Raw genomic sequence first — 901,930 nt, 5'->3', positions numbered from 1 at the left:
CAGCAAGGTAGCTTGTCTTGGGATTCTGTGGAGATGGAACGTTGTTTGTTGTAGTTACGATCTCACCAAAGGAGCCTTTTGCCCTTATCTCGTGAATGTTCGTCCTTAGTCCGGGATCGGCGATTATCCTGACTTTCGTTCTGTCAAAGCCCACCCCGGCAAGGCTAACTATTGCGGCAACGTTTATGTTCTGGGGGAAAAGCACTACTGCTTCCCTCGCGCTCCCTTCGAAGAGAAGAGTTTCCTCTTTAATATCCTCCGGCTTGATTCCGGCCGATTCGAAGAACGGCGCTCCCTTAAGACTTTCAGGGTTCTTTCTCGTCGTAAGAACGACTTCCTCTATCAGATCCGCAACGGCTTTAAGGGCATCTATTCCTGCAACTGCCCCCGAGGGCAGATAGATCTTGTGAGAGTTCCTTTCCGCTGCTTCTATAATTCTTTTCAACAGTTTACCGTCCGCGAGAGCTCCGACGGACATTATCATCAGATCGGCTTTTTCGAGAACTCTCTCCGCGTACATGGCAACGGCCTGCTGGGATGCAGCCTCAACAACAACATCCATTTCTACTTCGAGAAATTCGTCAAAGGTTTTCGCTGCTATAGCATTACATCTGGTGGCAAGCCTTTCAGCCCTATCAACATGTCTGTCGAAGAGGGCGACTATATTTGCAAATCCCTCGCTTACCGCAGCACCGACTATAACGCTGCTTATCGCCCCGCAACCAATAACTCCAACCCGCATCAGGCTACCTCAAGCATTCTCCTTATTGCTTTCCTTGCTCCATCTGCAATCTCCAGATCAATTTTAACCACGTTTTTCTCGTTCAAGAGGACATCGTGGATTCTCTCGAGGGTGTTGAGCTTCATCTCTATACACGTGGTGTGTCTGAGAGGTATGAACTCCTTTCCCTCGATCTCTCTCCGCATACGCTCTATCAGCCCGATTTCAGTTCCAACAACAAACTTCTCTGCATCACTCTCCATTGCGTAGCGGTACATCTGACTCGTCGAACCAACGAAGTCTGCTGCGATCTGTACTTCGGGATCGCACTCGGGATGAACGATAATTTTCGCATCTGGATGGGCTGAGCGTGCATTTCTGACATCCTCAATTCGGAACGCCTTGTGGACGTAGCAGTAGCCGTGAGAAGGAACAGCAATAACCTTCTTTCCGGTTTTTCTGGCTGCAAACCAGGCAAGATTCGCGTCGGGCCCAAGCATGACCGTATCGCTGTCGAGAGATTCAACCACCTTCGCTGCGTTGGCTGACGTGCAGCATATGTCTGCCTCAGCTTTCGACGCAGCATAGCTGTTTACGTAAATTACAAATGGACATCCTGACCTTTTTGCTTCCACAACCTTCTCCGGAGGAAGCTGGGCAGCCATTGGACATCTTGCATCTTTTGAGGGAATCAGAACGAGCTTATCAGGATTGAGAACGGCTGCTGTTTCAGCCATGAAGTCAACACCGCAGAAGACGATTATGTCTGCCTTCGTCTTAGCTGCAGTCCTTGCCAGCTCAAGGCTATCTCCGATAAAATCAGCTATTTCCTGAATTTCTGCATTCTGGTAATTGTGCGCAAGTATTACGGCGTTCTTTTCATCTTTTAGCTTGAGTATCCGCTTTTTGATCTCCATCGAACTTATGTTCGAAAGATTGATATTTAATACTTTGCAAGTAATTTCGATGGGGTCGAAGGCAAGGGAGAAAATTCTGGAATTGCTCATGATCAGAAAAAGCGACGGGATCATGCAGAGCGAGATATGCAGCGAGCTCAGACTTTCGAAGTCCACAGTTTCGGAGATTCTGGCCGATCTCGAGAAGAAGGGAGAAATAGTAAGGGAGAGGATAGGTAGGGCTTATAGAATCTGGCACGCGAACTTTGCACCTTTTCCTGTAAAAGGTCAGGTGAGAGTTGGTGTGCTGAGAGCAGCAGAATATCCTCACGTGCTCCTTGCGGCAGAGGAAGTAAACGCAAGGGTAATCGTCTTCGATAATGCCTTAGAGCTAACGAGGAGTCTTGCGCTTGGCAGCATAGACATCGGCGTTTCGCCACTTATCACTCAGGTTCTATTTGGTCTTCTGCTCAAGTCTTTAAAGATTCACGCAGTTGTGGCGTACAACGGAAGTGGCGTCGTAAGTAGAAAGAAAATAGAGAAAGCCAGGACTTTTGCAACTACGGAGCTTTCGGCCATGGAGAACAACCTCAAGCTTTTCCTCGAAAGGACTGGCATAGAAGCCGTAAAAATAAGGTACTTCAGTTCAGCAGAAAGGATGATTGCAGCGTATGAGCAGGGAGAATTTGACGCCATAGCGGTTTGGGAGCCGTACTTTACGCTTCTCGATGGCTACAAGTACGAGTTCAGAGAGGTAGTAGGTGAATTTCCCTGCTGTTCCATGGCTTCAAATGCTAACTTCTACAGCGAACACAAGCAACTTGTCGTGGAGTTTACGGAGAAGATCAGGGCATGCTTGAGGAGTATGAGTGAAGAACAAGCCGTTGAAGTGGTGAAGCGTCTTGGCTTTAAGGAGATAGGAGACGAGTGCATAAAAGGGGCAATTAAAAATTACCGCTTCTCTGCGGAAATAGATACGGAGGACGTGAAATACCTCGAAAACTACGGGATAAAACTGACGGAAGAGAACATCAGAACTCTGATAGTTTCCCTGTAGTTTTTAACTGCGATCCAGTTTAGACTTCCCTAATCAGGCGCGGCTCCTTTTCCATCACTATCCTGAAACCTAACTCACTGAGAAACCTCTTTGTTTCGCCCCGCCCGTGAAGCATAACCTCGAGCAGGTCGTCGTAGGTGTCGATGTCAACGCTGGCGAAGAACGAGTCGTAAACGCTAACCTTTGCTCCAGCTTTTTTGGCCATTTTAACGTGCTTGAGAAAACTTCCGTAGTGGTAAGACACCCTGAAAGGAATCCTGACAAGCAGCATGTTGGTTCCACCCTTTCTTCCCGGAGCTATCACGACATCCCCTTCTGTCTCTACAAAGCCTTTAACGATTTTTCTGTTAATTAAAGGGAGATCCGACATTATAACGGCTGTTTCCGGCTGCAGAACGGCATTGACTGCCTCATCAAGAGGGCGGGGGTCAACAATTAAGTCGGCAAATGGTTCAATTTCGTCCCTCAGGTCTGCAGGAAGCTCACTTGCGAGAACCGATGTAGGATAATCGCGAACAGCCGAAAGAACATCTTTAAGCATGCAGACTGCAAGTCTTTGCCTTTCTCCTTCGCTCAGGTAGTCGGCGAGCCTCGATTTCGGGTTCGATGGGCGGAAGGGGATGACGATGTGCACCATCGTAGCTTGTAGTGCAGGATGTTAAAAAAGTTGTTTGGATTGATGGCTGCACACACCCTTACGATCTCGCCACCTCAACCAGCTTCGCCACAAGCTCCCGCCTGATCTTCGAATTTCTCCCGTTCTCACACACGGCAGTCCTCACACCGACAATATCTGCTCCCAGCTTTTTTAGAACGGGGATGTCCTCAAACTGTATGGATCCGGCAAGGGCGCAGAAAAGGTCGTTTGAGTGCGCCAGCTCAACGAAGGTCGCAAGCTCCTCAACCCCCATGTGGTCAAAAAGCCTGCTGCCGTCCTTAACAGCGGTATCAACCATAACACCGTGAGCTCCAGCGTTGCGAACGACTTCAGGAAGCTCGAGAGGAGAGATGGATCCTATTCGCCTGAAGTCTGCATAGCCTGCAACGACGACCTTTGAGCCAAATTCATTGACTGCGTTTACAACAGCCCTGACAAGCTTAAAAGCTTCGTCTTTCCTCCTAACTCCGTAAAGCCCGACCTTCACGTAGTTGGCTCCGCAGGAAGCTACGGCAAAGGCTGCAAGGCTTGCAGTTCCGGGTTTGAAGTCCATGTCACCAATTGTCGCGCTGACTTCTTTGCCGTGCTCCTTCACGACTTTTGCGATGTCTCTTATAACCCATGGATAGTTCGCACCCAGCGACCCTTCTGCAGGGTTCTTCACGTCTATTATGTCTGCTCCACCCTCAATGGACTCAATGGCCTCCTGAACGTCTGCCGGACTTACGAGCACGAGCATTGATAGGCTTCCGCATACTATATTTATAAGTCTGTTGTTCTCTCCTTCGTGAAAGTCTACTTTGTAATGGACATACTGAACGGCGAGGTTGTGAGGGCTGTAAGAGGGGAGAGGCAGAATTATCGACCTGTTCACTTAACGAGTAGAGTTGTGACGAGTAGCGATCCGCTCGAGGTCGTAAGCACGTTGAATCCAAAGAGAGTTTACGTTGCAGACCTCGACGCAATAATGGGCAGGGGGAGCAACGTAAACACAATCACATCAATGATTCCCTTGTGTGAGGAGCTGATTGCCGACTGCGGATTCAGAAGTGTTGAAGATACAGTAGACCTGCCGTTTACACCAGTCCTCGGAAGCGAGACGTTTGACCTCAGAAAAATCGAGGATGGATTTTACGTGAGCCTCGACGTAAGGGATGGGCTTATGGATGCTTCGAACTCCTTCAATAACGTTGAAGAGGCAGTAGAATGGCTTAACTCCTTCAGGCTGAAGGGCGTAATAGTCCTGAGCATCGGAAACGTTGGGACTCTCTTTCCCAACTTCAGGCTCGTGGAGAAAGTGGTGGGATTATCTACCAATCCTGTGCTTGCAGGCGGCGGAATAAGGAGTGTGGAGGACATCGAAAGGGCTGAAAAGATGGGATGCGACGGCGTTCTCATTGCCACAGCCGTTCACGAGGGTCTGATACCGCCGGATGTTCTGAGGTAGTTCGCCATGCATGGAACAGAATAAAAAGCCTAAAACTTATATCCCATTCCGCAAAACAGCCTGTATGCGGATCATCGCGGGCACATCATCGCCACTGCTTGCCAAAAGGATTGCAGATGAACTGAACGTACCGCTCGCAAAAACTACTTTCAAGCGCTTTCCTGATGGCGAGCTGTATGTAAAGGTCGAGGATGTTGACAACGAGGTAATCGTGGTTCAGAGCGTAACGTCAAACGACGACCTCGTCTGTCTCATGCTTCTCTTTGATGCTCTCGAATCGTGCGATATAACAGCAGTCGTGCCATACATGGGGTATTCGAGACAGGACAGGAAGTTTTTTGATGGTGAAGCGATCAGCATACGGGCCGTTGCGAGGCTCATCGAAAGCTACGCGAACAAGGTTATTTCGGTCAATCTGCACAGCAGAGAAGCGGCAAGCCACTTCAGGAAGCTTGAAGAGGTCGATGCAATGGAGCTGATAGGAGAACACTACAGAGACGAGGATGTTGTCATGATCTCACCAGATTTTGGCTCGCTGGAGAGGGTAAAGCGCGCAGCCAAAGCTGCTGGATGCGAGTTCGATTATCTGGAAAAGAGGAGAATCGACGCGGAACACGTTGAAATCACTCCAAAGAGCCTCGACGTTGAAGGAAGAAGGGTCGTGATAGTTGATGACATAATATCGACCGGAGGAACTATTGTCGAGGCTGCGAAAGCCCTCAGAGCAGAGAAAGTTGAAGCTGCATGCGTTCATGCTGTTCTTGCGTCGAACGCTCTCAACAAGCTCTATGCTGCGGGCGTTGCAAGAGTTGTTGCGACAGACACAATCGAGAGGGCTGTAAGCGAACTCAGTGTTGCGACGCTGATTGCTGAAAAGTTGCGCTCGTGATTTTGCTGATTTCAACCTTTCTTAACGCCGTTTTTTGGACACCAGTCTGTGAAGGGACACTCGTCGCATAGTGGTTTCAGAGGTCTGCATACTGTCTGGCCGAAACCTACCATTGCTCTGTTCACTCTCGTCCAGAGTTCTCTGGGTATAATTTTCTTGAGTTCGTTCTCCGTTTCTTCCGGCTTCTTCGTCCTGACGAGCCCCATTCTGTTTGAAACTCTATGGACATGGGTATCTACACCTATCGCTGCTTTGCCAAAGGCGCTCGCGAGGACGACGTTTGCGGTCTTTCTGCCAACCCCCGGAAGCTTCACGAGTTCATCGTAGGTGTCGGGAACCGAGCCCATTTCTACGAGAACCTTTGCAAGCTCCTTTAGCTTCCTTGCTTTCACTCTGTAGAATCCTACGCCTCTTATCAACCTCTCTATCTCCTCAACTGGCATCGTTGCAAGGTCTTCTGGCTTCTTCACCCTTTCAAAAAGCTTTTTTGCGACCTTTGCAGTCTGCTCATCCCTTGTTCTTGAGCTCAGAACTGCAAAAACGAGATGCTGAAATGGGGTTTTGAGGAAATCCTTCAGGGTAAAAACCGGAGCACTTCTCTTCTTTGCCTCGCTCTCCATCGTCGAAATGAACTTCTGCCAGTCCACGCTTCCGGTAGGATGGGTAGTACTTATCGCTATCGATACCTTGCGAACGCTTATAACTGGTTTAAGGCGGATTTGGAAAAAAGACATTAAGGTGTAGGTCAGAAGATAATGTATATGATGTGCAGAAATGTCCCTTATCTTGAGCGCGTTTACCGCAACGTTGATGCAATAAGAAAAAGGGAATTTAAGACGTTTTACGACCACCTCTACAGTGCTGACTGCATTATCCCCGTCGGAGAAGGCCGTTCGCAGTGTGCTCTTTACATCGGCCTCGGGAGGATTAACAAAGACGTGAAGATGCCTGACAGCATAGACTTCCCCGGGAAAAACATGTTCGAAGCTGCGAAAGTCCTCGAGAAGAAGTACAAAAGGATTTCACTCCTCGTAAACTCGGGAAGCGGGGAGACGACTACTCCAAAGAGAATCGTACGGGAGCTTTCAGCATACATCGAGCAGACGGACAGTAAGAAATTCACGATAGATGCGATAGTTTCGAATCCCGATTCTGCGATAGGGCGCGTTGGAGAGAAAGAATATGGAGCCATAATAGAGTTGAGGGGAAGGGGTAGAGAGCCAAAAACTGCAGAGGAGTACATGAAGCATGGTATCATGAACGACATCTATGAGCTTGGAAGCCTGATGCTTATTCACAGGATAAAGCAGGCTGTAAACTCTGGAAAAAGCTACAGAGATGTGTTTCGAGGTATACAAAACGAGTTCAGGCGAATAAGTAAGTTCGTCGATGATTTTGTTGACTCAGATATTTACGACAACCTCGTAGAGGCGATGGAAAGGAGAAGCCACGTAATAGTTGGCGGGCTTGGAATGGCGAAGATAGTGGCACTTATGACCGTAATCAGGCTTCAGCACGTCAAGAGGTCAATAGGTGACGAAGTCTACCTTTCCGGGCCACTTGCCCCCCGGCCTCGAGCTGGAGATGTGCTCCTCCTGATTTCTTGGAGTGGTGAAACCGAACCGCTGTTGAGCTGGTGTAAAGAAGCGAAAGACTTTGGGGCTGAGGTGTATTCCATTGTTGGCAGGGAATCAACGCTCTCAGAGAAAACAAACAGCTTCGTCATGGATTGCGAAGTTGAAAACTTCTACTGCTATGCGGCCTTTGTCCTGAGCCCCCTTCCTCTCAGCGTCGTCGAGAGGCTTGCGTCGAGGGGGTTAAGGCTGCCAGAGTACATAATAGGCTGGTATCACAGCGTAACTCAGTAGGTTTTTATTGTTTGAGTACCGAGTCAAATCATGCGACGCCTGCTGCCCGTGCTTGGGACAATTCTGATATTCAGCAGCCTGATCATCGGCTGCACCCAGAACCAGGTGGAAATGAAAACCGAAACCGGAGCGAAAATCACTGAAACTGAAAATCTGAACGAAAATGAAACGGTAAAAGTGTTCTTCTACTACTCACCCCGTTGCCCGAGTTGCGTGAAGATAAAACCCTATATGAATCTGTTGAGGGAGGAAGTTCAGGGCATAAAATTTGATTTCTGCGATGTCTCTAACAAGAGTCTCTGTTCCAACGAAAGTCTGTGGGTTGCCAAGCATATTGGCCTTTTCGGTGTGCCCACGGCCGTATTCATACAAGGGGACAGGGTGGCAGTCTTCGTGGGCTGGAAAAAAGTGGCAAAGCTTGGGGTGTATCTCGAAGAACTTGGCTTCGAAGTGCCTGAAGTCGTGTACGGAAACACCAGTTACGATGTCCAGGAGTGCATTGATTGTCATGAGGGACGTGGAATCAACCCGCCCTCCACGTACTCCTGCACTTACTGCTGCCACATGGCTCAGATTCAGCAGGCACAGAATCAGACTCAGAACGTAACTCAGGGTTCGTAAATTTCGTGGGTGTTGGTAGTGAACTTTCTTCCGAAGCCCGCATGGAGGATAAAGCGGTAGCTTTCCACATCCACACCCCTGCGAAACGCATCGCCATGGCTTGCGTCTACGATTTCACCAACGAAGAACGTGTGGTCGCCCGTTTCAACGTCCTTAACGACTCTGCACTCGATGTTGGCCTGACACTCTTTAATCGACGGAACAGAGACCTTCTTTGAAGGCACGAAGGTCAGCGCAAGAATCTCACATTTATCTCTCTCAGCACCGCTGATAGTTCCGGCCATCCATACTTCTCTGAGCAGTTCGAGCGTGGGAACTGCAACGACGAATTCTCCGTGCTCCTTTATTAGTCTGTGAGTGTACCTCGAATGTCCTATTGCAACACCGAGCATTGGAGGGTTGAAGGAAAGTGGTACCACCCAGTCTGCGGTCATAACGTTGGGCTTTTCGGTGCCTGAAACAATAAGGTACGTCCTGATGGGGTATAGATACTCGAGCATAGAGTCATTTTTTACTTTCCAGCAAAAAACTGTTTTGATACTGGTTGGAATCCTGCTGGGCTGAACCCGCTGGTTGCCACGTGAGCTTGAGCAGGAATGACAAAGCTTATACAATTATGCTAATCATGGATACCTGTGGAGCATTCTGTAGTTGTAACATACTCGAGAAATGTGTTCCTTCCCCTGACAAACGCGTGCAGAAATGAGTGCAAATACTGTGGATTCCGCTCATCGAATCCAGTAATTATGGATTTTGACGAAATAAAGGCTGTTTTGAATAAAGCAAAGGGAGCGAGTGAAGTTCTGCTTACCTTTGGTGAAAGACCGGATGTACATAGGCGGATAAAGGAGAAGCTTGGAGAAATGGGTTACTCCAGCTTTATGGATTACCTGCTCGATGTCTGCAGGTTTGCAATAACGAAGGGCTTTCTCCCCCATACAAACGCCGGAGTACTGGATAAGGGGGAGCTTAAGGCGTTAAGGCGGTACAACGCCAGCATGGGGCTGATGCTTGAACAGGCAGTGGAACTGGAGTGCCACTCCAATAGCCCCGGAAAAAAGCCGGAAGTAAGGATCAGGGTGATAAAAGATGCAGGCAAATTACAGATTCCCTTCACAACAGGCATACTGGTTGGGATTGGCGAAAAAATGGAAGACAGAATTTACAGTCTCGAAGTGATTGCCGACATTCACGAAAACTACGGCCACATACAGGAAGTCATAATCCAGAACTTCAGTCCAAAGAATGGGACACCAATGGAGAATACTCCACCACCTACTGCCCAGGAGATGCTTGAAGTGGTAAAGGCAGCGAGGAGAATTCTCCCACCAGATGTGACGATTCAGATTCCACCAAACCTCGTTGAAGACATCTATCCATTCGTAAAGGCTGGGGCAAGAGACTTGGGAGGAATTTCAGATATAACGCCCGACTACATCAATCCGGAGCATCCGTGGCCGGAGCTTGATAGAATAGAAAGGTGTTTAAGGGGAGAATTTGTGCTGAAGGAACGTTTGCCCATATATCCCAAATACATAAAGCTCGGCTGGTATGGAAATGAAGTTTCTCACCTCATTCATCTCCTTTCCGACGAAGAGGGGTACAGATGCAGGAATTAGACCTGATTAAGAACCCGTTCGAGACATTCAAGCTTGCAGACGAGTTGAGGAAAGAAGCTGCTGGAGAAGAGGTAACTTACGTTGTAAATAGAAACATCAACTTCACAGACATATGCGTCAATAGCTGCAGATTCTGCTCGTTCAGAAACAGAAGGAACTTCCTGCTCTCCCTTGATGAGATAAGAAGAAAGGTTGAGGAAGCAGTTGACTATGGATGTACCGAAGTGTGCATGCAGGGAGGACTCCATCCCAACGCTGACCTCGATTTCTACATCTCGATACTCGATACAGTCAGGGATGTTTCAAAAAGTATCCATATCCATGCGTTTTCACCAATGGAAGTCCTCCACGCCGCGAGGATGAGTGGGCTGCACTACGAGGATGTGCTGAAAGAGATGAAGCGCGCTGGTCTCAACTCCATGCCTGGAACCGCCGCAGAAATTCTTGACGATAGTATAAGGGCTAAGATATGCCCGGAAAAACTCTCAGCAAATCAATGGGTCGAGATAGTCAAATCTGCCCACAGACTTGGAATTCCCACCACTGCTACCATGATGTACGGCCACATTGAGACGTGGGAGCAGAGGATAAGACACATAAAGCTCATCAGAGAGATACAGGAGGAAACAGGTGGTTTTACGGAGTTTATACCTCTTCCGTTCATGTGGCGCAACAACAGCCTGGGCAGGGTGGCGAAGGGCAGTTCGGGCTTCGAAGACCTTTTAGTTATAGCCGTTGCGAGAATTCTGCTGTATCCTGCAATAAAAAACATTCAGGCTTCGTGGGTTAAGCTTGGGGTAAAGCTTGCTCAGGCAGCCCTTTTCGTTGGAGCCAATGATCTTGGAGGTACGCTGATGGAAGAGAACATATCAAAGGCTGCTGGCTCAACGTCTGGTGAATTTCTGAGTGTAGAAGAGCTGGAAGCAGTAATAGAGCGGGCTGGCAGGATACCAAGGCAGAGAGACACACTTTACAGAAAACTATAGAAAAATCAAAAATTGAATTAAAAAAATTAGACATCAAAGCTAATATTGTCCAATTCCTGCAAATCGTTCAGGATGGTTTCGATCTCATTTATAGTGTTCTCAATCTGAGCCACTTCTGTCTCCTCACTCACTGGCTTGATCGGTTCTGGTGTGGGCGTGGGAGTTGGAGTGGGAGTCACCTGCTCCTCTGCACAGCCGAGCAGGAGGGCAGCAGCGATGAGGGCTAAAATCACAGCCAACTTCCTCATCACTGCTCACCCCCTATCTCGACTTCAACACTACCCTCGTACGTTTCCTCGGTCATGTTGTACTGCGGAAGCTTCTTGACTCTGTAGATGCCCTCACCTTCAAGGGTTGCAGTTCCGTAGCCCTTCACGAAGAGCTTAATGTTCTCTCCTTCGATTGTGACCTTAATGTTTTCGCCTCTTATCACTGCCTTGCCCTCGCCACTTACCTTTGCAACTCCACCCTCGACGCTCTTGCTGCCGAAGCCGACCAGTGTAACGATTGCAGTCTCTGGCTCAACTGTGATCTCTCCGCTACCTCTGACGACGACTATGCCTGTTCCTTCAAACTTTGCAGTTCCATTTCCTACGACGAACAGCTCGCCGGTCTGGTTACCGAAGAAGATCTTGCCCTCCTGCTCCCTTATCTGCAGCCTCAGCTCTGCACTGGTTCTAACAATTTCCCTCACGTCCTTGAAGGCATCCCTCAGGAGACTTATTGCCTCTCTTATTAGCTGCTGCGCTTCATGCACGTCCTCTCTCGTTTCAGCGTCGACGAGTATGTCCTTTGCCTCGTTGAGCTTCTCCTTTGCCTCCTCAAGCTTTGCAGCGTAATCTTCGAGCATGGCAGCAAGCTTGGCATCGTCAAGCTCGGTGATCTGCCCCTCGAGCTTGAGCTGTAGATCCTCCGCCTTCTCAATCGTTGTTTCGATCCTCACTATTGCTACCTGCATCGCTACGGCCTTTACGAGTACTCTGACATTCTTCCACTCTTCCTTGAGCTCCTTGACAGCTTCTCTCAGCTCTTCTGGCGTCTCGGACTCGTTGATGGCCTGCAGCTTCTCCTCGAAGGCAGCCCTTTCCTCCTCAATCTTTGCAAGCATTGCCTCCTTTGTCTCTTCGTCCATGTTTGAGGTCAGTATCATGTTTTCTATCCTGTCGAACCAGTTCTCGATGTACATTCCTCCGGCGAGGCAGTACCTCTTTGCATGACCGAAATCAGCTCTTCCCTGCTGCTTAAGCTTATGGTATTCTTCCCTGATAGCTTTGTAATCGTGCTTGGCCTTCATGTAGTCTTCCTCAACCTTGTGTGGGTGCAGTCTCTCTCGCACTTTTTCCATCACCCTTACCTGCTGCACAGCTCCCGCATTCTGCTCTTTGACGTGTTCTCTAACCTGCTCTTTTACCATAACTCCTCCATGCATCCCTGTCTGGTGAGTTACTTCCTGCTCTAATGTGGTCTCAGTCTCATTTACTTCTAATTCTGTAGATGTACTAACACTGGTGTCGCTGTTCTCTTCGTGCATCTCTGTGCTCACATGAAGCTGCATCGGTTGTGCCATCGCTGTAGCCATTACCGCCGTCACGCCAACGAGGCACAGGAGTGCCACCACGGCCAACATTACACGTCTCATCTCGCATCACCTCCAAACTATAGTTCTCGTGGAAGAATATAAACATACTTTTCTATCCAATTATTCAAAAATTTTTGAAAAGAATTGTAAAGCTTTAGAAAACTTTACGATACTTTATCTTGGTTTACAAAGCTTTGCTACAACTCTATTCCCTCAAAGTAGTCTGTTTTATACTCCTCTATTACCCCGGCATCCCCGTACCTTGCAAGGTCTTCCTCGAGCGGTATGCTCGCTATGATTTTCAGTCCGTACTTTCTTGCGAGCAGGGCTGCGCTGTTGCCGAATCTCGCAATCCTTCCACAATCCGGGCAGCGGTAGTAACTCATGTTCTCCACGATGCCGAGAACTTCAGCATCCATCGTCCTCGCCATGTTTATTGCCCTTTCAACAATATTTGCAGTTAAATCGTGGGGCGTTGCCACCATCACGACACCGTCGAGTGGAACTTCCTGCATCACGGTTATCGGCACATCTCCTGTGCCGGGGGGCATGTCGATAATGAGGTAGTCGAGATTTCCCCACGAGACGTGTGCAAGGAAGTCCTGAAGGACTCTCGAAATCATGGGCCCACGCCATATCACCGCAGCTGCTTCGGGAGTCACGAACTGCATCGACATTATCCTTATCGCGTATTTGGGGCTCAGAATAGGCTCTATTCCGTCGATACTCGAAAGTGGTTTTTTCCTTTCGAGCCCGAATAGCTTCGGTATGCTCGGGCCGAGAAAGTCAGCATCGAGTATACCAACGAGCTTGCCCTGCTTCGCCAGATGGACGGCAAGGAGTGCTGTGACGGTGGACTTTCCAACGCCACCTTTTCCACTCATTACGGCGATTTTTCGCTTTATGTGTGCCATCTTTCTCTTAATCGTTTCTTCAATCTCATCATCGGTCTTTAACTCAGCCATCAACATCCCTCCTGCTCATTCGGCTTTTTCTCACTTCCGCTACATCAGGCACTCCCAGACATCGGCTATGGCCTTTGCGGCTTCTCCTTCAAACGGAAAGCTGAGTTTCGAAAGCTGTTCTGGAATTGATGCGTCATATGGTATTTTACCCAGCACTTCAACTCCTTTGGTGGCACACAGCTTTTCTATCTCCTTAACCACATCGGGATTGAGGTCGTGCTTGTTTATTATCACCACACTCTCCACTCTGAAATGTTCTGCAAGGTCGAGGACTCTCCCCATGTCGGATATGCCCGAAAGCGTGGGTTCTGCTACGACTACTGCGATATCTGTGTTTGCCAGCGAGGCTATCACTGGACAGCCAATGCCAGGAGCCCCATCGAGCAGCAGCAGCTTCGCTTTTTTCTCCTCTGCTATAAGCTTTGCCTTTTCTCTGACTTCAGACACGAGCTTACCGCTGTTCTCTTCACCAGGATTAAGCAGTGCGTGAACCATCGGGCCGTAATCCGTCTCCGAAATGAAGATTTTCCCCGACTGCGCAACTCTCATTTCCACCGCTTTGCTGGGGCAGGCGTTGAAGCAGAGCGCACACCCCTCGCATCTTGTTTCATCCACAGAATAAATATCTCCGGGGACTATAGCATCAAACCTGCAGAGCTCGTAGCATAGCCCGCATGCGTTACAGTCGCTGGTGATGAATGCTTTTCTGCCACCCATGAACGGTTCTTCCCTCATAATTCTTGGTTTCAGCAGTATGTGGAGGTTAGGGGCATCTACATCGCAGTCTGCAATTACTGAATTGCCTGCAAGGTAGGCAAAGGTGGCAGTGATAGTGGTTTTTCCAGTCCCACCCTTTCCGCTGATGACTGTGATCTGTTTCATTAATCCACCTCCGTAGTATCTCTGATTGTTCGATAAATATCCTTGAAAACCTGTTTGTATTCAAAGAGGAGCTTTCCTCTTGAATAAGCCTTCGCGATTTCTGGGCTGAAGGGGATTCTGCCAAGAATAGGCATTCCTTCATTCGTGCAGTAGCTCTCTATGTCGAACGGCAAACCGTGCTTGTTTATAACGACGCCAAAGGGCCTGTTAAAGCTCCTGACAACTTCAACAGCAAGCTTCAGATCGTGCATGCTGAGCGGTGAAGGTTCTGCAACGAGCACGACAAAGTCTGCATCCCTTATGCTCTCCACCATCGGACACGAGACGCCAGGCGGGCAGTCGAGGATAGCTTTTTCTGCTACTTTTTTCTTAACTTCTCTGATTAGCGGTACAGGTGATGCTTCCCCTATGGCCAGTTCACCGTAAACGAGCTTTATATCGCCCTCAACTTCGACTATTTTTCCGACCTGCCTTCCATTTTCGCTTATGGCCTCTTCTGGGCAGAAGTAGCTGCATGCTCCGCAGCTATGGCAGATTTCCGGAAATATGACCACTGAATCTTTCAGGACAACGATTGCGTTGTACTGGCACACTTCTCTGCATTTCCCGCAGAGTGTGCACTTTGCAGAATCGACAACCGGGACGGGTCTGTAAACGGGTTCTTCTTTTTTTACGTCTCCTGCGATAAATATGTGGTCGTTTGGCTCCTCTACATCGAGATCGAAGAGAGGCAGACTGTTGAAGTAAGCGAGGTTTACGGCAATTGTTGTTTTCCCTGTTCCACCTTTTCCGGACGCGACGGCGATGCGCATATTTTCCCTTCTTGAAGCATCAACTTGTCTAAAACCTTCCTCTGCCCATCCCCCTACCCATGCCTCGTCCCATACCTCTTCCCATTCCTCCGCCTTTCCCTCCAGACGGAGCCGTAATCTCTTCGAGCTCGCCTCTGAGCAGCTTTTCCACAGCTTCGCTGACTTTTATTCCTGCCGCCATGTATACCTTAATGCCGGCAGCGTTCAGAACGTTGTAGGCGTTGGGTCCGAGTTTTCCTGTCAGAACAGCATCCACATCTCTGTCAACCATGAGCTGTGAAGCGGCGATACCAGCCCCACCGCTCGCCGCAGCGCTCTCGTTCTTCACAACCTCGAAGCTACCGACCTTTCCGTCTTTCACGTCAACGATTGTGAAGCACGGTGCTCTTCCAAAAATGTCCGTAACCACGTCGTCAAGTCCACCTTTCGTTGTTGAAGCAGCAATTCTCATAGAGTTAAGACTTGCTTGCGGCTATTTAAATTTTAGGTATTCCGAAAATTAGAAAAGATCCTGCCAGTCGTAACTCCTGAGCTTTAAATCTCTCCTCTTCTTCTCGAGGAAGCGCTGAACCGTCGAATGCTGTGCTCCTTCCACGAGCATGAGGATCGCTTCTCTTGCAGCGTTCGCAGCCTCCGGATCGCCGATGATCGCGACGGTCTTTCCGTAGACCGAGACATTGACGTTGAGCATGTCCTCGATGTTCTTTCTCACCTTGCCCTCTTTCCCTATGACTCTACCCTTCACTCTCTGCAGAGCGCTGTCGGGGACGTAGTCGGTGAGGTCGATTATCTCAAGAACGTTGAATTCTTCGAGCAACTTCATTGCTACTTCGGGGCTGAAGCCGTGGGCTATTGCGTTTATGACGTCCTTTGCTTTCAGAAAGCCTATGGCATCCTCGCCTTCTACAGTAACTATACCGGTTTTGCTGTTTATCTTTATTCTGCAGCCAGTTTTCTCTTCAATTCTCTTTTTTATCTCCCCTTCTTTCCCTATGAGGACTCCAATTCTATCGTCTGGAATTCTGAGCTCAATTACCTGCATCTTCACCCCTCACGTATTCAAGGACTTCTTTCTCTTCCGCTTTAACACCGTGCTTTCTGAAAAACCTTACGAGGTTTTTGATGTCTCTTTCAAGATACTTTTCCGCATAAGGGTGGTCTCTCAGCACAGCCTGGCTCACGTCGATCAGGTATACTTTATCCTTCAACATGATGTTATACTCACTCAAATCCGCATGAACGAGTTCGGCTTTCTGATAGAGTTTTTTAACATTCTCTACGACTTCTTCAAATATCTCCTCTGGCTCGGGCAACTCCCTAAGCATTTCGAGTGTTGGGGCAGGCACCTCGTTTTCTCCAATAAACTCCATCAGCAGGACGTTTTTGAGGTACGTTACCGGCCTTGGGACACTAACACCTGCTTCGTACGCTCTCTGAAGGTTTCTGAACTCCTTCTCAGTCCAGACGTATATCAGGTCTTTCTTCGAAATCCTGCGCATGTCGAAGCGCTTGTCACCAAAGAGGTATTCGTCCATCTTGTGAAATTCGCTGGTTTCGATGCGGTATATTTTTACAGCAAGGGGTATCTCTTCTCCTTCCCAAACTCCATCCGCGTAGAAGACGTTTGCTTCCTTGCCCGTCGATATTACGCCACCCATGGCCTTGATTATTCCCTTTGCCGAGAGTTTGTAGAGTATCTTCAGCGTTCTCAGATCAAGAACTTCGGCGTAGATTTTCCTTTCATCGCTGTCTTTCTCCTTTATGCGTAGCTTATCCAGGTAAGCGTCGATTTCCCTGTCTTTAAGCCCCTTTACCCTGCCCATTGGCCGTATTTGTCTTGGGAGCTATATTAATGTTTAGATAACATGTTGGGCTTCCGCCCTTAAATACTCCAACCGAAATAAGATTGGAGGGATAGGATGGGCGGAAGCCGTGTATACGTAGGTGTAGACGTACATAAGAATTTCTCCTTCGTATGCGCTATGAAAGAGAACGGAGAAATAATCCTGGAAAAGAAAGTAAGAACTGAAGAGCTTGAAAAATTCCTGGAGAATATTCCTGGAAACAGAACAATCATATTGGAGCCAACAACAACAGCGATAAACCTTGCAAGAAAACTCAGAAAGAAAAACGAAGTCCTCCTCTCCCATCCGTACAAAACCAAACTGATAGCGGAATCAAAGAAGAAGACAGACAGAGTAGATGCAAAAGTATTAGCCGATTTAGCAAGAACAAACTTCCTCCCAACTGCCTATCTACCACCAGATGAAATAATGGAGCTGAGGGAGATAATAAGGGAAAGGATAAGACTGAAAAAGCTTTCAACCTCAACAAAGAACAGAATTCATTCAATCCTCGCAAAGAACGGAATAAAGTACGATGGGAATCTCTTCAATTCAGAAGGAAGGGAATTTCTAAACTCTTTAAACAACGAGTGGATAGATCGCTATCTGAGGATCCTTTCATCAATCGAGAATGAAATTAAGGAAATAGATAAAGAAATAAGGCAGAAGTGCTTGGAGAATGAAGAAACCGTGCTTCTAACAACCATTCCAGGAATAGGCTACTTCTCAGCCCTGCTAATCTACGCTGAGATTGGCGACATAAAGCGTTTCCCGAACTCAAAGAAGCTCTGCAGCTATGCTGGCTTAGTACCCTCCACAAGACAGTCCGGAAACAAAACAATCACTGGAAGGATAACGAAGGAGGGGAACAAACTTCTCAGGTGGGTTCTCGTTCAGTGTGCCTTCGTTGCAATAAGGAAAGATGAAAGATTCAGGCAATTCTACGAGAGAATAAAACAGAGAAAGGGATCCCAGAAGGCCATAGTTGCAACAGCAAGGAAACTTCTAACAGTCGTATATGCGGTGCTGAGAGATAAAAAGCCTTATATAAGTTATACTCCTACAAGCTACTACGGTGAGGAGTGTACCCCGGTAACTAACTGGGCTTAAAAGCCCGACGTTTAGATTGGGGAGAACTCCTCACCGAACGACTCGTTAAAGTGGGCTTAGAAGCCCGGATGGGAGTGTGTCGAATAGAAAATATCCACAGCCTTGGCGGAAGCCCACATGGGAGTTAAATATACGGTACTGCCTTAAAGATATCCTCAACATAATTTTGGAAAGTTACTGTAAATTTCAATATAAAATACTACCAATAAACCCAATTCGAAAAATGTCAGTATCGATAGTTTTATAACACCACAAAACAGGAACCAATCTCAATGAGGAAGAAGGACTACTATACGCCCTCATTGCTTTTTGCCATCGGGGTTTGCCTGCTTTTCATAGGATTGCTGTTAATCGGTTTGTTTCGCCTTAACCGTCGCTCCGAGCCATTCGAGGTGGAGCTAACATTTACGATAGTGGGTTTAGCAGTTCCGCTGGCACTCTACGGTATAAACGCAATGTATGGCTTCAGAAGATACAAGCCAGCCACTCTGGCAGGATTTGCCGCAACTATCTCAGCAGTCCTCCTCTTTATTGTGCTGTATCCTGAGAATTGGTACTACCCACAGGTAATCTATGTCGCAGTCCTGTATGCCCTTGGCCTTGTGCTATTTTTCAGCAGTTCTTTTGCGGAGGCAGTGATGAGGATAATCGAGGGAACAAAGACTATCAGGACAACATACACTGAAAGGAAGAAATTAGAGAAGAAAATCGATACAGATATCGATTACGAGGAGGCAAAGATCATCGTGCCGAAGTTCGAGGACAGCGCGCTGGACTTGAAGATAGTCGAACCAAAGGCTGACATCAAGGTGGGTAAGGTTCTGCAGGAGCGCAGGGGCAGAGTCGTGAAGATTAAGGACACAGTTCCCGAGGCTAACGAGCTGATCAAGGTCAGCACAGGGAAGCTGAGGATTAAAAAGGCAGAAGTTAACGATGTTAACGAAGCATCGAAAATACTGAAAATGCTTGAAGAGGAGAAACTCAAAAAGGAGGATAAGAAGAAGTTCAAACTTTTTGGTGGTTAAAAATCTGTACCGGAGGTTGAAATATGGCAAAGGGTCTGGATATAGGAACGATGAATATAATTTGTGCGGAAATGGAAGGAGAAAATGTCGTGTTCGTGCAGCAGAGGAACGCGTTCCTCGAGCTGGAGTACAACGAGATGACGAAGATGATGCTGGACAACGCGAGGGTTGCTTACGTTATCAAGGGGAACAAGATCTACGTGCTTGGAGACGATGCTCTGAAGTTTGCAACGATATTTAAGAAGAACACGAGGAGGCCGATGAAGTCTGGCGTTCTGAGCCCCGAGGAGAAGGAGGCACTTCCGATTATAAAGCTTATGATAGAAAAGGTAGTTGGCTCGCCAGCCAATGCAGGCGAGGTTGCGTGCATATCCTCTCCGGCAAAGCCCATTGACTCGGACATCGAGGTGCTGTACCACAGGAAGACTATGGAGGCGCTGATAAAGAAAGTCGGCTACAATCCGTTCGTGATCGATGAGGGTCTGGCAGTCATCTATTCTGAGCTTGCGGACACGAGCTTCACGGGAATCGGTATTAGCTTCGGAGCGGGAATGACGAACGTCACGGCAGCGTACTTTGCAGCGCCTATAGTCTCTTTCAGCATCGCACAGGGAGGTGACTGGATTGACGAAAACGTTGCAAAAGCCACTGGATTGCCGAGAGAGCAGGTCTGCTCAACGAAGGAGAGCGGATTCGAGCTGAAGAAAGAGGTGGAACTCGGTAGCGTAGAAGGAGCTCTCGCGATATACTATGACCAGCTCATCTCCCACGTGGTTGAAAACCTGAGCAGAAAGCTTGCTGAAGCGACACCACCGGCTGTGGAGTTTCCAATCGTGCTCGCAGGTGGAACATCAAAGCCAAAGGGATTCAAAGCCCTCTTCGAAGAGAGGTTGAGCGAGATAGGTTTGCCCGTGAATGTTTCCGAGATCAGGGTTGCCAAAGACCCGCTGTTCAGCGTTGCAAGGGGATGTCTGATAGCTGCCAAGACGAGGGAGTCCTGAATTTAGATAGACAATATTAACTACGTCATTTTTACTCATTTTCTACTTTTTCCAGAAAAGAGAAGCTTGGCTTCAAATTTAGAAAATTAGATTCAGAACTTGAGAAGACCCTTTCTCTCCAGCCACTCAACCTGCGGATTTGTGTATCTCCAGATCACGTCGGCTCTTTCGTCCTGGAACGACCAGGGCACGATTATTACAATGTCGCCTTCTCTTATCCATATCTTCTTGCGCATCTTGCCAGGTATGCGCGCAAGCCGCTCTTTGCCATCTTCACACTTCACCTTTATGTGGCCTGCCCCCATCATGGACTCTACAACAGCGAACATTTCTCCTTTATTCCTGTCAGGGAGCCTGACCCTTATTACCTCATCGGTCAGATAATCACCTCTCTATAATTATTGTACAATCTCTCACCAGTCAACCTGTTACTCGCAACTGCAACCAGCCTGAAACTCAGCAAGTTTTCTCCTTGATGCTTCGAGTAATTTGTTTAAATATTTTGCTGCAGCTTTTTTCAGGTCTGCTGGATGCAGTTTCTTTGATGCGAAGTCGGATACGAGCTCGTCGAAGCTATTGTATTCGATATCTCCCCCATACTTCTCGTCTCTCTCCACAACTACCTTTTCAAAGCGAGGGAAGATGTGGTACTGCATTATCTGAATGATGGGGTTATCCTCAACCTGTCCAGCGGGACAGTAGGCCTTTCTCAACTTCTTTTCAACTTCCTCTTCGCTGTCTCTGACCGAGATATAGTTTCCCTTCGAAGAGCTCATCTTCTGGCCATCCAGGCCGAGAAGTATTGGTGTGTGAAGACAGACAGGTGATAGATAGCCGAGGCGAGGCAGGTTCTCTCTCGCGAGCATGTGGATTTTTCTCTGATCCATTCCTCCAACAGCGAGGTCTATTTTCAGGTGCGCTATGTCTAAAGCCTGCATGAGGGGGTATACCATCTGAGAAACCATGGGGTCTTCCTTCCTCCTGCTGACCTCATCCATGCTTCGTCTTGCTCTGTTTAGTGTGGTGATTCTCGCCATCTTGAGGACATCAAGAACGTAATCCCTGCTGAGCTGGTACGAACTGCCAAGAACAAATTCTGTTTTGTTCTCCTCAAGTCCAAGAGCTATAAACGCCTGCTTGTTGTACTCGGCAATCCTCTCAATTTCCTCAAAATCACCCTTCTCGTTAAGGTAGGCGTGAACATCTGCTAAGAGGACAACAACATCAAAACCAGCATTCTGAAGGTCTATAAGCTTGTTTACAGTCATCAGATGGCCAAGGTGTATCTCACCACTTGGCTCGTAACCCACGTATGCTCTTGGCTTTTCATTCGTTTCAAGAAGAGTCCTCAGTTCGTCTTCTGTGACAATCTCTACAGCATTCCTCGTAACCAGCGCTACCCTTGAGTCAATATCCATACCGGCAGCTAAGCCGGATGACTATTAAATTTTATCCTGTCCACACTAAAGTTTCATCCTGTACACTGTTTTGCATTCTGGACATTCGAATTCAAGTTCGATAGCTTTTGAGTTTGAATTTACAAGCCTGATAGCAAGGAATGGATTTCTGCAGCGCGGGCAGAAAATGGACTCAGCATTTTCCACTAATCGCGCCTCGACTGTCATATGGGGGCGTTTTGCAAAATAGTATTTAAGGATTATCTAATGATTGTGATGATGAAAAATTTGATAACAGGCGGTTACAGCTCCGCCTCGAAGTCTTCGACTGCGTACGGGAACTCCGATATTCCTCTGTTCCTCAGAATCTCTCTCGCAAGCAGCCAGTAAACGAGAGCGAGGGCCTTTCTACCTTTGTTGTTCGTTGGAATGACTAAATCGACGTTTGCTGCCGAATTGTTAGAGTCGCACAACGCTACGACAGGTATTCCAATGTCTGTCGCTTCCTGCACTGCCTGGCTGTCTATCGCCGGGTCTGTTACGATGACTACATCAGGTTCTCTGTATTCCCTGAGCATCGGGTTTGTAAGCGTACCCGGTACGAACCTGCCAACTATGCAGTCTGCTCCAACCACTTTAGCGAACATCTTTGCAGGCTTTTGGCCATACTGTCTTGCTGCAACAACAAGAATCTTTGCTGGCTCAAATCTAGATAGGAACTTTCCTGCAATCTTTATGCGCTCGTCGAGTTGTCTTATGTCAAGGACGTAGAGCCCGTCTGGTCTTACCTTGTAGATGAACTTCCTCATGTCGCCCGTTTTCACCTGCGTCCCTATGTGCACTCCCGCTGCGAGGTATTCATCCGGTGATATCAAATACTCGTAAACTTCCTCCTGCGCTTTCCCTTCTTCCCTAATCATCCTGACAGCCTCCTGATCTTTACCATTGTTGGGGAGTCCATATACTCCTCAATCCTCACAAGCTCGTTGAGCTTGGCAAGTCTTTCCCCGCCAACAACTCCCGTCTTTATTAATGTTGCGTTGAAGGCAACGCTTAGATGTGCAATGGTTTCGTCTTCCGTTTCACCGCTCCTGTGGGATACAACAATCTCATAGCCGTTATCCTTGCTCAGCTTTACGGCTTTTATCGTGTCGCTCAGCGTACCCACCTGATTCGGCTTTATCAGAACGGTGTTTGCCGCCCCGATTTCAATGCCCTTCTTTATTCTTCTCGGATTAGTTACGAAGATGTCATCTCCACATACCATGCACTTGACCTGCTTTGTAAGTTCGGCAAAACCCTCGAAGTCGTTCTCGTGCAGCGGGTCTTCGACGTATAGCAGGTTGTGTTTGTCGATTAGCTCGGCTATGTATGTAATCTGCTCCTCCGTGCTCAGCTTTTTATCCTTGTAAACGTAGCGCTCCCCGTTCCATAATTCGGTGGCAGCAACGTCAAGTCCAATCCTTACCTCTACATCCATCTCATCCTCGACTTTCGCGATGGCAGCCTCGAGTATCTCGAAGGCCTGTTCATCGCTGATCTGGGCTGCCCATGCACCCTCGTCGCCTTTTGCTGCGAATATGCCCCTCTTCTTGAACTCCTGCTTTATTGCCTTGTGAATCATCGCATTCGTTCGCTGCGCTTCAAAGAAGTCGCTTGCACCAACTGGGATAACGAGAAACTCCTGAATGTTTGTCGAATCTTCAGCATGAGCTCCTCCACCAATAACATTGCCGAGAGGATATGGAATCTCGTTCACAAGCCCTCCAACGTATGCGTAGAGCGGCACGCCAAGTATTTCGGCTGCAGCCTTGGCCGTAGCTAAGCTTGCGGAAATTGCGAAGTTGCCACCAATGCTGGAGAAATTTTCAGTTCCATCGATTTCTCTCAAAGCCTCATCAACGCTGAATTGATCGAAGACACTCATTCCAACAATACCTTTGGAGATTTTCTCCTCTATTTCGTCGATTTTGTACGGGTCAGCTACGATAGCCTCTTCACTTCCAGTTGAGGCGCCACTCGGAGCAATTGCTCTTCCGATAACTTCACCAGCTTCAATCTCACATTCGACTGTCTCGTTTCCTCTGCTGTCAAAAACGATTCTATATCTTACGTCTTCAATTATCATTCAATTTCACCTCAGAATAAATCATTGCGCTCAAGCCATACAAAACTGTTTCTTCTTCTTCTGACGGTGATGGGAATTATGCCCTTCTCGAACTCCTCTCTCGCTATCTCGAGAGGGTCGGTTCTGTCTGTCTCAATAAGGACTGGAGCACCCATAGCTATCTGCAAAGCCCTCGCTCCGATGATACGGGCTTTTTCAAAGCGTGTATATTCAAAGGGAAAGGTCTTCCTACTGGCTTTCGAAACCGTAATCATCACCTCCGGGAATAAGTGGGGCCGCCGAGATTTGAACTCGGGTCACGGCGTCCCGAACGCCGCAGGATCACCAGGCTACCCCACGGCCCCGTGGAAGCGGGCAAACTCCTTTATCACGGACTTGTACGTCAGAAACATTCTCCTGCAGCAGTATCTGTTTATGCCGAGCTCGTCGAGGGCATCCTTCGGAGACTTGCCCTCTTCGAGCTTTTTGGAGTACTCCTCCCACTTGTGAGCTATGACAGCCCCACACGTAAAGCAGCGAACGGGAAACATAAATAAATCACCTGTAGGAGGTCTGCCTCCTCTTTCTTGCTCCTCTGCCTCCCTGTTTCTTTGGCTCCTTTCTCCTTGTGTCGTTTACGAGCAGGGAGCGGTCGTACTCGAGGTAAACCTTCCTCAGCTCCTCATCTCCACTCCACTCCACGAGCCCCCTTGCGATGGCGGTTCTTGCAGCTTCGGCCTGAGCCATGAAGCCTCCGCCGTTCACTACGACGTCGATGTCGACCTTGTTTGCAAGCTCCTTCGCCATTATCAGGGGCTCCATCAAGATCATCCTGGCCATTTCGGGCTGGATTATCTCGACAGGAATCTTGTTTATTCTGACCCTTCCTTTACCATCCCTCACAGTCGCTCTTGCAACAGCAGTCTTCCTTTTTCCGCTCGTGAGCACGATCTTCATGCTTCCACCTCTACTCTGTAACCGAGATATTTGCTAACCTCTCCAAGTGTGACGTACTTGTCTGTTTTTGAAACTTTCTCAAGCAGAGCCTGTTCCACTACTTCAAACTGCTTTCCTTCGAGCTCTTTGGGCACACCCATGAACACCTTAAGCTGTCTGAACGCTTCTCTCCCCCTCCTGCTCTTCCACGGCAGCATGCCTCTTACGGTTCTCTTGAATATTCTCTCCGGGTGGCGCGGGAAGTATGGGCCTTTCTCCTTGCTGCCCCTGTCATACTTCTCCTTATATCTCGAAAATACCATGTGTCTGTCTCCGGTTATTACAGCCTTCTCTGCATTCACAACGACGATCTTCTCTCCGTTAAGCAACCTCTTCGCGATTACACTCGAGAGTCTGCCCAAGACGTGGCCGCTGGCATCAATTACAGTATAATCATCGCCGAGCAGTTTGAGAATGCGTGAAACGTTTACCGACATGCCTCATCACCCGATTATTCTGAACTTTCCTTCAGCCTGCATTGCCTCGCTTATGCTCATGCAAACTCCGCCCGCCTCCTCAATCTTCCTCTTGGCCACGGCAGAGAAGCCGAGGGCTGCAACCTTGATGGGCTTTGTAACTTCTCCACTTCCGAGGACCTTCCCGGGTACGAGTGCAATCTCGTCGTCTGATACGTACTTCTCGAGCTTCGACAGGTTCACTTCGGCGTACCTCCTCCTCGGCTTCGCCAGCCGCTCCGCCAGGTCTTTCCACACCCGTTTATCCTTTGCAAGCAACTCATCGATCAGCTTTACGAGATTCGGGTTCGACTTTCGCCTCTGCAATTTCCTGAGCCTGCTCATAACTATCCCTCCAACGAAAGCATGGATATGTATTTAAAGATAACTGCCCCCGTGAGATGTCGTAATAAAAAGCTTTTTGCTCAGCAATGTTTTTCACTGAAGCATCTAGACGCAATCCATTCGGCATGGTTATTTGAACGGCTGTGGGATAATTTAACTACTGAAGATACTTTCGTTATGGTATTAAATGTCTTAAACATAGCTTCTACGCATTCGTCTTACAAATACTTTTTCTAAAATCTAAATATCGAAAGACTTTAAAATTTATGTAGTTTTTTGGTATATAATGTTAGAAATATACTGTCCAGTGGTTGGTGGAAAGTGCAATAAGTCTGTAAGAGTCAAGAGAGACGTATTTTTCTTAGCGGAACCCTTTGATTCTGATAGGGGAAGGAGGGAAAAGGCCGTACGGAATGCTATAAAAAACGCACTTGGGAAAGACTACAGCGAGAATTGCTTAATCGTTGGGGATAATGATCCAAAACACCCTTCATGGTTTTGCGATATCTGTAGAATGATTCAGTCATCAGCTTATGGAATAGTAGATATAAGCGACCTGAATCCAAACGTGCTAATTGAGTTTGGAATGATGATTGGTTTAGGGAAACCCGTTTTTGTCTTGGTGAAAAAGAGTGAAGAAAAGAAAATCAAGGACTTGCTTCCCTCTGATATAATATGGATGAGAGTAGTTCCATACGAGGAGTTTATAGACATTGAAGATGTACTCGCACAGCTTATCAAAAACCGCCCCGAGATTGAAGAAGAGCGAACCCCTATCGATGTGGTGGGAGAAGTAGCTAGGAGAATAAATCCTGCTTTAGCAAAGGAGCTTGAAAAATTCAAAGAAGAAATTAAAAGAGATTATGAAAAGAAGATAAATAGACTTGAAGAGCTACTAAAGGACAGTGGGTTTGATACAGCTGAAAAGAAAAATGAAATCCCTAGTCATATAGAAGAACATGTAAGGAGTATTATTAAAGAAGTCGAAGGTAGTGAGAGAGCTCTTGGTTTTCCTGATGACGTAGAATTAGCCTATCTGCGGGCAGTGTACTACTACAGGAAAGGAGAGTATGAGAAGGCCATGACTCTGTGCAACTGGGCTTTAGCTGTTGATCCTACTTATGCTGACGCGTGGAATGGAAAAGGTGCTGTATTGTATAAATTCGGAAAATACTATGAAGCAATTGAATGTTTTACTAAAGCCTTGAAGATAAATCCAAAATTTGTGAATGCTTGGAACAACAAAGGTAATGCGCTATGCAGGCTTGGGAAATACAGAGATGCGATTAAATGTTATAACAAAGCTTTAGAGATCGATCCAGAATATATGGAAGCTATAATGAATCTTTCAGAAATTTTTATAATTTTAGATAAATTAAATGATGCTTTAGTTTTGGCGGAGATGGCTTTTAAAAAAGCAAACAGCATCGAAGAAAGAATTATTTCAAGATTTCTTATAATCTCTGCCTATATTTTCAAAGGTGAACTCGACAAAGCTGATAAAGAAATGATAGAGCTTGCTAAAGAGCTCAACGGTTTCAAAGTAAGGCGTTGGGACTTCTCGCCGATGATGCCAGCTATAGAAAAGATAGAAGATGAGGAGGCAAGGGAAAAACTATTATCGCTTATATCTCTACTCAGAGGCGAGTAATTAGAATCAAAACCAGCAGGAAAACAACCACACCATGAGGTCACCCACCAAGACAGCAATAACGAACCCTACCGTTATGAAGCAAAGGAATGGGAGACCGGGTGTTACCCATACCTTCTTAACTATTCCTTTATCCGCTGCCTTTCTCAGCTTGTCCAGCATCTCCTCTGTTGGTTCGATGCTCCTCAGCCTCCTCTTGACCTCTCCACCTTCAACATACTCCAGCAGGTTGTGAAACCTTGGAACAGCCCTCGCGTCAACCTTGTAACCTATAAGGCAGTAAGGAAACTCAAGGTTTCCCGATAAAGCGTTTCTAACCAGGAGAACTGCTACGAGAAAGGGAGCGGCGAGTACAGAATTCGCAAGCGTCGTGAAGGCGAGCATCCCCAGCCCCTCGTTCAGCAGGGGAAAAACGAAGAAAGATGGATACGCTGGAAAAGCAATGGCTAAACACATGATTGCCTTCGCGTCCGCTCCACCGTAGAGCCCGAGATAGTAGAGCGCATAACAGAACGCCGCAACGAATGCAAACTGGAACAGGGCAAATGTAAGGCTGAATGGCTGCAGGTAGTATTCAATTATGTCGAGGGGCAGGAAAACAAGGAGCATAAGTTTCCAGAGGCGGTTTGGAACCCTCCTCTCCTTTAAATCCATCTTACAGGCTTCCAGGAGAAAGACAAGAGCCACTGCTATCTTAATTAGAGCTATCATGGCTGTATATGTCGATTAAGTCTGAAATTATTGCGCTCGCGGTCTCTATTTTGCCAGCCCCTCTGCCTATGACAAAGATCTCTCTTGCGAGGTCGGTTTGAATCAGCACGGCGTTGAGAGTCCCTCTGACCGCAAGAGGGTGGTGGAGTGGGAGGAGTCTTGGGGAAACCCTCAATCCGTCTCTACTTGCCTCAGCAATCAGCCTTATGGTATAGCCTTTTTCCATGGCTATTTCGAACGCCTCGGGAGTTATGCTCGTTATTCCAACGACTTCGACATCGTTGAAGCTCACATCCATACCCATCACTGCATTTGCGAGAATTACGAGTTTCGCTGCAGAGTCTATGCCTTCGACATCGTAGCTGGCGTTTGCTTCGGCAATTTTAAGCTCCTGCGCCTCGCTGAGAATCTGGTGGTAGCTGAGTCTCTCCTGCTCCATCCTTGAGAGAATGTAGTTGCATGTGCCGTTCAGAATACCTTTTATAGAGAGAATCTCGTTGCCAGCGATGTCTCTCTTTGCGAGTTTTATGAGGGGCATCGCTCCGCCGACTGTAGCTTCGAACATCAGTCTGACTCCTTTGCGTTCTGCAAGCTCTGCAAGCTCTTTGTAGGCGACAACGAGGGGGCCTTTGTTCGACGTGACGACGTGGCAGCCCTTGTTGAGGCAGGCTTTGATATAACTCAGCCCCGGTTCTCCCGTTTCTATGTTCGTTGGCGTTGCCTCGATAGCTACGTCGAAGTCGATGCTGTCTATTATGTCCATCACGCTCATGCCGGGTGGTAGACTTCCTTTCTTCTTCGCTTCAAGCGCCTCCTTCAGGCTAATTCCGTTTTCATCGCAGATTGAACCCTTCGAGTCCGCTACAGCCACAACTCTGTATTCTCCAATCCACCTCTCGATTCTCTCTCTGTTCATCAGTATTTCAGCAACACCCTGCCCAACTGCCCCAAAGCCGAAAATAGCTATCCTTATCATGTCGATTCCTCGTTCAGGGGCTCTATCATCAAGATGTTCTTCTTATTGCACACTTCTCTCAGCAGATTTATCGCTTCTCTGAGTTTCTCTTTTCCGGTTGCAGAAATCGTGACCATTGCCGTTGATGGTTCATTCAAGTGGGGCATGGATATATGCATCTCTACAACTTCCGCGTAACCAGTTTTGTCGATGCTGTTAATGGTGTCGCCCAAATCGGTATGGATTATGTGACCTACGAGCAGAATGGATGTTGTTGCAAGAAGTCTTACCTCGTTGTAGCTTCTTACTATGATACCGTGTCCCTTGATTGACTCGATGAGTTCTTCGACTTTCTTCTCATCTATCTGGAGAGACACCTCAACCGGAATTCTGCCGAGGGGAGTGCGTTTGTCCCTCTGGTGGATTATGCTGAGGATATTGCCACCAAGCTTTGAAATGGGCTCTATGACCTTCAGCAACTGTCCTGGCTGATCCTTGAGTTCGACGACAATAGATATTATCGCCATATCCCAGCTCACTCGTAAATCGGAACTCCTTCTGTTTCTGTCAGTTTTCTGAACTCATCCATAAGCCTTTTCGTTATCTCTCCGGGCTTTCCATCGCCTACAGTTCTGCCATCGATTACGGTTATTGGTGCTATCTCAGCAGCCGTTCCCGTAACGAATATCTCGTCCGCAGAATAAAGGTCAAACAGACCGAGGTTCGTCTCCTTGAACGGTATTCCAAGCTTCTGAATTATCTCTATTGCCACGGCCCTCGTTATTCCCTTCAGGTTGTTGAGGGTTGGGGGAGTGTAAACTGCTCCATTTTTGACGATGAACACGTTATCTCCGCTGCCTTCGGAGATGTAGCCGTTGTGATCGAGGAAAATTGCCTCATCACCACCCTTAGCATTGGCTTCGATCTTCGCAAGGATGTTGTTGAGGTAATTCAGAGACTTGATGTTTGGCGGGAGCGAGTCGATTGCATTCCTCCTGACGGTAACAGTTACAGCCTTCAAACCCTTTTCGTACAGGTCTCCATAGAGCTTGCCCCACGGCTTCGTTATCACGATGATCATCGGCCTGCTGCATTTTCTTGGATCGAGGCCGAGGTCACCAACACCTCTCGTTACGATTGGCCTTATGTACGCGTCTCTCAAATTGTTTCTCCTCAAAGTTTCAAGGATTATGTCCATGAACTCTTCCTTCGTAACGGGAATCTGGAGGTCTATCACCTTTGCACAGTCGTAAAGACGATCAATGTGTTCCTTAAGCTTGAAAACTCTGCCGTTATAAGCCCTGATGCCCTCAAAGACTCCGTCGCCGTAGAGAAAGCCATGGTCAAAAACGCTGACCTTCGCCTCGCTTTCCGGCACAAACTCACCGTTAATATAAACAAGCAAATCGTCGCTGGACATCGGATTAGCGTGGAAAACAGTCTATAAAAACGTATCGGTTAAATCCTGCTCAGCGCTCCTCCACCTGTTTTCCCCTCTCCGAGGGGATTACTCGTATTTTTGCGTCGGGAAACTGGAGGCTGAAGACTTTCCCATCCAGCACATCACGCAGGAAGACTGCGAGGGCTGCAACCTCGCTGTGGGGCTGCGTCCCTATAGACACGTTCATATCTGCAAGCTCGTAAACTTCGGGTGGGACCTTCTCTGCACCCACTATAGCGAGCACTTTTTCCACTTTTTTTATATCGTCGATTTTTTCGGGTAATGGAACGCCGTACATTGTGAGGTGGACCTTCAGACCATCAAATTCCTTCAAAAGCTTTTTCCAGTTGCACTCTTCTACGAAGAACTCTCCACCCCAGCGCCTGACAACATCTCTTACGCTCTCGAACACCTTCCTGTCGTAGGTGTCGAAGTAAATTCCTTTCGCCCCGAATGCCCTTGCTGTAAGCGCAACGTGGGTGGAAATTCTCTTGTCTCTCTCACTTCTATGTCCAAGGCGGAGAACGTAAATTTCGGGCATAGAATGGCTACGGGCCGGTGGATATATAGAGTTGATGAGTATGTCGATGCCAGTATCTTATTATGAAATCGACAAAAAATAAAACTGAGTTTAAATTTTCTACAGCTTTAAAATATATCCAGATTAAAGCCAAAGATATTTATATTTTGAAGTTGTGATCTTTCAACGATGCGTGCATCAACGGGTGTCGAGGGCCTCGATGAGATGCTTAACGGTGGACTTATTCCCGGTAGAACATACCTCGTAAAGGGAGGGCCGGGTAGCGGAAAGACAATACTTTCGATGCTGTTTCTTGTGGAGGGCGCAAAAAGGGGCGAGAACTGCATATATGTTACCCTTGAAGAGCCCATAAATGAGGTAAAGGAGGACATGAAAAACGTGGGGGTTGATATTGATAGTTTCGATAACATACACATGTTCGACGCTTCACCTTCAGGAGAAACTCTTTTCGGAAACTCGTTTTTTAGAAATCTCGAACTTGATATTCCCGGTTTCAAAGCTGCACTGGAGGCAAAAATCGAGGAACTGAAACCCACAAGAATCGTCGTAGACCCCATAACCATACTCGAGCTCGCCTCAAAAAGCGAGGTTGAGTACAGGAGGGACATGATGTCTCTCTTCAATATCTTCAAGGTTCACAAGGTTACGGCGCTGCTGACTTCTGAAAAAACCGGGGTTTCTCCGGAGGATTTCCTGGTGAGCGGAGTTATAGAGTACGTTGAGTACGAGATAAGAGGCAGGCTGATTAGAGGAATTAGAATAAGAAAGATGAGGGGTACCGCCTTTGATGAGTCCATCAGACCGTACCGCATAACATCGGAAGGAATAAAAGTATTCAGTGAGGAGAACATCTTTGAGTGAGGGTTGCCATGTTCTCCTCCGGTACTGCTCTCGACAGGCTACTTGGTGGAGGAGTAGAGGAAGGAAGAACAGTCCTTGTGGAAACTGTCGGTGGGCTCGGTGAGGAGGTAGTCCTCGGGTTCATTGTTAACGCCCTCAGAAACGGCAGGAAAGTCCTGATTCTGCTGGGAAAGAGAAGAATGAGGGATATGATTCGTTTTGTGGGTGATGGTAGCGGAAGTTATGAGATGATTGCTCCCGAAAATGGGGACATAAGCCTCGAAGAACTGTACACCATAGGTGACTCAATAAGAAGAAGAAATGCGGAGCTTGTAGTATTCTTTCTCCTTTCGTCACTCCTTGTTCTGCATAAACCTGATAAAGTGTTTGCCTTCTGCACAGATCTGTGTAACCACATCCGGAGCAGGAACTCCACGGCCATATTCACCCTCGATAAAGCCCTCAGCGATATGAAAACGAGAGCAATGTTTGAGGAATCATCTGATGTGGTTATAGAAATAGAGGAGATCATAGAGGGCTTCAACATAAGAAGAGGCATAAGGGTGAAGAAGAATCCCATTGCCCCTCCTACTGACTACTATGAGCTCAAGCTTACCAACGGGGGTATTGAGATAGGTGAAAGGATACTATAACGGAGTATATAGAGTTTCGAGAGTATGAAAACGTATGTGGTATCCCGAAATAATTTCACTCCTCAATCAACCACCTCCCGCTAAACTCAAACACCCTTTCAGCGGGCAACTTTCTCAGAAACGCCTGATAAGGAATCTCCAGTTCATCAAAATTCAGGCTCATGTGAGGCTTCACGTAATTATACCAGTAAACAAACTCATCCAGCGATTCAAAAAGACCAATTTTCTGCTCCATCAAACCAAAGAACCTCTCTATCTTTCCATTGGTTTGAGGGTGGTTTACCCTCGCCAGAATGTGCCTTATTCCATTCTCCTTCAAGAATTCTTTAAACTTGTGCCTAGCCTTCTCTCTGCTTTTTGCAGCAACAAATTGGGTTCCGTGATCAGTAAGAATCTCATCTGGAATGCCATATTCAGCGAATCCCTTTCTCAGAACTCTGATTGTGTTCTCAGTTGTAGCGGAATCAAAAACACCGTAGCAGGTTATGAAGCGAGAAGCATCATCCATAAAGGCTATTATCCACTTCTCTCCAAGCATTTTCCAGTCTCCCTGCCATAAGGACATGGAGTGTTTTCTCTCGTATCTAACCCATTTCCTCCTCTTCTTCTTGTTCATGTTCTCCTCCACCAAACCGTGTTTGAGTAAAACTTTGTATATGGTGTTGTGCGGAATGTGAATTCCATAATCTCTTTCTATCAGCTTTTCCAGTGGAACTGGGCTGAGTCTGTATTTGTTGTAGGTTTGCAGGATTATTTGTTCTATCTCTTTGTCTATCTGTTTGGGTTTTCTTCCCGATTGTCTCAGTTCTGGAATTTCTCCTGTTTCCTCGTATTGTTTTTTAATCTGGTAGATTCTTCTTGGTGTTACTCTCATCACAGCAGCTATTTCCTTCACTGGAGTTCCTCTGTCAAGTTGTCTGATTATCCACCTGATCTTTTTGTTCGTTAGTTTTCTCACAAGAGTTGGGTTTAGGGTTGTGAAATAATTTTGGGATACTACAGAGTATGAAAACGTAATCAAAAAATATTTTAACAATACCCTTCTTACGGGCGAAAGTGACCAGTTTTCAGAGACCTCCGTTGGGCTCTGGTCAACTTGTACTGCTCGCCACCCTTGTTGGTGTGATTTCGGGAGTTGGTGCCTTCGCATTTTACTTTCTCTTGGATCTCTGCACAGACGTGTTTCTCTCCGGGCTGGATAGCTACACACCTCCTCCCGCCGGTGGCGAGGTGGATGTGGTAAGTCTCAACTTCCACGCGTCACTTTTACCTCTCTACCTTATCCCGGCCATAGGTGGTTTGCTGAGTGGTCTGATAGTTTACACCTTTGCTCCAGAAGCGGAGGGTCATGGGACTGATGCGGTCATAAGGGCATTCCACAGGATGAGGGGTGAGATAAGGTCACGGGTTCCGATTATAAAAATGATCGCATCATCAATAACCATAGGTAGCGGCGGAAGCGCCGGCAGAGAGGGGCCAATCATTCAGATTGGAGCTGGTTTTGGCTCAGCGCTGGCATCACTTCTGAACCTTTCGGACAGGGACAGAAGAATCCTGCTCGTATGTGGAATGGCTGGGGGAATCGGTAGCATATTTCGCAGTCCATTTGGTGGAGCAATTTTCGGAATTGAAGTGCTTTACAAGAGAGACTACGAAGTCGAAGCCATAGTTCCGGCTTTCATTTCATCAATTACAGCGTTTATCGTCTTTGAGCTTATTATAGGGCACATCGCTGGTGTGCACTTTGGTATGCTGCCCATCTTCAGTATTCCGAACTTTACCTTCAGTTCTCCCCTTGAAATGCTCCTGTGTGTACCCCTCGGTCTGTTTGCTGGAGTTATTGGAATCCTGTACATCAACACGTTCTACTCCATCCACAACGCATTCAAGAAATTGAACATCTCTCCCTACCTCAAGCCGGTGATTGGCGGACTTGTAACGGGAGTCATCGGCTTCTACGTTCCGCAGGTTCTGGGAATGGGATACGGGTATGTTCAGGAAGCACTGTACGGAAAGCTTGCCATTTATGTTATCATTGCGGCAATATTCGGTAAAATAGTTGCCACTTCGTTCACCATAGGTTCTGGAGGAAGTGGTGGAGTATTTGCCCCGTCCATCGTAATTGGCAGCATGGTTGGAGCGTTTTTCGGATATGTTTTCCACGACATCATTCCAGTCACCGCGCAGCCCGGGAGTTACGTCCTCATAGGTATGGCTGCATTCGTCGCTGGAGTTGCCAAGACACCCATAGCAGCCGTGTTGATGGTTCTGGAAATGAGCGGTGGCTACAACCTGCTGCCTGCTTTACTGCTTGCATCGACCGTGGCATACTACATTACCGGGGACAGATCCATATACGCCGAGCAGGTGGCAACAAAACTGGAAAGTCCAGCTCACAGAGGTGAACTCTCCGTTGATATTCTCCAGAAGATAAAAGTGAGCGAGGCCATGACGCCTGCAGACAAAATTATAACGGTAAGTCCCTCTTCAACGGTGATGGATGTTCTGGAACTCATTGAAAAGACCGGGCACATAGGTTTTCCAGTTGTAGAGAACGGCAGGCTTGTTGGTATTGTGACCTTCGAAGATGTGGAGAAGGTGCCGATAGAGGAGAGGGAGACGACGAGTGTGGGAGAGATAATGTCGAGAAGTGTTATTGTAACGTATCCCGACGAGAGTCTTGAAGAAGCGCTTGTAAAGCTTGCAACCTACGACATAGGAAGGCTGCCTGTAGTTAGCAGAGAAGATGAAGGAAAGCTCCTCGGACTGATAACAAGGTCTGCAATAATAAGAGCCCACGCAAGGGCTACGAGGTCAGTAGAATAACAAAAACTATTTGGGATAGATAGATAATATTACCTACATGTCATAATTTTACTATTTGGTGCGGTTATATTTCCCACGGAGCCCTCTTTTCGACACCCCATTGCGCCCACGGATAGCAGCGTCCACCGTTGATCACGTTCTCCTCACACACCCAGCACTCGTAATCCATGACCTTGAGGGACTTCCTCTTCTCGCAGAATGTTAATTCACCCATCATTATGACAAAAAGGCAAAATAAGAGTATATAAATGTTACTTTAAATTTTTTCTACCATGAGTAATTATATTAGTTATACAATTCTCACTAAACTTTAATAAAGCCACGGCAAGCAGTGGAGTCGATGAAACTGTGGGTGGGAATAGACGACACCGACTCAAGCAGGGGGATGTGCACCACGTATCTTGCTGTGCTTATCGTGGAAGAACTTGAGGAGAGGGGTTTAAGCGTAGTAGGCTTTCCGAGGCTGATCAGGCTCAACCCCACAATTCCTTTCAAAACGAGGGGAAACGGGGCGGTCTCTTTTCTCGTTGAAGGAAACCTCGACGACGTAATGGACGTTGTGAGGGAGAAAATAGAAGAATACGCAATGCTTGAGGACGAAAAAACGAATCCTGGAGCAGTTTTCGTCGATGCAGAGAACGACAGGGTTATGAATGCCCTATCGAAGTTTGCCCTCAGAGCGGTAAGAGGCGTCATAAGTCTTGATGAGGCGCTGTTTATCATAGGAAAGTACATGATACCTCACCTCAGGTACAAGCTCGGAAGGGGACTTATCGGGGCCCTCGCTGCCGTAGGCCTTGACCTCGACGATTACACCCTCGAGGTTCTCGCATACAGAAAGCCGGAACGTTTCGGAACGCCAAGAGAGTACGATGAAGAATCGTTCTTTGAAGCGGACAGAAAAACCTACCCAAGGACGTGGGACACTGTTGACTGGCACAACAGGGTGGTGGTGGCGGTTCCAGGTTCTCCCGATCCTGTCCTGTTCGGAATAAGGGGCGACGACCTCGCTGCGATAAGGGAGGCCTTCGATACCGTTGAGACTGAGCCAGTCGACAGGTACATGACCTTTGTAACAAATCAGGCCACGGATATGCATCTGATACACGAAAGGAACACGAACAAACTCGAGGACTACCACTCGTACATAGTGAGAGGGAAGGTGGTTGAGGAGCCAAGCACAATAACTGGTGGACACGTCTTCTTTGCCATCGAAACACGGTTTGGGGATGTGAAATGTGCAGCGTTCGAACCAACGAAGCAGTTCAGAGATGTCATCCGGGAACTTAAGGCTGGCGACATCGTTGAAGTTTACGGATCTATGAAAAAGAACACGATAAACCTCGAAAAGATAAACATCGTCAGGCTTGCAGAGACATACGTCTACGAAAACCCCGTCTGTCCGGTGTGCGGAAAGAGAATGGAATCTGCCGGTAGAGGGCAGGGGTTCAGGTGTAGAAAGTGCAAAACAAAGGCCCTTGAGAAAGTTGCGAGAAGAGTTGAGAGGAAGATAGAGGAGGGCTTTTACGAAGTACCTCCGTGTGCGAGGAGGCATTTATCAAAGCCCCTTGTCAGAATGGATGTTTCAAAGAAGCACATCTTCCGGTAAGTTTAACTTTTGCGCACAGTATAATTAATGGAGGTGGGATGTATGAAGATCACATGGCTGGGGCATGCAGCTTTTCTGCTTGAGGGTAGCAGGAGGGTGTTGATTGATCCGTTTCTTTCGGGGAACCCGGCGTCTCCTGTAAAGCCTCAGGAGGTTGACGTGGACGTCATTGCCGTAACACATGGTCATGGAGACCACCTTGGAGATGCCATAGAGATCTCAAAGCGCTGCAACGCTCCTGTCGTGTGCATTCACGAACTTTCGAGGTATATAGCCATGAACGGTGGAAATGCGGTCGGCATGAACATCGGCGGTACGGCTGAGGTTAAGGACGTAAGGTTTACGATGGTTCCTGCCTTGCATTCTGCAGACGTTGAGGAGAACGGCAGGCTGATAAGTACTGGCTGTCCTGCAGGTTTTGTTGTAGAACTGGACGGTGTGAAGGTTTACCATGCAGGCGATACAGATGTTTTCATTGACATGCAGTTAATCGGCGAATTACACAGCCCGGACGTGATGCTTGTGCCCATAGGGGACTGGTACACCATGGGAATAAGGGGTGCAGTTAAGGCCCTTGAACTCGTAAAGCCAAAAGTAGCCGTTCCAATGCACTACGGCACGTTCCCGGTCATAAATCAGGATCCCGAGGAGTTCAGAAAGTTAGCCGAGGATAAGACTGGAGTCAAGGTAGTAGTGCTCAGACCGGGAGAGGGGTTTGAGTATCCCTGACAACTATATATTTAATTTAAGCATACCGAAAAATAGATTGCATACTATTTGTTTCAATGACCACCCATTCTATTAGGGGGAATAAAAAAAGATTTAATTATTTTTATTCTTATTTCGAAAAATTTAAATATGCTGGTATTAGTCCTATTATTGTAATAAGTATGAGTATCACCTCAATATAAGGATGGATCAGAAATGAACGAAATAAAGTGTGTTTCGGTCAGGTTGAATAAGATTCAGGCAATTATAGCTGTTGATGTCACGAACAGGAGAGTAGAAGTCGTCAACTGCAATTACCACGACTTCTGCAGAGTGAACGGCCTTCTGCTGAATGGAGAGTGTCCTGCATACTGTCAGGCAATCGTCGCTGCCAAGAGCTTTGCCATATGGGGTAGGGTAAGGGCTGAAACGTACATAATAGAGCCGGAAAAGTGCCAGTTCTATATGGCAAAACAGGAAATACTTGCACGCTAAAGAGGGACGAGGATCGCTCCATCTCGTCCATCCAGCAGTCTTGCTTTCCCTTCGTAGTAGAGGCTGACCGTGAGGGCTGAGATTACTGCATCTACCTCGTTGTGGTTGCTCAGGTTATCAATGCCCTCAACAAATCTCGCGAGTTCGGCAATTATTCGCTCTCTGCCTCCTTTGGTGGACTTTTTTACGTCGGGGGCTATGCCGAGCCGTCTGCGAGTCGCATACGGATACACCTCGAAGACTTCAGCACCAATTTTTCTGAACTCTTCCGCGATTTCCATTCCCCTGTTTACTACAGACCTGAAGAAATCTGCTCCGGACGGAAAAAGCCTTATCCCCAGCTTTAGGAGCTTCCGCTCGCATTCTCTAAGGCTTCCCGACTCCGGAAGCGAAAGAGGTGCATCGATGCCAACAGCGTCGCATTTAACAGGCTCGTTATACTTTCCGCAATAAACAAGCCTTCTGTTATCGAGCAGGGCGATGTAGCTCATTCTGACGCCAACGTCAATGCCGCACACGAGCATCTATAAAGGTTCAGAGTAACGAATTAAAAAACTGTTCTCACGAAATAAGAGAAAAAAACATAGGGAAAGAGTTATCAAAATTTACTCCTCGCTCTCCTCGCCCTCGGTACCGCCGCCCTTCTCTTTCTCGCTCTCGATGCCCTTAGCAGCGATGACATCGTCAATTCTCAGGATCATTATTGCTACCTCGGTTGCGCTGCTGATTGCCTGCTTCTTGACCCTCAGCGGCTCAAGGACTCCAAGCTCCTTCATGTTCTCAACTTTTCCGCTGAAGACGTTGACTCCAGCGTAGACGTTGCCATCCTCGTGGGCCTTCTTGAGTTCGACGAGTATGTCGATGGGGTCAAGTCCAGCGTTCTCCGCGAGACTCCTCGGTATAATTTCGAGTGCCGTGGCGAAAGCTTCGGCTGATAGCTGCTCCCTTCCACCAAGTGTTGGTGCCCACTGCTTGAGCTTCAGGCTGATCTCAATCTCTGGCGCACCTCCGCCCGCAACGACCTTGCCGCTCTCCAGTGCTGCCTTCACGACCTTGATGGAGTCAGTCAGGCTGCGCTCAACCTCATCGACGATGTGCTCGGTACCGCCCCTGATGAGGATCGTCACGGCCTTCGGGTTCTTGCAGCCCGTCACGAACACCATCTTCTCATCGCCGACCTTGCGCTCCTCGACAAGCTCAGCCTCGCCGAGATCCTCTGGCTTGATGTCTCTGAGATCGGTCAGAATCTTTGCTCCCGTCGCCTTGGCGAGCTTCTCGATGTCGCTCTGCTTTATCCTTCTAACAGCGAGCACTCCAGCCTTTGCGAGGTAGTACTGTGCAAGGTCGTCAATGCCCTTCTGGCAGAAGACGACGTTTGCTCCGGCGTTGACGAGCGCATCTACCATGTCCTTGATCATGCGTTCCTCCTGCTCGATGAACTTCTGGAGCATCTCTGGGTCGGTGATTCTAATCTCCGCATCGGTCTCAGTCTCCTTGACCTCGAGGGCTGCCTTAAGAACTGCAATCTTTGCGTTCTTTATTCTCTTTGGCATTCCTGGGTGCACGACTTCTTTGTCGATCACAATTCCATCGATGAGCTCGGTGTCTTCAACGCCTCCGCCCTGCTTCTTCTCGAGCTTGATTGCGTCATCGTCAACTTTGTAACCGCTGTCGGTCTTCTCTGCAACCTTCTTGACCGCATCGACTACGACTCCGGAGAGGTGCTCTACTGCGTACTCAGCGTGCTTTCCGGTTATAGCGGTAGCAGCGACCTTTTTGAGGGTTTCATCGTCGTTCACGTCAATACTCATTGCGATCTCGTCAAGAATCTCCATTGCCTTCTCGGCTGCGAGCCTGTAACCCCTGGCGATGATGCTCGGGTGGATGTCCTGGTCGAGTAGCTCTTCTGCTCTCTTGAGAAGTTCACCGGCAAGAACTACAGCAGTCGTTGTACCATCACCCACCTCGTCTTCCTGGGTCTTTGCAACTTCAATTATCATTTTTGCAGCCGGGTGCTCGACATCCATCTCTTTAAGTATTGTAACTCCATCGTTGGTGATAACGACGTCGCCGAGGCTATCGACGAGCATTTTATCCATTCCTTTCGGCCCAAGAGTCGTCCTAACAGCCTCGGCAATAACTCTTGCAGCCATTATGTTGAGTCTCTGGGCGTCTCTTCCAACAGTCCTCTGGGTTCCCTCTTTCAAAATCAGTACAGGCTGCCCCTGCAGCGTAGCCATTTCTTCTCACCCCCGCCTATGGGCTGGGAATTAGTAGAACAGTAGTTCTATATATTTCTTTCGGTCGATTTCTTTTCATTCAAGAGGGTTATAAAATCTTTTGGCGAACTGACGCACGCGAGTTCCTCCTTCATGAGGAATACTACAGATGAAATACCCTTTTTAACTTCTTTCTCAACTATGTATGCTGCTTTGGTCGAGAGGACTTCAGAGACCTTACCAATAATCGCGGCTCTCCTCTCGATCTCCCTGACCTGTTTAACACCTGTTAAAACAGCCTCGTCACCTGTTTTAGAAACAACGTCGAAAGGAGCATGCTTTATCGGGTAAACGTTCACGCCTATGCAGCGTAGCTGCTCCACTATCTCCGCTTCACCATTCCTCAGCTCAACATCCTCCTTTGGTTCGACATCATCCTTAACGAAGTTCAGGATGTCTATTGCCTTGATCACGTACTCGCCGAGGAACTCTTCGAGCTTCACTGCATTCTCCACCGATGTATCAACACCTTCTTCGTACTTCTTAATGGCTCTCCTCGACACGCCAAGCATCTTTGCAAGTTCGCCAATGGATATACCGAGTCTTTGCCTCGCCTCTCTTATCCTCTCGCTGTCGAGCCTGACGTAGTAGCCACCCGGAGCTGAATAGACCATCGGCGGGATACCTTCCACAACAAAATCGTAGAACGTTGCGGTGTTTATCACAGGCAACCCGTAGCGGTTGTAAACTACACCTCTCTCAAGGTAGTCGAATTTGAAGCGCTCGCCGACGACTACCGGCGAAGCTTTCAGCAGCTTGGCGACAAGCTTCATCTCTTCGGCCATCTCAGCCTTGAGAGAATCGACGTTGTAGAGCACCTTTATGAGCATGACTATTTCATCTTTTCTTGCAACGATGTCAAAGCAGCGGGGTTTGGTCTCAACTAAGTCCGTAACTCTGAAACCTGCCTTGTCCAGTATCCTGAGTATCGATTCTACCACCGCTGCGTGCATCCAGTTTACAGTAGGTATGATTTACTATATAAAACTTTGCGATTTTGCTTGTGTTTTTTCTGTTGATTCATCCTTCGCCCGCTGGAGAGGGAGCAAGCAGTCCAGCTAAAGCACCCACCGCAGCGGAGCCAAGAGCAACAAGTACATCGGGAGTCGTCTTGTCTACCATGGTTATTACGATGGCTCCAATGACAACAGCAAGCACCGTCAGACCGAGCGCTATAACAACTATGCGGTAAATCCAGACATCGCGCCTGAGCGGTTCAGGTATTGTCGCAGCAACCTCTCTGATTGCCGCAACAGGATCCTCCTTGATTTTATTCTGGAGCTCTTCATCCTCTTCGATTTTTCTAATAAACTCGCTCCACCGTAAATTGCTCATATCAGCTCCTCCGTAATGGACTTTCACCCATCCTATTTACAATGGAATATCATTAATTTATGATTTCGCTTTTTGTCTGCTAAACCGACGATGTCAGTGTATTCCCAACCTTCCACGTATTACTAAAAATAAAACACAATGAACTTACTCAGAACAAAGCTCGGCAACTCTCTCCGCAGCCTTCGCGGCAACTTCCTCCAGCCTGCCCTCATCCTCCACTTCAACACTGGCAATCTCCATCCCAACGACGATAACTCTATCGGGAAGAATTCCAAGGGCCTTTGCAAGTCTGACGGCATCGAAAAATGTTATTGAGTGCGTCATCGGGGCCTTCACTTTTCCATCGGCCCTGACGTCGAACTCAACGAGTTTGTAGTCCTCGTTTCCTCTAACAGCATCCACAACAATCAGCTTCTCGTAGCTTGCGTCGTAGAGGAAGGTAAGCAGGTCTATGTAGTTTGTAGCCTCCTCTATTCTCGCGCTAACTTTTCCCTTTATGAGTCTGGCAACTCTCAGGCCAAAGCTGTCATTGCCAGTCTCGCTGCCTATGCACACCACGAGGTTCATACCTTAATTTCCCTTAGAATCTCTCCGTCGGGGCCGCGTATGTTTATTCTGAGAGGCATTTCACCAATGGCGTGAGTTGCACACGCGTGGCAGGGGTCGTAGGCTCTGAAGGCCATCTCTATCATGTTCAGAATGCCGTCATTTACGTTTCCGTTCTTTATCAGGGCTTTCGCAACTCTGTCTATGTCCATCGCCATACGAGCGGCATTCTGCTGTGTTGCAACTATCAGGTTGACTTTCGTGAGAACTCCGTTCTCATCGCTGCAGTAGTGGTGGAATAGCGTCCCACGAGGAGCTTCGACAACACCAAAGCCCTCTTTTCTCGCGACCCCATCGGGAATGTTTCTGATGTAGCCATCCGTTAGCTCATCATCCATTGCGAGCTCCAAGAGGCGTTCTGCAGCATAGACCATCTCAATTACTCTCGCCCAGTGGTTCGCGAGGCTGTAATGTACGGGCTTCTCGCCAACTGTTTCGTACATCTCATTGTATGCCTCGTTCGCTTCTGGAGTGGCCATGCCCTCAGCGGCGTTCAGCCTTGCGAGTGGAGCAACGCTGTAGATTCCGCTTTCGGCTCCATCAACGAAACCCTTCCACCCCACGTTTTTGAGGTAAGGGAAGCGCATGTACGTCCAGGGCTCAACATGCTCGGCAATGTAGTCAGCATACTCACTGCAGTGGAACTTCGCGTATTCCTTGCCTTCTGGCGACACAACACGCACCATACCATCGTAGAAGTTCACACAATTGTTCTCGTCAACGAGACCCATGTAGTATGTCTCGTGCCTGTATGCATCGGACAGAATTAAATCAACGTACTCCTGATTTTTGAGGACTATATCATGGAATACTTCGAGAGTAAACTTTGCAAATTCGACGCCTTTCTCGGCGAGCTTTATAATCCCATCTCTTTCTTCCTCCTTTATTCCTTTTGCCACTCCTCCTGGCAGCCCGAACACTGGATGGACTACCTTTCCGCCGAGGTGTGTCATAAGGGCTCTGATCTCTTTTCGCATCCCTATTACCTTCTTGCCCACTTCAACTCCGACTTTTTTTATGACACCGACAACGTTCCTCTCCGCTTTCGGCGCGTTTGGTCCCACTATAAAGTCAGGGCCACCGAGAATGTAAAAGTGGAGTGCATGATCCTCAAGCATGAACAGGGAGTAAATCAGTTCTCTTATCTTCCTCGCTGCCGGAGGAGGCTCAACACCAAAGAGGTCGTCGAGAGCTTTTGTCGAGGCAGTGTGGTGGGCAGTGGGACAAACACCGCAGATTCTTTCGGTTATCTGAGGCATGTCCTCGGCAACTCTTCCTACACAGAACTTCTCAAATCCCCTCAGTTCAGGGATGACAAAGTATGCCCTGTCGACGTTTCCCTCCTCGTTGAGTATAATCTCTATCTTTCCGTGTCCTTCGAGCCTCGTAACAGGATCAATTGTGATTTTGGTGCTCAAACGTCATCACCTCCAGCAACCCTTCGAATTCTGCCCCCAAGCAAGGACTTTGGAAGGGAGTACTTGTAAAATAGGCCAAGAGGATCTGGAATCTTCTCGAGAATTCTGTCAATTTCCTCCTCATCCATGGAATCCACGATGGATGCTATGTACGACAGTGCTTTGGCTCCGTAGTCCATAACACCGTCGAGGGGGCCAAAACAGCCCGTGCATGGCATGTTCCCGCCAACACACAGCGCTCCACATCCACCCCTCGTAACTGGGCCAAGACAGAGGAAGCCCTGAGCGAGTAAACATTTATCTGGCTCAGGTTCAGCTTCCCAGACGCGTTTGAACTCTTTAATGAGGATCTTTTCGGGCTTTGTCTCGTTAAGCCTGCAATCGTGACAAACGGACTTCTGGGATGCAAGAACAGAGCCTTTGGGCGGGAGGTTTCCTTCGAGAAGGGCTGTGAAGGCATCGACTATGATGTTGACTGAAGGGGGGCAACCGGGAATGTAGTAATCGACATCTATAACTTCATCGAGTGCCTTGCACTCGTCGAGGAACTCTGGAACGTCGAGCCTGACGTTGCAAGCTTCGCAGCCGGGAGTAGGTCTGACATCGTCGGGATTCACGACAGTTGGAGAATCGCGGTAAACGTAATCAAATATCTCGTCACTGCTGCAGCAGTTTGCAAGCCCTGGAATTCCGCCAAAGCACGCACATGCCCCAAAGGCAAAGACGAGCTTGGATTTCTTCCTGAGCAGTTCTACCATTTCGACGTGCTCGGAAAACCTTATTGCTCCGTTTATAAAACTTGCAACTATTTCTCCATCTTCCAGAGCCTCTACATCCTCTCTCTTGAAGTCCATGGCAACGGGCCAGAACACTATGTCAACCTTCTCAACCACATCGAGTATTGCCTCTGCTAAATCCACGACAGCTTCCTCGCAACCACCACAGCTTGCGCACCAGTAAAGAGCAACCTTTGGTTTCATCTTTTCGCCTCCAGGGGTCCAAGCTTCCTGAGTTCTTCAACAAACTCCTCCGCAACCCTCTTCAGTTTGTCCGCCTCGCTTGCAGAAATCCACTCAAGCCTGAGTCTTTCAGGCTCTATTCCGAACTGCGGAAGGAGTTTCCTGAGAAGCCTGTAACGCCTCAAACACTTGACGTTACCCTCAATGTAGTGGCAGTCCGTTGGTGGGTGACAGCCTGCAAGCAGAACACCGTCGGCCCCATTTTTGAATGCATAGAAAACGAACTGGGGGTCTATTCTGCCCGAACACATTACTCTAACAACCCTCAGATTCGGAGGGTACTTCATTCTTGCAGTTCCAGCAAGATTTGCGGCCATATAAGAGCACCAGTTGCAGAATATCCCCACTATCTTCGGCTCGAATTCACTCACAGCAGAACCCCCCTTACAGCAGAACTCCTTCTATTTCAGCATATATCTGCTCGTCTCTGAACAGGTACTGCTGGGCCGCCTTTGACGGGCAAGCAGCAACACATGTGCCGCATCCTCTACACATGGCCGGATTTACAACAGCTACACCCTTCTCTTCGTCAAAGGATATGGCTCCGTACGGGCACATTCCTATGCATATTCTGCAGCCCGAGCAGCGCTCCTCTCTTATGAAAGCTATATTCGGCTCAAGTTCAACCTCACCACGCTGTATGAGTGACAGCGCCTCTCCTGCAGCTGCTTCTGCCTGAGCAACGGTCTCGGGTATGTCCTTCGGCCCCTGACAGCAGCCTGCAACGAATATACCCTCTGTGGCAGTCGCAACGGGAGCAAGCTTCGGATGTCGCTCCAAGAACCAGCCGTCCTGTGAGCACGACAGCTTAAGCATGTTTCTTATTCTGTCTGCATCGCTCTGAGGCTCGAGACCGACTGAGAGTATGACCATGTCAACGGGAATTCTGCGAACCCTGCCGAGCAATGTGTCTTCAGCAACGACTACGAGTTTGCCCTCCTCCTCCGGGCTTTTTGCAATGTCAGTCACTTCCGCAACCCTGCCACGGATGAAGTAAACGCCCTCGCTCATCACTCGCTTGTAGAACTCCTCGTACGCCTTACCTGCAGCCCTCACGTCAATATAGAAGTTGTAGACCTCCGCACCGGTTCTCTCTTTTACGAGGCGGGCAAGCTTGATGGAGTACATACAGCAGACTTTCGAGCAGTACTTGTTGTAGTTCTCATCCCTGCTACCGACGCAGTGTATTATGGCAACACTCTCCGGCTTTTTGCCGTTGGCGAGCAGAACTTCTCCACCTGTCGGGCCGGTGGAGTTGAGCATCCTCTCAACCTGAAGGGATGTGTAAACGTTCTCGTACCTCCCGTAGCCGTACTGCGGAATTCTCGAAGCATCGAACGTCTTATATCCGGTAGCCACTATTATTGTCCCCACTTCTACTTCAACGAACTCATCACTCATACTGAAATCGATTGCATCTGGCTCACACGCTTCCACGCAGTACTGAGGGCACTTCTTGCTCGTAAGCCACATACAGGTGTTTGGATCGATAAAGGGAACGAGGGGGACAGCCTGCGGAAACGGGATGTGGATTGGCTTCCTCTTCCCGAGACCAGCATCAAACTCAGACGGAAATAGCGGTTCAGCGAACAGACAGTCTTCGACACACTGATAGCAGCCTATACAGAGATCCTCCTTCACGTACCTCGGCTTCTTTCTTATTTTAACCCTGAAGTTGCCAATATAGCCGCTGACCTCCTCAACTTCTGCATACGTCAGCAACTCGATGTTCGGATGGGCTTTGACGGCAGTCATCTTAGGGGTCAGAATGCACGCAGCGCAATCGAGAGTTGGAAACGTTTTGTCGAACTTGGCCATGTTGCCGCCTATTGTAGCTTCTCTCTCAACGAGATACACCTTTACGCCCGCGTCGGCGAGAACGAGCGCAGCAGAAATACCGGCAATACCGCCACCTATAATCAGCACGTTTGGGTTTATTCTTGCTCTACCAACTTCGAGCTCCTCGTGAATTGCGACGCGATTGACAGCTGCTCTCACGAAGGCTTTCGCTTTTTCCGTCGCGCTTCTGACATCTTCAGTAACCCAGGCGTCAAGCTCTCTTATGTTTGCCATCTGAAAGAGGTACGGGTTAAGACCAGCCCTCCTGCAGGCGTTTCTGAATGTCTGTTCGTGAAGTGTCGGGCTGCAAGCGGCAACGACAACCCTGTTTATACCCATTTCCTGTATATCCTTCACGATGAGTTCCTGGCCAGGGTCGGAGCACATGTACTTGTAGTCTTTAACAACGGCGACATTAGGGAGTGTTTTTGCAAACTCCACGACCTCATCTATCCTGACTTTTTCGGCGATATTTCTACCACAATGGCAAACGTAGACACCTATCTTTATGTCGTCCTCACCCATGTGATCACCTTATTAAAATGTAGTGATTTTTCATCCAGAAGTGTAACTGAGTAACGTGATATTATAAAAGATGAAAATTTACAAAAACATAATGAACAATAATCTACATTTCCGGGCATGTTACTCTCCCTTGATCTCTCTGATCTTGTCTATCAGCACAGGCACGAGCTCAAGCACGTCAGCAACAGCCCCACACCTTGCAATTCTGAAGATTGGCGCGTCTCTGTCTGTATTTATTGCAATCACATTCTTGGCCTTTACACCCTCAACGTGCTCGGTAGCCCCACTTATACCAAGAGCAAGGTAGAGTTTGCCAACGACGGTTTTGCCGCTCCTTCCAACCTGCCTTGTCTTTGGAAGCCATCCAGAATCTATGATCGGACGGGAACCTGCAACAACACCTCCAAGGACTTCTGCAAGCTCCTCTGCAAGCTCAATGTTCGCTTCGTCGCCAATACCTCTGCCTACAGAAACAACGATGTCAGCCTTGGATATGTCCACGTCTTCCACTTCTGGCTTTATGTATCCGACGAACTCCACGCCATCGCTGACTCCAAGTTCGTCAAGGCTGAGCTTCTCAACAGAACCAACTTCTCCCTTTCCGTCTTCTGCCTGGAAGCTACCTCTGTTAACGACGAAAACTCCCGGACTCTTTACTGCAAGGTCTACCATTATCTTTCCACCGTATGCAATGGAAGTTGCGACGAACTGGCCATCGCTGACTGATATCTCGGTAACCAGTGTGGCAATGGGCAGGCCAAGCTGGGCTGCAAACTGAGATGCAACGTCGAGACTTGCGGATGTATTGCCGAAGAGGATTGCTGCAGGTTTTACTCTTTCATATACCTTCTCAACGATTGCGTAGTGCCATGGCGAGGGATCGCCGGCATCAACCTGAATCACATCGCTGTTGATGTTGCTCACGTCTGGATTTCCGATAACGAGGGTTACAGCTTTACCCCCAAGTTCGCTGGCAAGCTGCTTTGCTTTTCCAACGAGCTCGTAGGTAATGTCCTGAACCTCATTTTCTATAACTTCTGCAAAGACGAGAACGTCCATCGTACCACCTCACAGCACGGAAAGTTCCTTCAGCACTTCTACAAGCTTGTCTGCTATTTCCTCGGGCTCGCCCTCGAGCAGCGTTATCTCTGGCTTTGGCGGTTCGTAGTACCTCAGAACCTCTACTCCCTCGAGTTCAGGAACCTCTATTTCGACTTCCTCGATTTCTGCCTTCTTCATCGCCTGCCTCAGCTTTGCAAACGGAACGAACTTAAGCGGGCGTTCTGCAGACACCACTCCAACGACCGCAGGCAGAGACACTTTGTATTCTCCCAGCAGGCCACCACCAAGTTCTTTTTTAACGACCAAGTTGCCATCCTGAACATCTGCTTCAACGACTCCACCGATGTAGGGAATTCCCATGCATCGGGCGAGCATTCCACCGAGAGTTCCTGCAAATGCATCTATCGCCTGAATGCCTACCATTATGACATCGTATTCCTTGTCCTTCAGAAATTCTGCAAGTCCCTTTGCAACTTCTATTCTTCTGTACGTACTCCTTGATAGGATTGCCTTGATCAGGTTGTCAGCGCCCTTTGCATACGCCATTGCAAGGGGTTCGTCTATCTCCGTTTCTGTGTCTTCGTCGACAATGCCTAAAACATCAACAGTTGCACCGCTTTTCTCTTTCAGAACGAGCGCTTCCTCAACTGCGTGCTCATCTCTCTCGTTTGCAATGTATGCGAAGGGAGTTATCTCCGTCTCGCTGATTTCAATCTCCTCTACGAGGTCTGGAACCAGCCTTAGGATCGCGCATATCTTCATCGTATCACCCCTTGATCGCTTCAAGTACGAGTTCTGAGATGTCCTTTACCTCAATCTGACCTTCGAGACCTGTCATTTTGAGTGCATCTTCGAACATGGGCACATCAAGCGTGCACGCCGTAACAATGACGTTCGCTCCAACCAGAGCAGCCTCTCTAACCCTGTCTTCCGCAGGTCTCTCTTTGAGAAACTCTTTTATGAAGCTATCAAGCCAGACCCCGCCACCTCCACCTCCACAGCAGAGTGCGTTCTCTCTTGTCCTCTTCATCTCCACGAACTTTATGCCGGGAATCGCCTGAATCACCTGACGGGGCTCATCAAAGATTCCGTTCCTTCTCCCGACATAGCACGAGTCGTGGTAGGTTACGACGTAATCCAGCTCGTTGAACATGTCCTTCAACTTGTCGAGGTTTTCAAACAGGAACTGTGTGTGATGCAGCACTTCTTTCTCGAAGCCGTACTTCGGATATTCACGCCTTAGCGCGTTGTACGCATGCGCATCGTGCGTCACAATTCTATTGAATTCGTACTTCTCGAATGTCTTTATGTTCTTCTCCACGAGGTCTTCAAACAACCCAAACTCTCCGCTGAGGCGGGTTAAATCGCCAATGCACCGCTCCTCGTTGCCAAGAATTGCAAAGTCTGTTCCAAGGAGGTACATAACCTCGGCGAAGGCTTTGGTGATCTCCTTACACCTCCGGTGGTATGACCCAAAGCACTCAGGGATAAAGAGAACGTCAGCACTTTTCTTCTTTGATAGTGTAGGTACTTCAAACTCCACTTCCTTTGTCCAGTTGTCCCTCTTTCTCGGAGACTCTCTGAAGGGATTACCGTAGCGTGCTATGTTCATCAGCGCTGCAGCAAGCTCCTCGGGCGGGTTACCTTCAAGTAGCGAAAGCTCACGCAGAGCCGGAATTATGCCGTCGGTAAGGGGGATCTGACTGGGGCATCTGTAGCTGCACGTATAGCAGGAAGTACACAGCCAGTGAGCCCCACTTTCGAGAATTTCATCAACAAGTTTTGCTCTGATAGCCAAAATCATCCTTCTCGGAGTGAAAGGTGAGGCAATACCATAAGGACACGAACCGCCGCACGTACCGCACTGAAGACACTGCTTGTACTTCTCAGATTCTGCCACTTCCGAGAGTCTTTCGAAGTACGTTTCAAGCATCTCGCCTACGTCCATTTAACCGCCTCCCAATTTATGTTTGCATTAATCATGAAATATTTGAATATTTTGCCACTGTTGTGACAAGGCAAGACACACCGACTATAACTATTTTTCGATATAATTTGCATCTCGTTCACCACCTCAGAACCCTTTATATGGATTTGGTCCAATCTGCTTAATCTGCTCAACGAACTCCTCAATAATCTGCGGAATCTTGTCGTAGTCAGATATGGCAAGTTCTACGAGCTTCACTCTCTCTGGTTCGAGCATCAATCGCTGCAGGGTTTCCTGGACGTTCTCCATTCTCCTGTTGGCAAGCTCACTACCTCTTATGAAGTGGCACTGGTAGTCCTCGCCATACTTGCAGCCTGCAAGCAGGATGCCGTCGATTCCTCTCGATAATGCATCAGCAATGAAGACAACGTTCACAGAACCAAGACAGCGGACGGGGATGACCCTCAGACTTGTGTCTATTTTGTATCCGTTTCTGGCCGCCATGTCCAGCGCCGGATAAGCGTCGTTCTCGCAGAAGAAGCCGAGTATTCTGAATTTACCTTCCTCCTCCGGCACGTCTATTGCCTTTATCATCGACGAAATCATGTCGATGGAGTAGTTCTTGAACGAGATTATGCGTTCTGGACACGCTCCAAAGCATGTACCGCACCTCCTGCACCTCGCTGGATTGAGTATCGGCGTTCCTCTTTCATCCTCCTCAAGTGCAGAGAAGGGACATTCCTCCGTACACCTCTTACACTGCGTACAGCGCTGGAGGAAGAAGATGGGCAGTGACAGGTCTCCACTTCTCGGGAACGTGGCCATGCCCTTCGAAACAAGTTCTATGCACTGTATTGCCTTCATAACGGCTCCGCTCGCATCCTCGACAGCGGTGGCTACATCCATAGGCTGCCTAACGCATCCAGCAGCGTATATTCCAGTCCGCTGGCTCTCGTAGGGGAAGCATATGAAGTTGGAATTCGCAAAGCCATACTGGTTCGTTGGTAGTTCGCTTCCCTGCCTGTACTTCAGGTTCAGTCCAGTACTGTTGGGCTGCATGCCTGTGGCGAGCACGACCATGTCAACGGGAATTCTGCGAACCTTGCCAAGGAGAGTGTCCTCAACTCTTACAATGAGCTTTCCTTCTTCTTCGGGACTCTTCGCAATGTCGGTAACCTCTGCAACCTTGCCCCTGACAAGGTAAACACCCTCGTTCATAACTTTCCTGTAGAAATCCTCGTACAGGCTGGGCGTTCTCACGTCTATGTAGCAGATGTAAACTTCAGCGTCGGGATACTGCTCTTTAATATACGTCGCCTGCTTGAGCGAGGCAAGGCAACAAACAGCGGAGCAGTACGGCAGGTGGTTTTCATCTCTACTGCCTGCGCACTGAACGAAGGCAATTCTCTTTACAGGTTTACCATCATGGGTGAGTATCTTACCTTTCGTAGGCCCGTTTGGCGACGCAAGTCTCTCAAACATCACATTGGTTATAACGTCGGGATACTTTCCAAAACCGAGGTTTGTCAGCCTGCCTGCGTCGTACGGCTTCCAGCCAGTCGCAACAACTATCGCTCCGGCCTTCAGGTTCAGAGTTTTTGGCTCCATCGCAAGGTCTATCGCATCGTACGGGCATGCATCAACGCACGCCTTGCAGCCCTCATTCTTCTGGCAGTACTCTGCATCTATTACGTACTTCATGGGGAAGGACATCTCATGTGGAAGGTAGATTGCCTTGGTTTTGTCCATTCCGTAGTTGAACTCGTTTGGTCTCTCTGCCGGGCAGGCTTTGACACATTCTCCGCATGCTGTGCATGCATCGGTTACGTAGCGGGGGTTGATTTTGACCGTAACATCGAAGTTGCCAGGTTCTCCGCTGATGGATTCGACCTCTGCGTTTGTGAAGACTGTTATCTTCCTGTTCTCTCTGAGTCTCCTGAGGTTGATTTCAAGCCCACAGTACGGCGGGCAGAGCTTTGGGAAGTACTTGTACATCTGCGCTACCCTTCCACCAAGATAGGGGTTTTTTTCTACCAGAATTACCTCGTAGCCCACTTCCGCAGCCTCAACGGCAGCGGTAATACCTGCTATACCCCCTCCAACAACGAGAATTGTTCTTGATACTACTTTTTCCTCGCCCTCGGGGAGTTCTGTCTTCTCTGCCTTGACTATGCCCATTCTAACGTAGTCCTCTGCCAGTGCTTGAGTCTCTTCATTGCTCTCGTGGCTCCATGCTACGCCTTCACGAAGGTTCACTCTCTCAACGACCACACCCTCGAACCTGAAGACGTCAGTGTTTACACGGGGAGAACACGCGGCAATTACGATTGTGTCGATTCCCTCGTCTATGTCTTTCTCTATCATCTCAACCCCTTCGCTGCTGCAGAGGAAGGGGTGAACTCTCGCGTTGAACTTGGCTGATAGTTTTTCCACGTCTATTACTTCGCCAATTCCGCATCCCGAACAAACGTAAACGCCAACACGCTTCATGCGGACACTGCCTCCCAATTTATCATGCTTTTTCCGGTAAGTTGTGCCCAGTCAATAATGTGGGTATTTGAATGTTTTGATATTCTCCAATTATTCAAAGAGTTCGACAATCACAATATAAGTTTGAATATGTTAGCATTTAGAACTGAAATGTGTAGACAAGTTTCAGGCCATGTATACCATCCCCGTAATAATTCCTTAAGAATGTTGAAACTCTGAAACCCTCTTTCAGGTAAAAGTCTACGGGCCCATCAGCAGGGGTTTCAAGCCAGACACTATCGTAACCCATGTCTCTGGCAAATTCAATGCACTTCCTCAGGATTGCTTTTCCAACTCCCTTTCCCCGGAAGTCGTCCCTGACAGCAATAGAGGCGATAACAAACTGTTCAGCCCAGCAAACCGTCGCACATCCCACAATATGCTCTGCATCTACCTCCTCTTTTGCAACAACTGCTCTTTTTCTGACTGGAAGCAGGGAAAGGTTGGCAAAAGGACTCGTTCCAAGAACGTCGTATTCGAGGTGGATGACTTCCTCGACCTCACAGTTTTCCATGAAGTCAACACTAAAGGTAGATCCAGCTTCCACCAACGTCATCTGTCGGCATCGCCTGAAAACTTTTGCGGTTTCCTAATCCTTCAACCTCTACCCCGAGCCCTTAGCTGTGAACAAAAAACTGGTTGGTCCATGAGTTTTCTCATCTGGTTGCTTACAAGACCTTGCGAAAGCGAGGAGATATGCAAGGGGAGGTAGTAGATTTTACTTTCACAACTCTCCCAAAAAGTATATTTTTATTCACAATAAGTGAAATTATAAGAATCCTTACCCTTTCAGCTTCTCCCATACGTTCACAATATCTCTTGAGCTTTTCTCCCAGTTTTCAACGTCGTCCATCGTAAGTATGTCAATAGCTCCTCCCTGCACATCCCCGCTTAACGACTCTTCGAGAATACCCTCGATCTCGCCATAGGCTTCTCTCAATTTCTCGAGTAACTCCTCGTCCGCCTGCCAGAGTCCTCTTTCGGCAGCCTCAACGAGTCTCCTTGCTATTTCCTCAACGGCGTAAACGTTGTTCTCCTCGAACCATTTCCGCATCTCATTATCGAGCACGTAGGTATTTGCTATCTCATCAAAAACCCATTTATCGACGAGCTTTGTCGTTGCTGCCCAGCCGTAGAGGTGCAGAATCTTCTTTGAGAATTCGCTCGCCCCCCTATATCCGTGCTGCTTCATCCCCTCGATCCACGCGGGATTGAGAAGCTTTGCTCTCACAATCCTCTCGATTTCATCTCTCATCTCTCTAACGGATGTTGCTGAGACGTCCTTTGTATCTACCACAACTATCTCTGGACTTCCGCCGAGGGTCTTCACAGTATTGTAAAATCCACCGTGGTACGAGAAGTAACAGCAGCAGTTGAATATGTCATGTTCGTCGCTTATGTGGTTGCGAGTTACAACATCTACATTTTTGAGATTGAGGATGAGGCTCTCAGCAGCCCCCTTTCCGAAGTGCTTTCTCGTATAAGCATACCCGCTCCACTGAACCCACGTCTTTGCAAGGTCTTCATCATCCTGCCAGGCTGAAGCTTCGACGGCGTAATTTACACCAGATCCATAGGTTCCGGGAGGGGAGCAGAAAACTCTGCAGAGAGCGAGATCTTCGTCAACTCCAAGCTCTCTGAGCTTTGAGACGTGCTCGAGGTAGTGCTTCCTCACGTAGTTCATTTCGGCAGGCTCGTCAAGCAACGCAACCTTTGAGACAGCCTCATCAATCATGTAGATGTAGTTGGGCAGTGTATCGCGGACAATTCCCGTTATTCTAATAACAACGTCGATACGAGGTCTCTTCAGCTCATCAAGGGGGATTACTTCAAGCCCCCTGACCTTTCCGTACTCCCAGACTGGCTTTACACCGAGAAGATAGAGAATCTGGGCAATCTGCTCGCCGTCGGCCTTGTAGGCATCTATACTCCAGAGCCATTCCCCGACACTCTCCGGATACCTGCCATGTTTGGCTTTGTAGTGCTCTATGAGCTTTTCAGCAGTATCAACTCCAATTTTCCAGGCTGCTTTCGTTGGAATGGCTGTAGGATCGACGGCAAAGAAATTCCTGCCTGTAGGCAGGATTTCAGTTTTACCTCTCGTTAGCGAGCCTGAAGCTCCGGGTTCAACAAATTCTCCGCTGAGACCCTTTACAAAGCCATCGTACTCTCTTCTGCATTCCTTAATCTTCTCAGCTATTTCAAGGGCTCTGGAAAAAGCTTCAACAACCTTCTTGGTTTTCTCCTCCTCTTCTGCCCTCTTGACTTCAAGCATACTAACACCTCAAACTGCCAACGTGCTTCTTGACAATTGCAGCAATGTCGTGCGATTCCTTCGACTCAAGCTTTAGAAGCTCGTCTATTATCGCAATTGCCTTTCTGTGGAGGAGTTCGAGGGTTTCAGCGTTCGTCATTCCAAGACTGTTTACAGCTGAAGGATTCCTCCTCATCTCGTCGTAGTCAAGGCCGATGTATTCCGCAAGCACTCTCCTTATAGAGGGGAATTCGTGACTGTCGTAGGCCATAATCGTCGCAACGTGTTCGGCAAGTTTTTCGACGTTTGGATGGGCAAAGATATGCAGCCCCGACTCTATTTGAGTTCCCCTAACAGCCTCGACGTAGCGGTGGATCTCCTCAATAGCTTTCTCACCTTCACCTCTTACAGGCACGTTGTTCTCCTTTGCTTTGGCAATTATTTCCTCGTAAATCTTCTCCGCTCTTGCCTCCTCCCCAAGCTGTTTAGCCTTGGAGTACTGCGTTAAAAGCTCCTCCAGTTCTTCAAGCACATCAGCCATTGCCATTGGCAGATAAACGTGATCAACGATGGTTGCGTAGCTCCTTCTCTTCGCTATAACCCCCTCCATTGGATTCGCAACGTTGTAAACGTACAAATGCGGAACATCGTCAATGCTTATCTCCGGCCAGCAGGATGGTGATAAGCCGACACCCTTACCCGGTCTGAACTCCAAGTAGCCGTGCGTGCCAAAGTGAATGATCACATCAGCCTTAAATACTCTCGTAATCCAGCGATAAACTGCAAGCCACTGATGCGGGGGAGGAATGGTTGGATTATGGAGAATTCTGCAAACCTTTCCGTCGCACCTGCTGCCTGCACACCCAAACTTTGGCTGAGGTGTTATGAAGACGTTGCCGAAGAGCAGTCCGGGAATCACGAATTTGCCGTTATAAACCATACCAGCCAGTTCCTTGTCAACACTGCCAGACAAAACGTCTTCTGGCTCACTCCACTCCCTTACCATCGCCTCCCTTGCATTTGCAGGCAATTCGTTAAACCACTCCACGTACGTTTCAGCATCTACAAAATCAACAGCCCCGCCTTTCTCTACGATCTCCTCAACACTCGTCCAGCGGAACTCGCTTATCGCCTTCCTCTCGAGTATAATATCTACAAGCTCCTTTCCGTTTTTAGGAGGATTTTCAATTCTGTAGCCTTCGTCCTTCAACCTGTTCAGCAGCCTTGCAACGCTTTCGGGAACATCGAGCCCAAAACCAACGGCGACACTTGCCTCTAAACCTTTACACGGCGGATTTATGAGGACGATTGCAATTCTTCGTTCCTCCGGCTTCTTCTTCCTTAATTCAATCCACTTTTTCACCCTTTTTGCAAGGTACTTCGCGTGTTCCTTGTAAGGTTCGAACTTCTTAACTCCGTTATCACTTACCTTCGTTCCCGCCAGATAAACCGGTTCTATCAGCCCGTCAACTTCTGGCATTACAACGGTGTAAACCTGAGAAAGGTAGTCCACTCCGTGTTCCGACTCCTTCCACTCGCTAACACTTTGCGATGATGAGAAGCAGGGCTGAATTATCGGGACATTCAGCTCCCTCAGGAGCTCCAATCCTTCGACAACCTTAAATCTGTCTTCTTCGCTCCTTTCCTTCCCATGATCGAGCAGGAAGAAGTACGTGAGGTTAACAACAGCATCAACCACCGGCTTTCCATCAACGAAGAAGAACTCCCTTATCGTGTCCTCCTTCGAAGGTGTGTTCAGCAGTTCATCCCTCCAGCCGTGGGTAAAAACCGGAAGAACACCAAGCCTTTCACGCTCGAAAGCCTCAATAAGAGCTTCAAAATGTCTTATGTTCCTGTAAAGCCAGCAGGTTCTGTGAATTAGCACTCCAACGAGGGGGAAGCTTGAGAACGGGTAATCTCTAAAATATTTCTTCGTGTTTTCAAACAGACCCATCCGTGGGTGGTATATCGCGTGCCACGGGACTTCTTCGACCTCTCCGACGTTAACGTCCATTCCGGCAGCCCAGAGCAAGAACCTCACGAGGTTTCTCAGATTATTCTCTCCACCCGTCTTAAAGTACTCTACAGCCTTGCCTAAAAAACCCGACCGACCTCTCGAAAGGTGGAAATAGTTTTCTGAAGCGGAAACAACGATTTTTGCCTTTGATTCCTCGATGGCCTTTTCCACTTCCTCCGGAAGCTGGTACGTGTAGAGAAAGATTGCATCACTGTTTTTTATTTCATCAACATGAACAGCCGAGAGAGAATCACTCACAGCGAGATAGTTAAAGCCGAGGCGCTTTGATTCGTCTTCGAGAATTCTCGTGAGCATTGGAAGCATCGAAGCTCCGTATCCCATTATAAGGCTAAGATGCATGAAGCTTATACGCTGGATTGTATTTAAGTATTATCACTTCTAATGATTTTTGAGTTCGTTAAGAACAGGGATTACGAACCTGAAAGAATCTGCGTTGATAACTTTAATACTGATCTCATATACCTGACTTAACTCATTTTCTGTCAGTACCTCTTCAGGCTCTCCGACTGCGTGGATTTTTCCGCCTTTAATGAGAGCTATCTTATCCGAGTACATGCCAGCAAGGTTCGGATCGTGCAGAGTTAAAATCGTCGCAACCTTCTTTTCAGCCGTAATCCTTCTGATCATCTCAAGAACCTTTACCTGATTCTTGAAGTCGAGATGCGCAGTAGGCTCGTCGAACAGGATTGCTCTCGGGTTTTGAACGAGAGCCCTCGCTATTAAAGCTAATTGCAGTTGCCCACCGCTGATCTGCGTGTACGGCTTATCTGCCAAATTTTCAATGCCAACGAGTTTCAAAGCCTCCAAAGCAATTCTGTAATCTTCACTACCCGGTGATTCAAATGTGGATATTTGCGAAGCTCTCCCCATCACGACGAATTCCAGAACCGTATATGGAAAGCCTGGATGGTGGGTTTGAGGAACATATCCCATTTTTTTAGCCCTTTCTCTCAAATCCATAGAATGAACATCTTTGCCATCAAGGTAAACACACGGGGTTTTGGGATTAAGGATTCCGTATATACACCTGAGCAATGTCGTCTTTCCACATCCGTTCGGGCCGAGGAGCGTCAGGATTTCTCCTTTATTCACGTTCAGACTTGCGTTTACTTCGAAACCGTTATATCTGAACTTCAAATTTTTAACCTCAAGCATACCATTCCCCTCCTCCCGTTTTCCTGAGCAAATAGACGAAAAATGGAATACCGAGGATTGTAGTTACGATACCAATGGGTATTTCGAACGTAGTTAAAGCTCTCGCCACATCATCCGCCAGAACCATAAAACCCGCTCCTATAGCAATTGACAGGGGAATCAGGGTTTTATGGTCAGGCCCAAAGGCCATTCTGACGATGTGAGGCATGATCAGACCAACCCAGCCGATTATACCGCAGTGCGCAACGGCTATTGCGGTCATGAAGGAAACTATCGAGACGTAGATAAACCTCATCTTTCCAACGTCTATGCCAAGAATCTGCGCTTCCTCGCCCATGGAAAGGACGTTCAGGTGCCATCTCATGAGGCATATGGCAATACAACCAGCAGTTATCGGAATTGTTATGCGGGATACGACGCTCCAGTCTGCGCTGGCAAAACTGCCCATCAGCCAGTAAACAACGCCCGCAAGCTTCTCGTGCTCCATTAAAAACTTCAACATGGACGTTAAGGCTGAGAAGAACGCATTCATTATTATCCCGGCCAGAATTAACGAGATGACGGTAACCCTTCCTCTTATCTTTGCAAGGGTGTATGTCAGGAACATCGCAACCATTGAAAAAACGAAAGCTGAAACCTCTATGCTTGCTGGCAGGAATCCGAAAGCCAGAGCAGCTCCAAACGCAGCTCCAGCAGAGATACCTATTATGTACGAGTCAACGAGCGGATTCCTGAAAGTGGCCTGCAGTACCGCTCCAGAAACAGCCAGAGCAGAGCCAACGAGCATCGCAGTGATTACGCGTGGAAGCCTGATCTGGAACAGAATAGTCTCGTACGTGGAGGGGTAGTTCAGCTCCAGGCTGAATCTGCCAAACGTTATGGCTTCCAGAGTTTTTGCGGTAATCATCTTTATTATGGCTGACAGGGGTATGTGATAAGCTCCAATACACAGACTGAGGAAGAAAGAAAAAACTGGAAAGATCAGAAAAAATAGCAAGATAACTCTACGGCTCATACTTCAAACTCCTTTTCGAATTCCTCGTAACTTACTCCGTAGAAGTACTCGAAGAATTCGTTTGCTGTGCTGTTGAAGTCTATTCTGCCCGGATAGAACTTGTCGAACATCCATGCCTGAAGTACTGCAACCCTTATGCTCCAAGTGTCTGCCAGGAGCCTTGGTTGTTTGTACACCTTCTCATTCTTAATCGCGCTTATATCCTGCCATCTTGGGTCATTTATCAGATCTTCAGGGCCATACTTTGCAGAACTCCAGATTATTATAACGTCCGGATTCCAGGCAACGATTTTTTCAAGTGGGACTTCCACGTACTTCCCTTCGAGCTCGCTTGCGGGATTTATGGCTCCAGCATTAATGATTAAATCGTTCGTAACTCCTGAATTGCCTGTAACCTTCGTGGGCTTACTCCAGAGCCATATTGCCTTAATTCTCTCTTCTTTAGGTATCTTGCCTGCCTCATCCTTAACCAGGGCAATCACTTCTTTCATCTGGTCTATCGTTTCACTGGCTTTGTCCTCTTTATTCAGAATTTCTCCAACGATTTCTATGGTTCTGTACACCTCGTCGAGGTTACTAAGCTCTACAAGGACTACCGGGATTCCAGCTTTTTCGAGCTGTTCTATCACACTCCTGGGCGTTGAATAGCCGTATTCTCCACCGTAGGTTATAACGATGTCCGGCTTCAGCGATATTATCGCCTCAACGTTCGGATCTCTTCCTCCACCAACTGCTGGAATTTCTTTGAGATTCGTGAATTTCGCAAGAACGGGGTTCTTTTCTGCCCACCTCGTTATACCCACAACCTTATCGAAGTCACCCCAGCAGTACATCAGTTCAGCAACTTGGCCAGCGAGAACAACAGCTCTCTCAACCTTAAGCGGAACTTTTACCTCTCTGCCCTCCGTGTCGACGACAGTTCTGTAAAAGCTCATGTCGTAAAAGCTCAGCAGCTCATCTGCAACCTTCTGCCATCTCGGATACTGTTCTGGATAGACTGCACAGCCAAACTGGTAAACTCCGACAGCTATTCTTGGCCCCCAGTCCAGGAAATGTCCAAACTTGCCCCCAGCGAGAATTCCGTACACATGCCTCTCTTTTACTGCCTTAACTTCTTTCCACCTTTCGTCCTCTTTTATCTTCTTAACTGCCTCTTCGAGCTTTTTCTCGTCAAACGAGATTACTATCAGCACATCAGTGTCGTTCCACCAAGCTATGATCTTCTCCAAATCCACCTTTGGCCACTGCGTGTCGAACTCCTTGTCAAAAGCGACGTTGTGAGCTCCGACTATTTCAGGAATACTTCCCCAGGCACTTCCTTTCGCATAAACTGTGATGGGGCCGGATATGTCCTTAGGAGCAGAAATCACAAGAACTTTTTTCTCTGGAACCTGCTTCGAGATCTCTTTTACCTCATCCAGCTTCGAGTTCATGAAATCAACGATTTCCTTCGCTTTGTCCTCCTTTCCAAACGCCTTTCCAAGTATTTCAATGCACTTTATGTTGTCTTCAACTGTCTTCGCCTGCAAAGCTATAACGGGAATTCCAAGCTGTTCTGCTTTCTCTATGATTTCTTTATCCTTGTATTTTCCGCCATACCAGTCCGTTATTATTAAATCGGGGTTTAAGCTCGCAACGGCTTCCCAGTTTACACCTTTGAAGGTACTCCCCACTGTCGGCTTGTTTTTAATGCTTTCAGAAATATAATCGGATTCTGGAACGTAGTTTCCAACTCCAACGACTTTATCATCAACCTCAAGCAATCGCAGCGTTTCAGCCCAGTAGCTCGTTAGAACAACTACTCTCTCCGGCGTCTCGTTCAGCGTAATCGTTCTTCCAGCCATGTCTGTTATTGTTATACCTGCCTGTGGGGCTTGCTGAACTTTTGGCTTTTCCTGAATGCAGCCTGCAAGCGTAAGGGCGAGTGCCAGCAGCAGCAATGTTGCGAGAGAGCTCTTTCTCATGGCTGCGGGTTTGACACTCGATTTTTAAGTGTTACTAACTTTGCGAAAATGTTAAAAAAGTTAAGAGTTTTTCAAGGATTGTTCTTAAAATCGATGGGGACTAATCCTACTGTTGTGTTTCGAATTAACTTTGTATTTGTAGTTAAGTAAATTGTTAAATTATATTAAATGATTGTTTAGTACTAACTTTTTGCCAGCTTGCCATGATCTGGGGAAGCAAATGTCAAAACGCAAGATTAATACGATGGACGGTTTCGTTCTTCTTTGCTGAGGATATGAGGGTCGCTTTAAAGCTTGCATATATCGGCACGGACTTTGCCGGCTTTCAATACCAGCCGGACGAGAGGACGGTTGAAGGAGAGCTCTTTAAAGCATTTGAGAGCTTGGGGATAAACGTAAAAGCATCCAACTACAAATGCGCCGGAAGGACAGATGCAGGCGTCCATGCTTTTAGTCAGGTTGTTGCACTGGACGTCAGCGATGCCAAGAAGGTTTTGCCGAGGGTCATAAATGCGAACCTTCCTGACGACATAGTTGTGTGGGCGTGGGCGAAGGTTCCCGATGACTTTAATCCCCGCTACGCAACAAGTAGAACGTACATTTACGTCCTCTACTCCAGAGAGTACGACATTTCCGCGATGCGCAAAGCTGCAAAGCTATTGCTCGGCACCCACGACTTCACAAACTTCACGAAAAAGTTTGGAGAGGGACAGAGCTGCGTAAGAACAATCTACAACGTCGAACTTCGTGTGAACGGAGACTTTCTGATTTTTGAGATAGAAGGGAACGCGTTCACGTGGAACATGGTACGCTGCATAATCGCAGCGCTTGAAGCTGTTGGTAGCAGGCACAGAAGTGTGGAGTGGTTTGAGGAAATGCTGAACCCGGAAAAGCACAGGGAGAGAATCGAGCCCGCACCAGCTTACGGGCTGATTTTAAAGGATATAAAGTACAGCGGCGTGGAATTTGAGGTTGACGACTACGCCTGGCGAAGCCTGCAGTTGAAACTCGAAAAACTCGTGATGTATCACGGAACAATTTATAAGCTGTTTTCATTATTCCGGGATTCAGCATGATATGCGATGTCTGCGGTGGCAAGGGATACATTGAAGTCGAAGAGCCCTGCAGAATCTGCGGAGGTAGCGGGAAGGCCAAGAGCTTCGACCCAAAGATTACTGCAGAACTAAGCGCAGAACAGCTCGAGATGTTTGCAAAAGGAATTTGTGGTGTTTGCAAGGGGACGGGAGTCGTAAAAAGAACAGAAGTTTGCAAAAACTGCAATGGTAGTGGGAAAGCAGGAAAATGCAGGCTATGCGGGGCGAAGGTTTTTGGAAATGCCGATCTTTGCCCGCAATGCAGAAGAAAGCCCCACGCGTACCTTCTCAGGAATAGCTGTGGTTTAGAGGACGTAAGGCTGAACAGAGTTTATGTAGGAAAGGTTTCGAGCATAACGGACATAGGTGTGTTCGTAAGCCTCAACAAGAGGCTCAGGGGACTAATTCACAAGAAGAACCTCGGCAACATCAAAGTTTCGGAAAACGACGATATTCTTGTCAAAGTTTCTGCTATAAGACCTACTGGTGAAATTGACCTCGTCCCCAACCCTATGGATGGCTACGCTATTGTGGAAATTTCTAAAGAGGCTCCAGCAGTAAAGATTGCTGAACTCGAGAGTCTTGCGGGCAAAATGGTTGAGATAAGGGGGAAGATTACCCACATTAGGCAGACTGGCGGGCCAACGATTTTTACGATTCTCGATGAGACGGGAAGTGTTAATGCTGCCGCCTTCGAAGGTGGAGATAGAGCGTATCCAGAGATAAAGGTTGACGATGTCGTAAGGGCAATTGGAATCGTTAAGAAAAGGGACGCGAAGCCCCAGCTCGAAGTCCTTGAGATGGAGAGACTTCTTGGCGAAGAAGCATATGAAATACATCGAATGATTCAGGAGGAGCTCGAGAGGAGGAGCGAGCCAATCTTTTCCGGATTCCTCATTGAAAGCGAGATTCTCAAAGGGCTTAAGGAAGAGATGATGAACGTTGCCAAAGAGCTAAGAAAAGCCGTTTTTGAGTCGAGACCCATAATCATAAGGCACCACTGGGATGCTGATGGTGTTTGTGGGGGCGTAGCCCTCGAAAAGGCACTCGTTGATCTTGTTGAGAAGACCAATGCAGATAGCGAGGCGAAGTACTATCTCGTGAAAAGAAAGGTGTCGAGAGCACCGTTCTACGAGCTTGAAGACGTTGTTAAAGACTTGGATGAGGCTCTTGAGGACGTTGAAAAGCACGGCGATAAGATACCTCTTGTCGTGCTTGTGGATAACGGTTCTGGCAGTGAGGATGTGCCGGCAATACGGCAGTTCCTCGCATTCGGAGCGGACGTCATAACCATAGACCACCACTACCCCGACGAGGAGGTTGATAGCTATCTTCTCTATCACGTAAACCCCTACAAGGTGGGAGGGGACAGCAACTACACCTCCGGTGTGCTATGCGTTGAGATTGCGAGGATGGTGAATCCCGAAGTCGATGGACTGGAACTGCTCGCCGCAGTGTCCATTGTAGGTGATAGAAGCGAGGGTGAGGTGGAAAAGTACATAGAGCTATCCGGCTGTACAAGAGAGGAGCTGTACGATATTGGACTTGCGCTTGAATTTGAGGGTTTTTACCTTCGCTTCAGGTCTGCAAGTGGCATAATCCACGAAATCCTTGGATTCGGCAGGAAGGACAGACAGAGAAAGCTCGTTGATATGCTTGCTGGTTATGCAAAGAAAGCCATAGAAGAGCAGCTCGACACGGCAATGGCCGGCGTGAAGGTGCAAACGCTGCCAAATGGCATTGCCCTTGCAGCTTTCGACGTCGAGAACTATGCAAAGCGCTTTACCTTCCCTCCGCCTGGCAAGCTGACAGGCGAGATTCACGACAGGCTCAAGAAGGAACATCCAAAGATTGTAACAATCGGATACGGCCCGGATTTTGCCGTAATAAGGAGCGAAGGGGTTGAACTTGACATACCGCGATTTGTGAAGGAATTGCAGCAGGAAGTGCCGAACGCTGGCGTTGAAGGCGGAGGCCACCTCGTCGTCGGCTCGATAAAGTTCATACCGGCGAAGAGGAAGGATGTGCTGGCGAAGCTGGCTGCGAAGATTGGCTCCCTTTGATTGGTTGTTTTTTGTGGGTTTTTTTTACGTCATCATGTTTCATCATGTGTTTCACCACCCAGCATTAAATACTCAATGTGGCGATCCTGCCTTAATAGGGGTCTCGTTGCAGCCATTCCATTTGTTTCGCAGCTAGTCCAGATTCCATTTGCCGCTCTTGCCGAGAACTTCGGCAGAAAGAAGGTGTCTTTTGTTGCCAACTTAATTTCACGCATCTCTCTGCTGCTAATTGCTGGGGCTTGCTTGACGGGTTCCATTACGTGGTTCGTGGTGATCTTCGTAATCTACAGCGTATTCAAGGAAATCTCAGCAGTTGCCTGGAGTTCGTGGATGAGGGATCTGCTGCCATTGAACATCAGAGGTGAGTTTTATGCAAAGAGAGTAGCCTACGGCAAGTTTGCCTCATTGATGGTAGTTCTTGCGGTTGCAGCGATTTTCCACTTTGCATCGGACTCTCTGCGGTAAGAATTTCCTCAAGCCAGCGGCCATTTTTTGCAGTAAATCTCAGGCTCAGTTCTCCAACACCTCATACACAACGACTCCACAATCCTCGTAAGCCTTCCTCAACCACTCGCACTCATCCAGCCTTATTTTTCCATACCTCTTCTTTTCAACCTCTCCAACGAAGATGTACCTGATCTTGTACTTCTCGACCAAATCTTTAGGTGCGTTCAGATAGATCGAATCAACATCCCTTACACTCTCATTTACAGCATCCCATCCCCTGCCCCACATGACCTCATGGCTAACCCAGCCAATAACCGTGGGCAGTCCCGTGAATGTTGATACTCTCGAAGAGTACCTGTAAGCCTCTCCGGGAGCCTCCAGAACCACTCCACTTTTATTTTCAAGCCATCTTATCGCTCTGTATTCTTCAGGCTTGCACTCTTCGAGCCACTTCATCCCGTTTAGCGTTAGCTCCTCTGTTTCGCCCATAAAGGCTTTGTTCGGCATCGATACTGCAGATGCGAACGGATGAATGAGCGAGGCAGCGATGAGGATTACGGAAATCGCTTTCGCAGCTTTCCGTAACCTTGTCAGAAAGAAAGCTGACGAAACGCCCCAGAGCAACCAGACTTCCATGTAAACCTTCATCACCGTATTCATTCTCTCATACGGTTCCTCGTAAGCATCGTCTATGTAAAACAGTTCGCAGAAGATGAGTAGGAGCATGGCCGTTAACGCCAGGATAGCTGGAAATTCTGCTTCCTTCTTCCTGTTCTGCAGTAGTAAGACTATTAAAGCCAGCAAAAATGCCAGTTGAAAGTTCAACAAGAAGCCGATGGTGGTGATGGATAGGAGAATTACTGCCATCCTCAGTTTGATCCCTGCAAGATAGGCGAGCGTTATAAAAGTGAACACAGCGAAGATCTGGAGGAAGTCCACAGCATTCGTCCTCTCATCGACAAATCCAATATAGCCGTTGAGAAGTGAATAAAGAAATGCCATGGTGATTGCTACACCCGGAATTAAAAACATCCGGTTCTTTGTGGCGAGATATGCGGTTGCGATGAGCAGAATTAGGTATGCGGGGAAGTCCCATGTGTTAATTCCGATAAAGAATAAAGCGAAGGCTAATGCTGAGGCGAACGAAATCACGTTGAATCTCTGGTATATGGCAAGGCAAATTCCAGTGAATGCCAGCTGGAAGGGGATCGACGTGAAGTGAGCATGCATGTCTCCCTGCAGGAAGGTGAAAAACGGGTAGAAGTTGATCGTGTGGGGAATTATCCTCGTGGCTGAAGAGAAGTCAAACAATAGGAGCCAGTCTGTAAGTCCACCGTTGAACGGTTTGTAGTTAAATATGCCTGTTCCAGTGACGTACGCCAAAAGCTGGAATAATCCGGATACGAACCCCGTAAAGCAGGTAAGAACTGCTGTCGCCAGCCCATGCAGCTTTCTTCCACTCAGGTTGTATCCAATCCCAAAGGCCGACTGCACGGCAATGGAGAAGAAGGCTGCAACAGCCAGATTATAACCAGCTTCAGCTTCAACTCCCGAGATCTTGATGAGAATTGCAGCGATTAAATGTCCGAAGTAGTAGGACAGATTCTCCCCGGCGAACCACGGGTCCTGGGGAGGGAAGTAATCCGACCTTAAAATCGACTTTAGAAAGGCAAAATCCATGAAATCCTCTGAATACGCAAAGTAAATCTCGGGCTTGTGCATTAAGTATGTCAGTGAGATAAAAAAGGTTGAGACGAATAGGACTTCCTGCAGGATGATTCCTCTGCTAAACTTTACGCGCTTTAAGGTTAACAATGAGAGAGCAAGCAGGGAGAATAGGGCAAGGATAACACTAAAATCAAATTTAAGCACTCTGAGGCTTGAAAGTATCCAAGTAATATAAACAATCGTAACTATGCCGAACTGTTTTGAAACTGAATATCCGCAATCTTTTATGGTCTTGAGCAAAACTATTTATACTAAAAATAACAACCAAAACCATGGGTAGAAAACGCGTCTACGAAGTAGTGAAGCATCTGCCAGCAGAAGAACTCGATAGAAGAATCAAAAGGCTTGAAAAAGACACGAGAGTTCTTAAGAGACTTTACTTCATAAGATACCTCTATAAAGGAATGAACGTTGAAGAAGCCGCCGAACTCGTAGGAATTACCAAAGCAACAGGCTACGCATGGCTAAAAAGGTGGAACTCAAAAGGCTACGAAGGCTTAATTCCGGAATTTGGAGGAGGAAGGCCAGCAAAACTCACGAAGGAGCAGAAAGAGAAACTCAGAGAGATGCTAAAAGAAGGGGATTCGTGGACGACGAAAGAAGTTCAGGAGCTAATTGAAGCTGAGTTTGGAGTTAAGTATTCTTCGTGGCAGGTCAGGAGAATTCTCAGATCTTTTGGCATGAAATACGCTAAACCTTATCAGAAGGATTACAGAAAGCCCGATAACGCTGAGGACACTTTAAAAAAACCTGGATGAAGCTGAGATTGATCAAGACATCCTAGGATTCATTGATGAGATGGCAGTCGAAGCGAATGCAAATACTGCAAGGCTGTGGAGTTTCGGAAAGCCGGTTAAAAGAGTTGCCACGTACGTCAAAGCTAAGGTTTCAGGATTCTATAGCTTGAACGGAGAGAGCGTAATAGAGTTTCCAGAAAGAAACAGGACTGAAGAATTCATAGCATTTCTAAAAAAGATTAGAGAAGCAAATCCTGGGAAAAGAATCGTGATCGTTCTCGATAATTTCAGGACGCATCATGCAAAGAAAGTGAGAGAGGAAGCTGAAAAGCTTGATATTGCACTGGTTTATCTCCCTCCCTACTCTCCCGACTTGAATCCGATTGAGAACGTTTGGAAGAGCGTTAAAAGGTTTGTTTCTGAAGTATCTCCGCTGAATATAGAGGAGCTGAAGGAAACGATTTCCAAGGCTTTCAGAAAGTTAACTGAATCAATCTCCTTTGCAACGGCTTGGATTGAGAAGTTCTTGGGAGATAAGTTTAAGATGTTTTGCACCTAACCATAAATTCCCGAACAGAAATGCTACAAGCGGAAATGCAATAAATCCGATCGCTTCTACGATTACCAAGAATGGCAAGAAGTCCATCGCACCACCTTCGACGTTAACACATTTTTTATCAACTCATGCCGTCATTCCAACCGTCACCCCAACCACCGAACGAACTTCCGGCAGTCCACTTAAGGCTTGTAAGTAGCAGAGAAGGTAGCATTTGCTGCTTTCAGATAGTTCTGCAGTCTATCTCTGGGCTTCCAAATCTGAGACTGAACAGATGCATTGAGTGTTGGGCAGAAACTCGGTGCTACATGAGAGGTTACCAATCCATGTTCTGCTGAGTTATTAAACCACCAGTGCAGATAATTAAAAAATTCCGAAATTGTAAGGTAAAAACCTTACGTTTTCGCTGGTTTGATAATTTATTTATTATTATGCTAATTTAACTAAAAACGGCAGGGAGGTGAAAGATGAGAAAGGCTTGGATCGGGCTGATAAGTGCTATGGTTCTGCTGGCTTGCAGTGGTGTACTTGCAGCCCAAAACGACGCGATTGGCGCACAATTCCGCCTTGAGAAGGGAGTTGCAGGTTACTACATTCCGCTTGGTTCAGTAGTTCACCATTTTGCCGATGGAACAACAGTCGTTCATGGACCGGATGGCATGTTGAAGTTAAGGTTAAATAACACAAAAAATTGAAATTGGGAACTTTATTTAAATTAAAATTTATTGGGATGATATATCCTTAGCCGACAATGAATGAATAAACCACTCTATATATTCAGTAGCTAAGCCTTACGGAGTGTGAGGGTTGTAGATGGATAGGGGAGATAAGATAACCATTGGTAGAAAAGATTTGTTTGCCTTAGCATCCGAAACGAGAATAGAAATACTTAAGAAGCTCGATGAGAGACGAATGACTTTAACCGAACTATCAAAAGAGCTTAACATATCAAAAACCGCCGTTAAAGAGCACCTCGACAAACTCGTACAGGCAGGGTTGATAAGAAAGGTGGATGAGGGCAGGAAATGGATGTACTATGAACTAACGGGGAAGGGTAGAAGAATTTTACACCCAGAGAGCAGGACCAAAATTATTTTGCTGCTATCGTCCGCCATAGCAAGTATATCAGCTGGATCATTCGAACTGTATAAGTTTATGGTTATCAAGTCAGCCGTACCAACCCCAACTCCAACGCCAGCCCCTGTACCCGTTCCGACTCCAGCCCCGACCCCAGTTCCGGCTCCTACTCATCCGGAAATACACTTGCTGGTGGGTTTAGCTTTAATCTCGCTGGGTGCCGTAATGTCTCTATACTGTATCAAAAAATACTGGTTGTAATTTTGCGTCATATTTTTACAAGGAGAATAATAGATTATTTATCTTATCAACAGCGGTTCTATCTTTGCTTTTTGCATCAGTCTCTTTTGCAGCCCACATCTGCTCCCCTTCCTCGTTGTTTACGTTGGGTTATACACCTCAGTTCCCGGAATAGCTTCTGTAAATATCATAGCAAAGCTGACTCCAAAGGGCCCGTCCGCCTCCTATTATGCAGCTCACAACGTGATGTCGCTGGCAGCTCGATAACTGTGGCATCCTCGTGTCGCTGCTCAGTTCTCTCCGTTCTCTCCACTTTGCTGTCGATTACTGCAGCCAAGCTCTTGAAGTCGTTCAGGGAAGAAGATAGTCAGGCTAATATTATAAATGAAATGAATTTTCCTGCCTTGTTAAGCAAACTCAACAATACACTCGTAGTCCTTCTCAATCTCCTTCAGAAACTCCTGCTTGCTGAACCCCCTCGCATAAGATAGGAGTGTTGCCCCTCCAGCTCCAACACCCTCTTTAACGAAGCCCTCTGCATAGGCCCTTAACCCGGGTTTAACAGAATCACCAAGTCCTGGATCAGCGGCCATCACTGTAACGGGCGAGATTCCTGCTATATCTGCCGTGTCATCGTCCGCAACGTAAACAGTGGTTGCAATGGCGATATCCTTGCTTTCGTCTATCTTCTTTATAATGTGAGCTATTGCTGCCATCTGCGTTCCGCCTGCAAGTAAAACTGGCTTTGACGAACCAACGGCGATTCCGGCAACGCCGACCATAACCGGGTCGCCAACCTCAGCAACGACATCGAACACGTCGCTGCTATTGACTCTCTTAACAGCCTCCTCTATAACGCTCCTCTTCAGCTCCACTGGATTTGAAGGCATGCTCGACGAAACTGCATCCTTCACACCGAAAGCCTTTAGCACGGCCCCAGCAGTTGTCGTGCCAGCGGGAATACTCTCCCCTATGACGAGGATGTCTGCAAGCTTCGACATATGCTCTCCAAGTTTCTTCGCTCTCTCGAAGCTCTCTTTAACCTCTTCGACGCTCATCGCCTGCCCATCTTTTATATTTCCTCCAACCGGAGCGCCTATCGAGATGTACGGTGTTTTTGGCTTGACCATGAGCCCGCTATCAACGACGAAGAATGGCACTTGAGTAAGGCGGAGGGATGTGTATGTAATCAGAGCTGGAGTTGGTTTCCCATCGGGTGTTGCGGGAATCGCATCGATGGACTTACATTTGCCGTAGTATAATAACTCCACGTCGGCGGGAGGCGTGTACTTTATGAGTTCAGGATTCGCTCCAGCAACCGTTATCCCTGGAATTTCGGCTGTTTTTGTGTTGCCGATTGTGAAGAGAAAAACGACATTCTCCTTTAGAAGTTCGAAGAACTTCATTGCGTCTTCTTTCTCACCCTTTACAATCCTCCACTTCATGACAATGTTTGACAGCCTCCTGATTTATAGCCTGTTCACGTGAAGCACAGGAAAGCGAGCAACTTCCGCCCCACTGGCAACATTTAAGTTCACTCTTACAAATGCGTTGCCATGGACACAAAGCCCATCGGCCTTGTTAAAGGGCCCGCAGAGTCCCAGCACGAGTTTCGTTTCGTCACACCCGACAAAACCCGCCTTAAAAGCGGCGAGTTCGTTTACTATCTCTTGAACGGTAGAAAGGTCATATGCAGGGTTACGAAGCGCTCACCTCTCCGCCTTTATCCTGACGTTTTCCTCTCAAAACCCGAAATCGCCCCCGAAAGGATCGTAAGAGCCCTCGGCATTAGTACAAGTGAGTTCGAGCTTTTTGAAGTTAAAGCATGCATAATGGGTTATTACGACGAAAACCTTGGCTTTGTGAATCCCCGCATCCCGCCAAAGCCGGGCCAGCCCGTTTTTCTGGCAGAAGGGGAAACGATTCAGGAAGTCCTCATGAAGAAGAAGGTAGGCGAGATGGGCTCAATTCACGTTGGCTATCTCCTGAACAGGGATGAGGACGTTCCAGTGGTTCTCGATACAGCTTTAGTTACGAGTGAGCACATGTGCATCCTCGCTTCAACGGGAAGTGGAAAGAGCTACCTTGCAGGCGTTATTGCCGAGGAACTGCTTAAGCCGTACAATTGCGCCGCTTTGCTGATACTTGACCCCCACAGCGAGTATGCAACACTCAAGGAGGTCGAGGGGCTCGAAGAATTTACAGGCAACGGCTATAGACCATATGTGAGGGTTTTCGACAAGGACGAAATAAAGATCCGGCTGAGCGAACTTGAGTACGACGAACTCATCAACCTTCTGCCGGATTTAACCGACAAGATGGAAGCCTTACTCAAGAAAGCCTACGACAGCCTTGCCGGCACGAAGTTTACATCAGATGAACTCGTAGCAAAGGTTGCAGAAGTTTCAGGAGACCCAAAGGATGTAACGGTAAAGGCGCTCACGTGGCGAATCAGGAGGTACATTCAGAGCGTTGAGGTCATAGACGACTATGTCCACATGGAGCTGAAAGACCTGCTCAAGCCGGGGCAGGCGAGCATTCTGCAGCTTTCCGAGCTCAGCGACATAGAGCAGCAAATTCTTGCATCTGTTCTGCTGAACAGAATTCTTAACGCAAGAATAAACGCAGAGAAGGGCCTGATGGGAGAAAGGCTCGAGTATCCTGTCTTCGTCATCATTGAAGAAGCGCACCGCTTTGCTTCCCGCGATGCCAAGAGCTATAACGTTTTGAAGACAATTCTGGCTGAAGGTCGAAAGTTCGGAGTTGGTGTCTGTCTTATAAGCCAGCGCCCGTCGAAGATAGATTCCGACATCCTCAGCCAGTGCATGACCCAGATTATAATGCGCATTGTCAATCCTGCTGATCAGGAAAACATCAAGAGCAGCGTCGAGAGCATTGGCAGGGAGCTAATAGAGGAGCTTCCCGGCCTTACAAAGGGACAGGCGCTGGTTGCGGGAGTTGCGATAAATTCGCCCGTGCTCGTGAGAGTAAGAAGAAGACTTACGAGCCACGGAGGAATGAGCAAGAACGCTCCCGAAGAATGGCAGAAGTGGCTCAGCCTTAGCAGGGAAGAAGGGCCAGGAGCTGGAGTGGGGATAAAACAAAAGCAGAGAAGGCTTTTCTGGGATGAGTAAAAACCTACTTTGCCAAATCATTTAGAATGAACAACTAACGCCAAAAATATTATGTGAGTTTAGATCAGAAAAATGCTGTTATGAAGGTAAATGTATTGATTGTGATTTTGACCATTCTAACCGTAGCAGCACTTGTAAGCGGGTGCGCAGAGAAAATGAAAGAAGACAGCACTGAAGAGAAACTTGGAGAGAAATCTACCCCTTCTGGTAACTTTGAAAAGGTTGGGAAAAAGATTGGAGAAGTTACGTCTCCTTCCAAGAGCTTTCAAGAGCTTGAGAAGTCGCACTTTTCGAGGGTTGGAAACGTCAAAAACGCCACCTGGGTGAGATTCTGGGTTACATGGCAGGCAGTAGAGCCGGAGGAAGGGAAATACGATTTTAGTTTTGTGGATGAGGTCGTTAGGCATTCTCAGGATGAGAACCTCTGTCTTCTCATAACAGTAGAGCCATTCGCAAACTGGGATCAGGACAAATGCCACGGAGATGAGTACTGGGGAAAGATGCCACTTCCCTCAGGCAAGGAGAAGATTAAAGTTGGAAAACCATGTGATATGGAAGCTTACAGAGAATTTCTGAGAAGACTCGTCGAAAGATACGACGGAGACGGCGTGGACGACATGCCTGGCTTGAAGTATCCTATAAAGTACTGGGAAATAATGAACGAGCCGGACATGCAGGGTAAAGACCCATGGGATCTAAAATTCTTTTTAGGGACACCTGAAGACTATCTCGAGATTCTGAAGGTATCTTACGAAACTATAAAGGAGGCTGACCCTGAGGCGAAAGTTGTAATGGGTGGAATGAGCGGGATGCTGGATAAATTCGTCGAGTTCTGGGAACCGATAATCGGAGAAGCTGCAAATTATTTTGACATTGCGAACATCCATACCATTGATACCAACGAGGAAAGAGAAGACCTATACGTACTTAAATTCAAACGGTTTCTGGAAAAGCATGGAGTGAAAAGCAAGCCCATATGGATAACTGAAGTGCAGTACGGGGGTCTTGAAGAACCTCCAGAAGACATAAGTTCGATTGATAGGCTTTTAGTGAGAAGTTCTGTGTTCTCCATTGCTTTAGGAGCCGAGAAGCTGTTTTACATCGACAATTGGCTTTACTGGAAATCTGACAGCACGCAGAAGGCTTACGAGACCCTTGTGAATAAGCTGAGCTACTTCGATAGCGTTGAGGTTCTGAGGCAGGAGTACCACGAAACCTTCGAGGGTGCGAAAACAGAAGTCGGGCAGTACAAGTTCTCAGTTGGAAACAAGGTCATTTACGTTCTCTGGGGAAACGCTCCCCTTCCAGAGGAGATAAAGGGAACTGTTAAAGTTACCAATATCTACGGAAATGAGAAAGTTATGGATGCAAGCGAGATAGAGCTCAGCGACTCTCCTGTCTACGTGGAGGTTCTGACATCCTAAAAAATATAGGCACTATTTATCTAAAAGTCTCCTCAAAAGATAGCAGCAGCCTCCACTGCTTCTCGATTTTTCTCCTTATCTCTTCGATATCTTCTGGCTTTATGCCCTTGAACCTCCCCTGTGCTTTAATGTACTCTTCAAGCGGCGCCCCCCTTTCTTCGTTCTTGTAAGGCTTGCTTGGCGTTGAAATGCTGAACCTGCCGTCGTACTCCCACAACACCCATGCTCCACTCTTCACTGCAAGTCTCGCAATTTCAACAGTTCTCGAACTGTCAAATCGCCAGCCCGGCGGACATGGACTGTGGAGATGTATGAATCTGAATCCCTTTATTTCCGAAGCCCTCCTCAGCTTCTCAATGAAATCCGGCAGGTAGCCAACACTCGCAGTTGCAACGTAAGGAACGCGGTGCATGAGCATTATTGTGGCGAGATCCTTCTTCTCTTCGCTCTTTCCTCCTGGTGAAGTTGTGGTTTTTGCCTTCCAGAAAGTCGTACCGCTGGACTGAATTCCCGTATTCATGTACGCTTCGTTGTCGCTCACGACGACTATGATGTCTTCGTTCCTTACAGCAGCCCCACTCAGCGTGGCGAAGCCTATGTCTGCTCCGCCATCCCCCATCCAGACGACGACGTTCGCATCAATGCCTTCCTGCCTGTATGCTGCTGCCAAACCAGATGCTACCGCAGCGGCTGAAGCAAACGGGACATGCAGGACAGGCACGTTAAAGGACGCCTTCGGGTGTATTCCCGATATGATGGTGGTACAGCCAGCGGGTATAACAAGGACGATGTTTTCGAGGGCCATTCCTAAAGCTCTCAGCCCAAGACCATGCGGACAGCCCTGACAGGATGGATTTCCGGGCAGCAATATGCTCTCTCTTGGAAGCTCGCTGATTTTCATGAGAACACCTCCTTTGGCCACCACTCAACCCTTTGAAGCTCTCCTTTCGCAAACCTCCTGAACATCGCCTCGAAATCCTCAACTCCTACGTCCACGCCGCCTATTCCCGCAATGACGTTGGTTACGTTGTTAATGACTGAAGAGACTTCCATGCCGAGAATGCCCATGTGACCCATGGAGAACGCCCTGTCAACGACGAGAACTTTCCTTCCTTCGAGTTCTTCCAGTTCTTCTCTGGGGAAGGGTCTGAAGTATCTGAGCCTCAGCATACCAACTGGCAGACCTTCGGCTCTGAGCCTGTCTATCGCATCCTTCGCATCCCCGCACCATGCTCCGGCCATCACAACCACGTACTCAGCATCGTCGAGTTCGTAGCTTTCAACGAGCCCTCCGTAGCTTCTGCCAAAGGTCTTGCCGAAGCTTTCGTCGGCTTTCCGTATGAGTTCTTTTGAGCTCTCTATGGTTTTGGCCATGTCGTATCTCAGCTTTGCCGTGTACTCGTTTGGCCCGATGCTTCCGACTGTTACGGGGTTGTTGGGCTCAATTTTGTAAGACTGCTTTCTTTCAGGCAGCCATTTATCGACATCTTCCTGAGACGGCAGATCAATAACTTCAGCGGTGTGGCTGAGCTGAAAAGCATCCATTCCCACAACGAAGGGAAGTTCAGCTTCTTCACTTATCCTGAAGCCCTGTATAGTCAAATCAAAAGCTTCCTGCACGTTTTCTGCCATCGAGATTATCCAGCCAGAATCGCGCATCGTTAGCAGGTCCGTGTGATCTGTATGGATGTTCCACGGTGGGCCTATTGTTCTCGTTACCACTGCCATTACAAGGGGCAGCCTGGCGTTTGCAACCCACCACACCATTTCGTACAGGTAGAGCAGCCCGTGGCTCGAGGTTGCGGTGAATGTGCGGAGTCCGGCAGCAGCGGCTCCGTAAACGGCTGCAAGGGCTGAATGCTCCGATTCGACACGTATAAACTCTGCGTCGAGCTCTCCCTTCTCAACCATCTCCGCAAGCTTTTCGACTATTGTGGTTTGGGGGGTTATTGGATAAGCAGCAATGACCTTCGCCCTTGAAAGCTTTACAGCTTCAGCAACTGCATAGTTTCCGGTTAAAAGAGTCCTCATTCTTCCTCCTCCATTTCTAATGCTTTCTTGGGACATATCTTTGCACATATTCCGCAGCCCTTACAGTACTCATAGTCGATCTTTACCTCTTCATCGTTGACCTCTATTGCGTTTTCGGGACAGTAAAGCCAGCAGAGCAGACAGTGGTTGCATTTTTCAGGGTTGTATATTGGTTTGAACGTCCTCCACAGTCCGGTTTTGCCTGCAGACCCCTTTGAAGGTTTTGCCAGCAAGCAGTCTATCTTTAGCACTGCCTCACCTCCCTGTAGGCAATTTCTGCTGCTTTTGCGTTTACTTCGGCGAGTTCTCCGGGGAACGTTGACTTTATGGCTTCTATCACCGAGTCTATTGACAGCCCGAGGGGCTTTGCCATGGCCCCTGCCATTGCAGTGTTCACGATTGGCCAGCCTGCAGCCACAAGATTAAGGCTCAGAGCAATGTCAGCAGCATTAACGCAGTAGTTTTTCTCTGCAATGCCTTGCTTTGCGTTCAGAATAGCAATTCCCCCATCCCTGATGAACTCATTCGCATTAACTATACCAAGAATCTTCTCGGCAAATATGGCCAGCACATCTGCCTTTTTTATGGAAGAATGCCTTCTTATTGGCCTGTCAGATAGTCTGAGATAGCTCCTGACAAGGGAACCTCTTCTCTCCGCTCCGAACTGTGGAATGGCCTGTGCGTACATTCCCTCGCTTACTGCAGCGAGAGCGAGAATTCTTGCAGCCGTTACACCACCCTGACCTCCAAAACTGAGAATCATCACTTCTGTCAGCAAGTTATCACCTTTTAGGGCTTCTGAGCGAGTTGTGGTTTTAAAAGATTTACCATTATAAATTTGATAGGGCGTAGCACAGGTGGTGGTTGGTCACACTGGAAATTCACACCGATAAACATGGGAAAAACACTACGTTTTATCGTTAAAAAATAAAAGGTTATCTTTAAATACTTACTTCCAAAGTCCGGAGTATGGATGTTGTGAGTGAAATAATTGATATGGTCAGGAAAGGTACACCTCTGAGTGCAATAGATGTGATAACAACAAGCGCCCCGGAAGAGATTAGGAAGGTTGCAGTAAATCTGTTTGCCGACCCGATGTGCGTTGCGAACATTGACGAAGAGTGGAAGAATCTGCTTCTCCTCGTTTACTTCTCACACTTCTCCTACCTCTCAGAGGGGAAGGCTGGCGAAGAGGACATATCAAATCTGGCTGTTTCTTCACTTACTGCTGCCAAGCTTTGCAGGAGACTCGGTATACCCGACCTCGAAGCAAGATTCCTGATTAGTGGAGGGAGAGCAATCTACCAGATGAGAATGAAGGATAAGGCTGAGAAAATCTTCAAAGAGGCTGAAAAAATACTCAAAGAACTCTCAGAAAAGGACGAAAGTTACCTTCCGATGCTTGCAGATGTGCTCAATGAACTTGCTGTGCTCTATATGGACTTGAAGAGGAACGATGAGGCAGAGAAGTATCTGGTGTGGGCTCTTGAGATAAGAAAGAGTGCTGGAAACGAAGCGGAGCTTGCAGAAACATTGTATAACGCCGGAGTATTTTACACGAGGACGAAGAGACTCGATATTGCTGAAAAGTACTACAAAGAGGGTGAAGATATTCTCAGAAAGCTCGCAAAGGAAAACGAGAACTTTCTACCCCAGCTTGGCGTACTCCTTAACAACATGGGCGTACTCTACAGAAAACTGAGCAGGTTTGATAAAGCTGAAAAGTACCACAGGGAGGCTCTCGAAATCTTTGAGAAGCTGTCGAGTGAGGATGAAAAGCTGCTCAAGTACGTTGCGGACACCTACGGCTACCTCGGAACAATGTACAACGACATGATGAAGTTTGACGAAGCGGCGAAGTACTACGAGATGGCGAAGGACCTCTACAACAAAATTGAAAGGTCTTACAGGGAGAAGGCGAAGGAATCTACCGCCTCGACATAACAAGTGCTCTGTAAACAAGACTCCATCCAACTGCAACGAGAACGAACCCGAATGCAATAATCAACTGGGCTGCTCTGCTCACGGGGGCAAGGAAGATTCCTGCCCCTACAGTCATATATCCTATGGTTTTTATCCATATTCCAGCAAGTAACACCCTCAGCATAGCAATCGTTTCGGCATCAAACTTCACATCATTATCTTAATCGCCAAAATTTTAAGTTATTTGCAACCAACTTCGTTTAATGAACTACAACAACCTTGAAAGACGAATCGTCATCCTGATTCTGCTCTTAATAGCCGTTACGACTTTCGGCACCCTTGGTTATTATTTCATTGAAGGGTGGCCCCTCTTCGACTGCCTGTACATGACTGTGCTTACTATAACGACAACTGGTTATCGAGAAGTTGGTGAGCTCAGCGCTGCTGGAAGGGTACTTTCGATGTTTCTAATGGTTTTTGGTGTTGGTCTCTTTCTTTACTCCATTGACGCGGTAATTCCAGTTTTAATTGAAAGAAGAAGTGAGAGGTGGAAAAAATTGCTTGAAAAGATTTCAAATCACGTCATCGTGTGCGGTTACGGCAAGATGGGTATGGAGATATCCAAGGAGTTCTCAAAGGATAAAGTCGTTGTAATCGACCTCGACCCGAACAAAGTTACCATAGCAAGGGAAAATGGATTTTTGGCTGTTCAAGGTGATGCCACCGAAGAGGAAGTTCTGGAGAAAGCAGGAGTTAGACGGGCGAGGTGTTTAGTGGTATGCATGGAGCGAGATTCAGCAAATGCCTTTGCTGTAATGGTTGCAAAAGACATGAACCCTGAGATATTCACAATTTCTGTCCTCAGAACGCCTGCCAGTGAGAAGAAGTTGAGAAGGGTTGGAGTCGACATGCTGTTGTCCCCCTATAGAGATGCTGCAAAAAAGGTTGCCGTAGCAGTCCAGAGACCTACAGCAGCAGATTTCATAGAGATAATAGGAAGGCAGGGTACACTCATGCTTGAGAAAATTGTTCTCAGGAATAATGAGTTTGCAGGGAAGAGTTTGAGGGATACGAATCTGAGAAAACTGACTGGGTGTATCGTGGTGGCCATAGAGAGAAACGGAGAGGTAATTTTCCCCGATCCGGACACGGTTCTTAAGCTTGAGGACGTGCTGTACGTGCTGGGGAAGGAGGGGAATCTCGGTAAGCTTGAAAAACTCGTGGCTAAAGCCTCGCAGTCCTCGCGATGAGGTATGCGAAAACGGCAGCACCGAACCCGTTGTCTATGTTGACGACTGCCACGCCTGAAGAGCAACTCTGCAGCATTGCAAAGAGCGTGGTCAATCCGTTTAGATTCACACCATATCCAATAGAAGTCGGGACAGCAATTACAGGTCTGTCAACAAGCCCTGCAACAACTGACGGCAAAGCACCCTCCATTCCAGCAATGGCTATAACTGCATCTACTTTCGCCTCTCTTATCTTCTTTACAGGCTCGATGAGGCGGTGGATACCCGCAACGCCGACGTCGTAGAACTTCAACACTTCCATGCCAAGAAACTCTGCCGTGGCGGCAGCCTCCTCTGCAACGGGAATGTCAGACGTTCCTGCAGTTAGAATTGCCACCTTTCCGACTGGTCTGGATTCTGCAGAATACTCCTTCAAACGTCTTCTTATTGCAACGACCCTACCCTTCCTGTTGACCTTAACGTCGCAATCGGAGAACTCCTTAAGGATGGCCTCGATGTGCTCGCTGCTCGCCCTCGTTACGAGAGACTCACCACACCTTTCAATCTGGGCTTTCACAATTCTGACGACTTCTTCCGGCGTTTTGAACTCTGCAAAAACTGCTTCAGGCTTACCGGCTCTCGAGTGTCTACCGTGGTCTATCTTTGCGAACTCCTCGATATCTTCCAGCTCGTTTCTGCCTGGCCGCTCATACGGCCTCTTCATGGTATTCTTGGATTGACTTTATGGTCATCTGCGCGTTCTTTATCGCCTCGATGCCCTTCACTGCTGCTATGGCTCCCGAAACCGTCGTAATGTATGGTATGTTGTGATCAACTGCTGCCCTGCGTATCATATAGCCCTCAGTTTTGCCCCTCTTACCACTTGGCGTGTTTATTATGAGGTCTACCTGCCTGTTTATTATTACATCCAGTATATTGGGCCTGCCCTGACTCACCTTGTTTACTATCTCAGCATCGATTCCATTCGCCCTCAGGAAGTTTGCGGTTCCGTTGGTTGCGATGATCTTAAATCCGAGTTCTGCGAGCTTTTTCGCAACGGGCAGGACTCTTTCCCTGTCTTCTTTCTTTACACTGATGAATACCGTCCCTTCAGTTGGTAAACGCATGCCTGCAGCAAGTTCGGCCTTGTAGTACGCAACGCCGAAATCATAGTCTATTCCCATGACCTCTCCAGTTGATTTCATCTCCGGGCCGAGGACGGGATCGACACCCGGCAGCTTGATGAACGGGAATACTGCCTCTTTCACTGCAACATGCTTTAAGTTGAGTCTTTCCTTAACGCCAAGCTCCTTCAGCTTTTTGCCTGTCATAAGCTTTGCAGCTATCTTTGCGAGAGGTATGCCCGTAGCCTTGCTGACGAAGGGGACGGTTCTGCTTGCCCTCGGATTTGCTTCAAGCACATAGACGATGTTATCCTTGACAGCATACTGTATGTTTATAAGCCCTACAACGTTCAGCTCGAGGGCCATTTTTCTTGTGTAGTCCACGATTCTGTCTATTATGTCCTGAGAAAGCGATACGGGCGGTAAAACACAAGCAGAATCACCGCTGTGCACACCGGCCTCCTCTATATGCTCCATTATGCCTCCGATAACAACTTCTTCGCCATCACAAAGCGCATCAACTTCAACCTCTATTGCGTCCTCGAGGAACTTGTCTATGAGGATTGGCTTCTCCGGGCTGACTTCGAGGGCCTCGCTTATGTAGCGCTCCAGAGTCTCCTCATCGTAAACTATCTCCATTGCCCTTCCGCCCAGAACGTAAGACGGGCGGACAAGAACAGGGTAGCCAATCCTCGCAGCGATTTCCTTTGCTTCTTCTATGCTGTGCGCTATACCGTTCTCAGGCTGTGGGATGCCGAGCCTGTTGCACAGCTCTGCGAACCTTTCTCTATCTTCGGCTATGTCTATCGAGTCAACCGAAGTGCCGAGAATTTTTGCCCCGCTGCTTTCGAGCTGCTTAGCTATGTTCAGCGGCGTTTGCCCGCCAAACTGAACAATAACGCCTTCTGGTTTCTCATTCTCATAGATGTTCATGACGTCTTCATGGGTTATCGGCTCGAAGTAGAGCCTGTCAGAAGTGTCGTAGTCTGTCGATACAGTCTCTGGATTGTTGTTCACCATGATGGTCTCGTATCCTTCCTCCTTGAGGCTGAAGACAGCGTGACAGCAGCAGTAGTCGAACTCTATACCCTGCCCTATTCTGTTCGGCCCACCGCCAAGGATCATTACCTTTGGCTTCTCCGTGGGTTTTGCATCGTTCTCCTCTTCGTACGTTGAGTAGTAGTAGGGTGTTTTTGCTTCGAATTCGGCTGCACACGTATCGACCATTTTGAAAACCGCAGAAATCCCATCTCTCTTTCTTATTCTCCTGATTTCTACCTCACTAACTCCGAATATCTTCGCAAGCTGCACGTCAGAAAATCCAAGCTTCTTCGCCTTTTTGAGTATTTCAGGAGGAACGTCATCAATTGAATGCTTTGAAGCGAGCTCCTTCAGTTCTTTTTCCATCTCTACGATGTTTTTGATTTTCTCGATAAACCAGGGATCTATCTTTGTTATCTCGTAAATCTCCTCCACACTGAACCCCTTCTGTAAGGCATAGCGGATGTAGAACACTCTCTGCGCATTCGGATAGCGAAGCTTTCTGATTATTTCCTCTCTCGTAACGTCCTTATCCTTCCCGTCGCTGCCAAGCCCGTAGCGTCCGATTTCGAGGCTTCTCAACGCCTTCTGCAGAGCCTCCTCGAACGTTCTACCTATTGCCATAACTTCTCCGACGCTCTTCATCTGGCTGCCGAGAACCGGGTCGGCTGTGGGGAACTTGTCGAAGGCGAAGCGCGGAATCTTTACGACGACGTAGTCAATCGTTGGCTCGAAGCTCGCTGGCGTCTCCTTCGTTATGTCGTTGGGTATTTCATCGAGAGTATAGCCAACTGCGAGCTTTGCAGCAATCTTTGCAATGGGAAAACCAGTAGCTTTAGACGCCAGCGCAGATGAGCGGCTTACACGGGGATTCATCTCTATCGCAACAAAGCGCTCGGTTGTAGGATGCACGGCAAACTGTATGTTACTTCCTCCCGTCTCTACGCCAATCTCCCTGATTATATCTATTGCAGCGTCTCTCAAACGCTGGTATTCCCAGTCTGTAAGAGTTTGAGCCGGAGCAACGGTTATGCTATCTCCCGTATGAACGCCCATCGGGTCGAAGTTTTCAATTGAGCAGATTATCACAACGTTATCGGCTAAATCTCTCATTACTTCAAGTTCGAACTCCTTCCAGCCGATTACACCTTCTTCGATGAGAACCTGGTTTATCATGGACATTTCAAGACCATGAGCAGCGATTTCTTTCAGCTCTTCACGGTTGTACGCTATACCTCCCCCAGTCCCGCCAAGGGTGAATGCAGGCCTCACAACGACGGGGTATCCGATCTCCTCTGCAATTGATAGGGCTTCACTTATGTCGTTGGCTATATCGCTCCTCGGAACCTCGAGACCAATGCGATGCATGCATTCCTTGAACAGCTCCCTGTCTTCAGCCTTCTTTATTGCGTCGAGCTTTGCTCCTATGAGCTCAACGCCGTACTTATCGAGGACGCCCATTTCTCCAAGCTGGACAGCAATGTTGAGTGCTGTCTGCCCACCAAGGGTTGGAAGCAACGCATCTGGCGTTTCACGCTCGATTATTCTTGCAACCACGTCGGCTGTCAGCGGCTCGATGTACGTTCTGTCTGCCATCTCTGGATCAGTCATTATCGTCGCTGGGTTCGAGTTTACGAGGACAACTTCGTAGCCCTCTTCGCGCAGAGCCTTGCACGCCTGACTGCCAGAGTAATCGAACTCGGCAGCCTGCCCTATTACTATCGGGCCGGAGCCTATGACCATGATTTTTTTGATATCTTCACGCTTAGGCATTTCTTCACCCCTAATACTCTCTGAGCATTTTCACAAACCGATCGAAGAAGAAGTACGTATCGTGCGGGCCTGGGGAAGCTTCGGGATGGTACTGGACGCACATCAGCGGGTACTCTTTATGCCTCAGACCTTCGACGGTGTGGTCGTTGAGGTTAATCTGCGTAACTTCCATGTTGGGTGGGAGCGATTTGTCATCTACGGCAAAGCCATGATTCTGGCTCGATATGAAAACCCTACCAGTCTCGAAGTCCTTAACCGGCTGGTTCGCCCCACGATGCCCGAATTTGAGCTTGAAAGTCTTGGCCCCCATAGCTAAGCCAATAAGCTGGTGGCCGAGGCATATTCCGGCCATTGGCAACTTGCCTGCAAGTTTTCTTATGGTTTCGATTGTGGGTTTAACCCTTGCCGGATCACCGGGGCCATTCGAGATGAAAACACCGTCGGGGTTCATTTCGAGTATTTTCTCTGCAGGGTAATTGTAAGGGACAAGAGTGACGTTAACGCCCCTCTTCACGAGTTGCCTCGCTATGCTGAGCTTAATTCCACAATCAACGAGAACAACCTCGTATTTGCCCTTTTCAGCCTCCATGCGTTTCGGTTCTCTAACACACACCTTATCGACGAGGTCGAGTTCCGTTATAGAGGGCTGCTCGACTGCCCTTTTAAGCAATTCTTCTTTATCGTAGTCACCAACAGCAAGAACAGCTTTCATCGCTCCGTATATCCTCGTCTTCTTCGTCAGCATTCTCGTATCGACACCTTCAATACCTGGTACTCCATACTCTTTCAGCAGTTCGTCAACGCTCAGCTGACTTCTCCAGTTACTGGGTTTTTTGCAAAGCTCTCTCACAACAAAGCCCTCAACCTTAACTCCGTCGCTCTCGAAATCATCCCTGCAAACACCATAATTGCCTATAAGAGGATATGTCATCATGAGAATCTGTCCGGCGTAGCTTGGATCCGTCAAGGCTTCAACGTAGCCTGTCATTGACGTGTTGAAAACGAGCTCTCCTTCAGCCACACCTTCGCTTCCGAATCCAAAACCTTCTACGAATGTTCCATCTTCTATTGCAAGGGCTGCCTTTATTCTTTCCTCTTTCATGCCGACACCTGCATCAACTCTTTCAGCTTCTTGACAACTTCCTTAAGGCTGTCAACATCGAAAAACCTGATGCCTGTTATTTCATTGCAGCATGCCATGTACATTTCAGACACAGCCATCCTCAATTCCTCTGGAAGCCTGGGCGGTGTACCAGCTTTCTCTCTCCAGTCGGGCTGCCCTTTTAGAGCTTCAACCCTTCTGTACCAGTCCGTTCTCCTGTAGTAGTGCCTGAGAACTTCCTTGCTTATCTGCATGCCTTCAAAACTGAAGCGACACTCATCCGGTGTACCTATTGCATCCACCACCATCAGCCTTCTTTTTTCGTCGAAGGCAAACTCGAGCTTTCCGTCTTCGTTCACGATTCCGACCTTTGAGACCACTTTCGTGATAATCTCGTTTACACTCATTGTGATTGACTTCAGCTCTTCGATTTCTTCTTCGCTCAATCCCGAGATTTCCTTTGCCTCTTCCCAGGTAATGTAGCGATCCTCGCTCTCAAGCTTCGTACTCGCCTCTATTATGGGCTTATCAAGTTTTTGTCCTGGTTTTGGCATTCCTTCAAGTCCAAGCTGCTCTGGTGTAATCAATCCTTTTTCCAGCCTTCTGAACACGCTTGAACCTTCAGGTAGTACGTTACGGTAGATAACTTCAAGGGGGATGAGGTAATTGGCCTTTTCAGCTTTAATCGGGCTGTAATCGTAACCGTTTACCTTTAGTGGTTTAATCACCCTAACAAGCTGTACTTCCATAATGTTGCTTGGACTTTCCAGTTCTTCGAGCCTCTTCGCCTTATCGCCTTCAACTATGCCAACGTAGTGATTTGCTACATTTTCTTTCTCAAGTCTTTCGAAGAAGTAGGCAGAAATCAGACAGAGCGACGCGCCCTTGCCGTTTATTTTGTCAGGCATCTCGCCATAATCGAAAACTGAATAGCGATCGGAGAAAATGAAGCGCCCAAGCCCAAGGTTATCCCTTTCAGGCTCTTTTAAAACCTGCAAATCTTTTACGCTGCCCATCCTGCTGCCTTTGGCAGTGGTGTGTTAATAAACTTTTTTCGTGCTTTGACGGAGCATACGCATTATTTTAAAATGCTTATTTCGATTTTAATGAAAAAATATATTAAATTTAGCTTCGATTTGCACTCTTGAGCGTTTGCTGGCGACTTTAATCCAGATTAACTACCGATCGTGGTTAGTAAATTTGTTTGATAGATGGGTTCTGTGTCGATACAGAATTAGATAATTGGCGATAACTTACTACCAGAAAGCATCAAGCGTTTTCTGCTCTCTACCTTTTATCTGCGACTCGCTGTAACCAAATCTCTCGAGAATTCGCATCACCACTGGAATTACCTGGTTGTCAATGTAGTAGTCCTTGTCAAGCTTGTAGCGGTTGCCGTCAACATCAACAATGCTATCACCGTCGAAATCCTCTATCAGATCCGACGGAAAAGCTCTGTCTCCAATGTTACCCGTCCCCTTTAAAACGACGAAACCAACTTTAGAACCAATTGTGTAAACGATCCCTTTTTTCGCAGCTTTCATTGCCGCCTTAACGTGAGCCTGCATACTCTCGTACTTTGACGGTTTTCTCGTGAGACCTTTGTAGATGATATAGTCCTCTATCGGCACCTTCCCACTCTTTATCTCTTCGATAACCTTTCTGACGTAGTTTACGGCTTTTTCTGGATCACGATCCTTCAGTATTATTTCAATAACGTTTTTCTGAACCCTCTTTGCAAGCTCACACCAGTCTCCCCTTCTTACCTCCAGACCTTTAACGACGATTCTTCCGTCTGCCGTCAGGCCTGCGTACCTCTTCTTTTCAACGAAGAATATAGCGCTGTAGTACTCGTCTATCTCTATCAGTATTGGCATCTCTTCTCTCAGCTTTCCTATGAGCTTTCTGACTTCTTTCTTCAGCTCTTCAAGATTCAATCCGCTTTTCTTCACGAATATACTGTCTGTGTCTCCATACAAAACTTCCAGACCCAGTTCTTTGGCGATCTGGGCAGACTTCTTTATGAAATGTCTCCCCCACGCTGTTGTTGCTTCAGCGCACTCTCTGCAGTACCACCTCGCCAAACTCCAGCCGGTATAGCCGTAGAATGAGTTCGTTAAAACCTTGAGCGTAGCCTGCTTAATGTCGAGCAGCCTGTACTCGTTGCTCTCTCTATCGAGTTTCTTCATTATCTTCTTTATTTCCCTGCGCTTCTCTATCAGCATGCGCAGAATGCGCTTGAAGAAGCCGTCGGGCTCTCTTCTGAACTTATGCCCAACTTCCGGAGCTACATTGCAGTCGTCGCACTTGCCTATTACGAGGGTATCGGGGCTTATGTTGAAGGATATCATTATGGAGGGGTACATCGAGGCGAAGTCGAGGCAGATTACGTTCTCGTGCAATCCTCTTGCTGGCTCGAGCACGAACGCGCCTTCATACTTTTCGCCAGCCTCTCTCGGATTCGGAGCGAGTTCTCCAAGCTTGTACGCCTCACTCATAAGTAGCCATTCCACCTGCTTGCCCCTTCCACATCTTGTGACGTCGTCGAGGGGGATGCGTATCATTCTTGACAGCTCGTAGTGCATCGGCAGTAGCTCTTCAGCTATGAAATAAGTGTTAAGCACGTCCTGCCTTGCGTATCTCAGCACGGCTTCTCTATCACCCCTCGTCCAGTGCTTGTAGATGTCCTTCGCTTCTATGTCTGCAAGCTCCACCTTTGTTCCCAGAAATTCGGCCACGTTCTCGAGCTTCTTTATCTTTACATCGATGCTCCTCATCGCTATGTCGTAGAGGTCAACATTCAGCCTGCCAGCAATCTTCGGCCTTCCACCTCTCATTGCAAGCTCGCTTCTGTCTCTTCCTATGTCCAGCCTCACGCTGAGTTTTTCGGCTCTCTTCTTTATGTATGGCCAGTCGAAACTATCTTGGTTGTATCCGACGATTACGTCTGGATCTATGTCTTTCACAGCTTTCACGAATCTTTTCAGGACTTCCCTTTCGTCGTCACCGTTAATTATGTCCTCAAAATCGCCGGATTTAACAGAAATAACAATTATCGGGTCTTTTTCCGGGTCAGGCATACCCACGGCTGAAAGCATCTCACAGTCGAATGCGAGAATCTTCAACTCTGGGAAATCATCTTTTGGATTTCTCTTGACGTTCTTAACCTCATAACTTCTGAAGGAGCCTGTACGTTCCACACATTCAATGGTTATTCCATCCATACACGCAAGATCCTTGTCGATTAGGTAGCGGTAGGCAAATGGTATGTCCGCTTCCCTGACTTCGAGGAGTTCTCCAACAGCTTCGCGAAGCTTTGGGACGTGCTGAGGGTGTTTTGCATAGATTTTGAAAACCTCAACCTCTCTACCGAGATTTTTTGCGGTAGTTTCCTCAACTCTCTCGGGAGAAATAACTTCCTTTCTCTTCTGGATTTTTAAGTTCATTATATCTTCGGCAGTAACTCCTTCCTCCTTTATTGCATAAAAGTAAGGCTGAAACGAGCGATCATAAGCTACAAAAATTCCTTTCTCGTCCTTACACCACAGCCTAATTACGGCTTTTCCGTTCTCAGTTATATAGTCTGCGTCGAGCAGCCAGCCTTCAACTACAACCATCTCTCAAACACTTACTCTGTTCTCTTAAAAAGGTATCCGCTTAAGTTCTTGTATGTTATGGTTGCCGAATTGAAAACACTTCTTTGGGGGATCATTGTCTAGTACTTCCTTGTCACAACGCCCGTGCCTATGTTAGTACATTCCTGCTCTTACTTTTAATGCACTTTCCAGAACTTCTGCCCTGAGTGATGAATCCTGAAAAATTATTTAAATTGTGAGGCAAACGAGCAGCGATGTTCCGCAAGATACTCGTTGCCAACAGGGGTGAGATTGCGGTAAGAATCATGCGCGCTTGCAAGGAGCTGGACATTTCTACGGTTGCCGTATATAGCACCGCCGACAAAAAGTCGTTCCATCGTGTTTACGCTGATGAGGCTTACTGGATAGGAAAGCCGGAGCCGAAGGACAGCTACCTCAACATAGACAAGATAATAGAGGTCGCTAAGAAGGCAGAATGCGAAGCAATTCATCCTGGTTATGGATTTCTCGCTGAGAATGCTGAGTTCGCAAGGAGATGCGAGGAGGAAGGAATCAAGTTCATAGGGCCGTCGCCGGATGTCATCGAAGCGATGGGCTCCAAGCTTAACGCAAGGAAGTTAATGAGTGAGGCAGGCGTGCCCGTTGTGCCTGGCAGCCCCGAATTAAGAAATCTCGACGATGCGTACAAGTGGGCTGAAAAAATAGGCTATCCTGTAGCAATAAAAGCATCTGGCGGTGGGGGTGGCATTGGCATATCCATAGCATGGACCGAAGAAGAGCTTGAAGCCGCATACCATCGCTCTAAAACACTGGGTGAGAAATACTTCAGAGATCCGGCAGTTTATATCGAAAAGTACATGCCAAAACCGAGACACATTGAGTTTCAGGTTCTTGCAGATGAGCACGGCAACGTCATACATCTCGGCGAGAGGGAGTGCAGCATTCAGCGCAGACACCAGAAGGTTATAGAAGAGGCCCCCTCGCCAGTCGTTGACGAAGAAACGAGGGAGAAGATTGGCAGACTTGCGGTTAAAGGTGCTAGGCACATAGGCTATACGAACGCCGGTACCATGGAGTTTCTCTATTACGAAGGAGAGTTCTACTTCCTCGAGATGAACACCCGTGTTCAGGTTGAGCATCCAATTACCGAGTTAATTACGGGCATCGACATTGTGAAGTACCAGATTCGGATTGCCGACGGAGAACCTCTGCAGCACGAGCAGGAAGACGTCGAATTCAGAGGGCATGCGATAGAGTGCAGAATTTACGCTGAGGATCCCATCACGTTCCTTCCAAAAACGGGCGTAATCGTCCACTATCGCAGCCCCGGCGGTATTGGTGTCAGGGTTGATAGCGGCATCCACATGGGCTGCGAGATAACGCCCTACTACGACCCCATGATTTCAAAGCTCTCGGTTTGGGGCAACGACAGAATGGAAGCGATCCAGCGAATGCGGAGAGCACTGCACGGTTACATAATAGACGGCGTTGAGACGAATATACCGTTCCACATGGCCGTGATGCATAACGAGGCTTTTGTCAGAGGCGAAACACACACCAAGTTCATAGAGGAGCAGAACATAAAGGAGAGCATAAAGAAGATTACAGAGGAGCTCCAGCCTTTGAAGAAGAAACTAGCGGAGATATTCTGGGAAGAGGAGCTGACAAAGGAGGAAGTTGTTGCTGCGACGATTGCAGCCCTCTGCTACGCAAAGAGTATGGCCAAGTAACATTCCTCTGATCTATCTACATTTTTGAACCACTCCAAACGTATTTATAGGTCGTGTGCGAGGTAGAGATATGGATTTAATACCGGCTAACGTAAATCTGATATTCGTAGGGCTGGTCGCAGTCGTAATTCTCTTTCTCCTTTCGGCGATAAGAGTCGTGAAAGAGTACGAGCGTGGTGTAATCTTCAGGCTTGGAAGACTCGTTGGTGCGAGGGGGCCGGGACTCTTCTTCGTTATTCCAATCCTCGAAACAATGGTCATAGTCGATCTGAGAACGGCAACGTATGACGTTCCATCGCAGGAAGTGGTTACGAGGGATAACGTTACCGTCAGGGTCAACGCAGTGGTTTATTACCGCGTCGTCGATCCTGAAAAGGCTGTAACAGAAGTCCTTGACTACCGCTTCGCCACGGCCCAGATTGCTCAAACAACGCTCAGAAGCGTGATAGGTCAGGCTGAGCTCGACGAGGTGCTTTCGGAGAGGGACAAGCTTAACGTCAAGCTCCAGCAGATTATCGATGAGGCGACAAATCCGTGGGGAATTAAGGTTACTGCCGTAGAAATAAAGGACGTCGAACTACCGAAGGAGATGCAGCGTGCAATGGCAATGCAGGCCGAGGCAGAGAGAGAAAGAAGAGCGAAGATAATCAGGGCCGATGCGGAACTGCAAGCAGCAATTAAGCTCAGAGAAGCGGCAGACATACTGGCGCAAAGCAGGGGCGCAATGATGCTCAGAGTTCTTCAAACGATAAACGAGGCTGCTTCGGAGCAGGGTACGACAGTCGTTCTGCCCATACCCGTAGAACTCCTCGAGTACTTTCCCCGCAAGACTGACAAAAACTAACTGACAAAAACTAAATATCTCTTTTTTTGTAATGTGTCTCGATGCTGCTGATACCTGGTTCTCAGGGTCTGATGGCGGTAAAGCTGTCTCGCCTCACTGGCTTCAGGCTCGGATATGCACAACTCGAAAAATTGCCGAGCGGAGAAAAGTACGTGAGGATCTCTGGCGAGGTGCGTGGGGATGTAGTAATTGTGAACTCTCTTGCCCACAATCCCGACGAGATGTTAATGGAGTCTTTATTCCTTGCGGAAACGCTCAAGGAGTATGGGGCAGAGAGAGTTTTTGCCGTGTTTCCGTACTTTCCTTACTCGAGGGAAAGAGTGATTAGGGGCGAAGCTTTCCCTATCAGAATCATTGCAAGGATTTTCTCGTGCATCGACCGTATGTACGTCGTTGATTTCCATCTTGAAAGGATGGTGGATGAATTTCCCTTTGAAGTCGTAAACCTGACTGCGATGGAGGAACTTGCAGAGTACGCGAGAAACTTTGACGTCAGCGATCCTGTAGTGATTGGGCCGGACGAGGAGGCGGTCAGGTGGGCATCAATAGTTGCCGAAAAACTCGGAGCAGATTATCGGTACATGAGGAAGATAAGGGTCGATGCAGAGAATGTCATAATCGAGTCCGCTCCCGCAGATGTCGAAGGGAGGGATGTAATAATAGTTGATGATATGATTTCCACTGGCGCTACCGTCGTGCAGGCAATCAAGGTTCTGAAGAGGGCTGGTTGCGGAAAAATCTACGTAATGTGCACGCATCCTGTTTTGACGTCTGACGCTCTCCGGAGAATACTTGAAAACGGAGCTGAAGAGGTCGTTGGTACGGATACGGTTCCAAGCCCCATAAGCTACGTTAGCGTTGCACCTCTTCTATCGAGAGCGCTGCTTGAAGGTTAGTGCTGTATAGATGGCCAGTGAGACAAACAGAACCCACAGAGATGCAGGAATCCCTGCAGGAGTAATGTGCAATGCCATTAGCATTATTGCAGTAAAGGTACCCATCAGAATTGTGATTGCTCCGGCGCGCCTTCCGAGAGGCAAGACTCCGAGAATGGCGAGAGTCGGAGGAAGCAGGCTGAGCAGAATTGTGGACGACAGCACTGCAAGCTCGACTATGTAGCCCGGTCTCATCAGGGCGAAGACAGCTACAGCCATCGAGATGCCGAGAACCGCTACTTGACCAACAGCGAGGCCTTTTTCTCCTGCGATGTCCCTCGAAACGATGGAGGACAGCGCCAGTACTATTGAGTTCGCAGTTGTAATCGCTGCTGCGAGTATGCTGAACGCTACGAGCAGGAAAAGCCAGCCGGGCATCAGCGTTAGAAGGGTTGGGGTTACCGCATCAGCATTGCTTACGAGCGGGAATTTTCCTATCTCTGTAAGCGTCCTGAGTTCTAATCCGAGGAACGTGACGAGCACGGTGTAGATGAGTCCAAAGCCTCCGAAAAGCAGAATCATCTTTCTGAGGGCATTGCTGTCTTTTGGGATGAACAGGCGCTGCACGACCTGTGGGTTGGTGAGGGCAAAGAAGAACCACGGAACAGTAAGGCCGGCGAATTTTGCGGGCGTCCAGAAGCTGTTGGGGACCACAAGAAGCTCACCGAGCCTTTCAACTTCTGAGATGAAGGAAACGTCCGAGAAGCCCCACTGGTATACCCAGAGTACCGCTGCAACTGCTGCAAAAAGCATAACGCCTCCCTGCACGGCATCAGTCCACGCAACACCTCTCAGACCTCCTATCAGAGCCCACAGCACCACAAGGGCAGTAGTTACAAAGACGGCGCTGGTGTATGTGATTCCGGTTTTTTCAAGAAGCAGAGAAACGCCTATAATCTGAATGGATGTGTAAGGTATGAGGGCGATAAGCGATACGAGGGCTGCGGCGATGGCTGCACTTCTACCATGAAAGTGTCCTATGAGCTCCGCGGGTGAGACAATTTCGTAGTCTTTTGCTATCTGCCATATTTTACGAGCGAAGGTCGAAAGAAGGAAGAGTGTACCGACGAGGTAGAAAAGTTCGAATGCTGCCGCGCCAACCCCGCTCGCATATGTGTAGCCTACGAGACCAACCATCATGAACGCGGAATACGTTGTTGCCGCGTATGTTAAAGCGGAAATAACTCCGCTGACGTTTCTCCCTGCTATGAAGAAATCAACATGATCCTTTACTCCTAACTTCCTTGCGTATAGTGCTATTGCCGTGCCTGCTACGGCGTAGGCGGCGAGCAAAGCGTGGAACTCATTCACGGATCCACCTCCTCGTTGTGAATGCCACGTAGATGAGATACGCCGTTGTGAAGGTTATCCAGTAAAGGTAGGCTGCAAGGCTGTAGCTTTTGAAGGTAAATGGAACGAGCATTCCGAGGATGACTGCAATGCCCTCTGCAACCTTCATCGAACTAATGTTCGGAGCTGGTTTAAAAAAGCTTTGGCAAAGACTGTTATATGATGCCGACAATGTAGTTAATTATGATATATCGTGACAGAACTCATGCGGGAAGAGAGCTTTCGAAGCTCGATGTTGATTTCGATGTCGTTGCGGGGATACCTCGGGGTGGAGTCATCGTAGCAGCTGAAATTGCAAAAGAGAGGGGAAAACCCCTTCTGATAGTAGGCGTTAGGAAGCTTCCGGTACCATTGAACCCTGAAGCAGGCTTCGGGGCAGTGGCAGAAGACGGCTCCATTTACCTCAACAAGAAAATCGTTAACAGGACCGGTCTCAGCGATGACGAGATATGGGGAATCGCTGAAAATGTTAAGAAGGAAGTAGAGAGGAGAGTAAACGTTTACAGAAAAGGTGAGGGTGAAATACATGATCTGGATGGAAAAACCGTGCTACTTGTTGACGATGGTTTTGCTACTGGATACACAGCTATTGCGGCAATAGAACTTTTGAGAAATAAAAACGCCGGAAAAATAATAGCTGCGGCCCCCTGCGCTCCTGAGACCACGGTAGAACTGCTTGAGGACTACGCGGACGAGGTGGTAGTTTTGAACGTCCAGGCGTATTCACCCTTTGCAGTAGCCGAATACTACTACGACTTCCGAGAACTGAGCGATGAAGATGTTCTACGGGCTCTCGAAGATGTTGACGTCATGTAGAAATTACGTACCGGCTACATACATCGGTAGTGTCAAGTTAACACCTCCAGTAGTTGTAGAAGGCCATAAAGCTCTCCAACCAGCTCTGTACAGAGACAAAAGAACTCCTGAATGGAAATCTGTTCCAGAACCTCTTCGTTCTCTCTTTAAACCTCGAAAAGAATCCTTCTACAGCATTTCTTCTACCAAACGTTTCATGCCTGTATCTCAGCCCTAACCTTTTCAAAGCCCACAGATACCAGAAACCTCTATCAACAACGATCTCTGGCTTGTTTTCGCAATGCTTGAGAACTTCTCTAAGGAAAACGTAAGCTTCAAAGCTTCCTCTTCCTCCAGAAGCCCATATAGCTAGGCATTCCATGGTATCAACGTCTATAGCAGCCCAAACAAAGATTTGTTTCTTTTCCAGTTTTATTTTTGTTTCATCTATCGCAACAAGTCTTCTTTTCTTCTTTTCTGGTTGTTTTAAGACTGTTTTGAGTCTATGGTAGTAAATCCTAACAGATTCGTGACTTATTTCTTCGAATAAAGATAGAAAATCACTTGTTTTTCTCAAAGAAAGGCCAAAGAAGTATAATAATGCTGCAAGTATTTTAAGTTCCACATCTTTCCTGTTCCTTCGAAAGACTTTTGTAGACTTGACGTAATCTACCAACTGGCTTAGCGCAGGCTGCATAAGTTGTATCTTAGTTATTTATTTTTTGTTATTTTGACACTGCCACATACATCATCTTCTGCTCAAAGTCTGTATGTCCGCTCCATTCAGCATTTCGACCAGAAGCGCTCAGGCTCGAAATGTTAACTGCAATTGCCAGTATTACTACTGGCAATTATTGACTCTAATACATGAAGAATGTTTCTACTTACTTTATCTTCTCGAGTACGATGGCTGGGCAGACTCTCTTAACTCCATCGAGCCCTCCAATCTCTGCCAGAATTTTCATAAGCCCCTCTCTGTCCTTGGCCCAGATTTCGGTCATTATCATGTGGTCTCCACTCGTAATGTAAACGTTATATGTGAAATCATACTCTTTGAGCTTCTTTGCTATTTCCAGAAATTTGTCGGGCTCTGTATCCACGCCCGTCAGAGCCGTGACATTGTACCCGAGCTTTGAGCCATCAACTTCAACCGTGTATTTTTTTATAACTCCTCTCTCCTCGAGGTTCTTGACTCTCTTCCTCACGGCAGCCTCGGTAATACCCAACTCCTTCGCAATCCTTGTGAAGGGGGTTCGAGCATCCTCCTTCAGGATTTCGATAATCTTTCTATCTTTAGCATCTATGATTCTTCTCATCACACTAAGTTGATTTTGATAGTATATATACTTTGAGAAAACTGTGGTGATGGAGTTGATAATTGTGAATTATAGACCGGAATGAATTGTGCATGAATAATTCATATAACAAAAATTAAATGAAACAAAAATTAGAGGTGGACGTAAACGGCATCAATTATTCCATCGAGCTTGACCATTTCGTCGAGCACTTCATCGCTTGGCGGGTCATCAACGAGAAGCAGCATTAGCTGCACTCCACCTCTCCCACCGTACCTGCCTACGAGCATACCGGCGATGTTTATGTTGTGCTTTCCGAAGAGTGTTCCAACTCTGCCGATAACTCCCGGCTTATCTTCGTGAAGAGAAATCACATAGTGGCCTTCCGGCACGAAGTCCACCTTGTAGCGGTCAATTCTGACTATGCGGTACTCGCTGCCGAAGCATGTACCTGCTATGCTGATGCTGCGCTCACCGTTACTTATTTCAGCCTCGAGAAGGCTCTCGTAACTCTCGACATCACCCCTCGTTTCCTCGATAGCAATTCCACGCTCTCTCGCTACTGGAAGCGCAGAAACGAGGTTGATGTTAGACACTATGCCCTCAAGAAGCCCCTTCAGCAGAGCCCTTGTCACGAACTCCGTCTTGACTTCAGCGAGCCTCCCCCTGAATGTAATTCTTACGCTTCTAACTGCCCTGAGTCTGGAGGCTGCAAGCCTCCCCATTTTTTCCGCGAGTTTGAGGTAGGGCATGATGTACTCGTACTCTCTCGCATCCATACTTGGTAGGTTTACTGCATTTCTGACGGGCAGTCCTTTCGCCATGTTGATGATTTCATTGGCAACAGTCATGCCGACGCTTATCTGCGCCTCTTTCGTCGATGCACCGAGGTGGGGAGTGGTAACCACATTTTCGAGGGTGAAAAGCGGGTTGTTTGCATCGGGCGGCTCTTTCTCGTAAACATCCAGGGCAGCTCCAGCGAGCTTGCCCTCTTTCAGGGCATCGTACAGTGCTTTTTCGTCAACAAGTCCCCCTCTCGCGCAGTTTATTAGATATGCTCCATCCTTCATGATGGCAATCTTCTCGCGGGATATCAGTCCCTCAGTCTCCTTTGTTTTTGGTACATGGATCGTCACGATGTCAGAACTCTTCAGAAGCTCGTCGAGGTCCACGAGTTTCGCTCCAATTTCCTTGGCTCTTTCCTCGCTTATGTAGGGGTCATATGCAAGCACGTTCATTTCCAGAGCCTTTGCACGCTTCGCAACTTCGAATCCGACCTTGCCGAGACCTATGACGCCTATGGTTTTGCCCCTAAGTTCCATACCTATGAACTTCTTTCTTTCCCATCTACCCTCCTTGACGCTTCTATCTGCCTGTGGGATCCTCCTTGCGACTGCGAGGATCAGAGCAAGTGTATGCTCAGCCGTGGAAACAGAATTACCGCCAGGGGCGTTTACGACGATTATGCCGTGCTGCGTTGCAGCCTGAACGTCTATATTGTCAACGCCCACGCCAGCCCTTCCGATTATCCTGAGCTTCTTTGCCGCCTCAATAACTCGCCTCGTTACCTTTGTGCCGCTCCTCACAACGAGTGCCTCGTATTCCGGTATTATCGAAACGAGTTCATCCTCGCTTATGCCCGTCCTGACGTCAACTTCCAGCCCCTCGCTGCGCATTCGTTGTATCGCTTCATCTGGTATCGGATCGGTGACAAGGACTTTCATCGCCCAAGCTAAAATAGTGAGATTATAAACTTTTGCTTTAGAGTGACAAGGCCGAAAGACTCTTCACTCGTTTCCTTCGTAGAAAACTACCTTGACTCTCTCCTCGGTAATCAACCCCTCCTTCACGATTTCAGCAAGTTTTGGTTTTATCTTTTCTATTTTGTCCTTTCTGTCTACAACCTCTACAACCACAGGGAGGTCTGTTGATAGCCTGAGAACCGAGGTTGTGTGAATTATGCTCGTTTTTCCGAAACCTATGATGCCTCTGAAAACAGTTGCTCCAGCAAGACCCTGCTCCTTGAAGAACTCCACCAGATACTTGTACAGGGGTTTTCCACCGTATCTGTCCGATTCACCTATGTATATTCGCAGGAGGATGGCATCTTCTCCGTTCATATCGGACACCCTTTACGTTCTCCATATACTCAGTGCAATAAGCTTGCCCACATACACTCCGAGCAAACACAGACTGATTGTCCCGAAAGTGTAAAGAAGCGCCAGGAGGAATTCCCCACTCTCCAGCATCTTGAACGTCTCAAAGCTGAAGGTTGACATTGTCGTGAATGAGCCGAGAACACCTATTGTCAGGAAAAGTCTCGTCTCGCTGTCGAAGAACCCCCAGTATTCGGAGAGATACATTATCAGCCCAATAAGAACACAGCCAGTGAAGTTCACTGAAAGGGTACCGAGGGGAAATAGGGAGGTTCTGCTCTGCATCCATCCACTTATGTAGTATCTCAAAATTGCTCCGGCAAATCCACCAAGACCAACTGCAAGCCAAGTGTACATTACAGCGCCATACCATTGCCGATTTTAATACATTTCCCCATGGTGGGCTTTAAAGCTGAATTGTTTGAGGAAACCGTTAAATACGAAGCAGAAATTACATTCAACGTAGTACATAGAGATTACTGTATGCGGGTGATGGCGTCCACCCTTAACCGCCCGGCAAGGGCTGATGACGCCTGTTTTCGGGGGTGGTTCGTTGTTCCCGCGGGCAGTGTACAACTCCCGTATCTGTGATATTATCAACGTCGAAAGGCTCAGAGAGTTTGTGCTAAGTAGAAGGAACGACGACGGTGGATTTACGTTCTGCAAACAGCTGCCATCCACTCTTCCAGAGACTTTCTACGCAGTATATATACTTACTTCGATTGGGGATGAGGTGCCCGATAAAGAAAAACTCGTTGAATTTCTGAGAAACAGCATCAGGACAGAACCCTACTCGATATTTTACACTCTAAATTCACTAAACCTTCTCAGCGAAAAACTGCTGGACGTGAGTGACCTTCTGTTTAACAGACTTGAGAAGATCACAAAAGTCGTACCGAGGGAATTCGGCTCAGAAATTGGAACTACGGCAACGTACTCTTTTGACATGCCAAACGTTCTGAAGGGCGTATATATCCTTACAAGCTCTCTAAGGTTACTTGGAAAGGAGATTCCGGATGAGGTGAAGGACTTCATCATGAAGTTCCGGAAAAACGGTGGATTCGGGATAGCATCGCCAAACCTTCAGGAAACGTACTACTGTGTTTCCGTTCTCGGCAATGTGATTGAGAGGGCTAACAGTGTTGTTTCCTTCGTCAGGGAACATGAGTGTCAGGGTGGTGGCTTCACGAAGGTTCCGAACGGCTACCCGCCATACCTCGAAGACACGTACTATGCAGTGTCGTGTTTTTGTGTGCTCGGCTATGACTACGCGAGTGAGAAAACAGCAAGGTATATCTCGGCTCTCCAGAATCCGGACGGCGGCTTTAGAAGGAGCATTCATGGGGGTATTTCGAGCCTTGAGTACACGTACTATGCAGTCGCGAGTCTGGTACTTCCTGAGGAATCTATCGGAAACCTGCGGGAGTGAGACTCTCATCTTATTGCTGCTGTAGGGTGAAATCTGTGACAACGTACTTCTGCCCGAAATGCTGGAGCGAGTTCAAAGAGGATTTTAGAAAGTGTCCTGTCTGTGGATATGATATCACTGAATACAAGAAGCTGCCATACGAGGACAGGCTTATTATTTCTCTTGGCCATCCTGTCAGGGAAGTTCGTATGAATACTATCAGACTGCTCGGGCATATGAAGTCTGAGAAGGTGTTGCCTCATTTTGAGAAAATGGCTGATACCGAAGATGTGTTTATCCTGATGGCGATAGTTGATTCACTCGCCATCATACGTTCTCGGAGAGCCATAGAATTACTTTCAAGACTTGCTGAACACAATTCGAAAATCGTTTCCCAGGCCGCCAAGAAAGTCTTAGAAAATCTTGAACCTTAAGCTCGACGAACGACGAATTAAGCTTTAGGACAAAACATGCCCAGAAATTGTAATCAAAAATCTTTTTTCTTATATCTACAGTTAAGTATAAATATTAAAGGATTTAAAACTTTAATTATGCATTTAGAGGAATATGATGAAATAAAGAAATGGATTACACAAGTTAAAGATAGCAGCAAGGCAACCTATCTTTCCGCAATGAAGGCATACATAGAATTTACGGGGTTGAACCCCAAGGAACTGATTGATGAGGCAGAAGAGGACAGAAGAAAGCCAAGAAGGCTGCAAGGTAAACCCGAAGAGAGATTGGCCGAGTTCCACAAGTGGCTTTTAACAGAATACGAGGTAAAGACAAGAGGGAAGGACAGAAAACCATCGGGAAAGAAGGGCATAAGTAAGATGATGGCAACTACATATGTTGGAGCTATTAGATCATTCTACAGACGCAACGGCTTTCCAATAATGACCAAAACACCAAAGGCAGCACCCAAGAAAGAGAACCGAAAAATGATGCTTACACCGAGAGAAGTAAAACTGTTAGTTGACCATGCACCAACGCTAAGGGATAGAGCAATAATCTTGTTTATGTTCCAAGGTGGTTTCGATGCATCAACGATATGCAGCCTTAACTACGGAGATGTTAAAAGGGGACTGGAAAGAGGAGAAGTACCGTTGTTGATAGAGGTCGTCAGAGAGAAGGACGAGGTGGAGTACTTTACTTTCGTTGGTTATGATGCTGTTGAGGCTTTGAAAGCTTATCTAAATGACAGAAAGAGAAAAGGGGAGGAATTGAGGCTTAATTCCCCTTTGTTTGCCAAGGAAGGAGCTAAGAAACTTAAGCACGAACGCATAACACCAAACCTGATACAGAATATGCTTAGAGAGACAGCACTGAAGGCAGGGTTGATCAGTGAAGAAGACTTGGAGAACGCCGACTTAAATCCCTGCCGTCCACACGCATTGAGAGCAGCATTCTCTACTATACTAAGACTAAATGGCTTCGATCCCCTATTGGTTGACTTCATGCAGGGACATAGAATTCCCTACAATGGAGCATACCTTATTCCACCACCCGAGAAGGTTAGGCAGATGTATGCCGAGGTTGAACCACAGCTAAGCATAAGCTCGATGCATCCTGTTGAGAAGAGAGTAGAGGAGAAGCTTAAAGCATACAGAGAGGACATAGCAGAGTTGCAGAATGAAGTAAACGAATTGAGAAGACTCGTGGAGATTTTGATGACGAGCGTTTTAGATATAGGCGATAATAAGGTGGAAGCACAGGAGCTTATTGACAGAGTAGCTGGACTTGTTAAACAGCCGGAGAGAGTGATAAAGATAAGTGAGATAGAACACTACAGTGGAGGAAAAGCTAAGGTTAAGTTAGCTTAATCTCTACATCCCTTATCTTTTCGTGGTGTTTTGTTTTATGTGGTATAATTATATGATGATGTGGCATAAAGTTCGTGAGGTGTCGTATATGCCTTTCTGACGCTGTCCTGATATTGCCTTAGGCCTCTTCCATAATATTCCTGACACTGCTTTAATAACTGATCAGTGCTCTCGGTTACTTCTACACGTTCTTTAAGCATATAGTATCTCTTCCTGCCCTTAAGTCTGAACACAGGATTATCTTTTCTTGTCTCTTCCACAACACCCAGATTTACAAGCTTTTTTAGGGCTTTATATACTGTTAATCTGTTCCTTACGTGATCTCCGTTGGTTTTAAGCCAGTCTAAGATTGTGTCCACATCGGCAATATGCAAATTGTTTAATGCCCTGATGACTAGCTTTTCCCTTGGTGTTAGCTCCAGATCCTTGGCGTTTAGAGGCAGAGTAATGTCTGTTAGTGCCAAGCTTCCCTTGCTAACTCTATCTCCATTGATTTCTACAACTCTAAATGCTGCAAGAATTTCCAGCCTTTGCGTGATCAGGTTTAAAGGTTTGCCCCATCTTTTAGCTATTTCTTCCACCGAGACAGATCGGTCATTGCTTACTGAACTAAGTATAGCTTGATCTATTTCCCGTGATCTTTGTTTTACCTGCTCTACGAAATCATGCATAAATTATTTTTAAATTAAACAGTGATAAAAATTTTGGTTAAGTTTTTATGGTCGGTTCTCCAGCAGGTACTATATTGGGAGGGGAGGGATATACCCTGAATACTGATTTATTGGATAGTTACTGGTTGTTTACTCCAATAACAATTTGGCCTGCTTTCTTTTAACTAAGTGACTATGACACTATATAGATTACCTTAGTCAAACTCTCTGAGACTATATGGTTTTGTTAAATCTCAAAATCCCTTAAATCTCGAAAAACATTGTTTTCCTTGTCCTCTACCAAGTACTTTATACATGGGCTGTTGTTAAGGTTATTAGCTATTTCTCTAAGCACATCCGGATCCTTGGCGATCACTATGCATTTTGACTTTCCGCTATTCTCGAAGCAGCGAATTAAGCCAGCTTTTTCGGGCAAATTGAATTCTCCAATATTATCTGCCATAGATTATGTTAATATTGATAGTATTTAATAGTTTGGTTGAAGCCATTATGAACAACTATGAAAACTCATATATGCTGTATTCATAATATTATTTTATGTATTATTTATGATCCACACTTTTACCCTTCAGGGCTTAAGTCAAATCCATCAACTATAAAGCCACTATTACTATCATTTCTACGTTCGGCATCACTAACGGCCAGCATTTTAACAATACCAGTGATTGGATCATGCTTCTCAATTATTCTTATATCCTTAACCTCTACAGTTTCGTCAGTCTCTGGCGGATCAGGTAGGACATCTACAAATTCGTATTTTACTTTCCTTCCTTCTCTTTCCTTTCTCAGTAGACCAGCACGAACCATGAGATTTAGAAGCAAAGACTTTACCACATTCCGCCTAATACCCACAGTTCTGAACCACCGATCGACATCAGTTGGTGTTAGTGTCTTGCCCTTTGTTTTCTCCCAGAACTGATCGAGAGCACTCGAATCAATGCCAAAAAATTCCCCTTTTTCTTTTTCATCATTTGTATACTTAAGCAATGTGAGCCACAGTAATGAGGCGTTCTTAGTCAATTTCAGAACCTCCAAATTCTTAGTTATTAGACATTCACTATCTTGATTACGAAGCCCCTGTACTATTTCAGACCATGAACGTGTCTCAGTCTCGTTTTCAACGGAAACGAAAAAGGGCGATTTTTTCTTAATCTTTCGAGCTGTTATTTTCGTGGGCATCGTTCTGATGTTTGTAAGTGGCAAGAAGTTGGACTTAAGTATGATTTCTTTGGTATTACTGTCGAGATTACCACGCAGCTCGTTCAGTACAAATTCCTGTTCCTGCTTGCTTCTCTCGTTCTTATGACACCACACGATGAGACGAGGTAGTGGATCATCTTCATCAATTGGAGAACACCTTAAGATAACCTGTTCAAGCTCGTCTCTCATTGCTTTCATTGCGTCTCCATCAGGTACGGCGAAAGTATAGTTATAAACAAAGACAACATTAATCATTGGAAGATCGATACCCTTACTCACCCTGCTGTTTAAGTAAAGGATGATCTGATAACCATCGAGCAACAGCTTCTCAATCTCCTCTTTGGTGTGTTCCTCTGCAATAACACCAGCAACTCCGTGTTTTCTTAGCTCATCCTTAAGTTTTCGTGCGTCTTTCTTACGTCCAGTAACCCAAGCAGAAGGGACACCATGAGCATACAGAAATTTAGCTATCTCAAATGGTTCACTGGTTATGACATTGATGAACCATGGCTCGAAACGGAAGTTATCCTTGCTTATTAATTTGTAATTTCTGTTTAGCTTACCGAATAGCCATTCGTCCGCTTTGCTTGTCCTGTTAAGCACGAGCCAGATGACTTTAAAACAGCTTAACCAGTCCTTAAACAGCACATGATCAGTGTCAATCTTGCTCCATACTCTTGCTCCACTCTTAACGAAGAGTACTTCAAAGAAGATAGTGGCGAGAGTGTTGGCAAGCATGTTGTATGCTTCATACATGTCATCGTTTAGCTTCCCTTTCTTCTTGAAATATTCGATGATTCTTATGATCTTCTCTGGATCAGGATGATAGTTATTAAAGTACTTATGGGGCAGATATTTCACGTTTAGCTCAGCTTTAATTCTGGTTAATGCTTCCTTCTCTGGCTGATCCACATTCATGGCTTTGTATTGTTCTTTATAGAGACGATAAGACTTAATTACTTCATTCACTTTCTTAGCCCAGGAGCACCAAGCCTGAATGTGTTTGTTCTTGTGGCTTTCAAGCATCTTGTAAGCACGCTCAAGTGGGCTATCCTCGGTGTACTTGCCGAAATCTCTATCATAACTGAACACGAGCAAGCTTTGTAGTCTGAACCACCTAACTGTTTGTTCTTCATCGAGCACAAGCAGATCAAATATCTTAGGGTCATACCAAATAGCAATCTCGGGAACAGTAACAACCGCATTGATCATGTTGTCCTTTATCATCTGTGTAGTATACTTCACTATGTCCTTGCGTCTGTTTTTGCTAAGAAGTTTCCAGAGGTCAGCAGGAGTCCAGCTAATAGCATTTCCTGTGTAGTTATAGTTAAAGTTCTTCCACATAACACCAGCCACATGAGCACAGGAGACACCGAGAGCTGTTAAACGCTTCATTACTTCTTTCGCTTGCTCGTGAGTTCTAACAACGAAAAGCACCTTCGGGTTGGTCTTGCTTATTTTATAACACACAGCAAAGGTTTTCCCTTCCCTGATTGGTGCTTTAACGCAAATATTTTGGTGTGGGTTCAATGGTTCCAAAGCTTTAACTAGCGGTGTCCTTTTAACCTTACCGAAATCTTCATATATTGTCTCGTTATTTTGTGTTTGGCTCATGTTGGTTATCTCCGAAGGGTTTTTAATTTTTTAAGTGTGGGAGCAGTCGAGAACTACTGAGCCGGAGTTATCAGCTTTCTTTGCGAACTGGCTGACAATGTACCTTAAAGCCGCACTTCTGCTGCTCCTAAGCTCTTCTGCTATTTTTTCGAGTGTTTCAATAGTTTCTTTATCCAGCGTGAAAGTGTAAGTCTCCATAACGTGGAGTAATATATTACGTTATTTAAATTTTTTGCCTGAATAAAAAAGTGAAAGTTCTGATTATCATTTGGCAGTAAAATAAAATGATTCAGGGCTTTATCGTCAGATTAAGACGATTTTAGAAGATAACAAAACTTAAACTTATGTCACCAGAATATATTTACTTTATTAAAATGATAAAAGTTTAACTCCACGTTAAAAAGTGAAACCCAGATAGTACCGCTCAGGTATTATTGGCATTAATTATGATTTGCTTTAGAAAATATTTATATAAACAAAATAAAAAATAAGCTATTACTGCTCAGACCATCTTAATTGAGGATACATAATATCACTCACGTTTGATGAATGTGCCAAACCCAACGCATGTCCTATTTCATGCTTTGCAACTTTTAACATTGTAGCAAAATCTACATATTCTTCTTTTCCCTCCTCCAAATACTGTAAGGCTATTACAGCTTTCAGAAACAATTCTTTCTTATTTCCGTTTTTATAGTAGGTGACATACTTAACGTCTGTCAGTCCAAACGGTTCTTCTCCAATCCCCGTAACAACATCCGGTGCCCAATACACAAGTATTTCAGCTTCCGTAGGGTCTGAAACTTCATCAAAAATCGGCTGATATGCTAGTGCGCCGTTACCTCCCTCTTCCCACCAACGCATTGCCTTTCTGAATGCATCAATATAAACACTTCTGTAAGCTTCGGGAGCTGTGTTTGCATCGATGTAAACCTTAAAGACATTATCTTGCCAAGGATTTTCCTGATTTCTTACTTCGACAGGTTCTAATGCTTCTACTAAAGATGCATCAGCCCCTTTCAGATCTTCTGGCTTCACATCGAACGTAAATTCTTCAATGAGGCTATATTCAAGATATTCAACAATACTCTTGTTAACCCTTTTCCATTTTGAGTAAACCTTAACATCATATTTGCCAAGCCCAATTGAACCTTCCTTACCCGAAGTCCAATTTATCCAAAGTGGCAAAAGTATATAGCTTGCGTTTCCATAGTACTCTTTAAAGGTGCATGTTTCTCCAAAACAATAGACAAACAAAAGCTTCTCTTTCTTTTTCAGCCTCTCATTCAGCTCAATTTTAGCGTAAACTCCAGAGGGCTTGGCTATAACTCCAACTTTAATTCCATCTTTGACCTCCCTCATTACAACTTGTTCAGTTGTATTCGCGTGAAGAGGTGTCTCAGTAGATTGAGGTGTTGTCAAACTCGGGACTGTTTCTGTGCCTGATGTTAGGAATTCTTGCTCTTCCATGAACTCAATGATCCCTATTATTGAAAAGAGAAGGATTATGGAAACTCCAGTAAGAACAATCACTACATCCCGTTTCTTCCTAAAGACACCCTTACCCCTATACATAATATAAGGCAGTAGCCACGGTAAAGTTAGGATTAAACTCATACCAAGCATAATAAGTCGGGGATCATCTGTTTCACCTATTGCTGCTATAGGAACAATGAAACCCAGAAAAGCAGCTCCTAAAAGTATAAAGATGTCTCTAAGCCTCATTTAACCACACCTAGAACTTTTGTAAAATAAAAGTTTCGTAATTTACTTGTCTTTGTTTTTGTGTTTTTTGTTCTTGTTCTTCTATTTTCACCCCACATACCCTTACCAGATAAAACAAGTCTATTCCTCAAGTCAGCTCAGTCTGATGTTTGTACCCAGAAGCGTTTTTCACAGTCCTTGCAAAGGTATTCTTTTGCTCCTCTTCTCCACTTTCCAAACTCTATCAGTTTTGTTCCGTAGCTTTCAACATTTCTCGAGCAACAACGAGGACATCTAACTTCGTTACTCATTCTTACACCTCAGCACCTGATTTAGTCACTCCACTCCAAGTTTCTTAAATATTTTACCAGCCAAGCTTGAGTCCCATTTCTTTTTAGATTGCTCGTATCTCTCGATAAATTCTTTGGTAACCTCTAACGCTTTCTCGAACTCTTTAACTTTAGCCCATATCTCGAACTTACTTTCTTCATCTTCTAGTTCCTCAACCTTTTTCTTCAGACCTTCTATTGCTTCTCGTAAGATATATACAAACTCGTTTGGGCTAAGGACGGCCACGATTCTACTTTCGGAAATATTCGGATGCATTGCTCCAAGGTATCCGTCGCTTGTGCCAATAATTCTCATCGCTCCAATCCTATCTATGTGCCCCAAGTGTAACCACCTTTTTATTTCTTCTATATCCACTTCGACCATAATCATTTTCACAATTTCGTGGGATATAATTTTTACTACCAAATTGGTATACTAATTTGTTAACCGGAAAATTATAGTAATACCAAAATGGAGTGCCAATTTATGATCCAAGGTATTGGTAAATTTATCAATAGACCAACAAAAACTGGTGGAAGGACTTATGATAAATTCTTCATTTATATCCCAACCAATGTGGCTAAGGATTCCGCTTTTCCTTTCAAACCTGGAGAAGAAGTGGTGATAAGAATAGATGGAGATAGGTTGGTAATTGAGAAAACTAAGCGGAAATAGAAAATGCGTAATACTATATCCCCATCTACTCCCTTCAAGACAACCGTTGCTTGTCTTATCTCTCTTTACTCTTTTTAGCTATTTTAAAAAACTAAGTTAAGTCCAAAATTAATCAAAAATCTTTTTAAAGCCCGCAACAAATTCGATCACGGTGGTTTTAATGGGCGTGATGTGGCTCAGTGAAGTAGATAAAAACGATATTCCGCTTGTCGGGGGTAAGGGAGCAAACCTCGGCGAACTTCTCAGAAACGAAATTCCCGTCCCAAATGGTTTTGTTGTGGACAGCAGGACGTTCATGGATTTTATAGAAAGGACTGGTATTAAAGACAGGATCATAGAAATACTTGAGAGTCTTGACATTGAAAGCACGGAAGAACTTCAGGAAGCATCGAGGAAGGTTAGAGAGCTTATAGAATCGGCCCCGATTCCCGACGACATTGTTGAGGAAATCAAAAAAGCTTACAGGCAGCTATGCGAGGAAGAGGGTGAGGAAGTTTACGTTGCTGTAAGGAGTTCGGCAACAGCCGAAGATCTGCCGGAAGCGAGCTTTGCCGGTCAGCAGGAGACGTTCCTGAATGTCAGGGGTGAGGACGATGTTGTTGACAAAGTCAGGAAGTGCTGGAGTAGTCTTTACACTCCAAGGGCAATCTATTACCGGATTAGGCAGGGGTTCAAGCACGAGGAAGTGAGCATAGCTGTTGTTGTTCAGAAAATGGTTAACAGCGATAAGAGTGGCGTTATGTTCACGTCTCACCCCGTTACCGGGGAGAAGATTGCTATTATTGAGGCGGTCTGGGGTCTCGGCGAGGCAATTGTGAGCGGGAAAGTAACCCCTGATACCTACGTTTATGACAGAGTTAACAGGAAAATCGTTGATATTACTATTTCAGTCAAAAATCTCGCAATTGTGAAAAAGAACGGGAAAACAGTCGAAATCGAGCTGCCGGAGGAGAAGGCAAAAGAGAGAGTTCTCAGCGATGAGGAGATAGATGAACTTGTCAAGATCGGAGAGGTTATAGAGGACCACTACGGCAAACCGCAGGATGTTGAGTGGGCAATTGAAAAGGGAAAGCTCTACATACTTCAGTCAAGGCCAATAACCACGATTAAGAAGGGCGAGGTAAAGGAGGAGGTTGAAGAGGGTGAAATTCTCGTAAAGGGTCTCGGAGCTTCGCCGGGCATAGGCATTGGAAAGGTCAAAGTCATTCTTAGCGAGAAGGAGATAGGCAAAATAGAGCCGGGCGATATCCTCGTTACGACAATGACCACGCCCGATATGGTGCCCGCGATGCAGAAAGCTTCGGCCATAGTAACGGATGAGGGTGGCATGACGTGCCATGCAGCAATTGTTTCAAGAGAACTTGGAGTTCCCGCAGTGGTTGGTACGAAGGTTGCAACCAAGGTTCTCAAAGACGGCATGGTTGTAACTGTTGACGGTGAGAAAGGTGTCGTTTACGCTGGTAGTTTGAAGATTGAGAAGAAGGAGAAAGAAGTCGTTACGGCCGTCTCGGCACCGATTATCACTGCTACGGAAGTTAAGGTGAACATATCCATTCCTGATGCTGCAGAAAAGGCTGCTGCTACTGGCGCAGATGGCGTTGGGCTTTTCAGAATAGAGCACATGGTTCTTGGCCTTGAAAAGCACCCCATGAAGTATATCAAGGACGGAGAGATAGACAAGTACATCGAAGAACTCTACAAAGGAATGAAGAAAGTCGCCAAGGCCTTCTATCCGAAGCCTGTATGGATAAGGACTCTCGACGCTCCTACCGACGAATTCAGGACGATGGAGGGCGGAGAAGACGAGCCAATTGAGGCGAACCCGATGCTTGGATTCAGGGGCATAAGGAGGGATCTGAGAGAGGACGAGCACTTCAGGGCAGAGATAAGGGCCATAAAGAGGCTTGTAGAAGAGGGATACACCAACGTGGGTATAATGCTGCCTTTAATTACGCATCCGAGGGAAGTTGAGAGGGCAAAGCAGATAATAATGGAGGAAGGCTTGTCTCTTGAGAAAATAGAGTTTGGAGTTATGGTGGAAACACCTGCAGCAGCACTGGTAATAGAGGACATAATAAAGGTGGGTATAGACTTCATTTCGTTCGGCACGAACGACTTAACGCAGTACACTCTTGCTGTAGACAGAAACAACGAGAACGTCGCGTATCTCTACGACGAGACTCACCCAGCAGTCATGAAGCTGATAGAGAGAGTAATCAAGATATGCAAGGAGCACGGCGTTAAAACATCGATATGCGGTCAGGCGGGCAGCTATCCGCATGTCGTTGCGAGACTCGTGGAAATGGGTATAGACAGTGTTTCCGCAAATATAGATGCGGTTCAGAGGGTAAGGGAGACTGTTGCGAGAGTGGAGAAGAAGCTCATTCTCGAGAAACTGAGGAAGCTTTAGTTTTTTTCTTATTTTATCTCAGTAGACGTGTTAGGATTGCCTTGATTCTTGGCTGTCGATATCGTTTCTGCAACCTTTAGTGGCTGTATGCGAAAACGAATGACGAAGATGTTAAAAACTGGTGAAGCCGCACTCGAAGTGGTGAACATGCAACCGCAAATTCTCGCAAGAATAGACTTCGAGGGTATTCTGAAAGAACTCCAGACGAGAGGGGTAAAGATTATCGGGATACAGCTTCCCGACGGCCTGAAGTACTGGAGTTCCGAAATCGCTGCAAAATTTGAGGCCGAAGGTTTTGAGGTTATTCTGTCAGCTTCTCCAACGTATGGGGCGTGCGACATCGATGTTTCACTCCTTCAAGACGTTGAAGTTTTGCTTCACTTCGCCCACGAACCAATTTTCGAGCTTGATAGAGTTATCTATGTTCCCTACAGAATTGATTTCGACGAACGGAGCGTTGAAAACCTGAACATTCCCGAAAGGAAAATAGCTCTCATTGCAACAGCTCAGTACGCGTGGAAGCTCGAGGCTGTGAAGAGTGTTCTCGAGGCCGGTGGTTACGAGGTGGAGATAGGCGGAGGAAGTGACAGGATAAAGCTTCCCGGCCAGGTACTGGGCTGCAACTACACTGTATTGAGAGATACGACGGCGGAAGCAGTTCTCTTCATCGGAGACGGTCTTTTTCATCCCATTGGGGCTGCCATGTACACAGGAAGGAAAGTTTACAGGTTCAGCCCCTTAAGCAACGAATTCGAGGAAGTCGAAGCGTCGGAGTTTCTTAAGGAGAGAATGTTTGCAGTTGCCAGAGCCATGGATGCGGAAAACTTTGGGATAATAGTCAGCTCGAAAATCGGGCAGAAGAGGCTCGGCCTTGCAAGGAAGCTGAAAGAGAAGGTAAAAAAAGCTGGAAAGAAGGCAGATATAATCGTCGCTGATGTTGTCAGTGTTGCAAACTTTAATTACGACTGCTTTGTAAACACTGCCTGCCCGCGCATAGCCTACGACGACTGGAGAAACTTTCAAAAGCCCGTTTTAACCCCTCTGGAGCTCGAGATAGTCCTCGGACTGAGAAGCTGGGGTGACTATGCCATGGACGAAATACTCTGAGTACTTTCCACCCGATTGCATGGAAAGGCTTAAATTTAAAGCTCACGAAGGCTGGGGAGGTGAAGTGTCATGAGATTCTTCATGATAGGGTTCGGTCAGGCCGGAGGTAAAATCTTAGACTTATTCCTCGAAAATGAAAAGATGAGGGGTAGCAAGATAGAGCTGAAAACTCTCGCAATTAACACTGCAAGAACTGACCTTATGGGTTTGAAGCATGTTCCCATGCAGGATAGGATTCTGATCGGCCAGACTGTAGTTAAGGGTCATGGTGTTGGGACTGACAATAAGCTCGGGGCGAAGATAGCCCAGGATGAGATAGAAACGATTCTTAGCGAGATAGACAATAGAGGTACGCACGAGATTGATGCATTTCTAATAATTTCTGGCCTTGGTGGTGGAACCGGCAGCGGTGGTTCACCTGTCCTGGCGAAGTACCTTTCCGAGATGTACTCCGAGCCAGTTTATGCCATTGGAGTTCTGCCTGCCCCAGAGGAGGGCAAGCTCTACTCCCTCAACGCAGCAAGGAGCATGATTTCCCTTCTCAAGTACGTTGACAACCTCATCCTCGTTGACAACGGCGCTTGGAAGTTTGAGGGGTTGAGTTTGCGCGAGAGCTTTGCCAGGATAAATGAGGAGATTGTGAGAAGACTCGCAGTTCTTGCGAGGGCGGGAGAACCCATGGAAGAGGGAATGGTCGGAGAGATGGTCGTTGACAGCTCGGAGGTCATAAACACTCTGAGGGGTGGAGGCATATCGTCAATAGGCTACGCTACTTCACTCGCAGAACCTGAGTCGAAGAAAAAAGCCAAGCTTCTCCCCTTCTTCAAGGCAAGGAAGAAGGAAGAGGAACCGATAATGGAGGACGACAAGGCGATGAAAATAGCCTCCCTCGTCAGGAGGGCTGCGCTCGGCAGGCTGACAATTCCATGCAATATCAGAAGTGCGGAAAGAGCCCTCGTGCTCGTTGCTGGCCCACCCGAACACCTCGACAGAAAGGGGCTTGAAAAGGCAAAGCTGTGGTTAGAGGAGCAGATTGCTGGAGTAGAGGTTAGAGCCGGAGACTATCCGACAAGGAGAACGAAGTACGTTGCTGCCCTTGTAGTTCTTGCCAATGTGACTGATATTCCGAGAGTTAGAGAACTGCAGCGCATGGCTGCTGAGGCGAAGGAAGAAGTTGAAGATGCGGAAAGGATGCGCATAGAAAAGACACTTTCGCTCTTCGACGAGGACATCGAGCCGCTTATATGAGGTGGTGGGATGAGAAGGCTGGCGATTGCGCTGATAGCCTTATTTGTTCTGATTCATCCCGCTCTCGCCCTTGAGAAGCTAAACGCCAGTGACTTTAAGGAGCCGGATGTAACCGTTACGATTAACGATGTGGAGTACAAGCCGACGCTGAGTGATGGAAAGCTCGTTGTGGATTGCGTATGTGAGAAGGGCAATTCTGTGGAAATATCTTATATAATTGAGCCGATAGATGAGGATAAAGCAAAAGATGTCGATGGGCGAACGTACACTGCAAGAACCGAACTGAGTGGGGCTATTATAAAGGCTACTGTCTACTACAGAAACGGAGGTGGCGTGGGCTACGAGAGCACACCTGGAAAAACTTACCTCGATATAAAGGTTGGGGACTGGGAGGATGGACTTGATAAAATAAGTGTTACAGTTCAGGGAACGACTCCTTCTCCATCATCGAGGCTGCAGGAGTTAAATGCCCTGAAATTTGACATTCAGGAAGCAGCCGAAAACTGCCTCCCTCCGGTAGTTCTCCTCGTTGTGGATTACACAAAGTTCCAGAACGATATTGACTCCATGAAAAAGCAGTACGATGATCTATCGGCAGTTCTCGAGGCATACATCGGGAAGGTTGACACTTCCAAGCTCAGCGATTATCTCAACTATGCGGGCCAGAACATATCTCTCGCTGAAACCTACTACAACGATGGTGAATATGTGAAAGCCGATGAAAGGCTGAACTACGCATCTGAGTGGCTTGACAAAGCAGACACGGAGGCTAAAAAGGTAAAGGCAGAGTACGCCTGCGATCAGGCTGACAAAAAGCTGGAGGATATTGGAGGCATCCTCGACACGATAGATGTTTATCTCAGCGAAATAGAGGAAAAGAACCTCGTTAACACGAGCACGCTCTTGAACTACAAGACCGATTTCAGGGGGCTGCAGGAGAAGAGCAGCAGCCTTGCAGAAGAACTGGCTGTGGCAAAGGCCTACATCAGCACTGGAAAGTACAGCGAGGCTGAGATAAAAGCCAGCAACATTCTGAATGAAGCAAATGAGCTCGAAAGTTCTGCAAACGCGCTGCTCGACAAGTTGAAGAAGGTGGTATCTCCGGCCGAAACGGCAACTCCGGAGAGCACTTCGGAACCGTTCAAGATGCCGAGTATAGATTACAAACTTCTCGGCATGGCTATAGGAGCGATCGCAGCAATTGCTATCGCTGCAGTCGGCATAAAGAAGTACATGAAGCGCAGGAAGTGGGACGAGCTGAAGTAGTGATAAGAGCCCGGGGGTAAGAGTCCGATAGAATGATCGCCCTCGTACCCTTTGGCAGGGTCGATGGATGGCTCGTTGAACGTATAGAGAGGCTGGCAGCAAAATTTTTCTTTAACCTTTCTGTTTTTGATTCTGTCCCCGCTCCATCATCTGCCTATGACCACGCAAGGCGCCAGTACAACGCCTCTGAGCTTCTGCTGACTCTAAGGAACCTCGCATGCAGTCGGGGCTTTCAGAAAGTTCTGGGCATCACTTCTGAGGACCTCTACTATGGCAGTTCTCTTTTTGTCTTTGGATGCGCCGAATTTGGTGGAACATCGGCAGTCATCTCAACCTGTAGGCTTAAGGCTGAAAGCGAAGGTCTGTTCGCCAGTCGGGTGTTCAAGGAAGTACTCCACGAGCTTGGCCACCTATTTGGACTGGAGCACTGCATGAATGACTGCGTGATGACATTCTGCGAGAGACTCGATCAGATTGATGTCAAGAAAGCGTCGTACTGCAGCGAATGTCTCGAAAAGCTCACCAAGGCTATAGAAAACGTGAGGCAAACGTCACGGGCTCACTCTGGCACTCCTCAGAGTAGGGACATCTGGTGCACTTCGAGTCGTTAACACCTTCCGGCATAAATCCTTTTACGAGTTTCGCAACTCTCTCCACGAGTTTCATGACGGCGTATCTGTCCTTCCTCCTAACCTCGACTCTCTTTATCTCACCGTCGAAGCAGTGATAAACAAAACCCATCGAAACTTCTATGCCAGCGTCTCCAAGAAGCATGCAGAAGGCTGCGATTTTAATCCTGTCTCTGTACCAAACACCGTCTTCCGGAGATCTTAGGGCAAGAACGAGGGGATAATTCTTCCCCCGAAACCTGACCATTTCATCAAGCTTCCCTTTCAGCCTGAGGCGGGGAGATTCGAGCACTATATCGTTCTCCATCTGCTCGAACTCGTCGAGCATGGGGTTGAAGACGAAGTTTTTCAGAGCTTTATCAAACACATCCAGGTTTTCTTCCCCGTACAGACCCACAAACTTCTCCTTTGCCCAGTTATCGTCGAAGCCAGACCTTCTGCTGGAGTAAATTTCTTTCGCAGCATGAAGCTCGTTTACATCCTGTCCGCCGTGCTTCAGCCTGAAATAGCAGACGCGCGGGCAGTAGATATATCCTGTAATGTCGCTAACTCTGACGAGATTACTCTTCAAGCTTTACTACCTCCAGAACTTCGAGCGGTATTCGCTGGAGACGCTTACCTATTTCATACTTGGCTATTCTCGCTGCATGTTCTTCATTCTGCGCGTTGAAGACCTTCATTTCAAATATCAGACCGACGAGGGCCATTCCTGCAACCATGAACGCGCTCTTTAACGCTTCCCCGCACTTGGGGCATTCTACGTAGCCCACATCTATTTCGACGAAATCGAGGTCTGGACTGAGCCTTTTGCCAGCTTCAGCCACAGCTATGTTCATAGCATCCTCAACGCTTCTGGCCTTCTTAACTATCCATGCTCCTTGGAGCACAACAAGGTAGTTCATACTGTCTTCACCTCTGCAATTATCCGCCGAACATCTTTTTCAGGAGGCTACCTTTATTCTTTTTGCTCTCACGTTCATCTCCGCTCTTCTTGCCTCCTGTTCTGAACAATCCAATGCCGCCGCTTTTTTTCTCCGACTTCTTTTTGCTTTCTGTTACGACATTCACCGCAGCCCCCCCATGCATACTCTTTCTGACTCTGACACTCACGATTATCGGTCTTTCGAGTTCGGGGCTCACGACCATCGCCGTACCGGGTGGCAGTCGCTTAATCTCATCCACCATCTCAGCAGTAAGCCCTTCGACACCCTTTTTTATTGCGTTTATGTCGTTGGGATTTGTTACCCTGAGTATTATCTGGGTGTTGCACTGGCTTATTACATTCTTGTCAACCCTCGCCGGGCGCTGACTTATCACCATGAGCCCGAGGCCAAACTTCCTGCCCTCGCTCGCTATTGTACGCAGCACCGGCGTTGAAACAGCCCGACCAAAGCCTCTCTCGGGTATGAAGTTATGCGCCTCTTCGAGTACAATCATCCCCGCAGGCACCTCATTTCTTTTTCTGAGTTCGAAGAGCTGGTGGCATATCCTTGATACTATCAGATCCTGATGCTCTGGAGGTACTCCCCTCATGTCGAGCACTACTGCCTTTCCCTTTTGCAGGAGAACGTGCACCGGTGTGGGGTTTTCATCGAAAAGACCTGCTTCAACAATCTTTTCGAGATGGCCAAGAAGTGCCCACTTGGCGTTGTGCTTGATACTCTCTATTTCGCTCATTATATCTTCTATCGTGTAGTTGCTGCCCTTAAGATTCTTTATTGCCTGGTAGAGCAAAGCCTGAGAAGTAGAGTTCGTTATTCCGGCAAGCTCAACTATCTCCTCTGCTGTAAGGTTCAGTCCGTCGAGCTTCAGCACCCCATCAGCCCTATCAACGAAGGGCGAATTTGGAGGAACGTAAATCATGACGTTTGAATATCCTCTGGGCTTAACTCCAAATACTTCCATTCTCTGGATTTCTTCCTCGTTTCTGTTCGGTTCTTTCAGCGTTGCGTATTCGCCGTGGGGGTCGATTATGAAGAGGGGCACACCTCTCTCGAGCAACTCTTCTATTATCACTCCCGCCGTATAGCTCTTCCCGCTTCCGGTCTTTGCAAGGATGCAGCAGTGCTTCTGGACGAGGGAGTTTATATCGAGGTTGACCCTGATATCCGTATCCTGAAGGAGCCCGAGGTATATGCCCTCCTTCTCAAGCCCGAGGACATCTATCACCAGCTCCTCTTCGGCCTTGAAAACGTTCTCGCCCGGAACAAAGGGTGTTTTGGGCACTCTGAGCAAACCTTTCTCATCCCTCTTTCCAATAACTGTAGCTTTTGCAACATAAAGCTCCTTTTCAGCGTTTCTACCCTGCAGGACATCACTACCGCTTAAATCTGCCGTAGCCCTGATGTCGAGAACCTGAGCGACGACCCAGCCATCGACGTCGTTCCACACTTTAACGTAATCGGTACGCCTGACTTCCTTAGGATCGAAAACAACGAAGTTGAATTCGGTTGGCGAGGCTTCGCCATATATCCTTCCAACTGCTCCTTTCATTAGCGAAAAAAGGTCGAGAAGGATTAAAATGTTTCCACCATGCTACACTACGAGGTGTTAAACTATTTCACGAGCCTCTCGAGTTCGGGAGGGGCTGATGCAAAAGCTCTCAGGCATTCGTATTCCATGAAGTGAAGGGTTTCTGCCAGAATCACCATGATGTGCAAGCCTTCGCCAAACTCGTGATTTTTCAGCTTTTCGAGCGTGTCACACTTAACAACTGGCTCATCGCTACCAGCTCTTGCAATTCCAACAGCAAAGCAGTCTTCAAGACCAGCACTTCTGAGGATTTCTACTGCCTGAGATATGAGCATTGGCTCCGGATGCAGGTCAAGGTATAGCAGCGTGTGAGCATCCACGCTCCAGTTAGCGTGCACGACATTAACGGGTGTGGCTGAAGGTTTTCCGTAGGGGTAGCTTACAGTTGCGGACTTTCCAAATCTGTAGTTGTGTAAACCTGTGAGCCCGCAGACTGCCGAAGATATGCTTGCACCGTGGATAATTCTCGTTTTAACTCCCTTCTGCTCAGCTTCAAGTCTTAAGGCGGAGTGCGTCGTTGCCACCATCGGGTCGCCGGGGACGAGAATCGCCACATTTTTTGTTTTTGCTTCCTCGATTAAGGCTCCGGAATTCTCTTCCAGATCACTTCTTTCGAGAACTCTTATTTTTCTTCCTAAGAGTTCCTCAATTCTTTCAAGGCTTGTACCCATAAGTCTGGACGTGTAGAACTCCACACATACAACGTCAGCCTTTTTTGCCTCTTCAAGCCCCTTCAAAGATATGTCCTTCTCGTCCCAGAGACCCATTCCAATGAAGGTGAGCATGCACGTCGCTGGGCTGTGAGGCTAAAGTATTTTGCCGCTCACTTCACTCTCTTCCCTCTGACGAAGTAGTAAATTCTCTTAGCCTGCTTCTCCCCAATCCCTTCAACCCTCATTAGCTCTGGAATCGTTGCGTTCACAACTCTGTAAACACTTCCAAACTTTTCGAGCAATCTTTTCGCCTTCTCGACGCCTATGCCCGGTATTGCCGTGAGCATGGCAACGCTATCTTCAACGCTGGCCTTCTTCACTATCCTCGGGACGGTTTTCAGCTTTCCCTCTTCAACCTGTCTGTTGATGGATTTCAGGACAAGGCAGAATTCTTCTTCACTATCCGTCCGCAGAGGGATAACGCTGCCCTTACTCTTCAGAGCAATGCTGACGAGGCTGCCTGTGAACGCCTCTTTTCTTATTCTGGAGAAATCGACTTTTCCAACGATGCAGAGAAAAGAAAGTTCATATGCATTTGCGAGGCGGTGCAGCTGGTCGAAAAGTCGTCCATCGACAATTGAGCTGACGTAATCATCTGCATCTTTCCTTTCAACCGCAACAGCATAGCTGCCGTGGATAATAAGATAATCGCCAACTTCAAGCCTTTTCTTTCTCACAGTTATGCCCATGGACTGCAGCGCTTCCACTATCCTCTCTGGCTCTCTGTCGTCTGCGAATATCATGATGCAAGGTACATCGAAAACGATAAATTGTTTTGGTCAGATGGCTGTGTGTACATGAACAGACTCATTGATATAGTAAAGGAGGGAGAAAGGGAAAACGTAGAGTTTAAGGAGTTCCTTACACCTTACCATCTGAAGGAGGACAGGTTTCAGGCCCTCGCATGTCAAATGAACCACAGAATTATAATGGGTAGAGGAAAAGCCCTCTACGTCGTTGGAGTTTCCGATTCTGGAGAACTCAGGGGCATAAGCAGGGAGCAACTCGATGAAACACTCTCCATTCTTGGAAAGATAGCCAGTGAAATAGGTGCTAAAATCGAGGTGGTTGAGGAGTACACAATAAACGATGGTTTCGTTGCGCTTGTTGAAATTGCCAAGAGTAGGGCGAAGGAGCACATTCTGATAGGTACTGCGGGCCATGTCGATCATGGAAAATCGACCCTTGTTGGTTCTCTCATTACAGGAACGCCAGACGATGGAGATGGAGCAACGAGAATTTACCTCGACGTGCTCAAGCACGAAATCGAAAGGGGGTTGAGCGCTGATCTGAGCTTTGCAGTCTTCGGATTTAAGGATGGCAGGGCCATCAAGATGAAGAACCCTCTGAACAAGAGCGAGAAGGCGTGGGTTGTGGAAAACGCAGACAAGCTCATATCTTTCGTCGATACCGTTGGCCACGAGCCCTGGCTTCGCACCACCATAAGGGGATTGCTGGGCCAGAAAATCGACTACGGTTTGCTCGTTGTTGCTGCGAACGATGGGGTTATGAGGACCACGAAGGAGCACCTCGGAATACTGCTCGCAATGGATCTGCCGGTTATAATAGCGATAACCAAGGCTGACATGGTGGAGGAGACGAGAGTGAAAGAGGTTGTATCTGAAGTATCCAAGCTCCTTCGCTCTGTTGGCAGGGTTCCTTACCTCGTCCATGGAGTCAGAGAAGCAAAGCACGCAGCAGAACTCGTGGCTGCGAAGCCAGTCGTGCCAATCATCGTAACTTCGGCCGTCACTCTTGAGGGATACGATGTGCTCGAAGCTCTGCTCTACAGGTTGCCCAAGCGCAGCGTGGCGAAGAGAGAATTCCTGATGTATATAGACAGACTCTATAAAGTTAGCGGTGTGGGAACTGTTGTAAGCGGAAGCGTAAAGTCAGGAGAACTGAGAGAGGGCGAGGAAGTATTCATCGGCCCGTTCCACGACGGGAGCTTTAAGAAGGTAAAGGTTCTGAGCATGGAGATGCACTATTACCGCGTGAGTAAAGCCGAAGCAGGAGATATCGTCGGCGTAGCCCTTAAAGGCGTCAGGCTGGATGAGCTGAGGAGGGGTATGGTTCTCGCAAAGCAGGAGCCGAGGGCTGTCTGGGAATTCGAAGCAGATGTCGTTGTTTTCACACATCCGACGAGAATAAAACCAGGCTACGAGCCGGTTATGCACGTGGAGACGATATCCGAGGCTGTGGTTTTTGAGGAGATGGACAGGGAGTATCTTAAGGCCGGTGACAGGGGCAGGGTCAGAATCAGGTTCAAGTACCACCCCCACTGCGTCTTTGAAGGTCAGAAGTTCATATTCAGGGAGGGCAGAAGCAAGGGTGTTGGAGAGATAAAGAGGATTTTCGATTGACTTATTTTTTGTCTTAATAAATTATAAATTTTAATTACTGAAAATTTTGCTGAACTTTGAAAAGCTTCTGGAAATTATATATCAGTGACACAAAGTTCACAGGAAATTTACAGCAATAACGACAAAATTCAGAAACTCTTAAATTTTCATTAAAGTCGTGTGGAATTCATGGAGGATTACGGGAGCTACTCGATCTCTATTGGAGAACGAAAGCGAAAAATCGGAAAAGTATGGGCAACGGTCGCTCTGATTCTGTTCGTTCTGGCAGTCGTGGCAGCGTCGTCCATCGTGGTGATAGACAGCACCGAAGTCGGAGTGGTGAAGATTCTCGGAAAGGTACAGGACGAGGAGCTTACAGAGGGTGTGCACATCGTAACTCCCTTCATAACCGAAGTGATAAGGATGCCGATATACGAGAAAACGATGGAACTCGTTGGAGAGAAACACATAAAGGCTCTGACCACTGAGGGATTGCCCGTTTACTTCGACATGGCGATTCAGTACAAGATAGAGCCCACGAAAGCCTCAGACGTCTACAAATCTCTGAAGAACTACGAGATCTGGATGGAAAACAGGATAAGAGCCAAGGCAAGAGACATAATCGCTCAGTACAAGGCAGATGACCTGTATACAGAACACAGAACCGCCGTTCAGGCTGAGTTCGAGAAAGAGATAGCCTCTGAATTCGAACCCTACGGAATAATAGTCACCGCCGTCCTCATAAGAAACATAGACCTGCCCGAAAGCGTTGAAAATGCTATTCAGGCAAAGATTCAGGCAAAGCAGGAAGCAGAGAGGATGCAGTTTGTCGTTCAGAAGGAAAAGCTTGAAGCAGAGAGAAAGAAGATAGAGGCTGAGGGTATTGCTGAAGCAAACAAAATAATCGGGCAGAGTCTTGAAAGAAACCCTCTTTACCTGCAGTGGTATTACCTGAAAACTCTGCAGGAGCTTGAGGGTAAGGAGGGAGACAAGATCATTATCATGCCTGTGCCATCTTCGATGATTCCCGGGGTAAACATAAGCGAGCCGGTAACAACGATGATTCTGCCGACGAAGTAGGAATACAATCGAGAATCGTTAAATAGTTATCATTCCAGTTTATTTTTTGATGATAAAAGTCGGCTGCTGCGGCTTCTGTGAGGCGATGAATAAGTACTTTCAGGATTTTAAACTCGTTGAGGTTCAGAAAACGTTTTACAAACCCCCAAAACCTGAAACTGCTGGAAAGTGGAGGAAAGATGCCCCCAGCGACTTTGAATTTACGGTCAAGGCGTGGCAGGTCATAACACATCCACCAGCGAGTCCCACCTTTCGAAAGGCTGGCATAAAGGCGAAGGACTGTGGCTTCTTCAAGCCAACCAGCGAAGTTTTCGATGCGTGGGAGGAGACGAAGAGAATCGCGGAGATTCTCGACGCGAGAGTAATTCTTTTCCAGACGCCTGCATCATTCAAAGAAACGCCTGAAAACGTGGAAAACATGAGACAATTTTTCAGTTCAATAGAGCGCGATTTCACCTTTGTCTGGGAGCCGAGAGGGTGGAGCAAGGAGGCTGTAAAGAAGGTCTGCGAGGAGCTAAACCTCGTCCACTGCGTTGATCCCTTTGTCGCGAAACCTTTGTATGGTGAAATTGCTTATCTCCGCCTCCACGGAACACACGTGAAGATGTACAGGCACAGGTATAGCGACGAGGAACTAGCTTACCTTCTAAATTTCTGCAGGGAGCTCAATAAGGAAATCTACGTGTTATTTAACAACGTTTACATGTGTGAGGATGCAAAACGCTTTATTTCTACGCTCAAGTTTGACTAAATTGGAAACTGTCTGGAACGATTTTCGGAAAATAGAGAGAGTAGCGTCAGATGATGGACATTGCATCCTCGCCAAACCTTACGGAGGGCGAAACCGTAAAGTCAACCTGCTTTACATCCTTCCCGAAACATTCTATTTTTTTAAGCACTTCGTAGATGTTGCCGTACAGCATCGCTTTAACGGGCTCTCCGTTGTAAAAGGCGTTCATGCACTCAACGCTGAAGTCACCGCTTATTGGGTTTGCAGTGTGCGCCCCGATCAGAGAATGGACGATGAGCGCCCCATCCTCAACATCTGATGAACGTTCGAATTCGAGTACGACGTTGCTGGGAGTTATTATAGGGTATGATGTTATCTCGTCTCTGAAGCCGTTTCCGGCTTCTATGCCCAGCAGGAGTGAGTTCCTGTAGTCGCTTATGAATGTTTTGAGTTCTCCCTTGTCGAATATCACTTTTCTGATCGATTTGCTGCCCTCGTCATCAAAAGGCACACTGTTAAGCCCCCTGGGAAGTGTTGCATCATCTACAACAGTCAGCTCTCCGTAAAACTCGCCCAATTTCAGGGGACTTCTGCCCTTCAGCACGTTCTCCGCTGACATTGCCTGATAAAGTGTATAGCTCAGAAGCTGGTTTAAGGCGAGCGGGGACAGTACAACGCTGCATTTTCTTTTCTCCAGCTTTGCAGGATTTCTGCTCTCAACAGCAAGTTCGGCTGCAGTCTTTCCTACGTATTCGAAGTCGAGCTTCATACTTCTGCTCTGAAAGTATTCGTAGGCACTGCTATCTTCACAAACAGCTTCAAGAAAAGCTGTGCATGAAGTTTCCTCTCTTTCCATCTCGAAGCCGGAGGAATTCTTTACCGCTGTAACAATTTTTTCAACCTCGATACTTCCAAATGCTGGATTTGCATTAATCGCTATGCATGGCGAAGTCATAGCCTCTGCAGCGTTCATGAGCCACTCGGCATCGACATCGTTGAATCTGCTGTCGTAAATTCCATCAACAGCCGTATATCCGCCTTCAGGAAATGAAGACAGTTCTTCTCCCGAAACCCTGGCAACTTTTACAGCCTTTTCGAATGCCTCATTAACATTGGGCGATGTCGCGAAACCGACTTTTCTGCCAACGATAACCCTCACTGCGTATCCTTCTTCAATCTCTTGGGCAACGTTCTTCACTTTCCCCCTTTCGATCAGAACAGCCTTCTTTTCAGTCTTTCTGTAAAAAATCTCCCATGCATCTGCGATGTCTTTTAGTCTGCCTGCTATGTCATCGATCATAGTTACGCCACCCCTCCGACTTTTGCCCTCACGAGGGAAGGTGGAGTCCCGTCAGCAACAGGAACGAGCTGGCCAGCCTTGCCACAGAATCCAGGATCAAATCTGAGCCCTTTTCCGAGCTTTATGTCTCGGAGTATGCTCAGAGTGTTTCCGGAAAGAGAAACATCTCTAACCGGCTCTGCAAGTTCCCCGTTTCTTATTAAATAGCCGTACTGGGCATTGAACTGGAAGTAGCCCGTTGCAGGATTTGTTTCTCCACCTCTCGAGCCAGCAAGAAATATGCCGTTCTTCGCTTCCTCAAGCAACTCCTCAAAGCTGAGTTCTCCATCGGCCATGAATGTGTTGCTCATTCTGACTATTGGCTCTGCAACACCCTGGGCTCTTGCATTTCCTGGCATTCCTCCAAGCTTTGCAGCAGTTTCTCTCGAGTGGAGGAAGCTCTTCAGCACGCCGTTCTCGACAATGACCTTCCTTTCTGCTCTGACTCCTTCGTCGTCGAATGGGTAAAATCCGAATTCGTTGATCGTGGGATCATCGTAGATGTTCACGTCCTCACAGGCAACCTTTTCACCAACTCTGCCAGCCAGAATCGTTGCGCCCTGCAAAACGTGGTCAGCTTCAACAGCATGCCCGAAAGCCTCGTGTATGAAGACGCCTCCAAGATCGGAATCCATTACCACGTTCATTTCACCGGATGGTGGTAGTTTCGCTTTCAGCAACTCTGCCAGTCTCTCTCTGACTTCGGTAGCTATGCAGAAAACACGGTCGTCGAATATCTCGTAGCCTGCTGGTTTCATGAGGCGTTTGGAGTAGAACTGCATAACGTCGTCCTTTGCGACAGCCTGGATGACTATGCCAGTTCTCGGAACTTCGTAATAGACTTCTACACCTGATGAGTCCACATAGCTGAACTTCCTGAGGTTTTCGATGTAGATTATTTTTGTGCTCACGATGTAATCTGCTCTGACCTCCTTTTCGATTTCCTTTATCAGCTCTACCTTTTCCTCAATGGAAATGTCAGCAGGGTTCTTTTTAACCTTCATAACGAACTTTCCACCCTCTCCAGCATCGACTATTCCTGCATCACCCTTTCCAGTGGCGTTTTTTGCAGCCCTCTCAATACCTTCTTCATCGGAAACGTTTCCAGAAAAAATACCCCAGAAACCGTTTTTCAGAACTCTGAAGCCTTTATTAGATGAGCGTTCAAATTTTGGTTTCTCAACTTTCCCGTTTTCGAGATTGAGGACGAGAGAGGTTGATTCTACCTTTCTTACGTCGTAGAATTCCACTACATCCATGAGTCCCATCTCCAGCATGCTTTCAGTGATGTAGGCAGTAATAAAAAGCTTCTTAAGCACCCTCTGGAATACTGCCTTTCGTGATTACCATAGTAGACTACGGCGTCGGAAACCTCAGGAGCATACACAAGGCAATTGAGTTCGTTGGTGGAAATGCAGTGGTGACATCTGATGCCGGAGTAATAGAAGAGGCAGATGCAATAGTACTGCCCGGCGTTGGAGCGTTCAAACCTGCAATGGACAGGCTCAAGTCCTTTGAAAAGCTGATAAAGGATGCAAACGTGCCTGTTATGGGTATATGCCTCGGAATGCAGCTCTTTGCAACAGAGAGCGAGGAAGGGGGGCTTTACGAGGGACTCGACGTGATTCCGGGAAGAGTTGTTAAGTTTCCGGCAGATGTTGGCAAAATCCCGCACATGGGCTGGAATCAGATAAAAATACACGTCGAGCATCCGTTGCTTGAGGGTGTGAAGGACGGGAGTTACGTATACTTCGTCCACTCCTATCACATGAAGACAGACAGCGAACACGTGCTTTCAACGACTGACTACGGCATTGAGTTCGTTTCAGCGGTTTTCAGGGATAACTTCGTTGGCTTCCAGTTCCATCCGGAAAAAAGTGGGAGAGAGGGTTTGAAGATAATCAAGAACTTCGTGAAGCTTGCGGGCAAGTAGCTGCAGGCAGGCTAAAATGAGAGCTCTGTACAGGGAACTCGGCCTTTCGGCAAGAGAGGCTGCCGAGGTTACAGGCGAGGTAGTGGAGATAATCGCACAAAGGCTGCCTGATATCACTGCTATAGAAAAGCTCGCAGACAGATTTGAAGGAAAAAAGCTCTGCTTTGCCCTGCTGCTCCTCGGCAGGCTTGCGGGAATGAGCTTTGCCCTTTCAAATCCGGAGAAAGCGAGGGCAATACTTGCAGATTTTTCGAGGCTGATTTCTACCCTCGAGAAGGAAGGAATGGAAAACCTCGTCCGACTTCTTGAAGAGGAGATTCTTGAGGAAGTGTATGCTGAAGTAGACAAGCTGAAAGATGTAGTATAGTTCTTTTTCACATTCTCGTGTTGTGGTAGAAACGAGAAAGAATGTAGAGTAAAAAAGGGCAGAACTTACAAAGGGCACTAGTCCAATTACATATATCCGTGGTGCAGGAGGTCTATAAGCTCGCTCGGGAGGTCGTACTCCTTTATCCTGTCTTCCACGTCTTTTTTACTATACTCGAAGTCGTCGAAGGCAACGTACATGTTGTCGGTATCTATGATTGCAAAACTCGGCTTTGAATCCTTTATCGGCTGGAAGCCTGCGCTTCCCGGACATACGACCTTCCCGTACCTCGTTTCTGCGATGAATGGTATTGGGCCTGCTACAACGAGCATCTCGTATTTTCGGAGGGGTGCGAGAAGGCTTTCGTAGTATGAGGTCGGCATCTTTGGCTTAACGTCCTCTCCTGTCGGGTTGAAGGGTTCGCCGTAGACGAAGAGAATTTCATTTTTTTCTCCGAATTTTTCGATGATAAATGCCGGAACATCGTTTCTCAGCCAGCTCCTTCCATCTTTTCCAAGCATCTCCCAGTTCCACTCGATCATTCTTATTACGAAATCCGGATGGTCCTCCCTGAGCCTTTCTTTCTCATCTTCTTCCAGCTCTCTCCATTTGGCAATCAGATGGTCGTACTTGCCCCTAACGGGAAAGATGTTCTCCGCACTGCTTATGAACTGGTAAACCTCCTTTGGATAGGGCATCAGGCCGAAAACGCCGAGAACGTAGATTTTGTTTATCTCTTCTCCCTTTTCCCTCAACCTCTCGATTTTTGAAAGAGCCGAGGCGAGGGCCAGCAAATTACCATGAAGGTTCGAAATTACAGCCACCTGCATAATTATTCCTTGCCAGGCCGGTATATAAAGCTTGGTCTTCTCTTTTCGCGGTAACCTGTTTATGCATAGACTCACTATGCCAATCCTTTCATCCGGTAGTATGGCTGAAGCGAAAGATTTTTGAAAAAAGGGCAGATTAGCGCTATGCTCGACATTGTGGTCGCGAAGCTTCTCTACCTGCTGAAAAACGTTATTCCAGTTCTTGTAATCGCGATTGTAATTGCCAACATCCTGAGCGAGTTTGGAGTTATAAGGAGAATTTCCTTCATATTCAAACCCCTTATAAGGTTCGCGAACCTCTCGGAGGAATCTGCTCTGGCGGTAGTGACCTATCTTGCCAGCGGAAGTGCAGCAATGGCCATGCTTGCCGGGTTTCGTGAGCAGAGAGTTATAAGCGAGAGGGAAACAGTCATTGCTGCCTTCGTCAGCAGCTTCTTCAGCTTCGTGAACCATCTTTTTGTTTACTTCATTCCCGTTGTAATCCCGCTCCTCGGCCTTACAGCCGGCATGCTATACATCACGGCAAGACTCTTCGTGAGCATGTGCGTCACAGCAACGGCCGTAATTGCCGGGCACTTCCTGCTTTCCGGAGAGGTGAGGGCGAGGGTTAATAACAAAACGGAAGCCAACGAAAGAACACCGGAGGAGAAGATTAGGGCGGGGTTGAAGCAGGCGTGGAATGTTCTAAAGAAGATTTTGCCCAGGCTCGTTGTTGTGTATGTGATTACCGCACTGCTGAACGCCTACGGATTCTTCGAACCCCTAAAGGAGATACACGTGGGAGGTTTCCCAGGCGAAGCTTCGGCAATAATCGCTGTTGGACTTGCAGACACCACAAGTGCTTTTGCCCTTGCAGGCTCTATGCTGGCGGAGGGCATGCTCACCCCTGTTGAAGCCGTCTCTGCACTGCTGCTCACGAGCATAGTGACGATGTCCGTCGTCCTCGTCCGCCACTCGCTGCCAGGGAGAATAGCGTACTTTGGAGTCAAGCTGGGCTTCAAAATTGCAGTTCTGAGCGCACTCCTGAACGTAACCTACACAATCGTTGCCCTCGCACTACTGCTTTATCTTACATAGTTAAAGTTAAAAAGACACGCAGTTAAATCTCAGCAGTGCCGGAGCTAAATTCGAACCTTTACACAATATTTGCTGTGACCCTGATGGGTGTTATAGGCGTGTCTATCCTCACTCCTGCATTTCCCCAGATAGGTGCTGCACTTGGTATTGGTAGAGCCGAGGTGGCGATGCTCGTTACAGCCTTCACACTTCCCGGCATCTTCTTCGCCCCCCTGATGGGAATTCTCGCAGATAGATATGGCAGAAAGAAAGTCCTCGTTCCGTCTCTCTTTCTATTTTCCATCGCTGGAACGCTCTGCGCTTTTGCAGACTTCAAAACCATGCTTTTGCTGCGATTCATTCAGGGAATAGGCGGCTCAGCTTTGACTGCCCTTTCTGCAACCATGATTGGAGACATCTACGAGGGGATCGAGAGGGCAAGAATACTTGGCTACAACGCCAGCGTTCTCACAATCGGAATTACTGCCTATCAGGCTATAGGAGGGATTCTCGCTTACTTTGACTGGAGATATCCCTTTCTCACTTTTGGCATTGCAATTCCTGTCGGAATTGCTGCAATGCTCATGCCCCATCCCGATGTGAGAAGTTCAACACCAATATCTTCGTACTTCAGGGGGATGGCAAGAGTGGTCAGCGGAAGGTTGCTCTTCGAGTTTGCATCAGGTGCAGCAGTCTTTATAATTCTCTACGGGGCTTTCCTCACGTTTCTGCCGTTCCTGCTCAAGGAGAAATTCATGGCCAACAGCATTATGATAAGTGCCGTACAGGCGTCCATGTCTGCCTTTACGGCAATTTTTTCCTATAGGCTTGCGCATCTGGTAGAACGCTTTGGAAGCATTGGAGCAATAAAAGCGGGTTTTGCAGCCTACTGTATTTCAATGCTCGTGATACCATTTCTACCCTCGTACTACCTGTTCTTTGCCGCAGCGCTCCTCTTTGGCTTTGCTCATGGCTCGGTTCTGCCAGCACTTCAAAACCTTGTCATTTCAACTGCTCCGAATGAACACAGAGCTGCGGTTATGACTGCCTACGGTTCAACGATAAGGATTGGTCAGACCACCGGCCCACTGGTCTTCGGACTACTCTCTCTCAACGCAGTGTTTGTAGTGGCGGCACTTATAGCGTTCTCGTTCTTTCTTGCATACAATTTCATCGATAAGAAATTTCAAAAGGGTTTTATCCAGGCATCGTAACCAATACTATGATGAAAAAATGGCCAGTTCTCGTTCTGGCGATCGCAGTCATGCTTACGCTCTGCGTATCGCATGAGGCGAATAAGACCACACCTGATGTAGGAGACTCGACTCCCACACAGATTATCGTTTTCGAAGACGATGGAGTGTGGAAGGCGCAGATTATCATTACGCTCCCAAACCCGTGCCACAAAATAGAGTTTCTCGGTGTTGAAAGGGAAGGGAACACCTTCATAATCTCCTTCAGGCACACGCCACCGAAGCCCGACGAAATTTGCATACAGGTTTTGCAGAAATACAACAAAACACTGGAACTCGGAAAATTGGAGAAGGGTGACTACAGGGTTGTTGTTAAAATCAATGATGTGGATGTGAAAGAGCTACCATTCAAAGTGAAAGATTAAAATACTTCGCTACTTGCAACCATGTATCATGCCCTACAGCGATAAATACTGGCAAAAAGAGGAGGTAATGCCTCCAAAAGAGATCGAAGAGCTCCAGTTCAAAAGACTGAAGTGGGTAATCAGGCACGCGTACGATAACGTTCCGTTCTATAGGCAGAGGCTGAAAAAAGCGGGCGTTCACCCCGATGACATAAAGCGGAGGGAAGACATAGCGAAGATTCCCTTCACGACCAAGGAGCACCTGAGGGAAAACTACCCGTTCGGCCTTTTTGCGGTTCCAAAGGAGAAGATCATCAGGATACACACTTCCAGCGGGACATCGGGCAAGCCGAAAGTCGTTGGATACACCCGCAGCGACTTGGAGAACTGGATAAACATGGTTGCAAGGTGCCTGTACATGGTAGGGGTCAGGGAGAGAGATGTCTTCCAGAACATGGTGAGCTACACGTTCTTTACCGGCGGTCTCGGCTTTCACTATGCTGCCGAGCTCATCGGAGCGATGGTTGTGCCCGCAGGAACGGGAAACACCGAGAGGCAGATAAGGTACATGCTCGATTTTGGGACGACTGTAATTCACGCAACGCCGAGCTATGCGATGCACATCAAGGAAGTTGCGGAAGCGATGGGCATAAAGCCGGATGAAATAGGCCTAAAAATTGGCTGTTTTGGAGCCGAGCCGTGGAGTGATAACACCCGCAAGAGACTTGAAGATGCCTTTGGCCTGAAAGCGTACGACTCCTACGGCTTAAGCGAGATGAACGGGCCGGGAGTTGCTTTTGAGTGTGAGGAGCAGAACGGTCTTCACATCTGGGCCGACCACTACTTCATAGAGATCGTTGACGAAGAGGGTAATCCCGCTGCGGAGGGTGAGAAGGGCGAACTCGTGCTGACTCCGCTCACAAAGGAAGCTTTGCCCCTGCTGAGATATAAGACGGGCGATATAACGTTCATAATGGACGACGAGTGCTCATGCGGGCGCACACATCCAAAGATTCACCGCATCCTTGGCAGGGCGGACGACATGATAGTTGTCAGGGGTATAAACGTCTTCCCGAGCCAGATAGAGCATGTACTCATGCAGATTCCGGAGGTCGGCGACCACTTTCAGGTTGTAATCACCCGGAGAGGTTCGTTGGACGAGCTTACGGTTAGGGTGGAGGTCAGGGATGAAATCTTCACAGGGGAACTCGCGGACCTGGATAAAATCAGGCAAAAGGTCCAGAGGGAACTGCAGAAGGAACTTGGCCTGAGAACGAACGTCGAGCTCGTTGAGAAGGGTACCTTGGAGCGCTTCGTGGGGAAGGCCAAGCGCGTGCTGGATTTGAGGGAGGAGGTGTGATGTTTTGCCTTTTTTACCCGTTTACTTTTCCTCCCACGTGTGGGATTTAACGAGGCTATGGAGAAAAAATGCTCACGGAAACATCGATTACAACCATGTGAAATCAGATAAAACAAGGACGTCTAACCAGAGAACCTGCAACACGAGCAGTCCATTCTGGAGAGGTAAAAATGATCGAGTTTACACATCACGCAAGAGAAAAACTCAGAGAAAGAAGAATAACAGTTGAAGAAATAGAAGAGACATTAAATGATCCAGAGTTCCGGTATTTTGATGTCAAGACGGAAACTTCATTGCTGTAAAAAAGAGAACTATGAAAAATCACTATCTTATCGTCGCTACAACGTGGCTGATGAAAAGCTTAAAGTTGTTACAGTTATAGACACTTCAAAAGGAATCGAGTTCGTCAGGAAGAGAGTTGATTCGGGAAGGTGGTTGAAGATATGAAAGTTAGATACGATCCAGAGGCAGACATCCTTTACATCTTAATTAAGGAGGGGGAGGTTAAGGATACCGTTGAGGTAGGAGAAGACGTTTTCATCGAATACGGAGAGGATGAGGAGATCATTGGCATTGAGATCTGGCAGGCCAGGAAGTCGGTGATACCCGGTATTGTTGAGTATATTGAGAAGGCAAAGACGGCTGTTAAGGCGTGACTACACATTTTCTGGTAGAAGTAACTTGTCAACTTTACTCAATTAGTGAACCTTCAAGAAATCTGAAAGAGGGGCCTTTCATTCTCGACCACTCGAAGCGAGCTCAAGCTCTATATCCAGTTCAGTCTTTATCCCGATCCTGTGTAAGGCTTCGTTTGCCTCCTGTATGCTGTTGCAGCCTTTTACAGCCTTTGCCATTGGATTTAATTCGTAGAGCTTCTTGGCGTCAATGAAGAAGGCGAGGGCGTTGAGAATGGAAACCTCGATTTCATATCCGTCCCATATCGTATACACTCCATTATAGCCGAGTGCAGCGAGAAGCGGAACTCGAGACGCTTCGGTCTCAATTCTCTCAACGAGAGGATAGATTCGTGATGCGGTCTTTCTGTCTATCAGAATCGCTCCGATCAATCCACCGTTAGCGGCAAGCTCGCTGAGGTAGCCTTCGATCTCTTTCCTGCTCAACTCCCCATCGCTTCCAAAGCCCACCACCGCCACGATTGAGTTGAGGGGCGAAAGGGCAGCAATCATCAAAGCATCGCTCAGTGGGCTGACAAGACCTTTTTCACTCCCTCTCGCGAGCGCATCTCCTCCAGCATCTACACCAATAATAATCTCAATGTCCTCTTCTCTGGCGAACTCCCTGATACTTCTTGTCAGGCGCGCAACACCCTTCGTTATGTCCACACCCACCGCATTTCCTGCGATTTCTGCAACTTCCGCAACTATTGGCTTTAATCTGCCAATTTTAGCCCCCTTCATCCACGCGAGACACTCGTTTATAACTTCTGCATTCTCAATTTCCTCTATACTCCTCGGGCCAGGCTTTGGATCTCTGCGGAAGCGTTCCCACACAACACCGCCGCAGATGTAATCTATTCCGTATTCTTTTAGCATCTCTCCGATGACAAAGGCGCTTACCACATCTCCTCCGCCACCGATGCCGATGAGCATAACTCTGTTCGCTTCGAGGACTGAGAGCATGATGGGTGTTTGTGGGCTGCATATATGAACAATTCCGTATTCCACTAAGTTGTCTCATCATAATAGTCATTGTCATTTTTATTCAGGTTTTATAATCTTATTGCATAAAAGAACCAAAATGCTTAAATATGATTGTGTCGGACATATGTAGGACAATGTCGGACACACGTCACCCACGTGTGAGGCGGTGAGATGGCGGTCGTATGGCGGGTGTCGGACGCAAGTGTGACCTTGCGGGACACCCGTGTAGACGGCGGGGGGCTGCGATGAGAAAGATCTCCATAAGACTGACAGACCAGCACTACGAAATGCTCGAGGCTTTGGTGATGGCGGGAGAGTACGCCTCGGTCAGCGAAGCAATTAGAGATGCTATTCGGCGCCTCCTGGCGGAGAAGGTTGAAGTTATTGAGAGGAGCCAGAGACTCGGCTCCTTTACGTAGGTGATTTAAATGAAATCGTTCGTTAGTAAGGCCCAGGCATTTTACGAAAAGGAAAGGGCAAACAGGCGGGAAAACTTCGACATTGAAGAATTTGGAATGCCAAAAATCGTTGTTGTTGGCTGTGGCGGGAGCGGGAACAACACAGTAAACAGGCTGAAAAACATAGGTGTTGATGGCGTAACGACAATTGCAATCAATACAGACAAACAGCACCTGATGATGATAAAGGCGGACAAAAAAGTCCTTATAGGCAGGAGCCTCACGAAGGGGCTTGGAGCTGGTGGATATCCTGAAATAGGCAGAAAAGCTGCGGAGCTTGCGAGGGGCACCTTTGAAGAGCTGTTAAGTGGGGCAGACCTCGTTTTCGTCTGCGCCGGTATGGGTGGTGGAACTGGAACGGGCTCTGCTCCGGTTGTGGCGGAGATTGCGAAGAAGCAGGGTGCGATAGTCATCGGAATGGTGCAGACACCCTTCAGAGTAGAAAGGGCGAGAATTCTGAAGGCTGAGGAGGGCCTCGAAGAGCTCAGAAAGCATGCAGACACTGTCGTGGTTCTTGACAACAACAAGCTGCTCGAATACGTCCCCAACCTCCCCATTGAGCAGGCCTTCAGCGTCATGGATCAGCTCGTTGCAGAAACGATTAAGGGCATATCTGACACCATAACAAAGCCCTCGCTTATGAACATCGATTTTGCGGATGTTAGAGCTGTGATGGGGCATGGTGGAGTTGCAGTCATGCTCGTTGGTGAGGCGAAGTCTCAGAACAAGGCGAAGGAAGTCGTTAGAGATTGCCTGAACCACCCGCTGCTGGATGTCGATTACAGGGGAGCAACTGGGGCGCTTATACACATATCTGGCGGCCCCGATTTGACCATAAAGGAGGCTGAAGAGATAGTCGAGAACCTCACTTTCGAAATCGACGCTGGAGCTAACGTAATATGGGGAGCAAGGATCGAGAGAGAGCTTGAGGGCATCGTGAAAGTTATGGCCATAATGACAGGAGTACAGTCGCCGAACATCCTCGCTTGTGAGGAAGAACTTGAGACTGTTGAAGAGAAGCCGGTCGAGAAGGTTGAATCCTTCAATGGCAGAAAGATTCACAGAAACGCTACGAAGGTTAAACCTCTCAGGCCAAAGGTAAGCGTGATGGGCATAGATGTTCTGTAAACTTTTTCTTTTTTTACTTCCATTTTTATCGCATGATTGTTGAGATCTCAGTTGTGCCCATCGGTGTTGGTGAATCCCTGAGCAGCTATGTCAGTGAAGCACTGAAGGTTATCAGGGAAAAGGGGGTGAAGTATCAGCTAAACCCCATGGGCACCGTGCTCGAAGTGGACAGCTTTTCGGAGCTTGGAGAGCTGCTGGATGAGATAAGATGCCGGCTGGAAGAGATGGGTGCTCCGAGAATCTACGTCGTAGTGAAGGCAGACTGGAGAAAGAAAGCTACGGACATGGAGCACAAGGTGAAGGCGGTCGAAGAGAAATTAAGAAGTTGAGAACGCTCAGAACTCAATACCCTCATCACTGCTCAGAGGGGTCCATTCATCATCGCTGTAGTGAGTGCACTCCTGTGCTATTTCTCATTTTCGATATAGTTTTCGATATAGGTTAATAGTTAAATATATATTCTTGTTTTTCGAAGATTGTGCATGCGGGCAGGGGACATGATTATAACCGTTCTTTCAGTCGTTTTATTTGCTTTATGCGTATACCTCAACCCGTCCATCGAGCCACTTATACTTGTTGCAGTATTTGCCATCCTTTCTACCCTGCCCTATCACGTTAAGAATTCCAGAATAAGGTTTTTCGGCTACTTCTTCTTCGGTGCGTGCGTTTACTGGACAGTCGGCAGGTTACTCACACATCCTGAAATGCTCGGTGACTTCACCTTTATCCTCACTCTCTCTATGGCCAACGCCACTGGGGCAATAATTTCGACTATCGAGAGAAGCGAGCATGCGTACTCCTATTCAATTGCCGCAGTTGCAGCGTATCCGTCCAGCTTTCTGATGGCCTACACGTACTCGTATCCGGATGTCTCCACACTCCTTGTCTTGATTCTCGTAACACTCTCGGCAATGTGGATCTACTTCTTTCAGGGGCTTAAGGGCCCGCAAATGGGTGTCAGAGAGGGAATAGTTCAATCCATCGAAACAGCTCTCCTCACGGTACCTATTTTTCTACTTCTCATAGTGATTCCCTGGCTCATATACCACGTAATGGAGATTAACCCCACCAGCGTAGGTCTCTACATATTCAGGTACGTTCTGCTGTCCTTCATCACTGCATCGGCAGCATGCATACTGCGAGACTTCGTTACGTACCTTGGGGGCTACAAAAGAGATTACAGAAATGGGAGAGCAGTGTTCATAAAAGGTAGGTCTTCGTAAACTCTCTCAGCAAAACCGTTGCGTAGCAGCCCTTTGGCAGGTAGAATGAGAACAACCCGTCCTCGTAAGTGAAATCGGAGAAGGGCATGTCCGCAACGCGGTAGCTCCCCTTCGAGGAGAATTCTCTGTGTTCGTGCCTGAAGTCTTCCAGGCGTATACCATCTTCATCGAGGATTTCCTCCACCTTCTCCTTGACCCAGCCCTTCATTTTCGTTTCGTAACCGGGCAGCGGGAGAGCAAGATATGCTCTCTTTTGGGAAATCAGAAACTCCACCCGCTTTCTGTTTGCATTTACGAAGCTAAATTCATCTTTCAATTCGGGGAAGCTCTCAGCGAAGGATACAAAGCCAACGCAGTCTCCCTCCTGCACGACTTTAAGGTTTCCAAATTCTTCTATGCGGGTGGTGAGCAGGCGGTTGAAAACGTAGGATTGGTATGCGTGAACGAACATCAGCTTCAGATTTTTTGGAAGAGCGAGTAACGCCCTCTCCTCGTCTTTTCCCTCTCTGAGTCCCTGGAGCAGAATTCTCTCGTATCTCAGGTATGATGGGAATTCTCTGAGCCCGAGCTTGGCGTCGCGGGTATTCCAGAGTTCCTCCCTTATTTTCCTGATGTCCTCTCTTTCTCCTTCGAAGGGCTTTGCGACGTACGTCCAGAAGGCGTTCTCGTATTCCCGCTTGAGGATGTACTTTCCGACCTCATGGGTTATAAAGCGGATGGTTCCGAAGCGCTGCAGGCCAAAGAAGTTTGGCGTCCCTTTTTCATCCAGCTCTTTCAGCGTGGACTCGACTATGCGGCCATCCCTCGCATCGTGAACCCTTATTCTGAACTTGTTGCCGAGGAGATCGCCGAGGTCAATTCCTCTGTTTGACCTGCCGACGATTTCGATTTCGGCGTCCTTTATTCTGATGTTCTTTAACCTCTCGATATCTTCCTCGCCGAGTTTGCTTATGCTGAAGTACTGGACGCTTATGGCTCTCTTGTCCTTTGTTCCGGCGTATTCAACTCTTTTCTGGCTTATTCCGAGCTTTTTTGCCAGAACCCTCGCGAAGTTGAGAGTGTCCCAGTTAACCTTCTTAACTCTGATTATGACGTAATGTCCCTCATCGCTGAGCTTGAGTTTCGCGACCTCTTCGACGTAGAAATCCTCTGGGCTCTCCTTTATCCTTCCGCCCATGCCCGGCGTTGAGGTAATGTAGCAGCCTATGCCGACTCTTTCTTCGATGTCCATCTCTTCCTGCTTGGTCTGAAGGGTATAATTTTGTTTCCAATGGAGTTGAGGAGTAGTATTATTAAGCTGCCAGCCTGACTTCTATCGTGGATGTAGTGATCGTAAGGTATGGTGAACTTGGGCTAAAAGGAAAATTGAGGAGGAGGTTCGAAGACATCCTCGTTGGCAATATAAAGAGAGTTATGAAGGTTGAGGGCTTCTCTGGGGAAATTTCGAGAGAGTGGGGGAGAATATACATCCATTCCGATAGCGAGGAGCTTGCGAGAAGGGTGGCAAAGATATTTGGTGTTGTTTCAACGAGCGTTGCTGCGAAATGCAGGGCTGAACTCGACGAGATTGCGGAGCTTGCGGTTACGATGGCAGGCAGCATCGAGAGAAGCTTTGCTGTGAGGGCGAGGAGAGCAGGAGTTCACGATTTCACATCGATGGATGTTGCGAAAACTGCTGGAAAGGCGATAAAGGAAGCAACTGGGGCAAAGGTCAATCTGGAAAACCCCGACGTGGAGATATTCATTGAAGTGAGGGACGACGTTGCGTATGTATATACTGCTATATTCAGGGGGTATGGAGGGCTCCCGGTGGGGACGCAGGAGAGAGTTCTTGCCGTTGGCAACCCCCTTGCTGCGTGGTATGCGCTGAGGAGGGGGTGCGACGTAGACGTCGAAAGTGAGGAAAAGGCCGAACTCCTGCGTCCATGGGCGTGCTACAGGCGCATAAACGTTGTACCTATCGAAGGCTCTACAGGCGAAAAGCTCTCCAGGGCATTTGATATGAATTATCCGGGGATTTTCTGTTCCTTACTGGCTCACGAGCTCTCGGAATATATTGATTTGCTTAAAAAACGTAAAATGCCCGTTTTTATGCCCCTTCTTCCATTTACACCTTCGGAGGTTGAGGAAAAGATCAGGGAAATATGGGGAGGAAAATGAAGGTTCAGATATTTGGCGCCGGGGCAATTGGATGTTTATTTGGCTACTTCATTCAGAAAGCCGGATTTGACGTTGTTTTCGTTGCGAGGGGGAAGCAGCTTGAGGCTTTACAGAAAGAACTTCGCATAACTGGGTTGATCGACGACAGCATATCCATCGACGCAAGGCGGTATGCATGCAAGGCGGATGTGACTTTCGTTACGGTGAAGAGCTACGACACCCAAACCGCTGCAGAACAGCTTGCGGGAAAAACTGAAGTCGTTTGCACAGTCCAGAACGGAATTGGAAATGAGGATATCCTTACGGAAAAGGTGGATAACGTGGTTGGAGGTGTAACAAGCTATGCAGCAAACCTCGTTGACTACGGCGTTGTTTGCTATGCGGGCGAGGGAATTACGTATCTCGGCGACTGGAAGGGAGAAGGAGCAAGTGTTGTTGCCGAAATTCTGAAGAAGGCCGGGATGAATGTAGAGGTTGTGGAAGATATAGAAAGAAAGAAGTGGGAAAAAGCTGTTATAAATGCGACAATTAATCCTCTTACCGCACTTCTTAGGGTTGAAAATGGAAAGATAGTCGAGATTGAGGATGTGTGGAATGTCGCTGAATCGATTGCAAAGGAATGTGAGGAAGTTATGAAGGCGATGGGCTATAAACTCAACGCGGTTGAGCTGGTTAGGGAGGTGGCAACAAAAACTGCCAGAAACAGATCGTCTATGCTTCAGGACATCGAAAGAGGAAGAAGAACGGAAATAGAAGCTATAACAGGAGAAATCGTGAGGAAAGCAAAGGAGCTTGGAGTTGAAACTCCCGTCAACGAATTAATGCTGAGGCTTGTGAGGGGGCTGGAATGCTCGATATTATCTTCTTAGCGGCGATGCCCGTCTCGGAGCTTAGAGGGGCGATACCTCTGGCACTGTACAGAGGATATCCACCGCTCGAAGCCTACGCTATAGCCGTAGCCGGGAACCTTATACCAGTCCCGATTCTGCTACTTCTACTCCATCACATCAGAACAATTGCATTTAAATGGAAGTTTACAGCCCGCGCACTCTCGTGGGTTGAGAAGAGAACCCTTAAAAGGCGGGGTTTGATTGACAGATACGGCTACTTTGGGCTTACTCTCTTTGTTGCAATTCCCATGCCCGTCACGGGGGCTTGGACAGGAGCATTGCTTGCAACTCTCCTGAATCTCAGTCCCGGAAAGGCGCTTGTCTTTATTTCTGCTGGGGTGCTTGTAGCCGGAGTTATCGTCACTCTTACGACTATCGGGGCGTTTAATGCTATTATTTAGATGGAATATATTGTTGAAAAATAATTGGAATTCTGATTTTAAAACTTTTTTCCTTTAACTATTAATCCCCTGAATGAATATGGCTGATAGCACATGCCAAAAAGCTTTAAAACCTTCAGCAGATTTACAACTGGTGTTTGATATGCAGGCAGATATTCCAGCGAAGGACATAATGACAAGGGAGGTCTGCACAGGCAACCCAGACGAGACACTTTTTAGTGCCGCAAAAAGGATGCTTGAGTTCGGTGTAGGGAGCATAGTCGTGGTTGAAGACCACAAGCCTCTGGGAATCGTAACTGAGAAAGATATTCTCGAAAAAGTCGTAGCTAAAAACAGAACGCCTTCCGAGGTAAAACTTAAGGAAATTATGAGTTACCCCCTTATCACGATCAAGCCTACAACCTCTGTAAGGGAAGCTGCTGACATTATGCTCAAAAGAGGGATCAGGCGTCTTCCGGTTATAGATGATGGAGACCTGATCGGAATTGTTACGGATACAGATATACTTGGCGTAAGTCTCGATCTTGGAGAGCTGATGGGTCTTGTCAGAGAGCGCTCCTTTGGCTCATTTAACTTTGTTGAAGAAATGGGCGGGAAGTGTGAGCGCTGTGGACGCTTTTCTGAACACCTTATAGAAGTTGACGGTTTGAAGTTGTGTGAGGACTGTGCGGAGACCTTTGGCTAATAGCCGAAGTTTTGAGGTGTGTTAATGAGAAGAAAGGAGATATTTGCCGGAGGTAAGAGGGGAGAGGAACCTAAAAAAACGAATCGTAAGAGTATCAAACCTGGTACAATTATGGATATCGCTACAACAAACGTCGTTACGATTCCCCCAACCTCTACGGTGATGGCTGCGGTCAAGTCGATGGTTACTTACAGTTTCAGGCGTCTGCCCATAGCAGATCCAGGTACGAAGAGGCTTGAGGGTATAATTACCGCGACAGACATAATCAATTTCTTTGGTGGTGGAAGCAAGCACCGCATAGTTGAGGACAGATATGGTAACAACCTCCTCGCTGCAGTTAATGAAGAGGTCAGGGAGATCATGGAGAGGGAAGTCATTTCCATCGAATTCACAGAATCGCTTGAGGATGGTCTCGACGTTATACTGAAAAAGGGTGTTGGGGGCTGCCCAATCATCGACAGAGACGATAGGGTTGTGGGTATGGTTACTGAGAGGGACTACCTCGCATACCTTGCGGAGAGCAATCTAACCGGAGAAGTGTCCAAGTATATGACGAGGGGAGTTATAACCGCAAAGCCGGAGACGAGCATAGAGGATGCGATGAAGACAATGATCTCGAGGAAGATAAGGAGACTTCCGGTCATTAAGGATGGAGTGCTTGTTGGTCTCATAACATCTTCCACTCTCGTCAGATTTTTCAGCGGTGAAGCATTCAGGAGTTTGATTACAGGAGACGCGAGTGACATTCTTGAGAAACCTATTAGTTCCATTCTCGCAAATGGAAATGTGCTCGAGTATAAGGAGCCCCTTGCATTTCCTCCCGATGCGAATATCTCGGAAGTCGCAAGGCGCATGATTGATGTGAATCATGGGGCTGCTCTCATAGTCAGCGACGGCAGGCTTGAGGGCATTATAACTGAGAGGGATATAGTCAGGTTCCTTTACAAGGTCAGGAAATGAAGTTTGTTGCCCAGGCTCTCGGCCTCTCCGAGCCTGCAGCCCGGAAGCTCGAGGATAGAAACATTCTGAGAGAAGCGGTAATAAAACACCCTTTTTTTGCCGATATTATCGAGGCGTACAACCTTGAAAAGAAGTTTGGTGCCTACGAGGAGGGCACGCTTATAGCAAAAACGAACAACAGCCTTGAGGTTATAAGGGGTTATCCAAAGATAAGACGGGCGCTGGTTCTCTACCCGACTTTAAAGAAACACTTCAAAGGTGAGGTGGCGATAGAAGAGAAGATGAACGGATACAACGTCAGGATAGTAAAAATGGGTAGCAACCTGTATGCCGTGACGAGAAGAGGCTTTATCTGTCCTTATACTACTGAGAAAGCAAGGCTTGTATTCGAAATGGACTTCTTCCGCGACAATCCCCATCTCATGCTGTGCTGCGAGGCCGTTGGAGACGAATCACCATTCGTGCCCAAGGATATCTACGGCAGCGGAGTACACTTCTACGTCTTCGACATCCGGGTGAAGAAAACCAACGAACCTCTTGGTGTTAGAGAGAAGGAGAAGGTTGCAGAAGAGTATGGATTCAGACTTGCACCTATACTCGAGTTTGCTGACGTGAAGAGGGCGCACGAAGCTGTTATAGAAGCGGTGGAGAAACTCGGCAGGCAGGGAAGGGAGGGCGTGGTTATAAAGGATGTATCAATGAAGAGACCTCCGGTGAAGTACACCACCAGCCAGTCCAACTGCTCGGATTTGAGCTATGCCTTCAGATACTTCAACGAATACGCGAGGGATTTCATGATCTCCCGGATTGTTAGAGAAGCGTTCCAGAGTTTCGAGTTCAAAGAGAGTGAGGAGGAATTCAGGCAGCGCTGTTTAAGGCTTGGCGAATCCATCCTAAGGCCGATGGTGGAGAGCATAAGGGATGTGAAGGAAAAAGGGAGGGTTGCGGAGAAATCTAAGTTGCGCTTTTACAACCTCGAAGTTTTCGAACTATTTAAAGAACATCTGAGGAGGATGGGAGTAGACGCGCGATTTTCTGAACCAGCAGAGGACAATGGAAGCTACATTGTTTTCATGGAGAGGTACATGATGAGCACGACTGACAAGATATCGAATCTCCTTAAAGGGGGGTTCTGGTGACCAAAGTGCTAACTAATTCGGTCGGTGATCGGCGTTGATAGTAGCAGGAATTGACGCGGGAACGAAGAGTTACGATATTTTCTACCTTGACGATGGAGATGAAGGTACTATAGGCAATATCTCCTTCTCAACGGAAGAAGTTAAGAAAAACCCCTTCTGCATAGTTGAAGCTCTGGAAGAAATTAAACCGGACGTCGCTGCAGGCCTTTCTGGCTACGGCCTTCCTGTCAAGTCTTTTCAGAAGCTCGACGACAGGGATTTACTTTTAATGACCCTCACGAAGGATGCTCCTTCTGTTGGATTGCGACAAGTCGTGCAGTTGATAAGACGGGAGAAGCTTCCTGTTTACACGATTCCTGCCGTAATACATCTGCCAACTGTTCCGCACTGGAGGAAGGTTAACCGCATAGACATGGGCACTTACGACAAGCTCTGCTCTGCAGTTCTTGCAGTCTGGGAGTTATCTTCTGAAGTACCCGTTGAAAAGCTTAACTTCGTGCTCGTCGAGGCAGGTTACGGCTTTAACGCGTTCGTTGCCGTTAGAGAAGGAAAAATCGTTGACGGAATTGGTGGCACATCTGGCTTCCCGGCATACTCTTCCCTCGGCTGCATCGATGGAGAGCTTGCCTACCTGCTCGGAGGTTTCTCCAAATCGTTGCTTTACCATGGTGGTATTTCTGAGTTAACCGGTTGTCAAAAAGAGCGCATGGAGTGGCTCGCGGAATTTACCATGAAGGGCGTAAGGGCAGTAGAAGTTTCTACCAGCAAAACAGAGATAGTAGCAGCTTCCGGTAGAATGTTTGAGAATGTTGACTTCTTTAAAGCATTCAAAAAGCTTGCGGGAGAGTTTGGTTACGAAGTAAAGAGGATAAAGGGCTTTGGTGTGGCGAAACAGTCGGCGGAGGGGGCGGCAATAGTGGCCAGCGGAATTGCTGGAGGTAAGTACGCCGATATTATTAAACACATGGAAATTCTGAACGTAAGAGGCACTGTTTTTGATTACTTGACTCCTGCCATCCGGAAGGTGATTAACCTGATTACTGAATAATTAATATTACTGAATAATTAATGTAGAATAATTAATTAGCATGAAAATTTAATTATAGATATTCTCTCAAATTAGCTCTTTTCAGCAGGCTTTGTTCTCTGAAGGCCATAAAAGTTAAATATATCTTTGTGCTCATTATTATTGTTGTTAGGGGCAATTATAGGTACGGTGATCAGGATGTTTAAGGGCGCACTCAAGAAGCTTTCAGGCTCAAAAGGAGAAAAAAAGAAGAAGGATAAATCAAAGAAAAAGAAGATAGAGGAAGAAGAGTTTGAGGAGGAAGTGGAGGAGACAATAGAGGAGGAAGAGGGATTCGAAGGATTTGACGAGGTTGCAGATGGGTTTGAGGAAGAAAGTGACGAACTGGAGAGTGGAGGAAAAATTACCGAACTTGAAACGAGAATTAAGGATCTTGAAAATGAAGTTGGTATGATTTCTTCAAAGCTTAACACAATCAAAAGTGAGAATGAGGAGATCGGAAAGAGATTGGAGGAAATTGAGGAGAATATCCGAAAGCTCCTCGGTATTTATGAAATGGTTACCGAGGGTATTAATCCCTTCGCAACAGAAGTTGTTGGAGATGAGGATGGATTTGGTTTGTTCAGCGCGTTGAACAAGGATAAGAGCAAGGAAGACGTGCCGGACGAACTTCTCTCCAAGGATGCAGAGAGCTTCTTTGAAGATATAGACGAAGAAGATTTTGAGGAACCGAGTGTTTCTGCCGATGAATTTAATACATCCAAGAGCGTCGAAGAATCTCCAGAAGAGAAGTTCATGAAGCTAAAGCGCGAGCTGGAGGCATCAGAGTCAGAATCACCTCAGCCTCAGCCACAAGTCCAGGAAGATCAGACACTTCCGGAACCGCAACTCGAAACCGAGTCCATCGAGCCCGTGGAGCAGGAAACGATTGAGGCTGCCGATTTACACACTCAGGTTGTGCAAGATGAGAAGAGAATAAGCATCTCTGGCCCCTATCTCAAAGCAATTAAGAGAGATTTCATTTCTGACATACTCGTACTTAAATGGCTTGACTACCTCGTCACGACATTCGGGATAAAGAGAATGGCAGAACTTCTCGACTTCTATGTGGACATAGGCTGGATAAGCAGGGAAGTCAAAGAATTTCTGATTAATTGTTCGAGAGGCTACACTCTAAGAGATATGCAGTTTGACGATGGCATGATAAGCAACGTACCCACGCTAAAAGATCACGTAAAGTCATTGATATTTATTTCCAAGCTGAGTGGGGTGGAGATTAAAGTTGAGGACATAGAGAGGGCGATCAGGGAAATCGAGGAACTCGAAAGAGAAGTGAACGAGGTTATTCCCGTAAACGATCATGGGGCTCTCGACATCGGCTGCTAGTGTAGTACTACTGGTAGCAATTGTCATCTCTGCGAGTGTCTTATTCAACACAATCAGCGCAACTCAGGATATAGTCAGGCGGGCGCAGGTGGAGAAAGGAGAACTGGAGTACGAGCAGCTTCATACTCACATGGTAATCCTTAATGTCACCTACCTGAGCGGAAATTTGACAATAACAGCCAAAAACGACGGGAGTGAGGAAATACTCGTTGACGAGATGGAAATTCTGCTTGATGGGCAGATATATACTCAGAATATTACGTCATTTACAGTAAATGGTGTTGAAGTTGACGTGTGGCTTCCTGGCGAGACTGCGGAGATCAACGTTACGGTTTCCTATCAGCCATCGAGGGTGAAAATAGTGGCCCACAACGGAGTTTCGGCGTACTGGGAGGGATGAGATGGCCTCGGAATCTGCTTCACACATTGTTCTTTTCATAGCGGCTCTCGTTGTCTCCTCTGCTGTAGCTGCAGTTATGGTGAGCACAGTGGGGGAGTTGTCCGGCGTTCTTAGTCAGAAAAACAGGATTCTGGTGGAGAGCATCAAGGATGACATAACGATAATAAACGATCCGAAAAACGTCACGACAAACCCTCTCATAATATACGTGAAAAATACGGGACTTTCCACGATTCCTCTCGATAAAAAGATAGTTGATGTACTTGTGGATGGGGTATATCAAACAGACTACACAATGACATCACTGTCCGGCAATCCGCAATGGGAGCCAGGCGATGTGGTGGAATTCAGGATAAACGTTACTCTGAGTCCGGGTTCTCATGTTGTTAGAATTTACGTAAGGGGGACTGCTTGGGACGAACTCTGGTTCAGGGTCTGATTTTTTAGTTATTTAAGTGATACGGGCCAATCATTCGGCTTTCTGCAGCGAATTAGCCATCATTATGACAGAAAGCTTTATTAATTTAGATGATGACAATAATGATAGTGATGTTGTAAATCAGTATCATCAGGAGGGGATAGCTTGTACTCGATTGATCTTGAGGATCGAGATCAGTTAAATGAGAAACTTGGAGGTGGGCTACCTGAAGGGGCTATCGTGCTCATAGAAGGTAAATACGGTGCCGGAAAAAGTGCTTTAACCCAGCGCATAGCGTATGGTCTTTGCGAAGCGGGCTACAGGGTCACGCTCGTTTCAACGGAGCTATCCATAAGACAATTTCTGACTCAGATGCATTCTTTGGGCTACAACAGGATTGAGACACACCTGCTCAACGAGAGGCTGCTTTTCCTGCATGCAGACTTGGGTAAATTCAGAGGCAAGCGCGAGCTACTCAAGAGGATGATGGAAGCGAAGGTGATGTGGAAGGCAGACGTAATTATAATAGATACGTTTGACGCAATTCTCAGAAACGACGCAACATTTGACGCTCTTGTAAGGCAGGACAAGGGTAGAAGTGCCGCTCTACAGATTATATCTTTCTTCAGAAGCATGATAGGCAAAGGGAAGACCATTATCATTACTATTGACCCTACCAACCTGAGTGATGACGTTCTGAGCCCGTTTAGGGCAATTGCTGACGTTTATCTCGAAATAGAAATGATAGAGGTTGGAAACGAGATTAGAAGGAGTATAAACGTTAACAGATTTGCTGGAATGGGTGAGCAGGTTGGAGATAAGATAGGATTCTCTGTAAGGAGTGGAATTGGAATAGTTATCGAGGCGAGAGCTATAGTGTAAAGGTGCGAGGTAAGTTGGGGGGTATGGCGGCGACAAAGCTTCAGCCGGAGCTTAAGAATCTTGCTTACAGGTATCCTCACTTAAAGGACCATCTCATCAGCTTCAAGCGGATTACTGGGAAGTATCCAATTTACAAGGAAGAGCTGACTGATGAGGATAAGAAAAATCGCCGCCCTAATGTGATATACCCCATCGGAGATCTTTTGTTTGCACACGTTTGGGGTGAAGGTTCGCAGGAAACGAGGTATTACGTCATAGAACCACGTTTAAATGAGGAAGAGAAGCAGAAGTACAAGCTCGTGCTGGAGCTTGTACTTGAGAAGTCTGTTACGGAGGAAGCCCCAACGTCTGACGAGGAGTTTACAGATATAATCGAGGAAATTCTGAGGGAATCTGTTATAATAACTAAGAAGAAGAGGAGTAAGTCCGGTATAGGTTCAATCCTGAGGCGATTCATCAAGTTTGACAGAAAAATTGAGGTTACTAAAGAGACTTACGAGAAGTTCCGCTACAGACTCAACAGGGATATAGTGGGAATGGGCCCCCTCGAGCCGCTTATGCGAGACAAGTACTTTGAAGATATTCATGTCATAAACAGGCAGATAACTTACGGTGTACACAAGGTTTTTGGAATGGTCAGGACGAACATAAAGTGGGATAGTGATGAGGAATACGAGCGGTACCTCAAGTCTCTCGGCGAACGCCTTGGAAAGCCTATAAGTGATGCACATCCGATTATAGATGCGAGGCTGCCTGATGGTTCGCGTCTCAACCTCATCTACAGCGACGATGTTTCTTATCGTGGCCCGTCTTTCACCATCAGAAAGTCGAAGGATGTGCCCATCTCCGTCACCCAGCTCATTAAGTGGGGAACACTAACGCCAACACTTGCAGCCTATCTCTGGCTGGCACTTGAGAACGACATGAGCATGATAATAGCCGGTGAGACTGCTTCGGGTAAGACTACAACGCTCAACGCCATTCTGACCTTCATCCACCACGATGCAAAGATCTACACCTGTGAGGATACGCCGGAAGTCATACCTCCGCATAACGCATGGCAGCAGATGGTTACAAGGGAGGGCGAGGAGGGCAAGGGCGGAGTTACAATGTTTGACTTACTGAAGGCTGCACTGCGTTCAAGGCCCAACTACATAATAGTCGGTGAGGTTAGAGGAGCCGAGGGCAGAATAGCCTTCCAGGCAATGCAGACTGGACACCCGACGATATTCACATTCCACGCTGCAACCATTGAATCGCTCGTCCAGAGGCTTTCAAGCGACCCCATCAATGTCCCGCTCGCTTTCATAGGAAACTGTAACATAGCTCTCTTCCAGAACTACATAAAGGGCAGGGGAGTAAGGAGAGTTACGAGCATTCATGAGATTGAAGGTTATTCGAAGCAGTTCAACGGTGTCGTTACGAGAGAAGTTTTCGAGTACGATTACGTTGATGACAAGATTATCTTCAAGGGCTTCGCGAACTCGTACATCCTTGAGGAGAAGATTGCCGAAAAGATGGGTCTTGCCGACAGAAGAGAGATCTACAACATACTGGAGGAGAGAGCGAAGGTTCTGGAAAGGATGGTTCAGGAGAGGATATTCGACTACTACGAGGTCAATGAACTGATCAAAGCTTACAGGATTAACGGACTTGAAGGATTGCCATTTAGCATACGCTGAGGTGATACTGTGGAGTATGCAGACCTTTTCAGGATAATCGGAATAAGTGCAAGGGATTACTTCGTAAAGTTTGCTGCACCACTTGTAGTAATCTCCATCATCTCAAGCCTTCTGTTTTACTATCTACTTGGCCCGCTCGTGGGTAATATGTCCTTTATATTCCTTCTGATACCGCTATTTGGTATTCTCCTCGCTCTGCTTTATCCGAAGATCGTAGCTGACAAGAAGAGAATAGAAATAGATCAGAATCTACATCTGTTCATCACACATATTGGTGTTCTCGCCACTGCTGAAGTTGACAGAGTGGCCCTTTTCGAAAAAATAGCGGAAAAGAAGGAGTTTGAGGAACTGGCAAATCAGGCAAGGAAGATAGTAAAACTCGTGAGGGAGTGGGGTCTCAGCCTACCAGAAGCATGTAAGTTTCAGGCAAAACGCTGCCCGAGTAAAATCTTTCGTGACTTTCTGGAGAGATTTGCCTACAATATCGATGCTGGCCAGCCAGTGGAAGAGTTTCTCATGGCAGAACAGGATGTGTTAATGACAGAATTCGAGACGATGTACTTCAACGCCCTCAAGGATGTAGACATCTTCAAGGATCTCTTCCTTTCTATGGTTCTGTCAATAGCGTTTGCGGTGGTATTCGCCACAATTTTGCCAGCTCTGACAGGAACGGACCCGCTATTCATGCTGCTGATAACTCTGGTACTCTTCGCAGTGACCGAAACGGGCTTTCTCTATGCGATGAAAACCCGCATTCCAAATGATCCGCTGTGGGCAAAGTTTGACACAAAGACTGAGTCAGAAAGAAAGCTCGATTTGTACATTTTCATCGCACTGATTGGAGTGGCTGTACTGTGTGTAGTTGTAGCTCTGATGTTTCTTGGAACAATTCCAACGACTCTTCCCATAATAAACAAGCCCATGCCGCTGATAATGCAGCTTGTGTTGCCTTTGACTCCTTTAATAATTCCAGGTATGGTTTCGAGAAAGATAGAGAAAATCTTGAGAGAGCGGGACAAGCACTATCCAAGCTTTATTCGTTCCCTCGGAGCTGCTGAAACAGCCAAGCAGACGACAACAACTCATGCATTGAAGACTCTGCAGTACAAGGATTTTGGTGCGCTGACAGAGAAGGTGAGGAACCTGTACAAAAGGCTAAACATGAGAATAAGTCAGGAATACTCCTGGAGAATGTTCATGAGGGAGTGCGAGACGTTCATTATTCATCGCTTCAGTGAAATGTACATGGATGCCCGTATTAAAGGTGGAGTTCCGGAGAAGATCGGAAACATAATAGCCAAGAACGTCGAAAGAATAAATGCTCTCAGAATGCATCGCAATCAGACCACAACCACGCTCATCGGTGTTCTTTACGGCATAACAGCAAGTCTGGCATTTGCTCTTTACGTCGGCGTTGAGGTTATAGAACTCATGGCAAACTCCCTGCAGGTTATAAACATGAACCTGCCCGAGGGTGTGCCATCTGCGAGCATACTCAGCCTACAGCAGTACAACATTCCGCAGGTCAACTTCATAATAGCGCTCCTACTTATAGTTCACTCCATGCTATCTTCGGTCATGATAAAGATCGTGGATGGAGGACACCAGGTTAATGCGTACTTCCACTTTGTGGTAATGCTCTGGATATCTGCCCTCTCAGCCCTTGCAACAGATCTGGGCATAGGTTCAATGATAAAGATAGGTGAACTCGCATGATCAGGCTTTATGAGCTCGAGAAGAAAAAGGACATTGACACACTTATTGAAGTACTTAGGAATTCCAAAAGTCAGGCTGTAAGAGCGAGAGCAGCGGAAATCCTCGGAGACATAGGTGGCGAGAGGGCGTATAAGGAGCTCATATCAATCCTAATCAACGAAGATGAAGATGAAGAAGTGAGGAACGCCGCAGCGAAATCGATAGCGTGGGCGGATGAGAAAGCCCTCAGAATGCTCCTTGAAAAACTTGAGGGTCGTAAGATAAAGGGTGCAACCTGGGTTCTTGTTGATAGACTTATAAAAACGCTGAAGAGCGATGATGCGTCGATAAGGATGAATTCTGCAATTGCACTGGGCAGGCTCGGAGATACGAGGTGTTTGCCACACCTCATTGATGCTCTCGAAGACGAAGCGCCGGAGGTGAGAAGGGCTGCTGCGATGGCCCTTGGCATGCTCGGAAACAGTGCTGCAGTTGATGCCCTCGTTGAGAGGCTAAAAGATGAAAACGTGGAAGTTAGAAAGGCTGCTCTTGAAGCGCTTGCCGATATGGAAATTGCAGACGAGGTTGATGAAATTGCGGAAGCCCTAAAAGACAGCGATGCGAGAGTCAGAGAACTTGCAGCAATAGTCCTCGAGAAGGGAGGCGAAGCTGCTGTAGATTACCTGCTTGAAGCAATGAAAGACCCGGTGAGAGATGTTAGAATTGCTGCAATTCAGGCTTTGATGGGCTGTCTTTCAAGAGTACCCCCTGCAAGGAGCGAGGCGGTAAGGAAGAAAATTAGTGAAGGACTTACAGAAGTGAAGGATATAGCTGATGTGATCATAGATGTCCTCGACAAGACTGAGAATGCTGCAATAAGGAAGAATGCAATATGGCTCCTTGGACAGCTCGGTGATCCAAAGGGACTTCCGCAACTTCTCAAGGCTCTTGAATTTGGAAAGGCGGAGGAAAGGAGACTTGCGGCAACTTCTCTCGTTAAAATGGGATCTAAGGCTGTTGAACCGCTACTCGACATGATACGGCACAACGACGAAGAGATAAGAAGGCTGGTGTGCTGGATACTTGGTGAGATAGGTGATATAAGGGCTAAGGAGCATCTGAACCTCGCTCTCGAAGACCCGAGCGATAGAGTCAGAAGCATGGCTTTTCAGGCCTTGAACAAGATAAAACGTGCCGAAAAGCTTAAGAGAGCGATTTCCTAAATAATAATCGTGGCAATGAAGGAAGTAAAAGTTGAAGACATAATTGGAAGGTTTATATCTCCGGCAGCGTCTGATGGAAAGAGATTCAGAGATGCTGCTTGGGTTCCCGGAAGATTAATTCTCTCAAACCTTAACATCTGGCTGATTGGAAAAGATAGAAAGAAGAAAATACCTCTTACGAGGATCGTTGATATAGGCGGAAGACTCGACCTGAATACCGAGATTGCTCACACCCCCTTTTATCTTCTCATAAAGCATATCGGGCCAAAAAACGAAAAACTCGTGAGTTTAATAACATCCAGCAAAAGACAGGACCTTGAAAGATTCAAGCTTTCTCTCATAGAACTCCTTCTCAACAGAAAGATAGTGCTGGTTAAGTACCCTGTTACTAAAGGTGGCGTGGTTCAGAGAAACGTTAAGTGGGAGAAGGCACAGATTGCAGTTAAGGACAATAAAATAAGGCTGGTTACGGAATCGGGAAAGTTCATCAAAATAGATCTGGATAAGATTCAGCTTGTTAGAAGAGACGAAAGAGATGTCAATGGTGAAATGAAGAAGGTGCTTGATATCCAGTTTTCAGAAGTCGAGAACAACATGGAATTTACGGTGGAGGCGTACATATATGCCAGAGACGAAATACTGAACATACTCCAGCAATTCATATTTGGTGGCTTTGATAAGGTTGCAGCAGACATAGAGCTGTCCGAGACAGAAAAACAGATAATAATGTCTCTCTACACGGGAGTTTCTCCATTTGAAATCCCCAACTTCCTCGGTTTGGACGTTGATCAGGTTGAGGAGATATACGATCGTCTCATTCAGCTTGGTGTTTTGAAAGAGGTGAGGAAGAGAAAGGAAGTCGTTCTGACAACGAGAGGTAAGAATTTGGCGAGCGAGGCACTTGGCTCTGAATAGTTTAACTATCCTCTTCCGACTCCTCGAACTCTACTTCGTCGGGATTGAACTCCTCAAAGCCTTCAAACTCTTCTGATACTCCTGGGATGTCTTCTGAGGCACCTTCTAAGATTTCAGATTCCGCTACATCTCCTTCTTCGGTTTCAACTTCTTTAACGTCTATGACCTCTTCTTCGATTTCCTCGGATTCTAATGTTTCTGCTCTTTCCTCTTCATTGGCGTTTTTTCTGCTTCCGTTTGTGATACTTCGGTTTCTTCTGTTTTCTCAATTTCCTGTACTTCGTTTTCTTCCACGGGTTTTTCACTCCTCCCCGTCTCGTCTGCAGATTTCTCTGACTCAACTATCTCCTCTGACTCTTCTGCTTCACCCTCGCTCTCTTCTTCCTCTTCTTCTACCTCCTCCTTGCCTCCTTGCATCAAATCGACCAGATCTTTTATTGCTGCGGCTATGACTGCGATGACAATCAGAAGATGTCTCGTCATAACGTCGTAACCAAAAACGGACACGTACATCGGGACGAAGAAAGGAAGCAATTCAACAAGTCTAACACCGTTAAAGTACACGAGCAGATTGTCGGCAGTGAGGTACATACCGTAGACCGCAAAGGCTGAAAGGAGTGTCAGGTGCGCGTATACCAGATGGACATCGCTGAGCTTTGGAAGGTTCGGGCCGAGTATAGTTCCAATTCCGAGGAGGAACAGCGATGCGAGAAGAACAACTGCAAAAATGGCTATTTTGGTTCCCAGCTTTATGAAGAAAGATGTGAGAAAAACTTCGCTTCCGTCAAGTAGTGCGGACGTAAGAGCGTCTCCAGCGACGTAGAAGCAGACCCCAAGGAGAAGGGCGACAACGAAAATTTTGTACTGTGTTTCAAACTCCATCAGACCCTCCTGTATATTCTGTTTATTCTATCAACAGCTTCGAAGTATCCTTCCACAGGCAAGCTTTCGGTCTTCCCGAGAACAAGGATTCCGCCTTTCTTGAGTGCAAGGTACAGGTTCTCAGTAACCTTTGGTTTGTACTCAGGTTCGATGTATATCAGGAAGTTTCTACACAACACGAGATCGAAGTCTGAAGCAGGGGGAGCGTTCCTTATCATATCGTGTCTCATGAAGGTTACTTTTCTCTTTATGGACGGCTTCACTCTGAATGTTTTACCATCTATTTCCACGTACTTTTCAATATTTCCGATGAACGAGAGTTCTTTCATGAGGTTTGTAACGCTGGAGTCTTCATACACACCCCTCCTTGCCGCGGCCAGTGCGTCCTCGTCTATATCGGTGGCAATTATCTTTATGTCTCGGCCAATTTCCTCGCAGAGCATGGCGAGGGAATACGGTTCTCTTCCATCTGCACAGGCTGCACTCCAGGCCTTTATTGGTGTGTCATCTTCTTCCAAGATCTCCTTTAGCTTCTGCCACACTTCCGGGTTTCTGAAGAAGGCCGTCACATTAATACTCAGCGCGTCCTTAAGAGCGCGAATTTCTTCCTTATCTTCTTGTAGAATCTTGAGATATTCCTCTGTGTCTCTGATACCTCTTCTTATCATTCTGGCGTTTATTCTCCTCATGAGGTAGCTATCTTTATAGGCTCTCAGTCCAAGCTCGTTTTTTACAAAGCTTAAAACATCGGTCATAACTCCTTAATCACCTCGTTAGCTCTTTTTATTATCATCCTGCCGTCTGACGTATGGAACTCTACAGTCCTTCCATGGTTTTTTCCAACGTCTTCTCCAGCAATTCTGATTCCATACTTTTTCAGAATCCTTCTAACAGCCTCTACGTTTCTGTCTCCCACGTACTCCATTTTATCGGAACTGAAGTTGAACATCCTTGCCCCTCCGGCTATCTTTGCTATAATTCTCTCCTTTTTTGCTCTTTTCTTCTCCATTTCCTTGAGCATTGCCGGGATCGCTGTATCTGCGTATTTTCCTACAGCATCGCTTTTTCCATTTGCCTCTGGAAGCATGATGTGTGCCAAACCTCCAACACCTGCTACGGGATCAACAAGACCTATAGCAACGCAGGAACCAACTGTGGTAACAAGTATCCCTCCACTATTGCACACTTTGTACTCGGCCATTCTCACTCTAATCCTCTCTGCCATAGTATCCCGGACACTTTTATCAGAGTCTCTCGAGCGCCTCTACGAGCTTGTTCATGTCCGGGAATACGTAAATCTGGCAGGTAATGTCCTTGTCTTGGGCTGTGATGCTGCTATTGAAAACGAAGGCGTGGTCATGCTCCTTTGCAAGTTCCACAATTATCGGGTCTATTACTGCCGAGCCCATATCGTGAATTAGATGGGGTGTGGAGATATCTATCTCTGTCTTCAGCACGTTTGCCCATCCGTCGATGAATGAACTCGTTATGATGTTCCCTACTTCGCTTATTGCAGACTTATCGAGGTCTGTAAACCCTTCTCCCGTTCCGTTATCTTCTCCAATCCCTGCAAGCAGTAGGCTTGCTACTTTCTTGGCACTCGCTACCGGGAACAGAACCATGAGGTGTCCAGAAGGGGTTCCATGAAACATCAGGTAGACACCTACCATCTCTTCGTCGCCGATCTCCTCGGGTATGTCGCTCAGTGTGACGAAGTCTATCTTTGTTATTTTCATCTGTACATCCATGCCGAGCATTGCCGAAAGGTTCTCTGCAACCCTTCTTGCGCCTTCTTTTGCCATTTCATTCATTTTTGCAAGCTTGTAAAGGTCTACTTTCATGCTACCACCTCCTAAAGAGAGTTTACATCCAGTATGGGCACGACTTCTCCTTCACCAAGGATGGAGACTCCAGAAATACCCTGAATTCCCCTCAAAACACCCCCAAGTGACTTTACTACCACCTCCTTCTGAGACAGCACCTCATCGCAAATGAGGGCAACAGTGCGCTCGAAAGAGGAGGTGATTATAACCATCTTGCCTCCATTGGACTGTACATTGAGGGCCTTCGCCAAATGGATGACGGGGATTATTCCGTCTCTCGTAATAAGCTTGTCAACTCCTGCAATGCTTCTTATTTCACATCTCGATACAGGTTTTACTTCCATTATATCCTTTAGTGGAAGTCCATATTTCTCATGGCCGACTCTGATGAGAAGAACCTGCATGATTGCCATGGTAAGCGGTAGTCTCAGTCTGACAGTCGTACCCTTTCCTTTTTCAGATTTAACCTCTACAGAACCGCCAAGGGAACGAACAGTGTTGATTACGATATCCATTCCCACGCCCCTACCGGAAACGTCTGTTACCTTCTCTTTTGTGCTGAATCCAGGCTGGAATATCAGATTATATGCCTCTTCATCGCTCATCTCCTGTGCTCTCTCGGGAGTAATCAGACCTATCTCAACAGCCTTCTTCTTTATCTTTTCAGCATCGAGTCCTCTACCGTCGTCAGAAATCTCTATGACAACGTGATCCTTCATTTTTTCAGCTACAAGTCGTACCTTCCCTCTCCTTGGTTTTCCAAGTTTTTCTCTCTCTTCGGGTGGCTCTATACCGTGGTCTATTGCGTTTCTCAGCAGGTGTATAAGGGGATCCTGGATCTTGTCCAGGACTGTTCTGTCAACTGTAACGTCTGCTCCGATTATCTCGAAATCGACTTCCTTGCCGAGGGAGTGGCTTAGGTCTCTGACAACTCGTGGAAGCCTGTCAACCACGTGCTTTAGTGGTATAAGCCTGAGATCCATTACTGTGTCCTGGAGCCGGCTTATGACTCTGTCAAAAACTGAAAACTCTCTTTCTATACCTCTTCTCAGTTCCGGTGGTAATGAGTTTTCAAGTTTTAACTTTCTGACAACGAGTTCCTCAACCAGGTTCATCAGTTCGTCGAGCTTCTGAACGCTTATTCTGACTGACTGAATCTTGTCCGTCTTTATTTTAATATCTTTTTTAATATCCTTCTTTGTTTCTTTCGCTTCTGCTTCTCCAGTTTTCTCTTTTTCCTCCTCTGGTTTTTTGTCTACTAACTCTTCTACTTTTTCTTCACTTTCAGGCTTGGTCTCAGTTCTTTCATCGACTTTGAACTCCTTTACTTGAGGTAATTTTTGCAGGACTTCCTTTATCTTTGTGACATCACCTTTGAGAAGGAGCTGGAAAGAGGAATTGAACTTCCCATCTTCGATTTCTTCTCTTGCGGGGGAGGTAGCGACTATCTCCGCCACATCTTCGACATTTTTCAGGATTATCATTGCGTCTATTCCCTTCATCTGGGATGCGGGGTCGATACTTATCTCAACGTGGGTACCTTCTCCTTCTATTCTCTGAACTTTCTCCTCCTTTTTCTCCTCCTTCTCCCCACTTAGCCTTTTTTCGAGTTCACCTCTTATCCGTGATATGAGTTCGCTCGGGTCTGATTGTGGTTGTCCGGATTCCATGACCTCTCCAAGCATGTTTTCGAGGGTATCTACGCCATCGAAAATTAGATTCATTATTTCGTCATCGAGTTGTGTCTTACCCTGCCTCAGAGCATCGAGCAAGTCTTCAATAGCATGGGCGAGCTCCGACATGCTCTCAAAGCCCATAGCAGCGCTGTTACCTTTGAGAGTGTGAGCTATGCGGAAAATAGAGTTCATTACTTCGACATCTCCTCCTTTCTCCAGCTCTAAGAGGAGATTGTTCAGGTCGGTAATCAGACTCTTGCTCTCCTCAACGAAAGCTTCCAGGTACTCGTTCATACTTACGCCCCCGCGAGTTTGAGTATGGCGTTAACAATATCAGGAATGTCAGCAACCACATCAACGCAACCGGTCTCAATTGCCCGTTTGGGCATTCCAAAAACAACACACGATTCTTTACTCTGGGCTATTACCTTTCCACCGGCTTTTTTAACAAACTGAACACCAACCTGTCCATCTTTACCCATTCCAGTGAGAATGACAGCAATCGTGTTAGGCCCGTCAACACGGGCGGCTGAGATTAGTGTTGGCTCTACAGATGGCCTTACACCGTTTATTGGCTGATCTTTGTTTAGCCGGACTGTTATATCTCCATTGCTCTTTTCGAGGACGAGATGATAGTCACCAGGTGCGACGAGTGCAACCCCTCCAGTGAGCTTATCGCCATCTACAGCTTCTCTGACTTCGTAATCCGAAACTGAATCGAGGCGCTTTGCAAACCTGCTTGTGAAACCCTTTGGCATGTGCTGGACAATAACCACTCGAAATCTTGCTGACAGTGGAAGAGATGACATAATCTCCTCAACAACAGGTGGGCCTCCTGTGGAAGCCCCAATAACAACAAGTTTTCCGAGTGGGGTAACAAATTTAATCTTTGGTTTAGGCTTCACAACTCTCTTATAGATGGAAACCTTCGCAACAGCAGCATTTTTAATCTTCTCTATTAGCTCGAGCCCCTTCTTTCTTAAATCCGGTGAAACAGTGCCGGAAGGTTTAGGCATAAAATCGACGGCACCACGCTTCAGAGCCTCAAAAGTTGCATCGGCACCCTCCTGTGTAAGCGCACTCAGCATGACTATTGCGGGCGGGTTTTGGAGTTTCATTATCTCGCTTACAGCTGTTAGCCCGTCCATTCTTGGCATCTCTACGTCCATTGTGACTACGTCTGGCTTCAGCTCCTTTACTTTCTCAATGGCCTCTACGCCGTCACAGGCCTCGCCAATGACCTCTATCTCAGGATCAGAGTTGAGAATGTCCGAAATAATAGTCCGCATGAACTTGGAGTCGTCAACAACAAGAACCCTTATAATCGCAATACCCCCTGCAGAGCCTCAATCACCTTCGGCCCCTGGAAAGGTTTCGTTATGTAGCCATCTGCTCCCGCCTTTATGGCCTGTTTCATTTTTTCTTCTTGGCCTACTGACGTACACATAACAACCTTTGCCTTCGGGTTAATCTGTTTGATCTCTGCAGTTGCTGAGATTCCATCTTTTATCGGCATGACGATATCCATCATAACTACATCTGGCTGGAGTTCTTTGAACAGTTGTACAGCTTCGACTCCGTTTTCTGCCTCGCCAACAACAGTGTACCCAGATTGCCCCTCCAGAATTCTCCTTAGCAGCTTTCTCATGAATTGGGAGTCGTCAACTATCAGTATCTTCACTACCATTTACTTCCCTCCTCACAATAATGAGTATTAAAAGAAGTATATTAAGGTTATGCCTCATTCTCATATGATAATGATATCCTGAGAACTGCTGCTGCCGGTATAGATTCACTAAAAAATTTCAGGAAGTAGAATAATAATATCCAGTAAATTTAAAAAATAATATTCAATGTGAATAGGACTCGAATACCATGGCAATTCCCATACCGCCGCCGATACAGAGTGCTGAAAGGCCGTACTTTGCTTTTCTTCTCTGCATTTCGTGGAGGAGAGTAGTCGTTATCCTTGCTCCCGTTGCCCCTATCGGATGGCCGAGGGATATTCCGCTTCCGTGGACATTCGTTTTTTCTGGATCAAGATTTAGTTCTTTCATTACCGCTATTGCTTGGGCTGCAAAAGCTTCGTTTAGCTCGATGAGGTCAATTTCCTCTATGCTAAGTCCTGCTTTCTTTACAGCCTTCTTTATTGCTGGAATGGGTGCGAGACCCATGTAAGCTGGGTCTATTGCAGCACACGCATAGCTGACGATTCTCGCCATCGGCTTCAAATTCAACTCCTTTGCCTTCTCCTCGCTCATGAGTATAAGGGCAGCAGCACCGTCGTTCACACCGCTCGCGTTGCCGGCAGTGATTGTACCATCTTTTTTGAAAACCGGTGGGAGTTTTGCCAGTTTTTCGATACTTGTATCTCTTCGTGGATGTTCATCGGTGTCTATGGTTACGGTTCCAACCTTCGTCTGAACTGTTACAGGTACTATTTCTTCCCTGAAAATTCCCTCGTCTATCGCTTTTACAGCCCTCATGTGGCTCTCGTACGCAAGCCTGTCCTGCTCCTCCCTGCTTATTCCGTAAAGCTCGACGATGTTTTCAGCGGTTACACCCATGTGGTAGCCGTAGAACTTTTCCCACAGGCCGTCGTGAACCATGAGGTCTAATAGTTCTCCATTGAACATTCTGTAGCCCCATCTCGCCTTCGTTAATGCATAGGGAGCGTTGCTCATGGACTCCATTCCACCCGCTACGATTACGTCACTCTCACCGATAGCTATACTCTGGGCTGCAAGGGCAACGGCCTTCAAACCACTTCCACACACCATGTTCACTGTGAATGCTGGCACTTCTTTCGGTATTCCAGCGAAAATAGCAGCCTGTCTCGCAGGATTCTGGCCCTGAGCTGCCTGCAAAACGTTGCCCATTATAACCTCGTCGATTTCTATCTCGATGCCGTCGTAATCGTAGTACTTCTCCTCGAGGTCTATTCTTCCTTTATGCAATTTGCTGGGGTATTCTTCCTGGCTGGAGATGGGCTTGAGGTTGAGTTTTTTGAGTAACCCTTTAATTGCTATGGCTCCAAGTTCGTAAGCCTGAAAGTCTTTCAAAGCTCCACCGAATCTTCCAACTGGCGTTCTTACTGCACCGACAACAACAGCGTCCATGCTGGCTGGCATGACAGGGGGTTAATAAAATTTTTTTCAGCATTATTTTTAAATAGAATTGTTCAGAAAATTGGGGGAGAGTTGAATAAGAGAAGTATTAGCTGTATATGTCTCCTACGTTACCTGGCCACACTATGGTGCCATAAGATGTAGTTCCGTTGCCAGAGGTGTTACCCCACACTACTGCCTTTGCGGTTCCGTTGTAATTCCAGTTCGTAATAGTCCAGTTGTGCGGGCCGTTTCGTTTATTAATTGATGCTCACTATTATTATTTCCTGACATCCTTTGCAAAAGTTATGTATTTCAGGAAGAGTACTGTCTCAAGAGTATAGGGCATACAAAACCCTTAAATAACAATAGCCAGAGGCTGCATGGGGTGACGATAATGGCGAGATTTCCTGAAGCTGAAGCGAGACTGTTTAACGTTAAAATCTGCATGCGCTGTAATGCTCGAAATCCCATAAGGGCCAAAACCTGCAGAAAGTGTGGATACAAGGGCCTGAGGCCGAAGTCGAAGGAGAGAAGGGGTAAGTAACCCCTTAATTTTAATTTTAGGCTTCTGTTTGTTATTTCATGTTTTATCTTGTCTATAAGCCTTAAAAATAGAATGGATTAAAATCGAGCCAGTTTATTCTTCCATAATTTCGCGCTTCTCCCTCTCTTTCTCCTTCAGCTTCTCGTAAAGCTGCGGAACAAAGAGCCCGACGTCCGTAACGACACCGATAGCCTGAGCTGTACCGCGGTCCATAAGCTTCGTTACTGTTGCTGGGTTTATGTCCACACATATCGTTTTTACAGTGGATGGCAGGAGGTTGCCAACGGCAATTGAGTGCAGCATTGTGGCGAGCATGATAACCATGTCTATATTCTGAAGGGCTTCGCGCATGGCCTTCTTCGCTACCATTACGTCTGTTATGACTTCGGGTAGTGGCCCATCATCTCTTATCGAGCCTGCGAGGATGAAAGGAATGTTGTTCTTGACACACTCGTACATGATGCCGTCCTTGATTATCCCAGCCTCGACAGCCTTTCTTATCCCTCCTGCTGCGATCACCTTGCTTATTGTGTAGAGGTGGTGTCTGTTGCCGCCAGGCACAGGCCTGCCTGTTCTTAAATCCATGCCAAGCGAGGTACCGAAAATTGATAGTTCAATGTCGTGAACTGCAAGAGCGTTACCGGAAAGCAGCAAATCGATGTAGCCATCTCTTATCATGCCGGCGAGAGCATTTCTTGCCCCGGTATGGTCTATCGCTGGGCCAGCTACGACAGCAACCCTGCCACCGTTCCGCTTGAGGTTTATGATTTCCTCTGCAATTATTTCAATCAGCTCTTCGGTGGGTCTCTCGGAGGAAACGCTGCCCCCCATAAACTGGAAGTGGGAGACTTTCCTCGGTCTTTCGGGCGGCACAACTCTGACACCTTTTTCGCCGACCACTATCAAATCGCCCTTCTTCACCTCGTTCAGGAAAAGGCAAACGGCCTTGCCGTTTCTGATTGCAATAACCTTGTCCATCCCTATTCCTTCTACCTGCAACCATTTTCCTTTATAATTAACGAAGGTGGGGTGGTTCGTCGTGACGTAGAAGTTCTCTGGAAGGACTTTATCCGCAGGAGCTGGTTTGAGTTCGACCTCTTCTGCTTCGGGGATTTTCGCTCCGATCCTGTGCAGGACGTGGAGTATTTTTTGCAGGTGTTGTTCGTCCCTGCCAACGACAAGAAGCCTTGCGTAGCTGTGGTCTTCCTTCTTCTTCCCGATTCTGAACTCGAGGATTTCAAACTCGCCCTCGAGGTCGAGAATTGCATCGAGTGCTTTCGGTAGAATCATGGAGTCTATAAGATGGCCTTCAAACTCAACTTCTCTTGCGTTCATCTTTTTCACGCCCGTTCGTTTCTTTCATCTTTTTTACATTTTTTCGTCCACTCTTCGAAGTACCTCTTCGACTCGAGTATCGCTTCTTCGTCCCTCACTTCTATGGTAGCGTAACCCTCATAGCTGTTGGGGATTATGCTGAGGTCGACGTTGCCATGGCCGAGAGGCAGGTGGGAATCAATCTCGCCATTGTTGTCGTGGAGGTGTATGTTCCTCACTCTGTCGAAGTGCCTCAGGAATACATCGTGGTCTCCTTTAGCGTAGTAGTGACCAATGTCAAACGTGAGGGCAACGTCTGTGTTTTCGAGGAGGAATTCAAGAGCCCTGCTTAAGGACTCGTCGAATCTTATGGTATTCTCGATGGCGAGCATTTCGCCATAGTACTTTGCAAACGCATAAAACTCTCTCGTCAAAACCTCGTAGTTGTGTCTTGAGTATATTTCCTCCTGAAAAACGAAACCTCTTGCAGTTATAAAGCCTGGATTCCAGCCAATGTGCACGGTTACAAGCTTGGCTTCGCATCTTTCGGCAAAACTCATCGTCCTTTCGAGTTCAGCGTAACTTGCCTTCCTCATCAGGCTGCTTGTGGATATAAAGTTGGTGGAAGTTGCGGGAGCGTGCAGGAGAACTTCGAGGTCGTAGCTCCCCTTAAGCTCGAGAACTTCCGCGTAGCTCAGGTTCTCGAGGGAGTAGTAGGGATGATCCATTAAAAGCTCGATATGTGAAAAACCGTTGTTTGCAGCAAATTCGAATGCTTCTTTTGGCTTGTGCGCTATGTCGGGCTGAATCCCAAGTTCAACTTTCATGCAGCTCACGGCTCCACCATTGTTCCTATTCCCTTCCTCGTGAATAGCTCAAGGAGAATGGAGTGTTCGCGCGAACCGTCTATTATATGGGCTCTCTCGACCCCCCCTCTCAGCGCTGTAAGAACTGCTTCCACTTTCGGAACCATTCCTCCCCTGAGTTTGCCCTCCTTCAGCATCTGCTCGAGTTCGTCTGCCCTAATCCTCGTTATGAGTGATGCTTTGTCGCTGAGGTCTGAAAGTATTCCCGGAACGTCTGTCAGCATTATGAGCTTCTTCGCCTTCAGAGCAGCGGCTATGTTGCCTGCAACGAGATCTGCGTTGAGATTGTAGCAGTTTCCTTCAAGGTCTGCAGCAACAGGTGAAACGACAGGAATGAACCCCTTCTCTATGAGAATTTGAAGAATCTCGGGGTTGACGTATTCTGTTTCGCCAACGTAACCGAGGTCTATTATTATTTCCCTATCTCCCTCTTTTTTCTTCTTAACTTTCTTCTTCGCAACGACGAGCAGACCGTCTTTCCCGCTAAGTCCTACAGCTTTTCCCCCATTCTTAATGAAAGTTGTGACGATTTTCGAGTTGATCTTGCCATCGAGAACCATCTCTACGATTTCCATCGTCTCCTTGTCGGTAACTCTCAACCCATCAACAAACTTGGGCTTTATGCCAAGTCTCTCCATCTTTTCCGTGATTTCCGGCCCACCGCCATGAATGACGACAGGCTTGATACCGACGAAGTAGAGTAGCAGGATATCGCGGATAGTTTTCTCGAGTACGTCTTCACTCACCATCGCGTGCCCACCAATTTTAATGACCATGCAGGAGCCGTGGAATTCTTTTATGAAGGGTAAGGCTTCTACTATTGCCTCGACTTTTTCCATGTTCGTAGCTCAATAGCAGGGTTATAGATTTTTCGATGATTCCTATTGCGGAAATGTTAAGTTCTACGCACTTCAAGCTTGGCCGTGCATCCAGCACATCCACCTGAAGACAGGGAAATGGAGCTCAGGGAGCACCTGGCCGAGTTAAAGAGCAGAACGACGAGGGTGCTCATTGTTATAGTTGCAGGCATGGCCATCGTTTTCCAGTTCTCCAGCGAACTGATCAAGAGATTCTGGATGGATGTTTTCAGAGAGGAGCTTGACATGGTCGTTTACACGCCGACGGAGTGGATAATGGCCCGTCTCGCTTTCTCTTTCGTCCTGACGTTTTTCGTAGCCTATCCGTACATCGTTTACGAACTCTACCTGTTTGCAAAACCCGGACTTTACGAGCACGAGCGGAAGTTCGTCAAGACTTTTCTCCCCTTCTCTTACCTGCTGTTTCTCCTTGGTACAGCCCTCGCATACTTCGTCGTGATTCCGAAGCTTTACGGCCTCGCAACCTCCAGCTATCTCGGAGCTGAGCCGTTTCTTTCCGTTAAAAAGACACTTTACGGGGCATTCAAAATATTTCTTGCTTTTGGACTAGCTTTTCAGATTCCGGTTTTAGCGGTTATTGCAGTACGGATCGGTCTGATAGACTCAAAGTGGTTGAAGGAGAAGAGGCTGATAATTTACATTGCCGTTTTCATTCTTGCAACGAATGTCACCCTCGACATAACGGGCTTAAGCCAGATCGTGATTCTCGGCCTCGTCGTTGTCATGTACGAGCTGAGTATAGCAATAGCAGGGCTCATGGAGGGGAAGCGGGAGAATGGGATGAGAACAAGGCGAGCAGTCTAAAAAAACAGAAGCTCAGCTGATGACTATCTTCTGGACACCTTCTATGGCAAGAAACTCATCAACGAGTCTTCCGGGGATTTTAGTGTCTGTTACCACCGTCAGTTTTGACTCGACGCTGAGCTCTGGATCTTCACCGAGAATGAACCTTATTGAGATACCTTCCCTCGCGAGAATAGAGGATATTCCTGCAACGATTCCTATCTTGTGACTATCGGCGTAAACCTCAAGAACACCGCAGCCAAGTATGCGTGCCACCTCGGTTATATTCGCAACGGGTTTCAGCGATGAAAATACACTTCTGAGCTCTTCGTCGCTTTCGATGTTCTGAATTGCCATTATGACTACCTTTCTGTCAACGCCTATTGCCTCTGCAATCTTGGTCGGCACAAGTTCGATGTTACCGCAGTAGGCTTTACCATCCCTGACACTTATTCCAAGCCTCAGGAACTCCCTCGCCACAGCAATCTGAGATGGATACCTCTCGAACTTCTCCACGATTCTTTTCCACATTGTCTCAAAATTATGAATGAGGCTAAAAAATGTTTTCGAATGTTTTTGTTGGGCGGGATTGTAGCCAGCACCATAGCTTCAGAAGCTCTGAGGATGGTGGGGGGCTGTCGGTATGTTGTGAACAGTGTTATACTTAGTAAATTTGGTTAATCTCAGAGAGGACATTCAGCAAAAACCTTATATTTAATAATTTAAAAGCACACCACCGATGTACCTCTACCCGAAGGAAATCTTGGCAGATACGTATGTGAGTAAGGTAGGAGGTTTTAGTAGCGAACTCGACGAAAGGGAGATCGGAATAAATGCCCTTGCCCTCTCGATGAATACCTCTATAATCGCCAACGAGACTGAGGCGAGGCTGAGGTTCTTTGACGACAGGCCGCTACCATACTTCCTGAGGCGCAGCTACAGAATTGTAGGGCTCGAGGAGAACATGGATGGGTTTGAAGCGTCGCCGAATGGGGAAGTAGTCTTTAGCGAGAAATGCGAGCTACGCGATGTTGAGGGCAGGGATGTAATAATTAATACAGTTGAAAGCTTTAGAATAGACGGCGACTACTCTTCTGTTGTCAGGGCCCTGAGGAGAAGAGTATGGTTGTAGATTTCAGACTCAGGGGACCAAAGAGGAGAGAGGAAAAAACAATAAAAAAAGCTCTCTCCGCCTACGATTCTCTTGACTTTCTCGAAAACAACGTCATCCTGATAAGGGATGGAGAGCTAAAGGAAGTCTTCGGGCTTGCAAGAGAACTCGACGAATTTTTGCAACGCTTTCCTGGCCTCAATCTGAGGCATGCGGGCATAAAATTGGGAGAGGTTGGGCGGAGGTTCAGGTTCAGCATTGAGGGAACTTTTTTTCTTGCAAAGAAAGAGAGTAAACGGGTATATCTGAGCGAGAAGGGAGAAATGCTGTTTCTCTATGGCAGAGATGTTTTTGCGTCGTCGGTTATTGGGATAACTGAAGATACCGGCGAGAACGACATCGTGATGGTCTGCAACGAAAATGGCGACATTCTTGGCATAGGCAAAAGCAGATTTGACTGGCACCGAATGATGGAAATGAAGGAAAAGGACCCTGATAGGGTTGTGGTTGAGAACCTATTGGATAGAGGAGAATATTTAAGAAAAGAAAAGCTGTACAACGCGTACTAATGGTTTCGAACCTTTAGCGCCTGAATTAGCCCTTCCTTAATTTCCTCGGGCATATCAACCCTGAAGCCACTTACCTGGATCTCGTAGATCTCCTGACTGATGGTTGATATCGGCGTTTCTATAACGAGCTTTCTGATCCATCCGGAGTCAGCGAGTGTCTTGTTTAGTCTGAGTACACAGGCGAAAGGTCTCTCCATCATTATCTCGTCTCTCACACTTTGCGCCCCTTTAGTCAGCAGTGCGAATGTTATGCCACCTTGATTGTGAATTTTCCAGATTGTGTTCAGCATGAAAAGATACGTTTTTTCCAGTCCGTGTATGAGTAAAAGCTCTGGAATAAGTGTAATTATTAGAGAAAACTCCTTGAACTCCTCTCCAGCTTTTGATATTGCTATGCTCACCTCGTTGAGGTTCATTATGTTGACAAAGTTATAGCCCCTCCACTGTTTAGGTGTGACGACATTGAGGCGACCTTTGAATTCGTAAGCAGAAACTATAGATTCGATAATTGCCGGTGGTTCGGCAGCAATCCAAACTATATTTGAGGAATACTGTGATGCAAGGTTAAACAGGAGAGAAACCCCTTCATATCCAGGATCAGAGATTAGCAGTACGTCTGCGTTGGTCATAGTTTATAGCTTACGATGGTGGTATATTTTTCTTTCCATTAAATCTCTAATCATTGCTTGCGGTGATTTTGTACTGCTCAAAGATGTTGTTGAGGTAAACTGGCAGTCTTCCGCTCCTCCTCTTCTTAGCTCCGCTAACCTTTGGTGTGGGTTCTATGTTGGAACATTCGAGGTAATGGTCTATCGCCTTTGCAAGAGCTTCTTTTGTCGTCTTCTCCCCTGTCTTCTTCTTCAGCTCGGCAAGCACATCTTCCGGGAGTTTTGTTTGAACTATAACAAGCTTCTCCACCATCATCACCTCATTATAATCTTCATTATCATCATCACTTATATACTTTTCGGTGTTCGCAATTAGCAGCCTTCTGTACCATATATTATGAAAAACGCTATATACCCTTTGTATTACTGACTGCCATGAAAAAGGCTGCAGTTCTCATGGTGCTCTCGCTGCTCCTTTTCACCTTTGCATCATACACGGCACTGGTGAAGCTTCCGCCTTCCCCAGAACCTCTGCTCAGAAATAACTACAGGATTATATTTTTCCACCTGCCATCAGCCATCTGCTCGTTTACAGCTTTCACGGTGACACTTATAGCGTCAATTCAATACCTCAGAACGAGAGACTACGGATGGGATATTATCTCAGCCTCTTCAGCCAAGGCCGGTTTTTTCATGATAACCGCAGCACTTATAAGCGGCTCGATATGGGCGAAGGTTGCATGGGGTTCGTACTGGAACTGGGATCCGAGAGAAACCACGGTGCTGATCCTCTGGTTCGCCTACGCAGCCTATTTCGCTCTACGCTCTTCTGTGGAGGATATTGAGGAGAGGGCGAAGGTCTCGTCAATTCTTGCCATCTTCTGCTATGTCACGGTTCCACTCAGCTATTTATCGACGCGCATATACTTCTCTCTTCACCCTTCCACGCAGGAGCTCAGCATAGGGCTCGGTATAGGCATGGCTCTTGGCCCGATGATCGTCTCCTTCCTGCTCCTCTACGTGGCGTACATGATTGTGGATGTCAGACTGTCAAAAATGGAAATGGAGGTGGTCTGAATGGATGACTTCACAGCAGTTTTTGCAGCGTCAATGGTCGTCATGCTCCTGATAGCATTACTGTTCTTTACAACCCTCAAAAAAGCTCTGGAACTCGAAAAAAGGCTTGTAAGGTAGACAAGGCAAGAAATATATACTGGTATTTATTAAACCTCCACGGGGAGGTGTGCCTATCGATTCTATTCGAATGAATTTCAGGGACGTGAAGGAAAGTCTCGTGGCCCTCATTCTCTGTACGTTCGGAGATCTTATTACCGGCGTTGTTATGGGCCACTCTTCAGCAAAGTTCGGACTCATCCCCGCTCTGATACTACTCATCCCGCCGAGCATAGGGCTGAGAGGCAACATTTACGCGTCTCTCGGCTCGAGGCTCGGCTCGTACCTTCACACTGGCAGAATTGCTCCCAGATTGGAGGCAAACCCCCTTGTTCTCAAAAACATTTCTTCGTCAACTTTCCTCCTTCTCGTCTTCAGCGTTGTTAACGGCGCTTTTGCGGCGGTGGTAGCGTACATAATGGGTTTGAGCCTAAACGTTGAGAACGTGTGTATAGATCTGATTTTGATTTCCGCTATATCGGCCTTTCTGTCCGCAGCGCTTATGATTCCTGCAACACTCATGCTTGCAATAGGCAGCTTTCGCTGGGGGTGGAATCCCGACAACCTTACTGCCCCCTTAATTACTCTTTTCGGTGATCTGATAACTCTCCCCCTCATTTTCGTCGCAGCCGATGCCGTCATTTCGATGGAAACCACGTACAAAGCCTATGGGATTGTGCTGATACTCGTTACTTCTCTGCTCCTCCTCTTCGCCAGCAGATCTGAAATGGGCTTGAGAATCGTGAGGGAAAGTATGCCTATCCTTGCCGTCTGCACGTTTCTGCAGTTTGGGGCTGGGGCCATCCTCGGCGGAGAACTCGACAAGTTCATAGCCATTGCAGGTCTGCTTACTGTAGTTCCTGCCTTTCTCGAGGATGGTGGAGCCATGGGCGGAATTCTTGCAGCCCGATTCTCCACCATGCTACACCTCGGTTTGCTTGAGCCGAGTATAAAACCCCAAAAGGATGTTTTGCTCAACTTTGGGGCCATGCACGTCATAGCCCTCGTTATATTCTCTCTCGTGGGCGTTATAGGTTATGCTGTTAATGTCATGCTTTCACTTCCCACAATCCCTTTGATCGAGATGGTTCTTGTAACTCTGCTGGCAGGACAGCTCTTAATGCTGATGATAGATGCCATGTCTTACTACTTCTCGATAATCTCTTTCAAAAAAGGTCTCGACCCCGACAACGTTGGGATTCCTCTCATAACGTCGTTCATGGACGTCCTTGGAACGGCATGCTATGTGGTAGCTCTTAAGGTCTTTCAGGTGGTATGATTGAAGTGCTGTCGATGTGATTACGGGTGATACCATGCAGATGAAAATTCTTGCTCTCCTTTCCGGAGGTATAGACTCAGCCGTAGCCTGCTACATCATGCTCAGGAGGGGTTGCAGTGTTGAATACCTGCATTTCTCGATGGGAAGCGCGAGTGTAAATAAGGCAATCAGATTAGCATCGAAATTGAAGGAATACGGAGGCTCAGGTAGAATTTTCGTGATTCCTCACTCGAGGCTGATCGAGCTTGTACCGAAGGACAGGTACACGTGTGTGTACTGTAAGAGGGGCATGCTCAGCATAGCTGAGATGCTCGCGGAAAAGATAGGCTGTGCAGCGCTTCTGACAGGAGACAGCCTCGGGCAGGTGGCGAGCCAGACTATTCCGAACCTGCGGGCAGAAGATGCAGCGGTCAGAATACCGGTGCTGAGGCCGTTGATAGGCTTCGACAAGGATGAAATAATCGGCATAGCAAAGGAAATCGGAACGTACGAGATCTCCATTGAGAAGGGTGACGAATGCAGTGCAGTGCCGAAAAACCCGGTCACAAAGGCCAAACTTTCGGAAATAAAGCCTGTTAATGTTTCGGGACTCGTGGAACTGGTGGAAGAAATAAAAATTGATTAACACTCGAGTGAGAGGTACATCTGCACTCCGCCTTCCTCGCCGATTACTTCGAAACCCATCTTTTTAAAGAGACTAATTGCCCCCTCGTTGTCTCTCTCTGTCGTGAGAATTATTCCAAAATAGTCAAGGTTTCGTGCAAATTCGATAGCAAAAGCAACCATACGCTGTCCAATTCCCCTGTTCTGATATTCCTTCTGGATAAACATGCACAGTTCGAGATTTTCGTCAAAGGGCACGAGGGCAAGGTGACCAACTATCTGTTCGTCATGCTCAGCAACGATTGAGTATCCTTCTTTGTTCAGATAATCGAGCCAAGCTTCGATGGCGTTTCTCGAAGCAGGCGGCAGGCCAAAGCTTCTGTCTGCCTGGTCGTAGTTTTCGTACATTTCAATCAATTTGCACATGTCCTCTGGCCTGTACGGCCTTACAGTCAGAACCTCCCCCTTCTTGTCCCTAAACACGAGCTGAAAATTAAGCATCTCTACCACCGAATTTACAATATTGATTTTATTTTGAACATATATAAGTCTTATTCGAAGCTTGATGTCACACAGCAAGCTGCGAGCAACGGCGTAGCAGTTGCGGCCAAAAAAAATGCACATCCATTTATACAGTGAAACGCGGTGTGTAAGTATGGTCAGAATACACATCCTTGCAGACAACAAAGTCGTCCAGCTCCGCCCGAAAGGTCTGCTTGCTGAGTGGGGTTTTTCTGCAGCCGTGGATGGAAGGGTATTATTTGATGCAGGTCAGAAAACCGCTGCGTACAACAATGCAATTCTTCTCGGTTTAAAACCGGAGTTTGACTGCATCGTTTTGAGCCACGGACACTACGACCACACCGGGGGGTTGATAAATTTTCTGCGCTCGAAGCCAAAGCTCTTCATGCATCCAGACGCGTGGCTTCGTAGGTTCCATGAGGGCGTGCACATAGGTATGCCGTGGTGCAGGGAGGAAATAGAGAACCTCGCGGAAGTCATCGAGCACCGCGAACCTGTCGAAGTTTCGAAGGGCATATATGCACTCGGGGAAATCCCCAGAAAGCATAGAGACGTGGGTATTGGGAAGGTCCTGAGGGATGGAAGGCTTACAGATGACAGCGTTCCGGACGACCAGTCTCTTGCAATTAAAACGGAGAGGGGTGTTGTGCTTCTCCTCGGCTGCTGCCATGCGGGACTGAGGAACACCGTTGAGTATGCCGAAGAAGTCTGCGGTGACGAGGTAAGGTTTGTGATAGGTGGCACACATCTGGTAGCGTTGAAAGATGCTGAAGTTGTTGAAGTAGCGGAGTGGCTCAAAAAGAAGGTGGAGTTCGTCGCTCCGTGTCACTGTACGGGGTTTAGAGGTGAGGCTATCCTTGCATCAAAGCTTGGCGAGAAGTTCAAACTCATTGGAGCTGGCAGCGTGATTGAAATATAGTTTTCTACATTTTAATTTAGTAAATTAGAAAGGTTATATCAATTTAGATAGAAAATAAAAAGAAAGATATAGGCTTCTTAAACCAGCTTCGAAAATGCGGGCAATTTCTTCAATAGCAGGTGTGGCTCTCATGCTCGCTGTAACTGTTGCATTAACGTCGGCTTTTGCGTGTTTTGGGCTTAATGTCCTGCAGAGTCCGCCGTACGTCTGCTGCTTAAGTGGTCATATAGTTGCCGAAGGAACGGGCAAGAGGACTGACCAGATAGTCGAAATAGTACATGCTGGAGGCGACAGCGTAAACATGGAGGAAGTGAAGATAAAGGTCGAGGTTTACCGTAGTGGGGAATTGGAGAGGGCATGTATCCTCAAGAATTTTCCTTGGGAGCGTAACAAATTCATCAGTCCCGAGAACATTGAAGGAGATCAGATGATTGACAGGAGTAGGAATCAAAAATACCTTGGCGAACTTGCAGGCGACGGAATATGGAGTGTCGGAGAGAAAATTGGTTTCAGGATTAAGGAAGACCACACGAACCCGAATAGGGGAATAAAGCTGAGGGTTGGTGATGTGGTACGAGTTGTTATTATTCACACTCCAAGCGGTTGCGTCATCGCTGATAAAGAGATTGTGGTTGATGTATCATGAGCGGCTTTTGATGGATCCATACTGTGTAGAATGCAGGGATTTAGCCATAGAACTGCTGGGGTAGGATTCAAACCGCACCTGCAGTCAGGTGCACCAACAGAATGGGTATAGGAGATACTCCCTTAACGTTGTTTGTGGGTCTTGGAAAAAGAGCGCCGGGGGTGGGATTCGAACCCACGCGGGCAGAGCCCACACGCTCTCCAGGCGTGCGCCTTACCACTCGGCAACCCCGGCTTTAAAGGTCTATAACTTCTGTCTGACTTCACGGCAGACTGAGGTGTTATAAATCTTATCGGTAGGGATTTATTCAAGGCTTTCGGTTGTATGCTATGGTCAGTTACAATGACGTTGTTGACACGGTTGTAGAACTTTTCAGAGAAGCTGAGACAAGTCTCGGTGACGATGTTATTAGCGCCTTGCAGGCAGCGTGTGAAAGGGAGGAGGGCGTTGCGAGAAAGATTCTCGAGGCCATTCTCAGAAATATAGAGCTTGCGCGGGAAAAAAGGGTTCCAATGTGTCAGGATACCGGACTGCCTGTAATCTTCGTGGAATTAGGAAGAGACCTGGGCATTGAATTTAACCTCAGAGATGCTATTACAGAGGGTGTTGTGAGAGCTACAAAGGAGGTACCGCTCCGTCCCAACGCTGTTCACCCCCTGACCCGCCACAACTCGGGGGATAACACCGGGATGCACATGCCACTGATTTACTTTGACATAGTCGAAGGTAGCGAACTCAGGCTGACTGTGATGCCAAAGGGGGCAGGAAGCGAGAACGTCTCGGCAATAAAGATGATGCTGCCGGGAGACGTGGATAAAATACCACTGTTTGTGGCAGAAGTCGTAAGAAACGCAGGTGGAAAGCCCTGTCCACCGGTAATAGTTGGGGTTGGAATAGGAACGACCTTCGATGGGGCAGCAAAGCTTGCCAAAAAGGCACTGCTGAGAGATATAACGAAAATGAGCAAGTACGAGCAGGAAATTCTCGAAAAGGTAAATTCTCTTGGAATAGGTCCTATGGGTCTCGGAGGAAAAACGACTGCTCTATCTGTGCTCGTCGAGATGGGGCACTGTCACACAGCTTCTCTGCCTGTAGCTGTAAACATCCAGTGCTGGGCGAACAGACATGCAACTGCAGTGCTGGGATGATATGGAGGTGATGTAATGGGCTTAGATGCTGGTAGTAATGTAGAGCTGAAAACACCGCTGAACAGGGAAGAAGTACTGAAACTTAAGGTGGGGGACATCGTTTACATCACTGGCGAGGTTATTACGGCAAGGGATGCTGCCCACAGGAGGATGCTTGAGGCAATTGAGAGGGGTGAAGAGCTGCCGTTTAACCTCGAAGGTGCGGTGGTCTACCATTGCGGTCCTCTTATCAGGGAGGGAGAAGTGATCTCGGCTGGTCCCACAACTTCGGCGAGAATGAATGCCTGCGCGCCTCGAATTCTGGAACTCGTTGAATGCATGGCGATCGTAGGCAAGGGAGGAATGAGTGATGAAGTTTGCAACGCATTGCGTGGCAGGGGCGTGTATATGGCGTATCCGGGTGGAGCGGGAGCGCTGGCAGCAACAGCGATAAAAGGAATCAAAGCAGTATACTGGGAGGATTTGGGGATGGCTGAAGCTGTGTGGGTGTTAGAGGTCGAACATTTTGGCCCCTGCATTGTTTGTATGGATTCTCGTGGTGGGAATCTTTACAGGGAGGTGGAAGAGAAAGTGGATGGGAGTTACAGGTATCTTTTCAGTTCAGCAGCTAAGTCTACAGGTTCGGCAATCTCCCAGAAGTAGTCGAATATTTTTTCTCCCCACTCGACACACTTTTTGTCTCGTGAAATAAAGAAGGGTGCGTTCTCAGCCTGTGACATCTGCAGATATATGACTTTCCCATCAATTATTCCCAACTGAAAAGGTAAGTTAAGGACTTTAAGGTCTGAGTTGATTAGACGCCTAAGTTCGTCTATTGGTATGTCTGTGTTTCCGATTACGTCTTTAACTGCTTGGGCAGTTACTTTAATGTTTTTTTCGAGGAGGTCAGGATAAAATATAACATAATCATGTACACCTTTTATATTTCTTTCAATCATATATATGTTAATTTCATAACTCACAATTTTGGTAATGTATTTCCCGTATCTATTGGCTTTTTTTATATCCTCAAAAGCTTTCATCATCGCGGCATAAGGATCAGGCTCAATCTCGGCATCACACAAATAAACGAGCCCGGGTTTGAGCTCAGTGGGCAGGATCTTCATGAACTCTCCAGCATCACATATATACTCCCAGAGTGGAAGTATCTGCTCCACGTTGGAAAGGTAGTCCGCTATAAGATATCCAATGCCTGTCAGTTCGAACTTATTGCCGTTCTTTTTAACCATGCAGCAGTCGTTGAGTATTTTCAAACTCCTCGAAATAGTCGAGGTGGGCAGACACCCCACTTTTTTCGTGAGTTCGGACAGTGTCATTGCTCCATCCATAAGATGCTTGAGAATCTCTATCCTTCCATGCAAACTGAGTTCCCTCATCATTGATTGAATGTGTCGGTTCATTGTTCGGAAATTGGGTATAAAGCGGATAAAAGATTTTCGAATTCGGAATGATATTATGGAATAGAATATTCAATATGGGAAAAATTATATTGAATTTCTTGAAATTTCGGAAAATTTAATGTCGTCTCCAATTTTTATCAGTTTCTTTCGTTGAATTTTATAGTTTTATTTATTTAGAGATACTCCATTTTACTCCTGTTCATCCTGAATGCAAGTATTCAGCAAGCTCAATCGAGCTGCTTGAGTGAGTGAATCATCCTGTGTACGGTCGTAACCGCTCCGAGAACGGTCAGAACCACGAGCGTCTCGTAAATTGCTCCAAAAAGCAATCCGAGCATGATTATAAGCAATCTTGTATCTCTGCCACCAACTCCGACTTTGCAGACAGCACCCTCTGCTTCTGCCATTACCCTCGTTATGCTGACACCAAAGGATGTTGTTAAGGCGAGCATACCGAGGAGCCAGTACTCTGGATTTACAGCAACGAGACCCATAATAAGCGCTGCATCAACGAATCTATCCATGACTCTGTCGAGGTATGCTCCTTTCCTTGTGGTTTTTCCCGTTAACCTTGCGAGGTCTCCATCAGTGCAGTCCAGAATTTGTGAAATAAATATGGCTACAATTGCCTCGTAAAACATGCCGTAAGCCATCAGAAATGCAGGAATCATGCCTGTTAGCGTAGCTACGATGGTTATGTGGTTGGGATCGACGTCAAATCTCGCAAGAAATTGTGCAAGAGGTCTGGAAAACCTTCTGTAAACGACTTCTGTCAAAACGTACTCCCAGTTCGTCCCCATTTTTCCAAAGCCCCCTGACAAAAAGTTTATTAAAAAGGGATTCTAAAGCTTTTCCATGAAAGCCGTAATACTCGCTGCGGGAATGGGCAGGAGACTGGGTGAGCACTCAGGTGGTGTGCCCAAGCCCCTCGTTGAGGTTAATGAAAAGCCCGTTCTCGCCTACACTCTCACCAGCCTTGTGAATGAGGGAATTCATGATGTTATTATTGTCACCGGTTACAACGCCAGTGCTGTCAGGAAGTTTGTTTCTACTTTTTCAGATCTGAATGTCCGCTACGTTCACAACGAGCGTTACGACGAAACAAACAACATATACAGTGTATACCTCGCAAAACGTGAGGTAGATGGGAGGAGCTTCCTTCTCCTGAACTCTGATGTGCTGTTTCATCCAGGAATTCTCAGAGCACTGATAAAATCGGAAAAAGAGGGTGTTGTTCTATCTGTTGACTTCAAGAAGGAGCTTGGAGAAGAAGAAATGAAGGTTAGGGTTGAAGATGGAAGAATACTGGAAATTTCTAAGGAAATTCCTCCCGAGAAGGCTGACGGCGAGTACATAGGCCTTACGAGGATAGACTCGAAATACAGTTCTGCCTTTTTCGATGCAGTTGAGAATGTTCTGCAAACGGCAGGTAGTGGGGTGTTTTACGAAGAGGCATTTCAGAGGATGATAGATGATGGCAAAATGCTGACCTTTGAGGACACAGAAGGCTTGCCATGGATTGAGATAGATACTCCCGAAGACCTGCGCGTGGCGAGAGAGGTTGTAGCTCCGGGTATACCGGATTGTTAATCGTCCTCCTCGCTTACAACCACGACTTCCATCAGTCTCCAGCCGAATCTGTCTTTGAGCAGCACGAAGAGTTTTCCTCTGCAGCGAAACTCCTGAATCTCGGCTTTAAACCTGTGTTTCTTTTTGCATGCCGGGCAAAAGACTTCGATGTCTTCACTCATCGAACCACACCACATCCTCGTCGCTTATACACTCGCCTATCTGCACTTCTATCACCTCAAGCGTCATAAGCCCCGGATTCTCTATCCTGTGTTTTGTGCCCGCTGGCACGAATGTGCTCTCGCCACTCCTCAGGAAAAACTCCCTGTCACCAACGGTAACCTTCGCCATACCTTTTACAACCACCCAGTGCTCGCTGCGATGGTGGTGCACCTGCATTTTCAGCCCCCTTTTCGGCAGCACAGTTACCTTGTTTATCCTGTAGAATCTTTCCTCCTCCAGAATGGTGTACGATCCCCACGGCCTGTAGATTGTGAGGTGACTCTCTGCTCTTCTGTCTTTTCTGTCTTTGAGCACCTTTACAACTTCTTTCACCTTCTGTGCATCGCCGCGAGAACACACGAGCAGCGCATCCTTTGTGTCAACAATTATAGAATCCCTGACCCCCACTGCCGCCACGAGCCTTTCGCTGTAGATGAGATTATTGGATGAGTCTATAGTTATACATTCTCCTTTTACGGCGTTACCACTTCCATTTTTCTTCATTATCTCGTAGAGCGCGTCGAAGCTGCCAACATCACTCCAGAAAGTATTGAGTTCTACGACAGCAGCCCGGTCTGTTTTTTCCATAAGCCCGTAATCAATGGATACCTCTGGTACGTCTGTGTAGGCTTCGATTCCTTTCTCCTCGAAAGCCTCTATAATCTGTGGTGCATGCTTTCGGCATTCTTCTATAAAAACGTCGGTATCAAACAGGAACATTCCGCTGTTCCATAGGAAACCCTCTGTAATGTACTTCTTTGCTCTCTCTTCATCCGGCTTTTCGACGAACCGTTCCACTTTGAAACCATTTTCCAGCCTGTTTCCGGGCTTTATGTAGCCGTATCCGGTGTGGGGTCTCGCTGGCTTAATGCCGAAGGTGACGAGGTGCTTCTCTGCGAGCCTTTCCGCTCTCCTGAACGCTTCGATGTAGTTATCGTTAGCCTCCACGAGGTGGTCTGACGGCAGAACGGCCACCTTCCCTCCTTTGTCTCTCTGTTTGACTATTGTTAGAACTGTGTAGCATATGGCTGGCAGAGTGTTCTTTGGTAAAGGCTCGGCTATCACGTTTTCCGTAGGAATCTTAAGCCCAAGCTCGGCAATCTGGTCGAGGGCGATAAATCTCTGTTTTTCGTTCGTGACAACGTAAATGTCCTCTGGGGAGGAGAATATCAAAGCTCTCTGCAGAGTGAGCTGGAAGAGGGATTTATCGAAGAGCTTTATGAACTGTTTCGGGAAGAACTCTCTGCTTAAAGGCCAGAGCCTCGTACCGCTACCACCAGCGAGAATGATAGTTTTCATGCAATAAAAACAGAGGTCGTCTTTTATAACCCTTTCCACAATCCTTAAGTCTGCTCACGCGAACAAGTCTTGGATGAGCGACCCGAGCCTTACGAGAACTCTTGCGGGTGTCAGGCCAAAGGACTCAGATGTGGTGGAATGTATTGGCAGTATTGATGAGGCGAACGCATTCATAGGCTTGGCCAAGGTTTTCGTGAATGATGAAGAGCTGAGGCAGACTCTCGAAGAAATTCAGAGGACGATGTTCAGAATCGGGGCTGAGGTATCTTCGGGAAAGGCTGTGATGAGCGAAGAGGACTACAGCAAGCTTATCGAGCTCATTTCACGCCTTGAGTCTGAAGTCGAACTACCAGATGCCTTTCTTATCCTCGAAACCAACGAAGCTTCTGCTTTTCTGAGCGTTGCAAGAACTGTGGTCAGAAGGGCAGAAAGAAGGGCTGCGAAGCTCTACAGAAATGGAAAGATAAGGGTTAACATAGTAGAGTGGCTCAACAAACTAAGCTACCTCCTCTATCTTATGGTGCTTAAAACGATGGGGGAGCGAAAGCCGGTATGAAGGTCTGCGTTGTGCAGTTCGAAACTAAAAGAAGCAGGGAGCGCAACGTGAAAAAGGCTGTGGGGATGGTGAAAGAGACCCTTCAGCATGAGCCAGCTCTTGTAGTTCTACCCGAAGCTTTCAACACCGGCCTCCTTGAAGAGAACTACGCAACTGCGGGCAGTCTGGACGAGGAGCTGAGAGAAATCCTCGAAATTTCCGGAGAGTGTGATACAGTCATTGCTGCAGGAGTCATCGCAAGAGAGAAAGGAGGACTTTACAACTTCACAGCCATCGTTCACAGGGGGAATATAGCTGCAGTGTACGCTAAAGTTCTGCCTTTCCCGCTAACGTCGGAAAGAAAGTATTTCATCCCGGGCAGAGAGCTCGTTGTTTGCGACACGCCGGCAGGCAGACTTGGATTGCTCATGTGCTACGAGATAAGGTTTCCAGAAATTGCAAGAAAGCTCACGTTTGCCGGAGCAGAAATACTTGTTGTACCGTCTCAGTTCCCGAAGAAAAGACTTGACCACTGGGAGTGCCTTGTTAGAGCGAGGGCCATCGAAAACCAGATTTTCGTGGTAGGAGCGAACTCTTACGGCCGTTCTATCGTTGCGGATCCATGGGGCAGGGCTATTGTTGCGGAGGAGGGAGATACTGTTCTTGTCACAGAGATAGAACTCGAGGAGATGCAGAGGATACGGGCTGAATATCCCTTTTTAGGAGATGCTAAGAAATTAGGCTCTTTAGACGTTCGTACTCTTTGAGAAGCCGGCTTTTGCTGTATCCGTGGTCGATGAAGTCCCACGGCAAGTCTTCGTCCTCTTCAATCCTGCCGAGGTATGCGTAGAAGTCTCTCAGCCTAAAGTTATTTTCGGCAATTGCTCTCCCAACTTCCTTGTTCCCCCTTGAAAGTATAGTCTGGATGGCAAAGCTTTCAGCGCTCTCAGCGCTGACGGACGCTCCTTTTCTACCAAGTTCTTTCTTCAAAAACCTAATTTTCTCTTTTAATGCTTTCATTCCTGCTTTAACGTCATCAATTCCACCAAAAGGCTCCCACTGGAGAGGAGTGTGGGGTTTGGGGACGAGAGGGTTAATTGAGACAGAAACACGGGGCACGAGCTTTTTCACCCTATCAACGAGCTCCACGATTGCTCTTACGTCCTCATGGCTCTCGCCTGGAAGTCCGACCATGAAGTACATCTTAACCTTCTCAATTCCGTGCTTCGCAGCAAGGCTTGCGGCGTTAAGAACGTCCTCCTCCGATATTCCTTTCCTGAGTAGCCTGCGCATTCGCTCGCTTCCCGCTTCGGGAGCAATCGTAAGGCTCTCCAGTCCTCCTCTCGAGAGCAGTTCTACGAGTTCCTCATCAAGTGTATCTGCTCTGACAGAAGAGGGAGATACGAGGAAACCCATATCGATGAGAGATGCAATTAGCTCCTTTGCCTTCGGGTGGTCGGTTACAGAAGGGGCAACGAGGGCAACCTTATCGACGAACTTTTTCGCTCCTTCTGCTATCTCGAGAAGGAGTTTTACGTCTCTCCATCTGCATGGTGAGTAAATCTGCCTGACTATGCAGAAGCTGCAGGCTCTTTTACATCCTCTCCCAACCTCCAGCAGGTAGCACTCCCCATACGCTCCGCTGCCAACTATCTGCGTTTGCAGATGTGTGCTGAGATCGGCCTTTCTTACTTTGACCTTCTCTCCTCCAATCCTTTCCGCCTTTACCAGATATTCTGTTTCTTCACCCTTCTCGCATGCCTTAATGAGGTTCGTCACATCTCCATCCACCTCACCGAAGTAGAAGTAGTCGAAAAGTTCCACGAGGGGTAGGGGGTTCTCCATGACACATGGCCCGCCAGCAACTTTTAGTCCTGTAAATTCACTTTCTTTTATGATTTTAATCGCTTTAAAGTAATCTTCTTCATACTGGAGTGAGAAAAGAGCGATATCAAACTCCTTAAGGGGTGTTCCGCTCTCAACACTCTTTGTTCCACTAAAAACGTCCCAGTAAAACCTTTCGCAGATGTAATTGTCCAACGAATTTATTTCAGCATAAATATGCTGCAATCCTATATTAGCGATACCACCTACATATCTGTTTGGATATACTAGGGCCACCCTTTTTAGTCCTTTCCTCCACTTCTTCGCGATTGGGTTTATTTCCGGAAATTCCACTATTCAATATAGGTTGGGGAGATAGATAAATGTTTATGGGTGTGTTTTTTGTCTTAACTACGAGTAAGCGTCTTACTTGGTTGGTTATAGGGACAACACTTTTTGATACACCAATCTCAAAAAAACGGCGTACAATCGCTTTTAGATTTTTGATGGGGAAACATGATATATGGGTAAAAACGATCGTATATTGGTGTTGGAAAATGGTGTCAATAGATGATATAAGGAGTAAGTACGAAGAAGAGTTACTGAGTATAGAAGGAGTGGTTGGAGTTGGGATTGGAGAGGCAGCCGATAAAAAACCCTGTATAAAAGTATACGTTGTAAAAATCGATGAGAAGTTAAAAAAGACAATACCCAGTGAGTTAGAGGGATTTCCAGTAGAACTGGAAGAGGTAGGAGAAATAAAAGCGTTGTAAATCTAAATTGTAACTTTTTCAACTTCTTTCCTTTCCCTGGCTTGTAGAGAATTCGTAATTCAAATATAAGGAAGTTAATAATATTCTTAGTAAGTCTTAAATAGTATTAGGTACTATAATATTTACTTGGATGGCAACATTTAAATGAAATCGTTAAAAATTATTTAAGCCATCCAAGAATATCGAAAGGTGGTAAAAAAATGGAAAGACTAAAAGAAGAGTGGACGGAATTTTTGGATGTATCTAAACGAATAGAAGAAAGTTTTGAAGCATTTTTCAGAGAAAAAGCACCCAGAGATCGCCCAGACGAACCTGAAATAGAAGAAAGAGAAATAGAAGAAATAGGGAACATTGTAGAAGTGAAAGAAAAGAAAGAAGATGAATTACTTGAAAATCCAAACGTTGTTGGAGTGGGAATTGGGTATAGAGTAAGGGAATACAAGGTTACACCCGAACTTTGTATACAGGTGTTTGTGACAAAGAAGCTTAGGAAGGACATGCTTACTGAAAGGGAGTTAGTTCCTCAGGACCTAGATGGAATTAGGACTGATGTGATAGAAACAGGAGTAATAGAGGCTTTAACTTATAAGTCTATGTACAGACCTGCTTTCCCGGGATGCAGCATAGGGCATTACAGGATAACTGCCGGGACGTTTGGATGCATAGTGCAGGACAAGAAAGACCACGATTTTCTAATACTGAGCAACAACCACGTACTAGCAAACTCAAACAACGCTAATATAGGAGATCCAATTCTGCAGCCAGGTCCTTACGATGGTGGTACCCAAAGAAATATTATCGCCAAGTTGAAGAAATTTGTACCTTTGCTCTCCGGTTATAACCTGGTAGATGCAGCTGTTGCCAAGCCTTTGGATATGCGTTATGTAAAAGCAAGTATTGCGAAAATAGGAATGCCTACTGGAGTTAGGGAGCCATTACATGGTCTGCGAGTTCAAAAAACGGGAAGGACCACTCAATACAACAGAGGGAGAATAATTTCAACTGATGCAACTGTAAAAGTGGGATATGGGCCTGGGGTGACATACCTATTCAAGAACCAGATATTAACCACCCGAATGGCTGCCGGAGGAGATTCCGGATCATTGTTGCTTGGCATGTGTAAAAGAGCTGTCGGTCTGTTATTTGCGGGGTCTTCAGTAGTTACAGTACATAACAATATATTCAATGTCTTGATGGCATTGGAAGTTGAATTAGAACCCCGCCAGAGATATTATTAATATTTTTTATTTAATTTTTTAGCCCAGTTTATGCTTTTAAACGTTGTAGGAGAATGAATCAGATATACCAGATCTGTGGTTGGCGTGTTGGGAGTAAGAATTCCAAGCATTTCCCCCAATTGCGAGAGGGTATGTCTGACTATCGTTCCGTAACTCAGCTTCGGAACTTTGTTTCTTGTTTCTTGAAATAGGCATCCGACAGTATAAAAATCAGGTGATTAAGCTTGAAGAATGTTTGGGTACTGGTTCTTGTAATAACTGCGGTGGCGGTCGTTGCCATTGGGCCAGCATCGGCAGTGGTTGGGGCAGGTATTGCTCCTTCTGAACTCAATCTGGGCGATCTGCTCAGAGGGGGTACGGTTGAGAAGTCTGTGAAGATTTTTAACCACGGTGACACTGATGTGACGTACACTCTTTCTGCGGGAGATTACGATGGCTGGGTTTCAATGTACGACGTAAACGGCACCCCTCTCGAATCCTTTGTTGTTCACGGTGGAGGAACGAAGCTGATTGTTCTCAGATTTACAGTGCCTGAAACAGCTCCAAACGGCGATTACGAGTTTAAAGTGTACTTCGTTTCAAAACCGCCAGAAGGAGGCGGAGCGGGGATATCTATCAAGCTCCCCTTGAATGTGAACCTGACGGTCACTGGCAAGCAGAGAATGCAGGTTAAGGTTTTGAGGTATGAAGCTACAGATACTGAAGTCAACGTGCCAGCGAGGTTCAAAATTGCCGTCGTTAACGAAGGCAACGTGAACGCCCTTCTCGGATTCAGGGTTGGTATAGTCAGGGACGGGGTAATAATTGACACCGTAACTATGAATGAAACTCTCCCAATTGGGGAGATTGGCGAAATAGAAGTATCATGGGATACTTCGGGAAAGCCCGTGGGCGAGTACACGGCGGTATTCCACTTGGACGTGGGGAGAGATAAAATTCTCGCCGCTGAGAAGAAGTTTAATGTTTATGATAGAGGAACTTTTACAGCTAAAATAGACGTGATTGAAGCGAAAACCAGGTCAGCGATACAGCCGGGAATGTCGAAGATCGATGCCACAATTCGTAATTCTGGGTTAATCGATTACGAGGCAAAGCTTAAGGTGGAAATATTCAAGGGTAATGACTTCTTAACCGTGGTAGAAAGCGACCCGGTGTGGGTCAAGACGGGTGAGAAGCGAACACTTACCACATATTTCAACCTCGACGAGCCGGGAACGTACATCCTCAAACCGTCAATTCACTTTGGGGGAAAGGTGGCGATTTTGAACGATACCACGGTTACAGTGACCACAGTCGCTGTAGAGGAGGAAAGAACTGAAGAGATCCCCTTAACATCACTATCCTCGGCATTTGTTATCACCTGCCTGGTGCTTGCTCTGTTCGCTTGGATACGGCTGAAGAAGTAGAAAGACAAGGGAGATACGGCTAATTTCATTTTTCTTTTTTAGAGTTCTTCCAGTCTCACTATTTGGATAATTTCCGAATGCATAGTAACTCACTCCTGCCGTCAGGAAATGCTGACCTCTTTAACACCTCGAAATCATGGCAGTATGAGCTTATAAGCTTCTCAAACTGAAATCCTTCTCAGTAATTGTGTCCTCTGTAATCTGCTATTACTCTGATAGCATCTCCGAACCTGAACTACTTTTTTCTCTTTATCACCTCTGAGTTGAGGATAGATCATGCTTTTATGCCTCTAATGGAAAGAGCATGAAGGAATAAACGATTTTAGGATTTCTCGGTTTTATTGACCGGAGTTTTATTTCTGGCTGAGGTCTTCTTTGTTTCCCTATTTTCGAGTATACTGTTTCAATGACTCTCACTTCTCATCTTCGTCATCCGGAATAACCGTTAATTTCACATTAATTGAGACAATGTTAAGTTGGTTTCCGTGAGTTATTGTTTTGTTTTTTTGCTTTCAGGCTGGTGGTAATGTTCTGTTAAAATGGAAATCTGAGTTGGGCTTCAGGCATCAGGTGTCTGAATGGAAAATGGATGACAGGTTAGTGGAACGCCTTGGATAGGAGTACTGGAGCAGAAAAGGAGGATGTAAACGACTTGTTAGCAATATTATTTTAAAATTAACTAAGTAGCTTGGCTTCAAACTATTTTTCAGAATTAAATTGGAGGTGTTGTGTTTGAAGAAAGTATTGTTGGCAGCAATGCTGGTTGCAATTGCCAGTCTTGTACTGCCCGCAACCGCTTTAACGGCAAATAGTGTGGATGAAGGAGGAGTAGTAGAGGATATAGGCGTTAATGCCTACGTAGATCCTGAAGGAAGCCCGCCGATAATAAAAGCAAAGTGGGAGATATATGATGAGGACCAGGTTAAGCCTGGAACACAAGTAAACATAAACCCTGCAGACGATCCGGGGCCGAAAAAACTCTGGAGTATTGTAGTTGTTACAGACCCAAACGGTGCTGCAGACATTGCTAACGTTTACATGGATCTCTACCACCCGTGCTGTGGCGAATTCAAGTACCAGAGGCACGCATGGGAGATAACCCCACCGCTCGGTGAGGGAAACGTACCTGACATGACAGCACCAATATTCGACGGTTACACGCTCGAAGAGTTGCTTGACATGGCACTGGCATCAGGCTACATCAACCAGACACAGTACGACGACATCTTGATGGAAGTTTCCAAGAAGGACGCAAGGGTTTTCATTGTAGAACTCGAAATTCATCACCACCAGCCATATGGATGGTACATTGCTGAAGCATGGGCGACTGATACAGGTGGAGCAATAAGCGAGAAGTACTGCAACTACTTTGAAGTTTTACCAATGCTCGCCTATAGTATGGACTTTGATACGGTGAGTTTTGGTGATATCAAGCCATGTATTGAAAAGATTGTCTACGGTGACAAAGACCTGGGCACGCCAGATCTGCCAACACTCAAGAACGATGGAAACACAATGATTGCGCTTGCAGCCCACGACACAATGGGTGCAACATCGGTAAACACAAACCAGCCCAAGACGTTTATAAACGTGTTTGACCTGAGATTCCTCGACGAGCAGGTTATGCTTAACACATCTGAGTGGTACTACTTCCATGGACTGCTCGCACCGTGCAACTACACGCAGGTAGACTTCTCAATCCATCTGCCAATGGGTGCACCGGCTGGAGCGTACACAGGTGTAATTGAGCTTGAGATAATCCCGGTTGTAGAGGAATACTGCGTTCCTGTGGGCCTAGCCGGACCTTGCGGAGATGGAATCTGTCAAGGAAGCTAATACTTTTTATTTTTATTTATTTTTTTATAACGTTATTCTGAGTATGGTTTGGGTCTGCTCCTCCCAAGCTCGCACTAATGGAAAAACTATTTATCGTTGCAAAATCATGTTTTTGTTGTTTTGATTGCAGCTATCTCTTCATTTTTTGTACCAGTCTGCCAGCCAGAGTTTTTTCCCCTTTCAGCGATTGTGGTTAATCCCCGTTTAGTATTAAAGTTTAGAAACTATAGAATTGTATTAAATACTTTCATCGACATGTTAAATTTTGGTGATATGTATGTTAGAGCAGCTTTCTGAACTTATTTCGAATACGAGGCGAAGACTTCTGTTAAAACATCTCGTTGAGAGGGGCGGGGAGAGCAGCCTCGAAGACGCAGTATCCTATATATGTGTAAATGAAGGTGATGATGAGTGCAGAAACAGGAAGAGCGTTTACATAAGCTTGAAGCAGACTCACATACCGAAGCTCGAGAAGGCGAGAATATTGACCTTCGACAAGCACACAAACACGCTCAGGCTTGAGGAGCGGTATATGAAAGATGTGAAAATGTACGTCGAGTTTGTTGAGGGCAGTGATATTTCGTGGAGCAAGTACTACCTCGGCCTTGCGGGCATGACTACACTGGCAAGTCTATACATTTTTGATCTCTGGGCCATTATAATTTCGCTCGTTTTTCTCATGAGTTCGGCTGTGAATATTGCAAGGCAGAACCGGTTGATTTAGAGGAGTAACGAGTTATTAACGGCGTAGAAATGACTGTATTTCGTTAGAAAGCTTCCAATTAACTAAGTAGATCGGTGCCAAAATTTTGCATGTACTGTAATACGGAGGTGTTTAAGTGTTGAAAAGGTATGGAGGGATAATCCTTCTTGCTGTGGCAACACTTTTTGCCATGGGGGTTGGAGCAGATTTCGCGTCTTACAATGCGGATAGAAGCGTGCATGTAGCGGTTGTAGCGGACGACCAAGAACTGATAAACCTGAATCCCAAGCAGCCGTATGCCTACATTGACAACGAAACTGGTAAACTTGTAATTGACATCAGTGACTCAAACCCTAACTGGCAGGATGGATTTGGTGAGGGTATAAGTCCAGATGCGAAGTACGCCTTTGACTGCATGTTCGAAATTTCAAACGATCTATGGGAAAATGTAACGATAAACGTGACGATCTCTTCGGATAATCAGTTTATCCAGCTATACAGAGATAAGTCCGATGAAGCGAGTTCAAGTATAAACTTCGAAATTGACCCCGGTCAATCTGCTTGTGTGGGCATGTCATTTAACGGAGCCGGTAAAGAGCCCGGAGAGATTCTGGAGGGCACAATAACTGTGCGTGCTGAGGCTGTAGAATAAGGTGAATACAATGAATAAAATAGTAGTGCTTGGATTCATTGGAAGTGTACTGCTGCTTGCTGTATCCGTTGGAGCGGACTTCAAGTACTACAAGGCGGAGAGAAACGTGACAATTTCAATAGTGAACGATGAGCAGGAGCTGATTAGCCTCAAGCCTGTTCAGCCCTATGCGTATATATCCGATAACGGGGAACTTATAATCGACTTTTCAACGGAGAATGTCAACTATAAAAGTGGCTACGGGATGGGCATAAGCCCTGATTCGAAGTATGTGTTCGACTGCGTGTTTGCAGTTTCAAACGATCTGTGGGAGAATCAGACAGTAGTCGTTGACCTCGACGCTTCGATGGAGGGACAGAGTGTAATTCTGCTGTACTCTCCTTCCTCGGAAGATAATCAAGGCCCATCAATGGCAGGCTATAACCTGACAGCAATAATAGAATCGGGAGAAGAAGCCTGTATAGGTATAATACTTGACACAAGTGAAAAGAGTTTAGGGGAATATGCTGCTGAAATAACGATTCACGGCTATCTGCACAGTAGCGAGGTATAGAATGATGAAGCTTCTTTTGTTCGCCTTGTTTATTTTAATTTTTTCGGCACTTGCAGTGTATGGAGATTTCTCGCCCTACCCCGCTGAAGGAAGCGTTGCTGTAGCTGTGGTTAGCGACGATCAGGAATTGCTCAGAATACTCCCAAACCAGCCGTATGCATACATTGGCAGTGATGGCAAGATTAGAATCGAAGTGAGCAATGAAAATCCGAATTATCCGGGGAGAGGGAATGGTTTGAGTCCTGGTAGTGAACATGCTTTTGACTGTGTGTTCTACGTTGAGAATACTCTCTGGGAAAACCAGACAGTCAACTTTACCGTAAATTCGAGCAGTCCGAGTGTTCTTGTTTACTCTCCTGCATGTCCTGACCACTCGTCATATAAAAATGCTACACAGTGCCTTCATTTCCCAGTTGAGTGGAAAGAAAGAATCTGTGTTGGAATGGTCTTCCAGATTGGAGGAAACGAAGAAGTGGGAGTGACCTTGGATGCTACCATTTAAAGTTTCCGGTGCACCATTTTCTAAAGACACATTGCCTGGCAGAGCAGACAGTTTGCAAACAGCGTGTGGGAGGATCCAATGAGAACTATAGTTGAATTTATAATAATTTCTGGCATCGTAATGCTATCTGCTGTATCAATAGTGGGAGCTTTGTTTGATAGGCCAGTTCTTTTGTCGTACGTAACTTCGGACAGCATGGAGCCAACGATAAACCGATACGACCTGTTCTTCATCAATCCGTTCTCTCACCAGTACTCCAAGGGAGATATAATCGTCTTCAAGTCGGAAGGAAAGTGGGTATGCCACAGAGTGTATGCTGTGGTCGATGATGGCTACATCACTAAGGGGGACAACAACGTCGCCACCGACCAGTCAGGCGGTAAAAACATCGTGAGAAGTGAAAACATAGCAGGGAAGGTAATAACGATATTCGGAAAGCTCATACTTATCCCCGGCGTTGGAACGTACACCGGCAGCATAAGTTCTCTTGTCTGGAAAAATAAGCTGCTGTTTCTGGTTATTTTCAGCTTGGCCGGTCTTTTCAGCCTCACAGGTGGAAAGGGCAGGAGACAGAGAAACAGGAGGTACATAAAGCTGAGACATTCTCAGCTTTACACAATCATGTGTTTCTCCGTACTCATAATAGTCTCACTGCTTTCAGTAGCTCTGATAACTCCTCATAACATAAGCTACGGCACAACTTCGGCTGCAGGTGTAAGACCGGAGTGGGTATCGCCTGGAGATGTGTTTGAGAGGGAAATAGAGATCAAAAACCACGGCATTTACCCCTATTACTTCTACGTCAAAAGCGAGAGCCCGAGAGCTGAAGTTGAAGAAGGATTTTTCCTGATGCCAGGGGATGGGGCCGTAGTTAGTGTAGTAATTCACGCTCCTGACGATACTGGAATTTACTCCGAAAAAGTTCTTGTCTGTAAGTATCTCCCCCTTGCTCCTCTTGCTGTCTTCGATGCTCTTGCAGCAGTAAGTGTTTACTTGCCGATAATGTTCGTAAACTTTGAGATTGGAATTCTCATGCTGATTCTGTATCCTCTTGCAGAGAGTTCTGAGGTTTATAAGGTAAGGAATCCCCTTACCAGGAGGGTTTGAAAATGAGAGTCTTTTTGATTCCTTTACTGGCATTAATCTTCCTCACGGCTTTCGCCATCGACGCTCACTTCGAGGAAGGTATGATGTCGAGAACTGCTGTTCTGAACATTGCATGTCCTGAAAATTCATTGATATCTTACACGTGCCCATGCGGTTGCTGTGGTAACTGTAGCAACTGTAGCTGTGGAGGCAACTGCTGCAACTGTTGTTGTAGTTCCTGTGGCGATGGCTGTAACGATAGTTGCGAGTGCTGCGACTGCGATAGCTGTGTGCAACACATGGAAAGGGGCGAGATCTGTGAGCTAACGGTTACAGAGCTCACCAATCAGATGGCGTCTACACTTTACATTGATAACGCTGATGGATACAGCGTTCCTGCCGGAATACTGTTCACGTTAGCCAGTCCTTACGAAGTTGGCACGGGAAAAACATCAGACGTCAGGTTCGTATTTGATACTTCCGCTGCAAGCGCTGGAGAATACTGCGTGTACCTCACGCTAAAGCTTTCCTGGGTGAACGGCAGTGCGGATATACCACTCTTTCCAATTAAGCTTAAAGTCGAACCACAGCGCAGGGCAGTCTGGGCTCTGCCAGACGGGCACTCTCCATTTGATGATGGTCAGGGCGGATATTTCCAGGTTTGTAGCAGCGTTAGTGCTCCCCTGATCAGCGGAGACGATGTACTGGGTGTTCTCAGAGTTACGAGGAATGAGACCCACATTACAGTTGAAGCTGCGACAGTGGATGGCTGGATTTTGAGCCTTACACGTCTCTACGTTGGTGACACCCCGCCTCCTTCCTCGCCCGGCCAGTTTGGATATTCCCACACACCTTTTGGTGAGCGAGATGTGCTCGTTGTGCCCTCATCTGGCGAAGTTTACGTTGCATTCTATGTGGAGGTGGAGAAGTGACGGGTAACGCGATGGAGCTGTGAGGTGATTTGTTTGAGGGAAATCCTTGCCGCCCTACTGGTAATCTCAGTTGCTGGTATGGTTGTGTGGGGAGCTGTTTTGTTCGACTGCTATGACGAACCCGACAGGATAAAGGTGAGAGAGAAGCGGGCAGAGTACGTTCAGAAGGGCGAGATGAACTATACTGCTTTTCTTGCCCCAAACGTCATCTACGGCAAAGAGGAGCTGTCGAAAGGAGAGGGTGTGGTTTACACAAACCTTATGAAAGAGATGTGGGTTGAATACAGCTACGAGATAACAAACTGTGAGTCTCTTTCTGGCACATATGTTATGAGGACGTTTCTTTATCCTTCAGAAACGAGGAATGCCCCTTCGTGGGAGAAGGAGCTACCCTTTACAGTTAGCGGCAGCTTTAACGGCAAGAGTTGGAGCGAAAGCATCAAGCTCGATTGGGGATACGTGCTCAATCTCTGGAAGACGATTCAGGAGGAAACCGGATACAGATATGGTAAACCGGCGGTCAGATTCGATGTCGATGTGAAGGTCGATGGATATGCTGGTGGCACACCCGTTCACGATAAATTCAGCCACACGATGTCTGTTGTTTATGACAAGAGTCTTATTTTTGAGAACATGGAAAAAGACGAGGTAAAAGGTGTTTTTGCGATTAGGGAGGTTGAGAATACTGTGGATGTATTCGGAGTTGACACACCTGTTTCGTCTGCGAGAACGGTTGCGATAGCTGGCTTTGTACTTTCCTCTATTTCAGCGGTATCCCTCACTTACGTTATGAGAGGTGACTTTAAGGATGCGATAGCTGAACTCAGAGCGAAGAGAAGACTCAGCGAATTCAGAAGGAAGTACGGAAACATGATAGTTGGAGTCGACATCAGGGACAATGGGGCTATAGTGCTGAAAGATATTAAGGACATGGGGAAGCTTGCATTCGAACTGGAGAAACCCATACTCGAGACTGAGAAAGATTACAGAGTAATCGACGGTGAGAGGCTGTACATGTGCATGAAAACGAATAAATCGGGAGAAAATAACAAAAACTGAACTGAAGTCTGCACTATATCTGCACGACCTTTGCTCCTCTTGCCATCGAGATTTTGCCAGTCCTCGCAAGCTCTTTTATTCCATACTGCCTCATCAAATCGATGAATGCATTTATTTTCTCTTCATCGCCAGTAATCTCTATAATCAGGCTATCTCTTGCAACATCAACGATTCTTGCCCTGAATATGTTTGCTATCTCGATTATCTCACCCCTTGTCTCGGTTGTTGCGGCAACTTTTATCAAAGCAAGTTCTCTGCCAACGCTGTTGGTGGTTAAATCACTGACCTTTATCACCTCTATGAGCTTGTTGAGCTGCTTCATGACCTGCTCAACCGTTCTGTCATCTCCTTTGACGACTATGGTCATGCGAGAGATGTCCTCTCTCTCCGTGGTTCCGACAGCGAGGCTGTCGATGTTGAAACCCCTTCGCCTGAAGAGCGACGCGACCCTTGCAAGAACTCCGGGCTTGTTTTCAACGAGAACGGCAATTGTGTGCTTCTCACTCATAATCACACCTCCTCGTCAAGGATTTCGTTCAGCGCTGCTCCAGCAGGAACCATTGGATAGACGTTCTCCAGCCTTTCGACCCTGAAGTCTATAACCACTGGCAGGTCGTTGATCTCGAAGGCCTCTTTGAGCGCGTCCTCAACCTCTGTCTCTTTCTCAACTGTTATGCCAACAGCTCCAAAGCCTTCTGCTATCTTCTCAAAGCTCATCTCTTTGCACCTCAGGCATGTGGCGGAATAGCGTTCGTCGTAGAATAGCTGCTGCCACTGTCTCACCATTCCGAGGAACATATTGTTCAGTATGCAGACCTTGACGGGAATGCGGTAGTCAACGCACGTTGCAAGCTCCTGAATATTCATCAGGAAGCTACCATCCCCAGCTATATCAACGACGGTTTTATCGGGAAATGCAACCTGTGCACCCATTGCTGCTGGAAATCCGAAACCCATGGTTCCAAGACCGCCACTCGATATGAACTGCCTTGGCCTTGAAACTTTGAAGTACTGAGCAGCCCACATCTGATTCTGTCCAACTTCCGTGGTGACTATTGCATCCGGCTTCAGTTCGTACACCTTCTCTATGACGTACTGCGGCCTGAGTTTACCGTCCTTTTTGTAGCGGAGCGGATAGGTTTTCCTCCACTCATTGACCTTGTTCTCCCACTCCTTTCTCTGCTTGTACTTTATGTACTTCACAAGTTCTGCAAGAACCTGCTTCGCATCACCAACGATTGGAACATCAACCCTGACATTTTTGCCAATTTCCGCCGGATCGACATCTATGTGTACGACTTTTGCATAAGGGGCAAATCCCGAAACTCTACCGGTAGTTCTATCGCTGAACCGGCAGCCCACAGCAATAACGAGGTCGGCCTCCATTATCGTGTAGTTCGCGTACTTAGAACCGTGCATTCCTATAAATCCAAGGCACAGCGGGTGAGTTTCTGGCATTGCTCCTTTCCCCATCAGTGTTGTGACGACGAAGGCAGGAATTGTTTCAGCAAGCTTTACGAGTTCTTCGCTTGCATTGGAAAGGATAACTCCACCACCAGCAAGAATTACCGGTCTCTCGGACTTCATTATGAGTTCCGCTGCTCTTTTTATCTGTTTTGGATGCCCCTTCATCTTGGGCTTGTAGCCGACGAGGTCTATCTTGGGCGGGTAGTCGAACTCTATATCTGCCATTGTAACGTCCTTCGGCAGGTCTATGAGCACTGGTCCTGGCCTGCCAGTCGAAGCGATGTGGAACGCTTCCCTGACTGTTGTAAGCAGTGAATTTGGGTCAGTGACGAGGTAGTTGTGCTTGGTTACGGGCATAGTTATGCCCGTTATGTCTGCTTCCTGAAAAGCGTCATTTCCAATCAGTGCTCTCGGAACCTGCCCGGTCATGACGACAAGCGGCGAAGAGTCCATGTATGCCGTTGCTATGCCCGTGACTGTGTTTGTCGCTCCGGGGCCTGAAGTTGCAAAGGCAACTCCTGTTTTGCCCGTAGCTCTTGCATATCCATCGGCTGCGTGAACAGCAGCCTGTTCGTGCCTCGTAAGTATGTGCTCTATATTTGAGTCATAGAGCGCGTCGTACACCTCTATTATCGCTCCTCCCGGTATGCCGAATATGTGTTCAACACCCTCGGCCTCCAGAGCCTTAACAAGCGCGTCTGCAGCTCTCATAAAACCCCCTCTTTTAAAAGACGATTTACTGTACTACTACAATAATTACAGAGAAAAGCTCCAAGTTCCTGATTCCGCAGTTAGCAAGCATTGAAGGGCATCGAGTTAAGGGTTTTAAATAATTTTTGGTTAAAGTCTGCATTTGATGTGGAAATCGAGTGCCAGGTCTGGATTGAAATAAAGGGATTAAATAAGCATATTCAGCCCTTCAAGCATTGCCTCAACTGAAGCCATTATAATGTCTGTCCTTGCACCCCTTGCGGTAACAATGCGGTCTCCACGCCTCAACTGCACGATAACGTCAACGAGGGCATCTGTTCCGCCTGTTATTGCATCGACGCGGTAGCTCACGAGTTCTATGTCTCCAAACTCCTTAACAGCCTTTTTGATTGCGTTTATGGCTGCATCGACAGGTCCAAGACCAATAGCTGCCTCTATAATCTCCTTTCCGTTAATCTTGAGCTTTACACTTGCCGTTGGCATTATGTTCATGCCGCTCACTATCGAGAGGTCTTCGAGAACGACTCTCTTTTCTCTCTTTACCTGGAGAACGGTCTCTATAATGGTCCTAACGTCTGCATCCGTTACACGTTTGCCTTTGTCGCCCATGTCTTTGATACGCTTCAGTATTTCTTTCATTTGCTCTTCGGTCGCCTTGTAACCGAACTCTTTCATGACTGCCTCAACGCTCGCCCTTCCAGCATGCTTGCCAAGCACGAGGTGCCTCTTTCTTCCCACCATCTCGGGAGTTATCGGCTCGTATGCAGAGGAGTTGCGGAGGATAGCAGATGTATGGATTCCGCTCTCGTGCGTGAAGGCATTTTCTCCAACTATAGGTTTGTTGAGGGGCAAAGCAACGCCCGTGATCTTCTCCACGAGCTTTGAGGTGTTGTAGATGTTCTGCTTGTTTATGTTAGTTTCAATGCCGTAGAGGACTTCGAGTGTCATTACAACTTCTTCAAGCGCCGCATTGCCAGCCCTTTCGCCAAGCCCATTAACTGTGGCGTGAAACTCTTTTGCCCCGCCCTTCACTGCGTAAACGGTATTTATGTTCGCAAGCCCGAAGTCATCGTGGCAGTGTATTGCTATCGGTACATCGAACTCACTGCAAAGCTCTTTCATGATGGCTTCGCTTTTTTCAGGAGTGAGAACTCCAACCGTATCGGCGAAGGTAAGCCTGTCCGCCCCCGCATCAACTGCAGCAGCGAAAAGTCTCTTTATAAATCCGAGGTCAGCCCTCGATGCATCCTCTCCTCCAAACTCGACAATCAGTCCTCTCTCCTTTGCGTATTCCACCGCTTCAACAGCCATTGCAATGACATCGTCCTCGCTCTTTCCCGGAAACTTGGTGGATATGTGGATCGGCGAAGAGGGAGCGACCATGAAAATTGAATCCGCGTTTGCATCTGCAGCAGCATCGATGTCCACCTTCTTAATCCTGGCAAAGCTGCAGATTTCCGCCTTAAGGCCGGCGTTGGATATCTCCTTGATTGCGTTGAAGTCACCTTCAGAAGCAATGGCCGTGCCGGCCTCGATTATATCAACTCCAAGCCTGTCGAGCGCTTCGGCAATCATAAGCTTCTGCTCAACGCTAAGCGAAACACCGGGCGTTTGCTCGCCATCCCTAAGCGTCGTGTCAAGTACCATTGGTTTCATAACTCATCACTCTTTCTATCCAGCAGCCAAACAAATGAAGAATCATTTTAAATCTTTTTTGGTAAAGTATGACAAGGTTATGAGGGTTTTGAGCTGGCAGATGGTCTATCTCAACCTACATGATTTCAAGCACCTCAATTCCGAGCAGAATCGTCAGGACTATCTGAACGGCAATCATCGCCCAGAACAGGTACAGTGCCTTTTCTCCAAGCTGAATAAAGGCTTTTTCAACATTTTCAAAGAATCTTTTTCCCATGACGGTAATCTCAACCTCACGCCTTCCATAGGAGATGTCAGCTTTTTTGAATTTCGCATCGCTCAGGGCTCTCTCCATAAAGCTGAACACGGCTTTTTCATCCTCTTTGTTACTCCCCACCGGATTGTATCCCACCTTTGGTGAAATGCCAGTTTTCGAGTGGTTGTCCGTCGAAACCACTGTGAGTCTTACACCCCTTTCCTCTGCAAACTTTTCCAGCCTGTGCCTGAACTCCTTGACAACGTTGTTTCCGTCGAGCATCAAAATCCCGTGGACTTCGCTGTCATACTTCAGGAGGAGGAGCGCAATCCAGCCGCATATGTTGTTCGTTTCGCATCTCTCTTTGAAAAAGCAGTACTCCAGATTGCTTTCCTCCCTCGGGATGCTGCAGGCTGTTCGTATCAGCTCTTCAAGCTCGTAGAAGTCTTCAGCACTGACGTCAAAATCCTCCATGTGGGCGTTGTGCGCTTCGACGAGCATAACTTCGCCAAAGTATCTCTCTGCGATGCTGTTTATCCCTGTAGGTATATCATCCGTTGCATTTTTGCCGCTGAAAATTAGCAGGCTGACGTCTTCAAATGGGAACACCTTTAAGGAGAAACGCTCTCCCTCAACCTCGAAGGGGCGATAGACTTTATCTATTGTTATGCTTTCGGCTGCATCGCAGCTTATGCTTTTTACTATTCTGTCAACATCTTTCAGAGTTGCGGGATTAAGTTCATGTTTTGTTGCAGAGTGGAGGTACATGGTATCTGGAATTTCGAGAATTCTGCTGACAAGTCTTGCTCCTCCAACGTTTCTCATCGGGCCCGGATGGAACGATGTCGAAATAAGCCTCGCATTTCCAACTTTGAGGCATTTAACCCAACCCTTTCTTTTTTCGCCTGCTTTTTCGAGCCTCTTTTCAAAGTATTCGGGCTTTGACGTCAGCCAGAAGAGTATAAACGACTTCAACAGGTGTTTTGTATTGAAAACGCCGTAATCTCTGTCGAGATACTTTATGTACGCGAGTCCGAGCATCACGCCTGCGAAGCTGGCAATCGTGTAGCTCAGCGTTCTATGGGGAGTGCTGAAGGAGTACATGTAATTTACAGGATACAGGGCGAGGAGCATGAGGATTACACCAGCCACGATTCTTCTCTCTCCCGCTTCAGACGTGAAAAATAGAACTAATGTGAGAAGTGTGGCTATGGAGGCGGGAGCGAGTACTATTAGTTCGAAGAGGCTGAGGTGAATTGCGACGAAGTCGAAGACTTCTATGAATATGAGAAGGAGCAGGGCGAGGAAGAATACCCTTCTGCTGTTGAACGCCAGTCCTATAAATCGGGAGATTGCGAGGAGAAGCACGATCAGAGCAAGCCCTATAAAGAAGTAGCGCTGAGCAAAAAACGCTTTGCTGACAATTCCGTTCAGAATGGAGGCGAGAAGGATTGTTATAACTCCGAGGGAAACGGATATCCGCTTTCTCGGTATTGTGAATATCTTTGAGTAGAACTTCTCCATCAGTTTTTTGTCGATCATCCCTCACACCATCGGCCCGGGAAATTTAAATCCAACGTGTCGATTTCTTTAACTGTTTAATTATCTTGTTCGGCAACCACAGCCTTGCATCAAATTAGTTGGATAGGCAGTCTATAACTTGAGACTTATAAATTTGAGTTTGCCTACTACTCTATGAAAACTCTTCGCTCAGGGCTTTGCATACCTGTTGAAGCGCTGATATCACTTGATTTCCATAGAGTTTCCAAATTCAAACTCACCTTCTCTAATTAAACTTTTAGTGTGATACTCTTTGATAAAGACTTTAGTAAAGCCCGAAATTGAATCGGTAGCGCATATCCTAAATCGTAAAAACGATCGCTTATCATCTTTCCAGATCTCTTCAATGTTTTCATAAGTAACAAACCTAAATGCGTATTCAGCATTTTCGTCATTTGGGTCAAATTTTTCTAAATACATTATTTCACTTCTTCTAAGAGGAATTTCCTTAGATTTTAATAGTATTCCACCTGGTACTGTTATGGGTGTAACTAAATGGAGCTGAGCTTTAATGTTTATTATCGGACGGCGAGTTTTGTTTATTACCTTTATTCTGTAAATAGTATCTCCCGTTGTTAAGGATTTACCTTTTGCAATTTGATTAGATATTTCTATTTCGGGTCTAACTCTGGTCAAGAATAACAGGAATAGAAGAGAAGCTATAACACTGGATATCACTCCAATGATAATCGACAATAATAGATACTCAACCATTTTTCTTGCACCCCCAACATATATTCGGCGGATTTCGGTACTAATTTTTACCATATATTTTTTGGGAAATTCTCTCAGCGGCGGTATCAAGATAAACATCTCCAGTAGGTATAGAATGCCATAAAACTCTCTAACCATCTCTGAACAGAACTAAAAGAGCTTTCTAAATGGAAATCTATTCCAGAATCTCTTCGTCCTTTCCTTGAACCTTGAAAAGAATCCTTCTACGGCATTTCTCTTACCAAAGGTCTCATGTCTGATTCAAGTTCTAACCTCTTCAAAGCCCATAAATACCAGAATCCCCTGTCTACAACAATTTCTGGCTTGTTTCACAGTACTTCAGTACTTCTTTCAAGAAAAAGGCTTCGAAGCTTCCTCTGCTCTTAGAAGCCCATATAGCTAAGCATTCCCTATTATCAACGTCTATAGCAGCCCATACGAAAATATGTTTCTTTTCCAGCTTTTATTTTTGTTTCATCTATTGTATCAACCTTCTTCTCTTCTTTTTTGGTTGTTTTAAGACTTTCTCGAGTCTATGGTAGTAAATTCTATACAGATTTATTGGCTTGTTTTTTTAGCGTAATATTGCGACATCCAAAAACAATGTGAATTGTCTTGTGAATTACCAAAAATCAAACTCAAAAACTTATAGGACAAACATAGCATAGAAGAATTTTTATCCCCTAGTAACAGGTTTTTGCTATGGACAGGTTTACGGCAATGGCTATAGCATTCATTGCAGCAATCGTCGCTGTTGCTGGAGTCATAGCATACTACCTCGGCGTAGTTTTCCTTGTAAGGCTCGTTCTCGGCCTCGGATATGCTGCGTTTGCCGTTTTGCTGGCAATAGTTTTCGGGATTCTCGTGTATGCGAGGTCGAAGTATGCAATCCTTGCCTTAATTGGCCTGATTCCTGCAGCCTATGCAGCGTATCAGTGCTATGTGTGGAGTCAGCCACTCCACGTGGGCTATGTAACGGCCGGTTACATTTTAGCAGCAATTTTCAGTATCTGGTGGCTCGCAGAGCCGGATATGAGCATAACGGAAAGGCTGAGGAGCGCTCAGTCTCTTGAGAAAGCCGGAAAGTTCAGAAGTGCTGCAAGAAAATATGAAAAGAAGAACAATTACGAGAAAGCTGCGGAGTGCTACATAAAAGCAGGCATGCTCGAAAGTGCTGCCTGGTGCTATGAGAAGGCGGAAAGGTACGAAAAAGCTGCTGAACTCTACGAAAAGCTTGCGAGGCAGAAGGACGAGGGTTACTACTGGAAGGAAGCCTACGAGTTCTGGAAGAAGGCTGGAAAGAAAGACAGAGCTGCAGAGTGCCTCGAGATGTATGCAAAGGACGAGCCGTGGTACTGGGAAGACGTTGCGAAGCTGTGGGAGGAAGCGGGAGATGCACAGAAAGCGAAGGCAGCGTGGCAGAAAGCCCTTGAGTACTACATAAAGGAGGCCGAGGAAGAAGGCGTCTTCTGGGAGGACGTTGCTAAGATCTACGAAAAGCTTGGCGAGGAGGAGAAGGCGAAAGCTGCATGGCAGAAATACGCAGAGTACTGCGAAAGAGAAGCGGAGAAGGATGCAGCATGGTGGAAGCATGTGGCCGAAGCTTACGAGAAGCTTGGCGATGAGGAGAAGGTTAAGGAAGCGAGGAAGAAGTACGAAGAGTACAGAAGTAAAAGAGGGTGAGGGGCAATAGGTATGGAGACGATAACAACTGCCGAAATGGCTGCAATCGATGTAAACTGCGAATATCACGGTCTTTCAAGATTGCAACTTATGGAAAACGCCGGAAAAGCCATAGCAGAGGAGATTGAAAAGAGATTCAAAGCTGGACGTATAGCAATCTTCGCCGGTCTGGGGAATAATGGAGGAGATGCGTTCGTTGCGGCAAGACACCTCAAAAACTTCGATGTCGAAGTTTTCCTGCTTGGAAAAGCGTCGGAGATTAAGACGGATATTGCAATGAGGAACTTTGAAGTAATGCGAAAGGCTGGCGTTGCGGTTAAGGAGATAAGAGACTCTACCTATGTCGAAGCCAGTGATTACGACGTCATAATTGATGCAATGCTCGGAACGGGGGTTAGAGGAAGACTCAGGCAGCCCTACGCGAAGGCAGTTGAAGCTATTAACTCGAGCAATGCCTATGTCGTTGCAGTTGATGTCCCCACCGGTTTAAACCCTGATACGGGTGAATACGATCTTGCTGTTAAAGCTGACCTCACCGTAACGTTTCACAAAGCGAAACCCGGACTACTTAATGCGAAGGAACTCGTAGGAGAGCTCGTCGTAAAAAGTATAGGAATACCACCTCTATTTGAAATGCTTGCGGGCCCCGGGGACGTTAGAATGGTTTACAGGAGGCAGAGAGAAGGACACAAAGGCACTCACGGCAGAGTCCTTGTTGTAGGTGGCGGGCCTTACACCGGAGCGCCCGCCCTCGCAGCTCTCGCAGCCTACGCTGCAGGGGCGGACATAGTGACTCTTGCAGTACCCAAAAGCGTTTACAAAATTGTTGCATCATTTTCTCCGGATTTAATTGTCAGAAAGCTCGAAGCTGACGAAATCAGTCTGAAGAACGTTGAGGACATTCAGAAGCTTGCAGCGAAGCACCACGTCGTTGTAATGGGCATGGGCGCTGAAGGAGAAATCAAAGAAGTTGCGGAGGAGGTTCTAAAGCTCAACGAGGTTAAAAAAGCAGTTCTCGACGCGGGAGCAATACTACCAGAGGTTCCTGAAGGTGTCGAGTGCATCCTCACACCCCATCGTGGGGAGTTCAGAAGGGTTTTCGGCTTCGACGCTTCAAGCTGGGAGGACGTGAAAAAAGCGGCAAGGAAAGCAAAGGCAGTTGTACTGCTCAAAGCCCCCGAAGATGTAATCTCTGATGGGGTGAAGGTGAGGATAAACAGGAGTGGCAATGCTGGCATGACTGTTGGCGGAACCGGGGATGTTCTTGCCGGCATCGCTGGGGCGTTCCTCGTCCACGGCAATGCTCTGTGGGCGGCAAGCGCAGCAGCTCTCGTTAATGGATTGGCTGGCGACGTATGCTTTGAGAAGTATGGTTATAACTACAGAGCCATGCATGTCATGGACGAAATACCAGGCGTTATTAAGGAAATGCTTGAATTCGCTTGAGTAGTGTGTGTGCAAGTACAGGAAAACTTATAAGTCTGTTTTTTCATGAGTATAATGATGAAGTTACCGTCCGTCCACCTGCTAGCTCTCGCGCTGATCGTACTCTGCGCTTCACTCAGTCCGGTTGAGGCTGCAACAATTCACGGTGTTATTTATAACTGGGAAAATCTGGAGCCATTACCTAAGGCGGTCGTGATAGTTAATACGACCCCCGAACAGCGACTCGTGACGAAGGACGGAACGTATTCTTTCAATCTTTCTCCTGGGAACTACGTTATAAAAGCCTTTTACTACCGCGACGGCAAGCTCGAGCTATATGCGGAGGAGAACGTTACGATTACGGACGATGGGGATTACATCCACGACATAATTCTGTTTCCGCCCCTCGAGTTCAGCGTTGAGGAGCCGGAAGTGGAGTTTCCTGCGGTAGAGACTTCCGACCATTCTTCAATGGATATGGTTATTGCAGGCATCGCTGCCGCTGCCGGAACTGCCGGAGTCGTCGCTGCAATATGGTTGCTGAAACGGAGTAGAAGGAGAAAAGAAATAGAGATTGAAACGGCAGGCGGGCAGGGCGAGGCGGTGCTGGAGGAAGTCGTGAGGCTTGGCGAGGCCGATGCAGAGATGACAGGAATAGAGAGGGCTGTAGATGAAGTGAAGGGAGTGAAAACAGAAATCAAAGAGGAGTTACCCGACGACTTGGTTGAGGTAATCGAAGTACTCAGGAAGGAGGGTGGGAGGTTAACACAGAAGGAGCTGAGGAAAAGGCTTGGATATTCCGAAGCGAAGATGAGTTTGATTGTTGCAGATCTCGAGAGAAGAGGAATTATTGAAAAGGTCAAAAAAGGGAGAGGGAATATTATTTTTCTTAGGGAATTGTAGTTAAGCTTATGTACCTGCATAACTAACTGTAAAATGTATGGCAAAGGCTCCCTATGTCAGGGAGTACAAGCAGAGTAAGGCGAGGGGGAAGGACTACACCGTCAGGTGCGATGGATGTGGGAGGAACGTCCCCCGTTTCAAGACTTTTGTCAGCTACAGGGGTCTTAGACTTGATTACGACATCGTCAGAATGGTTGGAAAAAAGAATGTTCATGTTTCAAACATTAAAGCATACTACTGCCCCAAGTGCGCTCGTAACCTTGGCATAGTTAAGATAGGAAAGCTGGGCAGAAGGGGCGCCTGAGTCTGAAAGTTCTGCATACTTTATTTTTTCTTTCAGCATGCAGCATGCTCATGTACAGGCCATCAACCAAAACCTTTTATTCTTTCATGCACCCCCTCTGCGGGGGATGGAAAGATGGACATAGACATGAGAGTGGGTGAGGCTCTTATCGGCGAGGGTTATGAGGTTGCTCACGTGGACTTGCTTATCGGGGACAAAAGGGGCCCTGTAGGTACGGCTTTTGCAAACGCCCTCTCACAGCTTTCTGCTGGCCACACACCACTGCTTGCTGTAGTCAGGCCGAACCTGATTACAAAACCGCCCGCAGTCATCGTGCCCAAAGTGACGGTCAGGGATCTGGAGCAGGCGGAGTTAATCTTTGGCCCGGCTCAGGCAGCGGTTGCGAAGGCCATAGCCGATGCTGTAGAGGAGGGTGTAATCCCGAAGGAAGCGGCGGAAGACCTCGTTGTAATAGTCAGCGTCTTCATACACCCTAAGGCGAAGAACAAACACAAAATATACTACTACAACTACGGTGCTACGAAGCTTGCTTTGAGAAGGGCGATGAGAGGATTTCCGGATGTGGATAAGGTGCTCTACGAGAAGGATAGAAGTGCTCATCCGTTCGTTGGCAGGAAGCTGACAAAGCTCTGGGATCCGCCATACTTGCAGATAGCTCTTGATCTGACAAGTCTGGAGGAGGTCATTAGAGTCCTGCAGCAGATTCCGGAGAGCGATCACATAATCTATGAGGTTGGCACTCCACTCGCGAAGCGTTACGGGGCTGAAGTTATACTCAAGCTGAGAGAAGTGAAACCCAATGCATTCTTCGTCCTCGACCTGAAGACCCTTGACACCGGCAACCTCGAAGCGAGGATGGCTGCCGACGCTACCGCGAACGCTGTAGTTATTTCAGGTCTCGCACCTGTTCAGACGATAGTCAAGGCAATCAAGGAGGCGGAGAAGACGGGCATCTACAGCGTTGTTGACATGCTCAATGTGGAAGAGCCGGTTAAGAGGCTTGAGAAGATCAGTGAGGCAGGGGTTATGCCAAACGTAGTTGAGCTGCACAGGGCTATAGATGTCGAAGGCATAGCTCCTCCGCCGTGGACGTACGCTAAGGAAGTCAAGGAGAAGTTCAATGTCCTCGTCGGTGTTGCTGGTGGCCTCAGACCAGAAAACATGGGGGAGGCAATTGCAGCCGGAGCTGACATCCTCGTTGTGGGAAGAGCAATAACGAGAGCAAGGGACATCGAGGGAGCGGCAAGAAGGTTTCTCGTCGCTATGAAGCCTGATACGGACCAATTCCGCATTATGACTGATTTCTAAATTTTATTTAAATTTTGGTGATTTTTATTTTTGCTTTCAGTGGTCTGTAGCTTCTTTCACGGAGATAATCCTAATTGGGGACTCGAAAAGATTAAATTTCCCACGAAAAAAAGAAAAATCATGGGCGTTGTAATAATCAATTTTAAGGCCTATAGAGAGGGCTCGGGAAAGCAGGCCCTCGAGCTTGCGAAGATAGCTGAAAACGTTGCCAGCAGGGTTGACGATTATATAGCAATTGCTCCTCCGACTATTGACCTCGCAGAGATCATAAACGCCGTCTCAATTGACGTTTACGCTCAGCACGTTGACGCTGTGGATTTTGGAAGCCACACGGGCAGGATAACGGCTGAAATGGTGAAGGAAAAAGGAGCTAAGGGGAGCCTGATAAATCATAGCGAGCGCAGGCTCAGGCTTGCAGATATAGACTTCCTCGTTTCGAAGTTTAAGGAGCTCGGCCTCGTCTCCATTGTTTGCACGAACAATGTCGCCACGACGGCTGCTGCTGCAGCCTTGAACCCGGATTACGTTGCCGTCGAGCCACCAGAGCTCATTGGTTCAGGCATACCCGTTTCGAAGGCAGAGCCGGAAACCGTTGAGAACTCGGTGAAGGCTGCCAAGGACGTCAACCCCAACGTCAAAGTGCTGTGTGGTGCTGGTATAGGCAGGCACGAGGACTATGTAACAGCCCTCGATTTAGGGGCTGACGGCGTTCTGCTTGCAAGCGGGATTGTAAAGGCGAAGGATCCCAAGGCCGCCCTTGAAGAGCTCGTTGGACTCAGATAAAAGATGCCATACCGGTGGTGGGATTGACGTTCTTCGACAGAAAGGCGAGGCTCCTCCTGATGCTCGGAATGCTCAACGATGTCTATGCGGACACAGCATCGACAGTCGTGAACCTCAGGGATTTTATGTCCTCTCATCCCGAAATGAGGGAAGAGATTGAGGAGTTTGGGTTGAACGATCTTCTGAGCAGTGCGACAGAATTCGAAAAACGCGTCCTTGAAGTCATGGAGAAGCTGAAGGCGGAACTTTACAGGACTTGATAAGGAGGAAGTATTTTTCCCTTCTTTCCGATGAATCGATGACATCGACAACTTCCAGGCCGTACTCCTCAAACTCTGGGTTCTTCCCCTCTTTCATAACAAAGAGAACCCTCCCACCATCCTTCAGGAGTGGTAGAAATCTACTCAGCGCTTTGAGCGATGCAGAGGGCTCGAGGGTCAGATCGTCGAGTATCACGTCGAGAGGTTCGAGCATAGATGTGTCGAAGGTGAAGGCATCGCCAATAAACACTCTGACGTTTTTCCTATCTGACTCTATTTTCCTTAGTTCTTCCTCGAATTCTCTGCTGAACTCTATTCCATAAACCTTCTTTGCCCTCTCGCTTGCGTACAGCAGGAAACCTCCAGCACTGCTGCCCAAATCGAGAACGATATCGTTTTTGTCGATAATTTTCCACCGTGCATCTATTTCAGCGAGCTTCCAGTATCCCCTCGGCCTCTCTTCGCATCTGACCTCTATTTCAGCGTCTCCGCTTACTCTGGCGGAAGGCTTCGTAACTCTTACGCCATTTACGAAAACGAATCCTCTCTTTATGGCCTCTTTTGCCTTCTGTCTCGTGGTGAAAAAGCCTTTTGAGACGAGGAATTGGTCGAGCCTCATGAACACTTTCGCATTGCTCTCAAGCCGTATAAAGCATTTGGGCAATAGTTGTTTTAGCTGTCGTAACGGCCACACTTAGGAATGCGTTCAGGAGGACATTGACATGCACGACTGGCAGAACAGACTCAGCAAACTCAAGTCCATTCTTGCCATGGAAAGGAACAGAGTAATTGAGAGTATCAGGAGAAGAGGGACCTTCAGGGGCGAGTTTCTTGCATGTAAAAGCAACATCGGAGTTATCAGGACCAGAAAAGTTCTGCCTCTCGGTACGCTCCTTGGAGTGGCTGAGGGTGATGATATCTCGGAACTCGGATACGTTATTGCTTCCGGGAGGTACACGCTCCTTAAGCTCATTTCAAAGCCGGATGAAAAGGAACTGAACCTTGTAGAGCTTGAAAGCCTGATTTCCTACGATTTGCAGATTCAGGCTATAGAAATGGCCATAGAAAACAGCAGCCTGCCGGAAGTTACATCGAAGTCTGTGGATGGAAAAGTAGAGGGTCTGGACGAGTGGCAGAGTTCGGCGGTTCTGACCTCTCTCGAGCTCGAAGACAACGAAGTTTTGCTCGTTGTAGGCCCTCCGGGGACGGGAAAAACCACGTTCATCTCGAAAGCAGCAAAACTCGCCTCCTCTTCTGGGAGTCGGGTTCTAATCACTTCCCACACGAACAGAGCTGTTGATAACGTCATAGAGAGACAAGAAAAGGCTGTGAGAGTAGGAAATCCATCCAAGCTCTCGCCAGCCGTTTTGAAATTCTCCCTTGAGAGGATGGCTTCAAAGGCCGTGGAGGATGAAGAAAATGCGAGCGACGCTGAAGAACTTGCTGAACTCACTGCAAGGAAAGCAAGAAAGATCGAAAGGGAGATGCTCAGGATTGTGAATGACGCTGTTATCGTTGGAGCCACGCTCATAAAGTGTGCTCTCTTCCCCATGGCAGATCAGGACTTCGACATCGTTTTCATAGATGAGGCGAGTCAGGCTCTTATTTCTGCTGCACTCCTCGGGATGGAAAGAGGAAGGAAATACGTCCTCGTTGGTGACCCTTACCAGCTTCCCCCTGTCCTTTCTACGGATGCATCTGCTTACAGTGCGTTTAACTTCTTCCACGATTGGGCGAGAAGGGCTATATGGCTTAGAAACCACTACAGAAGCAACAGCGAGATAATAGGTTTCGTCGCTAAACACGTCTACGGGCACAGGATCAGACCTCATGAAAGCTGCAAGAACGTGAAGCTCGAAATAATACCTGAGGGAAAGTTTGCTGAAATTATCGATCCTGGCAGACCGATAGTTTTCGTCTCTGCTTGCGGAAGAGAAGAGGGAAAGGGCTCGAAGCTTAACGAGGTAGAGGCGAGGGTAGTAGTGGAGATATGTAGGGAACTCGTTTCAAACGGAGTAAATGTAGAGGACATAGGGATTATAACACCGTACGTTAGGCAGAGAAAGTTGATCTCTGAAATGATAAATAGAATCGGGCTGAATACTGTTGAGGTTAACACCGTTGATGCGTTTCAGGGAAGAGAGAAGGATGTCATCATATTTAGCACTACAGCCGTTAAAGACTTGCGCTTTGCTTCTGACTTCAGAAGATTTAACGTCGCTCTTACAAGGGCGAGGAAGAAGTTCATAGTCATTGGCAACGAAAAAGCTTTCAGGGTTTCTTCAAACAGAGCTACACTACTCTACAGTCTGTATATGCATGCGAGGAGCAGGGGGAGCTATTTCAAACTGATGTGAAAGCATTTCTATTTTTGAATATTATCCTCAAAAATATGTTCGGATTTATATCATTCTTATCTTTGCTAATTATTGCTTTTAGGTGTACCTAATTCGTAATTATTATATAATGCCTTCGAACCGCCCTCATTATGAGATGGGCTATAATCCTGACAACGGTTTTGTTTGCCGCCCTCTTGCTGGGCTGCGCAGCGGAAAAGGGTGCAATAGAGCCACTGGAGACTCCTGAGGAGAAGGCGTCCAACATTCATGCGAACCCGATTACTGAGTGGAATGATGAACAAACGATGCCCGACATCGATCCAACAGCTTTCGTCCACCCGTATGCAACTGTAATTGGTGATGTCCATATCGGCAAGTACGTCTGCATCTCACCTCACGCATCCGTGAGAGGAGATGAAGGAATGCCGATATACGTTGGTGATTATTCAAACATACAGGATTGCGTAGTTATCCATGCTCTTGAAACGAGGGATGCTGAAGGTAACCCGATAGAGAAAAACCTCGTCGTTGGAGATGATGGCAAGAAGTATGCTGTTTACATAGCGGATCATGTTTCTCTTGCACACCAGAGCCAGGTGCACGGACCAGCGTACGTTGGTTCCGGCACGTTCATTGGCATGCAAGCGCTCGTATTCAAGGCTAAGGTGGGCAAGAACTGTGTCATCGAGCCTGGAGCCAAGGTCATCGGCGTGACCATTCCAGATGGAAGGTATGTGCCCGCCGGCATGGCTGTCACAAACCAGAGCGTTGCAGACAACCTGCCTGAAATCACTGAGGACTATCCATTCAAGCACACCAACGAAGCAGTAGTGCACGTTAACATCGAGCTTGCCAAGGGCTACAACGCAATGTTTGGCGGCGAATCCACAGAAGGCACAGAAGGTGAAGGAGGACACTAAAACAGGTTGAAAAATTAATTAAAATTTTTATTTTTATCCCAATTTTTCCGTCACGAGTTCCGCAACTTTTCTACCGCTCAGCAGCATTCCACCGAAGATTGGCCCCATTCGTGGCAAACCGTACACAGCAGCGACGCTCATACCCGTTACAAAGAGTCCGGGATAAACCTCCGAAGTGTGTTCAACTATAGCCTTCTCAGCTTTCTCGGCCCACATGTATTTCTCTCCTGCAAGATTCAGCTTTTCCGTCTTTCTGGCGACGATGTGGCAGACCGATGCGTCATGGCCCGTAGCATCAACAACAGCCTTGCAAGCAACAGTCATGGGGTCGATGTGAAGGCCGGACATCTCAACAGCCGTCCAGTTTATCACGAGGCCGGTAATCCTATCCTCCTTTATCATCACGTCTTCAACGTTTATCAGGTTGAAGATAGCTGCCCCAGCTTTAACTGCGCTGTATATTAGGCCGGATGCAAGCTCTATCGCATCGACGACGTAGTGCGTATCGTCGTACTTTTCATATCCAATGCCAACATCGTTTAGAACTTCGAGAGCGTTATTCTGAACGACCACCTTGTTGAACATCATTCCGCCGCCCCAGATTCCACCGCCAAGACTGAGCTTCTTTTCGAACAGTGAGACCTTGAAACCCCTCTTTGCGAGATAGTATGCCGAAACGAGGCCAGAAGGGCCACCACCAACGATACATACGTCGCATTCAAGATTTTCGAGGAATTTTTCCATGTATTTCTCAGCTATCGCTCTTGTTATCGTCGTTTCCTCAATCATGCTCCCGCGTAGGTGAGGCGGTAAAAAAGTTTAACTCTTAATCCATTCCACCTTTGCGGAAAGGTTTTTCAGGACGTCGAAGTAGCCGGGGAAGGAGACTGAAACGACCTCTGCGTTTTTGACGGTGACTCCTTCTTCTGCAACGAGACCGAGGAGTGAGAAAGCGAGGGCCATTCTGTGGTCTCCGAACGAGTCAACTGTGCCACCTCTAATGCTTCCGCCCTTGATGACGAGCCCGTCTCTCCTCTTTTCAACTTCAATGCCGAGGCTCCTCAGGTTCTTGTAACAGCCATCAATTCTGTCTATTTCCTTTATTCTGAGATGTTCTGCGTTGTAAATCGTTGTCTTACCCCTCGCAACAGCAGCAAGAACGGCAATGGTCGGAACGAGATCCGGAATGTCTGAAGCATCAACTTCAATACCTTCAAGCTCCGACTGCTTGGCCGTAATCACGCCATTTTCCTTGTCCCATCTGACGTTTCCACCCATCTGCTTTGCTATGTCAACTATACGCTTATCGCCCTGTCTTGAATCTGACATATTGAGCACTTCGACTCTTCCGGCCAGCAAACCAGCAGCGATGAGGTAGCTTGCCGACGAGAAGTCTGCAGGAACACTGAAAGTCTTTAGCGAGTAAGACTGTTCTCCGGGGATGTAGAAGTTCTTGCCATCTGCTTTTACTTCAATACCGCTTTCCTCGAGGACGTGGAGGGTGATATCTATATATGGTCTCGATTTAACCTCCTCGACTTTGATTTCGGAATCATACTTTGCGAGGGGGAGAGAGAAAAGGAGTGACGAAATGAACTGGGAGCTCTCCGCTCTGATGGACACTTCTCCGCCTGTTACAATTCCACAAACCTTGAGTGGAGCTTTGAAATCGTAATCTCCCCATATTTTTGCACCGAGTTTGTTTAAAGTCAGGGCAAGGCTTCTGTTCGGTCTCTTTCTGAGCGACGAATCGCCGTCGATGACACAGATGCGCTTAGAATGGGACAGGATGCCGAGGAAGAGTCTCAGTGTTGTACCGGAGTTCTCGACGTTGATATAACCCGAAGATTCTACGTCCTCGACTCCTCTGAAAGCTATCAGATCCTTCCACCTCGTAACTTCTGCTCCTATAAACCTGCAGGCCTTCAGCGTTGCGAGGGTATCATCGGAGAAAAGAGGATTCTCCACTAGGGCGGATGGTGAAAGCGAAGCAGCGATAAAGGCTCTATGGGTATAACTCTTCGATGGGGGTGGCGTAGCCTTTCCATCAACTTCGCTTCTGAGTATTCTTACATCCATGCTCTCACCTGAACCAGATAATTCCCGGTTTGCTCGGTGGGAGGGGTTCTGGAGGCTCCGGAGGTTTCGGAGAGGGCTTGAAGCAGATTTCGTAGGTTGCGCCGCACTTCGTGCACTCTGCCCTCATGTCGGAAGTAATTTTGAACGTATCGTTCCCGCATTTTTTGCACGTGAGGTACATTGACACAGTTTCGCAAAGGTGTAATTTATTGCTTTCGCTGCTGGCCACGCTCGGCTCTAAGGCTGCGGAGCAGCTTCATTACGCCCTCGAACGTGTACTCTTCGGGCATCAGAGGAGTAATGTCGTATTCTTTCAGGGCTCTTGCTGTGGGCGGACCTATGGCTATCACGTGCATTTTGCTGAGCCCCCCTATCACGTCTTTAAGCATGCCTGCTTTATCTGCAAGCTTCATAAAGCTGTGCACCATCATTCTGCTCGAGAAAATGGCAGCATCGAGTTCTCCCCTCGCAACTTTCTCAAGAACTTCAAGCTGCTCTTTGCCGTGCTCTTCCTCGATTCTGTACAGAACTATCTCCTCCACCTCAGCGTAGTTCTTCAGGTTCAGCAAGACCGGGTCACCCTTGTCACTTCTGAGTATGGCTACCTTCTTTCCTCTCAGCTTTTCGGCGAACTCTTCCACAATACTCTTTGAATCAAACTTAGAAGGCATTTCGGAATTTACACCAGCGTTGCTCAGAACTGATGCTGTTTTTTTGCCTATTGCAATCACCCTCTTCCCCTGCAGAGGTATGTTTTTTGCTGCGATTTTTGCAGCAGTCTGACTTGTTATAATCGCAACTTCGAACTCTGCTTTCTTCAGCTTCTCGACACCCTCCTCACTGACCACCGTTTTGAGAAATGGAGCCGCTACTACCTCAAAACCCTCCTTTTGCAGAACCTTTGCCGTTTCTTCAATATGCTCTTTTGGTCTGAATACTGCAACCCTCAAGCTTACACCAACCTTTTTATTTTGTGGATTCTCTTTTGCCATATGTTCCGCAGAGGATTAAGACTTTTGGCCCGGAATCCTGTCATACTGCTTTTTCCTCTGGCCAGCATTATCGTATTCTATCTCTTCATGGTGGCTGCCGTGTTTACTGCCATACCTGCTGAAGAGCTTAAAAAAGTTGCAGAAAGCGGTGATGTAGAGAGGATGAGCGAAAAAATAAGAGATCTTATGACGGCGGATTTAACAAAAACTCTGCTTGTTTTTCTCCTATTTGGAACCGTAGCATTTGTAGCCGTTGAATTTTTTAACGCCGCTCTCATTGGCAGTGCTCGGGAACTTGCTGTCAGGGGAAGCTTCACGATCCCTTCTGCCATAGACTATGGCCTCCTGCATACAATGAGGCTAATTGCCGTCGATACGCTGTGCAGCCTCGCGTTACTTGCCGTTGCGATGCCCTTCTCGGCGCTGTCTTACGTTACTCAGAATGAGAATGTTTACACTGTTCTCCTCTTAGTCCTCGTTCTCTCAATGCCCTTCGTTGTAATGCCGAGGTACGTCCTCATTGCAGACAACTGTGGTGTTTTTGAAGCAATAGCGAGGGGTTTCAGCTTTGCAATCAGGAACTACTTTAAGGTCTTTGCGGCAATGTTTATGAGCGCCATCGTAGCTCTTCTGTCTATTATCCCCTTCCTTGCACCGCTTTTCGAACCCCTCGCTGTTTCGCTGCTGAGCGTGTGGCTAATGCTTCTTTACTTGGGGAAGCAAGATGATATCTCGGCTGGAACTTTCGCACCTCTCACCGCTGAATAATGCACAGCCTCGAAAAGATAGAAATGACTAAGCTATAAATATAGCCCCTACAACCGGGATGTGGGTGTCAGGAAATGGAGGAGAATGTGGAGAATAAGTGCATGCTCAAGGCGGGTGTAAGGGCCATAGCAAACGAACTTATTATAAGAAACGAGGATAAGCTTGGAGACGAAGCAGACAGCCTTAGAGCAATTAAGGATCCGGATGAGGCACTTGAAAAGGTTATTGAAAAGCTTGCCGGAGATAACGCCTTCTCAATGCTTAAAGACTTCGCTCTCCTTGGTGAAGCTGATTACGAACTTCTTAAAGATACTTTTTCTGAGAAGTACCCGGTTGACGTTGTAGACAGGCTTATTGAAGCTGGACTTTTGGAGAGGCGGGGTGATATCGTCAGATTTACCATCAAAGCCCTGCGCGACGAGATTGGCGAAGGCGATCACAGCCTCGCAGCAAAGTACTGGAAGAAGAGGATGGATAAGTTCGGCAGGAGGAGCGGTGACGTTTACGAGTTCATCGAGCACGCAATCAAGGCAGGAATGCTTGAAGATGCCGTTGAAGAATTTCTCCAGCAGAAACAGCCGTCTGCCAAGCTGATAGAGCTTGGAGAGACGCTCGTCGAGAAACTCAAGGATGCTAAGCTCGAAGGAGAGAAGGTTGAGGGAGAGAAGAAAGCCTACGTCCTGAGAAACCTCGCAAACCTGTGCTTTGACGCTGGCAGGAAGGATGAAGCGGAGAAGTACTACCGCATGGCAATAGACGAGTACATCGAACTGTCGAAGAAGGATGAATCGAAGATGTCAGACCTCGCAAAGCTCTTCAACAACCTTGGAAACCTCTACCACTTCATGAGGCGTTACGATGAAGCAGAGGAGCACTACGACTGGGCAGTTAAGATAATGAAAGAACTCGGGATGAGGAACGAGCTTGCAATCGTTCTCGACAACCTCGGACTGCTCTGCTTCAACCTCAACAAGCTTGACAAGGCAAAGGAAGCGCTGGAGGAGGCTCTGATCATAAGGAAAGAAATGGTAGAAAAAGACCCCTCCACGGTTCCTGAGCTTGCAAAAACCCTCAACAACCTTGGCGTTCTTTACAAGAGGCTTAACAAACTTGAAGACGTGGAGAAATGTTACATCAACGTCCTCGGAATACTGCGAAAACTCGCTGCTGAGAGTTCAGAATTCGTTCCTCAGCTTGCTGCAGCACTGAACAACCTTGCATCACTGTATCTCGAGGAGAACAGGGATGAGGAGGCTGAGAATCTCGTCGCTGAAGCAATGAGGTATGAGGCTTTCCTTCCACCGGACATAAGAATGAAATGTTACATTAATGTGGCAAAGGTTCTTGAGAAAAGGGGCGACGATGCCGCTGGCGAATACTACTTCAGGGCAGCCTGTCTCGCATTCAACCTCTACAGGCAGTACGGTTACAACTCTCCAAATTTCGTGTTACTGTTCGAAAAAGCCGAGAAACTCTCCAATGGAGAGATGAAAGGAGATGCAGCCATAATGAAGAACGTGATAATGAAGTACTACTACAAGGTTGACACCACTCTGCCAGAAGGCCTGATGTACAGCAGGAGGGGTGAACTCGTCCTCAAGGCCACGAGAGGCGAGGCAATGGAGTTTGAGGTTAAGAGCGAGGAAGACACCACTGCCTATCTGATTGCAAGGGATGTGCTGGCCAAGGTAAGGAAATGAAGAAAAATCCACGCGAAAGATATATTAATACCTTTTTACACTTTTTTATAAAAGGCGGGAAGGGGATTTGAGTAAATGGCGGGAAGGGAGTTCGAACTACCTGGAAGTTTTGACCAACCTTTTGACAGGGATATCCTGCTTGAGAGGCTGGAAAGAAAGCTTGCTGAAAAGGAGAAAGAGCTGGAGGAGATGAAAAGAATGGTTATCAACGACGATAAGATTGCGGAGATAAAGAGTGAAATTTTGAGCGAATTGAGAAGCGAGTTCAGGAAGGTTACGGAACTTGAAGCAAAGGTGGTTGAGCTGTCCAAGACTGTGGAGAGCCTCATGAGTGAGGTTCTCTACCTTAAGGCGGAACTCAGGAAAGAATACTCCATCGACAGGATAGAGAGAAGAGAGAGGCCAGAAGAGGAAACTACGGACACTGAGGAAGAGAGCGAGGACGAGGGAGAGATTATCGTATGCGATTAATGTCATGCACATTAAGAAAATTGTAATAAAAAACTTCAAATCATTCGGTAAGAAAGTCGAGATTCCATTTTACAGGGGATTTACGGTTATCAGTGGACCAAATGGTAGCGGCAAGTCCAACATAGTCGATTCGATTCTCTTCTGTCTGGGGCTCTCAACCTCTACGAAAGCTCTGAGGGCTGAAAGACTAACTGATCTGGTTTTCAACAGCAACGGAAAGCGGAGCGGAGAGGCAGAAGTCTCGATAATCTTCGACAACAGCGATTCGAAGCTACCTTTCGAAGGTGACGTGACGATAACGAGGCGAATAAGGCTGACTGACAGGGGCCATTACAGCTACTACTACATAAACGGGAAGTCCTGCAGCCTTTCAGAAATCCAGCGCCTGCTTTCCGACGCAGGAATACACGGCGATGCGTACAACGTGATAATGCAGGGAGACGTCACCCGAATAACCGAAATGACTCCTTTACAGCGGAGGAAGATAATAGACGACATCGCAGGCATATCTGAGTTCGACGAGAAAAAGGAGAAGGCTATCGAGGAGCTTGAAATAGTCAGGGAAAACATAGAGAGGATAAATGCTGTTCTCGTCGAGGTCAACTCGAGGCTTGAGCAGCTTGAAAAAGACAGAGAAGAGGCGTTGCGCTATAGAGCACTCGTTGAGGAAAAGGATCACTGCAACAGAATCATTCTGACCCATCGCTATCGAGGCTTGCAGGCAAAGAAAAAGAGGCTTGAGAACGAGATAGAGAGACTCGAAGCTGAGAAGGACAGACTAACGGAAAAGATAGTCGAAGTAAATGCAGGAATTCAAACTCTCAACAGCAAAGCACAGGAGATTACGGCCAAGATATCGGAAATAAGCGGGCCTGCATATGCAAGAATTCAGGAGAGGGTCGTGGAGATAAATTCCGAAATAGAGGCTGTGAGAAAGTCAGAGGAGCTTTACAGAAAGGAGATAGCGAGACTTCAGGATGAGAAGACGCAGATTGCTTTATCGATTTCAAAGCTCAGGGAGGAGCTCGAAGGCTGTGAGGAGGAACTTGAGAGACTTGCCGTGGAGAGAATAAGCCTTCAGAGCGTCGTTGATGAAACTGCCGCAAGGCTCGAGCTCGTCAAGATGAGGCTGGAGGAGGTCGATGCAAAATACAGGCAGATGAGGGATGAACTGCTCGCGAGGAAGGAAGAGCTTGAAAAACTGAAGGAAGAAAGAAGCGAGCTTGTGAGGACGAGAGACAGGCTAATGGATTCGATCAGGAGAGTGGAAATAGATATCTCGGAGTTAGAGAAGCAAAAAGAGAGAGCGAAGAGCACGATTGAAGAACTCGAAAGAAAAATTGAAGACAGGAAGAATGAGCTCGAAAGGCTCGAGCTTGAAGCGGGAAGACAGATCAAGCTGAGGAACGAGATAGATTCCAGCCTTTTCTCGTTGAGGAACGAGCTGTCGAAGGTTGAGGAGGACATCAAAGCGAGAGAAGTTGAGCTGGCAAAGGTTAGAGCTGAGCTTGCAGCCCTTGAATCTGGATTTTCGAGGGCTGTCGAGCTGGTACTCGAGGCCAAGGAAAGAAAAGCCCTTCCAGGGGTTTACGGCACGGTAGCACAGCTCTGCCAGGTTGACGAGGCGTATGCCTTAGCCCTCGAGACGGCTGCGGGCAACGCTTTGCAGTACATAGTGGTCGAGAATGAAGACGATGCTGTCAGAGCCATAAACTACCTCAAGCAGATAAGAGGCGGAAGGGCCACATTCCTCCCGCTTAACAGAATGAGGAAGAACTTCGGGAAGATCAACCTCGACAGGAAGGTTCTTTCTGAGAAAGGTGTTGTGGATTATGCTGTTAACCTGATAAATTGCGATAACAAGTTTAGACCGGTTTTCAACTTCGTATTTCGCGATACTCTCGTCGTTGATACAATAGAAACTGCAAGAAGGCTGATGGACGACAGGAGAATTGTAACGCTCGACGGCGATCTCGTTGAAAGAAGCGGCGCAATGAGCGGTGGAAGTGCAGAAAGAAGGCGTGGAATGCTCCTGTCTAAAGAGCTCCTTGAGAAGGAAAGAATGCTGATGGAAGAAGTTACTGTTCTGAACAGCAAAAAGGCTGAGATAATAAGAAGGCTGAGAGTCGAGGAAGACAGACGAAGAGAGGCCCAGAAAGCTGTGGACGAGATAAATAGCAGGATCAGCGCCATCAGGAGTGAAATAGATGTATTATCTCAGAGAATAAACGAGGAGAAGGAGAAGATAGCGGACATCGACGTTCGAATTTCTGAAAGGGATGCGGAGCGGAGAAAGGCATTCGAAGAGCTTTCAGGGCTCGATGCTGAAATAGAAAAGATAAGCAGGCGGATTGCAGAGATAGGCAGCGAGGTTGAAAAAATAGAAAAGCGACTCAAGGGCAGCGAAATTCCAAAGCTGAGCAAGGAGTACGAAGAGCTGAAAGAAGAGCTATCGAGGCACAGAGAATCCCTTATGTCTGTTGAAAAAAGGATAGAGGCAGCAGATTACAGAAGAGAGCAGATAAAGAGGGCAATTGATGAAAAGAATGCAGCTATTCAGAGAATCGACGAGGAAGTTTCATCGCTGAAAGCGAAGATTGAGGATGGGAGGAACAGAATTGAGGAACTAAAGAGAGAGCTTGAAAAGCTGAGAAGTGAGGAAGAGAGGGTTGGCAGGGAGGTTAGAGAGCTGAGAAAGAAGAGAGACGAGCTTCTTGAGCGGATAAAGAGCCTCGAAAAAGAAAAAGCTGCATGCGAGTTCGGCATCACGGCAGCAGATGAAAAAATAAAAGCGAGAAAAGAAGCACTTTCAGGCGTGGAATCTGAAATTGCGGCCATAGACGTAAGCCTTCTCGTTGAAGGCGAAATTCCTTCTCTCGATGAGATTACTGCCAGAATTGAGGAAATAGACAGAGAGCTTGCGAGTTTTGGCGAGGTAAACCTCAAAGCGATACAGGAGTATGAAGAAGTGAGAGCGAGGCGCGACGAGCTGCTGGAAAGAAAGCTCAGACTCGAGAAGGAAAGGCAGGAGATTCTGGACAGAATTGCAAGGTATGAGCAGATGAAGAGAGATGCTTTCTACGAGGCTTTCAACGCGATAAACAGGAACTTCGCCGAAGTCATAGCCAAGCTGACCGATGGTGAGGGCGAACTCTATCTGGACAACGACGACCCCTTCAACAGCGGATTGAATATAAAGGTGAGGCCATACGGAAAGCCTGTTCAGCGCATAGAATCCATGAGCGGTGGTGAAAAGAGCCTCGTAGCTCTCGCCCTGATCTTCGCGATACAGATGTACAAACCTGCTCCGTTCTATGCATTCGACGAGGTGGACATGTTCCTTGATGGTGTTAATGTGAGCAGGGTTGCAAAGCTCATAAAGGAGCGTTCAAGGGATGCACAGTTTATAGTCGTATCTCTGAGAAAGCCCATGCTTGAGATGGCAGACGCGATAGTAGGCGTAACAATGGGGAGGGATAACTCATCCACGGTGACTGGTATAAAGATGAAGGCTTAGACGCGGGAAATCCGGAGCAGGAAAGTTTCGGGATCAGGCTGGAAGACCCAGTTGGAATGCTCGTTGAAATGGCGAGGAGAGGTGAGATAGACCCGTGGAACATAGACGTTGTAGAAATAGCTGATCGCTTTCTCCAGGAGCTTGAGAGAGCTCAAAAGCTCGATTTGAGGATATCCGGCAGAGTTCTACTATATGCAGCAATTCTTGTAAGAATGAAGGCTGAAGTTCTTGCGGATGAAGTGCTCGGGGTTAAGGAAGAAGCGGAGGAAGAATTGATACCCGATGAGGTTGAGTTTGGAGAGTTCTTCGACGATTTCGATTCTACTTTCAGTGATTTTGATAGTCCTGCGTTTGACTACGATTTGGCAGAAATTGAAGAAAACGACGAGCTTATTTCCTTCCTTCTCACACCCCACAGGAAGGTGAGGAGGTTTACGACACTTAAAGACCTGATAGATGAGCTCAAGAGGGCAGAAGAAGTACATAAAAGGAGGAAAAAGAAAAAGAAGAGGGCGGAAAGGAGGGTCGATACAAGTGCGATCCTCGAAACCCCTCACGAGGAGAACATTGAGGAAACCATAGCAATGGTCGAGGAGGAGTTAATGCGGCTTTTCAGACGGAAGCAGATTCTTTACTTCTCTGAACTCGTCAGGGGGAAGGAAAAAGGAGATGTGCTCTCGTACTATCTCTCAGTCCTTCACCTCACCTTCAGAAAGAAACTCGAAATCGAGCAGCAGAGAATATACGAGGACGACATTGAAATCAGGCAGGCGAGGGGATGATGGATGAAGAGAGTAATCGAAGCGATTCTCTTCACGTCCCCCGACCCACTCTCACCTTCCCGGATAGCGAGGATAGCTGGAGCAGATGTTAAGGAGGTGGAGAATGCCCTTGCGGAGCTCGTTGAAGAATACGCAACGAAAGATTCGGCGATAGAGGTTATTGAGGTTGGTGGAAAGTATCTGATGCGCGTAAAGCCAGAGTACCACACGTACGTTGAGAGGTTTGCTGAAAAAGATATGGAAAAGGGTGTTTTGCGAACTCTTGCAGTCATAGCATTGAGGCAGCCAATAATGCTGTCGAAGCTTGCGAAGATAAGGGGAAACAAATGCTACGACCACGTGAAGAAACTTGAGGAAATGGGCCTGATAAAGGCTGAGAAGAGGGGAAGAACAAGGATTCTGAGAACCACTAAAAAGTTTGCTACCTACTTTGGCCTCAAAACTGGCAACCCCGAGGAGATAAGGGAATTTTTAAGAAAAGCAGCTAAGGAGGACTCAGCTCTCGAGAAGTACATAGAAGGGTAATAAGATAGAGAGCTGGGAGATGAACGTGAGATGAGGGAAGTGGTTGTCAGAGTCGTGGAAAAAATCGGGAGGAGCATCGTAACGGAGGAGGAAATCGAAAGAGTTTGCCGGAGAGTTTTGCTCGAGCTGAATCTCTGCCCCCACGAGATTGTGGAGGAAGTAAAGAGGGCTCTGCTCAGAGAGCCTGTTACACTTTCCACCTTCTACTCCGACAGATTTGAGGTGGGAAGCGCAACGTACTACTGCATCCACGGAGTAAAGCCGAAGCCGGAAGAACTCGATAAAGCCTACGAAGAGTTCGTAAAGTCGAGGAAGTTTCTTGACAGTCTTGAGTTAATGGAAAAGCTCGTAGATGAATTCTTTTATGATTATTCGGTTAGAGAAGGTGTTGTTAGGGAGTATGTTGGCAGGAGGAAGTACGGAGTATTTTTCTCTCTGATCGACGATGTTTTTGAAGATGTACGCGTTCATGCGAGGTTTGCATCGTCTTACAGCGGGGAATACGTCATCGTTGTACCAACTGAAGACTCTCCGATTCCATTCATAAAATTCTTCAGGAAGTACTCAGAACTGATAAATTCTGTGGGGCTTAAAATATGGGTGGTGGATGTAGAAAGGGAAGCTATAGACCCCTATATAGGCTACCCCCGTGATTTAAAACTGATTGGGAGGTTTCGTAATCCCAGGCTGGCGACTGAAGTTGCATCTCTCTGGAGGGTCAATGTAAAGGAAGCTGATTGGTATGGGTAGAATTGAATTAACGCCCGAAGAAGTTGAAAGGAAATATGGGAAGGGCCTCTCAAAAAGTTACCTTACAATTGTTGACGAAGAGCAGGGTGTTGTGGAGATATTTGAGAAGTGCAGGGCTAAGGGGTGTGCCGAGTGGAGCCTGATAAACAGGCTTCGCTCCAGCGAACTTATAAAACACGGGTGGATTGAGGGTAAGACGCTGATAATGCGCACTGAACTTGGCAAGGGCGAAGTTAGACTTTACGAGGGCACTCACGGTCTTGAAAAGGTTGAGGTGGGGGAGGATAAAGTCTACACAACGTGGTGCAGCAAGGGGCATTCGGAGATATTATGGTGTCTTCCACAGGCGAGGGGAGTAATAAAATCCATCTACCACCCGGACGAAGGAGGTGTAAGAAGAGTAACTGTCATCACTCCAAAATACACCAAGCTAATTGCTGGTGTTGATGACACGGGCGAGAAAACTGAAACGTGGGAGTGTACTTTAAAGGCCGCGTTCTCCCTTGCAAGTGACATGAAAGGCCTTCTCCTGCTTGCCCACCGCGTATTTCAAGCGAGTAAGGATGTCCCGTGGAAGACATCTCATAACTGCTCTTCGGTTATGGTTTTTGCGGTACCACCGTGGATAAGTACCAGCGATGTGATTAACGGATTTATTGAGAGGTTAAAGAAGTGTGTTTACTCTGAAAACGCGTGTGCAGTATTCTTCAGGGGAGTTTTGATACCAAAGATTCTCAAGAATTTCGGAGATGCTGTAAAAATGGGTGTGGTTGACGAACTTGAAGCATTGAAGCTTGCAAAGAAGCTTGGTCTTGTTGTTGCCGAGATTACCGGAACACGGGGTGTGATTGGAGCAATGGCAGGCATTGGATACGCTGATAGAGGTATAGAGTGCGCGGCCTACTCAAACGACATAGCCATCGAAAAGGTAAGGTTCAGGTGTGTTGAAAAAAAATGTGAGGAATGCTGAACTATTCGACCTCTATCCCTCTGAGCCAGGGCATCATTTTCCTCAGTTCTTTACCTACCTTTTCTATCGGATGGTTCTTCTCCATCTCGAGCAGCTTGTTGAAGACTGGCCTTGCAGCCTGATTTTCGAGTATCCACTCTCTCGCAAACTCGCCGGTCTGAATTTCTTTCAGGATTTTTCTCATTTCCTGCCTCACACTCTCGTTTATTATGCGCTTACCCCTCGTCATCCCACCGTACTTTGCCGTGTCGCTTACGCTGTACCACATTGCGTAGATACCACCCTCGTATATGAGGTCGACTATGAGCTTCAGTTCGTGCAGAGCTTCGAAGTAGGCAACTTCTGGCTGGTAGCCCGCTTCAACGAGCGTTTCGAATGTTGCCTTGATTAGCTCGGCAACACCGCCGCACAGATCAACCTGCTCTCCAAATAGGTCAGTTTCTGTCTCCTCCTTAAACGTTGTCTCTATTACGCCTGCTCTCGTGCATCCGATTCCCTTTGCATAAGCGAGTGCATAGTCAAGAGCCTTACCTGTGTAGTCGCTGTGAACGGCAACCAAAGCCGGAACACCCTTGCCTTCTTCATACATCCTCCTGACGAGGTGTCCCGGGCTCTTGGGAGCGACCATTGTAACATCCACGTAGCTCGGCGGGATAATCTGGTTGTAGTGGATGTTGAAGCCGTGGGCAAAGAGAAGCATGTCGCCCTCCTTCAGATTGTTTTTAATCTCTCTGTAAAAAACAGCAGGCTGAACGATGTCGGGAATGAGCATGGATATTACGTTGCTCTCACTCACGGCTTCATCCACTTCCTTAACAGTAAACCCATCTCTCTCTGCTCTATCCCAGCTTCTGCTTCCCTTATACAGCCCGATGACGACGTCTATTCCGGAATCCTTCAGGTTGAGGGCGTGCGCGTGTCCCTGACTGCCATATCCGATTATGGCGACTTTCTTGTCCTTTAGCAGCTTTAAATCGGCATCTTTATCGTAGTAAATTTTCGCCATACCTCTGCTTTTGCGATGGGAATTTAAATAGGTTTTTCTTCTTTTGGATCTGATAAGGACTGGTGGCTGAGATGGGGACACTCAGGGAAGAAATAATCCGGCTGCTTGCTGAACACAGGGAAGGGCTTACTGCAAAGGAGATATGCCAGCTTCTTGGCATTGAACCAGAGAGGGAGAAGGAGGTTTATTCGCACATCGAGGCAATTGCGAGAATCGTCAGGCGAAAGGGGATGCGATTGCTAATGCTCCCGCCCCGATGCAGGCAGTGCGGCTTTGAGTTTGAGAAACCAAAGGCAAGCAGATGTCCAAAATGCAAAAGCGAAAGAATAGAACCAGCAAGGTTTAAAATTGATTAAGGCTCGGCTTTCTCAGCCTTTGGTAGCATTTTGTTGATTTCTTCGAGCAGTTCGTCGTCGCTCTTACCAGCCGGGTCTATACCCAGATCCCTTGCAATCTTTTCGAGCTTTGAGCGCTTCTCGATTTCCGAGTACTTGCCTTCACGGAGGTTCTTCTCGAATTCCATGAGTTCTATCTCTGCCTCTCTCTGAGCTTTCTTGAACTCTCCCATGCTTCTCCCAAGACTCCTCGCAAGTTCCGGCAGCTTGCTGGCTCCAAACAGGAGAAACGCTATTATCAATATCGCCATAAGCTCATTCGGACCTACTGTGAACATTACTACCTCCTCCTTCCTGATCCTTTAAATCTTCCAACCTCCCAGTATTTAAACCTTCCACCTCAAGCTGGGAAGTCAGGTCTTTTTTCAGCACATCGAGCTTTTTTCTCGACAATTCCTCAAGATAGTCTTTGTTTGGTATTTCGTATCCGTACAGCAGCTCAAGTTCGAGTCTTCGTTTTGCATTTTTGTACTCCGCGTATATCTTACCGGCAGTTCTCGCTACCTCCGGCAGCTTATCCGGGCCGAGCAAAATTATTGCCAGCACGATGATTATACCGAGTTCTCCCCAGCCAAACATCCACTTTTGTTACATCAGCATGTTAATTAACGTTTTCCGTGGGATTTTGCTTGGACATTTTGAGATAGGTAATTGGAGGCAACGAGAACATTGGGCTTTAATCATGTATTCCTTACCAATTTAGAAATCATGGATCAAGAATCTCAAATGCACTATTATCCAATATCAAACCTAAGCAGGGCTGCTATGCCGCCAAGAGCCATGAGTCTTTTCCCAGGCTCGAATTCGGTACTCATAATAACGATCTTGCCCTTCGAGAGTTCTACATCTCTTAAAAATGAATCTATATCCCATTTTTCTCTCTGCTCTCTCAAAAACTCATCGGCGATTAGCAGAACGTCAATTGCTCCGTAGTTGAAAGCCTGCTTTACCTCCTCGAGCCCGTATGCGACCTTCTCTCCCTTTGCAATGTGCTCCAGCAGTAAATCCATATACTCTGCCTCTTCTGCAAGCCTTACGTCGCTGGCAATTCTGGCTAATGCTCCTCTCTTGAGAACTTCTATGAAACCCCTCGTTCCTATCGACGACGTGTCTACGGTTATCGCCTTCTTCGCCATTTCGGGGTTCTTCTCCTTCAAGAACTTCAGAAAGTCCTCCTTTGCAAATCCTGGCCCGGCAACAATCAGATACTTGAAATCGAGCTTTTCGAGGGTGGATAATACCTGGGAAAAGAATTCAACTCTTGCGGAGCTTTCCTTTCCGTAGCTCTGTCTTATGCTTGCGACTTCCTCTACTCCCCACTGCCTGACGACGCCAATTATTGCATCTCCCTCTTCTATCGTCACTATTACGACTTCTGGTTGCTTTGACGCTTCTATTGCATGCTTTAGTCTTCTGAGCTGTTCATCTTTCCAGGTCTTGATTATGCTGAGTTCCTTGCCCGTGGTGATGTTTATCGTATGATAGCCCGAGTCCTCGACTCCTGCCACTATCCTGCCGGTTATGCGAAGCCTGTTGGCAAAGCGGTGAAATTCGACTTTTTCGACCTGAATTCCGAGCCTTACTGTTACCTTCTCCTTGTCGCTTCGCAGCTTGTCAGCACTCTCGCTTATTCTTTTGGTCAGCGCGAAGACGATGTCGCCAGGTTCCACTATGTATTTCAGGTGCCAGAGATCGTCGAGTGTTTCTGGAGTAAGCTTTATCTCGCCCTCGTTTCCCTTCAGTCTCTCCTCCACGACTCTCATTTTTCTCCTCCCTCTTTTTCAGTTTCTTTCGCCGTCTTACCCTTACCCCTCTTCCTTTTTACACACCACTCGTAGTAGGAAATGGGATGCGAAACCTTGCATTCTGCGTAGCAGTTGTGGTACGTTCGCATCGTATCGCATGCCGGGCAATCATATTCCGTTCCTCTGCCTCTTGCCCCCGCGATATGCTCAACCTGATACCTCGTTTTCTCCTCGTCGAAGTCGGGGGCAGAGCTGAACAGAGAGATTATTTCGTCAACACTCAGCCCGATATTAAGCATGAAAGATGTTATGGCAAATCTTGCGGTGTGCGGGACGTTAACTCCACTCTGTAGGTCTGAAAGTATCTTCTTCATGCACGGTGGGAAGCATGAAACATCAACCTCTCCGAGCTCAACCTTTATGTCTTTTTTCACCCTTTCGGTCTTCGCCGAAAGCTGTGCAATGTAGTCTTCGAGCCCTTTCACCTCGTACGCAGCAGACTCTTCAAGCTTTTCTCTCAGCCTCTCTTTGAGGAGCCTCAGAAATTCTTCTCTTTCAAGCTCAACCCAGCCTTTGCTTAGCTTCCTGTTCAGGAGCCTCCATCTTTCGGCCTTTATCCTTGCAGCCCCCCTCAGGTAGGATACAACGTGCACCCTGTATTCGTCTCCAATCTCTGCTCTCACACCAAGTTCTGCGGCCAGAAGCCTGATGACATTGTCTTCCTCACTGTACATGATTTCTGCGTACCTGTCCGCCTCCCTGACCGCATACTTTCTTCTCACCCACGGTTCGAGCTGAGAAACTATTATTTTAGAGGTTATGTACGCTACGGCTGCTCTCTTAGCCTGAAGCTTGTATCTCAGATACGTCTCGTAGCTTACCTCCTGATGGCAATTTCTGTAGCATTCTCCGCACGCGTTGCAGCGGTAGAAATATAGTGTTTTCAGAGCCTCACACTCGACACAATCCCTATCGCAGGCCGAGCATAAAAAAGCAGCTCTTGGATACTCGATATCTATGCTCTTCCCCTCCACGACGGCCTCTACTATCCGCTTCCCAAGCTCTCTCGCTTCAACGTCCGATTTTTTGCTTGACGACAGTATTGCGTCAATGCTTCCGTACTCGTGCTGAATAAATGGGGCAGTAAGGCGAATAAAAGGATACTTGGCTATAAGGGGAAGGATGGGGAGGAATGGCTGGGCCATCTGTTTTATATTATTCCGCCTCTATGCGCGGTGCGAGTATATATTCCACCTTTGCCTTGCCGTCTGCAACCTCGAAAACGAGCCTTACCGGGTAGTTGTTGCCTAAGTATATCGTCAGCACGTCGCCACTTCCTGCAGTCTTGACGAACTCCTTGAGGTACTCGATAGAAAACATACTCCTCGCTACGCCGCGGTTAAACTCTATAAGTTCTGCCTCGCTCATGTGGAACTCTATTCTATCAACGTCACCCTCTGCCTCGATGTAGAATCCCGTTTCGTCGCTTCTGAAGACGACATGGTCGCTTATCTTGTCCGCAGCGTTTATCGCCTTCTTGAACTCGCCGGCATCAAGTACTATCTTTGCAGGCAGTTCCAAGCTCGGGACTTTCGGTTCCTTTCTTATCGCTGACGGGTCTATCAGCGCGACACTGTACTGCACGCTCCCAAACTTAATCATGAGGGATGTCTCGTCTTCGACCTTCATCTCCACGAGTTCTCCGCTTTTGATAGCCTTTGATATGTCAAAAACTCTATTAACGTCCACGCCTATTGTTTTCTCCTCGTCAACCTTGTAAACTTCAAAGCTGTCTTTTGGTACGTCAACTATGACCATTGCAACGTTTGCCGGATCAACGGCCCTCGAATGCAAACCGTCGCTGTTGAAGTGAAAACGCGCCTCGCTTACGAGAGCAACCATAGCCTTTGTAACAGCCTTCAGAACGTCTCCAGTTACTATAACATCTATCATCGCAAACCCCCTGAACAAATCATAATGGCAAAAATATTTATATTTTTTTCCTTTAGCTCGGGTACATTGATGCTCTGGCGTTCTTTATTCATCTCGCTGCCCAGCAGGTCGGCCCATGCAGCTTTCAGCAGGTTTTACGCTCCTCAACCTCCACGATTTCCCCCCTCGGTTCGACTTCCTTGAATATCTGCCCTTCAAACCTGTATACTTCACACCCATCCATAAGCCAGCAGTCAGGAGGCAAACCCGCTTTCATGCAGGTGTGGGACAGGAACTCCTCCGCGTCGAATCCATACTCTACGGCAACTTGAGGGAGTAGCAGTCCGGAGAAGTGGCCCATTTTAATGAGAAGGCCGTGCCTGCCAATTTCAACGTGCTTCGGCAGCTCAATGGCCTTGGCGACAATTCTCTCAGGAGGCGTGAGGACTGTAACTTCTACGACTATCTCGTCCATCTCACCTATCTTTACGGGGGGAAATCTCGGGTCTTCAGTTGCTGCAGCAATAGCAGACTCAATTATTGCCTCGTCGAGCCTCTTAATCGGGTAGGGAAATCCTATACAACCGCGAAGCTCGTGGTTTTTGGTTAGTGTTGTGAAAACGCCCCTTTGTTTTTCAAAAACTCCCGGGTATCTCTCTTTTATGACTTCTTTCTTTTCGAGGTATGTTTCAATAGCCTTCCTTGCGAGCTTGACGGCTTTGATGCCGTCCTCAATGCTGAGTCTTTCCATGCAGAACATACGCTCATCAGGGTTAAATTTCTTCCTGTTGACACTTTCGCTCCAGTCGAAAAGCTAAACTATTTGTTGGGCAATTTACTTTGATGCGCTACCTCCGGTGGGACGAGACGCTTTTCAGAAATTATGAGGTCTTTGACGAAGATTACCTGCCCGAGGAATACCTGCACAGAGAAACCCAGCTTAACCGCCTTGTTTCAAATCTCAAGCCAGCTTTGAGAGGTGCGAGGCCTGTAAACTGCCTGTGCCTCGGCCCACCGGGAACGGGAAAAACAACGGCTGTAAAACTAATCTTCAAAGACCTCTCGGAGTTTGAAGGTGTAATTCCTGTTTACGTCAACTGTCAGATAATGAACTCGAAGCAGCAGGTTTTCGCCAAGATATTCAGGGCAGTTTATGGATACGAGCCACCCTCTTACGGTGTTCCATTCACAAAGCTCTACTATAGCGTTATGAAAGGTATTGGTGAAAGAGTGCTCGTTGTTGCACTCGATGACTTGAACTTCCTGCTGAGCGAGGAGGTTGCCAACGAAGTGCTCTACGCTCTGCTGAAGGCTCACGAGGAGGTAGAGGGTGTTAAAGTTGGCATCGTCGGGATAGCTACGGACGTAAAGCTTGCAGCGAGACTTGACGAGCGCGTTTCATCAGTATTCCATCCAGACGAGATACACTTCCCTCTCTATGGCTTTGAGGAGATAAGAGATATACTCGCGTCAAGAGCGAGGTTCGGGTTTTATCCGGGGGTTCTGAGCGATGAGGCGCTCGATAAGATTGCCGAACTGTGCTACGAATATGGGGATCTGCGTTTCGGCATATATCTGATGAAGCTCGCTGGCTTGGAGGCAGAGAGGGAAGCGAGCAGGCGAATAGAGCTCAGACACGTCGAGGCTGTTTACGAGGGAAGCAGAAGGGTATTCCTGAAGAAGAGCGTTCAGGCCCTCAGCGACCACGAAAGGGTTCTGCTCGGACTGATATATTCTTCTGACGAGCTTACGACTGGCGAACTTTACAGACGTTTCAAGGAAATGACGGCAGTTGGGTACACAAAGTTCTACGAGATGCTCTCCAAGCTCGAGAGCATAAGGCTCATAGACACGAGGTTCGAGCAAAGGGGTGGCAGAACGAGGGCAATCATAAAGAGATATGAACCGGCCCTCGTGCTCGACGCGCTGGAGGAATTTTAGGAGGTTAGGATTCATTCTTACCAAAAAAGCAAAAAAGTTAATTAGGCCTGCAGCATGGAGATTGCGAGGTGGAGCCATGAAGCACCTGCTGTCGATCTCAGACCTCACTGCAGAAGAACTTGCAGAAATTCTTGAGCTTGCTGAAAAGCTGAAGGCAGAAAGGTACAAGGGCGTTGTCACGGACTACCTGAAGAACAAGAGCCTTGCAATGATATTTGAGCTCCCTTCGACGCGTACAAGGGTCTCATTCGAGGTCGCTATGACCGACCTCGGAGGACATGCACTTTACCTCGGCTGGAACGAGCTGCAGCTTGGCAGAGGTGAGCCTATAAAGGATACAGCCAGAGTACTCTCAAGGTACGTCCACGCAATCATGATGAGGGTCAGAAACCACTCCACACTGGAGGAATTCGCGGCGTATTCATCCGTTCCAGTCATAAACGGCCTGAGCAACCTTGAACATCCCTGTCAGATTATTGCTGACCTTTTAACGATTAAGGAGTACAAGGGCAGCCTTGAGGACGTGAAGGTTGCCTGGGTTGGTGACGGTAACAACGTCTGCAACTCCCTGATTCTTGCTACAGCTCTTGCAGGCATGGAAATCGTGGTTTCGACTCCCTCTGGTTACGAGCCGGACGAGAGCATCATAAAAAAGGCGAAAGAGCTGAAAGCAAATCTGAAGTTCGAGTCGAACCCGGTAAAGGCTGTTAAGGATGCTGATGTCATATACACGGATGTGTGGGTATCAATGGGGCAGGAGTCTGAGAAAAGGAAGAGGCTGAAAGATTTCGGCCCGTACCAAGTAAACAAGAAGCTCGTTGACGTTGCCAAGGAGGACGTCATTGTTATGCACTGCCTGCCAGCGCACAGAGGTGAGGAGATAACCGATGAGGTCATAGAGGGCGCAAGCTCCGTCATTTTCGACCAGGCGGAGAACAGACTGCATGCCCAAAAGGCTATACTTCTCAAGCTCATAGGCGGCGAATATGACTGACTGGGGCAGTGTTGTTGAACGCATAACGACTTTCATAAAAGACTGCGTTAGCAGTGCAGGTGCAAAGGGTGTCGTCGTTGGTGTTAGCGGTGGAGTTGACAGCGCTTGCGTTGCGAAGCTCTGCACGATGGCGCTCGGCAGCGATTCTGTTCTCGCCCTTATCATGCCCGAGGAAGGCGTGACGCCGAAAGAGGATGTGGAAGATGCAGTAAACCTCTGCAAGGAGCTTGGCGTCGAGTACAGGATTATAGAAATAAACCCGTTCGTAAACGCTTTTGTCTCAAAACTCGGAGAAGAGCACAAGATAGCCGTTGCAAACATCAAGCCGAGGATAAGGATGATACTCCTCTACTTCCACGCAAATTCGAGAAGACTCCTCGTTGCTGGCACAGGGAACAAGAGCGAGCTGATGGCGGGCTACTTCACGAAGTACGGCGATGGCGGCGTTGATTTCCTGCCCATCGGAGACCTCTACAAGACCGAAGTTTTCCAGCTCGCCCGTTACCTTGGTATTCCAGAGCGGATAGTCACGAAGAAGCCAAGTGCGAGGCTGTGGAAGGGTCAGACAGACGAGGAAGAGATGGGTATAAGCTACGAGAAGCTCGACGCAATTCTGAAGGCAATGGAGAAAGGAGTGAGCGTGGAGGAGATACCGGCCGTTGCAGGAGTGAGCGAGGAGGAAGTGGCGACTGTTGTTAGGATGGTCGAACTCAGCAGACACAAGCGCGAGCCGCTACCCTTGGCAAGGGTGAGGGATTTACTGGATTGTTAGTCAGTGGTAATTCGGATGAACTTTTTCAGAGTTATATTTAATCTATAATATTTTATTTCTCAAGTACTGCTCTCCAACAGGCACCGAAACGCTTTGGTTTGATGGGTTTGTCGTATTTTCTGATGTCCTTAAGCTCGATATTTATAAACGCATCCCTTCCCTAAAAAGCGATCCATAAACTGTTTGGGGATTGAGTACGTTACACCGGTGATTTCAGACATTAGACCACCTAAACTTCGCCTTTTATTTCCATGACGGCCTTGAGCAGTTCTTTCCCCATAGGTTTTGGTATCTCTCTCCCCTCTTTCTTGGCAGCCTCTATCCATAGCTCAATTGCGATTTTGATTTCCTTTAACGCCTCCTCTTCAGTCTCACCAAAAGCAGAACAGCCAGGTAGCTCGGGAACTACAGCGATGTATCCTTCATCTTCTTCGCTGTAGAAGATTTCAATCGTGTACTTGTGCATCTCAATCCTCCTCAAGCAAATTATATCTCTTAATTACTTTTAAAAGTTGCTTTACTTGATATGGTTTCGCCTTGCCCTTAACATTCTGGAAGTTCAGAATTTCCTTGACCCCTTCTCTGACGTAGACTCTGTGGCTACCTTTTCCACCTCTAAATCTGAAGCCGAAAAGTTCAGCTGCCTTACAGAGTTCTTCGAATCGAACATTCTTTGGGTTGTTCTTCAGCTTCTCGTGAATCTCTCTTCGATCCATGATAACATTGCTGACAAAGATTGATATATTCATATCTGAGATTTTCAAAATCCAAAGGTTGTAAAGCTTCAAAGAAGGGGTATGGATTTTCATCGAATTCTAAATCCTAGGTTGTTCTGGTACAAAAACCATATAATCAAGGCTTAATTAATGTATTTATGCCTATGTCAAGAAAAAAATCGTCCGGTAGGAAGAACCCACCTAGCAAAACGAAAGAAGAGATATTGAGGTTTGCCTTAGTTCATCCATATGGTTTTGATGAAACTGATTTAAGAGTTTATTTAAGAAAGAAATACGATATAACCGATCCGCGGGGCATAAAGAGGCATTTACGCGAGCTTGAAAAAAACAGTATCTAATCAAAATAACTATTCCAGGAAAAGCAAACAAATGGTTAGTGGAATTTAATCCAGCCTTACTAATAGAAATTATGGAGACGTATCCAGATCTAAAATCTGATATTGCAAAATTCGTCAGGCGTATTTTTAACGACGTTTCGTATCTCAGCGAGAAGAGGGTGGAATTAACTATAAAAGATGCAATAATGCTAATGAAAAAGATAGGAGACTCGAGTGATATACATCTGATCTTGTCATCTACTGGGTGGAGAAGTTGGATCTGGAAACTTATTCAAGATTTTGAATCTGATTTCAATAAGAGATATCAATTAAGACTCTCTACCAATTACAAGGCAAAACTAATTCTCATTCTCACGTCTTCACCGGGGGCTGTGTTGGAATTCCTTAAATTTATTACAACACCAATTTTTTTAGATGAATTTGCAATCCTAAGAGACTTTTTGGAAATAAGTGGGGTGATCAGTGGAATTATGGATGGTGTACAAGTATATACAATTCCGACCACAAAGTTATTCGATGAAATTCCGAATTCATTCTACGAAAAAGAGGGGCGGATCTTTAAGGTCAGGTATTTGAAACTGGATAAGCTAATAGAACCTGTTCGGGTAATATCCGAGTTAAATTTTAGACTTTATTATGCGCTAATAAATGACTTGGAAAGAGGCATTCTAAACCAAAATTTCTTTGAGAATGTTGAAAAACTCAAAATGGCTTCGGAAGGAAGTCAGCAATACCAAAAATAAAAACTAAAGATAATATAAAAATATTTAAATTCTGAACTTTTTAGCCTACTCAAAAAACCCCTCGAACATCTCAGCAAACTTCGACGGCTTCACGAGGAACTCCAGCTTCTCTATAGACTTTACGAGCGTGTACATCTCCTCACTCTTCTTCAGTCCAAGTTCCTTGGGTATCTTTGCCTTTACTTCTCTCAGTTCAGGGACTTCGCCATATCTTTCGTTTTTAATCCACCCATCCTCTGTGTAGTAGTAGCATGCACCTCTGTACTTCGCGTAGGGCTCATATATGGACGAAAAATCTCTGCAAACCCAGTTGGCCATCTTGAGCTCTTTGTTCGATGGGTTAATCGTCACGTGCCCGTAGTTTGGTGGTATAACAACCTTGTCGCCCTTCTCAGCTTTCACGGCAATAACGTCGTCTATTTTGCCGTTGATAGCTCGCTGGAGGATGTAGATTGCCTCGCCCTCAAGAACCTCGTATATTTCCGTGTAGCTCAGCCCTTTTTCAGCCTCTGGATGGTAGTGGCCGTAGGTCTTTATGAATTCCTTTCCTATTTTCGCCGGTGGAATTACGGTTATGTCGAACCTGAGCCTGTGCTGGAGTATTCTCTCGTGGTCGGCTTTACTGTAGTAAACGTCCCTGAACATGTAGTATGCGGGAAAATCGTCTTTTAACCCATCGGGATACGCAAGAACAGGAAGCAAATCACTCGCCATTCTAACATCGGCTTTGAAGACTCTTCCTGCAACTTCCAGTTCCATGTTTTCCTGTTGCCCCGTTGGTATTTATTGCTTTGCGTATTTTTGAGTTCGGGCTGGGAGGATATCGCTATAACCGGATATCAGTCATAACTCTTCACGTCCACGCCGCATACAACATCCTGAACGAGCTTAAATTTCACATCCAGCTTTCTGCCATTAACAAAAACTTCTGCACAGCTAGCAGCGGAAAGTCTTGGAATTGTTGGACTCCCGGGAGAGATTACAACTACATCACCAAACCTCTCCACAACAAATCTGTGGACGTGTCCGAAAAATAAAACGTCCACGCCAAGTTCTTTCGCCCTGTAACCCAAGTCATGAAATTCATTCAGGTAATTTCCGGCATGCACAACTCCAAACCTGAGGTCTTCAACTTCGAACGTTACCTCTGCCGGAACTTCCGTCTTTATTCGTTCGTCATCCAAATTTCCACTGACTGCTCTGAGGTTGTACTTTTTGTGCATCGCCCTGTATAGTTCGTAGCCCGTGAAATCTCCCGTGTGAACAACAATGTCCGCTTCATTCATAAGAGTCACAAGCTTTGGTGGCAAATCCTTAAAGCTTTCAACATGCGTGTCGCCAGTGACAATTATCTTTCTCATGGCTCCGGATTTTTTGTTGTATTGTCTTAAAATAGTTCCTCCTTTACCAAGAATGGGGCTGCTGAGTGGCCATGATGGAAAACTGTTTTAGGACGCTATGGCCTTTTGCCTGCTATGGAAGTCCGCATGCGATGCGCGGAAATTGCATGCCACGAGTGCTGCATCGAAACCGAAATGCAGCTCAGTGAGGAAGACGTCAGGAGGATAGAGCGTCTTGGCTACAGCAGGGATGAGTTTAGCGTTGAGATGGATGGTGTAAGGGTTCTCAGAAACGTCGATGGCAAATGCTACTTTCTCAAAGATGGTAAGTGCTCGATATACAAGCACAGGCCAAAGGGTTGCAGGTTTTATCCGGTAATCTACGACGTGGAGCGGAATAGGGCGACTGTCCACGATTTCTGCCCTCTCTGGAAGGAAGTAAAGCCTGCTACTGTTAAGAAGGTGGAAAAGGAGTTAATAAGGCACATAGAGGATGTGTACGGCGTAGGACTGCGGTGAGTGATCGGGTAAGGATGTTGTGGTTAGGAACATCAATAAAAAATCCACACGCTCAGCCGATGCACAACCTTTATAAGCACAATGAAGGGGTATGATGTAGCTATCTGAGATTGGCCTGGCGTCTGGCAGACTTGAGAGCCGGGAGCCTATACGTGCCGCCCTTCAGAATTTAGATTCCTTGAGGACCCGTAGCCTAGCATGGATAAGGCGGCAGCCTCCTAAGCTGCAGATCGCGGGTTCAAATCCCGCCGGGTCCGCTTTATCCTTCTTCTCCTAACTTCTCGACGATATTAAGCTGAAGATTACGTCTTTTAGTTCTCTAATTTACTTTTCCAACTCGCTAACTCGCTCTTTAGTCTCAGCATAAGAACACCTAAAGATGTCAGAAGAATGATGGACGAACTGAAGGACGTGAACTTCAGAAAAACTCTACCCCAATTAAACTAAGAAAATATATAAAAAAGTAGAAAATTACATCTTCATTGCGAGCTTTATGTCTTCTGCCTTGACTGTTGTTCTTCCGGCGTGTCTGGCTATTTCAACAGCCTTTCTCGCAACTTCCAACGCCCTCTCTTCGAGGATTTCAGTCATCTTCTCCACAGCATCGGCACTAACTCTCTCCGCTCCAGCCTTTCTTATCAACCTGTCCACAGGTGCAAAAGGAAGCTCGGACATGCAGACACCACCACACTTTTTCTTTTACTTGTGTATTATACCGATATATACTTTTTGACAAACATTCAGGAGGCATCTGCAATGTGGAAGTGGCTGTCACCTCTTGGCTGCTATGAGTTTTACTTTCATAAACGTGTCTTTTAATCTGATTATACAGTCATCCTGTCTTATCAGGTTCAGTCTCCGTCTGAAGATGTGCAGTCACTCGGTGAAGGCGTACTCAGAAGTTAGCATAGCCACAACCAGTGCTACCACGCTGAAAGAGGTTATCACCGAAATCGGCTGCCCTATTTCGGAAACGTCTCCCTGCATGGCGAGATTCAGGGCAAGAATCGTGGAAGAAATTATTGGAAACACAACTGGAAAGATTATTACTGGCAAAAGAAGCTCCCTCGATCTCGATTTTATGACGAGGATGGCGAGAGATGATGTTGCTATTACGAAGGCCACGTTCCCGAGAGTGATGGCGGCGATAAAGGCGTCTAACCTTGCGATGGAAAGATCAAAGACGCCCATGAAGATGGGCAGGACTATTGCCTCAGTTATGAGCATCAATGTGAGGTTGTAGAGTATCTTACCCACCACTATGCTCGCAGGGTTTACGGGCGAGATTCTCAGGCCATCGAGGGTTTCAAGCTCAACCTCTCGTATAAACGCTCTCGCGTAGCCGAGCATGCCAACGAAGATGAAAATGAGCCAGAGCAGAGCAGGGGCGACATCGTTCGCAACGCTGACGGGCACCGACACACTGAACATCATGGATGCTACGAGGGAAAAGAGCACCATCAGATTCAGGGTATTTTTGCTCCTGAACTCGATGAAAATGTCTTTTTTTGCAATTTCAATTGCCTTCAAGTCCCACCACCCTCATGTACCTCTCTTCAGCTTCACTTGCCCTGCAGTCTTCAACAATTTTCCCATCGAGGAGTATTACTGCTCTGTCGCACAGACTCACAGCCTCGCTTATATCGTGGGTTGTGAGAAGAATCGTTCGTCCTTCGCCGTACCTTTTCAGGTATGCGATTAGCTCTCTCCTCCCCTCAACATCAAGACCGCTCGTTGGTTCGTCGAGAATCAGAATTTCGGGATCGTGGAGCAAAGCCCTTGCAATGGAGAGGCGCTGCTTCATCCCCCTCGAGAAAGTTTTAACTCTCGCGTGCCGCCTTTCGTAGAGCTTCACCTGCTTTAAAATTTCTTCAATTCTTTTTTCGAGGTCTTTTACGTCGTAAAGCCTGCCGTAGAACCTCAGATTTTCGTATGCAGTTAATTCGTCGTAAAGCATGGGATTGTGGGAGACGAAACCAATCTTTCTCCTTAGCTCCGCGTTGAACTTCCAAGCCTTCATGTTCAGAACGAGCACGTCTCCCTTCGTCGGCCTCGTCTGACCGCTTATCAGCTTCACGAGTGTGGTCTTTCCCGCTCCGTTTGGCCCGAGAATCGCAAGCTTCTCTCCAGCATCAACCTCGAGGGATACTCCTTTCAGAGCTGTAAAATAGCCGTACTTCTTTATCACGTCTCTGAGCACGATGACTCTCATAGCTTCACCTGCAACCTCCTATGGCATTTCCTCTATTCTCTTGATTACTCTTTCCACTCCGAGGGCTATACCCTCAACTTCTATATCGTCTCCCTTTGCTCCATCTCCAACAACGTAGAGATTCCTGTACGGCGTTTCGAAGCCTATGTCCTGCCCGGCTTTAACCCGGTTCACGGGCCAGCCATCGCTGTAGCTTTGAATAGCGAGAATTTCATATTCGTGCCCTTTGAGGATCTCCCTCAAGTCTTTCAGACCCTGAGCGATTTCATATCTGATGTTGTTCGTCAGCACGGGCTGATGGGCCATCAATAGATGTCCTTTGCCGAGATTAGGGTCTGCATTGGTAACCTCGTTCATTCCAGAGATTCTCCTCGTATTGAAGGTAAAGAGCACACCAGTATGGCCGATGAAAGGCTCTTTAAGGGATATCGAGTACTTAATACCGCTGCTTGGCTCTACATGCGTTGCGTATTCGTTATTGAGCAGCTTTCCTGTCTCCACATGGCCGATATTTGAAATAACGATGTCATAGTGCTTTATGTCCTTGCCTGCGTAGACGCTGAATCCGTAGTCCTGCGGCTTTATTGCTTTCACTCCAGTTCTCTTCCGAATTCTCCCATCGTTGCTTGTTACGATCTCGGTTAAAGCATCTATAACGCTTTTACAGCCTCCAATGGGAATTCCGGGACCCCCACACTTAACGGTCTGGTGATATATTGGAAGGATTTTGGAAAAAATAGCCTCGTCTGGTGTTATGCTCAGAGACCACCCGAGGAAAGCTCTGAGAAAGCCCCTGCTGAAGTCATCGAGGTCGTTCTCAAACTCCGAAATCTTAACCTCCCGGAACCTGCTTTTCAGGCACCATTTGATAAAATTGAGCCTTGATTTCAGGGGAAACTTCTTCTTTCGTATCTCTGTCCTTCGCCCCTTGTAAAGGGCCTCCCCTGCGGGTTTCGAATCAACAATTTCAACCTTTGCCCCTGCACGCCTGAGGAGCTTTGCGAGCGGCCCCCTGCTTCCGTGGGGGACCATGTGGAGGGCTCCGGTTGACAACTGAAAACCTTTGTACTCTATGTTGGTGAATCTGCCACCGATAAACGGAAGTTTTTCGAAAACATCGATTTCAAAGCCTTTTTCTGATAGAATGGCTGCTGAAAGCATCCCGCCCAGACCCGAGCCAATTACTGCCACCTTCATTCTTCCACTACCTTAATTGCCTCAATGGGGCAGTAGATAACACATTTCTTACACTCCACACACTTTTGGGAGTCTATCTCTGCCCTGCCAAAGACCTCTATAGCTTCTTCCGGGCACACGAGCTTGCAGAAGGCACATCCGACACAACTGCTCGTTGTAACGATCATTTCTCGAAAAAAGAATGGTCAGAATTAAAAGGTTTGTGATGCTATATTATTCCGAGTTCCGTCAGTCTCTCGGGCAGGTAAACGTCGGTAACGTAGTCCAGGCCATACTTTGCCAGAGCCTGCTGCTCCGACTTCTTCCCTAATTCGAGCTGGAGCGTCACTTCTTTCTTCCAGAACTCGGTATTGAAGCGTGGATCCTGCAGTATCGCGTTGAGGGCTTTGATGTCCTGGTCAGTGAGCTTGTCAGACGGCAACTCGTACTTCACGATGTCCGACGGCCTTATCCCAACGAATTTTGCAGCCGGAGTTGCGAGATATTCAGAAAGATGAGCGGACTTTATTGAGCCATAAGCAACTGAAGCGTAGATACGATAGCTCCAGGGGTCGCCATCGGTGAACACCACAACAGGCAGACCAAGCTCGGTATTTAACCTTCGAAGCAGACGCCTCGTGCTCCTCGCAGGCTGCCCCTTGAGGTGGACGATTATGGCATCGAACTTCTCATCAAAGCCGTTCTCCACAAGCCTGTCTCTCATACCACCGGTCTCGATTGCTATGACGAATTTCGCATCATGATCAACAAACTCGATCTTGTCAACATTTACCGGTATCTGGTAGCCCCCCTCTCCAACGTCATCCTGGCAGTGTATCTCCCTCATACCCCTCCTTGTTTCCTCTCTGATTCTCAGAGGGCCGATAACGGTAGCTCCGTCTTCCTCTGGTCTTATGTGGAAGTGCTCACGCTGAAAGGCTGTCAGAATCTCGAGGTCTTCAACCAGTCGATCGCTCTCCTGCTGTTCATTGAACTTGGCCATCCCCCAGTTCTCGGATATGTAGTAAAGTTCTCTGAGCGTCGAAGATTTATTTGCGTTGAGCTGCTCCTTCAGGAATCCGATGACGTATGCCATGCGGAGCAACATGTATGCTCCCTTTACCGTCTTTGCGGATCTAACAGACCTCCTGTCGCCGTAAACCCATACCTCGCTGTCCTCGTTGTATTCTATGTTGTATTTTGTTCGCGTAGCTATTTTTAGTTCCGGTACCCTGCCCTCTTTCATCTGGTTGTACATACTTTCTGCGATTCCGAGAAGGGATGCGAGGCATCTCGCTTCGATGTCCTTCACATAGTAAAATTCGATGTCTGGTAAAAATAGCTTACCGTGCTGCTTGGCAGGCTTACCCAAACCTCATTCGCAGTATCTGGCGGAACATGTACACAATGTCCTTCCAGAACCTCACCTTCGTAGCCCCGCCGTGCCTCCACTCAACGGGGATCTCCTTTATTCTCAATCCCTCCTGTTGTGCGAGAACGAGCACTTCTGTATCCCAGAACCAGTGCGTATCCTTGGCCCTTTTACCCAGACTCAGGACGATGTCTCTCCTGAACGCCTTGAACCCACACTGGTGGTCTTTTATCTTCGAACCGAGCAGAAAACGAACGAGAAAGTTGTAGCCCTTTGAGGCGACGTCTCTTTTTACAGGTCTTTCTGCTCTGCTACCCTTGGCAAGCCTCGAGCCTATTGCAATGTCATAACCCTCAATGGCTATCGCGTCTATCAGTTCCTTCAGGTGCTTCAGGTCTGTTGAGAGGTCAACGTCGAGGTAGGCTACAATACTTCCTCTCGCAGCCTCAAATGCACGCATCAGGGCTTTTCCTCTCCCAAGTCTTTCATCTGAGTGCAGGTGCCTGATTCTGTTACCGTCCGCAAGCTTTGCAGCTATTTCAGCAGTGCCATCAGTGGAGCCGTCTTCGGCAATTATAACCTCGTAATTGTAGCCTGCTGCATCGAGGGCTTTGACGACTTCTCCGACAGCATTTTCGAGCCTTGAAGCCTCGTTGTATGCTGGCAAAACGACAGACACGCTGATTTCATTTCTGCCGCTCATTGTCCCACCACTTCCATTCTGAGTCCACAACTGCCAGCTTTTATGAAATTTGCTTCCTTTGCTTCAACCTTCACAAGCCTGACCCTTCGTTTAGGCTTAATTTCCGGGATGGTCTTACCCTCGTAGTTCCTTACGAGCAGTTCTGCGAGATTAATACTATAAACTCTGCTAAAGAGCGTGGCAGAAGTTGTTATCCTCGGATTGACGTCAACGACGTATGGCTGTTCCGCAAGCACAATATCAACTCCAACGTAGCCAAAAAGGCCATTTATTGCTTCAACGGCCTTTACGGCCTCTTCTATTACTTCTGCAACCACTCCAGCGTTTCCAGCATACGGGACAACGGCTCCTCTGTACGTGAAGTTTTCCACAATCTGCTCGTTCACGCTCAGAACGTTTACCTCATCGCCTACGAGAAGAGAAACGCTCAGGTTTTTCCCTTTTACGTATTCCTGGGCAATATGTCCCTCAGGAATCTTCGAAGCATCGTTCAGGAGTGCGATCCCAGTCCCACCACACGAGACGCGCGGCTTGATAAGGAATGGGGGGTCAAGGGGTTTGAGGGATGTTTTTGGCGTATTAGCTCTCCTCTTTATTGCTTGGTAGGTTAGCCATTTATCCGATGCTATTGCAACTCCTGCTGGTTTGCTGCCCAGATTATATGATTTGAGCTTCTTTGTGAGAGTGTAGAGGAGAAAATCATCTTCGGGAGCTATGATGAGACTGAAATCCGCCTCTCTGGATAGTTCTACGAAGTTCTCCTCCCAGGATCGAGTCGAGGTACTTGAGGGAACCGTAGCAGGAACATCCTGTAGGGCGAACAGGACTTCTGGCTGCAGAGTGGTCAGAACTTCAGAAAAGGAAGAAAAACCATCGTAGAGGGATTTAAACATGCTGAGACCTTCCGCTGCAATGCTGTCGTCGTCGCACCCCACACAAGTAGCAAACTCAAACAGGAACACTTTCATGACTTCTGTTGTATTCCACCTCTTCCTGTTCCTCATCCATCTCATCAACGAAGTCCTCTTCGTTCAGAACTATCGCTATGTCAGCGGAGTTTTTCAGGGCAGCGGAGAAGCCTGGTTCGGCCCCTATTATGATTGTTTCCTTACCCATCTCCATTGCCTTCTTGAGTACTGATTTGAAATCCGCATCTCTGGTAACGAGAGCTATAGCGTCTATCGCATCGTTGTATATCATCTCCATAGCTTCGACAGCCATTCTTACATCCACATCGCCCGATGTGACTATCGGCTCAAAACCCTGGTTTTCTATCGCCTCAACGAGCTTCTCGCTTGCATACTGGTTCAGGAAGACTTTGGCAGCCTTGATATCTCCGTACTCCGAAAGGATCTCCCTTATCTCCTGCAGATTTATGTTAAACTCTTTGCGGAGCATGTTCGGCCCATCGACAAGGACACCTACCTTTCTCCTGTCCTGCTTTCTTGATGAGAGGTAATTCCTTATCTTCTGCAGCTTTGAAAAGCTGAGTTTCTTTTTTATTGCCATGCTAACCAGCCTATCCCGTTAAAGTTTAAAAATTTTTCAATCGTGCTTCTTTTTCTTCTTCATCAGCATGAGGTAGTTCACGGCGTGTATGACTGCCTCTATAGACGCCATTACTATGTCTGCTCCCGCTCCTCTGGCTGTGAACGAGTTGCCCTCGTCATCCTCCACCGTAACATATACTTCTGCGAGTGCATCACTTCCTCCGGTTATGGCATCCATTCTGAACTCCGTGAGTTTAATCCTCATGCTCTCTCCAGCAAGCTCCTTGACAGCGTTGAGTGCAGCATCCACCGGCCCAACACCTATTGCAGACGTAACTTTCTTCTTTCCTTCAACTTCCGCGTTGATTACAGCTGTCGGAGTAATCCTGTTGCCCGTCAGCACCGTAACCTCATCGACGAGTATTGCCTTCTCCTCCTTCTTCAGCTCTCCGAGTACAACTTCCGCTATGGCAAACAGATCGAGGTCGGTCACCTTCTTGCCCTTGTCTCCCAGCTCTTTGACCTTCTCCATTATCTTTGTCAGCCTTTCCTCATCCACCTGGTAGCCAGCATCCTCCAGAATCTTCTTTATCTGGTGCCTACCAGCGTGCTTTCCAATGACGATTCTGCGCTTGTGCCCCACCATTTCTGGCGTTATAACTCCTGGCTCGAAGGTTCTTGCGTCCTTCAGCACACCATGGGCATGGATTCCACTCTCGTGGCTGAATGCGTTCGCTCCGACTATTGGTTTGTTCGGCGGAACCTTTATGCCGGAGAAGCGCTCGATGAGCTTTGAGGTCTCCACAAGATATTCCGTTTTTATGTTGGTCTTTATACCTTCGAGGCCGTGGAGAGTCATGACGACTTCTTCAAGCGCCGCGTTGCCAGCCCTTTCACCTATTCCGTTGACTGTTACCTGAACTTCATCAGCTCCAGCGAGAACTGCAGCATAGGTGTTCGCTACGGCTAAGCCAAAATCGTTGTGGCAGTGAACGTCGATGGGGACATTCAGATGCTCTCTGAGCTCCTTTATCAGGTCGTAAAACTTGAAGGGAGTTGCAACTCCAACGGTATCCGGGACATTGATTATGTCAACGCCTGCATCTTCAACGGCCTTGTAAATCTGCTTGAGATAATCGATTTCTGTTCGTGTAGCATCCATTGCCGAGAACATGCAGATTCTGCCGTGATCTTTAATATATTCGACCGCATCGACGGCAAGCCTTACTATCTCCTCCCGACTTTTCTGGATAGTGTGCTCTATCTGTATCTTTGAGGTTGAGATGAATATGTGAACCATATCAGCTTCGGAATCCAAAGCAGCATCAATATCGTACTTAACGATTCTTGCAAGAGCACAGATCTTGGAACTCAAACCGAGGTTTGCAATCGTCTTAACAGCCTCGAACTCACCCTTCGAGGCCGCGGGAAATCCCGCTTCAATTACGTCAACACCCAGCTTGTCGAGCTGCTTCGCTATCTGTATCTTATAGTTCAGGGGGAACGCAACCCCCGGTGTTTGCTCGCCATCTCTTAGTGTCGTGTCAAACACAGATACTGTCCTCATTGTACCACCTCTTGCTTAGCTTTCACATAGTCGAAGGAATGGATAAAAGATTTTTGTTGAGTGTTGCCCCTATGTCGTTCTACATTTCGTACTGCTCCGGATAATGTCGATTCCTGTAGCACCTCATCCAACCTCTGCCACACCAGCTACCAGCTTTACGGCTTTAAGGCTAACGACTTTATAGAGGGTTGAAGAGTTTCAGGTTGTGCGCTGGCATTCTCTGACACCCGAAGAAGTCATGGAACTTCTTAAAACTTCTCCTGAGGGGCTTAGTGATGAGGAGGCAAGGGCGAGGCTCGAAGAGTATGGCTACAACGTTATAAGCGAGGCAAAACGAGTTACAGCGCTCCGAATATTCATTGCTCAGTTCAAAAACGTCCTGATAGTTCTCCTGATTTTTGCGTCACTTCTCTCCCTCGCAATAGGGGAGTTAATTGATGCTGCGATGATTGTTGCCATCGTCGTTCTTTCAGCCCTTCTCGGCTTCTACCAGGAATACAAGGCGGAGAGGACGCTTGAAGCTCTTAAAGAGCTGTCTGCCCCGAAAGCGAAGGTTTTGAGAGATGGAAGGGTTGTGGAAATAAACGCGAGTGAGGTTGTGCCAGGTGACATCCTTGTAGTCGAAGCGGGGGACAGAATTGCAGCAGATGCGAGAGTAATCGAGTCCGTAAGCCTTACAGTTGATGAAGCGGTTCTAACGGGCGAGAGTGAGCCGGTGGAGAAAACTGCAGAAGTAGTTGAAGTGGGAACGCTGCCCGAGATGAAAAATATCATCTTCGCTGGCACCATCTGCGTTTTTGGAAGAGGTAAGGCCGTTGTCTTTGCAACTGGAAATCAAACGGAGTTTGGAAAAATCGCAGAAATGTTAAAAGGAGTTGAGGAAGAGGAGACACCACTCCAGCGAAATCTGCGTAACGTTGCGAAAGTTCTTGCGTACGCAGCAGTGCTTGTTTGCGTTCTCGTAATTGCACTCGGGCTTTTAAGGGGATACAAAGCGGTTGAAATGGCTATTTGGGGTATAAGCCTTGCAGTTGCTGCTGTTCCCGAGGCGTTGCCTGCCGTGGTAACCATCTGCCTCAGTGCGGGCGTATGGAAGATGGCGAAGAGGAACGTAATAGTCAGGAAACTTCACGCAGTCGAAACACTTTCTTCTGTCAGCGTGATATGTACAGATAAGACCGGGACGCTCACTGAAGGTAAGATGAGGGCTGTTGAAGTCTTCTTCGACGGACGAACACATCCCATATCTCCCAATACGAAATCCAAGACGTTTGAAATGCTGATGCTCGCCATATCCCTCTGCAACAACAATGCAAGTCCCACTGAGAAAGCTTTGCTTGAAGCTGCAAGAACCGTTGTTAAGGCTGAGTACAGAAGAATTTCCGAGATACCCTTCTCCTCTGAAAGAAAGATGATGACAACAATTAACGATGTCGATGGAAGGAGACTTGCGTTCACCAAAGGCGCTCCCGAAGTCGTTCTTAACATCTGCAGCAGAATAATGGTTGACGGCAAAGTCGTTGAGCTTGACGAATCGAGAAGAGAGGAAATAAGAAAAGCTGTTGAATCCATGGCCTCCCTGGCTTTGAGGGTTATAGCTGCAGCATACGGCGAAGAGGCGGAGAAAAATATGATTTTTCTTGGCCTCGTTGGCTTAATAGACCCTCCTCGTCCAGAGGTTAAAGAGGCTATTGAAAATGCAAGCAGAGCAGGAATAAGAACCGTAGTCGTGACGGGGGACAACCCGATTACGGCTAAAGCAATTGCCGAAAAGCTCGGAATAAGTGGTCGGGTTCTGACCGGTGAAGTGCTGAGCAGAATGAGCGACGAAGAGCTTGCTGAGATTGTAGAAGACATAGCGATTTATGCAAGGGTTTCGCCAGGGCACAAGCTGAAAATTGTCAATGCGTGGAAGCAGAGAGGCTACGTTGTTGCAATGACTGGCGATGGAGTGAACGATGCTCCCGCTTTGAAGGCTGCCGATGTTGGCATCGCGATGGGTTCAGGCACGGAAGTTGCAAAGGAGGCGAGCGATATAGTTCTTGTTGACAACAACTACGCGAGCATAATCGCGGCCGTGGAAGAAGGTAGGGGAATATACCTGAACATAAAGAAGTTCCTTACGTCCATTCTCTCATCCAATGCTCCCGAGGTCGGCATAATGCTAATAGCCCTCGCTCTAGCCATGCCCATCCCACTTCTGCCCGTCCAGATTCTGTGGATAAATCTGATAACTGATGGCATTCCTGCGATAGCTCTGAGTATAGATCCAAAGCCATCCGATTTGATGAGGCGAAAACCGAGAAGGATAGGAGAAAGCATCTTTACGCCAGAGGTGAAAGCTCTCATTCTTGGCGTGACGGTCTTCATCACGGCGGTGACACTTGGGGTATTCAGAAGCTTTGAAGACGTTTTGAAGGCACAAACTGTGGCGTTCACACTCCTCGTATTCCTTGAGCTATTCAACACTCTGAATGCCAGAGCTCTCGACAGGAGTCTTTTAGAGGTTGGTCTGCTGAAGAATAAAGTTCTTGCAGCCTCGATTCCTCTTTTAATCCTGCTCCAGTTTGCAGTTGTGCAGGTAGAATCACTGAGAACGGCGTTTCACACAACCGCTCTCAGCGTGCATGAGTGGGCGATACTTCTGCTCATTTCCGCTACCATTGTGCCCGCAGTTGAAGCTGGACGTATTGTTGCAAAATTCATAAAGCTGTCACCCGGCAGCTAACACCGCACTTCATCGCATCGCTACGCGGACTCCAGCAGCTGACCCTGCCGGGATTCAGTTCTGTACCATGTCGGGGTTGCCCCGGGCTCATGGAAAGGCGTTCTCGCCTCTCTCCCCAGGGGACCTATGCGACATGGATGTACCCCCACGCTTGCGGGTTGCATCATCGAACGCAAAGCGTACTCCGCACCCTCCCCGCATGGGGTTAATGTAATTTTGTGCTTGATGATTAATAGCTTTTTCTTAGAGTCATACCTGTCTACCAGGAAAAGGCTTAAATAACGGGAATCTTGCCAGAGGGCATGAGCTTCGACGGGAGGAAGGTTATTCTTGACCCCGAAGAAATGCCGAGGGAGTGGTACAACATTCTGCCAGATCTGCCAAAGCCCTTGCCCCCTCCTCTGCATCCGGTAACAAAGGAGCCCATTAAACCCTCTGATCTGGAGCCGATTTTCCCCAAAGAACTGATAAAGCAGGAGATGAGCGACGAAAGGTGGATAAGGATTCCCGAGGAGGTTCTTGAGGTTTACAGGTTGTGGAGACCAACACCCCTCATAAGGGCTAAGAGGCTCGAGGAAGCTTTGAAGACTCCAGCAAAAATATACTACAAGTACGAGGGTGTAAGCCCACCAGGAAGCCACAAGCCGAATACCGCGGTAGCGCAGGCCTACTACAACATGAAGGAGGGCGTCGAAAGACTAACGACAGAGACGGGAGCAGGACAGTGGGGTTCAGCGCTGTCTTTTGCAACCCGACTCTTCGACATGAAGTGTACAGTTTACATGGTTAAGGTGAGCTACCACCAAAAGCCATACCGCCGCATTCTCATGGAGACGTGGGGTGGAGAGGTCATACCCTCGCCGAGCGACCGCACTGAAAGCGGAAGGCGAATTCTCGAAAAAGACCCGGACAACACCGGAAGTCTTGGAATAGCAATAAGCGAGGCTGTAGAAGATGCAGCAAAGCATGAAAACACGAACTACAGCCTTGGCAGCGTTTTGAACCACGTTTTGCTGCACCAGACTATTATAGGGCTTGAGGCAAAGAAGCAGTTCGAGCTTATAGACGAAAAGCCCGATGTGCTGATTGGGTGTGTAGGTGGTGGAAGCAACTTCGCCGGCTTTTGCTACCCATTCATAAAGGATGCAGAGAAAGAAGGGATTAGAATCGTTGCAGTTGAGCCTGCAGCTTGCCCGACGCTTACAGCTGGCGAATACAGATACGACTACGGTGACACTGTTGGCTTAACACCTCTGCTCATGATGTACACCCTCGGCCACGACTTCATGCCACCACCAATTCATGCCGGAGGGCTGCGCTACCATGGCGATGCACCAACGCTCAGCCTTCTCGTTGCAGAGGGCGTTATTGAGGCCGTTGCGGTAAAGCAGATTCCGACCTTCGAAGCTGGTCTGCTGTTTGCAAGAACCGAAGGTATTGTGCCGGCCCCAGAATCAAACCACGCAATAAGGGTCGCCATAGACGAGGCTCTGAAGGCGAAGGAGGAAGGCGAGGAGAAAGTGATTGCCTTCAACCTCAGCGGGCACGGATACTTCGATCTGGCAGCGTACGACGACTACCTGTACGGCAGGTTGAAGGATACGTAGTTTATTTTCTTTTTTCCTCGAAGTTTTTCTTATCTGAATGCTACCCCCTGCTTTAACCATCAAAAAACCTTAATAGCCTGCATTCAAAGCGGGACATGTGAAAGAGGTAATAATGAAGTACGTGGTTCAGAATGCCGCAAAGTACGGCAAGCCGAACGATAAGGCGGTTATGGGCAAGATAATGGCCGAAGTGCCCGAATTAAGAAGCAAAGCAAAGGAAGTTCTTGAGCTCGTCAGGCAGTGCATCGCCGAATTTGAATCGCTCGATGATGCTGCTAAGGCTAAGCTCTTCGAGAAGTACGCGAAAGAGGAGAAAAAGGAGGCAAAGGAGCGCGGACTGCCGGAGCTTGAAGGAGCTGAGAAGGGCAAGGTTGTAATGCGCTTCGCCCCGAACCCCAACGGCCCTGCAACCATGGGTTCAGCGAGGGGTATTGTAGTCAACAGCGAATACGTGAGGATGTACGATGGTAAGTTCATTCTCCGTTTCGACGATACCGACCCGAGAACAAAAAGGCCGATGCTCGAGGCCTACGACTGGTACCTCGAGGACTGCGAGTGGCTCGACGCGAAGCCCCATGAGGTGTTATACGCATCCAAGCGCATTCCAATCTATTATGAGCACGTTGAAAAGCTCCTCGAGATGGAAAAAGCATATCCGTGCTTTTGCAGCAGAGAGGAGTTCAAGAAGTACCGCGATGCTGGCGTTGAATGTCCCCATCGCAACACTCCAAAGGAAGATGCTTTGGACGTCTGGCAGAAGATGCTCGATGGAGTTTACAAAGAAGGGGAAGTCGTCATCAGGATAAAGACGGATATGCAGCACAAGGATCCAGCGATAAGGGACTGGGTTGCCTTCCGTATAATTTACGAATCGCACCCCCTTGTGGGCGATGCTTACCACGTTTATCCAACCCTCGATTTCGAATCGGCCATAGAGGATCACATCAACGGAATAACCCACATAATAAGGGGCAAAGACCTGATAGACTCGGAGCGCAGGCAGCGGTATGTGTACGAGTACTTCGGCTGGGAGTACCCCATAACAAAGCACTGGGGTAGGGTGAGCATTCACGAATTTGGCAAACTCTCAACGAGTACAATAAGAAAGGCCATCGAAGCAGGCGAGTTCACGGGCTGGGACGATCCGAGGCTGCCAACGCTGAGAGCTTTGAGGAGGAGAGGTTTTCAGCCTGAAGCTATAAGGAAATTCTTCATCTCGCTCGGCGTTGGAGAGAACGACGTTTCTGTGAGCATGAAAAACCTCTATGCTGAGAACCGCAAGATCGTCGATCCGATTGCAAACCGCTACTTCTTCGTCTGGGATCCTGTCAGAATAAGGATTGAGGGCGTTGAACCGGACGAAGTGACAAAGGAGGTAAAGCTTCCGCTGAACCCCAGCAGATCTGAGGCAGGATTCAGAATTCTGAATGGAAGCAGCGAGGTTTATATAAGCAAAGACGACTTCGAAAGATTTAGCGAGGGAGAAATCATAAGATTAAAGGAGTTCTGCAACATCAGGCTTGAGGACAAGGAGAAAGGCATTTTCAGCTTTGTTGGCTGGGGACTCGAAGGCATCAAGAAGGGTAAAAACATCATCCACTGGCTGCCGGATGGTGAGACGATTCCATGCATTGTGCTTGGAATCGAGAGAAACTACAAGGGTCTTGCAGAGAAGAATGCGGTTAAGGATGTTGGTAAGGTTGTCCAGTTCGAGCGCTTTGCTTTCTGCAGGATTGAGTCATTTGATGAGACTCTGAAGGCTGTTTACACACATCCATAGTTTTTGTATTTTTATGCCTCTCTATCCGATCTGAGAAACAGCAGCATTGCATAGATTAAAAGTGCAGTGAAGATGGCTTTTATGGTCGTGTAAATAACATGCAGTAGGATAAAGGTTGATCTGAGATCCATGATTCCTTTTTTCATAAGCTGAAAGACCACCAGCGACACAGTGTTGGTTAGAGCGAAGTTTGTAAGGAAAGCAACTCCCACTATCAGAGGAACTCTATGCTTTGTTTTTCTATAAACGTAAAAACACGCGATTATTATCACCGGCGTAAGCGAGATGTTGATGGCCTGTACCACCAGATTCACGTCCATTTCTCTATGTGTGTAAATCGAATTATATTATATTTTTTCTTGGGGTTGTGAATGTACGAGCAGCAGAATGATATTACAGAGACGAGAGATGACACAATTTCTGGAGAGATTTCAATTCCCAGAGGAGGATTATATCTCAGAGGAAGGAAAAACTGGAGATAGGAAGTTACCGGTTGAGCACGAAAACTATGGGGAGGTGGAGTACTGGGAGTGTGACGTGTTGTAGTAGTATTTAATTCGTGATTTCCCGAAAAATAGTAGAAATTTAGCTGCCCCCAAGTCTGAACTCGTCGTGCAAAATCTTTACGGCCTTCCTTCCATCTGCCTTCGACACTGCAAAGCTCACGTTGTACTCGCTGCAGCTCTGGCTTATCATGATGACGTTTATTCCGTTTTTGCCAAGAGCTGAGAAGATTCGGCCTGCAACTCCTGGAGTTCCGGCCATTCCTGCTCCAACTGCACTCACAACCGCTACATCTTCAAGCTTGGAGATGCTTATGGTTCCGTTGACCATGTGCTTTAGCACTCTCATCGCCCTTCCCACGTCGCTCTCGTCCACAACTATGGACAGGTTGAGCTCGGACGAGCTCTGGCTCACCATAATCACATTTACTCTTTCGTTAGCGAGCCTCCTGAATACATCTGCCATAACTTCAGCGAAGTCAAAACCAGCTCCGCTCACATTGACGATTGCAACTTTCTCTATTAAGCTTAAAGCCTTGACTATGTCCTTCGTGGACTCGCAACCGTCGGATATGACCGTTCCAGGGGCTTCGGGGTTGAATGTGTTCTTTATCCTAACGGGTATCTTCTTTAGCATTACCGGCTCGAGAGCCCTCGGATGAAGAATTTTCGCCCCGAAGTGGGACAGCTCCATTGCCTCTTGGTACGATATTTCGGGAATGACTCTCGCTTCCGGTACTATCTTTGGATCCGTTGTCAGCACGCCATCTACTTCCTTCCACAGCCAAACCTCGTCGGCATCAAGCGCAGCAGCGATGAGCGTTGCAGTTAAGTCGCTGCCACCTCTGCCGAGGGTGGTTATGTTTCCGTCTTCTGTTGCACCTATGAAGCCCGTAACAACAGGAACTGTATGCTTTATCGTGAGCAGGGGCTCGAGTCTACTCTTTATAATTGAGTAAACCCCCGGAATCGGCTTAGCTCTGCCAAAGTTCCTGTTGGTGACTATACCCGCATCTCCTCCCGTCAATGCGAGAGAATCTACGCCTATTGATAGCAGTGCAGCGGAAACTATTGGAGCAGACAGTCTTTCACCAAATGAGAGTATGTAATCTTCACTGCGTCTTGTGAGCTCTCCAAGATAGCTTATACCAAGCAGAACTTTTTCAAGTTCGTCGATAAGGCGGTCTATGTGAGCGATAACCCTCTGTCTGTGGGGTTCAGCAACTGCTGTATTTACGGCATCGTAATGTCTTTTCGCAAGTTCAGCAATAAACATCTTTATGAAGCCCGGCGATTGCTCCGTATAGCATTTCCTGGCTGCATGTACGAGAGAATCGGTAACTCCCGCCATCGCGGAGACGACAACAACTATTTCGTTGTCTGTCGAGAATCTCTTAACGAGCTTTGCACAGTGCAGTATACTGTTTCCATCCTTTACACTCGCACCGCCGAACTTCATTACGATTCTCATGCTTGTCACCTTCTGTTCCCCTTGTATTGGGCGTGTAAATCCCTCCGCTATCAAAAGAGTGGAAATATAAATGTTGCTGATTGACGATCATAATTCGTCAAAACAGTTTCAGCCCAGTTTCATGTCTGAGGCCATTTTACAGACCAGAACATTTTGCGATAGCGTGACAGTTTGACACATAATTATAATATTGTTAATGATTATTCAGATCAAAATAGAAAATTTTAAAATTAATCTCGCAGCCAATCATTCAACCGGAAAGCGAGAGTCGAGTCAAAGGCTCTTCTGTCTTTGGCTTGGCTTTCGCTTTTTGGTGGTATCATGGCTCGTATTCATAGAGGGGCTGGATGCTGGAGTTTGCTCGCTGCTGCATTAGTCGTTTCAATCTTACTCTGTACTGTTGCTGGAGCTAAAGCCGGAATGAATAACAGCACTGATGGTCTCAATGAGAGCAAAACACCGCTCAGCGATGCACTGAAAAATGCTTCTGGAAGTGTTAGCTTAACTGAAAATGTTTCCACCGTAAATGTGGCTCAAAAAGTTTTGCTGGAAAACTGGAACTGGCTGTGTGTGCTCCTTCTGATCTTAGCACCGGCGACTGTGGTATTTTACATCATCCTGAGGATGGGTTACAGAGCGGACAGAAGTCTCAGCAAGGGTGAGATGAGGAGGGCAATGGCCGGAGCATTCGTTGTTGGCATCCATGCTTTGCTTGCGGTATCGATAATTTTCGACATAGCGAGGAACATAGTTGTAGGCGCATACCTTGGAGCCATATCCTCGATCATGGGCTTCTACTTTGGCTCAAGAACTGCTCAGCAACAGCAAGCACAGCAGGCTGGTTTGGAAATAGAGAATGTTGAGTTCAGGGATGATAAGAAGGTGGTTGTGAGCGTCAGGAACAGGGGATTTATGGATGTGGTTGTTGATGCCGTTTATATCGGCAATAAGCATTTCGATTTGAGGCAGGAGATTCCTTCTGGCAGTGTCAGGCATATAGAGTTCGATTTTGACTGGGAGGCTGGAAGTTATGAAATTAAGATTTGCACCTCTGAGGGTTTAAAAGCTGAGGGGAAGTTTGACGCTCCTGAGAAGGAAAAGGAGAGTGGAGAAAAGAAAGAAGTGGGGGAAAAGGAGATAAGAAAAGAGAAGAAAAAAGAAGGAAAAGGTGAAGAGAAATGAGACTCTGGATTTTTGTAATAATTACTCTTAGTTTGGCCCTTGTTGGAAGTTCTATAAGCGCCGAAGCGGCAACGATTTACGTGAACACAAGTGGATGGTGGTATGCCGGCGGAACCTTTAACAATTCTACCACACCTATCCAATCTGCTCTGAATAATGCTTCTGCTGGCGATCTGATTATGATTGTTGAAATTACGGACTATGCAGAGCAACTTACATTTGTGAACAACAGCATAACGCTGGATTTGAATGGGTCAACGCTAAATGGAACTGATTTGGCTGGCAGTGGGATTACGATAAATGGTATTACGATAAATGATAAGAGTGGCATAGTGGTGAAGAATGGTAGCATCATCGGATTTTCAAATGCTATCTCTCTCTCCTCTGTCTCCAACTCAAAATTCAGCCATCTAACAATAACCAACCCAGCATCAAACGGCATCAACATTGCTGGAAGCATAACAAACGTCACAATAGACAACTCCACAATCTCTGGAGGTTCTTATGGCATTTATGATAGCGGAAAGCAGATTGATGGCCTGTTCATAAACGACACAACCATAAGCTCAGCAAGCACCAATGGAATTCATTTGGATGATTACAATCCTATAAAGAACATCGTTCTTGACAACGTAACTGTTTCCAACATTGGATCTGCTGGCAGCACCACCAATCATGGAGTTTTCATAGACATGGGAAGCACTACAAACAGCCAGAACGTCACAATCCTCAACTCCAACTTCTCATCAAACTTTGGTGCTGGAGTTTACCTCTACAACATCAGAGGAACAGTCAGACTTGAGAACAACACTGCTGAAAACAACAACAACTACGGAATGTACATCAAAGGCTACAGCTCCAGCAATCCAACTCTTACATTCAAGAACAACACCGTTGAGAACAATGCGAATGGAGTTTATCTGGAAGCTTTAACAGTCTCCGGAAGTATCGTCTTCTCCCCATCAGATAACAGCGTTGGAGACAACGGTGGAACTCAAATAGATCTCAGGAGTCTATCTGGAGGAAGCATAACAGTCAGAGACCTCTCCTTTGACAACACTGTTAGGAGTTACAGCTATGGAATTTATGCGATGAGTGTTAGCAACCTCTACCTTTACAACCTCACAATATCGAATCCCTCAAGCGATGCAATCTACCTCTCCTCTGTCTCCAACTCAAAATTCAGCCATCTAACAATAACCAACCCAGCATCAAACGGCATCAACATTGCTGGAAGCATAACAAACGTCACAATAGACAACTCCACAATCTCTGGAGGTTCTTATGGCATTTATGATAGCGGAAAGCAGATTGATGGCCTGTTCATAAACGACACAACCATAAGCTCAGCAAGCACCAATGGAATTCATTTGGATGATTACAATCCTATAAAGAACATCGTTCTTGACAACGTAACTGTTTCCAACATTGGATCTGCTGGCAGCACCACCAATCATGGAGTTTTCATAGACATGGGAAGCACTACAAACAGCCAGAACGTCACAATCCTCAACTCCAACTTCTCATCAAACTTTGGTGCTGGAGTTTACCTCTACAACATCAGAGGAACAGTCAGACTTGAGAACAACACTGCTGAAAACAACAACAACTACGGAATGTACATCAAAGGCTACAGCTCCAGCAATCCAACTCTTACATTCAAGAACAACACCGTTGAGAACAATGCGAATGGAGTTTATCTGGAAGCTTTAACAGTCTCCGGAAGTATCGTCTTCTCCCCATCAGATAACAGCGTTGGAGACAACGGTGGAACTCAAATAGATCTCAGGAGTCTATCTGGAGGAAGCATAACAGTCAGAGACCTCTCCTTTGACAACACTGTTAGGAGTTACAGCTATGGAATTTATGCGATGAGTGTTAGCAACCTCTACCTTTACAACCTCACAATATCGAATCCCTCAAGCGATGCAATCTACCTCTCCTCTGTCTCCAACTCAAAATTCAGCCATCTAACAATAACCAACCCAGCATCAAACGGCATCAACATTGCTGGAAGCATAACAAACGTCACAATAGACAACTCCACAATCTCTGGAGGTTCTTATGGCATTTATGATAGCGGAAAGCAGATTGATGGCCTGTTCATAAACGACACAACCATAAGCTCAGCAAGCACCAATGGAATTCATTTGGATGATTACAATCCTATAAAGAACATCGTTCTTGACAACGTAACTGTTTCCAACATTGGATCTGCTGGCAGCACCACCAATCATGGAGTTTTCATAGACATGGGAAGCACTACAAACAGCCAGGACGTCACAATCCTCAACTCCAACTTCTCATCAAACTTTGGTGCTGGAGTTTACCTCTACAACATCAGAGGAACAGTCAGACTTGAGAACAACACTGCTGAAAACAACAACAACTACGGAATGTACATCAAAGGCTACAGCTCCAGCAATCCAACTCTTACATTCAAGAACAACACCGTTGAGAACAATGCGAATGGAGTTTATCTGGAAGCTTTAACAGTCTCCGGAAGTATCGTCTTCTCCCCATCAGATAACAGCGTTGGAGACAACGGTGGAACTCAAATAGATCTCAGGAGTCTATCTGGAGGAAGCATAACAGTCAGAGACCTCTCCTTTGACAACACTGTTAGGAGTTACAGCTATGGAATTTATGCGATGAGTGTTAGCAACCTCTACCTTTACAACCTCACAATATCGAATCCCTCAAGCGATGCAATCTACCTCTCCTCTGTCTCCAACTCAAAATTCAGCCATCTAACAATAACCAACCCAGCATCAAACGGCATCAACATTGCTGGAAGCATAACAAACGTCACAATAGACAACTCCACAATCTCTGGAGGTTCTTATGGCATTTATGATAGCGGAAAGCAGATTGATGGCCTGTTCATAAACGACACAACCATAAGCTCAGCAAGCACCAATGGAATTCATTTGGATGATTACAATCCTATAAAGAACATCGTTCTTGACAACGTAACTGTTTCCAACATTGGATCTGCTGGCAGCACCACCAATCATGGAGTTTTCATAGACATGGGAAGCACTACAAACAGCCAGAACGTCACAATCCTCAACTCCAACTTCTCATCAAACTTTGGTGCTGGAGTTTACCTCTACAACATCAGAGGAACAGTCAGACTTGAGAACAACACTGCTGAAAACAACAACAACTACGGAATGTACATCAAAGGCTACAGCTCCAGCAATCCAACTCTTACATTCAAGAACAACACCGTTGAGAACAATGCGAATGGAGTTTATCTGGAAGCTTTAACAGTCTCCGGAAGTATCGTCATCTCCCCATCAGATAACAGCGTTGGAGACAACGGTGGAACTCAAATAGATCTCAGGAGTCTATCTGGAGGAAGCATAACAGTCAGAGACCTCTCCTTTGACAACACTGTTAGGAGTTACAGCTATGGAATTTATGCGATGAGTGTTAGCAACCTCTACCTTTACAACCTCACAATATCGAATCCCTCAAGCGATGCAATCTACCTCTCCTCTGTCTCCAACTCAAAATTCAGCCATCTAACAATAACCAACCCAGCATCAAACGGCATCAACATTGCTGGAAGCATAACAAACGTCACAATAGACAACTCCACAATCTCTGGAGGTTCTTATGGCATTTATGATAGCGGAAAGCAGATTGATGGCCTGTTCATAAACGACACAACCATAAGCTCAGCAAGCACCAATGGAATTCATTTGGATGATTACAATCCTATAAAGAACATCGTTCTTGACAACGTAACTGTTTCCAACATTGGATCTGCTGGCAGCACCACCAATCATGGAGTTTTCATAGACATGGGAAGCACTACAAACAGCCAGAACGTCACAATCCTCAACTCCAACTTCTCATCAAACTTTGGTGCTGGAGTTTACCTCTACAACATCAGAGGAACAGTCAGACTTGAGAACAACACTGCTGAAAACAACAACAACTACGGAATGTACATCAAAGGCTACAGCTCCAGCAATCCAACTCTTACATTCAAGAACAACACCGTTGAGAACAATGCGAATGGAGTTTATCTGGAAGCTTTAACAGTCTCCGGAAGTATCGTCTTCTCCCCATCAGATAACAGCGTTGGAGACAACGGTGGAACTCAAATAGATCTCAGGAGTCTATCTGGAGGAAGCATAACAGTCAGAGACCTCTCCTTTGACAACACTGTTAGGAGTTACAGCTATGGAATTTATGCGATGAGTGTTAGCAACCTCTACCTTTACAACCTCACAATATCGAATCCCTCAAGCGATGCAATCTACCTCTCCTCTGTCTCCAACTCAAAATTCAGCCATCTAACAATAACCAACCCAGCATCAAACGGCATCAACATTGCTGGAAGCATAACAAACGTCACAATAGACAACTCCACAATCTCTGGAGGTTCTTATGGCATTTATGATAGCGGAAAGCAGATTGATGGCCTGTTCATAAACGACACAACCATAAGCTCAGCAAGCACCAATGGAATTCATTTGGATGATTACAATCCTATAAAGAACATCGTTCTTGACAACGTAACTGTTTCCAACATTGGATCTGCTGGCAGCACCACCAATCATGGAGTTTTCATAGACATGGGAAGCACTACAAACAGCCAGAACGTCACAATCCTCAACTCCAACTTCTCATCAAACTTTGGTGCTGGAGTTTACCTCTACAACATCAGAGGAACAGTCAGACTTGAGAACAACACTGCTGAAAACAACAACAACTACGGAATGTACATCAAAGGCTACAGCTCCAGCAATCCAACTCTTACATTCAAGAACAACACCGTTGAGAACAACTTCAATGGTGGAATTTATTTGCAGAGTATATCAAACGCCGAGATTTCCGGAAATATAATCAGTAACAACGGGGCTGGTAGAAATACATATGGACTGTACCTCTCCTCATCGAACAACAACCTCATTTACAACAACATCTTTAACAACACCAACAATTTCTATATCACCGGAACCACGAATTCTTGGAACACCACGAAAACACCCGGCAGCAACATAATTGGAGGTAATTACCTCGGCGGAAACTACTGGGCTAAGCCAGATGGAACCGGGTTCAGCCAAACATGCAGTAGCGATGCGGATGGTGATGGAATATGCGATTCACCCTATGTATTGGATGCAAGCAACATAGATTACCTGCCGTTAACGTACGATCACTTCCCGCCAAGCGTTGTTATAATCTCTCCGCAAAACACGACCTATGCAACATCAACCGTGACGATAAACGTCTCAGCAACCGATCCTTCTGGAGTTAGCACGGTCATAGCCCAGATCGATGGAACTACAAACATCACGTTAACCTACACCAACGGCTATTACGTTGGAACAACTCCAACTCTGAGCGATGGTCCTCATTATGTAAGAATCTACGCCAACGACACCCTCGGATATACCAACTCAACAGAGACGGTAACGTTCGCTATTGACACAACCCCTCCGGTAATTTATTACACCAGCCCAACAGAGCCTGACCATGCAAATGTAAGCAGAAACTGGGTTTATGTAAATGTGAGCGTTAGCGATGGTGTGAGTGCAGTAGATACCTGTATTTTAGAATTCAATTCAACAAACTACACAATGACCTTTGTAAACACAAGCTCGGACAACAAAACGGGTTACTGCTGGATTAATTTAACGGGATTGAATGAAGGTGGCTATAGCTACAGAGTTTACGTAAACGATACTGCGGGTAATTTAAATCAAACTCCATTAAGGCATATAACTCTCGATACCACACCTCCAGTAATAATCCTAAGCCAGCCAGTAAACAACTCAAACATAGACAGCACAACAGTAACCTTCAACTTTACGGCGTACGACAACATAGACACTTTAATCGATTATACACTGTACATAGACGGAGTAGCCAACACAACCGGGAATGCAACCACTACTTTAACAACAGTAACCGTTACAGGATTGACAGAAGGCACTCACACATGGAATGTAGCAGTAACAGATGACGCTGGCAATTCCAATGCAAGCCAAACCTGGACATTCGCTGTGGACATCACACCACCAGCAATAACATTCATCTCACCTACTCCTACAAACAACTCCATCGTAAACACTTCCGTCACGATCGCCGTAAACGTTACGGATGCAATCTCAAACGTTTCAACCGCCTTGATAAACGTAAACGGAGTAAATTACACAATGTCGAAGCTTGGAAGTGGCAAGGCTGTTGATTTCAACTATACAATTACATCAGAAGGCACGCACACGTACAGGGTGTATGCGAATGACTCCCTGAATCACTGGAACTCAACAGGAACGAGAGTTGTGACGGTAGACAAAACTCCTCCACAAATAACAGTAATCAGCTATCCGCCATCAGTTTACAGAAACACCAAAGCAAACCTGACTGTTGTCATTGCAGATGCGCATCCAAACAAGTATGCGGTTTACAGGAACGGTACATTCGTTGACTCGGGAAGTTATCAAAACGGCACAGCGTTCAACATCTCCATCAACACCACATCCCTCGGTTACTGGAATTATACAATAAAAGCAAACGATACAGCGGGCAACGAAAATTCAAGCAGTGTAATAGTTGAAGTCAGAAACAACCCACCAGTTGCATCATTCACGGCAAGCAAGACGTCTGCAAGGACTGGAGAAGCAATAACATTCAACGCATCCTCAAGCTATGATTCGGATGGAAGCATAGTCAGCTACGCATGGGACTTCGGCGATGGTTCTACAGCATCGGGTGTAGTTGTAAAACACAGCTACTCATCAGCGGGCACGTACACGGTTGAGCTTACGGTTACAGACAGCGACGGGGCAACGGATAACGCAACGGTTCAAATAACAGTTACTTCGCCAAGAAGAGGAGCTGGAGGAGCCGGGGGTGGAGGTGGCGGAGCAACTTTCATCCCTCCACCATTCGAAGCCCCACCGGAAATTAAACACGTGGAGGCGAGATACGTCCCTGCTCAGGAGGAAGTGTCATTCAAACCATCATCGAAGATAGTGGAAACAGCAGACGTTGTTGAAGTGGTTATAAAGCCAAAGGAAACAGCAACGGTAACCTTCGCAATCTCCAAAGTCAGATCTCTGCCAGATGAAGTTCCTGAACCGCGATACCACACTTACAACATATTCGAGATAGGCATTGCGAGGTATGGCACCGCAATGAAGATTGACGCTGAGGGCAGGATAAAGTTCAGAGTTGCAAAGTCATGGCTGGAGGAGAAAGGTTACGCAAAGGAGCAGGTTTCGCTTATGAAGTACACGGGCGACAAATGGATTGAAATCCCCTCAGAGATAACGGGAGAAGACAATGACTACGTCTACTACGAATCCAGGCTTAGCTCATTCAGCCTCTTTGCAATTGTTGCAAAGCCACCGGTAGTTACACCTGAAACCACCCCATCGCCACTGCCTACGGTTTCATCTATGGGAGAAATTCCCAAGGAAACCCAGCCAGCAACATCTACAATGATCACGCCTGAGAAACGAACACCTGGCTTTGACCTTCTTGCGGCTGTAGCAGCAATGACAATTCTGGCAATTTTGGTGGGAAGGAGTAGATCCTAACAATTGTAACAATTTTTTTTAAATTTTTTCTTCATCTCAAAGAAGTTTTCAGTTTAATTCATGCATTACTATAAGGCACTCATTCAACGAAAATATTACTTAAATATATTCAACTAAAAAAATAAAAAACCCCGAATCACTCAAAAACAGCCCCCTTCTCGGCCCCACTAACGAGTTTTGCATACCTTGCAAGGTAGCCTGTCAGCTTCTTCTCCTTTGGCTTCCACTTCTTCCTTCTTTCTTCCAGCACATTATTATCAACTTTAAGCTCAATTCTCCTTGCAGGTATATCGATACTTATGACGTCTCCATCTTCCACGAGGGCAATATTCCCACCTACAGCAGCTTCGGGCGAAATGTGGCCTATGCACGGCCCCCTCGTGGCCCCGCTGAACCTGCCGTCCGTTATGAGTGCAACCCTGCTCAACCCCATTCCAGCTATTGCAGCCGTTGGCAGGAGCATTTCCGGCATTCCGGGAGCACCCTTCGGCCCCATGTACCTTATTACGACCACGTTTCCATCCTCAACTTCGCTGTTTAGAATTGCCTTCAATGCCTCCTGCTCCGAATCAAAGACCTTAGCTTCTCCCTCAAATCTAAGCATGTCCTCTTTGACGGCTGCAGCCTTCACAACACACCCTTTTTCCGCTAAATTACCGTACAGAATTGCTATACCGCCCTCTTTGTGAATTGGATTAGTGACTTCTCTGATTATATCTCTACCCCTCACAAACGCCTTTGTGGCTATATCGTAAATCCTCAGCCCGCTAATTGTTAGCTCGTTGCTGAAGTACTTTTTAGCCCTCTGTATCAGCATGGGCACTCCTCCGCTCTCGTCCAAATCAGCGATGGTGTACTCACTCGCTGGATCGAGTGAAACGATGTGGGGAGTTTTCCTGCTTATCTCGTCGAAAACATCGAGGCTAAGTTCTATCCCAGCTTCTCTCGCTATTGCTGGCAGATGCAGAACGGTGTTTGTTGAACCTCCAATGAGCATGTCCATGGTTATAGCATTTCTGAACGACTCCTCTGTTATGATGTCGGATGGTTTTATTCCTCTTTTAACCAGCTCAACAACTCTCTTTCCACTCTCCTTTGCTATTCTGAGCTTCCTCGAAGAGCCACATGGCGAGGTGGAGCAGTATGGCAGACTTAAGCCAAGAGTCTCGGTCAAAATCTGCATGGTGTTTGCGGTGTAAAGCCCCTGGCAGCTTCCACAATAAGCGGCACAGTAGTCTTCGTATAGTTTGAGCTCTTCCTCACTTATCCTTCCAGCCTTATACTCTCCAGCAGCTTCAAATGCTGTCTTTATCGTTACAACTTTCTCACCGATTCTCTCTGCCAGCATCGGCCCGCCTGTGACTGCTATTGCAGGAATGTCGAGCCTGAGCATTGCCATCAGCATTCCGGGGACTATCTTATCGCACGAGCCCACAACAACCAGCCCGTCAAAACAGTGAGCCTGAACCATCGCTTCAATTGAGTCAGCTATGAGCTCTCTCGAAGGCAGAGCGAAGCGCATGCCGTCATGCCCCATCGCTATGCCATCGCATATTCCTATGACTCCAAACTCGAAGGCAACTCCGCCAGCGGAGGCGATACCTTCCTTGACAGCATCGCTTATCCTGTCGAGGAGCATGTGACCTGGAACGATGTTGTTGTAAGCATTTGCAACTCCGATGAATGGCTTGTCCATATCCTCGTCAGTCAGGCCAGTAGCCTTGAGAAGAGCTCTGTGAGCAGTTCTTTCAATTCCTCTTTTAATCTCGTCACTTCGCATAGTCTGAAGGCTGTGGAAGGCAATAAATTACTTCCGATTAAAGCTCCCGACTAAGACTCCAAGCGAGGTTGGCAAGCAATTCGACATCGAGCATCCAGTAGAATGGTTTGTGTATAATGATCCTGAACCCTTTTCCTCTTACAACTTTCTCCTTTTCACGCGGGTGTGGAATAGTGACTTCTTCCATTTTCGAGACTCTAACGTAGAAATCTCCAAGGCTTAAGTCCTCGCTGCATTCTTCTCTTCTCGCCACGCGGCCTGTAGCGAGGGCAAATCTATGCCGCAGTCTGGCATCTTCCTCAACGCCCTTGCATATGTACACTTTGCGTGAGGACTGGATGGCTATAGTAACTCCTTCTCTTTCTACGATAATGTAGTTCAGAGGAAATGGTGAATAACATGCCCAGGCATCTGCATTAACCGCTTTGACAAACTCTATACCATTTCGCAGCCAGCCCGTATCTATTGCGGCAAAGTACGTCATTTCACTGGTCACAAGACCGATTAACAGGCACGAAAAGAAGGTCAGCAAATTTGCAAGGAGTGGCTTTTTCGAGGCAAGAAACAGGATACCAATGAGCAGAAAAACTATAAAAATCGCCAATGCAATTCTACGGGCAAATTTCTCTTTACCTTTGGCGTCTAACCCGTATACAGGTGGAAAATCTGAAAAAAAGTCATCTCTATACACTACAGTACTCCTCTGTAATACACTGTTGTCGGGCAGCCGACACACCTCTCTGCCCTATACCTCGTACACTCGCCACAAAAAACACCACACGGGGCATCTTCTCTGGTTTTCTTTGGAATTACACCTATATCAAAGAAGCTACTGTAGAAAACGTCCTGCACCGGGTATATTTCGAACCTTCTTATTCCTTTCTGGTTCCTCAGCGAGCATCTTTCCAGACTCATGCTCTCGAGGGTGTGATAGTCTTCCGCGATAACTATAGCGAAAAGGTTGTAGGCTCCGGTTGTAACAAAGAAACGGAGAACGCGTGGGCATTCTTTAAACTTTTCTACGACATTCTCAATTGCTTCGGCATTCTCCATCTCCATTGCAATGATCGCAAGATTTATACCGAGTTTTTCCACGTTCAGCATCGCTCTTACGTGCATCAATCCCTTGGACTCAAGCTTCTCAACCCTCTTTTTGACACCCATCACGCTGAATCCTATAATGTCGGCAATTCTCGAAAGAGGCAGTCTGCCATTGTTCTGCAGCATTGAGATTATCTGTCTATCCTTGTCATCCATGTTTATTATTTAAACCCCCTCCTTTTAAAGTTTTTCTTTAACTCCCGAGCGAAAGATTTTAAAGCTGTTCCCAGAGCTGGGTCTCTGGAACAAATTGCCCCTTGCTACCTACCAGCTCTTCACCGGGCTGGGAAAAAGATTTATATCCTGATACTCTACGCACAGCGAGAGTTGGGTATGGGCTCGTAGCTCAGCCAGGCAGAGCAACGGCCTTTTAAGCCGTTGGTCGCGGGTTCAAATCCCGTCGAGCCCGTCTGCCCTTTCCCTCCATTTCAGGTGAAGAAACATGAGCAAGTTCAGGCTACAGGATCACGTACTCGTGCCGAAGCACGAAGTGTTGAGCAAAGAGGAAGCTGAGGAACTGCTTAAGACCCTCGGTGTAAAGCCGGAGCAGTTGCCAAAAATCAGGGTAGATGACCCTGTTGCGAAGGAGATTGGGGCGAAGGTAGGAGACATAGTGAGGATAATTCGTGAAAGCCCAACAGCCGGTAAGACGGTGGCATACAGGCTTGTTATCTGAATCGGGAGTTATGAGAGTATATGTCGTGTACGCTCGCCCGGAATCCCGTCTTGTTAGCGTTAGCTATGTTTAGAGGTGGATGATATGCTGGACAGAAGAGCCCTCGCGAAGGCGTACTTCACACATGAAAGGTTGGTTAAGCACCAGATAGACTCGTTTAACAGGTTTCTGGATGAAGGACTTCAGAGGGTCATAGACGAGCAGAAGAAGATAGAGCTTGACATTCCCGATACGTACGTGAAGCTCGGGAAGATTTGGGTTGAAAGACCGATTGTGAAAGAAGCAGATGGGAGCAGAGTTCCGCTCTACCCTGCAATGGCAAGGCTCAGAAACCTCACGTATGCCGCGCCGATTTATCTTCAGTGTCAAGTGATTGATGAAGGAAGAGAACTCGAGGAGGAGGTAGTAGAGGTAGGTATGCTACCTATCATGGTCAAGTCAAAAGCTTGCAATCTCAACGAGGTTGATCCGGTAACTGTTGGCGAAGACCCCCTCGATCCGGGTGGTTACTTCATAGTAAATGGAAGCGAACGAGCTTTGATGACTCTTGAGGATTTGGCTCCCAACAAGATTCTGCTCGAGAAGGAAGAGCGATATGGTGAGGAAATAGAAGTTGCGAAGTGCTTCAGCCAGAGGGCCGGGTACAGAGCCCTTGTAGTTGTTGAAAGAGGCAGGAACAATATCCTCGAAGTCACATTCCCCCAGCTTCCCAAGTCCATTCAGTTTGTGACTCTGATGAAAGCTCTGGGCGTTGAAACTGATCAGGAAATAGTTACGATGGTCAGCAGCGATCCGGAAATCATGAAGTTCATGCTGGAAAACGTAGAGGTGGCGGAAGTCGAAACTCAGGAGGAGGCGATCGACTACATCGGCAGGCGCGTAGCTCCGGGGCAGAGCAAGGAGTACCGCATTCAGCGTGCAAATCAGGTTCTTGATCAGTACTTCCTGCCTCACCTCGGAATTGAGCCCGAAGCGAGGAGAGCGAAGGCATTCTACCTCGCAAGAATGGCTGAAGCTGTTTTCGAACTCGCTCTTGGCCTGAGAATGGAGGACGACAAGGACCACTACGCAAACAAGAGGCTTAAACTCGCAGGAGATCTAATGGAGGAAATCTTCCGTGTTGCATTTCTCAGACTCGTTAAGGACGTTAAGTACCAGCTCGAAAGGGCGAAAGTAAGAGGAAGACCGCTCAAGATGTCAACTGCAGTGAGGAGCGACGTCCTTACGGACAGGATAATGCATCCAATGGCGACAGGTAACTGGGTTGGAGGCAGGACGGGCGTATCGCAGCTTATAGACAGGCACAACTACATTTCCGTCATTTCTCACCTGAGACGTGTGATATCTCCTCTTTCCCGCTCACAGCCACATTTCGAGGCTCGTGATTTGCACCCAACGCAGTGGGGTCGCATATGCCCATCAGAAACCCCGGAAGGACCGAACTGTGGTCTGGTTAAGAACCTCGCTCAGTATGCAGAAGTGAGCGTTGGGACGGATGAGGAAGAGGTAAGAAACATCCTCTTTACCCTTGGCGTTGAGCCTATAAGGGGTGGTTAAATGAGGAAAACTCGTGTTTACGTTAACGGGGCTCTTGTAGGATTCTGCGAAGATGGAGAAAAACTCGCCCAGCAGATTAGAGAGTTCAGAAGAAAGGGGAAGATATCCGATCAGGTTAACGTTGCATACTATGCTGATTCCAATGAAGTAAGGATAAACACCGATGCAGGAAGGGCGAGGAGACCACTCATAGTTGTTAAGGATGGCAAGCCTCTGCTTACTGAGGAGCACATAGAGAAGCTGAAAAATGGAGAGCTAACGTTTGATGATCTTGTAAAGCAGGGCTTGATCGAGTTTCTTGACGCCGAAGAGGAAGAGAACGCTTACGTTGCCGTAAGCGAGGAGGAGCTAACTCCTGAGCACACACACCTCGAGCTATGTCCGTCGCTGATAGTTGGAATATGTACTGGAAGCATACCGTATCCGGAGCACAACGCATCGCCGCGTAACACAATGGGGGCGGCGATGATAAAGCAGAGCCTCGGCCTGCCTTACGCTAACCTCGCGTGGCGTACGGATACGAGGGGCCACCTGCTGCACTATCCACAGATACCCATAGTAACGACAGATACGCAGCTCGAAATCAAGTTCGATGAGAGGCCTGCTGGTCAGAACTTTGTAGTTGCGGTCATAAGCTATGAGGGTTACAACATTGAGGATGCACTCATATTCAACAAGGGAAGTATCGATCGCGGCCTCGGCAGAAGTCACTTCTTCAGAACGTACGAAACCGAAGAAATGCGTTATCCCGGCGGTCAGGAAGACCGCTTCGAGATTCCCGGAGCGGATATTTCTGGTTTCAGAGGGGCCGAAGCGTATGCACACCTCGATGAGGATGGTCTCGTTTTCCCCGAAACTGAAGTTGGGCCGGACGATGTGCTTATAGGCAAGACGTCTCCGCCAAGGTTCCTTGAAGAGCCGACGGAGCTCGGCATATCTCCGCAAAAGAGGAGGGAGACTTCAATAACAATGCGTTCAAACGAGAAGGGTATAGTTGATGCAGTCTTCCTCATGCAGTCTGAAAGCGGTTCCAAGCTCGCGAAGGTAAGGGTTAGAGATTTGAGAATTCCAGAACTCGGTGACAAGTTTGCGTCGAGGCACGGTCAGAAGGGTGTTATCGGCCTCATAGTGCCCGAGGAGGACATGCCATTCACAGAATCGGGCATAGTTCCGGACATGATCGTCAATCCTCATGCCATCCCCTCGCGTATGACTGTTGGTCACGTCCTCGAGATGATTGGTGGAAAGGTTGGAAGTCTCGAGGGCAGGAGGATAGACGCTACCGTGTTCTACGGCGAGAAAGAGAAAGACCTCAGAGAGATACTCAAGGCCTACGGTTTCAGTCATACGGGTAAGGAAGTCATGTACGATGGTATAACAGGTAAGCGCTTTACCGTTGACATATTTGTTGGTGTGATTTACTACCAGAAGCTGTACCACATGGTTTCGAGCAAGATACATGCGAGAAGCCGTGGGCCCGTACAGGTTCTCACGAGGCAGCCCACCGAAGGAAGAGCGAGAAAGGGAGGTCTGCGTTTTGGAGAGATGGAAAGAGACGTGCTGATTGGTCACGGTGCAGCTTTACTGCTCAAGGACAGGCTGCTGGAGGAATCGGACAAGGTTGAGGTTTACGTTTGTGGTAATTGCGGGCACGTCGCAACATACGACTATCGCCGCAATATAGCCTACTGCAAGATATGTGATGACGACAGCAACATACACAGGGTTGAGATGAGCTACGCGTTCAAACTCCTACTTGATGAGCTGAAGTCCATGATGATTGCTCCCCGCCTGATACTCGGGGATAAGGCGTAAGATGATAGGTAAAGGTGATAGTATGATTCCGAAAAGAATATCGGGAATTAGGTTTGAAGTTTTGAGTCCGCAGGAAATCCGCCGCATGAGCGTAGCGAAGATAATAACTCCTGAAACCTACGACGATGACGGTTTCCCAATTGAGGCTGGATTAATGGATCCTCGCCTTGGCGTCATCGATCCCGGGTTGAGATGTAGAACCTGTGGTGGCAAGGCTGGCGAGTGCCCCGGACACTTCGGCCACATCGAGCTTGCAGCCCCAGTAATCCATGTGGGCTATGCAAAGCTCATTGCCAAGCTACTCAACGCCACCTGCAGGGAATGTGGAAGGATTCTGCTGAAAGACGATAAAAGGGACAAATTCATAGAGGAAATAGAGCGAAAGAGAGACCTCGGCCAGGATTATGAAGATGTTGTTAAGGAAGTGTTCAGAATAACGAAGGCTGTAAAGAAGTGCCCGCACTGCGGGATGGATCAGATTGAGATCAAATTCGAAAAACCCACATTCTTCTATGAGGGAGAACACAGGCTTACACCCAAGGATATAAGAGAGAGACTGGAGAAAATCCCGGACGATGATTTGCCTGCTTTTGGTATGGATCCGAAGGCCGTAAGGCCGGAGTGGATGGTTTTAACAGTTCTGCCCGTTCCGCCCGTAACCGTTCGACCTTCAATTATTCTTGAAACGGGTCAGAGGAGTGAAGACGACTTAACTCACAAGCTCGTTGATATAATCAGGATTAACCAGCGCTTTATGGAGAACAAGGAGGCTGGAGCTCCGCAGCTCATCCTCGAAGACCTCTGGGAGCTTTTGCAGTACCACGTAACGACGTATCTCGACAACGAGGTAAGCGGAATACCGCCAGCAAGGCACAGAAGTGGAAGGCCCCTCAAGACCCTTGCTCAGCGCCTTAAGGGTAAAGAAGGTCGGTTCAGGGGTTCGCTTTCTGGTAAGAGAGTCAACTTCTCCGCGAGAACAGTCATTTCGCCCGATCCCAACCTGAGTATAAACGAGGTTGGAGTTCCGAAAGTCATTGCTGAAGAACTGACGGTTCCGTTCTACGTTACTGAGAAGAACATAGAGGAGGCGAGGGAGTACGTTCTTCGCACCGAGCACCCGAAGGCGAACTATATCATCAGACCAGACGGACGAAGAATCAGGGTGATGGATACCAACAGAGAGGAGCTCGCAGAGAAGCTCGAGCCCGGAATGATAGTTGAGAGGCAGCTTAAGGATGGAGATATCGTGCTCTTCAACCGTCAGCCCTCTCTGCACAGGATGAGTATAATGGCCCACTACGTGCGCGTTCTGCCCTACAAGACCTTCAGACTCAACCCGGCAGTATGTCCTCCATATAACGCTGACTTCGATGGCGATGAGATGAACCTGCACGTGCCGCAGAGCCTCGAGGCTCAAGCAGAGGCGAAGGTACTGATGGCCGTTCAGGAGCACATCCTGTCGCCGAGGTTTGGTGGACCGATCATCGGTGGTATCCACGACCACATAAGCGGCCTTTACCTGCTCACGAGAGGCGAGAAACTTTTCACGAGAGAAGAGGCGATGTCAATACTGAAGGCACTCAACATAACCGAGCTGCCGGAGCCGAAGTACAAGGAGAAGCTACTCTGGACTGGGAAGCAGCTTTTCAGCCTCATACTTCCGGACATATCCATAGAGTTCAAGGCGGAAATCTGCCAGGGCTGCGAGGAGTGCAAGAAAGAAGAATGCGAGTACGATGCATACGTGATTATAAAGAATGGAGAACTAATTTGTGGAACCATCGACGAGAAGGCCGTCGGAGCCTTTAAGGGCATAATTATCGACGAGATAATGAGGAAGTATGGAAGTGAGGAGACCAAGCGCTTCATAGACAACATGACGCAGCTCGCGATAAGAGCAATCATGTACACGGGATTCTCCTTCGGTATAAGCGACGAGGACATTCCGGAAGAAGCTGTTAGTCAGATTCACGAGGTTATAAGTGAGGCAGAGAAGAAGGTCGAGGAACTCATAAAGGCATACAGGGAAGGAAACCTTGAGCCAATGCCGGGTAGGAGCATCGAGGAAACCCTTGAGATGAAGATAATGCAGGTTCTTGGTAAGGCGAGAGACCAGGCGGGTAAAATAGCGAGCAGGTTCCTTGGTATGGATAATTCAGCGGTTATCATGGCAGTCAGTGGAGCAAGAGGCTCCATGCTCAACCTTACTCAGATGGCGGCATGTATTGGTCAGCAGTCGGTTAGAGGAGAACGCATAAAGAGAGGCTATACATATACGAACCGTACTCTCCCACACTTTAAACCTGGCGACCTTGGAGCTAAGGCGAGGGGATTCGTGAGGAGCAGCTATAAGGAAGGCCTGAATCCAATCGAATTCTTCTTCCACGCCATGGGTGGTAGAGAAGGTCTCGTCGATACTGCTGTTAGAACATCTCAGTCGGGTTATCTGCAACGCAGACTCATCAACGCTCTGCAAGATCTGAAGGTTGAGTACGATGGTACGGTTAGAGAGCAGACGTCAGGATTGCTTGTACAATTCCGTTACGGCGAGGACGGAGTCGATCCGATGAAGAGCTTCAGAGGTAAGTCTGTGGACGTTAAAAGAATAATTAATGAGGTGCTGGGTGAGAAGGCATGAGCGTGAAGTATGATGATATTCTTGACAAATACCCTCTTCCTTCTTCAGTCAAGGCGGAGCTGAAAGCGGAGCTTGAAAAACTCGGCGTTAACAAGACCACAGCCAGAAAGATAGTTGAGAGGTGCTATCAGGCTTACCTCGCGAACCTGATGGAGCCGGGAGAAGCAGCAGGAATAGTTGCAGCACAGTCTATTGGAGAGCCTGGTACCCAGATGACGATGAGAACGTTCCACTACGCAGGTGTCGCAGAAATTGACGTTACTCTGGGTCTGCCAAGGCTCATAGAAATTCTCGATGTCCGCAAGAACCCATCAACGCCAATGATGACCATAAGACTTACGGAAGAGTACGCCAAGGACAGGAACAAGGCGAGAGAAGTTGCAAACCGGATTGAGGCAACATACATCCTCGATATAGCAGACATTGCAACGGACATAAGGCACATGAGGATTATAATCTCACCCGACGAGAAAGCCCTCGAAAGAAAACAACTGACACTCGAAGAGGTCAAAAAACGCCTGGAGAAGGGACTCAAAACTGAGGTTATAGAGGAGGACGGCAGGCTTATAATTCCGATAACCGAACCGTCCTACAAGGCTCTGATGGATACATTCGACAAGCTTAAGAAACTCGTGCTTGCGGGAATAAAAGAAATACGCAGGGTTATAATAAGGAAGGAGGATGACGAGTACGTGCTTTACACAGAGGGCTCGAACCTTAAGAAAGTGATGAAGATAAAAGGCGTGGATCCGACGAGAACTCTCACAAATGATATATATGAGATATACGAGGTTCTCGGCATTGAAGCAGCGAGAAATGCGGTGATAAGAGAAGCAATATCCACACTGGAAGAGCAGGGTCTCGAGGTTAACGTAAGGCATATAATGCTCGTGGCGGATGTAATGACGGCTGATGGAGAACTCAAGCAGATTGGAAGACACGGAGTTGCGGGAGAGAAGCAGAGCATACTTGCAAGGGCAGCCTTCGAGATGACCGTCAACAATTTGCTTGATGCGGCCGTGCGTGGAGAAATAGACAGGCTCAGCGGAATAACTGAAAATATTATAGTTGGACAGCCAATCAAGCTCGGGACAGGGGATGTTGAGCTAATTGCAAAGCTGAGGTGATGTAGATGAAGGTAGATATTGAGAAAGCGTTGCGAAAGGCGTTGAAAACGGGAAGGGTTTACCTCGGTAGCAAGCGAACGCTGAAGGCTTTGAAGAGTGGAGAGGCAAAACTCGTCGTTGTGGCGATGAACTGCCCTGAGGATGTTATGGAGCGTATAAGGTCATTCGATGTGCCTGTCGTTACTTTCAACGGCACGAACATGGAACTCGGGGCAGCGTGCGGTAAACCCTTCAGCGTTGCTGCACTGGCAATACTCGAAGCCGGAGAATCGGAGATTCTCAATGCAGCCTGATTCATTTTTATTTAATTTAGAGAATTTCAAGAGGATGGTAGTATGGGGGTAAAACTTTCTGCTGAGAGTATCAGGTATCTAACTCTTTTTGAAAGTTTGACAGGAGCAAGCGTTAAGGATTGCATGATTCAGGACGACAGGATAATTTTCGTCGTGAAGAAAGGTGATATGGGAGCAGCAATAGGGAAAGGCGGAATCAACATAGAAAGGGCGAGGGAGCTGATGGGTAAGCGCATTGAAGTCATTGAACATTCAGATGATCCGGCAGAGTTCATAGTCAACATTTTTAAACCCATCAAGGTGAAAGTGAAGTTAATCGAGAAAGGTGGTAAGAAGATTGCCCAGGTGGGTGTTGATCCTCAGTATAAGGGCCTTGCCATCGGCAAGGGCGGAAAAAATATAAATAAAGCCAAGGAGTTGGCGAGGAGGCATCACGATATCGATGATATAATAGTGAAGTGAGGTGTAAGGCATGGGTAAAGGTTTGTTTGCGGCAAGGAAGCTGATAGAAAACAGGAAGAAGTTCAGATGGAGTGATAAGAGGTACGTGCGCAGAATACTCGAGCTTAACGTAAAGGCTGACCCACTGGAAGGAGCACCAATGGCGAGGGGCATAGTGCTGGAGAAAATAGGTATCGAGGCAAGACAGCCGAACTCAGGTATACGAAAGGCTGTCAGAGTGCAGCTCATAAAGAACGGCAGGCAGATAACCGCATTTACGCCTGGAGACGGAGCGATAAACTTCATCGACGAACACGACGAGGTCGTCGTGGAGAAGATCGGAGGCAGAATGGGAAGGAGCATGGGAGACATTCCGGGTGTCAGATACAAGGTAATCAAGGTTAACAACACGTCTCTCAAGGAGCTCTGGAAGGGAAGAAAGGAGAAACCACTGAGGTAATGCAAGAGGGATGGCTATGAAATACGGTTTCACGGAAGAGGAACTCTACGTATTCGGGAAGTACAACCCTAAGGAAGTTGAAGTAAGCGACCCGGCATTGAAGAACTACATATGCCTCGAACCTCGCTTTGTCCCGCACACCCACGGTAGACACGCGAACACGCCCTTCGCGAAGCAGAAGGTGTTCATTGTTGAGAGGCTCATTAACAAGGTGATGAGGAAAGAGCACAACACTGGAAAGAAGATTCTTGCATACAATATTGTTAAGGAAGCTTTTGAGATTATTGAGAAGAAGACCAAGAAGAACCCCATACAGGTTCTTGTTGACGCTTTGATTAATGCCGGGCCTCGCGAGGAGATTGTAAGGCTCAAATACGGTGGTATCGCAGTACCGAAGTCTGTTGATACCTCGAGTCTTCGCCGCCTTGACATTGCTCTGAGAAATATCTGCGAGGGCGCAAGAAAGGCTGCGTTCAAGTCGAAGCGCAGCATCGCTGCTTGCCTTGCAGACGAGATTATTGCTGCTGCGAACAACGACAGCAAGAGCTACGCTGTCGCGAAGAAGGAAGAAATTGAGAGGGTTGCGAAATCCGCGAGGTAACATAGAGGTAGGGATGTGAAATGACGAGAGCAAAGAAGATGATTGACAAAATCAAAGAACTGATGTGGAAACCAGACAAAATCAGGAACATGGGCATAGTTGCCCACATCGACCATGGCAAAACGACTCTCAGTGATAATCTACTTGCCGGAGCGGGAATGATTAGCGAAGAGCTTGCCGGAAGGCAGCTCTACCTTGACTTCGACGAGCAGGAGAAGGAGCGCGGCATCACAATCCATGCTGCAAATGTCTCCATGGTTCACGAATACAAGGGCGACGAGTATCTCATCAACCTGATTGACACTCCTGGTCACGTAGACTTCGGTGGAGACGTTACGAGGGCGATGAGAGCCGTTGATGGAGTAATCGTGGTCGTTGATGCAGTCGAGGGCGTAATGCCTCAGACCGAGACCGTGCTCAGACAGGCATTACGAGAGAACGTCAAGCCAGTCCTTTTCGTCAATAAGGTTGACAGGCTCATAAGGGAACTCGAACTCACACCGGATCAGATGCAGGAAAAGCTGATGAAGGTAATCCTTGAGGTCAACAAGCTCATCAAAGCCATGAGGCCAGAGAAATACGACGAGTGGAAGCTTGATGTTGCTGCTGGTAGCGTTGCCTTTGGTTCTGCTCTGTACAAGTGGGCTGTAAGCGTGCCAGCAATGAAAGATACGGGTATTGGCTTCAAGGAGGTCTACGATTACATTAAATCAGACAACGTGAAGGAACTTTCGAAGAAGAGCCCGCTTCACAGCGTCGTTCTTGACATGGTCGTCAAGCATTTGCCTTCACCAATCCAGGCTCAGAAGGAGAGGATTGCCACAATCTGGAGGGGCAACGTAGAGAGTCCTGAAGGTCAGGCAATGGTCAAGTGCGATCCCAACGGGCCGGTAGCGCTGATGGTTACGAAGATTGTCGTGGATCCACATGCAGGTGAAATCGCAGTCGGTAGGCTTTTCAGTGGAACACTCAAGGCAGGTATGGAGCTCTATATAGTGGACAGAAAGGCAAAGAACAGAATTCAGACCGTCGGCCTGTTCATGGGTCCAAAGCGCGTCGAAGTGTCAGAGATTCCTGCGGGCAACATCGTTGCAATCGTCGGTTTGAAAGATGCCGTAGCAGGTTCAACGTGTTCTACACTTGAGAAGTTTGAGCCCTTCGAAGCGATCAAGCACATAAGCGAGCCAGTGGTTACGATGGCTATCGAGGCAAAGAATCCTCGCGATCTTCCAAAGTTAATTGAAGTTCTCAGGCAGGTTGCGAAGGAAGATCCAACACTGCACGTGACGCTCAACGAGGAGACAGGAGAGCACCTGATCAGCGGAATGGGTGAACTCCACCTTGAAGTTACAGTTGAGAAGATAAGAAGAGAGCGTGGACTGGAAGTTATAACGTCACCACCTATAGTCGTGTTCAGAGAGACTGTAACATCCACGTCACCGATTGTTGAGGGTAAATCGCCTAACAAGCACAACAGGTTCTACATCGTCGTAGAGCCTTTGCCCGAAGAAGTCATCCGGCTCTTCAAGGAAGGCGAAGTGGACATGAAGATGGACAAGAAGGAGCGCAGAAGGCTGCTTGAAGAAGCAGGGCTTTCGAAGGAAGAGGCTGCCGGTATACAGGAGTACTACGAAGGTAACGTGTTCTGCGATGTAACCAAGGGTATCCAGTATCTCAACGAGACAATGGAACTCATACTTGAAGGTTTTAGAGAAGCGATGAGAGCCGGGCCACTTGCGAGAGAACCGGTTCACGGAGTTAAGGTAAAGCTCGTGGACTGTAAGTTGCACGAGGATGCTGTTCACAGAGGTCCAGCGCAGGTTATTCCGGCTGTAAGGAGTGCGATATTTGCGGCAATGCTTCAGGCAAATCCGACGCTGCTCGAGCCGTACCAGAAAGTCTTCGTTACAGTCCCGCAGGACATGCTCGGAAACGTAACAAGGGAGATTCAGGGAAGGAGAGGTCAGATCCTCGAGATGAATACAGAGGGCGACATGGTGACAGTCGTCGCGAAAGCTCCAGTCAAAGAGATGTTCGGATTTGCTGGCGACATCAGGTCAGCAACAGCGGGCAAGGCCATGTGGAGCGTTGAGCATGCAGGTTTCGAGCCAGTTCCTGCTAACCTCCTTGAGGAATTCATAATGGAGGTCAGAAAGCGCAAGGGACTCAAGCTCGAGATGCCGAAGCCAGAGGACTTCGTTGGTTAACTTCTTTTATTTGTTTTTTGCCCTTCTGTTCTTGCCGCAGGTGGTATCGTGACTGTGACTGATTTTACCGAGCCCGTTAGGGACATCGAAGTGCGAAGAGGACTTACTGTTGAAGAGCTCGTAGAGCAGTTTGGCAGGGCTGGAGGATTCACTGCGAAAAAAGTTGCTGAAGCGATGCACGTTCTGGAAGAAATGGTTAAGAGTGATGCAACGGTCTTTCTCTCATTTCCTGCTGCCATAGTAGCTACAGGTACGAGGGGCGTCATAAAGGAACTCGTCAAAAGGAAACTCGTCGATGTGATAATTACGACGTGCGGAACCCTCGACCATGATCTCGCAAGAATCTGGAGAGACTACTACCATGGAAGCTTCATGCTCGATGATGCCGAACTGCACCGCATGGGAATCAATCGCATAGGAAATGTGCTTGCTCCAAATGAGAGTTATGGTTTGATTCTCGAGGAGAAACTCCTTCCAATAATTGAGGACATCTACAGCAGCAAGAAGAGACTCTCCACGAGAGAGCTGGTGTGGGAAATTGGAAAGCGTATCGAAGGAGAGCCAGACGCAGAGGATTCGATAGTTTACTGGTCTTATAAGAACAGAATTCCTGTTTTTATTCCGGGCATAACTGATGGGGCTGTGGGAAGCCAGCTCTGGATTTTCTACCAGCAGCATAAGGACTTCGTTATTGACGTGCTTGCAGACGAGAGCGAACTGAGCGATATTGTTTTCGAATCAGAGCGTACGGGGGCACTAATAGTTGGAGGAGGTATATCTAAGCACCACACCATATGGTGGAACCAGTTCAAGGGTGGCCTCGATTATGTTGTCTATGTAACAACGGCGGTGGAATGGGATGGAAGTCTTTCTGGGGCGAGACCAAGGGAAGCAATTTCCTGGGGCAAAATCAAGGAGGGGGCTAAACAGGTTACTGTTGAAGGGGATGCAACGATTATTCTTCCGCTCCTCGTTTGCGGTTTGATTGGGCGACTTGGAGATTAAATTCTTTTGAGGAGTAAACTTTAAAAATTTTTCAAGAATATTTTATCTAAACCATGGAGAAGATAGTAGCTGACTTTATGGCCAAGTCGGCTGTTTCCCTGGAGAAGGGAGTAAAGCGAAAGATAGAGGACTTTGAAAAATCTCGCATAATTCTTAGCACGAAGCGTCTTCTAATCGCAAGTGCAAGCGACAGGATAGTAATACCTCTTAGTAGTATCTTTGATGTCAGAAAAATCGAAGTTCCGGATGATCTAAAGGATATGCTTGAGGATTCCATGAAGATAGCATTCGTGAAGAACGGCTCGCCCAATATCGTTGTAATAAAGGCGAAAGATGACAGATTGTCTAAATTTTTTTACCTCCTGATGAAGCTTCTCTTAATGGGTAATCCTGTCATCTACAAGCATCCTGCAATAAGAGGAGGCATCGTTCTCAACACTATTTGGAAAAACGGGAAGCTGGGTATTGCAAGAGGTGCAATACTCCTCGACCAGTCGAAGATTAAACTTTCATCGGTTAGAGACATAAAGAAAGAGCTGAGGACGGTGAACAGTAAAAAAGTCGAAATTTTAAACGTTCGTTTGATGGAAAACGGTGAGGCAGTGGTTTCGTACATTTACATTCCCGACAAACGCGTTCTCAACTTACTGAGCAGGTACGTCGGATTTGAGTTCGCTGATATACTCAAGAAAGTTGAGAAAGCAAATCTCAGCAAGATGGAAAAGCAGGTGCTTCAGGCCATATATTCTGGTGTCACAGTTGAGGATCTACCTGCTATTATGGGTATGGAAGCTGCTGACGTGCACAGAATCGTCTATAGCCTCGAGCAGAAGGGCATGCTCAAAAATGGCAGGCTGACGGTTTACGGTGAGGTTGCCGTAAGCAGATATGTGGAGGATATTAACGTATGACGAGCGTTTCTCCTTTTTTCACAACTTTCTCCGGACTTGTTTCGAGAACCCAATCAGCTTTTACTCTTTTAACGGTAAATGGCTTCATAATGCACGTTTCAACGACCCTGAAATCGTCATCGAGAAATATAGCTTTGAACGGAAAGAATACGAAAAATGAGTGGATAAATTCAGTACCCTCCATGCTCAACAGCAACCCCTCATACGGCATTTTCAATCTGAACATAAGTCCAATGTATCTGCGAAAACCTCTGGCAAGAACGAGTTCTTCAATCAGAACACTTCCGTCTTCTCTAAATACTTTCACAGTGCGTTATTGTTCCCAACCTGTTTAAAAAATTAGAGGTGGATCATGGTTTCGGAGGACACGATAAGTACGCTGCTGGATGTCTGGAGTATAAAGATACTCTCAAGGGCAATGGAAAGACCTGTTACGGTTCAGGAAATAAGCGAAGAACTTGGAATACCTCAGGCCACCTGCTATAGAAAGTTCAAAGAGCTAATTGAGAAGGGGTTACTCGTTGAAACCGAGAAGGTCCTGGTTGAAGGGCAGAAACGCAGAGCAGCTTACGTGTCAACACTCGAAAGCCTAAAAATTGAGGTTACTTCCAAGGGTATTCGAGTTAGCTGGAAAGCTAAACCAAAACCGGCGGAGATTTGGGACAGTCTGAAACGTTTTTCGAAGAAATAAGTACTTTATAAAATTTTTAAATATGGGTTGTGCTGGCGTCAAAGTTAATTTCCTACTGTCATGCTTATTTTTTGATTTTATTGTTTTTACATGGCTCAATCCGTAAGTAATTGTCAAAAAATTTATTATTTGTGGTATTTATTATATTCTGAAATTCTCAAAAATGATAATCATGGGGAAAGGTTTATTAAGTAATAATTATCACCATGATAGTGGTGGTGAGTATGCCGAGGTTTAGAAAAGACGAAAAGGGACAGGTAGGTATAGGCACACTGATTGTCTTCATAGCGATGGTACTGGTTGCAGCAATCGCAGCAGCCGTTCTGATTAACACCGCAGGACTTCTGCAGCAGAGGGCACAGGCAACGGGGAAGGAGGCGACGGAGCAGACTTCGACAGGCATCGATGTGGTGAGCGCTGCAGGACTTGTTGACGACACAAATGATACGGTTTACGAGGTTAACCTGACAATAAAGCTGAGGCCAGGAAGTCTGAACATTGACCTGGGTGAGACTGTTGTGCAGTATATTGACGATAACACTGCGCAAGAGCTAACGTTTGGAACAACAGCAGATGCAACACATTTCAAGGTCTATGCTGTCCAGGATGAGGATGGTTCGCTCAATTCCAACACGAATCCAGTGTTGAATGACCGTGAGGATGTGGCAATTATATCTCTGCGCATCTCTGACATACGCGCTGGAACTAATAGTGCAACAACGGACAACGGTCTTGGAGAAGGCAAGACTGCTACGATTAAGATAATTCCGCCAACTGGCGCCACGACAGTCCACACGATCGTTATCCCAAGTTCTGTCGATGGCTACAGCGTAGTTGACCTGAGCTGAGGTGTCTGAAATGAGAATTTTAAAATTTAGAAAAGACGAAAAGGGACAGGTAGGTATAGGCACACTGATTGTCTTCATAGCGATGGTACTGGTTGCAGCAATCGCAGCAGCCGTTCTGATTAACACCGCAGGACTTCTGCAGCAGAGAGCACAGGCAACTGGAAAAGAAGCGACTGAGCAGACTTCGACAGGTGTTAACATTGTTGGAGTGGTGGGCAACGTCACTCAGAGTGGCAATGCCTATTACGTTGACTGGATCAACTTCACAGTTAAGCTCAGACCGGGCAGTCTTAACATCGACCTTGGTAACACAACTATTGAGTATATTGACAAGAGCGTTCACAAAATTTTGACCTGTGATATAGCTCATAGCGGATCTACGACTGTGATTGATCCCGCCAACGTTACATGGACCAGCAAGTTTGTTGTGACTGTAGTTAACGACAACGATAACTCACTGACAACGAACGGTGCAAGAAACCCAGTCCTTAACGACAAGGAAGACATTGCTAAGATACACCTTAAAGTTAGTGCATTGAGAGGAGACTCCGGTCTGCCTGAGAGCGAAATGGCAACGATTAAGGTGGTCCCGCCAACCGGAGCAACAACCACCTGGCAGGCAGTAATACCGCAGTCTCTTGCGGGCAAGACAGTCGTCGATCTGTCGTAGAGGGGGTCTCAAGATTGAACTCCTATTTTTTAATTCTTTATTTCCTGTTTAGCTTCGTTTTTATTGCATCGAGTCTTATTGTGATTGGAGTTGTACTCAAAGCGCACATGTCTACTGGGAGAACTGACATGCTTTACCTGCTTGCAGGCTTCATTCTCATAGCTCTTGCCGGTGTGAGCATGCTTATGGCATCGGCTCTTGGGCTGATTACGTTTCCAAATATCGTGATGCCTCTCGTTATAAGCATTCTGACGGCTGGCTTTTTGCTGATATCTTACTCGTTCCTTAGTGAGGCCTAATCCACTTAAGAATAAAATCAGATAAAACTCAAGAGGGCTTCTCCATAAGCCCCCATTTGCTCAGAACCCTGCCATCTTTTGCGTGTGGCGTTCTATAAACAGCATCACTGCTCTTCTCTATTTCTCTTGCCTCCTCCGCAAGTTTTGCAGCGTAACGCATCATTTCATGCGCTGCAGCGACCATTGGGATATACTTCTCCGCATCCTTCTCCACGAAGCATGCCTTTGTTGTTACAGCAGCAACTTTTTCCGCTATGGTGTACGCTGCCATAGCTTTGGCTCTCGCATATGGGTTGCTGAAGTTTCCGGCATTAACGGCAGCCTCTGCATCGATGATGAGTCTGGGCAGTTTCGGCTTTCCGGCCTTTGCACTCTCTATCGCTTCATCTACTGCTAACTGAACCGCCCTAAATGCTCCGGTTGCGGCAAGAACCTTTATGACGTCGGAGTTATAGAGACACATCTCTGTCGGATCAAGAAATTCCCTTCTTGCTCCAATCATAGAGTCTGCATTGACGAGAATGTAACCAAATCCTTCAGCCTCAAGCTCGTCCTTCACTTTCTTCGCAGGAGCGTCGCTTATAACTATTACTGGCTTCCCTTCAGCCTTTAGCGCATCCCTTGCGAGCTTAGCTGCTGGCAGCGCTGCATTTGGCGATGCGACTATGACCAAGTCGGGGTTGAACTCCCTCATCTTATCTACAATTTCTGCATCCCTTTCTCTCAATTTTGAGCCACTCGTAATTGTTCTGACATCTATATCCTCTCTATCCGCCCTCTCGTCGAGCATGTAATCGATGAGCAGGGCTGTTGCGATTGCTCCAAGCTTGATGATCCCGATACGCATGCACGCTGCTAACATCCGTCATATATAATCGTTTCCGTTTCGGTGCAGTAAACTTTTTAATGTTTTTATCTTTGTTACTCTAAATAATATGGTGGTAGGATGTGGTGGTTCAGGAGGTTTATGCTGGGTGGCAGCAGAGAAAAAGAAGTCATAGATCTATTTAAGGAACATCTCAACACGGTCAGACTTGCCTGTGAGATATTTGCGAAGGCCATTGAGACGGATGATAAAAGTCTCCTTACTGAAGTTTGTGAGCTTGAAAAAACAGGAGATGCGATAAGAAGAGAAATAGCGCTGAAACTCTATGAGGGTGCGTTTTTGCCCGTCATGAGGGGCACACTCTACAAGCTCGCAGAGACCATAGATGAAATTCTTGACACTCTCGAGGATACTGCTGTTGACTACGTTCGCTTAATTTCCGAAATCGACGGAGATGTTAGAGAACTGTGTGTAAAAGTTGCAGTCATAAATGTAAAAATGAGCACCAACCTTCTCGAAGCTTTCGAGGCGCTTGGCAACGAGCACGACCTGAGCGACAAGACAATCAAAATTAGGGCGAGGGAGAGAGAGGTAGATGCGCTTAAGTACGAGATATACAAAAAGCTTGTTAAAAAAGAGGTTAGCAGCTACTGGGAGGGAAAAATACTCTCCGATTTCGTGGACAACCTTGTTGACATCAGCGATGTGATAGAAGATGCGGCCGATCTGATACAGATTTTGAATGTTAGTTTGAGGTAACTGCTGAGGTAACTGCATGCTTGCTGCCATTGCGGCGATACTGATAGCATTCAGTATTGGTTCGAACGACACATCCAACTCTTTCGGTATAAGCATCGGCTGCGGGATGCTCACGTTCAGGAGGGCAGTCCTTCTCCTTGGGATATTCGTCACCCTTGGAGCTTTAACGCAGCGGAGCGTTATGGAGACAGTTGGTGGCCTTGCAGAACTTGACGGAGTTTTGCTAAGTGTTTCCCTCCTCGTATCTGCATTGATGATTATCCTTTCAAACTGGAAGAAACTACCCGTTTCGAGCCATCAGGCAATAATCGGAAGTCTTGTTGGCGCGGGTCTTGCAGCTGGTTCGGCGAAGCTTGGAGTCCTCACCTCAATAGTTCTATCCTGGCTGATCTCCCCCGTCAGCTCTCTAATTTTTGCAGTACTACTTTACTCATTGATGGAGCGGACACTTTCTAGACTTCCTGTCTTTGTAATTGAGAGAATACTTTCACTCCTGCTCCTCGTCAGCGGGGCGGTCATCGCATACAACACCGGGGCGAACGAGCTTGCGACGGCTTTGGGGCCGATAGTGTCCGCTGGCTTGATGTCTCCCAACGAAGCGGCCATCGTCGGTTCTTTAGCGCTTATCATGGGGGCAGTGCTCCTCAGCGGCAGAGTTGTAGAGACTGTTGGAAAGGGTATAACGTCCCTCGACGCATTCTCCGGCTTCGCCGCCCAGATGGCAGCAGGAATCAGCGTCCTCACCTTCACAAACCTGGGTATGCCCGTCTCAACAACCTACTGCATAATTGGCGGCATCGCAGGAGTCGGTATGCTGAAGGGTGTGAGTTCGGTCAGGCTGAGCCTTATCAAAAAGATACTCGCGAGCTGGGTTATAACACCTATATCGGCATTCACTATATGTTTTGCAATTGGCAGGCTCTTAACGCTATAATTTATATACGGTCGTTGAAATTGAAAGCATGGTTAAGGTTCTCGTGGTCGACGCTGGTGGAAGGGGAAATGCAATAGCTCACGCCTTTGCGAGAAGCAAGCATGTTAAGGAGGTTTTTGTGGCTCCGGGAAATGCTGGTAGCGAGTTCTTTGAGAAGTGCCGTCAGGCAAAACTCGAGGGTAAGTACATATCTTCTATCAGGGCTCTGGACGAAATCGTAAGGTTTGCAAAGCTCGAAGAAGTTGACCTCGTTTTTGTAGGTCCTGAGGAGCCTCTGAGCCTCGGTTTGGTGGATTTGCTGGAGGAGGAGGGCATTCCAGCTGTTGGGCCGAGGAAAGAGGCGACGATTATTGAAGCGAGTAAATGCTGGACAAAGGATTTTCTTGATAGGATAGGTGTGCCGATTCCGGGATACAGAAACTTCGATGATCCTGAGGATGCCAGAGAGTACGTTAAGGAGTACTACGCAGAGGGCAGGGGAAACCTCGTCGTTAAGGCTGATGGACTCGCAGCCGGCAAGGGTGTTTACGTCTGCAATAGTGCTGACGAAGCTCTGCAGGCAATAGACGACATAATGGTGAAGAGGAAGTTTGGTGACGCAGGAAACAGAATCGAAATCGAGGAAAGGCTTTACGGCATAGAGGTTGCCTTCACGGCCATAAGCGATGGAAAGACTGTAAGGGCCTTTGGACATGCGAAGGACTACAAGCGAGCGTTCGACAGCGACGATATTGAGGGTATGAGGGAGTTCTATATAGGTGTCACCAAAAAGTTCATTTCGAAGAGCGAGGCGGAGAGACTTTACAAAGAAGGCAGGCTACTAAACCCAAACACGGGTGGTATGGGTGCTGTAAGCCCGCATCCAGCCATAACGCCTGAGCTTGAAGAGAAAATAATGGATATGGTCGTGAAGCCGGTTATTGAGAACTTCAGAAAGCTCGAGGGCAAGACGTTCAAAGGCATACTGTATCCCGTTATCATGCTCGTTGAGAAGAATGGAGAGCTAATTCCGAAGGTTCTCGAAATAAACGTTAGAGAATGTGACCCCGGAGCGCAGGCTAAGCTGCCGCGGCTTGAAACGGACATGTACGAGCTTTCCATGGCGGTAGTTGAAGGTAAACTTGATGAGGTGGACGTTAAATTCAGCAACGATTGCTGCGTTGGTGTCTGCGCCGTCAGCGGCGCTCTGAAGGGAAGAGAAGGCTTCAAACCCGGCTATCCTGCAGACCACTACACGAGCCAGCCCATGGAGGGGCTCGAGGAGGCAATGAAGGAGGCCATTCTCTACGCAAACGGAATAGCGAAACCCGACGGGTATCAGACAACTGGTGGCAGGGTTATAACTGTGGTCGGCAGGGGTAAGACGGTAGATGAGGCGAGAGAGAGGGCGTACTCCGCAATACAGAAGATAAAATTTCCGGGGATGCGCTACAGGAAGACGATTGGCCTTGACGTGCCGGATTGAGCGTGGACGTTAGTACAGCTACATACATCTTTTTTTGCTAACGGAATCGATAAAGATTTACTTTCGTCAGCTCAAAAGCGCGCTGAACGACTTCTCAACGATTGTGCAGATTATAGCTGTGCAGAGCCCGATTAGGGCCATTTTTACGCCGGCAATAGCAATATTCTCCCTCGAGAGCTTGCCAAGGTAAACTCCAAGAAAGAACAGGAGGAAGATTGTAACAGACACGGATAAAAGCATCGCGAAATCCCTGCTATATCCGAGGGGGTACATCAGCAGAAACGGTATCACAGGAATAACCGAACCCAGTATCGTCGACAGGCCATCGGATATCCCGCCTATATACGTCTTCTTCTTAGCTTTTTCGTGAAGGACTGTCCCTCTCAACTGCCCCATCTTCAGCATAGCCTTCTCGAGTTCTGAAATCTCCATTTCCATCCTTGCTCTCTCTGCGGTAAAAGCTCCGAGAACGTTTGAAAGTCCGTTTGCTACTCCTCCACCTAAACCTGCAGTGATTATTATTGCTGGACTTGCTCCGCTCGCCCCTATTATGACCCCGAGAGTTGAAAGGGAGCCGTCTATAAGCCCTCTGATAACGTGTCTGAGTCCATCATACTTCATTATGCTGGAATTATTGTAGTAGCGGTTATAAGCTTATCTTCTTGTCTTATTCCTTCTGCAGGAGTGTCGCACATGCGATTCCTTTTCTGCTGACTATAACTCCCCTTGCATTTCTTCCCTGTCTCGGTATCGATTTAACCTCGATTTTCAGCGCGTAGCCGTCCTTGCTTATGGTGAGCAAGTCCTCGTCACCTTCGACGTACTCGGAGAACACAACCCCACCAGATCTGGCATTTATTACACCCATCGCTCCTCTCGACACCAATCTGTACTCTTCGACGGCTGTTCGCTTTCCATGTCCGTCTGCCGTAAGAGTCAGAATGTCTCCATCCCCCCTTATGCAGCTCAGCCACGCTATGCTATCTCCCTGCCTCAAACTTATTGCTTTGACACCCTTTGCACTCCTGCCATACTCCGGCACATCCTCTGCCTTGAATCGGACAGCGTATCCGTTGGTAGTTGCGATGAAGACTTCTTTGCCATCGAGATGTCTTGCAAAGGCGATTTTTCCTCCAGATGCGACGATGCCTGCTCTTTTTGCGTTTTCGAATTCAGAGAGCGGCGTCCTTTTTATGTAGCCATCCTCGGTTAGAATCAGAATGTCTCCCTCAAAGTTCTGGAAAGGAACAATTGCGACTATTCTCTCTCCTTCCGGAATTGAGAGATACATTCTTATATTCACACCCTTTCCAGTCCTCTCCTGCTTCGGAATCTCGTACGCGTTGAGCCAGTAGGCTTTAGATGCTGTGAAGACAAGGAGCTTGTCCCTCGAGTTGCACTTTACGATGATTGCTGGCTCGTCGTCGCCTCTCATACCAATTCCAATTACGCCGACGCCACCCCTGTGCTGAGTCTTGAACCCGATACTCATCCTTTTGACGAAACCGTTCTTTGTGACGATGAGGATATTTTCTTCAAAACTTACGAGCTCCTCTGCAGAAATTTCGCCGTCTTCCTCGACTATCTCCGTCCTTCTTTCATCACCGTACTTTTCCTTTATCTCCTCGAGTTCCGAAGCTATTATTGCGTCGATTCTTTGCGGAGATGCGAGAATCTCCTCGTATTCTTTTATCTTCTGTATCAATTCTTCGTACTCCTTCATCAGCGCATCTATTTCCATGGCGGTGAGCTTCTGAAGCCTTGTCTGCAGTATCGCATCGGCCTGAACCTCGCTCAGCTCGTACCTCTCCATGAGGGCAGTTTTTGCTTCAGACGGCGAGCTTGATGACTTTATGAGCTGGATAACGTTGTCTATGTCCTCTATTGCCTTCTTTAGGCCTTCAACTATGTGGAGCCTCTCTTTTGCTTTTTTGAGTTCGTACTGTGTTCTTCTCCTTACGACAACTCTTCTGTGCTCGACGTAGCACTCTATCAGTTCCTTCAGGCTGAGAATGCGTGGTTCGTTGTCTACGAGCGCTAAGTTGATAATGCCAAACGTAGTCTGCAGGTTTGTATAAGCGTAGAGCTTCTTGAGGGCTGTGTTTATGTCTTCTCTTACCTCCACGACTATTCTAATTCCCTCTCTGTCAGATTCGTCCCTAACGGTTTTTGCTTCGAGCTTGCCGCTGTTTATCAGTTCAGCAATCTTTTCAACGAGCCTTGCTTTGTTGACCATGTAGGGGATTTCCCTGATTATGATGGTGTTGTTCTCTATTTCTACCCTGCCCCTTACCGTTATCTTGCCCTTTCCAGTCTCGTATGCGTCAATGAGCCCCTTTCTGCCTACAATTACTCCGCCAGTTGGAAAGTCAGGGGCTTTAACGTATTTCATCAGCTCTCTGACTGTTATGTCCGGGTTCTGCAGATAGGCGATTATAGCATCGCAAACTTCTCTCAGGTTGTGGGGCGGCATGTTGGTAGCCATTCCAACGGCTATACCACTGCAGCCGTTTATCAGAAGGTTGGGGATTTTTGCTGGGAGAACTGAGGGTTCCTTCAGCGTTGCGTCGAAGTTTGGAACGAAGTCAACGGTATCTTTGTCGATGTCTGATAGCATCTCCTCGGCAATCTTTGCGAGCCTCGCCTCTGTATATCTCATCGCTGCTGGCATGTCGCCGTCGATGCTTCCAAAGTTACCCTGCCCGTCGATGAGAGGGTAACGCATTGCAAAGTCTTGAGCCATGCGAACGAGCGCATCGTAAACGGCTGCATCGCCATGGGGGTGATACTTACCGAGGACATCACCGACGATACGTGCACACTTTCTGTAGGGTTTGGTGCTCGTTATACCCATCTCGTACATTGCATAGAGAATCCTTCGCTGTACAGGTTTTAGACCATCGCGAACGTCTGGAAGTGCTCTTCCGACGATTACACTCATAGCGTAGTCAATGTAAGAGCTCTTCAGTTCCTGACTAATCTCGCGCAGCAGTTCCATCGCTCCAAGCTATCTTGTGGGATTTATAAGGCTATCCGAGGGTTAAGTCGATAGCTATCGGAATTTCTGTTTGAGTGCTGGGAAATGATAAATTAGCGGAAAAACGGAAATTTTAAAGGCACTCTAAGGCAGTCTGATCACGAATCGCTCAAAAGCTCTATCGAAAGTGTATATCTCTGTAATTTCCATATCTCTCATGACTTTGAGCGCCAAACAATCGTTTGCATCTAATCCAGTTTCTGCCATCATGACGATTGCTGCAAGATAGTCGTTGGCACTCACATCGATTATTTTAACGTTTTCCAGTGAGTAGAGGTCTAAAAAGAAGTTCTGCAGGGAAACAGTGTCCATTGACTTTTTCAGGAAATTATTGACTTCAGACAAATGTACGATTGTTGTAACGACTTCTTCCCCGTTACTCACTCTTTTCAGTATCTTTTTCGATTCTTCTTTCATCCATCTTGCCTTTTCATTCAACTCTTTCTTTGGTTTATAGTATGCGTAAATGAAAATGTTAGCATCAAGGAATCTCATTAAACTCCCTCTCAAACTTATCCCACTCTTCAATGAAATCAACATTCAGATCAACGCTGTCAAAATATTTCGTCAGATCTGGTTTCTTCTTTTTTGGAATTATCTTTAGAACTCCTCTCTCCTTGATTATGAACACTTCGTCGCCGTTCTTTAGTTCATCTCTTCTCCAATCTGATGGTAGTATTATTCGTCCCTGCCTATCCACTTTTTTTATTTCAACACCATAACTCATGCAAATTCACCATATTCAGTTTTAGAACGGTGAGATAAATACTTTGTTGTCACTCCCCACCAGCATAATACCAGATCAAAAATCCAAGTATCATCAACACTTTCGCACCACTCCCAAGGCTATTATATTTATAGGTCAGGTAAAGAAATGGTGGTAGCATGAGTGAGTTCTGGGTGAATCTCGTGGCAAGAGCGAAGTTTTACGAGGAGATGGAAAAGAAAGAAGTTGTAACGAACTTTCAGCAGATCTCATGTAGGGCTAAGATTGAGTACTAATATATATCTCTGTTCTGGTATATCTCTATTTATTTTATATTATGCGATAGATGAACCATGGAATCCACTATGGAAATTGCGCTGTATTTAGTGAAATTAATTTATGGTGTCGAGTTACTGCAAGTGTTTTAGGTTTTCCAGATTAAAATCTAAAATAATATAATGCCCAAACTTACCACTAAATCTGTTTGGTAGCACTGCTTTCGTCTCTCCCAAAATCATCCTGAAATCTTTCGATGTCATCTTCGCCCAAGTACTCTCCGATCTGTACCTCAATAACTTCAAGAGTTGTCAGACCCGGGTTCTCAAGTCTGTGTATTTTGCCAACATCTATAAAGGTGCTTTCTCCACTCTTCAGTAAGAATTTTCTGTCTTCTACAATAACTCTTGCAGTTCCTTTAACAACTACCCAGTGTTCGCTTCTATGGTAGTGTCTTTGCAGACTCAGTCTCCTTCCAGGCAAAACTGTTAACCTTTTGATCTTGTAGAATCCACCCTCCTCAAGAACTGTAAATGATCCCCATGGACGATATGCTGTCTTATGTACCTCGCCCCTCTCGTCGCCCCTGGATTTCAGAATTTCAACCACATCTTTTACCTTTTGAGCAGCTCTTTTTGAGCAAACAAGGACGGCATCTTTAGTATCCACGATTATCAAATCACGAACGCCAACCGGCGCGATGAGTCTTTCACCGAGAATAAAATTATTTTTTGAGTTTATTGGTAAACATTCACCTTTAATAACGTTTCCATCTTTGTCCTTTTCGAAAATATCGTACAGCGAATCAAAACTACCTACATCACTCCAGAACGTATCAAGAGGTACAACAGCAGCTCTATCTGTTTTTTCCATTATGGCATAGTCAATAGAAATTTCTGGCAGCTTTTTGTAGATACTGTCCAGACTTTCCGTTTCAAACAACCTTACGACTACAGGCTGGTAAGTCCTGCACTCCTCAATAAACAGGCTGGATTTAAAAAGGAACATACCACTATTCCAGAAGTACCCTTTTCCCACATACTCTTTAGCCTTCTCTAAATCAGGTTTTTCTACAAATTTCTTCACCTCATAACCGCCATCAAGAGGTTTTCCTGGTTTTATATAACCGTAGCCAGTGTGTGGACGTGTAGGCTTAACCCCAAAAGTAACCAGGTATTTCTCAGCGATGCGTTTTGCATTTTCGAACGCTTTTTTGTAACTATCATTCACCTCAATGAGATGGTCTGAAGGTAAAACAGCAACCACCGAATCCCCGTGTTTCTCTTCTATCATTTTAATAGCGTAAAATATTGCCGGTAAGGTATTTTTAGCCTCGGGTTCAATCAAAATGTTTTCCTCTGGCAATTCTAGTCCCATTTCAGAAAGTTGATCCAAAACTCTAAACTCATACTTTGCGTTGGTTACGATGTAAACCTCGTCTGGTTCAGATAACATTAATGCCCTATCTACAGTCTTCTGGAAAAGCGACGAGTCATCAAATAGTTTAACGAACTGCTTCGGAAACTGCTCTCTGCTCAGAGGCCAGAGTCTCGAACCACTCCCACCAGCGAGTATTACCGTTTTCACAAGACCACCTCCGTTCAATAAATTCTAAATTATAGAAATTTTCTACTAACCTTTTACAGCCTTGTTCTCCATTTCTTAAATAAATTACGTTGCTTTTTTGGGAAATCGGCCTGAAAATTAATTATCTTGAACTTATTTTTTAATTTATTATAATTTTGGTTATCGGCAATGTTTATAATTTTTCTTTAGTATCGAACGATAGAGCTGCAACAGGGTTGGTAGCATGTCCTACAAGTCTGTGCTACTGCAACCGTGGGAATATTGTACGCTGTACTGATTACCTCATCGACTGCCATGGCATTTTAAAACTGTATAGGATTTTTATATTTCTTCATTATTAGAATAAAAAATTTATACAGTAATCTACCAGCCTGTCTCTGTCCTATGAAAAATGAAACGATTGAACTGATACTGAGTGAGCTTGTTTCTGGATGCAGAAGTAAAGAAGAGGCAGTAGTCAGGGTTTTTGAGAGGGTTAGAGACATTCCCTACGGAACAATTGGTTCGAGACATCCATTGGATGTGTATAGGATGAACAGAGGGACTTGCAGTGGGAAACATTTTCTTCTTAGAGAGCTATACCTTGCACTGGGTGTAGAAGTGAAAGACATGCTTTGTTTTCATCGCTATGCTGAACTTCCACGAAATATAGATTATCCACCAGAATTGAAAGCGCTGCTCGAGAGATATTTCGGAATTCCGGATTTCCACAACTTCATCAAGGTTTATGTTGACGGTAGATGGGTAACACTGGATGCAACGTTTGATAGTCCCTTAGAGAACTACTTTGTCGTCAATAAGTGGAATGGTAAGAGTGATACAAAGCTTAGTATAAGGCCGGTAAGAGTCTGGGAAGTAGAGAATCCTCTTGAATTTAAAGTTAAAAAGATAAAGCAGTTACCTCCTCGGGTTCAGAGGGGTAGAGAGTTATTTTTGAAAAAATTCAGTGAGTGGTTGGATGTTTTGAGGGCTCAATGTAACTCACCACCACATTTTTTATAGATACACGGCATTATATCTCCTATGAAAGGCTATAAGATTAAACCAGCACTGGTAATCATTGACATGCAGAATTGTTTTTTGTCTCCAGATGGATCGTTTGACAAATTGGGCTATGACATCTCGAAATATCGGAAAATACTACCCACTCTTAGAAGTACGTATGAGGAAGCAAAATCCCTAAAAATCCCCGTATTTTTCTCTAAAGCAATTCGAGAAAGATCTGGAATTGATATGCTCGACAAAGTACATCAAATTCTACCACCAAAAAGGCTGGAAAGGATTAAAAGGCTGCCTATAGCCGTCAGAGGTACTTGGGATGCAGAGATTATAGATATGCTAAAGCCAGCTCCTGACGATCTTGTTGTTGAGAAACGGAGGGATTCTATTTTTCAGGATACGGAATTTGAGATGTGGCTGAAGGCTTTAAAAGCTGACACTTTAGTCTTTACAGGAGTCGATACCTCCATATGTGTGGAATCCTCACTGAGGGATGCGTTCAATAGAGGATACGACGTAATTCTTCTATCTGATGCAACAGCATCTTTGAGTGATGAGCTTTACAGGACTACGCTTCTGGAAGTTAAAGAGAATTTTGGTCTTGTAATGAAATCTGGAGACTTTTTCAAGAGTCTTAAAAGAATTCGCGGTAATAAATTTTTGCTTGAAGTAGAATGCTAATGGGGGTATATGTAACCCCCTTCCAGTACTTTTATGAATTTTTTAATATCAATATCCTTAATTGGTGGTATAATCAAATTCTTTTTTGGTGCTTGTTCCTGTCCAATCGCATTGTTCGTTCGCAGTTCTTCAAGAATCTTGGATTTAAGATACTCGTTGCAGAGTTTGCTATGGTAGATGGTCGAGAGTAATCCCAGTAACATGTCTTTAATATGTTTTTCACCTTTTTCCTCGTGCAAGTGGGGGTTCAGCATCTCTATTTGTAATATCTCAACTCCAGAGTTTACGACATCTCTGCATTCTGTTTCTCCCTTTCCGAATTCTTCCAGCAGGTAAACAAGTTGATACGGTTCTATAGAATACCCTGTTGAATAGCACATTATACTGGCAAGTTCCATCGTCATCGCATGCTCTCCAGCGTTTCCAGTCTTTATTATGTCAGTTTCGAACCCTGTGCAGTTAGATAGAAGAAAGTTAAGATATTTGTTGGTGATTTCAGAAACTCTTCCCCATTTTCTGAAATAGAGTCTGCTCTTTACGATTTTTGGTTTGTGTTTCCAATGCAGCCTAATCATCGAATACGGTGACTCGGACATGCAGAATCCTGCAGCAAAATCTTTTACATACTCGTTGACAGCACCGGGAATGTAGTTATCAGCATCAATAAATCCAACAAAGTCTTTTTCCAAGCATTTTGCGAGTAGTGTGCCGGTAATCATACCTTCTGCTTTACCATCTCTTACAAATCCGCTCTCATCAAGAATGCTTGTATATCCCACTTCTTTAAAGGCTAAAGCCAGCCCCGGGTCTTTTTGATGTATAATACAGATGGGGTGTTTTGTGAGGCTATGAAAGTGTGTTATTACATCTGCTTCCATTCTAAACACATCATGTCCTGTTCTTGAGCTGTTGGAGACGACTATTATCTGGCAGGCATCTGGTATTGCTTTTAAAACACCGTCAAGTAACTTTATCTTTTCATTTTTTATGGGGATTACGATTGAAAGCTTCTCTAAAACCTCTTCGATTTGTTCTCTGCCAATGCTGCGTAATAGGGGGCCTTCAATCTCTTTTGATTCTAGTTTTAACACCTTTTGAACGTCGTAGATTTTTACTGATCCAAATATCTCTGCATGTCTTGGAGCTTCAATAAGCATTTTTAAACCTCCACGATTCAATTTTCCGTTTTAGAGCCATCCTATAAATATTTTGCCCATAAAATTTTTATAAGATGACTTTCTGAGTGCAGATGGGGGTGTAAAAGTGCTATTTAGCCGAACGGAGATGGTTAGAAGAAATAATTCAGTAAAAATATATTTAGTTAGAAGAAATATCTGGGGCATTTCGGTATAATTTATAGCTTTGTTTAAATGGTGGTGATTTCGAGATGTGTGGTATTGCTGGTATCATCAGCAGAGATGGAAGCAGCGTTTCGGATCAGATCGTTAGAATGCTTGGCAGGATGCACCATCGTGGACCGGATGGTTGTGGTGTAGTAGTTGGAAAAACAATTCAGAGAAGCTTCTCACTTGAGGATATAGATATCAAAGGTATCGAAGGCAGCATGGCAATGGGTCACGTAAGACTGGCCATTGTTGGGGGGATGTTTGGTCAGCAGCCGCTTGAGGATTGCCAGCGAAAGCTTATTCTTCTCCACAATGGTGAGATTTACAATTACAGGGAGCTTAGAAAAAGACTGGAGGCTGACCACAGGTTCATCACCGAGACTGATAGTGAAACCATTGTCCACCTCATCGAACAATTCTACAACGGAGACTTGGCTTCATCGGTTGCCAAAGCTCTCGGATATCTGGATGGTGTGTATGCCATTGCAGTAAGCGATGGAAGAGAGGTAGTAATTGCCAGGGATAGAATAGGAGTAAAACAGCTATACATTGGTGTAAATGAAAGATATGTTGCTTTTGCATCTGAACGAAAAGCGCTCTGGGAAATAGGAATATGCAATGAAATACGGCTACCACCGGGACATCTGGCAAAACTATCTAGAGATGGTGTTACCCTCAGAAAGGTTCTTGAGCTACCAGTTAATCTGAAAACTTCAATTTATGATTTCCACGAGGCTATAGAGAAGTATCACGACGCTCTTATCGAAGCTGTTAGAAAAAGGGTGTCTGGGCTTGAAAAAGTTGGTGTAATATTCTCAGGAGGAATTGACAGCGTACTCATTGCGAAAATTGCCAGTGAGTTTACAGATGTGACGTGTTACACCGCAGGTCTGAAAGGTTCTGAAGATATCAAGTACGCCAAACTTGCCGCCTCGGAAATTGGTCTGGAAATCAGAGTTAAGGAGCTCAGTCTTGAGGATGTGGAAGCGTACATTCCAGAGGTCATGGAGACTATCGAAGACCGCCTATTTGGCCAGGTGGAAGTAGCTATTCCGGTCTATGCTGCTGTAGAGATGGCACATGAAGACTGTCTTAAGGTTATGCTTACAGGACAAGGGGCAGATGAGCTTTTTGGTGGCTATCCGTGGTACGGTGTGATTGTAGAAAGAGATGGTTATCGAGTGTTGGAGCAGTACATGGTAAGTGACATACTGAATCTCTATCGCGAAACCTTGGAGCGGGAGGACAAGATAACGATGGCGCACAGTATAGAACTCCGGGTTCCGTATCTTGATCCTCAGGTCATAAAAGTGGCCATGCAGATTGATGCTAAACTGAAAATAACGTCTCCTAAAGACAGACTTGGAAAGTTTATTCACAGAGAACTTGCTAAACGGATCGGAGTATCTGCAGATCTGGCTGAGAGACCAAAGGAAGCTGCTCAGCACGGGTCAGGGGTGCATGAGGCAATTCTTGAGATTGCGCGGATAAATGGGTTTAATGAAGAAGTTGCGAGGATAGCAGGTTATAATCTGGACGAAAGTGTCAGAGAAAAACTCGGCAGTTCAATAAGATACGGATACAAGTATGGAGGGAAGAAGCTCTGGACGGTACCTGATTACGTGCAGATGTACCTCGACACGATTGCTCTGGAACAAAAACTCGTTTGTAAGTCTGAACTTGAGCATCTAAAAGAGGTGTTATGTAATATTTGATATTTTGTGGAGGTGATGTAAATGGCAACGCTGCATGGGCAGCCTGTACTAATTTTGAAGGAGGGAACCCAGAGGACTGTTGGAAGAGACGCGCAGAGGCTTAACATAATGGCCGCTCGCGTTATTGCCGAAGCTGTGAGGAGCACTCTTGGCCCGAGAGGAATGGACAAGATGTTAGTGGATGGCTTAGGGGACGTCGTGATTACAAATGACGGTGTTGCTATCCTTAAAGAAATTGATGTTGAACACCCTGGGGCTAAAGTTGTGGTTGAAATTGCGAAAACTCAGGACAACGAGGTCGGCGATGGAACCACAACGGCTGTGGTTCTTGCTGGTGAGCTTCTCAAGAGAACAGCTCGCTGCCGAGGCATTCGCTGCAGCGCTCGAGATAATACCCAAGACCCTCGCCGAGAATGCGGGAATCGACCCGATTGATGTGCTCGTAGAACTCAAGGCTGCCCACGAGAGGGGCGAGAAGTACACTGGCGTTGACGTTGAAACGGGCAAGGTCGTTGACATGAAGGAGAGAGGTGTCCTCGAGCCACTCCGTGTCAAGAGCCAGGCAATTGAGTCTGCTACGGAAGTTGCGGTGATGATTCTGAGAATCGACGACGTCATCGCTGCGAAGGGACTTGAGAAAGAGAAGGTATGAAAGGAACAAATGTGGGAGGTATGAACATCTAAAATTTTATTTTCTAATTCTGAGCGTAAACGTTGTATTGTGTAGTTGGATGGTAATAACATTCCTTTCAGCATAATAGGAAAGACTGTGTGAAAAGTATGTCCGTTTAGATCTAATTAAGAAAAAAGGTAATTATACGTCGAGGTTTCTAACTTCCTTAGAATGTTCCATTATGAATCTCTTCCTCGCTTCGACATCCTCACCCATCAGGACTGAAAAAAGCTCCTCTGCCCTTGCTGCGTCCTCCAGCGTGACCTGAATCAGATAGCGGTTATGGGGGTTCATTGTCGTCTCCCATAGCTGCTCTGGGTTCATCTCTCCCAGACCCTTGTAGCGTTGTACCTCTGCGTTGCCTATCCTCTCAAGCAAATCCTCGAGCTCTCTGTCCGAGTAAACGTAGTAAACTTTCTTCCCCTTCTTAACCCTGTATAGTGGTGGCTGAGCTATGTAAAGGTAGCCACTCTCTATAAGTGGTTTCATGTAGCGGTAGAAGAACGTGAGGAGCAGCGTTCGGATGTGCGCGCCATCGACATCTGCATCTGTCATAATTATGACTCTGCGGTATCTCGCCTTTGTTATGTCGAAGTCCTTGCCTATTCCTGCCCCAATTGCAGCGGCTATCGCCTTGATCTCCTCGTTGCGCAGTGCTTTGGCCATTCCTGCCTTTTCAACGTTTATGATCTTACCTCTTATAGGTAGTATGGCCTGAAAGCGCCTGTCTCTCGCCTGTTTCGCAGAACCGCCTGCAGATTCACCCTCCACTATGAACAGTTCCCTTTCCTCCGGGTTCTTTGAGGAGCAGTCTGCGAGCTTTCCTGGCAGGGTTATGGAGATCTCACCTTTTCTCCTCACAATCTCTCTTGCCTTTCTCGCCGCTTCTCTCGCTTTCATTGCGAGTATACACTTCTCTATGATTCTGTTGGCTTCATTTGGATGTTCCTCGAGCCACTTCAACACTTCAGAATAGACTATCGACTCTACAACAGTTTTTACCTCGCTGTTAGTCAGCTTGGTTTTCGTCTGTCCCTCAAACTGTGGTTCCGGCACCTTTACCGAAACAACAGCCGTCAGGCCTTCCCTTATGTCTGCTCCGGTGAGGGGTTTGAACTTCTTCACGTATTTCTTGCCAAACTCGTTTATTGCCCTCGTCAGCCCTGCTCTGAAGCCCACTGCGTGCGTTCCACCCTCTATGGTGTTTATGTTGTTTGCAAAGAAGAGGACGTTCTCTATCTCGGTGTCGGTGAACTGGATGGCTACTTCCACCATTATTCCGTTCTTCTCTTCGGAAAAGTGGATTACGTCGTGAATTACGGGCTTGTTTTTGTTGAGCTGGGCAACGAAGCCCTTTATACCGTCCTCTGAGTAGAACTCTTTGCTCTTTCCACTCCTTTCGTCAATGAGCTTCAGTCTGATACCCTTGTTCAGGTAGGCTAGTTCCTTCAATCGTTGTGCAACGATGTCCCATCTGAACTCTGTCGTTTCGAAAATTTCCTCGTCGGGCTTGAACCTTATTTTTGTTCCTGTTTCTTTTGTCTCTCCGATAACCTGGAGGGGTGTGACAGGAACACCTCTCTCGTATTTCTGGTAGTAAATCTTGCCGTTCCTCTTGACCCAGACTTCAAGCCACTCAGAAAGGGCATTAACGACTGAAAGACCGACGCCGTGAAGCCCTCCGGCGACCTTGTACGCTTTTTTGTTGAACTTTCCTCCAGCATGCAGCTTGGTTAACACTATCTCCACCGCTGGCCTTCCAAGTTCGTGAACTTCCGTTGGGATTCCCCTTCCATCATCTTCAACGCTCGCAGAACCGTCTTTATGGAGGGTTACAGTTATGTTCTTACAGTGCCCTGCCAGAGCCTCATCTATGGAGTTATCCACTATCTCCCAGAGGAGATGATGGAGTCCCCTAAGTCCAATGCCGCCTATGTACATTCCGGGCCTCTTTCTGACGGCCTCGATGTCTCCAAGCACTTCAATCTGCTCGGCTGTATACTCCATACTCATCCCTTTTTATATTTACATTTGATTAAACTTTAACTACATTTTTATCCATCAACATTCTGTCTTATAGCTTTTTTCACGTTTCAAATTTTTTTAATCAATTCTTTTCCGAATTGGGGCGATTATGAAAGCCCACGGAATTTGCTACACTCAAATCTTCGCCATTCCGGTTGATAAATTTTTCTACAGAATTAAACGACTGTAGGGGCCGTGATAAACTCTACGTTTCTTTTCTCGCCCGTGTACAGTTGAACAGCTTCTCTCACCAGACTTTCGACTCTTTTACTCTCTCTGCGCTCTCTGCTCAGCACAACGTTGGGGCAGTCGGTGGAGATGTAGACGTAAAACTCTTCGCCATTATATTCGTAGAATGCATCTCTCTCGCCCTTGCGCCTTACGAAGAATGGGAACAGCTTGCAGGCAGCAGGCTTCTTCACTCCCTGCAGTGAACACAATCTTCCAACCTGGAACGGACACCTGCCACCGATTTTGCGGATGTAGTATCTTCCAAATTTCTCTTCCACAAGACCAGTTGGTCTGAGCTTGAGATACTCGTAGAATGTTAGCCTCACTCTGTACCTATAGCAGCAAATCCCGCATGCGTCGCAGTGCCATGAAGCCACACGTCTCCATGGCACGTACATATTGACTTATTTGATGGATATTTTTAAAGATTTACTTCTTCAAAAACCTCGCTCCATCCTCATATCCGGCTATTACTCCGTCTATCAACTCGGAGCAGAATATTCCACACTCCACAACTCCAGGAATTCTATCTATCTCCCTCTCGAGCTCCTCTGGTTTATCAATATCGCCGAAGTCGCAGTCTATGATAAAGTTGCCGTTGTCAGTAACGACCGGCCCGAGCTTGCCGCTACCTTCCCTTAAAACAGGCCTGCCCATTGCTGAAAGTCTCCTTTCAACGAAGCCGTAGGCGAAGGGGAGAACTTCAATGGGAACTGGCATGTTGAGCCTGTCAACGATTTTTGACGAATCCACAATAATTACAACCTCCTTCGACGCGGCAGCAACGATCTTCTCCCTCGTTAAAGCTCCGCCTCCACCCTTGATACAGTTGAACCTTTCATCAACTTGGTCTGCACCGTCTATGCAGATGTCGAGTTCGGGATACTGGATGAGGTCAACAACCTTAATTCCATTATTTGTTGCAAGGATGTGAGACTGATACGAAGAGGGCACACCGTAAACCGTCAGCCCCTCATTCTCTATTCGCCTTCCAAGCTCTCTCAGGAAGATTTCAACTGTTGTTCCGCTGCCTATTCCTATTACCGCCCCATCTCTGACAAGTTCAACGGCTTTTTTTGCAGCGTTAGCCTTTCCGTTACTCATCCAACCACCTTCTGAGTTTGTCGAAGTCAATCCTTGCAGTTGAGTCGAGGGTTAATGGCGTTATTGAAACTTTTCCATTACGCAATGCATGCAGGTCAGTACCTTCTTCGGCATCATCAATTTCAACACCATCAATCCAGTAGTACTTTCTCCCCCTTGGGTCGAGCCTCTCCTCTATCCTCGTTATGTAGAGTCTTCTCGCGAGCTTCGTGATCTCAACACCGCCGGAGGGCTTTGAGGGGACATTCACATTCAGGACATCAACTCCTTCTGGCATCCCCTTTGAAAGAATGTTCTTTGCGAGTTTCCTGAGCACGGTTTTTGCGAGAGAGAAATTGTAGGGCTTGAAGACGAATTCGAACTTGTCAATGTCCGGGACTTCAAGCGAGATGGCTATGGCTGCGCTTCCCTGGGTTGCAGCTTCGAGCGCAGCGCCAACAGTTCCAGAAGTCGTTACCGCCTCGGTGGATATATTTTCTCCAAGGTTTATGCCGGAAACGACGAGATCTGGCAGTTCTCCAATAATCTCGTGAATTCCGATTATGACTGCATCTGTCGGTGTGCCATCGACTGCAAAGCTCACCATTCCATTTGCGCTTACCTTTGAGACCCGTATGGGCTCCATTATAGAAATGCTCCGTCCAACTCCGCTCCGCTGAACAGCCGGAGCGACGACGAAAACCTCACCAATGTCTTTCAGCGCATCGTAACTCGCTCTGAGGCCAGCAGAATACAAGCCATCGTCGTTGGTCAGCAGAATTTTTGGCTTCTCTGCCATCCTTCCAACGTCTACCTGTTGCAGAAAAATGTTTTTGATTCTGTTTTTGATTCTGAGAAAGTAATACTTTCGAATCCGAGCTTTTTAAGAATAGATTCAATAGCTTCGAGCTTCTTATCATTTATCTCCTCGATACCCTCTATTTCCACAGCAGCGTTTTTCCCGTACTTTCTCACTCTGATTCTCCTCTCGCCTATAATATCTATAACCGCTTCCTCAGCCCCTTCGATCCTCCTAAGCCACTCTACTTCGATCCTCTCGCCGAAGGGAATTCTCGTCGCAAGACAGGAGTTCGAAGGTCTGTTGTGGACTGAAAGTCCGAGGGATTTTGCTACCCTCCGTATTTCCTTCTTTGTGAAGCCTGCCATCGCCCACGGACTGATCACTCCTTCTTCTTCGAGAGCCTTCAGTCCGGGCCTGAAGTCTTTGAGGTCATCGGCATTCGTGCCATCAATAACCCTGAATCCTCTGCTCTCTGCAACGTCTTTAATCGCCTTTATGATGGTCTTTTTGCAGTAATAGCATCTCTGAGGAGTATTTTCGAGAACAGCATCGGGAACGGCAACTTCAACGATTACGTGCTCTATACCTATTTCTTCTGCAACTCTCTTTGCGTTTTCAAGGTCTCTTGCCGCCATCAGGTCTGTTTTTACAGTTACGGCTATCGCTTCGATTCCCCACTTCCTGCAGAGAGCTGCGAGCGTTGCGCTATCCACTCCGCCGGAGAAGGCTATGGCCACTCTGTCTCCTACAATTTTCCTTAGCTCTTCAAATTTCGAGGGCATCTCCCTTAACCGCTATGTTGGTTGCAAAGGAGACGGCTGAAAGGCCTGTTAGCCTGCACAGCTCAATTGCTGAGTCGAGAATTGCAGCTTTGGAAACTATGAGTGGAATTCCAGCTCTGACGCACTTTGCAGCGATCCCTCTCGATATTCTACCCGAAATGAGAAGGAATGTTCTGTCAAGGGCTATGCCCTTCTTTATGCACATGCCAACGGCTTTATCAACGGCGTTGTGCCTGCCAACGTCGTAGGCTCTTGCCTCAAGCCCCTTCTTGCTTACGACTGCTGCAATGTGGTACCCCCTCGTTCGCTTGTATTCCTCTACCTCGAGATACTCAAGGGCACTTTTTAACTCGTCAATTCCAAACTTCTCTCCTGCATTTACCCGTTTTAATTCTCCCTCCTCTATCCCAATGCTGCCGGAGGACGTAATTTTTACTTTTGCGTCGTCTTCTATAATAACCTCTACATTCTCGCCATTGATTGTAACCTTAACGCCATCTGGATTGGCGATACCCTCCGTTACCATAAAACCGAGGATTAGTTCTTCTATGTTTGACGGTGTGCACGCCATACCAAAGGAGATGTCGTTTACGGTCACTCTCAGGTTTCTCTCGACGGCAATTTCGAGAGTATCTCCAAGCTTTTTTATTTCCATCAGTGTCACAACGACAAACCTTTCTTAAGACTTGCGTTGTCAGTGCTGCTTGAAAGTCGGAGGGTATTTGGACGCTCTGTACTGATGAAAGGTCCGCGTAACGACTGCAATGCCATGAACTTCACAATAAACTTAAACGAAGAATTTAATTTAAACGTTCGATAATCGAAAGAGATAAATGGGATGAGTTTCATTATATTTTATAGTAGTTTTTGGTTGCATAGTGGTGCTCATTTCATTTACCAATAAGCTTAAATAGGGTGGCCTGTACTAATTACTATAATGAGGAGGTGAACTCATGTTAGGGAGAGATTTTGTAAGGGAAGAGAAAGCAGTGTCTCCAGTGATTGGCGTCATTTTGATGGTGGCAATTACAGTGATCTTAGCGGCAGTCATTGCCAGCTTTGTGTTTGGGCTGGGTACAAAGGCGCCCAAAACAGCGCCCCAAGCACAACTCACGTTGAAGGACGCTAGTGATACACTAACTTCAACCAGTGGCGAGGATGTTTTTATACTGGAGCACAAGGGCGGAGAATCTGTAGCATTTTCACAGATGAAAGTAATAGTAAAGAACTCTACTGCGACCATTGATATCATAACTTTCGATAGCTCTGGCACTGCAACATCTAGTCTTGGAAAGCTTAATGCTACAATAAGTACTGGAGCAGCAGATAACAATATGTTCGACGTTGGTGAATGGATAACTTTCAGCGAAAATGCGGCTGCTTCGTACAATGTTGATTCAGGAACATCGTTGACTGTACAGGTTGTTGATGTGCTGTCTAATAACCTGATAACGGAAGGCAGCATTGTTGTATCGTAAAATTTTTTAATTTTTAATATTATTTTTGGAAAGGTAGTTCTATACCTTAAAGATAAGTATCAAAAACTCATAGAGGCTTGGTGTCGCAGTTTGGGTTGAGGGTAGTGTCAAGTTAACACCTCCAGTAGTTGTAGAAGGCCATAAAGCTCTCCAACCAGCTCTGTACAGAGACAAAAGAACTCCTGAATGGAAATCTGTTCCAGAACCTCTTCGTTCTCTCTTTAAACCTCGAAAAGAATCCTTCTACAGCATTTCTTCTACCAAACGTTTCATGCCTGTATCTCAGCCCTAACCTTTTCAAAGCCCACAGATACCAGAAACCTCTATCAACAACGATCTCTGGCTTGTTTTCGCAATGCTTGAGAACTTCTCTAAGGAAAACGTAAGCTTCAAAGCTTCCTCTTCCTCCAGAAGCCCATATAGCTAGGCATTCCATGGTATCAACGTCTATAGCAGCCCAAACAAAGATTTGTTTCTTTTCCAGTTTTATTTTTGTTTCATCTATCGCAACAAGTCTTCTTTTCTTCTTTTCTGGTTGTTTTAAGACTGTTTTGAGTCTATGGTAGTAAATCCTAACAGATTCGTGACTTATTTCTTCGAATAAAGATAGAAAATCACTTGTTTTTCTCAAAGAAAGGCCAAAGAAGTATAATAATGCTGCAAGTATTTTAAGTTCCACATCTTTCCTGTTCCTTCGAAAGACTTTTGTAGACTTGACGTAATCTACCAACTGGCTTAGCGCAGGCTGCATAAGTTGTATCTTAGTTATTTATTTTTTGTTATTTTGACACTGCCTGGGTTGAGATTGTAGAACTACGTCAGAGCAATTACCAATAGCATAGGTGAGCGCACCACCTGGAGAAGCAGAAAGATTTTCGGAAAGGGCAAAATAGAGTAATTGAACACACTATTGCGAAGTAAAGCCAGAAATCGTTATAGATCCTTTCTGGTTTACTTGCGAACCTTCAAGGCATCCTCTCTCGTGAGCCCGTGTCTGAGTAGGAGGTTCTCAGCTAAACCACCAAACTCCGTTGAGAACAGCTTTGCTCCGAGGTCTCCCACAGCACCTATAGCTGAAAGGTGATTCCAGAATCAACTATACTCTCAAAAAATAAAGGTAATGTTAAAATTTACTTCCTACTCCTGACAACCCTCTCCTTCCTCTTCCCCGTAATCATCGAACCGAGGACGTCAAAGATTATGACTGCGTACGCGTGTATCAGCATTGTCATCAGGAAGAAGTACATGACGAGTCTGTGAATAGCTCTGATCAGCGTGTAGCCATCTGGCAGGCCGAAGATCGGTGCGAATCCATCGGCGAACTTTATCAACGGAGCAAATATATCTGTGTAGTAAAGGGCAAAGCCCGTTATACCCATGATTGCTGCCATCAGAAGGTACATCCAGAGAACCATGACCTCTGTCGGTATGAGCTTTTCAACGTACTCTCTCTTTTCAGGGTCGTAACCCCTCGGGTCTTCAATGTGCGGACCTATGCCCGTCCAGGCGAGCGCCTCCTGAATGAAGAACTTTATCGCGTAGGGAAAGCGTCTTGGTGAGAACCACTCCCATTCGTGCTGAACCACGTAGATGAATAGCAGAACCCACAGTGCGCCGAAGACGAAGCCGAGATACAGGTGTATATTCAACGCCGTCTCCATGTCTGGAAATGAAACGCCGTAAAGTCCTCCGAGCCTCCAGCCCGTCCAGCCTATTATGAGGCCCGTGGAGACTATTGCCCAGTGATAAAAGCGGTACAGTGCCGAATGCCTTTCTACTTCAATCGTCTCGTATTCCTTATCGTGATGCGTCATCCTACCCACCTCCCGAGAGTAATCCTGCGCTTGGCAAGGTGCACAGCAATACCTCCGAGAACTGCGAGGATTATCAGCGTTCCAAGCTGCGTTATGTCTACCTTGAAGTTGATGCCGAAGCTACTCAGATCTATCGCAAGCTTCGACGGCGGATCAGCAAGTTCAACGCCAGGCGGGCCCACTAACCTGCCATCAAAGCCAACCAGGAACACTTCCTTCTCTTTGTCGTGACACTCTTCGCAATCTCTGGCCTTTGCCGTGATTGTATGGGGCATCACAGTTCCAGCGCTCTTTGAAGTCTTGCCCTCATAACTCGTGGTCATGACATGGGCCGGATAGAGCAGACCGTTGTAACGCAGGATGTGGAACTCGTCAGTGCTTAGCTTGTCAAACTCGCCGGTGTCAAGGTGGCAGTTGGAGCACGTCTGGTAGTAATCAGCATGGCATGCAAAGCAGGATATATCGCGGTGGAGCTTGTGGGCGAGAATGTTCGGGTCATAAGGTGTTGCCTTTTTACCATCCACGACGAGGCCTTTAATGTGGCAATCCTCGCATGTTATTTTTACCGCCTGCTCTCCAAATGTGTATGCATTTCCATCGCCGTGTACCTCGTCAAGGCTGTGGCAGTCCAGACACTCGAAGCCCTTTTTGTAGTGTACGTCCGCATGAGGTGCTTTCTTCATCATTTCAGCAAGGTAACCAATGTAGTTAACGCCGATTTGGTCTTTGTGGCAGTTGACACAGTCAGTCATGTTCGGTAGCTGCTTGTGGACTTTGTGGCACTCTGTGCAGTTTTCCACGTGGCAGTCCAGGCAGTATGCTGGCACATCTATTCCTAAGGTCTTTCCGGAGCCTTGCTGGAATCCTGTTTTTATCCCCTCTATTGTATAATGGAGGCTCTTGGAGTAGTTCACTGCAACGCTCTCGTGGCATTGCATGCACGAAGACTCGATGGCTGCTACTGGATGTATCAACATCACAATTATTACCAAAATTGCAACCAGTATTCCCCGCATATTACGCTGCAACCTGATTGACTATATCTCCTTTTCGATTTTGATGAAAACTCGGCCACAATCGATAACTAATTAGGGAATGCCTGACATAATTAGGCAAATGGGAGACTGGCATACCTTCAGCCACGAAGAGGTCTTCGAAACATTCGAGACTTCTCCCCAGGGGCTGAAGGAAGAGGAAGCGAGGAAGAGGCTTGAAGTTTTCGGACCAAACGAGATCAGAGAAAAGAAAGAGAACGAACTCGTCAGGTTTCTTCTCCACTTTCACGATCCTCTCATTTACGTTCTGATCGTTAGCGGAATTCTCACGGTATATCTCGGAAAGCTCGCGGACTCTGTCATAATTTTTGCTGTTGTCGCTGTAAATGCCATTATAGGGTACGCTCAGGAGAGAAAGGCCGAGAAAACTCTCGAAGCACTCAAAAGAATCGTCGAGGTTAGGGCGAGAGTAATCAGGGGAGGACTCGAAAAAGAGATCCCTGCAAGACTTCTCGTTCCAGGGGACGTTATAGTTCTCGAAGCAGGAATGAAGGTTCCTGCTGATGCGAGACTCTTCGAAGCAAACGGCCTGAGGGTTGACGAATCTCTGCTGACGGGAGAGAGTGTTCCGGTTGAAAAGAGCGTTGATGCTGTCGAAGAAAGGTTCACAAGGCCAAACATGGTCTTTGCCGGAACACTTGTAACGGAGGGCTACGCAAGGGCTGTCGTTGTTGCAACATCCGGCCAGACGGAGCTTGGAAAAATTGCCAGGAGGACTGAAAGGGAGAAGAGAATCGAGACGCCGCTCCTGAGGAGAATGAAGAAACTCGGTAGAAACATCTTCTTCATAATCATAGCCTTATCTGCCTTCAACTTCCTCATAGGTCTTTACAGGGGGTACGAAACTGAAATGACCTTTCTCGCATCCGTCGGTCTTGCGGTTGCAGCGATTCCCGAATCGCTGCCGGCTCTTCTTACAATGATTCTCGCTCTCGGCGTTCGTGATATGGCTGCAAGGAAAGCCATTGTGCGAAGGCTTCCAGCAGTCGAAACTCTTGGGAGTGTAACGACCATATGCACTGACAAAACCGGAACGCTGACCCAGAACAGAATTAAAGTCGTCAGGATTTACGCTGGTGGCAAGGAATACGAGATTGAAGAGCTGAAGAGTGAGAGGGTTAGAGAGCTCAGAGAGGTTAAGCTGACGATTCTCGCTGGCTATGTGTGCAACAGGGCTGTTTACAGGGCTGATGAAGGAGGGTACGTTGTGAGCGGAGACCCGACGGAAATTGCACTTCTCGAAGCTGCAGCAATTGCGGACGAAAGTCTGGAGAAGGAAAAAAGGATTATCGGAGAAATTCCCTTCGATCCTGCGATAAGGTTTATGGCCACAGCTATCGAAGACAATGGCCTCGCGATAGTCTACGCAAAAGGGTCGCCGGAGCGCATTATATCCATGTGTTCTGAGATGATGGTCAACGGAGAGCCTGTAGAGATAGATGTCGAAGAGCTGCACAGCGCAGCCGAGAATCTCGCATCGCGCGGAATGAGGATTCTCGCCTTCGCTTACAAGGTAACGGACGTCGAGGGTTTCAGTATAAGGGAACACCTCAGGGACATGGTTTTTCTTGGATTCCAGTGCATGATCGACCCGCCGAGAGAGGAGTGTTACGAAGCTGTGAAGAATTGCAGGCACGCAGGAGTAAGAGTTGTGATGATCACTGGCGACCATCCGGCTACAGCCCTCGCAATAGCAAGAGAACTTGGGATAAGAGGGTACGCCCTGACAGGAGACGAACTCGACAGAATGAGCGACGAAGAGCTCAGAAAAGCTCTCAAAGATGTGGGAATCTTCGCGAGGGTTCTGCCCGAGCACAAGTTCAGGATAGTGAGGGCGTTTCAGGAAAGTGGAGAGATCGTTGCTGTTACCGGTGACGGTGTAAACGATGCTCCAGCGCTAAAAGCTGCAGACATAGGTGTTGCCATGGGCTCCGGCACGGAAGTTGCGAAGGAGGCGAGTGATATGATAATTCTCGACGACAACTTCGCAACGATAGTTGCAGCCATAGAGGAAGGAAGAAACGTCTTCAGGAAAATTCAGAAGGTTCTCGCCTGGCTTCTGCCAACGAATGGGGGTGAGGCTCTTTCGGTGATGTCTGCCTTCCTCATTGGAATTGCCTTACCAATCCTGCCAGTGCAGATTCTCTGGATTAATACTGTAACGGCCATTCTGCTTGGAACCACGCTCGTCTTCGAACCCCGCGAACCGGGGCTGCTCAGGCTGAAGCCAACTGGAAAAGAGCTCCTCAGCAGGCAGATACTCTTCAGAATTACGTGGATTTCGATACTCATGGTGCTGGGAGCTTATCTGTTATACTTCAGCCAGAGCGATGGGGATGCAGCAAGAACTGCAGCTATGAACACAATCGTCTTCTTTGAAATATTCTACCTGCTCAGCTCGAGAAGTCTCAGCGAGAGCTTTTTCACAACGTTAAAGCGGTGGAACCCTGCCATAATACCTGGAATCGCCGCAATGGCTGGCCTTCAAGTTGCTGCCACGCATCTACCGGACATCTTTGGATGGCTCCATACAGCACCTCTCACATCAGAAACGTGGCTGAAAATTGTCGCCGTCACATCCCTCGTCTTCTTCCTTGCCGAAATCGAAAAGTTCGCAACTCGGCAAAAGTTTTAAAGCCCACCAGCGATGCGGGGGCATGGCCTACGAAAAGATAAAGCCTCCAGAAGAGGGGGAAAAGATAAGGTACGAGGACGGAAAGCTCATAGTGCCCGATAACCCGATTATTCCCTACATCGAGGGCGACGGAATAGGCAAGGATGTTGTGCCAGCAGCGCTGATGGTACTCGATGCTGCAGCAGAAAAGATTGGCAAAGAGATTGTGTGGTTCAGGATTTACGCTGGTGAGGATGCTTACAAGCTCTACGGCAATTATTTGCCCGAAGATACGCTCAACGCGATAAGGGAGTTCAGAGTTGCGCTCAAAGGCCCTCTGACAACACCTGTCGGCGGAGGTTTCAGGAGTCTAAACGTAACCATAAGGCAGGTTCTCGATTTGTATGCCAACGTGAGACCCGTCTACTACCTGAAGGGCGCTCCAAGCCCCCTCAAAGAGCCAGAGAAGGTGAACCTCGTAATCTTCAGAGAGAATACAGAAGACGTTTATGCGGGCATTGAGTGGCCGAGAGGTAGCAACGAGGCGCTGAAGCTCATAAAATTCCTCAAGGACGAGTTCGGCGTCAGCATAAGGGAAGACTCGGGTATAGGAATTAAGCCCATAAGCGAGTTCGCCACGAAGAGACTCGTAAGGCTTGCAATACAGTACGCCATCCAGAACGGAAGGAAGAGCGTTACGCTCGTGCACAAGGGCAACATAATGAAGTACACAGAGGGAGCGTTCAGAGACTGGGGTTATGAACTTGCAAGAGAAGAATTTGGCGAGTACACCATAACTGAAGACGAGCTGTGGGAGAAATACAACGGCGAGCAGCCAGAAGGGAAGATCGTTATCAAGGACCGCATTGCCGACAACATGTTCCAGCAGATTCTGACGAGAACTGCAGAATACGATGTGCTCGCGATGCCAAACCTCAATGGCGATTACATGAGCGACGCCGCTGCAGCGATGGTTGGTGGCCTGGGTATAGCTCCCGGCAGCAACATAGGCGACGGGATGGGTGTGTTCGAGCCCGTCCACGGCTCTGCGCCGAAGTACGCTGGCCAGAACAAAGTGAATCCGACAGCTGAGATTCTGACGGGGGCGCTCATGTTCGAGTACCTCGGGTGGAGAGAGGGAAGCGAGATGATAAAGAAAGCTGTGGAGATGACCATTCAGAGCGGAACTGTTACCTACGACATCCACCGCCACGTCGGCGGAAACCTCGTTGGAACGAAGGAGTTCGCAAAGGCGGTAGTTGAGAACCTTCAATCTCTTTAATTTTTAATAAATTATGTTTAATTAAGTTAAAATTCAAATAATTTGTGGCACCCAAAGAAAGTCTAACCACAAATCTAAAATGATAAATTAAGTGAAATTGCACGTCCAGTAGGTGATACAATGAAAATAGCAGTTCTTGGTGGAACCGGTCATATCGGCATCGGCCTGTCTCTACGGCTTGCGATTGCAGGCTACGAGGTGATAGTGGGTTCGAGAAAGGGTGAGAAAGCCCGACAAAAGGCGGAAGAGTACACCTCAATGCTGGAGAGTAGAGGATTAAATGGGGTCATATCTGGAGCAGACAATGCGAAAGCTTCGGAGCTGTCAGACGTGGCCATCCTGGCTATCCCCTACAGTCACGTGTACAAAGCTGCAGAAAGTCTCAAAGAAGATCTTGCAGGAAAGATCGTCATAACTCCTGTAGTCCCCATGGAAAAGAAGAGCAGATTGTTCATATATGCGCCTCCTCCGGAAGGTTCAGCAGCCGAGAAAATTGCATCTATTCTTAAAGATAGCCGGGTTGTTTCGGCCTTTCAGACGGTTCCGGCCGAACGGTTTGCGAATCTCGATGAACGTTTTGAGTGGGATGTCCCCGTCTGCAGCGACGATGACGAAGCAAAACGAATTGTTCTGGAAATTGTAAACAGCATCGATGGATTAAGAGGACTTGATGCGGGCCCCCTCGCCGCATCAAGGCTCGTAGAAGGACTGACTCCTCTCTTGATTAATATATCCATAAGAAATAAGGTAAAAGACCTCAGTGTGAAATTTGTATAGACTAAATTATTTTTAGTATTCTTTTTTCTATCGAACACTTCAGATAGATGTGCTTGATGACTGTGCCGTGGAAATTATGTGCATGTGTTCACACGTAAATGCTCATCGCCAGATCGACCCTGGCGTCATAGACATTAATGCTGCATTAATTTTGGGCAATATGGTGGAAGTTCAAACGAAAACTATATATATGTTGAATAACTCACCAGCTTATTGGAGGAGGTGAGTGTAAATGGGAGAATTGCCTATTGCGCCAATTGACAGGTTGATAAGGAAGGCTGGTGCAGAGAGAGTTAGTGAGGATGCAAGGGAAGCAATGGCCGAAATCCTTGAGGAGTGGGCTACCCAGATTGCCAGAAAGGCAATCGAGGTTGCAAAGCACGCTGGCAGAAAGACTGTTAAGGCCGAGGACATCAAGCTTGCCCTTAGAACCTGAAATTTCCTTTTTTTATTCGATTTTTGCGTCGCTGCTGGCAGAGAGCACGTTAATCAGATTACCAATTCCGTAATCTTTTGTCGAGACTATCAAACTCTGTTCCACTGCCCTGGAGTCTTCTCACGATTTCTCCTGCTTCGAGTTCGGTTTCAGCTCTCGCAAGCTTCCTTACGCGCTTGAGATTGTTTCTACATCCACACACGCACATCTTCGTTTTGGTGGACTCTTTTGCATACAGGTATCTGCCGCATTTTCTACATCTGAAAACAACGAACATTCCTAAACCTCCAGATCTGCCTTAACAACCTCTGCCACTTCCATTCCGGCCTTAATACTGCCGTTCATACTTCTCTCGGGATAGTTTGGCTTGGAGGTCATTCCTGCTATGTAAAGACCTTTAAGGGCTGTTCTGTAGGGGGTTATCTTGTTCAAGTAACCTTTCTCGTAGATGGGGCCGCTGTACTTTGCTCTGAATATTTCTATCCAGTTGATGTCCTTCTCCTCAAGCCCGAACCTCGCCACATCTTTGAGGTAAAGCTTCCTGAGTTCATCGCTCTTCGCATTGAAAAGCCATCCTGACGGCGAAGAGTAGCTCGCGAGGTATATAACGTGCTCTCCATAGTCCTCGAATGGCATGAAGTGTGTGTGCTCGATTATCGCTCCAAAGATCCCCCTGTCAACGTTCGTCCAGTATATATCCTCGGTAATGCTTTTCTTAGCCCCGATGAGCGCGCAAACAGAGCTCTGATACTTCACATCCTGCACGCCAGCAGCTTTTCGTATTTTTTCATCAAGTTCGGGGAGCGGAGCAGTATATATCACTGCATCGAAGCGTTCACCGTTTACGACCCATCCAGCATTTTTTTCGATTCTTGCAGCCTTGCTCATTATTTCGATGTCTTCACGCATCCTTTCTATGAGCTGGTGAAAACCGTGGCGGAGGTAGCCGAGTTCCTCTCCGCTGTACTTTCTGTTGCTCCTTATTGAAACTCTCGCGAGAAGCCACGCGTAGCTGACTTCTGGATAGCTCTCGCCAAACTTTGCCTTCAGGAGAGGCATGAAAAATTTTTCCAGCAACCTGTCACCAAGCTCCTGTCTTATACCATCAACAACGCTCACGCTGTCAGCCTTTGTGTAGTCGCGTCTCTTGCTCCTGATAGTGAAGAGAGCAAGCTTCGCCTTATCCATAAAGCTCATGTGGGGGTAGCGGAGAATTTCGAATGGTGTGTTAAGAGGATATACCTTCCCGCCTACGGCATAGCCTATTCTGGCAACTTTCCAGACGAGCTTGCTCGAGAGACCGAGCTTTTTTATCATCTCGAGTAGGGCGTTATCACCTCTAAAGCAGTGGTGGTAAAATTTCTCTATGCAGTACTCCCGGCAGTAAGAGGATGCAAGGCCGCCAACGTCGTCTTTCTCAAAAACTACGACGTTCGCGTATTCTTTAAGTGCTATTGCAGCGCTTAACCCTGTCAGGCCTGCTCCAACTATGGCTATTTTCACACGACCGGCTCTGCAGTGCGTTTATAAAATGTTTTCAAGGTGATGTGGGCAAACTCAGGGCATCAATTTGTAATTCAAATTGATCGTCTCCAAGTCTTGTCCAGTAGAGAATGGTAAAGGTATGATCAGGGATATCCTGACCGTGGTCGTACTTATGTATGAAGTGGCTAAGATATATGATATTGAGAAAAATTTGACGCGAAAAGTAATACTTATTGTTCCGCGAAAGACGTGCTTGAACGCATGCCTGGAGATAGGGAGCATGGGTTGCCGAAAGAATTGTTCAGGAAGTAACTGAAGCGGAAAAACTGAGTTAAAGCATCTCCAGAAATCAGGCGATAATCGTGAATCGGGCTTAATGTGGAAAAAAGCCAGAGTTAACTGTGAAACATCTTACTGCAACGGACGCGACTTTGCGATACAGTAAGCTTATATATTTTCCGTAAAAAGAATGAAGTGAATGGTTAAGAAACTCGTTCTCGCTATAGACAGGGATGACGACCTTGGCAGGAAGACGGGGATACCTTCGCCTGTCATCGGAAGAGAGGCGAACATTCAGGCCGCGATAAAGCTTGCAATAGCAGATCCCGAGGATTCAGACGTAAACACGATGTTTGGAGCTGTTAAGATATACGACGAGCTTAAGGAAAAAGGCGAAGACGTTGAGGTTGTTACAGTTTGCGGAGACGAAAACGTTGGAGTCATCTCCGATTCGAAGATTGCGGAGCAGCTCGACATGCTCGCAAGGAAGTTTGGTGCAACAAGCGCCATCGTAGTGACTGACGGCAGCGAGGACGAGTTCGTGCTGCCTATAATTTCCTCAAGGTTCAAAATTGATGCGGTATCAAGGATTATTGTAAAGCAGAGCAAAACCATAGAGAGCACCTACTTCCTGATAAAGAGGATGCTGAACGACCCGAAGATAGCGCGCATGACCTTAACACCTCTCGGCATTCTCTTCCTCATCTACTCGATATTTCTGCTTGCAAGGTATCCTGAATGGGGTACCGGAGCCATAATCTTTGCAATAGGGTTTTACTTTCTGATAAAGGCCTACGGCCTCGAGGACGTTGTGGAAGACTACTTCTCAACGCTGAAAAAGGCACTGCTCGAGGGCAGAATGTCGTTCATTGCGTACGTAATCTCGGCAATTCTCATCGTCATCGGAACGATACAGGGCCTCAACATGGTCTGGAGGGTTTACAACCAGCCGATTGCGCCCGGAGTCATCACCCTCATAACATCATTCATATATGGCTCCATATGGTGGGTTGTTGCAGGAGGAATTGCCGCAACTTTCGGTAAGATATTTGACCTCATACTCGAGAAGAAGCCATTCATAAAGCAGCTTGCAATACCGTTCCTCCTGATCTCAACAGGCCTCGTGCTGTGGGGGGCGAGTGTATTTATACTCTCAGGCAGCGGGATTGGTGTTGAGCAGGATTCTGCTCTTCAGTATCTGCTGTTCTCGATCTTCGGGGCTGTACTTATAACTCTCATGGCCATCATACCCCTGACGAAGAGAGCATAGTTCTATCTTTGACATTTTCCGACACTTTCGGAATTTTTTAATTCCCCGCAAAAATGGAGGGGGCGTGAACGTTTCCATCATCATAGCTGCGTACAGGCATGCAGGCTGCATAGAGCACAACGTCAGGAGATTTGGAAAGCGTTGTGAGGTTATTGTTGCTGCTGATGAGCCTGAGAAGGAGTTACTCGAAGTTATAGAGAAATACGGGCTGAAAGCGAGCGTTAGCGAAAAAAGAAGGGGTAAGTGGAGGGCGTTAAACGACGCTGCAAAGCTCGCTACCGGAGACATCCTGATATTTCTGGATTCCGACACACGCCTCGAATGTAATATAGAGGACATTATTGAGATGCTCAGGCAGTACGATGCCGTGGAGGTGCGTAAAGAGGTCAAAGCCTCGACGACGATTCAGAACCTTGCGAACATAGATTACCTGAACATGTACATTGTCGCCACTCTCGCGTCGAAGCTGAAAGCATCACTTGGTCTTAACGGGGCTGCATTTGGGATACGAAGGAACGTATTTTTCGAACTCGGAGGCTTCAGGAGGAAAATAAACGAGGACACAGACCTTGGAATCAGGTTGGGATTGCACGGCTTTAAGGTGGGGGTGGGTGGAAGGGCTACTACAAAAGCCCCGTCAACGCTGAAAGAGTGGTTTGCACAGCGCGAGAGGTGGGCTGTTGGCGGAGCAGAGGTTTTCATTGAAAATTTTGGACACATAATTAGAAGGCCAGCACTGTGGCTTCCAGCCCTGTTTCTTCTCTTTCCGGCAATTGCTGGCTTCATCGTTAATATGTTCATATCTGACGATATTCTCACAAAGCTGCTGTATTTGATTCTACCCGTGATGCTTTTTCTGCCTCCAAAAGTTCTGGCGTTGCTCATGTTTGCCCTCTTCCAGAAGCACCTGCTGCAGAACCTGCTTGCTGCCCTTACGGCGTTCCTCGTCTGGGTCACAATAGAGGTAATTCTTGCGCTGAAAATGAAGTGGAAAATAGACTTCAAACTGCTTCCTGTGTTCTACTTCTTTTATTCGCCCCTCTGGATGATGCTCTGCCTGACTGCTTTCTTCAGAGTTGGTATCGCAAGATTCAGGGGGCGGAGCGTTGAAGTTAGAGACTGGATCGTTTGAAGCAGTTCTGAGAGTGCTCTCTGTAACCATAATACAGAAGTGATGAAAAATTAGGTAAATGTAGTTGAGGAAATGCTTGCATTTACGTCTCTCTGAAGATGTATATCACGTCACCGTGTATGAAAAAGTATTCTGATACCTCCGAGTCATAAATTACTCTTTCATTTGTATCTATGGCCGCGTCTACAAGACCCTTTAGTGAATCCATTTCCACTCTTATCAGACCGGGGTTATTCACAAGCTTTCCCTCACTTATCCACTTTTCGAGTTTGCTCTTTTCTTCTTCAATCTTTAGTTTTCTGAGATCGTGGTTATTCGGGTCGAATCTAATTTTTACAGCGGAAAACGTCACCAGCGTGGAGAGAAGTGCTGTCATCACAAATACTGGGGCCATCTTATCGATTAGTGGTGGTTCAACCTCAACGATTCTATTTTCTGTTCTCTTTTTACTATCAGTGTTATAGACATTCTCAAATTTGTATGTATCTCCTCCAACATCCAGCGGCATCACGTAGGTTTTGACTTCCTCGACTTTCTCTCCGTTAACGAACCCGGAGTAATTCACACAAGTCACGATTTTTACTTCAGTTGTACCCTGATGAAAACCAAGAGCTTTCTGTACATCGTTAATCGTTTTCCTGAGATCGGTTATATTTATCGAAAAAGTACTTTCGAGAGAATTCCCTGTGGTCTCATTTGTGAATTCCATATAAGTTTTCTTCCAGAGCAACTTCTCGTTGTAACTGGAGCTGTAGATAACTTTTGTAACACTCTTAATTGAAACGTTTGCATTCGGATTTGAAATTTTAAAGCTGAAGTTCACGTCCATGATTGGGGAGATTCCCAACAGATAAACAGGAAGTCCGCTGAGTCTGTCTTCTACTTCCCATACTGGATTTTCCTTCAATACCAGAGCTGAGCCAGTATAGCCACCCTTAACAGTGTAAAACGGTACTTCAACTTTCTCTTCAACATATCTCGGCTTGCTGGATGAATAATACCAGTAGCCGGAGAGTAGCAAAGAAGAAACAAGCAGAACCACTGTCAGGATCCAGAACCTCTTTTTTATCTCACACATAATCCTATATTTTGTGTACTTCATTTACCTCATCTCCTTCCAAAAATTCTCCTTCTCTTTCTCCTAAGTTCGGGTAAATTCTGTATCCATAGTGGATACATGGAAAAAGTTAGAATCGAGCTGAATATGGCTGTAAAAGCCAAAGGTAAACTAAAATTCAGCTCGGAAAGCCTGACGGCCCAGAAAACTGGAACCACATACTGAACAGCATCCACAATTCCACTTACCCTCACCGTTTCACCCGGTTGAACGACAGTGTAGCCGGGTATGTCATCGCATATTATTAGGCATGGTAGAAATCCGTGGTTACACACTTCTGATCCTTCCACCGCTGTAATCGGGTATAATGCAAGCAGAAGCGCTGCTGTCAATGAAATGTATATCGCGAAGAACCTTCTCTTTCTGATGACTGTGTACTTTCGCTTCTTCCTTATTCCTTCTTTTTCAGTCTTCCTTTCAGTTTGCAGGTTATAAGAGAAGATTTTTCTCATCTCGCCTACTGTAAGCATAAACGCTGGCAGTATGATCAGAGTAAAGTAGGCAAGGAAATTTTTGGAATGGTAGGCTTCAAACAGGTATCCGACAAGCGGAACTATAAAGACTGCTTTTCCAATAATGTCCTCCCTATCAACCACAAACTCGTCAGGCTCTTCGTTTGCATCGCCTTTTGTCCTGAAACCGGTTAATTTACCATCCTCGGTAAAAACCTCTATTGCTCTGTGAGTTATTATGATATTCTCTCTGTCAGACGGATCCTTAAATGCAATTATGTCTCCTGCTACCAGGCACTCTGGATTACAGCGTTTTACAACAACCACGTCCCCCACCTGCATAATAGGATGCATGCTTCCGCTAAGAACAATCAGAGATGTCAGCTTTCCAGTAGCTATGTCCGACACCACCGGAAAAGCAAGTGCAAGTATAGCCATCAATAGGGCAACAGCCAACTTTTTCATCCTTTTAATCAGCTCCCCGCAAGCACTCAGCAAGAGCTTGCACTGATCTGAAATCCTTTGGAAGAGCTGTCGTCAAAGGTAAATATAATTTCCGTTACGCTGACGTTTGAATCGAAAGTTATCCTCAGTCCTTTCCTTTCTCCCGGCATTAGCGTGCAGAGTCCACTAAAAATACTGCTTGAGGAGCTTCCGCTCCAGAAGGTGCAGTTTCCAATGGTTATTTTTGTGACATTTCCTCCAGCATATCTCAACTCAATTCCACGAACGTCAATAGGCACGTCTCCACTATTTTTGATAGAGATGCCGTGCATGTAACAGCTGCTAAAACAGTTGCTAAATTTTGCACAAGATGTATCCGCATGGAAATGTTCAGATTTACACCACACACCAGCTTTGAAAACACCGGTTGATGTTTCAACATCACTGAAGTATGAGTGTGTTGGATAAACTTTCAACAGAGCGATTGCTATGACTACAATTAAGGCAATTTTCAGTTTTTGCATTTTATTTCCCTCCATATTTGTCTAATTTCAAATATAATCAAAGCCGTACCCGGCATGAGTATGAACAGCACGTAACCCCAAACAGTATTCATAAATCTCACAAACCATCCAGCATACGGTATCTTGAACACGACCACTCCGACAACGTCATCAGACCTTACAACATAATTATCAACGGTACTCAGAGAATCGCCCTTCGTCAACAACGATTTTCCGTTTACCTCTACAACCCTGTGCACGAACTGATACGTTTTGCCATCAACTTCATGCCTGTAAACTATCACTTTTCCAGCTTTTATTTCATCTGAATTAACAGGCAACACAAGTACAATGTCGTTTTGAGTTATTGCTGGCTCCATGCTTGTTCCCGTGACTGTCAGAAACCGAGCCTGGGATAAGACGAGTGCTATAGATAGAGTGACAAACACAGCCACACAAAGCAGAACTATTTTCGCTGCTTGAGCCACGACTTTCACCTGCTTTAAAAAATAAAAAATTAAGGTTGTTTACTGGCTTGCAACCTGGTTCAGCGTCACGGTTACGTTCATTATTGTTACGTCGCCCTGATAATCATTTCCTGCAGTTTCATTGAATCCCACGTTCATGTTAATCTGCAGGTAGTTGTCTATAGCATCATATGCTCCATTTGTATCGAGTTCTGGAGGAGCAACGTTATCGAGGTCGAGGGTTGCAAGGTCATCCAGGTCCATGTAACCGTTGCCGTTGACGTCGTAGAGCCCATAGGTAAAGTTTCCACATACACCGGAGCCTGTAGCACTACCGCCAGAAATCAAGATGTGTTCATCCGTTTCGTTATCGTTTTCAAACCACGTAATGCTCATGCAATCTATGTACAGATATCTGCCCATTCCATCGGCTGTTGTATTAGCTGTGTCTGATTCTGGACCATTGTTCTGACCATCAGTTAGGTCTCCGTTATCATCCTCATACTCTGTCAGCTCAAAGTCGAATTCCAGATGGTCACCTTTGTTGGTACCGAGGTTCCAGACTCTCAGTTCGCCACTCTCAAGTGGCTCTCCGGGTTTCCAGTCATATTTCTCCCATGCTGAAGTTGCCGAAACAATACCGTCTGTCAAGAAAATATCCAGTGTTCCTGTTGAAAATGTGTTATTCGTTGATGTTTCAAGATCGCTGAAGTATGCCAGTGTCCCTGCTGTAAAAAGCAATGCTATTGCTGAAATTGCTGCCAATGGTACTGCTATTTTTCTCATTTTCGGCACTTCTCAAAAGATTAAGGCCACAATGGCGATGGAGCGGGTGCGTTCGTCTGCGTAGCGAGGACTTCAATATCAAAGTACATTATGTCTCCCTGAGCCCAGTTGGTTACTTCAGGCTGCATGTGATAGCTCTGGTTAACGACCATGGTTCCGTTCTGGGGTATATCGCCGAGGTAAATCCAATAACAGTCTATGTCTTCAACTTTCACATTTTCAGTTTCTTCGATTATCCATTCTTCATGCACAAGAGCACCGGTCTCGTTGTAGATCGCAACATGTAGGTCGTATGTTATGTTTTTACCGATGTCGTTGATTTCGTCGTTGAGATCTTCAGCTTCCTCTGACTCCGGATGCAGACCACCATCATACCCTGTTATGTTTATATGCTTGTAAATTTTGACTGGATCGTCTTTTTCGAGGTTTTTAATTGTGAAGTTTATCCACCCAGTCTCACAGGGTTTAAGGTCTTCCATCGTGTAATTACTAATCCATGGGTTCTCATCATCTATAGAGATGTCAATCATACCCGCGCCGAACACATTATTCTCGCTTGTTTCTGTGTCGCTGAAGTATGCCAGTGTTCCTGATCCCACCAATGCCGCTGCAAATCCCAGCAGCAAAAGGCTAACTAATATGTTTCTCATTTTTCCTCCTCCATTTTTTCTGCCATCCAGGCAAAATTGTAGTATTTTGAAGATATTTTAAGTTGCATGAATATTTAATTCTAAAATAAGTTTAGAAAAATTACTTTGTTGAATATTCAGAAACAAAGCTACAGAGCAAAATTTTGACGTCAGTAAGGCTTGAGGGATTACTCCCAGTAATAAAAACCTTAATTTTCCAAGTTTCCCTCTTCAATACTACAATAGACAGTTATTTTTCATTCCTGCCGCAGCAGGACTGCTTCGATCATACTGCTTCGATCATTAAAGTTTAAGTTTGCTCATAGACAAGTTAAGTATTTGTTTTATCCCCCCATTTAGCGAATTTGTTCCTTCGCCCTTTCGAGCTCCTCCCTGAGCACACACGCCTGGCATACGCGTTTCGGCGTCGGTTCACCGCACTTTTCGCATGCGTTTAGGTCTATCTGCGGAAACATTTCTTTCAGACACGGGATGAGTGTTTCGAAGCTCCTCATCACGGAGTACTTTCTTCCCGGGTATTTGTTCTCGAAGTCGTAGAGGAAGTCTCTGATTGCTGCTCTAACGGGGAAGTAGCTGTAGGGACACTCGTTCATGTCCATTGGAAGATCAAAGAGAAGACAGTATACGACGACTTCCTTCTCGTAAATTTCTCTGAAGGGCTTTATACGCATTACGAGCCCTTTCTGAACTCGCTGTGGAACAAGCCTGGCAAGTCTCTCTATGTCAGCCTGCAGGAAGTTGAGGAGAATTGTCTGCGTCTCATCGTCGAGGTTGTGAGCGGTGGCGAGCTTCGTTGCCCCAAGCTCCCTTGCGGTTCTGTTGAGCAGGTATTTTCTGAAGACTCCACAGTACGTGCACGGCTTCTTGTCTCCAAGCTTTACCATCTCGTCAAGAGCCATTCCGAAGTTTTCTTTGAAGGAAACGATGTGATGCTCTATTCCAAGCTGGGAAGTAATTTCTCTCGCAATCTCAACGGTGGGCGGGCGGTAGCCTTTAATCCCCTCGTCAATTGTAATTGCAACGAACTCAACATCTTTTCTTTCCCCATAGAGTCTGTCGAGAGCAAAAGTGAGAGCAACACTATCCTTCCCACCGCTGAGAGCTATCGCTATTTTATCACCGCTCTCTATCATCCTGTACTTCTTTACCGCGTATCGAACTCTCTTTTCGAAGTCGTAGATGAAGTGTTTTTTACAGAGGTGTCTGCCTGAGTGTCGCTGGTAGTATACCGCCTGCCTGTTGCAGTGAGAGCACTTCACGAACCCCCTTTTCAGCGGAGAGATATATCCTTTTGCCTGTGCTGAAGTTAAGTAATAGTGTCTGTGAATAACGTTTAATACCCCGCGACACTCTGCCTGAGCAGAGAAGATGATCATCGCCAGCAGCGTTGAAGATGCGAGGAGAAGGCTCATAGGCAAAATTCTTGAAGAAGGAAAGCCATTTCCATCAAGGTATGGCCGCGCAATTCAATGCAGGCCAGCCCTCGTAGTTATTAAAAATCCGGAATACGTCGAGGAGCTCGACTACTCCTGCTGGCAGATATGCCGTGAAAGCTACTTCGACAGGGTCGAAGGTTTACTCGATGTCGCAGCAGAGAGGCTGAGAGCAAAGCCCTACACCCGCAGGATTTCAATACCCATATGGCTACCCAAAGACCATCTCTGCGAAACTCCGCCTGCGATAACGGAAGTAAGCTTCCTCTACTTCAACGACAGGCTCAACGTCACGGCCTTCGTGAGGAGCCTTGATGCACTTAACTACTTTACTCCCGACTCCGACTTTCTGAACTACATGCTCGAAGAAGTATCTGAAAAATCCGGCCTTGAAAAGGGGAGCATTGCCATGCTCATTTCCTGCCCCCACATTTACGAGAGGGATGTTGAAAGGGCTGAAAGTGAGGCGAGAAAAGCAGAGGAGATTTTTGGGGTTACGGATGAGGCAGCACACCTCGTCGAAGATTACATTTCTTCTGCCTGGCATTCTGCCCTCGAGGCGGTTTACCACGGAAAGGAGAAGCAGACTGAGTGGGGAGAGGTTTTTGAGGGACAACAGACGAGCAGGTTCGTGCCCAGGCTCTTTGTTGAGGTGAGAAAGCCAGAAGAAAATCAGATTCACGATAAGGCTCCATTTACAAGAGAGTATGGAGTAGAGTATGCTCACAGCTATGTCATTTACGCGAATTGTATTGACAAACCTGTTAGCGAGCCGATTTTGAAGGAGGGCGAAGTCTACACGTACGCAGAGCGTGCGAGGTATTGCGAGAACGACGAAGTTAAGGTTGACCAGCTCTATATGTGCATGGAAAAGCTTAGGGAGGAGAGATGCAGACGGGATTGCTACGTGGGCATATCGAGGCCATGGGATTTGACGAGCGATGAACCTCCGTGTCTCCGCGGCTATCAGCTTGTGTGTGAAATCCAGAATGACTGCAATCGGCTTGCAGGCATTTTCTACATGCGCTCGAACGACATCTATGGAGCGATGCACGCAAACATGTTTGCTTTCGCTACTCTTACAGAATATGTTGCAGAACTCACAGACTTTTCCGGCTGCACGTACTACCATTTCGCAAACGATGCCCACATATACGGGGAGTTCATAGATGCCGTGAAGGAAATTCTCTACCCGGAAACACCGGCATTTTGGAGTCATTTAACTCTGTAAATAGGAAAAGGTATTTATAAAGACCGCAAAAGGTGGGGCTGGTGATTGCATGAGACACAGACTCCCGGACAAGGAGATTCAGGCCTGTGCAATATTCGGTGTCATGGATCGTAGCGGGAGACGGTTCAGTGGGGAATTGATAATCGAGGCCATGAAAAACATGAAAGTCAGAGGAAATGGCCTCGGTGGAGGATTTGCCGTTTATGGTGTATATCCTGAGTATAAAGACTATTACGCTCTTCACGTGATGTTTCAGGATGGGAGCAGGCAGGCGAAGGCTGAAGTGGACGACTTCCTGTACGACAATTTCGATGTCGTTCACGACGAGGAAATTCCGACGAATCCCGAAGCAGACGTTGTCGATCCACCACTCTTCTGGCGATACTTTGTACAGCCGCAGAAGAAGGGGGAGGAGAAGAAGCTTTCAGATGACGATTATGTGGTCAGAAAGGTTATGTACATAAATACATGCATAGAAGATGCCTTCGTCTTCTCTTCCGGCAAGGATATGGGCGTTTTCAAGGGAGTGGGATTCCCTGAGGACATTGCAGACTTCTTCATGCTCGATGAGCTTTACGAGGGATACATCTGGACGGCCCACAGTCGCTTCCCGACCAACACACCCGGCTGGTGGGGTGGAGCACACCCCTTCTGCATCCTCGACTGGACAGTTGTGCACAACGGTGAGATCTCCTCATACGGAACAAACAGGCGATTCCTCGAAATGTACGGCTACTACTGCACTCTCTACACGGATACCGAGGTTATAGCGTATGCAGTCGATTTGCTGATGCGCAGGCAGAGGCTGCCCATTGAAATAGTTGCGAAGATATTTGCTCCTCCCATGTGGGATCAGATAGACCATATGGATGAAAAGAGAAAGAAGTTCTACACAACCCTCAGAATGGTTTATGCTCCTCTGCTTCTCAACGGGCCGTTTACGGTGATCATAGCCCACCACGGTGAGATGGTCGGACTGACTGACAGAATAAGGTTGAGACCCATCACCGCCGGTGAGAAAGGCGACATTATCTTCATGTCGTCGGAGGAGGCTGCCATAAGGGCAGTCTGTCCCGACCTTGATAGAGTCTGGACTCCACATGGCGGTGAGCCAATAATAGGCAGGCTAAACTCGAAGCGAGAAGGTGAGACTGATGAAGTTTAAGACCCATCTGCTTCCGGAGTTCATCGTTGAAAGGAACGATGAACGATGCACCCGATGTAAAGTCTGTATAAAGCAGTGCCCCTTCGATGTGCATTCATACGACGAGGAAAACGACAGAATTGTTTCCAGAGAAGAACTGTGTGCTGGCTGCCAGCGCTGTGCAGTTTACTGCCCAACAAAGGCGCTGATAATCCGCCCATACACCGGAACGTACAGACCCAACAGCTACTGGACTGACGAATATATAAGGGACATAAAGAAGCAGTCGGAGGCAGGAGGAATCATTCTAACAGGTTGCGGCAGTCATCGCCCCTTGAAGATTTACTGGGATCACCTCCTCCTCAACGCTTCTCAGGTAACGAATCCCTCTATAGACCCGCTCCGTGAGCCTATGGAGCTCAGAACGTTCCTTGGCAGAAAGCCAGATGCGCTCGAGATAGAGATGAATGGAGAGGATGTTGAAATCAAGACGGAGCTTCATCCGAACGTCGTGATCGAGACACCCATTCTCTTCGCCGGAATGTCGTATGGGGCGCTCAGCTATAACGCGTTCAAAGCCCTCGCAATGGCCGCCAAGGAGTTCGGAACGTTGTTCAACACCGGTGAGGGTGGAATGCCAAAGGAAATGAGGGAGGAGTTCAAGGACTGCACCATTGTGCAGTGCGCAAGTGGAAGATTTGGTGTCGATCCTGAATACTTCAACTGTGCAGCAGTCATCGAAATTAAAATAGGTCAGGGAGCGAAGCCGGGTATAGGTGGGCATTTGCCTGGAGAGAAGGTGAAGATCAACATATCAGAAACGAGAATGATTCCTGAAGGAACGGATGCCATTTCTCCTGCTCCTCACCACGACATCTACTCGATTGAAGACCTTTCCATGCTCATATACGCTCTGAAGGAGGCGACGAACTACGAGAAGCCTGTCTGCGTTAAGATTGCAGCGGTTCACAACGTTGCAGCCATAGCGTCTGGAATAGTAAGAGCTGGAGCGGATATAATAGCCATAGATGGTTTCAGAGGTGGAACTGGAGCCACTCCAAAGATAATGAGAGAGCATGTGGGCATCCCTGTCGAGCTGGCTCTTGCAGCCGTTGACCAGAGACTCAGAGAGGAGCGCATAAGGCACAAGTGTTCTATAATCGTTGGTGGAGGTATAAGGTGCGCTGCAGATGTCGCGAAGGCCATTGCACTGGGAGCAGATGCCGTGTACATTGGTACTGCAGCGCTGATAGCTTTGGGCTGTACAATGTGCCAGAGATGCCATACGGGTAAGTGCGCCTGGGGTATATGCACACAGGATCCCGAGCTTTCAAGGCGTTTGAATCCGAAGGTTGGAGCTCAAAGACTCGTAAACCTTTTGAGGGGCTGGAGTCTCGAGCTCAAGGACGTGCTGGGTGGAATGGGTATAAATGCCATCGAAAGTCTGAGAGGTAACAGAGATCACCTGCGCGGTGTTGGGCTTGAAGAATGGGAGCTTGAGGTTCTTGGCGTAAAGGGGGCTGGTGAGTAATGCTGCCAGCGGTGTTTAGAGATGCATTTCTCGAGAACGTCCGCAAGGTTGACGAACTCCTTGAATACGCCCTGATCGAAGGCGACGTTGCTAAAATAGATGCTTCACAGCTCAATCACAAGGAACTGAACGATTTAATGCGTGAGTGTGTGCTTAAAGGGGCGAAGAAGCTGATTCTCAAGAACGTCTGCGGGCAGCGATACATTGGAACGAGGCTATACTTCCCGGACAGGAGAAAACTCGAAATCGAAATTTTTGGTACACCTGGCAACGACCTCGGAGCATTTCTCGATGGTCATCGAATAATTGTCCACGGAAACGCCCAGGATGGGGTCGGCAACACGATGAACGACGGAGAAATTGTAATCGAAGGGAGGGCTGGCGACGTCGTTGCGATGGCTATGAGGGGTGGTAAGATATTCATCAGGGACGACGTGGGCTACAGAACGGCAATCCACATGAAGGAATACAAGGATAAAATTCCAGTCCTCGTGGTCGGCGGGACGTCGCAGGATTTTCTCGGCGAGTACATGGCTGGTGGTAGAGTAATTCTGCTTGGCCTTACGCTCAAAAAGCCGAAACACAAGGCATACTACATCGGCACCGGCATGCACGGTGGGGTCATATACATCAGGGGCGAAGTGGAAGAGCACCAGCTCGGCAAGGAAGTCGGTGTAGTCGATATGGAAGAGGAGGACTGGAAGACTCTTGAGAGATATGTGGGCGAGTTCTCTACTTACTTTGGCTATGACGCAGATGAAATTCTCGCAGAGAAGTTCATGAAGCTCCTGCCGGTGACGAAGAGGCCGTACGGGAGGATATACGCGTATTGATTTTGTTATACTTTTTGCGTTCTATTTTCTTATCAGAGCTTTTTAAACCGTCTGTCTTTTGGGCTGACGTCCATGTTTTTTGAACTTCGAGTTTATAGGTGTCACAAAGACAGAACCACTGCTCCAAACTTTTTAAAATGATCCGCAAGTGAGCTAATTAGTGAAAAAATAGAATCATGAAACGTACTTCTCGTCCTCATCGAAGCCAAAACTCATATCCTGGAGCATCTTCGTTGCGAGACCTACAAGTATTCTATCATCTCTTACGATTTCCTTGATAAGCATGAGGGATGCAGCTTCTCTCAACTCGTAGCTTTTGAGTTCTTCGAGTAACTTAACGAGCCTCGAAGCGAGCCTGTAGATTTCAGCGAGTTTAGCCTCTTCATCTCCTTCAAACTCGTCATCTTCCTCTTCGATTATTTCCGCAATGATTTCTTCAAAGTCCATGACTTCCCACTAAACTGTACCAATTTAAGCTTTTTGCAGGATGACATGGTCGGCTGGCATTGTAATTCCGAGTTCACGAATTAATTAGGCTATCAATCGGCAAAGTATTTAACAGCACAATCTACGCGAAGACAATGAGGGGCATATTCTGGCACGGAATCGCCAGTGAGGAAAAAATTGACTATTTACAGAAGTTTAGCGTTGCTGTCGTGGGAAGCAGAATGCTCATGGAGCTGTTATGGCGTAGCGGGGTCGGCTGCATCCGCTACATCGGAGACTTCGTAACTCCAAACGATGTTCGCATTGATGCAAGCATCAAACCCCTCGAGGCAAATGACTACGATGTGGTGCATCCCATGAGCAGCGACACGTGCATTATTTCCTACCTCTACTCGGGCTACGAGGGGCTCAGGAGGCAGCTGAGGGGGATAGATGTTGTTGTTGCCCACAAGCACATAGAAATCGCTGCAAAAGTTGCCGAAGAGATTGGAGCCCCCTTCATCCCCGACATAATAACAACCTTCTTGCCTGACGGCATTTCCTTCTTCGATGTTGAGTATCCTTCAGTCAGGCGTGACCCTATATCGTATGCGTTAACCTGTTCCATTCAGGCGGGAGAGGTTTTGAGACTTTTTACCGGACATGAAATGCCTGTAATTGCTCCAAAGGCGTACATAGTCGACGTCAGAAGCAAAGATTATCTCAAAGAAGTGGAGCTTCCGGTAAAGAGGCAGTGAAGAGCCATCGCCTTGTTCATACCCCTCCCTAAAAACTTATTAAGCCCGGTTTTTATACAAAAGCTGATGCCGGAGAAGGTCAGAATTAGAACTCCATCAAGGCTTCACGTCACGCTGATCGATTTAAATGGTAGTCTCGGTAGAATCGACGGAGGAGTTGGAATATCCGTTAACGAGCCCTTTGTGGAGGTAATAGGCAGGAGAAGTGACGAAGTTAGTGTCGAAGGTGGTATAAACGCTGACAGGTTTAGAAACATCGCCCTAAAACTCGAAAAGCACTTTGGCTTTAGCGCTACTCTTGAAGTAAAATCAGACTACAGACCCCACATAGGGCTCGGAAGCGGAACTCAGATCAGCCTTGCAGTAGCAACGATATATGCAACTCTTGCGGGCAAAAAGATGAGTGTAAGGGAGCTTGCATCGCTCGTTGGAAGAGGTGGAACTTCAGGCATAGGTGTTGCAGCCTTCGAGTACGGCGGATTCATAGTCGATGGTGGTCACTCAACGAAGGTCAAGCCTTCTTTTCTCCCGTCTTCAGCGAGCAAAGCCCCACCTCCACCAGTTATTGCAAGGCATGACTTTCCTGACTGGAAAATAGTCATCGCAATTCCTGAGCTTACCGGAGCCCACGGAAGGGCCGAGGTTGATCTGTTCAGCAAGAACTGCCCCATACCTCTCGAGGAAGTTAGAGAACTCTCTCACATCATTCTGATGCAAATGCTGCCTGCAGTGGTCGAAGAAGACCTTGACGCCTTCTGTAAGGCTTTAAACAGAATCCAGCAGATAGGCTTCAAGCGCATCGAAGTTGAGCGATACGATGTCATCAAAGACCTCCTGAGCACGATAGACTGCGCGGGTATGAGCTCCACCGGCCCTGCAATTTTTGCTGTGACTGACACCGATGCGAAGAGCATTTCGAAGGAAATCAAGAGCTTTTTCAGTGATGCCGGCTTCGACTGCGAAAGCATAATCACGAGAGCGAGAAACAGAGGAGCGGAGGTTGAACTGCTGTGAAATATAGGGTCTGGTTTGGTGAAGTTGAAGATGGAAAGGTAAAGCTGAGTGATAACTTCGTGGAGAGTTTCATGAACGCCTGCAACGAAGAACTACCCTTCAATGTCTTCGACTTGGGTGTTAAGGTCTTTGGATCACCGGAAAAATACTATTCCAAGCTTAGAAAAACGGCTATAGAAGTTGCAAGGCTCAAAGCGGAGAAAGAACTGAGAAGAGAGGACCGCTATGCGATAATGCTTCTCAAAGCCCTCGACGAAATCGACGAATCGATCAATCTCCTCGAGAACAAGCTTGCTGACGTCGAGGAGGTAAAGGAGAGCGAAGTTACGGAAGAGATGCAGGAGGAGATACGGAGACTGAAAGGGCTGAGAAGGAGAATTGAGGGCGAAATAGAGGCAGTAATGGGAAAAATCGCACCAAATCTTTCTGCAATTCTCGGCGGGGTTATTGCTGCAAGGCTCCTTGAAAAGGTTGGGAGCTTGCAGAGGCTTGCATCGCTTCCCGCAAGTACCATACAGATACTCGGGGCAGAAAAGAGCCTTTACAAGGCGATGGCAAGAATGAGGAAGGGCAAACCTGCGAAAATTCCAAAGCACGGTGTGATTTTCCAGCACCCGTTCATCAGAACGTTGCCGAAGAAGAAAAGAGGTAAGATGGCGAGATTTATGGCTGCAAAGCTCGCGATAGCGGCGAGGATTGACTACTTTACGGGAGAGCTAAAGGAAGAACTCGCTACAGATGTTAGAAAGAAGTATGAGGAGCTGAGAAGGGCATGAAAGGGAAGACGAAAGAAATTCTCCACAACGTTTACCTCATTGAGAGAGAAGATAGGAAAATTCTCGCAACAAAGAGCAAATACGGTACCCACTACGGGGAGAAGAAGTTTGGAGAGTTCAGAGAGTGGATTCCATCGAGGAGCAAGCTTGCTGCCATGCTTCTCAAGGGATACAGTATCGACATAAAACCAGACTGGAAAATACTCTACCTCGGGGCTGCGAGCGGGACAACAGTTAGCCATCTCGCAGATATTGTAGAGGAAGGGGTGATATATGCAGTGGAATACTCCGCAAAGCCATTCACAAAGCTGATAGAGCTCGCAGAAGAGAGAAGAAACATTATCCCGTTGCTGGAGGATGCATCCAAGCCCCAGAGGTACAGCGGCATAGTGGAGAAGGTTGATTTCGTCTATCAGGACATAGCCCAGAAGAATCAGGTGGAGATTTTCCTCGATAACATCGGGATGTTTCTCAAAGAAGGGGGAGAGGGGCTGATAATGGTCAAGGCAAGGAGTATCGATTCTACGGCTGAACCATCGGAGATATTCAGGGCTGTGATAAAGAAGCTGTCAGAGTCGCTGAGGGTCGTTGCCCATGAAGGCCTCGAACCCTACCACAAAGACCACATATTCGTGCACGTGTCGGTATAAGCCATAGAGTTCTGCAAGGAGGTTATGAGCCTCAATCTGTTACTAACGCCGTCAGGCCAAAAGGCGAGCTAAAGTATTAATATTGCACGCAGGTACTTCCAGCTATGTTCCCAGCGAATCCTAACCAGCTCAAGAAGATGATGAAGCAGATGGGCATCAACATGGAAGAGATTGCAGCCGAGGAGGTAATAATCAGAACGAGGAGCGAGGAACTCGTTTTCAAAAATCCGACGGTTACAAAGATCGCCGCCAAAGGTATGGAGACCTTCCAGATCGTTGGCAGCTACGAAGTCATCGAAAGAAAACCGCCCATCAGCGAGGAGGACGTGAAGCTCATAATGGAGCAGGCCGGTGTTAGCGAGGAAGTTGCAAGGAAAGCACTGGAGGAAGCAAATGGTGATCTTGCGGAAGCACTACTCAAGCTTCAGGAGTAGTCTGAAAGATGTTCAGGGGTAAAAGATGGCTATCGAACCGCCAGTAGTCCTGATCAGGGGAAAGGACAGCTTTCTTGTTGAGAGGTTTGAGGGAGAACTTCACACGCATAAAGGCATCATAAGGCTGGAGGAGCTAAGAGATAAGAATTATGGCGATGAAATTGCAACACATCTTGGAGTGAAATACCGCATAATGCCCTTTAAGCCAGCGGATTTCTTCAAGCACTTCAAAAGAGGCGCAACGCCGATAATGCCCAAAGACATCGGAGCAATCATAGCTTACACCGGTCTTAGCCCAGACTCCCTCATACTCGATGCAGGCACGGGCAGCGGAATGCTCGCAGCTTATCTTGCGTACTTCAACAAGTACGGCGAAGTTATTACTGTTGAAAAAAGAAAGGACTTTGCGAAGATTGCAAGGAGAAACTTCAGGCTTGCGAAGCTGAAAAACATCCATCAGATAGTCGGAGACGTGAAGTTCGTTGCAGAGGGTTTTAAGAGGGAGTTCGATTTAATTGTTCTCGACATGAAGGATGATGCTGAGTTCATACCAGCAGCAAAACGCATACTGAAAACGAGCGGCTACATCGCCGTTTACAATCCTTATTTCGAAGCTACAAAGAGGGTTTACGAGGCGATGGTGAGGGAGGGTTTTAAGGAAATTGAGAGCTTTGAAATCCTCAGAACAGACCTCGAGTTTAAGCGCGTGGGTACGAGGCCAGTAACAAGGGTGTGGCACACAGGTTTCATAGTCATAGGGAGAAACGTTTAGAGACGTTTAGAGATTCAACCTGTACCTTCTTTCCCCGAGCACCACGAATTTTCCTTTCTCCATGAGTCTCTTCATTCTGGCATAGTCCAGCAGGATGAGCATTTTCTCCTTCTCTACATCCCGCGGCCTTCTTCTCACACCCTTTATCACATAACACCTGACTCAGAGCTTCTTTTTCTTTTCTTCAGGCAGGTCTTCCCACACAGAGAAAAAGAGATTTATCTTTCTTCATCCAAACTGTGTTGTGTTCCAGATTCAAATTGATGATATTCTAAAGTGGACGGCAGCGGTCTTTGCTGCAGGCTTCATTGGCTACTTTGGAAAGTACCTCAGCAAGCTCATTATAGCGAGACTTCACAGGAGAAGAGCTGAGAAGGAGTTTGCCGAGAGGATTGGCAAGTACGAATACAAACTTGAAAAGGAGAGGTTAAAGCTCGAGAAAAAGAAGTGTGGTATCCCGAAATAATTTCACTCCTCAATCAACCACCTCCCGCTAAACTCAAACACCCTTTCAGCGGGCAACTTTCTCAGAAACGCCTGATAAGGAATCTCCAGTTCATCAAAATTCAGGCTCATGTGAGGCTTCACGTAATTATACCAGTAAACAAACTCATCCAGCGATTCAAAAAGACCAATTTTCTGCTCCATCAAACCAAAGAACCTCTCTATCTTTCCATTGGTTTGAGGGTGGTTTACCCTCGCCAGAATGTGCCTTATTCCATTCTCCTTCAAGAATTCTTTAAACTTGTGCCTAGCCTTCTCTCTGCTTTTTGCAGCAACAAATTGGGTTCCGTGATCAGTAAGAATCTCATCTGGAATGCCATATTCAGCGAATCCCTTTCTCAGAACTCTGATTGTGTTCTCAGTTGTAGCGGAATCAAAAACACCGTAGCAGGTTATGAAGCGAGAAGCATCATCCATAAAGGCTATTATCCACTTCTCTCCAAGCATTTTCCAGTCTCCCTGCCATAAGGACATGGAGTGTTTTCTCTCGTATCTAACCCATTTCCTCCTCTTCTTCTTGTTCATGTTCTCCTCCACCAAACCGTGTTTGAGTAAAACTTTGTATATGGTGTTGTGCGGAATGTGAATTCCATAATCTCTTTCTATCAGCTTTTCCAGTGGAACTGGGCTGAGTCTGTATTTGTTGTAGGTTTGCAGGATTATTTGTTCTATCTCTTTGTCTATCTGTTTGGGTTTTCTTCCCGATTGTCTCAGTTCTGGAATTTCTCCTGTTTCCTCGTATTGTTTTTTAATCTGGTAGATTCTTCTTGGTGTTACTCTCATCACAGCAGCTATTTCCTTCACTGGAGTTCCTCTGTCAAGTTGTCTGATTATCCACCTGATCTTTTTGTTCGTTAGTTTTCTCACAAGAGTTGGGTTTAGGGTTGTGAAATAATTTTGGGATACTACACTCGAGAAAAAGAAGCTTAAACTTGAAAAGAAGAGATTGAAGAGGAAAGATTAGTTAACCGAATTTGGAGATATAACCTTCCATGTATATGTCGCGATGTACATGAACGGCGTATCCAGCAGGGCTATTGCCACTTTTATGACGTACTGGCCGAATATCATCCCGAGGAGGGCTTCAGTGGGCACGACACCGTAGAATGCAATTGTTATGAACAGTACGGTGTCTATTAGCTGTGACACTATTGTTGAGGCGTTGTTTCTCAGCCAGAGATATTTTCCTCCTGTTTTAGTTTTCCAGAAATGGAATGCATAAACATCATGGGTCTGTGAAACCAAATAGGCAATCATAGATGCAATGACAATGCGGGGGGCGAAGCTGAAGACATCTTCGAACGCCTTTTCAAGTTCTGGCGGCATAGCGAAGCTTGGGGCTGGCTGCCAGTTCACAGCTATGAGAATTGAAACGAGTGCGACTATATTCGCAAAGAAGCCAGCGATTACGGCCTTCTTGCCGTACTCTTTCCCGTAGATCTCACCTAGGATATCGGTTATGAGGAACGTCGAGGAATAAACGAGGACGCCCGCTGGGCCTATGAGAGATGCAACAGCTATCCTCTTCACTGCCAAGATGTTGGCAATTACAGTTAGAGAAGCGAAGATACCCACGGCTATCTCAACGCCATAGCGCTCCGCGAGCACGATTGTTAGCGTCACTATCCCGAGCGTTGCCACAGCCCACACGACGAAGTCGAGCACGACTGCAAGCTCTCCGCTGGCAATTTAAATCTTTTTGAGGCTATGCTGGTGAAGTTTTTAAGGAAACCATAAAAATCGACAACGTGAAAAACCGATTTATCGATTTTTCAACATGCGCGTGGCTATTATAGGCTGTGGAAATCTTGGCTGTGCTCTTGCGAAAGCTCTTGCAAAGAGATTTGACGTCATTGTAACGAGGAGAAACACCGAAAAAATCAGGTTTCTGGAAGAGATAAGATGCGAGATTACGAGCGACAACATCGAAGCAGTCGTGGGCTCCGACATCGTAATGCTGACCGTAAAGAAGAAGGATGTTGTTGGTGTTTTGAGTCAGATAGGCAAGCACTTGAGCGGAAAAGTTCTAATTAGCTTCGTTGCCGGCCTTGGTTTTGACGAACTCAAGAGGCTCGCTCCGAATGCAAAGATTGTAAAAGCCATGACCACACTGTCTGCAGAATTCGGAAAGGGGATAACAACGTATTATACCGACGTGGAATCCGAGACGCAGGACATTGTGAGGGATATTGAAAAGGTGCTATCGTGCTTTGGAGACGTCGTAAGGGTGGGAAGCGAGTACGAGGTGGATGTAACAACGGCATTTTCGAGTTCAACCGCTTTTCTCGCCAGAATATTCCAGGCGTTCGTTTACGCAGGATTGAGGCTCGGCTTAAGCGCTGAACTTTCAAGGAGGATAGCCATAGGTGTTTTCGATGGAACTTCTGAAATGCTGAAGTTTGAGAAGCCTGAAGAGCTGATACTCAGGGTTACCACCCCTGCCGGAACGACTATCGAAGGTCTGCACAGGCTTATGGAGCACAGGGCAGAATACGCTGTAATGGAAGCCATCTGCGCCTCGGCTGAAAAGTCACTCCGTAAATAGAGGCTGTAGAGTTGTATAAGGAGGCAGAAAAAATCACAGATTGAGAAGTTCCTCTTCACTTTTTCCAGAAACGTCCATTACAGTCATTCCGGTTTTGAGAGAACTTGCCTCCTCGCTGGTAAGTACCTCCCTTACGGCATTCTCCGACAGGATGAGGCTGTTGCCGAAGGGATCTTCAAGTATCAGCGTCAGCTCGTCTTTACCCTCAACAGTATTCCTAATCCTCTCGAGGATTTCGTCGCATCTCGCGACTTTCTCTTCATCATCGACGTTCCACGAGCGGGCCATCCTGACAATGTCCTCAACGCGTGCAAGAACACCCTCGAGATTTGTTATGAATGCCTGTGAGGCGGGCCCAGGTTCAATGTCCACACCTAACTCGGGAATCCTTATCGTTCCTGATGTTGACCTTATAACCTTGGTATAGAGGTTCTCCCTGTTTATCTTGATTGTGAATCTCACGGGCTCCTTTACGTTAACCACGATGGAATCCGCATGCTTGAAACCACACTCACAGCTTATGGACGTGAGCAGAACAGTCCCGAAGTATGGAACGTCGTAAGTGACCGTTACGATGTCTATGTCTTTTCCGCAGGAGGGGCAGGGAATCATGCTATATTACGCCCTCTTTGTCCCCCTTATCTTGTTTCTGTCAACCTTTATTCCCGTCGGAGTTACTATCACGTAGTCTTCGCCAAGTCCAACTATATCGCCGTTTATATCATCTGCAAGCTGCTTGAGGTCTTTCAGAATTCTGTCGAGGGTAAGCTTGTCGTGCTTGAGGAAGGCTATATCGGCAATTACGATGTTGCCCTCGTAAACCTGCCTTCTAATTTCGGCAACCTCGTTAAGGCCCGTTATCTCCGCCACCTTGACGTAAGTTTCAGCTTCTCCCGCTATTTCCGTCTCATACTCGCTAAGGTCGAGCTCTTCGTAATCTGGTGGCGTGATTCTTTCTGACTTACCGAGCAACTTCTCCATGAGTCCCATGAGCACTCACCTTCTATTCTTACGACGATTCTGGTATTTAAATTATCCGGCCTCGCTCGTCGGCGCTTATTCTGTTGACGGGAAAACAATAAAACGTCGGGAAAACGAAGGCCTAACGATGAAGTCGATGTCATCAGCCGACATAGCAGCATGCGTTTCAGAACTACAGCAGCTCGTAGGCGGAAAGGTCGAGAAAATCTACCACCACCCTCCAGACGAGATACGCGTCAAGATTTATGCTGGAGGCAGAAAAGACCTCATTCTCGAGGCAGGCAGGAGAATCCACCTGACAAAGTTTCCGAGGGAAAGTCCCAGAATCCCGTCGAGCTTCGCGATGCTGCTCAGGAAGCACCTCGAAGGCGGAAGGGTGAGGAAAATCGAACAGCACGATTTCGACAGGGTTGTTGTTATAGAGGTGGAGAGAGAAAAGCGAAACTTCATAATTGTGGAGCTGTTCTCAAAGGGCAATGTAATTCTCGCAGATGAAAGTTTCAGAATAATCATGCCTCTAAAGCCTTTTTTCAAACCTGGTGAGGTTTACAGATTTCCTGAACCAAGGACAACCCCATTCGAACTCAACTCTGAAAAATTAGCGGAAATTTTCCGCGATGAGGATAAAGAGGTTGTCAGAATCCTCGCAAGGAGTGGTCTTGGAGGGCTCTACGCTGAAGAAGTATGTTTGCGAGCAGGGATTAACAAGAACAAGGTGGCAAAGGAGCTTAATGAGGAGGAAATAGAGAAAATTGCCGAGGCAATCGACTCGATTTTCGGAGCAATCAGGCGGGGAGCGTTTACGCCACACATCGTGTCAAAAGACGGAGAATACATCGATGTTCTCCCCATCGAGCTCCAGATATATGATGGACTGGAAAGGAAGTACTTCCCCACGTTCAACGAGGCTCTCGACGAGTACTACGCGAGGAGAATAAGTGAGGTAAAGCAGGAGGAAAGCGAGGAACTCAAAAAGCTGAAAGCAAGGCTTGAAAAGCAGCTTGAGACAAAGAAAGAATTCGAGAATGAGATGGAAAGGTACAGAGCGGCAGGAGATGCTGTCTACGAGAACTACCAGCTACTCGAACAGATTCTCGAGGCTTTCAGGCAGGCGAGGCAGCAGAAATCGTGGGACGAAATCAAAAAGATCGTTCGGGCACATCCAAAGCTTTCAAAGCTTGTTGTAGAGATTCACCCGGAAAAAAACAGCGTAGTTGTGAATATAGGGCCTAAAATCGAGCTTGCACTGGACAAAAACCTGCCCCAGATAGCCGACGTGTACTATGAGAGGGCGAAGAAGGTCAGACAGAAGCTTGAAGGTTTGCTGAAGGCCATAGAGAAGACGAAGGAGGAAATGCAGAGGGTGGAAGAGCTCGAGGCTAAGAAGTACGTGAAAGGACTGAGGGTTGCAAGAAAAAGAGAGTGGTTCGAGAGATTTAGATGGTTCATAACGTCCGATGGGTTCCTTGTCATAGGTGGCAGAAACGCTGCCATGAATGAAGAGATCGTCTCAAAGTACATGGAGCCAAAAGACCTCTTCTTCCACACTCAGACCCCAGGAGCTCCGGCTACAGTCCTCAAGCTCGGGCAAGAAGCTCCGGAGACGAGCATAATCGAGGCTGCACAGTTCGCTGCAACTTACTCTGCACTGTGGAAGGAAGGAAAGTATAGCGGAGAAGTCTACTACGTAAAGCCTGAGCAGGTGAAGAGGGCCGCAAAACATGGCGAATATCTTGCGAGGGGCAGTTTCTACATCGAGGGCAAGAGGAACTATCTCACCGTTGCAGTTTCGTGTGCTGTCGGTGTGGAAGTTGAAAAGCTACGTGTTCTCGGAGGGCCAACAAACGCGGTCAAAAAGTACTGCGACTACTACGTCGAACTCGACATTGGTAACATGAGCGCTAACGAGATTTCCGTTGAAATTGCCAGAAAACTCGTAGAAATGGCAAAGGAAGAAGAGAGACACATAGTTAGAAGCATAGCAACTCCCGACGAGATTATGAAGTTTCTCCCTCCCGGAAAGTCGAGGATAAAAAAGTGAACTCTCTGTTCTATCTCTCACTTTTTCACCATTGTTTTTACTGCAACAACTTACATATGATTATTTTAATGTTATTTTACCAATTTATTTACTTTATTAATTCTAAAAAATTTAAAAATTAGTTTATTTTTGCTTAAATATCATTAATTCAATGCTAATAATCTTTTGAAATTTATTCTTTCTAATTGCTCAATTGAGTTAGAATAAATTAAAATTATTAAAATATCTTCAGTTAATTGTGTGGAAGCAGTATTACATAAAATATGTAACAGAAATTGGCCCTATGGTGTGCATTTTCACAACCCTACACACTTTTTGCAGTTAACCCCCCTTGAACATGCATGAATCCCCATATTCATACAATTGTTGTAACGATTGAATTCCTCAAACCTCGATTTTTCGGTTTACCGAAAAATTGATTGTTACAGGATTTGTGTAACAAATTTTTGGAAAGAGTAAAATATAATAGATTTAATTAAATTAGGATTTACTTATGTTCTAAAGTAACTAATTTAGAATAATAAATTAATTTCAAAAATTATTAGTAAATAATCTTATAATTATATTCGATCTTAATGATATAATTATCTCAAAATAATACACCATTAAGTGTGCTAAGGTGTGTACAATAAAGTGAGAGAAAGTGAATGGTAGAAAAAAGTGAAGGTAATGAAGAAAAAAAATTATAAATAATGTAAAGGGCAGCGAGGAAGGGGGATCGAGCATGTACTGGGATCCGAGAGCTGAAAAAATGCCTCAAAAAGACCTTCAGGACATTCAGGAGAGAAAGTTGAGGGCACTCGTTCACCACGCCTACGAGTATTCACCGTTTTACCGCAGGAAGTTCAAGGAGATGGGGTTGAATCCGTGGGACATTACCGGGTTGAAAGACCTGCCGAAGCTGCCGTTTACGAAAAAGCAGGACTTGAGGGACAACTATCCTTTCGGGATGTTTGCCGTGCCAATATCCCAGATAGTGAGATTTCACGCATCGAGCGGTACGACTGGCAAGCCCACGGTTGTGGGTTACACTGCTAACGACATTGAGGTGTGGGTAGAAAGTATGTGCCGCAGCCTTACGGCGTGTGGCGTGACGAGAGACGATATAATGCAGATTTCCTATGGTTACGGCCTCTTTACTGGCGGTCTCGGCTTCCACTATGCCGCAGAGAGAATAGGTGCAACGGTTTTACCAACTTCTGCCGGTAACACCCAGAGGCAGATAGAGCTAATGAGAGACCTTCACTCAACTGTAATTGCCTGCACGCCTTCATACATGCTTTATCTTGCAGAATACGCGTCGAAGGCAGGAATAAGCATTGCTGACGACACGAAACTCAGGATGGGCATATTTGGAGCAGAGCCATGGAGTGAGGAGACGAGAAAGAGGATTGAGGAGAAGACAGGCATTACAGCCTACGACGTTTATGGCACTTCGGAGCTAAGTGGGCCACTCTTTACGGAATGCCAGGAGAGACAGGGCCTCCACATCTGGGCTGACCACTTCCTGATAGAGATAATTGACCCCGAAACTGGTGAGCAGGTTGGAGAGGGTGAGAAGGGAGAACTTGTAGTGACGACGCTGAGCAAAGAGGCGATGCCGCTGATAAGATGGAGGACCGGCGACATCACAATAATGGAGACTGAAAAGTGCGCCTGCGGAAGGACACACCCGCGCATTCTGCGCATTCTGGGCAGGGCAGACGATATGATAATCGTACGTGGTGTAAACGTCTTCCCGAGCCAGATAGAGCACGTTCTCATGCAGATTCCGGAAGTTGGCGAGCACTACATGATAATCCTTGATAGGGCCGAGAACGGCCTTGATATCATGACAGTACAGGTTGAACTAAGCGAAAAGGCTTTCACGGATAAAGTTTCAGATATTCTTGAACTCGAGAAACGCATCGCGGAGCACCTCAAGGCAGTGCTTAACGTCACAGCCAAGGTTGAAATTGTGAATCCGGGTACACTGCAGCGCTTCGAGGGCAAGGCGAAGAGGGTAATTGACAGGAGGAAAATTTAAAGAGGTGGAATTATGAGCGACAAGACGATAAAGCAGGTTTCCGTTTTTGTTGAAAACAAGCCGGGAAGGCTTGCTGCCGTAACGGAGAAGCTCTACGAAAAGGGCATCAACATAAGGGCATTTACCATTGCTGAAGCTGGTGACTTTGGAATTATCAGAATGGTCGTTGACAAGACCGACGAGGCGTACAAAACGCTGAAGGATGCGGGCTTCACCGTGACACTTACGAGGGTTCTTGGTGTCGAGGTAGAGGACGAGCCCGGAGGACTTTACAAAATTGCCAAAGCTCTGGGCAACGCAAACATAAACATAGAGTACGTCTATGCGTTTACCTTCGGCGGAGATAAGGCTCTGATAATACTCAGGGTCGATGACATAGATAAAGCAACGGAAATCCTCGAGAAAGAGGGATTGCTGTTCAAGGGAGAAATTTAGAGCTTTTTATTCTTTATTATGCCCTGTCCGAATAAGCATCACACGTCGTCCTCATAACGCCATTAGAGTAGTTCCCTAATTCCATTTTTATTCACCTCCTTCTTTGTTCCGCATCTTTATCGGCAAGCTCCATCTTCAAACCATAAATAGAGCAGGAGCACTAATACCGGTGCTGAAAGAACTGTATCTACCATGCCTGCAGGAATTATGTCTGTGGATGCAGTTATCGTAATAACGCTCATTAATATACCAAGTATAATAGCCCACTTTCTTATTCTCCATATTCCCCAACCAGCAACGAATCTGGTTATTCCCCAAACCGCTCCAACAATACAGATAGCAACAGCTTCTATCCCGGAAACACCCTCTCCAGTTTCCAATATTCCGATATTTATCTTAAAAAGAATAAACAGTATTGGCACTATTATCTCGATTAAGCCATGAAAACAAAGTAGGGAGACCGAAACTAATGCTATTTTCTTTTCTGACATTTCATTCACTTCTTTGTTCCAGAAGAATAACCAGTGAACGCACAGTATTCTCTCTGTAAGCCAGAACTTTCAGAGCCCTGGATAAGGCCTCCGGGTCATTGAAGTAACCTTCCGCATCCTTCATGTTCTTTCTGAAATAGTCTGCAAGTCTTACAAGACTGTTCTTTACCCATAAGAGTTTACCACGGATGTATTCGATTTTTACAGTATCTCCAGATCTTTTAGCCTTATCGTATTCTTCAAGTTCGGATACAAGTTCTGAAATTGTATTCAGCCAATCTTCGATGCTCATTCCACACCTCTTTCTGAATGTTCGTGTGACCCACATTCTCCTGAACAAATCAAGTTCATTTGTTTCTTTTTCAACATCTTCCAGTATTTTCTTAACTTCTTTTGCAAGTTCTAAAACGTTCTTTTTTTGAATAATTTTTTCTGAGGGTTCAGGCTGAGCTCCGCTTTTTTCTTCACCAAATGAAAAACTCAGCCCTGTTTTAGCAAGTGGGAGTAGAGGGTCTGCTATCTGTCCATGATAATCCTTTGCATGGACAATGCAGTATGCAAAACCTGCTGCGCAGTCTTCCGCCGGCATGAGACCGTCATAACCGGGATTTACATTCTGATTGATGAACTCCTCATACGTCATACCGTAAAGGGGTGCAAGCTCACGTGCAGCTTTTCTTATCCCCGGCGTATCCACCATTCCGGGGGCAAAGACAAAAACAGATACGCCCGACTCTTCACTCAGCTCGGCGGCAAGAGATAAGCCAAGCGAGTTCAGAGCGGCCTTCGAAGCAGAGTAAGGAGCAACATACGGCATCCCCTCGTCTGAGGTTACGGTAACAATTACTCCATACTTTCTCTCCAGCATACCCGGCAGAAAAGTTTTTATTAGACGAACAGCAGCCAATACATCGACCCTCCAAGATTTCTCCCACTTTTCCAACGGCATCTCAAGTATCGAGCCTGTTTCTACAATGGTAGCGTTGTTAATCAGTATATCCACCTTCCCAAATTCTTTGAAACTTTTCTCTGCAAGTCTTTTGACGCTACTCTCATCGGATACATCAGTTCTTACATACAGGGCTGAACCTCCCTCAGAACGAATAAGAGCCTCAACTTCAGCACCATCCTCGGTAATCTCGGCAATGATAACATTGGCACCAAGCCATGCCAAAGCTCTCGCTAACTCCTTTCCGATACCTCTACCACCACCAGTGATCACAGCTACCTTTCCAGCAAGGTCCGTTTGGGATAAACCCATTTTTTCCAGTTTTTTAAACATTTTTTACCTCTCCTTCTTCATTTTTGAGATTGGCGGGCTCGCAGTTTCCGGTAACGTTTGACGGATAAAAGAAGTTGCCGAAGGCAATTTGGATGAGCAATAGCGAAGTCGGATATGCTCCTGTTAAGTGACCCCGGATAGGGGCAAGGTGCGAAGCACCGCAGAGTGCCCGCCGTCGCCTTTTAACTTCATCCCTTCAACTCCTCCAATATTTTTTCAAATTTGGGTTTGAGAGGTGGAATTTCCTTTTCTATGACTTCCCATACAATTTCTAAATCAACGCCGTGATATTCATGAATCAGCTTATCTCTCATACCTGCAATGTATTTCCACGGAATTTCTGGGTATTTGTCCCTGATTTCTGAAGGAATTTTCTTCACAGCCTCGCCCATCACTTCCAGACTTCTAATAACAGCATTTACAGTTTTTCTATCCTTTACGAACTCTTCAAAGTCCATACCTTCAACGAATTCCCCAATTTCCTGAATAGATGACAAGATGTCCAGTATGTAATCCCTGTATGTTCTTTTCATACTGTTACAACCTCTTCAAGAATATATTTTCCAATATGTGGCTTAAGTGCTTTTTTAGATACAAGGTCTACTTTTCTACCTATTAAATTGCTCAGATATTCCTCCAGTTCGAGAAATTTAAAGAATCCTATCGGTTTTTCGAATTCAACCAGTATGTCAACATCACTGCCCTCTTTCGCTTCTCCCCTCACAAAAGAGCCGAAGATACCAATTTCTTTAACACCATACTTTTCTTTAAGCTCTTCCTTGTGTTTTTCGATAATTTCTTTTATCTCATCAAGTGATTTTTTCATTTTTTGCCACCTATTATTTTATTTCATTCTCGGTTTTAAATTTTTTCAGGGCGACGGCGGGCATTTCACTTAACTCGTTCATATACGCATTGCGTATATACTCATTCTGGACGCCCATCACCTCCCGACATCAAATCCAGCGGACTCCTTATCTTACTCAGATTTTTTTGTGCTTACGTGAGTATAAATCTCTGTCGTTTTTGAGCTTTAATGCCCTAAAAGCTCCTGAAATGTATTTCAGATCAACTTCACTTTCAAGCAAATGCGTAGCAAATGAATGCCTTAAAGAATGAACTGTAACGTCCTTCTTTATTCCAGCTTTATTCCTTGCCTTTTCAAAGATTGCCTGAACCGTTCTGGTTGAAATGTGCTTATCTTTCCTCTGACCTGGAAAAAGCCATTTTTCTGGTTTGTACCTCCTAACGTATTCCAAGCACTTCTCTTTCTGAACTGAAATGGTGAAGAAATGCAAGGAAGGTCGAAATAATCACAACTCACAACGATACCATGATGAAGACTGTATTTTCTGCAGAGCTCCATAGTTCCTTGGTTAATTGAAGCTCCTGAAAGATTAGATCTTGAGTTTAAGCATGAGAGGTTTCGGAAAAAGGAGTTTGGTTGAATCTGTATTCAGCTCTTTCAAGCAGAGAGCCAAGAGTTTCTTCTGCTCGATAACAGTAAATTTCAGGAGGAGGAGGAAGAAGTTTAGACTGAGATGGAGGATAGCCATTGAATGCTGGAATAGATTTTGCGATGTTCGTATTTTACTTCTAATGAGGAGGTGTTATTAGGACACGTCGCTTTATTACTTCATTACTTCCCTATTTGTCCTTAATGTCTTTAGCTGCCTTGATTGCCCTCTCCATCGCAATTTTGTGCATCTCAGCAGCGAGATGTATCCCGCCCTTTATGCCGCGGGATGCGAGACAGGGGTAAATTTGGGTATAGTAGCCTGCGAGCCTTGGAGCGTCTTCTATTATAGCACCCTTTAACCTCTCGGCGACAAAGCACGTTGCCCCGCAGAATGCACACCTCGTTACCTTCACGTCTTCAAGCACTCCGTTTCTTATCTTTACTTCGAATTCCGGTTTGCCAAAGCGATTGAAAAATTCTTCAAAGCCCTCAATCTCTGAGGCGACACAGCATATATCGACCATTAGCAGCCTTACTCCCCTCTCTTCTGCGATGGCTTTGAGTTGTGCCCTTGAACCAGTTTTTCCAGACTTTCCCGTCAGAATTACGAGCCTCGCCTTTGCCCCCTCCACGACCCTGATATTTACGTCTGGATGTGCGGCGTAGCTGATAATAATATCTGAATTGAGAATGTTCTCTGGAAGCTCTATATCTTCTATAAGTACTGGAAGCTCCTCTGGAAGCTCAAATACTGAAACTTCAAAGTACTCCGACATCATTCTGGCAGTAAGGGGACCATGCCTCCCTCTTGCAATAATTCCGATCTTCATTTCTTTTTGTCCTCCTGCTTCCCGAGAAACTTGAGCAGGTTCTCCTTTATCTTCTCAAAGGGCTCAAGGTTGCATACCTCGTAGGGTGGGATGTTCTCCATGTCTGCCTGAACGAAGCACTGGTCATAGGGAATTACACCGAGTATTGGATGCTTAATCGTGTTGAGGAGTTCTCTGGACTTTGGAGTATCGAGAAACTTGTTCACGACAACGGCTATTCTGTTTATTTCTATGTCTGCTGCAAGCTTCTCAATTCGCTTTAGCGTTTCGATTGCCCTCGTTCCTGGTTCGACGACGGCAATGAGTACGTCAACACCCTTAGCTGTACCCCTTCCGAGGTGCTCTATTCCAGCCTCCATATCGAGGATGAGCACGTCATCTCTGAAAATCGCATGCCTGAGTATTGCCCGAAGAAAGGCATTTTCCGGGCAGAAGCAACCTTCTCCACCTTTTTCAATTGTCCCGAGAACAAGAACTCTGACTCCATCACTGTTTCTCACCGAATACTCCTCGAAGATGTCGTCAACCTTTGGATTGTAGCGGAAGGTTCCGAATGGACCTTTCACACGCTGCTCTATAACCTCCCTCAGCTCTGCGAGTGGCTTTACCTCTTCGTTTACTCCGAGGGCTGATGGGAGGTTTATTGAGGAATCGCAATCGATAGCGGTCACTGAATACCCTTCTCTCACAAACAGGTGCGCGAGCATCGCCGCCAGGGTGGTTTTACCCACACCTCCCTTACCTGATATTGCAAGTTTGAGCACAGTGGGTGGTTGCTTTGGGCACTTAATTAACCTTACCGGTGTAAATCATTAAGCTAACCGCAATGCTTATCTATCAGGATGGACGAAGTTATATACCGGGGTGCCATCGCAATGGTTGCAGCCTTCCCGCCGTCACCGCCATAGCGTTTTTCCGGCACCCCTTTTATATACCTACCGAGCAATTCTGAACATGGATGTTTACTTTTCAGATGCCCGGGCATCTGTCAAAAAGCCTGAAGAGTGGTACCAGCCCCATCTCAGTCCTGTGAAAAAGCTGGAAAAGCTTATTGAGGAAAGTGGCGTTCTCGACTTTGTTGACAAGGGAGATATCATCGCAGTAAAAACGCACTTTGGCGATAGAGGTACGACGAGAACGCTCCGCTCTGTTTTCATCCGGAAGATCGTCGAGGCTGTAAAGGACAGAGGCGGCAAACCCTTCGTCACCGAAACCACAGGCTTAGGCATGACAAAGGACAGAAGTACAGCAGTCGGCAGACTTCTTATAGCAGAGGAGAACGGCTACACCTCGCAGACAGTGGGAGCACCCATTATCATAGCCGACGGTATGCTGGGCCTTGACTGCGTAACTGTGGACATTAACGGAGTTCACTTGAAGAAAGTACACGTGGCGAAAGCCATTGCAGAATGCGATGGTGTTGTTTGTGCAACACACTTTAAGCTCCACATGCAGGCTGGTATAGGTGGAAGCATAAAGAACGTCGGCGTTGGATGTGTTGCGAAGCCGTCCAAGTTCGATATACACTGCCCGGAAAAGCCTGTGATAAACGAGAAATGTGATGGATGCGGGAGGTGTACTGAAATCTGCCCGATAAACGCCATTTCCTGTCACGTTGCAGGTGATACAGGCAACCGCACCATATATACCATAGATAGAAATAAATGCATCGGCTGCACGGGCTGCTACGAGGTGTGCAGAAAACGTGCAATAGATGTGGAGTGGCTAACGGGAAGAGAAATATCGGAGAGAATCGCAGAATGTGCTTTGGGTGTTGTGAGAGTAGTGGGAAAGGATAATTTCGGTTTCATAAACTTTGCCATGGACATAACCCCCCACTGCGACTGCCGTCCGTACAGTGACATGCCTGCGTTCCCCGACATCGGTATCTTTGCATCCCGAGACATCGTTGCGGTTGATAAGGCATGCATTGATGCGCTCCTCAAAGCTCGGCCAAATCCTGGAGCTCTCGTTGATGACTTCTGGGAGTGGACTGAACCAATGGCTCAGATAGAGCATGCTGAGAAGCTTGGAATTGGAATTAGTAATTATACGCTTGAAATAGTGGAGTGATTGTTATGTCGGACAGATACATAAGGCAGATTTCCGTAATAGGATATGATGGCCAGAAAAGACTACAAAAGGCGAAAATTCTCGTGGTTGGAGCAGGTGGGCTTGGAAGTTCCGTCATAGCATATCTTGCTGCTGCAGGAGTTGGAAAGCTTGGTATTATGGACGGCGATGTTGTTGAAGAGCACAACCTCCAGCGGCAGATAATTCACGGCGGCAACGTGGGTATAAATAAAGCCGAATCAGCGAAGTTGTTCGTCGAAAGACTGAATCCTGATGTGGAAGTTGAGGTTTATCCTTTCCGTATAACGCCCAGCAACGTCATGGACATCGTTGGGGATTACGACATCGTTGTCTCGTGTCCGGACAACCTTACTACGAGGTACGTGCTGAACGACGCATGCAGGCTTTTAGGCAAGCCCATAGTTCATGCAGCAATCCACGGTTTCGAGGGCGAGGCAATGACGGTAATTGGTACACCATGCTACCGCTGTGTTTTTCCTCGAGCAAGAAGTGAGGAAAAGCCGGGAGTCATTGGCCCCGTAGCAGGACTGTTCGGGTGTATCCAGGCCGTCGAGGCTATAAAGCTCGTCCTTGGCATGGAGGTGCTCTCAGGCAGGTTACTCAGGGCTGACTTGCGGAGCATGGAGTTCTATGAAATCAGTATTTCCAACAATCCTGAGTGTCCGGTTTGCAGTGGCAGACTTAAAGGCATATTCGAGGAAAACTACGTCAACGACTGCAGGGTTGTCAGGTTTGAGTAGGCAGCTGTGATGAGACATTTCCAAGTCCGCGTGGAAGCTTTTAATGTCGGAGGATAAAGGTGCGAGCATGATAATCACAGACGACCACATGCACCTGTACAACCACCTTCGCCTGAAAGCACTCGAAGAGTTCAAGAAAGCTGGAGGCACCCATGTGTTCCTTGTATCGCTGCTCAGCAAGCACTATGATGTAAGGCCTGAATCGGGAAAGGACTTCAGGAAAATCTTTGATGCGCACATTAGCCTTGTTGAGAAAGCAAACAAAATAGTTAAGGCGTATGCAGTCCTTGCAGTCCATCCTGCGGAGATAACGATTCTCGGTGGAAGGTTGGGGTTCAGGAAAGCTGCAGAGGTCATGATGGAAGCCCTCGATATCGCCGGAGAATATGTTGAGGAAGGTAAGGCTGTAGCGATAAAAAGCGGGAGGCCACACTACAAAGTTAACGAAGAGATCTGGCAGCTCAGCAACGAAGTGATGCAGCATGCTTTCGAAGTTGCGAAAGATGTTGGATGCGCTGTGCAGCTCCACACTGAGAGCTACAGTAGAGAGGGAATCGAGGAAATAGCCAGGATAGCAGATAAGGCAGGTATAAAGAGGGATAAGGTCGTTAAGCACTTTTCACCACCACGTGTAAAGGAGTTTGAGGAAGTTGGTATATTTCCTTCTGTCATTGCCATGGGAAACAATGTGCTTGAGGCGGCAAAACAAGGCACACGCTTTACCGTTGAAACGGACTACATCGACGACGCAAAAAGACCTGGAGCTGTTCTCGGGCCAAAGACAGTGCCGAAGAAGATCAAAGAGCTGTTGAAACATGGTTTCGATGAAGACTTTATCTACAGAATTTGCGCTGAAAACGTAAGGAATGTTTACGGAGTAGACATCGAGTAATATTTTTCCGAAAGGTTTAATTATTATGATAACTATAACTAATATGTATGCTACTGGATGAGCTTGTAAGAAAGTTCAGAAACAACAGGGTGAGGATAATATATGATAACGAATATCCTGTCGTCAGTCTGCTATTTCACCACGTTTTTCCGAGTTTTAAAGAAAATAACACTTATGTTATTGTTTACACCGATACTATGTGCAGAAGATTGAGAAAGATGTACATAACGGCCAAAGACAGGAACCCCTCGATTGACGAGTTTTTGAATAAAACGAAAATTATAAAGGTTGGAACCAGAGAAATTGCTGCCTTTGGAGAGCTGTATGCGTTTATACCATCAGAAGGCTACTACGACGAACTCAGAAGGCTCGAATCACTGTTCAAGAAGATGTGCGATAATGATGTAATCGTAACCTTCGGCCTCTGCCTTATACCGGCAATCTACGGCAGAGAAGCCATTGGAGCTCTTCTGAAGGTCTTAGACTCAGTTCCCCAGGATGTGACAATGGTGTCTCTCTTCCCGTCAGGAATTTGCAGCGAGGAATTGAGTAGTATAATAAACATATTCTACGATGTTGTTATGAACGTAAGATGTGGTGAGGAATTTTTTGGATTTGGAGAAGACACTTACATGGTGGGAATTGAGCACAGCGTTGTTGGAGACCTTCCACCGGGGTACATGAGGGTCAGGATCGCTGAAAACGGGAAGCTTCAAGAGATTTAGATGTCAAATATTCTCTTATCGCTTCCAGTGCCCTTTTTAGAATCTTTCCGTTGTCATAACCCTTAAAGATTTCTTCGAGTTCCTCACGGCTGAGTTCTTTCATTTCTCTTGCAAACTTAACAATATTTGGAATTGCCCTCGTTACGTTGTCCACCACTGTAACGTCGGCCATCTGGGCAGTTCTCGACAGTGGATTGAGATCTATGGCTATAACCTTCTTTCCGACCCTTCTTAGTACCTCGCATCTATCACCATCTTCGAGGGCCACGAGCACAACATCCGCTACGAGTATGCCCCTGCTGTCCACGATCCTCCTGCAGTGCTCAATACCTTCTATTTCCGCGTCGCCTTCTGCGAGAACCTCACAATCAAATCGTTCAAGCCACTTCTTTATCCTGTCTGCCCTTTCCCTGCTCCAGTGAAATAGATTTACTTCAAGCGGTGCTCCGGTAACGCGGGAGAGTTCTGCAAGTTTTTCTGCTGCGAGAGCGGCAGCATTTCCGTTTACAGAAATCACCGGCCTTCTTGCGGCCAGCATCATTGCAGCAGCAACTTTCGCTGCTTCGATGGCAAAATCTCTGCTCGTCTCACCGAGAATATAGTCAAAGGCCTCTCCTCTCCCGTGGGCTATCAACCCCTCCGGGACAACTATTCCTGCCCTGAAGCCCTCAACGAGTTTTTCCCTTGTCATTAGAGATTCGTATCTCGGGTGGGAGGGAGGAATGAAGGAGGGCATTCGTCACCTCCTGAAAATGCACTCATTAGAACCTTTTCGAGTTCTTTAGAAATCAGCTCATTCAGGTTGAGGACGTTTGAAGCTTCTCCCCGCCTTTTTCCCACCACGGCCCGGGGATGCACGCCCATTGCTTCCAGCACATAGGGTGTAAAAGAGGAAGAAGCCCACACAACATCTCCCAGCATGTTCGCGAGCCTGGCTGCGAGCATGCACTTTTCCATTCCACAGTCTCTTTTAATAAGCAGACTATTCATTGAATTGAGGCACCTCTCATCTTTTTCCTTCTTTAAATCCAGTGAGACAGGAATACATTTAATCACGCTCGATTTCCTTTTTTAACAGCTTTTGCCTTTCTTTAGCTGTGTAGCCCGTGAGTTCTTCCAGAAATTTGTTGTAAGTTTTAATCGTGTTCATCGCAACGTCGTTCGGTGCTTTCGGATTGGTCTTCGACTCAGCAACGAGCTTCTTGTTTTCAATTCTGAGCCTCAACTCTTCTATGGCCCCGAAGCTGACTATATATGTGTCTCCTTCCTTTTTGAAATCCCCAAAGTGTTTCTTTATAGCTTCTTCCAGCCTCTCCTCTGTCGGTTTGAAGCCGCGCTTGAACGGATACTGCCTCATCGAGGTAGGGCTGGTAAGAATGTACATAACCTTTTTGGCACATGTCAGGTAGTAATGATTAACAGTGAAGCATACAGCCTATAAGCGATGGGAAGAGATTAAATAATATTGTATCCTTACAGATTCTATGCGAAACGGAGCAGAAATTCTTGTGGAAGGTGTGGATGTAGATAAACCAGTAATACTGACGAGTTTTCCAGGTATAGGCCTCGTGGGAACAATTCTTGCTGCGCACTTCATAACTGAACTGAAGCCCGAGCAAATCGGGATGATTGAGTCGGAGATGCTACCGCCCATCGCAACACTAATGGAAGGTGTAATCCAGCCACCAATAAGGATTTACCAGTCGAGAGAGCACAACTTCATCCTGATTCATTCCGATGTCCCGATAATCCCTGAGATAGCATACGACATGAGCAGGAAAATAGTTGACTGGGCTGCGAGTATTAACGCCACAAAGATATTCTCGATTGCAGGCATTGCAACCCTTGAAGGCAAGCACAGAGTCTTTGGGGCAGCAACGTCGAAGGAGCTCCTTGACGAGCTGAAAGACTATGTGGAGATATTCAGAAGCGGAACTATCTCAGGAATCGCAGGTTCGATCCTCAACGAGTGTGTCGCGAAGAAGTTTCCGGGCATGGCTTTGCTTGGTGAAACCCTCGGCTTCAATCCCGATCCAAGAGCAGCAGCGGAGGTTATAAACGTGCTGAACAACATGTTCGGCTGGAACGTTAACGTTGAAAAGCTTATTAAAGAGGCAGAGATTATCGAAGCGCAGATGCAGAAGCTTGCTGAGCAGACGAAGATGCAGGAGCAGGCTGCGAAGAAGGAAGAACTGCCTATGTTCGGGTGATTGAAATGAGGTGCTATGTTCTTACCGGAATTTCGAGAAAAACGCTGGAAGATTTGGTAAAGAGGAATATAAGAGCGATCGAGCTTAGAAGTGCCCATAACGTCGCCACTGCTTTGAAGGCTGATATCGGAAGCTGCGTCTTCCTGACACCATCGAAGCTTTACAATGTGGGCAGGGGAACTACGGGCATAATCGCGGAGGTTAGCGGGAAGGAAGTGATGTCTCACTCAATCATCTTCGCTTCTAACCACTACATAGAGGAGAGCGAGATGACTGTCGTGAGGCTCAGACTTACTCCGAGGAGTGTTGGGAGAATAGTCACCGTTTACAACGCAGATATCCTCGACAGCACAGAGGCTGACGTCGTTGAAGTCAGCTACTTCGACGCAATGTAGCAATTTGTTCAGACGATCTCTCCCGCTTCCTCGAGCTTGCTCATAATTACCTTTCCCAACCCCTTTCTTTCGACCGCCTCAACTACGATTATATCAACTCCACTCCTGTCGAGTTCGCGAAGGGCTGAAAAGAGGTTCTTTGCCACGTCCTCAATGCTCTTTCCAAGTTCAACGATTCTGTCAGCGTCGCATTCAGCAGTAATACGCGCAACGCCAACCTTTACACCTTTCTCCCTCAGGCTGCCAACGAATTCTGCAAGATTTTCGGCATTAACGACGTAGAGTTTTGCCTTCGTTTGATAGTGTCTGAATGGCCTCGTGTCTATGACCTCCACTTCTATACCTCTCTCCACAAGCATCTCCGGTGTTATTGCTCCAAGCCTCAGAATCTTCGCGGGTTTTGATGTCACGTCGAGAACAGTCGATTCTATACCTATCTTTACTTCTCCCGCATCCAGAATGGCATCTATCCTCCCGGCAAGATCCTCTATCACGTGTTCAGCTTTTGTAGGACTCGGTCTGCCGGAGATGTTTGCAGAAGGGGCTGCAATTGGGGTTTCCGATAGTTCGATGAGTGTCAGTGCAACCTTATGGTCAGGCATTCTGACTGCAACCTTCTTCATTCCAGCGGTTGTTATGTCTGGCACGACGTCCTTCTTCTTAAGCACGAGAGCGAGGGGGCCTGGAAAGAATTCTCCCATGAGCTTTTCGGCAACTTCGTTAACTTCTGCAATCCGGTAGACCTGCTCAACGCTTGAGACGTGAACTATCAGAGGGTTGCGGGGCGGCCTTTCTTTTGCCTCGAAGATTCTTCGTACAGCATTCTCGTTAAGCGCATCACCACCAAGCCCGTAAACAGTCTCGGTTGGAAACGCGACAAGTCCACCCTTCTTTATAATTTCCGCTGCTCTGGCGATTTTTCCCCTCTCGGGGTTAACTGGATCAACTCTAATAACGATCATCGCTGGTATGCTGCGACGGGGCGATAAATAATTTAAGGCGCACGTAGCAGTGGAGGCATGGATGTCGTTATTCTCATGGGCTCCAAATCGGACATGGAATTCGCAAAGAGAATTGGCAAAACGCTGGAGAAGTTTGGTGTGGAGTTCTGCTACAGGATTGCTTCCGCTCACAAAACGCCAGAGAAGGTGCTGGAAATACTGAAAGAGTACGATGATGCCGTTTTTATAACAGTGGCTGGGAGAAGTAACGCCTTAAGCGGTTTCGTAGATGCGAATACTGTCAGTCCTGTGATTGCCTGCCCACCATACAGCGACAGGTTTGCGGGTATGGATATCCTTTCATCGCTCCGAATGCCTTCCGGTGTTGCACCGCTTGTTGTGCTTGAACCCGAAAATGCAGCCATTGCTGCCGTGAAAATACTTGCCATTAAAAGACATGAACTGAGGGAAATGGTTGCCGAGTATCAGCGTCAAAAAAGGCTTGAAATCGAGGAAGCTGATGCTAATATTCGAGGTACTGGCCACAAATCTGGCACTTAAGTCTTCCGCCCTCCTCTGCAAAGTACGCCTTGTTTCCGCAGACTTTACACTTCCGCATTTAAACCCTCACATCTCCGTATTTCTTTACGTAGTTTACGAGCCCACCCTCCTGCAGTATCCTTATCATCACATCGGGCAGAGGTCTGGCGCTTATGCTCGTCCCCTTTGTTAGATTCTTAACTTCACCAGTTGAAAGGTTGACTTCGAGCTGGTCGCCTTCATCAATTCCGTTGGTATCGACAATGAGCAGCGGAAGACCAATGTTTATAGCATTCCTGTAGAATATGCGGGCGAAGGATTTTGCAAGCACGGCAGAAACGCCTGCAAGCTTTATAACTCTCGGTGCATGCTCCCTGCTGCTACCACATCCAAAGTTCTTTCCCGCAACTATGAAATCTCCCGGCTTTACGAGCTTCGCAAAGTCGGGATTCGCGTCTTCCATGACGTGCTTCGCCAGTTCGGGCAAATTGCTCCTGAGGTGGTAGTACCTTCCTGGTGTAATATGGTCTGTTGATATATCGTCGCCGAACTTCCACGCTCTGCCTTTGAGAATCATGTTTCCCGCACTTGACTTATCATACTAAAATCTTACGAACCTTATGCAGGACTGCTCCTTCTTCGTCTCCTGCCCGGCTACCTGCGATATGCGACGGCAGCAAAGTACGTGAGGCTTGCGAAGAGCGAAGCTACGGCTCCTGGGGATACCTGGTAGAAGAAGGAAATCGCAAGCCCGACAAATCCACTTACCATTGCAATCAGGAATGCGAGAATGAAAACCTGCCTGACGTTTCCTGCAACTTCCACAGCAGCGGCAGCGGGGGCAACAAACATGGCAAAGACAAGAATTGCCCCAACGCCCTTAAGAGTTACCACCACTGCTACAGCGATAAGGGAAAGCAGAACGTAGTTCAGCATGCTGGCGTTTATACCGTATGCCATTGCTCCTTCCATGTCGAAGGATATAAAGAGAAACTCACGATAGAGCAGCGAGCAGACGAAAACTACCAGCAGCGTGGAAATCAGCATTAAAACGAGGTCTTCGTTGGTGAGGAGGAATAAATCGCCGATCAGCAACCCCCACACCCTTGCAGCGTACTCTCTTATCATGGAAATGAACAGAACCGCGAGGCTCATGGAGAGAGCGAAGGATATACCTATCGCCGTGTTTATTCCCTCGTCCTTCGATGCATAGCCTGCCGCGATTGCGGTAAACATGGCAAAGAGAATTCCGCCGACTATGGGGTTCATGCTGAATATGTTGTAGGTTTCGAGAACGATTGCAAGGGCCGCTCCCGCCAAAGCAGCGTGGCTTGCACCAGCAACGAGGAATGAAACATTTCTGAATACGGTAAACGTGCCTGCTACCGACGCGTTGACCGCTATGAGAAAGAGAGCTGCGATGGCTCTGAGCATGTAAAGTGGAATGTCATCCATGGGTATCACCGAAGAGTGGGTGGGCGAATCCCTCCTCACATACGATAATGGGTATAATTGCTCCGTAGGCTTTAATCATGTTCTCAGGCATCAGGACGTCGCCAGGAGATCCATACGCTATCAATTCTTTGTTGAGGAGAAGAATCTTGTCAATATGATGTATCAGGGGGCTCACGTTGTGGACAACTGCAAGCACGGTAACGCCCTTCTTGGAAAGTCTATCCAGCAGCTCTATAATCCTGTTCTGACTTGGAATGTCAACGCCGTTGAATGGCTCGTCAAGTAGGAGGAGCTTTGGCTCGACTGCGAGAGCTCTCGCAAGCAAAACCCTCTGCTGCTGCCCACCGCTTAACTCGCTGAACTTCGTATCCCAGACTTTTTCAAGCCCCACTGCCTCTAACGCCTCTCTGGCCTTTTCTACATCTTCTTTGGATAGAGGGGAAAGAATGCCTTTTCTCGCTGCCCGCCCCATCAACACCACGTCCTTAACGAGGAGCGGTGGCTTTGTGGATATGTGTTCCTTCTGAGGCATGAATCCAACGAGGGATTGAACTTTCTCCGCATCTCTGCACGGATCAAAGCCGAAAACTCTGACTTTCCCGCTTTCAGGTTTGAGCATGCCGAGGAGAATTCTGAGAAGCGTCGTTTTGCCAGAGCCGTTGGGTCCCATTACTGCGACAAACTCACCCTCGTCAACGCTGAAGGTTATATCAGTTAGTGCTCTAACGCCGTTGTAGGAGAAGCTGACGTTTTCGACCTCAATTGCCCTAACATCCTTTGTGGCTTCCATGATCCCCTTCATCTCCTTATCCTGCCAAGAACTGCAAGCGCGACTGCGCATGCTGCAACAGCGGTGATGAATGTATAACCGCTTGATTTCTCTGCCTTTGTATAAGAAAGTCCCGAAAACCTGAGGGCGTTGAAGTACTGCAAACCAGTGTAGCTGTCATCCTCACCCACCATAACGAACTTGACGTAGATAACAGGTTTTCCTGTATCAGCAGAAATTTGCCTCGCAATTTCCCCGGCCTTTGAGTTCTTCATGAACTCCGGAACTACAATGCAGACATACTCTGAACTTTTTAGCTTTTCCACTATCTCTGCGAGATCTTTTCCGCTCACAAAGCCAAGGCCTTCGGCCAGCAGAACTGCATCGACTTCCATACCCGAGTTCTGGATTATGTAGCAGACTCCCGGTACGGCCGCAACACAGGCTTTGCCCTCAATTCCCTGCTCGGCTGCAGCACTTCTGATTATCCTCTTCGCCTCCGCAACCTCCTTCTCGAACTCCTCCAGGTTGCCCTCAAAGTACCACGCGTATTCTGGCAATATACTCGATAGCTTTGCCTCTACTGCCCTCGCTATCGCGACGCCGTTTTCAAACTTCAGCCAGTAACCATGCGGGTTCTCGTCGTATCCGGGAAATGAGTCGAGTTTCGCTCCGAATGCAGCATAATCCTCGAAGTCGATGCATTTTTCTCCGTAATTTTCCTTGATCTTTTCCTCGAAGTGGAGCAGCTTTGAATTGGCGAGGACGATCAGGTCTGCGTTACCGAGCCTTTCCATCGTCTCCATCGATATAGAGAACGCGTGTGGGTCGCTGCCGGGAGGCATCACGCTCGTCACGTTTACGATTTCTCCACCTACTGCCTTTACAATGGGCGTAAGATCTGGAACTGAGCAAACGACTTCGATGGCGGAGGCTGGCGTGGCAAGAGCAATTAGCATCAGGAGAGTAAATGCTGCGAACTTCATCCCTCCACCTCCGGAATTTCTTTACCGCATGGACAGACCCTTCTTGGTCTGTATCTATCCTCCAGCAGCCTTATCAGCCCCTCTCCCACCACAGCCTCTATTCTTGCTGCTTCTCTACAAGCGTCACCTCTCTCCATCCCGAGTTCCTCCATCAAACATTCGAGGAGCCTGTGCTTTTTTACAGCCTTCTTTGCCTCGTGCAGACCCTTTTCATTGAAGAGAAATCCCTTCTTCGGGACATACACACCCAAACCAGTCTCTGCAAGCCTTATGAGCTGGTTCTGTGCAGAGGATTTCGGGATTCCGAGGTGGAGGGACAGATACGTTGGCCCTATTATCTGTACACCCTCTTCGAATGCCCTGTAAGCTACCCTGAGCAGAGTGTCCACATTCACGAACATTGTTCGACCGCTGAACGTAAATAGTTTGCCTATGGCAACACTTCGAAACGTTTTAGTTCAGCCTGTTTGCTGCGCAGGGCGATGAGTGCAGTTGAGGAGAGGATTGCACTCGCAAAGAGGATTTACGCAACCTACGGCAGCAAACTTCTGGAGGATGAAGTGGTCAGAAATCTTCTCAGAAAGCTCGATTCGGCAATCGATGCTACGCGAAAATTCATGGTGGAGATAGGTCTCGTTGAACTCTGTCGGGAATGCGCAATGGAGGGGAAATGCTGCTGCAGAAAGTGGGTTGAAAACGAATACGGAATTGACACTCTTCTTGTCAACCTCCTCCTGGGCGTAGAGCTCCCGTCCGAGAGAGTCATTCCCAATGCGTGTTTCTTCGTGGGCCCGAATGGCTGCAGGCTGAGGGTGAGGGAGGTAATTTGTGTTGATTTCCTTTGCGGGAAGGTCACGGAGACACTCGGACACGAAACCGTCGTCAAACTTCAGGAAATCGAAGGTGAAGAGCTTGAAACGGGCTTTTTACTGAAAGAGAGAATTAAGGAACTTCTGAGTAAATTTGAAAATGAATCTGAAGCTCAGGTTCGGGAGGTTGTGCAGTTGCATAGTTAGTTTATGAGGATGGTTTATCTTCAATTTTGGTTTCAATTCTTTTCTTGATCGACGGGGAAATTAAGGAATGGGTGCAGAAATTTGGCATTAACCTCAGTGTTTTCCTTGAGAGCAGGTTAAGAAGGTTTCGTCGGATAGAAGCGTACTATGAATTATAATTTAGAGGACGCCAGGGGTGGGATTTGAACCCACGCGCCCTTGCGGGCAGGGGATCTCGAATCCCCCGCAGTAGCCTGGCTCTGCAACCCCGGCTTTGAATTGGAGCGTTGCCATATTTTGCGGTGCGTTTTTTAAATTTGTTCTTTACTCAGAGCGCTCTAACGAGGGTGCAGGGAGCTTTTATAGCTATCGGTGCGGCGGGTATTTCAAGAAACCTCAACAAGCCTCAACAACCTCTCTCCACCTCTCTCCGTCAGTTCAGCGTGCATGTAGTGGTCGCTTATGTTCTTCAGCGTGTCGTTGTTGCCCTGAATCATAACTGAAATCAGGCTGGCCTTTGTTTTCTTTAACTCCTTTGACAAGTCATCAACCACATCCTCGCCATCAGTTATTACGATAATTGTGTTAGTGTATTCAGCAAACCTTCCTTCAACGAGGTCGTCGATGGCTGTTGAAATGGCGTTGGTTATGTCTGTCCCGCCATTCGACTGAACCTTGAGTATCGCATCGACTATCTCTTTTGGTTCAGAAATGGGCTTATCAGGATGGACTTTCGTGTCGAAGAAGCGGAGAAAGTACTTCCTTCTCTTTGTCTTTGACATCCTGTAGATTGCCATCGCAACGCTCCTCGCCCACACAGTCTTTTCTCCGACCATGGAACCCGACTTGTCTATTAGAATGTAGTACGCACCCTCACTGACCTTCAGCTTCTCCCTCGCGAGGAAACCTTCAGATGCGAGCCTTCGCATGAAAAGCTCATCTGGCAGAGCGAGCTCTCTCGGCAAAGCCCTTTCGACCTGCTTGGTTATCATGTAGCCTGAAAGCTCATCACCCGTCTTTCCCTTCACCTTTGAGATTCTCGTTGCCTTCGGAACGAAATCCATCATCCTCTTTGACATGTCAACAATTTTCTTCAGGTCTTCGACGAACATCATCTGCTTCGCGAGGTTCAGAATCTTCTGAAATGTCCCTGCTTCCCTGCCAGCACTCTTTCCACCCATGAGCTCCCTTATCTCCTCCGCGTTCTTCGTAACGTTCTCCGCCTCTTCAACAGCCCCCTCAAGCAGAGCGGAAATGCCTTTCAGAAAGGTCTCGACCCTCGCTCCCCTCCCGCTACCCGAAATTTTTCCTACGCCCTCTCCCTCGTTCTCAAGTCTTCCTCTTATCCGCCCCACTATGTACTTGGTTAGGGCTATGCTGTAAACGAGGCTGAGCTCGTCGTCGAGGGTTGTGAGTGTCTTGAGCATCTGGTAGCGCTCTCCATCCATGTATTCTCTGCAGAAGAGTCTGACCTCCTCAAGCACCTCGTCCTCGTTCTTGCCGCGCAGGAAGGGGTAGAGGGAGTAGTGGAGGAAGTAAGAGTCCGTGGCGATTATCTGGATGTGCCTCGAGGAATTATATATCTCCTGCAGGTCAGGAGGGAGAAAGGAGGCTATTCTCTGCGAGATGAGATTGTATACGAAATCCTTGCTCGTAACGTTGACGAGGTTGTTGCTGAGGGTTGCATTCAGCACACTCTGCATCTGCATGGCCTGCACCTGCAATCAGTCACCAAATATTTCGGCCTTCTTCCTGTCAAGCACGTCCTTCGCCTTGAAAACGGCACTTTTGAGCTGTCTGACGTAGGGCATCAGCCTCGGGTTTTCCGGCACCTCTGACATCATGGATGAGGCCTTTGCGTAAATTGAAGAAAGCATCCTGAGTTCGTCGAGCCCACCGGAAGAGCTAAGCCTTATGGCGTTCTGGAGTTCGGAAGTTACAGTCTGAAGTTTCTGGATGTGCTTGTAGAAGCTGCTGAGACCGAGTTCAAATATGACCTGCTCCACCTTCCTGACATCATCTTCATCGTGCACAGCAACGAACTTCAAAGCCTCAGCCAAGCTGTCCGTCGAGACCTCGTCTTCATTGTAGATTACAGAGATTGCGCTGGCAATTTTAAGGAGCTTTATCTTCCTCCTGTCGGAAATCCTGACACCGCGCTGCTTTAAAGCTGCGAGGGCGTCAAGGTAAACACGGAGCAGGCTGCTCTCAGTCATTGAGCGGAAGCGCTGCATTACCATCTGCTGCAAGGCTTTTACGTCGTCGGTCGTGAGTACGGGCTGCATAGCCATTTCTTCGAGTTCGATACCTCTCTCAACGAGTTCGCTCCATGCATCCTCGGAAACGCTCTTGACGAAGCATCTCACCGTTAGCCTGTCGTAGAAGGCTGCATCTTCCACATCGGTACTTATCTCGTTGCTTGCGGTGTACATGGTGAGCATTGGGAGCCTCATATAACCGCCATCGTTCCTAAACCTGCGGTTGAGGATTATGTCAAGGAGAATGTTTCTTATGGCCGACGACGCTTTGAAAATCTCGTCGAGGAAGACTATCTCCGCCTCCGGCAACCTCCCCTCGGTTCGCCTTACATATCTACCTTCTCTAAGGGCGTTTATGTCGAGGGGGCCGAGAATCTCGTCTGGCTCGGTAAATCGCGTTAGCAGGTAATAGAAGTACCTCGCGTCTATAAGTTCGGCCATCTTTTCAATCAGTGCAGTTTTAGCCGTGCCAACCTCTCCGATGAGGATTACCGGCTCGCCTGCAAGTAAACCGCTGAGTACGGCCGTTATTTCCGCCTCCCTCTGGACAAAGCAGTCTGCAAGTCTCAGTTTGAGCTCTGACAGCCTGTCGATACACTCCATCGCTTCGTATACGTCGAGTAGCTTTCTTAATTTTTCGGTTGATGTTTGTGGTACGCTGAAGTTGGGGATAAGTATACACTCACATTTGAAAACTCTCCGCTCTGCGGGCAATTCCGGTGACGGGATGAAGTAAAGAGCACAACAGAAAGAGTAAGAATTTCAAAAAATTTATAAAGGTAAATCACTGGATTTAGTGGTGTAATCTAAAAAAGGAGGCTACTTCACCACTGCAGGAGGTGATCCCTTGTACAAGTTCATCGTAGACACACACTCAAACCTCTGCATCAAATGCAAAGCATGCGAAGCCATCTGCAAGAATCACAACAACGTCCCTCCCGGAATCTACAGAATCAGAGTAATAACAATCAACGAGGGCAAGCCCGGCCAGTTAAACATCCCCATGCCCTGCATGCACTGCAGCGACCCGGCATGCCTTAAAGTATGCCCCATGGACGCAATATACAAGCGTCCCGATGGAATAGTCCTCGTCAACAAGGACAAATGCATCGGATGCGGCTACTGCAGCTACGCATGCCCATTCGGAGCTCCGCAGTTCGAAGGCAGCGGAGCATTCGGAACTAAGGGCAAGATGGACAAGTGCACCTTCTGCGTTCAGCCGTACGAGCAGAAGGACGAGAACGGCAACATAATCGAGAATGAGCCCATCCCAAGGTGTGCAATGGTCTGCCCCGGCGGAGCACTGCTGGCTGGAGAGGCATCGGAGATCGTTAGGGTGTTCAGGGAGCGGATAAGAGGATATACAGCGAAGGAGCTTGTTGAGAAGGTGTTTATGGTATAAATACGAGGTGGTATGAATGTGGAAAAGCCTTGTTGCCCTGATCGTCGGTTTGCTTGCCATCTCGCCCCTGTTACTAAGCATGGCAAGCTACGGTCCTATGGGTGGTAAGTACATAACCGATAACAACTACAGACACTTTTCACCCTACGAAAGATCGGCCAAGTACACGCTTGTTAACGACGTCATGCTCTACCTCAATAAAATTGCAGAACTTTTGCTCGTAATCGGAGCGTTCTTCGTCTTCATCATGACCGTGCTGGAGTACTGGAAGTTTGACAAGATGTACAAACTCGAGCAGCAACACCACGGAGGTGGAAGGCATTGAGCCAGTTGCTGAGGTTCTCTCCAGCCCAGAGAGCAGCGCACTTCCTTGTTTCTCTTTCCGGTATGCTCCTGCTCATCACTGGCCTTCCGATAACCTTCAGCGGACAGCTCAGATGGGTTATTGACTTCATGGGTGGCCCGGCGGTATCGATGTTCATCCACAGACTCTGCGGGCTAATACTTGCCTTCAGCCTCGCGTTTTTCGGCACGTACTTCATACTCGAGAGAATTACGAGGGGGAGAGGCGACTCGAACATAACATTCACTTTGGGCTTCTTCATCCAGCTCGGCAAGGACTTCGTTCAGGACATGCTCTGGACGTTCGGACTCGTTGAAGAGAGACCGAAGTCGGGCAAGTACGACTGGGTTATGGTTGCTGACATCCTCACAGTTCCAATCTTCTGCCTGATTGAGGTAATAACCGGAGCTATCCTCTGGTTCCCGTTTCCGCTGCTGGAGAACAATCCAGGGCTGTTCTTTATCTTCAGATTGATACACGTCGCCGTTGCAGTATTCGCTATCTTCTTCGTCTTCGCCCACGCGACGATACTGCACTTCACACCAGGTAACTTCCCGATAAACATGGGTATATTCAGTGGACTCATACCCAAGCACAAGGCTGAAGGAGAGTTTCCAGAGTGGGTGCCCATTGCGAAGAGAGTAGATGTTGAGGAGGAAGAATACAGATTCCATCCCATTGGCTATGTAATTGGAGCCATTGCCTGCGGTATAATGGGTCTCGCAGCCTACACAGTGTACCTGCTCGGAGAAGAAGGACTTGCAGGATTCAGATTGCTCGAGAGCAGCACAACTGCTTTTGTTGCACTGAACGGCGTCATGCTGGTGTTCTTCGTCTACGTGCTGCTGACGTTCTACGGAATAGGAAAGGCTCTCGCGAGAACAACAGCGTAAATTACAGCCTGTTTATTACTATTTTTTCCATTTCCATAAATCCGCGCAGTATTTTTACTATACCCCGATAAAACCGGGTGTTTTCGTTGTTTTCAAGAGCGTTACAGAACTCGAACACCCAGCCCACAAGCTCTTTTTCGAAGAATCCCCTGTGACTCTCTATACTGTCCGCACTGCATGTCTCTGCCATGAGGAGGAGCTCGATACCAATGTGATCTGCCCGCTCTTCAGCATTGAACTCGTAGCCAGCGTCGAAGAGAATCTCCCTGACTGTCAGCTCAGCTATCTCGTTGCCATCGTAATCCGATTGATACGGAGAACATTTATCGAATACCTTAGAATGCTCTCGTTTAACACATATTTCGAACTCTTCAAAGCTCTCAAAGGACGAGGCAAATTCCTTCAGAATTTTCACACCTTCCTGAATAGAAGGGTGTGGTAGAAAATCAAGCATCTCCCCGTCAAAAACATCTCTCAGAAATTCCACAGGAGGGCCGCTGAGAAAGATATTTCCGAGAAAAGAGTACATGGCCTTTCTAACCAGCATCACTTTTTCAACAGTACTCTCACCATTTCTCATTACAACCTCTCCTGCAAATAACTCTCTGCAGAATTTGGTGGAAGGTTGATTAACGTTGCGTAAAAATTTTATTAGTCCAAAATCAAGGCGCACCCAATGGACATAGAAGCGCAGATAAAAGCACTCGAGGAGGAAATAAAGCGCACCCCCTATAACAAGGCGACGGAGCATCACATAGGTCGCCTCAAGGCCAAACTTGCGAGGCTTAGAGAAGAGGCTGAGAAGAGAAGAAAGAAGGGGGGTGGAGTGCAGTTCTCCATCAAGAAGGAAGGAGATGCTACCGTAGTCCTCGTAGGCTTCCCCTCCGTTGGAAAATCAACCCTTCTCAACGTCCTTACCGGAGCGAAGAGTGAGGTTGCTGATTACAACTTCACCACTCTCAAACCAGTTCCCGGCATGCTCGAGTACAAAGGGGCGAGGATTCAGATTGTTGATGTGCCAGGGCTGATTGAGGGAGCGTCGAAGGGCAGGGGGAGGGGTAAGGAAGTAATCTCCGCAATCAGAACTGCAGACATGATTCTCCTTGTTGTTGATGTCTTCAACCTCCACCAGATAGATGTTCTCAAGAAAGAGCTCTACGAGGGAGGAATAAGACTCAACCAGCGTCCACCGGACGTGACTATAAAGAAAAAGGAGAGGGGCGGCATAAAAATCACGTCAACCGTGCCGTTGTCTATAGGTGAAGATACTATCATGGAAATCCTGAGAGAGTACAGGACACACAACGCCGATGTGCTGATAAGAGAAGACGTTACCATCGAAAGACTCATCGACGCGATTCAGGGGAACAGAGTATACATTCCATCGCTCACAGTGGTTAACAAGATAGATCTAATGGATGTAGATGTTGAGGGTGACGACGTCGTTTGCATCTCTGCACAGAACAGAGTAAACCTCGATGTCCTCGTGGAGCGCATATACGAAAAACTCGAGTTCATAAGAATATACCTCAAACCCCCTGGAGGAAAAGCAGACGAAGAACCGCTCATAATGCGCAGAGGGGCGAAAGTGGAAGACGTTTGCAGGAAGCTTCACAGGGGTATGCTGGAATCCTTCAGATACGCGAAAGTATGGGGGAAGTCCGTTAAGTTCCAGGGGCAGAGAGTTGGTCTCGACCACGTGCTGGAAGATGGCGATGTTCTTACAATCTACGCGTGAACTATTTATATTTCCAAGCTAAACGTATTTTAATGGCCGAAATCAAGTTGTTGACATCTCCAACGTGCCCCTACTGTCCCAAGGCGAGGGAAGTTCTGAAAAAGCTCACCGAAAAAAGGAAGGATGTAGTGGTCCTCGAACTATCTGTTACGACGGATGAAGGAATGAAAGAAGCTCTTCGCTTCGGAATTAAAAGCGTTCCGGCTATAATTGTGAACGATGAGTATGTATTTGTTGGAGTTCCGGCTCTGGAGGAACTTGAGAATGTCATTGACTGATGTGGCATGATTGCCATACTCGGCTGTCAGGGCTGTGGAATGTGTTCAGGATTCTGCGATGCTTTAATTTTCGAAAACGGAAAAGTTGTGCGTATAGACTATGAAAAGTGTACCCTCTGCCTCGACTGTGTCAATTTGTGTCCGCACGGGGCTCTTATTTTTGTTGACTGAGTATTTTTATTTCGTAATTTTACCCCGTATGGGCCATTAAATCAGAGATCCTGCTAACCAATCTCACACCAGTCGTTTTATATCCGACCTTTCACGCAGTACCATGCTCTGTCTGACAGTCATCGTCGGAGCCATAATGATGGGTAGTCTACCGGTATTCGTTAGAAACATAGACATGAATCCCCTTCAGCTATCCTTTTTCAGGCTATTTTTCGGATTCGTCTTTCTCGCCTTTATACTGCTTCTTATGGGTGAAAAACCGAAGCTGAAAAATCCGAGGCTTGTAGGGGCGATCGTCTGCGTAAACACGCTGACGGTTGTTTCCTACATTGCAGCAATCCAGCTCGTCGAAGCAGCCACGGCAGCACTTCTGCTGTACATGGCCCCGATTTACGTGATACCCCTCGCAAGGCTTACGGGTGAGAAAATACACCCATCGAGCTGGTTAGCGCTGCCTGCGGGAGTTACTGGCCTCTGGCTAATGCTCTCTCCGCACGATTTTTCTGGTGGCGTTCTGTTCGGCCTGATTTCGGGAATCAGCTACGCAATTTATTTCATCCTTATGAAAAAAGCAAGAAAGGAAATGGAAGCCTCACACATAACCTTCGCCTATCTTGGTCTTGCGTCGCTCCTCCTCCTGCCAGCGCTTTTCATCGAGCCTGTGAGCGTTGAAGGTAAGCTCCCGTGGCTCTTCGGCCTCGGCCTTATTCCAACGGCTCTTGCATTCACGCTGTTCAACTACGGTATAAAGTACTGCAGGGTGGAACAGGCACCACTCTTCGCTCTCGTTGAGCCTGTTGCTGCCGGCTTCTTCGGCTACGTACTTTTTGGTGAGGTGTTGACAGGAACGCAACTCATGGGTGCAGCCATAATTCTGCTCAGCGTTGGAGTTGCGGCGAAGGGGCTTTCGGATGTTGAAACTTGAGGCCAAGAACGCTTACAGGAGCTATATGAGCACCGTAAACAGCACGTACGCAAGCACGAGCATCAGCAGCGAGTGCTTTACACCAGCAGAAAGGCTACCCTCACCCATAACACCCGCGACAAGGCCCGCAAAGAGACCCTGAAAGACTGCCGCGTGCATGAAGACGTTCTTGTACGTCGTCACGTCTATGCCCCTGAGCATTGTCATCCCTGTACCTCCACTTTCCGCAACCTTCGCAGCACTCTCGGCAAGAGTTGAGAGGAACGTCGTGGTGATGATGTACACGATTCCAATGAACACGAAGAACGAAATGTAGATTATTATAACATACATGAACATGTTGGAAAGCCTCTCTCTTCTGAGCAGTTCTGCGTTGCTCGCGTCCTTGGCTGAGATCATGAGCACCTCCGTTACGTTGCCAGTCGATTTGAGGGCCTCATTCAGCAGAGTTATGGTTCTTGATAGCTCGAAAACCCTTAGTCTGTTGGCAAACCTGATAAGAGCATCGTTAAGACTTATTCCCCAGTCGAGGTCGGACTTTATCTTCTGAATCTCCTTTTTAAGGGGCGTCGTATCCGTCTTGGCTATCATCGCAATTGCTCTGTATATCGGCATCCCGCTCTCGTTCGCCGAAGCGAGTTTGTTGAGGAATATGGGTGTGAGGCGAAGAGTTCGCTTGGCCTTCTTTCTACCTGCCTCATAGAATACTACAAAAGGAGCGAGGATTATTACAAGAGAGAGGAAGATGTAATCGTCAACCTTGAACAGCCACTGGATATCCGGGCTGAACTGGTAGCGACTGAACCCATAGAACATGAACGCCAGACCAGCAGGAATGGAGAATATGAAAACATACATGGGTCTCCTTTTTATCGGGTCGAGGGGGTGTCGAAGGGCTTTTCTGAACTTCCAGGAATTTATCCTCTTTCGAAGTTCCTTTATCTGATCTGAAAACTCTCTCTCTTCGACTTTCCTTCTCAGGTACGTGTACTTCTCCCTGAGCTTCGGCGGTTCTCCCTCTTCTGTGGGAGTCAGCAGCTTGATGACCATGGCGAAGAAGAATGAACCTATGGGAATTACGAGGTAGATAACAGCATACAGCGTCGTCTCGTCTCCCTGACCCATCACGACCATTACCGTCTGGATTATAATCAGGAACAGAGGGCCAGCAACGAAGGCAGTGATGTAGCTTTCGGCCATAAGGCCGAGGAATTCGAGGAAGTTCTTCTGATCCTGCCTTGCCCTCTCAAGGTAGAAGTCTGCTCTATCCTCGAGATATTTGGTTATGTCTCCTCCGCTGTCTATAATCGTAATAAGGCCGTGGAGGAACTCCTTGAAGTTTTCAGAGGGTGACAGCTCCACAGCATCAGCAAGAGCTGTTCTCAGGTCTTTGCCGAGGACTTCCATATCTCTGAGAATCCTTGCGGCTTCCCTTGAGACCTCACTGTAAACCTCGTAGTACTCTGAAAGAGCCCTGAATATCTCGATGAGGTTCATTCCACCCCTGCTGAGAGAATACATGAACGTAATTGCATGGGGCAAGGCCCTGTCGATTTTGCTCTTCCTGTCGCTTATAACTGTTGAGGGGTAAATTGTGAACATAAAGTAACCAGCAAAATAGAGCGCCACGGTTATCATGGCGCACAACAGGGCGGCAAATACGAATGCACGGAAATTCATCCAGAAGCTGTAAATTGGCTCAGGCAGAGCTATAGGAAAGATAACCTCGGGAAGGCCTATAAAGAAAATAACTATGTAGGATATTATCAACCCAAGTATCGCTCCAACAACGGCAAAAATCAGGGACACCATACGCGCGGTGGCTATGTACATCTCCGGTGGCATTGAAATCATTGCCTGTCTGAGCTGTTTTTCGAGGTCGTAGTACTTCTGGACGTTTTTCCTTATGCTCTCTCCGAAGAGCTTGTAGCCGAGGTACGTGAACATGTTTGCCTCCTTGAACATGGCTACCACCTCAAACAGTTATCCCCATTTTCTCCAGAACTTTCTCCGGTCTGCTCTGATACGTGTGGATTATGTTACTCACAGTCTTGAAGTCTCTGAGGTTGTGTTCTATCATGAAGTTGATCACCGCCACCCTTCGAGCGAGTTCCTGCTGGAGTTCTGCCACACTCCACCCTCTCGTCCTTCTTATGTCTTCGAGGGCTTTTGAGGCGCCTATCATTGCGTGCTCGTCCTTTACGCTGTCCCACTGAAACACCGTCGTGGTTCTTATCATCTTGGTGTACGGGTCCAAGCCAACGATTTCCGCAATTTCGATGTTCCTTCTGACTCTCTTCTTTCCCAAAAACGTCTGAGCCTGAATACTCACTATGTCGAGGGCTTCAATCATCGGGCGTGGGACATTTATCGGCGGGTTTTCGAGACGGTGTATGACTCCGTTAACGGAGTCGGCATGCAGGGTTGAGTACGTGGTGTGGCCCGTTGACATGGCCTGGAAGAGAGTTAGGGCTTCTTTGCCCCTGACCTCACCAACCAGTATGTATTCAGGTCTCTGCCTTAAAGCAGCTCGAAGCAGGTCGTACATGTCTATGGCTCCGGCTTCACCGTGGAAAGCATCTCTCGTAACCGCTGGAATCCAGTTCTCGTGTGGCAGCATGAGTTCTCTCGTATCCTCAATCGTAACGATCTTCGCTCTTCTCGGGATGAAGAGAGATATCGCATTCATCGAGGTGGTTTTACCGCTTGCAGTGCCTCCAGCAAAAATCAGGCTCTTTTTGTTCTCTATACAGAGCCAGAGGTACGCCATCTGCTCCGCTGAGAAAGTACCCCACGCCACGAGGTCGATGGGTGTAATGGGCACATCTCTGAACTTTCTGATTGTGAACGTTGAACCGTGGTCTGTGACCTCCTTTCCAAGAGTCATCTGAATTCTGCTGCCATCCGGCATTGTCGCATCGACCATTGGCTCTGCAATGCTTATGTGCTTCCCGCAGCGCTGTGCAAGGGTTATGACAAAGGCGTCAAGCTCTTCTTCCTCAAAAACAATGTTCGTTTCTACGTTGGCGTAGTTGCGGTGGAAAACGTAAATTGGTTTGTTGTAACCGTTGCACGAGATGTCCTCGAGCATTTTATCCAGCATCAGGGGTGTAATCTTGCCGTAGTAGATGAAATCACGGACAATGTGATACAGAATCTTGTAATACGATTTCGCACTTATGGGGATCTTCATATCTTTGAGAAGGAAGTCAACTGTTTCCTTCAGAACCTGCTCCTTCAATGCAGATTCCACGTCTTTCTCCTCAAGCACGTCCCTCAGTGCGTCTTTGACCTCGTTAAATACTTCCGTCTCGTAAGCGTCGAGTTCTGGTTCAACGACTATGTAGCGATGGTCGTGCTCTTTGTCGCTGTATAGAACAATAACCTTGCTGTAGGGTTTTTGAATCCAGTACTCTTCTACGACGCTCCAGTCCTCCGGCACTTCGAATTCAATGAGAGGACCATGGACTTCCTCGTCGTAAGGCTCGAAGATTGGCTTTTTCCTTATTAACCCCTTCTTCCCCCCTTCTTCACCTTTTAGAACCTTATCCACTTTTTTTGCTCTTTCGATAGCTTCAAGAGCCTCCTTTTCGTGCTCTTCGAGCTTTTCCTCTTCGCTTTGCTTTGATCTTCTTAGGAACCTCATTATTATCTTTATTACCTTCCTCAGGCAACTTAATAAACTTTTTCATTATTATAATCATTTCTGGACACCGGAACAGAGAGACCAAACACTTTAAAATCCTTTGATGTAAATTCCTCAAGGACACAGGAAACCTGCAGGCGGGGGTTGCCGAGTCAGGAAAAGGCGCGGGATTTAGGGTCCCGTCCCGTAGGGGTTCGAGGGTTCAAATCCCTCCCCCCGCATGTTTTTCTTCGAAATTCATCTAAAATGACTTTAAGGAAGTGTTGAGCAAAGCGAAATACCTCCTCTCTTGTAGCACGAGAAGCGTAAACGACGAGCATGTAGCAGACATAACTGAACTCTGAGCGAAAGAGATATAAACCTAACACCAAACCCCTAAACACCCAATGCTCCGGTGGTGTAGCCCGGCCAATCATACGGGACTCTCGATCCCGTGACCCGGGTTCAAATCCCGGCCGGAGCATACTCTCTTTATTGTAAGAGTCCCAGAATGCTTTGTAAGCGATGATAAAGTTTTCTAAGAACATATTCACGAGGTGTGTGCCACGTCAAAGCTCAAACACCGGCAGAGTTAAATAGAGGATAGTACAAAATAGATAATTGGAGGCGAAGGTTGAATTTTAGGGTAAAACCTAAGATTTAACTGAGGGTGGCTGGGACCGCCCGTTGTTAGTAAGGCCTTGCTAACAATGCCTCCTCCGGGTTCGAATCCCGGGGTACCATTTATTGAAGTTATTTTAGGGATAAATCTATTCTAAATCCACTGATCGGGGCATTGGCATGGATAATGAACGTTCAGGGAGCAGTATTTTGGATAAAGTAAACGAACTCGAAGAGCGATAGAAAGTGCATAGGCCACCATCTGAATTGATAGGGCCTGTCTCCCCATTAATATTCCTTTAATATGCTGTCGTTTAATAACTTAATTTTCATGGTTTTACCTCCGTTCAGTACTATCGGAGCTTTTTCTACGTTGTTGCTTAAAATTATTGCGTATTTTACGTCAGACGAGTCTTTAATAGCTTGTTTTGAAGATTCTTTAGCTTTGAATGAATTTGTTAGCTCTTTAAATCTTAATGCCTAATTATAAATTATATATTTTGTTTTTTGAGGGAGTAACCAGTAGGTGTGCATACTCAAACTATAGCAAGAAAATATTAACCCTGTCGTCGCGGCAGAGTTATGCAACGCGTGCTAATTTATATGGTGGGTACCGCTGGAAGCGGGAAGACGTACCTAACCAAGGCATTTTCAGAGTGGCTCGATCTAAAGAGACTTGACAACATCATCGTAAATCTCGACCCGGGGGCTGAAAATCTGCCCTATGCTCCCGACGTTGACGTGAGGGACTGGTTCACCCTCGACGATATAATGGTCAAGTACGGTGTGGGACCTAACGGGGCTCAGATAATCGGAGCAGACCTTGTCGGAGCGGAAATCGACGAGATAAAGGACGAGATTGACTATCACGATGCTCCATACGTGATAATAGATACTCCTGGCCAGATGGAGCTTTTCACGCTCAGGAGGAGCAGCGAGATAATAATAAATGTTCTTGGAAGGAAGGAAAGCGTTATGGTCTTTCTGTTCGACCCGGTGATATCGAAAACGCCTTCTGGCTACCTCTCGATTCTTTTTATGGCCACGTCGGCTGTCTTCAGATTGGGCATTCCCCAAATCCCCGTGTTATCCAAGTGTGATCTGCTTGGTGAAAGAGAACTCGAGAAGATACTGGCCTGGAGCAATCCCGACGAGCTATACCTGGATCTGTCTGAGAAGGGTGTGACAAAGGACCTGTTCCACGTAATGCGTGAGTCTGGTTTCTTCCGTCCCCTGATTCCGGTCTCGGCAGTCACGGGATACGGAATGGACGATATCTACGACTGCATTCAGGAGATATTTTATGGAGGAGAGGACCTCGAAAGAGTCCTCTACTAACTAAACTATCTCTATCTATTTACCTTTTTTACCGAAGAAGTGGTTCCAGACTTTATCTTTCAGGTGGTGGATGTTCTTCACGGCCTTTCCCTTCCCCTGTCGCATCTCGCCCCCGTCAACCAAGGCAATTCCAACCGCTATAGGACTTTCCTTGCCTTCCACCATGACGTAAACGAAGTCTCCCGCCTTTATTCCTTCGTCCGCGTAAACTATCCCTGGCTTCATTACGTCTGCGCCGTTCATCACGTAAGGCAACGCACCTTCGTCAACTACAACCTTCCACTTCTCTGGCCTGAACTTCATCACGCCGTACACAGTCAGGTAGTGCTTCCCGTCGTGCTCGATGATGACTGGCTCACCATCAACAAGAATGATTGTTCTGCCGTTGATCTCTACCCTGTCCATATCTCCCTTCAGCTCAACCCCTATTTCTTTGAGCTCCGCAGCTATTGCTTTTGCTTCTTTTTTCCTAAGCCTCTGCATGGCCTACCTCCGATATTTTTAAATATTGAGGGGCATAGCAATTAAAAAGCCTTTTTGGGGGAGAGGCAAACATGGCAAACAGACCGCTCGATGTGCTGAACAAGGCATTGCAGACTCCAGTACTCGTCAGACTGAAGGGAGGAAGAGAATTCAGGGGTATCCTGAACGGGTATGATATTCACATGAATCTTGTACTGCAAAACGCCGAAGAGATTCAGGGTGGAGAAGTAATCAGAAAACTCGGAAGTGTGGTTATTAGGGGTGACACGGTGGTATTCGTTTCTCCATCTCCGTAGGGGTGGTTAGATGTCAGACGGAACGGCTGCAATGGGTAAGAGAGGGAGGAAGAGAGTCCATATAAAGTGCAGAAGGTGTGGTAGGGTTTCATTCCACAGGAGAAAGGGTTACTGCGCAGCGTGTGGCTTCGGCCGCAGCAAGCGGCTCAGAAGCTACAACTGGGTAAGGAAGAAAAAAGACCGCAACTAAAATCCCAGTCAAAAAATGTGTGGTATTGTAGGGGTCTACTGTGAGAATGAATCCCTGACCCCCCATATAACATACTATGCCCTTTTTTCCCTCCAGCATAGGGGCCAGGAATCTGCTGGTATAGCTGTCGCTGGTAATAGCAGTATCACCGCCCACAAGGGCATGGGTCTCGTAACACAGGTTTTCGACGAGAGGATTCTATCAAGAATGAATGGAAAAGCTTCTGTCGGCCACGTCCGCTACTCAACCACTGGTGAATCGAGAATTGAGAATGCTCAACCCCTGCTCGTGAGATCGAAGGTGGGAAGTATTGCAGTTGCCCACAACGGCAACCTTGTGAACTACTGGGGATTGAGGAGCGGACTGGAGGGCGAAGGAAGAGCGTTTCTGACGGATTCCGACACAGAGATCATAGCACAGCTTCTATCAGCGTGCCTTCTCGACTACGATACCGTTGAAGCACTCAAAATTCTCGATTCGAAGCTCCTCGGAAGCTACGCACTTACAATTCTCGTAAACGATACACTCATAGCCTACAGAGACCCGCTGGGGTTCAGGCCGCTTTGCATAGGCGAAGCGGACTTTGGCTATGTTATTGCGAGCGAGAGCTGTGCAATCGATGCTACTGGGGCGAGGTTCATCAGGGACGTAAAGCCGGGCGAAGCTGTCATAATCGAAGATGGAAAGCTGGAATTCGTTAGAATAAGTGAAAGCAAAAGAAGAGCTTTCTGCGTCTTTGAGTACATATACTTCGCCCGCCCCGACTCGATAATAGATGGGAAGAGTGTTTATGGAGTCAGACATACCATAGGCCGAATACTCGCGAAAGAGAATCCGGTGGATGCAGACATGGTTTCCCCAGTTCCCGACAGCGGAACGACTTCGTCAATAGGCTTTGCCCAGGAATCAGGAATTCAGTATCTCGAAGCGCTGATAAAGAACAGGTACGTTGGCAGAACGTTCATCATGCCAGAGCAGAGAATGAGGGAGTTCTCCGTCAGAATAAAGATGAATGCGGTAAGGAGTAACGTCGAAGGAAAAAAAGTCGTCCTCGTGGATGATAGCATAGTCAGAGGCACAACATCAAGGAAAATCGTCGATATGGTGAGGGCTGCCGGAGCGAAGGAAGTGCACTTCAGGGTTGGTAGTCCGCCAATAATAGCCCCATGTTACTTTGGAATAGACATGTCAACGAGGGAGGAGCTTATAGCCTCCTGTAGAAGTATTGAGGAAATCAGGAGGACTATCAACGCCGACAGTCTTGCCTATCTAAGCCTTGATGGTCTGCTCGAAGCTGTCGGCATCGATGAAAATGAACTCTGCCTTGCATGCCTTACTGGAAAGTATCCCATTCCAGTGCCTGGAGAGAAGTGTGTCAGGTAGCCTTTTTACGAGTTTTACAGCGTATTGTCTTGTTCCCTATGAATTCATGACAAATCGTCTTCCATTTTCACCAAAAAAGTTATATAGAACTATTGTTCCACACAAATTTGCTTAAAACGGAGGTGATGTAAATGGCAACGCTGCATGGGCAGCCCGTACTAATTTTGAAGGAGGGAACCCAGAGGACTGTTGGAAGAGACGCGCAGAGGCTTAACATAATGGCCGCTCGCGTTATTGCCGAAGCTGTGAGGAGCACCCTCGGCCCGAGAGGAATGGACAAGATGCTTGTTGACGGCCTTGGTGACATCGTCATCACCAACGATGGTGTCACGATTCTGAAGGAAATCGATGTTGAACACCCCGCTGCGAAGATGATTATTGAGATTGCGAAAACTCAGGACAACGAGGTCGGCGATGGAACCACAACGGCTGTGGTTCTCGCTGGTGAGCTTCTCAAGAGAGCAGAAGAGCTGCTCGACCAGGAGATCCACCCAGCGATAATCTCTACCGGTTACAGGCTTGCATCCGAGAAGGCCATGGAGATACTCGAAGAGATTGCAATCCCGATAAGCAAAGATGACGACGAGATGCTGAAGAAGATTGCCGCAACCGCTATGACTGGCAAGGGTGCTGAAGTAGCCCTCGACAAGCTGGCTGACATCGTTGTTAGGGCTGTCAAGACGGTAACAGAGGAAGTTAACGGAAAGCTCCGCTTTGACCCAGACTACGTGAAGCTCGAGAGGAGGCAGGGTGGAGGTATTGAGGACACGGAACTCGTTGAAGGAATCGTCCTTGACAAGGAAGTTGTACACCCGGCGATGCCCAAGCGTGTTAAGAACGCAAAGATTTTGCTGGTTGATTCTGCCCTTGAGGTCAAGGAGACAGAAACCGATGCGAAGATCAGAATCACCGATCCTGAGATGCTCCAGAAGTTCATCGAGCAGGAAGAGAAGATGATCAAGGACATGGTAAACAAGATCGTTGAAGCCGGAGCAAACGTCGTATTCTGCCAGAAGGGCATTGACGACCTTGCACAGTACTACCTCGCAAAGGCCGGAGTGCTTGCGGTAAGGAGAGTTAAGAAGAGCGACATCGAGAAGCTCGCAAAGGCGACGGGAGCAAAGGTGCTCACAGACCTGAGAGACATCAGCAGCAGCGATCTTGGTGAGGCTGCCCTCGTCGAGGAGCGCAAGGTCGGCGAGGACAAGATGGTGTTCGTTACCGGCTGCAAGAACCCGAAGGCTGTAACGATCCTCATCAGGGGCGGTACGGAGCACGTCGTCGAGGAGATCGCGAGAGGTATCGAGGATGCTGTTAGAGTCGTCGGTGTTGCCCTCGAGGACGGCAAGGTCGTTGCTGGAGCCGGTGCTCCGGAGATCGAGATCAGCCTGAAGCTGAAGCAGTGGGCGCCAACGCTTGGCGGAAGAGAGCAGCTCGCTGCCGAGGCATTCGCTGCAGCGCTCGAGATAATACCCAAGACCCTCGCCGAGAATGCGGGAATCGACCCGATTGATGTGCTCGTAGAACTCAAGGCTGCCCACGAGAGGGGCGAGAAGTACACTGGCGTTGACGTTGAAACGGGCAAGGTCGTTGACATGAAGGAGAGAGGTGTCCTCGAGCCACTCCGTGTCAAGAGCCAGGCAATTGAGTCTGCTACGGAAGTTGCGGTGATGATTCTGAGAATCGACGACGTCATCGCTGCGAAGGGACTTGAGAAGACCAAGGAGACAGGATTTGAGGGAATGGGAGAACCAGAATTCTAATTTAATTTTTCCTTTTTTATTGCACTCATAGTAGGTTCTATTCTCAGCAGGTCTTCGATTCTGGCACTTTCGTCACCGGTTAACCTCTACCGGCTCTCCAAGATGGGCAAAGTATTATATCCATCCTGTCCTACGAAGTCCAATGGCTCTTGAATCTCTGAAGGACATCGTCAAGAAAATAGCACGCTCAACTACAGTGGATAAGGCCCTCGTTGAGGAGGTAGTCAGGGATATCCAGCGCGCTCTGCTCAAGGCGGACGTAAACGTCAGGCAGGTAAAGGAGATCAGCGATGCGATAAAGAAGAGGGCACTGAGCGAGGACGTTCTACCCACATTCAACGTCAGGGAGCACATAATCAGGATTGTTTACGAGGAGCTGATGCGTGGAATAGGCGAAGGGCTTGAGATTCCCCTCAAGAAGGCAAAGATAATGCTTGTCGGTCTTCAGGGCAGCGGTAAGACCACAACGGCTGCAAAACTGGCGAAGTACTTCAAGGATAAGGGGATGAAAACCGGAGTTATCGCAGCCGACACCTGGAGACCAGCAGCCTATGAGCAGCTAAAGCAGCTTGCAGAATCTTACGGTATAGGCTTCTACGGCGAGAAGGAGAACAAGGATGCCGTAGAAATAGCCAGGAATGGCCTTAAGGCCCTCAAGGACTACGATATGATAATCATAGACACTGCAGGAAGGCATGCCCTCGAAGAGGAGCTAATAGACGAGATGATTGAGATTGCAAAAGCCACGCAGCCAGACTACAAGCTTCTTGTGCTCGATGCGGCAATCGGCCAGCTTGCGAGCAGGCAGGCAAAGGCCTTCCACGATGCCATAGGTATAAATGGAATCATAATCACGAAGTTCGATGGAACGGCGAAGGGTGGTGGAGCGTTATCAGCGGCAAGGGAGATTGGTATCCCCATTGCATTCATCGGAACTGGTGAGAAGGTTGAAGATTTCGAGCGCTTCGATCCAGCAGGCTTCGTTTCCAGACTGCTGGGGATGGGCGACATCAAAGCTTTGCTCGAAAAGGTTGAAAGGGTTGTAAGCGAGGAGGAACTCGATCCTGAGGCCTTTCTGAAGGGTACATTTACGCTCAAAGACGTCTACAAGCAGATTGAGGCTATGAATAAGATGGGACCAATAAGCAAGATATTCGAGCTTCTCCCCTTCGGCTTCAGCATGAAGGTTGACGACAGCATGATGGAAATGACGCAGGAGAAGATGAAGAAGTTCAGGGTTATAATGGATTCGATGACTGAGGAGGAACTTCTCAACCCAAAGATTATAGACTCATCCAGAATCAGGAGGATTGCCATAGGTTCTGGCACATCCCCGCAGGAAGTTAAGGAGCTGCTCAAGTATTACAAGACAATGAAGAGTGTTATGAAGAAGATGAAGAAGGGCAAGTTCGGCAAGCTGCCCATCAAGGGTCTCCCGAAGATGGGATTCTGATGGTTCGGGTTGCAGGTATAGATGAAGCAGGGAAAGGGCCGGTTATAGGCCCTATGGTTGTGTGCGGTGTTTGCTGCAGCGAAGAGGAGCTCGTGGAACTCGAGAAAATTGGTGTAAGGGATTCAAAAAGACTGTCTCCAAAGAGACGGGAGGAGCTTGCCAGAGAGATAAAAAAGCTTTCAAACGTTTACGTTATAAAGCTCGAGCCGGAGAAACTTGACAGGTTGATGGAAAAGAAGACTATTAACGAAATTTTGACTGACTGCTATGCGGAGATAATCAACGAACTCAATCCTGACTTAACGTTTGTTGATTCTCCAGACGTTATCCCGGAAAGGCTTTCAGAGGCGCTGAAAAAAAGAACAGGTAAGGAAGTAAAGGCTATGCATAGAGCAGATGTTTTGAAGCCAGTCGTATCTGCAGCGTCAATTGTGGCTAAAGTAGAAAGAGACAGAGAAATAGAGAAAATCAAAAAGGAACTTGGTGTAGACTTTGGTAGTGGTTATGCGAGCGATAAACGAACGATCGAGTTTCTCAAGGAGTACTTCAAGGAACACGGTCGTTTTCCCCCGTATGTAAGACGAAGCTGGAAAACCCTCGACAGAATTTGCCAGCAGTCCCTTGAAGATTTCTTTTAGGCATTCATACGCTTTTTGATCATCTCAACGACATGTCTCTTTTTCTCTATGGCCTTCAGAACTGCTTCATCTACTCTTCTCCGCATTTCTTCGAAGTCTCTCGGTTCCTCCTCTCCAACGACCTTCTTTAGCGGCGTGTAGGCTGACTCCCTGAACCTCGGCCTGATGGGCTTTACCTCACCATCCTCTATAACGTACGCCCCTTTGCCTTCCTCAACCCATCCAACTTCCTCGATTTTTATCCCAGCACTTCTAACGACGTTCATTACTTCTTTCGCTGTTTCAGGCGGGCATATAACCATGAGCGAGTCTATAGAAACGCCCATAAAGTCAATTTCAAGACTTTCGAGCATGTTCAAAACTCGAGGGTTCACAATGCTTCTTACTTTCTCCATGTCGAAGACGAGCGAGCAGCCCGAAACTTTCGATATTTCCTCAGCATCACCTCTAATGCCTCCGTTAGTTACGTCGCTCATGGTGTGAAGCTCCGGCACGAGGTTAGCGCTGAAAATGGCCTTGCAGGCTTTTATGAAGTCTATATTTAGCGTCTCCTCAACGACCTCATGCATACCGTAATAAATGGCAGTTGTGGCTATTGTACCTCCTCCCGCTCCCTCAGTAAGCAGTATGATGTCGCCAGGCCTTGCGTTTTTCCTTGCGGTAATGCTGCTGCCTATGCCGACACAACCCACGCAGCCGGTCATTCTTTCGCCTATGACCATGTCACCCCCAATTCTCAGTGTGCTGCCGGCAACGAGTGGAACTCCCGTAAGCTCGCACACAGCCGAAATTCCGGCGATGTGATCGAATATCTTCGAAACGTCGCCATCATCAGCAATATGAATATCCGAAAATACCGCAACTGGCTCAGTCCCCATGACATAAACATCTCTCATTGCCGCCCTCGTAACATGGAAGCCTGCAATAAACGGAAACTCGCTGAGACGGGAGTGAATGCCATCGACCGCGACGGAGATATAAATCCCGTCTTTAACGTTCTTGAAAATAACTCCAGCGTCATCGAGGTCTTTGCTCGATATGATGGCTTCTCCGCTTTTTCCGATAACTTCTGCAATCTTCGAGTGGACGTAAAAATCTCCTTTCCCTCTGCTCCCAACTCCGAATTCACCCATAGTGACTCCGCTTTTCCAGTATTCGAGGATGTAGTTTGTCTTTGAGTAGGCGTTTTTTACTTCCAACACAACAGCCTCAGCCCACTTCGCAGCTTTTTCAAGACTCCAGCCCTTTATCTCAGCTATGCGCTCTGCGAGCTTTTTTCTGACCTCATCTTCTGCAATGCCTCTCTCGAGCATCCTTCTTGCATAGCCCTCGATGTCCATAGGAATCACCCGGTCATGACGAAAATTATCCCGCTCACTATTAAGACTGTTCCAACTGCCACCCTGACAACGTCAACCTGTTCTCCAAGCAGAACGACGGAGAAAATAACCGCAAATAGTGGATAAATTGAAGTGAGGGGCACAGTCTTACTCGCTCCGATCTGCTTGAGAGCAAGGTAGAAAATTATCATCGCTATTCCACCGGCTATCGATCCGGCGGTGAGGAGGTAGGCAATTCTCTTCGGAGTGAACTCAGAAAAACTGAAGTCCTGCAGAAATACCGCAATTAAAGCGAGAACTGTGAGCGCTCCAAGGCTCCTGATTATATTTGCGACAACTGGGGATATCTCAGCATCTGCTATCGCGAGCTTATCTAATATCGGCGCTATGCCCCAAAGCAGGGCTGCGAGGATTGCGAGAAGTTCACCTTTCATGGAATGGAAAAGGGTGGGCGCATTATAAATCCTTGCCCTCAAGCCTGAGCTGAACACTCCTGCCGAGCACTTCGTCGAGGTCAGAGCCGATGGCATATACGTCTTCATCGATTTTGTAGCCCTTCCCCGTCCTCTTTAGCTGGGATATGCTGACGAACACCCAGTCGCTGCGAGGAATTTTTACGGCAATATAGGATTCCGCTCCAAAGAGGTTGGAGAACATCACGAGTTCTTTGACTTCCTGCTCTGTGAGGTATAGTGGCAGTTTTGCTCTCATCTTAACTTCGAAAGCCAGAAATTTCTTCCCGTTACCCGCGACGATGTCGGGCATGGGGTATGACATGGCTCCGCTACCTGCTGAGCGAACAGCAGCAAAGCCGTTCTCCCAGAGCCTGTGAATCAACTCCCTTTCGAACCTGGTGCCCTTCCCTTTCACCGGTAGAAAAATCGTTATCCTGCTATTTCTGTCTTTCTGAGATCAGACCGTATGCCCCTCTTCATCGCATGCGCTCAGATGAGAGGTTTGTCATCATCTGCAGTTATGGCATGGGGCCGCCGAGATTTGAACTCGGGTCTCCGGCACCCCAAGCCGGGAGGATAACCAGGCTACCCTACGGCCCCTTCAAGCAAGTAGCTGAGGGAGGGGATTTAAAACGTTTTGGTTATTGCAAAGTGGATAGAGGCATGGTCAGATAGCAAAAAATTAAAAATTTTTTCAATAATACAATTAAAAATCGTTGTTCTTGATATACTCAATCATCGCAGGCATTATACGCGGTATAACCTCTGGCAGCATCTTTGGCATTAGATTCTCCATGACCTTTGGCATCAAATCCGGCATCTGCTCTTTCATGTGTGGAGGCATTGGTACACGCTTCTCAACCTCTTTGAGCATGTCTGGCATAACCTTGGGCATTATCTTTGGCATAAGCATTGGAAACATCTTTGGCATCATCGGCTTCATGGCATCCAGCATTCCTGGAACCTTTTTTGCCACCCTCATCATCGCCTTCATGCTCTCTGGCATCGCGTCGATCATCTGTGGAAGCAGAGCTATCATCAACTCAGCCATGTTCTCAGGTTTCATCAGCGCAATCATGGCATCGAAAGTTCCCCACATTTCAAGACAGTAGTCTGTTGGATCCTGGAACTCCACACCACATATTCCCGCAGCAAATGCCGCGAGATCTTTGACTGGTATGTTGTATCCGTTCTCCTTGCTTGCAACTCTCAGCTGGAACTGACAGCATGGACAGAGCGCAAGCAACACATCCGCTCCGGCATCCACAGCTTCTTTGATTCTCTTTCCTCCAAGGTAGTTTGATGTTGGTCTCGGTTCTCCAATTCTCGTAAGGACGCTGCCGCAACAGAGTCCATTCTCTCTGTTGTGTTCCATTTCGACGAATTTTACGCCCAAAGCCTTTATCAGCTCTCTCGGCGGTTCATATATGCCACCTGCTCTACCAATGTGGCACGAATCGTGGAAAGTTACCGTGACTTTCTTCATCTCTTCCGGAAGTTCTGGAATTTCGCACTCGCCCTTCTTTATCTTCTCTGCAATTACCTCGGTGTAATGTTTCACCTCTATGTCGTAATCTATGCCCAGCTTCTTTGCGAACTCCTTGTAGTAGTGGTGCCATGAAAGCCAGCAGGCTGGACAGGATGTGATTACCGTCTTTATGCCTCTCTTCTTCATTTCGTTTATGTTGTGCTTCATTATTTTCTCGAAATGTTCCCATTTTCCAGCTACGAGCATTGGAATTCCGCAGCATCCCTCGTCAGTACCCAGATACTGAAAGTCCACTCCCGCCCTTGAGAGGAGTAACACTGCAGCCTTTGCAATATCTTGCTCAACAAAGCTGGCAGTACATCCGGCAAAGTATGCAACCGGCACATCGTCCTTCAAATGCGGCTTGACCTCTTCCAGAAGTTTTTCGTCTTTATACAGCCAGTCTGCTCTGTTTTTCCTGTAACCCGCCCAGATGTTCAGGTTGTTGTCAAGGCTTGCTGCCATGATTTCAAAGGGTGGAAACGTCATGAATCCCTTCTTTCCTATCAGGAAATCTCTCATATACTCCCAGGTTTCCAGAACTGGCATGTCAAGCTGGCAATTCACATTACACTTCTCGCACGTTGTGCAGAGTAGGAATTTATCAACCATCTGCTGGTTGAGTTCAACTTCTCCCTCAGCGTAGAGCTTCAGGAAGTAGTACTTACCCCTCGGTGAGGTGCTTTCCCACTTCTTCGCATCGTATTCGGTACAATCATCGACACAGTAACCGCACTGGGCACATGCGTAGGCGTACCATTCCACAAATTCTGGCAGTTTTCCACTGGATTTCTCGCCTATTCTCTCACCGTATTCCACCGGTTTTGCCATTTTGTCGATAAATGCAAAATTCTCGGCTATCTTTATCAGTGATGCTGCAAATGATGGATCCACAACCTTTCCGGGGTTGAAAATCTTCTCTGGATCGATTTTGTCCTTGAAAGACTTAAGCTTTTCAAACCTCTCCTTTCCAAGCACTTTCTCAGCCTTGTGGGCCATGTATAATCCAGTTGAATATGGCCTGCCTCCAACTCTTTCAGCAATCTTGGTAAAGGCCAGCGACAGCGCATAGGCGTACTTGTAATCTCCTCTGCGCTCATCGTGAGGTATGAACCCGAGAAGGACTATCTCTTTTCCTTTAACAGCAAACCCTTCAAGCATAAACTTGTGCTTTTTAGCCTCTCTGGCAAATTCCCTGTAGAATTCTGCAAGCTTATCAACCGGTATAACAGCCTCTGCAGGCACAAGGCTTGGCCCCAACCTCTTTATCTTCATCGGTTTGAAACGAGATTCCCATTCATGTTCCGCTAAATCCTGCTGTAATCTTTCTCCATTTGCTCTCTTTGCAATTTCATCAAGCTTGCTCTCTATACCCCTCCCCTCGGGGTATGCCAGTATTACTATGAACTTCTCCGGCAGCTTTGGAACCTCTTCAACCGGATGTCCGTGATGCAGCTTCGGAGGAACTATGCTCTTCAGAACAGCTCCCTCAGGATTTATGAAACTGACAGACCATGCAGGAACATCTTCCTCTGCGAGCAGTTCAAGGAAACGCTGGAGGTCTTCGACACTGTCAAAAGTAAACCCGACAACTTCTTCCTTTTCATACTCCTTCACCTTCAGCGTTACCTCAATTATGAAACCAGTCGTACCTTCTGCATCGCTTACAAGACCCAGATCGTCTCCGCTGAATTCTCTGATCTCTCCATTTGGAAGGAGCACCTTCGCAGAAACAACATTCTCCCTAAACCATCCGTACTCGTAGCTGCCTATTCCAGCTCCACCCTGTGCAAGCCACCCGCCAACGGTTGAAGACGGATAGCTCGTTGGATACAGCCTGAGCGTTAATCCTCTTTTCTTGAGCTCTTCATCCAGATTCTTCCACACCACACCGGGCTGAACCCTTACGATCTTCTGTTCTTCATCGATTTCAAGAATCCTGTTCATCGCTGTGAAATCTACCACTATTCCGCCCTTAACCGGCAGAACACCACCGTAACCTGATGTAGACTTACCCCTGGGAACGAGTGGTACCTTGTACTTCTTTGAGAACTTTACAAGCTTTTTGAGCTGTTCGACGCTCTCAGGTTTCACAACAGCATCAGCAACACCGCCAATAACCTTCTTGAATATCTTTGGAGGTATGCCCACATCGTGTGAGTATATTTTTCGCTCTATTTCATCGAAACTTACCATTTTTCCAAAGATGTCTTCTAATTCTCTTAAATTACCCATTTCCACGACTTTCTTGGTGTTCCTGTCTGCCTCCTTCATATGTGTAGCTACACCCGGACGGTATATAATTTTACTGGTTTTTCCAAAATCATTAAAAACCGTTAAAATAGCCAGAAAATATCATAATCTTTTCAAACTTATTACGAAGGTAAAACATTTCTTACATAACATCCACAGAAAACTTTGAAAAAACAGCAGAAGATAAAAGTAAAAAAAGGAAATTTGAAAAATTACAGCTCCTTTGCGGCCATCTTGATGTCTTCTGCCTTAACCGTCTTTCTTCCCGCGTGAGCTGCAAGCTCAACAGCTTTCTTTGCAACCTGCAACGCGTAGTCTTCAATAGCCTCTGCAAGCGCCTTCTTGGCAGCCTCGCTAACACGCGGCGCTCCGGCGTTTCTTATAATTCTCTCAACCGGGGCAAGGGGTAGTTCCATTTATGCTCACCTCCACACATCCTATACTCCATATCCAACTTAGTACTTCCTCCGGTCGGCGTTAAATCCGACCTCCTTACTCACATTTTTCGTCACTTCTCTTATATAAATTTTTAGGTGGTAGCAAGCAAAACCATGCCCCGTTTCATTGAGTGAAGGATAGGTTCGGGATGTACAGACTGAAGATGATGGGGATATTTTTGCCAGCCCATGAACCATCATTTGCATTTGGCATACAGAAATTGGGCTATTGGTAGGGAATATCGTTTTCTACGACGTCATATATCAGGTTCTCGCCTACTATTCTCGCTTGAGCTGAGAGCCTGTGAATACGTACTCTATCGTTGATTATATGGACAACCTTTACCCCTCTCATTGTCAGGTAGTCTGAGATGAACTTTCTGTGACATCGCCAGAAGAAGCGCTCCGCACACATTATCGCCACTCTCTTCTCCGAAGCTATTTTTATAAGCCTGCTAATGGCTTTTTTGAACTCGTCACTCGTCATGTAGTCTGCGTAGTTTCTAAAGCCCTTTGATTTTATTGCGATGTTTGGTGAGTCCTTCAGGCCATTTCTCCTGTATCCACCGAGCTCGCTCATCCAGAAGTATTCGATGCCTTCTTTTGCGAGTATTTCTTCGAGTCTCTCCTTTTTGAAGTGCTCATGCTTCGAAGTGGGAAATCTCCTGACATCAACCAAGGTCTGAATTCCATACTTCTTTAGCAATCTCACGAATTCTGCAATGGTTCTGTTGGAGTGGCCTATGGTGTAAACTTCTATGACGTGGGCTTTCACATCTAAAAATTGGAAAAGATACGTAAATAAATTAGCCACACTTCGTAAAGCCGCACATCTTGCACGTCATGCAGCCTTCGCCGTACTCCAGCACGTTACCGCATTCGGGGCACACACCACCTATGAGCTTGGTTTTGTGCTCTTCTTTCTCCTCTCCTTCCACAAACTCCGTCAGCGGCTTTATTCCATCAATGGCAACCTTTATTCGCTTGTATTCTCCCTTCAGATACTTCTCAAGCACCTTCGCGACGCCGTCAGCGCAAGAGGTTATAATTTCTCCATTGTCGAAACCTATGGACGGGCAGCGAATGCCTTTGAGCTGTCTTATCAATGCTTCGGGGTTAATCCAGCTTCTTAACGCAACACTGAGTAACCTGCCGATCGCCTCGGTCTGTGATGCGGCACAGCCACCACTCTTGCCGAGCTGGACGAAGACCTCAGCTATCCCGTACTCATCCTCATTTATCGTCACGTAAAGGGCTCCGCAGCCGGTGCGAGTTTCGATTGTTCTGCCAGTGGTTATCTTTGGCCTCGGCCTTGGCTCAACATAGCCTGTGGGCTTTATCGGCCTGAACTCCTTCTTTTCTGCTTTCTTTGTTTTGAGAACCTGTTCCTCCCTGCTTCCATCTCTGTATACCGTTATACCCTTGCAGCCGAGTTCGTAGGCCAGCAGGAACGCCTTTTCAACATCCTTGCGAGTTGCGTGGTTGGGCATGTTTATGGTCTTTGAAACAGCATTGTCAGTGTACTTCTGGAAAGCTGCCTGCATTCTCACATGCCACTCCGGAGCAATGTCGAGAGCACACTTGAATATGCGCTTGATTTCCTTCGGTATTTCCGGGATGTCCTGGATACTCCCCTCTTCTGCAACCTTCGCTATTAACTCATCGCTGTAAAGGCCCAGCTGCCTCAGTGTATCCTCAAATATCGGATTTATTTCGAAGAACTCCTCGCCGTCGAGTATGTGCATTCTCTTGAACGCAAGGGCGTAAACGGGTTCAATTCCGCTTGAGCAGCCAGCAATTATACTTATGGTGCCTGTTGGAGCTATCGTTGTTGTTGTAGCATTTCTCATCTTTATGCCCTTTTTCTCCCACGTGCTGCCCTTCCAGTTGGGGAATACACCCCTTTCCTCTGCCAGGGCCTGAGAAGCTTTGTGAGACTCTTCCTGAATGAAGGACATCAGCTTTTCTGCCAGAGCAATACCTTCTTCGCTGTCGTATGGAATTTTCAGCTTGAAGAGCAGGTCTGCAAAACCCATTACGCCGAGACCAATCTTTCTGTTTGCAAGAGTCATCTTCTCGATTTCTGGAAGCGGGTAGTTGTTCACGTCGATGACGTTGTCGAGGAATCTAACAGCAAGCCATACTATTTCCCTGAGCCAGTCCCAGTCAATATCTCCATTCTTAACGAACTTCGACACGTTTATCGAGCCAAGGTTGCAGGATTCGTATGGAAGGAGCGGCTGTTCACCGCAGGGATTCGTGGCTTCGATCATTCCAATGTGTGGTGTGGGATTGTGCCTGTTTATTGTGTCTATGAACACAACTCCCGGCTCACCGTTACGCCATGCCCCTTCCACAATCAGGTTGAATATCTTCCTCGCGGGAACCTTCCTCACGACCTCTCCCGTCCTCGGATTTATCTGCTCGTACTCTGCATCGTTCTTCAAGGCCTCCATGAACGCATCGGTTACGGCAACGCTGATGTTGAAATTTCGCAGCACACCCTCTTCCCACTTTGCAGTGATGAAATCCTCGATGTCGGGATGATGAACATTAAGGACACCCATGTTCGCTCCACGCCTTTTGCCACCCTGCTTTATCTGCTCCGTAGCGGCATCAAATATCTTCATGAAGCTGACTGGGCCGCTTGCAACACCCATTGTTGATTTCACTATATCTCCCTTCGGCCTGAGCCTTGAGAAGGAAAAGCCCGTGCCCCCGCCAGATTTTTGGACCTTCGCCATGTCCCAGAGGGCTTTGAAAATCCCGTCAATTGAATCATCGACGGGGATAACAAAGCAGGCTGAGAGCTGATTGAGTTCAGTTCCAGCATTCATGAGGGTTGGCGAATTGGGCATAAAGAGCTGGTTATCCATCATCTCAAAAAACTGCTTTGCAGTCTTTTCGACATCTCCTCCGTACTTCTCCTCAGGCTGAGCTATTGCATTGGCTACTCTCCAGAGCATCTGCTCTGGTGTTTCTATCACGTTTCCCTCCTCATCTTTCAGGAGATAACGCTTTTTGAGCACAACTTCAGCAGTTTTTGTCAGCTCCATGCTAATCACCTCTAATTCGAACAGCCAGTTGAATTTTGTTCGTTAATATTAGATACTTTTAGTGGATGCATCGGATGCAATGGTTTGGGTATTCCCCAGAGCGACCTCCAGTACCTTACCATTCACTCCTTAACATGTATTTCTTTATTGACAGTGGTGTGAAAGTGAAATGTGTAGGTTGAGCCCACAAGTTATTCCGGAACCACAGGAAAAGTTAAACTATTCTCCAGAAAAACTATCTGCTATGGCTTCGCGGAATTCAAACTCAATTACAGACCTTCCGAAACTCGTTGAAAGCCTTAAAAACGCTGAAAGATCACTTTTTTATCGAATATATCGCTTCTACATTGAAACAGGCAGGCTTGTGCTGCCGGACGCGATGAGAGAATGGACAACTGCAAGATTCGGTGAGTGCGAGGAGCAGCGCATAGTCAGGGTTACAAACAAGGTAACTTATGAAAGTACCCTCTTCAACGAACTGAGGGCAAAGAGGCCGATAGATGCAAAAGTCAGCGAAGATACTCACCGAATGATTGAAGAGAGCAAAGGTTGTCCGTTCTGCAATCCCAAAGAGAGAACTCCAGCAGATGCCTTTGGCAGGATAGAGGGAAAACACTGCATAACAGCGAGCAACATAGCCAAGTATGACTACCTGCATGCGGTTATAATATTCAAAGGCCACGACCCCTTTGTTTGCGAAGCGGAGAAAATAGCCGATTACCTCGACGTAGCTTTTGAGTGGTTCAGAAAAGCGAACGAGTACGACAGCAGGGCGATTTATCCGTTTTTCATGTGGAACTGTCTCTGGAGGGCTGGAGCGAGCATAATACATGGCCACGCCCAGGCTCTTATATCGAGGGAGCCCTACGGGAGACAGGAGTTCTATGAGAACGTAAGGAAGTGGTATGCGAAAATATACGGCTCAGAGTACTTCGAAGATGTTTACGCAATTCACGAGGCTCTCGGACTTGGTTTCATGCTTGAGAGCATTAAGATTATGGCATACCTAACTCCAGTAAAGGAGAAAGAGGTCGTTATGATTTCCAGTGGAATATCTGGCCTTGCAGAGGCGATAGGTCTCGTCCTGAAGTGTTATCACAGGCTCGGAGTCAGGAGCTTTAACGTTGCTGTTTTCATGCCGCCACTTGGCTCTGAAGATATCTTCATCACGAGAATCGTTGACAGGGGCGATCCTTCGAGCAGAACTGCAGACGTAGGTGGAATGGAGCTTTATGCTGGAACTTCTGTCGTTGCGAGTGATCCCTTCAGGCTTGTGGAGGAGCTTAGAAGTGAGATATAAATGCCTCCAATCACTCCAGCAATCTGTAAGCCCTGATAACTTCGGCAACGCTCCACGCCTGTGATATACATCCATTTGGTTCGTGCGGAGCATCACCATCAAAAATTTCGGAAATAGTTCCCAAGCCCACATCTCTGACGTGCTCGAGCAGAGGCGCAATTAGTAGCTGCAACCTGTCTTTTGCCCAGCCATGATTAAGCAGAGCCTCGACGTAAAACCCAAGCAGCCAAGGCCAGACACAGCCGTTGTGATACGATTCATCTCCTCTAAACCTCCCGATGTACCTTTTATCTCTTGGTGAAAGGGTTCTGAGGCCGTAAGGCGTTAGTAGTTCCTTTCCTACAACTTCGAGGATGCTGGTAGCCTTTCCTTCATCAGCTGTATTGAGTGCAACGGCTATGACCTGACTTGGCCTTATAGAATCGTCGTAAGGGTCTATCACATCGTAAAAACAGCCCTTCTTTGGATTCCAGAATCTACGAAATGCTTTTTCAGCCTTTACGGATGAGTCCGGGCAGTGTATTCCGATTCTGTCCGCAAATCTGAGGGTGTTGATCCACAGGGCGTTGACCTCAACTGGCTTTCCTTCCCTTGGTGTGAAGCGCGTATCCATCCATGTACTACATGCCCTGACAGAGATCAAACCTTTATCAAGTTCTGCAACTCCACTTTCAGGGTAGCGGACAACAATATCCTCGACGTATGGCTTCATTTTTTCGACAAATTCAGTATCTCCCGTCTTCTCAAGGTACTTCTCGAGAGCATAAACGAACCAGAGAGATGCATCGCTGGAATTGTAACAATCCGATTGGTCTGAAACGTCGGATACCTCGCTGGATGTCCTGTTTGGTATTAGGCCACGTTTCATGCGAGTCGCAAAAAATTTGAAAACCTTCCTCGCTACATCTAATCTGCTCCTCTCAATAAGCAGTCCAGGAAGGCTTACGAATGTATCCCTTCCCCATGGTTCGGCAAACCAGTGGTGGCCTGCGTAGATCGTATCTCCAACGACGAAGCTGTTTGCTGCTAATTCGAGGCATTCTATCGCACTCCTCGCCTTTTGATTTTCAGCCAAGGATTCATATATTTCGCAGCCATCAACATTTGCAACTATCTCGAAGCTGCCGTTGCTAACTCTCGCGATGAAACGTCCCGGGGTGTAAAGGTTCTCAACGCATTCATAGCCTCTCTCGAAATCCCTTTCGTAAAACACGTTCCAGTAAACGTCTGGATTCTCGTAAAAGTCTGCACTGGATTTAATCGTGAGCTTTCCCACAGAGACGCCGTTCCCAATCTTTTTCTGCCTGAAGTCAAAAGTCTTCCTCGTTTTGTGAACACCTCTATCTGCTACGAGAGGTACGACAGCTATATCTGCTTTCCCGCAGACGTCGTAGGTAATTCTCACAGCCCCATCAAAGCTTATCGTTTTTCTCACTGCCGTACTATCGATAAAGTAATGGAATGTGGGAGGATAAAGGCCGAAAGCCTGGATGAACTCGAGCCCTTCATCGCATATGCAGTCAGCATACCTTGCAGAAGAAATGCGTCTGCCATTTACGAATTCATCGAGAGCTGAGAGGTAAACTCTGCCGTTGCATACGAGAAGGCCATGGTATTTCCTCGTGTTTCCTGCGAGTGAGGAGGAACAATAAGCGTTTCCACTAACCAGTATAAACTCTCTTCTGCTCGCAAAGCTATAGTCTTTGAGTTCTCTTCCAAAACCTATCAAGACGCACCATCCCAATACCTTCGAAAACTACCTGTTAACCACTCTTTCAACCGGAATATCCATTTCTTTGAGGAGTCTGAGACATTCCCCGACTTCTTTCTCTTCAAAAATGATTTCAGCTGAAAGTTGACCGGGAATGATACATTTGAACCCTTTTATTTCCTTAAGCCTGATTTCAAGCTCTTTCTTTTTCTCCTCATCGAGCCTGACACATATCACGATATATTTCATATATTATCACCCTGCATTACCTCTTTGTAGACACTTATCGTATTTCTCGCCGCTATTTCCCACGTAAAACACTCGAGAACTCTTCTTCTCGCATTTTTCCCCATCTTACGCCTTAGCTGTTCGTCATTCAGTAGTATGACGACAAATTTTGCTATGTCCTCCGGGTCGTAAGGGTTCACGTGGAATCCACAGACATTTTCCCCTGTCGGAACCACCTGTTCCTTCAATCCTGATGTGCCCCTTGCTCCCGCGACAACGGGTTTGCCCATGGCCATCGCTTCTGTACAGACTATGCCGAAGGGCTCGTACTTCGATGGAAAAACGACAACATCACTGGCAGCGTAGTATAGCATCCTTTCCTCCTCACTCACATACTTGAAGTGAGTTATAACGCTGTCTTGCAGTCCAAGAGAATTTATGAGCTGAACGAGCAGACTTTCCTGCTCGCCCTTGCCAAGTATAACGAGTTTTGCGTTGGGTACTTCTCTTAATATAATCGGCATTGCTCTGACGAGCGTATCTGCCCCCTTAACCCACGCGAGTCTACCGATGAACAGAATCATTGGACTGTTTTCAACGCCAATTTTCTTTCTAAACTCCCTCACTTCCTCTTCTGGAAATCTGTTCGGCCTATACTTCTCAGCATCGACGCCGTTATAGACCACACGAATCTTGTGCTCTGGATGGCCGAGACTCACAAGCTCGTCCCTCATCGCGTAGCTTACGGTGACTATCAGGTCTGCCTTCAGTCCGGCCATTCTCTCCACTTCTTTTACAGTCGGAGAACCGTCGCCTGTTCTACCCTGTTCTGTTGAGTGGAAATGGAAGACAAAGGGAATGTTCAAGTTCTTCTTGGTTATTATTCCCGCCACGGCAGCAAGCCAGTCGTGTGACACGATGATATCGAACTTTCTCCCATCTCTGGCCACAAGTCTGTTTATTAGTTTTGATGCAGACAGAAAGTTGTAGAGCAGAGTTTCGCCAAAGAACTCCTGAGCCTCGAGCGGCCACATCCTGATATCTTCAGGTATGTAAACGGGCAGGACATCGACAATGTCCATCAAGAGTGGGCGATGAACTTCTACACCCTGCCACACGTCTCTCGTTGGATCATCACCCGTATTGCGAGAAAAGACAGTAATGGTGTGGCCGAGTTTTACGAACTGCCTTGTTATCTCCATTGCATAGGTGCCAAGGCCTCCTCTGAAGAAAGGCGGGTATTCATCAACAAAGTACGTCATTCTCATGTATCACACCTCCAAACAGCAGTTCTCGTAAACATCGAGCATGCAGTCAGCAACGACCTTCCAGCGGAAGAAGTTCTCGACCTTTTCCCTCCCTCTCCTGCCGAGAACTCTAATTCCATACGGGTCGTTAATCACATAGTTTATTCCCCAGGCAATCGATTCTGGATTAACGTAAACCTTTATGCCGTCAACGAAGTTCTCGATATTCTCAGAGAGGCCCCCAACGTCGGTTGCTACGACGCACCTTTCGGCACTCCATGCTTCAAGGAGCACAAGCCCGAAAGGTTCGTTTCTGCTCGGAACCACTACGATGTCGCTTGCGTTGAGAAGTTTGATGAACTCCGAATCCGGCAGGTGACCGAGAAATTTTGTAGGTTGCCCGTTTGTTCTTTCTTCAAGCCACCTTCTCATATCTCCATCGCCAGCGAAGATGAACTCTACGTCTCTTCTATTACTCAAAACATGAGGAATTGCACCAACAAGCAAATCTGGCCCCTTCTGGTAAACAAGCCTTCCAGCAAAGAACACGAGGGGGTCATAAGGATGTACACCGTACTCCCTTTTGACTTCTTCCGGCTCCACATCAGCATAAAACTCTTCAGGGTTGACTCCATTTGGGACGACTGCTACCTTCGAGTCCGGGATATTGTACAACCACATGACCTCATTTTTGAGAGTGTTTGAAACCGTCGTGATCTTCTTGGCTATTAGCCCGGCGTACCACTCCTTACCGGAAATTTCTTTGAATTCCCACCAGTCACCAAATTTGTCTCCATTCCTTCCATACTCGGTGGAGTGATACGTGAAGACCGTATTTCTATCCCTTAGTATATGCATCGCTTCAACGACATGCCAGTCATGGAAGTGCAGGATGTCAAATTCCGGGCTGTCGAACTCCCAAAATCTTTCAACCATTTTAAGGCTCATATCTCGGCAGTAATCAACGATATTCTCTCCACGTGGATGACAGTAGTGGTAATTGACACCGTTAATCTCGCAGTCACCATCACCTCTTGTGAAGAAGTGAACCTCATGATTCTTTGCAAGATTTTCGGCAAGGTGTGTGGCTGCTCTTGCAAGCCCGCCAACTCTCTCGGAGTATAAGGACTCCCAGCAGAAGAAGCCTATTTTAAGAGTCTCCATAACTCACACCTTCTCTTTTCAACAACTTCTACCAGCCCATCTACTACATCCCCTTCCCTCCTAAGCTTACGAATCTCTTCTACAAGCCTTTTATCACACAGAACGTACTCTATCCACCTTTCAAAGTCCCCGTTCTCAAGATGAAACCTTATGGACTCCACCGGAATGGACCTCAAAAGCGAGGCAAAGTCATCGAGGCTGTATGCCGAACCTGCGTAATCACCAGAGAAGTGCCTGAAGTGAAAGGCTTTCTCTGGCGGAAGTGAGCGGAGAGCGATTGCTGCCTGCTTTGATTTCATCCTGCTCGAGCAACGCTCCTCGTAGTGTGATAAAACCCTCATATAAATTGAAAAAGCCTCGAAAGGATGGTGCTGGCTGAAGTAGTTGTGAACTTCTCCGCTCGAACCCTGCTTCGTTGCCATGTAATAGAAGTGGTCGCTGGTCTGGAGATACCTCCATATGACCGGATTGTAGTATTCAGCGTAAGCTTTCGCCCTTTTGACAGCTCTGAATGCTGTGCTCTGCATCCAGTTGCCGAGCCACGCCGAAGTGTCCTTCTCCACGTCTGCCCAGGATATCGTCTCGCTAACATCTATTTCGCCAACTGCCTGAAGCTCAGCCACTTCAGATGGCGTTGCAAATTCTATCCCTCTCTTCATGCACTCGTGGGGTAGCCATCTCAGGAAATCGAGAATGCCACTTTCCTTCCAGTGATGTTCTCCAAAAGTCTCGTAATCTACAAAGATGTTCACACAATCACCGGGCGTTGCAGCAAGCCAATCTGCGTACTTGTCGGCCGTCAGAGGATACTGATCCCACTCTCCACTGGAGAAACGGAACGCTATGTCATCGGAAAGTGTGTAGTTCCTCAGCAGAATTTTTATTCCGTTACAAGAATAAACGTAATTTGGACTCCTACCTTCGAGGAATCTCTCAGCACCCTCGGCAAACACTGCTTTGAAGCCTAATTCTTTCGCAACGGTAGCAATCATGCTGTCAAAAATTAACTCCGTGTTCTCAAATACCTCCGGCTTAACACCAAAGACATCCTTCATTAACTGAATGTGGAGCTTTACCTGTTCCTCGAACTCACTCCTTTCGCCGAAAAGACTCGCGATGCTGTGATAGTACGTCTGAGCAAGAATTTCAGCGTTTTTATGTTCTGCAGCCTGTCTGAAGAGCTCGAGTGTGTCACGGTTCCATCTTTCAAGCTGCTCAACAACTGTGCCTGAAAAGCTGAAAGCACATTTAAAGCCTGCATCGAGTCCCTCGAGAACTATCTGAGTTGCAGGCATGTAGCACTTCTCCACCACTCTCTGAAGAATCTCCCTATTAATACCGGCGAAGTAAGCATCCCTCAGGTTTCTTTTTCTCTTTGCAAACTCGGGATTGAACTGAAAGTCGATGCGGTAAGGCTGATGGACTTCAAAAGCAAAACAGACCTCAGACGTTTGCATTCACCTCATTTAAAACCTCTCCCACAAACCTGCAATCGTACATAGATTCATAGATGCTGTTGGGTACGTACAGTTTCGAGGTAACGATAATAGCCCTGTACGAGCTGAAAGGTGTCCAAAAAACTTTGAGGCTTTTGCATACAAGCTTCGCAAGGAGAGTGCAGCCCTTAACACCAAATCGAACTATTAGAAGCAATCTTTTCTCGTCTAACATAATTTCACCATTTAGTTCTTTTCTACTCCAGAATATTTAGCTTTTTCTTATCTTGTTGGGTAGTGTCAAGTTAACACCTCCAGTAGTTGTAGAAGGCCATAAAGCTCTCCAACCAGCTCTGTACAGAGACAAAAGAACTCCTGAATGGAAATCTGTTCCAGAACCTCTTCGTTCTCTCTTTAAACCTCGAAAAGAATCCTTCTACAGCATTTCTTCTACCAAACGTTTCATGCCTGTATCTCAGCCCTAACCTTTTCAAAGCCCACAGATACCAGAAACCTCTATCAACAACGATCTCTGGCTTGTTTTCGCAATGCTTGAGAACTTCTCTAAGGAAAACGTAAGCTTCAAAGCTTCCTCTTCCTCCAGAAGCCCATATAGCTAGGCATTCCATGGTATCAACGTCTATAGCAGCCCAAACAAAGATTTGTTTCTTTTCCAGTTTTATTTTTGTTTCATCTATCGCAACAAGTCTTCTTTTCTTCTTTTCTGGTTGTTTTAAGACTGTTTTGAGTCTATGGTAGTAAATCCTAACAGATTCGTGACTTATTTCTTCGAATAAAGATAGAAAATCACTTGTTTTTCTCAAAGAAAGGCCAAAGAAGTATAATAATGCTGCAAGTATTTTAAGTTCCACATCTTTCCTGTTCCTTCGAAAGACTTTTGTAGACTTGACGTAATCTACCAACTGGCTTAGCGCAGGCTGCATAAGTTGTATCTTAGTTATTTATTTTTTGTTATTTTGACACTGCCATCTTGTTGCTTCGAAATTATTTTGTTTAATGTAAGTTATTTATTATATAGTTAAAAAATAAGAAGTGAATTCATTCCCTGAGTATCTCGTAGTACATCCCGACTGGCTCATCCCAGCTCATTTCGTTGGCAAGAACGAAGGCTGTGGAGCACATCATCTTATCCTTCGCCCTGTCCCTGAGGAGCGCATCAATTATAATATGTAGACCGAACGCGTAGTCAGTAATAGTTTCGAGGTAACTCTGCTCGATGTTATCGACGAGGATAACTCCACCAAAGATTCCCTTTCTCCTCTGAAGCTCCTTAACAGCCCCGCTGAACCCACACGCCCTGCTTATCACCACCGGACACGCCTCGCTACACGCCTCGAGTGCAGTAAGGAGGAAAGGCTCGTACCTCGAAGGAAATATGCCTGCAACACAGCCCGCAGCGATCTCATCGATCGTCATCCCAAAGCCACCATCGTTTCTTCCGACCCACTGAGGGTATGGCATTGCACAAACCGCACGCTTCTTGAGGTTGCCTACGTCAATTTTCCTCTTTTCGACCATCTTCTTCAATCTTAGCTCATCTCCTACGAGTATTTCATCCGGCAGCTCAACAGGAAAACCTTCAGGAAGAGTAGATGGATCCTTATAGCCAAAAGCAGTAATCAGCAGGCAGAATACCTTAACTTCCTCAATCTCACCATTCTCAATCCTGTTGGTCAGAATTCTATCGAGTATGACGAGGGCATCCATAAGGTCGGGGTAGCCCTTGTTTTCGAGTTCGAGTCTCGATATGGTATATATCGGAATGATCTGCTCCTCCTCGAGTTCGATTCCGTTGTACCTGCTCAGCCTTGATACAATTGTGGAACGTATTCTGTTCAGGCACTCAGTCTTTTTTTCCCAGTCTATGATTTCGTTCGTTACTTCAATCCCATTTCTTATAACGAGGCCATCAATGCCGTAAAACAGCTTTGCCTCGGCTCTTGTCCCCTCGCTCACGAACGTTACTGTTTCTGCGTACTTCGCAAGCTTTTCGAGTTCGACGAGGCCGTGCTGGATGTTCGGAGGATATGTTGGGTCGCCCCTTCTTATCTTGTCAAAAACACCTACTCCGAGAGCTCTTCCAATTTTCGTTGCGTGGAACGTTGCAACGGTTTTTACAGGTATCTTCAGCTTTTCCAGCCTTGCGATAGCGTAAAAAACGGGATACTCGTGGCAGTGGAGGGAAACTTTGCCTGAGTCGAGTAATGCCTTTGTAAACTCCGAGACCGCATAACTCAGGTTCAAGTAGTGTGTGTACTCTCTGCCGTAGCTCGTCGCCTCGTACCGCAAAGAATCAAGACCAACGAGCCTGTAAGCTTCAGCCTTCACTGCATCGCTCAGGCGCATGTCCTGATTATCGTAGCGAACTATCCTGCCAAGGCAATGCTCAACGTTGAAGAGGACGTAGTTCACCTTTCCAATCTTTCCAGTAACGTAAGGAAGTCCAACGCGCTTTGCCGCCTCGTCTATCGCGCTACCTACAGCATCATCGAATTCTGCATGTGTTATTCTGTTCTTCGGACTCCAGTCCTGGCCAAGTCTCTCGAAATAAGGACCGACAACTATAATCTCTTCTGAAGCTATTTCGGCCATTTTCTTCGCTTCTGCATCGATTACGTTCCAAACCCCACCGAGTTTGTTCGATTTAGGCCCTGCTTCTTCCCCAGCAATAATTATAAACGTTCAAATCACCTCTATTTTTCTCCATTTTTGTAGTGTTTCAGCAGAAATTATAAAAAACTTCTCAATCATCTTCTCATCAGAAGATACAGTCATCCAAAACACTAGAAGTATCCTATCAGGTAGACATTGCCAACATGTACTCTTTTGAGGTGCTTTCTCGCCGCATTATAGCACCTTCTCACCTGCTCCCTCGGAGTTACAGGCATATCATTCAGCCTGTAGTCTGGATGAAAAACGAGCAGCGAATATGGAATGTGCTCGCTGAGAGATGCAATGAAACGGGCTATGTTCTCTACTTCATCCTCGTCAACGTAATACGGTACGAGCAGTGTTGTTGCGGAAAGGACATCTGGGTACTCTTCATATATTCTGACGAAATTCTCAAGAGTTCGCCTGTTGCTCCTCCCCGTGAGCAAAACATGCAGGTTGTCATTCCAGGCCTTTAAGTCGAACTTAACAGTTCCTCTGCTCTCGTAGCTGAGTTTTGCTGCTTTCAGCGCGAGTTTTGTATGTGCACCACCGTTCCACTCCCAGCACACCATGACATCCCTCCTCTTCAGAACCTCCTCGCTGAACCTGATGGCGAAGGGTAGCTGTGGCTCGGGTGAGCCGCCGAAGTGACATATGCACTTTATGCGCGGGTTCATTGCGCTTTCGACCATTTCATCAATTTCAACTACTTTGCCATGTTCTACGAGCTTGTGTTCCCAGTTCTGACAGTACAGGCAGTCGAAGCCGCAGCCATAGTAGAAGACCGCAAGATTCGTTCCGCTGAACTCGCTCGCTGCGCAGAACCAGGAGTTGCAGCAGTTCGTTGGGAGCGGGTCTTCGTAAGCGTGAAGTATCGCCTTCTTGCTGCTTACGAGGGATTTCCTTTTGCCGTCAACGACTCTCCTCAATCCACAGACGCCTGTAGAGCACTCATTTGAGCAGAGGCGGCAGATGGTCTTCCCTTTTCTCATAGTGTCGATTTCAGGATGTAAAAGTCTCGCATAATCCAGAGCTACTTCCGTTTTTGCACATTCCGGGCAGATCGGGATGGTTCCGCTGTAAATTCTACAACCGCAGACTTCACACTTCACAGATTACTTACGATAAGAAAGTATTAAAATGTTGACATATTTTCTCAATTCCTATGATTTAAAATTTTCAGACGGGATTGCGTAAAGTATGCATCGGGATGGAGTTCTAAAGCTATCTTGACTTTGAAATTATTAATCCAGGCTTTGAAAATAAAATTTTAGAACAAAATCAAAAGAACTATATACCCTATCAATTTCCACATCAGAGTTTATGGTGGAGTACATAAGGAAACAAAAAAGGCCAGAAACATGTGAAGATTGCAAATATTTCGAGCAATGTATCACCGGAAAAAGGAAGAAGTGTGTTTACGAGCAATGAATTCCACCACGAGTTTTGCTGCAAGAATTTGTGTTACCTTTTCTGAATCCGGAACCACTTCAACTACATCCATCCCGACAATTCTGTCTGCAAACTTTTCCAGAAATGCGAGGTAGTCGAAGGGTGTTATACCAAAAGGCTCCGGCGTGGAAACACCCGGAGCGTATGCTGGATCGAAAGCATCCACATCTACAGAGAGATACACTCTGTCCGAAATTTCACCTTCTATCTCTTTGAGAATCGCGGCCATTCCCTTTTTGATCACATCGAAAGAAGTGTAGAATTTTATCCCTCCCTCCTCCGCAAATTGCAATTCTTCTTCCGTGCAGCTCCGGACGCCTATTAGAATGAGTTTGTGGCCAAGCTCGTATACTCTCCTCGACGTACAAGCGTGGTTAAAGGGATTACCGTCGAATTTATCTCTTAAATCGAAGTGCGCATCGAAAACAACGAAGCAAACTTCTTCGAAGTTCTTAGCGCATGCGTAGCTTACGGTGTGCTCCCCACCAAGGGCGATGGGAATGCCCGACAGACCGCTCATGAACTCCTCTACCCTCGAGGCTACAGCTTCAAAGTCCCCATCGACATTGATGTTGCCCGCATCGCATATCTTTGCTCTGTAAAGTGAAAAGCGGGAAAAGAGGGAAAAATCTTCGAGGTTCCAGCTTGCCTCCCTTATGGCGTTGGGGGCAAAGCGGGAACCGGGCTTAAATGATTGCGTAGCGTCGTATGGAATTCCAAATACTACGAATTCCGCTTCGTCAATATTTGAATTGGAGCACGCAAAAAAAGAATCTATGTGCATGACTTCTCTCTTGTTACTTCTCGATCTTTCTCTTGCCGAGGGACTCGATGTAGAATATTTCCTTGCCCGGCTCGAGTTCTACACCCTCTGGAACGGTCAGCTCGAATGTTTCATATGTCGTGAGGTCCATGAGCTGGGCTACGTTGCCGACGACGCTTATTACCTGAGCCCTCTTTCTTTCAACGATAGGAATGTAGATCTTCGCAGTAACGGGCTGCACGATGCTCCTCTTCTGCCCATCAAAAATTCCTACAGCGTCTATTCTCGCCTTAGCCGCTCCGTGTTTACCGGGTTTGCTGACGGATATGCTCAGAATCTCACACGGCTCATCGTCTATGATAACATAACCGCCCTCTCTGAGCTGTCTCACTTCTGCCTGCTGCTTCATTTTAACCACCTCTTTTTCCAGCCCCTTCGAGTAAATTTAAAGGTTTTGGATTTTGGAGGAATTATTATTAACACCTTTGCCAGCCATTTACCAAAAGTATCATAAAGAGTTTTCCCAAAGTGAGGCGTGTTGACACCTGAGGAAGAGTGGGGCAATCTATGCAGAAAAATTCTGTGCTCCTTCGAACTTCTCAGACACGTTCTGAGGGAGAAAGCCGAATGCAGTGAAGACTTCATCACTATATTTGATCCACCGTACACGCTCGAACTTTTCAGAAAAGAGGAGATAATCGTCCTGAGGGCCAACGGAGAAGAACTCGCCATTCTGAGACCAGATGGGATTGAGGTTATTGCTGCAAGCGAGGGGGACATTGAGGTGCTCAGAGAGTGGTGCGTTGCCCTGACAGCGCTTACATTCAGAAGATACATCACCAGAACGAAAAGAAAAAAGACCGATTAGCCTGCTGTTGGATTTTACGAAACTCTTAAATATTGTCCTGAAGAATGGACAAAAAAATGCGGCGAACCGTTAAGGATTTGCTAATAGAGATTAAGGACACCTCGGAGGTTATTGTCGATCTTGCCTATTCTGCAATCCTTTTCGACAACGAGGATATAGCGGAGGAAGTTCTTGACCTCGAAAACCGGATGAACAGTCTGCTGAAGCAGATCAGGATAGTCTCGATACTCGCAGCGAGGAGGGTTGACGAAGCGGAATCAGTTTCGACAGTTCTACAGATTGCAAACGCAAGCCAGAAAATAAGCAACGCCGCAGGAGACATAGCAATTCTCGTCCTGCGCGGATTTCAGCTTCCGAAGGACATGGTAAAGATAGCCCTCCTGAAAAGCGAAGAGACTGTCGCAAAGGCAACAGTATCCGAAGTGTCCGAGCTTGCAGGGAAAACGCTCGGAGAGGCGAGGCTGCACACCTTAACAGGAATGAAAGTCATCGCGATAAGAAGAGGCTACGAGTGGATATTCGACCCCGACAGAGACACGAAGATCTACAAGGGAGATACGCTCTTCGCGAAAGGAGACATATCGGGAGTTCCGAAGTTTTTTAAGTTCGTGACAGGGGAGGAAAGAAAAATCGATGAAACTGAACCAGAACTGGAAGTTGAAGATCTCGACAGGGCTGTTGACATTCTCATAGAGATGAAGAACCTATCCGAGCTTGCTGTCGATCTGAGCTACCTTTCACTGCTCTACTACAACGACGAGATTGCGCAGGAGGTAGGGTACATAGAGGAGAAAGTCGACAACATGAAGTACGAACTCCAGCACTGGGTTCTCGAAAGCTCGAAGCACTTCAAGGGTGAGGAGCTCAAACCTCTTGTTGCGCTCCTTGACATCGCGTACGCGAGTGAAACGATTGCCGACTCAGCGAAGGAAATAGCTCAGATAGTCATCGAGAAGATGGAGATTCACCCTATATTCAAGGAGGCTATGAGGGAAGCGGACGAAATAATTACGATAGTAGAGGTAACGAGGCAATCGAGCCTCGACGGCAAGACACTCGGAGAGGCAAAAGTCGAAACGAATACTGGAATGCACGTGGTTGCAATCAAGAGAGGACACAGGTGGATTACCCACCCAACTGCCTCGACGAAAATTCAGTCCGGTGATTTGCTGATTGTGAAGGGGACGAGAGAAGGGGAGCAGCTTCTGCGCCGCCTCTGCGCTGCGAAGGCGCAGAAGGTAAGGTGAAAAATCAGTCCATTTTTCTGAGCATTTCTGTTATTCTCTTTATTCTGTTGGGAATTTTAAAAAACCTGGCTGGAAATCCTGACTTCTCAAATACCAGCTTACTTCCCGGTGGAATCTCCACTATTCTATGACCGTCGGCTATTGCAAGGCACGGCCTGTTGTGAATCGTAACTTCCACCGTTCTACTCGCATCGACGACCCAAGGCTTCCAGCCGAGCTTGAAGGGTGCAACCGGGACGACAAGGACGCAATACATGCGGGGATCGATTATGGGGCCGCCCGTTGACAATGCGTAGGCTGTTGAGCCAATTGGTGTCGATATAAGTAAACCATCACCCCTCATCTTTTCAATTTCAATACCGTCAACGCATACCGTAAACTCCACGAGCCTTGCTGGTACAGCTGTCAGTAGGGCGATTTCATTGAGGGCTATCAGCCTCTCTCCGTTGGTGCATTCGATGCGCATGAACTCCTCGATGTTCATATCCTCAATAGCTTTTCCAAGTTTCTCCTTGAAGTCCTCCGGAGATGCATGGGTCAGCAACCCAACCTTTCCGGTATTCACTCCGAAAATTGGAGGGCATTCGTCGAGCATCTGCAGGGTTCTGAGAATCGTTCCGTCCCCACCAACGCTCACGATGAAGTTATAGTTCTCAAGCTCCTTAGACTGTTCACAGACTTCTGCCTCCACGTTGAGGCTGAGCAGGAACTCCTTAACGCTCTCCGCAACATCCAGTGAGTCCGGCTTGTAAACTACCGCTGCCTTCATTTCGAATCCCAGCCTTTAAGAACTTCAAGCAGTTTTGGATGCAGCTTTTCGTTCGCAACTACGAGTCTAAAGCGTTCATCCATTGTAAACCTTTTGTTCCCGATGTCGTTTCCTCTGTCGTCTGTAACGATTGCTCCGGCCTTTTTAGCTATGAACAGTGATGCGGCAACATCGTAAACTCTCAGCAGACCTTTTCCGGCACCTTTCCTTATATCTATAAAGCAGTCGAACGAGCCATCAGCAACAAAACATATCTCGAGAGCTGCACTGCCGAAGATCCTTATTCTTTTAAAACCGTACTCCCTCCGGGGATAGTACATTATCGCGTTGCATCGCAGCGAGTCGCTATCCGAGACGGTAATGGGTTCGCCATCCTTATACGCCTTTTCGTCGGCCCAGTACTCAACCCCAGTTGCGAGATTTATCACATAGCCGAAGAATGTGTCCTCAATCTTCTCACCTCTCGAGAAGCAAAGAGCAACGGAGTATATCGGAACGCCCTTGGCTGCGTTGAACGTTCCGTCTACGGGGTCGAGGGCAACGATTACTTCACCATCTCCAACGACTCCCGATTCTTCTGTTATAACTCTGACGTCGTAGTCTTTCAACACCGCAAGTGCGGCATCTTCCGCAATTCTATCAATCCTCTTTGTTGGCGTTCCATCTTTCCCCATTCCAACCTCTATTCCTGCCTCTTTACTTCCAGCGATAGGAAGAACAGCTTTTCTTACTTCTTCGGCAACGTGGCGGGAAATTTCAAGTGCTTCACTGCTACGCATGGATAAAAAAAGAAGGTACTAAAGATAGATTTTACTCTACATCGAGTCCGAACCTCGCGGCATTCTCGTCTGCTATGCGCTGAATTTCCTCTATTATCTCATGACCCTTCGGGTGCTTGAACAGGTGTCTGAACCTCTTCTGCGGTTTGAGATACTCTTCAACGGGCTTTCTCTTCTTTATCTTTCTGACCCTGACCAGCTTTCCGTTTTCGTACTCCACAAGCGGATATAATCCTGTTTCCACAGCAAGCCTTGCAATCGGAATTGCCAGTTTACCCTCAATACCCCATCCTGTAACACAGGTTGAGTGAATCTGGATGTACTTTGGTCCCTCGAACTCCATCGCCCTCTTTGCCTTTCTTCTGATATCTTTCGGATATGCTACACTCGCTGTTGCCACGTAGGGCACTTTGTGGGCGAGAGCTATTGCGACCATGTCTTTCTTGGGCCCCGGCTTTCCGGGCATCAACTTTCCAGCCGGACAGGTTGTGGTGTTGCTCCCAGTTGGCGTAAGGCCGCTCTGCTGGTTGCCGGTGTTCTGGTATGCCTCGTTGTCAAGGCAGATGTAGAGGACGTCATGACCTCTATCGAACATGCCGGAAAGCGGGCCGATACCTATATCAGCCGTAGCACCATCTCCCGCAAAGACTACAACAGGCCCTTCATCCGTTCTACCCAGGGCTTTCAGAGCAGCCTCTATGCCAGCGGCAACGGCAGCAGCATTCTCGAAGAGAGAGTGTATGTATGGCACGCCCCACGCGCTCTTTCCATACTGCGAACTGATAATCTCAAGACATCCAGTTGAGTTGGCAACGAAGCACGGGCCTATTGCCTCAAGGACGTTCTTAACTGCAATCGGCAGCCCGCATCCCGGGCACGCTCCATGACCTGAACCAAAATACTTCACACTATCACCTCTTCATAGTCCTTGAGTCCTCTAAAGTGCATACCCGGCTCAACCTTGCCATCAATTACCTCTTCAATGCTCTTCTTTACAAGATCTCTCGGCACATCCCTTCCACCAAGGCCAACTACGAGGGAGTATACGTCTATATCCAACTTCTGTATCGCTGACTTCACGTCGAGAGTTACGGGAGGTTCGCTGCCAAGCGACAGGCTGCGCTCGAAAACGATAACTTTGCTCGCACCACTCAGAGCTTTTCTTAGCTCATCTGCCGGGAAGGGGCGGAAGGTTCTGAGCTTTATCAGGTCAACAGACTTTCCATCCTTTCTCAGCTCATCCACCACATCCCTCACGAGGCCAACCAAAGAACCCATTGCAATCACGTAAACTTCTGCGCCCTCCCCACTGTTGGCAATATGTCCTCCCCAGTTCCTTCCGCTGACTTCTGCCCATTCTTTGAACACCTCATCCATAACTTTTCGCGCCCTCTCCATTGCGTTATGCATTGCAGCGCGAAACTCCATGTACGTGGCGGGTGTTGCGTAGCTGCCGAAGGTTAGCGGGTCTTTTGTCGTGAGTTTCACCGGCGGGTCGTAGGGCGGAAGGAACGAATCAACGAGTTCCTGACTGAGCAAATCGACAGGCTCATATGCATGCGTGAGCTTGTATCCGTCCATACAGACCATGAAGGGAAGCATTACACGGCGGTCTTCAGCCACCTTGAAGGCCTGTGGTATCATATCGTGGACTTCCTGATTGTTCTCCACGTAAACCTGGATTATGCCCGCGTCACGCATAGCCATGCTGTCCTGGTGGTCGTTCCATATGCTCAGTGGAGCAGACAACGAACGGTTGGCATTTACGATGACAATTGGTAGCCTCATACCGGCAGCGTTCCACAGTACTTCGCTCATCAGAATGAGGCCCTGAGAGCATGTTGCTGTGAACGTCCTCGCTCCCGCTGCAGAAGCACCAACGAGGATTGACGCAGATCCAAACTCAGATTCTGCTGTGATGTACTCACAGTCGCCAAGCTCACCGTTGGCGTACATCTCGGCAAGCCTTTCAACAATCTCGGTCTGTGGAGTTATTGGATACGCACATATCACGTTGGGTTTGCAGAGTTTGACACTGTACGCTACGGAATAGAAACCTCTTACCACCTTCATCATTTCAGCTCACCCTTATATATGTCCTTAAGTTCCATCCTGATGGCTTCAGCCGGACACACCACGCTGCAAGTTCCGCACCCCTTGCAGTAATCGTAGTTAACCTTTGCAACTTTCTTTTTCTTCTTCTTGTTCTCTCCGCTATTCTCGTTATTTCCCTCTCTTTCAACGAGCTCAATACAGAGGTCAGGGCAGAACGTCTCACACTCCCCGCAACCAATGCACTTTTCCTCGTCTATTACTGGGTATTCTGCACCCCAGTCACCCGTTTTTATCTTGAGTGATTCAAGGGGCCTCGAAACTGCCCCGAGGCTTATCCTGATCTTCATGATATCTCCTCCTTGCGCTTTTCCATCTCCTTGTAGGCGATTTCAACGAGCGTGGCGTTTTTTTCGGCAATTGCCGGATTTTTAAACCATTCGACAATTGTCTCTTTTAAAGTTTCGAGTTTGACGAGCCCTGTTATGCCTGCGAAAGCCCCTACCATCACCGTATTCGTTATAGGCCTCCCGAGGTACTCTATTGCGAGTTTTGTGGCGTTTATTGCAACAGCCTTTACGCCGAGTAACTCTCTGACTTTCTCCTCACTGGGATAATTGGCTATCACCATCCCGTTCTCTTTCAGGCCAGCTACAACGTTTACAGATTCCATCACTGTCGGATCAAGAACGACGACGTAATCGGGGTTGTAAATTTCGTCCCTCAGCACTATTGGCTTATCAGATACCCTCAGGAAAGACGCAACAGGAGTTCCACGCTTTTCCGCCCCAAAGGTTGGGAACGAGAGTGTGTAATAACCTTCTTTAAAAGCTGCAACTGCTAAGACATCTGCCGATGTAACGACTCCCTGTCCTCCTCTTCCGTGGAATCTTACCTCCAGTAAAATAAATATCCCCCCGAATGCTTTTGCTGCAGATGTCGAGGTGTAGTTAATAAAGTTTATCATTGTTTATCCTAACAATAGCCTCACAGGGGCTTTTTCAATGATTATTCGTGCTAAAATCTGCAAGAAGTACAAATAAGGTGACAGTGTCAAGATTAGAAAAATATGGACTTCTCTGTCTCAGTATTCATCCTCTTCAAAATAGTAGTCTTCGTCGAACTCCTCGTCAAGTTCCTCTTCTTCGCCTTTCTCTTCCTGCGCAAGCTCTTCTATGCTGAACTCCTCATTTGTATCGAGAAGAAGGAATTTCCCATCTTGGTATATCATAATACAATTGCAGAGCTTGCACTGGACTTCCATGCCTTTGTAAAGGTCGTTAAGCACAATCTCCTCTCCACAGGACGGGCATCGAATTAACTTTATCATATCTTCGGAAGCTCAACCGTATCAATTTAAGCTTTTCCCATGGAGAGAGCGAAAGAGTTTTTTAATCCGCTACCCTACTGCAGCCATGAAATCCTCGAGGATTCCCGGGTTCTACAAGCTCAGCATTGAGGAAAGGCTCGAAAAGGTTGCTGAGTTTGCCGACTTGAGTGATGAGGAAAAAGAGCTTGCGTTGAAGAATGGTGCTCTATCTCTCGACATTGCAGACAGAATGATTGAGAACGTAATCGGCACCTTCGAGCTTCCCTTGGGCATAGCCACGAATTTTCTCATCGACGGAAAGGACTACCTGATACCCATGGCAATTGAGGAGCCAAGTGTCGTCGCTGCAGCGAGCAACGCTGCAAAAATGGCGAGGGTGAAGGGTGGATTTGTTACGCAGGCAACTCCGCCAGTCATGATAGGCCAGATTCAGGTGGTAAGGCTTCCAGACCCTTTTGCTGCAAAGATTGAAGTGCTGAGACACAAGGATGAAATAATCCAGAAAGCCAACGAGCAGGACTCTATTCTCGTAAAACTCGGCGGTGGATGTAAAGATATAGAGGCAAGGGTCATCGACACAATCGTTGGCCCGATGCTAATCGTGCACCTCCTCGTAGACGTCAGGGATGCGATGGGTGCAAACGCCGTAAACACGATGGCCGAAGCCGTAGCTCCGATAATTGAGCGCGTTACGGGAGGAAAGGTCAGGCTGAGGATAATCTCGAATCTCGCAACGTACAGGCTCGCGAGAGCAAAGGCTGTGTTCGACAAGGACGCTATAGGAGGAGAAGAGGTCGTTGATGGCATAATCGAGGCCTACGCCTTTGCAAAAGCCGATCCATATAGATGCGCAACACACAACAAGGGGATAATGAACGGTGTTTCGGCGGTCGTTATCGCCACAGGCAACGATTTCAGGGCGGTTGAAGCAGGAGCACACTCTTACGCAGCCCTCGGTGGTTACAAGCCTCTCACGACCTACGAAAAGAACGAGGACGGTGATTTAGTAGGTACAATAGAGCTGCCCGTAGCAGTTGGAATTGTAGGAGGAGCTACTTCCGTTAATCCGATGGCGAGGGTATGCCTGAAGATACTGGGTGTTAAAACGGCCGAAGAGCTATCGAGAGTCATTGCAGCGGTTGGTTTGGCGCAGAACTTTGCAGCGTTGAGGGCGCTTGCAACAGAAGGAATACAGCGCGGTCACATGGAGCTTCATGCAAGGAACATGGCCATATCCGTTGGAGCAGTCGGCGAGGAAATAGACAAGGTCGTTGAGATACTTGTGAAGGAAAGAAAAATAAAAATGGACTACGCAAAGGAAGTTCTGGAGAAGATTCGCTCAGGTGGGCTTTGATTGTAGTCTATCAATTTATTTTCTCTTGTTTTGACTTTTTCTTCTTCATTTATCAAGCAATGAAGAAATAGGAATTACGAGACCTTGAGTGTCACACGCATTCAACACGGGACTCAAATCAAAACGTTAATATTATCCATGAAAAATTGCCGGCCATGAAGCTCAACGGAGTTGAAATCGAGGACACCTTTGCCGAGGCATTTGATATCTACGTTGCCAGGGTTCTGATAACCGCCTACGATTATGGACTTGCGGAAGTTGCAGCAACAGAGGCTACTGGCTTTGGTACGTCCATAATAATGTGCCCGGCAGAGGCAGGAATAGAGGGGAAGGCAAAGCCCGAAGAGACTCCGGATGGCAGACCGGGAGTTTACATTCAGATATGTCACCCCAGCAAGAAGACTCTGGAGCAGCAGCTCATAGCCAGGATAGGGCAGTGCATTCTGACGGCTCCAACTGCAAGAGCCTTCGACGCTTTGCCCGATGCGGAGGAAAGATTCGATACAGGAAACAAGCTGAGGTACTTTGGAGACGGTTTCGAAAAACAGCTCGAAATCGGTGACAGAAAGGTATGGGCGATACCGATAATGGAGGGCGATTTCATAGTCGAGAACGATTTTGGCGTCGTTCAGGGCGTCGCCGGAGGGAACTTCTTTATAATGGGTGAAAACCAGCCTGCTGCCCTTGCGGCTGCAAGAGCTGCTGTTGATGCTATTTCCAGCGTGAAGCATGTTATAACTCCGTTTCCTGGGGGAATAGTTGCCTCTGGCTCGAAAGTCGGAGCAAACAAGTACAAGTTCCTCAAAGCCACAACAAACGAGCGCTTTGCCCCTTCGCTCAAGGGACAGGTGGAAAGCGATGTGCCTGAGGGGGTCAATGCAATTTACGAAATAGTCATCAACGGACTGAGTGTCGAGGCTGTGAGCGAGGCCATGAGGGCGGGCATAATGGCCGCCGTAAAGGTGCCGGGCATTGTAAAAATCACCGCCGGAAACTACGGTGGCAAGCTTGGCAGACACGCGATATACCTGAAGGATTTGCTCTAAACTCACCAATATTTTATAATTTTAATTTAAAAATTTAAACTTCCAAACCCATCTCTCTAACAATGTTTTCAAGCCATCTTGGCAGCGTAAAGGCTGCAACGTGCACTTCGGGAGTGTAGTACTCTGTCTCTATTCTTCTTTCCTCAAACCTCCTTCTGATTTTATCCAGCTCCACGTTGAGGCTACTATCAGACGCGATGAGAAAGCTCCAGATTCCTCCAGGATACATCGGTATATATGAGAGATAAACCCTCCTTTCCCTGAAAACGGCAGTGTTTCGGAGAACCGTGCGAAACTCTTTCTCCTGCAGCACCGGTGACTGGCTCTGCATTGCGTAAATGTCGGATATGCGGGAACACGCCCTGTAGAAGTCTGGAGAGAATAGAGGCTCGCTCGCCGGACTCGGATCCGTGCCGTCAACTATCAGAACGTCGAACTTCTCGTCGCAGTTTTTCACGTACTCTATTCCGTTTTCTATCAGGAGGGTAAGGCGGGGGTCGTCAAGAGCTCCCTTGTCTATTCCCACATGCTGCCTGCAAGCCTCGACAACGTTTCTGTCAATCTCGACCATAACAACCTCATCGGGATCATGTTTGAGCACTTCTCTTGCAGTACCTCCATCTCCACCACCTATTATCAGTACCTTTTTGGGGCTTGGGTGGGTCAGCATGGGGACGTGAGCGAGCATCTCGTGATATGATGCCTCGAACCTCTCTATAAACTGCACATAGCCATCAATGACGAGCATCTTGCCGAATACGGTATCATAAATCTCAATGTGCTGGAGTCCTTTAAACTCGTAAAGCTTTTTCCTGACTCTAATCATCAATCCATAGTTGTCACTCGCTTCTATGAACCATTCCATGTCTCCAGGCATGTAGTTAGATTTAAAAAGGTAACTGTCTGTGGATAATCCTGTGAATCTTGGTTATCGAGACGGGCTTTATTTGCCAAGTCCCAGGCAGTTAGACTGAGGTGTGTCAGATCGAAATACCAGACGACTATTTCAGTCGGATGTAGTCAAGAAGAAGTTTATACGCCTCCTTCTCCCTACTCCCCCCGCACTTCTCCACGATCGTTCCATAGTACCTAATTTTCTCCTCGAGGTTCTTCACCCCCATTGCATACCTCGTCGCGTGAACTGTTGCCTCTATAACTGCGTTGAACCCTCTGTTAACTGCCCTGAGCGGCCTTTCTATGACAGTGCCTTCAGCAAGTTCAAGCTTTGCAGTTCCACCATCCATTTCAACATCGAATCTGCAGCATACCACAGCGCCCTTCAATACTGGCGGGTTGAGCGATGCGTAAAACTCCTCTCCAGGATCCTCAAAGGCTGAAATTACAAACAGAACTGCATCAAAGCAGATGTTTGCCCACAGTGGACTGCCGTTCTCCACGTTCTCCTTCGTGTGGCTCGGAAACAACCTCGCTCTTGCAACTCTACTGCTGGCGTCCTCAACTATTATGCCAATCGGGGCTGCATTGAGTTCGCCAGCATCAGACACACCCCTCGTAATCGCTATAATTTCGTTTATTCCCTCAGTAAAGCCGAAATCTGAAAGCTTCAAGTATACACCCCCCGTCTAAAACCTCAACCCCTCAATCAGGGCGAGAAAGATCGACGAAGAAGTCAGGTCTGCAATCGTGCCGGGGTTTATTCTTCTCCTTACAAACTCCTCGTCAAGGGGTTTGAAGACGTCGATGTTCCCACCAAACGCTTCAACAACCTTCCTTGCCGTATCCCTCACTTTTTTTGCAGTCTCGATGCCGTGTTTCGCAACCACAAGGGGATCGATGTACTCGGAGAGCAACTTATGGTATGTAAACACTATCGCCGCATTCACGTCGCCGAATTCTTCAAACGTCTCGATAAGTGTTTTCATACCCGAGAGGCTTGCAGTGTATCCTTCCGTCAGTTCCCTTGCTATGATGTTCTCTCGAGGAGCGAGAAGCATCCAGTCGTAGAGGTTGATTCTCTCCCTTTTCAACTCCTCCGCCGTACTGTCATCTTCAAGGCTCAGCTCTTCGACATCCATTGCCCTCGCTCCCGACAACCTGAAGGCTTTGAGAACCGCAAGCGAGTCCTCAACCGTCGTGTTCTTCAAGGTCTCAACAGCGGCCTTTGCGATGCTTTCGGCCCTTCCGGCACGCCATGAGTACACGAGAGGGGTCAGCAACAGGAACGCCCCGAAGTGAACGTTTCCGGCTCTATGCCATCTCGAAGTTTCGACGACCGCATCGAGGATTAGCTGGCCCACGCTGCCACGATTCTCCGCTGCCCGCAAGAAAACAGGGTAAGAAGAGGCGGATGAGGCGAGAAAGTGCTCGTAGCGCAAATCTTCGAAGCTATGCTCCCTATCAACGTTACCCGATTTTGGAGTTGCCGAGACTTCAAGAAGCATCGCAAGCACCGCTGCCGTTGCTGCTGTGGCTGCAGAAGGTACCATACCCTCATCCGAACTCATGGCGACACCTCACGAGGTAGTCTTCGATGTCCGTCTCAAGCCTGACACATGGCCTCGTCTCAAGCATGGAAAGAAACACTCTCGACAGATCGCCGCCCGTTATTTCACCTATCATCGCGTAAAGACTGATAATAGGACGTGGAATTTTGACGAACGGCTTTTTAATGCCAAACACATCCGCAATCGTCTGGAAAAGCTCCTCAACGCTGAAGTCCCTCGGACCGCAGAGGGAAAGAGTTTCTCTACTACCGTTAGCAACTCTCTCAACTGCATCGACTATGATCTCCGCGACATCCCCGACAAACACGGGAGAGAGTCTGCCATCGAAACAGGGGATGAAGGGATACCTTCGCATAATCCTGAGAATTTTGTTCACGAATCTGTCACCGGCACCAAACATCACCGATGGCCTGACTATGGTGTAGCTCTCGGCCTTCATCACCTCTCTTTCACCCTCCCACTTGCTGCGCTGGTAATCGTTGCCATCCGGGGAGGCCCATAAAGCTGAGACGTGAACGATTCGAGGAACGTTACTTACGAGGTTTTTAGCGGCAAGAACGTGAACTCCGTAGTAGTCCCCCTTCAGTACACCGGCAAGGTTTACAGCAACATCAACGCCTTTTGCTGCTTTTTCAACGTCCCCTCCGGACCTCAGATCTCCGCGAATTATCTGGACATTTAACCCTTCTCCAAGATTCTCTACTGGCCTCCTTACAAAAGCAACCACATCGTATTTTTCAGTAAGGAGGGACAGTACGTAGCTTCCAAGGAAACCCGTTGCACCGGTAAGCAGAACTCTCACCACTAACCCCGTCATACGTTGAACGAAGAAGTAAATTTAATTTGCCTCCTGTAATGGTAAGTCCATGCTTCACAAACTCAAAATGTATGCTGACTTTATAAAAATCGAGCACACTCTCTTTGCCCTGCCTTTCGCCTACGCTGGGGCATTTCTTGCAGCCCACGGATGGTTTGGCTGGAAATTGTTTCTCCTGATTACAGCAGCATTTACCGGGATGAGAACCGCTGCCATGGTTCTCAACAGGATTATTGATAGAGATATCGATGCAATAAATCCCAGAACGGCAAAACGACACCTCCCTGCAGGATTGATAAATGTTGGAGAGGCGTATGGAATTCTAATCATAGCCCTCTCAGTTTACTTTGTTTCCGCATATCTGATCAACAGAACGGCCTTCATGCTTTCACCCATTCCGGTAATAACCGCCTGGATTTATCCCTACCTCAAGAGGTTCACGTGTCTCGCCCACTTCGTTCTCGGTTTAAACCTTGCCTTTGCTCCCCTTGGCGGGTGGATTGCAGTAACGGACTCCTTCGACCCACTTGGCAGCGAGTTCGTTCCTGCGATTCTCGGCGTAGCTGTCATCTTCTGGGTTGCAGGATTCGATATAATCTACGGGCTGCAGGACGTTGAATTCGACAGAAAACACGGCCTGCACTCAATAGGGGCACACTATGGCGTCAAAGCAGCCCTTGCAATTTCAGCCATCAGTCATGCAATCTTCTTCACCCTTGCAGCCTATGCCATCCACATTTACGGAGCGGGCGTGCCTGCTGCTTTCGGGCTCGCGATCATAGCTCTGCTGCTCATTTACCAGCATTTGATAGTCAACGATAAAAAATACGATGAGAAAAGAATTCAGATTGCTTTCTTCCACGCAAACGCAGTTATAAGTGCCGTACTGCTTTTCAGTATAGTTGCCGCAGTTATAGCAGGTGGTTGATATGGTAAAAGTCTGGATAAAAGCTGGAAATGTTAAAAGAGAAGTTGAGCTCTACGAAGACCTCGCCCCAGTCACAGTTGAAGCAATACTGAATTCCCTGCCCATAAAGGGTGTGGTGAACAGGTGGGGCGATGAGATCTACTTCGAAACAGACGTGGTTGTGGAGGTCGAAGAAAACTCTAAAGAAGTCGTCGAAATGGGCGACGTTGCATACTGGATTCCCGGCAGAGCAATATGCGTCTTCTTCGGTCCCACACCCATAAGTGAAGGAGATGAAATCAGGCCAGCGAGCGCCGTTAATGTAATCGGGAAGGTCGTAGGAGACATTGAGGCTTTCAGAGAAGTGGATGATGGCGAAGAGGTCGTTATTGACAGGGCGCTCGAGTAATGCCCATCAAAAATTAAACAAAAAATAAAAAATCACTCCCTCTTGAGCTCATCAAGCCTTCTGCGGATTTCTCTCAGTCTCTCTTCCAGGAAAGCTGCTTCCTCCTCAAGCAGCCTGATTTCGTCCTCTCTGCTCATGCCGTAGTACCACCAGCACCAGCCCCTCCCCCTTCCAAACTTCCAGCCGGGTCTTTCCCACGGGGGAAGGTGGCTCCATGGTCCGAAACCCGGATACCTCGGCATTTTACATCACCTCCTCAAAATTTTCTCAATCACACTACCTACTTTCTTCCCCACAATCCTGCAAGCGTCGGGTTTTTCTCTTCTCTCCGCTATTGCAACTGCAAGGTCATAGCATGTATCGTAACTGCACGCTCCGCAATCGCGGTGTGGAAGTAATGACAGTATTTTTGCAACTTTCGGGTCGATCTCGTGTACCTCTACGGGCGTAAGTGAATCATATGCTACTTCGCGAAAAGTCCACGCTGAACATCTTCGCCAGCGTCTCTGGCATCCAGAGTGCCTTCTCTGCATCCTTCGCATGCGTTTTCCACATCTTCGCATTACTCTCACACTGTGAATATATATTCAAAATGTATTTGAATTTTTCGGTTGACCAAAATCTAATTCCATAACTTTTTTAAATGTTGTAGTTGTAAGTAGAAACATCGTGATGTATATTTTAGCAGCATTCGTATTTGGAGTAATCTATGGATTTATAAAACCAGGAAAAGAAAACAGAATGAAGCTGCTCAAAGAATCTGCAGCGGTGGGTATACTAATAGGCATCGTATTTGGTCTCCTAGGAACAAGATTGCCCGAATTGTCAAACGCTTTAGCACTCGGAACAGGAGTTGCCATCGCAATCCTCGTATTCTTCTTTGCGGTATTCTTCATTATCGGTACTGCTGTCGGTGATTTTCTCGAGAATCTTAGAAAGAGTTAAATTAAGCCCAGAAGCTCAAGTGCTTCAACAACTCCATCGCCATTCTTCTTCGAGACTACCACGTCGGCCTCCATTTTGAGCTTTAAGTCAGCATCTCCAACGGCAATACCGAGGCCGGCAGCCTTAATCAGGTCTATGTCGTTCTCAGAATCACCAATTGCAGCGAACTCCTTCGGACTTATACCAAGTTCATCAGCTATGTACTCAAGAGCCCTTCCTTTGCTGACCTTCGCATCCATTATGTGGTACGCAAAACCTGAATCGACGATTTTAACATCAAGCTTTGCATCGTGAAGAATTTTCCTCGCCTCTTCAATAGGAAAGTTTCTGCGAAGACAGACCTCCGACTTCCTGTACTCAGCGTCAAGGAATTCGATTTCAAAGTACTCTTTGAGAATTTCAGCCGCTTTAAGGCATTTGCTTATGTCCCCAAGCACTATGTCGTCGCCATCGTAGCTGAATCGAACAATACCTCCATTTTCGCATATAACAATGTCTGAGACGCCTATAAGCTTTGCAGCAGTTCTTGCGAAACAGGATATGTTGCCAGTTGCAAGAACTACAGGGATTTTTACCTTCCTGAGAGCTTCAACGGCCTTACAGTTCAGGCTTCGATTCCTGTATGTTATGGTTCCGTCGATGTCAATGGCGAGACCCTTTGGACGGAGCATGTCTTCAGTCGTGAGATACTGGTTATAAAACTATGGAAAATAATTAATACTCGCCCGTAGAAGGCAGAGAAGTGAAGCGTTGCGATTACTGCGGAAAAGAAGATTGGATGCCATACCAGTGCAGTTACTGTGGTGGTTATTTCTGTTCGGAACACAGATTGCCTGAAGAGCACGATTGCCCAGGTCTGAAGGACGACTACTGGAATGTGCCGGTTAAGGTTAAGAGGAAAAGAAGGGTTGACGTTCATAAGGTAAATATCCCTCTTCCAAAGCCCTCCGGAATCGCCGCATACGGCTACAACAACCTCATAATTGGAATTTGCACGATAATGTTCTTCCTCTCAATAATCCTGCCAGTCGAGAGATTTCTCGCTCTTCACCCTTCCTACCTCTTCGTCATGCCATGGCAGATTGTCACGTGCATATTCCTCCACGGCTCCTTCGACCACTATTTAGTGAACATGATTGTCCTGCTGTTCTTCGGTAGCGAACTGGAAAGAAGAGCTGGAGGCAACAACTATCTCAAAATATTCTTCCTTTCAGGAATTGCCGGAAACCTGGCTTACTTACTCTTTGCGTATTCAACGGGTGAACTCTATCCAGCGCTCGGTGCGAGCGGTGCAATCTACGGTATAATGGGCACTCTGGCGATTATAGCTCCAGAAATACGAGTTTTGTTCTTCTTTATGATTCCAATGGGCATCAGAACAGCACTTCTGCTATTCGCTGCATACGACCTCTTTATGCTCCCGTTCAGCGCTCAAACGGGCGTGGCTCATGCAGCCCATCTCGCAGGCCTGCTCGTCGGTCTGTACTACGGAAAGAAGCTTAGGATATTGAGAAGGTGGAGAATGTGGTAAAGCCAGTAGCATCGTGGATTGAAAAAGAACGATTCCACGGGAAAGCTGTTAGATGTCTTACTGTAATTCTCAGAACAAGAGGGTGCTACTGGCAGCGGTGCCTGATGTGCGGCTTCTCCTATGCATCTGACAGCAGGATTGGTCTTGAAGAGCTTAAAGAACAAATAGATGAAGCCGTTAGAGACAAAGAATTCGAAGTTCTCAAAATATTCACCTCAGGCAGCTTCTTCGACGCAAGAGAAGTGCCGCCCGAGTTTAGAGAGTACCTCTACAGCCTCATGCGCTCCATGAGCGTTAAGAAGCTCATAGTAGAGAGCAGGCCCGAATTTGTCAAAGATGAAGCTCTCAAAGAACTCGCGTCAATGCCCTTCGAAGCGGAAGTGGGAATTGGCCTCGAAACGAGCAACGACTTCATAAGGGAAAACTGTATAAACAAAGGATTTACCTTTGAAGACTTTGTTAGAGCAGCGGAAAAGCTCAAAGATTACGGGGTAAGAGTTAAAGCATATCTGCTCCTCAAGCCGCCGTTTCTTTCAGAGGGAGAAGCGATAGAAGATGCTATCCGCTCTTCGATGGATGTCGCAGAGTATGCGGACATCATTTCCCTCAACCTGATGTACATTCCATCAAACACCTATGTCGAGAGGTTATGGCAGCGAAACCTCTACCGTCCGCCCTGGCTCTGGAGTGCCATTGAGGTTTTGAGACAGGTTAGAAGTGAAGGGATAGAGATCATGTGTGATCCTGTCGCAGCGGGAAGCGAGAGAGGGCCGCACAACTGCAGGAAGTGTGACAGAGACGTTGCAATGGCTATAAAGGAGTTCTCCCTGAGTCAGAACGTAGCAGACCTTGACGTGAGCTGCGATTGTGTTCATATCTGGCAGAGGGTCGTGGAACTCGAAAGGTATTCCCGGCTACCACTTGTCAGATAGGGTATTAAAATTGATGAATTAAAATTTTAAGGGCTAAAAATTAGATTATCTCGTGGAGTTCAGTATCTTGGATACGGTAGAGTGGAGTTGGTGGAAGTTCGCGGAGAATGCTGTGCTCAACGTATACATCGTAAACCCTCGCTGAAGCCATTATATCAAAATCCTCAGACCTTTTAACCCTGATTACAACGTCGAACAGCTTTGCAATGACATTCATTGAAACAGGGCTGGGAATGAAATAGAGCTCGGTAAGTGATGACTTGATACCAGAGAACAACTCTTCGGTAGCCTTAACAACGGTAGATATGCCATACTTGTGTATGGCCAATCCTGAACCGAGGAAAACCACTATCGAGTTATCTTCAAGTCTGTTCATTATCCTTTGTAGTTCTCTGACCGTTTCATGAATATCTTTTGATTCATCCACGAAAGCTACAAGCTTTCCATAAGCTACCTCCTCTTTTTTACCAATTTTAATAACTCTGAGATTATCTATCACATCTTTGAGCCTGGGCTCATCTCTGACTATCGAGTCAAACACAATCCCAAGCTTTCTGCACATGATTTCTGAGTAAACCACGAGGTGGAGCTTCTCCTTAACGAGAGGTGCTATTGTGTAGTAAAGAAGCGTGGTGGCACTGTAATCGTCGTCGGTGACTATTGCTGTTCTCTTGTGCTCCAATAACTCAAGAAGTTCTGCAGGTTTCATACTTATAATTATTATTACCATAATCTGCTTAAAAAAGTTACCTTCCCCGTCCATAACACCCGCCACTCAGACTGGACCACCAACCATGTATCACTAAAGAAAAGCTGACCAATAAAAACCATAGGAATCCAAAAAGAAAAATACCTCTGAAAACTACAGAAGTAACATGGCAAGAATTGGTGGAGCTGGCGAGCTTTTTGGCACCGATGGCGTTCGAGGGATAGCGAATGAGGAACTAACTGTCGAAATGGCCCTCAACCTTGGCAGAGTTATGGGAACAATAAGAAGTGGTAGGATTGCTGTCGGAATGGATGCACGCATTTCGAGCCACATGTTCAAAAGTGCTGTAATTGCTGGCATAACTTCTACAGGCAGTGATGTCATCGATTTAGGGCTCATTCCAACTCCAGCGTTGCAGTACTACGTCAAGACGAACCCAAAAATAACAGGCGGCATTGTTGTTACCGCGAGCCACAATCCGAGGGAGTACAACGGCATAAAGTTCATTCAAGACGATGGAAGGGAATTTACGAGGGAAATGGATGAAGAGAGTGAACGGATGTACAAGAGCAAAACCTATCGCATAGCCTCCTGGCAAGACGTTGGCCAGGTATACAGCGAGGATTGCAAAAGGCAGTATATTGACGGAATTAAGGATAAAGTCAGCGTTGAAGAAATAGCAGGAAAAGCGTTTAAAGTCGTCGTAGACTGCGGAAATGGGGCTGGATGCGTTACGACCCCTCAGCTTCTTAAAGAGCTCGGCTGCACAGTTATTAGTATAAACGCCCATCCCGACGGACGCTTCCCTGCAAGAAATCCAGAACCGGTGGAGGAAAACGTAGAACAGCTCAAGAAGGTTGTTGCAGAAACGAACGCCAATCTCGGCGTAGCCCATGACGGTGATGCTGACAGAGCGACGTTCGTTGACGAAAGAGGCCAATTTGTTAGCGAAGACGTCATGCTTGCCCTCATGGCCAAGTACTACGTGGAGAAGAATGGAGGAGGCGTCGTTGTTACTCCCGTGTCTTCGTCACGATGTGTGGAGGATGCCGTTAGAGAGGCAGGAGGAGAGATCGTATACACTCCCGTTGGCTCGCCAGTGGTTGCAGAAACGATGCTGAAAACAAAGGCTGTTTTTGGTGGAGAAGGAAACGGCGGGCTGATATTCCCCGAGCATCTGCTTGCGAGAGATGGAGCGATGAGTGCTGCAAAAGTCCTTGAACTCATGGCGCTTGAGGGCAAACCGCTATCCGAACTCGTGAAAGACATACCGCGCTACTACACGTTTAAGACGAAGGTTCCATGCAAGGATAAGCTCAAACTCCTTAACGGATTGAAGGAGGAATTCCCAGAAGCGAGCTTCACCGACGGAGCAAGAATAGACTATGAGGATGGCTGGCTGCTGATAAGACCATCAGGAACGGAACCTATTGCCAGAATATTTGCAGAGGGGAAGACTGAAAAGAGAGCTAAAGAACTGCTCGAGCTCGGGATGAGTGCCGTAAAGAAGATTCTCGGCTGACTACTTTTTTACATTATATTTATGTTATTTTTCCATTCTGTTCGTTACACACTCAGGAGGGTCTGCTTCAGCCAGTTTATTCCGAACTCCACGAGCTTCTCGTCGTCCTCGAGGGTTTCGTTGTCGGCAATGCCATTTTCCCTCGCGAACTCTCTAAAGCGGTCGATGTCGTAGCAGGCCATGTAAAACTTCTGCATCTCTTCGTTGCTCAGTTTTCTTCCAGAGCTGTAAAGACCGAGGACGAGTTCCATAAAAACATCATTCATTTCGTTGTACTTCCACGCCCCCTGGTCGTCGAGCCACTCTCGAATCGTCCACTCCTTATTCTCATTGAAGCCTTCGCAGAAGTTTTCCACAATAATGTAGTAGTACTCCTCATTTCTCGACCTCATTCTGACGAGAGGGTAAAGGCGGCACGCGCCCGGTCTATCTCTATAAATGCTGCACCCGTCATCCGTTACAAATGGACATTTACCATCCACCATTTTAAGCACAACTACGGGAAGTCCAGTTTCCGGGCCAACATGCCATCTTGTGTATTTCTCCAGAAATTCGTCTGAAGACAGGCCAAGGTTTCTCTTTATCCTAAGTATATCGTATGGTGTCAGGAATATGTTGAGATCGTGACAGCACCTGTTGAAACACCGAATCTCCTTGTGGCAAGAAAATCTGAATTTGTCATCGAAGGTCAGCTTTCTCGAGTTGTCGATTATCATGAACTCGCTGCTCGCAGAGGACTATATAATCTTATCCAGATTATAGCAGATGTCACGGAAGAGGGTACATTTTAAGCGTGTTACCGTCAAGTGTAAGAATCCCGGATCCGCCTATCCCAACCGGGCTACCCTCCAGCTCAACATCTTTCAGAATATCTCCGCTTTCAGACATCACCACGACTCTCTTTCCTGCAATAGCATAAATTCTGCCGTTGCAGTACAACTGCTTAATCTCACAATCAAAGCTTTTATGCCAAAGCTCTTTCCCGTTGCTTGAGAACATGTAAACTCTGTTTCCAGAACTGGTGAGAATGCCTGTTTCGGTAATTTTGACATCTGTAACCTGCGCAGTGATGCTGAACCTCTCTCTGCCATCGGGTTCGAATACGTACAGTTTCTCATCAGTTCCAACCGCAAGACATCTATTAGCTGCTATCGCCCTCACCGTGCCATTCACTCTCTTATGGAACATCCTCTCTCTTTTGAACGTGTAAACGTAGATATGTTCGCCAATAAACTCGGTCCCAACTGCCACAAAGTTGTCACCTATGCCAACTGCTGTGACATCTTCAGGCCTCCATCCCAGACTCGCAATGGTGGCAAACTGATGCTCCCAGAGCAGCTTACCAGTCTTCGTAAACAGGTATATTTTTCCATCCATAAAGTTTGTACCTGCTGCAATCATCGGACCCTTAGCATCAAGTGCCGTTATTGATACATCTGAGAACGGATCTCTGTAGAACGTTGTAGTCATTCTTTTTTTCCAAATAATTTTCCTTGCATCGGCGTCTAGGCAGTACAGGCTGCTTCCTGAACTGAATACCAGGTAATCCTCATCGAAGGAAACATTTTCAATTTCACAGTCAGGCCTGTAACTCCAGAGACTCTTCATGGTAACCACTCAATAAAATTAAAATAATAAAAAATTTGGGGGTACGTCTTTAGAGACCACCCCATCCCTGGGTTGCCCAGTATGAACCGAGCACGAATATCGACATCAGTGCTCCGAGTATGGCGTTCACTATTGCTCCAGATGAGAATGCAATCCATGGCTTGGTACCAGCCGCTGTCAACTCTCTGAACCTCGTTGTCAGACCGATGCTGAAGAATGTGAATATGAACGTCCATGTTCTCATAGTCTTGATCGGACCGACGAGCAACGGCTTCATGTGCTGCAAGTACTCTGAAAGCGGAACTCCTGCCGTGAGTATTGAGATAAACAGCGAGGCTGCGAAGAATCCAAGAACGAACTTGGGGAATCTCCACCAGATCTCCATCGCTGATGGTTTGGTTCCTGTCTCCTCAACCTCCCACCTTGTCGTTGCTATAATTGCCATGACGAATGCCCACAGTCCAATCCAGATATCTCTGCCGATAACCTTCATCAGCGTAAATGTACGAACCGCTATGTCGTCAATGTCAACACCCACTGCCTTTGCTTCCGCTATAACCTGTGCTACAGTCTTACCCGTTCCGAACACAACTGCGTCTGGGGGCAGGTTAGCAAACATACTGCCGTATGCTGCAGCAGCAGCAAATCCTGCAGCGTCAGCGAATTCAGATGTACCTACCCATGCTCCAGCAACACCTGGATGCAGAACGAGTGCTTTGCTTATCAGAGGTATTGCGAATATCATGATTATTGCCCAGACGATGACCGTCGTTATACCCATTGCCACGTGCTCTTTTTTAGCCCTTACTGCTGCGGCCATTGCAATCGATGCTGAAACACCGCAAACAGCTCCTCCAGCACCGAGAACTGCAGCAAAGCGCCTGTCCATTCCAAGCACTTTTGTACCAACGGTGTAGATCGTCAGGAATGTTGACACCGCTATAATTGTCGCCTGTATAAACGCAACCGGGCCGGCGTAGAGTATCAGTGTAAACGGCAGTGTTGCACCGAGCATGACTATTCCTGTTTTTATGTAGTACTCAACTCTGAAACCTGCGTCCATCCATTTTGGCAGTTTTATCGTGTTGCTTATCAGCAATCCGACAAGAAGCGCAAACAGTGGTGCCTCTAAGTTGTAGTGGTGGGCCGTCTCGTTTGCTGAGAACACTGCTATTAATACTGATGCTATGTATACGAACACAAACGATGGTACGAATTCACTTGGCTTGAATCCAAGGAGCTTGCTGCTACCCGTGAACATTACCAGCCAGAACAGGAAGTTTGCTAGGTACCATCCTGCATTGTTAGCAAAGTGTTCTGCGAGCTTTGCATATCCCTCTGGTGTAAAGCTCCATTTCGGTGGATACACTGCAAGCGGCTTCAGCGTTGAGCCACTGAAATACAGTGCCGTTGCCAGCAGTATCACTATAAAGGCCATCCACACTGCCCACCAGTCCTCTGTTTTCCATAGCGTCTTTACACCTCTAACGACCTCTACATGTTCGCCATCCGACACTACCAATCACCTCTGCCGAGATCTAACTCACAGAAGCGATTTGATCGATGACAGAATACTTACCGATGTCGTCAAGAATACAGTCAAAAAGTGTCAGTTATGGTTGTATAATATCTTTTTAAGATATATAAAATAGTTCCCTACCTTTTTCCGTAACTTCTACTACTTTTAGCCTGCCATCTCTGATAACTTTTAACAGCCCATTCTCCTCAAGATACCTTATTCGCTTTTTGGCTGTGTTTCTTGCAATATTGAACTTGCTCATAATGTCTTTGACTGAAGGTCTCTCACCCACTCTGTTTTGCATGTAAACATATCTCAATATCTCGTAAACTTCTGGAGGCAGATCGTGGTGTTTTGGTTTGAGTTTTATAGTGCTGCACTCTTTTCTCAGGAGTTTTATCTGCTTCTCATTCAGGATATCCGGATCAAGGGATAGCAGTACGACTCCTTTCTTGAGGATGTAGAATACTTCCTTCAGTCTCTGAATGAATTCGAATGTTTTATCGAATCCATTCTTGAGAATGACATAATCCAGCTCTAAGAGCACTGCATTGTTCCAGTTTGGTAGATTCATAATTGTTGTCTCAATTTCAGAAATATCAGGAGATAACGTGTTCTTTCCCTTTTTCTCAGAAAGCCAGAAGTGTGTTGAATTATTTTCTACCTTTATCTCGTCAGGAAGTCTTCTTGTTATTATTGTTCCAGAGTATCCGCATTTAATCAAATCGTTGAACACTTCCAGTGCCAAATCTGGGAAGGATTCTTCTATCAGGTAAACCTTGCCCTTATCAATATCGAACTTCAAAATTCTCTTTAGCATACTTTCTTCTGCCTTGATCTTTGAAGTAATATCCCTTGCAATCACCGAAAAACCTGTGGGTTTGCCCTCTTCGTCCAGTATTGGCGATACAGTAACATCCACATCAATTATTTCGCCATCCTTTGTCAGTCTTCTCGTTTCATAAGAAATAAACCTAACACCTTCTTTTATTTTCTGAATCAGAAAAGGTATCTCATTCTTGATCTCATCCGGTAACAACACGTCTGCGGACATTCCGAGAGCTTCTTTCTTTGTCCAGCCAAATAGTTTCTCTGCGGTCTTGTTCCAGCTTGTAATAACACCTTCGAGGTTTACCGAATATATTGCGTCGTTTGAGTTCTCCAAGATGTTTGCAAGGTACTCGAGTTCCTTCTGCGACTTTAGCAGTTCCTGTGTTTTTTCTTCTAACTGTCTGTAAGCCCTTTTAAGTTCTTCTTCAGCCTCCTTACGCTTGGTAATATCTCTCATTATCGCAACGAATCCCATGTGTTCACCATTTGAGTCGTAAATTGTTGTCAGAGTCTGATCCACAAGTATCCTTCTGCCATCCTTCGTTATTCTTACAGTCTCGATATCTCTGGCGTAACCCTCGAGAATCGCTTTCTTGAAGTTTTCTCTACACGAATCCCAGTTTTCCTTTGGCATAAGAGTTGCCAAGGGTTTACCAATAACTTCGGATTCCTTGTATCCAAACATCATCTCCGCACCTTTATTCCAGGATACGATGCGGCTGTCGAGATCCAGAGAGACTACAGCATCAACAGTGTGATCCGTAATGCTCGCTAAGTATGCTAATTTCTCCTCAGCCTGCTTTCTTGCCGTTACGTCTCTGCTGACAGCCCTGTAACCACGCAGATTTCCCTTTTCATCAAAGAAGGGTCTGCCGCAAGTTTCAAGTATTACAGGGCTGCCGTCTTTTCGCAGAAACACGTTTTCCAAGCCACAGAACGGAATTTTATCCCCTTTTATGTTTTCAAACTCCTCTACAGCCTTCTTCCTCTCATCCTCTGGCATAAAGTCAAAGGGTTTTTTGCCTACGACTTCCTCAGGTTCGTATCCAAGAATATCTCGAACCTTTGGGCTGGAATAAGTGTAAACGAAGTTCTCGTCAACTTCAAAAACCCAGTCGTTTACGTCTTCTATGAGACTTCTGTACTTATCCTCACTCCTTTTCAGCATGTCCTTTTGCTTCGTCAGCACATCTACCATGTAGTTAAACGCTTTTGCAAGGTCCTCAAGCTCATCACCCGTATCCACCTCTATGTGAGCACTCTCTCCGCGCATAATGTTTTCAAATCCCTTTCTGAGCCTCTCCAGAGGTTCTGTTATGCTTCCGGCAACGAAGAACGATATTCCAAGAATTATTATGAACATGTAAATATAATAAACATATGTTAATCCGGATGGTTCGTTAGAAGTAACTGTAAACAGAGCGAGAGACAACAACGCAAAGAACAGCGCGATTGCAACTATTTTGAAGAAAATGGGCAGCCTCACAGCAACCACCCCATTATTATCAGAAATATAGCCAGTGAAGCAAACCACCCGCCATAAGCAGCAATTAAGGGACTGAGACGCACTTTCTGGATATCCCTTATGTTAACTGAGAGACCAATCGATGCCAGCGTGATTGAAAAAGCTATTGTGGAGAGTGGCTCTATCACCTTTACAATTTCGGGTGTTAATACGAAACTGGACAGGAACGCTACAATGAGAAACGTCACAACATACCATGGAACGTAAAACCTGTTCTCCGCATAGATAAAAGAAATCAAAAGAGTGACAACCGAAATCAGTGCAATTCGTATGCCTTTAACGGCCAGACCCTCCTGCATAACGTAATTTCCAAATGGTAATGAGGCTATTTCTACAAGGCCGGTCTGATGAAGGGTGGCTCCGCTTAAAATCGCATAGCAATCCGGAGACAGTCCTAAGTGGTAACCCAGAAACGGGTAGAATATGGCTCCGGTTAGCCCAACCACAGTTATCACGATAATTGCCGCAGAAAACTCTTCTTTCTTTGGTTTAACAATTGAAGAAACTATTGTTATGGCAGATACACCACATATAGCCGTACCACATGCCAATAGCAAGGAGAGTTTTTCACCCACCCTGAACGTTTTTGCAAACAGGAATACAGCGGCACCCATAATTAAAGTTGAAAGAATTGTCAAGACTATGACTTGGGGTGGAAAATCACTTGGAAGTGGGATTTTGATTTTTGCACCATACAGTACGATTCCGAGTGGGAGTGTTATAGCAAGAGACTTTTCTGAGAGATACCTAATTTTCAAATTATTCAAAAAACTTCCAAGAGATATTCCAAATATCAAAGCAAGAAACAGTGCATCAAGGGCAGGACATATACAGCTCACGAGATAAGCTCCAATTCCAGGAGCTGTAATCATAATCAAGCCAAATGCTTTTTTCCATTCTGGAAGCTTTTTTCCAACCATCAAGCATCCTCCAGCAGTTTTTATGCCAGATATTTTAAATCAAACCTGCCATTTTTCGATTTCTAAATAAAAATTGCGGTGCAAGAGGTACCAAGTTATAATATACAGACAATTCACAAATTGAAACAAAAATATATCAATTAACAATTCTACAAAGCTTTGAAGGTTTCACCCGTTCAATGAGTGGCAAATAGACAAAAATTAGGTAAACTATATATGGAACATAAATACCAGAACAGCATAACCCACGAAGAAAAATAGCCCCGTGCATAGCCAGTACCAAGGAACCCTCTCCTTTGAGATGAAGTAGAGGAGAATGAACGACACGAGTGTGGTGGTCAGGACGCTGAGGTAAACGTGAATATCAAGAGTCCAAGACGTTATTAAGAGACCTATTCCCGGATAGAATGTCGAATACAGAATTTTCTCGCCAACAAGCGAGCCAAGGCTGAGTGTATCTCTGCCGCGATACCCCCAGATGAGAGCACTGGCGGTTTCAGGAATTGCCGTAGTTGCTGGAATTATTATTAAAGCCAGACCCATAGGACTTATGCCAGCGCCCCTTGCTATTGTATCCACAGCAGAAACAAGACTCTCAGAACCGTAGTACAGCAGAAAGACAGCAGCAACGAGCTGAATAATGCCGCTTGCAAATGGGTGGGGGACAACTTTACAGAAGTAGGGTATTTCGGCATCTTCTATAGATCCTGCCTTTCTCCTCGCGTACATTACCCACATGTAGAATACGAACGTGCCAAGAAAGAAAATTCCGAAGAGGTGGCGGGTGGACGGCAGAAATGCAGGAACAAGCGTCAAGGGGAAAAGAATAGTTATGAATACATACGGAAGTATCAGCGACCTGTCTATTTCCAGCGTGGCGTTGTCCCTTCGACCAAGATAATAGCCGATGAAGGCGGCAATTCCAACAAGTCCATAGGAGAGGCTCGAAGCCATAAAGGGCTGTCCGAATATCGTTCCGATGCCTATTTCCTCTCCGCTTTCAACCCCAGAGAATACCGCCACAAGGAAAACCGTGAGCTCAGGGAGGGATGTGAATAGAGGTGCAAGAGTTGCTCCCACGAAAGAGCCGCCGAGTCTGAGTCTACAGCCGAGGTACTCGATGGCATTAACAAATAAAAAGGCTGCTACAAAAACTACGACCATTCCAAAAAACAACTCGGCAAGAGCATGCATCTTACCCAGCCCGGCCCAGTCGGGTTAAAAACTTTTTGAGGCAGTATCACGGAATCTCACACCATCCCAAATCAAATTCCGTATGCCTTGTAACATGTTTTGCAAATTTCAGGCAGAAGATTCTTCTCAGCTCTCCAGTCAGTTAGGGGGTACGTGAGAATTTCGTCCACGAAAAGATCTTCAATTCATCTGTCTTTTCATCAAAAACATAGTCAAGATTGGTTGCGATTACGTAATCGACGCCCATCTCTGATGCCAGATCCATCAGCGCAGGAAGTTCGTGTATATTGTACTTATTCATCAGGTAAGTGAGAACAATTTCCGGGTTATCGTTTCCAGACTTTTCCCTCATTGCTGAAAGTGTTTTTACCCCTTCGATTACCTTTTCGAAGTTCGTCCCTCTTCGTATATTTTCGTGCGTTTCTTTACTTGCCCCGGCGATGGAAATTGCGACTGTATCAACATCGTAGCTCAAGATTTGCTCGACGTTCTCGGACAGAAGCATACCGTTCGTTGTAAAACTGACTCTGCTCGCTCTGCTGGCAATTTCAATCATCTCAAAAATTCTATCGTGAAGTAAGGGTTCGCCCCATCCCTGCAGGTGTATGTGTCTGCTGTATCTGAAGTAATCTGAAAGAGTTTCAAAGGTTTCAAAATTCATATCAATATCCTTACCGCTTGCCCCTCATCTCCTCGAAGGACACATTATGCAGCTTGCAGAACATCTTCTCGTAACTTCAACCTGAATAAACTCAAAGTTCAACATGTATAACCCTATGGAGGTAGTAGGGGTGATACTGCGTAATCCAAGACGGAAAAGTCCCCCTATAGTCGTACTCCATTCTGACTTCGATCTTTTTACCCCTCAAGTCCCCCATCCTCTTCTTCAGCTCTGTTTTTAGATTCTCGTCAAGCTCTTCGAGTGTTTTTCCTGCAACAAAAAAATCTCCATTTTTTGCAATCCACCGCTCCCCATCATGAACTAACATTAGGTTTAGCTTCATAAATCTCACCACAAAATAAAAATATAAAAAATTAATGTTTAAGGTGTCACCGTTGGCGGCTGCATTCCCATGTGGAACAGCCAGGCTATGAACCATCCAAGCGGTATTATTATCACTGCCAAGACGAATGCGTAGCAGATCGCGAGCCTTCCAAGTCCTTCCTGCTTAAGTGCTCTGAAGTCCGTGACAATGCCTATGCTGGTGAATGTCAGCATGAAGAAGAACTTTCTGAGAGCTCCTTCGACGGGCTTGATTCCAAACGTCAAAGCTTTGTACGCCGATGAAGCGTCAGGATACAGATTCATTCCGATGAACACTATCAGAAACATCGCCAGGAAGTAACCAAGCACGAACTTTGGAAATCTCCACCAGATTTCCATCTTCTGGACCTTTTCGCCTGGTTTTCTCTCGATGTGGTACAACCAGACTACTGCAAGAACGAATGCCCAGACGCCTATGAACATGTCGATCCAGATCTTTGTAGTAACTGCAGACATCAGTATCCAGCCCTCCTGCCAGTGGACGCCAAGTTCCACTGCAGCTCTCGACCTCATCAGTTCGTCGAGTATAGCTCCCGCAGCCGCATCTGCTCCGTCCGTCTTTACCGTCAAACCGAGACTTGCTCCAGCGGCTATTGGCTCATTCAGCCAGAATGCCTGAAGAATGCCGGGCAGTATGATAAGCTCTATGACAGCAAAGACAACGATTAGCGCTGAAATCATTACTGGAACTATCGGTCTCGCTCTAATAGCTCCGGCAGTTGCAATCGCTGCCGAAACTCCACAGATTGAGATACCCGAAGCAAAACAGGCTGCCCATTCTCTCGAAAGTTTGAAGAGTTTCCTTGCTGTTGCGTATGCCAGAGGCCAGAAGAGCAGGTAGGCTGCAATTGTAGCACAACATCCTGCTACCAGTAAGTGCATGGCATAACCAAGCGATTTGATTGCAAGATAGCCAAGCTTAGCACCTAACATGACAATAGCTACCTTTATGAACCACTCTGGCTTTGCACCCTCTTTTATGAACTCCCTGAAGCTTTTTGGAGCCAAGTTGCCTATTGCTAAACCGACAGCCAACGCGATTATGTAGTATGCTCCACCAAGCGATAGGCTCCACTCTATTCCGTACTTTGCTCTGTCAAGCTCTGTAGCGGCGATGTATGCGTTTTCACCAACAATATAACAGATCGTTGTAATCCAGAATACGATTGTAAATGCTACGAGGTATTTCTTCAGGTCCCATTTCATAGCTCTAGCGCCTATCGCTGTAACGATTGTTAGAATTACATATTGTGCTATCAACGCAACTACTGGACTCATGAGTTCTTTGTGCGAAGCTCTAAAGGCTTTTGATACGTCAACCCACTTGCTGAACTTCACTATCCAACCAACCAAGTCAGCACCTGTCAAGCTGGCGATTATGCCAAGCAATACAAAAAACGTTCCGAGCCAGAAAGCCCACCAGTCTTCGGTGCTGAACATTCCGGTGTACCATTTTCTTTCTTCCGCCATTCGCATCACCTCAGTAGTGTTTAAGGATAAACGTCTGCACCAATGCAGCCAGAATGATCATCGCTATAATCCCTGTAACTACTGTCCATTTAACAAGCTTTGACTCAATGGGTTCCCATGGTTCCACTTCCATCTCTTCCAGCACTTTTGCTCCCACTTCTTTTTCCACTTCCATACTCCACCACCCCCCTGAGGCGACCTACTGGTCGCCCAGGCCATTACTATTTTTTGTAAATATCATATAAATCGATATCGTCAAAAATAGGTTAAATAGTGTCAATTTTCACAAAGTGTCTTACTACTTCATAATCGGCTCATGCACCAGTTTTTGCCGACATTGACTGATAATTGGCGTTTATAGCTTATGGGACCTGCTATAATTCTGTTTTTGACTGGTATAAAAATCGAAAAAAGTCCGCATGCGGCTTTTGGTTGCCTTGCTTCCGATTTTTTGTAAATATCGTTTAAATCGAAACCTATTACACTTTTTTGTGAATAATATCTAAATCAGTACTGACTTCATCGAAGGTCATTTCAGCATCAACAGCTGCAAAGTATTCCTTGCCCTTCTCAGTAACCTCAAGTAGCTTTGATCTTCCAGCTTTCGTTATTTTTAATAATCCCAAGTCTTCCAAGTACTTTACACGTTTCTTGCATGTGTTTCTGGTAATATTGAATCTCTGCGATATCTCCTTGAGAGACGGCTTTTCACCGATCCTGTTCTGAATGTAGACGTACCTCAAGACTTCGTATATTTCATAAGGCATCTTCTGATGTTTGGCCCTGATCGGACTGCACTCCTTCCTCAGCAGCGTGATTTCCTTGTTACTCAAGATATTGGTATCTACAACCAGTATCAGTACCCCCTTTCTCAAAAGATGGAAAACGTCCCTCAATTTCTGAACGAGCTCATAGGTTTTATCGAACCCGTTTTTGATTATCAGGTAATCGAGGTCGAGGACAATGGCATAATTCCATCCTGGCAGCCCTACTATCAGAGATTCTATTTTAGACACATCCGGCTGGACCGTCTGGTATCCTTCCCTTTCAGATAACCAGTATAAGTCTGCAGGAATGTTTATGTCGGAGTTTCTGGAGATTATGACCCCTCTATAGCCATAGTTCATTAAATCCTGAACCACATCTATTGCAAGACCCACGTCTTCAGACAAGTAAACCCTGCCTCTTTCAACATCGTACTTCAGAAGTTTCTTTAGCATTTCCTCCTCTGCCCTAATTCTTGACGTTATGTCTCTCGCAATAACCGAGAATCCTGAAAGTATTCCGGACTCGTCCATTATTGGTGATACAGTCACATCCACGTACAGAACCTCCCCTCTTCTGTTCACCCGTCTGGTCTCGAAAGAAATATTCTCAACACCCTTCTTTATCTGCTGAATTACGAAGGATGTTTCCTTACTCATCTCCTTTGGCAAAATAGAATCTGCATGTCTACCAATTATCTCCTCCTTCTTCCAGCCAAATAGTTTCTCCGCGGTCTTGTTCCAGCTCGTAATTATGCCTTCAAGATTTACAGAATATATCGCATCGTTGGAGTTCTCAACGATGTTTGCAAGGTACTCGAGTTCCTTCTGAGATATGATCAATTCTCTGTTTTTCTCTTCCAGCTTTTCGTAAGCCTTCTTTAACTCATCCTCAGCCATTTTTCTCTTCGTAACATCCCTCATTATGGCAACAAGCCCGACTATGTTCCCATCCACATATATTGGTGCAAGTGTCTGATCGACAAAAATTGTTCTACCATTCTTGGTTATTCTCACTGAATCAATATCCTCGGAGTGCCCTTCGATAATCGCCTTTTTGAAACTCTCCCTGTACGAATCCCAGAGGTCCACAGGCAAAAGAGACAGAACGGACTTCCCAACTATCTCCGATTCAGAATATCCAAACATCTTCTCCGCTCCCCTGTTCCAAGAAACGATCCTCATGTCCATATCAAGCGAGATTATTGCGTCGATAGAGTGCTCGACTATGGCAGCCATATAAGCCAGTTTCTCTTCCGCTTTCTTTCTGGAAGTTATCTCCCTCCCCACAGCCCTGATTCCGGCCAGATGCCCATCTTTGTAAATCAGCCTTCCACTTATTTCGAGAATGGCATAGTTTCCATCCTTCCTTCTGAAGTACAGTTCAACGTTAGAAAACGTACTCTCTCCGCTATCCAGTATTTTCGATAGACGTTCTTTCGATTTGTCGTCGTATAGCAGGTCTAATACGGGTACACCGATGATCTCGCCGGGATAATAGGACAAAACGTTGCTGACCTTGGGACTGGAGTACGTGAAAACAAGGCGCTCATCGAGCTCAAATACCCACTCGTTTATGTCCTCAACAAGACTCCTGTACCTCTCTTCACTCTCCTGTAATTTTTGTTTTTGTTCCATTAGTTCCTTTGCCATCAAATTGAAAGACTGTGCAAGCTTTCCAATTTCGTCCCCGGTGTTTATGTCAATCGTGGCTGGTTCACCTTTCATAAGAGCTTCAAAGCTTTTTCTCAGCTTTTCCAGGGGCTCCACTATGCTACCAGCAACGAACAATGAAATTCCTGTAATTATTATAATTATATATAAAATAAAGGCTGGCGTTAGCCCCTTCGGAGTTGTAAAACCCGTGAGCAACAGAGCCAGGGATAATAGGGATGAAAACAGAGAAGTCAAAACTATCTTGTGGAAGATTGGCAGGTTCATATTAACCACCTCAGGATTGCTATAATAGTTGCGGACGTGAAAAACCATCCAATGTAACTGGCAACCAGTGGGCTTAAGCGTGCTCTCTGGATATCCTGCCTGCTAACGCAGAGCCCTATGGATGCGAGGGTCGTGGAGAAGGCTATCGTTGACACAGGTTCTATCCAATCACTCCATCCGCCGAGGTACGTGCTTGACATAAAAGACATGATTAGAAATCCCACGATGTAACCGGGAACGTAAAATCTGTGTTCAGCGTAGATTAGAGATACCAACAGCGCTACCACGGCTATTAAAGCGATGCGAATGCTCTTGACCGTCAGCGCCTTCTGAAGCACATCGCTACCAAAATCTTTCGAAGCAATTTTCACGAGTCCAGTCTGATGCAGAGTTGCGCCACAAACTGTTGCAAAGTCGTCTTTTGTTAAGAAGCCATGTAGTGCAGGATATACAGCCGCTCCCGTAAGGCCGACGATCGTTATTACTATCACTGCTGTGGAAAACTCCTCTTTGCTTGGTTTTAGAATTGAAGATACGATGGCTATGGCTGAAGCACCACAAATAGCCGTTCCGCACGCCAGCAGAACAGGTAACTTCCCCCCCACTCCAAGCCTTTTTGCAATTACAAAAACAGACAGGCCCATAAAGAGAGCAGAAATGAAAGTCAGAATCAGAATTGGTAGAGAAATTTCGTAAAAATTGGGAAACTTTACATTTGCACCGTACAGAACTATACCAACCGGAAGTGTTATGGACAGAGACTTTTCGGCTATTTTCTCCACGTTCCCTTTACCCACAACACCGCCAAAGAATATCCCGAATATAAGGGCGAGAAACAGTGCGTCAAGGGCAGGATAGAATCTGCTAACGATGTATGCAGCGATTCCAAGCGCTACCGGGAGCAGCAGACCCATATTAAGTTTGCAGAAGAATACCTATTAAGCCTTTCTGAGATGAAGTACTCCGATAGATGTCAAAACTGCTATATTTTTAATTAAGTTCGATAGCAGTGATATATACGCTTATATACACTCCCATAGAGTTATTGTACAATGTTTTTCGAAATCGAGGAGATAAAAAGAAAGCGAAAAAAGCTGGGAATAACTCAAAAAAAGCTTGCTGAGCTTGTAGGAGTTAGTCAGCCCCTGATAGCAAGAATAGAGTCCGGGAACCTTGACCCAAAGCTGTCTCTTGTAAGGAAGATTTTCGAAGTTCTCGAAGAGCTGGAGGGTAAGAGCGTCAATGCAAGAAGCATAATGAATAGCCCCGTAAAGTTCGTCACGTCCAGTACGACGCTGAGAGAGGCCATAGAAATTATGATGGAGGATGGCATATCACAGATGCCTGTAATGGACAACGGGCGTGTTGTTGGCAGCATTACTGAGGGGGCTGTTGTGAGACTGATACTCGAAAAAGGCGTCGAAGCGAGTGCCATTAAGGTTAAAGAGTGTATGGAGCCCCCATTCCCAATAATTTCTCCCGACGAGAGGCTTGAGACCATTTCGAAGATGCTTCTTGGTAGCCCCGCTCTGCTCGTCGCAGAAGGTGACAGGATAGTCGGAATAATAACGAAGCACGATGTGATGAAGGCGCTGAAAGAATAAGCTAAAAAGAGATCGAAAAACTAAAGCTTCTCTAAGTACTCCACAACGCTCTCAAAGACTGCCTTTCCGTCCTCATGAGGATACCAGAACGCTCGTTCTGGATGAGGCATCAGGCCGAAAACGTTGCCGGTAACGTTGCATATGCCTGCTATGTTGTATATGCTTCCGTTTGGGTTCCAGGGATAGCCGGCATAGTTTCCATCTGGATCGACGTATCTGAAAACTATCTGATCGTTCTGGACAAGCCTGTCCACGTACTCATCTTCCATGCCCTTCGGAAACACAACCTTGCCTTCTGCGTGGGCAACGGGGAACATCACCACTTCTTTCTCAAGCTTCCTCGTAAATACACACTTCCCTCTATTTTCGTGCTTCAACAACGCTGCTCTGCATTCGAATCTGCTTGAATCGTTTATGCAGAGAGCCATTTCTGGCTTATCTGCTATGGGCCTGTCTTCATCGAATCCCGGCAGAGCGCCAAGCTCCACAAGAACCTGAAAGCCGTTGCATATTCCTATGACGGGGTACTCCTGCTTTATGAATTCTTCAAGGTCTCTACGCAGCACGCTCTTCAGTCTTGCGGAAAATATGGCCCCCGCCCTTACGTAATCGCCAGCAGAGAAGCCTCCGGGAAAGGCGATGCAGTTGTAGTCGCTGAACGTTCGCTGCTCTTCATCCCTGATCATGTCGCTGTAGAACTGCTTTAAGTGCACAGCCTCGCAAAAAACTCCAAGCTCCCTGAACGCTTTTACTGTTTCATCCTCACAGTTCGTTCCTTCAATTCTCAGCACGGCAACCTTAATTTCCTCTCTCTCCACACTACCACCCCGTGTACTTCGTGAGGCCATTTCTCCACGCTCTGTCAAGCTCTCCCACTGCTATGCTGAACTGTCCTTCGACTTCAAATGCGTCGCCGCCAGTATAGCCAAGATGGTAAGCCTTAAGACCATTTTCTCTGAAAAACTCCACGAACTCCTCAGGATTCTCTACTTCAACGACCCATCTGGTGTTCGATTCTGCAAACAGCGCCACATACGGCTCAACACCCACAGTATCAACACTTACGCTGCATCCAATGCCAGACGCGATGCACATCTCCGCAATCGCCACTGCAATTCCTCCTTCGGCTACATCGTGACACGAGAGAACCTTGAACTTATCAAAAGCCTCAAGCATAGCATCGCAGTACTTTCTGAGCCTTTCTGGCGAAGTTCTTGGTACGACTGTGCTCTTCATTCCCGTCACCGCACAGTAGAGGCTTCCTCCAAACTCTCTTGCAGTCTCACCAACAAGAACTATTCCGCTGCCCTTCCGCTTGAAATCGACTGTTATTGCTTTTCTCACATCCTCTACTACTCCAACACCCATTAAGGTTGGTGTAGGCGGCACGCTTGCATGCGGCGTTTCGTTGTAAAAGCTCACGTTTCCGCTCACACACGGCAGGCCGAAGTTCCTTGCCATCCAACCCAAAGCCTTCACACTTTCGACGAACTCGCCCATTCTCTCAGGCTTCTCAGGATTCCCGAAGTTCAGGCAGTCGGCGAAACTGTGAGGTGTTGCATTAACTGCAACGAGATTTCTAATCATCTCATCGAATGCTGATGCTGTTCCCCAGTACGGATCGATCTTCGTCATCCACGGGTTAACATCGGCAGTCAGGGCTAACCCCTTCCAGGATTCTGTAGGTCGGATTACAGCCGCATCGCCGTGCCCTTCCATGTTCGGTCTGCCCTGAAGGGGCTTTACAACGGTCGAGGCTCTCACTTCGTGGTCGTACTGTCTGATTATCCACTCCCTGCTTGCGACGTTGTAGTGGGAGAGCATTTCGAGCAGAGTTTTCTCACAGTCCGCTTCTCTTACCTCGTCCACTGCCTCAACTTTCTTTGACGTATATGGCCTGCAGTACTCAACCGCTGAAACAACAAACTCGATGTCCATTTCGTAAATCTTGTGGCCGTGGTAGTATATCCTCAGAATCTTGTCATCTGTAACCCTTCCAACAACAACAGCCGGTACATCCCACTTCTGGAAGATATAGAGCACTTCATCAACGTGCTGGGGTTTAACAGTAAGCATCATTCGCTCCTGGCTTTCGGAAATCCATATCTCCCACGGAGCCATTCCTTTTTCTTTTAGCGGCACCTTTTCAAGCCATACCTCAGCTCCGCATCCGGCAGCCAGGCTCATCTCGCCCACGACGCAGCTTAAGCCTCCTCCTCCAAGGTCTTTCATTCCTGTCAGCAACCCCTTCTCGACTATCTCAAGACAGGCATGAATTAGAGGCTCCTTTATTATGGGATTTCCAAGCTGGACTGCACCCCTCGCCTCCTCCTCACTTTTTTCGTCGAGTTCCGCAGAAGCGAAGGTTACGCCGTGGATACCGTCTCTACCCGTTAATCCACCTGCAAGAACGAAGAGGTCTCCTGCTCCTCCAGCCTTACTCGGGATTACCCTATCCTTCCTCGCGATGCCGATGCAGCCAACGTTTACGAGGCAGTTTGTTAAGTATGCATCATCAAAGAAAACCATTCCTCCAACCGTGGGAATTCCAACCCTGTTTCCGTAGTCTCTTATACCGGCAACAACGCCCGAAAGCAGGTAGAGGGGGTGCTTCGTTCCCCTCGGAATTACCTCGTCGGGTGTGTCCGGCCTGCCAAAGAAGAGGGGATCAACGAGGGCTACTGGCTGGGCACCCATGCACAGTACGTCGCGAAGGATTCCACCTATGCCGGTAGCTGCCCCGCCGTAGGGTTCTATGGCTGAAGGATGATTGTGAGATTCGAGAGCTACAACGTAAGCGTGTTCTTCGTCGAATTCTACAACTCCCGCATCTTCTTTTATTGCCGAGATTACGTACTCGGCATCCACATCGAAGAGGAACTGTTTCAGATAACACTTCGAGCTCTTGTAGCAGCAGTGCTCGCTCCAGGCCTGGGCAATGGACTGTATTTCTATGTCGTATGGATTTCTGCCTTTTTTTGCGAAGTACTCTTTTATTTTCTTCATCTCTTCGAGGTTTAAAGCCAAGCCAAGTTCTTCGCTTATTTTAACGAGTTCTTCATCGCTCGCATCCAGAATGTTGATTTCGTAAAGCTCGAACGGCACATCCACTCTGCGGTAGAGCATTACTCCACCCACCTGATGTAGTAGTTCTGTATAACGGGGTTCACGAGGAGCTTCTCACACATGAGCTTAATTTCCCTCTCAGCCTCCTCTTTGCTCCTCGCATCAATCTCTATTCTGAAAACCTTTCTCGACGAGACCGATTTTACTTTCTTAAAACCGAGCAAACGTAACGCCTTTTTCGTAGCTTCACCTTCAGGGTCTGTTACGCCCTCTTTGAGTTCTATGTAAACGTCGGCTATCATGAGCTGTAGATGCTCAGAAAGATATAAAATGGTTTTGAGTTCAGCGGATTAGTTTGATACCTTGCCCTTTTTACTGAACTTCGCTAAACTTCAGCGTCTCATGCCCGGAATGCTTCCTATCATCACCGATCCGCTGAACGCACCTGCTCCAATCCTCACCGGATACAACGAAAAACTAATATGAGAATATTCTTTATCATTCCACTATTATTTCACCACTTCGCCATATTATCCAAAGATAGTGTTGGTATTGCGCTTTCGAGGGGTGTCTCCCTAAATGTCAGAAGATGAAAAACTCAGGAAAAAAACTTGGTTTGAAAGACATCCCGATGCATGGAAATTAATCGCTTTAGGAACTGTTGCTGGTTTGCTAATTGCAGGATGTATAGGCTATCCAATAAAAGGATACTTCGATCAAACTGGTAGCGGAAAATATAACAATATTGCTATGGCCGGAAAAAATGAAACAGAAAAGGAAAAAATTATTTTAAGCAACAAAGACGGAGATTATTTCACGGATAAGTATGATCCGCAACCGGATAAGTACAATAGGATTTATGTGCTTGTTCATTACGGTACAGATCCTGACGATGTTGAAGATGGAAAAAAGCTAATAGAATTTTTCAATAGAGCGGAAATACCTGAAAAGAATATCATAGAGCTACCTTCCGAAGAATGGATTCATCCAATACCATCTCACTACGAATCACCTTTCGATAAGGCAATGGAAAAAATTTACAATGAAACAAAAAATGATGAAGGAAGGCCTGTGATTTACTTGTGTATACTTGGACATGGAAATCCAGATTGTGGAGAAGAAATTTCTTACCAAGATGTCTTGAAATATTTCAATAAAATCAAACCTACATATGCTGTAATTTTCGCAAGACATTGCTACGATGCAGATGCTGGAGAAAAGTGGTTTGATACTAATAAATCAAAGCCTTATTTGTTTGTACGCTATTATACCATTGGAATCTACCCTCCTGAGGATGAAAACAAGGACGGAATTTATGGATGGGAAGAATGGATAGGCAAATGGCCTATAAAAACAAAGACTTACTGTGAAAAAAACTCTTTCTGGTCAAGTAATATGCCATATTAGGGATATTTACGGCAATACTTCCATTTCCAAACACGTAATCGTTCATGCGCCTAAAGAATGATAGTACCCCAAAGGTTTTATTAACCGCAAGAGTACAGGCTTTTTGCGTAAGGCTAAATCTGAATTTAGCTCTACAAATTAGCAAAAGCTTTTTTAATGTGTTTTGAATTTTGTGTTTTTTGAAGAAAGCCTAAAGAATAAGCCAAAACTTTTCATATTTGGTTCTTAAGGTGCCAGAACCCAACGGCAGTGTCAAAATAACAAAAAATAAATAACTAAGATACAACTTATGCAGCCTGCGCTAAGCCAGTTGGTAGATTACGTCAAGTCTACAAAAGTCTTTCGAAGGAACAGGAAAGATGTGGAACTTAAAATACTTGCAGCATTATTATACTTCTTTGGCCTTTCTTTGAGAAAAACAAGTGATTTTCTATCTTTATTCGAAGAAATAAGTCACGAATCTGTTAGGATTTACTACCATAGACTCAAAACAGTCTTAAAACAACCAGAAAAGAAGAAAAGAAGACTTGTTGCGATAGATGAAACAAAAATAAAACTGGAAAAGAAACAAATCTTTGTTTGGGCTGCTATAGACGTTGATACCATGGAATGCCTAGCTATATGGGCTTCTGGAGGAAGAGGAAGCTTTGAAGCTTACGTTTTCCTTAGAGAAGTTCTCAAGCATTGCGAAAACAAGCCAGAGATCGTTGTTGATAGAGGTTTCTGGTATCTGTGGGCTTTGAAAAGGTTAGGGCTGAGATACAGGCATGAAACGTTTGGTAGAAGAAATGCTGTAGAAGGATTCTTTTCGAGGTTTAAAGAGAGAACGAAGAGGTTCTGGAACAGATTTCCATTCAGGAGTTCTTTTGTCTCTGTACAGAGCTGGTTGGAGAGCTTTATGGCCTTCTACAACTACTGGAGGTGTTAACTTGACACTACCGAACCCAACACCCGAAATTTATATAACAAGGCTTAAGTAGCCCAGTGGCTGCACAGTGAGGCCTGCACACTGAGAGGTGAAAGTAGTGGACAAGAGGACGGACACTCCCATTGAAAAAGCAAAACTTCCAGAAAAGGTTGCTTCAGAGTGGCATCGATTTTACGGTGGTAAAATAGAGGTTCTTCCGAAGTGTGTTATAAGGAATCTCGATGATTTCAGTGTCTGGTACACACCAGGTGTTGCAAAGCCATGCGAGGAAATCGTAGAGGATCCAGACAAGGCCTACGACTATACAAACAAGTGGAATACCGTGGCTGTTGTAAGCGACGGTACGAGAGTTTTAGGATTGGGAGACATCGGACCACTTGCGGCACTGCCGGTTATGGAAGGTAAGGCTCTGCTTTTCAAGTATCTTGGAGGGGTTGATGCTTTTCCTGTTGTCCTCAATGAAAAAGATCCTGACAAGTTTATAGAGATCGTGAAGGCCATTTCACCATCATTTGGTGGAATCAACCTTGAAGACATTTCAAATCCCAAATGTTTCTACATCCTTGACAGGCTGAGGGAAGAGCTGGATATTCCCGTATGGCATGACGACCAGCAGGGGACCGCAACAGCCACACTAGCAGCATTGCTTGGAGCGCTGAAGGTTGTTGGAAAGAAGATTGAAGACGTACACATTGCCATCATTGGGGTTGGTGCGGCGAACATAGCCACCATTAGACTGCTCACAGCGGCTGGAGCGGATCCAAAGAAGATGTACGTGGTTGACAGCAAAGGCATTCTGCATCCGGGAAGGAAGGACATCGAAGAAAAGAAGGACAAGAACCCGTACAAGTGGAAGTACTGCCTCGAAACGAACGGAGAGGGCAGGACAGGTGGAATGGCTGAGGCGATAAAGGGATGTGACGTGCTCATAGCTGCAAGCAAGCCGGGGCCAGGGGTTATAAAGAAGGAGTGGATAGCAACAATGAACGACGATGCGATTGTCTTTCTGGAAGCAAACCCCATCCCGGAGATGTGGCCATGGGAAGCCAAAGAGGCAGGAGCAAGAATTGTTGGAACAGGAAGGTCAGACTTCCCCAATCAGGTCAACAACTCTCTTGTATTCCCCGCTGTGTTCAGAGGGGTGCTTGATGTGAGGGTCAGAACGATAACCGACGAAATGGCCATCGCTGCAGCAAAGGCTCTCGTAAAGTGTGCTGAGAGAAAGGGGTTGAGCGAAGATTACGTTATACCACATATGACTGACGAAGGAGTCTTTCCAGAAGTGGCAACTGCAACTGCACTGAAGGCAATTGAGCAGGGTGTAGCGAGGCTCAAGCTGTCGAGAGAGGAAATCTACGGGAGGGCAGAGTCCATTATAAACTCAACACAGAAGAAAATCAGGATGTTGATGGAGCTTGGATTTATACAGCCTCCACCATAATTTTTTGTTGCACCCTATAAAGAACGAGGTGCTAACACGTAAAAAGAGTGTGAAAAGCAAAATACAGAAAGATGTCTTCTACTCACTCCTCAAAAACTCAAGCGCATCCTTGGCACTCGCATTCTCGTGCACTATCATCGCAATTGCCTTCGTCATCTTAGTAGGGTCTTCAGCCTGAAAGATGTTTCTTCCTATCGCCACTCCTCTCGCTCCGCCCTCCATTGCCATCTCTACCATCTTCAGTATGTCCTCTTCGCTCTTCATCTTTGGCCCGCCAGCAACAACGACAGGCACTGGGCAGCCAGCAGTGACGCGCTTGAAAGACTCAACGCTGCCGGTGAAGTTCGTTTTTACAATGTCTGCTCCCAGCTCTGCTCCAGCTCTCGCAGCGAGAGCAACAGCTTTCTCGTCGAACTGGTTTATGCCATCACCTCTCGGGTACATCATCGCAAGCAGGGGCATTCCCCATTCCTTGCAGGCTCTGCTAACTTCCCCAAGCTTCGCGAGCTGTTCCGCCTCAGTCTTGCTCCCGATGTTTATGTGGACGCTCACCGCGTCTGCTCCAAGCTTTATCGCCTCCTCCACTGTGCAGACAAGGACCTTCTCGTTGGGATCAGGACTCAGCGACGTCGAACCGCTCATGTGCACGATCAGCCCCACATCTCTACCATAACCTCTGTGGCCAAACGGTACGATTCCCTTATGTATAACCACAGCGTTCGCTCCACCCTCAGCAACCGCGTTGATCGTCTTTGGCATGTCAACGATGCCGTCTATTGGCCCCATGGAGAGGCCGTGATCCATGGGTACGATTACCGTGTTTCCGCTGTTTCTGTCGAGTATCCTCTCTATCCTCACTCTCTTGCCGATCTCACTCACACCAACCACCTTTGACACATGGAATCTTTGACTCTAAGTGACAAAGTATCAGTATAAAAACTTTGCCCCTGGAACGGCAAAGGAGGAATATATTAAATTCAATAGTATTAACTACAGCAAAACATAAGTACGAGAAGCGCGAAATTAATTGTGGGATATTATGAGGCGAACAAGACTGGACATAATCATGGACATACTCTCACTAACTCTTAATGGAGGAGCAAATAAAACAAAAATTGTCTATGGAGCTAACCTGAACTTCAAAATTGCTGGCCAGTACTTGGAGTTTATGGTGGACGCAGGACTTATTGTGGAGAGAATAGATAATGGAAAGATTCTATATGTGGCTACAGAGAAGGGTGTTAACACACTGGCAAAGTTCAGGGAGCTCATAAGTGAGGCTAGTATATAGGCGAAACGCATTGAGAGCGAAAACTTTAAAAATTCTTTGGTTATAGACTTCAAGGCCTTAAGTGGCTTTTCTAAGGCTTCGGCTAAAAAGGGCTCAAATGAGCCGAAAGCCGGAAACATAAAAATCCTCCAGAAGTGAAAGAATATGATGCAGGATATGCAGGATATGGTGTTTAAGGGAACGACGACAGTCGGCCTGATATGCAAGGACGGAATAGTACTTGCTACGGAAAAGAGAGCGACGATTGGCAACTACATAGCCAGCAGGAGAGCCAAGAAGATCTACCAGGTTGCAGATAGAGTAGCTATGACTACTGCTGGAAGTGTTGGTGACGCACAGTTTCTCGCAAGGCTCGTAAAGGTTGAAGCGAGTCTCTACGAGACCAGGAAGGAGGAAAAGCCCACAGTTAAGGCGATAGCTACGATGCTGTCGAACCTCCTGAATTCCTCACGATACTTCCCGTACTTCGTTCAGCTTCTCATAGGCGGAGTTGACAAGCGTGGGCCGAGCATGTTCTCCATCGATCCCATCGGCGGTGCGATAGAGGAAACTGACATCGTTGCAACGGGCTCCGGCAGCCCAACGGCGTACGGTGTTCTGGAGGACAGATATTACCCGGAGATCACCACTCAGGAAGGAGTGGAGCTGGCAATAAGAGCTATAACCTCGGCTATGAAAAGAGACTCTGCGTCGGGCGATGGAATTGACGTGGTGAAGATCACGAAAGATGAGTACGTTCAGCTCACGCCGGAAGAAGTTGATGAAATCCTGAAGAGTTTTTCCAAAAAATAGCCAGGCGGATCTAAATCAGATATGTCTATAGAAATAAAAAAGGTCAGATGAAAGCCCATGGCGATCGACAGGCTTAAGGAGTTAAGGGAGAGAGTTGTTAACTCACTGCCGAGAGGAGTCAGAGTAAAGAACATCGATTTTGAGGGGCCAGTCCTCGTAATCTACGTAGAGAACCCGCAAGAACTTGCTGAGAGTGGAGACATCGTCAAGAGGCTGGCAAAGGACTTGAGAAAGAGAATAATCATCAGACCCGATCCAAAGAGTCTCAAGCCGCCAGAAGAGGCGAAGGAAATCATATTGCAAATTGTGCCAGAGGATGCGCAGATTACAAGCTTCTTCTTCGATGAGGAAAACGGAGAAGTTATTATCGAGGCAGAGAAGCCGGGAGTAGTAATAGGCAAGCAGGGTGCGACGCTGCGAGAGATAATGAAGGCAGTGGGCTGGAGTCCCAAGGTAATGCGGACTCCACCCATCAGGTCAAAAACAGTTGAAAACATAAGACAGTTTCTGCTGAGTGCGAAAGAAGAACGAAAGGAAATTCTCAGGAGAATTGGGGAGAGAATTCACAGAGGGACGATTTACGAGGAAAAGTGGGTGAGGGTCACGTTCCTCGGTGGATCGAGAGAGGTCGGCAGAAGCTGCTATCTCCTTCAGACTCCCGAAAGCAAGATACTCATCGACTGTGGTGTGAATGTAAGCAACATCCAGCACTCGCCGTATCTCTATGTGCCGGAAGTGCAGCCTCTTGATAGCATTGATGCCGTTGTTATCACACATGCGCATCTCGACCACTGCGGGCTTGTGCCCATTCTGTACAAGTACGGCTACAAGGGCCCGATATACATGACTCCGCCAACGAGAGACCTGATGGTACTCCTCCAGCTTGACTTCATAGAGGTTGCCGCAAGAGAGGGTACTCCAACGCCCTACGAGTCTTCATATATACGCGAGGCACTCAAACACACAATTCCTCTCGACTACGGAGTTGTCACGGACATAAGTCCAGACGTGAGACTGACGTTCTACAACGCTGGCCACATCCTCGGCTCGGCAATAGCTCACTTCCACATTGGCGAGGGGCTGTACAATATAGCATTCACCGGCGATTTCAAGTTCGAGCGCACGAGGCTGTTTGATAGAGCGGAGACGAATTTCCCGCGTTTAGAGGCGCTGATAATGGAGGCTACCTACGGCGGAAGTCAGGACTTCCAGCCCACGAGAAGAGAGGCTGAGGAGAAACTCATCTCAATAATAAATGAGACGCTGAAAAACGGTGGTAAGGTTCTGATTCCAACGTTTGCCGTGGGTAGAAGCCAAGAAGTCATGATTGCTCTTGAAGAAGCGATAAGAAACAAGAAGCTCGAAGAAGTCACAGTTTACCTCGATGGAATGATACACGAAGCTACAGCTATCCACACTGCATATCCCGAATACCTGAACGCATCCCTTCGCGATCTGATATTCCACCACGGTATAAACCCGTTCATAAGCGAGAGCTTTGTAAAGGTAGATTCAGCGTCCAAGAGACAGGAAGTGATTGAAGAAGAATCGCCCTCCATAATTCTTGCGACGTCTGGCATGCTGAACGGTGGGCCGGTAATGGAGTACTTCAAGAGGCTGGCGGGAGACGAAAAGAACACGCTGATCTTCGTTGGTTATCAGGCAGAGGGTACACTTGGCAGGAGAATCCAGAAGGGCTGGAGAGAAGTTCCGTTTCCGAGCAACGGGAAGAGAGAAGTTGTCAATGTCAACATGAGGATTGAGACTGTCGATGGTTTTTCAGGTCACTCGGACAGAAAGCAGCTCATGAGCTATGTCAGAGCGCTCAGCTCAAAGCCCGAGAAAGTCATAACAGTGCATGGAGACGAGAATAAGTGTGTCGATCTTGCGTCGAGCATATACAAGACGTACCGCGTGGAAACAAGGGCCCCATATAACCTCGAGACCGTGAGATTCATATGATTGTTCTGAGCATCGTTGGCAATTCCAATAGCGGAAAGACGACGCTCATAACCAGAATCGTGCCAATTTTAAAGCAGAGAGGTTTCAGGGTTGCAGTCGTCAAACACACGAGGGACTTCGAGGTGGATAGAGAAGGCAAAGACTCCTGGAAGATATGGCAGAGCGGGGCTGACGTGGCCATAGCTTCAAACGAGAAAACTGCCCTGATTATGAGAGGAAGTAAAAGCCTCGACGAGATCTGCAGGTTCTTTGAAGGCTATGACATCGTACTGACGGAGGGTTTCAGCTCGGCAGGGAAGGACAGAATCGTTGTTCTCGACGAATCTTCCAAGCCTGAAGACTTTGCAAATGGTCGGATTATTGCCGTGGTTGCAGACAGAGATGTTCCGGGTTATCGCACGTTCAGAAGGGATGACGTTGATGGGATCGCAGAACTAATTGTGGACATACTCAAGGGTAAAAATTTTTAACTCAACATCCCACAAATGCACAGACAGGCCGCCGTGGCTCAGCTGGTAGAGCGGGTGACTCGTAATCACCAGGTCGCGGGTTCAAATCCCGCCGGCGGCTCTTCTTGATTATCCTATCTGAATTGGCAAGGGATTGAAGTTCTCATCGTTTACCGAAAACTCGTGCTCCGGTCCAAACATGAGACCACCTACATGTAGTAAACTATTATCGTACCAACCAGAACTGTCAAAATAGTAAGCGGGACGCCGACCTTCAAATACTCGCCGAAATTGATGGCTATTCCGTACCTTTCGGCAGTTTCCGCTACGATGAGGTTGGCAACGCTACCTATAAGCGTTAAATTGCCAGCGAATGTTGAAGCCATGGCAACGATGTACCAGAGTTTACCGTCGATGGCTTTCAAAGCAGGCAAAACCATCATTACGTAGGGAACGTTGCTCACGAGGTTGCTCCCTACGACGGTAATTGCACTAAGAGTCAGGGAAGATGCAAGGCTATCTCCGGCATGCACCAGCGAAATGAGGTATTCTCCGTACTCCTTCTCGAAACCGTGCATGACGATGAAGAGGTTGGAGAAGAGGAGCAGCAGGGTCCAGTCAACCCTCTCGAGAACCTCCTTTGGTCTTACGCCCCCAACCACAAACATCGTCGCAGCGCCTATGAGGGCGGAGAGAGGGATGGGATAAACCTCAGTTACGAAGAGTGTGAGCACGAGGGCAAAGACAGCCGCCGTTCTAAGGGCAAGTCCCCTATTAACCTTTGGAACAATCTCGCCCGGACTGTATCTCTCAAACTCCTTCCTGTATATGAGGTAAACAAGGAGATAACAGAGGACGAGGCCTACGATGCTCGGTGGGAGCATATTAACTGTAAACTCTGTAAATGGTATGCCCGAAGCTATACCTATGAGCATGTTCTGAGGGTTGCCTATTATCGTTGCAGCGCTGCCTATGTTGGCTGAAGTAACGAGGGCGATAAGAAGCGGAACGGGGTTCATGCCCGCTGCGAGGGCGAGCCTGATAACAACGGGAGTCATGAAAACGCATATCGTGTCGTTTACGAAGAGAGCAGATAGAAAGCCGGAAGTTACAACGACCATGAGGAGAAGTTTTCTACCACTTCCAGCTTTTTTGAGGATTTTGCAGGCTACGTAGTCGAAAAAGCCAGCGATGCCGAAGTAAGCGCTCAGAACCATCATGCTGAAGAGCAGGATTATCGTGTTGTAGTCGATGCTATGAACAGCCTCTTCAAGGCTCAGAACGCCGAGAGCAACCGTTAACGCAGCCCCTACTGTTGAAGCTGCTGGCCTGTCGAGCTTTATGCCGCGAACGTTCTGAACTGAGATGAGGAAGTACGTAATAATGAAGATTGCCAGCTCTATCATAAACTGCCTCCTTCAACCGAAAACAGCTCCAGACTGCCATTCTTACATAGATCGGGGTGCATACCGGTCTGAGCCCTCTTGGCCCGCTATTCAATCGCTCTCCGGTATTTAAACTTGATGTCTCTCGTGTACTCTCGAAATAACACTGTCATTTTTATTTTATTTTTTAATTGAACGACCGCCACCCTTAAATACTGCGAGGATTCCGACTACTGCTCGGCGAGAAAGACCTCATATGGAGAAGGAGAGAGACATAGATCTTAATAGAAGCCTCAGGAACCTTTTGATGGATGGGATAGCGTCTCAGATAATGTTTTCCCTTGTAACTGTGTCGATCGTAAGCTCTTACCTCGCCTCTGTAAACGCGGATCCATTTATAATAGGCCTGGTTGCTGCAATCCCCTTCCTTTCGCAGCTCATTCAGCTTCCTTCAGCTATTTTCGCTGAAAAGTACAGTAGAAAAAAGATCTCACTTCTTACAAACTTTGTCTCCCGTTTTTCGTTACTACTCATAGGGGTTACACTACTCATAAGTGGGTCGAGTATTCTGTCTTTCATAATCCTCTTTGCAACTTACCATCTCTTCAAGGAGACATCTGCGGTAGCATGGAGTTCCTGGATGAGAGATTTAATTCCAGCCCACGTCAGAGGAGAGTTCTATTCAAAGAGAGTTGCCTACGGAAAGTTAGTGGCATTGTTCGTCGTTCTCGTCTTTACGTTCATATTTAATTTCCTTAGGGATGTGGCGTTCTCACTCGTTTTTATAGTAGCGTTCGCTGCTGGAATGACAAGCCTGTACTTCATAAGGGGGATCGACGACATAGAAGTTGAGCGGAAGGGGAATAGAAACCTCAAAGAACCACTTAAAAATTCAAACTTCTTAAAGCTTACTTTAGCACTCTCCATCTGGAAATTTGCTTCAGAAATGGCTTTGCCCTTCTTTTCAGTCTACATAATCGCTATTCTGAAGTATCCAGTTTGGGTTGTCATAGCCTTAACATCTGTTAGCCAGCTGAGCTCAACTTACTTCCTTCGCATATCGGGCAGGATAATGGACAAATTCGGAAACAAACCTGTAGCAATTCTGTCTTTCATCTCGTTCTCAATAGCTGCCTTTATCTTCACGTTTACGACGATGCCGGGAAAGCATCCTCTCACACCACTACTGCTAATTGTAATTTACGTCCTCGATGGATTCTACTCAGCCGTGCCTGGCATAGCGTTTATGAACATGATCGCAAAAATAACGCATAGGGGTTCGTCAGCTTCATACTACGCAATAAACAACGTAATGGCATCGATGTTTGCGGCTGTGGGCTCAATCAGCGGTGGATTTATCGCTTCAGCCTTTTTGTCTGCAAACTTCGCCGTAAAGATAGATATTGAATCCTCTCTGGGGTTCATAGAGATTCCCGCTGTTCATTTAGCTGGCTATGACTTCCTTTTTATAATCTCCGCTCTAATTTCGTTAATGGCTGCCAAGCTCCTCAGATTTTTCGGAGAAGATGGAGAGTCGAGCGAGGAAGTTGTTAAGGAGGAGATCAAGCATGCCGTACTTTACGATGTTCAGACCATCATGACGCACATGCACCTTCTGAAGTTGTTTAATTTAGATAAACCACATGCAGTCAATACGCCGCTTCATCCAAGCCTTAGCAGCTTTGAATCCCCATTACAGCCTGAAAAAGGCTTAGAGGAGAGTATTAAGGAGTTAACTTAGAATCGGGAGATTTTAAAAAGTTACAATCAAGTTTGGCGAAAATCGCTCTCATTGTGTCTCAAAAACTCAGTACTGCTCTAAAAAATTTTAGTTTTATTAATTATCAACTAATCAAAATTTTTATTTCTAATTTTAATTTTCTGAGCTTATATCGACTAAATCGGTTTAAATTTGCCCAAATCTAATAAAACCTAATTAAATTAGTGACGGAACTATATAAGAAGAGTAACGCTTAAATACCCAAACGAGAACGGGCTATAAGGTGTAAAAGGATGGATGGAACGGCTGAAATTGAATTAGTGGGTATTAGGCGATCCTCAGAGCAAAAGGGCGGTAATTACATCACTTCAGCGAGTCAGATGCTGCTTCCGAAAAAGGTGTTTTTCACAACTGGTATTGGAAAACATGAAGATGCTCTGGTGAGCTTCGAACTCGCTTTGAGAGATGCGGGCATCGAGAAATTAAACCTAGTAGCTGTAAGCAGCATATTTCCGCCTGGCTGTGAGATAGTCAGCAGGGAGGAGGGAGTGAGTGAGCTAATGCCGGGACAGATTGTCTACTGTGTAATGGCAAGGATGACAAGCAACGAAGAGGGTAAGAAGATTTTTGCAAGTATCGGATCAGCAATTCCCGAAGACCCAGCGTTGAACGGCTACCTTACGGAGTACCACGGCTACTGCGATGGCAAAGAAATTAGCAGGCATGCTGAGGATATGGCAGCATACATGCTGGAAACTGCTTTTGGCGTTAAACCAGCTAAAACCTTCAACGTCACAGTTACCGCCAATGTTGAGAAGCATACAACGGTTGTTGCTGCAGCAGTTTTCGTGATGTGATATGCAGCCAACGGAGCCGATTGAAGTTTCTGAGAAAAGCGTTGCCGACCTTCTTTTGGCCATGTCAAAAACAGGATTTCAGGGTAGGAAGCTTGGAGAAGCGTTCAAAGTATGGCTCGAGATGCTCGAAGAAGACGAGATAACAATTCTCATGGGTCTCGCTGGAGCTATGGTTCCTGCCGGAATGAGGAAAATAATTGCATACCTCATAAGAAACAGGTACATCGATGTCCTCATTTCGACAGGAGCGAACCTCTTCCACGACATCCACGAGGCCTTAGGCTTTAGGCACTACCTGGGCAGCGAAAATGTAGACGATTTTTACCTTTACAATGAAGGAATAGACAGAATTTACGACGTGTTTGCCTACGAATCGGAATTCAACAAGGTAGATTGCATCCTTGCAGACATAATTTCTGAGCTGGATGGAGTTGTGTCCTCAAGGAAGTTCATAGGGGAGCTGGCAGCGAGGGTCTACAGGTTAGCCTCCGAAAAAGAATCGATAATTGTTGCAGCGTACGAAAGTGGTGTGCCAGTCTTCTGTCCTGCGATAGCAGACAGCTCCATAGGGATTGCTGCAGCGATTGCAGATAGGCGGGTCGTGATAGACACAATCAAGGATGTGGAAGAGCTTACGGACATCGTTGTCAAGTCCAAGAAAACGGGGGTAATTTACGTTTCAGGAGGCGTTCCCAAGAACTTCATCCAGCAAACAGAAGTTGTCGCGAGGCTTAAAGGCGTAGAAAAGGGAGGACACGACTATGCAATACAGTTCACCACCGACATGCCTCAGTGGGGCGGTTTGAGCGGATGCACGTTTGAAGAAGGTATCAGCTGGGGCAAGATAAGTCAGAAGAGCAAAAAAGTTCAGGTTCACGTTGATGCGACAATTGCTCTGCCAGTTATCGTTCATGGACTGCAGAATGTAAAGCGGAGAAGCTGTCCAGTTTTCATCTGGGATAGGGAGCTGAAGATTGATTATGGGTGTTTGAGCCATGAAGTTAGCGCTTGTCAGGGACTCTGAGATTTACAACAGGAAACTTCTTGGATTAACGCTGAGGGACAGAATCAAAGTACCGCTCGAGAGAGCGGGATTTAAGGTGAGGTTCTTCAATGGGGATACGAGCGTAGAACGTGCGGAGTCGTATCTGATAATCAACGAACCCGTTCTTATCCTTGAAAGAGACATAGAACTTAACGGCAGGAAATTGCTCGTGTCTGATGGATTTACATTCGGCTACCTCTTCGAGGAGGACTTCCACGCATTCTTCGATGGAGATTTACAGATGGCAATTGAAAGGTATCTGCAAAGAAACAGTATCGAAGCTCAGCAAATTTGGGCTGTAAAGCTCTCAGATGAAAATCTGAAGCTATCTGAAAAGCTCCTTTTGAGCTCTCTTGTGAAAGCGAAGAGAACGGGCCTAAAGCCTGCTTACTACGACGGAATTATTGCAAGAACCCTAAATCGAAGAATTTCCCTGAGAATTTCGAAGTATCTTGCGGATAGAAATGTAACTCCCAACCAGATTACCGTACTCTCCTTTCTCATTTCTGTTATTGGATCAGCCTTGTTTTTGCTCAACAGCTATCTCGCAACGCTTATTGCCGGAATCATTATCCAGCTTCACAGCATCATTGACGGCTGCGATGGCGAGATTGCAAGGCTAAAGTTTATGGAGTCAAAGTATGGTGCATGGCTTGACGGTGTTCTGGACAGGTATGCTGATTTCTTAATCATATTCTGCATAACCCTCTCACTTTCTCAAACAAACGGGCTTTACTGGGTTTTAGGCTTTTTAGCTGCATTCGCGTCATTTATAATTGCATACACCGGAGACAAGTACGTTGCCGTTTACAGGCAGACTTATAATTCAGGATCATTCAAAATACCAATTACAAGAGATGTAAGGCTGTTTCTGATATTTTTAGGAGCTGTTTTTAATGCTCTTGCGATTTCAGTCATCCTAATTGCTGTTCTGGGAAATATCGAAGGTTTAAGAAGGATTATTGCATTGAGGAGTGCTAAGCTATGAGAATAGTTTGTGTCTCCGAACATTTCGGTGAGTTGAGGAGGGGATGAAAACATATGATCATCGTCGGGGAGGATGAAGATTTAGAACCTCCGGATAGTTTCCTGAAACGTAGACCCATTTGAATTTCTAAAAATGGCTTTTAACTGAGTCGAAAATAGAATTTGAAAGAAAACTATAGTGGTTAGAGAGGATCAAAGATGTACACATAAGATGATCCCTTGAGGAGGTTGGATTTTGAAAATTCTCAAATTGCAGGATGAGGAAGAGGAATAGAGATTATGGCATGACAAGAGGATTAACTAATAGTTAAATTTATAAAAAATAACTTAACACTATATCTCTAAAACCTCCCCCACTTCCAGTATCCTGCACGGAATTCCCTCTTCTTTCAGTCTCTCAGCCAGTCCTTCCGCATTCGCTTTCTTTTCCGGCGAGTAGTGGAATGGTACGACAAGTCCGGGCTTGAGTCTCTTCATTTCGGTAATATACTCATCGTAGAAGTCAGGGAAACACGCGGTGAACACAACTTTCACGTTCTTTGCCTCTGGAAACTTAGCGGAATCGCCGGGATGTAGGACACCTGCGTAGTAATAGCTGTAGGATTCGACGGCCTTCCAGCACCAGCTCTCTAAAATTTTTATTCCATCAATCTCTTTTCCCGCCTCGGCTGCTATTCCGTCAAGACCGAACTGTTCGAGAACGTAACGGGGAGCAATAAGGTGTCTTGTATCAATCTTTTTGAACTTTTCAACGTCGAAGTGGTCGCTGTGCTCATGGGTCACAAGAACGTAGTCTATTCCTGGTTCAGGTTCCATGACACAGTTCGGGTCTATGAGAACGTGTTTATCGGCAAAAATCTCCACGCACGAGTTGCCCAGCCACCTGAGCTTCATGTTATATTGTTGGACTATGAAAATATATCCCTTGCTAAGTTGCGATGGCAGTTGATGAGGACACCGCAAGGACAGATGCGATATCCACTAAAGCAGCCAAAGCTTTTAAAAGCCAGTAAAGGCATGGAAAAACAATGGGCAAAACTGAGATAATCAGAGAAAAAGATTTCGAAGAGCGATTCTACGTAAAGGATGAAGCTACAACGGACGAGAGCTACGGCTGTTACCCCTACAACCGCCCCATGGAGGAGTACATAAAGAAGGGTTTCGTGTGTGTTGACAAGCCCATGGGGCCAAGCAGCCACGAAGTAGTCGTGTGGGTTCGCCGAATTCTCAACGTTAACAAGACGGGGCATACAGGAACCCTCGACCCCCGCGTTACGGGAGTTCTGCCCGTGATGATTGAAGATTCAACGAAGCTCGTTAAGGTTCTTCAGGGTTCCGAGAAGGAGTACGTCGCTTTAATGCGTCTTCACGCCGATGTAAGAGAGGAGGAGATAAGGAGGGTGATGAACCTCTTCGTTGGTAAAATCTACCAGCGTCCTCCCCTTAAGTCGGCTGTAAAGAAAAGAATAAGAGTTAGAGAGATCTATGGAATAGAAATTCTCGAAATCGACGGAAGAGATGTTCTTTTCAAAGTCAGATGCGAGGCTGGTACTTACATAAGAAAGCTGTGCACGGACATAGGTGAAGTTCTCGGCGTAGGAGCGCACATGCAGGAACTCAGGCGTACGCGAACAGGTGTTTTCGATGAATCCATGACCTACACTCTGCACGACCTTCTCGATGCGTACGTTTTCTGGAAGGAGGAAGGAGAGGAGAGATATTTGAGGGAAATAATAAAGCCCATGGAGCTTGCAGTTGCCAACGTGCCCAAGATAGTGATAAAGGATTCCGCCGTTGATGCCATCTGCCACGGAGCAGATCTGATGGCAAAGGGCGTCGTGTACGTGGAGAAAACTGTAAAAAAGGACGCGGATGTGGCGATATTCACACTGAAGCATGAGCTTGTGGCGTTGGGCAAGGCTTTGATGGATGCCGAGGATATGCTGAACGTGAGAAGCGGACCAGTCGTTGACGTCACGAGGGTAATAATGGAGAGAGGAACTTATCCTGCGATGTGGAAAGGTTCTACCGCTTCGCTTCCGGTCTAACGAGCCAGTAAACAATCAGGGCAACGATTCCTCCTACGAGGCCAGAGGATGAGCTTCGTGTCATCGCGGTATCTTCTCTTCGCGTCGGTGATGTAGATCAGTCCGAGGAATCACCGGTACTGGAGCAGTGTATAAAAAATATTAAAGGTTGTGAGGTCAGAAATTTATTCTTCTTTCTTGGGATACTCTCTCTTTTCGCACTCTTCCGCCTTCAATAACTCCTCTACGAGATTCGGTGAAGGTTCGTGGATTTCCTTTGGCAGGAATTCGACTACTTCCTTCAATGCAGCATCAGCTCTTTCGATGAATTCTCTGGGAACATTTGGCAGCAACTCCGGGCGTAGGGCTAATCTTGCCGTCACGAAGCAGAATCTGGGACTCGTAGCGAGTAAGTTTACACAAACCACCTCATTGCAACAAACCTCAACAACGGTAGTTTGGGTAACTACATTCCCACAAGGTGCATATCCCCTGACAACGTAACATCCGGGCGGGACTTCAACCTGATCGTGGATTCTTTGGGCCAACTTATGCTTTCTGTACTTTATTCCCTTCCATTCGAGGAATGATCCGTCACAGTGCATGATGTCAACGTAAAACTGATGGCCAGTTCTTCTGTAAGGAGCACATGGGAAATTAGGATCTCTTATCAAAATGTCAAGTATCGACGAACCCATATTTATCACCTCCACTGTTTATTGGTATTTTTTCATCACGCCCCACCTCGGCGCTCGTTTTGTTTCTTCTTAGCTTTTCTAAGTATTAAATCCAGTAGGAAAATGTAATTATAAACTATATTCAGAATATCAATTTAGAAATTGTATTTCAGAGAGTATTTCAGAATCAGTTTTCTAACCCAAGCGTCATCACAGTCTGTTTTGTTAAATAGCATCCCCGAAATCCCTTTGTGAATACAACCCCAAAGAAGGGGCTTAAATGACTTAAATAACAAAACAAGTATTTCGACCATAACTCTCTTATAATTTATAGTGCTATTTTTGGCGATGGAAGAATACATACTGGAATACATATTCGAAGACGTGGTAATAAAGCCGTCAAACGCCCCTAAGTTCCTTCTCGACGGAGAGGAAGTAGACATATGGGGCGACGAGCTGGAGAAGTACCATTCAAGAAGCATAATTGACTACGTTAGGGAGAACCTCCTGTCGTACGAGCGCAGAGGAGAAGATCCCTTCGCCGAAATCGTCGGCAAAGAAGTTGAAAAGGAAATGGTGAAGAACGCCCTGATGAGCGGCTCAAACATCCTGTTTAAGGGGAGAAAGGGTTACGGCAAAACGACTTTTTCCAAGGCCATGGCAAAGCTCCTGCCGGAGAAGCTACTCGCCGTTAAAGGCTGCAAGATTCACGATGACCCCACTCACCCAACCTGTTTTTCATGCAAGAAGAAGCTCCTCGAAGAAGACGTTGTCGAACTCACATGGGTGCCGAGAAAATGGATTCGCATCTCCGGCGACCCCATGATGACGACAAGACAGCTCATAGGTGGAATAAGCATTCAGAAGGTGAAAGAAGGGTACGATCTCGATCACCCCGAAGTATTCACACCCGGCAGGGTTCTGAAAGCTCACAGGGGCATGGCCTATTTCGACGAGCTTGGAGCTATCCCATCAGCGCTGCAAACGCTGCTGCACGAGCTGCTTGAAGAGAGGCAGATAACGACTCCAGAGGGAGATATAGTCCCCATGAAAATAGATACGCTTTTTGTCGCTTCAACGAACCCGGCAAACTACAAGGGCGTTGCAGACATAAAGGAGCCACTAATGGACAGAGTTGAGGAAATTCCAATTGGCCCGCCGGAAACGCTGAAAGAAGAAATAGAGATAGGCCTGAGAAACATGAGTCTGAAGGAGGGCGCCATTCTACCACTCTGGCACCTGAAAATCCTCGCAAGAACCGTGAGATATGCAAGGAGTAATGAGTTAAGGGTCTCCGGCCAAATTGAACTCGAGCCCTCGTGCAGGGCGACGATAAAGCTCTTTGATCATCTGAGAGCTTCAGCAACGAGAAAGGGACACACAGCAGCGATGTTGATGGACTACGGAGAGCGGTACGAGGTCGTGAAGCTCGGAATGAGGAGCAGAATTGAGCTGGAGTACGACGACGGCAATGAGAAGGATGCAGTGATAGAGAAGCTTGTGGAAGAGGCGATAAACAGGACATGCTCTGAAATCTACGCTTTAATCCCGCGGGATAGCTTTAGCGGGCTCATGGAAGAACTCTCGTCTGTGGATGAGATAGACGTCGAGAAGGTAAATCCAAAGGAGTTTGAGTATGCCTGGAAGGCAATACTGCTGATGGCGAGAAGGCCAGAAGAAGTTAACTCAGCCTTCGAGATACTCCTCGAATCTGTAAGCCGGTGCACAGGCCTGATAGAGAAAGTCTCAGCAGGCAGGTATGCGTACGTGGGAGCGTAACAGGTGAGAACTTAAAATGATGGAAAAACCCGAGTGCCGGATTTGTGATGAGGAGGAGAAGTTCGATCCAAAGCTTGCCGCCGAACTTCTTTACGCTCTGTTCAACCCGTTTCACGTCGAGCGGGGCAATGTAAACCCAGGAGAATTCATAAAAAAGTACCTCAGCGATGAGCTTAGGGAGCAGTACGAGATGTTCACCCATCTCTTCAACGACCTGATGAAGAGCTTTGGCTACATAAATCCCGCCTGGGCAAGCAAGCTCGAGGAGTACAGAGAGGCAAGAAAAAAGGCCTGGCAGGAAATAAGGGAAAAGCTCATCAGCGGAGAAATAGGCAGGAGTGAAATCAGCGCCAGCGACCTCGTTGACTACTTCTACGAGGAGGTGATTGAGGAACTCACCAAAGAAGGTTACATCGACGGCGTCGTGAGCAAGACACATAGAAAGAGTATAGTATTCAACGCGCAGGCAGAAAGGATTATGGGTGAAAAAGTTCTTCGCCTCGCCCTCCAGAGGCTCGGTAAGAAGGACTACGGTGAGCACGAATCCGAGAAAAAGGGGATTTCAATTTTTGCCGATAGCGAGCTGGAAAGTTACGACGAATACATGCACACCTTCGACATGCTCGACATTCAGGAGACGCTCGTGAATGCTGCAATTCGAGCAAGGGATGGAGAGATCAGTATCGACGAGAAAGACATGGTCGTCAGGCAGACGAAACACGCAGAAAGATGTGTTTACGTTATGCTGATTGATGTGAGCGACTCCATGAGGGGCAGAAAGATAATTGGAGCTATTGAAGCTGCTCTCGCGCTAAAGAGAGCAATTAAGTCCAAATCTCACGACGAGCTCCACGTTATTGCGTTCAACCACAGAGTCAGGAGGATTGCCGAAGGGGAGATTCTCAACCTCAACGCAAGAGGTAGAACAGACATAGGACTCGCGTTAAAGAGGGCAAGGGAGATACTGAGGGAGCGAAGGGGGAGTGGAGTCGTTTTTCTGATAACCGACGGTGAGCCGACGGCGAGCTACAGCCCCTACATGACTCCATGGGCGTGTGCCATGAAGGAAGCCGAAAATCTGAGACAGGTAGATGCGAGGCTGACTATAGTGATGTTCGGCAAGGAGCATCGCTTTCTCAGCCTGTGCAACAGAATGGCGAGAGCAGTTAAGAAATCAAACGTGCTGTTTTTCCCCAATCCTCTCGACCTCAAAACGTTCCTTGTGAGGAGTTATTTGAGATAATCAAAGGTTGAAGATAGGCATATAACCAACTCAGTATTCTCACCCAAGAAGTTCAAACTCGCTCTTATCGGCCCCGCACACCGGGCATGTCCAGTTTTCAGGCAGATCTTCCCATTTAGTGGGTGGGATTCCACTCTCTGGATCTCCCTCATCCTCGTCGTACACGTATCCGCAAACTGTGCACTGGTACTTCATAACGGGATATGCTCCACGGAAATTGATATACTTTTCCTGCAGCATAGGCAAAGGGTTATCTATTCGGACGTAGGCCGAGAGTTATGAGGCTTGATGTGCTCCTTGTTGGCGTTGGAGGGCAGGGCATTCTCACGTCAGCAGCAATTCTCGCAAGAGCAGCTATGAACTCAGGTATTAACGTCCTGACTGCCGAAACTCACGGAATGGCACAGAGGGGGGGAAGCGTTGAAGTTCACGTAAGGTTCGGGGACGTTAAATCCCCTCTGATACCGTACGGCAGCGCAGACGTGATGGTTGCTCTCGAACCGGTGGAAGCGCTCAGATACACGCACTACTGCAGCGAAAAGACAGTTGCAATAGTCAACACGAAGCCAATAATCCCTCTCTCGGTTAGCAGGGGTGATGCAGAATACCCATCCCTCGATACAATTTCCGAAAAACTCTCCTACCTTAAAAGTGTCCACTTCATCAACGCCACAGAACTTGCGGAAGAGGCAGGAAGTCCTCAGGCAACCAACGTTGTCGTGCTCGGAGCTCTGAGTAAGATAACCTCGCTGAACTATGATGCTGTTGAAAAAGCCCTGATTGAGACTCTTCCGCCAAAACTCCACGAGGTAAACCTGAAAGCCTTGAAAGCCGGCTATGATGCCTTGAAGGCGTAAACGGCAATGGCAGCAATCCCAACGGCAGCCATAGCAACAACGAATTCAGCATTGAGTGCCACGACTACGTGGGGATATGCGATAAAAGCGATGAGAGATATCGCAGAGGCTATTGCAAGCTGTTGTGGCTTTGCTTCCTCTGATAGCTGGGAGAGACAGAAGAGCAGAACTACGATTGGTAGCGATTGTGAACTGGCCGGAGGAAAGGCAGAGTAGATGTACTCTGACAGGCCCTTATACCCTAAGACGTACAGGGCGTCGAGGGCAGAGTTGAAGACCTCTGTTCCCGGCAGAAGATACGCAGAATGCATGGCAAGGAGAACTGCAAAGAAGTCGAAGCTGAACGGGTTTCCCTTTCTCAGGCGGATCAGAGGGATTGCAGCAAGAGGTAAAAGATATACCGGGCTAAAAAAAGCGGAAAGCGAAGAGGATGAATAAGCCATCCAGGAAATAAAAAATGCCAGTTCTGCGATAAGCAGGTTGGGTAATTTCGTGCCATTCATGCTACTTCTCTGCTTTCGTTTCCTCACCCTCGTAGTAATACCTTTTCTTCTTCTCGGCCTTTACCTCTTCACCTTCATAGTAGTACTTTTTCTTTTTCTCCTCTTTGCACATACCCTCCACCGTATTATTTTTACACTTCAAACTATAAATAAGCTGCTGACAGGCCTGTTTACGTCGAGCTCCACACAGCTTCCGCAGGCTCTCAGCCTGTAAACGTAACTTCTCCTGACAGCACTTAGCACCGTACCGGAGAAGCCCGTTTCAAGGCCTTTGAGGGTAATTACCTGCACCGGCACAATCCTGTAAAGTCTGAGGAGCTTCTCTGGTCTCGACCTCTCTACTCGCGTTATGAGAATAACGAGGGGTTTGTACAGCAAAATGAACTTCTTGCATGCTTCTATGGCTTCATCGATTGCCTCAACACCTCCTTCGATTTCTAGGAGGGCCCGGCTTATCCTCCTGAACTGCCTGCCTCCAACATCCGGGTAGATTGTTCTCCGCTCGCCCACAACGTACAGTCCAACCTTGTGACTCCTCGACGCGTAGTAGTAAGCCATGGCGTTTGCAACCTCTATTGCTGCTTCAAGGTAGTTTCTGACTGTAGTTCCGTGAAGCATGTATGGATTTGCGTCGACGAAAATCCACACTGCCTTCTTCCCCTCAACTTCGTACTGGTTGACCATCAGCTTTCCCCTTCTCGCACTCGCCTTCCAGTTCACGAACTTGAGCGCATCGCCCGGCATGTACTCCCTTATCTCCCTGAAATCCGTTCCCGGAACGCCTATCCGTGCGATGTCGATGTCTGGTATTGGAGACTTCGCCTTCCCTCTTATTGTCCCTATCTTCTTTATTTTCGGCACTCTGTGTTTAACCTCCACGCCGACGTCGATTTCTACTTCCCCCCGCTTTACGAACGTTAGAAGGGGGCTTTCCACCTCGTATTCAAGTTTGTCGAGTCTGTAAACTCCCCTTCTCGTTGCAGTAGCCCTGTACGAAATCCTCATTACTTTCCTTCCCACGACAAAGTCCTCCAGAACGTTTGAGCCTTCAAATAGCTCGAAGTGCTCAGGAAGAGTGTGTCTAACCCTCACGACACCGAAGCCTCTCGCCTCTACACTGATTGTCACGGCGAAGGTGTCTCCTACAAATGTCTGCTCGTCGCATTCAGCACTTAAAACCCTCAACCGCACACCAAAGGGGATTGCAAGGAAGATGAGAGGAATTATGGAGAGAGACAGAAGAGTCTTCGAAGTGAGCAGGATTCCCAGAGCGAGGAGGAGAAGCGATGTCCTGATGAGGTTGGCCGAAGATTTTCTCATTCTTCGGACCCCTTCGGCACCTCAACCTCCTTCAGAACGTCTCGAACGACCTCCTCTGCTTCGAAGCCCTCGACAGCCCTCTCTATCTTCAGAATTATCCTATGTGACAGTGCCTCAATCGCAATAGCCTTTACGTCGTCGGGGATTACGTAATCTCTGCCATCCATTGCAGCGAGAGCTCTCGATGCTTTGAGTAAAGCAAGTGCACCCCTCGGACTGGAGCCAACTTCCACGGCCTCATGCTTCCTCGTCGCCCTCACGAGGTTCGCTATGTAGCGCATAACACTATCGCTTACATGAACGCTTTCAACGAACTCCTGCATTGCTCTGAATTCAGAAAGGCTTACAACAGCCCTAACATCGTCGGTCGGGTCATCTTTCCTCCACTCGATTCTCCTCCTCAGGATTTCCACTTCCTCCTCCACAGTCTCCGGATAGCCCGGGCTGAGTCTGAGCATGAACCTGTCAAGCTGCGCTTCGGGTAAAGGATACGTTCCCTCCTGCTCTATGGGATTCTGCGTTGCGATTACGAAGAACGGAAGGCTGAGGACGTGAGTTTCCCCTTCTATCGTTACCTGCCTCTCTTCCATCGCCTCCAGCAACGCAGCCTGCGTTTTCGGGGGGCTACGGTTTATTTCGTCCGCAAGCAGGACATTGGTGAATATCGGCCCCTTTACGAGTTCAAACCTCCCTTCCCTGAAGACCTTCGTCCCGGTTATGTCCGCTGGCAGCAAATCCGGAGTGAACTGAATTCTGTTGTAGTCCGCCCCTATGGTTCTCGCGAACACCTTTGCGAGCAGCGTTTTACCGAGTCCCGGATAATCTTCAAACAAAACATTCCCGTTGCTCAGACAGGCTGCGAGCATCTTCTGAACGAGTTCTTCCTTTCCAACGTACACGCTGCACACTGATTTGACGATCCTGTCGCATATCCTCCCGAATTCCGTCATATTCATCTCCATTTCAATCCCCCATCCGTAATCCCAACAACCTGATACTATTCACCACATCCATTATTTCAGCTCCTTGAGCCTGAACATAACCTCATTGAGTATTTTCTCTCTCCTTTTTCTGTTCCTACTCTCGATAAGCTTTCTCTCCCAGCCAAAGGAGAACTTCGGAACTTTCTCGTCTTCGTGGGCCGCAATAAGGGCAATGACATCTGCAACCCTCTCTTCGCTGTAACCGGCATCGAAAAGAGCCTTCGAAACGTAGGCAATCAGTCCGGCTTTATCTCCCAACTCGATAAAGTTCTTTGCAGCCGAATCAATTGAATCTGCAAGCTCATCGCTCTTAGCGAGAACCCTCTGCCTGTGCTCCTCAAGCTTTGCTGTGTCAACATCGAGCTTAACGTTTTTTACAACAGCCAGTGCCAGTGCTGCAACGACGAGCCATTCCGCAAAGTCTGCAAGACCGCCCTTCAGGTATGGTTTGGCGAAGTTGATCAGGGCCATGGCAGCGAAGGCAAACAAAGCGTAGATTCTTGCTGCTGCAACGCCTTTTGCGATGCTGCCTTCAAAGCCCGAGGCGAGGTATGAAATCGACAGGAAGGCGAGAAGTGCAAGAGTAAACAAGGCGATTTCAGAATTGAACGGCTTCAGGATCATGTAGGCCGAAAAAGCTGCGAGGGCAAAGCCTGCAGATGTTGTGAAGTGTTTCTTTGGCAGGTCCGCTGTTATTATGGCTACAGAAATTAACAGCAGAAGCAGGTAGTGTGTAGGGATTACAACAGGGTAGTACTGGGAGAGATTGAAGATTATCGTGTCGGCAATCAGGTAAAGTGCTACGGCGAGAGGAAATGGTCTCAGAACCTTCAGCCTGCCACCAAGCAGCGTGTACGTCAGCAGGAGCGCGTATATTGCTGCAATACTGCCGGTATCCACTGCAATCAACTCTTTACCGAAGTACAGGGACTGGTGAGTCAGAACGTAGTACAGGGTTGCAAAGATTATCGTCAGGGTTGCAGCGCTAACTGCCGACGTGTTTCTTCACCTCCTTGCAGAGCCTGTAGAATTCGACGAGTTCTTTCCTGCCTCCTCCCTTCCTCCCGTACCTCACCGGCTCAAAGAACGAGAGTATCCCTCTATCCTCGACACCAAGCATACTCAAGACCTCTCTTGCGGTTGCGTTTTTGAGGCTAACACCCTTTTTCTTTTCCACATCTTTCACGAGTTCTCCGAATACCTCAGCTATAGCTCTTCTGTAATCGAGGATTTTGAACCTGAATTCCTTCCTCTCCTTTACCTTCGTTCCTTCAAGCCTTTCGGCAACGAGCACGTGTTCCCCCTCTTCAGGAAACGTAGCTTTAAACACCAGCCCGTTCTCCGAGAAGCCTACCCCTTCTCCGTCGAGCATTAGCCTGATTATTCCCTTTCCGCTTTTCTTACCCTTTCTATCATCCGTCCTGACAATAATCTCCACCTCGTCGCTAGGCATCCAGATGCAGGGCTCCTCGTACTCGAAGCGTATCGTATCTCCTCCTCTCATCCTGAGGACGAAGAAGACCACGGCGGGGAGAGGCAGGAGGAGCAACCAGAAGGGGAATGGTTTTTCCCATTTAGCCTTCGAGGGCATGTAAAGGTCGTTTCCTGGAAATATTACCTCAATCCTGTCGGGCATTCTTTCGAAGCTCAGTCTTGCAATGCCGTCAGACGCAAAAACCTCCTTACCGTCAATATAGAGCACCCCTTCGACGGGGTTCCCCCTTGAGTCAGTCAGCCTTGCAGTTATGGTGTTGCCTTTCGCTTCCACGTGTATCCGCGTTGTTTCCTTAACTCTGAGTTCGATGTTTTGTCTGTAACCGAATTCAGGCAAATAACACGTAACGTTGATTTTTGATGGCTCAATATCAGGTACTGGCTGCCTTATCTCGATTCTCTCACCTACAGCCGAGAAATTGAAAAATGGGCTGCTGAACACCATGAGTGTTTTAACCGGCTCTCCGTTGAAGTACACGCTCGCATTTGCAATCCACGCATAGCCCGAAACGGCAGTGGTGTTATCTACGAAGATTTCAACCTTCCCGGCTTCAACAACCTTTTCATAGCTCGCTGGCAGTATATAGTCTTGCTCTGAGCCAGGATAGTAAATTCTGATTCTGTGCTTGCCCTCTGAAAGCTCAACCACGAACTCAAAGTTTCCGTTAAACGATTTCTCATACTTCTTTCCGTCAACGTAAAGCTCCACCGTTCCATTCAGCGGTTTATCAGTAAAGACACTTCCCGAGATTAAACACCTGCCAGCAGCAACCCTATCGGAGAGATTGACCCTTATCTCCGGCACACCGTAAATCTTGACTACTGGATCACTCCAGGACGAGCTGAAGAGCATGCTGCCGAGGTAGTGGGCGACTATGTGGTACTCCCCGGTGGTGTTCACCTTAACTGTTGCGTTAAACATTCCATTTTCCACGGGAACGAGGGTGAGGAGTTTTCCATCCTCGTTCTTGTCCCTCTTTATGTAAATCTCCACGTAACCGGAGGGTACGCCGGATTCAGCTTTAACGACACCCCTAACTGTTAGATTCTCCCCCTGTCTTACAACGGGGTCCGCATACGTTATCTCCGTCACGGTCCTGATTCGCTTTGGTGCTGGCGTCGGATCGAACTCAACCCAGCCATTCTCGAACTTTGCCTCCGCCCATGCATGGGCCTGAGACGCAAGAACAGTCTGGTTGTACTCCACCGGCTTGGCGAGATAGCCAAAGACTGCCCTTGCGGGAATTCCGACCGAGCGGCACATCATGACGAAGGCCGTTGCGAAGTGCTTGCATATTCCCTTCTTCTTGACAAACAGGAACTCGTAGAGGGGTTTGCTGCCGTAGGTTGTAAAGCCGTATTCGTAATTATTCTTCAAAAACTCCTCGATCATCTTTGCCTTCTCGTAGTCGTTCTCAGCGCCTTCTGTCACCTTCAACGCCAGCTCCCTTATCTTTTCCACCTCTTCGCAACTCAGCTCGAGGTATTCAGCATCGTTTGTAGCCTTCTCAGCCTTTGGGAGATATGCGGATGAGAATGCTGTGTATGGAGTCGAGAAGTTGTCCACAAGGTACGTTGATGTCTTCTTGCTGTAGCCTGCCTTTGCAGTAACGAAGAACGTATCCTTGGCTACGGGTATGTGACGCTCGAAGGGAATTATGGGCGTAACCCTGTACCTCGTTACGTGCTCACCTCCTCTATCCATCGGGTCGTCGTAGTCCACTTCTTCTTCAACCCAGACCCCGTTTACGTAGTCTTTTGCCGTAAAAAGCCGGAGATGATTGGTGTAAGAGTTAAGACCCTCAACGAAGAAAACGGGTGTCGATGGTGGATTGCTCGTTGCGCTGAGGTTGCAGAGCTTCGCATCGGAGAACGATGACGGGATGGGTACTACGGGAACACCCTCCCCCTCGTGAGGCCCTCCTCCAATGAAGCCAGCAAGGCCGGTATTGCTGAAGTCAAGGGATGAGATGAAGCCAATTAAGATTGAAACTGCTGCGATGAAAAGGAGTAACCCGCCAAGTCTGAGCAGTTCATCCCTCATCTTCCCGCCGAAGGTAAATTGCCCGCCAAACTATTAATTTTTTCCTTCGTTTCCGGCAATTCCTGCAAAACAGCGGCATGGGGGGTGTGTACATCGCCGGTGGGTGTGGCGGAACAACTCCCACGGCAACATAATAATACGAGGTAAAGAGAATACCAAAAGAAGAATTAATCAAACCTTCAGAAAGGGCATCAATGCAAACACCTTCGCGTCGGCAACCATATTTTCTATAACCGCGTATTCGTTGGGCTGGTGAGCAACGCCGTCAACGGTGCTCCACACGGCTGTTGGATAACCAGCCTTTCTAAAAAAGGCCGCACAGGTGTTACCTCCTATTCCGAAAACCGCCGGCTTCACACCTCTCGCAAGCTCAATGGCCTTTGAAAGCAACTTTACAACCTCGCTGTCTTCTGGCGTTGGCGGAGACGACTCCTTCTGGACTACCTCCACCTCAATCTTCCCGTTTCCGCGTTCTTCATGCTTCCTCCTCACATCTTCAACGACAGCAAGAACGTCGTTAATATCGTACTCCGGAAGAATTCGACAGTCCATGTAGCTCACATCGAGGCCAGGAATCGTATTTACGTTGTCAACGTTCGCCTCCCTCTTCGTTGGTTCAAAGGTCGAATGAGGGGGCTGAAACAGGTCGTTTCTCCCATCAAACCTCCTGTGAAGCTCTTCATCAAGGTCTATGATAAACCTCATGGCTTCTCTGGACGCATTAACAGCTATGTGGGGCATGCTCGCGTGTGCCTGCCTGCCGTGAACCACGAACTTCAGCCAGAGAATACTCTTCTCTGCAATCTCTATCATGCTTCCATCGCTGCTTCCCGCGTCCGGCACGACAAACATGTCGTTCCTGCCAAATAAGTCCTGTTCGAGGAGATGCTGTATTCCGTATCTGCTACCGGTTTCTTCGTCGCTCACGAAGGCGAGGCAGAGAGTGTATTCTGGCTTTATTCCAGAGTCTGCAATTGCCTTAGCGGCAAATAAGGATGAAACAAGAGGCTGGCCGTTGTCCTCGCTCCCCCTGCCGTAAATCCTTCCGTCCTTCACTACGGGCTCGAAGGGGGGTGTGTGCCACAGCCTTACATCACCTTCCGGCACGACGTCAATGTGTGTGACAATCCATATCGTCCTCTTTCTCCTTCCCTCGAGCCTTGCGACGATGTTTGGCCTGATGCCACCCTTCGCCCTGCTGTCCGGGGCGTCAAACCTCTCCACCTCAAAGCAGTCGAGCAAATTCATCAGGTACTCTGCCTTATCGAACTCTCCTTCCCCCCCGCTGTCCGGACTTATGGCTTTAATTCTAATGAGGTCGCAAAGGGTTTTCACCATCAAATCCCGGTAGGATTCAACTCTCTCGAGTATTTCAGACACGCGCATTTCATCAATTCCGTTCTCACTCATGCGCTATCCCGCCATGAGCTTCTCGACCTTCTCTCTCAGCTCGTCTATCATCCTCCGCGTGTCGTCATCTCTAACCTCCTTCTTCAGTACTTCGAGTTCGGCCTTTACCGGTGCAAGAACCTTGAACGTGTCTTCGCCTTTCGCGTTTTCCTCTACCTCTTCCACAACTCTTCGCAGAATTGACAGCTTCTTCCTCGAAACAAAGTCCTTGTTCAGCTCATTTTTTAAATCTCTCAGCATCTCAGCAATTTTTCTTCCATCTTCGGTAAAGCTCACGACTCTGATCCTTCCCTTGAACTCGCTTTCAATCAGAGCGTTTTCCTCAAACTCGCTCAAAACCTTGGAGATGTAGCTATATGGCGAACCGACTTCCTTCGATATTCCAAGGGGGTACGCACTCTCACCTTTTTCCTCGGCTTCAAGAATCTTCAGCATTATTTCAACCGTCTTCTCGTGCAGGAACATCTTTTCCAGACTCAACATCAACACCTCCTCCTGCGTTTGCAAACCAGATGACCCTCTGTGGGAATGGAATTTCAATTCCTTCGGCCTCGAGGGCCGTTTTTATCCTCCACAGCAGTTCCGTCTTAACGTCGAACCAGACAGCAGAGGGTGCCCATACCCTCACGACTATATTAACACTACTCTCCGCAAGCTCATTGACAAATACCTGTGGCGGCGGGTTACGAAGTGCAAATGGATGCTCGTCGATTACTCTGCGGATTATTTCAATAGCTTTCTCCGCGTCATCTGCATAGCGAATGCCCACGACGTATTCGAATCTCCTTGCGACGTTTGCAACGTAGTTCGTAATGTTGGACGTGAACACCTTCTCATTGGGTATTCTGACGTAAACCCCATCGTACGTCCTTACGACTGTTGAAATTACGTGTATGTCCTCCACGAAGCCCGAGACACCGTCGATGTTTACCTGGTCCCCAATCTTTATCGGTCTCTCGATCATGACGAAGAGTCCAGAGACGAGGTTAGATACAACACTCTGGCTGGCAAAACCTATGACGAGACCGACGATTCCTCCAGCAACGAGCAGACCCGATAGATTTACGCCGAGGTGTGGTAGGACGGCTATGACCGCGGTGGTTATGATGCCGTAGTAAACCACTTTCAACAGAATATCGAGTTCGTTTCTCGGCATTTTGTCGCTGAGAGTCTTTTTAAGGTTCAGTCTCACGATCCTTGCGAATATAACTGCCAGGACTACAACTGCCGTGAAGACTAAGATGTCTGCCACGGTGACGTCGCCGTAAACAATGTAGTTGAGGACTTCCATTCAGACCCCCCACTCCATCAGGAACGACTTTCGTTCAATCAGCAGCTTCCTTGCAACGTACAGCTCTATCGACTTCTTCATTCCCTCTCTGAGGGGGCGGTCAATGAAGGTCGTTTCTGCCACGTGTTTCCCGATGACTTTCATCTCCGCAACCATTGAAACGATGTCACCGTAGTATATTTTCATGGCGTAGCTGTCAAACACAGCCTTCGTTACTTCTACCCAGTCGTCACTGCTGTTGTGAATCCTCAGCGAGATAATTCCCTCCCTGAGGGGATCCGTTTCGGGTACTTCTGTATATACATCGCTCTCATACCACCTGCATATTACGCCCGACTTCGGATTGCCGTAGAGTGTGTACTTTGGAGTTACAAGGGAGAACACGTCTATGGGACTGACACCCTTCCCATTAACAAAAACACAGATTTCCACCGGGAATTTCACAAAGACAGTGATGCTGGCACCAGACTCTATCAAAACAGGCTTCTTAAAATCAATGCACAGGTAATGGGTAACCTCTCTGGGGAGATTTACAGGTTCAACGGGGTTTATTATAAACTTCTTTCCGCCGGAGAGTATTTTCTCCACATGATCTCCCCTGCAAATCCGGCGATAAACTTCACCACATTCCACAGTAAGATCGTCGCCGGAATACGAGAACCCGTATTCGTGACTACCATATATCATTCAGTAGAAAATGAAAATAGGTGGAATAAAAAATTTGGGGTGTTCTGTATGGTGAGATTTTAAGCGCCAGGGTGGGAGTACTGATTGTGACGTGTTCTCAATTTATCAAAACACAAGATTCAGCAGAGGGATGAATGGAGTAGCGACCTTCAGCTTTAAAGGAACCCTGCTCCTGAGAATTAAACCCATGTCTCTGTTGTTAATCAGCGCGAAGTACCTCGAAAGTCTTCTATCGTTCTCAGAAATCCTGTCCCAGAGGCTCTTTATGAAGTAGCTGCGCTCCATGGCTCCTATCATGGCCTTTCTCCACAACCTGTCGTACTCTTCAAGTTCCATCCCGCCCTCGAAATACTCGTTGATAACCCTGCCAGCGATGTCGCCAGCGATCATTGACGTTGGTATTCCTGCAGCGACGTGGCTCAGAATCATGCTCGCAGAATCGCCAGCGAGCAGCACATTTCCATAGACCGTTTTGTCGAGAGGTCTGTCAACGGGCGCAACCGCTCCAATTTTGCCCACGATTTCGGCTTTTTTAAGGTAGCAGGAGCTGTACGGGTATTCCTTAACGAACCTGTCGAGAACCCTGTGAATGCTGTCTCCCTTGCCGAGAAAACTCTGCCTGATGCCAACACCCACGTTCGCTATTCCATCTCCCTTGGGTATTATCCACGCGTAACCGCCAGGAGCGATTTTGTTTCCGACGTACATGTAAACTACATCCTCGTCGCATTCAACGCCGCTCATGACGTACTGCTTTGCAGACGCGAGCTCATACTTCCAGACGTTCAGCTTCTTTGCAATCTTCGAGTTAGCCCCATCGGAAGCGATGAGAACCCTATGCCTGACAACCTCTCCACTTGAAAGCTGAAGCTCTCCGTTTCTGAAATCGGAAACTCTCTTACCGAGCAAAAGCTCATGCCCAGATTCCGCTGCTATCGTCTGTATAAACTCGTCCCTGCGAAGGACATGCATTTCAAAGTCTATCGTGTAGGTTTTGCCATTCGGAATTACGAAGTTGAAGGCATTTGTTCTGTTGCTTTCGAATCTCTTTGGAATGTCAAATAGAGAGTAGTCGTCGAGGTCGGGCAGGAGCTCTTTCATCTCCTTCTTCGTTGGTATGATCTCGCCGCATTCAACCGGGTAGCCAAGTTTCTGCCTCTTGTCTATGCCAACAACCCTGAGCTTCTTTGAGAGTGACCTCAGCGCGAATGCTCCGGCAACACCGACGCCAGCAACGGCAACATCAACGTCCATCGCTGAACCTCTGCAGGCGATATATAAACGCTTGCCCCTTTCCAGAAGCCGACCAGGTTAATTAAATCTGGGGGAATTAGACACCCGAATCCCGTGACACTTTCGCAGCCCTCAAAACCTTTTTAAGAGAAATAATCAAATTTATGCAGGTGGTATGGTGAGTGTTAACAGCAGTTCAGATGATACAATAAAAATTCCTACTGGAATCGAGTTTTTTGATAAACAGATTGGTGGCGGGCTATATCCCGGCATGGTTTTATTTATAGAAGAGGTTGGAGCCGGAGGTAGAGAGTTCGCCCTCACATCGGTATGCAAGAACGCAAAGGCCGGAGAGCATAGAGCGCATCCAAGCGAGGTGCTGTACGTATCCATATCTTCATCTCCCAGAGAGGTCGTCAGAGACGTCAAGCTGACATTTCCCCATGCGAGGCTTGAGGACGTGCTCGATTCGATAAAGATAAAGAGCCTCACCGAACTTTACTTTGGAAAGAGTATCGTTCCTCTCTCATGGGTCACCGACAAAAGACCGAGTCTGAAGATGCTAAAGGAGAGCGAAAAAGACCTTCTCACGGAACTCGTCGGAGTCTTCGATGATGTTAAGGAGGGCAGCCTTGTGTTTCTGGATAGCCTGAGCGACCTTGCAAGACTTACCAGGTCGAGGATAAGCTGGAACGACCTCGTGGACTTTATAAAGGGTCTCAGAAAGCTGTGCGTAAAGAAAAACGTTCTTCTTTTCTCCCTCCTCACGAAGGACATGCTTGAAAAGAGCTACGAGGAGGAACTTCTCGACCAGGCCGATGGTGTGCTCGTGTTCGAGTGGGAAACCGAAAAAGAGGCAATAACGAGGTGGATGTACATAAGGAAGCTCGTGGGAATTCTTCCACTTCTCGAAAAGGACAAAATCGCCAAGTACAGCGTCAGAATTGACCCGGTGGAGGGGTTCACGATCTCAAGATTCGTGAGGGTATTGTGAGGTGATTTCGTATGGATGTTCTTCCTACCGGAATTGAAGGCCTCGACAGACTGCTCGGCGGTGGAATTCCGAAAGGTCACATCGTTGCGGTTATTGGCTCTTATGGAACTGGAAAGACTACTCTCGGTCTGCACTTCATTTATGAGGGGCTGAAAAATGACGAGACATGTATCATAATAAGTTTCGATGAAGATGAAAAGAGCATACTCGAAAATGCAAGCAGCTTTGGAATGGACATGGAACGATACAGCGATAACCTCGAAATCACAAGGCTCGAGGCAGCAGAGATCAAGGAGTCACTCAGGAAGATAAAGAGCGACCTACCAGAGGTTATAAAAAGTCTGAACGCCAGCCGAATACTTATAGACTCCATAAGCGTCTTCGAGACTCTTTTCAGCGAAAATGAGAGATACAGAGCTCTGGCAGCCCTTCGAGACATTTTGAAGTCCGCGGGAATAACTGCGGTGATAACGAGCGAGGCTGACAAAAACAATCCCACTTCGTCGAAATACGGACTGCTGGAATACATATGTGACGGAGCCATCTGCCTCAAGTACATAAGGGAGAGTCAGCTTGAAGAGCCAAAGCTCGGGATTGAGGTTGTGAAAATGAGGAGGGTAAAGCACTCAAGAAAACCAAAGCCTTACAATATAACCGAGAAGGGAATAGAGGTCTTCGAGAGGGAGGAGATATTTTAGAGGACGAATTTATCCACTTCTGTTATCTTCCTCCCGCAGTAGTGGCATCTGGCCACAACGTTATCTTCGGCCATGCTCACGTGGAACCGCCTGACTATGGGCTCTCTGCTGTTGGTTATGCAGTTCCTGTTAGGGCACGTGAGAATTCCTTCGACGACTTCCGGAAGAGACACGTTGAATTTTTTGTAGATTTCGTAGTCTCTTATAAGATTTATAGTTGCTCCTGGAGCGATGAGGGCTATTCTGTTAAGTTCCTCCTCGCTTATGAATTTTCCCTCGACCTTTACTATGTCCTTCTTTCCCATCTTCCTGCTGGGCACGTTCATCGCCATCAAAACTCTCTCCCTGCTTCCACTCCCAATTCCAAGGATTCTCAAAACGAGTAACGCCTTGCCCGCATTGATGTGGTCAATGACCGTGCCGTCTCTAATCTTGCTCACGGCAAGCTGCTCGCTCATAACATCACCTCACTCAGGATTGCCATTCTCACAGGCACACCGTAAAAGGCCTGCTGGAAGTACTTCGCGTGCTTTGTAGCATCGACTGAGACATCGATTTCGTCAACCCTCGGCAGCGGATGCATGACTATCAGGCTATCCTTCGCCCTCTTCAGCGTCTCAGCATCAACCTTGTAACTGCCCGCAACCTTCCGGTATTCTTCCTCATCGGGGAATCGCTCCTTCTGAATCCTCGTTACATAGAGCACGTCTATCTCTTCAAGTATCTCATCAAGTTCTGCTGTTGTGATCTTTCCGCCAATACCCTCCAGGAATTCCTCGGGAAGGGCAAGTGAGGGCGGGCTCACAAGGTAGATCTCAGCGTCGAATAATGTCAGAGCTTTGATCAGAGAATGCACGGTTCGCGAGTACTTCAAGTCGCCCATGAGGGCTATTTTAAGCTCATCGAGGCTCGATTCTTTCCTTATCGTATAGAGGTCGAGGAGTGTTTGTGTCGGGTGCTGACCGGCCCCATCACCAGCGTTTATAACCGGCACCTCCGAATGCTCGGCAGCGAATCGTGCCGCGCCCTCAAGAGGATGGCGCAGGACTATAGCGTCGGCGTACTTCCCCACCACCCGAATTGTGTCAGCGAGTGTCTCTCCCTTAGCAACGCTGCTTGCTTCCTGGGCAGTCATGTTGATGACATCTCCCCCGAGTCTCTTCATCGCCGCCTCAAAGCTCATCCTCGTGCGGGTTGAAGGTTCGAAGAACAGATTTGCGAGGAGCTTGCCTTCAAGAGTTCTGCTCTTGGTTTTACCTCTGGCAATTTCTTCAAACTCTTCGGCCTTATCGAGAATGTAGAGAATGTCGTCTTTGCTCAAATCATCTATGGATATGAGATGCCTGAATCTCGTCATCACCTATAGTGTCTGGTAAGTGTGATAATAAGTTTGCCCCGTAGTGTTGTGGGAAAAGCCCAAAAGGGAAAATCTGTGAATCACCTCTGACGGACGGGGGCTTCCCGTCTGCATTGGTTAAACGACTGGATCGCTCACAATGTCTCCTGGAGGATCGTTGAAGTAGCCAAGCAAAACAATGCCATGATTGCTATTGAGAATTTGAATTCACTAGTAAGGAATACTTGTCAAGTTCGTGGAGGTACATCTAAGAGATGCCATGTGTGGAGCGGAAAGCTTCCGCTCCGGATCGTGTCAGGTATTCTAAACCATTTAACGTAGACTCAACGTATCCTGCAACATAGCTCTTAGGGCGAAGTTCCCTAATAGCTGGGGGCTCGTAAACAGCCTACAAAGCTCCCTGCGTGAACAGGGAGTAGTCTACGCTCGAGTTTGGAATTACTGGGCTACGCATGGATTGTTAGCTATGGTGTTGCCGCGATGATTTGTCTCGTTTAGTTACTTCTGTGATCACTATGTCTCAATCAGAACTCCAAATTCTGAACTATCTTACTCAAAGACTGAAATAGTATAAGAAGCTTAGTAGTATTAAAGACAAAATAGAGACAAAAACACATAGAGTCAGAATTCTACTGACGATATGTCTGATTATAGTTGCATTTTCACATTCATCAAGCAAATCATTGGCAGGATAAATGGAGAAGAAAGAGATGGTTAAGATAGAGATAGTAGGGCAGAAAAAAGCACTGCTGGAAGATTCCAAGTTTAGAGACGAGATTTTGAAGGATTTAGAGTACAGGACTGGTAGAATGGATTTGCTGAAGGCTAAGTTCGGTATGTCAGAGCTGAAAACTTCATCGAAGTGCTTCATATTCTCGGTACCCCATCATTATCTTAACGTAATCCAAAAAGGTTATCAACATCCAATTGTAATAACAATTATTATGAGTATGAATATGTTAAAATCAGTTAAAATTAAAGACGTAGCGGAAATCTTTGGCTTCGCAACGCTAATAGCTTTCACGCTGGTAACAACGGTAATCGCCATAGCAGCGCAGGGAGCTCTGATTTACTTCTACGAACCAAATAAGATAATCTGGATAATAGAAGTAGTATTGGGCCTGTACGCTGTTATCTTCGGACTCAGCAAAATGGGAAGCATAGTTAACGGAAGGGCCGAGTAAATTTGGTAAACGACTATATCGGCTGACATTTTGCAGAATATACAGCCTGATAGGAACCTATTCACTTAGTTGACAATGCTGTCAGCGTAGCTGACCAACTACCCAAGAATTAAAGAGAGGGTAGATTCTCTTCCCATTCTTATTCTTGGTTTATCAATATCCTTATCAAATATACAAAAAAGCCTACGAGATGGGGAAGATAATAAATTCCCATGATGTGTTTATGCTTTGAAAGCTGAATGTTCAGTAACTAATAGAGGCTTACTCGGATCTGCGAGATGACAACGAGGAATTCCGGATTAGAGGGCACAGATTTAAGACTGGAAGAGCTTCTTTGGTAAGGAGAGTTAGACGTCAACTAATAATCCATCCCTTGGGATTCTCTCTTAGACAACGAGTGCAGTCTTTACTGTCCAGCGATGCATATATTCTTGCTTTTGCCAAGACTTATAGCAACAAACGATAGTGATTTTAATAATTAAAAATAAAAATAATAGATGTTTTTCTAGAAAACGACCATCCATTTGTAAATATCGCCACCGGCAAGTATTTCAGGAAGTTGAGAGATTCAAAACGTCCAGAGGCGAGCATGGGTAGCAATCTCGGGATATATGTTACAGCAGTCATCCCAACTATCAGGAGAACTCGTAGCCTTCCACACCAAAACATTATATCCCCCCACAAAAATTTTCAGCCATGTATGACCTGTGCATAAGCAACGGCCTCTGTTTTATCAACAACGAGTTCATTGAAGCTAACATTGGTATTGAAGGTAACAGAATAGCTTACGTTGGAAAAGAAGACGTAAAGGGTGAGTTCGAGATCGATGCAGGCGGGAAGCTCGTGATGCCCGGCCTGTTCAACGCCCACACCCACCTCGCGATGACACTCCTGAGGGGGTACGTTGAAGACATGCCCCTCATGGACTGGCTCAGCAGGGTCTGGCAGGTTGAAGCGAAGCTAAGCGAAGAAGATGTTTACTGGGGATCCATGCTCGGAATTCTCGAGATGATAAAGTCCGGAACGACAGCTTTCGCTGACATGTACTTCCACATGGATGAAGTTGCAAAAGCTGTCGGAGAGACGGGAATCAGGGCTGTGCTGAGCTACGGGATGATCGAAAGTGGAGATGATGAGAAAGGAGAAAAAGAGTTGAAAATAGGAACTGAATTTGTAAAAGACTGGGACGGAGCATTTAACGGAAGAATCAAGGCCATCTTCGGCCCCCACGCCCCGTACACGTGCTCGCCGGAGTTTCTGCTGAAGGTGAAGGAGAGGGCTGAGGAACTCGACACGCTCATCCACATACACGTTGCTGAGACGAGGCAGGAGTTTGAGGATATCAAAAAGAGGTACGGAAAAACACCAGTAAGACTGCTCGACGATATTGGCTTCCTATCAAAGAGAGTCATAGTGGCTCACGGGGTGTGGGTTGAAGACGACGAGATATCCATTCTGAAGGAAAGGGGTGTGAGCGTCGTTCACAACCCAGCGAGCAATCTGAAGCTTGCGGCAGGCATTGCGAGGGTTACGGACATGCTGAACGCCGGTGTGAACGTTTGCCTCGGTACAGATGGAGCGGCGAGCAACAACACGTACAACCTCTTCGAGGAGATAAAACTCGCCTCACTGCTTCAAAAAGTCGCAACCGGGAGAGCCGATGCGCTCAAGGCGAGCGATGTTCTAACTATGGCCACGAGGAACGGATACAGAGCCTACGGGCTGAACGGCGGGAAGATAGAGGAAGGGATGCTTGCAGATATCATCATGCTTGACGCAAAGAGGTGCAACTACGTGCCGTCGTACAACCCCCTCTACAGCGTGGTTTACGCGAGCTACGGCTGCGAAGTCACCCACGTAATAGTTGACGGCGAGCTAATACTCGAAGATGGCATGGTTCTCACGATGGACGAAGAGAAGGTAATAGATAAGGCTGAAAAGCTGAAAGATAAGTTTCTGGTAGCATGAGGCTCAGCGGAGATGCAGGCCAGATCTACAGGCAGATAATCAGAGAAATCCATTCGAGGGTGAGATTAGATGGAGCCAAGCTTCCGCTGAAGCCGAAAAGCAGCAGGGAAGAGATAGAAAGAATGCGAGAAAAGCTCAGAGCTTTCACACCCCACGACATCCCGGCGAACATAAAGCCGCTGAAGGTTAAGAAGGAGTACTTAAACGACAGAATTCTGTTCGTCAGAGAAGAGGACATTGATAAGGTTGCGAAGCTCAACCTTTGCAAGATCGACGCGGGAGAGCCGGGCCTCAGGATTGGTAGAGAGTTTTTCGAGCTGGAAACGGATGAAAAGTCAAATACCGCGCTGGAGGTAATCGTAGCTCCCGAGATATACGTTAAGGCAGTATACGAGAACCTCGAAAACCTTAAGGCGCTCGCAGACCTCATGCTGAAGGCCTTCGGGAGCAGCGTCGTTCCCGAAGTTCTCAGCGAGGTTGAGAAGATTGCACCTCTCATGGAGAGGGCAAGGCTTGCGGGAAGGATTGAGGAAATTGTTGCCGAGGAAGCGCTCAGGCTCAACAGGAGGATAGAGGAGAAAATTTCGGAACTTGAGGTGACGATTAAAGGGGAAAGAATCCTCGAACTGATGAGGGGCAGAGTCCCCGAAATCGAGGAACTCGAGAGCTTTATCGCCGAAGAGGTAATCGAAAGCGAGAGGAAGATCGAGGAAATTACGGGCATCAATGCGGAAATCTTCTCCCGCAGCTACCCCGTCGAGGTTAACACCGTAGCCGTTGACAGAATAAAAGCTGAGATAGAGGAAGAGGCCATTATCGAGCTATATAAAGCCTGCAGGCCGGTGGCAGAGAAAATATTCAGGCTTCTGCCCGAGATAAACAGGGAGGTCGAGAAGGCCTACGAGCTTGAGTTTCTGAGAGCTGTTAAGGAATTCTGCAGCGGTTTCGTATTTCCTGAGTTCTCAGACTGCATAGCCTTCGTTAACGGCAAGCACCTGTTTATCCCCAATCCGCAGCCTGTCAGCTACGCTGTCGGTAATTCGGAGATTGCAAGCGGAAAAATAGCCATTCTCACGGGGGCGAACAGCGGTGGCAAGACATCGCTCCTCGAACTCATCGCCCAGATGCAGATAATGGCCCAGATGGGGCTGCCCGTGAACGCCGAGATGGCGTGGACAGATGTGGTTGACGAGCTTTTCTTTTTCAAGAGAAAGAGAGGAGTTCAGGGAGCTGGAGCGTTCGAGAGTGCTGTTAGGGCTTTTACGAGGGCTCTGCTCGGAAAGGGAAGGAAGCTCGTGCTTATTGACGAGTTCGAAGCAATTACCGAGCCCGGGGCTGCAGTCAGAATAATAGCCGAATTTCTGCGAATAGCGCATGAAAAGGACCACTACGTCGTGATAGTGTCCCACCTCGGCAAGGAATTGAGCGAGATGCTTCCGTTCGCGAGGGTTGACGGAATAGAGGCGAAAGGGCTGGACGAAAACTTCAACCTGATAGTTGACAGACAACCTAAATTCGGCAGAATCGGCAGGAGCACGCCAGAGCTAATCCTCGAAAAGCTCTACAGAAAAGCAAAAGGAGAGGAGAAGGACGTGCTCGAGAGGGTTTGCAGGAGTGTCAGGGATTAAACTCCAGAACCCTGCATCTCCTTCGCAATAATTTCGATGTCTTCCCTCGCCCTCTCTATGCTGTACTTAATTTCATCCTTCGTCGATTCAGGCAGTTCGAACTGAATCTCCTCAATCGTCTTCTCTATCGCCTCGCTGACTTTCTTTTCGGTGTCCTTCAGAAGCTGAATCACGAGGTTGTAGTGCTCCTGAAGCTGGCTCAGCGCGTAAACCTTGAGCTTCTTCAGGCAGTCCTCCGCCTCCTCCTCCGTCATGCCGCCCGCCATGAATACGTGGACAATATACTCGGAGTCCATTCTGAAAATCTCAGCAACTCTTTCAGGATCCCTGAGGTCTTTCGAAACCCTCTTTATGTCGTCCATTGCCTCGTCCACAGTCTTGGCGAGTTCCATACAGTATTTCATGAGTTCTCCAACTTTCTCGAGATACGTATTTCTGTATGACAAGGCCATGCAGTACTGCTGCGCTGACAGGACTTAAGCTTTTTTAAAATAGCATAGCCTCCCGTGCCGGGAATAGCAAGAATTTTAAAAGACTGTGCAGAAGGTACAGCATGCTGAAAGATGTTCTCAAAGAATCGGGTAGAGTTTTTCTCCTCGGAAATGAAGCTATTGCGAGAGGTGCGCTTGAAGCAGGAATTGACGTTTTTGCAGCTTATCCCGGTACACCTTCATCAGAAATAGGCGACACGCTGAGCAAAGCTTGCGAGATGCTCAAGGGAAAGCTCGACTTCGTAATGGAGTACTCGGCCAACGAAAAGGTTGCTGTAGAGGTTGCGATGGCTGCCTCGCTTGCAGGAAAGCGCAGCATGGCAGCGATGAAGCACGTTGGTGTTAATGTTGCGGCCGATACGCTCTTCAGTTTCGCATACATCGGGGCGAGAGGCGGTTTCGTGCTCGTTACCGCTGACGATCCAAGCATGCACAGCAGTCAGAACGAGCAGGACAACAGATGGTACGGCAAGACAGCAAACCTGCCCGTAATAGAGCCATCGAGCGTTCAGGAAGCAAAGGATTTTGCCAGGTTCTGTTTCGAGCTTTCAGAGCGCTTTAACATTCCTGTGATTCTGAGAACGTACACAAGGCTGAGCCATGCGAGCAGCGTTGTTGAACTATCTCCTCTGCCAGAAAAGTCCTTCGAGAAGGTGGAGTGGAAGAAGAACCCGCAGAGAGACGTTATCCTGCCAGCCCACGCGAGGAGACTGAAGATTGAGCTCCTGGACAAGATGGAGAAGATCAGGAAGTACTTCTCGAGGTGGGACGGAAACTGGATAGAGGATGGCGAGGGCAACATAGGTGTCATTGCGTGCGGACTGAGCTACGCTTACGCAAAGGAAGCAATGGAGAGGCTTGGTGTAAATCTGCCGGTCTTAAAGCTCTCATCCATGTATCCCGTTCCGGATGAGCTGATAGAGGAGTTCGCCTCCCAGCTCGACGGCGTCATCATAGTCGAGGAGGTTGACCCCTTCATCGAGCTGCACGTTAGAGCTATCCTACCCGGTCTAAAGGTCTACGGGAAGACGAACGGCTTTTTCCCCATGAGTTACGAGTACAACGTGGCAGTAGTTGAAAAGGGGATCGCAAAGGCTCTCGGCATTAAGCCGAGCATGGACTACGATGCAATTCTTGAAAGGGGCAGAGAGCTCGCGTCCCTTGCTCCTCCTCGCCCCCCGGTATTCTGCCCCGGCTGCCCCCATGCAGCGACGTTCTACGCGATAAGGAAGGTTGTAAACGCTGCCGGCAACGCTGCACTGCCAGGCGATATAGGCTGCTACACCCTCGGAATAAACAGACCCTTCGAGGGGGTTGACACCTGCGTATGCATGGGTGCGAGTGTCGGCATTGCGTGCGGACTGAGCTATGTCATAAAGGATCCCATAATCGCAACCATTGGCGATTCTACGTTCTTCCACGCTGGATTGCCTGCCCTCGTAAATGCAGTGCATAACGGCAGAAAGTTCGTGCTTGTTGTTCTCGACAACTCGACGACGGGCATGACCGGCCACCAGCCTCATCCGGGAGTTAGCAGTGCGGGATGTGGCATAGAAGGAAAGGCGGTAAGCATAGAAGACGTGGCGAGAGGAATGGGTGTGGAGTTCGTAGAGGTCGTTAATTCTTACAACATTGGAAAGCTCGTCGAGACGCTTGAAAAAGCGCTGAAGCATGATGGCGTTGCTGTCGTCGTTTCCCGCCAGAAGTGCGCCATACTGCGGAGAAGAGAGCTTAAGGCGAAGGGCAAGAAAGTAAGGCCTTTCACTGTAACCGATGACTGCAACCTCTGCATGAAGTGCGTTACCGAGTTCGCGTGTCCGGCTTTATACGTAATCAACGGAAAGCCGGTAATCGATGCGGCGCTATGCATCGCGTGCGGGGTTTGCAGCAGAATCTGCCCGGAAAAGGCAATAAAACCCGCGAAATAACTTTATTTTTCATCTCTTTTAATCGACTCAATAGCTTCCTTCAGCTTGTCGTACGTCTCCTCCAGAGCCTCCGGCACCACCTGAACGTCAGCAAACACTGGCATGAAGCTCGTGTCGCCGTTCCATCGCGGAACAACATGGAAGTGCAGGTGTGCTTCCATCCCCGCCCCCGCAACCTTTCCGATGTTCAGACCAACGTTGAAGCCGTCGGGGTTCATCGCCCTCCTGATCGCCTCTATGATTAAGTCGATGTTCTCGATTAGTTCGACTTTCTCATCCATCTCCAGCTCGCTAAGCTCTGCAACGTGCCTGTAGGGCGAAACGAGAACGTGACCGGGATTGTAGGGATAGCGGTTCATCATTATGAACGTCTTCTTCCCTCTGTACAGTATCAGGTTCTCCTTATCCCTGTCCTGCTTAGGAAAATCGCAGAATATGCAGCCCTCGTACTTCGGGGCAAGAATGTACCTGATTCTCCAGGGCGCGAAGAGTCGCTCCATGCTGCCGGATTCGTTTGCAGAGCTTTAACTTTTCGTTTCATTGCTTGCTGCCAGTTACATGTGAAATGCAAAATTCAGAGGTCTGAAAAGCAGATAGCACAAAACATATTTAAGTTAATTTGAAGCAAGTTGAAGCAGCATGGACGCTAAAAGCCAGGGTGTAAGCGAGGGTGTGGAGAACAGCGTCAAGGAGCTTCTCGGTGGTCTCGATTTCGAGACGACTGCTGAGATCGAGGTACCTGAAAGGCTCATAGACCAGGTTATCGGCCAGGATCATGCAGTAGAGGCGATAAAGAAGGCTGCAGTGCAGAAAAGACACGTAATGCTCATCGGCTCTCCCGGAACGGGTAAATCCATGCTCGCAAAGGCCATGGCCGAATTGCTCCCGAAGGAGGAGCTCGAGGATATACTCGTTTATCCAAATCCTGAGGATCCAAACCAGCCGAAAATAAGGACTGTTCCGGCGGGGAAGGGTAAGGAGATCGTTGAGGCTTACAAGCAGGAGGCTCTGAAGAAGGCTCAGGCGAGGAACTTCTTCCTCTTCATGCTCGTGTTCTTCATCGTCGGCTATGCAGCCATCGAGGGGCAGATAATCTGGGGTATAATCGCCGCTGCGATGCTATTCCTTGTTGCGAGGTACATGCTGCCGAAGGAGGAGAGGAACGTTCCGAAGCTCCTCGTCAACAACGCAGAGCGCAAAACTGCTCCGTTCGAAGATGCTACGGGAGCACATGCAGGAGCACTGTTCGGCGACGTCAGGCACGACCCGTTCCAGAGCGGTGGCCTCGAAACACCTGCCCACGAGAGAGTAGAAGCGGGAGCAATCCACAGAGCCCACAGAGGTGTGCTCTACATCGACGAGATAAACACCCTAACCATCGAATCGCAGCAGAAGCTGCTTACAGCGCTGCAGGAAAAGAAGTTCCCGATTACAGGTCAGTCAGAGCGGTCGAGCGGAGCGATGGTCAGAACAGAGCCAGTACCATGTGACTTCGTTCTTGTCGCTGCAGGCAACCTCGACGCACTGATGGGAATGCATCCTGCGTTGAGGAGCAGAATAGAGGGCTACGGATACGAAATATACATGAACGACTCCATGGAGGACACACCTGAGAACAGAAGAAAGCTCGTTCGCTTCGTTGCGCAGGAGGTCAGGAGAGACGGAAAAATACCGCACTTCGACAGGTATGCGGTTGCGGAGATTATCAAGGAGGCAAAAAGAAGGGCTGGAAGGAGATACCACCTGACGCTGAGGCTGAGAGAACTTGGAGGACTTGTGAGAACTGCAGGCGACATAGCCAAAGGCGAGGGTGCAAGCGTGGTAAGACTCGAGCACGTGCTGGCAGCGAAGAAGATTGCAAGGACCATTGAGGAGCAGCTTGCAGACAAGTACCTCGAACGCAGAAAGGACTACAGACTGTTCACGACAGAGGGGGCAGAAGTTGGCAAGGTGAACGGTCTCGCAGTAATAGGCGAGTCTGCGGGCATAGTCCTGCCCATAATCGCCGAAGTTACGCCGGCAATAAGCAAGGAAGAGGGCAGAGTCATAGCTACGGGCAGACTGCAGGAAATCGCCATGGAGGCAGTCATGAACGTTTCAGCAATCATAAAGAAATTCACGGGAAGAGACATATCAAACAAGGACGTCCACATCCAGTTCGTTGGAACGTACGAGGGTGTAGAGGGTGACTCGGCAAGTATAAGTATCGCAACGGCAGTCATTTCGGCAATAGAGGGTATTCCAGTCGATCAGAGCGTTGCGATGACTGGTAGCCTGTCGGTTAAGGGCGAGGTTCTGCCGGTTGGAGGAGTAACCCAGAAAATTGAGGCAGCAATTCAGGCGGGACTGAAGAAGGTGATTATCCCGAAGGACAACCTCGACGACGTTATGCTGGATGCCGCGCACGAGGGTAAGATAGAGATCATACCTGTTTCGAGGATAGATGAGGTGCTCGAACACGCTCTTGTGGGCGACGGAAAGGAGAAGCTCATAGGCAAACTCAGGCAGATTGCCCGTGTCTGACTTTTGTTTTTATTCTATTCTTCCTCGCTAAGCTCTCTGAGCATTCTCTCGAGGCAAAACAGGAAGAGCTGGGTGTCAGCGGTGAAGTGTTAAAGGATGACGAAAGCTGATGATGCTCGGAATTGAGTAGTTGAAGCAGTTTTTTAGAGAGAAATAATGAGAAAGAATCCAAGACCATACAAAATTAAAAACTTTAAATACTCTCAAACATTCTCGCATCTGGTGATTGTGTGACTAAAACAAAAGAGGCAAAGGAAAAAGGGAGAATTGAAATATCCTACGAAGAAGTAAGAACTCTTCTTGATTTGCCTCAAGAGCCTAAACTCCCGAAATATGCATCACTGTTGATTAACCTCGCAAATCGATTTTCACACGGAACAAGACCAAAAACTGTAGGCCAAATGACTGAATTAATTAAAGAATTCAAAAAAGATGGTGGCTGGACGTACGAAGAGTGGAAAGACTGGTACACTAGAAAATATCCAAATACCATTAAACTTGCAACAAATAAAGTCCATAACATGCTTGAAAATTTCAAAAAAGTATTGGATGAATTAGATGAAGAAATCGTGAGAAGGTGGGTTGAAGACTTGGTTCTCATCAAAACGTATGAAGGTCTCGTGCTGCAGGAAGCCATCTTAAAAAAGGTCGCAGAAGAACTTAATTCAACTTACAGACTTGCCACGCCTGACGAAGAATCAAAAGGTATCGACGGAGTACTGATCATCGACAATAAAGAAGTTCCCGTCTCCATCAAACCAAAAACGTACTTAGATCAAGAACAACACCTGACAGAAGAGCTTAAAGGGCACTTGATTGTATACAAAAAGGTAAAGGATAAGAAAAAAATCGTAATAGACTACTCCCGCCTGCTACGATAAATAGATCCACTCTAAAGTCAGTTTCTAACCTTCTCTGATTTACTCCGATTTTTTTCTTTGTTTGTTGGCTCTAAGCTCTCATCAATTTCATAGCCTATCGAGTTTCTCTCCAGTTCGATTGCTACCTTCGTTCTTGTGCCAGTTCAAAGAAAAGGATCTAAAACCGTGTCTCCATTACCGAAAACATTCTGATTAGCCTTCGCAGTATTTCTTCAGGATATGCGGCAGTCCTCCTTGCTATTTTTGGATGTGTTTGTCTCTCCCTTTTTATATCGTCCCAAATTTGGCTGAACAACTTATCTCTTTCTTCTTTAGTGTACTTGCTTGCGTATCTTAACGGATCTTTTGGTTTAAACTTTCTCGGTTCTCCTTTTCTGAAGAATTAATATATACTCTACATCCAGTGTAACGTATGCTTTACTGCCTCTCCAATGACTTCTAAAGCTCTGATACATCGTAAACGACCATTTTATTTTCTTTAAATTCTTCAAAACTACGGACATTTTCCACAAATTTCTCTGATTTCATTGACAACGTCTTCTACATAATCTTTTGCAGCTCTTTGCCTCATATTAGCACTACCTCTTCCAAAATGCGCCTGCCTATTCTCGGTTTCAGAGTCTTCTTCATAACCAGATCGACATTGACACCCAGTATATCCGTGAGGTAATATTTCAATTCAACAAAATCGAGTAGGGTAGGAACTTCTTCAAATTCAACAAGAACATACACGTCACTCGTTTCTTTCTGCTCCCCCTAACATATGAACCAAAAATACCAATCTCCTTTACGCCGAACCTCTTTCTCAACTCGTCTTTGTGTTCTACGAGTATTTTTTAATCTCTCCTAAAGTCATCATAGGACTATCACTATATAGGAGCGTTTACTTCCAAAATAAACTTTCTGCCCTATTCTACTAATCCCTTGTATTTTGCTCAAAGTTCCACAAAAGACCTTCGCAGCCAAAGAAAGATTCAAAAAGTAAAAATCACTTCTTAGGAGGCCAGTGCTGCTCGAGCCAGCCTTTTATTCTACCGGAATCTGTCGGGCCTACGAGAACTTTCCAGCCCGTTTCATCCTCTATAGCACCCTGAAGCCTCGCCGCTAAGCCGGGGATTACGAGGTAGCGGTGGTTTACTTTTTCCGCAACGCCTGTCTTCTCCATCAGCTCCTTAACCTTCCCCGCAGTGAACTGCCCGCCGGCAACGCTCACCTCAACGCCCAGTCCACCGGTGTCGAGGACGAGCAGCCAGCCCGATATGCCTGCACTCTGCAGATCGCTTTCGACGGTGTAGTAAGTCAGGGCGAAGTTCGTCGTTATGAAGACCGGCGAGTCTTGCGTCGGGTTGTTTATCTCTCTCAGTCCCGGTTCAACCTGCACAGGTGTGCGCGGGTCAGTGTAGATGTTCGCCCTTAGGGTTATCAGGGGCATCACCGTGTACGGCTCAAGGCTGTGGAGAATCATCGCATCTCCGTACTTCACGATGAACAGAGAGGCTATTACAGTCTCCCAGTACGCTTTGCTCACTGCATCGCCCTCAACCATCCACGCGGCGATGGGTGTAATCATGATGGGGCACGCTACCTCCTTGTCATCGCCGAGAATTGCCGTTCTCCTCAGTTGAACGACCCTTTCAAAAGTTTTCCTGAGCCCCTCCCCAGCCGGCTCCGTTACGGGGTCCATAACCACCTTGACGCCTTCGGCCTTAAAGGTAGCTGCAAGGCTCTTCAGCATGTCGAGATCTGAACTCCTCACAACAACCGGAACGTTGAATTCCATGGCAAGCTCGAGGAAATCCTCCCAGTTTTCGGGAGTTGCTGCATAGACGAGAGGATTGTGTTCTGCAATGGCTTCGAGAGCTGCACGCATGCAGTTTGCATCGAAGCTGACAAGAACCACGGGCTTTCCGTAACCGGCAACTTTCTTGGCGACCTCAGCAAACCGCTCGGGATTGTTGGATGTACATCTCACAGCTATGCCGTCGAGGGTGAGGAACTTTCCGACGTAGAACTTCCTGTACTCAACGACCCTGCTGCACCGCTCATCGATTTCTTTGTCGTCCATTGTATCCCAAACGTCGAAGAAGAGGGCTGTGGGATTGAAGAACGTGAGTTCGTGCCTGTGCAGGACTTCCTTACCACCGATTTTCAGGTCTTTCCCGATTACAATCTCGTCAATTTCGGGAGAAGTCAGCTCTATGAGCTTTTCGAGATCCTGTCTCGCTTTTTCGTCCTGCTTTGCAGCCTCCACAAGGGGTTTGCAATCCTCAACCTTGGCACTTCTGTCGATAATATGGGCTGCAAAGCTCATGCACGTGTCGTAACCACACTCTTTGCAGTTGGTCTTTGGAAGGAGCTTGTAAATCTCAAGCGGGCTCTTAACCTTCATAGCTCAACACCAACCCAGTCCCCCACCTTCGTTTCGCCCTTTCTTCCTCCGAGCGTTGAAATGAGTTCTTTCAGGACGGCAACGGATGCAGGATGCATCATCATGAAGATGTCAACACCCGCAAGCGAGAGAGTTAAACCCGTAACAATCTCCCATAGCGGGCCTCTAAGCTCCCTCGGCCCCCATGGCGTGTCACCTTCGATAGGCGAGTCCTTCATCCACGCCTCTCTCGCTCCCCAGGCATTTGTTGTACCGCTCGATATTGGGAACGCGAGGTCTTCATCTCCCTTCAGGCCAGAGAGCCTTATCCTCTCCATGTTCGTGTACGCGTAATCCAAACCGTAGCCGAGGGCTGCAGTGGTGGGATCCATGACAAGGCTATCCCTCGGCAGCCCGAGGCGTTTGAGCAGGTAGCGGTTCAGGGTCTTCTGACTGTTCATGTCCATCTGAGTCCACGAAAGGACAACGTGGCCATATTCTTTGGCAGCGTTTCCAATCCTCTCCCAGTCCATGTCAAGAGTTGCGCTCGCCAGCATCACGCGCTCTCCTTCAGCAACCTCCGCAACTTTTTCAAGTACGATTGGGTCCTTCTCCTTGTTACCACTTCCTCCAACTATAATTGGTACCTTAACAGCCTGAAGTACGTCTTCGACGACCTTCACAGCCTCGCCTGGCGGTGTGTCATCGAGGAGAGGATCAGTACTGATGAGATGGATCGTAACGGCATCCGCTCCAAACTTGTTGACGACCTTCTTCGCCCATTCCGCCGGATCACTCATCACGTCTTCGTAGTGCTCCCTCACAGCCTTGGGAAGCGGAACGGGCTTGTCGAAAACGTCGATGGATATGGCCGGAAGGTTCGGCTGAGAGGCATCGAAGAGATAGAACGGCAGGCTTTTCTCCCCGCCGAGCTTAATTACCCTCTCCCTGCTGCCCCCCTCACTCCTCGTAGCTCCAAGCTGGACTTCCTGTATCTGTCCGGGATACTCTACACGAAAGGGCTCGAATCGCCTCTCTAAAAGCATTTTATGCTCTTTTGCGGGAGCAGCAGGCACTTCGACTCCGGGCAAAGACACCGGAGCGCCAAGCATGGAGAGGGCGTTCATCAGGTGTTGCATCGCGAGGTTTATCTCGTTGACCACATGGGCGAAGCCCGCCCCTTCCTCTATCTCAATTTCTATATCTCCTTCAAGCCTGAGCCCCTCGATTTCTTCGACCTCGTACTTGCTAAGGAGTTTGAAAAATTCCTCAAGAGTTAGCTTCACAGACTAACACCTCTGCAAGCTTTTCAACCTTTTTAGCAACTTCACTACTGAGCGGTACGGGAACGCCAGCAATATCGGCCTTCGTAACTTCTTCGTCAGGGGGGATGATGTCAAGGAGGCTGAATCCCTCAATTTTCGCAAATTCCTCGATTGCTTGCACCGCGCTACCTTCAACCCTGTTGGCAATAAGATATATCCTCGCCCTGAGGTTCAGCTCTTCTGCAAGCTCCCTGATTCTTTTCGCAGTCATGAGACCTTTCCTCGATGCATCGGTTACAATCAATATAATGTCCGCCCCATCTATAGTCCTTCGGCTTATGTGCTCAAGCCCCGCCTCGCAGTCAACGATGATCACATCGTAGTGTCTCATCAGCTTCCTCAGCACGGCTCTCAGCAGGTTGTTGGCGAAGCAGTAGCAACCCTCTCCTTCTGGCCTTCCCATAACCAGAAGGTCAAAGTCTTCCGCTTCGTATATTACTTCGCCATAGATTTTTCCCTCGAGCCAGCTCTCCTTGTTTATCGAAATCATGTCATCCCTGCTGTGCTGGAATATCTCCCTGATTTCGCCAAGTGTTTTGTAGCTCTCAACTCCAAGCGCCTCACCGAGATTTGCATCTGGATCTGCATCTACCGCCAGCACGCGGTACTTTTTCGCCAGCAAACGGACGAGCAGACCAGCAATCAGGGTTTTTCCGGTCCCCCCTTTTCCTGTGACGGCAATTACCACCAAGGAGACCTCTCCTACTCTTCCTCTTTCTTCTTTCTCAGGACTATCTTGTCGATGTAAATGTTTGCGTTCTTTATCACGAGTTTTATCCCCGGCGTACCTGGAGGTGTTATGCTTATGCCCGATGGTGTGAAAGAGACCTGTGGAGCTGCTGGCTTTGTCTCTTCTACTTTCATCTCTTCCTTCTCCACCTCTGCCTCCTTCTTTTCCTCAACCCAGCCTTCTGTTATCTTCGCTCCATCAACCGGCCTGACAACACCCGTAACGACCGGATGGTTTACCTTCTTGAGGAACTCCTTCAGCTCGTCAATTGTCTTTGCATCCTCCTCAGTCGCAATCTTGTCCCTAATGTCCTCTGGTATGTACTTCTCAATTCTCTGCTTGAGTTCCTTGGGCATCCACACAACCCTGTACCATCCTCCATCAGCCTGTATGAACTTCTTGCTTCTGAAGTAGCCCACACCAACGCCGAGGAACCCAACGATCTGCTTTCCTCCACCCGTCTGCCCGGCCATGGTGGAGAACGTCAGGCCGTTGGGAGCAGGCTCTCCATAGCCCCTGTGCACCCAGCCTATCCCATCGACTTCCGGCATGTAGAAGCCTATAACCTCGAAACACCCGCAGGATGTGTGCGGATACTCGAAGAAGCTGTGGAGCTTTATGCGCTCGCATTCTCCACCGCTCTCATCCTTAGCAAATTCGTTAACGCCGGTGTACTCACCGCCAATGGGGTCGATGACCTCGCCCTTGGGCACGGCTCTGTTTGGCCCCTCCGGATCGACCCTTGCTGCAGCCCTTCCATCGAACCACGTTATGGCTCCACAAAGCGACGGGCGGTCGGGACTTATTATACACACGTTGGTTGGAGCGAAGCTCTGACAGAGCGTGCACGAGTAGAACTCCTCGACATCTTCGTCATGGAGCGATTCAATTCTTGCATCTCTTTCATCGTATATCGGCATTGCGTACTCTTTCAGCAGTTTCTCGACAAGCTCTCCGTCAGTGATGTATAGTGCCTCGATCTTTTCAATAAACGGCATCTCGTTCTTGAACAGCATCATCGTCGCCTTCGCTATCTGGGTTAGACTGTTGAGTCCCTTCTTGACAGCTTCCTTGCTTATCCTAACCCAGACGTCGTATCTCTGGTTGAGGTGCATGTAGCCCTCTATGAAGTTCTGGAAGTCGTGATTTCTTCGCTCTATGATTGGTTCCAAATCAGGATCAACCTGCGAGCCCGCAACATAGTATATCATCGCGTACGGATGTGCCTTGCCCTCCTCGAGTTCGTCGAGGTCACTACCTATGAGCGTTACCTTCATGTCCTCGACTTCTTCAGGCTTTAGAGCGACTACAAGCTCGAATCCTGGCTGTTTTGGCCCTCCAAGTTCCACGTACATTTCTCCTTTCCTGATGCGCTCTCCTTCATGCATCGGAGAGATGTCGAAGGGGAAGTCCAGCTCCTCCCCCACACTCACCTTCGTCTTAACTCCTTCCGGAATCTCAATCTTCCTTCTTTCCAACGCTGCCACCTCCAAGGGCAGTAACAAACTCCTCAAGAATCTCGTGATGCAGATCAAGGGTGTTCGGGAAGCTGAACCTTGCGTGTGGCTGATAGAATGCGTCTATACTAACCGTTGTCAGCTTGGAAAAGTGTTTCAAAGCAGACAGCATTCTGGAGAGGTAGTACGGCTCGAATCCGAGGAAAAGAACGAGGTCGTACGGCTCGCCCTTAAAACCACTCCAGCTTTCGTCGAGCAAGAACTGGGTAACGTGATGCAGGGTGAAAACACACGCCTGCGGCTCAACACCCCTCTCGATTAAGGGCCTGCTCGATGCTCCCGTTGCGATAATAGCAACACCGTTCTCGTATAGTTTTACCGCATATTCAACGAGCTTTTCGTCCTCAAGTAACTTTCCTCCCGTAACCAGTACAGGGTTCTTTGCCCTGCCGACCATTTTTGCAAGTACATCTGGCTTGATCAGCTTCGCCGATCTGCTGGCCTGAATGTCGGCCGTGTTGAACAGCTTTTCAGGAGGCTTCCTAACCTTCTTTTTTGCTTCGGCCATGCGATCACCTCGCGTACTTTTCGAAGACTTCTTCAAGTATCGTCGGATTAAATCCGGAGTCGTACGGCCTTATTGGTCCTTCGAGAATCTTCTTCTTGCTCCAGTCTATCTTCCATCCGTGCTCTTCTTCGAGTATCTTGAGAAGTTCGTCCTTCATCTTCAGCGGCAGGTCTGCTTCTGTCCTCACGTAGAGGTGCCAGTCATCCGGCAGGCAGCCAAGGTACTTCTTGCTGAGTTCTATGTAGTGAGTCAGCTTGATCTGTCTGCCCATGTACGTGTCTGCAGGTCTTATGCAGAGTCTCGCAAGCTGTACGATTGCCTCCTCTTTCGTTTCCGCCACAACGAGCAGCGCATCTGGGCACGGCTCGACGTACATGCGCTGTTTCGACTTTATGTCGTAAACCCACCAGTCCTCCTTCTTCCAGACTTTACCTATGAAAGCCCTGCGGTACTTGGCAGCATGAGGCCCAACAACTGCAGGAACGCCAAGGCGGTTGAAACCTGTTGCGATGCTCGCAGCCTTCTGACTGTACGGCCCCCATGCAAGGCCGACGGCTCCAACTCTGTTGAGAATGTAGTCTGCTATCTCTGCATAGTTTGCACGCAGCGGGCGCATGGCAAAGATGTTGGCAACTTTTATCGCTGCTCCGCTTATGTGGCTGTTTGCAACACAGCTACCAACGTTTGTCAGACAGCCAGCGTCGAAAGCTCCCGGATACTTTTCGTAGAGGCTCTTACCATCCTCGTCTCTGTACATACCTAAATCCATTGCGTGACAGCCAGATGAGACAACAATGAACTTGCGTTTGAGGAATTCCTCGATTATCTCCACAATTTCGTTTCTCGCTTTTGGATAGTTGGGACAGCCTATTGGAGCAATTATTCCCGGAATCGTTCCCATAACTATTGGCTGACCAACGTTTCTGATTTCAGTGTCCTGAATTGGACCTCTTCCAGCTCTCATCTTGCCAGTCTTTCTTACAAGGCTGTCGTAGCTCGCCTTCATGATAACGTCAACTATCCTGATGTCCCTCGGACAAACCTGCTCGCATCGCCCGCATGCAATGCATGAATCCTCGACAGTCTTAAACACGCTGAAATCTCCATCTTTCGCAGCACTCATCGCCTTGTCAATCCTTAAATTGTGTGGACAGGCAAAAACACAGTTCATACAGCCCGTACATCTGTCAATCTCGGTTTTTAGCTCCTCTTCGCTCATGAAGGGCGGCTTCTTACCCTTCTTCTTTCTGATCTCCATGGCAACTCTGACGGCTATCTCGCCAACCTTGTCCGGATCGCGAATCAGCACACCCTTCGCTCTCCCACTCACGAGGTCGTTGACTATTACGTCGGGGTTTTCGTGAGTTCTGTCAGGTAGACCTCTTGCTGCGGCTTCCGATGATGCTATGACAGGAATTCCGAGCTTGGAGCATTCACGAAGGGTGTCTGCTCTTATACACTGCTCGTCTGTAACAACCACATCGGGAATGCCTGACCTTATCGCTCTCAGTTCGTAGCTCAGCGTTCCAACTATCTTGGCCTTGGGGTCGTAGCGAGTCGTGTCGATGGCTGTACAGCACAGGCCAGCGATTTCAACCTCATCCTCGAGTCCGTGCTCCCTCAGATAATCATCTATGTTCCTCGCAGGAAGAATGTTGTGTCCTATGACGAGAATTACCGGTTTTTCTGTCTCAAGCACACCAAAGCCGATGTCAATTAACGGCGCATTGGGGTCGCCGAGAGGATAGTTGAATGCTACAACCTGTGCGATGTCTGCAACTTCCATGGCAACGTGGTCAAGCATGCCCACATGCATTGCTTTTGACTCGTAGTCGAGGTGGTCTTCTTCTTGTCCAGTATGCGTCGTATGAAGAATTCTGACAAGGTCCTGTTCCACATAGTCGAGAACTTTTTCGAGGTCACCCAGTTTCTTGGGCTTGATTCCGAATACAAGCCTGATGTTCGGTGCCTCGACGTTTATATCGCCCCCAAGATCGATTGGATAATCATGACCAAACTTCTCGATGAGGTAGTGGACGAGGTGTCTGGCGTGTGCTGTGTGGGATGAAGCACCTATGAGGCACGCAAGGGTTACAAGCCTCGCTTTCTGGGTCTTCAAATCGATTCCACAAGCACCCTCCTTGTTCTGCGAAAGCTCACACGGCCCCATTGTGCAAAGGTTACAGAAATCCTGCATCGGTGCGTAAATTGGCTCGTAGCGCTCGAGTAGTCTGCGATCCCAGTGCCTTAAGTCGAGAATGTGGGGTTTTGGTGTGGGACCAAGGGGCTCCCACTCCTTCTCTTTCTCCTCCTCTTCATCAATAATCCTGCCGATTTTTATGCTTACATTCCTCATCTCATCCAGTACGAATATACCTTCTCTGAGTTCGAGATCCATCTCTTCCCCTCCAAACCTGAATATTATTAATTTAGCCCAAAGTTATATTCTACACTATCCATCACGCGTTTGCTCTTCTCTAACACATCGGCTTTTTAAAATTATCGGTATTTATAATTGAGTTATTACTCTATTGCATTTTAGTACTAAAAAAGTGTTACAAATTTTTAAAAACGTGTACATTGAATCCCTCCACGCCTATAGATGCCCCAACGAGCCGGGTGAAAGGATATACAGGCACAACCGTTTTTGTCTGCACAACTTCAAGAGAGAACTGGCACAGCGGGCAGAGTGTCGCGATGCATTCTGCCCCAGCTTTTTTTGCCTTTCTGATTATTTCAAGAGACATGGATCGGTGGATGGCCGAATTTTGAAGTAACAGTGTTGCACCACAGCAATCTGTCTTTGCAGGAAAGTCCACAACATGATAGCCGATGCCTTCGAGCAATTCCTCGAAAATTGAGGGATTCTCGGGGTCGTCGATGCCAGATATCTCTGGCGGGCGGAGAAGCTGGCATCCATAGTAGGGCGCAACTCTCATGCTGGGTTCGAATTTAACATCTTTTTCTGGCTTCGCTTCGACTACAGCCTCAATTATGTGAAAAACATTCGTTTTTCCACAATAACTTCTCCCAATTTTCGCCAAAATGCTGTTTATTCTCTCAAGCTCTGTATTGAGCATTGAGTTCGCCTTCTTCATGTTGAGGTAGCACGCCGGGCACAGAGTAAGCACGTCAAGACCAAGAGATTCGGCTATTGCGAGATTTCTCGCATTCAGAGCTAACCAGATGTCTTTACTGTACTCCTCGATTACGTGTGTGCCGCAGCAGTTGGCATTGAAGTCAACAAGTTCAATTCCGAGTTTTTCAGCCACAACCCTTGCCGACAGATCGTATTCTACAGCACTCTGCTTCGACGAACACCCCGGAAAATAAGCAAACTTACGCATTCCCAACCACCTCGAATATTCGCCTAACCTCGCTGGCGCATTCGGATTTTACAGGCAGTGACACCCGTCTCATCCTGAGGGCAGCAAGGATTAGCGAGATGTCCATAATCTTCCCGGATCTCAGTAACCTCATAAAGAGGGCTGCTTCATCCAGCTCACCGTAGTTTTTCACAACGTCAACGAAAGCTCGAACGTACGCCGGGTAGCTTCCTTCCTTTACATCTCTGCTCCTGAATTCCGCCAGCACTTCGTACGGCTTGACATCTTTCGGACACCTGTAGCACTTGAAACACGTTGCACAAAGCCAGCTAAGTTTTCCATCCGGTTCGAGCATCAGCTTCCTTGGATTGAACTCTGCATGTCTCGCAACCGGACAGTCAGCCGTGCACGTCCCGCACTGGTAGCAGGTACCCATGCAGCGCCGAACCGTGCTGCGTAATTTAACACTATCTATCATTTTAGTGACAATAGATATGAATTGTAGCAATTTTTGTTACTAAAATCCAAAATTCGACATACGTCGTGGCAAAAATTAAATACTGGACACGATTCCACATGCTTGATGATGATGAATTTAAGGGTCCACGCATCCTTTGATGGCGGTCTGTATAAAATAATTAGGGAAGGTGTGGGCAAGAGAGTTCTCGTTTACAATGTCCAGAGATGTGTTGGCTGCGAGTTGTGCAGCACTGCCTGCCCGAAAAATGCAATAAAACTCAACCCACCCGCATCGGTAAAGCTCGGGTATCCACCCGTGGTAATAGATGCTGAAACATGCATTCTCTGCGGGATATGCAGCGAGGTCTGTCTTCTTAACGCCATAAACGTGTATGCTGGTGATAAACCCACCAGACTGTACAGCCCCAAGTATCGAGCAATATTTCTCGCTGATCTGAACAAATGTCCACCGCAGTGTACTGTCTGTAAAGATTCGTGCCCGAGAAATGCAATAATGCTCGGCGGAAGGATGAGGGACGACGAACTGTGCATTTACTGTGGTGCTTGCAGCAAAGCTTGCCCGGAGGAGGCAATATACGTCGAAAAGCCGTTTTCGGGCAGTGTAATCGTTAACGATGATGCCTGTCAGGGTTGTGGAGTCTGCTGCGAGATATGTCCTTCTATGGCAATATCCCTCCAGGACCCAAGCAAATCGGTGGAAATTGACGAAGACAGGTGCATTTACTGTGGGGCGTGCAGCAATGCCTGTCCGACAAATGCCATAGAGGTTGTCAGGACAGACGTGAGAATTGAAGCCGTTAGAAGGACTGCCTGGAGTCTCCAGCACGAAATAGCTTTTAAAAAGCTCGTTCGAGGTGAAAACTCTTGATTGAGCTCATATATTACGAGGAAAGATGCACGGGCTGCGGCAATTGTGCGGTTGCATGCCCCCTTAACGTTCCGTCGGGCGTTCTCAGGATAGTGGGGGGCAGGCTAAAGCCAGACATCAGATGCGAGGGGTGCGGAGTGTGCATCTCTGCATGTCCCTTTAACGCACTGGAGCTTAAACTCCCTGGCTTCAAGAGCTTCGAGAAGTATGTATCCCTTTCCGCCAGCGGGAACGAAGTAGAAGTCAATACCGGAGGTAGTCCGGGGAAGGCAGAGAAGACGAAGAAAGTCACAAGAGTCGGGTCATCGTACCCTGACTACTTCTCGGAGTGGTTCTCTACAGGCCTTCTCAGGCGTGTCTTCGAGGCAGACGGCTTTAACGTGGACATCCCTGAGCTCATTAAGAGGTTCGAGAAAGCAGGAAGTATCTTTCCCCTGCTAAAAGACCTGGTAATAGACAAAAAGCTCTGCTCGCTGTGCGGAGCATGCATCGCGTCCTGTCCAGAAGATGCACTGGAAATGGACGGTTATCCTCACCTTGTTGACGAATGCAAGAACTGCGCCTCATGCCTGCTGAAGTGCCCCAAGACAGATTTCTTTACCTTAGAAAGTGAAGGAGACATCGGGCCTTACAGGCAGATTCTTTCGGCAAAGAGTACCAGAATAGACGCCGTTGCTGCAGGAAGTGGAGCGGCAACGTCTTTACTGATTTACGCTATGGAAGCTGAATTAATCGACTGTGCAATAGTCGTCGGAAAGAAGCCTTTCATCGCGACAAAACCACACGAGCTTACGAAAGCAGCAGGAATAAAGTTCGCTGTTGCGCCAACCCTTGCCCTGCTAAAAGATGCCGTGAAGAGGGGCTTCAGGAAGATAGCAGTCGTTGGCGTTCCCTGCCATGTCACCGCTGCGAGAAAGATGCAGAAGCTCGGATGTGACGAGATAAAGCTCATTTTCGGTGTGTTCTGTCCCCGGGGTAACCATCCGGAAAAAGATGCAGTTGCCTGCAGGGAGTGCGAAGATCTGACAGCTGAACATGCTGACGTTTCCTTCGGAAACACCGGTTCTCCGAAGGGCTGGAGAACTATAATCGTGAGGACTGAAATCGGCGAGAAAATCGTCAGCGGAGCGATTTCGAAGGGATACATCCAGATGGGGAGGTGCGATGTTGAGAAGGTTGTGAGTATGGCAAAGAGGAAGAGGGGCAAGGCATGAGGATCGGAGTTTTCGTCTGCCACTGTGGGAGAAACATAGCCGGCGTCGTTGATATTGACGAGGTTGTCAGCTACGCTTCGAGCCTCGATAATGTCGTCATTGCGAAGGATGACAGGTATCTCTGCTCAAGTTCTGGCCAGCAGGAGGTTGCAAACGCAATAAAAGAGTACAACCTCGATGCAGTTGTTATCGCTGCCTGCAGTCCGAGAATGCACGAACAGCTCTTCAGGAAGACGATAGAGGAGGCGGGTATCAACCCGTACATGCTCGAGGTTGCAAACATCAGAGAGCAGTGCTCGTGGGTACACACAGCAGGAGAAGCTACGCAGAAGGCAAAGGCCCTTGTGAGGATGGCTGTTGCAAAGGCAAAACACCTCAAGCCCCTCGAGAAGATACAGATAGAGATAACGCCGAAGGTTCTCGTGATAGGTGGAGGTGTTGCAGGTATTCAGGCATCTCTTGATCTTGCTGAGCAGGGTTTCGAAGTTTACCTTGTTGAAAAACAACCAAGCATAGGCGGTCACATGGCAATGCTCGACAAAACCTTCCCGACAATGGATTGCTCAATCTGCATCCTCGGCCCGAAGATGGTTGAGGCGTGGAGACACGAGCGCATTCACGTGTTTACTTACTCCGAAGTTGAGGAGGTAAGCGGATACGTCGGAAACTTCAAGGTCAAAATAAGAAAGAAGGCAAGGTTCGTCACCGATGCATGTACGGGCTGTGGTGTATGTGCAACGCTATGCCCCGTCGAAGTTCCAAACGAGTTTGAGATGGGGCTCGCGAACCGGAAAGCCATATACATTCCATTTCCGCAGGCCGTGCCGTTGCAATACACGATCGATGCCGAGCATTGCCTCGGCTGCGGGATGTGCAGCGATGTTTGTTCTGCAAGCGCCATCGACTTCTTCCAGCAGGACAAAATCGTGGAGATTGATGTTGGAACAATAATAGTCGCCACGGGATACGAGCTTTATGACGTGAAGAAGCTGTCTGAATACGGCTATGGAAGGTTTAAAGATGTGATTACTTCCCTCGAGTTCGAAAGGCTCGTAAACGCCGCCGGGCCTACGGGTGGTAAGATTATAAGGTTATCCGATGGGAAGGAGCCAAAAAGAATCGCATTCATCCAGTGCGTTGGCAGCAGAAGCGAGAGGGCGAAGAAATACTGTTCCGGAATTTGCTGCATGTACACGCTGAAGCACACAATGCAGATCAAGGAGAAGAACCCTGAAACTGAAGTTTACGTGTTCTACATGGATATAAGAGCCGTTGGCAAGGGATACGAAGAGTTCTACTGGAAAGCGAGGGATTCTGGGGTTAACTTCGTGAGGGGGAGACCAGCAAGGATTTATGAGGAGGATGGGAAGCTAAGGGTAGTTGCAGAAGACACGCTTCTCGGGAAACCATTGGAATACGAGTTTGATATGGTAGTGCTCGCTCCAGCCATTATTCCAGCCGAAAATGATAAACTAAGGCAGATGCTTGCAATTCCAGCAGATAAAGACGGATTTCTTATGGAAGCTCACGCCAAGCTCAGACCAGTCGAAGCTCCGATATCAGGCATATTCATTGCTGGCTGTGCCCATTCGCCCAAGGACATTCCATCGACTGTCGCGCAGGCAAGTGCTGCTGCGAGCAGAGCTGCAGCCCTTATGGCGAAGAGAAAGCTCGAAATCGATCCCATCACTGCCTACGTTATTCCAGAGCTTTGCTTCGGGTGCAATCTCTGTAAGGAGGTGTGCGACTTTAATGCAATAGATATGGCATGGGGCAAGGCGTACGTGAAGCCCAACTGCACCGGCTGCGGAGCCTGTGCTGCTGCATGCCCCACGAATGCTATGCAGATAGGTTGTTTCACCGATGTGCAGATACTTGCCCAAGTTAGCGAAGCCTTCGATTTCGATGATGAGAAGCCGAGAGTTCTCGCATTCCTGTGCAACTGGTGCAGTTATGCTGGAGCGGATGCGGCAGGACTTGCGAGGCTAAAGTATCCCGTAAATGTGAAGGCTATCAGGGTCATGTGTTCTGCAAGGGTCGATCCCGTCTTCGTCATCAAGGCGTTTCTGAGTGGGGCAGATGGTGTAATCGTTGCAGGCTGCCACCTTGGCGACTGCCACTACATGACCGGAAATTACAAGGCCAAGCGCAGGATGGAAAAGCTGCAGGCGCTGATGGAGCAGTTCGGTGTCAGGAAGGAGAGGCTGCTCCTAACCTGGATTTCTGCCAGCGAGGGTGAGAAGTTCGCGAAAGTTGTGACCGATTTTGTTGAGAAGCTGAAGTCTCTGCCCGACATCGACGATGAAATCAGAAATCTCGTCCGAATGAGCCAGGAGGTGGAGAATGAAGTTAGTCTTAAAGAACGGAATAGTTTATGACCCCATCAATGGAATAAACGGAGAAAAAATGGACATATACATTAAAGATGGAAGAATAGTTGACAGAATCTGGTTTGGAGCAAAGGTAATCGACGTCAGCAACAAACTCGTTATGCCCGGTGGCTTCGACATCCATTCGCATGTGGCTGGAGGGAAGGAGAATGCGGGAAGGATGCTCAGGCCAGAGGATAGCCTGAGGAAGGTATTTCCAAAAAACAACGGGTTGAGGAGTGGGAGCGGATACTCCGTTCCAAGCATCTTCCTGACGGGCTACGAGTACGCCAGAATGGGATACACAACTGTCATAACACCTGCGATGCCGCCACTGTTTGCAAGACACACGCATCACGAACTTAACGAGCTGCCAATCCTCGACAAAGCTGCGTTTCCTCTTTTAGATGGTAACTGGTTCGTCATGGACTGCATAGCAGAGGGAGACATCGAGATGCTGAAAAACTACGTCGCATGGCTGCTTGAGGCAACGAAGGGGTACGCAATCAAGCTCGTAAACCCGGGCGGGACTGAAGCGTGGGGATGGAGGAGGGAGATAGCCTGTCTGGATGATCCAGTTCCTCTCTTCGAGGTTACGCCGAGGGAGATAATATGCTGTATTATGAGAGTCTGTGAGGATCTGAATCTGCCTCATTCAGTCCATCTCCACTGTAACAACCTCGGTATGCCTGGAAATTACGAAACAACCCTTCAAACAATCAAAATTGCTGGCAGGATGGAGGCCGGCGATAGGCAGCTTTTACACCTGACACACGTGCAGTTCCACAGCTATGGTGGGGACTCGTGGAGGGATTTCGAGTCGAGGAGCGATGAAATTGCAAAGTACGTTGACAGGCACAGCGTTACCATTGACACAGGCAACATCATGTTCGGCGATACAACCACGATGACTGCAGACGGACCAATGGAATTTCATTTGCAGTTGCTCACAGGCAGAAAGTGGATGAACAAGGATGTCGAAGCTGAAACTGCTCCCGGTGTCACGCCAGTAACCTACAGTCCTCGTTCTGCGGTTAACGCCGTGCAGTGGGCCATAGGCCTCGAACTTGCTCTACTGGTGGATACGGAGAAAGTCATGCTAACAACAGACCATCCAAATGGCGCACCCTTTACGGCGTATCCGAAAGTTATAGCCATGCTCATGAGCAGAAAGTACAGGGAAAAGGAGATGGCAAAAGTTAACAGAGCTGTCGAGAGCAGAACCATGCTCGGAGCCATAGACAGGGAATACGATTTCTACGAGATAGCCATGGTAACGAGGAGCAATCAGGCGAAAGCCACAGGTATGCTTGACAGGGGACACCTCGGTGTGGGGGCGGTGGCGGACATCGCTGTTTACGACATCAATCCGCTTGAAGTGAATTCGTCAGACTACAGAATCATAGAAAAGGCATTTTCATCATCGTACCTGACAATAAAGGATGGAGAAATCGTTGTTAGAGATGGCGAGGTTGTGAATTCGACGTACGGCAGAACATACTGGGTGAAGACAGACTACGAGAAGTGGATTGAGAGAGAGTTAAGAAGGTATTTCGCCGAAAACTACAGTGTGTCGATGCAGAACTTTATCGTCGAAAGTGACGAATTAAGAAGGGCCGAATGCGTGTGTGCATAGCCCGAAGGAGGTAGAACATGCAAAACGTGTGCGTGCTCAGGCTGAAAGATAAGCCGGATCTGTGCATCGAGGTTGATGCGCTTCTCCCGGAAAAGCTCTCCGGCATGAATGCGAGAGAAATCGAGAACGTTAAGATCCAGTACGGAAAGCTGCTCGTCGATGCAGGAGAATTTTTCGACATCGAGGGAAAAGTAAACGGTACGCTCGTTTTCGAGGGAGATTTGACAAGAGTGAAACGCATAGGTTTCGGCATGAGAGAGGGAGAAATCATCGTGAAGGGCAATGCAGGCATGTACGTTGGAGCGTTTATGCGGGGTGGCAGAATAGTCATCGAGGGCAATGCTGGACGATTTGCAGCCATAGGCATGATTGGTGGGGAAGTGGTAGTGAAAGGCGATTGTGGAGACTACGCTGGCGCTGCTTACAGAGGTAGCACAGGAATGGCAGGGGGAAGACTGATTATTGAAGGGCGATGCGGTGATGAGGCGGGAGCGAACATGTGCGGTGGAGAGTTGATTGTTGGCAGAGAGGCAGGAGCATTCCTCGGGGCAGGCATGACAGGAGGAGTAATAAGGGCAAAAACAGGGAGAAGGGTCGGTGCAGGAATGATAAACGGGCAGATATTTCTCGATGAAGCAAAGGATATCGACGAAGTCCTGCCTCCTGGATTTATCTACGAGGGCGAAGAGGAAATAAACGGCGTGAAATACGCGGTGTTTACAGGAGATAAGGCGGAGAAAAAGAGCAATGGGAAAATATTTATAAAAATTCTTTAACTTTGCTTATTATCCTCTTCAAAATCTCCTCATCGCTGAGCACACCTTCTGGAGGTTCAAACACCTTTTTAAGTCTGAGCGGTACGCCGTCCATTCTGTACGCTGAACCTTCGACCTCCACACCTGCTATGGCAGCGGGAATTACCACATCGGCGAGCTTCGACGTCAGGCTTTCGAACGGGTCTATTACCACCAGTGGTATCCGCTTCATATATTCCACGGCCTGCTTCGGAAAGTGGGCTGCAGGATCAGCAGCTATCACGAGCATCGCATCGACGTCCTCGGCAATCAGGAGGGAGTTCGCATCGGTCTCGCCGGGGTTATACCACGGATAATCCCTCGTAAAATCCACTGCGTACGGATAGCCAGTCTGCCACGTGCACACTTCGTTGAAGCCGGTGACGTTGTAGTGTCCCCTCATTGGGATTATTGCAAACTTGGTATACATGTTCAGGTCTCTAACGAGGAGTATTGCTTCTCTGACGTTTCGGTAGTTGCCATACGTGTGTGTCAGCCCCATTCCGAAGAAAATTACTCCAAACTGACACGACTTCATTTCTTCAACAAGCTTCTTCAGTTTCTCCTTCGGAACACCTCCGATTACGTCCCCTCTGCAATCTCCAGAGTTCAGTATCGCTCGCATCGCGTTGAAAATTTCAAAATCGCGGTTGGGCTCAACCTGAATGAACTCGTCTGCAAGCTTCGTGCTTTCCGTCGGCCTGACGTCAACAGCCACAACCTTCCTGCTGATTCTCCCCTTCCTGAAGCGCCCCTTCTGGAACGTGGAGTAGCGGGACATGTGCCTCGGGTGTGCATGCATTGGATTGCAGCCCCAGTAAATGATAAGATCTGCTCTGTTTTTCACCTCGCCAAGTGTAACGCTCGGAACGCCAACCTCATGAATCGCTAAAATCGTCGGGCCGTGACAGACAGAGGATGTGCAATCAACGACTCCGCCAACAAGCTCCGCAAGCTCTATGCCAGCGCTGTGAGCTTCACAGCTTGTTGACGAGAAGCCGTAGAGAAGAGGTTTCTTTGCATTCACGAGGATTTCGGCAGCTCTCTCAATTGCCTCATCTATTGAAACTTCTTTTCCGCCAATCATCGGCTTCGTTATCCTTCCGCGTGTTCTGGCCATTATTTTGCGAGTGCCAAGAACACACGCATTCTCAATTTTTACATCGCCATTGTTACCAGTTTCAACGATGATGTCATCGCAGAGTGCCCCGCAGAAGGGGCAGACGAAGGCTTCAACTCTCATGCTATCAAATCCGAACGACGCAGTTAATTCTTTTCCCAAACCACCACCTCCTATAATAACCTGATAATTTCGTCGAGCATTCTGTAGTACAGCCGCTCTCCTCTCTCAAGCCCTATAGCATCTCTGCTGCAGAATTCAGCACACATACCGCATGCAATGCAGAGTTCTGGCCTGACGACGAGTTTACCGAGCACAACGCTGAGAGCGGCCCCTCTCGACATCGTTTTACATGCGGCAACACAATCGCCACAGCCAGAACATCGATCCTCATCGATGACTATGGCAAGTGTCGTCAGGCTGTAGTGGGCGTTGGGCTGGTACAGTTCGTCGAGGCTGATAGTTGTCATTCCGGAGAAGTGTTTTAGCGTTGAGAGTACGCGGGAGAGGTAGTACGGTCTGAATCCGAGGAATACCGCCGTGTCAAATCTCTTTGTAACATCCCACCCTCCATCGAGGATGAACTGTGCTATGTGGTGCATTGTGAAGACACACGACAGCGGTTTAACGCCTCTACTGACGAGAACTTTGCTCGACGCCCCCGTTGCAATAACGGGCATGTGCTCGCTCAGCTTTACGGCGTACTCCACAAGTCTGCTGTTTTCAAGCAGCATTCCACCGGTTATAAGAACTGGTCTGGAGTAGCTGATGATATCCGCCGCCTCCTTTGGGGTGACACATGCCGCCTTCTCACATTGCAGTTCCGACTGCTTGTAGCCCCTCGGCAGGAAGATGTACCTCCTCACTTCGTCATGAACATTCGTGACAGTTCTTAAATCTTTTCCTTGTGGTATTATTTTTTAAAACTAACGACTTTCAATTTAATAAATTTATACCATAAATCGAGCACACATAAAATTACCGCAAACTTCTTTCGAGGATTCTGTTCACAGTATCAGCTTCGTCTGAAAGCTCGACAGAGGCGTTAAAGCGCTTGAAAGACTGAAAATCTGCAAGCTGGCTCGCGTAGAGGCCGTTTGGGATGACTACATCGACGCCTTCGGCAAACTGCGAGATGACTGCCTTGAGACAGACGTAACGGTCACCTTTCGTAATCTTTACCACCTGTCCGTCTTTAAGCCCTATCTTCTCTGCAAACTCTTTACTGACAAGAGCCACAGCCTCTCCTTCATTAAGCACATCCCTTGCAACCACGATACTTGCCTCAACCCGCAGAAACTTGCTGAATTCGAGCATCAGACGCCCTCCATTAAAGAAGATATAACACTAACATCCTCCAGGCCCTCTTTAAAGGGCTGGAGTTCTACAGCAACACCATCGCTCCTTACCATCGTTCCTCCCTGATCTATACCAGAAATCGCAGTCGGAATGATGACCTTCGCCACTCTCGACGTAAGAGATGGCGATGGGTCAACAAGAATCGTATCAATTTCTGCAAGCCGCTTTGCTACGTGCCACGGGAGAGATTTCACAGGATCGCTGCCGATTATCAGTGCTGCGTCGGCCTTCATTATCGCTTCGCTGAACGCCACTCTTTCGTTACTCGAGAAATCATAGGCGTTAACGACTCCGGTTTTGCGGAACATTAGCTCGTTGAAACCGCGCATGTTTGCATGAAAGCCAGCGGGAATGAAAGCCACTCTCGTAAACTCGTTAAGTCTCTCCACCATCTCGATAAACCTGCTGTAATCACCGCCAAGCCCATACTTTAGCCCAAGCCCGCCAAAAATTACGTTGAAATCTGCCCTCTGCATCTCCTTTATGATAGCCGCAACTTCTGGGTGTTTGCCAGCCTTTCCATCGAGGGCTTTGAGGAACGAGTCGATAACGTCAGCATCGCTGCCCATAATGAATTTCCCGCCCTTTCTTGCAAGCTTTGCGGTTTCGCTAAGCCTCACATCAACCACAACGAGGTAGCGGTCTTCTTCATAGCCCCTCTGCCTCTTTCCGCTCCTCGGATAGTACGTAAAGCGAGACATGTGCCTTGGTAGACTCTGATGGGGATTCGCCCCCCAGTAAACAATCACGTATGCGTTATCCCTGACTTCGTCGAGTGTAGCAGTTGGCAACTCGCCCTTGAGAACGAGTTCAACCAGATCGCCGAGACAGAAGGATGAACAGTCATCGATGGCAGCTCCCTTTTCCTTTGCGAGTTCTATGGCTTTTTCCTGCGCCTCGCAGGGAATCGTGTCGAGGCCGTAAATTACCAAATTGTCCGAATTGCTTACAATTTCTCCTGCAGCCTTCAGCGCTTCCTCAATGTCTGATGGCTTCGAGTCAATCAATGGTGTATTTCTTTCAGCTCTGAAGAGCTTGACGCCCTTTCTGCAGGTGTGAAGAATTTTTCCATCTTGCAGGACTATATCATCGCACAGACAGGAACAGCCAGTACATACTACCATGTCAGACCACCGTCAATCCAAAACCATTGTCAATCCTCCAGGAAGCTTATAGCCTCGCTGGGGCAGTTCTCCCTGCAAATGATGCAGAGGGTACGGTGTTTCCCGTATCTCCTGCAGAGCGACAGGTTAAACACCTTAACAACTCCATCTTCTATCCTGAGAATTGGCTCGTCTATCGTGATACCCTTCCCCATCGCCGCCCCATAGGGGTCCTTTTCAACGTGGACAGGGCAGGAAACCACACAGTTCGCGCAACCAACACACTTTGTCTCATCAACTATTAAACCCGTCTCAGTTGCCTTTTCAACAACAGCGAGCATCTCCTCGAGCTTTTTTCTGCTCGCTTCATACTTGGCCTCATAGAGGGGTCTACATTCCTCGAGTTTTCTTTCCTTCGTGAGGAGCTTGAAGGCGAAGCTCATGCAGGTCTGCTCCCCACACTGCTTGCAGTTGGTTTTTGGCAGGAGTTTGTATATCTCCATGGGGTTTGGCATTGGAGGTGCTGTCATGAAAAATAATTTAATTTTTTCGCCGAAGCTCCAGCACAAAAGCTTATAAAGAATGCTTACCTTTCCGCTATCATGCCCGGCATAATTCCTCACCGCCACTGTATCGTATGCGGTAAGGCTATAGAGCCTGATAAGACGTTCTGCAGTGATGACTGCAGAGCAGAGATGGAGAAGGAGAGAAAAAAGCAGAGAAACTTCACGATAATCATGTTCCTGATCCTCTTTGGCATTCTGTTCATGCTGATGTTCATGCCGACCCACTGAGCGAAAGAATTATTAATCAACCAGTCCCCATGAGCTTAAGCGCCAAGCGCCGGTGGTGTAGCCTGGCTAACACAGGGGCCTGCCACGCCCCTGCCCCGGGTTCAAATCCCGGCCGGCGCACTTACTAATTTTCGGACGTTTCACCGGAGGTATCGAGCAAAGAGATACTTCATTCCGTTGATGCACCTGACTGCAGGAAAAAACGTAAATAACCCCTCTGCTTCCATGGCTACCAATGAAATTCGACGCACGCAGATACAGGGAACTCGTCGAAGAAGACTTTGAGGACGCGTGGAAAAGGAGTGTTGAAGTTCTCTCGCCAAAGAACCCAAATGCCGTTTATCCACGCTATGGGTATGCTTACGGAGAAGAGCACCCTCTCTTCAAAACAATTAACGATTTGAGGAAAGCCTATCTCTCACTCGGCTTCAGGGAAGTTGTAAACCCGCTCATCGTTGAGGATTCCCACGTGAGGAGACAGTTCGGTAAGGAAGCGCTTGCTGTTCTCGATCGCTGTTTTTACCTTGCATCTCTTCCAAAGCCAAACGTTGGAATGTCAGCAGAGAAGATAGCGAAAATTGGCGAAATAATCGGCAGGAGTGTTGGCAGCGAAGAAGTAGGCAGCCTCCAGCAGATATTCCACGCGTACAAGAAGGGGAAGATAGACGGCGACGATTTAAGCTTTGAAGTCGCAAAAGCCTTAAAGATTGACGATATAACGGCTGTCAGGATACTCGACGAGGTGTTTCCCGAGTTCAAGGAACTGAAACCGGAGGCGAGCAGCTTAACGCTCAGGAGCCATATGACAACCGGGTGGTTCATAACCCTCAGCAAGGTTGCAGATAAGCTGCCTCTACCAATCAAACTTTTCAGCATTGACCGCTGCTTCAGGAAAGAGCAGGGAGAGGATGCGACGAGACTCTACACCTACTTCTCAGCAAGTTGTGTCGTCGTTGACGAGGATGTAAGCGTTGATGAGGGGAAGGCTGTAGCAGAAGCTTTGCTCAGGCAGTTCGGCTTCGAGAAGTTCCGCTTTAAGCCTGACGAGAAGAGGAGCAAGTACTACATCCCGGGAACACAGACAGAGGTTTTTGCCTTCCATCCGAAGCTCGTTGGAGGAAACACGAAGTACAAAGACGGCTGGATAGAGATTGCAACCTTCGGCATATACTCTCCTACTGCTCTCTCCCAGTACGACATCGAATACCCCGTTATGAACCTCGGTCTGGGTGTTGAGAGGCTTGCAATGATTCTCTACGACTACTCAGACGTAAGAGAGCTCGTTTATCCGTGGCTTTACGGCAGAATTGAGCTTAGTGACATGGACATAGCAAGGGCGATAAAGGTTGCTGAGGTGCCAAATACCACCGCAGGATTGAGAATGGCGAATGCAATCGCAGAAACTGCAGAAAAGTACGCAAACGAGCAAAGTCCGTGTGAGTTTCTTGCCTGGCAGGGAGAGCTTTACGGCAGAAGCGTGAAAGTTTACGTTGTTGAAAGAGAACCGAGCACAAAGCTCTGCGGGCCGGCTTACGCAAACGAGGTTGTAGTTTACCAGGGCAGCGTTTACGGAGTGCCAAGAACAGAAAAATGGTCAGAATACTTCGAGAAAGGTATCTCGACCGGCATGCGCTACATAGACAGCTTTGCCTGTCTCGCTGCCAGGCAGATCGAGGAGGGAGCGGCGAGAGGAAACGCAGAGGTAGAGACGAGGGTCAGAGTGGTGGAGGGGCTTTCCGACGTGAACCTCTCGATGCAGGACAACGTCAGGAGATACATAGCCTCCAAGGGCGGAAAAATAGACGTGCGTGGCCCGATGTTCATAACCGTCAGGGCTGAAATCGATTGAGTCTTTTGATTTCCTCTTCGAGTCTTTTCAATTTCTCCTTCGCTCTTTCAAGCTTTCTGTTTGCTATCTCGACCATGATTTCAAGCGAGGAGCTGTCAACGAGTTTTCTACCCCTGACAGCAACGGGAACCTCCATTCTTTCGAGAGACGCTATCTCCACGACGTTGTTCCTGAGTGATATAAGCCCACACCGCCTGAAGCCGGCTCTGTTCGCAGCTTCCATCAGCCTGCCTGCCGAACGCAGGTTTCTGCAGGCAATGTGAATTATTGGCGGATGAACCATGAACCAAGTAGTGAGCCTGCCCTTTTCAACTGCTTTAGACACTTCCTCGACTGTAACGCAGCGGTGCCACTTACCGAGGAATACTGCCTCAAGTTTGTTGCCAAACTCCGGCATGTCCATGACTGCTATTCTGCCCGAGCAGCTCGATAGGGTCACGTATTCAGAAATTTCATTTATTGTGGTGAGGAGCGCTGTAATATCCTCGTCAACTTCGCTCCTCTCTACTGCATTCTCGAGCCTCCTGAGTTTCTCCTGCCTGTACAGCTCCCAGGAGCGCACTTGTGTAGAGTCTTATTGAAATGTGTTTATACGTTGTGGCCAGACAGGTGGGCAGATGGTAACTGTTATTTACCCGCAAAAACAAGCGGGACCGGGGATGGCAATGCACGATATCTCGAAGAAGGCCGCGAAAATTGCGGAGGACTATAAAGATGTAACGATTGGCATCTTTGGCTCACATTCCGGAAAAGAAGTTGGCATGTCCGCCAAAGCGTGGGGTTTCAGGACGGTTATAGTAGTCCAGAAGGGTAGGGAAAAGCTGTACACCAAGTACAATCGCTGGCTTTACGACGAGGTCATAGTTCTCGACCGCTTTAAGGACATGCTCAATGAAGAAGTGCAGGAAAGGCTAAGAGAACTCAATACGGTCTTCATTCCCAACAGGAGCTTCGCGGTCTACGTGGGCTACGACGGAATAGAGAACGAGTTTGAGGTGCCCATATACGGCAACCGCTTTCTGCTGAGGGCTGAGGAGAGAAACTACGAGAAGGGACAGTACTACCTGCTCAAAAAGGCGGGAGTTAGGATTCCGAAGGAGTTCTCCTCCCCTGAGGAGATAGACCGTCTTGTAGTTGTTAAAGTTCAGCAGGCAAAGAATCCGCTTGAAAGGGCGTTCTTCTACGCTGTCTCGCCTGAGGACTACTACCGACAGGCAGAGGAGCTATTGAAGGCGGGAGTTATCAACGAGGAAGGGTTAAAGAATGCGAGGATCGAGGAGTACGTTCTTGGCGCGCGCTTCAACGCCAACTTCCACAGCTATGCTCTCAAGGATGCTTTCGGAGACTTCGACTTTGTTGGCTTCAGCGACAGAAGGCAGGTGAATCTGCAGGGTTTCCTCAACCTTCCGGCGAAAGACCAGCTAAAGATAAATGTTCCAGTCAAGAATGAGGAAATCGGACACTTTGGTATCACGATGAGGGAAAGCAAGCAGCAGATGGTTTACGAAACTGCAGAGAATTTCATTAGAGCGTGCGAAGCTGAATACCCGCCAGGAATAATCGGGTTGTTCGGACTGCAGGGAGCCGTGGCGTACTCACCAGAGGACGAAACGAAGCTCGAGTTCGTCGTTTTCGATGTCTCAATGCGTGTGCCCGGCGACCCGGCTATAGGCCCAACTTCTCCGGAGATGAGAAACCTCAGCTTAAAGCACGGCGTTAAAATCGAAGACCCGCTGGACTTGAGCATGATGGAGATAAAGAAGGCGATAGAGGACGGCAGGCTTTCGGAGATTGTTACGTGATTTTTTAATTTTTATGGGTTTCGGTGGACTACTGGTTTAGGCGACTGTAAGGGCCGGGGTAAAGGGAACTACCTCATCATTATAATCCTAAAGATTTAAATAAATCCTCAATTCAAAACATAATATATGGACGGGTTTATGCCCATGACAGGATTTTATGGGTTTGGAATGTTTTTCTGGTGGCTGATTTTTCTTGCCATTGGTTACTTGGTTTATCAGGATGCAGAAAAACGGGGAATGAATGGACTCCTGTGGTTTATACTGGTAATACTCCCTATGGTTGGTTTTCTCTTTCTGATACTCTACCTCGTCATGAGGGAGGAGAGGCCTGCAACGGGAAAAAGAGCACTGGAGATCCTGGATGAGCGATATGCAAGGGGAGAGATAAACAGAGAAGAGTACCTCAGGATGAAGAAGGAGCTTGAAGGAGGTGAGTAGAGTGCACGACAAAAAGGAGCATGCACATGGAAATCACAAACACGAGACCCACGGACACGATCACGAACATGGGATGGATCACAAGATGCAACACGAACATGAGCACGAAATGAGGAAAATGGAGGAAGATCACGCTCACGAAGGCATGAAGCACGACATGGGTAAGGGGCATGCAGGGCATGAAGCACACGATCATCACGCACACATGGCAGAAGACTTCAAGAAGAGGTTCATAATATCCTCTATTCTTACCATACCCATACTCCTTCTATCACCCTTAATCCAGTCTATTTTCGGATTCAGAATATCGTTTGCTGGTGATTTCGTCATTCTCTTCGTTCTCTCATCTCTGGTGTATTTCTACGGAGGCTATCCATTCTTAAAGGGGCTCGTTGACGAACTTAGGAAGAAAAATCCGGGAATGATGACCCTCGTTGCGGTTGCCATAAGCGTTGCCTACTTTTACAGCTCGGCTGTGGTTTTTGGCTTGAAAGGTAAGGTGTTCTTCTGGGAACTTGCAACGCTTATTGACATCATGCTTCTGGGACACTGGGTGGAGATGAAGTCTGTTCTTGGGGCTTCAAGGGCCCTGGAAGAAATGGTCAAGCTGATGCCTTCACATGCCCACCTCATGAAAGATGGCGAAATAGTAGATGTTCCAATTAATGAACTCAAGCCTGGGGACAGAGTTATCGTGAAGCCAGGGGAGAAGATCCCGGTAGATGGGGTTGTGGTTGAAGGAATAACAACAGTAAACGAGGCTATGCTGACAGGAGAGTCAAAGCCTGTGGAGAAGAAGCCGGGAGATGAGGTCATAGGCGGTTCGATAAATGGCGAGGGCTCTATAGTGGTTGAGGTCAGGAAGGTTGGGAAGGACAGCTACCTTTCGCAGGTTATAGAACTTGTTAGACAGGCCCAGGAAAGCAGATCCAAAACTCAGGATCTTGCGAATAGGGCAGCATTCGTTCTTACCATTGTTGCTCTCAGTGCAGGGCTGATTACTCTTCTTGTATGGCTGAATTATGCCGATCTTGCGTTTGCCATTGAGAGGGCTGTAACCGTCATGGTTATTGCCTGTCCTCATGCTTTGGGACTTGCAGTCCCGCTTGTTGTGGCAGTATCAACATCCCTCGCAGCCAGAAGTGGGCTACTCATAAGAGATAGAAGTGCCTTTGAGAGGGCAAAAGATCTTCAAGCTGTTGTTTTTGATAAAACAGGAACACTTACCGAGGGTAGATTTGGTGTAACCGACGTCATCACCTTTTCAGATGTGAACGAGGATGAAATTCTTGGTATTGCTGCATCGCTGGAAATTAGATCCGAGCACCCCATAGCAAAAGGTATTGTGGAAAGTGCAAAGGAGAGAGGCATAGAGATCAAAGACGTCGAAGAGTTCAGGGCGATACCGGGCAAAGGTGTGGAGGGAGTTGTTAACGGCAGAACGTTCAGAATAGTAAGTCCAGGATACCTGAAGGAGAATAGAATCAGCATCGAAGACGAACGAATAGAGAGAATTGCAGGCGAGGGCAAAACGGTTGTTTTCGTTATGGAAAATGATGCTGTACTGGGCGCTATAGCTCTGGCAGATAGAATCAGGCCTGAATCGAGAGAGGCTGTTAAAAAACTCAGATCAATGGGAATAAAGTGTATGATGCTAACCGGAGACAACAGATTCGTTGCAAACTGGGTTGCTAAAGAACTGGAACTTGATGACTTCTTTGCTGAAGTGTTACCCCACGAGAAGGCTGAGATGATCAAAAAAGTTCAGGATCAGGGCCTTACCGTTGCCATGGTTGGCGATGGTGTGAACGATGCCCCCGCTCTGGCCCAGGCTGATGTGGGTATAGCGATAGGGGCTGGAACCGATGTTGCCATTGAAACGGCTGACATAATACTGGTCAGAAACGATCCGAGGGATGTTGTGGACATAATCACCCTCTCAAAGGCAACTTACAGGAAGATGTTCCAGAACCTGTTATGGGCAACAGGATACAACGCAATTGCCATACCCCTCGCAGCAGGAATTCTCTACTCCGCTGGAGTAATTCTAACTCCGGCAGTAGGAGCAATTCTCATGTCTCTCAGCACAGTGATAGTGGCAATTAATGCAAAATTCCTATCGGTAAGTTGAGGTATTAGTGGCTACGGCCCCCATCAGGGATCCCCGAGGTCGCAGCGGGCAAGGTCATCAAAGTCGCGGGAGGTGTATTTGAGGTGGTTGAGAGGTGGAAGTAGCAATTCGGTCGCCTATGTAGAAGCAAAAAGAAAAATTTATAATTTTAAGTCAAACTTAACCTTATGGGTAGAACTATCCTGCCGTTCTTCTTCGACAACAAGCCGCTGCCTGACCTTCGCACATGGAAGGAGAACAGGAAAAACAATAGGTATCGAAGTAGGATGTTCAGCGAACTTGAGAGTATTCCTGAAAAAGTTGTAAGACCAAATCTAAAGGGTTGTTTTAACCGGTGAAAGTCTGAAGGACGCTCATCTCAAAAGACATCTTTTTGAACCTGTTAAGTCTTGTGGGGACATATAAATCCCCTCCACAAATTTCTGAGTTTTGAAACGAAACACTTTCGTGGCACTTTCTGAATGTGCCGCTGGTTTTTAAAAATAGGTCAAAATGAAATAACACTCAGATGTCCCGGGAGTATGTGGACCACCTCAACTTTTTTTAATAAGGATTTTTGAAACACCAAAAATTAGACAAATTAGATGATTTTGGCTTTGCAAAGTCATAATGATCAATTCCAAAAATTTTATTAAATTTTAGAGGAGTATATAGCCATGGAAATATCAAATAACTACTTCGAGAGGGGTGAAAACGAAAATTTCGACCTTGACAGCCTCCTTCCCAGGCTCGAACACTTGAGAACACTGATAGTCTACAACACCCCCTATGCAGCCAGGAGTCTGCTATTTTACCACATACTTCCGCACTTCTCATCCAAGAACATTTTCATTGCCGTGTACTCAGACACGATGTACAGGAGGCTTGAGAAAACGTACGAGTCCATTTTAAAATCATCTCCAGATATAGCAAAGTTGCTCGACAGAGCCAAGATTATAAAAATTGGGTCAAAAGACAGAACCTCGTTCGGTGAGCTTTACGAACTCATAAATCCCGATCTAAACTGGCACAGGAACCTATCTGATGTTGTTAAAGGACTTGGTGAGGATGACGTGCTGCTCTTCCATGGCTTTTCTATAATACCAACCCTGTACGGGAGGAAGGCGATGATTGACATGCTCAAGCTTCTCGACCAGATCTCTGAAGACGTAACATTGATCAATAAATGCTCTAAAAAGCTCTACGATGGGCAAGTGGAGAAGGTTATGGAGAGGCTTTACGATGTAGTTCTGAGGGTGGAAAGGAGCGAGGGAGAGTTTCTCGGTTTTGAGGAGAGCTACATGATTGGGGTAGACCAAAGCATAATTATGAATATTTAGACCTGGATTTGCAAGGTTTAAGATTGGAGAAGATGGAAGGTTAGTTGAGTTTTGATTTTCTCGTGGATACAGAGTTCCAGCTCGGCGATGTTGTCTCCATTCTCGCAGATGAGATGAAGAGTGAATCACCCCGCCATGTCGGACGGAGTCTTCCCGTCCACATTAGATGAATTGATTTAAGAAAAACTCGCGAACCCGACTTCGTACAGCTGCCTCAGCATCCTCAGGCACTTTTTGGCAGTGTGCGGGAACCTGAACTTCTGCTCGTATTCCTTCCAGTTGGAGAGCACTTCCTCCAGGGTGTATCCACCCACCCTTCCGACGTCCTGGCCAATTATTTTGCTCAGCAGCTCTCTCCTGATGCTTTCCGTTTCTCTGGCCGTAACGTCGATACTCTTCTCAAGCGATAGGTTGACCACATGTAACAGGGGCCTCTCCAGTTTTCTTCTTGGTCCGTGGAATTTTGGCAGTACTTTCATCAGAATCGCCAGGTCTACGATCTCGTCGTCGCTCTCAAAACTTATTATCCCCTTATCCTGACTCTCCTTCGCGTTCCTGAAGAACAGTGAGATCTCGTCCAGAACGCGGTAGCCAAAGTGCAGGTCGTGGGCCTTCAAAACCTCGTTAAGCCTTTCGATGAAGTCGATATACCCGCTTTCGCGAAGGTAGCCCAGGGCCCTCTTTATCAGCTCGCCGTCCTTGGTAATGGCTACAAACATCCCGCCCCTTGAAAGGTCTTCCCTCACCCTCCCCGCCAAGAAACTGACATCATCTTCATTCATGCTCTCGTAGCCCAGATCTAGGTAAGATGCGAAGTCAACGTCGCTGAGCTCTATCGTGAATGCCCTGTCCAGCACCTTTGGGCTGAACATGTACATCGTCTCGTCTACGTTTACGGTGCCGATGATGTAGATATTTGGAGGTAGCATTATCTCTTCAGGTACATCGAGATTACTCTTGCTGTGGAGCTTTATTCCCTCCTTTGTGTACCCTGTCTCGTCTCTTCCACTCTCTAAAACGCTCAAGAAGTCTGCGAAATAGTACTCAACGCGAGCCAGGCTCATCTCGTCGAGTATTATGAAGAAGGGTGCTGCTTCATCCCTATTCCGCTCATAGTCTTCCTTTGCACTCAGTATAAACTCCAGCAATGCAGTGACTTCGTATTTCTCATCCAGCGGGTATCCTATCAGGAGTACCCCGTCTCTCCAGTCAGGTCTGACGGAGAGAAATATGTAGTTTTTTAGAGGAGTTCTCAGCAGCTCCGCGAACTCAAGGGCGAGCTTAGTCTTTCCGGTTCCGCTCAGACCGGTGAGAATCACAAATCCCTTTGTCTTGAGTGCAGTGTAAAAGGATGAAATTGTCTGTTCGGGGAAATAGTACCCTCTTGACGAGAAATATCTTTTTAAGAGTTCTTGAGTCATTGCCATACCTAATTTATGGTTTATTCTTTTAAAAACTTTCTTAATATATTGTAGCTTAGTATGGCGGGCATGAAACCATTTGCAAATATAACTTACCAAGATGGGCTATGTATCTATCTATTAGTAAAAAAATCTGAGTTCCCATAATCTTGCACCTTGGCAGACAATTTTTGATAATGTCACCAGCTATACTCGTCCACCAGCGTCCCTGCAGTGTACAGGTAGGTGATGGGACCTCCTCTACCAGAAATAATAATTTTGAACTCTTGTATACCAATTAATAGGTTTCAAAAGTTTAATTTAATACTTTTGCAGAGCCTGACCGACGTTTCCAGCATCATGTAACTCAATAGGAAGGACAAGAGAAGTGCATTAATGATTAAACCCGAAAATCTCCCAATCTTCAAGCGGATTTTTCAAGTTTTCAACGGAGTAAGTTCCACGCAGAAAAATAAAGATCCACAACAGAAGGCCTGAAATCGAACCGACAACAGTGAACCAGTAACAATCAGCAAATTTAAAAGAAAAGTTAGATAAGTCCTGCTCTCTGGAGCAGCAAAATATCCTCTGTTTCGAGCTTCTCGCCACGCTTGAACATCTCGTAGACTTCCTTTGCTCTCCTGATGAGTTCTTCCTTCTCCCTCTCTTCCTTGCTCTTTGCCTGCTTGGCCTTCAGAGCCTTTATAACCTTGTCAAGGTCTCTGATATCCTTCCTTATCTTTACAACCTCACTGTGGCACCTGTCAGCCTCTTTCTTACTCTCGACGAACTTCATGTGCATCTCGTCGGCGAGCTTCCTCTTCTCGTCAACCTGGCTGAATATGTTCAGCATCTCTGCGTGGAAAACGTCGGCCTTCTCGACATACTCAAGCATCTGCTGGTGGAGCTTTCTTGCCTCTTCCTTTAGTTCCCTGATCTTGCCAATCAGCTTCTTGAACTCCTCGTGCTTTTCGAGCTGTTCCTTCCTCTCCTCCAGCTCTCTCCTCAGCTTGGCTATTCGCTCAACAAGGGCCCTTTCCTTCTCTATCGTCAGAACAGCCGTCTGCTGCTTGAACTCAAGGCGTCGGATTTCCTTCTCGATGTCGCCGAGAGGTCTCCCACCCCTGTCGATGTCCTTCCTCAGCTTGTCGAGCTCCTTGTAGAGCTTATCTATCTCCTTGTGGATTTTGTTTCTCTGACTCTTTATCTCCTTAGCCTTCTCGTTAAGCTCGTCCCTCTTTTCTTTAAGCTCTTTTGCCTTCACGAGAAGCTCCTTGACTTCTTTATTGAGCTGGTCTCTCTTGTCTGCATACTCTCTCGCGGCCTTGTTGAGTTCATCCCTCCTGGCAATGTACTCCTGCAATTCCTTTTCCAGTTGTTCTTTCCTCTCAACCAACTTTTCCAGCATCATGCTCTCACAACAGCTTTGCCTTTTTTGTAACACTGGAGCTTTGCTCAGCGTTAATGAACTGAGATTTAAATCTTTCTCTGAGGGGCGCTTAAAAAGTTTTCGAAGAATGTGTACGCTTCGGTCTCCTCAAAAGCATACTTAATCGTGTTAAATTCCTTCTTGAGTTCGATTACTTCCTGCCTCAACTTATCTTCGCTCTTCTTTCCGTTAACGGCATCCCACATTATCTCTGCGAGTTTCTCCATCTCGCCTTCCTTCATTCCGAGTCTCGTTATCTCCTGAACGCCGATTCTTATCCCCGAGGGATTCTTGGTCTTTGTTAGGTCATCCCAGGGCAGGAGGTTTTTGTTCAGGATTATGTTTATGCGTTCGAAGAGCTTGGCAACTGGGTCACCGCCACCAAACTCGGTAACGTCAACGGCAACCTGATGAGACTCCGTAAAGCCCAAATGTTCACCAACGACGTTGAAACCGAGTTCGTGCATTCTCTCCGCAAGCCTCTTTGCATTCCTGACTATCTGCCTCGCATAAGCTTCACCAAACTCCAGCATTTCGAGGCATGCGATAACGTAGCCGGCAAGGCTGTGGAGGTGGTGGTTGCTCACAACGCCGGGGAATACAGCGTTGTCAATCTTCTTCGCCAGCTCGGCCTTGCAGAGAATTATGGCGCGCTGTGGGCCGAAGAAGGTTTTATGTGTTGAGGCCGTAATGACGTCTGCCCCCTCCTTAACCGGATCCTGGAACTGCTTTCCAGCTATAAGCCCGAGAACGTGGCTTCCGTCGTAAACTACCCTTGCACCGATTTCTGCTGCGATTTCCGCAATCTCCTTCACGGGGTGGGGGAATAGAATCAAGCTCGAACCCAGAACGAAAACCTTCGGTTTCTCCTTCTCCGCAACCTTCCTCGTTTCATCAACGTCGACGTTCAGATTATCCATGTCGAAAGGATAGTGAAGAACTTCGAGCCCCCTTATACCGGCAGCCGAAAACCTGTCGTGGGAGATGTGCCCACCACACGGAACAGATAAAGCCATGAGTTTGTCTCCAGGAGAGGTGAGAGCGAAAAATGCTGCAATATTCGCAGTAACTCCAGAGATAGGCTGAACATTCGCGTGTTCAGCGTTGAATATTTCCTTCGTGAGCTGAATTGCCATGTCTTCGACGACATCTATGTACTGACACCCCTGATAGAAGCGCTTGCCCACTCTGCCCTCTGCATAGCGGTGGCCGAAGTCTGTAAGATACATGCTTCTTACAGCCAGACTGGCTAAGTTCTCGCTGGCTATAAGGGGAATCGACTGTCTGTAAAACTCGTGGTGCTGCCTGAGGGTTTCAACGAGCTTCGAGTAGTACTCGGAGTGTTCAAGCATGCCCTTCGCTCTGTCCCCTGTTATTTAAGCTTTTGGCATTCAGACTTTCCGGGTATTTAGTGCTCAGGAATGAAGAACGTTAGGGTTTTACCCGGTATATAGCCGGCAGTTCTCTGTAGCGGCCGTTGAAATCCAGACCATAGCCAACGACGAAGTAATCGGGAATCGTAAATCCAACGTAGTCTGGCTTGACGTCCACGATCCTCCTCTCAGGCTTGTCGAGGAGTGTGCACACGGCGATGCTTTTAGGCTTCTTCTTTTTCAGTCTGTTGAGGAAGAACTCCATCGTTATCCCTGTGTCGATTATATCCTCAACAACTATAACGTCCCTTCCCTCGATCTCCCTCTCCACGTCAAGCTTAACTTCAACCGTACCAGTCGAATTCGTTCCAACGTAACTCTTCAGCTTGACGAAGTCTACCTCCACGGGAATGCTCAGCTCCCTTATCAGATCTGCGAGGAATATAAAAGCCCCGTTGAGGATTCCTATAAGGAGCGGCGTCTCGTCCCCAATTCTGTCCCTGTAGTCCTTGCTTATCTGCTCCGCAAGCTCCTTAACTCGGCCCCTTATCTCCTCTCCGCCTATCAGCAGCTCCAACTCCATCATTCCACCCACAGATCGACTATTTTCATGGCTTTTACATCGACGAGCCCGTAATCCGTTATTCTGAGCTCAGGTATTACGGGGAGCGCGAGGAAACTCAGGGTTGTGAAGGGATGTTCGGCTTTTACACCCAGCTCTCTCGCAGCCTTGTACAGTTTATTAAGTCTACTGACGACTTCTTCAAAACTGAGGTCTGACATTAAGCCCGCGATGGGCAGCGGAAGTTCCGCCTTAACATCACCATCCACAACAACGAAACCGCCCCGCATCTCCTGAATCCTCTTTAGGGCCTTAACCATCGCCATGTCATCAACACCAACGCAGATACAGTTGTGGGAGTCGTGAGAAACGCTGCTTGCAATGGCCCCCTTTTCAATAGGGAACCTAACAAAACCTTTTCCAATCTTCTTCTCCCCACGATGCCTGTCAACAACGACGACCTTTGCAACCTCCTGCTGCGGGTCTGGAAGGGCGTATCCATCATTTATTACTGGCTCCCACTCTGCAGCCTTCGTCACTATTTGCCCGGAAACAACTTCAATCAGCCTGCAAACCTTCCCTCTTGCTTCTATTGCAACGTCTTCTGGGCTGAGTGCTGGCATTTTTACCGTGTTCGTCAGCTCCGCTGGTGGGTACACTCTCTTAATTTCAGCTCTAAGCTTACCATCCCAGACGATTTTTCCGTCCTTAACGACGAGCTGCACGTTAAAGTCCTCAAAACTATCAACGGCTACGAGATCTGCCTTAAAGCCCGGTACGATTGCTCCGCAGTCAAGTCCGAAATGCATCGCGGGGCTTAATGTGGCCATTCTTACTGCGACCTCAGGTTTTACGCCGTACTGCACCGCAAGCTTAATCCTGTAATCCATGTGCCCCTGCTCTATATCCACTGGAAGCAAATCGTCGCTGACGAGCATAAAGAAGCACGAGTTGAAGTCGTTGACAATCTTGACGAGTTCTCGCATGTTCTTCGCCACGGAGCCTTCGCGGATCATCACCTTCATTCCCCTTCTTACCTTCTCCATCGCTTCTATTGCAGATATGCACTCGTGGTCAGTCGTTATGCCAGCAGCGATGTACGCGTTAAGCTCTCTGCCCGTAAGGCCAGGCGAATGCCCATCTATCAGCTTTTTAGCCTTCTTTGCCGCTTCGATTTTTTCAAGGACATCTCTGGAACCCATCACAACGCCCGGAAAGTTCATGAGTTCTGCAAGCCCGAGCACACGCTCCCACTGCAAAATCTCCTCTATATCCAGTGCATCGAGTCTGCAGGCAAAAGTTTCAAGTCCCTCAACAGCAGGGACGCATGAAGGGGCCATGAAGTAGAAGTCAATGGGCAGGTTTGCTGTTGCGTCGATGAGGTACCTTATCCCTGCTTTCCCCGCTACGTTTGCGATTTCGTGCGGATCAGCAATAACCGCAGTGGTGCCATGGGGAATCGCAGCTTTCGCAAACTCTGCAGGATGAAGAAGTGTGCTCTCAAGGTGGATGTGAGCATCAATGAAGCCGGGAAGAATATAGTCAACTTCGATTCCACCGCCATAATCGCCAATTCCGGCAATTCTCCCGTTGCAGATCGCTACATCAGCTTCAAAAGTCTCGCCTGTGAATACGGAAAAAACGTTACCGCTCAGAACGAGGTCGGGTTTGGCTCTTTTCATCGCCACGTCGGTGACATCAGGCATAGCACAGGCTGGGAACACCGGGGAATACAAAATGTTTTCGTTAAATCAAAAGCGTTAAGTCCTCCATGCCAAGCTACACCCGATGAAGTGCATAGTAACGAACTGGGATTACATGGACTCGCTGTGCAGGAGGGTGGCTGAGGAGATAAGGGAAGATGGTTTTTCCCCTGACGTCATCGTCGCCCTTGCCAAGGGTGGCTGGTTTGCAGGAAACATCCTGTGCGACCTCCTCGGTATCCCTGAGCTCGTCAGTGTTAGAGTGGAGCACTATGCTGGCATTGAGGAAAAGAAGCTCAGTGTTAACGCAGCAGCACTTTCGGAGCTTGAGGGAAGGAGGGTACTGATAGTTGACGACGTTGCGAACACGGGGCAGAGCATAAGCGTAGCAAAGGATTACGCCGAGAAAAATGGTGCTGCAGAGATAAAAACCGCGGTACTGCAGCTAATCTATACTTCCTCCTTCACCCCGGACTACTTCGGCGAGTATGTTGTCGAGGACGCGTGGATTGTCTTCCCGTGGAACTTCTACGAGGATATGATAGATATAATTGGAAAGCTCATGAGTGAACGCGACACGGACTGGAGCGAGTGGGACATCAAGTGGGGGCTGTATATGAAGCACGGAATAGAGCCGACGAGTCTTGAAATCGCCCAGCCCGGAAAGCTTCGAGACGTTCTGTCTGAAATGGTTAGAAGAGGCATAGCCATGCAAGTCGAGAAAGGAGGAAAGCTGTTCTGGAGACTGAAAAAATAAAGTGTTGCCAGGCTATCTGCTGATAAGATCGAGTGCAGCCTCCCTTGCTTCCTCCATTATCTTTTCCTCGCCTTCAACCTTTCCGCCCTCCATGACGACCTTCCCGTCTATTATTACCGTATCAACGCAGTCCCCTTTTGCTGAATAAACAATGTCAGCTATCAGATTGTGTCCCGGCGTGAAGTAGGGCTTCTTCAGATCTATCATCACCAGGTCTGCCAAATAACCGGATTCTATCAGTCCCGCTTTAATCCCCAGTGCCTTCGCCCCGTTAAGCGTTGCGATTTCGAAAATTTCGGCTGCGTTCATGAGCGTCGGAGCGCTATAATGGTACTTCTGAAGCAGCGTAGCAAACTTCATTTCCTCGAACATATCCAAGTTGTTGTTGCTCGCAGCGCTGTCGGTGCCAAGCGTGACGTTCAGACTGTATTTCTTCATCGCCGAATAGTTCAACGCACTTCCAACACAGAGTTTCATGTTGCTTGCAGGGCAATGGCTAACGTTCACATTCTTTTCGGCCATCAGCCTTATCTCTTCCTCGCTCAGCCATACGCAGTGAGCGGCGATTAGCCTCTCGTTTAAAAATCCTATCTCGTTTAGAGCTTCAACGATCCCTTTTCCGTACTTCTTTTTGAATTCTTCAATTTCCCCCTTCGTCTCCGCTAAATGAAAGTGGACGAGTGCATCGTATTTCTCGGCGAGTTCCATAGATGCTTTCAACCCGTCAAGACTGACCGTGTAGGGTGCGTGAGGGCCCACTGCTGGGATAACGTTTTTGAACTTCCTGAGTTTCTTCAGGTCATCCTCCACTTTTTTCAGGCTCTCTTCAAGCCTCTGCTTGTCGAAGAAGTCGAAGAAGGCCGAAGAGATGCAGGCTCTCATCCCCATCTCTTCTACGGCCTTAGCGATGGATTCGACTTCGAAATACATGTCGTTAAAAGCAGTAGTTCCGGACTTTATCATCTCCAGGCACGCGAGCTTCGTTCCGTGGTAGATATCATCGGGCTTCAGTTTCGCTTCGAGCGGCCATATCTTTTTCTCCAGCCACTCCATCAGGGGCATGTCGTCAGCGTAGCTTCTGAACAGAACCATTGCTGCGTGGGTGTGAGTGTTAACAAGCCCGGGGATTACTGCCTTACCTTTTCCGTCGATAACGATATCGTCCTTTTTGCCTTTTACTTCGCCAACCTCTGCAATTCTATTTTCCTCGATGTAGATGTCTCCCTCAACAGCCTTGCGGGCGTCAACTATCTTAACGTCCTTTATCAATATACTCATTCCAAATCACCCTAACAGCCTCTTCGATAACCTTCAAACACAGGCCTGCATTCTCCTTAGCCCTTCTTCTTATCTCTTCGTAGTCCACGACCTCGCTCTTGATTCCGTGGGCGTAGTTGTCCATCGTGCAGATCACAGCGTATTTCAGGCCAAGTTCTTTTGCAATGGTCGCTTCTGCTGCCGCGGTCATTCCAACACAGTCTGCCCAGTTCTTGATAACCCTGATTTCGGCTCTGGTTTCCAGCCTCGGTCCTCTGCTCTGGAAGTAAACACCTTTCTCAATGACGTTTACGTCAGCACCTCTTGCGCACCTGATGAGCACTTCTCTGATTTCTTCGTCAAAACCGGGCGTTATGTGGACGAGTTCGTTGTTGAATATCGTAGCGCCGCTGAAGAAGTCAATGTAGTCGTCGGGAATAATTAAGGCCGGTAGCTCTATTTCCTCTCTCAGACATCCAACAGAGCCCATCCCAATAACATACTCAACTCCAAGTTCCTTCAATGCTGCGAAGTTTGCTGCGTGATTTATAACGTGCGGAGGTTTGTCCTGCTTCTTTCCGTGTCTCTGTATCAGTGCAACTTTTATATCATCTATGTAGCCCACATCAACCTCCGCCGTGCCGTAAGCAGTTTCAACTTTCTTCTCAACAACATCGCGCAAAACCTCTATTTCCAGAATGTTCGTCCCGCCAATTATTCCTATCAACTTGCTGGCCCTCCGGTACCTGAAGCTCACTCTGCCGCTTCTGACACTCGAGCGGATAAATCTTTTACCCTTTGCTGCCTACACAGCATAAGCACACCATCTGCAGTATTTCAAAATTGTTCGAAATTGAGTATAAAATAGAAAACTTTTAAACCTTCGAAATCTCAGCCCAGCTATGAACCTGATTTTACTTGGCCCACCCGGATCCGGAAAGGGAACGCAGGCAAAGCTTATTGTGGAGAAATACGGAATCCCGCAGATTTCCACAGGAGACATGCTGAGAGAAGCTGTAGCAAAGGGAACAGAGCTTGGCAAGAAGGCGAAGGAGTACATGGACAAGGGACAGCTCGTGCCGGACGAGGTTGTTATAGGCATCGTTAAGGAGAGACTCAAGCAGCCCGACTGTGATAAGGGCTTCATCCTCGATGGCTTCCCGAGGACGATTGCGCAGGCAGAGGCGCTGGACAAAATGCTCGAGGAACTTGGAAAGAAGATTGATGCCGTAATCAACATTCAGGTTCCCGAAGAGGAGGTTGTTAAAAGAATTGTCAACCGCAGAAGCTGCAGAAACTGTGGTGCCGTTTACCACCTCATCTACAAGCCGCCAAAAGAGGAGGGCAAATGTGACAAGTGTGGCGGCGAACTCTATCAGAGAGACGACGACAAAGAAGACACTGTAAGGGCAAGGTATCAGGTTTACAGGGAGCAGACCGAGCCACTCATTGACTACTACCAGAAGAAGGGCCTACTCTACAACATTGACGGAACGAAGAGCATAGATGATGTGTTCAAGGATATTGAGGCAATTCTCGAAAAGATTAAGGGTTAAACACCCTTAAAGGTCTTCGACGCCCTCTTTTTTCTTTTCTTCGACAATCCACTGGATTATGGCATCTATCACGGCCTTCTCCTGCCTCAGCTTGTGCCCTCCTCCCACTACCCGCAGGAACTTCTTCGGATTCTTTGCGAGTCTGAACATCCTCTCAGAGCTCTCGATTGGGATGACATCGTCCTTCGTTCCGTGAATAAAGAGTACGTTTCTGATGTTTTCAATCCACTTTAATGGCTCAAACTCGATCATGTCCTCTTTTAACTCTCTTATGAAAGTCCCGAAGTCTCTGACTCCCTTCAGCGTTCCCCTGGACTTCGCGTTTGAATATATCTGGTGGAGCACGTCTTCGGATATGGCTTCAAAGCAGCAGGGTGTGGCGACAAGGGTAAGGCTCCTTACGTGGCGCAGGTTCGCTGCAGCGTACACTGCAGGCACACCACCCATGCTGAATGCAACTATATCCACGGCAGAAAAGCTGTCTGCAATTGTGACGAAATCCTCCACCCACCTTCTGAGCCTGAATTCACCTCTGCTCAGTCCGCAGCCGGGAAAATCGAAGATAACTGGATTAAAGTACTTCGAAAAGTACCTTGCAAGCCTGTCGTAGCTTTTCTCAACAACAGAACCTGGTTCCGCTGGTAGGCCGTGACAGATGAGGACCACATTCTCGATGTATATTCTTGCAAAATTGCCGGAAATATTGACATCGATGAACATGGAATAAAGAAATCAGGATTTGAGGCCTACGAGCTTTTCAAGCTCTTCGAGGTCCTTTTCAATGCGCTTTATTTCCTCTCTCTTCTTCTCAATCAGTTCGGCAACGATTTCCTTTAAATCAAGCGTGAGTTTGTAACTCTTGAGGGGCCTACCTTTACCCTTCTTTTTGAGTTCTCTCTCTTTTACCCATCCCCATTCCTTAAGCTCTTTCATCGCGAGACTGACCTCTGGCTGTCTTAGGTTCGCTGCTCTCTCTATGTCTCTCGAAATCGCCTCACCGCTCTTGGATAGGAAAACCACTACCTTAGCAATATTTTTGTTGAGTCCTGTTTCTGAGAGCAGCCTGACGATTTTCTCCTCCTTCTCAGTAAGTTCCTCGACCATCGACAACACCTCTTTGAGTAACCGATGGTTATACTAAAGACTATATAAATTTTTTTCCATTTAGCCATTTATCTAATAGAGCCGGATTGTGTTGCCCGGACACTATTTTATATCCACTTCATAGCAAAAGATTTAATATTCCCATGCGAAACCATTTGCCTGAGCCGAGGTAGCCTAGCTGGTTGGGGCGCCTGACTCATAATCAGGAGGTCGGGGGTTCGAATCCCCCCCTCGGCATGCTCCGATTTTGGGAATCTCAATGCTTATCGGTTTTCCAGTCCTGAAAGAAGTTATCAGCTTATCAATAGTCTCAGAAAAGCGATTTCTGAAATTTTCTTTCAAAAATATATAATTCTCTCTTGAAATTCTGATGTGCTTCAAATCAACCCTCTCCTGCCGTTTTTTTCGCTGGAGGCTCTCTTATAGATGTTGATTCAGAATATGTTCCACCTTGTTCCATGTGGAACATAAGGGGGCGATGTAGTATATAAAGGGATGGGAACAAAAAAGAGGTAGTAATCAGGGAAGCCCCTCAACCTTATTGATTTCCCCAGAGCTTATAACATACTCGTATTCGATAACAAGATCTGGAAAATACACGTTTGATGCTTTTATCCTTAAAACTCCCGGAACCACAATAGGTTTTTCAAATTGGCCCGAAATTCTTAGACTACTCCCAGGGGTGATCAAAATGCCTCGACCTAATCTAAATATGTGCCTAAAATTCCGTATTTGTTCTTCTATTGTTTCTCTATCATAACTTTCATAAGGTTTAAAATCCCCATACTCAACTTTAATTGGGTATTTTGAAGCATTAATTATCTCAAATGCCAATTCTTTTGGCTTTATTTTCCTAATAACAAGCATAGGTAGCTTATCAAGTTCCAATATTTTAGTCTGCTTCCACAAAATTTCCGCTTGATGTTCTGAAATCTTAGCTTGGTATCCAACAACACCAATCATTAAGATTGCCACCAACACGCTTAGAATATTAGCAATAAACATCAGTTGATCTTTATACCCATAACATGACATCATTACTAATCCAAACACTCCAATAACTGCGGTAATAAGAACTAACGCAACAAGCACATTCCTTAGTTCATCAAATTTTTTTACAAAATCGTAAGAACGCTCTGAAGCCATTCCAATCACCCATTAAACAAATACCACTCAGCGTAATCAAAAAATCCCTTCGCATCCTCCTTTTCCAGCCCGAAATTTCTGCGCTCATGTTGACTAAGATACTGCACATCTCCTTTTTAGCTCTTTCTGCAAATTTATTTCAATTAATTTGCTACGTATCTAACTCTTGTTATCTTGTTTTGGCAATACCGATTTCTGCTTGGTGTGCTACTGTAGTATTTAGGCTTGAATTAAGGATGGATTTGCCGTAAACAGAAAACAGATCTAAGATGCAAAAGTGGGCCCGCCCGGATTTGAACCGGGGACCTCCTGCGTGTGAGGCAGGCGTCATAACCACTAGACCACGGGCCCTTGAGCGTACTTGGCTAACCTGAATTTAATCCTTTCTCTTGCAACCTAAAAGCCAGATAGATTTAAAAAGGTTTGGCGAAATAGAATTGGAGGTGGTGCAGATGACCACCATAGAACTTCTCGCTGAGAGATACGGACTCGGTATCAAGAGAGTTTATCCCGAGGACTGTCAGCTCTGCATTGCCGGTTATACGGGCAAAAGATGCAAATATTTGATTAAAATCAAAAAAGAGTTCTTCTGCATCAGAGAAGCCGTAAAGGAGGTCGATTCACGCCTGAAATTTTAACACCATTTTTTAATTCATCAAGCTTTTATAGGGTAGCGTGGAGTTTTGCTCGATGATAGTTCATCCAATTGACTACCGCTATGGAACGCCGCAGATGAAGAGGATATGGAGCGAGGAGAGCAAGATAAAGCGGATGATCAGGGTCGAAATAGCTCTTCTCAAAGCTTTGGCAAAGCGCGGCTATCTTAGTGAAGAGGAGGTCGAGGAAGTAAAGAGAAAGGCCCTCCAGATAAAGCCAGAAAGGGTCAAGGAGATCGAGGCGGAGATCAAACATGACATAATGGCCCTCGTAAAGGCAATATCTGAAGTTGCGGGTAGCGCTGCGAGATGGGTTCACTTCGGCGCGACTTCCAACGATATAATCGATACCGCTACGGCTACGCAGTTCAGGGATGCGATCAAGGTCTTCGAAGTTAGACTGAAAAAGCTCGCAGAACTTCTGCTCGAGAGAGCAGAGGAGTACAAGGATGTGGTCTGTCTCGGGAGAACTCACGGTCAGGCTGCTTTGCCAACAACTTACGGCTTCAGGTTTGCTCTCTGGGCATCGGAAGTTGCGAGACACTACCAGAGACTCCAGCAGCTCAAAGAACGGCTACTCGTTGGTCAGATGAGTGGAGCCGTTGGCACTCAAGCCGCATTTGGCAGCGAAGGCATTGAGATCGAAAGAGAGGTCATGACCCTCCTCGGTCTCAGGCCTGCAATAATTTCGAGTCAGATAATTCCGAGGGACGTGTACTGCGAGTATGTTGAATTCCTCGCAAATCTTGCGGCTACCCTCGAAAAGATTGCAACGAACATAAGACTGCTCCAGCGAGCGGAAGTTGGAGAGGTAATGGAGCGTTTCGAGAAAATGCAGGTTGGAAGTTCGACGATGCCCCACAAGCGAAACCCCATAGACTGCGAAAACATATGCGGAATTGCGAGAGTTGTAAGGGGCTTTGTCGAACCCCAGCATCAGAGTTCCATCCTCTGGGAAGAGAGAGATTTAACGAATTCCTCAGCGGAAAGAATAATTCTTGTCGAAGCATCGGTACTCACAGACCATATACTGAGCAAAATGATAAAAGTAATCTCATCCCTCACGCTGAACATTGAAAACATAAAGAGAAATCTTGAAATACATAAAGGTCTCAACCTGAGCGAGGCGGTAATGATAGCCCTCACAAAGAGAGGTGTCAGCAGACAGGATGCCCACGAAATGCTCAGGCGGGCAGCAATGAAGGCATACGAGCATAACACGTCTCTGCTGGAAGAACTCGCTGCGGAGAAAGAAATAATAAAATATTTAAGTAGGGAAGAGCTTGAAAGTTTGCTCAGGCCAGAAAACTACCTCGGAACAGCCAAGCAGAGGATCGAGATGGTCAGAGAGTACGTTACATCTATCATTGGCTGACTTCTCAAATATCCATCATTGTAATAATGAGTAAAGTTTAAGTACTTGAAGTGCTACTGTTATCATAGGTGGTGAGAGTCAATGGTTAAGATCGTTCATGCCCAGACCGTGCTGCCTGAGCACGTGCTTGAGGAACTCAAGAAGAAGACAGGCGAGAGTGCAACCAAGGACGCGATAGCGAAGGCTGTAGAACACTACCTCATGTGTCCGTACACGCATGAAGAGCCACTGGAAAAGAAGCTTGAGGAAGTCCTGAAGAAGAAGAAAAAGTAGTTTATTTCTTTTTTTGTTTGTTATTACGATTATTAATTTTTGAGCGTCCTAAAATTAGGAATGTTTATATACTGCAGAGCGAAGCTTGTTGCGTGAAAACGGTAGAGGAGATTAACGAAAGGATTAGAGAAGGTAATGTCTGCGTTGTTACAGCAAGCGAGATGAAAGAACTCGTTGCCGAACTTGGGGCCGAAAAAGCAGCAAAAGAAGTTGACGTTGTAACTACAGGCACGTTTGGTGCGATGTGCTCTTCTGGTGTATTCATGAACTTCGGTCATTCAGACCCTCCCATCAAGATGCAGAAAATCTGGCTCAACGATGTTGAAGCATACACTGGCATTGCAGCCGTGGATGCTTACCTCGGAGTCACCCAGGTCTCGGAAAAGCACGAGGAGTACGGTGGGGCTCATGTGATAGAGGAACTCGTCAGGGGAAGGGAGGTCGTTCTCAGGGCAATTTCGAAGGGGACGGACTGCTATCCGAGGAAGGAGATAATCACCGAAATTGCCCTCGAAGATCTGAACCAGGCCGAGATGCTCAATCCAAGGAATGCCTACCAGCGATACAAGGCAGCAACAAACTCTTCCCAGCAACTCCTGCGAACGTACATGGGTACGCTCCTGCCCAACTTTGGAAACGTCACCTTTGCGGGCTGTGGCGAAATATCTCCGCTCAACAACGATCCGGAATACAGAACAATTGGTGTGGGAACGAGGATATTCCTCTGCGGGGCTAAGGGGTACGTGATCGGCGAGGGTACACAGCACTGCCCACCCTTTGGTACACTCATGGTCAAGGGTAACCTCAAAGAGATGAAGCCGGAATTCATGAGGGCTGCGGTGTTCCCCGGCTACGGAGTCACGATGTACGTGGGCATCGGAATACCTATACCGATACTCGACGCTGACATGGCAAGGGCAACGGCAATTAGAGACGAGGAAATCTGGACGGAAATTATCGACTTCGGCGTGCCGAGAAGACAGAGGCCTGTAGTGAAGAAGGTAAACTACGCGGAGCTTAAGAGCGGGAAGGTGGAGATAAACGGGGAGGAAGTCAGGGTTTCACCTCTTTCGAGCTTCTACATGGCAGAGAAAATTATGGAAGAGCTTAAGAGACAGATAGAGAGGGCAGAGTTCTTCCTGTCTCCGCCGGCTGAAAGAATAAGCAGAGAGTGCAATTTCAAGCCAATGAGGCAAAGGGAAGTAAAATTCGTCAGGAGCGTTATGACCCCAGCAATAACCATCGAACCTGAGACGAGCGTGGATGAAGCGTCGAGAATAATGATCCAGAAAGGTGTCAACCACCTGCCGGTTGTTAAGGATGGAAGACTCGTAGGTATCGTGACTTCATGGGACATAGCAAAGGCTGTGGCAACAAAGAAGACTGGAAATGTGGCCGAAATAATGACGAGAAAAGTGATAACTGCACTGCCAGACGAGCCAGTGGAGATCGCAGCGAGAAAGATGGAGAAGCACAACATCTCTGCTTTACCCGTCGTAGATGCGAAACAGCGCGTCATTGGCATGGTTACCAGCGAAGACCTGAGCAAACTCCTGGTGAGGTGATTGCAATGATGCTGCAACTCAGATTTGGTTCAAAAGCCGTAAAGAAGCCGATAATATCCCTCGCAACCCTTGAAACATCAACCCTCCTGAACATAATAAAGGCAAACGTTGGGCCGAGAGAGGGCGAATTGATAATTGAGGTGGACGACTCGAAAGCCGAACAGATTGTTAACGTCTTCACAAAGTATGGCGTGGACGTGCACATAATCGAGCGTGCGGTGGAAAAGGACGAGGAGAAATGCATTCACTGCGGAGCGTGCATAAGCATATGTCCCGTCGAAGCCATAGAGTTAAACGGAGAAAAGAAGGTCGTCATAAACGCCTCAAAGTGCATTCACTGCGGTAACTGTGTAAACGTTTGTCCGGTAAAGGCGTTGAAGCTGCCATGAGCTACCTGCGGTTCCGCTTCAGACACAAGCAGACTATTGCAACGGTACTCGTGGATACTGAAGATGACTATGAAAGAGCGGTAAAAGCCATGCTGAAAGCAAGAAAGGAAATAGAAGAAAAGATCACAAGAGACCCTCTCTTTTTTACAACCCTCGATCCCTATGAGTGCCACGGAGAGATAGTTGGCAGAATGTGCCACGCATCAAAACTAGCAAACGTCGGCCCAATGGCGGCGGTTGCCGGCACTATAGCACAGTATGCTGTCGAGGAGGTCTCCAGATTCTCCGAATTCATAGTGGTGGACAACGGTGGTGACATAGCTATCTACACGGACAGGGAACTCATCGTTGGAATATACCCATCAAACCTCGGCTTCAGAATAGAGCCAGAGGGTAAAATCAGGGCAGTATGCACGTCAAGCGGCAAAATCGGACATTCTATAAGCTTTGGATATGCTGATGCTGCGACTGTTGTTGGCAGCGACGCCTGCATCGCTGACGCTTTTGCAACAGCCCTTGGAAACATGATTAAAGAGGACTTTGGAAAGAATGAGATTGAAGAAGCTCTCGAGGAATTCTGGCAGACGGCAAGAAAGCACGTAGATGGCGCAATGGTGGTAAAAGACGACGTAGTAGGAGTTGTCGGAGAGTTGCCGGAGATAGTAAAGGTTAATGTTAGCCCGGATCTCATAACGAAGGGATGAAGGTACTGCTGCTCCTCGGAATCGCCCTGTTCTTCAGCCTGCATCAGGTTTCGATAAAGAAGGGCACAATAAGCTGCGATACAACTACGGGCACGTTCGTGAGCATAGCCACAACGGCCATCCTTTTTACTGCTCTCTCCCTTCCGTCTTTGAACCCCTTGTCTGATTTACAGCCAGCTTTCGTTGCCGCCATGATCATAGCCGGAGTGCTGCACTTCCTCGTTGCAAGAACGGCCTTCTACGTCTGTATAGATAGAGTTGGTGCGAACGTTGCAGCCACTCTTGCCACAACCAGAGTTTTCTTCGCAGCGATGCTCGGCCTCCTTTTGCTTGCAGAGCACATTACTGCCAGAGTTGTTCTCATGGCAGGGTTAATTTTTGCAGGCGTGTTCGCTCTATCAAGGCCTGGCGGCGTAAAGGATGCACGTGGAATACTTCTTGGTCTCTTTACAGGATTTGTCGCCGCATTATCGTCTGTAGTCGTTAGAACCGGTATGGAGATCTCCAGCAATGCTGTTCTCGGAACGGCAATAGGTTACATCTCGGCCCTATTGCTCTTCCCGATCGTGGCAGGAAAGAAGATTGAGATAAATAGTATTGGCAGAGATTACTGGCCTTTCATTCTCGGCGGCATCTTCGTTGGATTTGGTCACTACATGAGGTATGTGGCGCTGTCGCTATATCCTGTAAGCGTGGTGGAGTCATTTCTAAGCACGTATCCTCTCTTCACAGTCATCCTATCGTGGATTTTCATTCGTGATGTGGAAGTTTTCAGTCTCAGATTTTTCATCGCAGCCATACTGATTATTTCGGGAGTTGAGGCGTACTTTTTGCTTTGATCTTTTGTTTCGTTTTTTCGTCTTCAGGACTTCGACACACTGTAGGTATGGATAACCCTGTGTATGGCCGTGATGTGTGACAGAACAGCAACTATCGCAACTGCATGCCAGATGTGATTCGTGAGCAGGCCAGCAACGATTATGAGCAGTCTCTCACCCCTTTCGGCAATTCCAACGTCGCACTTGGGAATTATATGCTCGGCTCTCGCTCTCGTGTAGCTAACAAGCAAAGCTCCGCTAAGGGCAATGCTTACGATGAGCCAGTCAGCGCCGTAAACCCCAAGAGCAATGAAGATTGCAACGTCAACGTACCTGTCGAAGACGGAATCGAGAAAACCACCAAAAGGTGTAGTTTTCCCGGCGTTTCTTGCAAGAGCGCCGTCAAGCATATCCATGAGACCGCTCAGTAGAACTGCCATTGCTCCAAAGACTGCCATACCCTGGCATATCAGCAATGCTGCTGCAAAACCAAAAAACAGACCAAGAAAAGTAAGGTGATTCGGCTTCAATCCAGCTTTCGCCAGAACCGCCGTTATGGGTGTAAGCAGTGATGTCGTGTAGCTCTTTATCTGACTTAACATTCTCTTACTTCCATATCTTGCCTCTGTAGTGGCCTGTTATCGGACAGCCAAGGCACAGCTCGTTTATCCAGTAGTCACAATCCCCGCAGCTTGAACCGCACGATGGCACGTCAGCAGGTTCTATGTGGATTTTCATGGGCACAACAGTATCTCTCTCCGCCCTTACAACTATTCCAACGTCTATGTCGTAAACGTCGGGACTCGGCCTTATGTGCTGGTCAACTATTGCCTCGAGAGTAGAGAGGTCTTCACCGATGAACATCATGGTGAGATTTCTGTTTCCTGCGACGATGAATCCATTCAGGAAGAACGGACATCCTTCGAAGAGCTTAAGAAGTTCTCTCGGCTGCCTGCATTTGACATCAACTTTCAGTATATACAGGCCGGGATTTCTTATGTTGATGCCGTAGGTGTGGTTTATAATTCCGAGTTCCTTCATTTTCTTTATTCTTGCACCCACCGAAGGTTGAGAGAGTCCTACGAGCTTCGCTATCTCATTCTGTGATATTTCGGGATTTTCCTCTAAAATTTCAAGTATCTTCTTATCCTTTTCATCAAGTTCGAAGAGCCCCACCATTCTTACCCCCTCATCCACTTGTCCTTAGCTTATAAAAAATTAGCGAAATCGGATCGGCCTTCTATCCGATATTAATTGACATACAAAAATTTAAAATAAGAATCTAACACCATACGGACTTACAGTTGCTCTGACCGGCTCACCGAACTCTTCAAGCGCTTCGTAGCCGTTTACAGCGAAAACTGCTTTTCCAAGCATAACCATGGATGCCATTCCACCAGAAGCTTCAACTGCCTCGATCACATCCATAACATCCTCTATAAGCCCCGTTTCTACGGAAAACCTCTTTGCCTGGACAAATAAATTCTCAACGCTCGGTTTTCGCATAAATTCTTTGAGACAGTCTTTTCCTACAGAGAAATCAATGTTTTCGCTCAAGACCTCTTCAGTTTTCAGGCTTCCGAGCACGAGAATATCCAGCTCAAGCCTCCACAGAAATCTCTCTACTCTTGCATTGGACGGACATCCCGGCTCTACTCTTACCACTATTCCGCCGTAACTCTGACAGACAACGTCACCGAGGCCCGTCCTGTTAACGACTTCCGCCTCGTGGGCAAGATCAGCAAGCCTGTAAAACGGCAGATTCAAACCATTCTCCTCGTTGACGGCAAAGGCTGCTGCGAGGGCTGATGCCCCGCTCATACCGAACCCGCATGATAGAGGAAAATCCGTTTCTATTTCGACCCCTTTCCCACCGAGAGCATCGAGCACGTATTCAACCGTTGGAAATCTTACTTCCCTGTCATTAACGAGCAATTTATCGCTAACATTCACCCTGACGCCTTTGTTGAGAGCTATGCTAACTCCATAGGAGCCTGTTTCTGCCGGATTTTTTCCGATTACCGGAGTGAAAAAGCAGGTTATGCTTGCGGGGGCGAAGAACATAGGCAATCTTCCACGTAGATGTCCACTATACGCCTGGCAATCTCGCTCTTCAGACCTTCAGCCCAGATCTTCCGTTTTGCAGTCACTATGAGAACCTTCGTGTCCGGAGTTCCCATACCCCTATGGATAACATCGTTGGCAACTACCATATCGAGCCTGTCGTGGAGCATCTTCTCGTAGGCAATTTCATAGAGCTCATCCTCACTTATTCCAGTCTCAGCCTTGAAGCCTATAACAGGCCCGTCGTAAACCTTCCTGACCTCCCAGAGGATCTTCGGTGCGGCTTTCAGCCTGACAACAAGCTCCTCGGCTGTCTTGATTTTCGATTCTTCCTTCTCAACCGTGAAGTCCGCTGGCGCGGCAGCGGAGACGAAAAGATTGCAATCGTTTATCTCTGATAGACACGCCTCAAGCATGTCGGAAACCGAGATGACCGCCACCTCTCTGAAGTTCGGAAGGTTCAGGCCTGTGGGCTTTGACGTTATGTGAACGATGCTGGCTCCTCTTCTCCAGAACTCGAGGGCAAGCTCCCTGCCCATTCTCCCTGAACTCCTGTTACTTATGAAGCGAATTGGATCAAGGAATTCATAGGTTGGGCCGGATGTTACGACAACTTTCTTCCCTTCAAACTCCTTGCTGCTCAAGGCTCTCTCAACGTGGAGACATATGGTTTCGATGTCAGCGAGCTTTGCCTTTCCCTCCGCATACTTCGGCTCCACCACAATGCAGTGCTTTTTCACCTTTTCAAGGCTTTCAGCGAAGAACGGACTCTCCATCATACTCCCGTGCATTGCCGGGGCAAGGATAACAGGCTTTCCAGAGCCAAGGGCTGTGAGAGCCATGGTTGTGATCGCTGAATCTGCTATGCCGTTTGCGATTTTTGAAATGGTGTTTGCAGTTGCGGGAGCTATGAGCATTGCATCTGCAATTCCCTGATTGCCAAGCAGCTTCACGTGGTAACCTTCACCAACAACCTCTGCAACGAATTCCATTGCTGCTTTCCCAATAATACTTTCAGCGCTCTCACTCATGACGACGAATAGCTTCGCTCCTCTCCGCTGGAGTTCCCTCGCGAGCTTCACACATTCCACGGCAGCGAGGCTCCCGGTTATGCCGAGGACAACTGTTTTTCCTTCAAGTCTTCCTGGCATATCTCTTCACCGCTCCAAGAAACGTTTTCATATTTCCTCGTTCAAATGCTTTCCTGTAGCCAGGCTTTTTTAAGGCTTCCCTCAAGGGTGCCAGATTTCTCCTTATGAGCTTGGCTTTGATACCTGCCTTTTCCCTCACTCCTATTTCTGCCTCCAGAGCTTCCGGAACTTTCGAAACAGGAGCTGGTGCTGAAAAAGCAATCTCCCTTTCGACTGTCTGCTTTGAGAGAATTCTGCTAACTGCGTTCCACCAGGCGGGCCACTTAATTGACTCTGCGAGGTGGATTGCGTGGACATCAACTTCTATGAGTCTGTGTGGACAGACGTTCTCGCACGCCCCGCAGTACACGCAAAACTCTGGCTCGAGCTTGAGTTCACTGTCGATGTGCCAAGCCCTGGTTTTGCACACGACAACGCATGCCTTGCAGCTCAGCGGCTCACACACCCTTGCAAGCCTCTTCCAGTATACCTTTATCTCTCCTTCCACCGGTTTAATGTTTATGACTGCTTCGTAGGGACATACAGCAACACAGTAACCGCAGTGGATGCACCTATCCGTGAAAACAACCTCGGCAACTCTTTCCACATCCGCCTCGATAACTTTGCTGCTCTCAACCTCTATTGCTTCCTCCGGACAGAGTTTGACACATAGCCCGCAGTAGTCGCACTTTTCCTCATCGATCAGTATTTCGGCGAAGGGAGTAAGATTTCCGGGCTTTACATCCTTATCTACGAGCTTGAACGCATCGCAAAAACTCGCGCATATTCCGCAAAGATTACACTTCTCGGTATCAATTCTTATACTTCCTCTTGCATCGGCCTTTGGGAAATCTTCTCTTCTCGCGAGAACCCGCCTCTCTATTGCATCCACCGGACATACCTCAACGCACAGCATGCAGTCAACGCAGTTCTCGAGTTTCTCTATTTTTCCACCAAGGGATAATGGAAGCTTACTTTTTTCGACTATTTCTCCGTTTATTCTGAATTCAAATGCGTTAAAGGGGCAAAAAGCATAGCATATACCGCAATAGGCGCAGCTAAGATGATCGATTATCAATGGCATCCCTGCAGCGAGAGCTTCAAAGCCGGCGAACTCTATTGCCTTAACGGGACAGGCGTAAACGCAGAACTTGCAGCCGTTGCAGAGAGCCGGGTTGAAAATCAATTCCCTCAGTTCTCCTTCAAAGTGCTGTTTAAAGACGAGCAGTCCTAACTGCTCCGGGATCTCAGGAATTTCAACGTCTCTTTCAGGTTTTAGTTTCTTGCTCGGATCTCCACCTTCAGTATTCACTTTAATCGCCTCTTTGCTGCTTTAACCTTTCCACGAAGTCCTCCAGCTCGGCAACGAGCTTTCTTGCCTCGCCGGCAGAGCACCATATTCCTTTAACTCTTCCACCCTCGCCAAGAAGTTCCAGAGCCCTGTTTATTCTATCAATCCTCTCCATCGCTATGCTGTTGACACCAAAGTGACATTCTCCTGGCCGGCAGCCAACAACAACGACTCCGTCGACACCCCTTTCAATTGCCCTCACAATCCACTCCGGGTCAACGCGGGAAGTGCATAGAACCCTGATAACTCTGACGTTGGCAGGATACGTGAGCTTCAGCGTTCCCGCAAGGTCAAATGCTGCGTATCCACAATACCAGCAGGAGAAAGCGAGAATGAGGGGGTCTGCATTCTTCTCAACCGTCAGGGCGTCTATCTCGGCAGTTATCTGTTCTTCGGAGAAGAATCCCATGTCTATCGCATCCACCGGGCAGGCCGCGACGCAGGCTCCACACATAGCACACGCGTTTGCGTCGATTTTTGCCTTTCCACTTCTTTCATCAATGACAACTGCGTTGAACCTGCATACCTCAGCGCATAGCCTGCAGCCGATGCAATTTTCTGTTACATAGGCGTTGAATGGATCGAGTTCTTCTTCACCCGAGCAGATAAGCTGCATTGCCTTCGACGCTGCAAGACCTGCCGATGCTACACTCTCCTGTATATCCTTTGGCCCACTCGCAGCCCCAGCGACAAAGATACCTTTCGTGTTAGTTTCTGCTGGCCTGAGCTTTGGATGAGCTACCTCAATAAATCCATCCTCACCCCTCGAAAAGGTGTTGGTGCCTTCCATGCCTATTGCCAGCACAACCAGGTCGAAGTCCTCCTCAAAAACCCTGCAGAGGAGCGTATCCTCGTATCTCACAACAACCTTTCCGTTATTTTCCCATAGCTGGCCGACGATGCCCCTCACGAAGCGGACACCTTTCTTCATCGCCATCCGGTAGTACTCTTCATACCCTCTCCCCGAAGCTCTCATATCGGTGTAGAATATTGTGACATCCGTGCCAAACCTTTCTTTCAGAATCAGAGCATTCTTTATACTTGCCATGCAGCAGACCCTCGAACAGTAGGGGTTGGTGTTGACGTCCCTGCTTCCAACGCACTGGATGAACGCAACTTTCTCCGGTTTTTTGCCATCCTTCCTCACGAGTTCTCCCATTGTCGGCCCGCTGGCAGAAAGCAGCCTTTCGAGCTCCAGACTCGTTATGACGTTATCTATCCTGCCGTAACCATATTCGGGCTTTCTCCTTGCGTCGAATGGCTTAAATCCGGTTGCAATTATAATGGATCCCACATTTATGTCTATCTCTTCCTGTTTTTGATTAAAATCGATGGCATTGGGTTTGCAGGCTTTTACACATAGCTCACAGCGAATACAGTTTTCCCAGTCAATGGCAGCATAGAGAGGTGTTGCCTGAGGAAAAGGAATGTACACAGCCTTTCTAATGCCAACGCCGTCAAAAACGTCAACGGGACAGACTGAGGAGCAGTCCTCTATACAACCCTTACAGTTCTCGTTCACGTACCGGGGATGCTTTACAATTCGCAGTTTGAAGTTTCCAACGCGTCCATCAATTTTCTTTACTTCTGCATTCGTTATAAGCTCGATATTCTCGTTCTCCCACACTTCGTTCATTTTCGGTGCAAGTATGCATATGGAGCAGTCGTTGGTTGGAAAAACCTCGTTAAGTAAAGCCATGTGACCGCCAATGGTGGGCTTCTTTTCGATAAGGTAAACCTTTATCCCTGCTTTTGCAAGGATAAGAGACGCTTCTATCCCGGCAATTCCTCCACCTATAACTGCCACGCTTCTTCTAATTCTCGCCCTCTTTCTCTCGAGGGGTTTCGAGTGCTTGGCCCGTTCGAAGGCCATCCTGAGTAGATCTCTCGCCTTTAGCTGCGCGTCTCTGCCTGAATGCACCCACGTACACTGCTCCCTTATGTTGGCAATGGAAACCATATACGGATTCAGACCCGCTCTCAAAGCAACTCGCCTGAAGGTTGCTTCGTGGAGCTTAGGGCTGCAGGCAGCCACGACTATGGCATCCAGCTTTTCTTCGGTAATTGCTCTCGCTATTTCTTCCTGGCCCGCCTCCGAGCAGGCGTAATCGATATCGATAGCATAGGCTGCGCCCAGCCTGCGGGCATACTCAACGAGTTCTTTAACGTTAATCTTACTGGCTATGTTTAAGCCACAGTGACAGATGAAGACGCCAATTTTCATGGCATCACCATTATTAATCCTGAGCATTGTGGACGGCTTTTAAAACTTTGTGACCTCTGCTTCTGTAAACTAAAAAGAAACTATAGCAGCCCAGATGCAGTATCTTCCTTTTCCTACTTTTTCAGTGCCTGCTTTTGGAACCGTAAAGACGTCTCGTCAGCCCTCCAAGCGCTTCAAACGATAGTTTTCACGTAAAAGCCTGCAAGAAACGACACGCCAGCAACTACCCGCTCTGTCGGCTCTACCACGAGGAACATAATCAGAAGATGGATGCGGCAACGAGTGACAGTGCTGCGGGAATTCTCATTGTCACTTCGTCGTTTTTATTTGGTTTTATTGCTAACTGCTCTTCTCTCTCACCCTATACTCTGCTTTTGCCTCTCTTTCCTTAAGCCCTTTCTCTATCCAACGAACTCCAAATAGGTAGTGCATTGATATGCCAATTCCCCAGCCTATGAGCGGATAAAAGAACCAGATAGCTTCTGGGGAATAAATGAGGTTAATTAATATCAACATTGCGTTAACAAGTACGTACACTACCAGATGAACTAAAAACCCTCTTTTCTCCTCTTCTGCCACTACTTCTCTATATGCCTTTTTGTATTCATCTAATAGAATTTCTTCTGGCATGTTTTTCACCTTTTAATAGTATTGGTCTTAAATTTTTGTTATAAATACCTTTTGGGGTCCAAAAGTTAAGATATCTGATATGTGAAGTTTGATCCGATCAACTACTATGCGAGTCACGAAACTTCTTTCTATGGAGTCTGGATAAAATCCATTCTTCCATAATCAAAGTGGAGCTGGAGCTGCATAATGCTTTTACAGACATACGAGGTTTGCCCAGACAGAAGACTTCAAATATCTACGCTCAAACATACTCTCGTGCTTATCGGAATAGCTGTCTACGGAATGGACAGACCGGGAATAATATGTGGAATGTCCGAGGTTCTCGCAAAGAGGGGACTGAACATCATCGATATAGAGCAGACAGTCCTCCAGGGTCTTTTTGTCATGTTCATCGTAGCAGAAGCGGAGAACGTGGACATTGAGGAGCTGAAAAGAGAACTCACCTCGAAAGGAGAGAAACTCGGAGTTAACGTTTCGGTATCACCGTTCGAAAGGAAGAGTTCAGATGAAAAGAATCTCTACGTCCTGACTGTTCTTGGAGAGGACAGAGTCGGAATTGTTTATTCTATAACAAGAATACTCTACGAGATGGGCATAAACATCGAGCGGACGAATCTCACTGCGAGAGACAGACTGATCTCAATAGAGTTTCTGATCGACATGGGCAAAAGCGACGTTGAGGAAGTCAAGAGGAGACTCAAGGAAGAAGTGGAGAGCAGGGGGCTCGATGTTGTAATCCAGCCTTACTCCCTCTTCCAGAGGAACAAGAGACTCATAGTTTTTGATATGGATTCGACACTCGTAGATGCTGAAATTATAGACGAACTTGCAAAAGCTGCTGGAGTCGAGGATGAAGTCAAAGAGCTGACGAGAAAAGCGATGAATGGTGAAATAGACTTCAAGGAGGCTCTGAGGGAGAGAGTTAAGCTGCTGAAAGGATTGCCAGTAGACGTCCTCGAACGAATATATAGTGAGATAAAGCTGACAGAGGGGGCAAAGGAACTGATTAAAAGCCTGAAAGAGTCGGGATACAGGGTTGCACTTGTTAGTGGTGGTTTTACCTACTTCACCGACAGGCTCAAGGAGGAACTTGGCCTCGATTATGCTTTCGGCAACGAACTTGAAATCAAAGATGGGAAGCTGACCGGGAGACTGAAAGGCAGGATAATCGACGCAGAGGAGAAGGCTAGGATAATTGAGGAACTCGCAAGAAAGGAGGGTATAAGCAGAGAAAACGTCGTTGCCGTTGGCGATGGGGCGAACGACAGGATTATGATAGAAAATGCCGGACTGGGCATAGCTTTCAATGCAAAAAAGGCGTTAAAAGAGGTTGCAGATGGTACGCTTTCCAAAGACCACCTTATAGGTCTTGCAAGCGTACTGAAACTCCAGACCGAGTTTAAAAAGCGTGTTTAATTTGTTAAAGCTGAGCGGCTATCAAATCTACAGACCAAACGGCTCGGCTCCACTTAGCAGTTCCGCATCAACCCCGCCAACAAGAGGTCTTCTGTTTACGATCCTGCCCTTTACGGTATACTTCAGCTCAATGCTCTCTCCGGGGTTGAGCAGCACGTCCCATGATACGGTTGTGTACGTTGACTGCGACACTTTAGCATTGTCTGCCTCAACGCTACCGCTGCACATCTCGTAAACCTTCAGTTCTCTCCTTGCTTTTGTGAAGTTGAAGATCCTGAGAGTTACATCAAGCATGCCGTCCTTTTCGACGACCTCTCTTTCGACGTGCAGATTGCCCACGATTCTGGCAACTATTCTATCTACGTCTATCTCGTCTTTCTCGAGAACCTCGCAAACCTTTCTCGCGAGGAGTGGAAGAACCTTGTACAGGACATCCTCCTTCTTCTTCTTTTTCATCAGTCTTTCTTTCCTTTCCAAATACTCTCTAAGCCGTCTCCCCGCCTCCTGGAGAGCAAGTCTAACTTCCTCGATTATCTCCGGAATCGCTGCAACCGCTTCCTTTGATTCTGACGTGTACGGTATGTTTGTTGAAGCGAGGTGGACGAGGATAACCGCCCTTCCTGACGGAAGCTCGTCCCTCGTCTGCTGCAGGCCGTAGTTCTTCCAGTTAACGCTTTCAACAGCTTTGGTCAGCGCGCATCCGCCCTGCTGGTAGAGCAAGGGGATTTTGTTCGCGTATCTGAGAAGAGTTACTCTATCCTCAGAAATCTCCCCTCCATACGCTATGCCCACCTCAACGAGGAAGGGGTGTCCGGAATGAACTTTTGGCTTCCTTGTTACGGCGTAAACCCATTCCGGCTTGTATTCTGCCATCAGGCTTTTCATAATGAGAGATTCACCTATAGGCGAGAGACAGTCTGTAGGTGGGGGAAGGAAGTCCGTCTCGCTGAAAGCCTGCAGGAGTCTGACCGCCTCTTCTCTCCCCATTTCTTGCGGGCTGACGTTAGCGCTGAGACCCGCCCTCGATATGACCTCTTCAGCCGTCTTATCTCCGACTCTCACGAACTCGTTTTTAAGAAAGCTTCGCAGGTCTCTCGCTTTTGTATAGCGGAGCATTGCCATGAGCTGGCCAAGTTCTATGCCATGCGGATGGGGCTTGATTTCCTTCGGCACTGGCGGAAGCTCCTCGCTAACGCGAGGAAACTCGTGAATTTCCCCATCTGGATCGACAAACGTTATTTTGGCGTGGGGGTTGACGACGGAAGTCTCCCTCAGGTACTCGAAAACACTCTGCTTTCTCTCTTTAACGTAGCTGCCGGCAATTTCGAGCTCGATCCTCGTTCCTCTTGCCACAAGCCACTCCACTTCCTCCTCGCTGACTATTTCCGGCTCGTTCTTTCTTGTGTTTATGAAAATCTCCATTCTGACCGCTTTGCTGTCAGGTGAGGTCTTGGAGGTAACAACAGCAGGCTTTCCAGTGGTGAGCTGGGCGTAAAGAACCGCTGCGGAAATGCCTATTCCCTGCTGCCCTCTGCTCTGTCTTATTGCGTGAAAGCGAGAGCCATAAAGGAGCTTGCCGAAAACTTTTGGAATCTGTTCCCTGATTATTCCGGGGCCGTTGTCCTCAATTACAATTCTGTAATGTCGGTCGACCCTATCCACTTTTACAAATATGTCCGGCAGTATGCCAGCTTCCTCGCAAGCATCGAGGCTGTTATCAACCGCCTCTTTTACACACGTGATTACGGCTTTGGCCGGGTTCGAATAGCCGAGAATGTGCTTGTTTTTCTCAAAAAACTCCGCTATACTTATCTCTTTCTGCTTTTTCGCAAGTTCTTCTGCCTTCATAGCTCTATAACGGTTAAATTTCCGCTCCAACAACGGTCTGAGTCTTGGTTACGCCGTCAACACTCCTTATATCGTCAACAGTCCTGTTCAGCTCAGACAGGCTTTCGGCCTGAATTATAACGACAAAGTCAAACTCGCCAAAGACGTGGTATATGTCTCTAACGTTCTTCATGCCCTTTATAACTACGTAAACGTCCTTCTCCTTCCCCGGAGAAACGTTTACCATCGTAACTCCGATTACCATGCTTCTTTTTTTGTATGCCAGATATAAAAATTTTGCACTCAGCCCAGCACATCGTTAATTGAATCAATGAGAACAGTTAAGATTTGCATAACGTTATTAAACCCATTGTGCAGGAAGGCTGTTAAGCACGACTTGAGGCTTGAATGGGTAGGTGACAGCATGTGCGAAAAAATCAAACTCGGGCTTGTGGTTGCTGAATTCAACAGGGACATCACGTATATGATGGAGGTTCTTGCAAAAGAGCACGCGGAGTTTCTTGGAGCGGAAATAACGGACGTGATAAGAGTTCCCGGCGTCTTTGACACGCCTATAGCTGTTAAGCGCGTTCTCGAAAAGGGCGATGTGGATGCAGTGGTGACCATAGGCTGCGTTATTGAGGGTGAGACTGAGCATGACGAGGTTGTGGCGCAGCACGCAGCAAGGAAAATTATGGATCTGGGCCTGGAATACAACAAGCCCGTCACCCTCGGTATTTCGGGGCCGGGTATGGGCAGGCTTGCAGCCCACCAGAGAATTGACTACGCAAAGCGTGCAGTTGAAGCTGCAGTCAAGCTCGTCAGGAGGCTAAAGGACTATGATAAGCAGAAGGGCTAAGTCCATCCAGCCCTCTGCTACTCTGTCCATTTCATCCACTGCAAAAGAGCTCGCGAGACAGGGCAAACCCGTTATAAACATGGGTGTTGGTGAGCCCGATTTCGTGACGCCGAAACACATAATTGAGGCTGCAATCAAGGCCCTTAACGAGGGAAAAACCTTCTACACTCCTACAAGAGGAATTCCTGAACTCGTAGATGCTATAGTTGAGAAGGCCAAACAGGACGGGCTTGACGTAAAGGCTGAAAACGTTATAGTGACTCCCGGAGCCAAGTATGCCATCTTCGAAGCCATACTGGCCGTAATTGAGGAGGGTGACGAGGTCATTCTTCTCGACCCCTCGTGGGTGAGTTACGAACCGTGCGTTCAGGTTGCTGGAGGTAAGGTCGTCTGGGTTCCCCACAGCGAGGGATTCAGCGATGCTCCGATTGAAGAGTACGTAAAGCAGAAAACAAAGCTGATTATAATCAACTCGCCCAGCAACCCACTTGGAGTGGTGTACCCAAAGGAGTTTCTGAAGAAGGTGAGGGATATCGCCGTAGACAATGACATCCTCGTAATGTCCGACGAGATATACGACAAAATCATTTTTGAAGGTGAGTTTGTAAGCATAGCGGGCTTCGACGGAATGCCGGAGAGAACGATAGTTATTAACGGATTTTCAAAGACTTATGCAATGACTGGATGGAGGCTTGGCTACGCCATCGCTCCGGAAGAGATAACCAAACACATGCTCCGCATTCAGTCGCACTCGGTCAGTCATCCAACATCGTTCGTTCAGTACGCAGGTGTTGCCGCACTCAAAGGCGACCAGAAATGCGTTGAAGAGATGGTTGCGGAGTTCAAAGTGAGAAGGGACATGCTCATGGAGGGGCTCGATGAGATTGGTTTGAAATATGCGCCGCCGAAGGGAGCATTCTACATGTTTGTCGATGTTGGGCAGGATTCCATGAAGTTCTGCGAGGAGTTCCTCAAGAAAGAATACGTCGCAGCAACTCCGGGCAGCGCTTTTGGAAGGGTTTTCACAACGTGGGTCAGGCTGAGCTATGCAACGTCAAGAGAGAACATCGAGGAAGCGATCAGAAGGTTGAAAAGATTCTTGTCTTAACCTCTTTTTGTTCCTCTCTGGTGTTAAATGTTGCGTGTCCAACGAATCTCTAATCCTTATATCTCACCTCAAAGGCCATAAAGTCCTCAGCCACCATGGCGTTCTCAAAAACAGCTCTTGCCTCCTCGAGCAGAGGTGTTGCATCCTTTGAGTACCTCGCGCTTACGTGGGTGAGAACGAGTTTTTTAACGCCGGCAGCCTTTGCAACCTCTGCAGCTTCCCTTGCCGTTGAATGTTTCGTCTCTTCCGCCCACTCCTGCAGGTCGGAGGTGAAGGCTGCATCGTGGATTAGCACATCTGCACTCCTCGCAATCTCGATAGTTCTTTCACAGGGCCTCGTGTCTCCTGTATAAACTATCTTTCTGCCTGGACGGGGCTTACCGACCACCATTTCTGGAGTAATAACTTTTCCGCCAACTACCACGCTCTCGCCCTTTACGAGCTTTGCATACAGCGGCCCGGGAGGGATGCCAAGAGCCTCTGCCTTCTCTCTGTAGAACTTTCCCGGTCTGTCTTTCTCAATCAGCGCGTATCCGAGACTCGGTACTATGTGATCAGTTTTGAATGCCACCACTTTAAAGCCATCAAACTTGACCTCGTCACCATCCCGCAGTTCCACAACTTCGATGGGATAGCTCAGCTCATCGTAGCCAAAGGCTTTAAAGAGCGAAGCGAGGAACCGGGCGTTTGGAGAGTAAATCGCTAATTTCTCCCTTCTTTCGTTCAATGACATGGTTTCAAGCAGGCCAAAGAGGCCTATGAAGTGGTCGGTGTGCAGGTGCGTAATGAAAATGGCGTCGAGTTTGAAGCCCGTTTTCGCTATCATCATCTGTCTCTGCGTCCCCTCGCCGCAGTCGAATAAGATGCGATGAGAGCCATGCCGAACAAAAACTGCAGAAGGGTTGCGCTCGACACTCGGGATTGTACCAGATGTGCCGAGAAAAGTAATTTTAAGAAGCATGAAAAATGTTTGCTGACTGCTTTAAAAATTTAGCTTTCGAGGACTATCTCGATGTTAACGTCCTTGGGCACCTGAATTCTCATTATCTGCCTCAGTGCTCTCTCGTCCGCGGCTATATCTATCAGGCGCTTGTGTATCCTCATCTCCCAGTGGTCCCACGTTTCGCTGCCCTCTCCATCAGGCGCTTTCCTGACTGGCACAACAAGCCTCTTCGTTGGCAGTGGAACCGGGCCACGAATTTCAACGCCGGTCTTGTTGGCAATCTCCTTGATCTGGCTGCAGATTCTGTCGAGATCCGATGGGTTGAGCCCCGAAAGCCTTATTCTTGCCTTGTAACCTTTTATTGCCATGTCAAACACCCTAAAGAAGAAATAAAAAAATTTGTTTACTTCCTCGGCGTAACGTCGAGAACCATTCCCGCTGCGACGGTCATACCCATGTCTCTGATGGCAAACCTGCCGAGCGGTGGAATCTCCTTGACCTTCTCGACGACCATTGGCCTCGTTGGCTCAAGCTTCACCACTGCTGCGTCTCCAGTCTTCAGGAACTGCGGGTTCTCCTCCTTGACCTGACCGGTTCTGGGGTCGATCTTCTTCAGGAGTTCAACGAACTTGCATGCTACCTGAGCGGTGTGTGCGTGCACAACAGGCGTGTAGCCGACGGTTATAGCAGTCGGGTGCTGCAGAACGATAATCTGGGCGGTGAAGTCTCTTGCAACCGTTGGCGGGTTGTCCGGGTGTCCACAGACGTCTCCACGCCTTATGTCGTTCTTACCAACACCACGCACGTTGAAACCGATGTTGTCTCCCGGATATGCCTCCTTGATTGGCTCGTGGTGCATCTCAATGCTCTTTACTTCTCCGCTCACACCGGGCGGCTCAAAGATGACCTTGTCACCGACCTTGAGCACTCCAGTCTCAACTCTTCCAACTGGGACGGTACCGACACCGCTGATTGAGTAAACATCCTGGATCGGAATTCTGAGTGGCTTGTCAACGGGCTTCTCGGGTGGCTTGAGCGTGTCAAGCGCCTCGAAGATCGTGGGGCCGTTGTACCAGGGAGTCTTGTCACTCTTCTTGAGTACGTTGTCACCGTTGTAAGCAGAAGTCGGAATGAACGGGATTTCGTCAACCTTGTAACCTACCATCTTGAGGAGCTTTACTACCTGCTCCTTGACTTCCTCGTACCTCTTCTGGTCGTAGTTCACCTTGTCCATCTTGTTTATTGCGACAATCATCTGGTTGATACCGAGAGTTCTCGAAAGGAACACGTGCTCCTTGGTCTGAGCCTGCACACCGTCGTCAGCAGCAACTACGAGAATTGCAGCGTCAGCCTGGGACGCTCCAGTGATCATGTTCTTGATGAAGTCTCTGTGTCCGGGGCAGTCCACGATGGTTATCTCGTACTTCTGAGTCTTGAACTTCCTGTGAGCTACGTCGATGGTAATACCTCTCTCCCTCTCCTCCTTGAGCCTGTCCATGACCCACGCGAATTCGAATGTAGCTTTACCCTTCTCCTGAGCCTCTTTTCTGTATTTCTCAATTATGTGCTCTGGGATCTCTCCAGCTTCATAGAGGAGTCTGCCAATCAGGGTGCTCTTTCCGTGGTCTACGTGCCCGATCATGGCAACGTTAATGTGCTCCTTCTCCTTGGCCATTTTCACCATCCTCCTTTCATCTTTTCTTTTTTCCGCCTACTGCTGAAGGGTATATAAAACTTTGCTGCCAGCGGATGGGAGAAAAGCAGAGGAAATAAAAACTTTACGGGAGCTGCGCCTCTCTGCTTAGGTGTTTAACGAGCTCCTCAAAGCTCAGCTCGTAATGTTCTCCCGTCACCATATTCTTGAGAGTGTACCTGCCCGACTCTATTTCCCGTTTGCCAACCACCACAGCAAAGCTTGCGTTTATGTCGTTTGCGTAGCTGAACTGCTTCCTGATGTTCCTCTCCATGACATCGGTAACCACGCGAAAGCCCTGTTTTCTCAGCTCTTCTGCAATCCTGAACGCCTCGCCCTCAAAACCGACGTTTACTACGACGATGACAGGTTTTTGTGGCGGCGTTATTTCACATATCTCCGCAATCCTGTCGAAGCCAAGGGCAAAGCCTGTCGATGGTACATCTTCCCCGCCAAACAGGTGCGTAAGCCTGTAGCTCCCTCCGCCACATATCTGCTTCTGCGCTCCAAGGCCGTGTTTTGCGTACGCTTCGAAAACAACGCCGGTGTAGTAGTCGAGCCCTCTCGCGATGCCGAGATCGATGACGTAGTTCACATTCATCGAGTCGAGAACATCGCACAGTTTTTCCATATGACTCATATCGAAGTCTGGAATGAGCCTCGACGCTTCGACAAGCACATCTCTGCTGCCAGTAAGCTCGATAAGGGCGTAAATTTTCTCTGCCAGCTCCTCAGGAGCGTTAATCTCTCTCAGATAGCTGCTAAGCCCTTCAACGTCTTTCTTATCTATTAAACGCATGATTTTCGAGGCCCTGTCCTCTTCAATGTCCTTCAGCAGATGCCTGAGTAGCCCGACGTGGCCGATGTGCAGCTCGAAGTCAAGATTCAGCTCATCCATTATTCTGTATGCAAGGGCTATGACCTCCGCATCAGATAGATGTGATGACGAACCGATAAGCTCAACGCCAAACTGCCAGAACTCTCTGTATCTCCCCTTCTGCGGCCTTTCGTAGCGGAAGCAGTTAGCAAAGTAGTAGAAGCGTAACGGGCGGGGCATGACCGAGCATTCGTTTACAAAGAGGCGCATAACAGGGGCCGTAAGCTCCGGACGGAGAGCAAGGTCTCTTCCACCCTTGTCCTTGAACGCGTATAACTCCTCAACTATGCCCTCACCGGACTTAATCGTGAACAGCTCGAGGTGCTCAAATGTTGGCGTTGCTATTTCCCTGTAGCCGTAACTTTCCGCAATTCTTCGCATCACCGCCTCGATGGCCCTTCGCTTTTCCATCTCGTCAGGCAGAAAATCTCTCGTTCCACGTGGCCTCTCGATCTTCACGCAATCCAGCGCGCATAGACGAAATAAAAATGTTGGGGATTTGTGGGGTGTGGAGGTATTAGATTTACAGTCTTCTCGGGTTCAGCTTTATAGGATCTCCCAATCCCTGGATTCCACTGGAGTCGCTAAATCTATCCTCTTACACTAAATTCCTCAGCCCGTACTTCTCAGTAATCTCAACAGCCCTCCGCATTTCTTCCGGCGTAAGTCTCCTTGCGATCTCCGGAAAATCGAATGCTCTGAAGGCCGGATAGTACTGGAACATGAGGTTAAATCTCGTGTCCCTGCCAAGGTTTTCTGCAACCCATTTCACTATTGGCTCTGTGCAGCACTCAATGTGGTTGGGCATGACGAGATGTCTTATCAGCAGTTCTCCGTTGTCTTTAGCTCTCAAAAAGTTTCTCGTTACAACCTTCCAGTAGTTCTTCACTCTCGAGTATTTCTCCGCGCATTTATCGTTGCCGTACTTGAAGTCACCAAGCCAGACGTCAACAACGTCCTCTATCACTTCAGCAAGCTCGCTGCTGTGGTACATGTTGGAGTTCCACACCACTGGAATATTCGACTCGACGTGGCTCAGAGTTTCCAGAATCGTGTGTGCATGCTGGTCTGGATTCCCTCCAACGAAGTTCACGTTCCTGCTGCCCTGTCTGAAACGCCTGTCTATAACTTCGGCAAGATCTTCCGGAAGAGCTTCGTAGTCTTCATCGTAGACTATGTCGTAGTTCTGGCAGAAGACACATGCGAATGTGCAGCGGTTGAAGAAAATCGTGTGCGACGGGATAAGTTCGGGCTCTTCACCCATGTGCAGAAACTCCGACGCGTAGTAGCTCTTCGCACCTACCTTGCAGAAGCCTTTCTTCTCGTACCTGTTTACCCCGCAACGCCTCTCGCAGAAGCAGCACTCCTTTAGCATCTCCTTCAGCAAATCCACCTTGAGATGAAGGAACGAGTAGTCTGCTGGATGTGAGGTGAGGAAGTCGATATCATCTCCTTTTTCAGCAAGCAGCGCTTTAAACTCCTTTTTTAGCTCGGAGTGGTGCTTCCACATCTCGTCAATACTCTCTTTCTTTTCAGCATTGATTCTCCTCGCTATCTGGAACTTCGCTACGGCTTCTCCGTTGTATATTCTTTGGTATCTTTCGAGCCCCAGTACCATCAACACTACTTGTCGCCAAAATATAAAAAAGTCAGCCCTTGCTGCGCTCCATCAAAACCATGAAGTAGCCAGGCCTGATCTCGTACTTTCCGATGACAGAGTAACCTTTTTCCTCAACAAATGTCCTTTCCCTGTTCGATGTAACAACATAATCGTATCCGGGAATCCACTTGCTGCTGTACGGAATCTTGTAATGTCTGAGATACCAGGGCAAAGGCCAGTAGTCGTTTTTCGGCTCGTAAACGATGATTCTCTCTCCGGAAGTAAACTTCTCTTTTATTACTTCTGCAAGTTCTACTGCTGTGGGCTGTACCTGTATGTAAATCAGATCTTCGCTTCTCGCGTCGTTGTAGTTCACGTACGTGACATGGATTGCAACGACGAGGGTTGCAACGGCTGCTATGGCGATGGCTATTCTTGCACCTCCCGTGTTTCTCGTATAAAGCGAGCCCAGAAGGGCGAGGGGCGTGACGAGATGAACGACGAGCCAGGGAACCTTGTGAGCTAAAATGTGGTACGCCAAAAGGGCTGTTAATGCCCAGTAGACTACGAATAACTCAAACTTTGTGACATTTTTCTCCTTCAATCTCCTTGCAAAGAAGTAGAAGCCAGCTATGGCCAAGCCAGTAGCCATGAACTCGTACTCCAGCAGGATTTTAGCGTAATAACCGGGTGGTTTGTAGTGGTCCTTCTGTTCGTGTTTTTCAAGCCAGTGCTCTACGGCTCCAGCAGTTCCTCTTTCAAGCCCGCTGAAGTCGGAGAATGCAGACGTGTAGAAAAAGGTAAAGATGAGAGCGAATATGGCAAAGCTGAGCAGAACGATTCTTAACTTCCTGAAGTTCCACCTGAAGAGCTTGTTGAAAACGTACTTTCCGCGTTCAGTGTAAAGGCCGTAAAGCAATGCGAAGGATAGCAGGATTGCAAGGTATATGTATGCATTCTCCTTGGAGCACACCATTACTGCAAGGAATGCCGTTGAGAGATATGCGAATCGCTCCTTCAAAGTCTCCGAATACCTGAAGTAGAAGTAAACTGCAGCGATGAATGATCCAACGAGAATTATGTCGTTTCTCATGTAACGGGAGTAGTACAGAATAGCCGGAGAGAAAAGGAGGAGAAACACGAAGATGTAAACATTTTTTCCAAGCCATCGCCAGTAGAGGCAGGCAAATGCAACACCTATCAGGCTGAAGATTACAGGAGTCAGTCTTCCAACAAATTCAGAGTCGCCAAAAATAGAGAACAGAAAAGCTGAGGCGTAGTAAAGGAAGGGGCCATGAAAGGCTGGATCGTAAGTGTAAATATGGTCTGTTAGAAGCCTGTAGGCAATCCACGCGTGAACACTCTCATCGTGATCCATCGGACGAGTATCGAGGGCAAAGAATCTAGTTGCGATACATATCAGCAGAATTACAGCCACCGCCCTTCGATCCATTGGTAGGCGTTTGACAGGAGTAACAAAAATGTTGTGATTGTCAAAGGTGTGAAACTGTTGTGATGGAGTATCGATGACGACTAAAATTAATTAACTAAAAAATTCAAAATAATATTAGCAAGATAATTCAGCTGTAGATATTATCAACTTCGCCGGGCCATTTTATACTGCTATAGTTTGTTGTTCCATAGCCAGAGGTGTTGCCCCAAACTGTTGCCTTTGCGGTTCCGTTGTAATCCCAGTTCGTAACTGTCCAGTTGTGTGGGCCGTTCTCAGTCACAACTGGATAACCAAGCCCTATTACGAACTCTATACTTCTCGCATGGGTCCAGTTTATCTTTACGGCTATTGCAGTATGGCATGCAATACAGGCTTCGTTAGCGTGAGTGAGCGTATTATCTCTGATGGCCTCGTCTATGAAGGCTTTGTGAGCCGCTAAACTTCCTGTATCGCCGCTAACTTCCGTCCAGCCAAAACCGCCAGCTGGTGGAACCCAGTATACAGCATAATCCAAAGAGGGGTGGGGACCAACATGGCAGTTCCAGCAATCCTCAACGTTGAAGTGTTCTGGCTTATCGTGTGCATGCCCCTCCTCGGGGTGGCAGCTAAAGCAGTTTCTTTCCCCAGCAGCGTGAGCATATCCTCCCGTAGCACCGCCACTATGGCAGTACAAGCATGGAACCGTAGAAGCTGCATGTGCCTCTTTTCCTAGTTCAACAGTTGTACCTTTCACGCTCCCGTAAGTGTAATAGTAAGTTGCCCTTATACTCTGATTGATGTGGCGTGGGAGCCAATCTTTGGTGTAATAATTAATAGGAAAGGTTCTGTGGCAGTACTCACACTCAAACCTTTTTGCAGTATCAGTATACCCACTTTCACCCATATGTGGGCCAGCTAAAGCCTCCATTTCGTCAACTATATCAGCATGACATTTTTCACATGGTACATCACTGTATTTCCGCTCAAGTCGTACCAATAATGCTGTCCAGCGAACATGGAGACTGTTTGCGTAAAACAAGTACCCCCAATGCTGTAAATGTGATTACGAGCAGCAATGCTTTCTGCCCGTTCATTTTTTACGCCTCTATTATTAATCTAATTACGAAATTGTAATAACTGTACGTAATTATACCTTTCTGTTTTTTGGTTCATAATGATGAATGCTATAATCTTATTATTCCCAATAATTTAGCCCAAAAATAGTTGACTCAGAGAGCTAACAGTTCTCTCGCGACGTAGTAACTCTGTGGGTGGCCACACGATGGGCACTTCTTGGGTGGTTCCGTGCCTCTGTGTATGTAGCCACACTCAAGGCATATCCACTCAACCTCTTCGTCTTTCCTGAACATTGTCCCGTTTTCAATTTCTCCGAGTAATCTCTTGAACCTTTCCTCATGGTGTTTCTCAGCCTGAGCGATAGACCTCAGTCTTCCAGCAATTTCGTAAAGTTCCTCCTCTTCAGCAACTTTTGCAAATTCCGGGTACATTTCAGTGTTTTCGTAGTGCTCACCCTCAATTGAAATTTTCAAATTTTCTACCGTGCTGTTCAAAACTATTGGAATGTCCGCATTAGCCTCCAGACTCCTTGAATTTCCCCTCAACTTCTGAATGAACTCGAGCAGTACCTCAGCGTGTTCTTTTTCATTCTCTGCAGTTTCGAGAAATACTCGGGAGACGAAAACATAACCCTCCTCCTTCGCAACCTTTGCGTAGAATGTGTATCTGTTCCTCGCAACACTCTCTCCTATAAACGCCTTAACAAGATTTTCAAGGGTTTTCACAAAACATCACCTCTCCTTTTACTTCAAAAGACCAGCAAATCCCTGGCAACAAAATTATAGTACTCAGCCCCGCAGTTTGGGCAGACCTTTGGTGGTTCTGTGCCTTTGTGAACATAACCGCATACAAGACACATCCATTTAATTTCGCTGTCTCTCTTGAACATCGTCCCCTTTTCTATCTCTTCAAGCAGTCTCCTGAACTTTCTTTCATGGAAACTTTCCACTTCCGCAAGGGCCCTGAGTTTTTCAGCAACTTCCTTCAGCCCATCCTTTTCGGCAATCTCTGCAATCCCGGGATACAGTTCAGCACTCTCAAAGTGTTCTCCCTCGACAGCGTAGCTCAGGTTTTCAGAGGTGTTGCCGAATAGAATGGGGGCTTTTACTTCAACTTCGACCGGCTCAACCTTGAACTTTTTTAAGAAATTCGCAAAAATCTCTGCGTGCTTCTTTTCGTTTTCTGCAACTTCCGCAAAGTACTTTGCAACATACATGTACTTCTCATTCTTTGCTATCTCAGAATAGATTGCGTACCTGCTCATTGTTATGCTTTCGCCGATGTAGGCTTTCAAAAGATTTTTGGTGTTTCCATTATTTCAATCCTCCAGATTGTTATATTTCCAGCAGGAGAAATATAAACATTTTTGTTGCTAACTTGTAACCTTAAAATTTTGATTTTCAAAATAATATAATTAGGTCAAAAGGAGTAGCATTTATATTCAACCCCCGCAAAAAGGTTGAAGATGGACGAAACAAAAAGACCAGCAATACCTCAGAAACTCCTGAAGGACCTTAAGGGCTATCAGATCGTAGGTAGACATTCCGCCGTAAAGCTCTGCCTGTGGCTCAAAAAGTCCCTGAGGAATATGGGGGTATGCTACAAGCAGAAGTTCTACGGCATTAGTAGCCACCGCTGTCTGCAGATGACTCCAGCTTTGTTCTGCAACCAGAACTGCATTTACTGCTGGCGCCCCCTTGAACTCCTTCCTGGAATTAAAGGATGGGATTCAGCAGATTTCATCGCAGAAGAGAGCATAAAGGCCCAGCGCCGCCTGCTGAGTGGATTTGGTGGAATGAAGGGTGTGAACGAGAGGAAGCTGAAAGAAGCATACGAACCAAATCAGGTTGCAATAAGTCTGATTGGGGAGCCTACATGGTATCCCTACCTCGATGAACTCGTTGATGAGTACAAGGCGAGAGGAATGACCACCTTCGTCGTAACGAACGGAACGAATCCAGAGATGGTGGAAAGAATCGAGCCGTATCAGCTCTACATCAGTCTGACTGCCTACAGCGAGGAAAGCCACCTCGCGCTGAATAGACCACCCAGAAGTTTCTGGGACAGAGTAATGGAATCTCTTAAGGTTATGGCTGAAAAGGATGGCAGGAGAGTTATCAGGCTCACCCTCATCAAAGGTTACAACATGAATGCGGAGAAGTTCGCACCGCTCATAGAAAAGGCAAGCCCCGACTTCATAGAAGCAAAGGCCTACATGCATCTCGGTTACTCAAGACTCAGGCTGCCGAGGGATGCGATGCCCGAGCATGCCGACGTGAAAGCCTTTGCCGAGGAACTCGCCAGGCTTACAGGTTACGAGGTAAAGAATGAGTCTGAAATAAGCAGGGTCGTCTTGCTGGAGAGGGAATAATATGCTGGAGTTTCTCGAAGAAGTGAGAAAAGAGCTCGAAGAGCTTGAGGTGGCAAGAGAAGAGCTGATAAAGCTCACGAGGGAGATCAGAATTAACTCGACGAAGGCTATCGCTGCCGTACACTCTGGAAGATTTAATGAGGCAGAAGAAAGACTGAGAGCTGCCAGAGACATCCTCGAAAAGGTAAAAGAATTCAAGAAATATCCGGAAATTTACTACGCGATAACTCACGATGCGATGCAGGAGTTCGTTGAAGCTGTTGCTTTCGCAAATCTTGTGTCAGGAAAGGAAATCCCGGAGTTTAAGGATATGGGGATAGAGACACCCCCAATACTTACAGGCCTTGCAGACCTTGTTGGAGAGCTGAGAAGGTACAGCTTAGATCTGATGCGAAAGGGAGAGGTCAGTGAAGCAGAAAAGTGCATAAATACGATGGAAGAGATATACAGCTCCCTCATAACCTTCAGCTTCCCAGAAAAGCTTGTTCCCGGCCTGAGACACAAGGTTGACGTTGCGAGACAGCTCATAGAGCGCACGAAGTCTGATTGGCTCGCTGCAAGGCTCATCGAGGAGATTGGACAGGGTCTGAAGAAATGGGAGTGATCAGCAGGGTAATAGCATGGAGCTCGCAATCTTCCTCGCTACCGTCGTTTTCATATCTCTCAGCGGGGTTATGGCCCCAGGCCCGCTATTCGCAGCAACGCTCGCTGAAGGCAGGAAGAATCCTCTTGCGGGCTTTGTAATTTCAGCCGGGCATGCCATCGTTGAGGTTCCCATAATTCTGCTCCTTTTCCTCTTCGGCCTTTCCGCCCCACCAAGCCTGAAGACGTACGTCGGAATTGCTGGCGGAGTTGTTATGCTCTACCTCGCGTATCTGGAGCTGAAGAGTGGTGGTAATGACGTAAAGCCCGGGAAAGCTCTGTTTACCGGCATTGCAATGAGCGCCCTCAATCCCTACTTCATAATGTGGTGGCTTACAATCGGTCTCGCGCTGATCCTGAAGGCAACGACATTTGGAATTGTTGGTCTCGCTCTCTTCATAGTCGCTCACGAACTCTGCGACTTTCTGTGGTTGGGCATCATATCTATCTCGTCAAACAAAGCTGCAGCTATCTGGGGCGCGAAAGCGCAGAAGGTTCTCACAGCGTTTTCGGTATCCATCCTTCTGTTTTTTGGCATTTACTTCATCTACGCCGGTCTGGTCGAGTTTATACATACCGCACCCTGAACACCGGAAAACGTTTAATATTTAGCAGCAAAGCGAAACGCATGATTCCCGTAGGTCTCGACATCGGAACAAACTACACGAAAGCAACCAAAGACGGCAAAAACGTTACGATTTTCCCGAGTATCGTCGCATACGGAGAGGAGAAGGACTGGAGCCTGAAAGGTGAGGAGAAAGAAGTCTATGTCGGTGAGGAAGCTCTTGCGATTATTCAGAGCCTCGAAAACGTTGAGGCAATGCGCCCGCTCCACGAGGGCAGGCTCATGCACCAGTCGTACATGGAGCTTGCGAAGCACGCACTGAAAGTTCTCGACGTAAAACCGGATGTGGTTGCGACGGGTCTACCTGTAAAATCCTCCAAAAAGGAGAGAGAGGAGCTTGCGAAGGACATAAAGGAGCAGTTGAAGACCGACGTTCTCATCTTCCCCGAGCCTGTTGGCACGCTTGCGTACATGGGCATCGACACCGGCGTTTGCGTTGACATAGGGTTTGGCACCACAGACATCGTTGTTCTGGGACACATGGAATACCTGAGGGGCGACACGATGCTCGTCGGCGTTGACTGGCTCTACGATAACATTGAAGTTATTATCAGAAACAAAGCAGGGATAAGTGTAACCCCCGAGGAGCTAACCAAGCTTCTCACAACGCCTGACTACGAGGTCGGCAGGATAAGGGGCGGAAAGCGTATAACAATCTCCCACAACGATGTCAAGGACGAATACGAGAAACTCATGAAGTCGTGGGTTGAGAGAATATCAAGCAGAACAAAGCTTATTCTCGAGGGGCTTTCAACGGCAATCGTTGACAAGCTTGTACTCACCGGTGGAGGCTCGCTCCTACCAGGAGCTTATGAGGAGTTCTCAAAGAGCTTCGAGGATGTTGCCGAAGTAATCAGGCCGGACGATCCGATAACGAGCAACGCAAAGGGTTACTACACCCTCGCCAAGATACTCCTCGAGGAAAAAGGTGAGGAAGCCAAGGCAGAAGAGGCTGCAGAGGAGAGTAAAGCAGAAGGCAAGAAAAAGGGAAAAGTGAAAAAGGAGTAAACCAATTGTTAGCCAATGAGAATAACAATTGATCTTCCCCCGGACATAGAAAAAGCCCTCATGGAGAAGTGTGAGAAGGCCAAAGTTTCCCCTTCAGATTTTATACTATCTCTTCTCGACTGGTATTTCCTCAAGAGGAAGAAAGACACCGGAAACGTAAACGAGTTCATCAGAATAGCAAGCCAGTGCGCTGCTGAGAGAGTCAAGTACTGCAAGTACAGCGACGGCAGACACTGCGCAAGAGAGGTTTTCAGCGACATACTCGAAGAGAGAGAACCGGAGCCAATTGTACCGTACAAGTGCCTTTTCTGCCCCTATTTTGTTGATAGGAGGGCGAAAAAGGCGAGAGAAATTGAGAGAGACCTCGTGGACAGAACTTACGACATCGCAAGGCTCGCCGCAAAGCTCGTTGTTGAGTTATACGGCGACAGGCTTGGCTACAGGCCAAAGCTACCCCTCGAGGAAATGGAAGAAAAGGAGAAGAAGATTTCGAAGCAGGAGGTCAAAAGACTCCTCGACAACTGGTAGAATGAAGAAAGTATCTATAAACATAAACGGTGATTTACCAGACAGGGAACTCATTAAGAGAGCGAGAATAGCGGAAGAGGCGGGAATAGAGAGAGTATGGATCGGAGAACTCGAACTCTTCAGAGATCCTGCTGAGGTTGCGAAGACCATCGCATCTGAGACATCCCTTGATGTATGCATCCTCCTCTCACCATTCAGAAGAGGGTGCGACGAAATAGTCAAAATAGCAGAAGAGTACATTGTCGGCATCATCCCGGGGAGGAGCCGAGATCTTTCTCACCTCATTTCGTGCCTCGAAAGGGTAAAAGAAGTTGCAGAAGAAGTTTACGTCGGCTGCTCCGGGCCGAAGCTTGCTGAAATCGCGTCTCGTCTGGCTGATGGGCTTCTCCTGAACTACATTCACCCGGAATACGTTCATTGGCTTACAGGATTTGCAGATCGCAGTATACATACTGCGGCCTTCGGCCCATCGCTCGTTCTGCCGAGCGAGTTTTACGAGGATTTGCTCATAGCCGCAGCAATCGTTATGGGGAGCAACGAGACGTTTCTGAGGGAATTTAGGCTGTTAGACGTGTGGGAAGATATCTCGAGAACTGATTTTGAAGCGCTGATAAGGGCAAGGCAGGAAGGAAAGAGTGTTTACGGACTTGAAGACTTTGAAACAATACGGAAGCACGAACAATTACTCATCGAGAGGTTTACTCTGAGTGGGAGCCCGGAAGAAGTCGCGGAAAAGACTCGGAAGCTCCTGAAGGTCTGCGATCAAGTTGTGCTCGGTGATCCATTTTTCAGGGATTTGGAGTCAATGGGGTACCTAGCTGGATTGCTTGCACAGCTATAATAACAAATTATGTAATTTAAATCAAAAGATGGCCAAAATAGTACAAAAATCAAATGGCAGGAACCCTTTTCTTCAATGCAGGCGGTCTGGGCTTCATCAGTATGCGGTTTCCGCACTTGGTGCACTGAATAAGGTTCCTCTCGAGGTCAACATCAACTTCTGCCCCACAGATGAGGCAGATATAGCTCATCTCTCCATCACCTTATCGGCAATTCTATCAACCATCTTCATCGCAGGTGTCACTGGGATGTATGTCCCGCCCGCAAACTTGTAGCCACAGCTCCTGCACTCCCAGATTCCAGTACCAACTCTCTTAACAGCCTTCTTTCCACACTTCTTGCAGACATACTTTCTTCTCTGCGCTTCCTCAATCTTGATGAGCGTTCTCCTTACTCTGAGTCCGTAGCGGGGCCCAAATCTACCCGCCATCCTTACCTTCTTTGTCGCCATTTTTTCACCTCTTTACTTTGACAGTCTTCTCTCTTCCTCTCCTCATCCCGTCTTTCCCCAATCCTAAACCTCAAACCCCTTTTAACCCCAAGGCGTTTCAGACATCCTTGAGGAGCTCTCGGATCTCCCTCGCCTTCTCGATGCTGATGTCTATGAGTTCATAAAACTTTTCCTCACTGAGCAGGTAACTCCCGCTCTTCTGCATTGCGACGATGTTGTCGGCCTGATCCGTTGTAATGGTCATGAAGTACTCACCAACACTTACCTCGTCTCTGCTCGGATCCACAAGGATGCGGTTGTTGACAATGAGGGACGTAACGCTGATTGGCAGATCTCTCACAGGCAGAGGGAAGTCCTCTCCAACGTCAAAACGCTCTGCTGGAACGGTCGTCGTAAGAAGGGCAGCGATGGCTGCGAGCGAAGAAGCATCCATCAGGTTTCCGTCATCGTCGAGGGCGTGAATGTCTATAAATATCAGCCAGACCTTCTCACCCTCTTCAATACAGAGCTTCGTTAAATCCACAGCTTCGCTCTCCCTGATGCCTCTATCAACGACTCTCGCAAGCTCGATGGAGTTCTCGTCAGGTGGACCGGGTTCAAACGTGGGAGATGCAAGGGGGACGAGTTCGGCATTTGTGATTATAATGCCTTTGTCCGGAGCGTCGGGAAACGGCTCACCGGGCTGCATCTTCACCCCGACAACAACCTGCGTGTTGCCAAGTTTTACGAGGGCTGAACCTTCCGCCTTGGCGATTATATTGGTCTCTATCTCTATGTGCCTGAACTCGTCAAACTTCCTGCCATCAATTCTTTCCCCGTCCCTGAGCCTCGAAAGGACGTAGTCACGTTTTATATCCATCAGAATGTCTTCTCCCATTTACTCCACCTCTTCCTCTTCTCTGCTGTACTTCCGCATTATTGCTTCTCTCTGTATGTTGTAAATCTGCATAGCCCCTTTCTTCGCAAGTTCGAGAGCCTTTTTCATTTCTTCAGCACTCATTTTGCCATCCATCTGGAGCAGAGCAATTGACTCAATCTTGCCGTTCCTTATGAGGAACGCAAATGGGACGTCCGCTTCGCCATAGTTGTCCTCCTCCTTCATGGGGTCAAGCACGATCTCGCCCTCGACCTTTGCTACAGCTACAGCCGTTATCATCCCTCGCATTGCAACACCCGCATCAATCAGCGCCACACTTGCTGCGTTGAGGCATGCAGTACGCGTGCCAGCATCAGCCTGCAAAACTTCGACGAATATGTCTATGCCAGAGCGGGGAAACAGCTCCTTCAGTATCACTGGCTCGAGAGCTTCCCTGCTTACCTTTGAAATCTCTATGCTTCTCCTGTCTGGCCCCGGCTTCTTTCGCTCTTCAACACTGAATGGAGCCATGTTATAGCGATAGCGTATAATTGCCCTGCTTGGATCCTGCAGGTGTCTCGGGTGCACTTCTCTTGGTCCGTAAACTGCAGCAACTATCTTGTTCTTACCCATCTCGATGTAACAGGAGCCATCCGCCCTTCTGAGTACACCAGCCTCAATCTTTATAGGGCGGAGTTCATCAAAATCTCTTCCATCAAGCCTCTTCCCATCAACTATTAGCCTGGGTATTTCTTCGCTCATTTTCTAATTCACCCTTCTTTGCTTTTATAAACTCAGTTATCCTGTCCGTAAGACCTTCGGTATGGGCCTCGGCCTCAATTATGTAGATTGCCTCTTCAGCAATCGAAACCTTTCTCCTATCACCATTCAACCAGATCAGGCCATTCTGCCCGACGATAATCTGGACTCCAAGCTCCGACTTGAGAAGTCTTATCATGCTTCCCTTTTTCCCTATAACTCTCGGAACCCTCGCCGGATTTATGGCGACTATTCTGCCAACCCTTACAGGTCTGCAGACCTTGTCCTTCATCGTCAGCGTAACCTTCATCTTGGGATCGATGTTCAAGACCTTTGCAATCACTGCATCCCCTATATCGAGGATCTCGTTAACTTTTCTGTTTCTCGTTTCCGGATACTCTAAAAGGGGCAGAAAGGCCTGATAGGGTGAGTATATGTCAACTACCCACCCGTTTGCCGTTACTTCCCTTACAATACCTATTACGATATCCCCAGTTGAGGGGATATACCTCCCCTTGAGGGGAATTATCCTCACGCCCGTGTCGCTTTTATCGAGCAATCCGAGAATTTTGGCATACACCTTGCCGTTCTCAACGTACGTTCCATAACCTGCCGCTCTCGGATTTGTCGAGACGAGGTCTCCAGGCATAACAATCTTTCTCGTCATCCTTGTATCCTCCTGAGTATTTTTGTAAGAGCTTCACCCTTAGTCGTTTTGGCAAGCAGGTCCATCAGATCTCCCTGCATACCGGCAGGAATGCGCATAACACAAATCCAGCTTCCGTCTTTCTGCCACTCCTCCTGCGTAACGCCACCGAAGGAGTAGAGGGCAGAAATCGCCTTGCCGGTGTATTCGGCCGGAACCTTAATTGCTATCTCAATCTCTTCGAAGCGAAGGGGAAGTATGCGCTTTATACTCTTCACCACGTCCTTGACCTGCGCTTCCACCGGCTTGAAGATATCCACATGAACTTTAGCTTCCTCCATGGCCCTCTCTATCCTCGCAGGCGGGTGAGGTGTGCCAGTTCTCGGATCGACGGTGTTCCTTCTTATGAACTCGATTATCTGCTTCCGTTTCAGCTCCTGCATCTCCTTGCGCTGCTCTGCAGTTATCTGAACCTCTCCTTCCTCAATTATTGTCCTGACGATCTCATTTATGTCTGTAGTACCAAAGACCTTCTGGAGTTCTTCGCTGCTCACCCTGTCTCCCTTTCTCGCATCTCTGAAAACCTCTTCTGCCGCAAGAAGTTTCTCGAAGTCTACTTCCTTACCTTCCTTCAGGTCTCTGGCGAGGTAGGGATCAACAAGAACTTCGAATACTTCTCCCTGCTTCTTGAGTCTGGCAACCACTGCCTTATCGAGGGATACCATGGAGGATCACGACTACAACTTTAAGCATTTAAAACCTAAGACTGCTTCCCGAGTTCGCTGCTTATTATCTCGTTCGCCTTCTCCACGTAGGGCTTCAGTTCCTCAATGCTGTACTGCTTGAACTTTCTGTCAAGCCCTACAATGCCCATCTCGACCCCTTCTGGTGTTAATTCGCTCTCTATTGCCTTGCCCATGGCAACCATTGCGAGGATTATCGCATCCTCCAGCGCCATGTCTTCCTTGTATTCTTTTTCGAGATACTCCACAACGATGTTTCTTCCCGCACCAATTGACGTGGCCTTGTATTCGAGCAGAGCTCCGCTCGGATCTGTTTCGTAGAGTTTCGGCGTTTCATCTACGCCAGCAATCAACAGCGATACACCGAAGGGTCGAACGCCACCGTACTGAGTGTACTGCTGTTTGAAGTCGCAGATCCTTCTTGCGAGCTCCTTAACACTTATCGGCTCGTCGTACGTGAGCTTGTTTATCTGGGCCTCGATGCGTGCTCTGTCAATGAGGACACGCGCATCCGCTACCAGGCCAGAAGTTGCAGCACAGATGTGTTCATCAATCTTGTATATCTTCTCTATAGTTGTTATCTCGAGTAGTTTGCTGGCCACTCTTCTATCCGCAAGCAAAAGCACGCCTTCCTTTGTTTTAATACCTATGGCCGTTGCTCCTCTTTTAACCGCTTCCCTCGCATATTCCACCTGAAACAGCCTGCCATCAGGGCTGAATACCGTGATGGCTCTATCATATCCCATCTGTGGTAGATGCATTCTCCAACACCTCCAAATACTTCTTACATCCTTTTATCGTCCCGCTAACGCCAAGGGTCACTATCACAACTTCCACACCGGCTACGTTACTTATCAGCGTAAGCACTACTTTAACCTTCTCCAGTGCGTCGCGACTGCAGCGAAGTATGCCTTTACTGCCATCGAATTGCTCAAGCCATATGCCCAATCCCGCTGCGAAGTATTCCCCGTACAGCGTGAGGGCAGTTTGCCATATCTCCTGAATCAGACTCCTACTATCTACCGGTTCAGTGGCTAAAACCCGGAAAGCAATATATCTTTTTCTCTTCCTCAGAGATGGTGGCAGACCTTTCATGCCCATCAGCCCGGATTCAGTCTTCTATCTCAAGACCATCCATTATGTACCTTTCATCCGTAAGTCTTCTGAGCAACCTTGAAATGTAATATCTCGCCCGTTCGACATCAGCACCAATAAATGCGAAGAAATCCTCTACCTGTTTTCGCTGCCTGAGTCCATAGAATGTGGATGCAGCTGTGGTAAGCGCAAATGGAGCATCAAATTTTCTGATGACCTGAAGAAGCTGAGCGGTTTCCTCAAAAAGCCTCATCCTGCGAATTCCCTTTGTAGAGAGGAATTTGGACAGACTGACCTCTATAATAACGTCTTTTTCGGCTGCAAGCATTACTGTTGCATAGTCGAGTCGTCTCTCTGGCGAATCGAGAAGTATATCAACTTTCCTGCGCATGACTGCCTCTCTATTAACTTTCACCTCGCTGCTGAGCACTCCTACCACAACGCCTTCATCTCGCTTAACCTTTCTCAGCTTTGACTGAAGCTCCGGAATGTTTTCCGCTCTAATTGTCACTCCTTGAATGAGTTTCACACCGGTTTGACTTGCGAGAGTTTTCGGTACCCTCTTCTCCTCGTCCTCGCCCCTCTCCTCCTCGAAGACCACGTAGGCATCGTAGCCCCATTCTTTCCCGACTGAGGGAGTAAACCTGACAAAGTCAGCAAATTCCATGTTCTATCAGCTCTTTTGCAGCTTCCAGCGCCTTATCTCTCCTCGCGGGATAGGTGACTATTTTGGCCTTTACGACAATTGAATCTCTCCCGCCAAGCTCAATCTCGCCGAGATACGCTTTCTGCTTGTCTATCCGGATGTGCAGAACGTTCTGCTCGTCAAGCTTCTCGTCGATGGTGTTGAGCAGGTACTCGCGCTGCTCTCCTATGAGCTCCATTAAATAGTTCCAGAACTCCTTTATCTCTCTTTTCTTCGCTATTTCCACTTCGAGGAACTTCATGGGATTACCGTAGTGGCCCTTAGCCTCGCTAACGACTATCTCAAACTCAAAGGGAAAAAGGGTTGAAATTGCCTCACCAACTTTTTCCATGTCTTCAGTGGTGTAAACCACTGCCGTTACGATGATTCGCTCTATCTTTGGCTTTTGCATGCTCGGAGTTAGACGGGGATTATATCAAAGTTGCTGTCAGTTTGCATTATTGGAGTTACCTGGTTACAGAACAGCCCATCAAAACTTAATGGAAAAGAAAAGGAGGTTATTTCCTGAAGTTAGCCCTCAGGCTGGGCCTGACCTTCTCAGCACCTCTGCCCTTCCTTCTGAGTCCTCTTGACTTCCTACCGGCTGACGTGAGACCGCGGAATACTCTACCCTTCTTTGTGGTTATCCAAGCAAGCTGCTTGTCCGAAGCTATCGCAGGATGGCTGCGGTCAACAAGGATGACTTCAAACCACTTGTATCTGCCGTCCTCTCCAACCCAGTAGGAGTTCAGAACTTCCATGTTCGGGTACTTCCTCGCTGCCCTCTCCTCGGCAATCCACTGGAGGCTCTTCTTTGGTGTCAACCTGCGAACCATCATGTTCTTTGTCTTTCTACCCCTCTTGGGCCTCGTTGCCCTTCTTCCACCTCTTCTGATTCTGACTCTGACAACGATTATGCCCTTCTTGGCCTTGTATCCGAGAGCTCTCGCCCTGTCCAGCCTTGTCGGCCTCTCAATTCTGACGACGGCTGGCTCTCTCCTCCATTGCTGAAGGCGCTCCCACATCAACTCGCCAACGTAACCTTCCCACGGTCTTTTCCACGCTTCTCTAATGTACGCGTAAGCGGATTTCATGGCTTCACCTCAATAAGCCTGATGTCCCCGCTGTTTCGAGGGGGTTAATAAACATATCGCTGATTTTGTACTGGATTATTGTCATTAACAATGTATGTGGTAGCTGATGGGACAAGAGGGTGAGACGGGGCAATGCAATATTAGATTTTGAAGAAAACATCCCGTATTTTAGAGTTGTCTGATTAATGAGTTAATTTTAAAATAAAAATATAGAAGATCATGGTACGAAAGTTGCCGCAGATTTACCAATTATTCTACCTCCTTTATCCTTTAACACAACAGTAACTATCGATCCAGAGGTTAAATCTTTATTCGACTTCACTACTGCTTCATCCCCAACCTCGAACCTACTATCGCTCAGGCAGTTCGATAGCTGTGTTTCATTTGCTTTGTCTCCATTGACGTACAGAATTACAGTTACGTCGCTTGCTGTTAGGTTGCTCCCACCAAAGTGCTTGAAAGTAACGCTATTAGCCGTTGAAGACGAGTGGCAGTGGCCGTGCTTACCACCTGTATTATCCTCTATTCCGATAATTCCAATGGCCACATTTCCGACTACAGTAACGTTAACTGTAACACTCTTTGACACTCCTCTATAAACTGTATTGAACTCAATCGTCCCGTCACCTGCTCCACCAGCAGTAAAGTAGAACGAAGCTATTCCCCTTGAATTCGTGGTTGCACTCTGCGTAACATCTCCAAGTCCGGATGGGTTAACACTGGCGTTTATCACAAGCCCCGAAATGGGGTTTCCATAGTTATCCACTGCCTGAACATCTATTCTCTCAACATCTCCGGAAGAAACGACCAATTCATTCTGGAAAGGTATTAACATCTCGAGCTTTCTCTGCACTTCGCTGCTGCCATTGAAATCGTCAATAACATCACCGACAACATAGCTGGAAACATCAATAATAGCCTCCGGGATTATCACTGTAACATAATTCGTCCCATTCGTCACATTACCCTCGCCGAAAATCTTCTTGAGACATTCGTACCACCAGTCAACAAACTCGGTCTCAAAAGTAACGTTGATGTCCTTGGCTATGACCTCTCCACCGTAGCTTGCAGGAGAGAGCTTCAGACTGAACTTGGCTGCCGTAACTGAACCGTCACTTGCGTCGATTATTGGAATGTTTATTCTCGATTTGGTAAACGTTATTTGATCTGTAACTGGAATGGGTTTGTTGCTGTTGGCCCACTTCTCAAAAACCACTCCATGCTCCAGCACGAGTTCTCTTTCGGGTGAGTAGAAGTAGTGCGGTATCAGTCTGATTGCGGTACTATTATATTTCCTCTCAAAATTTTTTTCGGTATTATCAGGCAGAATAATCTTACATTTTACTGTAATATTTCTCTCTTCAAACTGTAGAGTAGAAAGAGCATCAGGAGGATTAACGAGTAAAGGTACATCTGGATAATTCAACCCGGCATCAAGTGAAATTGATGCAGTTGAACCGGTTGAAAGTATGTACGGGATTCTCGAAAATTCAGATACGAGCAGTTTGTAGTGCTCAGCCTCCTTCTGTTTATTCCACTGAGGAAGCTGCTGAGTCTGAACAATGCTCATGAATCCAGCAACTATGGCAAGAATCATGACCATTCCAACTACAGGCGATATCGCCCTATCTTGCATGCTATATATTCAGAGAATAGAGTATAAAAAGTTTTGTTTTTCTGTATGATGATTTATTCAACATTATTACAATCATTTCATCATCATTTGTAGTTTTTGACTATCGGTCAAATAACTAAGTGGCAATCATAGCAAATAGTATGACTCGACTTAGTTGTCTGTGTGACAGCACACAAAAAATCAGACATATAATCAGATGAACGAAGTGGGGCCGGTGGGATTTGAACCCACGACCTGCGGGTCTCTTCGGGTCAGCGCTCCAACGGGTCATCACGCATCAGCAGACCCGTTTGTCATCATCACCGCTGGAGCCCGCCGCGCTGCCTGGCTACGCCACGACCCCTCGCTGCTCGCCGTGGAGTTGTAAACCCCTTGATAATATAACACTTGCGATGCTGTGGTGCCGCCATGCCGTGCGAAAGATTTATAAACATAATGATTTATCATGAACTATGCTTCGGATGCACTGCCCCAACTGTGGATGCACGTATTACAGGAGAGTGACTGAAGATGGACACTTCGGTTACTATGCGTGTGTGAAGTGCGGACACACAATCCACCTGCCCGCGAAAGCAGTAGCTATTATGAACTGATTCCTGTACGTCTGTTTAACCCCTTCAGGAATGCCTGCCTATTGTTCTTATCTCATATCCCCGCAGATTATTCTAAACCTAAGCTTACTACAGTTGAGAGTCCGCGCCAAATTCCAAAACGTTTATATCTATGAGATGCTTCTCAATCTTGAGAAGGTATTGAGAGAAGGAAAAGAAGGGTAGTAGCATGCTGGGAATACTCAAGCAACTTGCTCTGATGAACGCAACTCGTAAGGTTCTCAAAATAAGCTCGAAGGAGCTGGCGGAGAAGATAAACCAGAGTCTGCAGACCGCTGCAAGAAAGCTGAAGGAACTGGAGGACGAAGGCCTGATAGAGAGAATGCTCTACAAGGACGGACAGTACATTGTGATCACGGAGAAGGGGAAAGATCTGCTGTACAAGGAGTATCTTGACTATAAGCGAATTTTTGAGGGAGAGGATGCGATTATATTGAAAGGCAGGGTTTTCGGTGGCGTTGGTGAGGGGGCGTACTACGTTTCCCTTGAGGGCTATAGAAAACAGTTCATAGAAAAGCTTGGTTTTGACCCGTATCCCGGCACTCTTAACCTGAAAATCCCGAAAGAGCAGATGTTCTTCAGGAAGAGACTGGATCAGGAAGAGGGCATAACAATAGAAGGTTTCTCTACTGAAGACAGGACTTTTGGGGATGTGAAGGCGTTTAAGTGCAGAATTGACGGGATGGAAGGGGCAATTGTCATCCCACAAAGAACCCACTACCCGGCAGATGTGCTGGAGGTCATAGCCCCGGTAAAGCTGAGGGAACATCTGGGGCTTGAAGATGGAGATACCGTTGAGATAGAGGTGATATTATGAGCGTGGAAGAAGCTCTGAAGGCGTTTAGAAGGGGCGAACCTGTTCTGATTTACGACTTTGACGACAGGGAAGGCGAAACTGACATCGCCATTCCTGCTATCAACGTAACACCGAGAGATGTGGCTATGATGAGAAAGGATGGTGGAGGGCTAATATGCGTTGCAATACACCCTGTTGCAGCAGATAAGCTCAGACTACCGTTTATGCACGACGTACTCAGAGTTGCGAGCCAGCATATACCTGAAATTTCCTCAATAGCGTCCTTCGATATAAAGTACGACTCTCGTTCATCCTTCTCACTCTGGGTTAACCACCGTGATACGTTTACCGGTATAACCGACATAGATAGAGCCCTCACGATAAGGAGGGTTGGCGAAGTTGTCGATGACGTCATGCTCGGGAAGGAGTTCGACTTCGGCAGCGAGTTTCGCAGCCCTGGTCACGTTGCACTGCTGAGAGCAGCAGAGACTCTGACGTACGAGAGAGTAGGACAGACGGAGCTAAGTGTTGCTCTTGCGGAGATGGCCGGCATAGCCCCGGCTGTTGCGATATGCGAGATGCTCGACGAAACCACGGGTAGAGCACTCAAAAAGGATAAAGCGATGGCTTACGCTGAGGAGAACGGCATACCTTTCGTCGAGGGCAAGGATATAGTTGCTGCGTACGCCGATTTTAAAGAAATAAAGGCAAAACTTTTTATCTAATTTTCTCAATACTTTCATCATCTCTCAAATAATCATACATTCTCTTTCGTCAATTTTTTCGAAATCAGTATCGAAAAATTTAAAAACTCTTTGCCATTGCGATCCCACATGGTCAGGATAGACTTCATGCGCACGTTCCTGCAGGTCGTAGAAAAAGGCAGCCTAAAAAAGGCCGCAAAGGAACTTGGGATGTCTATCAGCTCTGTTAGCTTTCAAATTAACTCTCTTGAGAGTTTTTATGGTGCAAAGCTTCTAAGAAGAGGTGTTAGTGGTGTAACTCTCACAGAGGAGGGCAAACTCGCAATAAAAAACATGAAGTCAATTATAGAGAGTGTAGAGGAAACAAGAAAGCTCATCTCAAACCTTAAGGGAGAAAAGCTCACACTTGCTTCAGGCATGGTGGGTATATACATAGTCCCACACATTCAAACACTTCTAAAAACGAAGTATCCTGAACTCGACGTCAACATACTCCTGAGAGGAGCCCACGAATGCATCAAGAAACTGAGAGAGAGTGAAGTGGACTTTACCATCGTTGGTGACCTTCCCGAAGACGAAGATGACAGGTTCTTTATTACGGAACTCGGAACAGACAGACTCGTCCTGATAGTTCCCCCAGACCATCCGCTGGCCAGCAAGTCCGAAGTTACGCTCGATGAGGTTCTCGAATACCCCCTCATCTTCCTGACAGAGGATTACGGCATAACCAGCAGTTTGAAGAAGGCTCTTGTCAGCAGCGGTGTCAATCTCGATGATATAAAGGTAGGATACGTCGTTAATGACTTCTTCTCCCAGCTCCACAGCGTTTCCAACGGGCTGGGTATAGCAATTACGTCAATGATAGCATCCTGGAGGGCTTGCGAGGTCGGGCTGGTCAAAGTAAGAGACATCAAGGGCTTCAAAAGTGAGAGGAGCGTATACTTTGTAACCACCAGAATACTCATGGAAAGTGAAAAAATGATGGAGTACGCCCACTTTGTCATAGAAAACGGTAGAAGATTGTTCGCCGACTTCAAGCAGAGGTGCGAGCCTATTTTATAGAAGTCTATTTCGGTTCTCTTTAAATTTCAATATTTTCGAAATTAATTTCTTTATTCCAGAACCTATGAAAATAATAGATATTGTTATCAAACGCACTTATTATTCGTATTTCCATTATAAGTTATTCAGAAAATCTATTAATTCTGTACTTCTCCTGTTCGGGCCCAGAAATGAGCTAAAAATGTGATATGAGTTTAAACTCTGCATTCATAGGTGCAGTACTTGAAAAAGCTTTGAAAATAGCATTAGTAATGTGTACAACTACTGGCATTACGTTCAATTTGTCATGTTTATTGTTAATAAATTCTAATAGATTTGTAATACTGTATCGACGCAGTCGTAATTAATAAAATTTAGAAACCAATTTCGAAATATTTAGAAATTTTTAAATACAACCGCCTGTTGCCAAGATTTTGAGGTGAGTCGAAAAATGCCTGAATGTCAGAGCGCGGGAGCCGTTGGAGAAGGTGGCGCAGGGGTTGCAATGGACAGCGAGCTTTTGCTTGACGACGTGAAGTTTGCAGAGTACATGCTTGGGAAGGAGAAACTGAGCTATGCAGACATTGTCTTTGTACTCAGAAACTTACTCCGACTGAAGTACTACCCGGTGGCTGTTAAGTTCTTCTTCCTCGAAGAGGAGCTGAGAGAGTTCAAGGAGAAAGCCAAATACAGAATTGCCTCGAAACCTCTTACATTCTGCCACTTCAGCGCTGCTTCGAGACAGGATGGAGAGGTTCTGCTGGGAACAAAGGAGAGAATGGGGTGCAGCAACGCCCGCTACATCTTTGGATGGAAGGACTTCGACGAGAGGGAAATTAAGAGCCACCTGAAGTACACGAAAGACCACAGTCAGGCTGAGAGGTTTGTTAAGACAAAGCCAAGGCTGCCAGAAGGGTTGCTGGCTTTTGCAACCGCTCCGCTCCACAAAGCGACTTTTGAACCAGATGTAGTACACATAATCTGCGATGTTCTGCAGACATACCACATCTACAACGACTACGCATCAGCGTTCGACATCCACCCGATTCAGCCGAACTTCATGATGAACTCTGCTGTCTGCGGAGGGGCAGTATGGACGTACAACAACCGCAGGATAAACATTGTGCCCATGTGCAGCGGCAGCAAAACGTCAGGAAAGACTGAGCAGGGAGAAATTAACGTCTACATTCCTGGAGACCAGATCGAGGCTGTTGTCAGGAGGCTCCTCGAGAGGACCAAAGAGTGGGGTGGGCCAAGCTTCCCGCGCACCGGCAAGACGTATCCGGGCTACGACGTGTGCAAGCTTTGCCCATTGCTTACGTTCGTTGAGCCCGAGAAGATCCAGGATGAGGAGTAGATGTTTTTAAATAACACCGGAGGTGAGTGCGAGTGTTTGACGTAACATGGGTAGAAATCGCAGGGCATAAAATAACAATAAATGCCCTCGGTTATTTTCTGTGGTGTGTTTGGGTTGGATGGATTTTCTCGACTGTCGGAGCCTTTGGAGGTATAATGGCAGGCCTGGGACACATATCCATCTTCGGACTCGGCCAGTGGGCAAAGCAGCTCAAAGGCGTGAAAGTTAACATCGGTTCGTACACTGATGCGGGCAAGTACCTGACAGACAGCATCAGGCTGGGCAACTCGGGGCTTACGTGGTTCAACGCAGTTTCGAGTACGATAAACTGGTACACTCAGAAGAGACTCGTCTGGCCTGCAGGACTCTTCCTTGGAATTGGTGCAGTACTGGGAGCACAGGCTGGTGTCTGGCTGACTGGTGGAAAGCTGGGCATTTCCGTCTACAAAGGTGTGTTCGGGCTTGGTACGTACCTGATAGCCGCGTACATGTTCTACCAGCTCACACCGAGAGCTAAGGCTTCAAAGGCAAAGGGAAGAGAAGCTGCCAAGAGATTCGCCCAGAAGGTCAAGGAACTTAAAGAGGCTGGAAGACTCCACGAGCTCGAGGGCATAAAGAACCTGAAGGTCGGCACATACACCGAGTTCGAGTTCTTCGGAGAGCAGTTCAAGATTGGGAACTACATACCGTTCATCGTTGGTTTCCTGATAGGATTCATGTCAGCAGTTTTAGGCATTGGCGGTGGTTTCCTCTTCGTTCCGTTCCTGACGAGCCTTGGACTGCCAATGTACATCGTACCTGGAGCTTCGACACTTGCAGTGTTCTTCACTCAGACTTCGACCATCCTTGGATGGCTTGCGAGGGGCGTTGAGTTCCCACTGGTTCCAATACTGATCGGTTGGGCCGGTATCTTCATAGGCTCCTACATAGGGCCAAGGACGCAGAAGTACCTGCCAATGGACTTCATGTACGGACTCTTCGGTGTCCTCGCAACATACGTTGGAACGAGGTACTTCCTGAGCGGATTCTTTGGAATCAAGCTGCCGCCTTAAGGCAGCGAAGAATTTTTATTTTCAATTTTTTAGTTTTGTCAGGTGTCAAGGAAATGCTCGACGCTGCATCGTTCCTGCTTGTGACTTCTTCCCTTGTTGCAGTTGTTATTTCCGAGAAAGCTGCGGAAAAGATTGTGCCCATAGTTTTCAAAAGGCATATGGAGGAACTTGAGCAGGAGGAAAGACAGCTTGCTGAGTACTACGATGCCGTAACGCTCGCGATCATAATGAACGACAAAGAAGCGTACGACGGACTGCAGGCGGAGATGAACGAAATATACTCGAGAATATTCTTCCGGAAAATAGCCATAAACTCGTCTGTCTTCTTTATAATCCTCTCTCCATACATGCTTTTTGCGAAGTATGTGTTTGGGGGCTCTTCTCTTCCCCCCATAACAACTGTATTTGCCGTTGCGATATTCTACTTCGCTGCAAAGTTCGCATACAGCATAGTCACTGGACTCTGGAACATGAGGAAAGCAGAGGTACAGTAGGTCTTAAGAGCTAACTCTTAACAGAATTATTTTTTAGCTTCAAAAGAAGCAAAACAATTCTCCAGGATTTTGTATCACCGCCTATAAAAGACCTCACGTGTTTAGGGGATAATATTTATATCTCTTCATAATCCTCCTGCATCGGTGAGTCCAATGAAGAACATTTATGTCGAGGAAATCGTTCACACTCCTATTGAACAGCAGCAGATTGAGATAGTCGAGAGAAAGGGCATTGGTCACCCTGACAGCCTTGCGGACGGGATGGCAGAGGCGATGAGCAGGGCTTTGAGCAAAGAATACATGAAGCGCCTTGGTACTATTCTGCATCACAACACCGATGAAACTCAGATTGTTGCCGGTAGATCAAACCCACAATTTGGCGGAGGAGAGGTGATAGAGCCCATCTACGTCCTTCTCGTCGGCAGGGCGACGAAGTTCTTTGAGGGCGTTTACATCCCAACGGACAAGATCGCCCTTAAAGCTGCGAAGGACTACATCAGGGAGCACATGCATTGTCTGGACGTTGAAACGGACATTGTCTTCGATGTCAGGCTTGGTGAGGGCAGTACTGACCTCAAGGATGTATTTAAACGCGGAAAAGTTCCGCACGCAAACGATACATCCTTCGGTATAGGCTATGCCCCCCTCAGCGAAACCGAACGCCTCGTTTACAATGTCGAACAGCGTATATACAACGAGTTCAGGCGGAAAAATCCTGCAGTTGGTGAAGATGTTAAGGTAATGGGGCTCAGGGAGAAAGATCGGATTACCCTTACCATCGCGTGTGCCTTTATTGACAGATACCTCAACGACATAGAGGAGTACGATGCGATAAAGCAGGAACTTACCGAGTGGGTTAAGGACATAGCAGGCGAGTACACGGAGAGAGAAGTTATAGTCAACGTTAACACCGCTGATGACTACGAAAGGGGCTGCTACTACCTCACCGTCACGGGTACATCAGCAGAGAATGGTGACGACGGCAGCGTTGGAAGGGGCAACAGGTGCAACGGGCTGATCACTCCGGGAAGACCTATGAGCATGGAGGCCACAAGCGGAAAGAACCCGATAAATCACGTGGGCAAGATTTACAACCTGCTTGCCAACGCAATAGCGAGCGATTGTGTCGAGAAAGTGGAGGGAATCAAGGAAATCTACGTCAGAATTTTGTCCCAGATAGGAAAGCCAATAAACGAGCCTAAGGCTCTCAGCATCCAGATAATACCGGAGAAAGGATATGAAGTCGAGAAAATGGAACCCGGAATCAGAGAAGTTGCCGAGGAGTGGCTGTCCGACATAACGAAGATAACGGAGATGGTCATCAACGGAGAACTGAACACCTTCTGAAATTTTTATAAAATTTTTTGGCTGAGAAGACTAAACGTTTAACGCCTGAAAACCCCGAGCAAATCGCTCCTGCCAGCTCTCACAAGCCTTTTTTTGAGCTCCTCCTTGAGAGGTTTTACTTCCCCTTTTTTGGCACACACTGGAAATATCATGTCGCGAGAGAGCATGCCGAGCTTTTCGGCTATGATGTCGAGGGTTTCATCAACATTCTCTACTTTGTCGATTTTGTTTGCAGCAACGATTACATTGCTCACCTCATCGAGAAACTCGTACATCTCTATGTCAACCGGAATCTCGCCCCTGCTCTCCCATCGTTCGACCACTTCTGGAAAGGCCTTCGCATCTATTACGTGAACCGAGACTATAATCCTATTAGCGTTGTTCTCTATATAGTGGACTATGAAATCCTTAACCCTCTCATTGAAGTCTCTATTTACCCCCCGTATGTAGCCGTAGCCCGGCAAATCCGTGATGAGCAGGTCGCGATACTGCAAAAAGTTGGGCTTGATAGTGGTACCAGGCTTCTTACCTTTTCTAACCTTTTTCCCGAAGAGAGCAGAAAAAAGAGTGGATTTTCCAACGTTGGAGCGGCCAACGAAGATTATCTCGTGCTTAACCCGGCCAGAGTCCATAGTATGCATTTAAGACGATTATCAGTGCTCCGATGACGAAACCAAAGGCGAGAATGCTCTTCGGGCTTATTTTTACTTGGGTCTTTTCTTCCTCAAAGTACCTCATTATACCCGCCGAGGACATTAGAGGCGGAGTCTTGGTTTTCTGGCCCTTCGCCATGGTATATCCTCTGGCCAGCGGGTATTTAACTTTAACTACCCTTATATTCTAATCTATACCGCTACTTCTCGCCATTTACTCCATTAAATTTTATATATCTCCTCCAAAGTATGTAGCACCATGGGTGCGAAAAGTAAAGTTATCGTCACTCTCAGTCTGATCGCCACCGGCATCTTTCAGGCAATAAGTGGTATACTGCTCTTCCTGTCTCCTAAAGGGCCGCAGAGCGGACATATTGTAATCTTCGGACTCGAGAAGGGCACATGGAGAGAATACCACGAGTATGTTGGCCTTGCAATAATTGCAATTGCTGTTCTTCACTTTGTCCTGAACTGGAGAATGTTCGTAAACGAGCTTAGAGTTTTGAAGCGGAAGCGACCTTAGGCAACCTTTAAATTACCTCTCTCCAAAGGAACTTGGATGACCGAGAAAGGTAAAAAAGCTGAAGACCGGCTGATTATCAGGAGAAGCGGTTATCCGGCAAAAGGCGAAATTGTAATAGGAACTGTCACAAGAGTTCTCGACTTTGGCGCTTTTGTCTCTCTCGATGAGTACGAGGGTAGAGAGGGACTCGTGCATATTAGTGAGGTTGCGCCAGGCTGGATTAAAGACATAAGGGACTACGTGAAGAAGGGGCAGAAGGTCGTTTGCAAGGTTCTCGATGTAAATCCAAAGAGGGGGCACATAGACCTCTCTATTAAGGATGTCAACGAAAGACAGAAGAGAGAGAAGATACAGCAGTGGAAGAACGAACTCAAGGCCTTTAAGTGGCTGGAAATAGTTGGTGAGAAAATTGGCCTGCAGAGAGACGAGCTTGCCAAGATAGGAAAGAAGCTGATAGAAGAGTATGACACAATTTACGGCGCTTTTGAGGAGATTGCCTTCGAAGGCTATGAGGTGCTCTCACCAATCGTCGGAGAGGAGTTTGCCAAGGCCATGGCAGAGATAGCCCACGAAAACATAAAACCACCCAAGGTAAAAGTTCGTGGCTACTTCGAACTCAAGAGCAACGCTCCAGACGGAATTGAGAGAATAAAGAAGGCCCTCACCGAGGCCTACAAATTTGCAAACGGTGTTAACATGAAAATTGAGTATGTCGGAGCTCCCCGCTACAGGGTAATAATCGAGGCCGAAGACTACAAGACGGCTGAGAAGGTATTGAAGAACGTGACCTCGAGTGTTTTAAGGACGATTAAGAAGCTGGGCGGAGAGGGCAACTTCGTGAGGGAAGCAGTATGAAGGTAAAGATGCGCAAGTGTGGAAGCTGTGGAACATATACACTCAAAGAGGTCTGTCCCAAATGCGGCGGAAAAACGTATATGCCCATCCCACCCCGCTTCTCGCCTGAGGATCCCTACGGCAGGTATCGCAGGATGCTCAGGAAAGAGCTTGGTTTCTTCAATATAAGGAGGTGGTCAAATGCTTCAAAGGGTTGACGTTCGCTTTGTCAAGAGCGTCGAGGAATTGGGTCTCGAAAACCCAGTGTTCATAGAGGGTCTGCCGGGCATAGGCCACGTTGGTAAGCTCGTTGCAGACCACCTCGTAAAGGAACTAGATACAGAACTCGCTGTCGAGATATACTCGCACCACTTTCCTCCGCAGGTCATGGTAATGGAGGACGGAACTGTGAGCATGCCGAAGAACGAAGTATATGCGTACAAGTCCAGCGGCGATTCGCCGGATTTACTCATCCTCGTCGGAGATTTCCAGAGCATAAGCAACGAAGGCCATTTCGAGCTTGTAAACGCCTACATAGACGTTGCGAAGCGCTTTGGGGCGAAGAGAATATACACCCTCGGCGGATACGGAGTAGGAAAGCTCGTCGAGGAACCCTACGTCCTCGGAGCTGCTAATAGCCCGAAGCTTGTCGAGGAACTGAAGAGTTACGGAGTCAGATTCGAGGAAGGTGAGCCAGGTGGGGGCATAATTGGAGCTTCCGGCCTGCTTCTTGGCGTTTCCATGCTCGAGGGAATAGAAGCTGCGTGCTTGATGGGTGTTACGTCGGGTTACATGGTGGATCCGAAGAGTGCCAAGGCCGTGCTTGATGTGCTCATGCAGATGCTGAACCTCGATGTGAGCATCGAAGCACTCAACGAGAGGGCAAAGGAAATGGAGAAGCTCATAGCCCAGATAAAGGAGTTGCAGGAGGCTGCAATGCAGCAGTGGAAGAGCGACGAGGATTTGAGGTACTTCCGGTAGTATTTTCAATTTTTTATTAATCCTCTCTTACAGCAGACACAGCAGGCCTGCCGAAAGCGTCGCAAAAAAGTTAACGCCAGCGTTAGTGAGCAATCCTTTTTCTTCGAGAGTCGCACCCAGTATGCTATCAACGTGAACACCCACGAAGCCAGCAAAGAGGGCGATTGTCGCACCTTTCAGCCCAACGATTCCTGAAGCAAGGGCGATTGCAGAAACGATCGCGCACCCGGCGAAGGCGGCCATTTCTCCCTTAACCGAAACACCTCCGCTGACACCGGGCTGAACCCTTCTGAAGTTGGTTATCAGGTAAACTCTCTCGGCCGTCTTCCCCACCTCGCTCGCCATCGTATCGCCAAGAGCGGTTGCAACTGAAGCGACAAAGGCGATGCTGAAAGCATCGAATCCGTAAAAGCCGTAATTTATTGCAAAGAAGAGAGGCGCGAGGCTGTTTGAAAAAACGTTCGCATATCCCCTCGCCCCTCCCGCAGGTTCTGCAATCCCCCTTTGAAGCTTTAGAGTGTATCGATACTTGGTTGAAGCGCTGCCAAGCATGTAGAACGTAAGGAGAACGAGGAAGTATCTTATGTCCGTAAAGACTATCACAAGAGTCCCAATCAGCGTTGCACTCAGCAGTCCGCTCTCGTCTGCAACCCCTGCCCTCGTCGCGGCGAGACTCAGGGCAAATGATATCGCAAACGCTTTTGCGAGATCGGGTAAAGTCGTCTGGAGCGCGTATATGTTAAAGATCAAATAAGTCGTGGCGGACGCAAGCAAGAGTGTTGTTCTTTTATCGCTGTCGGTCTCAACACTTTCAACAAGAGATGCGGCAAGGCTGCCCGTGAGGGACAGGAAGAAGAGGTAGTCCATGTTGAAGGGCGTTTTTGTCACGTAGTGGAAATAGAGAAAGTACACGAGACCGCACGCCGTAAATAAGGCTATGTCTTTTATTGCTCCTCTAAATATTTTCTCCCTCAAACCGTGAAGCTCTGCAAGGATCATCGCTGCTCCCACGACATTCTTCGGCACGCCGAGAAGCGTCGTTGAGAGCATCAGAGTCGAGAGGAGGATAGAGTTGAAGTAAGACGTTGTTTCATCAACCCTACTGATTCCAGGTTTTATATCTCTAACAATGGCGTAAGCGAGCAACACAGCGAGGGCAAGTCCGACTACAACTCTTTCTGGAAGAATAGGTATCAGTAGGGACAGAAGTATGAGCAGGAACATCGGCAAGGGTTAAGTAGGGCAAGTTAAAAATTTTACCGATGCTCGATCTCATCAGGAGCGTCTACACAAGGCGACTTGAAAAGATAGTGGCTGCGGGCAAGAAACCACGCCATATAATGCTCGTTGTGGATGATTTAATTGAAAATGCCGATAGCTTTACCGAATTTGTGAAGTGGTGTGAGAAGTTTGGGATTGAAGAGATAACAATATGCGTTCACGATTTCACACCCGAACTCGAAAGGCTTGCGGAGGAATTTGGTTGTAGACTCATTCACAGCAAAGGTGTGCTTGACAGGCAACGGGGAAACGTCAGGCTGAATGTAATCGCAGGCCTTGGTGGGAGAGCCGAGATCGTCGAGGCAGTCAGGAAGCTCGCAGAACTTGTTGAGAAAGGAGAGCTCGAACCAGAGGAGGTAGACGAAGAACTCATTGAAGCGTTTTTAAGAATCAAATCTCCACCAGATCTCATTGTCAGGGCCGGAGCATTAATTCCAGACTTTCTCATATGGCAGAGCATATACAGCGAAATGCACTTCCTTGACATGGACTGGAAAAGCTTTAGATATATTGACTTCCTCCGCTGCCTGAGAGACTACCAGAGGAGGGAACGCAGGTATGGGCGGTAGAGATAACGAAGACGTGTCAAGCGTTGGAGCTTTTACGAATGCGCTCAGGCTCGTGAGGGTCATAGCAGACTATCAGTTTGGAAGGGGGGCGGGAAAAGCGCTCTTTCCGGAAACTTGCAGCTTCATTCTTTCTTCGACTGGAAGAGTGAGGCAGGTCGTCGATGGTGTAAGAATCGCAACGGTTAAACCTGATTCGGGACTTCTAACCATAAGCATTGAAGGGGCGAGGAGACTTCATAAAACCTTCCCGTATCCAAAGCTGAGAGTATGCGTTAGAAACGATGTATCCGAATTCATTGCCAAGGGCAAGAGTGTTTTCGCAAAGCACGTCGTGGACGTTGATGAAAAAATAAGGCCCAACGATGAAGTGATAGTAGTAAACGAGAAAGATGAACTCCTCGCCACTGGAAAGGCCATCCTCGCAGCCAAGGAGATGCTCGAAATGAAGAGAGGTGTTGCGGTCAGCGTGAGACAGGGCGTTTTGAAGAGTATGGAATAAATTTCAAGGGTGAAGAATAATGAAAAAGCTTCTCGTGAATCTGGATAGAAAAATTCTCATAGTTAAGAGAGAGTCCATAGTCGATAAGCACGTAAGATTTGATGGCAAGATAGTTGCCGGGATGTACTCAAACTTCTGGGGCGATATTGAGGGTAACGAGGTCTACCTCGGTAAGGGCTGCACGGTAAACGGCACGATCAGGTGCAGGAAGGCCGTGATTGGAGCGTACACGCGTTTTAATAGCATTATCGCCTCGGGAGACGTGATAGTCCTCGATGGCTGCGTGGGCAACTCAATCAAAGCTTCAGGAGATGTCAGAATCGGTAACTCTATTGTCCACAGTGTCGAAACCGATGGATACGTGCTCGTTGATGGGGCTGCCAAGCTCGAAAAGTTAATTGCGAGGAGGGTCGTAGCATCTATGGACTAACCTGAGTGGGTGGTCAGCGAAAGGTTTTAAACGGGCGTATTATAGTGACTCACGTATGGACGAACTTGAAAGAATAAGAAACAAAAAGCTGAAGGAACTTATGTCAAAAATGTCTAAGAAAGGAGGAGAGACCGTGGCAAAGCCCGTTGAGGTAAACCTGTTTAACTTCGACGAGGTCATTTCGAACAACGAAAACGTTGTGGTGGACTTCTGGGCTGAGTGGTGTGGCCCTTGCAGAATGCTCGCCCCGGTGATTGAGGAACTCGCAAAAGAGTACGCGGGTAAAGTTCTGTTTGCCAAGGTGAACACCGACGAAAACGAAGTCCTTGCCTCAAGATTCGGAATTTCTGCAATTCCAACGCTGATCTATTTCAAAAGGGGAAAGCCCGTTGATTCTATTGTTGGAGCTCTGCCAAAAAGTGAACTCAAGAGATGGATTGAAAGGAATCTGTTAGTCTGAACGCCATGAAAGTTGCAGCCGTTCAGTGCAGAGTTGGCGAGCTTGAGAGTGCCGAGAGGCTGATTGCCAGCACAGATGGAATCGATTTGTTTCTTCTTCCTGAATACTTTTCTCTTACCGGCAAAGATTTGATAAAGGAATCCAGAGAGACTGTAGAAGCGATCAGGTGCTGGAGTTCGGAATATTCGTGTATCGTTGCCGGAAACGCTCTCGAAAAAAGAGATGGCCGAATCTACAACACTCTTTTCATCTTCGACCATGGTGAATTCGTGGGCAAGCAGGAGAAAATTCATCCAACAAAAGTGGAAAGAAATATGGGCATAAGCCGTGGAGAAGAGCTGAGAGTGTTTAACGTAAGAGGGGTCAGAATAGCCGCCCTGATATGCGCAGATATACTGTATCCGGAAATATGCAGAGTCGCTGGCCTTAAAGGCGTGGACATAGTTCTGAATCCCGTCGTGTCCTTCAGAAAGTCAGAGTTGCCAGCTCAGCAGTTGCGGAGTTGCCTTTACTTTACCCGCTCATTTGACAACGCATATGCTGTAATCAAAGCTGGAGGAGTTGGAAGGACGTTTACGGGCGTAGAAACTATCGGCAGGAGTTTAATTTCCACGTTCGAGGGTATTGTTGCGTCATATACAGACGAAGAGGCTGAAGAAATCGTTTGGGCAGAGATCGATGTCTCCCTGATCAGAATGTATCGGAGGGTGAACTATTCCCTGCAGGACAGAAACGTCGCAGCGTATGCTGAGCTGTGCATGCCTACAAAACATTAAATCCTCAAAGGTCAAGTTCGCTTAAGGGCCCGTGGGGTAGGTGGACATCCTCGGGGGCTTCGGACCCCCTGACCCGGGTTCAAATCCCGGCGGGTCCGTGTTTAATTTTTACTTCAGATCTTTTACCGAGGCTGCTTACGCAAGACCTTCAAATCCACCACGTACCTATTGACATAGGGTGCGAAGTTCCCGCACTTCCGCATAAATTCGGCCTTACACTCAACACCGTGAGCCTTAAAAAGCTCCTCAACTTTCCTTGGCAGTTCCTCCTCCTCTTCCACGCCCGCGAAGGTGTAGTAGTGAACGTAGCCTCCTTCTTTGACCTTCATCGCTGCAACGTCAACGAAGCTTTCGGCGATCTGAGGAGACGGCATGAGAACTCTGTCGAACCCTCCTTCGAGCTTCGGAACGATTTCGCGTACATCTCCTCCATAAACCTTAACGTTCTCAACCTTGTTCAGCTCGACATTTCGTCTGAAGTACTCAACTGCAGCAGGGTTAAGCTCTACACCAACAACTTCAGACGGCTTCGCAAGCTTCGCTATGACGATTGCAAACGGCCCAACGCCTGCAAACATAACCAGGACCCTTTCTCCCGGCTTTACAAGCTTTGCTATGCGCTCTCTTTCACCCGAAAGCTTTATGGAGTAGTAAACCTTGGTGGGGTCAAGCAGGAATCTGCATCCGTGCTCCTTTGCTATGGTTTCCGTCTCTCCACCGTATATTACCTCATACTTCGCGACCCTGTAGGGTCCCTCGACCTCACCAACCTTTCTCAGAATCGTTTTGACGTGCTTGTGCTTTTTGAGAATTGCATCTACGATTAAATCCTTGAGGTGGAGTATTTCGTCTGGTATGTCTGTGATGACGATATCACCAATTATCTCGAAGCTCCTCCTCACTTTTGCGAGCTCCTCGTCGCTGACCTTGCCCTTTAGCATTTCACGCAGAGACATCCCCATTGCCCTATATTACGTGAGTATTTATTTTTGACTGCGTAAAAATCGCCGAGCAAAATCTTTAAATACAGCATAGCGAAGCGTATTTTGCCGACGGCCATAGAAGCGGGGGAAACACCCGGACTCATTCCGAACCCGGAAGTTAAGCCCCGCTTCGTTCCGCGTTGTACTGTGTTCCGAGAGGGCACGGGAAGCGCGGAAGCTGTCGGCTTCCCACCCTCTAATTCAATTCTGACGTGCAACTACGCTGATATTTGATCCTTTGCTTGGAATAACAGCTACAGTGAATGACATGTACGGCGAACTGCTTGCATTGCTTTCAGCGTTCTGCTGGGCCGCTGGAGGGGCTGTTTACAGGAAAGGCCTCGAATACACGGACGTGTGGACTGGTAACTTCATGCGGACGTCCTTCGCAGCTCTTGGCTTTGTTGCCATAATACTGCTCGAGGGCAAGCTCGATGACGTGATATCTACTCTGACACCCAGCATCGTCTTCTGGCTCGTGACATCCGCCATCTTTGCATTCTTTGTAGGAGACATATTTTACCTCGAAGCTCTAAAACGCTCCGGCGTTGCAAGAGCCGTTCCAGTTTCGTCAACGTATCCAATTTTCGTGGCACTTCTTGCGTTCGCGGTGTATGGGAGAGAAGTTGGAGCACTCCTGCTGCTCGGCAGTGTTCTCGTTGTGATTGCAATATACCTGATATCCGAAGATGGAAACGGTGAAAGCAGAGGAATTGGCTACGCCCTCATGGCAGCGATCTCGTGGTCTGTGAGCATATCAATCGTGGACTACCTCGTAGGCTATCTGCCCGCTGAAGCAGTAGCGGGCCTCAGATTTCTCGTAGTTTCGGCAATAATGGCTGCCTTCGTTCCTGTAAGAGAGTTCAGGTTCAGCAGAAGTACGGTTAAGTGGCTCGGAATTGCAAGCATGTTCGTGCTTGTTGTGGGAAATTACTCGTTCGTCGAGGCAATCAGGCTAATTGGTTCAGAGAAGGTAGCGCCGATATCCGCAGTGTATCCGGTTATTGCTGCCGTTTTTGCACGTCTGGCCCTGAGAGAGGAACTAAATGTAAAAATTGCTGCTGGAGTCGTTCTTTCCTTCGTTGGTATTCTGCTTGTTGTGCTTTCTTAGCTGTACCTATCTATTATCTCCTCAAATGCCCTTATAACAATCTCAAGCTGCTCTTTCGGTACCATGTACGTCGAGAGCTTGAAGTGCTTTGTTAGCCCCGGCTTGATACCGTGAATCTTCCTCTTCTTCAGCTCTTTGTAGAGGAAGTACCTCCCCTTCTTCGCCTTTTTGGAAATCTCGTACAATTTCTGAGATTCGAAAAACATCAGGTCGTGGTTGTGGGGTTTATCTCCAAGCTGGACGATTTCAAGCTCCTCCATCTTTGCTGAAAACCATCTCGCCTTTTCGACTTCTTTATCCCATTGCTTTACTCTCTCCACAACGTGGGGGAATGAGGCGATGAGTGTCATAATCGTTACGCCTCTTGCTGTGCAGCCGAGAAATTCGATTTCTTTCTTTTTGTATTTTGCAGACTTCCTCAAAAGAGCGCTGGAGTAATCTTCACGCATGCCGAGAACACCGATGGGGCCGGCAGAGGCCATCGACTTGTGTCCACTTCCGACTATGAAATCTGCCCCGATCTCCTTCATCTTTACTGGCATTCTGCCAACCGCATACGCGCAGTTCAGGAGGAGGGGGACGTCGTACTCGTGGCATATTTTCGCTATACGCTTCGCATCCGGCAGGTTTCCGTAGTTGCCGTCGGGGTACGTCAGTACAGCAAGAACAACGTCTCCCTTCTTCTTCGTTTCCTCGATAACTTCTGCGTACCTGTCAGGCTCTATCCTGAACCCGGGATGGCCCGTGTTCGGAACCTCTGCAACGTTCAAACCAGCCCTTTCTGCTGCAACGTAGCTCGTGTAGTGTGCGTTGCCATCAAGTACTACCCATGCGTCTGGCCTGGCAAGTGCGTGCATTACGGCAAACTTCGCTTCCCTCGCACCGTTGGTTATCCTCGCAACTTCGCAGCCAAGGAACTCCGGCAGAGTTTCATGGACAAAGTCGTAAATTGGAGGAGTTTTTATTTCCTCCAGCCTACCTGTGCAGAAGTCACAGACGCTGTAACCATCTCCCCATTCGACGAGGGCTTTCTTTGCCTCCTCGCTTAGCTTTCCTCCGGTTTGAAGGGGGTCTATGTTTATGAAGTCCTTCGTCTGCCTTTCGATGAATCCAAACTTTGGCATTGGCTGCTGTTCTTTAAGGAAGAATATATCACCGTTGTGGTTACTGTATTCTTCTATTGTTAAGTGCTTTAGTTCGTAGTTTCGGTATCATAGCTCCACATTATTATCATAAAGATTCAAAAAAGTTTAAACCCATAGGCGGAGGATAACACCCAATGGCCGATAACGGCGAGAAGTACTTCATGGTCATTCTGCCAAGAACTCAGGCAGTCGTAATAGTAAATATGAAAAGCAAAGTCGTTGACGTCACCGATTGCACCAATAGAGATTTCTGTACGAGTTACAACATAGCCAAGTATGGTGTTTGCCCACAATACTGTAAGGTTATAGTCGATGTAAAAAACAAGCTCTTTAGAGGGCTTGAGGCAAAAGCCGAACTGCGCGAACTTGAAAACCCTCCAGACCAAATAGTTGAAGCGTTTTGATTGGACAGTTTGGAGTTTAACGGTAACTTTTCGTCGTTTACAGAATACTCAGATACATTTATATACCCCGTTGTGACAGCAGACAAAAAGAAGTGGGAAAAGTGCCGCTGTTCTGAATGATCAGTATTGCTCTTTTCCGATTTCAGTAAAAGGAGTGTTTGGATTTGAAATTTAGTGAAATGAACCTGAGTGAAGGCATGTTGGGTCTTCTCGAAATGCACGGCATTGAAGAACCGACGGAAATACAGACGAAAGCCATACCACTGGTGGAAAAAGGCTTTGATGTGGTAGCGCAATCCGAAACGGGCTCTGGCAAAACGCTTGCGTTTGCAATTCCAATAATAGAGGCTGCAGAGACTGGAAAGGGTATTCAGGCTCTTGTCCTTACACCTACAAGGGAACTTGCGAACCAGATAGAAAACGAATTCAGGAGGTTTTCCAGACATAAGGGTTTGAGAATAGCCAATATTCATGGTGGAGTTCCCATAGAGCCACAGATAAGGGATTTGAGAAGAGCTGATGTGGTTGTTGGAACACCGGGAAGACTTCTCGACCACGTAAGAAGGAAGACTGTTGATTTCTCGAGGGTAGAATACTTTGTCATAGATGAAGCGGACAGAATGCTTGACATGGGCTTCATAGATGACGTTAAGGCGATAATGAGGTGTACACCGAAAACGAGACAGAGTCTGCTGTTCTCCGCCACGATACCTCCTGAAGTTAGAGCTCTTGCTTCAAGATACATGAAAAATCCTAAGACTATCAGGACGAAGGAGCTTGTTGACCCTAAGCTCTTGAACCAGTACTACTACGACGTAGATGACAGCGAGAAGTTTTCGATGCTAGTCCACCTTTTGAGGAAGGAAAATCCCAAGAAAGCGCTGGTGTTCACAAACATGCGAAAGACTTCGGATATCGTTGCCAAGAACCTGTTCATGCACGGGTTCAAAGCAAGCGTCCTCCACGGAGGCCTTACGCAGAGTAAAAGGGACAGGATGATGGAACGATTCAGAAAAGGCGAAATCAGAGTTCTTGTTGCTACAGACGTTGCCTCGAGGGGGCTGGACGTCAAAGGCGTCACGCACGTGTTTAACTACGACGTTCCGAGCAAAGCAGAGGACTACATCCACAGGATAGGGAGAACTGCAAGAGCTGGCAAAAACGGAAAGGCTGTAACGATACTCGGGCGGAAAGATCACGGATCGTTCAGAAGGATAATGGTAAAATACGGACTCACAATCGAGAGGCTGGAAGAGACGTTTCAGGAAGTTCCGTTCAAGTATGTGACCACGTATAGGCCTCACAAAGGTGGGAGAAGAAGATTTTAGCTTTCTTTTTAATTTTCTATGAATTATTGTTAGTCATTAATTTTTGGTGGATCTATCTCTCTCAGATTAGAGCTTATAGTCTGGAAGAAACACGTTTAAGAGCCGAAAATCAAATATCAGCAGCATCAAAATTTTAATAAACCAGCCGGGTAGTTATGTAATGTCTCACTTCCAACATCGGTAACGGATGCGTTGCATCCGCTATGCGTTTCGACACCGCCTTAAAGTCCCTACTACATTGAAAATCCCAAGCGGGGGTTGCCGAGCCAGGAAAAGGCGCAGGGCTTAAGACCCCACCGGGGTAAGAAACCCTGTCCCGAAGGGGTCCGCGGGTTCAAATCCCGCCCCCCGCATATATTCTGGAGTTAAATGCAAGGCCCGTAAACAGAACCGTTTTCTGCAATTCTGGTAGGCTATAGCCAGATAAACAGAAAAAGAGTGAATACATCGAAATTACTACATAAACCCAAGCTCCTTTGCCTTCTTCAGAATCGCATCGACTTCCTCCTCAACAGACATCCTGTGAGTCTCGAGAACGAGTTCCGGATTCTCCGGCTCTTCGTAAGCGCCGTCGTAGCCAGTCAACCCCTTAAGCTCCCCTTTCAAGGCTTTTGAATAGAGACCCTTGGGGTCCCTCTGAACTCTGACTTCGAGGGGGCACTTTAGATAAACCTCCATAAAATTCTCTATTTCCTGCCTCGCGTACTCCCTCGACTCCCTGAAAGGAGAAATTACGGAAACAATAGTTATAACACCGTTTTTTGCGAGCAACTTTGCCATCTGTACAACCACGCGGTTGTGCATTTCCCTCTCTTCTCTGCTGAAGCCCAAATCGGGATAGAGCTGACTCCTTATGCCGTCTCCGTCAAGCACCTCAACGTTCAGCCCCATTTCAGATAGCTTTTCATAGAGGGCGTTTGCAAGTGTTGTCTTTCCCGCCCCGCTCGGCCCGGTGAGCCAGATGACGAAGCTCATACCAAGCTTCTCCCTCCCAGCCCGACTTTCTCAGCCTTCACACCGAACAGTTTTAACATTGTCGGGGCGAAATCGTATATCTCACATTCAATGTGTCTCGCTTCCTCCATATCGGGCAAGTGCAAAGCAAAGACTCCATACTCTGAATGCACTGCATCGTCCGGCCCGGTATCGTTCTCCAAAAGGTAAGACGAGTCGTAGCCGAGGGTGCCGGCTGAACGCCAGTACAGATCGTCGAAGTAGACCATCATGTCCGGCTTGTCTCCCTTCGCTACCGGGTAGATCTCCTCGGGGTAGAAAACCCTGGTGTCCCATTTCTCGCCGTTGGGACCTCTGATGGACTTTATCATTTCCGCTACTTCATCCCTAACTCTTTCGTATTCCGACAGTCTTACTACACCGTTGGGCTCCCTACCCTTAATGTTGAGGAAGATTCTTGCGTAGTAGCCTCCCCAGGCCCAAGCAGTGGTTCTGCTCCAGTCAACATCGAGCTGTTCAAACCTCACTCCGGGCTTCTCAAGAACCTCGGGATTTCTTATTCTAAGCAGCCCCTCTTCAATTAGCCATTGATTGACGGCAAAGCAGCCCTTCATCCTCTTTATTCCGTGATCTGAAACGATGGCTATCGCCGTGTTCTCGTCGAGCAGCTTAAGAGTCTCGCCTATTTCTCTATCGAGGAGCCTGTAGTAGTCTTTGATGACGTTTTTGTACTTGCTGTTGGGCTCGTGCAGGTGATGCTCCTTGTCAAAATACTTCCAGAACGCATGGTGTATGCGATCGAGGCCAATCTCCACAAACTGGAAGTAGTCCCAGTCCTTTTCCTGAATGAGATATCTGATAACCTCAAACCTCTTTTGCGTCATTTCCCATATTTTCTCAATAACTTCATCTCTGTCTTCTTTTCTGAAAACGACGTCAAATATGTACTCACCAACGAGTTTCTCAACCTCTGACTTGAGCTCTTTTGGATAGGTATAGTTGACACTGCTGTCTGGAGTTATGAAGCAGGAAATCAGCCATCCGTTAACGGGCTTTGGCGGGTATGATGGAGGGATGCCCACGAGAACGGACTTTTTTCCTATTTCAGCTATGTAGTCCCAGACAGCCTTATCCTTGACCATCAGGCTGTGGGCAATCCACATCTCGTCGTAGGCGTTGCCTTTCCTGTGCCTGAAACCGTATAAACCCAGCTCGCCAGGAGTTTTACCTGTAGCCATCACTATCCAAGCTGGAATAGTTATGGCTGGAATGCAGCTCTTCATTGGCCCAAAAATCGAATTCTCAACGATCCTCTTTATGTTTGGTAAGTCTTCCAGAAACTTCCCAAACAGGAGCTCCGGTGGAGCGGAGTCGAGACCAATCACGAAAACCTTGCTCTCCATTCAAGCACCTCTTCCAGTATTTCAATTACTTCATCAACCTTGCTTTTTGGGCATATGGCCCCCATAACCTCTTCCTTTCCTCCTGCATTGATGCCTCTATCTTTAAGCTCCGAGATAAGCCTGAGGATTTTGGGAGATGGGTTTCTGAGTCTGACGTAAACCTGAGCCATGCCGTCGAAGTCTCTGTTCACAGCAATGACTGCCTCGAACCCTTCTTCCCAGACCGCCTTTCTTGCAACCTTGGATATGATGTTGAACTGCGATGAGAATTCGATCCACGCAATTCCATTGTTACTTGCGAGATTTGAAAATGCCTTCTCTATCTCGCTCTCGATCTTTTCCACATTTTTTATCCACTCTTCCCTCTCAAGCAACTCTGCTGGTTCGGCAAATGCAAGAAACTCCACGCTTTCTTCGACAGCCTTTCTATCCATTAGGATATAGCTGGAGTCTATCAGGTTTACAGCCTTCAAGGCATCCTCTCTCGTGAGCCCGTGTCTGAGTAGGAGCTTTTCCGCACTACTGCCGAACTCCGTTGAGAACAGCTTTGCTCCGAGGTCTCCCACAGCGCCTATGGCTGAAAGGTGATTCCAGAGGGAAAAATAATCAGATACAACCCATGAGGCTGAGGGAACTTGCATTCCATCTAATACTGGATTCACGTGGATTACACTTGGCTTATCGATTTTCTCCTGATTGTGATGGTCTATGAAAATTGCCGGCTTATCTACAGCTTTCACCGCATCAACCATATTTAGATCGAGGAAGTAAACCTCATCGGCTTTGCCAATCAGCTCTAGGATTCTGCTATCGAGTTCAAAGCGCCCGATTGGTGGAGTGCAGTTTTCCCACTCGGTTTCGGACTTATCGAAGGTTGCTACCGCTATTGCAGCACTGCAGAGACCATCTACATCCCAGTGGTGAACGATAAGCTTCATTTCAGTCAAGGTAGCCGAGAGCTCTGAGCCTCTCCTTGACCTTCTCCTCTTCCTCTTTGGTGAAAACTTCTTCCTTCTCCTCTTCTTCGAGGCTCGCCAGGACTTCCCGCAGCACGTATGTAACGTAGTCCGAAACGGACGTGAAGCCCGTGCCTTCGATGCGCTGTTTTATCTTCTCGTAGAGCTGTACGGGTATACTTACAGTTGTGTACTTCCTCTCTTCTGACATCGCCACACCTCCTAATGATATTTAATTAAGTTTAATTAAATTCCGGAGCACTTAAAATTTTTGTCGTTCTGCACATACAGATGGTCTGGTTGTACATTGCTGCCGTGATGCGGAGGTTGACAAAATTCCAGATGTGATTTATAGGATCGCCGCAGCAACGGTCATGAACATGATGAGTCATCATTGTGCATGAGTGGGAATCATTGTGAAAGAACGAGAATTATTATCCGCAGAGATATTAAAGAATACCTGGAGAAAGTTGGGCAAGATATCAACGTCGTCGTGAATAAGCTCCTATAAAACTTCATCATCGCTTACAGAGCATTCTGGGACTCGTACAATAAAGAAAGTATGCTCCGGCCGGGATTTGAACCCGGGTCGCCGGCTCGAAAGGCCGGTATGATTGGCCGGGCTACACCACCGGAGCTTGCGTTGCTCTCATTTGCTATTTTGTTTATATCTTTTTCCCTCAAAAGAACGTGATAAAGCTACTGCAGATTACTCAGGAATGTATCTCGGATATGTCCGTTTCGCACATACTGCCTCGTTTAAATCGATATCCATCGTGATGAACGGTTTACTTCGCGATGTAGAGGCTAGTACGTCGCCTTCTGGGGAGATAATCCACCCACATCCACCGAATTCGACACCTCCAGCATCTCCGCTTTTACCCACGCGATTGGAGGAAAGCACGAACGCTCCCGAAACAATGGCTGCCATCCTGAGTGCAACCAGCCAGCGGTCAAGAGTTTTCCTTTCTGTAGCGCGAGGAACGGCAATTATGTGTGCACCCTGCTTCCCGTACAGGCGCGCCCACTCATTGAACATCAGTTCGCTACATATGAGAACGCCAATAGCGATTCCTCTTGTACGAAAGACCGTGAAATCCTTTTCTCCTCTGTGGAACCAGCTTGCTTCGTAAAAACCCTCCTCATCCGGAAGATAGTATTTCGTCCTGATGGCACAATAGCCTTCATTCCAGAAGAAAGCCTGGTTCAGGCGATAAGCTCCATCCTGGACGGGTCTCGTTGAAATCACCGTTGCCGGAGTCAGTTCATCAAGCCTTGTCATGAGTGCATCGTGGGCCTGCAACGCCTCCTGCCAGACCCTTTCGTCGAAGCGGGACATTGAGGCAAACCATGGACAGGCTGGCATCTCTGGTAAAACCACAAGCTCGCTCTGCTCCTTCCTAACGTGCCGAACGAGATTTTCCCACGTCTCATCCACCAAACTGTCTGGAAGCTCGCAAACTGTTACCCTCATCACCGAAATGCTGCAGAAGGGGGATAAAAATTTCGTCTGTTTCATACTGAAATTACTGAAAGACTGTGAAAAGGCTTTAGAATAATAAGCCGTCAACATAACCTTCGTAGAAGACAGAAAGGTTATCAACTTTGCTTGCGAGTGCTGTTTGATGCTGCTAACCCTCGACAGATTCTTCCCGCTTTTTGATGAGAAAGAAAGTGGCGATAGTGAGGATGATAGGCGATTTTCGATACTCTTAGACGAAATCAGGCACTATCACGAGCTCCTTCTCAATGAGGTTGAGAGAGTATACGCAATTGCGAGGGAGGCGAGGAAAAAAGGCCTCGACCCCTCAACAGAGGTCGAGATCCCCATTGCAAGAAACATGGCCGAGAGAGTTGAAAGGCTGCTCCACATAGACGGAATTGCTGAAAGGATAATGGAGCTTGAGGAAAGTGGAGTTAGTAGGGAGAAGATCTGCTTCATAGTGGCTGAAGAAATTGTTAAGGGAAAGTTTGGAAGTTTCGACAGACTTGAAGCCATAGATAAAGCTGTAAGGAGTGCCGTTGCAATACTTACCGAAGGTGTTGTTGCCGCGCCTATAGAGGGAATAGCTAAGGTCAAGATCGACAGAAACGATGACGGTAGCGAATTCCTCAAGATATACTATGCAGGCCCCATCAGGAGTGCTGGCGGCACAGCTCAGGTCATCTCCGTTCTCGTTGGAGATTACGTTCGCCGCATTCTCGGCCTAAACCGCTACATCCCAACCGAGCAGGAAATTCTACGATACATAGAGGAGATCCCTCTCTACAAGAAAGTCGCTAACCTTCAGTATTTACCGAGCGATGAGGAAATCAGGCTTATCGTCTCAAACTGTCCCGTATGCATCGACGGTGAGCCGACAGAAGATGCAGAGGTTTCAGGATATAGAAACCTGCCGAGAGTTGAGACGAACAGAGTGAGAGGCGGTATGGCCCTCGTAATTGCAGAGGGTATCGCCCTGAAGGCTCCGAAGCTGAAGAAGCTCGTTGATGTCCTCGGTATCGATGGCTGGGAGTGGCTTGATAAACTCATAAACAAGGGCGGCGATTCTGGTAGCGACGGAAAAGAGGAAAACGAGGCAATAAAGCCGAAGGACAAGTACCTCTCAGATATAGTTGCTGGAAGGCCAGTCTTCAGCCATCCGTCAAGGAAGGGTGGCTTCAGGCTGAGATACGGAAGGGCGAGGAACTCTGGCTTTGCGACAGTTGGAATAAATCCGGCAACAATGGTTATATCGGACAACTTCATAGCTGTAGGGACGCAGCTCAAGGTGGAAAGGCCGGGAAAGGCTGGAAGCGTCGTGCCGGTTACGTCCATTGAAGGGCCGACTGTAAGGCTGAAGAACGGGGACGTCATACGCGTTGACACCATTCAGGAAGCCCTCGCGATAAAGGATGACATCGACGCAATACTCGACATGGGTGAAATCCTCATAAATTACGGAGATTTTCTCGAGAACAATCACCCTCTCCTGCCCTCACCTTTCGTTTACGAGTGGTGGATACAGGAGGTTAAAGATAAAGTTCCGAAAGGCGATTACAGGCGAATCGATGAGGATACTGCCTTAATGCTCTGCGACGAGTACGGCGTCCCCCTCCATCCAGACTACACGTATCTCTGGCACGATCTGAGCGTTGAAGAAGTCCTGTACCTGAGAGACTGGATTTCGACGGGGAAGATAGAGGGCAAGTACGGAAAGAGCACCCTCGTCGTAGAAATGGACAAAAAGGGCAAAGAAATTCTCGAAAAGCTCCTTCTCGAGCACAAGGTAAGAGACGGCAGAGTGGTAATTGAGAAATGGAAGGTTTTCGTGCGCTGCCTGGGCCTTAACACTGAGCTGAAGAAGTGCAGGGAAGAAACCGAAGCGAAGGATGCCCTTGAGCTCGTCAGGAAATTATCTGATCTCGACGTCAGGGCGAGATCACCTTCAAGGATTGGAGCGAGGATGGGAAGGCCGGAGAAGGCAAAGGAGAGATTGATGAGTCCTCCACCCCACGTGCTCTTCCCAATAGGGCACGCAGGCGGGAAAACGAGAGACATAAAGAACGCAATAAACTACACGAGCGCATACAACGCAGCCAAGGGAACCATCAGCGTTGAAGTTGCCACGAGGAAGTGCAGAGAGTGTGGGAAGGAAACCATCTGGCTTCGATGCGAATGCGGGGGCATGACAGAGCAGTACTACCGCTGCCCGAAGTGCGGAATGAAGACAGGCAGCGAGACATGCCCGAAGTGCGGGGAGGAAACACTCGGCTACAGCAGGAGGAACGTGAACATTAGAGAGCTCTACGAAAATGCCCTGAGGAACGTAAACGAGAGAGACACGTTTTCTGTAATAAAGGGTGTTATAGGTCTCACTTCGAAAAATAAAGTGCCTGAAAGGCTGGAGAAGGGAATTCTAAGGGCGAAGCACGGGATTGCGGTGTTTAAAGATGGTACGATTCGTTATGACATGACAGATGTTCCTATCACCCACTTCAGGCCAAGGGAAATCGGAGTTAGTGTCGAAAAGCTGAAGGAGCTGGGCTACTCCGTTGACTGGAAGGGGAACGAGCTAAAGAGCGAAGAGCAGATAGTGGAACTGAAACCACAGGACATAATTCTGGCGAAGAACGCTGCCGAGTACCTCGTTAGAGTGGCGAAGTTCGTGGACGATCTCCTCGTTAAATTCTATGGGATGGAGCCGTTCTACAAGGTTGAAAAGCCTGAAGACCTCATAGGACACCTGGTTATAGGCTTGGCCCCGCACACATCTGCCGGAGTTCTGGGAAGGATCATAGGATTCGCTGACGTTCTCGCTGGCTATGCACATCCGTACTTCCACGCTGCTAAAAGAAGGAACTGTCTGCATCCGAGAGAGAAAGTTGTAGTAAGAGATAGTGAGGGTATCAAAATCCTGCAGATAGGTGAAATCGTCGAAAAATACAAGCCTGGTGAAATAGAAGTTCTCCACTACGACGAAGGAAAGCTCGTATGGAAAATACCGAGAGATTTTGTAAGAATAAAGTCCCCGAAGAAGCTTCTAAAAATAAGAACAGAGTATGGAAGAGAAATAATCGTTACACCAGACCATAAATTCCCGATCTTGGATGAAAATACTGGAGAACTCATAGAAGTGAAGGCCGAAAAACTCAGGCCTGGAGACGTAACGCTAACAGCCTGTAAAGTGCCCGTAAGCAGCGAAGTGAAAGAAATCAACGTCGTTGAGCATTTTGTACATGAAAAATACCGGGCTCACGGGCTGAGAGATGTCGTCAAGGAGAAAGCGAAGGAGAAGGGAATTACAATTAAAGAACTCTGCAAGCAGCTTGGTATTTCAAGGTCTGCTGTGGACAAGGACTCCATACCGATGAACGTTTTGCACAGACTGTCAGAAATTCTCGGGCTGAACATTAATGAAGTAGAATTTAGGATAACTCACAGAAAGAAGTTCATATCCGTACCTTCAAAAATAAAACTGACCAGAGAGTTTGGATTTCTTGTTGGAATGTACTTATCCGACGGATTTGCTCGGAGCAACAACAGGCTAAATCAGGTCTCCGTTGCAAGTTCGAGCAAAGAAGTTGCGGAGATGATCTCTAAGATATTCAAAGACTTATTCGGTTATAGACCATCAATACGAAAAGACGGAAACGTTTACGTGTTAACGGCAAGTGGAAAAACGATATACAAACTGTTCGTGGACGTGCTAGGATTGGGTAGAAATGCTAGGGAGAAAAGAATACCATGGTTTGCATTCAACAACAAAGAGTTCGCTCTCGGAGTGATTTCGGGGCTAATTCAGGGCGATGGGAGTGTTGGCAAAGAAGTTTCCATAACCACCGTAAATAGAGATCTCGTAAATGACATCGTTATGCTCATGCTTACTTTAGGCATATTTGCGGGAATCAGTTACGAAAACAGACAGCATAGGAGCGAGAACTACATAGAGTACAAGGTACGTATCTACAGCAGAGACACCATCCAGGAGCTGATAGACCTTGGTCTGATTAAAACGGACAAAACAGAAAAACTCGCTTCAATTCTCGAAAGAAGTGGTGCCTCAAGACGGAAAGAGTTTGGCGACGCCGTTCTCGTGAAAATAAAGGAGATCGAACAGGTAGACAGTGATACAGAATACGTTTACGATTTTGTCATAGACGGTAATAAAACGTTCGTTGCAGGACAGGGTGGCCTGATAACCATAGACTGTGATGGAGACGAGGATTGTGTGATGCTTCTGCTTGACGGCCTGCTGAATTTCTCCCGCAGCTACCTGCCGGACAAGAGAGGAGGTAGAATGGACGCTCCACTCGTACTTACGGTCATCATTGATCCGAAGGAAGTTGACAGCGAGGTACACAACATGGACATAGTCGAAACCTATCCACTCGAATTCTACCAAGCAACTTTGAGGTATGCGAGCCCCAAGGAGCTCACGGGAATTATAGAGCGCGTAGAAGACAGGCTCGAGAGCGATCTGAAGTACTGTGGTCTTTCCTTTACACACGATACAGCAGACATTGCCGCCGGGGTGAAGGAGAGTGCGTACAAAGCGTTGAAGTCGATGCAGGACAAGGTTAAGGCGCAGATGAGGCTCGCAGAGAAAATAATGGCCGTTGATGAGCACGACGTTGCGGAGAAGGTTATATCCTGCCACTTCCTCCCGGACATAATAGGAAACCTGAGGGCGTTCTCGAGGCAGGAGTTCAGGTGTGTGAACTGCAACCAGAAGTACCGCCGGATTCCGCTGCAGGGCAAGTGTGTCAAGTGCGGAGGGAAGCTGACACTCTCTGTTCACGGCGGTTCTATAAAGAAGTACCTCGACATCTCGAAGTACCTGAGCGAGACCTACAACGTGAGCGAGTACACGAAGCAGAGGCTCATGCTAATCGACCTCGAAATTCGCTCTCTGTTCGAGAGCGATACGAGGAAGCAGGTTAAAATCATGGACTTCTTCTGAGCTGCAGAAAAGAGTGTAAAATAATGTCTCTAAATCGAATTTAATAGCTCCTAATATCTCCTGTCTTCAACACCTTCCTTATCGAGCTTCTCCACCACTTCGACTTCCGGCGTTACGAGTAAAGCCTCCCTTAGCCTCGCCTTAATCTGCTCAGCATCGCCCTGCCCTTCAACGACTACCTTCAGCCAGTCCGTGCCCTTGTCGGTTTTGTCGATTTCGAGTCTGAATTTGCCCGTCAGCCCTGGGAAGCTCTTGAGAACGAAGGGAATCTGGGATGGATATATCTTGACGCCCTTTACCTTGTACATTTCATCCGTTCTGCCGAATACTCCCGTTGGCATTGTGAGGCTCATGCCGCAAAGACATTCCACAGACTCGAGAATGCCCAAATCACCTGTTCTATATCTCTGGAGAGGCATTGCATCCTTGTTCAGATGAGTTACGACGATTTCGCCCCTCTCACCTTCCCCAACCCTCTCACCTGTTTCGGGATCAATAACCTCAACGTAACAGAAGTCCGTCGTCACATGTAAGCCAGTCTCGTGCTTGCATTCACATGCTACGGGTGTGCACTCCGCCATACCGTAGTAGTCCACCAGAGTTATGTCGTCGCCAAAAGCTCTTCTGACTTTCTCTTTGTAGCCCCTCACAGACGAGAAGGGTTCTCCGGCGGCAATTAGAACCCTTATTCCTTCAAGCCCTTCCTTCGCGAGCTTTAAAGCAAAGCTCGGATTTGCGACGAGGACCGTTGGTTTCAACTTTTCTGCAACCTCCATCGCCTGTGCAGTCGAACCGGGGCCAAGTGGAATTGTTTTCGCCCCAAGCTCCTCAAACCCTCCGTGAAACATCAACCCGGCGATGAAAATGTGGTAGCCAAAGGTAATCATCACAACATCGTCCTTCGTTACTCCAGCCCTCTCGAATGCTCTTGCGTTCGCACGGTTCATTGCCTCTATGTCTCTCTTCGTGTTCAGAATAGGGATGAGCCCGAGGGGCGATGGTGAGAGATTCATCCTTACCACGTCGTCCCGCATGAAGCTCCCATAGTCATTCGAAAGGATTTCGTAAAGCTCAGCCCTCGTCATAAAGGGTATGCGCTCAAAGTCTTCAAGAGTCTTTATGTCGTCTGGTTTCAGGCCAGCTTCTTTCAACTTTCTCAAATAGAAGGGATTATGGCAGTTCCTCCTTATCTGGGCTCTGAGCGTTTCAATCAGATTCATGTGAGCCACCTCTTTCTCCTCTTATACCTCTTCGCCTCCCTGTAGCTCTTCCTGCCCATGTCGGTCATCCCCATATAGAACTCCCTCACATCCTCGTTCTGTCTGAGCTTCTCCGCCTCGCCATCCATAACGATTCTCCCGTTCTCCATTATGTAGCCGTAGTCCGCTATCTCTAATGCGAGCTTTGCATTCTGCTCAACGAGGAGTATGGTGACGTTTTCCTCACGGTTTATCCTCTTTATTATCTCAAAAATCTCCTTAACCACAATTGGAGCTAAACCGAGACTCGGTTCGTCGAGGAGTAGAAGCTTTGGCTTCGCAAGTAAGGCTCTACCAATGGCAAGCATCTGCTGCTCTCCACCACTCAGATAGCCACCTCTGAGGTTTCTCTTTTCCCTGAGGTTGGGGAAGTAGTTGTACACCATGTCAAAGTCCGTATTTCCACTTATGTAGCTTCCAGCCCTCAGGTTCTCCTCGACTGTTAGCTCCTCGAATATCCTCCGCCCCTCCATGACCTGAATTATTCCATCCCTCGCGTTTTCCTCGGGATCCCTATTTTCGATCCGTTTGCCTTCGTAAACTATCGTGCCTCTCGTGACCTCTCCCCTCTCCGGCTTTATTAGACCGGAGATTGACTTCAGCGTTGTTGTCTTGCCTGCTCCGTTGGGGCCGAGTAGCGTAACTATGCTGCCCTTCTCTATCTCTATGGAGACTCCCTTTAAAACAAGAATGAAGTCGTTGTAAACGACTTCGACGTTGTTCAGCTCGAGCAGCTTACTTGCCAAGCCAGTCTGCCCTCCTTTCCAGTTCTACCATTCCGAGTTCCTTTATCTTTCCACCTTCGACTGTGTAAATTCTGTTGACCATCGAAGGTCTGTGATCGTCCGGGAACCAGGATATCGGCGGTGCAAGGCCCTCCGGATCGTAGTTGCGGAGCGTTTCAAGTTCGTGCTTGATGTTTTCTCCGGTAACCTCTTCACCCTTGTCAACAACCATCTGAATGCCCTTTACAAGCATCATCGCGTTCAGCCAGCCCTTAACATAGTGGATTGTGTGTCCACCATCGTTGGGATGCCAGGTGTTGTGCGCATACATGATGTCAGCCATGCCCTCAGCAGACTCCTCACCCCAGAGAACACCTGGCCAGTTGTAGTAGTGGTCCTCAGCAGCCTCACCAGCAAGCTCTGTTATACGCCTGTCCCATCCCCAGACGTTGACCATGAACGTCGTTTCCAGGCCAAGATCCATTGCGTTCTTGAGGATGACCGATGTAGAGCTTATAGTGCCACCAACCCACGCAAAGTCCGCTCCAAATTCTTTAACGCGCTGGAGCTGCTCCATGGCCGAGGTAGCTTTAAGATCGACGATTTCATCGTTTCCTATTTCGAAGCCCAGTTCGGCAGCATATTCCTTACCGCCCGGAATCGGGTCGGTTCCGTAGGGCACATTCGGATAGATGAACACAACCTTTGGCTTCTCCTTGTCTGAGTTCTCTTTAGCGAACTTCAGCACAGCCCTGAGCTGGGTCGTGTAGTCCGTAATGGTCACAAAGTTATACGGAGCTTCAGCAGGATTCGTGAGCTTGGGAGAGTAAGATGCAGAGATATACACTATCTTGTCCCTCGCAACGTCCTGCTTTAAAGCATCGGTATCGCCAGTACCCCATCCTATTATACCGGGAACGTTCATGGACTTGAAACGTTTGTAAGCACTGAGCGCTTCTGGAACCTTGTACGCGTAGTCGACCCACTCAAGCTTGAGAGTGTAGCCGTCAATACCGCCCCTCTCGTTGACGAGCCTGATGTAGTCCTGCACTGCCTGGGCATAGTCCTTGCCAACGTCTCCCGTCGGGCCTGTGAGATCGAAGAGCGCTCCTATGACTATTTCCTCCCCTTTCTTTTCAGCGGTCTCAGTAACCTCAGCAGGTGTTGGCTTTGTCTCCTGCTGCGCACACCCGAGGAATGACATTCCAAGGGCCATCGAGCCAGCAACACCCACATACTTCAGGAAATCCCTTCTCGTTACACCCCTCATCGATTTCTCCTCCTCTGTTTCAATTATTCGTTTCGCTCCACTTTAATCATGATATTATAAGTCTTGCTATTTATTCGCTCAGTACGGGAACGGGAACAATCTGAGGTATTCTTTTATTTTTCTAAGCAACTCGACTATACCGTGCGGTTCTGCGATCAGGAACAGAATAATCGTCGCTCCGAAGATGATCGGTCTGAGAGACTCCGCCGTGAATGTTACAGGCATGAAACCAGATATTGCCGGTATTATCGCCCTCTTGAGGAGTTCTGGCAGCGAAAGAACAAACACTGTTCCTATCAGGCTGCCCCAGTGCCTGCCCAGCCCACCTATGAGTATCATGGCAACGAAGTCTATTGACAGTGCGATTGTGTAGTGTTCTGGAGTCAAATAACCGACGTAGTACGCCCAGAGAGCTCCAGCGACGCCAGCATAGAAGCTCGCTATTGCGAACGCAAGCAGCTTGTACTTGAAGACGTTTATCCCCATAATCTCCGCGGCGATGTCGTTGTCCCTTATCGCAACCCATGCCCTTCCGACGTCACTCCTCGTAAGGTTCGCTGCGAACACGAAGAAAAACACCGCGAGTGGCACGGATACGAAGTAGTAGTAAAAGTCAGATTCAGGAACCTTCGTTATTGTAAAGCCGAGGATTGACGCCTCAGGGACCACTAAGCCTGCTGATCCGCCAGTAAGCCATGCAAGCTTTGGATTGACGAGCAGGAAGTCGACGAGGTACTGAGCTGCAAGGGTTGCGATAGCAAGGTAGAATCCTTTAAGTCTCAAAGATGGAACGCCAAAGAGCAGACCGAAAAGCATTGCTGTGAGTGCTCCAACAAAGATCGTTACCGGAAATGGAAGGCCGAGCTTTATAGCAGTAATCGTGCTCGTATAGGCTCCGACAGCCATGAAGGCTCCGTGGCCAAGAGATATCTGGCCTGCATATCCTGTGAGGATGTTAATTCCGAGAGTTGCGATGAGAAAGATGGCTATATAGTTTGCCCAGTAGAGCATGTAGATGTCGTTTCTGAAGACAAATGGATAGACCGCAAGAAAGACGAGAGCAGAGGCCAAGGCTACCCTGTGTATCGGCCACTTTATGAAGGCCATGTCTTCGGCATAGGTCGTTTTGAATACACCGCACGGCATTTCAGACCCTCTCTATCCTTTCTGTTCCAAACAGCCCGTAGGGCTTGACGGCCATTATGACCAGCATCAGCAGAAGCGGGAACACATCCTTGAAGCCCCCTCCAACCACCGGCTCGAGGTAGGTGCCACCGAGAGCTTCAGCAACTCCTATTATAATTCCCCCGACTATAGCTCCGGGGATGCTGTCCAGTCCGCCAAGTATCACGACAGCAAAGACCTTGAGACCTATGAACGCAAAGTTCACATTGATACCACCGTAGATATTTCCAACGAGTATCCCACCTATAGCCGCGACCATTGCCGATATTGCCCACGAAATTGCGAATATCTTTTCCACGCTAATTCCAAGGCTCATGGCAGCACTCTGATCGTCTGCAACTGCTCTCATTGCAATTCCGATTGTTGTGCGGGTGAAGAAGAGTATGAACACCGCAATGGCGACGAGAGATAACACGAGACCGCCAAGGTAAACATATGGTATAATGACTCCAAAGACCTCAAAGGAGCCGGGAGGGAAGATTTGGGGGAAGGCTCTTATGTCCGGGCCCCAGATTGCCAGCACAAGTCCTCTTATCATGTACGCAAGACCAAGGGTGACCATTATAACCGAAAGAATCGGCTCGCCAATGAGCGGCTTGAGTACGGCTTTCTCTATTATGAAGCCGACGAAAGCAGAGAGAATAACTGCAATGATTACGGATGCCCAGAGTGGCAGGCCTGAATCGAATAACGCGAGACAGATGAAGGCTCCCGCCATCACAAGTTCGCCCTGGGCGAAGTTGAGAACTTTTGAAGCCTTGTAAATCAGCACAAATCCGAGAGCGATCAGGGCGTAAATGCCGCCCATCGTTATTCCGTTTATGAGAGATTGCAGTATCATTCCTTACTCCTCCACATCAACAATTTTCATGGTAGTTCTGATTACCTTCTCCCTGCCGTCCTCGTACCTTATAACTATGCTCGCATCGTACGCCTTCGTATTGCTGTACATCGCCTCGATGAGTTCCGCATACCTCTGCTCGACGACTTTTCTCCTGACCTTTCTCGTCCTCGTTAACTCTTCATCGTCTGCATGAAGCTCCTTGTAGAGGGACACAAACCTCCTTATCCTCGCATTTTCCGGCAGGGTTTTGTTAACTTCCTTCACGACCTCCTTCAGAAGTTTGAGTACTTCATCCTTCTGGGATAGATCCATATAGCTCGTATACCCTATCATGTTCCTTTCAGCCCACTTTCCGACGTTTTCCATATCTATGTTGAGGATCGCAACAAGGAAAGGTCTGTCCCTCCCTATAACGACCGCTTCTCTGATGTACGGGCTGAACTTCAGCCTGTTTTCTATATACTGTGGAGAGAACTTCGTGCCATCTTTCAGCTTGAGCACATCGCTCAGCCTGTCAACCACGACGAGGTGACCATCCTTGTCGATATACCCCATGTCTCCGGTATGCAACCAGCCATCCTTAAGTGCCTCATCGGTCTTCTCTGGCATCTTGTAGTACCCCTTGAAAACTGCAGAGCTCTTTATGAGAATCTCACCCTCCTCAGATATCGCAATCTCAGTTCCAGGTATTGGCTTGCCAACGGTCTCGAACTTGATGTCGTCATCTCTATGCAGAACGGCTATACCAGCAACCTCAGTCTGGCCGTATATCTGCTTGAGGTTCACACCTATTGCGTGGTAGAAGCGGAAGTAATCCGGGCCGAGAGCCGCACCTCCTGTATACGCATACCTCACCCTCTTGAGCCCGATTTTGTCCAGTATGGAGCGGTACACGAGCCAGTAGGCAATAAACCTCTGAATCCTGAGGAGCGGAGACGGCTTCCTCTTCTCAAACTTTGCATCCGCCCATTTGTAGCCGACCTTCATCGCCCAGTTGAAAATAGCTCTGTTAAAGCGGTTAGCATCCTCCATTTTTACGAGAATCTCCGATACGATGTTCTCCCATATTCTCGGCGGGGAGAAGATTACGTGAGGGCCTATCTCCCTCAAATCCTGCCTGACAGTTTCGGCACTTTCCGGGAAGTTAACGACAGCACGCTTGCAGAGAGCAACAGATATGGACATCATCTGCTCTCCGGCCCACGCAAGGGGCAGGCTCGAAACGAGTTCGAAGTTCTCGTCGATTGGATCGACCTTGCAGAGGTTCTCGGCCATGGAAATCATGTTTTTATAACTCAGCATCGCTCCTTTGGGCATGGCAGTAGTACCAGAAGTTGTGAGAATACATGCAGTATCGTCCGCCTGAGTTGATGCAACATTCTCTTCAAACAAATCCGGATAGCGCTTTGCGTACTCCTTTCCCCTCTCTATCACTTCGTCGAACCTCAGCAGACAGGGGTCGTCGTAGCGGTACATCCCCTTCGGCTCCCAGTAGATGATTTTCTCAACGGCTGTTTCTTCCCTGATGCTAAGCAGCTTGTCAACCTGCTCCTGATCTTCCGCAACAACAATGCGGACATCCATGTAGTTCAGCAAGGCCTTGAACTCCTCTGCAAGGCTGTCCTGATACAAACCCGTAGGAATTGCGAGAGCAGATTGCGTTGCAAGCTCCGCGATAACCCACTCCGGGCTGTTGTCTCCAATTATCGCCACCTTGTCCCCCTGCTCTAAGCCAAGAGATACGAGGCCGAGAGAGAAATACTTCACAGATCCGAGATAATCTTTCCACGTGTACGTCTTCCATATTCCCAAGTCCTTCTCTCGCATCGCTACCTTCTCGCCGTGCTGCCGGGCGTTCCTTACGAGTAGCTTGGGAAATGTGTCATCCTCCATATCCAGACCTCGCATTTTATCCTTCACCAACGTAGGCCTGAATGACTCTTGGATCGTCCTTAACCTCGTCAGGTGTACCGCTTGCGATAACCCTGCCCCTGTCGAGAACAACTATTCTGTCAGAGATATCCATCACAAAACCCATGTCGTGCTCGATGAGCAGAATTGAGATGCCCAAATCCTCGTTAATTTCGAGGACGTAAACAGCCATATCTTCTTTCTCCTCGAAGCTCAGCCCTCCCATGGGTTCGTCAAGCAGTAAAAGCTGAGGCTCAAGGGCTAAAGCCCTCCCGAGCTCGATTCGCTTCTGTATTCCGTAAGGGAGCGTCGAAACAACTTTTCGCCTGTACTGCTGTAGGTCGAGGAAGTCTATAATTTCCTCCACCTTCTCCCTATGTTTTATCTCCTCATCCCTCCCCTTTATGAAGTAAAGGCCGGAAAATATTGGGTTACATTTATAGTGAATGTGCCTGCCCGACATTATAACATCCAGAGTGGTCATACCCCCATAGAGCTCAACATTCTGGAATGTTCGGGCAATACCTTTTCTCGCAATTATATGGGGCTTCTTCCTCGTTATTTCTTCATTTCTGAAGAATATCTGCCCCTCCTGAGGCTTGTAAAACCCACTTATGCAGTTGAGCAGACTCGTCTTTCCTGCTCCGTTCGGCCCTATCATAGCGAGTATTTCGCCTTCTCTCAACTCAAAGGAGGCGTTATCTATTGCCTTTACTCCTCCGAACTTGAGAGTGACATTGCTAACCTTAAGCAAGCTCATCCGGGGTTTTGCTGGAAGATGGAACATATAAAGCTTTTCTCATTGAGGTTGAGGCAGCCTGAGACGGTGCCATCTGCCAACTTATATAACAGGTGTCCTGCCATTCTCGAAGCCTGAACTGTCAATCCAAAATAAAAAATAAGCTAACCCTGTGTTACAGCGCTGTATGCAAATTTCGACGCTGATTCAGATTCAGCCCCGAAACACTCAGGATGCAGAAAACCCGCAATTTCCTCCAGTGCGTATACGAGTCTGTAGGATGGCCTCGAAATTATGTCTGCATCGATGACGTACACCCTTCCGTTTTTCACGGCGCTGACATCCTTGAGCTCGCTGACTGCCCATTCGTAGAGTGCGTTCTCACCACCACCCATTCCCGTTCCGCTGTTCACGATTATCACGTCGGGATTCCTCTCCAGTATGTCCTCGATGCTGACGATCTTCCAGCCGTCCATGTCGCTGAATACGTTCTCTCCTCCCGCAAGGCGAATTAACTCGTCTATAAACGTGTTATTCCCGCTTATCCAGATGGGGTCGTGCCACATTATATGCGCCACCTTCGGCCTGCTCGTATTCGCAACTGCTTTTTCAACTTCCTCTATCCTGTTTTTCATCATCTCAACGAGTTGTGATGCGTTTTCTTCGCATCCTGTTACCTCTCCAAGTAGTTCGATGTTCCGCATGACATCGCTCAGGTTTTTCGGATTGAGCGCAATAACTGTTAGGCCATGGCCTCTCAAAGCCTCTATCGTCTCAAGACCATTACCATATGCAGCAACAACCAGATCAGGATTCAGAGCGATGACCTTTTCAACGTCAATGGTGGAATAACCGCCAACCTTCGTTCTGTTCATCGCCTCTGGAGGATAGTTGCAGTAGTCTGTAACACCCACCACTTCGTCCCCCACGCCAAGCGCGAAGAGTATCTCAGTGTTGCTTGGGGCAAGCGAGACTATTCGCTGCGGAGTTTTTGTTATCACAACCTCGTATCCTAAATCATCCACGACGCGTATTATTTTGCTATCATTGACTTCTGGCGGAGTTGTTGCCGAATTGTTAACGTATGAAGCTGGCGATTGTGCAGGTGTAACACTCGTCGATTCGGGCTGAGAGGCGCTGCAACCTGCAATGAGAAGCGATAGAAGAATAATCAGCACTACTCTATCTTTCATTTCCCCCACCCCTAAATCTGACAGGTTTGTAGCCCACATCGAGCGATATTTAAAGATGTCCATTTTGTTTGATATAATTGCAAAAGAATTTTATTATGCATGTAATTGCAGAATGCAAACATCAAGGCACGACAAAAGACTTCTATCAGCCTAATTGATGTGCCCCAAGCGTTCTGCATGTGACCCTGCTGGAGGTACGCGTAAATTAGCTAACGCCACCCAGCCAACCACTCACCACTTCCCCAAGCTCTCCTTTACACCCTCCTTCACTGCCCTCCATATCTTCCTCCCGAGCTCACTTGACGGACCTGCGTACTCGTAGTATCTGCCACCTGTCTTCGCAATAACAACAGCATCGGTATTCGTGCCGGTGAATTTGTGTCCCTCTTCAAGCAAAGCCGTGCTCTTTGCTTCGGTTGCCGTAATAACAGCATTCACCATACCGCCTTCGGATACGCCAGCTTCAATTACGACTACGATGTTAATCGTGCCCACGTTAGCGATTTTCTCGTTGTGGTTTATTACGCCAGCCGTTACGAAGGCTGTAACGTCATCAACGCTTACAATAGCGAGCTTATCCATCGGAACAGAGGTAAGCAATCCGAAATAATTTCGAAGACCAAGCTTTTCTGCTGTCCTTCTTAAATACTCAACAGGATTAGCGTAATCGAAATCTTCGCTTACAGTGTGGTTGAATACATGCTCGACCCTCCTCCACCCTCCAAGCAGCCCAGAGCTTAAAGCTTCGAATGGACCTTCGATAACGAGCGTGTTATCCTCGACCCAGTACCTCATCCCGCCACCCCGCTGACTCGATTCCCTCCTGAGGCACAACGAAAATCCTGTTTTTATGATGGATTACTTCCACTTCGATGCCAAAAACGTCCATAATACTCTCAGCGTTTATAATCTCCGTCGGCCTGCCAGCATAGAATATTTTTCCATTCTTAACCATAAGTATGCGGTTGCAGAAGGATGCCGCGAGGTTTATGTCGTGGATCGCTACGATGGCAGCCTTTCCATTGTTTACAGTTCTCTTCACTATGCCCATTACCTCAATCTGGCTTTTTATATCCAAATGAGACGTTGGCTCATCGAGCAGAAGCAGCTTCGCCTGCTGGCAGAATATCCTGGCGAGCATAACTTTTTGCTTCTCTCCTCCGCTCAGTTCAGAAAAGCGGCGGTTTTCAAAGCCCCCCATTCCAACCATAGATAGTGCCTCCCGTGCAATCTCCAAATCTTCCCAAGATGGCTTTATCCCGATGTAAGGAGTTCTTCCCAAAAGTACAACATCGATAACTCTCAGCTTCGTTTCCGAGTTTTCTTGTGGCAGATAGCCGAGTGATTTTACCACTTCAGCGATCTGCATGTCATGCAGCTTTCGCCCATTGAGATATACCGCTCCGCAAGCAGGCTTTATGAGGCCGAAAATTGTTCTGAGCAGCGTAGACTTTCCGCTTCCGTTCGGGCCAAGCAACGCGATCAGTTCTCCTTCCCTAACTTCAAATTCAACGTCTCTCAGCACTTCCACGCTGTTCAGAACCACTTTGATGTTCTCAATTCTAAGTATCAAACCCGCCCCTCCTCAGCAGGTAGATGAAAAATGGAGCGCCAAGCATCGCCGTAATAATCCCGACTGGGATTTCGCCTGACGTAATAGTCCTTGCTATAACATCGACTGCAGGCATGAAAGATGCAGCGCACAGTATTGCCGATGGCAGAAGAATTCTGTGATCCTCTCCAACAACAAGCCTCATCGCATGCGGAATTATGAGACCAACAAAACCAATGACTCCACTCACGGCAACGGCAGCAGAGGTAAGGAGTGCCGAACACGCTATAATAGTCCTTCTGAGTCTCTCAACATCAACTCCAACGCTTGCAGCATGCTCCTCGCCGAGCAGAATTGCGTTTAGATTCCAGGAGTTGTAGGCAACGATGGCCGTACCGAAAAGTATTGGAAAAATAGCTACCTTCACTTTCAGCCAGTTTGCTGTCCAGAAACCACCCATTATCCAGAACACTACCTGGTGCATGTCCTTTCCAGCTATATAGATGAGAAGCGAGGTTACACCGGAAAGAAAGGAGGCCATCGCCACGCCTGCAAGCAACAGCGAGTAAACAGAATTCCTGCCAAGCCTGTAAACGATGTAAACAGCGGCAATGGCAAAAAGAAATGCTGCAATAATTATGTTCCGCGTTGACGCAATACCGAGCAGTATGGTTATCGCAGCCCCAACGCTTGCACCGCTCGAAACGCCCAATATGTATGGGTCCGCAAGCGGATTTCTGAATAGAGCCTGCATCGCGCATCCAGCGGTGGCAAGTCCAACACCAACGAGTATGGCTAAAACGGTTCTGGGCAGCCTGAAGTTAACGATGATTTCGTACGCCATTGGGCTGGTTTTACCCCCCACGAGAAGTCCGAACACATCTGATAGGTTGATGCTTGACGATCCAACGCTTACACTCATAATGAATGATACTACTAATAGCAGCACAAGCCATAGAACCGCTGCCGTTCTCTCTGCCATAAAACACCGGGCCCCCAATAGTCAAATTTGCTTTACGTTATATCCAGAAGATTTATCTCTTTCGCTGTACTCGATTCTGAGACCATCAGCTTTTTAATGGCAAGAGCTAAGGGGGAAGCGATGACGGAAAAATTCAGCTATGCAAAATCCGGGGTTGACATAAAGCAGGAGGAAAAAGCCGTAAAGGCCCTTGTTGAAAAAATCAAGCACATCCGTAAGGGCTTTGGGCAGCCAATTCTAATGGGTCATTATGCAAGCATCGTCGATTTCGGCACGTTTGGCATTGCGATAACGACAGATGGTGTGGGCAGCAAGATCATGGTTGCGGAGGCTGTAGGCAGGTTTGACACCATAGGTATAGACTGTGTAGCAATGAATGTCAACGACATCATTGCAGTGGGAGCGGAGCCGGTGGCAATGGTGGATTACATTGCTGCAGAAAGACCAGATGAAAAGATAATGGCAGAAATTGCAAAGGGACTCGAAAAGGGTTGCGAGATTGCAAACATCACCCTCGTAGGAGGAGAAACAGCGACGCTGCCCGACATGATAAAGGGGTTCGATCTCGCCGGGACAGCAATAGGCTTCGTTGAAAAGGACAGAATCATTACTGGCGAAAAGGTAAGACCTGGTGACGTAATTTTCGGCATTCCGAGCAGCGGGATACACAGCAATGGCCTGACTCTCGCAAGGAAGGTCGTTGAAAAATCTGGTTTGAGTTACTCAGACGAGTTCGAGAACGGTAAGAGCATAGGAGAGGTACTTCTCACGCCAACGAGGATATACATCGAGGTGCTCGACATACTCAGGAACTACGAGGTGCATGGCATGGCCCATATAACCGGAGGCGGAGTTCTGAACCTTAAAAGGCTGAAAAAGGCTAAATACGTCATCTCAAAGCCTTTGCCAGTTCAGCAGATCTTTAAATTCATTCAGGAACTTGGTAATGTTGACGACGATGAGATGTACCGTACGTTTAACATGGGCATGGGCTTCGCACTGATAATGCCTGAAGATGAAGCCAGGAGACTGGAGAAGAGCGGAATTGTCGAGGGCAGAATCGTTGGTAGTGTTGAGGAAGGAGAGGGTGTTTACGTCAGGGATTTGAGGATAGATACCTAATGGCGTTGAGGACTTCTGTCGCAATATTTGGCTTCATTCCAGCTTTTTTCAGCTCCTTTTTTGCTTCCTCCGCCAGACGCATAGCTTCGTTTTTCTCTCCTTTCGTCGAGTATATCAAAGCCTTAAGCAGGTTTGCCAGGGCTGAAATTCTCACGGTTTGCACATCTCCAATTTCCTCCATGAGTTTCTCTGCTTCGCCTACATTCCCGGCGGACATGTGTATTGCGGCAAGCTGAAGAGTTGCGAGGATGAAGTTCTCTTCGTTTGTCCCTCTCCATGTTTCCCTTATGTTTTTCAGCAACTCCACTGTTTTCTCCACATTTCCCTGCTTCATCAGGGAGATGCATGCATTTTGTAGTGTTCTGCCCATCCCGTCCGCATCTCCTGTCTCGCTGAAGAGGTCGAACGCTTCGAGTGACATCTCAATGGCTTTGTCGTACTCGCCCCTCTCGAAGTACAGCCTTGCCATGGTCGAGTAGCAGCTTGCGGTAAGCCACTGATTCCTGCACTCCTCCGCAAACTGCAGGCATTCTTTCAGCGTTTCCTCTGCCTTCTCCATGTTGCCTCGTTCGAGATGGAGGAGGGCAATGCAATAGAGGGTTCTGCCTATGCCGAGCCTGTCCTTGACTTTCCTGAAGAGTCTCAGACACTCGTGATACCTACCGGCAGCCTGCACGGTATTCCCGAGATGACACTCAAGCCTTCCGAGTTCGAGCAGAACTTCAGCTCTTTCTCCATCGTCTCTTATTCTGGGTAGATAGTACTCAAGAGTGTTCTTCCTCTTTTCCAGCTCGACAGATGGTCTGAAGTCCTTAACGAGCCAGATAGAGTCCAGAATTTTTAGCGCAAGATTTCGAAGTACTGCAAACTGCATTTAGTTTAAGAATGGTGGCATTCTATAAAGTCTTTTTGTCTAATAAAAAGGTGGTGGAGGCCTGAAGTGGGGACGTTAAACAAACATGACGCCCTTGAGTTCCACCGGGTGCTTGAGTTCCTTCCTGAGGACTTTTTCCACTGCTTTAACGAAGTCGTCCATCGTAACCCGCGTTCTCTCTTCTCTTATTGCCATCATGCCCGCTTCAGTAACAATAGCCCTTATGTCTGCTCCGCTTGCTCCTTCGGTTATCCTCGAGAGTTCTTCGAAATCTACGTTGTCTGCGAGCTTCATCTTCCTCGTGTGTATCCTGAATATCTGCATCCTGCCCTCGTAGTTAGGCAGTGGAGTCTCAATTATGCGGTCGAACCTTCCAGGCCTTAAGATTGCCGGGTCGAGGATGTCTATGCGGTTCGTGGCTCCGATTATCTTAATGTCTCCCCTCGGATCGAAGCCGTCCATTTCTGCAAGCAACTGCATTAGTGTGCGTTGAACTTCCCTGTCCCCGCTCGTGTCACTGCTTGTCCTCCTCGCTGCGATTGCATCAACTTCGTCGATGAATATTATCGACGGGGCTTTTTCCTTGGCAAGCTGGAAGACTTCCCTGACGAGCCTCGCGCCCTCGCCTATGTATTTCTGAACAAACTCACTGCCAACAATGCGTATGAATGTAGCCTGAGTGTGGTGGGCAACAGCCTTTGCAAGCAGTGTTTTTCCTGTTCCAGGTGGGCCATAGAGCAGTACACCCTTAGGCGGTTCGATACCAACTTCCTCGAATAGATCTGGCTTGAGGAGTGGTAGTTCGATTGCCTCTCTGATCTCCTCCACCTGCTTTTCAAGGCCACCGATGTCCTGATAGGTAACGTTTGGCCTTTCTTCGATTTCGAAGCCATACACTGTCGGATCTTTTGGTGGCGGGAGAATGCTTACCACGGCAAGGGTCTGCTGATTCATTGCAACTCTTGCACCTGGCCTGAGCTCATCTTTGCTTATGTGCTGCGAAGCGTGAACAACGAACTTCGGGCCGGTAGAGCTTTTAACGACTACCCGGCCATCTGAGAGTACGTCGGAAACTACTCCAACGAGTAGCGGAGGTGAACGTAACCTTTCAATCTCGCTCCTGAGTCTTCTTACTTCTCTTTCATAGCGAATTCTTTCACTTTCAACGAATCTTTTTTCATCTTCAAGGCGACGATAAAGTTCTTTAAGTCTGACGTATTCTTCTTCAAGCTGCTTGAGCCTATCAAGTAAGTATTCGGAAATGTCAACATCCTTCATGTCCTTTGTCGCGTCTTCGCTCCCCACTTCAGAACCTCCAAGTATTTATAGCGAACTCAGAGTATAAGAAGTTATTGATAGATGCATGGTGAAGAGAAATGGAGTGCGAGATTTGTGGTAGGGAAATAAAAGGCAGAGGTTTCAAAGTAATAGTTGAGGGCAGTGAAGTTACAGTCTGTGCGAGGTGCAAAGAGCACGGCGCTGTTAAGCCCGAAAAGATTGATCAGGGTGTTAAAAAGCTTGTTTTGAAGAAAAAACAGAAGCTATCCAGACCAGTAGAGTTTACAGAGGAACTCATCGAAAACTACCACCTGATTATAAAGAGGGAGAGAGAAAAGAGAGGCTGGAGCCAGGAAGTGCTCGCAAAGAAGATACAGGAAAAGGCATCCCTCGTCAGGAAGATCGAGAACGCCGAAATCACACCCGAACCTGAAGTTGTGGAGAAGCTGGAGAAGCTTTTCAACATAACGCTTAGAGAGAAGATCCCTGAAATAAAAATCGACCTCAAGAAGACCAACTTGACGCCAACGCTTGGAGATGTTGTCGTTATAAAAAAGAAAAAAAGATAGGTAGAAAAATGATAGATGCTGCACAGGCGGGTAGTGGACAGTGAGAGCAGTTCAAGTAAAAATTGAGGAGACCGATTTCAGGAAGGTCGAAAAGGCCGTATCGAAGGCTGTCGCCTTAATCCGAAAAGGACTTCCAAAAGAAAGAGTTGTAAGAAGCATAAAAGCAAAGGGATTAATCCTGTCGCCTGATGACGTCTATGAGGTTGCGAGGTGCAGGATTAAGGCGAGAGAAAAGTTTGGAGAACTCGCAGATAACCTCTTCTTCGATGAAGAGGGACTCAGGTATTCGACGCCGAAGGTCGTCGCCGAATACAGGGCGAAGCGATTGAAGTGCGATGTTATTGCCGATGTGAGCTGTGGAGTTGGCGGACAACTCCTCTTTTTTGCTACACACTGCAAGAAGGTTTACGGTGTGGAGATAAATCCAAAGAGGGCAATTATTGCAGCCCTCAACGCCATGGCACTGGAGCTTAACAACATCGAGATAATAGCCGGAGACGCGCTCGGAGAAGAAGTGCCCGTACTTGTCAGGGATGCAGACATCATTTTCTCAGACCCTGCAAGGCCGCCAGGAGAGGAAATAAGGACAATCGACAGTCTGGAACCGAACCCCCTCCGGATTGTTGAAAAATATAGCCATACCACCGACAGAATCGCCTTTGAACTTCCGCCCCAGATGCCGCCAGGGAGAGTTGACAGGTGGCTGAAGGGAGAGAAGGAGTACACGTCGCTGAACTTCAAACTGAACAGGCTTGCCCTGTACATGGGAGGACTTGCAGATTGTGACGTTTCTGCAATCTCGCTGCCGTCGGAGGAGCGCGTAACGAGCGAGGACGAGGCTGTTGAGATTGACGTTGCTTCCCGCATCGGATCCTTCATATACGAGGTTGATCCGGCCGTTGTTAAGGCAGGACTTGTGGCCAACCTGATTGGCAAAATTGGGCTGCAGGCTGAAATTGTAAAGGGAGACAAACGCAGAACGCTTTTAACTTCAGATGGAGAAGTGAAATCTGCTTTTCTCAGGAGATACAAGGTCGTTGACGTCGTCAGCTTTGGTGTGGAACCCATAAGAAAGGCTCTCAGGAAAGCAGGAGCCGGAAAGGTGACGCTACGCTTCTCGCTGCCCCCTTCTGAATACTGGAGCGTGAGGAAGAAGCTCGAAAACGGGCTTGAGGGAGACAGATGGGTCTATCTTTTCAGAATCGGCGACAGTGCGGTAATTGCAGAACCCACATGCTGATAGCCATTATTCAGCAATCAGGTCTGCTGCAGGTTATACAGAAACTTTTCCGATGAGAGCATTGAAGCTGTTGCAATATGTTCGCCTGCGACTTTAAGTGCACCAGCAATCGACTCTAAAGAGGCCCCAGAAAACTCTCCAGATTGGAACTGGAATAAAGTTGAACTTGCAATTAATTTAAAGACTAAAAATACTTAAACTTTAAACTTTAAATATGCCCAGAACAAATGAATTCGAGGAGGTTTTAGGATGCTTATCGAGGCACCAAGACACGCTGAAATATTTGGATCAGTAAAAATATACGATGTTCAAAAGGTTCTAAAGCTCGACTCAGAAAAAATCGACACGCCACTCCTGCGCAGTTTTTCAAAAGACGAGATAGAAGAGGTTCTCAACAAGCTCTCAGTTATAATACCCATAAAAAACGAGAAAATACACCTACTCGACGGTGTTCTGAGGGCTGTGCCACGCAGTTGCCCGATAATAGTCGTCTCAAACAGTCAGAGGGGTAAAAGAGACGTATTCAAAATGGAGAGAGACGTGATAGCCCATTTCCACAACCTTACCAAACATCCCGTTACTGTTATACACCAGAAAGATCCCGGACTTGGACTTGCGTTCAAAGAAGTGGGCTACGACCGCATACTCGATGAAAACGGGTTCGTCAGGGATGGAAAGGCGGAGGGAATGATAGCTGGCTTGCTGCTCGCGAAACACATGGGGAAAGAGTACGTTGGTTTTGTCGATGCAGATAACTACGTTCCATGTGCGGTGAACGAGTACATCAAGGACTTTGCCGCCGGTTTGTGTATGTCAGAGTCACCATACGCGATGGTCAGATTGCACTGGAGGCACAAGCCAAAAATTGTGAAGAGCAAGCTGTACTTCAGGAAGTGGGGTAGAGTTTCAGAGGTAACTAACAGATATCTGAACCTGCTTCTCGCCGCCCAGACCGGGTTCGAGACCCACATAATAAAGACGGGAAATGCAGGCGAACATGCAATGACCATGAGGCTTGCCGAGATAATGGGCTACTCAACGGGCTATTCTATAGAACCATACCAGTATATCTACTTACTTGAAGAGTTCTGGAAGGGTGAAGGCAGATATAGCGAAGCTACAAGTGCTGGTATCGAAGTATTCCAGATAGAAACCCTCAACCCCCACATTCACGAAGAGAAGGGGGAGAAGCACGTCAAAGACATGCTCCACGACTCCTTATCAACGATCTACCACAGCAGGCTATCAGACAGGCAGTTAAAATCCAAGATACTTGAAGAGCTGAAAGCAAACAACGTCCTGAAAGAGGGTGAAAAGCCCAGAAAGAATATTACAATACCACCAATCAAGGAAATTGACGTAAACTCATTTATGAAAATCCTGGAAGAGTACTCAGAGACTCTGGTAAAGTATGAATAATCATCACGTTGATAGCGCAACTTTAATATACTATTTTTTTTAGATGATAATTATGGTGAGGAGAATTGAGTCCCGGATGAAAAAGCCGGAGAGGTGATAGAATCTACGTAATATTTACAGACCTGGATGGTACATTGTTAGATGAAAACTACACTTATGACGATGCACTACCCGTACTGAACACCCTAAAGGAAAGAAACGTTCCCATAATATTCTGCTCTGCGAAAACGAGAACAGAACAGGAAGTAATCAGGAAAAAAATGGAAATATACCATCCTTTCATAGTGGAGGACGGTTCTGCAGTATACATGCCGGCCGGCTATTTTGGAGAGCGAAAAGGTGAAGTCATCAATGGTTATGAAGTCATCATTCTGGGAGTCAGGTTCGAAGAGATCGCAAAGGAGATCGAGAAAGTAAGAAAAAGGTACCCCATAAAGGGCTACCACCACATGACAGTTGAAGAGGTCGCGGAAGTGACAGGGCTCAGCATAGAGGAAGCAAAGCTTGCGAAGCAGAGAGAATTCAGTGAGACTGTTGTTGAAGCGAGCGAGGAAGCGCTTGAGGAACTGAAAAAGAAGTTCAACGTCGTTATAGGTGGGAGATTCATACACGTTTTTGGCAAAGGTGCCGACAAAGGAAAAGCTGTCAGGATTCTTACAAACCTTTACAGAGAAAAGTACGGCAATGTAACGACCATAGGCGTTGGAAATTCCTACAACGACGAACCAATGTTAAGAGCCGTAGATATCCCGGCTATTGTAAGAAACCCCGACGGAAAGTGGGCCGACTTAAAAATTGAGAACATATACAGGGCCAATGGTATCGGCCCAAAGGGGTGGGCTGAGGTCGTTAAAAAGTTCGTTTTGGGTGAGTGATTATGGCGAATGAGAAGGCAGACGTGATATATCTCGTGCCCCACACACATTATGACGCTATATGGGTGTTTACCAAGGAAGATTATTTCTACATAAATATAGACCTGATTTTAAAGAAAGTAATTGAGATGCTCGAAAATACCAAAGAATACAAGTTTTTGATAGAACAGGTGTACCTCCTGGAAGAGGTTGAAAGAAGGTATCCGGAAATTTTCAGAAAGATTAGAGAGTTCGTCAGAAAGGGAAGAATTGAGATTGCAGACGGAGAATACCTCATGGCCGACACCATGCTCCCGCAGGAGGAGACCCTGATAAGGGAGATACTCGTCGGCAAGAGATTCGTCAGGGAGAAGTTCGGAGTGGATGTAAATGTAATGTGGCAGGCAGACAGCTTTGGCCTTAACGCTCAGCTTCCGCAGATATACAGGAAGTGTGGTTACAAATACGTTGCTTTCAGACGTGGTTGTCCGGAAAACAAACCATCCGAGTTCATCTGGGAGGGACTCGACGGAACGAAGATAATTGCCCACTTCATGCCCCTTGGTTACAGAGCCGGCCTGGATTTAAGAAAGCTTGAAGACAGCTACAGGAAGCTGAAGAGACTCGCTGCTACAAATCACATACTCATGCCCTCTGGAAGCGGAGTTACGATGCCTCAGGAGGAGACGGTCGAAGTTGTGGAGAACTGGAACAAGAAGCACCGCTCCGTTATGAAAATTGCTACACCTTCAGAGTTCTTCAAAGCTATAGAGAAGCATGCAAACAAGTTGCCCATCAGAAGGGGTGAGATGTACTCAGGAAAATACTCGGAAATATTCCCGGACGTTGCTTCAAGCAGAATCTGGCTCAAAAAGAATCTGAGAAAGTACGAGAACTGGTTGATGAGCTTTGAAAGGTTTGCAACAATCTACTCCCTTATGGACAGTTACACCCCCGAAGAACTTGAGGATTGCTGGAAGAAAATACTCTTCCTTGCTTTCCACGATGTTGTTCCAGGAACGGGAATGGATACAGGATATGCGGAAGTTAGGCAGCACATAGGATTCCTGGACACCCAGTTAACGTATCTGATGCCGAGAATTCTAAAGTCCATAGCAGAAATGGATGCAGAAGCTGAAGATTACGGAGACGTTATCGTATTCAACCCCCTCTCGTGGGACGTTTCAAACTGGGTCGAGGTCGACCTCAACTTTGAAGAGGGGCAGGTAAGCAGAATAGAGGGACTTAAATGCGGTGAGGAGGAGATAGACGTCGAAGTCATAAGATTTACAAGGTACGAGGACGAATCTTTAAGATATGCAAGAATTGGCTTCGTCGCAAACGTTCCAGCATTAGGATACAAAGTTTACAAGATTATGGAAAGAAAGCCAAAGCGCAGGGGCGACGGATTCATAAGAGTTATTGGCAACACCATCGAGAACAGGTTCTTCAAAGTTAGATTTTCTCCAGAGAATGGACTCATAGAAGTGTTCAAAGACGAAGAATCATTAAAGAAGGAGGTATGCACAGGGAACGAACTCGTAATCGAAGAGGAAATAGGTGACCTCTACTATCACAAGGAAACCATGGGAACCCCTCTGAAAACCGAGAGTGGAGAAGGTGTGAAATACGGCTCCTTCAGGGTTAAGAACTTCTGGATAGATAAGTCTCCACTGAGAAGAGTTATCAACATCGAAACCGATTATTTCTCCTTGAGATGGCCGTACAGACTGACAGACAAGCTGAAGCCGATGATATGGAGGCACAAGTTCATAAGTTTCAAGAAAAAGGTAATCATCTATAGAGATATCCCGAGAATTGACTTCGTTACCATCGTTGATAACGGCCACCCCAGAATACGACTAAGAGTGAAATTCTCAACATGCATCAAATGCCCCGAGTACGTCTGCGAGACGCAGTTTGGAGCTGTAATGAGGAAGACAAACCAGTACTACTTCAAACCGAGAGACTGGAAAGAGCAACCCTCCGGTGTCTATCCGACACTGAGATGGATAGACTACAGTGACGGTGAAAAAGGACTTACAGTGATAAACAAAGGAAATCCAGAAAATGAAGTGAGGGATGAGGACATCTACATAACTCTCCTGAGGTCAGTGGATATGCTTTCTTCCGACGGAAAGGCAGGGCCCGTCATTCCAGTTCCAGATGCGAGAGAACTGAAGAAGTACGTGTTCAGATACTCCATCTATCCACACGAAGGTAACTGGGTAGAAGCGAAGTCCTACAAGCAGGGATATGAGTTTAACTACGATCTGATAGCTTTGCAGCTATCGAGATCAAATAAGTACAGGCTTAAAAGGTCGTTTTTAAAGATAGAACCCGACAACGTGATACTTACAGCTCTAAAGAGAGCAGAAGATGGAAATGGTGTAATATTGAGGTTCTACGAGGCTTCGGGAACAGAAACAGAAGCTACGATAACGTTGTTCAGAGAACCAAAGGAAGTAGAAGTCGTGAATATGATAGAGGAAAAAGACGAGGAGTTCGACAAGGATGTTAAAGTCGAGGGCAACAAGATCTTCCTTGAACTCAATCCCTTTGAAGTCGTAACACTCAGGCTGAAACTTTGACTATTTTTCTATATACTTCTCTTTATAAATTTAATTTCGTTTTCAGTTTAAGCTACTTATTCAGTTCCCTAAAGAGATTAACCGCAATTTATTTAAGAGTGAAGTTATTAAAGCCCTAAAAAAGTTTATGATTGGCGTGCTATTTAGAAAAAATTAGAGGTGATTTAATGCACACCGTAATACTTGCTGGTGGGGGTGGTACGAGGCTCTGGCCTCTGAGCAGAGAGCAGTACCCAAAACAGTTCATCAAATTATTTGACGACTCTTCTCTTTTTCAGAAAACCCTTGAAAGGGCTCTGATATTCTCAGCACCCGATGAGATTTACGTGGTAACGAACGAAAAACACAAGTTTATGGTTCTGGAGCAGATTTCCGAAAAAGAAATAGAGATTCCTGAGGAGAACGTTCTATTAGAGCCGCTGGCAAAGAATACGCTGCCAGCAATATACTTCGCAGTAAAGACGATAGCTGAAAGAAATGGCGATACAAAAATTACTGTTCTACCATCTGACCACCTTATTATCGCTAACGAGGAATACAGAAAAGCGTTTCAGAGAGCCGAGAAACTGGCTGAAAGCAAGCTTGTCACTTTTGGGATAAAACCAACCCGTCCTCACACTGGCTATGGCTACATAAAACCGGGAAAAAAGATCGATGGAGGTTACGAGGTTGACGCGTTTGTTGAGAAGCCAGATTTTGAGAAGGCGAAAGAGTACATCGAAAAAGGCTATCTGTGGAATAGCGGAATGTTCCTGTTTAAATCGAGCATCTTCATTGAGGAGTGTAAAAAGTATCAGCCCGAACTCGTCAAAGCGTTCGAGATAAACAGCCTGAGTGAAGTGTATACAAAGGTGCCGGAGGTTTCAATCGACTACGGCATCATGGAAAAAACAGACAAAGCTGCAGTGGTGCACTTCGAAGCTTCCTGGAGTGACGTAGGAAGCTTTGATGCTCTTTATGAAGTATTTGAGAAAGACAGCAACGGGAACGTTGCAAAAGGTGAGTGCATATTGCTTGATTCGAGTGACAACTTTATACTCGGAGAGCGGCTGATAGCTACCGTAGGGATAGACAATGCGATTGTTGTGGATACAAGAGATGCTATTCTCGTTTGTTCAAGAAAGGATGCTCAGAAGGTCAAGAACATTGTCGAGATTTTGAGGTCCCGGGGAGATAATAGAGCGGAGATTCACAAAACTGTGTATCGTCCCTGGGGTTCTTTTACGGTTCTGGAGGAAGGTGAGTTTTACAAGATTAAAAAACTGACAGTGCTGCCAAAGCGCAGGCTCAGTCTTCAGAGACATTACCACAGAAGCGAGCACTGGGTGGTTGTAAAAGGTACAGCAAAGGTTACTGTTGGAGATAAAGAATTCTTTCTCCGAAAGGGTGAAAGCACGTTCATAGCGGCGGGAGAGGTTCACAGGCTCGAAAACCCCGGGTTAATAACCCTTGAAATAATAGAGGTACAGATTGGAGAATACATAGGCGAAGACGATATTGAGAGATTCCAGGACGATTTTGGTAGGGTATAGAGACGTTGTCCCATTAATTTATTTTTTGGGCATTATCAATTAAACTTATACAAGCTTCCACCTCGTCCCCCTTGGCGTGTCAATGAGTACGTAGCCCCTCTCCCTGAGCTTCTCCCTTATTCTGTCAGCTTTCTCGAAGTTCTTCTCTCTTCTCGCTTCTTCTCTCTCCTTCACAAGCTCCGCAAGCTCGCTGCTAAGAACTGGAACTCGCTGATAATCTACGAAGATACCGAGAACGTTGCACAGGCTCAAAAACGTTTCAAAGGCATTCTCAAGCTCTTCCAGCCCCGCGAGACCTTTATTGACGGCTTTGTTTGTTCTCGTCGAAAACTCGTGCAGCGATGCTATAGCCTTGGGTGTGTTGAAGTCGTTCTCCATCGCGCTGATGAAATTCGCTGAAAGGTTCGACGTTGCGTCGTTAAGCTCTCCCGCTCCTTCACCACCTCCGAACGTTTTAAAAGCTGCAATTTCCATGTCTATGAGTTCGAGAGTGTTTCTGAGGGCAGAGTAAGCTTTTTCCGCCCTCTCAATTGATTCCTCGCTGTAGTCGATGGGGCTGCGGTAGTGGGCTGAAAGCAGGAAGTACCGCAACACCTCTCCATTGTACTTCTGCAGAACGTCTCTGATTTTTACGATGTTGCCAAGGCTTTTGCTCATCTTTTCGCCCTTTATTGTCACGAAGTCGTTGTGTATCCAGTAGCGGACAGGTTCAATGCCATGCAAAGCGTAGCTCTGGGCTCTCTCGTTCTCGTGATGGGGGAAAATCAAGTCCTTGCCCCCTCCATGGATGTCGAATGGGATGCCGAGATACTTTGCCGCCATTACCGAGCACTCGATGTGCCATCCCGGCCTTCCAAGGCCCCATGGCGAGTCAAAGACAGCCTTTGCCTTAATATCCTCCTCCTTCGCTGCCTTCCAGAGGGCAAAATCTTTTACGTCCTTTTTTCTCTCATCAGGCTCAATACGATGCCTGTTCAACTCTTCGAGGCTCATGCCAGATAACTCGCCGTAATGCGAGAAGGAGGGAACATGGAAGTAAACGTCTTTGTTTTCTCCGCCAACTTCGTAGGCATAGCCCTTCTTTATTAGCTCGCTTACAGCCTGGATTATATCAGAAATGTGTTCAGTCACTTTTGGATGATACGTAGCCTTTCTTACGTTCAAAGCTTCCATGTCCTTGAAATATTCGGCAATGAATTTCTCAGCTACTTCCTTCTGGGTTCTGTTCTCAGCGACCGCCCTCCTGACGATTTTGTCGTCAACGTCGGTGAAGTTCTGGACGTAGATAACCTCGTGTCCCTTCCACTCGAGATAGCGCCGGAACGTGTCGAAAATAACAGCACTTCTCGCGTGGCCTATGTGGGAGTAATCGTAGGCAGTAATTCCACAAACGTAAATTCTTACGGTTTTGTCAAGCTTCAACTCCTCCTCTCTCTTCGTGAGGGTGTTGTACAATCGCATGCTGCTGATTAAGCGTAGAGCAATAAAAAACTTCGGAATAGTTTTATGATGAAATGAAGAGCATAGAATTGTGCCCGAAGGACTTCGCAAAAAATTGAAGAGAAAACTTGAGATTTACAGACTGTACTGCGAAATGACGAACCTCGTGCCCATTTCGAGACGCTATTTTATCATAGGTTATTTCGACGGCGTTCTCACAATTCAGGGCCTTATAATGGGAGCCCACCTGAGCGGAAAAGCAACACCAGAGGTTATAATCTCCGCCGGCATCGCCACAGCCATAGCTCTCGGGATCTCCAGCGGGTGGGGTGCTTATGAGGCGGAGGGTGTGGAGCAAAGAGCCATGAAAAAGCGGCGAGAGAAAGCAATGCTGAGAAACGTTGGTGGAATCGTGGACAGAGCGCACACCTTCGCAGTATACATATCCGCAATTGTCCATGCAATATCACCTATCATTGCTGCATGCGTGCCGCTGCTCGTTTATCTATTCCTGCCAATGGATATGGCTTTTGTTGTGGCGCTGAGTCTTGGATTCGTCCAACTCTTCGCAATCGGTGCAGTCATGGGAAGGGTTGCGGACGTGAATGTAGCCATCGCAGGACTCAGACTCGTTTTAGCAGGAGTAGTAACACTCGCAATTATAATACTGCTCAGCCCGAGCCATGTGATATAGACGTGCAGGAAGTAGAAGGTACGGGATATAATATCTCAAAAAAGCAGTTAGAGGAAAAGTGAATGCAGCCATATCTTCAATTATACTAATGTCGGTAACCTCCTGAAAAAAGGACTCGATGTCCTGTATATTATATCCAGCACGTGTGTCAGAACGGTTGCTGCGAGAAGTGAAGAGAGAACGTGGATATTCCCACCAGCGACACCACTTCCAAGCGAGATTAAGCCAACACCGGTCAGTAAGACGACAGTAAATGACTCAGAAATCAAAGTTGTGACATCCTCAAGTATGAGAAAAATACGGTGCTTTTTTACAAAGATAAGAAGCAAGATCGTAACAGCAAAGATGAAGAAAGAAAGCACACCAGTTGTAACCACGATGTAAGGTTCAAGTAAGCTGAGAGGTATCTCCTTCCCCATCAACCATACGACAGACATGTAAAGCAGTATCTCTCTGAGTCTGGGGAGGCTAATTGACACGCCGCGTTCCATGAACTGGATAAAAAGCAGTATGCCTGCACTGGCCGTAATAGCACCCATAATACAATCTGCAAGCAGAACATCGATGCTAAGCAGATGGCAGAGAGAATGAAGAAGGAACGAGAAACTTAGCGCAACATATAAGCCTGCTGCGCCTCTGAGGTACTTCTCGTGACGGGTAAGAGTACCTGACGGGACAAGTACATATCCAATAAGTCCTACAATCGACGTGAAAAAGCCGATTAACGTCAGGACAGATAGCATACAGCATTGGATAGTAAATTCAGAATTAGTAATTTTTGTGTAATTTTTGTTATAGATGATATAATACTTATAGCAATTACCATTTGATAAAAGAAAGTGGCCGTTTCCTCAGGGATTTTCGAACGATCAGTTAACCTTTTAAAACCGGCCGGAAACGGTGGAACATGGGCAGGGCGTGGAAGTTTGGCGATGATATAGACACGGACGTTATAATTCAGGGGAAGTACCTCGTCATTAATGATCCTGCTGAACTTGCCAAGCACGTTTTTGAGAACGTTAGAAGCGAGTTTGTCAAGGAGGTAAAACCTGGAGATTTCGTCGTAGCGGGAGAGAATTTCGGATGTGGAAGCAGTAGAGAGCATGCTCCTCTCGCCTTGAAGGCTACTGGAATTGAGGCCGTTATAGCAAAGTCTTACGCGAGAATATTCTTCAGGAATGCGATAAACATAGGCTTAAGAGCACTGGAATGCAAAGATGCGGACAAAATAGATGATGGAGACGAGCTGGAAGTTGACTACTCGAGGAACGTAATTGTGAACAAGACCAAGGGTGAAGAGTACCCGATAAACCCCCTTCCGGAGTTTCTGCTGCAGATAATCGAGAAGGGCGGACTCGTCGGTTTCGGGAAAGCCCTGCTGAAGTCCGAATAAAGAGGTTTAATTGGGGGGTAAGGAATGGGGATGGAGTCAATTCTCAAAAAGGTTACTGAATACAAGTGGGAATTGCCCAAGAGCTACAAGCAGGGAATGAGGGTTCCGGCGTACTTCTACATCAACAGGAAGCTGATGCAGATTCTCGAGAAAGATGCAGTCGAACAGGCTGCAAACGTAGCGACGATGCCGGGCATCCAGAAGGCATCGCTTGTGATGCCAGACGTCCATGTGGGCTATGGCTTTCCAATTGGGGGAGTTGCTGCCTTTGATGTTGAGGAGGGTGTTGTTTCACCTGGTGGTGTTGGTTTCGACATAAACTGCGGCGTCAGGCTCCTGAGAAGCAATCTCAGGGTTGATGATGTAAGACCGAAGATCAAACAGTTGATTGATGCACTCTTCGTCGCTGTCCCTTCTGGTGTGGGCAGTGAGGGCAGGCTGAGGGTCAGCGACAAGGAGCTGGACGAGATTTTTGTTGTTGGAGCTAAGTGGGCTATTGAGAATGGCTACGGCTGGAAAGAGGACCTTGATAACTGCGAGGAACACGGAGCACTGGCAGGAGGAAGGCCAGAGGTTGTAAGTAGAAAGGCGAGGAGTCGTGGAAAGCCACAGCTCGGTACGCTGGGAAGCGGAAACCACTTCCTCGAAGTACAGTACGTGGACAAAATCTACGATGAAGAGGCGGCGAAGGTAATGGGGCTCGAAGAGGGCATGGTTACTGTTATGATTCACTGTGGAAGTAGAGGTTTGGGGCATCAGGTTTGTACAGACTTCCTCGAAGTCCTCGATAGGGCTGTTAAGAAATACGGGATAAGGCTACCAGATAGGCAGCTTGCGTGCGCTCCGATAAAGAGCAGAGAGGGACAGGACTACTTCGGCGGTATGGCTGCAAGCGCGAACTACGCGTGGTGCAACAGGCAGATAATAACCCACTGGGTTCGCGAGACTTTCGAGAAGATATTCGGCATGAGCGAAGATGACCTGGAAATGAGACTCGTTTACGATGTGGCGCACAACATAGCCAAGTTTGAGGAACACCTCGTCGATGGCAAGAAAAAGAAAGTCTGCGTTCACAGAAAGGGTGCAACAAGGGCATTCGGGCCGGGATGCAAAGAAATACCCGAGCACTACCGCGACATAGGCCAGCCAGTCCTCATCCCTGGAAGCATGGGAACTCCAAGCTACGTACTGATTGGCACGGAAAAAGCCATGGAAGAGAGCTTTGGCTCGACGTGTCACGGCAGCGGGAGAGTCATGAGCAGAGCTGCAGCAAAGAGGAAGCTGAGGGGCTCTGCAGTGAGGTCAAATCTTGAAAAGAGAGGGATATATGTGAGGGCGACGCAGGGTGCGCTGCTCGCAGAGGAGGCGCCGGAAGCATACAAGCGCAGCGATGATGTTGTAGAAGTTGTGCACAAAGCTGGCCTCTCAAGGCTCGTCGCAAGATTGCTTCCGCTGGGTGTTGCGAAGGGTTGATTTGGGTTTTTGATTTGTTTTTTTGCTAACTTGTATATTTTCTGAATATTTCATCAAAATTATTTAATATTGCCCGCATGTTCTTGGCCCTCTCACACTCAAGCACCTTTATAAATAGCCCCACCAACCTCCCATGAAATGACCTCCATAGCAATCCCGTCTTCAGCTCTCATAAACGAGAGAGATGAAAAAATTAAGGCGTACAAGGTCGGGCAGATAGCAAGGGCTGCAGCGATATTCAGAGTAGATGAGATTATAATATACCGCGACCCCAAGCTCGATGAATCGGACTTTATCGCGGACGTGCTTCAATACCTCGAAACTCCTCAGTACCTCAGAAAATACTTAATACCAATCAAGCCAAGCCTCAAGTACGCAGGAGTGCTGCCTCCTCTCCGCATCCCATCCCATCGGCCGAAAGATTTAAAAATCGGTGAAGTGAGGGATGGGGTCGTTAGAAGGGTTGGTCCTGACGGCACCGCGTGGGTCGATGTCGGTGTAAAGGCCCTGGCCCTGCTCAAGAGGGAGAAATCCCGATACAAACTAAAAAGCGGGGCCCGTGTGACCGTCAGGGTCTGTTCGACGAAGCCGTTGGTCGTTGAAGAGGTTGAGCCCCGGGAAGTGGAGGAGTACTGGGGCTATAAAGTAAGAAAAGCGGAGCTTGATGAGGTGCTCCGCAGAGAAGAAGTGGTACTAACCTCTAAGAGGTGCCACAAACCCGGCATTGGCGAGATAGCCTCGCTTAAAAGCCCGACGCTGGTGTTCGGGAGCCCTGAAGAGGGTGTGCACGAGATTGCAGCGAGGCTTGGCGTAAAGCTGCCCTCAAGGTGCTGGAACATAGTCCCAAACCAGGGGACTGAAACCGTAAGACTCGAAGAGGCTGTAATTGCAGCCCTCGCGATAATAAACTTCCTCAAATCGTGAAATAAAGTGGATTAAAGCTTGATAAGGCTTGAACAGGACAGGTGGTAGGAAATGAAGGAACACAGGCCAAGAAGGGGATCGCTTGGATTCTCGCCTCGAAAGAGAGCCAGCAGTATCGTTCCAAGGATAAGGGCTTGGCCCGAATGCAGTGAGACAAGACTGCTCGGATTTGCGGGCTATAAGGTGGGTATGACCCACGTGGTGATGGTAGACGACAGAAAGAACTCCCTTACGTACGGGGAGGAGATAGTAGTTCCGGTTACAGTGATTGAGACACCCCCCATGAAAGTGGCGGGAATAAGGGTTTACAGAAAGACACCTTACGGCATGCAGATAGCCGGAGAAGTCTGGAGCAGCGACCTCGACAACTTCCTCGGCAGAAGGCTCCAGCTTCCTAAGAAGTCCCCCGACGTTGAAAAGCTCAAAGAGATAGACGACGCTGCAGAAGTTCGCGTGATTACCTACACTCAGCCATACCTGATTACAGGAATTCCAAAGAAGGTTCCCGACGTCATGGAGCATAAGGTTGGTGGAGATGTGAGTTCTGCTCTCGACTACGCAATAGAGAAACTCGGAAAGGAAATTCGTGTTTCTGAAGTTTATTCAGAGGGAGCAATAATCGACGTTCTGTCAATAACGAAGGGTAAGGGCTTCCAGGGCCCAGTTAAGAGGTGGGGAGTTATAACGCTTGACGCAAAGCACGCAAGAAGCAGCAAACACCGCAGAGTTGGTTGTCTCGGCCCATGGAATCCGCACCACATCCGCTGGACTGTTCCGCAGGCTGGTCAGATGGGTTTCCACCAGCGCACCGAGTTCAACAAGCGCATCATTAAAATTGGGGAGGATGGAAGCGAGGTTACACCTAATGGAGGATTCCCGCACTACGGCGTTGTAAGAAGCGATTACGTCCTTATCTCAGGTAGCGTTCCTGGAAGCGTTAAAAGACTCATCCGCATGAGAGATGCGATAAGACCGCCTCAGGCGGAGTTTGACGGAATCAACCTTATATACGTCAGTACAACGTCCAAGCAGGGGAGATGAAGATGAAGGCCAACGTTCTGAATCTCAACGGCGAAGTTGTTGAAGAAATCGAATTGCCAGTAGTATTCAAGGAGGAGCTCCGCCCGGACATAATCAGGAAGGCAGTTCATGCTATCCAGAGCCACCGCAGGCAGCCTTACGGCCCCAATCCTCTTTCGGGGATAAACTACGCTGCTGAAAACTGGGGGCCGGGCCATGGATACGCGAGAGTCCCAAGGCTGAAAACAGGTAGCAGGGCTGTAAAGGTTCCGCAGGCTGTTAAAGGCAGAAGGGCTCACCCGCCCAAGGTTCAGAAGAAGTGGGAGGAGAAAATCAACAGAAAAGAGATGAGAAAAGCCCTTCGCTCTGCAATAGCGGCAACTGCCATTGCTGAAGTAGTAAAGCAGAGAAACCACGTTTTTGATGGTGATGTGCCAAAAATCGTTGTTGACGATTTTGAGGGCCTCTCAAAGACAAAAGAAGTTGCAGAGGTCTTCAAGGCAATAGGCGTTTACAGCGATGTTGTCAGGGCTGCAGAAAGAAAGCGCGTCAGAGCCGGAAAGGGCAAGATGAGAGGAAGACGCTACATCGGAAAGAAGAGTGTTCTTGTTGTAGTCTCGAAGCCGTGCAGTGTTATGAACGCAGCAAGGAATCTCCCAGGTGTTGATGTCGTGCTCGCCAAAGATCTGAACGTTGAACTCCTCGCTCCTGGAACACATCCCGGAAGGCTCACAGTCTGGACGAAGTCAGCTCTGAATGTCCTGGAGGGGTGGTTATGCTGATCAAGTGCTTCCTTGTTACTGAAAAGACAACTGCAGAGCTCGAAAAGAACATCCTGACGGCAATAGTCGATATAAGGGCAAAGAAACCCCAGATAAAGAAGGAAATCGAGAAGAGGTTTGGGGTTGAGGTTGAATCAGTTAACACGCTCATAACACCAAGGGGTGAAAAGAAGGCATACATCAAGCTCAAGCCAGATTATTCGGCTGAGGAAATCCTTTCAAAGCTCGGAGTGTTCTGAGGTGATAGAAAATGGGTAAAAGAATTATTGCTCAGAATAGAGGAAAAGGAACACCAACTTACACGGCTCCGTCTCACAAGTATAAGGCTGATCTCAGGCACCTGAAGTTCAGCGATACCAGTGTGGTAGCGAAAGTTATCGACATCGAGCACGATCCTGCAAGAAACGCTCCAATTGCCCTCGTCAAGCTCCCCGACGGAGGAGAAGAATACATAATCGCGACGGAAGGCATGGGTATTGGCGATGTTGTTGAGGCTGGGCCAGATGTTGGGTTGAGGCCGGGCAATATAACGTTCCTCAAGAATATACCCGAAGGTACTCCTATCTGCAACGTCGAATCCCAGCCCGGCGATGGTGGGAAGTTTGCAAGGTCGAGCGGAACATTTGCACTTGTCGTTGCCCACGAGGAGGATCGTGTACTCGTTCAGATGCCTTCTGGCCAGCTTAAGTGGTTTAACCCGTACTGCAGGGCGATGATCGGCGTTGTTGCCGGCGGGGGTAGAACGGACAAGCCGTTCGTGAAGGCAGGTAAGAAGTACTACAAGATGAAGAGCAAGGCTGCGAAGTGGCCGCGCGTGAGGGGTGTTGCCATGAATGCAGTGGATCACCCATTCGGTGGTGGTAAGCACCAGCACGTTGGTAAACCAAAGACAGTCAGCAGGAATGCCCCGCCTGGCAGAAAGGTTGGTAGTATTGCTGCGAGAAGGACAGGTGTGAGGCGATAACCATGGCGCTCAAAAGCAAGGTTATAAGGCCCAAAGAATTCAGATACCGCGGACACACAATTGATGAACTCAAACAGATGAGTCTCGAGCAGATTGCAGAGTTGCTGCCAGCAAGAGAGAGGAGAAAGATAAGGAGGGGCTTCACCGAGCAGGAGGAGAAGCTCCTCAGAAAGCTCAGAAAGAAGGGAGAAGCAAGGACACACTGCAGAGACATGATCGTATTGCCCGAAATGGTGGGCAAGGTCGTCTATGTCCACAACGGCAAGGAGTTCGTCAGAGTCGAGATAAAGCCTGAGATGATCGGTCACAGACTCGGCGAGTTCGCACTGACGAGGAGATTCGAGAAGCACTCAGGCCCAGGTGTTGGAGCTACGAGGAGCAGTAAATACGTGCCGCTGAAGTGATGACCTATGGCGAGGATAAACTACTCCTACACCCCGGAGGACGAAAGCAAGGCTGCGAAGGCTATGGGCTACGAGATGCCCATCAGCTTCAAGCACGCGGTAGAGATCTGCAGGGAACTCAAGGGCAAGAAGATAGACGAGGCGATAAACTACCTCGAGGACGTAATTGCAATGAAAAGGGCAGTGCCGTTCAGGAAGTACAAGAAGAAGGTTGCACACAAGAGCGGACTTGAGAAGTGGTACGCGGGCAGGTATCCGCAGAAGGCTGCGAAGCACATACTGAAAGTGCTGAAGAACCTCGAAGCCAATGCAGAATACAAGGGCCTCGAAACAGACCGCCTTGTTATAGTTCATGCGCAGGCGAAGAAGGGAAGGGTGTTGAAGAGATACATGCCGAGGGCCTTTGGTAGGGCCACACCCCGCTTTAAGGTATTCACAACAGTAGAATTCGTGGCAGAGGTGCGATAATGGCGGTAGAGAGGAAGTTTGTCGAGGACAGAATCAAGAAGCTCAAGGTCAAGGAGTGGATGATTCAGGAAGTCCGCAACGCCGGATTCGGCGGAGTAGACATTACCAGGACTCCACTCGGCACACAGGTTACGCTGTTCGTCGAAAGACCGGGCTTGGTTATAGGAAAAGGCGGAAGAAGAATCAGAGCACTGACTGAGAGACTCAAGGAGTTCGGCATTGAAAACCCGCAGGTAAGTGTCGACGAAATCGAAAAGCCAGAGTTTAACGCACAGCTCATGGCTTCACTGCTCGCAAGAGCCCTCGAGAGAGGCTGGTACTTCAGAAAGGCTGGCTACAGGTTCCTCTACAGAATCATGGAAGCGGGAGCCAAGGGATGCGAGATAGAGATAAGTGGAAAGCTGACGAGCGAAAGGGCGAGAACTGAGAAGTTCCTCGCCGGAACGATGGTTCACACGGGTGAGCCGGCATCCAGCATGGTCAGAAAGGGCTTTGACATTGCAATAAAGAAGCTTGGAGTCCTTGGCGTTACGGTCAGAATAATCCCGCCCGACGTCGAGCTGCCCGACGAGTTCAGAGTTAAGGAGATCACAGCCCCGGATGTTACCGAAGCTCAGGCTCAGGAAGTCAAGCCTGCCGAAAGTGTTGAGGGTGGAGAAGAGGCCAAGGAGGGGATGAAGAATGAAAATGCAGGAGATCAGGGAAATGAGCAGAGAGGAGAAGCTGAAAAAGCTGAATGAACTTGAGATGGAGTTGCTCAGGCTCAGAACGCTTGCAAGGAGTGGAGGAGCGCTCGAAAACCCAGGACAGATCAGGGCAATAAGGAAGGACATAGCCCGCATCAAGTTCGCCCTTGGTCAGGAAGGATACAAGGTGTAGTCATGGAACCCGCACTCATACTCGCCGACGAATGGATAGGACTCAAAGTAGAGGTGGTTGAAAGTCCCAATCCAAGTGAAGTTGGTCTGAAGGGTATTGTCGTTGACGAAACGATGAACACCCTTCGAATTAAGACTGAAAAAAGCTTAAAAACCGTGGCGAAGAGGGGCAGAGTCTTCAGAGTATGGTATAAGGGAAGGGTGCTGAGGGTGAAAGGCGATCTGATAGCCTTCAGACCTGAGGAAAGAATAAAAAGAGGAATCATGCTCATCAAGAGGGCTAAACGCTGAAAAAGCTGAAAAGCTGAAGAGGTGGATGTATGAGGGATATTGGTATTGACGTCAGACCGCCGGAAAAGGAATGTGACGATAAACACTGCCCCTTCCATGGCAGTTTGCCTGTAAGGGGGCAGGTATTTAGAGGTAGGGTCGTCAAAACCTACGAAAAGTCGGCAGTAATCGAGAGAGAAATGCTGAGGTACGTGCCAAAATATGAGAGGTACCTCAAGAAGAGGAGCAAGCTTCATGCCCACAATCCGCCATGTATTGATGCAAAACCTGGAGATATCGTAACTATCGCGGAGTGCAGACCCATTAGCAAGACTAAATCATTCGTAATAGTGGAGAGGATAGCCCATGAAGGGGATTAAGGCTAACGTCCCGAAAGTATTGCCCACAGGAGCGAGGCTCGTCTGCACAGACAATACTGGAGCAAGAGAACTCGAGATAATCGCCGTTAAGGGATACAAGGGTGTCAGGAGGCGCTACCCTGCTGCGGGAGTAGGGGACATAGTCGTCGTTTCAGTTAAGAAGGGTACACCCGAGATAAGAAAGCAGGTGCACTATGCGGTCATAGTCAGGCAGCGCAAGGAGTACCGCCGCCCGGATGGTACTCGCGTAAAGTTCGAAGACAATGCTGCTGTAATAACTGACGATAAGGGCAACCCGAAGGGCACAGAAATAAGAGGTGCAGTTGCAAGGGAAGCTGCTGAGCGCTTCTCCAAGATAGGCTCCCTTGCGGCAGCGATAATATGAGGTGGTAGGAATGGTTGTATCAAAGCAGCCGAGAAAACAGAGAAAGTGGCTGTACACGGCAAAGCTCCACGAGAGGCACAGGCTTCTCCGTGCAACCCTCTCAAAGGAGCTCAGAAAGAAGTACGGGAAGCGCAGTATCAGGATTAAGAAAGGAGACAAGGTCAGAATAATGAGGGGTAAGTTTGCGGGCCATGAGGGCAGAGTACTGGAAGTTGACATGAAAAGGTGTGTCATCAAGGTTGACGGCGCTACGACAACGAAAGCAGACGGGACGGAAGTAGCTGTACCAATTCATCCATCAAACGTCATGATAATCGAGCTAAAGGAAATTGATGATGTTAGAAAGAAGATACTTGAGAGGTGAAGCAGATGCACCAGAAAAGACTTTCCGCCCCAAAAACCATAAAGGTTCCGAGAAAAATCAAGAAATGGCTTGTTAAAACAGCTCCAGGCCCACACAACAAAAACGCAGTTCCACTGCTCGTAATTGTCAGAGACTTTCTCGGCCTTGCAGATACTGCAAGAGAAGCAAGGAGGGTCATCGCTGCTGGAGAGATCCTCGTTGATGGCAGGCCAAGGAAAGACTACAAGTTCCCCGTCGGACTTTTCGATGTAATCAGCATTCCGAAGCTCGGAAAGAGCTACAGAATACTCTTCGACGACAAGGGCAGATACATTCCAAAGGAGATCGGTGACGACAAGCTCAAGCTCTACAAGATCGTTAACAAGACGATCGTCAAGGGCGGTAAGGTTCAGCTCAACCTCTTCGACGGAACGAACATACTTGCCGACAACACCTACAAAACTAAAGATAGTGTTCTTCTTGAACTTCCTGAAAAGAAAATAGTTGATCACCTGAAGTTTGAGGAAGGCGCCCTCGTCATGATTGTTGGTGGAACCCACGCCGGAGAAATTGGAAGAATTAAAGAGTATAAGGTTGTTAGAGGTTCCGCTCCAAATCTCGTAACGATAGAGAGTGAAAAAGGAGTTATTACCACGATTGAAGATCACGTTTTCGTCGTCGGTAAGCCGGACGGAAAACCAGTAATTGATCTGGGGGTCTGAAGATGGCGGCTGAAGTGGAGGCAAAGGCTGCAAGCACAGATGTGGGCAGGGAAAACCCGATGCGGGAGATCCTCGTAGACAAGGTAGTGGTAAACATCGGCGTTGGAGAGAGCGGAGAGAGACACAAGAAGGCTCTCCAGCTCCTCGAGCAGCTTACGGGGCAAAAGCCCACGATTACGTACGCAGAGAAGACAATAAAGAACTTCAACATAAGGAAGGGTGAGGCAATAGGAGCAAAGGTAACCCTCAGGGGAGAAAAGGCCATAAAGTTCCTGAAAGATGCCCTCACAGTTAAGGAATTCAAGCTCAGCAGAAGGCAAGTCGGCAGCGGAGAGTTCTCCTTCGGAATTGCCGAGCACATAGACCTGCCGGGAGTCACCTACGACCCGGACATGGGCATCTTTGGAATGGATGTCTGCGTTGTGCTGAAGAGGAGAGGATACCGGGTTGCGAGGAGAAAGATTGCGAAAGCAAAGGTTGGTAAGAATCACCGCATAACCAGAGAAGAGACGATCGAGTTTTTGAAAACCCTTGGCGTGGAGGTAGTATAATGAAAGAGAGAAAGAAGATCTTCGGAAGAGGTGCGAGCGAGTGCAGGAGATGCGGAAGAAAAGCTGGCCTCGTAAGGAAGTATGGTATTTACCTTTGCAGGCAGTGCTTTAGAGAAGTTGCTGCCGAACTCGGATTTAAGAAGTACTGGTGATGGGTATGAGCCTTAGCGATACTCTCTCAAACGCCATGTCGATAATAAAGAACGCGGAGAGCTGCGGTAAGAGCGAGTGCGAGATAAGACCCGCATCGAAGCTCGTTGGAAACGTGCTCAGGGTGCTCAAGGACTACGGTTACATAAAGAGCTTCGAATACAGGGACGACAAGAGAGGCGGAGCGTTCTTCGTAGAGCTTTCAGGAAGGATAAACGATTGCGGAGCTGTAAGGCCGCGCTTCTCCGTTAAAAAGACTGAATACGAGAAGTTCGAGAAGAGGTTCCTGCCAGCGAGAGACTTCGGAATCCTCGTTGTTTCGACTGTGAAGGGCGTAATGTCTCAGAAGGAAGCAAGAGAACGTGGTCTTGGGGGAGTTTTGCTTGCATACGTCTACTGAGGTGTTGGCGATGATAGAGAGAGTCGTAGAGGTCCCGGATGGCGTTGATGTTAACATTGAAGGTGACGACGTTAAGGGGTATCTCATCACGGTTAAGGGGCCAAAGGGTGAGAACTCAAGGCTCCTGAAGTTCAGAGACGTGCACATCGTCAAGGAAAACGGAAAAATCAGAGTTTATACTGAAAGCAAGAAGACCAAGCAGAAGGCGATGGTGGGAACCTTTGCCGCTCACGTTAACAACCTGATTAAGGGTGTAACTGAGGGCTTCCAGTACAAGCTCAGAGTTGTTTACTCACACTTCCCCATAAAGGTCAGAGTTGAAGGTAACGAGGTAATCATAGAGAACTTCCTTGGAGAGAAGTACCCGAGGAAGTCCAAGATAGTCGGTAGAGCTACAGTGAAGATTCAGGGTAACGACATAATCGTCGAGGGGATTGATAAGGAAGAATGTGGTCAGACTGCAGCAAACCTCGAACAGACGACGAGAATTAAGAACCTCGATGTCCGTGTGTTCCAAGATGGTATTTACATAGTTGAAAAACCGTGAGGTGTGGGCGATGGATAGGCTGCTCAGACTCAGGAGAAGACTGAAGGCAAGGAAGCCAGAATTCAGAAGGTATGAATCTCACAAAAAGCTCAGACTTCGTGACAAAGGCTGGAGGAGACCAAGAGGCAGACACAGCAAGCTGAGACAGAGGTATGGCGGAAAGTGGAGCGGGAGAATCCTCGTCAACATTGGATTTGGTTCTCCCAAAGCCGTAAGAGGTTTGCACCCGAGTGGAAAGGAAGATGTACTCGTTTACAACCCCCAGCAGCTTGAGGGCATCGATCCCACGAGACAGGCTGTGAGGATAGCAGCCAGCGTTGGGATGAAGAAGAGGCTCATGATTGAAGAAAAAGCAAAAGAAATGGGTATTGTCATTCTCAACCCCACCCAAAGGTGATGATTATGGATTTGAGGCTACAAAGAAGGCTTGCAGCAAGTTTGCTCGATTGCGGTGAGAACCGCGTGTGGATGGACCCGAACGCCCTCGACGACATAGCGGCAGCAGCAACGAAAGACGACATAAGGAAGCTCATAGAAGAGGGCGTAATAAAGAGAAAGCCCGTAAAGGGTATCAGCAGAGCAAGAATAAACGCAAGAAAGCTCCAGAGGAGAAAGGGCAGAAGAAGAGGTCACGGAAGCAGGAAGGGTAAGAAGGGCGCAAGGATGCCGTCGAAGGAACTCTGGATAACAAGAATCAGAGCTATAAGAAGGAGGCTCAAGTTCTTGAGAGATGCAGAGATTATAGACAGAAGAACGTACCGCCTGCTGTATAGAAAGGCGAAGGGTGGGGAATTCAGAAGCGTTGCTCACCTTAACGCTTATCTCCAGACACAGGGTTTGATTAAGGGGTGATTTAATTGGCAAGAGGACCGAGATACAGGGTCAAATTCAGAAGGAGAAGGGAAGGGAAAACAAACTACAAGAAAAGACTCAAGCTCCTGCTCTCAAGAAAGCCGAGACTGGTGGTCAGAGTAACGAATAAGAGAATAATCGCACAGGTCGTCGAGTACAGCCCTGAGGGGGATAGAGTTATCGCCGCTGCTGATTCGTCAATGCTCCCTCAGTTCGGCTGGAAGGGTGATTTAAACAACACTCCTGCAGCATACCTGACCGGGCTGCTGATAGCAAAGAAGGCACTTTCGAAGGGCGTAAGCGAAGCAGTCCTCGACATAGGACTCCACGCCCCAACAAGGGGTTCAAGAGTCTTTGCCGTGCTTCGCGGAGCCGTTGAAGGCGGGCTTGATGTCCCGCACAGCCCGGAGGTGTTCCCGGACGATTCACGCATCATGGGTGAGCACATAGCAGCCTACTACGAAGAGGCTCCAGAGAAGTTTGCGGAGTATGAGAGGAGGGGTCTGAAGCCCTCCGACCTGCCGGCTCATGTTGATGAGATAAAGAGCAAGATAATGGAGATGGTGCAATGATCGAGGAATGGGTACCGAGAACGAGGCTCGGGAAGCTCGTAGCAGATGGTAAGATTAAAACGATAGATGAAGCGATAGCCAGCGGGTTGCCGCTCAAGGAGCCAGAGATAGTTGATGTTCTTCTTCCCGAGCTCGAAGACGAAGTCCTCGAAATTGCAATGGTGCAGCGCATGACAGACAGTGGCAGGAGAACGAAGTTCAGAGTTACTGCTGTCGTTGGCAACAAGAACGGTTACGTGGGTGTTGGAGTTGGCAAAGCCTCTCAGGTGGCTCCAGCGATACAGAAGGCCATCAACAATGCGAAGATCAACATATTCAAAGTTCAGCGCGGCTGCGGTTCATGGGAGTGCGGCTGCGGTATGGAGCACTCAATTCCGTGCAAGGTCACTGGTAGCGCTGGAAGTGTTCGTGTAACTCTCATTCCAGGCCCCAAGGGCCTTGGCCTCGTTGCAGGAGATGTCGCCAAGAAGGTACTCGAGCTTGCAGGCGTTAAAGACGTCTGGACTTTCACCAAGGGTAGCACGAAAACAACGATAAACTTCGCAAGAGCAACATATGAAGCGCTTAAACAAACGATGTATGTCAAGAGGTGATTGAAGTGTTTGCAGTTGTGAGGATGAGAGGTAGTGTTGACGTCGACAGAAAGATTAAAGAAACCCTTGCGATGCTCCGCCTTCACAAGAAGTACCACTGCGTAGTAATTCCGGACACGCCGTCGTACAGAGGTATGCTCAACGTCGTTAAGGACTACGTTGCATACGGCGAAATAGATGCAGAAACCCTTGCGATGCTGCTCAGGAGAAGGGGCAGGCTCGTGGGTAACAAGCCACTGACCGACGAGTACATCAAAGAGAACACGCAGTTCAACTCGATAGACGAGTTCGCAAAGGCTGTTGTGGAGGGGAAGGCGAGCCTTAAGGATGTGCCGGGCTTAAAGCCCGTGTTCAGGCTTCACCCGCCGAGGGGTGGGTTGAAGAACATAAAGTGGCATTACCCCTTCGGCGACCTCGGTCGTCACGGTGATATTGCCAAACTGCTTTACAAGATGAGGTGAGTATAATGCCAAAGAAGAAAGTTAAGAAATTCAGAGGCTCCCGCACATGCGGAGGCGGATCCCACAAGAACAACAGGAGTGGTAGGGGTAGCAGAGGTGGCGCGGGAAACGCAGGCATGTTCAAGCATAAGTACCTGAGAGCGATAAAGATCGGCTATGAAATAGGCAAGTACGGCTTTACAAGACCAAAGACTGTCAGAGCAGACTACAGGATGGCTCAGGCAGTAAAGGAGAGACTCAGAGAGCTTAAGGACGAAGGAAAACTTGACGACTACACCTACAAGTTCCTCGCTTCACGTCCCGAGCTTAACGTGGGAGACCTCGACATCATACTCGACAGATTAGTGGAGCTTGGCATAGCAGCCAAGGAAGGAGAAACCTACTCCATCGACCTGTCAGAACTCGGATACACCAAGCTCCTCGGAGCTGGCAAGATAACAAAGCAGGTGAAGGTTATCGTGGACTACGCAACGCCCAAAGCAGCCGAGAAGATACAGCAGGTAGGCGGAAGTGTAGAAGCGTAGCTCAGGCGGAGGCGGAGGGATGGATGAAATAATCAGGAAACTTCAACCTTATTTTGAGAAAATCCCAAGTGTTGAAAGGCCAAAAGCCCATGTCCCTTTTAAGGAGAAGTTTGCGTGGACGCTCGCGATTCTCCTCCTGTATTTCGCTCTTTCCAACGTTCCCGTATTCGGCCTGTCTCCCGAATCGATAGACATATTTGAGAGATATCGTGCCTTCTTTGCCGGTGCAACCGGCTCTATAATAGCTCTTGGTATTGGTCCTATCGTTACAGCTTCAATTATCCTGCAGCTCCTAGTTGGAGCGGGAATAATTAAGCTTGACCTGACAAATCCAGACGACAGGGCTGCATACCAGGACTTCCAGAGGTTTCTCGTTATAGTTATGATTGCGCTTGAAGCGCTCCCACAGATTCTTGGCGGATTTCTCAAACCAAATCTTGACGTTGCCTCAATGCTTGGCGTGTCTCCAGGAGCCCTTTCATTCATCATCTTTCTCCAGCTTTTCATAGGTGGTCTGCTCATCGTATACATGGATGAGGTTGTCTCGAAATGGGGTATCGGCAGCGGTGTCAGCCTGTTCATCCTCGCAGGAATCTCGCAGTCCATAATCACCGGACTGTTCAACTGGATTGTTCCTGCCGGCAGCACGATGCCTGCCGGAATAATACCGAGGTGGATATGGATTGCGCAGAACATTCCGCCAGAACAATTGCTCACCGCAAGCGGTATCGGATTTCTGCTGATCGAAGGCGGAATACTCGCGCTGATAACAACGATAGCAATAATTCTGCTCGTCGTGTTCGCTGAAGGAACCCGTGTCGAGATACCTCTCGCCCACTCACTTGTGAGAGGTGCAAGAGGGCGCTTCCCGATAAAGCTCATCTATGCCAGCGTCCTGCCAATGATTTTCGTCAGAGCGCTGCAGGCCAACATTCAGGTAATGGGAATGGTACTCTACCAGAAGGGAATAACGATATTCGGTGAGTACGTAGGCTCGCAGCCAATCAGCGGGATAATGTACCTGCTTTCACCCGTCAGAAGTCCCCACGACTGGGTACCTGCTCTCGTAAAGCAGAGCCCGTACTTTGCAGACATGCCAGACTGGCTGATAATCCTGCACCTCTTCGTCGATGCAACGATCCTGATTGCTGGCGGTATTCTCTTCGCCATATTCTGGGTGCAGACGTCAGGCATGGATGCAAAGACTGTTGCAAGGCAGCTTGCAAGGTCAGGAATGCAGGTTCCAGGTTTCCGCAAGAGTCCACAAGTACTCGAGAGGGTTCTCAGCAGATACATTCCGAAGGTTACGATTATCGGTGGTGCCGCAATAGGTGTGCTCACTCTCGTAGCCAACATGCTTGGAACCATAGGAAACGTCAGCGGAACTGGACTGCTGCTTGCAGTAAGCATTGCGTACAGGTTCTATGAAGACCTGGCGAAGGAACAGGTTACAGAGATGCATCCGATGATTAGGAAGATCATAGGTGAGGAGTAGCATGAAAGGGAAGCTCAAACAGGTAGTAGACAGTCTGCTTATCGGACTTGGTCTCCTATTCATGTTTGGTGTTTTCAGTGCAGACTTCAGGTACTCCCTTGCAAACTCTGTCGCACCACTACTCGACCCACTGCTTGCTCTTCCTATCCACGTCGTCATCTTCATTCTCGCATCCATAACCGCAACATACTCCTCGATAATCCAGAAGTATGCAGTGGACATGCAGAAGTTCAAAGAGATACACGAGAAGGTTCTGGCATTCCAGAAGGAATACATGGAGGCCATGAAGCAGAACAACCAGTACAAGCTGAAGAAGCTCGAGGAAAAACGCCCAGAAATTCAGAAGCTGCAGGGTGAAATGATGGGTATGCAGTTCAGGTCGATGTTCTACACCGTCGTTGTAACACTCCCCATCTTCTACTGGCTCTGGGTGAGGATCTACGATATAACACCAGAAGTGCATTACAAGGGTTACTACGGTCTTGAGAGCAAGTTTATGGTCACCGTTCCTTTCAGCGGAACTATTCACGTGAGTGAACCCATCTTTATTCTGCCCTGGTGGATTTTCTGGTATTTCATGTGCTCCGTACTGCTCTCCCAGTTCATAAAAAAGGTCTTCAAGCTGGGGTAGCATGAAGATCACGATTTCTGGACCGCCCGGAAGTGGAACGAGCACCGTTGCGAAGATCGTCGCCTCCAGGCTGGGATTCAAGCTTATCTCAGCAGGAGAGATCTTTAGACAGCTTGCAAGGGAGAGAGGCTGCACGCTGGAGGAGTTCAGCAAAATTGCCGACGAGAACGAAGAAATCGACATATACATAGACAGAACCCAGAAGGAAATCGCCGAAAAAGAGGACAACATAGTCGTAGAGGGTAGGCTTTCCGGCTGGATGGTGGAAGACGCCCTGAAAGTCCTCATCTATGCCGACGAAGAAACGAGGTTCGCAAGGATAGCAAAGAGAGAGAAGAAGAGCATCGAGCAGGTGAGGCACGAAACGAGGAAAAGAGAGGAGTACGAGAGGAGAAGGTACAGGAAGTACTACGGTATAGATATAGACGACTGGAGTATTTACCACCTTGTGATAAACTCAGCCTGCTTCTCGGCTGAGACGATTGCTGAATTAATACTCAGGGCTGCCGAAGAGTTTGGATGTTAATCCCTTAACTTCTCCTTTTCAGCCCACTTTTCCAGCCTTACCCACACCTGAGCCCCTCTCGGAATCTCAACCTTTACCTTCTCCCGGAACTCTTCCGGTTCTTCGAAGACCCACGCATAGAGCTTCCTTCCCCCGGAATACTCCCTTAAAAACTCCTCGTCGACTCTGTGATAGTCCTGGTATTTCATGAGTTCATCAACGCTGAACGGGCCGAGAACGTCAACGAGCTTAGCTCTACCTATGGCGAATCCATTGCAGATAATTAGAACGTCTCCTCTGACGCTAGTTTTCCTCCTCCTTATTTCCCACTTTTTAATGCCTCTTACAATCATAGAGGCAAAGGGTTGTCTGATTATGAGCCCTCTCACGAAAAATGTTTATCTGCTGGAGAAAAATAATGTTTCGATGCGAGCAAAGGTTGTTTCTCACGAACTCCCCAAACACCGCCACAGATGGTTTGGCGTCGTCGAACTTGACAACGGACTTACACTCTACATGTCTGGCATCGCTGCCTGGCTCTTTGAGGGTGATGAAGTAGAGATAGTAATCAAGGGCGAGCCAAAGGATGTGCACGGAAGAAAAATCCTCTTTTTCGACGATTACGAGCTGTACAGGATTTACGGTAAAGATAAAATAAAGGTATGGGAAGTTTTTTCGAAGAAAATTGAGCTTCCAAGACTCAGTTTCGGTAAGGAGGTGTACAGGTACAGGATACTCGCGAGAGAGGCCATTTACGAGAAAGATTTCGAGAAAATAGCAGAACTCGAGCAGTATCACTACGCAAGTCAGAAAAGCAAAGTAGCGCTCTGGAAGTGCTACGACTGCGGGACGCTAATCGAAGCGAACACAAAACCGGAATGCGAGTGCGGAAGCAGAAACGTCCACATCGTCGAAATTAAGGGCTCAACGCCTGCCTCGCGCTTTCTGATCTTCGAGCTGCTCGACAGGCAGCCCTATGAGCCAGAAGTCGTCGCATACGTCAGGGTTGACCCACCAGTACCGCTGATGCACAGGAAAATTGATGGAGAAGTTGTTGAGAACATCAGAGAGAAAGTGTTTCCAGAAGAGTGGTTTGAGAACGTTTTCTCACCAGAGAACGTATTCAGAGAGCTATTTTCCGAGCTCAGAAAGAAATACTCCCTTAAAATCGCGAGACACAAGCTCTGGGAAAAGGCAAGCAAGGAAGCGATGAAGAGATGCAATTCGGCAGCCTCACGCATAGCAAGAGTCGTCGTTCATCCAGACTACAGAGCAGATGGTATTGGAGCCTTTGCTGTAAGGACTGCGGTCGAATGGATAAGCGAGAGGAGAATCCCGGAAATGCGGATGAAGAAGCACCTCGTAGAGACGATAGCCCAGATGGCCAGGTTTAACCCGTTCTTTGAGAAGGCAGGCTTTTACTACGTCTGGGATACCGCATCCGGTAAGCCCGTGCTCTACAAACCTCTTAGCAAAGAGGCTGAGATGTACCTAAAGAAGTTCCTCGAGAGCGACGAGATTGCGAGAAGGCATGGAGGCAGGCTATGTGTTTCGCGCTATGGAAAGGTTAAAAAGCTGGAAAAGCTCAGGTTTGAAGGTGTATCAAAGCTCTTCCGCAGCTTTCTCGACCTCGACGATGTGAAAGGAGACGTTAGGAAAGTGCTCGAATCCTTCGGTGTTAAGCAGAGAGTTGTGGAGAGGTACGTCCTGAGAGATGTCAACTTCGAAATAAAGCCGGGAGAAGTTGTTGCAGTCGTTGGAGCGAGTGGGTCTGGAAAAACCACTCTCCTGCGGCTGATTGCAGGCAGTGCCATGAATCTCGAAGGCGAAGCGTACAGACCAAGCAGCGGAAAGGTTGAAGTTGTAGCGGACAGCGTTGCAGTACTGATTCCGTCTGAGTTCGAGCCTGAAGTGGGGGAAAAGAGCATCCTGGAACTCATCTATGAGATTACAGAGGACATATTTCTCGCAGTCGAGGTTCTGAACAGGGCTGGAATATCTGATGCGGTGCTTTACAGGGCAAGATTCGGTGAACTATCTACAGGGCAGAAAGAGAGGTTCAAGCTCGCGTTATGCCTTGCAAAGAGACCGAGCCTGATGCTCGTTGACGAGTTCGCAGCCCACCTCGACGAAATGACTGCAGTAAGAGTTGCGAGAAAGATTTCTGAACTTGCAAGAGATGCAGGAATAACTCTGATTGCAGTAACCCACAGAAAAGAGGTAATAGATGCTCTCTCACCCGACAGAATTCTGTACGTCGGATACGGAGGGGTGATGGAAAGCATAACGTGAGCCGACACAGTTGAACTAAAAAGATCAATACTGCAAGCAGAAAAGGGAGGGGTGGCAAAAGTCTCGACGAGATTTGCAGGTTCTTTGAAGGCTAAGATATAGTTTTCGCCGGTGGTTTATTTTTCTGATTTATAGCAGATAGAGCCTCCTTTTACTACTAATTTAGTTCAGAGTTGATTGAACTGTAGTTGCTCTGCATATCTATCCAAATAGTTATGTTTAGTATTAAATATTAAAATTTCCAAAAACTTTTTATTGAGTTAAAACAAAGCATCAAAAATGCTGTCCTCAATCCGGGATCCCAAGATTAGAGAAGTTATTGAAAAAGCAAAATCGAGGCATAAAGAGAGAGTGCTGGTTAATGGAGAAATCAGAGAAATTCCAAAGCCATTTCCATCTCCCGAGGATTGGAGAGATACCTGGATATACTTCATAATGGTTGACAGATTCAACAGCTCTGAAGAGCCAAAGCACGAGTGGAATTCTGAATGTGGAGTGTTTCAAGGTGGAAATCTTAAAGGAATTCAAAGCAAGCTTGGATATCTCGAACGGCTTGGGGTTGGAGCAATATGGCTGTCCCCCGTCTTCAAGAACTGCCAGTATGATGATGCCACCTACCACGGCTACGGCATTCAGAATTTTCTCGAAATAGATCCCCGGTTCGGTAGTGAAGAGGACCTACAGCAACTCATCGATGAAGCGCATGCGAGAGGCATCTACGTCATACTCGATGTTGTTCTCAATCATGCTGGAGATGTTTTTGAATACGAAGGACATCGGCATTCAGCTCCGTGGAGAGGTTACCCCTACAGAATTTACTGGCGGGATGAAGAAGGCAAGGGGCGATGGGAGGACGCTCCAAAAAAGTGTCACAGAGATGCTGCCGTATATCCAGATGAGCTCCGCCGCAACAGGTACTTCAGAAGACAGGGAAAAGGAGGCAATGTAGGCGATTTCGAAAGCCTGAAGGAGTTCGTGACAGAATACGCAGAAATAACGCCAGAGCGGGGCTATTATCACCCGGTGCGCGACATTCTAATCAAAGCGTACCAGTATGCGATAGCAAAGTTCGATATAGATGGTTTCAGAATTGACACGCTGAAGTACGTTGAGCGCTACTTTGCCCGCATATTCGGCAATGCGATGCGAGAATTTGCACTGAGCATTGGAAAGAGGAACTTCTTCACCTTTGGCGAGGTCTGGGATAATGAGGAGAAGATAGCAAGGTACATTGGGAGGAGCGCTACTGATGCCGATGATCTGATCGGTGTTGATGCTGCCCTAGATTTCCCCCTCTTCCACAGACTCCCAGCAGTCGTTAAGGGATTTCTCCCACCTTCGGAGCTTGCCAGAATGTTCGAGCATCGCAAGAAAGTTCAGAGGGGGCTACTCTGCTCTCATGGCGAGAGCAGTCGTTACTTTGTTACATTTCTCGACAATCACGACCAGCATTCCCGTTTTTATCCCGGAGACGGCAGATACGATGCACAGCTAACCATGGGCATCGCATGCCTTTTCGCCCTGCAGGGCATACCATGCATATACTATGGCACAGAGCAGGGGTTGCATGGGAGCGGAAATAGAGATTTGAGTGTTCGCGAAGCTCTATGGGGAAAGCCGAATGCATTTAATGAGGAACATCCTTTCTACAAAGCTGTTCAGGAGATTTCCAAGCTTAGAAGTACCTATGCAGCGCTTAGATATGGAAGACAGTACTTCAGGGAAGTTTCGGGTGATGGCAAGGGCTTTGGTATATCTACAACGCAGTCTGGCATACTTGCTTTCTCCCGCATTCTGAATGACAGCGAGGTAGTTACCATCGCAAACACAAGTAACGATAACTGGAGTGGCTACGTGCTCGTCGACTTCGCCTTAAATCCAGAAGGCAAGGTCTACACAATTCTTTACAGCAACTTTGGAACGAAGGGGCAGTCAAAGGTTGTTGAGACTGGAGGTGTCCGTGCACTATACGCCAACCTAAAACCGATGGAGGTACAGGTATTCGGTCCTGGCCATACAGTTGAAAGAAGCTCGAGTTCAGTGGACTCTGCTAAAATGCAAGTCAGAGTCCAAGAACGGTTCCCATTCTGTTTTGGACGTCATTCTACAAGATCGAAGCAGAGCTATGCCCCTACCATCGAAAAATTGATATCTGTAGTGCGTAATGTGGGGGACGATGGTGAAAATATACGTTGTCTATAACTACGGGCAGTACAATCACCTCATCCACAGAACCCTCCGTGACCTTGGTGTGGAATCGAAGCTTATCGAGAACACGACGCCAGTTGAGCAAATAAAGGATGCTGACGGCATAGTCCTCGGAGGAGGGCCAAGCCTGGAGAGAACTGGAAACTGTGAACTCTATGTTAAAGAACTCGACGTTCCGATTCTCGGGATATGCCTCGGACACCAGCTCCTCGCCAAGGTCTTTGGCGGTGAGGTCGGAAAGGGTCAGGTCGGAGGTTATGCTGAGGTGAATGTCAGAATAGTCGAGGAGGACGAAATTTTCGAGGGACTCCCGAAGGAACTCAAAGCATGGGCAAGCCACGCAGATGAGGTTAAAAAGATGCCCGAAGACTTCAAGCACCTTGCAGAATCCGACGTGTGTAAAATAGAGGCCATGAGACACAAAGAAAAACCAATATACGGTGTCCAGTGGCACCCGGAGGTGTACCACACCGAAAGGGGCGTTGACTTCTACCGCAACTTTATAAAGATATGCAAAAGGTAGTAAGTATCAGTCCTAATTATTCTCTCAACCTTAAAATTTATTAACACGTAGTGGTTTCTGGCAGCGTGGAAGTTTATATATTCGCACCATACCACGGAGCCAAGGCACTTGGGATAGGAAGGAGGATGTACTTTTCATCAGCTCACAGCATATTCATGGGCCAGAAACTCCTCCAGCGCATGCTGGGCCATGATTGCTTATATGCAGCGGTGCCCGGAGTAGAGGTTGAGTTCTTTCTCTCCAAGTACACGAGAGAACCTCAGCCACTTGTTATGAGCGAAGAAGACATCGACGCCCTCGAAGTTGGAGAAGAAGGAAAGTTCGCATCGGCGATGCTAAGAGCAATATCCATGCTCTCAGAAGAGGATTTCGTCGTTGGGGCATGCCTCTCACCCTTAAAGCTTGCATCCATGCTTTCAACCCTCAAAGGTGAGGCTAAGCTGAGGCTTGCTGAGAGACTTCTTCCCTTTTGCTCCGAATGGATTAAGAGGCAGTTCGAGGAAGGAGCAGACATGGTTATCCTCTTCGACGAAAGCAATGAAGAAGACAGGACGCCGAAAAGCATAGAAAGGGTGGAAAAGCTTGCATGGAAAGATGTCTGCTACGCAGGAGGCAGAATTGCAGAAATTGCAGAACTCATCGAAAAAGCAGGCTTCAGTGCTGCGATAGTTAGCAGCAAGGAAAGTATTCTTGAAGTCAGAAAGCGCTGCAGTTTAACACTCCTTGGAAACATCAGTGCAGAAAGGATGAAGAACTGGAATGAGGAGAAGGCTGAAGAGGAGGCAAAAAGATGCGTTGAGGAGGGGCTTACAGCAGGAAACTTCGTTTTCTCTCCAGACGGTGAAGTGCCTTATCACACAGGCTTTGCCACCCTCAGGGCTGCTGTAAGAGCAGCCCGGGAAGCTGAAGAACGACTGAATAAAGATTAATAGTCTCAAGGAATTATCTCGGTCGTATTGTTGTATTTTGGATAGAAAAGGTCACTGGCATCAATCACACCAGTGTCAACGAGTTCTTCTATCTCCTGTCTAACCTTCATAATTTCGTGGATAAGGTGTCTTGCAGTCGAACAAACGAGGTTAAAGCCTTCGTCGCCCCACAGCCTTTCCCTGTTGAAGAACAGACACCTGCCCCCACATACACTCTTCAGCTCACAACTTTTGCATGGTTCAAGGATTTCAACCCGTGGAAGGCCGAATACGTCGTCTTGTAGAGTTCCCAAGACGTTCCATTCAAAGTCTGCACATATGGGGCATGCAACGACTCTGCCGTCGGTCGTAATGGCAAAGGCGTTCGTTCCCGCACCACATGGTGGGGAGGTGTTTGGCTCGAACATCAGAGCCTTCAGAACACCAAGGAATGGAACTATTCCCTCGACTGTTCCCTTCTTCATACTCTCAAGCCAGAAGTCAACGAGCCTCGTTATTCCAGCATTGTACTTTCTCACCCAGCCACCAAAGTCGCTCCACAGGCCATCGGGGCTCCACACAGCGTTGAGCTGCCAGTGAGCGTAATCGAAGTGCTGAAGGAGGTGTACGACATCCCTGAAGATGTCCGTTTTCTCGCACGCCACCATCCTCGCGATTAGTTCGCCGCTGTAACGCTTTCGAATCATCGCAACATTCTCCATCACCCTATCGTAAACCCTGCCCTTGTAGAAGTCCGTAACCTCCTTAATACCATCTATGGAAACAAGTATCGTCGAAAGTCTGCTGAGGTGTTCCTCTTTCAGCCTGTCGAGAAGCAATCCGTTCGTCTGCAGCACATAGTGTTCAGCATATATGTTATCCATTATCTTCTCCAAGAGGTCGATTCTCAAAAGGGGCTCTCCACCGTAGAAGGCTATGATGGGATGAGGGTCATTCTCTACAAACCTGCGAAGCTCTTCGATGGAATACGTCGGCTCAGGGGGCATTACGGACTCATCGATGCTGCCCCCGCAGTACCTGCATACGAGGTTGCAGCGTGCGGTGAGGAAAACTATGTAAAGCATGACCTCACGTTGAGTGGTGGGCTAAAAAGCCAAACGGTGATTTGAATGAAATTCGTAGCCGTGCTCAGTGGTGGGATGGATTCTGGCGTTGCAATGGCAAAGGCGCTACAGGAAGGGAGCATTGAGCTCGCTTTGACCTTCGACTACGGCCAGATGGCAGCAAAGAAGGAGATCGAATATGCAGGAAAGCTCTGCAAATACTACGGCGTAGCACATAAAGTGATAGAGCTTCCATGGCTTGCAAATCTCAGCAGCGGTCTGACAGAGGGCAGAATACCAGAGGTTAGCGAGGAAATACTTGAAGCAGTTGCCGAAGAGACAGCAAAGGCTGTCTGGGTGCCCAACCGTAACATGGTCTTCATATCAATAGCAGCAGCTTTCGCGGAGTCTATGGGGTGTAATGCCGTAGTGGTAGGCTTCAATGGGGAAGAAGCGCAGACGTTTCCCGATAACTCCGAGGAGTTCGTTAAAGCGATGAATGACGCTCTAAGAATAGTAAACGGGGTCAGCGTTTACGCACCCCTCATAAAGCTTGACAAAACAGAGATCGTGAAACTCGGTATGTCGATGAACTTTCCATTCGAGCTAACGTGGAGCTGCTACTACAGCTACGACGAGCCATGCGGGAAGTGTGAATCATGTGTTCGCAGGCAGAGAGCATTCAGGGCTTTGCAGAAATAAGAGAAATCTTCGAGTCAATACAGGGCGAAGGTATTCTCGTAGGGGTAAGGCAGCTTTTCGTACGCTTTGCAAGATGTAATCTAAACTGCATTTACTGTGATACGCCAACAGATTCTACGGACTGCACAAACCATATAACCGGTGAGAAATTGCCGAATCCTGTGAGCAGAGAATATGTATCAGAATTCTTCGACAGGAACGTCCACTCGATATGCCTCACCGGAGGTGAGCCACTTCTGTACGCGGACTTCATTGCATCTCTACCGAAAACAAGGCCGTTCTACCTCGAAACCAACATGAGCTTGCCGGAGATGGCTAAAAAACTTACACACGTTGATTTCGTTGCCGGAGACTTTAAAGTCAGGGAAGCTATTGTAGATGGTTACGAAGAGCTCGTTGAGAACACAGTAAGGTGCTTCAGGATCCTGAGGAACAGAGAAGACAGACTCACGTTCTGCAAATTCGTTCTTCCCGAAAGGTTTGACGCAGAAGAAGTTATAAACAACGCCATAAGTGTTGAGAACTACGTTGAGTGTTTCATCCTGCAGCCAGTCTTCGGCACAAGCAAGAGAGGAATAGAAACAATACTGGAGCTGCAAAAGGTGCTTATGGAGAAGGTATGTGTCGATGTGAGGGTTATACCACAGGTTCACAAGTACTTAGGGGTTATGTAAATGGAAGTTGAGATAGGAGTAAGCGAAACGTTCGATGCTGCACACTTCCTGCCATCTCATCCAAAATGCGGGAAGACACACGGCCACACCTACAGAGTAGAGGTCACTGTGAGGGGCAGGCTGAAGAACGGCATGGTGATGGACTTTGCAGAACTCAAGAAAATAGTCAGAGAAGTAATAGAAAAGTACGACCACAATCTTATCAACGAATTTATGGAGAATCCAACGTGCGAGAACCTCTGCATTGCAATTTTCAACGAAGTTGCGTCGAAGTTGCCTGCTGGTGTTTCCCTCGTCAGAGTTAGGGTTTACGAGAACCCCGACAAGTGGGCAGAGGCTGGTAATCCAGAACCTGATTCTTAAAGACACTAAAACAGGCTCTACAGGACGTAAACCTTTAATAGTCTATCCGATTTCAGAAACATAATGTTCGATATTGCAATCACAATTATCTCATTAATCTCACTAATTCTTTCGTATCTCAACTATTCAACCGTGTGTTCTCGCAATGAAGCGAAGGAACTACTTAACTGGAAGGTAAGGGAAACGTTTTACGCGCTAACAGTCCTTGGAATTATTCTTGCGCTCAAAGTTCTCTTCGGGTGTACACTCCTTGAAGGTCTCCTGAACTCCCCCCAGCTTGTAAAATACACCTTGACTCTCGCAGTTGATATCTATGTCTTCGTTTTCAATACCATTCTGCTTTATACACTGTTTCGTGCAGGATACACTCCCCGCTACTCCGAAGAGGCTACACATCTGCTTTTTTACACTGCAGTCCTCTGGCTTGTTCTCGAGAAAGTTCGAATTAGCATGTTATCAACGTTCCTCATCACGCTGCTTGCACTCTCAATTGCAGTAACCCTCGTCAAAATAGGGAAATACACAAAGGCAATGAACGTGATAGTTGAACCAGCAGACCTCACAAGATCTCTAAAGCTGTTTCTCGTTTTCACGTTTCTATCCTCCACTGCTGGCATTGCATACATGGTTGACGTCCAGGTTGCGGAGTCGCTTTTCATGCTCTCCATAGCAGCCGCCATTCTGTCAATCGTAAGCCTCGGTACTGCCCTCGAGGGGATCTGCAGGCCACTTTTCAGGCAAGCATGAATACTGCAGCCATCCCGTTGTTAGCTGTATGGCATAACCAGCTTCCGGCAAGCCTGTATTCTGCATAGACCGCTCCAAAGACGAGGCCCACGAAGAACATGTCAATGGCCTTGAGCCAGCCCCAGCCGAAAATGAAGTGATGAAGGGCAAAAGTAGCGCTGGAGATCAGAAGACCGAGTTCTGTTTCTCCTCTTGCAACGAAAAAGTGCATTACGAGTCTTCGGTGGATGAGTTCCTCGTAAATGGGTGCAACAAGGAGCACGTAGGGTATCCTGACGTAGAGAGGTTGGTTCAGCCACCAGCTACCTTTGCCAAAAATCGCCCCCCACGCCCAGCTATAGTTTGTGATCATGAAGTTAAGGAACGTGTAGTTCACAAGGTAACAGAATATACCAGCAGTGATGATAAAAAGTACGCTCCTGAGATTCATATACATTATAGACCCGACCTGACTTTAAGCTTTTTCAGAGCGGGCAGCGACAAGTATTTTAAGAAGCATTTAATAGCATCATTATAATGGTGTCAGTAATTTTGTCAGCCCAGAACATTCCCGATTACTACCTGAGCCTGATTTCGATTTACAAAGAAATGGATGTTGAGCTCGGGCTTCTGGACGAAGTTCCGGAAGGGGAGAGACTGATCGATGAATACTGGATAATCCCCGGCTTCTGCAAGGTTCACATAAGGGAAAATGTCGATAACATGAAACGCCAGTACTGCCTTATCGAGCCCCCGGTAGGAATCGACGAGCTCGGCCTCCTCAACGTCCTTTACAACGATATGAAGCGAACACTCGTGCTGAAGGAGTACGCCATAGAGGAAGAGGACAAGGCAGAGATAATAGTGGACATTCTTAACGAGCTCATAATCGAATATGCAGTCGAAATGCAGCCTGAACTCGTTCTGAAGACGTTATATTACCTTTTCAGAAACTTTCTCGGTTTTGGGCCGATAGACGGGTTGCTTAACGACCCGAACCTCGAAGACATATCCTGTGACGGCTACGATATCCCCGTATACATTTTTCACAGAAAATACGGAAACTTGCCCACTAACATTCGCTTTTCGAAAAACGACCTCGATAACTACGTCATGCTCCTCTGCCAGAAAGCAGGGAAGTACATTTCCTACGCAAACCCGCTCATCGACGCGACGCTTCCTGACGGCAGCAGACTGCAGGCAACCTATGGAAGCGAAATAACGCCAAGAGGATCATCCTTCACAATTCGAAGGTTCAGGGCGACGCCGTACACACCCATAGATCTTCTCGATAGCGGGACAATGGATGAAATAATGCTCGCCTATTTCTGGCTCCTCGTCGAAAACAAGCTGAACTTCATGGTTATCGGCGAGACTGCTGCAGGTAAAACTACTACACTGAATGCCCTCATGATGTTCATACCGCCAGACGCGAAGGTCATATCCATCGAAGATACGAGAGAGATTCACCTCATACACGACAACTGGATTGCAGAGGTAACAAGACTTGGCGTGGAAGGTCAGGAAATTACAATGTACGACTTGCTGCGAGCAGCTTTGAGGCAGAGGCCCGACTACATAATAGTCGGAGAGGTCAGAGGCAGGGAAGCACTGACCCTCTTCCAGGCAATGTCAACCGGTCATGCATGCTATTCGACGCTTCATGCAGGGGATATAAACCAGCTCGTTTACAGGCTTGAAAATGAGCCCCTAAATGTTCCCCGAATTATGATTCAGTTCCTCGATGCGGTGATCGTTCAGTCCCTCTGGGTAAAGGAAGGGGTAAGAAAAAGAAGAGCTCTCGAAGTAAATGAGATATTCGGAATTGACCCGGTTAACAAAAACCTCCTTGTAAACCCGATATTCAAGTGGGAACCCCCAACAGATTCTTTTTCACAGATCTCTGAATCAAAGAAACTCGAAAAAATCGCCAGATTCGTGGGGATGGAAACTTCCGAAGTGTTTGAAGAACTCGTCAGAAGAGCCAGATTCCTTCAGAGCATGAGAGAAAAAGGAATCAGAGAGTTAAAAGAGGTAATGGAATTTATTCACGGCTACTACACGAACCCTGAGAAGACAATGGAAGAGGTGGGAGATTGGCAAGAGAGCGAATAACCCTCTTCGTTCCTGGAAGACTTGTGAGGTACTACAGCAAAAAGGTACGGGAAAAGCCAGCACACTACAGACACCTTTCGTCCGTTATAACCTCTGCAAGACTGCCCATAACCGTCCAAAGACTTCTTGCCATCGCGACATTTTACTCCATTTTTTCATTTGCTATCGGATCTCTGGTTGGATATGTTATCTTAAGAGCGTTTATCCCTGAAGGAGCAATTTACTACGCACTTCAGCAGTTTCTTGGCGGAACCTGGCTGGGAGATATCCTGATGCCCTACTGCTCTATGGTCTGTTGTACATGTACTATTCTGTGGGTTCTGATATCGGGAGTGGTGGCGTACAAGCTCGTCGAATATCTGATCCTTTCCTACCCGTCTTTCATTTCGAGCAGGAGGAGAAATGAGATCGACATTTACCTTCCACATGCTGTTAACATGATGTACGGAATGGCTGCAGGAGGTATAGGGACATATGACATGATAAAGTCCGTTGCAGAAGCGAAGTTCATGTTTGGAGAACTCAGCAAAGAGTTCGGCACAATCATACAGCTCACAGATGTTTTCAAAGAGGACTTGCTGAGTGCCATGAGGCACGTGAGGGATACTACGCCAAGTGAAAAGCTATCGAGTTTTCTTGATGACTTGATTTTCATAATAAAGGGCGGAGGTAATCTCTCCGCATTCCTGAAGAATAAGTCGGATGAGTTCTTCGAGGAGCAGGAGGTCAGCTTCACGAGTTACCTCGATTTTCTGAGTGTTATGACCGAAACATACCTTGCTGTGTTCTTACTATTCCCGCTATTTCTTCTAATAGTTCTCGTTGTAATGCAGATTGTTGGAGAGGACATGCTCAACACATACAGAACGGGAATCCTCATACTACTGCCTGTAGCGACGGTATTTTTCACATACCTGATCAAATCGTCCCTTCCCGTACCTCCTGCCAGAACTGAGAAGAGAGTTCTCATAGCAGAGGAGGATATTTTTGCGAGGAAAGTGGAGCAGAAAATGGGTACATACAAGGTCAGAAAATTCAGGAAAATCTTAAAACGTATAAAATCGTCTCTCCTCCATCCATTTGAGGATGCAATATACACAATTGGATTCAGAATTGTACTGTTCTATATAGCTGTTCTCGTGATTCTTGTTACATTCATCGCATCGAGATTTCTAAGTTTGAGAGAACTATCGATAGTTACGCTCTCTACTGCTGCAATACCAATAATTCTGTTTATTGAGTTGAGGGAGCGAACGGTAAGACAGATAGAGAAGAGAATACCGGAGATATTCAAGGAACTTGCGATTTTGAATGAGGCAGGGCTGTCAATTATAGAAGCACTCAAAGTGCTGAGCACAATTGAACTGGGAGTTATTTCCAAAGAGATTAACATAATCAGGCGCCGGATTGAGTGGGGCGAGCCTGTTACAAAGGCTCTGAGACTTCTCGAGCTCAGAGTGAGAAGTGAAATCATTGCAAAGGTTATCCCCATCTCTGTGAAAGCCCTCGAAACTTCGCCAACATACAAGGATGCCTTTCAGACGGTTGCTGCCTTTGCGTCAGCCGAAGTCGGGTTGAGAGAAAGGATTCGAAGTAGTATGCTTCTATATATCATAATAATTTACCTCTCAATTTTTGTCTTTCTCCTGATTATATATATTCTCATAAACAACATCCTTTCGGCCTTCGGAGGAGTGGTTACAGAAGGTGTAACGTTTATGCCGAACTTCGAGCTCATAAAAGAGACTTTCTACCAGGTTTCCCTCGTTGTTGGCATTCTTTCAGGGATAATTGCAGGAGTAATCGGATCTGGTAAAGTTTTGAGCGGATTAAAGCATGCGTACGTTTTCTTCATTGCTACGTACATCCTCTTCAATTATCTGCTCTGAAATTCGGGAACGGAAAGGTTTATAGCATATCATGATAATAATAAACGTAATGAACGACGACCGCGGAGTTACAGTAATTCTCGGATTCATACTCGTGCTGATGACATCTATGGTAGCTCTCAGCGTAGCCCAGACGACCCTCGTGCCGGACTTGTGCAAAAAGATTGAAGCAGAGCACATGGAAAAGTTAACACAGCAGATTCTCAGCCTCGCAGAAGTTCCCGAGACAACGAAAACTGTCAGGCTCGACATGGGTGTGGTGTATCCCCGCTATCCGCTGCTCCTGACACCATCGAAGGCCGCTACAAGCCTGAGTTTAGAGAAATTCTACATAAACGTCAGCTATACGAAGATACTTCCAAATGGGACGAAGGTCAGCGTTCAAAAAAAGATTCCTACATCAAGAATTGTGATTACGCCAGGATACTACTTCTACCCGAGAGAAAGTCTAATAATCGAGAATACCGCAGTTTTCAGGAAAGCTGGTAGCACGTACGTTACCGTTTCAAAGGGTGTGGCTCTCGAAGGAGATATTAGAATCGTCATCCTCAACTCGACGATTGACTCGCTATCTACCGCATCATCGCTCAGTATAGCTCTTGCTCCCGTATCAATTGGTGGTGCCACAACAGTTGAGAACGTTAACATCACGTTCGAAAGCGTAAATCCCAGCTTCTGGGCCACACTTAGCTCGCAGAACTACACAGTTCAGGTAAACGGCAATGTTGTAACAATTAAGGCAAGTTTGGCGCAATTAAGCTTTTCAGAAGTATTTCTAAGCACCAAAGGAGCAATTACAGTCAGCAAACCCGTGAAGAAGATATACATGCTGAACCCTCTCAACGACTACACACTAAACGTTGGAGAAACCGTAGTTCTAGGAGTTAAAGTTGTTGATGAGTACGATAACCCTGTAAAGGGTGTGGAAGTGGACGTTTCAGTTAGTGGAAATATTGGCTACATCTCTCCACAGAAAACGTACACAGATGCAAGAGGAGAAGCCTACGCCATTTTTAGTGCGACGAATACTGGAAGTGGAAGCGTTACGTTCAGTTGTGGTTCTGGCAAAAGTGTGAGGTACGACATAACAGTAAAAAGTGGAGCACAGCTTAGCCTTCAGTTTCCGCTGGGTGTTGTGTATGATGCAAAATCCGATGGGGCTGTGTTTGTGTACGGTAACGAAGTCAGGAGTGTTCCTAGAAGTGCAGATGAACCCACAATAGTATTGAATACAACAAATATAACATACGATGACGGGCAGTATCTTGTGAGTACCGCAGATTGGAGATACCATGCTGCCCAGAGATTTGACTTTTATAATATCAGTACCACAAATGTCTATGAGACATACATCAACTGGAATGGATACGGTTTGGGATGGTGGGATGATGGTGTTACAATATATTTATGGAACTATACTGCTGATAGTTACGAGGAAATTGTACTTACCCCAGATTACTCGGAGATATGGCTTGGATGGGCAATAAGCGGCTCAAGCATTCAAAACTACGTCAGCAACGGTAAGATGACCGTTCTAGTGGTTCAGAACGACTGGAGAGAGTCCAAGCTGTATACGGATTACATTTGTGTTTTTCAAATATATAAATAGTAATTATAGTAATATAGTCTCTATTTCTACCGAACGAAGAAGATCGACAGCACCATAAAAACGAATATCAGGAGGACACCTATAATCACTGCGCTCCTAACGAGTTTCCTAACTCTCTCCTTCTGATGAGCCGTAATTACCTTTATCTTCCTGCTCGCCTGGCTCGCCTCGTATCCGGGAATGCCATCAAACCTGACTTCAATGCCATGTTCTCCTATTCCAAAGGACTGTCTGAACTCAAACCTTCCGGAGTGATCAGTAGTTGCTTCTGCTACCTTTACGCTGTCAACGTAAAGAGAGACTTTTTTGTGCTCTGCAGGCATCCAGCTTTTCGCCTTTCTATCATACCACTGCAGGTAACCGGCAATAGTAATTTCTTCCCCCACTGCTGGCCTCGCGTCGCTGAAGTGCAGACCAGCGATGCGTGTCTCATGCTGCCCCATGAACTATATTTTACTGCAAAGTATATAATGGTTAATCCCACGACTTCAGAGTCTGAAAAAACAAAAATATTTGAGAATAAAAAACAAAAAATGATTAACCGAAGAGGGCTCCGAGGCCTTCGATTGCCTCTTCTTCCTTCTCCTCTTCTTCCTCTTCTTCCTTCGCCTCTTCCTCCGCAGCAGCCGGAGCGGCAGCCTCAGCGGCTGGGGCGGCTGCGGCAGCCGGGGCTGCGGGTACGAGGGCAGCCTTCTGGATTGCCTCGTCGATGTTTACCTCTTCGAGGGCTGCTACGAGTGCCTTAACTCTCGCGTCGTTTACCTCAACTCCCGCAGCCTCCAGCACGGCTTTAACGTTCTCCTCCGTAATCTCCTTTCCGGCTGAGTGCAGCAGCAGTGCAGCATATACGTACTCCATACCCATTACCTCCTTTTACCTTAACCAAATAAGGCACCAAATCCTTCAAGTGCCTCTTCTTCCTTCTCCTCTTCTTCCTCTTCTTCTTTTTCTTCCTCAACAGCTTCTTCCTTCTTCTCCTCCACACTCACCTGGGCTGGCACGGCAGAGCGCAGGTTGAGGAGCTCTTCATCGAGAGCCTCAGGTGGGAGGAGAGATACAAGTGAAAGCATCTCACCATGAGCCTTAGCGAGTATGTCCTCGATGACATCCTTCTCGAAGATTGCTGCGTTGATTGCCAAGTTCCTTGCATCCATGACTGCCTTGGCTATGAGGATCTCTGCAGTCTCTGGGGCGACGTAGGCAGCGTTGACGGCAAGGTTGAGTGCCTTTCTGTATGCATCGACAAAGTCCTCGAAGACCTTTCCTGCATCAATCGCAAGCATGTCAGGAGTAAATACCACGCCGTTCTCGTAAACCACCCTAACATCAAGGCCGAGCTTTACAGGCTTTACTTCGAGCAATTCGAGAGCTCTCGCAACCTCAGGTTTTACAACCTCTCCTGCCTTTACAACCGTAACCGTCTCCTCGATAACGATCTTACCCTTTTCTATTGCTGCCGGAATGCCACCGGCCTGCAAATCGCCTATAACTGGGCCCGGTGGGAATGAAGTTGGCCCCTTCTCAACGACAACATCAACAGGGGAAACCTGACCGGGTTTCAGGGGTGAGGGGACCTTGGTCTCCTCAAGCTTCTTGTACAGCTTGAAGGGGTTGAGCTGCGTTGCGACGATCGCTATCTGGTCGCCGAGGTAGTCAAGAACTTTCTCGTAGTCTCCACCCAGCGACCTCAGGGCCTTTTCGATGAGTGTGTTTTTGGTAACCCATATCACGGCAAAGTCCCTGAAATTCCTCCTTATGTCCTGCATCTGCCTCGCGGTAACGCCTCTAAAACTAACCAGCGCTACCACGGGATAACCCGTGAAGAGGCGTTTCACCTCTTCAACAGCCTGAACCTTCCAGGGCTTTGGTGTACCTCTGACGGCTGCCATGTTATCACCTCAGACTACTCTAACCGCTGGCCCCATCGTCGTTTTAACATATATGGATTTGATGTTCTGAATGGGGTTTTCATACTTACCCTCAACAACCTTAAGTATCTCGAGGGCATTATCGGCAATTTGTTCAGCATCCATGTCCTTCCTACCAATTGGAGCGTGAAACGTCGGTCTGTCCCTTGTCCTTATCTTTACAGACTTTCTGAGCCTTTCAATAAACGGTGTCGGATCAGAGAGCGGAGGAATTGGCTGGGGCATCTTACCCCTCGGACCAAGGATTGGACCGAGCTTCTTACCAATTTCAGGCATTAAAGGAGCTTCAGCAATGAAAAAGTCATACTCCTTCGCAATTTTTCTGGCCTTTCTTTTATCCTTCGCAAGATCGTCAATCTCCTCAGGAGATATAACGAATGCTCCAAGCTCCTTAGCTTTGAGAGCAGTATCGCCCCCCGCAAATACCGCAACCTTCCTCGGCTTACCCAGACCGTGAGGAAGGGTGACTACGGCATCTATTCTATTCTCGGGTCTTTTCATGTCGAGGTTCTTCAGGTTGACCGCCATTTCAACAGTCTCCACGAACTTCCTCGGCTTTGAGTCCTCTATAGCTTTTTTAATCGCTTCCACGAACTTTTCCTTTTCCACCAGCATTCTATCACCCCGTAGTACCAGCGGCTTACGCCTCCTACGGACTTGGAGGCGGTTATCAGATGGGTATTTTAAGTTAACGGTGATTCGATTTCTCCAGCGACGTACGAACGTCTCAATTCAGAAGGACGCTTTCGCTGGTCAATCTTTAAAGCTTTTTCCCGCAGTCTAAATCGTTATCGTCTCTGCCGTAAAAGTCCCAGCGTGTTTGATACTGTACTAACCCACACCCAAAATATTATAAAAACGAATTACGGACATAAAACATGCTCCCAGGACTAATATACGTACTGGGTATATTACTCATGGTTCTAAGTGTGATTGGCTACGCTTTTCGACCTCCTCCCGGATTTGTGGCGAGTGAGGGATTGCTCAAATCGACGTGTCTGTACTACACCGTTTTTGCGTTCTTCCTTTTTGTACAGACTGCACTGGAATGTACATATTTAGTCCATGAGGAGTTATTTTTGCACATGAGTATATTCAAGCTTGTATTTCTTACAGCGCTCATCCTTGCTTTGCTCCATGCTGTAAACTATCTGAAAAGAGTCTGGGAATTCGAAGTTGGCAGAATTAAGGACGCGCTTATGTACGGCAGCATTGTTTATCTGCTTGGAAAGGATGAACTCCTTCGATCGATACACCTATCGTATTTGATCGACGCTGAAATAATAGCTCTCGTACTCTCGCTCTTTGTGGCGATTCTGTCTATAATTACCCTGCACAGACTCAAAAAGCTCGGATTCTTCTTCATATTTGAGAACCTCCAGCTCGTTCAGGTGGTGTTCCTGCTCGCATTTTTTACCGGACTGAGTCTGATTAACAGTACACTGGGTGTGAATACACTTTCCTACATGCTGGCGATAACTCTGAACGCGTACGCACTTTACACGATATTCAGATTAGCCAAACCGGTGTTTTGATTTGGCTACCACAGCAAAATATAAAAAAGTCTCACACTACTAAACGATCCCGATCTCCTCGTCAGTCAGGTAGCAGTCGGGGTCGTCGCCCCAAAGGTCACCAGCCCTCAAAGCTCTAAGCCTGAAACCTCCACAAACTTCCTTAAACCTGCACTTACCGCATCTACCTCTCAGGTAAGCGGTCTTATTCCTGAGCTTTACCAGAAGCTCGTCCCTCGGGTTAAGCCATAACTCGCTGAACCGCTCTTCTCTGATGTTTCCGACTGTGTGGTCCCACCAGAACTGGTTAGGGTGGATATCGCCATGTACATCAACGCAGGCAATGCGCTTTCCGCTGTTATCTCCTCCGCGATACTTCAGGAATTCGAGGGCCTCTTCAGCGAGCTTTTCATCCGTTTCCTTTAGCTTGAGGTAAACGTAAACGCCGTCCGCCGGATTATCGACAGTCAGAATCTCCGTTTTGTATCCATCGTCGTGGAGCTGGATCGCCTTTTCGATAAGCCAGTCTATAAGATCCCTTCTCTCCTTCAGGCTAATATCGTCCTTGAAGCTCGCCCTTCCCGATGGAACGAGGTGGTACAGACAGAACCTCGGTATTTCGTTTTCCGCGAGCATGTCAATGACTGCAGGCACATCCTTGATGTTGTATTTCGTAACTGTAAAACGGATTCCGGTCATTATGCCTGCATCCCTTGCGTTTATCAATCCCTCAAAGGCCTTTTCAAACGCACCATCAACGCCTCTGAATCTATCGTTCGTCTCTTTGAGGCCGTCAATGCTCACTCCCACGTAGGAAAAGCCAGCTTCCTTCAGTTTTTCTGCAATCTCTGGAGTTATAAGCGTACCGTTCGTGGAGAGGGAGCAGGCAATACGTTTCGATGCATAAGCAGCAAGCTCGAAGATGTCGTGCCTGAGTAAAGGCTCCCCTCCGCTGAAAAGCAAGACAGGCGCCTTTATAGACGCGAGGTCGTCAATAAACGCTTTTGCCTCCTCCGTGCTCAGTTCGTCGCTTTTACTTCCAGCATTCGCATAGCAGTGCACGCACTTAAGGTTGCACTTCAGAGTTGAATTCCATACAACAACTGGAACCGGCTTCCTGCTCGCCTCTACGAGTTCCCTCGTTATCTTCTCGTCTCCTTTATACGTAAGGTGCTTCGAAACTGTCGCTTCCCCCGTCAGCATCTTTGTCAGGGCAATCATGGTTCTACCTCGTGATCTTATACCTCAGCAAGCTAACGGTTATAAAAACATGTCTGAAGTCTCTTGAGGGCTGCAAGCTTCTCGTAGTTCCCGAGTTCCGCCTGCTTTATTGCATCCCTCATGAACTCAATTACCTCGTCGTAGCTTTGCCTGTCAACAGGGAACGGCACGCCATCCTTGCCACCGACTGCAAAACAGTACTTAGCTGGATCCTGCGTGCTGTATTCTGCGTTGTAAATAATGTCCGCTATCAGGGCGAGAGCTCTAATTGCCCCCTTCCCAACCCCCCTGACAAGAAGAAGCCTCTCAAATCTTTCAGGCTGAAGGTTGTACGCCCTCTCTATGGCCTTCCAATCGATTCTCCTTGGCACAGATACACTCTCTCTGTATCTGACAATACTGAGAAGCTTTGAGTAGTCTCTCCTGAAAGTTCCATCTCTTACGACATCAAGAATCGTCTCCCTGTTTTCCCTGCTATCCCTTGCAACGAGATTCATGACAGCATTCTCTCTCCTGACGGCTATAATGCCGGAATGTGGTTCTTCAGCACTAACTGCTGAGAAGTCCGACGGCTTCCAGTGGTACCTCCTCGCGAGCCTGTTGTGTTCATTCATTCCCTGCTGTATTACAACGCAGTGCTTCCGCGAGAATATCAGGGCGTGGTGGTATATGTCGTATCCGTCTTGCAGGGCCACTCCATCAACCTTCGCTGTAAGCCTGCTAACTTCGATTAGTTCCTCGGCCTTGTTGCCTATTCCAAGCTCATCGGCAAATTTTACAATGTGTTCCGGAGTTTTCAGCCCTTCTTTACCCTTCCCGCCAGCAACTCTGATGTCAAAATCAGGAGTATTCAGCACCGATTTCAGTACACCAGTTAGAACTGTAGTTGTGCCCGAAGAGTTCCAGTCAAAGCCGAGGACATTGGAAAAAGACTGAAAGAATATCGGGTCACTCAACCTTTCAAAGAACTCCTCCTCGCCAAATTCATCTATAATGAGCGTTATTATTGGCTTTGCAAGCTTCTTCATCCTTCCAAGCAGCCATGGTGGAGCCTTGCCATAGTGGAGAGGTAAGTAGATTGAACCTGCCATCTTCTCAATTTCTGACTCCGCCAGATATATCCCTGTCGGGTGGTGTGAAAGTTAATGGATATGGTTGAACGGCGGATGAGAGAGAAGTAAAAAGGTAACCTTTATTTTTTACGCCGTCCTGCAATGAAGGATGAGATTTGGTGCCCTCGTTACTCTTGCGGTAATCCTTGCCGCAATCTTCGCATGCTGCACAACTACCAACGTGCTCGAGGAAGCGAAGAAAAAGTACAATGAAATTCAGGACATGAGCGGAGAGGCTGTCATAAAGTCTGGCGACGTTGAAAAGATCGTTTACTTCGCGTTCAAAAAACCTCGCAGCTTCATGCTCGCGGGCAAAGATGAGGTGCTTACTGTAAGCAATGGGAGCGTTGAGTGGGTTTACTACGGGAAAAATAACAGCTATGTGATTAAGAGTCCTGAAAGGCCTCCCTTCGACTACGGCGACATACTCAAAAACGGAACAGCGAGAAAGGAAGGCGAATATTATATTATCGAGAGCGACTCTGGCTCAGTCTGGCTCGATGAGAGTTTTCTTCCGGTAAAAATAGAGAGAAGTGGCGTCGTGATCGAATTCAGGCAGCTAAACGTGAATACAGGAATTAATGACAAAGATTTCACTTTCGTCCCCCCAATGGATGCCGAAAAGAAAGAACCTCGGCCTGAGAAGCTCCTGAGCCTCGACGAAGCACAGAAAGAAGTGAACTTCAGCATCGTGGTTCCGACATACACAGCAGGCCATGACTTTATTGGCGCTCTCGTTTTCAAATTCGACGATAGCGAAATTGTTAACCTCTACTACAGGCTTGGTACATCAACACTCATAATTGTGGAATCCACAAGTCCAGCCGTAATGCCCCTCAGCGGTGAGGAAAACGTCACGATTGGAAACACCACAGGACAGATTGCAGAATTTGGAGACAGTACAATGTTGCGGTTCAAAATAGAAGACATAGAAGTAACAATCTCTGGAAAACTCGACAGAAGCGAGATTATGAGAATCGCCTCGTCCATGCTCAATTAAATTTTTATTCCCGCCACTGAACACAATCTATGGACGGGTTAAAGACTCCGGAATCACTTAAAACGCTGATTCTTACCGAAGAGGATGTGAAGGCCATTCTGACGATGGCAGATACGATGAGGGCAGTAGAGCATGCGTTCGAAATGCACGGTAGAAACGAGATCCAGATGCCACCAAAGGTCTACCTGACCTTCGAGAAGGGTGATTTAAGGGCTATGCCTGCATTCCTCGGCGGTTACGCGGGTTTGAAGTGGGTCAACTCACATCCAGAAAATCCTGAAAAAGGATTGCCCACCGTAATGGCAGTCCTCATACTAAACGACCCCGAAACAGGTTTCCCTCTCGCAATAATGGACGCAACGCACATAACCAACATGAGAACGGGAGCTGCTGGCGGAATTGCGGCAAAGTATCTCGCGAGGAAGGACAGCAAGGTCTTCGGTTTTGTAGGCTGCGGAAGGCAGGCTTATACGCAGCTTGATGCCCTTCTGGAAGTGTTCAGCGTTGAAAAAGTTCTCGCATACGATATCTCTTCAAGCCACGCAGAGAAGTTTGTTTCTCACTGCACCGAACTTGGAATCGACGCAAAAGCTGTCGATATAAGAGAGGCATGCAACTGCGATGTTCTCACCACCACAACACCTTCCAGAAAGCCAGTGGTCAAGGATGAATGGATTAAAGAAGGTACGCACATAAACGCAATTGGTGCTGATGCGCCTGGAAAGCAGGAGCTCGAGAGCTCGCTGCTGAAAAGGGCAAAAGTCGTCGTGGATGACATGGAGCAGGCGACCCACGGTGGAGAAGTGAACGTTCCCATTTCGGAGGGAGTCATAAAGCCGGAAGACATTTACGCGACTCTCGGAGAGGTTATCGTTGGAGTGAAACCAGGAAGAGAGAGTGACGAGGAAATAACCATCTTCGATTCTACAGGTCTCGCCATCCAGGACATCTCCACCGCAAGCGTGGTTTACGAGAACGCCATAAAGAGAAACGTGGGCTTGGCAACACGACTCTTCGATTTTCTCCCAGGCAGGTGAAACCCTTGAGGCTTGCAGCCCTCGTTTCTGGCGGAAAGGATTCAATGCTCGCTCTGCACATCGCTGCTAAAGAGCACGAAATAGCATGTCTTGTAGGAGTTATACCTGAAAACCCTGAATCTTATATGTTCCATACACCAAACCTGCACCTACTCGACGCCATAGCCTCCTGCCTCAACCTACCCATCTTTAAGGTTCCAACACCGGGCAGGGAGGAAGAGGAGGTCGAAGATCTCGCAAAGGCCCTTCAGATTCTCAGAGTTGATGGGATAGTCATAGGAGGGATTGAGTCAGAATACCAGCGGAGCAGGTTTGCGAAGGTGTGCGAGAAAATAGGCATAGAAATGATTGCCCCCCTCTGGCACCAAGATCCGAGGAAGATTATGGAGAAAGTTGTGAAGGATTTTGAGGTTATATTTGTTAGAACTGCAGCAATGGGGATGGGAGAGGAGTGGTTGGGAAGGAAAATAGATGAACAGGTGCTGAAAGAACTCAAAGAGCTTAACAGGAAGTATGGAATTCATCTCGCAGGCGAGGGTGGAGAATTCGAGACCCTCGTGCTTGATGCACCGCTGTACAGGAAGAAGATCGTCATAAAATCCTACGATATTATCAGGGATGCTAACAGCAGCACAATGATTGTGAAGGACTACGCTCTCGAAGAGAAAAGCTAATCCCCTCACTCCAGACAAGATACCATAACCCTTAAATAGCCGTCGAAGAATAGCAACTTTCAAGCCAGGGTGGCAGAGGGGCTATGCGGCGGACTGCAGATCCGCTGACCCCGGTTCAAATCCGGGCCCTGGCTTCTGAAACTTGGTTTCAGAGCCCATCCCCTATAGGGGATGGGTAGCTCTTCCCACTTAGACATTTATCCAAACATCCAGAGGATTGATAATTTCCACACCAAGTTTTCTGAACTCCTCGTGCTTAAAATGGGCATCACATGTGTAGATGACTTCTAACTCATCGAGGATTGGGTAAATGCACAGAAAATCCCACAGATGTATTCCACTTTTAACGGACGAATCTACAGCTTTCCTTACGTGTTCCGGCAGGACTTCTCTCAAAATAACGTTTGGCGCCTCCATTAGGTTGATTACATATTCTAAAACGAATTTTACTGGCAATCTCAAGCCGCGAAAAGCAAGAACGTGGTAAATTTCAGCAAGCTGATGTGAACTCATCAGAATGTCTCTTTCCACGTTTTCAAGCAGAAACTTCTTTGCTTCTACATGCATTTTGTAAGCTTTCTCAAAACCATCTCCAAATTTTTCTTTCACTGGCTTTTTAAGGGCAAAACTCCAGAGTTCCGTATCTATAAAAATCCCCATCAAATATCACCATAATCATATTCTTTAAAATCCTCAGAGGTTGCTCCTTCGAAAGTTTTCTCGATGAATGCTTTTAACCTGTTTTCCTTCTTTTTTCCCAAAAGATACTTTATTGCGTCATCATAACTGGCTTTTTTGCCAGTTTTCGCCGTGAGTTCTCCCATTATTTTCGCGAGCTCTCTCGCAGTTTCCTTCTTTATTCTTATGGTTGTTGAAGGCATAAGTTTACTTAGTCTACAAAGTTTATTAGGTTTACGTTTCAGCCTAACGAAAATTGAATGTGTGGAATCATAGAATCAGTAGAAGGTCGGCAGCAAAACAGACACTACAAAATAAAAACATTAAAACAAAAATACTCTGCAATGCCATGCAGAGGTCCGTTCCTCCAGTATATACCTGGGACCAGCGAAGTCCCCGGCACGGGCTTTAGTGACCGCGGGCTGAACGGCTCGCCCGAAGGCTCGCCGCTTACACCCCGGTCCTATCAAACGGGTCTTTTACCCGCGCCCTTAAGGGCGGCTCTTTTCGGGGGCGGTTTCAGGCTTAGATGCTTTCAGCCTTTAACCGCGTGGCGCGTAGCTGCCCGGCAATGCCCTGCCGGACAACCGGTGGACCAGTGGCGCCGGAGGCTCGTTCCTCTCGTACTAGAGCCTCCTTCCCCTCAGCCGCCCAGACACCCCCGTTAGATAGCAACCGACCTGTCTCACGACGGTCTAAACCCAGCTCACGATCCCCTTTAATAGGCGAACAACCTCACCCTTGGCCGCTGCTGCACGGCCAGGATGGGGAGAGCCGACGTCGAGGTAGCAAGCCTCGGGGTCGATATGAACTCTCGCCCGAGACAACTCTGTTATCCCTGGGGTAGCTTTTCTGTCGTCACCCGGCCTCATCAAAAGGCACAGGGTGGTTCGCTAGGCCCGCCTTTCGGCTCGTGAACCCTTATTGTGCGGGTTCACGTCAGGCCGGCTTTTGCCCTTGCACTCTACGGCGGATTTCTGACCCGCCTGAGCCGACCTTTGGGCTCCCCCGATACCTTTTCGGGGGAGTGGCGCCCCACCCAAACTGCCCACCTACCGATGTCCCGCCGAAGCGGTTAGCGGTACAGCTGGAGGTGGGCGGTGTCTCATGGACGGCTCCACCCCGCCCGGAGACGGGGCTTCGAAGCCTCCCGCCTACGCTGCGCACCCCCAACCATACCGCAACGGCAGGCTGCAGTAAAGCTCCACAGGGTCTTCGCTTCCCAACGGGGGTCCCCAGACTCTTCACTGGGAAGTCGGGTTCGCCGGCTTCCGGCCGGGGACAGTGGGGGAGTCGTTAATCCGTTCATGCAAGCCGCCAATTAAGCGGCAAGGTATTACGCTACCTTAAGAGGGTCATAGTTACCCCCGCCGTTTACGGGCCCTTCGCCCGGTTGAACCCGGGTTTCAGGTACCCGCACTGGGCAGGACTCAGGGGCTGTACTAACCGTTGCCGGTTTGCAGCCCCCTGTGTTTTTAGTAAACAGTCGCTCCCCCCTAGGCACTGCGACCTGCGGTCCCCACCGGTTAGATGAAGACCGCAGGCACCCCTTCTACCGAAGATACGGGGCCAATTTGCCGAATTCCCTCGGCCGGAGTGTTCCGCCACGCCTTGGCTTGCTCAGCCAGGGCACCTGTGTCGGTTCTCGGTACGGTCCAACCCGTCCCCTTTTCACGGGCCCCAGGAGTCGGCCGACTTACGCCATCACGCCTTCACCCCCTTCTCTCCATGACGGACCTCCGGGGGCTTCGACGCTTGGACGGGCTGGCAGCTCCCGCTCGGCCTATCCCGAGGCGTCGGGTGCCTTGCGGCATGACGGGCGGTGCGGGAATATTAACCCGCTTCCCTTTTCCCCCGCGTCGAGTTACGAGCGGGGTTAGGACCGACTAACCCACGGCTGACGAACGTGGCCGTGGAACCCTTGCCCTTCCGGCGGTCGGGATTCTCACCCGACTACGCTGCTACTACCGCCAGGATTCTCGTTGCCGACGGCTCCACCCGAGCTTACGCCTCAGGCTTCTGCGCCATCGGCACGCCCCCCTACCGGATCACCTTTCGGTGCCCCGGGGTATCGGCGGCCGGCTTGAGCCCCGTCCATTTTCGGCGCCCCGAGTCTCGGCGGGTGAGCTGTTACGCACTCTTTAAAGGGTGGCTGCTTCTAAGCCTACCTCCCCGCTGTCTTCGACCCGGGACCTCCTTTATCGTTTACACTTAGCCGGCACTTAGGGGCCTTAACCCCGGTCTGGGTTGTCTCCCTCGCGGACTGGGAGCTTACCCCCCAGCCCTGACTCCGCCCATCTACGGCGGCGGTGGATTCGGAGTTTGACAGGAGGGCGAGGGTTTCACCCCCCGACACCTCCAATCAGTGCTCTACCCCACCGCCAACCTCCGGACGGGTCATACTGCGGTATGTTTCGGGGGGAACCAGCTATCCCCGGGCTCGATTGGACTTTCACCCCTAGACGCGGGTCAGAGGAGCGATTTGCACATCAACACCCCTTCGGGCCTCCACGAGGCTTTCGCCCCGCTTCACCCTGCCCGCGCCTAGATCGCCCGGCTTCGGGTCGTACGGTAGTGACTACGGGCGAGCACACCCCGCCCCTCGCCCTTGCGGGCTGCGGGCTGTCGGTTTCCCTGCGGCTTCGGGGTTGCACCCCTTAGCCTCGCCACTCCCGTACACTCCCTGGCTCGTTCTTCAAAACGCACGCAGCAACCCCGGCGTGCCGCCCCTCGTACTCGCACCTCGCGGTGCTTTCCTTCGGGGCGGTTGCCTTTCGGGCCACTGCTCACTATCCCCGGCCGATTTCAGGCTCTTTTCACCCCCCTTCTCGGGGTTCTTTTCAGCTTTCGGTCACCCTACTACTGCGCTATCGGACTCGGGACGTATTTAGTCTTGGGGGTTGATGACCCCCTGCTTCCCGCGAGAATTCCAACCCGCGGTACTCAGGATACCCCGCCTCGTAGCCTGCGGAGTTACGCCTACGGGGCTATCACCCTCTACGGCGCCGCGTTCCAGCGGACTTCGGCTTCCCCCGCGAGGCATTGGGCAGGGTCCTACTACACCACATCCACCTGGGGTTTCCCCCAGGTGTTCGGTTTGGACTCTGCCGCTTTCGGTCGCCCCTACTCACGGCATCGCGTTTGCTTTCTTTTCCTGCGGGTACTCAGATGTTTCCTTTCCCCGCGTTCCCGCTCCCCGAAGGGAGCGCCCCCGAAGGGGCAGGATTGCCCATTCGGGGATCCCCGGTTCTACGGCTCCCTGCGCCTCCCCGGGGCTTTTCGCAGCTTGGCACGCCCTTCGTCGGCGCCCGAGCCCAGCCATCCACCGGCCGGGATAATCGCCGGAATTCGCCGGTCCCAGTATGCATCTGGGGAACGGACCTCTGCACGGCATCACATGCCACGAGGGCATCAACCCTTCCCCGACGACTCCTCGTCGCCGGGTGCACCGGTTGATATGATAGACAGATTAAGTAAATGGACTCGTCGGGATTTGAACCCGAGGCCTCCGCCTCGCAAAGGCGGCGCTCTGCCAGCTGAGCTACGAGCCCATGGGCTTGCCGACATTTAGACTCCAGTGGGCGAAGGGCTGGATGCTCCGATAGGAGGTGATCCAGCCGCAGATTCCCCTACGGCTACCTTGTTACGACTTAGCCCCCCTCGCGGACCCTGGGTTCGAACCGCCCCTTAGGGGCGGCCCTCACCCATGGCCCACTCGGGTGGCTTGACGGGCGGTGTGTGCAAGGAGCAGGGACGTATTCACCGCGCCATTTTGAGGCGCGATTACTACGGATTCCAGGTTCACGAGGGCGAGTTGCAGCCCTCGATCCCAGGTTAGACCGGGTTTAGGAGATTACCCACCCCTTTCGGGGTCGGTACCCATTGTCCCGGCCATTGTAGCCCGCGTGTAGCCCGGGGGATTCGGGGCATACGGACCTGCCGTTGCCCGCACCTTCCTCCGGCTTAGCGCCGGCAGTCCCCCCAGTGTGCCCGGCATCCCCGAAGGGATCCGCTGGCAACTGAGGGCGCGGGTCTCGCTCGTTGCCTGACTTAACAGGATGCTTCACAGTACGAACTGACGGCGGCCATGCACCACCTCTCAGCTAGTCTGGTAAGGTCTTCAGCCCGACCTTCATCCCGCTGTCTCCCCCGGTAAGCTTCCCGGCGTTGAATCCAATTAAACCGCAGGCTCCACCCGTTGTAGTGCTCCCCCGCCAATTCCTTTAAGTTTCAGCCTTGCGGCCGTACTTCCCAGGCGGCGGGCTTAACGGCTTCCCTCCGGCACCACCGGAGCTCGTAGCTCCGGTGACACCTAGCCCGCATCGTTTACAGCCTGGACTACCCGGGTATCTAATCCGGTTCGCTCCCCAGGCCTTCGTCCCTCACCGTCGGACCCGTTCCAGCCGAGCGCCTTCGCCACAGGTGGTCCTCCCGGGATTACAGGATTTCACCCCTACCCCGGGAATACCCTCGGCCTCTCCCGGTCCCTAGTCTGGCAGTATCCCCCGGCAGTCTGACGGTTAAGCCGCCAGATTTCCCGGGGGACTTACCAGACCGGCTACGGACGCTTTAGGCCCAATAAGAGTGGCCGCCACTCGGGCCGCCGGTATTACCGCGGCGGCTGCCACCGGCCTTGCCCGGCCCTTGCTATGGGGTGCTGTTTAGGCACCCCGACAGTCCGCGCGATGCGCGGACACTCCGGCTAACCCCGTCGCGGTTTCCCGCATTGCGGAGGTTTCGCGCCTGCTGCGCCCCGTAGGGCCTGGACCCTTGTCTCAGGGTCCATCTCCGGGCTCCTGCTCTCACAGCCCGTACGGATCTTCGGCTTGGCGGGCCGTTACCCCGCCAACTACCTAATCCGCCGCAGACCCATCCTCGGGCTCCTTGCGGACTTTCGGAGATGGGACATTCCAGTACCCATCTCCTATGGGGGTTTAGCCCCAGTTTCCCGGGGTTATCCCCCTCCCGAGGGCAGGTTGTCCACGTGTTACTGAGCCGTCCGCCGGTGCTTGCACCCCGAAGGGTACAAGCCCCTTGACTAGCATGGCTTAGTCCCAGCCGGATAGCAGCGGCCTCTGGCAGGATCAACCAGAATTGGCGGGGGGATGGTGAATACGTCCCTCGCCCACTGGATTTGCCCTGTCGGCAAGCCCATCTCAGACGTGTCTTGCGACACGTCTTCACGGTTATGCCGCGGGTGGGAACCTTACCCCTCATCTCGGGCTTGCGCCCTCTCGGGGTCCTTGCCGGACCCGCGGCTTGCGTTTCAGTGTAACTTGTTATTGTGTCTTTGTGATTTATAAGCCTTTTGGCTTGTCAGGGGGTATTTAAACCCCCTTCACATCTTATCTCGCCGTGCTGTGTATTTTGCACGTTTTAGCTGGATATTTAAGCTTTGTGCTGCAGCCCACCCCCAGTGCTGCAGCGAATCAGACCCATACAGCATGAGTTAATAAAGATTTTGGGTGACAGCATATCCCAATCAAACTCCTCCAAATTCGCTCAGATAAAGTACCACCACTCCAGCAACCATCGTCGCTATTACGTTCCTCGTTTTCAGTGCGATAAGAAATGCTACGAGCCCGGCAAGAGTCTTTCCACTCAAAGCAAGGTGAGTATCGACGATAAGCAAGTCGGGAAATACGAGGGCCGCAAATATCGCCACCGGCAAGTATTTCAGGAAGTTGAGAGATTCAAAACGTCCAGAGGCGAGCATGGGTAGCAATCTCGGGATATATGTTACAGCAGTCATCCCAACTATCAGGAGAACTATCTCGTCCATTTCTCAAGCACACCCCCTAAAACGCATGCAAGAATTGCTGCAAGCATCACGTTCCAGCCCACTGGTAGAAAGCTAAGCAGCGTTGAAACAACACCAGCGAACGCTGCCACAAACACATCCACGCGCGTCCTCACGCTCAGGACGAGGAGTGTTATGAAGAGAGCCGTCAGGGCGAAGGGCAGTACATCCACAACTGCAGACGGAATCATATTTCCAAAGAGCAAACCAACAGCAGTACCGCTAACCCATGAAGCATAGCACAGGAAGTTCAAGCTGAGATGGTAATTTGCATCCGGTAACTCTCTCAGCCTTCTCGACGCTATTGCAAAAGTTTCGTCAGTAATTCCGAAAGATACAATGGCCTTCTTAAGAGTGCTGGCTTTTATTTTACCGTAAAGAGTGGCTATGTAGCTACTCATCAGAATGTGCCTGAGATTTACAAGGAACGTCGTAAGAACGATGAGTGGCATGGCACTTTTATGAATCAGCATTTGCAGAGCGATAAACTGACTCGCTCCAGCGAAGACGAGGGCAGACATCAAAACTGCATACCACCCCATGTAGTTCTGGGCGAGAACGCCGAAGGCTACTGATATCGAAAAGTATCCGACGATGATTGGAAACGCATCTTTGAGGCTTGTACTGGCCCACGTAGAGCTGGTTTTGGTTTCCGGATTCATTGGGTGGCATGGCATTGCTGGAATTATAAAGTTTCAGCTGACACTTCTCTCTTTATGCCTATAAACAGTAAACCTTTTCTTTTTCCCATCCAAGAAGGGGCATGGACTTCATAATCATCAGCGTGGGTAACGAGCTTCTCTGCGGGGACACTCAGAACACAAATGCAACATATATGGCAAAAAGACTAACACATAGCGGTCACAGAGTAAAACGGATCATAGTTGTGCCAGATGACGTTGAGGAAATAGCCATGGAGATTAGCAGAGCGAGAGACATGGCAGACTTTGTTCTCGTAACCGGCGGTCTGGGCGTGACGCACGATGACGTTACTGCTGAGGGTGTTGCAAAAGCCCTTGGAAGGAAACTCGTGTTAAACAAGGATGCAGTCGAAAGCATGAAGGGGAGAGTGGGAAACGAGGGGGCCATCAGAAAGATGGCAACGCTACCAGAGGGAAGCGAGGTTATTAAAAACGATGTTGGAGCAGCCCCAGGCTTCATAGTTGAGAACGTTGCCGTAATGCCCGGAGTGCCGAGAGAAATGGAAAACATATTTGAAAAACTCATATCTCGCTTCGGTGTTAGTGATTACCACGAAGAGCAAGTCAAAGTCGAAGGCTTCGAAGACAGGATAGCTGACAAGCTACAAATCGTTGTTTCGGAGTATCCCGACGTTAGCGTAGGTTCTTACCCCAAACCAGGATATATCGTCGTGAAGTTTTCTGGAAAGGATAGGAAGAGAGTTATTTCCGCAAAGCAAAGGTTTATGGAGCTTGCAGGACTCGTTTAGTTATGAACTCAATCATGAGGCCTCACGTCTTCATCAATGTTGCAGCAAGTGCTGATGGCAGGATAAGTGACGAAAGCAGGAGGCAGATAAGAATATCCTGCGAGGAGGACATGCAGAGAGTTGATAGACTGAGAGCTGAGAGCGACGCCATTGTGGTTGGAATTGGGACTGTTCTATCTGACGACCCTCGCCTTACCGTAAAGAGCCAGGCTTTGAGGGAGGAGAGAGTTAAAAACGGCAGAACTCCGAACCCCCTGCGTGTTGTCGTAGACAGCAGGGCAAGGACACCTCTAAACGCGAGAGTTCTCGATGGAGAGGCAGAAACACTTGTGGCAGTTTCGGATCTTGCAGACGAAGAAAGGGTTGCGGCACTAAGAGAAAAAGCGAGCGTGTTTGTTGCTGGCCAGGAGAAAGTCGATTTGAGGGCACTCATGGAGTACCTATACAGCATAGGCGTCAGGAGAGTTATGGTAGAGGGGGGTGCGAGGCTCAACCACAGTTTAATCGCTGAAGGACTCGTTGATGAGATTATGGTCTATTACGGAGGTATGATTATCGGTAACGGTCCATGCATTGCCGACGGCCCGTCATTTAAACCACCCGTTCCCCTCGAGCTCGTGAGGGTAAGCAGGCTTGGTAGCGGAGTTCTCGCAGTGTGGAAAGTGCTTGCTGATAAATCGTAACCCATTCTTATTAATTAAAAATCACTATTCGATTTGTGGTGAAAAATAATTATCCATTCCAATTGGATAAAAAAGAAAAGGTTAATAACTATCGAGTTTAGCAGCGAAACATGAGCCCGATATACGTTGTGGGACACAAGAACCCCGACACGGATTCGATCTGTTCTGCCATAGCCTACGCGTACCTCAGGAACAAGATGGTTGAGGCCGGAAAAATAAAGGGCGTGACTGAAGAGGCTGTTCCAGCGAGGCAAGGAGATTTGAACCCCGAAACGGAGTTCGTCTTACAAAAGTTTGGCTTTGATGCCCCCGAACTCGTGACAGATGGTGAGGGTAAGAAGGTCATCCTTGTTGACCACAGCGAAAAAGCTCAGAGCTTGGACAACATCGAGAAGGCCGAGATCATAGCGATTATCGACCACCATAAGATTGGAGACATAACAACGCCTAACCCGATAACGTTCATAAACATGCCGACAGGCTGTACTGCATCGATTATAAAGAAGCTGTTCGAGTACTGCGAGATTGAGATCCCACAGAACATTGCGGGGATCATGCTTGCAGCCATTCTGAGTGACACAGTAGCTTTCAAGTCCGTAACAACTACGGAGAAGGACAAGCAGGCTGCAGAAGATTTGGCAAAGATAGCCGGCATCGACGACATGATGGCCTTCGCAATGGAGATGTTCAAGGCGAAGTCGGACGTTTCCGGAAAGTCGCCAAGAGACCTGCTCTTCAGAGACTATAAGGACTTCGACATGTCCGGCAACAAGGTTGGTGTTGGACAGATCGAAGTCGTCAGCCTTGATCTGCTCGCTGACGTGAAGGATGCTCTCTATGAAGAGATGAAGAAAGTCAAGGAGGAGGGTGGCTACCACAGCATCTTCCTGATGCTGACAGACATCATGAAGGAGGGAACAGAACTCCTCGTTGTGACAGACGATCCGAGCATAGTCGAGAAGGCTTTCGGCAAGAAGCTCGAGGGCAGGTCAGTGTGGCTTGATGGAGTAATGTCGAGGAAGAAGCAGGTTGTTCCACCGCTTGAGAAGGCGTTTGCCTGATTTTTTATTCTTTTCTTTTCCAAGTTGTTTTCTGTTCTCCTCCACACTGAAACTGCCACAATAGACTACGCTTAAATATCTCCACGGTCCATGCATCCCCATGACGTTTAAGATACTGCGAGGAGTCCTCAAAATGGCCCTCGAAGCTGCGAAAGACATGCACCCTCACGAGTTCGTGGCGCTGCTTGGCGGAAAGGGCGAGTTAATAAACGAACTTGTCTTTCTCCCCTTCCAGTCGGGTAGCGTCAGCGCAATTATACACATGGACATGCTACCCATCGGCATGCGTGTGCTCGGTACTATCCACAGCCACCCCTCACCCAACGCGACACCTTCGCAGGAAGACCTCCAGATGTTCGCGAGGTTTGGAAAAGTACACATAATTGTCGCCTATCCCTATGGCGAAGACGACTGGAAGTGCTACGACAGGAGCGGACAGCCCACAGAAATTGAAGTTGTTGAAGGAAGCTCAGAAGAAAGGTTTTAATGCCGAAGTTTCTCGCATGGGTTTATGGTGAGGGTCATCGCTACCGGAACCTTTGACATCATCCATCCCGGGCACATCAGGTTCCTCAAGGAAGCAAAAAAGCTCGGGGATGAACTGATAGTCATAGTTGCAAGAGAGAAGAACGTCAGGCACAAACCAAAGCCAATAATTCCAGAGGAACAGCGCAGAAGGGTAGTGGAAGGTATAAAGTACGTAGATAAAGCCATTTTGGGCGATGAGGAAGACATGTTCAAACCAATTATGGAGCTCAAACCGGATATCATCGCCCTTGGCTACGACCAGCACTTCAACGAAAAGTGGCTTGAGGAAGAGCTCAGAAAGAGAGGGCTTAATACGAAAGTTGTCAGAATTGCAGCCAAGGAAGAGTGTGAGTTCTGCAGCTCAACGAAAATAATAAAGAGGGTCGCGGAGATCGCGAAGAAGAGGGTTGAGGAGTACGAGGCGAGGCTTGCTGCAATGGCTGAAAAATCTGAGGTTAAGAAGGAGGTTGTGTGATGAAGTTTGACGGGCTCTTGATGATTCCCGGGCCGGTGCACCTGCACGAGAGAATAATCAGGGCAATGAGCCGGCAGATGATGGGTCACAGGGGGAAGGAGTTCAGTGAAATAATGCGCTACTGTGTGGATGGACTGAAAGAGCTTTTTGGAACGAAACATGACGTCTATATAATTTCCGGCTCTGGAACAGCTGGCCTTGAGGCTGCAATTGCCTCATTCTCAAACGTTCGACGCATCACGTGCGTTGACAACGGAAAGTTTGGAGACCGCCTTGGAAGGATTGCCTCACGCTACACGGAAGCAGATGTGGTTAGATTCGAATGGGGTAAGTCGATAGACCTCGATGCTGTTGAGAAAAGCCTTGCTGAGGGAAGCGAGGCTCTGGCATTCGTCCACAACGAAACTTCAACTGCAATGCTGAATCCCGCGGAAGAGCTTGCAAAGCTGGCTAAGAAATACAACGCGCTCGTAATTATGGATGGCATAACAAGCGTAGGCGGTGACGAGGTAAAGATGGACAAGTGGGGTATCGACGTGGCAATTGTTGGCTCGCAGAAGTGTCTCGGTGCTCCACCCGGCCTTGCTGCAGTTGCAGTAAACGACAGGGCATGGGATTACTACAACGAGAAGTGCCCGTTCTACTTGGACCTTGCAGCGTATAGGAAGAAGCTGCCGGACATGCAAACGCCGTACACGCCGGCAGTCCCGCTTTTCTTTGCCCTCGAGGAAGCTCTCAGGATAATCGAGGAAGAGGGGCTTGAGAACAGAATAAGAAGACACAGGCTGATGAGTAGAGCCGTCAGAGAGTGGGCTATCGAAGCAGGCCTGCAGCTATTCGCCGAACCGGAGGAGCCCAGCGACTACTCCAACACAGTCACGGCAATAAGGATGCCCGAAGGCGTTACAGATAAAGACCTCCGCGGAACGCTCCAGAAGGAGTACGGCATAACTGTTTCCGGCGGGCAGGAACACCTCAAGGGCAAAATCTTCAGAATCGGTACAATGGGCAACGTGTGCAAGAGGCACGTGATAGCGACGCTCGCAGCCGTTCAGGACATTCTGATGAGGTACGATGCCTGCAAGCCAGCGTTACATGCGGCGATAGAGGTTCTGAAGGAGTTGTAGTTCGGGTCATGAAGGTCGGAATCGTCGATACAACATTCGCGAGAGTAAATATGGGCAAAATAGCCATAGACGAGCTCAGGAGAATTTGCTCGCTGCCATACGAGCGCTACACAGTTCCGGGTATCAAAGACCTGCCAGTAGCGGCAAAGAAGCTTATTGAAGAAAGGGGCTGCGACATCGTGATTGCCATGGGTATGCCGGGCGGTAAGCCCATAGACAAGCAGTGTGCCCACGAAGCCTCTCTCGGCCTGATAATGGCCCAGCTAATGACCAACACTCACATCATTGAGGTCTTCGTTCACGAGGACGAGGCAAAGGACGAGAAGGAACTGCTGATGGTCACCGAGAACAGAGTTAGAGAACACGTGAGAAACGCTGTCGATTTGCTGCTGAACCAGAAAAAGCTGCAGAAGCTCGCCGGAACGGGGCAGAGGCAGGGATTCGAGGACGTCGGGCCGATCTTAAGGTAATTCAACTATTTTTGTTTAGACAAACCTTACCTAAAGTGCGGTACGAAGTGCCTTGTCGAATAATCCCCAACTAAACTTCCCCATCCACTCCAACAACTCCCCTTCAGCAGAGAACAGCCCTCAGCGAATTGTATATCCACACCTTCGCTGCAATCTCCTTAACCATGTAATCCTGCTTCCTTGCTGAAACGAACTCACCAAAACACCTCTTAAAGACAGAATAAGCAGTCTCAACTGCCCACCTCAACCCGTATTTCTTCTCTTCCTTCCACCCGTCAAAATCTTTCTGCTTCCTTGCCTCCTCACTTCTTGGATGCTTTAAGATGTCTATAGCTCCTTTCCTTACTGGAATGGCAGGATCTATATCCCTTGATTGAAGAAATTCGAAGTTTTCGTAGCTGTCATACGCTTTATCGGCAAGAACTCTCCTTACCTTTGCTCTTTCTTCAGATTTTTCTACGAGATCCTTGAAGACCTTGTTATCGTGAACCTGCTCGTCTGTAACTTCGTAAGCTACAACCTGCTTAGTTTCAACGTCAACAGCGAAATGGATCTTTATCCATCCCCTTCTCCTCCTGTATTTCTCTCTCATCCACTCTCCCCTGTTATGAACTTTAATTCCCGAAGAATCAACCGCTATAACTATTTCTTCAGAGTTAACGGCTGGAGGAGTGAAATCCAACCTTGGAGCTCTCTTGTGGATAGTTGAATGATCTGGAGCTGGTATATCGAGAATTCTTGATAAGCTTCTGCAGAATCCTTCCAGAGTTCTGTAGTCGAGATGGCAGTAGTAGCGGATTGATGCTAAAAACTGCATGAAAGAATTAGGATACTCGTAAGGATGACCTCTCTTTCTTTCGTTCATTGAATCGAGCTCTCTCTTCCAGTTCTCTATAAACTCCGTACTGAATAAAATTTCACCTCTCTTTACAAGCTTTTCATTGTATTCTTTCCAGTTTATTTTTGGCATGGGTTGGTTAAAGGTTTTATTGGAATTTAATTTTTATTGTGTATTATTCTATGCTTGTTTGTTCGACAAAGCAGTACGAAGCCGTACTTCTCGTAGATTTTCTGAGCTTTTTTAGAGTTGATGAACTCGAGAAACTTCTCGGCATTTGAGGGATTTGGAGAATTTCTGAGCTTTGCTATGTAGTAGTTCACCTTATCCCTCTGGTCTATGTCCTCTCCCGGCTCAACGGCATCAACCTTCAACCCCTGCATTCTGGCGTACACGACTTCAGTGGCCCATACAGGCCCAACGTCAACCTCTCCTTTTACGATCCTCTCTGGCGTTTCTCTGTGATGAACGAGCGTAAGAATTGTCGTCCCTTTTGCCCTCTTCTCATCCATAATCTTCCTGACGAGTTCCTCACCACCAGCCTCACGGTACATCTCGATTATGTACTTCGCAATGTCCTCATTCTCCGGGTTTGGCTGCGATATTCTTACGTCATCCCTCGCAAGGTCGAGCACGGATTTGATGCCAGCAGGGTTTCCTTCTGGAACCATCAGAACTATTCGGTTGTGGAGATAGACGAAATAGTCTTCAACGAGACCTTTCTCCCTCAAAATCTTCATCGCGTCCTCGCTCACGGACGAGTAAACATCCGGCGTGCCTGTGATAATCTTATCTCTGAAAACAGCTCCGCCTGCAAGAATTTGCTTAAGCATCATACCCGGCGGGAGAGTTTCGTAAAAAATGCGCTCGACTCCGTACTCGTCCTGAAAAGCCCTTATCAACTCATCCATCACCATGAACTGGTTTCCAGCCATGAAGAGTATCAGGTCGGCGTTGTCAGCATATTCAATGTTGTGGAGATCGTCTATTCTTTCGGGTGGTATCTCCGGCATCTTGGTTGTTTCTTCCATGGCAGTTACTTTACCGGCTGCGGCATAAAATTTACTGTTTACTGTACAGCATTGAGGAAAGCTGCAGCGGGCTGAAACAAAAGATAAAGAAGTAGCCTATACCATTCTACTTGAAGTACCTGTCTGCTCTTTCAAGAGCCCTTGCAACGAGTAGTGCAGTGTTTTTGAGATCCCGGATGTCTATAACTTCGACGGGTGTGTGGATGTATCTTGCGGGAATGCTTACAACTCCTGTGGGAATGCCCGCCTTGGTGAGGTGTATCGCAGTTGCATCTGTCGTGCCTCCTTCGGCAACCTCGAGCTGGTATGGGATTTCGCTCTTCTGTGCACTTTCTGTGAGCCAGTCGAGTACCTTTTTAGATGCTATGAGACCCCTTCCTGCCGCGTCAGCCACAGTTATTGCCGGCCCCTTACCAAGTTTTATGTCCATGTGCGCTGATTCAGCACCAGGAAAGTCTGTAGCAACGCATACGTCGAGGGCTATTGCAGCACTCGGCTCTATGGCGAAAGCAGACGTTCTCGCACCTTTTAGTCCCACCTCTTCCTGAACAGTTCCAACTGCGTAAATCGTAGCGTCGCTCTTCGTTTCCTTAAGGGCTGCTATCATCGCCGCTATACCCGCTCTATCATCGAAAGCCTTTCCCGTTACCTTCTGACCAAGCCTTACGAGCTCCCTATCAACTGTTATCGGAGTGCCAATGTTTATTCCCATTTCCAAGACTTCGTCTTTGTTCGACGCCCCCACATCAACGAACATGTCTTTAATCTTGATGACTTTCTTCCTCTCATCCTCCTGCATGATGTGTGGAGGCTTGCAACCAAAAACACCGTAAACCTTGCCTTTGCTCCCATGCAAAATCACGCGCTGGTTGAGAACTGTCTGAGCGAACCAACCACCGATTGGCGTTACGCGAATGAATCCTCTGTCGTCGATGTACTTCACCATAAAACCTATCTCGTCCATGTGGGCTGCAAGCATTAGCTTTTGCTCACTTCCGTTCTTTATCGCAATAAGGTTTCCAAGGTTGTCAATTTTTATCTCGTCAACAAAATCCTCAAGTTCAGCCTTTATTACTTCCCTTATCTCGTCCTCGTACCCGCTTATGCCATGAGCATTGCTCAGCTTCTCCAGGAGTCCAAAAAGTTCGTCCTCCATTCTAACCCTCCTTTCAGAACTTATCGAGTGTGTCAGGTATTGGGAAATGATTGATTATATGATTATAACCCTCAAATGTCTTTACTCAAGCACCGCGTGCCTCTGCTCCAAATCTCTCTCAGTCAGACTCTTCAGACTCATGAGTTCTGCAACAAGGCCGTCGAGGAAAATTAAGGCCGTGAGCTCAAACATCGTTCCAAGGGGTGCTATGCTCGAAAGGTTTTCATCTTTCTGAGTTTTGTCTTTGGCTCTCAGCAAAACCACAACATCGCTCATCCTTGCGAGAGTTGAATCTTTATTCTGGGTTATTGCCACAAGCTTGGAGCCTATCAGCTCCTTGGCCTTCCTGCTTATGTTAACAACTGAAGTTGTTTCTCCAGAGCCAGATATAGATATGAGCACGTCATCTCTGCCTATCCTCGGTGTCACCGTCTCTCCAACCACGTAAACGTTGTAGCCAAGGTGCATCAGGCGCATGGCAAAAGCCTTGGCAACGAAACCGCTCCTGCCAGCACCCATGACGAAAATTTTGTTTGCCCCCTCTATTGCCTTTATGAGTTCTTCAACCTGGGAGGGGTCTAATTCCCTTTTTAGGGAGTTAATTTGTTCTCCAAGCGTGTCAAGAAACCTGATAAGCATCTCACCCATCAGTCTGCCCCGTGCTTCAGCCATTCTTCAGCACCCCTCCCCCCTCTTTTCCCTTGAATTTAAGCTTTTCTTAATTTAGTACAGTCCCCCGGATGAAAAAGCTTTCGAGTAAGCGGGGAAAATCTAAATACCTCCGCCTGTACTGCCAGTTATGGAGAGAAGAACGGGAATAATCGCCGCCCTCGATACTACAAATGCCCTCAACATTGCCAGGGAAATAAGAGAATACGTTGATGCTTTCAAGGTGAATTACCCGCTGGTTCTTTCAGAGGGCATCTCTGTCGTTAAGGAACTTTCATCGTACGGGCCGGTCATCGCAGACTTCAAGATTGCAGACGTTCCCCATATCTCAGCCATGATTGCCGAAATTGCCTTCGAGAACGGAGCAAAGGCTGTGATAACCCATGGCTTCACGGGCAGCGACTCGGTAAAGGCCGTTCTTGATGTGGCATCTCGCTACAATGGAGAGGTTTACGTGGTTACGGAGTTGAGCAGTGCTGGAGGGCAGGAGTTTATGACAGGCGTTGCAGAGCGAATAGTCGAAATGGCCAGAAATCTCGGCTGCCACGGCCTCATAGCCCCTGCAACGAGACCTGAGAGAATCAGGAAGCTCAGGGAACTTGCAGGCAATATGCAAATCTTATCTCCCGGCGTGGGAGCGCAGGGTGGTAAGGCTGCAGAAGCTATAAGGGCTGGAGCGGACTTCGTCATAGTTGGAAGGAGCATCTACGAGGGTAACGCTGTCGAGAATGCAAGATTGCTTGCGGAGCAGCTTAAAGAGGTGATTTAATTGTTCGAAGGCCTTGAATTTACAAAAATGCATGGCAACGGGAACGACTTCGTTGTTGTTGACGAGTTTCACGAAGAAGTCGTACCGGAAGAGCACAAGCCCCAGTTTGTCAGAGCAGTATGCAAGCCGCGCTTCGGAGTTGGTGCAGACGGAGCAATTTTCGTTCAGCCTTCCAGCGTTGCTGATGCGAAGTTTAGATACTTCAACAGCGATGGAAGCGAGGCAGCAATGTGTGGGAACGGCATCCGGTGCTTTGCCCGCTACGTCGTTGAGGAAGGTTACGCTGACAGGAGATTCAAAGCAGAGACCCTTGCTGGCATAAAGGAGCTCGAAGTCAGCGTTAAAGACGGGGAGTACTGGGTTAGAGTTGACATGGGGAAGCCCGTTTTCGAGCCAGCGAAGATACCAGCAGCGGGTGGGACGTTTGATGGAGTGTGGCACGACACCTTCGAACTCTTTGGTCGGAAAGTTGATGTTTACGCCGTCAACACGGGTGTGCCCCACGCAGTCGTTTTCGTCGATTCTCTCGACTTTGACATCCTCGAAGCGAGAAAAATTCGCTACAACAAAGCATTTCCAGAAGGGACAAACGTTAACTTCGCAAGAATAGTTTCAAGGAATGAAGTTGAGGTAAGAACGTACGAGAGAGGTGTTGAGGACGAAACGCTGAGCTGTGGAACGGGGAGCGTTGCTGTTGTAGCCGTGGCGAGCAAGCTCGGTTTAATCGAGCCAGAGGCAATAGTAAAAACGAAGGGCGGCGTTTTGAGGATTGAAGTTCGAGATACTGCCTTCATGACAGGTAAGGCTACGAGGGTCTTCGACGGTGTTTTGAAGGAGTTATGAGGGTAATACTTCCAAACAGGCTCGTACTCTCCGCAATGGCTGGAATAAACAGCGCAGAGTTCTGCATGAATTTCCCAGCAGGCCTCGTAATTCTTGGAGGATTTAACGCCGACGCAAAGGCCATGGAGGCCGCAAAGAGAGTGGTAGCAAGGGGGAGAAGAGAGTTCCTGTTTGACGACCCCATCAAGGGCATAGAAGAAGAAGTGGCCAGAATCGCCGGAAAGAAGGCATTTGCAGTAAACGTGAGGTCTTCGTCGCTTGACGGTTATGTAGAGGTTGCAGACATAGTGAGGCGTTACGGAGGAATAATCGAAATAAATGCCCACTGCAGACAGCCGGAGTTTATCGAAGCGAAATGCGGTCAGTGGCTGATGGAGCATCCCAAAGAGCTTGCCAGTGTGGTTAGAGAGGTCTCTGATGCAGCGCTGACGGGCGTCAAGCTCAGAAATGGTGCGAAGTGCGTCGAAGCTGCGCGACTTGCCTTTAAAGCCGGGGCTGCGTACGTTCACGTTGACGCGATGATTCCAGGCGGTCTGTGCGATTTCAGACTGGTTGAAAGGATTTCCCGGCTTGGGATAACGATAGGAAATAACTCGGTAAACAGCCTCGAAATGGCCGAGAAGATGGCGAAAGTCGCACACCTCGTTTCAGCAGCAAGAGCGATCCTCAAAGACCCTCACTTTTTCCACAAGCTTCTTGCGTCACCAAAGCTTGCTGAACCGTTCGAACTTTCTGGTTGAGTAAGCATATCAGAAGTTAAAAACGCCCTACAGAAACAGTTAAAAGCTGATTAAAGCATGGCAAACAGGGTGAACGAAATGAACTGTCAGGATTATGAAGCTCTTGGCCTCAAAGTTGGCATAGAAATCCACCAGCAGCTCGATACAAAACACAAACTCTTCTGCTACTGTCCCACCATCCAGAGGGATGTTGAGGAATCAAACTTCGAGTTCTTCCGCTATCTGCGTTCGAAGCGCAGCGAGATGGGTGAAGTTGACAGGGCTGCAAAAGAAGAAGTTGCGAGGAGTAAGAAGTTCATTTACAAAGCCTATGACACCACGTGCCTCGTTGAGGCTGATGAGGAGCCGCCAAGAGAGCTAAACAGAGAAGCGCTGCAGGTAGCGATCCTCATTGCGAGGATGCTCAACATGGAAGTCGTTGATGAAGTCCACGTGATGCGTAAGATAGTCATAGACGGCAGCAACACCACCGGCTTCCAGCGTACCGCCCTGATTGCCTTTGATGGATATATTGAATGTGAAGGGAAAAAAATAGGCGTTGCAACACTCTGTCTTGAAGAGGAAGCATGCAGAAAGGTTGAAGACAGGGGAAGCGAAGTCGTTTATTCTCTCGACCGCTTGGGCATACCACTCGTCGAGATTGGAACGATGCCGGACATAACGTCGCCAAAAGAGGCGAAAGAGGTTGCAGCAAAGCTTGGAATGATCCTCCGCTCTACTGGTAGAGTGAAGAGAGGTCTGGGCACAATCAGGCAGGACGTCAACATATCAATCCGCGACGGTGCGAGGGTTGAAATCAAGGGTGTGCAGACGCTCGACATTCTCGACAAAATCGTCGAGTATGAGGTTTTGAGGCAGCTTAATCTGTTGAAGATAAGGGACGAACTGCTCGCAAGAGGTGCGTCAGTTGTAAACCAGATCTTCGACGTAACAAGTATTTTCAGCAACACCAAATCCAAGGTTATAAAGAGGGCAAAATGCGTTAAGGCTATTCTGTTGAAGGGCTTTGCTGGACTTGTTGGAAAGGAAATCCAGCCGGGAAGGAGGCTTGGAACGGAGTTTGCAGACATAGCAAAGACTTTCGGCCTCGGCGGAATCTTCCACACCGACGAGCTTCCTGCATATGGCATAAGCGAGGAAGAGGTTGCAGAGTTGAGGAGATTTGTTGGAGCCGAGAGCAATGATGCCGTAATCCTTGCAGCTGGCGAGGCAACGAGGGTTGAAAACGCCCTTGCGAGGATCATCGAGAGGGCAGAGTACTGCCTTATTGGAGTGCCAGAGGAGACGAGGAAGGCGAACGAAGATGGCACTACATCATACCTGCGCCCGCTGCCCGGGGCTGCGAGGATGTATCCAGAAACAGACGTGCCGGCAGTGAGAATAACTCCCGACATGCTCGAGGTGGAAATTCCGGAGCTTATTGAGGAGAGAGCAAAGAGATACGCTGAGACATATGGCTTACCCTACGATTTAGCCTACGTAATGGCAGATTCAGCATTACACCATCTGTTTGAAGAATTCGCAGAGAAACTGCCTGCAACAACAGTCGCAAGGGTTCTCCACATCGCTCCGGCAGAACTTAAAAAGGAAGGTGTCGAGATTGGGAAGCTTGAAGAAGGGCACTTCAGGGCCGTGCTCGAGCTAATAGAGGAGGGCAAGATAGCCAAGGAGGGTGCAGAAGAGGCACTTAAAATCTTCTGCGAAAAACCGACGGCCACAAAAGAGGAAGTTGTGAGCAGTATTGGTTCCGCTACAAACCTCGACTCGTTCATAGCAAAGCTCATGGAGGAGAAAAAGGACTTCATAAAAGAGAGGGGTGCCAGCGCATTCAAGCCGCTGATGGGTCTCGTCATGAAGGAGTTCAGAGGAAAAGTTGATGGAAAGGTAGTTGCGGAGAAGCTGAACGAGGCGATAAAGAGAGCTTTGTCAGATGGCTAATCCTTTTTCGCACTCTCTATAACTCTTTTGAGGTCGTACTCAACAACCTCGCTGAACAGTGAATGAGGTGATTTTATCAGGTATGTCCTCCTCACTATGGAATCACCCTCTACTGCCGATTCGAATCTGACAACTGTCGTTGACACGCTTTCAAGCAGTGCCAGCGTTCGGACGCTGAAGGCCCTGTAATCGACGAAACCGATGAATGTTGCGTCCTGAAGCGAACGCTTTATGCTCGCGAACTCCTTCAGTGCTTCGGAGATCCTGCTCGCAAACAGCGCCTGCTCAATGCCGCATACTACAAATACTGCATCCTGAAGCGAACGCTCCATAACAATGGAGTAAAATTGAGACAGGACGGATGTGGGATCTCCAGAGGGTATCCTCTCAACGGTGCAGCCTTCAATATTGACATCTATGTTGGAGACCCTTATCAACATAACTTCCGGTAGCGGCCCGAACTTTTGCATCGCAGATAGCTTGATGACTGTGCGGTCCCCTATCTCCACAAAAACCGGCTTTTCAACAGACCTTATAAGAGGACCTATCATGTGCTCTACCCCCGACATGGAGTCTGCCTCAACAAGCATGACCTCACCCTTTGCCACCCCTTCGGGTAGGAGAGTCGAAAACGGATACGGCAGGGGAATCATTCCGGCCATACCGTGCACCTCCAGTAGCTTCTTACTGTAGAGAGCAGGAAAATCAGGCATGCAGAATACATTGAGTACGCTCCTACCGCTTCAACCGGAGACAATACGCATACCGAGAGGTGTGACATCCCTCCCACAAGCGCCATTGCCGCCGCTACGGTGAAAGCCTCGAAATCTCCTCTTTTCAGCCCTGAATGCCTGCTCGCAAGTGCGAAGTATGCAAAAAGCTGGGCAATAAAGAGGTGGGCAGTGTATCCAAACACCTTCTCCACATCTATGCACCCGTGAAGCGCGGCGGCAAAACCAGCTATCCAAGCTGCTACGGTGTATTTCTCAACGAGAGGTGGTCTGAACTCTGGACTTGCAAAAATGCCCATTTCAAGTATTTTTCTCGCGGAAAGCATGGCGATAAGTGCTGCCACGAACTCGAGGTATCCGCAGTAGTAACCATGGAGAGTGAGAATTCCCGCTGTCAGAAACAATACGGCAGGAACACCAAAGTATAAGCGTGAGACAGCTCTTTTCGAGATTTCACCTACGATCCATAGAGATGCAAACATGGACGCGTGTGCTATGAACAAGACTCTGTACAACTTTACCACCCCACATGAGCCTTCAGAACTGTAGAGGAGTAGAACAGCAGGACTGCAGCAGTTAAATGAACAAGAGACTCGAAGTATGAAAATCCAGAGACTTTGGAGGACACAATGAAAAGCAGCGGGTATACTGTCATCAAATAGCTCCCAGCGTACAGGTATGTATAAATTGCAGCATCCCTTATCAGCATTCTTGCCCTGACCAGACTGAAGATGTAAACTATCGACGCGGAGTAAATAGCACACGGAAAAGCGTACTGTACTCCCAGCACAGATCCCACCACGGAGATCAGGACTATCGCTGAAATCTGTGCTATTAATTCCCTCGTAATCTTCGTTCTAAAGGAGAATGCCGTAATTACAGCCCCAGCCGGAGAGAGTACCACGTAAACATCTGGAATGTCCACGAAGGAGTCCAAGACAAACAGTACCATGCCCGCAGTTAATACGGCAAAGCCCGCCTTAGCAATCGGAATGTATACTCTACTCTTCAGACCTTCTATCAAAATTGTGTACGACAGCGCAGAATATATCGAACACGTTACAAAGAAGGCTACAAAGATTCTTATCGCAAGAATTTCAATCAACCTTCTCACCAACGTGCACATCGGTATTAATCCTCAGTTCGTAAAAGTCCGTGGGAATCCCTCCAGGACTTTTCTTTATTCTTATTCCCCTCCTGATCTTCAGGCCTTCCATAACCTCCTCGACTTCTATGACGTAGTCCGCCTCATCCTCGAACATTGCAAGAGTTCTCTCATCCACAAGCTTCTTATCTATCGTAACGAGTACGAGCATGTCCTTCTCCCGAATAGCGTTGCCAACGTCCTGAAAGAGCTGATAAATTTTCTCAGGACCGTGAATAATTAGCAAAGGCTGGAAAATCTCAATACATCCCACTTTCTCGTGCATGCGTTTTATGGCGAGAGATACCGTGTAAAGTTCCTGCATTGATATCTCGCCATTTGGCACGATAATCCGAGCATTTTTTAACCTCTTTTCCAGATCTTTCTTCATCCTCTTGGGCACTACAGCAAAAACGTTCTCGCCAGATTCAATTGCGTTTTCCATAAACCTGTAAACGAGCTCGCTTCCGAGGCCACCAACTGTTTCAATCAGAACGACTCTACCCGTTTCAATGCCCCCGATTAACTCGTCGAGCTTTTTAATACCGAACTTCATTCAGATTTACCCTCCCTGAATGTGCCGAACTCCTGAACTGAATGCTCGCCCTATTGTCATTCAGTCCATAACCTCCACCCTTCCTCCTGAAATTCTAACGTCAAATTCTCTGTTGGGCGCGGTCAGATTTCTGTGTTTCCATATTGAAAGCTTTCTTTTCGTACCATCATACCTCAAAAGCAGCAGCACGTCTGCAAGTGTGTCTACTGAAATCCGTTCCAGCGGATAATCTGCAGCGTACGTGTAGATTACTGTAGCTCCACGGTTCTTTATTGCCACGAGACTGTTTACCGTGCAATACCAGAACCTGCTCTCTTCCCTCAGCTCTCTAAGCAACCTCAGACCGTCGATGAAAAACACATCACTGTTGTAACCCATTATTCTCGCAAAGATCTCCTCGCTGCTCACGGATGCAGGATTCAGAGATACTACCATCACGTCCTTTGCACCAAATTCTGCGAGCTTTCTCTCCACCTGTTCTTCTGGTTCCTCAAGACTCACGTATGCTACACTCAGTTCTCTCGAAATGTTTGCAGCCATCTGGGCTGCAAGCATCGTCTTACCTGAGCCAGACACACCGGTTATAAGCGTCAGAGAAGTGCGAGGAATTCCTCCAATCGCCCTGTCTATAGTCGGAATTCCTGTTTTAATAACTTCACTGCTCAATCCCCGGACGGGCTTTGCTGTGCACAACGGAAATAGAAACAGCCCCTTTCCAGGGAGTACAGCAAATGGTATCTCAGCAATGCGTATACACTTCCCCCTGAGCTTCCTTATTTCCATTCTCCTCGTAAGCAGACCATTCTCAACATCTGTTTTAAAGTTGATTACTCCATCGGCTACAAAGTCCTCTAAGTGGCTCGAGGGGGTGTCAGATACCAGAATGGACGTAGTACCTATTGCCTTTAGCTTTCTGTTCAGGGTGTTGAGAAACAATCTTGCCCTTGCCCCAAACTGGGCAGTGAGGGCCGTAATACTATCTATAGCAACTCTCATGGCGTTGCTATCCACTATCGCCTCAAGGATGTTCGACGCAAGCAAATCCTCGTCGAATCCGTGAAACTCGAGATAGCAAAAGTTATCGATGTTGAAATCCATGCCAAGCAACTTCATAAACCTGTAAAACTCATCAAACGGTTCTGCGAAGCTTATGTAAATCCCCGGCTCGCCATACTTAGTAATACCCTCATAGATAAACTTGGCAGCAAAGGTCGTCTTGCCTGCTCCCGGATCTCCCTTAAGAAGGATTACGCTGCCCCGTGGGAAGCCTCCGTCGAGCAGTGCGTCAAGTTCCTCGATTCCTGTGGGGCAGTCAACGTTCGAGGAATGCTGCATCGCTATAAACCTCAATTCCCTTCGACGTTATCCTATACGGCCTGACGTTTTCGTCGAAGGCTGAACTTCTCATCTTGGTAATCTTAACTCCTCTCAGCGTCTTTCCGCCCACGTCGTAGCTCAGAAGCTCTATAACCCCGCTGACCAGATAATCCTCGACCCCTCTGTCCGTAATCTCGGAGGTTATGATGGTCGTAACCTTGCTTTCTCTCAAAATCTGAAGTAGAGACAGCACATCGCGCCGGTATTCAAGTTCACTTCTGGATGCAAGTTCAAGCATTGTGATGGGGTCGATTACGACTCTCGAAGGTGGCTCCTTTTCGAGTTTTGCTGAAATTACTGATTTAAAACCACCAACGTCGGGAACAAAATCAGAGAAGAAAGTGTCTTTAAATATAGTTGTCTTTCCAGTGGGAGAAGCATCGATTGCTTTGTCGAACAAACAAGCATAGAATAATACACAATAAAAATTAAATTCCAATAAAACCTTTAACCAACCCATGCCAAAAATAAACTGGAAAGAATACAATGAAAAGCTTGTAAAGAGAGGTGAAATTTTATTCAGTACGGAGTTTATAGAGAACTGGAAGAGAGAGCTCGATTCAATGAACGAAAGAAAGAGAGGTCATCCTTACGAGTATCCTAATTCTTTCATGCAGTTTTTAGCATCAATCCGCTACTACTGCCATCTCGACTACAGAACTCTGGAAGGATTCTGCAGAAGCTTATCAAGAATTCTCGATATACCAGCTCCAGATCATTCAACTATCCACAAGAGAGCTCCAAGGTTGGATTTCACTCCTCCAGCCGTTAACTCTGAAGAAATAGTTATAGCGGTTGATTCTTCGGGAATTAAAGTTCATAACAGGGGAGAGTGGATGAGAGAGAAATACAGGAGGAGAAGGGGATGGATAAAGATCCATTTCGCTGTTGACGTTGAAACTAAGCAGGTTGTAGCTTACGAAGTTACAGACGAGCAGGTTCACGATAACAAGGTCTTCAAGGATCTCGTAGAAAAATCTGAAGAAAGAGCAAAGGTAAGGAGAGTTCTTGCCGATAAAGCGTATGACAGCTACGAAAACTTCGAATTTCTTCAATCAAGGGATATAGATCCTGCCATTCCAGTAAGGAAAGGAGCTATAGACATCTTAAAGCATCCAAGAAGTGAGGAGGCAAGGAAGCAGAAAGATTTTGACGGGTGGAAGGAAGAGAAGAAATACGGGTTGAGGTGGGCAGTTGAGACTGCTTATTCTGTCTTTAAGAGGTGTTTTGGTGAGTTCGTTTCAGCAAGGAAGCAGGATTACATGGTTAAGGAGATTGCAGCGAAGGTGTGGATATACAATTCGCTGAGGGCTGTTCTCTGCTGAAGGGGAGTTGTTGGAGTGGATGGGGAAGTTTAGTTGGGGATTATTCGACAAGGCAGCATCGATGAACTCGATTTTGGATACATCGAACCCGAAAAGAGACATTTCCTCTTCAAGCTCATCAACCGGTTCCTCGAGCGTAATATACATCACCCTCTCACCCGAAGCTACACCAGCAGACAGAAAATGCGTCGCAAGCGTTGTTTTTCCACTACCTGGGCCACCTTTGACAAGGTACGTCCTCCCCGGAACAAGTCCGCCATTGAGCATCTTATCGAGACCCTCTATGCCGGTAGATACTTTTTCCATTTAGCTCACCATTATTACTATAATCAGCCAAATTTCCATTTAATATTTTCGGTGAGCTGTAACGTCTCGTCTTCAGGCCGTTATCTCTTTTATTTCGGCATAGAGCTCTTCGAGAGCCTTCAGATAGTCAAGTTCACCCCTCTCAACTGCATCCATTTTTTCTTCAAGAATCCTCGTGCGCTCCTCCGAAACGAACTTTGCATACCTGCGCACAAGGTATCCAAAGACATCCATACCCCTTTTAGTTGGCATAACCCTGCCGTTTCTTTCCACCACGTAGTTCCGCTGGAACAGCTTGTCGATTATCGTTGCGTAGGTCGAAGGTCTTCCAATACCCTTTTCCCTCATAAGCTGGATCAGATCAGACTGCGTGTAGAGCGGAACCTTTGGAACTCTCCTGACCTCCACATCAACTTCAACCTCGCCTTCCGGCAGCGGTTTCCTGACCCAGACAGCTTTATAGAGTTCGTACGCTTTACCTCTTGCGTCGATAACTCGTTCTTCCTCCACAGATATTCCGTTGGCCTCGACTAAATACCTGCACACTCTGACTGTGTATGGTTTACACTGGCTCGCCATAAAGCGGCGGAATATCAGATCATACAGAGCAAGATGGCGCCAGGTTATGTCCTCAACTGCAATCACATTCTCCTGAATCAACCTCTGCAGAGTGTTTTTGTCCACTGCTCTCGTTGGCCTTATGCACTCATGCGCCCCTTCAGCAAACCACTCCCTCGCGACGAAGTCCTCGCCGAGGTATTCTCTCGCAACCCTCATACCAGCCTCGCTGACCCTTGTGGAGTCTGTTCTGTGATAGGTTATGAGACCACTCTCGAAGAGAGTCTGAGCTATTGCCATTGCCTCCTTTGCGGGAATTTTCAGAATCGCGTTAGCATCTCTGAGCATTGCATCAGTTGTGTATGGTGGCAGCGGTGTCTTCTCCTCCTCTTTCTCTTCGATGAGTCTTATTCTGAGTCTTGCTTTCTTTGCTTTTAACCCCTCTATTGATAGTTCAAGATCTCTTATGAAACCGATGACCTTCTTTTCTCTGTGCTGCTCAGCCCTCTCAATTACCCAGCCCAGCACGGGCGTTTGTGCCCTACCCGCTGAGAGGTTGGTGGAGCCGAAGGCCTTCCAGAGCTTCTGGCTCAGAACGAAGCCAATCCATCTGTCCTCTATGCGCCTGACTATCTGGGCCTTTACGAGGTTTTCGTCAACACTTCGCAGGTTTTCGAGCGCTTCGCTTACAGCCCTTCTCGTCACCTCGTGAAACTCTGCACGCCTGATTTCCCCACATCCTGCAAGCAGGTTCTGGATGTCCCAGGCAATCTTCTCCCCCTCTGCATCCGGGTCAGTACCTATTATCACCTCTCCCGCATCGTGGGCGAGCTTTCTCAACGCCTCGATGCGGCGCTTTGAGTCGTCTATGTCCTCGCTTCCACACTTCGGACAGTTCTGTCTTTCCTCCGTGAACTGATAGCCGCATTGTCTGCACCGCTTGATTGACGCGTAGACCGGTACAAAGTGGCCGTTAACCTCCACGCCATGAAAGCCACGGTTCGTTATCAGATCCGTTACGTGACCGAGGCTTGCCGATACGAGCAGTACGCGCTTTGCAGTTGGCACCTCATAGGCTATGATACCGTCGAATGCCTTGACGCTTGGCTGTCCAAAGAAGCGTGAAATCTGCTTCGCTTTCGTTGGGCTCTCCACGATGAAGAGGGTCGGCTTCACGACGTCTCCAGCCTCTTTTCTCCGCCTGAACGCTACCCTGCTCTCATTAATCTCCTTTATAAGCTCCTCAAAGTTAACTTCCTCCATCCTTTTAAATTCGATGTCGTAGTGCTTAGCTCTCTCAACAAACGCGTTTCTAACCTCTTCATCGCTTTCAAGCAAAAAAGATGCGCCTTTCGTTATTCCCCCCGCAAACAGACGGGAAGTTCTGCCAGAACCCTGAATGTACGTTCTTAAATCTGGGAATATTACCTCACCTTTTCTTACCACCACGTCCTTCTCCTTCGCTTTGCCCTCTTCTACAAGCTTCTTCAGTATCTTTCTGAGCTCAGCAAGCTCCTTTTCGTGCTCGGGCTTGTCTATAACTGGAAGAATGGACAGGTATTCCTTCACTTCCTCACTATCCCTGAAAATCAGGGCAAGAATCCTTATGATTCCGGGGCTCGCGCTTTCAACATCTTCAAGCTTTACGGTAAACGTGGGTGCTCCGACAAAGACTGCAAATCGTATCCTTTCCGGTAAATCGAGCCCCCTTACAAGAGTTCCGTAGTAGTAAGCCGTACCAATCAAGTAATCAATCTCGCCACTCTCAAACAGCTCGTAGTCCTTTTTCCTGCCGGAAGTGACGATTCCTATTTTGAACTTCTCTTTCAGAGCTTCGTACAGCATTTCGGCATCCTGAGTGTTACGAGCATAGATTATTCCGCCGGTACCCATCATTTCGAGGATTGATGCAATCGTTTCCACATCATCTTTCTCGACTGCTATGTCCTCTATGTTCCTCACTGCGTGGGTGGAAGAGCCAACATCGAAGTTCAGGAGCTGGCGAAACAGCTTTATCTTCTGTCCTTTTTTCGCCGTGGCTGTCGAAACCATGAGGACGCCTCTCGCTTCTCCTTCCCATCCTTTCTTCGTTTTTCTGAATCCGAGAAGCATGAGGACCCTGTCAACGTTGCGTGAAGCTTTCAGGATAGCGTCAACGTCATCGACGAAGACGAAGTCGAATGTGCGCTTTATCGACTCAAAGTGTCTCGACAGGAACTGAGTTGTGGTAACAAGGATGTCCGCATTCTGTATGAGCTCAAAGAACTTCTCCTTCTCGGCCTTTCCCATTCTCCCGTGGTAGTAAAGAACTGTAATACCATCGCTGTTGTTGAGGCTGACTTTGACGCCAGCTTTTTCACCATATTTTGCGAGAGATTCCGCGACCTGTTCGACGAGGAGTGTTGTGGGCAGAATTATGTAGCTCTTTTTTCCCTTGGTGGCAAGGAACAGTGCCATTGCAGCACCAAAAGACGTCTTGCCTATCCCAGTCGGCGCTACTGCTGCGAAGCTCTCCCCTCTCAGAATTCTCCGGGCCCAGAACTTCTGTACGGCCCTTGGCTCTCCTATTGCGTTTCTGAAGAATTCGATGAACTCCTCAACAACCTCATCTCCTGCAAACCTGCACAGCGGAATGTTTCGAGAACACTTTCCGGTTTTCGCTTCCGATGTCTTTAAGTCGCCCCCACACGCGGGGCAGAGACCCGCATAAATTGCCTCGACCACGATTGGTATTTCACTTCCGACGTTTATATATCTTGCCTGTAAAAGTCGAACTCATTAATTTTCCATTATGCATTTATGAACACTCTTGCAACTTTCCACATCCGGTAAAGGACGAAGAGAAGTATACCCGACGATACGAGCTCGAGAGCATAGTGAACGCTGGGAAAGTCGAGAGACATGCTTCCGAGCCCGGTTAGGTAAACGATGAAAAACGAGGAGGAGATAATTACCCTGTGCTCTTCAAAATTAAAATAAATGGCTTTCTTCCTTATCGAGTAAAAAAGATACGCAGAAACTGCGAACACCGGGAAAGACAGGCACGCCATTATGACAGACGCTTCTACAGGATACTCTTCTACAAAAGTCATGTGTCTACCCATGAGCCATGCAACAGCACCGTAAAGGAGAGCATCCTTAAACCTGCGAGCGTCAAACCTCTCCACACCTGTGTCGAGCATCAGATAGAGCGAGGCTGCGAACAGAGCCAAGACCACGAACAATTCTATGTACACGCATATCGGGCGAAATACGTGGGAGACCGCATGAAGAAGAAAACAGAAGGTTGCGACAAGATAAAACGCTGCAATTGCCCTGACGTAGCGCTCGTGCCTGTCAAACTCGTAGCTCGGTAAAGAGGAATAACCGACGAGGCCGGCAAAAGCCACTACCAGCCCAAACCAGTAGACGAGAGGTAAAAGTAACTCTTCCATCTCGATTTCTTCCTCCAAGTAAATAAAAGATTAAATCTCGGAGTAAACTTCTTCTCTCGAGTGTACAACAATCCCCTTGTCCGTTATCTCGAAGGGGTGTATCTTCTTGCTGTGGTTGCTGCCCCTCATCTTGAATATCTCAAGACTTCTGACCCTCACGTTTTCACTTCTGGTGTAGTAAAGCACTATGGTGCCCTCGGTGACGAAGTTCTCCACGCCAAACCGGCTTATCCCGCTGCTATCCACGATTTCACATGTGAAAAGTGACGTGAGGCCAAGAATTTCCATTGTTGTGGATATCTTCAGCAGCTCAACTCTGAATTTGGCCGGATCCTGAATCGAGAAGCCTATAGAGGTTGTTGAATCAAGAGCCGCTCTTCTTGCCCCAATCTCGTCCTGGATAGTAATCATCTGGTCAATCAGCGAACGAGTGTCGAAAGGTCTGACATCTATGTACTTCTCGTCCGATGGCAGACCGATCTTTGTCGAAGTTGCATCCACAATGGCAAGCATGTTTTCATCCTCAAGCTTCTCGAGATCCCATCCGAAGACGGAAAAGTGTTCTCTCAAGTGCTGCGGTCTCTCTTCTGTAGCGACAAATATCCCGGGCTCGTTGAACATCTGAATTCCATTCACGATGTACTGCATTGCGAAGATAGTCTTACCTGAACCCGACGTACCTGATACCAGATAAGTACGATCTCTCAGCAGTCCACCCTCACATAGCTCGTCGAATCCCGGGATTCCAGTAGGTACTCTTTCCAATACCATAACCACCCCTCTCGCTTCCTTCGCTCTTTCACAATATAAAATTTTCCCATCATTATCATATACTCATTGATAGTTGGTACATTAGCTATCCCCAAAACTTTAAATTGTTTACGATTTGTTTGATAATCATGGGTGAAAAAATAACCGTTAGCCTGATCAAGGCAGACGTCGGTAGTGTGCCCGGCCACGTGGTTGTGCCTGACGAGATAAAGAAGGTGGCAGAAGCGTTTCTCGAGGAGAAAAAGCAGAATGGAGATATCATAGACTACAGGGTTCTGAACGTAGGTGACGACCTCGAGCTGATTATGACCCACCGCGAGGGTGTGGACAGCGAGAAAATCCACGGCATCGCTTGGGAGACGTTCGAACTTGCTACCAAAAGGGCGAAGGAGCTGAAACTCTACGGAGCTGGGCAGGATTTGCTCAAAGAAGCATTTTCAGGAAATATCCGCGGCTTAGGCCCAGGTGTTGCCGAAATGGAGTTCACAGAGAGAGGAGCAGAGCCGCTCCTGGCGTTCATGATGGACAAGACAGAGCCAGGGGCGTTTAACCTGCCCATATTCAGGATATTTGCTGATCCGTTCAACACCGCTGGCCTCGTAATCGACCCATCTCTGCACAACGGATTCGTTTTCGAAATCTGGGACATCGTCGAGCACAAACGTGTGTTCATGAACTCTCCAGAGGAGATGTACGACATCCTCGCACTGATAGGTGGCAAGTCGAGGTTCGTCATAAAGAGGATTTTCCCCAAGGAGGGTAGTAAACTGCCAGCTGATGAGCCAGTAGCTACGGTTAGCACAGAAAAGCTCTTCCAGATTGCCGGAGAGTACGTTGGCAAGGATGACCCGGTAGCCCTTGTGAGAGCCCAGTCGGGTCTGCCGGCAGTTGGAGAAGTCCTCGAGCCATTTGCGTTCCCGCACCTCGTCAGCGGGTGGATGCGAGGAAGCCACAACGGTCCGATTATGCCGGTACCGTTTCACTACGCAAAGTGCACACGCTTCGATGGCCCACCGAGAGTAATTGGAGCTGGTTTCCAGATCTGCAACGGTAAGCTCGTAGGGCCCGTTGACCTCTTCGACGACCCGGCCTTCGACTACACAAGGCAGAAGGCAGCGGAGATAGCAGAGTACATGCGCCGCCACGGCCCGTTCGAGCCCCACAGGCTGCCGCACGAGGACATGGAATACACCACGCTGCCGAAGGTTCTTGACAAGCTCAAGGACAGATTTGAGGATGTTTAGTCCTAATTTATTTTGATTTTATTTTAATTAACTTTTCAATTCGCTACCACTTCTGAACTCCTCAAGATGCCTAAACGTTCTCATTACTGCCAGTATAATCTTTCTCAGTCTGGCTGTCTGGCTTGTGTGGAGGGGCAGAAGGTAGCACGGCAGTAAACATCCCGATTAATAATTATAGCAATTAATTATTGTTAGAAGGAATTATATATGAGAACAGCGTAAATGTTTACTGATGGCAAAACTCACCCTCGATGAGGTAGCGTTCCGGGACAGGTCTGGAGATGTTATTATAATAAGACCCTTCAGAAGTTCTGACAGAGATAACCTTATCGAGATGTACTGTAACTTTCACCCTGCCTTGGCCTGCCACCCGTATCAAGGCAGGCCATAGAAGCGTGGGTAGATTACATTACCGAAAACTGCTTTTCAATAGTTGCAGAATGTGGCAGAAAAATTGTGGGACAAGCTGCAGTAATACCATCCGGCAGAGACACTGCCGAACTCTGCATATTTGTTCACCGCAACTATCAGAACAGAGGAATCGGACAGCAAATGCTCAGGCTGATTGTGGACTACTGCAGGAGGGCTGGATACAGGGGAATATACCTTACAACAGAAAGAAGTAACGTGAGAGCAATCCACGTGTTCAGAAAGGTTGGTTTCAGGATTGTTGATTCCTGCTACGACTACGAGATGTTTCTGCCTCTAACTGACTTTTGTGAGACCCAGCCTGCAAAAGATGATCAAGTCAGTTAACGAAAATGAATAGAAATTTAAAGGCATAGAGCAAGAAACATAATAATGCTCGTAATCTTCGCCCTCGTCCTTGTAATCGCTGCGATCGTTCCCGTTTCTGCATCACAGATTGTTGAAGTTTGTCCAAACCCATATGGAAGCGACGATGTCGAGTACGTTGTTCTCAACGCAACGTCCTTTTGCACTCTTGACGACGGAGAAGGCTCAATCCAGATAAACCTGACTGGAATCGTGGTTGTAGCGAAAAACGCCACAGCCTACGAGATTGTTTTTGGAAAAAAAGCAGACCTCGAATTCTCTGGCAGATTTGCCCTTTCAAACGAGGGCGAGACTATCTGGTTGAGAGAGAATGGCAAAGTAGTTGACGAATTCACGTATAAAAAGCCCGGCGAAGGCATCGTTTACTTCAAAACCCCTTCTGGCTGGGACTTCCGTTATCAGGACTGGACTTCCTTTACTCCTGCAGTGGACTTCGTGAGCGGAAGGATAATCGTAACCCCGGCAGCCTACTGCGTCGAAGGGTACGAAATCTGGCTTGCATCCTATACCTTCACAGATCTGCGAAGTGCAAAAGGCAACCTTACACTCTTCCTTGACGCAAGTCCAGTTGGGGGAATTCCTATTGAGGAACTGGAGATTGCAAAGAAGTACAGAACGTATTTTCTATCTTCGCCATCCTACAAAAACTTCCACTACAAGTTTGCAGTAGTTGATGGAAATAAAGTGGTGATTACGACGGAGAACTGGAAGTGGGACAAAAGAGGCTATATTGTCGAATTTGAAAGTGAGAAAGCTGCCAAGCTGCTAAAGAACGTCCTCCAGCACGACATGATCTACTCTTCAGAGCCCGGTAGAGCCGGAAGTATAAAAGGGAGCTATTCAGCAGGAATAGGTAAATCTAAAGAGTTCAGCGGCAGAATTGAGGTTTTCGTTCTTCCCGATTACAATCCTATCTTCGAATTCATATCCAAAGCGAGGCACAGGCTGTACATAGAGGTGCCGTACATGGACTTCAGGTGGTTCGACGATAGCACGCCGTTGCTCGACGCAATACTCAAAGCTGCGAGAAACGGTGCAGATGTAAGAGTGATTCTCGACTCCGAACACAACAGAGAGGATAATGAGAAGACGACAGATTTCCTGAAGAGAATTGCAGAGACAGAGGATCTTAAAATCGATGCGAGGCTTTCTCCAGTGCCATTGCATGGAAAAATCATTATTTCCGACGACGATATTCTGATTACATCCGCAAACTTCAACCGCTACGGATTAAAGCTTAACAGAGAAGTTGGGGTGATAATACACGACAAAGAAACGGGCGACTGGCTTGCCGAGCGGTTCATAGAGGACTGGGGAGGAAACGGAAGAGATGTAAAAGATAGCGAAGACGTACTCTACGTCCTCCTGTCAATCGCTCTGCTCGCAGTTGCCGTTGTCATCGCGTATAGAGCTATGGGAAAACGCTAAACAGCAAAGCTCTGTCTCCAGGCTGGAATTACACATTCAAAGTCTTTCAGCCCCCTCGCCAGCTTCTGGCTCTTTTCAAATTCGCCATGAACCACAAACACTTTTTCAGGCTGACTTTTGCTGCTCCACTCAACGAGGTAGTCCCTTCCAGCATGGGCGGAAAAGCCGTTGATGGTGTAAATTTTCGCTTTAACAGCGATTTCCTCACCGTATATTCTTACCCTCTTCGCCCCATCAACTATCTTCCTGCCGAGAGTTCCTTTAACCTGGTATCCAACGAATACAACGCTGCACTCTCTCCTCCAGAGGTTGTGCTTTAGGTGATGTTTTATTCTCCCACCTGTGCACATGCCGCTTCCCGCGATGATTATGGCATGACTTCTGACCTCGTTTATCTCCCTCGATTCCTCGACGCTCTTGGTAAACCTGAGGTGCGGGAGGAAAAAGGGATTTCCGTGCTTCGCTTCTCTCGAAGTTTCCTCGTTGTACAGTTCAGGATGGTTCAGGAAGACTTCGGTTATATCTATGGCAAGGGGGCTGTCGAGGAAGACCTCGCAGTCTGGAAGCTCGCCGTTCCTGTAAAATACGTGAAGCACGTAAAGAATTTCCTGAGTTCGTTCAAGAGCGAAGGACGGAATGAGAACATTCCCACCCCGCTCAAAGGTCTCCATTATCGCCTGCTTTAACTCTTCAATGGACTCCTCAACGCTTCTATGGTTTCTGTCCCCATAAGTAGATTCAACGACGAGGTAGTTCGCCTTCGGTGGAAACTCTGGGTCGCGGATTATCAGCCTGCCTCGCTCGCCCAAATCGCCGGAAAATACGAACTTCTTTCCCGCATCAATCTCAACGAACGCTGAGCCAAGAACGTGGCCTGCGTTTCTGAAAGTGAATGCCATGTTATCGAGGCTGACAGTCTTCCCGTACTCAACATTCCTCCACTTCAACCTGAAGCACTCTTTAACGTCTTCAGTCGTGTAGAGCGGCTTAACCACAGGCAGACCTTTTCTGAGGTTTTTCCTCGTTAGCGTGTGAGCTTCCTCCTCCTGAACCTTCGCGGAATCATAGAGCATGTGTTCTGCTATTTCTCTCGTTGCCCTTGTCGCGTATATTTCGCCGTTGAAGCCGTACTTCACGAGCTTTGGCAGCAAGCCTATATGATCGAGGTGGGAGTGAGTGAGAATGAGGGCATCGATTTCCGACGGGTCGAAGGGAAAGCGCCTGTAGTTCCTCTTTTCAACACTGCCCTGAAACATGCCCACATCTATCAAAATGCGCTGCCCGTCTTCAAGCATAAAGCACGAGCCGGTCACACTCCTCGCAGCTCCATAAAAGTGGAGTTGCATGATTGTTTTTGTTATTTTAAATATAAATGTGTTTTGGATGACGAATTATTTAAAGAGGCAACACTTTGCTATCGTCTTTTACCGTAAAGCTATTTTAGATGTAGTGAAATAGTTGTGTATGCTCAGAAGAAGATTTCTGAAGGTCGCTGCTGCTATTTTTGCAGCGATTTCTGGTATCACAGTGTTCAAATTAGTAAGGGAGGAAGCTGAAATGGTTATTGAATCTGAAGGAGTTGTCAAACTCCCCGAACCCAGAAAGACTGGTGAGATTTCGGTTGAAGAAGTAATAAACATCCGTCGTTCGAGGAGATCGTACAGTGGTGAACTCATAAGTATAAAGGATATATCTCAGCTTTGCTGGGCTGCTCAGGGGATAACTGAAGAGGCGTATGGGTTCAGGGCCGCTCCATCTGCCGGTGCCTTGTACCCGCTGGAAATATTTCTGGTTGTAGGGAATTCAGAACTCGATGCGGGAATTTACCAGTATTCTCCTTCGACGCATCGCCTGAAGCTCGTAAAAAAGGGAGATCACAGAAGGGTTCTCTGTGAAGCTTCACTCGGTCAAAGTGCGATAGAAGAGGGAGCGCTATGTATAGTAGTCACAGCAATCTACGAGCGGACAACGAGGAAGTACGGAGAGAGGGGCATCAGATACGTGCACATGGAGGCTGGACACGCTGCACAGAACATCTATCTGCAGGCAGAGGCTTTGGGCCTGGGAACAGTTTCGATAGGAGCGTTTTATGATGATAAGGTTAGAGACGTGCTTTCTGTGCCTGAGGAGTACGTACCGCTCTACGTGATGCCTGTAGGGCACAGGTGAGAAAATTATTGAGAGGAGCAGGAGACCGCCATGATCGACGAAATACTCGAGGGAATTCCCAGCTTCTCCGAAGAATTAGGATTGGATCTTAAAAATCCAGAGGACAGATTCAGATGGTTCATAGCATCAATCCTCTTTGCAAAGCCGATTTCGTTCAGAATAGCAGACAAGACTATCAGACTTTTTCTCCTGCATGGGTTAACCTCCCCGGAGAAGATACTGAATGCCGGATGGGATAGACTCGTTGAATTGCTTGATGTTTGCGGGTATGTAAGGTACGATTTCTCGACAGCTTCGAACATTCTCGAAACTGTAAAGCTCCTGAAGGAAAAGTACGGAGACCTCGAAAGGCTGCACGATGAGGCAAAGGATTCAAAAGACCTGGAAAAAAGGCTCATGGAGTTTAAGGGTGTTGGAAAAACGGCCGTTAATATTTTTCTGAGAGAGCTGAGAGGAATATGGGAAAAAGCAAATCCAGAACCGTCAAAAATGGCTTTATCGATGGCTGAAAAGCTGAAAGTTGATGCAGTGAAGTATGAATCCGCGCTTGTGAGGATTTATCTTGAATATTGCAAGAAGAAGAGATGTGAGGGCTGTCCTGTTGGGGAGTACTGTTCTTTTCGTGCTTGAAGGTATCTGGGTCTTTGTTCGCATTTTTTGTCTGTTTCAATAAGACGTCAATATGCCTGGGTTTTTCAGTAGATCAAACCCTAATAAAGGAGGTTTTTGGAAAAATTATTTAGATAACAGTTGTAGGAGAGCTTTGCCTTTATCAGTTAGAGAGTAAACTTTACGACGGTTAGAGGTCCTATGCATGATGAAGCCCTGACTTTCAAGTTCGGATAGATGAGCATAGATAGATGAAATTGTGATATTGAGCTTTTTGGCGAGAGCATAGCCGTGAAGAGGTTGCCTGGAGAGTTTTTTGGGAACGGCAAGCTCGGTTTTGCTGATAATGGGATATGAAATGTTAGAGTTGCATGTTTCGTAAAAACTATAACATAGAAAATCGATATATGGAGTTATGAAGACAGGATTGGCTTTAGTTTTGATATTGTGTTGGCAGGGTGCGCCGAAAAAGAAGTATCAAAAGATGTCACACCTACTCCCACACCTACTACTTCTACGCCTATTCCTACGACTCCAAGTTTAAATTATTATGGAAACTTAGCGGAATATGACGGTAAGAGCGCACATCTACTGGAAGTACTTGTAGGAGATATAATGGCAGGGGGCTTGGGCAATATATACGCATCAGACGGATATAATTGGGTAGTTATTTGGTTTGAGATAAGTAACGTGGGTAAAGAGACGTTTGTGGTATCAGAAAATGATTTTAGAGTTACTGATGAAACTGGAAGAATATACGATGTAGTATACTGTGAGGGTTTAGTCGGGAGTATATACCCAAGTGAGAGAAGAGAGGGAGCCGTAGTATTTGAAATACCAGAGGAAACTAAAATTTTAGATATTAAATATAGATTCGAAAGTGGCGTAATAGCCACATGGACGAAAAATTTAGCAACTGAAGCGTATGAATTTAGACCAGAAGTTACTATCGAAGATGTGGAACTAAAGGGGTACGTTTCGGGTGGCGAATATTGGATAACTGAAATCATAATGACAGTAAGAAATGATGGCAACGCGCCTGTGTGGATAGGAGACATATATCTTGAAGATGACGGATACTGGAAATTGGCAGGATGGGCTGACGTATTACTAAACGAGGGGGAGGAAAAACAAATTACTGTTAGTGTTTTTGTAGGAACATACGAAGTACCAAAGATGGTAAAAATAGCTGACGAAGTGGATGGTAAAGAAAGAGTGATTGCTACAGGGAAAGTAAAAATGTTTAGTAATACTTAAATGATTTTTTTGATTATATTTACAATTGATGGCGAAGAGGGAAAAATTAAGAAATTAAGATCTAAGTATGATGGACACTAAGTAATCACTATGAAATACATTGGAAGAACAAAGGTAGGAAGAGCTAAAACCAACCCAAGCACAACCTTAGCTATTGTGAGGCTACCAGTTGAGCTAAAGAACTATGCAGGGAAGTGGGCACATATATGGAGGGTGAATGAGGACGCTATTGTGATTATGGTCTTGAGCAAAACTATTTATACTAAAAATAACAACCAAAACCATGGGTAGAAAACGCGTCTACGAAGTAGTGAAGCATCTGCCAGCAGAAGAACTCGATAGAAGAATCAAAAGGCTTGAAAAAGACACGAGAGTTCTTAAGAGACTTTACTTCATAAGATACCTCTATAAAGGAATGAACGTTGAAGAAGCCGCCGAACTCGTAGGAATTACCAAAGCAACAGGCTACGCATGGCTAAAAAGGTGGAACTCAAAAGGCTACGAAGGCTTAATTCCGGAATTTGGAGGAGGAAGGCCAGCAAAACTCACGAAGGAGCAGAAAGAGAAACTCAGAGAGATGCTAAAAGAAGGGGATTCGTGGACGACGAAAGAAGTTCAGGAGCTAATTGAAGCTGAGTTTGGAGTTAAGTATTCTTCGTGGCAGGTCAGGAGAATTCTCAGATCTTTTGGCATGAAATACGCTAAACCTTATCAGAAGGATTACAGAAAGCCCGATAACGCTGAGGACACTTTAAAAAAACCTGGATGAAGCTGAGATTGATCAAGACATCCTAGGATTCATTGATGAGATGGCAGTCGAAGCGAATGCAAATACTGCAAGGCTGTGGAGTTTCGGAAAGCCGGTTAAAAGAGTTGCCACGTACGTCAAAGCTAAGGTTTCAGGATTCTATAGCTTGAACGGAGAGAGCGTAATAGAGTTTCCAGAAAGAAACAGGACTGAAGAATTCATAGCATTTCTAAAAAAGATTAGAGAAACAAATCCTGGGAAAAGAATCGTGATCGTTCTCGATAATTTCAGGACGCATCATGCAAAGAAAGTGAGAGAGGAAGCTGAAAAGCTTGATATTGCACTGGTTTATCTCCCTCCCTACTCTCCCGACTTGAATCCGATTGAGAACGTTTGGAAGAGCGTTAAAAGGTTTGTTTCTGAAGTATCTCCGCTGAATATAGAGGAGCTGAAGGAAACGATTTCCAAGGCTTTCAGAAAGTTAACTGAATCAATCTCCTTTGCAACGGCTTGGATTGAGAAGTTCTTGGGAGATAAGTTTAAGATGTTTTGCACCTAACCATAATCTCTACGCTGTTAAGGTTCTCAACCGCCTCGGTTCCGGATGGCTGAGTGATATCATAGCCGGTATGGAGTGGGCGGTTAACAACGACATGGACGTCATTTCCATGAGTCTGGGAACCTCAACTTATTCTGCGATCTTTGAAGAAGCGTGCAATGCAACCTACAACGCCGGGCTTGTTATTGTGGCTGCAGCAGGCAACGAGGGCGATGGAAATCTAAGCACGACGGAAACTTCGTATCCTGCAGCCTTCGATTCGGTCATAGCTGTTGGTGCGACTGATGAAAACGATAGTGTTGCATATTTCAGCAACACCGGGCCGTACTTGGAGCTTGCAGCTCCGGGTGTCAACATCTATTCAACTCTGCCGACATACAGAGTTACTCTGTCGAACACCTATGGATACGATTACGGAACGCTAAGCGGCACTTCCATGGCGTGTCCGCACGTTGCTGGTGTTGCGGCTTTGATAATAGCTGCAAATCCGGGAATCTCGAACGTAGAAGTGAGGCAGATTTTGCAGCAAACTGCGGATGATATTGATGAGAATGGATGGGATCCGGCCTACGGCTACGGATTGGTTGATGCGGACGAGGCTGCAGGCAACGATACACTACTTCCGATCATATCTGATTTAACTCCTGCCGATGGAGCGTACGTGAATACATCGAACGTAACGATTTCCGCAAAGTTAAGCGATCCGAGCGGGATAAATGGAACTTCAATAGTAATGCTCCTCGATGGTAGCTCCGTAATACCTGACTTTAACTCTACAACTGGGGTTGTTAGCTACTACGCTGAATTACTTTCGGATGGCTTACACTCAGTTTATCTCGAAGCTTCAGACACGGCTGGCAACACAACAAACGCAAGCTGGAGCTTTACTGTTGATACAATTCCACCAGAGAAAGTTACCAAAGTCACCGTTACCACTGTGAGCAGCTCGCAGCTCAACGTTACATGGACTGCTGTTAGCGACGCGGAGTACTACAACATCTATAGAAGTAGCGACAACGTATCGTTTGCACTGATTGCCTCCACAACACAGAACTCCTATCTGGATACGGGCTTGGCGGCAAATACCACGTACTACTATTATGTTACAGCCGTGGATAATGCAGGAAACGAGGGCGAATCTTCAGATGTGGCGTGGGGAACGACGGCTGAACTGCCAAAGATGCATGTGGCAAGCATAGACATGAGCTTACTCATAAGAGGAGCAAACTACTACGCGCTTGCAACGGTTACGATCGTTGATGAGGACAACTATCCAGTTGAAGGTGCTATGGTTTACGGGCACTGGGAAAATGCAACAACAGATAGCGAAGTCGGTTTAACAGATGCTGACGGAAAGATTACGTTTATCTCAGACAGAGTTCGGAAACCCTTGCCAGGTACAAACTTCACATTTGTTGTCGATGACGTCGTAAAGAACGGCTGGTATTACGATGAGAGCGCAAATGTTGAGACGAGGGACAGCATAACCGTATAGCTTTTATTTTTAAATTTACTTAGGTTTTTTTATCAAAGTTTAAAGTTAGCAATATCCCTCCGATAATAAGAACAAGCCCGACAACCGTTGAAGGTAGGATTTCCTCTCCAACTGCAAAGTAGATAACGAGCAGTGAGATGAACGGAGCTAAATAAATAAGGTTTGCAATCTGCGCGGTGGTTTCGGAGTACTTCAATGCGTTAAGCCAGATTAAAAACGTAATTCCCATTTCAAAGAGACCCACGTATACACTACCAACCAGACCTTCTGCTGGTGGGAGTGTTATGTCTGAGGTCAAAGCTACTGCGAGCGCTGTATAAACAAAGCCGAATATGAAGTTCATGAACATCTTGACGGTGTTATCCCGTTCGTCCCTCAGGTTCAGTATCCAGTAAGTGGCCCAGATTACTGAACTGCTCAGAGCTAAGAGTGAGCCCTGAGGATTTGCAAATTTGAGGCTCAGGAGGTCTCCTCTCGTTGAAACTATCAGAACTCCAAGAAAGCTTAAAGATACTCCAAAAATACTCTGGAGTTTTATCTAATGCGGGCGGGAAGACCCCATGCGTAAGCGTGGGGATGAAAGCCCGCCAACTTTCACTCCACTCAAAAATTAGATAAATATTGAGGATAAAATGAAGCCGATGAAACAAACCCTCCAAAAGACGATTAAGATTCCTGTTTCGGATGCAATTACTAACGAGAAGCTTAGCAAGCTTAATCGCTTAACCGCTCGACTTACTTATGGAGTTCAGCTTTTTCTTGATAGAATAGTTGCAAACGATGTCACTACTGTAAAGGAGGCTGAGAAGTTCCGCAAGGAAGTAGAGGCTATTACTGGCTTACCTTCTGCTTTTGCTCAGGCTTGCAGGGACAAGGCTTTGTGGATGTACAAATCCTACAAGAAACAGCACAAGGAGTGGGAGAAGAAGGTTAGCAAGTTGGAGAGAGCCATTGAACGCTGTAAAGATAAGCACAAACGTAGAAAACTTGAACGCAAGCTCTATCGCTTGAGGAAGAAGGAACCCTCTTTACCAACTGTAAGTAGAAAGATTCCGGTTATGTTTGATTACCGGATCGGTTCAATCGAGTTCTCCTACTCAGCTAAGGAGTTTAGGCTATGGATGCGTATTTCGACTCTGGAAAAAGGCAAGAGGATTGTAATCCCCCTACACTCCTACTCATACGCTGAAAAACACCTTAAAAGTTGGTCGATAAAATCCTTCCAGATTGTTTGGAAGAGCAGACTCAAGAGGTATGAAGTTCATGTTGTGGTTGAAAAGGAGGTGATAATCAGGCCCAAGAAAGTTGTTGGAATAGACCTTGGTTTAAAGAGACTAGTGACGGCTTATGAGCAGGGCGAGGATAGCCGTGCTATCCTCGTCGAGAAGTCAGAGTACAAGGAGTTCTTCATTAGAATGAGAGAACTCAATAACCGAATAGCCAAGCTACAGAGTTTAGGCAAGATAAGGGCATTGAAGAAACTCAGGAGAAAACGCAGGAATATAGCTGCAGACTTTCGCAGAAAACTTGCTGTTGAGATGGCCAAGCAGTTTAACGATGCAATCGTTTTCATAGGCTTGCCCAAAGATGTAAGAACCGACAAGCATTACAAAGGCTCTGGCAATAAAAGGTTAAGAAAAAGGGTCAATCACTGGGCTTTTCGTGAGTTTGCCGTAACGCTACAGGTAGAGCTAATGGAGAACAACAATCTGGCATACATTGTTAATGAGCATGGTTCAACTCGTCGCTGTAGCGTATGCGGATCGAAGAAGGTACAGGTTGATGATAGAGAATTCCTCTGCTTAAACTGCGGTCATAAAGACGATAGAGACGTCAACGCAGCTAAGAACATCCTGAAGTTTGGTTTGGAGAGGTTAGCTAAAGTGTCCCTTAAGGGGACGGGGGCTGCTGTGAGCCAGCTCGAACTACCGATGATGAGGCTAATGCCTCTGAAGGTAGAAACTCCGTCCGTAAGGGCGGAGTAGTTCACTTTCTGCTTGAGCAGTGGAATCGAGAGCAACGTCAGCATTACCGGCCAGGTGTAGTTCAAAGCCTGAGCTTCCTGAGCTGGCAGGAGAGAGTACGCTTTAAAGAGAAGGAGGTAGTATAGAAATGGGTTTAGAAAGCCGAGAAAATCTGAGCTGATGTGTGCTTTTGTCTTCAACATCTTCAGCTTGCACTGTGAGACCAAAATAAGGAAGAATACAAGAAGAGAAGTCAGTGACGAGTAAAAAAGCAGGTGGAGGTAGTCTAAATATCTGAGCGATATTTTGAAGGCTGATGCAACAGTTGACCAGAGGAAAACCGCAAGCAGGGCGTAGGAGTAAGCCAACCTCTGGTTTTTCATTGAAAGGAGTTGTTACGAGAGTTTAAAAAAGGATGTCTTTATGAGACAGTATTTTCGACTGCCTCGAAAAAGTAAAATATGATGAATTTTCAGCCTGCTGGGGGTGTCAAAAATGAAAAAGATTCTGGCTCTGATAGGGATTCTCCTTATAGCCGCCTTCGTTGCGGGATGTGCGCAGAAGGAAGAGGTAAAACCAACACCAGCGCCAGAGGCGACTGTAACTCCTGAAGAGACACCGGCGTACAAGCTCGTAAAGCCCGGAGTGCTCACGGTAGGAATGGACGCAACGTATCCGCCGTTCGAGTACATTAACGAGACTACGGATGAATTTGAGGGATTCGACGTTGATTTGATGAAGGAAATCGGAAAGAGACTCGGCCTCGAAGTTGAGTTCGTCAACGTCGCCTGGGAGGGTATAATACCCGGACTCGTTGCCCACAAGTACGACTGCATCTGTTCCGCAATGACGATTACTGAGGAGAGAAAGAAGCAGATTGACTTCAGTGACCCGTACTTTGAAGCTTGGCAGGTTATAGTTGTCAGGGCAGACTGCACGGACATAACCAAGCCCGAAGACCTCGCAGGCAAGGTAGTTGGTGTGCAGATCGGAACCACAGGCCAGTTCGTTGCAGAAGACCTCGTCAAGAGCGGAATAAACTTTGAGATCAAGACTTACGACACAACGCCCGATGCGCTGCTCGACCTGAAGAACGGCAACATCGATGCAGTGATAATCGACAACGGTGTTGCAGAGAAGGCGATAAAGAACAACCCGGACGTGTACAAGACAGTTGGAGGCAAGCTGAGCTACGAGGAGTACGGCATAGCTGTTGCGAAAGACAACCCGGAGCTTCTCAAAGCAATCAACCAGGCTCTGAAGGAAGTCAAAGAGGACGGAACCTACGACAAGATCTACCAGAAGTGGTTTGGCGAATAAAGTTTTTATTTCCTAATTTTTGCTTTCTGGAGTGGCATAAATGCAAAAAAGTGCAGAGATGAAGCAGAGATGACGGGAATAAGCCAGTTTGATCCAGAACTTTTCGTCAAGATTCTGCCCAATTTGGCTTATGGAGCATTTGTAACGGTGAAATTAACTTCTATATCCACGCTCCTCGGTCTCATCTTCGGAACGATACTGGGACTGGGGAGAATCTCAAAAAATCCGCTCATTTTTGGACTATCCACATCATACGTTGAGTTCATAAGGGGCACGCCCCTGCTCGTTCAGATAATGATAGTTTACTACGGTCTGCCTGCTGTAGGGATAAACCTCCCGCCAGAGCCGGCGGGCATTCTGGCTTTAACGCTGAACAGCGGTGCATACATTGCCGAGATAATAAGGGCTGGCATACAGAGCGTGCCGAAAGGGCAGATGGAAGCCGCTCGCTCACTGGGAATGAGCTACTTCCAGGCCATGCGCTACGTTGTGTTCCCGCAGGCATTCAGAAACATTCTGCCCGCCCTCGGCAACGAGTTCATTGCCCTGCTGAAGGATTCTTCGCTGCTCTCGGTGATAGCAATCGCAGAGCTTACAAGAGTTGGTAAGCAGATATACTCCACCACATTCAACGCCTGGACACCCTTACTGGGCGTAGCGTTATTCTACCTGATGATGACTTTACCATTGAGCAGACTCGTGAACTACGCGCAGAAGAGGCTTGGTGGCCATGAGCTTGCTTAAAATCATCAACCTGCACAAGAGGTTTGGAGACCTTCACGTGCTCAAGGGAATAAACATGGAAGTAGAGAAGGGAGAAGTCGTCGTCATCATAGGCCCTTCGGGCAGCGGCAAATCAACGCTGTTGAGGTGCATAAACAGGCTTGAGGAGCCAACGGAAGGGAAGATAATCCTCGACGACATCGAGGTTACGAACCCCAAGGCCGACCTGAATAGGATACGGCAGCGAATAGGGATGGTCTTCCAGCAGTTCAACCTGTTCCCCCACCTTACTGCATTGCAGAACGTTACACTTGCGCCGATAAAGGTAAAGAAGATGCCAAAGGAGGAAGCAGAGGAGCTCGGCATGAGGCTGCTTGAGAAAGTGGGGCTTGCGGACAAGGCAGACTACTACCCATCGCAGCTGAGTGGTGGGCAGCAGCAGAGAGTTGCCATAGCAAGAGCTTTGGCGATGAATCCCGAAGTGATGCTTTTCGACGAGGTTACCTCAGCCCTCGACCCAGAGCTTGTCAAGGAAGTGCTGGATGTCATGAAGCAACTTGCAAAGGATGGAATGACCATGCTTGTGGTAACTCACGAGATGGGGTTTGCAAGAGAAGTTGGCGACAGGGTTATCTTCATGGATCAGGGAGTCATCATTGAAGAAGGGAAGCCGGAGCAGATATTTACGAATCCACAGCATGAGAGGACGAGGAAGTTCCTCAGTATGATTCTTTGATTTTTTACTATTTTTTAGGCATATCTGGTTAGCAAGTAGATACATTACTTCTGACTAGTTCCTTCTGGATTGTATTTCTAAGGCATCCTCAAAGAAGAAAAAGCCACCTCTCCGCTTTTTTCATGCTGCTCTTGGCTTTATCCTTTGAAGGAGTCACCCTCCGTAAAAGTCCCCTCTTCAAGCAATCCTCGAAGTCACTCAATTCCTTCACCCCAGATCACTACAGAATGCCTCAGTTCGCAGTAGAAGATAAAATCATCTTTTTTCAGTCTTTCCAGCCGTTCTGGTGTGAGTACCAGCATATGCACTCTTTTTCCGAGCTCATCTGAAAGTTCTCTCTCGACCTTTGCAATCTCTTTTTCTCCCGGATGCTTCGATACTTTAACCCAGACATCAACATCGCTGTCCTCCTTGTTTTTTCCCGAAGCAAAACTGCCGTAAACTCCTAAGCTCACCATCCAGTCCTTCTTGTATTTCATTAAGATTTCGTGGAGTGTGACAGTATTGATAAACGTCTTTAGAGTCCTCGTTATGGCCGTATCTTTAACAGTGTACTTTCTATCATCTCTTCTCAGCAATCCTTCATCCTCAAGAATTCTGAGGAATTGAGAAACGAAACCTTTGCTCAGATTTAGTTCTCTCGCCAGTTCTTCAACGCTCACTTTCTCCTTTTCGAGTGCATGCCTGAGCGTGTCGAATCTTTCCCTCGTTGAAAACAACTTCCAGATGTTCATGATACATGAACTTTCTGTTCACGATTTATGAACTTTTTGTTCACATTCTGTGAACATTCAGTAGCTTTACCACCGCAATCAACAAAATATGGTATTTCTCTTCTCATGACTTCCTTGAAGCCCCATAGAGAATTGAAAAAACAAATAGAGCGCAGAGCGCCGGGGGTGGGATTCGAACCCACGCGGGCGAAGCCCATCGGTTTAGCAGACCGACGCCTTACCACTCGGCAACCCCGGCTCTACTAATTTCCTCCTCAGCGATGGCTTTTAAAGGTTTTGCCCATGCGTCTGGGATACTTGAACTATCATTGTTCAGTTTTTCTCGCCATCATAACCTCCTTAATCTTCTCAACAACCGTAACGTCTTCAAGGGTTGTGATGTCGCCTACCTCCTCGCCCTTCTCGATGGCAAGTAGAATCCTGCGCATTATCTTTCCGCTTCTCGTTTTTGGAAGCTGTTCAACAAAGTATATCCCCTCTGGTACAGCTATTGCACCTATTTCGTTTCTAACATGCTTCTTGAGATCTTCTTCAAGTTCGACGCTTGGCTCGTAGCCCGTCTTAAGGACAACAAATGCGACTGGCGTCTCCCCCTTGATTTCGTGGGGCTTACCAACGACGGCCGCCTCACTTACAGCCTCGTGAGATATGAGTGCGCCTTCGATTTCAGCACTTCCAAGTCTGTGACCGCTGACCTTCAAAACCTCATCAATCCTCCCAATTATCCAGTAGTATCCGTTTTCATCCTTCCTTGCTCCATCCCCTGTATAGTAGATGAGTCCACCATTTGACCGCCAGTATTGTTTGGCAAATCTTTCTGGCTCACCCCATAGGGTTCTGAACATTGCTGGCCACGGATTCGTTATCACGAGTTCTCCACTGTCTGCTGAATACCCTTTCTCATCGCGTATGTCTACTTCAATGCCAGGGAAGGGCAGCGTTGCAGAACCGGGCTTGAGCTTCGTAATTCCTGGTAGGGGAGTTATCATAATCATGCCCGTTTCTGTCTGCCACCATGTGTCGACGATTGGGCAGCGCTCGTTTCCTATGTGCTTGTAGTACCACTTCCAAGCTTTGGGGTCTATAGTTTCTCCGACTGTTCCAAGCAGACGCAACGAGGATAGATCGTGTTTCTTTGGCCACTCCTCGCCAAGTTTCATGAAGTAGCGTATTGCAGTGGGAGCGGTGTAGAGAATAGTTACACCGTACTGCTCAATTATACTCCACCATCTGTCCGGCTGCGGGTGGTCTGGGGCTCCCTCATACATTAAAACGGTCGCGCCGACTGAAAGAGGTCCATAGACAACGTAGCTGTGGCCAGTAATCCAGCCTATATCAGCAGTACACCAGAATATGTCCCTGTCTTTCAAATCGAAAACCCACTTCGTCGTGATGTGTGTGCCAACGTTGTAACCTCCATGAACGTGAAGAACACCCTTCGGCTTGCCTGTTGTGCCAGATGTGTAGAGTATGAACAACGTATGTTCGCTGTCAAGAGGTCTGCACTCACATTTGTCGGGAAGACCTTCTTCCAGTTCATGCCACCAGACGTCCCTGCCTTCAACCATATTCACATCATTGCCGGTTCTCTCCAATACGACGACGCTCTCAACGCTCGGTGCATTTTCCAACGCCTCATCAACGATGCGCTTGGTCTCAACAACCTTGCCCCTTCTGTAGTAACCATCCATCGTAACTACCACTTTAGACTCGGCGTCGTTTATCCTGTCTCTTAGAGCCTTCGAGGAGAATCCACCAAAAACTACGCTGTGGATGGCGCCAATTCTGGCGCATGCGAGCATCGCAATGGGCAACTCGGGAACCATTCCCATGTAGATCGTAACAACGTCCTCCTCCTCCTCAACTCCAAGCGTTCTGAGGGCATTGGCGAATCTGCAAACTCTCTGATAGAGCTCGTGGTAAGTTATCTTCTCTTTCTCGTTTTCAGGTTCTCCCTGCCATATTATTGCTGTTTTGTCTCCTTTCAACTTGATGTGCCGGTCCAGGCAGTTGTGGGTTATGTTGATCTTCCCACCAACAAACCATCTGTAAAACGGAGCGTTGCTGTCATCGAGCACGTCCTCATAGGGCTCAAACCATTCAACGTCATTCTTTGCAACCTCATCCCAAAATGTAAGATAATCTTGAGCCATTTCGTAGATTCTTTCGTTGTTAACCCACGCATACTTTCTGGTTTCTTCTGATGGCTCATATATCTCGCCTGGGGAAAATTCTTTTGAATTGCTCATTTTTTCACCTTATTCTATATACACATTCTTTCCTAATTAAGTTTACCACGAGTTCATAATATTCTAATAATATAAAACTCAAAAGTATTCGTGAGATTACGAACTTTACGATTTTGAAAGCTCAGGGTGTTTCTATAAAGGCTTGGAAAAGTAGATTCATAATAAGGTGGATTCACAAAGACTCTACCAAGACACTACAGGTGACGCTACAGGCCAACCAAAAATTAAAAATATTGCACCGTTGCTACACCACATAGCTAATGCCCGGGTAGCTCAGCTCGGGAGAGCGTGCGGCTGAAGACCGCATGGTCGCCGGTTCAAATCCGGCTCCGGGCATCCCTTTTCCACGAATAACGGCTATAACTTCGACTTCTTCACCAAACAAGACGGCTCGAAGGATTCTTTCCGTAAAACCGCTGATATTGTCGGTGATTTTGTGTAATCGGTTTATTAAATCAGGACTCCAAGTAAGCTCTATACGGTCTCTTTTTCGGTCTTGCCATCTTTTACTTACTTTTTTAGATTGTGTCCGGACACTGCCGGACATACCTGAATGGCATAAAGTTGAAAACAGGCTGTTCGATGTAACACATCCTGTGCTCTTAGGAATTGAACTTGTAACCTCAATTCTATTATGGAACATTAGAGATCGTTCAAATTTGCTACTAAAAAGTAATGTTTAAGTAATAGTTGTCTGACCAGCCTATAAGTTCATCCCCATTTCACAGAGGTGGCATAGATGGTAAAATTAACTCGCAAAAATGCGGCGGAATTCCTTTCTGAACTGAAGAAGGATGAACTAAAAGAAATTGCAAGTATGTATGGACTCCCCGTATCAGGAACTAAAGACGAACTCGTCAGCCGAATTCTTTCAAATGCCAAACTGTCCGATCTTGCCAAAATACTGGAGGTAAAACCTGAATCAAAGCAAAAGGAGGACGTTAAGCCACAGGCAAAACAAAAAAAGCAAGATCCGGAAATAGATGCCTCAAAGTTCTTCAAAGAGATAGTCAAGCTCCTCAAAAAAATAACACCACCTAAGGTAAAAAACGAGGACGAACTCGAACTGTACGTTCTTGGGCTTTTGCAGGGGAAGTTTGCCAGCAGGAAGATAGAGGTAGTGCCTCAAACAATTGCTGTCTCAAGAGGGAAAACGACGCAGCCCGACATCGTCGTCGGAGGGGCTGTGGCGGTCGAGCTGAAGTACATAAAAGGGGCTGATGATTCAGACAGAGGGATTGGACAGGCAGTCAAGTATGCGAGTACATATCCGTATGTGGTTCTCTACTACTACGATCCTCAAAAGAGGAGCCATCATAGCAAGTCTGCATTGGGGAAGAACATTGAGTTGGTTGTATATCCAAAGTGAGGGGATAAAGAGGTGTAAAAGTGAAGTAAAATCGCTAAGGTGATAGCTTGGCGGATTCCGGCCCCCTCACCCTCAGACATTCGATTTGTAGTCTATCTCCCCAGCTTCTAAGTGTCCCTTTATACGCTCATCCCGATAAAGAATCTTATTATATGGTGTTTTCAGTAAAAATAGTTCTTGATTATTATCCAAATTTATACACTGACCAGATAGTCCGAAAAAGATTGAACAATCTAATCATAGATGAGATTATCAGCATTCTTTGGATTAGAAAAAATAGTTGGGCTATTGACGCGAGAAGATTGGATCAGCTAAGCGATAGAGTAAGATGCATAGACATCAGCGGTGGGAGAAAATGGGTAGTAGAAATATTCCCCTACACGTAATGAGGGCTCTTTGGGCAAAAAGTGGAGGAAGATGTGCAATTTGCAAAACAGAGGTAGTTATGTTTCCTAAAGACGATGACCCAGCTATAATCGGAGAAATGGCCCATATTGAAGGGCTAAAACCAGGTTCACCCAGATATAATCCAGATATGACTAACAGTGAACGGAACTCTTATGGCAATCTCATTGTTCTATGCCCCACATGTCACACTAAAATAGACAAAGATCCCAATTTTTACACTGTAGATAAGCTCAAACAAATTAAGAGAGAACATGAAAAATGGGTGGAAGAACGACTTAAAATTAGTATGACTAAAGTGACTTTCGCAGAATTGGACGTTATCACAAAACATCTCATCTCTGTTCCATTATATCAGCCTAAGGGTGCGTTAACTGCTGTTCCACCGAAAGAAAAGATGAAAAGGAATAATTTATCAGAGGAGGTTGGAAACTTAATTGCAATGGGTATGTTAGGGGTCAATCAAGTAAGGGACTACTTAAATAGGAATCCAGATCCAGCATTTGCAGAGAGGTTAAGAGAGGGATTTGTAAAGAAATATGTAGAATTAAGAGATAAAGGGTTAAATGGGGACGAATTATTTTACGAATTACTTGGATTTGCTTCAAATGGGTCCAATGACTTCAGTATACGTGCAGCCGGTTTAATGGTTCTAACGTACTTTTTTGAGATATGTGAGGTGTTCGAATGATAGTAGTCCCAGATAAAACAATGAAACTTAAATATTCTATTATAGGGGCAGGTAGCAGAATACTTAAGGAGCTCGACACTCCTCAAACGGTATCTTCATTGTGGGAAAAGGTACGACACTCAGATGAAGTGGGAACATTTGATAAATATGTGCTTATCCTAGATTTTCTCTATGCACTGGGATTAATAGAATTCAAGGAAGGACTATTAAAGAAGGTGAATAAAAATGATAAAGAGGGTCAGATGCGATAGACCATCTTTTAGAACTGTTGAGTTTAAGGAAGGTTTTAACGTTGTACTAGCTGACAGAACAGAAACATCCTCGGAGAAGGATTCACGAAACGGTCTGGGTAAAACTACTTTAGTCGAGATTATACATTTTTGTTTAGGAAGTACTCTTCAAAAAGGATCTGTCTTAAAATCAAAAGAACTTGAAAATTGGACATTTATTCTAGACTTAACCCTAAATGGAAGGGACTATAGTGTTTACAGAAACACTTCTAATCCCTCCAAAGTCGAATTGGAGGGGGATTTCTCCGACTGGCCAGTAAAGCCTACGCGCAACTGGCTTGAGGGTACGCATTCTTTGAAGGTAGACGTATGGAGAAAAGTACTCGGATTTTTAATGTTTGATTTATCTATTGATATCTATGATAAGTGGAAGTATGCTCCAACCTTTAGGAGTTTGATCTCTTATTTTGCGAGAAGAAGTGAGATAGCATTTAGAGACCCGTTTAAACATCACCCTAAACAAAGAGAGTGGGATATCCAAGTTAATAATGCATACCTTTTAGGTTTAAATTGGGAATACGCCTCCGAGTTTCAGATATTGAAAGACCAAGAAAGAACTCTCAAAGAATTAAAAAAAGCTGCCACAGAAGGATTACTAACAGGATACATAGGGACTTTAGGCGAACTAGAAGCTGAAAGAGTGAGATTAGAAAGCGAGATTCAGAAGTTGGAAGAGGAGTTAAATAGTTTTAGGGTGCACCCCCAATATGCAGAAATAGAAAAAGAAGCTAATATGTTGACAGAAAAAATTCATAGAATAACTAATCGGTTAATTCTTGCAAAGAAAATATTATCTCAATATAGGAAAAGTATTGAAACAGAAAAAGATGTACCCATAGAACTCGTGGAGCGAGTTTACAGAGAAGCCGGATTATGGTTCACTGACAAGCTGAAGATGAGGTTAGAAGACGTAAAAAGGTTCCACGAACAAATAGTAGCGAATAGAAGAGACTATTTAAGAAATGAAATTGACAAATTAGAAAGACAAATAGAAAGTTATAAAAATGAAATAAAAAAACTAACAGATGCTAGAGCTAAACTTTTTGAAATTCTTAAAACCCACAGAGCATTAGATGAATACAGACTGCTATACGAGAGATTAATAGAGCGGAAGCAGCAGTTAAAAGAAATTATCAATAGTATTGAAAACCTCAAAAAATTTGAAGATGGATTAAATGATTTAAAAATTAAAAGATTAGAATTGTTTAAGAGGGCCAGACAAGATCTCGAAGAGAGAAAGTATGTAGTTGAAAAAGCAATAAACCAGTTTAATCGAAATTCGCAATTTCTGTATTCTGAACCGGGAATGCTGTCAATTGACATTACGGAGAGCGGCTATAAATTTAAAGTTGAAATCAAGAGAGCGAAGAGCGAAGGTATTGAGCGTATGAAAGTATTTTGTTATGACTTGATGCTGATCCAGTTGAGAGCTAATCAAAAAGATAAGCCTGGTTTCCTGATTCACGATAGTACAATTTTCAATGGTGTTGACGAAAGGCAAGTCGCCAGAGCGATGGAACTTGCCGCTATGGAAGCAAAAGAGAGGGGATTCCAATACATTTGTGCTATAAACTCGGATTCGGTACCACATAATGAATTTAGTAAGGATTTTAGAAATGTGTTTAAAGAATCGATTAGGGGCAGTGTCAAAATAACAAAAAATAAATAACTAAGATACAACTTATGCAGCCTGCGCTAAGCCAGTTGGTAGATTACGTCAAGTCTACAAAAGTCTTTCGAAGGAACAGGAAAGATGTGGAACTTAAAATACTTGCAGCATTATTATACTTCTTTGGCCTTTCTTTGAGAAAAACAAGTGATTTTCTATCTTTATTCGAAGAAATAAGTCACGAATCTGTTAGGATTTACTACCATAGACTCAAAACAGTCTTAAAACAACCAGAAAAGAAGAAAAGAAGACTTGTTGCGATAGATGAAACAAAAATAAAACTGGAAAAGAAACAAATCTTTGTTTGGGCTGCTATAGACGTTGATACCATGGAATGCCTAGCTATATGGGCTTCTGGAGGAAGAGGAAGCTTTGAAGCTTACGTTTTCCTTAGAGAAGTTCTCAAGCATTGCGAAAACAAGCCAGAGATCGTTGTTGATAGAGGTTTCTGGTATCTGTGGGCTTTGAAAAGGTTAGGGCTGAGATACAGGCATGAAACGTTTGGTAGAAGAAATGCTGTAGAAGGATTCTTTTCGAGGTTTAAAGAGAGAACGAAGAGGTTCTGGAACAGATTTCCATTCAGGAGTTCTTTTGTCTCTGTACAGAGCTGGTTGGAGAGCTTTATGGCCTTCTACAACTACTGGAGGTGTTAACTTGACACTACCTCGATTAGGATACGATTGACTGATGATACTCCCGAAGGTGGGTTGCTTGGGATAAGGTTCTAGGGGTAACGGCCATGTACTGCAAAACTCGACGAAGAGCACTACGTGGAAAATCCTTCCGGGATAAAGTAAGTAGTGAGTAAAATTGCCGATCAAAGTGGCTGGGGTGGGACAACGAGAGTATTTACACCCAACCTCTCAGCCTTCACCATTTAGTCATTGAGAAACATTATCACTTTCGCAGCACCCGACGCCCACAAAAACTCCCGAATCAGAGGTAAGCACAAGGCTTTGTTTGTGGTTTCGCTCGCTGTGAGGAGGAAGTAGCGTGCTCGCCCGCTTCGAGTGCCCGTATTGCCGCCGAGAAGGCTGGGCAGAGGTTGAGGTTCACGGGGTAGAGCACGAGATCTTCGACTCCTTCGAGTCTGCCTACTACTATGTTCTGAAGCGGGTCAAGATCACGGAGACGTACAGGGAGGAAGAGATTTACAGAGAGGTCGCGAGGTTCATGATTCCGAGGATCGCCAGGGGATGTAGCAAGAAGCGACTCATTGAGGAGACCTCGAAGCTCTTCGGCATAGCTGAGGATGATATTGCTGGGATCCTTGAGAGGGTAATGGTAGAGATTGGGGCGTACGAAGACGGTGGGGTGCTGGTAACGTGAAATGGGTTGATAATTATATAGTTGGAGGGAATTGAAGTGGGATTAGTAGAAGATATAATGGAAGCAATAATTTCAATATTCATAGTAATTGTGTTCTTCTTTTGGATACTACCTGAGTTCTCAAAAATTTCAGGTATCAGCCCATTGTTTATCTGGTTCCTTGGTATTTTACTAATCGTTGCAATAATATTGTCAATTCTGAAAAGTTAGGGGGGTTGACGTATTTCTCTTGAATTCATTTCATCTGCTGTAATATTGCTCGCAGCAATTTTATCGTTAATTACTGCCGTAATACAGTATAAATATGCTACCAGAAAGGATGAGAAAACTGACATTGTTCTTGGATATATTATAAAATCATCAAAAATTTTTAAAACTTTTCATTATGAGCTTCAAAACAAAACAATATCCATCTTGCCTCCTCTTCTTGGTTTAATTGTGGGGATAGCCACAGTAGCCGGATCTTTTCAACACGGTGGAAAAAATACTGAAGCTATGGATAGATGCTTTGGAATCCTCGTTGCATGCCTCTATCTCTATATCATACTCCTCATGTTATCGCTGTCCATCAACTTTAAATCACACTATAAGTCAAAAAGGCGATTATATTTCATCACGGAGTTCGCTAAGTACTTGAACCTTGGCGGGATTGCTTTTTCTGCATTTGTTATACTTATTGTCGACATCCTAGCCATTCATAAATATTTGAGTACGATAGATACTGAAATAGAAAAATATAATCAACTTGTCATGTATACCATTGAAATTATGGCCATAATCTTTGCATTTTGGATGCTTAATAAAAAATTGTTTGAAAGCTTAAAAGATGGCAGTGTCAAAATAACAAAAAATAAATAACTAAGATACAACTTATGCAGCCTGCGCTAAGCCAGTTGGTAGATTACGTCAAGTCTACAAAAGTCTTTCGAAGGAACAGGAAAGATGTGGAACTTAAAATACTTGCAGCATTATTATACTTCTTTGGCCTTTCTTTGAGAAAAACAAGTGATTTTCTATCTTTATTCGAAGAAATAAGTCACGAATCTGTTAGGATTTACTACCATAGACTCAAAACAGTCTTAAAACAACCAGAAAAGAAGAAAAGAAGACTTGTTGCGATAGATGAAACAAAAATAAAACTGGAAAAGAAACAAATCTTTGTTTGGGCTGCTATAGACGTTGATACCATGGAATGCCTAGCTATATGGGCTTCTGGAGGAAGAGGAAGCTTTGAAGCTTACGTTTTCCTTAGAGAAGTTCTCAAGCATTGCGAAAACAAGCCAGAGATCGTTGTTGATAGAGGTTTCTGGTATCTGTGGGCTTTGAAAAGGTTAGGGCTGAGATACAGGCATGAAACGTTTGGTAGAAGAAATGCTGTAGAAGGATTCTTTTCGAGGTTTAAAGAGAGAACGAAGAGGTTCTGGAACAGATTTCCATTCAGGAGTTCTTTTGTCTCTGTACAGAGCTGGTTGGAGAGCTTTATGGCCTTCTACAACTACTGGAGGTGTTAACTTGACACTACCTGTATAAAATATGGTGAATTCTAATAATCCTAGTACCCTGTCGCCAGATAAAGCTTTAACAAATCCAGAAGATGATCGACTAGGGTATGCTCCGTTTGCGAAACATCTTACAGAGAGTATCAGCAAAATGACTCCTGTTGAAGGATTGGTTATAGGTATCTATGGTCCCTGGGGCTCGGGTAAGACAACACTATTGAACTTCATGATTCACTATTTCCAGCAAATGCCACAAACTGAGCAACCAATAATCGTGCAATTTAATCCTTGGTGGTTTTCTGGACATGAAGACCTCACAAGGCGCTTTTTCGAGCAATTGGAAGCTGTTTTGAGCAAAAGATCTATAGCGAAAGAATTAACAAAACGAATAGCTGATTTTGCCGAGCTAGTTTCTGAAGCGCCAATCCCTTATGTTTCAATAGGTGGCAAAGTATTAGTGGTATGGTATCGCAGAAGGCAAAAAGATGTGCCCGAATTAAAGGCAGAGATCGCAGACATGCTCCGAAAGCAGCAGAAGTGGATATTGGTAATTATTGACGATATCGACAGGCTCACCAAAGAGGAGATCAGACAACTCTTTCGCGTCATCAAAGCAGTTGCAGATTTTCCGAACATTATTTATCTTCTAGCTTTCGACAAAGAAGTCGCCAAAAAAGCACTTGCAGAAACACAAGGTATATCTGGGGAAGCCTACCTTGAGAAAATTATTCAAGTTCCGTTTGAACTACCTCTTCCTGATAAGACTTCGCTACGGCAACTGTTTTTCGAAAAACTTGATTTAATTCTGGCGGACACCCCAAATGAACTGTTTGACTATACTTATTGGAGCAATGTTTACTTGGACGGAATAGACTATTTTATTAACACACCTCGCGACATCGTTCGCTTGGTAAATACACTTAGTGTGACGTATCCAGCGGTTAAAGGGGAAGTAAATCCCGTTGATTTCATTGCTATTGAGACTCTACGAGTCTTTTGTCCGGCGGCCTACGACATTATACGCAAAAATGAGAGATATTTTGCAGGATATGTCGATAGACAAGGATTTCTTGGGCCAAATGTAGAGGATCTCAAGACTTTTCACAATTCATGGATGGACAAAGTCCAGGATGAATATAGGGAACCGGTCAAACGATTATTAATGCGCATCTTCCCAAAGTTAGAGGCTGTTTGGGGCAATACTCATTATGGCGCAGATTGGGAACCAACATGGCGAAAACAACTCCGTGTATGTAGCCCGGACATATTCCCCATCTACTTTCACTTAGCGGTACCAGAAGGCAGCATATCCAATGCTGAGATGGAGTCTATACTTGCTCTGACAAACAATGCGAAGGCATTCCGTGAAAAACTCCTAGAACTCGCCAGTCAAAAACGGCCTGATGGGACAACCCGAGTTCGCACATTTCTTGAACGACTTGAGGATTTCACCGAAAAGGAGATCCCATCTGAGAATATTCCTTCAATTGTTCAAGCGCTATTTGATGTAGGCGACTCGCTATTGTGCCCTGAAGGTGGTAGTGGGCTGTTTGAGTTCGGAAATGACATTAGAATCTTGCGAATTATCCAGCAGTTATTGCTTCGACTCGAAGAATCAAAAAGGTTTGAAGTGTTGAAAGATGCCATTTTATATGGTCGAGCAGTCTCAACAATCGTAGATTTAGTAACTGCAATCGGCCGACAACACGGCAAATACGGAGCCAAGCAACCAGTCCCTGAAGAAAAAAGACTTATCATCGCAGAGCACCTTGAAGAACTGGAAAAAATCGCTCTTAATAAGGTGCGGGATGCGGCTCGACAAGACTCCTTACTCCAAACCCCAGATTTAAAACAGGTCCTTTATTGCTGGGTAGCTTGGGCTGGTGAAGAAGAAGTCAAGGAGTGGATTCAAAAGGTTATAAGCACTGACAAAGGACTAATCAGGTTATTAGAGAGATCCCTCAAAAAGACTTTCAATAAATCTGTGTCAGATGTAGTAGGGAAGACACATTACAAGCTTGATTTGGTGTGGCTTGAGCGTTTTATTGAACTTTCTCCCCAAATCATCGATCGTATCGAGAGGCTTGCCGAGAACAGTGAGATATCAGAAAATCTTAAAATTGCGATCGAGCAATTTATTCGAGAATACGAGACTATGCAACAAAAGGAAAGAGAGGCTCAAGAAGGATAGTTAATTTTTTAACAATATATCTCCTAAATATTCTCTCCAAAGGTTCTATGACAAGTGGAAGAAATTCTGAAATTACCTCTCCCAGTTGTAGTTGTGTGAATGTTTTGGGAAGATATTCAGTTTACGAAATCTTAAAGGTAATTTCAGATCACAAGGAGCTGCAGCCAAGCAGAATAGTGGATATAGTCTCTTCTGCAAGTGAAAAAACAATCTACAAAAGATTCGAAGAGTTAAAAGAGATTGGAATTATTTCCGAAAAGACAGGGATAAACGAGCTTGGAAGACCTGTAAAACTCTACACCCTCACTCCTCTCGGCCTCCAAGTCCTCCAAAAGCTCGAAGAACTCGAATCCCTCCTCAATCAGAACGTCCAAGAAGAACCCGTCAGATGGGCGAAGGAAGAAGTCGATATTATGGTCTTGAGCAAAACTATTTATACTAAAAATAACAACCAAAACCATGGGTAGAAAACGCGTCTACGAAGTAGTGAAGCATCTGCCAGCAGAAGAACTCGATAGAAGAATCAAAAGGCTTGAAAAAGACACGAGAGTTCTTAAGAGACTTTACTTCATAAGATACCTCTATAAAGGAATGAACGTTGAAGAAGCCGCCGAACTCGTAGGAATTACCAAAGCAACAGGCTACGCATGGCTAAAAAGGTGGAACTCAAAAGGCTACGAAGGCTTAATTCCGGAATTTGGAGGAGGAAGGCCAGCAAAACTCACGAAGGAGCAGAAAGAGAAACTCAGAGAGATGCTAAAAGAAGGGGATTCGTGGACGACGAAAGAAGTTCAGGAGCTAATTGAAGCTGAGTTTGGAGTTAAGTATTCTTCGTGGCAGGTCAGGAGAATTCTCAGATCTTTTGGCATGAAATACGCTAAACCTTATCAGAAGGATTACAGAAAGCCCGATAACGCTGAGGACACTTTAAAAAAACCTGGATGAAGCTGAGATTGATCAAGACATCCTAGGATTCATTGATGAGATGGCAGTCGAAGCGAATGCAAATACTGCAAGGCTGTGGAGTTTCGGAAAGCCGGTTAAAAGAGTTGCCACGTACGTCAAAGCTAAGGTTTCAGGATTCTATAGCTTGAACGGAGAGAGCGTAATAGAGTTTCCAGAAAGAAACAGGACTGAAGAATTCATAGCATTTCTAAAAAAGATTAGAGAAACAAATCCTGGGAAAAGAATCGTGATCGTTCTCGATAATTTCAGGACGCATCATGCAAAGAAAGTGAGAGAGGAAGCTGAAAAGCTTGATATTGCACTGGTTTATCTCCCTCCCTACTCTCCCGACTTGAATCCGATTGAGAACGTTTGGAAGAGCGTTAAAAGGTTTGTTTCTGAAGTATCTCCGCTGAATATAGAGGAGCTGAAGGAAACGATTTCCAAGGCTTTCAGAAAGTTAACTGAATCAATCTCCTTTGCAACGGCTTGGATTGAGAAGTTCTTGGGAGATAAGTTTAAGATGTTTTGCACCTAACCATAGATTTAGTGATAGCAAAGAAGTTGAGGGGATACCGAGTGCATACTTTGGTATGCAGCAAATTGTAGGCAGTGATGTGGAAGGGAGACTTAGGAGACTTGAAATGGTTGTTGAGGAACTAAGAAATGCCATTATTTGCCGTGGAGAGGATAATACACCTAACCCACCAAAAACAAGTAGTCCCGGGGGGATTCGAACCCCCGTCTCCGGCTCCAAAGGCCGGCAGGATTGACCACTACCCCACGGGACTTTTTTGATCTGTTGACTGAGCTGGGAAATAAGACTTTCGGAGCTACATCGATGTCAGAAGATCAGTGGTGAAGTCGTAGCTGTAGGTGTAGAGGTCCACAGAGTATTCCTTCCCCTGTACGTCGAGGCCTACCTTCGCCTTTATGCTCACGGTGGTCTTCTCACCGTTTTTGACGTGGCTGACCCACCAGTCGGGTATCTTTGTGTTGTCAATCTCCATTACGAATTCAACGGTGTCCTGTTTCATTGGCTTGATTACCGTGTCGCTGACAACTCTGCCCTCGCCCATCCTTATGCCGTTCATCGTGATTTCGTACTCCATGAACTTGACAGGAATCGGAACAGGCAGGTTGTTCTTAACAACCGCGCTCACAATTATCTGTGTTCTGCTCCTGTCAACGTCACCCCACCTGAGCTTCGCGTCCTTCACCTCAATGGCCTTTATCCCTCCAATACTCAATGACATGCCCTCTGGCGATATGGATGACAGGAAAGTCGTCTGGAACGTGTTGGAGTTCTCGATGGGTATGCTGAGTTTGTAGCCAAAGATGCTGAAAATCAGGCTTGTTTTGATTTTCATCACGGTTTCTTCTCCATTCTCTATGTGGCTGACCCACCAGTCCACGAGGCGGTCGTTCAGGAGCTTTATCGAAAGTTTCAGCGTGTCGCTCGGCGGTGAGATTGTGGTGTCACCAACGGCATTTCCATGCCCCATCAGAACACCGTTCATGAATATTTCAACTTCAACATCGCTGAGAGGGATGGATATGGGATACGGATTATTTACCTCGATACTTGAGACTATTTCTGTATACTCATCGTTGACTTCCCCCCAGCTCATCTCAACCGATTGAACCTTCGGCTGGGCACAGCCAGCAGAAAGTGTTGCAATCACTATGACTACAATCAACGGTAACCAGCGCATACCGTATTTTAAAATTTCAAAAATATTTATTACTTTTGCCATTGCAGCCGGTACGGCGGAAGTTTTTAGTATCTCCTCCTCAGATTATCGATGCCGATGATGACTGATGGGCGATCTGAGCAGTGAGGAGAAGGGAGAGTCTGAGGCATGCCTTCCGAAGAAATCAGAAAAATGGCCAAAAACATTTCAATCTCTGCCGGTTTCATCAGCCTTCTTTTTGTGGTCTTCCTCGCTCTCAGGCTTGCTGGCTTTAATACCTATACTTCCGCTGGTTTTGCGCTGCTTCTCGCCTCGCTGCATGCAATCTTCAGACTGAAGACAGAGAGTTAAGATAGAAATTCCCCAGACGTGATAATCTCCGCCTTCAAGACGTTTTCCATGTGATACAGACCGTACTCGTGGCTATAGTTATCGAGGGATGCGGTGCAGTCCTTCAGAACTGCAACTTTATAGCCCATCTGAACAGCATCTATGGCCGTGTGCATGACACATATGTTCGTTGCAACTCCCGCAAGGTAAATCATCTCCACGCCAAGCTCTCTCAGCAGCAAATCGAGGTCTGTTGCAAAGAAGGCAGAATATCTTCTTTTTTTGACGTAGTAATCCGCCTTGGGTAACTCGTCAATTACCTCAGCTCCTCTACTCCCCTCAATACAGTGTGCTGGCCAGACAGCAAACTCCGCATCGTCGCTGCGGTGCCAGTCCTGAGTGTAGATGACGGGAATTTTTCCCTTGGCGACTTCAACAACTCTTCTGAGGGGCTCAAAGATGTTCTTAACATGTTCTCCGATAAAGAGACTGCCATCGCTGTAGCAGAAATCCTTCTGCATATCTATAACCAGCAGCGCCGTGGGAGGCATGAGTAAATTACATCCTCGAAGGTATAACTGTTTAACGTTTGGCTAGCTACCGCCAGCTATTGCATCACTAAACATCATGTGGTAAATCGAAAGGTTTATTAATGATAAATTATTTAAAATTAATCAGAGCCTGTGGGGGGTGATAGACAGAAAAGGTGTGAATTAGTTCTTCAAATTTTATTCGTGCTCGACAGCAATGTCGAGGGCTATCTCTGCCATGTCTGCGGAATACGCTGCAATTCTCGTCAGGCTGTCTATTATCGACTTGAGCTGAATTGCTTCCTCAACCCCATGCTCGATTATTTTCCTGTAAAACCTCTCCTCGAGATACTTCAAGTCTTCGAACTCTGTAAGAACTGCATCTGCAATCTCTGTATCTTTCCTGAAAAAGGCAATACTCGCCATTTTGAGCATATCCAGGCAGGGTTCAACAATATCACAGAGTTCCGGTATACTCCTTCCGAGTCTGAGCAGGTTTCTTGCCATGTTCGCAGCATGGTCAGCAATACGCTCAAATCGCCTCGCAAACGTCCAGTATCCGAAGAGTTCTCTGGAGTGCGCACCCGTGTCTGCTTCTCTGTACTGCACTGCAAGATTCACCTGCCTCAGAACGAGGAAGTGAAGTCTATCAATTTCGTTCTCCCTCAGAATGATGGAATTGCACATGTACTCGTTGAAGTTCTTCAGAGCCGAACAGAAGTCGGACAGCATGGCTATGCACATGTTACCCATCCTTTCGAGGACATCGTCCGTTCTAAAGCGATCGTCGAGAAACACCTCCATGCTGATAACCTTTCCAAGGTCTTCCATTATCTCAGCCCCAATAAGCGTGTCTGCAGCCAGATCCGCAGCCTTCCTGTGTTCCTCGTTGTAAACCTTAATTCGAAGAGAGTCGTAGCCGGCAAGGTAGCATGAAATTATCCGCCTGACAAGACACGCCCTGCCAAGACCCTTAGCATCGATTACAACCTCTTTCCTGACGCTCTTAGGAATCTGAGGAGATATGCAGACGGTATTCCTGCCGATGTGCATGACAACCGAGTCTCCAGCCTTCAAACCGTTATCTTCTACCCATTTTTTTGGCAGCGTTATTATGTAGCTGCTGCCGCCGCTGAAATATATTTTACGCGCTTCCACCCGCATAAGTATACATAACTCTAACGAATATATATCTTTATCCATGGGTCTATGTATCCTATATATTTTACCTAAAATACGAAGAGAAAGTAGATATACTGCCCCCGAAAAACGTTGAGGTATGAGATGGCTCGTGTTCCTCATTCTGGTTGCACTCCTGATATGCGGTTGTGTCCAGCAGGGCCCAAAAGATGAGGAAAGCTTGGAAATATACATCAAAGGCTCCGACACCCTCGTTCAGCTCGTTTCTAATCTTGCGGAGGCATATATGGAAAAAAATCCTGACACGAGCATCGTGGTAAGTGGAGGAGGTAGTGGAACGGGAATAAAGGCACTGATTAACGGAGAAATCGATGTGGCTGACGCGTCGAGAGAGATGAAGGACAGCGAAATCGAGCAGATAAAGCAGAAGTATGGCACAGAACCACTCAGGCTGATTATTGCAAGAGACATGCTGGCAGTGGTTGTAAACCCCTCTAACCCAGTGGATAAGCTAACGGTCGAGCAGGTAGCAAAGATATTCGCAGGCGAGATAACGAACTGGAAGGAAGTTGGAGGTAACGATGCGCCGATAACCCTCTATGGAAGACAGAGCACATCGGGAACCTACGAGTTCTTCCTCGAGCATGTCGTTAGGCCCTACACAGGCAAGGGGTACAGCGGGACAATGAGGAATCTTGCAGGCAATATCCAGATACGCGATGCTGTTGCGAGCGACCCCAACGGAATCGGCTATATTGGAGTAGGATATCTCAGCGATGCAATAAAGGTCGTTAAAGTCTCCATGGATGGAAAGAACTACTACTCACCTCTGGACGAAAAGGCAGTCGAGGAGGGCAAGTACCCGATATCGAGACCTCTGCAGCAGTATACGCTACCGCAGTACTTCCAGGGCAAGAAGGGCGAAGTTCTGAAGGACTTCTTCAGGTTCGAAGTGAGCGAGGAGGGCCAGCAGATAGTGAAGGAGTCGGGGTTCTACCCGATACTCAAAACCGACAGGGAATGGAACCAGCAGAACTTCTGGGCTAAAATCGAATAGTTTATAACCGCCAACTCCACGTGGTACTATGGAGCTGAAAGAAAAATTGCTCCAGAGTTTATTTTTTATATCTGGAATTTCTGCAATAGTTATCCTTCTCGCTATCACAGCCTTTATCGCTGCAACCGGCGTTCAGTTCTTCCAGCATGTCAGCATCACGGAAATATTCTCCACTGATTGGGATCCAACAGCATCTCCACCAGGCTGGGGAATGCTTGTACTCTTTGCCGGAACCCTCTACATTGCCGCCATAGCCATGACCATATCCATTCCCGCAGGCCTCATGCTCGCCATATACATGTCTGAGGTTGCGTCATCTGCTGTAAGAGAATATCTGAAACCGGCCATCGAGTCCATCGCGGGCATACCAACCGTCGTGCTCGGTCTCTTTGGAATAATCTTTCTCGCACCTTTTATCTCCGAGATTTTCAATGTCCCTCTCGCTCTCAACGCCCTGAACGCTGGAATTCTCGTGGGATTTCTTGCAATTCCTACAATCGCGAGTATAAGCGAGGATGTTCTTGCTGCTATTCCGAGAGATTTCAGGTTTGCAAGCGAAGCTCTCGGTGCGACAAAGTGGCAGACTATTAGCAGAGTCGTTCTACCCGCCGGGATAGGTGGAATCGTTGCTGCAATAATGCTCGCCCTCGGAAGAGTCATCGGAGAAACAATGGTTGTGCTTATGGTTGCTGGAAACGCAAAAGCGATGCCTCACAGTATATTCGACCCCGTAAGGCCGGTAACAGCCAACATAGCCATCGAGCTCCCAGAAACCGTAGTTGGCGACCTCCACTATCAGGCACTTTTCGCCCAGGGGTTGCTCCTCCTGCTGATAACCTTCGTCATAAACCTCGCAGCGGATCAGGTTCTCGAGAGGTACAGAAGGAGGTTCGGCCAATGAAGACCGATAAAATAGTCTTTGCGATATTCAGACTCGTTGCATCCCTGACAATAGCATTTCTCCTCTTCGTCATACTGTACATCGTGAAGGAGGGGATAGGTGTAATCAACCTGAAGTTTCTCACAGCTAATTGGGAACACAGAGACATAACAAAGGGTGGTATATTCCCCGCAATCCTCGGAACCATCTATGTTACGGTAATGACTGCTGTTTTTTCAATTCCTCTCGGAGTTGGGGCTGCAATATTCCTGAACGAGTACGCGAGGGCGGGCAGAACTGTCAGACTCATTAAGATGGCCATAAGAAACCTCGCTGGTGTGCCTTCAGTCGTTTACGGTCTCTTCGGCCTTGCAGCCTTCGTGTACTTCTTTGGCTTTGGAGAGAGTATAATCGCTGCATCGCTGACCCTTGCAGTTATGACGCTGCCGTGGGTGATAACTAGCAGCGAAGAAGCTCTGAAGGGTGTTCCTAACGATTTTAGGCTTGCAAGCTATGCACTGGGCGCGACGAAGTGGCAGACTATAAAGAATGCCATTCTGCCCTATGCTCTGCCCGGTGTTCTCACAGGAGCAATAATAGGCCTCGCAAGGGCTATGGGCGAAACTGCTCCGCTTCTTTTTACTGGAGCGGTGTTCTACATAAGAAGGCTGCCAAACTCGCCTTTCGATCGCTTTATGAGCCTACCTTACCACACCTACGTTCTCGCAACCCAGCATGCGTCGCCCTACGCGAAAACATATGCGGCTGCGACGGCCACAGTTCTTATCGCCATAGTTTTCATTATGATTGCTTCCGCCACAATTATAAGGTACCGCTACAGAAAGGCAAGGAGGTGGTAGTATTACAGCCTACGGTGTTCAGATTCCCGAATCACGGGCTGCCCTGATAGTTAAAAACCTGAACGTGTGGTACGGCAAAAACCATGCTATTAAGGATGTAACGTTCAACATTGAGAAGAACAGGGTTACGGCAATTATAGGTCCGTCTGGCTGCGGAAAAAGCACGGTTTTAAGGGCCTTAAATCGTATGAACGAGGTTATGGCTCCTGAAGTCAGGACGACGGGAGAAGTAATATTTGAAGGAAAAAATATATATGACAAAAATGTGGACCTTCCCTGGCTCAGGAGAAAGATAGGTATGGTGTTCCAGAGACCAAACCCGTTTCCCAAGTCAATATATGACAACGTTGCCTACGGGCCAAGAATACAGGGGATAAAAGACAAGAAGACCCTCGATAAAATAGTGGAGGATAGCCTGAAGAAAGCAGCACTGTGGGATGAGGTCAAAGACAGGCTTCACGAATCAGCATTTGCGTTGAGTGGTGGACAACAGCAGCGATTGTGCATAGCGAGGGCTCTTGCAGTAAAGCCGGAAATCCTCCTTATGGATGAGCCAGCTTCGGCCCTCGACCCAATTTCAACGCTGAAGATCGAAGATTTAATAAATGAGCTTAAAAGTAATTATACTGTAGTGATAGTAACCCATAATATTCAGCAGGCAGGAAGAGTCAGCGACTACACTGCCTTCTTCTGGATGGGTGAACTTGTGGAATTTGGAAGTACAGCAGAGATGTTCGAGAAGCCGCTTGAAAAGCTTACTGAGGATTACCTGACAGGTAGAGTTGGTTAATATTCACAGGGGGAGATGAATGAGAGCTCTGGAAGAAAGGCTTAAGGATATCAAGCACGAAATTCTCGAAGCCCACAGCCTGTCGAGGAAGGCCGTTGAGCTGTGCCTCGACGGGCTCAGGGGAGATGAAGAGAAGAGGAAGAAAGTCATCCAGATAGAGCACATAATCGACGTGATGAATACAGATGTTGACTGCGAGTGTGTTTCCATCGTTGCACTCTTTCAGCCCGTTGCGTGGGATCTGCGTTTCGTCGTCAGCATGATGAGAATCTCCGGGCACTACGAGAGAATAACCGACTTAACACAGGAAATAGCAATGTACACTATCAAGAGTGGTTTTGACGAGACCATGACCATCTTCGAAAAAATGAAAGAAGCGATCCTGAGGATGTTCGACCTGGTAGGCCACGCAATAGAGACTGGAAACACTGCAAACCTCAGAGGAGAGCTGATTAGCCTCGATGACCTCGTTGATCGCTACTATGTGGAGTCCATCGAGAGCATCGTCAAAACAGCCAAGCAGAATCCCGACCTTATAGAAGACATGGTTGACATGGTTCTGGTTGCGAGGCACCTCGAAAGAGTTGCCGACCTGCTGAGCAAGGTTGGATCGAGGCTTATCTTCATAGAGGAAGGCAGGAGAGTCTGGATTAAGTGAGGGCAGGTATGAGACTCAGAGAACTTACCTTCTTTTTAGATGAGTTCCTCAAAACTGGAGAGTGGAGTGAGACATCGAAAAACGGTCTTCAGGTCGAGGGGAAAGAAGAGGTGGAAAAAGTAGCATTTGCCGTCGATGCGTGCATGGAAACTTTCGAGAAAGCAAGGGACACCAACGCGGACATGCTCGTTGTTCACCACGGCCTCGTCTGGGGAGGTATCGAGTATGTCACGGGCATCGTTGCAAAAAGGCTTCGATTTTTGCTCGAAAATGGAATTTCGCTGTACGCAGCTCATTTACCCCTTGACGCTCATCCAGAGATTGGAAACAACGTAAAACTTCTCGAAATCGTTGGAGCAGAAGTTGAAGAACCTTTCGGATTTTACCACGGAAAGGCAATAGGCTTTGCAGGCAGGCTGAGCAACGGAGTCGAACTCGAAGAACTTGCTGCCATTCTCGAGGAAAAGCTTCAGACTGAAGTCAGAGTTCTGAATTTTGGATGCAACAGAGTTAAGAGAATAGGGGCAGTTTCCGGCAGAGGAGGATTTGCAGTAGCCGAAGCTGCGGAAAAGGGCCTTGACGTGCTCATAACTGGAGAGGCAGAACACTCGGCATACCACACAGCTAAGGAGCTTGGTGTTAACGTCATCTTTGCTGGGCACTACGCAACCGAGACCCTCGGTATAAAGGCACTCATGGACGTCGTTGATGGGCTTGGGCTGAAAACGGAGTTTATAGACGCGCCAACAAGGCTTTAAATTTAAATAATGTAATTGGCGGCTTGCCGACGGCACTTCATCGCAGGCAAGTGCCCCCTCCAGCCGTAACGGCGGGTATATGTATTATTTTTGAGGGGGATATAAGAATTTCGAAGCAAGAGTACACACTGAGAAACTATAGCCTACAAATCAGATCAATGACTTCGCCTTTCTTCGTTACATTCAAGACCTCTTCGAGTTTTGACCTCTCGCCTCCTTCCCTGTAGTAAACCCCAGCCGAGGCATAATGTTTGACGGAACTAAGAATCCTTTCCAAAGTTCTCCATGATACAAGCCAAGTACGCACTGAGTCCGTGAAGTGTGGGTGCTGCAAAACCACTTCGGGTTTGAACTCTCTTGCTTTGCTCAAAAAGCGTTCGATAGTCTCTTTTCTCCATCCACCAGCATTTGCAATGGCTCTCGGATTGAACATGGTCAGATCGTGACAGCCAAGAATCATAACCCTGTCTCGCAATCTTACGAAGTGTGTGTCCAAGTCTGCCCTCAACAATCCTTTTTTCTGATCCTGTGTGGGATAGCTCTTCCCAGTCCAGTGCCATCTGTCGTTTTCTACATCGTAAAGGCCAACCAGCTCCACGTGTGGCTTTCTAAGGCTTGCTCTATTACTGTAAGAGTCGATCCCTATTGTCAAGTAATCTGTAATATCTTCAACTTCAATTCCATTCAGAAGTCTTTCACACCACGCCTGAGCCTCCTCAACCAACCGGCTAAAGTCTCCATTTACCCACGGAAACTTCACAAAACCGCCGCAAGTTATGAGGTATTCAGCCTCAAAGTTGCATTTAGTGACCTTTTCGAGGATCTTCCTTGCATCCTCAAACTTCCTGCTGTAGTTGCCCGCGATGATGATTCTGCCGATCTTAGATTGGCTGAGATCTCTCGTTATGCTTAAAGTAACCTCTGCGACGTTTGAAATAGCCACTCTTTTAATTTTCGTTATCTTAGACTTCGATGACTTCATGATACTTACCTCACAAAATTTCCCAGCATACAAGCCAGCCAACGAGAAGTCTTTTTATTAAATCAGTGTTTAGCTTGTCCGTTAATAGTGGGGCTCGTTTTGGATAGACATACACAACAAATCCTCTTTTTTCAGGCTTGTACGTGTATCTGAAACCTGTTATCTTTGAAATTTTTTCAACCTCGTCTTCATCGAATTTGTGCCTTCTATCTCGCTTCCACGATATGCCCCATGCAGAAAAGAAGACACCTTCATCGTCATAGCAGAAATCCTTTGATCTCTGGCCGTCCAGTCTTTTGGAGTTTCCAAGAAGTACGTAACATAAATTGTCTTCATTTTCCTCCAGCATCTCGTATAGTGTAAAGTTCCTACGAGAACCATTAATTTCAGCGTATATCTTTAATTTCAGAGTATCTCCATATTCCTCCATTTCTGGGTACGGCTTTGTTGGTTCGAGGGTTTTAAAACCTAAGATTTCCACGTGAGGTCTTTCAGGTTTCATGTTTGGGTATTCACTACTACGGACTTAAAAATTTTGAATTATTGTTCTTGTTAGTCCATGTAAACCTATAATCTATTGACAATGCAATTTTGAGTGAGTTTGCCAATATTCTCAGAGATTCGTTAGACGTCTAATCTGAAAACGGGGAAACCCTCTCCTATTAACCTTTTGTTTCCCTCGGCATCTACATCGGCAACTATGATTAGCCTCTTTTGCTCTTTTGCGAACCTAACTGTGTGCATCGTTCCCCCCTTTATATCGGATTCTACAACAACAATACCTAATGAAATTCCAGAAATTACCCTGTTTCTTTCAACAAACTGGTATTTCTTTATTCTCTGATTTCTGAATTCTGAAATTATTAACCCGTCCTTCTTCAGTATTCTTTCGGCCAAATCTTTATTTTCTTTTGGAGTTATGTTCTCAATCGAGGGTAAAACAGCAATTACGTTCGCACTGCAGTTCAGAGCAGTCTCTGTTGCAATGGCATCAACGCCTTTTGCTAACCCCGAAACAATCACAAACCCTTTTTCAGAGAAGAACTCTGCTACTTTTCTTGCATAAAATTTCCCCATCTCGCTGGGGTTTCTTGTACCAACAATACCTATCGCCGGTTTATTGAGTATGTCTGTATTTCCGATAGCATACAGGATCTTGGGCGATTTCGTAATCTGCTTCAGGAGATACGGGTAATCTTCATCGTCTTTTTTAATTTCAAGAATAACCGTATCGTCCATATTATTAGTTTCAACAACATTTGATTCAAAATAATCTGTCAGTTTTTTGTTGAGATCCAAATAAGTACACCTCTTTTGTTTTTGCGAGAGTTATGATCCAGACTTTATCAGCTCCCGCCTCGTATATTCTCTGAACTGCAGCTCTGGCTGTGTTGCCCGTAGTGTAAACATCGTCAAGTAATATAACTTTCTTTCCTCTCAAATCATAAATGGGGTTGACCTTCATAGAGCTGTAGTGGTCTTCAAAAGATGGACGATCAATGAGATTGCTTGCAAACGCAGACTTTTTAACGCTTCTAATTCTCTCAAGGGCTGCAAAACCACATTCTATGCCCAATATAAGAGATAGCTGCTCACACAGCCTTAAAAGTCCTTCGTTTATAGTGTAAGCACGGCTTGACGGAATAGGGATTACAATGTCCGCATTAATTTTATGCTTTGCAATAATCGTCAGAATTTGCACTGTAAATTCATCTACAAGATCTTGCTTTGCTTTATATCCCAAAGACCCGTAATTCTTGAACATGAAGATCAACGAAGAAAAATCATCTTGCAAACCGGTTTTCTTTGGGATATATTCGCCAAGATAGTAGTGCGGTGCTGAAGCAACTTTTTCTTCAATAGTTTCAATCGTTTTTTGCTCGTAAAGCTGAGTGAGTCTCGCCCTTGATTTTTTCCAATGTCTAATGGCAAAAATGGCTATTAAAAATATTAGTGCGATACCTATAATGAAAATAATCTCCAACATAGTTTACTCTTCGCTTTTCCTGAATTTAGCGTACTTCACAACTCCCTCCCTTCACTTATGGCCCTTTTCAATGTAGAAATCATATGTCCTATACCTCCAAGCCCACTTAGCGGTGTGGTGACCCTTTTGCCCTTGAAAACTTTTCTGACAATGTTTGCGTAATTACTTCCGGCAATAACCACGATTTCATCGTACTTCATCAATCCTTTCTCCTCAGCTTGCTTTCTCAGCTCTTCAACACTTATTGGATTTGTTGACGGATCGTTGAAGGTAACGTTATAAGGCTCGGGAACGATGTCATCGGGAAAGAGGAAGCCGTACTTGGCTGAGAGTATGACGTAGGAGTTAGGATAGAATTTCTCTGCATATTCCCTGCAGGCCTTCGCAAATGCGCCGATGTACACGTCTCTCGCTTTAGTGGGTCCGGCGTTGGGATTCACGTCCCATATCTTCCTGCTTCCGCATGGTACAACACACAGCTTCAGGTTTTCACCCCCGAAATGCGTTCCAATGGAACATGGATCGATAAGAAATGAAACAATCTTTTCTCCTACACTCTGACAACCCATTTTGCTGAGATATTCAAGCATTTCTTTTTTGCTCATACGGGCAATCTGCCATACCAGGCTATCAAGGTGAATCATCGTCACCTTTGGCTCTCTGCCTTTTATCAGCTCGAGAACATTCTGCCAAGTTTGCCTAATCTCGTTGTCATCTTCAGTAGTAACGAGCCCTGCCTTTTTTGAGAAGGTTCTTACTCTGTAATCGACGGGTATCGGAATCTTGCTGAAGTCGAAATCATATTCTCCGACCATGAGCAAGCTTATAGCCAAACACTTCATTGCAAAGCTGATTGTTTTTGCTTCTGGATTCTGTCGCATAGTGTACGCTAGCTCTTTCCAGATTTTCGGAAATTCTCTTGACACTGTTTTCGGAGTGCTGTTCCAGAGTTTTTCCGCAAGCGGACTGAAGAGAAATCTACTAAGGCGATTGACCTTTAAATCGTTGTATAATTCGTTTCTGTAAAATTGCTCCAGAATCGTATAGAGCCCTCTCGGAGATTCGGGCACTGGAGATGACTCGAGAATATTGCTGATTTTTGGCCAGTATGCCACTTCGGCTCTTCCTTTCAGCTTGAAATCGTTCAACCCTGTGACAACCATAAGCGTCGCAAAAGGTCCGAATCCATAGCGGCTAAGGAAAGGTTTCATATAATGCCATTCAGGCTCCTCTTTGACTATGCGATTCCATGCTTCAAGTGAGATTTCTGAAAGGATTTTGGCTAAATTCTTTTTTCGGTCCTCTATGCTTTCTATTACCTTTGAAGCCATTGATGTGCGCTTAACGCATTCCGCGATCCTTGGAATGGATCTATTTTCAGTACCCCCAAGCCTCACTACTCTCAACTTTAAATTCGATGAAATTACAAATCGAAAAGCACAGTTATATGAACTCACAAGCCCTCTTTCGAGTGCAATCCTTCCAAGTGATCTGGCATGGGCCATTTCACCTTTGCTAATCTTGTCAGATACCTCCACAACACCATACCAGTTCTGCCTATTTCCGTACTCCCTGACGTCAGATACATCAAGCTTGCTGCTTGTGCCACGGATGTACGCTTCTTCGATAAGCTTTGCAATGTCATCTAACTTTTCCAGCCAGTACCTGTCGTACTTGCTTGGCATGCTACCACCTGCCAAACCTGAAAAATCACTTAAACTTTAATGAAGCAAACAGGTTCAAACATATGTTCATATGCTATCAAAATATCTTTTCCCTGCGGCACAATAAACGCAATCCAGCCCTCAGTCATTCCTCCCGGCATTATATTGACGTTCTTGAATTCTGGCATATCCTTAGGCAAGACGACGAAGGCAGGTGAATAACCAGTTCCATTACAGTAAGCTTCAAAGCTGTAAGCAGAAACGTACTGCGATGTTTTGCCCGATGCGTACTTGAATCTAACTTTAACCAGCAAATACTCGAATCCCTGATCCGGATCTGGATTGAACATATTGGCTGTCTTGATGATTTGGTATGCTTTTTCGCCTTTTATATAATCCAGGACTGCAACTTCGAATGTTCCGGAAAACGTCTTAACCACAACCGTTTCTCCTATGGATGCCGGGTTTGTATAGCTGCCCCTTGGTTCCTGTGTCTGCGTTTTGATTGGTAGCAACTCTGGAGTTTCAGCAGGTTTTGTAGAGATCTCAGATACGCATCCCGCCAGTACAATTCCGATTAAAATGCACACAACAGCCAAAGCCAGAGTTTTGCCCACATCTATAAATTCCGGTATTTTCTGCCCGCTTGGTTCAAGAATGCACTTCGCCAGCGGCATCATGGTTTTTTTGATGTACCGTAAAATACTTAACCATGTTTACGATAACATCGATAACAATGAAAATATTAAGAGTAGTCCACATCATACCGCTTGGATTCGAAAGATCAATTGTAACCAGAGCTATCAGGAAAATTGGTGGTGAGAAAGTACACATACTCTCGATAGGTCCCGAAAACGCACGCCTTCGAGATCCAGATCTTTACAAAAAGCAGCAATATTTTACATATGCCGTGATAAATGACTTAAGAAAAATGGGCTATGAAGTGGAGTTTCATGATGTAGACCTTTTCAATTTTGAATCTGCACTTAGTAAAATTTCCGAACTGATAGTTCAGGAAAAAACGAGGGGAGCAAGGGTTTACATCAATATCTCTGCGTTCGGTAGGTTAATCGCAGTAGTAGCTTCGCTTGCTGGTTGGTATCATGACTGCACAGTTTACTATGTGGAACCTGACAGATACTATGAAAATGAGGAGGAGTTTTTCAAATATGGGAGAAGTGTCTGCATTGACCCTGAGATAATAGAGCTTCCGAAAATAGAAATAGCAAAGTTGTCCGAAGAGGAACGATTTACTCTGTCATTCCTAATCAATAAAGGAGGACAAGCCAAGACGGACGAAATTTTAAAAGCGCTGGAGAAGAAATTCCAGGAATTCAAGATTGAATGTAAAGATCGTAGTGAATACCGTAGAGAATATCAGAAGGTCATTAACAAGTTGAACAGGCGTATACTTGACAAGCTGGAATCCAAGAAATACATAGAGAGAATAAAAGCGGGAAGATATAACAGAATAGATTTAACTGACGAGGGAAAAATTATTGCGCTGCTTGAGAGAGGTACGTTTTAAAAGATGATCTGCTAATAGGAGAGTTCTTAATAAGCTCGCTTCTCGTAGGTGTGTGGAGAGAGTAAAAGTTGGTAGACACACAGCAGTAATTACCGAGTTCGGCTAAGTCATGGTTTTACTTGAGGGGGGGGCGTAAAATAGTATTTTTGCACCATCAATCATTAATACACAGCATGTGCCCCATCTTTTCCTTTTTCGCCTTGAGATAGTTCAGGTTCTCCTCCGATGGCTCAACCTCTATCGCTTCCCTTCTAACCTTGAAGCCGTACTTCTTCAGCTCCTCTATCTTCAGCGGGTTGTTGGTCATGAGCCTTACGCTTTTAACACCCAAGTCTATCAGAATCTGGGCTGCGATTCCGTAGCTCCTCATGTCAGGTGGGAAGCCGAGTTCTATGTTCGCCTCAACGGTATCCTTCCCTTCCTCCTGCAGCTTATAGGCCATCAGCTTGTTGATGAGACCGATTCCTCGCCCCTCATGTCCTCTCATGTATATTGCCACGCCTTTGTCTTCCTTGTCTATCATCTTCAAAGCTTTCTCAAGCTGATCTCCACAGTCGCAGCGAAGTGAGTGGAAAACGTCTCCAGTAAGGCACTCTGAATGTATGCGGACGAGGACATCGCCCTCCGAGACATCTCCTCTTACGAGGGCGACTATCTCGCCGATAGGAGTCTCGTAACCCACAGCTTTAAACGTGCCGTAGAACTTCGTTGGCAGAGTTGCTTCAACGACCCTCTTGACGAGCTTCTCGTTTTTGAGCCTGTGCATTATGAGCTCTTTTATGCTAATTACTGGTAGCCCGTTCTCCTTCGCAAATTCGGCAGCATAGCTTTCATCTGCAACATCTCCAGAGGGCGTTATTAACGTGGAATAGAGAGCAGAACTGCTGAATCCGGCCATTCTTGCGATATCTATACACGCCTCGCCGAAAGCTGGCCTCTCAAGGACACCGCCTTCCTTCGCTTCTTCAACAAAGATTCTGCCCGGGAACACTATCTCCTCAGGCTTTACATTACCCTTAACAAGTCGCCTTATGAAATCAGCCCTTTCTTCAGCCGAAATACCATTTTTGCTGCAGTCGAGAGGAATTACGGTTCCACCGTATAGGAGGAATCTGTTCAAGCCAAGAGCAGTTATGTGTTTCCACGGCATTGCAAGGCGGTACTCGTCGCAGTTCTTCATAATAAGAGCGATTACACGCCCGGAAACGACGTCTGCAGGAACGCCGAGGACGGATTTTTTATCATCAAAAATGATAAAGGGCTTTCCCGCCCTTACGGCTTCGATGATTTCTTGCATAGCCTCCGGCCTGCGGGAAAGTATATATAATTTTTGAGATGTATCTCAGAAGTGGAAGTCCCGCTTCTCACCCTTCTCTTCCTGATCTTGTTTCCGCTTCTTACCACGAATCTCCTGCTCAGCCTTTTTCTCTATTTCCTCTCCTTCGATCATCTCCTTGTATTCTCCCTCAGTCATCTCAAGGACTGCTGAACCAACGAAACCGCAGTTCTTGCAGCGATACTTCCCCGTGACGCCAGCAGTATCGTATTCCACATCCGTTGATTTGCAAACAGGGCAAACGAGAATTCGCTTCATAACAGAAATAGTGTACAACTATTTTAACCCTTTTGGCTGTTGTAAAGTCATGAAGATTCGAATTACGATAGATGAATTCGAGGACTGGTTGAGGGAAAGGGGGTACGACAAAAGGCTTGGTGAAGAGAACCTCAGAATATACCTTAATATTGGGCTTGCCGGCCTGTTTTTCGCCAACAGTGCGCTGCTTATGAGCTGCATTTACACGAATCTCGGCCTTCCGTCAGAGAGGGTTGTTGACAGGGTGAGATTCGAACTCGGAAGGAAGGTGAAAAGGATAGAAGCAGGATGGGACTACGTGGAGATTGAGATTGCTCCCGGAGAGATATGAAGCTACTAAGCCTGACTCACCCTTTCCACGTACCTCCCCCTTTCGGCAATTTCTTCAGCCCTCTTAAGAACATCCTTAGCTTTTTCGTACGCCATGTAGCCCTCAATAAATGCCTGCTTTAGCTCCCTCCAGTTGTCGAAAGAGGCTTTGAGGGACTCAAAGTAAACGTGAACATCGACGCCCTTGGGTTCAATCCTGTCCTCGATGAACGCAAGCCCGAAATCGACGAAGTAAATCTTACCGTTGCTGTAAATCATATTCATTGGCGTAATGTCTCCGTGAATTATCCCAGCTTTATGCAGCTTTGCTACAGCTTTTCCTATCTCTCTGCTTATCTCTGGAGTCATTACGCTCTTAACAGGTTCGCCTTTTATTCTTTCCATTACAATTCTGTCACCTTCTACGTCGAGGATTATCGGTGTAGCAACGCCGTTTCGCCTTGCCATCGAAATTATCTTCGCTTCCATTTTGGTTCTTCGCCGCCTTAAAATCTCGTCGAGCTGCGGAATGCGATATCTCTTTGGTCTCCTTATCTTTTCCACAATGTCCTCGTAAATTCTCACTTCGGCTTCTCCACCCAAATAGACTATTGGTTCGCTTGCCATGGTTCTGCCCCATACTGTTTCAGCAATCTAAAAAGTTTTGTCATCAAGCTATGGAGAGACTACTGAGTCTATACAGACCACACAAAAAGTCTAATCCCAGTTAACGACAACGTCCTCAATCCTGAAATCGGGCCTAACAGCGGACTCCTCAATAGGTGTCTCGTAACCGTGCTTGTACATAAGGAGGCCGAGATATGCAATCATCGCCCCGTTGTCACCTGTTAGCTCTTTCGGCGGAACGTAAAATTTCGCGTTCCTGTCTTCACACATCACTCTTAGCATCTCCTGAAGGCGGGAATTTGCTCCAACTCCGCCAACGAGCAGAACCTCATCAAGATTCAGATATGCAAGGGCTCTCTCAGTCACTTCAGTTAGCATCGCGAAGGCAGTTTCCTGGAAGCTGAAGGCAACGTCCTCCATCGCAACGCCGTTATCGTACAATCGCTGTGCTGCCGTAACGAGCCCGCTGAAAGAAAAATCCATCCCTTTGACCACGTAGGGTAACTCGTAGTAGTGCTTTCCTCCCTTTGCAAGTTTTTCTATCTTTGGTCCCCCAGGGTGCTTTAATCCCATGTGTCTGGCAAGCTTGTCCAAAGCATTACCAATACCTATGTCCAGAGTTTCACCAAAGACCCTATAGTAGCTGCCTCTCCTTGCTATAACCTGTGAGTTTCCACCGCTGACGTAGAGTGTCACGGGTTCCTTGGCTTCTGTTTTCCACCTTCCGACCTCAACGTGTGCTAAGCAGTGGTTAACACCCACGAGTGGTTTACCAAGCTTTAAAGCGAGAGTCCTCGCAGCAGTGGCTACCACCCTCAGGCAGGGGCCCATACCCGGGCCCTGAGAAAAAGCAACAACGTCTATGCTCTTCGGCTCTACCTTGGAAAAAACTTTTTCAAGTAAAGCTCCTATTTTTTCCGCGTGGTGCTGGGATGCCTCGCGAGGGTGGATTCCCCCCTCTTTCGGCACGTAGGGGTCGCTTTCAAGGACAAGAACGTCACTTTCGTCAACGACACCAATGCTGAGACTCCACGCCGTGCCCTCGATTCCAAGGGCCCTCATTTCTTGAATTCAGTGTAGCCGCACTTGCCACATGTTCGCCTGTCCTTGTGCTCTGCCAGGAAAACTCCCTCGCCACACCTCGGACAGAACTTTCTCTTCCTGACAACCTTGTCTCCCTTTATTTCGTAGAACTTGGAAACTACTTCCTGTGCCTTCGCCATAGGATCACCTCTTCAATCACTCTTCCTCTCCCTCTCCTTCCTCGCCTTCTCCCTCAGACTTTCCAAAGTTTCTCTTTATTATGTGGTCTTCTTCGATTGCGTGCAAGTCTTCGACGCTATCGTAGATCTTGGCGTAGCAGAACGCCTCACACTTACCGAATTCCGGCTTGATGTAGTCTATGATGACCGTATCAAGGTTCGCGTTGAATAACCCTGCGATTTTCTGCCTCACGTCTTTCCTCGAAGGTGTCGCCCCTTCTTCCTCATACTTCAGCCTGAAGTAGATTTCCCTCCTCTTGAGAAGCGGGTTCTGCCTGTCCTTTTCAACGAAGATCTCCATTGCTCCACCCCCTGCACAAACTAATGACGTCTTCACCATTTTTACCATCTCTTTTAAGCCTCTCCATCTGCTCCATGAGCTGGAGTATTAGTAGTTTTTTCTCGGGGGTCACATTTACCTCCACAACCCCCTCACCCGGCTGCCCGTAAACGACGCTGCCTGAGGGGAGCAGACACACCAGCGGCATTAGAGCCAGGTCCTCTTCACCCTTAACGAAGACCTTTGTCCTTACACCTTCTGCTGCCACTTCCACAGCCCTCTTCAAAGCTACGACGAGCTCATAGGTTATCGTTGAGGGAGGATTCTCAACTTCAATGCGTTCGTACTCTGCAGTCATCCTTTCGAGCTCTTCGAGCTGCTCGAATTTTCTCCTCTCTGTTCTGCCGTCAAAAACTATGATTACTGGCTTGCGGCCCATTGAGAGCAGGGAGTAACTTACGACATCCCCAACGGCAGCTACCGGATTCACCGAATCCAGACTGCACAGCCTCCCCTGTGGCTTCCTGCACTCTTTCCTCAGCTCTTCGGGCAGCCTCAGCATATCAGCCTACCTTGAGCGCATATTTACCGGGAATCTTTACCCCGAGCTTTTTTGCTACTTCGCTCTTCTCCGGATCTATGATGATTAAGTAACCGTACCATTCCTTCGTGAGTTCAGTACTTCCGCAGTTTTTGCAGACTGTCGAATTGAGACTTATGAACTTGCACTTCCTGCAGGCAAGCTCGGTCATGCTGCTCCCTCTTTCTCGAGCTTCTTGATTTCCTCTTCAATCCACTTCAGGTTGCCGAGCCAGGGCTGGCGCATGGTTAAACCAATCTTGCTCCTTTCCGGCTCTCTCTCTTTCAGGCTGAGGGCAACTATTCTCGCCCTAACCAGGTCGCCCTCACCCAAGCTCTTCTTGGTCTCTCTCCCGATCAGCTTCTTGTTTTTCTCGTCATACACCATAAAATCGTCGGTTATCTGACTCATATGGAGAAGCGCGTCAAGCGGGCCAATAGAAACAAAGGCACCAAATTCCACAACCTCGACAACCTCACCCTCTATAACCTCCTGAAGGAGAGGCTTGAACACGATGGCCGTAAACTCTACATCGAAGTATACCGCCCCGTCCCCTTCGATTATACGCCCCTCACCGATGTCCTCTATGTTCTCTATCCCGATGAGCATACCGTACTCTCTATCAAGTCTGCCCTCAAACTGCTCCCAGAGCAGATCCCTGATTACCTCCTCTATGTCTTCTCCGAGCCTCGTGGGAGGGACTCTGACAGTATCACGAACTCTTATCCTTGCGTACATAATATCACCAGAAGGTTGTAGCATGAAAAAGCGACGAGGAGGCAATATAAATTTAACGTATGCCCGCCGTACATCCGCCACAGAAATACCAAAGTTTTTTAATCCTTCTGCCTTGCAAGCCTTTACTGCTGGCAGATGGTGTCGCAGCGTCACGCTGATACTTATATCTTAGAGAAGCGGTGGTTGAAATGGTGCTATCGCCTATAGAGATCCAACTGCTTAAAGCCCTCGAAGAAGGCAGGAGATACAGGCTGGATGAGGCAGCCGAAGCCTCAGGAATGAAGAAGGATGCCGTTCTCAAGGCAGCCCACCTGCTGCAGGAAAAGGGGCTGGCAAAAGTCGAGACGATAAAGAAGAGAATATACAGGCTGACAGGGGAAGGCGAAAGGTATCTGAAAGAGGGACTGCCTGAGGAGAGACTGGTCAAACTTCTCCATGAACCGAAGCACATAAAGGATCTCGAGAAAGAACTTGGAAAGCAGGAGTTTGGTATAGCCCTCGGCTGGTTGAGGAGAAAGAAAGCTGTTGAGATACAGGATGGCGTTGTAAGGCTGGTACGCGTTCCGGAGTTTAGGGAAAAGGGGGCGCTGAGGGCTATTTCTGCCTGCAACGCTGATGCCGTCAGTGAGGATGACGTAAAAAGCCTCCTCAGAAGAAAACTCATCGATTTTGACGAAGAAAAGGAGATATACGTCACAGTGCTGGAGAAGCCAGAGGCTGAGCTTAAGGATTACGTAACAGACCTGACGCCGGAAATTTTAACCTCAGGCTCGTGGAAGGGCAAGGAGTTTCTCAAATACGACATTACAATCCCTTCGAGGGATATCTTCACCGCAAAGCTCCACCCATACGAGAGAATAATAAGAGAGTGCCGCAAAATCTTCCTCGAGATGGGATTTACGGAGATAAAGGGTCACTACGTCCAGCCCGCTTTCTGGAACTTCGACGCTTTATTCCAGCCGCAAGACCATCCTGCAAGGGATATGCAGGACACGTTCTACCTCGACAGCTACGTTGAGCTTGAGGGAGATGTGGTCGAGAGAGTTAGGCTGACACATGAGAATGGGTGGGAGACTGGCTCAACGGGCTGGGGAGGCGTATGGAGCATTGATAGAGCGAGACAGCTCGTGCTGAGAACACACACAACGGCGATAACCATTCATTACCTCGCAGAAAATCCGGAGCCGCCGGTTAAGGCCTTCTGCATTGATAGAGTTTATCGCCGCGAAACAATCGACGCCACACATCTTCCAGAATTCGATCAGCTCGAGGGAGTCGTTCTCGATGAAAATGTTGGCTTCAAAGACCTCCTCGGCCTGCTTAAGGAATTCTTCCTCAAAATGGGCTTTGAAGATGTCCGCTTCAGGCCGGGTTATTTCCCCTACACAGAGCCGAGCGTCGAGCCAGAGGTCTACGCCGAGGGTCTGGGCTGGATAGAGCTTGGCGGGGCGGGCGTTTTCAGGAAGGAGGTAACGCAGCCTCTTGGCATAAAAGGCAGGGTTCTCGCCTGGGGGCTGGGCATTGGCAGACTCGCGATGCTCAGGCTTGGAATGAAGGATCTGAGAAGACTCTACCTGCCAGACATAGGCTGGTTGAGAAGCGTGCCGGCAATAAAGCGATAGCGAGAGGTGATTGAATGCCAGTTGTCACGCTTTACTGGGACGAGCTTGAAAGGCTCGTTGGAAAGAGCAGAGAAGAAATCCTCGAAAGGCTGCCGATGCTTGGCTGTGACATTGAGAGGGTTGAGGAGGATCACGTTGATGTTGAGTTCTTCCCGAATAGGCCAGATCTGTACAGTGTTGAGGGCGTTGCGAGGGCGTTGCGGGGCTTCCTCGACATAGAGCATGGCTACAAAGAGTATCAGGCAAAATCCGCAGACTGGAAAATAGTCGTTGAGCCCGCCGTTCTTGAAGTAAGGCCCAGAATCGTGGGATGTGTTGTTAGAAACCTCAAGATTACCGATGAAGTTATACGCTCGCTTATGGAAGTCCAGGAAGACTTACACTGGACTATAGGCAGAAACAGGAGAAAGATGGCGATAGGTGTCCACGATTTGAGCAAGGTTTACTTCCCTCTCCGCTATACTGCCGTGGATTCATCGTTCTCATTCGTCCCCCTCGACTTCAGCGAGGAGATGAGCGTTGCCGAAATCCTCGAAAAGCACCCAAAGGGTAAGGAGTACAGGTTCATCCTCGAAGGAAAGGACAGATATCCAATGATCCTGGACTCAAAGAACGAGGTCATTTCGTTCCCACCGGTAATCAACGCGGAGAAGACAAGAGTCACTGAGAGGACTACCGATCTGTTCATAGACGTGACGGGCTTCGACGAGAACGTTGACAAAGCTTTAAGCATCCTCGCAACGATGCTTGCCGATAGGGGAGGGATAATAGAAAGCGTTGAGATAACGTATCCTGATGGAAGAACTGAGCTCACGCCGGATCTTAGCCCGAAAAGAATGGTTGTAAGCAAGGACGAGATATATGCCCTTCTTGGCTTCGAGATGAGCGATGATGACATTAAGCTCGCTCTGGAAAGGATGAGGTTTGGAGTGGGCAGGATTGACGAGAGTGTTGAAGTACTGGTACCACCGTACAGGGCTGACATCATGCACGAGTGGGACATAATAGAAGATATCGCGATAGGCTACGGATACGACAGAATTGAACCGGAGTATCCACCAACGAACGCTATAGGCACGACTCACAACTGGAACGAGATGAGGGAGATTGCAAGAGAGGTAATGATTGGTCTCGGCTACTTAGAGGTCATTACTTTCACTTTAACGAATGAGAGGGTGCAGTACGAGTACATGCGCAGAAGTGGCGAGGCATGGAAAGACTACACGCCTCTCATGCATCCTCTGACCGAAGACCACACCATCGTGAGGACGGACATACTGCCAAAGCTGCTCGAGTTACTGTCGTACAACACCCACCACGCGATGCCCCAGCGCATATTCGAAGTTGGAGATGTCGTTGTTGGAACGAAAAACAGACTGAGGCTCGCAGCATGCTCAACCCATGCAAGGGCGAACTTTGCAGAAATCAGGAGCGTTGTTCAGGCAGTCATGAGAGAGCTTGATCTTGAGTGGAGTGTGGCAGAGAGCAGCGATGATGCATTCATAGAAGGAAGGAGAGCAGACATCGTGGTGGACGGCAAGAAGGTTGGAGTGTTTGGAGAAATACACCCCGAAGTCCTGGAGAACTTCAAGCTTGCAACGCCAGTGGTTGCTTTCGAACTCGACCTATCGGAGCTGTTTGATGTCGGTGAGCTTTTGTAGATTTCAGGTTTTTTTTACCCATTCTCTTCCACAAACTCATACGACCCCCGTCTTCTCAAGGGCTATCTCAAAATCCTCCTTACTTGGATCCAAATCTTCGAGTATCGTGTACCTCTTCTTCCTTACCCTCTTCGCATACTGCAACGCCTCAATAACCTGCTCCTTCGTAAGCCCGATTTCCCTCGCCATCGTTGGTGCCTGAATTTTTTCGAGCGAGCTCTTTATGAGTTCCCAGTCTCCCACGCCGTAGGCCTTCTCGTGGAAGTACTCCATAATGATTGTTCCGATTCCTACCTGCTCACCGTGCGTCCCATTTCCATATCCCAGGTAGTCCAGGGCGTGACTGAACTTGTGCTCCGCTCCACTTACAGGTCTGCTGCTGCCAACTATCGATATTGTCATCCCGCTCAGAATGAGTCCCTTGACGAGAAGTTCGAGATGCGATGGTGTCTTGAGGTCGAGTCTATCAGCTTCGGCGAGCAGCAGGTTTGCCGGCATAAGCGCCATGGATGCCGCTACTTCGCTGTATTCCTCGTCTTTGATTTCTTTTCCGAGTTTCCAGTCCTTAACAGCCGTAACGTTTGAAATCAGATCACCATAACCGCTCCTAACCAAACGAATGGGGCTATTCCTTATGACCGTAATGTCCGCAAGAACGGCAGCGGGAGGATTGGTTGATATCGAAACAGGTTTCCCGTTCTCCTTAAAACTCGCTACAGGAGATGCAATTCCATCGTGGGACGCTGTGGAAGGTATGCTTATGAAGGGAGCGTTAAGCTCAGAGGAGATGACCTTACCAAAGTCAAGGACGCGTCCACCTCCAACGCCGACGACGCTGTCAACCTCTTCAAGCCCCATTTCGACCTCGGTCCTTCTTACGTCTTCAAGCCGCAGCGTGGTAACAAAAACCGTTCTCAAAACAAGGCCTTCGAGTCTCTCCTCTATCTTTCTCGCTACAGCATCGTACACGTTCTTGCCCGTAATAAGTAGAGCCGAGGAGCAATCCATCGCTTCGAGAGTGTTCCTGACTTTTTTTCGGGCATTTTCAGAAACTTCTACGATACGGGGAAATTCTGCGCTTTTGAAATAACTCACAAGCTTCCTCATCTTAACCACCTTACTCAGATCTGGTTAGCCACAGAGGGAGAGCAGCACAAACCAAATACTGTCTATCTGGAAACGTATATGTATTTTATCCAGAACTTTCCTTAAACCCTTCTCAAACAAACACAAGCCAATATATGTATTTTACCCTGTTTGGCCTTGCACTGGCCTGCAAGTATTCGCGAGATAGCAGAGAGATGCCTGCAGTTTACATTTAAATAAGTGCCAGTCAAGAGTAGAATATGGACTTGCTCAAACCCTTTGGCGAAATCGACGTTCTCAGCCTTTACGGTAGAATTGCCCCATATCTACGAGATTTCCTAAAAGGAAAAGAGATTGCAAGCAAAACCTATGTTCCAAAGGCCAAAGTTCCCTATTTCCTGAATCGAGCAGGTAAACTCGGAGAGCTATGGATTGAAGACTTCGATTACATCGATGAAGAATTCCTGAAGCTCAGAGCGAGGTACCACCTGAGCGAGGTTAAGAACAGATTAAACGAGAGACAGGTTTTGCTCTGGCGGTACTTTGTACCGAGAAAATATTCAGAGTTCTTCTATGCAACGAATGGAGAGGGAGAGGGCAAGCCAATTGAAAGGATTTTTATCGACATAGACCGCACCAATATGCCTGCGGAGAAGTCGCTGGAGGTTACGAGACTCCTAATCGAAATTATGGAAGAACAAAGGAGAACCGATAATGAGTTCAACGAGCTCGTTGAGTCGATAGCGGTCTACTGGACAGGTTCAAGCTTCCATGTTTACTGTTTCCTCTCCAGGCCGCAACCACCGGAGTTTTACGAGGAGAAAGTCCAGTACCACAGCAAAGGAGCTTTGTTTAAATCCTGGACGGACGTCTGGGTGAGACAGATAAAGCAGAAGGTCAGCTTTAAGGTTGCAGGAGGGCACGAGAAGAAAGAAGACCACATAATTATCGACCCCTCCCAGACACCGAGCGGAAAGCTCGCAAGGGTTCCTTTAGGCTGTCTGCACATGAAGGACTTTGAGCCAGATGGTGTGAGCGTGCCTTTGAGTGAAAGCATGCTCTACGATGATGGAATTGTTGAGTGGTTGAGGAGTTTGACGCCTGAGTACGTGGTAAAGCATGCTGAGAGTTTTGCTGGATATCTTTGGGGGTTGTGATAGAGATAATTCTTGTTGGGAGTGTGTAGACGGAAGTCCATCTCTCTTGAAAACTATTCTACTCCTTCATTATTGGTCTAAATCATGGGTGTATTTTTTAAATCAATAGACAGCTTGGCAATTCAAGAGGAGGAGTTTTTGAAATTTGGTTCCTTGATAATTGCTAGAAAATAGAGAGGTCTAATTTTTACTGCAAAACTGAAACCTACCCACCATTTCTAAGATGACATGCTTACTTTCGCATTTTGACAGTAGGAAAAGTATATAGGGGTACAAAACATAGAAAAACAATGGTCAAAATATCCGAGATCGATGCAAAATCGATGTGGGATAATACAAAACAGGATCTTCCAGCGCATCAACGTATTCTAAGCGAAATAGTATTTTCTAAAGCTGGTTCTCATAAAGTTTGCTGGATTTGTGGGGATGAGGAAGACATCTTCCTGATATCTTCTGTTATGGATAACGGGAAGCAGATGCAGGCCATATTCTGTGAGAACTGCCTGATGATTCAGGAAAATATAGGTCTAAGAGTTGTTGAGAGTGAAAAGATAGAATAACTCGCAAAAATCAGAAGAGAGTAATTTCGCCAGATATTAAAGCATCTCTAACAGCTCTTTTCTCTTTCTCTGATATTCCTCCTCACTAAGTATGCCCAAGTCATACAATTCTTTTAATTTCTTTAATTTTTCAATGGGATCTTCTTTGTTCACTTTCTGTGCGGGAGTTTTTTCGATTACCTGAGTCATAGGCAATGTCCTGCCACTATATTTGCCTTTTCTATTAGTTTCTCTTCCGATGAGAAGGTCTCAATTAGCCCATCCAAAACTTGATCGATTGCCTTTTTTATTGGATTAGCCTTCTTTGTTTTGTTTTTCTCGTCTCCAAAGGAGATAGAACAGAGAAAGATGAAATATTACTGCCTGTCGGCCGTAATAATAACGTTTGTTAAATCTTTTCTTTATTATTTTATAAATATAATCAAATGCTCGCTCTTTTGCTACAAAAGTAACAGAGAAAGAATCTTTGATTCTGAGGTTCCTCAGGAGTATAAATCACCACAACCCTCATAAAGGGTTTTTGAGACAAGCATTATATGTCTAATTCAAAATTGAAGTGGAATCCACATAATGTTTTGGTCCTAGAGGGGGGCTCAAGGATCATTCAGTGATCTAATTGTTATTAAAACCTCAAACAAGACTAAAAAAGAGATAATCAAAGAGATAAAGACCAATTTAAAAAGTTGGATGGAGAACCCCTTGTTTGAAGAGATAAGAAAAGCACAGTTAGATGTTGCGATTGTCGCTTTTGTTCCAAAGTCAAGAGTCAAGAACCAGGATGTAGACAATATCTCCAAAATTGTTTTAGACACTCTTAAGAAAGATAAACAAGATCCTAGCAGTCCATATCTGTTTGTGGACGATTCTCAGGTCGTCCGATTATTGGTGTATAAAAAACCCTGTGAAGCCATAGAGGGTTACGAAACCTCGACTTTGATAATTTCTTTTAGAAAGCATGATCCATCAAAGCAGATGATCCTTGTGGAAAAGACAGTAATTTAAGGACATGCTACCATTATTTCAAAGCTCTACTTTGCCGTTGGATACTTCGGAGGACAAAGAGCTGCACTAACCCCACCCCACTTTTTCAACGTTTAAATACTAACCTGCTACAGAACTGCTAGAACTGCTTAACTTGTTTACATCGTAGTTACTTAGCATCCAGCAGCAACTTTTTTGCTGTATAAATCCACAACAGGCATCAAAACCCTTGAACCAGCATCATAACTCAAAAAGAGTGTCGTAAAACGGATTTGAACCAAAAGAAGAGTGCCCGGAGCCGGAGACAGACTTTTTGTTCAGTTCCCCTCTCACTTTCATAACACTCGAAAAATCAACCACCTACTTAAACCTACTTATTTTTGGTTTTATAAAATCATTATAAAATCATTGCGATTTCAACACTTTCGCATCGCTCCCAACCGCTATTAGTCAGAACGACGGATCTGGTTACGGGGTGGAGCCCGTGCAGCAGGTAAATACTATTCCGGAAAACGACAGGGAAGCAAGGATAGAGAAGATGTACAGGGAGAAGCAGGAGCGCATCGCAAGGCAGATCGCTCTGAGAGTGGCGAGGGAGACTGTCGCTCTGGCAACGGCAACGGCCATCAAGGATCCTGTTGTTACCGCGAGCAAAGTAATCGAGGTTGCGGAGATGTACCTGAAGTGGCTGAGGGGCGGAAATGACAACTACTCTTCTTAATTTTTACATTTTTGAGAAATAGTTTTTATTGCGGGCGCCCCTCCGGTGACCGAAGGCACGCTTGTGCGTGAGGGGGACGCCCCGACGCCCGCGGAGGTGTTATAACGAGGCTAAGGCCTGCAGGCCCCAACCTCGCATTTGATGTGTCGAATAAGCACTTATATCTTTCTATTCACCTCATCGAATAAAGCATAACGGGAATAAAAAATGCAGGATTAACTCCTAAACCTCCGCAAGCACGCAGCACCCACCGCGGCAATCGCTGTCAGCACCTCGAATCCCGGAGTCTTTCCAGCGGGGATTGTTATATCAACGCTGTCTTCGGCCTCCTTCCCTCCAGCCTCGACGATGATCTTTGCCTTGTACGTCAGCGGCGGCAGGTTGTCCGGCAGTGTGTAGCTGAACTCGTTCTCAATCGGCGGATTCTCAAGGTAAACGCCTGGCAACTCGTACTTCTTTTCGAAACCAGCGGCAGAGAGCACGATTATAACGTTTGCCTGTCCTTTCCAGTCCTCTGGCTCCCAATCGACCTTAAGTCTCAGGTTTATGCTATCTCCGGGACTTGCGGTTATTTTATCGGGAGTGATGTCCACGGTCAGCGAGCTGAGGTTTGTCTGTCCTCCTTCGGACTTGGGTGTAGGTGTCGGGGTTGGCACTATCGTCGATTCGGGAGTTTCAGTCGGTGTGGGCTTTTCTTCATGTTCCCCTTCTTTATGCTCTTCCCCGAGCACATAACTCTTCAGCATGTCAACATAGCCAAGAAGCAAGTTCTTCCCAGTTTCATCGATTGGCGTTTCGTCCCGATCAATCCTCATAGCCTCGAAGATTATCAGCACAGGCTCCTTGGGCATGTTGTCGTCCAACTCCTTGAGGATGAGCACCCTACACTTGACCCTGTAGTGGCCGTCCGGATGATCCTCCATGCTTATGGCGTTGGGGTTTGAAGAGACTCCAAACGCGGGAATCGACGTCTCCTTGGTCGGTACATCCTGGAAGAATCCGTAGAGGACGAGGTACACGTCAACGGGTGATGCGGCAGCCGCCGGGAAGACCGTGGAGAGCATCTCCTTCGCACTCTTTGTCACACCAATCCCGGTGACGTCAAGCTCGACAACCTTCCCGTAATACCTTTCTGGGTTCTCTCTAATCTCTTTTATCGTTGTCTTTTCGGCCTTGATATCCAAGTTCTCGACGAAGAGCAGGTATCTCTCATCCGGGAGATATTTTAACACATCCTCATCGAGAATCCCGCTCACGAAGTCCACGGGCAGAACTAATCCCTTAACACTGCCGTACGCATTCTTCCAGTAGGCCTGGTAGTTGTTCCCGTACGCATCGACAGGTCCGGAGATCCTGAGGGTCGGGAAGTCGGAGTACTCGACCTCCCTATCACTGAGGAGATCCTTGACGTCGTCGAGGAGGGGTGTTTCTTCGTCATCGCTCAGGCTACCGGGGTAGACGTCCACCCCAGGCACGTATGCATATCCAACCTCAAACGGTGTCTCCCTCAGATACGCGTTGACGATAACCTCTTTGGCAACGTAATCGCTCGCTCTCTCCTTTAGAGTCTCAAGACTTACGCTTTGAGTACTCAGCTTCTCGTAATCTTCAACCGAGATAACTTTCCAGTTCTTGCCGTTTACGTTGACCTCCCCCTTGACCACGCCCTCAATCCTGTAGCATCCACTGTCTGAAATGTCACCGATAAGGACGGCGTTCGTTCTGCCGTCGGTGAAGAACGCCGTGGGGCTAACACTGAACTTCTGCCTTGTAGCACTCTCGAACTGAAATACGACGCTGTCACTCACGATCGAAACTGGAATTACGGCTCCTTCCAGCACTTCTATCTCTTGTTCTGGTGTGGTAACGGGAGTCTCCGTCTGCGTTTCTTCGGGAGTCGTACTCTGAGCTTCGACGCTGATGCTGACGCTCGCGGCAGGCAAATAGCCGAGCTTCGTCGCCGTGAGGATGTAAATACCCTCGCTGTCGAACGTGTAGGTTATTTTCCCGTTGGAGTCCGTTTTTCCTATCTCCTGAGCGTTAACGTAAACAGTAACATCCTCAACAGGATTGCCGAAGAGGTCAGTAACAGTGATCTCAACGGGATCGCCAACGTAGGCTTCTGATGGGGCTGAGATCTTCAACGCACCTTGGGCAGAGGCGGGAGTCAGCAGAAAGAGCATTGCCGTCAGTAAAATCCAGCATGTAGCCAGATTTTTCAGCATGGATTGGATTTAGGGTTGTTACATAAATAAAGTTTTCTAAAATATATAGGATAGAACACATCCTGCTTTCGTAGTCAAAGATAACCTCTTTTTTCCAAGTAACTTACATAATCTTCATAACTCATTGGACACTCAACAAAGTTGTAAAAATCTTCTTCAGCTTCAAATTTTAACTGTTTCATCATCCTCTTTTGTAGCCATATGGGTATATCTTTTCTAGAGTGACTCATTACAGTCCAGATCCTTTGTTTTTTACCATTGATATGTAGTGTAAATTTCAAGTGTCTTGATTTTTTCTCCTTGAATCCCTTTTTCACAAGTGCCTTTCTCACTTTATTAGCCTTTAACGTCTTTGACATCCCTTAAACCTCCACATATTCGAGAAGCTTTCTTTTAAGTTCAAGGGCCTTATCAGAAAGAACTTCATCTACCTCCTTTGCATATTCTTCGATTAAACAACTAAAAACGACTTCTAAGTCTCTCTCAGCTCTCTCAATGTTCTCTCCGCAACCATACAGCTCTAACTCATCATTATAAAGACACCATATATTATCAAAGTTATCGTATTCCACTTTAAGAGGTATTGGCTTTTTGAGCTTATATCCTGCAAACTGCCCTGTAAGCATCTTTTTCCATGGTCTTATCTCCAGAACGTCTTCGACCTTTTTTCTCTTTCCTCTTTCTTTAATAAATCCTACTACCTCTACTGGTTTTTTTGTATTCTCGTAGATTAAGTCCTCAAACTCTGGTCTCTCCATGTAGTTGTAGTAACATCTAACTCTTTCACCATACGGTGTGATTATTTCAAAATGCCTGTTGTTACCGTAGAACTTCCATTCAACTATTGCCCCCGTAATAGTGCGGGCATACTGCTTCATGAATTCTTTAAGAAGTGTGTTTATTTCCTCCCTATTTTCTGGATCTAACTTTACAATTCGCTCTGGTTTTCCGTCCCCCACACCCAACGCTACTGTAATGTCTTCCCTCGACCAAAAAGCCTCAACTTTTGTTAGCCCCCTTATTATCAAATCTGTTTTATCTTTAAATTCCGATTTAACAATCTCTTTTGCTTCCTCTATGTCGTCGATATTGTCCTTCAACCTATCTATGAACTCGACCGCTTGAACTGGTATTGGGTATAGTGATGGTTTAGGCATTAGCTTAATTTTGATGCTTCCTTTCTCAACCTCTGAGAAATACACTTTGAGATATTCCCTTCTTTGGACGCCACGAGCTCGCCCATAATCAAAAACGAATCTCTGAAAATTTGATAGGACCTCTGCAAGCCTTAGTACTTCTATTCTTCCTGCCCTAACTGCCCTTCCCTCAAATATGATCCAAATTCCTTTATCTGGCATTTTCTTACGATGGAAGCAAACATAATATTAGATATAGTTTTCGCAATTTGATTTGGTGATTACAGTAAAAACTACTGAATTTGCAACACCAGACCCTCAAGAACTTCGAAAACGTGAGGTTCGGGAATCCCGTAGAGCTCCACCATCTCCTGTACGACCTGCTTCGGAGATAAGCCACGCTTAAGGAGCATAGCAGCAGTTCTCTTCACGTCGTAGGCGATCTCCCAGTCTTCGTAAACATCGTTAATGCAGATCTCCTTCAGAACGAGCTTTCGCAGCTCGGTTATGTCGGGAATGGGTGTCCAGAGCTCGCCCCTTATCGAGAATTCTATCCAGTATCGCTGACCCTTGATCCTAACGGGAGCGAGCAAGGTATCACTTCCTGTGCCATCTCTTCTCAAACCTCAATTATGGTTAGGTGCAAAACATCTTAAACTTATCTCCCAAGAACTTCTCAATCCAAGCCGTTGCAAAGGAGATTGATTCAGTTAACTTTCTGAAAGCCTTGGAAATCGTTTCCTTCAGCTCCTCTATATTCAGCGGAGATACTTCAGAAACAAACCTTTTAACGCTCTTCCAAACGTTCTCAATCGGATTCAAGTCGGGAGAGTAGGGAGGGAGATAAACCAGTGCAATATCAAGCTTTTCAGCTTCCTCTCTCACTTTCTTTGCATGATGCGTCCTGAAATTATCGAGAACGATCACGATTCTTTTCCCAGGATTTGCTTCTCTAATCTTTTTTAGAAATGCTATGAATTCTTCAGTCCTGTTTCTTTCTGGAAACTCTATTACGCTCTCTCCGTTCAAGCTATAGAATCCTGAAACCTTAGCTTTGACGTACGTGGCAACTCTTTTAACCGGCTTTCCGAAACTCCACAGCCTTGCAGTATTTGCATTCGCTTCGACTGCCATCTCATCAATGAATCCTAGGATGTCTTGATCAATCTCAGCTTCATCCAGGTTTTTTAAAGTGTCCTCAGCGTTATCGGGCTTTCTGTAATCCTTCTGATAAGGTTTAGCGTATTTCATGCCAAAAGATCTGAGAATTCTCCTGACCTGCCACGAAGAATACTTAACTCCAAACTCAGCTTCAATTAGCTCCTGAACTTCTTTCGTCGTCCACGAATCCCCTTCTTTTAGCATCTCTCTGAGTTTCTCTTTCTGCTCCTTCGTGAGTTTTGCTGGCCTTCCCCCTCCAAATTCCGGAATTAAGCCTTCGTAGCCTTTTGAGTTCCACCTTTTTAGCCATGCGTAGCCTGTTGCTTTGGTAATTCCTACGAGTTCGGCGGCTTCTTCAACGTTCATTCCTTTATAGAGGTATCTTATGAAGTAAAGTCTCTTAAGAACTCTCGTGTCTTTTTCAAGCCTTTTGATTCTTCTATCGAGTTCTTCTGCTGGCAGATGCTTCACTACTTCGTAGACGCGTTTTCTACCCATGGTTTTGGTTGTTATTTTTAGTATAAATAGTTTTGCTCAAGACCATAACTTCAGGAGCTACGCCAATCACGCCCTCGGTGTTGTTCTCCGCAGCAATTATGCCAGCACAGTGTGTTCCATGGCCATTGTCGTCAAGAGGATCGTCATCATCGTTAACGAAGTCGTAACCTCCTTTATAATTATCATCCAAATCGGGATGTGTGTAGTCAATGCCAGTATCTATGACACAGACGTTAACCCCCATGCCCTTATTTCCGAACGTCCAGACAACATCGGCATCGATTCTATCAACACCCCAGGGAACAATCTCCTGAAAAGCGTGAATTCTTAGATCTGGCTCCACATACTTAATTCGTGGATTCTTTTTCAGCTTCTCGATTGCCTTTGCCGGAATCTCTACTACTCCTCCGTTTACCAGCTTCAGATGTCTCTTTACCTTGCCTCCGCATTTCTTGATAAAATCGACATCCTCCGCCTTCATCCCGTCTTTAAAAACGACAATTACTCTGCTCGTGTCTTCCGTTGTCTTGGCTGCAGCTAGTGGTGCCAAGAAGACGAGAATAACCAGCAGACAGCCAATTGACATTTTCCTCATTATTCTACCACCGCGTGGATTCTGCTATGTTCAGATATAAGGGTTTCTAAAAATAATGTCGAAAATAATGTTAGTTCACTAACCAATATTATTAAAAAAATTCTAAATAATACTGTGCTCTCTTCCGACACATTTAAATAATCAAATTTATTTGACACTACATCAAGGAGGTGGAACATTGCACATAATGGAGGGATTTTTGCCAGTCGAATGGTGTGCTCTGTGGTACGCGTTCTCCATCCCCATCATTGCCTACGGAGCGTGGAAGGTAAAGAAAATCGTTGAAAAGGATGCATCAAGCAGGGCGATGATAGCAGTGGCTGGAGCGTTCATATTCGCCCTCTCAGCTCTTAAAATTCCATCTGTCACGGGAAGCTGTTCCCACCCAACTGGAACAGGCATAGCAGTCGTGCTTTTCGGCCCCGCAATAACGGCATTCCTTTCCGCCATAGTCCTGCTGTATCAGGCACTGCTTCTTGCCCATGGCGGGATAACAACGCTTGGAGCGAACACTGCATCAATGGGAATAATAGGGCCGTTTGCAGGCTGGATTGTCTACAAATTCGCCAGAAAAGTTGGGCTGGACATCGCTCCTTCAACGTTCCTCGCAGCAGTCATTGCAGACTGGACGACGTACGTTGTCACATCGCTACAGCTTGCCCTTGCGTTCCCTTCGGGATACGGGATTTCAGGCGTAGTTTCCTCGGCAGCCGTTTTCATGGGGATTTTCGCAGTCACTCAGGTACCGATAGCCATTATAGAGGGAATTGTTGCCGCCCTGCTCATGAAGCACCTGGCTCAGACGAGGCCAGCCGTTGAGGGGGTGCTCGCGTGAGGGCTGCGTATCTCTCAGCCACACTTGTGTTCCTGTTATTTACAGTCCTTCTTACATCTCCAGCTCTCGCAGATGAGTGGAGTGGTGCAGACGATAAGGCAGAAGAGGCAATAACCGAGATAAATCCGAATTACGAGCCGTGGTTCTCTCCCCTGTGGGAACCACCAAGCGGTGAAATTGAAAGCCTGCTCTTCAGCCTCCAGGCAGCGATAGGGGCTGGCATAATCGGGTATTTCCTCGGCTACAATAGAGGAAAAGCTCATGCACGGGATTGAGGAAGTCCAGCTCACATCGAAGAAACTCGTGGATGGAGATCTGAAGGTTTTCTTTTCCCTCGTTTCACTCATCCTTATTGCATCGTCCCCAAAGCTAACGGTACATCTTACCGGACTGGCTATTTTCTCTCTCCTGTCATTTCACGCTGCCAGAATGAACTACTTTCGAATAATCAGGCCGTCACTCTTCTTTATCCTGCCGGGAATGTTCGCGGTCTGTTTGACTGCCGGTATCAGCGCAGCCATGGCAACCGGACTGAGGTGCCTTGCATCGGTAAGCGTTCTCACCTACCTTATCTCCACCACCACAATTCCCGAATTCTTTGCTTCGCTAAAGCGTTTAAGACTACCGTACTTCGTTGCCGAGACTGCTACGCTGATTTACAGAGTTATTCAAATTCTCATGGATGAGGCCAGTAGAATGGAGGTTGCTGCATCATCAAAGCACGGGTTTGCAAGCAGGAAGGCTTTTCTGAGAACAGTCTCGCTGCTTTCGTATTCTCTCTTCATAAGGGCAATGAAAAGAGCCGAGATAGTGGAGTTTGCCATGGAATCGAGGTGTTATTCAGGAAAAATGCCTGTTCACTGCCAGAAATCACGTGGATGGATCATAGCCATCGCCTGTTTATCTATCCTGGCCATTGCGTGGTGGTTTTTATGACAGAGGCCAAGTCAATGATAGAAACCATCGACCTGTGGTACGAATACGGTAGCATACAGGCTTTGAGGGGTGTAAACTTCAGGGCAGAAAAGGGCAGAATAACAGTCCTGATGGGAAGAAACGGAGCCGGAAAGACCACATTACTCATGCATTTCAACGGTCTGCTCAGACCCAGAAAAGGAGAAGTGAGAGTAGATGGAAAGCCCATAAAATACGACAGAAAAGGGTTGATGGAAGTTAGAAAGAAGGTGGGCTTCGTCTTTCAGAATCCCGATGATCAGATCGTGGCTCCGACAGTGTGGCAGGATGTTGCCTTTGGCTGTGAAAATCTCGGTTTAAGCAAAGAAGATGTGGCAGAGAGAGTTTCAATGGCTCTGAAATGGGTCAGCCTTGAGGGGTTTGAAAACAGACTTTGCAACACGCTTAGCGGTGGAGAAAAGAGGAAAGTGGCGATAGCAGGCGTTGTAGCCATGAATCCCGATTGCATAATCATGGACGAGCCCACTGCCGGCCTTGACGGGATAGGTGTCAGGGATGTCGTCAAGACAGTACTCAGATTGAGAGATGAAGGTAAAACCCTTGTAATATCCACCCACGATGCTGATTTTGCGATGCAGGTGGGTGATCATTTTGTGGTCATGGATCAGGGCAAAATAGTATTCGAAGGTGACTGTCTCGAGCCGGAAATTGCGGAATTGTACGGGCTGAGAGTGTACAACGCAACATCTTATAATCCATCGAGAAATAAAGACAGCATGCACAAGCAAACGAAGGATGAAGTTGCAGGTATCCTCTTCATGAAGATTAAGCCAGAAAATCACCACGTTTTTGCAGACATCGGAAGCGGGAGTGGAAAAATCTCTATTATCTTTTCCCCCTACGTCAGAAAGGTTTTTGCTGTAGAAAGCGATCCAGAAGCTTTTGAAGAATCAAAGAAAAATCTTGCGGGCTTTGAAAACGTTGAAGTGCTCAACATGGATGGAAAAGAGTTCCTCAGAAATTATGATTACGATATAGTTTTCTTTGGCGGTACAAAAGAAATAGATGAAATGCTGGAAATAGCATGCAGAAAGGCGAAAAGGATTGTCGTAAACGCTGCCCGCATAGAAGTTGCAAGCATGGTTATAGAAAAGATGAAAGAACTCGGGGTGTTCAGAGAGGCCCTCATAGTAAACATTTCAAAAAGCTACGAACTTGCAGGCAAAACTGCGTTCAGGGGGCTAAATCCAGTTTTCATGATTGTTGGCGGCAAGGAGGATTAAAATGCTGTATGGCGTTGGCTTGGGGCCAGGAGACAGGGAACTGCTAACACTCAAAGCTGTTAGAGTAATAAAGGAAGCAGACGAAGTGATAGTCCCGGGAAAGCTGGCTTATTCGATAGTTTCTGAGTTTAGAGAGCCGAGGCTCGTTGAATTCCCCATGGGGAAAAGTGAAGAGGTAACGAAGAAACTCGCTGCAGAACTTGCAGAGAGATGTGTCGATGAAAACATCGCCTTTGCATCCCTCGGCGATCCTGCATTCTATTCCACGTTCCAGCACGTTGCCGAAGAAGTTGTCAGAATCAATCCATCCATCGAAGTGGAGATAATTCCCGGAATAGCAAGCTTCACGGCCGTCTTTGCAAAGATGAAGAAGTTTGTTGATGCTCCGCTGATTGTCACGACGGCGAAGATGCCTGAAGTAAAACATGTCGTTGTTCTGAAAGCTTCCAAGCCGGCAGATATACACAAAAAGCTAAGTCAGCAGGGTTTCAGTAAAATCCTGCTTGCCACGAGGATTTTCATGGAAGGTGAGAAGATAGAGGAGCTCGATGATGCAATCCCGGAAAAATCCGACTACTTCACGCTGATTGTGGGGAGTAAAGAATGAAGGTGTACTTTGCAGGTTTTGGTCCCGGAGATCCTGAGTTGCTCACTCTCAAGGCCTACGGGCTGCTCAAAGAAGCAGACCTCATAATCTATCCCGGCTCCCTCATCAGCGAGGATGCGCTTTCTGAGTTCGAAGCTGAGAAGGTAAACAGCCACGGCATGAAGCTCGAAGAGATCATCGACCTGATAGAGAACGCGGTAAAGAGCGGTAAAAAGGTCGTGAGGCTGCAGAGTGGAGACCCGAGCATATACGGGGCGATAGCTGAACAGACGAGGGAGCTTGAAAAGAGGGGCATTGAGTACGAAATAATCCCGGGAGTCAGCAGTATTTTCGCATCCGCAGCATCTCTCAAAGCTGAGCTAACCATGCCGGGAGTAGCAGAATTCGTGTTTGTTGGCAGACCAAAAGGCAGGACTCTCGATGAGGATTATCTCGACGTCGTAGCCCCACTTCCCTGCACCATCGTAATTCTGCTCGGCGTTGATAAGATAAGGTACGTGGCTGAGAAGGTTGCGGAAGTAAGAGGGAAAGATGAGCCGGCAGCCGTCGTTTACCACGCATCAAGAGAAGATGAGAAGGTAATAACCGGGACGCTCGCAGATATAGCAGACAAGGTCGAAGCAGAAGGTATAAAGCGAACGGCTGTAATCATAATCGGTAAAGCCCTAAAAAAGGAAGGAAGGAGGTCTGTGCTATACGGATAGCCGTTATAGGATTTGGGAAAGATATTAGAGCCCTTAGAAGACTTGCGGACTGGCTGAGGGCAGACATAATACTCTACAAGCCGGGAATATGGGGTAGCCTGCTCGATTACGATTGTATTGTTGCCTATATGCCCACGGGCATCGTCATAAGAGGTATGTGTCCCTGGTTGCGAAGCAAGTGGGTTGATCCGGCTGTTGTTGTGGTTGACAAGGCAATGAGATTTGCAATTCCGCTGCTTGGCGGTCATCATGGTGGAAATGAAGTTGCGAAGATGCTGGAAAACTATGGCCTTACTGCAGTCATAACGACAGCCATGGAATACAGCGAAGGTCTAAGCGTTGGAATTGGATGCAGGAGAGGAATAAGCGCTGAAGATGTGCTGTATGCCATAAAGGCTGCTCTTGCGGAGCTGGGAGCGACGCTTGACGATGTGAGAGTTATAGCAACAGTTGAGCTGAAGAAGGACGAGGAGGGACTAATAGAGGCAGTAGATATAATAAAGAAACCCCTCGTCTTCGTTCCCGCTGAAGACGTCAATGAAATAGAAGTCGTCAGTCCCTCGAGGGCTGAAGACATTGGTCTGAGGAGCGTTGCTGAGGCGTGTGCCCTCTACTGCTCGAAAGAGAAACAGCTAATCTTCCCGAAGAGAGTCTATGGAGGTGTAACAATTGCGATCGCAAGGTAAACTCTACGTTGTCGGAATCGGCCCAGGCGACGCGGATTTTCTCACGATTAAAGCCGTAAAGGCTCTCCAATCTTCAGACTATGTTATAGGCCACAGAACCTACGTAGACAGGATAAGAGAAATCGTGAAAGGAGAAATTATCGAAAGCAGAATGGGTGAAGAGGTAGAGAGAGTAAGAAGGGCAGTCAAACTTGCAGAAAGCAATGTGGTAAGCCTTGTTAGCGGTGGCGATCCAAGTATCTACGGCATGGCTTCCCTCGTGGCAGAGTATGTTGCCGAAAATGGGGTTGATATCGAATACGAGGTTATTCCTGGAGTTACAGCCCTTTCCGCAGCATCCCCTCTGCTCGGCTCCGCAGTGAGCGGAGATCACGCAGTTGTAAGCCTGAGCGATTTGTTAACGCCGTGGGAGGCTATAGAGCGCAGACTCGTTGCTGCACTCCTCGGTGATTACGTAATTGCCATCTACAACCCCTCAAGCAGGAAAAGGAGAGGCAACCTCGTAAAGGCGATGGAACTCGTGAAGAAATTTAGAGGAAATGTGCCAGTGGGAATCGTCAAAAACGCTACAAGGGATGAAGAAGAGGTGTATATTACTACCCCGGATGAAATAATGGAGAATCCTGACGCCGTAGATATGCATACCATTCTCTTCGTCTCGAATTCGGAGAGCAAGCTGATGGGTGGCAGGTTCATCACTCCAAGGGGATATAGCAGGAAGTACCGTCTGAGGGAAGCAGGAAGAAAGGAGATGGAAGCAAGCGGTGCTGCGACAAGCAAAGCCATCGAGATAACAAGGCAGAGCTACGAAGTTGTGAACAGATACTTTGGCGACACACCCGAGGATTTCATAATAAAGAGGTGTGTAATTGCGACTGGTGATTTGAGTGTTGCCGGAATTTTGAGATTCCATAAAAATGCTGTGAAGACGGGAATTGAAGCCATTAAAGAAGGAAGAGACATTATCGTTGATGTACACATGGTTAAGGCTGGACTCAGGGCGAAAAACGTTACAGTTGCGGTGGATTATGGAGAGAGCAATGGGGATGATACAAGAACAGCTTCCGGCTTCAGGAAGTTGAGGAATAAACTCGAAGGTAACATAGTTGCCGTGGGAAATGCACCTTCGGCAGCATTGGCGCTCTATGATATAGTGAAGGAGGGAATAAAGCCAGCCCTCATCGTTGCAACCCCTGTTGGATTCGTAAATGCAGCAGAATCCAAAGAGATGATAAGGCAGCTCGATGTGCCGTCCATAACCACTGCTGGCCCGAGAGGAGGTTCGACCATTTGCGTTGCGATTCTAAATGGAATGATGAGCCTTGCAAAGGAAGATGAGACTTGTTGATCCACTTGAACTCTACAAATACCCGGAGGACTGGGTAAAACAACGTGCAGAGGAAGAGGGAAGTGCAGAAGTGAGAAGAAAGGTTGAAAGCGGACTGTACATCCTGACACCCGATGGCTATCTTCGCAGAGGGATAACGACAGCAACAACCACAAGCGCGGCGATATGCGGGGCAATTTCTGGCGAGGAAAGCGTTACAGTTTCAACACCGTCAGGTATCGATGTAAACGTGAGAGTTCAGCAGAAAGGTGTCTGCATAGCAAGGAAGTTCGCCGGAGATCATGCTTTTGATGTGACCGACGGCATGGAGTTCGTCGCGAGGGTGTCCAGCAGCGGAGAGGCCGAAATTGAATTTGGAAGGGGAATCGGAGAGAAGAAAGGAGAAAAGGCAGTCAGCAGAGCGGCGATGAGGCAGATTCTCGAAAATTTCAGGAAGTACGCTGATGAGTTTGACTTCAAAGGAAAAATCACTGTTGAAGTTCCTTCAGGAGAGAAAATTGCAAAGAAAACGGACAACGAGAAGCTCGGAATAAAAGGTGGCATATCCATCCTCGGCACCACTGGCTTCGTCGAACCGTGGTGCAGGAAGCTCATCGATGTCAAGGCTGAAATTGCGTCAATGTACGACAGGCTCGTAATAACAACGGGACGAGGAGGGTGGCGCTGGGCAAAGGAGAACCTGCCCGGCTATCAACCCATCGTATTTGGAGTTCACATAACAGAAGGGCTCAGAGCCGCAAGGGGAAAAGTGATCATCGTGGGAAAGCCGTCACTCCTCGTCAAGTGGGCGATTCCGGAACTGCGAGGAAAGAAAGTGGACGTTGCAAGGAAAGAAGAGTTCTACAGAAAAGCAATCCTTGAAAGGGCAAGAAGCATAAACGAGGGGGTTGAGGACGTAATCCTGTTGGGTGGAAGAATATGATATACATCGTTGGTGTGGGAATTGCTGAAGGGCAGATAACGGAAAGGGCTGCAAGGCTTATAGAGGAAGCAGAAGTTGTTTACGGAAGCAAAAAAGCAATAGAACTCGCCAAGAAGCACATAAAGGGCAAATCCATCGTTATAAAGAAATTCGATGGGGAAACCTACAGAGAAATAGAGAATGTGGGAAAAGAAAAGAATGTGGTTGTGCTCTCCACCGGCGACCCCATGGTTTCAGGATTGGGAACAAAAATAAAAGGCGTGGTTGAGCCGGGGATCAGCAGCGTCCAGCTCGCTCTTGCAAGGCTTGGAGTCGATTTGTGCGAGGTTGCTATTGTAAGTGCCCACGCAAGAGAGGCGATGGAAGAAATAAAAGCCCTGCTCCGATGTAGAGGAAAAGTAATTATTCTCGCCGATTCAAAGTTTGATATTGTTAGACTTTCTCGAATCGCACGTAAGATTGTTGTCATGGAGAATCTCGGTATGAAGAACGAGAGAATTGACGAAAAACTCGAGATAAGATCGGATAACGTGATAGTTTATGCTGAAGGAGGTGGTCGTTTGAAGGGTTTGATAATAGTCGGACACGGGAGCAAGCTCCCCTACTACAGAGAGGTTATGGACTATCACAAAGAGAGAATCAGGCAGATGGGAATTTTCGACGAGGTCGAAATAGCCTTTGCTGCCCACAGAAGAAAGCCTACTGTTGACGAGGTCGTCAAGAAGATGGAGTCCAGTGTTATCTACCTCGTTCCCCTCTTCATGGCTTACGGCGTTCACACAACAGAAGAGTTGCCAGAAAAACTTGGGCTTGAGTTCAAGGAAGGAGTCATAGAGGGAGAGTTCGAAGGAAAGAAGGTTATACTCTGTGAACCCGTTGGAAAAGATGACTTCATAACGTACGCGATCCTCAACAGAGTTTTTTCTGCTAAATCGGGCAGTGATGGATGTAAATAATCTTTCACCCTCTATCAAACAAAGAAAGCAAAGTAAGCAGGGCTGCCAAAAATATAAATCCGGATGGACTACGAAATCCATGCGAATTCTTGGTGTTGACATAGGCGGGACAAACATCGACATCGTCATCTACGACGGGGATTTCCACCATGTTGGGAGTTATTCAACCAGTGAGGTTTTTTCCGCTGGAATCGACAGTTTTATTGAAAAAATCGCTGAAGAAGTCGGTGCAGTAGCTGTCGGGATAGGTGCAGCAGTCTGGATTAAGGGCGATAAACCCATCCTCGCTCCAAACCTCCCGTCGATACCGCAGCTTGATCTGAAAATCCCGGCAGTCATAGAAAACGATGCAAACTGTTTTGCTGTCTACGCCCATCACGTCTTCAAGCTTCCGAACATCCTTGCGATAACCGTTGGAACGGGTATAGGTAGCGGGATAATAACCAACGAAGAACTCTACAGAGGGGACGGCCTCGCAGGCGAATTGGGGCACTGGTTCGTTGGTGGAAGCGAGGAATGCAGTTGTGGAGGGAAGGGACACCTCGAAGCCTACTTCGGCGGAAGAGCCTTGAAAAATAAGTACGGAGACGTTAAAGAACTCGTGTCAAGTGGGAAGGTTTACTCGTTGAAAGAGTTTGAGCTCTTCTGCACCGCTGTAGCTAACGCAGTCACGCTCCTCGACTCTTCTGCAGTCGTGCTTGGTGGACGTATAGGTATGAATTTGATGGCTGAGAAGGTCAAAGAGGGCATTTACCGCCACCTCATGCCCGGCTTCACACCAGAAGTTCTCGCCCTGAAGGACGAGCTTGCAGTTGCGAAGGGTGCATGCCTTGTGTGCCTGAAAACGCTGAAACGCTGAACAATCGAAAGTTAAATAAGTTGCCTCAAACGCCGGGCAACTATGGGCAAAACCATTGCGGAGAAGATACTCTCAAGAGCTGCTGGAAAGGACGTTAAAGCAGGAGATTACGTTCTTGCGGACATAGACAGGGCAATGGTTCACGATATTACCGCTCCTCTTGCCATAAAGGCCTTCAGGGAGATTGCTGGCGAAAGCGCAAAGGTGTGGGATCCGTCGCGCATAATCATGGCCTTTGACCATCAGGTGCCGGCAGATAGCGTTACTGCAGCTGAGACACACAAAATGCTCCGCAAATTTGCCGAAGAGCAGAACATCCTGAACTACGATGTGCATGAAGGCATTGCTCACCAGATAATGGTAGAAAAAGGTCACGCTAAGCCGGGAGAACTGATAGTCGGAGCGGACAGTCACACGTGCATGTACGGAGCCCTCGGATGCTTCGCAACCGGTATAGGCTCTACAGACATGGGTTTCGTCTTCGCAACCGGCAAGCTATGGTTCAGGGTTCCTGAAACGATAAGGTTTGAAGTTAACGGAAAACTTGAGAAGCACGTTTACAGCAAGGACATCATTCTGAAGCTCATAGGCATGGTTGGCAGCGATGGAGCAAACTACAAGGCGTGCGAGTATGCAGGAGACGTCGTCAGAAAGATGAGCATGGCTCAACGCCTGACTATGAGCAACATGGCCATCGAAATGGGTGGGAAAGCCGGCATAATAGAGCCTGACGATGAAACGAGAAAGTACCTCAGGGCAATAGGCGTTGAAGATTTCGAAGAAATTCACGGCGATGAGGATGCGGAGGCTAAAACTGTTGAGCTCGATGTCACGGGCATGGAGCCGCAGGTTGCAAAGCCACACCGCGTTGACAACGTCGTTGGTGTTTCAGAAGTGAAAGGAACGAAGGTTGACCAGGTTTTCATAGGTTCATGTACCAACGGCAGGTATGAAGACCTGAAAATTGCCGCCGAATTCCTTAAGGGGGAGAAAATCGCCAAAAACGTGAGGCTCATAGTTATCCCCGCGTCAAGAGCAGAATACAGAAAAGCTCTCAAAGACGGGCTGATAGATATTTTTGTTGAAGCAGGTGGAATTGTTGAATTCCCGTGCTGCGGGCCGTGCATGGGTGGAAGCTTTGGGCTGATAGCCAGTGGAGAGGTTAGCGTCTCAACGTCCAACAGAAACTTCATAGGCAGGCAGGGGAGCCCAGAAGGGAAAATTTACCTTGTTTCACCCGCCACAGCAGCAGCAACAGCCCTCTATGGCGAGATTACAGACCCAAGGGAGGTCAGGTAGAACACCTGTTTCTACAGTTTCCTTTATTTCACATGGAAGGAAAGGTTTATATATTATTATAATGAGTATTAAGTTGTGAAAGAAGTTAGGGTCAGAAGAGATGTCGCATATATGTTCAGAAATAGACTAATTCTCAGAAGAATACATTACGTTGACAAATCGAAAACTACTATTCTTGTCCCGGAAAACGCATACGACGAGTGCGTAAGAATTCTTAAAGAGCTTGAATTTGTGATGGCGGGAAGGTGGAGAGTAAAAACCTGAATAATCTATTTTTTATAATTTTTATAATTTTTTGGAAAATCACGCCTCGATGCCCACACCCATGCAGAGTTCCTCGAACTTCTCGTGCTCGAGCAGTTCCTCTGCCTTTCCACTGAAGATAACTCTGCCACTCGCCAGCAGGTAGGCGTTGTCACTGATTTCGAGCGCTCCGGTTACGTTCTGCTCAACCAGCAGTATCGTCAGTCCAAGCCTGTCTCTCAATTCAACAATTTTATCGAAGATTATTCCAGCCATCTTTGGAGATAGCTGGGCTGTTGGCTCGTCGAGCATGAGAAGCTCGGCCTTCCTTACGAGAGCTGTTGCTATAGCAAGGAACTGTCTCTCTCCACCGCTTAAAGCCCCTGCACGCTTCTTTAGGTACTTGTTTAATTCCGGAAAGACATCGAGGGCGAGATCTATCCTGTCCTTCAGTTCGTTCTTCTCCAGCGTGTATCCAGCTATCTTCAGGTTTTCTTCGACAGTTAGATTTGCGAAAACGTTGTCAATCTGCGGGAGGTATGCTATACCCTTCTTCGTCCTCTGATGCGGTGGAACCTTCGTTATGTCTTCACTCCTGAATAGAACCTTCCCGGAATAAACAGTTGTGAGGCCGAAGACTGACTTGAGGAACGTTGACTTACCACTACCATTGGGCCCCACGACGGTGGTAATTTTGTTGTCCTCGATGGTGGCATCTACGTCGAAAAGGATATGCAGTTCCCTATACCCCGCATTCAGCTTCTCCGTGCGCAGCACCAAGATACACCTCGATGACTTCTGGATTTTTAAGTATTTCCTCTTCCCTACCCTCGGCTATAATCTTTCCGTTTGCCATAACATATATGTAATCGACGTATTTGAGTATGATGTCAAGCCTGTGTTCTACTATGAGGAATGTAACGCCCATTTCCTTGAGTTTTGTGAGCTTGTCCAGTATGCTGTGGGAAAGAGCTGGAGCCACGCCTGCTATTGGCTCGTCCATGACTATCAGCTTCGCCTCACCCATTAATGCTCTGCCAATCTCAACGAGTTTGAGCTGTCCACCACTCAGCTTGTAAGATTCCTGATGCCAGAGGTGGTCGATGCCAAGGAACTCGAGAATTTCGTAGGCTTTTTCGACATACTCTTCCTCGTAGCTAACCCATCCTCTCCCGAGGCTTCGCAGGATTGACTCACCGGGGTGTGGAACCGCAACAAGTAGATTTTCGAGGACTGTCAGCTTCTTGAGGGGCTGCGGCGTCTGGAACGTTCTGACAATTCCGTGTCTGTAGATTTCGTGCGGAGGTTTGTTGGTTATGTCCTCTCCCTCGAATATTACCTTTCCCTCGTCAGCCTGGTGGAATCCGGTTATGACGTTTATCAGCGTTGATTTGCCACTTCCGTTGGGCCCTATGACAAGCACTATGTTCTGCCTCGGTACCTCTATGCTGACTCCATCGAGTGCTTTGAGACCATCAAAAAATTTGGAAAGGTTGTGTGTTTCGAGGATGTTCATAAAAAATCAAAAATTATTTTATTTTTATCTCCTTCTCAGAGCATACGCCACAGTTGCGAGGCCGGTAACTGCAAGCACCAGTTCGAAGCCGGGTGTCTTCTTCTCTGCAACGGTGGTTTCTTCCTTTGCAGGAGCCTCTTCAGCCGGTGTCTCTACCACAGGTGGCTCTGGCTTGTGGTACCACTCAATGCTGTCAGTCTCGAACTTCCAGATTCCTGCAGTGTCCCACTTGCAATCGTCTGTGACGTAGTATATCGCATAGTCACCGCTCGCTCTATCATTCCACTCGTCGAGCTTGATGTATCCGCTCACTGGCTCGACGCCGTACTCACCCTTGCTGTACTTCTCGGTAACTTCAGGTATCTTTTCAGCCATTGCATCGGCGTCGTAGCTTCCCTTCTCCTCAACGACTTCAGCGTATGCAAGAGCGAGAACCCATGCCGCATCGTATGCGTTCAGTGCATACTGGTAGGGTGTCTCGCCAAATCCATTCTCCTGGTACTTCGCCTTCAGTTCATCGAATGCCTTGCCCTTCGATTCGAAGAGTGTGCTGTACATTCCAACCTCGCTGACCTTGCTGCAAACCTCGTCAATTCTGCTGCTCTTCGCACAGCCATCGCAGCCGAACCACAGCACCTTGAACAGAACCGAGTCGTCCTTGGTCTGGGCAATCATTGTGTAAATTTCCTCGTACGTAAACGCTATAACTGCCACCTTGTCTGCCCCGTACTTCTGGATAAGGCCACTCACACCGTTCTCAAGCTGCGATATGTACGGCGTGAAGTCTGCAGGCGTCTGGTCTGGATACTCAACGACATCTCCAATCTCGATTCCCGCTTCCTCGAGATGGGGCTTTATGCACTCATACAACCCCTTACCCCATGCGTTACCGATGTAGGTGATAACGACACCCTTGATTCCGAGATCCTTCAGCTCTCCGGCTATGGCCTTGCTCTGCAGGTTGTCAATTCCAACGAATCTGAATATGTATTTCTTCTCCTCTGGCTTGGTGAATCCAATAATCTCTGGCAAAGCCGTTGAGGACGGCGATATTATTATGATCTTGTTGGATGTGACGTAGTCCTTTATGTTCGCAACCTCACCGCTGCCCATGGGGCCTATCATCAGTTTGATGCCTCTACCGTAGAGGGTCTGAACTTTCTGCAGGCAGGTGTTCGGATCGACTTTCGTGTCCTCCGGGTAGAACTCAACCTTGTACGGCAGACCCTTCTCCTCAAAGTAGCTGTTTATGTCCTCCTTTGCTATTTCGAGCGTATTCTTTATGTCGTTTCCGTATGTCGATAGCCCTCCCGAGAGGTCAACGAGTACACCAATAGAAATCTCTTCCTCGGCAGAAGCCACTGGAAGCAACGTCAGAGCAATTATTAAAAGTACCAGTAGCCTTTTCCATGCCATAACAGAACACGACCATTAAAGTTTTAAAACTTTTCTGATGCCTTCTGGGCATGGGTGTAGTCGAAGGAGCGATAATCTATGCAAATCTACTCGTTTTGCTTGCTATAGGTCTAACACTAACTTATATAACTACCGCAGTCCCAAATTTTGCTCAGGGTTCTTTTGCTATATTTGGTTCATATATAGCTCTAACGCTTTTGCGACTCTCTGGCATACATCCTTATACAGCACTTCCCATTGCATTTATTCTCGGCGGGATGCTCGGATTAGCGACTTACATTCTTGTCCTCAGACCTCTGATAAAAAAAGATTCAACCATAGTAACCCTGATGATAGCGACGCTTGCATGGGACTTAATCCTCCTCGGTATTATAGGCGCCTATTCAGAATTTCTCGGGAAAATAACAAGGAAAGCCGGAGTTAAGTTCATATTTACTTATCTGGACTACGAAATAGCCGGTATTTCGGCCATATTTCTTGTGTCAACTGTTGTAATCGCAGTCACACTTGCAGGACTTTTCTTACTCCTTTACAAAACAAAATTCGGCATAGCGTTGAGGGCTTCCATGGAGAACCCCTCCCTGGCTGAAATAATGGGTGTAAATGTCGAATACACGAGAATGTTCTCGTGGTTTTTGTCCGGTGCGCTTGCAGCAATGGCCGGATGTTTACTGCCCTTCAAGCAGGAGATAGTTCCTGCAACCGGAGCGCTGATAATCGTTTCAATATTCGCAGCGAGTATCGTCGGCGGGCTTAGCAGCATATACGGGGCGCTGCTCGGCGGGTATATAATCGGGCTGTCGGAGTCTCTTATCACCTATGAGCTCTCGGTAGTCCTTGGAACGGGAGTACTCGTTTACAGCAAGGTTGTATCGCTGGTGATCCTGATAATAACGCTGCTTGTAGCTCCAAGAGGAATTGTCGGTATAAACTGGAAGAAGGTGATGAAATGGCTCTCGAGCACACGGTCATAAGTATTCTGATCTGGTTCGGACTGTATCTAATCATAGCAATAAGCCTGAACTTGGAGTACGGTTACGGAGGAATTCCAAACTTCGGCAGAGCTCTGGCAGCACTGATGGGAGCTATAGCAGTCGGAGCAGTTGTAAACAGAATTCTCATACTGATGTTTGGTATAACAGGCAGCATAACGACTGCAAGCGGGATTGCAAAGAGCACCATTAACGAGATTATTGCCCAGAATCCAGCAGTTGGAATCGGTCTGCTGCTCTTCACGCTGCTCATTTCGGGAATCCTTGGCATAGTGGTTGGAGCACTTTTCATTCTGCCAAGTGCCAAGCTTGAGAGTGATTATCTTGCCATAACACTTCTCGCCATAAGCGAAGTTGCATACATGGTTTGCTACTATAACACAGACATCATGGGTGGCTACTACGGAGTCCCCACGCCAAACGTACTGGCGTTTATACCTGGAGAGTGGAAAGACCTCGTTTTCATGTGCCTTATACTGCTCGTAGCTCTGGTTGTATACTTCTTCGCCGAAAGGTTGCTGAACACCCCTTACGGCAGGTTGCTGAGAGCTACAAGAGAGAACGAGAACGTTGTCAGGGCATTCGGAAAGGACGTTATGAAAATCAGGATAAAGACTGTCGCAGTAGGCTCGGGAATAGCTTCGATGTCTGGAGCCCTGTACTCGTTCTACACCGGAAACGTCAGTGGCATAGTAAACCTGTTCAGCAGGGTTGAGTGGACGTTCTTCCCCTTCCTTATGGTTTTGCTTGGCGGGCTTGGAAATAACAGGGGTGTTGCAGTGGGCGTTCTGACGTTCGTAACCATCAGAAAACTGCTTGAAGTGTACAAGCACGAGATAACGAGATTTTTCGCCCTGCCATTCGACGTAAACTGGCTTCAGTACATCCTCTTTGGTGTTATGATGCTCCTGATTCTGTACTACAGACCCGACGGACTCATTAAGGAAAAGCCGATAATGACCGAACCTATAAAGAAGCTCGCCGAAAAGAAGGGGCAGAAGTAATTTAAATAAATGGATTTCTTATTCTCGATACAAGTTCGAGTATGCGAAGGAGACTCTGCTTAAACGATTCCTCCCATTCGGAACCCATGGTATCCCGTATTTTTTCAAGCAATTCGGAAGTCTTTTCTCTATCGACGATATACCATGCAGCCCTTAGCTCGCCTGCCGTTTTGACCATGCCTTCTTCTTCGCAACATTCCCTGAAAAGATCCTTGAAAAACAGGTACAGTTCCTTTGCGTAATTTACCGCATCCATACAGAGTTCTATTCTCACAATCATCCCTGTCGGTCGTATATCAAGAGTAAAGCCTACAGGCTCGTCATAGCCCTCAACAAAAGCTACACTCTGAAGTCTTGCAGTCGGATGGCTGAAGACTATTTTTGTCATCCTAATATTATTTAGCAAATTAGTAATATAAAAAAGTTTTGCTAAACTTTCTCCAGCACACCACTCATCAGCCCCGTGTAATTTTTGAGGGGTTCACCTATCCGCAAACCTTCACCGCTCTTAATCTCGAGGATTCTCAGCGTGCGCTCGTGGTCGCCGAACCTGTTCTTCATAACTGCAATAACCTTCAGGAGCTCTCCATTCAGTTCCATGTACCTCCCCAAAATTAGATAGTCGCAGAGATAGCTTATTCCACCTCCGGTAAAGTGGAAAACATCCGCCGCCTGGCTGACCTCAAAAGTCTGCAGTATAATTATACCTTTAGCTGATAGGTATGAAGCCAGCAACTCAATTGCCCTCGTAAGCTCCTCCGCTGATAAAGTCATGCGCTGCAGACTGTTGATAGGGTCGATGGCCACGACTCCCGGATTCAGCGTCTCAACATCCTCCACGACCATGCGGTAGAACCTTCCGAGGTTCATACCATATGGCGACAGATGTTTCACCACGAGCTTTGACGGCCTGTAGTTGAACAGAGTTTCGAGTCTGTGGGCAATAACCTCTTCACTCTCCTCAAATGAGTAGAGTATCCCTGCCCTTCCTCTTCTGTCGTTCTCGATGAGTACCTGGAGACACGTGTTCGTCTTACCCACGCCACTCTTTCCGGCTATCAAAACATCCGAACCTTCGTATATTCCGCCACCAAGCATCGAGTCAAGCCTTTTGTTGCCGGTCGAGACAACTTTTTTCTCCACCTTTTTCTCCGCATTAACCGGGATTATCGGATAAACGACTATACCCTCCGGTGTTATGTCGAAGTAGTGTTTTCCAAGCCAGGCATTTCCACCGCGATACTTCAGCACGTTGACAATCCTGAAAACCTCTCCATCATCTCTGACAACCTTTTCGAGAACGAACTCGCCGCTCGTCAGGTAGCTTATAATCTCCCGACCCACTTCGGTTACGAGCTCCTCTGCTATCAGAGAGGTAATATTTTTGCTGTTGAGAAAGCGTATAACCGACGAAACAATACGTCTGTAAATCGACGGGTCTTTCGATGCATCTCTTAGAATGCTCATCCCATCTATAAAAACCCTGCTCGCACCTTTCAGCTCTTCGAGTCTGATTATAGAGTCTATAAGACTGTGAATCTCGCTAACCGAGTCAAAATCTATGAACATCAAATCAGACGTGAGAATATCCATCTCCGAAACTTTATCTATAAAGTAAAGATTTGGATGGTCAAGACTCCAGCCAAATGACTCAGCTTGTAGCTGAACCTCCTCCTTTGGCTCGTCAAACGAAACGTAAACTACTTTCTCACCCCTTTTTGCGCCCTCAAGAAGAAACTGCAGACCAAAAATAGTTTTCCCACTACCCGGGCCGCCTTTCAGTAAGTAAGCCCAGCCTCTTTCGAGCCCCCCTCTTAGAATTTCATCAAAGCCCGGTACTCCGCTGGGAATCTTTTCACGCATATGTTAATGGAGTACTTCTCGCTAATAAATTTTTGCTAATCTCAATCACCATTATTAGAGTATTACTTGCAGTAATAAGCAATGCGAATTTTTCATTATTAATTTAAAACTTAAACTTTCAACCCTCTAAATTCTCCATCTGGTAGGCCCCGCTGTAAGGTGTCGTTTCATCGGTGAGCTTTACAAAGACGAGCTGGAGAATTCTCGCGTTCCTTTTCAGCCAGAGGCCATCGCCGTAAACAACGAGCCCAGCTTCACTTCTACCCCTGTAGCCAGCATCCCACACAGCAGTAAGCAGGTTTGCCCCACAGCGGATTAGCGTGCTCCTCGGCCTTCCAAAGGCCATGATGTCGTTTCCGAGGTTTACGACCTCGTTTATCCTGACCCTGTAAACGCCCCTGGGCAGAAAAACCCACTCGTCCTCAAATGGGATTTCTTCTACCTCTGGCAGTTGCCTTTCGCTGTTGTCAAAGTCTATTCTGCCCGTGCCCTTGATCCTTGCAACGCTTTGAAGTGTGCAGTCAAAGCCGTTGGGCTGCAACTGTGTTTCGAGGTCTATGTAGTTAGTAATGAGGTCTTCTTCGCGAATCCTGCGCTCAATTTCCTTTCTACTCAAAACACTCCCGAAAGGCAAATCATACACCCCCGCATATGGTTTTATGTCAATTACAGGCGAACCGGGAAGCGCGTCGAGACCTTCGACTTTAAGCACATTTTCCTCAACAGTTAGAAGTTTTACGGCCGTAAGACCTATCCTGTTTGGTCTGCTCGGAGAGCGGGTAGAGAAAACACCTCTCAGAGGTCTGCTTTCGTCCCCCTTCGGATGCACGAGGAGCTTCTCTTCAGCAAGGTGCATAATGTAAAGAATCCAGAGGTGGGAGTATCTTTCGATTCCCCTCAATCCATCGAGGTATTCTGGTAGAATCTTGATCGTTCTCTCATCCACAACGTAACCAACTGGCTTTACTTCCATTCTTTCACCATGTAATCTATGTAGTACTCATCGTATTCGTCATAACATTCCATAAGCTTTGCCGTTTTTGCGGCGATTATGTGGGCACATGGCTTCTTTGCTTTCAGGTTGAACTGGAAGTCGCGGCAGCTGCAGAAGTTCTCATCCACCAGGTATTCGTACTCTCCGACGACCACAAAGAAGTCCCTGTACTTCTTCACCCTGCCCTCTCTGAGGTAAAAAAAGGCTTTCTCTCCCCTTTTTCCGTACTCGAACAGCAAGGCTTTGTAAAGCTCGTAACCGAGTTCCTTTCGTGCAGCTTTAACTACTTCATCTGGAAGCTCAAAGTTATTCATCTGACTCTGTTGAGGCATCAATCTCTATGAGCAGCATAACTGTGTTAATTGCATCCACTCCGTCAATCCAGTTGAGAACCATGCCCTCTTCGGGAACATCGATGTCTTCGGGTAGCTTTTCTCCCTTGAACACCTTTGCACCCATTCTTGCTATTGTGTCGAACGCTCCCTCGAAATCGCCCTTTTTCTCCTTCTCCACAGCCTCTTTTATGAGCGTGTTGAAGTTCTTCTTGCTGATTTTGCCCTCAACACAGTATTTCGCAGCGTTTACGACAACTCTAAGTCCTTCCCTAACAAAGTCGAAGAAGTCGCTCTTGAGGGTGTCGTCAAAGCTAACGTCTGACATGAGAATCTGTTCCATCGCATTAAGTTCTTGGATTGCTTCTTTCTTGGTCAGCTCCCTCTCCTTGACGGCCCGGATGACGTTGAGGCACGCTACAACAAGATCTTCCATCATCTGGTCAAATACGGCTAGGGACTCCGCATTATCGAGGTCTATATTCGCTTCCCTTATTTTGTTCACCCAGTTGTTGAACCTTGTCTCGCTGTAGTAGTTCATTGCTCGCCACTTGGCAATGGAGGTTATAATACTTTTGTTTGAGTTTATATAACCATCTATCAATCACGCCACGACTGTAGTAAACGTATACGAAGCACTGTTCGGTGCGTTTGCAGTAGGTGGAGACAAAGGGGGAAAAATGAGAGACAAGCTCGTGAAAGTCTTCAGCAAGCTGGAAGTTCTGGACTTCACATACAGAGATGCAGTTCTGGCCGCCGAAATTAGTGGTAAGCTTGCGAAGAAAGGTAAAAACGTTGGGCTGGATGCCGTTGTTGCAGCCATAGCCGTTAACAATGGATGCGAGGCGACAGTCAAGAGAAATGGGAAACACTTCAGACAGATAAGAGAACTCATCGATGTAGAGGTGGAAGTTTACAAGATATAGGTCACATAAGCGAGCGGAAAAGATAACCAATGGATAACGCGATGGGCTGAAAAAGTCGGATACCCAAGGATAAAGAAAGACACTCACACCTCTGCTCAGTCCAGATTTAAATGATGAAAATAGAACCCGGTTCCGGGTTGCAGTAGGCCAATCCAAAACTAAATATCCACAACCACGAACGCATACCAGCCGCCATTCCTTTTCTCAACCCTGTAGTTGTGGAGTGTTATCGCCTTGGGTTCAACTTTCACGGCTTCTGGTGTCAGCTTTCCTCCCTTAAGCACACCCCTCGCCTTTAACATCCCATCCCCTTCAACGATAGCTTTAGCCTGCTTTGCAGCAAAGAACTCCGTGTCGAAGAGGTAAAGCAGCTCGTTGAGCCAGTGGTAGAGTAGCATGTCCTCTGCATCACCCTCAACCTCCACCTCCCTCTCAACCTCGCCCTCGATCTTCTCGGAATAAGCGAAAGCCTCACAAAATGCAAGGGTTGCGTTCTCGATCAGCTCCTCGATGCTGCTACCAAAGACCTCAAAGGCTATGTCTGCTGTGTGGTCAATAAACCTGTACTTCATAGCATTACTATGACGGGATGGTATTAATAATCACCCTCATGTTTAAACATTAGAAAACGAAAGATTTATCTTTCTCAAAAAGTCCGCTGTGGCAGGTGAACACATGCGGTTCGGAATTGAGTTTGTCCCAAATGTGAGGTACTACGAGCTTGAATATTACTCCAAGCTTGCAGAAGATAATGGTTTCGGATACGTATGGATTACCGACCACTACAACAACAGAAACGTCTACGCAATGCTCACGCTAATTGCGCTGAAGACACAGAACATGCGTATAGGGGCAGGTGTGGCCAACCCATACCACACTCACCCGGCAATCATCGCGTCGGCAATAGCTACAGTCAATGAGATAAGTGGTGGAAGGGCCGTTCTTGGCATAGCTGCTGGAGACAGAGTTACCCTTGAGAGAATAGGCGTAAAATGGGAAAAACCCCTTAGCAAGATAAAGGAGGCTGTAGAGGTTATAAAAGCCCTTCACACAGGTAAACCCGTTAACTACGACGGAGATTTCTTCAGGATGCAGGGTGCGAGGCTTGATTTCAAGGCCGGAAGAATCCCGATTTACGTGGGAGCGCAGGGGCCTAAGATGTTGAAACTTGCAGCAGAGATAGGAGACGGTGTGCTCATAAACGCATCGCATCCTAAAGACTTCGAGGTTGCAAGACAGAACATAGAAGAAGGACTGAAGGACAAAAACAAAGACTTCGACGTCGTTGCTTATGCATCCCTTAGTGTTGATAAAAACGGAGAAAAAGCAAAGGATGCAGCAAAGATAGTCGTGGCTTTCATAGTGGCTGGGAGTCCGGACATCGTTTTCGAGAGGCACGGAATAAGCCAGGAGGATGTAATGAGAGTGAAGACTGCGTTAAACAATGCGTTTACAAAGGGTGACTGGAAGAGTGTACACGAGGCTGTTACAGAGGAGATGGTAGATATCTTCTCGATAAGTGGTACACCAGACGAGGTAATTGAAAGAATTGAGGAACTTAGCAAGGTCGGTGTTACGCAGGTCGTTGCAGGAAGCCCCCTCGGCCCGAACAAGGCAAAGGCAATCAAAATAATGGGTAGGGAGATAATACCGGGGTTTCCCGACGGCTGAGTGATACTGAGAGCTTCAGAATAGAAAGTAAACTCTGCTAAACATTTTTATACTTTTTTTACAATCCACCCCAATGGAGCTTCTCGCTCTGCCGGTAGTCTCATTCGTAATATCTATCTTCACGTCTCAGGCAGGAGTCTCGGGAGCGTTTCTCCTTCTACCATTCCAGATGAGTGTGCTCAATTTCACGTCTCCAGCTGTCAGCGCCACCAATCTGCTCTACAACATTGCAGCGATTCCTGGTGGGGTTTACAGGTATGCGAGAGAGGGTAGGCTGAATATATATCTCGCTGCCGTTATAATAGCCGGGACCCTGCCGGGCGTGTTCCTTGGAGCTTTAATCAGGATCACATACCTTCCCGACCCAAAGACGTTCAAACTCTTCGTTGGATGTGTTCTCTTTTACCTCGCTTTAAGACTTCTTATTTCTGCAGGAAAAGACAAAACCGGACGGTCTGAAGGAGCTACAGGAGTAACAGAGGTTAAGTACAAGAAAATCTCCGCCAAAGAGCTCATTTACGAATTCATGGGAAGAGAGTTCAGAGTTTCCATCCCTGCTCTGCTTGCCCTCTCATTCACTATAGGCATAGTCGGGGGGATCTACGGAATTGGTGGAGGAGCGATTATAGCTCCTTTCCTCGTCACAGTCTTCGGTCTCCCCGTATACACGGTAGCGGGAGCCACACTGCTCGGCACGTTATCGACGTCAATCTTTGGAGTACTCTTCTACTGCTACCTTGGCTATCCACCGAAATGGATTATCGGTCTACTTCTTGGCATTGGAGGTTTTGCAGGAATGTATGCAGGAGCACGGCTCCAGAAGCACATGCCTGAAAAGATAATAAAATCTGTGCTTGGTGTGCTGATACTTTTCCTTGCTGCAAAATACGTGATCCCTTACTTCCTGTAATTTCTCGCTGAATCAGTCAAAGTGCTTCGGAGATATCTTCAGTTCGCCCTCCTCGAATACGGCATATCCAAGCCTTTCCTTTATCACGAGGTACGCCATTTCTGGGGGAATTGCACCAATCTCGGTGATGATCACGTCGATGTACTCCCTCGGAGTTGCGTCGAAGGCAGGATTTCTAACCCGAACACCCTTAAGGCTCAGAATTTCGGGCGGAGCTACTTCGCTTGCATCCCTCTCTTCTATAACAACGAGCTCACCGAACAGCGTCTTCGGGCTGAATTTATAGGTCTCGGCAGCCACCATGAACGGAACTCTTGCTTCCTTCGCCGCCAGAGCAATTTGCGACGTGCCTATCTTGTTTATCAGTGCTCCGTTTGCTGTAATGGTGTCGGCTCCAACAACCACGTAATCGACATCCTCTATAAAATACCGGACGGCAGAATCGACGATTAGCGTAGCAGGAATGCCCGCGTTGCTGAGCTCTCTCACGGTAAGATGCCCTTGAAGCCGCGGTCTCGATTCGGTGGCAAAAACTTCCGCAACCCTGCCCTCTCTGAACGCCTCTTTTATCACCGCGAGTGCTGCAGACGAATTGCAGTGAGTCATCACGACGGAATTTTTTCGTATCCTCCTTGCCCCAATTTTTCCAATGCGCTCATGGGCTGTCTCAACCCATCTGATAAATTCTTCTGCCCTCTTTACCGCGTTTTCTCTTTTTTCTGCATCGTTTTCACCTTCGTAGCGCATTACGTAGTTAATGGCGTTGTAAAGGCTTACTGCAGTGGGACGGGTGTTGAGAAGAATCTCCGCAGCTTTGTTCATGTTTTCGTCAAAGTTGGATTCCACAGCTTCTGCAAACTTTTTGAGAGTTTCTGCGGCAAACTTCGCAATTCTTGCAGCCCCTCTCACTTCCATTGTCCTGATTTTCTCGGCAGCTTCCTCAACGATCTGGTACATTTTTGATCCCGAATTAAATATATTGTCTTTTTTTAAATCTTTTTCGCAGCTTGTTTCAATGAAAGGATAAGTAACTTTTTATAATTTATATTATGTACTCTACTGACCGATATAACAATACACTAAAATTTTTAATGATTAAAAATTAGAATTGTTCGACGACTGTCAATTTTACAAGATTTATCATTAAGATACTTGGCGCTATTTCAATTTATTTCGTCTTACGTCGAAGCATAGATTTATATATGTCGAAGTGTAACATCTTTCATGGAGCGGGTGGTAGTAAGACTGGACGAACTTGAGGAGGAAAAAGAAGAAATTGTATGGCTCATCGAGGCAAGAATATTTGCCAGAAACGAGAAAGAAGCCGAACTTTTTGTAAGAGCCCTTGAAGACAAGGGTTTCCATGTTGAAACCAGGCATGTGATATTCGAGTACTAAGACCTCGGATTGCAGCTTCGAAGTTTGTGTGTCTCGCCTTAGTCCTTGTATTGTACACCTATTCTTTGAACCAGCAAAGTATTTATCAATCATTCATAAACATGCAGTTTCATGGAAACCCTGATGGAGATTGCAAAGAGAGGCAACGCTCCCGAATGGTTGCATGAAGTTGCACGTTTCGAAGGTATTGAGCTGAATTTACTTATCAGGCTCATTGCTCGAGGAGAGGTAGTAATTCCTAAGAACGTTAACCGTGATAGCATACCAAAGGCCATAGGCCGCTTTATGCGCACCAAGATTAATGCAAATGTTGGCACGTCAATAGACTACGTTAACGTTGACGAAGAAGTCGAAAAGGCTGTTGTTGCCCAGAAACATGGTGCAGACGCTATCATGGATCTCTCAACAGGGGGAAATATAGACGAGATAAGAAAGAAGATAATGAAAGCCATCGATGTGCCCTTTGGCACAGTCCCCATCTATCAGGCCGCCCGAAGTGCGGGCGTTGTTGTTGATATGGATGAAGATGATTTCTTTAAAGCTGTGGAAAAGCAGGCAAAGGATGGCGTCGATTTTATGACCATACACGCAGGCGTTAACTGGACGAGCGTCGAGAGGCTCAAGAGGAGTAACAGGCTGCTGGGTGTTGTTAGCAGAGGCGGGGCAATAACAATTGGCTGGATGCTTCACAACGAGAAGGAGAACCCCTACTACGAAAACTTTGACTACCTCCTCGAGATTCTGAAGGAGTACGATGTAACCATTAGCCTTGGTGATGCGTTCAGACCGGGATGCATCCACGACGCAAGCGACCGCGTTAAGTTCACCGAGTTCATACTCCTCGGTGAACTCGTGGAGAAATGCAGAAATGCTGGCGTGCAGGCGATGGTTGAGGGGCCAGGACATGTGCCAATCGATGAGATCGAAACGTCGGTTAAGGCCATGAAGTACGTAACCGATAACGCTCCATTATACCTCCTTGGCCCTCTTGTTACCGATATTGCCGCTGGTTATGATCATATCGCAGCGGCTATAGGTGCCGCCGTTGCAGGGATGTATGGGGCTGACTTAATTTGCTACGTCACTCCTTCCGAACACCTCGCACTGCCTACAGTTGAAGACGTCAGAGAGGGCGTTATAGCTGCAAAGATTGCCGCCCATGCAGCTGATCTTGTCAAGGAGGGGCAGAGGGAGAGAGCAAGGAGAGTAGATTACGAGATGTCCCTCGCAAGGAAGAACCTCGACTGGGAAAAGCAGTTTAAACTTGCTATCGATTCTGAGAAGGCCAGAAAGATATGGGAAAGCCGGAAATCGAACAGCGAAGCGTGCAGCATGTGTGGGGATCTGTGTGCAATAAAGCTCGTGAAGGAGGCGCTTGAGGAGTGGAAAGGTGTTTAATTCGATGGTGGTTGGAAATCTCAAGATTTACGGGAGTATCGGATTAAAGAGGACATCAATAATTTTTGCAATACCGGGGACGAACGGATAAAGTAAAAGGGACGACTAAAGCAGTTCCATTGCTTTTTCGAGCAGTTTCTCACCCTCCTCAAACTTCCTCACTGCCTCCATCAGCATATCCGAAACTTCCGGATTTTCTCCTTTTATCCGCTCTGCCCATTCCACATACTTTGCCGTGTGCTCCCTGCTGTGTTCTATCCAGTGCTCGAGCAGGTGCTTTAGCTTTTCAGCTTCGGACATGAATACAGGAGGGTCAATTCGGTATAAATATGTTTTCGGAGTTATTACTTTTTGTTATTTTTCAACGATTTACCCGAGCAGAGCAATACTGGTAGCTTCCTATAAATTTATCAGATTTAATAATTATACTTATTAATCATGATATTTAAATTTGAATAAAGTATTTTAATTAGTTAATTTACAAAACTAATATTTTTTCGAAAAGCTTAAAAACTTTAACTTAAACTACCATGATTAATAGTTTAATTTGGGGGATACCTATGATAGAAGTAGGCTTTTACGGAAGTGGAGATCCACGTGCAATAGAAATCCTCAGTGCCGCAGCTCTCAGAGAGGGAAAATTCTGTCAAGGCTTTGTATCTGACAACCTATCCTTCTGTAGAATTGACAGAAGACCTATCAGAGTAAGAAGCATAAATTGCAAACCTGATATTGCTATCCTCCAGGATGAGACATACATGTACAGCACAGATGTCGAAGACGCTGGAATTATTTTCGTTGACTCCTCCAGTCCCTCAGAGGATTTCTCGTTTGCTGACGTACCTGTTAAAACTGTAGATGCTACAGGGCATATATTCAGCTCACTCCAGTTACTTTTCAGCGATTCACACAACATACCAGACTGCTTTCACGTTAGAAGGTATGAAGACATGGAATTTGTCTTCAAACTCCTTGCAAAACCTTTTGTCAACACGGTTATGCTTGGCGCGGTAGCTGCCCTTGGTGTTCTTTCCATACAATCCATAACGGATGCAATAACCGAAAAGTACAATGATATTGCTGAAGGGGTCGCCGCCGCAACATGGAGAATTTACGAAGAATTTGCCCATAAGTGGCCTGTCGAACAAAATGCACGAGCACTTGCACGTGACTACAGAATTGAGCAGGTTTTTGCCTGAACCCTTTGTTAATTATAAATAATTATCTTTATTATTCGTTACTTTTTAATCTTTATTGTTATATTTTAATTAATAGGATGTGAAAATCTACACTACTATCGAAAAATTTAAGAGTCGTCATGTATCGAATTACAATAATTAATAGTTAAGTTTGGTGGTTCACCATGCTAGAGGTAAGATTCCACGGGAGAGGGGGACAGGGGAGCGTTACCGCAGCCGAGGTTCTCGCTATCGCTGCGTTTAAAGATGGTAAGTACAGCCAGGCTTTTCCAATATTCGGCGTTGAACGAAGAGGGGCTCCAGTTCAGGCCTTCTGCCGAATCGACGAAAAGCCAATCAAGCAGAGATGCCAGGTTTACGAACCCGACCTCGTCGTTGTGCAGGATGCGACGCTAATGTCAGACGTGGACGTCACTGCTGGACTTAAGGAAGGCGGGATTCTTTTGATAAATTCTGCAAAGTCCCCCGAGGAGTTTGGTATCAATTCCAACACAACCGTTAAGACAATCGATGCTACTCGTCTCGCCCTTGAAACCCTCGGAAGACCGATAGTCAACACAGTCATGCTTGGGGCACTTGCAAAGCTGGGGATCGTTTCTCTAAACTCTATTGTCGAGGCAGTTGGCGAGAAGTTTGGCTGCAAACTTGCTGAGAAGAATATTCTCGCTGTAAAAAAGGCCTTTGAGGAGTTGCCCATATGAGGCCTGGAGGTGTTACCAGCCCGGGCACCACGCTCGAGAACAAGACGGGAGCATGGAGGAATTTCAGGCCGGTGCATGACAACATGAAGTGCAAGAGATGCTGCGAACCCGTCGCAATTGGAAGGCTCGAGAGGTTCGTTGCGGACTGGGAGCTTGAAAAAGGGTTGAGGATTCCCGAGAAGGCTCCACCAACGGGGAAGAGAGTTGCTGTCGTTGGGAGCGGACCCGCTGGCCTTACAGTTGCTGCCGAACTTGCAAAGCGTGGCCACGACGTGACGATTTTCGAAACGCTACACAAGCCTGGCGGGGTGCTCGTTTACGGAATTCCCGAATTTCGCCTGCCCAAGAGGATAGTCGAGGCAGAGGTCGAGTATGTAAAGCAGCTTGGAGTGAAAATTGTCACCGATGTTGTTATCGGTAAAACTCTGACAGTCGATGATTTGCTTGAGGAATACGATGCTGTCTTCCTTGGCACCGGAGCAGGTCTGCCGAGCTTTCTTGGCATCCCAGGTGAAAATCTGAGCGGCATATACTCAGCCAATGAGTTTCTGATCCGCATCAACCTGATGAAAGCCTACGCGTTTCCTGAATACGATACGCCAATCAAGGTTGGTAAGCGCGTTGCTGTCATAGGCGGTGGAAACGTCGCAATGGATGCCGCAAGATGCGCGCTGAGGCTTGGGGCCGAGGAGGTCTACATAGTCTACAGGCGAAGCGAGGAGGAAATGCCTGCAAGGCAGGAAGAAATCGAGAGAGCGAAGGAGGAAGGAATAAAGTTCCTCACGCTGACGCAGCCGATTCGCTTCATTGGTGAGGAGAGAGTTGAACAGATGGAATGCATCCGCATGAGGCTTGGAGAGCCTGACGAGAGCGGAAGGCGCAGACCTGTACCCATTGAGGGCAGCAACTTCACCATGCCAGTTGACCAGGTGATTATCGCCATTGGCCAGAAGCCCAATCCGCTTGTGATGCGCACCACGAAGGGGCTTGTGGTGGACAAACGCAGGGGGATCATAATTGCGGACAGCTACGGCAGAACAAGCAAGGACAGGGTTTTTGCTGGTGGCGATGTTACAACCGGAGCTGCAACGGTCATAGCTGCAATGGGTGCAGGCAAGAGGGCTGCTGAGGCGATAGACCGGATTTTGAGAGGTGATTGAATGGCTGTCATACTCGAAAAGGTTGAGCTTGCTGAAAACATCAAGGAGATTGTTGTTGACGCGCCCATTATCGCAAAGAAGGCCGAGCCTGGCCAGTTCGTGATCGTCGTTGTTGACGAGAGGGGTGAACGTATACCGCTAACGATAGCTGATTACGACAGAAAAGCCGGAACGATTACAATCGTTTTCCTCGAAATCGGAAAAACAACAATGAAACTCGGGAGGCTTGGTGTGGGCGACGAGATGGCCCATATTGCCGGCCCTCTTGGAAACCCGTCAGAGATTCCCGAGAACGAAACGATTGTCTTTGTCGGTGGAGGTGTTGGAATCGCTGCAGTCTATCCGATTGCAAGAAAGGCAAAACAGGCCGGAAACGAAGTCATATCCATAATAGGGGCAAGGAGCAAGAACTTACTCATCTGGGAGGACAGGATGCGTGCAGTCAGCGACGAACTCATAGTGACGACGGATGATGGTTCCTACGGTAGAAAAGGGGTCGTTACCGAGCCGCTGAAGGAAATACTCGAAAATGGCAGGAAGGTGGACAGGGTCGTTACCGTTGGCCCGGCAATTATGATGAAGTTCGTCGCTTTAACGACAAAGCCCTACGGAGTGAAGACCATTGCGAGCCTGAACCCAATAATGGTTGACGGTTCGGGAATGTGCGGTGCATGCAGGGTTGAGGTTGGGGGAGAGACGAAGTTTGCGTGCGTTGACGGCCCGGAATTTGATGCTCACCAGGTTGATTTTGATCTGCTCATCAAAAGGCTCGGCACGTACAGAGAGGAGGAAGAACTCGCGAAAAGGCTGTTTTTAGAGGAAATCGGAGGGTGTGGGGAATGCAGAAGCCACTCCTGAAGGAATATCAGAAAAAGAAGACACCAATGCCTGAAAGGTCTCCGGAGGAAAGGATAAGAGACTTCGAGGAGGTTGCCCTCGGCTACACGTACGAGCAGGCTGTGCAGGAAGCGAAGCGCTGTCTGCGCTGTCTCGAACCGGGCTGTATTTCAGGCTGTCCGGTGGAAATAGACATCCCCGGCTTCATAGCGTGCATAGTTGAAGGAGACTTAGAGAGGGCTGCAAAGATACTCAGAGAGAAGAACGCGCTGCCAGCGATATGCGGTAGAGTCTGTCCTCAAGAAACGCAGTGCGAGATCAGGTGCGTCGAATGCGGGATCTGCTGGATGTATTGCCCGGAGGGATGCATGGTTCTCAACGAGGAGGGTTTCTTCGAGCCAGACTATGACTACTGCAAGGGATGCGGAATCTGCGCTGAGGTATGTCCCCTCGGAGCGATAACCATGGAGGTTGAGGTTAAATGAAATACGTCGTTCAGGAAGGCTCGCATTCCATTGCTGAGGCTGTTGCGCTCTGCAGGCCTGACGTCATTGCTGCATTCCCCATAACCCCTCAGACTCACATCGTGGAGAGGCTGGCAGAACTCGTTGCGAACGGGACTCTCGATGCAGAGTTCGTTAACGTTGAGTCCGAACATTCTGCTCTATCCCTCATCGCCGGAGCAGAGGCGTGCGGGATGAGAACATATACCGCCACGTCATCTCAAGGCCTGGCTTTGATGCACGAGGTTCTGCATGCCGTCTCCGGAATGAGACTGCCGGTGGTTATGACCGTTGCAAACAGGGCTTTGAGTGCCCCGCTGAACATCTGGAACGATCACTCCGATTCCATGTCCCAGCGGGACACATCCTGGATGCAGTTCTACGCAGAATCGGTTCAGGAAGCCGTGGATCTCACGATACAGGCTTATAGAATAGCGGAGAGCAGCGACGTCATGCTGCCGGCGATGATCTGCATGGATGGTTATGTCCTCACGCATACGTATGAGCCGGTCATCCTGCCAGATCGGGCGCTCGTGGATGAATTCCTGCCGCCGTACGAGCCCGAGTACAGGCTTGATCCTGAGAATCCCATGACGTTCGGAGTCTACGCTCTGCCGAGTGACTACATGGAGTTCAAGTGGGAACAGCAGAAGGCAATGGAGAACGCCAAGCGACGGATTATCAGAGCCAACAGAGAGTACAGAAAGATGTTTGGAAGAACCTACGGCAACGGTCTGATTGAAACTTACAACATGGATGGCGCAGAAGTAGCCCTGATTGCCATGGGCTCCATATGTGGTACGATAAAGGAGGCGATAGAGCACATGAATGGTGTTGGACTCGTAAGGCTCCGCACGTACCGCCCGTTTCCGTTTGATGAGCTGAGAAATACGCTGAAAGACGTTGAAACTGTGGTGGTGATAGACAGAGCATTCAGTTACGGATTTGAGGGCCCGCTTTTCAGCGAAGTCAAAGCTGCATTATACACGATGGATTCCAGACCAAAGGTCTGCAACTTCGTCGTGGGCCTCGGAGGAAGGGATACCCGTATTGCAGACGTCGAAGAGATTGTTGAGAAGGCAAAGAAGCTTGAAGGAGGTGAAGTCGTGTGGTTCAAGTTAAGGGCTTAACCAATAGCGTAGCGGGGATGCCCGCAGAAGAACTGCTCGCTCCAGGCCATACCGCATGCCCGGGCTGCGGACAGACTCTCGCAGTGAGGATAGCCCTGAAAGCCATAGGGCGAAACGCCATCGCATGCATGGCAACCGGATGCCTTGAGGTCTCGACGGGGTTGTACAACCGCTCTGCCTGGCGCATTCCGTGTATCCACATGCTTTTCGAGAATGCTGCTGCCGTCGCTTCTGGTATTGAGAGGGCCGTTAAGAGGATGGGTAAAGATACAAAGGTCGTCGTGTTTGCGGGAGACGGAGGAACGATAGACATAGGTTTCGGTGCCCTTTCCGGCATGCTCGAGAGGGGACACAACGTCATCTACATCTGCTTGGACAACGAGGCTTACATGAACACTGGCGTGCAGCGCAGCGGAGCCACACCATACGCGGCACACACAACCACCTCGCCCAGCGGAGAGGTGAGCATTGGAAACCCACGGCCTAAAAAAGATGCGCCCTGGATTGTTGCGGCACACCACATCCCCTACGTCGCAACAGCCTCATCTTCGTACCCCAAAGACCTCTTCAGGAAGGTGAAGAGGGCGTGTGAGGTTGATGGGCCAGCGTACATTCAGGTTCACGTGCCATGTCCCACCGGATGGGGATACGACACGTCAAAAACCGTTGAGGTTGGCAGACTTGCCGTCGAAACTGCCCTCTGGGTCAACTACGAGGTTGTTGATGATGAGGTAACGAACGTCATGAAGATCGGGAAGAGGAAGCCTGTGGAGGAATACTTAAAAATGCAGAAAAGGTTCAGACACCTCTTTGCAAGCGAGGAAGGTAGAAAGGAAATCGAGCGAATTCAGGCTATCGCAGACTACAACGCCAGAAAATTTGGGCTTGACGAGATGTTATAAAGGAATGTTTCCGTGCTTTCTCCTCTTTTGCTTTCTCTCAAGTACCCTTAGAGCCGAGGCTATCCTGATTCTCGTGTACTGAGGGTCTATGACGTCGTCAACGTAGCCCCTCGCTGCAGCTCTCGTGGGATTCGCGAACCTCCGCCTGTATTCCTCGACCATCTTTTCCCTCATCTCTTCCGGATTCTTCGAAGATTCGATCTCCCTCCTGAAAATTATCTCTGCTGCTCCTTCGGGCCCCATCACGGCTATTTCGGCCGTTGGGAATGCGTATACAATGTCAGCCCCAAGGTGCTTGCTCCCCATGGCTATGTATGCCCCTCCGTACGCTTTTCTTACTACTACCGTTATCAATGGTACGCTTGCCTCGCTGTACGCATAGATTATCTTTGCACCGTGCCTGATCACGCCCCTGTACTCCTGCTCCACCCCCGGTAGAAACCCCGGAACGTCAACGAGCGTTATCAGAGGGATGTTGAACGCATCGCAGAACCGTATGAACCTCGCAATCTTGTCGCTTGCATCTACATCGAGGCAGCCAGCATAAAACCACGGGTTGTTTGCAACTATACCGACGCTTTTGCCATCGATGCGTGCAAAGCCAACAGTGGCGTTTGGCGCAAATTGGGGCTGGATTTCGAAAAACTCTCCGTTGTCAACCACGGCTTTTATCAACATCCTCACGTCATAGGGCTTCCGCTGATCCTCGGGCACTATTTCGTAAATTTCAGGGGTTTTTCTCATGGGATCGTCGCCGGTATTCACTACAGGCGGGTACTCACCGCTGTTGAGGGGCAGGTAGCTCAGCAGCTTCCTGACGAGTTGAAGTGCTTTCACATCGTTGTCAGCGACGAGATGGCAGTTACCGCTCCTCGCTGCGTGGACTTCCCATCCTCCAAGTTCGGAGTAGCTGACATCCTCGCCCGTTACGGCCTTTATGACCTTGGGGCCGGTTACGAACATGTGGCAGCTCCTGTTCTTCGTCATTATTACGAAGTCTCCGAGAGCCGGGCTGTAAACAGCTCCACCAGCGCACGGCCCCATTATCACGTTAATCTGAGGTATTCTGCCGCTCGCCTCGACGTTTCTCCTGAATATCTCTCCGTAGCTCTTAAGCGAGTCTACACCCTCGTGAATTCTCGCTCCCCCGCTGTCACAGAGCCCTATGACAGGAATCCCAGCATCGAGTGCAAAGTCGAGAAGTCTTGCGATCTTCAAGCCGTGCATCTCGCCCAAACTACCTCCAAGTACCGTGAAATCCTGGGCGTAGACACAAACCGGTCTGCCATCCACCGTTCCATATCCCGTGATAACACCGTCTGCTGGCAGTCCGTCAAGTCCGAAGTCCTTATTCCTGCTTTCCACAAAGGGTTGCAGTTCGACGAAGCTGTTCTCGTCGAGCAGACACTCCACTCTTTCCCTTGCTGTCAGCTTCCCGCTCTTTCTTAACTTCTCGATTTTCTCCTGCCCGCCCATCTCGAGGATTTTTCTCCTCCTACTCTCCACTTCTTTAAGAGCGTTAATCATGGAAAATCACCATTCTATGAGGTTTATACCCCACGCAAGCCCCCCACCAAAACCGATAAGGGCTACAATATCTCCTCTTCTCACCTTTCCTCGCTTAACAGCATCGTCAAGCGTGATGGGTATCGATGCACTTGCAGTGTTGCCATACTCCTCGATGGTGGTGTGAGTTTTATCCTCCGGAATTCCAAGAGTCTTCATAATCTCCCGAATTATCCTGAGGTTCGCCTGATGGAAGATGAAGAAATCGCAATCCTCGATTTCCATTTTCGCCCTGCCGAAGGCTTTCTTTATCTCCTTGGGAACGAACTTCGTGGCGAAGTCCCAGACACCCCTGCCGTCCATTTTGAACGTGTGGAGTTTCGCATTGACGGTTTCAACACTCGCCGGATACATCGCTCCTCCGCCTGGAATCTGTATGATGTTGAAGCCAGTTCCGTCGCTCCTGAGGTAGTTGAAAAAGACGCCCCTGTTACCGTCTTCGAGCAGAACCGCTCCAGCCCCATCACCAAAAATGACACACGTACGCCTGTCTGAAAAGTCGAGAAATCTTGAATATGCCTCAGCAGCAACAACGAGTGCGTTACTGCATTCGTTCCCAACGAATTTTGACGCTACAGCCAGCGCGTAGTTAAAGCCTGAACAGAAGTTCATGACGTCGAAGGCCGCAGCATTTACAGCCCCCAACTTGCCCTGCAGAATGCACGCTGTTGATGGAGCAATCATGTCTGGTGTTGTTGTTGCGAGTATTATCAGCTCTACATCCTCTGGCTTAACTCCAGCCTTCCTCAACGCATCCCTTGCCGCGTAGGCAGCAAGATCAGACGTCGTTTGATCGGCTCGCAAAAACCTCCTCTTTTTGATTCCGAGTTTTGTTCTGATCCACTCATCTGACGTGTCGAGAGTTTGTTCGAATTCTTTATTGGTTATGACATTCTCAGGCAGGTACGAGCCTGTGGATGTCACTGTAGCCATAAATGGTAATAATACATCAAAATATTTAAAATTAACTAATCGACGAATAACTTACTCGACAAATAACGAATTACGAATATGGCTACTCACCCTCAACTTCAATTTTCAGACTTCAATCCTTCGAGAAAACGCAGCATGTTTCGCCAGTGGCTGCCCATCCAGTATAACTTCCTGCACTTCTCGCAGTACCACAGCTCGTACCTCTCGAGTATGTCATCTCCGAGTTTTTCTCTTTCAACTACTTCTCTCGCCTCCTCTTTGGTGGGTTTTCGCAGCAAAGCGTTGCAGACGCTACACCTGTTCATTACCGGCTCGAACTTTACGCCCAGCGCCATCACTTCCTTCATCTGCCCTGCAACGCTGTTGGATTTTATAAGGAGAGCACGCCTTCCAGCTGAAATGGCTCTCCTGTACAGTTCTCTGTCCTTCGTTAGTAGAATTCTGTCCTTATGGTTGTGAACCATGTACGTGTCCTCGTTCCCATCTACTTCAATACTGCCAACGTACAGCGTGTCATAGCCAGCTATTCTCAACCACGTTGCGAGTTTTCCGAGCATTCTGTCGCATATGAACTTTAATTCCCCCTTTCCGCTCTCTTCACTCCTCAAACCTCAGCCACCACCTGTGATCAGAGCTCTTTATTGATTCAGCCAGCTTTTTCGCAGCCTCGCTTTTGAACTCGAGTCCTTCTGCGTACTTCATGGCAGATGGATAGACTTCAGCATATTCCTTTGCCTGCAGCAAAAGCTCAAGCCTGTCAGCATCTTTAACGAAATCACCAAGCTCATCCATCATTTCTTCAATTTCCTTCCGCATATGTGCTGGCAGAAGCTCGAGCTGTTCCTTCAGGACTTCTTCGGAGTTAAAGCTAACATATCTCCTTGACAGCTTGTGCAAGTCGAGTGTTCGACTTTCGTGGAAGTCGTGAATCAGCGCGAGAAATGCGGCCTTACTTGCCTTTGACGAGTCAGACGTTTCGAGGTAGGTGATTATATACGCAATCAGGGCAGTTCTGAAGGTATGTTCTGCGACGCTTTCGGGATACTTTATCCCAATCTTGAACCAGCCGGAACGTGGTACGAGCTTCAACATGCCTGCTTCGAAAAGAAATTTAGTAATATCTTCCATATTTGGATGTCGCTGCCGGCGTATTAAGCCTTTATTGCGAAACATTATTCAACTTGTAGAGACACCTAACAACAAATGAGCGTTGAAGAGATAGAAATACTGCGAGATAGAGCTGAAAAATTCTTAAGGAACGGGGAATATTTGCTGCACAGCGGAGTGTTTGATCTTGCAGCTTTTAATATTCAGCAATTCGTTGAACTCTATCTAAAATACAAACTATTCCTTCTGGCCGGAGATTACCCCAAAACACACTCTATAAAGAAATTACTCAAAGAAATTGGAAAAATTACAGGAAAGCTCGAAAAAATACGGGCGTTCATGGAGGAGAATATAGATGGTATATCCAATCTTGAGAACGCATACATTACCTCTCGTTACATTCCGAGTGAATTCGAAAGAAAAGAGGTCGAAAACATGCTCGATTTAGCTAAACGAATTAGAGAGCTGGTTGATGGGTTATGAATCTAATGGATGCTGTTAGAGAGATAGCCCAAGAGGAGAGAAAATACTTTGAAAACTACATGGAATACGCCCAGAAGATAAAGAAGGTGGCAGAAGGCTCGCTCGGCAAAGCAGATGTTTATGTCTTCGGTTCAGTTGTTGAAGGCAGACATACGCCTGCCAGTGACATAGATATTCTCATAGTCTCAGAAAACACCCCAAAGAGCCAGTGGGAGCGGGGCAGGATAAGAGCCAAGATTATGAAGGCTATAGATGTATTTGCACCCTTCGAAATTCATATTGTCACGCCAAAGGAATTCGAGTGGTACAGGAGGTTTATACAAAAGATGAGGAAGGTTTAGAATTACAACCCCACCTATTGGTCCACTTCAACAACTGTTCCAATACCCTCAACGTCCCCCTTCAGAGCCTTCTCGATGTTTTCAGGTTCACCAAGAAAGATCACTGTTCTGATGCCACTCCTTTCAATTACCTTCGCTGCAAGCAGGTCGATGACGTTGCTGCTCCCGGCCTTAGTCTCTCCCACCGAAACAATCCTGACAAGTTCTTTTGCCGTAATTCGGTCATATCTTACTGCGTTCGGATCTTTTCGTGGATCTGCTGAGTAAACTCCATCAACTGACGTGGCGTTGAGCAGAACATCGGCGTTTACGAACTCAGCAAGCAGCGCGGCGGTAGCGTCGGTAGTGTGGCCTGGAAACGTTCCACCCATCACCACCACAGAATGGCTCAGGGACAGCTCGTACGCTTGCCTGAAATCCTCTGGAACGACCTTGGGTGCCTGCTTTATGGCCGATGCGAGGAGCATTGCGTTTAATCTTGTAACACCTATGCCGAGGTAATCGCAGAACGTTTCGTCCGCGCCGAGACTTCTTGCCGTCGATATGTAGTTCCTGGCAACCCTTCCTCCACCAACCACAACGAGAATCGTGTGCTTGGATGCGAGCTTCTCGATTACACTGGCGTAGGCCTTTATTCGATCAGCGTTAAAGTCCTGCATCACCATTGAACCGCCCAGTGACAGTACTACTCTCATCGCCTTGGAGTTTGGACTGGCAAAATATAAGTCTGCCGTCACTTCGTGTAGTAGTTATAAACGGCCGTTATAACAGCCACAACCATCGGCGCAACGAAGAAACCCGCAACGCCCCCTACCATTGCTCCACCGATGAACGCAAGCAGGAGGGCAAGAGGATGAATTCGTGATGCATGGCCGACAAAGTAGGGGCGAAGAACAACTTCGGGAAGGAAGTACAGGAACAGAAATCCTATAGCAGTGAACCATATTGCCATGTTTAAGTTCGTAAGGGCGAGAAACAGTGCTACAGGGGCAAGAACCATCCACTCGGCGAACACCGGGATCAGGGCCGCGAGAAACATGAGCCCGCTGAGGAGCGGGGCGTATGGTATCCGAAAAGCCATGAAGAATGGTATACTTACCAAACCGATTATAACCGCAAAGGCAAAGTTTCCGAACCAGAGTGCAAGAAGCGTTTCGTCAACCTCAGCTATAAACCTCGCAATCTCCTTCTGTCTACTCTCTGGAAATATCCTTATCGTCTTTCTTACAAATGAGTCAGCATCAAGAAGAACGTAGAAGCAGACGATTGCAGATATAATAAAGTTCATGAAGAACATCACTGCCCGGATGGTAACGTCGATCGCAGAAATCTTGAGCTTGCCCTGAGCCAAGGATATAACGCTTGGTATCCAGAGTCTGACATCTTCGATGTACTTCTCATCAATTCCCGCATCTCTCAGAGTGCTGACGAGCATTTGCTCAACTTCATGCTGATGGGTAAAGAGATACACGAGCTGGTTTATCCCCTGAAAAATCCCGTAAAACATCAGGATGAAGATTGGAACGATTATGAGAAGAGTTGCAATCAGGCTTGCAGCAGCTTTTCCTGTTTTCTCTTCAACCCTCTTCTTGATTGGCTTTGCAACGTATGCAAAAACAATACCCATAACTATTCCATCGAGGAGAGGGGAGAAGAACAGGACAAGGAGGGCGAGAAGAGCTACAACGCTGACGACAAAAACGGACGCCCACTTGTCACGCATGCCATATTATCTTCAGCAGAGTATATCACATTTTCCACGGTAACTCTGCAGATAAACCAAATCCAGAATAAAACTATTAAAATCAAAAAAGTCAGGCTGCAGCTACAGCCTCTGCTTCTTTCTCCGGAACCTCTACGGGCTTAGGTTCCTTAAGAAGCTCAATCTTCCTTATCTCAACCCTTCTCAGGGGGTAGACCTTCTTTGCCCTCTTGTATATCTCAGAGGGTATCTTACCCAGCACACACTCCTGAAGGAACTGAACGAAGTTCTCCTGCGTGCCGAACTGCATAACCGTTTCTCTCATCACTGCCCTTATAGCCCTCTTCTGCGAGGACTTGCAGCGCTTGATGGTAAAGGCGACGGGCTTTACTCTGAGAACGTAACCGTCTGCGGTGGTTACGTCAATAACGTCCTCGATCTTGCTGGTCCTCCTCTTTACGAGGCTGTTCAGGTAGTCCCTCGTGAGTTCGAAGCGGTGGAACTTCGTGTAAGCGTTATCGCTGGCAACTCTGTGAACCTTGAAGATCAGTTTCTTGTAGGGGTTCTGGTTGGAGTAGTCGTTTATCAGTTCTGCCAGCGTTATTTCCACAGTTCTGCCTACGACCTTGCTTGGGTCATCTGCAGGAGTCTCTCCGACTTCCGCCATTCCAAAGTACTCAGGAGCGATGAGCGTGTACCATTTTTTAAGTGTCCATTTATCCTTTACTCTGGCCTGCCTCTTCTTTCTCGCCATGGTGAATCACGCATCTCTGCCTGTCAATCAATTAATAAACTTTTTGCCCTCCAGACAGACTCTGCCGGGAAGGCCTAGTGGACTCTACACACCCGTTTTCCACCACTACATGAAATTGTTCTGACAGTCAAAAATTAAAAAGCCTACCAGCACATACTACAGAAAGTTAATATAAGGCAGCGTTGAATAAATTCTATGAGTTTTGAATGGTACACTGAGTTTGTCGATCTAAGCTACGAGCCAGAAGAAAACGAGATCATATGCGTTTTTCGCGTTGAGCCCGACGGGATTTCAATGGAGGAGGCTGCCGGAAGGGTCGCCTCAGAGAGCTCAGTCGGAACGTGGACAACCCTCGCAAAGCTTCCGGAGAGAATAAAGCGTCTCATGGCAAAGGTTTTCGAAATTGATGGAAACGTTGTAAAGATTGCCTACCCCCTCGACCTCTTCGAAGAGGGTAGCATACCTCAGCTACTCAGCAGCGTTGCTGGGAACGTTTTCGGCATGAAAGCTCTGAAAAACCTCCGCCTTGAAGACATAGAATTTCCAGCAGAGTACTGCAAACATTTCTCTGGGCCATTGCTCGGGATTGAAGGAGTAAGAAAGCTCTTCGGCGTTTACGACAGGCCTTTAACTGCAACGGTTCCGAAGCCAAAGGTCGGATTCGATGCCGACGAATACGCAGACATTGCCTATCAGGGATGGTCAGGAGGAATTGACTTCATAAAAGACGACGAGAACCTGACAAGTCAGCCCTTCGTGAGGTTCGAGAAGAGACTCGAGAAGGTCATGAAAGCGAGAGAGAAGGCAGAAAAGGAAACAGGAGAAAAGAAGGTCTATCTCGCAAACGTGACAGCAGTTGGAAAGGAGATGCTCAGAAGGGCAAAACTCGTCGCAGATTACGGTAACGAGTATGTCATGGTCGATATCTTAACTGCCGGATTTTCGGCAGTTCAGATGTTGAGAGAGGAGTGTGAAGATCTTGGCCTTGGAATTCACGCCCACAGAGCCATGCACGCTGCCTTCACGAGAAACCCGAAGCACGGAATTTCACTCGATGTCCTTGTTAAGATTTCGAGGCTCGCCGGCGTTGATAACTTCCACGTGGGCACAGGCGTTGGCAAGATGGAGGGAAGCAAGGACATGGTCAAGAGGCTTGCAGACATATGCAGGCGGGAATGGTACGTGAAGCCCGTATTTCCTGTCTCCTCCGGCGGGTTGCATCCCGGACTCGTTCCAGATATTGTGCAGCTCTTCGGAAAGGACGTCATAATCCAGGCCGGCGGAGGAGTCCATGGACATCCAGACGGGACGCACGCTGGAGCCAAAGCACTGAGGCAGGCTATAGATGCAGTAATAAAGGGTATATCCCTCGACGAGCACGCGAAAAAGCACGCAGAGCTTGCCAGAGCCCTCGAGAAATGGGGTTACACGAGGCCCAAGTAACTATAATTTTTAATCCAACATTTTTCAATTCGAAAGTCTTATATTTTTTGGGGAAAAAGTGCGGTGCAATGCTTCGTCTTCACGTTACGCTGCTCATTGCTATCCTTGCACTGGTTCTTCAACCAGCGGCAGCTTTAAACTTCGACAGCGCGGAAGTACATTACTGCAACGGCAGCGTGGAGGTAAAAGTAAGCTACACCCTCGACCCCCTCACGGCAATCAAGGTCTTCCTCTTCGGTGCGAGCAGTATAGAGGATGACGTAAAGGCTCTTTTTGCCGCTGATAACTACACAGTTGAGAAAATAGACTTCAGTCATGCTGATTTTCTCTTCCCCGTGCACGTAGAGGATGGATGCGCGCGTTTTGAGGGCGTTGAACTGACAGAACCGCTCAACGTCACCCTATGCATAGGTTCGAGCGTTGAGCTCGGAATTACCGATAGAATTCCTCCACTCTATTTCTGCCTCGAATAAAATCTAAATAATTCAAGATTTAAAGCCGGATTACCCTCTTTATGTACTTAGGAGGGATTTCCTCAGCAAGAGCTATGTAGTCATTTGCCTTGATAATTCTTATCCCATTCTCCATCGCCGCCTTTGCATCGATTTCGAGAATTATGGGATCATCGGTGCGAAGCCTCGCCACTTCTTCACTCTTCTCTATCGTCGTTGATAGATGTACATAGGCCTGATTTACGGGCTTTATACCAATTTCGAGGAGTCTGTGAGCTTCCTCTTCGCCAGTGCCGTAGTAGAGGACATCCTCCTCTGCTGGCGGATAATCTGAGAGTTTAACCCTGACGCTGTGGCCGTACCTCGCTCTTATCCTGTTATCTTTAAGCTCGTAGCGCTTCTTCTCGTCGCTGTATATCATTGCTTTTATGAGCCACTGGTTTGCCCAGCGGTACTTCCTGCTTACAACCCTTGCAAGAGCATCAAAGTCAACCCAGCCGTCTTCATCCATTTCAAGCCTGAATTTGTCAGGAAAATGTCTCAGAATTCCAGAAACAAGCCTACCGAGCTTTTCAACCCTCTCTTTGTCGAGGATAAGTTCGCCTTTGTAGCCGCACTTACAGCTTTCGCCCCTGTAAAATCCGTGAGTCGGGCAAATCCTTATGTCCTCCATGTTTACACCCCACAAGGGCCGCGATGACCCCCATAGCCGCGCACGTTTCAAGGCTAACGCCTTTCCCCGTTACATCCCAATGATATTTTGCTTTTTTCATAAGCTCTTTTGGCAACCCCTTCCTTCCCAGACCCATTAAAAATGTTGCGGAGGTTAAGGAGGGCACATCATCAGTGCTTATCCTCTTACCCTCGTCGGGTTTTGAAGTTGTTGCAACAAGCACACCAAAGTGAGCGGGTATTTTTTCAATTAAATGGAATTTCCCGCTCTTATCAAGCTCTTCGAGGTATCTGCCGTGCTCACCTATCGTCGTGTAGTCTCTAACTGCTTTTACAACTTCGTCTCTTTCCTTCCAGAAGGGAAAATCAAGGAGGGCCAAGTGGAGGCCAAACGCATAGCACAGCGGGGCTGCTCTCGCGATGCTCCTGAGGTGTATCTCATGCAGCTTGAGCTTGTCGTAGGTGTTTACCAGACAGAGCACGAACATGGGGCTGGTAGGATGGAGGGCTTTAAATCTTATGCGAGTCTTCGAACATTTCACGAAGTATCGTCCGGCAACACTATTTCACTCATAGATATCTCACAAACTATTTAACCCAGCCTGCAGTGTGCCTGACATGGAGATCACAGTTGCACACACGCCGGATGCTGACGACGCGTTCATGTTCTACGCAATGACTGCAGGAAAAATAGAGATGCCCTTCAAAGTCGTGCACGTCATAGAGGACATAGAAACTCTCAACCGCATGGCCTTTGACGGAGGACTTGACGTAACAGCTATTTCAGTTCACGCTTACGCGTACCTCCACGATAAGTACAGAATTCTTTCTGCAGGAGCAAGTGTTGGCGACGGCTATGGCCCTATTGTCGTGGCTAAGAATGATGTAGAGGTTGAGGGAAGGCGTATTGCAGTTCCAGGGAAGTACACCACTGCATATCTCCTGCTCAAACTTGCCGTCGACGAATTCGAACCAGTTGAGATGAGATTCGACGAGATTATACCAGCTGTCAAGAGAGGAGACGTCGATGCTGGCCTGCTCATTCATGAAGGCCAGATAACCTACGAAAGACATGGCCTGACGAAAGTGCTCGATCTCTGGGAGTGGTGGTACGACAAAACCCGCCTGCCCCTCCCTCTCGGCGTTAATGCCATCAAGAGGAGCATTCCCGAGGATATGCAGAAGGCTTTCCTGAAGGCAATGAGGGAAAGCATCGACTACGCTTTAAATAATGCGGACGAGGCTGTCGAGTATGCAATGAAGTACTCAAGGGGGCTGGACAAGGAAACAACGAAGCGCTTCGCCATGATGTACGTCAACGAGTACACGTACGAGATGCCAGATAGCGTTGTAAAGGGGATAGATGCTCTCCTAACAATGGCAGAGAAGAAGGGGTTCTTTGAGAAGCCACCTGTCGATATCCTCTTTTTGTGATGCCTCACAATTCAGAACCAGAAGACCCTGATACGGTGAACAACAATTCCCATTTCTGTTATTTCAAAGGGATGCACGCCCTCACTGTGGGGTGAGCTTCTCATCTTTACTATTTCAATACCCCTGCTCTCAAAATAACCTCCTTTCAGATAATGAAGCACAATCAGACCATCTGCGGCAAGTTTAGCCGTCATATCTTCCGTCTGGCAGGTAAATATGCTTGTCAGGTCCAGAGCTTTCATTATACCTGAAACGTTCAACAAAGCCCAAGGATGTGGAAAACATACCGGGTTTGCAGAATCGAGAACCGCTCTCTCCGCACCAATCTCGTCTTTAATTGCCGCAACTTCCCCCATATCCAGGGACAGGCGTGCATCTATTACTGCCAGCATGTTCTCGTCTTCGAGGTCTTCAATCTGCCATGAGGAAAAGCGATCCCTTATATGCCGCGGGCTCTCCTCCGTGGTGATGAATATTCCTGCTTCCCCAAACATCCTCGCCCCATTTACCAGATACTGCATAGAAAAAACAGTTTTTCCAGATTCTGCAGCTCCTACAACAAGATACGTACCTCCTTGCGGCAGCCCACCCCCGCAAAGTTCATCGAATCCGGGAATTCCTGTTGAGACCCTTTTGGGCATTGGCTGATTTTTTGATAACAAATACTTATTAAGAATAGCGATATTTTTGTTAATAATGATGAGAATTTTTTGATCCTTCTAAACTCCACTACAGTACGTTTCTCAATCTTACATTAGTCTGATTTCAACCCGGGCTGCTCGGTGTTGTGGGAGCTATGCTGAGGTACAAAGCTTTCAATCCTACATTAGTCTGATTTCAACTGCAGACGATATCGCCGTGATTGTGCTTGAAAGGGTACTCTTTCAATCCTACATTAGTCTGATTTCAACGCACAGCGAGCATATACAGCATTGAGGTATTCGAAGATTCAGATGTCTTTCAATCCTACATTAGTCTGATTTCAACGCAGCAATTGACGAAACCTGGATTAAAGAAATCCCTACCTTTCAATCCTACATTAGTCTGATTTCAACGAGCAGTTTGGCGTATTTGTCGTAGTAGCTCCGCAAGTACTTTCAATCCTACATTAGTCTGATTTCAACTAATGAGTAAGATTGCTGAGATTGAAAGAGAGAATGAACTTTCAATCCTACATTAGTCTGATTTCAACCAATCATTCGCAGCGTGCACGTGCTCAGCGGGACAAAACTTTCAATCCTACATTAGTCTGATTTCAACAAGCTCAGCTGGGCGTGTTGCCATCGGCCCAATAAATTCTTTCAATCCTACATTAGTCTGATTTCAACTAAGACACTACAGTAGGGATATCGGACGAGAAATAGAACTTTCAATCCTACATTAGTCTGATTTCAACAGGATTAAGCGTATGACTCCGCTGAAGCTGTATCAGCGCTTTCAATCCTACATTAGTCTGATTTCAACGTAGCATCAGCGTTTACAAGTCTGATTATCGTCCCAGCGCTTTCAATCCTACATTAGTCTGATTTCAACTTTTGAACAGTTCGTACCATATCTGGGCGCATACGCAACCTTTCAATCCTACATTAGTCTGATTTCAACTGTTAATGGCAATTCAGGTAATTCAGTTGATGGTATATCCTTTCAATCCTACATTAGTCTGATTTCAACCAAATAATCTGAAACTTCGACAGGATAATGATTTATGTCTTTCAATCCTACATTAGTCTGATTTCAACTCGGTGCTGTGGTGCTTTTTATTATCACAGGCTGGAACCTTTCAATCCTACATTAGTCTGATTTCAACGTTCAGATGAGTTTCCCTCAGAACGAGATATGGTTCAACTTTCAATCCTACATTAGTCTGATTTCAACAACATACCTCTTCGAGTATCCACATTCGCACATCAAACCTTTCAATCCTACATTAGTCTGATTTCAACGCGATAACTTTGCTGAACTTATCCCGTCCGAGGAATTTCTTTCAATCCTACATTAGTCTGATTTCAACCATTGTTACAAAGGTTTATACGTCTTATTTTCTCAAAACTTTCAATCCTACATTAGTCTGATTTCAACTTTTGCTCCATCTCTACCACCACCTCACACACAGAGTCCTTTCAATCCTACATTAGTCTGATTTCAACATGAATAGTAAAGTAATACGTTGCACTGTCACAGGATTCTTTCAATCCTACATTAGTCTGATTTCAACATAAGAAACGCCCTTGAAGACAATGTAGTTTTCAGCATGCTTTCAATCCTACATTAGTCTGATTTCAACTCCCATTCGGCCAAATCCTCTAAGCCCTTATCCCATTCGAAGCTTTCAATCCTACATTAGTCTGATTTCAACTTGCCTCGCTCATGTCGCCATACTCGCCCGCTCTTATTCTTTCAATCCTACATTAGTCTGATTTCAACGATGCTGCAGATTGTGCAGCTTTTGTAGATATATGTAACTTTCAATCCTACATTAGTCTGATTTCAACCTGCCTCGTTGCGCCCGCTGAGAATGTCAAATCTACGTCTTTCAATCCTACATTAGTCTGATTTCAACCCGCTTCATGGGCTTGGCTATGGCTCAGCAAGAGCATGCTTTCAATCCTACATTAGTCTGATTTCAACGATCTCTCTGCAGGAACATACTACAACATAGAACTCTATCTTTCAATCCTACATTAGTCTGATTTCAACAGATGGCTCTGGGCTGAATGGCTGCTTATTGCCCCATGTCCCTTTCAATCCTACATTAGTCTGATTTCAACCTTTTTTTATTCAACCCATCTATTTTAACTTAGAATCCTTTCAATCCTACATTAGTCTGATTTCAACAGTTCATGCCTGCATTTGAACTTCGGAAAGTTACCCCAGCTTTCAATCCTACATTAGTCTGATTTCAACGTTGTTTCCGTCCTCTTCAGTGAACGTCAGCTCTTCTCCTTTCAATCCTACATTAGTCTGATTTCAACTGAGATTCCCTCTTTCAATCCTCATCTACCTCCCCCCTACTTTCAATCCTACATTAGTCTGATTTCAACTAAATCCAAGTGTCTGTGCTCAACTATAAGCCTTCTTAGCTTTCAATCCTACATTAGTCTGATTTCAACTTTTTCGTCATCCTTCCCCAGAATTTCCCATTCCTCTACTTTCAATCCTACATTAGTCTGATTTCAACTTTAGGGCATTGAAAGAGCGAATTAAAAGGTTGACAATACTTTCAATCCTACATTAGTCTGATTTCAACTCGCGAATGTCCCCCGCCATGCTGAGGGGGGCAATCTCTTTCAATCCTACATTAGTCTGATTTCAACTCTACTTCGTCGGCTGGCTGAGGATTCCGGCTGTAATCCTCTTTCAATCCTACATTAGTCTGATTTCAACATTTTTGAGAGATATAGCAGGATGAGCAGGGAACTCGAGCTTTCAATCCTACATTAGTCTGATTTCAACGCTTTCGACTTAGCGAGACAGTTTATAGATTATTTGCCTTTCAATCCTACATTAGTCTGATTTCAACAAGGGGACTTGCAGGGATGCAAAAGATTTTTGCAGCTATCTTTCAATCCTACATTAGTCTGATTTCAACGGGAGCCCGCGGATTCGTGCAGTTCCCGTTCATGCTCGCCTTTCAATCCTACATTAGTCTGATTTCAACCTCTAAGAAGTCTGCAAGCTCAAGCCAGTTACCCCAAACTTTCAATCCTACATTAGTCTGATTTCAACAGATTCTGCTTCCTTAAACATTTTTTGAGGTGGTATAGACTTTCAATCCTACATTAGTCTGATTTCAACCAGTGACAGTATATAGAAAAAAGCTGTTAGGAGGTGAAAGAGTCTTTCAATCCTACATTAGTCTGATTTCAACGGTGTGCCTATTTCCGTTCAGCATTTCCTTGCGAGCCTTTCAATCCTACATTAGTCTGATTTCAACATAAAAAATGGCAGATGAGAACTATTAATTATACCACAACTTTCAATCCTACATTAGTCTGATTTCAACTCGAAAAGAATGAAGGTCAGGGTATCATCAAGTGGGAACTTTCAATCCTACATTAGTCTGATTTCAACTCTTGAACCTCATCCTCCGTTAGGCCTTTTGATGGACACTTTCAATCCTACATTAGTCTGATTTCAACAACCAGCAAGACAATCAAAGGATGATCAACGTTCACCGTCTTTCAATCCTACATTAGTCTGATTTCAACTGTGTTGTTCGATTGGGATATTGTATTGTCTGAAGTACTTTCAATCCTACATTAGTCTGATTTCAACTCATTGTTGCCTAAGTCCACCAAATCACCGCCACAATCCTTTCAATCCTACATTAGTCTGATTTCAACCTCCCGAAGCAAAAAGAGCATACTTCACGGCATTAGAACTTTCAATCCTACATTAGTCTGATTTCAACCCTATTTTAAATTTAAATTCCTTTTACAGTACTCATAGCTTTCAATCCTACATTAGTCTGATTTCAACCTCGCCTTGAACTGATATTGTCCCGGACCGATGTTGATCTTTCAATCCTACATTAGTCTGATTTCAACTCCGTATGATGGTATCGTTGTAGCCCTTGCTAATTTGCTTTCAATCCTACATTAGTCTGATTTCAACTCTTCGAAGAAATCAGCGAGTTCGAGCCAGTTCCCCCATCTTTCAATCCTACATTAGTCTGATTTCAACACGGAACGGGAGGCACGGAGGGCGCACTCTGTTATGCCTTTCAATCCTACATTAGTCTGATTTCAACATCTATATCTAAAAGGGAGAATTGAAGAAGTCAATAAGCTTTCAATCCTACATTAGTCTGATTTCAACTTGCCCATCATTTTATTCAAGATGTCTCTAACCACCTCCTTTCAATCCTACATTAGTCTGATTTCAACGCGCAGTACTGAGCCACGCAGTAAGCAGCCAAGCGCTTCTTTCAATCCTACATTAGTCTGATTTCAACCATTGATTACCGCATTGCGAGAAGTAAAAGAATAGCGCCTTTCAATCCTACATTAGTCTGATTTCAACTTGAGATAACCTTACTGAACTTATCTCTGCCAAAGAACTCCTTTCAATCCTACATTAGTCTGATTTCAACTAGACACTCTATATCCATCCTAATCTCCCTCCCCGATCTTTCAATCCTACATTAGTCTGATTTCAACATTTTTTTGCATCCTCTCCAGCACTCAATTTTCTGTGCCTTTCAATCCTACATTAGTCTGATTTCAACATGAAACGGCTAACGGAAAGACTCTTGATACGTCGCAGCTTTCAATCCTACATTAGTCTGATTTCAACGGGAGATAGATGAGGATGAGGATTGAAAGGGGAAATCTCCTTTCAATCCTACATTAGTCTGATTTCAACACTCGGTAATTTTCTCCTGAATGGTAATTTAAAGGTTTCTGAAGGCTGCTATGGCAATCCCGAATCGCCCACCTTCAGTTGTGCAAACTCTTTAAAAAGGTGGACGATCCACGGATTCGACCTCTTTCTCATAGAATCCAGATTATTCAAATGTAAATCGATAAAAATCAAAATACAAAGGGGATGATTCAAAACAACGTCCATTCCATCCTCAGTAGCCTAAAAGAACCAAATAAAAATCAAAAGTTTAATCAATATTAACAGCAGATTAAAAGATGGACGATGGATGGAGAAAAGGTTATACGGTGAGAGAAACAAATCAAACTTGTGATTTCGGAAGTTTCCGAGATGTACGTGCGTGGTACGCAGGTTAACTATTATTTCATTTGCAAGACGAAACTTTGGCTTTTCAGCCACAATGTAACGATGGAGCAAGAAAGTGATGCTGTTAAGCTTGGAAAGCTCATCCACAGAGAGGTCTTTTCAAGAGACGAAAAAGATGTTCAAATCGGCCCAATTGCCATAGATGTGGTGAAGCGGGGAGACGTGATTGAAATAAGAGAAGTGAAGAAGTCCAAAAAGATGGAGGAGTCTCACGTTTACCAGACTCTCTACTACCTATACTTCCTCAAGACCCTCGGGATTAAAGCCAGAGCTGTTCTGACGTATCCAAAACATAGAGAAACCATCAAGCTGGAGCTCAGTGGAGAGGATGAGGAGAAGTTGAAGAATATCGTGAAGGAAATAGATGAAATCGTTGCCGGAGGCATCCCAAAACCGGAGAAAAAGAAAATCTGTAGGAGGTGCGCGTACTTTGAGTTCTGTTTTTCATAAGTGTCGCAGGTGATGGTTTTGAAGAAGAGGAACTACTACATAGTCTCGGACGGGAAGCTGAGGAGGCACGAAAACACGATATACTTCGAGAACGAGGAAGGAAAGAGACCAATACCCATCAATTCGATATACGCCATTTACGCCCTTGGCTCTCTCACCGTCACATCTCCAGCCCTTTCAACACTGGCAAAAGAAGGTGTGTGCGTTCACTTCTTCAACCGCTCCGGATTCTACGTTGGTAGCTTTTATCCACGAGAGACTCTCGTTTCGGGAGATGTGCTCGTCAGGCAGGTTGAGCATTACATCGATAAAGAGAAAAGACTATTTCTGGCAAAGGCCTTTGTTGAGGGAGCAATTCTCAACATGTCCAGAGTTCTGGCCTATTACAAAGAAGAAGACGCGAAGAAGGAAGTTGATGATGCTCTGCAGAGCCTTCTGACTGCAGAAACCGTGAACGAGGTAATGGGCGTGGAAGCAAACGCCAGGAACGCATACTACTCAGCCTTCGACTCGATACTGCGAAACTTCGAGTTCGAAAGGAGAAGCAGGAGACCGCCGCACAACGAGGTGAATGCAATGATAAGCTTCGGTAACGCGCTGCTTTACTCAACTGTCCTCTCCGAAATATACCATACCCAGCTTAATCCAACGATTTCATATCTTCATGAGCCCTCAGAAAGACGATTCAGTCTCGCTCTCGATATAGCGGAGATATTCAAGCCACTGATCGTTGACAGGACGATTTTCGGGCTTGTAAACAAAGGTGTGATTAAGAATGACGATTTCAGGGAGGAGCTCAATGGAGTTCTGCTTAGCGAGAGCGGAAAGGAGAAGTTCCTGAAAGCTTACAATGATAAATTGAACACGACAATAAAGCACAGAAAGCTCAACAGAAACGTTTCTTATCAGCGACTCATAAGGCTCGAGTGCTACAAGCTCGCAAAACATTTGCTTGGCGTTGAAAAGTACTCTCCCTTCGTTATGTGGTGGTAGCGGGTGGACAATGAGTTGTGAAACACGCAGGTGGTAGCGTGTACGTTATCATAGTCTACGACGTGAACGTGGAGAGGGTCAACCAGGTTAAGAAGTTCCTGCGACGATATCTCACGTGGATCCAGAACTCTGTGTTTGAGGGTGAGCTAAGCGAGGCGGATTTGGAGGAAGTGAAGCTCGGACTTAGTGACATAATCGATGGCAGTGAAGACATGGTAGTGATATACCGCCTGCCAAGCAACAGGAGTCTAAAGAAGGACGTTCTCGGCATCGACAAGAGTTGCAGCAGTGAGATAATATGATTCAGTTTACATTTTAAACTTATAAAACAAAATACATAGCTTTTTTAAAATTAGTTCACTTTCGCACCACTCAAAAATTTTAAGTAAAATTAAGACAGCAAAAAACGTGTGCGGCTGCGGATTGGTTTAACAGCCTGCTCGGATCCTGCATACATCGATTTTAACCATTCATACCATCTCGCCTCTATGATCTACAGAGCTATTGAGAGGGCCGATCCAGAACTTTCTCTGGAATTGCATACTCCATCGCAGTTCAAGTTCTTCACGTTCAGCAGATTGATGGTGGAGGGGCGAAAGTTTAGGATTGAAAACGGGAGGATGAGGCTGCTGAACCCAAACGTCCATTTCTTCTTTTCGACCATGCGGAAGTATGTTGGTGTCGCTCTCATCGAAGGACTGCTGGAGAAGCCCGAAGTTAAGATTGGAGGCACGGAGTTTGTCGTGTCGGAAATAAATGTGATGAAGGAGAAAGAAGTGGGTAAAAGAGAGAAGTTCGTAACGCTGTCTCCGATTAACGTTACCACCGTGGAAGAAAACGGGCGGAAGAAAACCGTTGATCTGTATCCCAACAACCCGAAGTTTTACGAGAATTTGAGGAAGAATCTGGTTAAGAAATACGTGGCGTTTTATGGCAGAGAGCCGAAGGATGATGAACTTCGGGTTAGGGTAGTAAGTTCGAAGCCAGTAAGGGTTCAGCTCAAGAATACGTTTCACCGCGCTTCTCTGATGGTTTTTGAGGCTGAGGGGAGTAAGGAATTGCTGGAAGTCGGGTATAAGGCGGGGTTTGGGGAACGCAACAGCATGGGTTTCGGGATGGTGAAGGTGGTATGAGTAGTAGTAACTTGGTAGAGGACCATACCGAAGAAGAGAAGCAAGTAGATGGTATAGAATTTTACTGGACGGGTCATCCTTTTGTGGATGCAGGTTTAGCTGCGATTCTACTAATTGCTGGAAAAAATAAGCCAGAAGAACTTAATGAAAAAGACATAGAAAAGGCAATAGACTTTGCATCGAAACTCTATGCAACAAAAGAGTGGAGTTCGAGTTATCTTCATGGAATGATTTTTCCCAATAGCGGAATATTAATGGCAAATCCAAGCATGACTAAAAAGAGGTCACCAGAAGCCATAGCTGAAAATTTGTGGAGTATTTTAGAGGAGTTTAAAGTCAACAATAGAGATTCTCCCAAATGTGTTTTGTGTGGAAGAAGGCCTGCATACACAAAAAAGGAAGTTTACCTCTCAGTATTTCCGTTACTTGGGACTGGAGGTGTTCCAAACTTTTTCCACTCTGCAAATACTCGTGGGGCAGACATCTGCGCTCATTGCATTTTCTTGACACAGTTCATGCCATTGGCATCTTACAGACTCTCAAAGCCTCCAAGAGTGTTAGTAATACATGCATATCCCTATGAACTCATGTTTGAGCTTTCTAAAGAAGCTCTTGAGGATATAAAGAAAAGTAAACTTGCATCTCAGGCAAGGGGATTCAGAAGACCAGAAAACTTTCTTTTTCACCTTGTAGGCGAAATAACTAGAAAAATTGAACGCGATGAAGTCTGGGAAAACTCTTCAGTTTCCTTATACTATTTTATATGCAACAATCAAAGCCAAATATTAGATGTGATCTATGTTCCAACTCCTGTGTTAAGATTTGTGGCCTACGCCAATCTTGTAGATGAAAAAGGATGGAAGCATATTGTTTCAATGGGATGGGGAAGACAACCAAGCGATGAAGAATTTGAAAAATTCGAACGTTCAAATCGAAATGAAGTTTACTCTCGTCTCTTAAACAATGAGAGCATTCTTCCTTATTTTATTAACAGAACTTCAAGACAAACAAATACTGTTTGGAGTCTTTTGGCTTTTTACTGCTCGGAGGTGTTGGGTTTGGATGAGAAAGTTTTGGATTTCATAAAAGATATTGGGGACAGAATAGTCGAAACCATCGGGAAGCTTCCAGAGCACAAGCTTGATGATGAAGTAAGGAGCTTGGAGCGTGCTGAAAAGCTTTACCAGTTTGAGGCATTCTTTATCCGTGTGGAGAAGCTTCGGCAGAATCTCGGTATAGAGAGACCTTTGATGACATTCGACGAGTTTGCAAGAATTCTCACAGCTTATGGAGAGGATATAAACATTTCCTGGAGGACTGTCAAGAATCTGTTGCTGTTCCGCATTTATGAGAAGCTCCACGACAGGTTGATGAAATCGGTCGAATCTAAAAAAATCGAAGAAATGAGGGTTGAAGAAAGTGAGTATGCAATCTACGGAGGTGGAGAAGAATGAGGTTTGCTGTTGGTATGATTTTGGTTGATGCACCGCATTCGGCTTTGAACATGCTTGGTATAGATGAGAGTCTTCCAGAAAGGACGGTGACTAGAGTTAAGAAACTGAGAAAAGGTGGTCTGTCCTACCCCTACGTTTCACCGCAGGCATGGCGCTACTGGTGGAGGAAGACTCTCTCAGAACGCTTCAATTGGAATCTCTCACCGATGTTTAGAGAGGAGAAGCAGGTTTTTACTGCTGCAAATCCAATAGAATATCCTGACGACGACGTTTTCGGATACATGAGAGCATTCAAGAAAGGAAACGTGAACATTACCGTTACAAGGATATCTCCGCTGAAGAACACCCCATTGGTCTCTTTACTTCCGGATAGAAGTTCAGTTACACAAGATGAGGGATACGCTTCAAGGCATGAGGGAGATCCTGTTCCCTACTCGCAGGAATTTTATTCTACAGTTTTAAAGGGGGCTTTTTCCTTGGATCTCGACGCTGTTGGAAGATATACTATAATCGACAAAGCCGGTTTCAAAAACCTGTTAAGAGTAGATGAAATCCCGAAGAATCTGAGTGAAGTAAAGAGTGAATACGAAGCAATTATGTCAAAAGCAGAAGAAATTGGAACTGAAATTAACGAAAAAGAATTGATAATGCCAAAAGAAGTTAGAAAGAAAAGGGCAAGTGATACGATTAAGGCACTTCGCTATATTTTCGGTGGTGCAAAACAAACCCAGTACCTCACTGATGTGACACCCAAGTTCACGATCTTAGCAATGTTTGAGGGAGGTATAAACCCATTCATAAGTGAGATAATTTATGAGGATAGAGGGGAAATAAAATTTGACTCTGAAGCTTTAATTTCAAGGATTCTTGAGTTCAAAGATCTCCTCAATCCGAAGAAACTTTTCATTGGCAAAGACAAGGGATTCATGAGGGAGTGGGAAGACGAGTTAAAGAAAGTCAAAAACTCTCTTAATGAAAAGGGAATCGAAGTCGTGGTTACAACTGTTGGTGATGCAATAGAAAAGTTTGCTGAAGAAATCGAAGCTTACTATGGTTGATCTATGATACGAGTAAAAATAAAAAGCTGGACTGCAAGCTTTAGATATCCCACATTCCAGTCAGGCTATCAGCCCACCTTACCAGTCCCTCCGCTCTCGACAATTCAGGGCATATTGTCAGCGGCAAGAGGCGAAATAGCGTCTTTCAGCGAAATTCCATTCGTTGGATATGTCTTCAAGAGTGAGGGTAAAGGAGTAGATCTTGAAAGAATCTATGCCTTGGGGAAAACTGAAACTGATGTAATAAGGCGAGAGGTGTTGTTCGACAACACCCTTCATCTTTACCTGCCTGACGAATGGGAAAAATACTTCAGAAAGCCGAAATTTCAATTGTTGCTTGGACGTTCAAGCGACATAGCCACAGTAGAAAAGATAGAGAAGATCGAGCTTAAAGAAAGGGCGAATGTTCCTGTTGGAGGAACTATTGTTCCAATAGCTTCAGGTTTGCCGGGTTTGGTTCATGCACTTCCAGTGGAATTTGATTACTCAACGACACCAAGAAGAGCAAAAATAGTAAAACCATTTACTATTCTGCCTTTTCCCAGAAATTTAGCTCAAAGAAAGCGACAAACATACAATGGTAAGCTTCCTTACGACCCCGAAATAGACATCGGAGTATGGCTCTATGAAGGTCTGCATGGCAAAGTTTAACCCCAACGATTTTCTCGAATGCCATGTCAATGATGCTCTTAATGTGATGAAGAGTATAAAAACTGCATTTCCGTGGATTTCTGAAATACGCAAAAATTTCTGGGAGCTTCTTTTTTACTCCATTCTTTTGCATGATCTTGGCAAGTGTTCAGTTGGTTTTCAGAGAGCTGGAGCAAAAGGAGAAATCTGGGGATACAGACATGAGATCCTTTCAACAGCATTTACACAGTTTTTGGATTGTGTCGAGGAAGAAAGAAATTTGATTGCTCTTGCAATTTTGACCCACCACAGATACTTGAATGACCTTCCGGTACCAACTAAAGCCGAAGAATTCGTATGGATGAGCTATCTTGAGAGAGTTGATGAACTCCTTGAAAATTCTGACTATGTTGAAGAAGTTTTCATGCCAAAAATCCCATACTGGGAGATCTATGTTTTTGGCAAGACTATCGGAAAGTTTAAGCTCTCTGATGACTGGAAAAAGGGAATTAAGGAATATAATTTCGATGGACTGCTAAATTGGTATGATCGAAATTGGGAAAAATACAAAGAAGAGCTAATTTTTCTCAAAGGGTTGCTGAATGCATGTGATCATCTGTCATCTGCAGGTGAGAACTCAGTAAGACTTCTTCCATTTATAGCCGAGGTTATTGCGTTCAGAATTCCAAGAGAAGAGTGGAGACCTTTGCAGAAACAGGCAAATCAAATTAAAGGAAATCTCCTTCTCAGGGCACCCACTGGATATGGGAAGACTGAGAGTGCTCTTTTGTGGGCAGACGCTAATAGTCATTCAACCAAAAGAGGAGTTTCCAACAGAATTTTCTATGTTTTACCGTATAAGGCAAGCATTAATGCAATGTATGACAGAATGCTGGAATATTTTAAAAGTCCGGAGTTAGTTGGTGTTTTACATAGTTCATCATCCTACTATCTCTACGCTTCAAATTTTGAATATAAGCGCCTCTCAAGTCTCTATCAAAAAATATTCACACCCTTAAAAGTAACAACGCCATTCCAGATAATGAAGGCATTTTTCGGTGTTGGGTTCTTCGAAATGACGCTAAGTGAGCTGAAAAATGCTTTGCTAATCTTTGATGAGATACATGCCTATGAACCGAATATTCTGGGAATAATTCTTGCAATGCTGGAGATACTTAAAGAACACAAAACGAAAGCTTTGATCATGTCTGCAACTCTGCCGGACTTCATTGAGGAGCTTTTTATTGAATTGCTGAATCCAGAGAAGCTAAAAATTCCAAGCGAGGATGCTGATCGCTTCACAAGACATCGCGTTAAAATTGTTAAGGGAAATATTGAGGAGAACCTTCAAAGCTTTGCAGAGAAATTTAAAGAGAGAAATCTTACACCTGCATTAATTGCATGCAATACTGTCGATAGGGCGATTGAGGTTTATAAACGACTTAAAAGCCTTGGTTATCGCGTTATGCTTCTTCACAGCCGGTTTACCTACGGAAATAGGGAGGAGCTTGAGAGAAAATTGAGGAGAGATTTGGACGGTTATGATTTCGTTGTTGCAACACAGGTTGTTGAAGTATCACTAGACATAAGCTTTCAGACAATTCTGACAGAACCCGCACCTCTTGATGCTCTTATTCAGCGATTTGGAAGAGTAAACCGACAGGGATGGAAAGAAAAGAGAATAGCTGATGTCTACGTTTTAACTGACGGTTCTGAGAAAGATGAGAACGTTTACAAACCATATGATGTTGTAAGAGAGAGTATCAAAATCTTAAAGAACTTAGATGGGCAGGAACTCAAGGAATCGCTTATCCCCAACCTTGTAAGTGAGGCCTACTCCAAAATAAAGAGCCAACTTGTCAAAGAAATAGAAGAGCACAGACTCACTGCTCTCGAACTTTTTGAAGATCTGCAACCACTTAAAAAGACTGAAAGTGAACACCAGTTTTACAGAATGTTTCAGGGTTTGGAAGTTGTCCCAGTAAGATTTGCAGATAAGGCCGTTAGATTAATTAAAAGCGGAAGAGGAATTGAGGTTCACCGATACTTGGTCCCGCTCCCTTACTGGAAGTTTTATGCCTTGCAGGATAAATTTGGAGAGATCTTCTGGTATGATAGGGATCACAGAATAATTATTGCAAATCTCAAGTACAGTCATGAAACTGGGCTTATGGATGAAGTTTGTAATGAGATAGGGATAATTTAATATTGTGATAAAACTTTACAGGATTAAATATCTGATTTCTCTCGATGGAGGTTTTAAAGAACCGTGTGTAAAAGAGGGAATAGACTTATTTAGTTGATAGACATGTACGAACTCTCGAAAGTTTTTAAGACCTCCTAATTTATCCTTAATTCTATCTCCGTCAGGAATTTATCAACCTTCTTTCTGGTTTTTTGAATATGTAAACTTCGTAGCTCATAATTTAACGAGTTTATCGCTCTCTTTTTTAATGATCTCGTCAGCTTCTTTAGTAAATTCAAATTTCGTCATCCGTTAAGAGCCACTTCACAAGGAGCCGAAGAATGGATATCCTTAGAATTTGAAACCGGCAGAAATGACCCTAAAAGTGTCTTTATCTTCCCAACCCACAAAAAGAAACAAAAAAAGTTTAAGCAAGCCCCTTTGCTCTGGCGAACTCTGCAACGTTCTCCACCTGGCTCCTGCTCCTCGCTTCCATCGCACTAACCGGAACCTTCCTGAATATCTCTCCGTGCAGTTTAACGATGTCCTCTGGAGGCTTCGTAACCAAGCTGACAACGACAATGACGAGCAGGGTTACGAAGAAGTTCACGAAGAACACGGGAACTCCGTTCAGTGCTGCTCCTATTGAACCAAAGATTCCTGGAGCGTCGGGGTGGAAAGACCACCCGTATATCGATGACTCTAAGATGACCTCCGAAATCAGGCCGTAGGCCATTCCTGCAATTCCAGCTTCCTTCGTAACCCTCTTCCACCACAGGCTGAGCGTCAGAATCGGCCCGAAGCCAACTGCCAGACCTCCCCAGGCGGTGGCGACCATTGCGTAAACTATCTTGTTTCCGCTCATCGCATAGTAGAGAGCCACTATTGCGAGAGCTATAACCACAAGCCTGCCAATGTTGACCATCTGCTTCTTTCCGAGCTCTTTTCCGAGAACTTTATGGTACAGATCCCTCGAGATAGCAGAAGATGCTACGAGGAGCTGTGAATCAGCGGTAGACATTATCGCCGCCAGAATACCTGCTATAACGAAGCCTGCCAGCCACGATGGCATGAGTTCGAGCGCAATTGCCGGAATGATTCGTTCTGGGTCTTCAACCTGGACGATTCCACCTTCTACCAGCGCAAAGCCAAGGAAACCTGCGAAGAATGCGCCCCACAGAACGATGATCGTCCATATGCCGCTGATGAATATTCCAGGCCTTCTGAGCTTTCTCGGATCTTCGACGCTCATATACCTCGTCACTATGTGTGGCTGGCCGAGGTAGCCGACGATCCACGACGCGTAGCCTATCGCAAAGACCACGGCAGCGAAACCAGCAGCGCCACCGAAGGGATGCAGGTGATTCGGATCCACGCTCGCCATGATCTCCGTAGCTCTGTCCAGACCACCAACACTTGCCAGCGCAAGAATCGGAACTATTATCAATGTGGCAAGCATGAACAGAGCCTGAATCACATCAGTCCAAACAACAGCAAAGAATCCACCAGTCAGAACGTAGGCCGTTACGATGATGGCCGTTACCAGAATCGCTGTATTGACGTCTATGCCAAACGCCTGTGCCAGAGCCTTGCCTCCGGCAGCAAACTGGGCGGAGACGTATGCCGTCATGAAGATCAGGATGATTATCGCTCCAAGAATTCTGATGAGCTTCGTGTCATCCTTGAGTCTCGCTTCCAAGTAATCTGGGACAGTTATGGCTCTGAACTTTCCTGTGTAGATCCTGAGCCTTGGCCCAATCAGAACGTAGTCGGCGAGGGTTCCGAATAGACATCCTATCGCTGCCCAGAATGCGCCAAGTCCTGACTTAAAGGCCTGGCCGGGATAACCGAGCATTAACCAGCCGCTGAAGTCACTTGCCTTGTCACTCAAAGCAGCAGCAATGACCCGAACCCTTCTGCCACCTACGAAATACTGGTCTTCTGTTTTCGTGTACCTGCTTGCCCACCAGCCAATGTACATGAGGACTGCTAGATATACCACAAATCCAATCAGAACGCTCATATTCACTCCTCCAGACCTTCGTCGTAGCCAAGAATTTCGTCCGTAACGAGATACTCCTTGCCCGTTATTTTATCCCAGAAGCCGTACACAATCATCACAGCGATGCCCAAAATCGTCGGAATAAGCAAGGTCATCCATGCTGCGCTGCTGAGACCCATTCACACACCTCCCCAAGGCTCTGAATTCGTTGCAAGACTCCATATAAAGGGGTTTCTATCTGAACTATTTTTATCAAGATTGACGAATAAGTAAAATAAATGTTTGGTAGTACATATTAAGTATGAAAAAATTATAATCTAATTAGATAGGCACGGGGCAAGTCTTATCAATTCGTTATCGTAGGTAACCGGAATGGTGGACATGACCAGAGTTAAGGTGATGAATCCGATTTTTAAACCGGATGATGCCAGAACTTTCGTCCTCTACCCCTACAGGATTTTCCACATCAGGCTGTACTTCAAAAGGATAGCTGGCAGGGACAAAGAGCTCGACTACTACGCCTACGTTGACTGCTACCGCTTTGGGGTTGAGAGAGGCGACGATTTTATAGAGCTTCACGAGTGGGATGTGCCGAACGATGTTGTGATGGACGAGCTTGTTGGCAGAGAAGATGCAAGGAAGAAGGCGATGGAGAGTGCCTTTCTGTGGGGCAATATGAGGGTTATATCCTGGTGGACTCCAAGAACAGATATTTTGAGGGAGGAAAAGGCCTACAAGGTTTTCTGGATATTTGAAGAGGACGGGAAAAAGAGAATAATGGACAGTCTAACCGGAGACGTGTTCGATCTACAGTGAGCTCAGGTCGTGTACTTTGCGTTCAGGTTTACATAGTCGTGTGTCAGGTCGCAGCCGATTGCGTAACCCTCCTCGCTACCCTTGTGAAGGTCAATTACAAACTTGATTTCCTTGCTGTTTCTCATTATTTCCTTGGCTTTCTGCCTCGTGTTCATGATTTCTCCTCTGTCAAGAAGCTTGACAGAGCCCGCTTCTCCCTCGAGAACGAGCGTTATGCAGTCGTCGACGTCCGCTCCGGAGTAGCCGAGAGCGGCAATGATTCTGCCCCAGTTGGGGTCGTTGCCAAAAACGGCAGTCTTAACGAGTGTAGATGAGACGACACTTCTCGCAGCTTTGAACGCATCTTCTTTGCTTTTAGCTCCCCTGACATAAACCTCAATCAGCTTTGACGCACCCTCGCCATCCATTGCAATCATCTTCGCGAGGTTGATGCAAACCTCGTTGAGTCCCTGCTGGAAAACATCTCTGTCCACCTTCTTCTTGCCAGTTGCAACAAGCAGAACCATGTCGTTCGTTGACGTGTCTCCGTCAACCACCGTTACATTGAAGGATACATCAACTGCATTTTTCAGCATTTCCTGCAATTCATGACTCTCGAAGTCCGCATCAGTAAAAATGAACGCGAGCATGGTGGCCATGTTTGGGGCTATCATCCCTGCCCCCTTCGCAACTCCTGCAATAATCACATCACCTGCTTTAACTGCGTACTCCTTTGTAAAGGCATCCGTCGTCACTATTGCCTTTGCGAAGCTGTGAGCTGCATCTCTACTCGAGTTAAGGCTCGGGAAAATGGATTCGAAGGTCGTCTCTATCCAGCCCATATCAAGCTGAACTCCGATGACGCCCGTGGAGGCTACGGCTATCTTGCTCGCATCTACTCCCAGCCTCTCGGCGAGCATTTCGGCCATCCTTTTTGCATTTTTTATTCCCTGCTCGCCGGTGAAGGCATTGGCATTTCCGCTGTTTACGATGATACCCTCTATTTCTCCGCCCTTTATATGCTCCATTGTCACAATGACTGGAGCGGCTTTCAGCTTATTGAGAGTGAAAACCCCTGCAACTTTTCCCTTACACTTCACAATGCCAAGGCCATATTTACCCTCCTTGATTCCACAGCAGTAAACACCATCAACGTCAGTAATTCCTGCATCGATTCTTTTAATTTCCATGCCCCACTGGTTGAATTCAGGTCTTTTAATCTTTTCCGATTTAGGAATTTACCGGACGTACTGGGCGTAATGTGTGCGTGAGGGCTTTAGCGACGATATATTTGAAGAAACGTACCTCTGAATCGATTTTATCATTCATCTCTTTTGATTACAGTTTTCCGAAACCTCCGGAATCAGATTGTACAGGCTATCGCCGAGGTCGTCCTCCAGCATCCACGAAATAGCCACATCGGCCACATCAAAAAAATTATATGAATCCTCACAGCCTGAGAAACGATGAGCCTCGAAAAGGAGTATCTCGACATAACATTCCTCCAGGAAAACGGATTCGTGAGAAAGCGCTGTCCAAAGTGTGGAAAATACTTCTGGACTGCTGGCGATCACGAGATATGCAATGACCCGCCATGCGGGAGCTACACCTTCATTGAAAACCCCGTTTTTAAAAAGCCATTTAACCTCGACGAGATGCGGGAGTACTATCTGAGCTTCTTCGAAAAGAGAGGTCATGCAAGAATCGACCGATATCCCGTCGTTGCGAGGTGGAGAGATGATATCTATCTCACAATTGCGTCGATTGCAGACTTCCAGCCGTTCGTAACTTCTGGAGTTGCTCCTCCGCCAGCAAACCCCCTCACGATTTCCCAGCCCTGCATAAGAATGGATGACCTCGACAGCGTGGGCAGGACTGGCAGACACCTCACACTCTTCGAAATGATGGCCCACCATGCGTTCAACTACCCCGAAAAGGAGATTTACTGGAAGAACGAGACTGTTAAGCTCTGCACCGAGCTGCTCGAGGAGCTTGGAGTTCCCAAGGAGAACGTAATCTACAAGGAGGAGCCCTGGGCAGGCGGAGGCAACGCCGGGCCTTGCCTTGAAGCGATAGTTGGAGGCCTTGAGCTCGCAACTCTCGTCTTCATGAACCTTGAAGTCTCGCCAGATGGTGACATTGAGATCAAAGGCGAAAGGTACAGAAAGATGGACAACTACATCGTCGATACTGGCTACGGCTTGGAGCGCTTTGTATGGGCGAGCCAGGGTACGCCAACGGTTTACGATGCGATATTCCCTGAAGTCCTCGATTTCATCGAGGAGAACAGCAACATCAGCTTCTCCCGCAAAGATGAGGAAGTCAGGAGAATAATTGCTGAAAGTTCGAAGCTCGCTGGAGTTATGAGTTCCCTGAGAGGTAAGGCTCTGGAGGAGTTCAGACTCAACGCAGCCAACAGGCTTGGCATATCTGTGGACGAGCTCGTAAGCATCGTGTCCCCCCTCGAAAAGGTTTATGCCTTGGCTGACCACACGAGGACGATTCTCTTCATGCTCGGCGACGGACTCATTCCGTCGAACGCCGGCGGAGGTTATCTGGCGAGGCTCATGATAAGGAGAAGTCTCAGGCTTGCTGAAGAGCTGAACCTCTCCGCCACGCTGTTTGACCTCGTCGAGCTTCACAGAAGGCTCCTCAAGCCGTTCACCTTCGAGATACCAATGGAGACGATTCAGGAGATTCTCGAGCTGGAGGAGAAGCGATACAGAGCTACAATAGAGAAGGGCCTGAGAATGGTCGAGAGGGTCGTAGCAAAGAAGAAGCGCATAGAAAAGGACGACCTCATTGAGTTCTACGACTCCCACGGGATTCCGGCAGAACTCGTTGCCAAAATTGCTGAGGAGAAAGGTGTCGAAGTCGAGATGCCCGAGGACTTCTACGCAGAGCTTGCGTCGAGGCACGTCAAGGCGGAGAAGAAGGAAGAAGAGAAGAAGTTGAAGGGCACGTACCCACCAACTGAAAAGCTCTACTACGACTCCTCCGTTTTGGAATTTGAGGCGGAAGTAATAGGCGTTGAAGGAGAATACGTAATTCTCGACAGAACGGCCTTTTATCCCGAAAGCGGAGGCCAGGACAACGATACTGGATACTTCATTGTAAACTCCACAAAAATCCCCGTGGTTGATGTCTTCGAGGAGAACGGCGTTGTCGTTCACAAGATAAAGGGCAGCCTGAGCGCTGGCACTAAGGTTAAAGGTATAATAGACCGGGGACGCAGGCTCAGACACACGAGGCACCACTCCGCCACGCATCTCCTGCTTTACGCAATCCAGCAGGTTCTCGGCAAGCACGCGTGGCAGAGCGGTGCGAGGAAGGAATGGGAAAAGGCAAGGCTCGACGTCACCCACTACAAGAGGCCGAGTGAAGAGGAGATTTACGAGATAGAGAGAATAGCAAACAGGGAAGTTATGGCGAACAAGCCGGTAACGTGGGAGTGGATGGACAGAATTGAGGCAGAGAGACGCTACGGCTTCAGACTCTATCAGGGTGGTGTGCCGCCCGGCAGAGAGATCAGGGTCGTGAGGGTTGGGGATGACGTTCAGGCTTGCGGAGGAACCCACTGCAGCTCTACAGGCGAGATAGGCGTTATAAAAATCCTTAAAGTGGAATCGATTCAGGATGGAGTCATAAGATTCGAGTTCGCTGCCGGAGAGGCTGCTTTGGAGCAGATTGCGAAGAATGAAGCCCTGCTCAAGGAGGCAAGCAGGATTCTGCGCGTCGAACCCACTATACTTCCAAAGACAGTTCAGAGGTTCTTCGACGAGTGGAAAGAGCAAAAGAAGGAGATAGAGAGGTTGCTTGCCGAGATTGCCAGGCTGAAGGCCGAAAGTCTTGCAGAGAAAGCTGAAGAGTTCGATTCGATAAAAGTAGTAGCCGAGGTAATTGATGCTCCGATGAACGAGCTCGTCAAGATTGGTAGCGAGCTTGCAAACCTCGGCTGTGTGGGCTCTTTAATGTCTCAGCGTGAGGGAGTCAGGCTCGTAACCTTCAGCGGAGTGGATGGCATAGATGCAAGGGAACTCATAAAAGAAATAGGTAGGCACATAAAGGGAAGCGGAGGAGGAAAACCAAATCTCGCCCAGGGCGCGGGACAGAGAGCCTTAACGAGGGACGAACTCATGGATATAATATTCACCTTCCTGAGGCAGAGATATGCATGAAGTAAGGGTTACAGGGATCAAACTTCCCATCATTCGGGCAAATTCAGGCATAGCGTCGCTGGCAGCGCTGATAGCTCCCTACGTCGAAAGCGGAGACGTCGTTGCCATATGTTCCACGATTGTTTCAAAGGCAGAAGGAAGGCTCAGAAGGCTCGAAGAGTACACTCCATGTGAGAAAGCGATAAAAATTGCTGAAAGGCTTTGCGAAGATCCAAGGCTTGTTCAGGCTGTACTTGAGGAGAGTGAGGAAGTCCTGATTGACTACCCATTTCTGCTCGTAAAAGCGAAGTTTGGCAATGTTTGTGTTAACGCGGGAATTGACAGGAGCAATGTCGAGCCTGGCTTTATACTCCTCCCACCCGAAAACCCGGACAGAAGTGCGGAACGAATAAGGGAAGAACTCGTGAAGACCGGAAAGGATGTGGGAATCATCATAACAGACACAAACGGAAGATGCTTCAGAAAGGGTGTTACAGGCTTTGCTATCGGTGTTTCCGGAGTTGTCCCTCTGAGAGACTGGAAAGGGAAAAAAGACCTCTATGGCAACGACCTTCAGAGGACCGAAGAATGCATTGCTGACGAGATTGCTGCCTTCGCTAACCTCATAATGGGCGAGGGCGACTCCGGTATACCCGCGGTCGTTTTTAGGGGTTTGAAGTTCTGGCTTGGTGAAGACGACGACATAGATGAGGGAATGAAGGCTGTTTACAGAAGTGAGGCAGAGGACGTGATAAGGAGGCTAATAAAGCTCGCCAGATCAGAGAAATGATACTGGAGTCTATTGTTTTTGAAGATTTGATTGAAACCAAAATGGTAGAGGGCTATGCGTTCAATCTGACGTACTTCGATCATGTCATACCTCTGAAAGTATTCAGAGCTGGATCAAATAGATTTCCAGTGATTTTTGAAACATTGAGTGGGGATTAAGAATAGAGATGCAGTCTGCCCGCTTACAGAGAAGAGGTGCCAACGATGAACAGAGTGGTGGTTGCCGGAATAAACGTCAGAAACGTTGCAGAATCTGCAAGGAAAGCAGGGTGGACTGTTTTTGCTGTGACAAAGTACTGCGATGCAGACCTCTACCTCTACGCAGACAGAATCGTCAGAGTCGAAGATAAACAGGAAGCAGAAGAAGCAGTAAAAGAGGTATCTGAACGCTACAACGCTCCAGTAGTTTTATCCACAGGTTTTGAAGATCTCAAAGTTGAGAACACCATTGGTAGGGTAGACGAGAGGACGCTCGATAAACGAAAGTTCTACAGAATTCTCGAAAGGGCTGGAATTCCGCATCCTGAATTTGCAGAATCATGTGGGGAGGGCCCGTTCCTAGTAAAGCCGAGGAGGGGTGGGGGAGGTGTTGATGTTTTCCTCTCGGACACTCCCGTAACCTCGAATGATTGCGTCTGCCAGCAGTACATTCAGGGAACTTCGTGCTCAGTATCTCTGTTATGTGGAAGAAGAACAACCGTTGTTGCAGTCAATCACCTCCTCTCGGGATGGAACGAAATGAACGCATCGGATTTCAAGTATTCTGGAAACATAACTCCCTATCCGTGCGAAGCTGAACTTAGAAACGAAATTTGTAGAATCGCTGTGGAGACTGTAGAACTATTCGACCTTTCTGGCTCCGTTGGTGTCGATTTTATAATTGCAGATAAACCGTACGTTCTCGAGGTGAATCCGAGATTCCAGGGAAGTCTCGACAGTATCGAGTGGAGCCTTGATGTGAATCTATTCTCCATGCACGTTGCGAGCGTCGAAGGTAGGGCAGTTGAAGTGCCGAAGCCGAGGAGGTTTGCAGCGAGGACAATCATGTACGCGGACAGAGAAATGAGGCTAAAGATCCCCGCGACGTGCCCCTTCTTTGCAGATATTCCGCCCAGAGGAGTTAAGGTAGAAAAGGGCGAGCCTCTGCTCTCGATTCTCGCTTCTGGTGGAAGTTTTGAGAATGTTGTTGAAAAAGTCCTCGAGAGGAAGAATCTCGTTTACGCAATGCAGTTATAAACTGTTGGTTAATATAATGCTATGCTTCACGAGGCGATAGAAGTTGGGAGAAAACTCGCAGCCTACAGGCTGATAGATGGGGCGAGTGGAAATCTCAGTTTCAGGAATGGTGACACGATCACCATAACAAAAACAGGCGTAATGCTCGACGAACTCGATGAGGACTCCTTTGTAACGCTGAAGCTTGGAGAGAGAAGTGCCGAAGCTTCGAGCGATTTGGTTGTTCACGAGGCGATTTACAGAAAAACCGATTACAAGGCCGTTCTCCACTGCCACGGCATCTTCAATGTTGTTCTTTCCTTTAAGACTGACAAAATTATGCCGGTTGACCTCGAAGGCAGAGTTTTCATTGGTGAGGCGAGAGTCGTTGAGGGGAGGTTTGGCAGCGAGGATCTTGCAGCGAAGATAGCAGAAGAAGTGGCTAAAAGAAAGGTAGCGATCGTCAGAGGACACGGAATCTATGTCGCTTCAGAGAACCTGAAAATGGCCTTTAGACTTGCGAGCTACTTGGAGCACTCGTGCGAAATTCTGTACAGGCTCGAGACTTTGAAGGGCTTGTAGTTTGATTTTTGTTGCATGTATGTAGTTCACGTCTGAAGTCTTACACGTCTGTGTTTGACTATATTTTAGCGTGTTCGTTTCAACCTACATTAGTCGGATTTCAACGAGTAGTGATGCCAAAAACTCCAGCAGAGAGTGTGGCGTTACATCACATCCCAAGTTTGCATAATAAACTACAGCAGCAGAGAAAAGCCAAGACAAGGGATGCTGCGATTGCCAAGTTAACTACAGCAAAAAATTTTAAAACAAATTAGAGATAGGTGCAGTTAGTCGATGGCCCGGATGGGGTAGAGGTTATCCTCTGGGACTGTGGATCCCAGGAGCCGGGTTCGAATCCCGGTCCGGGCCCTAAGAAGGGGTTGAAGGCACGGTAACAAACTTCAACCCCTTAAATAACTCTTCTGAGAAAAATAAGAGCGTGGTACAGAAGGTAGATATGGAAAAGTGGCGGAGCATTGACTACGAGAAGCTACTGCAAAACGGGATAAGCATTGAAAGAGTCCAGAGGGAAATGAAGAGCCTAAGACTGTTATGCGAAAGGTACGATATACACCTGGGGAACTTGAATGAAGACTCCTCAACGAGATCCTGAAATGTGATGTGTTGTTAGCAGATCCGCTTGAACAAGAGAAAGTAGCAGAAGCCATTAGCAAAGTCATAGAGTTGTTGGAGCAGGAGAAGTTAGAGTGCGCCTGTCTACATACCAGCCAGCCTTTACGAAGGCCTTAATAGCCTTCTCTACAGAGATTACGAGGAGCTTGGCCATGAAAATCAGACGACGACTTCGACGATCTTGCCTTCAGGCTTGAGCTTCTTCATTCTATCTTCTGCGAGGGATTCGAGGCACCCGATTATAGCTTCCTTGATGTTCTCCAAAACTTCTTCAATATGTTTCACCTTGAGAATGGCAACCCGGTAATGCTGGGAGCAGCTAACTATGTACCCCTTCCTCAGCCTCTTGAATTACGACTTTGAACTTCATTCAATAAGATGCGTAGTACCTAACACTTAAACCCCCGTCGCTGACATTATAATTTCATTATTAGAGAAAAGAACTAAATAGTTTAAAAATTTAGTAAAGTTGATGGTTGGTGTAAGCACCGTAGTTCATGCGTTACAGGCAGTTCTATCACCGATTGGAATCTGGGCAAGTGTTGAGATTGGATACATCATGGGAATTGGAGTTTTTGTACTAATCGGACTGCTCGAACTGGTAGAGGTGATTGCTCAAGTTGTAAAGTTTAAGACTGCACAGGGGTACGAGTAGTGCAATGGTATTTCTTCGTTTAATTACCACCTCCCTTTTTGCGTTTTTGCTCCTGGTATTGTGGATGAGGATCCTCTTAGAGGCCACATATAAGCTAACAAGGTACCACAGAGATGAGAATTTCGTAGAGAGAGTTGCGAGGGTAGGATACGTGTATTTGATTTTGGCATATCCGATGAACCTGTCACTTTACTTTATATCCAACAAGTTGGTTGGAGACGCCTATTTTGAGGAAATTAAGTGGGCTCTATTTGGGACTACATTTGTAATATTAGCAGTTATGAGAATACTGTCCAACGTTACCGAGTATCTTGTAAATGGAGGCTGGGGATTTCATATCAAATCTGGTGGTGAAGTGCAAAAGATAAAAAAGAACTACATCGAAAGCAGTCTAAAACCGAGGATACAGGGCATACTACTATCCCTATTGTTTATCATAGTGGTGTATATCACCCTCAAAAGCCTTTTGATTGTTGTTGCAGACCAGCCTTTGATTATTCCAAAGAGAGAGTTGGGGCTAAATGATTTTGAATTTATTGTGTCTATTTTCTTTGGGGCGTGTGTGGTAGCTCTCTTCTCGGAAACAATTTTGAGGATTTTCCAACCATTTGTTCAAGAGTGATTGAGTGTCTATAGCTCCTATAACTTAGAGAAATCTCTCTTAAAACTTCCTGAATTCCCTTATAGAGTACGATAATTGCCTTGCAATGGTCAGCCTTGGACTTAGATATATTATGCATTCAAAAAATCCAAAAGATTTTATCAAACATCTTCACCATCTTGGTTTACACACGAAAACGGGAATTTCTGAATGCCTTACAACAGCATCAGTCGTGCTGCTGAGTAGCCCACGCTTAAACCGGGAGCTGAGCATTATAATAGAGGCTTTCTCTTCCTTTGCAGTCTTCAGTATCTCCCTATATGGGGTGCCGATTTATATCAGGACTCTGGTATCTATACCGACCTTCTCGAGCTCTTGCTTTACCGAATTAACTGCTTCCTCAGCTTTCTCCTGCATCTCTTTCAGCTTTTTGTTTATCGACTCTATGGGGAACTGCGGCTCTATGGTATACAAAATTACAACTTCCCTGCCACCTGCCCTCGCAGCGCACTTTACGTAGTCGAGCGTTTCGCTGGAGATATCCAGGGGGTAATGGACATAAAGTATTCTGTCGAAGATGTCAGCAGATTCACCTTTGAAGACTATCACTGGAACGCCTGCCCTCCTGAGCACACCCTCAGCAACGCTTCCCAGCAGAATTGTCTTCAGTGTGCTTCGCCCCCTCGAACCCGTGATTATGAGCGAAACTTTTTCGTCTTCAGCAACCTTCACGATTTCTGTAGCCGGATCGCCAACGGGGATGGGTGTATAGTATCTGGCACGTACTCCATGCTGCCTTAGATTGTCCACGAGCTTAGAGAGGTTTTCTTCCGAAACCGCTCTCTCTTGGGACACCCACCCATTCACATTGCTAAAAACAGAACCTTTTACTCTGTTAATGTTCACGACCCTCACAGCCACAACCTCTTCGATTACGCCCCCATACTCCACGAGTACGTCTACTATATTTTCCGAATGTCTGGAAAAATCCGTTGCATACAGCACCTTATCGAACGTTCGTATCACCTCCCCCAAATAGTGCCTCAATCTATTACCCCACTGCACAGAGGAGGGATAACTACTGCAACGGCGGTACAAGTGTAGCATAGACAAAATGCAACCCTTCCACGAGGCAGCATCTTACCTCGGATATAATACTATTGTAACAGTAACCTATATAATTCTTTCTGAAATTAATTCTTAAATAATTAATAGTTATACAACCAAAACTCTTAATACGAGTGCTATTTCTTAGCTACAGTTCTCACCGTGTCCCTTAACATGTACAAATAAGGATAGTGCCCCGGTCGGGCCATTCGAGTTTTTAGCCCCCACTACAACACCCCACGACCACGGCGATATGGCAGAACTCGTTGTCCAAAACCAGCCAACAATTTTTATACAATACGTCAAACGTTCACTGATGGAGTACTTTGAGATTACCCACAGGGATGCAATGGGAAGGATAGCGAAGCTCGAGACTCCTCACGGCGTAATAGAAACACCAACGCTGATGCCTGTCATAAACCCTAACATCGAGTTCATATCTGCCAGCGAGATGAAGAAGTTCGGGGCAGACATGGTAATTACAAACTCCTACATAATTTATCGCACCCCGTCCCTCAGAGATGTGGCTCTTGAGAAGGGTGTTCATGGCCTGCTTGACACTGATCTTGCGGTGATGACCGACAGCGGTAGCTACCAGCTTATGGTCTATGGCGGTGTTGAAGTTAACAACAGAGAAATCGTCGAGTTTCAGAAGGCCATAGGCAGCGATATTGCTGTCCCGCTCGACATCCCGACGCCTCCAGACTCCGTTCTTTCGCTTGCAGAGGAGGATCTGTCTACGACCGTTGAAAGGGAGAGCGAAGCGGCCGAGCTGTTTAAAGGTGAAAAGGCACTGCTTGCCATCCCAATTCAGGGTTCAACTCATCCGGAGTTGAGGAGAAAATCAGCCAGCATTGCCGTCAGGATTGCAGAGGAAACGGGCATAAGGGCTGTGTTCCCCATCGGGGCTGTCGTCCCTCTCCTTGACACCTATCGCTTTGCAGATGTTGCACGCATAGTGCTTGAAGCTAAGTCAGTTCTGCCAGCCTGGGCCCCAGTACATCTGTTTGGAGCGGGCCATCCAATGCTCTTCGCATTGGCCGTTGCCCTCGGCTGCGATCTGTTTGATTCTGCAGCATATGCGCTGTACGCCAAGGATGACCGCTATTTAACCCCTTACGGGACGAAGAAGCTGAACGAATTGCACTACTTCCCGTGCAGCTGTCCTGTGTGCTCCAAGTACACTCCCGAAGAACTCAGGGGAATGAAAAAGTCTGAGAGGGCAAGGCTCATAGCGGAACACAACCTCTACGTCTGTTTCGAAGAAATAAGGACAATAAAGCAGGCAATTAAGGAGAACACGCTGTTTGAGCTTGTTGAGAAGAGGATAAGGTCGCACCCCTACCTCATAGCTGCATGGAGGCTGCTGAAAGAGGAAAGGTATGCAAAGCTCATGGAGATGCTCGATGCAGGCATGAAACAGACATTCTTTTACACGGGCATCGAGAGTGTATACCGGCCTGCAGTAGTGAGGCATGCAGAGAGGGTTAAACAGGTGGAGCTCGAAGGTAGAGAGTTCATCATATCCACAAATCTATTGGAGCAGGCAGATTTCTACCTGCGCCCCGCTTTTGGCATTGTGCCAGCCGAGCTTATTGAATCGTACCCTGCCGGGCACGCTGAGCTTCCTCCTGCCGAGTATATCGAGGGAGAAGCGTTGGAGGTAGCTGTTCGCCACCTCGTGGACTTTCTCAGCCACCACAGCGATAAGAAGTTCAGGATAATGGTTGAGGACGTCTGGAGGCCGTACATAAAAGACCTTCCGCAAAACGCTACGCTGGAGCCAATGGAGTGAGCAGGATGCAGGCTTCGCTTTCCCTCGAGAGAAGAGACGGCCTCGCGAGGCTTGCTGTGCTCGAAGTCGATGGAATGCGTTATCAGACTCCGATGATGATAGATTTTCTGCAGAAGGAGAGGTTTTCTTTTGTTGATTCCATAGATTTTGGCTATGCCCCCTACGCTCTGAAGAGTATTGATGAAGTAAGGTTTGAAATGCTGAGGAGCAGGGATGAAAACTTCACAATCGCAACTGTTTGTTGCAGGCCGAGAGAAATAGTTGAAAGCCTGCTGGAGCTGAGGATGAGCAGCTTAAAGCCCATCTACGCTCCTGCGATTGCAACACCCATGAATTTGCCGCTGCTTGTGTACTTGGGCGTTGACATTGTTGACAACATCCTGCCCATCGTAAAGGGCTACGAGGGCGTTTACATGCTCACCGATGCAGAATTCAGCGTTGATATGTTGAAGGAGCTGCCGTGCAACTGCCCTGTCTGCTCCGAGTACGGCGCCGAAATGAAAAAGCTTGGAAATGAGGAAAGGGGAAAGCTGCTCGCGAGACACAATACTGCAGTGCTTGAACAGCAGATAATGCTCGTAAGGGAGCTTATAAGGCAGGAAGAGCTGAGAAATTTCGTTGAAGCGAGAGTCAAAACGAACCCAGAACTTACAGCAATGCTGCGATTTGCTGACATGCACGACTTTGGCAGCTTCGTTCCCCGCTTTAAGCGGAGCATGATGAAACCAACAACGTCCGAGTCATTTACACGACCCGAGCTTGCACTGTTTTTCAAAAGGAGCGTTGAAATATACGAGCCGAAGAGTAAAACCGTCGTAATTTTGCCGTGTTCCGCAAGAAAGCCCTACATGCTCTCGAAAAGTCATCGAGAGCTGAGGAGGAGAGTTTCGTTTAAGGGAGTTTGCGAGATTATTGTTTCATCGCCCCTCGTATCTCCGAGGGAACTGGAGCTCTGCTATCCTGTAATGAACTATGACGTGCCCGTTACGGGCCAGTGGAGCGGGGATGAAGTAGAATACGTTGCTGAAAAGCTTGCGGCACTCCTAATCAGGGGCGAATTTGATACCGTAATCGCACACGTTGAGAGAGGTTACGCAAAGGTTGCCGAAAGGGCTGCGAGCATAGCCGGAGCTGACGTCATTTTCACGTGTGAAGGCGACATTCTGTCTCCCAGCTCAATCGAAAAGCTGAAGAAAGCTCTCGACGACTCGCCAAAGGATAGCTTTGATTTATACCGGGAGATTTTCGCCCACATGTCTCGCTATCAGTTCGGCATCGGCATGGATGGAAGACCGAGGGGCAAGTACCCCAACCTCGAACTCTATGCCGGGAGGGAAAGGGTAGCGAGAACAGACATGCGCTACGGCATGCTCGACATCGATTTACCCTTCGCGAGGAGGTTGCTCGAGGAAAGGCTTTACTGGGTTGAGATAGCCGATTTCGAACCAAAAGGCACAATCTTTGCTGCTGGAGTCGTTGATGCGGACGAAAACATAAGGCCCAACGATGTCGTCGTTTTCTACAACAGCGAGTTTTACGGTGTTGGAATGGCGAGGATGTCCGGCAGAGAGATGGTCGAAGCTGAAAAGGGGTTTGCAGTTGACGTTAGAAAGAAGGGGAGGTTGTAATTTTTACGGAATTCAGGATATTTAGATAAAATAATAAAAATAGATGATTATTCCTCAAGACTCAGCTTTATCTTGTGCAGAAGCTCTGCAGGCGATTTAACGGGGTATTCAAGCTTATCAAGTATTTCTTCAACGTTTTTACCCTTAATAACCATGCCCTCAAGCCTCTCTGCAAGCTGCTCTTTGCCCACCGGGAAGTCGAGACCTTTTATCCTTACAAGAACGTGCACGGCCCAGTCGATTCCAAGAACTTCAATCTCGTCGTGCCTGATTACCACCTCTTCCTCTTCGAGCCTGCCTTCCTCTTTCAGCTTTCTGTAGGCGAGCTTTGCTATACCGCCCGCAATGTGCTCGTTTGGCTTCTCTTCAAGCCTGCCTTCTATGTACTCCTTTACCTTTTCCTCATCGGCCGTTGCAACGTTTCTCGCGGTCTGCTCGGTTATACCAAGCTCTTTTGCTATCTCGCCATACGTCTTGAAAGCCTCGTTTTTCAGGACAATGACGTATGCAGCTTCAGCAAGCGATGGGAGCCACGTGAGGTTTCTGTATTCTACCAGCTTTTTTAGTCCTCCGAGGAGGTTTATACTCTCCATAAACACTTTTTCCGCCATCTTATCGATGTTTCCACCCTTTGGTTTTGCAATAACCTCCATACTATCACCTCCGCCAATTATTCTACCTCTTCAATCTTTTCCTGCTTTTCTTCCCCAATCCTGCCCCTCCTCTTTATGAACTCGCTGAGCGGAGCTATGATGTCTATTGTTCCGAATTCTGTTATCTCAAAGACCCATGTTCTTGAATCGTGCCCGCAGAGTCTGCAGCCGTCGATTCTGATTGTCCTCAACACGCTGCCGATAGGAAGACCGTAGAGACTTACATCCCACCTCGTTTCTACGAGTTTCTTGTCGAGAACAATCGTTCCATCTACTATGTGCGCTACCGCAAGCCCTCCGGCTGCTTCGGCACTCTCACTTGCCTGCGCACTCCTCTTTTGCGAGACGAATATGCCAGTCTGTCTCCACTTCTTTAGGAAGTTGAAGAACTGCCTGACTATCTGTCTGGCCATCATCTCCTTGTGCTCGTAGAGGCCGGTGATACTGTCTATTATTACGTTGGTTACCTTCTTCTCCCGTATTGCGTAGGCCATAGTGTCGAGCAAAGCTTTTGGATTCTCTCTGAGCTCATCGCTCTCCGAGGCATCGATTACAACTATGTTCTCCTCAACCTTGCTGAAGTCAGCCCCCATCGCCTCGCTCTTATGCTTTAAAGCCGTGTAGAGGAAGTTTGCCGGACTCTCAACAGTGACGAAGAGTACACGGTAACCCGCATTAGCCTGCGTTACGGCAAACTGCTCCGCAAGCACACTCTTACCGCTATCGGGAACTCCTGTGAGATTCATTATCGAGAGGTAAGGAAGTCCGCCGAGGGGCTTCTTGACAAACTTTCCATCTTCTTCCTCTATTTTGAAGAACATCTCGTCAAGTTTCGTTCCCGTTGGAATGCCAAAAAGCTTTGGAGCCTTGGATTCGAGTTCCCTGAGTTCGTAGTACCTCGCCATATTATAATTTAATTGTTGAAAAGATATAAACCTTGCTCATCACAATTACCATTGCACTACCACTTACGCATCCAGAACTGGGGTATGAAGAGAGATATTACCGTGAACATTTCAAGCCTTCCAACCCACATGTCTACAGCAAGCACCAGCTTGACGTGGTAGGGCAGAGCAGCGTAGCTTTCCGCCGCTCCAGCCAAACCCATCGCAGGACCGATGTTACCGAGACATGCCGCAACTGAAGAAATGGATGTAATTATGTCGAGGCCGGATAGAGCGAGTGTAAGGGAAGAAAAGACGAAAACGAGGATGTAGAGTATGAAGAATGCCGCAATTGCGTCGAGCGCCTCTTTGTTTATCACTTGCTCGCCATACCTGACTATTCTGACTATCCTCGGCTCCGCAGCCTTCAGCACCTGAAGGATTGCGTACTCGAGAAGAAGATACAGCCTTATGACCTTCATTCCACCGGCCGTAGAACCGGAGCAGCCGCCCACGAACATCAGAATGAGAATAACCATCTTCGCAGCATCGCTCCACGTGTCAAAGTCGGAGGTTGTGTAACCGGTCGTGGTTACTATCGAGACAGTCTGGAAAACTGAATACCTGATTGACTCGAGGAGGTCGAATTTCTGGAGGTTTACAACTGCAAGCATGGCTGCAGAAATCGCAATAATTGCGGCGTATATTCTGAATTCGGGATCTCTGAAGGGTAGACGCTTTCCGGTTAGAAGGAAATAGTGAAGGGCGAAGTTCGTTCCGCCAAGGAACATGAAGAGAGATATAACAGCTTCAATTGCCGGACTGGAAAAATAGGCTATGCTCTCAGTGTGGGTTGAGAACCCGCCCGTGGAGAGCGTCGTGAATGCATGCGTTATGGCATCAAAGGGAGAAAGACCAAGGAAATAGAGGATCATGGCCTCGAGGACTGTATAGAACAGGTATATGCTGTAAAGAATGATTGCCGTGTCTTCAACCCTCGGTTTTAGTTTGCCGAGGTTAACTCCCGGATACTCCGCCTGAAAGAGCTTTTCACCCTTCCTCGCCATTGCTGGAAATACAGCGACGAAGAGGACGATTATTCCCATTCCACCGAGCCACTGCGTGAGACTTCGCCAGAAGAGGATAGATTTTGGCAAATCCTCAACTCTATCGAATATCGTGGCTCCCGTGGTGGTGAATCCGGACATGGTTTCGAAGAAGGCGTTAACCGGGTGGGTGTGGAACAAGAGAGGTATCGAGCCAACAATCGAAACGGACAGCCAGCCGAGGCCGACAATTGCCATACCCTCCTTGTACCTCAGCAGCTCGCTTTCAGGCTTTAGAAGCATGAAAACAACTCCAGTAGCGATGGCCGCTGCCTGGGCGGCGATGAATGGTTTAACAGGTTCACCATAGTAGTAGGCTATTGCAAGGGGGAGCAGCATTATTAGGGAAAAGTAGATGAGAATTCTGCCCAGGAAGTTCAGAACGAGGCGGACATTCATTGTATCAGCCCTAACTGAGCCTGTCTTCTACTTCCTCTATATCTTCCCACGTCGTGAAGACGAGGAGCTTGTCGCCAAGTCTTAGCTCAGTCTCACCCTTCGGAATCAGGCATTCGTCACCCCTCAGTATTGCGCCTATGATAGCTCTCTTTGGCAGCTTTATATCTCTTATCCGCCTGCCTGACAGCTTTTCACTCTTAACACTCACTTCGAGAACGGCAGCTTCACCACCAAGCTCTGCCAGCGTGTGAACATCCATCAGCCTCAGATTTTTTATAACTTCTGCGTAGGTGATTTTCCTTGGCGAAAGAGCCGCGTCAACGCCAACCTTCTCAAAGAGCTTTGCGTAGCCAACCTTTTCCACTCTCGCTATGGCCTTTTTCGCCCCGAGACTCTTTGCAAGGAGGGAGACGAGGAGGTTTTTACCGTCACTCTCTGTCGTAGCTATTGCCACATCAGACTTTCCGACCTCCTCTTCCATCAGCAAATCGAGGTCTGTGGCGTCGCCTATTATGACTCTCGTCCTCTTCAGAACTCTGCAGAGACTTTCACAAACTTCAGGGTTAGAATCTATGATTTTGATGTTAAGGTTGCTCTTGTCCAGAATTCGAGCAACGTAGCTTCCAACTATTCCTCCACCGAAAATAACGACGTTCTTAACAACAGGGTCGCCGAAAACTCTGGTCATTTTCCCTATGCTCTCCCACGTTCCGACTACAGCGACTTTGTCTCCTTCTCTAAGCTCGGTATCGCCCCTCGGAACTATCAGCTCCCCGTTTCTGTAAACTGCTGTAAGTATAACATTTTCAGGAAGAGGAAGCTCGGCAACCTTTTTTCCCGCTACAGGAGAACCCTTAGGGATGATTATTTCAACCATATCCACCTTACCGCCGCTGAAAGAGACGAAGTCAACGGCTCCGGGAATTGTAACGAGGTTTGCTATGGCACTTGCAAGGGCGAGTTGCGGGCAGATTACAACATCGTAACCCATAAAGTGGTCTTTAACAATGGGTTTATCCACGTACTCCGGGTTTCCAACCCTAACGATCGTCTTCTTAACTCCAAGCTTTCTGGCGGCAATGCCGGCTATGAGGTTCGCCTCATCGTTTCCTGTAACTCCTATGAATATGTCTGCATTGCCAACGTCTGCCTTGCTGAGAACGCTCGGACTCGCTGCATTACCTCTGATAACTTCAACGTTGAGCTTATCTACCTCGTCTGCTTTTCTTTCATCATTTTCTATGACAATGACCTCGTAGTTATGGGATAATTCTCTTGCTAAGTTGTAGCCAACTTCGCCAGCTCCTGCAATCACTATCCGCATCTACCAACCCTTCAATGAGAGTGTTAAATACTTTCTGGATTTATCCAGTACTTTTCTGTCTGCATCTTTTTGTGTGTTTTTGTGCTTAAGGTTATGCCCCACACCTGTGCGAGTCCAGCGTCAAACCTGCGACATAGCATGTGAGTAAGATTTAGAGAAAAACATGCGGGGGGAGGGATTTGAACCCTCGGACCCCTTCGGGAGTGGATCTTGAGTCCACCGCCTTTGGCCTGGCTCGGCAACCCCCGCACGGAGGACACGTCCTATGAGCCTTAAAGTGGTGCCACAGACACCACATTGCGGATGTAACGGGCGCATTGCACTGCACCCAGTGTAATGAAATAATGGAATTTCTGTTAATAGTATTTATGGTTAGGGAATTTGATTTGACTGCGCAAGGTCACATCAAAAATTCATCTACTCTTCCTAACTCTCTTATAATCTCCATCTGCCTCAATGCAAGTCTCCTTGCATCTTCCATCGATATCTCCTTCAGGATTCTTCCACTTTCCATGAACTTCACAAGCAGCGGCTCTTTACCCTCAGGCGCTTTATCTCTGAAAAGCCTGATTTCGTCCTCCATTTTTTCCCAGTCTCTGTAGACCTGTTTCATTCCGCCCCTCTTGCCACGCTTGGCAACAAAATTTCCTTCTCTTTCCACTATGTCCAGAGCAAAGTCTGCCGGCTTTGCAGCCGCGATGTACGTTCCTACACCAAACACGTCAACAACATCTCTAAGTTTCAGGATAGTTTCAACATCGATGCCACCGCTCAGGACAATTTTAACATCCTTTCTGCCCCTTATATCCAGTTCCCATCTTATCTCTTCGATTATCTTCCTCAGATCTCCTCTCCTCGAGCTCGGGGTGTCGAGTCTGATACCATCGACCCTCTCGACGTTTTCAATTGCCATTATTGCCTCGCTTTTCTCGTCGCAGTATGTATCGACGAGCATAGTCCTTGGAACTTTTTTATCAACAACCTCGTTAAAGGCCTTCCACGCTTCAATCTGGTTGCCAAAGGAGATTATCAGTGCGTGAGGCATCGTTCCCACACTCTTTATGCCAAGGTACTTCTCCGCCGCGTAGTTACTCACACCGTCAACACAACCAATGTATGCTGCTCTCTCTATCATCGCAGCAAGTGCGGGGTGCTGTCTTCTCGTTCCGAAAGATAGAACCTTTCTGTCTCCTGCAGCGAGCTTTGCCTTGAACGCTGCTGTCGCCACTCCGCTTGCATGGCAGATGAAGCCGAGAAGAGCGGTTTCGAACCTTGCAAAGTCCAGATACCTGCCCACTATGGTTAGAACGGGCTCGTGAGGGAAGAACAGCGTCCCTTCTGGCATTGCGTAAACGTCAACCGGCAAACCTTCCATCAGTTTCAGTACGTCGTTCAGGCCAGTGAAGATTCCCCATGTAGAGGTTGTAACCTCAGCAACGACGAGCGGATTGACACCCTTCTCCTTCAGAATCCGTTCAGTCCATATGAAGTAGCGGTCGGTGACTTCACCCTTCCTAATGTCCTCGCCATCAACAATCAGAAATGTCATTCTTTACACCTGCAGGGCTTTTTACCACATCTAATGCAGTAGCCAGGATATTTCTTCGAAATTTCTTCTTCCACGTCGATTCCGTAAAGGTTTGCTACACTTAAAACCCAAGCGATTATGTCTGCAATTTCTTCGCCCACGTTGCTTCCTTTCCTAACAGCTTCTGCAAGCTCGCCCACTTCCTCAATGAGCCAGAGGGTGGTCTTCTCCACTCCTCTTGCCGCATCCCTCTCAAAGTAAAGCTCTCTGATGAGCTGCTGGAACTCCCTTATTGTCACACTACCACCTGAACCTACAACCTTACGGGTACACCCTTTTCCCTGAGGTACTCCTTTATTTCCCTAATCTCGATCTCCCTGTAGTGGAATATGCTCGCCGCAAGACACGCATCAGCCTTCCCTTCCACAAATCCCTCGTAGAAGTGCTCTATTGTTCCTGCTCCGCCAGATGCTATGATCGGGATCGAAAGCTCTTCGCTTATCTTCCTCGTTATTGGGATGTCAAAGCCATCTTTTGTGCCATCCCTGTTCATTGAAGTCAGCAGAATCTCGCCAGCTCCAAGTTCTTCAACCTTCTTCGCCCACGAAACTGCATCAATTCCCACGGGTTTCCTCCCACCGTATATCACAACCTCGTACCACGCTTTACTGCCATCTTCGAGCTCAATTATGTATTCTCCCTTACTCAAATCGAAGTTTCGCCTGCAGTCTATGGCTATCACTATGCACTGGCTGCCAAAAATCTGCGATGCTTCCCTTACAAATTCCGGGTTTTTGACCGCCGCGGTGTTTATCGCCACCTTGTCCGCTCCAGCAGAAAGCAGGCGGTTTATGTCTTCTACGCTCTTGACACCACCGCCAACGGTCAGGGGGATAAATACCTGCTCGGCAGTTCTCTCCACAACGTTGACCATTGTATCTCTTCCGTGGGCAGAGGCCGTTATGTCGAGAAAAACCAGTTCATCTGCTCCTTCCTCGTCGTATCTCTTGGCCAGCTCCACGGGATCGCCAGCCCTTCGAAGATTCACGAACTGGACTCCTTTAACTACAGTTGCACCACTTTCGTCAAGTGTGACATCAAGACAGGGAATTATCCTTTTCGCGAGCATAATATCACGTCCATATAGCTCACATCAGTAACGTATTTTAAAGTCTTCAAACTCTCCTGTAGCTTCGCCCTCTGATATCTCAATACCCTTTACGATTGCGTGAAGTGGGCCTTGCCTGACGGTTGAAATGAACTTTTCAAGTTGTTCTTCACTTCCCTCGGCGACTATATATACTCTGCCGTCGGAGAGGTTCATAACGTAACCTTTGACACCCATCTCCTTCGCAACCTTGCGTGTGAAGTAGCGAAAGCCCACGCCCTGAACGACACCGCTGATGTAGGCGGTAATACGCTTCATCTCCCGGCAGTGCCACGGGAGGATATTAAAGATTACTCAAAAGTTTGTGGCCAAGGTGGAGTGTTTAAAAGATGTGGCTGAAAGAAGACCTTTTTCCTGAAATAACGAAGGACCATTAAAACTGCACAGCCGAAGCAAAAGAGCACCTCAGGCAGCACAGTAAAGCAGAAATATCCTCTCACCTATCTCTCGGACCCAATCAGTGGCTGATCTGGTACAGGGAGGATTGGCTGAGCCCGAGGGTGGCCCTTTTCATAGCCGGCCTCGCAGTAGTGATTCTGGTGGCATACCTACTGCGAAGTCCTGTATAATTCGCATGAACTTTGCCCGGTCCTTTATCTAATGCGGGCGGGAAGACCCCATGCGTAAGCGTGGGGATGAAAGCCCGCCAACTTTCACTCCACTCAAAAATTAGATAAATATTGAGGATAAAATGAAGCCGATGAAACAAACCCTCCAAAAGACGATTAAGATTCCTGTTTCGGATGCAATTACTAACGAGAAGCTTAGCAAGCTTAATCGCTTAACCGCTCGACTTACTTATGGAGTTCAGCTTTTTCTTGATAGAATAGTTGCAAACGATGTCACTACTGTAAAGGAGGCTGAGAAGTTCCGCAAGGAAGTAGAGGCTATTACTGGCTTACCTTCTGCTTTTGCTCAGGCTTGCAGGGACAAGGCTTTGTGGATGTACAAATCCTACAAGAAACAGCACAAGGAGTGGGAGAAGAAGGTTAGCAAGTTGGAGAGAGCCATTGAACGCTGTAAAGATAAGCACAAACGTAGAAAACTTGAACGCAAGCTCTATCGCTTGAGGAAGAAGGAACCCTCTTTACCAACTGTAAGTAGAAAGATTCCGGTTATGTTTGATTACCGGATCGGTTCAATCGAGTTCTCCTACTCAGCTAAGGAGTTTAGGCTATGGATGCGTATTTCGACTCTGGAAAAAGGCAAGAGGATTGTAATCCCCCTACACTCCTACTCATACGCTGAAAAACACCTTAAAAGTTGGTCGATAAAATCCTTCCAGATTGTTTGGAAGAGCAGACTCAAGAGGTATGAAGTTCATGTTGTGGTTGAAAAGGAGGTGATAATCAGGCCCAAGAAAGTTGTTGGAATAGACCTTGGTTTAAAGAGACTAGTGACGGCTTATGAGCAGGGCGAGGATAGCCGTGCTATCCTCGTCGAGAAGTCAGAGTACAAGGAGTTCTTCATTAGAATGAGAGAACTCAATAACCGAATAGCCAAGCTACAGAGTTTAGGCAAGATAAGGGCATTGAAGAAACTCAGGAGAAAACGCAGGAATATAGCTGCAGACTTTCGCAGAAAACTTGCTGTTGAGATGGCCAAGCAGTTTAACGATGCAATCGTTTTCATAGGCTTGCCCAAAGATGTAAGAACCGACAAGCATTACAAAGGCTCTGGCAATAAAAGGTTAAGAAAAAGGGTCAATCACTGGGCTTTTCGTGAGTTTGCCGTAACGCTACAGGTAGAGCTAATGGAGAACAACAATCTGGCATACATTGTTAATGAGCATGGTTCAACTCGTCGCTGTAGCGTATGCGGATCGAAGAAGGTACAGGTTGATGATAGAGAATTCCTCTGCTTAAACTGCGGTCATAAAGACGATAGAGACGTCAACGCAGCTAAGAACATCCTGAAGTTTGGTTTGGAGAGGTTAGCTAAAGTGTCCCTTAAGGGGACGGGGGCTGCTGTGAGCCAGCTCGAACTACCGATGATGAGGCTAATGCCTCTGAAGGTAGAAACTCCGTCCGTAAGGGCGGAGTAGTTCACCGATAGAACGGAAGTAATATATTTTGCCGGTAAGGCTGTAGAACCATGAAAGCATACGGCAGATTCATCGCAAGAGGAGAGCTTTGTGAGGGCTATTTTGACGTTTCTTCAGGCAGTTTGAATTTCGATGGCATAGAGTTTCCACTCAATGGCGTGAAATTTCTTCCACCTGTCGAACCGAGTAAGATTGTGTGTGTCGGCTTGAACTATATTGACCACGCGAGAGAACTGAATATGGAGATACCTGAGGAGCCGGTCATATTTATGAAGCCGTCAACAGCCATCATTGGTCACGAGGACTTCATAGAGCTGCCCCCTCAATCGAGCAGGGTTGATTACGAGGGTGAGCTTGCCGTCGTTATCGGCAGGAAATGCAGAAACGTCAGCAGTGAAGAAGCATACGACTACGTTATGGGTTACACGTGCTTCAACGATGTCACGGCGAGAGACTTGCAGCAAAAGGATGGTCAGTGGACGAGGAGCAAGTCGTTCGACACCTTTGCTCCCATCGGCCCCTACGTGGTCAGTCTTTCTCCATCAAATTTAAAAATAGAAACGAGGTTGAATGGCAAAACCGTACAGAGTTCGACAACCTCAAATCTCATATTTGACGTTCCTAAGCTCATTGAATTCATATCGTCGATAATGACTTTGAAAAAGCATGATGTAATCGCAACGGGAACGCCAGCAGGCGTCGGTAAGCTGAATAGCGGTGATGTCGTCGAAATTGAAATTGAAGGGATCGGTGTGCTTAGAAACTACGTGAGGTGACAGAATGGAAATCGAAAAGGAGTACAGAGCCAAGGAAGTTGAGGAAAAGTGGGTAAGGCAGTGGAAGGACGAGATGTACTACTTCGACTGGAACTCTGAGAAGCCCCATTATATAATTGATACACCTCCCCCATACCCCACTGGTTCATTCCACATAGGAAATACCCTTAACTGGTGCTATATCGATTTCATTGCGAGATACAAGAGAATGAAGGGCTACGAGGTGATGTTCCCCCAGGGCTGGGACTGCCATGGATTGCCAACTGAAGTTAAGGTTGAGGAAATGCACGGAATAAGCAAAAACGACGTTCCGAGAGAAGAATTCCGCAGGCTCTGTGTTGAATTTACGGAGAAGAACATAGAGAAGATGAGAAGTGCCATGCGCAGGCTTGGCTTCTCCATAGACTGGAGCAAGGAGTACATAACAATGTATCCCGAGTACTACACCAAAACACAGGTTTCTTTTGTCCGCATGTACAACCAGGGGCTCATTTACAAGGGCTACCACCCCGTTATATTCTGCCCTCGCTGCGAAACGACAATTGCCCTCGCCGAAATTGAATACAAGTCCGGCACTACGAAGTTGAACTACATTAGATTTGGAGATGGCGAGGACAGTGTTGTAATCGCAACAACCCGTCCTGAACTTATCCCCGCATGCGTCGCAATAGCTGTGCATCCCGACGACGAGCGCTACAGGCACCTCATTGGGAAGAAGGTTCGCGTGCCTGTTGGCGGGCACGAAGTGGAAGTCATAGCCGATGAAGACGTGGACATGGAGTATGGTACTGGAATAGTGATGATCTGTACTTTCGGTGACAGGCAGGACGTCAAGTGGTGGAAGAAACACAATCTCGAGCTAAGGATGGTTCTCGACAGAACTGGCAGGCTGAACGAGAAAGCCGGAAAATACGCCGGTTTGACGACGAAAGAGGCAAGAGAGAAAATAATCGAAGATCTAAAGGCTGAGGGCAGGTTGATAAAGCAGGAAGACGTTGAGCAGAACGTCGGAGTTTGCTGGCGATGCAAGACGCCAGTTGAGATCATTGCCGAAGAGCAGTGGTTCGTTAAGATAGACAAGGAAAGGATACTGAAAGAGGCAAGGAAAATCAAGTGGTTCCCGGAGCACATGCTTTCCCGCCTTGAGGGATGGGTAGAGGGAATGGAATGGGACTGGGTGATAAGCAGGCAGCGCATCTTCGCAACTCCCATTCCGGTGTGGTACTGCAAGAATTGCGGAGCAATAGTTGTTGCAAAGGAAGAGTGGTTGCCAGTAGACCCCACAAAGGACGCGCCAAAAGAGCCGTGCCCGCAGTGCGGTTCAACTGAATTCGAGGGTGAAGACGATGTCCTCGACACGTGGATGGACTCATCGATAACCCCCCTCGCCATAACTGGCTGGCCCTACGACTGGAAGGAGTATCCCACCCATTTAAGACCGCAAGGTCACGACATAATCAGGACGTGGGCCTTCTACACGATTCTCCGCTCACTGGCCCTTGCAAACAAAATCCCGTGGTATGAAATAGTGATAAACGGGATGGTTTTGGGCGAGGATGGCAGGAAGATGAGCAAGAGCCTTGGAAACATAATATCGCCCGAAGAGGTTCTGGAAAAGTATGGAGCCGACGCTCTGAGGCAGTGGGCCGCTACAGGCGTTGTAGGCAGCGACGTCATATTCACATGGAAAGAAGTCATCGCTGCCTCGCGATTCCAGCAGAAGTTCTGGAGCATCCTTCGCTTTACCATGAGTCACATTAAGGACTACACACCGAGCGAAGATGACGAAAAGCTACTCAGGATTGCTGACAGGTGGATTCTCTCAAAGCTCAACAGACTCATAAAGGATGTCGATGAACACATGGAAAACTATCGCTTCAACGAGGCGTTAAAGGCAATAAGGAGCTTTACATGGTATGAGTATGCGGACAACTACCTTGAAATCGTGAAGAACAGACTCTACTCAGGAAGCGACGAGGAAAAGAGAGCAGCCAAATTCGTTCTCTACAATGCTATGGATGCGCTGATAAGGCTTCTTGCGCCCATTACACCCTTCATAGCCGAGGAGTGCTGGAACATTTTCAAGGGCAACGGCAGCGTTCACCTGCAGAGCTATCCGCAGGCAGATAAGGCGTTCATCGACAGCGAAGCGGAGAAGCGCGGAGACCTAATGAGAGACATAGTCGCGGAGGTTAGAAGACTTAAGCACGACAGGGGTATGGCTTTGAATGCTCCTCTGAAGTTCATCAAAATCTACTCACCCATTGAAGTGGATGCAAGGGACATAGGCGGCGCACTGAACGCTAAGGTCGAAATCCTGAGCGAGGCTCCGGAGATTAGTGTCAGGATCAAAGCTCTAAAGCCGAAGTACGGAATACTCGGCCCGATGTTCAGAGATAAGGTCAAGAAGATAGTCGAAGCAGTTAACGCGCTGAACGAGGAAGACAAGGACAGATTGCTGAAGGAGGGACTGGAGATTGACATTGATGGCGAAGTAATAAAACTCGAGAGAGACTGGTTCGAAGCGGAGATAGAGAAGGTTGTCAGCGGTAAGGAAGTTGACGTTCTTGAAGTTGGAGGTGCAGTAGTCGTAGTCGAAATTTAAGTTATTGCTTATTAATTTCTTGTTTATTAGATATTTATCGCTTTTTCATTCGTTATGCGAACATGTATGATCTCCTTCACCGAAATCTTTATATAGTACTTCACTAACTTTTTGTTAGTAACCATATAAGAATAAATAAGAGGGAGGACAATGAAAGCGAATATTGACACAGTACTCGAGGCTCTTGGAAACGAGAGCAGGAGAAGAATACTTAGCCTACTCTCCAAGAAGCCGTGTTACGTTAGCGAGATATCTTACTCCCTCAAGATGGCTCCCAAAGCCGTTCTCGAGCATCTCGAGAAACTCGAAAAGGCAGGGATTGTCGCGAGCTTCGAAGAAGGACGAAGAAGATACTATTACATCAACCGCAATCTGAGAATAGAGATTTCCATCACCCCTCACAGATTCGAGACGGTCATAACGACAGGTAACAGCAGTGCAGACATCGAGAAAACTGTAAGCGAGGTTAAGAGACTGTTCGAGGGATTCAGCTTCGAAGGCAAGTCTATGTCAGAGTTCTGCAAGGTTCTGCGGAAAATTGAGGAGGTTCAGCAGAACTTTTCAAGAATTCAGGGCATGATAACCTCCAGAATAACGGAAGTGTTCGAGTACCTCCTCGACGAAATAGAGAGACACATCGACGACGAGGTGGAAAGAGTCGTGCTGCTGGGCCTCACAAAGGGAGCCAATTCAGCGCTCGAGATTGCGGAGCAGTTTGGTATACCGTACAGGGAGGTCGAGAGTGCCCTTGAGAGGCTCAGAAAGAAAGGTCTCGTCGAGGAGGTTCAGCAGAATGGTAGGAGTATGTGGGTGGTCAAGTAAGAAGACTGGTAAGTTTAATTAAGGTTAAAAATTAATTAAAAAATTGGAGGTGATGTGTATGGGTAAGAAAAGTGATGAGGTCACGCTCAGGGTTGCCGAGGCATATTACAGAGATGTTGGGAGAGGTATTGCGCGAATTGATCCTGAAATAATGGAAAAACTCGGACTCCAGAGCGGTGACGTGGTTGAGATTATAGGCAAGTCAACGGTGCCAGCGATAGTCTGGCCCGGCTATCCCGATGACAGGGGAAAGGGCATAATCAGAATTGATGGCAGCCTGAGAAACAACGCTGGAGTAAGCATCGACGATAAGGTCAGGGTAAGGAAGGTAGAGGCAAAACCGGCGGAGAAGGTTGTAATTGCCCCGACGGAGCCGATAAGGCTAATGGGTGGGGAAGCGTACCTTCTCAGACTGCTTGAAGGAAGACCCGTTACGAGGGGTCAGAAGATCAGGGTTGAACTCTTCGGTCACACGCTAACCTTCGTTGTCACATCCACAAAGCCTGCTGGAGTGGTCATAGTATCCCGCTCGACAACCATCGAGCTGAAGGACAGGCCAGTAGAGGAGGTAACGAGGGCAGTACCAAATGTAACGTACGAAGACATTGGAGGGCTTAAGAGAGAGCTCAGACTCGTAAGAGAAATGATCGAACTTCCGCTCAAACATCCCGAATTATTCCAGCGTCTCGGAATCGATCCACCAAAAGGCGTTCTGCTCTACGGCCCACCCGGAACGGGCAAGACGCTGATAGCGAAGGCTGTTGCCAACGAGGTTAACGCTCACTTCATCTCGATAAGTGGGCCAGAAATAATGAGCAAGTACTACGGCGAATCGGAGCAGAGACTTCGTGAAATCTTCGAAGAGGCGAAGGAGAATGCGCCATCGATTATATTCATCGACGAAATTGACTCGATCGCTCCGAAGAGAGAGGAAGTGACTGGAGAAGTTGAAAGACGTGTCGTTGCGCAGCTCCTCGCCCTCATGGATGGTCTCGAGGCAAGGGGTGACGTGATAGTAATCGCCGCCACCAACAGGCCTGATGCACTCGACCCAGCACTGCGAAGGCCTGGAAGATTTGACAGGGAAATCGAAATTGGTGTTCCTGACAGAGAGGGCAGGAAAGAGATTCTTGAGATCCATACGAGGGGCATGCCCCTTGCAGAGGATGTAAACCTCGATGAACTTGCCGACCACACTATAGGCTTCGTTGGAGCTGACCTCGAAGCCTTATGCAAGGAAGCTGCGATGCACGCGTTACGAAAGAGAATGGAGAAGGGCGAGATTGACATCGAAGCAGAGGAGATTCCGGAAGAGGTTCTTGAAAACCTGAAGGTCACAAGGGAGGACTTCCTTGAGGCGCTGAGAAACATAGAGCCCTCTGCGATGCGCGAAGTGCTTGTAGAAGTGCCAAAGATTCGCTGGGAAGATATCGGTGGCTTAGAGCACGCGAAGCAGGAGCTGAAGGAAGCTGTAGAATGGCCTCTGAAGTATCCTGAGGTATTCGAGACAGTGGACATCAAGCCTCCGAAGGGAATACTACTGTTCGGTCCGCCTGGAACTGGTAAGACTCTGCTCGCCAAGGCAGTGGCGAATGAAAGCAATGCGAACTTCATAAGCGTCAAGGGGCCGGAACTGCTGAGCAAGTGGGTCGGAGAGAGTGAGAAGCATGTCAGAGAGATGTTCAGAAAGGCAAGGCAGGTAGCACCGTGTGTACTCTTCTTTGACGAAATAGACAGCTTAGCGCCGCGCAGAGGAGGAGGCGCTGACAGCCACGTGACTGAAAGAGTTGTAAGCCAGTTGCTGACTGAGCTCGACGGAATGGAGGAGCTGAAGGACGTCGTCGTCATAGCAGCAACGAACAGGCCGGACATAGTCGATCCAGCATTGCTTAGGCCGGGAAGAATTGAGAGGCACATCTACATCCCGCCGCCGGACAAGAAGGCAAGGAAGGAGATATTCAAGATTCACCTGAGGGGCAAACCGCTTGCTGATGATGTAAGCATCGACGAGCTTGCCGAAAAGACGGAAGGCTACAGCGGAGCAGATATTGAGGCCGTCTGCAGGGAAGCAGGCATGCTCGCTATAAGGGAAGCTCTAAAGCCCGGACTGACGAGAGAGGAAGCCAAAGAACTTGCAAAGAAGATAAAGATCACAAAGAAGCACTTTGAAAAGGCTCTTGAGAAGGTCAAGCCGAGTCTGACGAAGGATGACGTCAAGCGTTACGAGCAGATAATCGAGAACTTCCACAAGATGTACGTCTAACCTTATAATTTTTTAAATAAGGATTAATAAAAATCCCAAGGAGGTGGTGGAATATGGTCTGGAGGAGAAGGAAGAGGGATAGGGACGACATCTTTGATGAATTCTTTGGTAGAGAGTTTGAACTCTTCGACGAAATATTTGACAGGATGATGAGGGACTTTGATGAGATATTCAGAAGAGCAGCAAGTGGCGAAATAAAGCCCATAGTCAGGGGATTCTCCATCAGGATTGGCCCTGACGGCAAACCAGAGATCAGGGAGTTCGGTACGAAGCCTGAGGGCGTGTCTCAGGGCATCGAGGAACGCAAGCCACTGATCGACGTTATGGAGACCGACGAGGAGGTGCATGTAATTGCAGAGATGCCTGGTGTGAACAAGGACGACATCGACGTAAGTGCATCCGAGACTTCCGTCGAAATCAAGGCAGAAGGTGAGAACAGGAAGTACTACGAGGTCGTAGACCTGCCGTGTGAGGTCGTTCCTGACTCAGCAAAGGCAAGGTACAACAACGGAGTGCTCGAGATTATCTTCAAGAAGAAGTATCCGAAGAAGGAAGACAGAAAGAAAATCAAGGTTGAGTAATCTTTTCTATTTTTTTAAAAAATTAAAATAATATTTAAACTACTCAGGGAATGAAAAATAGGCGGGGAACGGTTTTCTGTCAATGTGTATTCTGGCAAAATCGTCACCGTGGCACTCCATGCATCCAACGTTTCTCGGAGAGTGTATTTCAAAGACATTACCGTAGCTCGGTTTAAATGGATCGCCTGCATGACAGTTCCCACAGGCAAGCTCTTCTTTGGTGTATGTCTTGTGACACTTGTCGCAGTCGCTATATTTTGACGTGTGAAGCTTGTGCACCTCCTGGAAAAGCTGTTCGGGCGTTAGCTCTGGTGCATTCTTTACATGGCAATATATGCAGTACTCACTGGCGTCGAGGTGGCCGGAAATCTTCTCAACCTGTGGAATGTACTGTCTCTTGGCATTGTAGTGGCATGCAAGACAGTTTCCATCTATGGGCTCTGCTTTGGCTGCTGTACTCTGTACTTCCGGCGTTTCCTGCGGGGCTGGCGTGGGAACGACAAACTCGCTGGATTTTTCCTTAACCTCTTCCGTCTGAATACATAGCGTTGTAGCAGTGGCGAAAATTAGGATAAGAGTAATTAAAAAAATAGTTGCTCTCATGGCTCGCCAGCTATTTCAGGCTATTTTACTGGGCTCCAGCGTCCGCAGCCTTGTGCAGCTCGTCAATGGGCTGGGTGTGGCAGACCGTACACGGCTTTCCACGTGGTATGTGGACATTGACGTAGTCCTTAAACGGCTTAACAGGATCTTTCGAGTCGTGACAGAGGACACAGGATGGCTGACCGTCAGGAGCCTCAGGAATCGATATCTTGTCAGAAGTGCCGTGACAGACAGAACACTCGAGGTTTATCGTACCCTCACCGACGTGTATCTTGTGCGGATCGGTGCCGTGGCACTTCAGACAGCCGTTTCCATCCTTGTGAGCAGCATAATCGCTGGCCTTCTTGTGGCACACACTGCAGTCGATAGTTGCTGCCGCTGCAGCAGGAGCGGATGGCTGAGGTGTTTTCTCTGGAGTTGGCGTTGGAGCTGGTGTCTCTTCGACAGGTGTTGCTGTGGGTGTTTCCTCCTGCGTAACCTTGGTCGTTGGTGTAGCTACCTCTTCTGTCGTTGTACAGCCGGCAAAAAGCCCCGCCACCAATACAACCATCAACAATATAAGCATCTTGGTTTTCATTGACATCCCTCCATTTGGAGTTCAGTTGCTCGAAATATATATTAGTTTTTCGGTTTTAATGCCGAATAGGCCTCTATTGAATGAAAAATCAGGCTATAGCAGCTAACAACTACTTATCAGATTGAAATCTCAGGTTTCACAGTGTTTGGAAAAGATTGGAAAACGTATCTCTGTGCTATGTTTATCCGGTGTAGTAGTACAGCTTTGGATCTGCTCCCGTCTTCGGGCGAGGCTGTTTGAGCTTCAGCCTGTAGTACTTCCTTACATCGCTGTTCGGGTCAAGAACATTTCCAAAGACTCTCGCTTTCGTCGGACAGACATACACGCAGGCCGGTTCAAGTCCCCTGACCACGCGGTGGTAGCACCACGTACACTTGTCAACCTTGCCCCGCATGTACTCGCTCTCTCCATCTTCTGGGTAGAGGTACCTTGCCCCATAAGGACATGCTGATACGCAGTAGCCGCATCCTATACACTTCTCATAGTCAACGAGCACCACGCCGTCATCGGTCATGTAGGTTGCACCAACAGGGCAAACAGCGACGCATGGTGCATTTTCGCACTGGTTACAGAGCTTTGGAACGAAGTATCCGCCTTTTATTTTTGAAATGTCTGTTTCGGGTGGGTATGGTGTGTAACCCTCTTCCCCCATCTTTGGAGAATCGACAAGTACCTGCCCCTCTTCGGTCACAGTATATCTTTCAACCCACGTTCTGTAAAATCCTTCTGGAACTTTGTTCTCAGTTCTGCAGGCCTGTACACACTTTCCACATCCTATACATCTTGTCAAATCTACAACAAAGCCCCAGTACTTTTCTTTCGGTGATAGTGATGCAGAAACTGCCGCAATACCTCCGGCAACTACTGCAGCTTTCAAACCGAGTTTGATAAATTCTCTTCTATTCAGATTCATGGCGTCTCACCTACTCGTAGAGTATTGCCTTTGCAGGCCACGGATTGTGCGGATTGTGGCACTCAATACATTCAGGCCCCGAATAGTGGCTGTCGATGTCGATTAGCCCCAAGGCTCCTGGTCTGAAAGGAATCTTTGCATGACAGCTCCCGCAGAACTCGCGGGATTTGTCGATCTTCTGTGTCTGTCCAGGACCGTGGCAGACTTCGCAATCAACATCTGCGCTTGGTGTGTGGTGTTTGGATTTCGCCCAAATTTCATAAATATCCGGATGGCATTCCTTACAGTATTCGCTGCCTTGGTAAACTGGTTCCTTTGCGTACTCATAAGCTTCAGCGCTGGTGTGCTTGATACCGAGAACGTCGTAGAGCACACCGTTCCAGGCAAAAGCAGCAGCTACGCACATTAAAACTGAAATCGCTGCAACAAAGATCTTCAACAGTTTTGACTTCAAGCTAAAACCCCCTCCAGTTTAGTACGTGGAACGGGAGAATCGGAGGTAAGCGTGATTTTCATTTTCAACTCACCCGTCTCATATCTGATTATTACAAGTTTATAAAACTTTCTATTTTTTGCCTTTATGTTAATCAGAGCTCTTGGCGACGTCGTTTTTCCGCACCAATCATTTCTACACTTTCTTCGCAAAGTAATTATTTATTATAATTAATAAAATAGTCAGAGTGTTCAGAAGCAATATTTAAATAACGTAAAAAGATTGAGACAATATGGATAACAAAATTCCAAAGATTATAATCATAATCATAACTTTCTTCGCAATAGGTGTTCTTGTTCTTCCATCCACCGCATCCCTTTTTGCAGGTCAGCACCTGTGGTATGACTTAAGTGGTCAGGATAATGATGTGCCGTGTGTTAAGTGTCATGCTGACGTGCATACTGAGTTGATGTCGAGCTATCACAGGAATATAGGATGCTCGTGCCACAGGGCAGACATTAATATTACGTACGCGGAGGTTAAAGGTACAGCCGTTGTTCCCGGAAAACAAGCCCATGCTGCGAGTACTGTTGCGTGTATGCTTTGCCACCAGTATAACGGACAGCAGGCAATCCGGTATGTTGAGATACCGCTGAGTTCTCTGCAGAATATGTCATTTGCTGGCGGATTTGAAGACATGAGCATATACGGCTCGCCCTACAACTACACCGATCCAAACGCAAGCGATGCGGGGATTTGTGAAGCGCACAACTCCTTTGTTAGAGGGGCAATAGTTGCAAACAATGGTACATTGCTGCCCGATTCAAGCGAGGCGTGTGTTGCCTGTCATATGATGGTGAATCTGACGATAAACTTCAATATAAGTAGTGGTATGTTGCTGGAAGTTAACCACGTTATCCCGGGATATTCAACTGTTACGGGATTCAATGAGTCGTATCTCAACATCACGTCATCAAAATATGCCTTTGTGGAAGTTGAGGAAAGAAGAGACTACGGCTAAGGTGGTGGGATGAATAGTAAAGTTGTGCTCCTGCTGATCGCCGCTGCAGCGGCTATGCTCGTGTACGCTACACCAGTCATCACTCTTTTCGTAGGCTCACATTCAACCTTCAATTTTGATAACAATGCGGAATCAGGAGTGATAAACGTTACAGTTGGAAGCGGAAGCGACGAGTACTGCAAACAGTGCCATCTCAGGGTGTGGAATGAGCTGTATTCCAATCCAAAAGCTCCACATAGTGATTTAAGCTGCGAAACCTGCCACCGCTACAACGGCACCGGCGTGAAATTTGCTGTGATAAATTCAACGGGAGCGCATCCGGGAAGGCAGGCTCATGCGGCGTACGTGCCGAACTGTTTAGAGTGTCACTGGAAAACTACACCTATCAGGAATATACATGGCGGGATAAGTTACGCTCCAGCAGCGGCGGGCTTTAATCTGGCATACATCCCAGATAATTCACGCATACCGAACTATACAATCGACGTTTCTCGAATCTCATACTATGCAGCCCACAAAAGGCTGATTGAATACGCTAATGACACGCTTGGGGATATGAATATTGGCTGTCTGCTCTGTCACACGAATTATTCGAAGGAGATATCGTACACTTATCACTGGAATATCGATTATTCAACACTTTACTGGAATTTTACGTCCTTTTCACCAAATGGAACTCGCACTTACACCATAACCGCCGCTAAGTCAACAGAATTTAGTGGTAAACATGAATTTCTACCAATGGATAGTATAAACTGCTCAAAGTGCCATGAGAACATTTATGAGGGATTAATTAATGGAACTCATGCTCCGATCTATAGGTACGTTAATCCTACTAAACCTGGATGGTCTTGGTACCTAACTAATCTGTGGGGAGACATCAGATTTCACGCGAGAGGAGTGTATGATGGATATACGTCAACGTACTCGCTTAACACATCGCTGATAAATAACACATACTGTAAAGACTGCCATTATAACCCTTCAGTGCCTGATACGGCTGCAAACAAAGGACTTGTTCACTGTGCAGAGAAAGTCTCATGCCTGACGTGCCATGGTTACGGAAAAACTTTTGACGCATACAATGCAATACTAAATGCAAGTGCATATTCGGGACCAGTCGGCAAGACAGATCCTGATGATCACGAAAACTTGCTAAATCAGACTGCAACTTATGCAAGAATGTACCATGGAGACGTTTGTATGGGCTGCCATGAAGCTGCAGTGCATGCAACAAAAAGTAAAGGTGGAGGAGGGGCGTCAGGCGGATGCTCAAGGTGTCACGAATGGGGCAATGTTGATGTTTACATCGAATCAGAACCATCCGGATACGCTATCAATCAGTAAGTCGTGCCATAACGCTGCATTACAAAAATCTAAAATCCAAGTAGCTGAGATCTGAACCCATCATGGCATCAAGGCTCCCAAATATAGCGATTTACAGAATTCTGAGAATTCAGCAGAAATAAGTGGGAGGCATCCCCGACAAACTCAACGATAGGGTAATATACATCCTTGGCAGAATAAAACCCATGAAATTCAAGGTTATCCTAGAAGAGGGGGAAGACGGTTATTACGTTGTCACCGTTCCTTCTCTTCCAGGATGCATCTCACAGGGTAGAACCAGAGAAGAGGCTCTGAAGAACATAAAAGAGGCTATAGAACTCTATCTTGAAGTTCTTCAGGAGAAAGAGCTTGAAAAGATGCAGAAGGCCGAAGTTGTGGAAGTGGTTGTTTGAAACTGCCAAGGATCTCTGGCGAAGAGGCAATCAAAGCTCTTGTTAAAGCTGGCTGGAGTGTTGAAAGGCAGAGAGGGAGCCATGTCGTTCTGTATAAGGAAGGGACAGGGATTGTTGTAGTTCCACTTCACAGGGAACTTGACAGGGGAACGTTAAGAGCGATTATAAAGCAAAGTGGGATGACTGTTAAAGAATTTGCGGAGCTGCTTTAGTTAGGTTATTCAATCCCAATTTTGGAAGTAACTCCACCCTTAACTTACCTCTGGAATTCCGTTCTATTATAGTTAAATCCCGCTAATCCTCCGCTGCAAAATACGAGTGGGGCCGCCGAGATTTGAACTCGGGTCACCGGCTCCCAAAGCTGAAATAGAGCGATTTACACAAAATTCAGCAGAAATAAAGGTCGATGAGCGAATATCAAGGGAATACATCCAATACAGGTTTACAAAAAGCAAGACAGACGGTGGAAGGTACTGGATTACAAAGATTCAGAAAGACCTTATGGAGAAAACCAAGGGCATTCTGAGCCGCCGGACATTGATAGAGTTTCAGAACTGGTACATGTCTGAATACAACAGCTATGACGTTCTCCACAAGTACTACACCTACACCAAGTCTTTCCTCGAGTACGTCTACAAAACCACGGGAAATCCTCTCGCCAGGGATCTCAAGGAAGTCCTTGACAAACCCCAGAGGCCAAGCAAGAAAATTAATCCAATTCTCATTAGAGAAGAAGATGTTAAAAACGTAATCAGGGCGATTTACAATCTCCCCAGAGATCCACACAATTCGGAAATAAGGGATACCTACGCCAAGATCAAGTACATCGCAAACGTTCTTTTTGCAGCCTACACAGGTCAAAGACCCGAAGCAACCATTTCAAAGCTAACGTTTCAGGACTTTGAGAGGGCATTGAGCAGAAACCCGCCAATGCTGTGGGTCCCAGAGGAGAAGGACAAAGAGTCCTTCCCTCACTGGGTTCCTCTCCATCCTGTGGTGGTTGAATGGCTGCGGGCTGTTCTCGATTATCGGCATCTTCAGCAGCAAAAACCACGTGATGACGTTGTTTTTCCGTATAATTCCATTAGAAAAGCATTCACCAGGATAGATATCAAGGCCGTCCACACAGGCAGAAAGATAACCTACTCCCACCTTAGAAAGTTCTTCGAGCAGATGTGCAACAACGTCCTGAATATTCAGCTTCCTGATGGCAGAGTAGTTCCAGCAGTACATCCCGGATTAAGAGACTACATTATGGCACACAACACTGGCAGCCTTGACGTTCAGAGCTATGACGGGAAGCTTCCCAGTGAGATCTATGAACAGTACATGGCAGCGTGGGGAAAGGTCAACCTTGTGCCTGAAGAGGTCAGGCTGGAGGAGCTTCTCAAAGCCATCAACAGCAATTAATCTGTCCAGTTTTCCGGACAGTTTCTTTTATACTTTTGTCCAGTAAACTGGATGGGGATCTATTGTGTCCACATCCCTGGGAGATCCCTGGGGTTCTGTGTCCACAGTCTCCTGGTCACTGTGTCCACAAGGTGGACGTCCAGGGTTGTGTCCACAGCATGCAGGTCCAGGATTGTGGACACAACACTGGACCTGTAACCTTGCGAGTCGAAAGATTCTTCGACGTTGTGTCTTGGAACCTCCCCTCTCCCCACATTAACCCCTGTTATCACCTTAGAACACGCCTGCCTGATGGTGCAAAATTCCGGTAGTAAAATAATCTATTATCTCAGAAAGTCAAATATAGTCTGATATTTATTGACAAATATGCTGGCTTCTGTTCTTGAACTCCAAGGCTGCTACCGTGTTGAGGTGATCTGTCCAAGATGTGGAAGGCCAGGTTTTGCATTCATCAGCAAGAAATGGAACCGTAACAGGAAGTTTTTGAGGATATACCACCAAAGAGGAGACTGCCTTGTTTCTGTTGCAGAACTGCACAACCTCCCATTTAGCAAAACTTAAATACTTTCGAAACCAGTAAGATTAAGGAAAAGAATAAATATATATAAATTTTTATAATTTTATTGTATCAGAAAATTATTTAAATCATCATGACAATGTACCTTCTGACGGAGGTGATGCGGGAAAATGACAAGTGCACTGGCCATTCATGCAGGTGCGATAATATTGACAGTGATGATCATGGGTATAGTCCTCGGATACACCGGTGGTATCGCCATAGACCTGGCAGGGACGATCACTGACCTGACATTCCAGACTGCAACTCTGAACTTCATCAACGAGGCAGGAACTCTCGGATTCAGCATACTGAAGTTCAACTTCCTGACGGCAATAGGCTTCATTGCTTTCGGTGTCCTGGGAATGTTCCTCTACGCAAGATATGGAGCCGGAGAAGGGGCTGTGTAAACCCGATCTTCAGCAGCATGCAGCATCACCCTCTATCCTCTCTTTTTTTACACCAGCCAAGCTTGGTGAAATCTTTACACCCCTTTGCCTTCTCTTAACACTTCCATCGCTGTGATTGCTTTTTATGGCCAGCTTTATTTATTTAAAGAGCACTCTATAATAGAATTTAATATTGTCTCATTCCCGTATCGTTACGGGCTATAGTAGTATCAGGTTATGAAAGATTTTTACATTAGACATTCCCGGAGTCTCCTCCAGACTGTCATGGGCGAAACGTAAATGCCATCTTCCACCCTTAGAATAAGCGCTATCTGCCTGTATGAGTAACCCCTTTCTCTCAGCCTCCTCACCTTTTCAATTGGTATCTCCTTCTTTGGCTTTCTCAACTTGTCAGCTCTTGGTTTGCCTACTGCCTCCTTAAGCTGTTTTTTCTTTTCTTTCTGCTTTCTCTCCTGTTCCTCTCTTCCCGTGCTTTTGAGAGGTTGCAGCAACTCCTTTGGAACAACAAACACATCGCTTTCAGGAGGATTCAGCTTCACGTAGGTGTGGACGTCCATCCCTTCAACCCTGACTCTTTCCAGCCATTCCTTATGGCTCATCCTCTCTTTGATTCCCAGTTCCTCCAGCTCTTTTCTGGAGATCTTCTCTCCTCTTTCTATCCGCTTGAAAATGCTGTGGATGTCAACCATGCCAAACACCTCTCACGAGATTTCACCTCATCTTAACCTTAATCCCTTCCTCAATTAACCTCTTCAGCTCGTCGATGGCCTTCTCAAGCCTGCAGGTTCCTTTCCAGGAGATTTCGATGAGTTCCTTCTCATCCTCAATTTTCAAGTAGATAGCGTTGAATGTGCGGGATCTCCTTCTCCTGAACTCCCTATCGTGGTTCAATCTTTCACCTCCTGAAATGCACATACCATGAGCAAAAATCCCAACTTCATAGCATTCTCAAAAGTGATCGTATCTCTTTCGTGGCTTGCTGGTTAATGTGATGTGCCGCTTGTCGATTGCAAACTTCACGGCGTGGGTTCTCCCCCTCGAGTCCTTGAATTCTTCGAGTAGTTCAGCATCCTTTAGCTTCGACAGCTTTCTTATCCAGCAGCGTTCTGCTGTGGTGATAAAAGCATAAGGCGAGCTTGCTGGCAGCACAATGATCGTTTCTTTTTCTCTCTTAGATTCCGGGATTTTAGAGCAGTCAGAGCAGAGAAGAGGTAGATCTCCGCTGTGCTTTTCGCATACGTAGCGGAGGCAATTGGAGCAGCGCATGACGACTTTACCCTTGCAGCCTTCTACCTGGCAGATCTCTCGAGGCTTTTTGATCATGCCAGCCTCCTCCTGAGGTATCTCGACAAAGCCCACAGGCAGAAGATGACGGCAAGGATGGTGAAGACTTCAGGCTTCATGGCAACCCTTCAGCCTGTCCACCAATTCATCAAAGCTCTCAACCTCTCCAGCCAGCAAATCTATGCTGGCTTCTTCGAGTCTTTGAGCGCTAAAGCCCGGATTTTCGTGCTGAATGTTGCTGGTTGACGGTGCAAAATCACAACCTGATTGTCCAGGTCCGCCTGTGGCCACAGTCTCCTGGTTGTTGTGGCCACAGCTCGAGGACCTCTCTATGGGAGATAGTCTCCTCATCACCGTCCACTTGCTGACGTCATAGCCGAGCTGCTGAAGCTTCCACGCTATCATTTCGTAGCTGTATCCTCTTTCTCTAAGGGAGAGGCAGAAAGAAATGGGGAAGGATTTGCGTGGGCGTGGCATTTCAGTCACCTGACAGATCGATCTCTTCCTCCTCAACTTCCTTCGTTTTGCTTTCTCGGACCCAGAACGCTCCAACTTCCTTCCATGCATCGCCTTCCTTGATCACCAATCTGTAAGCTGGCTGTTCCTTCTTCTCCCGCTTCTCGTTCTTGAACAGGTAGGCCTCTCTCCTTCCCAGGATCCCAAAGTCCACCACGCCGGCAAGGTACTTCTTCGGTCCGTTCTTCTTGCCCTTCATCTTCCACACCTCGAAAAGATTAAGAAAGGGCGTTCCTGAGCTCATTGAAGGTCTCTGGGTCCATCTCTAAGGTTATGCTGCCGTAGCTGAGGTAAATTCTCCCGTTCTCCTTCCTTGCCTTCCACTCTCCCCTAAACACCCACAGGCTTATTTCTCCGAGCTCGCCCTCTCCACCTGTCTCGGTCCTAACTTTCAGGTACCTCATCTCCTTCCCCCTCCTCTCCTCCCGTTTCTTGAGGGAGGAGCGTCAGCCAGGAAGTTCTCATAGAGGAAGGTTCCAAGGTCAGAGATCGAGCCGGAAAGAACGGGTTCCTTATCCTCGAAGCTGACGTAGGGATTGGAGCGGACTATGCTGAATCTGTCAACCTCGTATAGCTCAACGCCATTCTTCGAGAAGAGAACGTAAAACGGAACTTTCAGACATTTAGCTATCTTCTTCAGTGTTACGGCCTGGTAACCCCTTATAACCTTCCTGTTGCTGTGCTTCTCCTCGATGATTGCCCTAATTCTGTTTCCGACATCCAGGACGTAGTCAACGTTGGTGACTACTACAGCGGAATCGTCGTGGTATGGCTCGAGAGCTTTGAAGAGGGTGTTTTCGAGGAAGTTTCCGCAGTAAGGGCACTTCATGGAGCATCACCCTCCTTAACTTCTATGGCGTAGCCTCTCTCCAGAAATGGACGAGCATTAAGGGCTGGAATCCTCAAAATCTGGCCTTCCTCTTTTATTTCGTAAGTCTGACCGTCAACACCGATGAACTCGCGAACTGGCGGGAGTTTGACGATCTTTATTGTAACGTACTCGATATCCTCATCATCTTCCTCAGTCTCCTCGTCCTCGTCGAGAAGGTCCTCGATATTCTCTCGCTGGATTCCGAGTGCTGCTTCAAGGTCAAAACCAGCAGTTTCGTTTTCATCCTCTTCTGCCTCTTCGGCTTTCCTCGCCTCCTCCTCTTTTCGCCTTCTCAGTTCTGCGAGCTTCTTCGGGATGTAGGCGGTTGAACCATCAGAAAGAGTCCTTTTCTCGTACTCTTCCGGACTACCATCCCCCTCATCTTGGTCGTTGCTGTCATCATCGTTCTTCTGTAAGAGGTTATCTGGCTTGGGGAAACGATACAACCATACTTTTTCGTGGGAATCGTACTTTGTTTCCATCCCCAGAATTCTGGCAAGTTCTGCCTTGAGATTCTGGAGTTTACGCCCAAGAGAGATAGGATTTCTGACGTAAAGCTCCAAACCTATCGTATTTGCAAAGTTCTGAAGTTCCTTAAAGAGCTGTGTTGCTGTGAGCCACTCTCCTGTGTTCGACGTCTCGACCCAGCCCTTTAGGATGAGATAGAAGGAATCTGCCTCTACGGTGAAGTTCGCCCTTACCTCATCGAGTTTTTCAAGAGCATCCCTAACAGATTCAACGTCGAAACCAAGAGCTTCGGCAGCGATCTGAGCGAAGGCAACCCAGTCGGCGAGACGGTGAGGAATCGTTATCTCTGCCAAGTTAACGCCTTTCAGGGCCTTAACGATTCTATTCAGGCCATCCACGTATTCAGAGAAAACAACGTTCCGGTACTTTGTTACCGCCTCAAGGAGGACACCCTCCGGAATGAAGTTGCTAAGTCTGGTCGTTTTGATGATTAAGAGCCTGTCAGCGACATCATCACGTCTGAAGTGGGGATCTCTCGATGAGAGGGCGACAAAAGAACGTATCGGAACATCAACCTCCTCAGCATTGGTAAACAGCTTTCTCATCCTGTGAACGCCACGGGTTGCGACCTTTGCGAGGGCATCTTCAAGCCATGAAACAGGGCTATCAACGTTATCCAAGGCAATGAAGCCCCAGTTTGCAAGGGCTGCTACGAAATCCCTCTCACCTGAAGGGGTCGGATTTATGGAGCTGACGTCAAAATGTCTCCCGTAAATGAGACGCCCAAAGAGCCTTAACGTGAAGGTCTTTGCCGATCCCTTCTCACCGACGAGGGCGAGGAGAGGAACGGTTGACAGGAAATCCCCGAACGGAACGCTGTAGTAATACAATGCGAGGAGATCTCTCTGCTGCCTGATTGTCAGCTCGGAATTTGGATCGTAGCTCGTGCGGTTGCACACAGCCTGAATGAACAGATTGCCGTCTCTCCTCAGCTCTTCGATCTGTCCCGGGATTTCTATCTGTTCCCTCTCTTCTGAAGGGATGTATTTCAGAGGTTCAACCAGCTTATTTCTGGCGAAGTATATTCCATTAGCCCCGTTAGGCCAAACTTCGACTTTTTCTCCGTCAAGGGCGAGATATTCTCCATTCTGGAGGTAAACATACAGGATCCCTCTCTCCCTGTCGTAGTGGAAGTCACGGTAAACGCTAACTTCCTCACCGTGACGGAGAGCATAAGCCGTAACTTCGGCAACGGCTTCCTTAAAAGATTGAGTCTTTGAGTTAAGCCCGGTTAAATCGTACAATAACCCCTTGAACTCCTCAGACTTCTCTGAAATCTCGTAAACTCTTTTCTCGTCCTCTCTGAAGTAGTAGAGGTTGTTAAGCTCGTCCTTCAGAAACCTTCCGCACTTCAGGAGAAGGCGAAGAGTCACGCCAGCGATAACGCTGTGGCGGATCGGTGCTTCAACGTGGTTCTTTATCTCTCCTATTTTGTCCCTTCTGAAGGCAGCAATAGCGAGCTTGGCGTCATTTGGTAAGGCTTCTTCAAGGGGAACGTACTTCCAGTACTGTTCTTTGTTTTGCCAGATCCCGAACGCCTTATCCGGGTCAATGGCCTTTTCCTTCAGAACTACTCTGAATATGTCCACCACTGAATCCGAGAAACGTAGTAACGCCTCTTCTTTTGGCACGGCCTTGTCCAGAAGTTCCCTGAACTCCTCAGCGGTGAGAGCTTTGAAGTAATCATTTACGTCGATCTTCTCGATGCCTTCAGGCCTTGGGAGGATTACGAGTCTTGCGTCTCCCTCTATACTCCTTAAAATTGCGAGAGCACCTCTAAGTCCAGCTCCCGACTCTTCGTTATCGTTGACAATGTAGATCGTCCTTCCCCTGACGTACTTCTGCAGATCTGGAACGTGTTCAGCCTTAAAGCGAGTCGTCACGGGAGAGATTGCTGGAAAGCCGTTCGCTATTGCTGTGATTGCGTCGGCTATACCCTCGGTTATTACGACTTCCTTAGCCCCTCTCAGGCTATCGATCCCGTAAATAGGCTCTTCAACGAGAGAACTTACATACTGGTGGTTGTCTGACTTCTTAAGCTGCTTCAGATATTTTGCTTCCTTTGTCGGTCCGTCAGGAGTCCAAGGAGTCTGGCGGGCTATGAAGTACGCTGGCTTACCTCTCACGAAGTATGGAAAAACTACTCTTCCAGCGAAGAAATCCCTGTAGCCGTCCTTTGTTGGGATTATAAGGCCTGTTTTTAAGGCATTAACCTCTCCGAACTTTGTAATGAGGTGTTTTGCTAAACGATCTCCATCAGGGGGGCAATAGCCAATACCAAACTTCTCCAGAAGCTCATCATTCCAAGAGAGGCCATATTTCTCTCTGATCCATTCCTTAACATCGGGGCAGTCTTCGAGCTGCTCTCTGAAGAACGCAAGAGCTTCCTTGAACATCGCTTCAAGGAGTTGTTCCTCTTCTCTTAGCTTCCGCCACGCTCTCCTATCCTCTGGTGTGGTGTTGAAGTCGATGCCAAGCCTTTCGCAGGCTATACGGAGCACCTCAGGGAAAACATGGGCTATGTCATCGGCTTCGCTGCAATCGATGAGACCCTCCTGAACTGCAAGCCAAGCGAGAGCGTCTCCTCCACTCTGGCAGCGGAAACAGTACCAAACCTGGTTATCGAGGTTGACGGCAAGGTTTGTTCCTGTAGTGGATCCATGAACTGGGTGGGGTCCCCTGTACTCCCCACCAATGAGCTTAAAGCCTGTTAAGTCGATAAGGTCTTCAAGTCTTAGTTTTGAGCGAATTTCCTCGAGGAGGGCTTTTTTGTCAACCATGAGTAGCTCCCTCCTCGGAGAAGAGCTTTACAGGGCAGAATGAGCACGCTATGCCGAAGTCACCGCAAAAGTCGTCTAACCATTCGTCATGGCAAATGTTTTTATAGAGGTTCGTTGCCTGTTTTACTGGAGTTCGGCGTTTGGCTGGCATTTTATTAACCTCTTTTATTTAATTTCATCTTCAATTAAACCAAGTTTTTCTGCTTTCTCGAGAATTGCTTCTCTGACTGCTGCTGATTCTGACATCTGAAGCTTTTCTGCGAGTTTCTGAACCAAGAGGGCTACTTCGAGAGGCATTGAGATTGTTTTAGTCACGATTACCCTACCCATCTTCCCCCACCATTTGTTTGTTTTTTAACAAACATTTTGCAGAAAGGGTATAAATAATTTTTTGTTCTAGGATTAACGAACAAAAAAGATTGATAGTTCGGCAACTAACAGATAGTTAGGTTTATATAGGCATGATACCTAACAAACAATTATGACAAGCAAACGCAAATTCGAGATTCTCTTAGCAATTCTGAAAGGAAAAAAGTACTTCGGCGAAATTCAAGAAGCCATAGGGCTTAAAAAACCGATCGTTAGCGAGTATATCAGAGCACTCAAAGAAGAGGGTTTGATATTGGAACATACCGATCCAAACGACCGACGCAGGCGTTTTTATGAACTTAACTTGACGATTGAGGGTCTGAGGACTATTGTAAGGAATTATCCTGAAATAATTCCAGAACTTCAGAAAAACGATGGCGTTGTTGATTTTCTAATTAATCATCACAAGGTTACACTATTTCGTGAAGATGTAAGGGAAATGCTAAAAACATCGCCGAACTTTTTTAAAATGCTCGTTCTCGGATCTTTTGATGAATACATCCAGCTTTTGAGAAATTTCCCAGCAGTGGTGATAGATCTCGGTGAAACACAGCAATTTGTTAACTATCTTACAGCTCTTGAATACATGTTTATCATATCCGTCTGGAATGATGTCGTGGAGTTTGGAAATACTCTAGAGTCACCAAAAGTTTTGAAAAAATTCTACGAGAAGCAATCGTCGGCTCGCATGTTCAATGAGCGAATAATGTTTGTAATGATGGTTGTAGATATCATAAAGGCGATTGCTTCAAACGAGAGAAATCTCGCCGAGCTGTTGGGTGATATTGAAAAATTCGAGAAGGACTTGAATAACTTACGGGAAAGAGCACGTGAAATGGATCTAGACGAATACATTCGAAATATGGGAGAAATCTACGGTAGGTTGTATGAGAAGTTAATGTTGCTGGCTCGAGAAGGAAGTATCTCCTAAAACCTTCTTTCTTATTTTTGCGGGTAGTTTGCGGGGTAATTTTTACGGGAATTCAAAAACATACCGGTGGGGGGTTCCTTGCTACTGCGACACACATTGTATTATAAAATTAATTATATTCAAAAAAGATTATGTAATGATTCATGATAAATTGGCTACTTCGTTACGGAATTTCGTCACGACTTGCGGGTAGTGCGGAGGGTTGCGGGTAATCGTATATACCCTCTAAAATAAGCAAAGGGAGGGTCTAATTTTTGAACCCCCCCTATGTGTATAAGAAAAGGGTATAGGGAGATACCCGCATTTACCCACACTACCCGCAGATTTTCATCACACGTGTTGTATAATTATTGTTGGATAGTGTTCACCCACAACAAGCTCCGCTAACTTTATCATTTCATGGCCATATTACTCATCCATGGGGCGCCCCAACCTTGGTAAAGTACCTGTGAGGTTGAGTATTCGCAAGGATGTACTGGAAGCTGCACGCCAGTACATCCCTAACCTGTCTGATTTCGTCGAAGGAGAGCTCCTGAGGTTTCTATTTTACGTAAAACATCCTATAGCAGTGGGGCCGCCGAGATTTGAACTCGGGTCACCGGCTCCCAAAGCCGGGAGGATCACCAGGCTACCCCACGGCCCCTCGGCAGCCCTTAACCTGTGGGCTTAAAAAACCTTACTGATGAGACGGGTTGTCCTGCGAGCACTAATCAGCTAATGAGTACGAATCCAAAAGTACAAATCCGAAATTTTTAAATTTATTGTATCAACAACACGATTATAACGATGGGAGGTCCTTAGATGGGCGTTCGTTCTCTGAAACTTTCCAGAAGAGATTTTATGAAAGCCTCCGTAGCTACAGTTGCTGTAGCTGCAGGTCTGGCAAAGTACGGCAGGGATGGCCTGTTTAAGAAGGTGGAGGCTCAGCACATACAGGAACAGGCGGAACAGGAAGGGGTCAGGCTCGTTAAGACCATCTGTACGGGCTGTGCAGTTGGCTGCGGGATTTTGGGGAAGGTTAAGGATGATGTTTTCATCGGGATTGAACCTTGGGTCAATCACCCGATAAACCGCGGAAAGCTTTGCTGCAAGGGAGCAACTGTAAACCACATCGTAACGTCTCCGAAAAGGCTGAGATATCCGATGATAAAGAGAAACGGAAAGTGGGAGCGTATAAGCTGGGAGGAGGCGCTTGACATAATTGCGAGAAAAATGATTGAAATAAGGCAGAAATATGGTCCGGATGCAATTTTCTTCGCAGGCTCGGCAAAAGTCAGCACCGAAGTTGCTTACCTGATGCGAAAGTTCATGGCTTTCTGGGGTAGCAACAACATAGACCACCAGGCGAGAATCTGCCACTCCACAACCGTTGCTGGCCTCGGTAACACCTGGGGATATGGAGCAATGACAAACAACTTTAACGACATGAGAAATGCGAGATGCATAATCTTCTTCTCGAATCCTGCTGAGGCACATCCTGTCAGCTTTTACCACATATACGAAGCAAAGAGGAGGGGGGCTGTTTTAATTTGCTGCGACCCCCGCTTCAGCAGAACCGCTGCGGTTAGCGACTTACACCTGCAGTTCAGGCCAGGTACGGACATAGCGCTTGTATGGGGCATATGCTATGAGATAATAAAGAACGGATGGTACGACGAAGAGTTCATTAAGAATAGAACCTACGGCTTTGAGAAAGCAAAGGAAATCATAATGCAGTACCCGCCGGAGCTTGTTGAGGACATAACGGGTGTTCCAGCTGAAAAGATTCGAAAAGCTGCGTACATCCTCGCAACCCACAGGCCGGCAACGCTGCAGTACGCAATGGGTGGAACACAGCACGAGTATGGAGCACAGAACATAAGGGCTTATGCGATCCTGCAGCTCCTCCTCGGCAACGCAGGAAAGCCTGGCGGAGGTGTAAACGCTTTCAGAGGCCACGACAACGTGCAGGGAGCTACCGACATGTGTGTTCTGAGCCACTCTCTGCCAGCATACTATGGTCTCAGCGAGAAAGCGTGGAAGCACTGGTGCAACGTCTGGAAGGTTGACTACGAGTGGATCAAGAGCAGGTTCGCCAGCGAAGAAATGATGCACAAGAAGGGCTTTACAATGGCGAGGTTCGCTGTTGGAGCTGTAGCTGGGACGGATGCATATCCCGGAACGAGAAACATGAAAATTGACCAGCCCGCTCCGCTCAAGATGATCTTCATCTGGGGCCACTCAACGCCATCTCTCGGTGATTTGAAGCTCGTTAAGAAGGCATTTGAAACGGTTGAGCTTCTTGTCTTCGTTGATCCATTCGTCGAAAGCGGAGCGGCGATGGCTGATAGAGATGACGGCATAATCCTTCTGCCAGCAGCAACCGAGTTCGAGGGAGAGGGTTTCGTCACAAACAGCGGAAGACAGATACAGTGGAGAAACAGAGTTGTTGAGCCCCTTTACGAATCGAAAGAAGACATGTGGATCCTGCTCAGCCTCGTAAAAGCCCTTGACAGGTATGAGGCAGGCTTGTACGAGAAGTTCACAATCAACTTCGGAAACAAATCGCCTGAGGAGATCAGACCGGAGGATGTGTGGGACAACGAGGTAACCGTAGGCTGCAGAAGCATTGGAATGATCGGCCAGAAGAGCTGGAGAATAAAGAGACAGCAGGAGTACGACTACACATTCGATCCCGAGACCTGCAGAGCTGTCGGCGGGCCTTGCGATGGTGAATACTGGGGATTGCCGTGGCCGTGCTGGAATGAAAAGCACCCTGGCACGCCCATATTATACCGCAACGACATTCCGGTGTGGGAGGGTGGCCACGACTTCAGGGTTAAGTGGGGCACTACTGCCCCGGATGGTGCTTCGCTGCTCAGCGGTGTGAACGGACACGACCAGATACCAGGATGGGCGACGAACCTCGAAACGGACTACTCCGAATGGCTTGACAAAAACATGGTTCCGTCTGGAAGGGGTAGGGCGAGGTTCTACGCCTGGAACATGAAAGATCCCGTGCCTGTGCATAGAGAACCAATCTTCTCGCCGCGCCTCGACCTTGTGGACAAATATCCGGTCTACGACGACAGTGTTTACGGCGAGTACCACTACAGGGTGCAGATAAGGGCAAGAAGCTATCAGGTTGCATGGAAGAACGCCCGGCTCAAGGAAGTATTCCCGCTGATATGGACATCCGGCAGGCAGGTTGAGCACATGGGTGGTGGAGCAGAGACGAGGGCGAACAGAATTCTTGCCGAACTGCAGCCAGACATGTACGTTGAAATCAATCCAAAGGATGCAAACGAAAGAGGCATTAAGAACGGCGAGATGGTCGCAGTAATCTCACCAAGAGGCCTGGAGTATGGTGACGAACCAGCTTACGTGGTTGTGAAGGCAAAAGTTACGCATGCAGTTCCGCCCGGCGTTGTATTCATGCCATTCCACTGGGGCGGCTACTTCCAGGGGCAGTCATACCTCGACCGCTTCCCCGTTACCAAGGACATGGACACTCGCCCATTCGTAGCAGGCGATTCAGCGAATATCATAAATCCGCCGGGCTGGGATCCGGAAACACAGATGCAGGCGACGAAGGCCGGAATCTGCGAGGTTGTAAAGCTTACGAGGCTTGAAGAATTTAGAAGAAAGAACGAGGGCAAAATCGAGGCTTTAAAGGTAACACTGATGCGGCGCTGATGAGGTGATCCCTTGTACAAGTTCATCGTAGACACACACTCAAACCTCTGCATCAAATGCAAAGCATGCGAAGCCATCTGCAAGAATCACAACAACGTCCCTCCCGGAATCTACAGAATCAGAGTAATAACAATCAACGAGGGCAAGCCCGGCCAGTTAAACATCCCCATGCCCTGCATGCACTGCAGCGACCCGGCATGCCTTAAAGTATGCCCGATGGACGCAATATACAAGCGCAGCGATGGAATAGTCCTCGTCAACAAAGATAATTGCATCGGATGCGGCTACTGCAGCTACGCATGCCCATTCGGAGCTCCGCAGTTCGAAGGCAGCGGAGCATTCGGAACTAAGGGCAAGATGGACAAGTGCACCTTCTGCGTTCAGCCGTACGAGCAGAAGGACGAGAACGGCAACATAATCGAGAATGAGCCCATCCCAAGGTGTGCAATGGTCTGCCCCGGCGGAGCACTGCTTGCTGGCGAGGCATCGGAGATCGTTAGGGTGTTCAGGGAGCGGATAAGGGGGTATACAGCGAAGGAGCTTGTAGAGAAGGTGTTTATGGTATAATTTTTTACAGTTTTTACCGGAGCAGCGCGTAGAGCTCATCAACTGCTCTTTTCTCCATTTCCATAAATCCGCGCAGTATTTTTGATATGCCTTTGTAGAATCTCGCGTTCTCGTTGTTTTCAAGAGCATTGCAGAAGTTGAAGATCCAGGTCAGGAGTTCCTCCTTTAAGAACTTCATCTGGTTCCTCATTTCTCTTATTCTATCTTCCTTTTTCCCGCTTTCAAGCATTGCTCTGCAGCTTTCGGCCATGAAGGACAGCTCAACTCCAATGTGGTCTGCTGGCTCGGAAACTTGAGGAATGTAGCCCATTTCGAGGTACTTTCTCTTTATTCTCGCCGTAACTTCCCGATATGGGGAATCACCCTCGTATGTGGACTGGTAGGGTGACACGGTTTCACCGAATGGGCCAACAAATACGGCTGTGTACTCCTGCCTGACGAATATCTCGAAATCTTCAACGTTCTCAAATTTTGATGCCATGTCTGTCAGTATTTTTGCACCTTCATCGATGATAGGATGGACAGGAAAAACAACTTCACACTTCATCAAATCTCTGAGAAATTCCTTTGGAGGGGCATCAAGCAGAACGGACGAGAGGAAGGAATACATAGCCATCCTTCCCTTTATGATGCTTTCAATGTCACTCACAGCTTTTCCCTCCTCCCTCGCTCATCCATAATTTCCTCGTAAATGGATTCGAGTATAACTCTCGGCCTGCAATCCGGACAGAAGAGCAGCGCATTTTCCATCTTGCTCAGGACCCTAATCTTCTCGTACGCCCTCCTTGTGATATGGGGCTTTCCGCATGACGGGCATCTGATTATTTCGTCTTCAAACACTACGCTTTCAGCGAGCGAATTGAAGTCGAGCACATTTTCGAGCTTTATGGCATTCTCAGGGCAAACTCCAACGCAGAGGTTGCAGGCAAAGCATAACGCATGTGTGAAGAGGATTCTACCGTTCTCAATATCCCGGACTATCGCGTTTGCCGGGCAGAATGACGCGCAAGCCCGGCAGAGAGTACATGTATCCCCAATTTCAATCTTTCCAAATTGCTTAATCTGGAATTTATCCTTCCTGAGCGGGAACGCCATCAGCCTTTCGACCATGTACAGCCACTTCTGTCTCTTCGTCTCTCCCTCAGGCGGAGAATCGAGGAGCTTTCCGGGTACATTTCCAAAGTCAACATCTTTGAGCTCCGCAGCCCGTGCAACCCTTATTCCATCGAAGCCAAAGGCTTCAAGTGTTGCTTTTGCAATCTCGAGCGCATCGTATCTCACCTCACATTCGCACGGAATCGCTACAACTCCATCCGCCCCCCTCAGAATGGCGTAGAGGTAGTGAATTTCGGAAACGGAGTTTATGCACGGAACTATGACTGGAAGAACTGGCGGAAGTTTTTCGCAGCAATTTCTCCACATTTCGTAGAAATCTCCAAGAGCATTCTGGCAGACGAAAGCCACAACCTTCTTTTCAGATTCTGCGCTGAGCGCGGCATCTATCTTCTCGAGAAGGACTTCTGAAGGTAAAATCGTATTCCTGATTGCGGAAACTGGACAGACTGCAGCACAGAAACCGCAGCCCGTGCAGCTTTCGAGATTGATCTTCAGCCCGTCGTTGTACCTTTCGATTGAACCCGTCGGACACGACAGGCATAGAGAGCAGCCAGGAATACCGCTCTTTGCTGTTCCGCACACGTGATAGTTAACATCCACGGCTTTAATTCTGATGAAGCTTCCCAGATTGTTCACGGCCTTCAGGGCAGCACGGTATTCGTCTCCAGTAAAGACGCCCTCTTTCTCTTCAGCATGCGGAGTTATAACCTGTCCGGCTTTAACGACGATTTTTCCCCTCTTCTGCGTTGTGACATCTACACCATCCACAATAACCTCAAAGTTGCCTACTTTTCCTCTGACATCCTCAATTCTGCCCTCAATAACCCTTACCCTGAACGGGTACAGGCTCTTTATCGTTTCTACATTCGAAGTTACTACTGTCACGTTTGCGTTGAGCGCGAGCTCCGAAATAATCTCAACGTTGTCCCCTTCGTAGACTATATCGTAGCCCATCTCAACAGACTCCACTTCTGGCTCGGAGAAAACGAGGCTCGAATTTATCCACGCTGAAGCAACATCCTCGGGATTTTCAAAGAGGGATTCTACCATTCTCAGATCGACTATCTCGTAGTTGCCGCTGTAACCGGATGCGTGGGGAATAGCCGGACAGCCAAACACGACAAAGCTGTATTCGACCTTAACCTTGCAGTCGTTTACAATAATCACTTCAGCATCAGAAATCTTAGAAGCTATTTTATCGAGGTTCAGGCCGGTGCAACCCTTACAGAGTACGACGCATTTATGCATGCTGAGCTTTGGGTGATGCTGTATTAACGCTTTCTCTTATATTGTGCAGTGCCTGTTTGATCGTGTTCACTATTTTCGGCTACCGTCGTATTTATATCTCCTACCGTAGATGTCATGGGGCTGTGAGGGTTGCCATCGAAACCTACGGATGCACGATGAATCAGGCGGACAGCGATATAATAAGGGCCGAAGTTTCGAGGGAGTTTGAACTATCGTCCGTTGAAGATGCAGATGTCGTCGTAATCAACTCGTGCGGCGTCATTGACTACACTGAACGGAAGATTCTGAATAGAGCCAGGCAGCTCAGGCAGATGGGGAAAACTGTAGTCATGGCTGGCTGCCTGCCAAGGATTGCGAAGAAAAAGGTGATGGAAGTTGCCAATGCAGCCATAAGTCCTGATAACGTTCACAGGATAGATGAGGTGATAAAAGCAGCAGTTTCTGGAAATAAGCTCTTTCTGCTCGATAAGAGCGAGATAGACAAGACAAGGTGCGAGAAGCAACGCATGGCAGGTGGAATTGCAATAGTGTCTATTGCGGAAGGCTGCACCGGCAGATGCACGTTTTGCGCGACGAGGTTTGCGAGGGGCAGGTTGAGAAGCTTCAGTCCCGATGGAATTGTGGAAGAAATTAAAAAGGCCGTCAGAGCAGGATATGTGGAAATTCAGCTCACGTCTCAGGACACGGGAGCGTACGGCCACGACATTGGAACGAATCTTCCGGACTTGCTCGAAAAAATCTCTGCCATCGAGGGGATGTTCAGAGTGAGAGTTGGGATGATGAATCCAAGGCACGCGTACAGCATGCTCGACGACTTGCTGAATGCCTTCGAAAGTGAGAAGATATACAAGTTTCTCCATCTTCCCGTGCAGAGCGGCGATGAGAAAGTACTGAGGGATATGGGCAGAGACCACGGCGTTGAAGAGTACGAGGAGGTAGTTTCGGCCTTCAGGAAGAGATTTGACGACGTGATGATTTCGACGGACATAATAGTTGGATTTCCGACGGAGAGCGAGGAAGCGTTTTACAAATCCCTCGACCTCGTGAGGAGAACGAGACCCGACCTGGTCAACGTAACCCGCTATTCTCCCCGCAAGGGAACGCCAGCCTTCAGACTTAGAGATATGCCTGACTGGATAAAGAAGGACAGATCGAGGGCTGTAACGAGGCTTGCCAACAGGATAAAGGAAAAAAAGAATTCGACATTCGTTGGCAAAACGTTTGATGTGGTTATTACAAAGCGGAGCAACGGGCTACTCTCGAGGACGAACGCTTACAGGCCGGTAATTTTGAAGCAGGGAGAAATAGGCGAGTTCTGCAGGGTCAGGGTTACAGACTACACGCCGACTCATTTGATAGGCGAAAGGGCTTTGTGACTGCACGCATAGCCTGAGGTATGAAGGTCACCTTTCTCGGTACCGGAACTGCCGTTGACACTCAAAAGGCCCAGAGCTGTGTTCTTGTGGAGGACTCAGCAAGGATCCTGATTGATATTGGGTGTGGAGCGTTCAGGAGGCTCGGAGACGTTGGAGTAAGGGTGGAGGAGATCGATGCCGTTCTTATCACCCACAACCACCTCGACCACAACGCAGACCTGCTTCCTCTGCTGAAGGCGAGATGGCTCGAAAACGCAGGAAAGCTGGAGATATACGGGCCTCCGGGCACGAAGGCGTTCGTGGAGAGCCTGCTGGAAGCGTTCCCCTATCTCAGACAAAAACTTAGCTTCGAGGTTAACGAAGAAAGTAGCTTCGAGGTTTGCGGTATGAAAGTCGAAACGATACCAACTTTCCACTCTATAGTCAGCAGGGCATACGTAATTGACGGGGCGCTCGTGGTGAGTGGCGACACGAGGGCTTTTCCAGAACTCTTCAGCATAGAATGTGATGCATTAATCCACGAACTTTCGCTGCCGTCAGGTCAATCAGACTTCCACACCACACCTGAAAACATGAAAGAATGCCTCGATAAAGCCAAGGCCGAGAGAATTTTCTACACGCACATGTATCCTCACGCCTATGCGGTCAAAGACGACATTCTTGCATTTCTTGGCTTTGGAGAAATAGCAGAGGATTTGATGAGCTTCAGTATTTAATCATTCGACCTTCTTCGAATGTCGTAGAAGATTTGCTATGTAGTTCTCAATGCGAATGTGGCGGAAACATTTAAATATGACCTGACTGACTCATGGCCATGGGATTAAAAGAAAAGGTTGAGAAAGTCGTTGAAGAGGAAATAAGGCCTGCACTCATCCAGGATGGTGGAAACATCGCTGTCGTTGACGTTGACGAGGAAAGCGGTGTTGTAAAGGTTCAACTACTCGGAGCGTGCTATGGCTGTCCTCTTTCGCAGGTCACGCTCGCAATGTTCGTTGAACAGCGAATAAAGCAGAGGGTGCCTGAAGTTAAGAAAGTTATACCAGTTTAAATCAAAAGCTTTATATTCTGTACTTTTTAGTGCAATTTATCTGTGTAGCCTTAAGATTTACGATACTGCGCTTATAAACTATTCTTACCAAAAAAGATATATATCGTGAGTTCTATTATGATACTCATGATACTAATAGAACCACTCACAAAGTTCTTCGTTGACGGGCATGTGGTAAAGGGAGAGAAAGTAAAACAGAAGGTATTCGGTGGCTTTTGCACGTGCGGAGGCGTGATGTATCAGAAGTCATGGTTCCGCGAGGGGAATTTTTACATACTCGTTTCAGAGTGCGAAAAGTGCTGGAGAAATGAGGCAATGGCGTTCAACGGTAGCAAGAACCTGATTTCAAGAGATGAAGTTAGAGTAATCGACAGAACGGAAATGAAGAAGTTTCTGAAGGAACTTCTAAGCACATCTGAGTATGACGCACTTATTGCGAGGGCAAGGGATGAAGAGTACAACTACAACGCATTCAGCAGGGCAAAGAAAAAGCTGGAAGACATTGGTCTGGAAGTTGAAGAAGTCATGAGTTACCTGTAGTAACCAACATTTCGTTAATATTTTTGATCAATATATTTTGACTTCAGCAGTTTTACGTTCACTACGAAGCCTACTATCAGATTGAGGAAGTACGTTATAAATCTCCACACACCCGTCAGCACACCTATAATGTGCTGGGGCACGAATTTTGAATAGAGGTAACTCATCCCCACTTCGGCAATCCCGCTTGCCCCCGGGGTTAGCGGGACGAGAGAGATTATTACGAGGATGAGCTGAGACGTGAGAGAAAGCAAAAGCTCCGGATCGCATCCAAAGGCAGCGAGGATTGCTGAAGGTACAAGAAACTCGGAGAACCAGATGCAGGAAGTAATAACCATAATGGAAGCGATTTTTCTGTATGAATTTTTCGCGAGGCTTATTAAAGCCTCTCTGAACCTCATCAACTCGGCCCTGATTTTCTCCCCTGCCTTCTCTGCCCTCTCCCTGCTAAATCTCGCAATGAACCTCACAAGCCAGGAGGTAAAGCTGTCAAGTCTTTCCGGCCTTTTCAGGAGAAGATAAAGGAAGATTATGAAGCCAAAGAGACATAAGGCAAACAAGAGACCAATTTCTATTCCGAGCTTCGTTGAGAAGCCAGTTAAAAGGAGAAAAACGGGTAGAGCAGCAATGAAAAATATTGCGTCGAGGAGCCTTTCTGCGAGCACTACCGCAGTTGCTGAACCAACGCTCACTCCCGCATCGTGTAACATCTTAATCCTCAGCGGCTCGCCTCCGGCTGAAGATGGTGTAATGGCCGCAAGAAACGTGCTCGCTATCGAAACCTCGAGGGCGTATCCCAATGATATGGGCTGACCGAGAGAATCTGCGAGGGATTTCAGCCTGATGGCCCAGAAAAACCAGAAAAAGACGTGAAGGAGGAAAGCTATAGAAAGAAAGAACAGGTTAGCCTGAAAAATGACTTGCCATGTTACATTCGTCTCAGTGAGCCTGAAGATTACTGCAATCGTCAGGATGCTTATTATGACGCCAATTAACGCTTTCTTCACTCTATCACCTACAGACTTCTTTCAATTGCCTTCCACTCCACGCCTCTCTTCCTCGCAAAGCTTAGCATTGCCTGAATTGCTGCATACTGGAGAAGGACTGTGTGAATAACCAGACCAGCAACCACTACAAGCTTTTTAACGTTTCGGAATCGGTAGATGATTAAGGGCGGGGAAAAGACCATGAGCGGAAGGAGGAGAGCAACGAAATATGTGAAGGTCAAAGCCATGAACCACGAGAGAATAAAGTTCGAATCTCTGCTACGCTTTACGTCCTTCCAGTATCTCCACAGCTGGAGTCCGCCGTAGTACCACCTCTTACGCTGGTTGAAGAGGTCTTTCCAGCTGAGAGGGGATTGCTCGTAGGTTAAAGTGTCTCCGACGAAAATTGCCCTCAAACCCCTTGCATGCATGCGGGTTGCGAAGTCCGCGTCTTCAGCAACAGCGCCCTCTCTGAGCCGATATTTAAAGAGGTATTTCGCCCTCAGAACCCCAATGAGGCCGTTGAATTGTCGGAATCCAGATCTCCTGAGGAGGAAGTTTATGAGGTGGTACTCTGCTTCTATTGTCTTCGAGACGAGGTTTATGGGGTTGGAGATGTAGCGAGGAGAGGACGCGATGTACGCTTTCGCGTCGTTCTCGAGGGCTTTAACGCATTTGACCACGAAGTCCTTTGCCGGCCTCGAATCGACGTCGAAGATTGCGATGTAATCGGGCATGAAGTCCTTCAAAGCTTTGAGCGCATCATTTATCGCCCCTGCTCTCTTTCCCCTCGTGGTTCTTCTCTCAAGCACCTCTACGCCCAGCTTTCTGAGAGCTTTGACTCTTTCATCTCCTTCTTCCTTCAAATCGACCACATAGAGTAACTTGATCACCATTCCTCTATAATCAAGACTTTTCAGATGCAGCGCCGACTGCTTAAGAATTTCAACCGGCTCGAAGGGTGAAACCGGAACGACTATCGCAAGCTTCATAGCAGAGCACCGTATATTTCTTCTATCCTGTCGAGAACAACATTCCAGTCGTACTTCTGCTCTACGGCCTTCCTGCCTCTGTTTCCAAGCTCGGTTGCGAGTTTGTCGTCTGAGAGCAATTTAACAATCAGCTCCGCAAGTTCCGAATCGTTGCTAAACGTTAAACCCCCCTCGGATGCAACTTCCGAAACCCCCGGGATGTTTGCGGCGAGAACTGGTGTAGAACAAGCCATAGCTTCGAGAAGGACTATGCCGAAGGCTTCGAGTCTGGAAAAAGAAGGAAGGACGAGAACTCTCGCTTTACCCATCCATCTCACGACATCATCTTTTGGCAGTCTGCCAGTAAAGGTTACGTTTACGCCGAGTTTTGCTGCAAGCCTTTCAAAGGCTTTTCTGTCTTCTCCCTCTCCTACAACAACGAGTTTCGCGTTGATTCTTCTTTGCACCTCGGCCATTGCTTTAATCAGCAGAGGCAAACCCTTGTACTCTACGAGCCTGCCAACGTAGAGGACTATAGCTTCCCTCTCTCCAGCATCCTTGCCGGGCGTAAATTCGCTTACGTTGACGGCGTTGGGAACAATTTCCACCTTCTCCATGAATTTTGATAGAATTGGTGAGGATTCAGCGTAACTGCGCGTGGTTGCGATGATTACGTCAGCTTTTTCGAGGACTGGCTCGATAAGAAAATCGTTTATCTTCTCCACCCACCTTGCGATGGATGAGGGTATCCTGTGGCCACCAACCTTCGGCGGCACGACAACATCGTTGTGGTAGGTGACAATATGTGGTTTGCTGCTGTGCACAGCTAACTTAGCAAGTTTTCTTGCGAAGAAGGGAGATGGAACGTGGGAGTGATAGATATTCGCGTTGATGTTCGGGAAAAAGAGTGGAATAGGGGAATAAGGAATGGGAATGCTCGGAACTACCACATCAGAGCCCGTTGAGGAGATTACGACTACGTCGTAGCCTCTTGCTTTCAGACCCTCTGCGAGGTTTTTCGAGTGGATTTCAACGCCTCCTATGTGTGGAGGGTAGTACGGTGTGGCCATTGCAACCCGGGCTTTTTTCATTGCCTCCTGCTGAGGGATGGGGAATTTAAAGTTTGGCGATGGGGGGGCGAGAAGAGCAATGGGTTACAGAAGAGACAGAACCGAAAGCAGGAACGGGACTGCTATGGAAACTATGAATCCGTGCACAAAGGCCGTTAGCGAGAGCTCTGGAGAGAACTTTGAGATTATGGGTAGCGTTGAATCCATCGTTGTAGCTCCTCCAATGGATATACCGCTCGCCTTGTCTCCAATCTTGGGATAAACTATAATCGTCAGGAGTTCTCTCATGAAGTTGGATGAAAAACCCAGTGCTCCCGCAAACGCACCCATGGTTTTGGCTAAAAATGGGCCGGTTAGAGAATACCAGCCCATTCCTGCAGCGACGCTGACGGATAGCAGTAGTGGCAGGTCTAGCACAATACCGAGTACCAGCCCTGCGAGCAAGGAACCTGAAATTGTTCCTATGCTCAACACGAAAGCCTCTTTCCATGCCTTTTTCAGCCTCTCGATCCTTCCTTCGGCCATTCCAATGTCGATACCGATGATGAGTAATAGGGTCATAAGAAGCGCTTCTACGCCGTTTGGAAACGTAAAGCCGTAATAGCCAAGGACTATGCCGGAGAGCAGCGTTATCAAAACAACTGCTACGAAAATCTGCTCCACCTCCTGTAAATTTTTGAAAAAGTGTAACACATAGCCATCGTAGCAGATGCAAACACTGTGGATAACCACCCAACTTCGAACATTTCTTCAAAGTCAAGAGTATTGCCAATATTCATCCCGAGGAAGAATATCAGCAAGATTAAAACAATCTGCATGGGCTTTTCAACAGATACGCTAATATTTCTCCTTTCCATAAAATATCCTAAGATAATCCCCGTCAATAATGCCACTAAATATTCAAGCACTATGGCCGCTTTTTGATGTGGTAGTTAAAGTTATCGAACCTGCTTGCAAGGTAAACTGCAATCAAAGCAAAAGTGAAAAAGGTGGGCACGCCTCGGGTCGATCCGCATCACGGGGAGCAGCTAAGCCCGACTCCTCCTCCCCGCACCCCTGGAAGCGCCGAACGTCCGGGGTTAGCCTGCTCCCTTCCGGGCCTGGGCCGGTTCCCCCGGCAAATACGGCGGACAGCCCCTCCGGGCAGCCCGACCGTAACCGACGACCCTCCAGGACGGGGACTCTGCGGAGCCGGACAAAACTTGCATCCCCGCTGAGCGAACCTTCCCTCGGCTTCGGCCCCCGCATATCGACGGTTTCGGGTTACAGGGGACGCCGAACCCCCCGGCCTAGCCCACCATGTGTTTATCATGCGATGTACTATTAAGCTTTGTGTTCGTCGCAGTAAGCTTTATCAATATATAACCAAAAACTGTACTGAGGTGAAAAAATTGGACAGCCACATAAAATGGGGATTAGGTTTTATTTTTGCTGGGCTGATTTTAGCAACAATATCTATGCTCGTTACTTCATTTACCCTCATTTATTCACTTCCGCTACTCGCAGTAGGCTTAGTACTTCTTCTTTTTGGAGGAAGAGAAAAAAGGATAGAGGAGGTGGTAGAATGATTGTTACAAATACAGAAAACGTTCCAGGATATGGGATCGTAGAAATCTTGGGAATAGTTTTTGGAAATACTGTGAGAGCAAAGCACGTAGGGAAAGATATCATAGCCGGGCTGAAAAATATAGTTGGTGGAGAGATAGAGGAGTACACAGAAATGTTCGCCGATGCAAGAAAGGAATCCCTCAATAGAATGATAAACGAAGCCAAAAAGCTTGGAGCTGATGCCGTTGTTAATGTAAGATTTGCCACGTCCCAGACAATGGCTGGAGCCGCCGAATTACTTGCCTACGGAACTGCTGTAAAGTTGAGAAAACCCTAATCCCGGAAGAAGGTATATTAACCTTTTTGCGTAACTAAGACTATGGAAGAGTTGATAGGACACATAACGTCTAATCGCAGCAAAATCAAAGTTCTCGAAGTCCTTAGCAGGAAGAGTGCCGACATCCGAACTATCTCAAAGATAACACGCATCCCCCTCAAGATACTGGAAGGCGTTGTTAAGGAGCTCGAAGCCGACGGAATTTTGAGAGATGAAGATGGTGAGCTCAAGATTACGGAAAGGGGACTCAGAGTTATTGCAAACCTCAAAGGAATCTGATGTTTCTGGAATCTTCAAAGAGTACGAGGATAAAAAGAGCGGGGAGAAAGTTTTTCTCGTAAGGGACTTCATAGAGGTGCGTATCCCCCTCAGCCACTACCGCAAGCTTGAGAAGAGATATCCAAAAGAGTACATAGTTTCGATTGCTGAGCCCCGAAAGGTTATCAGCCACGTAACGAAGAGGGAGCTCGTAGTCGTAACGCGGGAGAGTGGAATTCCTCTTTTGGGCCATGCAGCCTTCGGCCTCATAGATAGAGGGACAAACCTGATACAGGTGAGATGCGTTACCGGCTGCAACCTCAACTGCATTTTCTGCAGCGTTGATGAGGGGAGAAGAAGCAGAACGAGAGCTGCCGACTACCTTGTTGAGCCAGAATACCTCGCTGAGAAGCTGAAGGAAATAGCGGAGTTCAAGGGCAAGGGTGTTGAGGCGCACATCGACGGGCAGGGGGAACCTTTACTGTATCCATACATGGAGGAGCTTCTGGAAAGAATAAGCAGAATAAAGGAAGTCGAAGTGATTTCTATGCAAACGAATGGAACTCTTCTGAACGATGATCGCATAGACATGCTGGAGAAATACGTTACCCGCATCAACCTCTCCATCAGCGCCCTCGACCAGAAGAAGGCCAGCAGGCTTGCGGGTATCAAGTACCCGCTGAGTAGGGTGCTCGAAAATGCAAAGATGATCGCTGAGAGCAAAATGGACTTGCTCATAGCTCCAGTATGGGTTCCGGGCTACAACGATGATGAGATAGAGAAAATCATACGCTTCGCCCTCGAAATTGGCGCGGGAAAGCGCTACCCCCCACTGGGCATTCAGAAGTACATCCCCTACCGCTACGGGAGGAAGCTGAAGAACGTAATGTCTTTTAGAGAGTTTTACGATAGGCTTGTAGAATGGGAAAAGGAGTACGGAGTAAAGCTTATTCTCAGGCCAGAGGATTTTGGGATGGAGAAAAGGCCTCGCATACCTCAGCCAATCAGGAAGGGTGAGAGGTTCAGGGCAAGACTCATCGCAGAGGGGCGAATGTTCGGCGAGAAGCTTGCGGTTGTCAGAGATAGAGTCGTTACAGTCAGAACAGATAGGAAGGTAGGAGATTTCGCAACTTTCGAGATAGTAAGAACTCACGACGGAATATTCCTCGCGGAAGAGGTTTAGAAGTGCTCGGGTGGGGGGTTTAGTCAGGCATGAAGCATCTTGAATTCAAGGAAAAGTACAAGAAGCCACTTTTGAGCGGAAAAAAGAGGGCGACCATAAGGACTGTAACGAATCTCAAGCCTGGAGACGTTGTTTTTGTTCATTGCGGAGGGAAGATCATAGGAGAAGCGGAAATAGAAAGCGTGGAAGAGAAGTCTGCTGAAGAGCTAACGGAAGATGATGCAAGAGCTGACGGTTTTGCAAGCCTTAGAGAGCTGAAGAGAGAGCTCGGGAGGCTGTACGGCGATGCTGATAAGTTCTACGTAATAAGATTCAGACTGAGACCGTTTGATTCCGGTGTATCCCCTCACGAAATGTACTACGGCAGCGCCGACGCAGACCTTGTGGAAATTGCGAAAAATGCCCTCGAAAAGCTTGAGCTGAGCGATGAGGAGCGCAAGATACTCGAGCTCTTCCTCGAAACCGGAAGCATAAAAAAGACCGCCATCCGGCTGGGAGGAATGAGGAAGCGAAAGATAGTTAGAGACGTGTTAAGAAAGTGCTTTTCGGAGCTTAAAAGCATGGAGGCGTGAGACGGAACTGCGATGTATCCAAGTCACGATGTGAAACACCACACTCATGCAACACGCAAAGACCATTAACCTTAAATTCAACAACGCAAAGTAAGGCTGAGGGCTCGTGGTCTAGTGGTTATGACGCCGCCCTTACGAGGCGGTGATCCCCGGTTCGAATCCGGGCGAGCCCACTGTGGGAGGGTAATTCCTCCCCTTTTATCACACTGAGAGGTTTTCTCGGCTTCAACTCCAGAAAAACCGACAGGTTTATGCCAATTTCTTTGGCAGGTCCACTCTTGGAGAACTTCAAGGTGGATTCAATGGCTTCCTTTATATTTTCCAGTGCTTCCTCCTTGGTTCTACCCTGAGATACAGCTTGGAAGAGAGGAAACAGTGACAATATGGTATCCGTCCTCTCTTTTTTCTATAACAACTTTGAATTTCATAGATAGTGTTGATTGGAGGATGTAAATCACATTAATTTGAGTTGTATAATGTGAGGCTACTGGCTGGGACTTACAGGGGAGAGTTGAGATAATATAATTCACTGTCAAAAAATTTAAAAAAGCTACATCGCCAGCATCTTCTCTTCCCACTTCTTCAGATACGCTGAACTCTGACTGACATCGACGAATAGCTGGGCTGCCCTCTCGACGTCCTCGACCTCTACTTTACCCGCATTCCTCAGCTTTGCGTACTCGTATGCCGGAGCGAGGAGCTGGACAGCATATCTGAGGCTGTTCTCAACTCCGAGCTGGGTGAGCTTCTCCAGAGCGTCGCTGCTCAGCATAATGCCTGATTCTGCCGCTCTGATTTCCAGAATCTTCCTTATCTCATCCTTCGAATACGGTTCCGTCGTTATGATGAGAAGCCTATCGAGGAGGTCAAGGGGTATGCCGTGCGGTGCGACGATGTCCGTTCCCCTTATCTTCGCAAACCCTCTGTTCGACGCTAAAATGATTATCGGGGCCATCTCCGACTCCATCGCCCTGTTCATGAACGTGAAGAGTTCTATGTCCATGAGATGTGTTTCATCTATGAAGAGGACTCCGGGCACGAGTTCTGCTCTTCCTTCCTCGACCCACCGCTTCACCTGCTCATCAACGGCATCTCTCACCTCGTTGTCTATCTCCCTGCTTGGCGGTGAGAATATGCTGAAGATGCTGCCCCTCCTCGCGTTCGCCTCATCGAGGTCGTGGAGAGTTACGACGTAGGTGAACTCTTTCTCCTTCTCCACCCTGCCTGAAGGAACATCAACGTAATCGACCTCGCCGATGTCGTACTTCTTCTCCGCCTTCCTGCTCTTCCCGAGCTTGGCGATTCTGCCAGTCTCCTTGTCAATGACAATGACGTCGCCAACCTCGATACCCTGATAGAGGAACTGGAGCGCAAGTCTGCCGCTGACAGAGAACGTCTTCTTCTCGTCAGTCGTTGATAGCGTCAGCGTTGCAGACTCTGGAATCTTCTGCGTGGGGTTGTATGGGTTCGGAACCATGTTGTAGTCGAGGCCTACCACTTCTCCCTCGAGTACAACTCTCGTTTCTCTAATCCTGACGCCTATGGCTTTCCTTACGGTTTGAATCAGAGCCTCGGTCTTCTTCATCTCGCTGCTGTAGAATTCGCTGGCGGAAACGTGGACGAAGGGAATGTCCTTGCCAAGTTCCTTGCTTATCGCAACGGCAATTGCAGTCTTTCCCGTTCCTGGCGGGCCGGCAATAAGGATGCCCCTTCCAGCCATCTTGCCCGACTTTATAAGCCTGACTATAACGCCGGCAGCTTCTCTTGCTTTCTTCTGCCCAACAAGCCCGTCTGCAACGTCCCTGGCTTTCAGATTTTCATCGAGCCCCAGACCTCTTATGTGGGAGTGTGCGCCTATCCTCTCAAATCTGGCAGCAACCTCTCTAATTTCGCTGATCGCCATAGGCCTCCCCCCAAAATCGGTGGATATGTATTTCAATATAAATGTTTCTACATTTTTTTGGCGCTCATGTTTTCTCAGAACAGACCGACGAAGAGGGATGAGGAAGAATAAATTATATTGAGACGTTGAAATGAGTTATTGAACTAAGCAAATAAGAAAAATTTACGAATACGGTATTATGCTCCTACTCTCTTTGAGTCCAAGCATTACTGCAAGACGCTCTGCTTCCGGAAACTTTGTCACGGCTGCTTCGACTGTCTTTGAAATGTCCTCTTCAACGTTATCTGAAATTCTGCCATGCCCTGGAAGCAGCAGGTCTATCTTCATTGTGCTCAGTCTTCTTAACGAGTTTAGGTACTCTGCAAGACTACCCGAGTTGAATATCGTCGATAGCGTCCCGCTTGCAAAGAGTGCATCTCCGGAGAACAGGATTCTCTTTCTTGGCTCGTAGACACATATGCAGCCGGATGTGTGGCCAGGTGTGTGCAGAACCTTCAAAAACCAGCTACCGGCATCGATTACGTCCGTGTTTCCGAGCCACACGTGAATCCGGTATCCCGCAACATCCTGCTCGTTAGCCCTGCACATCGTAACCTCGTCATCGCCATAGACGATCTTCACCGCTGCGTATCTGTGAGCCGCAATGATAGCATGGTTTTGCAGAAACCTGTTTCCACCGATGTGGTCGAAGTGCTCGTGGGTGTTGATTACCATGTCTATATCGCTCACCTTTACACCTACCCCCTCCAGGTCGCTCTGCAACGTTGGGAAATCTCTTGACGTCCCTGAATCGATCAGTATGTTCTTTTCAGACAGGATGAGGTAGCAGTGAGATGATAACTTTCCGGGCTTTATCTGGTAGAGATCCTGCCCTATCCTCGTGTACATACTTTTGGCTGGAGGAGAGGGATTTTTTAAAGTTTTTAATATAATTGTCTTAAAGTTTGTTCGCTCTTCATAAAATGCCGATTTATGAGGTACCGTTTAGCGTAAAAATTCTTAACGCATTCGACACTGGATTGTATTCATCGCTGGTAATTAAAATAAATTTGGCTTTTCAGGGGATTTTACCCCCTATAAAGCCCGAATCTACCCGAGCTTTAAAAAGGCGTCAACGAGTTTTCTGCAGTTCTCGTTCAGCTCGTTAATGTATCTTCCGGTTTCCGAGATTATTTTCTCTTTCTCGTCCTGGGTCAACGATTTCTCGTCTTCAACCCAATTCCTCACGATTTCCGGCGTAACTTCAAGGTGGAACTGCAGGCCGATGGCATTTCCAACGCGGAAAGCCTGATTTCTTACGTCTTTGCCAGCATAAAGCAGCTTTGCATTATCAGGCAAGTCAAAGGTGTCGTTGTGCCACTGGAAAACAATCATTTTATCAGGCAAACTCTCGATTAATTCATCGTCGTTTGCTTTCTCCACTTCAAACCAGCCGATTTCACGCTTATAGGGATAGACATTCTTTCCAAGGGCGCTGGCTATTAGCTGCGCTCCAAGGCAGATGCCAAGGATTGGAATGTTGTCTTCAAAAGCCTGTCTGATCATTTCTTTTTCTTGGCTAAGGAAGGGATACTCCTTCTCCTCGTAAACGCCCATAGGGCCGCCCATGATAACGATGTGGGTCGCCTTTACTTCGGGAAGTTCGTTTGTTTCATATACTCTCACGTACTCGTACTCTATTCCCTTCTCTTTTAGAATGTCCTCTATCAGCCCCATGGGTTCGTTGGGGACGTGTTTAATTGCGACGACTTTCATTGAGACCACCTGCTAGCCTATTCGCTTGATTATTTTTGTGTTGCCCTGTTTTGGCAGTACAGCGCATATAAGTCTTTTTGAGAATGGATTGGAAAATTGGCGATTTTGGTATTCACTTTTGTGAAAATTTCAAAGTCTTTAGAGAATATGGGACTAAAGGTTTTAGAACGTTAAGTGCCATAATTATAAATTAGTCGGGCCTCTACAATTCCTTCGCCATCTAATATGTTTCTGCACTGAATGCTAATAATCTAATATAACCTAATCTATTCGCCAGCTGGATGCCGTTATTAATATTTGGCTCTAACACAGGATTCAGGAATTTCATGACCCGGACACCTGCGCTTCTTACCGCACAATGGGTGAAATGCATCTCTGCTGAGCGAAATCCATACTTCATCGTTTACTGCGCATTTCAACTGGCGCCTTGTTGTGGTTGCGTACAGTTCCAGACCTCCAACGTCGATTGCAACCTTTAATACGGGTCCGTTTGGTATGATGTCTTTTATCCTACCTCTTATCAGGTTGGCTCCGTCTTCCACATTTTCAATTTCTGTGTTTCCAGCAATCACGATGTCTTCAGGATGAATGCAGAGGCGCACGTTTTTTCTGCGCTCGAATATGGGGTACTTCAGGGTATGTATTCTGAACGGGTTTGATGCATTCGTTATCTCAATTACCGCCTTATCGCCGTTCACTTCAGCAACGAATCCCTCTAATATGTTCCTCACACCAACAAACCTTGCAGCAAACTCCGTTCGGGGATGATAGAATACCTCCTCAGGTGTATCGATCTGCTGTATCTCTCCATCCTTCATCACGGCGATGCAGTCCCCGAGCGTCATTGCCTCAGCTATGTCATGGGTTACGTAAATTCCAGCAATTCCAACCTTCTTCAGGATGTTCTTCAGCTCTTCTCTCAGCTTCTCCCTTAAAACGGGATCCAGCGCGCTCAGTGGTTCGTCAAGCAGTAGAACATCCGGGTCTATGACAAGAGCTCTGGCGAGTGCAACCCTCTGTCTCTGCCCTCCGCTCAGCCGAAGAACGCTCATATCCTTGAGGTCCTCGATTTCCAGCGTTTCCATTACCTCATGCACCCTGCTCCTTATCTCCTCCTCAGGCAGCTTTCTTATTTTCAGTCCGAATGCAATGTTTTCGAAAACGCTTCTATGGGGAAAGAGGGCATAATCCTGAAAAACAAATCCAACATTTCTCACCCTGTCAAGTGTAACTGCATCTTCTCCTTCCTCCCTCATCACGTCCATTACCGTATCCTGCGGCTTGCCGTGGAGGATCATCCTCGTTGCATCAGCCTTTGGATCACAGCCGTGAATCATGACCTTCTTCTTGTAGTAATATGCGAGAGCTTCGGCAGTATTCTGGCATGTGGTTGACTTCCCTATACCTCCCTTTCCGTATATTGCTACCTTCTTTGCGTCTGGCGCGACTTCGTCGAAGTAGCTCATCTATTCACCTCCTTCTTTAGCCCGAAGTTCGAAAGTGTAATATAAATCTTTTTACTACTATTTGATTAATACATTATATGATTTTGTTAATTTTTCGTAAAGTTTCACAAAAGTTGAGAAAAATTAGGAGTGTCTCGACAACAGGTTGCAGTATCTGGGGCGTTATATAAGCGGACAAATACAAAGCAATCATATAGATGCCCGACTGGTCTGAAAAGAGAACGACGGAAAAAAATTTAAGTAATCTATCTTTTAATAGGCTTCTAAAGTTAGATGCTTCTAAAGTTAGATTATACTCAAAGAAGACCGAGAGTGGTAAAATGCCTCTGGAAATAAAAGAGAACGTTTACTGGGTAGGAGCCATAGACTGGGAGGAGAGAGACTTCCACAACTTTGAGATCCCGAGGGGTGCTACATACAACGCATACCTTATTGTGGATGAAAAGATAGCTCTTGTTGACACCGTCAAGCACAAGTTCTTCGGCGAAATGCTGAGGAGAATAGAGGAAATCATTGATCCCAAGGAAATAGATTACATAATCTCAAATCACGTTGAAATAGACCATTCAGGCAGCATACCGTACATAAAGAAAATTGCAAAGGATGCAAAGGTCATAGCAACCGAGAAGGGGAGAAGAGGTCTCTGCAAGTATTACGACTGCGCTGACTGGGAATTCCAGACTGTTAAGACAGGGGATGAGCTCAAGCTTGGAAAGAAGACGCTTACGTTCATAGAAGCTCCAATGCTTCACTGGCCGGACAGCATGTTCACGTATGTAAAGGAAGACAAGCTTTTACTCCCCAACGATGCGTTTGGGCAGCATATAGCGAGCGTCGAGCGTTTTGATGAGGAGCTTGGAGTTGAAGAAGCACTTTACTGGGCCAAGGTGTACTATGCGAACATACTCATGCCCTTTGGAAAGCTGATTAACAAGAAGCTTGAGGAGTTAAGCAGCCTCGAAGTTGATATGATCGCTCCCAGCCACGGAGTAATATGGAAGAACCCGGCAAAGATTATAGAGGCATACAGGAAATGGGCAAACTTCGAGGCTGAAGAGAAAGTCTGCATTGTTTACGATACAATGTACCACAGCACGACTCTTCTCGCAAAGGCTATTGCAGAGGGAGTAGCGTCAAAGGGTGTCGAGGTCAGGCTTTTCCATACGAGAAATGATCCATGGAGTGAAATCGTGGCTGAGATTCTCGATGCAAAAGCCATTGCAATCGGTTCGCCGACAATGCATGGTGGCATGTTTCCACCGGTGGCCGGATTTCTGAATTATCTCAAGGGCCTAAAGCCTAGGAAAAAGCTGGGAGTTGCCTTCGGTTCGTGTGGCTGGGGTGGTGGAGCAGTCAGAGAAATCAACAAAATGCTTGAACAGATGGGCTTTGAGATAATAGACGAAGGCCTGGAGGTAAAATTCAAGCCAACTGAAGAAGAGCTAAAAATGGCCTTTGATTTGGGAGTCAGACTCGCAGAGAAAGTAAAAACAAAATGACAACAAAAATAAAAATTTAAAAAACCCTACTCCTCAACCTCCCCAGTCCTGACCCTCACAGCCTTCTCAACAGGAACGACGAATATCTTCCCATCCCCGTACTTCCCTGTCCTCGCAGCATCAACGATCGTACTGATCACTGCATCCACTGCCTTATCCTCAACGACAATCTCAACCTTCACCTTTGGCAGCAAGTCCACTTCCATCGTTCTTCCCCTGAACTGCAACGTAATACCCTTCTGCTCACCCCTGCCCTTCACTTCGCTAACTGTCATCGCAACGAATCCCTTCTCTTCCAGTGCCTTCTTCACGTGCTCAAGCCTTTCCGGCCTTATTATAGCTTCCACCTTCTTCATTTTATCACCCTCACGCGTAAGCAGTCTCACCGTGCTGCGAGATGTCCAGTCCAACGTACTCCTCCTCTTCGCTGACTCTGAGGCCTATTGCTGCATCCACTATCTTTGCCAGGATGAAGGTTACTGCGAAGGCATAGGTTACTGCCGCTCCAGCGCCTAATATCTGGGCTATGAACTGCTCAACGTTACCGTAGATCAGACCGCTGTAGCCACCAATAGCTTCGTTGGCGAATATGCCGGTAGCGATTGCACCCCACAGACCGCCGATGCCGTGGACGGCCCATGCGTCAAGGCTCTCATCCAGCCCCTTTCTTATTCTGAACAGCATCGCCCTGTAACATATCACTCCAGCAACAGCTCCTATCACTATGGACGACATTGGGTCAACGAAGCCGGCTGCAGGCGTTATTGCAACCAAGCCTGCTACAGCACCACTTACCATTCCCAGGCTGCTCGGCTTTCCACTCACCCAGCTTGCAAACAGCCAGGCAAGAGCTCCGGCCGCAGCAGCGGTGTTTGTAACAACGAACGCGTTGGCTGCAAGTCCGTCTGCTGCTAAAGCACTTCCAGCGTTAAAGCCAAACCAGCCGAACCATAGCAAGGCAGCACCAAGTAGTGTCATCGGTATGTTGTGGGGCTCCATGTCGTATTCTCCAAATCCGATTCTCCTGCCTATAACCAGCGCCAAGGCTAAGGCAGAAAATCCGGAACTTATGTGGACTACCGTACCTCCTGCGAAGTCAAGGGCGCCAATCTCAGCTGCCCAGCCGCCACCCCATACCCAGTGTGCCAGCGGGTCGTAAACGAGTGTAGTCCACAGCAGTCCCAGCACTATAAACGAGCTCAGCTTTACCCTCTCTGCAACAGCACTTGTCAGTATTGCAAGGGTTATTGCGGCAAACACAAGCTGGAATACCATGAAAGATAGGTGTGGTACTGTTAAATCTCCGCAGTCCATGCCCACTCCTTTTAGCCCGAGATAATCCAGACCACCTACAAATCCTGCTATGTCGGAGCCAAAGGAAAGACTGTAACCAAGAATAACCCACTGAATGCTCACTAATGCAAAGGCTACGAACGACAGGGAAATCATCGAGATAACGTTCTTTCTTCTGACCATTCCTCCGTAAAACAATCCGACTCCTGGCGTCATCAGCATAACCAGGGCTGTAGCGGCCAGTATCCATGCAGTATCTCCGCTATCGAGTCCCATTTTCTATCACCTCTCAGAGTACCCCGCCAGCTGCTATTTTTAAGGGTTTTTAATGAAATCTCTTAACATTTCATAATTTTTCATAGAATCGCTGACTTAATTGAGGAATTTTTTAGTGCCACCGTTTAAATCTGAGTAGTTTTGTATCCAATGAGACTGCCGGACTATATGTATCTTTTAAGAATATAACCATACTTTGCTGATACTGAGCCGATAATGGATGTTGCTACGACTAAAAGAGTTATTATGGAGGAAATGTGGCTCAATCCATACAGAGAAGCAAGAAAAATAGAAAATTCTCCCCTGGCAACTATGCTCGTTCCGATTTCCACTCCAGATCTCGTGGATTTGTGGACAATTCTGCCAATGATCAGACCACCAAGAAGTTTGCCCAAAATGGCAATAAGAATCAGAGAGGTGATCAGAATAGAGTCTATGTATCCCAGTTCTACAGAAACGCCAAAAAAGAAGAAGAATATCACAAGAAATACTTCTTTGAAGGGCTGGATTAAAACTTCAACTTCCCTGATTCCAGAGAGTGCTATTCCCAGGAATATGGCTGCAAGGGCCTCAGGGATCTCTAAAGTGCTGGCTGCATACGCTGCCAGAGACGCAAGCGAAAAAGCGAGCAGAATAGGTACTTCATCGTTTCTGTGAAAGATGCTGGCAAGGTGTCTGTGCAGCAACCTTGCCGGTACAAAAACAGCACAGGCAAGGAGAATTACTTTGGCGAAGAACAAGATCAACTCCGAAACGTCAGCCGAAATGGCGAGAATGAGCAGTATGAGCAGTATGTCCTCGAAGACCATTAACCATATGATTGTTTCAGCTTCGGAGAAAATCAGCTTCCTGTTCTCGATTAGAGACTGTATAACTATTGCTGAACTGCTTATGTAAATGGCTGAAGCTATAACGAAGGATTCAACGAAGCTGAAGCCAAATAGTAAGGCAACGAGAAAACCGAACGAGAAGTTCACGGCAAAATCGACCAGACCACTGACAGCAATTTCTGAACCTTTTTCAGCTATTTTTCTGGGATTGAGCTCCAGGCCAACGTAGAATAGCAGGAATACTATACCGAGTTCACTCAGGCTTTTAGTTACCTCATCTGGCTCAAAAATCCCGAGACCAGCCTTTCCCAGCGCTAAACCAGCGACTATGTACGCAGGAATAGGTGGCAGAGAAAACCTCCTGACTGCTAATGCGAGTAGAGCGCATATCAGCAGCGCTACTGGGATATTCATTTAAACACCCAGAATTTCCCTCTCGAACGTTTTTATCTGGTCGTGCTCTCCTATAACAACTATAACGTCTCCTTCTTCGAGTTTCATGGTGGGAGGAGGATTTATTATGTTTTTACCCTTTCTTGAGATTGCAATTATGGTTACGCCCGTTTTTGTTCTTATTGCAAGGTCTTTTATCGATTTTCCAGCGAGATTTTTACCCACCACGTACGTATGCACAGTTATTTTGAGGTCTGAGAGTCCTCCCGAAAACTCAATCTCGACAGATTCTTTTTCTGTCTCGAATATTGCTCCGGTAAGGATGCTTCCAAGCCTTCTTGCCTCGTACGGTGTTAGTTCTACAACACATGGTTTATCGCAACCTTTTTCGAGAAGATAGAGCTGGGTTTCTCCCGATAGTAGATAAACAATTGCAATTCTATCGCCCTTTTCCGTTTCAAGCTCGTATTTTGACCCCACGCCTGAGAGATCTATCGATCTAACCATGATCTTAATTTAATGACAGCGTATTTATTTTGTTCGTAGCCTAACGGTTGTGGATTTTGTGGGGTGATTTAAGTCGATAATGAAAAATTCGGAAGAACTCTTCAATATTGTTTGCATATATAAATATATACTGGAGAATGGTAAAGCTCTTAAAGGTTTAATAACGATTTCGCGTTATATGGGCTGGAAAATCAAAATTACTCCAGAATTTGAAAAATCCTTCAAAGAGCTAACTAAAAAAGATAAAATCTTGGCTGAAAGACTTGCCAAGGCCATTAAAAAACTTTCAGACTATCCCTACTTTGGCAAACCTCTTTCCTACGAATATTCCGGCTGTTGGTCTTTGCATGTGGGTAAGTATCGCATCGTCTATGAAATTGACGAGAATAGTAAAGAAGTCTGGCTGCTTGCGGTTGGGCACAGAGAGAAAATTTACTAAACGGAAATGCCAAGCTCGTCAAGGAGATCATCAAAATCTCTCAATTTTCCTTCACGCGCCTCGTTTCTCGCCTTTACAATAGATTTTTTCAACTCTTCATCAGACATAACTTCGAGCGTCTCAATAATAGAATCTATTTTGGTTTTAATGTCTTCTAGATCTTTAATAATTGCAGCTTTAGTCATCACATTATTGAGATTCGTTTTACTATTTTAAAATTTTGAGACGGCATCTTTGAGGATTATTTTTTAGAACAGAAAAGATAAAATAAAATAAAAATTTTACACCGCTGAATCTCCCTCTTCTCCTGTTCTGACTCTCACTACTCTCTCCACTGGTATGACGAATATCTTGCCGTCTCCGACCTTTCCAGTTCTTGCTGCACTTACTATTGCCTCGATGGCCGCATCGACCGCTTCGTCGCTGACGACGACTTCAATCTTAACCTTTGGCAGCAGGTCCACTTCCATTTCCCTGCCCCTGAACTGTATCTTCATGCCCTTCTGTCTTCCTCGCCCTCTAACTTCCGTTACGGTCATTCCCGCGATTCCCTTTTCTTCAAGGGCAACCTTGACGTATTCGAGCCTCTCAGGGCGGACTACTGCCTCTATCTTCTTCATTCTGTCACCTCCTGGGCTTTATTACAATACCTCTGGCGCTCTCCGCGTACACGAAGTCCGGATAGGCTATAGCCGCGTGCTCGCTGATGTCGAGGCCGAGCAGTTCCTCTTCAGGCGATACGCGCAATCCGATGGTCTTCTTCAGTATGTAGAACAATATGAGACCCGTACCGAACGCCCATGCAAAGTTCACTATCGCACTTATTACCTGGCATATGAAGAAGCCCGCGTTTCCGTAGAGCAGCCCTGTTACAAGTGGACCATCAGTGGTATAAACTCCGTATGTGCCATCCGCAAACAATCCGAGTGCTATCAGACCCCATGTTCCGTTGAATCCGTGGACGGGCACAGCGCCAACCACATCGTCAATGCCGCGTCTCTCAAGCCACCAGTAGCCGTAGCATGCAATGAATCCTGCAACTATCCCTATGACCACCGCGGCCCACGGCTGAACCCATGCGCAAGGAGCAGTGATGGCCACAAGCCCGCCTATTGCTCCGTTGCACGTCATGCCAACATCCGGCTTGCCGAGCTTCTTCCATGTGATGAGCATCGCAGTCACTGCACCAGCAGCTGCAGCAAGGTTTGTGTTCACTGCTATCACCGAAATCCTGAGTTCGTGGGCTGAAAGCGTTGATCCTGGGTTGAAACCGAACCAGCCGAACCACAGTATGAATGTACCTATTACTGCAAATGCAAGGCTGTGACCGGGTATCGGCCTTGGATTGCCGAATTCGTCGTACTTACCGATTCTCGGGCCTATCAGCAGGCATGCTGCCAGCGCCACATAACCGCCCAATGCATGCACAACTCCGCTTCCAGCGAAGTCCAGTGCTCCATATCCGCCTCCCAGCTCCGTCATGAAGTCAGCACTGCTCAGCCAACCTCCACCCCAGAGCCAGTGGCCGTATATCGGATAGATTATCGCGGTAACGGCGGCGCTGTATATCAAGTACGTTGAGAACTTTGGCCTTTCTGCAATGGCTCCGGAAACTATTGTTGCGGCAGTTGCTGCGAACACCAGCATAAAGAACCAGAGCATCAGCGTGTTGACGTCGTACGCATCGCCAGATAGGAAGAATCCCGTGGTGCCAAAGAGCAAATGAAAGCTATCTCCCATCAGCAGTGCGTAACCAACAGCGAAGAACGCCAAGCTGCCCACTGCGAAGTCCATGAGGTTCTTCATCATCACGTTTGCCACGTTCTTGGCTCTTGCAAAGCCCGCCTCAAGCATCGCAAAGCCGGGCTGCATGAACATGACAAGAAATCCGCAAACAAGTACCCATACGAAGTCAACGGGAGCTTCTGGGTTTTCCTTGAGAGTCTCTGCTCCACTTGGATCCGCTGCTATCGCTGGCAGCATCGATGCTATCAATAACGTGGATAATGCGCATATATTGCGCAAAATACTCCGGCTTATCTTTGACTTTCTTACTCTCTTCACGCTCTATCACCTCTTCTATGTTTTAAAGCCGGAGACGCCGTTGTTTTTAAAAAAATTTTTAATATTTCAGCTTAATTGCTGGTAATTTTTCACAAAACTTGTGATTTGCTCACAAAATTTTTAAACCCATGGTGGTGATGCTGAAGCATGAAAAATCCAGTTAGGGTTACGATAGCTTTCGATGATGAAAGCCATGAGATATTCAACAGGCTCAGAGAAAAATCCAGACAATCACAGAGTGAAATTATAAGAAAAGCTCTCAAGTTTTACTATACTCATCAGGATCTGGAATATTACGACAGTGAAAAGATCAAAATTTACGTTGAAATGCTTGCTGAAGGTGAACACGTAATTCTCGATATAGACCACTGGATAGCTTTTTTGAGACTCGTGGAAACTCATCCAGAAAAGGACAAGTTCTGGGAGTTACACAGGGAGGTGGCGAAGAGTCATGCGGAGCAGTTCAGGGGGAAGTCTGTTGATTATATTCTCGAAAGACTTGAAGCCTGTAACTTCTTCAGGATAAATAGGACAGCTGAAAACGAGTTCACGCTAATTCTCGGTAATGAAATTACGAAGAATTTTATAAAGGTATTTCTTGAAGAAGTCTTCGCTGGGGTAGGGATTAACGCCGAAATTAAAGAAGATTTGACGAAGCTGAGGGTTAAGGTGCTTTAATCTTTGATTTTTCTTAACATTAGTCTGATTTCAACACTTATGATCAAATACAAAATTTAAAAGTTTCTTAAGGCTGCAGCAACTCTGAATCGCCCATCTCTGATTATGCTTGCTCTTTAAAAAGATAGACAACCCATGGACTTTACTTCTTTCTTCATAGAATTCGGGAAAAGGTTATACGGTTGAAAAGTCACTCTTGTTCCTTCGGTCTGCGAACAACTCTGTATATATCGTCTTTGAGCTTTCTGCCAGTTCTTCGTTCCCATTCCTCCACAGGGATTCCGTGTTCCGCATGGATTTTGTCCCTGTATACCTCTGGAAGCACGTTGAATGCGCAGAACGGGATTATCCTGCCATCTGGAACACCGTAATGGATAACGCAGCGCTTAACGCGCTCTATGTCGTAGTTATACAGATCCTGAAAGTGCATCATACCTATGAAGAGAGCTTTCACATGGAATTCGCCAAGACTCGTGTAATCGTGCTTGACGAGGATGTCAAAGAGGATTCTGCTAATGTCAAAGCCCTTTGGAGCCTTTACATGATCAACGAACTTTCTCACGTCGAGTATTCCCTTTAAAGCCCTTATTGTCTTTATCCTGCTCGTCCTGAGTTCGTCAGCTTTCTCGTTGAGGTACTCGAAGAAGCCCTCCACATCAACGAACCTCGTTATGGGAACAAGCCTGCCGTTCATCTTGAAAACATAGGTGGCCATTCCGCATGCAAAGTGGGATGTGAGCTCGTACTGTGGGATGCTTGTTAGAGCCTCGACAAAGTGGGATATTGGGGTAACGCTGGGAACGGGATAAAAGTCATCTCTCGAGATTTCCCCACCTGTCTGCTCCTCGATCCTCTTTATAACATCCGGAATCGTTATTCTGTACCTTGCCCTTTCCTTCTTCGGCATACTCCCTACAAGGCTGACTGGCTGAATGTTGACTCCTCTAACAACGTCGATATTATCGGCTGCGAAACGGATTATATCCCCAAGCTGATGGTCGTTTACCGTGTTTATTACAGTAGGAACAAAAACAATTCCAAGTTCAGCCCTTCTACAGTTCTTGAGGATCGTCGGTACTTCTGGAAAGTTCTTCGGGTTTGTCTTCTCGTCAACACCGTCAAAGGAGAGATAGACAGTGTTGACTCCTGCTTCTCTGATCTTCAGGGCAAGATCCGGCTCTCTTGCGAGCCTGATACCGTTGGTGTTGAGCTGGATGTGATCGATTCCTTCTGCCTTTATCGCTTTAATTATGTCAATCAGGTCATCCCTGAGCGTCGGTTCTCCGCCAGTAAGCTGGACGGCGTTGCATCCGACGGGCTTCATGTTCCTTGCAGTTCTTACCATCCGGGCAATCTGCTCTACACTCGGCTCGTAAACGTATCCAGCGCGTTTTGCATAGAAGAAGCAGTACCAGCAGGCTAAATCGCAACGATTCGTGAGAACTATGTTGAGCAAAGCAGTGTGACTTTTATGTAGTGGGCACAGCCCGCAGGAAAAGGGGCAGCCATCTTTAGTATCTGTAAGGGGTGTCTGGATTCCCAGCCCATCGTGGGCAAAGCGGGCAGCTTTTTTGAAAAGCTCAACGTCACCCCAGTAAACCTCCGTGAACTCACCATGATCGGGGCAAGTCTTTCTAATCATCACTTTCCCACTGTCCTCGTAAACTTCAGCGTTGAGAACCTTAAGACATTCCGGACACAGTGAAAGTGTCTTATAAGGCAGCTTGATTTCCACGTGAATCACCTCCAGAGACAGAAAATAGTGGAAGGGAGAATATATCAACGTTTCGTTCAAAACGCACCGCCCAGCAATTCTACAGCAGCGAAAGGAATATATAAAAAAGGGAAGCCTACGGACTATGCTCATATTGATTGCCAAAACTATCTGGCTCCTCCTCCCTGCATACACTCCCAACAACTTCGCGGTCGTGTTTGGAGGCGGGACACCCATAGATTTAGGCAAAAACTTCGTAGACGGCAAAAGAATTCTCGGAAACGGGAAAACCATCAGGGGTTTTGTTGCTGGGGTTTCCGGCGGTTTACTTGTTGCCCATATCCAGCTTTTCATTGAGAAATTCGTCGGTGTGGAGTTATTCTCATCCCTTGAATACAGCACCTTTCTGCTTCTCGCCTTTTCGCTTTCCTTCGGCTCGCTGTGTGGGGACGCTTTCGGGAGCTTTATAAAGAGGAGGTTTGGAGTCGAAAGGGGAGCAAGCTTCCCCATTCTCGACCAGCTCGGATTCCTCGTCTTTGCATTACTGCTTGCGAGCAGAGTTGAAGGATTCGAAAAGCTTTACACGTCGGAAGTAATAATAGCTGGGCTGATACTCACACCTCTGCTGCACCTCGTAACTAACATCATTGCCTACAAACTCGGCCTGAAGGAGGTTCCGTGGTGAATGGGGAGTTAAAAAAGGAGATTGCTGAGAAACTAAAGGAGACTGGAGCGGTAAGGTTTGGGGACTTCGTTCTATCGTCAGGAAAGAGAAGCAGCATTTACATCGACATTAAGCACGCGTGCACACATCCAGATATCCTTGCAATGATTGCAAAAGGAATGAAGGAACTGGCAGACTCAGAAGCTCTCGACTTTCAGAGAATTGCATGCGTTGAACTCGGGGGTGTTCCCATTGCAGTAGCTCTATCTCTCGAAACTGGAAAGCCCTATGCAATATTCAGGAAGCAGAAGAAGGACTACGGTGTCAAAGACGACCTCGTTGGTGTAATTGAGAAAGGAGACAAGATTCTCGTCGTGGAAGATGTGACCACTACTGGCTCTTCAGCTCTCTCAGCGGTCGAAAGGGTGAGGGCGAGGGGTGGTGAAGTCGAAGCGGTCTTGGTGGTTGTTGACAGAGAGGAGGGAGCAGCGGAAGCATTCAGAGAAAAAGGAGTAAGGCTAATCCCCTTGCTAAGCCTCGGTGATCTCCGCTGAACCATACACTGAGCTATAGCTCCACACCCCTCATCATGCTGTACTCTATCTCCGCAAGTATGATCTTCAGCAATTCCTTCTCTTCTGGAATAAGCTCCATCAGCCGGTAAAGCAGCGATCGGGCAATTGAGACGTCTTTGCACTTCTGGAGGAGAGGTATCAGGTAGGGGATTCTGAACTCTCCACTGGAGAAGTGAAGCTCTCTCAAGAATATATCGTCAACTTTTTCAACGTTCTCTCCTATCTTCGGCGATTTCCTCGCTTCGCTTAAATCTGCTCTACAAAGCACAACGCATTTTGCAATCTTCTTTCCTTCCGCTACGTCTGGGAGGAATTTCTTGATTTCTTCCTTTTCGAGATCGCTGAGGTATTTGACGTAGTCAGGCTCTTCCTGATGAATGGAGGTAACTACCGCAATGATATCTCCAGCCCTAACAACGTCTCCAGCTTCTGCATCGAGTTCAGCTTCAAACTCGGCGTGAGAGAGAACTCTCACAACCCTTCCTTTTATCCCACCTTTCTCACCTTGCTCATCCATTTGAACGACACACCTCTGCTTCCTATAACCTTCATGAAGTACATCCTTTCCTCGTTGCTTATAACTGCACGTGCGTGCGCCCTCTCGAGGATGTACGGGTAACCTCTCGTGCTGCCAAGCATGCACTCGGCTGCAACGACCCTTATAACCTCGTGGTGCAATCCTTCATCTTTCATCCAGGCAGGGTACTCGATTCTCACTGGTAAAGATGGTGTAATGCGCATGTAAGCATAACATATGTCTCCGACGTCTCTGCGTGGCGATAGGAGAGGCGCGGTATACGTCATCGGTTTCATTTCGGAGAGAAGGAAGGTATCGTAGACGTCGAATCCGAGAGTTCTTGCAAGGTCTTTGGCGTAGCTCCTGTCAACGTAGCCAATGAGTGGTGTTCTCGTTTCCTCGCTTTTCCTCACGAGTGTCAGCATCGCATTCAGGTACTTTTTCTTCAGATCTTCGCTTAGTTCTGCTGAGAACGTCGGTATAAAGCTGCCATCGAAGAATAGCCAGCTCCTACCATCCATTTCCTCCATCAGCACTTCTGCCTCCATCTGGAAACGTTTCAAATCGACGTTACCTTCCATGGGTACGAACTCAGAATAATAATCCACGTCGTGATCCCCTTTCCCGTGTACAACAAAGACCTTCGCAACCTGAACAGCTCCAACGGGGATGCCTACTTCCTTCAGGGGCATGATCTGACTTCCATCAACTCCAACAACTCTTCTCCCCCTTAGGACATCGAGGTACCACTTTCCCCCCGTTTCGAGTTCGAAGAACTCTATGTCCGAGAGCTTTGGCATTGCCCTCTTTCTGACCTCATCGAGTTCAGAACAGTAACTATCAACGAACTGCCTGAATTTGCCAATCTGTGCCATAAGGCGGCCTTTGAGCCTATTGCTCTGCATCGAATAGAGTTGACTCAGAAGCATTAAATGCTTTTTCAGTGATGCGAAAGTGTTTAACGGTGCAGAGTGGGCAGCAAGCAAAAACCTTTAAAACCATTGGTGTATGCTCTATGCATAGCGGGGTTGCTGGGTGCAACGCCAATCGTAGCAACCCACGATGTGGCATCTTTGATCTTAAGTTCAACGTTGGAAATCCCAAGCGGGGGTTGCCGAGTCAGGAAAAGGCGCTGGCTTGAGGGGCCTGTATAAAGAAAGGGCTGCCGAGGCTTTTAATGAAGCTGTTTTAGATTACGATAAATATAAAGAAGAGTTTAAGGAATGGCTGTTTAAGGAAGTCAGTAAGGAGACAGCAGAGCAGTACCTCCGTGACCTGGAGCAGACAATAGCCGGCAAGAAGATCAACGATCCTCATGAGCTGTACAACATCTATAAGGACTATCCGCAGAGGCACCACCGCAAGGCGATAAGGACGTTTATGAGGTTCCTGATAAAGTCAGGCATCCGAAAGAAGAGTGAGTTAATGGACTTCCAGGCCGTAATAGACATACCAGGAACGCAGCCAAGGCCGCCGGAAGAGGCGTTTACGACAGATGAGAAGATCATAGAGGCCCTCAATTCTCCGAAGGTTAAGAAGGATGAGAGGCGGCAGATCCTGATAAGGCTGCTTGCATATACAGGCCTGCGACTCCGTGAGGCCCTTGAACTCCTAAGAACCTTCGATAAGAATAAGCTGGAGTTCCACGGAAACTATGCGAGATATCCGACGTATGAGCTGAAGAGCAAGGCAGGAACAAAGAGGACGTACTACGCATATATGCCGGCAGATTTCGCCAGGCAGCTCAAGAGGATAGACATCAAGGAGACTACCGTTAAAGGCGCGAAGCTCGCGGACAGGATTATCCTGCCGGAGCAGCTCAGAAAATGGCATACCAATTTCCTGAAGAGAAAGATCAAAGAGAAGAAGCTCCAGCTCGGCGTGACGGCCGAGACTCTGATCAACTTTATACAGGGCCGAGTGGGTAAGGCAGTTATAGACAGGTATTACCTGGATCTCGTCGAGGATGCAGACGAGCTTTATACGAAAATAGCCGACGAATTCCCGTTCTAAAAAATTAAAGAGTTTTTTATGCTGCGTGCAGTTCGGTATAATCGAGATACGCCGTCGGTGAGTACCCTGCGGTTCCTGTGGCCTTGATATAAAGCTGGAAGCTGATAGTTCCAGGATCCGGATCACCTGCGCCAGCGTCTATCCTGTTCTTCTCGACAAAATCCGATATCGTGTCGTCCCATTCTTCCACTACTATCTGCTTTCTGAGGAGTAATAGGTCGTAGTAGAAAGTTACTCTGTAGAGCTTCCACACGCCGCCTGTGTTTAAGTTCACTGAGCCGTAAGATGGATGTGTTACCCTGAATACGGCGGAGGATAGATCCACTGTTTTAAGCCAGAATATTACTCTTACATTCCTGTAGCTGAAGTTATTTTTAGTTACAGTTATCGAATGTGTTTCAGATAACGTGCTACTGTAGGCTGCTATCTTGAGCTTCAGGCAGTAGTTTCCTTCGACGGCATTAACGCTGTCTAATACTACGCTTGTGATGTCTCCAGCGCTATCATACTCAGAAATCGTCCACTCACTCACGGTAACACCTCCCACCTCTCAGAGTAAACGAACGAAAAGACAGGCTCAGAAACCTCCCACCTTTCAACAAATTTCAGAGGAGTTGCAACCTTGAAGGGCTTCCAGTTCTCAGAGTAAACGAACGAAAAGACAGGCTCAGAAGGTCCGAAATAATCTCCAAACTTTGATTTCCAGCAGCGGCATGGCTTGACAGCATCAACCAATGCCGGTGCTGTTGTGGAGCTCGGAGCCTGAGCAGGAGCCGGAGCCGCTGCTTTAAGGTTTAACTCGGAACAATCTGGTATAATCTCCGCCAATCACATCACCTCGTGAGCATGCATCATGTTGCCATCGAGTTCGATTCCTGTGTCTATCAGCATGTCCTTCAGATCCTTAAAAATTTTGAGAGTATCCATTTGAACCACCTCAGACAACTGGAAGCATGACGAACGTTTCATCACTGCCTCTTGCGAAGTTGATCCTTGCCGCCGCTATCGTCGTGGTCGTAGCGCTGGCGTCAGTCGTTGCTGAGAAGTTAACCGTAACCTTGAGCTGGAGGAAATTACTCTCGTTGAATGTCTTCGGTGAAGAGATAGGTATTTTGAAGTTGAACAGCTCGCTGAAAGTCGTGTTCGCTGCAGCAGTTCCGCTGATGCTCTTGCTGACTGTCTTCGTCTTGCTACCTATCAGATTAGCTGTTACACCGTCGTACTCGTAAAGTTCCACTGTGATGCTGTCGATGCTCGCGGTACCTGGATAGGTTGCGTCCACCTGGCGGAGCTCCAGGTAAACGCTAACGCCTACCTGGATAACTCCGGCTACCCTGATGGTGTTCGTCAGTATAGACGTGAACGTCTTGCTGATTGAGCTGCTCGCGGAAGCTCCTGCGAGAGCTTCTACGGTTCCCTCCTCGTAATCCGCTCCGTTGACGTCTGCCATCGCCGGCTCTGGATAGATAAGTATGTCATTGAGGCTGAGCGGCTCATCGACTGCAAATTCTAAGTTCTGCGCCATCAGCTTGATGTAAGAGAACCTTCCTACGAGCAGCTTTCCGCCGTCAGGATCGAACTGTAAATCTGACTTTCTCAGGAGGTCAATGAGCTGGCTCTGTATCTGAACGGGAACCTGAATATCAGCACCTACAATAGTCGCGTTTACCTCACCCTGTACGATGTAACGGAGCAGGTCGCCTATGAGGTCGCGCCTCTGCCTGGTGATGCCTATCGGCAGCCTCCTGGCCACGATCTGAGCAACCATCAGGTTGTAAACGTCGTCATCCACTGTAACCTGGAACTCGGTAACCTTACTGTGATAGTTATCGTTCTGCTTGTACGATCTTCCAAACTGTTCAATCAGCTCGATAACTTTGCTTTCCTCACCTTTCGGACAGTAAAGCCACGCAGTATATTCAACATCTGCCATACTACCACCATCCTCCTATTCCAAACTTCTTCTGAATGAACTGGCCAGCCTGAAACGCAATATCTGAAAGCTGCTTGAGTCCAGGAATGGACTGAGCTATCTCATACTCCTCCTTAACGGTCTTCCTGACACCTTCGGAAACGGCCTTAACCGTAGGCCCTTCCTTCCTTATCTCTCCTGCGATGTTGATAACATACGGAAGAGCAATAGCCGCGACGGTTCCAGCTCTTGCGACTCTTGCGATCCTTGAGAACCTGGTTACTCTTCCGAGCCTACTTAGTCTTCCTGCTCTGGATAGCTTTGCCGCTACCTCCTCAGCCTCTCTTGTTGCGGCCCTTATCTCCGCCTGTGTCGCCTTCGTCAGCCTGCCGGCCTGGATGTCTCTTATCCTGTTCCTCTCTATCAGTCTCCTGATGCTCAGCTTCCTGGCGTCTGTCTTGGGAACCGAGATTCTAACCGGTTTTGATCTCGGAGTGAAAAACTTCCTCCTGATACCTTCGACTGCCAGGCTCGCGGCTCCGAAGCCTGCCGCCCAGGCTGCACCTTCCTTCAACGCTCCTGAAACGCTGTAATGTTCCGGCTCCGCTGCCTGAGGTTCCTGAGAAGAAATAGTTTGATTCGCCTCTCCTCCGGTTGCTTTCTGATTATCTACTCCTCCGAACCTCTTGTTATATTCTTCAACCAGGTTCCTGATCTGCTCATGTGTTAGAGGCTGCCAGTCTGGCTCGGAAGTATCCCACGGACTCGTCCACGGATACATAAAAGGTGAAAGGCCTCCAGTTTCGGAGTAATCTGTCAGGCCCATTTCTGGATAGAACGACTCTTCTGGTGGAAGCTCTCCATAAGTTTCAACGGTTGAAGCTCCTGCCGGCTCGGCACCTGCCGGAGCGTAACCTGGAGCCTCTCCTCTCCTGCTCATCAGGAACAGCAGGCCGATAGCTCCAGCAGCAGCTATTATAATTACTTCCTTCCTCTTCATTTCCTCATCACCAGCGCCAGGCCGACGAGAATGGCGGCTACGACAGGCAGCGCGAGAGTCCAGTCTCTTGACTGTGGATCTGCTGAAGATGGTTTAGTGTTCTGAGTCCATTCAGGCCTCCACGGCGGATACATGCTCAGAGCCACGTATCCAGGCATTGCGGCGGATCTCTGCATGTTCAGCCATTCTTTGTACCTTCTGAACTCGTCCTCAGAAATCTTATTCAGTGTTCTGAGGTATTCCAGCTGTTTTTCAAGCTGCTCAGATGGAGTTTCAAGGCCAAGGCCTTCTCTTACTGCCTCTGCACCTTTACCTACTCCTGCACCTACCAGGTAACCGGCTCCTCCTACTGCCGCTCCCCACGCAAGAGGGCGGCCTATCGATCTACCTATGTACCTGATTCCTCCTCCGAGCGTTTCCCATACTCCTTTTCCTACTCTTTCTCCTACCTTCGGGATCTCTTCCAGGATAACAGGTAACCTTCCTGAGATGATCCTCCTCCACATGGTTACTTCCTCCCTAAAAGGTATGCAACCGCCAGAGCTGCCGCGACGATGGCAAGCTCCAGCGCCTTCATTTCAACCATACTCTTCAGCTTGCTGATCATTTCCGGTTCCTCCTGCCTTTCTTTCTCTTCCGGCTCAGCCTCTTCAGAGTCTTTGCCAGACGGATAGCATCAGCAAGAGAATCGTTACCTTTCTTCTCGGCCCTCTTCTCGGCCATGTTGAGATACTTCATTTTTATAGTTCCATCTTTATTGAAAGCTTTGTCTCCGTAAACTCTCTTGATGTACCGCTCCACTCTTCCAGGCCTCTTAATGGCCTTCTGAATCCACTTCTTATTACGGCCCTTTCCCATACCCATCACCAAAAGCCTGAGAGATCAATCCCTATCTTCGCGGCGAGGGCCGTGAGGACAACCAGGCCGGCCCTCTTGATGGTGTCGTTATTGATAATGATCACAACAGAGCCGTTGATCTTCGATTCGAGCTTAGTGACACGGTTCTCTATTTTGATGAGTTTGTCGATTACCAGGTTCTGAAACTCCTCGCCGTTCACGGCGCAGGCCTCCTTAGAAAAATAGAAGAGGTTAAGCCTTCTCTTTAAGCCTTCTCTTCGCCGAAGAGAGAGCTGAGGAAGCGCAGAGTCAGGCCGTAGCCTGCGAGGAAAAACATGCCTCCGATGGTGAGCATTACGATCTCCATGGCTTACACCTGCGCCGGCGCTATCTCTCTGTGCAGGAGGACCACCTTACCGGAGCTCACAAGGGTGTTTGCATTGAACGTGACGTCGCCGCTCTTAAGTCCTCTGGTATCAAGCACACCCATGCGGTACTGAGCGTCCCAGATCGTCATGCCGTCCGGTATGCTCTCAAGGACGTAGGCCCTCTTGTCCTCAGCTCTTGACTGCTTCCAGGTGATCTTCTCCAGGTCCACGTCTATTGGTGAGTTCTGCCTGATCTTGTATGCCGAGATTATGCTGTTGCTCAGGTTGCCGGTGCCGTCGTAGGTGAAGATGCCGATCTTCTGTATGAGGTTGCCGACGTCCAGGTCCACCTTGAATGTGTAGTTGCTCTTGATCTCATCGACAGTCTTCTCGACCTCAAGCTCTATGACGCGCTGGAGGTTGTTGAGGATTTTGTCGTGCTCGGCCTTGTTGGTGTAAACCTCCTTGATGGTGACGTCCACCTGGCCGGAAGCAAGGCTGAGGTTAGCGTCGATGTCAGCAGGATTTCCGAAGTCGATGTAAACGTTAAGCGAGCTGGTGAGGTGAGCCGGAATAACGGCGCTGACGTCGTACTCGTTCACAGGGTTTGTAGCGAAGATGAGCGGCAGCTCGATCTCGAAGGTTGCATCTCCGCCGGCCGGAATGCTGGACGGTATGTTCACGTACGGCTTGGTGTTGAACTCCAGGTAGTTCATGAGGAACTTCCTGTAACCGTTGACTTCCAGGAACGTGACGTCACCGCCGGCGACAACTCTGATCCTCTTGATGAGGTTGAGGATCTGATCCTCTGTAACTGCAACGTCTGCAGCTCCGGCGTTGGCGATCTTGATCGTGAAGTAGAGCAGGACATCCCTTATGAACCTGTCACGCGGAAGCTTGATGGTGGCGACGTCATCGGCGTTGAGCTTTGTTACCTCGTCAAGGTACTTGTGTGCAAATCTCATTGGCCTCACCTCAGATTATCTTCTTAACAACGTTCTCGACTGCATTCATGACCGGCGGGAGAATTGCACCAGCGGCGAAATACGTGCCATACGAGCCTTTTATGAATATTCCAGCCACGCCAATTCCGAAAGCAATTGCGGTCCCTACCAGTGGGTTGCCTGCTTTGCTGCCGATCGCTTCAGCCGCAACGGCACCCGCCGCAACCGTTGCGCTCACTTTTACAGCATTAACCACCTTCCCACTATCGACGTTCATGGTAGAAGCTGGCTTTAAGATATACTTATATTATGAATAGGGAAGAATAATTAAAAGTGATGAAACGTTACAATATTCTACCTTTTAAGAATTCTATATCTTTTCTCAGCTCCATAAGCTCCTTATCTATTCTTTCAAGTTCTCTATCCAGTTCTCTTACTAACTCCTGGAGCTGTGTATATTGGTCCGCTTGAAGGCTCTGAATTATCGGTATCAAATCTTCGTCTCTGATGTCCTTTTTTAATTCCCATCCCACAAAAGCTGCCGCAATAACTGAAATAACCCAAACTATCAGAAAATCCATCCAACTCCAAGGCAGCATTTTTTACCACCAGTTCAACCCTAATATTATACCCATAAAAATGTTAGTTTTTTTGAGGTGTATCACTTTCGCAGTACTCAAAAATGTAATCAAGTATCCGAGCTATAGCTATATTATGGAAGTCGAAAGTAAAGATCTTACCGAGTTCGTTCAGAGGGCCGTTTTTTGGAAGATTCAGCAACTTTTGAACTCTCAAGGTACAGAATATAATCCCTAATTGCCTCTTTAACGAATTCTGGCACAGAGGTATATCCCCACTCTGGATGTTCATCAATAAATCGTTTAACCATATCTACGAACTCTTCCGGTAGTTTCAATGTTACATATTTTCGCTCACCCATAGTTATAGTTATCACCCATGCTTTATTAATACTTTCGTCATAGCCGTAACCTTTATAAATTCATGGAGTAATGTATTACTCATGAGTTCGCCAAAGAAGAAAGATGTTAGGCAGTTAGAGATTCCAGAAAACCTGGCGAAGAAGGCAGAAATTGTGGCGAAAAAGCACGGCTACGTTTCTTTGACGGAGTTTGTGAGAGATGCGACGCGCAGAAGGATAGAGGAGCTTGAAGCGAAAGCCGAAATGGAGGGTGGTGCTTAATGTTGGGCGGAGGTTACAGGGCCATATCAAATGAATTCTTTTGTCAGAACTGCAAACACTTTCCTGAACTTCCTGAAGGAGGAGTTTGTCCAAAAACTGGCTCGTGGGTTGGCTATGGATGTGGATGTTACGCAAACGGCTGGAGAATTCGTTTTAAGCAGCTAAAACCTGACGAAGAGGTTGAAATTGACTGGCAGAATTACTTTGGAGTCGTCCAGCTTGATGACAGGGTGTACCTGGTAATTGCAGAGCCTGTTTACCCATTCGAACCAAAGGAGGGCTGAGCTATGGAGCAGCAGGTTATCAGGCACGAGCACTTTTCTTTCAGGCCTGAACCGGAGCTGAAGATCAGCGTCACACGCGGCCAGCGCGGCGGCTACGGATGGGAGATAACCTACACCGGCAAGGACATGGACGAGGTTTTGAGGGTCATCAAAGAAGCCGACGAGAAGCTCAGGAGGACTTTTCTGGAAGGTGATGCTTAATGCCGGGCGTCCTCCTGTACAAGTGGCCAGGCGGCACAATCTCCATCATTCCTGTTAATTCCATTCAGGCTATCGACGTCCGGAGCTTTGAACTGGTAATCTACACCGGCGATCAAAGCGATTTCAGGATGCCGCTGGAGAGCAACATCGATCATGAGATGCTCGCCAGCTCGCTCGCCGTTATCATGGCTCACCTTTCCGACGCGAAGGATGTCCACGACCTGAACAGGCTGATTGAAAGCTGTAAGAAGGAGGACTGAGCTATGTCCTCTGATCCTTTTTATGATCCATGTGATGCTCCCTGGAAGGTTCAGTACGAGCCGCAACTGCCAGAGAGCACGCTTGAGGATCAGCTCCAGTGGGCAGAAGAGCATCTTCGCAAGGCGCTTGAGAAGGCGATGCTCTTCAAGAACAGGCAGTTCATCGAGAGGTTGAGGGACGTCCACGCCGAAGTGAGGAGACTGCTCTCAGAGGTGGAGGGATGACGCAGAGAATTCCGCGTAAATGGGATTACAGCGCTCATTTCAGCAGGATGTCTAAAAACGATCTCACGGCTGAGAAGATTCTCAGCATTATGAACGCAGGCGGATATTGCACGGCCTGCGAGGTTGCAGCAGAATCTGTGAGGAGGCAAAGATTTCCTTACATGTGCCGATACTGTATGCTTCTCAAGCTTGGAGGATGTGGCGGCCCTGAGAGCCTGTATCACCACATCTTCTATCTTTTAGAAGAGACAATATACGAAGAGGTAGATGACGATGCGATTGGAAACATTCTATAGACAGCCAGGATACTTTGCGAGAAAGGTAACAGAGATCCAGGGCCTGCTCGCCGAAAGGAAGCGAAACACTACCGAGCAGTTCGAGAAGGACGTCCTCACCTTCGTGATCAACAAGCTCACCGAGCTAAAATCGATGATATACTTCTCTTATTTCATTGAGGAGGCCAAGGTGGCTGCGAACGTTAATAACGTAATCATCAACGACGTCGATAAGATCATCAGAGTAGGTGACGAGATTAAGGCCCTCTTCGAGCTAAAAGTACGCAGGAGGCAGCAAAACGGCTACATCAGAGTCAGCAAATCAGAATGGCACACGCTGAGGACGCTGAGTGAAACGCTGGACGTTCCTGTTTTCTACCTGGTCAGGGTACCAGGGTGCTACAAACTGGTCAAGCTGAACTTCTGGAGGACCGAGCACAGGAACAACGGATACCATCAGCTCAGGGATTACTATGTTAAGATACCGCTGGACGAAGGCCTGACTCTTTCTGACGTGGAGGTCGTTACTGCCCTCGCCGACATAATCCAGGAGGTCCAGGAATGAAGATGGTGATAGCATTACCGCATCCGGAGCTTATGAATGTCAGAAACCTGATACTTGCCGCATTTCTTGCCGCTGAGTTCTTAGAAAAGAAGGAGGTTCATGAGTTATGAGACAGCCAGCCATCAATAAAACCAGGCTTCGAAAGCTCCAGTACTGCAAATCAAAGAGCTATTATGTCAATCTACCAGCGGAATTCGTAAGAGAGCTTAACCTCCAGAAAGGAGAGTACTTAGCCATCAAGCTCGAAGAACAGCGCATCATTATCAAAAAGGCGAGCTTAGCAGACCTGGTGATACCATGAACTTCCTTTCTTTCCTGTGGAATTCGAAGATTAATACAACCATGCCAGCGTTATTAATTAATAACGCTGTAGGATTATTAATAACACTAACTTTACTACTAACAACAACTACAACCAGGTTGTCTTTCTCGTTCTCCAGGAGAAGCAATAGGGTGTTAATAACTCCGGTTATTAAAATTAATAACACTTTTCGGAGGTTTTAACCGTGCCGCGGAATGTTATTAGTGCTTCCGTTGATGATGACGTTCTATCAGCCCTCAAAGAATTCAAGAATAATGGAGGTAACGTCAGCAGGCTGGTTAATTCCCTCCTCAGGAACTACTTTTTCGGCAACAATGATGACAAGGTTATCACTAAGGAGATTCTGAAGATCCGAGAGCTTGAGAGGAAGGTTAAGCAGGCTTATGAGATCATCAACAGCATCCAGCCGGAACTCGAAGAGCTGAGAAAGAAATTCGAACAGGAACAGGAAGCCAAAGAAATCGAACAAAACCTTAGCCTCATCAGGTTGCTGGAGCTTGAAGTCTTCGACGACCTCAAGGACTTCGAGGCATTTGAGAGGACAGCACGCCGGACGGGATTCAAGCCTAAAGACCTGATAGAGCAGAGGCTTTCAGCCTTCGCGGCGCAGAATAAGTTAAGCCTTCAGGAAGCATGGCAGCTCTTCTTTAAGGTTTTTCCGGATTTGAAAGAATATCTGGAGGGTTGATGTATGATAGAACACCTGGTTAGTATGGAGAGGTATTACTGGAAGGAGAATGAGGAAGATAACGGGCTGTACGTGGATATTTTCTATAAGGAGGGTGAATTTGTAGGGGTAAAGGTTGGAGATACCGAACTCACGGTTAGAGAGATAAAGGCAATATATGAAATCCTTGCGTTCCTGGAGAAGAGAATCACAGAAGAAGTGCATAAAACTGATTCTATTTATCCGTTGGAATCCAACGGAAGTAAAGAGGAGTCTGAGGCCGAGCCTGAGGAAGAAACCAAACTAACCTGGATAGATGCCGGCCACTTCAAATATGCCGTTGATGGCAGGTTCCTGTATCTCAGACAGGAAATGGACGGTAAATGGACCAGGAGCAGGAGGTTGGATTATCAGAGGGTTAAGGAGATATACGCCAGGCTGCCGGAGAGGAGCACCTATAAAGAGATTATAGAGATTGCCGGCGAACTCGGAATGAAAATACACCCACCTGATGCGAGGTTGCTGATGCACGTTTATTCAAGGTACGTCGATTTTGATGCTGAGCTCATCCAGGAAACATCACCAGGAAGAGGAGGTAAGAGGCTCGTACTGGTCAAGCAACATGACTATTCCCTCAGTGAGGAAGCCAGGCAGAGGCTCCGACAGGAGGTAGAGGTTATAGGAACTCCATGGGAGGCCTCAGAGTGATCGAAGTCTCCTGGCTGCTCGCATTCTTCGGCCTTGGATTTATCGCCGGTTGCATTACCGAGTGGTACCTCCTCTGTAACCAGGGCTTCCACTTTCACTTTTACCTGGACAATCTCATCGGCGTCGTGGAAGACTGCGAAGAGGAAGAGCCTGAGGAGCTCCCACCTGACAACCATATAGAGATAGCATGATGAAACATAACCTTTCGCTATTCATCATTTAAGATGATGAGCTTGAAAATTTCATCCGGTGATGGCATGACTGTGTATGAATGTTTGAACTGTGGCCATGTCTGGGAAAGCAACGCGAAAAGGCCGCAATGTCCGAAATGCAAGAGATATAAGGTTAAGGAGGTAGAGCCTGAGCCTGCCGCGAATGATGAACCTCCGCAGCAGAATGATGAACCTGCCGACCTGACCAGGGACGTCGCCGGCGAACCCATCCTGGACAGCAAGCCGGCACCACAGCCACAGCCACCACAGCAGCAGGAGCCACCGAAAAAGTCCAGGCTGAGAAGGGCCGTAAATATCCTTCTGGTTCTCGGAGCAGTTGCATCGCTGGCATACATCGCCTATCTGAAGCTGTTTGCGAGGAAGGTAGAACCTGAGCAGGAGAAGGATGAGGGCCAGCCTGGCTTTCATCACTTCGGAGATGAATACCCATGAACCCGATCATCACTGCGCTGATGAATCAGCTCGGCATCAAGACCGAGAAGCTGAAGAGCGGAGGCCTGAAAGGTAAGCTGGTTATTGAGGACCTGGAAATTGATTTTGTAATCAGGAGGCTGGATAGGGATGGGTGAGGATCTAACTCAGGAGTTTATAATCTCAGGCCAGCAGCCGCAGCCTGGAGCCGAGCAGCTCCAGCCTGTGGAACAGGCTGCTGACCAGCAGGAGGTTAGGACTGAAGAGGCGTTAAAGCCGTTCGCTCAGGTTATCGACAGAGGAACGGCGTTTCTGATCAACAGGATCATCACGATAACCGGCGAGAAGTACGAAGTCGAGATCAAGGAGAGCGACAAGGTAAGGCCGGAGGAGATATCAGAAATTGGGTTCGGTGAGGCCGTCGTTAAGGTAATCGATTACTACGTTCCGCAGCTTCCGGCTGACCATCCGCTTCTCGGCCTGCTCGCTGCAGGGACGATGGTCGGAGCTATCGCATACATGAAGATAGAGCAGGTTAAGGCGAGAGCGAAGCCTAAAGAAGAGAACCAGGAAGAGCATGCCGGCGAAAATAGACTTTCCGCATAATTTCCGCTGGCTTATTGCCGGAGTTACAGGCTCCGGTAAGAGCTATTTCACAGGCTACATCTGCGAGGAACTCCGCAGGCTCCGCAGGCGTTTCATCGTCCTGGACACAAAGAGCGATAACCTCCGCGGCCTGACAGCAATGAAGGACGTCCACGAAGTTAAGGTTATGCCAAGCACGGCTTATAACTGGTTCAGGGTGCTGTCTAAAGATTACCTGGTTATCAGGCCGACGGAGCGAACACTTACTGATGAGTTAAAGCAGCAGTACCTACAGCTCCTGGAGGTTATCTACTACAATGACCGTAACAGAGTCGTTATAGTTGAAGAGGCTCACCACCTCGCCAGTCAGTGGAACCTTGAACCTATCATCGAGCTGTTTGTCCGTGAGGGAAGAGGTAAGGGCCTGAGCATGGTATTCACAACGCAGAGGATCCAGGAGTTTTCAAAGCTTGTTTGGAGCCAGTGTGATAGGACGTATATCTTCCGCTGGTTCATTCCGCAGGATATCAAGTATATCGAGCGTTTCATACCCAACTTCCAGGAGCTTAACGCTTCTCTCGCGGAGCACGACGTCCTTGAGTACAATCACAAAAACGGCGAATATCGCGTAATCAGGGCCGGCGAGGTAAAGAGGATAACGGAGCATTATGGATGATAAGATCAAGACTTATAACAGGTTGCAGGAGCTGTGCAAGATCCCGTGAAGTTTGGTTATATTTGATAAGGAGGTAGGTTATGAAGATTCTGGTTGTAGATGCTCAATGTATTGGCTTTGGATTTTGTGTAAGTCTGAAAATGGCGTCAATCTCAGTACTCAATAAAATAGTCTTCCTGTGGTGGTTTTAATGAGTTTCGGCATATCTGTAACCATGAAAACGCTCCAGGATCTTGATAAAATTAAGGAAAAGATTGAGGAAGATACCGGAATGAAAAACCTGAGCTATAACCGCGCTATCCAGCACATGATAGAGGCCTTAAGGCCTCTGGACAGGATCAAAGAGGACATAGAAAAGGAAATTGGCGTAAGATTGAGCTACGACAAGGTTATCCAGTACCTGATAAAACAGTACGAGAAGGCACGGAAAACCATTTAAACCTATCCAGGGTTTAAGTACCATAAGCTTCATAAACAGTAACCATGAGCACAAATACACAAGTGTCCGGACAAAACAAATCATCATCAGCGGGCTCCAATCGGCGAACGAAGCGCAACAGGCCGAGATTGCATATAACAGTATCCGAAGAAAATTATAAATGGTTGCACAATAATACAGAAAACATCTCGAAATTCATTGATAAACTGATTACAGAGATTCGCCGAGGCATTCAGCCTGTCGCTATCGTGCTTTCGCCGATATCTGACGTTTCCGCTGTCGCGGGGGTTGCCGAGTCAGGAAAAGGCGCTGGCTTGAGGGGCCAGTCCCGTAGGGGTCCGAGGGTTCAAATCCCTCCCCCCGCATGGTTTTTTCGAAAATTATCCAAAATGGCTTTAAGGAACATTCACTTTGTCCTGTACTAATTATTCCAAGGCAGCTGAATGCTTGTGTTTTTCGAATTACACACGTATGTTTTTCAGGTTTCGTGTCATAGAATATGTCACGGTGACTAAGTCGGGTCGAATCTCAAATAAATAACACACATATAAACATTTTGTACATTTCTGAATGGTGGTCGATAGCTTTATATGTTTTGAAGACCATATTAATCATGGTGATAATAAGTGTGTTGTATGGAGGGCATCCCCCTAATAGGAGATAGAGCGCCAGAATTTAAGGCACAGACTACGAAAGGTGTGATAGATTTTCCAGAGGATTATGAAGGTAAGTGGGTTGTACTGTTCAGCCATCCCGCAGACTTTACCCCCGTGTGCACCACCGAATTCGTCGCTTTTGCCAAAAGATATGAGGAATTTAAGGAAAAAAATGCAGAACTAATCGGTTTGTCCATCGACCAGGTGTTTTCCCACATAAAGTGGGTCGAGTGGATAAAAGAAAAATTAGGTGTCGAGATTCCGTTTCCTATCATAGCCGATAACACTGGCAGAATCGCAAAACTCTTCGGAATGCTGCATCCAGAAGCCGCAGAATCTCAGACAGTTAGAGCAGTATTCATAATCGATCCGAAAGGGATAATCAGAGCAATCCTCTACTATCCGCTTTCCGTTGGCAGGAACATAGATGAGATACTGAGACTACTGACCGCCTTACAGGTTAGCAGCGAGAAAGGAGTAGCATTACCGGCTAACTGGCCCAACAACGAGTTGATCGGGGATAAGGTGATAGTCCCACCGCCAACAAGCGAAGATGAAGCCAAAGAGAGGCCGAAGAAGTACGAATGTTTTGACTGGTGGTTCTGCTACAAAGCTGTGGATGAATAGTTTTTATAAAATTTTTAATTAATAATAAGCAGAATTGGGTGAAGCCCAATTGTGGAGACTCGAGTTGGAAAAGTCGTTTGCTGTAATAAAATGGAGGTGGTAGTATGAAAACAATAAAGAATCTCGTAAAGGCCTTTATTGGAGAAAGCCAGGCAAGGAACAGGTACACCTTCTATGCGAAGGTTGCAAAGAAGGAAGGGTATGAGCAGATCTCGGAGATTTTTCAAATAACGGCTGAAAACGAGAGGGAACATGCCAAGGCCCTCTACCAGATGATCTTCGAAATAATGGAGAAAACCGGCGAGAAAATTGATGCTGTGATCGTTGAGGCGGAAGCGCCAATAGCTTTTGGAACTACAGTAGAAAACCTGAAGGCGGCGATTGGTGGAGAGAACTACGAGCACACGAAGATGTATCCTGAGTTTGCAAATGTGGCGGAAGAGGAAGGCTTTCCAGAAGTGGCCGAGCGTTTGAGAGCCATTGCTAAGGCTGAGGAACACCACGAAGAGCGCTTTAAGAAGCTGCTCAATGAACTTGAGGCCGGTACTTTATTCAAGAAAGACAAAGAAGTTTACTGGGTGTGTAGAAAGTGCGGTTACGTCCACTATGGCACTGAGCCGCCTGAAGAATGTCCGTCATGCAAGCATCCGAGGAATTACTTCCAGATAAAGTGCGAAGAATACTAAACAGTTTTTTTCATTTTCTTTTTCAAGTTTCAGTTTTTCCTTTAGGTTTTGAATAGTCAGGTAGACTGTGCGATGGCTGATCTGAAGAAATTGCTGACCGAGCGCTAAACTGACTCAAGATACATCCTCACAACTTTTTTCAGAGCCCTTCTAATTAAGTCCGACGCTGTCGATTTGGAGATTCCAAGCCTTTTTGCAATATCCTCCAGCTTAACACGCCTTGGATTTTCGAAGAATCCCATTTCAAACGCAAGTTTAAGAATTTCATATTCTTTATAGCTCACGTCCTCATCTTCTGAGAACTTTATTTTGTATATTATCTCATAATCCACATTTAATTCTTCTAATTTCGTTATCAGTTCTCTGAACGCATCACCGCTGCAGATCAGAACCCACACCACGGAATCCCTTTCGACCTCAGCAGAAATGACCATGACTCCTGAATCAAGTATCTCTACAGCCAGAGAACATTCGTGATTTTCTACTACCACCGTTCTGCTTTCATCCGGCGATCTAACGTCGATTATGCCCTTTATTCCTTCGTTTCCCATCCAGATGTGTTTAAACCTGAGTGATCCGCCGTGTTTTCGTATTATGCAGCATTCTGGCGTTGAAGTTCTTATTTTAGCCCTGATCACGTGCAAAAGTACGCTGCTGCCCATATAACACTATCGGCCAAGAATTCCAAATGATATTCTTAAAAATATATTTTCGAACATGTTCGAAAATATTGTTAAATCACACGAATGAAAGCTACAAAAACATGGCAATAAAGCAGAGAGATGGGTCTTATGCGGTAGTGCTGGATGCAGCAATAACGACACCGCAGGAGTTAAAGAAGATAGCTGAAGTGCTGGAAAAGTACGGAGTTAGTCTGATAAAGTTCAGCGAATCCCAGAGAATGGTCATAGTTGGCGTTGATCCCGAAAAAGTCGAAGAGATGTGCAATGAAATGGGTGTCAAGCTTGCGAACGCTGTTGGCAGGGTCGTTAGAAGTATAAAGTTCTGCCCAGGTAACACCCTTTGCGTAATGGGGCTGCAGAATACCATTGAAATGGCGCAGAAACTCAAGAAGTTCGACGGCATGGAGTTGCCGGGTAAGCTGAAGATTGCTATTGCTGGATGCTCCAACTCATGCACGGAGCCTGCCGTCAGAGACATAGGACTGATGGGAACAAAGGACGGATACACGATATTCGTCGGTGGATCTGCTGGCAGAAAACCAAGAATTGGCTACGTGCTGGCTGAAAAGGTCAGTCCAGAGGATGCAGAAAAGCTGGTTGAAAAGATCATAGAATTCTACAAGGCCAACGCCAAGAATGGTCAGAGACTGGGAGATTTCATCGACTCAATCGGCTTTGAAGAGTTTAAGAAGGCCGTACTTTAATTTTTTACTTTTGAGTTGAAACTGAATATTCAATAACACAGGTGATGGGTAATTACTCGCTCAACGGCTTTTTTAAGTGCCTTTCTAATTAAATTAGATGCCATAACCGGTTCTGTCATTTTGCGTATACAATTTTTCAGATGTGTTCATTTTCTCTTCTATAGTTTTTGTCAAATGTTATAATGAATCAATTTCAGGATTTCATTTCGGGTATTTTTGCACCTTTCAACAAAAGCCACAACATAAATAGCAATTCCCCGATAAACGTAAACAAGCCAATTGTCGCTTCGTAGTTGGGAAAAAGAAATTTTGCAAAACTATCTATTAGATAGCCAAAACCTGCAATTATCAACAAGACGCCCAGAATTCTGGGGATATAGCCCGACTTGAAAACTAAATAACCAAGGACAGATAAATGAAGGCCGAAAAATACCAATCCAATAAGCCAACCATAGCTAAACGCATTGAGAAATAACATCACCTGAGCATGCAACTGACCTGTTTCAAATACTGTCAAGTAGTCAGCACCACTTAAAAGTAGCAAAACACTGAAAAAATTATGCAATGAGATTCCAAAAATAGTGGCATACACCAACCTAAACCACGCCGCAAGCAACGAGAGACTCTTGTTTACCGGTTTGAGTAAAACATAAAGTGCCCAAGCCACCACCACATCAAGAATAACCACGATTATAAAGCTATCAATAGCGGTGCGGAATAGCAACTCATTAGCCATAATATTATTTGCTGTTGTTGCTGCATCTCCCGGCACAATAAGGTTCGAGAGAACATAAAAATAAGCGAAGGTAGCGGCTATTGTCATGAATAGTAACCCGAACCCTGCAACTATTGCGGCTTTGCGTAGTGATATATCGGCGATATGACTTTTCATTTCAATTCCTCCTAATTTGTTAGGTTTTGTTATTAGGACTAACCTTCAGGGTTAGGCCACGTCCATGCATACCAGATGATGAACAAAGTACAAGCAATTTCTATAGTTCCAAAAAACATATAGTGAAGAGCCGGCGTTCCAAGAAACATTGATAAGGAAACAGCAGCAGTATGTATTGTACCTGCGCTGATGTTTGCCCAGCGATTTGCTCTATACTTCAATACCCGGGACAGGAGAACCATAGCAATCGCAGTCTCCATTAATATTGCGGCTCCCAACAAAAATCCTTGAGTAAATTGAATACCCCCTACAGATCCTGTCATTATTTCCTCTAGCATTCCAGGCTCAAAGAGAGTAAGAATATCTGCATAAACATAATTGAACATTGCAAATATCCATAATGTTGAAAGTATTACTTTCCTATCTTCCATTTCGGTGGTCTTTCTGTTTGAATTCATTTTTTTCTCCTTTTATTTGCTATTATGTTCCAAAGTTATTACCACATTTCCCTTTTTGTGTCCTTTTTCGACATACCGGTGAGCCTCGGCAATTTGTTCTAACAGATGCTCGTCATCCTGCGGCACTATTTTATCTAACGTATCGAATTTAAGTTTCAGTGATTTCTCCATATTGTAATTGTAAATTTGTAATTCTTAATAAAGTTCTTCTATCAAGAGGGGCGGAGGGGCAGTGTCAAAATAACAAAAAATAAATAACTAAGATACAACTTATGCAGCCTGCGCTAAGCCAGTTGGTAGATTACGTCAAGTCTACAAAAGTCTTTCGAAGGAACAGGAAAGATGTGGAACTTAAAATACTTGCAGCATTATTATACTTCTTTGGCCTTTCTTTGAGAAAAACAAGTGATTTTCTATCTTTATTCGAAGAAATAAGTCACGAATCTGTTAGGATTTACTACCATAGACTCAAAACAGTCTTAAAACAACCAGAAAAGAAGAAAAGAAGACTTGTTGCGATAGATGAAACAAAAATAAAACTGGAAAAGAAACAAATCTTTGTTTGGGCTGCTATAGACGTTGATACCATGGAATGCCTAGCTATATGGGCTTCTGGAGGAAGAGGAAGCTTTGAAGCTTACGTTTTCCTTAGAGAAGTTCTCAAGCATTGCGAAAACAAGCCAGAGATCGTTGTTGATAGAGGTTTCTGGTATCTGTGGGCTTTGAAAAGGTTAGGGCTGAGATACAGGCATGAAACGTTTGGTAGAAGAAATGCTGTAGAAGGATTCTTTTCGAGGTTTAAAGAGAGAACGAAGAGGTTCTGGAACAGATTTCCATTCAGGAGTTCTTTTGTCTCTGTACAGAGCTGGTTGGAGAGCTTTATGGCCTTCTACAACTACTGGAGGTGTTAACTTGACACTACCCCGCTGCGATTATTTCAACGTATCTGTACTTCTCAAACTTTGGCTTTAAATCTATTCCAGCTTTTTTGAGCCCTTCAACAACGCAATCCATATCATCCGAGTGGAAATAGATGTAAACGTAGTTCACACGATAGCATAATAATTAAAAATAGAAAAACGTTGTGTCTCACCCGGGCTTACTTTCCCTCAACCGGAGAGTAAAAGCACCTCTTCGGCGAATATACGGCTCCCTCTTTTTTCAGCTCTTTTATAATTTTTGAGACTTCATCCTTGTCAAGGCCGGTCATCTTTGCAATGTCTCCCGGCCTGAGGGGTTTACCAGCTTTTTTCATCGCCTCAAGAACCATCTGCTTTTTATCGGTCACACCTTTCACCTCCACTAATATTTTTTCAAAAAATATTTATAAGTTTTTACACTCGAACCAGAAACGTCAAACCTCGGAGTGGGCCACAAGTAATTCAGCCAGTTTGACTTAACTTTACCAGCACTTCCTCGACGAGTTTCCCAACTTTTACCACTCTGAAATCTCCGTCGTAAATTGTGATCTCTTCGTTGTCCTCTCTAAGCTTCTCCAGTGCCTCCTTTGCGCTTACAGCTCTGAGCTCGCCCAGAGCCCATGCAGCAAGCCCCCTGATTTCGGCATTTTCATGTTCGAGCAGTGGAGTTAACTTTTCGATGGGATCGGGATAAGAATCTTTAACGCTGCTGGCAGCCCTCCCGATGGCATATATTACGTACTTAAGCTCGACTTCCCAGTTATCTACCAGTGAAACGAGCATGTTTTTGAACCCTTCAAAGGGATGTGGGGCGTTTCTCCCAATTTCGCCAATTCCAAGAGGTGCCCCCACGCAATAACTTCCTGATTCGTCGTTTAGAGACCAGAAAAGACGCCTCAGAATTTTCCGAACGTGTTCTTCGTCACTTTCTGCTATATTTTTGCACACAATTCCGAGCGCCTCGGCAGCTCGAAATCTGTACAGTTCATCGCCATCGCTTAGAAACCCAATAAGGACGGATGCGAGTTTCTTCTGCCCAAATCTGGAAAGTTCGTCGAACTTTCTTAGTTTAAGCAATTCTCTAATTTCAGTTCTGTCTAAGCTCATTTTTCCACCCACTTAAAATATTATAAAATAATAAATAAATATTACGACCTCCAACACTCTTTGGACTAAGTTGACTCGGCCCTTTCTCCTGTGAACAGCAGCAGATACAGGAAAAGAGCTGTGGATGCAAGCAGAGGGCCCAGGAAGGCAAGAGTTATAATGTACAAACTCTGCTGGGTTGTGAGTGGATTTACTCTGGTTAAATCAAGCACACTGACGAGCGTACTCCTTGCAGGTTCGGGAATCGATGCAACAAATGCAGGGTCTGCCAGAGCTGCAACAAGATACGGGTACTGGCTGAATGAATTTAGCATTTCTCCGGCAAACACTGCTACCAAAGCTGCCGGACCTGCAAATACTATGAGTTTTGCCATGCCAAAGTCGTTTTTCCTTATCTTTGTGAAATAGACGGCTATTGCTAAAACCTGAATGAGAATCAGTATTGCTTTGATTGCAAAGAGCCAGGAGTAGTTGTATGCTGCGTCTATTCCGAAGGCATTTCTGAACTTGTAGTTCGCGAATACATAAAGCGTTCCAGCATATATTGCACCCAATATCAGCGTTGCTACCATTAAAAACGCTGCGTATGGCATGAATCTGTGCACGACTCTGATGGCTGTTGCGTCCCTTGTTTTTAGGTACCTGAACATGTAGGCTGAGGATATGGTTAGCGTACCTGCAGTGAGTGCAGCGGCTACAGATTTAAGATACAAAGGCAGGAGAGTTGGATTGCCAAGTGCAGCGAGAACGTTCAGATGAAGCTTCGGCTGCAACTCCAGACCAACAGGTATGTTGAGGAACGCTGAAATTGCTCTGAAGCCGAGAGGGATTATGTAAACTGAAACGAGCAGTATGAGTCCGATGGCGTAGTGCGTGCTACTGCTGAACTTATCCCAGCCGTACCAGTAGAGAACAATCGCCAGGAAATGAATGACTATCGCAAGTATCGCTATGCCAAAGGGCACAAAGGTCAGATGCCCTGCAAGTCCGATAAATCCAGGATAGAAGCTCAGCAAAAAGACGGTGAATGCTGTCCCAAAAACTCCTGCTATGCCGTAAGTTGCTCCATAGAACCTCATGAGTTCCCTTGAAACCTTTAGCATCTCTTCATCGTTCTTTAATTCAGCCCTTCTTTTTGTTATGGGAACGACCGTGGAGAATGTGATACCCAGATTGACCATTGCTATGTGCAATCCAAATACCAGTGCAAGGAAGAAGAGAACTGCTTCCATAGCTCACACCTCCTTCCAGAGGAATCTATAAACAGCAAAGCTCAGCACTGAAAGCAGTGCGACGAAGTACAGCGATATTAACGCTGCTGTTGCCACGTCCGGTGGATTTATAGTGTGCGCTGTCTGGACATCCATGATTCCGTAAATCGTCCAGGGCTTTCTGCCTATCTCTCTTACAGCCCACCCAAGGAAGCTGACGAGTTGTGCAAGTGGGGCGAGGAGTATCAGGTATTCCATTTTTGGTATCTCCTTTCCCTTCCAGATCATCACCACAACGAGCAATGCTGTGAGAAACAGCACCACTGCGAGGGCTATCTTGGCATAATAGAGCGTATGTATTGATTCAGGTGGTTTGAATTCATCAGGAATCGAGGAGTAATCTGGTATCTCTTCTTCAAAGCTACCGTACGCCATGAATGCAACGAATTTCTCGGCGAATTCAGGTGTGTTTGCTTCCATGGCTGCAAACTTTTCGGGATTCCACTCAGCAACGGCGACACCCATCTCGTGCCCCATCACAGCCCCCTGAATTATAACAGACACGAGAGCGAACGTGGCGGCATACTTCAGTCCGAGTATGGCGTGTTCACTCTTTTTCCTTGAAGCAGCCAGTGCATAACCACCAAGTGCCGTGAAGGCTGACACGGTTATGCCGGAAAACAGCGCGTGGGCGAAGGAGGCTGCATAAACTGGAGACTGGAACGTTACGGAGTAAATTCCAACGTGTCTGACTGTATTCATGATTATTGCATCCACAACGTCTTTTACTGCAACACTGCTCAGAGCTTTTTTAGCGTCTTCCAGCAGCACGAGCTGCAGTATGCTCTCGTCAACGGTCTTACCGCTGAAAGCTTCGCTTACGAGTGTGCTTACTATCCTGACTGGCATCGCAACGATGACGCTGTCTTCTGTTTTTCCAAGAACGTCCATTCCCAGCGACTGCAATTTTTCAACATCAAGTGCCTTTACAATTTCAGCGGGCACGTACAGCGTGAGCTTCGGATAGCCATCATCGTAGTTCCATCCTCCATCGTAGCTTGCGGGAATTATGCCGGTTGGGGCCTGCATGTAGCTGTTTACACTCGTTATCATTGCAGCAGAGAACCACGCCCCAGTTATCGCAAGCAAGCCCACGACAATGTGCGCTTTTGCTGGTATCCTGTTCCAGGCATACCAGAACATGTAGATAAACACTACTTCCATTAAAAATGCGAATATCTCTGCGTAGAGCGGGAAGTAGATGTACCTGCCGGCCATCTCAATCAGATTCGGCCAGAGCAACACGAGACCGAACTCTGAGGCAGTCCCCATGGCTGCTCCCACAGCAAAGACCATTATGAATCCCTTGGCCAGTGTTTTTGCAATCTTCAGCCATCGTTCATCTTTCGTTTTGAGCCACATTACTTCAGCAATCACTGCCATCAGTGGCAGTCCGAGAATGTACTGCAGTATTATCCAGTGAACCTCGATGCCTATCATCGACAGCACTCTATCGCTCGCAGCCGGATAGCTCAGCCAGTCCATACGACCACCTATAGTTTTATAATTATCTAACCATATATAGCTTTCTACTTGGTTTGAAATTACTCTAACCGTAAAGCTTATATGACACCATAATATAACTTACAAACATGGTCGAGTACGGCGAGAACGTGAACAGGATTGGTGTAACGAAGGGCACGGAGTTGGAGGAAGCGGTAAACAACGAGTTCAGAGGAGAAACGATGGAAGTTGGGATCTATCTTGCAATGGCGAGGCAGGCAGAAAGAGAAGGTTATCCGGAAATTGCAGTGGCGTTGAGAGACATAGCAATGGATGAAGCCTATCATGCAGCAAGATTTGCCGAGCTCAACGGAATGATTAAGGAGAATATAAAGGAAAGTCTGAAGGCCGCCCTCAGCGGAGAAATGAAAGCCAACAAGTGGAAGAGGGAAGTTGCAGTTAAAGCAAAGGAACTTGGAATCGATGAAGCGCACGATATATGGGATGAAGCATCGAGGGACGAGTACAGGCACGCAGAAGCTCTGAGGGGATTGCTTAAGAGATACTTTAACGAAGATGTATAAGGAATCAAAAAATTAATTACACTCCAATCCATTTTTTTGAACATTTGAGAGCCATGAAAGACGATGTAAGACTGAAAATCCTGGATTTGCTCTCGGAAAGAGAGATGGCAGTTTCCGATTTATCGAAGGAGCTTGGACTGACGAAGGCAACAGTTCTTCACCACATAAGGTACCTCTCAGAAGAAGGGCTTGTAAGGGTAACAAGGGAAGAGAGAGTCAAGAACTTTATAAAGAAGTATTATACTGTCTCTCTTCCAAATGGAGGGGCTGATAAGAAACTAATGGATGAAATACGTCTATCACTGAAGAACTTGAGCGGAGAGGAGTTCTCAAAGAGTTTAACGAGGTTCTTTGGGCTGGGTCTGCTGTCAACTTCGCCGTACCTGTTACGAAAGGTGGGATTCGAAGTTGGATATGGAGTTTTTGGGGAGTTTATTAAAGACAGGCCACTTGATGAACTGGCAGATATATGGGAAAAAATAGGGCTTGGAGTCGTTGCTGAGATAACCATTGACAAAATCGTTGTAGAAGATTGCTTCTTCTGCAGCAATTTACCCAATACAGGAAAGACCTACTGCAAATTCGATGAGGGGCTAATATCGGGAGCCCTTGAAAAGGCTACGGGAGATAAGTACATTGTGCGTGAAGTGAAATGCTGGGGAAATGGCTACGAGTTTTGTGAATTTTCGATAAAGAAAATAAAAATATAATTCCGGGATAAAAACGCTCATAGTCTTTTTCAGCGCTACTATAGTTCTGGGATTTGCCAGTCAAGCTTTGAAGCTGAATTTTTGAGAGTTATCCTGGTCTGGTAAAAGCAAGAAATTACAGCAGCTTTGTATCCGAAATTATGTAGTTTCCCGAAAACATTGCGGGAAATTGAAGTTATGTGCAATCCGCCTCCGCCCGGTAGTGTCAAGTTAACACCTCCAGTAGTTGTAGAAGGCCATAAAGCTCTCCAACCAGCTCTGTACAGAGACAAAAGAACTCCTGAATGGAAATCTGTTCCAGAACCTCTTCGTTCTCTCTTTAAACCTCGAAAAGAATCCTTCTACAGCATTTCTTCTACCAAACGTTTCATGCCTGTATCTCAGCCCTAACCTTTTCAAAGCCCACAGATACCAGAAACCTCTATCAACAACGATCTCTGGCTTGTTTTCGCAATGCTTGAGAACTTCTCTAAGGAAAACGTAAGCTTCAAAGCTTCCTCTTCCTCCAGAAGCCCATATAGCTAGGCATTCCATGGTATCAACGTCTATAGCAGCCCAAACAAAGATTTGTTTCTTTTCCAGTTTTATTTTTGTTTCATCTATCGCAACAAGTCTTCTTTTCTTCTTTTCTGGTTGTTTTAAGACTGTTTTGAGTCTATGGTAGTAAATCCTAACAGATTCGTGACTTATTTCTTCGAATAAAGATAGAAAATCACTTGTTTTTCTCAAAGAAAGGCCAAAGAAGTATAATAATGCTGCAAGTATTTTAAGTTCCACATCTTTCCTGTTCCTTCGAAAGACTTTTGTAGACTTGACGTAATCTACCAACTGGCTTAGCGCAGGCTGCATAAGTTGTATCTTAGTTATTTATTTTTTGTTATTTTGACACTGCCTCGCAGCGGATGAAGAAATTGTTCTTGGAAAGTACGAAAATGTCGCATTCATCATTTCAAATAGAGAGATAAAAATTCCTTGTGACTTTTTAAAGAAGATCAATGTGGAGATTACTCAGGCCGATGAATCATTTAACGAATTCAAATTTGGAAAATTTAAGGTTGAAGATGAAAGCAGAATTAAGCTTGATGCAGAATTCAGCGGCGAACTTTTTTACGATTTAATTCCAGCTCTTCAAATTGAGATTACAAAAGCAGAGGTACTACTTAAGGAATGCAACTTGCAGGCAGAGGTGATTTCAAGAGAGGAGAGTGAAATAATAAAGGAAGTCTCAAAGCTCTCAGATATGGCCAAGAAATCCAGTGAAGTTTCCGAGCTGGAAAGCGTTCTATCCGAAGTTTCAACGATTCACGTAGATTTCTTCAGGAAGTTCATGCACTTTAAGGACATCAGCGAGGAACTATTCTCATCCATAACGAAACTGGAAGTTATCTCCAGAAGTGCAGATCTGTTTATGGAGAAAACCTCCGAATTA

General features: G+C 47.3%; 978 protein-coding genes, 26 tRNA genes, 3 rRNA genes, 1 other RNA gene, 6 pseudogenes, 1 CRISPR repeat array and 1 riboswitch (2 of these 1016 only partly in view). Of the genes and pseudogenes, 503 read left to right on the top strand and 511 right to left on the bottom strand.

Translation table 11 applies throughout. The annotated features are described in order from the left end of the window. Window positions 1-742, bottom strand: partial view of an aspartate dehydrogenase gene (locus ARCVE_RS08055; RefSeq protein WP_013684278.1) — the 5' portion only. It extends 59 nt beyond the left edge of the window; only the first 742 of its 801 coding nucleotides appear in the window; its start codon is at window positions 740-742; the stop codon falls past the left edge of the window. Beyond that, window positions 742-1,638 carry a quinolinate synthase NadA gene (gene nadA / locus ARCVE_RS08050; RefSeq protein WP_013684277.1) on the bottom strand — a complete coding sequence of 299 codons (897 nt, stop codon included), beginning with the start codon at window positions 1,636-1,638 and terminating at the stop codon, window positions 742-744. Before nadA ends, ARCVE_RS08055 begins: the two co-directional genes overlap by 1 nt. Window positions 1,639-1,687: 49 nt before the next feature. Between nadA and ARCVE_RS08045 the strand changes: the two genes are divergently transcribed. Further along, on the top strand, window positions 1,688-2,674 hold the full coding sequence (locus tag ARCVE_RS08045; RefSeq protein ID WP_013684276.1) for a DUF7343 domain-containing protein: 987 nt from the start codon (window positions 1,688-1,690) through the stop codon (window positions 2,672-2,674). Between the two features lie 19 nt (window positions 2,675-2,693). Here ARCVE_RS08045 and cofC read toward each other — a convergent pair whose 3' ends face one another. Next, complete coding sequence (gene cofC, locus ARCVE_RS08040) at window positions 2,694-3,311, bottom strand: 2-phospho-L-lactate guanylyltransferase (protein ID WP_013684275.1); 618 nt, start codon at window positions 3,309-3,311, stop codon at window positions 2,694-2,696. Between the two features lie 58 nt (window positions 3,312-3,369). Then, window positions 3,370-4,071, bottom strand: coding sequence for a (5-formylfuran-3-yl)methyl phosphate synthase (locus ARCVE_RS08035; RefSeq protein ID WP_013684274.1), 702 nt, complete (start codon window positions 4,069-4,071; stop codon window positions 3,370-3,372). A gap of 48 nt (window positions 4,072-4,119) precedes the next feature. Between ARCVE_RS08035 and ARCVE_RS08030 the strand changes: the two genes are divergently transcribed. Beyond that, entirely contained in the window at window positions 4,120-4,779 is a 660-nt protein-coding gene (locus ARCVE_RS08030; protein ID WP_013684273.1) for a HisA/HisF family protein, read from the top strand. A gap of 64 nt (window positions 4,780-4,843) precedes the next feature. After that, window positions 4,844-5,668, top strand: a complete 825-nt coding sequence (locus ARCVE_RS08025; RefSeq protein WP_013684272.1) for a ribose-phosphate diphosphokinase — start codon at window positions 4,844-4,846, stop codon at window positions 5,666-5,668. 11 nt (window positions 5,669-5,679) lie between these two features. Here ARCVE_RS08025 and ARCVE_RS08020 read toward each other — a convergent pair whose 3' ends face one another. Next, window positions 5,680-6,315 (bottom strand): endonuclease III domain-containing protein, encoded by a 636-nt coding sequence (locus ARCVE_RS08020; RefSeq protein WP_013684271.1) that lies wholly within the window; start codon window positions 6,313-6,315, stop codon window positions 5,680-5,682. A gap of 114 nt (window positions 6,316-6,429) precedes the next feature. Here ARCVE_RS08020 and ARCVE_RS08015 point away from each other — a divergent pair, with 114 nt between their 5' ends. Together ARCVE_RS08015 and ARCVE_RS08010 are read left to right on the top strand one after the other, a co-directional pair. Continuing rightward, complete coding sequence (locus tag ARCVE_RS08015) at window positions 6,430-7,536, top strand: hypothetical protein (protein WP_048085886.1); 1,107 nt, start codon at window positions 6,430-6,432, stop codon at window positions 7,534-7,536. Window positions 7,537-7,566: 30 nt separating this feature from the next. Continuing rightward, window positions 7,567-8,157: a thioredoxin family protein gene (locus ARCVE_RS08010; RefSeq protein ID WP_013684269.1), complete on the top strand. Its 591-nt coding sequence runs from the start codon at window positions 7,567-7,569 to the stop codon at window positions 8,155-8,157. Here the strand turns inward: ARCVE_RS08010 and ARCVE_RS08005 are convergent. Beyond that, entirely contained in the window at window positions 8,145-8,657 is a 513-nt protein-coding gene (locus tag ARCVE_RS08005; protein WP_013684268.1) for a flavin reductase family protein, read from the bottom strand. The genes ARCVE_RS08010 and ARCVE_RS08005 overlap by 13 nt on opposite strands. 135 nt (window positions 8,658-8,792) lie before the next feature. Between ARCVE_RS08005 and cofG the strand changes: the two genes are divergently transcribed. Next, window positions 8,793-9,776 carry a 7,8-didemethyl-8-hydroxy-5-deazariboflavin synthase subunit CofG gene (gene cofG / locus ARCVE_RS08000; RefSeq protein ID WP_013684267.1) on the top strand — a complete coding sequence of 328 codons (984 nt, stop codon included), beginning with the start codon at window positions 8,793-8,795 and terminating at the stop codon, window positions 9,774-9,776. After that, the gene (cofH, locus tag ARCVE_RS07995) at window positions 9,764-10,762 is read left to right on the top strand and encodes a 5-amino-6-(D-ribitylamino)uracil--L-tyrosine 4-hydroxyphenyl transferase CofH (protein ID WP_013684266.1); all 999 of its coding nucleotides are present in this window, start codon (window positions 9,764-9,766) and stop codon (window positions 10,760-10,762) included. Before cofG ends, cofH begins: the two co-directional genes overlap by 13 nt. Window positions 10,763-10,788: 26 nt before the next feature. On the opposite strand, the gene ARCVE_RS07990 is transcribed toward cofH, so the two are convergent. The 8 genes from ARCVE_RS07990 to ARCVE_RS07955 all read right to left on the bottom strand — a co-directional run bounded on the left by ARCVE_RS07990 (window position 10,789) and on the right by ARCVE_RS07955 (window position 16,823). After that, complete coding sequence (locus ARCVE_RS07990) at window positions 10,789-11,010, bottom strand: hypothetical protein (RefSeq protein ID WP_013684265.1); 222 nt, start codon at window positions 11,008-11,010, stop codon at window positions 10,789-10,791. After that, window positions 11,010-12,401: a hypothetical protein gene (locus tag ARCVE_RS07985; RefSeq protein WP_013684264.1), complete on the bottom strand. Its 1,392-nt coding sequence runs from the start codon at window positions 12,399-12,401 to the stop codon at window positions 11,010-11,012. The genes ARCVE_RS07990 and ARCVE_RS07985 overlap by 1 nt, the downstream gene beginning before the upstream one ends. A 137-nt stretch (window positions 12,402-12,538) precedes the next feature. Next, the gene (locus ARCVE_RS07980) at window positions 12,539-13,306 is read right to left on the bottom strand and encodes an Mrp/NBP35 family ATP-binding protein (protein WP_013684263.1); all 768 of its coding nucleotides are present in this window, start codon (window positions 13,304-13,306) and stop codon (window positions 12,539-12,541) included. Between the two features lie 39 nt (window positions 13,307-13,345). Continuing rightward, entirely contained in the window at window positions 13,346-14,188 is an 843-nt protein-coding gene (locus tag ARCVE_RS07975; protein ID WP_013684262.1) for an ATP-binding protein, read from the bottom strand. After that, window positions 14,188-15,000 carry an ATP-binding protein gene (locus ARCVE_RS07970; RefSeq protein ID WP_013684261.1) on the bottom strand — a complete coding sequence of 271 codons (813 nt, stop codon included), beginning with the start codon at window positions 14,998-15,000 and terminating at the stop codon, window positions 14,188-14,190. Before ARCVE_RS07970 ends, ARCVE_RS07975 begins: the two co-directional genes overlap by 1 nt. A 28-nt stretch (window positions 15,001-15,028) precedes the next feature. After that, window positions 15,029-15,451 carry a NifB/NifX family molybdenum-iron cluster-binding protein gene (locus tag ARCVE_RS07965; RefSeq protein WP_013684260.1) on the bottom strand — a complete coding sequence of 141 codons (423 nt, stop codon included), beginning with the start codon at window positions 15,449-15,451 and terminating at the stop codon, window positions 15,029-15,031. A 48-nt stretch (window positions 15,452-15,499) separates the two neighbouring features. After that, the gene (locus tag ARCVE_RS07960) at window positions 15,500-16,042 is read right to left on the bottom strand and encodes a KH domain-containing protein (RefSeq protein WP_013684259.1); all 543 of its coding nucleotides are present in this window, start codon (window positions 16,040-16,042) and stop codon (window positions 15,500-15,502) included. Then, complete coding sequence (locus tag ARCVE_RS07955) at window positions 16,029-16,823, bottom strand: serine protein kinase RIO (RefSeq protein WP_013684258.1); 795 nt, start codon at window positions 16,821-16,823, stop codon at window positions 16,029-16,031. The genes ARCVE_RS07960 and ARCVE_RS07955 overlap by 14 nt, the downstream gene beginning before the upstream one ends. A gap of 96 nt (window positions 16,824-16,919) precedes the next feature. Between ARCVE_RS07955 and ARCVE_RS07950 the strand changes: the two genes are divergently transcribed. From ARCVE_RS07950 to ARCVE_RS07940, 3 genes are all read left to right on the top strand, one after another. Next, window positions 16,920-17,954, top strand: coding sequence for an IS110 family transposase (locus ARCVE_RS07950; protein ID WP_013682782.1), 1,035 nt, complete (start codon window positions 16,920-16,922; stop codon window positions 17,952-17,954). 272 nt (window positions 17,955-18,226) lie between these two features. Then, entirely contained in the window at window positions 18,227-18,979 is a 753-nt protein-coding gene (locus tag ARCVE_RS07945) for a DUF7139 domain-containing protein (protein WP_013684257.1), read from the top strand. A gap of 23 nt (window positions 18,980-19,002) precedes the next feature. Next, window positions 19,003-19,980 (top strand): rod shape-determining protein, encoded by a 978-nt coding sequence (locus ARCVE_RS07940; RefSeq protein ID WP_013684256.1) that lies wholly within the window; start codon window positions 19,003-19,005, stop codon window positions 19,978-19,980. Window positions 19,981-20,072: 92 nt separating this feature from the next. Here ARCVE_RS07940 and eif1A read toward each other — a convergent pair whose 3' ends face one another. From eif1A to ARCVE_RS07890, 11 genes are all read right to left on the bottom strand, one after another. Next, window positions 20,073-20,360, bottom strand: a complete 288-nt coding sequence (eif1A, locus tag ARCVE_RS07935; protein ID WP_013684255.1) for a translation initiation factor eIF-1A — start codon at window positions 20,358-20,360, stop codon at window positions 20,073-20,075. A 48-nt stretch (window positions 20,361-20,408) separates the two neighbouring features. Then, window positions 20,409-21,398: a tyrosine--tRNA ligase gene (locus ARCVE_RS07930; RefSeq protein WP_013684254.1), complete on the bottom strand. Its 990-nt coding sequence runs from the start codon at window positions 21,396-21,398 to the stop codon at window positions 20,409-20,411. Window positions 21,399-21,443: 45 nt separating this feature from the next. Next, window positions 21,444-21,605, bottom strand: coding sequence for a hypothetical protein (locus ARCVE_RS11375; RefSeq protein ID WP_156786040.1), 162 nt, complete (start codon window positions 21,603-21,605; stop codon window positions 21,444-21,446). A 74-nt stretch (window positions 21,606-21,679) separates the two neighbouring features. Continuing rightward, a complete protein-coding gene (rpsB, locus tag ARCVE_RS07925) occupies window positions 21,680-22,297 on the bottom strand; it encodes a 30S ribosomal protein S2 (protein WP_013684253.1) in 618 nt (205 codons plus the stop codon). After that, a complete protein-coding gene (gene eno / locus ARCVE_RS07920; protein WP_013684252.1) occupies window positions 22,294-23,505 on the bottom strand; it encodes a phosphopyruvate hydratase in 1,212 nt (403 codons plus the stop codon). Before eno ends, rpsB begins: the two co-directional genes overlap by 4 nt. Before the next feature lie 11 nt (window positions 23,506-23,516). Further along, a complete protein-coding gene (locus tag ARCVE_RS07915) occupies window positions 23,517-23,759 on the bottom strand; it encodes a DNA-directed RNA polymerase subunit K (protein WP_013684251.1) in 243 nt (80 codons plus the stop codon). A gap of 16 nt (window positions 23,760-23,775) precedes the next feature. Next, window positions 23,776-23,849, bottom strand: a tRNA-Pro gene (locus ARCVE_RS07910). Continuing rightward, window positions 23,835-24,035 carry a DNA-directed RNA polymerase subunit N gene (locus ARCVE_RS11125; protein ID WP_013684250.1) on the bottom strand — a complete coding sequence of 67 codons (201 nt, stop codon included), beginning with the start codon at window positions 24,033-24,035 and terminating at the stop codon, window positions 23,835-23,837. The genes ARCVE_RS07910 and ARCVE_RS11125 overlap by 15 nt, the downstream gene beginning before the upstream one ends. A gap of 7 nt (window positions 24,036-24,042) precedes the next feature. After that, window positions 24,043-24,441 carry a 30S ribosomal protein S9 gene (locus tag ARCVE_RS07900; RefSeq protein WP_013684249.1) on the bottom strand — a complete coding sequence of 133 codons (399 nt, stop codon included), beginning with the start codon at window positions 24,439-24,441 and terminating at the stop codon, window positions 24,043-24,045. Continuing rightward, entirely contained in the window at window positions 24,438-24,917 is a 480-nt protein-coding gene (gene rplM, locus ARCVE_RS07895; protein WP_013684248.1) for a 50S ribosomal protein L13, read from the bottom strand. Before rplM ends, ARCVE_RS07900 begins: the two co-directional genes overlap by 4 nt. 6 nt (window positions 24,918-24,923) lie before the next feature. Beyond that, window positions 24,924-25,280, bottom strand: coding sequence for a 50S ribosomal protein L18e (locus ARCVE_RS07890; RefSeq protein ID WP_013684247.1), 357 nt, complete (start codon window positions 25,278-25,280; stop codon window positions 24,924-24,926). A gap of 286 nt (window positions 25,281-25,566) precedes the next feature. Between ARCVE_RS07890 and ARCVE_RS10845 the strand changes: the two genes are divergently transcribed. Then, a complete protein-coding gene (locus ARCVE_RS10845; protein ID WP_013684246.1) occupies window positions 25,567-26,931 on the top strand; it encodes a tetratricopeptide repeat protein in 1,365 nt (454 codons plus the stop codon). Window positions 26,932-26,937: 6 nt separating this feature from the next. On the opposite strand, the gene ARCVE_RS07880 is transcribed toward ARCVE_RS10845, so the two are convergent. The 5 genes from ARCVE_RS07880 to ARCVE_RS07860 are packed head-to-tail and all read right to left on the bottom strand — an operon-like array spanning window position 26,938 to window position 30,579. Further along, window positions 26,938-27,642: an A24 family peptidase C-terminal domain-containing protein gene (locus ARCVE_RS07880; RefSeq protein WP_013684245.1), complete on the bottom strand. Its 705-nt coding sequence runs from the start codon at window positions 27,640-27,642 to the stop codon at window positions 26,938-26,940. Then, on the bottom strand, window positions 27,626-28,618 hold the full coding sequence (locus ARCVE_RS07875; RefSeq protein WP_013684244.1) for a homoserine dehydrogenase: 993 nt from the start codon (window positions 28,616-28,618) through the stop codon (window positions 27,626-27,628). Before ARCVE_RS07875 ends, ARCVE_RS07880 begins: the two co-directional genes overlap by 17 nt. Continuing rightward, window positions 28,615-29,124 carry an ACT domain-containing protein gene (locus ARCVE_RS07870; RefSeq protein WP_013684243.1) on the bottom strand — a complete coding sequence of 170 codons (510 nt, stop codon included), beginning with the start codon at window positions 29,122-29,124 and terminating at the stop codon, window positions 28,615-28,617. The genes ARCVE_RS07875 and ARCVE_RS07870 overlap by 4 nt, the downstream gene beginning before the upstream one ends. Window positions 29,125-29,132: 8 nt before the next feature. Then, entirely contained in the window at window positions 29,133-30,017 is an 885-nt protein-coding gene (gene ilvE, locus ARCVE_RS07865) for a branched-chain-amino-acid transaminase (protein WP_013684242.1), read from the bottom strand. A gap of 49 nt (window positions 30,018-30,066) precedes the next feature. Further along, the gene (locus tag ARCVE_RS07860; protein WP_013684241.1) at window positions 30,067-30,579 is read right to left on the bottom strand and encodes a tRNA (cytidine(56)-2'-O)-methyltransferase; all 513 of its coding nucleotides are present in this window, start codon (window positions 30,577-30,579) and stop codon (window positions 30,067-30,069) included. A 168-nt stretch (window positions 30,580-30,747) separates the two neighbouring features. Here ARCVE_RS07860 and ARCVE_RS07855 point away from each other — a divergent pair, with 168 nt between their 5' ends. Continuing rightward, complete coding sequence (locus ARCVE_RS07855) at window positions 30,748-31,440, top strand: RAD55 family ATPase (protein ID WP_013684240.1); 693 nt, start codon at window positions 30,748-30,750, stop codon at window positions 31,438-31,440. Continuing rightward, a complete protein-coding gene (locus ARCVE_RS07850; RefSeq protein ID WP_052302978.1) occupies window positions 31,437-32,072 on the top strand; it encodes an RAD55 family ATPase in 636 nt (211 codons plus the stop codon). Before ARCVE_RS07855 ends, ARCVE_RS07850 begins: the two co-directional genes overlap by 4 nt. 55 nt (window positions 32,073-32,127) lie before the next feature. Here the strand turns inward: ARCVE_RS07850 and ARCVE_RS07845 are convergent, their stop codons facing one another. Further along, window positions 32,128-33,030, bottom strand: coding sequence for an IS481 family transposase (locus ARCVE_RS07845; RefSeq protein ID WP_013683952.1), 903 nt, complete (start codon window positions 33,028-33,030; stop codon window positions 32,128-32,130). 98 nt (window positions 33,031-33,128) lie between these two features. Between ARCVE_RS07845 and ARCVE_RS07840 the strand changes: the two genes are divergently transcribed. Then, window positions 33,129-34,898 (top strand): chloride channel protein, encoded by a 1,770-nt coding sequence (locus ARCVE_RS07840; protein WP_013684238.1) that lies wholly within the window; start codon window positions 33,129-33,131, stop codon window positions 34,896-34,898. A 64-nt stretch (window positions 34,899-34,962) separates the two neighbouring features. On the opposite strand, the gene ARCVE_RS11370 is transcribed toward ARCVE_RS07840, so the two are convergent. Further along, the gene (locus ARCVE_RS11370; RefSeq protein ID WP_013684237.1) at window positions 34,963-35,115 is read right to left on the bottom strand and encodes a hypothetical protein; all 153 of its coding nucleotides are present in this window, start codon (window positions 35,113-35,115) and stop codon (window positions 34,963-34,965) included. A gap of 123 nt (window positions 35,116-35,238) precedes the next feature. On the opposite strand from ARCVE_RS11370, the gene ARCVE_RS07835 reads away from it, so the two are divergent. From ARCVE_RS07835 to ARCVE_RS07825, 3 genes are all read left to right on the top strand, one after another. Further along, entirely contained in the window at window positions 35,239-36,507 is a 1,269-nt protein-coding gene (locus ARCVE_RS07835) for a tRNA(Ile)(2)-agmatinylcytidine synthase (protein ID WP_013684236.1), read from the top strand. A gap of 42 nt (window positions 36,508-36,549) precedes the next feature. After that, complete coding sequence (locus tag ARCVE_RS07830; protein ID WP_013684235.1) at window positions 36,550-37,236, top strand: metal-dependent hydrolase; 687 nt, start codon at window positions 36,550-36,552, stop codon at window positions 37,234-37,236. A 195-nt stretch (window positions 37,237-37,431) separates the two neighbouring features. Continuing rightward, window positions 37,432-37,710: a hypothetical protein gene (locus tag ARCVE_RS07825; RefSeq protein ID WP_013684234.1), complete on the top strand. Its 279-nt coding sequence runs from the start codon at window positions 37,432-37,434 to the stop codon at window positions 37,708-37,710. Here the strand turns inward: ARCVE_RS07825 and ARCVE_RS07820 are convergent. The 19 genes from ARCVE_RS07820 to ARCVE_RS11365 form a co-directional block, all read right to left on the bottom strand. Continuing rightward, window positions 37,707-38,234 (bottom strand): DUF429 domain-containing protein, encoded by a 528-nt coding sequence (locus tag ARCVE_RS07820; protein ID WP_013684233.1) that lies wholly within the window; start codon window positions 38,232-38,234, stop codon window positions 37,707-37,709. The genes ARCVE_RS07825 and ARCVE_RS07820 overlap by 4 nt on opposite strands. Window positions 38,235-38,315: 81 nt before the next feature. Then, window positions 38,316-39,950, bottom strand: a complete 1,635-nt coding sequence (gene thsB, locus ARCVE_RS07815; protein ID WP_013684232.1) for a thermosome subunit beta — start codon at window positions 39,948-39,950, stop codon at window positions 38,316-38,318. Window positions 39,951-39,997: 47 nt separating this feature from the next. Then, window positions 39,998-40,942 (bottom strand): transcriptional regulator, encoded by a 945-nt coding sequence (locus tag ARCVE_RS07810; protein WP_013684231.1) that lies wholly within the window; start codon window positions 40,940-40,942, stop codon window positions 39,998-40,000. A gap of 67 nt (window positions 40,943-41,009) precedes the next feature. Then, a complete protein-coding gene (locus ARCVE_RS07805; RefSeq protein ID WP_013684230.1) occupies window positions 41,010-41,324 on the bottom strand; it encodes a hypothetical protein in 315 nt (104 codons plus the stop codon). 144 nt (window positions 41,325-41,468) lie between these two features. Beyond that, a complete protein-coding gene (locus ARCVE_RS07800) occupies window positions 41,469-41,891 on the bottom strand; it encodes a hydrogenase maturation protease (protein ID WP_013684229.1) in 423 nt (140 codons plus the stop codon). After that, window positions 41,888-43,348, bottom strand: coding sequence for a Ni/Fe hydrogenase subunit alpha (locus ARCVE_RS07795; RefSeq protein WP_013684228.1), 1,461 nt, complete (start codon window positions 43,346-43,348; stop codon window positions 41,888-41,890). The genes ARCVE_RS07800 and ARCVE_RS07795 overlap by 4 nt, the downstream gene beginning before the upstream one ends. Further along, window positions 43,345-44,328: an NADH-quinone oxidoreductase subunit B family protein gene (locus ARCVE_RS07790; RefSeq protein WP_013684227.1), complete on the bottom strand. Its 984-nt coding sequence runs from the start codon at window positions 44,326-44,328 to the stop codon at window positions 43,345-43,347. The genes ARCVE_RS07795 and ARCVE_RS07790 overlap by 4 nt, the downstream gene beginning before the upstream one ends. After that, window positions 44,325-44,738: a hydrogenase iron-sulfur subunit gene (locus ARCVE_RS07785; protein WP_013684226.1), complete on the bottom strand. Its 414-nt coding sequence runs from the start codon at window positions 44,736-44,738 to the stop codon at window positions 44,325-44,327. Before ARCVE_RS07785 ends, ARCVE_RS07790 begins: the two co-directional genes overlap by 4 nt. A 13-nt stretch (window positions 44,739-44,751) precedes the next feature. Next, the gene (locus tag ARCVE_RS07780; protein WP_013684225.1) at window positions 44,752-46,731 is read right to left on the bottom strand and encodes a CoB--CoM heterodisulfide reductase iron-sulfur subunit A family protein; all 1,980 of its coding nucleotides are present in this window, start codon (window positions 46,729-46,731) and stop codon (window positions 44,752-44,754) included. Window positions 46,732-46,851: 120 nt separating this feature from the next. Then, on the bottom strand, window positions 46,852-47,790 hold the full coding sequence (locus ARCVE_RS07775) for an electron transfer flavoprotein subunit alpha/FixB family protein (protein WP_013684224.1): 939 nt from the start codon (window positions 47,788-47,790) through the stop codon (window positions 46,852-46,854). Window positions 47,791-47,799: 9 nt separating this feature from the next. Next, a complete protein-coding gene (locus ARCVE_RS07770; RefSeq protein ID WP_013684223.1) occupies window positions 47,800-48,555 on the bottom strand; it encodes an electron transfer flavoprotein subunit beta/FixA family protein in 756 nt (251 codons plus the stop codon). A gap of 4 nt (window positions 48,556-48,559) precedes the next feature. After that, entirely contained in the window at window positions 48,560-49,741 is a 1,182-nt protein-coding gene (locus ARCVE_RS07765) for a (Fe-S)-binding protein (protein WP_013684222.1), read from the bottom strand. Between the two features lie 126 nt (window positions 49,742-49,867). Continuing rightward, window positions 49,868-52,210 carry a hydrogenase iron-sulfur subunit gene (locus ARCVE_RS07760; protein WP_013684221.1) on the bottom strand — a complete coding sequence of 781 codons (2,343 nt, stop codon included), beginning with the start codon at window positions 52,208-52,210 and terminating at the stop codon, window positions 49,868-49,870. Between the two features lie 139 nt (window positions 52,211-52,349). Continuing rightward, on the bottom strand, window positions 52,350-52,796 hold the full coding sequence (locus tag ARCVE_RS07755) for a GNAT family N-acetyltransferase (RefSeq protein ID WP_048085856.1): 447 nt from the start codon (window positions 52,794-52,796) through the stop codon (window positions 52,350-52,352). A 234-nt stretch (window positions 52,797-53,030) separates the two neighbouring features. Continuing rightward, the gene (locus tag ARCVE_RS11715; RefSeq protein WP_198001995.1) at window positions 53,031-54,524 is read right to left on the bottom strand and encodes a cobaltochelatase subunit CobN; all 1,494 of its coding nucleotides are present in this window, start codon (window positions 54,522-54,524) and stop codon (window positions 53,031-53,033) included. 1 nt (window position 54,525) lies between these two features. Continuing rightward, window positions 54,526-56,880, bottom strand: a complete 2,355-nt coding sequence (locus ARCVE_RS11710; protein ID WP_198001994.1) for a cobaltochelatase subunit CobN — start codon at window positions 56,878-56,880, stop codon at window positions 54,526-54,528. 39 nt (window positions 56,881-56,919) lie between these two features. Then, entirely contained in the window at window positions 56,920-57,696 is a 777-nt protein-coding gene (locus ARCVE_RS07745) for an ABC transporter ATP-binding protein (RefSeq protein ID WP_013684219.1), read from the bottom strand. Beyond that, on the bottom strand, window positions 57,689-58,711 hold the full coding sequence (locus ARCVE_RS07740; RefSeq protein WP_013684218.1) for a FecCD family ABC transporter permease: 1,023 nt from the start codon (window positions 58,709-58,711) through the stop codon (window positions 57,689-57,691). The genes ARCVE_RS07745 and ARCVE_RS07740 overlap by 8 nt, the downstream gene beginning before the upstream one ends. Then, window positions 58,708-60,675 (bottom strand): ABC transporter substrate-binding protein, encoded by a 1,968-nt coding sequence (locus ARCVE_RS11365; protein ID WP_013684217.1) that lies wholly within the window; start codon window positions 60,673-60,675, stop codon window positions 58,708-58,710. The genes ARCVE_RS07740 and ARCVE_RS11365 overlap by 4 nt, the downstream gene beginning before the upstream one ends. 275 nt (window positions 60,676-60,950) lie before the next feature. On the opposite strand from ARCVE_RS11365, the gene truA reads away from it, so the two are divergent. The 3 genes from truA to ARCVE_RS07720 all read left to right on the top strand — a co-directional run bounded on the left by truA (window position 60,951) and on the right by ARCVE_RS07720 (window position 64,297). Then, complete coding sequence (gene truA / locus ARCVE_RS07730; protein ID WP_048085854.1) at window positions 60,951-61,751, top strand: tRNA pseudouridine(38-40) synthase TruA; 801 nt, start codon at window positions 60,951-60,953, stop codon at window positions 61,749-61,751. Beyond that, window positions 61,748-63,832 (top strand): DHH family phosphoesterase, encoded by a 2,085-nt coding sequence (locus tag ARCVE_RS07725; RefSeq protein WP_013684215.1) that lies wholly within the window; start codon window positions 61,748-61,750, stop codon window positions 63,830-63,832. The genes truA and ARCVE_RS07725 overlap by 4 nt, the downstream gene beginning before the upstream one ends. A gap of 75 nt (window positions 63,833-63,907) precedes the next feature. Then, window positions 63,908-64,297 carry a hypothetical protein gene (locus ARCVE_RS07720; RefSeq protein ID WP_048085815.1) on the top strand — a complete coding sequence of 130 codons (390 nt, stop codon included), beginning with the start codon at window positions 63,908-63,910 and terminating at the stop codon, window positions 64,295-64,297. A 45-nt stretch (window positions 64,298-64,342) separates the two neighbouring features. Here ARCVE_RS07720 and ARCVE_RS07715 read toward each other — a convergent pair whose 3' ends face one another. Next, on the bottom strand, window positions 64,343-66,247 hold the full coding sequence (locus ARCVE_RS07715; protein ID WP_013684214.1) for a DUF2298 domain-containing protein: 1,905 nt from the start codon (window positions 66,245-66,247) through the stop codon (window positions 64,343-64,345). Between the two features lie 32 nt (window positions 66,248-66,279). Here ARCVE_RS07715 and ARCVE_RS11120 point away from each other — a divergent pair. The 3 genes from ARCVE_RS11120 (at window position 66,280) to ARCVE_RS07695 (ending at window position 68,638) form a co-directional block, all read left to right on the top strand. Next, a protein-coding gene (locus ARCVE_RS11120; protein WP_013683522.1) for an IS630 family transposase occupies window positions 66,280-67,303 on the top strand; the annotation gives its coding sequence in 2 pieces (ribosomal slippage) (window positions 66,280-66,750 and window positions 66,752-67,303; 1,023 coding nt in all). 464 nt (window positions 67,304-67,767) lie between these two features. Continuing rightward, a complete protein-coding gene (locus ARCVE_RS07700; RefSeq protein WP_013684213.1) occupies window positions 67,768-67,995 on the top strand; it encodes a hypothetical protein in 228 nt (75 codons plus the stop codon). A 118-nt stretch (window positions 67,996-68,113) separates the two neighbouring features. After that, complete coding sequence (locus tag ARCVE_RS07695) at window positions 68,114-68,638, top strand: ArsR/SmtB family transcription factor (RefSeq protein ID WP_013684212.1); 525 nt, start codon at window positions 68,114-68,116, stop codon at window positions 68,636-68,638. Window positions 68,639-69,024: 386 nt separating this feature from the next. Here the strand turns inward: ARCVE_RS07695 and cobT are convergent, their stop codons facing one another. After that, a complete protein-coding gene (cobT, locus tag ARCVE_RS07690; RefSeq protein ID WP_013684211.1) occupies window positions 69,025-70,062 on the bottom strand; it encodes a nicotinate mononucleotide-dependent phosphoribosyltransferase CobT in 1,038 nt (345 codons plus the stop codon). 111 nt (window positions 70,063-70,173) lie between these two features. Here cobT and ARCVE_RS07685 point away from each other — a divergent pair, with 111 nt between their 5' ends. Both ARCVE_RS07685 and ARCVE_RS07680 read left to right on the top strand, forming a co-directional pair. After that, on the top strand, window positions 70,174-71,751 hold the full coding sequence (locus ARCVE_RS07685) for an ATP-binding protein (protein WP_013684210.1): 1,578 nt from the start codon (window positions 70,174-70,176) through the stop codon (window positions 71,749-71,751). 80 nt (window positions 71,752-71,831) lie between these two features. After that, window positions 71,832-73,175: a beta-galactosidase gene (locus ARCVE_RS07680; RefSeq protein ID WP_013684209.1), complete on the top strand. Its 1,344-nt coding sequence runs from the start codon at window positions 71,832-71,834 to the stop codon at window positions 73,173-73,175. 16 nt (window positions 73,176-73,191) lie between these two features. Here the strand turns inward: ARCVE_RS07680 and ARCVE_RS07675 are convergent, their stop codons facing one another. From ARCVE_RS07675 to ARCVE_RS07660, 4 genes are read right to left on the bottom strand one after another with little or no spacing between them, the layout of a single operon-like run. Further along, entirely contained in the window at window positions 73,192-74,076 is an 885-nt protein-coding gene (locus ARCVE_RS07675; protein ID WP_013684208.1) for a thiamine pyrophosphate-dependent enzyme, read from the bottom strand. Next, complete coding sequence (locus ARCVE_RS07670; protein WP_013684207.1) at window positions 74,073-75,206, bottom strand: pyruvate ferredoxin oxidoreductase; 1,134 nt, start codon at window positions 75,204-75,206, stop codon at window positions 74,073-74,075. Before ARCVE_RS07670 ends, ARCVE_RS07675 begins: the two co-directional genes overlap by 4 nt. Continuing rightward, window positions 75,203-75,457 (bottom strand): 4Fe-4S binding protein, encoded by a 255-nt coding sequence (locus ARCVE_RS07665; protein WP_013684206.1) that lies wholly within the window; start codon window positions 75,455-75,457, stop codon window positions 75,203-75,205. Before ARCVE_RS07665 ends, ARCVE_RS07670 begins: the two co-directional genes overlap by 4 nt. Then, window positions 75,451-75,984 (bottom strand): 2-oxoacid:acceptor oxidoreductase family protein, encoded by a 534-nt coding sequence (locus ARCVE_RS07660; RefSeq protein WP_013684205.1) that lies wholly within the window; start codon window positions 75,982-75,984, stop codon window positions 75,451-75,453. Before ARCVE_RS07660 ends, ARCVE_RS07665 begins: the two co-directional genes overlap by 7 nt. A 191-nt stretch (window positions 75,985-76,175) precedes the next feature. Between ARCVE_RS07660 and ARCVE_RS07655 the strand changes: the two genes are divergently transcribed. Next, window positions 76,176-77,150, top strand: coding sequence for a tetratricopeptide repeat protein (locus ARCVE_RS07655; protein ID WP_013684204.1), 975 nt, complete (start codon window positions 76,176-76,178; stop codon window positions 77,148-77,150). On the opposite strand, the gene ARCVE_RS07650 is transcribed toward ARCVE_RS07655, so the two are convergent. Continuing rightward, the gene (locus ARCVE_RS07650) at window positions 77,134-77,340 is read right to left on the bottom strand and encodes a hypothetical protein (protein WP_013684203.1); all 207 of its coding nucleotides are present in this window, start codon (window positions 77,338-77,340) and stop codon (window positions 77,134-77,136) included. The genes ARCVE_RS07655 and ARCVE_RS07650 overlap by 17 nt on opposite strands. Window positions 77,341-77,392: 52 nt before the next feature. Between ARCVE_RS07650 and ARCVE_RS07645 the strand changes: the two genes are divergently transcribed. After that, window positions 77,393-78,379 (top strand): potassium channel family protein, encoded by a 987-nt coding sequence (locus tag ARCVE_RS07645; RefSeq protein WP_013684202.1) that lies wholly within the window; start codon window positions 77,393-77,395, stop codon window positions 78,377-78,379. Here ARCVE_RS07645 and larB read toward each other — a convergent pair. From larB to ARCVE_RS07620, 5 genes are all read right to left on the bottom strand, one after another. Then, a complete protein-coding gene (gene larB / locus ARCVE_RS07640; protein ID WP_013684201.1) occupies window positions 78,354-79,082 on the bottom strand; it encodes a nickel pincer cofactor biosynthesis protein LarB in 729 nt (242 codons plus the stop codon). The two genes, ARCVE_RS07645 and larB, sit on opposite strands and share 26 nt — an antisense overlap. After that, window positions 79,066-82,296, bottom strand: coding sequence for a carbamoyl-phosphate synthase large subunit (gene carB, locus ARCVE_RS07635; RefSeq protein ID WP_013684200.1), 3,231 nt, complete (start codon window positions 82,294-82,296; stop codon window positions 79,066-79,068). Before carB ends, larB begins: the two co-directional genes overlap by 17 nt. 10 nt (window positions 82,297-82,306) lie before the next feature. Beyond that, complete coding sequence (gene carA / locus ARCVE_RS07630; RefSeq protein ID WP_013684199.1) at window positions 82,307-83,398, bottom strand: glutamine-hydrolyzing carbamoyl-phosphate synthase small subunit; 1,092 nt, start codon at window positions 83,396-83,398, stop codon at window positions 82,307-82,309. Continuing rightward, window positions 83,395-84,414 carry a phosphoribosylaminoimidazolesuccinocarboxamide synthase gene (purC, locus tag ARCVE_RS07625; RefSeq protein WP_013684198.1) on the bottom strand — a complete coding sequence of 340 codons (1,020 nt, stop codon included), beginning with the start codon at window positions 84,412-84,414 and terminating at the stop codon, window positions 83,395-83,397. The genes carA and purC overlap by 4 nt, the downstream gene beginning before the upstream one ends. A gap of 240 nt (window positions 84,415-84,654) precedes the next feature. After that, complete coding sequence (locus ARCVE_RS07620; protein WP_013684197.1) at window positions 84,655-87,015, bottom strand: DNA-directed DNA polymerase; 2,361 nt, start codon at window positions 87,013-87,015, stop codon at window positions 84,655-84,657. Window positions 87,016-87,248: 233 nt separating this feature from the next. On the opposite strand from ARCVE_RS07620, the gene ARCVE_RS07615 reads away from it, so the two are divergent. From ARCVE_RS07615 to prs, 3 genes are all read left to right on the top strand, one after another. Then, entirely contained in the window at window positions 87,249-88,724 is a 1,476-nt protein-coding gene (locus ARCVE_RS07615; protein WP_013684196.1) for an acetyl-CoA carboxylase biotin carboxylase subunit, read from the top strand. A gap of 70 nt (window positions 88,725-88,794) precedes the next feature. Further along, complete coding sequence (locus tag ARCVE_RS07610; RefSeq protein WP_013684195.1) at window positions 88,795-89,568, top strand: slipin family protein; 774 nt, start codon at window positions 88,795-88,797, stop codon at window positions 89,566-89,568. A gap of 41 nt (window positions 89,569-89,609) precedes the next feature. Continuing rightward, entirely contained in the window at window positions 89,610-90,464 is an 855-nt protein-coding gene (gene prs / locus ARCVE_RS07605; protein ID WP_013684194.1) for a ribose-phosphate diphosphokinase, read from the top strand. Here prs and ARCVE_RS07600 read toward each other — a convergent pair. Both ARCVE_RS07600 and ARCVE_RS11530 read right to left on the bottom strand, forming a co-directional pair. Beyond that, the gene (locus ARCVE_RS07600) at window positions 90,438-91,814 is read right to left on the bottom strand and encodes a sodium:solute symporter family protein (RefSeq protein WP_013684193.1); all 1,377 of its coding nucleotides are present in this window, start codon (window positions 91,812-91,814) and stop codon (window positions 90,438-90,440) included. The two genes, prs and ARCVE_RS07600, sit on opposite strands and share 27 nt — an antisense overlap. Next, on the bottom strand, window positions 91,807-91,962 hold the full coding sequence (locus tag ARCVE_RS11530; protein ID WP_013684192.1) for a hypothetical protein: 156 nt from the start codon (window positions 91,960-91,962) through the stop codon (window positions 91,807-91,809). The genes ARCVE_RS07600 and ARCVE_RS11530 overlap by 8 nt, the downstream gene beginning before the upstream one ends. A 74-nt stretch (window positions 91,963-92,036) precedes the next feature. Here ARCVE_RS11530 and ARCVE_RS07595 point away from each other — a divergent pair, with 74 nt between their 5' ends. After that, window positions 92,037-92,669 (top strand): phosphoribosyltransferase, encoded by a 633-nt coding sequence (locus tag ARCVE_RS07595; protein WP_013684191.1) that lies wholly within the window; start codon window positions 92,037-92,039, stop codon window positions 92,667-92,669. A gap of 37 nt (window positions 92,670-92,706) precedes the next feature. Here the strand turns inward: ARCVE_RS07595 and ARCVE_RS07590 are convergent, their stop codons facing one another. The 5 genes from ARCVE_RS07590 to crcB form a co-directional block, all read right to left on the bottom strand. After that, on the bottom strand, window positions 92,707-93,345 hold the full coding sequence (locus ARCVE_RS07590; RefSeq protein WP_013682893.1) for an IS6 family transposase: 639 nt from the start codon (window positions 93,343-93,345) through the stop codon (window positions 92,707-92,709). 187 nt (window positions 93,346-93,532) lie between these two features. Next, entirely contained in the window at window positions 93,533-93,955 is a 423-nt protein-coding gene (locus ARCVE_RS07585) for an AsnC family transcriptional regulator (RefSeq protein WP_048086243.1), read from the bottom strand. Window positions 93,956-94,095: 140 nt separating this feature from the next. Further along, a complete protein-coding gene (gene serA, locus ARCVE_RS07580; protein ID WP_013684189.1) occupies window positions 94,096-95,667 on the bottom strand; it encodes a phosphoglycerate dehydrogenase in 1,572 nt (523 codons plus the stop codon). 63 nt (window positions 95,668-95,730) lie between these two features. Beyond that, entirely contained in the window at window positions 95,731-96,063 is a 333-nt protein-coding gene (locus tag ARCVE_RS07575) for a DUF190 domain-containing protein (RefSeq protein ID WP_013684188.1), read from the bottom strand. Between the two features lie 12 nt (window positions 96,064-96,075). Next, on the bottom strand, window positions 96,076-96,456 hold the full coding sequence (gene crcB / locus ARCVE_RS07570) for a fluoride efflux transporter CrcB (protein ID WP_013684187.1): 381 nt from the start codon (window positions 96,454-96,456) through the stop codon (window positions 96,076-96,078). 122 nt (window positions 96,457-96,578) lie between these two features. Beyond that, a riboswitch (Fluoride riboswitch) is annotated at window positions 96,579-96,642 on the top strand. Window positions 96,643-96,652: 10 nt separating this feature from the next. Between crcB and ARCVE_RS07565 the strand changes: the two genes are divergently transcribed. The 3 genes from ARCVE_RS07565 (at window position 96,653) to ARCVE_RS07555 (ending at window position 99,330) form a co-directional block, all read left to right on the top strand. Next, a complete protein-coding gene (locus ARCVE_RS07565) occupies window positions 96,653-97,528 on the top strand; it encodes a prenyltransferase/squalene oxidase repeat-containing protein (protein WP_013684186.1) in 876 nt (291 codons plus the stop codon). 35 nt (window positions 97,529-97,563) lie between these two features. Beyond that, the gene (locus ARCVE_RS07560; protein ID WP_013684185.1) at window positions 97,564-97,941 is read left to right on the top strand and encodes a HEAT repeat domain-containing protein; all 378 of its coding nucleotides are present in this window, start codon (window positions 97,564-97,566) and stop codon (window positions 97,939-97,941) included. Between the two features lie 117 nt (window positions 97,942-98,058). Then, on the top strand, window positions 98,059-99,330 hold the full coding sequence (locus ARCVE_RS07555; RefSeq protein WP_013684184.1) for a tyrosine-type recombinase/integrase: 1,272 nt from the start codon (window positions 98,059-98,061) through the stop codon (window positions 99,328-99,330). A 35-nt stretch (window positions 99,331-99,365) separates the two neighbouring features. Here the strand turns inward: ARCVE_RS07555 and ARCVE_RS07550 are convergent, their stop codons facing one another. From ARCVE_RS07550 to ARCVE_RS07530, 7 genes are all read right to left on the bottom strand, one after another. Then, window positions 99,366-100,001, bottom strand: a complete 636-nt coding sequence (locus ARCVE_RS07550; protein ID WP_013684183.1) for a hypothetical protein — start codon at window positions 99,999-100,001, stop codon at window positions 99,366-99,368. 226 nt (window positions 100,002-100,227) lie between these two features. Continuing rightward, complete coding sequence (locus ARCVE_RS07545; RefSeq protein WP_013684182.1) at window positions 100,228-100,443, bottom strand: hypothetical protein; 216 nt, start codon at window positions 100,441-100,443, stop codon at window positions 100,228-100,230. 119 nt (window positions 100,444-100,562) lie between these two features. Then, window positions 100,563-102,815: a hypothetical protein gene (locus ARCVE_RS07540; RefSeq protein WP_013684181.1), complete on the bottom strand. Its 2,253-nt coding sequence runs from the start codon at window positions 102,813-102,815 to the stop codon at window positions 100,563-100,565. 30 nt (window positions 102,816-102,845) lie between these two features. After that, window positions 102,846-103,013 (bottom strand): ribbon-helix-helix domain-containing protein, encoded by a 168-nt coding sequence (locus ARCVE_RS11115; RefSeq protein ID WP_013684180.1) that lies wholly within the window; start codon window positions 103,011-103,013, stop codon window positions 102,846-102,848. Window positions 103,014-103,310: 297 nt separating this feature from the next. Beyond that, entirely contained in the window at window positions 103,311-104,540 is a 1,230-nt protein-coding gene (locus tag ARCVE_RS10840) for a matrixin family metalloprotease (RefSeq protein ID WP_013684179.1), read from the bottom strand. 137 nt (window positions 104,541-104,677) lie between these two features. Beyond that, window positions 104,678-104,830, bottom strand: coding sequence for a hypothetical protein (locus ARCVE_RS11360; protein ID WP_013684178.1), 153 nt, complete (start codon window positions 104,828-104,830; stop codon window positions 104,678-104,680). A gap of 25 nt (window positions 104,831-104,855) precedes the next feature. After that, a complete protein-coding gene (locus tag ARCVE_RS07530; protein ID WP_013684177.1) occupies window positions 104,856-105,233 on the bottom strand; it encodes a hypothetical protein in 378 nt (125 codons plus the stop codon). Window positions 105,234-105,335: 102 nt separating this feature from the next. On the opposite strand from ARCVE_RS07530, the gene ARCVE_RS07525 reads away from it, so the two are divergent. From ARCVE_RS07525 to ARCVE_RS11110, 6 genes are all read left to right on the top strand, one after another. Next, on the top strand, window positions 105,336-105,524 hold the full coding sequence (locus ARCVE_RS07525; RefSeq protein ID WP_156786038.1) for a hypothetical protein: 189 nt from the start codon (window positions 105,336-105,338) through the stop codon (window positions 105,522-105,524). A 160-nt stretch (window positions 105,525-105,684) separates the two neighbouring features. Beyond that, window positions 105,685-107,934: a pyruvate, water dikinase gene (ppsA, locus tag ARCVE_RS07520; protein WP_013684175.1), complete on the top strand. Its 2,250-nt coding sequence runs from the start codon at window positions 105,685-105,687 to the stop codon at window positions 107,932-107,934. A gap of 147 nt (window positions 107,935-108,081) precedes the next feature. Further along, window positions 108,082-109,041: a diphthamide biosynthesis enzyme Dph2 gene (gene dph2, locus ARCVE_RS07515; protein WP_048086241.1), complete on the top strand. Its 960-nt coding sequence runs from the start codon at window positions 108,082-108,084 to the stop codon at window positions 109,039-109,041. A gap of 69 nt (window positions 109,042-109,110) precedes the next feature. Further along, window positions 109,111-110,289: a tubulin/FtsZ family protein gene (locus ARCVE_RS07510; protein WP_013684173.1), complete on the top strand. Its 1,179-nt coding sequence runs from the start codon at window positions 109,111-109,113 to the stop codon at window positions 110,287-110,289. A 9-nt stretch (window positions 110,290-110,298) separates the two neighbouring features. Then, a complete protein-coding gene (locus tag ARCVE_RS07505) occupies window positions 110,299-111,555 on the top strand; it encodes a hypothetical protein (RefSeq protein ID WP_013684172.1) in 1,257 nt (418 codons plus the stop codon). Window positions 111,556-111,587: 32 nt separating this feature from the next. Continuing rightward, window positions 111,588-112,166, top strand: a complete 579-nt coding sequence (locus ARCVE_RS11110) for an archaemetzincin (protein WP_013684171.1) — start codon at window positions 111,588-111,590, stop codon at window positions 112,164-112,166. Here the strand turns inward: ARCVE_RS11110 and ARCVE_RS10835 are convergent. From ARCVE_RS10835 to ARCVE_RS07480, 5 genes are all read right to left on the bottom strand, one after another. Then, the gene (locus ARCVE_RS10835) at window positions 112,084-112,755 is read right to left on the bottom strand and encodes a Dna2/Cas4 domain-containing protein (RefSeq protein ID WP_013684170.1); all 672 of its coding nucleotides are present in this window, start codon (window positions 112,753-112,755) and stop codon (window positions 112,084-112,086) included. The two genes, ARCVE_RS11110 and ARCVE_RS10835, sit on opposite strands and share 83 nt — an antisense overlap. After that, on the bottom strand, window positions 112,745-113,086 hold the full coding sequence (locus tag ARCVE_RS07495) for a DUF555 domain-containing protein (protein WP_013684169.1): 342 nt from the start codon (window positions 113,084-113,086) through the stop codon (window positions 112,745-112,747). The genes ARCVE_RS10835 and ARCVE_RS07495 overlap by 11 nt, the downstream gene beginning before the upstream one ends. Window positions 113,087-113,105: 19 nt before the next feature. Then, window positions 113,106-114,677, bottom strand: coding sequence for a helicase HerA domain-containing protein (locus ARCVE_RS07490; RefSeq protein WP_013684168.1), 1,572 nt, complete (start codon window positions 114,675-114,677; stop codon window positions 113,106-113,108). 62 nt (window positions 114,678-114,739) lie between these two features. Further along, window positions 114,740-115,501 carry a diphthine synthase gene (dph5, locus tag ARCVE_RS07485; RefSeq protein ID WP_013684167.1) on the bottom strand — a complete coding sequence of 254 codons (762 nt, stop codon included), beginning with the start codon at window positions 115,499-115,501 and terminating at the stop codon, window positions 114,740-114,742. 38 nt (window positions 115,502-115,539) lie between these two features. Next, on the bottom strand, window positions 115,540-116,172 hold the full coding sequence (locus tag ARCVE_RS07480; RefSeq protein ID WP_013684166.1) for an ERCC4 domain-containing protein: 633 nt from the start codon (window positions 116,170-116,172) through the stop codon (window positions 115,540-115,542). Between the two features lie 54 nt (window positions 116,173-116,226). Here ARCVE_RS07480 and ARCVE_RS07475 point away from each other — a divergent pair, with 54 nt between their 5' ends. The 3 genes from ARCVE_RS07475 to ARCVE_RS07465 all read left to right on the top strand — a co-directional run bounded on the left by ARCVE_RS07475 (window position 116,227) and on the right by ARCVE_RS07465 (window position 119,602). Next, complete coding sequence (locus ARCVE_RS07475; protein WP_013684165.1) at window positions 116,227-117,792, top strand: GTPBP1 family GTP-binding protein; 1,566 nt, start codon at window positions 116,227-116,229, stop codon at window positions 117,790-117,792. A gap of 168 nt (window positions 117,793-117,960) precedes the next feature. Further along, window positions 117,961-118,851 carry a prohibitin family protein gene (locus ARCVE_RS07470; protein WP_013684164.1) on the top strand — a complete coding sequence of 297 codons (891 nt, stop codon included), beginning with the start codon at window positions 117,961-117,963 and terminating at the stop codon, window positions 118,849-118,851. A gap of 49 nt (window positions 118,852-118,900) precedes the next feature. Beyond that, entirely contained in the window at window positions 118,901-119,602 is a 702-nt protein-coding gene (locus ARCVE_RS07465; RefSeq protein ID WP_013684163.1) for a DUF72 domain-containing protein, read from the top strand. Between the two features lie 46 nt (window positions 119,603-119,648). Here the strand turns inward: ARCVE_RS07465 and ARCVE_RS07460 are convergent, their stop codons facing one another. After that, entirely contained in the window at window positions 119,649-120,881 is a 1,233-nt protein-coding gene (locus ARCVE_RS07460; RefSeq protein ID WP_013684162.1) for a TldD/PmbA family protein, read from the bottom strand. 2 nt (window positions 120,882-120,883) lie between these two features. Next, window positions 120,884-122,197, bottom strand: a complete 1,314-nt coding sequence (locus ARCVE_RS07455; RefSeq protein WP_232215788.1) for a TldD/PmbA family protein — start codon at window positions 122,195-122,197, stop codon at window positions 120,884-120,886. A gap of 62 nt (window positions 122,198-122,259) precedes the next feature. Between ARCVE_RS07455 and hisH the strand changes: the two genes are divergently transcribed. Beyond that, the gene (hisH, locus tag ARCVE_RS07450; RefSeq protein WP_013684160.1) at window positions 122,260-122,853 is read left to right on the top strand and encodes an imidazole glycerol phosphate synthase subunit HisH; all 594 of its coding nucleotides are present in this window, start codon (window positions 122,260-122,262) and stop codon (window positions 122,851-122,853) included. A 16-nt stretch (window positions 122,854-122,869) separates the two neighbouring features. Next, on the top strand, window positions 122,870-123,220 hold the full coding sequence (locus ARCVE_RS07445) for a hypothetical protein (protein WP_013684159.1): 351 nt from the start codon (window positions 122,870-122,872) through the stop codon (window positions 123,218-123,220). 86 nt (window positions 123,221-123,306) lie between these two features. Here ARCVE_RS07445 and ARCVE_RS07440 read toward each other — a convergent pair whose 3' ends face one another. Beyond that, the gene (locus tag ARCVE_RS07440) at window positions 123,307-124,050 is read right to left on the bottom strand and encodes a metallophosphoesterase family protein (RefSeq protein ID WP_013684158.1); all 744 of its coding nucleotides are present in this window, start codon (window positions 124,048-124,050) and stop codon (window positions 123,307-123,309) included. Between the two features lie 144 nt (window positions 124,051-124,194). On the opposite strand from ARCVE_RS07440, the gene ARCVE_RS07435 reads away from it, so the two are divergent. The 7 genes from ARCVE_RS07435 to ARCVE_RS07415 all read left to right on the top strand — a co-directional run bounded on the left by ARCVE_RS07435 (window position 124,195) and on the right by ARCVE_RS07415 (window position 128,719). Then, a complete protein-coding gene (locus ARCVE_RS07435) occupies window positions 124,195-125,127 on the top strand; it encodes a nucleoside recognition domain-containing protein (protein ID WP_013684157.1) in 933 nt (310 codons plus the stop codon). Between the two features lie 35 nt (window positions 125,128-125,162). Next, entirely contained in the window at window positions 125,163-126,320 is a 1,158-nt protein-coding gene (locus ARCVE_RS07430; RefSeq protein ID WP_013684156.1) for an MFS transporter, read from the top strand. A gap of 8 nt (window positions 126,321-126,328) precedes the next feature. After that, window positions 126,329-126,724, top strand: coding sequence for a hypothetical protein (locus ARCVE_RS07425; RefSeq protein ID WP_013684155.1), 396 nt, complete (start codon window positions 126,329-126,331; stop codon window positions 126,722-126,724). A 28-nt stretch (window positions 126,725-126,752) separates the two neighbouring features. After that, window positions 126,753-128,063 carry a phenylacetate--CoA ligase family protein gene (locus tag ARCVE_RS07420; protein WP_013684154.1) on the top strand — a complete coding sequence of 437 codons (1,311 nt, stop codon included), beginning with the start codon at window positions 126,753-126,755 and terminating at the stop codon, window positions 128,061-128,063. 170 nt (window positions 128,064-128,233) lie between these two features. Beyond that, entirely contained in the window at window positions 128,234-128,365 is a 132-nt protein-coding gene (locus tag ARCVE_RS11815; RefSeq protein WP_156786037.1) for a DUF4258 domain-containing protein, read from the top strand. Further along, window positions 128,337-128,510: a hypothetical protein gene (locus ARCVE_RS11525; protein WP_198001992.1), complete on the top strand. Its 174-nt coding sequence runs from the start codon at window positions 128,337-128,339 to the stop codon at window positions 128,508-128,510. Before ARCVE_RS11815 ends, ARCVE_RS11525 begins: the two co-directional genes overlap by 29 nt. After that, window positions 128,507-128,719, top strand: coding sequence for a DUF2283 domain-containing protein (locus ARCVE_RS07415; RefSeq protein WP_013684153.1), 213 nt, complete (start codon window positions 128,507-128,509; stop codon window positions 128,717-128,719). The genes ARCVE_RS11525 and ARCVE_RS07415 overlap by 4 nt, the downstream gene beginning before the upstream one ends. A 78-nt stretch (window positions 128,720-128,797) precedes the next feature. On the opposite strand, the gene ARCVE_RS07410 is transcribed toward ARCVE_RS07415, so the two are convergent. Then, window positions 128,798-129,703 carry a DUF1152 domain-containing protein gene (locus ARCVE_RS07410; protein ID WP_013684152.1) on the bottom strand — a complete coding sequence of 302 codons (906 nt, stop codon included), beginning with the start codon at window positions 129,701-129,703 and terminating at the stop codon, window positions 128,798-128,800. A 266-nt stretch (window positions 129,704-129,969) separates the two neighbouring features. Between ARCVE_RS07410 and ARCVE_RS07405 the strand changes: the two genes are divergently transcribed. The 4 genes from ARCVE_RS07405 to ARCVE_RS07390 all read left to right on the top strand — a co-directional run bounded on the left by ARCVE_RS07405 (window position 129,970) and on the right by ARCVE_RS07390 (window position 132,533). Further along, window positions 129,970-130,143 carry a ribbon-helix-helix domain-containing protein gene (locus ARCVE_RS07405; RefSeq protein WP_156786036.1) on the top strand — a complete coding sequence of 58 codons (174 nt, stop codon included), beginning with the start codon at window positions 129,970-129,972 and terminating at the stop codon, window positions 130,141-130,143. A 9-nt stretch (window positions 130,144-130,152) separates the two neighbouring features. Next, window positions 130,153-131,310: a cell division protein FtsZ gene (ftsZ, locus tag ARCVE_RS07400; protein WP_013684150.1), complete on the top strand. Its 1,158-nt coding sequence runs from the start codon at window positions 130,153-130,155 to the stop codon at window positions 131,308-131,310. A gap of 32 nt (window positions 131,311-131,342) precedes the next feature. Further along, window positions 131,343-131,639, top strand: coding sequence for an MTH1187 family thiamine-binding protein (locus ARCVE_RS07395; RefSeq protein ID WP_013684149.1), 297 nt, complete (start codon window positions 131,343-131,345; stop codon window positions 131,637-131,639). 153 nt (window positions 131,640-131,792) lie between these two features. Continuing rightward, window positions 131,793-132,533 (top strand): hypothetical protein, encoded by a 741-nt coding sequence (locus tag ARCVE_RS07390; RefSeq protein ID WP_013684148.1) that lies wholly within the window; start codon window positions 131,793-131,795, stop codon window positions 132,531-132,533. Here the strand turns inward: ARCVE_RS07390 and truD are convergent. Next, on the bottom strand, window positions 132,511-133,764 hold the full coding sequence (truD, locus tag ARCVE_RS07385; RefSeq protein WP_013684147.1) for a tRNA pseudouridine(13) synthase TruD: 1,254 nt from the start codon (window positions 133,762-133,764) through the stop codon (window positions 132,511-132,513). The genes ARCVE_RS07390 and truD overlap by 23 nt on opposite strands. Before the next feature lie 86 nt (window positions 133,765-133,850). Between truD and ARCVE_RS07380 the strand changes: the two genes are divergently transcribed. The 15 genes from ARCVE_RS07380 (at window position 133,851) to ARCVE_RS07310 (ending at window position 148,396) form a co-directional block, all read left to right on the top strand. Next, a complete protein-coding gene (locus tag ARCVE_RS07380; protein ID WP_013684146.1) occupies window positions 133,851-134,693 on the top strand; it encodes a THUMP domain-containing protein in 843 nt (280 codons plus the stop codon). Next, a complete protein-coding gene (locus ARCVE_RS07375; RefSeq protein ID WP_048086236.1) occupies window positions 134,690-135,562 on the top strand; it encodes a ketopantoate reductase family protein in 873 nt (290 codons plus the stop codon). The genes ARCVE_RS07380 and ARCVE_RS07375 overlap by 4 nt, the downstream gene beginning before the upstream one ends. Further along, window positions 135,541-135,984: a COG2426 family protein gene (locus ARCVE_RS07370; protein WP_013684144.1), complete on the top strand. Its 444-nt coding sequence runs from the start codon at window positions 135,541-135,543 to the stop codon at window positions 135,982-135,984. The genes ARCVE_RS07375 and ARCVE_RS07370 overlap by 22 nt, the downstream gene beginning before the upstream one ends. A 142-nt stretch (window positions 135,985-136,126) precedes the next feature. Beyond that, window positions 136,127-136,669 (top strand): CBS domain-containing protein, encoded by a 543-nt coding sequence (locus ARCVE_RS07365; RefSeq protein WP_013684143.1) that lies wholly within the window; start codon window positions 136,127-136,129, stop codon window positions 136,667-136,669. A gap of 24 nt (window positions 136,670-136,693) precedes the next feature. Next, entirely contained in the window at window positions 136,694-137,629 is a 936-nt protein-coding gene (locus ARCVE_RS07360; protein ID WP_013684142.1) for a CBS domain-containing protein, read from the top strand. Beyond that, the gene (locus ARCVE_RS07355) at window positions 137,626-138,768 is read left to right on the top strand and encodes an RNA ligase (RefSeq protein WP_013684141.1); all 1,143 of its coding nucleotides are present in this window, start codon (window positions 137,626-137,628) and stop codon (window positions 138,766-138,768) included. The genes ARCVE_RS07360 and ARCVE_RS07355 overlap by 4 nt, the downstream gene beginning before the upstream one ends. A 34-nt stretch (window positions 138,769-138,802) precedes the next feature. Beyond that, on the top strand, window positions 138,803-139,816 hold the full coding sequence (locus ARCVE_RS07350; RefSeq protein ID WP_013684140.1) for a DUF1464 family protein: 1,014 nt from the start codon (window positions 138,803-138,805) through the stop codon (window positions 139,814-139,816). Window positions 139,817-139,960: 144 nt separating this feature from the next. Then, window positions 139,961-141,181, top strand: a complete 1,221-nt coding sequence (locus ARCVE_RS07345) for a FlaD/FlaE family flagellar protein (RefSeq protein ID WP_156786035.1) — start codon at window positions 139,961-139,963, stop codon at window positions 141,179-141,181. Continuing rightward, complete coding sequence (locus ARCVE_RS07340; protein WP_013684138.1) at window positions 141,156-141,581, top strand: flagellin; 426 nt, start codon at window positions 141,156-141,158, stop codon at window positions 141,579-141,581. The genes ARCVE_RS07345 and ARCVE_RS07340 overlap by 26 nt, the downstream gene beginning before the upstream one ends. Window position 141,582: 1 nt before the next feature. Then, window positions 141,583-142,020 (top strand): flagellin, encoded by a 438-nt coding sequence (locus ARCVE_RS07335; protein WP_013684137.1) that lies wholly within the window; start codon window positions 141,583-141,585, stop codon window positions 142,018-142,020. A 144-nt stretch (window positions 142,021-142,164) separates the two neighbouring features. Further along, a complete protein-coding gene (locus tag ARCVE_RS07330) occupies window positions 142,165-142,881 on the top strand; it encodes an ATPase domain-containing protein (RefSeq protein WP_013684136.1) in 717 nt (238 codons plus the stop codon). A gap of 23 nt (window positions 142,882-142,904) precedes the next feature. Then, on the top strand, window positions 142,905-144,563 hold the full coding sequence (locus ARCVE_RS07325) for a type II/IV secretion system ATPase subunit (protein ID WP_048085796.1): 1,659 nt from the start codon (window positions 142,905-142,907) through the stop codon (window positions 144,561-144,563). 9 nt (window positions 144,564-144,572) lie between these two features. After that, window positions 144,573-146,279, top strand: coding sequence for an archaellar assembly protein FlaJ (gene flaJ, locus ARCVE_RS07320; protein WP_013684134.1), 1,707 nt, complete (start codon window positions 144,573-144,575; stop codon window positions 146,277-146,279). Beyond that, complete coding sequence (locus tag ARCVE_RS07315; protein ID WP_013684133.1) at window positions 146,276-147,481, top strand: HEAT repeat domain-containing protein; 1,206 nt, start codon at window positions 146,276-146,278, stop codon at window positions 147,479-147,481. The genes flaJ and ARCVE_RS07315 overlap by 4 nt, the downstream gene beginning before the upstream one ends. A gap of 15 nt (window positions 147,482-147,496) precedes the next feature. Then, window positions 147,497-148,396 (top strand): CheF family chemotaxis protein, encoded by a 900-nt coding sequence (locus ARCVE_RS07310; RefSeq protein ID WP_013684132.1) that lies wholly within the window; start codon window positions 147,497-147,499, stop codon window positions 148,394-148,396. A gap of 189 nt (window positions 148,397-148,585) precedes the next feature. Here ARCVE_RS07310 and ARCVE_RS07305 read toward each other — a convergent pair whose 3' ends face one another. The 8 genes from ARCVE_RS07305 to ARCVE_RS07270 all read right to left on the bottom strand — a co-directional run bounded on the left by ARCVE_RS07305 (window position 148,586) and on the right by ARCVE_RS07270 (window position 155,896). Continuing rightward, window positions 148,586-149,278: a hypothetical protein gene (locus ARCVE_RS07305; protein WP_013684131.1), complete on the bottom strand. Its 693-nt coding sequence runs from the start codon at window positions 149,276-149,278 to the stop codon at window positions 148,586-148,588. After that, on the bottom strand, window positions 149,278-150,033 hold the full coding sequence (locus ARCVE_RS07300) for a CheR family methyltransferase (RefSeq protein WP_013684130.1): 756 nt from the start codon (window positions 150,031-150,033) through the stop codon (window positions 149,278-149,280). The genes ARCVE_RS07305 and ARCVE_RS07300 overlap by 1 nt, the downstream gene beginning before the upstream one ends. Further along, on the bottom strand, window positions 150,030-150,503 hold the full coding sequence (locus ARCVE_RS07295) for a chemotaxis protein CheD (protein ID WP_013684129.1): 474 nt from the start codon (window positions 150,501-150,503) through the stop codon (window positions 150,030-150,032). Before ARCVE_RS07295 ends, ARCVE_RS07300 begins: the two co-directional genes overlap by 4 nt. Before the next feature lie 19 nt (window positions 150,504-150,522). Further along, window positions 150,523-151,119: a chemotaxis protein CheC gene (locus ARCVE_RS07290; RefSeq protein ID WP_013684128.1), complete on the bottom strand. Its 597-nt coding sequence runs from the start codon at window positions 151,117-151,119 to the stop codon at window positions 150,523-150,525. A gap of 11 nt (window positions 151,120-151,130) precedes the next feature. Further along, window positions 151,131-153,071, bottom strand: a complete 1,941-nt coding sequence (locus ARCVE_RS07285) for a chemotaxis protein CheA (RefSeq protein ID WP_013684127.1) — start codon at window positions 153,069-153,071, stop codon at window positions 151,131-151,133. 2 nt (window positions 153,072-153,073) lie between these two features. Next, window positions 153,074-154,108: a protein-glutamate methylesterase/protein-glutamine glutaminase gene (locus tag ARCVE_RS07280; protein WP_013684126.1), complete on the bottom strand. Its 1,035-nt coding sequence runs from the start codon at window positions 154,106-154,108 to the stop codon at window positions 153,074-153,076. Further along, complete coding sequence (locus tag ARCVE_RS07275) at window positions 154,096-154,464, bottom strand: response regulator (RefSeq protein WP_013684125.1); 369 nt, start codon at window positions 154,462-154,464, stop codon at window positions 154,096-154,098. The genes ARCVE_RS07280 and ARCVE_RS07275 overlap by 13 nt, the downstream gene beginning before the upstream one ends. Before the next feature lie 163 nt (window positions 154,465-154,627). Continuing rightward, window positions 154,628-155,896 (bottom strand): acetyl-CoA C-acetyltransferase, encoded by a 1,269-nt coding sequence (locus tag ARCVE_RS07270; protein WP_013684124.1) that lies wholly within the window; start codon window positions 155,894-155,896, stop codon window positions 154,628-154,630. A gap of 385 nt (window positions 155,897-156,281) precedes the next feature. Here ARCVE_RS07270 and ARCVE_RS07265 point away from each other — a divergent pair, with 385 nt between their 5' ends. Then, window positions 156,282-156,431 carry a 50S ribosomal protein L40e gene (locus ARCVE_RS07265; protein WP_013684123.1) on the top strand — a complete coding sequence of 50 codons (150 nt, stop codon included), beginning with the start codon at window positions 156,282-156,284 and terminating at the stop codon, window positions 156,429-156,431. A 93-nt stretch (window positions 156,432-156,524) separates the two neighbouring features. Here the strand turns inward: ARCVE_RS07265 and ARCVE_RS07260 are convergent, their stop codons facing one another. Genes ARCVE_RS07260 through argB form a run of 3 tightly spaced genes read right to left on the bottom strand, consistent with a single transcriptional unit; the run spans window position 156,525 to window position 159,450 of the window. Beyond that, window positions 156,525-157,766: an ornithine cyclodeaminase gene (locus ARCVE_RS07260; RefSeq protein ID WP_013684122.1), complete on the bottom strand. Its 1,242-nt coding sequence runs from the start codon at window positions 157,764-157,766 to the stop codon at window positions 156,525-156,527. Window positions 157,767-157,771: 5 nt separating this feature from the next. Continuing rightward, window positions 157,772-158,572 carry a sugar phosphate isomerase/epimerase family protein gene (locus tag ARCVE_RS07255; protein ID WP_048085791.1) on the bottom strand — a complete coding sequence of 267 codons (801 nt, stop codon included), beginning with the start codon at window positions 158,570-158,572 and terminating at the stop codon, window positions 157,772-157,774. A 5-nt stretch (window positions 158,573-158,577) separates the two neighbouring features. Next, complete coding sequence (argB, locus tag ARCVE_RS07250; protein WP_013684120.1) at window positions 158,578-159,450, bottom strand: acetylglutamate kinase; 873 nt, start codon at window positions 159,448-159,450, stop codon at window positions 158,578-158,580. Between the two features lie 84 nt (window positions 159,451-159,534). Between argB and tatC the strand changes: the two genes are divergently transcribed. Continuing rightward, window positions 159,535-160,293, top strand: a complete 759-nt coding sequence (gene tatC, locus ARCVE_RS07245) for a twin-arginine translocase subunit TatC (protein ID WP_232215839.1) — start codon at window positions 159,535-159,537, stop codon at window positions 160,291-160,293. A 12-nt stretch (window positions 160,294-160,305) separates the two neighbouring features. Here the strand turns inward: tatC and ARCVE_RS07240 are convergent, their stop codons facing one another. Then, on the bottom strand, window positions 160,306-160,803 hold the full coding sequence (locus ARCVE_RS07240; protein WP_013684118.1) for an amino acid-binding ACT domain-containing protein: 498 nt from the start codon (window positions 160,801-160,803) through the stop codon (window positions 160,306-160,308). A 208-nt stretch (window positions 160,804-161,011) separates the two neighbouring features. Between ARCVE_RS07240 and ARCVE_RS07235 the strand changes: the two genes are divergently transcribed. Both ARCVE_RS07235 and ARCVE_RS07230 read left to right on the top strand, forming a co-directional pair. Further along, complete coding sequence (locus ARCVE_RS07235; RefSeq protein ID WP_013684117.1) at window positions 161,012-161,404, top strand: hypothetical protein; 393 nt, start codon at window positions 161,012-161,014, stop codon at window positions 161,402-161,404. Beyond that, entirely contained in the window at window positions 161,395-161,952 is a 558-nt protein-coding gene (locus ARCVE_RS07230; protein ID WP_013684116.1) for a PUA domain-containing protein, read from the top strand. Before ARCVE_RS07235 ends, ARCVE_RS07230 begins: the two co-directional genes overlap by 10 nt. Here ARCVE_RS07230 and ARCVE_RS07225 read toward each other — a convergent pair. Together ARCVE_RS07225 and ARCVE_RS07220 are read right to left on the bottom strand one after the other, a co-directional pair. Beyond that, window positions 161,949-162,581, bottom strand: a complete 633-nt coding sequence (locus ARCVE_RS07225) for a hypothetical protein (RefSeq protein ID WP_013684115.1) — start codon at window positions 162,579-162,581, stop codon at window positions 161,949-161,951. The two genes, ARCVE_RS07230 and ARCVE_RS07225, sit on opposite strands and share 4 nt — an antisense overlap. A 46-nt stretch (window positions 162,582-162,627) precedes the next feature. Further along, window positions 162,628-162,876, bottom strand: a complete 249-nt coding sequence (locus ARCVE_RS07220; protein ID WP_232215787.1) for a DUF5371 family protein — start codon at window positions 162,874-162,876, stop codon at window positions 162,628-162,630. Between the two features lie 119 nt (window positions 162,877-162,995). On the opposite strand from ARCVE_RS07220, the gene ARCVE_RS07215 reads away from it, so the two are divergent. The 3 genes from ARCVE_RS07215 (at window position 162,996) to ARCVE_RS07205 (ending at window position 165,637) form a co-directional block, all read left to right on the top strand. Continuing rightward, window positions 162,996-163,637, top strand: a complete 642-nt coding sequence (locus tag ARCVE_RS07215; RefSeq protein WP_013684113.1) for a cytochrome c biogenesis protein — start codon at window positions 162,996-162,998, stop codon at window positions 163,635-163,637. Window positions 163,638-163,803: 166 nt separating this feature from the next. Further along, window positions 163,804-165,012, top strand: coding sequence for a magnesium transporter (locus tag ARCVE_RS07210; RefSeq protein WP_048085788.1), 1,209 nt, complete (start codon window positions 163,804-163,806; stop codon window positions 165,010-165,012). A gap of 34 nt (window positions 165,013-165,046) precedes the next feature. Next, window positions 165,047-165,637, top strand: coding sequence for a 7-cyano-7-deazaguanine synthase (locus tag ARCVE_RS07205; RefSeq protein ID WP_013684110.1), 591 nt, complete (start codon window positions 165,047-165,049; stop codon window positions 165,635-165,637). Here the strand turns inward: ARCVE_RS07205 and ARCVE_RS07200 are convergent. Then, window positions 165,634-166,116 carry a GNAT family N-acetyltransferase gene (locus ARCVE_RS07200; RefSeq protein ID WP_013684109.1) on the bottom strand — a complete coding sequence of 161 codons (483 nt, stop codon included), beginning with the start codon at window positions 166,114-166,116 and terminating at the stop codon, window positions 165,634-165,636. The two genes, ARCVE_RS07205 and ARCVE_RS07200, sit on opposite strands and share 4 nt — an antisense overlap. A 154-nt stretch (window positions 166,117-166,270) precedes the next feature. On the opposite strand from ARCVE_RS07200, the gene ARCVE_RS07195 reads away from it, so the two are divergent. Continuing rightward, entirely contained in the window at window positions 166,271-167,056 is a 786-nt protein-coding gene (locus ARCVE_RS07195) for an MBL fold metallo-hydrolase (RefSeq protein WP_013684108.1), read from the top strand. A 94-nt stretch (window positions 167,057-167,150) separates the two neighbouring features. Continuing rightward, a complete protein-coding gene (locus ARCVE_RS07190) occupies window positions 167,151-167,702 on the top strand; it encodes a type IV pilin N-terminal domain-containing protein (protein ID WP_013684107.1) in 552 nt (183 codons plus the stop codon). Between the two features lie 153 nt (window positions 167,703-167,855). Here ARCVE_RS07190 and ARCVE_RS07185 read toward each other — a convergent pair. Next, window positions 167,856-167,936, bottom strand: a tRNA-Ser gene (locus tag ARCVE_RS07185). A 95-nt stretch (window positions 167,937-168,031) separates the two neighbouring features. Between ARCVE_RS07185 and ARCVE_RS07180 the strand changes: the two genes are divergently transcribed. After that, window positions 168,032-168,850 carry a fumarate hydratase gene (locus tag ARCVE_RS07180; RefSeq protein ID WP_013684106.1) on the top strand — a complete coding sequence of 273 codons (819 nt, stop codon included), beginning with the start codon at window positions 168,032-168,034 and terminating at the stop codon, window positions 168,848-168,850. A 15-nt stretch (window positions 168,851-168,865) separates the two neighbouring features. Next, window positions 168,866-169,492: a FumA C-terminus/TtdB family hydratase beta subunit gene (locus ARCVE_RS07175; RefSeq protein WP_013684105.1), complete on the top strand. Its 627-nt coding sequence runs from the start codon at window positions 168,866-168,868 to the stop codon at window positions 169,490-169,492. Here the strand turns inward: ARCVE_RS07175 and ARCVE_RS07170 are convergent. Both ARCVE_RS07170 and ARCVE_RS07165 read right to left on the bottom strand, forming a co-directional pair. Next, entirely contained in the window at window positions 169,432-170,250 is an 819-nt protein-coding gene (locus ARCVE_RS07170) for an ArsR family transcriptional regulator (RefSeq protein WP_048085781.1), read from the bottom strand. The genes ARCVE_RS07175 and ARCVE_RS07170 overlap by 61 nt on opposite strands. A 227-nt stretch (window positions 170,251-170,477) precedes the next feature. Next, on the bottom strand, window positions 170,478-171,050 hold the full coding sequence (locus ARCVE_RS07165; RefSeq protein WP_013684103.1) for a CDP-alcohol phosphatidyltransferase family protein: 573 nt from the start codon (window positions 171,048-171,050) through the stop codon (window positions 170,478-170,480). A 55-nt stretch (window positions 171,051-171,105) separates the two neighbouring features. Between ARCVE_RS07165 and ARCVE_RS07160 the strand changes: the two genes are divergently transcribed. Continuing rightward, complete coding sequence (locus ARCVE_RS07160; protein WP_013684102.1) at window positions 171,106-171,840, top strand: phosphocholine cytidylyltransferase family protein; 735 nt, start codon at window positions 171,106-171,108, stop codon at window positions 171,838-171,840. Here the strand turns inward: ARCVE_RS07160 and ARCVE_RS11520 are convergent. Further along, window positions 171,837-172,001 carry a hypothetical protein gene (locus ARCVE_RS11520; protein ID WP_013684101.1) on the bottom strand — a complete coding sequence of 55 codons (165 nt, stop codon included), beginning with the start codon at window positions 171,999-172,001 and terminating at the stop codon, window positions 171,837-171,839. The two genes, ARCVE_RS07160 and ARCVE_RS11520, sit on opposite strands and share 4 nt — an antisense overlap. Then, entirely contained in the window at window positions 171,994-173,340 is a 1,347-nt protein-coding gene (locus ARCVE_RS07155; RefSeq protein WP_013684100.1) for a mannose-1-phosphate guanylyltransferase/mannose-6-phosphate isomerase, read from the bottom strand. Before ARCVE_RS07155 ends, ARCVE_RS11520 begins: the two co-directional genes overlap by 8 nt. Before the next feature lie 73 nt (window positions 173,341-173,413). Between ARCVE_RS07155 and ARCVE_RS07150 the strand changes: the two genes are divergently transcribed. Together ARCVE_RS07150 and ARCVE_RS07145 are read left to right on the top strand one after the other, a co-directional pair. Next, window positions 173,414-173,896, top strand: coding sequence for an ATP:cob(I)alamin adenosyltransferase (locus ARCVE_RS07150; RefSeq protein WP_013684099.1), 483 nt, complete (start codon window positions 173,414-173,416; stop codon window positions 173,894-173,896). Continuing rightward, window positions 173,893-174,642 carry a nitrilase-related carbon-nitrogen hydrolase gene (locus ARCVE_RS07145; RefSeq protein WP_013684098.1) on the top strand — a complete coding sequence of 250 codons (750 nt, stop codon included), beginning with the start codon at window positions 173,893-173,895 and terminating at the stop codon, window positions 174,640-174,642. The genes ARCVE_RS07150 and ARCVE_RS07145 overlap by 4 nt, the downstream gene beginning before the upstream one ends. Here ARCVE_RS07145 and ARCVE_RS07140 read toward each other — a convergent pair. Continuing rightward, on the bottom strand, window positions 174,605-175,996 hold the full coding sequence (locus tag ARCVE_RS07140) for a B12-binding domain-containing radical SAM protein (protein ID WP_269479069.1): 1,392 nt from the start codon (window positions 175,994-175,996) through the stop codon (window positions 174,605-174,607). The genes ARCVE_RS07145 and ARCVE_RS07140 overlap by 38 nt on opposite strands. 260 nt (window positions 175,997-176,256) lie before the next feature. Here ARCVE_RS07140 and ARCVE_RS07135 point away from each other — a divergent pair, with 260 nt between their 5' ends. From ARCVE_RS07135 to ARCVE_RS07085, 12 genes are all read left to right on the top strand, one after another. Beyond that, window positions 176,257-176,472: a hypothetical protein gene (locus tag ARCVE_RS07135; RefSeq protein WP_013684096.1), complete on the top strand. Its 216-nt coding sequence runs from the start codon at window positions 176,257-176,259 to the stop codon at window positions 176,470-176,472. Between the two features lie 200 nt (window positions 176,473-176,672). Next, the gene (locus tag ARCVE_RS07130) at window positions 176,673-177,710 is read left to right on the top strand and encodes a hypothetical protein (RefSeq protein WP_013684095.1); all 1,038 of its coding nucleotides are present in this window, start codon (window positions 176,673-176,675) and stop codon (window positions 177,708-177,710) included. 224 nt (window positions 177,711-177,934) lie between these two features. Continuing rightward, entirely contained in the window at window positions 177,935-179,116 is a 1,182-nt protein-coding gene (locus tag ARCVE_RS07125; protein WP_013684094.1) for a COG1470 family protein, read from the top strand. 732 nt (window positions 179,117-179,848) lie between these two features. Next, on the top strand, window positions 179,849-180,952 hold the full coding sequence (locus ARCVE_RS07120; protein ID WP_013684093.1) for a hypothetical protein: 1,104 nt from the start codon (window positions 179,849-179,851) through the stop codon (window positions 180,950-180,952). 277 nt (window positions 180,953-181,229) lie between these two features. Continuing rightward, on the top strand, window positions 181,230-181,676 hold the full coding sequence (locus ARCVE_RS07115) for a DUF7344 domain-containing protein (protein WP_013684092.1): 447 nt from the start codon (window positions 181,230-181,232) through the stop codon (window positions 181,674-181,676). 115 nt (window positions 181,677-181,791) lie between these two features. Continuing rightward, window positions 181,792-182,307: a DUF1102 domain-containing protein gene (locus ARCVE_RS07110; RefSeq protein ID WP_013684091.1), complete on the top strand. Its 516-nt coding sequence runs from the start codon at window positions 181,792-181,794 to the stop codon at window positions 182,305-182,307. Between the two features lie 10 nt (window positions 182,308-182,317). Next, on the top strand, window positions 182,318-182,860 hold the full coding sequence (locus ARCVE_RS07105; protein WP_013684090.1) for a DUF1102 domain-containing protein: 543 nt from the start codon (window positions 182,318-182,320) through the stop codon (window positions 182,858-182,860). A gap of 1 nt (window position 182,861) precedes the next feature. Next, complete coding sequence (locus tag ARCVE_RS07100; RefSeq protein WP_013684089.1) at window positions 182,862-183,362, top strand: DUF1102 domain-containing protein; 501 nt, start codon at window positions 182,862-182,864, stop codon at window positions 183,360-183,362. A gap of 78 nt (window positions 183,363-183,440) precedes the next feature. After that, entirely contained in the window at window positions 183,441-184,469 is a 1,029-nt protein-coding gene (locus ARCVE_RS07095; RefSeq protein ID WP_013684088.1) for a signal peptidase I, read from the top strand. Between the two features lie 159 nt (window positions 184,470-184,628). Further along, window positions 184,629-184,775 (top strand): hypothetical protein, encoded by a 147-nt coding sequence (locus tag ARCVE_RS11350; RefSeq protein WP_156786034.1) that lies wholly within the window; start codon window positions 184,629-184,631, stop codon window positions 184,773-184,775. Continuing rightward, window positions 184,748-185,380: a hypothetical protein gene (locus ARCVE_RS07090; protein WP_048085776.1), complete on the top strand. Its 633-nt coding sequence runs from the start codon at window positions 184,748-184,750 to the stop codon at window positions 185,378-185,380. Before ARCVE_RS11350 ends, ARCVE_RS07090 begins: the two co-directional genes overlap by 28 nt. 33 nt (window positions 185,381-185,413) lie before the next feature. Then, a complete protein-coding gene (locus tag ARCVE_RS07085) occupies window positions 185,414-186,439 on the top strand; it encodes a DUF5305 family protein (RefSeq protein WP_013684086.1) in 1,026 nt (341 codons plus the stop codon). Window positions 186,440-186,452: 13 nt separating this feature from the next. On the opposite strand, the gene ilvN is transcribed toward ARCVE_RS07085, so the two are convergent. The 6 genes and pseudogenes from ilvN to ARCVE_RS11840 all read right to left on the bottom strand — a co-directional run. Beyond that, a complete protein-coding gene (gene ilvN, locus ARCVE_RS07080) occupies window positions 186,453-186,947 on the bottom strand; it encodes an acetolactate synthase small subunit (protein ID WP_013684085.1) in 495 nt (164 codons plus the stop codon). A 2-nt stretch (window positions 186,948-186,949) separates the two neighbouring features. Then, on the bottom strand, window positions 186,950-188,617 hold the full coding sequence (locus tag ARCVE_RS07075) for an acetolactate synthase large subunit (RefSeq protein ID WP_013684084.1): 1,668 nt from the start codon (window positions 188,615-188,617) through the stop codon (window positions 186,950-186,952). 186 nt (window positions 188,618-188,803) lie between these two features. After that, complete coding sequence (locus ARCVE_RS07070) at window positions 188,804-190,273, bottom strand: 2-isopropylmalate synthase (protein ID WP_048085774.1); 1,470 nt, start codon at window positions 190,271-190,273, stop codon at window positions 188,804-188,806. Between the two features lie 115 nt (window positions 190,274-190,388). Next, window positions 190,389-192,050 carry a DUF2070 family protein gene (locus tag ARCVE_RS07065; protein WP_013684082.1) on the bottom strand — a complete coding sequence of 554 codons (1,662 nt, stop codon included), beginning with the start codon at window positions 192,048-192,050 and terminating at the stop codon, window positions 190,389-190,391. A 201-nt stretch (window positions 192,051-192,251) separates the two neighbouring features. Further along, a complete protein-coding gene (locus ARCVE_RS07060) occupies window positions 192,252-192,872 on the bottom strand; it encodes a hypothetical protein (protein WP_156786032.1) in 621 nt (206 codons plus the stop codon). Beyond that, window positions 192,869-193,332 (bottom strand): annotated as a pseudogene (locus ARCVE_RS11840) (DDE-type integrase/transposase/recombinase); the annotation flags it as partial. The pseudogene ARCVE_RS11840 and the gene ARCVE_RS07060, both read right to left, overlap by 4 nt. A gap of 152 nt (window positions 193,333-193,484) precedes the next feature. Between ARCVE_RS11840 and ARCVE_RS07055 the strand changes: the two are divergent. The 7 genes from ARCVE_RS07055 to ARCVE_RS07025 all read left to right on the top strand — a co-directional run bounded on the left by ARCVE_RS07055 (window position 193,485) and on the right by ARCVE_RS07025 (window position 199,448). Further along, complete coding sequence (locus ARCVE_RS07055) at window positions 193,485-194,465, top strand: tetratricopeptide repeat protein (RefSeq protein ID WP_013684080.1); 981 nt, start codon at window positions 193,485-193,487, stop codon at window positions 194,463-194,465. 12 nt (window positions 194,466-194,477) lie between these two features. Continuing rightward, the gene (locus ARCVE_RS07050; RefSeq protein WP_013684079.1) at window positions 194,478-195,911 is read left to right on the top strand and encodes a bifunctional ADP-dependent NAD(P)H-hydrate dehydratase/NAD(P)H-hydrate epimerase; all 1,434 of its coding nucleotides are present in this window, start codon (window positions 194,478-194,480) and stop codon (window positions 195,909-195,911) included. A 54-nt stretch (window positions 195,912-195,965) separates the two neighbouring features. Then, window positions 195,966-196,793: a helix-turn-helix transcriptional regulator gene (locus tag ARCVE_RS07045; protein ID WP_048085772.1), complete on the top strand. Its 828-nt coding sequence runs from the start codon at window positions 195,966-195,968 to the stop codon at window positions 196,791-196,793. A 37-nt stretch (window positions 196,794-196,830) separates the two neighbouring features. Then, entirely contained in the window at window positions 196,831-197,097 is a 267-nt protein-coding gene (locus ARCVE_RS07040; protein ID WP_013684077.1) for a hypothetical protein, read from the top strand. Window positions 197,098-197,211: 114 nt separating this feature from the next. Beyond that, on the top strand, window positions 197,212-198,405 hold the full coding sequence (locus ARCVE_RS07035; protein ID WP_013684076.1) for a bifunctional 5,6,7,8-tetrahydromethanopterin hydro-lyase/3-hexulose-6-phosphate synthase: 1,194 nt from the start codon (window positions 197,212-197,214) through the stop codon (window positions 198,403-198,405). Window positions 198,406-198,525: 120 nt separating this feature from the next. Next, window positions 198,526-199,188 (top strand): triose-phosphate isomerase, encoded by a 663-nt coding sequence (gene tpiA / locus ARCVE_RS07030; protein ID WP_048085767.1) that lies wholly within the window; start codon window positions 198,526-198,528, stop codon window positions 199,186-199,188. A gap of 14 nt (window positions 199,189-199,202) precedes the next feature. After that, the gene (locus ARCVE_RS07025) at window positions 199,203-199,448 is read left to right on the top strand and encodes a hypothetical protein (protein WP_232215785.1); all 246 of its coding nucleotides are present in this window, start codon (window positions 199,203-199,205) and stop codon (window positions 199,446-199,448) included. On the opposite strand, the gene ARCVE_RS07020 is transcribed toward ARCVE_RS07025, so the two are convergent. Beyond that, window positions 199,411-200,067 (bottom strand): S4 domain-containing protein, encoded by a 657-nt coding sequence (locus ARCVE_RS07020; RefSeq protein ID WP_013684073.1) that lies wholly within the window; start codon window positions 200,065-200,067, stop codon window positions 199,411-199,413. The two genes, ARCVE_RS07025 and ARCVE_RS07020, sit on opposite strands and share 38 nt — an antisense overlap. Before the next feature lie 103 nt (window positions 200,068-200,170). Here ARCVE_RS07020 and ARCVE_RS07015 point away from each other — a divergent pair, with 103 nt between their 5' ends. Together ARCVE_RS07015 and ARCVE_RS07010 are read left to right on the top strand one after the other, a co-directional pair. Continuing rightward, entirely contained in the window at window positions 200,171-201,805 is a 1,635-nt protein-coding gene (locus tag ARCVE_RS07015; RefSeq protein ID WP_013684072.1) for a DEAD/DEAH box helicase, read from the top strand. Window positions 201,806-201,936: 131 nt separating this feature from the next. Then, window positions 201,937-202,707 (top strand): gamma carbonic anhydrase family protein, encoded by a 771-nt coding sequence (locus ARCVE_RS07010; RefSeq protein ID WP_013684071.1) that lies wholly within the window; start codon window positions 201,937-201,939, stop codon window positions 202,705-202,707. A 33-nt stretch (window positions 202,708-202,740) separates the two neighbouring features. Here the strand turns inward: ARCVE_RS07010 and ARCVE_RS07005 are convergent, their stop codons facing one another. From ARCVE_RS07005 to ARCVE_RS06995, 4 genes are read right to left on the bottom strand one after another with little or no spacing between them, the layout of a single operon-like run. Further along, window positions 202,741-203,496, bottom strand: coding sequence for a sulfide-dependent adenosine diphosphate thiazole synthase (locus tag ARCVE_RS07005; RefSeq protein WP_013684070.1), 756 nt, complete (start codon window positions 203,494-203,496; stop codon window positions 202,741-202,743). Window positions 203,497-203,526: 30 nt separating this feature from the next. Next, window positions 203,527-204,786 (bottom strand): 3-phosphoshikimate 1-carboxyvinyltransferase, encoded by a 1,260-nt coding sequence (gene aroA / locus ARCVE_RS07000; RefSeq protein ID WP_013684069.1) that lies wholly within the window; start codon window positions 204,784-204,786, stop codon window positions 203,527-203,529. A gap of 4 nt (window positions 204,787-204,790) precedes the next feature. Further along, complete coding sequence (locus tag ARCVE_RS11345; RefSeq protein ID WP_013684068.1) at window positions 204,791-204,967, bottom strand: hypothetical protein; 177 nt, start codon at window positions 204,965-204,967, stop codon at window positions 204,791-204,793. Window positions 204,968-204,992: 25 nt separating this feature from the next. Next, window positions 204,993-205,736: a uroporphyrinogen-III synthase gene (locus ARCVE_RS06995; protein ID WP_232215784.1), complete on the bottom strand. Its 744-nt coding sequence runs from the start codon at window positions 205,734-205,736 to the stop codon at window positions 204,993-204,995. Between the two features lie 42 nt (window positions 205,737-205,778). Between ARCVE_RS06995 and ARCVE_RS06990 the strand changes: the two genes are divergently transcribed. The 8 genes from ARCVE_RS06990 to ARCVE_RS06955 all read left to right on the top strand — a co-directional run bounded on the left by ARCVE_RS06990 (window position 205,779) and on the right by ARCVE_RS06955 (window position 215,261). Continuing rightward, a complete protein-coding gene (locus ARCVE_RS06990) occupies window positions 205,779-206,546 on the top strand; it encodes a hypothetical protein (protein WP_013684066.1) in 768 nt (255 codons plus the stop codon). A gap of 74 nt (window positions 206,547-206,620) precedes the next feature. Continuing rightward, window positions 206,621-208,246, top strand: a complete 1,626-nt coding sequence (locus ARCVE_RS06985) for a tetratricopeptide repeat protein (RefSeq protein ID WP_013684065.1) — start codon at window positions 206,621-206,623, stop codon at window positions 208,244-208,246. 75 nt (window positions 208,247-208,321) lie between these two features. Then, window positions 208,322-208,717 carry a hypothetical protein gene (locus tag ARCVE_RS06980; RefSeq protein ID WP_013684064.1) on the top strand — a complete coding sequence of 132 codons (396 nt, stop codon included), beginning with the start codon at window positions 208,322-208,324 and terminating at the stop codon, window positions 208,715-208,717. A 4-nt stretch (window positions 208,718-208,721) separates the two neighbouring features. Then, complete coding sequence (gene smc / locus ARCVE_RS06975; RefSeq protein ID WP_013684063.1) at window positions 208,722-212,234, top strand: chromosome segregation protein SMC; 3,513 nt, start codon at window positions 208,722-208,724, stop codon at window positions 212,232-212,234. 56 nt (window positions 212,235-212,290) lie between these two features. Beyond that, the gene (locus tag ARCVE_RS06970) at window positions 212,291-213,016 is read left to right on the top strand and encodes a segregation/condensation protein A (protein WP_013684062.1); all 726 of its coding nucleotides are present in this window, start codon (window positions 212,291-212,293) and stop codon (window positions 213,014-213,016) included. A 3-nt stretch (window positions 213,017-213,019) separates the two neighbouring features. Further along, complete coding sequence (gene scpB / locus ARCVE_RS06965; RefSeq protein WP_013684061.1) at window positions 213,020-213,541, top strand: SMC-Scp complex subunit ScpB; 522 nt, start codon at window positions 213,020-213,022, stop codon at window positions 213,539-213,541. A 30-nt stretch (window positions 213,542-213,571) separates the two neighbouring features. Continuing rightward, a complete protein-coding gene (locus tag ARCVE_RS06960) occupies window positions 213,572-214,291 on the top strand; it encodes a DUF6834 family protein (RefSeq protein ID WP_013684060.1) in 720 nt (239 codons plus the stop codon). After that, window positions 214,284-215,261, top strand: coding sequence for a hypothetical protein (locus ARCVE_RS06955; protein WP_013684059.1), 978 nt, complete (start codon window positions 214,284-214,286; stop codon window positions 215,259-215,261). Before ARCVE_RS06960 ends, ARCVE_RS06955 begins: the two co-directional genes overlap by 8 nt. 1 nt (window position 215,262) lies before the next feature. Here the strand turns inward: ARCVE_RS06955 and ilvC are convergent, their stop codons facing one another. Continuing rightward, window positions 215,263-216,267, bottom strand: a complete 1,005-nt coding sequence (gene ilvC, locus ARCVE_RS06950; protein WP_013684058.1) for a ketol-acid reductoisomerase — start codon at window positions 216,265-216,267, stop codon at window positions 215,263-215,265. A 71-nt stretch (window positions 216,268-216,338) separates the two neighbouring features. Between ilvC and ARCVE_RS06945 the strand changes: the two genes are divergently transcribed. Beyond that, window positions 216,339-216,623 (top strand): transcriptional regulator, encoded by a 285-nt coding sequence (locus tag ARCVE_RS06945; protein ID WP_013684057.1) that lies wholly within the window; start codon window positions 216,339-216,341, stop codon window positions 216,621-216,623. Here the strand turns inward: ARCVE_RS06945 and ARCVE_RS06940 are convergent. The 6 genes from ARCVE_RS06940 to ARCVE_RS06915 all read right to left on the bottom strand — a co-directional run bounded on the left by ARCVE_RS06940 (window position 216,620) and on the right by ARCVE_RS06915 (window position 221,090). Further along, window positions 216,620-216,940: a twin-arginine translocase TatA/TatE family subunit gene (locus tag ARCVE_RS06940; protein ID WP_013684056.1), complete on the bottom strand. Its 321-nt coding sequence runs from the start codon at window positions 216,938-216,940 to the stop codon at window positions 216,620-216,622. The two genes, ARCVE_RS06945 and ARCVE_RS06940, sit on opposite strands and share 4 nt — an antisense overlap. Further along, window positions 216,918-217,241, bottom strand: a complete 324-nt coding sequence (locus ARCVE_RS11100) for a twin-arginine translocase TatA/TatE family subunit (RefSeq protein ID WP_013684055.1) — start codon at window positions 217,239-217,241, stop codon at window positions 216,918-216,920. Before ARCVE_RS11100 ends, ARCVE_RS06940 begins: the two co-directional genes overlap by 23 nt. 155 nt (window positions 217,242-217,396) lie before the next feature. Beyond that, a complete protein-coding gene (locus tag ARCVE_RS06930) occupies window positions 217,397-218,425 on the bottom strand; it encodes an mRNA surveillance protein pelota (protein ID WP_013684054.1) in 1,029 nt (342 codons plus the stop codon). After that, complete coding sequence (locus ARCVE_RS06925; RefSeq protein WP_013684053.1) at window positions 218,422-219,612, bottom strand: DNA primase large subunit PriL; 1,191 nt, start codon at window positions 219,610-219,612, stop codon at window positions 218,422-218,424. The genes ARCVE_RS06930 and ARCVE_RS06925 overlap by 4 nt, the downstream gene beginning before the upstream one ends. A gap of 10 nt (window positions 219,613-219,622) precedes the next feature. Continuing rightward, the gene (locus tag ARCVE_RS06920) at window positions 219,623-220,360 is read right to left on the bottom strand and encodes a DNA polymerase sliding clamp (protein WP_013684052.1); all 738 of its coding nucleotides are present in this window, start codon (window positions 220,358-220,360) and stop codon (window positions 219,623-219,625) included. A 124-nt stretch (window positions 220,361-220,484) separates the two neighbouring features. After that, window positions 220,485-221,090: a TIGR00296 family protein gene (locus ARCVE_RS06915; protein WP_013684051.1), complete on the bottom strand. Its 606-nt coding sequence runs from the start codon at window positions 221,088-221,090 to the stop codon at window positions 220,485-220,487. Between the two features lie 92 nt (window positions 221,091-221,182). On the opposite strand from ARCVE_RS06915, the gene ARCVE_RS06910 reads away from it, so the two are divergent. From ARCVE_RS06910 to ARCVE_RS06900, 3 genes are all read left to right on the top strand, one after another. Next, the gene (locus ARCVE_RS06910; protein WP_013684050.1) at window positions 221,183-222,280 is read left to right on the top strand and encodes an ORC1-type DNA replication protein; all 1,098 of its coding nucleotides are present in this window, start codon (window positions 221,183-221,185) and stop codon (window positions 222,278-222,280) included. Window positions 222,281-222,356: 76 nt separating this feature from the next. Continuing rightward, on the top strand, window positions 222,357-223,274 hold the full coding sequence (argF, locus tag ARCVE_RS06905; protein ID WP_013684049.1) for an ornithine carbamoyltransferase: 918 nt from the start codon (window positions 222,357-222,359) through the stop codon (window positions 223,272-223,274). After that, window positions 223,267-224,046 carry an NAD+ synthase gene (locus tag ARCVE_RS06900; RefSeq protein ID WP_013684048.1) on the top strand — a complete coding sequence of 260 codons (780 nt, stop codon included), beginning with the start codon at window positions 223,267-223,269 and terminating at the stop codon, window positions 224,044-224,046. The genes argF and ARCVE_RS06900 overlap by 8 nt, the downstream gene beginning before the upstream one ends. A gap of 52 nt (window positions 224,047-224,098) precedes the next feature. On the opposite strand, the gene ARCVE_RS11810 is transcribed toward ARCVE_RS06900, so the two are convergent. From ARCVE_RS11810 to ARCVE_RS06890, 3 genes are all read right to left on the bottom strand, one after another. After that, the gene (locus ARCVE_RS11810) at window positions 224,099-224,170 is read right to left on the bottom strand and encodes a hypothetical protein (protein ID WP_394295114.1); all 72 of its coding nucleotides are present in this window, start codon (window positions 224,168-224,170) and stop codon (window positions 224,099-224,101) included. Window positions 224,171-224,275: 105 nt separating this feature from the next. Continuing rightward, window positions 224,276-224,512, bottom strand: a complete 237-nt coding sequence (locus ARCVE_RS06895; RefSeq protein ID WP_013684047.1) for a type II toxin-antitoxin system HicB family antitoxin — start codon at window positions 224,510-224,512, stop codon at window positions 224,276-224,278. A gap of 1 nt (window position 224,513) precedes the next feature. After that, complete coding sequence (locus ARCVE_RS06890; RefSeq protein WP_048085757.1) at window positions 224,514-224,762, bottom strand: type II toxin-antitoxin system HicA family toxin; 249 nt, start codon at window positions 224,760-224,762, stop codon at window positions 224,514-224,516. 164 nt (window positions 224,763-224,926) lie between these two features. Between ARCVE_RS06890 and ARCVE_RS06885 the strand changes: the two genes are divergently transcribed. Together ARCVE_RS06885 and ARCVE_RS06880 are read left to right on the top strand one after the other, a co-directional pair. Continuing rightward, window positions 224,927-225,121 (top strand): hypothetical protein, encoded by a 195-nt coding sequence (locus ARCVE_RS06885; RefSeq protein ID WP_156786031.1) that lies wholly within the window; start codon window positions 224,927-224,929, stop codon window positions 225,119-225,121. Window positions 225,122-225,159: 38 nt separating this feature from the next. Then, a complete protein-coding gene (locus ARCVE_RS06880; protein ID WP_232215782.1) occupies window positions 225,160-225,864 on the top strand; it encodes a hypothetical protein in 705 nt (234 codons plus the stop codon). Between the two features lie 45 nt (window positions 225,865-225,909). Here ARCVE_RS06880 and ARCVE_RS06875 read toward each other — a convergent pair whose 3' ends face one another. Together ARCVE_RS06875 and ARCVE_RS06870 are read right to left on the bottom strand one after the other, a co-directional pair. Then, on the bottom strand, window positions 225,910-226,623 hold the full coding sequence (locus ARCVE_RS06875) for a glucose-6-phosphate isomerase family protein (RefSeq protein ID WP_013684043.1): 714 nt from the start codon (window positions 226,621-226,623) through the stop codon (window positions 225,910-225,912). An 80-nt stretch (window positions 226,624-226,703) separates the two neighbouring features. Next, window positions 226,704-227,225, bottom strand: coding sequence for a YfcE family phosphodiesterase (locus ARCVE_RS06870; RefSeq protein ID WP_013684042.1), 522 nt, complete (start codon window positions 227,223-227,225; stop codon window positions 226,704-226,706). Between the two features lie 114 nt (window positions 227,226-227,339). Between ARCVE_RS06870 and ARCVE_RS06865 the strand changes: the two genes are divergently transcribed. Both ARCVE_RS06865 and ARCVE_RS06860 read left to right on the top strand, forming a co-directional pair. Next, window positions 227,340-227,723, top strand: a complete 384-nt coding sequence (locus ARCVE_RS06865; protein WP_013684041.1) for a YkgJ family cysteine cluster protein — start codon at window positions 227,340-227,342, stop codon at window positions 227,721-227,723. A gap of 182 nt (window positions 227,724-227,905) precedes the next feature. After that, window positions 227,906-227,980 (top strand) — tRNA-Arg (locus ARCVE_RS06860). 214 nt (window positions 227,981-228,194) lie between these two features. On the opposite strand, the gene ARCVE_RS06855 is transcribed toward ARCVE_RS06860, so the two are convergent. From ARCVE_RS06855 to ARCVE_RS06810, 10 genes are all read right to left on the bottom strand, one after another. Beyond that, window positions 228,195-228,398 (bottom strand): histone family protein, encoded by a 204-nt coding sequence (locus ARCVE_RS06855; RefSeq protein WP_013684040.1) that lies wholly within the window; start codon window positions 228,396-228,398, stop codon window positions 228,195-228,197. A 201-nt stretch (window positions 228,399-228,599) separates the two neighbouring features. After that, window positions 228,600-229,253: a heme exporter protein CcmB gene (locus ARCVE_RS06850; protein WP_013684039.1), complete on the bottom strand. Its 654-nt coding sequence runs from the start codon at window positions 229,251-229,253 to the stop codon at window positions 228,600-228,602. Further along, complete coding sequence (ccmA, locus tag ARCVE_RS06845; RefSeq protein WP_013684038.1) at window positions 229,240-229,935, bottom strand: heme ABC exporter ATP-binding protein CcmA; 696 nt, start codon at window positions 229,933-229,935, stop codon at window positions 229,240-229,242. Before ccmA ends, ARCVE_RS06850 begins: the two co-directional genes overlap by 14 nt. Window positions 229,936-229,953: 18 nt before the next feature. Further along, window positions 229,954-231,132, bottom strand: a complete 1,179-nt coding sequence (locus tag ARCVE_RS06840) for an NAD(P)-binding protein (RefSeq protein ID WP_013684037.1) — start codon at window positions 231,130-231,132, stop codon at window positions 229,954-229,956. Beyond that, window positions 231,129-231,299 (bottom strand): DUF362 domain-containing protein, encoded by a 171-nt coding sequence (locus ARCVE_RS06835; protein WP_013684036.1) that lies wholly within the window; start codon window positions 231,297-231,299, stop codon window positions 231,129-231,131. The genes ARCVE_RS06840 and ARCVE_RS06835 overlap by 4 nt, the downstream gene beginning before the upstream one ends. 41 nt (window positions 231,300-231,340) lie before the next feature. Further along, entirely contained in the window at window positions 231,341-232,423 is a 1,083-nt protein-coding gene (locus ARCVE_RS06830) for a DNA topoisomerase IV subunit A (protein WP_048085753.1), read from the bottom strand. 52 nt (window positions 232,424-232,475) lie between these two features. Beyond that, entirely contained in the window at window positions 232,476-233,186 is a 711-nt protein-coding gene (locus ARCVE_RS06825; RefSeq protein WP_013684034.1) for a dolichyl-phosphate beta-glucosyltransferase, read from the bottom strand. Then, window positions 233,183-234,199 carry an ATP-grasp domain-containing protein gene (locus ARCVE_RS06820; RefSeq protein ID WP_083809333.1) on the bottom strand — a complete coding sequence of 339 codons (1,017 nt, stop codon included), beginning with the start codon at window positions 234,197-234,199 and terminating at the stop codon, window positions 233,183-233,185. The genes ARCVE_RS06825 and ARCVE_RS06820 overlap by 4 nt, the downstream gene beginning before the upstream one ends. Next, entirely contained in the window at window positions 234,135-234,695 is a 561-nt protein-coding gene (locus ARCVE_RS06815; protein WP_013684032.1) for a TIGR00288 family NYN domain-containing protein, read from the bottom strand. The genes ARCVE_RS06820 and ARCVE_RS06815 overlap by 65 nt, the downstream gene beginning before the upstream one ends. Before the next feature lie 36 nt (window positions 234,696-234,731). Then, the gene (locus ARCVE_RS06810) at window positions 234,732-236,243 is read right to left on the bottom strand and encodes a 2-isopropylmalate synthase (RefSeq protein WP_013684031.1); all 1,512 of its coding nucleotides are present in this window, start codon (window positions 236,241-236,243) and stop codon (window positions 234,732-234,734) included. 205 nt (window positions 236,244-236,448) lie between these two features. On the opposite strand from ARCVE_RS06810, the gene ARCVE_RS06805 reads away from it, so the two are divergent. The 3 genes from ARCVE_RS06805 to ARCVE_RS06795 all read left to right on the top strand — a co-directional run bounded on the left by ARCVE_RS06805 (window position 236,449) and on the right by ARCVE_RS06795 (window position 242,358). Further along, window positions 236,449-238,971 (top strand): cation-translocating P-type ATPase, encoded by a 2,523-nt coding sequence (locus ARCVE_RS06805; protein ID WP_013684030.1) that lies wholly within the window; start codon window positions 236,449-236,451, stop codon window positions 238,969-238,971. Between the two features lie 302 nt (window positions 238,972-239,273). After that, entirely contained in the window at window positions 239,274-240,578 is a 1,305-nt protein-coding gene (locus ARCVE_RS06800; protein ID WP_013684029.1) for a TrpB-like pyridoxal phosphate-dependent enzyme, read from the top strand. A 97-nt stretch (window positions 240,579-240,675) separates the two neighbouring features. Next, window positions 240,676-242,358 carry a glutamate--tRNA ligase gene (locus tag ARCVE_RS06795; RefSeq protein WP_083809332.1) on the top strand — a complete coding sequence of 561 codons (1,683 nt, stop codon included), beginning with the start codon at window positions 240,676-240,678 and terminating at the stop codon, window positions 242,356-242,358. An 11-nt stretch (window positions 242,359-242,369) separates the two neighbouring features. On the opposite strand, the gene ARCVE_RS06790 is transcribed toward ARCVE_RS06795, so the two are convergent. Continuing rightward, complete coding sequence (locus ARCVE_RS06790; protein ID WP_013684027.1) at window positions 242,370-242,678, bottom strand: hypothetical protein; 309 nt, start codon at window positions 242,676-242,678, stop codon at window positions 242,370-242,372. 265 nt (window positions 242,679-242,943) lie between these two features. After that, window positions 242,944-244,332, bottom strand: a complete 1,389-nt coding sequence (locus tag ARCVE_RS06785; protein WP_013684026.1) for an aspartate kinase — start codon at window positions 244,330-244,332, stop codon at window positions 242,944-242,946. Between the two features lie 321 nt (window positions 244,333-244,653). On the opposite strand from ARCVE_RS06785, the gene ARCVE_RS06780 reads away from it, so the two are divergent. Next, entirely contained in the window at window positions 244,654-245,514 is an 861-nt protein-coding gene (locus ARCVE_RS06780; RefSeq protein ID WP_013684025.1) for a hypothetical protein, read from the top strand. Continuing rightward, window positions 245,511-253,079, top strand: coding sequence for a right-handed parallel beta-helix repeat-containing protein (locus ARCVE_RS06775; RefSeq protein ID WP_013684024.1), 7,569 nt, complete (start codon window positions 245,511-245,513; stop codon window positions 253,077-253,079). The genes ARCVE_RS06780 and ARCVE_RS06775 overlap by 4 nt, the downstream gene beginning before the upstream one ends. 136 nt (window positions 253,080-253,215) lie before the next feature. On the opposite strand, the gene ilvD is transcribed toward ARCVE_RS06775, so the two are convergent. From ilvD to ARCVE_RS06760, 3 genes are all read right to left on the bottom strand, one after another. Next, window positions 253,216-254,859, bottom strand: a complete 1,644-nt coding sequence (ilvD, locus tag ARCVE_RS06770; RefSeq protein ID WP_013684023.1) for a dihydroxy-acid dehydratase — start codon at window positions 254,857-254,859, stop codon at window positions 253,216-253,218. A 37-nt stretch (window positions 254,860-254,896) separates the two neighbouring features. Continuing rightward, the gene (locus ARCVE_RS06765; RefSeq protein WP_156786030.1) at window positions 254,897-255,463 is read right to left on the bottom strand and encodes a hypothetical protein; all 567 of its coding nucleotides are present in this window, start codon (window positions 255,461-255,463) and stop codon (window positions 254,897-254,899) included. An 86-nt stretch (window positions 255,464-255,549) separates the two neighbouring features. Then, a complete protein-coding gene (locus ARCVE_RS06760; RefSeq protein ID WP_013684021.1) occupies window positions 255,550-256,116 on the bottom strand; it encodes an Lrp/AsnC family transcriptional regulator in 567 nt (188 codons plus the stop codon). A gap of 179 nt (window positions 256,117-256,295) precedes the next feature. Here ARCVE_RS06760 and ARCVE_RS06755 point away from each other — a divergent pair. From ARCVE_RS06755 to ARCVE_RS06695, 13 genes are all read left to right on the top strand, one after another. Continuing rightward, window positions 256,296-256,369, top strand: a tRNA-Lys gene (locus tag ARCVE_RS06755). A 33-nt stretch (window positions 256,370-256,402) separates the two neighbouring features. Next, window positions 256,403-256,636, top strand: a complete 234-nt coding sequence (locus ARCVE_RS06750) for a DNA-directed RNA polymerase subunit H (protein WP_013684020.1) — start codon at window positions 256,403-256,405, stop codon at window positions 256,634-256,636. An 84-nt stretch (window positions 256,637-256,720) separates the two neighbouring features. Then, on the top strand, window positions 256,721-258,193 hold the full coding sequence (locus ARCVE_RS06745; protein ID WP_013684019.1) for a DNA-directed RNA polymerase subunit B'': 1,473 nt from the start codon (window positions 256,721-256,723) through the stop codon (window positions 258,191-258,193). Then, on the top strand, window positions 258,194-260,008 hold the full coding sequence (gene rpoB, locus ARCVE_RS06740; RefSeq protein ID WP_013684018.1) for a DNA-directed RNA polymerase subunit B: 1,815 nt from the start codon (window positions 258,194-258,196) through the stop codon (window positions 260,006-260,008). 22 nt (window positions 260,009-260,030) lie between these two features. After that, a complete protein-coding gene (locus ARCVE_RS06735; protein WP_013684017.1) occupies window positions 260,031-262,646 on the top strand; it encodes a DNA-directed RNA polymerase subunit A' in 2,616 nt (871 codons plus the stop codon). Then, window positions 262,643-263,773, top strand: coding sequence for a DNA-directed RNA polymerase subunit A'' (rpoA2, locus tag ARCVE_RS06730; protein ID WP_013684016.1), 1,131 nt, complete (start codon window positions 262,643-262,645; stop codon window positions 263,771-263,773). Before ARCVE_RS06735 ends, rpoA2 begins: the two co-directional genes overlap by 4 nt. A 5-nt stretch (window positions 263,774-263,778) precedes the next feature. Next, complete coding sequence (locus ARCVE_RS06725) at window positions 263,779-264,066, top strand: 50S ribosomal protein L30e (RefSeq protein ID WP_013684015.1); 288 nt, start codon at window positions 263,779-263,781, stop codon at window positions 264,064-264,066. Between the two features lie 42 nt (window positions 264,067-264,108). Beyond that, the gene (locus tag ARCVE_RS06720) at window positions 264,109-264,528 is read left to right on the top strand and encodes a NusA-like transcription termination signal-binding factor (protein ID WP_013684014.1); all 420 of its coding nucleotides are present in this window, start codon (window positions 264,109-264,111) and stop codon (window positions 264,526-264,528) included. Window positions 264,529-264,538: 10 nt separating this feature from the next. Beyond that, on the top strand, window positions 264,539-264,967 hold the full coding sequence (locus ARCVE_RS06715) for a 30S ribosomal protein S12 (RefSeq protein WP_013684013.1): 429 nt from the start codon (window positions 264,539-264,541) through the stop codon (window positions 264,965-264,967). A gap of 16 nt (window positions 264,968-264,983) precedes the next feature. Next, the gene (gene rpsG, locus ARCVE_RS06710) at window positions 264,984-265,568 is read left to right on the top strand and encodes a 30S ribosomal protein S7 (protein ID WP_013684012.1); all 585 of its coding nucleotides are present in this window, start codon (window positions 264,984-264,986) and stop codon (window positions 265,566-265,568) included. 20 nt (window positions 265,569-265,588) lie between these two features. Continuing rightward, window positions 265,589-267,775, top strand: coding sequence for an elongation factor EF-2 (locus tag ARCVE_RS06705; protein WP_013684011.1), 2,187 nt, complete (start codon window positions 265,589-265,591; stop codon window positions 267,773-267,775). A 48-nt stretch (window positions 267,776-267,823) separates the two neighbouring features. Continuing rightward, window positions 267,824-268,780, top strand: coding sequence for a deoxyhypusine synthase (locus ARCVE_RS06700; protein WP_013684010.1), 957 nt, complete (start codon window positions 267,824-267,826; stop codon window positions 268,778-268,780). A gap of 53 nt (window positions 268,781-268,833) precedes the next feature. After that, window positions 268,834-269,691, top strand: a complete 858-nt coding sequence (locus tag ARCVE_RS06695) for a CheF family chemotaxis protein (RefSeq protein ID WP_013684009.1) — start codon at window positions 268,834-268,836, stop codon at window positions 269,689-269,691. Here ARCVE_RS06695 and ARCVE_RS06690 read toward each other — a convergent pair. Next, window positions 269,681-269,998: a DUF192 domain-containing protein gene (locus ARCVE_RS06690; RefSeq protein WP_013684008.1), complete on the bottom strand. Its 318-nt coding sequence runs from the start codon at window positions 269,996-269,998 to the stop codon at window positions 269,681-269,683. The two genes, ARCVE_RS06695 and ARCVE_RS06690, sit on opposite strands and share 11 nt — an antisense overlap. A gap of 45 nt (window positions 269,999-270,043) precedes the next feature. Between ARCVE_RS06690 and ARCVE_RS10830 the strand changes: the two genes are divergently transcribed. From ARCVE_RS10830 to ARCVE_RS06670, 4 genes are all read left to right on the top strand, one after another. Then, the gene (locus ARCVE_RS10830; protein WP_013684007.1) at window positions 270,044-270,382 is read left to right on the top strand and encodes an ArsR/SmtB family transcription factor; all 339 of its coding nucleotides are present in this window, start codon (window positions 270,044-270,046) and stop codon (window positions 270,380-270,382) included. 206 nt (window positions 270,383-270,588) lie between these two features. Next, window positions 270,589-271,230 (top strand): archaellin/type IV pilin N-terminal domain-containing protein, encoded by a 642-nt coding sequence (locus ARCVE_RS06680; protein ID WP_232215781.1) that lies wholly within the window; start codon window positions 270,589-270,591, stop codon window positions 271,228-271,230. A gap of 10 nt (window positions 271,231-271,240) precedes the next feature. Next, the gene (locus ARCVE_RS06675; RefSeq protein ID WP_013684005.1) at window positions 271,241-271,900 is read left to right on the top strand and encodes an archaellin/type IV pilin N-terminal domain-containing protein; all 660 of its coding nucleotides are present in this window, start codon (window positions 271,241-271,243) and stop codon (window positions 271,898-271,900) included. Between the two features lie 80 nt (window positions 271,901-271,980). Further along, on the top strand, window positions 271,981-272,199 hold the full coding sequence (locus tag ARCVE_RS06670; protein ID WP_048085750.1) for a hypothetical protein: 219 nt from the start codon (window positions 271,981-271,983) through the stop codon (window positions 272,197-272,199). Window positions 272,200-272,227: 28 nt separating this feature from the next. Here the strand turns inward: ARCVE_RS06670 and ARCVE_RS06665 are convergent, their stop codons facing one another. Further along, entirely contained in the window at window positions 272,228-273,046 is an 819-nt protein-coding gene (locus ARCVE_RS06665) for a F420-dependent methylenetetrahydromethanopterin dehydrogenase (RefSeq protein WP_013684003.1), read from the bottom strand. Window positions 273,047-273,145: 99 nt separating this feature from the next. On the opposite strand from ARCVE_RS06665, the gene ARCVE_RS06660 reads away from it, so the two are divergent. Genes ARCVE_RS06660 through purD form a run of 3 tightly spaced genes read left to right on the top strand, consistent with a single transcriptional unit; the run spans window position 273,146 to window position 276,183 of the window. After that, window positions 273,146-273,784 (top strand): TIGR00153 family protein, encoded by a 639-nt coding sequence (locus tag ARCVE_RS06660; RefSeq protein ID WP_013684002.1) that lies wholly within the window; start codon window positions 273,146-273,148, stop codon window positions 273,782-273,784. Window positions 273,785-273,800: 16 nt separating this feature from the next. Beyond that, window positions 273,801-274,718 carry an inorganic phosphate transporter gene (locus tag ARCVE_RS06655; RefSeq protein WP_013684001.1) on the top strand — a complete coding sequence of 306 codons (918 nt, stop codon included), beginning with the start codon at window positions 273,801-273,803 and terminating at the stop codon, window positions 274,716-274,718. 28 nt (window positions 274,719-274,746) lie between these two features. Next, window positions 274,747-276,183, top strand: coding sequence for a phosphoribosylamine--glycine ligase (gene purD / locus ARCVE_RS06650; protein WP_013684000.1), 1,437 nt, complete (start codon window positions 274,747-274,749; stop codon window positions 276,181-276,183). 66 nt (window positions 276,184-276,249) lie between these two features. Here the strand turns inward: purD and ARCVE_RS06645 are convergent, their stop codons facing one another. The 5 genes from ARCVE_RS06645 to ARCVE_RS06625 all read right to left on the bottom strand — a co-directional run bounded on the left by ARCVE_RS06645 (window position 276,250) and on the right by ARCVE_RS06625 (window position 281,789). Then, complete coding sequence (locus ARCVE_RS06645; protein WP_013683999.1) at window positions 276,250-276,804, bottom strand: TIGR00267 family protein; 555 nt, start codon at window positions 276,802-276,804, stop codon at window positions 276,250-276,252. Between the two features lie 46 nt (window positions 276,805-276,850). Further along, complete coding sequence (gene gyrA, locus ARCVE_RS06640; protein ID WP_013683998.1) at window positions 276,851-279,181, bottom strand: DNA gyrase subunit A; 2,331 nt, start codon at window positions 279,179-279,181, stop codon at window positions 276,851-276,853. Window positions 279,182-279,304: 123 nt separating this feature from the next. Next, window positions 279,305-279,715, bottom strand: coding sequence for a type II toxin-antitoxin system VapC family toxin (locus ARCVE_RS06635; RefSeq protein WP_013683997.1), 411 nt, complete (start codon window positions 279,713-279,715; stop codon window positions 279,305-279,307). Beyond that, complete coding sequence (locus tag ARCVE_RS06630; RefSeq protein ID WP_013683996.1) at window positions 279,702-279,947, bottom strand: AbrB/MazE/SpoVT family DNA-binding domain-containing protein; 246 nt, start codon at window positions 279,945-279,947, stop codon at window positions 279,702-279,704. Before ARCVE_RS06630 ends, ARCVE_RS06635 begins: the two co-directional genes overlap by 14 nt. A 453-nt stretch (window positions 279,948-280,400) precedes the next feature. Next, window positions 280,401-281,789, bottom strand: coding sequence for a mannose-1-phosphate guanylyltransferase/mannose-6-phosphate isomerase (locus ARCVE_RS06625; protein ID WP_013683994.1), 1,389 nt, complete (start codon window positions 281,787-281,789; stop codon window positions 280,401-280,403). 384 nt (window positions 281,790-282,173) lie between these two features. Here ARCVE_RS06625 and ARCVE_RS06620 point away from each other — a divergent pair, with 384 nt between their 5' ends. After that, window positions 282,174-282,791: a transglutaminase domain-containing protein gene (locus ARCVE_RS06620; protein WP_013683993.1), complete on the top strand. Its 618-nt coding sequence runs from the start codon at window positions 282,174-282,176 to the stop codon at window positions 282,789-282,791. 21 nt (window positions 282,792-282,812) lie between these two features. Beyond that, complete coding sequence (locus ARCVE_RS06615) at window positions 282,813-283,469, top strand: cysteine hydrolase family protein (protein ID WP_013683992.1); 657 nt, start codon at window positions 282,813-282,815, stop codon at window positions 283,467-283,469. On the opposite strand, the gene mpgS (ARCVE_RS06610) is transcribed toward ARCVE_RS06615, so the two are convergent. After that, entirely contained in the window at window positions 283,466-284,626 is a 1,161-nt protein-coding gene (gene mpgS, locus ARCVE_RS06610) for a mannosyl-3-phosphoglycerate synthase (RefSeq protein WP_013683991.1), read from the bottom strand. The genes ARCVE_RS06615 and mpgS (ARCVE_RS06610) overlap by 4 nt on opposite strands. A gap of 230 nt (window positions 284,627-284,856) precedes the next feature. Here mpgS (ARCVE_RS06610) and asnB point away from each other — a divergent pair, with 230 nt between their 5' ends. Together asnB and ARCVE_RS06600 are read left to right on the top strand one after the other, a co-directional pair. Next, entirely contained in the window at window positions 284,857-286,530 is a 1,674-nt protein-coding gene (gene asnB, locus ARCVE_RS06605) for an asparagine synthase (glutamine-hydrolyzing) (RefSeq protein ID WP_013683990.1), read from the top strand. A gap of 21 nt (window positions 286,531-286,551) precedes the next feature. Then, a pseudogene (locus ARCVE_RS06600) lies at window positions 286,552-287,182 on the top strand (TCP-1/cpn60 chaperonin family protein). A 162-nt stretch (window positions 287,183-287,344) separates the two neighbouring features. Here the strand turns inward: ARCVE_RS06600 and gyrB are convergent. The 6 genes from gyrB to fdhD all read right to left on the bottom strand — a co-directional run bounded on the left by gyrB (window position 287,345) and on the right by fdhD (window position 292,781). Further along, complete coding sequence (gyrB, locus tag ARCVE_RS06590; RefSeq protein ID WP_013683989.1) at window positions 287,345-289,210, bottom strand: DNA topoisomerase (ATP-hydrolyzing) subunit B; 1,866 nt, start codon at window positions 289,208-289,210, stop codon at window positions 287,345-287,347. Between the two features lie 194 nt (window positions 289,211-289,404). After that, entirely contained in the window at window positions 289,405-289,857 is a 453-nt protein-coding gene (locus tag ARCVE_RS06585; RefSeq protein ID WP_013683988.1) for a YkgJ family cysteine cluster protein, read from the bottom strand. Window positions 289,858-289,888: 31 nt separating this feature from the next. Further along, a complete protein-coding gene (rpiA, locus tag ARCVE_RS06580; protein ID WP_013683987.1) occupies window positions 289,889-290,563 on the bottom strand; it encodes a ribose-5-phosphate isomerase RpiA in 675 nt (224 codons plus the stop codon). Then, window positions 290,556-291,341 carry a 5'/3'-nucleotidase SurE gene (surE, locus tag ARCVE_RS06575; protein WP_013683986.1) on the bottom strand — a complete coding sequence of 262 codons (786 nt, stop codon included), beginning with the start codon at window positions 291,339-291,341 and terminating at the stop codon, window positions 290,556-290,558. Before surE ends, rpiA begins: the two co-directional genes overlap by 8 nt. An 11-nt stretch (window positions 291,342-291,352) precedes the next feature. Continuing rightward, a complete protein-coding gene (larE, locus tag ARCVE_RS06570) occupies window positions 291,353-292,126 on the bottom strand; it encodes an ATP-dependent sacrificial sulfur transferase LarE (RefSeq protein WP_013683985.1) in 774 nt (257 codons plus the stop codon). Next, window positions 292,110-292,781 (bottom strand): formate dehydrogenase accessory sulfurtransferase FdhD, encoded by a 672-nt coding sequence (gene fdhD / locus ARCVE_RS06565; RefSeq protein ID WP_013683984.1) that lies wholly within the window; start codon window positions 292,779-292,781, stop codon window positions 292,110-292,112. The genes larE and fdhD overlap by 17 nt, the downstream gene beginning before the upstream one ends. Before the next feature lie 298 nt (window positions 292,782-293,079). Here fdhD and ARCVE_RS10825 point away from each other — a divergent pair, with 298 nt between their 5' ends. Next, window positions 293,080-293,604 (top strand): type IV pilin, encoded by a 525-nt coding sequence (locus ARCVE_RS10825; protein ID WP_013683983.1) that lies wholly within the window; start codon window positions 293,080-293,082, stop codon window positions 293,602-293,604. A 112-nt stretch (window positions 293,605-293,716) separates the two neighbouring features. Here the strand turns inward: ARCVE_RS10825 and ARCVE_RS06555 are convergent, their stop codons facing one another. The 3 genes from ARCVE_RS06555 to ARCVE_RS06545 form a co-directional block, all read right to left on the bottom strand. Then, the gene (locus ARCVE_RS06555; protein ID WP_013682893.1) at window positions 293,717-294,355 is read right to left on the bottom strand and encodes an IS6 family transposase; all 639 of its coding nucleotides are present in this window, start codon (window positions 294,353-294,355) and stop codon (window positions 293,717-293,719) included. 379 nt (window positions 294,356-294,734) lie between these two features. After that, window positions 294,735-295,418: a cytochrome b/b6 domain-containing protein gene (locus tag ARCVE_RS06550; RefSeq protein ID WP_013683982.1), complete on the bottom strand. Its 684-nt coding sequence runs from the start codon at window positions 295,416-295,418 to the stop codon at window positions 294,735-294,737. Further along, complete coding sequence (locus ARCVE_RS06545; RefSeq protein WP_013683981.1) at window positions 295,415-296,434, bottom strand: cytochrome c3 family protein; 1,020 nt, start codon at window positions 296,432-296,434, stop codon at window positions 295,415-295,417. The genes ARCVE_RS06550 and ARCVE_RS06545 overlap by 4 nt, the downstream gene beginning before the upstream one ends. A 100-nt stretch (window positions 296,435-296,534) precedes the next feature. On the opposite strand from ARCVE_RS06545, the gene ARCVE_RS06540 reads away from it, so the two are divergent. The 4 genes from ARCVE_RS06540 (at window position 296,535) to ARCVE_RS06525 (ending at window position 301,582) form a co-directional block, all read left to right on the top strand. Beyond that, window positions 296,535-299,108 carry a cation-translocating P-type ATPase gene (locus ARCVE_RS06540; RefSeq protein ID WP_013683980.1) on the top strand — a complete coding sequence of 858 codons (2,574 nt, stop codon included), beginning with the start codon at window positions 296,535-296,537 and terminating at the stop codon, window positions 299,106-299,108. Window positions 299,109-299,130: 22 nt separating this feature from the next. Further along, a complete protein-coding gene (gene icd / locus ARCVE_RS06535) occupies window positions 299,131-300,369 on the top strand; it encodes an isocitrate dehydrogenase (NADP(+)) (protein WP_013683979.1) in 1,239 nt (412 codons plus the stop codon). 120 nt (window positions 300,370-300,489) lie between these two features. Then, window positions 300,490-301,146, top strand: a complete 657-nt coding sequence (gene npdG, locus ARCVE_RS06530; RefSeq protein ID WP_013683978.1) for an NADPH-dependent F420 reductase — start codon at window positions 300,490-300,492, stop codon at window positions 301,144-301,146. A 232-nt stretch (window positions 301,147-301,378) separates the two neighbouring features. Next, entirely contained in the window at window positions 301,379-301,582 is a 204-nt protein-coding gene (locus tag ARCVE_RS06525; protein ID WP_013683977.1) for a histone family protein, read from the top strand. A 58-nt stretch (window positions 301,583-301,640) separates the two neighbouring features. Here ARCVE_RS06525 and ARCVE_RS06520 read toward each other — a convergent pair whose 3' ends face one another. Beyond that, window positions 301,641-301,859 carry a DUF1922 domain-containing protein gene (locus tag ARCVE_RS06520; RefSeq protein ID WP_013683976.1) on the bottom strand — a complete coding sequence of 73 codons (219 nt, stop codon included), beginning with the start codon at window positions 301,857-301,859 and terminating at the stop codon, window positions 301,641-301,643. A 2-nt stretch (window positions 301,860-301,861) separates the two neighbouring features. After that, on the bottom strand, window positions 301,862-303,085 hold the full coding sequence (locus ARCVE_RS06515) for an NAD(P)/FAD-dependent oxidoreductase (RefSeq protein ID WP_013683975.1): 1,224 nt from the start codon (window positions 303,083-303,085) through the stop codon (window positions 301,862-301,864). 460 nt (window positions 303,086-303,545) lie between these two features. On the opposite strand from ARCVE_RS06515, the gene ARCVE_RS06510 reads away from it, so the two are divergent. Next, the gene (locus tag ARCVE_RS06510; RefSeq protein ID WP_013683974.1) at window positions 303,546-304,616 is read left to right on the top strand and encodes a DUF373 family protein; all 1,071 of its coding nucleotides are present in this window, start codon (window positions 303,546-303,548) and stop codon (window positions 304,614-304,616) included. A gap of 64 nt (window positions 304,617-304,680) precedes the next feature. Further along, window positions 304,681-305,748 (top strand): glycosyltransferase, encoded by a 1,068-nt coding sequence (locus ARCVE_RS06505; RefSeq protein ID WP_013683973.1) that lies wholly within the window; start codon window positions 304,681-304,683, stop codon window positions 305,746-305,748. A gap of 82 nt (window positions 305,749-305,830) precedes the next feature. Here ARCVE_RS06505 and ARCVE_RS06500 read toward each other — a convergent pair whose 3' ends face one another. The 7 genes from ARCVE_RS06500 to ARCVE_RS06470 all read right to left on the bottom strand — a co-directional run bounded on the left by ARCVE_RS06500 (window position 305,831) and on the right by ARCVE_RS06470 (window position 311,426). Continuing rightward, window positions 305,831-306,850: a DUF5305 domain-containing protein gene (locus tag ARCVE_RS06500; protein WP_013683972.1), complete on the bottom strand. Its 1,020-nt coding sequence runs from the start codon at window positions 306,848-306,850 to the stop codon at window positions 305,831-305,833. Window positions 306,851-306,855: 5 nt separating this feature from the next. Further along, on the bottom strand, window positions 306,856-307,782 hold the full coding sequence (locus tag ARCVE_RS10820) for a signal peptidase I (protein WP_052302973.1): 927 nt from the start codon (window positions 307,780-307,782) through the stop codon (window positions 306,856-306,858). A 26-nt stretch (window positions 307,783-307,808) separates the two neighbouring features. Further along, the gene (locus ARCVE_RS06490; RefSeq protein WP_013683970.1) at window positions 307,809-308,285 is read right to left on the bottom strand and encodes a SipW-dependent-type signal peptide-containing protein; all 477 of its coding nucleotides are present in this window, start codon (window positions 308,283-308,285) and stop codon (window positions 307,809-307,811) included. Next, window positions 308,273-308,752: a signal peptidase I gene (locus tag ARCVE_RS10815; protein ID WP_013683969.1), complete on the bottom strand. Its 480-nt coding sequence runs from the start codon at window positions 308,750-308,752 to the stop codon at window positions 308,273-308,275. The genes ARCVE_RS06490 and ARCVE_RS10815 overlap by 13 nt, the downstream gene beginning before the upstream one ends. Window positions 308,753-308,791: 39 nt before the next feature. Beyond that, entirely contained in the window at window positions 308,792-309,517 is a 726-nt protein-coding gene (locus tag ARCVE_RS06480) for a SipW-dependent-type signal peptide-containing protein (RefSeq protein WP_013683968.1), read from the bottom strand. A gap of 20 nt (window positions 309,518-309,537) precedes the next feature. Beyond that, the gene (locus tag ARCVE_RS10810) at window positions 309,538-310,167 is read right to left on the bottom strand and encodes a TasA family protein (RefSeq protein ID WP_013683967.1); all 630 of its coding nucleotides are present in this window, start codon (window positions 310,165-310,167) and stop codon (window positions 309,538-309,540) included. A gap of 335 nt (window positions 310,168-310,502) precedes the next feature. Next, entirely contained in the window at window positions 310,503-311,426 is a 924-nt protein-coding gene (locus ARCVE_RS06470) for a TIGR00269 family protein (RefSeq protein ID WP_013683966.1), read from the bottom strand. A 109-nt stretch (window positions 311,427-311,535) separates the two neighbouring features. On the opposite strand from ARCVE_RS06470, the gene ARCVE_RS06465 reads away from it, so the two are divergent. The 4 genes from ARCVE_RS06465 to ARCVE_RS06450 are packed head-to-tail and all read left to right on the top strand — an operon-like array spanning window position 311,536 to window position 316,339. Next, window positions 311,536-312,831, top strand: coding sequence for a thymidylate synthase (locus ARCVE_RS06465; RefSeq protein ID WP_013683965.1), 1,296 nt, complete (start codon window positions 311,536-311,538; stop codon window positions 312,829-312,831). Window positions 312,832-312,880: 49 nt separating this feature from the next. Next, complete coding sequence (locus ARCVE_RS06460; RefSeq protein ID WP_013683964.1) at window positions 312,881-313,996, top strand: class II glutamine amidotransferase; 1,116 nt, start codon at window positions 312,881-312,883, stop codon at window positions 313,994-313,996. Continuing rightward, on the top strand, window positions 313,986-315,506 hold the full coding sequence (locus tag ARCVE_RS06455) for a glutamate synthase-related protein (RefSeq protein WP_013683963.1): 1,521 nt from the start codon (window positions 313,986-313,988) through the stop codon (window positions 315,504-315,506). Before ARCVE_RS06460 ends, ARCVE_RS06455 begins: the two co-directional genes overlap by 11 nt. Beyond that, complete coding sequence (locus tag ARCVE_RS06450; RefSeq protein WP_013683962.1) at window positions 315,506-316,339, top strand: GltB/FmdC/FwdC-like GXGXG domain-containing protein; 834 nt, start codon at window positions 315,506-315,508, stop codon at window positions 316,337-316,339. Before ARCVE_RS06455 ends, ARCVE_RS06450 begins: the two co-directional genes overlap by 1 nt. A 174-nt stretch (window positions 316,340-316,513) precedes the next feature. Here the strand turns inward: ARCVE_RS06450 and ARCVE_RS06445 are convergent, their stop codons facing one another. Beyond that, entirely contained in the window at window positions 316,514-316,786 is a 273-nt protein-coding gene (locus ARCVE_RS06445) for a hypothetical protein (RefSeq protein WP_013683961.1), read from the bottom strand. A 134-nt stretch (window positions 316,787-316,920) separates the two neighbouring features. On the opposite strand from ARCVE_RS06445, the gene ARCVE_RS06440 reads away from it, so the two are divergent. The 6 genes from ARCVE_RS06440 (at window position 316,921) to ARCVE_RS06415 (ending at window position 321,169) form a co-directional block, all read left to right on the top strand. Beyond that, the gene (locus tag ARCVE_RS06440; RefSeq protein WP_013683960.1) at window positions 316,921-317,523 is read left to right on the top strand and encodes a hypothetical protein; all 603 of its coding nucleotides are present in this window, start codon (window positions 316,921-316,923) and stop codon (window positions 317,521-317,523) included. 66 nt (window positions 317,524-317,589) lie between these two features. Then, the gene (locus tag ARCVE_RS06435; RefSeq protein WP_013683959.1) at window positions 317,590-318,537 is read left to right on the top strand and encodes a beta-ribofuranosylaminobenzene 5'-phosphate synthase; all 948 of its coding nucleotides are present in this window, start codon (window positions 317,590-317,592) and stop codon (window positions 318,535-318,537) included. Beyond that, window positions 318,534-319,313, top strand: coding sequence for a Pre-mRNA processing ribonucleoprotein-binding domain-containing protein (locus tag ARCVE_RS06430; protein ID WP_013683958.1), 780 nt, complete (start codon window positions 318,534-318,536; stop codon window positions 319,311-319,313). The genes ARCVE_RS06435 and ARCVE_RS06430 overlap by 4 nt, the downstream gene beginning before the upstream one ends. Next, complete coding sequence (locus ARCVE_RS06425; RefSeq protein ID WP_013683957.1) at window positions 319,310-319,963, top strand: fibrillarin-like rRNA/tRNA 2'-O-methyltransferase; 654 nt, start codon at window positions 319,310-319,312, stop codon at window positions 319,961-319,963. The genes ARCVE_RS06430 and ARCVE_RS06425 overlap by 4 nt, the downstream gene beginning before the upstream one ends. Window positions 319,964-320,067: 104 nt before the next feature. Beyond that, complete coding sequence (locus ARCVE_RS06420; protein ID WP_013683956.1) at window positions 320,068-320,397, top strand: nascent polypeptide-associated complex protein; 330 nt, start codon at window positions 320,068-320,070, stop codon at window positions 320,395-320,397. Between the two features lie 25 nt (window positions 320,398-320,422). Further along, window positions 320,423-321,169, top strand: coding sequence for a tRNA (adenine-N1)-methyltransferase (locus ARCVE_RS06415; protein ID WP_013683955.1), 747 nt, complete (start codon window positions 320,423-320,425; stop codon window positions 321,167-321,169). A gap of 6 nt (window positions 321,170-321,175) precedes the next feature. Here ARCVE_RS06415 and ARCVE_RS11330 read toward each other — a convergent pair whose 3' ends face one another. Then, entirely contained in the window at window positions 321,176-321,319 is a 144-nt protein-coding gene (locus tag ARCVE_RS11330) for a hypothetical protein (RefSeq protein WP_013683954.1), read from the bottom strand. A 94-nt stretch (window positions 321,320-321,413) separates the two neighbouring features. On the opposite strand from ARCVE_RS11330, the gene ARCVE_RS06410 reads away from it, so the two are divergent. After that, the gene (locus ARCVE_RS06410; RefSeq protein WP_013683953.1) at window positions 321,414-321,635 is read left to right on the top strand and encodes a hypothetical protein; all 222 of its coding nucleotides are present in this window, start codon (window positions 321,414-321,416) and stop codon (window positions 321,633-321,635) included. Between the two features lie 2 nt (window positions 321,636-321,637). Here the strand turns inward: ARCVE_RS06410 and ARCVE_RS06405 are convergent, their stop codons facing one another. Beyond that, entirely contained in the window at window positions 321,638-322,540 is a 903-nt protein-coding gene (locus tag ARCVE_RS06405) for an IS481 family transposase (protein WP_013683952.1), read from the bottom strand. Between the two features lie 93 nt (window positions 322,541-322,633). Beyond that, window positions 322,634-323,338: a queuosine precursor transporter gene (locus ARCVE_RS06400; protein ID WP_013683951.1), complete on the bottom strand. Its 705-nt coding sequence runs from the start codon at window positions 323,336-323,338 to the stop codon at window positions 322,634-322,636. 112 nt (window positions 323,339-323,450) lie between these two features. Between ARCVE_RS06400 and ARCVE_RS06395 the strand changes: the two genes are divergently transcribed. Further along, window positions 323,451-324,218, top strand: coding sequence for a pyrroline-5-carboxylate reductase family protein (locus tag ARCVE_RS06395; RefSeq protein WP_013683950.1), 768 nt, complete (start codon window positions 323,451-323,453; stop codon window positions 324,216-324,218). A gap of 33 nt (window positions 324,219-324,251) precedes the next feature. On the opposite strand, the gene ARCVE_RS06390 is transcribed toward ARCVE_RS06395, so the two are convergent. Further along, window positions 324,252-324,830: a ZPR1 zinc finger domain-containing protein gene (locus ARCVE_RS06390; RefSeq protein ID WP_013683949.1), complete on the bottom strand. Its 579-nt coding sequence runs from the start codon at window positions 324,828-324,830 to the stop codon at window positions 324,252-324,254. A 6-nt stretch (window positions 324,831-324,836) separates the two neighbouring features. Continuing rightward, window positions 324,837-325,208, bottom strand: a complete 372-nt coding sequence (locus tag ARCVE_RS06385; RefSeq protein ID WP_013683948.1) for a cell division protein SepF — start codon at window positions 325,206-325,208, stop codon at window positions 324,837-324,839. Window positions 325,209-325,326: 118 nt separating this feature from the next. Between ARCVE_RS06385 and rqcH the strand changes: the two genes are divergently transcribed. From rqcH to ARCVE_RS06370, 3 genes are all read left to right on the top strand, one after another. Further along, window positions 325,327-327,240: a ribosome rescue protein RqcH gene (gene rqcH / locus ARCVE_RS06380; protein WP_013683947.1), complete on the top strand. Its 1,914-nt coding sequence runs from the start codon at window positions 325,327-325,329 to the stop codon at window positions 327,238-327,240. Window positions 327,241-327,964: 724 nt separating this feature from the next. Beyond that, on the top strand, window positions 327,965-329,266 hold the full coding sequence (locus ARCVE_RS06375) for a phenylacetate--CoA ligase family protein (protein ID WP_013683946.1): 1,302 nt from the start codon (window positions 327,965-327,967) through the stop codon (window positions 329,264-329,266). A gap of 12 nt (window positions 329,267-329,278) precedes the next feature. Continuing rightward, window positions 329,279-329,701, top strand: coding sequence for an ACT domain-containing protein (locus tag ARCVE_RS06370; protein ID WP_013683945.1), 423 nt, complete (start codon window positions 329,279-329,281; stop codon window positions 329,699-329,701). A gap of 116 nt (window positions 329,702-329,817) precedes the next feature. Here the strand turns inward: ARCVE_RS06370 and ARCVE_RS06365 are convergent, their stop codons facing one another. The 7 genes from ARCVE_RS06365 to ARCVE_RS06335 form a co-directional block, all read right to left on the bottom strand. Next, window positions 329,818-330,192, bottom strand: a complete 375-nt coding sequence (locus ARCVE_RS06365; protein WP_013683944.1) for a hypothetical protein — start codon at window positions 330,190-330,192, stop codon at window positions 329,818-329,820. A gap of 1 nt (window position 330,193) precedes the next feature. Beyond that, entirely contained in the window at window positions 330,194-331,474 is a 1,281-nt protein-coding gene (locus ARCVE_RS06360; protein WP_013683943.1) for an SDR family NAD(P)-dependent oxidoreductase, read from the bottom strand. 188 nt (window positions 331,475-331,662) lie between these two features. Beyond that, window positions 331,663-332,007: a HepT-like ribonuclease domain-containing protein gene (locus ARCVE_RS06355; RefSeq protein ID WP_013683942.1), complete on the bottom strand. Its 345-nt coding sequence runs from the start codon at window positions 332,005-332,007 to the stop codon at window positions 331,663-331,665. Beyond that, on the bottom strand, window positions 332,004-332,300 hold the full coding sequence (locus ARCVE_RS06350; RefSeq protein ID WP_013683941.1) for a nucleotidyltransferase family protein: 297 nt from the start codon (window positions 332,298-332,300) through the stop codon (window positions 332,004-332,006). The genes ARCVE_RS06355 and ARCVE_RS06350 overlap by 4 nt, the downstream gene beginning before the upstream one ends. Before the next feature lie 157 nt (window positions 332,301-332,457). Next, window positions 332,458-332,733, bottom strand: coding sequence for a tyrosine-type recombinase/integrase (locus ARCVE_RS06345; protein ID WP_198001990.1), 276 nt, complete (start codon window positions 332,731-332,733; stop codon window positions 332,458-332,460). A 388-nt stretch (window positions 332,734-333,121) separates the two neighbouring features. After that, a complete protein-coding gene (locus ARCVE_RS06340; RefSeq protein ID WP_013683940.1) occupies window positions 333,122-333,763 on the bottom strand; it encodes a DUF166 domain-containing protein in 642 nt (213 codons plus the stop codon). Continuing rightward, window positions 333,760-334,527 (bottom strand): ATP-binding protein, encoded by a 768-nt coding sequence (locus ARCVE_RS06335; protein ID WP_013683939.1) that lies wholly within the window; start codon window positions 334,525-334,527, stop codon window positions 333,760-333,762. The genes ARCVE_RS06340 and ARCVE_RS06335 overlap by 4 nt, the downstream gene beginning before the upstream one ends. A gap of 190 nt (window positions 334,528-334,717) precedes the next feature. On the opposite strand from ARCVE_RS06335, the gene ARCVE_RS06330 reads away from it, so the two are divergent. From ARCVE_RS06330 to ARCVE_RS06315, 4 genes are all read left to right on the top strand, one after another. Then, entirely contained in the window at window positions 334,718-335,836 is a 1,119-nt protein-coding gene (locus tag ARCVE_RS06330; RefSeq protein WP_013683938.1) for a DUF362 domain-containing protein, read from the top strand. A gap of 5 nt (window positions 335,837-335,841) precedes the next feature. Then, window positions 335,842-336,597 carry a HesA/MoeB/ThiF family protein gene (locus ARCVE_RS06325; RefSeq protein WP_013683937.1) on the top strand — a complete coding sequence of 252 codons (756 nt, stop codon included), beginning with the start codon at window positions 335,842-335,844 and terminating at the stop codon, window positions 336,595-336,597. A gap of 67 nt (window positions 336,598-336,664) precedes the next feature. After that, window positions 336,665-337,489, top strand: coding sequence for a TatD family hydrolase (locus ARCVE_RS06320; RefSeq protein WP_013683936.1), 825 nt, complete (start codon window positions 336,665-336,667; stop codon window positions 337,487-337,489). Window positions 337,490-337,536: 47 nt separating this feature from the next. Beyond that, window positions 337,537-338,214, top strand: coding sequence for a hypothetical protein (locus ARCVE_RS06315; protein WP_013683935.1), 678 nt, complete (start codon window positions 337,537-337,539; stop codon window positions 338,212-338,214). On the opposite strand, the gene ARCVE_RS06310 is transcribed toward ARCVE_RS06315, so the two are convergent. Genes ARCVE_RS06310 through ARCVE_RS06300 form a run of 3 tightly spaced genes read right to left on the bottom strand, consistent with a single transcriptional unit; the run spans window position 338,177 to window position 339,571 of the window. Next, window positions 338,177-338,950, bottom strand: coding sequence for a 4-phosphopantoate--beta-alanine ligase (locus ARCVE_RS06310; RefSeq protein ID WP_013683934.1), 774 nt, complete (start codon window positions 338,948-338,950; stop codon window positions 338,177-338,179). The genes ARCVE_RS06315 and ARCVE_RS06310 overlap by 38 nt on opposite strands. Continuing rightward, on the bottom strand, window positions 338,905-339,204 hold the full coding sequence (locus ARCVE_RS06305) for a hypothetical protein (RefSeq protein WP_013683933.1): 300 nt from the start codon (window positions 339,202-339,204) through the stop codon (window positions 338,905-338,907). The genes ARCVE_RS06310 and ARCVE_RS06305 overlap by 46 nt, the downstream gene beginning before the upstream one ends. 58 nt (window positions 339,205-339,262) lie before the next feature. Next, on the bottom strand, window positions 339,263-339,571 hold the full coding sequence (locus ARCVE_RS06300) for a DUF5611 family protein (protein ID WP_013683932.1): 309 nt from the start codon (window positions 339,569-339,571) through the stop codon (window positions 339,263-339,265). A gap of 127 nt (window positions 339,572-339,698) precedes the next feature. Here ARCVE_RS06300 and ARCVE_RS06295 point away from each other — a divergent pair, with 127 nt between their 5' ends. Together ARCVE_RS06295 and ARCVE_RS06290 are read left to right on the top strand one after the other, a co-directional pair. Further along, a complete protein-coding gene (locus tag ARCVE_RS06295) occupies window positions 339,699-340,424 on the top strand; it encodes a proteasome assembly chaperone family protein (protein ID WP_013683931.1) in 726 nt (241 codons plus the stop codon). Between the two features lie 5 nt (window positions 340,425-340,429). After that, the gene (locus ARCVE_RS06290) at window positions 340,430-340,819 is read left to right on the top strand and encodes a DUF473 domain-containing protein (RefSeq protein ID WP_013683930.1); all 390 of its coding nucleotides are present in this window, start codon (window positions 340,430-340,432) and stop codon (window positions 340,817-340,819) included. Between the two features lie 8 nt (window positions 340,820-340,827). On the opposite strand, the gene ARCVE_RS06285 is transcribed toward ARCVE_RS06290, so the two are convergent. Next, window positions 340,828-341,781, bottom strand: a complete 954-nt coding sequence (locus ARCVE_RS06285; protein WP_013683929.1) for an L-threonylcarbamoyladenylate synthase — start codon at window positions 341,779-341,781, stop codon at window positions 340,828-340,830. Between the two features lie 57 nt (window positions 341,782-341,838). Here ARCVE_RS06285 and purE point away from each other — a divergent pair, with 57 nt between their 5' ends. Then, the gene (gene purE, locus ARCVE_RS06280; protein WP_013683928.1) at window positions 341,839-342,321 is read left to right on the top strand and encodes a 5-(carboxyamino)imidazole ribonucleotide mutase; all 483 of its coding nucleotides are present in this window, start codon (window positions 341,839-341,841) and stop codon (window positions 342,319-342,321) included. A 58-nt stretch (window positions 342,322-342,379) separates the two neighbouring features. Here the strand turns inward: purE and ARCVE_RS06275 are convergent, their stop codons facing one another. From ARCVE_RS06275 to ARCVE_RS06255, 5 genes are all read right to left on the bottom strand, one after another. Continuing rightward, window positions 342,380-342,877, bottom strand: a complete 498-nt coding sequence (locus ARCVE_RS06275; RefSeq protein WP_013683926.1) for a 3-isopropylmalate dehydratase small subunit — start codon at window positions 342,875-342,877, stop codon at window positions 342,380-342,382. Between the two features lie 77 nt (window positions 342,878-342,954). Beyond that, window positions 342,955-343,755 carry a metal ABC transporter permease gene (locus tag ARCVE_RS06270; protein WP_013683925.1) on the bottom strand — a complete coding sequence of 267 codons (801 nt, stop codon included), beginning with the start codon at window positions 343,753-343,755 and terminating at the stop codon, window positions 342,955-342,957. Continuing rightward, entirely contained in the window at window positions 343,748-344,545 is a 798-nt protein-coding gene (locus ARCVE_RS06265) for a metal ABC transporter ATP-binding protein (protein WP_048086213.1), read from the bottom strand. Before ARCVE_RS06265 ends, ARCVE_RS06270 begins: the two co-directional genes overlap by 8 nt. Before the next feature lie 8 nt (window positions 344,546-344,553). Continuing rightward, window positions 344,554-345,510 (bottom strand): metal ABC transporter substrate-binding protein, encoded by a 957-nt coding sequence (locus ARCVE_RS06260; protein WP_013683923.1) that lies wholly within the window; start codon window positions 345,508-345,510, stop codon window positions 344,554-344,556. Then, the gene (locus tag ARCVE_RS06255; RefSeq protein WP_013683922.1) at window positions 345,507-345,911 is read right to left on the bottom strand and encodes a metal-dependent transcriptional regulator; all 405 of its coding nucleotides are present in this window, start codon (window positions 345,909-345,911) and stop codon (window positions 345,507-345,509) included. Before ARCVE_RS06255 ends, ARCVE_RS06260 begins: the two co-directional genes overlap by 4 nt. 81 nt (window positions 345,912-345,992) lie before the next feature. Here ARCVE_RS06255 and ARCVE_RS06250 point away from each other — a divergent pair, with 81 nt between their 5' ends. Continuing rightward, on the top strand, window positions 345,993-346,526 hold the full coding sequence (locus ARCVE_RS06250) for a hypothetical protein (RefSeq protein ID WP_013683921.1): 534 nt from the start codon (window positions 345,993-345,995) through the stop codon (window positions 346,524-346,526). 167 nt (window positions 346,527-346,693) lie between these two features. On the opposite strand, the gene ARCVE_RS06245 is transcribed toward ARCVE_RS06250, so the two are convergent. The 3 genes from ARCVE_RS06245 to ARCVE_RS06235 all read right to left on the bottom strand — a co-directional run bounded on the left by ARCVE_RS06245 (window position 346,694) and on the right by ARCVE_RS06235 (window position 349,366). After that, window positions 346,694-346,778, bottom strand: a tRNA-Ser gene (locus ARCVE_RS06245). 113 nt (window positions 346,779-346,891) lie between these two features. Next, a complete protein-coding gene (locus tag ARCVE_RS06240) occupies window positions 346,892-348,214 on the bottom strand; it encodes a vWA domain-containing protein (protein WP_013683920.1) in 1,323 nt (440 codons plus the stop codon). Window positions 348,215-348,229: 15 nt separating this feature from the next. Beyond that, window positions 348,230-349,366: an AAA family ATPase gene (locus ARCVE_RS06235; RefSeq protein ID WP_013683919.1), complete on the bottom strand. Its 1,137-nt coding sequence runs from the start codon at window positions 349,364-349,366 to the stop codon at window positions 348,230-348,232. Between the two features lie 244 nt (window positions 349,367-349,610). Here ARCVE_RS06235 and ARCVE_RS06230 point away from each other — a divergent pair, with 244 nt between their 5' ends. The 3 genes from ARCVE_RS06230 to ARCVE_RS06220 are packed head-to-tail and all read left to right on the top strand — an operon-like array spanning window position 349,611 to window position 351,401. Next, window positions 349,611-350,165: a 4Fe-4S dicluster domain-containing protein gene (locus ARCVE_RS06230; RefSeq protein WP_013683918.1), complete on the top strand. Its 555-nt coding sequence runs from the start codon at window positions 349,611-349,613 to the stop codon at window positions 350,163-350,165. A gap of 16 nt (window positions 350,166-350,181) precedes the next feature. Further along, window positions 350,182-350,490 carry a hypothetical protein gene (locus tag ARCVE_RS06225; RefSeq protein ID WP_013683917.1) on the top strand — a complete coding sequence of 103 codons (309 nt, stop codon included), beginning with the start codon at window positions 350,182-350,184 and terminating at the stop codon, window positions 350,488-350,490. Next, entirely contained in the window at window positions 350,487-351,401 is a 915-nt protein-coding gene (locus ARCVE_RS06220; RefSeq protein ID WP_013683916.1) for a cytochrome b/b6 domain-containing protein, read from the top strand. The genes ARCVE_RS06225 and ARCVE_RS06220 overlap by 4 nt, the downstream gene beginning before the upstream one ends. 1 nt (window position 351,402) lies before the next feature. Here the strand turns inward: ARCVE_RS06220 and ARCVE_RS06215 are convergent, their stop codons facing one another. Further along, window positions 351,403-351,981, bottom strand: coding sequence for a TorD/DmsD family molecular chaperone (locus ARCVE_RS06215; protein WP_013683915.1), 579 nt, complete (start codon window positions 351,979-351,981; stop codon window positions 351,403-351,405). A gap of 96 nt (window positions 351,982-352,077) precedes the next feature. Between ARCVE_RS06215 and ARCVE_RS06210 the strand changes: the two genes are divergently transcribed. From ARCVE_RS06210 to ARCVE_RS06200, 4 genes are all read left to right on the top strand, one after another. Further along, window positions 352,078-353,139, top strand: a complete 1,062-nt coding sequence (locus ARCVE_RS06210; protein WP_013683914.1) for an OBG GTPase family GTP-binding protein — start codon at window positions 352,078-352,080, stop codon at window positions 353,137-353,139. 32 nt (window positions 353,140-353,171) lie between these two features. Further along, window positions 353,172-353,417 (top strand): thioredoxin family protein, encoded by a 246-nt coding sequence (locus ARCVE_RS06205; RefSeq protein WP_013683913.1) that lies wholly within the window; start codon window positions 353,172-353,174, stop codon window positions 353,415-353,417. Window positions 353,418-353,423: 6 nt separating this feature from the next. After that, on the top strand, window positions 353,424-353,588 hold the full coding sequence (locus ARCVE_RS11095) for a 4Fe-4S binding protein (RefSeq protein WP_013683912.1): 165 nt from the start codon (window positions 353,424-353,426) through the stop codon (window positions 353,586-353,588). A 103-nt stretch (window positions 353,589-353,691) separates the two neighbouring features. Further along, window positions 353,692-354,513 (top strand): DMT family transporter, encoded by an 822-nt coding sequence (locus ARCVE_RS06200; RefSeq protein WP_013683911.1) that lies wholly within the window; start codon window positions 353,692-353,694, stop codon window positions 354,511-354,513. Window positions 354,514-354,534: 21 nt separating this feature from the next. On the opposite strand, the gene ARCVE_RS06195 is transcribed toward ARCVE_RS06200, so the two are convergent. Together ARCVE_RS06195 and ARCVE_RS06190 are read right to left on the bottom strand one after the other, a co-directional pair. After that, entirely contained in the window at window positions 354,535-356,478 is a 1,944-nt protein-coding gene (locus ARCVE_RS06195; RefSeq protein ID WP_013683910.1) for a type II secretion system F family protein, read from the bottom strand. A 10-nt stretch (window positions 356,479-356,488) separates the two neighbouring features. Beyond that, window positions 356,489-358,159 carry a type II/IV secretion system ATPase subunit gene (locus ARCVE_RS06190; RefSeq protein ID WP_013683909.1) on the bottom strand — a complete coding sequence of 557 codons (1,671 nt, stop codon included), beginning with the start codon at window positions 358,157-358,159 and terminating at the stop codon, window positions 356,489-356,491. Window positions 358,160-358,296: 137 nt separating this feature from the next. Here ARCVE_RS06190 and ARCVE_RS06185 point away from each other — a divergent pair. The 3 genes from ARCVE_RS06185 (at window position 358,297) to ARCVE_RS06175 (ending at window position 360,097) form a co-directional block, all read left to right on the top strand. Continuing rightward, window positions 358,297-358,380, top strand: a tRNA-Leu gene (locus ARCVE_RS06185). Window positions 358,381-358,547: 167 nt separating this feature from the next. Further along, window positions 358,548-358,622, top strand: a tRNA-Glu gene (locus ARCVE_RS06180). A 719-nt stretch (window positions 358,623-359,341) separates the two neighbouring features. Next, on the top strand, window positions 359,342-360,097 hold the full coding sequence (locus tag ARCVE_RS06175; protein WP_013683908.1) for an ATP/GTP-binding protein: 756 nt from the start codon (window positions 359,342-359,344) through the stop codon (window positions 360,095-360,097). Between the two features lie 15 nt (window positions 360,098-360,112). Here the strand turns inward: ARCVE_RS06175 and ARCVE_RS06170 are convergent, their stop codons facing one another. After that, window positions 360,113-360,580 (bottom strand): DUF1947 domain-containing protein, encoded by a 468-nt coding sequence (locus ARCVE_RS06170; RefSeq protein ID WP_013683907.1) that lies wholly within the window; start codon window positions 360,578-360,580, stop codon window positions 360,113-360,115. A gap of 71 nt (window positions 360,581-360,651) precedes the next feature. Here ARCVE_RS06170 and ARCVE_RS06165 point away from each other — a divergent pair, with 71 nt between their 5' ends. The 6 genes from ARCVE_RS06165 (at window position 360,652) to rnhB (ending at window position 366,303) form a co-directional block, all read left to right on the top strand. Next, window positions 360,652-360,876, top strand: coding sequence for an LSm family protein (locus ARCVE_RS06165; RefSeq protein WP_013683906.1), 225 nt, complete (start codon window positions 360,652-360,654; stop codon window positions 360,874-360,876). 10 nt (window positions 360,877-360,886) lie between these two features. Then, window positions 360,887-361,066 carry a 50S ribosomal protein L37e gene (locus tag ARCVE_RS06160; RefSeq protein ID WP_013683905.1) on the top strand — a complete coding sequence of 60 codons (180 nt, stop codon included), beginning with the start codon at window positions 360,887-360,889 and terminating at the stop codon, window positions 361,064-361,066. Window positions 361,067-361,081: 15 nt separating this feature from the next. Then, window positions 361,082-362,449 carry an amidophosphoribosyltransferase gene (gene purF, locus ARCVE_RS06155; RefSeq protein WP_013683904.1) on the top strand — a complete coding sequence of 456 codons (1,368 nt, stop codon included), beginning with the start codon at window positions 361,082-361,084 and terminating at the stop codon, window positions 362,447-362,449. A 131-nt stretch (window positions 362,450-362,580) separates the two neighbouring features. After that, the gene (thsB, locus tag ARCVE_RS06150) at window positions 362,581-364,212 is read left to right on the top strand and encodes a thermosome subunit beta (RefSeq protein ID WP_013683903.1); all 1,632 of its coding nucleotides are present in this window, start codon (window positions 362,581-362,583) and stop codon (window positions 364,210-364,212) included. 142 nt (window positions 364,213-364,354) lie between these two features. Further along, window positions 364,355-365,665 carry a signal recognition particle protein Srp54 gene (locus tag ARCVE_RS06145; RefSeq protein ID WP_013683902.1) on the top strand — a complete coding sequence of 437 codons (1,311 nt, stop codon included), beginning with the start codon at window positions 364,355-364,357 and terminating at the stop codon, window positions 365,663-365,665. Continuing rightward, entirely contained in the window at window positions 365,665-366,303 is a 639-nt protein-coding gene (gene rnhB / locus ARCVE_RS06140; protein WP_013683901.1) for a ribonuclease HII, read from the top strand. The genes ARCVE_RS06145 and rnhB overlap by 1 nt, the downstream gene beginning before the upstream one ends. Here rnhB and ARCVE_RS06135 read toward each other — a convergent pair. The 8 genes from ARCVE_RS06135 to ARCVE_RS06100 form a co-directional block, all read right to left on the bottom strand. After that, window positions 366,300-367,643, bottom strand: coding sequence for an AIR synthase-related protein (locus tag ARCVE_RS06135; protein WP_013683900.1), 1,344 nt, complete (start codon window positions 367,641-367,643; stop codon window positions 366,300-366,302). The genes rnhB and ARCVE_RS06135 overlap by 4 nt on opposite strands. A gap of 5 nt (window positions 367,644-367,648) precedes the next feature. Further along, complete coding sequence (locus ARCVE_RS06130; RefSeq protein WP_013683899.1) at window positions 367,649-368,077, bottom strand: EamA family transporter; 429 nt, start codon at window positions 368,075-368,077, stop codon at window positions 367,649-367,651. 22 nt (window positions 368,078-368,099) lie between these two features. Further along, complete coding sequence (gene hjc / locus ARCVE_RS06125; RefSeq protein WP_013683898.1) at window positions 368,100-368,513, bottom strand: Holliday junction resolvase Hjc; 414 nt, start codon at window positions 368,511-368,513, stop codon at window positions 368,100-368,102. 111 nt (window positions 368,514-368,624) lie between these two features. After that, window positions 368,625-368,698: transfer RNA gene (locus tag ARCVE_RS06120), tRNA-Pro, on the bottom strand. A 106-nt stretch (window positions 368,699-368,804) separates the two neighbouring features. After that, the gene (locus ARCVE_RS06115; protein WP_013683897.1) at window positions 368,805-371,900 is read right to left on the bottom strand and encodes an FAD-binding and (Fe-S)-binding domain-containing protein; all 3,096 of its coding nucleotides are present in this window, start codon (window positions 371,898-371,900) and stop codon (window positions 368,805-368,807) included. A 191-nt stretch (window positions 371,901-372,091) separates the two neighbouring features. Beyond that, window positions 372,092-372,295 carry a histone family protein gene (locus ARCVE_RS06110; protein ID WP_013683896.1) on the bottom strand — a complete coding sequence of 68 codons (204 nt, stop codon included), beginning with the start codon at window positions 372,293-372,295 and terminating at the stop codon, window positions 372,092-372,094. A 247-nt stretch (window positions 372,296-372,542) separates the two neighbouring features. Beyond that, a complete protein-coding gene (locus tag ARCVE_RS06105; RefSeq protein WP_013683895.1) occupies window positions 372,543-373,091 on the bottom strand; it encodes a DUF488 domain-containing protein in 549 nt (182 codons plus the stop codon). A 31-nt stretch (window positions 373,092-373,122) separates the two neighbouring features. Further along, window positions 373,123-375,372, bottom strand: a complete 2,250-nt coding sequence (locus ARCVE_RS06100) for a vitamin B12-dependent ribonucleotide reductase (RefSeq protein ID WP_013683894.1) — start codon at window positions 375,370-375,372, stop codon at window positions 373,123-373,125. A 244-nt stretch (window positions 375,373-375,616) separates the two neighbouring features. Here ARCVE_RS06100 and ARCVE_RS06095 point away from each other — a divergent pair, with 244 nt between their 5' ends. Further along, window positions 375,617-376,672, top strand: a complete 1,056-nt coding sequence (locus ARCVE_RS06095; protein WP_156786029.1) for a hypothetical protein — start codon at window positions 375,617-375,619, stop codon at window positions 376,670-376,672. Window positions 376,673-376,682: 10 nt separating this feature from the next. Here the strand turns inward: ARCVE_RS06095 and ARCVE_RS06090 are convergent, their stop codons facing one another. From ARCVE_RS06090 to eif5A, 11 genes are all read right to left on the bottom strand, one after another. Continuing rightward, window positions 376,683-378,401 carry an amylo-alpha-1,6-glucosidase gene (locus tag ARCVE_RS06090; RefSeq protein ID WP_013683892.1) on the bottom strand — a complete coding sequence of 573 codons (1,719 nt, stop codon included), beginning with the start codon at window positions 378,399-378,401 and terminating at the stop codon, window positions 376,683-376,685. Window positions 378,402-378,428: 27 nt separating this feature from the next. Continuing rightward, window positions 378,429-378,632 (bottom strand): hypothetical protein, encoded by a 204-nt coding sequence (locus tag ARCVE_RS06085; RefSeq protein WP_013683891.1) that lies wholly within the window; start codon window positions 378,630-378,632, stop codon window positions 378,429-378,431. Further along, window positions 378,629-379,879 (bottom strand): glycosyltransferase family 4 protein, encoded by a 1,251-nt coding sequence (locus ARCVE_RS06080; RefSeq protein ID WP_013683890.1) that lies wholly within the window; start codon window positions 379,877-379,879, stop codon window positions 378,629-378,631. The genes ARCVE_RS06085 and ARCVE_RS06080 overlap by 4 nt, the downstream gene beginning before the upstream one ends. Window positions 379,880-379,882: 3 nt before the next feature. Then, window positions 379,883-381,022, bottom strand: a complete 1,140-nt coding sequence (locus ARCVE_RS06075; RefSeq protein WP_013683889.1) for a glycosyltransferase family 4 protein — start codon at window positions 381,020-381,022, stop codon at window positions 379,883-379,885. Beyond that, entirely contained in the window at window positions 381,004-382,479 is a 1,476-nt protein-coding gene (locus tag ARCVE_RS06070; protein ID WP_013683888.1) for a glycoside hydrolase family 57 protein, read from the bottom strand. Before ARCVE_RS06070 ends, ARCVE_RS06075 begins: the two co-directional genes overlap by 19 nt. Next, window positions 382,466-382,693: a hypothetical protein gene (locus ARCVE_RS06065; RefSeq protein ID WP_013683887.1), complete on the bottom strand. Its 228-nt coding sequence runs from the start codon at window positions 382,691-382,693 to the stop codon at window positions 382,466-382,468. Before ARCVE_RS06065 ends, ARCVE_RS06070 begins: the two co-directional genes overlap by 14 nt. A 70-nt stretch (window positions 382,694-382,763) precedes the next feature. Beyond that, complete coding sequence (locus ARCVE_RS06060; protein WP_013682893.1) at window positions 382,764-383,402, bottom strand: IS6 family transposase; 639 nt, start codon at window positions 383,400-383,402, stop codon at window positions 382,764-382,766. Window positions 383,403-383,517: 115 nt separating this feature from the next. Then, window positions 383,518-385,149: a hypothetical protein gene (locus ARCVE_RS06055; RefSeq protein WP_269479068.1), complete on the bottom strand. Its 1,632-nt coding sequence runs from the start codon at window positions 385,147-385,149 to the stop codon at window positions 383,518-383,520. Between the two features lie 113 nt (window positions 385,150-385,262). Further along, window positions 385,263-386,243 carry a radical SAM protein gene (locus tag ARCVE_RS06050; RefSeq protein WP_013683885.1) on the bottom strand — a complete coding sequence of 327 codons (981 nt, stop codon included), beginning with the start codon at window positions 386,241-386,243 and terminating at the stop codon, window positions 385,263-385,265. 281 nt (window positions 386,244-386,524) lie between these two features. After that, window positions 386,525-387,367: an agmatinase gene (gene speB / locus ARCVE_RS06045; RefSeq protein ID WP_013683884.1), complete on the bottom strand. Its 843-nt coding sequence runs from the start codon at window positions 387,365-387,367 to the stop codon at window positions 386,525-386,527. Window positions 387,368-387,380: 13 nt separating this feature from the next. Next, window positions 387,381-387,755, bottom strand: a complete 375-nt coding sequence (eif5A, locus tag ARCVE_RS06040) for a translation initiation factor IF-5A (protein ID WP_013683883.1) — start codon at window positions 387,753-387,755, stop codon at window positions 387,381-387,383. Window positions 387,756-387,881: 126 nt separating this feature from the next. On the opposite strand from eif5A, the gene ARCVE_RS06035 reads away from it, so the two are divergent. Together ARCVE_RS06035 and ARCVE_RS06030 are read left to right on the top strand one after the other, a co-directional pair. Further along, the gene (locus ARCVE_RS06035) at window positions 387,882-388,214 is read left to right on the top strand and encodes a hypothetical protein (RefSeq protein ID WP_013683882.1); all 333 of its coding nucleotides are present in this window, start codon (window positions 387,882-387,884) and stop codon (window positions 388,212-388,214) included. A 56-nt stretch (window positions 388,215-388,270) separates the two neighbouring features. Next, on the top strand, window positions 388,271-389,461 hold the full coding sequence (locus ARCVE_RS06030) for a potassium channel family protein (protein ID WP_052302993.1): 1,191 nt from the start codon (window positions 388,271-388,273) through the stop codon (window positions 389,459-389,461). A 4-nt stretch (window positions 389,462-389,465) separates the two neighbouring features. Here the strand turns inward: ARCVE_RS06030 and ARCVE_RS06025 are convergent, their stop codons facing one another. From ARCVE_RS06025 to ARCVE_RS05995, 7 genes are all read right to left on the bottom strand, one after another. After that, complete coding sequence (locus ARCVE_RS06025) at window positions 389,466-390,230, bottom strand: NAD(+)/NADH kinase (RefSeq protein ID WP_013683880.1); 765 nt, start codon at window positions 390,228-390,230, stop codon at window positions 389,466-389,468. Further along, window positions 390,227-391,009 carry an inositol monophosphatase family protein gene (locus ARCVE_RS06020; protein ID WP_013683879.1) on the bottom strand — a complete coding sequence of 261 codons (783 nt, stop codon included), beginning with the start codon at window positions 391,007-391,009 and terminating at the stop codon, window positions 390,227-390,229. Before ARCVE_RS06020 ends, ARCVE_RS06025 begins: the two co-directional genes overlap by 4 nt. Before the next feature lie 31 nt (window positions 391,010-391,040). Then, window positions 391,041-391,916, bottom strand: a complete 876-nt coding sequence (locus tag ARCVE_RS06015) for a thiamine pyrophosphate-dependent enzyme (protein ID WP_013683878.1) — start codon at window positions 391,914-391,916, stop codon at window positions 391,041-391,043. After that, the gene (locus ARCVE_RS06010) at window positions 391,913-393,085 is read right to left on the bottom strand and encodes a transketolase C-terminal domain-containing protein (RefSeq protein ID WP_013683877.1); all 1,173 of its coding nucleotides are present in this window, start codon (window positions 393,083-393,085) and stop codon (window positions 391,913-391,915) included. Before ARCVE_RS06010 ends, ARCVE_RS06015 begins: the two co-directional genes overlap by 4 nt. Continuing rightward, window positions 393,082-393,411, bottom strand: coding sequence for a 4Fe-4S binding protein (locus tag ARCVE_RS06005; RefSeq protein ID WP_013683876.1), 330 nt, complete (start codon window positions 393,409-393,411; stop codon window positions 393,082-393,084). Before ARCVE_RS06005 ends, ARCVE_RS06010 begins: the two co-directional genes overlap by 4 nt. Then, entirely contained in the window at window positions 393,408-394,028 is a 621-nt protein-coding gene (locus ARCVE_RS06000) for a pyruvate ferredoxin oxidoreductase subunit gamma (protein WP_013683875.1), read from the bottom strand. The genes ARCVE_RS06005 and ARCVE_RS06000 overlap by 4 nt, the downstream gene beginning before the upstream one ends. Before the next feature lie 117 nt (window positions 394,029-394,145). Beyond that, window positions 394,146-394,391: a hypothetical protein gene (locus tag ARCVE_RS05995; RefSeq protein ID WP_013683874.1), complete on the bottom strand. Its 246-nt coding sequence runs from the start codon at window positions 394,389-394,391 to the stop codon at window positions 394,146-394,148. A gap of 85 nt (window positions 394,392-394,476) precedes the next feature. Between ARCVE_RS05995 and ARCVE_RS05990 the strand changes: the two genes are divergently transcribed. Both ARCVE_RS05990 and fhcD read left to right on the top strand, forming a co-directional pair. Beyond that, the gene (locus ARCVE_RS05990) at window positions 394,477-395,745 is read left to right on the top strand and encodes a hydroxymethylglutaryl-CoA reductase, degradative (protein ID WP_013683873.1); all 1,269 of its coding nucleotides are present in this window, start codon (window positions 394,477-394,479) and stop codon (window positions 395,743-395,745) included. A 155-nt stretch (window positions 395,746-395,900) separates the two neighbouring features. Then, on the top strand, window positions 395,901-396,791 hold the full coding sequence (fhcD, locus tag ARCVE_RS05985; protein WP_013683872.1) for a formylmethanofuran--tetrahydromethanopterin N-formyltransferase: 891 nt from the start codon (window positions 395,901-395,903) through the stop codon (window positions 396,789-396,791). 34 nt (window positions 396,792-396,825) lie between these two features. On the opposite strand, the gene speE is transcribed toward fhcD, so the two are convergent. The 4 genes from speE to ARCVE_RS10805 all read right to left on the bottom strand — a co-directional run bounded on the left by speE (window position 396,826) and on the right by ARCVE_RS10805 (window position 400,073). Beyond that, window positions 396,826-397,656, bottom strand: coding sequence for a polyamine aminopropyltransferase (speE, locus tag ARCVE_RS05980; protein WP_013683871.1), 831 nt, complete (start codon window positions 397,654-397,656; stop codon window positions 396,826-396,828). A 136-nt stretch (window positions 397,657-397,792) separates the two neighbouring features. Then, window positions 397,793-398,359: a DUF447 domain-containing protein gene (locus ARCVE_RS05975; RefSeq protein ID WP_013683870.1), complete on the bottom strand. Its 567-nt coding sequence runs from the start codon at window positions 398,357-398,359 to the stop codon at window positions 397,793-397,795. 15 nt (window positions 398,360-398,374) lie between these two features. Continuing rightward, the gene (locus ARCVE_RS05970) at window positions 398,375-399,256 is read right to left on the bottom strand and encodes a triphosphoribosyl-dephospho-CoA synthase (RefSeq protein ID WP_013683869.1); all 882 of its coding nucleotides are present in this window, start codon (window positions 399,254-399,256) and stop codon (window positions 398,375-398,377) included. Continuing rightward, window positions 399,243-400,073 carry an NAD-dependent epimerase/dehydratase family protein gene (locus tag ARCVE_RS10805; RefSeq protein WP_013683868.1) on the bottom strand — a complete coding sequence of 277 codons (831 nt, stop codon included), beginning with the start codon at window positions 400,071-400,073 and terminating at the stop codon, window positions 399,243-399,245. The genes ARCVE_RS05970 and ARCVE_RS10805 overlap by 14 nt, the downstream gene beginning before the upstream one ends. A 49-nt stretch (window positions 400,074-400,122) precedes the next feature. Here ARCVE_RS10805 and ARCVE_RS05960 point away from each other — a divergent pair, with 49 nt between their 5' ends. Continuing rightward, the gene (locus tag ARCVE_RS05960) at window positions 400,123-401,001 is read left to right on the top strand and encodes a UbiA-like polyprenyltransferase (protein WP_013683867.1); all 879 of its coding nucleotides are present in this window, start codon (window positions 400,123-400,125) and stop codon (window positions 400,999-401,001) included. Window position 401,002: 1 nt separating this feature from the next. Continuing rightward, window positions 401,003-401,389 carry a cyclophilin-like family protein gene (locus tag ARCVE_RS05955; RefSeq protein ID WP_013683866.1) on the top strand — a complete coding sequence of 129 codons (387 nt, stop codon included), beginning with the start codon at window positions 401,003-401,005 and terminating at the stop codon, window positions 401,387-401,389. A 32-nt stretch (window positions 401,390-401,421) separates the two neighbouring features. Here ARCVE_RS05955 and ARCVE_RS05950 read toward each other — a convergent pair whose 3' ends face one another. Together ARCVE_RS05950 and ARCVE_RS11090 are read right to left on the bottom strand one after the other, a co-directional pair. After that, on the bottom strand, window positions 401,422-401,631 hold the full coding sequence (locus ARCVE_RS05950) for a DUF5320 family protein (protein WP_013683865.1): 210 nt from the start codon (window positions 401,629-401,631) through the stop codon (window positions 401,422-401,424). A 6-nt stretch (window positions 401,632-401,637) separates the two neighbouring features. Next, window positions 401,638-401,931 (bottom strand): (Fe-S)-binding protein, encoded by a 294-nt coding sequence (locus tag ARCVE_RS11090; protein ID WP_198001989.1) that lies wholly within the window; start codon window positions 401,929-401,931, stop codon window positions 401,638-401,640. Between the two features lie 127 nt (window positions 401,932-402,058). On the opposite strand from ARCVE_RS11090, the gene ARCVE_RS05945 reads away from it, so the two are divergent. Further along, window positions 402,059-402,334 (top strand): hypothetical protein, encoded by a 276-nt coding sequence (locus ARCVE_RS05945; RefSeq protein ID WP_156786027.1) that lies wholly within the window; start codon window positions 402,059-402,061, stop codon window positions 402,332-402,334. On the opposite strand, the gene ARCVE_RS05940 is transcribed toward ARCVE_RS05945, so the two are convergent. Then, window positions 402,331-403,005 carry a phosphoglycolate phosphatase gene (locus ARCVE_RS05940; protein ID WP_013683862.1) on the bottom strand — a complete coding sequence of 225 codons (675 nt, stop codon included), beginning with the start codon at window positions 403,003-403,005 and terminating at the stop codon, window positions 402,331-402,333. The genes ARCVE_RS05945 and ARCVE_RS05940 overlap by 4 nt on opposite strands. Before the next feature lie 71 nt (window positions 403,006-403,076). Between ARCVE_RS05940 and ARCVE_RS05935 the strand changes: the two genes are divergently transcribed. Continuing rightward, entirely contained in the window at window positions 403,077-403,865 is a 789-nt protein-coding gene (locus ARCVE_RS05935; protein WP_013683861.1) for a rhomboid family intramembrane serine protease, read from the top strand. Continuing rightward, window positions 403,859-404,797, top strand: coding sequence for an archaeosine biosynthesis radical SAM protein RaSEA (locus ARCVE_RS05930; RefSeq protein WP_013683860.1), 939 nt, complete (start codon window positions 403,859-403,861; stop codon window positions 404,795-404,797). The genes ARCVE_RS05935 and ARCVE_RS05930 overlap by 7 nt, the downstream gene beginning before the upstream one ends. 40 nt (window positions 404,798-404,837) lie before the next feature. Here the strand turns inward: ARCVE_RS05930 and ARCVE_RS05925 are convergent, their stop codons facing one another. Next, window positions 404,838-405,506 (bottom strand): hypothetical protein, encoded by a 669-nt coding sequence (locus tag ARCVE_RS05925; RefSeq protein WP_156786026.1) that lies wholly within the window; start codon window positions 405,504-405,506, stop codon window positions 404,838-404,840. A gap of 166 nt (window positions 405,507-405,672) precedes the next feature. On the opposite strand from ARCVE_RS05925, the gene glmM reads away from it, so the two are divergent. Further along, window positions 405,673-407,028, top strand: a complete 1,356-nt coding sequence (gene glmM, locus ARCVE_RS05920) for a phosphoglucosamine mutase (protein WP_013683858.1) — start codon at window positions 405,673-405,675, stop codon at window positions 407,026-407,028. Between the two features lie 44 nt (window positions 407,029-407,072). On the opposite strand, the gene ARCVE_RS05915 is transcribed toward glmM, so the two are convergent. The 11 genes from ARCVE_RS05915 to ARCVE_RS05870 form a co-directional block, all read right to left on the bottom strand. Then, the gene (locus ARCVE_RS05915) at window positions 407,073-407,744 is read right to left on the bottom strand and encodes a YkgJ family cysteine cluster protein (RefSeq protein ID WP_013683857.1); all 672 of its coding nucleotides are present in this window, start codon (window positions 407,742-407,744) and stop codon (window positions 407,073-407,075) included. Window positions 407,745-407,796: 52 nt separating this feature from the next. Then, complete coding sequence (locus ARCVE_RS05910) at window positions 407,797-408,636, bottom strand: outer membrane protein assembly factor BamB family protein (protein ID WP_013683856.1); 840 nt, start codon at window positions 408,634-408,636, stop codon at window positions 407,797-407,799. Window positions 408,637-408,685: 49 nt separating this feature from the next. Continuing rightward, window positions 408,686-410,152 carry a YeiH family protein gene (locus ARCVE_RS05905; protein ID WP_013683855.1) on the bottom strand — a complete coding sequence of 489 codons (1,467 nt, stop codon included), beginning with the start codon at window positions 410,150-410,152 and terminating at the stop codon, window positions 408,686-408,688. A 118-nt stretch (window positions 410,153-410,270) separates the two neighbouring features. Further along, entirely contained in the window at window positions 410,271-412,472 is a 2,202-nt protein-coding gene (locus tag ARCVE_RS05900; protein WP_013683854.1) for a PAS domain S-box protein, read from the bottom strand. After that, on the bottom strand, window positions 412,469-413,431 hold the full coding sequence (locus ARCVE_RS05895) for a putative sulfate exporter family transporter (RefSeq protein WP_013683853.1): 963 nt from the start codon (window positions 413,429-413,431) through the stop codon (window positions 412,469-412,471). The genes ARCVE_RS05900 and ARCVE_RS05895 overlap by 4 nt, the downstream gene beginning before the upstream one ends. 210 nt (window positions 413,432-413,641) lie before the next feature. Further along, complete coding sequence (locus tag ARCVE_RS05890) at window positions 413,642-414,625, bottom strand: sodium:calcium antiporter (protein WP_013683852.1); 984 nt, start codon at window positions 414,623-414,625, stop codon at window positions 413,642-413,644. Window positions 414,626-414,767: 142 nt separating this feature from the next. Next, window positions 414,768-415,286, bottom strand: coding sequence for a radical SAM protein (locus ARCVE_RS05885; RefSeq protein WP_048085710.1), 519 nt, complete (start codon window positions 415,284-415,286; stop codon window positions 414,768-414,770). Window positions 415,287-415,377: 91 nt separating this feature from the next. Then, the gene (locus tag ARCVE_RS05880) at window positions 415,378-415,629 is read right to left on the bottom strand and encodes a DUF5395 family protein (RefSeq protein ID WP_013683851.1); all 252 of its coding nucleotides are present in this window, start codon (window positions 415,627-415,629) and stop codon (window positions 415,378-415,380) included. 38 nt (window positions 415,630-415,667) lie between these two features. Next, window positions 415,668-417,140, bottom strand: a complete 1,473-nt coding sequence (locus ARCVE_RS05875; protein WP_013683850.1) for a putative sulfate exporter family transporter — start codon at window positions 417,138-417,140, stop codon at window positions 415,668-415,670. A gap of 10 nt (window positions 417,141-417,150) precedes the next feature. Continuing rightward, window positions 417,151-417,315: a hypothetical protein gene (locus tag ARCVE_RS11325; protein WP_013683849.1), complete on the bottom strand. Its 165-nt coding sequence runs from the start codon at window positions 417,313-417,315 to the stop codon at window positions 417,151-417,153. Window positions 417,316-417,619: 304 nt separating this feature from the next. Then, window positions 417,620-419,674 (bottom strand): PAS domain S-box protein, encoded by a 2,055-nt coding sequence (locus tag ARCVE_RS05870; RefSeq protein WP_232215780.1) that lies wholly within the window; start codon window positions 419,672-419,674, stop codon window positions 417,620-417,622. 1 nt (window position 419,675) lies between these two features. Here ARCVE_RS05870 and ARCVE_RS11625 point away from each other — a divergent pair, with 1 nt between their 5' ends. Further along, a complete protein-coding gene (locus tag ARCVE_RS11625; RefSeq protein ID WP_232215779.1) occupies window positions 419,676-419,870 on the top strand; it encodes a hypothetical protein in 195 nt (64 codons plus the stop codon). Here the strand turns inward: ARCVE_RS11625 and ARCVE_RS05865 are convergent. Then, complete coding sequence (locus ARCVE_RS05865) at window positions 419,842-420,759, bottom strand: YeiH family protein (protein ID WP_013683847.1); 918 nt, start codon at window positions 420,757-420,759, stop codon at window positions 419,842-419,844. The two genes, ARCVE_RS11625 and ARCVE_RS05865, sit on opposite strands and share 29 nt — an antisense overlap. A 138-nt stretch (window positions 420,760-420,897) precedes the next feature. Between ARCVE_RS05865 and ARCVE_RS05860 the strand changes: the two genes are divergently transcribed. Beyond that, on the top strand, window positions 420,898-421,449 hold the full coding sequence (locus ARCVE_RS05860; RefSeq protein WP_013683846.1) for a CBS domain-containing protein: 552 nt from the start codon (window positions 420,898-420,900) through the stop codon (window positions 421,447-421,449). Between the two features lie 20 nt (window positions 421,450-421,469). Here ARCVE_RS05860 and purQ read toward each other — a convergent pair whose 3' ends face one another. The 3 genes from purQ to purS are packed head-to-tail and all read right to left on the bottom strand — an operon-like array spanning window position 421,470 to window position 424,817. Further along, window positions 421,470-422,267: a phosphoribosylformylglycinamidine synthase subunit PurQ gene (gene purQ / locus ARCVE_RS05855; protein WP_013683845.1), complete on the bottom strand. Its 798-nt coding sequence runs from the start codon at window positions 422,265-422,267 to the stop codon at window positions 421,470-421,472. A gap of 1 nt (window position 422,268) precedes the next feature. Further along, window positions 422,269-424,575 carry a phosphoribosylformylglycinamidine synthase subunit PurL gene (gene purL / locus ARCVE_RS05850; protein WP_013683844.1) on the bottom strand — a complete coding sequence of 769 codons (2,307 nt, stop codon included), beginning with the start codon at window positions 424,573-424,575 and terminating at the stop codon, window positions 422,269-422,271. Further along, on the bottom strand, window positions 424,575-424,817 hold the full coding sequence (purS, locus tag ARCVE_RS05845; protein ID WP_013683843.1) for a phosphoribosylformylglycinamidine synthase subunit PurS: 243 nt from the start codon (window positions 424,815-424,817) through the stop codon (window positions 424,575-424,577). The genes purL and purS overlap by 1 nt, the downstream gene beginning before the upstream one ends. A gap of 277 nt (window positions 424,818-425,094) precedes the next feature. Between purS and ARCVE_RS05840 the strand changes: the two genes are divergently transcribed. The 3 genes from ARCVE_RS05840 to ARCVE_RS05830 all read left to right on the top strand — a co-directional run bounded on the left by ARCVE_RS05840 (window position 425,095) and on the right by ARCVE_RS05830 (window position 428,291). Next, window positions 425,095-425,922, top strand: a complete 828-nt coding sequence (locus ARCVE_RS05840; protein ID WP_013683842.1) for a hypothetical protein — start codon at window positions 425,095-425,097, stop codon at window positions 425,920-425,922. A gap of 289 nt (window positions 425,923-426,211) precedes the next feature. Continuing rightward, window positions 426,212-426,850 carry an IS6 family transposase gene (locus ARCVE_RS05835; protein WP_013682893.1) on the top strand — a complete coding sequence of 213 codons (639 nt, stop codon included), beginning with the start codon at window positions 426,212-426,214 and terminating at the stop codon, window positions 426,848-426,850. A gap of 97 nt (window positions 426,851-426,947) precedes the next feature. Next, window positions 426,948-428,291 carry an NAD(P)-dependent malic enzyme gene (locus ARCVE_RS05830; protein ID WP_013683841.1) on the top strand — a complete coding sequence of 448 codons (1,344 nt, stop codon included), beginning with the start codon at window positions 426,948-426,950 and terminating at the stop codon, window positions 428,289-428,291. Window positions 428,292-428,369: 78 nt separating this feature from the next. Here the strand turns inward: ARCVE_RS05830 and ARCVE_RS05825 are convergent, their stop codons facing one another. Beyond that, the gene (locus tag ARCVE_RS05825; protein WP_013683840.1) at window positions 428,370-429,170 is read right to left on the bottom strand and encodes a 2-amino-3,7-dideoxy-D-threo-hept-6-ulosonate synthase; all 801 of its coding nucleotides are present in this window, start codon (window positions 429,168-429,170) and stop codon (window positions 428,370-428,372) included. A gap of 160 nt (window positions 429,171-429,330) precedes the next feature. On the opposite strand from ARCVE_RS05825, the gene ARCVE_RS05820 reads away from it, so the two are divergent. The 5 genes from ARCVE_RS05820 (at window position 429,331) to ARCVE_RS05800 (ending at window position 432,906) form a co-directional block, all read left to right on the top strand. Next, window positions 429,331-429,582 carry a winged helix-turn-helix domain-containing protein gene (locus tag ARCVE_RS05820; protein WP_013683839.1) on the top strand — a complete coding sequence of 84 codons (252 nt, stop codon included), beginning with the start codon at window positions 429,331-429,333 and terminating at the stop codon, window positions 429,580-429,582. Between the two features lie 147 nt (window positions 429,583-429,729). Beyond that, window positions 429,730-430,374, top strand: a complete 645-nt coding sequence (gene psmB, locus ARCVE_RS05815) for an archaeal proteasome endopeptidase complex subunit beta (protein ID WP_013683838.1) — start codon at window positions 429,730-429,732, stop codon at window positions 430,372-430,374. Window positions 430,375-430,431: 57 nt separating this feature from the next. Beyond that, window positions 430,432-432,336 (top strand): beta-CASP ribonuclease aCPSF1, encoded by a 1,905-nt coding sequence (locus ARCVE_RS05810; RefSeq protein WP_013683837.1) that lies wholly within the window; start codon window positions 430,432-430,434, stop codon window positions 432,334-432,336. Further along, window positions 432,333-432,806 carry a molybdopterin-guanine dinucleotide biosynthesis protein B gene (gene mobB / locus ARCVE_RS05805; protein WP_013683836.1) on the top strand — a complete coding sequence of 158 codons (474 nt, stop codon included), beginning with the start codon at window positions 432,333-432,335 and terminating at the stop codon, window positions 432,804-432,806. The genes ARCVE_RS05810 and mobB overlap by 4 nt, the downstream gene beginning before the upstream one ends. A 27-nt stretch (window positions 432,807-432,833) precedes the next feature. Then, window positions 432,834-432,906 (top strand) — tRNA-Thr (locus tag ARCVE_RS05800). An 88-nt stretch (window positions 432,907-432,994) separates the two neighbouring features. Here the strand turns inward: ARCVE_RS05800 and ARCVE_RS05795 are convergent. Then, a complete protein-coding gene (locus tag ARCVE_RS05795; protein ID WP_013683835.1) occupies window positions 432,995-434,191 on the bottom strand; it encodes an anion transporter in 1,197 nt (398 codons plus the stop codon). A 235-nt stretch (window positions 434,192-434,426) separates the two neighbouring features. Between ARCVE_RS05795 and ARCVE_RS05790 the strand changes: the two genes are divergently transcribed. From ARCVE_RS05790 to ARCVE_RS05775, 4 genes are all read left to right on the top strand, one after another. After that, window positions 434,427-435,911, top strand: coding sequence for an MFS transporter (locus ARCVE_RS05790; RefSeq protein ID WP_013683834.1), 1,485 nt, complete (start codon window positions 434,427-434,429; stop codon window positions 435,909-435,911). A gap of 272 nt (window positions 435,912-436,183) precedes the next feature. Continuing rightward, a complete protein-coding gene (locus ARCVE_RS05785; RefSeq protein ID WP_013683833.1) occupies window positions 436,184-436,747 on the top strand; it encodes a pyruvoyl-dependent arginine decarboxylase in 564 nt (187 codons plus the stop codon). Window position 436,748: 1 nt separating this feature from the next. Next, window positions 436,749-437,771: a deoxyhypusine synthase gene (locus ARCVE_RS05780; protein ID WP_013683832.1), complete on the top strand. Its 1,023-nt coding sequence runs from the start codon at window positions 436,749-436,751 to the stop codon at window positions 437,769-437,771. Then, window positions 437,743-438,780, top strand: a complete 1,038-nt coding sequence (locus ARCVE_RS05775; protein ID WP_013683831.1) for a CDP-alcohol phosphatidyltransferase family protein — start codon at window positions 437,743-437,745, stop codon at window positions 438,778-438,780. The genes ARCVE_RS05780 and ARCVE_RS05775 overlap by 29 nt, the downstream gene beginning before the upstream one ends. A gap of 332 nt (window positions 438,781-439,112) precedes the next feature. On the opposite strand, the gene ARCVE_RS05770 is transcribed toward ARCVE_RS05775, so the two are convergent. Then, a complete protein-coding gene (locus ARCVE_RS05770) occupies window positions 439,113-439,673 on the bottom strand; it encodes an MBL fold metallo-hydrolase (protein WP_013683830.1) in 561 nt (186 codons plus the stop codon). A gap of 134 nt (window positions 439,674-439,807) precedes the next feature. On the opposite strand from ARCVE_RS05770, the gene ARCVE_RS05765 reads away from it, so the two are divergent. After that, window positions 439,808-440,827 (top strand): RNA-guided pseudouridylation complex pseudouridine synthase subunit Cbf5, encoded by a 1,020-nt coding sequence (locus ARCVE_RS05765; protein WP_013683829.1) that lies wholly within the window; start codon window positions 439,808-439,810, stop codon window positions 440,825-440,827. 164 nt (window positions 440,828-440,991) lie between these two features. Here ARCVE_RS05765 and ARCVE_RS05760 read toward each other — a convergent pair whose 3' ends face one another. Beyond that, a complete protein-coding gene (locus tag ARCVE_RS05760; RefSeq protein ID WP_013683828.1) occupies window positions 440,992-441,504 on the bottom strand; it encodes a hypothetical protein in 513 nt (170 codons plus the stop codon). A 327-nt stretch (window positions 441,505-441,831) separates the two neighbouring features. Here ARCVE_RS05760 and ARCVE_RS05750 point away from each other — a divergent pair, with 327 nt between their 5' ends. Next, window positions 441,832-443,262, top strand: coding sequence for an AAA family ATPase (locus tag ARCVE_RS05750; protein WP_013683827.1), 1,431 nt, complete (start codon window positions 441,832-441,834; stop codon window positions 443,260-443,262). A 16-nt stretch (window positions 443,263-443,278) separates the two neighbouring features. Then, complete coding sequence (locus ARCVE_RS05745; RefSeq protein ID WP_013683826.1) at window positions 443,279-444,505, top strand: VWA domain-containing protein; 1,227 nt, start codon at window positions 443,279-443,281, stop codon at window positions 444,503-444,505. A gap of 39 nt (window positions 444,506-444,544) precedes the next feature. Here ARCVE_RS05745 and ARCVE_RS05740 read toward each other — a convergent pair whose 3' ends face one another. Beyond that, on the bottom strand, window positions 444,545-444,700 hold the full coding sequence (locus ARCVE_RS05740; RefSeq protein WP_013683825.1) for a rubredoxin: 156 nt from the start codon (window positions 444,698-444,700) through the stop codon (window positions 444,545-444,547). A gap of 83 nt (window positions 444,701-444,783) precedes the next feature. Here ARCVE_RS05740 and iorB point away from each other — a divergent pair, with 83 nt between their 5' ends. Beyond that, window positions 444,784-445,362: an indolepyruvate ferredoxin oxidoreductase subunit beta gene (iorB, locus tag ARCVE_RS05735; RefSeq protein ID WP_013683824.1), complete on the top strand. Its 579-nt coding sequence runs from the start codon at window positions 444,784-444,786 to the stop codon at window positions 445,360-445,362. Here the strand turns inward: iorB and ARCVE_RS05730 are convergent. From ARCVE_RS05730 to ARCVE_RS05685, 10 genes are all read right to left on the bottom strand, one after another. Further along, complete coding sequence (locus ARCVE_RS05730; RefSeq protein ID WP_013683823.1) at window positions 445,341-445,865, bottom strand: hypothetical protein; 525 nt, start codon at window positions 445,863-445,865, stop codon at window positions 445,341-445,343. The genes iorB and ARCVE_RS05730 overlap by 22 nt on opposite strands. Before the next feature lie 138 nt (window positions 445,866-446,003). After that, window positions 446,004-447,185 carry a DUF58 domain-containing protein gene (locus ARCVE_RS05725; RefSeq protein ID WP_013683821.1) on the bottom strand — a complete coding sequence of 394 codons (1,182 nt, stop codon included), beginning with the start codon at window positions 447,183-447,185 and terminating at the stop codon, window positions 446,004-446,006. Further along, on the bottom strand, window positions 447,182-448,147 hold the full coding sequence (locus ARCVE_RS05720; RefSeq protein ID WP_013683820.1) for an AAA family ATPase: 966 nt from the start codon (window positions 448,145-448,147) through the stop codon (window positions 447,182-447,184). Before ARCVE_RS05720 ends, ARCVE_RS05725 begins: the two co-directional genes overlap by 4 nt. Window positions 448,148-448,198: 51 nt before the next feature. Then, window positions 448,199-449,068 (bottom strand): hypothetical protein, encoded by an 870-nt coding sequence (locus ARCVE_RS05715; protein ID WP_013683819.1) that lies wholly within the window; start codon window positions 449,066-449,068, stop codon window positions 448,199-448,201. Window positions 449,069-449,153: 85 nt separating this feature from the next. After that, on the bottom strand, window positions 449,154-451,706 hold the full coding sequence (locus tag ARCVE_RS05710) for a transglutaminase domain-containing protein (RefSeq protein WP_013683818.1): 2,553 nt from the start codon (window positions 451,704-451,706) through the stop codon (window positions 449,154-449,156). A 171-nt stretch (window positions 451,707-451,877) separates the two neighbouring features. Next, entirely contained in the window at window positions 451,878-453,116 is a 1,239-nt protein-coding gene (locus ARCVE_RS05705) for a M20 family metallo-hydrolase (RefSeq protein ID WP_013683817.1), read from the bottom strand. 3 nt (window positions 453,117-453,119) lie between these two features. Then, window positions 453,120-453,599, bottom strand: coding sequence for a hypothetical protein (locus ARCVE_RS05700; protein ID WP_013683816.1), 480 nt, complete (start codon window positions 453,597-453,599; stop codon window positions 453,120-453,122). Then, complete coding sequence (locus tag ARCVE_RS05695; protein ID WP_013683815.1) at window positions 453,556-454,407, bottom strand: mechanosensitive ion channel family protein; 852 nt, start codon at window positions 454,405-454,407, stop codon at window positions 453,556-453,558. The genes ARCVE_RS05700 and ARCVE_RS05695 overlap by 44 nt, the downstream gene beginning before the upstream one ends. After that, window positions 454,408-455,094, bottom strand: a complete 687-nt coding sequence (locus tag ARCVE_RS05690; RefSeq protein ID WP_013683814.1) for a DUF432 domain-containing protein — start codon at window positions 455,092-455,094, stop codon at window positions 454,408-454,410. It abuts the gene before it with no gap. Between the two features lie 105 nt (window positions 455,095-455,199). Continuing rightward, on the bottom strand, window positions 455,200-456,348 hold the full coding sequence (locus ARCVE_RS05685; protein WP_013683813.1) for a geranylgeranyl reductase family protein: 1,149 nt from the start codon (window positions 456,346-456,348) through the stop codon (window positions 455,200-455,202). A gap of 154 nt (window positions 456,349-456,502) precedes the next feature. On the opposite strand from ARCVE_RS05685, the gene ARCVE_RS05680 reads away from it, so the two are divergent. Beyond that, window positions 456,503-457,321, top strand: a complete 819-nt coding sequence (locus tag ARCVE_RS05680) for an RAD55 family ATPase (protein WP_048085702.1) — start codon at window positions 456,503-456,505, stop codon at window positions 457,319-457,321. Between the two features lie 11 nt (window positions 457,322-457,332). After that, complete coding sequence (locus ARCVE_RS05675) at window positions 457,333-458,019, top strand: KaiC domain-containing protein (RefSeq protein ID WP_013683811.1); 687 nt, start codon at window positions 457,333-457,335, stop codon at window positions 458,017-458,019. Here the strand turns inward: ARCVE_RS05675 and pyrI are convergent. Further along, entirely contained in the window at window positions 458,016-458,477 is a 462-nt protein-coding gene (gene pyrI, locus ARCVE_RS05670) for an aspartate carbamoyltransferase regulatory subunit (protein WP_013683810.1), read from the bottom strand. The genes ARCVE_RS05675 and pyrI overlap by 4 nt on opposite strands. After that, window positions 458,474-459,376 (bottom strand): aspartate carbamoyltransferase, encoded by a 903-nt coding sequence (gene pyrB / locus ARCVE_RS05665; RefSeq protein ID WP_013683809.1) that lies wholly within the window; start codon window positions 459,374-459,376, stop codon window positions 458,474-458,476. Before pyrB ends, pyrI begins: the two co-directional genes overlap by 4 nt. Before the next feature lie 695 nt (window positions 459,377-460,071). Between pyrB and ARCVE_RS05660 the strand changes: the two genes are divergently transcribed. Beyond that, window positions 460,072-460,560: a hypothetical protein gene (locus ARCVE_RS05660; RefSeq protein ID WP_013683808.1), complete on the top strand. Its 489-nt coding sequence runs from the start codon at window positions 460,072-460,074 to the stop codon at window positions 460,558-460,560. Window positions 460,561-461,031: 471 nt separating this feature from the next. Here the strand turns inward: ARCVE_RS05660 and ARCVE_RS11805 are convergent, their stop codons facing one another. Continuing rightward, window positions 461,032-461,229 carry an AzlD domain-containing protein gene (locus ARCVE_RS11805; RefSeq protein ID WP_083809326.1) on the bottom strand — a complete coding sequence of 66 codons (198 nt, stop codon included), beginning with the start codon at window positions 461,227-461,229 and terminating at the stop codon, window positions 461,032-461,034. A 27-nt stretch (window positions 461,230-461,256) separates the two neighbouring features. On the opposite strand from ARCVE_RS11805, the gene ARCVE_RS05655 reads away from it, so the two are divergent. Both ARCVE_RS05655 and ARCVE_RS05650 read left to right on the top strand, forming a co-directional pair. Beyond that, the gene (locus tag ARCVE_RS05655; protein ID WP_013683807.1) at window positions 461,257-462,528 is read left to right on the top strand and encodes an amidohydrolase family protein; all 1,272 of its coding nucleotides are present in this window, start codon (window positions 461,257-461,259) and stop codon (window positions 462,526-462,528) included. After that, the gene (locus ARCVE_RS05650) at window positions 462,525-464,156 is read left to right on the top strand and encodes a DNA mismatch repair protein MutS (RefSeq protein WP_013683806.1); all 1,632 of its coding nucleotides are present in this window, start codon (window positions 462,525-462,527) and stop codon (window positions 464,154-464,156) included. Before ARCVE_RS05655 ends, ARCVE_RS05650 begins: the two co-directional genes overlap by 4 nt. On the opposite strand, the gene ARCVE_RS05645 is transcribed toward ARCVE_RS05650, so the two are convergent. Continuing rightward, complete coding sequence (locus ARCVE_RS05645; RefSeq protein ID WP_013683805.1) at window positions 464,153-464,608, bottom strand: hypothetical protein; 456 nt, start codon at window positions 464,606-464,608, stop codon at window positions 464,153-464,155. The two genes, ARCVE_RS05650 and ARCVE_RS05645, sit on opposite strands and share 4 nt — an antisense overlap. A 101-nt stretch (window positions 464,609-464,709) precedes the next feature. On the opposite strand from ARCVE_RS05645, the gene iorA reads away from it, so the two are divergent. Then, on the top strand, window positions 464,710-466,575 hold the full coding sequence (gene iorA / locus ARCVE_RS05640) for an indolepyruvate ferredoxin oxidoreductase subunit alpha (protein WP_013683804.1): 1,866 nt from the start codon (window positions 464,710-464,712) through the stop codon (window positions 466,573-466,575). Window positions 466,576-466,577: 2 nt separating this feature from the next. Here iorA and ARCVE_RS05635 read toward each other — a convergent pair whose 3' ends face one another. Next, the gene (locus tag ARCVE_RS05635; RefSeq protein WP_013683803.1) at window positions 466,578-467,075 is read right to left on the bottom strand and encodes an HIT family protein; all 498 of its coding nucleotides are present in this window, start codon (window positions 467,073-467,075) and stop codon (window positions 466,578-466,580) included. Window positions 467,076-467,214: 139 nt separating this feature from the next. Here ARCVE_RS05635 and lonB point away from each other — a divergent pair, with 139 nt between their 5' ends. Both lonB and ARCVE_RS05625 read left to right on the top strand, forming a co-directional pair. Next, window positions 467,215-469,098 (top strand): ATP-dependent protease LonB, encoded by a 1,884-nt coding sequence (gene lonB / locus ARCVE_RS05630; protein ID WP_013683802.1) that lies wholly within the window; start codon window positions 467,215-467,217, stop codon window positions 469,096-469,098. 230 nt (window positions 469,099-469,328) lie between these two features. Then, window positions 469,329-469,979, top strand: coding sequence for an MjaI family restriction endonuclease (locus ARCVE_RS05625; protein WP_013683801.1), 651 nt, complete (start codon window positions 469,329-469,331; stop codon window positions 469,977-469,979). A 567-nt stretch (window positions 469,980-470,546) separates the two neighbouring features. Here ARCVE_RS05625 and ARCVE_RS11745 read toward each other — a convergent pair. The 9 genes and pseudogenes from ARCVE_RS11745 to ARCVE_RS10800 all read right to left on the bottom strand — a co-directional run bounded on the left by ARCVE_RS11745 (window position 470,547) and on the right by ARCVE_RS10800 (window position 480,189). Next, window positions 470,547-470,788, bottom strand: a pseudogene (locus tag ARCVE_RS11745) (nucleotidyltransferase family protein). 179 nt (window positions 470,789-470,967) lie between these two features. After that, the gene (acsC, locus tag ARCVE_RS05615; protein WP_013683800.1) at window positions 470,968-472,368 is read right to left on the bottom strand and encodes an acetyl-CoA decarbonylase/synthase complex subunit gamma; all 1,401 of its coding nucleotides are present in this window, start codon (window positions 472,366-472,368) and stop codon (window positions 470,968-470,970) included. Continuing rightward, window positions 472,365-473,633 carry a CO dehydrogenase/acetyl-CoA synthase subunit delta gene (gene cdhD, locus ARCVE_RS05610; RefSeq protein WP_013683799.1) on the bottom strand — a complete coding sequence of 423 codons (1,269 nt, stop codon included), beginning with the start codon at window positions 473,631-473,633 and terminating at the stop codon, window positions 472,365-472,367. The genes acsC and cdhD overlap by 4 nt, the downstream gene beginning before the upstream one ends. After that, window positions 473,617-474,360 carry an ATP-binding protein gene (locus tag ARCVE_RS05605; protein ID WP_013683798.1) on the bottom strand — a complete coding sequence of 248 codons (744 nt, stop codon included), beginning with the start codon at window positions 474,358-474,360 and terminating at the stop codon, window positions 473,617-473,619. The genes cdhD and ARCVE_RS05605 overlap by 17 nt, the downstream gene beginning before the upstream one ends. A gap of 14 nt (window positions 474,361-474,374) precedes the next feature. Then, on the bottom strand, window positions 474,375-475,880 hold the full coding sequence (gene cdhC / locus ARCVE_RS05600) for a CO dehydrogenase/CO-methylating acetyl-CoA synthase complex subunit beta (RefSeq protein ID WP_013683797.1): 1,506 nt from the start codon (window positions 475,878-475,880) through the stop codon (window positions 474,375-474,377). After that, window positions 475,861-476,427 carry a CO dehydrogenase/acetyl-CoA synthase complex subunit epsilon gene (cdhB, locus tag ARCVE_RS05595; RefSeq protein WP_013683796.1) on the bottom strand — a complete coding sequence of 189 codons (567 nt, stop codon included), beginning with the start codon at window positions 476,425-476,427 and terminating at the stop codon, window positions 475,861-475,863. The genes cdhC and cdhB (ARCVE_RS05595) overlap by 20 nt, the downstream gene beginning before the upstream one ends. 4 nt (window positions 476,428-476,431) lie before the next feature. Further along, a complete protein-coding gene (cdhA, locus tag ARCVE_RS05590; RefSeq protein ID WP_013683795.1) occupies window positions 476,432-478,825 on the bottom strand; it encodes a CO dehydrogenase/acetyl-CoA synthase complex subunit alpha in 2,394 nt (797 codons plus the stop codon). 157 nt (window positions 478,826-478,982) lie between these two features. Then, on the bottom strand, window positions 478,983-479,774 hold the full coding sequence (locus ARCVE_RS05585; RefSeq protein WP_013683794.1) for a CoB--CoM heterodisulfide reductase iron-sulfur subunit B family protein: 792 nt from the start codon (window positions 479,772-479,774) through the stop codon (window positions 478,983-478,985). Next, window positions 479,767-480,189 (bottom strand): 4Fe-4S dicluster domain-containing protein, encoded by a 423-nt coding sequence (locus tag ARCVE_RS10800; protein WP_052302969.1) that lies wholly within the window; start codon window positions 480,187-480,189, stop codon window positions 479,767-479,769. Before ARCVE_RS10800 ends, ARCVE_RS05585 begins: the two co-directional genes overlap by 8 nt. Before the next feature lie 147 nt (window positions 480,190-480,336). Between ARCVE_RS10800 and ARCVE_RS05575 the strand changes: the two genes are divergently transcribed. Genes ARCVE_RS05575 through ARCVE_RS05555 form a run of 5 tightly spaced genes read left to right on the top strand, consistent with a single transcriptional unit; the run spans window position 480,337 to window position 487,096 of the window. Then, window positions 480,337-481,101 (top strand): 4Fe-4S binding protein, encoded by a 765-nt coding sequence (locus tag ARCVE_RS05575; protein WP_013683792.1) that lies wholly within the window; start codon window positions 480,337-480,339, stop codon window positions 481,099-481,101. Further along, window positions 481,098-482,315 (top strand): Coenzyme F420 hydrogenase/dehydrogenase, beta subunit C-terminal domain, encoded by a 1,218-nt coding sequence (locus ARCVE_RS05570; protein ID WP_013683791.1) that lies wholly within the window; start codon window positions 481,098-481,100, stop codon window positions 482,313-482,315. The genes ARCVE_RS05575 and ARCVE_RS05570 overlap by 4 nt, the downstream gene beginning before the upstream one ends. Continuing rightward, window positions 482,312-484,693 carry a CoB-CoM heterodisulfide reductase HdrA2 gene (hdrA2, locus tag ARCVE_RS05565; RefSeq protein WP_013683790.1) on the top strand — a complete coding sequence of 794 codons (2,382 nt, stop codon included), beginning with the start codon at window positions 482,312-482,314 and terminating at the stop codon, window positions 484,691-484,693. Before ARCVE_RS05570 ends, hdrA2 begins: the two co-directional genes overlap by 4 nt. Beyond that, entirely contained in the window at window positions 484,659-486,320 is a 1,662-nt protein-coding gene (locus ARCVE_RS05560) for a formylmethanofuran dehydrogenase subunit A (protein WP_013683789.1), read from the top strand. Before hdrA2 ends, ARCVE_RS05560 begins: the two co-directional genes overlap by 35 nt. A gap of 17 nt (window positions 486,321-486,337) precedes the next feature. Then, window positions 486,338-487,096: a formylmethanofuran dehydrogenase subunit C gene (locus tag ARCVE_RS05555; protein ID WP_013683788.1), complete on the top strand. Its 759-nt coding sequence runs from the start codon at window positions 486,338-486,340 to the stop codon at window positions 487,094-487,096. On the opposite strand, the gene ARCVE_RS05550 is transcribed toward ARCVE_RS05555, so the two are convergent. From ARCVE_RS05550 to ARCVE_RS05525, 5 genes are all read right to left on the bottom strand, one after another. Continuing rightward, window positions 487,080-488,357 (bottom strand): formylmethanofuran dehydrogenase subunit B, encoded by a 1,278-nt coding sequence (locus tag ARCVE_RS05550; RefSeq protein ID WP_048085697.1) that lies wholly within the window; start codon window positions 488,355-488,357, stop codon window positions 487,080-487,082. The two genes, ARCVE_RS05555 and ARCVE_RS05550, sit on opposite strands and share 17 nt — an antisense overlap. A gap of 50 nt (window positions 488,358-488,407) precedes the next feature. Then, the gene (gene cdhB / locus ARCVE_RS05540; protein ID WP_013683786.1) at window positions 488,408-489,100 is read right to left on the bottom strand and encodes a CO dehydrogenase/acetyl-CoA synthase complex subunit epsilon; all 693 of its coding nucleotides are present in this window, start codon (window positions 489,098-489,100) and stop codon (window positions 488,408-488,410) included. Between the two features lie 112 nt (window positions 489,101-489,212). Then, on the bottom strand, window positions 489,213-489,551 hold the full coding sequence (locus ARCVE_RS05535) for a tungsten formylmethanofuran dehydrogenase subunit D (protein WP_013683785.1): 339 nt from the start codon (window positions 489,549-489,551) through the stop codon (window positions 489,213-489,215). Further along, the gene (locus ARCVE_RS05530) at window positions 489,551-490,717 is read right to left on the bottom strand and encodes a formylmethanofuran dehydrogenase subunit B (RefSeq protein ID WP_013683784.1); all 1,167 of its coding nucleotides are present in this window, start codon (window positions 490,715-490,717) and stop codon (window positions 489,551-489,553) included. The genes ARCVE_RS05535 and ARCVE_RS05530 overlap by 1 nt, the downstream gene beginning before the upstream one ends. A 29-nt stretch (window positions 490,718-490,746) precedes the next feature. Beyond that, window positions 490,747-491,211: a (Fe-S)-binding protein gene (locus tag ARCVE_RS05525; RefSeq protein WP_013683783.1), complete on the bottom strand. Its 465-nt coding sequence runs from the start codon at window positions 491,209-491,211 to the stop codon at window positions 490,747-490,749. 87 nt (window positions 491,212-491,298) lie between these two features. Here ARCVE_RS05525 and ARCVE_RS05520 point away from each other — a divergent pair, with 87 nt between their 5' ends. The 3 genes from ARCVE_RS05520 (at window position 491,299) to sepS (ending at window position 493,339) form a co-directional block, all read left to right on the top strand. Beyond that, window positions 491,299-491,490, top strand: a complete 192-nt coding sequence (locus tag ARCVE_RS05520; protein ID WP_013683782.1) for a DUF2116 family Zn-ribbon domain-containing protein — start codon at window positions 491,299-491,301, stop codon at window positions 491,488-491,490. Window positions 491,491-491,536: 46 nt separating this feature from the next. Further along, window positions 491,537-491,610 (top strand) — tRNA-Gly (locus ARCVE_RS05515). A gap of 115 nt (window positions 491,611-491,725) precedes the next feature. Continuing rightward, on the top strand, window positions 491,726-493,339 hold the full coding sequence (gene sepS, locus ARCVE_RS05510) for an O-phosphoserine--tRNA ligase (RefSeq protein WP_013683781.1): 1,614 nt from the start codon (window positions 491,726-491,728) through the stop codon (window positions 493,337-493,339). On the opposite strand, the gene ARCVE_RS05505 is transcribed toward sepS, so the two are convergent. Continuing rightward, a complete protein-coding gene (locus tag ARCVE_RS05505; RefSeq protein WP_013683780.1) occupies window positions 493,320-493,901 on the bottom strand; it encodes a tRNA(Phe) 7-((3-amino-3-carboxypropyl)-4-demethylwyosine(37)-N(4))-methyltransferase in 582 nt (193 codons plus the stop codon). The two genes, sepS and ARCVE_RS05505, sit on opposite strands and share 20 nt — an antisense overlap. Before the next feature lie 55 nt (window positions 493,902-493,956). Between ARCVE_RS05505 and ARCVE_RS05500 the strand changes: the two genes are divergently transcribed. The 5 genes from ARCVE_RS05500 to ARCVE_RS05485 all read left to right on the top strand — a co-directional run bounded on the left by ARCVE_RS05500 (window position 493,957) and on the right by ARCVE_RS05485 (window position 499,029). Then, window positions 493,957-495,141: a formate--phosphoribosylaminoimidazolecarboxamide ligase family protein gene (locus ARCVE_RS05500; protein WP_013683779.1), complete on the top strand. Its 1,185-nt coding sequence runs from the start codon at window positions 493,957-493,959 to the stop codon at window positions 495,139-495,141. Between the two features lie 126 nt (window positions 495,142-495,267). Continuing rightward, window positions 495,268-495,579: an SHOCT domain-containing protein gene (locus tag ARCVE_RS10795; protein ID WP_013683778.1), complete on the top strand. Its 312-nt coding sequence runs from the start codon at window positions 495,268-495,270 to the stop codon at window positions 495,577-495,579. A gap of 73 nt (window positions 495,580-495,652) precedes the next feature. Then, window positions 495,653-497,710 (top strand): heavy metal translocating P-type ATPase, encoded by a 2,058-nt coding sequence (locus tag ARCVE_RS05490; protein WP_083809356.1) that lies wholly within the window; start codon window positions 495,653-495,655, stop codon window positions 497,708-497,710. Window positions 497,711-497,877: 167 nt separating this feature from the next. Further along, window positions 497,878-498,048, top strand: a complete 171-nt coding sequence (locus ARCVE_RS11320) for a hypothetical protein (RefSeq protein WP_013683776.1) — start codon at window positions 497,878-497,880, stop codon at window positions 498,046-498,048. Between the two features lie 318 nt (window positions 498,049-498,366). Next, window positions 498,367-499,029 carry a hypothetical protein gene (locus ARCVE_RS05485; RefSeq protein ID WP_013683775.1) on the top strand — a complete coding sequence of 221 codons (663 nt, stop codon included), beginning with the start codon at window positions 498,367-498,369 and terminating at the stop codon, window positions 499,027-499,029. A 176-nt stretch (window positions 499,030-499,205) separates the two neighbouring features. Here ARCVE_RS05485 and ARCVE_RS05480 read toward each other — a convergent pair whose 3' ends face one another. The 5 genes from ARCVE_RS05480 to ade all read right to left on the bottom strand — a co-directional run bounded on the left by ARCVE_RS05480 (window position 499,206) and on the right by ade (window position 505,499). Beyond that, complete coding sequence (locus tag ARCVE_RS05480) at window positions 499,206-500,456, bottom strand: McrB family protein (RefSeq protein ID WP_156786023.1); 1,251 nt, start codon at window positions 500,454-500,456, stop codon at window positions 499,206-499,208. A 523-nt stretch (window positions 500,457-500,979) separates the two neighbouring features. After that, window positions 500,980-501,840 (bottom strand): coiled-coil protein, encoded by an 861-nt coding sequence (locus ARCVE_RS05475; protein WP_013683773.1) that lies wholly within the window; start codon window positions 501,838-501,840, stop codon window positions 500,980-500,982. A gap of 65 nt (window positions 501,841-501,905) precedes the next feature. After that, entirely contained in the window at window positions 501,906-503,210 is a 1,305-nt protein-coding gene (glyA, locus tag ARCVE_RS05470; protein ID WP_013683772.1) for a serine hydroxymethyltransferase, read from the bottom strand. 79 nt (window positions 503,211-503,289) lie between these two features. After that, on the bottom strand, window positions 503,290-503,817 hold the full coding sequence (hpt, locus tag ARCVE_RS05465; RefSeq protein ID WP_048085693.1) for a hypoxanthine phosphoribosyltransferase: 528 nt from the start codon (window positions 503,815-503,817) through the stop codon (window positions 503,290-503,292). Continuing rightward, window positions 503,814-505,499, bottom strand: coding sequence for an adenine deaminase (gene ade, locus ARCVE_RS05460; RefSeq protein ID WP_013683770.1), 1,686 nt, complete (start codon window positions 505,497-505,499; stop codon window positions 503,814-503,816). Before ade ends, hpt begins: the two co-directional genes overlap by 4 nt. Window positions 505,500-505,581: 82 nt before the next feature. Between ade and ARCVE_RS05455 the strand changes: the two genes are divergently transcribed. Then, window positions 505,582-506,253, top strand: a complete 672-nt coding sequence (locus tag ARCVE_RS05455; RefSeq protein WP_013683769.1) for a phosphoribosyltransferase — start codon at window positions 505,582-505,584, stop codon at window positions 506,251-506,253. A gap of 12 nt (window positions 506,254-506,265) precedes the next feature. Here the strand turns inward: ARCVE_RS05455 and ARCVE_RS05450 are convergent, their stop codons facing one another. Both ARCVE_RS05450 and ARCVE_RS05445 read right to left on the bottom strand, forming a co-directional pair. After that, window positions 506,266-507,531 carry an amidohydrolase gene (locus ARCVE_RS05450; RefSeq protein ID WP_013683768.1) on the bottom strand — a complete coding sequence of 422 codons (1,266 nt, stop codon included), beginning with the start codon at window positions 507,529-507,531 and terminating at the stop codon, window positions 506,266-506,268. Next, the gene (locus ARCVE_RS05445) at window positions 507,506-508,267 is read right to left on the bottom strand and encodes a phosphorylase family protein (protein WP_013683767.1); all 762 of its coding nucleotides are present in this window, start codon (window positions 508,265-508,267) and stop codon (window positions 507,506-507,508) included. Before ARCVE_RS05445 ends, ARCVE_RS05450 begins: the two co-directional genes overlap by 26 nt. A gap of 145 nt (window positions 508,268-508,412) precedes the next feature. Here ARCVE_RS05445 and ARCVE_RS05440 point away from each other — a divergent pair, with 145 nt between their 5' ends. Further along, the gene (locus tag ARCVE_RS05440) at window positions 508,413-509,066 is read left to right on the top strand and encodes an adenylate kinase (RefSeq protein ID WP_013683766.1); all 654 of its coding nucleotides are present in this window, start codon (window positions 508,413-508,415) and stop codon (window positions 509,064-509,066) included. A 6-nt stretch (window positions 509,067-509,072) separates the two neighbouring features. Here ARCVE_RS05440 and ARCVE_RS05435 read toward each other — a convergent pair whose 3' ends face one another. Further along, window positions 509,073-509,786 (bottom strand): alpha/beta hydrolase, encoded by a 714-nt coding sequence (locus ARCVE_RS05435; protein WP_013683765.1) that lies wholly within the window; start codon window positions 509,784-509,786, stop codon window positions 509,073-509,075. Between the two features lie 12 nt (window positions 509,787-509,798). After that, a complete protein-coding gene (locus ARCVE_RS05430) occupies window positions 509,799-510,170 on the bottom strand; it encodes a hypothetical protein (RefSeq protein WP_013683764.1) in 372 nt (123 codons plus the stop codon). 163 nt (window positions 510,171-510,333) lie between these two features. On the opposite strand from ARCVE_RS05430, the gene ARCVE_RS05425 reads away from it, so the two are divergent. Further along, window positions 510,334-510,407: transfer RNA gene (locus tag ARCVE_RS05425), tRNA-Met, on the top strand. A 282-nt stretch (window positions 510,408-510,689) separates the two neighbouring features. Here ARCVE_RS05425 and ARCVE_RS05420 read toward each other — a convergent pair. Continuing rightward, window positions 510,690-511,316 (bottom strand): hypothetical protein, encoded by a 627-nt coding sequence (locus tag ARCVE_RS05420; protein ID WP_013683763.1) that lies wholly within the window; start codon window positions 511,314-511,316, stop codon window positions 510,690-510,692. 278 nt (window positions 511,317-511,594) lie between these two features. Further along, window positions 511,595-511,667 (bottom strand) — tRNA-Val (locus tag ARCVE_RS05415). 101 nt (window positions 511,668-511,768) lie between these two features. Between ARCVE_RS05415 and ARCVE_RS05410 the strand changes: the two genes are divergently transcribed. The 7 genes from ARCVE_RS05410 to ARCVE_RS05380 all read left to right on the top strand — a co-directional run bounded on the left by ARCVE_RS05410 (window position 511,769) and on the right by ARCVE_RS05380 (window position 517,117). Beyond that, window positions 511,769-511,954: a hypothetical protein gene (locus ARCVE_RS05410; protein WP_013683762.1), complete on the top strand. Its 186-nt coding sequence runs from the start codon at window positions 511,769-511,771 to the stop codon at window positions 511,952-511,954. Window positions 511,955-512,006: 52 nt separating this feature from the next. After that, the gene (purB, locus tag ARCVE_RS05405) at window positions 512,007-513,347 is read left to right on the top strand and encodes an adenylosuccinate lyase (RefSeq protein ID WP_013683761.1); all 1,341 of its coding nucleotides are present in this window, start codon (window positions 512,007-512,009) and stop codon (window positions 513,345-513,347) included. 81 nt (window positions 513,348-513,428) lie between these two features. Continuing rightward, window positions 513,429-513,620 carry a DUF5371 family protein gene (locus ARCVE_RS05400; protein WP_013683760.1) on the top strand — a complete coding sequence of 64 codons (192 nt, stop codon included), beginning with the start codon at window positions 513,429-513,431 and terminating at the stop codon, window positions 513,618-513,620. Window positions 513,621-513,712: 92 nt separating this feature from the next. Further along, complete coding sequence (locus ARCVE_RS05395; RefSeq protein ID WP_013683759.1) at window positions 513,713-515,185, top strand: homocysteine biosynthesis protein; 1,473 nt, start codon at window positions 513,713-513,715, stop codon at window positions 515,183-515,185. A gap of 5 nt (window positions 515,186-515,190) precedes the next feature. Continuing rightward, complete coding sequence (locus ARCVE_RS05390; RefSeq protein ID WP_013683758.1) at window positions 515,191-515,574, top strand: 4Fe-4S binding protein; 384 nt, start codon at window positions 515,191-515,193, stop codon at window positions 515,572-515,574. Continuing rightward, window positions 515,571-516,278, top strand: a complete 708-nt coding sequence (locus tag ARCVE_RS05385) for a UPF0280 family protein (protein WP_013683757.1) — start codon at window positions 515,571-515,573, stop codon at window positions 516,276-516,278. The genes ARCVE_RS05390 and ARCVE_RS05385 overlap by 4 nt, the downstream gene beginning before the upstream one ends. Then, window positions 516,275-517,117: a DMT family transporter gene (locus ARCVE_RS05380; protein WP_013683756.1), complete on the top strand. Its 843-nt coding sequence runs from the start codon at window positions 516,275-516,277 to the stop codon at window positions 517,115-517,117. The genes ARCVE_RS05385 and ARCVE_RS05380 overlap by 4 nt, the downstream gene beginning before the upstream one ends. Window positions 517,118-517,140: 23 nt before the next feature. Here the strand turns inward: ARCVE_RS05380 and pgsA are convergent, their stop codons facing one another. The 7 genes from pgsA to ARCVE_RS05345 form a co-directional block, all read right to left on the bottom strand. Then, window positions 517,141-517,698 carry an archaetidylinositol phosphate synthase gene (pgsA, locus tag ARCVE_RS05375; protein ID WP_013683755.1) on the bottom strand — a complete coding sequence of 186 codons (558 nt, stop codon included), beginning with the start codon at window positions 517,696-517,698 and terminating at the stop codon, window positions 517,141-517,143. Window positions 517,699-517,702: 4 nt separating this feature from the next. After that, window positions 517,703-518,275, bottom strand: a complete 573-nt coding sequence (locus tag ARCVE_RS05370) for an Lrp/AsnC family transcriptional regulator (RefSeq protein ID WP_013683754.1) — start codon at window positions 518,273-518,275, stop codon at window positions 517,703-517,705. A gap of 90 nt (window positions 518,276-518,365) precedes the next feature. Then, window positions 518,366-519,160 carry a pantoate kinase gene (locus ARCVE_RS05365; protein ID WP_013683753.1) on the bottom strand — a complete coding sequence of 265 codons (795 nt, stop codon included), beginning with the start codon at window positions 519,158-519,160 and terminating at the stop codon, window positions 518,366-518,368. Further along, complete coding sequence (gene coaBC / locus ARCVE_RS05360) at window positions 519,136-520,311, bottom strand: bifunctional phosphopantothenoylcysteine decarboxylase/phosphopantothenate--cysteine ligase CoaBC (RefSeq protein WP_013683752.1); 1,176 nt, start codon at window positions 520,309-520,311, stop codon at window positions 519,136-519,138. Before coaBC ends, ARCVE_RS05365 begins: the two co-directional genes overlap by 25 nt. After that, window positions 520,295-521,602 (bottom strand): 4Fe-4S binding protein, encoded by a 1,308-nt coding sequence (locus ARCVE_RS05355; RefSeq protein ID WP_013683751.1) that lies wholly within the window; start codon window positions 521,600-521,602, stop codon window positions 520,295-520,297. The genes coaBC and ARCVE_RS05355 overlap by 17 nt, the downstream gene beginning before the upstream one ends. 1 nt (window position 521,603) lies before the next feature. Next, window positions 521,604-523,865, bottom strand: a complete 2,262-nt coding sequence (locus ARCVE_RS05350; RefSeq protein ID WP_013683750.1) for a hydrogenase iron-sulfur subunit — start codon at window positions 523,863-523,865, stop codon at window positions 521,604-521,606. Window positions 523,866-524,204: 339 nt separating this feature from the next. Further along, window positions 524,205-524,495: a 2TM domain-containing protein gene (locus tag ARCVE_RS05345; protein ID WP_013683749.1), complete on the bottom strand. Its 291-nt coding sequence runs from the start codon at window positions 524,493-524,495 to the stop codon at window positions 524,205-524,207. Between the two features lie 186 nt (window positions 524,496-524,681). On the opposite strand from ARCVE_RS05345, the gene serB reads away from it, so the two are divergent. Continuing rightward, entirely contained in the window at window positions 524,682-525,911 is a 1,230-nt protein-coding gene (gene serB, locus ARCVE_RS05340; protein WP_013683748.1) for a phosphoserine phosphatase SerB, read from the top strand. A gap of 27 nt (window positions 525,912-525,938) precedes the next feature. Here the strand turns inward: serB and ARCVE_RS05335 are convergent, their stop codons facing one another. Together ARCVE_RS05335 and ARCVE_RS05330 are read right to left on the bottom strand one after the other, a co-directional pair. Next, on the bottom strand, window positions 525,939-527,759 hold the full coding sequence (locus tag ARCVE_RS05335) for a DNA topoisomerase VI subunit B (RefSeq protein WP_013683747.1): 1,821 nt from the start codon (window positions 527,757-527,759) through the stop codon (window positions 525,939-525,941). Window positions 527,760-527,772: 13 nt separating this feature from the next. Then, window positions 527,773-528,003, bottom strand: a complete 231-nt coding sequence (locus tag ARCVE_RS05330; RefSeq protein ID WP_013683746.1) for an Lrp/AsnC ligand binding domain-containing protein — start codon at window positions 528,001-528,003, stop codon at window positions 527,773-527,775. A 159-nt stretch (window positions 528,004-528,162) separates the two neighbouring features. Between ARCVE_RS05330 and ribH the strand changes: the two genes are divergently transcribed. After that, entirely contained in the window at window positions 528,163-528,597 is a 435-nt protein-coding gene (gene ribH, locus ARCVE_RS05325) for a 6,7-dimethyl-8-ribityllumazine synthase (protein ID WP_083809355.1), read from the top strand. Beyond that, window positions 528,578-529,705, top strand: coding sequence for a pyridoxal phosphate-dependent aminotransferase (locus ARCVE_RS05320; RefSeq protein ID WP_013683744.1), 1,128 nt, complete (start codon window positions 528,578-528,580; stop codon window positions 529,703-529,705). The genes ribH and ARCVE_RS05320 overlap by 20 nt, the downstream gene beginning before the upstream one ends. 49 nt (window positions 529,706-529,754) lie before the next feature. Here ARCVE_RS05320 and rnz read toward each other — a convergent pair whose 3' ends face one another. The 9 genes from rnz to ARCVE_RS05275 form a co-directional block, all read right to left on the bottom strand. Continuing rightward, window positions 529,755-530,666 carry a ribonuclease Z gene (gene rnz / locus ARCVE_RS05315; protein ID WP_013683743.1) on the bottom strand — a complete coding sequence of 304 codons (912 nt, stop codon included), beginning with the start codon at window positions 530,664-530,666 and terminating at the stop codon, window positions 529,755-529,757. Between the two features lie 29 nt (window positions 530,667-530,695). Beyond that, on the bottom strand, window positions 530,696-531,016 hold the full coding sequence (gene rpsJ, locus ARCVE_RS05310) for a 30S ribosomal protein S10 (RefSeq protein ID WP_013683742.1): 321 nt from the start codon (window positions 531,014-531,016) through the stop codon (window positions 530,696-530,698). Window positions 531,017-531,051: 35 nt separating this feature from the next. Beyond that, the gene (tuf, locus tag ARCVE_RS05305) at window positions 531,052-532,323 is read right to left on the bottom strand and encodes a translation elongation factor EF-1 subunit alpha (protein WP_013683741.1); all 1,272 of its coding nucleotides are present in this window, start codon (window positions 532,321-532,323) and stop codon (window positions 531,052-531,054) included. A gap of 103 nt (window positions 532,324-532,426) precedes the next feature. Further along, window positions 532,427-533,677, bottom strand: coding sequence for a histidine--tRNA ligase (gene hisS / locus ARCVE_RS05300; protein WP_013683740.1), 1,251 nt, complete (start codon window positions 533,675-533,677; stop codon window positions 532,427-532,429). A 139-nt stretch (window positions 533,678-533,816) separates the two neighbouring features. Then, window positions 533,817-534,836 carry a radical SAM protein gene (locus tag ARCVE_RS05295; protein WP_013683739.1) on the bottom strand — a complete coding sequence of 340 codons (1,020 nt, stop codon included), beginning with the start codon at window positions 534,834-534,836 and terminating at the stop codon, window positions 533,817-533,819. 31 nt (window positions 534,837-534,867) lie between these two features. Next, window positions 534,868-536,271: a flippase activity-associated protein Agl23 gene (locus tag ARCVE_RS05290; RefSeq protein ID WP_013683738.1), complete on the bottom strand. Its 1,404-nt coding sequence runs from the start codon at window positions 536,269-536,271 to the stop codon at window positions 534,868-534,870. 127 nt (window positions 536,272-536,398) lie between these two features. Further along, window positions 536,399-536,944 (bottom strand): hypothetical protein, encoded by a 546-nt coding sequence (locus ARCVE_RS05285; RefSeq protein WP_156786021.1) that lies wholly within the window; start codon window positions 536,942-536,944, stop codon window positions 536,399-536,401. A 535-nt stretch (window positions 536,945-537,479) separates the two neighbouring features. Beyond that, window positions 537,480-538,052, bottom strand: a complete 573-nt coding sequence (gene rbr / locus ARCVE_RS05280; protein WP_013683737.1) for a rubrerythrin — start codon at window positions 538,050-538,052, stop codon at window positions 537,480-537,482. Between the two features lie 23 nt (window positions 538,053-538,075). Next, a complete protein-coding gene (locus ARCVE_RS05275; RefSeq protein ID WP_013683736.1) occupies window positions 538,076-538,621 on the bottom strand; it encodes a rubrerythrin family protein in 546 nt (181 codons plus the stop codon). 171 nt (window positions 538,622-538,792) lie between these two features. Here ARCVE_RS05275 and twy1 point away from each other — a divergent pair, with 171 nt between their 5' ends. The 6 genes from twy1 to ARCVE_RS05245 are packed head-to-tail and all read left to right on the top strand — an operon-like array spanning window position 538,793 to window position 543,342. Further along, the gene (twy1, locus tag ARCVE_RS05270; RefSeq protein WP_013683735.1) at window positions 538,793-539,698 is read left to right on the top strand and encodes a 4-demethylwyosine synthase TYW1; all 906 of its coding nucleotides are present in this window, start codon (window positions 538,793-538,795) and stop codon (window positions 539,696-539,698) included. A gap of 1 nt (window position 539,699) precedes the next feature. Continuing rightward, window positions 539,700-540,302 carry a translin gene (locus ARCVE_RS05265; RefSeq protein ID WP_013683734.1) on the top strand — a complete coding sequence of 201 codons (603 nt, stop codon included), beginning with the start codon at window positions 539,700-539,702 and terminating at the stop codon, window positions 540,300-540,302. A 16-nt stretch (window positions 540,303-540,318) separates the two neighbouring features. Further along, window positions 540,319-540,927 (top strand): LysE family transporter, encoded by a 609-nt coding sequence (locus tag ARCVE_RS05260; protein WP_013683733.1) that lies wholly within the window; start codon window positions 540,319-540,321, stop codon window positions 540,925-540,927. 41 nt (window positions 540,928-540,968) lie between these two features. Next, the gene (locus ARCVE_RS05255) at window positions 540,969-541,973 is read left to right on the top strand and encodes a rod shape-determining protein (RefSeq protein ID WP_013683732.1); all 1,005 of its coding nucleotides are present in this window, start codon (window positions 540,969-540,971) and stop codon (window positions 541,971-541,973) included. Between the two features lie 15 nt (window positions 541,974-541,988). Continuing rightward, entirely contained in the window at window positions 541,989-542,501 is a 513-nt protein-coding gene (locus ARCVE_RS05250; RefSeq protein WP_013683731.1) for a hypothetical protein, read from the top strand. Window position 542,502: 1 nt separating this feature from the next. Further along, on the top strand, window positions 542,503-543,342 hold the full coding sequence (locus ARCVE_RS05245; protein WP_013683730.1) for a hypothetical protein: 840 nt from the start codon (window positions 542,503-542,505) through the stop codon (window positions 543,340-543,342). A gap of 49 nt (window positions 543,343-543,391) precedes the next feature. Here the strand turns inward: ARCVE_RS05245 and ARCVE_RS05240 are convergent, their stop codons facing one another. The 13 genes from ARCVE_RS05240 to ARCVE_RS05180 all read right to left on the bottom strand — a co-directional run bounded on the left by ARCVE_RS05240 (window position 543,392) and on the right by ARCVE_RS05180 (window position 551,649). Beyond that, window positions 543,392-543,532 (bottom strand): DNA-directed RNA polymerase subunit P, encoded by a 141-nt coding sequence (locus ARCVE_RS05240; protein ID WP_013683729.1) that lies wholly within the window; start codon window positions 543,530-543,532, stop codon window positions 543,392-543,394. Further along, entirely contained in the window at window positions 543,529-543,792 is a 264-nt protein-coding gene (rpl37A, locus tag ARCVE_RS05235) for a 50S ribosomal protein L37Ae (protein WP_013683728.1), read from the bottom strand. The genes ARCVE_RS05240 and rpl37A overlap by 4 nt, the downstream gene beginning before the upstream one ends. A 97-nt stretch (window positions 543,793-543,889) precedes the next feature. Beyond that, window positions 543,890-544,669 (bottom strand): exosome complex protein Rrp42, encoded by a 780-nt coding sequence (rrp42, locus tag ARCVE_RS05230; RefSeq protein ID WP_013683727.1) that lies wholly within the window; start codon window positions 544,667-544,669, stop codon window positions 543,890-543,892. Beyond that, a complete protein-coding gene (rrp41, locus tag ARCVE_RS05225) occupies window positions 544,670-545,410 on the bottom strand; it encodes an exosome complex exonuclease Rrp41 (RefSeq protein ID WP_013683726.1) in 741 nt (246 codons plus the stop codon). Beyond that, window positions 545,379-546,074 (bottom strand): exosome complex RNA-binding protein Rrp4, encoded by a 696-nt coding sequence (gene rrp4, locus ARCVE_RS05220; protein ID WP_013683725.1) that lies wholly within the window; start codon window positions 546,072-546,074, stop codon window positions 545,379-545,381. Before rrp4 ends, rrp41 begins: the two co-directional genes overlap by 32 nt. After that, complete coding sequence (locus ARCVE_RS05215; protein WP_013683724.1) at window positions 546,071-546,778, bottom strand: ribosome assembly factor SBDS; 708 nt, start codon at window positions 546,776-546,778, stop codon at window positions 546,071-546,073. Before ARCVE_RS05215 ends, rrp4 begins: the two co-directional genes overlap by 4 nt. A 35-nt stretch (window positions 546,779-546,813) precedes the next feature. Further along, a complete protein-coding gene (psmA, locus tag ARCVE_RS05210) occupies window positions 546,814-547,557 on the bottom strand; it encodes an archaeal proteasome endopeptidase complex subunit alpha (protein WP_013683723.1) in 744 nt (247 codons plus the stop codon). Next, entirely contained in the window at window positions 547,532-547,891 is a 360-nt protein-coding gene (locus ARCVE_RS05205) for an Rpp14/Pop5 family protein (RefSeq protein ID WP_048085680.1), read from the bottom strand. Before ARCVE_RS05205 ends, psmA begins: the two co-directional genes overlap by 26 nt. A 16-nt stretch (window positions 547,892-547,907) precedes the next feature. Further along, a complete protein-coding gene (locus ARCVE_RS05200; protein WP_013683721.1) occupies window positions 547,908-548,558 on the bottom strand; it encodes an RNase P subunit p30 family protein in 651 nt (216 codons plus the stop codon). After that, window positions 548,545-548,988: an RNA-binding domain-containing protein gene (locus ARCVE_RS05195; RefSeq protein ID WP_013683720.1), complete on the bottom strand. Its 444-nt coding sequence runs from the start codon at window positions 548,986-548,988 to the stop codon at window positions 548,545-548,547. The genes ARCVE_RS05200 and ARCVE_RS05195 overlap by 14 nt, the downstream gene beginning before the upstream one ends. Before the next feature lie 106 nt (window positions 548,989-549,094). Further along, window positions 549,095-549,670, bottom strand: a complete 576-nt coding sequence (locus ARCVE_RS05190; RefSeq protein WP_013683719.1) for a 50S ribosomal protein L15e — start codon at window positions 549,668-549,670, stop codon at window positions 549,095-549,097. A gap of 217 nt (window positions 549,671-549,887) precedes the next feature. Beyond that, on the bottom strand, window positions 549,888-551,306 hold the full coding sequence (locus tag ARCVE_RS05185; protein ID WP_013683718.1) for an Ig-like domain-containing protein: 1,419 nt from the start codon (window positions 551,304-551,306) through the stop codon (window positions 549,888-549,890). A gap of 206 nt (window positions 551,307-551,512) precedes the next feature. Then, a tRNA-Trp gene (locus ARCVE_RS05180) sits at window positions 551,513-551,649 on the bottom strand. Window positions 551,650-551,758: 109 nt separating this feature from the next. On the opposite strand from ARCVE_RS05180, the gene ARCVE_RS11315 reads away from it, so the two are divergent. The 8 genes from ARCVE_RS11315 to ARCVE_RS05145 all read left to right on the top strand — a co-directional run bounded on the left by ARCVE_RS11315 (window position 551,759) and on the right by ARCVE_RS05145 (window position 558,708). After that, window positions 551,759-551,899: a hypothetical protein gene (locus ARCVE_RS11315; protein ID WP_013683717.1), complete on the top strand. Its 141-nt coding sequence runs from the start codon at window positions 551,759-551,761 to the stop codon at window positions 551,897-551,899. A gap of 187 nt (window positions 551,900-552,086) precedes the next feature. Continuing rightward, the gene (locus ARCVE_RS05175; RefSeq protein ID WP_013683716.1) at window positions 552,087-552,734 is read left to right on the top strand and encodes a winged helix-turn-helix domain-containing protein/riboflavin kinase; all 648 of its coding nucleotides are present in this window, start codon (window positions 552,087-552,089) and stop codon (window positions 552,732-552,734) included. Beyond that, window positions 552,731-553,438, top strand: a complete 708-nt coding sequence (gene ribB, locus ARCVE_RS05170; protein ID WP_013683715.1) for a 3,4-dihydroxy-2-butanone-4-phosphate synthase — start codon at window positions 552,731-552,733, stop codon at window positions 553,436-553,438. The genes ARCVE_RS05175 and ribB overlap by 4 nt, the downstream gene beginning before the upstream one ends. 108 nt (window positions 553,439-553,546) lie before the next feature. Beyond that, on the top strand, window positions 553,547-554,479 hold the full coding sequence (locus tag ARCVE_RS05165; RefSeq protein ID WP_013683714.1) for a LysR family transcriptional regulator: 933 nt from the start codon (window positions 553,547-553,549) through the stop codon (window positions 554,477-554,479). Window positions 554,480-554,909: 430 nt separating this feature from the next. Further along, the gene (locus tag ARCVE_RS05160; RefSeq protein ID WP_013683713.1) at window positions 554,910-555,815 is read left to right on the top strand and encodes a DUF169 domain-containing protein; all 906 of its coding nucleotides are present in this window, start codon (window positions 554,910-554,912) and stop codon (window positions 555,813-555,815) included. A 32-nt stretch (window positions 555,816-555,847) separates the two neighbouring features. Then, the gene (locus tag ARCVE_RS05155; protein WP_013683712.1) at window positions 555,848-556,867 is read left to right on the top strand and encodes a sulfite exporter TauE/SafE family protein; all 1,020 of its coding nucleotides are present in this window, start codon (window positions 555,848-555,850) and stop codon (window positions 556,865-556,867) included. A gap of 53 nt (window positions 556,868-556,920) precedes the next feature. After that, window positions 556,921-557,361, top strand: a complete 441-nt coding sequence (locus ARCVE_RS05150; protein WP_013683711.1) for a hypothetical protein — start codon at window positions 556,921-556,923, stop codon at window positions 557,359-557,361. A 153-nt stretch (window positions 557,362-557,514) separates the two neighbouring features. Then, the gene (locus ARCVE_RS05145; RefSeq protein WP_013683710.1) at window positions 557,515-558,708 is read left to right on the top strand and encodes a methionine adenosyltransferase; all 1,194 of its coding nucleotides are present in this window, start codon (window positions 557,515-557,517) and stop codon (window positions 558,706-558,708) included. 38 nt (window positions 558,709-558,746) lie between these two features. Here ARCVE_RS05145 and engB read toward each other — a convergent pair whose 3' ends face one another. Together engB and ARCVE_RS05135 are read right to left on the bottom strand one after the other, a co-directional pair. Further along, window positions 558,747-559,340 carry a GTP-binding protein EngB gene (gene engB / locus ARCVE_RS05140; RefSeq protein ID WP_013683709.1) on the bottom strand — a complete coding sequence of 198 codons (594 nt, stop codon included), beginning with the start codon at window positions 559,338-559,340 and terminating at the stop codon, window positions 558,747-558,749. Continuing rightward, window positions 559,321-559,500 carry a preprotein translocase subunit Sec61beta gene (locus tag ARCVE_RS05135; protein ID WP_013683708.1) on the bottom strand — a complete coding sequence of 60 codons (180 nt, stop codon included), beginning with the start codon at window positions 559,498-559,500 and terminating at the stop codon, window positions 559,321-559,323. The genes engB and ARCVE_RS05135 overlap by 20 nt, the downstream gene beginning before the upstream one ends. Window positions 559,501-559,620: 120 nt before the next feature. Between ARCVE_RS05135 and ARCVE_RS05130 the strand changes: the two genes are divergently transcribed. From ARCVE_RS05130 to ARCVE_RS05120, 4 genes are read left to right on the top strand one after another with little or no spacing between them, the layout of a single operon-like run. Next, the gene (locus ARCVE_RS05130; protein ID WP_013683707.1) at window positions 559,621-559,884 is read left to right on the top strand and encodes a DUF4405 domain-containing protein; all 264 of its coding nucleotides are present in this window, start codon (window positions 559,621-559,623) and stop codon (window positions 559,882-559,884) included. 36 nt (window positions 559,885-559,920) lie between these two features. After that, entirely contained in the window at window positions 559,921-560,739 is an 819-nt protein-coding gene (locus ARCVE_RS05125; protein ID WP_013683706.1) for a translation initiation factor IF-2 subunit alpha, read from the top strand. Then, complete coding sequence (locus ARCVE_RS11075; RefSeq protein ID WP_013683705.1) at window positions 560,736-560,936, top strand: RNA-protein complex protein Nop10; 201 nt, start codon at window positions 560,736-560,738, stop codon at window positions 560,934-560,936. The genes ARCVE_RS05125 and ARCVE_RS11075 overlap by 4 nt, the downstream gene beginning before the upstream one ends. Continuing rightward, the gene (locus tag ARCVE_RS05120) at window positions 560,920-561,699 is read left to right on the top strand and encodes a proteasome assembly chaperone family protein (RefSeq protein WP_013683704.1); all 780 of its coding nucleotides are present in this window, start codon (window positions 560,920-560,922) and stop codon (window positions 561,697-561,699) included. Before ARCVE_RS11075 ends, ARCVE_RS05120 begins: the two co-directional genes overlap by 17 nt. A 27-nt stretch (window positions 561,700-561,726) precedes the next feature. Here the strand turns inward: ARCVE_RS05120 and ARCVE_RS05115 are convergent, their stop codons facing one another. After that, window positions 561,727-562,923, bottom strand: a complete 1,197-nt coding sequence (locus ARCVE_RS05115; RefSeq protein WP_013683703.1) for a TIGR00297 family protein — start codon at window positions 562,921-562,923, stop codon at window positions 561,727-561,729. A gap of 38 nt (window positions 562,924-562,961) precedes the next feature. Here ARCVE_RS05115 and ARCVE_RS05110 point away from each other — a divergent pair, with 38 nt between their 5' ends. From ARCVE_RS05110 to ARCVE_RS05085, 6 genes are all read left to right on the top strand, one after another. Then, a complete protein-coding gene (locus ARCVE_RS05110; RefSeq protein ID WP_013683702.1) occupies window positions 562,962-563,549 on the top strand; it encodes an undecaprenyl diphosphate synthase family protein in 588 nt (195 codons plus the stop codon). After that, on the top strand, window positions 563,539-564,048 hold the full coding sequence (locus tag ARCVE_RS05105) for a PUA domain-containing protein (RefSeq protein WP_013683701.1): 510 nt from the start codon (window positions 563,539-563,541) through the stop codon (window positions 564,046-564,048). The genes ARCVE_RS05110 and ARCVE_RS05105 overlap by 11 nt, the downstream gene beginning before the upstream one ends. A 19-nt stretch (window positions 564,049-564,067) precedes the next feature. After that, entirely contained in the window at window positions 564,068-564,478 is a 411-nt protein-coding gene (locus ARCVE_RS05100; protein ID WP_013683700.1) for a hypothetical protein, read from the top strand. A gap of 55 nt (window positions 564,479-564,533) precedes the next feature. Next, complete coding sequence (trxA, locus tag ARCVE_RS05095; protein WP_013683699.1) at window positions 564,534-564,938, top strand: thioredoxin; 405 nt, start codon at window positions 564,534-564,536, stop codon at window positions 564,936-564,938. Between the two features lie 5 nt (window positions 564,939-564,943). Continuing rightward, a complete protein-coding gene (locus ARCVE_RS05090) occupies window positions 564,944-565,714 on the top strand; it encodes a carbon-nitrogen hydrolase family protein (protein WP_013683698.1) in 771 nt (256 codons plus the stop codon). 25 nt (window positions 565,715-565,739) lie between these two features. After that, a tRNA-Arg gene (locus ARCVE_RS05085) sits at window positions 565,740-565,812 on the top strand. Window positions 565,813-565,836: 24 nt separating this feature from the next. Here ARCVE_RS05085 and ARCVE_RS05080 read toward each other — a convergent pair. Continuing rightward, a complete protein-coding gene (locus tag ARCVE_RS05080) occupies window positions 565,837-566,670 on the bottom strand; it encodes a class I SAM-dependent methyltransferase (RefSeq protein WP_013683697.1) in 834 nt (277 codons plus the stop codon). A gap of 92 nt (window positions 566,671-566,762) precedes the next feature. On the opposite strand from ARCVE_RS05080, the gene rrf reads away from it, so the two are divergent. Beyond that, window positions 566,763-566,884, top strand: a 5S ribosomal RNA gene (gene rrf / locus ARCVE_RS05075). Window positions 566,885-566,965: 81 nt separating this feature from the next. Continuing rightward, complete coding sequence (locus ARCVE_RS05070) at window positions 566,966-567,808, top strand: DMT family transporter (RefSeq protein ID WP_013683696.1); 843 nt, start codon at window positions 566,966-566,968, stop codon at window positions 567,806-567,808. On the opposite strand, the gene pscS is transcribed toward ARCVE_RS05070, so the two are convergent. After that, window positions 567,805-568,932: an O-phospho-L-seryl-tRNA:Cys-tRNA synthase gene (gene pscS, locus ARCVE_RS05065; RefSeq protein WP_013683695.1), complete on the bottom strand. Its 1,128-nt coding sequence runs from the start codon at window positions 568,930-568,932 to the stop codon at window positions 567,805-567,807. The two genes, ARCVE_RS05070 and pscS, sit on opposite strands and share 4 nt — an antisense overlap. A gap of 155 nt (window positions 568,933-569,087) precedes the next feature. On the opposite strand from pscS, the gene ARCVE_RS05060 reads away from it, so the two are divergent. The 3 genes from ARCVE_RS05060 (at window position 569,088) to ARCVE_RS05050 (ending at window position 571,038) form a co-directional block, all read left to right on the top strand. Then, window positions 569,088-569,357, top strand: coding sequence for a hypothetical protein (locus ARCVE_RS05060; RefSeq protein WP_013683694.1), 270 nt, complete (start codon window positions 569,088-569,090; stop codon window positions 569,355-569,357). 197 nt (window positions 569,358-569,554) lie between these two features. Continuing rightward, window positions 569,555-570,685, top strand: coding sequence for a DEAD/DEAH box helicase (locus ARCVE_RS05055; protein ID WP_198002021.1), 1,131 nt, complete (start codon window positions 569,555-569,557; stop codon window positions 570,683-570,685). Window positions 570,686-570,936: 251 nt separating this feature from the next. Then, window positions 570,937-571,038 (top strand) — tRNA-Leu (locus tag ARCVE_RS05050). A 103-nt stretch (window positions 571,039-571,141) separates the two neighbouring features. Here the strand turns inward: ARCVE_RS05050 and cysC are convergent. The 6 genes from cysC to ARCVE_RS05020 all read right to left on the bottom strand — a co-directional run bounded on the left by cysC (window position 571,142) and on the right by ARCVE_RS05020 (window position 575,472). Beyond that, entirely contained in the window at window positions 571,142-571,660 is a 519-nt protein-coding gene (gene cysC / locus ARCVE_RS05045; RefSeq protein ID WP_013683692.1) for an adenylyl-sulfate kinase, read from the bottom strand. Further along, window positions 571,657-573,042 carry an alkaline phosphatase family protein gene (locus ARCVE_RS05040; protein ID WP_013683691.1) on the bottom strand — a complete coding sequence of 462 codons (1,386 nt, stop codon included), beginning with the start codon at window positions 573,040-573,042 and terminating at the stop codon, window positions 571,657-571,659. Before ARCVE_RS05040 ends, cysC begins: the two co-directional genes overlap by 4 nt. Further along, window positions 573,021-573,980, bottom strand: coding sequence for a DHH family phosphoesterase (locus ARCVE_RS05035; protein WP_013683690.1), 960 nt, complete (start codon window positions 573,978-573,980; stop codon window positions 573,021-573,023). Before ARCVE_RS05035 ends, ARCVE_RS05040 begins: the two co-directional genes overlap by 22 nt. Before the next feature lies 1 nt (window position 573,981). Further along, on the bottom strand, window positions 573,982-574,209 hold the full coding sequence (locus tag ARCVE_RS05030; protein ID WP_013683689.1) for a hypothetical protein: 228 nt from the start codon (window positions 574,207-574,209) through the stop codon (window positions 573,982-573,984). Window positions 574,210-574,561: 352 nt separating this feature from the next. Beyond that, window positions 574,562-574,636: transfer RNA gene (locus tag ARCVE_RS05025), tRNA-Glu, on the bottom strand. A 71-nt stretch (window positions 574,637-574,707) separates the two neighbouring features. Continuing rightward, the gene (locus tag ARCVE_RS05020) at window positions 574,708-575,472 is read right to left on the bottom strand and encodes a carbon-nitrogen hydrolase family protein (protein ID WP_013683688.1); all 765 of its coding nucleotides are present in this window, start codon (window positions 575,470-575,472) and stop codon (window positions 574,708-574,710) included. Window positions 575,473-575,623: 151 nt separating this feature from the next. Here ARCVE_RS05020 and polC point away from each other — a divergent pair, with 151 nt between their 5' ends. Next, complete coding sequence (polC, locus tag ARCVE_RS11515) at window positions 575,624-580,441, top strand: DNA polymerase II large subunit (RefSeq protein ID WP_013683687.1); 4,818 nt, start codon at window positions 575,624-575,626, stop codon at window positions 580,439-580,441. A gap of 50 nt (window positions 580,442-580,491) precedes the next feature. Here polC and ARCVE_RS05010 read toward each other — a convergent pair whose 3' ends face one another. The 11 genes from ARCVE_RS05010 to ARCVE_RS04960 form a co-directional block, all read right to left on the bottom strand. Beyond that, window positions 580,492-581,661, bottom strand: coding sequence for a phenylacetate--CoA ligase family protein (locus ARCVE_RS05010; protein ID WP_013683686.1), 1,170 nt, complete (start codon window positions 581,659-581,661; stop codon window positions 580,492-580,494). Then, entirely contained in the window at window positions 581,658-582,434 is a 777-nt protein-coding gene (locus ARCVE_RS05005; protein WP_048086190.1) for an ABC transporter ATP-binding protein, read from the bottom strand. The genes ARCVE_RS05010 and ARCVE_RS05005 overlap by 4 nt, the downstream gene beginning before the upstream one ends. A gap of 1 nt (window position 582,435) precedes the next feature. Then, window positions 582,436-583,695 (bottom strand): ABC transporter substrate-binding protein, encoded by a 1,260-nt coding sequence (locus ARCVE_RS05000; RefSeq protein WP_013683684.1) that lies wholly within the window; start codon window positions 583,693-583,695, stop codon window positions 582,436-582,438. A gap of 78 nt (window positions 583,696-583,773) precedes the next feature. Next, window positions 583,774-584,841 (bottom strand): branched-chain amino acid ABC transporter permease, encoded by a 1,068-nt coding sequence (locus ARCVE_RS04995; RefSeq protein ID WP_013683683.1) that lies wholly within the window; start codon window positions 584,839-584,841, stop codon window positions 583,774-583,776. A gap of 1 nt (window position 584,842) precedes the next feature. Then, entirely contained in the window at window positions 584,843-585,721 is an 879-nt protein-coding gene (locus ARCVE_RS04990; protein ID WP_013683682.1) for a branched-chain amino acid ABC transporter permease, read from the bottom strand. Window positions 585,722-585,724: 3 nt separating this feature from the next. Then, window positions 585,725-587,617, bottom strand: a complete 1,893-nt coding sequence (locus ARCVE_RS04985) for an AMP-binding protein (protein WP_048085674.1) — start codon at window positions 587,615-587,617, stop codon at window positions 585,725-585,727. 16 nt (window positions 587,618-587,633) lie between these two features. Beyond that, window positions 587,634-588,395: an ABC transporter ATP-binding protein gene (locus ARCVE_RS04980; protein WP_048085672.1), complete on the bottom strand. Its 762-nt coding sequence runs from the start codon at window positions 588,393-588,395 to the stop codon at window positions 587,634-587,636. A 143-nt stretch (window positions 588,396-588,538) separates the two neighbouring features. Beyond that, window positions 588,539-589,567, bottom strand: coding sequence for an ABC transporter substrate-binding protein (locus ARCVE_RS04975; protein ID WP_048086188.1), 1,029 nt, complete (start codon window positions 589,565-589,567; stop codon window positions 588,539-588,541). Between the two features lie 231 nt (window positions 589,568-589,798). After that, entirely contained in the window at window positions 589,799-590,362 is a 564-nt protein-coding gene (locus ARCVE_RS04970) for an adenosylcobinamide amidohydrolase (protein ID WP_013683678.1), read from the bottom strand. Then, window positions 590,340-591,140 carry an ABC transporter ATP-binding protein gene (locus tag ARCVE_RS04965; RefSeq protein ID WP_013683677.1) on the bottom strand — a complete coding sequence of 267 codons (801 nt, stop codon included), beginning with the start codon at window positions 591,138-591,140 and terminating at the stop codon, window positions 590,340-590,342. The genes ARCVE_RS04970 and ARCVE_RS04965 overlap by 23 nt, the downstream gene beginning before the upstream one ends. Beyond that, complete coding sequence (locus tag ARCVE_RS04960) at window positions 591,130-592,101, bottom strand: FecCD family ABC transporter permease (RefSeq protein ID WP_013683676.1); 972 nt, start codon at window positions 592,099-592,101, stop codon at window positions 591,130-591,132. Before ARCVE_RS04960 ends, ARCVE_RS04965 begins: the two co-directional genes overlap by 11 nt. A 120-nt stretch (window positions 592,102-592,221) precedes the next feature. Between ARCVE_RS04960 and purM the strand changes: the two genes are divergently transcribed. Beyond that, a complete protein-coding gene (gene purM, locus ARCVE_RS04955; RefSeq protein WP_013683675.1) occupies window positions 592,222-593,223 on the top strand; it encodes a phosphoribosylformylglycinamidine cyclo-ligase in 1,002 nt (333 codons plus the stop codon). Here the strand turns inward: purM and ARCVE_RS04950 are convergent. After that, window positions 593,198-594,097: a tetratricopeptide repeat protein gene (locus ARCVE_RS04950; protein ID WP_013683674.1), complete on the bottom strand. Its 900-nt coding sequence runs from the start codon at window positions 594,095-594,097 to the stop codon at window positions 593,198-593,200. The genes purM and ARCVE_RS04950 overlap by 26 nt on opposite strands. Before the next feature lie 75 nt (window positions 594,098-594,172). Next, window positions 594,173-595,375: a proteasome-activating nucleotidase gene (gene pan, locus ARCVE_RS04945; RefSeq protein WP_048086186.1), complete on the bottom strand. Its 1,203-nt coding sequence runs from the start codon at window positions 595,373-595,375 to the stop codon at window positions 594,173-594,175. Window positions 595,376-595,473: 98 nt separating this feature from the next. On the opposite strand from pan, the gene ARCVE_RS04940 reads away from it, so the two are divergent. The 6 genes from ARCVE_RS04940 (at window position 595,474) to ARCVE_RS04915 (ending at window position 603,580) form a co-directional block, all read left to right on the top strand. Then, window positions 595,474-595,944 (top strand): multiprotein bridging factor aMBF1, encoded by a 471-nt coding sequence (locus ARCVE_RS04940; RefSeq protein WP_013683672.1) that lies wholly within the window; start codon window positions 595,474-595,476, stop codon window positions 595,942-595,944. Window positions 595,945-595,984: 40 nt separating this feature from the next. Continuing rightward, the gene (locus ARCVE_RS04935; protein WP_013683671.1) at window positions 595,985-597,184 is read left to right on the top strand and encodes an RNA cap guanine-N2 methyltransferase; all 1,200 of its coding nucleotides are present in this window, start codon (window positions 595,985-595,987) and stop codon (window positions 597,182-597,184) included. Between the two features lie 249 nt (window positions 597,185-597,433). Next, window positions 597,434-598,603 (top strand): mannosyl-3-phosphoglycerate synthase, encoded by a 1,170-nt coding sequence (mpgS, locus tag ARCVE_RS04930; RefSeq protein ID WP_013683670.1) that lies wholly within the window; start codon window positions 597,434-597,436, stop codon window positions 598,601-598,603. 101 nt (window positions 598,604-598,704) lie between these two features. Continuing rightward, entirely contained in the window at window positions 598,705-599,478 is a 774-nt protein-coding gene (locus ARCVE_RS04925) for an HAD-IIB family hydrolase (protein WP_013683669.1), read from the top strand. 2 nt (window positions 599,479-599,480) lie between these two features. Continuing rightward, window positions 599,481-602,048: an alpha-mannosidase gene (locus ARCVE_RS04920; protein WP_013683668.1), complete on the top strand. Its 2,568-nt coding sequence runs from the start codon at window positions 599,481-599,483 to the stop codon at window positions 602,046-602,048. Between the two features lie 167 nt (window positions 602,049-602,215). Beyond that, window positions 602,216-603,580, top strand: a complete 1,365-nt coding sequence (locus ARCVE_RS04915; RefSeq protein WP_013683667.1) for a mannose-1-phosphate guanylyltransferase/mannose-6-phosphate isomerase — start codon at window positions 602,216-602,218, stop codon at window positions 603,578-603,580. A 45-nt stretch (window positions 603,581-603,625) separates the two neighbouring features. Here the strand turns inward: ARCVE_RS04915 and cysS are convergent, their stop codons facing one another. After that, window positions 603,626-605,041 (bottom strand): cysteine--tRNA ligase, encoded by a 1,416-nt coding sequence (cysS, locus tag ARCVE_RS04910; RefSeq protein ID WP_013683666.1) that lies wholly within the window; start codon window positions 605,039-605,041, stop codon window positions 603,626-603,628. A 70-nt stretch (window positions 605,042-605,111) separates the two neighbouring features. Here cysS and ARCVE_RS04905 point away from each other — a divergent pair, with 70 nt between their 5' ends. Further along, window positions 605,112-605,714, top strand: a complete 603-nt coding sequence (locus tag ARCVE_RS04905) for a VIT1/CCC1 transporter family protein (RefSeq protein WP_013683665.1) — start codon at window positions 605,112-605,114, stop codon at window positions 605,712-605,714. 80 nt (window positions 605,715-605,794) lie between these two features. On the opposite strand, the gene ARCVE_RS04900 is transcribed toward ARCVE_RS04905, so the two are convergent. Next, window positions 605,795-606,457, bottom strand: a complete 663-nt coding sequence (locus ARCVE_RS04900) for a hypothetical protein (RefSeq protein WP_013683664.1) — start codon at window positions 606,455-606,457, stop codon at window positions 605,795-605,797. 164 nt (window positions 606,458-606,621) lie between these two features. On the opposite strand from ARCVE_RS04900, the gene ARCVE_RS04895 reads away from it, so the two are divergent. From ARCVE_RS04895 to cmk, 29 genes are all read left to right on the top strand, one after another. Continuing rightward, complete coding sequence (locus ARCVE_RS04895; RefSeq protein WP_013683663.1) at window positions 606,622-607,107, top strand: 3-isopropylmalate dehydratase small subunit; 486 nt, start codon at window positions 606,622-606,624, stop codon at window positions 607,105-607,107. A gap of 30 nt (window positions 607,108-607,137) precedes the next feature. Beyond that, entirely contained in the window at window positions 607,138-608,580 is a 1,443-nt protein-coding gene (locus ARCVE_RS04890) for an RtcB family protein (RefSeq protein ID WP_013683662.1), read from the top strand. Between the two features lie 138 nt (window positions 608,581-608,718). Next, a complete protein-coding gene (locus tag ARCVE_RS04885; protein WP_013683661.1) occupies window positions 608,719-609,504 on the top strand; it encodes a putative RNA uridine N3 methyltransferase in 786 nt (261 codons plus the stop codon). A gap of 51 nt (window positions 609,505-609,555) precedes the next feature. After that, on the top strand, window positions 609,556-610,545 hold the full coding sequence (locus tag ARCVE_RS04880; protein WP_013683660.1) for a 50S ribosomal protein L3: 990 nt from the start codon (window positions 609,556-609,558) through the stop codon (window positions 610,543-610,545). Between the two features lie 2 nt (window positions 610,546-610,547). After that, a complete protein-coding gene (gene rpl4p / locus ARCVE_RS04875; RefSeq protein WP_013683659.1) occupies window positions 610,548-611,306 on the top strand; it encodes a 50S ribosomal protein L4 in 759 nt (252 codons plus the stop codon). After that, window positions 611,300-611,545 carry a 50S ribosomal protein L23 gene (locus ARCVE_RS04870; protein ID WP_013683658.1) on the top strand — a complete coding sequence of 82 codons (246 nt, stop codon included), beginning with the start codon at window positions 611,300-611,302 and terminating at the stop codon, window positions 611,543-611,545. Before rpl4p ends, ARCVE_RS04870 begins: the two co-directional genes overlap by 7 nt. Before the next feature lie 11 nt (window positions 611,546-611,556). After that, window positions 611,557-612,270, top strand: a complete 714-nt coding sequence (locus tag ARCVE_RS04865; protein WP_013683657.1) for a 50S ribosomal protein L2 — start codon at window positions 611,557-611,559, stop codon at window positions 612,268-612,270. Between the two features lie 2 nt (window positions 612,271-612,272). Next, a complete protein-coding gene (rpsS, locus tag ARCVE_RS04860; protein ID WP_013683656.1) occupies window positions 612,273-612,674 on the top strand; it encodes a 30S ribosomal protein S19 in 402 nt (133 codons plus the stop codon). 6 nt (window positions 612,675-612,680) lie between these two features. After that, window positions 612,681-613,142, top strand: a complete 462-nt coding sequence (gene rplV, locus ARCVE_RS04855) for a 50S ribosomal protein L22 (protein ID WP_013683655.1) — start codon at window positions 612,681-612,683, stop codon at window positions 613,140-613,142. Beyond that, window positions 613,142-613,882, top strand: a complete 741-nt coding sequence (locus ARCVE_RS04850) for a 30S ribosomal protein S3 (RefSeq protein ID WP_013683654.1) — start codon at window positions 613,142-613,144, stop codon at window positions 613,880-613,882. The genes rplV and ARCVE_RS04850 overlap by 1 nt, the downstream gene beginning before the upstream one ends. Beyond that, window positions 613,824-614,021 (top strand): 50S ribosomal protein L29, encoded by a 198-nt coding sequence (gene rpmC, locus ARCVE_RS04845; RefSeq protein ID WP_048085657.1) that lies wholly within the window; start codon window positions 613,824-613,826, stop codon window positions 614,019-614,021. The genes ARCVE_RS04850 and rpmC overlap by 59 nt, the downstream gene beginning before the upstream one ends. Before the next feature lie 2 nt (window positions 614,022-614,023). Continuing rightward, the gene (locus ARCVE_RS04840) at window positions 614,024-614,311 is read left to right on the top strand and encodes a ribonuclease P component 1 family protein (protein ID WP_013683652.1); all 288 of its coding nucleotides are present in this window, start codon (window positions 614,024-614,026) and stop codon (window positions 614,309-614,311) included. Window positions 614,312-614,340: 29 nt separating this feature from the next. Beyond that, entirely contained in the window at window positions 614,341-614,670 is a 330-nt protein-coding gene (locus ARCVE_RS04835; protein ID WP_013683651.1) for a 30S ribosomal protein S17, read from the top strand. Then, a complete protein-coding gene (locus tag ARCVE_RS04830; RefSeq protein WP_013683650.1) occupies window positions 614,657-615,055 on the top strand; it encodes a 50S ribosomal protein L14 in 399 nt (132 codons plus the stop codon). Before ARCVE_RS04835 ends, ARCVE_RS04830 begins: the two co-directional genes overlap by 14 nt. A gap of 10 nt (window positions 615,056-615,065) precedes the next feature. Continuing rightward, window positions 615,066-615,419, top strand: a complete 354-nt coding sequence (gene rplX / locus ARCVE_RS04825; protein WP_013683649.1) for a 50S ribosomal protein L24 — start codon at window positions 615,066-615,068, stop codon at window positions 615,417-615,419. 5 nt (window positions 615,420-615,424) lie between these two features. Next, entirely contained in the window at window positions 615,425-616,120 is a 696-nt protein-coding gene (locus ARCVE_RS04820) for a 30S ribosomal protein S4e (RefSeq protein WP_013683648.1), read from the top strand. Window positions 616,121-616,122: 2 nt separating this feature from the next. Continuing rightward, window positions 616,123-616,671 (top strand): 50S ribosomal protein L5, encoded by a 549-nt coding sequence (locus tag ARCVE_RS04815; protein WP_013683647.1) that lies wholly within the window; start codon window positions 616,123-616,125, stop codon window positions 616,669-616,671. Continuing rightward, window positions 616,671-616,823 carry a 30S ribosomal protein S14 gene (locus ARCVE_RS04810; protein ID WP_013683646.1) on the top strand — a complete coding sequence of 51 codons (153 nt, stop codon included), beginning with the start codon at window positions 616,671-616,673 and terminating at the stop codon, window positions 616,821-616,823. Before ARCVE_RS04815 ends, ARCVE_RS04810 begins: the two co-directional genes overlap by 1 nt. Before the next feature lie 5 nt (window positions 616,824-616,828). Next, entirely contained in the window at window positions 616,829-617,221 is a 393-nt protein-coding gene (locus ARCVE_RS04805) for a 30S ribosomal protein S8 (RefSeq protein ID WP_013683645.1), read from the top strand. Window positions 617,222-617,231: 10 nt separating this feature from the next. Next, the gene (locus tag ARCVE_RS04800) at window positions 617,232-617,768 is read left to right on the top strand and encodes a 50S ribosomal protein L6 (RefSeq protein WP_013683644.1); all 537 of its coding nucleotides are present in this window, start codon (window positions 617,232-617,234) and stop codon (window positions 617,766-617,768) included. Between the two features lie 10 nt (window positions 617,769-617,778). Then, entirely contained in the window at window positions 617,779-618,165 is a 387-nt protein-coding gene (locus ARCVE_RS04795; protein WP_013683643.1) for a 50S ribosomal protein L32e, read from the top strand. Window positions 618,166-618,170: 5 nt separating this feature from the next. After that, window positions 618,171-618,620, top strand: coding sequence for a 50S ribosomal protein L19e (locus tag ARCVE_RS04790; RefSeq protein WP_013683642.1), 450 nt, complete (start codon window positions 618,171-618,173; stop codon window positions 618,618-618,620). A 5-nt stretch (window positions 618,621-618,625) separates the two neighbouring features. Then, window positions 618,626-619,192, top strand: coding sequence for a 50S ribosomal protein L18 (locus ARCVE_RS04785; protein WP_013683641.1), 567 nt, complete (start codon window positions 618,626-618,628; stop codon window positions 619,190-619,192). Further along, window positions 619,189-619,785, top strand: coding sequence for a 30S ribosomal protein S5 (gene rpsE / locus ARCVE_RS04780; protein ID WP_013683640.1), 597 nt, complete (start codon window positions 619,189-619,191; stop codon window positions 619,783-619,785). The genes ARCVE_RS04785 and rpsE overlap by 4 nt, the downstream gene beginning before the upstream one ends. Before the next feature lie 5 nt (window positions 619,786-619,790). Then, entirely contained in the window at window positions 619,791-620,246 is a 456-nt protein-coding gene (gene rpmD, locus ARCVE_RS04775) for a 50S ribosomal protein L30 (RefSeq protein ID WP_013683639.1), read from the top strand. A gap of 5 nt (window positions 620,247-620,251) precedes the next feature. Next, window positions 620,252-620,770: an uL15m family ribosomal protein gene (locus tag ARCVE_RS04770; RefSeq protein ID WP_013683638.1), complete on the top strand. Its 519-nt coding sequence runs from the start codon at window positions 620,252-620,254 to the stop codon at window positions 620,768-620,770. Between the two features lie 19 nt (window positions 620,771-620,789). Further along, window positions 620,790-622,265 (top strand): preprotein translocase subunit SecY, encoded by a 1,476-nt coding sequence (gene secY, locus ARCVE_RS04765; protein ID WP_013683637.1) that lies wholly within the window; start codon window positions 620,790-620,792, stop codon window positions 622,263-622,265. Between the two features lies 1 nt (window position 622,266). Next, window positions 622,267-622,896, top strand: coding sequence for a DUF106 domain-containing protein (locus tag ARCVE_RS04760; RefSeq protein ID WP_013683636.1), 630 nt, complete (start codon window positions 622,267-622,269; stop codon window positions 622,894-622,896). A gap of 1 nt (window position 622,897) precedes the next feature. Beyond that, a complete protein-coding gene (cmk, locus tag ARCVE_RS04755) occupies window positions 622,898-623,422 on the top strand; it encodes a (d)CMP kinase (protein ID WP_013683635.1) in 525 nt (174 codons plus the stop codon). Here cmk and ARCVE_RS04750 read toward each other — a convergent pair. Then, on the bottom strand, window positions 623,419-623,790 hold the full coding sequence (locus tag ARCVE_RS04750; RefSeq protein ID WP_013683634.1) for an ASCH domain-containing protein: 372 nt from the start codon (window positions 623,788-623,790) through the stop codon (window positions 623,419-623,421). The two genes, cmk and ARCVE_RS04750, sit on opposite strands and share 4 nt — an antisense overlap. 37 nt (window positions 623,791-623,827) lie before the next feature. On the opposite strand from ARCVE_RS04750, the gene ARCVE_RS04745 reads away from it, so the two are divergent. The 4 genes from ARCVE_RS04745 (at window position 623,828) to ARCVE_RS04730 (ending at window position 629,353) form a co-directional block, all read left to right on the top strand. Beyond that, entirely contained in the window at window positions 623,828-625,693 is a 1,866-nt protein-coding gene (locus ARCVE_RS04745; protein ID WP_013683633.1) for an ATP-binding cassette domain-containing protein, read from the top strand. A 279-nt stretch (window positions 625,694-625,972) separates the two neighbouring features. Beyond that, window positions 625,973-627,895 carry an alpha-amylase family glycosyl hydrolase gene (locus ARCVE_RS04740; protein WP_013683632.1) on the top strand — a complete coding sequence of 641 codons (1,923 nt, stop codon included), beginning with the start codon at window positions 625,973-625,975 and terminating at the stop codon, window positions 627,893-627,895. Next, window positions 627,870-628,424, top strand: a complete 555-nt coding sequence (locus ARCVE_RS04735) for a GMP synthase subunit A (protein WP_013683631.1) — start codon at window positions 627,870-627,872, stop codon at window positions 628,422-628,424. The genes ARCVE_RS04740 and ARCVE_RS04735 overlap by 26 nt, the downstream gene beginning before the upstream one ends. A 65-nt stretch (window positions 628,425-628,489) precedes the next feature. Next, window positions 628,490-629,353 (top strand): uroporphyrinogen decarboxylase family protein, encoded by an 864-nt coding sequence (locus tag ARCVE_RS04730; protein ID WP_013683630.1) that lies wholly within the window; start codon window positions 628,490-628,492, stop codon window positions 629,351-629,353. A 5-nt stretch (window positions 629,354-629,358) separates the two neighbouring features. Here the strand turns inward: ARCVE_RS04730 and ARCVE_RS04725 are convergent, their stop codons facing one another. Then, entirely contained in the window at window positions 629,359-630,417 is a 1,059-nt protein-coding gene (locus ARCVE_RS04725; RefSeq protein WP_013683629.1) for a TIGR04084 family radical SAM/SPASM domain-containing protein, read from the bottom strand. Between the two features lie 45 nt (window positions 630,418-630,462). On the opposite strand from ARCVE_RS04725, the gene queC reads away from it, so the two are divergent. From queC to ARCVE_RS04705, 4 genes are all read left to right on the top strand, one after another. Next, complete coding sequence (queC, locus tag ARCVE_RS04720; protein WP_013683628.1) at window positions 630,463-631,098, top strand: 7-cyano-7-deazaguanine synthase QueC; 636 nt, start codon at window positions 630,463-630,465, stop codon at window positions 631,096-631,098. Further along, window positions 631,056-631,772 (top strand): 7-carboxy-7-deazaguanine synthase QueE, encoded by a 717-nt coding sequence (locus ARCVE_RS04715; protein ID WP_013683627.1) that lies wholly within the window; start codon window positions 631,056-631,058, stop codon window positions 631,770-631,772. The genes queC and ARCVE_RS04715 overlap by 43 nt, the downstream gene beginning before the upstream one ends. Further along, complete coding sequence (gene queD / locus ARCVE_RS04710) at window positions 631,773-632,135, top strand: 6-carboxytetrahydropterin synthase QueD (RefSeq protein ID WP_013683626.1); 363 nt, start codon at window positions 631,773-631,775, stop codon at window positions 632,133-632,135. Between the two features lie 63 nt (window positions 632,136-632,198). Next, entirely contained in the window at window positions 632,199-632,882 is a 684-nt protein-coding gene (locus tag ARCVE_RS04705; RefSeq protein ID WP_013683625.1) for a hypothetical protein, read from the top strand. Here the strand turns inward: ARCVE_RS04705 and ARCVE_RS04700 are convergent. Next, window positions 632,869-633,312, bottom strand: coding sequence for a CPBP family intramembrane glutamic endopeptidase (locus ARCVE_RS04700; RefSeq protein WP_048085652.1), 444 nt, complete (start codon window positions 633,310-633,312; stop codon window positions 632,869-632,871). The genes ARCVE_RS04705 and ARCVE_RS04700 overlap by 14 nt on opposite strands. 86 nt (window positions 633,313-633,398) lie before the next feature. Here ARCVE_RS04700 and ARCVE_RS04695 point away from each other — a divergent pair, with 86 nt between their 5' ends. The 3 genes from ARCVE_RS04695 to ARCVE_RS04685 are packed head-to-tail and all read left to right on the top strand — an operon-like array spanning window position 633,399 to window position 638,474. Beyond that, entirely contained in the window at window positions 633,399-634,976 is a 1,578-nt protein-coding gene (locus tag ARCVE_RS04695) for a type II/IV secretion system ATPase subunit (protein WP_013683623.1), read from the top strand. After that, window positions 634,958-636,865, top strand: a complete 1,908-nt coding sequence (locus ARCVE_RS04690; RefSeq protein ID WP_013683622.1) for a type II secretion system F family protein — start codon at window positions 634,958-634,960, stop codon at window positions 636,863-636,865. Before ARCVE_RS04695 ends, ARCVE_RS04690 begins: the two co-directional genes overlap by 19 nt. 49 nt (window positions 636,866-636,914) lie before the next feature. Beyond that, window positions 636,915-638,474, top strand: coding sequence for an Ig-like domain-containing protein (locus tag ARCVE_RS04685; RefSeq protein ID WP_198002019.1), 1,560 nt, complete (start codon window positions 636,915-636,917; stop codon window positions 638,472-638,474). A 26-nt stretch (window positions 638,475-638,500) separates the two neighbouring features. Here ARCVE_RS04685 and ARCVE_RS04680 read toward each other — a convergent pair whose 3' ends face one another. The 4 genes from ARCVE_RS04680 to ARCVE_RS04665 form a co-directional block, all read right to left on the bottom strand. Next, window positions 638,501-638,917: a hypothetical protein gene (locus ARCVE_RS04680; RefSeq protein ID WP_013683620.1), complete on the bottom strand. Its 417-nt coding sequence runs from the start codon at window positions 638,915-638,917 to the stop codon at window positions 638,501-638,503. A gap of 94 nt (window positions 638,918-639,011) precedes the next feature. After that, complete coding sequence (gene rpl12p, locus ARCVE_RS04675) at window positions 639,012-639,332, bottom strand: 50S ribosomal protein P1 (protein ID WP_013683619.1); 321 nt, start codon at window positions 639,330-639,332, stop codon at window positions 639,012-639,014. A gap of 20 nt (window positions 639,333-639,352) precedes the next feature. Continuing rightward, the gene (locus ARCVE_RS04670; protein WP_013683618.1) at window positions 639,353-640,363 is read right to left on the bottom strand and encodes a 50S ribosomal protein L10; all 1,011 of its coding nucleotides are present in this window, start codon (window positions 640,361-640,363) and stop codon (window positions 639,353-639,355) included. A gap of 9 nt (window positions 640,364-640,372) precedes the next feature. Then, entirely contained in the window at window positions 640,373-641,017 is a 645-nt protein-coding gene (locus ARCVE_RS04665; protein ID WP_013683617.1) for a 50S ribosomal protein L1, read from the bottom strand. A gap of 263 nt (window positions 641,018-641,280) precedes the next feature. Between ARCVE_RS04665 and ARCVE_RS04660 the strand changes: the two genes are divergently transcribed. Further along, the gene (locus ARCVE_RS04660; RefSeq protein WP_013683616.1) at window positions 641,281-641,937 is read left to right on the top strand and encodes a hypothetical protein; all 657 of its coding nucleotides are present in this window, start codon (window positions 641,281-641,283) and stop codon (window positions 641,935-641,937) included. 39 nt (window positions 641,938-641,976) lie between these two features. Here ARCVE_RS04660 and ARCVE_RS04655 read toward each other — a convergent pair whose 3' ends face one another. Next, complete coding sequence (locus ARCVE_RS04655) at window positions 641,977-643,137, bottom strand: radical SAM protein (RefSeq protein WP_013683615.1); 1,161 nt, start codon at window positions 643,135-643,137, stop codon at window positions 641,977-641,979. Window positions 643,138-643,169: 32 nt separating this feature from the next. Then, window positions 643,170-644,228 carry a DUF763 domain-containing protein gene (locus ARCVE_RS04650; protein WP_013683614.1) on the bottom strand — a complete coding sequence of 353 codons (1,059 nt, stop codon included), beginning with the start codon at window positions 644,226-644,228 and terminating at the stop codon, window positions 643,170-643,172. A gap of 130 nt (window positions 644,229-644,358) precedes the next feature. Between ARCVE_RS04650 and ARCVE_RS04645 the strand changes: the two genes are divergently transcribed. The 4 genes from ARCVE_RS04645 (at window position 644,359) to ARCVE_RS04630 (ending at window position 647,094) form a co-directional block, all read left to right on the top strand. Then, complete coding sequence (locus ARCVE_RS04645) at window positions 644,359-645,249, top strand: LolA family protein (protein ID WP_013683613.1); 891 nt, start codon at window positions 644,359-644,361, stop codon at window positions 645,247-645,249. A 29-nt stretch (window positions 645,250-645,278) separates the two neighbouring features. After that, on the top strand, window positions 645,279-646,286 hold the full coding sequence (ala, locus tag ARCVE_RS04640) for an alanine dehydrogenase (RefSeq protein ID WP_013683612.1): 1,008 nt from the start codon (window positions 645,279-645,281) through the stop codon (window positions 646,284-646,286). 5 nt (window positions 646,287-646,291) lie between these two features. Then, the gene (locus ARCVE_RS04635; protein WP_013683611.1) at window positions 646,292-646,960 is read left to right on the top strand and encodes a diphthine--ammonia ligase; all 669 of its coding nucleotides are present in this window, start codon (window positions 646,292-646,294) and stop codon (window positions 646,958-646,960) included. Between the two features lie 63 nt (window positions 646,961-647,023). Continuing rightward, window positions 647,024-647,094: transfer RNA gene (locus ARCVE_RS04630), tRNA-Cys, on the top strand. A 55-nt stretch (window positions 647,095-647,149) separates the two neighbouring features. Here ARCVE_RS04630 and ARCVE_RS04625 read toward each other — a convergent pair. The 7 genes from ARCVE_RS04625 to ARCVE_RS04595 form a co-directional block, all read right to left on the bottom strand. Beyond that, a complete protein-coding gene (locus ARCVE_RS04625; RefSeq protein ID WP_013683610.1) occupies window positions 647,150-647,620 on the bottom strand; it encodes a hypothetical protein in 471 nt (156 codons plus the stop codon). Continuing rightward, entirely contained in the window at window positions 647,620-647,841 is a 222-nt protein-coding gene (locus tag ARCVE_RS04620; RefSeq protein ID WP_013683609.1) for a hypothetical protein, read from the bottom strand. The genes ARCVE_RS04625 and ARCVE_RS04620 overlap by 1 nt, the downstream gene beginning before the upstream one ends. 188 nt (window positions 647,842-648,029) lie before the next feature. Beyond that, window positions 648,030-650,988, bottom strand: a 23S ribosomal RNA gene (locus ARCVE_RS04615). A gap of 128 nt (window positions 650,989-651,116) precedes the next feature. Then, a tRNA-Ala gene (locus tag ARCVE_RS04610) sits at window positions 651,117-651,189 on the bottom strand. A 52-nt stretch (window positions 651,190-651,241) separates the two neighbouring features. Then, window positions 651,242-652,733, bottom strand: a 16S ribosomal RNA gene (locus ARCVE_RS04605). Window positions 652,734-653,120: 387 nt separating this feature from the next. Continuing rightward, the gene (locus ARCVE_RS04600) at window positions 653,121-653,420 is read right to left on the bottom strand and encodes an AzlD domain-containing protein (protein ID WP_013683608.1); all 300 of its coding nucleotides are present in this window, start codon (window positions 653,418-653,420) and stop codon (window positions 653,121-653,123) included. Further along, window positions 653,408-654,100, bottom strand: a complete 693-nt coding sequence (locus ARCVE_RS04595) for an AzlC family ABC transporter permease (protein WP_013683607.1) — start codon at window positions 654,098-654,100, stop codon at window positions 653,408-653,410. Before ARCVE_RS04595 ends, ARCVE_RS04600 begins: the two co-directional genes overlap by 13 nt. 101 nt (window positions 654,101-654,201) lie before the next feature. On the opposite strand from ARCVE_RS04595, the gene ARCVE_RS04590 reads away from it, so the two are divergent. From ARCVE_RS04590 to ribC, 7 genes are all read left to right on the top strand, one after another. Continuing rightward, a complete protein-coding gene (locus ARCVE_RS04590) occupies window positions 654,202-654,888 on the top strand; it encodes a competence/damage-inducible protein A (RefSeq protein ID WP_013683606.1) in 687 nt (228 codons plus the stop codon). A 2-nt stretch (window positions 654,889-654,890) separates the two neighbouring features. After that, complete coding sequence (locus tag ARCVE_RS04585; RefSeq protein ID WP_013683605.1) at window positions 654,891-655,571, top strand: 2,5-diamino-6-(ribosylamino)-4(3H)-pyrimidinone 5'-phosphate reductase; 681 nt, start codon at window positions 654,891-654,893, stop codon at window positions 655,569-655,571. A gap of 110 nt (window positions 655,572-655,681) precedes the next feature. Continuing rightward, window positions 655,682-656,632, top strand: coding sequence for a manganese-dependent inorganic pyrophosphatase (locus ARCVE_RS04580; protein WP_013683604.1), 951 nt, complete (start codon window positions 655,682-655,684; stop codon window positions 656,630-656,632). Between the two features lie 100 nt (window positions 656,633-656,732). Further along, a complete protein-coding gene (locus ARCVE_RS04575; RefSeq protein ID WP_013683603.1) occupies window positions 656,733-657,119 on the top strand; it encodes a Mov34/MPN/PAD-1 family protein in 387 nt (128 codons plus the stop codon). 24 nt (window positions 657,120-657,143) lie between these two features. Then, window positions 657,144-657,635 carry an adenylyltransferase/cytidyltransferase family protein gene (locus ARCVE_RS04570; RefSeq protein ID WP_013683602.1) on the top strand — a complete coding sequence of 164 codons (492 nt, stop codon included), beginning with the start codon at window positions 657,144-657,146 and terminating at the stop codon, window positions 657,633-657,635. Next, the gene (locus ARCVE_RS04565; protein WP_013683601.1) at window positions 657,635-658,762 is read left to right on the top strand and encodes a pyridoxal-phosphate-dependent aminotransferase family protein; all 1,128 of its coding nucleotides are present in this window, start codon (window positions 657,635-657,637) and stop codon (window positions 658,760-658,762) included. Before ARCVE_RS04570 ends, ARCVE_RS04565 begins: the two co-directional genes overlap by 1 nt. A gap of 8 nt (window positions 658,763-658,770) precedes the next feature. Further along, window positions 658,771-659,232: a riboflavin synthase gene (ribC, locus tag ARCVE_RS04560; RefSeq protein ID WP_013683600.1), complete on the top strand. Its 462-nt coding sequence runs from the start codon at window positions 658,771-658,773 to the stop codon at window positions 659,230-659,232. Window positions 659,233-659,335: 103 nt separating this feature from the next. On the opposite strand, the gene ARCVE_RS04555 is transcribed toward ribC, so the two are convergent. The 4 genes from ARCVE_RS04555 to hxlB form a co-directional block, all read right to left on the bottom strand. Continuing rightward, complete coding sequence (locus tag ARCVE_RS04555; RefSeq protein ID WP_013683003.1) at window positions 659,336-660,202, bottom strand: IS5-like element ISArve1 family transposase; 867 nt, start codon at window positions 660,200-660,202, stop codon at window positions 659,336-659,338. A gap of 26 nt (window positions 660,203-660,228) precedes the next feature. Then, the gene (locus ARCVE_RS04550) at window positions 660,229-661,101 is read right to left on the bottom strand and encodes a molybdate ABC transporter substrate-binding protein (RefSeq protein ID WP_013683599.1); all 873 of its coding nucleotides are present in this window, start codon (window positions 661,099-661,101) and stop codon (window positions 660,229-660,231) included. Window positions 661,102-661,207: 106 nt separating this feature from the next. Further along, complete coding sequence (locus tag ARCVE_RS04545; protein WP_013683598.1) at window positions 661,208-662,257, bottom strand: M42 family metallopeptidase; 1,050 nt, start codon at window positions 662,255-662,257, stop codon at window positions 661,208-661,210. Window positions 662,258-662,338: 81 nt separating this feature from the next. Next, window positions 662,339-662,929: a 6-phospho-3-hexuloisomerase gene (gene hxlB / locus ARCVE_RS04540; RefSeq protein ID WP_013683597.1), complete on the bottom strand. Its 591-nt coding sequence runs from the start codon at window positions 662,927-662,929 to the stop codon at window positions 662,339-662,341. Window positions 662,930-663,056: 127 nt separating this feature from the next. Here hxlB and pyrF point away from each other — a divergent pair, with 127 nt between their 5' ends. From pyrF to gatE, 4 genes are read left to right on the top strand one after another with little or no spacing between them, the layout of a single operon-like run. Continuing rightward, window positions 663,057-663,695, top strand: coding sequence for an orotidine-5'-phosphate decarboxylase (gene pyrF, locus ARCVE_RS04535; RefSeq protein ID WP_013683596.1), 639 nt, complete (start codon window positions 663,057-663,059; stop codon window positions 663,693-663,695). Next, entirely contained in the window at window positions 663,696-664,538 is an 843-nt protein-coding gene (gene dapF / locus ARCVE_RS04530) for a diaminopimelate epimerase (protein WP_013683595.1), read from the top strand. Beyond that, complete coding sequence (locus tag ARCVE_RS04525; RefSeq protein WP_013683594.1) at window positions 664,535-665,278, top strand: hydrolase; 744 nt, start codon at window positions 664,535-664,537, stop codon at window positions 665,276-665,278. Before dapF ends, ARCVE_RS04525 begins: the two co-directional genes overlap by 4 nt. 57 nt (window positions 665,279-665,335) lie before the next feature. Continuing rightward, window positions 665,336-667,216: a Glu-tRNA(Gln) amidotransferase subunit GatE gene (gatE, locus tag ARCVE_RS04520; protein WP_232215828.1), complete on the top strand. Its 1,881-nt coding sequence runs from the start codon at window positions 665,336-665,338 to the stop codon at window positions 667,214-667,216. On the opposite strand, the gene ARCVE_RS04515 is transcribed toward gatE, so the two are convergent. From ARCVE_RS04515 to ARCVE_RS04490, 6 genes are read right to left on the bottom strand one after another with little or no spacing between them, the layout of a single operon-like run. Beyond that, the gene (locus ARCVE_RS04515; protein ID WP_013683592.1) at window positions 667,213-667,878 is read right to left on the bottom strand and encodes a hypothetical protein; all 666 of its coding nucleotides are present in this window, start codon (window positions 667,876-667,878) and stop codon (window positions 667,213-667,215) included. The genes gatE and ARCVE_RS04515 overlap by 4 nt on opposite strands. Then, complete coding sequence (locus ARCVE_RS04510) at window positions 667,866-668,462, bottom strand: hypothetical protein (protein ID WP_013683591.1); 597 nt, start codon at window positions 668,460-668,462, stop codon at window positions 667,866-667,868. Before ARCVE_RS04510 ends, ARCVE_RS04515 begins: the two co-directional genes overlap by 13 nt. A 2-nt stretch (window positions 668,463-668,464) precedes the next feature. Beyond that, window positions 668,465-669,061 (bottom strand): hypothetical protein, encoded by a 597-nt coding sequence (locus tag ARCVE_RS11510; RefSeq protein WP_048085642.1) that lies wholly within the window; start codon window positions 669,059-669,061, stop codon window positions 668,465-668,467. After that, a complete protein-coding gene (locus ARCVE_RS04500; protein WP_013683589.1) occupies window positions 669,045-669,647 on the bottom strand; it encodes an RAD55 family ATPase in 603 nt (200 codons plus the stop codon). Before ARCVE_RS04500 ends, ARCVE_RS11510 begins: the two co-directional genes overlap by 17 nt. Window positions 669,648-669,707: 60 nt before the next feature. Beyond that, on the bottom strand, window positions 669,708-670,982 hold the full coding sequence (locus ARCVE_RS04495; protein ID WP_013683588.1) for an ATPase domain-containing protein: 1,275 nt from the start codon (window positions 670,980-670,982) through the stop codon (window positions 669,708-669,710). Further along, window positions 670,960-671,424, bottom strand: a complete 465-nt coding sequence (locus ARCVE_RS04490) for an RAD55 family ATPase (protein ID WP_013683587.1) — start codon at window positions 671,422-671,424, stop codon at window positions 670,960-670,962. The genes ARCVE_RS04495 and ARCVE_RS04490 overlap by 23 nt, the downstream gene beginning before the upstream one ends. 58 nt (window positions 671,425-671,482) lie before the next feature. On the opposite strand from ARCVE_RS04490, the gene ARCVE_RS04485 reads away from it, so the two are divergent. Then, window positions 671,483-672,349, top strand: coding sequence for an IS5-like element ISArve1 family transposase (locus tag ARCVE_RS04485; protein WP_013683003.1), 867 nt, complete (start codon window positions 671,483-671,485; stop codon window positions 672,347-672,349). Here ARCVE_RS04485 and ARCVE_RS11065 read toward each other — a convergent pair. From ARCVE_RS11065 to ARCVE_RS04470, 4 genes are all read right to left on the bottom strand, one after another. Beyond that, entirely contained in the window at window positions 672,266-672,655 is a 390-nt protein-coding gene (locus ARCVE_RS11065) for an RAD55 family ATPase (RefSeq protein ID WP_013683586.1), read from the bottom strand. The genes ARCVE_RS04485 and ARCVE_RS11065 overlap by 84 nt on opposite strands. Window positions 672,656-672,727: 72 nt before the next feature. Continuing rightward, window positions 672,728-675,937: a reverse gyrase gene (rgy, locus tag ARCVE_RS04480; RefSeq protein WP_013683585.1), complete on the bottom strand. Its 3,210-nt coding sequence runs from the start codon at window positions 675,935-675,937 to the stop codon at window positions 672,728-672,730. 65 nt (window positions 675,938-676,002) lie between these two features. Beyond that, window positions 676,003-676,647 (bottom strand): hypothetical protein, encoded by a 645-nt coding sequence (locus ARCVE_RS04475; protein ID WP_013683584.1) that lies wholly within the window; start codon window positions 676,645-676,647, stop codon window positions 676,003-676,005. Between the two features lie 30 nt (window positions 676,648-676,677). Further along, on the bottom strand, window positions 676,678-677,418 hold the full coding sequence (locus ARCVE_RS04470) for an ATPase domain-containing protein (protein ID WP_013683583.1): 741 nt from the start codon (window positions 677,416-677,418) through the stop codon (window positions 676,678-676,680). Between the two features lie 128 nt (window positions 677,419-677,546). On the opposite strand from ARCVE_RS04470, the gene fbp reads away from it, so the two are divergent. From fbp to ARCVE_RS04455, 3 genes are all read left to right on the top strand, one after another. Beyond that, the gene (gene fbp / locus ARCVE_RS04465; RefSeq protein ID WP_013683582.1) at window positions 677,547-678,662 is read left to right on the top strand and encodes a fructose-1,6-bisphosphate aldolase/phosphatase; all 1,116 of its coding nucleotides are present in this window, start codon (window positions 677,547-677,549) and stop codon (window positions 678,660-678,662) included. A 363-nt stretch (window positions 678,663-679,025) separates the two neighbouring features. Then, window positions 679,026-679,418: a GNAT family N-acetyltransferase gene (locus ARCVE_RS10785; protein WP_083809324.1), complete on the top strand. Its 393-nt coding sequence runs from the start codon at window positions 679,026-679,028 to the stop codon at window positions 679,416-679,418. 45 nt (window positions 679,419-679,463) lie between these two features. Continuing rightward, complete coding sequence (locus tag ARCVE_RS04455; RefSeq protein ID WP_013683581.1) at window positions 679,464-680,885, top strand: phospholipase D-like domain-containing protein; 1,422 nt, start codon at window positions 679,464-679,466, stop codon at window positions 680,883-680,885. Here the strand turns inward: ARCVE_RS04455 and ARCVE_RS04450 are convergent. Then, on the bottom strand, window positions 680,882-682,231 hold the full coding sequence (locus tag ARCVE_RS04450) for an MBL fold metallo-hydrolase (protein WP_013683580.1): 1,350 nt from the start codon (window positions 682,229-682,231) through the stop codon (window positions 680,882-680,884). The two genes, ARCVE_RS04455 and ARCVE_RS04450, sit on opposite strands and share 4 nt — an antisense overlap. A 118-nt stretch (window positions 682,232-682,349) precedes the next feature. On the opposite strand from ARCVE_RS04450, the gene ARCVE_RS04445 reads away from it, so the two are divergent. Further along, complete coding sequence (locus ARCVE_RS04445; protein WP_013683579.1) at window positions 682,350-683,054, top strand: SagB/ThcOx family dehydrogenase; 705 nt, start codon at window positions 682,350-682,352, stop codon at window positions 683,052-683,054. 30 nt (window positions 683,055-683,084) lie between these two features. Further along, window positions 683,085-683,684: a hypothetical protein gene (locus tag ARCVE_RS04440; protein WP_013683578.1), complete on the top strand. Its 600-nt coding sequence runs from the start codon at window positions 683,085-683,087 to the stop codon at window positions 683,682-683,684. A 105-nt stretch (window positions 683,685-683,789) separates the two neighbouring features. On the opposite strand, the gene ARCVE_RS11800 is transcribed toward ARCVE_RS04440, so the two are convergent. Beyond that, entirely contained in the window at window positions 683,790-684,008 is a 219-nt protein-coding gene (locus ARCVE_RS11800; RefSeq protein WP_394295113.1) for a PadR family transcriptional regulator, read from the bottom strand. Between the two features lie 102 nt (window positions 684,009-684,110). On the opposite strand from ARCVE_RS11800, the gene ARCVE_RS04435 reads away from it, so the two are divergent. From ARCVE_RS04435 to ARCVE_RS10780, 4 genes are all read left to right on the top strand, one after another. Further along, window positions 684,111-684,920, top strand: a complete 810-nt coding sequence (locus tag ARCVE_RS04435) for a DUF4352 domain-containing protein (protein ID WP_013683577.1) — start codon at window positions 684,111-684,113, stop codon at window positions 684,918-684,920. Between the two features lie 90 nt (window positions 684,921-685,010). Beyond that, the gene (locus ARCVE_RS04430) at window positions 685,011-685,211 is read left to right on the top strand and encodes a hypothetical protein (RefSeq protein WP_013683576.1); all 201 of its coding nucleotides are present in this window, start codon (window positions 685,011-685,013) and stop codon (window positions 685,209-685,211) included. Beyond that, a protein-coding gene (locus tag ARCVE_RS11055) for an IS630 family transposase (RefSeq protein ID WP_156786017.1) occupies window positions 685,204-686,227 on the top strand; the annotation gives its coding sequence in 2 pieces (ribosomal slippage) (window positions 685,204-685,674 and window positions 685,676-686,227; 1,023 coding nt in all). The genes ARCVE_RS04430 and ARCVE_RS11055 overlap by 8 nt, the downstream gene beginning before the upstream one ends. Further along, window positions 686,169-687,722 (top strand): S8 family serine peptidase, encoded by a 1,554-nt coding sequence (locus tag ARCVE_RS10780; RefSeq protein WP_083809322.1) that lies wholly within the window; start codon window positions 686,169-686,171, stop codon window positions 687,720-687,722. The genes ARCVE_RS11055 and ARCVE_RS10780 overlap by 59 nt, the downstream gene beginning before the upstream one ends. Before the next feature lie 19 nt (window positions 687,723-687,741). On the opposite strand, the gene ARCVE_RS11050 is transcribed toward ARCVE_RS10780, so the two are convergent. Beyond that, entirely contained in the window at window positions 687,742-688,185 is a 444-nt protein-coding gene (locus ARCVE_RS11050) for a DMT family transporter (RefSeq protein ID WP_269479067.1), read from the bottom strand. A gap of 178 nt (window positions 688,186-688,363) precedes the next feature. On the opposite strand from ARCVE_RS11050, the gene ARCVE_RS04405 reads away from it, so the two are divergent. Next, complete coding sequence (locus ARCVE_RS04405) at window positions 688,364-689,707, top strand: RNA-guided endonuclease TnpB family protein (protein WP_156786012.1); 1,344 nt, start codon at window positions 688,364-688,366, stop codon at window positions 689,705-689,707. 5 nt (window positions 689,708-689,712) lie between these two features. On the opposite strand, the pseudogene ARCVE_RS11795 reads toward ARCVE_RS04405, so the two are convergent. Further along, window positions 689,713-690,069 (bottom strand): annotated as a pseudogene (locus tag ARCVE_RS11795) (EamA family transporter); the annotation flags it as partial. Window positions 690,070-690,181: 112 nt separating this feature from the next. Here ARCVE_RS11795 and ARCVE_RS04400 point away from each other — a divergent pair. From ARCVE_RS04400 to ARCVE_RS04390, 3 genes are all read left to right on the top strand, one after another. Continuing rightward, window positions 690,182-691,006, top strand: coding sequence for a basic amino acid ABC transporter substrate-binding protein (locus tag ARCVE_RS04400; RefSeq protein ID WP_013683574.1), 825 nt, complete (start codon window positions 690,182-690,184; stop codon window positions 691,004-691,006). Between the two features lie 69 nt (window positions 691,007-691,075). Continuing rightward, window positions 691,076-691,750 (top strand): amino acid ABC transporter permease, encoded by a 675-nt coding sequence (locus tag ARCVE_RS04395; RefSeq protein WP_013683573.1) that lies wholly within the window; start codon window positions 691,076-691,078, stop codon window positions 691,748-691,750. Then, window positions 691,737-692,465, top strand: a complete 729-nt coding sequence (locus ARCVE_RS04390; protein WP_013683572.1) for an amino acid ABC transporter ATP-binding protein — start codon at window positions 691,737-691,739, stop codon at window positions 692,463-692,465. Before ARCVE_RS04395 ends, ARCVE_RS04390 begins: the two co-directional genes overlap by 14 nt. Before the next feature lie 194 nt (window positions 692,466-692,659). Here ARCVE_RS04390 and ARCVE_RS04385 read toward each other — a convergent pair whose 3' ends face one another. From ARCVE_RS04385 to acs, 3 genes are all read right to left on the bottom strand, one after another. Then, the gene (locus ARCVE_RS04385; RefSeq protein ID WP_013683571.1) at window positions 692,660-693,199 is read right to left on the bottom strand and encodes a nucleotidyltransferase domain-containing protein; all 540 of its coding nucleotides are present in this window, start codon (window positions 693,197-693,199) and stop codon (window positions 692,660-692,662) included. A gap of 157 nt (window positions 693,200-693,356) precedes the next feature. Next, window positions 693,357-693,437, bottom strand: a tRNA-Ser gene (locus ARCVE_RS04380). Window positions 693,438-693,504: 67 nt separating this feature from the next. Continuing rightward, entirely contained in the window at window positions 693,505-695,448 is a 1,944-nt protein-coding gene (gene acs, locus ARCVE_RS04375; protein WP_013683570.1) for an acetate--CoA ligase, read from the bottom strand. Window positions 695,449-695,710: 262 nt separating this feature from the next. On the opposite strand from acs, the gene ARCVE_RS04370 reads away from it, so the two are divergent. The 14 genes from ARCVE_RS04370 (at window position 695,711) to ARCVE_RS11035 (ending at window position 706,374) form a co-directional block, all read left to right on the top strand. After that, window positions 695,711-695,784 (top strand) — tRNA-Phe (locus ARCVE_RS04370). A gap of 403 nt (window positions 695,785-696,187) precedes the next feature. Beyond that, on the top strand, window positions 696,188-696,817 hold the full coding sequence (locus ARCVE_RS04365) for an SAP domain-containing protein (protein WP_013683569.1): 630 nt from the start codon (window positions 696,188-696,190) through the stop codon (window positions 696,815-696,817). Window positions 696,818-696,864: 47 nt separating this feature from the next. Beyond that, window positions 696,865-697,203 (top strand): hypothetical protein, encoded by a 339-nt coding sequence (locus tag ARCVE_RS10770; protein WP_013683568.1) that lies wholly within the window; start codon window positions 696,865-696,867, stop codon window positions 697,201-697,203. Then, a complete protein-coding gene (locus ARCVE_RS04360; RefSeq protein WP_013683567.1) occupies window positions 697,173-697,913 on the top strand; it encodes an ABC-three component system protein in 741 nt (246 codons plus the stop codon). The genes ARCVE_RS10770 and ARCVE_RS04360 overlap by 31 nt, the downstream gene beginning before the upstream one ends. After that, a complete protein-coding gene (locus tag ARCVE_RS04355) occupies window positions 697,910-698,164 on the top strand; it encodes an ABC-three component system middle component 6 (RefSeq protein WP_013683566.1) in 255 nt (84 codons plus the stop codon). Before ARCVE_RS04360 ends, ARCVE_RS04355 begins: the two co-directional genes overlap by 4 nt. Further along, window positions 698,139-699,872, top strand: coding sequence for a DUF2326 domain-containing protein (locus ARCVE_RS04350; protein WP_013683565.1), 1,734 nt, complete (start codon window positions 698,139-698,141; stop codon window positions 699,870-699,872). Before ARCVE_RS04355 ends, ARCVE_RS04350 begins: the two co-directional genes overlap by 26 nt. A gap of 14 nt (window positions 699,873-699,886) precedes the next feature. Beyond that, entirely contained in the window at window positions 699,887-700,525 is a 639-nt protein-coding gene (locus ARCVE_RS04345; protein WP_013682893.1) for an IS6 family transposase, read from the top strand. A 340-nt stretch (window positions 700,526-700,865) separates the two neighbouring features. Continuing rightward, on the top strand, window positions 700,866-701,201 hold the full coding sequence (locus ARCVE_RS04340) for a hypothetical protein (RefSeq protein ID WP_013683564.1): 336 nt from the start codon (window positions 700,866-700,868) through the stop codon (window positions 701,199-701,201). A 36-nt stretch (window positions 701,202-701,237) separates the two neighbouring features. Beyond that, window positions 701,238-701,411, top strand: coding sequence for a hypothetical protein (locus ARCVE_RS11295; protein WP_156786018.1), 174 nt, complete (start codon window positions 701,238-701,240; stop codon window positions 701,409-701,411). Window positions 701,412-701,456: 45 nt separating this feature from the next. Next, window positions 701,457-702,059, top strand: coding sequence for a hypothetical protein (locus tag ARCVE_RS04335; RefSeq protein ID WP_013683563.1), 603 nt, complete (start codon window positions 701,457-701,459; stop codon window positions 702,057-702,059). A 14-nt stretch (window positions 702,060-702,073) separates the two neighbouring features. Next, window positions 702,074-702,712 (top strand): IS6 family transposase, encoded by a 639-nt coding sequence (locus tag ARCVE_RS04330; protein WP_013682893.1) that lies wholly within the window; start codon window positions 702,074-702,076, stop codon window positions 702,710-702,712. Between the two features lie 22 nt (window positions 702,713-702,734). Beyond that, window positions 702,735-704,891: a KAP family NTPase gene (locus ARCVE_RS04325; protein WP_013683562.1), complete on the top strand. Its 2,157-nt coding sequence runs from the start codon at window positions 702,735-702,737 to the stop codon at window positions 704,889-704,891. Window positions 704,892-704,938: 47 nt separating this feature from the next. Beyond that, window positions 704,939-705,358 carry a PadR family transcriptional regulator gene (locus ARCVE_RS04320; protein ID WP_013683561.1) on the top strand — a complete coding sequence of 140 codons (420 nt, stop codon included), beginning with the start codon at window positions 704,939-704,941 and terminating at the stop codon, window positions 705,356-705,358. Then, window positions 705,351-706,374, top strand: a protein-coding gene (locus ARCVE_RS11035; RefSeq protein WP_156786017.1) for an IS630 family transposase whose coding sequence is annotated in 2 segments (ribosomal slippage) — window positions 705,351-705,821 and window positions 705,823-706,374 — 1,023 coding nt in all. Because the reading frame shifts where the segments join, the coding sequence is not laid out codon by codon here. The genes ARCVE_RS04320 and ARCVE_RS11035 overlap by 8 nt, the downstream gene beginning before the upstream one ends. Before the next feature lie 180 nt (window positions 706,375-706,554). Here the strand turns inward: ARCVE_RS11035 and ARCVE_RS04305 are convergent. Together ARCVE_RS04305 and ARCVE_RS04300 are read right to left on the bottom strand one after the other, a co-directional pair. Beyond that, window positions 706,555-706,627: transfer RNA gene (locus ARCVE_RS04305), tRNA-Gln, on the bottom strand. 42 nt (window positions 706,628-706,669) lie between these two features. Beyond that, window positions 706,670-707,551 carry an LEA type 2 family protein gene (locus tag ARCVE_RS04300; RefSeq protein ID WP_198002018.1) on the bottom strand — a complete coding sequence of 294 codons (882 nt, stop codon included), beginning with the start codon at window positions 707,549-707,551 and terminating at the stop codon, window positions 706,670-706,672. A gap of 147 nt (window positions 707,552-707,698) precedes the next feature. Between ARCVE_RS04300 and ARCVE_RS04295 the strand changes: the two genes are divergently transcribed. Next, a complete protein-coding gene (locus ARCVE_RS04295) occupies window positions 707,699-707,881 on the top strand; it encodes a hypothetical protein (RefSeq protein WP_048085625.1) in 183 nt (60 codons plus the stop codon). Here the strand turns inward: ARCVE_RS04295 and ARCVE_RS04290 are convergent. Continuing rightward, complete coding sequence (locus ARCVE_RS04290) at window positions 707,878-708,411, bottom strand: cysteine hydrolase family protein (RefSeq protein WP_013683558.1); 534 nt, start codon at window positions 708,409-708,411, stop codon at window positions 707,878-707,880. The two genes, ARCVE_RS04295 and ARCVE_RS04290, sit on opposite strands and share 4 nt — an antisense overlap. Window positions 708,412-708,588: 177 nt before the next feature. Continuing rightward, on the bottom strand, window positions 708,589-709,554 hold the full coding sequence (locus ARCVE_RS11290; protein ID WP_013683557.1) for a phosphate uptake regulator PhoU: 966 nt from the start codon (window positions 709,552-709,554) through the stop codon (window positions 708,589-708,591). Between the two features lie 115 nt (window positions 709,555-709,669). Between ARCVE_RS11290 and ARCVE_RS04280 the strand changes: the two genes are divergently transcribed. From ARCVE_RS04280 to ARCVE_RS04255, 6 genes are read left to right on the top strand one after another with little or no spacing between them, the layout of a single operon-like run. Further along, the gene (locus ARCVE_RS04280) at window positions 709,670-710,587 is read left to right on the top strand and encodes a PstS family phosphate ABC transporter substrate-binding protein (RefSeq protein WP_013683556.1); all 918 of its coding nucleotides are present in this window, start codon (window positions 709,670-709,672) and stop codon (window positions 710,585-710,587) included. 28 nt (window positions 710,588-710,615) lie between these two features. After that, window positions 710,616-711,488 carry a phosphate ABC transporter permease subunit PstC gene (pstC, locus tag ARCVE_RS04275; RefSeq protein WP_013683555.1) on the top strand — a complete coding sequence of 291 codons (873 nt, stop codon included), beginning with the start codon at window positions 710,616-710,618 and terminating at the stop codon, window positions 711,486-711,488. Next, window positions 711,485-712,327, top strand: a complete 843-nt coding sequence (pstA, locus tag ARCVE_RS04270; RefSeq protein WP_013683554.1) for a phosphate ABC transporter permease PstA — start codon at window positions 711,485-711,487, stop codon at window positions 712,325-712,327. Before pstC ends, pstA begins: the two co-directional genes overlap by 4 nt. 1 nt (window position 712,328) lies before the next feature. Continuing rightward, entirely contained in the window at window positions 712,329-713,117 is a 789-nt protein-coding gene (gene pstB / locus ARCVE_RS04265; RefSeq protein WP_013683553.1) for a phosphate ABC transporter ATP-binding protein PstB, read from the top strand. Between the two features lie 19 nt (window positions 713,118-713,136). Then, window positions 713,137-713,775: a phosphate signaling complex protein PhoU gene (phoU, locus tag ARCVE_RS04260; RefSeq protein WP_013683552.1), complete on the top strand. Its 639-nt coding sequence runs from the start codon at window positions 713,137-713,139 to the stop codon at window positions 713,773-713,775. 8 nt (window positions 713,776-713,783) lie between these two features. Then, window positions 713,784-714,533, top strand: a complete 750-nt coding sequence (locus ARCVE_RS04255) for a Nif3-like dinuclear metal center hexameric protein (protein ID WP_013683551.1) — start codon at window positions 713,784-713,786, stop codon at window positions 714,531-714,533. Window positions 714,534-714,669: 136 nt separating this feature from the next. On the opposite strand, the gene ARCVE_RS04250 is transcribed toward ARCVE_RS04255, so the two are convergent. From ARCVE_RS04250 to ARCVE_RS04220, 6 genes are all read right to left on the bottom strand, one after another. Then, window positions 714,670-715,515, bottom strand: coding sequence for a hypothetical protein (locus ARCVE_RS04250; RefSeq protein WP_013683550.1), 846 nt, complete (start codon window positions 715,513-715,515; stop codon window positions 714,670-714,672). A gap of 10 nt (window positions 715,516-715,525) precedes the next feature. Next, complete coding sequence (locus ARCVE_RS04245) at window positions 715,526-716,017, bottom strand: hypothetical protein (RefSeq protein WP_013683549.1); 492 nt, start codon at window positions 716,015-716,017, stop codon at window positions 715,526-715,528. A gap of 122 nt (window positions 716,018-716,139) precedes the next feature. Continuing rightward, a complete protein-coding gene (locus tag ARCVE_RS04240) occupies window positions 716,140-716,814 on the bottom strand; it encodes a DNA-processing protein DprA (protein WP_013683548.1) in 675 nt (224 codons plus the stop codon). After that, the gene (locus tag ARCVE_RS04235; RefSeq protein ID WP_013683547.1) at window positions 716,780-717,502 is read right to left on the bottom strand and encodes a ComF family protein; all 723 of its coding nucleotides are present in this window, start codon (window positions 717,500-717,502) and stop codon (window positions 716,780-716,782) included. The genes ARCVE_RS04240 and ARCVE_RS04235 overlap by 35 nt, the downstream gene beginning before the upstream one ends. 35 nt (window positions 717,503-717,537) lie before the next feature. Then, entirely contained in the window at window positions 717,538-719,187 is a 1,650-nt protein-coding gene (locus ARCVE_RS11020) for a DUF7664 domain-containing protein (RefSeq protein WP_013683546.1), read from the bottom strand. Window positions 719,188-719,216: 29 nt separating this feature from the next. After that, a complete protein-coding gene (locus ARCVE_RS04220; RefSeq protein WP_013683545.1) occupies window positions 719,217-719,846 on the bottom strand; it encodes a DUF4352 domain-containing protein in 630 nt (209 codons plus the stop codon). Between the two features lie 32 nt (window positions 719,847-719,878). On the opposite strand from ARCVE_RS04220, the gene ARCVE_RS04215 reads away from it, so the two are divergent. Further along, a complete protein-coding gene (locus ARCVE_RS04215; protein WP_013683544.1) occupies window positions 719,879-720,694 on the top strand; it encodes an HFX_2341 family transcriptional regulator domain-containing protein in 816 nt (271 codons plus the stop codon). A 154-nt stretch (window positions 720,695-720,848) separates the two neighbouring features. On the opposite strand, the gene ribA is transcribed toward ARCVE_RS04215, so the two are convergent. Continuing rightward, window positions 720,849-721,991 carry a GTP cyclohydrolase II gene (gene ribA / locus ARCVE_RS04210; protein WP_013683543.1) on the bottom strand — a complete coding sequence of 381 codons (1,143 nt, stop codon included), beginning with the start codon at window positions 721,989-721,991 and terminating at the stop codon, window positions 720,849-720,851. A gap of 45 nt (window positions 721,992-722,036) precedes the next feature. Next, window positions 722,037-722,288, bottom strand: coding sequence for a TFIIB-type zinc ribbon-containing protein (locus ARCVE_RS04205; protein ID WP_013683542.1), 252 nt, complete (start codon window positions 722,286-722,288; stop codon window positions 722,037-722,039). Between the two features lie 49 nt (window positions 722,289-722,337). Here ARCVE_RS04205 and ARCVE_RS04200 point away from each other — a divergent pair, with 49 nt between their 5' ends. Next, window positions 722,338-722,619: a hypothetical protein gene (locus tag ARCVE_RS04200; protein ID WP_013683541.1), complete on the top strand. Its 282-nt coding sequence runs from the start codon at window positions 722,338-722,340 to the stop codon at window positions 722,617-722,619. A 5-nt stretch (window positions 722,620-722,624) separates the two neighbouring features. On the opposite strand, the gene ARCVE_RS04195 is transcribed toward ARCVE_RS04200, so the two are convergent. The 7 genes from ARCVE_RS04195 to rpoE form a co-directional block, all read right to left on the bottom strand. Then, complete coding sequence (locus ARCVE_RS04195) at window positions 722,625-723,224, bottom strand: Kae1-associated kinase Bud32 (protein ID WP_013683540.1); 600 nt, start codon at window positions 723,222-723,224, stop codon at window positions 722,625-722,627. A gap of 90 nt (window positions 723,225-723,314) precedes the next feature. Continuing rightward, complete coding sequence (locus ARCVE_RS04190; protein WP_013683539.1) at window positions 723,315-724,286, bottom strand: bifunctional N(6)-L-threonylcarbamoyladenine synthase/serine/threonine protein kinase; 972 nt, start codon at window positions 724,284-724,286, stop codon at window positions 723,315-723,317. Beyond that, complete coding sequence (locus tag ARCVE_RS04185) at window positions 724,283-724,447, bottom strand: 30S ribosomal protein S27ae (protein ID WP_013683538.1); 165 nt, start codon at window positions 724,445-724,447, stop codon at window positions 724,283-724,285. The genes ARCVE_RS04190 and ARCVE_RS04185 overlap by 4 nt, the downstream gene beginning before the upstream one ends. 16 nt (window positions 724,448-724,463) lie before the next feature. Continuing rightward, window positions 724,464-724,787 (bottom strand): 30S ribosomal protein S24e, encoded by a 324-nt coding sequence (locus tag ARCVE_RS04180; protein WP_013683537.1) that lies wholly within the window; start codon window positions 724,785-724,787, stop codon window positions 724,464-724,466. Then, on the bottom strand, window positions 724,771-725,328 hold the full coding sequence (locus ARCVE_RS04175) for a GTP-dependent dephospho-CoA kinase family protein (RefSeq protein WP_013683536.1): 558 nt from the start codon (window positions 725,326-725,328) through the stop codon (window positions 724,771-724,773). The genes ARCVE_RS04180 and ARCVE_RS04175 overlap by 17 nt, the downstream gene beginning before the upstream one ends. A 1-nt stretch (window position 725,329) precedes the next feature. Next, complete coding sequence (gene spt4 / locus ARCVE_RS04170; protein ID WP_013683535.1) at window positions 725,330-725,518, bottom strand: transcription elongation factor subunit Spt4; 189 nt, start codon at window positions 725,516-725,518, stop codon at window positions 725,330-725,332. Then, complete coding sequence (gene rpoE, locus ARCVE_RS04165; RefSeq protein WP_013683534.1) at window positions 725,515-726,084, bottom strand: DNA-directed RNA polymerase; 570 nt, start codon at window positions 726,082-726,084, stop codon at window positions 725,515-725,517. Before rpoE ends, spt4 begins: the two co-directional genes overlap by 4 nt. A gap of 188 nt (window positions 726,085-726,272) precedes the next feature. On the opposite strand from rpoE, the gene pheS reads away from it, so the two are divergent. After that, entirely contained in the window at window positions 726,273-727,706 is a 1,434-nt protein-coding gene (pheS, locus tag ARCVE_RS04160; RefSeq protein WP_013683533.1) for a phenylalanine--tRNA ligase subunit alpha, read from the top strand. Window positions 727,707-727,720: 14 nt separating this feature from the next. Beyond that, entirely contained in the window at window positions 727,721-729,367 is a 1,647-nt protein-coding gene (gene pheT / locus ARCVE_RS04155; RefSeq protein WP_013683532.1) for a phenylalanine--tRNA ligase subunit beta, read from the top strand. 36 nt (window positions 729,368-729,403) lie between these two features. Here pheT and ARCVE_RS04150 read toward each other — a convergent pair whose 3' ends face one another. After that, the gene (locus ARCVE_RS04150; protein WP_013683531.1) at window positions 729,404-730,474 is read right to left on the bottom strand and encodes an iron-containing alcohol dehydrogenase; all 1,071 of its coding nucleotides are present in this window, start codon (window positions 730,472-730,474) and stop codon (window positions 729,404-729,406) included. 239 nt (window positions 730,475-730,713) lie between these two features. On the opposite strand from ARCVE_RS04150, the gene ARCVE_RS04145 reads away from it, so the two are divergent. Then, window positions 730,714-731,610, top strand: coding sequence for a hypothetical protein (locus ARCVE_RS04145; protein ID WP_013683530.1), 897 nt, complete (start codon window positions 730,714-730,716; stop codon window positions 731,608-731,610). Between the two features lie 245 nt (window positions 731,611-731,855). After that, window positions 731,856-732,170, top strand: a complete 315-nt coding sequence (locus ARCVE_RS04140; protein ID WP_232215827.1) for a hypothetical protein — start codon at window positions 731,856-731,858, stop codon at window positions 732,168-732,170. Between the two features lie 36 nt (window positions 732,171-732,206). Here the strand turns inward: ARCVE_RS04140 and ARCVE_RS11015 are convergent, their stop codons facing one another. Next, window positions 732,207-732,359, bottom strand: coding sequence for an SHOCT domain-containing protein (locus tag ARCVE_RS11015; RefSeq protein ID WP_083809319.1), 153 nt, complete (start codon window positions 732,357-732,359; stop codon window positions 732,207-732,209). Between the two features lie 426 nt (window positions 732,360-732,785). On the opposite strand from ARCVE_RS11015, the gene ARCVE_RS04135 reads away from it, so the two are divergent. Continuing rightward, entirely contained in the window at window positions 732,786-733,172 is a 387-nt protein-coding gene (locus ARCVE_RS04135) for a RusA family crossover junction endodeoxyribonuclease (protein WP_332247735.1), read from the top strand. A 463-nt stretch (window positions 733,173-733,635) separates the two neighbouring features. Further along, entirely contained in the window at window positions 733,636-733,872 is a 237-nt protein-coding gene (locus tag ARCVE_RS04130) for a hypothetical protein (RefSeq protein ID WP_013683527.1), read from the top strand. 215 nt (window positions 733,873-734,087) lie between these two features. On the opposite strand, the gene ARCVE_RS04125 is transcribed toward ARCVE_RS04130, so the two are convergent. The 6 genes from ARCVE_RS04125 to ARCVE_RS04100 all read right to left on the bottom strand — a co-directional run bounded on the left by ARCVE_RS04125 (window position 734,088) and on the right by ARCVE_RS04100 (window position 739,487). Then, on the bottom strand, window positions 734,088-736,097 hold the full coding sequence (locus tag ARCVE_RS04125; protein WP_013683526.1) for a carboxypeptidase-like regulatory domain-containing protein: 2,010 nt from the start codon (window positions 736,095-736,097) through the stop codon (window positions 734,088-734,090). A gap of 74 nt (window positions 736,098-736,171) precedes the next feature. Further along, on the bottom strand, window positions 736,172-736,456 hold the full coding sequence (locus tag ARCVE_RS04120; protein ID WP_013683525.1) for a type II toxin-antitoxin system HicA family toxin: 285 nt from the start codon (window positions 736,454-736,456) through the stop codon (window positions 736,172-736,174). Between the two features lie 3 nt (window positions 736,457-736,459). Next, entirely contained in the window at window positions 736,460-737,455 is a 996-nt protein-coding gene (locus ARCVE_RS04115; RefSeq protein WP_013683524.1) for a hypothetical protein, read from the bottom strand. A 71-nt stretch (window positions 737,456-737,526) separates the two neighbouring features. Beyond that, window positions 737,527-737,826, bottom strand: coding sequence for a hypothetical protein (locus ARCVE_RS04110; RefSeq protein ID WP_013683523.1), 300 nt, complete (start codon window positions 737,824-737,826; stop codon window positions 737,527-737,529). A gap of 43 nt (window positions 737,827-737,869) precedes the next feature. Further along, the gene (locus tag ARCVE_RS04105) at window positions 737,870-738,892 is read right to left on the bottom strand and encodes an IS630 family transposase (protein WP_013683522.1); all 1,023 of its coding nucleotides are present in this window, start codon (window positions 738,890-738,892) and stop codon (window positions 737,870-737,872) included. Next, the gene (locus ARCVE_RS04100; protein WP_013683521.1) at window positions 738,885-739,487 is read right to left on the bottom strand and encodes a S8 family peptidase; all 603 of its coding nucleotides are present in this window, start codon (window positions 739,485-739,487) and stop codon (window positions 738,885-738,887) included. The genes ARCVE_RS04105 and ARCVE_RS04100 overlap by 8 nt, the downstream gene beginning before the upstream one ends. Before the next feature lie 178 nt (window positions 739,488-739,665). Here ARCVE_RS04100 and cbiM point away from each other — a divergent pair, with 178 nt between their 5' ends. From cbiM to ARCVE_RS04030, 13 genes are all read left to right on the top strand, one after another. Beyond that, on the top strand, window positions 739,666-740,322 hold the full coding sequence (cbiM, locus tag ARCVE_RS04095) for a cobalt ECF transporter S component CbiM (protein ID WP_013683520.1): 657 nt from the start codon (window positions 739,666-739,668) through the stop codon (window positions 740,320-740,322). A gap of 26 nt (window positions 740,323-740,348) precedes the next feature. Then, complete coding sequence (locus ARCVE_RS04090; RefSeq protein WP_198002032.1) at window positions 740,349-740,597, top strand: energy-coupling factor ABC transporter substrate-binding protein; 249 nt, start codon at window positions 740,349-740,351, stop codon at window positions 740,595-740,597. Beyond that, window positions 740,584-741,258 (top strand): ABC transporter permease, encoded by a 675-nt coding sequence (locus ARCVE_RS10765; protein ID WP_013683518.1) that lies wholly within the window; start codon window positions 740,584-740,586, stop codon window positions 741,256-741,258. The genes ARCVE_RS04090 and ARCVE_RS10765 overlap by 14 nt, the downstream gene beginning before the upstream one ends. Next, window positions 741,255-742,520, top strand: a complete 1,266-nt coding sequence (locus ARCVE_RS11615) for an ATP-binding cassette domain-containing protein (RefSeq protein WP_013683517.1) — start codon at window positions 741,255-741,257, stop codon at window positions 742,518-742,520. The genes ARCVE_RS10765 and ARCVE_RS11615 overlap by 4 nt, the downstream gene beginning before the upstream one ends. A gap of 1 nt (window position 742,521) precedes the next feature. Continuing rightward, window positions 742,522-743,127, top strand: coding sequence for an SAM-dependent methyltransferase (locus ARCVE_RS04075; protein ID WP_013683516.1), 606 nt, complete (start codon window positions 742,522-742,524; stop codon window positions 743,125-743,127). Then, complete coding sequence (locus ARCVE_RS04070) at window positions 743,124-743,831, top strand: cobalt-precorrin-4/precorrin-4 C(11)-methyltransferase (RefSeq protein ID WP_013683515.1); 708 nt, start codon at window positions 743,124-743,126, stop codon at window positions 743,829-743,831. Before ARCVE_RS04075 ends, ARCVE_RS04070 begins: the two co-directional genes overlap by 4 nt. After that, on the top strand, window positions 743,828-744,517 hold the full coding sequence (locus tag ARCVE_RS04065) for a cobalamin biosynthesis protein (RefSeq protein WP_332247734.1): 690 nt from the start codon (window positions 743,828-743,830) through the stop codon (window positions 744,515-744,517). Before ARCVE_RS04070 ends, ARCVE_RS04065 begins: the two co-directional genes overlap by 4 nt. After that, a complete protein-coding gene (gene cobJ / locus ARCVE_RS04060; RefSeq protein WP_013683513.1) occupies window positions 744,501-745,865 on the top strand; it encodes a precorrin-3B C(17)-methyltransferase in 1,365 nt (454 codons plus the stop codon). Before ARCVE_RS04065 ends, cobJ begins: the two co-directional genes overlap by 17 nt. Then, on the top strand, window positions 745,852-746,787 hold the full coding sequence (locus ARCVE_RS04055; RefSeq protein ID WP_013683512.1) for a cobalt-precorrin-5B (C(1))-methyltransferase: 936 nt from the start codon (window positions 745,852-745,854) through the stop codon (window positions 746,785-746,787). The genes cobJ and ARCVE_RS04055 overlap by 14 nt, the downstream gene beginning before the upstream one ends. Then, the gene (locus ARCVE_RS11705; RefSeq protein WP_013683511.1) at window positions 746,784-747,743 is read left to right on the top strand and encodes a cobalt-precorrin-7 (C(5))-methyltransferase; all 960 of its coding nucleotides are present in this window, start codon (window positions 746,784-746,786) and stop codon (window positions 747,741-747,743) included. The genes ARCVE_RS04055 and ARCVE_RS11705 overlap by 4 nt, the downstream gene beginning before the upstream one ends. Before the next feature lie 79 nt (window positions 747,744-747,822). Beyond that, window positions 747,823-748,602 carry an ROK family protein gene (locus ARCVE_RS04040; RefSeq protein WP_013683510.1) on the top strand — a complete coding sequence of 260 codons (780 nt, stop codon included), beginning with the start codon at window positions 747,823-747,825 and terminating at the stop codon, window positions 748,600-748,602. 42 nt (window positions 748,603-748,644) lie between these two features. After that, entirely contained in the window at window positions 748,645-749,901 is a 1,257-nt protein-coding gene (locus ARCVE_RS04035; protein WP_013683509.1) for a 3-isopropylmalate dehydratase large subunit, read from the top strand. A 75-nt stretch (window positions 749,902-749,976) separates the two neighbouring features. After that, window positions 749,977-750,165, top strand: coding sequence for a hypothetical protein (locus tag ARCVE_RS04030; protein WP_013683508.1), 189 nt, complete (start codon window positions 749,977-749,979; stop codon window positions 750,163-750,165). A gap of 39 nt (window positions 750,166-750,204) precedes the next feature. Here the strand turns inward: ARCVE_RS04030 and ARCVE_RS04025 are convergent, their stop codons facing one another. From ARCVE_RS04025 to ARCVE_RS04015, 3 genes are read right to left on the bottom strand one after another with little or no spacing between them, the layout of a single operon-like run. Then, window positions 750,205-750,921: a branched-chain amino acid ABC transporter ATP-binding protein gene (locus ARCVE_RS04025; protein ID WP_013683507.1), complete on the bottom strand. Its 717-nt coding sequence runs from the start codon at window positions 750,919-750,921 to the stop codon at window positions 750,205-750,207. After that, window positions 750,887-751,660, bottom strand: a complete 774-nt coding sequence (locus ARCVE_RS04020; protein ID WP_013683506.1) for an ABC transporter ATP-binding protein — start codon at window positions 751,658-751,660, stop codon at window positions 750,887-750,889. Before ARCVE_RS04020 ends, ARCVE_RS04025 begins: the two co-directional genes overlap by 35 nt. Before the next feature lie 24 nt (window positions 751,661-751,684). Continuing rightward, complete coding sequence (locus tag ARCVE_RS04015; RefSeq protein ID WP_013683505.1) at window positions 751,685-753,076, bottom strand: ABC transporter substrate-binding protein; 1,392 nt, start codon at window positions 753,074-753,076, stop codon at window positions 751,685-751,687. Between the two features lie 50 nt (window positions 753,077-753,126). Here ARCVE_RS04015 and ARCVE_RS04010 point away from each other — a divergent pair, with 50 nt between their 5' ends. Continuing rightward, window positions 753,127-754,050, top strand: coding sequence for a branched-chain amino acid ABC transporter permease (locus ARCVE_RS04010; protein ID WP_013683504.1), 924 nt, complete (start codon window positions 753,127-753,129; stop codon window positions 754,048-754,050). After that, the gene (locus ARCVE_RS04005) at window positions 754,026-755,072 is read left to right on the top strand and encodes a branched-chain amino acid ABC transporter permease (protein ID WP_013683503.1); all 1,047 of its coding nucleotides are present in this window, start codon (window positions 754,026-754,028) and stop codon (window positions 755,070-755,072) included. Before ARCVE_RS04010 ends, ARCVE_RS04005 begins: the two co-directional genes overlap by 25 nt. Window position 755,073: 1 nt before the next feature. Here ARCVE_RS04005 and ARCVE_RS04000 read toward each other — a convergent pair whose 3' ends face one another. The 6 genes and pseudogenes from ARCVE_RS04000 to ARCVE_RS03980 form a co-directional block, all read right to left on the bottom strand. Then, window positions 755,074-755,460, bottom strand: coding sequence for a hypothetical protein (locus tag ARCVE_RS04000; RefSeq protein ID WP_013683502.1), 387 nt, complete (start codon window positions 755,458-755,460; stop codon window positions 755,074-755,076). Between the two features lie 41 nt (window positions 755,461-755,501). Beyond that, on the bottom strand, window positions 755,502-756,935 hold the full coding sequence (locus tag ARCVE_RS03995) for an ATPase domain-containing protein (protein WP_013683501.1): 1,434 nt from the start codon (window positions 756,933-756,935) through the stop codon (window positions 755,502-755,504). A 118-nt stretch (window positions 756,936-757,053) separates the two neighbouring features. After that, window positions 757,054-757,569: a deoxyuridine 5'-triphosphate nucleotidohydrolase gene (locus ARCVE_RS11790; RefSeq protein ID WP_048086166.1), complete on the bottom strand. Its 516-nt coding sequence runs from the start codon at window positions 757,567-757,569 to the stop codon at window positions 757,054-757,056. A gap of 12 nt (window positions 757,570-757,581) precedes the next feature. After that, window positions 757,582-757,908 (bottom strand): annotated as a pseudogene (tsaA, locus tag ARCVE_RS11785) (tRNA (N6-threonylcarbamoyladenosine(37)-N6)-methyltransferase TrmO); the annotation flags it as partial. Then, window positions 757,899-758,243, bottom strand: a complete 345-nt coding sequence (locus ARCVE_RS03985; protein ID WP_013683499.1) for an SWIM zinc finger family protein — start codon at window positions 758,241-758,243, stop codon at window positions 757,899-757,901. The pseudogene tsaA and the gene ARCVE_RS03985, both read right to left, overlap by 10 nt. After that, window positions 758,236-758,802, bottom strand: a complete 567-nt coding sequence (locus ARCVE_RS03980) for a DUF2150 family protein (protein WP_013683498.1) — start codon at window positions 758,800-758,802, stop codon at window positions 758,236-758,238. The genes ARCVE_RS03985 and ARCVE_RS03980 overlap by 8 nt, the downstream gene beginning before the upstream one ends. Before the next feature lie 139 nt (window positions 758,803-758,941). Here ARCVE_RS03980 and ARCVE_RS03975 point away from each other — a divergent pair, with 139 nt between their 5' ends. Next, window positions 758,942-759,187 carry a hypothetical protein gene (locus tag ARCVE_RS03975; RefSeq protein WP_048085609.1) on the top strand — a complete coding sequence of 82 codons (246 nt, stop codon included), beginning with the start codon at window positions 758,942-758,944 and terminating at the stop codon, window positions 759,185-759,187. 158 nt (window positions 759,188-759,345) lie between these two features. Here ARCVE_RS03975 and ARCVE_RS03970 read toward each other — a convergent pair whose 3' ends face one another. After that, window positions 759,346-759,759, bottom strand: coding sequence for an archease (locus tag ARCVE_RS03970; protein WP_013683497.1), 414 nt, complete (start codon window positions 759,757-759,759; stop codon window positions 759,346-759,348). A 103-nt stretch (window positions 759,760-759,862) separates the two neighbouring features. Here ARCVE_RS03970 and mer point away from each other — a divergent pair, with 103 nt between their 5' ends. Together mer and ARCVE_RS03960 are read left to right on the top strand one after the other, a co-directional pair. Beyond that, complete coding sequence (gene mer, locus ARCVE_RS03965) at window positions 759,863-760,858, top strand: 5,10-methylenetetrahydromethanopterin reductase (protein WP_013683496.1); 996 nt, start codon at window positions 759,863-759,865, stop codon at window positions 760,856-760,858. Between the two features lie 73 nt (window positions 760,859-760,931). Beyond that, window positions 760,932-761,768, top strand: coding sequence for a sulfite exporter TauE/SafE family protein (locus ARCVE_RS03960; protein WP_013683495.1), 837 nt, complete (start codon window positions 760,932-760,934; stop codon window positions 761,766-761,768). A 12-nt stretch (window positions 761,769-761,780) separates the two neighbouring features. On the opposite strand, the gene ARCVE_RS03955 is transcribed toward ARCVE_RS03960, so the two are convergent. Beyond that, window positions 761,781-762,725 (bottom strand): ribose 1,5-bisphosphate isomerase, encoded by a 945-nt coding sequence (locus tag ARCVE_RS03955; protein WP_013683494.1) that lies wholly within the window; start codon window positions 762,723-762,725, stop codon window positions 761,781-761,783. Window positions 762,726-762,992: 267 nt separating this feature from the next. Between ARCVE_RS03955 and ARCVE_RS11285 the strand changes: the two genes are divergently transcribed. Next, window positions 762,993-763,166 (top strand): hypothetical protein, encoded by a 174-nt coding sequence (locus ARCVE_RS11285; protein ID WP_013683493.1) that lies wholly within the window; start codon window positions 762,993-762,995, stop codon window positions 763,164-763,166. A gap of 111 nt (window positions 763,167-763,277) precedes the next feature. After that, window positions 763,278-764,564, top strand: coding sequence for a phosphomethylpyrimidine synthase (gene thiC / locus ARCVE_RS03950; protein WP_013683492.1), 1,287 nt, complete (start codon window positions 763,278-763,280; stop codon window positions 764,562-764,564). Window positions 764,565-764,669: 105 nt separating this feature from the next. Here thiC and ARCVE_RS03945 read toward each other — a convergent pair whose 3' ends face one another. Beyond that, window positions 764,670-764,864, bottom strand: coding sequence for a hypothetical protein (locus ARCVE_RS03945; protein WP_013683491.1), 195 nt, complete (start codon window positions 764,862-764,864; stop codon window positions 764,670-764,672). A 260-nt stretch (window positions 764,865-765,124) separates the two neighbouring features. Between ARCVE_RS03945 and ARCVE_RS03940 the strand changes: the two genes are divergently transcribed. The 8 genes and pseudogenes from ARCVE_RS03940 (at window position 765,125) to porB (ending at window position 770,996) form a co-directional block, all read left to right on the top strand. Then, window positions 765,125-765,763 (top strand): 2-oxoacid:acceptor oxidoreductase family protein, encoded by a 639-nt coding sequence (locus ARCVE_RS03940; protein WP_013683490.1) that lies wholly within the window; start codon window positions 765,125-765,127, stop codon window positions 765,761-765,763. A 164-nt stretch (window positions 765,764-765,927) separates the two neighbouring features. Further along, window positions 765,928-766,464 carry a pyruvate ferredoxin oxidoreductase subunit gamma gene (locus ARCVE_RS03935; RefSeq protein ID WP_013683489.1) on the top strand — a complete coding sequence of 179 codons (537 nt, stop codon included), beginning with the start codon at window positions 765,928-765,930 and terminating at the stop codon, window positions 766,462-766,464. Next, window positions 766,461-767,624 (top strand): NADPH-dependent glutamate synthase, encoded by a 1,164-nt coding sequence (gene gltA, locus ARCVE_RS03930; RefSeq protein ID WP_013683488.1) that lies wholly within the window; start codon window positions 766,461-766,463, stop codon window positions 767,622-767,624. Before ARCVE_RS03935 ends, gltA begins: the two co-directional genes overlap by 4 nt. After that, entirely contained in the window at window positions 767,625-768,482 is an 858-nt protein-coding gene (locus ARCVE_RS03925; protein WP_013683487.1) for a sulfide/dihydroorotate dehydrogenase-like FAD/NAD-binding protein, read from the top strand. It begins immediately after the preceding gene. After that, window positions 768,464-768,790, top strand: a pseudogene (locus ARCVE_RS03920) (hypothetical protein); the annotation flags it as partial. The gene ARCVE_RS03925 and the pseudogene ARCVE_RS03920, both read left to right, overlap by 19 nt. Beyond that, complete coding sequence (locus ARCVE_RS11780) at window positions 768,779-768,946, top strand: 4Fe-4S binding protein (protein WP_394295112.1); 168 nt, start codon at window positions 768,779-768,781, stop codon at window positions 768,944-768,946. The pseudogene ARCVE_RS03920 and the gene ARCVE_RS11780, both read left to right, overlap by 12 nt. Then, on the top strand, window positions 768,943-770,094 hold the full coding sequence (gene porA / locus ARCVE_RS03915) for a 2-ketoisovalerate ferredoxin oxidoreductase subunit alpha (protein ID WP_013683485.1): 1,152 nt from the start codon (window positions 768,943-768,945) through the stop codon (window positions 770,092-770,094). Before ARCVE_RS11780 ends, porA begins: the two co-directional genes overlap by 4 nt. Next, complete coding sequence (gene porB, locus ARCVE_RS03910; RefSeq protein ID WP_013683484.1) at window positions 770,073-770,996, top strand: pyruvate synthase subunit PorB; 924 nt, start codon at window positions 770,073-770,075, stop codon at window positions 770,994-770,996. Before porA ends, porB begins: the two co-directional genes overlap by 22 nt. On the opposite strand, the gene ARCVE_RS03905 is transcribed toward porB, so the two are convergent. From ARCVE_RS03905 to ARCVE_RS03890, 4 genes are all read right to left on the bottom strand, one after another. After that, on the bottom strand, window positions 770,991-772,523 hold the full coding sequence (locus tag ARCVE_RS03905) for an acyl-CoA carboxylase subunit beta (protein ID WP_013683483.1): 1,533 nt from the start codon (window positions 772,521-772,523) through the stop codon (window positions 770,991-770,993). The two genes, porB and ARCVE_RS03905, sit on opposite strands and share 6 nt — an antisense overlap. Window positions 772,524-772,529: 6 nt before the next feature. After that, on the bottom strand, window positions 772,530-773,495 hold the full coding sequence (locus ARCVE_RS03900; protein WP_013683482.1) for a 3-oxoacyl-ACP synthase III family protein: 966 nt from the start codon (window positions 773,493-773,495) through the stop codon (window positions 772,530-772,532). A gap of 98 nt (window positions 773,496-773,593) precedes the next feature. Continuing rightward, window positions 773,594-774,103, bottom strand: a complete 510-nt coding sequence (locus ARCVE_RS03895; RefSeq protein WP_013683481.1) for a Mut7-C RNAse domain-containing protein — start codon at window positions 774,101-774,103, stop codon at window positions 773,594-773,596. Beyond that, on the bottom strand, window positions 774,093-774,623 hold the full coding sequence (locus tag ARCVE_RS03890; protein WP_013683480.1) for an HD domain-containing protein: 531 nt from the start codon (window positions 774,621-774,623) through the stop codon (window positions 774,093-774,095). Before ARCVE_RS03890 ends, ARCVE_RS03895 begins: the two co-directional genes overlap by 11 nt. 75 nt (window positions 774,624-774,698) lie before the next feature. Between ARCVE_RS03890 and ARCVE_RS03885 the strand changes: the two genes are divergently transcribed. Then, window positions 774,699-775,085: a HEPN domain-containing protein gene (locus tag ARCVE_RS03885; RefSeq protein ID WP_013683479.1), complete on the top strand. Its 387-nt coding sequence runs from the start codon at window positions 774,699-774,701 to the stop codon at window positions 775,083-775,085. Continuing rightward, window positions 775,082-775,426, top strand: a complete 345-nt coding sequence (locus tag ARCVE_RS03880) for a nucleotidyltransferase domain-containing protein (protein ID WP_013683478.1) — start codon at window positions 775,082-775,084, stop codon at window positions 775,424-775,426. Before ARCVE_RS03885 ends, ARCVE_RS03880 begins: the two co-directional genes overlap by 4 nt. 14 nt (window positions 775,427-775,440) lie before the next feature. Here ARCVE_RS03880 and pyrH read toward each other — a convergent pair whose 3' ends face one another. From pyrH to ARCVE_RS03865, 3 genes are all read right to left on the bottom strand, one after another. Continuing rightward, the gene (gene pyrH, locus ARCVE_RS03875; RefSeq protein ID WP_013683477.1) at window positions 775,441-776,121 is read right to left on the bottom strand and encodes a UMP kinase; all 681 of its coding nucleotides are present in this window, start codon (window positions 776,119-776,121) and stop codon (window positions 775,441-775,443) included. A gap of 38 nt (window positions 776,122-776,159) precedes the next feature. Then, on the bottom strand, window positions 776,160-777,149 hold the full coding sequence (locus tag ARCVE_RS03870; RefSeq protein WP_013683476.1) for an AI-2E family transporter: 990 nt from the start codon (window positions 777,147-777,149) through the stop codon (window positions 776,160-776,162). Between the two features lie 91 nt (window positions 777,150-777,240). Then, window positions 777,241-777,882 carry a 30S ribosomal protein S3ae gene (locus tag ARCVE_RS03865; protein WP_013683475.1) on the bottom strand — a complete coding sequence of 214 codons (642 nt, stop codon included), beginning with the start codon at window positions 777,880-777,882 and terminating at the stop codon, window positions 777,241-777,243. Between the two features lie 195 nt (window positions 777,883-778,077). On the opposite strand from ARCVE_RS03865, the gene rbcL reads away from it, so the two are divergent. Together rbcL and ARCVE_RS03855 are read left to right on the top strand one after the other, a co-directional pair. Further along, window positions 778,078-779,325, top strand: coding sequence for a type III ribulose-bisphosphate carboxylase (gene rbcL / locus ARCVE_RS03860; protein WP_013683474.1), 1,248 nt, complete (start codon window positions 778,078-778,080; stop codon window positions 779,323-779,325). A gap of 68 nt (window positions 779,326-779,393) precedes the next feature. Then, entirely contained in the window at window positions 779,394-779,798 is a 405-nt protein-coding gene (locus ARCVE_RS03855) for a hypothetical protein (protein WP_013683473.1), read from the top strand. A gap of 19 nt (window positions 779,799-779,817) precedes the next feature. Here ARCVE_RS03855 and ARCVE_RS03850 read toward each other — a convergent pair whose 3' ends face one another. Both ARCVE_RS03850 and ARCVE_RS03845 read right to left on the bottom strand, forming a co-directional pair. Next, on the bottom strand, window positions 779,818-780,450 hold the full coding sequence (locus ARCVE_RS03850; RefSeq protein ID WP_013683472.1) for an RNA 2'-phosphotransferase: 633 nt from the start codon (window positions 780,448-780,450) through the stop codon (window positions 779,818-779,820). After that, complete coding sequence (locus tag ARCVE_RS03845) at window positions 780,395-780,937, bottom strand: DUF531 domain-containing protein (protein ID WP_013683471.1); 543 nt, start codon at window positions 780,935-780,937, stop codon at window positions 780,395-780,397. The genes ARCVE_RS03850 and ARCVE_RS03845 overlap by 56 nt, the downstream gene beginning before the upstream one ends. Window positions 780,938-781,067: 130 nt before the next feature. Between ARCVE_RS03845 and ARCVE_RS03840 the strand changes: the two genes are divergently transcribed. After that, window positions 781,068-781,883, top strand: a complete 816-nt coding sequence (locus ARCVE_RS03840; RefSeq protein ID WP_013683470.1) for a menaquinone biosynthesis family protein — start codon at window positions 781,068-781,070, stop codon at window positions 781,881-781,883. Between the two features lie 11 nt (window positions 781,884-781,894). On the opposite strand, the gene ARCVE_RS03835 is transcribed toward ARCVE_RS03840, so the two are convergent. After that, complete coding sequence (locus ARCVE_RS03835; protein ID WP_013683469.1) at window positions 781,895-782,524, bottom strand: ATPase domain-containing protein; 630 nt, start codon at window positions 782,522-782,524, stop codon at window positions 781,895-781,897. A gap of 99 nt (window positions 782,525-782,623) precedes the next feature. Next, window positions 782,624-787,247: direct repeats of the CRISPR family, unit length 30 nt; unit sequence CTTTCAATCCTACATTAGTCTGATTTCAAC. A 327-nt stretch (window positions 787,248-787,574) separates the two neighbouring features. On the opposite strand from ARCVE_RS03835, the gene cas4 reads away from it, so the two are divergent. From cas4 to ARCVE_RS03795, 8 genes are all read left to right on the top strand, one after another. After that, on the top strand, window positions 787,575-788,081 hold the full coding sequence (cas4, locus tag ARCVE_RS03830; RefSeq protein WP_013683468.1) for a CRISPR-associated protein Cas4: 507 nt from the start codon (window positions 787,575-787,577) through the stop codon (window positions 788,079-788,081). A gap of 18 nt (window positions 788,082-788,099) precedes the next feature. Continuing rightward, window positions 788,100-789,074 (top strand): type I-B CRISPR-associated endonuclease Cas1b, encoded by a 975-nt coding sequence (gene cas1b, locus ARCVE_RS03825; RefSeq protein WP_013683467.1) that lies wholly within the window; start codon window positions 788,100-788,102, stop codon window positions 789,072-789,074. Between the two features lie 38 nt (window positions 789,075-789,112). Then, entirely contained in the window at window positions 789,113-789,376 is a 264-nt protein-coding gene (gene cas2 / locus ARCVE_RS03820) for a CRISPR-associated endonuclease Cas2 (protein ID WP_013683466.1), read from the top strand. Window positions 789,377-789,484: 108 nt separating this feature from the next. Beyond that, on the top strand, window positions 789,485-790,207 hold the full coding sequence (gene cas6 / locus ARCVE_RS03815) for a CRISPR-associated endoribonuclease Cas6 (protein ID WP_013683465.1): 723 nt from the start codon (window positions 789,485-789,487) through the stop codon (window positions 790,205-790,207). After that, window positions 790,204-791,661, top strand: a complete 1,458-nt coding sequence (cas8a1, locus tag ARCVE_RS03810) for a type I-B CRISPR-associated protein Cas8b1/Cst1 (RefSeq protein ID WP_013683464.1) — start codon at window positions 790,204-790,206, stop codon at window positions 791,659-791,661. Before cas6 ends, cas8a1 begins: the two co-directional genes overlap by 4 nt. Further along, on the top strand, window positions 791,658-792,719 hold the full coding sequence (cas7i, locus tag ARCVE_RS03805) for a type I-B CRISPR-associated protein Cas7/Cst2/DevR (protein WP_013683463.1): 1,062 nt from the start codon (window positions 791,658-791,660) through the stop codon (window positions 792,717-792,719). The genes cas8a1 and cas7i overlap by 4 nt, the downstream gene beginning before the upstream one ends. 3 nt (window positions 792,720-792,722) lie before the next feature. Beyond that, a complete protein-coding gene (cas5b, locus tag ARCVE_RS03800) occupies window positions 792,723-793,370 on the top strand; it encodes a type I-B CRISPR-associated protein Cas5b (RefSeq protein ID WP_013683462.1) in 648 nt (215 codons plus the stop codon). Beyond that, on the top strand, window positions 793,345-795,555 hold the full coding sequence (locus ARCVE_RS03795) for a CRISPR-associated helicase/endonuclease Cas3 (RefSeq protein ID WP_048085603.1): 2,211 nt from the start codon (window positions 793,345-793,347) through the stop codon (window positions 795,553-795,555). Before cas5b ends, ARCVE_RS03795 begins: the two co-directional genes overlap by 26 nt. A 406-nt stretch (window positions 795,556-795,961) precedes the next feature. Here the strand turns inward: ARCVE_RS03795 and ARCVE_RS03790 are convergent, their stop codons facing one another. Then, window positions 795,962-797,563: a sodium/proline symporter gene (locus ARCVE_RS03790; protein ID WP_048085601.1), complete on the bottom strand. Its 1,602-nt coding sequence runs from the start codon at window positions 797,561-797,563 to the stop codon at window positions 795,962-795,964. Continuing rightward, entirely contained in the window at window positions 797,560-797,715 is a 156-nt protein-coding gene (locus tag ARCVE_RS11495) for a hypothetical protein (RefSeq protein WP_013683459.1), read from the bottom strand. The genes ARCVE_RS03790 and ARCVE_RS11495 overlap by 4 nt, the downstream gene beginning before the upstream one ends. A 193-nt stretch (window positions 797,716-797,908) precedes the next feature. Between ARCVE_RS11495 and ARCVE_RS03785 the strand changes: the two genes are divergently transcribed. Further along, a complete protein-coding gene (locus ARCVE_RS03785) occupies window positions 797,909-798,352 on the top strand; it encodes a hypothetical protein (protein ID WP_013683458.1) in 444 nt (147 codons plus the stop codon). A gap of 2 nt (window positions 798,353-798,354) precedes the next feature. On the opposite strand, the gene argJ is transcribed toward ARCVE_RS03785, so the two are convergent. Further along, the gene (argJ, locus tag ARCVE_RS03780; RefSeq protein ID WP_013683457.1) at window positions 798,355-799,521 is read right to left on the bottom strand and encodes a bifunctional ornithine acetyltransferase/N-acetylglutamate synthase; all 1,167 of its coding nucleotides are present in this window, start codon (window positions 799,519-799,521) and stop codon (window positions 798,355-798,357) included. 276 nt (window positions 799,522-799,797) lie between these two features. On the opposite strand from argJ, the gene alaS reads away from it, so the two are divergent. The 5 genes from alaS to ARCVE_RS03755 all read left to right on the top strand — a co-directional run bounded on the left by alaS (window position 799,798) and on the right by ARCVE_RS03755 (window position 805,422). Continuing rightward, a complete protein-coding gene (gene alaS / locus ARCVE_RS03775) occupies window positions 799,798-802,509 on the top strand; it encodes an alanine--tRNA ligase (RefSeq protein ID WP_013683456.1) in 2,712 nt (903 codons plus the stop codon). After that, complete coding sequence (cofE, locus tag ARCVE_RS03770) at window positions 802,502-803,278, top strand: coenzyme F420-0:L-glutamate ligase (RefSeq protein ID WP_013683455.1); 777 nt, start codon at window positions 802,502-802,504, stop codon at window positions 803,276-803,278. The genes alaS and cofE overlap by 8 nt, the downstream gene beginning before the upstream one ends. A gap of 203 nt (window positions 803,279-803,481) precedes the next feature. Continuing rightward, entirely contained in the window at window positions 803,482-804,513 is a 1,032-nt protein-coding gene (locus tag ARCVE_RS03765) for an ATP-grasp domain-containing protein (RefSeq protein ID WP_013683453.1), read from the top strand. A 21-nt stretch (window positions 804,514-804,534) separates the two neighbouring features. Then, the gene (locus ARCVE_RS03760) at window positions 804,535-805,074 is read left to right on the top strand and encodes a class II aldolase/adducin family protein (RefSeq protein ID WP_013683452.1); all 540 of its coding nucleotides are present in this window, start codon (window positions 804,535-804,537) and stop codon (window positions 805,072-805,074) included. Window positions 805,075-805,350: 276 nt separating this feature from the next. Beyond that, a tRNA-His gene (locus ARCVE_RS03755) sits at window positions 805,351-805,422 on the top strand. A 423-nt stretch (window positions 805,423-805,845) separates the two neighbouring features. Here the strand turns inward: ARCVE_RS03755 and ARCVE_RS11700 are convergent. Continuing rightward, window positions 805,846-805,971 (bottom strand): hypothetical protein, encoded by a 126-nt coding sequence (locus ARCVE_RS11700; RefSeq protein WP_269479065.1) that lies wholly within the window; start codon window positions 805,969-805,971, stop codon window positions 805,846-805,848. A gap of 187 nt (window positions 805,972-806,158) precedes the next feature. Between ARCVE_RS11700 and ARCVE_RS03750 the strand changes: the two genes are divergently transcribed. Both ARCVE_RS03750 and ARCVE_RS03745 read left to right on the top strand, forming a co-directional pair. Then, window positions 806,159-806,341, top strand: coding sequence for a hypothetical protein (locus ARCVE_RS03750; protein WP_013683450.1), 183 nt, complete (start codon window positions 806,159-806,161; stop codon window positions 806,339-806,341). 64 nt (window positions 806,342-806,405) lie between these two features. Continuing rightward, window positions 806,406-806,963: a hypothetical protein gene (locus tag ARCVE_RS03745; protein WP_156786013.1), complete on the top strand. Its 558-nt coding sequence runs from the start codon at window positions 806,406-806,408 to the stop codon at window positions 806,961-806,963. A gap of 150 nt (window positions 806,964-807,113) precedes the next feature. Here the strand turns inward: ARCVE_RS03745 and ARCVE_RS11775 are convergent, their stop codons facing one another. After that, window positions 807,114-807,275: a universal stress protein gene (locus ARCVE_RS11775; RefSeq protein ID WP_083809318.1), complete on the bottom strand. Its 162-nt coding sequence runs from the start codon at window positions 807,273-807,275 to the stop codon at window positions 807,114-807,116. Further along, complete coding sequence (locus ARCVE_RS10755) at window positions 807,276-807,989, bottom strand: universal stress protein (RefSeq protein ID WP_198002017.1); 714 nt, start codon at window positions 807,987-807,989, stop codon at window positions 807,276-807,278. It abuts the gene before it with no gap. A gap of 376 nt (window positions 807,990-808,365) precedes the next feature. On the opposite strand from ARCVE_RS10755, the gene tgtA reads away from it, so the two are divergent. Further along, the gene (tgtA, locus tag ARCVE_RS03735) at window positions 808,366-809,844 is read left to right on the top strand and encodes a tRNA guanosine(15) transglycosylase TgtA (RefSeq protein ID WP_013683448.1); all 1,479 of its coding nucleotides are present in this window, start codon (window positions 808,366-808,368) and stop codon (window positions 809,842-809,844) included. 5 nt (window positions 809,845-809,849) lie between these two features. Beyond that, window positions 809,850-811,472: an archaeosine synthase subunit alpha gene (gene arcS / locus ARCVE_RS03730; protein ID WP_013683447.1), complete on the top strand. Its 1,623-nt coding sequence runs from the start codon at window positions 809,850-809,852 to the stop codon at window positions 811,470-811,472. Between the two features lie 47 nt (window positions 811,473-811,519). Here the strand turns inward: arcS and ARCVE_RS03725 are convergent, their stop codons facing one another. From ARCVE_RS03725 to ARCVE_RS03685, 9 genes are all read right to left on the bottom strand, one after another. After that, the gene (locus tag ARCVE_RS03725; protein WP_013683446.1) at window positions 811,520-812,125 is read right to left on the bottom strand and encodes a circadian clock protein KaiC; all 606 of its coding nucleotides are present in this window, start codon (window positions 812,123-812,125) and stop codon (window positions 811,520-811,522) included. A gap of 17 nt (window positions 812,126-812,142) precedes the next feature. After that, window positions 812,143-813,030 carry a KaiC domain-containing protein gene (locus ARCVE_RS03720; protein WP_013683445.1) on the bottom strand — a complete coding sequence of 296 codons (888 nt, stop codon included), beginning with the start codon at window positions 813,028-813,030 and terminating at the stop codon, window positions 812,143-812,145. A 56-nt stretch (window positions 813,031-813,086) separates the two neighbouring features. Continuing rightward, window positions 813,087-814,514, bottom strand: coding sequence for a TrkH family potassium uptake protein (locus ARCVE_RS03715; protein WP_013683444.1), 1,428 nt, complete (start codon window positions 814,512-814,514; stop codon window positions 813,087-813,089). Window positions 814,515-814,524: 10 nt separating this feature from the next. After that, a complete protein-coding gene (gene trkA, locus ARCVE_RS03710; protein WP_013683443.1) occupies window positions 814,525-815,838 on the bottom strand; it encodes a Trk system potassium transporter TrkA in 1,314 nt (437 codons plus the stop codon). A gap of 164 nt (window positions 815,839-816,002) precedes the next feature. Then, a tRNA-Leu gene (locus tag ARCVE_RS03705) sits at window positions 816,003-816,087 on the bottom strand. Window positions 816,088-816,238: 151 nt separating this feature from the next. Then, window positions 816,239-817,387, bottom strand: coding sequence for a nicotinate phosphoribosyltransferase (locus tag ARCVE_RS03700; RefSeq protein WP_013683442.1), 1,149 nt, complete (start codon window positions 817,385-817,387; stop codon window positions 816,239-816,241). Continuing rightward, window positions 817,384-817,665 carry a MazG nucleotide pyrophosphohydrolase domain-containing protein gene (locus tag ARCVE_RS03695; protein WP_013683441.1) on the bottom strand — a complete coding sequence of 94 codons (282 nt, stop codon included), beginning with the start codon at window positions 817,663-817,665 and terminating at the stop codon, window positions 817,384-817,386. Before ARCVE_RS03695 ends, ARCVE_RS03700 begins: the two co-directional genes overlap by 4 nt. A 14-nt stretch (window positions 817,666-817,679) precedes the next feature. Beyond that, on the bottom strand, window positions 817,680-818,495 hold the full coding sequence (gene hisF, locus ARCVE_RS03690) for an imidazole glycerol phosphate synthase subunit HisF (protein ID WP_013683440.1): 816 nt from the start codon (window positions 818,493-818,495) through the stop codon (window positions 817,680-817,682). Between the two features lie 24 nt (window positions 818,496-818,519). After that, window positions 818,520-818,792 carry an acylphosphatase gene (locus ARCVE_RS03685; RefSeq protein WP_013683439.1) on the bottom strand — a complete coding sequence of 91 codons (273 nt, stop codon included), beginning with the start codon at window positions 818,790-818,792 and terminating at the stop codon, window positions 818,520-818,522. A gap of 442 nt (window positions 818,793-819,234) precedes the next feature. On the opposite strand from ARCVE_RS03685, the gene ARCVE_RS03680 reads away from it, so the two are divergent. The 6 genes from ARCVE_RS03680 (at window position 819,235) to hsp20 (ending at window position 827,625) form a co-directional block, all read left to right on the top strand. Continuing rightward, the gene (locus ARCVE_RS03680; RefSeq protein ID WP_156786012.1) at window positions 819,235-820,578 is read left to right on the top strand and encodes an RNA-guided endonuclease TnpB family protein; all 1,344 of its coding nucleotides are present in this window, start codon (window positions 819,235-819,237) and stop codon (window positions 820,576-820,578) included. A 50-nt stretch (window positions 820,579-820,628) separates the two neighbouring features. After that, the gene (locus ARCVE_RS03675; RefSeq protein WP_013683437.1) at window positions 820,629-821,354 is read left to right on the top strand and encodes a fumarylacetoacetate hydrolase family protein; all 726 of its coding nucleotides are present in this window, start codon (window positions 820,629-820,631) and stop codon (window positions 821,352-821,354) included. Between the two features lie 4 nt (window positions 821,355-821,358). Continuing rightward, entirely contained in the window at window positions 821,359-823,959 is a 2,601-nt protein-coding gene (locus ARCVE_RS03670; protein ID WP_013683436.1) for a valine--tRNA ligase, read from the top strand. Between the two features lie 150 nt (window positions 823,960-824,109). Then, window positions 824,110-824,781, top strand: coding sequence for a metalloregulator ArsR/SmtB family transcription factor (locus ARCVE_RS03665; RefSeq protein ID WP_013683435.1), 672 nt, complete (start codon window positions 824,110-824,112; stop codon window positions 824,779-824,781). A 58-nt stretch (window positions 824,782-824,839) separates the two neighbouring features. Next, window positions 824,840-827,044: a CDC48 family AAA ATPase gene (locus ARCVE_RS03660; RefSeq protein ID WP_013683434.1), complete on the top strand. Its 2,205-nt coding sequence runs from the start codon at window positions 824,840-824,842 to the stop codon at window positions 827,042-827,044. A 53-nt stretch (window positions 827,045-827,097) separates the two neighbouring features. Beyond that, window positions 827,098-827,625, top strand: a complete 528-nt coding sequence (gene hsp20, locus ARCVE_RS03655) for an archaeal heat shock protein Hsp20 (RefSeq protein ID WP_013683433.1) — start codon at window positions 827,098-827,100, stop codon at window positions 827,623-827,625. A 39-nt stretch (window positions 827,626-827,664) separates the two neighbouring features. Here the strand turns inward: hsp20 and ARCVE_RS03650 are convergent, their stop codons facing one another. The 4 genes from ARCVE_RS03650 to ARCVE_RS03635 all read right to left on the bottom strand — a co-directional run bounded on the left by ARCVE_RS03650 (window position 827,665) and on the right by ARCVE_RS03635 (window position 830,172). Continuing rightward, the gene (locus ARCVE_RS03650) at window positions 827,665-828,228 is read right to left on the bottom strand and encodes a cytochrome c3 family protein (protein WP_013683432.1); all 564 of its coding nucleotides are present in this window, start codon (window positions 828,226-828,228) and stop codon (window positions 827,665-827,667) included. Window positions 828,229-828,253: 25 nt separating this feature from the next. Then, on the bottom strand, window positions 828,254-828,805 hold the full coding sequence (locus tag ARCVE_RS11695; RefSeq protein WP_013683431.1) for a hypothetical protein: 552 nt from the start codon (window positions 828,803-828,805) through the stop codon (window positions 828,254-828,256). Window positions 828,806-828,986: 181 nt separating this feature from the next. Further along, window positions 828,987-829,718, bottom strand: a complete 732-nt coding sequence (locus ARCVE_RS03640) for a 4Fe-4S dicluster domain-containing protein (protein ID WP_013683430.1) — start codon at window positions 829,716-829,718, stop codon at window positions 828,987-828,989. Between the two features lie 10 nt (window positions 829,719-829,728). Continuing rightward, window positions 829,729-830,172, bottom strand: a complete 444-nt coding sequence (locus ARCVE_RS03635) for a multiheme c-type cytochrome (protein ID WP_052302960.1) — start codon at window positions 830,170-830,172, stop codon at window positions 829,729-829,731. Between the two features lie 271 nt (window positions 830,173-830,443). Here ARCVE_RS03635 and ARCVE_RS03630 point away from each other — a divergent pair, with 271 nt between their 5' ends. The 6 genes from ARCVE_RS03630 (at window position 830,444) to ARCVE_RS03600 (ending at window position 835,287) form a co-directional block, all read left to right on the top strand. Beyond that, window positions 830,444-831,172: a hypothetical protein gene (locus ARCVE_RS03630; protein ID WP_013683428.1), complete on the top strand. Its 729-nt coding sequence runs from the start codon at window positions 830,444-830,446 to the stop codon at window positions 831,170-831,172. Window positions 831,173-831,181: 9 nt separating this feature from the next. Further along, complete coding sequence (locus tag ARCVE_RS11280; RefSeq protein ID WP_013683427.1) at window positions 831,182-832,519, top strand: multiheme c-type cytochrome; 1,338 nt, start codon at window positions 831,182-831,184, stop codon at window positions 832,517-832,519. A gap of 185 nt (window positions 832,520-832,704) precedes the next feature. Next, entirely contained in the window at window positions 832,705-832,911 is a 207-nt protein-coding gene (locus ARCVE_RS03620) for a type II toxin-antitoxin system HicB family antitoxin (protein ID WP_048086158.1), read from the top strand. Beyond that, window positions 832,908-833,123, top strand: coding sequence for a type II toxin-antitoxin system HicA family toxin (locus ARCVE_RS03615; protein WP_013683425.1), 216 nt, complete (start codon window positions 832,908-832,910; stop codon window positions 833,121-833,123). The genes ARCVE_RS03620 and ARCVE_RS03615 overlap by 4 nt, the downstream gene beginning before the upstream one ends. Window positions 833,124-833,229: 106 nt before the next feature. Continuing rightward, complete coding sequence (locus ARCVE_RS03610; protein ID WP_013683424.1) at window positions 833,230-834,321, top strand: tyrosine-type recombinase/integrase; 1,092 nt, start codon at window positions 833,230-833,232, stop codon at window positions 834,319-834,321. Window positions 834,322-835,008: 687 nt separating this feature from the next. Further along, window positions 835,009-835,287 carry a hypothetical protein gene (locus tag ARCVE_RS03600; RefSeq protein WP_013683423.1) on the top strand — a complete coding sequence of 93 codons (279 nt, stop codon included), beginning with the start codon at window positions 835,009-835,011 and terminating at the stop codon, window positions 835,285-835,287. A gap of 227 nt (window positions 835,288-835,514) precedes the next feature. Here the strand turns inward: ARCVE_RS03600 and ARCVE_RS03595 are convergent, their stop codons facing one another. The 10 genes from ARCVE_RS03595 to ARCVE_RS03555 all read right to left on the bottom strand — a co-directional run bounded on the left by ARCVE_RS03595 (window position 835,515) and on the right by ARCVE_RS03555 (window position 841,596). Beyond that, window positions 835,515-835,976: a hypothetical protein gene (locus ARCVE_RS03595; RefSeq protein ID WP_013683422.1), complete on the bottom strand. Its 462-nt coding sequence runs from the start codon at window positions 835,974-835,976 to the stop codon at window positions 835,515-835,517. Window positions 835,977-835,998: 22 nt separating this feature from the next. Then, window positions 835,999-836,178 (bottom strand): hypothetical protein, encoded by a 180-nt coding sequence (locus ARCVE_RS03590; protein WP_156786011.1) that lies wholly within the window; start codon window positions 836,176-836,178, stop codon window positions 835,999-836,001. Between the two features lie 57 nt (window positions 836,179-836,235). Continuing rightward, a complete protein-coding gene (locus ARCVE_RS03585; protein ID WP_156786010.1) occupies window positions 836,236-836,610 on the bottom strand; it encodes a hypothetical protein in 375 nt (124 codons plus the stop codon). A 69-nt stretch (window positions 836,611-836,679) separates the two neighbouring features. Further along, on the bottom strand, window positions 836,680-837,048 hold the full coding sequence (locus ARCVE_RS03580; RefSeq protein ID WP_156786009.1) for a hypothetical protein: 369 nt from the start codon (window positions 837,046-837,048) through the stop codon (window positions 836,680-836,682). Between the two features lies 1 nt (window position 837,049). Continuing rightward, the gene (locus ARCVE_RS03575) at window positions 837,050-837,286 is read right to left on the bottom strand and encodes a DUF736 family protein (RefSeq protein WP_013683419.1); all 237 of its coding nucleotides are present in this window, start codon (window positions 837,284-837,286) and stop codon (window positions 837,050-837,052) included. A 19-nt stretch (window positions 837,287-837,305) separates the two neighbouring features. After that, window positions 837,306-837,491, bottom strand: a complete 186-nt coding sequence (locus ARCVE_RS03570; RefSeq protein ID WP_013683418.1) for a hypothetical protein — start codon at window positions 837,489-837,491, stop codon at window positions 837,306-837,308. Next, complete coding sequence (locus ARCVE_RS03565) at window positions 837,488-837,916, bottom strand: hypothetical protein (RefSeq protein WP_013683417.1); 429 nt, start codon at window positions 837,914-837,916, stop codon at window positions 837,488-837,490. Before ARCVE_RS03565 ends, ARCVE_RS03570 begins: the two co-directional genes overlap by 4 nt. Next, complete coding sequence (locus ARCVE_RS03560) at window positions 837,913-841,266, bottom strand: CHC2 zinc finger domain-containing protein (protein ID WP_013683416.1); 3,354 nt, start codon at window positions 841,264-841,266, stop codon at window positions 837,913-837,915. The genes ARCVE_RS03565 and ARCVE_RS03560 overlap by 4 nt, the downstream gene beginning before the upstream one ends. Continuing rightward, window positions 841,259-841,417, bottom strand: coding sequence for a hypothetical protein (locus tag ARCVE_RS11275; RefSeq protein WP_013683415.1), 159 nt, complete (start codon window positions 841,415-841,417; stop codon window positions 841,259-841,261). The genes ARCVE_RS03560 and ARCVE_RS11275 overlap by 8 nt, the downstream gene beginning before the upstream one ends. Window positions 841,418-841,431: 14 nt before the next feature. Then, window positions 841,432-841,596, bottom strand: a complete 165-nt coding sequence (locus ARCVE_RS03555) for a ribbon-helix-helix protein, CopG family (RefSeq protein WP_013683414.1) — start codon at window positions 841,594-841,596, stop codon at window positions 841,432-841,434. Between the two features lie 151 nt (window positions 841,597-841,747). Between ARCVE_RS03555 and ARCVE_RS03550 the strand changes: the two genes are divergently transcribed. Then, window positions 841,748-842,566 (top strand): winged helix-turn-helix domain-containing protein, encoded by an 819-nt coding sequence (locus tag ARCVE_RS03550; protein WP_013683413.1) that lies wholly within the window; start codon window positions 841,748-841,750, stop codon window positions 842,564-842,566. Window positions 842,567-843,135: 569 nt separating this feature from the next. Here ARCVE_RS03550 and ARCVE_RS03545 read toward each other — a convergent pair. Continuing rightward, window positions 843,136-843,209: transfer RNA gene (locus ARCVE_RS03545), tRNA-Pro, on the bottom strand. Between the two features lie 158 nt (window positions 843,210-843,367). Here ARCVE_RS03545 and ARCVE_RS03540 point away from each other — a divergent pair. Beyond that, the gene (locus ARCVE_RS03540; protein ID WP_013683412.1) at window positions 843,368-846,241 is read left to right on the top strand and encodes a formate dehydrogenase subunit alpha; all 2,874 of its coding nucleotides are present in this window, start codon (window positions 843,368-843,370) and stop codon (window positions 846,239-846,241) included. A gap of 12 nt (window positions 846,242-846,253) precedes the next feature. After that, window positions 846,254-846,808, top strand: coding sequence for a 4Fe-4S dicluster domain-containing protein (locus ARCVE_RS03535; RefSeq protein ID WP_013683411.1), 555 nt, complete (start codon window positions 846,254-846,256; stop codon window positions 846,806-846,808). A 13-nt stretch (window positions 846,809-846,821) separates the two neighbouring features. Here the strand turns inward: ARCVE_RS03535 and ARCVE_RS03530 are convergent, their stop codons facing one another. Next, window positions 846,822-847,457, bottom strand: a complete 636-nt coding sequence (locus tag ARCVE_RS03530) for a TorD/DmsD family molecular chaperone (RefSeq protein ID WP_013683410.1) — start codon at window positions 847,455-847,457, stop codon at window positions 846,822-846,824. Continuing rightward, the gene (locus tag ARCVE_RS03525; protein ID WP_013683409.1) at window positions 847,454-849,172 is read right to left on the bottom strand and encodes a 4Fe-4S binding protein; all 1,719 of its coding nucleotides are present in this window, start codon (window positions 849,170-849,172) and stop codon (window positions 847,454-847,456) included. The genes ARCVE_RS03530 and ARCVE_RS03525 overlap by 4 nt, the downstream gene beginning before the upstream one ends. Before the next feature lie 122 nt (window positions 849,173-849,294). Here ARCVE_RS03525 and ARCVE_RS03520 point away from each other — a divergent pair, with 122 nt between their 5' ends. The 4 genes from ARCVE_RS03520 to ARCVE_RS03505 all read left to right on the top strand — a co-directional run bounded on the left by ARCVE_RS03520 (window position 849,295) and on the right by ARCVE_RS03505 (window position 852,136). Further along, window positions 849,295-850,548, top strand: a complete 1,254-nt coding sequence (locus ARCVE_RS03520; RefSeq protein WP_013683408.1) for a tRNA (N(6)-L-threonylcarbamoyladenosine(37)-C(2))-methylthiotransferase — start codon at window positions 849,295-849,297, stop codon at window positions 850,546-850,548. 20 nt (window positions 850,549-850,568) lie between these two features. Next, window positions 850,569-851,264 (top strand): MBL fold metallo-hydrolase, encoded by a 696-nt coding sequence (locus tag ARCVE_RS03515; RefSeq protein WP_013683407.1) that lies wholly within the window; start codon window positions 850,569-850,571, stop codon window positions 851,262-851,264. A 98-nt stretch (window positions 851,265-851,362) separates the two neighbouring features. Beyond that, window positions 851,363-851,596 (top strand): NifU family protein, encoded by a 234-nt coding sequence (locus tag ARCVE_RS03510; RefSeq protein WP_048085571.1) that lies wholly within the window; start codon window positions 851,363-851,365, stop codon window positions 851,594-851,596. Window positions 851,597-851,722: 126 nt separating this feature from the next. Beyond that, the gene (locus ARCVE_RS03505; RefSeq protein ID WP_156786008.1) at window positions 851,723-852,136 is read left to right on the top strand and encodes a hypothetical protein; all 414 of its coding nucleotides are present in this window, start codon (window positions 851,723-851,725) and stop codon (window positions 852,134-852,136) included. Between the two features lie 14 nt (window positions 852,137-852,150). Here ARCVE_RS03505 and ARCVE_RS03500 read toward each other — a convergent pair whose 3' ends face one another. The 6 genes from ARCVE_RS03500 to ffs all read right to left on the bottom strand — a co-directional run bounded on the left by ARCVE_RS03500 (window position 852,151) and on the right by ffs (window position 856,463). Continuing rightward, entirely contained in the window at window positions 852,151-853,143 is a 993-nt protein-coding gene (locus tag ARCVE_RS03500; protein ID WP_013683404.1) for a flippase-like domain-containing protein, read from the bottom strand. 8 nt (window positions 853,144-853,151) lie between these two features. After that, window positions 853,152-854,114: a glycosyltransferase gene (locus tag ARCVE_RS03495; protein ID WP_013683403.1), complete on the bottom strand. Its 963-nt coding sequence runs from the start codon at window positions 854,112-854,114 to the stop codon at window positions 853,152-853,154. Beyond that, entirely contained in the window at window positions 854,111-855,184 is a 1,074-nt protein-coding gene (locus ARCVE_RS03490) for a glycosyltransferase family 4 protein (protein ID WP_013683402.1), read from the bottom strand. The genes ARCVE_RS03495 and ARCVE_RS03490 overlap by 4 nt, the downstream gene beginning before the upstream one ends. A 63-nt stretch (window positions 855,185-855,247) precedes the next feature. Then, window positions 855,248-855,826 carry a lysine exporter LysO family protein gene (locus tag ARCVE_RS03485; RefSeq protein ID WP_013683401.1) on the bottom strand — a complete coding sequence of 193 codons (579 nt, stop codon included), beginning with the start codon at window positions 855,824-855,826 and terminating at the stop codon, window positions 855,248-855,250. Beyond that, a complete protein-coding gene (locus ARCVE_RS03480) occupies window positions 855,808-856,071 on the bottom strand; it encodes a LysO family transporter (RefSeq protein ID WP_013683400.1) in 264 nt (87 codons plus the stop codon). Before ARCVE_RS03480 ends, ARCVE_RS03485 begins: the two co-directional genes overlap by 19 nt. 79 nt (window positions 856,072-856,150) lie before the next feature. Further along, window positions 856,151-856,463: signal recognition particle sRNA (gene ffs, locus ARCVE_RS10995), an RNA gene on the bottom strand. A 91-nt stretch (window positions 856,464-856,554) separates the two neighbouring features. Here ffs and ARCVE_RS11270 point away from each other — a divergent pair. From ARCVE_RS11270 to ARCVE_RS03455, 6 genes are all read left to right on the top strand, one after another. After that, window positions 856,555-856,731: a hypothetical protein gene (locus tag ARCVE_RS11270; RefSeq protein ID WP_013683399.1), complete on the top strand. Its 177-nt coding sequence runs from the start codon at window positions 856,555-856,557 to the stop codon at window positions 856,729-856,731. Beyond that, window positions 856,728-857,048: a YbjQ family protein gene (locus tag ARCVE_RS03475; protein ID WP_013683398.1), complete on the top strand. Its 321-nt coding sequence runs from the start codon at window positions 856,728-856,730 to the stop codon at window positions 857,046-857,048. The genes ARCVE_RS11270 and ARCVE_RS03475 overlap by 4 nt, the downstream gene beginning before the upstream one ends. Before the next feature lie 42 nt (window positions 857,049-857,090). Further along, a complete protein-coding gene (locus ARCVE_RS03470; RefSeq protein ID WP_013683397.1) occupies window positions 857,091-857,327 on the top strand; it encodes a hypothetical protein in 237 nt (78 codons plus the stop codon). Beyond that, window positions 857,305-858,489: a radical SAM protein gene (locus ARCVE_RS03465; protein WP_013683396.1), complete on the top strand. Its 1,185-nt coding sequence runs from the start codon at window positions 857,305-857,307 to the stop codon at window positions 858,487-858,489. The genes ARCVE_RS03470 and ARCVE_RS03465 overlap by 23 nt, the downstream gene beginning before the upstream one ends. 29 nt (window positions 858,490-858,518) lie before the next feature. After that, the gene (locus ARCVE_RS03460) at window positions 858,519-859,061 is read left to right on the top strand and encodes an ASCH domain-containing protein (protein WP_013683395.1); all 543 of its coding nucleotides are present in this window, start codon (window positions 858,519-858,521) and stop codon (window positions 859,059-859,061) included. Window positions 859,062-859,161: 100 nt separating this feature from the next. Further along, a tRNA-Val gene (locus ARCVE_RS03455) sits at window positions 859,162-859,234 on the top strand. 377 nt (window positions 859,235-859,611) lie between these two features. Here ARCVE_RS03455 and ARCVE_RS03450 read toward each other — a convergent pair. From ARCVE_RS03450 to ARCVE_RS03435, 4 genes are all read right to left on the bottom strand, one after another. Beyond that, window positions 859,612-860,964 (bottom strand): RuvB-like helicase, encoded by a 1,353-nt coding sequence (locus ARCVE_RS03450; protein WP_013683394.1) that lies wholly within the window; start codon window positions 860,962-860,964, stop codon window positions 859,612-859,614. A gap of 162 nt (window positions 860,965-861,126) precedes the next feature. After that, complete coding sequence (locus ARCVE_RS03445) at window positions 861,127-861,852, bottom strand: MBL fold metallo-hydrolase (protein WP_013683393.1); 726 nt, start codon at window positions 861,850-861,852, stop codon at window positions 861,127-861,129. Between the two features lie 201 nt (window positions 861,853-862,053). Next, a complete protein-coding gene (locus ARCVE_RS03440; protein WP_013683392.1) occupies window positions 862,054-862,719 on the bottom strand; it encodes a type 1 glutamine amidotransferase in 666 nt (221 codons plus the stop codon). A 290-nt stretch (window positions 862,720-863,009) separates the two neighbouring features. Beyond that, window positions 863,010-864,185, bottom strand: a complete 1,176-nt coding sequence (locus ARCVE_RS03435; protein ID WP_013683391.1) for an ATP-binding cassette domain-containing protein — start codon at window positions 864,183-864,185, stop codon at window positions 863,010-863,012. A gap of 320 nt (window positions 864,186-864,505) precedes the next feature. On the opposite strand from ARCVE_RS03435, the gene ARCVE_RS03430 reads away from it, so the two are divergent. Continuing rightward, window positions 864,506-865,684 carry an FprA family A-type flavoprotein gene (locus ARCVE_RS03430; RefSeq protein WP_156786006.1) on the top strand — a complete coding sequence of 393 codons (1,179 nt, stop codon included), beginning with the start codon at window positions 864,506-864,508 and terminating at the stop codon, window positions 865,682-865,684. Between the two features lie 26 nt (window positions 865,685-865,710). Here the strand turns inward: ARCVE_RS03430 and ARCVE_RS03425 are convergent, their stop codons facing one another. The 4 genes from ARCVE_RS03425 to ARCVE_RS03410 form a co-directional block, all read right to left on the bottom strand. Further along, window positions 865,711-866,040: a P-II family nitrogen regulator gene (locus ARCVE_RS03425; RefSeq protein ID WP_013683389.1), complete on the bottom strand. Its 330-nt coding sequence runs from the start codon at window positions 866,038-866,040 to the stop codon at window positions 865,711-865,713. A 10-nt stretch (window positions 866,041-866,050) separates the two neighbouring features. Beyond that, on the bottom strand, window positions 866,051-867,253 hold the full coding sequence (locus ARCVE_RS03420) for an ammonium transporter (protein WP_013683388.1): 1,203 nt from the start codon (window positions 867,251-867,253) through the stop codon (window positions 866,051-866,053). 164 nt (window positions 867,254-867,417) lie between these two features. After that, complete coding sequence (locus ARCVE_RS03415) at window positions 867,418-868,497, bottom strand: cation:proton antiporter (RefSeq protein ID WP_013683387.1); 1,080 nt, start codon at window positions 868,495-868,497, stop codon at window positions 867,418-867,420. After that, window positions 868,498-868,983, bottom strand: a complete 486-nt coding sequence (locus ARCVE_RS03410) for a cation:proton antiporter regulatory subunit (protein ID WP_013683386.1) — start codon at window positions 868,981-868,983, stop codon at window positions 868,498-868,500. 178 nt (window positions 868,984-869,161) lie between these two features. Here ARCVE_RS03410 and ARCVE_RS03405 point away from each other — a divergent pair, with 178 nt between their 5' ends. After that, window positions 869,162-869,422, top strand: a complete 261-nt coding sequence (locus ARCVE_RS03405; protein ID WP_198002016.1) for a type II toxin-antitoxin system RelE family toxin — start codon at window positions 869,162-869,164, stop codon at window positions 869,420-869,422. Here ARCVE_RS03405 and ARCVE_RS03400 read toward each other — a convergent pair. The 3 genes from ARCVE_RS03400 to ARCVE_RS03390 all read right to left on the bottom strand — a co-directional run bounded on the left by ARCVE_RS03400 (window position 869,419) and on the right by ARCVE_RS03390 (window position 871,405). Beyond that, a complete protein-coding gene (locus ARCVE_RS03400) occupies window positions 869,419-869,607 on the bottom strand; it encodes a hypothetical protein (protein WP_013683384.1) in 189 nt (62 codons plus the stop codon). The two genes, ARCVE_RS03405 and ARCVE_RS03400, sit on opposite strands and share 4 nt — an antisense overlap. A gap of 96 nt (window positions 869,608-869,703) precedes the next feature. Continuing rightward, a complete protein-coding gene (locus ARCVE_RS03395; RefSeq protein WP_013683383.1) occupies window positions 869,704-870,042 on the bottom strand; it encodes a P-II family nitrogen regulator in 339 nt (112 codons plus the stop codon). A gap of 4 nt (window positions 870,043-870,046) precedes the next feature. Continuing rightward, on the bottom strand, window positions 870,047-871,405 hold the full coding sequence (locus ARCVE_RS03390; RefSeq protein ID WP_156786093.1) for an ammonium transporter: 1,359 nt from the start codon (window positions 871,403-871,405) through the stop codon (window positions 870,047-870,049). Between the two features lie 228 nt (window positions 871,406-871,633). Here ARCVE_RS03390 and ARCVE_RS03385 point away from each other — a divergent pair, with 228 nt between their 5' ends. Next, entirely contained in the window at window positions 871,634-872,164 is a 531-nt protein-coding gene (locus tag ARCVE_RS03385) for a ribbon-helix-helix protein, CopG family (RefSeq protein ID WP_013683381.1), read from the top strand. Window positions 872,165-872,354: 190 nt separating this feature from the next. Here the strand turns inward: ARCVE_RS03385 and tes are convergent, their stop codons facing one another. Continuing rightward, window positions 872,355-873,899, bottom strand: coding sequence for a tetraether lipid synthase Tes (gene tes / locus ARCVE_RS03380; RefSeq protein WP_232215825.1), 1,545 nt, complete (start codon window positions 873,897-873,899; stop codon window positions 872,355-872,357). A 124-nt stretch (window positions 873,900-874,023) separates the two neighbouring features. Between tes and ARCVE_RS03375 the strand changes: the two genes are divergently transcribed. Beyond that, window positions 874,024-874,563 carry a CDP-2,3-bis-(O-geranylgeranyl)-sn-glycerol synthase gene (locus ARCVE_RS03375; protein ID WP_013683379.1) on the top strand — a complete coding sequence of 180 codons (540 nt, stop codon included), beginning with the start codon at window positions 874,024-874,026 and terminating at the stop codon, window positions 874,561-874,563. After that, window positions 874,560-875,096, top strand: coding sequence for an orotate phosphoribosyltransferase (gene pyrE / locus ARCVE_RS03370; protein WP_013683378.1), 537 nt, complete (start codon window positions 874,560-874,562; stop codon window positions 875,094-875,096). Before ARCVE_RS03375 ends, pyrE begins: the two co-directional genes overlap by 4 nt. Window positions 875,097-875,109: 13 nt before the next feature. Here pyrE and ARCVE_RS03365 read toward each other — a convergent pair whose 3' ends face one another. Together ARCVE_RS03365 and ARCVE_RS03360 are read right to left on the bottom strand one after the other, a co-directional pair. Continuing rightward, a complete protein-coding gene (locus tag ARCVE_RS03365; protein ID WP_013683377.1) occupies window positions 875,110-875,634 on the bottom strand; it encodes a hypothetical protein in 525 nt (174 codons plus the stop codon). Continuing rightward, window positions 875,604-876,539 carry a DNA double-strand break repair nuclease NurA gene (locus tag ARCVE_RS03360; RefSeq protein WP_013683376.1) on the bottom strand — a complete coding sequence of 312 codons (936 nt, stop codon included), beginning with the start codon at window positions 876,537-876,539 and terminating at the stop codon, window positions 875,604-875,606. The genes ARCVE_RS03365 and ARCVE_RS03360 overlap by 31 nt, the downstream gene beginning before the upstream one ends. 232 nt (window positions 876,540-876,771) lie before the next feature. On the opposite strand from ARCVE_RS03360, the gene ARCVE_RS03355 reads away from it, so the two are divergent. Next, a complete protein-coding gene (locus tag ARCVE_RS03355; protein ID WP_013683375.1) occupies window positions 876,772-877,647 on the top strand; it encodes an integrase in 876 nt (291 codons plus the stop codon). Window positions 877,648-877,663: 16 nt separating this feature from the next. Here the strand turns inward: ARCVE_RS03355 and ARCVE_RS03350 are convergent, their stop codons facing one another. From ARCVE_RS03350 to ARCVE_RS11260, 11 genes are all read right to left on the bottom strand, one after another. Beyond that, complete coding sequence (locus ARCVE_RS03350; protein ID WP_013683374.1) at window positions 877,664-878,179, bottom strand: hypothetical protein; 516 nt, start codon at window positions 878,177-878,179, stop codon at window positions 877,664-877,666. Then, window positions 878,176-878,475, bottom strand: coding sequence for a hypothetical protein (locus tag ARCVE_RS03345; RefSeq protein ID WP_013683373.1), 300 nt, complete (start codon window positions 878,473-878,475; stop codon window positions 878,176-878,178). Before ARCVE_RS03345 ends, ARCVE_RS03350 begins: the two co-directional genes overlap by 4 nt. Window positions 878,476-878,584: 109 nt before the next feature. Next, window positions 878,585-879,580 carry a hypothetical protein gene (locus ARCVE_RS03340; protein WP_013683371.1) on the bottom strand — a complete coding sequence of 332 codons (996 nt, stop codon included), beginning with the start codon at window positions 879,578-879,580 and terminating at the stop codon, window positions 878,585-878,587. 1 nt (window position 879,581) lies between these two features. Beyond that, window positions 879,582-880,559, bottom strand: coding sequence for a hypothetical protein (locus ARCVE_RS03335; protein WP_013683370.1), 978 nt, complete (start codon window positions 880,557-880,559; stop codon window positions 879,582-879,584). Further along, window positions 880,556-881,065, bottom strand: a complete 510-nt coding sequence (locus tag ARCVE_RS03330) for a hypothetical protein (protein ID WP_013683369.1) — start codon at window positions 881,063-881,065, stop codon at window positions 880,556-880,558. The genes ARCVE_RS03335 and ARCVE_RS03330 overlap by 4 nt, the downstream gene beginning before the upstream one ends. Before the next feature lie 97 nt (window positions 881,066-881,162). Next, entirely contained in the window at window positions 881,163-881,417 is a 255-nt protein-coding gene (locus ARCVE_RS03325) for a hypothetical protein (RefSeq protein ID WP_013683367.1), read from the bottom strand. A gap of 5 nt (window positions 881,418-881,422) precedes the next feature. Continuing rightward, window positions 881,423-881,617: a hypothetical protein gene (locus ARCVE_RS03320; protein WP_013683366.1), complete on the bottom strand. Its 195-nt coding sequence runs from the start codon at window positions 881,615-881,617 to the stop codon at window positions 881,423-881,425. Between the two features lie 149 nt (window positions 881,618-881,766). Beyond that, entirely contained in the window at window positions 881,767-882,729 is a 963-nt protein-coding gene (locus ARCVE_RS03315; RefSeq protein WP_013683364.1) for a hypothetical protein, read from the bottom strand. A 10-nt stretch (window positions 882,730-882,739) separates the two neighbouring features. After that, on the bottom strand, window positions 882,740-882,985 hold the full coding sequence (locus ARCVE_RS03310; protein WP_013683363.1) for a hypothetical protein: 246 nt from the start codon (window positions 882,983-882,985) through the stop codon (window positions 882,740-882,742). Between the two features lie 67 nt (window positions 882,986-883,052). Continuing rightward, window positions 883,053-883,307: a hypothetical protein gene (locus ARCVE_RS03305; RefSeq protein WP_013683362.1), complete on the bottom strand. Its 255-nt coding sequence runs from the start codon at window positions 883,305-883,307 to the stop codon at window positions 883,053-883,055. A gap of 137 nt (window positions 883,308-883,444) precedes the next feature. Further along, the gene (locus tag ARCVE_RS11260; RefSeq protein ID WP_156786005.1) at window positions 883,445-883,648 is read right to left on the bottom strand and encodes a ribbon-helix-helix domain-containing protein; all 204 of its coding nucleotides are present in this window, start codon (window positions 883,646-883,648) and stop codon (window positions 883,445-883,447) included. A gap of 81 nt (window positions 883,649-883,729) precedes the next feature. Between ARCVE_RS11260 and ARCVE_RS03295 the strand changes: the two genes are divergently transcribed. The 19 genes from ARCVE_RS03295 (at window position 883,730) to rbr (ARCVE_RS03210) (ending at window position 891,729) form a co-directional block, all read left to right on the top strand. Then, window positions 883,730-883,909, top strand: coding sequence for a ribbon-helix-helix domain-containing protein (locus ARCVE_RS03295; protein WP_013683361.1), 180 nt, complete (start codon window positions 883,730-883,732; stop codon window positions 883,907-883,909). Continuing rightward, window positions 883,909-884,193, top strand: a complete 285-nt coding sequence (locus ARCVE_RS03290) for a hypothetical protein (RefSeq protein ID WP_013683360.1) — start codon at window positions 883,909-883,911, stop codon at window positions 884,191-884,193. Before ARCVE_RS03295 ends, ARCVE_RS03290 begins: the two co-directional genes overlap by 1 nt. 3 nt (window positions 884,194-884,196) lie before the next feature. Continuing rightward, window positions 884,197-884,394: a hypothetical protein gene (locus tag ARCVE_RS03285; protein WP_013683359.1), complete on the top strand. Its 198-nt coding sequence runs from the start codon at window positions 884,197-884,199 to the stop codon at window positions 884,392-884,394. Continuing rightward, a complete protein-coding gene (locus tag ARCVE_RS03280; RefSeq protein ID WP_013683358.1) occupies window positions 884,394-884,654 on the top strand; it encodes a hypothetical protein in 261 nt (86 codons plus the stop codon). Before ARCVE_RS03285 ends, ARCVE_RS03280 begins: the two co-directional genes overlap by 1 nt. A gap of 3 nt (window positions 884,655-884,657) precedes the next feature. After that, the gene (locus tag ARCVE_RS03275; RefSeq protein ID WP_013683357.1) at window positions 884,658-884,879 is read left to right on the top strand and encodes a hypothetical protein; all 222 of its coding nucleotides are present in this window, start codon (window positions 884,658-884,660) and stop codon (window positions 884,877-884,879) included. After that, the gene (locus tag ARCVE_RS03270) at window positions 884,876-885,175 is read left to right on the top strand and encodes a hypothetical protein (RefSeq protein WP_013683356.1); all 300 of its coding nucleotides are present in this window, start codon (window positions 884,876-884,878) and stop codon (window positions 885,173-885,175) included. Before ARCVE_RS03275 ends, ARCVE_RS03270 begins: the two co-directional genes overlap by 4 nt. Then, window positions 885,153-885,719, top strand: a complete 567-nt coding sequence (locus ARCVE_RS03265) for a hypothetical protein (protein ID WP_013683355.1) — start codon at window positions 885,153-885,155, stop codon at window positions 885,717-885,719. The genes ARCVE_RS03270 and ARCVE_RS03265 overlap by 23 nt, the downstream gene beginning before the upstream one ends. Before the next feature lie 106 nt (window positions 885,720-885,825). Further along, window positions 885,826-886,020, top strand: a complete 195-nt coding sequence (locus ARCVE_RS03260) for an AbrB/MazE/SpoVT family DNA-binding domain-containing protein (RefSeq protein WP_013683353.1) — start codon at window positions 885,826-885,828, stop codon at window positions 886,018-886,020. Window positions 886,021-886,225: 205 nt separating this feature from the next. Next, window positions 886,226-886,729 carry a hypothetical protein gene (locus ARCVE_RS03255; protein ID WP_013683352.1) on the top strand — a complete coding sequence of 168 codons (504 nt, stop codon included), beginning with the start codon at window positions 886,226-886,228 and terminating at the stop codon, window positions 886,727-886,729. 3 nt (window positions 886,730-886,732) lie between these two features. Continuing rightward, window positions 886,733-887,416, top strand: a complete 684-nt coding sequence (locus tag ARCVE_RS03250; protein WP_013683351.1) for a hypothetical protein — start codon at window positions 886,733-886,735, stop codon at window positions 887,414-887,416. Further along, window positions 887,398-887,607, top strand: a complete 210-nt coding sequence (locus ARCVE_RS03245) for a hypothetical protein (protein ID WP_013683350.1) — start codon at window positions 887,398-887,400, stop codon at window positions 887,605-887,607. Before ARCVE_RS03250 ends, ARCVE_RS03245 begins: the two co-directional genes overlap by 19 nt. 66 nt (window positions 887,608-887,673) lie before the next feature. Next, the gene (locus tag ARCVE_RS03240) at window positions 887,674-888,081 is read left to right on the top strand and encodes a hypothetical protein (protein WP_013683349.1); all 408 of its coding nucleotides are present in this window, start codon (window positions 887,674-887,676) and stop codon (window positions 888,079-888,081) included. Then, the gene (locus ARCVE_RS11255; RefSeq protein ID WP_013683348.1) at window positions 888,078-888,218 is read left to right on the top strand and encodes a hypothetical protein; all 141 of its coding nucleotides are present in this window, start codon (window positions 888,078-888,080) and stop codon (window positions 888,216-888,218) included. The genes ARCVE_RS03240 and ARCVE_RS11255 overlap by 4 nt, the downstream gene beginning before the upstream one ends. After that, window positions 888,211-888,666 carry a hypothetical protein gene (locus ARCVE_RS03235; RefSeq protein ID WP_013683347.1) on the top strand — a complete coding sequence of 152 codons (456 nt, stop codon included), beginning with the start codon at window positions 888,211-888,213 and terminating at the stop codon, window positions 888,664-888,666. Before ARCVE_RS11255 ends, ARCVE_RS03235 begins: the two co-directional genes overlap by 8 nt. Further along, the gene (locus ARCVE_RS03230; RefSeq protein WP_013683346.1) at window positions 888,638-889,321 is read left to right on the top strand and encodes a helicase HerA domain-containing protein; all 684 of its coding nucleotides are present in this window, start codon (window positions 888,638-888,640) and stop codon (window positions 889,319-889,321) included. Before ARCVE_RS03235 ends, ARCVE_RS03230 begins: the two co-directional genes overlap by 29 nt. A 190-nt stretch (window positions 889,322-889,511) precedes the next feature. Further along, the gene (locus tag ARCVE_RS03225; protein ID WP_013683344.1) at window positions 889,512-889,760 is read left to right on the top strand and encodes a hypothetical protein; all 249 of its coding nucleotides are present in this window, start codon (window positions 889,512-889,514) and stop codon (window positions 889,758-889,760) included. A gap of 281 nt (window positions 889,761-890,041) precedes the next feature. Further along, window positions 890,042-890,125: transfer RNA gene (locus ARCVE_RS03220), tRNA-Leu, on the top strand. A gap of 270 nt (window positions 890,126-890,395) precedes the next feature. After that, entirely contained in the window at window positions 890,396-891,043 is a 648-nt protein-coding gene (locus tag ARCVE_RS03215) for a peroxiredoxin (protein ID WP_048085547.1), read from the top strand. 104 nt (window positions 891,044-891,147) lie between these two features. Next, a complete protein-coding gene (gene rbr, locus ARCVE_RS03210; RefSeq protein WP_013683342.1) occupies window positions 891,148-891,729 on the top strand; it encodes a rubrerythrin in 582 nt (193 codons plus the stop codon). Between the two features lie 104 nt (window positions 891,730-891,833). Here rbr (ARCVE_RS03210) and ARCVE_RS03205 read toward each other — a convergent pair whose 3' ends face one another. Continuing rightward, on the bottom strand, window positions 891,834-892,367 hold the full coding sequence (locus ARCVE_RS03205; RefSeq protein ID WP_048085544.1) for a helix-turn-helix domain-containing protein: 534 nt from the start codon (window positions 892,365-892,367) through the stop codon (window positions 891,834-891,836). A gap of 125 nt (window positions 892,368-892,492) precedes the next feature. Here ARCVE_RS03205 and ARCVE_RS03200 point away from each other — a divergent pair, with 125 nt between their 5' ends. Continuing rightward, window positions 892,493-893,116 (top strand): NAD(P)/FAD-dependent oxidoreductase, encoded by a 624-nt coding sequence (locus tag ARCVE_RS03200; RefSeq protein ID WP_156786004.1) that lies wholly within the window; start codon window positions 892,493-892,495, stop codon window positions 893,114-893,116. 193 nt (window positions 893,117-893,309) lie between these two features. Here ARCVE_RS03200 and ARCVE_RS03195 read toward each other — a convergent pair whose 3' ends face one another. Further along, window positions 893,310-894,008, bottom strand: coding sequence for a DUF4386 domain-containing protein (locus ARCVE_RS03195; RefSeq protein ID WP_013683339.1), 699 nt, complete (start codon window positions 894,006-894,008; stop codon window positions 893,310-893,312). Window positions 894,009-894,046: 38 nt separating this feature from the next. Beyond that, a complete protein-coding gene (locus tag ARCVE_RS03190; protein ID WP_013683338.1) occupies window positions 894,047-894,466 on the bottom strand; it encodes a DUF6326 family protein in 420 nt (139 codons plus the stop codon). A 272-nt stretch (window positions 894,467-894,738) separates the two neighbouring features. Between ARCVE_RS03190 and ARCVE_RS03185 the strand changes: the two genes are divergently transcribed. Continuing rightward, the gene (locus tag ARCVE_RS03185; RefSeq protein WP_013682893.1) at window positions 894,739-895,377 is read left to right on the top strand and encodes an IS6 family transposase; all 639 of its coding nucleotides are present in this window, start codon (window positions 894,739-894,741) and stop codon (window positions 895,375-895,377) included. A 7-nt stretch (window positions 895,378-895,384) separates the two neighbouring features. Here ARCVE_RS03185 and ARCVE_RS11690 read toward each other — a convergent pair whose 3' ends face one another. The 5 genes from ARCVE_RS11690 to ARCVE_RS03165 all read right to left on the bottom strand — a co-directional run bounded on the left by ARCVE_RS11690 (window position 895,385) and on the right by ARCVE_RS03165 (window position 899,249). Then, a complete protein-coding gene (locus ARCVE_RS11690) occupies window positions 895,385-895,516 on the bottom strand; it encodes a hypothetical protein (protein ID WP_013683337.1) in 132 nt (43 codons plus the stop codon). Between the two features lie 49 nt (window positions 895,517-895,565). Next, a complete protein-coding gene (locus ARCVE_RS03180) occupies window positions 895,566-895,754 on the bottom strand; it encodes a MarR family transcriptional regulator (RefSeq protein ID WP_013683336.1) in 189 nt (62 codons plus the stop codon). Window positions 895,755-895,848: 94 nt separating this feature from the next. Then, the gene (locus ARCVE_RS03175; RefSeq protein ID WP_013683335.1) at window positions 895,849-896,493 is read right to left on the bottom strand and encodes a DVU0298 family protein; all 645 of its coding nucleotides are present in this window, start codon (window positions 896,491-896,493) and stop codon (window positions 895,849-895,851) included. Between the two features lie 65 nt (window positions 896,494-896,558). Continuing rightward, on the bottom strand, window positions 896,559-897,725 hold the full coding sequence (locus ARCVE_RS03170) for a cytochrome ubiquinol oxidase subunit I (RefSeq protein WP_013683334.1): 1,167 nt from the start codon (window positions 897,723-897,725) through the stop codon (window positions 896,559-896,561). 3 nt (window positions 897,726-897,728) lie between these two features. Continuing rightward, window positions 897,729-899,249, bottom strand: coding sequence for a cytochrome ubiquinol oxidase subunit I (locus ARCVE_RS03165; RefSeq protein WP_013683333.1), 1,521 nt, complete (start codon window positions 899,247-899,249; stop codon window positions 897,729-897,731). 107 nt (window positions 899,250-899,356) lie between these two features. Here ARCVE_RS03165 and ARCVE_RS03160 point away from each other — a divergent pair, with 107 nt between their 5' ends. Both ARCVE_RS03160 and ARCVE_RS03155 read left to right on the top strand, forming a co-directional pair. Next, window positions 899,357-899,791, top strand: a complete 435-nt coding sequence (locus tag ARCVE_RS03160) for a ferritin-like domain-containing protein (protein WP_013683332.1) — start codon at window positions 899,357-899,359, stop codon at window positions 899,789-899,791. A 53-nt stretch (window positions 899,792-899,844) separates the two neighbouring features. Beyond that, the gene (locus ARCVE_RS03155) at window positions 899,845-900,501 is read left to right on the top strand and encodes a V4R domain-containing protein (RefSeq protein ID WP_013683331.1); all 657 of its coding nucleotides are present in this window, start codon (window positions 899,845-899,847) and stop codon (window positions 900,499-900,501) included. 210 nt (window positions 900,502-900,711) lie between these two features. Here the strand turns inward: ARCVE_RS03155 and ARCVE_RS03150 are convergent, their stop codons facing one another. Further along, the gene (locus tag ARCVE_RS03150) at window positions 900,712-901,350 is read right to left on the bottom strand and encodes an IS6 family transposase (RefSeq protein WP_013682893.1); all 639 of its coding nucleotides are present in this window, start codon (window positions 901,348-901,350) and stop codon (window positions 900,712-900,714) included. A gap of 148 nt (window positions 901,351-901,498) precedes the next feature. Here ARCVE_RS03150 and ARCVE_RS03145 point away from each other — a divergent pair, with 148 nt between their 5' ends. Next, window positions 901,499-901,930: the 5' portion of a hypothetical protein gene (locus ARCVE_RS03145; RefSeq protein ID WP_013683330.1), read on the top strand. It continues 411 nt past the right edge of the window; 432 of the gene's 843 nt are visible here — the first part of the coding sequence; its start codon is at window positions 901,499-901,501; its stop codon lies off the right edge, out of view.

It is taken from the genome of Archaeoglobus veneficus SNP6, assembly GCF_000194625.1.
Taxonomy (GTDB): Archaea; Halobacteriota; Archaeoglobi; order Archaeoglobales; family Archaeoglobaceae; genus Archaeoglobus_C; species Archaeoglobus_C veneficus.
The sequence above is the reverse complement of the archived record's forward strand: the minus strand, read 5'-3'. Positions and strand labels throughout refer to the sequence as shown.

Coding starts and splice junctions, on each gene's coding strand:
- nadA (WP_013684277.1), bottom strand. CDS start 1,638: ATGGAGATCAAAAAGCGGATACTCAAGCTAAAAGATGAAAAGAACGCC.
- ARCVE_RS08045 (WP_013684276.1), top strand. CDS start 1,688: ATGGGGTCGAAGGCAAGGGAGAAAATTCTGGAATTGCTCATGATCAGA.
- cofC (WP_013684275.1), bottom strand. CDS start 3,311: ATGGTGCACATCGTCATCCCCTTCCGCCCATCGAACCCGAAATCGAGG.
- ARCVE_RS08035 (WP_013684274.1), bottom strand. CDS start 4,071: ATGCTCGTGCTCGTAAGTCCGGCAGACGTTCAGGAGGCCATTGAGTCC.
- ARCVE_RS08025 (WP_013684272.1), top strand. CDS start 4,844: ATGCGGATCATCGCGGGCACATCATCGCCACTGCTTGCCAAAAGGATT.
- ARCVE_RS08015 (WP_048085886.1), top strand. CDS start 6,430: ATGATGTGCAGAAATGTCCCTTATCTTGAGCGCGTTTACCGCAACGTT.
- ARCVE_RS08010 (WP_013684269.1), top strand. CDS start 7,567: ATGCGACGCCTGCTGCCCGTGCTTGGGACAATTCTGATATTCAGCAGC.
- ARCVE_RS08005 (WP_013684268.1), bottom strand. CDS start 8,657: ATGCTCGAGTATCTATACCCCATCAGGACGTACCTTATTGTTTCAGGC.
- cofH (WP_013684266.1), top strand. CDS start 9,764: ATGCAGGAATTAGACCTGATTAAGAACCCGTTCGAGACATTCAAGCTT.
- ARCVE_RS07990 (WP_013684265.1), bottom strand. CDS start 11,010: ATGAGGAAGTTGGCTGTGATTTTAGCCCTCATCGCTGCTGCCCTCCTG.
- ARCVE_RS07985 (WP_013684264.1), bottom strand. CDS start 12,401: ATGAGACGTGTAATGTTGGCCGTGGTGGCACTCCTGTGCCTCGTTGGC.
- ARCVE_RS07980 (WP_013684263.1), bottom strand. CDS start 13,306: ATGGCTGAGTTAAAGACCGATGATGAGATTGAAGAAACGATTAAGAGA.
- ARCVE_RS07975 (WP_013684262.1), bottom strand. CDS start 14,188: ATGAAACAGATCACAGTCATCAGCGGAAAGGGTGGGACTGGAAAAACC.
- ARCVE_RS07970 (WP_013684261.1), bottom strand. CDS start 15,000: ATGCGCATCGCCGTCGCGTCCGGAAAAGGTGGAACAGGGAAAACAACA.
- ARCVE_RS07965 (WP_013684260.1), bottom strand. CDS start 15,451: ATGAGAATTGCTGCTTCAACAACGAAAGGTGGACTTGACGACGTGGTT.
- ARCVE_RS07960 (WP_013684259.1), bottom strand. CDS start 16,042: ATGCAGGTAATTGAGCTCAGAATTCCAGACGATAGAATTGGAGTCCTC.
- ARCVE_RS07955 (WP_013684258.1), bottom strand. CDS start 16,823: ATGGGCAGGGTAAAGGGGCTTAAAGACAGGGAAATCGACGCTTACCTG.
- ARCVE_RS07950 (WP_013682782.1), top strand. CDS start 16,920: ATGGGCGGAAGCCGTGTATACGTAGGTGTAGACGTACATAAGAATTTC.
- ARCVE_RS07945 (WP_013684257.1), top strand. CDS start 18,227: ATGAGGAAGAAGGACTACTATACGCCCTCATTGCTTTTTGCCATCGGG.
- ARCVE_RS07940 (WP_013684256.1), top strand. CDS start 19,003: ATGGCAAAGGGTCTGGATATAGGAACGATGAATATAATTTGTGCGGAA.
- ARCVE_RS07930 (WP_013684254.1), bottom strand. CDS start 21,398: ATGGATATTGACTCAAGGGTAGCGCTGGTTACGAGGAATGCTGTAGAG.
- ARCVE_RS11375 (WP_156786040.1), bottom strand. CDS start 21,605: ATGACAGTCGAGGCGCGATTAGTGGAAAATGCTGAGTCCATTTTCTGC.
- rpsB (WP_013684253.1), bottom strand. CDS start 22,297: ATGATTAGGGAAGAAGGGAAAGCGCAGGAGGAAGTTTACGAGTATTTG.
- eno (WP_013684252.1), bottom strand. CDS start 23,505: ATGATAATTGAAGACGTAAGATATAGAATCGTTTTTGACAGCAGAGGA.
- ARCVE_RS07915 (WP_013684251.1), bottom strand. CDS start 23,759: ATGATTACGGTTTCGAAAGCCAGTAGGAAGACCTTTCCCTTTGAATAT.
- ARCVE_RS11125 (WP_013684250.1), bottom strand. CDS start 24,035: ATGTTTCCCGTTCGCTGCTTTACGTGTGGGGCTGTCATAGCTCACAAG.
- ARCVE_RS07900 (WP_013684249.1), bottom strand. CDS start 24,441: ATGAAGATCGTGCTCACGAGCGGAAAAAGGAAGACTGCTGTTGCAAGA.
- rplM (WP_013684248.1), bottom strand. CDS start 24,917: ATGTCGGTAAACGTTTCACGCATTCTCAAACTGCTCGGCGATGATTAT.
- ARCVE_RS07890 (WP_013684247.1), bottom strand. CDS start 25,280: ATGAGCAGGCTCAGGAAATTGCAGAGGCGAAAGTCGAACCCGAATCTC.
- ARCVE_RS10845 (WP_013684246.1), top strand. CDS start 25,567: ATGTTAGAAATATACTGTCCAGTGGTTGGTGGAAAGTGCAATAAGTCT.
- ARCVE_RS07880 (WP_013684245.1), bottom strand. CDS start 27,642: ATGATAGCTCTAATTAAGATAGCAGTGGCTCTTGTCTTTCTCCTGGAA.
- ARCVE_RS07875 (WP_013684244.1), bottom strand. CDS start 28,618: ATGATAAGGATAGCTATTTTCGGCTTTGGGGCAGTTGGGCAGGGTGTT.
- ARCVE_RS07870 (WP_013684243.1), bottom strand. CDS start 29,124: ATGGCGATAATATCTATTGTCGTCGAACTCAAGGATCAGCCAGGACAG.
- ilvE (WP_013684242.1), bottom strand. CDS start 30,017: ATGTCCAGCGACGATTTGCTTGTTTATATTAACGGTGAGTTTGTGCCG.
- ARCVE_RS07860 (WP_013684241.1), bottom strand. CDS start 30,579: ATGCCCGAAATTTACGTTCTCCGCCTTGGACATAGAAGTGAGAGAGAC.
- ARCVE_RS07855 (WP_013684240.1), top strand. CDS start 30,748: ATGCGTGCATCAACGGGTGTCGAGGGCCTCGATGAGATGCTTAACGGT.
- ARCVE_RS11370 (WP_013684237.1), bottom strand. CDS start 35,115: ATGATGGGTGAATTAACATTCTGCGAGAAGAGGAAGTCCCTCAAGGTC.
- ARCVE_RS07835 (WP_013684236.1), top strand. CDS start 35,239: ATGAAACTGTGGGTGGGAATAGACGACACCGACTCAAGCAGGGGGATG.
- ARCVE_RS07830 (WP_013684235.1), top strand. CDS start 36,550: ATGAAGATCACATGGCTGGGGCATGCAGCTTTTCTGCTTGAGGGTAGC.
- ARCVE_RS07825 (WP_013684234.1), top strand. CDS start 37,432: ATGAACGAAATAAAGTGTGTTTCGGTCAGGTTGAATAAGATTCAGGCA.
- ARCVE_RS07820 (WP_013684233.1), bottom strand. CDS start 38,234: ATGCTCGTGTGCGGCATTGACGTTGGCGTCAGAATGAGCTACATCGCC.
- thsB (WP_013684232.1), bottom strand. CDS start 39,950: ATGGCTACGCTGCAGGGGCAGCCTGTACTGATTTTGAAAGAGGGAACC.
- ARCVE_RS07810 (WP_013684231.1), bottom strand. CDS start 40,942: ATGCACGCAGCGGTGGTAGAATCGATACTCAGGATACTGGACAAGGCA.
- ARCVE_RS07805 (WP_013684230.1), bottom strand. CDS start 41,324: ATGAGCAATTTACGGTGGAGCGAGTTTATTAGAAAAATCGAAGAGGAT.
- ARCVE_RS07800 (WP_013684229.1), bottom strand. CDS start 41,891: ATGAACCTCGTGGTGTGCATAGGCAGCGAGACTGGCAATGACAGCTTT.
- ARCVE_RS07790 (WP_013684227.1), bottom strand. CDS start 44,328: ATGAAACCAAAGGTTGCTCTTTACTGGTGCGCAAGCTGTGGTGGTTGC.
- ARCVE_RS07780 (WP_013684225.1), bottom strand. CDS start 46,731: ATGGGTGAGGACGACATAAAGATAGGTGTCTACGTTTGCCATTGTGGT.
- ARCVE_RS07775 (WP_013684224.1), bottom strand. CDS start 47,790: ATGGACGTTCTCGTCTTTGCAGAAGTTATAGAAAATGAGGTTCAGGAC.
- ARCVE_RS07770 (WP_013684223.1), bottom strand. CDS start 48,555: ATGAAGATATGCGCGATCCTAAGGCTGGTTCCAGACCTCGTAGAGGAG.
- ARCVE_RS07765 (WP_013684222.1), bottom strand. CDS start 49,741: ATGGACGTAGGCGAGATGCTTGAAACGTACTTCGAAAGACTCTCGGAA.
- ARCVE_RS07760 (WP_013684221.1), bottom strand. CDS start 52,210: ATGAAGCGTGTTGGCGTTTACGTTTGTTCGGGATGCGGAATTGGCGAA.
- ARCVE_RS11715 (WP_198001995.1), bottom strand. CDS start 54,524: ATGCTTGAAGTCAAGAGGGCAGAAGAGGAGGAGAAAACCAAGAAGGTT.
- ARCVE_RS11710 (WP_198001994.1), bottom strand. CDS start 56,880: ATGCATCTTAGCCTTATAATGGGATACGGAGCTTCGATGCTTCCAATG.
- ARCVE_RS07745 (WP_013684219.1), bottom strand. CDS start 57,696: ATGCTTGAGGTTAAAAATTTGAAGTTCAGATATAACGGTTTCGAAGTA.
- ARCVE_RS07740 (WP_013684218.1), bottom strand. CDS start 58,711: ATGAGCCGTAGAGTTATCTTGCTATTTTTTCTGATCTTTCCAGTTTTT.
- ARCVE_RS11365 (WP_013684217.1), bottom strand. CDS start 60,675: ATGAGAAAGAGCTCTCTCGCAACATTGCTGCTGCTGGCACTCGCCCTT.
- truA (WP_048085854.1), top strand. CDS start 60,951: ATGAGGGTCGCTTTAAAGCTTGCATATATCGGCACGGACTTTGCCGGC.
- ARCVE_RS07725 (WP_013684215.1), top strand. CDS start 61,748: ATGATATGCGATGTCTGCGGTGGCAAGGGATACATTGAAGTCGAAGAG.
- ARCVE_RS07720 (WP_048085815.1), top strand. CDS start 63,908: ATGTGGCGATCCTGCCTTAATAGGGGTCTCGTTGCAGCCATTCCATTT.
- ARCVE_RS07700 (WP_013684213.1), top strand. CDS start 67,768: ATGAGAAAGGCTTGGATCGGGCTGATAAGTGCTATGGTTCTGCTGGCT.
- ARCVE_RS07695 (WP_013684212.1), top strand. CDS start 68,114: ATGGATAGGGGAGATAAGATAACCATTGGTAGAAAAGATTTGTTTGCC.
- cobT (WP_013684211.1), bottom strand. CDS start 70,062: ATGAAGTGGAGGATTGTAAAGGGTGAGAAAGAAGACGCAATGAAGTTC.
- ARCVE_RS07685 (WP_013684210.1), top strand. CDS start 70,174: ATGGACACAAAGCCCATCGGCCTTGTTAAAGGGCCCGCAGAGTCCCAG.
- ARCVE_RS07680 (WP_013684209.1), top strand. CDS start 71,832: ATGAAGGTAAATGTATTGATTGTGATTTTGACCATTCTAACCGTAGCA.
- ARCVE_RS07675 (WP_013684208.1), bottom strand. CDS start 74,076: ATGAAAATCAGCGAGCTTCCAAGAGAGAGCATATTGCTGCCCGGAAAT.
- ARCVE_RS07670 (WP_013684207.1), bottom strand. CDS start 75,206: ATGAGGACTCTTTTAACCGGAAACTATGCAGTTGCTGAAGCTGTAAAG.
- ARCVE_RS07655 (WP_013684204.1), top strand. CDS start 76,176: ATGGATGTTGTGAGTGAAATAATTGATATGGTCAGGAAAGGTACACCT.
- ARCVE_RS07645 (WP_013684202.1), top strand. CDS start 77,393: ATGAACTACAACAACCTTGAAAGACGAATCGTCATCCTGATTCTGCTC.
- larB (WP_013684201.1), bottom strand. CDS start 79,082: ATGAAGAGGCCGTATGAGCGGCCAGGCAGAAACGAGCTGGAAGATATC.
- carB (WP_013684200.1), bottom strand. CDS start 82,296: ATGCCTAAGCGTGAAGATATCAAAAAAATCATGGTCATAGGCTCCGGC.
- carA (WP_013684199.1), bottom strand. CDS start 83,398: ATGAAAGAGGAAAGAATAAAGGCAGCCCTTGCAATAGAAGATGGAACA.
- purC (WP_013684198.1), bottom strand. CDS start 84,414: ATGGGCAGCGTAAAAGATTTGCAGGTTTTAAAAGAGCCTGAAAGGGAT.
- ARCVE_RS07620 (WP_013684197.1), bottom strand. CDS start 87,015: ATGGTTGTAGTTGAAGGCTGGCTGCTCGACGCAGACTATATAACTGAG.
- ARCVE_RS07615 (WP_013684196.1), top strand. CDS start 87,249: ATGTTCCGCAAGATACTCGTTGCCAACAGGGGTGAGATTGCGGTAAGA.
- ARCVE_RS07610 (WP_013684195.1), top strand. CDS start 88,795: ATGGATTTAATACCGGCTAACGTAAATCTGATATTCGTAGGGCTGGTC.
- prs (WP_013684194.1), top strand. CDS start 89,610: ATGCTGCTGATACCTGGTTCTCAGGGTCTGATGGCGGTAAAGCTGTCT.
- ARCVE_RS11530 (WP_013684192.1), bottom strand. CDS start 91,962: ATGAAGGTTGCAGAGGGCATTGCAGTCATCCTCGGAATGCTCGTTCCA.
- ARCVE_RS07595 (WP_013684191.1), top strand. CDS start 92,037: ATGATATATCGTGACAGAACTCATGCGGGAAGAGAGCTTTCGAAGCTC.
- ARCVE_RS07590 (WP_013682893.1), bottom strand. CDS start 93,345: ATGCAGCCTGCGCTAAGCCAGTTGGTAGATTACGTCAAGTCTACAAAA.
- serA (WP_013684189.1), bottom strand. CDS start 95,667: ATGAAAGTCCTTGTCACCGATCCGATACCAGATGAAGCGATACAACGA.
- ARCVE_RS07575 (WP_013684188.1), bottom strand. CDS start 96,063: ATGAACGGAGAAGATGCCATCCTCCTGCGAATATACATAGGTGAATCG.
- crcB (WP_013684187.1), bottom strand. CDS start 96,456: ATGTACACTTGGCTTGCAGTTGGTCTTGGTGGATTTGCCGGAGCAATT.
- ARCVE_RS07555 (WP_013684184.1), top strand. CDS start 98,059: ATGCATTTAGAGGAATATGATGAAATAAAGAAATGGATTACACAAGTT.
- ARCVE_RS07550 (WP_013684183.1), bottom strand. CDS start 100,001: ATGCATGATTTCGTAGAGCAGGTAAAACAAAGATCACGGGAAATAGAT.
- ARCVE_RS07545 (WP_013684182.1), bottom strand. CDS start 100,443: ATGGCAGATAATATTGGAGAATTCAATTTGCCCGAAAAAGCTGGCTTA.
- ARCVE_RS07540 (WP_013684181.1), bottom strand. CDS start 102,815: ATGAGCCAAACACAAAATAACGAGACAATATATGAAGATTTCGGTAAG.
- ARCVE_RS11115 (WP_013684180.1), bottom strand. CDS start 103,013: ATGGAGACTTACACTTTCACGCTGGATAAAGAAACTATTGAAACACTC.
- ARCVE_RS10840 (WP_013684179.1), bottom strand. CDS start 104,540: ATGAGGCTTAGAGACATCTTTATACTTTTAGGAGCTGCTTTTCTGGGT.
- ARCVE_RS11360 (WP_013684178.1), bottom strand. CDS start 104,830: ATGAGTAACGAAGTTAGATGTCCTCGTTGTTGCTCGAGAAATGTTGAA.
- ARCVE_RS07530 (WP_013684177.1), bottom strand. CDS start 105,233: ATGGTCGAAGTGGATATAGAAGAAATAAAAAGGTGGTTACACTTGGGG.
- ARCVE_RS07525 (WP_156786038.1), top strand. CDS start 105,336: ATGATCCAAGGTATTGGTAAATTTATCAATAGACCAACAAAAACTGGT.
- ppsA (WP_013684175.1), top strand. CDS start 105,685: ATGGGCGTGATGTGGCTCAGTGAAGTAGATAAAAACGATATTCCGCTT.
- dph2 (WP_048086241.1), top strand. CDS start 108,082: ATGCAACCGCAAATTCTCGCAAGAATAGACTTCGAGGGTATTCTGAAA.
- ARCVE_RS07510 (WP_013684173.1), top strand. CDS start 109,111: ATGAGATTCTTCATGATAGGGTTCGGTCAGGCCGGAGGTAAAATCTTA.
- ARCVE_RS07505 (WP_013684172.1), top strand. CDS start 110,299: ATGAGAAGGCTGGCGATTGCGCTGATAGCCTTATTTGTTCTGATTCAT.
- ARCVE_RS11110 (WP_013684171.1), top strand. CDS start 111,588: ATGATCGCCCTCGTACCCTTTGGCAGGGTCGATGGATGGCTCGTTGAA.
- ARCVE_RS07495 (WP_013684169.1), bottom strand. CDS start 113,086: ATGAACTACCTTGTTGTGCTCCAAGGAGCATGGATAGTTAAGAAGGCC.
- ARCVE_RS07490 (WP_013684168.1), bottom strand. CDS start 114,677: ATGAAAGGAGCAGTTGGAAGGATATATGGCGAAGCCTCGCCAACCGAA.
- dph5 (WP_013684167.1), bottom strand. CDS start 115,501: ATGCTCACCTTCATTGGAATGGGTCTCTGGGACGAGAAGGACATATCT.
- ARCVE_RS07480 (WP_013684166.1), bottom strand. CDS start 116,172: ATGATATTCGCAGACGACAGAGAGCCAGAGAGGATAGTGGAAGCGCTG.
- ARCVE_RS07475 (WP_013684165.1), top strand. CDS start 116,227: ATGAACAGACTCATTGATATAGTAAAGGAGGGAGAAAGGGAAAACGTA.
- ARCVE_RS07470 (WP_013684164.1), top strand. CDS start 117,961: ATGGAGGATTACGGGAGCTACTCGATCTCTATTGGAGAACGAAAGCGA.
- ARCVE_RS07465 (WP_013684163.1), top strand. CDS start 118,901: ATGATAAAAGTCGGCTGCTGCGGCTTCTGTGAGGCGATGAATAAGTAC.
- ARCVE_RS07460 (WP_013684162.1), bottom strand. CDS start 120,881: ATGATCGATGACATAGCAGGCAGACTAAAAGACATCGCAGATGCATGG.
- ARCVE_RS07455 (WP_232215788.1), bottom strand. CDS start 122,197: ATGCTGGAGATGGGACTCATGGATGTAGTGGAATTCTACGACGTAAGA.
- ARCVE_RS07445 (WP_013684159.1), top strand. CDS start 122,870: ATGAGAGCTCTGTACAGGGAACTCGGCCTTTCGGCAAGAGAGGCTGCC.
- ARCVE_RS07440 (WP_013684158.1), bottom strand. CDS start 124,050: ATGCAGGTGGCTGTAATTTCGAACCTTCATGGTAATTTGCTGGCCCTC.
- ARCVE_RS07435 (WP_013684157.1), top strand. CDS start 124,195: ATGCTCGACATTGTGGTCGCGAAGCTTCTCTACCTGCTGAAAAACGTT.
- ARCVE_RS07425 (WP_013684155.1), top strand. CDS start 126,329: ATGATGAAAAAATGGCCAGTTCTCGTTCTGGCGATCGCAGTCATGCTT.
- ARCVE_RS07420 (WP_013684154.1), top strand. CDS start 126,753: ATGCCCTACAGCGATAAATACTGGCAAAAAGAGGAGGTAATGCCTCCA.
- ARCVE_RS11815 (WP_156786037.1), top strand. CDS start 128,234: ATGATCGAGTTTACACATCACGCAAGAGAAAAACTCAGAGAAAGAAGA.
- ARCVE_RS11525 (WP_198001992.1), top strand. CDS start 128,337: ATGTCAAGACGGAAACTTCATTGCTGTAAAAAAGAGAACTATGAAAAA.
- ARCVE_RS07415 (WP_013684153.1), top strand. CDS start 128,507: ATGAAAGTTAGATACGATCCAGAGGCAGACATCCTTTACATCTTAATT.
- ARCVE_RS07410 (WP_013684152.1), bottom strand. CDS start 129,703: ATGCTCTCAGTCCTCGAAGCGAACAGAGTTATGCTCATCGGCATCGGT.
- ARCVE_RS07405 (WP_156786036.1), top strand. CDS start 129,970: ATGAGAAAGATCTCCATAAGACTGACAGACCAGCACTACGAAATGCTC.
- ftsZ (WP_013684150.1), top strand. CDS start 130,153: ATGAAATCGTTCGTTAGTAAGGCCCAGGCATTTTACGAAAAGGAAAGG.
- ARCVE_RS07395 (WP_013684149.1), top strand. CDS start 131,343: ATGATTGTTGAGATCTCAGTTGTGCCCATCGGTGTTGGTGAATCCCTG.
- ARCVE_RS07390 (WP_013684148.1), top strand. CDS start 131,793: ATGCGGGCAGGGGACATGATTATAACCGTTCTTTCAGTCGTTTTATTT.
- truD (WP_013684147.1), bottom strand. CDS start 133,764: ATGGACATCGAAGAAAGAGTCGGCATAGGCTGCTACATTACCTCAACG.
- ARCVE_RS07375 (WP_048086236.1), top strand. CDS start 134,690: ATGAAGGTTCAGATATTTGGCGCCGGGGCAATTGGATGTTTATTTGGC.
- ARCVE_RS07370 (WP_013684144.1), top strand. CDS start 135,541: ATGCTCGATATTATCTTCTTAGCGGCGATGCCCGTCTCGGAGCTTAGA.
- ARCVE_RS07365 (WP_013684143.1), top strand. CDS start 136,127: ATGCAGGCAGATATTCCAGCGAAGGACATAATGACAAGGGAGGTCTGC.
- ARCVE_RS07360 (WP_013684142.1), top strand. CDS start 136,694: ATGAGAAGAAAGGAGATATTTGCCGGAGGTAAGAGGGGAGAGGAACCT.
- ARCVE_RS07355 (WP_013684141.1), top strand. CDS start 137,626: ATGAAGTTTGTTGCCCAGGCTCTCGGCCTCTCCGAGCCTGCAGCCCGG.
- ARCVE_RS07340 (WP_013684138.1), top strand. CDS start 141,156: ATGGGGCTCTCGACATCGGCTGCTAGTGTAGTACTACTGGTAGCAATT.
- ARCVE_RS07335 (WP_013684137.1), top strand. CDS start 141,583: ATGGCCTCGGAATCTGCTTCACACATTGTTCTTTTCATAGCGGCTCTC.
- ARCVE_RS07325 (WP_048085796.1), top strand. CDS start 142,905: ATGGCGGCGACAAAGCTTCAGCCGGAGCTTAAGAATCTTGCTTACAGG.
- ARCVE_RS07315 (WP_013684133.1), top strand. CDS start 146,276: ATGATCAGGCTTTATGAGCTCGAGAAGAAAAAGGACATTGACACACTT.
- ARCVE_RS07310 (WP_013684132.1), top strand. CDS start 147,497: ATGAAGGAAGTAAAAGTTGAAGACATAATTGGAAGGTTTATATCTCCG.
- ARCVE_RS07305 (WP_013684131.1), bottom strand. CDS start 149,278: ATGGAGTTTGAAACACAGTACAAAATTTTCGTTGTCGCCCTTCTCCTT.
- ARCVE_RS07300 (WP_013684130.1), bottom strand. CDS start 150,033: ATGACCGATGTTTTAAGCTTTGTAAAAAACGAGCTTGGACTGAGAGCC.
- ARCVE_RS07295 (WP_013684129.1), bottom strand. CDS start 150,503: ATGGCAGAGAGGATTAGAGTGAGAATGGCCGAGTACAAAGTGTGCAAT.
- ARCVE_RS07290 (WP_013684128.1), bottom strand. CDS start 151,119: ATGAAAGTAGACCTTTACAAGCTTGCAAAAATGAATGAAATGGCAAAA.
- ARCVE_RS07285 (WP_013684127.1), bottom strand. CDS start 153,071: ATGAACGAGTACCTGGAAGCTTTCGTTGAGGAGAGCAAGAGTCTGATT.
- ARCVE_RS07275 (WP_013684125.1), bottom strand. CDS start 154,464: ATGGTAGTGAAGATACTGATAGTTGACGACTCCCAATTCATGAGAAAG.
- ARCVE_RS07270 (WP_013684124.1), bottom strand. CDS start 155,896: ATGGACGCTGTTGTTGTCGGTGCAGTAAGAACGCCAGTTGGAAGATTC.
- ARCVE_RS07265 (WP_013684123.1), top strand. CDS start 156,282: ATGGCGAGATTTCCTGAAGCTGAAGCGAGACTGTTTAACGTTAAAATC.
- ARCVE_RS07260 (WP_013684122.1), bottom strand. CDS start 157,766: ATGAACGCAAGAGAAGTTGAGTTTGAAGGCCATCTTATAGACTCCATG.
- ARCVE_RS07255 (WP_048085791.1), bottom strand. CDS start 158,572: ATGAAAGTTGAACTTGGGATTCAGCCCGACATAGCGCACAAGCCAAAA.
- argB (WP_013684120.1), bottom strand. CDS start 159,450: ATGGAAAAAGTCGAGGCAATAGTAGAAGCCTTACCCTTCATAAAAGAA.
- ARCVE_RS07240 (WP_013684118.1), bottom strand. CDS start 160,803: ATGTGGAAAAGAATCGTGGAGAAGTTCGAGAGGTATCCATCTCAGATT.
- ARCVE_RS07235 (WP_013684117.1), top strand. CDS start 161,012: ATGTACCTCTACCCGAAGGAAATCTTGGCAGATACGTATGTGAGTAAG.
- ARCVE_RS07230 (WP_013684116.1), top strand. CDS start 161,395: ATGGTTGTAGATTTCAGACTCAGGGGACCAAAGAGGAGAGAGGAAAAA.
- ARCVE_RS07225 (WP_013684115.1), bottom strand. CDS start 162,581: ATGACCAACGCAGACGTACTGCTAATCTCTGATCCTGGATATGAAGGG.
- ARCVE_RS07220 (WP_232215787.1), bottom strand. CDS start 162,876: ATGATGGTGGAGAAGCTTGTTATAGTTCAAACAAAACTCCCGGAAGAT.
- ARCVE_RS07215 (WP_013684113.1), top strand. CDS start 162,996: ATGAAAAAGGCTGCAGTTCTCATGGTGCTCTCGCTGCTCCTTTTCACC.
- ARCVE_RS07205 (WP_013684110.1), top strand. CDS start 165,047: ATGCAGATGAAAATTCTTGCTCTCCTTTCCGGAGGTATAGACTCAGCC.
- ARCVE_RS07200 (WP_013684109.1), bottom strand. CDS start 166,116: ATGCTTAATTTTCAGCTCGTGTTTAGGGACAAGAAGGGGGAGGTTCTG.
- ARCVE_RS07195 (WP_013684108.1), top strand. CDS start 166,271: ATGGTCAGAATACACATCCTTGCAGACAACAAAGTCGTCCAGCTCCGC.
- ARCVE_RS07190 (WP_013684107.1), top strand. CDS start 167,151: ATGCGGGCAATTTCTTCAATAGCAGGTGTGGCTCTCATGCTCGCTGTA.
- ARCVE_RS07180 (WP_013684106.1), top strand. CDS start 168,032: ATGGTCAGTTACAATGACGTTGTTGACACGGTTGTAGAACTTTTCAGA.
- ARCVE_RS07175 (WP_013684105.1), top strand. CDS start 168,866: ATGGGCTTAGATGCTGGTAGTAATGTAGAGCTGAAAACACCGCTGAAC.
- ARCVE_RS07170 (WP_048085781.1), bottom strand. CDS start 170,250: ATGAACCGACACATTCAATCAATGATGAGGGAACTCAGTTTGCATGGA.
- ARCVE_RS07165 (WP_013684103.1), bottom strand. CDS start 171,050: ATGGGGACGAACTGGGAGTACGTTTTGACAGAAGTCGTTTACAGAAGG.
- ARCVE_RS07160 (WP_013684102.1), top strand. CDS start 171,106: ATGAAAGCCGTAATACTCGCTGCGGGAATGGGCAGGAGACTGGGTGAG.
- ARCVE_RS11520 (WP_013684101.1), bottom strand. CDS start 172,001: ATGAGTGAAGACATCGAAGTCTTTTGCCCGGCATGCAAAAAGAAACAC.
- ARCVE_RS07155 (WP_013684100.1), bottom strand. CDS start 173,340: ATGAAAACTATCATTCTCGCTGGTGGTAGCGGTACGAGGCTCTGGCCT.
- ARCVE_RS07150 (WP_013684099.1), top strand. CDS start 173,414: ATGAGCGACCCGAGCCTTACGAGAACTCTTGCGGGTGTCAGGCCAAAG.
- ARCVE_RS07145 (WP_013684098.1), top strand. CDS start 173,893: ATGAAGGTCTGCGTTGTGCAGTTCGAAACTAAAAGAAGCAGGGAGCGC.
- ARCVE_RS07135 (WP_013684096.1), top strand. CDS start 176,257: ATGGTGTCAATAGATGATATAAGGAGTAAGTACGAAGAAGAGTTACTG.
- ARCVE_RS07130 (WP_013684095.1), top strand. CDS start 176,673: ATGGAAAGACTAAAAGAAGAGTGGACGGAATTTTTGGATGTATCTAAA.
- ARCVE_RS07115 (WP_013684092.1), top strand. CDS start 181,230: ATGTTAGAGCAGCTTTCTGAACTTATTTCGAATACGAGGCGAAGACTT.
- ARCVE_RS07105 (WP_013684090.1), top strand. CDS start 182,318: ATGAATAAAATAGTAGTGCTTGGATTCATTGGAAGTGTACTGCTGCTT.
- ARCVE_RS07100 (WP_013684089.1), top strand. CDS start 182,862: ATGATGAAGCTTCTTTTGTTCGCCTTGTTTATTTTAATTTTTTCGGCA.
- ARCVE_RS07095 (WP_013684088.1), top strand. CDS start 183,441: ATGAGAACTATAGTTGAATTTATAATAATTTCTGGCATCGTAATGCTA.
- ARCVE_RS07090 (WP_048085776.1), top strand. CDS start 184,748: ATGGAAAGGGGCGAGATCTGTGAGCTAACGGTTACAGAGCTCACCAAT.
- ilvN (WP_013684085.1), bottom strand. CDS start 186,947: ATGAGTGAGAAGCACACAATTGCCGTTCTCGTTGAAAACAAGCCCGGA.
- ARCVE_RS07075 (WP_013684084.1), bottom strand. CDS start 188,617: ATGAGAGCTGCAGACGCGCTTGTTAAGGCTCTGGAGGCCGAGGGTGTT.
- ARCVE_RS07070 (WP_048085774.1), bottom strand. CDS start 190,273: ATGAAACCAATGGTACTTGACACGACGCTTAGGGATGGCGAGCAAACG.
- ARCVE_RS07065 (WP_013684082.1), bottom strand. CDS start 192,050: ATGATCGACAAAAAACTGATGGAGAAGTTCTACTCAAAGATATTCACA.
- ARCVE_RS07055 (WP_013684080.1), top strand. CDS start 193,485: ATGGACAGGTTTACGGCAATGGCTATAGCATTCATTGCAGCAATCGTC.
- ARCVE_RS07050 (WP_013684079.1), top strand. CDS start 194,478: ATGGAGACGATAACAACTGCCGAAATGGCTGCAATCGATGTAAACTGC.
- ARCVE_RS07045 (WP_048085772.1), top strand. CDS start 195,966: ATGATGAAGTTACCGTCCGTCCACCTGCTAGCTCTCGCGCTGATCGTA.
- ARCVE_RS07040 (WP_013684077.1), top strand. CDS start 196,831: ATGGCAAAGGCTCCCTATGTCAGGGAGTACAAGCAGAGTAAGGCGAGG.
- ARCVE_RS07035 (WP_013684076.1), top strand. CDS start 197,212: ATGGACATAGACATGAGAGTGGGTGAGGCTCTTATCGGCGAGGGTTAT.
- tpiA (WP_048085767.1), top strand. CDS start 198,526: ATGGGCGTTGTAATAATCAATTTTAAGGCCTATAGAGAGGGCTCGGGA.
- ARCVE_RS07020 (WP_013684073.1), bottom strand. CDS start 200,067: ATGAGGCTCGACCAATTCCTCGTCTCAAAAGGCTTTTTCACCACGAGA.
- ARCVE_RS07015 (WP_013684072.1), top strand. CDS start 200,171: ATGCACGACTGGCAGAACAGACTCAGCAAACTCAAGTCCATTCTTGCC.
- ARCVE_RS07010 (WP_013684071.1), top strand. CDS start 201,937: ATGAGATGGGCTATAATCCTGACAACGGTTTTGTTTGCCGCCCTCTTG.
- ARCVE_RS07005 (WP_013684070.1), bottom strand. CDS start 203,496: ATGATTGAGGAAACGACGATAACAAGAGCGATAGCTGAGAAATACATG.
- aroA (WP_013684069.1), bottom strand. CDS start 204,786: ATGGATGTAAGAATACTCAGAAGCGAAGTTGATGGAAAGGCTACGCCA.
- ARCVE_RS11345 (WP_013684068.1), bottom strand. CDS start 204,967: ATGTACCTCACGTGCAAAAAATGCGGGAACGATACGTTCAAAATTACT.
- ARCVE_RS06990 (WP_013684066.1), top strand. CDS start 205,779: ATGTTCCGCAGAGGATTAAGACTTTTGGCCCGGAATCCTGTCATACTG.
- ARCVE_RS06985 (WP_013684065.1), top strand. CDS start 206,621: ATGGAGGAGAATGTGGAGAATAAGTGCATGCTCAAGGCGGGTGTAAGG.
- ARCVE_RS06980 (WP_013684064.1), top strand. CDS start 208,322: ATGGCGGGAAGGGAGTTCGAACTACCTGGAAGTTTTGACCAACCTTTT.
- smc (WP_013684063.1), top strand. CDS start 208,722: ATGCACATTAAGAAAATTGTAATAAAAAACTTCAAATCATTCGGTAAG.
- ARCVE_RS06970 (WP_013684062.1), top strand. CDS start 212,291: ATGCTCGTTGAAATGGCGAGGAGAGGTGAGATAGACCCGTGGAACATA.
- scpB (WP_013684061.1), top strand. CDS start 213,020: ATGAAGAGAGTAATCGAAGCGATTCTCTTCACGTCCCCCGACCCACTC.
- ARCVE_RS06960 (WP_013684060.1), top strand. CDS start 213,572: ATGAGGGAAGTGGTTGTCAGAGTCGTGGAAAAAATCGGGAGGAGCATC.
- ARCVE_RS06955 (WP_013684059.1), top strand. CDS start 214,284: ATGGGTAGAATTGAATTAACGCCCGAAGAAGTTGAAAGGAAATATGGG.
- ilvC (WP_013684058.1), bottom strand. CDS start 216,267: ATGGCGAAAATTTACTACGATAAAGATGCCGATTTAAAGCTGCTAAAG.
- ARCVE_RS06945 (WP_013684057.1), top strand. CDS start 216,339: ATGGGGACACTCAGGGAAGAAATAATCCGGCTGCTTGCTGAACACAGG.
- ARCVE_RS06940 (WP_013684056.1), bottom strand. CDS start 216,940: ATGTTCACAGTAGGTCCGAATGAGCTTATGGCGATATTGATAATAGCG.
- ARCVE_RS11100 (WP_013684055.1), bottom strand. CDS start 217,241: ATGTTTGGCTGGGGAGAACTCGGTATAATCATCGTGCTGGCAATAATT.
- ARCVE_RS06930 (WP_013684054.1), bottom strand. CDS start 218,425: ATGAGAGTCGTGGAGGAGAGACTGAAGGGAAACGAGGGCGAGATAAAG.
- ARCVE_RS06925 (WP_013684053.1), bottom strand. CDS start 219,612: ATGGCCCAGCCATTCCTCCCCATCCTTCCCCTTATAGCCAAGTATCCT.
- ARCVE_RS06920 (WP_013684052.1), bottom strand. CDS start 220,360: ATGATAGATGTTATAGTAACTGGAGACGTTCTGAAGGCTGTTACAAAG.
- ARCVE_RS06915 (WP_013684051.1), bottom strand. CDS start 221,090: ATGGAAAGACTCAGCATTGAGGACGGCATCAAAGCCGTCAAGCTCGCA.
- ARCVE_RS06910 (WP_013684050.1), top strand. CDS start 221,183: ATGCGCTACCTCCGGTGGGACGAGACGCTTTTCAGAAATTATGAGGTC.
- argF (WP_013684049.1), top strand. CDS start 222,357: ATGAAGCACCTGCTGTCGATCTCAGACCTCACTGCAGAAGAACTTGCA.
- ARCVE_RS06900 (WP_013684048.1), top strand. CDS start 223,267: ATGACTGACTGGGGCAGTGTTGTTGAACGCATAACGACTTTCATAAAA.
- ARCVE_RS06895 (WP_013684047.1), bottom strand. CDS start 224,512: ATGCACAAGTACACGATTGAAATCTTCTACAGCGAAGAAGATGAAGGA.
- ARCVE_RS06890 (WP_048085757.1), bottom strand. CDS start 224,762: ATGGATCGAAGAGAGATTCACGAGAAGCTGAAGAACAACCCAAAGAAT.
- ARCVE_RS06885 (WP_156786031.1), top strand. CDS start 224,927: ATGTCAAGAAAAAAATCGTCCGGTAGGAAGAACCCACCTAGCAAAACG.
- ARCVE_RS06875 (WP_013684043.1), bottom strand. CDS start 226,623: ATGGAACTGGAAGTTGCAGGAAGAGTCTTCAAAGCCGATGTTAGAATG.
- ARCVE_RS06870 (WP_013684042.1), bottom strand. CDS start 227,225: ATGAGAAAGATAATTGTCACTGGCGACACGCATGTTGAAAGCTTTAAG.
- ARCVE_RS06865 (WP_013684041.1), top strand. CDS start 227,340: ATGGAAGTCCGCATGCGATGCGCGGAAATTGCATGCCACGAGTGCTGC.
- ARCVE_RS06855 (WP_013684040.1), bottom strand. CDS start 228,398: ATGTCCGAGCTTCCTTTTGCACCTGTGGACAGGTTGATAAGAAAGGCT.
- ccmA (WP_013684038.1), bottom strand. CDS start 229,935: ATGAGAGTCATCGTGCTCAGAGACGTGATAAAGAAGTACGGCTATTTT.
- ARCVE_RS06840 (WP_013684037.1), bottom strand. CDS start 231,132: ATGAAGGTGGCAGTAATTGGCTCGGGTCTGGGCGGGATGCTTTCAGCA.
- ARCVE_RS06835 (WP_013684036.1), bottom strand. CDS start 231,299: ATGATCGTTACAACGAGCAGTTGTGTCGGATGTGCCTTCTGCAAGCTC.
- ARCVE_RS06825 (WP_013684034.1), bottom strand. CDS start 233,186: ATGAGCGGCAGAAATGAAATCAGCGTGTCTGTCGTTTTGCCAGCATAC.
- ARCVE_RS06820 (WP_083809333.1), bottom strand. CDS start 234,199: ATGAGATGGATGAGGAACAGGAAGAGGTGGAATACAACAGAAGTCATG.
- ARCVE_RS06815 (WP_013684032.1), bottom strand. CDS start 234,695: ATGGCAATAAAAAAGAAACTCAGCTTTTCAAAGCTGCAGAAGATAAGG.
- ARCVE_RS06810 (WP_013684031.1), bottom strand. CDS start 236,243: ATGAGGACAGTATCTGTGTTTGACACGACACTAAGAGATGGCGAGCAA.
- ARCVE_RS06800 (WP_013684029.1), top strand. CDS start 239,274: ATGAGCTTCGACGGGAGGAAGGTTATTCTTGACCCCGAAGAAATGCCG.
- ARCVE_RS06790 (WP_013684027.1), bottom strand. CDS start 242,678: ATGGACGTGAATCTGGTGGTACAGGCCATCAACATCTCGCTTACGCCG.
- ARCVE_RS06785 (WP_013684026.1), bottom strand. CDS start 244,332: ATGAGAATCGTAATGAAGTTCGGCGGTGCGAGTGTAAAGGATGGAAAC.
- ARCVE_RS06780 (WP_013684025.1), top strand. CDS start 244,654: ATGGCTCGTATTCATAGAGGGGCTGGATGCTGGAGTTTGCTCGCTGCT.
- ARCVE_RS06775 (WP_013684024.1), top strand. CDS start 245,511: ATGAGACTCTGGATTTTTGTAATAATTACTCTTAGTTTGGCCCTTGTT.
- ilvD (WP_013684023.1), bottom strand. CDS start 254,859: ATGCGAAGTGACGAGATTAAAAGAGGAATTGAAAGAACTGCTCACAGA.
- ARCVE_RS06760 (WP_013684021.1), bottom strand. CDS start 256,116: ATGGATGACAAGGATAGACAGATAATCTCAATGCTGCAGAACAATGGC.
- ARCVE_RS06750 (WP_013684020.1), top strand. CDS start 256,403: ATGAGCAAGTTCAGGCTACAGGATCACGTACTCGTGCCGAAGCACGAA.
- ARCVE_RS06745 (WP_013684019.1), top strand. CDS start 256,721: ATGCTGGACAGAAGAGCCCTCGCGAAGGCGTACTTCACACATGAAAGG.
- rpoB (WP_013684018.1), top strand. CDS start 258,194: ATGAGGAAAACTCGTGTTTACGTTAACGGGGCTCTTGTAGGATTCTGC.
- ARCVE_RS06735 (WP_013684017.1), top strand. CDS start 260,031: ATGATTCCGAAAAGAATATCGGGAATTAGGTTTGAAGTTTTGAGTCCG.
- rpoA2 (WP_013684016.1), top strand. CDS start 262,643: ATGAGCGTGAAGTATGATGATATTCTTGACAAATACCCTCTTCCTTCT.
- ARCVE_RS06725 (WP_013684015.1), top strand. CDS start 263,779: ATGAAGGTAGATATTGAGAAAGCGTTGCGAAAGGCGTTGAAAACGGGA.
- ARCVE_RS06720 (WP_013684014.1), top strand. CDS start 264,109: ATGGGGGTAAAACTTTCTGCTGAGAGTATCAGGTATCTAACTCTTTTT.
- ARCVE_RS06715 (WP_013684013.1), top strand. CDS start 264,539: ATGGGTAAAGGTTTGTTTGCGGCAAGGAAGCTGATAGAAAACAGGAAG.
- rpsG (WP_013684012.1), top strand. CDS start 264,984: ATGAAATACGGTTTCACGGAAGAGGAACTCTACGTATTCGGGAAGTAC.
- ARCVE_RS06705 (WP_013684011.1), top strand. CDS start 265,589: ATGACGAGAGCAAAGAAGATGATTGACAAAATCAAAGAACTGATGTGG.
- ARCVE_RS06695 (WP_013684009.1), top strand. CDS start 268,834: ATGGAGAAGATAGTAGCTGACTTTATGGCCAAGTCGGCTGTTTCCCTG.
- ARCVE_RS10830 (WP_013684007.1), top strand. CDS start 270,044: ATGGTTTCGGAGGACACGATAAGTACGCTGCTGGATGTCTGGAGTATA.
- ARCVE_RS06680 (WP_232215781.1), top strand. CDS start 270,589: ATGATAGTGGTGGTGAGTATGCCGAGGTTTAGAAAAGACGAAAAGGGA.
- ARCVE_RS06675 (WP_013684005.1), top strand. CDS start 271,241: ATGAGAATTTTAAAATTTAGAAAAGACGAAAAGGGACAGGTAGGTATA.
- ARCVE_RS06665 (WP_013684003.1), bottom strand. CDS start 273,046: ATGCGTATCGGGATCATCAAGCTTGGAGCAATCGCAACAGCCCTGCTC.
- ARCVE_RS06660 (WP_013684002.1), top strand. CDS start 273,146: ATGTGGTGGTTCAGGAGGTTTATGCTGGGTGGCAGCAGAGAAAAAGAA.
- ARCVE_RS06655 (WP_013684001.1), top strand. CDS start 273,801: ATGCTTGCTGCCATTGCGGCGATACTGATAGCATTCAGTATTGGTTCG.
- purD (WP_013684000.1), top strand. CDS start 274,747: ATGGTTAAGGTTCTCGTGGTCGACGCTGGTGGAAGGGGAAATGCAATA.
- ARCVE_RS06645 (WP_013683999.1), bottom strand. CDS start 276,804: ATGAAGTATGATGGACTCAGACACGTTATCAGAGGGCTTATAGACGGC.
- gyrA (WP_013683998.1), bottom strand. CDS start 279,181: ATGGAACTGCTGCGCGAGATTAGTCAGGAACTGAAGAGCTCTTACATT.
- ARCVE_RS06635 (WP_013683997.1), bottom strand. CDS start 279,715: ATGAGATTCCTTGATGCTAACATTTTCATTTACGCATACTATAAACCA.
- ARCVE_RS06630 (WP_013683996.1), bottom strand. CDS start 279,947: ATGAGTTATGGTGTTGAAATAAAAAAAGTGGATAGGCAGGGACGAATA.
- ARCVE_RS06620 (WP_013683993.1), top strand. CDS start 282,174: ATGAAAAATGAAACGATTGAACTGATACTGAGTGAGCTTGTTTCTGGA.
- ARCVE_RS06615 (WP_013683992.1), top strand. CDS start 282,813: ATGAAAGGCTATAAGATTAAACCAGCACTGGTAATCATTGACATGCAG.
- mpgS (WP_013683991.1), bottom strand. CDS start 284,626: ATGCTTATTGAAGCTCCAAGACATGCAGAGATATTTGGATCAGTAAAA.
- asnB (WP_013683990.1), top strand. CDS start 284,857: ATGTGTGGTATTGCTGGTATCATCAGCAGAGATGGAAGCAGCGTTTCG.
- gyrB (WP_013683989.1), bottom strand. CDS start 289,210: ATGGAGTATACAGCCGAGCAGATTGAAGTGCTTGGAGACATCGAGGCC.
- ARCVE_RS06585 (WP_013683988.1), bottom strand. CDS start 289,857: ATGTACGTGCCATGGAGACGTGTGGCTTCATGGCACTGCGACGCATGC.
- rpiA (WP_013683987.1), bottom strand. CDS start 290,563: ATGAGTAACGGAAAGGCTAACGCTGCAAAAAAAGCCGTTGAACTTGTC.
- surE (WP_013683986.1), bottom strand. CDS start 291,341: ATGGCAGAGAAGCCAAAAATTCTGCTGACCAACGACGATGGCTTGTAT.
- larE (WP_013683985.1), bottom strand. CDS start 292,126: ATGCCCTCGAAATTTGAAGAGCTAAGGAAAATTGTAGGAGACAGAGTG.
- fdhD (WP_013683984.1), bottom strand. CDS start 292,781: ATGGAAATAAAAAAGCTTGGAGATACTCTCGAAATTGCCGTCGAGAGA.
- ARCVE_RS10825 (WP_013683983.1), top strand. CDS start 293,080: ATGTTAGGGAGAGATTTTGTAAGGGAAGAGAAAGCAGTGTCTCCAGTG.
- ARCVE_RS06555 (WP_013682893.1), bottom strand. CDS start 294,355: ATGCAGCCTGCGCTAAGCCAGTTGGTAGATTACGTCAAGTCTACAAAA.
- ARCVE_RS06550 (WP_013683982.1), bottom strand. CDS start 295,418: ATGACGCATCACGATAAGGAATACGAGACGATTGAAGTAGAAAGGCAT.
- ARCVE_RS06545 (WP_013683981.1), bottom strand. CDS start 296,434: ATGCGGGGAATACTGGTTGCAATTTTGGTAATAATTGTGATGTTGATA.
- ARCVE_RS06540 (WP_013683980.1), top strand. CDS start 296,535: ATGGGAGACTGGCATACCTTCAGCCACGAAGAGGTCTTCGAAACATTC.
- icd (WP_013683979.1), top strand. CDS start 299,131: ATGGCCTACGAAAAGATAAAGCCTCCAGAAGAGGGGGAAAAGATAAGG.
- npdG (WP_013683978.1), top strand. CDS start 300,490: ATGAAAATAGCAGTTCTTGGTGGAACCGGTCATATCGGCATCGGCCTG.
- ARCVE_RS06525 (WP_013683977.1), top strand. CDS start 301,379: ATGGGAGAATTGCCTATTGCGCCAATTGACAGGTTGATAAGGAAGGCT.
- ARCVE_RS06520 (WP_013683976.1), bottom strand. CDS start 301,859: ATGTTCGTTGTTTTCAGATGTAGAAAATGCGGCAGATACCTGTATGCA.
- ARCVE_RS06510 (WP_013683974.1), top strand. CDS start 303,546: ATGGTTAAGAAACTCGTTCTCGCTATAGACAGGGATGACGACCTTGGC.
- ARCVE_RS06500 (WP_013683972.1), bottom strand. CDS start 306,850: ATGAAGTACACAAAATATAGGATTATGTGTGAGATAAAAAAGAGGTTC.
- ARCVE_RS10820 (WP_052302973.1), bottom strand. CDS start 307,782: ATGAAAAAGTTGGCTGTTGCCCTATTGATGGCTATACTTGCACTTGCT.
- ARCVE_RS06490 (WP_013683970.1), bottom strand. CDS start 308,285: ATGCAAAAACTGAAAATTGCCTTAATTGTAGTCATAGCAATCGCTCTG.
- ARCVE_RS06480 (WP_013683968.1), bottom strand. CDS start 309,517: ATGAGAAAAATAGCAGTACCATTGGCAGCAATTTCAGCAATAGCATTG.
- ARCVE_RS10810 (WP_013683967.1), bottom strand. CDS start 310,167: ATGAGAAACATATTAGTTAGCCTTTTGCTGCTGGGATTTGCAGCGGCA.
- ARCVE_RS06465 (WP_013683965.1), top strand. CDS start 311,536: ATGATCATCGCCAGCAGCGTTGAAGATGCGAGGAGAAGGCTCATAGGC.
- ARCVE_RS06460 (WP_013683964.1), top strand. CDS start 312,881: ATGAGACACAGACTCCCGGACAAGGAGATTCAGGCCTGTGCAATATTC.
- ARCVE_RS06455 (WP_013683963.1), top strand. CDS start 313,986: ATGAAGTTTAAGACCCATCTGCTTCCGGAGTTCATCGTTGAAAGGAAC.
- ARCVE_RS06450 (WP_013683962.1), top strand. CDS start 315,506: ATGCTGCCAGCGGTGTTTAGAGATGCATTTCTCGAGAACGTCCGCAAG.
- ARCVE_RS06445 (WP_013683961.1), bottom strand. CDS start 316,786: ATGGACTTTGAAGAAATCATTGCGGAAATAATCGAAGAGGAAGATGAC.
- ARCVE_RS06440 (WP_013683960.1), top strand. CDS start 316,921: ATGAGGGGCATATTCTGGCACGGAATCGCCAGTGAGGAAAAAATTGAC.
- ARCVE_RS06435 (WP_013683959.1), top strand. CDS start 317,590: ATGCCGGAGAAGGTCAGAATTAGAACTCCATCAAGGCTTCACGTCACG.
- ARCVE_RS06425 (WP_013683957.1), top strand. CDS start 319,310: ATGAAAGGGAAGACGAAAGAAATTCTCCACAACGTTTACCTCATTGAG.
- ARCVE_RS06420 (WP_013683956.1), top strand. CDS start 320,068: ATGTTCCCAGCGAATCCTAACCAGCTCAAGAAGATGATGAAGCAGATG.
- ARCVE_RS06415 (WP_013683955.1), top strand. CDS start 320,423: ATGGCTATCGAACCGCCAGTAGTCCTGATCAGGGGAAAGGACAGCTTT.
- ARCVE_RS06395 (WP_013683950.1), top strand. CDS start 323,451: ATGCGCGTGGCTATTATAGGCTGTGGAAATCTTGGCTGTGCTCTTGCG.
- ARCVE_RS06390 (WP_013683949.1), bottom strand. CDS start 324,830: ATGATTCCCTGCCCCTCCTGCGGAAAAGACATAGACATCGTAACGGTC.
- ARCVE_RS06385 (WP_013683948.1), bottom strand. CDS start 325,208: ATGGGACTCATGGAGAAGTTGCTCGGTAAGTCAGAAAGAATCACGCCA.
- rqcH (WP_013683947.1), top strand. CDS start 325,327: ATGAAGTCGATGTCATCAGCCGACATAGCAGCATGCGTTTCAGAACTA.
- ARCVE_RS06375 (WP_013683946.1), top strand. CDS start 327,965: ATGTACTGGGATCCGAGAGCTGAAAAAATGCCTCAAAAAGACCTTCAG.
- ARCVE_RS06370 (WP_013683945.1), top strand. CDS start 329,279: ATGAGCGACAAGACGATAAAGCAGGTTTCCGTTTTTGTTGAAAACAAG.
- ARCVE_RS06365 (WP_013683944.1), bottom strand. CDS start 330,192: ATGTCAGAAAAGAAAATAGCATTAGTTTCGGTCTCCCTACTTTGTTTT.
- ARCVE_RS06360 (WP_013683943.1), bottom strand. CDS start 331,474: ATGTTTAAAAAACTGGAAAAAATGGGTTTATCCCAAACGGACCTTGCT.
- ARCVE_RS06355 (WP_013683942.1), bottom strand. CDS start 332,007: ATGAAAAGAACATACAGGGATTACATACTGGACATCTTGTCATCTATT.
- ARCVE_RS06350 (WP_013683941.1), bottom strand. CDS start 332,300: ATGAAAAAATCACTTGATGAGATAAAAGAAATTATCGAAAAACACAAG.
- ARCVE_RS06340 (WP_013683940.1), bottom strand. CDS start 333,763: ATGAAGATCGGAATTATTGCAAGAGGGAGGCATGGTCCCCTTACTGCC.
- ARCVE_RS06330 (WP_013683938.1), top strand. CDS start 334,718: ATGGATGTTTACTTTTCAGATGCCCGGGCATCTGTCAAAAAGCCTGAA.
- ARCVE_RS06325 (WP_013683937.1), top strand. CDS start 335,842: ATGTCGGACAGATACATAAGGCAGATTTCCGTAATAGGATATGATGGC.
- ARCVE_RS06320 (WP_013683936.1), top strand. CDS start 336,665: ATGATAATCACAGACGACCACATGCACCTGTACAACCACCTTCGCCTG.
- ARCVE_RS06315 (WP_013683935.1), top strand. CDS start 337,537: ATGCTACTGGATGAGCTTGTAAGAAAGTTCAGAAACAACAGGGTGAGG.
- ARCVE_RS06310 (WP_013683934.1), bottom strand. CDS start 338,950: ATGCCCTCCTTCATTCCTCCCTCCCACCCGAGATACGAATCTCTAATG.
- ARCVE_RS06305 (WP_013683933.1), bottom strand. CDS start 339,204: ATGAATAGTCTGCTTATTAAAAGAGACTGTGGAATGGAAAAGTGCATG.
- ARCVE_RS06300 (WP_013683932.1), bottom strand. CDS start 339,571: ATGAGGCAGTATCCGTTCAAGCGCGGCTTCAAACCGACAGAGGAGAGG.
- ARCVE_RS06295 (WP_013683931.1), top strand. CDS start 339,699: ATGCGAAACGGAGCAGAAATTCTTGTGGAAGGTGTGGATGTAGATAAA.
- ARCVE_RS06290 (WP_013683930.1), top strand. CDS start 340,430: ATGAGGTGCTATGTTCTTACCGGAATTTCGAGAAAAACGCTGGAAGAT.
- ARCVE_RS06285 (WP_013683929.1), bottom strand. CDS start 341,781: ATGATCGTTATTAGAGTTGATCCAGTTAACCCCGAGAGGGGAAAAATC.
- purE (WP_013683928.1), top strand. CDS start 341,839: ATGGATGTCGTTATTCTCATGGGCTCCAAATCGGACATGGAATTCGCA.
- ARCVE_RS06275 (WP_013683926.1), bottom strand. CDS start 342,877: ATGATTCTCAAAGGCAGAGCGTGGAAGTTCGGCGACGATATATCAACA.
- ARCVE_RS06270 (WP_013683925.1), bottom strand. CDS start 343,755: ATGGATGACATTCCACTTTACATGCTCAGAGCCATCGCAGCTCTCTTT.
- ARCVE_RS06265 (WP_048086213.1), bottom strand. CDS start 344,545: ATGGAAGCCACAAAGGATGTTAGGGCAATTGAGGTCGAAAACGTCAGC.
- ARCVE_RS06260 (WP_013683923.1), bottom strand. CDS start 345,510: ATGAAGTTCGCAGCATTTACTCTCCTGATGCTAATTGCTCTTGCCACG.
- ARCVE_RS06255 (WP_013683922.1), bottom strand. CDS start 345,911: ATGTTCGTGAATGTGGACACTCTGCTCAGGGTAGCTTACAGGGCATTC.
- ARCVE_RS06250 (WP_013683921.1), top strand. CDS start 345,993: ATGAGTGCAGTTGAGGAGAGGATTGCACTCGCAAAGAGGATTTACGCA.
- ARCVE_RS06240 (WP_013683920.1), bottom strand. CDS start 348,214: ATGCAGATGCAGAGTGTGCTGAATGCAACCCTCAGCAACAACCTCGTC.
- ARCVE_RS06235 (WP_013683919.1), bottom strand. CDS start 349,366: ATGGAGTGTATCGACAGGCTGTCAGAGCTCAAACTGAGACTTGCAGAC.
- ARCVE_RS06225 (WP_013683917.1), top strand. CDS start 350,182: ATGTGGAAAAGCCTTGTTGCCCTGATCGTCGGTTTGCTTGCCATCTCG.
- ARCVE_RS06215 (WP_013683915.1), bottom strand. CDS start 351,981: ATGAGAAATGGTGAGAGTACTGTTGAAAAAGTGATGCTGGTTAGAAAG.
- ARCVE_RS06210 (WP_013683914.1), top strand. CDS start 352,078: ATGGACATAGAAGCGCAGATAAAAGCACTCGAGGAGGAAATAAAGCGC.
- ARCVE_RS06205 (WP_013683913.1), top strand. CDS start 353,172: ATGGCCGAAATCAAGTTGTTGACATCTCCAACGTGCCCCTACTGTCCC.
- ARCVE_RS11095 (WP_013683912.1), top strand. CDS start 353,424: ATGATTGCCATACTCGGCTGTCAGGGCTGTGGAATGTGTTCAGGATTC.
- ARCVE_RS06200 (WP_013683911.1), top strand. CDS start 353,692: ATGCTCTGTCTGACAGTCATCGTCGGAGCCATAATGATGGGTAGTCTA.
- ARCVE_RS06195 (WP_013683910.1), bottom strand. CDS start 356,478: ATGTTCAAGGAGGCAAACATGTTCACGTACCTCGGCTACAAGCTCTTC.
- ARCVE_RS06190 (WP_013683909.1), bottom strand. CDS start 358,159: ATGAGGTTCCTAAGAAGATCAAAGCAAAGCGAAGAGGAAAAGCTCGAA.
- ARCVE_RS06175 (WP_013683908.1), top strand. CDS start 359,342: ATGCAACGCGTGCTAATTTATATGGTGGGTACCGCTGGAAGCGGGAAG.
- ARCVE_RS06170 (WP_013683907.1), bottom strand. CDS start 360,580: ATGCAGAGGCTTAGGAAAAAAGAAGCAAAAGCAATAGCTGCGGAGCTC.
- ARCVE_RS06165 (WP_013683906.1), top strand. CDS start 360,652: ATGGCAAACAGACCGCTCGATGTGCTGAACAAGGCATTGCAGACTCCA.
- ARCVE_RS06160 (WP_013683905.1), top strand. CDS start 360,887: ATGTCAGACGGAACGGCTGCAATGGGTAAGAGAGGGAGGAAGAGAGTC.
- purF (WP_013683904.1), top strand. CDS start 361,082: ATGTGTGGTATTGTAGGGGTCTACTGTGAGAATGAATCCCTGACCCCC.
- thsB (WP_013683903.1), top strand. CDS start 362,581: ATGGCAACGCTGCATGGGCAGCCCGTACTAATTTTGAAGGAGGGAACC.
- ARCVE_RS06145 (WP_013683902.1), top strand. CDS start 364,355: ATGGCTCTTGAATCTCTGAAGGACATCGTCAAGAAAATAGCACGCTCA.
- rnhB (WP_013683901.1), top strand. CDS start 365,665: ATGGTTCGGGTTGCAGGTATAGATGAAGCAGGGAAAGGGCCGGTTATA.
- ARCVE_RS06135 (WP_013683900.1), bottom strand. CDS start 367,643: ATGGACATCGAGGGCTATGCAAGAAGGATGCTCGAGAGAGGCATTGCA.
- ARCVE_RS06130 (WP_013683899.1), bottom strand. CDS start 368,077: ATGAAAGGTGAACTTCTCGCAATCCTCGCAGCCCTGCTTTGGGGCATA.
- ARCVE_RS06115 (WP_013683897.1), bottom strand. CDS start 371,900: ATGAAGGAGGCAGACAGGAACACCAAGAAAGTCGTGGAAATGGGTAAT.
- ARCVE_RS06110 (WP_013683896.1), bottom strand. CDS start 372,295: ATGGAACTACCCCTTGCCCCGGTTGAGAGAATTATAAGAAACGCCGGA.
- ARCVE_RS06100 (WP_013683894.1), bottom strand. CDS start 375,372: ATGGAGCTGACAAAAACTGCTGAAGTTGTGCTCAAAAAGCGTTATCTC.
- ARCVE_RS06095 (WP_156786029.1), top strand. CDS start 375,617: ATGGCTTCGCGGAATTCAAACTCAATTACAGACCTTCCGAAACTCGTT.
- ARCVE_RS06085 (WP_013683891.1), bottom strand. CDS start 378,632: ATGAAATATATCGTGATATGTGTCAGGCTCGATGAGGAGAAAAAGAAA.
- ARCVE_RS06080 (WP_013683890.1), bottom strand. CDS start 379,879: ATGAGAATGACGTACTTTGTTGATGAATACCCGCCTTTCTTCAGAGGA.
- ARCVE_RS06075 (WP_013683889.1), bottom strand. CDS start 381,022: ATGGAGACTCTTAAAATAGGCTTCTTCTGCTGGGAGTCCTTATACTCC.
- ARCVE_RS06070 (WP_013683888.1), bottom strand. CDS start 382,479: ATGCAAACGTCTGAGGTCTGTTTTGCTTTTGAAGTCCATCAGCCTTAC.
- ARCVE_RS06065 (WP_013683887.1), bottom strand. CDS start 382,693: ATGTTAGACGAGAAAAGATTGCTTCTAATAGTTCGATTTGGTGTTAAG.
- ARCVE_RS06060 (WP_013682893.1), bottom strand. CDS start 383,402: ATGCAGCCTGCGCTAAGCCAGTTGGTAGATTACGTCAAGTCTACAAAA.
- speB (WP_013683884.1), bottom strand. CDS start 387,367: ATGCACATAGATTCTTTTTTTGCGTGCTCCAATTCAAATATTGACGAA.
- eif5A (WP_013683883.1), bottom strand. CDS start 387,755: ATGAAGCAGCAGGCAGAAGTGAGACAGCTCAGAGAGGGCGGTTATGTT.
- ARCVE_RS06030 (WP_052302993.1), top strand. CDS start 388,271: ATGCGGCGAACCGTTAAGGATTTGCTAATAGAGATTAAGGACACCTCG.
- ARCVE_RS06025 (WP_013683880.1), bottom strand. CDS start 390,230: ATGAAGGCAGCGGTAGTTTACAAGCCGGACTCACTGGATGTTGCGGAG.
- ARCVE_RS06020 (WP_013683879.1), bottom strand. CDS start 391,009: ATGCGTAGCAGTGAAGCACTTGAAATTTCCCGCCACGTTGCCGAAGAA.
- ARCVE_RS06010 (WP_013683877.1), bottom strand. CDS start 393,085: ATGATGAAGGTGGTAAGAGGTTTCTATTCCGTAGCGTACAGTGTCAAA.
- ARCVE_RS06005 (WP_013683876.1), bottom strand. CDS start 393,411: ATGAAGATCAGGATAAGCCTCGGGGCAGTTTCGAGGCCCCTTGAATCA.
- ARCVE_RS06000 (WP_013683875.1), bottom strand. CDS start 394,028: ATGATAAACTTTATTAACTACACCTCGACATCTGCAGCAAAAGCATTC.
- ARCVE_RS05995 (WP_013683874.1), bottom strand. CDS start 394,391: ATGATAAAGTTAATTCGATGCCCGTCCTGTGGAGAGGAGATTGTGCTT.
- ARCVE_RS05990 (WP_013683873.1), top strand. CDS start 394,477: ATGAAATCCTCGAGGATTCCCGGGTTCTACAAGCTCAGCATTGAGGAA.
- fhcD (WP_013683872.1), top strand. CDS start 395,901: ATGAAGCTCAACGGAGTTGAAATCGAGGACACCTTTGCCGAGGCATTT.
- speE (WP_013683871.1), bottom strand. CDS start 397,656: ATGGAATGGTTCATAGAAGCGAGTGACAACTATGGATTGATGATTAGA.
- ARCVE_RS05970 (WP_013683869.1), bottom strand. CDS start 399,256: ATGAGTTCGGATGAGGGTATGGTACCTTCTGCAGCCACAGCAGCAACG.
- ARCVE_RS10805 (WP_013683868.1), bottom strand. CDS start 400,073: ATGACGGGGTTAGTGGTGAGAGTTCTGCTTACCGGTGCAACGGGTTTC.
- ARCVE_RS05960 (WP_013683867.1), top strand. CDS start 400,123: ATGCTTCACAAACTCAAAATGTATGCTGACTTTATAAAAATCGAGCAC.
- ARCVE_RS05955 (WP_013683866.1), top strand. CDS start 401,003: ATGGTAAAAGTCTGGATAAAAGCTGGAAATGTTAAAAGAGAAGTTGAG.
- ARCVE_RS05950 (WP_013683865.1), bottom strand. CDS start 401,631: ATGCCGAGGTATCCGGGTTTCGGACCATGGAGCCACCTTCCCCCGTGG.
- ARCVE_RS11090 (WP_198001989.1), bottom strand. CDS start 401,931: ATGCGAAGGATGCAGAGAAGGCACTCTGGATGCCAGAGACGCTGGCGA.
- ARCVE_RS05940 (WP_013683862.1), bottom strand. CDS start 403,005: ATGCTCCGTCCAAAGGGTCTCGCCATTGACATCGACGGAACCATAACA.
- ARCVE_RS05925 (WP_156786026.1), bottom strand. CDS start 405,506: ATGAAACCTGCAGAACTTCTTGAGTTATTGGAGCACAAGAGAACAGCA.
- glmM (WP_013683858.1), top strand. CDS start 405,673: ATGGCAAGAATTGGTGGAGCTGGCGAGCTTTTTGGCACCGATGGCGTT.
- ARCVE_RS05915 (WP_013683857.1), bottom strand. CDS start 407,744: ATGATAATCGACAACTCGAGAAAGCTGACCTTCGATGACAAATTCAGA.
- ARCVE_RS05910 (WP_013683856.1), bottom strand. CDS start 408,636: ATGAAGAGTCTCTGGAGTTACAGGCCTGACTGTGAAATTGAAAATGTT.
- ARCVE_RS05895 (WP_013683853.1), bottom strand. CDS start 413,431: ATGGTTGGAAAAAAGCTTCCAGAATGGAAAAAAGCATTTGGCTTGATT.
- ARCVE_RS05890 (WP_013683852.1), bottom strand. CDS start 414,625: ATGCATGCTCTTGCCGAGTTGTTTTTTGGAATGGTCGTAGTTTTTGTA.
- ARCVE_RS05885 (WP_048085710.1), bottom strand. CDS start 415,286: ATGAATTTTGAAACCTTTGAAACTCTTTCAGATTACTTCAGATACAGC.
- ARCVE_RS05880 (WP_013683851.1), bottom strand. CDS start 415,629: ATGAAGCTAAACCTAATGTTAGTTCATGATGGGGAGCGGTGGATTGCA.
- ARCVE_RS05875 (WP_013683850.1), bottom strand. CDS start 417,140: ATGGCGGAAGAAAGAAAATGGTACACCGGAATGTTCAGCACCGAAGAC.
- ARCVE_RS11325 (WP_013683849.1), bottom strand. CDS start 417,315: ATGGAAGTGGAAAAAGAAGTGGGAGCAAAAGTGCTGGAAGAGATGGAA.
- ARCVE_RS11625 (WP_232215779.1), top strand. CDS start 419,676: ATGCTACCAGCAACGAACAATGAAATTCCTGTAATTATTATAATTATA.
- ARCVE_RS05865 (WP_013683847.1), bottom strand. CDS start 420,759: ATGGGTCTGCTGCTCCCGGTAGCGCTTGGAATCGCTGCATACATCGTT.
- ARCVE_RS05860 (WP_013683846.1), top strand. CDS start 420,898: ATGTTTTTCGAAATCGAGGAGATAAAAAGAAAGCGAAAAAAGCTGGGA.
- purL (WP_013683844.1), bottom strand. CDS start 424,575: ATGCTCTACCGCAGAGTGGATGTGCCGTTCGAGCTTTACGAAATCAAC.
- purS (WP_013683843.1), bottom strand. CDS start 424,817: ATGATAGCCGACGTTTACATAGAACTCAAAGAGGGCGTAACAGACCCT.
- ARCVE_RS05840 (WP_013683842.1), top strand. CDS start 425,095: ATGTCAGAAGATGAAAAACTCAGGAAAAAAACTTGGTTTGAAAGACAT.
- ARCVE_RS05835 (WP_013682893.1), top strand. CDS start 426,212: ATGCAGCCTGCGCTAAGCCAGTTGGTAGATTACGTCAAGTCTACAAAA.
- ARCVE_RS05820 (WP_013683839.1), top strand. CDS start 429,331: ATGAGGCGAACAAGACTGGACATAATCATGGACATACTCTCACTAACT.
- psmB (WP_013683838.1), top strand. CDS start 429,730: ATGCAGGATATGCAGGATATGGTGTTTAAGGGAACGACGACAGTCGGC.
- ARCVE_RS05810 (WP_013683837.1), top strand. CDS start 430,432: ATGGCGATCGACAGGCTTAAGGAGTTAAGGGAGAGAGTTGTTAACTCA.
- mobB (WP_013683836.1), top strand. CDS start 432,333: ATGATTGTTCTGAGCATCGTTGGCAATTCCAATAGCGGAAAGACGACG.
- ARCVE_RS05795 (WP_013683835.1), bottom strand. CDS start 434,191: ATGATAGAGCTGGCAATCTTCATTATTACGTACTTCCTCATCTCAGTT.
- ARCVE_RS05790 (WP_013683834.1), top strand. CDS start 434,427: ATGGAGAAGGAGAGAGACATAGATCTTAATAGAAGCCTCAGGAACCTT.
- ARCVE_RS05785 (WP_013683833.1), top strand. CDS start 436,184: ATGGATGGAACGGCTGAAATTGAATTAGTGGGTATTAGGCGATCCTCA.
- ARCVE_RS05780 (WP_013683832.1), top strand. CDS start 436,749: ATGCAGCCAACGGAGCCGATTGAAGTTTCTGAGAAAAGCGTTGCCGAC.
- ARCVE_RS05775 (WP_013683831.1), top strand. CDS start 437,743: ATGAAGTTAGCGCTTGTCAGGGACTCTGAGATTTACAACAGGAAACTT.
- ARCVE_RS05770 (WP_013683830.1), bottom strand. CDS start 439,673: ATGAAGCTCAGGTGGCTGGGCAACTCGTGCGTGGAGATTTTTGCCGAT.
- ARCVE_RS05765 (WP_013683829.1), top strand. CDS start 439,808: ATGGGCAAAACTGAGATAATCAGAGAAAAAGATTTCGAAGAGCGATTC.
- ARCVE_RS05760 (WP_013683828.1), bottom strand. CDS start 441,504: ATGGGTTCGTCGATACTTGACATTTTGATAAGAGATCCTAATTTCCCA.
- ARCVE_RS05750 (WP_013683827.1), top strand. CDS start 441,832: ATGGAAGAATACATACTGGAATACATATTCGAAGACGTGGTAATAAAG.
- ARCVE_RS05745 (WP_013683826.1), top strand. CDS start 443,279: ATGATGGAAAAACCCGAGTGCCGGATTTGTGATGAGGAGGAGAAGTTC.
- ARCVE_RS05740 (WP_013683825.1), bottom strand. CDS start 444,700: ATGAAGTACCAGTGCACAGTTTGCGGATACGTGTACGACGAGGATGAG.
- iorB (WP_013683824.1), top strand. CDS start 444,784: ATGAGGCTTGATGTGCTCCTTGTTGGCGTTGGAGGGCAGGGCATTCTC.
- ARCVE_RS05730 (WP_013683823.1), bottom strand. CDS start 445,865: ATGAATGGCACGAAATTACCCAACCTGCTTATCGCAGAACTGGCATTT.
- ARCVE_RS05725 (WP_013683821.1), bottom strand. CDS start 447,185: ATGAGAAAATCTTCGGCCAACCTCATCAGGACATCGCTTCTCCTCCTC.
- ARCVE_RS05720 (WP_013683820.1), bottom strand. CDS start 448,147: ATGGAGATGAATATGACGGAATTCGGGAGGATATGCGACAGGATCGTC.
- ARCVE_RS05710 (WP_013683818.1), bottom strand. CDS start 451,706: ATGAGGGATGAACTGCTCAGACTTGGCGGGTTACTCCTTTTCATCGCA.
- ARCVE_RS05705 (WP_013683817.1), bottom strand. CDS start 453,116: ATGAGTGAGAACGGAATTGATGAAATGCGCGTGTCTGAAATACTCGAG.
- ARCVE_RS05700 (WP_013683816.1), bottom strand. CDS start 453,599: ATGTTGAGTCTGGAAAAGATGTTCCTGCACGAGAAGACGGTTGAAATA.
- ARCVE_RS05695 (WP_013683815.1), bottom strand. CDS start 454,407: ATGGAAGTCCTCAACTACATTGTTTACGGCGACGTCACCGTGGCAGAC.
- ARCVE_RS05690 (WP_013683814.1), bottom strand. CDS start 455,094: ATGATATATGGTAGTCACGAATACGGGTTCTCGTATTCCGGCGACGAT.
- ARCVE_RS05685 (WP_013683813.1), bottom strand. CDS start 456,348: ATGGACGTTGATGTTGCCGTTGCTGGCGTCGGTGTTGCCGGAGCATTC.
- ARCVE_RS05680 (WP_048085702.1), top strand. CDS start 456,503: ATGGTGAGTGTTAACAGCAGTTCAGATGATACAATAAAAATTCCTACT.
- ARCVE_RS05675 (WP_013683811.1), top strand. CDS start 457,333: ATGGATGTTCTTCCTACCGGAATTGAAGGCCTCGACAGACTGCTCGGC.
- pyrI (WP_013683810.1), bottom strand. CDS start 458,477: ATGAGCGAGCAGCTTGCCGTGAGCAAGATTAGAGACGGCACGGTCATT.
- pyrB (WP_013683809.1), bottom strand. CDS start 459,376: ATGACGAGATTCAGGCATCTCATATCCATAGATGATTTGAGCAAAGAC.
- ARCVE_RS05660 (WP_013683808.1), top strand. CDS start 460,072: ATGGAGAAGAAAGAGATGGTTAAGATAGAGATAGTAGGGCAGAAAAAA.
- ARCVE_RS11805 (WP_083809326.1), bottom strand. CDS start 461,229: ATGTTTTGGTGTGGAAGGCTACGAGTTCTCCTGATAGTTGGGATGACT.
- ARCVE_RS05655 (WP_013683807.1), top strand. CDS start 461,257: ATGTATGACCTGTGCATAAGCAACGGCCTCTGTTTTATCAACAACGAG.
- ARCVE_RS05650 (WP_013683806.1), top strand. CDS start 462,525: ATGAGGCTCAGCGGAGATGCAGGCCAGATCTACAGGCAGATAATCAGA.
- ARCVE_RS05645 (WP_013683805.1), bottom strand. CDS start 464,608: ATGGCCTTGTCATACAGAAATACGTATCTCGAGAAAGTTGGAGAACTC.
- iorA (WP_013683804.1), top strand. CDS start 464,710: ATGCTGAAAGATGTTCTCAAAGAATCGGGTAGAGTTTTTCTCCTCGGA.
- ARCVE_RS05635 (WP_013683803.1), bottom strand. CDS start 467,075: ATGGAGCGACTCTTCGCGCCCTGGAGAATCAGGTACATTCTTGCCCCG.
- lonB (WP_013683802.1), top strand. CDS start 467,215: ATGGACGCTAAAAGCCAGGGTGTAAGCGAGGGTGTGGAGAACAGCGTC.
- acsC (WP_013683800.1), bottom strand. CDS start 472,368: ATGAAGGTTAAGAGCCCGCTTGAGATTTACAAGCTCCTTCCAAAGACC.
- cdhB (WP_013683796.1), bottom strand. CDS start 476,427: ATGGCCGAAGCAAAAAAGAAGGTTAGGAAGCCTCCTGAAAAGCTGTTC.
- cdhA (WP_013683795.1), bottom strand. CDS start 478,825: ATGGATCTCGAACTCAGAGAAGGTATATTCGTACTGGATGAGATGAGG.
- ARCVE_RS05585 (WP_013683794.1), bottom strand. CDS start 479,774: ATGCGTAAGTTTGCTTATTTTCCGGGGTGTTCGTCGAAGCAGAGTGCT.
- ARCVE_RS10800 (WP_052302969.1), bottom strand. CDS start 480,189: ATGGGTACCTGCTACCAGTGCGGGACGTGCACGGCTGACTGTCCGGTT.
- ARCVE_RS05575 (WP_013683792.1), top strand. CDS start 480,337: ATGATGATGAATTTAAGGGTCCACGCATCCTTTGATGGCGGTCTGTAT.
- hdrA2 (WP_013683790.1), top strand. CDS start 482,312: ATGAGGATCGGAGTTTTCGTCTGCCACTGTGGGAGAAACATAGCCGGC.
- ARCVE_RS05560 (WP_013683789.1), top strand. CDS start 484,659: ATGAAGTTAGTCTTAAAGAACGGAATAGTTTATGACCCCATCAATGGA.
- ARCVE_RS05555 (WP_013683788.1), top strand. CDS start 486,338: ATGCAAAACGTGTGCGTGCTCAGGCTGAAAGATAAGCCGGATCTGTGC.
- ARCVE_RS05550 (WP_048085697.1), bottom strand. CDS start 488,357: ATGAGAGTTGAAGCCTTCGTCTGCCCCTTCTGCGGGGCACTCTGCGAT.
- ARCVE_RS05535 (WP_013683785.1), bottom strand. CDS start 489,551: ATGCTCGAATTCAGCAAGTTTCTGCGGGTTGAGGCAAGTATCGTGGTT.
- ARCVE_RS05530 (WP_013683784.1), bottom strand. CDS start 490,717: ATGGTAGTATGTACTGGCTGTTCCTGTCTGTGCGATGATATAGTCCTG.
- ARCVE_RS05525 (WP_013683783.1), bottom strand. CDS start 491,211: ATGCCAAACCCCATGGAGATATACAAACTCCTGCCAAAAACCAACTGC.
- ARCVE_RS05520 (WP_013683782.1), top strand. CDS start 491,299: ATGCCCGGCATAATTCCTCACCGCCACTGTATCGTATGCGGTAAGGCT.
- sepS (WP_013683781.1), top strand. CDS start 491,726: ATGAAATTCGACGCACGCAGATACAGGGAACTCGTCGAAGAAGACTTT.
- ARCVE_RS05500 (WP_013683779.1), top strand. CDS start 493,957: ATGGTAACTGTTATTTACCCGCAAAAACAAGCGGGACCGGGGATGGCA.
- ARCVE_RS10795 (WP_013683778.1), top strand. CDS start 495,268: ATGGACGGGTTTATGCCCATGACAGGATTTTATGGGTTTGGAATGTTT.
- ARCVE_RS05490 (WP_083809356.1), top strand. CDS start 495,653: ATGGATCACAAGATGCAACACGAACATGAGCACGAAATGAGGAAAATG.
- ARCVE_RS11320 (WP_013683776.1), top strand. CDS start 497,878: ATGGGTAGAACTATCCTGCCGTTCTTCTTCGACAACAAGCCGCTGCCT.
- ARCVE_RS05485 (WP_013683775.1), top strand. CDS start 498,367: ATGGAAATATCAAATAACTACTTCGAGAGGGGTGAAAACGAAAATTTC.
- ARCVE_RS05480 (WP_156786023.1), bottom strand. CDS start 500,456: ATGGCAATGACTCAAGAACTCTTAAAAAGATATTTCTCGTCAAGAGGG.
- ARCVE_RS05475 (WP_013683773.1), bottom strand. CDS start 501,840: ATGATGCTGGAAAAGTTGGTTGAGAGGAAAGAACAACTGGAAAAGGAA.
- glyA (WP_013683772.1), bottom strand. CDS start 503,210: ATGCTTGAACACTCCGAGTACTACTCGAAGCTCGTTGAAACCCTCAGG.
- hpt (WP_048085693.1), bottom strand. CDS start 503,817: ATGATGGAGTTGGAGCTGCTGATAGGCGGAGAGGAGATAAGGGGCCGA.
- ade (WP_013683770.1), bottom strand. CDS start 505,499: ATGCCTGATGTCACCGACGTGGCGATGAAAAGAGCCAAACCCGACCTC.
- ARCVE_RS05455 (WP_013683769.1), top strand. CDS start 505,582: ATGAAGTGCATAGTAACGAACTGGGATTACATGGACTCGCTGTGCAGG.
- ARCVE_RS05450 (WP_013683768.1), bottom strand. CDS start 507,531: ATGAGTATATTGATAAAGGACGTTAAGATAGTTGACGCCCGCAAGGCT.
- ARCVE_RS05440 (WP_013683766.1), top strand. CDS start 508,413: ATGAACCTGATTTTACTTGGCCCACCCGGATCCGGAAAGGGAACGCAG.
- ARCVE_RS05435 (WP_013683765.1), bottom strand. CDS start 509,786: ATGTTCATCGATGTCAATATTTCCGGCAATTTTGCAAGAATATACATC.
- ARCVE_RS05430 (WP_013683764.1), bottom strand. CDS start 510,170: ATGGTCGAGGAACTTACTGAGAAGGAGGAGAAAATCGTCAGGCTGCTC.
- ARCVE_RS05420 (WP_013683763.1), bottom strand. CDS start 511,316: ATGGCTTCAGAGCGTTCTTACGATTTTGTAAAAAAATTTGATGAACTA.
- ARCVE_RS05410 (WP_013683762.1), top strand. CDS start 511,769: ATGACCACCATAGAACTTCTCGCTGAGAGATACGGACTCGGTATCAAG.
- purB (WP_013683761.1), top strand. CDS start 512,007: ATGATAGTTCATCCAATTGACTACCGCTATGGAACGCCGCAGATGAAG.
- ARCVE_RS05400 (WP_013683760.1), top strand. CDS start 513,429: ATGGTTAAGATCGTTCATGCCCAGACCGTGCTGCCTGAGCACGTGCTT.
- ARCVE_RS05390 (WP_013683758.1), top strand. CDS start 515,191: ATGATGCTGCAACTCAGATTTGGTTCAAAAGCCGTAAAGAAGCCGATA.
- ARCVE_RS05385 (WP_013683757.1), top strand. CDS start 515,571: ATGAGCTACCTGCGGTTCCGCTTCAGACACAAGCAGACTATTGCAACG.
- ARCVE_RS05380 (WP_013683756.1), top strand. CDS start 516,275: ATGAAGGTACTGCTGCTCCTCGGAATCGCCCTGTTCTTCAGCCTGCAT.
- pgsA (WP_013683755.1), bottom strand. CDS start 517,698: ATGTTAAGTCAGATAAAGAGCTACACGACATCACTGCTTACACCCATA.
- ARCVE_RS05370 (WP_013683754.1), bottom strand. CDS start 518,275: ATGGTGGGGCTCTTCGAACTTGATGAAAAGGATAAGAAGATACTTGAA.
- ARCVE_RS05365 (WP_013683753.1), bottom strand. CDS start 519,160: ATGTTCTTCGCCCCCGCAAGCATAACCTGCTTTTTCACTCCGGTAATC.
- coaBC (WP_013683752.1), bottom strand. CDS start 520,311: ATGCCAGGAAGACTTGAAGGAAAAACAGTTGTCCTCGGCATAACCGGG.
- ARCVE_RS05350 (WP_013683750.1), bottom strand. CDS start 523,865: ATGAAAATTGGCGTCTTCATCTGTCACTGTGGCTTAAACATAGCCAGT.
- ARCVE_RS05345 (WP_013683749.1), bottom strand. CDS start 524,495: ATGCCAGAAGAAATTCTATTAGATGAATACAAAAAGGCATATAGAGAA.
- serB (WP_013683748.1), top strand. CDS start 524,682: ATGCTTTTACAGACATACGAGGTTTGCCCAGACAGAAGACTTCAAATA.
- ARCVE_RS05335 (WP_013683747.1), bottom strand. CDS start 527,759: ATGAAGGCAGAAGAACTTGCGAAAAAGCAGAAAGAGATAAGTATAGCG.
- ARCVE_RS05330 (WP_013683746.1), bottom strand. CDS start 528,003: ATGGTAATCGGAGTTACGATGGTAAACGTTTCTCCGGGGAAGGAGAAG.
- ribH (WP_083809355.1), top strand. CDS start 528,163: ATGTGCGAAAAAATCAAACTCGGGCTTGTGGTTGCTGAATTCAACAGG.
- ARCVE_RS05320 (WP_013683744.1), top strand. CDS start 528,578: ATGATAAGCAGAAGGGCTAAGTCCATCCAGCCCTCTGCTACTCTGTCC.
- rnz (WP_013683743.1), bottom strand. CDS start 530,666: ATGCTTCTTAAAATTACTTTTCTCGGCACATCTGGTACAATCCCGAGT.
- rpsJ (WP_013683742.1), bottom strand. CDS start 531,016: ATGGCAATAAAAGGTTACAAGGCAAGAATAAGGCTTTCGGGGCTCAAC.
- tuf (WP_013683741.1), bottom strand. CDS start 532,323: ATGGCCAAGGAGAAGGAGCACATTAACGTTGCCATGATCGGGCACGTA.
- ARCVE_RS05295 (WP_013683739.1), bottom strand. CDS start 534,836: ATGGTACTGGGGCTCGAAAGATACCAAAGAATATACAACGGAGAAGCC.
- ARCVE_RS05290 (WP_013683738.1), bottom strand. CDS start 536,271: ATGGATCGAAGGGCGGTGGCTGTAATTCTGCTGATATGTATCGCAACT.
- twy1 (WP_013683735.1), top strand. CDS start 538,793: ATGGACGAAACAAAAAGACCAGCAATACCTCAGAAACTCCTGAAGGAC.
- ARCVE_RS05265 (WP_013683734.1), top strand. CDS start 539,700: ATGCTGGAGTTTCTCGAAGAAGTGAGAAAAGAGCTCGAAGAGCTTGAG.
- ARCVE_RS05260 (WP_013683733.1), top strand. CDS start 540,319: ATGGAGCTCGCAATCTTCCTCGCTACCGTCGTTTTCATATCTCTCAGC.
- ARCVE_RS05255 (WP_013683732.1), top strand. CDS start 540,969: ATGATTCCCGTAGGTCTCGACATCGGAACAAACTACACGAAAGCAACC.
- ARCVE_RS05250 (WP_013683731.1), top strand. CDS start 541,989: ATGAGAATAACAATTGATCTTCCCCCGGACATAGAAAAAGCCCTCATG.
- ARCVE_RS05245 (WP_013683730.1), top strand. CDS start 542,503: ATGAAGAAAGTATCTATAAACATAAACGGTGATTTACCAGACAGGGAA.
- ARCVE_RS05240 (WP_013683729.1), bottom strand. CDS start 543,532: ATGAGCTATATCTGCCTCATCTGTGGGGCAGAAGTTGATGTTGACCTC.
- rpl37A (WP_013683728.1), bottom strand. CDS start 543,792: ATGGCGACAAAGAAGGTAAGGATGGCGGGTAGATTTGGGCCCCGCTAC.
- rrp42 (WP_013683727.1), bottom strand. CDS start 544,669: ATGGGAGAAGACATTCTGATGGATATAAAACGTGACTACGTCCTTTCG.
- rrp41 (WP_013683726.1), bottom strand. CDS start 545,410: ATGAGCGAAGAAATACCCAGGCTAATAGTTGATGGGAAGAGGCTTGAT.
- rrp4 (WP_013683725.1), bottom strand. CDS start 546,074: ATGACGAGAAAGATTGTTATGCCTGGAGACCTCGTCTCGACAAATCCG.
- ARCVE_RS05215 (WP_013683724.1), bottom strand. CDS start 546,778: ATGGTATCCCTCGATAAGGCAGTGGTTGCCAGACTCAAGAAGCAGGGA.
- psmA (WP_013683723.1), bottom strand. CDS start 547,557: ATGCATCTACCACAGATGGGATATGATAGAGCCATCACGGTATTCAGC.
- ARCVE_RS05205 (WP_048085680.1), bottom strand. CDS start 547,891: ATGAAAGGTCTGCCACCATCTCTGAGGAAGAGAAAAAGATATATTGCT.
- ARCVE_RS05200 (WP_013683721.1), bottom strand. CDS start 548,558: ATGGAATTTGCTGACTTTGTCAGGTTTACTCCCTCAGTCGGGAAAGAA.
- ARCVE_RS05195 (WP_013683720.1), bottom strand. CDS start 548,988: ATGCAAAAGCCAAAGATAGAGCGAATCATCGTAACGGCAGTGGTTTAC.
- ARCVE_RS05190 (WP_013683719.1), bottom strand. CDS start 549,670: ATGAAATCCGCTTACGCGTACATTAGAGAAGCGTGGAAAAGACCGTGG.
- ARCVE_RS05185 (WP_013683718.1), bottom strand. CDS start 551,306: ATGCAAGATAGGGCGATATCGCCTGTAGTTGGAATGGTCATGATTCTT.
- ARCVE_RS11315 (WP_013683717.1), top strand. CDS start 551,759: ATGCTTCGGATGCACTGCCCCAACTGTGGATGCACGTATTACAGGAGA.
- ARCVE_RS05175 (WP_013683716.1), top strand. CDS start 552,087: ATGCTGGGAATACTCAAGCAACTTGCTCTGATGAACGCAACTCGTAAG.
- ribB (WP_013683715.1), top strand. CDS start 552,731: ATGAGCGTGGAAGAAGCTCTGAAGGCGTTTAGAAGGGGCGAACCTGTT.
- ARCVE_RS05165 (WP_013683714.1), top strand. CDS start 553,547: ATGGTCAGGATAGACTTCATGCGCACGTTCCTGCAGGTCGTAGAAAAA.
- ARCVE_RS05160 (WP_013683713.1), top strand. CDS start 554,910: ATGCCTGAATGTCAGAGCGCGGGAGCCGTTGGAGAAGGTGGCGCAGGG.
- ARCVE_RS05150 (WP_013683711.1), top strand. CDS start 556,921: ATGCTCGACGCTGCATCGTTCCTGCTTGTGACTTCTTCCCTTGTTGCA.
- ARCVE_RS05145 (WP_013683710.1), top strand. CDS start 557,515: ATGAAGAACATTTATGTCGAGGAAATCGTTCACACTCCTATTGAACAG.
- engB (WP_013683709.1), bottom strand. CDS start 559,340: ATGGACTCTGGCCGGGTTAAGCACGAGATAATCTTCGTTGGCCGCTCC.
- ARCVE_RS05135 (WP_013683708.1), bottom strand. CDS start 559,500: ATGGCGAAGGGCCAGAAAACCAAGACTCCGCCTCTAATGTCCTCGGCG.
- ARCVE_RS05130 (WP_013683707.1), top strand. CDS start 559,621: ATGGGTGCGAAAAGTAAAGTTATCGTCACTCTCAGTCTGATCGCCACC.
- ARCVE_RS05125 (WP_013683706.1), top strand. CDS start 559,921: ATGACCGAGAAAGGTAAAAAAGCTGAAGACCGGCTGATTATCAGGAGA.
- ARCVE_RS11075 (WP_013683705.1), top strand. CDS start 560,736: ATGAAGGTAAAGATGCGCAAGTGTGGAAGCTGTGGAACATATACACTC.
- ARCVE_RS05120 (WP_013683704.1), top strand. CDS start 560,920: ATGCTTCAAAGGGTTGACGTTCGCTTTGTCAAGAGCGTCGAGGAATTG.
- ARCVE_RS05115 (WP_013683703.1), bottom strand. CDS start 562,923: ATGTTCCTGCTCATACTTCTGTCCCTACTGATACCTATTCTTCCAGAA.
- ARCVE_RS05110 (WP_013683702.1), top strand. CDS start 562,962: ATGCTCGATCTCATCAGGAGCGTCTACACAAGGCGACTTGAAAAGATA.
- ARCVE_RS05105 (WP_013683701.1), top strand. CDS start 563,539: ATGGGCGGTAGAGATAACGAAGACGTGTCAAGCGTTGGAGCTTTTACG.
- ARCVE_RS05100 (WP_013683700.1), top strand. CDS start 564,068: ATGAAAAAGCTTCTCGTGAATCTGGATAGAAAAATTCTCATAGTTAAG.
- trxA (WP_013683699.1), top strand. CDS start 564,534: ATGGACGAACTTGAAAGAATAAGAAACAAAAAGCTGAAGGAACTTATG.
- ARCVE_RS05090 (WP_013683698.1), top strand. CDS start 564,944: ATGAAAGTTGCAGCCGTTCAGTGCAGAGTTGGCGAGCTTGAGAGTGCC.
- ARCVE_RS05080 (WP_013683697.1), bottom strand. CDS start 566,670: ATGTCTCTGCGTGAAATGCTAAAGGGCAAGGTCAGCGACGAGGAGCTC.
- ARCVE_RS05070 (WP_013683696.1), top strand. CDS start 566,966: ATGTACGGCGAACTGCTTGCATTGCTTTCAGCGTTCTGCTGGGCCGCT.
- pscS (WP_013683695.1), bottom strand. CDS start 568,932: ATGCCAAAGTTTGGATTCATCGAAAGGCAGACGAAGGACTTCATAAAC.
- ARCVE_RS05060 (WP_013683694.1), top strand. CDS start 569,088: ATGGCCGATAACGGCGAGAAGTACTTCATGGTCATTCTGCCAAGAACT.
- ARCVE_RS05055 (WP_198002021.1), top strand. CDS start 569,555: ATGTTGGGTCTTCTCGAAATGCACGGCATTGAAGAACCGACGGAAATA.
- cysC (WP_013683692.1), bottom strand. CDS start 571,660: ATGAGCTTCGTCATCTGGCTCACCGGGCCGAGCGGGGCGGGAAAGACA.
- ARCVE_RS05040 (WP_013683691.1), bottom strand. CDS start 573,042: ATGGAGAGCAAGGTTTTCGTGATTGGTCTCGACTCCGCTCCACCGGAG.
- ARCVE_RS05035 (WP_013683690.1), bottom strand. CDS start 573,980: ATGAAGCTTATCGTTCACCACTGGGATGTAGATGGTCTCTGCAGTGCT.
- ARCVE_RS05030 (WP_013683689.1), bottom strand. CDS start 574,209: ATGTCAGAAGAGAGGAAGTACACAACTGTAAGTATACCCGTACAGCTC.
- ARCVE_RS05020 (WP_013683688.1), bottom strand. CDS start 575,472: ATGAGGGTAACAGTTTGCGAGCTTCCAGACAGTTTGGTGGATGAGACG.
- polC (WP_013683687.1), top strand. CDS start 575,624: ATGCTGCTAACCCTCGACAGATTCTTCCCGCTTTTTGATGAGAAAGAA.
- ARCVE_RS05010 (WP_013683686.1), bottom strand. CDS start 581,661: ATGAATCTGATTGAAACGCTCAGAGCCCAGATAAGGAGGAACTGCCAT.
- ARCVE_RS05000 (WP_013683684.1), bottom strand. CDS start 583,695: ATGAGGGGTGTAACGAGAAGGGATTTCCTGAAGTATGTGGGTGTTGCT.
- ARCVE_RS04995 (WP_013683683.1), bottom strand. CDS start 584,841: ATGCCGTGCGGTGTATTCAAAACGACCTATGCCGAAGACATGGCCTTC.
- ARCVE_RS04990 (WP_013683682.1), bottom strand. CDS start 585,721: ATGATACTGCAATCTCTCATAAACGGAATAACGATGGGCGGCATTTAC.
- ARCVE_RS04985 (WP_048085674.1), bottom strand. CDS start 587,617: ATGGAGGATGACACATTTCCCAAGCTACTCGTAAGGAACGCCCGGCAG.
- ARCVE_RS04980 (WP_048085672.1), bottom strand. CDS start 588,395: ATGAGCTTGCTTAAGGTTAGCAATGTCACTCTCAAGTTCGGAGGAGTA.
- ARCVE_RS04975 (WP_048086188.1), bottom strand. CDS start 589,567: ATGAAAGATAGAGTAGTGCTGATTATTCTTCTATCGCTTCTCATTGCA.
- ARCVE_RS04970 (WP_013683678.1), bottom strand. CDS start 590,362: ATGAGGTACTGGGTCGAGGATAACACGCTCGTTATCGAAGGTCCATTC.
- ARCVE_RS04960 (WP_013683676.1), bottom strand. CDS start 592,101: ATGGCAGAGAGAACGGCAGCGGTTCTATGGCTTGTGCTGCTATTAGTA.
- purM (WP_013683675.1), top strand. CDS start 592,222: ATGACGGAAAAATTCAGCTATGCAAAATCCGGGGTTGACATAAAGCAG.
- ARCVE_RS04950 (WP_013683674.1), bottom strand. CDS start 594,097: ATGCAGTTTGCAGTACTTCGAAATCTTGCGCTAAAAATTCTGGACTCT.
- pan (WP_048086186.1), bottom strand. CDS start 595,375: ATGAAGGATGTTGACATTTCCGAATACTTACTTGATAGGCTCAAGCAG.
- ARCVE_RS04940 (WP_013683672.1), top strand. CDS start 595,474: ATGGAGTGCGAGATTTGTGGTAGGGAAATAAAAGGCAGAGGTTTCAAA.
- mpgS (WP_013683670.1), top strand. CDS start 597,434: ATGCTTATCGAGGCACCAAGACACGCTGAAATATTTGGATCAGTAAAA.
- ARCVE_RS04920 (WP_013683668.1), top strand. CDS start 599,481: ATGGCGAATGAGAAGGCAGACGTGATATATCTCGTGCCCCACACACAT.
- ARCVE_RS04915 (WP_013683667.1), top strand. CDS start 602,216: ATGCACACCGTAATACTTGCTGGTGGGGGTGGTACGAGGCTCTGGCCT.
- cysS (WP_013683666.1), bottom strand. CDS start 605,041: ATGCGATTGTACAACACCCTCACGAAGAGAGAGGAGGAGTTGAAGCTT.
- ARCVE_RS04900 (WP_013683664.1), bottom strand. CDS start 606,457: ATGCTATCTGTCCTGACGTTAATCGGCTTTTTCACGTCGATTGTAGGA.
- ARCVE_RS04895 (WP_013683663.1), top strand. CDS start 606,622: ATGGGCAGGGCGTGGAAGTTTGGCGATGATATAGACACGGACGTTATA.
- ARCVE_RS04890 (WP_013683662.1), top strand. CDS start 607,138: ATGGAGTCAATTCTCAAAAAGGTTACTGAATACAAGTGGGAATTGCCC.
- ARCVE_RS04885 (WP_013683661.1), top strand. CDS start 608,719: ATGACCTCCATAGCAATCCCGTCTTCAGCTCTCATAAACGAGAGAGAT.
- ARCVE_RS04880 (WP_013683660.1), top strand. CDS start 609,556: ATGAAGGAACACAGGCCAAGAAGGGGATCGCTTGGATTCTCGCCTCGA.
- rpl4p (WP_013683659.1), top strand. CDS start 610,548: ATGAAGGCCAACGTTCTGAATCTCAACGGCGAAGTTGTTGAAGAAATC.
- ARCVE_RS04870 (WP_013683658.1), top strand. CDS start 611,300: ATGCTGATCAAGTGCTTCCTTGTTACTGAAAAGACAACTGCAGAGCTC.
- ARCVE_RS04865 (WP_013683657.1), top strand. CDS start 611,557: ATGGGTAAAAGAATTATTGCTCAGAATAGAGGAAAAGGAACACCAACT.
- rpsS (WP_013683656.1), top strand. CDS start 612,273: ATGGCGCTCAAAAGCAAGGTTATAAGGCCCAAAGAATTCAGATACCGC.
- rplV (WP_013683655.1), top strand. CDS start 612,681: ATGGCGAGGATAAACTACTCCTACACCCCGGAGGACGAAAGCAAGGCT.
- ARCVE_RS04850 (WP_013683654.1), top strand. CDS start 613,142: ATGGCGGTAGAGAGGAAGTTTGTCGAGGACAGAATCAAGAAGCTCAAG.
- rpmC (WP_048085657.1), top strand. CDS start 613,824: ATGAAAATGCAGGAGATCAGGGAAATGAGCAGAGAGGAGAAGCTGAAA.
- ARCVE_RS04840 (WP_013683652.1), top strand. CDS start 614,024: ATGGAACCCGCACTCATACTCGCCGACGAATGGATAGGACTCAAAGTA.
- ARCVE_RS04835 (WP_013683651.1), top strand. CDS start 614,341: ATGAGGGATATTGGTATTGACGTCAGACCGCCGGAAAAGGAATGTGAC.
- ARCVE_RS04830 (WP_013683650.1), top strand. CDS start 614,657: ATGAAGGGGATTAAGGCTAACGTCCCGAAAGTATTGCCCACAGGAGCG.
- rplX (WP_013683649.1), top strand. CDS start 615,066: ATGGTTGTATCAAAGCAGCCGAGAAAACAGAGAAAGTGGCTGTACACG.
- ARCVE_RS04820 (WP_013683648.1), top strand. CDS start 615,425: ATGCACCAGAAAAGACTTTCCGCCCCAAAAACCATAAAGGTTCCGAGA.
- ARCVE_RS04815 (WP_013683647.1), top strand. CDS start 616,123: ATGGCGGCTGAAGTGGAGGCAAAGGCTGCAAGCACAGATGTGGGCAGG.
- ARCVE_RS04810 (WP_013683646.1), top strand. CDS start 616,671: ATGAAAGAGAGAAAGAAGATCTTCGGAAGAGGTGCGAGCGAGTGCAGG.
- ARCVE_RS04805 (WP_013683645.1), top strand. CDS start 616,829: ATGAGCCTTAGCGATACTCTCTCAAACGCCATGTCGATAATAAAGAAC.
- ARCVE_RS04800 (WP_013683644.1), top strand. CDS start 617,232: ATGATAGAGAGAGTCGTAGAGGTCCCGGATGGCGTTGATGTTAACATT.
- ARCVE_RS04795 (WP_013683643.1), top strand. CDS start 617,779: ATGGATAGGCTGCTCAGACTCAGGAGAAGACTGAAGGCAAGGAAGCCA.
- ARCVE_RS04790 (WP_013683642.1), top strand. CDS start 618,171: ATGGATTTGAGGCTACAAAGAAGGCTTGCAGCAAGTTTGCTCGATTGC.
- rpsE (WP_013683640.1), top strand. CDS start 619,189: ATGATCGAGGAATGGGTACCGAGAACGAGGCTCGGGAAGCTCGTAGCA.
- ARCVE_RS04770 (WP_013683638.1), top strand. CDS start 620,252: ATGCCAAAGAAGAAAGTTAAGAAATTCAGAGGCTCCCGCACATGCGGA.
- secY (WP_013683637.1), top strand. CDS start 620,790: ATGGATGAAATAATCAGGAAACTTCAACCTTATTTTGAGAAAATCCCA.
- ARCVE_RS04760 (WP_013683636.1), top strand. CDS start 622,267: ATGAAAGGGAAGCTCAAACAGGTAGTAGACAGTCTGCTTATCGGACTT.
- cmk (WP_013683635.1), top strand. CDS start 622,898: ATGAAGATCACGATTTCTGGACCGCCCGGAAGTGGAACGAGCACCGTT.
- ARCVE_RS04745 (WP_013683633.1), top strand. CDS start 623,828: ATGCGAGCAAAGGTTGTTTCTCACGAACTCCCCAAACACCGCCACAGA.
- ARCVE_RS04740 (WP_013683632.1), top strand. CDS start 625,973: ATGCTGTCCTCAATCCGGGATCCCAAGATTAGAGAAGTTATTGAAAAA.
- ARCVE_RS04735 (WP_013683631.1), top strand. CDS start 627,870: ATGGTGAAAATATACGTTGTCTATAACTACGGGCAGTACAATCACCTC.
- ARCVE_RS04725 (WP_013683629.1), bottom strand. CDS start 630,417: ATGCTTTACATAGTTTTCCTCACCGCACGCTGCAACCTCGTATGCAGG.
- queC (WP_013683628.1), top strand. CDS start 630,463: ATGAAATTCGTAGCCGTGCTCAGTGGTGGGATGGATTCTGGCGTTGCA.
- ARCVE_RS04715 (WP_013683627.1), top strand. CDS start 631,056: ATGTGTTCGCAGGCAGAGAGCATTCAGGGCTTTGCAGAAATAAGAGAA.
- queD (WP_013683626.1), top strand. CDS start 631,773: ATGGAAGTTGAGATAGGAGTAAGCGAAACGTTCGATGCTGCACACTTC.
- ARCVE_RS04705 (WP_013683625.1), top strand. CDS start 632,199: ATGTTCGATATTGCAATCACAATTATCTCATTAATCTCACTAATTCTT.
- ARCVE_RS04700 (WP_048085652.1), bottom strand. CDS start 633,312: ATGAATCTCAGGAGCGTACTTTTTATCATCACTGCTGGTATATTCTGT.
- ARCVE_RS04695 (WP_013683623.1), top strand. CDS start 633,399: ATGGTGTCAGTAATTTTGTCAGCCCAGAACATTCCCGATTACTACCTG.
- ARCVE_RS04685 (WP_198002019.1), top strand. CDS start 636,915: ATGAACGACGACCGCGGAGTTACAGTAATTCTCGGATTCATACTCGTG.
- ARCVE_RS04680 (WP_013683620.1), bottom strand. CDS start 638,917: ATGGGGCAGCATGAGACACGCATCGCTGGTCTGCACTTCAGCGACGCG.
- rpl12p (WP_013683619.1), bottom strand. CDS start 639,332: ATGGAGTACGTATATGCTGCACTGCTGCTGCACTCAGCCGGAAAGGAG.
- ARCVE_RS04670 (WP_013683618.1), bottom strand. CDS start 640,363: ATGGCAGCCGTCAGAGGTACACCAAAGCCCTGGAAGGTTCAGGCTGTT.
- ARCVE_RS04665 (WP_013683617.1), bottom strand. CDS start 641,017: ATGCTGGTGGAAAAGGAAAAGTTCGTGGAAGCGATTAAAAAAGCTATA.
- ARCVE_RS04660 (WP_013683616.1), top strand. CDS start 641,281: ATGCTCCCAGGACTAATATACGTACTGGGTATATTACTCATGGTTCTA.
- ARCVE_RS04655 (WP_013683615.1), bottom strand. CDS start 643,137: ATGATTGCCCTGACAAAGATGCTGACGGGGGAAGCGACAGTTTCGAAG.
- ARCVE_RS04650 (WP_013683614.1), bottom strand. CDS start 644,228: ATGGCAGGTTCAATCTACTTACCTCTCCACTATGGCAAGGCTCCACCA.
- ARCVE_RS04645 (WP_013683613.1), top strand. CDS start 644,359: ATGAGATTTGGTGCCCTCGTTACTCTTGCGGTAATCCTTGCCGCAATC.
- ala (WP_013683612.1), top strand. CDS start 645,279: ATGGACGGGTTAAAGACTCCGGAATCACTTAAAACGCTGATTCTTACC.
- ARCVE_RS04625 (WP_013683610.1), bottom strand. CDS start 647,620: ATGGGGATTTTTATAGATACGGAACTCTGGAGTTTTGCCCTTAAAAAG.
- ARCVE_RS04620 (WP_013683609.1), bottom strand. CDS start 647,841: ATGCCTTCAACAACCATAAGAATAAAGAAGGAAACTGCGAGAGAGCTC.
- ARCVE_RS04600 (WP_013683608.1), bottom strand. CDS start 653,420: ATGGACGAGATAGTTCTCCTGATAGTTGGGATGACTGCTGTAACATAT.
- ARCVE_RS04595 (WP_013683607.1), bottom strand. CDS start 654,100: ATGAATCCGGAAACCAAAACCAGCTCTACGTGGGCCAGTACAAGCCTC.
- ARCVE_RS04590 (WP_013683606.1), top strand. CDS start 654,202: ATGGACTTCATAATCATCAGCGTGGGTAACGAGCTTCTCTGCGGGGAC.
- ARCVE_RS04585 (WP_013683605.1), top strand. CDS start 654,891: ATGAACTCAATCATGAGGCCTCACGTCTTCATCAATGTTGCAGCAAGT.
- ARCVE_RS04580 (WP_013683604.1), top strand. CDS start 655,682: ATGAGCCCGATATACGTTGTGGGACACAAGAACCCCGACACGGATTCG.
- ARCVE_RS04575 (WP_013683603.1), top strand. CDS start 656,733: ATGACGTTTAAGATACTGCGAGGAGTCCTCAAAATGGCCCTCGAAGCT.
- ARCVE_RS04570 (WP_013683602.1), top strand. CDS start 657,144: ATGGTGAGGGTCATCGCTACCGGAACCTTTGACATCATCCATCCCGGG.
- ARCVE_RS04565 (WP_013683601.1), top strand. CDS start 657,635: ATGAAGTTTGACGGGCTCTTGATGATTCCCGGGCCGGTGCACCTGCAC.
- ribC (WP_013683600.1), top strand. CDS start 658,771: ATGAAGGTCGGAATCGTCGATACAACATTCGCGAGAGTAAATATGGGC.
- ARCVE_RS04555 (WP_013683003.1), bottom strand. CDS start 660,202: ATGCCAAAAATAAACTGGAAAGAATACAATGAAAAGCTTGTAAAGAGA.
- ARCVE_RS04550 (WP_013683599.1), bottom strand. CDS start 661,101: ATGGAAGAAACAACCAAGATGCCGGAGATACCACCCGAAAGAATAGAC.
- ARCVE_RS04545 (WP_013683598.1), bottom strand. CDS start 662,257: ATGGAGGACGAACTTTTTGGACTCCTGGAGAAGCTGAGCAATGCTCAT.
- hxlB (WP_013683597.1), bottom strand. CDS start 662,929: ATGGCTGAAGCACGGGGCAGACTGATGGGTGAGATGCTTATCAGGTTT.
- pyrF (WP_013683596.1), top strand. CDS start 663,057: ATGGAGAGAAGAACGGGAATAATCGCCGCCCTCGATACTACAAATGCC.
- ARCVE_RS04525 (WP_013683594.1), top strand. CDS start 664,535: ATGAGGGTAATACTTCCAAACAGGCTCGTACTCTCCGCAATGGCTGGA.
- gatE (WP_232215828.1), top strand. CDS start 665,336: ATGGCAAACAGGGTGAACGAAATGAACTGTCAGGATTATGAAGCTCTT.
- ARCVE_RS04515 (WP_013683592.1), bottom strand. CDS start 667,878: ATGGCCGGAATGATTCCCCTGCCGTATCCGTTTTCGACTCTCCTACCC.
- ARCVE_RS04500 (WP_013683589.1), bottom strand. CDS start 669,647: ATGAAGTTCGGTATTAAAAAGCTCGACGAGTTAATCGGGGGCATTGAA.
- ARCVE_RS04495 (WP_013683588.1), bottom strand. CDS start 670,982: ATGCAGCATTCCTCGAACGTTGACTGCCCCACAGGAATCGAGGAACTT.
- ARCVE_RS04485 (WP_013683003.1), top strand. CDS start 671,483: ATGCCAAAAATAAACTGGAAAGAATACAATGAAAAGCTTGTAAAGAGA.
- ARCVE_RS11065 (WP_013683586.1), bottom strand. CDS start 672,655: ATGGAAAAAGTATCTACCGGCATAGAGGGTCTCGATAAGATGCTCAAT.
- ARCVE_RS04475 (WP_013683584.1), bottom strand. CDS start 676,647: ATGGAAGAGTTACTTTTACCTCTCGTCTACTGGTTTGGGCTGGTAGTG.
- ARCVE_RS04470 (WP_013683583.1), bottom strand. CDS start 677,418: ATGGTATTGGAAAGAGTACCTACTGGAATCCCGGGATTCGACGAGCTA.
- fbp (WP_013683582.1), top strand. CDS start 677,547: ATGGGTGAAAAAATAACCGTTAGCCTGATCAAGGCAGACGTCGGTAGT.
- ARCVE_RS04455 (WP_013683581.1), top strand. CDS start 679,464: ATGCTCGTAATCTTCGCCCTCGTCCTTGTAATCGCTGCGATCGTTCCC.
- ARCVE_RS04450 (WP_013683580.1), bottom strand. CDS start 682,231: ATGCAACTCCACTTTTATGGAGCTGCGAGGAGTGTGACCGGCTCGTGC.
- ARCVE_RS04445 (WP_013683579.1), top strand. CDS start 682,350: ATGCTCAGAAGAAGATTTCTGAAGGTCGCTGCTGCTATTTTTGCAGCG.
- ARCVE_RS04440 (WP_013683578.1), top strand. CDS start 683,085: ATGATCGACGAAATACTCGAGGGAATTCCCAGCTTCTCCGAAGAATTA.
- ARCVE_RS04430 (WP_013683576.1), top strand. CDS start 685,011: ATGAAATACATTGGAAGAACAAAGGTAGGAAGAGCTAAAACCAACCCA.
- ARCVE_RS04405 (WP_156786012.1), top strand. CDS start 688,364: ATGAAACAAACCCTCCAAAAGACGATTAAGATTCCTGTTTCGGATGCA.
- ARCVE_RS04400 (WP_013683574.1), top strand. CDS start 690,182: ATGAAAAAGATTCTGGCTCTGATAGGGATTCTCCTTATAGCCGCCTTC.
- ARCVE_RS04395 (WP_013683573.1), top strand. CDS start 691,076: ATGACGGGAATAAGCCAGTTTGATCCAGAACTTTTCGTCAAGATTCTG.
- ARCVE_RS04390 (WP_013683572.1), top strand. CDS start 691,737: ATGAGCTTGCTTAAAATCATCAACCTGCACAAGAGGTTTGGAGACCTT.
- ARCVE_RS04385 (WP_013683571.1), bottom strand. CDS start 693,199: ATGAACATCTGGAAGTTGTTTTCAACGAGGGAAAGATTCGACACGCTC.
- acs (WP_013683570.1), bottom strand. CDS start 695,448: ATGAGCAATTCAAAAGAATTTTCCCCAGGCGAGATATATGAGCCATCA.
- ARCVE_RS04365 (WP_013683569.1), top strand. CDS start 696,188: ATGGTAAAATTAACTCGCAAAAATGCGGCGGAATTCCTTTCTGAACTG.
- ARCVE_RS04360 (WP_013683567.1), top strand. CDS start 697,173: ATGGGTAGTAGAAATATTCCCCTACACGTAATGAGGGCTCTTTGGGCA.
- ARCVE_RS04355 (WP_013683566.1), top strand. CDS start 697,910: ATGATAGTAGTCCCAGATAAAACAATGAAACTTAAATATTCTATTATA.
- ARCVE_RS04350 (WP_013683565.1), top strand. CDS start 698,139: ATGATAAAGAGGGTCAGATGCGATAGACCATCTTTTAGAACTGTTGAG.
- ARCVE_RS04345 (WP_013682893.1), top strand. CDS start 699,887: ATGCAGCCTGCGCTAAGCCAGTTGGTAGATTACGTCAAGTCTACAAAA.
- ARCVE_RS04330 (WP_013682893.1), top strand. CDS start 702,074: ATGCAGCCTGCGCTAAGCCAGTTGGTAGATTACGTCAAGTCTACAAAA.
- ARCVE_RS04325 (WP_013683562.1), top strand. CDS start 702,735: ATGGTGAATTCTAATAATCCTAGTACCCTGTCGCCAGATAAAGCTTTA.
- ARCVE_RS04320 (WP_013683561.1), top strand. CDS start 704,939: ATGACAAGTGGAAGAAATTCTGAAATTACCTCTCCCAGTTGTAGTTGT.
- ARCVE_RS04300 (WP_198002018.1), bottom strand. CDS start 707,551: ATGCGCTGGTTACCGTTGATTGTAGTCATAGTGATTGCAACACTTTCT.
- ARCVE_RS04295 (WP_048085625.1), top strand. CDS start 707,699: ATGCCTTCCGAAGAAATCAGAAAAATGGCCAAAAACATTTCAATCTCT.
- ARCVE_RS04290 (WP_013683558.1), bottom strand. CDS start 708,411: ATGCCTCCCACGGCGCTGCTGGTTATAGATATGCAGAAGGATTTCTGC.
- ARCVE_RS11290 (WP_013683557.1), bottom strand. CDS start 709,554: ATGCGGGTGGAAGCGCGTAAAATATATTTCAGCGGCGGCAGCAGCTAC.
- ARCVE_RS04280 (WP_013683556.1), top strand. CDS start 709,670: ATGAGATGGCTCGTGTTCCTCATTCTGGTTGCACTCCTGATATGCGGT.
- pstC (WP_013683555.1), top strand. CDS start 710,616: ATGGAGCTGAAAGAAAAATTGCTCCAGAGTTTATTTTTTATATCTGGA.
- pstA (WP_013683554.1), top strand. CDS start 711,485: ATGAAGACCGATAAAATAGTCTTTGCGATATTCAGACTCGTTGCATCC.
- phoU (WP_013683552.1), top strand. CDS start 713,137: ATGAGAGCTCTGGAAGAAAGGCTTAAGGATATCAAGCACGAAATTCTC.
- ARCVE_RS04255 (WP_013683551.1), top strand. CDS start 713,784: ATGAGACTCAGAGAACTTACCTTCTTTTTAGATGAGTTCCTCAAAACT.
- ARCVE_RS04250 (WP_013683550.1), bottom strand. CDS start 715,515: ATGAAGTCATCGAAGTCTAAGATAACGAAAATTAAAAGAGTGGCTATT.
- ARCVE_RS04245 (WP_013683549.1), bottom strand. CDS start 716,017: ATGAAACCTGAAAGACCTCACGTGGAAATCTTAGGTTTTAAAACCCTC.
- ARCVE_RS04235 (WP_013683547.1), bottom strand. CDS start 717,502: ATGTTGGAGATTATTTTCATTATAGGTATCGCACTAATATTTTTAATA.
- ARCVE_RS11020 (WP_013683546.1), bottom strand. CDS start 719,187: ATGCCAAGCAAGTACGACAGGTACTGGCTGGAAAAGTTAGATGACATT.
- ARCVE_RS04220 (WP_013683545.1), bottom strand. CDS start 719,846: ATGATGCCGCTGGCGAAGTGCATTCTTGAACCAAGCGGGCAGAAAATA.
- ARCVE_RS04215 (WP_013683544.1), top strand. CDS start 719,879: ATGTTTACGATAACATCGATAACAATGAAAATATTAAGAGTAGTCCAC.
- ribA (WP_013683543.1), bottom strand. CDS start 721,991: ATGCAAGAAATCATCGAAGCCGTAAGGGCGGGAAAGCCCTTTATCATT.
- ARCVE_RS04205 (WP_013683542.1), bottom strand. CDS start 722,288: ATGAAGCGAATTCTCGTTTGCCCTGTTTGCAAATCAACGGATGTGGAA.
- ARCVE_RS04200 (WP_013683541.1), top strand. CDS start 722,338: ATGAAGATTCGAATTACGATAGATGAATTCGAGGACTGGTTGAGGGAA.
- ARCVE_RS04195 (WP_013683540.1), bottom strand. CDS start 723,224: ATGGCAAGCGAACCAATAGTCTATTTGGGTGGAGAAGCCGAAGTGAGA.
- ARCVE_RS04190 (WP_013683539.1), bottom strand. CDS start 724,286: ATGAGGGCCCTTGGAATCGAGGGCACGGCGTGGAGTCTCAGCATTGGT.
- ARCVE_RS04185 (WP_013683538.1), bottom strand. CDS start 724,447: ATGGCGAAGGCACAGGAAGTAGTTTCCAAGTTCTACGAAATAAAGGGA.
- ARCVE_RS04180 (WP_013683537.1), bottom strand. CDS start 724,787: ATGGAGATCTTCGTTGAAAAGGACAGGCAGAACCCGCTTCTCAAGAGG.
- ARCVE_RS04175 (WP_013683536.1), bottom strand. CDS start 725,328: ATGCTGAGGCTGCCCGAAGAGCTGAGGAAAGAGTGCAGGAAGCCACAG.
- spt4 (WP_013683535.1), bottom strand. CDS start 725,518: ATGACCGAGCTTGCCTGCAGGAAGTGCAAGTTCATAAGTCTCAATTCG.
- rpoE (WP_013683534.1), bottom strand. CDS start 726,084: ATGTACGCAAGGATAAGAGTTCGTGATACTGTCAGAGTCCCTCCCACG.
- pheS (WP_013683533.1), top strand. CDS start 726,273: ATGGTGCTATCGCCTATAGAGATCCAACTGCTTAAAGCCCTCGAAGAA.
- pheT (WP_013683532.1), top strand. CDS start 727,721: ATGCCAGTTGTCACGCTTTACTGGGACGAGCTTGAAAGGCTCGTTGGA.
- ARCVE_RS04150 (WP_013683531.1), bottom strand. CDS start 730,474: ATGAGGAAGCTTGTGAGTTATTTCAAAAGCGCAGAATTTCCCCGTATC.
- ARCVE_RS04145 (WP_013683530.1), top strand. CDS start 730,714: ATGGACTTGCTCAAACCCTTTGGCGAAATCGACGTTCTCAGCCTTTAC.
- ARCVE_RS11015 (WP_083809319.1), bottom strand. CDS start 732,359: ATGACTCAGGTAATCGAAAAAACTCCCGCACAGAAAGTGAACAAAGAA.
- ARCVE_RS04125 (WP_013683526.1), bottom strand. CDS start 736,097: ATGCTGAAAAATCTGGCTACATGCTGGATTTTACTGACGGCAATGCTC.
- ARCVE_RS04120 (WP_013683525.1), bottom strand. CDS start 736,456: ATGTCAAAGACGTTAAAGGCTAATAAAGTGAGAAAGGCACTTGTGAAA.
- ARCVE_RS04115 (WP_013683524.1), bottom strand. CDS start 737,455: ATGCCAGATAAAGGAATTTGGATCATATTTGAGGGAAGGGCAGTTAGG.
- ARCVE_RS04105 (WP_013683522.1), bottom strand. CDS start 738,892: ATGGGTAGAAAACGCGTCTACGAAGTAGTGAAGCATCTGCCAGCAGAA.
- ARCVE_RS04100 (WP_013683521.1), bottom strand. CDS start 739,487: ATGAGGAAAATGTCAATTGGCTGTCTGCTGGTTATTCTCGTCTTCTTG.
- ARCVE_RS10765 (WP_013683518.1), top strand. CDS start 740,584: ATGCACGGGATTGAGGAAGTCCAGCTCACATCGAAGAAACTCGTGGAT.
- ARCVE_RS11615 (WP_013683517.1), top strand. CDS start 741,255: ATGACAGAGGCCAAGTCAATGATAGAAACCATCGACCTGTGGTACGAA.
- ARCVE_RS04075 (WP_013683516.1), top strand. CDS start 742,522: ATGCTGTATGGCGTTGGCTTGGGGCCAGGAGACAGGGAACTGCTAACA.
- ARCVE_RS04070 (WP_013683515.1), top strand. CDS start 743,124: ATGAAGGTGTACTTTGCAGGTTTTGGTCCCGGAGATCCTGAGTTGCTC.
- ARCVE_RS04055 (WP_013683512.1), top strand. CDS start 745,852: ATGAGACTTGTTGATCCACTTGAACTCTACAAATACCCGGAGGACTGG.
- ARCVE_RS11705 (WP_013683511.1), top strand. CDS start 746,784: ATGATATACATCGTTGGTGTGGGAATTGCTGAAGGGCAGATAACGGAA.
- ARCVE_RS04040 (WP_013683510.1), top strand. CDS start 747,823: ATGCGAATTCTTGGTGTTGACATAGGCGGGACAAACATCGACATCGTC.
- ARCVE_RS04035 (WP_013683509.1), top strand. CDS start 748,645: ATGGGCAAAACCATTGCGGAGAAGATACTCTCAAGAGCTGCTGGAAAG.
- ARCVE_RS04020 (WP_013683506.1), bottom strand. CDS start 751,660: ATGAACATCCTCGAAACACACAACCTTTCCAAATTTTTTGATGGTCTC.
- ARCVE_RS04015 (WP_013683505.1), bottom strand. CDS start 753,076: ATGGCATGGAAAAGGCTACTGGTACTTTTAATAATTGCTCTGACGTTG.
- ARCVE_RS04010 (WP_013683504.1), top strand. CDS start 753,127: ATGGGTGTAGTCGAAGGAGCGATAATCTATGCAAATCTACTCGTTTTG.
- ARCVE_RS04005 (WP_013683503.1), top strand. CDS start 754,026: ATGGCTCTCGAGCACACGGTCATAAGTATTCTGATCTGGTTCGGACTG.
- ARCVE_RS04000 (WP_013683502.1), bottom strand. CDS start 755,460: ATGACAAAAATAGTCTTCAGCCATCCGACTGCAAGACTTCAGAGTGTA.
- ARCVE_RS03995 (WP_013683501.1), bottom strand. CDS start 756,935: ATGCGTGAAAAGATTCCCAGCGGAGTACCGGGCTTTGATGAAATTCTA.
- ARCVE_RS03985 (WP_013683499.1), bottom strand. CDS start 758,243: ATGAATAACTTTGAGCTTCCAGATGAAGTAGTTAAAGCTGCACGAAAG.
- ARCVE_RS03980 (WP_013683498.1), bottom strand. CDS start 758,802: ATGAACTACTACAGCGAGACAAGGTTCAACAACTGGGTGAACAAAATA.
- ARCVE_RS03975 (WP_048085609.1), top strand. CDS start 758,942: ATGAGAGACAAGCTCGTGAAAGTCTTCAGCAAGCTGGAAGTTCTGGAC.
- ARCVE_RS03970 (WP_013683497.1), bottom strand. CDS start 759,759: ATGAAGTACAGGTTTATTGACCACACAGCAGACATAGCCTTTGAGGTC.
- mer (WP_013683496.1), top strand. CDS start 759,863: ATGCGGTTCGGAATTGAGTTTGTCCCAAATGTGAGGTACTACGAGCTT.
- ARCVE_RS03960 (WP_013683495.1), top strand. CDS start 760,932: ATGGAGCTTCTCGCTCTGCCGGTAGTCTCATTCGTAATATCTATCTTC.
- ARCVE_RS03955 (WP_013683494.1), bottom strand. CDS start 762,725: ATGTACCAGATCGTTGAGGAAGCTGCCGAGAAAATCAGGACAATGGAA.
- ARCVE_RS11285 (WP_013683493.1), top strand. CDS start 762,993: ATGGAGCGGGTGGTAGTAAGACTGGACGAACTTGAGGAGGAAAAAGAA.
- thiC (WP_013683492.1), top strand. CDS start 763,278: ATGGAAACCCTGATGGAGATTGCAAAGAGAGGCAACGCTCCCGAATGG.
- ARCVE_RS03945 (WP_013683491.1), bottom strand. CDS start 764,864: ATGTCCGAAGCTGAAAAGCTAAAGCACCTGCTCGAGCACTGGATAGAA.
- ARCVE_RS03940 (WP_013683490.1), top strand. CDS start 765,125: ATGATAGAAGTAGGCTTTTACGGAAGTGGAGATCCACGTGCAATAGAA.
- ARCVE_RS03935 (WP_013683489.1), top strand. CDS start 765,928: ATGCTAGAGGTAAGATTCCACGGGAGAGGGGGACAGGGGAGCGTTACC.
- gltA (WP_013683488.1), top strand. CDS start 766,461: ATGAGGCCTGGAGGTGTTACCAGCCCGGGCACCACGCTCGAGAACAAG.
- ARCVE_RS03925 (WP_013683487.1), top strand. CDS start 767,625: ATGGCTGTCATACTCGAAAAGGTTGAGCTTGCTGAAAACATCAAGGAG.
- porA (WP_013683485.1), top strand. CDS start 768,943: ATGAAATACGTCGTTCAGGAAGGCTCGCATTCCATTGCTGAGGCTGTT.
- ARCVE_RS03905 (WP_013683483.1), bottom strand. CDS start 772,523: ATGATTAACGCTCTTAAAGAAGTGGAGAGTAGGAGGAGAAAAATCCTC.
- ARCVE_RS03900 (WP_013683482.1), bottom strand. CDS start 773,495: ATGGCTACAGTGACATCCACAGGCTCGTACCTGCCTGAGAATGTCATA.
- ARCVE_RS03890 (WP_013683480.1), bottom strand. CDS start 774,623: ATGGAAGATATTACTAAATTTCTTTTCGAAGCAGGCATGTTGAAGCTC.
- ARCVE_RS03885 (WP_013683479.1), top strand. CDS start 774,699: ATGAGCGTTGAAGAGATAGAAATACTGCGAGATAGAGCTGAAAAATTC.
- ARCVE_RS03880 (WP_013683478.1), top strand. CDS start 775,082: ATGAATCTAATGGATGCTGTTAGAGAGATAGCCCAAGAGGAGAGAAAA.
- pyrH (WP_013683477.1), bottom strand. CDS start 776,121: ATGAGAGTAGTACTGTCACTGGGCGGTTCAATGGTGATGCAGGACTTT.
- ARCVE_RS03870 (WP_013683476.1), bottom strand. CDS start 777,149: ATGCGTGACAAGTGGGCGTCCGTTTTTGTCGTCAGCGTTGTAGCTCTT.
- ARCVE_RS03865 (WP_013683475.1), bottom strand. CDS start 777,882: ATGGCGAGAAAGAAGAGGCAGGCCAGAGTAAAGGATAAATGGACACTT.
- rbcL (WP_013683474.1), top strand. CDS start 778,078: ATGAGTTTTGAATGGTACACTGAGTTTGTCGATCTAAGCTACGAGCCA.
- ARCVE_RS03855 (WP_013683473.1), top strand. CDS start 779,394: ATGCTTCGTCTTCACGTTACGCTGCTCATTGCTATCCTTGCACTGGTT.
- ARCVE_RS03850 (WP_013683472.1), bottom strand. CDS start 780,450: ATGGAGGACATAAGGATTTGCCCGACTCACGGATTTTACAGGGGCGAA.
- ARCVE_RS03845 (WP_013683471.1), bottom strand. CDS start 780,937: ATGTTCGTGCTCTGTCTGGTAAACACCTACGACAAGCTCAAGCTGCAT.
- ARCVE_RS03840 (WP_013683470.1), top strand. CDS start 781,068: ATGGAGATCACAGTTGCACACACGCCGGATGCTGACGACGCGTTCATG.
- ARCVE_RS03835 (WP_013683469.1), bottom strand. CDS start 782,524: ATGCCCAAAAGGGTCTCAACAGGAATTCCCGGATTCGATGAACTTTGC.
- cas8a1 (WP_013683464.1), top strand. CDS start 790,204: ATGAGTAGTAGTAACTTGGTAGAGGACCATACCGAAGAAGAGAAGCAA.
- cas7i (WP_013683463.1), top strand. CDS start 791,658: ATGAGGTTTGCTGTTGGTATGATTTTGGTTGATGCACCGCATTCGGCT.
- cas5b (WP_013683462.1), top strand. CDS start 792,723: ATGATACGAGTAAAAATAAAAAGCTGGACTGCAAGCTTTAGATATCCC.
- ARCVE_RS03795 (WP_048085603.1), top strand. CDS start 793,345: ATGAAGGTCTGCATGGCAAAGTTTAACCCCAACGATTTTCTCGAATGC.
- ARCVE_RS11495 (WP_013683459.1), bottom strand. CDS start 797,715: ATGGGTCTCAGCAGCGCAGCATGGATGACCTTGCTTATTCCGACGATT.
- ARCVE_RS03785 (WP_013683458.1), top strand. CDS start 797,909: ATGGTGGACATGACCAGAGTTAAGGTGATGAATCCGATTTTTAAACCG.
- argJ (WP_013683457.1), bottom strand. CDS start 799,521: ATGGAAATTAAAAGAATCGATGCAGGAATTACTGACGTTGATGGTGTT.
- alaS (WP_013683456.1), top strand. CDS start 799,798: ATGAGCCTCGAAAAGGAGTATCTCGACATAACATTCCTCCAGGAAAAC.
- cofE (WP_013683455.1), top strand. CDS start 802,502: ATGCATGAAGTAAGGGTTACAGGGATCAAACTTCCCATCATTCGGGCA.
- ARCVE_RS03765 (WP_013683453.1), top strand. CDS start 803,482: ATGAACAGAGTGGTGGTTGCCGGAATAAACGTCAGAAACGTTGCAGAA.
- ARCVE_RS03760 (WP_013683452.1), top strand. CDS start 804,535: ATGCTTCACGAGGCGATAGAAGTTGGGAGAAAACTCGCAGCCTACAGG.
- ARCVE_RS03750 (WP_013683450.1), top strand. CDS start 806,159: ATGGTTGGTGTAAGCACCGTAGTTCATGCGTTACAGGCAGTTCTATCA.
- ARCVE_RS03745 (WP_156786013.1), top strand. CDS start 806,406: ATGAGGATCCTCTTAGAGGCCACATATAAGCTAACAAGGTACCACAGA.
- tgtA (WP_013683448.1), top strand. CDS start 808,366: ATGGAGTACTTTGAGATTACCCACAGGGATGCAATGGGAAGGATAGCG.
- arcS (WP_013683447.1), top strand. CDS start 809,850: ATGCAGGCTTCGCTTTCCCTCGAGAGAAGAGACGGCCTCGCGAGGCTT.
- ARCVE_RS03725 (WP_013683446.1), bottom strand. CDS start 812,125: ATGGAGGTTATTGCAAAACCAAAGGGTGGAAACATCGATAAGATGGCG.
- ARCVE_RS03720 (WP_013683445.1), bottom strand. CDS start 813,030: ATGGCGAGGTACTACGAACTCAGGGAACTCGAATCCAAGGCTCCAAAG.
- ARCVE_RS03715 (WP_013683444.1), bottom strand. CDS start 814,514: ATGAATGTCCGCCTCGTTCTGAACTTCCTGGGCAGAATTCTCATCTAC.
- trkA (WP_013683443.1), bottom strand. CDS start 815,838: ATGCGGATAGTGATTGCAGGAGCTGGCGAAGTTGGCTACAACTTAGCA.
- ARCVE_RS03700 (WP_013683442.1), bottom strand. CDS start 817,387: ATGACATTTCTGATTGTTGATGGCGAGGACATTAGGAAGGGTGAAGTC.
- hisF (WP_013683440.1), bottom strand. CDS start 818,495: ATGCTCGCGAAAAGGATAATTCCCTGTCTTGATGTCACACTTGACGAA.
- ARCVE_RS03685 (WP_013683439.1), bottom strand. CDS start 818,792: ATGAAGCGTATTACCGCCTACATCAGCGGTGTCGTTCAGGGCGTGGGC.
- ARCVE_RS03680 (WP_156786012.1), top strand. CDS start 819,235: ATGAAACAAACCCTCCAAAAGACGATTAAGATTCCTGTTTCGGATGCA.
- ARCVE_RS03675 (WP_013683437.1), top strand. CDS start 820,629: ATGAAAGCATACGGCAGATTCATCGCAAGAGGAGAGCTTTGTGAGGGC.
- ARCVE_RS03670 (WP_013683436.1), top strand. CDS start 821,359: ATGGAAATCGAAAAGGAGTACAGAGCCAAGGAAGTTGAGGAAAAGTGG.
- ARCVE_RS03665 (WP_013683435.1), top strand. CDS start 824,110: ATGAAAGCGAATATTGACACAGTACTCGAGGCTCTTGGAAACGAGAGC.
- ARCVE_RS03660 (WP_013683434.1), top strand. CDS start 824,840: ATGGGTAAGAAAAGTGATGAGGTCACGCTCAGGGTTGCCGAGGCATAT.
- hsp20 (WP_013683433.1), top strand. CDS start 827,098: ATGGTCTGGAGGAGAAGGAAGAGGGATAGGGACGACATCTTTGATGAA.
- ARCVE_RS03650 (WP_013683432.1), bottom strand. CDS start 828,228: ATGAGAGCAACTATTTTTTTAATTACTCTTATCCTAATTTTCGCCACT.
- ARCVE_RS11695 (WP_013683431.1), bottom strand. CDS start 828,805: ATGAAAACCAAGATGCTTATATTGTTGATGGTTGTATTGGTGGCGGGG.
- ARCVE_RS03640 (WP_013683430.1), bottom strand. CDS start 829,718: ATGAATCTGAATAGAAGAGAATTTATCAAACTCGGTTTGAAAGCTGCA.
- ARCVE_RS03630 (WP_013683428.1), top strand. CDS start 830,444: ATGGATAACAAAATTCCAAAGATTATAATCATAATCATAACTTTCTTC.
- ARCVE_RS11280 (WP_013683427.1), top strand. CDS start 831,182: ATGAATAGTAAAGTTGTGCTCCTGCTGATCGCCGCTGCAGCGGCTATG.
- ARCVE_RS03620 (WP_048086158.1), top strand. CDS start 832,705: ATGAAATTCAAGGTTATCCTAGAAGAGGGGGAAGACGGTTATTACGTT.
- ARCVE_RS03600 (WP_013683423.1), top strand. CDS start 835,009: ATGACAAGTGCACTGGCCATTCATGCAGGTGCGATAATATTGACAGTG.
- ARCVE_RS03595 (WP_013683422.1), bottom strand. CDS start 835,976: ATGGTTGACATCCACAGCATTTTCAAGCGGATAGAAAGAGGAGAGAAG.
- ARCVE_RS03585 (WP_156786010.1), bottom strand. CDS start 836,610: ATGATCAAAAAGCCTCGAGAGATCTGCCAGGTAGAAGGCTGCAAGGGT.
- ARCVE_RS03580 (WP_156786009.1), bottom strand. CDS start 837,048: ATGCCACGCCCACGCAAATCCTTCCCCATTTCTTTCTGCCTCTCCCTT.
- ARCVE_RS03575 (WP_013683419.1), bottom strand. CDS start 837,286: ATGAAGGGCAAGAAGAACGGACCGAAGAAGTACCTTGCCGGCGTGGTG.
- ARCVE_RS03570 (WP_013683418.1), bottom strand. CDS start 837,491: ATGAGGTACCTGAAAGTTAGGACCGAGACAGGTGGAGAGGGCGAGCTC.
- ARCVE_RS03565 (WP_013683417.1), bottom strand. CDS start 837,916: ATGAAGTGCCCTTACTGCGGAAACTTCCTCGAAAACACCCTCTTCAAA.
- ARCVE_RS03560 (WP_013683416.1), bottom strand. CDS start 841,266: ATGGTTGACAAAAAAGCCCTCCTCGAGGAAATTCGCTCAAAACTAAGA.
- ARCVE_RS11275 (WP_013683415.1), bottom strand. CDS start 841,417: ATGCCAGCCAAACGCCGAACTCCAGTAAAACAGGCAACGAACCTCTAT.
- ARCVE_RS03555 (WP_013683414.1), bottom strand. CDS start 841,596: ATGGGTAGGGTAATCGTGACTAAAACAATCTCAATGCCTCTCGAAGTA.
- ARCVE_RS03550 (WP_013683413.1), top strand. CDS start 841,748: ATGACAAGCAAACGCAAATTCGAGATTCTCTTAGCAATTCTGAAAGGA.
- ARCVE_RS03540 (WP_013683412.1), top strand. CDS start 843,368: ATGGGCGTTCGTTCTCTGAAACTTTCCAGAAGAGATTTTATGAAAGCC.
- ARCVE_RS03525 (WP_013683409.1), bottom strand. CDS start 849,172: ATGCATAAATGCGTCGTACTCTGTAAGGGTTGCACCGGCCTGAACCTC.
- ARCVE_RS03515 (WP_013683407.1), top strand. CDS start 850,569: ATGAAGGTCACCTTTCTCGGTACCGGAACTGCCGTTGACACTCAAAAG.
- ARCVE_RS03510 (WP_048085571.1), top strand. CDS start 851,363: ATGGGATTAAAAGAAAAGGTTGAGAAAGTCGTTGAAGAGGAAATAAGG.
- ARCVE_RS03505 (WP_156786008.1), top strand. CDS start 851,723: ATGATACTAATAGAACCACTCACAAAGTTCTTCGTTGACGGGCATGTG.
- ARCVE_RS03495 (WP_013683403.1), bottom strand. CDS start 854,114: ATGAAGCTTGCGATAGTCGTTCCGGTTTCACCCTTCGAGCCGGTTGAA.
- ARCVE_RS03490 (WP_013683402.1), bottom strand. CDS start 855,184: ATGAAAAAAGCCCGGGTTGCAATGGCCACACCGTACTACCCTCCACAC.
- ARCVE_RS03475 (WP_013683398.1), top strand. CDS start 856,728: ATGATTGTTACAAATACAGAAAACGTTCCAGGATATGGGATCGTAGAA.
- ARCVE_RS03470 (WP_013683397.1), top strand. CDS start 857,091: ATGGAAGAGTTGATAGGACACATAACGTCTAATCGCAGCAAAATCAAA.
- ARCVE_RS03460 (WP_013683395.1), top strand. CDS start 858,519: ATGAAGCATCTTGAATTCAAGGAAAAGTACAAGAAGCCACTTTTGAGC.
- ARCVE_RS03450 (WP_013683394.1), bottom strand. CDS start 860,964: ATGGCGATCAGCGAAATTAGAGAGGTTGCTGCCAGATTTGAGAGGATA.
- ARCVE_RS03445 (WP_013683393.1), bottom strand. CDS start 861,852: ATGTACACGAGGATAGGGCAGGATCTCTACCAGATAAAGCCCGGAAAG.
- ARCVE_RS03440 (WP_013683392.1), bottom strand. CDS start 862,719: ATGAAAGTCGTCGCAATTAAACACGTCCCCAACGAACCCATGGGGCTG.
- ARCVE_RS03435 (WP_013683391.1), bottom strand. CDS start 864,185: ATGAGCTACTTCGACGAAGTCGCGCCAGACGCAAAGAAGGTAGCAATA.
- ARCVE_RS03430 (WP_156786006.1), top strand. CDS start 864,506: ATGCCTCTGGAAATAAAAGAGAACGTTTACTGGGTAGGAGCCATAGAC.
- ARCVE_RS03425 (WP_013683389.1), bottom strand. CDS start 866,040: ATGAAGAAGGTGGAAGCTATAATAAGGCCGGAAAGGCTTGAGCACGTG.
- ARCVE_RS03420 (WP_013683388.1), bottom strand. CDS start 867,253: ATGGGACTCGATAGCGGAGATACTGCATGGATACTGGCCGCTACAGCC.
- ARCVE_RS03415 (WP_013683387.1), bottom strand. CDS start 868,497: ATGAATATCCCAGTAGCGCTGCTGATATGCGCTCTACTCGCATTAGCA.
- ARCVE_RS03410 (WP_013683386.1), bottom strand. CDS start 868,983: ATGGTTAGATCGATAGATCTCTCAGGCGTGGGGTCAAAATACGAGCTT.
- ARCVE_RS03405 (WP_198002016.1), top strand. CDS start 869,162: ATGGGCTGGAAAATCAAAATTACTCCAGAATTTGAAAAATCCTTCAAA.
- ARCVE_RS03400 (WP_013683384.1), bottom strand. CDS start 869,607: ATGACTAAAGCTGCAATTATTAAAGATCTAGAAGACATTAAAACCAAA.
- ARCVE_RS03395 (WP_013683383.1), bottom strand. CDS start 870,042: ATGAAGAAGATAGAGGCAGTAGTCCGCCCTGAGAGGCTCGAATACGTC.
- ARCVE_RS03390 (WP_156786093.1), bottom strand. CDS start 871,405: ATGCTGCCAGCGATAGCAGCGGATCCAAGTGGAGCAGAGACTCTCAAG.
- ARCVE_RS03385 (WP_013683381.1), top strand. CDS start 871,634: ATGAAAAATCCAGTTAGGGTTACGATAGCTTTCGATGATGAAAGCCAT.
- ARCVE_RS03375 (WP_013683379.1), top strand. CDS start 874,024: ATGCTCATATTGATTGCCAAAACTATCTGGCTCCTCCTCCCTGCATAC.
- ARCVE_RS03365 (WP_013683377.1), bottom strand. CDS start 875,634: ATGGATGAGCAAGGTGAGAAAGGTGGGATAAAAGGAAGGGTTGTGAGA.
- ARCVE_RS03360 (WP_013683376.1), bottom strand. CDS start 876,539: ATGCAGAGCAATAGGCTCAAAGGCCGCCTTATGGCACAGATTGGCAAA.
- ARCVE_RS03340 (WP_013683371.1), bottom strand. CDS start 879,580: ATGGCAGATGTTGAATATACTGCGTGGCTTTACTGTCCGAAAGGTGAG.
- ARCVE_RS03335 (WP_013683370.1), bottom strand. CDS start 880,559: ATGAAGAGGAAGGAAGTAATTATAATAGCTGCTGCTGGAGCTATCGGC.
- ARCVE_RS03330 (WP_013683369.1), bottom strand. CDS start 881,065: ATGTGGAGGAGGATCATCTCAGGAAGGTTACCTGTTATCCTGGAAGAG.
- ARCVE_RS03325 (WP_013683367.1), bottom strand. CDS start 881,417: ATGGGAAAGGGCCGTAATAAGAAGTGGATTCAGAAGGCCATTAAGAGG.
- ARCVE_RS03315 (WP_013683364.1), bottom strand. CDS start 882,729: ATGAGATTTGCACACAAGTACCTTGACGAGGTAACAAAGCTCAACGCC.
- ARCVE_RS03310 (WP_013683363.1), bottom strand. CDS start 882,985: ATGAACGTCGATAGTGGGAAGGTGGTTAATGCTGTAAAAGTGAGCGCA.
- ARCVE_RS03305 (WP_013683362.1), bottom strand. CDS start 883,307: ATGCTGCCTTGGAGTTGGATGGATTTTCTGATAGTTTGGGTTATTTCA.
- ARCVE_RS11260 (WP_156786005.1), bottom strand. CDS start 883,648: ATGGGTGAGCGAAAATATGTAACATTGAAACTACCGGAAGAGTTCGTA.
- ARCVE_RS03295 (WP_013683361.1), top strand. CDS start 883,730: ATGAGTTCGCCAAAGAAGAAAGATGTTAGGCAGTTAGAGATTCCAGAA.
- ARCVE_RS03290 (WP_013683360.1), top strand. CDS start 883,909: ATGTTGGGCGGAGGTTACAGGGCCATATCAAATGAATTCTTTTGTCAG.
- ARCVE_RS03285 (WP_013683359.1), top strand. CDS start 884,197: ATGGAGCAGCAGGTTATCAGGCACGAGCACTTTTCTTTCAGGCCTGAA.
- ARCVE_RS03280 (WP_013683358.1), top strand. CDS start 884,394: ATGCCGGGCGTCCTCCTGTACAAGTGGCCAGGCGGCACAATCTCCATC.
- ARCVE_RS03275 (WP_013683357.1), top strand. CDS start 884,658: ATGTCCTCTGATCCTTTTTATGATCCATGTGATGCTCCCTGGAAGGTT.
- ARCVE_RS03270 (WP_013683356.1), top strand. CDS start 884,876: ATGACGCAGAGAATTCCGCGTAAATGGGATTACAGCGCTCATTTCAGC.
- ARCVE_RS03265 (WP_013683355.1), top strand. CDS start 885,153: ATGCGATTGGAAACATTCTATAGACAGCCAGGATACTTTGCGAGAAAG.
- ARCVE_RS03260 (WP_013683353.1), top strand. CDS start 885,826: ATGAGACAGCCAGCCATCAATAAAACCAGGCTTCGAAAGCTCCAGTAC.
- ARCVE_RS03250 (WP_013683351.1), top strand. CDS start 886,733: ATGATAGAACACCTGGTTAGTATGGAGAGGTATTACTGGAAGGAGAAT.
- ARCVE_RS03245 (WP_013683350.1), top strand. CDS start 887,398: ATGGGAGGCCTCAGAGTGATCGAAGTCTCCTGGCTGCTCGCATTCTTC.
- ARCVE_RS03240 (WP_013683349.1), top strand. CDS start 887,674: ATGACTGTGTATGAATGTTTGAACTGTGGCCATGTCTGGGAAAGCAAC.
- ARCVE_RS11255 (WP_013683348.1), top strand. CDS start 888,078: ATGAACCCGATCATCACTGCGCTGATGAATCAGCTCGGCATCAAGACC.
- ARCVE_RS03235 (WP_013683347.1), top strand. CDS start 888,211: ATGGGTGAGGATCTAACTCAGGAGTTTATAATCTCAGGCCAGCAGCCG.
- ARCVE_RS03230 (WP_013683346.1), top strand. CDS start 888,638: ATGCCGGCGAAAATAGACTTTCCGCATAATTTCCGCTGGCTTATTGCC.
- ARCVE_RS03225 (WP_013683344.1), top strand. CDS start 889,512: ATGAGTTTCGGCATATCTGTAACCATGAAAACGCTCCAGGATCTTGAT.
- ARCVE_RS03215 (WP_048085547.1), top strand. CDS start 890,396: ATGGAGGGCATCCCCCTAATAGGAGATAGAGCGCCAGAATTTAAGGCA.
- rbr (WP_013683342.1), top strand. CDS start 891,148: ATGAAAACAATAAAGAATCTCGTAAAGGCCTTTATTGGAGAAAGCCAG.
- ARCVE_RS03200 (WP_156786004.1), top strand. CDS start 892,493: ATGGCAATAAAGCAGAGAGATGGGTCTTATGCGGTAGTGCTGGATGCA.
- ARCVE_RS03195 (WP_013683339.1), bottom strand. CDS start 894,008: ATGAAAAGTCATATCGCCGATATATCACTACGCAAAGCCGCAATAGTT.
- ARCVE_RS03190 (WP_013683338.1), bottom strand. CDS start 894,466: ATGAATTCAAACAGAAAGACCACCGAAATGGAAGATAGGAAAGTAATA.
- ARCVE_RS03185 (WP_013682893.1), top strand. CDS start 894,739: ATGCAGCCTGCGCTAAGCCAGTTGGTAGATTACGTCAAGTCTACAAAA.
- ARCVE_RS03175 (WP_013683335.1), bottom strand. CDS start 896,493: ATGAGCTTAGACAGAACTGAAATTAGAGAATTGCTTAAACTAAGAAAG.
- ARCVE_RS03170 (WP_013683334.1), bottom strand. CDS start 897,725: ATGGAAGCAGTTCTCTTCTTCCTTGCACTGGTATTTGGATTGCACATA.
- ARCVE_RS03165 (WP_013683333.1), bottom strand. CDS start 899,249: ATGGACTGGCTGAGCTATCCGGCTGCGAGCGATAGAGTGCTGTCGATG.
- ARCVE_RS03160 (WP_013683332.1), top strand. CDS start 899,357: ATGGTCGAGTACGGCGAGAACGTGAACAGGATTGGTGTAACGAAGGGC.
- ARCVE_RS03155 (WP_013683331.1), top strand. CDS start 899,845: ATGAAAGACGATGTAAGACTGAAAATCCTGGATTTGCTCTCGGAAAGA.
- ARCVE_RS03150 (WP_013682893.1), bottom strand. CDS start 901,350: ATGCAGCCTGCGCTAAGCCAGTTGGTAGATTACGTCAAGTCTACAAAA.